Source organism: Stutzerimonas sp. C6.4V, from assembly GCF_058536345.1.
The window spans coordinates 1969231-2876340 of the sequence record NZ_JBZUBM010000001.1 but is presented as its reverse complement, the minus strand read 5'-3'; the positions used below and the strand labels follow the sequence as shown (position 1 = coordinate 2876340).

Genomic DNA, 907110 nt, shown 5'->3' with positions numbered 1-907110 from the left:
CGGAATGCTGCCTGTCTACATGGGGCGCAACGTGATCGGCTCGGCCATGTCGACAGACGAAGCAGCCGCAAAGGTATTTGCCAACGGTATGCAGGCGTCCGGGGTGCTGACCCATGAGGGCGGCGCGCTCAAACCAGACCAGCGCGAGCAGCTGCGCCAAAGCCTGAGCGCATTCGCTGGCTCAACCAACGCTGGCAAGCTGATGGTTCTGGAAGCGGGACTGAAATATCAAGGCATCACGCTAAACCCAGAAGCCGCGCAGATGCTCCAGACCCGCGCCTTCCAGGTTGAAGAAATCTGTCGCTGGTTCCGCATCCCGCCGCACATGGTCGGGCATATGGACAAGCAAAGCAGCTGGGCTAGCAGCGTGGAGGGTATGAACCTCCAGTTCCTGACCAACGTGCTGCGCCCCATCCTGAAGAACATTGAGGACGAGGTGGCGCGCTGCCTGATTGGCTTCCCTGAGTCGGATTCGATCTATGGGGAATTCTCGGTCGAGGGCATGCTCCGCGCGGATATCAACGCCCGCACTACCTTCTACTCCACCGCCCTACAAAACGGCTGGATGAACCGAGACGAGGTGCGCCGGCTGGAAAACATGCCGCCGATTCCGGGCGGCAACGTACATACAGTGCAGTCCAACCTCTTGCCGATTGAGCTGCTAGGCCAAAGTCAAGCCCCGCTGGAGAAGTAACCATGACGAAAAAGAGCCTTCCAGCAGCGCTGGCGGGGCGCCCCTGCGCGGGCGTTTCCTTCGACCTGCTGCCGCAAGCAATGGAGCGTTGGAATCCAAGCATCCAGGCGGCAGAGGACGAGAAGAACACCATCTCGATTCTTGACGCCATCGGCTCCGATCCCTGGACGGGCGAGGGCGTGACCGCCAAGCGCATCTCTGCTGCGCTGCGCTCAATCGGTGGGGCTGACGTGACGGTCAGTATCAACTCCCCTGGCGGCGACATGTTCGAGGGGCTGGCGATTTACAACATCCTGCGTGAGTACAAAGGCCGGGTGACCGTCAAGGTGCTGGGCCTGGCCGCGTCCGCCGCCTCTGTCATTGCGATGGCCGCCGATGAATTGCAGATCGCCCGCTCGGGCTTCCTGATGATCCACAACGCCTGGACTATCGCTGCTGGCAACCGCCACCAATTCCGCGAAGTTGCCGAAATGATGGAGCCGTTCGACGCCTCCATGGCTGACATTTACGCAGCCCGCACGGGCGCTGATATCGAGGCCATGCAACAGCTGATGGACGCCGAAACCTGGATTGGTGGAAGCGCAGCCGTTGAGCAGGGCTTTGCCGATTCGCTTCTCGACTCCGATTCAGTCAAGGAAGGCGCCCGAGCGCAGAGTGGCCTGATCGCTGCCCGCAAGCTCGACACCATCCTAGCCAAGCAGGGCATGCCGCGCAGTGAGCGCCGCGCCCTCATTCAAGAAATCAAGTCCGGTACGCCATGCGCTGCCGGGCCCGGTACGCACGACGCTGCCGAAACCCTGGCCGATCTGGCCGAACCCATCGCCGATCTAGAGCGCGCACTGGCGCGTTTCTCGGCAGCTGCTACCCGATAACGGAGATTTACCCATGTCCGAACAAGCCCAACTGCTCGCCAAAATGAGCGCAGAGCTGGAAAAAGCCTCCAGCGATTTCAGCACCAAGGCCGAAGCCGCCCTTGGTGAAGCCAAGCGCGCCGGCAGCCTGTCGGCTGAAACCAAGGCTGCCGTCGATGAAATGGCGCTGAAGTTCAACAGCCTGAGCGAGGCCGAAAAGCAACTGAAGGCGCAGCTCGGTGAGCTGGAGCAGGAATTTGCCCGCATCCCGACCCGGGCCGCCGCGAACAAGCGCACCAGTGTTGGCGCCGAAGTGGTCAAGAGCGAAGCCCTGGCCGAATTCGCCAAGAGCGTACAGGGCAACCGCCGCATCAGCGTTCCGGTGAATGCCGCACTGCTGAGCACAGACGTAGCCGATGGCGTCGTGGAGCCGCAGCGCCTGCCTGGCATCGACGTGATGCCCAAGCAGCGCCTGTTCCTGCGTGACCTGATCGCCTCGGGCCGCACTACTTCCCCGGCCATCTTCTGGGTTCAGCAGACCGGCTTCACCAACAACGCCGCAGCTGTCGGTGAAAACCCGGTCGGCGGCAAGCCGTATAGTGATATTGCGTTCAACACGAAGATCACGCCGGTTACCACCATCGCGCACATGTTCAAGGCGTCCAAGCAGATTCTGGACGACTTCGCGCAGCTGCAATCGACCGTGGACGCCGAAATGCGCTACGGCCTCAAGTACGTCGAAGAGCAGGAAATGCTGTTCGGTGACGGCACTGGCGTTCACCTGCACGGCATCGTGCCGCAGGCCACTGCGTTCTCCGCTGCGTTCGCACCGGAAGCCATGACCCAGATCGACGAGCTGCGCCTGGCCATGCTGCAAGCGCAACTGGCGCGCCTGCCGGCATCCGGTCACGTCCTGCACTTCAGCGATTGGGCGAAGATCGAGCTGACCAAGGACACCTTGGGCCGCTACATCATCGGCAACCCGCTGAGCGTTGCAGGCCCGACCCTCTGGGGTCTGCCGGTTGTCTCCACCGAGATCGCCGCCTTCCAGGGCAAGTTCCTGACCGGCGCATTCCAGACTGCCGCGCAAATCTTCGACCGCGAAGACGCCAACGTCGTGATCTCCACCGAGAACGCCGACGACTTCGAGAAGAACATGATCTCGATTCGTTGCGAAGAGCGCCTGGCGCTAGCCGTCAAGCGCCCAGAGGCGTTCATCTACGGCACCTTCGCCGTTCCGGCGCCGTAACGGCTGATAAGCCGGCCGCCTTCGGGCGGTCGGTTTGAGGGATAGCGATGCAACTAAAAGCACTCCGTCCGATCTTGCTCAATCACTCAGTTGTGACCGAGGGGCAGGCATTCGAGACGACAGATCATCATGCTCGCGAACTGATTGTTCGAGGGCTAGCGGTAGAGGTGCCACATGGCCGTTCTGACACTGGACGAGATCAAGAGCCACCTGCGCCTGGACGGAAACGCCGAGGACGCTCACCTGGCGCTGCTGAATGACGCGGCCCAGGACTACGCCAGCCAATACATGAACCGCGCCATTCCATGGCATGACGACGCGGGCGCAGAGGAGCCTGTTCCAGCCTCGGTGAAAGCCGCGATCCTGCTCACTATTGGCGACTTGTACGAGAACCGAGAGGGTTCCTTCGTCGGCGTGAGCCGGGTAGATAATCCGACCGTTCTGCGTCTGCTCAACCCGTACCGCGTAGGGCTAGGCGTATGAGAGCCGGCAAACTAAGGCACCGCTGCAGCCTGCAATCGGAGCAAAGCGTTCCAGACGGCATGGGCGGCCGCATCGACGGATGGGCCGAACTGCGCCCGGTCTGGTGCGAAATCACTACGCCAACGGGTCGCGTCTCGAACGTGGCGCAGCAGCTGACCGCTGTTGTGTCTGCGGAGATCCGCGTGCGTCCGTCTGCTGACTTCGTGGCGGGTCGCCGGCTGGTCAATGGCGCCATCACTTACCGGATAGAAGCGGTCCTGCCGAGCAACGAGCGCGACATTATGCAGCTGCTGTGTTCGAGCGTGGCGAATCCGTAGGAGCGGCGTAATATGCTCGTATCTGAAAGCGAGTGAGGTGATGACATGGCAGGCCAGGAAACAATGCTAGTCCGCCTCCAAGGAGGAAAGGTCGAGCGTCGGCCTGTAGCGATTAAAGAGCATGCAGACCTTATTGCAGGTGGCCAGATTCTTTGGAGCGAGGAGCCCGAGCTAAACGAGGGTGAGATGGTCGTTAGAACCCTTGCCGATCCTGTGCCGCTAATTGTGAAGGCATGGAAACCATAAACCCGCTTCGGCGGGTTTTTTAATGCCTGGAGAAACCATGGCCAGACGATCCTCGGTTCGCGGCGACTTCAAACTTCGCGGCCTGCTCCGGCGCATCGGTAACCAGATGGAGTCGGATCTGCGTCCCGCGATGCAGAAAGCGGCTGATCTGGTTCTGGAGACACAGCGGCAGCTCATCCCGAAAGATACCGGCGAGTCGGCGGCAGCACTTGAGGCGTTCGTCTCGAAAAGTGGCCTCGACGCGCAGATTGGTATCAGGGGGAAAAAGAAGTCCCGCCGGTTCTTTTTCCTGCGCTTCATCGAGTACGGCACCAAGGGCCGCGAAGGCAAGGCCGGCAAGAACCCGACGAACAAGTCGGACGGCTCCACTTTCTTCGGCTACGCGCCAGACATTCCCGCCCGACCGGCGCACCCGTTCATTCGGCCCAGCTACGACCTGAACAAAGACGAGATCCGCAAACTGTTGAGCGAGGCAATTGCTTCGACTCTGGACAAGGCGGCGAGGAGTGCAGATGGCTGACCCAGCAATACCGCTACAGGCCGCGCTATACGCCCGCCTAAGCGACGAACTCAGCGTGCCGGTATATGACGCCGTGCCGATGGGCACTGCGCCGCCGTACCTCACGATTGATTCCGAAATCGCAACCAGCACCAGCCCCATTGCGGGGCGCGACCGCGCAAGCCGCTTCCTGTATTTGACCGCATGGTCGAATTACGCCGGCCAGCGCGAAGTGAAGCAGATCATGAGCGAGGTGTATGCCGCGCTCAACCAGCGCCCGCTCGTTCTCGCTGATGGCCGCGCCTTCGGTATTCGCATCGAGCGCATGATCACCAATCGAGACGCTGACGGCGTGACCTACATGGGCGCCGTCACGCTGAAAGTTAACACCCAGCAGTAACCCAACCCCAAACCCTGCCGCACTGCGGCTACATCCAATGTCCTTTGGAGGACTACCCATGCCCGTAAATACCGCAGCCGGCGCAACGTTTGCCATCGGCACCAAGGTCGTCGCCACTGACGCCGCAAGCTATGCCCTCGACACCTACACCGCAGTAGGTGAAGTCGAGTCGATCGGCGAATTCGGCGACGAAGTTTCCGCTTCCACCTTTACCGCCCTGGCGAACCGGCGCGTCCGCAAGTTCAAGGGCACCTATGACGCTGGTGATCTCCAGCTGACCGTAGGCTTCGACTCTGGCGATGCCGGCCAGACCGCGCTCAACACCGCCCTGAAGGACGAAGGCTCGACCGACTACAACTTCAAAATCACCTTTGAAGACGGCGACGTTTTCTACTTCTCCGGCAAGGTCATGTCCCGCCGCATCTCCGCTGGCTCGGCTGACGAGATCGTCAAGGCCAACATCTCCATCGCCATCGGCACCGAAGTGCTGGAAATCGCGGCCCCGTAAGCCGATTAGCGCGGCTCAACCGGGCCGCGCATCCCCTGAATTCTGGAGTGACCCATGACAAGTAAGACCCTGTACGGCAAAACCACCGTGACCGTTGGCGAGTTCGAGTTCGAACTGGAGCCGACCCTGGCCGCAGTCCGCAAGATCGAGCAGCGCTTCGGCGGTCTGCGTCCCGCGTTGGACGGCCTCGGCTCGCTGAGCGTCGATGCAGTCAGCCATGTAATCGTGGCGGGCGCCAATCTCTCCCCGAAAGAGGCCAAAGAGGTCCCTGAAGCCGTGTTCGCCGCTGGCGTGGCCGACATTACCGCTCAGGTTGTCCCGTTCGTTGTGGCGCTTCTCAACCCCTCTGACGCCAAGCCAGAGGAAGAGTCGGGAAACGTAAAAAAGACTCGGGCAAGCAAAGCGCCGTAAAAGACGGCAGCTACGTCGACCATCTCTACGGGCTGGCTACCGGCTGGCTCGGATGGGCGCCCGCCGTGGCGTGGTCGACGCCTATACCCGAGATCCTGCTCGCGTATGAGTCGAAGATTCAGTTCCTGCAGGCCACCAACCCGTTCGGCGGCGGCAAGAAGGAAGACGACGGCAATGCGCGCAAACCGGAGCAGATGAAGGCGCTGCTGCGCGGTGCTGGGAAGTAGTGCTGGCCGTCTGCTACATTGGCCCTTTCTTATGGGGAGGGGCAGGGATGCTAGTAGTTGCACTCATCGTCTTAAGTGGTGTGCTGGTCAGCGTAGCGCTGCCCTATTGCAAGCAGCAGGCGAATGCTGCCGATGGCGAGCGGAAGATTGGCGCGGCCCTACTTGTCCTAATCTGCGCTTTGTCCGCCATCTGGGGCTGGTATTACTTCAACTATGGTAGCGCCGAGAAGTTACAAGAGCGGATGAATGCAAAAGCGGCAATGGTTGCTCAAGAAAAGACGGAGCGAGACCGAGCTGCGTGCGAGGTGTCTTTCAATACCTTCATTGTGACTCAGCGATTCGTTGAGGAAAAACTGAAATCGCCATCCACGGCAAAGTTCGGCGACCGACCTTTGCGGACAAGATATCTAGGTGACTGCACCCACGAAATATGGGGGTACGTCGATTCCCAAAATGCGCTTGGGGCAACAGTCCGTACCGAGTACTACGTGAAGGCAAGGAATGAAATCGGCACCGGTAAATGGCATTTGATTGATATAGCGATGTGAATATTTGACTTACAACAGACCCGCTTCGGCGGGTTTTTTATTGCCCAGAGGAAAGTAGACATGGCCGATCAAGACGTTGCTGGCTTGATGATCCGCTTGGAAGCGACTACCCAGCAGATGCGCCGTGAACTGGGCATTGCAGATAAGGCTGTGGCTGCTGCCAGCGGCAAGATCGACAAGCAGCTGTCCGAGGTGGACAAGGCTTTTGATCGGATGGGGATCAGCGCGGGGCGCAGCGGAGACGCAGTGAGTGCAAGCGTTGCCGGAATCACTGCGGCCGCAGGAGCGGCAGCAGCGGGCATCATCGCGCTCGCGTCGAGAACGGCCAGCTCCGCCCGCCAGATGGAGACGTTTGCCAAGCTGGCAAACGCCACCACGACTGAGTTCCAGCGCATGTCAGCGGGTTCGCGCACCGTTGGCATCGAACAAGATAAGCTCGCAGATATCCTGAAAGATGTGAACGACCGCGTGGGGGATTTCCTCACCACGGGCGGCGGGGAAATGGCGGACTTCTTCGAGAAGATCGCGCCGCGCGTCGGCGTGACTGCCGAGCAGTTCCGAAAGCTATCCGGCCCGCAATCGCTGCAGCTGTTTTACGACAGCTTGGAAAAAGCGAACCTGTCTCAGGCCGAAATGACTTTCTATATGGAGTCTATGGCGGATGAGGCCACGGCTTTAATTCCGCTACTGAAGAACGGCGGCGCGGCATTCCAGCAGATGGGGGGTCGTGCCGAGCGGATGGGCGCGGTACTGTCTCAGATTGATTTGGCGAGCCTTGCTGAATTTAGCCAGTTTGCTGATGACGCTAAGCTGTCGCTGGATGGCTTGGGGCAACAGCTTGCGGTCAGTCTTTTGCCGACCATTCGGGAGCTATCAAGCGCTCTCGAAGGCGAGGGAATGGTTGAGGCGGCGCGCGCAGTCGCTGACGGCATTAACCTTATCGTCACCAATCTTGACGTACTGGCGGCTACGGTCGGCGGCCTTGGTGCGGGCTTCCTTGCGCTTAAGTTCATAAATGGGGCCAATGCCGTTCGCGGCTACGTTACCGCTGTCACTGCGGCTACTGCTGCTGACTCAGCAAACGCCGCCGCTTCTTTAGCTGCAGCGCAGGCAGAGTCGCGTCGCGCTGCGGCTACGGTCCTGGCGGCACAGCAGCAGGTCGCAGCAACCAAGGGAACAGATGCGTATACGGCAGCACTGAGCCGGTTGCGCCTGGCAAAGCTAGGAGTGACGGAGGCAAGCGCCAGAGAGGCGGCCGCACAGAAAACGGTTAACGCGGTTGGCTCTGCCACAAGCAACGTTCTGCGCGGCACACTCTCTTTGCTTGGCGGGCCGGTTGGTATCGCTGCGCTTGTAGGCACTGCCGCCGCTGGCTGGCTGCTCTACTCCGACAATAGCGATGACGCCCGCAAAGCCACAGAAGGGCTTGCCCGCGATATGGGTGAGCTAAGGAAGGAGATCGAAGGGCTTACCCTTGCTCAGGCAAACAACCGCCTGCACGAGATGACCGAGGCGCAGCGGACGCTTCAGTCTGCACTGAACGAGACCACATCAGACCTTGGCGCTAACTTCGTCCAACTGGACAAGTGGGGCAACAAGTTCACCGTCGGCCAGAAAGAACGCACCGAGGCGTGGAACAATTTCCTCCGCGCAATCAAGAACGGAGCGGATATTGGGGAGGCTGCTAATCGCCTCGCTGATGTAACGGGCGCCTCTGAAGAGATGCGCGCTGAAATCGTTTCCGCCACCGCGCAGATGGAAACCCAGGCGGGGCAGGCCGGCAAGAATGCCCAGGTCGTCACGGTCCTGAAAAACACCATTGCCGCACTGACTGGCGAGACGCGCGCCAATACCGTCGCTACGCAAGAGAATAACAACGCCAACCTAGAAGGGCTGGCTGCGGGCGAGAAGTACCTGAAGCAGCTGGAAACCCAGCTGAACAGTATGAGGGACAAGACGGCTGTCCAGGCAGCCGAGCGGGTCCTAACCGACAATCAGATCGACCGCCAGAGCGAGCTAGGGCAAAAGATACTTGCCACCGCTGCGGCTCAAGACGCCCAGAGGGAGGCGGACGCAAAACTGACGGGCAGCATCAAGACCGGCAATAAGGCGCTTGATGAACGGATCAAGGCTATCGATGCGCTTCGCGACAAGTACAACCCAGCCGCTAAAGCTCAGGCTGACTATGACGCAGCGATCAAGCTAGCCGACGAATCGTTGAAGGACGGCACCTACACCACCGAGCAATACCAGAAGGTCGTTCAGGGCCTGTATACCGACCTGAACAAGCCGATCTGGGACAAGCAGAATGAAGCGTCGGACAAGGCCAAGGAAGCATTAAAAAAGCTCGACGATCAGTTGGAATCTGTGCGCGACCGGCTAGACCCGGTGCGCGCCGCAACCAAGCGCCTCACCGCAGAGAAAAAGCTGTTCAAGGATCAGCTGGACGCGGGCGCCATCTCGCTTGAGGAATACACCGAAGGCGTTGCGCTCCTTGAAAAAGAGTACGACGACAACACCCGCGCCACCTCCGAATGGGCCCAATGGACCGAATCCTCCCTGGAGCGCGTCGACAGTGCCTTTGCTGATGCCTGGCGCAACATCGGGGACGGGTTCTCATCGTTCCGCGACTCGCTGACCAATGCGTTCAAGCAGATGCTGGCGGAATTGGCTCACATGGCCATCACCCGGCCTATCGTGATGCAGATCGGCGCGGCGCTGGGGATTGGCGGGAGCGGCAACACTGGCAGCATCCTTTCCTCGCTTGGCGGCTCTGGCGGTAGCAGCGGCTTCAGCTTCGGCAACCTGCTCCAGTACGCGCAGACCGGCTACAGCGTCCTGACAGGCGTCGGCCCGGCTGCACTGGCGGGCTACCAGTCTGGCGGCATCATGGGCGGGCTTCAGGGGGCAGGCAGCTACTACGGCAACCTTGCGTCCTCTGCGTGGGGCACGGTCTCAGGTTGGTTTGGCGGCGGCGCAGCATCCAGCGCAGCAGCAGCTCAGGCAGCAGGCGCTGCGGCGGGCAACTCGCTCGGCGTCAATGCGGGCATCTATGCGTCGGGCGGAAGTGTCGCCACCAGCGCGAGCCTGTCTAGCCTGGCATCCAGCTTTGCACAGATCGCAGGCCCGATTGCCGGCCTGTACATGGCGATCAAGGGCTACGGCGCGATCTCAGACGGCTACGATTTCAAGCCCAAGGACTTCGACGACGAATTTGCCGGTGTCCGCCTCGGCGCGAAGGTGATCAACGCCTACGAGAACGGTATCACCAAGGTTTTTGGCGATAGCAGTTTCCTGTCCAAGGCCCTGCGCATCCCGGTTGCCACCATCGGCGGCCTGATGAGTTCGGTTTTCGGCGGCGGCTGGGAAACCAAGGACGGCGGCATTGCGCTCTCGGCTACAGACGGTGACCTCCTCGGCCAGTCCTTCGAGTATCAAAAGAAAAAGGGCGGCTGGTTCAGTTCGGACAAAAAGCGCACCCGCTATTCGGCGCTTGACGACGAAACCCTGGCCGCCTTGCAGCAGACCTACGACGCCACCGAGGCCGGCGTGGCGCAGCTGTTCGAGTCGCTGAGCCTGTCGGTAGAAGAGGGCGCCCTTGACGGCCTGCAAATCGCGCGCAAGCAGATCTCGACGAAGGGCAAAACCGAAGAGGAAATTCAAAAGGCGATCAGCGAGTGGTTCGGCGAAGCAGCCGAAGCCATGAATGCCGAGCTGAACAAGGTCTTCTCGACCGGCCTGGACTACGACCTGGCTGGCATGCAGGCGTTCGTCAACAACCTGTTGGGCGTCAACGAAGTATTGCGCTATCTCGACGTTGGCATGTACGACGCGAGCGTGGCAGGCGGCAAGCTGGCCGAGGCGCTGTCTGCAGCAGCGGGCGGCCTGGATGCCTTGACAGCCAACTCGCAGACCTACTACGGCGCGTTCTTCACCGAAGCCGAAAAGATCGAAGACACGATCGATTCGGTCAAGCGGGCCTTTGAGAGCGCCGACGTAGAGCTGGCCGGCTCCCGCGAAGCCTACCGGGCCATGGTCGAAGATATCGACCTGACCACACAGGCCGGGCAGGAGATGTTTGCCACGCTGATGGCTCTGAGCGGCCAGGCTGCGCAGTATTTCAGCATCGTTGAGCAGCAGGCGGCGCAAAAGGCAGCAGAGGCGACGGCGCTCCTCGTGGGCGCGGTCGACAAGTCATATGCAGCCCTTCAGCGGTCCATAGCGGCCCAGCAGCGCGAGCTTCAGGCGTCGGCCGGCAAGGCTGCTAACAACATCAATGCGCTGACAGGCATCGGCAATTCGCTCGATGCAGCGCTCAGGCGGTTGCGCGGCACCTCGGACGAGACGGTCAAGTCGCTTCGTGCTCAGGCAGTGATGACGCTCAACAGCGCGCTGGTTACGGCGAGGGCGGGGCAGTCACTTGCTGGCTTTGCGGGTCTTCAGGATGCGCTCAACGTCGCGTCTGAACTGGACACGGCTCTTTATGGCTCGCTTGAGCAATTCGAGCGGGAGCAGGGGCGCACGGCCAACCTGATAGCTGAGCTGGAGAAGGTCAACGGCAAGCAGCTGACAGCCGAGGAAAAGCTACTCAAGCAGTACGAGACGCAGCTTTCGAAGCTTGACCAGCAACTGGCATTCGCTCAGGCGCAGCTCGACGCACTCAACGGTGTTGACTCCTCGATCCTCAGCGTAGCCGAAGCCATCCAGGCGATGAACACGTCTGTCGTAGCCGCACTGGCTGCAATGGGCGGCGACACCGGCAAGAACGCAACGCCGCAGAACGTCGGGACGCTGGCTGATTCGGTTTATCGCTCCGTCCTAGGGCGCGAGGCTGATGCGGCCGGCTTGGCGTACTGGCAGGGCGAGGTAGCGAGCGGGGCGATCCGCCTGGATCAACTTGAACAGGCCATCAAGAACGCAGCCAAGGCCAATGGGGAAATCCCGGGCTTCGCTGCAGGCGGCTTCCACTCGGGCGGCTTGCGTTTGGTTGGCGAGAACGGTCCAGAACTCGAAGTCACCGGCCCGTCGCGCATCTACAACGCCTCGCAGACTGCGGCGATGCTGGGCGGGGGTGACTCCACTGCGGCAATAGCCAGCCTGCAACGCACCGTCGAAGGCCAAAGCGCGGCGCTCCGGTCAATCGCTAAACACACCATGCAAACAGCCAAGCGCGTTGAGTTCCTAGAGCGCTGGGACTTCGACGGCCTGCCTAAAGAGAGGGGCGCAGCATGAGGATAATCAAGCCGGTGGAGATAACGCCGGCCATCCTGACCAGTAGCAACGTGCCCGAAGACGACTACCCGCCATGGAGCGCGGCAACGGCCTACGCGGCTGGCGACAAGGCAATGTACAACCACCGGAACTACGAGTCGCTCGTCGCCCATACCGGGGCCAACCCGGAGACCGACACCGGCAACCCGCCGAAGTGGCTGGACCTCGGAGCAACCAACCGCTGGCGGATGTTCGATGACCGGGTGGGCTCACTCACCGAACAAGCGGGCAGCATCGCGGTAGAGCTGCAGCCGGGCGCGGTGATCAACTCGGTTGCGCTGTTCAATCTGCTAGGCCGGTCGGCAACGGTCACGCTCACCGACCCGGTGGACGGCATTGTCTATCAGCGCACCATTTCCTTGGTCGATGCCGGCGTTTCCGACTGGTACGAGTGGTTCTTCGCGCCAATCGGCAGACAGACAGACTTCGTGCTGCTGGATCTGCCGGCCTACGGCACCGCCACCTTATCCGTGACGATCGACAACGCCAGCGACACCGCTTCAGTCGGGCACCTCGTCATGGGGCGCCAGGCTGAGCTAGGCGTTGCCGTCTACGGATCTGGTGTGGGCATCACTGACTACAGCCGTAAGGAAACAGACGCCTTCGGTAATTCGGTTGTGGTTGAGCGCTCATTCAGCAAGCGGGCTGAGTTCGACGTTGTGGTGGAAACACCGCAGATCGGGCGGGTTCAACGCCTGCTCGCCAGCCTTCGCGCTCAGCCGGTCGTCTGGATCGGTGCTGAGGGCTACGAGAGCACATTCCTGTTCGGCTACTACCGCGACTTCCAGATATCCATTTCCGGACCTTCCGTCTCGGACGCCTCTATCACTGTTGAGGGCTTGACCTAATGGCAGCGCCAATCATTACACCCATCCCGACGCCGCCGATTCGTTCGGATGCGCCGGCAGACTTCGCGGTCAAGGCGGATAACTTCGCCGCAGCATTGCCGACTCTGGTTACCGAGACAAACACCTCGGTTGCGTTCGTGGATCAACGCGCCATCGACGCCGACGCGAGCGCCCAGGCTGCTGCCGCGAGCGAAGCTGCAGCAGAGGCCGACCGCGCAGAGGTTGCCGCCAATGCCGCGACCGTAACCAGCAACACGGCAACAGTGGTCGCCCGCGCTGATGAGGTGGCAGCGAACACGCTACAGGTAGCCAGCAACACCCAGCAGGTCGCAACCGACGCGCAGGCCGTGGCCGATGCGCTGGCCTCCGTTGCGGATGGGCCGGTGATCAGCGTTGCGGGACAGGCCGGCGTCGTTACTCTTGATCAGCTGCGCACTGCAGGGGTTGCCACGCAAGCTGGGGCCGAAACCCTTACAAACAAGACAGTGAGCGGCCCGCGCGCGAGTATGGCGCAGTACATCGACAAGACGGTCACCAACGCTACTGCAACCGGCACCGTCACGCTCGATCTGTCCGCGGCTGACGTGTTCGACCTGACGCTGGCTGGGAATACAACGCTGGCGCTCAGCAATGCGCCTACGCTATCCGGCGAGACGTTCACTGTCGTGGTGCGCGTGCGCCAAGGCGCGACTGCCTACTCACTGGCATGGTTTGCCGGCATCACATGGCTAGCGCCTACAACTCCAGCAACGCCAGCAGCAAACAAAATCGTGGAGTACATCCTTTCCACCTCGAACGCAACCGCGTGGCTCGGGCGTAAGGGGGCATCCAATTGAGCGCCGCAAAAAAAATGATGATGGCGGTTGATAGCTACTGGCAATCAATGGCCCCAGGGACGCCAATCGAGGGCGGGTTTTACGCAGGACTAATACGTCTCAGCGATGGCGACTATGCGATAATAGTCGCGCCTAAGAGCGGCGAGGCTTCGCTTGCGCAAAGCACAACAGGCGGCGCTGATAGCGGCACGCAGAGCTATCACGACGGCCTAGCCAACAGCAACGCTGTGTATCTCCCCACGCACCCAGCAGCGAAACACTGCCTAGATTACGCAGGCGGCGGATACATGGACTGGTATCTGCCGGCGCGGGACGAACTCGAACTGATGTATCGAAACTTAAAGCCGACTACGTCAGCCAACGTTGCGGGCTCGCGCCCTGGCGGCGGCTCTCATGGGCAAAATGAAAACAGCGTGCCTGTGGGCCCGGCGTACACAGCTGGCAGTCCCGCACAAACATCTGCCGCCGCATTCAAGGCGGGCGGAGCCGAGGCGTTTAACAGTTCCGGCGCCTACTACTGGACGTCGACAGAATCCGCTCTAAATTCCAGTAGTGCGCATGCCCAGCGCTTTACCGACGGGTATCAGAGTTACCTCCCAAAGGGAGGCGCGGGGCCTGTCCGTCCAGTCCGCAGAGTCAAAATCTAAGGAGTCACCATGTTCGTAGACAAAAAGACGTTGGCGGCCACAAACGGCTCAGCCATCCGGGCCGCACATCCTGAAATCAGCTTCCCTCCCGAAATCACCATCGATCACGTTGCCGAGCTGGGTTATGCGGAGCTGGAGTACGACGCGCAGCCAGCTCTAGCGGCCGGTGAGCAAGTGCAGCCCGGCGAGATCCGCGAGGATGGTGGGCGATATGTCCAGGGATGGGTTGTGGTTCCCGCTCCTGCGCCTGAGATCCCGCAGTCAGTCACCATGCGCCAATGCCGAATCGCGCTGCTCGATGCTGGCCTACTCGAAGCCGTCCAGTCGTCTATCGCAACAATGCCCGGCGTAGAAGGCGAGCGCGCCCGGATCGACTGGGAGTATGCGCAGGAGGTTCGCCGCGACTGGCCGCTGATCGCCTACATGGCCGGCGACCTCGGGCTGACCGATGAGCAGGTGGACGGCCTGTTCATGGCTGCATCGGCGATCTGACCCATCCGCGACACACAGACCCGCTTCGGCGGGTTTTTTATTGCCTGGAGTTTCCCATGCCGCAACTCAAAGCTGCCCAAGCTGGCGGCGAGAACGTGCTCGCCTTTCTGGACCTGATCGCATGGTCGGAAGGGACAGACAACGGACGCCAGCCAACCAAAGACCGAGGGTATGACGTAGTGGTGGGAGGCGCGCTGTTCAGCGGCTATGCCGATCACCCGCGCCGGCTCGTGCCGCTCCCAAAGCTCGGCATCAAGTCCACGGCAGCCGGCCGGTACCAGATCCTGTCGCGCTACTACGACCACTACAAGCGAACGCTGGGCCTGCCGGACTTCGGCCCGGAATCACAAGACCGGATCGCGCTGCAACTGATCCGCGAATGCCGGGCGCTGGACGACATCAAGGCCGGGCGCATTGCCGAGGCCATCAACAAATGCCGCAGCCGCTGGGCGTCTTTGCCCGGCGCCGGGTATGGCCAACACGAACACGCTATCGGGCCGCTGCTGGCTCATTACTTGAAAGCCGGGGGAGTCCTCGCATGACCCGCATTATTGTTGCCGCTTGCCTGCTGCTCACCCTGCCAGGCTGCGCCGCCTCGCTCGCCTCCTACTACTGCGGCAAGCCCGCCGTAGACCGTGCGTCCTATCGTGCCGTGATGGATACCCGGACGGCACCGCACAAGCTGAGGGTCGAATGCTATGAGTGAGCCATATTTCTCTGGCGCGCTGGATCTGCGGGCGTACAAGCCGGGCGAGTGGGTGCTACTGGAGCCGTTCCGGTATCGCGCCCGGGATGGCCGGGAGTTCACTGTGCCGCGCTGGTTTATCACCGATCTGGCGAGCATTCCTTGGCTGGTCGATCCACTGTTTGACGGGTTGGACCATCGGGCGGCGGGCGTGACCCACGACTGGCTTTATTGCTCTCAGCAGGTCAGCCGCGCCGAAGCCGACGAGCTGTTCCGCGAAATGCTCGAAGTGCTTGGCACCGGAGCCATCAAGCGCAACCTCATGTACTCCGGTCTGCGCGTCGGTGGCTGGTATCGGTACAGTCAGTGCAAGGGCGGGCCTAAGTCCGAGGACTTCGCCTGGGAGTTCATGTCCTCGGCAGAGCGTGAGGCGTATCGGATCAGGTTTATCGAGATGGGGGATTGGGTTGCCCGGACGGGCTGAGAGGGGAAACAAAAAAGGTTGCTGAAATGTTGCTGAAACGGCCGGTCATGGACGGTCATTTACAGCAACTTTCAACAACCTTTTCCGCTAGAGGCCCCGTGTTTCGGGGCTTGTATGGTGGAGCCGGGGGGATTTGAACCCCCGTCCGCCAGCTCTCCACTGTCGGTACTACATGCGTAGCCAGATCTATTGAGTTAACTCCGCGCCGCCCGATTGGCAGGGTGCTTGGAGCGAGCTGCATGAGTTTTAGCCGTTACGTCTGCAGCGAACTTGGCGGCGATCCTGTTCTATCTGACAGTCATTTCGGGTTTACAGGCATCCCCTAGTGACCGCTGGCGCCGAAGCGACCAGATGAAGGTTAGGCGGCTAGCGCGTACCCTTCGTAGTTGTCGTCGTTGGCAACTATAAGTTTGCAACAGTGGATTTACGAGTTCTGTTACCAACTCGGCATGCACCTAGAGTTTTGTTACCGGCGTCGAATCCTAATCGGCCCCATGAAGCGTGTCGCAGCCTCATGTGCTGCGCAGTGTACGCCACAACCTCTGGTCGCGTCGAACGCTTGTTTTCTAGTTTGGGTCAGTTCGTCGGTATTCAAGCGGGCTGGGAGAAAATTGGCAAGGCCAAGAACTATGGCCTTGCCTTCGGGCGTCTTAGTTGCCGGTGCCCGAGCCGGTGCCGCTGGTGCCGGTGGAGCCGGAGCTGCCGGGGCCTTCCAGCCTGCGCAGTGCCTGGGTGGTGTGAACGATGCAGTTTTCGACATCGCCAGCTTGCTGTGCTTGGCGCGCTTGCTTGATCAGGTCCTGGACCTCGCTGCGAGCGGGTTCGCCGAGCGTGGCCTTGTTGGTAGCCATGTTGTCTTCGATTTCCTGCATGTTCAGTTGGCAGAGGTTCTTGTCCGCTGCGAACACGGCGGGGCTGGCGATCAAAGCTACGGCGGCAACTAGGGCAAATTTGTTCATAAAGTCCTCCAGGGAGTTAACTTCCCGGCGGGCCTGCCTGTTTTGCAATTGCGTGGCGGCGCCGAGGCGGATGAGCCTCTTTTACAAACTGGGCTCCTAACTTCCGACTGCGGTTGCGCTGAAGCGTTTCATTGTGGTGAACCGCCGTTCACGTCGCCAATGATCCTGACGGTGCTGTGGCCGCTTTGGCTCGGCTGTTTCGGTTAACCAGATAGACAAGGCCGTGATAGTCGATTCCACCATGCTGGGACAGCCCGATTTCGCAGGTGCGGCTGGTGGAGACTCCTTCTGTGCAGAGCTGTACGGCGTCTTGCAGGCTGCGCAGGGAATGGGCATTGAGCTCTGGCGTGGTGAATCCCTTGTCGCCGGCGAAACCGCAGCAGTGGATGCCTTCGGGTACCACCACCTGCCTGGCGCAGCGGCGCGCGATGTCAATCAGTGCCTGTGCTTCGCCGAGGTGCTGAGTGCTGCAGGTCACGTGGATGGCGATCGGCTCTTCCTGCGGCGCGAAATCCAGCTTGTCGAGCAGGTGCGTGCGGATAAAGCGCACTGGGTCGAAGACCTGCAGGCGTGTATCGCCCAGTTCCTGAACCAGTCGCAGCGTGCACGGGCTGGTGTCGCAATAGATCGGGTCGAGACCGCCGCGGCTGGCCTTGAGCAGCGCATCCAGTGTCTCCTGGCGCTTGCGCTCTGCCTGTTCTGCGTAGCCTTTGGAGGCGAAGGGTTGGCCGCAGCAGAGGCTGTTCAGGTCTTCCGGAAAGATCACCTGATAGCCGGCCTTCTCCAGCAGCGTACGGGTGGCCTCGAGCAGCGGTTCCTGCTCCTGGTCACGAGCTGCCGGGCCCATGGCACGGGACACGCACGCGGCCAGGTAGACAACACGCGGCCGCTCATCCTGAGTTGATGGCTTGGGTAGGTGAAGACGCTGCAGGGGCTGCGGGGTCGCTGGGGTCCACTGGGGTACGCGGCCCTGGCTTGCTTTGCTTAGCGCTGCAGACGTTTTGCTCAACAGGCGAGTGCCCATCATCAGGTGCGCACCGTTGGCCACATGCAGCATGAAGCGTGTGCCTTGCACGGCAGTGCCAAAGTGGTCTGCGAGCCAGTTTGCCGCTCGAGTACTGCTGGCGTCTCGACTGCGGAGCTTGCGGATCAGATCGCCCGTATTGATGCCGACCGGGCAGCGCTGGGCACAGAGGCCGGTGGCGGCGCAGGTCTCGACGCCGTGGTAATAGTACAGGCGCTCGAACTCCATCGTATCGATCCCGGCACGCTTCTTTGCCTGGATGTCGCGCCAGATCACGATGCGCTGGCGCGGTGTCAGGGTCAGTCCGTTGGACGGGCATACCGGCTCGCAGAATCCGCATTCGATGCACTTGTCGACAATTTCGTCGGCTGCCGGCATCGGCTTGAGGTGCTTGAGGTGGATCTGTGGGTCTTCGCTGAGCACAACGTCGGGGTTAAGGATGCCCTGCGGATCAAGCAGACGTTTGATTTGCCACATCAGCTGGTAGGCTTCGTGGCCCCATTCCAGTTCGACGAAGGGCGCCATGTTGCGGCCAGTTCCGTGCTCGGCTTTCAATGCGCCGCCGAACTCCACCGCAACCAGTTGGGTGACTTCTCGCATGAAGGCTTCGTAGCGTGCGACTTGTTGCGGATCATCGAAGCCCTGCGTGAAGACGAAATGCAGGTTGCCTTCCAGGGCATGGCCGAACAGGATCGCCTCGCTGTAGGCATGCTTGTCGAACAGCTGAATGAGGCGATTGACGCCCTCTGCCAGCCGATCAATGGGAAAGGTTACGTCTTCGATGATGACCGTGGTGCCGGTCTGGCGCACGGCGCCGACGGCAGGGAAGGTGTCCTTGCGTATCTTCCACAGCTGGTTGTACACCACCGGGTCTTCGCTGAAGTCGACCTGCTTTTCGACCGGAAAGTGAGCAATCGACGTCATGATGTGGTTGATTTGCTCATGCAACAGCGATTGGCTGGCCGCCCGCGACTCAATCAGCAGGGCGCAGGCGTCGGTTGACAGCGACCTGACCCACTCCGGCATGCCGGCCTTGTTTTCCACCGAGCGTAGGCTACGGCGGTCGAGCAATTCCACTGCAGAAACCGGCTGCTGCTTGAGCACGGGCACGGCGAGGCAGCAGGTTTCCACATCGGGAAAGACGACGAGTGCGCTGGCCTTGTGCGGGTGGTCCGGCACGGTGTCGTAAGTCACCGCGCTGATGAAGCCCAGCGTGCCTTCGGAGCCGACCATCAGGTGACTGAGGATGTCGAGCGGCTCGTCGTAGTCGGTCAAGGCGTTAAGCGAGAAACCGGTGGTGTTCTTCAGGCGGTACTTGTGGCGGATCTTTGCCGCCAGTTCGCTATTGGCGCGCGTGCTGCGGCCGAGTTCGGCGAGCCCTTCGAGCAATGTGCCGTGGGTCTGCCGAAAGGCCTCGATGCTGGCTGGGTCTTCGCTGTCGACAACGGTGCCATCGGCCAGTACCAGGCGCAACCCGGCGAGGGTCTTGTAGCTGTTCTGCGCTGTTCCGCAGCACATGCCGCTTGAATTGTTGGCGACGATGCCGCCGATCTTGGCTGCGTTGATTGAGGCCGGGTCGGGGCCGATCTTGCGCTGAAATGGCGCCAGGACGGCGTTGGCATTGGCACCGATGACACCAGGCTGCAGGCGGATCTGCGCGCCACCGTTGCGTATCTCGCGCCCATTCCAGTTGTCGCCGAGCACGATCAGGACAGAGTCGGAGATTGCCTGGCCGGAAAGGCTGGTGCCGGCCGCGCGGAACGTCACCGGAACCCGAGCATCATGCGCCAGCCTCAGCAGGCTCACCACCTCGTCCTCGGACTCGACCCGTATGACCAGTTTGGGAACGAGGCGGTAGAAACTGGCATCGGTACCGAAGGCCAGTGTCGAGAGCGGATCATCGAAGCGCCGCTCCGCCGGAATCAGCCGTTGGACAGCAGCAAGAAAATCGGTCGGTAGGGTGGCAGGCGCGTTCATGCAGGCTCCGGTAGGAAAAAGCTGGCCGCGCCGAAGTGCCGCGCGGCCTCGGCAGGCTTAGCCGATGTGACGGCTGGTCTGGTAGTGATCCACCTCACGCACCAAGGAGTCGGTGGTGATCTCGCTGATGGATTTGGCGCCCGTCAGGACCATGGCCACGCGCATTTCCTTCTCGATCAGCTCGAGCAGGTTGGTGACGCCGGCTTCGCCATCTGCTGCCAGTGCGTAGGCAAAGGCACGGCCAAGCATGACGGTGTCCGCACCCAGGGCGATCATGCGAACCACGTCGAGGCCGCTGCGGATGCCGGAGTCGGCCAGGATCTTCAGGTCACCCTTGACCGCATCAGCGATGGCCGGCATGGCGCGGGCGCTGGAAAGCACGCCGTCGAGCTGACGACCGCCGTGGTTGGAGACGATGATGCCGTCGGCGCCGAAGGTCACGGCATCACGGGCATCCTCCGCATCGAGGATGCCCTTGATCACCATTGGGCCGTCCCAGAACTCGCGGATCCACTCCAAATCCTTCCACGAAATCGACGGGTCGAAGTTGGCTGCAAGCCAGCCGATGTAGTCTTCCAGTCCGGTGGGGTTGCCACGGTAGGTCGAGATGTTGCCCAGGTCGTGCGGCTTGCCATGCAGACCTACGTCCCAGGCCCAGAAGGGGTGGGTCATGGCTTGCAGGATGCGGCGCACGTTGGCGTTCGGGCCGCTCATGCCGGAATGCGCGTCGCGGTAGCGGGCGCCGGGGGTCGGCATGTCCACGGTGAAAACAAGCGTGGTGACACCCGCTGCCTTGGCTCGCTCGAGGGCGTTCCTCATGAAGCCGCGGTCCTTCAGGACGTACAGCTGGAACCACATTGGGCGCTTGATGGCCGGGGCGACTTCTTCGATCGGGCACACCGATACGGTAGACAGGGTGAACGGGATGCCTTTCTTGTCGGCGGCGCGCGCGGCCTGGACTTCTCCCCGGCGGGCGAGCATGCCAGTCAGACCGACTGGAGCCAGCGCAACCGGCATCGCCAGGGTTTCGCCGAACAGCTGGGTTTCCAGACTGAGTTCCGACATGTTGCGTAGCACTCGCTGACGCAGGGCGATGCTGGCCAGGTCATCCACGTTGCGGCGTAGCGTGTATTCGGCATAGGCGCCACCGTCCACATAGTGGAAAAGAAACGGTGGAAGTTTGCGTTTTGCGGCAGCGCGGTAGTCCGTAGAGGCAGAGATGATCATCGTATGGTCTCACCGATTTGAACGAGGTAGATCTCGTGATGCGCTCGTCTGCGACGAGGCGGTGTCCCGATCCGGGGTGTTTTGTTCGCATGTCTGTCGTCAGACAGAACTGCGAAACACCTTTGCCCCGATATTCCGGGGCAAAGGCTGTGCATCGCTTTCAGACGCCGACGAGAGGGTCCGTCACACCCATCATGTAGATTGCTATCAAGCCGATCACTCCGGTGAACAGCACGTAGTACAGGGTAGGCCATACGGTCTTCCGCAGGGTGACGCCCTCGCGGCCCAGCAACCCCACCGTAGCCGAGGCCGCAACCACGTTGTGGATCGCAACCATGTTGCCCGCTGCTGCGCCGACCGCCTGGATGGCGACGATCATCGCGCCGGAGATGCCCAGCGACTGTGCGACACCAAACTGGAACTGGCTGAACATCATGTTGCTGACTGTGTTCGACCCGGCAAGGAACGCGCCGAGCGCCCCAATCGAAGGTGCCAGCAGCGGATAGATGCCGCCTACGCTATCCGCCACATAGCGCGCCATGGCGATCGGCATGCTTGGCAGGTCGCCCGCGTTTACGCCGGAGTTGATCAGGATGCGCACCATAGGCACCGTGAACAGCAACACGAAGCCGGCGCTGAGCAGCACGCTGCTCGATTCCTTGACTGCGGCCTTGAGCTCCGCGGCGCGCATTCCATGCAGAAAGAAGGTGATCAGCACCACGGCTACAAGAATGCCGCCTGGCAGGTAGAGCGGTTCGATGCTGGCGCTGATGCCGGTCTCGCCCAGGATATTGGCGAAGGCGATGGAAACGGATTTCAGTGCGGCGGTCACGGGCGAGAAGACACGGCTGATGACCAGGATCGCACCGACCAGCACATAGGGCAGCCAGGCACGAAAGGCACTCATTGGGCGCGCAGCAAGGTCGTCAAGCTTCATCTCGATGGTCCCGACCCACTCGGCCGGCCAGTCCCTGGCGTCGGCAAAATCCCAACGGGTCTTAGGCACCAGAAAGTTGAAGCGAGCAGCTGTCGTCACAATCGCCAGGCCGACCAGGCCGCCCAGCAGAGACGGGAATTCAGGACCGAGAAATACGCCGGTCGCAACATAGGGCAGGGTGAACGCAAACCCGGCAAAAAGTGCGAATGGGAGAACCTCGAACCCGGCCTTCCAGCTCTTCTCCTTGCCGAAGAAGCGGGTCAGCATCAGCACCATGATCAACGGCATGACTGTACCGACGATGGCGTGGGTGATCGCGACGCTGCTGGTGATCTGCTGCAGGAAAATCGGCCAGCTGGAGCCTTGAGCGGTCAGCTGTGCGCCAAGCGTGGCGGTGTCCAGCCCGCTGTTCACACCCACGATAATGGGCGTGCCCACTGCACCGAACGAGACCGGGGTGCTCTGGACCAACATTCCCATCAGCACTGCCGCCATCGCCGGGAAGCCTACGGCGACCAGCAATGGCGCAGCGATCGCAGCGGGGGTGCCGAAGCCGGATGCGCCCTCGATAAAGCAGCCAAACAACCATGCGATGATGATCGCCTGTACGCGGCGGTCAGGGCTGATGGTGGTAAAGCCAGCCCGAATCGCAGTGATACCGCCGGAATGCTTCAAGGTGTTCAGCAGCAGGATCGCGCCAAAGATGATCCATAGCAGACCGAGGGTGATGACCAGGCCCTGCAGGGTCGAGGCGATGATTCGACTGAAGCTCATGTCCCAGATGAACAGGCCGATGGCGGCTGTGAACAGGAACACCACGGGCATGGCGCGGCTGGCTGGCCAGCGCAAGCCGATCAGCATCACGGCAGCGAGCAGGATCGGGGTGAAGGCAAACAGGGCAAGCAGTCCGTTTGACATGTCAGACTCCCGCGATCGTTTGTTGCGGATGGGGGCCCGAACGGACCGGGGTCAAGCAGATAACTGGAGACTGCATCTGGTAGTCCTCTTCTTGTTGGATGCTCCAGGTTGTAAAGTGGTATTACCAATTCACAGCGAGGTCCGGCCAGCGTAAGAGTTCTCTGCCTGATCCGTCAATTGCGCAGTCATAGACTTTGGTCGCAGCAAGCCTTGTTGCAGCGGCACAGACAGCTGGCTAGGCTGCACCCGTGTAGTGGTCAAACCAATTGAGAGGCGTCATGGAAGTTGGAATGGTGCGTCAGCGGAGACTGGCCGATAACATCGTCGAGCAACTTGAGGCCATGATCCTCGAGGGCACGCTCAAGGCTGGAGAGCGGTTGCCCGCCGAGCGTGTGCTGGCCGAACAGTTCGGCGTGTCCCGGCCGTCGTTGCGTGAGGCAATCCAGAAGCTGGCAGCCAAGGGCCTGATCGTGAGCCGTCATGGCGGTGGCAATTTTGTTGCCGAATCCCTCGGTGCGACGTTCAGTGATCCGTTGCTGCATCTGTTGGAAAACAATGCTGATGCGCAGCGCGATCTACTCGAGTTTCGTCACACTCTGGAGGGCAGCTGCGCCTACTATGCGGCGCTGCGTGCTACTGAAGTGGACCATCAACGTCTGAGGGAGGCTTTTGCTGCGCTGCAGGACTGTTACGCACGCGAAGGGACGGTCACCCGTGCCGAGGAAGGAGCGGCCGACGCGCGCTTTCATCTGGCCATCGCCGAGGCAAGCCATAACGCCGTGCTGCTGCATACGATTCGGGGTCTGTTCGATCTGCTCAAGCGCAACGTCGTCACCAACATCGGGGGGATGTACGAGCTGCGCAGCGAAACCCGCAACATGCTCATGAGACAGCATCAGGAATTGTACGACGCGATCATCGCTCGGCGGGCGAGCGAGGCGCGCGACGTCATCCATCGGCACATCAATTATGTGCAGGAAGTGTTGGCTGAAGGGCAGCAGGAGGCGCAGCGTCTGGCGCGAGCGCAGCGACGCCAGGGGCGTTCAGAGCCACGCCAGGAGAGGTAAAGCAGTTGTCATATCTGCGGCGAGGGGCCGTCCGAGCGGGCGGGATCCGCTCGATAACCGAAGAGGCTTAGTCTTCTTTGCCCTTGGACCGCATCGCGCGTTGGATCTCGCGATCGGAGTCCCGCTCTTTTTCGGTGTGTCGCTTGTCGAACTCCTTTTTGCCCTTGCCAAGGGCGATATCGCACTTGATCAGGTGTTTTTTCCAGTAGATCGACAGTGCGACGCAGGCGTAACCCTTCTGCTGCACGGCACCGAACAGCTTGCCCAGTTCGCGCTTGTTGAGCAGCAACTTGCGGGTGCGGGTGGGATCGGCAATGACGTGGGTACTGGCGGTGGTCAGCGGCGTGATGTGGCAACCCATCAACCAGGCTTCGCCATCCTTGAGCAGCACATAGCTGTCCACCAGCTGTGCCTTGCCGGCGCGCAAGCTTTTGACTTCCCAGCCGGCCAGAACGAGGCCCGCCTCGAATTTCTGTTCGATGAAATAGTCGTGTAGCGCTTTCTTATTAAGCGCAATCGTCCCGGGGGACTGTTTTTTCTGTTTGGCCATAGGCTGCGCATTATAGGGAGTCCTGCTGCGGCTGGCGATAACCAGCATGCTGTGGCGGCATGAAACTTGAGAGGGGCGCGCTTATCCCAGACAATAGGTCACCTCATGCATCGGGCCTCCTTTGGCTTGGTCTGCGTGTTGGCTCTTGCTCCGGTACTTTTTCTGCCGGTGGCGCTGGTGGCCTTGGTCGCCAATGACGAAGTAGAAGGTCTGCATGACGACGCATATTCAACGCTCGGCGTTGTTGCCTTACCCGGCACACGCATTGTTCGACATGGTTAACGATGTAGCCAGTTATCCACAATTCCTGCCCTGGTGTTCAGCCACCGAGGTGCTCTCCAGCAGTGAAACCCTGATGCAGGCGAGCATGACGGTGGCAAAAGCCGGGATCAGTCAGCGTTTTCTGACGCGTAACGAACTGCAAGCTGGCAAGCGCATCGAGATGAAGCTCGAGGAAGGTCCCTTCAGTCATCTACATGGCATCTGGGAGTTCAAGGCACTAGGTGAAAAGGCCTGCAAGATCAGCCTGGATCTGACTTTCGATTATGCGGGGCCGCTGGTGCGAGCCACCCTTGGCCCCCTGTTCAACCAGGCTGCGAATACGCTTGTCGACGCTTTCTGTGATCGTGCCAAGCAGCTGTATGGATAGTGTCGCCATAGCAGTCGAGGTGGTTTACGCCCTGGCTGACAAGCAGATGCTGCTGCGTCTGGCGGTGCCTCATGGTACGACGGTGCGTCAGGCTGCGTTGACATCGGGAATGGCTGAGTACTTTCCCGGCCTGGACTTGGCAACCTCTCCGCTTGGGGTATTCGGGAAAGCGGTAGCCAGGCCGGACGAGCGTATTTTGGAAGAGGGCGAGCGAGTAGAGATCTACCGGCCTTTGATCGCGGACCCAAAGGAAGTCCGCAAGCAGCGTGCGGCAAAGGCAGCGCAAAGCAGGGCTGCCGAGTCTCGTGATGCTCCCACGACGTAGCCTGTAAGCAAAAAGAAGCCCGGCTTGCCGGGCTTCTCCTGTTTGATGATGGATGCCTAGTCTGTTTCCAGGCGCCCCGGGGTGGGGACTGGCACCGGCTCGGCCGCGTCGACGTCGCGCTGGATCTGCTCGAGCAGCGATCCGGGCTGAGTGGCTTCTGGCTCGGTACGAACGGGGTCCGGTGTACCGGCAGGTAGATCGGTTCCCAGGATGGCTTCATCACGGCTCACGCCGGGTTTGAAGTCCCCGGCCAGGCCGGCGAGTTGATCGTTGGCATTGAATACCAGGCTCACCCGCTCCTGTCGGCGCTGGCTACCGCCTGGCTGGATGCTGTAGAGATAATCCCAGCGATTGGCGTGGAAGGTGTCGGTGATCATTGGGTTGCCCATGATAAACCGTACTTGCGACCGGGTCATTCCGGGGCGTAACTGGTCTATCATGTCCTGCGTCACGACATTGCCCTGTTGAATGTCGACCTTGTAAACCCCGGGGAATGAACAACCGGCGAGTGCGAACAGGCCCACAAGGGTGAGGCTGGACAGCATGAGCTTGGTGTTTTGCATCGGTAGGTGACTTCCACTATCTTGGCTGGGCAAAGCCCGGATCATACCCGTATTGAAGGAGGCTGCGAAACAGCAGCAGCGAGAAAGCCAACCATGGTTGAAAATAGCGAACTACGCAAAGCTGGCCTCAAAGTAACCCTGCCACGGGTCAAGATCCTGCAAATGCTGGATACCACTGATCGGCGCCATATGAGCGCTGAAGACGTCTACAAGGCGTTGATGGAAGCCGGCGAGGATGTCGGCCTGGCAACCGTTTACCGCGTGTTGACCCAGTTCGAGGCGGCTGGCCTCGTGGTTCGGCATAACTTCGATGGCGGTCATGCCGTCTTTGAGCTGGCCGATGGCGGGCACCATGACCATATGGTTTGCGTCGATAGCGGTGACGTCATCGAGTTCTTCGATCCTGAGATCGAAAAGCTGCAAAAGGAAATCGTCAAGCGCCACGGGTACGACCTGGTTGACCACAACCTGGTGCTGTACGTACGCAAGAAGGCTGACTGACTGGAAGCGCCTGCCTTACCCGCTGACGAAGGCAGCTTTGGCCGTGTATGACGTCACGATAAGCCCCGCACTTTGCGGGGTTTATTCGTTTCAGGAGGCTGGTTCTGGCAGATATCGTGTCGATGACAAAGACCTGGCAGTAAACGCTGATGGCTAGGTGTTCAGCGTCGCCGGAGCGTTGCCGCCACTCGGAGGCCGGCGAGGTATCTGATGCACAGCAGCCGCATCAAACGCTCGATGCCTGCGCAGAGCCAATCATCTGTCGGGCATGAGCCAGTGCCTGCTCGGTGAGATCGACCCCACCGAGCATGCGCGCTATCTCTGCGACTCGCTCGCCTTCATCCAGCGAGGCTACCGCCGTATGTGTCTCGTCCTTGCCACGTGCCTTATGGACAAACAGATGGTGGTGGCCCTGAGCCGCCACCTGTGGCAGGTGAGTTACCGTCAGTACTTGGCCGCGCTCACCAAGGCGTCGTAGAAGTTGCCCGACCACCTCGGCGGTCGGGCCGCCGATACCGACATCGACTTCGTCGAAGACAAGGGTAGGGACGCGTGAGGTCTGGGCGGTGATTACCTGTATCGCCAGGCTGATACGTGACAGCTCGCCGCCGGAAGCCACCTTCGCCAGGGGGCGCATGGGCTGACCTGGGTTGGCGCTTACAAGAAATTCAACTTGCTCCAGCCCGTGCGGCATGAGGTCATCCCCCTTGCTCGGTTTCAGCACAACGCTGAACTTGCCGCCTGGCATGCCCAGGCGCTGGATTTCCGCTTCCACCGCAACCGCCAGCGATTCTGCGGCCTGTTTGCGAGCCGCGCTGAGATCTTCGGCTTTTTCCCGATAGTGCCGCTCGTAGGCGGCCAGTTCTTCGCCCAGTTGCTCAAGTGCAGTGTCGTCGGCGTTCAGACCTTCCAGTTCTTCGAATAGTCGCTGTTGCAGTGCAGGCAGGTCCTGTGGCTGTACGCGATGCTTGCGTGCCAGGGTGTAAATACTGTCGAGGCGCTCTTCCAGCGCCTGCTGCCGTTGTGGGTCAGAATCGAAGTGGTCGAGAAAGCGATTGAGCTCTCCGACGGCTTCCTCTACCTGGATTTGCGCGCTCGCCAGCAGGTTCACGGCTTCGCCGAGTGCACCGGGTTGATTCTGGAAGCCGGTGAGTCGCTGCAGGCTCGAGGTCAGCGCCGAAAGCACGTTGCCGGCATCGCTCTCGCTACACTGGTCGATGACCTGGCGACAGGCGCCGAGGAGGTGCTCGGCATTGGCAAGATTCTTGTGCTCCTGCTCAAGCTGTTCCAGCTCGTCTTCGCCCAGCGCCAGGGTCTCGAGCTCTTCGAGCTGGTAGCTCAGCAATTGGTGGCGTGCGCGCTGTTCGTCGCTGCTGTTGCTCAATCGCTCCAGGCTTTGCTTGGTTTGTCGCCAGCGCTGGGCGGCCAGGTGGACTTGTCGTGAAAGATCCTGGCTGTCCCCGTATTCGTCGAGTAACCGCCGGTGTGTGTCCAGCTTGAGCAGCGACTGATGTTCGTGCTGGCTATGAATATCGATAAGCAGCTCGCCGAGCGCTTTCAGGTCACCCTGTGGACATGGCGTTCCGTTGATATAGCCGCGCGATCGCCCTTCGGCAGTAATCACGCGACGAAGGATGCAGGGGCCATCGTTGTCCAGATCCCGCTCGGCCAACCAGGCGCGGGCGTCTGGGATGTCGTCCAGATCGAAGCTTGCAAGTATGTCCGCCTTGTCGGCGCCGATTCTTACCACGCTGCTGTCTGCGCGGTCGCCAAGGGTCAGCCCTAAAGCGTCGAGCATGATCGACTTGCCGGCCCCTGTTTCTCCGCTTATCACGCTCATGCCGCGCTTCAGTTCGAGGTCGAGGTGCTCGACGATGGCGTAGTTGTGCACGGAAAGATGGACCAGCATGGCAGGGCTCCTGCGTAGGTGACTGTCTATTTATACAGTGCTTCTCGCGCGGGCTTCAAGCTGCTCGGCACCAATGGTGTGTAAAGAAAGCGAGCGTCTTGACGAGCTGCAGCGTCGGCACGTGGCTGAACACCGGATGCGGGTCGGCCCTTGAAGCAGAATTTGTTGCCCCCATATAGCGGCACAAGCGCGGGTCAATGCCCGCTGACGTATCGATGAGGAGGACCGCATGGCCGACGAGCAGAACCTGGACAACCAGACCCCAGAAGAGAACGAGACCGCGCAAGCCGAGGTGGCCGAGGATCTGGCTGCCCGCGTGCAGTCACTCGAAGAGCAGTTGGCGGCAGCGCAGGACCAGTCCCTGAGGGTTGCTGCCGAGCTGCAGAACATTCGCCGTCGCGCCGAGCAGGACGTCGAAAAGGCACACAAGTTTGCACTTGAGAAGTTTGCCGGTGATCTGCTGGCCGTCGCTGACAGCCTGGAGCGGGGGCTTGAGCTCTCCAATCCGGACGACGAGGCGGTCAAGCCGATGCGCGAAGGTGTCGAGCTCACCTTCAAGCTCTTGCTCGACACGCTGGCGCGCCATCAGCTAGTGCAGCTGAACCCTGAGGGGGAGCCGTTCAATCCTGAGCATCACCAGGCCATGGCTATGGAAGAAAGCACCCATGCCGAGCCTGGCAGCGTGCTCAAGGTCTTTCAGAAGGGTTATCTGCTCAACGGCCGCCTGTTGCGTCCGGCAATGGTCGTCGTCAGCAAGGCGCCGGCCGAGACACCGCCTTCGATTGATGAGAAGGCTTGAATTCCGGCTACTGAACCCCATCTCGTAGCCAAGCGTTTTTGTGTTACCCGCAGCCGGTAAAACAGGCGCGGATCAATCAAAGTTCGGAGAGAAGCACATGGGCAAGATTATCGGTATCGACCTGGGAACGACCAACTCCTGCGTCTCCATTCTGGAAAACGGCAAGGCCAAGGTGATCGAGAACGCCGAAGGCGGCCGTACCACCCCATCCATCATCGCCTACGCGAATGACGGCGAAATCCTGGTCGGCCAGTCGGCCAAGCGTCAGGCTGTGACCAATCCGCACAACACCCTGTATGCGGTGAAGCGACTGATCGGCCGTCGTTTCGACGAAGAGGTCGTGCAGAAAGACATCCAGATGGTCCCCTACAAGATCGTCAAGGCGGACAACAACGACGCCTGGGTAGAAGTCAGCGGCCAGAAAATGGCACCGCCGCAGATCTCTGCCGAGATCCTGAAAAAGATGAAGAAGACCGCCGAAGACTATCTCGGCGAGCCGGTTACCGAGGCGGTAATCACCGTTCCGGCCTACTTCAACGACAGCCAGCGTCAGGCCACCAAGGACGCCGGTCGTATCGCCGGTCTGGACGTCAAGCGCATCATCAACGAGCCGACTGCCGCTGCGCTGGCGTATGGCATGGACAAGGCCAAGGGCGACCATACCGTCATCGTTTATGACCTGGGTGGCGGTACCTTCGACGTATCGGTGATCGAGATCGCCGAGGTCGACGGTGAGCACCAGTTCGAAGTGCTGGCCACCAACGGCGATACCTTCCTCGGTGGTGAAGACTTCGATATCCGCCTGATCGATTATCTTGTCGACGAGTTCAAAAAAGAAACCGGCATGAACCTCAAGGGCGATCCGCTGGCCATGCAGCGCCTGAAGGAGGCCGCAGAGAAGGCCAAGATAGAGCTGTCTTCCAGCCAGCAGACCGACGTCAATCTGCCGTACATCACTGCAGATTCGACCGGTCCGAAGCACCTGAACGTGAAGATATCCCGCGCCAAGCTTGAAGCGCTGGTCGAGGATCTTGTACAGCGCACTATCGAGCCGTGCCGCATGGCCATGAAGGACGCCGGAATCGATGTCTCCAAGATCGACGACGTGATCCTGGTTGGTGGTCAGACCCGTATGCCGCTGGTGCAGCAGAAGGTCGCCGAGTTCTTCGGCAAGGAAGCGCGCAAGGACGTCAACCCGGACGAAGCCGTTGCCATGGGTGCCGCCATCCAAGGCGCCGTGCTGGCCGGTGACGTCAAGGACGTGCTGCTGCTCGACGTCAGCCCGCTGACCCTGGGTATTGAAACCATGGGTGGCGTGATGACTGCGCTGATCGAGAAGAACACCACCATCCCGACCAAGAAGTCGCAGGTATTCTCGACTGCTGATGACAACCAGAGCGCGGTGACCATCCACGTGTTGCAGGGTGAGCGCAAGCAGGCGGCGCAGAACAAGTCGCTGGGGCGTTTCGATCTGGCCGAGATCCCGCCAGCTCCTCGTGGCGTTCCGCAGATCGAGGTGACGTTCGATATCGACGCCAACGGCATCTTGCACGTCTCTGCAAAGGACAAGGCCACCGGCAAGCATCAGTCAATCGTGATCAAGGCCAACTCCGGTCTGTCCGAGGAAGAAATCGAGCAGATGGTGCGTGACGCTGAGGCGAACGCCGAAGAAGACCGCAAGTTCGAAGAGCTGGTTACTGCACGTAACCAGGGCGATCAGCTGGTCCATGCGACTCGCAAGATGCTCACCGAGGCGGGTGACAAGGCCACCGAGGAAGACAAGGCCAGTATCGAGAAGGCAATCGGCGAGCTGGAAGTGGCCATCAAGGGCGACGACAAGGCCGAGATCGAAGCCAAGATCGCTGCGGTGTCCCAGGCCTCCACGCCGCTGGCGCAAAAGATGTATGCCGAGCAGCCTCAGGGCGGCGAAGGCGAGCAGTCAGGCGAGCGTGCGCAATCCGGTGACGACGTGGTCGATGCCGAATTCGAAGAGGTCAAGGACAACAAGTAAGCCCAGGCTTATGTCCTCCATGTCTGGAGTGGAGGCGGTTGTTCCAAGGGACGCCGTCTTCCGCTCCAGCCCGATGCGGTAGTGCCGCGCCGGGCCTGATCGCCGCGCGGGGGCTTGCTCCCGCGTCGGCGTATCTGGAGGGTACGAATTTGAAGGTTCAGGAAATTTATGGCCAAACGTGACTATTACGAAGTGCTGGGTGTCGAGCGCGGCGCCAGTGAGGCGGAGCTGAAGAAGGCTTATCGCCGCCTCGCGATGAAGCACCATCCGGACCGTAATCCGGGAGACAAGGCTGCCGAAGACGCGTTCAAGGAAGCCAACGAGGCTTACGAAGTGCTGTCCGATGCTGGCAAGCGTCAGGCCTATGACCAGTACGGCCATGCCGGCGTCGATCCGCAGATGGGTGCTGGCGCGGGCGCCGCATACGGTAATGCCAACTTCTCCGATATCTTCGGCGATGTGTTCAGTGATTTCTTCGCTGGTGGACGCGGCGGCTCCCGGGGCGGGGCGCAGCGCGGTAGTGATCTGCGCTACACCCTGGAGCTGGATCTCGAGGAAGCTGTTCGGGGCACCACGGTCACCATTCGAGTACCGACGCTTGTCGAGTGCAAGACCTGCGACGGTTCCGGTGCCAAGAAAGGCACCAGCCCGGTGACCTGTACCACCTGTGGCGGCATCGGCCAGGTGCGCATGCAGCAGGGCTTCTTCTCGGTGCAGCAGACCTGTCCGCGCTGTCACGGCAGCGGCAAGATGATCTCTGACCCCTGCGGCAGTTGCCACGGGCAGGGTCGTGTCGAGGAGCAGAAGACGCTATCGGTCAAGGTGCCGCCAGGCGTGGATACGGGCGATCGCATTCGTTTGACTGGCGAAGGCGAGGCAGGAGCACAGGGCGGTCCGGCGGGCGATCTGTACGTCGTGGTGAACGTGCGAGAACACCCTATTTTCCAGCGCGACGGTAAGCACCTTTATTGTGAGGTGCCGATCAGTTTTGCTGATGCAGCGCTGGGTGGCGAGCTGGAGGTCCCGACCCTGGATGGCCGCGTCAAGCTCAAGATTCCTGAAGGGACCCAGACGGGCAAGCAGTTCCGTTTGCGTGGCAAGGGCGTCGCTCCGGTGCGTGGCGGTGCGGCCGGGGATCTGTTATGCCGGGTGGCGGTGGAAACGCCAGTCAACCTGGGCAAGCGCCAGCGCGAGTTACTCGACGAGTTCCGCAAAACATTGCAGAGCGACAGCTCTCATTCGCCAAAGGCCAGCGGTTGGTTTGAGGGTGTGAAACGTTTTTTTGGCGATCTTTAACCCAGCGGTGAGCTGCAGGCGGCAGCCTTCCTGAGGGCGCTCCTGCAGCTTGAGGCTTGCAGCTTGGAGCTGTTTTATGCGACGTATTGCAGTAATGGGTGCCGCGGGGCGCATTGGCAAGACGCTGGTCGAAGCTGTCCAGCAAACCGCCGGTGCGGCAGGCTTAACTGCCGCCATCGACCGGCCTGATAGCACCCTGGTGGGTGCCGATGCAGGCGAACTGGCTGGCATCGGCCGGCTGGGTGTGCCGCTGATTGGCGATATTGCCAAGGTTGTCGATGAGTTCGATGTGCTGATCGATTTCACCCACCCGTCAGTTACGTTGAAAAACCTTGAGGTTTGCCGGCGCGCGGGCAAGGCGATGGTTATCGGCACTACCGGTTTTTCGGTTGCAGAAAAGGAAAAACTGGCCGCCGCAGCGAGCGATATCCCCATCGTATTCGCCGCCAATTTCAGCGTCGGCGTCAATTTGTGCCTGAAACTGCTCGACACGGCTGCACGGGTCCTGGGTGACGAGGTGGACATCGAAATCATCGAAGCCCACCACCGGCACAAGGTCGATGCGCCATCAGGTACGGCATTGCGCATGGGCGAAGTCGTGGCGCAGGCACTGGGCCGTGATTTGCAGGAGGTGGCCGTGTACGGGCGTGAAGGGCAGACAGGAGCTCGCCAGCGCGACACGATTGGCTTCGCTACGGTCCGTGCTGGGGATGTGGTAGGCGACCATACGGTGCTCTTCGCGGCAGAGGGTGAGCGCGTCGAGATTACGCACAAGGCTTCCAGCCGGATGACGTTTGCCAAGGGCGCTGTGCGCGCCGCGATGTGGCTGGAGCAGCAACCGTCAGGTCTGTATGACATGCAGGATGTGCTGGGGCTGCGTTAAGGTTGGGTGCTGCGAGGCCCGCCTGGCTGATTCCGGCTGGACCTGAAAAGGGCTTTTCTGTAAGCTTCCCGTTTTAGTGTGTCCACTAAAAGTTGCGCAGAATGACTCAAACAAAAAGCGGGATGACCTTCACACGTCATCCCGCTTTTTTACAATCTGCGCCTGCTTCAGCCTTGATCTTTGGGAGGTCTCTTGACTAAGCCAGCCATACTCGCCCTTGCCGATGGCAGCATCTTTCGCGGCGAATCCATCGGCGCCGACGGCCAGACTATCGGTGAGGTGGTATTCAATACTGCCATGACCGGCTATCAGGAAATCCTTACCGACCCTTCCTATGCCAAGCAGATCGTTACCCTAACGTACCCGCACGTCGGAAATACCGGCACGACTCCGGAGGACGCCGAGTCCTGGAAGGTATGGGCCGCAGGACTGGTGATTCGCGATCTGCCGTTGACTTCTAGCAACTGGCGCAACAAGCAACCCCTTCCGGACTACCTGAAGGCCAACGGTACTGTTGCGATTGCCGGTATCGATACCCGCCGTCTGACCCGTATCCTTCGTGAAAAAGGGGCTCAGGATGGTTGCATCCTGGCCGGGGAAGGCGCCACCGAAGAGAAGGCTCTGGAGCTGGCACGCAGTTTCCCAGGCCTCAAGGGTATGGACCTGGCGAAGGAAGTCAGCGTAAAGGAACGCTATGAGTGGCGTTCGAGCGTCTGGTGTCTGAAGGATGACGGCCATGCCGAAGTGCCTGCCAGTGAATTGCCTTATCACGTGGTGGCCTTTGATTATGGTGTGAAGTACAACATCCTGCGCATGCTGGTTGCACGCGGTTGCCGCGTTACGGTGCTGCCGGCCCAGTCAAGCGCCAGCGATGCTCTGGCTCTAAACCCGGACGGCGTCTTCCTTGCCAATGGCCCGGGTGACCCTGAGCCTTGCGATTATGCAATCAAGGCAATCCAAGATGTGCTTGAGACCGATATCCCGGTGTTCGGGATCTGCCTTGGTCATCAGCTGCTGGCCCTGGCTTCCGGTGCCAAGACGGTGAAGATGCCCAACGGCCACCACGGCGCCAACCATCCGGTGCAGGACCTGGACACCGGTGTGGTGATGATCACCAGCCAGAACCACGGGTTCGCCGTGGATGAGGCCAGCCTGCCGAGCAATCTGCGCGCAACGCATAAGTCGTTGTTCGACGGCACCCTGCAAGGCATCGAGCGTACCGACAAGGTCGCCTTCAGCTTCCAGGGTCATCCCGAGGCCAGCCCGGGACCGCACGATGTGGCGCCATTGTTCGACCGCTTCATCGCTGCCATGGCCAAGCGCCGCTAAGCCCGCCGAGCATAGAATTCGAGAGAGACCATGCCAAAACGTACAGACATTAAAAGCATCCTGATCCTCGGCGCAGGCCCCATCGTTATCGGTCAGGCGTGCGAGTTCGACTATTCGGGCGCCCAGGCGTGCAAAGCACTGCGTGAAGAGGGCTTCCGCGTCATTTTGGTCAATTCCAACCCTGCGACCATCATGACCGATCCCTCTATGGCCGATGCGACCTATATCGAGCCGATCAAGTGGGCTACCGTCGCCAAGATCATCGAGAAAGAGCGGCCGGATGCGCTGCTGCCAACGATGGGCGGCCAGACAGCGCTGAATTGCGCGCTCGACCTGGAAAAGCACGGCGTTCTGGAAAAGTTCGGCGTCGAAATGATCGGTGCCAACGCCGACACAATCGACAAGGCCGAGGACCGCTCGCGCTTCGACAAGGCGATGAAGAATATCGGCCTGGCGTGCCCGGTTTCAGGCATCGCGCACAACATGGACGAAGCCTACGGCGTCCTTGAGAAAGTCGGCTTCCCCTGCATCATCCGTCCTTCGTTCACTATGGGCGGCACCGGCGGCGGCATCGCCTACAACCGTGAAGAGTTCGAGGAAATCTGCGCCCGCGGTCTCGACCTGTCGCCCACCAGCGAACTGCTGATCGACGAGTCGCTGATCGGTTGGAAGGAATACGAGATGGAAGTGGTCCGCGACAAGAAGGACAACTGCATCATCGTCTGCGCCATCGAGAACTTCGACCCGATGGGCGTGCACACCGGCGATTCCATCACTGTCGCTCCGGCGCAGACGCTCACTGACAAGGAATATCAGATCCTGCGTAACGCCTCGCTGGCGGTGCTCCGTGAGATCGGCGTGGAAACCGGCGGCTCCAACGTGCAGTTCGGCATCTGCCCGAACACCGGCCGGATGGTCGTGATCGAGATGAATCCGCGGGTGTCGCGTTCATCGGCGCTGGCCTCCAAGGCCACCGGATTTCCGATTGCCAAGATCGCGGCAAAACTGGCCGTCGGTTACACGCTCGATGAACTTCAGAACGACATTACCGGTGGTCGCACCCCTGCGTCCTTCGAGCCGGCGATTGATTATGTCGTTACCAAGATTCCGCGCTTCGCCTTTGAAAAATTCCCCAAGGCTGATGCACGCCTAACCACCCAGATGAAGTCCGTGGGTGAGGTCATGGCCATCGGTCGTACCTTCCAGGAGTCGGTGCAGAAGGCGCTGCGGGGTCTGGAAGTTGGCGTGTCCGGTTTCGATCCGAAGCTCGATCTGGCTGATCCGGAGAGCGAGAGCACCCTCAAGCGTGAGCTTACTGTCCCGGGTGCGGACCGTATCTGGTATCTGGCCGATGCATTCCGCGCCGGTAAGTCGGTCGCCGAAGTGTTCGACCTGACTCGCATCGATGAGTGGTTCCTTGTGCAGATCGAAGATCTGATCAAGGAAGAAGAGCAGATCAAGACCATCGGCCTGTCGAGCATCGATCGTGATGTGATGTACAAGCTCAAGCGTAAGGGATTCTCCGATGCCCGCCTGGCCAAGTTGCTTGGGGTGACAGAAAAGAACCTGCGCGCTCATCGCCACAAGCTGAAGGTGTTGCCTGTCTACAAGCGAGTCGACACCTGTGCGGCCGAGTTCGCCACCGACACCGCCTATATGTATTCGACCTATGAGGAGGAGTGCGAGGCGAATCCGTCCAGTCGCGACAAGATCATGATCCTCGGTGGCGGCCCCAACCGTATTGGTCAGGGCATCGAGTTCGACTACTGCTGCGTGCACGCGGCGTTGGCGATGCGCGACGATGGTTACGAGACCATCATGGTCAACTGCAACCCGGAAACCGTATCTACCGATTACGACACCTCGGATCGCCTGTATTTCGAACCGGTGACCCTGGAAGACGTGCTTGAGATTGTTCGTGTCGAGCAGCCCAAGGGTGTGATCGTGCAATACGGCGGGCAGACCCCGCTGAAACTGGCGCGCGCGCTGGAAGAGGCCGGTGTACCAATCATCGGGACCAGCCCGGACTCCATCGATCGTGCCGAGGATCGTGAACGATTCCAGCAGATGGTCGAACGGCTCAACCTCCGCCAGCCGCCAAACGCGACGGCGCGCAGCGAAGAGGAAGCCCTGGCCGCGTCCAAGGTCATCGGCTATCCGCTGGTGGTGCGTCCGTCCTATGTGCTGGGGGGGCGCGCGATGGAGATCGTCTACCAGGAAGAAGAGCTGCGTCGTTACATGCGCGAGGCGGTGAAGGTGTCCAATGACAGCCCGGTACTGCTCGACCACTTCCTCAACTGTGCCATCGAAGTCGATATCGATGCCGTGTGCGACGGTGAGCACGTTGTGATTGGCGCAATCATGCAGCACATCGAACAGGCGGGCGTGCACTCAGGTGACTCCGCCTGTTCCTTGCCTCCTTATTCTCTGCCTGCACATATCCAGGACGAGATTCGCGATCAGGTCAAGAAGATGGCGCTCGAACTGGGTGTGGTCGGCTTGATGAACGTTCAGATGGCGGTGCAGGGCGAAGACATATTTGTGATCGAAGTGAACCCGCGTGCTTCGCGTACTGTTCCCTTCGTCTCCAAATGCATCGGCGTCTCGCTGGCGATGATTGCCGCGCGAGTAATGGCAGGCAAAACCTTGGCGGAAGTTGGCCTCACGAAGGAGATCATTCCCAACTTCTATAGCGTCAAGGAGGCCGTGTTCCCATTCGCCAAATTTCCTGGTGTCGACCCGATACTCGGGCCAGAAATGAAATCGACTGGCGAGGTGATGGGGGTCGGTGACTGCTTCGCTGAGGCATTTGCCAAGGCGCAGCTGGGGGCCAGCGAAATACTGCCCAACAGCGGCTGTGCCTTCATTAGCGTCCGTGACGATGACAAGCCTCATGTGGCCCAGGTAGCTCGGGATCTTGTAGAACTCGGTTTCGATATAGTTGCCACGGCCGGTACCGCCAAGCTGATCGAGGCGGCAGGGTTGCCGGTGCGCCGCGTCAACAAGGTGACCGAAGGTCGTCCTCACGTTGTCGATATGATCAAGAATGACGAGGTCACTTTGATCATCAATACCACTGAGGGGCGTCAGTCGATTGCTGACTCCTACTCGATTCGTCGTAATGCCCTGCAGCACAAGATCTGCTGCACTACCACGCTGGCTGGTGGCCAGGCGATCTGTGAGGCGCTGAAATTCGGGCCTGAGAAGTCCGTGCGTCGTTTGCAGGATCTCCATGCAGGAATCAACGCATGACTAAATACCCAATGACTGTCCAGGGCGCTCGAGCCCTGGAAGAAGAACTCAAACACCTTAAAACCGAGCTGCGCCCGCAAATTACCCAAGCTATTGCCGAAGCGCGCGAGCTGGGTGATCTCAAGGAAAATGCGGAATACCATGCGGCACGGGAGCAACAAGGCATGGTCGAGGCACGTATTCGAGACATCGAAGGGCGTTTGCAGAACGCACAGGTCATCGACGTAGCCAATATTCCGCATACGGGTAAGGTGATCTTCGGAACGACGGTCGAGATTGCAAATATCGAAACCGATGAGACCGTGACCTATCAGGTCGTCGGCGATGACGAGGCCGACATCAAGCGTGGCAAGCTGTCGGTTAGCTCGCCCATCGCCCGGGCACTGGTAGGCAAGGAAGAGGGCGACGTAGTGGCGGTGAAAACTCCGAGTGGTCTGATCGAGTACGAGATCATTGAGGTCCGTCATTTCTCGTGATCAACCAATGCGCGCCGGTGTAATCAGTTGGCAGCTGGCTCAGACGTTCTGGGTCGGCGGCCTTTGGCTTCTGCAGTTCGTGATGCTGCCGGCGCTTGCGAAAATGGGTCTGGCACCGTTGCTGGTTGATGACATTGCCGCGACTCTGCGCCCTTTGCTGGTAGGCTTTGCGGCTTTCTGCGTGATGTTGCAAGCGACGGTGCTGGTACAGGTTGGCGGGCTTCGCAGCTTGTGGCTTGATCTTCGTGGTCAGCTGCTGGTGTCGGTATTGTTGCTGGCGGCCAGTTATTTCGCCGTGCAGGCTGGTCTTGCAGGTTCCGGCTACTGGCTCGTCTTCAGTTATCTGGCGATGGGACTTTGCGGCTTGATACTGGTGCTTCAGGTCGCTCCCAGTAGGGAGCGATAAGTACGGAGAAAGGGCGAGCGAGGATTCAGGCCTGAAAGCGATGCACGTTGGATAGTTGCTTGTTTACCTTCGGGTTCTTGCGGTACACCAGCGCCATCTTGCCGATAGACTGGACCAGCTCGCATCCACCAAGCTTGCACAATTCGTCCATGATGGCTTTGCGGTCATCGCGTTCGGTTATCCGCAGCTGTACCTTGATCAGTTCGTGATCGCTCAGGGCGCGTTCAAGCTCAGCCTGTACCCCTTCGGTCAGGCCGTTCTCGGACACGATCAGAACCGGCTTTAAATGATGGCCGATGGATTTGTACTGTTTCTTCTGCTCGTTGGTGAGCGGCATAATTCGACCCTTGCGTCAGAACCCTTGAAAACGGCGGCTAGTGTACCCGAGACACGATGGGCCGCACAGATGAGGTAGCAGCTTGGCACGCTCCAAGACCAGCCCGCGTTGGCTGAAAGAACACTTTGACGATCCCTTTGTGAAAATGGCTCAACGGGACGGGTATCGGTCCCGCGCCAGCTACAAGCTTCTGGAGATCCAGGAAAAGGATCGGATCATGCGACCCGGCATGACCGTGGTCGACTTGGGTGCTGCTCCCGGTGGATGGTCCCAGGTGACCAGTCGCGTGATTGGCGACCGTGGGAGGCTCATTGCTTCGGATATCCTGCCCATGGACAGCATCGCCGATGTGACTTTCGTGCTCGGTGACTTCACCGAAGACGAAGTATTTGCCGAGATACTCGAGGCCATTGGTAATACAGAGGTCGACCTTGTTATTTCCGATATGGCCCCCAACATGAGTGGTGTGAAGGTTGCGGACCAGGCGCGTGCTATGTTTCTTTGCGAGCTTGCGCTCGATCTGGCGATGCGTGTGCTGCGCCCCGGGGGTGATTTTCTGATCAAGATTTTTCAGGGTGACGGCTTCGATGCCTATCTGAAAGAGGTGCGGCAGAATTTCGACAAAGTGCAGATGCGCAAACCCCTTTCGTCCCGTGATCGCTCCCGCGAGCAGTACATGCTGGCGCGTGGTTTTCGAGGGCAGGGCAACGACCGGCAAGAGATGCGGTCCTAGTTCAGTCGATACGCGCTCCAGACCCAGGACAGATGGATCCTCGACTGGCATGTTCATATCGGGTTACAGACCAGGCTGCCCGTTCAGTGCGTTGTGTAGTAAGTTAAGCCGAGCGAACCATCGGCCGTCATGCGGGCTCCAGGCAACGGGCCTGCTCTAGAGGGTAGTGAATTGAACGACATGGCAAAAAACCTCATTCTGTGGCTGATCATCGCTGCTGTCCTTGTGACAGTGATGAACAATTTCTCCAGCCCGACCGAGCCTCAGACGCTCAATTACTCCGATTTTATCGAGCAGGTAAAAGAGGGGCGCGTCGAGCGCGTTACCGTCGATGGCTTCGTGATTACTGGCAAGCGTAGCGATGGTGAGAGCTTCAAGACGATTCGTCCTGCTATTCAGGACAACGGTTTGATAGGTGATCTCATCAACAACGATGTAGTCATCGAAGGCCGACAGCCAGAGCAGCAGAGCATCTGGACCCAGTTGCTGGTCGCCAGCTTCCCGATCCTAGTCATCATTGCGGTCTTCATGTTCTTCATGCGCCAGATGCAAGGTGGAGCCGGGGGTAAGGGCGGGCCGATGAGCTTTGGCAAGAGCAAGGCGCGGCTTCTGTCCGAGGATCAGGTCAAGACGACCTTCGCAGATGTTGCTGGCTGTGACGAGGCCAAGGAGGAGGTAACCGAGCTCGTAGAGTTTCTCCGAGATCCCGGCAAGTTTCAGCGTCTTGGTGGTCGCATTCCCCGCGGGGTTCTGATGGTTGGGTCGCCGGGTACCGGTAAGACTCTCCTGGCCAAGGCTGTCGCTGGAGAAGCGAAGGTCCCTTTCTTTACGATATCCGGTTCTGACTTTGTTGAAATGTTCGTCGGTGTAGGTGCGAGCCGCGTCCGTGACATGTTCGAGCAAGCCAAGAAGCACGCGCCCTGCATTATCTTTATCGACGAAATCGATGCGGTGGGTCGGCATCGCGGTGCCGGTCTCGGCGGCGGTCACGATGAGCGCGAGCAGACGTTGAACCAGTTGCTTGTCGAGATGGATGGCTTCGAGATGAACGATGGCATTATTGTCATCGCTGCTACCAACCGGCCGGACGTGCTCGACCCAGCACTGCTTCGCCCCGGTCGTTTCGATCGCCAGGTTGTAGTGGGTCTGCCGGACATTCGTGGTCGTGAGCAAATCCTTAAAGTGCACATGCGCAAGGTTCCGCTAGGCGATAGTGTCGAGCCCGCACTTATAGCCCGCGGCACGCCCGGTTTTTCAGGCGCGGACCTGGCCAACCTGGTTAATGAAGCTTCGTTGTTCGCAGCGAGGGCTGGAAAGCGCGTGGTAGAGATGAAGGAGTTCGAGTTGGCCAAGGACAAGATCATGATGGGCGCAGAGCGCAAGTCCATGGTCATGTCCGAAAAAGAGCGCCTGAATACGGCATACCATGAGGCGGGCCATGCCATTGTCGGTCGCGTCGTTCCGGAACATGATCCGGTGTACAAGGTGTCGATCATTCCTCGTGGCAGGGCGCTCGGTGTCACGATGTTCCTACCTGAGGAAGATCGCTACAGCCTCTCCAAGCGTGCCTTGATCAGCCAGATCTGTTCGCTGTTTGGTGGTCGTATCGCTGAGGAGATGACTCTCGGTTTCGAGGGGGTGACTACTGGAGCCTCAAACGACATCATGCGAGCCACGCAGCTGGCTCGGAACATGGTTACCAAGTGGGGACTTTCAGAGAAGCTTGGCCCCCTGATGTATGCGGAAGAAGAGGGAGAAGTTTTCCTTGGACGCAGTGCTGGCAGCCAGCATGCAAACGTCTCCGGAGATACCGCCAAGCTGATCGACCTTGAGGTGCGCAGCATCATTGATCAGTGCTACGGCACCGCGAAGCAGATCCTTGCCGACAATCGAGACAAGTTGGATCTCATGGCCGAAACGCTGATGAAGTACGAAACGATCGATTCCGATCAGATCGACGACATCATGGCTGGCCGTACACCGCGTGAACCTCGTGATTGGCAAGGTGGTTCCGGCCCTACGGGCACGCCAGTTCAGCCGGAAAGTGGGCGCCCCCAGGCACCGATCGGTGGCCCCGCAGGTGAGCACTGATCCAGGTCCATGTTTCGATGACTGACGCGCTGCGCCCGACCCGGCTGCCTTGTGGCAGCCGGGTCCTTGATCTGTCTCGTCCCCATGTGATGGGCATCCTCAATGTAACCCCTGATTCGTTTTCCGATGGCGGCCAACATGCGAGTCTTGACGCGGCGCTACGTCACGCCGAGGCGATGGTGGCTGCTGGGGCAACGCTTGTTGATGTTGGTGGTGAGTCCACGCGGCCAGGGGCTCGGCCGGTGTCCCAAGCTGAGGAGCTCGATCGCGTGGCGCCTGTGGTGGAGGCCATCGCCCGTGAGCTCGACGTGATCGTTTCCGTCGATACGTCTTCCCCTGATGTATTTCTCGAATGCGCACGCCTTGGGGCGGGTTTGATCAATGATGTGCGTGCCCTTTCTCGTGATGGCGCGCTGGCGGCTGCTGCCGCGACCGGGCTGCCTGTGTGTCTGATGCACATGCGGGGTGAGCCAGGTGATATGCAAGACAATCCGTGCTACCGGGATGTCACCGCTGAGGTTGCTGCTTTTCTCAGTGAGCGTATGGATGCCTGCGCGGGAGCGGGTATAGGAAGAGAGCGGATCATCCTTGATCCAGGTTTTGGGTTCGCCAAGAATCTTGCCCATAATCTCAGCCTGTTCAAGAACCTAGAGATACTGCAAGCGTTAGGCAGGCCTTTGCTAGTTGGCGTTTCGCGGAAAAGCATGATCGGGCAGGTGCTTGGGCGCGATGTATCGCATCGTTTGGCAGGTAGCCTGGGCCTTGCTGCTTTGGCCGTTACCAAAGGCGCTCATATTCTGCGTGTTCATGATGTGGTCGAGACAGTTGATGTGGTTCGAATGATCGCTGCAGTGCAGGCGGCAGAATAAGGAAATCACCATGAGCAGAAAGTATTTTGGAACCGACGGCATTCGCGGTCACGTAGGGCAATATCCAATCACCCCGGACTTTATGCTCCAGCTCGGTTGGGCAGCGGGCATGGCGTTTCGTAAACATGGGAAGTGCCGCATTTTGATCGGGAAGGACACCCGTATCTCGGGGTACATGTTCGAGTCCGCTCTCCAGGCCGGTTTGTCTGCCGCTGGGGCAGACGTATTGTTGTTGGGCCCGATGCCAACTCCTGCTGTTGCCTATCTGACGCGCACCTTTCACGCCGATGCGGGTATCGTCATCAGCGCCTCGCATAATCCACACCATGACAATGGCATCAAATTCTTCTCAGGTCGCGGCACCAAGCTGCCGGATGAGGTGGAGCTGATGATCGAGGAGCTGCTCGATACGCCCATGACGGTGGTCGACTCTGCTCACCTTGGCAAGGCTTCGCGCATCAATGACGCCGCGGGCCGCTATATCGAATTCTGCAAAAGCAGTGTTCCGACCAGTACCGATCTGTCTGGAATGAAACTGGTTCTCGATTGTGCTCATGGCGCAACCTACAAGGTAGCGCCCAGCGTGTTCCGGGAGTTGGGTGCGGAAGTCGTGGTGATTGCCGCGCAGCCGGATGGCTTGAATATCAACGCGGATGTGGGATCGACACACATTGGCCAACTGCAGCGGGCTGTAGTCGAACATGGCGCTGACCTGGGTATAGCCTTTGACGGTGACGGCGATCGCGTCATGATGGTGGACCACACCGGTGCGCAGGTGGATGGCGACGAGCTGTTATTCATTATCGCTGCTGACCTGCATGAGCAGGGTCGGCTGTCTGGCGGTGTAGTCGGCACGCTCATGAGCAACCTTGGGTTAGAGCTGGCGCTCAGGGAGCGAGAGATTCCTTTTGTTAGGGCGAAGGTTGGCGATCGGTACGTGATGGCGGAAATGCATGAACGGGGATGGATGCTTGGGGGCGAGAATTCAGGTCACATCGTCTGTGCCCAGCATGTGACCACGGGTGATGCAATCATAGCGGCGCTCCAGGTTGTGCTGGCGCTTCGACGGCGTGGACAGAGCCTGGCTCAGGAACGCCTTGCCCTGAGAAAGTGTCCCCAGGTGCTTATCAATGTTCGCTTTTCAGGCGATCACGATCCGATCTCGGCCCCGCAGGTGGTTGCGGCCTGTGACCGTGTGACCGAGCGAATGGCGGGTCGAGGGCGCGTCCTGTTGCGAAAGTCCGGTACCGAGCCGTTGGTGCGTGTGATGGTTGAAGGAGATGAAGAACAGCAGGTTCGGCGTTATGCCGAGGAGCTGGCGGATGTGGTTAGGGAAGTTTGTGCGTGATTCACTTGCCAGGGTGTTCTTCGTTGAGTAACATCTGCGCCCACTTTGACCGACGAGGTAAAGCATGCGTCGCCCCTTGGTAGCTGGTAACTGGAAAATGAACGGTACCCGCGCCAGCGTGGCAGAGCTGCTTGAGGCGCTTGGTCGGCAGGAATTACCTAAAGCAGTAGATGTGGTTGTTTTTCCGTCTGCTCCGCATTTAGTGCAGGCGGTCGATGCGCTTGACGGCAAGCTGATAGACGTAGGCGCTCAGGATTGTGCAGCCGAGGCAGGCTTCGGTGCGTTCACTGGCGAGACGTCAGTTGTTCAATTGGTTGATGCTGGCTGTGGTTGGGTTCTGGTAGGGCACTCGGAGCGCCGGCTTTTGATCGGTGAGAGCGACGATCTGGTATGTCGAAAGTTCGTTGCAGCTCTGGGTGCGGGGCTGACCCCTATTCTGTGTCTTGGTGAGACGCTTGAGCAGCGTCAGGCTGGCCAGACCCTGGAGGTGATAGCTCGTCAGCTCGGTGCTGTGCTTGACGTTGCGGGTGTGTCGGTCTTTGCGAGCGCGGTTGTGGCTTACGAGCCGGTTTGGGCGATAGGGACCGGCATGACTGCGACGCCAGAGCAAGCTCAGCAAGTTCACTCGGCCATCAGAGAACAGTTGGCGCAAAAGGATGGTGAGGTAGCTCTAAAGGCTCGCCTTTTGTATGGTGGTAGCGTTAAGGCTGACAATGCGTCCGATCTTTTCGCCATGCCTGATATCGATGGGGGGCTGATAGGTGGCGCCTCTTTGAACGCGAATGATTTCAGTGCGATTTGTCGTGCTGCAGGGAACTGAACAGATGTTGCAGACTGTAGTGATTGTGGTGCATCTGCTGGTTGCCATTGGTGTTGTTGTGCTGGTGTTGCTGCAGCAGGGTAAAGGTGCGGACGCGGGAGCGTCTTTTGGATCGGGTGCTTCTGCCACGGTATTTGGAAGCCAAGGTTCTACTACCTTTCTTAGTCGTTTTACTGCTATACTTGCTGGCGTTTTTTTCTTGACGAGTCTGGGGTTGGCGTTTTTCGCAAGTCAGCAGGCAGGTCAGTTGTCGCAGGCTGGCTTGCCAGATCCTGCGGCTTTGGAAGTGCCGGCCAATGAGCCTGCTGTTGAAGATGTTCCTGTGCTGGAGTCCGCTCCGTCTGCAGGTGGTGCGACTGATGTGCCTGAGGTGCAACAGGAGCAGTAAGGTTTTTGCCGAGGTGGTGGAATTGGTAGACACGCTACCTTGAGGTGGTAGTGGCCATAGGCTGTAGGGGTTCGAGTCCCCTCCTCGGTACCAAACAAGCAGGCCCGCAGATGCGGGCTTTCTTGTTTCAGTGTTTCGGTTGACGTTTATGTTTGGCGGTCATATAATTCGTGCCCAGTTTGTCGCGGGGTGGAGCAGTCTGGTAGCTCGTCGGGCTCATAACCCGAAGGTCGTTGGTTCAAATCCAGCCCCCGCAACCAGTTGATTGAAAGCCCCTGTCGAGGGGCTTTTTATTAGCTTCAAGCCAGGTCGCCGGCATCTACAGGCGATCATCAGGGATGGGCGTTTCGCCCATTTTTCATTTTTACGGCATGCACGAGGGACTTCGATGTCGAGCAAGCTAGAACAGTTGCAGGCCTTGTTGGCCCCTGTAGTCGAGGCGCTTGGCTACCAGTGTTGGGGTATCGAGTTCCTTTCGCAGGGTCGGCACTCCTTGTTGAGGGTCTATATCGACCACGTCGACGGGATCCTGATCGATGACTGCGAGAAGGTAAGTCGCCAGCTCAGTGGCGTACTTGACGTAGAGGATCCGATCAGCTCCGACTACACATTAGAAGTGTCGTCGCCAGGAATGGATCGGCCCTTGTTCACCGTCGAGCAATACGTTGCGCATGTAGGCGAACAGGTAAAGATAAAGCTGCGCTCCCCATTCGAGGGGCGGCGCAATTTCCAGGGTCTTCTCCGCGGGGTCGAGGAGCAGGATGTCGTGGTGCTGGCAGACGATCATGAATATCTGCTGCCGATCGACATGATCGATAAGGCCAACATAATTCCCCGTTTTGAGTAAAGCGCGGATTCCGCGGACCTCAATGGATTGCGAAAGGCGAGGCGTACGATGAGCAAAGAAGTACTGCTGGTTGTTGAGTCGGTGTCGAATGAGAAAGGCGTACCGGCTGGAGTTATCTTCGAGGCGCTGGAGCTGGCTCTGGCCACGGCTACAAAGAAGCGATTCGAAGACGAAGTGGACCTGCGGGTTGAGATCAATCGGCAAAACGGCAGTTATGAGACGTTCCGCCGTTGGACTGTAGTCGAAGAAGAAGACTTCGACGATCCGGCGCACCAGCTGACCATCGATATGCCTCAGGCTCGCGAAGCCAACGCGAAGGTGGGCGACGTTCTTGAAGAAAAAATCGAATCGATAGAGTTCGGGCGCATTGCTGCGCAGACAGCCAAGCAGGTCATCGTGCAGAAGGTTCGCGAGGCAGAGCGTGCCCAGGTTGTCGAGGCTTACCGTGACCGTCTGGGTGAGATCATCTCCGGTACGGTAAAGAAAGTTACCCGTGACAGCGTGATCGTCGATCTGGGAAACAATGCCGAGGCGTTGTTGGCTCGTGAAGACATCATCGCCCGGGAGACTTTCCGGGTAGGGGCCCGCATGCGTGCGCTGCTCAAGGAAATTCGCACCGAGAACCGCGGGCCGCAGCTGATTCTGTCTCGTACCGCCCCGCAGATGCTGATCGAATTGTTCCGTATCGAAGTACCGGAGATCGCTGAAGGGTTGATCGAAGTAATGGGCGCATCTCGCGATCCGGGTTCCCGGGCCAAGATTGCCGTTCGGTCAAAGGATAAGCGTATCGATCCGCAAGGTGCGTGCATCGGCATGCGCGGTTCGCGGGTCCAGGCAGTTTCCGGGGAGATCGGTGGCGAGCGTGTGGATATCGTGCTTTGGGACGAAAATCCGGCGCAGTTCGTTATCAATGCGATGGCACCCGCAGAGGTTGCCGCGATCATTGTCGATGAAGATGCCCATGCCATGGACATCGCGGTAGGCGAAGACAACCTGGCTCAAGCCATTGGTCGCGGCGGTCAGAATGTGCGCCTTGCCAGCCAGCTTACCGGCTGGACGCTCAATGTGATGACCGAGGCTGATATTCAGACCAAGCAGCAGGAAGAAACCGGCGACATCCTGCGCAGTTTCATCGAAGAGCTTGATGTCGATGAAGAGTTGGCACAAGTACTCGTCGAGGAAGGCTTTACTTCGCTCGAAGAGATCGCCTACGTCCCAATGGAGGAAATGCTCGGCATCGAAGGCTTCGACGAAGATATCGTCAATGAGCTGAGAACCCGCGCCAAGGATCGCTTGCTCACAAAAGCGATCGCAACCGAAGAGAAATTGGCAGACGCCCAGCCAGCCGAGGATCTGCTCGAGTTGGAAGGCATGAACAAGGAACTGGCGGTCGAGTTGGCAGTGCGGGGTGTGATTACCCGGGAAGACTTGGCTGAGCAGTCGATTGACGATCTGCTCGACATAGACGGCATAGACCAAGAGCGTGCCGGCAAGCTGATCATGGCCGCCCGAGCCCATTGGTTCGAGTAGTAAATAGCGGCCTGAGGAGAGAGATGCATGACGCAAGTCACGGTGAAAGAACTGGCCCAGGTGGTCGACACACCGGTCGAGCGCCTGCTGCAGCAGATGCGTGAGGCAGGACTGTCGCACACCAGCGCCGAGCAAGTAGTGACCGATAACGAGAAGCAGGCCCTGTTGGCGCACCTCAAAAGCAGCCACGGCGCCAAGGTGAACGAGCCCAGCAAGATAACCTTGCAGCGCAAGACCACCACCAAGCTGAAAGTGGGCGGTAGCAAGACCATCAGTGTTGAAGTGCGCAAGAAGAAGACCTTCGTCAAGCGCAGCCCTGATGAGATCGAAGCCGAGAAGCAGCGCGAGCTGGAAGAGCAGCGGGCAGCGGAAGAAGCAGCGCGTCAGAAGGAAGCCGAAGAGGCGCGTCTGCGTGCTGAAGAAGAGGCGCGCCGTCAAGCAGAGGCCGCAGCCAAGGCTGCTGTTGCTGCGCCGGTGGTTGAAGCGCCGGTGGCGACGGCAGCGCCTGAAATCGCTCCGGCGGCTCCTGCTGCTCCGGTTGAGGACCGCAAAAAAGATGAACCGCGCCGTCCGGATAAAGCGCGCAGCGATGATGACGAGCGTCGCGACCGCAAGCAGGCGCAGCACCGTCCTTCACTGAAGGCGAAAGCTCCGTTGTCACGAACAGTGCGTAGCGGTGAAGACGACGCCGACGGCTTCCGCCGTGGTGGTCGTGGCAAATCCAAACTGAAAAAGCGCAACGCGCATGGTTTCCAGAGCCCGACCGGTCCCATCGTTCGTGAAGTCGCCATCGGTGAAACCATCACTGTTGGTGACCTGGCGCAGCAGATGTCGGTCAAGGCAGCGGAAGTCATCAAGTTCATGTTCAAGATGGGCACCCCGGTGACCATCAACCAGGTCCTCGACCAGGAAACGGCTCAGTTGATTGCCGAAGAGCTCGGCCACAAGGTCAAGCTCGTCAGCGATAACGCGCTGGAAGAGCAACTGGCCGAACTGCTGAAGTTCGAGGGTGAGGCCATCACCCGCGCGCCGGTTGTGACTGTCATGGGACACGTCGACCATGGTAAGACCTCGCTGCTTGATTACATTCGTCGTGCCAAGGTAGCGGCCGGTGAGGCGGGTGGTATCACCCAGCACATCGGTGCCTACCACGTCGAAACCGATCGCGGCATGGTGACGTTCCTCGACACGCCTGGTCACGCTGCGTTTACCGCCATGCGTGCCCGGGGTGCCCAGGCGACCGACATCGTCATTCTGGTTGTTGCAGCAGACGATGGCGTGATGCCGCAGACCATCGAGGCCATTCAGCACGCCAAGGCTGCGGGTGTTCCGTTGGTAGTGGCTGTGAACAAGATCGACAAGCCAGGCGCGGACCTCGATCGCATCCGCAGCGAGCTCTCGGTACACGAGGTGACCTCGGAAGAGTGGGGTGGCGATACACCGTTCGTTCCGGTATCGGCGAAGATGGGTACAGGCGTTGACGAATTGCTCGAAGCGGTTCTGCTGCAGGCCGAGATTCTCGAGTTGACAGCTACTCCTTCGGCTCCGGGTCGAGGCGTCGTCGTCGAATCGCGTCTTGATAAAGGTCGCGGTCCGGTTGCCACCGTGCTGGTTCAGGACGGAACGTTGCGCCAGGGCGACATGGCGCTGGTCGGCTCCAACTATGGCCGTATACGCGCCATGCTCGACGAGAACGGCAAGCCTATCAAGGAAGCAGGTCCGTCGATCCCGGTCGAGATCCTCGGTCTCGACGGCACACCTGACGCAGGTGATGAGCTCAGCGTCCTGGCTGATGAGAAGAAAGCTCGAGAAGTGGCCTTGTTCCGTCAGGGCAAGTTCCGCGAAGTGAAACTGGCTCGCGCTCACGCCGGCAAGCTTGAAAACATCTTCGAGAACATGGGCCAGGAAGAGAAGAAGACGCTCAACATCGTTCTCAAGTCCGATGTTCGGGGCTCTCTCGAAGCGTTGCAGGGTTCGCTCAGCAGCCTGGGTAACGATGAGGTGCAGGTGCGTGTGATCGGCGGCGGTGTCGGTGGTATCACCGAGAGCGATGCCAACCTGGCGCTGGCATCCAACGCCGTGCTGTTCGGCTTCAACGTGCGTGCTGATGCTGGCGCACGGAAGATCGTCGAGCAGGAAGGTCTGGATCTGCGCTATTACAACGTGATCTACGACATCATCGAGGACGTCAAGAAGGCCCTGACTGGCATGCTTGGCAGCGATGTACGAGAGAACATCCTCGGCATCGCCGAAGTGCGCGACGTATTCCGCTCGCCCAAGTTCGGTGCCGTGGCAGGCTGTATGGTCATCGAAGGCATGGTCCATCGCAATCGTCCGATCCGCGTACTGCGTGACGATGTCGTTATTTTTGAAGGCGAGCTGGAGTCACTGCGTCGCTTCAAGGATGACGTTGCCGAAGTGCGTGCCGGCATGGAATGCGGTATCGCGGTCAAGAGTTACAACGATGTCAAAGCCGGCGACAAGATCGAAGTGTTCGAGAAGGTCCAGGTGGCGCGTTCGCTCTAACAGCAGCTGTTAGGCAAATCGACGGCAAGCTTTCAGGAGAGATCCGGGAAGCTTGCCGTTTGCCTTTGCAGCACGACGTTTTTCAAGTTAGCAGCTTGCTGCTCAAGGCAGATTTTATGGCCAAAGAATTCAGCCGTACCCAGCGTATCGGCGATCAGATGCAACGCGAACTGGCGCAGCTGATACAGCGTGAAGTAAAAGACCCGCGTCTGGGCTTGATTACCATCACTGCCGTCGACGTCAGTCGCGACCTGTCTCATGCCAAGGTGTTCATAACGGTCATGGGCAAGGATGACGATGAAGATGCCGTCAAAAGCAGCCTGCGCATCCTCAACGACGCCAGTGGCTTCCTGCGGATGCAGCTTGGAAAGGCGATGAAGCTGCGCACCGTGCCGCAGCTTCATTTCAACTATGACGCCAGTGTGCGTCGTGGGGTTGAGTTGACGTCGCTCATCGAGCGCGCGGTGGCTGAAGACCGCAAGCACAGCGACGAGCTTGGAGACTAAGGTTTGGCCCAGGTTAAACGCGTACGCCGCGCTGTCAGCGGCATCATTCTTCTCGATAAGCCCCGCGGGTTCACATCCAACGCTGCTTTGCAGAAGGTGCGTTGGCTGCTCAATGCGGAGAAGGCCGGCCATACCGGCAGTCTGGATCCACTGGCAACTGGCGTATTGCCGTTGTGCTTCGGTGAGGCCACCAAGTTTTCCCAGTATTTGCTCGAAGCCGACAAGGGCTACGAGACCGTTGCCCAGTTCGGCGTCACGACCACCACGGCGGATGCCGAGGGTGACGTGGTCGAGCGTAAGCCTGTCGATGTCAGTCTGCAGCAGATCGAGGCGTTGCTGCCGCAGTTTCGCGGTGACCTGCAGCAGGTTCCGCCAATGTATTCGGCCCTGAAGCGCGACGGGCAGCCGCTTTACAAGTTGGCACGCGCCGGAGAAGTAGTGGAGCGAGAGCCTCGTTCTGTTACCATTGCGCGCCTGGATTTGCTTAGCTTCGAAGCGGACAGGGCACGTCTGGCCGTATCCTGCAGCAAAGGCACCTATATCCGTACCTTGGTTGAAGATCTAGGTCAGGCGTTGGGTTGTGGGGCGCATGTTGCCGAGTTGCGGCGCACTCAGGCCGGCCCTTTCGATCTGACCCAGACGGTCAGCCTCGAGGAGTTGGAACGCGTTCATAGTGAAGGCGGAGCGGAGGCGGTCGATGCCTTCCTCAAACCGGTTGATAGCGGTCTCGACCACTGGCCGCTGCTTCAGCTGTCAGAGCACAGCGCTTTTTATTGGCTGCATGGCCAGCCGGTACGAGCCCCTGAAGCGCCAAAGTTCGGCATGCTGAGGGTTCAGGATCACAGGGGGCGCTTCATTGGTATCGGTGAAGTGAGCGAAGACGGGCGCATTGCGCCGCGTCGATTGATTCGGTCGGAATGACCGATTCGTGGTACACCCTGACGGTGTGCTGCGTACGAGGGTGGCTGTTGGCAGGCACGGTCACACCTCTTTTAAAACACGGGACATGTCCCGGCCTGTTCATAGAAGGAGCCCACCATGGCACTTAGCGTTGAAGAAAAAGCCCAGATCGTTGACGAGTACAAGCAAGCTGAAGGCGATACCGGTTCTCCGGAAGTGCAGGTTGCCCTGCTGACCGCCAACATCAACAAGCTGCAAGGTCACTTCAAGGCCAACGGTAAAGATCACCACTCGCGTCGTGGTCTGATCCGTATGGTTAACCAGCGTCGCAAGCTGCTGGATTACCTGAAGGGCAAGGACACCACTCGTTACAGCACCCTGATCGGTCGTCTGGGTCTGCGTCGCTAAGCGATGCTGGTGCGAAGCTGAATGCAAAGCTGGAAGTGGGGCTTGTCCCTGCTTCCAGCTTTTGCCTTTCAGAAACGCGCATTTTCGGACGGCGAAAGGGTTCGATACCCATCGTTGCCCAAGAATTTATTTTTGCAGTGACGCGCCTACGCGAGGCTTTGCCCGTAGCGTGTGAAAACGATTCCCCCAAGGCAACATAAAGAAGGAACCACCGTGAACCCGGTAATCAAGAAATTTCAATTCGGTCAATCGACCGTAACCCTCGAGACTGGCCGTATTGCCCGTCAGGCTAGCGGAGCGGTGCTGGTCACCGTAGACGACGATGTGACCGTCCTGGTCGCCGTCACCGGCGCCAAGACTGCTGACCCAAGCAAAGGTTTTTTCCCGCTTTCAGTTCATTATCAGGAAAAGACCTACGCGGCCGGCAAGATCCCAGGCGGCTTCTTCAAGCGTGAAGCGCGTCCTTCCGAAAAGGAAACCCTGACCTCGCGCCTGATCGACCGTCCGATCCGCCCGCTGTTTCCCGAAGGCTTCCAGAACGAAGTTCAGGTGATCTGTACTGTCGTTTCGACCAGCAAGAAAACCGATCCGGACATTGCTGCGATGATCGGGACGTCGGCTGCGCTGGCGATTTCCGGCATTCCGTTCAATGGCCCGATCGGTGCCGCGCGCGTCGCCTTCCACCCGGAAACCGGTTACCTGCTGAACCCGACCTACGAGCAGCTCAAGGCTTCGAGCCTGGACATGGTCGTGGCCGGTACCAAAGATGCCGTTCTGATGGTCGAATCCGAAGCCAAAGAGCTGACCGAAGACCAGATGCTGGGCGCGGTGCTGTTCGCTCATGATGAGTTCCAGGCCGTGGTTCAGGCCGTTACCGAACTGGCGGCCGAAGCCGGCAAGCCGACCTGGGACTGGCAGCCGAAGGCTGAAAATACCCAGCTGCTCAATGCCATTCGCAGCGAATTCGGCGAGGCGATCTCCCAGGCGTACACCATCACTATCAAGCAGGACCGCTACGCGCGCCTGGGCGAGCTGAAAGATCAGGTTGTTGCCAAGTTCTCCGGCGAAGAAGGCCAGCCGACAGCTGGCGAAGTAAAGGAAGCCTTCGGCGAAATCGAATACCGCACCGTTCGCGAGAACATCGTCAACGGCAAGCCGCGTATCGACGGTCGTGATACCCGCACTGTGCGCGGCCTGAACATCGAAGTTGGTGTACTGGACAAGACCCACGGTTCGGCGCTGTTCACCCGTGGTGAAACCCAGGCCCTGGTCGTTGCCACTCTCGGCACTGCCCGTGACGCTCAGCTGCTCGACACCCTGGAAGGTGAAAAGAAAGACCCCTTCATGCTGCACTACAACTTCCCGCCGTACTCGGTGGGCGAGTGTGGTCGCATGGGCGCCACTGGCCGCCGCGAGATTGGTCACGGCCGTCTGGCTCGTCGTTCGGTCGCGGCCATGCTGCCGAGCGCGGACGAGTTTCCGTACACCATTCGTGTGGTTTCTGAAATCACCGAGTCCAACGGTTCCAGCTCCATGGCCTCCGTATGCGGTGCCTCTCTGGCCCTGATGGATGCCGGTGTGCCGATGAAGGCGCCGGTTGCCGGTATCGCCATGGGTCTGGTGAAGGAAGGCGAAAAGTTCGCCGTTCTGACCGACATCCTCGGTGATGAAGATCACCTCGGGGACATGGACTTCAAGGTGGCCGGTACTGCCAAGGGCGTTACCGCGCTGCAGATGGATATCAAGATCCAGGGCATCACCGAAGAGATCATGGAAATCGCCCTGGGCCAGGCGCTGGAAGCGCGTCTGAATATCCTGGGTCAGATGAACCAGGTTATCGGTCAGTCGCGTACCGAACTGTCGGCCAACGCCCCAACCATGATTGCCATGAAGATCGACCAGGACAAGATCCGCGATGTAATCGGCAAGGGCGGCGCGACCATTCGCAGCATCTGCGAAGAAACCAAGGCCTCGATCGATATCGAAGATGATGGATCGATCAAGATCTTTGGCGAAACCAAGGACGCGGCCGAGGCTGCCAAGCAGCGCGTTCTCGGTATCACCGCCGAGGCCGAGATCGGCAAGATCTATGTTGGTAAGGTCGAGCGCATCGTCGATTTCGGTGCCTTCGTGAACATCCTGCCGGGCAAGGATGGTCTGGTGCACATCTCGATGCTGAGCGATCAGCGCGTCGAGAAGGTCACCGATGTCCTCAAGGAAGGCCAGGAAGTGAAGGTTCTGGTACTGGACGTCGACAACCGCGGACGTATCAAGCTGTCGATCAAGGATGTGGCTGCTGCCGAAGCATCTGGCGCGTAAGCATCTCGCTAAAAGAGGAGCCCTTCGGGGCTCTTTTTTTTGCGTTGACGAAATGCAGCCAGTCGTTGCGCCAGCCGAACCTTGCAGTCTGCACGCTTCGCTTGATGAAAACATGCAGAGTGCTAGTGGCATAGCGGTACTACCGAATGTTATCGCACTGATTTTAAAGGCTATTTTAGATCAGCCAGCTTGGCACGCCGCTTGCGATCTTTTAGGTGAACCTGCGGTAGGGTATGCCGCAGTCACTATGAGAAACAGGAGTGCGACTCATGAACAAGATCCAGACCTCTATTACTGCTGCCACCATTGCAACTGCCTTGAGCTTGCCGCTGGCCGGGGCTGCGTTCGCCGAAACCATGCCTGCTCTTGGCGAAGCCCAACCCATGATGTTGGCCGCCAGCGACACCATGGAGTCCGCTGAGCACACCGCAGACGAAGCGGGCGAAGCCATGTCCGATACCTGGATCACCACCAAGGTCAAATCTGCTCTGCTGGCGGGCGATTCGACTCCCGGCATGGAGATCGAAGTCGAAACCAACAATGGCGTTGTCTCCTTGTCCGGCACGGTTGCTACAGAAGCGCAGCGTGAGATGGCAGTTGAAAAGGCCAAGACCATCGAAGGCGTAAAAGACGTTTCCGCTGATGGCCTGAAAGCTCTCGACTAAAGCTTGGGAGCTATCCAGAACCCGCTGCTTGCAGCGGGTTTTTTAGTCTTCAGCCTCGCTCGCTGTCGATCCTGCTCAGACGATTCCCCTCGAAGCGAAGGTAGTGGTACATGCCGTTTGTAGGTCCGTAGGTCCACTCTTCAACCTGGACATCCTGACTGAAGCCATACTCGTCGACCACCTCCTTGTAGCCGGTGATCTGGCTGCTGGTCGGCTCGCCACACTTGGCCCTGACTTCAGCCGTCGAAGCTTTGAGGCTTACCAGATTGCTTGCGCAACGGTACGTCGAGGAGGCGTCAACATACAGCGTGCAAAACGCGAAGCTAAACGCGGCCAGAACAGCGGCTATATCTTTCATGATGACTTCTCAGTTAGCACGACTGGTTTCGATTCGGACCAGTCGGTTGCCTTCGAAGGTGAGAATGCTGAACACGCCATTGCTGGGACCATAGACCCACTCCTCACGTGTCATTTCGCGGCGCTGGTGAGGGCCCAATGTGTAGCCAACAAGATCACGTTCGACAGGTTGACCACATTTGCGCTCGACCTCGAACGCGCGGTCGCCGGTGCTGATCAGGTCGCTACCGCAACGGAGCGTGTCTGCGTGTGCGCTCGGACCCAGCAGGGTGAGCGCGAACAGGAAACCGATCTGCCGAAAGTATCCGCTAGGCTGTGTCATTCAGCCTCCAGGTGCAAAACGGTGGGTACTTCGCTGCCTTGAACGGACTCGGTGATACCCGTGTCCAGAAGATATACCCGGGCAGCGGCCAAGCCAGCCTGATCCACAAGATAATCCTTGATACTGGCCGCGCGCTCCCGGCTCAGACGACGCAGCAACGCGGTACTGCTCGATCTGCTTTCAAGGATAGCCTGGCGCAGTTGTTCAGTGCGGGTATCGTCATCAAGGCTTTGCCACTCGGCCGGCGGTTGCTGCTGTAGGCGACTGCGATAGATTCCCTCAAGCATGGCAGTCTTTTCTTCCTCACCAATCTCCAGGGCTGCCGGATCGGCAGGCACCGTGTCGCCACGCCGTTGCAGGACCTTGTACCAGGTTTGCTGAAATTCACGCTCCAGCCACTGCTCTGCCAGGAGCCTGCCATCCACAGCGGGAGCGCTCATGCCCTCTATCTCCAGGCGTAGCACCGGGCGTTCCCTGAGAGCGCTGGCAAGTGTATCGAGTTTGTTGCGAGCGGCGCTGTCCAGCTCGCTGCTGCCGGGCGAAAAAAGAACCTCGCTGAGATCAGCCTGTTCTCGACCAACAAGCCCGCCGAGAAACTTGAACGGAGATTTGGCGGCGCGTACCACCAGGTTGCGCAATGTCTGCCAGATCACCGGCATCACATCGAACTGCGGGTTCTGCAAATCGCCCTGGATCGGGATCTTGAGTTCGATAGTTCCGCTGCTGTCTTTCAACAGCGCCACCGCAAGGCGCACCGGCAAATCGACGGCCTGTTCGCTGTCGACCTTTTCGCCCAGTTGCAGCTGTTCGAGTACTACCTCATTCTCTGCGTTCAGCTGTCCCTGCTGGATGCGGTAATGCAGATCGAGATTGAGACGCCCCTTGCGGATGCGATAGCCGGCGAATTTGGCTGAGTAAGGGGAGAGGGTGGTCAACTCGATCTGTCGAAAACGGGTGGCGATGTCCAGGCTCTGGAGAGGATCGAAAGGCGTCAGGCTGCCCTGGATACTAACCGGCGCGTAGCGGTCCACCTTGCCCTGGATATCGATGCTTGCTGCGTTGTGCTGGCGGTTGTCCAGGGTGCCGATGCCTCCTTCGAGCTCCTGAACGGCCGTGATGAAGGGCGGGCGCAGACTCAGATCGGAAAAATTGGCGGAACCCTCCGATATCTGGATTCCGCCGATGCGAACGGCAAAGGGTACGTCTGGCTCATCCGGTGACAGAGGGGTTTTCATGGCTGGCGGTGGTTGATTGGACGGAGCCGACGTCTTGTCCACCAGGAGATCGTTGATGTTGGTCGTCAGGTCAGGGTTGATGATGAAGCGGGCGTAGGGCTGGTCTAGGTGGATTTTGCCGATCTCCAGGTCGTCCGGATAGCTGTAATCCAGGTCGCTCAGCTGCAGCGATTGCCACTTCACGAAGTCACGGTCCTGGATGGTATCCAGGGTATGCAGCTGGGTAATCTCCGCCGAACCGCCAATTCGAAAGGCCAGGGGATCACTACCCTTCAGCTCCACCGAGAGCTGGCTCGCCAACAGCCCGCTACGGAGCTCCAGGTGAACGAAGGGAGACAGATAAGCCTGAGCCAGGCGAAGGTCGATGCCTTGCAGGGTTAGGTCAAAGCGGCCCTGCATCGGAGTCAGCGCCAATTGGCCTTCGGCGAGCAGCGAGCCTTGTTTGCCGACATCGGTGGTCAGCTTGAGATCCATCGGAGTCTTACCGCGGCTGTCGAAGTTGCGCACGTCGAGATCGATCGGGCCCAGCTCCAGCTCCACATTCGGCTCAGGTTCCCTGTCGGCCAGGTGGAGCTGGTAGTTGCGCAGTTCGGCGTCATGCAGGAGGACCTGCCACGGCTGTCCGGCATCCTTGTTGCCTGACGGTGCATGGGGTGTGTTCGGCTCCGGGCTGATGGCGGTCCCGGTTGTGCCAGAATCTTCCGGCTGCACCTCGGCTCCTTTGTCGAGCAGGCGCTGCCAATTGAGCTGGCCGTCAGGCTCGCGGGTCAGCCAGCTCTCCAGGGCCTGGCTGCGCACTTGGCCGATGGTCACTTGCCGTTTCTGCAGGTCCAGTGAGCTTTGGCTAATCTCGGCCTGCTTCAGCCGCAGGAGCGGCTGCCCTTCCAGGCTATCGATGCTCAGCGATGCCAGGGTCGCGCTCGCGTCGCTCAGCTGTAGCGAGGTGCCCTCGCTGAGGTCGAGCTGGTACGCCGTTTTCAGGCTCAGATGCCCTTGGTTCAGGGCAAGCGGCGCCAGGTCGCGGACATAGGGCCAAAAGGTCTGCAGGGCCAGTCCGTCGACCTCAAGCTGGCCGGTGGAGGCAATGGGAGAGAGGTTAAGCTGACCTTTCCACTCGATGCGGGATCCGTCCGGACCCTTGGCAACCAGGACGGCATCGGCTGCTTCGTCCGAGCGGGTCGCAAAGTTAAGCAGCTCGAAGTCCAGCGAATCGAGCAGGAAGTCGATGGGCTCCCGGGTTCGTCGATCGGCAAAATGCACCCGTCCGCCGGCCAGTTGCAGGCGATCGATACGCAGGGCAAGGGGCGCTTTGTCCTCCTCGGGCGCGTCTTCTCTAGAAGGTAGCTCGAACAGCTCGGTCAGGTTCAGCTTGCCATCGACATCAAACAGGACTTCAGCATTCGGCCCGATGAGCTCGATATCCGAGAAGTGCAGGGAGCGACTCCACAGACTGTTCCATTCAAGGTCCAGATAGAGCCGTTCGAACGCCAGCTGCTCGGTATCCGGCTCACCCATGTGCAGGTTATGGAGCCTGAGCTCCAGCGTGAACGGGTTGAACTCGATCCGCTCAAGGCGAGCCGGTACCGTTGCATACTTCGCCAGTTGCTGATCGACCACTCGCATTGCCACTCCTGGCAGGATCAGAAAGCCGAGCAGGCAATAAACGACCAGGGCGGTCATCAGGCCGATGAGCGCGCGCTTCACTGCGTTGGGCATGCGGATCTACTTTCCAGGCGAAGAACTGCCTTGGAGTATGGCACGACACTCGGGTTCCTCTCGCAACCGGTGTGCGGCTTACCTCACAGCTGAAGCATCAGCACCTTGAGCGGCGGCTTGCCATCCACTGAAGGAAAGTCGGCTGCCGGTGGCAGTACCTGGCAATCCCGAACCGGCCGACCGGCCTTGGTTGCGCAGCGCAGGACCTGGTCTCGCCAGTCATCGAGCTCGACCTTTGCCAGGTTGTTGCAGCAGATCAGTACGCCGTTCTCGGCGGTAGCGAGCAAAGCAGGTTTGAGCAGGCTCTGATAGTCGCGCAGCAGGTCGACCGTTCCAAAAGCACTTTTCGACCAGGCGGGCGGGTCGAGCAATACCAGGTCGAACTGCTTCGGTGACAGGCGCGGGTAGTCTGGCAGCGGGCGGCCGCGTCGCTGTGGGATCGGCATGTCGGCGAGCTGACGGATCGCGGGAAAGTAATCCGACTGAATGAACTGCATCGGGGCCAGCTCCTGATTGAGCGCGCTGTTCTCGCGGCCAACCGCGAGATTGCTTTCGGCGAAATCCAGGTTGACTACCTCACGCGCGCCACCAGCAGCAGCGCAGAGACCAACGCCACATGTATAGGCAAAGAGATTGAGCACCGACTTGCCGGCACTGTTGGCCTTGATCCAGCCGCGCACATTACGCAGGTCCAGAAACAGCAGCGGGTCCTGGCCGCTGTGGCGTGCACGGATACGGTAATTCAGCCCCCACTCGCGGCCAATCAGGTCATCCAGAGCTGCCGTATCGGCGCTGTAGACAGGATCACTGCGGTCAATACGAGAGTTGCCCCGGGAGCGGTCGTTATAGGCCAGTGACAGCCGTGTGCCCAGGCTTGCGCAGGTCTGTTGGTGCAGCGCCAGAAGATCGTCGCGTTCCAGAGGCTGATGAAAGCTTTGCACCAGCAGCAGCGGGCCGTAACGGTCCACCGTGAGCCCCGGCGCGCCTTCCTGGCTGCCGTGGAACAACCGGTAGCAGTCGGTGGCCTGGTCGTGGAGTTCAGCGAGAAGAGTTTCGCGGCTGTTATAAGCGGCGCGCAGCGCCTGGTCGAGGGGGGACATGCGCGGCGACTCTGAAAAGATGGCCGCGCAGTCTAGCGGAAATCGCCGGCGCTTGGCCGGCTGGGTTGCCTGCTGGTCAGCGTTCGATTGCCAGCGCGACGCCCTGTCCGCCACCGATGCAGAGCGTTGCCAGACCTCTGTGAGCGTCGCGGCGGATCATCTCGTGCAGCAGGGTCACCAGGATGCGGCAGCCAGATGCGCCAATCGGGTGGCCAATCGCTATGGCGCCGCCATTGACGTTGACCTTCTGCGCATCCCAGCCCAGCTCCTGGCCGACGGACAGGGCTTGTGCCGCGAAGGCTTCGTTGGCTTCGATCAGGTCGAGCCCTTCGAGCGTCCAGCCGGCCTTTTCCAGGCAGCGGCGTGTAGCCGATACCGGGCCGATGCCCATGATCGCCGGGTCCACGCCAGCGTTGGCATAGCTGGCAATGCGAGCCATCACTGGCAGGCCCAGCGCCTCTGCCTTCTCGGCGCTCATCAGCAATACGGCGGCGGCACCGTCGTTGAGGCTGGACGCGTTACCGGCCGTTACGCTGCCGTCTTTCTTGAATGCCGGTTTGAGCTTGGCCAGGCTCTCTGCAGTGGTGCCTGCCCGAGGCTGTTCGTCGATATCGAACACCAGCGGCTCACCTTTGCGCTGCGGAATCTCGATGGGTGTGATCTCGTCGCGTAGACGTCCGGCTTCGATGGCTGCGATGGCTTTCTGCTGGGAGGACGCAGCGAACGCGTCCTGCGCTTCGCGTGTGATGCCGTATTTCTCAACCAGGTTTTCGGCTGTGATGCCCATGTGATAGTCGTTGAAAGCGTCCCACAAGCCGTCCTGAATCATGCTGTCGACCAGCTTGCCGTGGCCCATGCGCAAGCCCGTGCGCGCGGCGGGCATCACATAGGGCGCCAGGCTCATGTTTTCCATGCCGCCAGCAATCACGACCTCGGCGTCGCCGCAGCGGATTGCCTGTGCCGCCAGATGCAGCGCCTTCAGGCCGGAGCCGCAAACCTTGTTCAGGGTCATCGCCGGTACCGCATGGGGCAACCCTGCATTCATGGCGGCCTGTCTCGCCGGGTTCTGCCCTGCGCCTGCAGTCAGCACCTGGCCGAGAATGACTTCGTCGACCTCTGCGGCATCGATTCCGGTTTGCTGAATGAGTTGGCGAATCACCGCGGCACCCAGCTCGACGGCGGGGATGTTGGCCAATGCGCCCTGAAAGCTGCCGACAGCGGTGCGAGTGGCGGCGACGATGACGACGTCTTGCATGATCTGAACCTCGAGACGGTGCGGGCATCCGCGGGGCGCCCATGTTGTCACAGGCCTGCAGGCGCCTCCAGGCGTGGAACCTGCCGGTCACGCTAGCGTATGGGCAGGCCCATGCGGCGGCGTGCCCGGTGAACCGAGCCGCTGCGCACGGCCCAGCGCAGCACCGGTGCGGTGCGCCTGACGGATAGTCGAATCAGTTGCCGTTCGCGGGCGGACTGGCTGAGATCGAGCATATCGCTGGCCCAGTCTGGCAACAGGTCGACACCTGCGCGCATCATCAACGCACCGAACGGCTTGGCCAGACGACTCGGGGCAGGGGCGTCGAACAGGATGCGCACGATTTCTCGCGAGCGCTCGTCGCAGCATAGCTGTGGGCGAATGGCCTGCAGGTAGTTCTCCACCTGCTGCCGGGAGCGCGGCACATCGCGTGCCCCGAGTGCTTCGGCAATGCGCGCCACCTCGGCGTAGTAGCGATCCTGCTCATGACCTGGCAGCGCCGGGTTGAGGTAGCGCAGGTGCGCCTTGAGAAAGCTACTGACCTCGGCCACATGCACCCAGGTCAGGAGGTCCGGATCGTACGCGGCATAGGGGCGTCCGTCCGGTGCATGTCCAGTTACCTTGAGGTGAATGGCGCGGACCCGTTCAATCAGCCGCTGCGCATCGGCCCGGCTGCCAAAGGTTGTCGCCGAGATGAACTGGCCCGTGCGCCGCAGCCGGCCGAGCAGGTCGTCGCGAAAATTGGAGTGGTCCCAGACGCCGGCCAGGGCGAGCGGATGCAGGGCCTGGAGTAGCAGGGCAGAGATACCGCCTGTCAGCATCGAGGTGAAGTCGCCGTGCACGCGCCAGCAGACCGAATCCGGGCCGAAGAGCCCAGGGTCACCCGGCGGGTTTTCATAATCGACACCGCCTATTGCAAGGCCGGTAAGACTGAGGACCTGCGATTCGATATGACGACGGATCATTTCCACGGTGCGAGATCTGGCTTGACTGAAAGCCGATGTTACCGGAAGCGCGGCGTTAGCCAGGCCCCAGCCTGTCAGTTAGTACCGGAGGCGCTGGGTCATCAGAGAAACGAAAGAGAGCCGGACAGCGCCAATGCACTGTCCGGTTTGCGCATCGATCAACCGCGATGGCGACCGCGGAAGAAGTCGATCAGACCCTGGGTGGAGGCGTCTTCGGCTGGCTGCGCATCGAAGCTGGTCATCTGGCCGTAGACAGCTTTGCCCAGATCCTTGCCGAGCTCCACACCCCACTGGTCGAAGGAGTTGATCCCCCAGATCACGCCCTGGACAAACACCTTGTGCTCGTAAAGCGCGATCAGTGCACCGAGACGGCCGGGGCTGATGGTTTCCATCACCACAGTGTTGCTTGGCCTGTTACCGGGAATGACCTTGTGCGGGGCCAGGCGCTGCACTTCGGCCTCGTCCAGGCCCTTGGTGCGCAGTTCGGCCTCGGCTTCCTCGCGAGTCTTGCCGAGCATCAGCGCCTGGCTCTGGGATAGGCAGTTTGCGTACAGCCATTCATGGTGATCGGCGACCGGGTTGTGACTGACCACCGGCACGATGAAGTCGGCCGGAATCAGCGGCGTGCCCTGATGCAGAAGCTGGTGGTAGGCGTGCTGCCCGTTGGCGCCGACGCCACCCCAGATGACCGGGCCGGTGGTGCAGGAGACCGGAGTACCGTCCTGACGAACGCTCTTGCCGTTGGACTCCATGTCCATCTGCTGCAGGTGTTTTACGAAGTTGCGCAGGTAGTGGTCGTAGGGCAGGAAGGCATACGTCTGCGCGCCCCAGAAATTGTGGTACCAGATCCCCAGCATCGCCAGGAGGACCGGCATATTGCTTTCGAAGGGCTCGCTGAGGAAGTGCTGGTCCATGCTGTAGGCGCCGGACAGCAGGTCCTTGAAGTTGGACATGCCGATGGCCAGCGCGATGGGCAGGCCGATGGCCGACCACAGCGAGTAGCGGCCTCCGACCCAGTCCCACATGGGGAAGATATTTTTCTCGCGGATGCCGAACTCGACGGCCGCTTTCTTGTTACTGGTGACAGCGATGAAATGGCGGTAAAGCTTCTCTTCGGTGCCGCCCTTGCCCAGATACCAGTTGCGTGCGGCCTGGGCATTCTTCAGTGTTTCGAGGGTGCCGAAGGTCTTGCTAGAGATGATGAACAGGGTGGTCTCGACGTTCAGCTTGGCCGTCACTTCGCGGAATTCGCTGCCGTCGATGTTCGCCAGGTAATGCGTGCGCACGCCATGCTGTGTGAAGGGCAGCAGCGCTTCGGATACCAGCTGCGGGCCGAGGAACGAGCCACCAATGCCGATGTTCACCACGTCGGTGATAGTTTTGTCGCTGAAGCCGCGCCAGAGGTTGTTGTGGATGCGGGTAACGATATCCGTCATCTGAGCCAGGGCGGCATGCACGTCGCGGATGACGTTATGCCCGTCGACCATCACAGAATCGCCCATCGGGCGACGCAGGGCGGTGTGCAGCACGGGACGGTTTTCCGATGCGTTGATTCGTTCACCTTCAACCATGGCCCGAGCGGCCTGCTCGACACCTGCCTCGCGGGCCAGGTTCACCAGCAGGGTGCGGGTTTCCGGAGTGATCAAGTTCTTCGAATAATCGAGGAACAGGCCGCAGCAGGAAACCGACAGGTCATTGAAGCGTGTCGGATCGGCCTTGAATGCCTCGCGCATGCTGAAGTTCTGCATGGCCAGGCGGTGTTCTTCCAAGGCCTTCCAGGACGACAGGCCGGTGGCATCGAGAGGGTGCTGGTAATAGCTCATGGTTGTGCGGCTTCCTTTGCTTTGGCGGACTGTCTGCGGCGCTGCAATTCATTCGGACAGTCATCTGATCATGCTGGCACGCCGGCATTCGTCCTGAATGCAGCAGGCGCGTACCGCTACGGCTGGACCGCAACGGCGGCGGTACATCCTGCACCGCCGAGACCTGTCTGACTGGCAAAAACGCGCGGCGTTCCGAAGCGTCGCGCCCGCAGTCTGGATAACCGTCCGAACCAGTGGACGATTGCAGATTTGCCGCATCAGGGGAAACCCTTTGCACACAAAAAAGCCCGCAACACGGTTGGCGTTGCGGGCTCTCGAACGACAGTTTGGTCAGGCAACCTGAACCGGAATGGCGTTGCTGGTGTGACTGAGTTCGCCGTCCGCGCCCATGTACAGAACGTGCGGCTTGAAGCTCGCCAGTTCGGATTCGCTGTAGTGAGCGTAAGCACAGATGATCAGGCGATGACCAACCCCTGCCTTGTGAGCAGCGGCACCGTTGACGGAGATGATCCTCGAGCCTTCCTCGCCGCGGATGGCGTAAGTGGTAAAGCGTTCGCCGTTGTCGACGTTGTAGATCTGGATCTGTTCGTATTCACGGATTCCGGCCAGGTTCAGCCAGTCGCCGTCGATGGCACAGGAACCTTCGTAATCGAGCACCGAGTGGGTCACCTGGGCGCGGTGCAGTTTGGCCTTGAGCATGATGGCGTGCATGGCGGGGTCCTCCGGGTGCGCAAGCGGCGCAGAGTGTGCCCGAACCCTCAAGCCTGTTCAAGACCAAGGATCGGGCTGGGTTATTTCGAAGGCCGGGCGATCAGGACGCGGACGCAGTGGTATCGATCAGCAGGTTGTCCAGGAGTCGGGTCTTGCCGAGGTAGGCGGCCGCAAGGATTACCAGTTCTCGGCTCCCGGCTGTGACTGGGCGCAGATCCAGTGCATCGCGGATTTCCAGATAGTCGGGCCGCAGGCCTGCCGTCTGTAACGTCTCTTTGCCAGCGGCGAGCAAAGCCGGGTAGTCGCGCTCACCCTTGCGTATGGAACCGGCCAGTTGCTGCAGCGTACGGTGGAGCACTGGAGCGATGGCGCGTTCGCTGGTTGTCAGGTAACCATTGCGTGAGGACAACGCCAGGCCGTCTTCGGCGCGCACGATGGGCTCGCCAATGATCTGCACGGGCATGTTGAGGTCACGGACCATGGTGCGGATGACGGCCAGTTGCTGGAAGTCTTTCTGGCCGAAGACCGCGAGATCCGGCAACACCATGTTGAACAGCTTGCTCACCACCGTCGACACACCGTCGAAGTGGCCCGGGCGACTGCCGCCGCAAAGTCCTTCGGAAACGCCGGGTACGCGGACAATGGTCTGCATCGCCTGGCCGTGCGGATACATTTCCTCGACGCTGGGTGCAAACAGCAAGTGGCAGCCAGCTTCAAACAGCTTTTGCTGATCGGCCGCGAGGGTGCGTGGGTAGCTGTCCAGATCCTCATTGGGGCCGAACTGCAACGGATTGACAAAAATGCTGGAGACCACAAATTCCGCGCGCTGGCCCGCCTTTTTGATCAGGGCGATGTGACCGGCGTGCAGATTGCCCATGGTGGGCACGAAGCCGATGCGCTTGCCGTCCCCGCGCGCTCTGGTTACTGCGGCGCGCAGGTCAGCGATGGACTTGACCACGTTCATGCGGAAAACCCATGTTCGGCTGCGGGAAACTCGAGCGTCTTGACCGCCTTTACGTAGGCGGCAATGGCAGCAGGAATGTCGTTCTGGCCTTGCATGAAGTTCCTGACGAACTTTGGCGTCCGCCCGCTGAGCGACAGGCCGAGCATGTCGTGAATCACCAGTACCTGGCCATCGGTGGCGCTGCCGGCCCCAATGCCGATCACTGGTACCTTGACCGCCCCGGTGATCCGGGCGGCAAGCTCGCTGGGTACGCATTCGAGCAGTAGCATGGCCGCGCCGGCTGCTTCCAGAGCCCTTGCGTCTTCAATCATCTGTTGCGCCTGGGCTTCCTGGCGGCCCTGTACCTTGTAGCCGCCAAACAGATTGACCGCCTGGGGCGTCAGCCCCATATGGGCGCACACGGGGATGCCACGTTCGGCCAACAGGGAGATCGAATGGGAAAGCCACGCGGCGCCTTCGACCTTGATCATATGAGCGCCGGCCTTCATCAGGCTGGCTGAATTGTTCAGCGTCTGTTCAATCGTGGCATTGGCCATGAAGGGCAGGTCAGTGACGATCATTGCACCTCTGTTGCCGCGTTTGACGCATGCCGTGTGATAGGCCATCTCTTCGACGGAGACCGGCAAGGTGCTGTCATGGCCTTGCAGGACCATGCCCAGGGAGTCACCAACCAGTAGCATTTCGACCCCGGCTTCACAGGCGGTCTTGGCGAAAGTCGCGTCGTAGCAGGTGAGCATCACGCTCTTCTCGCCTTTCTGCTTGAGGCCTTGCAGGGTTGTCAGGGTTACGTCTGGCATGAATGCCGTCCTCCTAAAGCCTCTGAGGGATCACGTTTGCGTCGGGGCGTCAGCAAAGGGGCGGGGGTGCCCCAAATCGATGCGTGCCGGCAGAGGGCGCTTATAGTCCCGATGGTGGCAAGCTAAGTCAATCGTAGGTGTTACCTCATTTTTTGTGCTGTTACCAGGCGGTTACAGCGGCTCGACGAGGCGCTCGAGTCCCTGGTATGGACAGGCTGCGAGCAGGTCGGCTAGGGCGCGGCCATCGGCTAGTTGCAGGTCTGCGGGTGCTATCTCGGCGAGCGGGTAGAGTACGAAGGCCCTGGCCTGGAGGTGGTAGTGCGGCACCGTCAGGCGTGGTTCGCTGATAAGGTGATCGCCAAAAAGCAGCAGGTCGAGATCCAGCGTGCGGGGACCCCAGCGTTCAGCTTTGCGCTCGCGGCCATGAGCCATTTCGATTGCCTGCAGGGCGTCCAACAGGCTCAGCGGTGACAGCGAAGTGTCCAGCGCGGCGACGGCATTGACATAGCTCGGCTGGTCCGGTGGGCCTAGCGGCTCGCTGAGGTACAGTGAGGAAACGGCGACGAGATCCGAGCTGGGTATCAAGGCCAGGGCCTGGATCGCACCCTGCAGCTGACGCCGTGGTTCGGCCAGATTGCTGCCCAGACCAATGTAGGCGCGTTCCATATCAATCGTCAGCGGCCGGAGTGCTTTCGTTGGGGCCACGCTTGCGTTTGCTGCTACGCCGACGTTTGCGCGGGGCTCCGCTGCCTTCCTCTTTCTTGCTGCTGAGCCCGCGGATCATGTTGCGGCGCTCGCTGTCATTGGCTTCTTGGTAGTCGGTCCACCACGCGCCCAGCCCGTCGGTTTCCTCACCGGCGCTCTCGCGGAGTAGAAGGAAGTCATAGCCGGCACGGAAACGCGGATTTTCCAGCAGCTGATCAGCGCGACGTCCCTGGCGACGGGGAAGGCGTTCCTGCATGTCCCAGATCTCACGCATGGGCATGGTGAAACGTTTCGGGATAGCCGTGCGCTGGCACTGCTCCCAGATAATGTCGTGTGCGGCTTCCTGCATGGCGGGAATCGGCGGCAGGCCCCGTGCCTGAACCGCGGCTACGCGCGCCGGCAGGGCTGGCCAGAGCAGGGCGGCAAACAGAAACGCTGGAGTAACAGGCTTGCCCTGTGCAATGCGCTGGTCGGTGTTGGCCAGCGCGTTGCGGATCAGCGTGCCGGCGTAATCAGGGTTGTCTTCCAGCGCTTCGGCGCTGGCGGGGAACAACGGCGCGAACAGCTCGTATTCCAGCAATAGCTCGAAGGTACGTTCGGCCTTGCCGCTTAGGAACAGTTTGATGATTTCGTCGAACAGGCGCGCAGACGGCACGTCGTTCAGCAGATCTGCAAGGTCTGCAATGGGCTCTGCGCTGTGCTTCTCGATCTCGAAGTCCAGCTTTGCAGCGAAGCGGATCGCTCTGAGCATGCGCACCGGGTCTTCCTGGTAACGCTGCTCGGGATCGCCGATCAGGCGGATCAGCTTGTTGCGGATGTCGTGAACGCCATGGGTATGGTCGAGAATCCGTTCCGTCGAAGGGTCGTAGTACAGCGCATTGATGGTGAAGTCGCGGCGCTGCGCGTCGTCTTCCAGCGTGCCGTAGATGTTGTCGCGCAGGATGCGGCCACTTTCATTTCGCGACGCCAGGTGGCTGGCGTCGTCGTCATCCGCCTCCGGGTGATTGGCGCGGAAGGTCGCTACCTCGATGATTTCCCGCCCGAAATGCACATGCACCAGCTTGAAGCGTCGACCGATTACCCGGGCGTTACGAAATTCGGCACGAACCTGCTCAGGGGTCGCGCTGGTAGCGACGTCGTAATCCTTGGGAGCCAGCCTTAACAGAAGGTCCCGCACGCATCCGCCCACCACGAACGCCTCGTATCCGGCTTGCTGAAGCCGCTCGACGACGCTGACCGCATGCCGGCTGAGCTCATCGCGGTGTAGCGAGTGCTGCCGGCTGGTCAGTATTTCGGGCGTGCGACGAGGGTGCGAGAAGCGGCGCAGGGGGGAACGAAAAGACTGGAACAGCTTTTTCAGCATGAGAGGCACTGTGTGGCGAAATGACAAGGTGGCGCAGGCAACAGCCACGAAACGAGCGTGGATTCTAGCACCGGGAACCGGGATGGTGAACGAAGCGTGGGGAGGTGTCAAAAAAACGGCCAAGGCCGGAAAGCACTAGGGGGAGCCTAAGCTCCCCCTTTAAATGATGTCGCGTGCTTTTTTGTTATTAGTATTTCGGGTGTGTTGTTCTTGTTTGGTCACCCGTTCCCTTCAGCTATCGCATCCGGGAATCGCTCCTACGTTGGGAGCCAAGAGCAAACGGATTTCTTTGGTCGCTGACTTGCCATCGATCTTGATCCAACCAGTTCAGGCGCTGCTTGTGCAGTTTTTGTTGTTCTCGGTCTGGTCGTGGGGCAAAACCCCATCTGGCATTTCCTCTCCAAAAGAATCAGTTAGCTACGCCTCTGCCATCTTGTTTTTATTTTGCTAGAGCCGGTACGTCTTGTTCTTATTGTGGGTCTGCTTGTTATTGTTGTTGTGCCAGATATAAAGCATTCGCCGTGCCAGTTTTTGAAAGTCCTTTAAGATCAGTGACTTGTAGATTCTGCTGAAGCGTCACGCCTGAAATATTATGTGACTTCGTTACCGATGAACCCGGTTTTTGTTACGTCCAGGTAGTGGTGGTAACACGTCACTACCCAGTCGCGCTCGATTTGCGTCTCGGGATACCCAGGCGCTGCCGACGTTCCCACAGGCACTTGCGGCTTATGCCGAGCTTGCGGGCCAGCTCGGTCTCGGTCATGTGGTCCTGGTGCTCAAGTACGAAATGCTGGAAGTAGTCCTCCAGCGAGAGGTCTTCAGTTGGTTCATTGCTGTTCGAGGCGGCACCGCCAATTGAAGCGCAGGGTTCCTCGAAGTCATCCTCCAGACTGTCGATCTCAATGTCGATGCCCAGCAGCTCAGCGCTGATTTCGCTGCTTTCGCTGAGAATAGCGGCGCGCTCGATGGCGTTCTCAAGCTCCCGTACGTTGCCAGGCCAGGTGTAGAGACGTACCGCCTGCTCGGCTTCGCGAGAGAAATGCAGGTCATCGCTGCCCATGCGCTCACCTTGGCGCGCCAGAAACGCCCTGGCGATTTCAAGCACGTCGCTGCCGCGTTCACGTAGAGGTGGCAGTTTCAGGGCGATGACATGCAGGCGGTAGTAGAGGTCTTCCCGGAACTGACCGTTCTTGGCCAGCGTCTTCAAGTCACGGTGGGTCGCGGCGATCAGGCGTACATCGACTTTCTGCGATTGCGTCGAGCCGACTCGTCGGATCTCGCCTTCCTGAAGCACCCGCAAGAGCCTGGCCTGTGCTTCGAGCGGCAATTCACCGATCTCATCAAGAAACAGGGTGCCGCCATCGGCCGCTTCGACCAGGCCGGCGCGGCCGGCGCTGGCACCGGTGAACGCACCTTTTTCATGACCGAAGAGTTCCGACTCGATCAGCGTTTCAGGAATGGCAGCGCAGTTGACCGATATCATCGTCGCCTTGGCGCGGCGCGAAAGATTATGCAGCGCGCGTGCGACGAGTTCCTTGCCGGTACCCGACTCGCCTTGAATAAGCACGTTGGAGTCGGTCGGCGCGACCTTGCGAATCTTCGTGAACAGATCCTGCATCGGCCCGCAGCGTCCGATGATGCCGATCGCGCTGTTACCAGCGTCACCCGGCGTTACGGTGTTACCGCTCGGCGCTCTGTTACCTGGGCTTGCTGGTGCGCTTGCCGCTTGTTGGTGGTCGTTGAGAATGCGGGCAACCGTCTGCAGCATCTCGTCATGGTCGAAGGGTTTGGCGATGTAGTCGACCGCACCCATCTTCATCGAGTCCACGGCCGAGCGCAGGCTGGCATAGCTGGTCATGATCAGCACGGGGGTGCCTTCGGCGAGCCTTATCAGCTCGGTGCCAGGTGCCCCGGGAAGCCGCAGGTCACTGACGATGAGGTCGAAAGCCGGAATGCTGAAGCGTTCCTGTGCTTCCTGCACCGAGCCGGCTTCGCTGACTTCGTACTGGTTGCGTTCGAGCAGCCGGCGCAGCGCGGAGCGGATGATGGTTTCGTCTTCGACGATCAGAATATGGGGCATCTGTACTCTCTCGACGGTCTGAAAGCAGCCGCGGTCCGATGGAACGCCATGTGAGGAGTCGGTGTTCCAGCGGCTCGCGCTTGCTGTCGCGATGCGGGGCGAATTGCCTATGCGGGGCTGTGCTATTCAATCTGCTGCGCGCCGCAATGGCCCATTGCACGCTGTTATCTCCACGGCAAATACCAGGCGAGTGGCGGGACTCGCTTCGTCAATCCTTGGCATTTGTCGCCTCGACATACCGTGGCAGGGTGATGCGGAAACGGGTGCCGCGTTGGGTTTCCAGGTCTGCCGGGCTGTCGATATTGATCTGGCCATAATGCTCTTCCACGATCGAATAGACCAGCGCAAGGCCCAGGCCGGTGCCTTCGCCAGGGTCCTTGGTGGTAAAGAAGGGCTCGAACAGGCGATCCTGGATCGACTGGGGAATCCCGCTGCCCTCATCTTCGACGATGAGATAAACGGTCTGCTCGGCGACCTCGCTGCGCACCCGGATCGCACCGCCTGGGCTCGACGCATCGCGAGCGTTGGTGAGCAGGTTGATCAGGACCTGGGCCAGGCGCTGTGGGTCGCCTTCGGCCGTATGGCTCGGGTCGCAGAGGTTGAAAAAGCGCACCTCAGTGCCGCGACGGTTAAGCGAGAGCAAGGCGATTGCATCCTGGGTCACCTCGGCGAGGCTCACCGGGAACATATCCTGTTGACGTCCGCCTGCGTGGGCGAAACTCATGAGGGACTGGACGATGCGCGACACACGTTTGGTCTGCTCGACGATCTGGTTGCTGATCTCCGTGATCTCGGGGTCAGCCTCCCGCTCTTCGCGCAGGTTCTGCGCCAGACAGGCGATCCCCGTGATCGGGTTGCCGATCTCGTGAGCCACACCAGCGGCCAGGCGACCGATGCTGGCCAGGCGCTCGGAGTGAACCAGCCGGTCTTCCAGTTGCTGGGTCTCGGTGAGGTCTTCGACGAGCAGCACAAGGCCGCTGTTGCCAGGCGCCAGCGGCTCGGCGATGGCTGCCTTGTGCAGGTTCAGGCAGCGGCTGTGGCCGTCGAGTTGCAACCGCTGTTTATGCAGGTGTTCGTCGTTCTGCCTGATGAAACCACTGAGCAGGCTCTGCCAGGGCTCGGCAATGGTCGACAGGCGTGAGCCGACCACCTGCAAGGCCGGAATCTCGGTAAGTTCCTCCAGCGCTCGGTTCCACATCAGGATTTCCTGGTCCTTGGCCAGCGAGCAGACGCCCATGGGCAGTTCCTGCAGCGTCTGACGGTGGTAACGACGCAGGGCATCGAGTTCCGCGGCGAGGCCGGTCAGGCGGGAGTGATATTCCTCCAGCCGGCTCTCGATGAAGTGGATGTCCTCGGTGACGTAGCTGTCGGCGCCGTTCTTGTAGGAAAGGAAGTTTTCCACGATGTCCTGCGCGACGCTGGGGCCCATCAGGCCTGAAAGGTTCGCCTCGATGCGGTCGCGCAAGCGTCGCAGTGCATAGGGGCGGTGCTCATCGAACGGCAGCTGCAGGTCTTTCAGTGCCTGCTCGACCTCACGCTGGGCGGTCTTGGCGCCGAGCGGCTTGGCCAGCTGCGCGGCGAACTCCTGTGGCGAGCCTGCGGTGAGCTCCCGCCGTTGCGGGCGCCGGACATTTTCAACGGCACAGGCTTCGGCCGCGGCCTGCTCCTCGGCGCTGGTTTCGGTAAAGATCGAGAACAGCGAGAAAGCCAGCACGTTCACTGCCAGGGAGGCGATGGCCGCCAGGTGCCAGCTGGTATCGTCGAGCACATAGACGACGTTGAACAGCGGAATGTAGAAGCCGTCGAGATTGCCTACCAGCGGCAACAGCATCGTGACGACCCAGACAGCGATGCCCGCCAGCAGCCCGACGATATAGCCGCGACGATTGGCCGTCGGCCAGTAGAGCACCGAAAGTACACCGGGCAGAAATTGCAGGGTTGCAACAAAGGCAACGATGCCCAGGTTCGACAGGTCCTGTTCGGCGCCCAGCAACAGGTAGAAACCATACCCGGCCATCAGGATCGCCAGGATCAGGCTGCGCCGGGTCCACTTCAGCCAGCGGTAGATGTTGCCTTCAGTAGGCGGCTGATACAGCGGCAGCACCAGATGGTTGAGCGCCATGCCTGACAGCGCCAGCGTGCTGACGATGATCAGGCCGCTGGATGCCGACAGACCGCCGACGAAGGCCACTAGGGTAAGCGCCTCGCTCTGCGCGGTGATGCCCAGGCCCAGGGTGAAATATTCGGGGTTGGTACTGACGCCGAGCTTCAGGCCGGCCCAGAGAATCAGCGGCACGGCCAGGCTCATCAGCAGCAGATACAGCGGCAGACCCCAGCTGGCGCTGACCAGCGCTCGCGGGTTGAGGTTCTCGGTAAAGGTCATGTGATACATGTGTGGCATCACGATGGCCGAGGCGAAGAACACCAGCAGCAGCGTTCGCCATGGGCCTTCCTGCAGGGGCGTGTGCAGGGCCTGCAGCGCCGACTGGTTCTGCAACAGCCAGATCTCCAGCTGGTGCGGCCCGCCGAACACGGCATACAGCGCATAAAGACCTATGGCGCCAAAGGCCAGCAGTTTGACCACCGACTCGAAGGCAATCGCGAACACCAGGCCCTCGTGTTTCTCCCGGGTGGCGATATGCCGTGCACCGAACAGAATGGTGAACAGCATGATCATCACGCAGTAGCCCAGCGCTACCCGTTCCTGCAGCGGCTCCAGGGTCAGGATACCGATGGCATCGGCCACCGCCTGGATCTGCAGCGCCAGCAGCGGCAGCATGCCGATCAACATGACGATCGTGGTGAGTGCGCCGCTCCAGGTACTGCGGAAGCGAAACGCGAACAGATCAGCCAGCGACGCCAGCTGATAAGTGCGTGTGATGCGCAGGATTGGGTAGAGCAGCACGGGTGCGAGGAGAAAAGCGCCGCAGACCCCGAGATAGGTGGCAAGGAACCCGTAGCCATATTGATAGGCTAGGCCGACCGTGCCGTAGAACGCCCAGGCACTGGCGTAGACACCCAGCGACAGGGTGTAGGTCAGCGGATGACGGATGACCCAGCGAGGGATGAGGCCACGCTCACTGATCCAGGCAACGCCGAACAGGAGCAGCAAATAGACGACGCTGATCAGGATCAGGTGGCTGAGGCTAAAGCTCATCGGCATCGCGCTGACTCTGAAGGATAAAGGTCACCACGATGAGGATCAGCCACAGCAGGTAAGGCCGGTACCATGCACCATTTGGATCGATCCACCAATCCATGATTGCGGGGGAAAAAAGGTAGATCCCCACCACCAGGAGCAGCACCAGTCGGTAAATGTACATGCTCGGACTCGTGTCGGAAGTAGGGCGATGGTAACGGAAGCGGCTGGAAGCTAGAAGCCGAAAGCTTGAAGCCATAGAGCGGCAACCCTCCAATACTGGATTCGCTTCCAGCTTCCAGCTTCCAGCTTTTAGACCAATTGCGCCTCGGCCAGCGTCCGGCTGCGTGGGATGCGTGCTGCGTCCCAACGGGTGGTGGCCCAGGTCAGTATTTCTTCCGGTCGTGCATCGCCCAGCTCGCTTGCGGTGGGCTGGCCGAGGGCACGCAGCGCGCGAAGCAGCATCGGCGTGGCCTCGTCCGGTTGTAGGGGAGGCGAACGGTAGCTCTTGCCGAGCTTGTGCCCGTCCGGCTGGATGATCAGCGGGACATGCAGGTAGCGTGGCTGCGGCAGGCCCAGCAGCGTTTGCAGGTAGAGCTGGCGCGGCGTGGAGTCGAGCAGATCGGCACCGCGCACTATGTCCGTGACGCCCTGCCATGCATCGTCGAGCACCACGGCGAGCTGATAGGCGATCAGGCCGTCCCTGCGGCGTATGACGAAGTCGCCGACCTCGCGGCTCAGGTTCTGACGGAACTCACCCTGGACGCGGTCATTGAAAGCAATTTCCCTTTCAGGTACGCGCAGCCGGATGGCGGCGTCGTCGGTGGCACGTCCAGCCTCGCGGCAAAAACCCGGATACAGCCCGGCAAACGGCTGCAGTTGCTTGCGTGAACAGATGCAGGCATAGGCATGGCCATCCTGCCACAGGCGCGCGATCACTTCGTTGTAAACGTCCAGCCGCTCGCTTTGACGAACCATCTCCCCGTCCCACTCGAAGCCATAGGCTTCCAGCGCCTGCAGGATCGCCTTTTGTGCGCCAGGCATTTCCCGTGGAGGATCAAGGTCTTCCATGCGCAACAGCCAGCGGCCGCCGGCGGCACGGGCGTCGAGGTAGGAGGCGAGGGCGGCGACAAGCGAACCGAAGTGCAGGTAGCCACTGGGTGTCGGTGCGAAACGGCCTGTGTATGAGGGTCGGGACATGAGCCTGCTCGATCAGCGAGGCGGGATGCGGAAAGGACGCGGGACGGCCGAAATGAAGCGGGGCGCCGTAGCGCCCCGTTCGGGATCAGGAACCGATCTGCTTTTCCTTGATCTCCGCCAGCGTCTTGCAGTCGATGCAGAGCGTGGCGGTGGGGCGGGCTTCCAGGCGACGGATACCGATCTCGACGCCACAGGAATCGCACCAGCCGTATTCGTTGTCTTCGATCAGCTGCAGCGTCTCGTCGATCTTCTTGATCAGCTTGCGCTCGCGATCGCGCGCGCGCAGCTCCAGGCTGAACTCTTCTTCCTGGCTGGCGCGGTCAGCCGGATCCGGGAAGTTGGCCGCTTCGTCCTGCATGTGATGCACGGTGCGATCGACTTCTTCCATCAGCTCCAGCTTCCACTTATTGAGGATGCCGGTGAAATGAGCGCGCATGTTGTCGCTCATGTATTCCTCACCCTTGGACTCTTTATAGGGCACGAAGGCGCGAATCAGTTGGTTGCTGGGTGTCGTTTTGGTAATGGGCATGGATGAACGCCTCTCGCTATGTCCATTGCGCAGGATAGTGAATCCCTCTGCCGGCCCGTGCCGGCCCTGCGGCTGCAAGCGGGCGAACTTACCAGATCGTATCGGGGTGCGCTACTCCCGAATATCACGGTGGCTGCGGTGTCAGAGGGACCTTCGGTAGAATTCACGTTTTGTACTCATCAGGAAGGTCAGATGACCTCGTCATATAGCGCGCGTAGCCGTGCAATCGAACCCTTTCACGTCATGGCCTTGCTGGCCCGCGCCAACGAATTGCAGGCATCGGGACATGACGTTATCCACCTGGAAATCGGAGAGCCAGACTTCACTACCGCCGAGCCCATCGTCGCGGCCGGTCAGGCTGCCCTCGCTGCTGGTCATACCCGCTACACCGCCGCCCGTGGGCTGCCGCAGCTGCGCGAGGCGATTGCCGGTTTCTACAGGCAGCGCTATCAACTATCCATTGACCCCGAACGCGTGCTGATTACTCCCGGCGGATCTGGTGCGCTGCTGCTGGCCAGCAGCTTGCTGGTCGACCCCGGCAAGCATTGGCTGCTGGCGGACCCGGGTTATCCCTGCAACCGGCATTTCCTGCGCCTGATCGAAGGCGCCGCGCAGCTGGTGCCGGTGGGGCCTGATGTGCGTTATCAGCTCACGGCCGATCTGGTCGAGCGCCATTGGGACAAGGACAGTGTGGGCGCCCTGGTCGCCTCGCCGGCAAACCCCACCGGTACCTTGCTGACCCGACATGAACTGGCAGGCCTGTCCGCTGCGTTGAAAGGGCGCGGCGGACACCTGGTGGTGGATGAGATCTACCATGGCCTCACTTATGGCACCGATGCGGCCAGTGTGCTGGAAGTCGACGACTCGGCCTTCGTGCTCAATAGCTTCTCGAAGTATTTCGGCATGACCGGCTGGCGACTCGGCTGGCTGATCGCGCCGCCTCAGGCCATAAGCGAACTGGAGAAGCTTGCGCAGAACCTCTACATCAGCGCCCCGACCATGGCTCAGCACGCCGCGCTGGCCTGCTTCGAGCCGGCCACCCTGGAGATTCTCGAAGCCCGTCGCCGAGAGTTCGCCAAGCGCCGCGATTTTTTGCTACCGGCGTTGCGCGAGCTGGGCTTCGTCATCGCGGTGGAGCCGGAAGGGGCGTTTTATCTCTACGCCGATATCAGCGCCTTTGGCGGAGACGCCTACGCCTTTTGCCAGCACATGCTGGAGACCGAGTTCGTGGCCATCACGCCGGGACTTGATTTCGGGCGGCACCAGGCGGGGCATCACGTGCGTTTCGCCTATACCCAGGACCTGCCGCGGCTGGAGCAGGCCGTCGAACGCATTGCCCGTGGGCTTCAGAGCTGGAAAGGCTGATGCGCTTCGCAACGCCTCTGGAGCAGGGGCGCCTGGTCCGACGCTACAAGCGATTTCTCGCCGATATCGTGACTGACAGCGGCGAGGCGATGTGCATTCATTGCCCCAACACCGGCTCGATGCTCAATTGCATGGGCGAAGGCGCGCGCGTCTGGTTTCAGCGCAACAGCGACCCCAAACGCAAGCTGCCGGGCACCTGGGAGCTGGTGGAAACCCCGCAAGGCCGGCTGGCCTGTGTCAACACAGCGAGAGCCAACCGGCTGGTGGAAGAAGCCCTGCTGGCCGGTGTTATCGGGGAATTGAGTGGCTTTACCGCGATAAAGCGGGAGGTGGCCTATGGCGTCGAGAACAGTCGCGTCGATTTTCGCCTGGACTATCCCGCCGGGCCGGCCTTCCTCGAAGTGAAGAGTGTCACGCTGGGCTTTGGCGATACGGCGGTCGCCGCCTTTCCTGATGCCGTCACGACCCGTGGCGCTCGCCACTTGCGCGAGCTGGCGGCGTTGGCACGCCAGGGTGTGCGAGCGGTGCAGCTTTACTGCGTGAATCTCACCGGGATCGAGGCCGTGCGTCCAGCCAGCGAGATCGATCCGCTCTATGCTGCGGCGTTAGGCGATGCGGTAGAGGCGGGCGTCGAGGTGCTGGCCTATGGCGTCGAGCTTTCACCGATGGAAATACAGCTGGTGCGGCCCTTGCCGGTCATGCTTTGACCAGGCCTGGAGCGATCGGTTGGGTGCCGGTCGCTATCCGCATGGCCTAACGACCGTTGGGTGTTACCCGCCAGACCACGTTACCGACATCATCTGCCACCAGCAGGGCGCCCGTCTTGTCCACTGCAACGCCCACGGGACGCCCCATGGCCCGTTCATCCTCGTCAAGAAAGCCAGTCAGTACATCCTCAGCAGCGCCGTCCGGCTCGCCATCCTTGAAGGGAACGAACACCACCTTGTAGCCGCTGCGTGGCTTGCGGTTCCACGAACCGTGCTGGCCGATAAAAGCGCCATGCCTGTATCGCTCAGGCAGCAGCGAGCCCTCGTAGAACGCCAAGCCCAGGGAAGCTGTATGAGGGCCCAGTGCGTAGTCGGGCACTATGGCCTTTGCCACCAGATCCGGGCGCGGCGGCTCGACGCGCTCGTCGACGTTCTGCCCGAAATAGCTATAGGGCCAGCCGTAGAAACCACCGTCCTGTACTGACGTCATGTAGTCGGGCACCAGATCACTTCCGATCAGGTCGCGCTCGTTGACAGTGGTCCAGAGCTCACCGCTGTCTGGCTGCCAGGCCAGGCCATTGGGGTTGCGCAGCCCGGACGCGAACAGGCGCACCGTCTGTTTCTGCGGGTCGACTTCGAGGATAGCCGCGCGGTTCTCCTCTGCCTCCATGCCGTTTTCAGCCACGTTGCTGTTGGAGCCGCTGGTGACGTAGAGCCGTGATCCGTCCGGGCTGGCGATCAGGTTCTTGGTCCAGTGATGATTGATTGGCCCGGCCGGCAGATCGACCACCTTCTCGCCAGGTGCATCGATGCGGGTCTGGCCCTCCTGGTAGGCAAAGCGCATCAGGGCGTCGGTGTTGGCCACATACAGCTGGTTGCCGACCAGTGCCATGCCAAAGGGCGAAGTCAGGCCTTTGAGAAGTACCGTCCGGTTTTCCAGGGTGCCGTCGCCGTTGCTGTCGCGCAGCAGCGTGATGCGATTGGCGCTCTGGCCGCCGGATCCTGCACGCGCCATCACCTTTTTCATGATCCAGCCGCGTATGCCCGCGCCGTCGGGCTTTGGAGGCGCATCGCTTTCGGCGACCAGCACGTCTCCGTTGGGAAGCACATGGAGCCAGCGTGGATGGTCGAGGTCGTCTGCAAAAACCTGCACCTGCAACCCGTCTGCCGCCTGCGGTTTCCTCCCGTCGGGCCAACCGACTGCCTGCGCAATGTTTACGGTGGGAATCAGCGACGTGCTTGGTTCAGGCAGTATGGGGTCGGGACCATAGCCGGCTTCAGCCGGTAGCTTCGCCATGTCGCCACAACCAGCAAGGCTGAGCATGACACTGCAGGTGACCAGATAGACGCAACGGCTCGGCATAGTGTGCTTCCTTGGGGGGTGCTAGGGGCTGGTTTCAGGGGGTGTCGTCCTGATCACGCCCCCTCTTGTCTGTATTTGCCGATTTGTGTGCAGCGTGCTGCTCAAGCCTGGGCATGAGAAGGAAAATCACCAGTGCAAAGGCTGTGGTCATAACGGCGGTGGACTCGTGACCGAGCCCCGTGGCGACGCCAATGGCCGCGGTCAGCCAGATCCCTGCCGCCGTGGTGAGGCCCTTGACGTCCTGCACCGAGCTGCCCTTGAGGATAGTGCCTGCGCCGAGAAACCCAATACCTGTGATGATGCCTTGCATGACCCGAGAGAGGTCTTCGATCGGCATCCCCGCTTCCAGCGGCACCAGAACGAAGAGGGCGGCGCCTAGCGAAACCAGCATATGGGTGCGCAGGCCGGCGGCCTTGCCCTTGTATTCGCGCTCGTAGCCGAGTACCCCGCCCAGAAATGCAGCCAGGACCAGCCGTACGGAGACACGGATCGCATGCTCGAAGTCGGGGATGTCGGAAAACTCCGAGGCGACGGTGCGGCTCAGGATGTCCCACCATTCCATGCATGCCTCCCTTGGCTGTAACTGACGTGCCTTGCCGTTCGAGTACCGGCTGGCTTCAGCGGTTCACTCGACGACCTCGAAGCGCAGCATACCGATCATCTGTCCCGCTTCGGTCATCACCCGCACTCGCCATTTGCCTTCGGCCTGCTTTGGAAAGTTGCGCTTGTGGGTCCAGGCGCGATAGCCGGCATCCCGCCCACCGCTGATGTCCAGCGGAATGCGGTCGACGCGCTTACCGTTGTGCATCCATTCATGGTAGATGCGTTCTTTCAGGCCGCGCGGTGCGTTGATCGCGGTAAACGCATAGAGGCCATTGCCATGCAGCTGTCGGCTGGAAAGTTCGCGTAGACGATTGCCAGGCTTGCGTGAGGTGTCATCAAGGGTAGTGGTCACTGCCACATCGGTCAGCCAGAGCGTTGCCGGGGGCACCCAGGTGCGGCCCATCCAGCCGGCCAGGCCAACCACCGCTGCGAGCGCGAGCATGCCGAGCATGCTTTTCCAGTTCCAGGAGGCGAACAGTCCGCTCAGGCTCGGCAGCGCAAGCATCACGGCGATGCCCAAGGCCCAGAGGTAACTCTGCGGAGTGGACAGGTGAAAGATGATCGGCAGCGCAGTGAGCAGCACAGCAAACAGTGTCAGTGCGTGGAAGGCCAGGTAGATCCAGCGCCGCGGGGCCAGCCATTTGTAATAAAGGGGATCGACCAGCGAGATCAGCGCTGCGACGCCGAGCATCACCGTGAATACGGACTGGCCACTGTTCCAGGTGGTGGTGACAAAAAAGAACGGAATGATGAAGAACAGGCTTTCCTGATGCACCATCTGCGTGACATAGCGCAACAGGGGCGGCGGGACTTTCCAGCCGAACCGGCGCTCCAGACTGGCGCGCAGGCTGTTTTCCAGCATCAGCCACACCCAACTGACCAGCATCACTGCCGCAATGAATTTCGCCAGCCCGGCCTGGCGCTCGACCAGCACGAAACTGGCGAGACCCGAGCAGAAGCCGAACAGGGCGACGGTGCCTGGGTAGCGGCGGATCAAGCGCGAGGCGAGCTCGAAGAGGCCCGAGAAACGGGTTTTTAGCGACATGTCAGGCTCAGGGTGATGACTTTTCCGATTGGCTGGATCTGGATCGTGCTTGGCCGATCGGTTCATTAGGCCGGCCAGCAGACTCCAGAAAATCCGATATCCACTTGCAGCTAAAAGCGGGCGTTAGGTTGGCGGATCTGCGCTGACCGCCTGGTCGATGGCCGCACACAGGCGATCGTAGGCGCGGGCGGTTTCGGGTGCCAAGCGAACCAGGGGCAGGCCGATCGTCTGGCAGAGCTCCTCGACGAACGCATTGGCTTCGTTGGGGTGTTCCATCTCGATGGCGCATCGTGGCTCAAGGGTCGTGGGGTCACACAGCAGAAAGTCGAAACGCGCCGCAGAGATTCGGTTGACCGCCTGGTACCAGGGCCCGCGACGAGGCACCGCCGTTACCTCGACGACATCTGCCACGCGCACCTTGCAGAGTATCTGGAAGCGCTCTCCCATCGACTGCTTCAGCAGGGTCAGCAGCTCCCGCTCGCTGGGCTGGAAAAAGGGCCGCTTCAGCGCGTAGGGCATGCGCAGAGCCGGATGGTTGTACTGTCGTTGCTTGATGAAGAAGACCAGCGCAAAGCAGACAAAGGCCACGAGCACCAGCGCCAGGAAGCTCGTCACGGGCTGAGCTCCCAATTACCTGACTGCGTTGGATAGGGTGCAGCATTGTTGATAAACCGGGGCGGCATGGAGACCTACGATGCTGGCTGTGATTGATCCTGTTGGAGGCGTCGACCCGGACTAAGTTCGTCGCGAACCAGCCCAATGCGCCCGGTTCGGATATGTCCTGAAGTTATCCCATCGATCTGTTAGGCGTTCTGTGGATAACCTCTGGGTTAACGTCCGTAGTCCTTGTGGCCAGTGGCTTTGCGCACGCTGCTCATATATTGAACAGGCAGTTCTGTTGGGCGCTCAGGGCACATGATCCGGGCGAAAGCAAGATTTAGATGGCCCTTTTTCTGGCTTGTCCAAGCCCTCAGGCGCAGCGCTTCAGGTTTATCCCCGATTGCTGTGGAGAGCCTTGTGGATAACCATGGCTGAACTAGCGCCAACCCGCGCAGACCTTGGGCTGGACTGCCCTGCCTATATTTTGAGCAGGCTACGGTTATGACCGCGAACTCCAGCGCGTCTCGATATCCGGCTTCCACGCGTCCAGCAATTGCAACAGCGCTTGTGGCGAGTCGCTGCGCTGGAGCATGCCGCGATGCGGCGTCCGTACAAAACCTTCCTCTACGAGGTGGTCAAGAAAGTGGCTGAGCTTGCCATAGAAATCGTTCGTATCGAGCAATCCGAGCGGCTTGCGGTGGTAGCCCAGCTGGCCCCAGGTCCAGACTTCAAAAAGCTCTTCAAGGGTTCCAAGGCCGCCGGGAAGCGCGATGAACGCATCTGACAGCTCTGCCATGCGCGCCTTGCGGGCATGCATGCCATCCACCACTTCCAGGCGGGTCAGGCCCTGATGACCGACCTCGGCATCCTTCAGGCTCTGCGGGATTATGCCTATGACCTCACCACCTGCAGCCATGGCGGCATCCGCCACCACGCCCATCAGGCCCACGGCACCGCCGCCGTAAACCAGCCGGATATCATTGGCGGCCAAGGTCTGGCCCAGAGCTGTGGCTGATTCCCGATAGACCGGGTTATGACCGGTGCTGGCGCCACAGAACACGCATATCGAACGCAGGGGCATTTTCTACTCCGTCAGGTGAACGGCCGGCAGCGTAACGCCTGAGCCTGCGGCAACCAAGCGTCAGCGTTCGCTCAGGCAGGCGCCGCTGGTTCCGAGCGCGTAATTGGCAAACAGGGTCTGGATGGTTTGAAGGTTGAGCATGTTGTAACTCCCGTGAAGAGGCTTCCGAAGGTTAGGCGCTTCGCCATCGCTTGCCTTGTACGTTTTATCCATGGGCGCGATAGAGGGTCTAGATGGTTATCCCCGTTCGCTGTGCAAGCATCTGTGGATAAGCTCTTCATGACTTGTCCGGGACCACGTCCTCTCTGGCGTTGCGGCTGTTGTTCAAATAATGATCAATGCTCGGTTTGTTGACGGTAAACCGCTGATTACCTGGAGATTTCGAGGGTTCAGGAGCTGTTGGCAAGAGGTGCAAGCCGTCTTGAAAGTTATCCAGTCAGTCTGTGCGGCAAATTGTGGATAACCTGGTGAAACAGGGCCGCAGGCCTTTAGTCCTCTGATTTGTAGCGTTCTGCTCAGAAAATGAACAGCTGTGATCTCGCTCGGCGCGACGTCATCCCGCAGCCTTATGCCCGGCCATTCATTCGTGGCGGTTTGATTGTGGATGGGTTTGGCCTCGCCGACACTCGCCACAGTCTTTCGCACGGCAACCTTGAACGATCTTCCGGAGGAATAACATGACTGAAGCCATACGCTTCGAAGACAAGGTGGTAGTCATTACGGGCGCTGGAGGTGGTCTCGGTCGCGCGCATGCACTGTTGTTCGCCCGCCATGGGGCCAGGGTGGTGGTCAACGACCTGGGCGGTAGCGCACAGGGTGAGGGCGCCAGTGCCTCGGCTGCCGATCGCGTCGTGGAGGAGATCCGTCAAGCGGGCGGCACGGCAGTGGCCAACCATGACTCGGTGACCGATGGCGACAAGGTCGTTCAGCAGGCGCTGGACAGCTTTGGCCGCATCGATGTGGTGGTGAACAATGCCGGCATCCTGCGCGACAAGACCTTCCACAAGATGGAAGACGCTGACTGGGATCTGGTCTACCGGGTCCATGTCGAAGGCGCCTACAAGGTCACCCGTGCCGCCTGGCCGCACATGCGCGAGCAGGGCTATGGGCGGGTGATCTTCACCGCGTCGACCTCCGGCATCTACGGCAACTTCGGCCAGTCAAACTACGGCATGGCGAAGCTGGGCCTGTACGGGCTGACCCGTACCCTGGCGCTTGAAGGGCGCAAGGCCAACATTCTGGTCAACGCCATCGCGCCCACCGGCGGCACGCGCATGACCGAGGGGCTGATCCCGCCGCAGGTATTTGAACAGCTCAAGCCCGAACTGGTCAGCCCGTTGGTGGTGTACCTCGCCAGCGAGCAATGCCAGGAGACCTCCGGTCTGTTCGAGGTCGGTGGAGGCTGGATGGGCAAGGTTCGCTGGGAGCGCAGCCTGGGAGCCGGTTTCGATCCGCGGGCCGGTTTCGACGCCGAGGATGTGGCGGCCAACTGGCAGCAGATCTGCAACTTCGAGAACGCGGCGCACCCGGCCGACAACATGGAAGCGCTCAAGGAAATGATGGCCAACCTGCAGAAGCACGCCAGTAAGTAGGCAGCAGGTATCCCGCGGATCCCTGCATGCTTCCGCAGCATGTGGTTGAGCTCAGTGCGGCTCCGGTTCTGCCGGCCCGGCCAGGAGTCGCATCGCTTTGGCATGAGCCTGCGCCAGGTCCCGTACGTAATGGAGCCGGCCCTGTAGCCGATGGATGCCGGCGCGGCGCAGTTTGAGACGGACGCGTGCACTGGTGCCGGCGAGAATCAGGGCAATGCCCTGCTTGCGGTAGTCCAGCAGCAGGTTCTCCAGCGCAGCAAGGGCTGTCATGTCCAGCATGGACACAGCGCTGATATCGACGATGACGACCCTGACATCGGGATCGAAGCGTCGCAGCACAGCTAGCGCCTTTTCGGCGGCCCCAAAGAACAGCGGTCCGCGAATGGCGAATGCTGCGGCGTGATCGGGCAGGTCGCGCAACAGTCTGTTCTGGTCCTGGCGCAAACGGGTGGTGTCCGTCAGCTCGCTCATGCGCTTGACGAACAAACCCGCCGCCAGCAACAGGCCGACACCCACGGCCAGCACCATGTCGAACAGGACGGTCAGGACCAGGCAGGTCACCAACACCAATACATCGCCGCGAGGCGCGATTCGCAGCGTTCTGACCACATGCGGCGCCTCGCTCATGTTCCAGGCGACCATCAGCAGCAGGGCGGCGAGCGCCGCCATCGGCAGGTAGCTGAAAAGCGGTGCCAGCCACAGGATCGCTACCAGAACAACGCCAGCGTGAATGATGGCCGCCAGCGGCGAAAAGGCTCCGGCGCGAACATTGGCTGCGGTACGGGCGATGGCAGCGGTGGCCGTGATGCCTCCAAACAAGGGCGCGACCAGGTTGCCGAGGCCCTGGCCGAGCAGCTCGGCGTTGGGGTCATGGTTGCTGCCGGTCATGCCGTCGGCGACGACCGCGCAGAGCAGCGATTCGATGGCCCCCAGCATGGCGATGGCGAATGCCGGGGCGAGCAGTTGATGGAAGAGCTCGAAGCTCAGCACCAGAGGTTGCCCATTCGGGCCTGGCAGCAGCCAGGGCCAGACGAAGTCGGGCAGAAACGGAGGGATACCCGGATGCATCACGCCGTCGAGGCTGTAGCTGAAGCGCTCGCCCAGGGTGGCGACCGGTATGCCCGAGGCTTCCAGCGCCAGACCGGCCAGCGCGCCCACCGTCAGCGCAACAAGGTGGCCCGGCACCCTGGGCACCAGGCGCGGCCATACGATCAACACGCCAAGGCACAGCGCCGCTACGAGCGCGTCCCCAGGTTGAGCGCTTGGCAAGGCGCGCGCGAGAAGCATCAGCTGCTCGACATAATGCTGAGGCTGTCCGGATACGCTGAGGCCAAGCACATCCTTAAGCTGGAGCGTCGCGATGACGATGCCTATGCCGGCCGTGAAGCCCAGCGTGACCGGGTAGGGCACGAAGGCGATCAGCCGTCCGGCGCGCAACAGCCCCAGGCCGATCAGAATGAGACCGGCCAGCATCGTGCAGAGCAGCAGTCCGCCAACCCCGAACTGCTGGGTGATGGGCAGAAGAATGACGACGAACGCAGCCGTCGGGCCGGACACGTTGAAGCGCGAGCCGCCCGTAAGCGCAATCAACGGAGCCGCCAGCAGGACGGTGTACAAGCCATGCTGCGGCGCGACGCCGACTGCGATTGCCAGCGCCATGGCCAACGGGATGGCAATGATGCCGACCGTCAGTCCTGCGCTGATGTCACCTCGCAGAGCGTGAAGGCCATAGCCCGCACGGGAGGCCTCCCTCCAGGCCGCAAACAGGGGCAAACGGTTCATGCCGGCACTCCTTGTGCGCAAAACGCGAGTATAAGCACAGGTCCGCCGGCCCGTTTGCCTGCTGCCGCGTGCATTGCCGCATATCGGCCAATCTCATGTACGACCTTGGTCGCAAGGGGCTTTGGCGCGTTGAGTGCGCAGTTGCTGCGGAGTAAACTGCCGCCCCCGTAAGGCTCGTCAACTGGAGTAAACATGCGCAAAGACAAGAAGCAGGTGATCGGTGAAGAGATCTCCGACGAGTCGATCAGATTGTTTCTCGAGCCAGAGCCTGCCGACGATACGCCGGCGTCGCTGCACAAGCTGATCAAGGCCTACCGGGGCTTGCGTGTCGATGATTTCGAGCGTTTCCTCGGCTTCTTTGTCGAAGCTGGGTATGACCTGAATGCCAGGGACGCCAAAGGTCAGGATTTCGTTGCGCTGATCTCCGACCAGCGCCAGGCCGAGCCCTACATCGAGCTGATCCAGGCTGCCCGACGCTGACTGTTTATTGGTATCGGCTCTTCAATGGCCGGTGCCTGCGATACTGCTGGACCTGGCTGTGCAACTGGCGGCCTATCGATTTTCTCGCTGCGCGCGTCCCGTAGAGCCCTGGCTTGCTGCCCGCTCCGGGAAGCTTCGGGGCGAGAGGGAGGGAGGCCAAAAGCCGCTCTCCCGACAGCGGACAGGTGGGTTGCACCTGTCTCCGGGTACAAGCCCGGGCTGCGGTATGGAAACTCCTCCGTTTCCAACCGCCTGGCTGGTGGTTCGACATGATCGCGTACGGCGGTCATGACAGTTTAATGCTGTGATTCTGGAGAACGCGTTGATGACGCAACACGATAGCGAAGCCGTGGATATGGTGCTGGTGGGAGCCGGCATCATGAGTGCCACTCTGGCGGTCCTGCTCAAGGAGCTCGATCCCGACATCAGGCTGGAAATTGTCGAATTGCAGGAATCCGGAGCCGTCGAAAGCTCGAATCCCTGGAACAATGCCGGCACCGGCCACGCCGGGCTCTGTGAGCTGAACTACACGCCGGACAGCAAAGACGGCTCCATCGATATCAAGAAAGCCGTCACCATCAACACCCAGTTCGAAGTCTCCAAGCAGTTCTGGTCCTACCTGACCGGCCGTGAAGGCTTTGGCAGTCCTCGCGATTTCCTCAATGCGGTGCCTCACCTGAGTTTCGTTCGGGGCACCAAGAACATCGATTACCTCAAGCGTCGCTTCAATGCGCTGAAGACGCATCACGCCTTCGAGGACATGGTCTACAGCGAAGATCGCGCGACCATGGAAGAATGGATGCCGCTGATGATGCCGGGGCGTCCCGTGGACGAGCCGATCGCCGCGACCCGCGCGCTGAATGGCACTGACGTCAACTTCGGCGAGCTGACCCGGCAGATGCTGCAATACCTGGCAGCCAAGCCTGGCGTAAAGATGTCCTACTGCCAGAAGGTCACCGGCCTGGCCCGCGATGGCAAGGGCTGGCGCGTTGAGATCAAGAACACCCGCGATGGCAGTAACCGCGAGATCAAGGCCGGTTTCGTATTCCTGGGTGCCGGCGGCGCGGCCTTGCCACTGTTGCAGATGTCGGATATCGAGGAAGGCAAGGGATATGGCGGCTTCCCGGTCAGTGGCCAGTGGCTGCGTTGCGACAACCCGGAGATCGTCAAGCAGCATCAGGCCAAGGTTTACAGTCTCGCCGCGGTCGGTGCGCCGCCCATGTCGGTTCCGCATCTCGATACCCGCGTCGTCGATGGCAAGAAATCGCTGCTGTTCGGACCCTATGCGGGCTTCACCACCAAATTCCTGAAATACGGCTCGTCACTTGACCTGCCGATGTCGATTCGTCCGGGCAACCTCAAGCCCATGCTGGCCGTGGCGCGCGACAACATGGACCTGACGCGCTACCTGATCAAGGAAGTTCGCCAGTCCATGGACGACCGTCTTGAAACCCTGCGCGGCTTCTATCCTGAGGCAAAGGCCGAAGACTGGCGTCTGGAAGTGGCCGGCCAGCGTGTGCAGATCATCAAGAAGGACCCGAAGAAAGGCGGCATCCTGCAGTTTGGTACCGAGCTGGTGTCGGCCCGGGACGGCTCGATCGCTGCGCTGCTGGGGGCATCGCCTGGTGCGTCGGTCACCGTGTCGATCATGCTCGATCTCATCGAGCGTTGCTTTCCTGAGCAGGCCAAGAGTGAAGCCTGGAGCGGCAAGCTTGCAGAAATGTTCCCGGCGCGGGAAAAGGTGCTGGAAACCGATGCTGCGGCTTATCGTGAAGTGGTCGCAATGGTGGACAAGCGTCTGGGCCTGGCCAGCTAGCGCCGCCAATGCTCTGCCGAAGCCGCGCTGCTCCTCGGGAGGGCGCGGTTTTTTGTGGCTGCGGCTCGGAGCTGTCGGCCACCTGCGCGGCTGGTTATACTGCGCACCATTCATCCCTAACCTGGAGTAGACAGCATGCTGAAGCGCCTGTTGTTCAGCCTTGCCGCCGCGTCTGCACTGGCTCTCGCCGGTTGCGCCCATAGCCCCCAACAGCTCGACCCGAATCCCAAGCTTACCGAGACCATCAATCCGGTCGGCCAGGGACAGCCAGTTGCAGTGCGGGTGGTGGATGGCCGCCCATCGGCCACCCTCGGCACCCGTGGCGGTCTGTACCCGGAAACCAGCGCTGTGATCGTGCCGAAAGAGAAAGTCATACCCAAACTTCAAGCGCAGGCTGAAGCGGCAGTACGCCTGTTGGGCTTCACGCCGTCGCCAAACGCCTACAACGCACCGCAGCTGACCCTGACCCTGGCTGAACTGAAATACCAGTCGCCGAAGGAAGGTCTGTATGTTACCGAGGCCACCATTGGCGCCACCTTCCGGGTTGAGGTGCAGAATGGCGGGCGTCGTTATACCGGACGCTATGGTGCCTCACTGAACCAGCGTTTCGGCATGGCGCCAAACGAGCAGACCAACACCAAGCTGGTCACGGAAGTGCTGAGCGATGCCTTGACCCGCACTTTCCGCGACCAGAATATCGGCCAGGTGCTGTCTCAGTAGTCGCCTGCCAAACAGCAGATTGCACCACAGAAACCCCGCCGTCCCAGACCGATCCGTCGGGGTTTTCTGTTCTGGGCGCAGCGGCTGTCCCCAGTGCGCCGGCAAATCTCACCCCCGTCTACCGGACTCGCGCCCTGACGGATTGACTCAAGTGCCCGACGCTTTTCCAGCCTTGTAGTGTCCTGCCTGACAGCCTGTCGCGAAAGACAAGCGCCCCGGATGGACCGGGGCGCTGTTGGGGTCTCTCTGAGTCTATCGCACGCCCGAATTACGCAGGGCCGCCGGCGTGTACTGGTTGGAGTTGGCTTTGTAGTTATAGGTGTAGGGATTGTTTTCCTCGTTCTTCATGCCCATCACCAAATAGCGGCCGGAGATCAGGTCATACAGGGTTTCCATGGCATACAGCGGAACCTGGTCGTTATAGATGTACTCGGCATGGGCCTCGGCAACGCGCCACAGTGCGTTGCGGCCGTCATAGTGGTCGATGACCGCGGCCTGCCAGGTATCCTCGTCGATGAAGAAGTGTCGCTTGGCATAGATATGGCGCTCGCCGGTCTTGAGCGTCGCCTCGACTTCCCATACGCGGTGCAACTCGTAACGGGTCAGGTCCTGGTTGATATGACCGGCCCTGATGATGTCGTCGTACTTGAGCTGCGGTGAGTCCAGGCGGTAGGCGTTGTAGGGGATGTACATTTCCTTCTTGCCGACCAGCTTCCACTCGTAACGGTCCGGCGCGCCGTTGAACATGTCCAGGTTATCGGAGGTGCGTAGCCCATCGGATGCGGTGCCCGGGCCGTCATAGGCCACCTGCGGTGCACGGCGGACGCGGCGCTGGCCGGCGTTGTAGATCCAGGCCATGCGTGGTTCCTTGACCTGATCGAGCGTCTCGTGGACGAGCAGCACGTTGCCGGCCAGGCGCGACGGCTCGGTCACCTGTTGCTTGAAATAGAACAGCACGTTGCCGTGTTTTTCCGGGTTGTAGTCGCTCAGCGTGTCGGTGTAGACGACCTCGTCGACGAATTTCACCAGGCTGTAGCTGCCATTGACTTGTGGCGTCGCCTGCGCAACGGTGCGGCGGGCCGAGCCGCCACGGTAGCGGGTGATGTGGTTCCAGATGACTTCCAGGCCATCCCTGGGAATAGGGAAAGCGACGGAAGTGTCGAAATGTTCCAGGCCGTTGCCGCCCCGGACCAATTGGGTCTGCATGGCATTCTTGCGTGCTGCGTCGTAGATCCGCTGAGGCATCGCGGCGCTGCGGCGGGTTTCGAAGACCGGCAGGCGATAGGTGTCAGGGTAGCGTTTGAGCATGGCGATCTGGCCGGGGCTCAGGTTGTCCTTGTATTGCTCATAGTTCTGCGCGGTGATGGTGAACTTGGGCTTGTCGTCCGGGTAGGGGTCGCTGACGAAGCCATTGGAGGTGACCTGGGCTGCATCGGTTGCCAACCCGCCGGTCCAGGCCGGAATGGTGCCGGCCGCATTGCCTGCCATTTCCGCGCCCACCGGCGTCAGGCTATTGCCGAGCCTGGCGGCATCGGTCTCCGGAACGGCTGCCATGGCCGCAGAGGCCAGCAATGCGCCGGCCAGCAGGGAGAGTGAGAAAGCCCCCGTCTTCACGATCATCTTGTTCATTGTTCTGTCCTGTTAATACGGTGCCGCTCATGCGCGAATGCATGCCTGCGGTGTGCGGAACTGGGTGTCTCGACGGCACTGCGCCATCATCCTGCATGGCGAGGCCGGCACCCGGCCGGTGGCAGTCCCGCCTGGTCTTCGACCAGACGCACGCTCTATTTCGGTGTTCCCGGGTGGATCGAGGGTGGAGCCGAAGCCGAATATATGTCAATCGCGGGTAGGGCACCTATGCGCATAAACGGCGTAAATACCAGGCAAATTGCCATCTTGGCCTTGGCTCGCGTTTGGTCGGGAAAACGGCTGGCTTACGCCAGGTTTCGGTAGACTTGCGCGCCATTCCCGGAGTGCCGGGGCCTGGATATTAGTCACGTGCGGTGGAGGTTCGGTTGTCACTGCAAATCGATATGTCGGGGTTGGCGGATCTCGCCTGGCTGCTCAACTCGATGGCACTGCTCATTGCCCTGGCGGCGAGTTGGCTGCTCGTGGCTACTCGCTGGCGCCGCCAGTTCTTCGCGACACGGCTGCGCCTGGCGGCGAGCCACATGCAGGTGGCCAGCGAGGGTCGGGAGAAGGCGACTCGCCGCGTGAATCGCGCTTTCTATGCAATCGGCTTCTCCAGCCTCGGCCTGGCCTGGCTGCTTTCGATGCTGACCCGGCTGGCCTGAACAGGCTGCCGGGCGAGGGGCTCAAAGACTGAGCCCGGCCTTGATGCGATGCTGGTTGCGCACCGGCGTGGCGTATTGCTGGATCAGATAAGGCTGCTGAACGCTCGGGCAGGCCGCCAGCCGCTTGCCCCATTCGGCCTCGGCTCGTGCAATCTCGGCGGCACTGAACAGATCGGCCAGTTCCGGTAGCTGCAGTTGCGGGTCGCGACCTTCCCAGATCCGGTAGGCCAGGTAGTTCACCGGGAACAACCGGTAGTCACAAAGAATCTGTTGGTCGATCTCGGTGGCCAGTTGCTTGGCATCGTCCGGAACCTCTGTGATCGGCGTACCGAAACTGACGTGTACCCGGCCCTTGTAGCCGGTGATACCGAGCGCAATGCTGGTGTCGTCTTCACCCGGAACCTTGACGTAGGTTCCCGTGGTCGCGCGAATGTAGAGTTCCCGTGCCTTGGCCTGGTCGCACGGATCGTATTCGTAACTGATCGACACTGGCGTCGGGCGAAGCGCCGCCAAGGCTTCAGCAAAAGGCTCTTCCTTTCGGCTCATATGCAACATTTTCAAGATTGCAGAATCGGTGCGATCGTCGCCGTCCTTGGCGCGGCCTTCGGCCTGGGCGATCCAGATCGATTCGCCATCGTTGCGGATCGAATGATTGATATAGGCAGACAGCACCTGGTAAGCCGCCAGTTTTTCTCGCCGGCCGGTGATCGAACGGCGCACGATGAAGCTCTTGTTCAGGCGCATCAGGTCGCTGACAAAGGGACGCTGTAGCAGATTGTCGCCAATGGCGATGCGTGGCGTGCGCATCTTCGCCTGATAGAGCGCATAGTTGACGAAGGCCGGGTCCATGACGATGTCACGATGGTTGGCCAGAAAAAGATAGGCTTTGCCGGGCTGCAGCTTGTCCAGTCCCGAATAGGTAATGCCGTCGGTGGCGCGCTCGATGGTGCGGTCGAGGTACATTTCGATCCGGGCCTGCAGCGTGTCGACCGAATCGATGCGGGCAAACTCGCGGCGCAGCCGCTGCGCAATCAGCGGCTTGAGGGCCCAGCCCATTGGCCCGGCCAGCCGCGGAAAGCGAAAGTGGGCCAGAATGTCGAGGAACTCCCGGTCGGCGAACAGTCGCGCCATTACGGCTGGGACTTCGGCGTCGGCATAGGGTCGGATGGCTTCGAATTCGTCCATCATGCTCTCTGTAAGGGAAACAACTAGATAACCCAACTGTTTGGGGTCGAAACTGACAGCAGATTATAGCGACAAGTCACACGGGAGACGCTGATGCTGGAAACACAGGCGTACGAATGCCCCTATTGCGGCGAAGAGGTGGAGGCTGTGCTGGATCTCAGCGGAGGCGATCAGCGCTATATCGAGGATTGCTCCGTTTGTTGCCGTCCCATCGTCTTCGACCTGCGCACCGATGGAAGCGACTGGCAGCTCGATGTGCTGCGGGAGGACGAATGAATGCAGCGTGTCTATGAACCTCGGGACCTGCTCGAAGCCGAAATGCTCAGCGGTATGCTGGCCGGGGAGGGTGTCGAGGCATTTCTGACCGGGCGGCATCTGGTCGGTGCCGTGGGCGAACTTCCCGCCTGCGGCCTGCTGGGGCTTATGGTCGCGGATGAGGAGGCCGACCGCGCACGGCGGTTAATCGCTGCGTACAATGGCGCCGAGCCGCTATTTGGTGAAGAACCGGACAGTTATCCGGGTGAGCTGATTTGCTGACCGCCCCGGGTGCTGTGTGCGTTGCCTGGTCGGCTCCCTTGATTTCCCTTCTGACGAGTCCCTGTTCATGTGTGGCCGCTTCGCCCTGTTTCGCTGGAGCCCGGCCTTTGCCGCGCTGCCTGGTTTTCCCGCTGATCAACAACCGCACTGGAGCCTGGCGCCCGGGGCATCGGTACTGCTGCTGCGTCAGCAGGGCGACGGACTTCAGCTCAGCAGCGTGCGCTGGGGGCTGACTCCGCCGTGGCTGACCGACTTCACCCGAACCCCGGCGCAGGCGCGCGCGGAAACCCTGGCCGAGCAGCCGATGTTTCGCGAGGCCTTCCGCCTGCGTCGCGGTGTGTTTCCAGCCAACGGGTTCTATGAGTGGCGCGGTACGGCACGCAAGCGGCCGTACTGGATGACTGCCGAAGACTCGCTGATGTACCTGGCGGCGATCTGGGAAGCCTATCCGGTGCAAGGCCATACCTATCTAAGTGCTGCGGTAGTCACACTGCCAGCAGCCAATCAACGCCGGCCGCTGCTGCTGGGTCAGGCGGCAATGGCCGCCTGGCTCGATCCTGACACGCCGCTCGAAGCGCTTCAGGCACTAATGGCTGCGGCTCAACCACCCTTGCGAGAGCGGCCCTTGGCGACGTTCGTCAACGACCCGAAGCTGGATGCGCCCGAGTGCCTGACACCTGTCAACGGCTAAGGTGGCTGGATTGGCGGTACGCAATCCCAGTTGCGGCCATGCAGCAAGAGGCGCCGGTTGCCCGGTGGGCGAGCTCCCACTAGCATACGGCGCAGAATCCCAGGGAGACGCGACATGTTGAAGCCGCATCCGATTACACTCTTCTTCGCAGCCTCGATACTGGCTGGCTGCCAGGCGGTCAACACCACCAGCAGCGGTGCCGTTGGCGTGGACCGCAAACAGTACATGTTCAGCATGCTGTCGACCGAGCAGGTCAACCAGATGTATGCGCAGTCGTATCAACAGACCGTCTCAGAGGCGAAGAGCAAGGGTGTGCTGGAAAACAACTCGCCGGTGGCGCAGCGGGTCAATCGTATTGCCAGTCGCCTGATCGCCGAGGTCAAGGCCTTCAGGCCAGATGCGGCCCAGTGGGATTGGGACGTCAACGTGATCGACAGCCCGGAGCTCAATGCCAACGCCGGACCGGGCGGGAAGATCATTTTCTATACCGGCCTGATCGAGAAGCTCAACCTGACCGACGACGAGATTGCGGCAGTCATGGGGCATGAGATTGCCCATGCGCTGCGAGAGCATGGTCGCGAAGCCATGTCCAAGGCCTATGGCGTACAGATGGCGACGCAGCTCGGTTCGGCAGTGGGGATTGGCGACGGCAGCCTGCAGCTGGCCAACATGGGTGTGCAGTACCTGATGACCCTGCCCAACAGCCGCAGCAACGAAAACGAGGCTGACCTGATTGGTCTGGAGCTGGCTGCACGCGCTGGCTACAACCCGAATGCAGCTGTCAGCCTCTGGCAGAAGATGGCGGCGGCCGGAGGCTCCGCGCCGCCGGAGTTTCTCAGTACGCATCCGTCATCCAGCAGCCGTACGCAGGCGCTGCAGTCGACCATCCCCAAGGTGATGCCGCTGTACGAGCAGAACCAGAAACGCTGACGGCGTTGTGCTGCCACCGGCCTGGTCAGGTCGGTGGCAAAGTGATGGGAATCGGGCTTTCCATGCCCAACTGTTTGCGTGCGCCTTCAAGATCGAAGAGGGTGCTGATCTCCTCGATATCTCCGCCTGGGTTAAGTGTCCAGATCGACATGGCCGCAACGGTTAGGATCTTGTTGCTCGGCGGATAGCCGAACGCTGGCTTGATCAGGGTGCCGAACAGGGTGCTTGAAGTGACCACGCGGTTGCCTTCGCTGAGGCATTCATCCACTACCACTTCCAGGTCAGGCATCGCCTGGCGAATCTCCCGCACGATAAGGCTGAAGCCTGCGCTGTTTACCGGCTGTGCGATAAACGAGCTCCGATAGCTGAAATAACGGCTCTGCAACTGTTCGGCCAGCGCCAGTCGTCCCTTGCTCCAGCTCAGGTCGATGTGCTGCCGAACCCGTCGTTTTCGTTCTTCAGGTGACATCCAGCCTGCTCCCCCTCAAATGCCGCCAGAACGCGGTGAGCGGGCACTCTACCAGCACCCGGCAGACCGCGATTTGCGTTGCGTATCAGACTGGCAACATGCCGCTCAAGCGCAGCGCCTGGTAAGCCGCATAGACCGCCAGCGCAGCGAAACCAATGGCGGCAATACGACGGATCAGCGTGAGGGGCATGCGGTCGGCGGCGAAGTTGCCGGCCAGTACGACCGGCACATTGGCGATCAGCATGCCCAGGGTCGTGCCAATGATGACCAGGATGAAGTCGGGGTATTGCGCAGCGAGCATCACAGTAGCGACCTGCGTCTTGTCGCCCATCTCGGCGAGGAAAAAGGCGATCAGCGTCGCGACGAAGGGACCGAATCGCCGGCCGCGTGATGCTTCGTCCTCCTCCAGCTTGTCCGGCACGAGCGTCCAGAGGGCGACGGCGACAAACGAGGCTGCCAGCACCCAGCTGAGAGTCGCTGGGGAGACCAGTGAGGAAACCCAGCTGCCGATGGCACCGGCAGCAGCATGGTTGACCAGAGTCGCGACGACAATGCCCCAGATGATCGGCATGGGGCGGCGATAACGTGCCGCCAGGAGCAGTGCCAGCAGCTGCGTCTTGTCGCCGATCTCAGCCAGCGCAACGATCAGGGTGGGGATATAGAACGATTCCAAACAGACATCCTTGCAGGGGCGGGTCGACAGTTCACCATGACACGCACCCCCTGCCCGCCCCGGGTCAGGTGTACGTGTCATGGGTCTTGTCAGACCATGCGCGGCCGTCTCGTCGGGCCGCGCGGGTCGCATGCGCCATGGTCTGTGGACCAAGTATGTTGACGTATGCCAGGCGAGCAGAGCGCTCGCCGGAGACTACTCCCCCAGGACGGGCGCGAGTTTGCCCAAGCCCGGCCTGTAGCGCAAGCGCGGCGCGCACTCAGCGCCGACTGGCTCGATAGATCCGAAAGCCGTCTGCATGAATGAGCGTCTCGCAGCGACCCAGATGCGCTTCGATCAGAGGGGGATATTTGAGGAATGCATTGGCCACCAGGCGCAGTTCGCCGCCGGGTTGCAGATGCTCAGCTGCGCGTTGCAGCAAGGTCTCGCTGGCCTGGTAGTGAGTGTGCACACCCTGGTGGAAGGGCGGATTGCTGACGATCGCAGCGCAGTGCGCCGGTGCAGCGTCAATACCGTCACCGGCAATGACTTGCGCCTCCAGACCGTTCGCGGCGAGCGTCATGCGGCTGCTCTCGACTGCAAAGGCATCGACATCGAGCAGCACGATGTCGCTGTCCGGGTAACGTTTCTTCAATGTCGCGCCGATGATGCCGGCGCCACAGCCGAAGTCGAGCAGGCGGCCGCTGGGCAAGTTGTCCAGGTGATCCAGCAACAAGGCGGTGCCACGATCGAGGCGGCCATGGCTGAAGACGCCCGGCAGGCTCGTTACCTTCAGCGGGCCGTCAGCCAGGTCGAGAGTGAACTGCTGCGCGAGGGCGTGCAGTTCCGGAGCCTTCGGCGTGTTCTGCACTCGGACCTGCCAGAGCTGGCAATGCCGGGCACTGTCGAGTTTACGAGCTTCGCCGAACGCTGCGAGCTGTTTGGCGGCGCGCTCGACCCCTGCACGCTTTTCCCCAACCAGGTAAAGCAATCGCCCCTCAAGACTGGCGGCCAGGGTGCCGAGCAGGTAGTCGGTCAGTTCGCGAGATTTCGGCAGGAACAACACCGCGCTGTCGAAGGGTTGCGCGGGCGTCTCGATGCCGAATGCACAGCGCCCGGCGAAGCGGGCTTGCAGGCGCTGGTGATCCCCAGCGTGCCAGGTCCAGCAGCTGGCGCCAGGCAGGTAACCGGGCAGGTCGTCGGCAGGCAGCCCTGCCAGCATCACCTCACCGCCGAAGAGTTCGGCGTGGCGCAGCAGCACTTCGCTTCGCGGGTCCATCAGTGCCTCCGACAAAAGCGGGCGAGCTTAGCAGTCTTGCCCGCACGAGCAGAAGCCTGGCGTCAGTTGACCTGGCGCATTGGCGCGCCGGCCATGAACGCGGCGGCATTCTCGCTCAGCTGGCCCACGATGCGCTGACGGGCTTCACGGCTACCCCAGGCGCTGTGGGGCGTGACGATCAGGCGCGGAACATCGGCGGCCAGCAATGGGTTGTCGTTGCTTGGCGGTTCGCTGGTCAGCACATCGGTGGCAGCACCGCCCAGATGCCCGCTACGCAAGGTGTCCGCCAGGGCCTGTTCATCGATCAGGCCGCCACGGGCGGTGTTGAGGATGAAAGCCGTGGGCTTCATCAGCTGCAGTTCGCGCGCTCCGATCAGGTTGCGTGTCTGCTCGGTGAGCGGGCAATGCAGCGTGAGGGCATCGACCCGAGGCAACAGCTCGTCGAGTTCCAGGCGGTCCGGGCGAGGCGGGCGGCCCGGCAGGTTGCCGTTGAGTACGTGCATGCCCAGCGCTTCGGCCAGCCTGCCCACTGCGCTGCCCAGCTCGCCGTGGCCGAGTACACCGAGGGTCTTGCCAGCCAGTTCGACAATCGGGAAATCCAGCAGGCAGAACTGTCCGCTCTCTTGCCAGCGACCGCGGGCCACGGCGCCCTGATAATCGGGCAGCCGGGTGGCCAGCGCCAGCAACAGCGTCAAGGTATGCTGTGCAACCGTGGCTGTGCCGTAGGCCTGGCAGTTGCAGACGACAATGCCCCGTCGTTTGGCAGCGGCGAGATCGATGTTGTTCACGCCAGTGGCTGCGACCAGGATCAGCTCCAGGTCAGGGCAGGCGTCGAGTGTCGCTTCGTTCAGCGCGACCTTGTTGCTGATAGCGACCTGCGCGCCTTGCAGGCGCTCGATGATCTCGTCTTCACTGGTTTGGGCATGGCAGATCAGTTCATCGAACGCGGACTGTAGCGGGGTCAGATCCAGATCACCCTGGTCGAGCGGAGAGAGGTCGAGGAATACTGCGCGGCGATTGCTCATGGACTTTACTCGTATGAATCAGCGGGCGGAGTAACCGCCTCGGAATTGGTGGAGTTGACTGATGTACTGGATGGAATTTCTCACTGTGGCGCTGGTGCACCTGCTCGCCGTGGCCAGCCCCGGGCCGGATTTCGCGGTAGTGGTGCGTGAAAGTGTGGCCCGCGGGCAGCGAAGCGGCAGCTGGACTGCAGTCGGCGTCGGTGCCGGCATTCTGGTGCACGTCGGCTACTCGCTGCTGGGGATTGGCCTGATCGTCTCGCAGTCGATCATGCTGTTCAACCTCTTCAAATGGCTGGCCGCCGCTTACCTGTTTTATCTGGGATACCAGGCACTGCGTGCAAAGCCGATGTCGGCCGAGAGCCTATCCTGTGCAGAGGCGGCTGTTCCCCTCTCAAGCAGGCGTTCGTTCGTCATGGGGTTCGTTACCAACGGCCTCAACCCAAAGGCGACGCTGTTCTTTCTGTCCCTATTCACAGTCGTTATTGACCCCCATACCCCACTCGCCGTTCAGGCTGGCTATGGGTTATACCTGGCGTTCGCTACCGGCTTGTGGTTTTGCCTGGTGGCCTGGCTGTTCAGCCGCGAGCGAGTTCGCGCGGGCTTCGCACGTATGGGCCATTGGTTCGATCGCATGACCGGCGCGGTGCTGATAGGACTCGGCATACGTCTGGCGGCGAGCGAGGTGGCCTGACGCCTGAACGTGCGCCTGGAGTCTGAATGCCGTATCGGGCGCAGCGGTCAATGGCCGTTCGCCGCCAGACGGTGCCTTGGAGAGCCTCTCATAACATCAATAACAGGAAGCCCTATGCTACAGACCCGAGTGATCAAACCCGCCGAAAACGCCTACCAGTATCCTCTGCTGATCAAGCGCCTGCTGCTCTCCGGGCAGCGTTATGAACGTAGCCGCGAGATCGTCTACCGCGACCAGCTGCGCTTCGACTACCGGACGCTCAACCAGCGCATCGCCAGGCTCGCCAACGTTCTCACCGCAGCTGGTGTGAAGGCTGGCGACACGGTGGCGGTGATGGACTGGGACAGCCACCGTTATCTCGAATGCATGTTCGCCATTCCAATGATCGGCGCGGTGGTGCATACCATCAACGTGCGGCTCTCCCCCGAGCAGATTCTCTACACCATGAACCATGCTGAAGATCGCATGGTGTTGGTGAACAGCGAGTTTGCAGCGCTCTATCAGTCCATCGCGGGCCAGGTGACGACTGTCGAAAAGACACTGTTGATCACTGATGCCGAAGAAAAGGCTTGCGAACTGCCCAACTGTATCGGCGAGTATGAAAGCCTGCTGGCCGGCGCAGAGCCGCACTATGACTTCCCTGATTTCGACGAGGACTCTGTCGCTACCACTTTCTACACCACCGGTACCACTGGCGACCCCAAGGGCGTCTACTTCACTCATCGTCAGCTGGTCCTGCATACCCTGGCAGCGGCAGTTACCGTGGGATGTCGCGAAAATCCGACGTTGATGGGCGCCGATGATGTCTACATGCCGATCACGCCTATGTTTCACGTGCACGCCTGGGGCCTGCCTTACGTGGCGACAATGATGGGCCTCAAGCAGGTCTATCCCGGCCGCTATGACCCGGAGCTGCTGATCGAGCTGTGGCGGCGGGAGAAGGTAACCTTCTCCCATTGCGTTCCGACCATCGTGCAGATGTTGCTCAATGCCAAGGCCGCCAAAGGCACTGACTTCGACGGCTGGAAACTCACCATCGGTGGCAGCGCGCTGACGCGCGGCCTGTACGAATCGGCACGGGCCAGTGGCATGCAACTGGTGGCGGCGTACGGCATGTCCGAGACCTGTCCGCTGATTTCCGGCGCCCATATCAACGATGAACTGCTGCAGGCCAGCGAGGACGAGCGGGTCGCCTACCGGCTCAAGGCCGGGGTCCCGGTTGTGCTGGTCGACGCGGCGATCCAGGCGCCTGATGGCAGCTTTCTGCCTGCCGATGGGTCGTCCCAGGGGGAGCTGGTACTGCGCGCGCCATGGCTGACCCAGGGTTATGTCGGCAGTGCAGAGGAAAGTGAGGAGCTGTGGGCTGGAGGCTGGCTGCATACCGGTGATGTCGCCACCCTCGACGCGATGGGCAACATCGACATCCGCGACCGTATCAAGGATGTGATCAAGACCGGCGGTGAATGGATTTCCTCGCTGGCGCTGGAAGGTCTGATCAGTCGTCATGAGGCCGTGCGCGATGTTGCCGTGGTGGGTGTGCCGGATGAGCGCTGGGGCGAGCGACCGTTTGCCTTGCTGGTGCTGTGCGCAGGCAAGCAGTTGGCCGCTCGGGATTTGCAGGCCTTCCTGGAGCCGGCGGTGGAGCAGGGGCACATCAACCGATGGGCCATTCCGCAGCAGATCGCGGTGGTCGAAGACATTCCCAAGACCAGCGTCGGCAAGCTGGACAAGAAACGCATCCGCGTCGATATCGCGCGCTGGCTGGCCGAAGGCAGTAGTGCGATCTCATCGACCTAGCGCAGTGGTCCGGCTGGATGCCAGGGAAAATCGGTACGGGGATCAGTCCTGAGTTCGTCGGCGCGTTCCGGTTCTGACGCAGGCGGGGTGTTAACCTAGCGGCGCATTTCGACCCGTGCCGATTGTTGGTGTCGGGTTGACGTCCCGGAGATGAAGGAAGTAACCATGAAAAAGCTCAGTACCCTGACTGCATTCACCGCCACTATCGTTCTGTTGGCCGGCTGTACCAACAACCCTTACACCGGCGAACGCGAAGCCGGTAAGGCTGGCATCTACGGCGGCATTGGTGCGGTCAGCGGCGCGGTGATAGGCGCGGCCACCTCAAGCAAGAAGGACCGGGCCAAGGGTGCGCTGATCGGCGCTGCGGTGGGTGGTGCGGCCGGAGGCGGCTACGGCTATTACGTTGATACGCAGGAAGCCAAACTGCGCCAGACGTTGCAGGGCACCGGTGTTCAGGTGCAGCGCGACGGCAATAACCTGACCCTGATCATGCCGGGCAACATCACCTTTGCCAGCAATTCTGCAGACATTTCCAGCAGCTTCTACCCAACCCTCAATTCGCTGGTGCAGGTCTTCAAGGAGTTCAACAAGAACGGCATCGACATCGTTGGTCATACCGACAGCACCGGTTCCCAGCAGCTCAACCAGGATCTGTCCAATCGCCGCGCCCGCAGTGTCGCGGCCTACCTTGAAGGCAACGGCGTGACGCCTTCCCGCATATCCGCCTATGGGGCAGGCTCCAGCCAGCCAATTGCCAGCAACAGCACGGCTGCGGGAAAGGCCCAGAACCGTCGTGTGGAGATCAATCTGCGTCCCTTGCAGTAACCGTCAATGACGTATGGGCTGGCGATTTCGCTCTACGAACTCGCCGCGCCATATTGATGGCGCCAGTTTAATACCCTTTTTTCCTGCCGATTGAACCTCTTCGCGATCCGTGACTCTGAAGCTCGTGACAGCAAGCCATGTAGTGGCACTGAGGAGGTCGAATGGACGATCGTTCCGCTCTCCATTCCCGCAAGCCTTGGCTGCCATTGGTGGTGACCTTGGCCCTGATGGCCGGGCTCGGGGGATGGGTCGGCTGGCAATGGCATGTTCAGGAATTGCGGATTCGCGCAGAGCAGGCGCAGCGGTTCAATCTTGCCGTCAACGATATCGAGAACACGCTCCGTGAACGCATGCGCGCCTATGAAATGGTCATGCGTGGCCTGGCCGGGCTGTTTGTCGGCAGTGACACCGTCACCCTGGACGACTGGAACCGGGCGTCCGACCAGCTCCAGCTGCAGGATTTCTACCCAGGTATTCAGGCGCTTAGCCTGTCCCGCTATGCGCGTCAGGCTAACCTTCCCTCGGTCTTGAAGCGTATTAAGGAGGGTCGGCGCGATTTCCGCATGTACCCGCCCGGTACGCGTGATGAGTACCTGATTGTCGATTTTATCCATCCGCTGGACTGGCGTAATCGGCGCGTGCTGGGCTTCGACATGTTCAGCGAGGAAACCCGCCGGGAAGCCATTGTCGCAGCGCGCAACATAGGGACGCCAATGTTGACCGGGCCTTTGCGCCTAAAGCAGGAAACCGAGCGCAATGTACAGGTCGGCATCCTTCTGTATTTGCCGCTGTACCGCGTCGGCGCACCTATTACCACGCTCGAGGAGCGCCAGGCCGCGTTTGCAGGGACTCTGCATGGCGCGTTTCGTCTGACCGATCTCATGGATGGTGTGCTCGGTTCGCGCAGCAAACTTTTCCAGCTGCAGCTTTTCGATGCGGCCGCACCCGACGAACCCCTGTTGATGGGGCGCGCACCGGTAAGCAGCGATGCGGCTTTCCATCGTACCCGCAATCTCTACATGTACGGTCGCAGCTGGCAACTCGAAGTGGCCAGCACACCGGAATATGAAGCCATTCTGAGCAGCTCCGGCCGCGCTTTCAGCCTGGCGGCCGCATTGACCGCGGCGATGCTGTTCGCTTTGCTGATCGGCGGCTATCTGTATTTGCGCGAGCGAGCCCTGCGCAGCAGCCAGCTTCTCGGGGCTCAGCTGCAAGAGCGTGAGGCCCGTTTCCGTCAACTGGTGGAGCAGCTGCCGGTCGCAACTTTGCTGTGCAATGCGCAGGGTCGTATCGAGCTGGCGAATCAGAGCGCCGCGACCTTGCTCGGCAGCACCGCCGGGCTATTGGCCGGAGAGCGATTGAGCCGCTATGTACCGGGTGCGCTGGATGTCCGTGCCCAGGACCAGGCGCTTGACGACCATCAGCAGGAAAACCAGGCCTTGCGTGAAGACGGTACGGCTATTCCCGTTTCCCTGAGCCTGACCAGTTTCAAGCGTGACGATGGTCTTCATCACCTGATCAATCTGGTCGATCTGCAGCAGCGCAAACGTGACGAGGAACGTTTTCGCAACGTGGTGGAGGCTTCTCCCAATGCGTTTTTGCTGTTCGACCACGACGGCCGCATCGTCATGGTCAACCGGCAAACCGAGCTGCTGTTTGGTTACAGCCGGCAGGAGCTCGTGGGGCAGCCGGTCGAGTTGCTGATTCCCGAGTCGATGCGCAAGACCTACATGGAGGTTCGCCATCAGTTCATCCAGGCGCCTGAAGCCCGCCGTCTGGGTGATAACCGCGAGCTGTTCGGTCGTCATAGGGATGGTCGCCTGTTGCCTGTCGAGGTAGGGCTTTCGCCCTTGCGCAGCGGCGAAGAGCAACTGGTACAGGCCGTTGTGACTGACATCGGCCATCGCAAGGCTGCTGAACGCCGGCTGCGTGACCAGGCCAACGAGTTGGTGATAGCCAACCGGTACAAATCCGAATTCCTCGCCAATATGTCCCACGAGTTGCGCACGCCACTGAACAGCATCCTGATCCTTAGCGACCAGCTGAGGCAGAACGCAGGCAGCAACCTCAGCGAAAAGCAGGTTCGTCACGCCGATATCATCCACCGGGCGGGACACGATCTGTTGCAGCTGATCAACGATGTACTCGATCTGGCCAAGATCGAGGCAGGACACATGCAGATAAAGGCGGAGCCGGTCAACCTCGCCGAGCTGCTGGCGGAACTGACGGTGAGTTTGCAACCCATGGCCGAGGAGAAACGGCTGGTGTTGAGCAGCCGTATCGATCCGGATGTCCCTGTGGCAGTCATCAGTGACCGCGCCCGGATCCAGCAGATTCTTCGCAATCTCGTTACCAATGCCTTGAAGTTCACCGAGCGCGGTTCGGTCGATATCCATATCGTGCGTCAGGAGAGCGGTCAGCCTGACGAGAACAGGCTTCTGATCCAGGTCACCGACACGGGCATCGGCATTGCCGAAGACCAACATGAGCGCATCTTCCAGGCATTCCAGCAGATCGACGGCTCCATCAGCCGGCAATACGGCGGAACCGGCTTGGGTCTTGCCATAGCGAGGCAGCTGGCCGAGGTACTCGGTGGCGGCATTACGCTCCGGAGTACGCCGGGAGAGGGATCGTGCTTCACCATTGAGCTGCCTCTCAAGCCCGCAGCAACCACCGAGGTCAGAACGCTGCGGCCCGCCCAACAACGTGGTCAAGGCCGTAGCCTTCTGATTGTCGAAGACGACCCCGACTTTGCCTCGGTGGTTGCGGAGGTCGGCCAGTCACATGGGTTCAACAGCGTCATTTGCGGCACCGGCCAGGAGGGTATCGACGCGCTGGAGCAAGAGCGTTTCGCGGCGCTGATCCTCGATATCCTGCTGCCGGACATCAGCGGCTGGCAGGTCTATCGCATGCTGCGGGCTGATTCGCGTCACCAGAGCATGCCGGTATACATCATCTCCTGTGTTCCGCAGCCGCACGGTTGGTCGGACGATGGTGCCCGCTATCTGCTCAAGCCGGTGGCGCAGGGAGAGCTGGAGCGTCTGTTCCTGGAGCTGTCCGAGCCGCAGGTCAATCCGGTGCGTCTGCTACTGGTGGAAACGGATCCTGAACGGCGGTTGCAACTGCGCGAGCGATTCGAACGGCTCGGTTATCGGGTCAGCGCTTGTGCGCGTAGCGAAGAAGCGCGACTGGCCTATGCCGAGCATCCGTTCCGGGCGCTGGTTATCGATTTCGATCTGCCTGATGAAGACGGGCTGGATCTGCTGGATGCGCTGGATCGTCTGCGCCCGCTCAAGGATGTACGTGTTGTGCTGAACAGCCGGGAACCGCTCTCGGAGAAGAATGTGGAGCGGCTTCGGCGCTATTCGTCGGTTGTGTTGTCAAAAAAAGAAGGACTGGAGCATATGGAAGATGCATTGAAACCAGGGGCAGGCAAGCCTGCGGAACTGGACTCGAACGATTTGGGGCACCCATTGCTGGGGCGGCGAGTATTGCTGGCGGACCGTGATGTGCGGTCGATCTACGCCATCAGCGCCATGCTTGACGAGCAGGGGTTGCAGACGGTGCCCGCCACGAGCAGGGTCGAGGCGCTCGAGCGTTTCGACGAAGATGCCTTCGATCTGGCCCTGGTGGATCTGGCGCTGGTCGATAATGACGGCCCTGCACTGATCCGCCAGCTGAGAAACGACTATGGTTGTCAGGTACCTATCGTGGCCATGACGAAGGGTGCCGACCTGGCCTTGCGCGATGAGGGTATCGCCGCAGGCGCCGACGAGGTGCTCGTCAAGCCGATCGACATGGCCGCGCTGGTCGAGTTGTTGCGCCGCTGGTTGGGGGATGCACAAGGCCCTCACAACGGCTCATGAAGGAGAAACGCGTGACGCATCGTTCATACCGGGCTGACGTGGTCGGCACAACCGAAGTCAGAGTCAATAACTCACCGCGCCGGGGCACCTGGTGATGGGAAGGGTGCAAGCCAAGTCGCAGGCCCGTACCCGCAGGTTGCTGGTGGTGGATGATCGTGAAGCCAATCTGGTCGCGATGGAGGCACTGCTCGGCGATGGTGACTGGCAGGTTCACACGGTCAATTCCGGGGAGGCGGCGCTCCAGGCCTTGCTTGATCTGGATGTGGAACTGGTGCTGCTTGATGTGCAGATGCCGGGTATGGACGGCTTCGAGGTGGCGCGGCTGATGCGAGGCAACCCGCATACGCGCTACACCCCGATCATCTTTGTGTCCGCCATCGCCCATACCCGCGAGTCGGTGCTGCGCGGCTATGCGACCGGCGCGGTGGATTTCATCCTCAAGCCTTTCGATCCACAGGTGCTCCGACACAAGATCGAGACGTTGCTGAGCCACGAACATAATCGCCGAGACCTGCAGTTGTTGAGTCAGCAACTGGACAGCGCGAGGGCATTCAATGCCTCGGTTCTGAGCAATGCAGCCGAAGGCATCCTCGTGGTGGGAGAGGACGGGCTCATCAACTTTGCCAACCCGGCCATTGCCCAGATGCTGCACACCAGCGTGGATACATTGCAGGGCACCGCGCTGGTCGATCATCTGGCCTCGCCGCAAATGCCTGACGCCTGGCGCGACACCGACTTCTACAAGCATTGGCGTAGTGGCGAGACCTACCGCTTGCACGAGGCGCAGCTGCATACCGCTCGCGGCACCACCCTGCCGGTCGCCTTGTCGTCCTCTCCGTTACCCCGCCAACAGCGTTCGATGGTGGTGATCGCACTCGACATGTCGGTGGTACGCAACCTGCACGTTCAGCTGGAGACGCAGGCCGTCACCGACTCGCTGACCGGCCTGCTCAACCGCCGTGGTTTCCACCAGGCGCTGGACTCGGCCTTGGCGAGGGTGGACCGCAATGGCAAGCGCATGGCGATCCTTTACATCGATCTCGATGGTTTCAAGCGCATCAACGATTCGCTGGGGCATGACGCCGGCGACGAAATTCTCTGTCGTGTGGCGCGGGTGCTGGAAACCTGCATGCGGCCCTACGACATCATTGCGCGGATGGGCGGCGATGAGTTCACCGCTTTGCTGGATTCGCTCGATCATCCTGAAGACGCCGCGAAGGTGGCTGAAAAACTCATCGAGCTTATTTCCGTTCGGCATACGGTTGACGGCACCGAAGTCACCCTCGGCGCAAGCATTGGCATCGCACATTTCCCCGATTGCGGTCAAAGCGTCGAGGAGCTGCTGCGCTCGGCGGATATGGCCATGTACGAAGCCAAGCGTGAAGGCCGGCAGCAGTACCGTTTCTTTTCCAGCGAAATGAACGGTCGTGCCCATGCGCGGCTGATGATGGAAGAGAATCTGCGTAGCACCATCGAGCGCAATGGCTTTGCGCTGGCCTACCAGCCACAGGTGGTGCTGGAAACCGGCAAGCTGCGTGGTTTCGAGGCGCTGTTGCGCTGGGATTTCGCTGGGCGCGGGGCCGTGGAACCCAACGTGTTCATTCCTTTACTCGAGGAGACGCGTCTGATCGACCGCGTCGGTGAGTGGGCGCTGCGCGAGGGTCTGGCGCAGTGCCGCGACTGGCGCGAGCGCTTCGGTGACAAGCTGATCCTGAGTTTCAATGTCAGCCCGGTGCAGTTCGGGCGTGCCGGATTGCTCGAGGAGCTGCGCCGGTTGCTCGATGAATATCAGCTTGACCCCCGTCAGCTCGAACTCGAGGTGACCGAAGGCGCACTCATGCAGGACCTGGAGCAGAGCTGCGAGAAGCTTCGTCAATTGCGCGAACTTGGGGTGAAGGTGGCGGTGGATGACTTCGGTACGGGTTACTCGTCACTGGCCTATCTGCGTCATTTCGAACTCGACACGCTGAAAATCGATCGGTTGTTCATCTCGAACATGCTGGACTCGCCACGTGACGCTGCGGTGGTCAGTACGATTATCGATCTGGGGCGCAACCTTGGTCTGGAGGTAATTGCCGAAGGGGTGGAAACGCTTGCCCAGCGCGACTGGCTGATTGCCCACGATTGCCAGGTGATGCAGGGTTTCCTCGTGGCGCCAGGCCTTGCAGTCGAGGATGCCTTGGCGTTTCCTCGGGAGGTCGACTGGGTACAGCTGGCGCGGGATCACAAGGGGAAGTAGGCGTCGAGGCCTCGGCGCCGGCTTGCTCAACGTCCTGGAAACTCGCGGTGCAACGCTTCGAGCTGCAGGTCCTTGTCGGCCCATAGCTCGTTGACCCATTCCTGAAAGCTCAGCCGATAGCGTTCATCCTGGTCATAGCTGCGATTCAGGAATTCTGTTGGGATCGGCATCGACTCGATGCGCATCACGACCTGGCCGATGCGCCCGCAGAGCAGGTCCCAGAAGCTCGGATTGCCGCCCGGGTAGTGAATGGTGATGTTTATCAGCGCCGTCAGCTGTTCGCCCATGGCATCGATCACGAACGCAATGCCACCTGCCCTCGGCTTCAGCAGGTAGCGGTAGGGTGAAGCCTGCTCCGTATGTTTGTCTTCGGTGAAGCGCGTGCCTTCGAGAAAATTAAAAACCGAGACCGGGTTGGTCCGGTAACGCTCACAAGCCTTGCGGGTGGTTGCCAGGTCCTCGCCGCGCTTTTCCGGATAGCGGGTCAGGTATTCCTTGCTGAAGCGCTTCATGAACGGGAACTCCAGCGCCCACCAGCACAGGCCAATCACCGGCACCCAGATCAGCTCACGCTTGAGAAAGAATTTCAGAATCGGCATGCGGCGGTTCAGCTGGTACTGCAGCATCAGGATGTCGGCCCAGCTCTGGTGATTGCTGGTCACCAGGTAGGAGTGGTCCATATCGACCTTGTCCAGGCCCTGCACGTCCCATTCGGTGCGCCTGACCAGATCCATCCAGAAACTGTTGACGCCCATCCAGGACTCGGCGATCCAGTGCATGCCGAAGCGCAGTGCGCGCTGGATACGCGGGATGGGGAGCAGCAATTTAAGGAGCGATAGCGCGAACAGCGGCCAGCACCAGAACAGGGTATTGAGCGCCAGGAACAGGCCGGCAGGGACGCCGCGGAGCGGGGCGGGCAGGAAACTCAGCATTAGGGTCTCGTTCTTACTGCAAATCTCGCGCAAGAGTAACGATTGCGCGCCGAACTGCAAGCAAACGATGGCCTTCGTTTGGTAGCCCGTTCCGGCTCGAAGGCCGGAACGGGCAGGTGTTGCGATCAGGCCTTCTGGCTGTCGGCCTGCAGTGCGGTCAGGGCGATAGTGAAGACGATGTCGTCGACCAGGGCGCCACGGGACAGATCGTTGACCGGCTTGCGCAGGCCCTGAAGCATCGGCCCGACGCTGATGACATTGGCACTTCGTTGCACCGCCTTGTAGGTGGTATTGCCGGTGCTCAGGTCGGGGAAGATGAACACCGTCGCCTGGCCGGCGACCCGGCTGTTCGGCGCCTTCTGCTTGCCGACGCTGGCGACCGAGGCCGCGTCGTATTGCAGCGGCCCGTCGATAGGCAGGTTAGGCGCGCGCTCCTGGGCGATGCGCGTTGCTTCGGCCACTTTCTCGACCTCGGCGCCACTGCCGGAGGTGCCGGTCGAGTAGCTGATCATTGCCACGCGTGGCGTCACGCCAAGGGCAACGGCCGATTCGGCGCTCTGCAGGGCGATCTCAGCCAGCTCGGTCGCGCTCGGGTTCGGGTTGACCGCACAGTCGCCGTAAACCAGCACCTGGTCTGGCAGCAGCATGAAGAACACCGAGGACACCAGGCTATAGCCTGGGGCTGTCTTGATCAGCTGCAAGGCCGGGCGAATGGTGTTGGCGGTGGTGTGCACGGCACCGGACACCAGTCCGTCGACTTCATCGAGCGCCAGCATCATGGTGCCGAGCACCACGGTGTCTTTCAGTTGCTCGCGCGCATCGTCCGGGGTCAGGCCCTTGGCCTTGCGCATTTCGCACATGGGCTCGACGTAGTGGTTGATGATCGTTTCCGGATCGAGGATTTCCAGGCTGGCTGGCAGGACGATGCCCTGCTCGCGCGCGACGGCCTGCACTTCCTCCGGCTTGGCCAACAGCACGCAACGGGCGATCCCGCGTTCCTGGCAGATCGCGGCGGCGCGGATGGTGCGTGGCTCATTGCCTTCAGGCAGGACGATGCGCTTGTTGGCCTGTTGTGCACGCTTGACCAGCTGGTAGCGGAAGGCCGGGGGAGACAGGCGCAGCTCGCTGCGCGGCACGCTGAGGCGGGTGTGCAGCAGCTCGGGCTGCAGGTGCTTGGCGATGAAATCGGTCACCTGGGTAGCGCGCTCGATGTCGTCTGCCGGGGTTTCCTTGTTCAGCCCGAAAAGGTTTGTCGCCGTGTCGTAAGAGCCGGTTTGCACTGTCATGACCGGCAGACCGCCATCCAGCGCCGCCTTGCACAGGTCGAGAATCCGCGGGTCTGGCGCGAAATCGCTGCACAATAGCAAGCCGGCGAGCTTGACGCCGTTGAGTGAGGCCAGGCTGGCCGCAAGGATGATGTCATCCCGGTCGCCTGGTGTGACCACCAGCACGCCTGGCTGCAATAGCTGGACGGTGTTGGGGACCGCGCGTGCACAGAGGACGATCTTGCCGACGCGGCGCTGCTCGGCTTCGCCAGCGTGCAGTACCTTGGCCCCCAGCAAGTCAGCGATGTCGCGGGTGCGCAGGGCGTTCAGCTCTTCGGCGAAGGGGATCGCGCCAAGCAGCTGGAACTCCTGGGTGCCCAGCAGCGGCAGGTGTTCCTTGAGGCGTTCGGTGAAGGCAGGTACCCCATCTTCACTCTTGATCTTGTTCAGGATAACGCCGAGCACCTTCGGGTCCCTGGCGCCGCCGAACAGCTGCGCCTGGATTTCGATGCGCTCGGCCATGCGCTTGAGGGTATCGTTGCCCTGGGCCGAGATCAGGATGACTTCGGCATCCAGGCTTTTCGCCAGCTGGGTGTTGATTCGAGAGGTATGGTTGAACTCGCGGGTCGGGACCATGCCTTCGACGATGACCACGTCCTTTCCCGTAGCCACCTCCTGATATCGACTCACCACGTCTTCGAGCAGCAGATCGAGCTCGCCATCGGCCAGTTGACGCTCCACTTGTTCGAGCGTCAGCGGTTCGGGCGAAGCGATGTTCAGTGTGCTTTCGACCAACAGCCGAGAGCGCTCCTGCCCCTGGTCAAGTGGGAAGGGCTGGGCGATGGGCTTGAAGAATCCAACTCGGAGGCCGGCGCGTTCAAGGGCGCGGATGAGTCCGAGACTGATAGAGTTGAGGCCGCCACCAAAACCGCAGGGGGCGAGAAAGAGTGTGTGCATTGGGGATCTCCTGTCGAGCGGCATGGTGGGCATGGCTGTGCCAGCTAGGCGATACCCGACGGCGCTGAGCCGCCGGGTTGCGCTGCAGGCGCTGGCGCCTGCAGGGGCGGTCAGGCGTCCAGCAGCGCCAGTGTATCCAGTGCAATCTGGCGCTCTTCATTCGTCGGAACCACCAGGACGCGCGGGCTGCCGGCTGCCTGGATTTCGCCTCCGACGCCACGGATGCAGCGTTCGTTGGCCTGTTCGTCCAGCTTGAAGTTGAACAGCTTCAGATGCTCCAGCGTACGGCTGCGGACGGCGACGGAGTTTTCACCGATGCCGCCGGTGAAGATCAGTCCGTCGAGCCTGGGCAAGGCGCAGGCCATGCTCGCCAGGGACTTGGCCAGGCGGTAGCAGAATACCTCCAGGGCCAGCTGTGCGCCGGCGTGACCCGCAACGCGGGCTTCGTGCAGGGTGCGCAGGTCGTTGGACAGGCCGGACAGGCCCTTCAATCCGCTGTCGTGATTGAGCATGCGGTCTATCTGCTCGAGGCTCCAGCCCAGGGTGCGGTTCAGGTAGCTGTGCAGATTGGGGTCGACATCACCGCTGCGGGTGCCCATCACCAGGCCTTCAAGGGGGGTCAGACCCATGCTGGTGTCGCGGCTTTCGCCATTGACGATTGCGCAGGTGGAGCAGCCATTGCCGAGGTGAGCGGTCAGCCAGCAGCTGTCATCGACCGGTAGGCTGGTCATCTCCGCGGCACGCTTGCTGACGTAGTTGTGGCTGGTGCCATGGAAGCCGTAGCGGCGAACGCTGTGTTCCTTGTAGAGGAATTCCGGCACCGCGTAACGGAACGCATGTTCGGGCATGGTCTGGTGGAACGCGGTATCGAATACGCTGACCTGCGGCAGCCCTGGAAACAGGGCCATGGCCGCGTCGATGCCGACCAGGTTGGCCGGATTGTGCAGTGGCGCCAGTTGGGCGCTGTCACGAATGGCCTTGAGCACCTCTTCGTTGATCAGGCTGGAACCGGTGAAGTGTTCGCCACCATGGACCACACGGTGTCCGATACCATCCAATTTGCCGCCGGCCGTTTCCTGGGCTACCGGCAGCAGTTTCTCCAGCGCGGCACGGTGATCGGCACCTGGGATGTTCAGGCTCTGCTTGGTGTCCCCCAGCTGCCAGTGCAGCACGGCTTCCGGACTGCCGAGACGCTCGGCGAGGCCCTGCAGGGGAAAGGTTGCTTGGGCTTCGTTGACCAGCGCGAACTTGATCGACGAGCTGCCGCAGTTAATCACCAGGATGTTTCGAGCGGACATCGGTGCTCCTTGGATGCGAATAATTGTTGATATAGGTCGCCTACATTTACAGGCGTGGATTCTGGCATACCTGAGCCCCGGGCGATGCTCTCCAAAGGTTGTATTCGTTACCGCCCTCAGCAGGGATCGGCCGCTTCCGTCAGCTGCCGATGGTCTCCTAAACTGCGGGCCGGTTCGCATTCATCGCAACGCGCGGTTAAACTTTGGCATCACATTCCCCAGCAAAGGTTTTGACTCATGCAGATTGCCGCTAACAAGGCTGTGTCAATCGACTACACCCTCACCAACGACGCCGGTGAGGTGATCGACAGCTCGGCCGGCGGCGCGCCGCTGGTCTATTTGCACGGTTCCGGAAATATCATCTCCGGTCTGGAAAAGGCGCTCGAGGGAAAGCAGGGCGGTGACGAGGTGAAGGTATCGATCGAGCCGCAGGACGCCTACGGTGAATACAGCCCGGAACTTGTCGCCACGCTCAATCGCGCCATGTTCGAAGGCGTGGACGAGCTCGAAGTAGGCATGCAATTTCATGCGTCCGGTCCTGATGGTGGCATGCAGATCGTTACGATCCGTGATGTCGAGGGTGATGATGTGATCGTTGATGGCAATCATCCCCTCGCCGGCCAGCGCTTGAACTTCGAGGTGAAGATCGTTGATGTGCGTGAGGCCAGTGACGAAGAGATCGCGCATGGCCACGTGCACGGCGAAGGTGGTCATCACCACTGACAGGTGTGCCTGTCAAAGCCCGCTCGTTCGAACGGGACATGGAAGCGCTTCGGGTTGATGCCGAAGCGCTTTTTTACCCTCTGGAGAAATAGAGATGAGCGCGTTTCACGAGTTGGTCCTGCCCGGCCCGGAGGGACAGGAACTTCCCCTTGCGCCGTTGAAATCTCAGCTGACGCTGGTGGTGAATGTGGCCTCCGAGTGCGGCCTGACGCCTCAGTATGCCGGCCTGCAGGCTCTGCATGAGCGTTACAGGGACCGAGGCTTCGGCGTGCTGGGCATTCCCTGCAACCAGTTCGCTGCGCAGGAACCGGGCAGTGACGCCGACATCTTGCAGTTCTGCAATGAAAACTACGGCATCACCTTTCCAATCAGCAGCAAGCTGGAAGTCAACGGCCCGCAGCGTCACCCCTTGTACCGGCTGTTGGCGGGCGAGGGCGCCGATTTCCCCGGCGACATCAGCTGGAACTTCGAGAAGTTTCTGGTGGACAGGGATGGACGCGTGCTGGCGCGCTTTTCTCCGCGCACGGCACCGGATGATCCCCTGTTGATCCAGGCGATCGAAAGCGCGCTCGGCTGAGCGCGCCGCTCCCATGGCGTCTGCTGCCGCTACATTTCCCAGCACCATCGTGCCGGACGCGGCGCTGCAATAAACGACATGGATGATGGTGTTCGGTCTAGACGACCGGTCATATCCTCGGCGTCATGAACAACCAAGCCCGCAATGACAAGCGTGACCTGATCCTCGCCAAAGGGGCCCAGGTCATGACCCGTCGTGGTTACCACGGCACAGGAGTACTGGAAATTGTCCAGGCTGCCGGGATTCCCAAAGGCTCCTTCTACCATTACTTCGCCAGCAAGGAAGACTTTGCCTTGCAGGCGCTGGAGCATCTCTATCAGCCGCGGCTCGAGCGTTATCAGGCAGCGCTGTTCGAGTCTGCACTGAGCCCTCGTGCACGGGTCCTGAGCTACTACACCGAACTCGTCGCTCATTTCGCGCGGCAGGAGCGCCCCGAACACCATTGTTTTATCGGCAGTTTGAGCTTCGAGATGGCCGAGCTTTCGCGACCCATCGGTCAGCAGGTCGAGGCGATTCTGTTGCGTTCGGTCCAGCTGCTGGCTGACTGCCTTGAGCAAGCGCGAGCGGCCGGTGAGGTCGACGCAGGCACCGACTGCCTGGCGCTGGCTGAGTTCATCGGCAACGCCTGGGAAGGCGCCTTGTTGCGCATGAAGGTGGGCCGCAGCGTTGCGCCATTGAACATATTCCTGACCCAGCTTGAGCGTCTGCTGACGCATCGCTGAGCTTTTTTTCAGCGATCGCTAGACGACCGGTCGCTTTTTTTCATGTCCACAAGGAGACAGCAATGACAGAAGCGGCGAATGCCCTTTTCCAGCCTTTCCAGCTCGGCAGCTTGCAACTGCCGACCCGCATCGTGATGGCACCGATGACCCGTTCCTTCTCGCCGAACGGCGTACCCACTGCAGAGGTCGTCGAGTATTACCGCCGCCGCGCGGCTTCGGGTGTGGGCCTGATCATCACCGAAGGGACCACGGTCGGTCATCAGGCCTCCAATGGTTATCCTCAGGTGCCGCGTTTTTATGGCGAAGCGCCGCTGGCCGGATGGAAAGCGGTGGTCGAGGCTGTGCACCAGGCGGGTGGCAAGATCGTGCCGCAGCTATGGCACGTGGGGAATGTGCGTCGCAAGGGCACCGAGCCGGAGCCGGAGGTGCCGGGTTACGGTCCGATGGAGAAACTCAAGGATGGCCATGTCGTCGTGCATGGCATGACCAGACAGGATATTCAGGATGTGATCGCTGCGTTCGCCCAGGCCGCCAAAGATGCCCGGGCAATCGGCATGGATGGTGTCGAGATTCACGGGGCGCACGGTTACCTGATCGACCAGTTCTTCTGGGAAGGCAGCAACCAGCGTACTGACGAGTATGGCGGCAACCTGGCCAATCGCTCCCGCTTCGCCAACGAGTTGGTCCAGGCGGTGCGGGCGGCGGTAGGTCCGGATTTCCCGATCATTTTCCGCTTCTCCCAGTGGAAGCAGCAGGACTATACGGCGCGCCTGGTCACCACGCCGGAAGGGCTCGGCGAATTCCTCGAGCCGCTGTCGGCCGCGGGCGTGGATATCTTCCATTGTTCAACGCGGCGGTTCTGGGAGCCGGAATTCGAAGGCTCCGACCTGAACCTCGCCGGCTGGACCCGCAGGCTGACCGGCAAGCCGACCATCACAGTTGGCAGTGTGGGCCTCGATGGCGAATTCCTGCAGTTCATGGTCAAGACCGACAAGGTAGCGCAGCCGGCTAACATCCAAGGGCTGCTGGAGCGCTTGAACAAGCAGGAATTCGATCTGGTTGCGGTAGGGCGCGCATTGATCTGCGACCCGGACTGGGCGTTGAAGGTGAGGGACGGACGCATGCAGGAGATCCTGCCGTTCAGCCGTGAATCGCTGAAAACGCTGGCCTGAGATATCGGTTCGGTAGCGGTGAGGCCATCTACGATGGCTTCACCGCCCGTGGCCAGCGCTACTGCGACGCTCCCGGATAGCCGGACTGCTTGAGCAGCGTGGCCAAGTGCACAGCGTTGCGCGCCAGCATCGCATTGGTCTTGCTGATTTTCTCGCCAGGGTCGTCGACGTCCTTGTAGTCCGTCGAGCCCATGGCCGGGCCTACCCAATAGGTGCAGCCGTTGGCCGGGATGGTGAACCCCACATCGCTGAGGCCCTGATAGAGGTCCGCCACCACGTGATGCGCGCCGTCTTCATTTCCGACTACCGCGACGCAGGCCACCCGCCCGTATGAAACCATCCGTTGCTGATCGTCCACCTCACCGATGAAGGCATCGAGGCGCTCCAGCACTCGCTGGCAGACGCTCGCCGGGTGGCCCAGCCAGATGGGCGTGCCAAGCAGCAGGATGTCCGCGGCGAGGATTTTCGAGCGGATCATCGGCCAGTCATCGCCGTCGCCCTCATCCGACGTCACGCCCGGCTTGATGTTGTGATCCACCGCACGGATCTGTTCACAGGTTACACCGAGCTTCTCCAGTTCATGCTGAGCCTGGGTCAGCAGCAGGCTGCAGGACGATTCTGCAGGTGATGCCTTGAGGGTACAGTTGATTGCGAGTGCGGAAAGCGCCATCGGGTATCTCCTGATCGGAAGTGTTCAGATCTAGACACCGGCTTGTTGCGCAGTTCACGAATCGACCACTGCTGGCATCGTCGACTTGCCGCCCTCGCGCACCCAGAACAATGTCGCAGCTGCCACGGCTGCTGGCATGATCAGCAGGTTGAGGAAGGGAATCAGCAGGGCGGCGTAGGTTACCGCGCCGAGGCTCAGGCTTTTCCAGCGGCGCTGGCGCAGCCAGACCATCATCTCGCCCCAGCTCATCTTGTTGTTGTCCGCTGGATAATCGATGTACTGCACCGCCATCATCCAGACGCCGAACAGCAACCAAAGCGGTGCTGCGACCAGATTGACTACCGGGATGAACGACAGAATCAGCAGCGCCAGGGCACGGGGCGCGAAATAGGCCAGCTTGCGCGCTTCTCGGCCTATGGTGCGAGGAAGCATGGCCAACAGTTCGCCCCAGTCTGAATGGCGGAGCGCTATCAACTCCGCGAGCAACCGTTTCCACCTTTTCGGCCAGAAACCCGTTGAACGGAGCGGCAATGATGTTGGCGAGCATGGTGAAGGTGAAAAAAACCATCAAGACCACCAGTATCACGAACAATGGCCAGATCAGGTATTCGAGAAACATCAGCCATTCCGGGAGGCTTGGCATGAAGGCCTCGACCCAGCCTTCGAATTGGCGCACGGCCAGGTAGATGAGGCCGCAGAACAACAGCAAGTTCACGGACAGCGGCAGGATTACAAACAGTCGCAAGCCAGGGCTGAGGATCAGTTTCAGACCTTCGCGCAGATATTGCGGGCCGGACAGGGCGGCGAGGGGCATGGGGGATACTCCAGACAGGACGCTCCGGACCTTACCGGCTTTCCGGATCCTGGGAAAGCCGCCTTCAATCGGTAATAGGCAGCGGCTATGGCGGCGATCCACTTTGACCAATAGCCGGCGCTGCGTATGGCGCTTAGGCTAGCTCCGAACTCTCCTTTTGGTTTTCAGGGTCGTCCGCTTCAAGCCTTCCCCAAGTGCCTGGCCGGCCCTTTTTTATTCTTGCCTACCCGATGCTTCCTGCGCTTGTCTACCCTAAACCTTTCAGGGTAAAGGCGGATGGTGAGGTTCGGGGGTGTTTGTGTCTGCTTTGTCTTCAGCTTGCGTCAGCGCAATGAGTGTCCAGCCTGCTTCAGGTTTGAGTCGCGCGTCCGGGTGAAACACGTGCGTGTGGCGATGACCGTCGAGCGCGAAGAGCAGCATGATGCCTGATCCATGCTGAGCCTGATATTCGGGCCAGCCAAAGGTTTCGGTCAATGTGTTGCTCTTGAGCTGGTCACCCCTTGCCAGGCGTCCGGCCAGTTGCGAGTAAGTCAGCGTCGGAGCGCCCAGAGGGCGACCGCGGTGCTCATCGCTGGGCCGATGTTTGTCGCTGCGTTTGTTTTCCTGCGTGCTGGCCAGGTTGAACAGACGTTCCGCGCCGAACTCATGACGGAAACGCATGGCCGCCAGGGTATTCATCTCGCCCACCGGCGAAAGCGCCAACAGATGCCCCAGCCCGACCAGATCAAGGTGATGTTCCGCATGTTGCGAAGCCGGGTTCCCATAGTAGGTGGGCAGGTTCTCCATGCGCGCAGCCCGGATGTTGTCCCAGTTGGAGTCGGTGAGCATCACGCGCACGCCCTGTTCCTGTAGGGCGCGTCCGACCGCGCGTGCAACGGCATTGGCGCCAATGATCAGAAAGCCGCTCGGGGCCGGCTCCGCCACTTTGAGCAATCTCGCCAGCGGCCGCGCGGTTGCGCTCTGCAGGACGACTGTCCCGATGATTACCGCAAAGGTCATGGGGACCAGCAACAGGGCATTTTCGTGGCCCGCTTCATCCAGGCGAACCGCGAATATGGCCGATACTGCGGCTGCCACAATGCCTCTTGGGGCAATCCAGGCAAGCAACAGGCGCTCCCGCCAGTTCAATTGCGATCCCCAGGTGCTAAGCGCGATTGTGAGCGGCCGCGCGACGAATTGCACGATAAGCAGGATGACGAGTATGGACGGACCCAGTGCTGTGAGAGCGGTCAAATCTAGCCTTGCAGCCAGCAGGATGAACAGCCCGGAAATCAGGAGGATGCTCAGGTTTTCCTTGAAATGAAGAATGTCTCGCACGTCGACGTTCTTCATGTTGGCAAGCCACATGCCCATCAGCGTGACGGCCAGCAATCCGGACTCGTGTACCAGGGTATTAGCCACGACGAACACGCCCAACACGCAGGCAAGGGTGGCGAGATTCTGCAGGTATCCTGGTAGCCAGTGTCGCCTGACGGACTGGCCGAGCGTCCAGCCGCCAGCTATGCCGAGTACGGTTCCGCATAGCAGGACCGCACCAAAGGTCAGCAGGCTCTGGGTCCAGGCTGCCTCGGTACCGCGCGTAATGATGAAGCTGTAGACCACCACTGCCAGCAGCGCGCCGATGGGGTCGATGATGATGCCTTCCCAGCGCAGGATATTTGCTACCACCGCGTTCGGGCGCACCACACGCAGCATGGGTACGATCACGGTGGGGCCGGTCACGAGCGTCAAGCTGCCGAACAGCAGTGCCAGCTCCCAGTCAAAGTCCAGCAGCCACCGTGCCGCCAGGGTGATGATGGCCCAGGTCGTCAGGGCACCGATGCCGATCAACCGGCGCACCACCTTGCCAATGCCCGGCAGTTCCGATAGCCGCAAGGTCAGGCTGCCCTCGAACAATATCAGGGCAACTGCCAGTGAAACCAAAGGGAACAGCAATGTCCCGAACAGGCGAGTCGGGTCCAGCCAGCCCAGTACCGGCCCGGCCAGAATGCCGCTCAACAGCAGGAACAGGATTGCAGGCAGCCGCAGTCGCCATGCCAGCCACTGACTGGCGAGGGAGGCGAGGCCGAGCGCCCCAAGAGAAATCAGAATGTCTTGTTCGGTCATGGTTACCAGCAATAGAGGCGGCTAGGCGGGGGGATGTCAGGCTGGCCGGATCTCGTCAGAGGCTCGGCTAAGGGTTCGACAATGCGCGGTCGAATCAGGTCCGCTCGCGCGGCGGCAGCTGGCAGCCAGCAGCAGGCTATGAAAAGATTGCCGCCCTGCCTTTCGTGTCCCTCTCTAATCATGCCGCCCCTAGACGACCCTGTTATCGATCGCTTTCTCGACGCCCTCTGGCTCGAAAAGGGCTTGTCGGACAACACCCGCGAGGCCTATCGAAGCGATCTCGCATTGTTCAATGGCTGGCTCGACGAGCGTGGCGTTCAGCTGCAAAGCGCCGGTCGCGACGTGATCCTGGACTATCTTTCCTGGCGGCTGGCGAACGAGTACAAGGCGCGCTCCTCGGCCCGGCTGCTATCGGGGCTTCGTGGGTTTTACCGTTTCCTTCTGCGCGAAGGCTCGATCAGCACGGATCCGACACTGCGTATCGACATGCCGCGGCTCGGACGGCCGTTGCCCAAGTCATTGTCCGAAGCCGACGTGGAGGCGTTGCTTGCTGCCCCGGATCCTGGCGATCCGCTTGGGTTGCGTGACCGGGCGATGCTTGAGGTGCTCTATGCCTGCGGGCTACGTGTCACCGAGCTGGTAGGTCTCACCCTGGAGCAGATCAATCTGCGTCAGGGCGTATTGAGAACCCTTGGCAAGGGCAACAAGGAGCGGCTGGTGCCGCTGGGTGAGGAGGCCATGCACTGGCTCGCACGCTATCTGCGCGACGCCCGTCATGAATTGCTAAAAGGAAAGGCCAGCGATGTGGTGTTTCCCAGTCAGCGCGGCGACCAGATGACCCGCCAAACCTTCTGGCATCGAATCAAGCTGCACGCCAGGGTCGCCGGGATCGCATCCACGCTTTCACCGCACACGTTGCGTCATGCATTCGCTACCCATTTGCTCAACCACGGGGCGGACCTGCGCACCGTGCAGATGCTGCTGGGCCACAGCGATCTTTCCACAACCCAGATCTATACGCACATCGCCCGCGCGCGCTTGCAGGACATGCATGCACGGCATCACCCGCGCGGTTGAGCGCGTGATAGGGGCTGCCACCGCGTCTGGCTGCGTGGCGGCCCACAAAGTCGACGACTGATAACTGGCCAGGTGCGCTGTGATTGGGGGGCTGTGCTAATCTGCGACCTTCTCTTCGATCGAAGTCGCCAGGAGACCCCATGCGCGTGAATCGTATCCTCGCTGCCGTGACCCTCGGGCTCACCAGCTCTGTCGTCCTGGCCGCAGATGCCGAACAGGCGATTCGTCAATCGCTCAATGCTATTCAGCCGGGCATGCCCATTGAAGCAATCGCCGAAAGCCCCATGGATGGTGTCTATCAGGTGCAGCTCAAGGGCGGCCGTCAGTTGTATGCCAGCGCCGACGGTCAGTTCGTGATCCAGGGCTACATGTTCCAGTTCAAGGACGGCCAGGCGACCAACCTGACAGAGCAGGCACAGAGCCGGTCGGTGGCTGATGCGATCGACGCCGTGCCCACCAGCAAGATGGTGGTGTTCGCACCGGACAAGCCCAAGACCCACATCACCGTTTTCACCGATACGGACTGCGGCTATTGCCAAAAGCTGCACAGCGAAGTGCCGGAGCTCAACCGCCTGGGCGTTGAGGTCCGCTATATGGCCTTTCCCCGACAGGGCATGGGCAGCCATGGCGCCAATACCCTGGCAAGCGTCTGGTGTGCCAAGGATCGCCAGGCGGCGATGAACAAGGCCAAGGCGCGCGAAGACGTCCCGGCCGCCAGCTGTGACAACCCGGTCGCCGAACAGTACGAGCTCGGTCAGCTGATCGGCGTACAGGGTACGCCTGCCATCGTGCTTGCCAATGGTCAGGTCATTCCTGGCTATCAGCCCGCGCCCCAGCTGGCGGAACTGGCACTTTTCAAGGCCAACTAGAACGCTGCCCGGGCCTTGGCTGGCCTGGGCCCGGTGAACTGTTCGGCTCCCGGCACTCAAATCAGATAAGCATTTGAGGAGGTGGCGAACATGAAGCTTGAAGGTTCCTGTCATTGCAAGTCCGTGCAATTCTCGCTGGAATCTGCCGAACCCTACCCGTTCATGCGTTGTTATTGCTCCATCTGTCGCAAGACGGCGGGTGGGGGTGGGTATGCCATCAATCTCGGCGGTGACTACCGTACGCTGCAGATCGAAGGGCGCGAGCACCTGGGCGTATACAGGGCGCGGATGCCTGACGATGAAAATGGCAACAGCCAGGTTAGCGATGGGCAACGGCATTTTTGCAAGCACTGCGGAAGCGCCCTCTGGTTATGGGATCCGAACTGGCCGGATCTCGTTCATCCCCACGCATCTGCCATCGACACCGAGCTTCCCAGGCCTCCCGAGTCGACGCACTTGATGTTGGGGTCAAAGGCCTCCTGGGTTGAGCCTCAGATCGGCCCCGACGACCGCTGCTTCGCCGAGTACCCGGATGAGTCATTGGCGCAATGGCACGACCGGCTCGGTTTGCGTCGCAACTCAGACTGAAAGACTCGCTGATTGCCGGGCGGGCTGGGCCGGCCAGTGGATTTGACTAAATCCCGTGCGCTTCGTAATGTGCGACTCTTTTGTTCGGCCGCTTTGTCCGGTCGTTCGCAGGCAATGGGGAGTGCAGCTTGAAACCGGTGAAAGTTGGCATCTGTGGGCTTGGAACCGTCGGCGGCGGAACCTTTAACGTGCTCAAGCGCAACGCTGCTGAAATCGCCCGTCGCGCCGGGCGCGGCATCGAGGTTGCGCAGATTGCCGCTCGTCATGCGAACCCCAAGTGCGACACCGGCGACATCCCCATTACCGCCGACATCTTCGATGTCGCCAACAACCCCGACATCGACATTGTGGTCGAGCTGATCGGCGGGTATACCCTGGCCCGCGAGCTGGTGGTCAAGGCTATCGAAAACGGCAAGCACGTCGTGACGGCGAACAAGGCCCTGATCGCTGTGCATGGAAACGAAATCTTCGCCAAGGCGCGGGAGAAGGGCGTCATCGTTGCGTTCGAGGCGTCGGTTGCCGGTGGTGTTCCGGTCATCAAGGCCATTCGCGAAGGGCTTGCTGGCAATCAGATCAACTGGCTGGCCGGCATCATCAACGGCACGGGTAACTTCATCCTCACTGAGATGCGCGAAAAGGGCCGTACCTTCGAGGACGTGCTCAAGGAAGCGCAGGAACTAGGCTATGCCGAAGCTGATCCGACTTTCGATGTCGAGGGTATCGACGCGGCTCACAAGCTGACCATTCTTGCCTCCATCGCCTTCGGCGTGCCGTTGCAGTTCGACAAGGCCTACACCGAAGGCATCTCCCAGCTGACGACCGCTGACGTCAACTACGCCGAAGCCCTTGGCTATCGCATCAAACACCTGGGCGTCGCGCGCAGCACCGAGTCGGGTATCGAATTGCGGGTGCATCCCACGCTGATCCCGGCCGACCGTCTGATCGCCAACGTCAACGGCGTGATGAACGCAGTGATGGTCAATGGGGATGCCGTAGGTGCGACCCTCTACTACGGCGCCGGTGCAGGTATGGAGCCGACCGCTTCGGCGGTTGTCGCAGACCTGGTCGATGTCGCCAGGGCGCTGACCACTGATCCGAACAACCGTGTACCTCATCTGGCGTTCCAGCCCGACTCCTTGTCGGCCCATCCCATCCTGCCGATCAGCGCATGTGAGAGCGCTTATTATCTGCGCATCCAGGCCAAGGACCATCCGGGTGTGCTGGCGCAGGTGGCGACGATCCTCTCCGAGCGTGGCATCAACATCGAGTCGATCATGCAGAAGGAAGCTGAAGTCCAGGACGGGCTGGTGCCGGTCATCCTGGTCACGCACCGCGTGGTTGAGCAGCGAATCGACGATGCCATTGCCGCGCTGGAAGCGCTTGCCGACGTGGTTGGCAACGTCGTGCGGATCCGTGTCGAACAACTCGCTTGAGGCGCAGGGCTGAAGGCTGACGGATCACTCGTTCAGCCTCCACCCCCACGCCCTTATCGGCTTTTTGAGGCATTAATCATGCGTTACATCAGTACCCGGGGCCAGGCGCCCGCGTTGAACTTCGAAGACGTGCTGCTTGCCGGACTGGCAAGCGATGGCGGCCTCTATGTGCCGGAAAACCTGCCGCGCTTCACCGTCGAGGAGATTTCCTCCTGGGCCGGTCTGCCGTACCACGAGCTGGCATTCAGGGTGATGCGGCCCTTTGTTGCCGGCAGCATCCCGGACGCCGATTTCAAGCAGATTCTGGAAGACACCTATGGTGTTTTCGCCCATAGCGCAGTCGCCCCGCTGCGGCAGCTCGATGCGAACGAGTGGGTGCTGGAGCTGTTCCATGGGCCGACCCTGGCGTTCAAGGACTTCGCCCTGCAGCTGCTTGGCCGACTGCTTGACTATGTGCTGTCAAAGCGAGGGGAGCGGGTCGTCATCATCGGCGCGACCTCGGGTGATACCGGTTCGGCGGCCATCGAAGGCTGCCGGCGCTGCGACAATGTCGACATTTTCATCCTTCATCCGCACAACCGGGTTTCCGAAGTCCAGCGCCGCCAGATGACCACCATCTTCGGCGATAACATTCACAACATTGCCGTCGAAGGCAACTTCGACGACTGCCAGGAGATGGTCAAGGACAGCTTCGCTGACCAGGGCTTCCTCAAGGGAACTCGCCTGGTGGCGGTGAATTCGATCAACTGGGCTCGAATCATGGCCCAGATCGTTTACTACTTCCATGCCGCGCTCCAGCTCGGTGGCCCGGCGCGCTCCGTGGCCTTCTCGGTGCCGACCGGCAACTTCGGCGACATTTTCGCCGGTTACCTGGCGCGAAACATGGGGCTGCCGGTCAGCCAGCTGGTAGTCGCCACCAACCGCAACGACATCCTGCATCGTTTCATGAGTGGCAACCGCTACGACAAGGACACTCTGCATCCGTCACTGTCGCCGTCCATGGACATCATGGTCTCCTCGAACTTCGAGCGCCTGCTGTTCGACCTGCACGGGCGCAACGGTGCTGCGGTTGCCGAGCTGATGAGCGCGTTCAAGGCCAGTGGCACGCTATCGGTCGATGAAGAGCGCTGGACCGAAGCGCGGAGACTGTTCGACTCCCTGGCAGTTGACGACGAGCAGACCTGCAAGACCATCGCCGACGTGTTCGAGGCCACCGGCGAATTGCTGGATCCGCATACGGCCATCGGCGTTTATGCCGCCCGTGAGTGCCGCCGCAGCCTGGCGACACCCATGGTAACGCTGGGCACCGCTCACCCGGTGAAATTCCCCGAGGCAGTGGAAAAGGCGGGTGTTGGCAAGGCGTTGGAGCTTCCGGCTCACCTTGCCGACCTGTTCGAACGTCCTGAGCGTTGCACCGTGCTGCCAAACGACCTCAAGGCCATGCAGGCCTTCGTCAGCGAACACGGTAATCGCGGCAAGCCGTTGTAACGCCAGACATTGAACAAAAAAAGCCGGAGGGTCGGACGAGCGCCCGGCACCCGGCTTTTCTTGTTGCAGCATTCCCGCCGTGCTGACTAAGGCGTTCGCCTCCAGACTGCGTGTCTTTTAACTATTCGTCGAACTCTTCCCAGCCGCCCATCTCTCGCCAGCGGTTGACGATTCCGCAGAACAGCTCGGCTGTCTTCTCGGTGTCATAGCGGGCCGAATGTGCTTCGCGACCATCGAAGTCGATCCCCGCCGCCTGGCAGGCCTTGGCCAGAACGGTCTGGCCATAGGCGAGGCCGGCCAGGGTCGCCGTGTCAAAACTGGAAAAAGGGTGGAAGGGGTTGCGCTTGATATCGCAGCGCGCAATTGCGGCATTGAGAAAGCCGAGGTCGAAACTGCTGTTGTGGCCAACAAGGATGGCGCGCTTGCAGCCGGCCGATTTGACTGCCTTGCGCACGCTGCGGATGATCTCGTTCATCGCCTGGGATTCAGGAACAGCCATGCGTAGCGGGTGGTCGAGCTTGATGCCCGTGAATTCCAGCGCGGCGGCTTCGATATTGGCACCAGCGAAGGGTTCGACCCTAAAGAAAAGGGTGTCCTGGGGATAGAGCAGACCCTGTTCATCCATGCCGATGGTCACGGCGGCGATTTCCAGAAGGGCGTCGGTTGCACAGTTGAAGCCGCCGCACTCTACATCCACCACCACCGGCAGGAAGCCACGGAAGCGCCGTGCCATGGCCGACCGAGGCTTGCCTGGGACGTTTCCTTCGAGTTCGTCGTCGAACTGCTCGTCACTCATGCGCTTGTCTCCAGTCGCCATTGCAGGGTCTCGCCGGCCCGCAAGGGCACCAGCTTGTGTTCGCCAAACGGCAGGCTGCCCGGGACGCTCCACGACTCGCGCACCAGGGAGATCGTGTCGGTATTGCGCGGCAAGCCATAGAAGTCGGCGCCGAAATGGCTGGCAAAGGCTTCGAGGCGGTTCAGAGCGTTACGCTGTTCGAACGCTTCGGCATAGAGCTCTATGGCCGCGAACGCGGTATAGCAACCGGCACAACCGCATGCGTTTTCCTTGGCGTGCTGGGCGTGCGGTGCCGAGTCGGTGCCGAGAAAGAACTTTGGATTGCCGCTGGTGGCTGCATCGAGCAGCGCTTCCTGATGCACGTTGCGCTTGAGGATAGGCAGACAGAAAAAGTGCGGGCGGATGCCGCCTACCAGCATGTGGTTGCGGTTGTAGAGCAGGTGATGGGCAGTGATCGTAGCACCGACGTTGCCGCTCGCTGTTTCGACGAACTGCACCGCGTCACGCGTAGTGATGTGCTCGAACACCACTTTGAGCGTCGGGAATCGCTCGGTTATCTTGCTCAGCTGTTCGTCGATGAAGTACTTCTCACGATCGAATATATCGACTTCCGAACGCGTCACCTCACCATGGACCAGCAGCGGCAGGCCAACCTCTGCCATGGTTTCCAGTACCCCAAAGATGTTCTCGATGCGCGTGACGCCGGATGCCGAATTGGTGGTGGCGCCAGCCGGGTAGAGCTTGGCGGCAAACACATAGCCGCTGGCCTTGGCGGCGCGAATATCGTCGGGCTGCGTGCCATCGGTGAGGTAGAGCACCATCAGCGGCTCGAACGCATTGCCGTGCGGACGGGCGGCGAGGATGCGCTGGCGATAGCTGTCCGCCTCGGCGGCATTGCGTACTGGCGGCACCAGGTTCGGCATGATGATGGCGCGCGCGAACTGGCGTGCGGCGTCCGCCACGGTATGCGGCAACGCTGCGCCGTCGCGCAGGTGGATGTGCCAATCGTCGGGGCGCAGTAGTGTCAGTCGGTCGGACATGCAGATTTCCAGGCGGTAAAACGTGCGGGAATGCTACCGGAAACGCGCGAAAAAATCGCCGAAGGTGAGACAGGGGCGCTTGCCGGTATTGGCGGGGCTGACTGGACGGTGGTTCAAGTTTCTGCCGGACGCACCGATACCCCTTTGTACACACAGCCCGTGGAGCCTCCAGTGCGCCTGCGCCCCTTGATCATGGCTTGCCTTCTGGCCTCGCCGGCCAATGCCATCACTTTCCAGACACGCCTGGAGAACGTGCTGTGGCAGGTTGAGGGGGATCAGTTCGAGTGCCGTTTGAGCCAGCCGGTCGCCGGATTCGGCGCGGGAGAGTTTGTCCGGCGCGCTGGCGAGCAGGCGACCTTTCGGCTGCGCTCACCTGACCGCTGGTTGGGCAGCGGCTCGGCCACCCTGCTGGCGGCTGCCGCGCCCTGGCAGCCGCAACGCAGCGATATCAATCTAGGGGTGGTGTCGGTTGCCAGGGACGACATTGCGTTCAACAGTTCTGCACTGCAGGCCGGTCGTCTACTGGCGGGACTGCTGGAAGGTCGTAGCCCGCTGGTTCGCCATCGCACCTTGCACGGCGGCGAGGCGCTCGAAGTCCGGTTGCTCCCGGCACGTTTCGCCAAGGCCTATGAGGATTTCCGTGCCTGCAACGCAAAATTGCTGCCCGTCAACTTCGATCAGATCCGTCAGTCCCAGATCGGCTTTCCGGCGGGCGACATTGTTCTGGACCGGTCAGGGCAGGCCAGGCTCGATATCATCCTGCAATTTCTCAAGGCCGATCCGAGTGTCAACCGAATCCAGCTCGATGGCCACTCGGACAACAGCGGCAACCGCCTGACCAACCGCGACCTGTCCCGCCGTCGTGCGCTGGCGGTCGAGGCCTACCTGATCGCCAATGGCGTGCCCAAGGAGCAGATCACGCTGCGTTTCCATGGCGAGCGCTATCCGCTGGTCGCCAATAACAGCGAAGCCAATCGAGCCAGGAACCGGCGTGTCACTGTCCGTCTGGATCGGGCGCCGGCAGCCGTCACCGCTGCAGCGGAAGCAGCTGTTCCCTCGTCCTGAGCACCTTGAGTCTCGTTCCCCTGTAAAAGGGACTCCATGACCAGTAGAATCGCCGCTTTCCTTACAATCCCGGGAGTGGATGGCAATGGCCGACGTAAAGAAGGTGGTCCTGGCGTATTCCGGTGGCCTGGACACCTCGGTGATCCTCAAGTGGCTGCAAGATACCTACAACTGCGAAGTGGTGACCTTTACCGCTGACCTCGGTCAGGGTGAGGAAGTCGAGCCAGCCCGAGCCAAGGCCAAGGCCATGGGCGTCAAAGAGATCTATATCGACGACCTGCGCGAAGAGTTCGTTCGCGATTTCGTGTTCCCCATGTTCCGTGCCAACACCGTCTACGAAGGCGAGTACCTGCTGGGTACCTCCATTGCCCGTCCGCTGATCGCCAAGCGCCTGATCGAGATCGCCAACGAGACCGGCGCCGACGCCATCTCCCACGGTGCTACCGGCAAGGGCAACGATCAGGTCCGTTTCGAGCTGGGCGCCTACGCGCTCAAGCCCGGCGTCAAGGTAATCGCGCCCTGGCGCGAGTGGGATCTGCTCTCGCGTGAAAAGCTGATGGACTACGCCGCCAGCCACGAGATCCCGATCGAGCGCCACGGCAAGAAGAAGTCGCCGTATTCCATGGATGCCAACCTGCTGCATATCTCGTATGAAGGCGGCGTGTTGGAAGACACCTGGACCGAGCACGAAGAAGACATGTGGCGCTGGACCCGCTCGCCCGAGACCGCGCCGGACACTCCAACCTACATCGAGCTGACCTACCGCAAGGGCGACATCGTTGCCATCGACGGCAAGGACATGACGCCGGCCGAAGTCCTGACCTACCTGAACAAGGTCGGCGGCGAGAACGGCATCGGTCGACTGGACATCGTCGAGAACCGCTACGTAGGCATGAAGTCTCGCGGCTGCTACGAAACCCCCGGCGGCACCATCATGCTCAAGGGCCACCGCGCCATCGAATCCATCACCCTCGACCGGGAAGTCGCTCACCTGAAAGACGAGCTGATGCCCAAGTACGCCAGCCTGATCTACAACGGCTACTGGTGGAGCCCCGAGCGCAGCATGCTGCAGCAGATGATCGACGCGTCACAGGTCAATGTAAACGGTGTGGTCCGTCTGAAGCTCTACAAGGGCAATGTCATCGTTACTGGCCGCAAGTCCGATGACTCGCTGTTCGATGCCAACATCGCAACCTTCGAAGACGATGCGGGAGCCTACGATCAAGCCGACGCGGGTGGCTTCATCAAGCTCAACGCGCTGCGCATGCGCATTGCCGCGAACAAGGGCCGCACACAGTTCTGACCTGACTGTCCTGTCGCACCTGACTAACCCCGGCCACAAGCCGGGGTTATGCTTTCTGCACCGCAACACGCCTTGTCGAATGAGGAGAGAAAACCATGAGACTGCTGCATACCATGCTGCGAGTCGGCGATATGGACCGATCCATCGCCTTCTATACCGAAGTGCTGGGCATGACCCTGCTGCGAAGCAAGGATTATCCGGAAGGAAAATTCACGCTGGCCTTCGTCGGCTACGGTGACGAAGCGCATAACAGCGTGCTGGAGCTGACCCATAACTGGGGCGTCGAAACCTACGATCTTGGCGACGGTTACGGCCATATCGCATTGGAAGTCGAGGATGTCTACAAGGCCTGCGAGGACATTCGCAGCCGGGGCGGTAAGATCACCCGTGAGCCGGGCCCGATGAAACACGGCACCAGCATCCTGGCGTTCATCGAAGATCCAGATGGCTACAAGGTCGAGCTCCTGTCGCCTTCACGGCGCGACTAGGCTCTTAGCTGAACAAAAAGCCCCGTCAAGGGGCTTTTTGTTCACAGGTCAAAGTCGAACTCGTTCAGTTGTTTCTGCAGTCGACGTTCTTCGAGCAGGTTATCGATGATCCGGCGCTTGGTCAGGTTGGTCTTGGCTACCTCTACCGGCGCCTCAGTGGTATCGTCTTCATCATCGGCAACGAAATCGTCTTCTATCTGGATATCTTCTTTCTCGGACACTTGTTCTTACTCCACGGCAGAGGCGCGCTATTGGCGCACCTTATAGCGACAAAAATGACAGCCGTAAAAAAGATTTTTTCAATCAGGCGATAGGCTTTCTGTTTGGCGGCTCAATCGTCTGAGGTCTTGTGCTTGTATTCACAGAGATCCTCGATACGACAGCTTCCGCATTGCGGCCTGCGCGCCTTGCAGACGTAGCGCCCGTGCAGGATCAGCCAGTGATGGGCGTCCAGGAGATAATCCTTCGGCACGAATTTGACCAGTTTGCGCTCGACCTCGAGCACGTTCTTGCCGGGCGCAATTCTGGTGCGGTTGGCGACACGGAAGATGTGGGTGTCGACTGCCATGGTGAATTGGCGAAACGCCGTGTTCAGCACCACATTGGCCGTTTTGCGGCCAACGCCCGGTAGCGCCTCGAGGGCCTCACGGTTATCAGGCACCTGGCTGTCGTGTTGTTCGATCAGGATGCGGCAGGTCTCAAGAACGTTCTTGGCCTTGCTTGGATAAAGCCCGATGGTCTTGATGTAGCTGCAGAGGCCGTCATAGCCGAGCGCATAGATGGCCTCGGGGGTGTTGGCGACAGGGTAAAGTTTGGCCGTTGCCTTGTTGACGCCCACGTCGGTGGCCTGGGCCGAGAGGATCACGGCAATCAAGAGCTCGAACGGAGTGCTGTAGGCCAGTTCGGTTTTGGGCTCGGGGTTGTCTTCATGAAAGCGACGGAAGATCTCCAGTCGTTTTGCGGCGTTCACGGGTACACCCCCACCTTGGTCAGGTATCGGGAGGAGCACCCACGCAGGTTAGGTTTCGCTCCTGCTTGTTGATTGGAATCTGCAGTTTGCGACTTCATTCGATGACCCCGGTGACACGTACGCGCCGGCTCTGTGCCGGTTCGTCCGGCTGCGTCGCCTTGGCGCGCTCGGCAAGCTGTTGGTCGATACGGTTCTTTAGTGCGATCAGCAGGCCCAGCACGATAAAAGCGCCGGGCGGCAGGGTCGCCAATAGAAAACCCTTGTAATCGCTGACCAGGGTGAGCTGCCAATTGGCGGCAGCCTGGCCAAACAGCAGGTGCATGTTGGCAAACAACGCGCCGGTGCCCAGCAGTTCACGTACGCCGCCCAGGGCAAGCAACACCAGGGCGAAGCCGAGCCCCATCAGCAAGCCATCGAAGCCGGCAATCAGGGGGTTGTGCTTGGCCGCAAAGCCGTCGGCACGGCCGAGGATCACGCAGTTGGTGGTGATCAGCGGGATGAAGATGCCAAGTATCTGATACAGCTCATAGGTATAGGCCTGCATGAGCAGTTCGATGCAAGTGGTCAGCGCGGCGATGATCATGACGAAGGCCGGCAGGCGCACGGCAGTGTTGACCACCCCCCGCACCAGCGACACGGCGATGTTCGAGCAGATCAGCACCAGCGCTGTGGCCAGTCCGAGGCCCAAGGCATTTACTGCCGAGTTGCTCACGCCGAGCAACGGGCACAGCCCGAGCAGCTGGACCAAGGCGGGGTTGTTTTTCCACAGGCCATTGACGCTCAGCTCGCGGTAGCTTGGATTGGTCATGGTTTCTGGCCTTCTTGCCCCAGTGGATCGGAGGTTTGCAATGTGTCTCGGGTTGCAGCGGCACCGGCCCGTGAGTGGGTGGTCACCTCGTCGGGCTCTACCTTTTCTTCAAGCGCTTGTTCGGCTGTGATCGATGCGGTATCCGCTGTGAGCAGCTCCTGCTTGTGCGCCTCGAAATACTGCAGCGCACGATGGACCGCGCCGACCACGGCACGTGGCGTGATGGTGGCTCCGGCGAACTGGTCGAACGTTCCCCGGTCCTTTCTGACCGCCCAGCCGGATGGCTCCGGGTCATTCAGGGAGCGGTTTTCGAAGCTGCGTATCCATGGGCTCTTCGCCAGCTCGATCTTGTCGCCCAGACCGGGTGTTTCACGATGCGCGACCACTCGTACGCCGGCAATCTCGCCAGTTACCCCCACCCCGACCAGCAGATGGATGGCACCGCTGTAGCCATCCGGGGCAATGACCTGAAGTATCACCGCGTTTGGCTGGCCGTTTTTGCTCGCGATATAGGCCGGCATTGGCTGCCGCGTGCCGAGCAGCGGATCCTGCACCTCCACGCTGTTGTCGAGCAATTGATTGTCGTAGCTGTCCCTTGGCAAGATCTCGTTCAAGGCGCGCAGCTGCGCGGCACGCTCGGAAGCCTGGATGCGTTCAGCGGTGACCTGCTGCAGCAGCGTCACGGCACCAACGGTAACAATCGCAAACAGTCCCAGGACGAGGCTGTTCTTGAACATCGAGCGGCTGAGTTCGCGCAGGATCATGTCATTCGCCCAGTTTGAAGCCGCGCTCGGCCTTGCGGTGGCCGTAGGTGCGCGGTCGGGTGTAGTAATCGATGGTGGGGGCCGACAGGTTCATCAGGAGCACGGCGAAGGCAACGCCATCCGGGTAGCCACCCCAGGCACGGATCACATAGACAAGGATGCCGACCCCAATGCCGAAGATCAGCCGACCGCGATTGCTGGTGGCGCCACTGACCGGGTCGGTGACGATGAAGAACGCACCGAGCATGGTCGCGCCGCTGAGCAGGTGAAACAGTGGGGAGCCGTGGCTGTCGGAGCCTGAGCCGTTCCAGAACAGCAGGCTCATCAAGGCCAGCGCCGCGAGCATGCCGACCGGCGCATGCCAGCTGAACAGTCGCTTGTGTAGCAGGAACAAACCACCCGCCAGAAAGGCCAGGTTCACCACTTCCGATCCGATACCACCGAAATGTCCGAAGGCAGGATTGGCCCAGAGTTCGTCGACGGTCAGGCTCTTGTTGACCTTGAGCACGTCGAGTGCGGTGGCCTGCGTCCAGCCATCCGGGAGCGAGACGACACCCAGAATGTGTTGCAGCCCAGCGCCCAGGCCGACCGCGTGGGGCACTGGCCAGGTGGTCATTTCGACAGGAAACGAGACCAGTACCACCACATAGCCGATCATCGCCGGATTGAACGGGTTTTGGCCCAGGCCGCCGTAAAGTTGCTTGCCGAACACTATGGCGCTGGCGGTCGCAATCAGCGTCAGCCACCAGGGCGAATAGGGCGGAAGTGCCAGTGCCAGCAGGACGGCTGTTACCAGGGCGGTGCCATCCTTCAGGAAAAACTGTACAGGACGCTGGCGCAGCCGCAGAACAAGCGCCTCGCAACCCAATGCCACGGCGCTGGCCCAGATCAGGTTGATGAGGGTGCCGGCGCCGTATAGCCAGCTGAGCGCAAGCACGCCGGGCAGCGTGGCGCCCAGCACGAGCAGCATGACCCGCTGGGTGCGGTTGTTGCCTGTGGTGTGCGGTGAGGTGATGCGGGGCAGGGCCATTGGCTCTCCGGTTAGTGCTCGGCAGTGAAGGCGATACAAAACTGATGGTCGCGATCACTCAGAACAGCGCAGACGGCGCTGCTCGTTACGATTGGGTATGGTCCTGAAGTTTGCGTTCGGCTTCGCTCAACCGCGCTCGTGCGCTTTCGATGGCACTGGCCTGGCTGGTGTCATCTCGTTCCAGCTTGCGCAGGTCGGCACGGGCGAAGGCAACTTCAGTCTTGAGGGCGCGGGTCTCTTCGCTAATGGGGCGCTTATCGGTGCGCACCAGGTTCGGTGCCGGTTTGCCAGACTGTGCTTCGGCTTCATGAAGGGCTTGCTCGGCACTGGCGAGGCCATCGCGCAGCTTGCTCAACTGCGCCTCTTCAGTGCCGGCCTTCTCGGCTTTCTTTAACTCGGCGCGCTTCATCGCCAGCTCGATCTTGGCTTTCTTGAGCGCATCTTCTCCGGTTCCCTGGGTAATGGGCGGCTTGTCCGCAATAGCCTCGAGCGAGGTTTCAGCCTTGGCCAGCTGCGAGCGCAAGTGGCTCAATTCCGACTCCTGCTCGGCGTCTCTGTTTTGGAGCTTCTCAAGTTTGAGAACTTGGGCACGCAGCATTGCCGCTTCGATCTTCGCTTTCTTTGCCGCTTCATCGACGGCGGGCTTGGCCGACCTCGCAGGCGTGGCGTCCGGCGCTGGCGCCAATACTTTCTCCGCTTCGCAAAGCTGAACCTGCAGGCGGCTCAGCTCGGCGTCCTGGTCGGCATCGCGCGCTTCGAGCTTGTCCAGCTTGCGAATCTGCGCGCGCAGCATAGCGGCTTCGATCTTTGCTTTTTTTACAGACTCATCCCCCGCGGCGGGTGCGGCGATTGTCGCTGCGGCATTGGCCTGCTCCAGCGCCTTCTGTGCACTGGCAGCTGCGGTACGCAACTGGGCTACCTGGGCTTCCAGCTCCGGAGTCGCATGGGCCGCAAGTTGCTTTTCAGCTTTCTTCAGTGCGACCTGAGCCATGCTGGCTTCGATCTTGAGTTTCTTCTGCTCTTCGGAAAGACCCGCTTTCTGCGCCTGGACACGGGCAACCGGATCGTCCTGATTGGGGACGGAGCTCACCTCGGCCTGTGCCGCCTTGGCCCGCGCGGCACGCTCTGCCCGCGCGGCGCGTTCGGCTTCCTTCTGCTCCTCGGCGCGGCGCAGGCGATCCTGGCGCAACTCGAAGCGCTGCCTGGAGTGCTCGGCCTTTTGTTGCTTGTGCTCCAGCGTCCGAATCTCGCCCTTGGCGGCCCGGTAGTACTGCACCAGCGGAATGCTCGATGGGCAGACATAAGCGCAGGCACCGCATTCGATGCAGTCGAAAAGGTTGTAGGCCTTGAGCTGCTCATGCTCCTGCCCGAGCGCAAAAAAGTGCAGCTGTTGCGGCAGGAGGTTCGCAGGGCATGCTTCGGCGCACTCGCCACAGCGTATGCAAGGCAGGGCGGGCGGCGGCGGTGGGAGTTCGGCCAGCGTACTGGCGAGCAGGCAGTTGGTCGTCTTGACCAGCGGCACATCCATGGAAGGCAGAGTGAAGCCCATCATCGGCCCGCCCATGATCAGGCGGTTGAGCTTGCTGCTGTCGAGACCGGCAAAGGCGAGCAATTCGGCGACCGGCGTTCCGATCAGGGCCTCGATGTTCATGGGCGTCGCCAGCGCCTCTCCGGTCAAGGTGGTGATGCGTGAGATAAGTGGCTTGCCGAGCAATACAGCATCATGCACCGCCACGCAGGTGCCGACGTTCTGGCAAAGCATGCCGATGTCGGCCGGCAGCCCGCCGCTGGGCACCTCTTCCCCGGTCAGGATCTGGATCAGCTGCTTTTCGCCGCCCGACGGGTATTTGGTCGGGAATACCCGCACTTGAAACGGACGCTCGCCTATCGCTGCACCGATCGCCGCGACTGCTTCGGGCTTGTTGTCTTCGATGCCGATAAGCACCCGATCCGGCTGGATCAGGTGGGCAAGGATCTCGATGCCGGTCACCAGCTCGACGGCTTTTTCGCGCATCAGCAGGTCGTCGGCGGTGATGTAGGGCTCGCATTCGGTGCCGTTGATGATCAGCGTATGGATCTTCTGGCCGGGCGGCACGCCCAGCTTGACGGAAGTAGGGAAGCCGGCACCACCCAGGCCGCTGATGCCAGCCTGGCGGATGCGTTCGAGCAGTTCGGCTGCAGGCAGTTGGCGATAATCCTCCGCAGGCTGCAGCTCGATCCAGGCATCCTGTCCATCACTGTCAATGACGATCGCGGCGCCAGGCATGCCTGATACATGCGGATAGGGCTGTGGGCCGATGGCGCTGACGGTTCCGGATGTTGGCGCATGCACAGGCGCACTGACATAGCCGCTGGCATCGGCGATCTTCTGGCCCTTGAATACTTTTTCACCGACCGTGACACAGGGCTCGGCGGGCGCGCCGAGGTGCTGGGTGAGCGGTACGATCAACCGGGACGGTAGCGGCATGCGCTGGATCGGCATGCGGTTGGAGAGCTCCTTGCGCTCAGGCGGATGAATGCCACCGTGAATGTCCCATTTGGTCCTGGCGGTCATGCAGCCTGCTCCCGGTCACTCGCGATCAACTGCCCGGGCGATAGCGGTTGATCCCATTTCCAGCTCTGCAGATTGCTGCCCACCTCAATCATGTCGATGCAGTCCACTGGACAGGGCTCGACGCAGAGGTCACAGCCGGTGCACTCCGAGGCGATGACGGTGTGCATCTGCTTCGCCGCTCCAACGATGGCGTCGACCGGACACGCCTGGATGCACTTGGTGCAGCCGATGCACTCGGCCTCGCGGATATAGGCAACGCGCGGCGGTACTTCACCTTCGACGGCGTCGAGCGGTTCGGGCTCGACATCGAGCAGGTCGGCAAGCGCCTGGATTGTCGATTCGCCACCCGGGGGGCACTTGTTGATCTTGTCGCCGCTGGCGATTGCCTCAGCGTAGGGCTTGCAACCCGGATAGCCGCACTGGCCGCACTGGGTCTGTGGCAGGAGTGCGTTGATCTGCTCGGCAATCGGATCGCCTTCAACCCGAAAACGCACGGCGGCAAAGCCGAGTATGGCGCCGCACACCAGGCACAGCGCCAACAACGCGAGAACGGCGATCAGAACGGGGCTCATAGCTTGATCAAGCCGGAAAAGCCCATGAACGCCAGCGACATCAACCCGGCTGTGACCATGCCGATGGCGGCTCCCTGGAATGATCTCGGTACGTCGGCAATCGCGATGCGCTCACGCATGGCGGCGAACAGTACCAGTACCAACGAGAAGCCGAGTCCAGCGGCAAAGCCGTTCGCCGTGGCGGTGAGAAAAGTGAATTCGGTTTTGTTGGCGTTGAGCAGCGCGACGCCCAGCACGATGCAATTGGTGGTGATCAAGGGCAGGAAAATTCCCAGTACACGGTAGAGCAGCGGGCTGGTCTTGTTCACCACCATCTCCGTGAACTGCACGACCACCGCAATGACCAGGATGAAGCTGATGGTCCGGAGGAACTCCAGGTCGAGCGGTTTGAGCACGTACTGCTGAACCAGATAGCTGCACATGGCAGCCAGGGTCAGGACGAAAGTGGTCGCCAGCGAGAGACCGATAGCCGTCTCGATTTTCTTCGAGACACCCATGAACGGGCAGAGACCTAGAAACTGCACCAGCACGAAGTTATTGACCAGAATGGCGCTAACCATGATCAGGGCGAGTTCGGTCATTGTGAATTCCTGTGGGCGCTCTGCATGAGCCCTAGGCTAAAAGCCGGCTATTATCGGGAAGCCGCAGCGGCCATACAAGCTGCGGCTGCCTGACGCCGCCTCTCTCTGACATATATGGAAATGTTCCGATTGTCCGTCGGTGCGCCAGCAGCCAATGGCTGTGGTCTGATGGAGACCGGCCGCCGCGTATGACGAACCGGCCGATGGAGGTGCTTATGACGGTAAGGCTCTTAATACTCATGCTCGGCCTGGGCTTGGGCATCCAGGCGCACGCCGACTCCAGAGGTGGTGTGTACGTCTATCAGCCGAACGGCGGAAGTTACCGCATCGAGAGCCGACCGTCCTACCGGTACGACCCGCGCAGCCCCTATTCCAACCATCGCCAGTATCCGCAGAATCTACCGCCGCGCTATCAGGGGCAGCTACCTCCCCAGTACTACGACCGACACCGGGGTGTCGATCGGCACCGCTGGAATCAGGATCGGCGCAACGAAACTCATCGGCTACAGCGGCGAGATGACCGAGGGCGACCGGATCTTGACCGGCCGCAGCGTTGGCAGCCAGACGACCCGCGCCGGTTCAGCCGTCCGCCGCTGATTCGTGATCGTCATGATTACCGAGTGCAGCGGGACCGAAATTTCGGCAACCGTGGCTATTCGCGCTGACCCGCACGACCATCTTGCGGCCCAAGCGCGCACCTACCGGTTTCGCCAGTTCGGTTCGCGTTTTTCGAGAAATGCATTCACACCTTCAAGGGTGTCATCGGCTTCAAACAGGCTGACAAAGGCTTCCCTTTCATCAGCAGCGATCGTTGCGGGTCCACGATTGTGCATGGCGTCGATCAGCGGCTTGATGGTGCGCACCGCGACCGGGCTCTGGCGCGCCACCCGTGATGCCAATAGCAGGGCGTGGCCCCTCGATTCTCCAGGCTCCACTACCTGCTCGACCAGGCCGATACGCTGTGCGCTGTCGGCCGTAAGGCGTTCGCCACACAGGATCATGCGCTTGGCCCAGCCTTCGCCTACCAGCCATGCCAATGCCTGGGTACCGCCTGCGCAAGGAAGCAGGCCTACCGAGGCCTCGGGCAGCCCCAGCTGTGCATGCTGCTCGGCGATGCGAATGTCACAGGCGAGGGCGCATTCCAGACCGCCGCCCAGCGCGAAACCGTTGATGGCTGCGACTGAAACACCACGAAATGTTCGCAACGCCTCGAACGCTTCGCCAAAACGCCTTGCCATTTCCCGGGCACGGTTGCGGTCGCCATCGGCGAACAGCTTGAGGTCAGCGCCGGCACTGAAGAATTTCTCGCCCTGTCCGGTAATGACCAGGGCATACACGTCATCGTCTCTGTTCAGATGATCAATGACTTGCTTGAGACCAATCAGCGACTCGCGATCCCAGGTGTTTGCGGGCGGATGATTGATTGTGATCAGTGCGGTATGCCCGTGCTTTTCCACGGTCAGCTTGTGGGTCAGATCAAAAACCCCGGACTTGTAGGGTTCAACTGCTGTGGAGCTCATGTCGTTTCCTCGTCAGGATCGGATACACGCGGTCTGTCTGATCAGACGCTCGATTACCTGATGCGTTGCAGCGCTTCTGGTAATGCGCTTGCGCCAGATGGCGTCGGAACGTGTGAAGAAAATATACGAGGGCTTGGCTGGGCGTGTCAGCTGTGTAAATGACGCGGTAGACGAGGCGGCCAGGACGTCCAGGCCGCCGGCCTCTGATTATTGCAACGCCAGCGCCTGGCTGGCTGCCTTGCGTTCGGCCTGCCAGTCGGCCTGGGAGGGAGCGGCCTGGTCGCCGGTAAGACGGTGAACGATCTCGAAATAGTCCTGCTTGAAGCGGTCCCTGAGAACCTCCTCACGAGGTTTGACCCTGACGGCATATACGGTCTGCACGTTCTGATGATCGAAAGCCCGCCATTCCTGTGGCCCTTTAAGCAGGCTGTAGCGGTGGCCTTCCAGTGCGGAAATGATTTGCTCGCTGTTCAGGCTGCGGGCGCGGGTCGCAGCGTCTGCCCATTGGTAGACGATGCTGTAGGCCGATGCTGCGGAGCTGGACGGGTGGGTCTGGTAGCGTTCATCGTAGCGCTCGACGAACTTCTGGCCGGCGACCGAGCCTTCCAGCTCCGGCACCCGCCAAGTCCATGGCTCGGTGCCCAGTACCCCGCGCATGATGTCCGGGCCGGCGGTTTCGACCATGCTCTGGGTCAGGTTGGGCACGGCCACTTGCATCTTCTTGTTCAGCCCCAGCTCATCGGCAATGCGCATGGCGCGCACCAGGTCATCGCCGAAAAGCACCAGGACCAGAACTTCGGCATCGCTAGCCGCTGCTTTGTTCAAGGCTTCGCGATAGTCCGACAACTGTGCACCAGGAAATGCTGTCTTGAGCCCGGGGTGCCGGTTGATGTCCTCGGTCCCGGTTGCCTGGCGAAGCGAGCTCTCGCTGGTATGGCCCCAGGTGTAGTCGGATGTGATATAGAAATAGCGCTTGTTTGGCAGGTGCTCGTTTAGGTACTGACCCAGGACCCTGGCGCTCATCCAGGCGTTATTGCACTCTCGGAACATGTACCTATGGCCGTCCTTGCCTGTCGTGTCGTTTGAATAGGTGAGCGTGCCGAAATACAAGAGGCCGCGCTCCCTTGCGCGTTTGCCTGCGGCGATGGCGACGGCGCTCGACGCCCCGCCAAACAGCATCGCGACGCCTTCGTCAGCGAGTTTGTCAACGTTGGCGATGGCCTTTTCCGGGCGTGAGGCGGAGTTGCGGCTTGATAGTTGAAGAGGGCGGCCAAGCACACCGCCATTGGCATTGATCTCTTCGATGGCGAGCAGCGCGCCGCGCATCTGCGCGAGACCTTCTTCCTTATAGCTACCGGTGCGTGGATAGTTGAGGCCGAGGGTAATGGGGTCGGCAGCCTGGGCGGCAATACAGAAACCCAGCCCCATAGCCAAGAGGGTCGTCCGTTTCATCGCTAGATCCTTGTTGTATTTATTAGGTTGGCAACTCTTTTTACCGCGTCCTGCGACGCTTCGTCACGCGTCCATTGGCTGGAGAACGAGACCTGGATCACAGCTTGATAGTACCCACCTTCACAAGCGTAGAGGCGCAGGCCTGTTGCGCTGACGGCATCACGCCTTGGTTTCCGTCAGCGGGCAAATTGACTCGGTAAAGGTGATTCCTTAGGGTGCCGGCTCCGCCAAGCAGGAATCCACCAATGACACAGGACCATCGCGTCAAGCTCGAGGCGAGCTGGAAAGCAGCCCTGCAGGATGAGTTCGAAAAACCGTACATGAAGGACCTGGGCGCTTTTTTGCGAGCTGAGAAGGCGGCCGGCAAGATCATCTATCCACCGGGACCCCTTATCTTCAATGCGCTGGATTCGACACCGCTGCCGCAGGTGCGCGTGGTCATCCTGGGGCAGGATCCCTACCACGGCTTCGGACAGGCGCATGGGCTCTGCTTCTCAGTTCAGCCAGGAGTGGCCCCGCCGCCCTCGCTGCAAAATGTCTTCAAGGAGCTAAAGCGCGATTTGAATCTTGAGATTCCGCGACATGGTTACCTCCAACACTGGGCTGATCAGGGCGTATTGATGCTCAACACTTCGTTGACCGTGGAGCAGGGAATCGCAGGCTCGCATGCAAAGAAGGGCTGGCAGCAACTGACCGATAGGATCATCGAAGTGGTAAGCGAGCAGCGCCCGAATGTGGTGTTCATGCTCTGGGGGGCTCATGCACAAAGCAAGGCCAAGCTGATCGATCCGACCCGCCATCTGATGCTCAAGTCTGTGCATCCGTCGCCGCTGTCGGCACATCGGGGATTCATCGGCAATGGGCACTTCAGCCGCACCAATCAGTTCCTGGCCAAGCATGGTCTGGGGTCGATCGACTGGCAATTACCTGCGCAACCGTAAAAGAGAGACGCCGCGGCGCGGCGTCCTGAGGGGTGATTACTGCTTGCTGCCGTGCTTCGATGCAAGCTCCTGGGCGTGCTGGAGGTGTTGCTCGAGAGTCGGCAGGGTGGATTCGGCGAACTGCTTGAGTTCGGCGTTTTCGCCATTTTTCGCATACTCGCGGAAGAGCTCGATGGTTTGCTCGTGAGCCACTACCTGGTTGTTGGCATAGGCTTCGTCGAAGTTTTCCCCATCACGTAACTTGAGGATCATGGCCTTGGCCTTGTCCATCAGCGCCGCTTCGTCTGACATCTCCAGATCTTCATGTTGCCCTGCCAGTTCTGCCAGCTTCTGGTTTGCCTTGGTGTGATCATCGATCATTTTCTGGGCGAAGCTTTTGACGTCTTCAGCGGTGCCCTTATCGAGCGCCATCTTGGCGGTTTCGATTTCCGCCATACCCTTGGCTGATGCCTCGTCAACGAAGTTTTCACCGTCGGCCGCCAGGGCAAAATTTGCCGCGACGCTGAATAGCAGGGCTGTCGTGCCCGAGAAAAAGGCTTTGGTTGTAAAAGTCATCATTGTCTCCTCCGTCTACCTGGCAAGCTTTGTGTCGCCAGAGGCGTGGCCACTGGCTGCACTAGCGAGATGCGGCAAGAACGCCGTCTATGTTGTGACTGGAACGCGAAAAAACGGTTCCTGGCACACCGGCAAACGGTCGGGTCAACGGAGCGGGAGTGTCGGTAGAGGCGCCGCCGGGCGCCCGTGCCAACTTTACTGCAGCATGCTCATCGCGGCATCCATGGCTGCCGACAGGTCTTCGTCTTCCTGCTGCAGCGTGCTTGGGTCGATACCCAGCCTTGCGAAGGCCGGGATCTGGTTCCAGTCCAGTTGAGCGAAAGGGTGGGAGGTGCCGATGTAGCTTTGCAGGGTCGACACCTGGACAATATCGACGTAATCGACCTTCTCGGAGGCACGGGAGAAGTCCAGGTATTGGCCAGGTACCGACGCGATCGGCTCCGGGAATTCCCAGGCGCGGAGGATTTTTTCCCCGATTATCGGGTGGATCCGGTCGATGACGTGGTTGAGGCTGATCGAGTCGCCGAGCAACGCGCTGTGTTCCTCGGCGTACGTCAGGATTGGCAGAACGCCGATCTGATGGACGAGGCCGGCCAAAGTCGCCTGATCTGGAGGGAGGCGGGTAAAGTTACGGCATAGTACATAGCTAATCGCGGCAACTTCGGTGCTCTTGTTCCATACTTCACGCATCTTGCGATCGACCACATCGGTAGTCGCCTGGAACATCTGTTCCATGGCCAGGCCTGTCGCCAGGTTTGATGTGTAATTAATTCCCAGGCGGCTGATTGCCATCTGCAGGTCGTTGATTTCCCGATTCGAGCGCAGCAATGGGCTGTTGACCACCTTGATGATGCGCGCAGTGAGCGCGGTGTCGTTACCGATCACCTTTGCCAGCGTGGGAATGCTGACGTCTGGATCCTCGGCGGCTTCACGTACACGCAAAGCAACTTCCGGTAGCGTCGGCAGGACCAGCTGGTCATTCTCGATGGCCTGCAACAGGTCCCGTTGGACTTTATCGGCAAGGGTGGTCATGGCATTCCTTTTCTGTGATTCATGTGAACGTGGGGCCGGCGACTAACGCTGGATTTCCCTGTCCGGGTCCAGGTTGTATGGAAGATCAAGCAGCGTCAGTGGCAGTCCATCAGGCGAGCCGACGAAAATGCGACCATCCGCGGCGGCGTCTTCCTGCAATACCGCCAGAACCTCCAGCGCACCGTCAGCCTTGGCTGCAAGTACGACCTCGCCCACGCTGGAGCCATGTACGGGTGAAAACAGTTCCATTCCCGGGGCAGGGAGGTCGGTGTCGCTGTCGGTCGCGGCGAGGCGATGCAGTCGACGCTTGAGCTTGCCGAGGTATTGCATGCGGGCGACGATTTCCTGGCCTGTGTAGCAACCTTTCTTGAAGCTGACGCCACCTACGGCCTGCAGATTGATCGTCTGCGGGATGAACATCTCCCGGGTGGCGCCAACGACCTGACCGATTCCTGCACGAATCTGTGCCAGCAGCCAGGCATCAAGAGGAGCCTCGCGTAGCTGGGTCGCAAGCCTCGCATGGATGGTGTCAGCCACTGCTGTTCGCGCCCAGAGTTCGGCCCGCCCGTCCGAGAGGCGTACCGCTATCAATCCATGTGCCGACGTTACCATGTCAGGTGTCTGCGCAAGATCCAGACCGAGCGTGACCAGCACTCCATCACCGCCATTGAGGCCATAGCGCACCCACTCGGCGCTCTCGTCGGTGAGTTTGGATTTCGAGAAAACCGCGAACCTCGAGAGATCGGCCAGTTGCGTTGCAACCAGCTCCCGGTCCATCGCCAGCACGAAGCCATCGCCTTCCGGCAGGATGCGAAAGCTTGACTGCATGCGTCCCTTGGGCGTGCAGCGAGCACCGAGGCTGGAATGTTCGGAATCCAGGTAGTTGAGATTGCACGTCAGCTGTCCCTGCAGGAACTTGCTCGCATCCGGGCCGCGTACGGCCAGGACGCCTTCATGCGACAAAACGGAGAAAAAACCAGTGTCTGTCATGTCGGGTCGCCGTAAAGAATCCGGGCGCGCATCATAGCAGGACGTCGCCAAAACGCAGCGTGCTCCAGGTGTCACTGTCGAGACACGAACAGTCCCCGGGCTGGCGCAGCAGTCGTTATAATCCGGCGCTTCTAGTCGGGAGCATTTGCATGATCGAACAATCGGAACTTAATCGCCTGTTCTGGCAGAGCCGTCGCGGCATGCTCGAGCTCGATGTCTTGCTGGTGCCCTTCGTGCAGGAGGTCTATACGCATCTGAGCGACGAGGACCAGGCGCGCTATCGTAAATTGCTCAGTTGCGAGGATCAGGACATGTTTGGCTGGTTCATGGAGCGAGCCGAGCCGGACGATGAGGATTTGCGATACATCGTGCGTATGATTCTCGACCGTGTCCAACCCAAGTGATCAACGCTTCGAATGCAGGTGGCAGGGGTCGAATCCGCTGTTGGTCTGCTATGCATCTGTTTGGCTGACAGCGGTCATTTTCCTATTGGTGTTGCCGGTTCCGACCTGGCTCGCGTCTCTGGGCCTGTCGGTCTGCCTGCTTCACGCCGCCTGGGTGGTGCCGCTCCGGATTCTGCTCCGGCGCGATTCGTCCTGGGTTGGGCTGCGTCACGATGAGGCGGGCTGGGCCCTGCTCAGTCGGGGTGGTGATTGGCGGCCCATCCAGCTGCGTCCGGAAAGCCTGGCGCTGCCGCTGGCGGTCATACTGCGCTTCAACGTGCCCGGTTGTCGGTTTGCGCAAGGGATCTGCATCCCGCGCGGCTCGATGCCTCGAGAACTTCATCGTCAGCTGCGGGTCAGGTTGAAGTTCAGTCGTCGTAGGTGGGCGGCACCAGAATAGTGTCGACCGCCTCGGGCAGCAGCTCCGGATAATCCAGCGTGTAGTGCAGGCCCCGGCTTTCCTTTCGCTGCATGGCCGAACAGATCATCAAGTCGGCCACCAGCGCCAGGTTCCTCAGCTCAATCAGGTCTCGGCTGACCTTGTAGTTGCTGTAGAACTCGTCTATTTCGCGAAGTAGCAGGCGAATCCGGTGTTGCGCCCGCATTAGCCGCTTGTTGGTTCGCACCACGCCTACGTAGTCCCACATGAAGCGGCGAAGCTCATCCCAGTTGTGGGCAATGATCACGTCTTCGTCAGAATCAGTGACCTGGCTGGCATCCCAGGCTGGGAGGTCGGGCAGGGCTGCCGTCTCCGGTAGCTTGTCAACGATGTCCTGAGCTGCGGATTGAGCGTAGACAAAGCATTCCAGGAGGGAATTGCTGGCCATGCGGTTGGCACCGTGCAGACCGGTGAAGCTGGTTTCACCGATGGCATAAAGACCGGGGATGTCAGTCTGTCCCGCCTGGTCCACGACTACACCACCGCAGGTGTAGTGGGCGGCCGGTACTACCGGTATCGGTTCTCGTGTCATATCGATACCGAACTCCAGGCATCGCTGGTAGACCGTCGGGAAGTGACCTTTTATGAAGTCCGCAGGCTTGTGGCTGATGTCCAGATAGACGCAGTCGACCCCGAGCCGCTTCATTTCATGGTCGATCGCGCGCGCGACGATGTCGCGAGGTGCCAGCTCTGCGCGCTCGTCGAATCGAGGCATGAACCGTTCGCCGTTGGGAAGCCTCAGCAGAGCGCCTTCGCCACGCAGCGCCTCCGTGATCAGGAAGCTTTTGGCGTTGGGGTGATACAGGCAGGTCGGATGGAACTGGTTGAACTCCAGGTTGCCGACTCGACAGCCGGCCCGCCAGGCAATAGCGATGCCGTCACCGCAAGCCCCGTCCGGGTTGCTGGTGTAGAGGTAGACCTTAGCGGCGCCACCAGTCGCCAGAACGACGAATTTCGCCTGAAAAGTGTCCACTTCGCCAGTTGCCCGGTCCAGCACGTAGGCTCCGAGGCAGCGTTTGCCCGGCAGGCCCAGCTTGCGTTCGGTAATCAGATCGACGGCGACGCGCTGCTGCAGCAGGTCGATATTGCTTTTGTCTCGGGTGCGCGCCAGTAGGGTATTGAATATCGCGGCTCCGGTGGCGTCGGCCGCATGTATGATACGGCGGTGGCTGTGCCCGCCTTCACGTGTGAGATGGTATTCGAAGCTTCCGTGTTCTCGATCAGCTTCGTCACGTGTGAAGGGTACGCCCTGATCGATAAGCCATTGGATAGCATCGCGGCTTCGCTCGACTGTAAAGCGTACGGCCTCTTCCTTGCACAGCCCGCCTCCAGCAGCAAGCGTGTCGGCTACATGCGACTCTACGGTATCTGTAGTGTCCAGAACTGCTGCAACACCGCCTTGGGCCCAATACGTCGATCCGCTCGCCAGGTCACCTTTGCTCAGCACGGCGACGCGGAGCTCCGCCGGTAGGTTGAGCGCCAGCGTCAAGCCGGCGGCGCCGCTACCTATGACTAATACGTCGTATTGATGATGTTGGCTCATTTCGGATCTCGCGTTGGAGGCGGCGCTAGTATATCGGGGGCGCAGCCCGGCAAAATAGCGTCCTCTTTGTTATATGGCTGATGCCTTGGAACTTTTCTTGCAGGTCTCTCTCTATAGACAGTTGTGGATGCAGGCCGGCTGGCCATCAAGGCGTGGGCGGCCCGGATCTTCGGTGGTTGCCAGGAAAGCGCTGGCGGAAAAGATGGTTTTGCCGCGCTGCCTGCCAATACCAATCGGTGTGTTGCGGGAAAGCTTGCTAGGAGGGGGAGAACTTTTGTGTAAAGCCCGGGTCTATTCTGGCAGGTCAGCTCGTAGGCGAGAGCGACACGCCTTCCAGGTCATGGAGGAGTGTTTATGCTAACCCAGGAGCAGGACCAGCAACTGGTCGAACGAGTGCAGCGGGGGGATAAACGGGCTTTTGATCTACTTGTGTTGAAGTATCAGCACAAGATTCTTGGTTTGATCGTCCGCTTCGTACACGATTCGCACGAAGCGCAGGATGTGGCGCAAGAAGCCTTTATCAAAGCCTACCGAGCGCTGGCTAATTTTCGTGGAGACAGTGCGTTTTATACGTGGCTGTACCGCATCGCCATCAATACGGCGAAGAATCACCTGGTGGCCCGAGGGAGACGGCCTCCGGATAGCGATGTAAGTTCTGAAGATGCCGAATTCTATGAAGGCGATCATGCCCTCAAAGACATCGAATCGCCGGAGCGGTCGCTGCTCAGGGATGAAATTGAAGACACGGTCCATCGAACCATTCAGCAGCTTCCAGAAGATTTACGTACGGCTCTAACACTGCGTGAATTTGATGGTCTTAGTTATGAAGACATTGCGAACGTCATGCAGTGTCCTGTGGGTACGGTACGCTCTCGGATCTTCCGGGCGCGAGAAGCCATAGATAAAGCCTTGCAACCCTTGTTGCATGAATCCTGAGACAGCGGCGATAGCCAAGAGAGGAACCGCCATGAGTCGTGAAGCCCTGCATGAATCGCTGTCCGCGGTGATGGATAACGAAGCGGACGAGTTGGAATTACGTCGTGTGCTCGCCGCAGACGGCGAAACAGAAATGCGATCGACTTGGTCGCGTTACCAGATAGCTCGTGCTGCCATGCACAAGGAGTTGATCGAGCCTCGGCTGGATATCGCTTCGGCTGTATCTGCAGCCTTGGCTGACGAGCCTGCAATCACCGCAGCCAAGCCACAGCGTGCCGGTTGGCGCAATCTGGGCCGCCTGGCGGTTGCAGCATCGGTCACCGTGGCTGTATTGGCCGGTGTTCGCTTATACAATCAGACCGAAGTGGCTGGTCCACAGGTTGCGCAGCAGGCTGCACAACCGGCTATCGCTGTGCCTCAGGCCAACCAAGGGCCGGCGGTGTTGGCTGGTTACAGCGAAGGTGCTGGTACCCTGGAAGCTCAGCCTGCTGCGTCACAGGCCCCGGCTGAGGAGTGGCATGAACAGCGCCTTCCGGCGTATGTTCGTCAGCATGCTCAGCAGGCTGCGTTTGGCAGTGGATCTGAAAGCGCGCTGCCCTATGCTCGCGCAGCCAGCATGGAAGATCGTTAAGGAAAAACATGCGTGTAATACCGCTATGTGTGGTACTCGGAGGCTGGCTATCGATGCCGGCCTTTGCTGTTGATGCTCAAAGCTGGATGGAACGTCTTACCGAAGCCGAGAAGCAGCAGAGTTATGTAGGCAACTTTGTATATGAGCGTAATGGCAGTTTTTCCAGCCATGCGGTCTGGCAGCTCGTTCAGGACGGCAGGCTTCGTGAACGTCTGCTGCAGTTGGATGGTCCGGCAGCTGAGGTTGTCCTTGAAGAGGGGCGTGCGCTTTGTGCCAGTGATGAACTGGCGTCCCAGGTACGTGATGCTCAGCCTTGGGGTCATGAACCGCTGGATCCAGCATCGTTAGCGCAATGGTATGACTTCAAGGTCATTGGCGAATCGCGTGTCGCTGGCCGACCGACCATGGCGCTGTCCGTCCAGCCAAAGGATCAGCACCGTTATGGTTTCGAGTTGCATCTTGACCAGGAAACAGCTGTACCGCTTAAGTCTTTGATGCTCAGCGAAAACGGGCAATTGCTTGAGCGTTTTCAGTTCACCCATTACTCTCCCGAGTCGATACAGCCAGCCGATGTCGAGGGCAGCGAAAGCTGCGAGCCCGTTTCGGTAGCCGAAAAGCGTGACGCCCAGAATTCTGAATGGCGTTCGGATTGGCTTCCGGATGGTTTCCGCCTACTCGACTCTGACGTTCGGCCTAGCCCGGCTTCGGACGAATCGGTCGCTTGGCTTTCCTACGGGGACGGACTTGCGCGTTTCTCGGTATTTCTGGAGCCACTGCGAGGTGCCGTTGTCGAAGACGCCCGAAGCCAGATGGGGCCAACTGTGGCGGTGTCCAAGCGGATTACCACTACTGAGGGCGATGTCATGGTCACGGTAGTGGGTGAGATCCCTCTCGGAACCGCCGAGCGGATCGCCCTTTCCATGCGCTCTGGTAGCGGTCAGGCTTCGCAATGATCGAAGAACCAGGGCGTGTAGTCGCCTTGGAACCGGGGGCTGCTTGGGTTGAAACATACCGCAAGACCACCTGCTCCGGCTGTTCCGCCAGAAATGGTTGCGGGCAGGGCTTGATGGACAGGCTGGGCGTGCCACCAAGAGTAGGCGCAGTCCGCGTCATGTCGTCTGTGCAGCTGGCTGTAGGGGATTCTGTTGTCATCGGCATCCAGGAAGATGTATTGCTGCGCGGCGCTTTCCTTGTTTACCTTTTTCCCCTCGTTGCCTTGTTTATTTCGGCTTTGTTTGCCTCCGAGCTGTCGGCGGAAGAACCCTATGTGATTTTGGCCGGCCTCACAGGCTTTCTGAGCTCATGGGTCCTCGTGCGCCATCTCAGCCGGCAGAAAGCAAACGACATCGCATTGCAACCAGTCGTACTGCGGGTATTCCCGACCAATACTTCAGCTTCACTCGGCCTGTTGAAGGGAGAAGGATCTTGAGGGCAGGAATGAATCGCTGGCTGGCATTGGCCATGTCATTGCTCCTGCTTGGGCGGGTGGCAACAGTGCAGGCGCAGTTACCAGATTTCAGCCCTCTGGTAGAACGTGCTTCTTCTGCAGTCGTCAATATCAGCGTCAAGCAGAAGGTGACCGCGCACGGCGGTGCTTCAGGCATGCCAGATCTTCAAGAGTTGCCGCCAATACTCAGGGAATTCTTCGAGCATGGCATGCCGGACATGCCCGGCGCGCCCGGCCAGGGCCGGCAGAGGGAGGCACAGTCTCTGGGCTCGGGCTTCATCATCTCTGCAGATGGCTATGTATTGACCAATAATCATGTGGTTGCCGGGGCCGACGAGATCATGGTGCGGCTACCTGATCGCAGCGAGCTGGTGGCCCGTTTGGTCGGGGCGGACCCACGCACTGACGTGGCGCTGCTCAAAGTTGAAGCCGACGGGCTGCCTATCGTGAAGCTCGGCAAATCAAGTGAGCTCAAGGTGGGGGAGTGGGTGCTGGCAATCGGCTCACCATTCGGCTTCGATCATACCGTTACCGCCGGCATCGTCAGTGCGACAGGGCGCAGTCTCCCGGACGAGAGCTATGTGCCGTTCATACAGACGGACGTTGCGATAAACCCCGGTAACTCAGGTGGACCCTTGTTCAACCTCGATGGCGAGGTGATAGGCATCAATTCCCAGATATTCACTCGTTCGGGCGGATTCATGGGCTTGTCGTTTGCGATTCCCATCGATATGGCGATGGATGTATCGGATCAGCTGCGCCTCGATGGCAAGGTCAGCCGCGGTTGGCTGGGTGTGGTCATTCAGGAAGTCAGCCGTGACCTGGCCGAATCGTTCGGGCTCGAGCGGCCTGCAGGCGCCCTGGTTGCACAGATCATGGACGGCGGCCCGGCCGCTAAAGCCGGAGTGCGGGTAGGGGATGTCATCCTTAGTATCAACGGAGCGGAGGTAGACATGTCTGCCGACCTGCCACATCTCATCGGAGCGGCAAAGCCTGACAGCCAGGCGCGGCTGGGTATCGTGAGGGATGGCGAGCGTCAGGAACTGACGGTTACCCTCGGGACTATGCCCGAAGAGGGGGACGAGGTTACAACTCCCGTTGAAAAGCACAACAACCGTCTTGGCGTAAGAGTCACTGAATTGAGCCCAGAGCTGAAACGCGATCTCGACCTCACTGGCGGTGTAGTGATTACCGAGGTCTTGAGTGGGCCCGCGGCGATGATAGGTTTGCGCCCGGGCGATGTAATCACCCACCTGAACAATCAAGCCATTGATTCGCCTGCTGGCTTTGATCAGATTGCTGCGGAGCTACCAAAGAACCGCTCCGTCTCCATGCGTGTCTTGCGGCAGGGCAGGGCGAGCTTTATCACCTTCAAGCTCGCTGAATAGTCGGTAGTGCTGCCAATTACGCCAAGTCAGTCATTCGTGCGGACGGAACAGCCTCAACGCGAACATCGCGGCAGGCTCGGGCGGATGCGCTTGGCAACTTCGGTTGGCTTAACGCTTGGCCTGGGTCGTCTGATTGAAGCCGAACGCTACGGCATCGCCCTGAGCCGTTAGCTACCGCCAAACTGTTCGCCGGTTCATCTCTTCCAGCAAGAGCGAGCACAAGGTCGAGCCGTACATGGCATGACTCATTACGGGCAGGCCTGTGCTCGCCACGTATTGAAATTCGCTCGTCAGCGTTGTCGTCACGCGCTTGTCACCTGCTGACCGCATTGTGGTGCGCTGTCTCTCCCAGCGAAGAGCGTCGGTGGAAAGCGACCTTTGGTCGTCTGGCTGAGCGGCAGGCTGATTTGTCATCTATGGTGATTTTCTCAGCTACCTAATATCAAGGACTTGCGCAATGAAGCTTGAAGTTGCTCGAGGAATATTCTTAATCGGTGCACTTGGCATCGCTTCCTTATGCGCTGCTGCCTGGAGTGAGCCTGACGCCCAGCTCGTTGCGCGTAGCGACGTCAGCGACGTCAGTGATCATTGCCCCGTACCTCGAGTCGCGCGAGTCGCGACTTCAGATATGCGGCCTGACCATGACCTGCTGTTGTTGATGTACGGCCTGTCGCAAAGCCTGGTGGGGCGTAGCTGAAAGGTTGAGCTCCAGCCTGTCTTGTGGCCTCTCTACCCCTGGCATGCCGCCCCCGCGACCATCTGGCTTCCTCGAACTGGCTTGTATCGATCCATGGTCGTTACAAGCCAGACTGTCCGACCCTATATGAGTGACCCAAGCCCCGCCGTAATGGCCGAGTAAAGATCCAGTTAGAGCGGCCGGTCAACCCGCCAGACGGTGGGTGACCTCGCTGAGTTGGGCCGAGAGTTCATGCAGGTTACGACTGGCTTGCTCCGTGCGCTCAACGTTGTCCTGGTTGGTGGTGGCGATGGCTGTGATTTCGGTCAGATTGCGCGAGATGTCCTCCGCGACAGAAGTCTGCTCCTCGGCAGCCGTGGCGATTTGGCGGTTCATGTCCCGGATGGCTTCGACCTCCAGAGTGATCCGCTGCAGCATGCTGCCTGCCTCGGTGACCTGCTCGACACCCTGATCACTGCGGACCTGGCCATTTTCGATCGCACGTACCGCATCCACTGCGCCAGTCTGCACGGTATCGATGATCTGATGGATCTCGGCAGTAGAATCTGCGGTACGTCTGGCCAGGGTACGCACCTCGTCGGCAACTACCGCGAAGCCTCGGCCCGCATCGCCGGCGCGAGCGGCTTCGATGGCCGCGTTCAGGGCTAGCAGATTGGTCTGGTCGGCGATCCCGCGAATCACTTCGAGAACTTTGCCGATACGGCCGCTATCAGACTCCAGGCGACGGATAACGGTAGCGGTATTGCTGATTTCGCCGCGCATGTGGGTGATCGTCTCGATGGTCGAGCGCATCATGGTTTCGCCTTGCTGAGCTGACTGATCCGCTGTGTCGGCGGCGCGAGCGGCATCGGCGGCGTGCCGGGCTACCTCCTGGGCAGTGGCGGACATTTCGTGCATCGCGGTTGCCACCTGATCGGTGCGCGAAAATTGCTCCCGTGTACCTTGTCCCATCAGCGCAGCGATGGCGTTGAGTTCACCGCTGGCGCTGTCCAGATCCGATGTGCTGCGCTGTAGTCGGGTAAAGGTGTCGGCCAGGAAATCCCTCAGTATGTTCGCGGCAACCGCCAGGCGCCCCAGCTCGTCTGCGCGTGACGCATCGATGCGCTGGGCAAAATCGCCCTGGCTGAGCTTGGCGATATGGTCGATCAGGTGACGGATTGGAGTGATCAGGTTGCGGTTCACCAGCCAAAGGCTGAGCAGGGCGATAAGACCGCCGGCCGCAAGCATGATCAGGGAACCGGCAATCACCGCCCGGTCGGCGGCCAGACCGATGGTTTGCGAATCCTGCAGCGCAGAGCTGCGCAGCTGCTCCACCAGCTCGCTGAGCTGTTCGCTGGTGGCCCGGTCGATACCCTTTACGGCCGCATCGCCTGCGATGGGATCGCCTCCAGCTGCTAAGAAGGCATCTCGTCCGCTGCGGTAGGCGCTGCCCAACCTCTGGTGCTCATCCCGCAGGCTTTGGATCTTTTTCGCTAATTCAGGATCATGCCTGCTGGCTTGCACCAGGGTGCCCAGCAGCGCCTGGACCTTGCGCTCCTGGTCCTCGAAGCTCTGCCAGTATCTGGTCAGGTTTTCCTGAGACCTGCCGCGCAGCAGCACGTTTTTCCACTCCTGAACCTGCACCTTGAACTCCAGGTTGGCCTGGTCAATGAGGCGCGAGGCTTCGATGGGGCCCTTGAGCAGTTTCTGGTAGTCGGAAATGCCATCGGAGAGAAGGGAAAAACTGGCAAGAGCGATGACCAGCATCAATAGCAAGCTGCCGCCAATCAGTGCCAGCAGTTGTGCACGCAGGGATTTTTTCAGGGGCATCGGATCAATCTCGTATCGAAAAGGGTGCGCTTGCACCGCAGGCAAGGTGAACGAGCCTTCAGCTGATGAATGCTCGCACGACCCTGTTTCGGCCCGCTGTGTCGATACTTGAATGTCTTCAGACCAGCCGCAGGTGGTTGTCCCAGAGACCTGCGGGCAGTTGCAGCGGCGTGCTGACGACGCGCTTGCCCTGGCAGTCGACGAGGCGGCAGCGGCCTTGGCCGGAACTCACCACGAAGCCTTCCCTCACGGCCGCCACACCGGCGCAGTCGGGCAAGTGGATTTCCTCCACAAGCTCGGCTGTGTCGAGCTTCCAGATGAATAGCTTGTTGCCTCGTGGCGCGGTGACCGCCAACAGGCGAAGGGAATCATTGATGGCCAGGCTGGCTGTGTACTGGTTCATCGCCTGACGCGGCGCCTCGCCCAGCGGAAAGGCCTGGAAGGGCTGATCAGGGCGCTTGATTGCCAGCAGTGGCACATGATCCATCGGGTCGCCCTCGTACTGCTGCCCGGACACGACGGTGCCGTCGGTCGCGACGGCCAGATGGCGAACGCTGTTCATCTGCTCGGGCAATTGCTCCTTGCTGATCAGCGTACCGTCGCGATGCAGCAGCACCAGGCTGGGTTCCATGGCGTCGAGGTTCATCATCTCGCGGCTGTCGGCTTCGGTGCGGATGCCACCGTTGGCGATTACCAATGTCTCGCCATCAGGCATCCAGAGCAGCTGGTGCGGGCCGATGCCGTGGGTAGAAAGTTCACCGCTGCGCACCAGCCGGCGCTCTTCGACCCGGTAGATGCCAAGGACGCCGCGGCCGGCATCGCTGGTGTCGTTTTCAGTGGTGTAGAACAGGTCGCCGCTCGAATGGAAAACACCGTGTCCATAGAAATGGCGTTCCGGGGGCGACGTCAGTACCTGGAGCAAGGTACCGTCACGGCTGTCGATGAGGTAGCTTTCACGGCTTGGTCGACGGCCGACGAACACCGCCAAGGGCAGGTGAGGATGGGCATAGCAATCGTGGCAGCGCTCGGCGACCGGCGTGGCGAATACCTGACTGCCATCGAGCCGGTAGCCGACGACATAGTGGCGTCCATCAGCGTCGTCGCGCGCCGATAGCAGCAGCGGTTGGTCGGCCTGATGCGTCAGCGTCCAGCCGCCAACGGCAGAAGCGGCGATCAGCACACCGCCAAGACCCAGGAAAGCGCGGCGTTTCATGTCAGTCTCCATCATGGGCGTTGAAGCCGATCTGTACGCCAAGCGCGCGGGCCAGTTCGGCCTGGTGCAGGCGATGCAAGACATCGATGTCTTTGTACAGCGCATCCAGGCGCGCTCGACCGGCTTCGTCGGCCAGTAGCTCGCTGAATGGCAGCATGATGTCGACAAGGTGCTTGCGTGCCGTTTCATAGGCGACGTCGATGCGCTTGGTCAGGTCTGCCTGATCTGCAGGGACCAGCCTTTTCAGTCCATTGCCATCCGCGCCCAGCCATAGGCGTTGCGCGCCGGCGAGCGCGGCGTCGATGCTGGCGAGGGTCGCGTCGCTGCGCCAGGCTTCGGCCTGATACGGTTGCGGGAAGCCCTTGGTCTGGCGACCCAAAGGTGCGCCGAGCTTTTTCTTCAGGCCATCCAATGCAGTGACCTGAACCCGGAGCAAGTCTGCGATCGCTTCGGCCGAATCGGCGTAGCGCTCGTTGGGAAACTCGCTCAGTTGAGCTGCCATGCCCTCTGGCGCTTGCCACGCCTGAAGGATGTCTGCCGACAGCTTTTGTTGGTGTTCGCCGATCGCCTCAAGCAGCGGACAGTAGCGCGCTTTGGTCTGGCCGTCGCTCAGGTCGACGGCCTTGTCGTAGAGCACGTATTCATAGGCGGAAAGCCCCTGCAGCACCACACTGGCATTCTCCAGGTCGGCCTGGGTGAGGTGCGGCTTGCGCTTGAGCAGCGCCGTGACCTGGCGGCCGACAAGGTTTTTCTTGTCTGGCCAGAATTGAACCTGCCAGGCTCGATTGCCTTCTCCCATCGGGCCCACCAGCAGGGGCTGCAATCCGGCCCAGGCGAGCTGGGTCTGGAGGTAGGCCTCGCGGGCGTCGTCCAGCTGCTCGTTGTCAGCACAGAAGGCGATGCTGCTCGCAGCCATGCGACGGCTCGCCTCGGCCCAGTTGGTATAACCCGGCAGGAGCACCTCGTTGGTAAGCGCCGTGCTTGTTTCTGCGTACGGATCGGACGGCGCACAGGCCACAAGAATCAGACCCAGAGCTGTGGCGGTGGCGGTACGAAAAATCCGGATGGGGGACATGTTGCTCCTCAGGACGCGGCAAATTGAGTGTTAGCTCTGGCATTAGAGCGATTCGAGAAAGGCCAGCAAGGCGCTGCGTTCGTCCTGGTCGAAGCCAAGCACTACTTGTTTGGCTCGCTCTGCTTCACCGCCGTGCCAGAGTATGGCTTCGAGCAGGTTTCGCGCCCGCCCGTCATGCAGGAACTGAGTGTGACCACTGACGGCTTCGGTCATGCCGAGCCCCCAGAGAGGCGGTGTACGCCATTCGCTGCCGCTGGCTTCGAATTCTGGACGATTATCGGCAAGCCCTGCACCCATGTCGTGCAGCAGTAGGTCGGTGTATGGACGGATAACCTGATTGGCGAGCTCCGGCTCGGCAGCTTCGCCAGTGGTGAAGGTCGGTACGTGGCAGCTCTGACAGCCGGCCTGGTGAAACAGCGTCTTGCCGGCCAATACCTGAGGCGCCTCAACGTTTCGCCTGGCCGGAACTGCAAGGTTGCGTGTATAGAACAGCACAAGCGACAGGATGTGGTCGCTGACTTCCGGCTCGCCGCCGTGGGGCATCGCCAGGCAATCGGTCTGGGCCTGCGTACAGCTGCTGCCAGTCAGCAGGCTGGTGGTCAGGCCCATATCGTTGAAAAAAGCATCGGCGTTCTGCTGATTAAGACTCGGCTGGCCGGCTTTCCAGCCGAAACGGCCTAGCTTTGTATCACGGGAAACCTGATCAAACACTCGGTTCGGCCGCCCTGAAATACCGTTTGAGTTGAGGTCGTCCGGATCTGCATTGGCAAGTATCGCGGCTTCCGGTATCGCTTCCAGTAAACCGAGACCGATCATCGCAGGTGCGACACGAACCGAAAATTGCGTATCGGGATGCATCGGGCCGTAGCCCAGGTCGGTGATGGCCAGCTGCGGTTTACGAAGCTCGACTTCGAACCCGTCGGCGAATCGTTCGATGTGCGTGCTGTAATCAAGGCGAACCTTGCCTTCGGGGGGCACACCGGGGATCGACATGTCCTGCAGTTGGCCACCGTAGGTGGGCTCTGGTGCGATGCCTCGTTGTTTCACCACCTCGGCATGCTCCGCACCCGCCGGAACCGACAGACGCACCAGCATTGACACGGCGTTGCCTCGAGCGGCCTCGGCCGGGTGACCGCGACCGTCCTTGATATGGCAATTCTGGCAGGCATTGGTGTTGAAAAGCGGGCCGAGTCCGTCGCGCGCGGTAGTCGAAGAAGGTGCGATCACCCAAGGATTGCGGAAAAAACTGTTGCCAACGGCGAAATCCAGTCGCCTCACGGGAGACAGATTGGCAGAGGGCATCGAGAAGGCATTGTGGTCGGACTTGATAACCGTCGTGCTGCCACCGGACAGTGCCTCGCCTGGCTCGGCCTGTTCAAAGCGGGGCGATGGCTGATCGCACGCCGTCAGGCTCGATACCAGCAGCGCAAGAACAAGTGTGGAAAGCGGGCGCATCGGTAGTCCAGAGCCAGAAAAGCGGCGGTAATCTTAGCAGGCTGCGAGTGGTTGAATAAGAGGAATTTGCATTTGAGTGGCTCGGCCTGCTGGCGGGTGCAGTATGCAGCTCGCCAGCAGTGCTAATGCCCAAGTGGCAGCGTTGCACTGCCCCTCTGGACCGATCGAATCAGAACTCGTGATCGGCGGTGTCGGGGTTCAGGTCACTGATACCCAGCGCAGCCGCTGCTTTTTCGATCGAACCGGTTTGCTGGACCAGCGAGGCAATGGCGGCGCGGACTTTTTCCTGGCCTTCACTATTATCCGGACCTATCAGCTGATCGAACGCTTCGCCGTTCTCTGCACTATTCACCAGGACGCGCAGCTTGGCTTCGGTGGTTTCAAGATCGGTTTTCAGGGTGCTGTTGATCTCGGGTGCGGTGCCTTCGACCAGCGATGCCAGGCTTGGGCCGGTCAGCGTGGTGCCATCGATGCGCTCGTATTCGCCCAGATAGACGTTTCGGATGCCCTTGGCGTTGTAGTAGTGGGAATTGTGTGTGTTGTCACTGAAGCAATCGTGCTCGTCCTCGGGGGAGTTGGCTTCCAGCGCAACCTTCATGCGCTCTCCGGCCAGCTCGCCAAGCGACAGGCTGCCCATGCCGAAAAACATCTTGCGAAGACCGTTCTCGGCGGATTCCTGTTCCAGGCTGGCGCGGTAGTTGTCCGCTACGCCGTCCTTCCACTCGCCGACCATTTCTTCGAGATCGCTGACCAGCAGCCCCGTCGCTGCCTTCAGGTAGGCGCGGCGCCGATCGCAGTTGCCACCGGTGCAGCCCTCGCCTTCGATGAAGTCGCTCACCGGGCGGTTGCCTGCGCCGGCGTTGGTGCCGTTGAGATCCTGGCCCCAGAGCAGGAATTCGATCGCGTGGTAGCCGGTGGCGACGTTGGCTTCGGAGCCGGCCAGTTCGTTCAGGCTGGCAAGCTTCTCGCCGGTGATCTCGGTGACGTCGATCTTGTCTTCGCCGATCTGCAACTCTTTGTTGGCAATGATATTGGCGTTGGCGCCCGGGTTGCCCAGTGCGTGCTGGTAGTCACCTTCCACGTAGTCGATCATGCCTTCGTCCAGCGGCCAGGCATTGAGCTGACCCTCCCAGTCATCAACGACGGGATTGCCGAAGCGGAACACTTCACTCTGCATGTAAGGAACGCGGGCGGCGAGCCAGGCGTCCTTGGCAGCTTGCAGCGTTTCATCGGTCGGGTTGGCCAGCAATTGGTCGATTGCTTCCTGCAACTTCAGCGCGGCGCTGTGCGCATCGCTGAATACGGCATGCGCGAGATCCGCGTAGTGGTTCACCACTGCCTGCGCGGCTTCGCTGTTCACCGTTTCCGTGGCTGGCGCGCTTGCTGCCGGCTCGCTCTGGGTGGTGGTTGCTTGCGGAGCTGCGGCATTTTCGGCCGGCGCTTTGTCTTCGCCGCAACCAGCGAGTGATATGGCGACAGCTAGAAGGCTGGCGGTTGCCCAGACGGGAGTGCGTAGCATGGCGGGTTCCTTTGCTTGCAGGGTGGTATGAACGGGTCGGCAGCATGGCTGCGACAAATGGATGCAGAGCATAATGCGAAAGATTTGCATTTTGTGCAAAAAAATCGAATGAGCAGGGCACGCAGCGGTGCGCTGCGAAGCCGTTCCCATACCCACGGGCAGCTATTTTGGCGTGCCTGACCTAGCGAGCGGTTTTCTCGGCTATCCAGATCGTATGTCGCGTGCCGCGATTGCCGTGGGCGAATACCTCGACCTCTTCGGCGAGAAACCCTGCCTGGGCCAACTTCTGTGAGAAGGCCCTGTCAGCGCTGGCTGACCAGACGGCCAGCACACCCTTCGCGCGCAGGGCCTTAGCGCAGCTATCAAGGCCTGCCGGCGAGTAAAGCCAGCTATTGCGCTTCTGGGTCAGCCCCTCCGGTCCGTTGTCCACATCGAGCATGATGGCGTCGAAGCCCAGTGGCTCGCGTCGCAATACGTCGGCAACATCGTCATTGAGCAGGCAGGTTCTTGGATCATCGAGCGGCAATCCGGCCTTTTTGCCCAACGGCCCCCGGTTCCACTCGATCACCCCGGGGACCAACTCCGCGACCTGTACCTCGGCGTTCTTGCCCAGATGTCTTAGCGCAGATGCCAGGGTGAACCCCATGCCGAGCCCACCGATGAGGACCCGCGGTTGGGCACGGTGGGCGATGCGGCTGCAGGGTATCTGTGCGAGGGCGTCTTCGGAGCCGTGCATGCGGGTGTTCATCAGCTGGTTGCCATTGCCACCCTGAATCTTGATGACGAAGTCGTCACCGTAGCTAAACAGGCAAAGGGCACCACCACCGGGGATCTCTGCGGTGTCGATCAATACGAAGCGCTTCATGTATGGCTCGTCGGAAGGAGAGGAAAGCAGCGAACGGGCTGCGCAAGAACGGCGGGTTTACAAGGTTTTTGAACTGACCCTGTGTCCCAAATGGACGGATTTTCGCAGCAGGGCGGCCAATTCGGGCGCCGGGACGGGCTTGCTGTAATAGTAGCCCTGGCCTTCATGGCAGCCTTCTTCGATCAGGTAGCGCTCCTGTTCGGCCGTCTCCACCCCTTCGGCGATGACCAGCATGCCCAGGCTTTTGGCCAGCTGGATGATGGCGCGGACGATGGTCGCGTCACCCTCATCGGCTTCGATGTCTCGAACGAAGCTCTTGTCGATCTTGACCTTGTCCAGCGGCAGGCTTTTCAGATAGCTGAGCGAGGAATAACCGGTGCCGAAGTCATCGATGGCAATCAGCGCCCCTGAGCGACGAAGGCTGTGCAGGATTCGGGTCGCAGCCGCAATATCCTCCATCAATCCTGTTTCGGTTACCTCGAGTTCGAGCGTTTCCGCTGGCAGCCGATGGGCGCTGAGCAGGTTGCTGACCACCAGCGGCAGCTCGGCGTGATGCAACTGTACGGTCGATAGATTGACCGCCATGCGCAGGCCATCGAAGCCTTGCTGATGCCATTCGCTCAGCTGCCGGCAGGCCTGGTCCAGCACCCACTCACCGATGGCAATGATGCTGCCGTTCTGCTCGGCGAGCGGGATGAACACGTCAGGCGGGACCATCTTGCCGCTGGGGTGCGACCAACGCAGCAAGGCTTCGACGCCGGTGATGCGCTTGAGCCGGTAATCGATCTGGGGTTGATAGACCAGGCGGAACTCGCCGCGTTTGACCGCCCCGCCCAGATCCTTCTGCAGTTCCCGGCGCTCGCGCATCTCGTTGTCGATACTGGCCACGTAGAACTGATAACGGTTGCGGGCCCTGGTTTTCGCCAGGGTCATCGTCTGCTCGGCTTTTTGCAGCAGCTTCTCGGTGCTGTCACCGTCCTCGGGAAAGAGGGTGATGCCGATGGTGGCGCGCAGTCGGATGTCCTGCTGGTCGAGAACGATGGGCTGTTCCAGGTCATCCAGCACTTTCTGGGCCAGCTCGGCCGCTTCGTATGGCTGTTCGAAACCTGACAGCACCAGGACGAACTGGTCACCGCCCAGGCGCGCCAGGGCACCAAGCCGGCCGCTCTGGTTACGGAGCCGCTCCGCCAGCGCCATCAGCATGCGGTCGCCGTTCTGGTAGCTGAACTGTTCGTTGACGCCCTTGAAATCGTCCAACCCCAGGCAAAGCACCGCCACCCGCCGCTGCAGGCGGCCAGCGCTGCTAAGGATGTGATCCAGCTGCTGTTGCAGCTGGAGGCGGTTGGGCAGGCCGGTAAGAAAGTCGTACTGCGTCATGCGCTCCAGGTTGCTCTCGGCAGCATGGCGCAACTGCATGTTGCGCTCGATGGAGCAAAGCAGTCCGTTGGCGGTTTCGACCCAGAGTCCCAGCTCGTTCCGCTCGTGGCCCTTCAGCATCGGCAGCTTGTGCTCGCTGGGGCGGTCGGGGTTGATGCTGGAAAGGTGCTCGATGAGCTTAGTCAGCGGACGGGTCAGCAACCAGTGGTAGATCAGATAAAGCACCAGGCCCAGCGTCAAGGCGCGCAGCATGCCGACAACGAAGATGACGATCGAATTGCTAATGAGTTCCTCGCCGTAGGGGGAGGTGTCCAGGGTGATGCGCAGGTCGCCGTAGTGCTCGTTGTAAGGCGGACGACCAATCAGCGGAATGGAAAATGCCTGATCACGTCCCAGTATCGGATCGGTCAGCGAGCGCCAGGGGGACGCCATCAATGGGCGCGACTTGGCGGCGAGCGGTTCTTCGCCTGGGTGGCCGATCGAGGCCTGGTGAATGGACTCGTGCTGAAACAGACCTTCCATGACCTGCATGCCCAGTTCCCGGTCCAGGCTGTAGATGGCTTGAGTCGAAGGGTCCCGGGTCATGCGCAGTATTCGCTGCGCTTCTGCATTGATCAGCTGTCGGGTCTTGTAGGCATCGAAAACGATCTGCGCGCAGCTCAGCACCAGCCCAACAGCCAGCGCCGACAGTAGGACGATACGTAACAGTTGGCGCGACAGGCTGTTGCGCAATTCGGTCAAAAGAATTTCCTTTTTCCAGGCCGGTGCTCAGCACAGCGTTGTCAGTGAAACGCTACAGTCCGGAACCTTTGCGGGGCGAAACGTTATCAGATATGCCGGTTGCCTGCAGAGCCTCCGGTCGAGGCAGCCAATAAATGGATCAGCCCTGTGCAAGTGTTTCCCTGACCTCGCACCCCTTGATCACCATTCGGATGATGGTGTCCGCAGCGGCATCATAGTCGGCGTCGTCAAGGCAGGGCTTTCCCGTAACGGCCGCAATCTGCCAATCGAAGTCGGCATAGGTCTGGGTGGCTGCCCAGATGCTGAACAGCAGATGGTTTGGATCGACGCGGGCCATCAATCCTTCATCGATCCAGCGCTGAATGCAGGCCACATTATGGCTGGCTTGCGCATTGAGCTGCTCGGCGCGTTCGCTGGGGAGGTGAGGCGCGCCGTGCATGATTTCACTGGCGAATACTTTCGAAGCGCAGGCATGTTCGCGCGAGATGCGGATCTTGGTACGAATATATGCGCGCAGGACATCGGCAGGTTGGCCGGGTTGGTTAAAGGGAGCGGAAGCCTGCAGCAGCGGCTCGACAATGCTGTCGAGGACCTCCCGATACAGGTTTTCCTTGCTCTTGAAGTAGTAGTACACGTTGGGCTTGGGCAGCCCCGCGCGATCGGCGATGTCGCTGGTCTTGCTGGCAGCGAAGCCCTTCTCGGCAAACTCCTCGCTGGCTGCACGAAGGATCAGTTCTCTGTTGCGCTCGCGGATACTGGACATAAGGCCTGTTCAATTCACGGCCACCCAGCCTGGTGGCCCGCCGCGGAATCCTAGCACCGGCTTTCGGGCGGTCTCAAGGCAGTCATGGATTTGTCGAAGGTTCCTGAGCCTGCTATCGGTGTGAAGTAAAGATATGGCTGGTTATGCCGATAGGTAAAGAGTCAATTCCACCCTTTGTATCCAGAGTTGGTCAATTCCTGCATACATTAAAACTAGATCGAGTGAGAACATGCCTTTCATGCAACGTAGTATTCAGTGGCAGCTGATTGTCAGCATGGGGGCAGCTCTGCTCACCAGCACCCTGATCGTCATTGTTGTCTATTCATCAGCGGTCAATCGACTGGCTGAGCGTTACCTCGTAGGCCAGGCACTGCCAGCCAACATTGCGGCGATTCGGAACGACATCGAGCGTACGCTCGCTGCGCCCATCACTGCCACGGCCGGTATCGCCAACAATACGCTGGTTCAGGATTGGTTGCGTGAAGGTGAGAGTGCAGACCGAGCGGAGGCAATGGGTCGTTACCTGGACGGTGTAAAGGCTCAGCAAAACGCGCTCACGACTTCGATAGCAGTGCTCGATAGTGGCAACTACTACTCCGAGGCAGGACTCTCGCGGACACTTAACCGCAAAGCTGCCGGCGACGGTTGGTTTTACGGCCTGGTCGACAGCGGAATTAAACGGCGATTCGACATCGACAAAGCGTCCCGTCAGCCAACCCTGTTCATCAATCAGCGGATCGAGGCGGGTGGCAGGACCCTGGGCGTCGCCGGGCTTGGCTTCAGCCTGGAGAGCATGTCCGAGCTGATCAGCAATTTTCGCTTTGGTGAGCGGGGGGAGGTTTACCTGATCAGCGGTGACGGCCGTGTCAAGGTTCACCCCAAAACCGAGAATAACGACCAGGTCGAGCTTGGCACGCTGACAGGCAGCGATGCCGCGCAGAAGCTCCTCAATGGCGCATCCGACGCGGTGAGATTCGAGCGTGACGGCGAGGCGTTCCTGGCGATCGCTCAGCCGTTGGAAAGCCTGGGTTGGGTACTGGTCAGTGAAGTGCCGGAAGCGGAAATCTTTGCCGAGGCGCGCCGCACGTTGTGGACCATCAGTCTGATCGGCGCATGCATTGCCCTGTTCTTTCTTGGCCTCGTCGTGCTGCTGGCGCGCGGGCTGGTGAAACCGATCCGTCAGGTCACCCAGGCGCTCGTTGAAATTGGCGGAGGCGGTGGCGATCTGACTCGCCGCCTGGATGAAAGCCGCGCTGACGAATTGGGTGACCTGGCGCGCGGCTTCAACCGCTTCATTGGCAGTTTGCGCGGGTTGATCGGCGATGTGCTGAACACCAGTCAGCAACTGAGGACCGCTGTCGGGCAGGTGGCGCAGGTGGTCGACAACACTGCGACGCGCGCAGGCCGCCAGCATGAGATGACTGACATGGTCGCGACCGCCGTGCACGAAATGGGCCTCACCGTGCAGGAAATCGCACGCAATGCCAGCAATGCCGCACAGGCCTCGCAGGGTGCCCGCAGCGAGGCGATGGAAGCGCGCAAGGTGGTCAGTGATTCGATTGCGCACATCGAGAAAATGTCTGGCGAGATCGGTCACGCCGCCGAATCGGTCACCGATCTGGCACAGCAGGTCGCTTCCATCGACAAGGTGCTGGCAGTGATCCGCAGCATTTCCGAACAGACCAATCTGCTGGCGCTGAACGCGGCTATCGAGGCTGCACGCGCCGGAGAGATGGGTCGCGGCTTTGCAGTGGTCGCTGACGAGGTACGCACCCTGGCCAGCCGGACTCAGGCATCCACGGATGAAATTCAGAACATGATCCAGGGGCTCAAGAGCGGTGCTGAAAACGCGGTCAACTCCATGCACGCAGGGCAGGCTGCGACGGGCACTGGAGTAGAGGCCAGTCAGCGCACCGGCCAGTCGCTCGGCGCAATCACCGAGCAGGTCGAAGCCATCAGCGACATGAACACTCAGGTGGCCGCAGCGACTGAAGAGCAGAGCAGCGTGACCGAGGAGATCACCCGTAACGTGCAGGGCATCGCCGACCTGGCCCAGGCGACGGCGAGTGATGTGCAGGGCTGTCGGGAAGATTGTCATGAGCTGAGTCGCCTGGCCGATGATCTCAGCCGGCAGATGGGCAGCTTCAAGCTTTAACCTGAGCGGCGAGCGCGCCTGCCGTTTAGGGGCGCGCTGTGCTGCGGCATGGCGGTCGCGATTCGGTTATTCGACCGTCTTCCCTTGCCACCACGGGCTCCGATCTGAGCGTGATGGAAAGGTCCTTCGTCACGTCATGGCGACATGAAAAAACGTGACCAAAAAAGCAGCATTTCGGCTGCTTTTTTCTGTCCATGCCCTTGCGGCAGTCGGTTAGAAGTGCGCTTTGACAAGCAGGCTGGCGGTGTTCTGGTTGGTGCCGCCGACCAGATCGCTGACAAACCCACCGTCTTCTATGCCGTACTTGTCAGACCAGTAGTCGTATTCGATACCGACATAGAGCCTGCCTGACTCGCCGTCCAGTGCCTTGCCCAGGTCGTACTTGATCTGTGGGTTGATGTGCAGGTTCTTCGACATGAAGTCACCGCTGCGCTCCGAGCCGGCATCGTTGACCACCCAGTCGATGAAGCCGTCAAACAGAATGTCGGACTTGCCAACCGGGAAGGTCATAGCCCAGGTCGGCGTGACCTGCCACTGGCCGGAGGCACGACGTGTGGTGCCGTCGGGTTTGCGGTAGTAGAGGTTAATGGCCAGACGATCGAAACCGGGCACGTCGAGGTCAACGGCGGGGCCGAGCAGATAGGTCTGATTGGGTCGGCCGGCGCTGCTTTCGCCGCGCTCGTAGGTGGCTGCCAGCAGCACGTCCTTGATTGGGCCGAAGGCGAGGTCCTGGCCGCTCAGTTTGCCGAACGACAGGCGCGGGCTGAACTCACCGTAGTAGGTGTGACCTTCTTCGCCGGACAAGCCGTTGTACCACTTGCTGTCGACGAACAGGAACATGTCGCCCCAACTCCAGCCGCTGGCATGTTCGAAGGTCACGGTCTGCTGGATCTCGCCGGCGTCGACCTTGAAATCTTTGCCATAGAGGTAGCTGAGGCTGTTGTTCTGCCAGTGGAGCATGCCATCGGCAAAGGCGGGGGCGGACAGCAGGCAGCCGGCCAGCGCCAGCGACAGTGGAGCGCGCTTGAAGGTCATGTTGATACCCTTTGGTTTTGTTGTTGTGATGAATGCAGGTGTCGCGCCCGGCTCGTGCAGGCCGGGCGCGGTGCGATCAGCCTGTAGGCGTCAGCTGAGCGGAAGGATCGCGTGTGGTGGCTTTCGGATGGACCTTCGTGTAGTCGGGGATATTCACCGCCAGGGTGTTGGTGCCGACTGAGTCCTCGATCAGGTTGTCTGGATCGTAATCATCCATTTCTTCCGGCTCGCGGGGCAGGAAGAAGTTGAGCAGGATCGCGCTGAAGGCACCGATGGTGATGGGTGAACCGAAGATGTTCTTCAGCACCTCGGGCAGGTGGTTGAGCACATCCGGTACGGCTGCCACGCCCAGCCCCAGGCCCAGCGAGATGGCGACGATAAGCATGTTGCGGCGGTTGAGCCCGGCTTCGGCGAGTATCTTGATGCCGGCGATGGCAACCGTGCCGAACATGATCAAGGTCGCGCCGCCGAGCACCGGCTTGGGCATCAGTTGCAGCACGCCGCCAACGACCGGAAACAGCGCCAGCAGGATCAGAATGCCGGCGATATAGAGGCCGACGTGACGGCTAGCCACGCCGGTGAGCTGGATCACGCCGTTGTTCTGGCTGAAGGTAGTCATCGGCAGGCTGTTGAAGGTGGCGGCCAGCAGCGAGCTGCAGCCGTCGCCCAGGATGCCGCCCTTGATCCGCTTGAGGTACAGCGGGCCCTTGACCGGCTGACGCGAAATCATCGAGTTTGCGGTCAGGTCGCCCGCCGTTTCCAGCGGCGTGATCAGGAAGATCACCGCGATCGGGATGAATGCCATCCAGTCAAAGGCGAAGCCGAACTTGAATGGCTGCGGCACGCTCAGTGCCGGTAGCGTGGCGAGGCTGGAAAAATCCACCATGCCCATCATCCAGGCGGCGGCGTAGCCCACCACCAGCGCGACGATCACAGCGGACAGCCGCAGCAGCGGAATGCCGAAACGGTTGAGCACGATGATGGTGCCGAGCACCAGACCGGCCAGTGCGAGGTTGGGCAGGGCGCCGGGGTCTTCGGCGCCGTAACCGCCAGCGATGTCAGTCATCGAGACCTTGATCAGCGACAGGCCCATCAGGCTGATGATGGTACCGGTGACCACGGGTGTGATGATCCGGCGCAGCCGGTCGATGCAGCGGCTGACGACGATCTCGACGAATGCCGCGCAGAAGCTCACACCGAAGAGCGTCGCGAGGATGTCTTCCGGGGTGCCGCCGCGGTTCTTGACGATGAAGCCGGCCGCCAGCACCACGCTGAGAAAGCCGAAGCTGGTGCCCTGCAGGCAGAGCATGCCGGCGCCGATCGGGCCGACGCGCCTGGCCTGGATGAAGGTTCCGATGCCGGAGACGAACAGCGCCATGCTGACCAGATAGGGCACATGCTCGCCCAGGCCCAGCACGCTGCCGATGATCAGGGTCGGCGTGATCACGCCGACGAAACTGGCCAGCACATGCTGGATCGCGGCGAAGGTGGCGGGGAGCGGACCGGGGCGATCTTCCAGCTGGTAGATCAGGTCCTGATTGGGAGCGTCACCGCTCCTGGGTTCGGTTGCGGTCATGAGTCAAGCCTGCCATTCGTTATTGTTCGGTCATGGGCTTTCGAGGCTGCACGGACCTCTATCACTGGCCGAAAAAAGCTGTTCGCTCGGTCAGGATGCGCTCGACTATAGCAACCTGTGGACAGGAGATAAAACAGGAAATTAAAAAATTGTGCACAATTAAGATGGGCCAGCCTTGAGAGCCCGCCAGGCATGGCGCCCCAACGGTTACCGGTCAGCGGTTGGCTTGCAATTCGCGGGAAACGTTCTCGGCCAGGCCGGCGCCGGCTTCGCTCATGGTCAGGTAGGTGCGATCTGCGCCGGCCTCCTCAATCTGCTGGGCAATGTCTTCGTACATCGCGTGGGAGACGATCAGCCCTTCGAAACCTTTGCCGCGCAGCTTGCGCGTGGAAATGATCTTCGCTTCGGGATCATTCATCGCGAGGATCACTGCCTCGACCTTGTTCATTTCCAGGCTCTCCCAGAACATCTGATCCTCAGCGTCGGCGAACAGTACGTGGCGGCCTCTCTCGGAGCTCTTTTCTACCGTTACCGGGTCGGAGTCGAGACTGATCAAACGCCATCCCTGGGCCTGCAGGTGATCGTAGGCGGCGCGCCCAGTGCGGCCCATGCCCATGATCAGGATCTGTGCGTCGCCAAGAGACACCGGTTGTTCGTCTGGGTGGCGTGTGTTGCGCTCCAGCGGAATCAGGCGCCTGGCGAGGCGATCATAAAGCGGATGCGAGACGCGATTGAGCTGCGCGGAAATGACAAAGGACAAGGCCACTGTGATAGCCAAAGGCGTCAGCCATTGCGGTAACACCACGCTGGCGACGATGAGCCCGAATTCGCTGTGATTGGTCAGGCTCGAGGCGCTGAGAAAGGCACTACGCGCACGCAGGCGGAACAGCAGGAACAAGAAGAAGAACAGTGCCCCCTTGAGCGGTAGCAGCAAGGCCACGGCCCCCGCGAAGAGCATCGCATCCATGTCCGGCAGACCGCCGATGCCGATCTGCAGGAAGAAGCCGACCAGAAACACTTCCTTGATCGCCCACAGCGAGTTGGATAGCTCGGTCGCGCGCTTGTGCTTGGCCAGCATCGCGCCGAACGCCAGCGCGCCCAGTTCCGAGCTAAGGCCCACATATTCGAAGCCCAGGCCGCCCGCGACCAGCGCCAGCATCAGGCCGAGCAGCACCATGAGTTCCTCGTGACCGCTGTAGTCGAGCAGGCGGAACAGCAACGGGCGAAGCAGCGGCAAGCCGAACACCAGCAAGGCCCAGGCGGAGGGCACCTTGCCGCTGGCGATGCTCATCACCACCAGGGCAATCAGGTCCTGGATGATGAGCACGCCGATCGCGACGCGGCCATGGAAGGCGCGCAATTCGCGCTTGCCTTCGAGCACCTTGGCCGCCAGCACGGTGCTGGAAAATGACAGGGCGACCGCCAGCAGCAGGCTGTCGCGCCAACTGATATCGAGAAAGAAGAAGATCGCCGGCAGCACGATCAGGCTGGAAATACCGAAGTGCAGCAGGCTGCCGCCGATCACTTCGCGCCGCACCAGGTTGCTCAGCTTGAGCTTGAGCCCGACGGTGAAGAGCAACAGCAGCACGCCGAGATGGGCAAGGTGGGCGAGGATTTCGCTGTCCCGTGGGCCAACGCCAATGCGGTCGCCAAAGGCCGCCAGGGCGAAGCCGGCACCCAGATAGCCGATCAGCGGCGGCAGGCCGATCGCGCGCGAGGCGAGCCCGAGCGCGAAGGCGAAGGCGATCCAGGTGGCTTCGATCATGGGTCAGTCCTTCTCGGTTCGGCAGGCGGGCGCCGCATTTTAACGGGGGCGCGTGGCTTGTCGAGCATCGGAAAGAACGCCGGAGTGCAGGGAGCCCGCATGTGGCAGGCTCCGGTCGGGCGGGCGTCAGTGGTGCGCAGCACCCGTCAGTGCGTGGCGTTCCGGGCCACCCAGTACATTGAACAGCAGGTTGAGCGTCACCGCGCTGAGCGTCGCCACCGCGATGCCGCTATGGGTAATGGGCTCCATCCAGTGCGGCAGGTTGGCGAAAAACTCGGGCCGCACCACCGGCACCATGCCCAGGCCAATGCTCACCGCCACCAGCAGTTGGTTGCGACGGTCAGATGTCGGCTTCCTGCAAGATCTTTCAGTAAGGCGATTTCCTCACGCGACAGCCCGGCGGCCTGACCCACGATCAGCGGTACGACCACCGCGCCGCCGTACATCAGCAGCACGTGCTGAACGCTCACCAGCAGCATCTGCAGCAAGGGCAGTCGCTTCTCCGCTGGGGCGGTTTCCCCGCTCGGTCACATCGTTCATGCAAAACACCTCGGACGCTTTTGTTATTGGAGGGCGCGGTGACCCCGCTGAACGTGCGGGGCCGGGTATAGGGTGTTCGGGGTCCGGCTGTTGCCGTCCGCTGGGTTTTCTCGGGTTGAGCTGACGCCTCGCCTCGTGCTGCGAGACTTGAACGTCGAACAGGTGAAAAAAACCGCGCCCGGGAGCGCGGCTGGTGGGCGCGATCACTCGATCGGCGCGCCCTTGTCGATCCAGGCGCCGAGCAGGTCGCGCTCCTCCTGTGTCATGTTGGTCATGTTGCCCAGCGGCATGATGTGGCTTGCCACGGCTTGCGCATGAATCTTCGCGGCCTGCTGGCGGATCTGCTCGGGCGTGTCGAACATCACGCCCGCCGGCGCTGCGCTGAACAGCGGGCTGCTCGGCTGCGCGGCGTGGCAAACGGTGCAGCGTTCGTTGATGACCCGATGGACCTTGGCGAACTCGCTGTTGCCGGCTTGCTCGGCCGGCGCTGCTGCAGCGGCCTGTTGCGCCTCAATGCTCTGCTCGCGAGGGCTTGTCGGCACGGCGTTGGGAACACCACCCTGGCGGTTCGGCGCGGTGACGAAGGCCAGGCAGATCATCCCGACCGCCGCGGCCGGCAGCGCCCAGGCGAAGCGGTTGCTGTCATGCCGGGTGTTGAAGTAGTGGCGTACCAGCACGGCCAGCACCGATATGCCGGCCAGGATCGCCCAGTTGTACTGACTGCCATAGGTGCTCGGGAAGTGGTTGCTGATCATGATGAACAGCACCGGCAGGGTGAAATAGTTGTTGTGGCGCGAACGCAGCAGGCCCTTGGCGGGCAGCAACGGATCCGGTGTGCGGTTCTGCTCGATGGCGGCGACCAGCGCACGCTGTGCCGGCATGATGATGCGGAACACGTTGCCGACCATGATGGTGCCGATCAGCGCGCCGGTGTGGATATAAGCCGCGCGTCCGCTGAACACCTGTGAATAGGCCCAGGCGGCGAAAATCACCAGGACGAAGAGGATCAGGCCGAGCAGTGCGGGTTTCTTGCCTAGCGGGGAATCACAAAGCAGGTCATAGACGAACCAGCCCACGATCAGCGAGCCGAAACCGATGGCAATGGCCGTGGCCGGGGTCAGGTCGCTGCCGGGTGCGATCAGATAGAGGGTAGGGTTCAGGTAGTAGACCACCATCAGCAGGGCCACGCCCGACAGCCAGGTGGTATAGGCCTCCCACTTGAACCAGTGCAGGTTCTCCGGCATTCGGGGTGGGGCGAGCTTGTACTTCTCCAGGTGGTAGATGCCGCCGCCGTGAATCGCCCAGAGATCGCCCGAGAGACCATCACGTGGGTTGGCGCGGTTGAGGTTGTTTTCCAGCCAGACGAAATAGAACGAGGCACCGATCCAGGCGATGCCGACGATCATGTGAATCCAGCGAATAGTAAGGTTCAGCCATTCGGTTAGATGTGCTTCCACGATAGTTACCTCTTGCACGGCTGGCACGCCAACCGCTGTTTCTTCTTATTCGACTCGTCGCAAGTGTCCGGCTTGTCAGCAGCACGCATGGCGGTATCGGCTGAGCACGGCAGCCGCGTCGGCGATGGCCTCGTTGATCGGTCGGTCGCTTACTTGGAGTCCCGGTGGGGGTCGAGGAGAAGCAGCTCGTCCTCGGTGAAAAAATGCTCGTCGCAGTTGTTGCCAGAACCGCTGCGATCGACCACCAGGAATTCATCCCGCTTTTCGATCGTCAGCACCGGGTGGTGCCAGACGCCGCGGTGGTAATTGACGCCCTGCCTGCCGTTGCTGCGAAAGGCGCGGACATGACCCGGTACAGGTGCATCGCCAAGTGGCGCGACCACGACCAGAAAGGGGTTGCCGAGCAGCGGAATGAACGCCTGGCTGCCCTGCGGATGTCGTTCGAGCATGCGAATGACCAGCGGCATCTCCAGCGCGTCGGCGGCGAAGATGCTGATGATGGCCCTGTCGTCCGGTTGCGCGGTCTCTACCGTCGCCAGCTTGTGATAGCGGCGGGTGGAACCGTTGTTGATCATGAAATAGTCGCTGCCTTCGGTTTCGATGACATCACCGAAGGGGGCGAAGGCTTCCTTGGTCAACGGTTCGATCGTGAGTGTGCGCATAGGGACTGCTCTGTCTGGTGTTTGCGTAGGTGCGAGCACGCTCGCTCCTACAGGATTTCTTTTACTTCACTGCCTTGCCGAACAACCGCAGACGGCTAACGCCTCCGTCCGGGAAGATGTTCAGGCGCACGTGGGTGATCGGGCCAAGCTTGGCGATCTGCTCGCTAAACTCGTGTTCGGCGTGCATCTGCAGCTTCTGGCTCGGTAGCAGCTCGCGCCAGAACAGGCTCTGGGTTTCGATCTGGCTGTCGGTGCCGCCTTTAACGTAAGCCGCCTGGATCGAGCAGCTATCCGGGTAGTTGCCTTTGAAGTGCAGGGTGTCGACGACGATGCGCTCGATCTCTCCGGGAGTGCCCAGCGCGACGATGACCCAGTCGTTACCCGGCGTGCGGCGGCGGGCGGTTTCCCAGCCGTCGCCCATGTTTTCGCCGCGGTTCGGGTTGAGAATGTTGCTCATGCGACCGAAATGCTCGTCGGAACAGGCCAGCGCGCGGCCGCCATTCAGCGCCGCCGCCAGGTCGACCTGCTCGTTGTCGCCGACGCTGCTCCAGTCGCGGTACGGGATGCCGTGCACGCGCAGACGGGCAACACCACCATCCGGGTAGATATTGAAGCGCAGGTGGCTGACCGGCTTGTCGAACGCGATCTCGTGGTAGTGGTGGCTGTTGCCCTTGAGTTCGACGGCCGGCAGGATTTCGGTCCACTGGGTGCTGTCGTCCGGGTCGCCTTCGGCGAGGAAGCAGGCTTCCAGCGAGGCGGAGGGCGGGAAATTGCCGGTGAAGAAGCTGGTGTCGATGTCGACGCCCTTGATCGAGCCGGGCACGCCGAGGCGAATGACCGCGTGGTCGTAGCCTTCGAAGCGCTTGCGGCGCGATTCCCAGCCGTCCATCCACTTGCCGTTGTCATCGAACACGCCCTCCTTCCATACGGCCGGCGTCGGCTGGAACAGCCGGTTGACGTCGGCGAACCAGTCGTCGGTGACGGAGATGGCCTTGGTGCCCAGACGGGCGTCGGCCAGGTTGACGTATTTTTCGAAAGGTACGGCGTAGCTTTTCATACGTTGTTCTTCTCTTCGTGTCGTCTGATGGTGCTTGCTTACATCGCCTGCAGACGGAACAGGGCGATCTTGTTGATTTCAGCCAAGGCCCGAGCGAACTCCTGATCCTGCGAGTTGTGCATGCGCTCCTCGAACGCGGCGAGGATCTGGTGCCGGTTGCTGCCCTTGACCGCCATGATGAAGATGAAGCCGAACTTGGCCTTGTAGGCGTCGTTCAGTTCGGTAAAGCGTGTGAACTCTTCCGAGGTGCATTCATGGATGCCGGCGCCGGCCTGTTCGGCGGTGCTTGATGCGGTCAGTTCCCCGCGCACGGCAGCCTTGCCGGCGAGGTCCGGGTGAGCGTTGATCAGGGCCAACTGGGTGTCGGGATGGGCCGACAACATGGCCTGGGACATGCGCTCGTGCATCACCTCCACGTAATCCAGCGTCTCGTCTACGCCGGCCTGATAAACAGTGTCGGCTACCCACGGCGAATGCTCGTAGACATCAGCGAAAGTCGAGATAAAGGTGTCTCGGTCGAGTGTGGACGGTTTGATCGTCTTGAACGGGGTCATTGGCTGCGGTCCTGAATAAGCGGATGGGTCGAGTGCCAGTGGCGGGCAATGTCGACACGGCGGGCAAACCACACCTGCTCGTGACCCTTGGCGTACTCGATAAAGCGCTGCAGCGCGGCCAGGCGAGCGGGGCGACCCAGCAGACGACAGTGCATGCCAATGGACAGCATTTTCGGCGCGCCCTCACAGCCTTCGGCATATAACACGTCGAAGGCGTCCTTCAGGTATTCGAAGAAGTCGTCACCCTTGTTGAAGCCCTGCACCTGGGTGAAGCGCATGTCATTGGTGTCCAGCGTGTAGGGGATCACCAGATGCGGCTTGTCCGGCGTCGATTCCGGGTCCCAATAGGGGAGGTCGTCGTCATAGGTATCCGAGTCATAAAGGAAGCCGCCTTCCTCGCGCACCAGCCGGCGAGTGTTCGGCCCGGTGCGGCCGGTGTACCAACCCAGCGGACGCTCACCAGTGATGTCGGTGAGGATGCGGATGGCTTCGAGCATATGTTCGCGCTCTTGCGCCTCGTCCATGTACTGGTAGTCGATCCAGCGATAGCCATGGCTACAGATCTCGTGGCCGTCGGCGACCATCGCCTTGATGACCTCCGGATGGCGCTGCGCGGCCATCGCCACGGCGAAAATCGTCAGCGGTATATCGAATTTGCGGAACAGCTTGAGCAGCCGCCATACCCCGGCACGGCTGCCGTATTCGTAGAGCGACTCCATGCTCATGTTGCGCACGCCCTGCAGGGGCTGGGCTGACACCATCTCGGAGAGGAAGGCTTCGGATTCCTTGTCGCCATGCAGGACGCAACGCTCACCGCCTTCCTCGTAGTTGAGCACGAAGGACAGGGCGATACGGGCGTTGCCCGGCCATTGCGGATGGGGTGGATTTTCGGCGTAGCCGATAAGGTCGCGAGGGTAGTCTGCGCTCACTGTTGTTATTCCTTGTCTGATCCGCGGGTCGCCGCTATGAAGTGTTGGCGACTGTCATGGCGCAATTGTATACAAAAGGTTTTGCGGTTTGTAAATTAAAAAACCCGATAATCTATTGGTCATGATCCGGGTGCGGCGCCTCTTCCCTCATGGTTTGTCTCGCTGGCCTGCAAGTCAGGCACTTCTAGCTAACACCAGCCAGCAGGAAGCGGGCCAAAATGGTGATCTATAAACTGTGTACAATTTTGTCAAAAACTGTCTTTGTTTATTTTGTCGGGATGCTATGCTCGATCCATCTCCACCATCCATCACCAAGAGGAGGCGGGCATTGGCGATTGATCGCTGGTGCTGGAATCTATGGGACGTTTGACAACTCATGTACTGGATGCTGCCCACGGTTGCCCAGGCAGCGACATCCGCATCGAACTCTATCGTGTCGAAGGCGAACGCCTCGAGCTGGTTAAGACGAGTCGGACCAATAGCGATGGCCGTTGCGACTCGCCTCTGCTGGAAAGTGACGACTATCGTTCTGGCGTGTATCAATTGCAGTTCGCTGCCGGCGACTACTACCGCGGGCGCGGCATTGCGCTTCCCGAACCGGCCTTTCTGGATGTTGTGGTGCTGCGCTTCGGCATCAGTGCCGAGCAGGATCATTACCACGTGCCGTTGCTGATTTCGCCGTATAGCTACTCGACTTATAGAGGTAGCTGATTGCACCCCGCCGCAGTCTTAAGTGATGCGGCTGTACCGCTCCCATGCGTGAAACCTTGACTCCCCTGAGTCCCCCGGCCCGCCTACCTGGCGGGTTTTTTTTGGGGTTCGTTAGTGTAGGAGAAGGTTCGTGATACGGCCTAATGCCTCAGCCTTGCTGCCTTGCTGCCTGGCTTCAGAGCGCTACCGGCTCATCAACGAAACCGCTCCTGCGCCCCCGAACAGTGCCGCGCTCGTCCGGTTGAACCACACATGCCCCTTCCCGGTGCGCAGGTAACGCGCCGCGCCCTGCGCGCCCAGCCCATAGGCCAGCTTGCAACACAGGTCGAGCACCGCCCAGGTGGCGACCATGATCAGCAGCTGCGGCAGCAACGGCTGTTCCGCATTGAGAAACTGCGGCAGAAAGGCGGCGAAGAAGAGGATGTCCTTTGGATTGCTGCCGCCGAGCAGAAAGGCTTGCCCGAACAGGCGCCCGAACCGCGGCGCTGACGCTGGGCCATCGACCTCGCGCGCAACCGGTGCGCGACGTGCCTCTTGCCAGCTCTGCCAGGCGAGGTAGAACAGGTACAGCGCACCGACCAGCTTGAGCGCGCTGAAGAGCCGCTCCGAGGCCAGCAGGATGGCGCCAAGCCCCAGTGCCGAGGCGCTGAGCAGGAGTATGGAGGCCGTCACCCCGCCGAGAAACGCCGGCCACGAGCGGCGAACCCCATGGTTCAGGCTGTTGCTGATCATCAGCAGCGACAGCGGTCCGGGGATCAGGATCACCACCAGCGCCGCGCTCGCATACAACAACCAGGTTTCCAGACTCATCACACCCTCCCGAGAAACAGAAAAGCCCCGCCGCGGCGCGACGGGGCGGTGATGCGCGCCTCGCTCAGAGAAAGGCGAACTTGGCGACGAATATCACGCACAACACATACAGGCTGATCGAGACCTTGTCGCGTTGCCCGGTGAGCAGCTTCAGCGTCGCGTAGGTCAGGAAGCCCAGGGCGATGCCGTTGGCGATGGAGAACGTCAGCGGCATCATCACCACGGTCACGATCGCCGGGATGGTGTCGGTGTGGTCCTTCCAGTCGATATGCGCCATGCCGCTCATCATCAGCATCGCCACATAGATCAGCGCGCCTGCGGTGGCATAGGCGGGAATCATGCCAGCCAGCGGGGCGAAAAACATCGCGATCAGAAACAGCACGCCGACGGTCACCGCGGTCAGCCCGGTGCGGCCGCCCGCGGCGACGCCGGAGGCACTTTCCACGTAGCTGGTCACCGGCGGACAGCCGACGAACGCCCCCACTACGCTGGATGTGCTATCCGCTTTCAGCGCGCGGGACAGGTTCTGGATCTTGCCGTCCTCGTCTACCAGATGAGCCCGGTGCGCAACGCCCATCAGCGTGCCCGCCGTGTCGAACATGTTCACGAAGAGAAACGCGAGGATCACGCTGACCATCGCGACATTCAGTGCACCGGCGATGTCCATCGCCAACCAGGTTGGCGCCAGGCTCGGCGGCATCGACACCAGGCCGTTGTACTCGACCAGTCCCATCGCCCAGCCGATACCGGTGACCACCAGCATGCTCAGCAGGATCACGCCGAAGACGTTGCGGTGGCTGAGCACCGCGATCATCAGAAAGCACACCGCGGCGAGCAGGGCGGTGGGCTCGCCGAACGAACCCATGGTGAGCAGGGTGGCCGGGCTGTCGACCACGATGCCGGCGGTCTTCAGGCCGATCAGTCCGAGGAACAGGCCGACCCCGGCGCCCATGGCGAAGCGCAGGCTCATGGGGATGCTGTTGAGCAGCCATTCGCGGATGCGCGACAGGCTCATGATCATGAACAGCACGCCGGAGATGAACACCGCGCCCAGGGCGATCTGCCAGCTGTAGCCCATCTCGCCAACCACGGTGTAGGTGAAGAAGGCGTTCAGGCCCATGCCTGGGGCCAGGCCCACCGGCCAGTTCGCGTACAGGCCCATCAACAGACAGCCGAGCGCCGCACCGATGCAGGTCGCGACGAAGGCGGCGCCGTGGTCGATGCCGGCGTCGGCCATGATGTTCGGGTTGACGAAGATGATGTAGGCCATGGTGACGAAGGTCGTCAGGCCGGCGAGCAGTTCGGTCTTGACGCTGGTCCGGTGTGCGCTGAGTTTGAAGATTCGATCGAGCCAGCCGGGATTCTTCGGCTGCAGCCCGAGGGCCGCCTGTTCCTGCTTGGTGCTTTCCACAAGGTGTTCCTCATCGTTCTTGTTGTCTATCACCCAGAGCGGCGCTCTTGAGGGCAGGTGATGGTGAGGGCGCGTCCTGTTCGGTTTGTTGACCGAAAGGTCAGGAAGGCTTGTCGCGATTATGCGTTTGTATACAAAAAATGCAAATTGATTTGATGCCAGGTGGTTGCGGTTCGGGGCAGGGCCCATCTAAGGCATCATAAGGCCCGCGTTTGGCTGTGCGCCTAGCTGAGAATCGCAGCGTATTGATTGTGCACAATTATTTTCGTTTTATTTCGCTGTTTGCGCGCCGCCTACTGCCAGGCAGGGCCTGAAAGGCAGTAAAGTTCGGTCTGCCGACATTTCCGACGCGAGTCACCATGAACGAACAGTTGCAGCCTTTGAAGAAGCCGACGCGAAGCGGCAAGGTCCGCACCGGGACCCAGGACGACATCGTTTACGCCCATATCTTCGACGCCATTCTTGAACAACGGCTGGCCCCGGGTACCAAGCTCAGTGAGGAAGCCCTGGGCGAGATCTTCGGCGTCAGCCGCACCATCATCCGGCGCGCACTGTCGAGGCTGGCCCATGAGGGCGTGGTGCTGCTGCGACCCAATCGTGGGGCCGTTGTGGCCAGCCCGAGTGTCGAGGAAGCGCGCCAGATCTTCTTCGCCCGTCGCCTGGTGGAGAGGGCCATCACCGAGTTGGCGGTACAGCATGCCAGTGCTGAGCAACTCAGCGAGCTGCGGCAGATGGTCAAGGACGAGCAGGCCTGCTTTGCCCGCGGCGACCGCGGAGCCGGTATCCGCTTGTCCGGTGAGTTTCACCTCAAGCTGGCCGAGGCTGCGAAAAATGCACCGCTGGTGAGCTTCCAGCGCAGCCTGGTATCGCAGACCTCCCTGATCATCGCGCAGTACGAAAGCGGCAACCGTTCGCACTGTTCGTACGACGAGCACAACCAGCTCATCGACGCCATTGCTGCACGCGATGCCGACAAGGCAGTGAGCCTGATGATGCATCACATGGATCATATCGACAGCAAGCTCAACCTCGACGAAGACGGCGCTTCGGACGACCTGCATGCCGTGTTCTCGCACTTGACCTTGGCGAAGAAAAAGACCCGCGCGTAGCGTGGATGGCCGAAGCCATCCACGCGTTGCAGCAGTTGGCCAGACTTGGGGTTTGGTCAGTGCCCCGTGTGGAAGAGGGCATCTCGCTTCCCATCCCGCAGGGCCCCCGGCGCGTCTTAACCCTTGCGATGCACCGAGACGCCGGCGGCGAAGGTTTCCTTCACCGCGCGGTCGTCGCCGAGGATCATCAGGGCGAAGAGCTTTTCCTGCAGGGTCGTCGCCTGGCTCAGGCGATAGTCGATCAGCGGCGTCGCCTTGTAGTCGAGCACCACGAAGTCGGCCTCCTTGCCCGGCTGCAGGTTGCCGATCCGGTCGTCCAGATAGAGCGCCCGCGCGCCGCCGAGGGTGGCGAGATAGAGTGCCTTGAACGCGTCGAGCTTCTGACCCTGCAGCTGCAGCACCTTGTACGCCTCGTTGAGGCTGGCGAGCTGCGAGAAGCTGGTGCCGCCGCCGACGTCGGTGCCCAGGCCGACGCGCACACCGAAGCCTTCCACCTTGGCCAGGTCGAACAGGCCGCTGCCGAGGAACAGGTTGGAGGTCGGACAGAACGACACCGCCGAGCCGGTCTCACCGAGGCGTTTGCACTCGTCGTCGCACAGGTGGATGCCGTGGGCGAACACCGAGCGCGGGCCGATCAGGCCGTGGTGGTCATAGACGTCCAGATAGCCTTTGCGCTCGGGGAACAGCTCCTTGACCCACTCGACCTCCTGCTTGTTCTCGGAGATGTGGGTGTGCATGTACAGGTCGGGGAATTCGGCGAACAGCTTGCCGGCCAGGGTGAGCTGCTCCGGCGTGCTGGTCGGGGCGAAACGCGGGGTGACGGCGTAGTGCAGACGGCCCCTGCCGTGCCAGCGCTCGATCAGCTCGCGGCTGTCGGCGTAGCCGGACTCGGCGGTGTCGGTGAGGAACTCCGGGGCGTTGCGGTCCATCAGCACCTTGCCGGCGATCATCCGCAGATTGCGCTTCTCGCAGGCCTCGAAGAAGGCGTACACCGACTGCTTGTGCACCGTGCCGAACACCAGCGCGGTGGTGGTGCCGTTGCGCAGCAGCTCGCCCAGGAACAGCTCGGCCTGTTCGCGAGCGTGGGCCATGTCGCTGAAGCGGCCCTCGTTGGGGAAGGTGTAGGTTTCCAGCCAATCCAGCAGCTGCGCGCCGTAGGAGCCGATGACGCCGACCTGCGGGTAGTGGATATGGGTGTCGACGAAACCCGGAGTGATCAGCGCGTCCGGGTATTCGACAACCTCGGTGCCGGCCGCCAGGGTCGGCAGCAGTTCGGCGGCGTGGCCGATGCGCGCGACCTTGCCGTCCTCGACGACCAGCAGGCCGTCCTCGAAGTATTCATGGGATTGCTCGATGCCCACTTCGCGCGGGTCGGCGAGGCAGTGGAGCAGGGCGGCACGGTAGGCTTTGGTGCTTGGCATGGTGACTCTCGAAAATCGTTGTATGAGGGTGACGCGTTGACATGGGCAGGCCGCCGCCGAAGGGCGTGCCTGCAACAATGTCGGGTGGTCAGTTGGTCTGGGCGCGGCGCGAAGCGGGGACCAGCATCGGTACCGGCTTTTCACCGTCCTCGGCGTTCTCCCCACCCTTTTCACCGAAATGCGCGTTGTAGGTGGCAATCACCTCGCCGGCGATGGACACGGCGATCTCCACCGGCAGCTTGCCCTTCACCTCGGCGATGCCCATCGGGCAGCGCATGCGCTGCACGGTCTCCGGCTGGAAGCCGCGGTCCCGCAGACGGTGTTCGAACCTGGCGCGTTTGCTCTTGGAGCCGATCAGCCCGTAGTAGGTGAAATCGTTGCGCGAAAGGATCGCGGCGGTCAGTTCCAGGTCGAGCTGATGATTGTGGGTCATGACGATGAAGTAGCTGCCGGCGGGCATGTTATCCACTTCCTCGACCACATCGTCGTTGACCACCTTTTCCACGCCGCGCGGAATCTCGGCGGGAAATTCGTTTTCACGCGAATCGATCCAGCGCACCTTGCACGGCAGGCTGGCCAGCAACGGCACCAGCGCGCGCCCGACATGCCCGGCACCGAACACGGCGATATGCGCCTGTGGCTGGCCCATGGGCTCGAACAGCAGCACCGTGGCGCCACCGCAGCACTGGCCGAGGCTGGCGCCGAGGGAGAAGCGCTCGAGGCGGGTGTCACGGCTGCGCTTTTCCAGCATTTCACGGGCGATCTGCTGGGCCTTGTACTCCAGGTGGCCGCCGCCGATGGTGTCGTACAGGCGCTCACGGCTGACCACCATCTTCGAGCCGGCATTGCGCGGCGTCGAGCCGCGCTCCTCGATGATGGTCACCAGCACGCAGGGTTCGCCCTGTTGCTGCAGGTCGGCGAGTGCTTCGATCCAGGCCGTGTTGCTCATGGTTCTGTCCTTCGTATCGCCCGGTGGCGCGTGCAAAGCGTCGCCACCGGGACGTTCGTGTTGCGCCAAGGGTGGACAAGCAAAGCGTTGTCCACCCTACGTCAGGCCGGGGTGGTCTCCGTTGCCGCAGACTTGCTCGCCGCCTGCTTCAACTTGCGCATCTGTTCCACGCCCCAGAGCACGCGCTCGGGGGTCGCCGGAGCATCGATCTGCGGCTGCGCCCGGTAGTCGGCCAGGCTCGCCACCGCATCCTTGATCGCGCACCAGACCGAGATGCCGAGCATGAACGGCGGCTCGCCCACGGCCTTGGAGTGGAACACGGTGTCCTCGGGGTTCTTGCGGTTCTCCACCAGCTTGACCCGCAGATCCAGCGGCATGTCCGCCACCGCCGGGATCTTGTAGCTGGCCGGACCGCTGGTCATCAGCTTGCCCTTGTCGTTCCAGACCAGCTCTTCCATGGTCAGCCAGCCCAGGCCCTGGACGAAGCCGCCCTCGACTTGGCCGATGTCGATGGCCGGGTTCAGCGAGGCGCCGACGTCATGCAGGATGTCGCTGCGCAGCATCTTGTATTCGCCGGTCAGGGTATCGACGATCACTTCCGAGCAGGCCGCGCCATAGGCGAAGTAGTAGAACGGCCGCCCGCGGGCCTGACTGCGGTCGTAGTAGATCTTCGGCGTGCGGTAGAAGCCGGTGGACGACAGCGAGACCTGGCCGAAATAGGCCTGCTGGATCAGCTCGTCAAAGGAAACGTACTCGTCGCGAATGCGCACCTGGCCATTCCTGAACTCCACGTCTTCTTCGGTCACCTGGTAATGCCGGGCGGCGAATTCGATCAGGCGTTGCTTGATTGTCTGCGCCGCGTTCTGGGCCGCCTTACCGTTGAGGTCGGTACCGCTGGATGCCGCGGTCGGTGAGGTATTGGGAACCTTGTCGGTGTTCGTCGCGGTGATCTGAATGCGGTCCATGTCGACCTGAAACACCTCGGCCACCACCTGGGCGACCTTGGTGTTCAGGCCCTGGCCCATCTCGGTGCCACCGTGGTTCAGGTGGATGCTGCCGTCGGTGTAGACGTGCACCAGCGCGCCGGCCTGGTTGAGGAAGCTGGCGGTGAAGCTGATGCCGAACTTCACCGGCGTCAGCGCCAGGCCCTTCTTCAGGATCGGGCTTGCGGCATTGAACGCGCGGATATCTTCGCGTCGCTTTGCATAGTCGCTGCTGGCTTCCAGCTCGGCGGTCATCTCCTCGAGCATGTTGTGCTCGACGGTCTGGTAGTAGTGGGTGACGTTGCGCTCGGTCTTGCCGTAGTAGTTGCGCTTGCGCACCTCGAGCGGGTCCTTGCCCAGCTCGCGGGCCACCGCGTCCATGATCTCCTCGATGGCGACCATGCCCTGTGGGCCGCCGAAGCCGCGGTAGGCGGTGTTCGAGGCGAGGTTGGTCTTGCAGCGATGGCCATTGATGGTGGCGTCGCCCAGGTAGTAGGCGTTGTCGGAGTGGAACATGGCGCGGTCGACGATCGAGCCGGAAAGGTCCGGCGAGTACCCGCAGTTACCGGCGAGATCGATCTCGATGCCGTGCAGCAGACCGTCATCGTCGAAGCCGACGTCGTACTCGACGTAGAACGGGTGGCGTTTGCCGGTCATGGTCATGTCTTCCATGCGCGGCAGGCGCATCTTGGTCGGCCGACCGGTGAGGTGCGCGATCACCGCGCACAGGCACGCAGGTCCCGCGGCCTGGGTTTCCTTGCCGCCGAAGCCGCCGCCCATGCGGCGCATGTCGATGACGATCTTGTTCATCGGTACGCCGAGCACTTCGGCCACCAGCTTCTGCACCTCGGTGGGGTTCTGCGTCGAGGTATAGACGATCATGCCGCCGTCTTCGGTGGGCATGACCGAGGACACCTGTGTCTCCAGGTAGAAGTGCTCCTGCCCGCCGATGTGCAGCGAACCCTGCAGCCGACGCGGCGCGCTGGCCAGGGCGGTGGCCGAGTTGCCGCGCTTGTGGGTGTGGCTGTCGAGCACGAAGTGCTTCTTGTGCAGCGCCTCGACCACGTCGAGCACCGGCTCCAGATCCTCGTATTCGATGATCGCGGCCATGGCCGCCTTGCGTGCGGTTTCCAGGCTGTCGGCAGCCACGGCGATCACCGGCTGGCCGATGAACTCGACCTTGCCGTCGGCCAGCAGCGGGTCGCCGGGCATCACGGCACCGATGTCCAGCTGGCCCGGCACGTCCTTCGCCGTGATGGCGATGGCCACGCCTGGGATCTGGTAGCAGGGGCTGGTGTCGATGCTGACGATGCGGGCGTGGGCGCGCTCGCTCATGCGGGCATAGACGTGCAGCTGATTGGGAAACTCCAGCCGGTCGTCGACGTACACCGCCTCGCCCGAGACATGCTTGGGCGCGCTGTCGTGCTTGACGCTGCGACCGACGCCGGTGACCAGATCCGCGGTGAAAAGGGCGGCGATTTCGTCTTGAGTGCGTACAGGGCTGTGGTTAGACATAAGCGGTCACCCTCGTCTCGGTCTTTGGCGCGTGCTGTTCGAGGAAGCATTTGCGCAGCAGGTTCTGTGCGACCAGCAGCCGGTATTCGCGGCTGGCACGGAAATCGGTGAGCGGTGTGAAGTCCTTTTCGAGCGCCGTGCAGGCCCGCTCAAGCGTCTCGGTATCGAACGCGGCGCCGATCAGCGTGCGTTCGCAATTCATGGCGCGCTTCGGGATGGCGGCCATGCCGCCAAAGGCGACGCGCGCTTCGTCGATCACGCCGTCAAGGATTCTGAGTTCGAAGGCGGCGCAGACGGCGGAAATGTCGTCGTCCAGACGCTTGGAGACCTTGTAGGCGCGGAACAGGCGATCCGGCGTGGCGCGCGGCACCCGCACCTTCTCGATGAATTCCCCGGGCTGGCGCGCGGTGACCTTGTAGTCGATGAAGTAATCCTCGAGCGGCAGGGTGCGGCTGCTGGCGCCCTTGCGCAGGACAACGTCGGCGCCCAGGGCGATCAGCAGCGGCGGCGAGTCGCCGATGGGCGAGGCGTTGCCGATGTTGCCACCGAGCGTGCCCTGGTTGCGGATCTGCAGGGAGGCGAAGCGCTGCAGCAGCTCGCCGAAATCCGGGTACTCGGCGGCCAGCGCGGCGTAGCAGTCGGTCAGCGGTGCGGCCGCACCGATCTCGATATGGTGGCCGGTGATCTGGACCTGCTTCATCTCGGTGATTTGACCGACATGGATCATCACCGGCAGCTCGCGATGGAACTGGGTGACTTCCAGTGCCAGGTCGGTGCCACCGGCAAGCAGCCGTGCATCGGGATTGGCGGCGTAGACCTCGGCCAGTTCGGCGACGGTCAGCGGCGACAGGCAGCGCTTTTCGCCGTCGCTGAGCTCGGCCATTTCACGCGGGGCGATGGCTTTGAGCTGGGCGATGGTCTCGGCTTCGCGGGCATCGAACTGGTCCGGTTGGCGGTTGCCGCAGGCCTGCTCGGCGGCTTCGAGGATCGGCCGGTAGCCGGTGCAGCGGCAGAGGTTGCCGGCCAGGGCTTCGTGGGTCTGATGTGGATCGTAGGTCTGCACGCCGTCGCCGCGATTCTTCTGCAAGGCGAACAGGCTCATGACGAAGCCCGGCGTGCAGAAGCCGCATTGCGAGCCGTGGCAGTCGACCATCGCCTGCTGGACGCTGTGCAGACGGCCCTGGTCCTTGAGATCTTCGACGCTGATGAGCTGCTTGCCGTGCAACGCAGAGACGAAGGTCAGGCAGGAATTGAGTGTGCGATAGCGCAGACGATCGCCCACCAGCTCGCCGACCACCACGTTGCAGGCGCCACAGTCACCGGAGGCGCAGCCCTCCTTGGTCCCGGATTTGCCGCGGTGTTCGCGCAGGTACTGCAGCACGGTGGTATTCGGATCGAGCGTCTGCTCACGGCGCAGTTCTCGATTGAGAAGAAACTGGATCAAGGCGGGCCTCCGGGAAATTGTTGTTCTGGGCTCTGGCGGTGGAAATTAGCGTTATCTGACTTTTCGGTCAACAAATTCCTGACTCAAAAGTCAACGCGGCCGACAAGCGCAGTCCGGATGGCCCTACGAAGCGGCCATCCAGGTGGGTTGAACATGATGTCAGTCTGGCTCAGGCGGGCAGCGTTTGCTGCTCGCGGCGATAGGCGTAGGTCTCGGCGAAGCGCGAGAGCATGTACTGGCTGCAGGTCGTCGCCGGGTACTTCGGTGGGTTGCTGCTGCTATGGCAGCCGGGCAGGCAGGCGATCTCGGTGTCCGGGTGTGGCTCGGCGAAGAAGGGCATGGAGTAGCGATCCACGCCCAACGGGCTGACCACACGGTGCGGCGTCGACTTGTATCGGTCGTTGCTCCAGCGGGCCATCATGTCGCCGATGTTGACCACGTAGGTGCCCTCGATGGGCGGGGCGTCGATCCATTCGCCCTTGACGTTCTGCACCTGCAGGCCGCCGGCCTGGTCCTGATAGAGCAGGGTGACGCAGCCGTAATCGGTGTGCGCACCGGCGCCTTGCTGGTCGGCGCTGGTGGCGGTCTGCCGGGGCGGGTAGTGAATCATGCGGAACACGCTGATGGGCTCGACGAAGCGCTTGTCGAAAAAGTCCCGCTCGATGCCCAGGGCGAGTGCGATGGCACGCAACAGGGTGCAGGCGAGATCCTGCATGTCGCGGTAGTGCCCTTCCATCAGCTCGGTCCAGCCTTCGATCTGCAGCGGATGACGGTTGGGCCCGCGCAGCGGTTTGCCGGCCAGCACCTCGGGATGGTCGGCCGCCATGTGGAACCCCATGTCGAAGGTTTCCTTGAGGTCGCACGGCTGGTTCGGGTCCAGCTGCTCGGTGGCGACGGCACCGTAGCCGCGGTGGTGCTGGCTCTTGGTGATGTCGATCTCGAGCTTCTGCTCGGCCGGCAGCGCGAAGAAGCGGCGGGCATGCTCGCTCAGCGTGGCGATGCGCTCGGCGCTGATCGGATGACCCTCGATATAGAAGAAGCCCCACTCGCGGCAGGCGCGGTCGATGGCCTCGGCGACGGCCAGATGGCCGGCCTCGTCGGCGTTATAGAGCGGGGAAATATCGATGATGGGTAGTGAATTCATGGCTGACTCCGGGTACGGCGCCGCCGGTCTTCTCGTACCGGCGGCCTTCGAGGGCAATGCCCCCTGCGTGCGGTTCGCCCGGAGGCGGGACGGCACTGCAATTGCGCAACGCGCCGGCCATCGCCGGCGCGGTACGCTTACTTCGGCATATCGGCCTTGATGCCTTCGACGTAGTAGTTCATCGATGCCAGGTCGCCATTCGAGGCAGTCTGACCTTCGGCGATGCGCACGGTGCCGGCCTGGTCCTTGATCGGGCCGGTGAAGGGATGAAATTCACCGCTTCTGATGCTGGCGATGATGGTTTCGGCTTCGGTTTTCACCTCAGCCGGAACCAGATCGCTGATCGGCAGGCTGATGGTGTCTTCGGCCAGGCCACCCCAGAAGTCTTCGGATTTCCAGCTGCCGTCGATCACGGCTTGCGCCGACTTGGTGTAGTGCGGGCCCCAGTCGTTGACGATGGAGGTCAGCACCGCCTTCGGCCCGAAGTGCTGCATGTCCGAGGCGTAACCGACGGAGTAGACGCCACGACGCTCGGCGGCCTGAATCGGCGCCGGGCTGTCGGTGTGCTGGAAGATCACGTCGGCGCCCTGGTCGATCAGCGCGTTGGCCGCATCGGCTTCCTTGCCCGGATCGAACCAGGAGTTGACCCACACCACCTTGATTTCGGTGCCGGGGTTGTACTTGTCGAGGGCCAGCTGGATGGCGTTGATGTCGCGGATGACTTCCGGGATCGGGAAGGAGGCGACGTAGCCGACCTTCTTGGTCTTGGTCATCTTCGCCGCGAGGAAGCCGCCGACATAGCGGCCTTCATAGGAGCGCGACAGGTAGGTGCCGAGGTTCTTCGCCTGCTTGTAGCCGGTGGCGTGCTCGAAGGTCACCTTGGGGAATTGCTTGGCGACCTTCACGGTCGGGTTCATGTAGCCGAAGGAAGTGGTGAACACCAGGTCATAGCCGCTCTTGGCCATGTTGCGGATCACACGCTCGGCGTCGGCTCCTTCGGGGACGTTCTCGACGAAGTTGGCCTCGACCTTGTCGCCGAGCTTCTCGACCATGTACTTGCGGCCCTGCTCGTGCTGGTAGGTCCAGCCGTGGTCGCCGATGGGGCCGATGTAGACGAAGCCCACCTTAAGCGGGTCGGCCGCAGAGGCGGACAGGGCCGTGCTCAGGCCGATGGCTGCGGCAATACCGCGAAGCAGGGATTTCCTTGTGGTGTTCTGCATTGAGGTGTCGCTCCAATTGCGTGTCGTTATAGGTCCGCCGAACGGCTGCCAGAGGATTTGCAAAAAGCTGACCAACTGGACAGAACTCGGTGGCCGCCGGCTGGCGATGACGGGGCGCCTTGAAACCAGGCTCGCTTCGGTCCGGCGCGGTGCAGGCGCCGAACTATATGCCACAGTTTGGTGCGCTGCCCACGCTGATTTTTCGCGGCAATCGTGCCGGCGCGATGCCGCGGTATAGTGGCGGCTGCGCTCTGCCGGGTGATCCTGGCGCTGGAGTGCTCCAGGCATTCGGCCGAGCGGTGTGCAGCCTGATCGGCCAGGGGAATGAACAGAATGACGTTGACGATTTACCTCGCCGGTCCCGGCGTGTTTCGGCCTGACGCGCGTGAGCACGGCGAACGGCTCAAGGCCGTGTGTGCAGAGTTCGGCTTCGTCGGCCTCTACCCGCTGGACAAGCTGGTGCCTGACGATATCCAGGCGCCTCGCGAACAGGCGCAGTGGATCTATCGGGCCAATCTCGAGTTGCTCGACCAAGCCGATGCGGTGCTCGCCGATCTGAATTTCTTTCGTGGCGGTGAGCCCGACAGCGGCACCAGCTTCGAAGTGGGCTACGCCATTGCGCGGGGCAAGCCGGTTTTCGGTTACCTGGACGGCCAGGGCAGCTATGCCGAGCGGCTGCAGCGCGCGCATCCGCAGTTTTGCGGGCTGCCCGGCGTCGATTGCGACGGTTTGCATCTCGAAGCCTTCGATCTGCCGCTCAACCTGATGCTGGCCGTGCCCGCCACGCTGAGCGTAGGCGGGCCGCGCCAGGCATTGCGAAGGATGGCCGACGAGCTGGGCCGGCCTTAACCGGCGATCAGGTCGCGTGCCGCCTGACGGTGGTCGGCGATCAGGCCTGCCACGTCCAGCCCTTCGATCTGGCCATCGACCACCTGCCATCGACCGCCGACCATCACGCGATCGGCGCGATCCGCGCCGCACAGCAACAGCGCCGACACCGGGTCGTGGCTGCCGGAGAAACGCAATTCGTCGAGCTTGAACAGCGCCAGGTCGGCCTGTCTGCCCACCGCCAGCTCGCCCAGGTCGTCTCGGCCCAGCAGTCGCGCGGAGCCCCGTGTCGCCCAGCCGAGCATCTTTTCCGGCGTGATCTGCTCGGCGCCGTAGCGCAGGCGCTGGATGAACAGCGCCTGGCGTGCTTCGAGCATCATGTTGGAAGCATCGTTGGAGGCCGAGCCGTCGACCCCCAAACCAATGGGTGCTCCCGCCGCTTCCAGTGCGATGGTCGGGCAGATGCCCGAGGCCAGGCGCATGTTCGAGCTTGGACAGTGGCAGATGCCAGTGCCGGCGGCGCCCAGGCGGGCGATCTCGTCTTCATTGAAGTGAATGCCATGGGCCAGCCAGGTTCGACTGGACAGCCAGCCGACGCTGTCGAGGTAATCCACGGGACGCAAACCGAAGCGCTGCTTGCAGAACGCTTCTTCGTCCAGGGTCTCGGCCAGGTGGGTGTGCAGGCGAACGTCGTGGTCGTCGGCCATTGCCGCACTGGCGCGCATGATTTCCGTCGTAACCGAGAAGGGTGAGCAGGGCGCCAGCGCAATCTGGATCTGCGCCCCGGCGCCGCGCTGATGATAACGGCCGATCAGGCGTTCGCTGTCGGCGAGAATGGCCTCGGCGGTCTGCACGGTCTGCTGCGGCGGCAACCCACCATCGGCTTCGCCCAGGCTCATGGAGCCGCGGGTCAGCATGGCGCGCATGCCCAGTTCGCGGACGGCATCGATCTGCACGTCGATGGCGTTTTCCAGGCCGTCCGGAAAGAGGTAGTGATGGTCCGCTGCCGTCGTGCAACCGGACAGGAGCAGTTCGGCCAGCGCCACTTTGCTGGCGAGCATCAGGCGATCCGGGGTCAGCCGCGCCCACACCGGATAGAGCGTCTTGAGCCAGGGAAACAGCGGCTGGTTGACCACCGGCGCCCAGGCGCGGGTGAGGGTCTGGTAGAAGTGGTGGTGGGTATTGATCAAGCCCGGCAGCACGACGTGCTCACAGGCGTCGAAGGTGCTGTCGACCGGTGCCGAAGGTGTCTGCCCGGCATCGAGCAGTTCGGCGATCACGCCTCCTTCGATGACGAGCCCGCCTGGGGCCTTCTGATCGTTGGCGGTGTAGAGGGCGAGGGGATTCTTGATCCAGATGCGGCTGGCAGTCATGGCCGGCTTCTCCTGAGTTGAGTTCAGAATTGCCAGCTCAGTTATGCCCTGTCTGCTGATCCAGGGGCTTCACGGTAAGACGCGATACGCAGGCAGCACCTTAAAGGCTCACTGCGAACTTGTCATTCCTTCCGTGCGCGCATGAAAAAGCCGGGCAATTGCCCGGCTCCTTCGCTTGCCTCGATTCAGCCGCCCAGGTAGGCGTCGCGAACCTTGGGGTTGACCAGCAACTCTTCACCGCTTCCCTGCATGACGATGTGGCCGTTCTCCAGCACATAGGCGCGGTCGGCCAGCTTGAGCGCCTGGTTGGCGTTCTGCTCGACCAGAAAGATGGTCACGCCGTCCTCACGCAGCTGCTCGATGATGTCGAAGATCTGCTGAATGATGATCGGCGCCAGCCCCAGCGACGGTTCGTCGAGCAGCAGCAGCTTGGGCTTGCTCATCAATGCCCGGGCAATGGCGAGCATCTGCTGCTCACCGCCGGACATGGTGCCGCCGCGCTGATGGAAGCGCTCCTTCAGGCGCGGAAACAGGGACAAGGCCTTGTCCAGCTGCTCCTGGAAGTCCGCCTTGCTGGTGAAGAACCCGCCCATGGCCAGGTTTTCCTCGACCGTCAGCCGAGCGAAGATGCGCCGCCCTTCGGGCACCACGGCAATGTCCTTGCGCATGATGTCGAAGGTCTGCTTGCCGACCAGCTCCTCGCCTTCGAAGCGGATGCTGCCTTCGGAGGCCATGGGCGTACCGCAGAGCGTCATCAGCAGGGTGGACTTGCCGGCGCCGTTGGCACCGATCAGGGTCACGATCTCACCCTTGCGGACTTCGACGTTGACGTTATGCAGTGCCTGGATCTTGCCGTAAAAGGTCGAGACGTTTTCGAAATACAGCATGGTTACGCCTCCCCCAGATAGGCTTTGATCACGTCCGGATTGTCACGAATCTGCTCCGGCGTGCCGTCAGCCAGCGGACATCCCTGGTTGATCACCACGATATGGTCGGAAATGCTCATGACCAGCTTCATGTCGTGCTCGATCAACAGCACCGTGACGCCATGGGTATCGCGCAGCATGCCGATCAGTGCTTTCAGGTCTTCGGTTTCCTTCGGGTTCAGACCGGCGGCCGGCTCGTCGAGCATGAGGATGCGCGGGCGCGTCATCATGCAGCGGGCGATCTCCAGGCGGCGTTGCTGGCCGTAGGCGAGGGTGCCTGCAGGGCGGTTGGCGATATCGGTCAGGTTGACCTGCTCGAGCCAGTGCGCGGCGAAATCCATCGCTTCGTGCTCGCTCTTGCGAAACGCCTTGGTCTTCAGCAGGCCGGACAGGAAGTTGGTGTTCAGATGCCGGTGCTGAGCCACCAGCAGGTTCTCCACTGCGGTCATGTCCTTGAACAGGCGGACGTTCTGGAACGTCCGCACCACGCCCTTGCGGGCGATCTTGTGGCCGGGCAGGCCCTGGATCGCTTCGCCGTCGAGCAGGATCGTGCCGTCGGTGGGCTGGTAGAAGCCGGTCAGGCAGTTGAATACCGTGGTCTTGCCGGCACCGTTGGGGCCGATCATGGAGACTACTTGCTTGTCGTGTACGGTCAGGCCTACCCCGTTGACGGCCAAGAGGCCGCCGAAGCGCATGGTCAGGCCGCTTACTTCGAGAATCGGGCGGCTCATCGCTTCAGCTCCAGGTGGGGGCGTTGCATGGGCAGCAGGCCCTGCGGACGCCAGATCATCATCAGCACCATCAGGGCGCCGAACATCAGCATGCGGTACTCGCTGAACTCGCGCATCAGTTCAGGCAGCAGGATCATCACGATGGCGGCGAGAATCACCCCCAATTGCGAGCCCATGCCGCCCAGCACCACGATGGCGAGGATGATGGCCGATTCGATGAAGGTGAACGATTCCGGAGATACCAGTCCCTGGCGTGCGGCAAAAAAGCTACCGGCGAAACCGGCAAAGGTCGCGCCCAGGGTGAAGGCCGAAAGCTTGATCACGGTGGGGTTCATGCCCAGCGCACGGCAGGCGATCTCGTCTTCCCGCAAGGCCTCCCAGGCCCGGCCGATGGGCATGCGCAGCAGCCGGTTGATCACGAACAGGGTCAGCAGCACCAGCAGCACGGCGATCAGGTAGAGGAAGATCACCTTGTTGATGGATTGATAGTCCAACCCGAAGAATTCGTGGAAAGTCTGCATGCCTTCGGCGGCGCGGCGGTCGAACGAAAGCCCGAACAGCGTCGGTTTTTCGATGCCGCTGATGCCGTTGGGGCCGCCGGTAAGGTCGGTCATGTTACGCAGCAGCAAGCGGATGATCTCGCCGAAGCCCAGGGTCACGATGGCCAGGTAATCCCCGCGCAGGCGTAGCACCGGAAAGCCGAGCAGGAAGCCGAACAGCGCGGCCATGGCTCCGGCTATCGGCAGCGCAACCCAGAAGCCGATCCCGTAGTAATGCGAGAGCATGGCGTAGGTGTAGGCACCAACGGCGTAGAAGCCGACATAACCCAGGTCCAGCAGGCCAGCCAGGCCGACCACGATGTTCAGGCCCAGGCCGAGCATCACGTAGATCAGGATCAGCGTGGCGATGTCCACCGCGCCGCGCGAGCCAAAGAATGGCCACACCAGCGCCAGTAGGATCAGGCCGATGATGATGTAGCGCTGGGTCGACGGCAGGGTCAGAAAGTTGCCCGCTCCCGCCGGTATGCTCGGCAGGTTGGGACTTGCAGCCCAGCCGGCCGCCGCGTGGTGACGGAACAGCTGCCAGAAGAACATGGCAACCGCACAGGCCGCGATGATCCAGAAGGTCTGGGCGTCGCTGCCGTGTACTTCGAGTCGAATGCCGACGGTGGTGAGTTTCAGGCCGAACACCGGTACCGCCACGGCGAATACCAGCAACGCACTGAAAAAGGCGGTGCGCAGATTGCGAGTCATACCTTTTCAACCTCCGGACGGCCGAGGATGCCGGTCGGGCGGAACAGCAGCACCAGTACCAGCAGGCTGAACGCGACCACGTCCTTGTATTGATCACCAAAGATATCGGCACCAAAGGCTTCGGCAACGCCCAGTACCAGGCCACCGAGCATGGCGCCCGGGATGCTGCCAATACCACCAAGAACTGCGGCAGTGAACGCCTTGATGCCGGCCAGGAAGCCAATGTGCGGGTTGATCACGCCGTACTGCATGCTGATCAGCACGGCCGCCACGGCTGCCAGCGCAGCGCCGATGACGAAGGTCAGGGCGATGATGCTGTTGGTATTGATACCCAGCAGGTTGGCCATCTTCAGGTCTTCGGCGCATGCACGGCAGGCGCGGCCCAGGCGGGAGCGGGAGATGAACAGGGTCAGACCCATCATGGCGATGATGGTGACGACGAAGATCAGCACCTGCATGTAGGAGATCACCACGCCGTTCATGGCGCTTTCACCAAAGATGAAATTGCCTGGCATCAGGTTGGGGATTGCCTTGTCCTTGGAATCCTGGGACAGCAGGACGACGTTCTGCAGGAAGATCGACATACCGATCGCTGAGATCAACGGGATCAGTCGATTGCTGCCGCGCAGCGGCCGGTAGGCTACCCGCTCGATGCTGTAGCCGTAGGCGCTGGTAACGATCATGGCCGCCGCGAAGGCACCGATCATGAGGATGGGCAGCGAATCGAGCCCCATCATGGTCAGGCCGACGATGGCAATGAAGGTGACATACGACCCGATCATGTACACCTCGCCATGGGCGAAGTTGATCATGCCGATGATGCCGTAGACCATGGTGTAACCGATGGCTATCAAGGCATAGGTGCTGCCGACGGTCAGGCCGTTGATCAGCTGCTGGAAGTAGTGGTAAAGCTCAGGCATTACATTCTCCTGAACACCTGCAACCGGTGCTAGCACGCTGCGGAAAGACCTATCAGCTGCGCAGGCATTAATTCTCGAAAACAACCTTGTCTGGGTGTCTGGAACGTGCTCATGCCGAGCTCCAGTACTGCGCCTTCTGTGGTTGCTTTGTCGTTCTCTGCCTGCTTGCCAGGGTGTTTCTACGACCTGCTCGACCGGCAATGCGGACCTGCTTCGAACACGCGGCACGGAGAATGCAGCGCCAAGGGCCAGGTGCGGATCACGCACAGGCCAGATTCGAGGCGGGCCAGCTGTGCAGGCCACTCGCTTGGTTGAAGATGTTGCTGGGGCGTCCCATGCTTGTGGCCGGGTTGGCCCCGATCAGCTAAAACAAAGCCCACAGCGGATGCCGTGGGCTTCGGTTGGGTAGTTATAGGCTCACTTGGCTTCGGTCTTGGTGCCGTCCTGGTGCCATTCGTAAACCACGAAGTTGAAGTCTTTCAGGTCACCTTTCTCATCGAACGAGAGGTTGCCGGTCGGAGTGTCGAAGGTGTTGCTGCGCAGCGCTTCGGCCACCTTGGCGGTGTCGGTGCTGCCGGCCTTCTCGATGCCCTCGGCAATGACCTGAACGGCGGCATAGGCCGGGAACACGAACGGGCCGCTCGGGTCCTGGTTCTTGGCCTTGAACGCGTCGACCAGCTTCTGGTTGCGCGGATCCTGGTCGAAGGACTTCGGCAGGGTGACCAGCAGGCCTTCGGAAGCCGGGCCGGCGATCGCAGAGATTTCCTTGTTGCCGACGCCTTCCGGGCCCATGAAGCGGACGTTCAGGCCCTTTTCCTTGGCCTGACGCAGCAGCAGACCCAGTTCCGGGTGGTAGCCGCCGTAGTAGACGAAATCGACGTTTTCCTGCTTGAGCTTGGAAATCATCGAGGAGAAGTCCTTGTCGCCGGCGTTGATGCCTTCGAACAGGCCAACCTTGACGCCCTTTTTCTCCAGGGTTTCCTTGACGGCAGTGGCGATGCCTTCGCCGTACTGCTGCTTGTCGTGGATGACCGCGACGTTTTTCGGCTTGATGTTATCGGCAATGAAATTGCCGGCGGTCGGACCCTGCAGGCTGTCCAGGCCGATCGTGCGGAAGATCAGCTCATAGCCGCGAGACGTGATGTCCGGGCTGGTGGACGCCGCGGTGATCATCAGGATGCCTTCGTCTTCATAAATGTCGGACGCCGGCTGGGTGGAACTGGAGCACAGATGGCCAACCACGAAACTGACTTCATCGTTGACGATCTTGTTGGCAACCGCCACGGCCTGCTTTGGGTCGCAGGCGTCGTCATAGACGATACCTTCAAGCTGCTGACCGTTGACGCCCCCGTCTTTGTTGATCTGTTCGATGGCCATTTGGGCACCGATGAATTGCATGTCCCCGTACTGCGCGACAGCCCCCGTTACCGGGCCGGCCAAGCCGATCTTGATGTTGTCGGCGGCCAGCGTATAGCTCGCTGCACCCGTCAAAGCGATAGCCATGAATAGTTTGGAAAGACGCTGCTTGGTCTTCATATCTGCTCCACTTGCATCATTATTGTTTGGATCCTGCGGGCTGCAGTGTCGTTAAGGGCTAAACGTCCCCAAACGGTACGGCAACTGTACCGGCACAGTGTAGAAGCGTCAGCACCTGTTTGCACAGTCAGGAATTCCATCCGGTTGATGAGATTTACCCGGGCGCTATCATTGCGCCCTTTCCAGACCGGGTGAACCTCATGAGCGAAGATTCAAGCACTCTCTATGCCAAGCTGCTGGGCGAAACGGCTTCGATTACCTGGCAGGAGCTGCAACCGTTCTTCGCTCGTGGCGCCCTGTTGCGGGTGGCCGGAGATTTCGATCTGATCGAAGCGGCTCAAGCCGTCGCTCTGGATGACCGGGAAACAGTAGCTCGGTGGCTGGCAAAAGGCCATATCGGCAAGCTGGAAGCCGACGAAGCGCAGGACTGGCTCGAGCGTGACCCGTCACTTTGGGCTGTTGTCGTTGCGCCCTGGGTACTGGTGCAGGAAAGGGCAGACAAGCCCAGCCTGCACTGAATGAAGTCAGTCGCTAGCTGCGGACCCAGCGCTGGCGTGCCCAGCCGCTGAGCGCATCCACCACGAGCACCATCAGCAACATGGCAAGGATGACGGTTGAGGCCTGGGCTTCCTGGAACAGGCTGAGGCTCATGTAGAGCATCTGGCCCAGGCCGCCGGCCCCGACGAAGCCGAGCACGCTGGCCATGCGAATGTTGTTTTCCCAGCGATACAGCGTATAGGCCACCAATTGCGGCCAGAGCATTGGAAGGGTGCCGTAGCAGAACGCGCTGACCCGTCCGCAGCCGGCCAGTCGCAGCGCCTCGCTAGGAGCGTTCGGCGTGTTTTCCAAGGCCTCTGCGAACAGACGCCCAAGCACGCCCGCTGTGTGCAAAGCGAGGGCAAGGGTGCCTGCATTGGGTCCGAGACCGGCAGCCAGGACCATCAGCGCCGCCCAGACCAGTTCGGGGATTGCCCGCAAGGCATTGAGCATCAGCCGTGAGAGTGCCTTGCCTAAGGAGCCGAAGCGGCCGGCAGCCGGCAAGGCCAGCAACAGCCCGAGCAGCGCCGCCAGCAGGGTGCCGATGGCGGACATCGCCAATGTTTCCAGCGCGCCGAAGGCGATGGCGTTCAAATGTGGCGAGGAGAGATCGGGTTCGAGAAAGCCCAGGGCATAGCCGCCCATCTGCGCGATGCCCTCGGGGCTGAACAGGGCGCTGGCTTCGAGTTGCAAATAGGCGAACGAGCCGATGACGGCCATGACCAGCAGCAGAGGAAGCGCATAGCGCGAGATCGCCCTCACACGAACCTCCTGCGCAGCAACTGGCTGAGCAGGTCGGCCAGTAGCACCAGCAGCAGGAAGGTCAGCAGCATGCTTGCTACCTCGCCGCCGGCAAACATGCGGATCGACAGGTCCATCTGCTGTCCCAGGCCGCCCGCGCCGACAAAACCCATGACGACCGAGGCGCGGATGGCGCACTCCCAGCGATAGACGGTGTAGGACAGCATCTCGCCCGTGGCCTGCGGCAGCACGCCGTAGGCAAAGGCCTGCAGCCTCGACCCCCCCGCGCCGATCAGCGCGCGCGTCGGCAGCGGGTCGACCGACTCGAATATCTCCGCATAGACCTTGCCGAGCATGCCGGCGTAGGTAATGGCGATGGCCAGCACGCCGGCGGTGGGCCCGAGGCCGACAGCGCGCACGAACAGCAGCGCCCAGACGATCTCCGGCACGCTGCGCAACAGGATCAGCAGGCCCCTCACTGGCCAGCGAACGGCCTGTGACCACCAGTGTGGCCGACCGCCGCGGCTGAGTGCCGAAATTGACAGCGCGCGCGTCGCCAGCAGGGCGCAGGGAAGGGCGACTGCCAGTGCCAAGGCCATCCCCGCCGTGGCGATGGCAAGGGTCTCCAGCGTCGCGCGCCACAGCAGATGCAGGAAGTCCCCGTCATGCGCCGGTGGCCAGAACGCTCCGAGGAAGGTAGCCATGGTCTCGGCGTTGCTGCCGTCGAAGAACACGCCCAGATCCAGCTCGCTCACTGACAGCCCAGGCCAAAGCAGAGCCAGCGCTACCAGTGTCAGCAACAGGCGTGAGCGCGCAGCAGGGTCGCGCTGGGGGAGGGCGGGGTTCAGCATCGCGGGATATGCAGGCTCTGGCCCGACGATGGCTGGAAGGGGGCGACGCCTTGCAGCTGGTCGTTGGCGTAGAGCGCATCGAGTTCAGCCGATGTCACTGCTTCTGAGGCCTTATCGAACAGGATTCGCCCGTCGCGTACCGCGATCACCCGAGGGAAATGTTCCAGTGCCAGCTCGACCGCATGCAGGCTGGCTACAAGCGTGGCCTGGCCATCAGTCGCTTCGCGGTTCAGTACGTTCAGTGAGTAGGCCGCCAGCACCGGGTCCATGGCCGAGACGGGTTCATCCGCCAGCATAAGCGTCGGGTTCTGATACAGCGCGCGGGCAATACCGACGCGCTGCAACTGACCACCGGACAACTGATCGCAGCGCTCGAAGAGTTTGCCTGCCAGATCCAGCTTGCCCAGCACCTCGGCCGCGCCCTTCTTGTCCAGTGGGTAGATCAGGCTGAGCAGGCTGCGGCCCAGCGACCACTGTCCCAGACGCCCGGCCAGTACCGCGGTGATGACGCGTTGTCGAGGTGGCAGCGGCGGTGCCTGATGAATCAGGCCGATGCGACCACGCAGCTTCTGTCGGGCACTGACTGACAGCGTCCAGGGCTGGCAGCCGAGCAGTTCGAATGTACCTGTGCTCGGCTGCAAGTGCGTGGCGAGCAAGCGCAACAAGGTGGTTTTGCCCGCGCCGGACGGGCCGATGAGCGCAACCCGCTCGCCTTTCGCGATCTGCAGTTCAACATCGCGCAGCGCGACGTGACCATTGGCATGGCAGTAGCTCACGCCGAACAGGCTCAGGGCCGGTTCGGTCTGGTTTGTTAGCGAGATGCGCGGGCTTGAAGAGAGCATCGACACGCTCATTCAAGCGTGCTCGCCTGGCGTTGCCCGAGCGGTCCGCAGGGGTGCGGCGACCTGCCGGCCGGGCTCACTTCAACAGGCCAGCGGCGCGCGCGGCTTCCTCGATGCCTTCGTAATTTTCCGGACGTGTCTCGATGAAGCGCGTGGCCGCCTGGAGATCGAGGATCTTCTTGTGTTCCGGATTCTTCGGGTCAAGTTCAAGGAACGCCGTCTTGATCTTCTCGACCAGCGTCGGGTCCAGATCGCCGCGCACGGTCCAGTTGTAGTCGTAATAAGGTGGGGTTGTGGAAATCACCCGCACCTTGTCTGTGTCGACCTTGCCGGCGGCAACCAGCTTTTCCCAGACCGAAGCGTTGAGCACGCCGGCGTCGGCTTTCCCGGCCTCGACCCAGGCGGCCGTGGCGTCATGGGCGCCGGAGTAGGCGATGCGCTTGAAGAACTGCTCGGGGTCGATGCCATCACGCAGCATGAAATAGCGTGGCATCAGGCTGCCGGAAGTGGACGATACGGAGCCAAAGGCAAAGGTCTTGCCCTTGAGGTCCTGTAGCGTTTTCACCTCGGGGTCGGCGGTGATGAATTTGCTGGTGAACTTCTCGTCCTGCTCACGCTGCACCAGCGGAATCGCATCACCGGTCTTCAGGCGGGTCTGGACAAAGGTGAAGCCGCCCAGCCAGGCCAGGTCGAGGCGATCAGCGGCCAGTGATTCAACCACGGCGGCATAATCCGAGACCGGCGTGAATTTCACCGGCATGCCCAGTTCCTTTTCGAGGTATTTGCCCAGCGGTTCGAACTTGCGGATCAGTTCGGTCGGGGCTTCGTCAGGAATGGCCGAGACGCGAAGAGTATCGGCGGCATGGGTAGTAGCAATAGACAACGAAAGGGCAAGGCCGGTAAAGGCTGCCAGGGTGCGCTTCAACATTGTGGTTCTCCGGTTCAATAGCGGAAAAAGCGCGCGGATTATAGAGGCTTCGGGGTGCGCCTGGGCAAGTTGCTTTGCAGGGCGGAGCGCGGGCGCGCGGGCGCAGGTATCCACAGAGCTGGCACTACGCTTGGCCTGCGGCGATAAATCCTTTTGTGATCCGGGTCTCGGTTAACTAGAATCGCCGCCCTCACGGATGATGGCTTAATGCTATGGAATGGCGGCAAGAGAAACGCACCCTCCACGCGCTTCGCACACACATCGATAAACTGCTGGCCGCGGGTGCGCAGATCATATCTCGCGATCCGGTGACGATACTCTCGGCGGGTGAGACGCTGAGGGTCAGGCATGGGATGCTGATCGGATACTCCGGCTTTCTCGATATGGTGGAGCCGGTTACCGACCATGACTGGCCAGACGCCCTCCGGCAGATGGTCATCGACCTGTGTATCAAGCAGCTCGACCAGGCAATCGAAAGCCTCGAACGCGAATGCCGGCTCGCAGAGCAGCCCCCTGCCGCCAATGACGGCGTGGGCAGCGCGTAACCGGCATTCCAGCTGTTCGCGAAACAAATTCGTCTCCAGACGAGAACGCTCCCGCTGAGACCGACTCAGACGTGCATGGATGCCTGACAGGCATCCAGGTGACCGAGGGGGATTCATGTACGATCCATCCATGCGCCAGGGTTTCATACCGCCATACATTCTCAGCCGGATCATCGACCACGGCTCGCAAACGCAGCGTGAGCGGGCGCTGGGTACGCTGAGCCACGTCAGCAGCCTGTTGCCCAACCCGGGCCCTCCGAATCGCCAACCTGTCGTCGGCGTGATCCCGGAACGCGGTTTGCCGGGTGTACCGCGCCGCAGCATTCACGACGCGGGGCACCAGATGCTGCTGCCCGGTGCCCTGGCGCGCATCGAGGGGCAGCCGCCGGTAGCGGACGCTGCGGTTGACGAGGCCTACGACGCGCTGGGTATCACCCATGCGTTTTTCTGGGAGATATTCGGCCGAGACTCCATTGACCGTCACGGCTTCCCGTTGGTGGGCACGGTGCATTACGGCGTCGGCTACGAAAATGCCTTTTGGAACGGCGCCCAGATGGTCTTTGGCGATGGCGACGGGGACATTTTCAATCGCTTCACCCTGTCGCTGAACGTGGTGGCGCACGAGCTGGCCCATGGGGTGATCGAGAGCGAGGCAGGCCTGGTCTATCACAACCAGTCCGGCGCACTGAACGAGTCGATCTCCGATGTCTTTGGCGTACTGGTGCAGCAATACAGCCTCCGTCAGACAGCGGACCAGGCGGACTGGCTGATCGGTGCCGAGCTGTTGACCGACAGGGTACAGGGGCACGCGCTGCGCTCGATGGCCAACCCGGGCAGCGCCTATGACGATCCCCTGTTGGGTAAGGATCCCCAGCCCGGTCACATGCGGGACTTCATCGAAACCCGTGATGACAACGGTGGTGTGCACCTGAATTCCGGCATCCCCAACCGTGCGTTCTATCTCGCTGCGCTGGCCATGGGTGGTTATGCCTGGGAAAAGGCCGGGCGCATCTGGTACGACACGCTCTGTGATTGGCGACTGGCCAACGATGCGGACTTCGCGGGGTTCGCCCAGCTGACGATGGAAAATGCGGCGACGCGCTTTGGTCCGGGCAGCGAGGCGAGGGCGGTGCAGCAGGCGTGGGCCGACGTTGGTGTTTTGAGGCACTGAGGAGCTGTCATGGAAAAGCTACCGACACTGGGTGATGACGCGACCGTCCGCCTGTCCAGGCAGGGCGGGTTCGTTGCCATGCAGGCCTTGAGTCGACCTCGTGAGATCAGTTTTGCCAGCTGCGACGAGCAGCAACGCGGGCAGATCTGCTCTGTACTGGAAGGCTGCCTGCCACTGGCGCAATCGAAAGCCGTACAGGCCGACGAACGCTATTACCAGATCGAGCTGCGCTACCGGCAGAACGAAGGGACCGATGAAATGATCCTGCAGATTCCCGAGGCGCAGGCACCGGGAGAACTGGTGCGGCTCTGGGACAAGGGCGAGTTGCTCTGAGGGTGCCTTGCTCAGCCACGCCCTCGCAGGGCTAGAATCGTCACCCCGTGCTCTCAAGGAACCCGATCATGTCCGATTTGCCTTCAATCGCCTTCGCCGGCATCGGCCTGATGGGCCTGCGCATGTGTCATCGACTGCTTGCGGCAGGTTTCCCGTTGACTGTCTGGAATCGCTCGTCGGACAAGTGTGCGGCGCTGGTAGAGGCTGGCGCGCGTCAGGCTGGCAGCCCGGCCGAGCTGTGCGCCGGGGCCGATATTCTGTTGCTGTGCCTGGCCGATACCGCGGTGGTGCGAGAGGTGGTCTTCGGTTCGGGCGGCATTGTCGAGGGCGCAAGAGCCGGGCAGCTGCTGGTGGACCACTCCAGCCTCGAGCCCTCCGCTACAAGGGCGATGGCTGCCGAACTGGAGTCACGCTCAGGTATGCGCTGGGTCGATGCGCCGGTCTCGGGCGGCACCGCTGGTGCAGAGGCCGGGAGCCTGGCGATCATGGCCGGCGGGCGGGTCGAGGATGTCGAGCGGGTACGGCCGATCCTGATGCATCTTGGGCAGCGCCTGACGCACATGGGGGCAGTGGGAGCAGGCCAGGTGACCAAGGCCTGCAACCAGATGATCGTCGCCTGCAACGCGCTGGTCATCGCCGAAGTGGTGGCCCTGGCCGAGCGGTCCGGGGTCGATGCCAGCCTCATCGCGCCGGCACTGGCAGGTGGATTCGCCGATTCCAGACCGTTGCAGATTCTTGCCCCGCAGATGGCCAGCAGTGAGTTCGAACCGGTGAAATGGCACGTGCGGACGCTACTGAAGGATCTCGACACAGCGGTGCAGCTGTCCCGCGAAGAAGGCAGTGCAACGCCGATGACCGGCCTCGCCGCCCAACTGATGCGCCTGCATGGCAGCCAGGGGCATCTCGAACAGGACCCCGCCACGTTGGTGCAACTGCACCGGGAGCAAAAGCAATGAAGATCGCGGCCAATCTGTCCATGCTGTTCAGCGAACTGCCGTTGGCCGAGCGCATCATGGCGGCTCGGGTTGCCGGATTCGAGGGCGTCGAAATCCAGTTTCCCTACGAACTGCCGGCGATCCGCTTGAAGGAATTGCTCGAGCGGGCCGGCGTGCCGCTGGTGCTGATGAACCTGCCGGCGGGTGACTTCATGCACGGTGGGCCAGGGCTGGCCGCCGTGCCGGCCCGCCAGGAGGCGTTTGACGCTGCGTTACAGGAGGCGCTGTCCTACGCGGCAATGGTCCGGCCCCGGCATGTCAACGTGCTGCCGGGGCGACTGGCGGATGGCGTCGCGCGTGAGCAGGCGCTGGAAACCCTGGCGGGCAACCTGCGCACCAGCGCCGAGGCCTTTGGCCTGCTGGGGATACGCGTGGTGTGCGAAGCGATCAACCCGCTGGATATGCCGGGCTTTCTGATCAATACCCCGGAGCATCTGCAGGCCTTGCTGGAGCGGGTCGACCACCCCAACTGCCAGGCCCAGCTCGATCTGTATCACATGGCGCGCCAGGGGCTCGACGTGGCCGCTGGGATCCGCCTCCTGGGTTCGCGCGTCGGTCACGTGCAGTTCGCCGATTGTCCCGGGCGCGGTGCGCCAGGCAGCGGGAGTGTGTCATTCGACAGGCTGATCGACGCATTGCGGGTGACGGGCTATGACGGCTGGCTGTCCGCCGAGTATCGCCCTGGCGATACCGGCACCGAAGCGAGCCTCGGCTGGCTGGCCGAATGGAAACAGCGCTTGCGCCATTGCCCGGCATAAGCGGGGATGATGTTGACAGACAGACGCGTGAAGGGGCTCTAGAGTCAATCTTGAAAGCGCCGGCTTGGTCGGCCCATAACAATAATTCGAGAGCGACGTCATGCAGCCATCCACCCAAGCCGCGAACGCCTGGCGCGTCCTGTTTCTGCTGTTTCTGGCCAACCTGTTCAACTTCTTCGACCGCACCATCCCGGCGATCATCGCCGAGCCGATTCGCCTGGAGTGGGATCTGAACGACTTCCAGCTGGGGCTCATCGGCACTGCCTTCACCATTATTTATGCGATCGCCGGGGTGCCGCTGGGACGCATGGCCGACATCGGCTCGCGGCGCAAGATCATGGGCTGGGGACTGACCGTCTGGAGCGGCCTGACGGCAGTCAACGGCCTGGCCTGGAATTTCTGGACCTTTCTGCTGGTGCGCATGGGTATAGGCATTGGCGAGGCCAGCTATGCGCCGGCAGCGAACTCCCTCATCGGCGACCTGTTCCCGGCTCACAAGCGTGCCAGGGCGATGGGTATCTTCATGCTGGGTCTGCCGCTGGGTCTGCTGCTGGCCTTTTTCACCATCGGCTCGATGGTGCAGTATTTCGGTAGCTGGCGTGCGCCGTTCTTCATCGCTGCAGTGCCGGGGCTGATACTGGCGCTGTTCATATTCTTCATCCGCGAGCCCCAGCGTGGCGCGGCGGAAACCGTCAAGGTATCGCAGGCGCGTGTAGAACAACCCATTCGCAAGGTGTTCGCGATCCGCACCTTCTGGTGGCTGGTGCTCGCCGGGCTGGCTTTCAACTTTGCCACCTATGCCTGCAACGCCTTCATGGTGCCGCTGCTGATGCGCTATCACGCGGTGCCGCTGGTAGAGGCGTCGATCGCCACCGGGGTGATTGTCGGGCTCACCGGTCTGATCGGCCTGACCCTTGGCGGTTGGATCGCCGATCAGATCCATCAGCGCTTTGCCCGCGGCCGGCTGATCTTCGCTGCCGTGAGCATGGCCATCGCGACGCTAGCGACGGGTTATGCGCTGCTCGCCGGACGCATCGAGGTCGGGGTGTTCGTGGCGATCTTCAGTATCGGCTGGCTGTTTTCGTACAACTTCTACACATGCGTCTACACGGCAATTCAGGACGTGGTCGAGCCGCGCCTGCGCGCCACCGCCATGGCGCTGTTCTTCGCGGGTCTCTACCTGCTTGGCGGCGGCATGGGCACGGTGGTAGTGGGACTGCTGTCGGACCATTTCGCCGAGGCAGCGATGCTTGCAGCCGGGGCCAGCGAGATGAGCGAAGCGTTCCGCGCCGAAGGCTTGCACGGTGCGATGTACCTGATCCCCGCTTCCCTGCTGTTGACGATGGTCTTTCTGTTCCAGGCATCACGTACCTTCTGCCACGACTCCAAGCGCATGACCGATGGCATGACGGACTCCGCTGCGGCTGGCGAGCCGTCACTGGCCTGACCCGGCCGTTGTGACGCCCGCCGTCGTCCCGTCACTCGAACCCGACGGGGCGACGATTGGCCTGCAATTGCCGGCCGGCTCGCATAAACTGCGCGGCCGTTTTTCGTAGTCCGGATCGCTCATGCACACCTTGCCTCCCGCCCGCGCCTGCGGCGTCGATTTCGGTACCTCCAATTCCACGGTCGGCTGGTGGCGGCCTGATGCCGAACCGCTGCTGGAGCTCGAAGGCGACCAGCACACCTTGCCTTCTGTGGTGTTCTTCAACGCCGAAGAACGCCGCCCGGTGTACGGCCGCCTTGCCCTTGCCGAATACCTGGAAGGTTACGAAGGGCGGCTGATGCGCTCGCTGAAAAGCCTGCTGGGGTCCAAGCTGCTCAAGAGTGAGACGACCGTGCTCGGCGGCGCCATGCCGTTCAAGGAAATCCTCGCGCTGTTTCTCGGTACGCTGAAAAAGCGCGCCGAAGAGCAGGCCGGACGCTCGTTCGAGGAGGTGGTGCTGGGCCGCCCGGTGTTTTTCGTTGATGACGATCCGGACGCGGACAGGGAGGCAGCGAACACCCTCGCCGCAGCGGCCAACAGGATCGGCTTCAAGGACGTCTCTTTCCAGTACGAGCCCATTGCCGCGGCGTTCGATTACGAGTCGCGCATCGAGCGGGAAGAGCGCGTGCTGATCGTGGACATCGGCGGTGGTACCTCGGACTTCTCGCTGGTAAGGCTGTCGCCGGATCGCCGCGCCATCGATGACCGGCAGGAGGACATCCTCGCCACTTCGGGCGTGCATATCGGCGGTACTGATTTCGACAAGCAGCTCAGTCTTCAGGGCGTGATGCCGCTGTTCGGTTATGGCAGCCGAATGAAGAGCGATGCGCCGATGCCCACCAGCACACATCTCAACCTCGCCACCTGGCACACCATCAACGCGGTATACGCTCCGGCTTCGCTGCGTGCGCTGCAGAGCATGCGCTACGACATCCAGGACCCTACCGGCATCGACCGGTTGTTCAGCCTGATCGAGCAGCGCGCCGGGCACTGGCTGGCCATGCAGGTGGAGCAGGGCAAGATCGAACTGACCGAGCATGAGCGCTACCTGATCGACTTTGCACGAATCGAAACAGGCCTCGAAGCGACACTCACACGTCCGCTATTCGAAACGGCGATCGAACCGCTGCTCGAACGAATCCGCACCAATGTCAGTCAATTGCTAGCGGCTGCCGGGCTCAAGCATGACGACATCGACACGGTGTTCTTCACCGGTGGGTCCAGTGCGATACCGGCGTTGCGCCAGAGCGTCGCCGCCTTGCTGCCGCGGGCACGTCACGTCGAAGGCAGCCGTTTCGGCAGCATCGGCAGTGGCCTGGCCATCGAGGCGCGCAAGCGCTACGGTTGAATTGCCCGTAATGCCTGCTATGCGAGCGGGGCAGCGGGCCTGAACGGGAGCTGTCATGGGTTACCAGCTGCGTCCGCAAGACCCTGCCGCCGAGGTGCGAAAAGTCGCCCGGCAGGGCATCGACAAAGCCATCGAGGCACTGAGCGTTCCACCCCAGGAGCGTGCCGAAGGTGTGCATCAGGCGCGTAAACGTTTCAAGGAATTGCGTGCACTGCTGCGCCTGGTACGCAAGCCGCTGGGCGCCGAGTTCCAGCGGGAAAACCATCGGTTGCGTGACCTCGGCCGAACGCTGGCCGAGTCGCGTGACGCCACTGCCATGCTTGAAAGCTGGGATGCGCTGGCGAAGCGTTTCCCCGACCTGTTCGGCGAGGCGGATTTCAAGCAGACCCGACGCCGTCTGCAGACCCGTGCGAAGCAGGCCGAAAGCGGACCCACTGACCTCGATACGCATATTGGCAAGGTCATCGAGGAGCTGAAGGACGCCCGCAGCTCTGTCGACACCTGGCCTCTTCAGGCCAAGGGCTTCGAGTTGCTGGCCGGCGGAGTCAGACGCACCTACGCCGATGGCTGCGCCGAGCTGGCCAAGGTCAGGCATGACCTCAGCGACGAGCAGCTTCACCAGTGGCGCAAGCGGGTCAAGGATCACTGGTACCAGACGCGGCTACTTGCGCCGAGCTGGCCGAAGCTGATGCAGCTGCGCAGCGACTCGCTCAAGGAGCTGGCGGATCTGCTGGGCGATGATCATGACCTGGCGGTGATGACGGAGCTGATGCAGGCTCAGCCGGCGTTGTTCGGTAGCGATGCCCTGCGCCAGCGACTTGGCACGGCCATCGCAGAGCGACGCAGCGAGTTGCAGAGCGCCGCACTCAAGCTGGGCGAGGAAATCTACCAGGATGCGCCGAAGGAACTGGTGGCGCGCTGGCAGCGCTATTGGGACGGCGCTACAGACTGATCGGTTCCAGCGGCGCTGCACGAAGGCCAGGCGTCAGGCGGCCTGGCTGTTGATCTCATGAATCTTCAGCATTTTCTCCAGCTCAGTGCGAATGAATTCATCGTTGCAGCCGGGCAGATATTCGCGCAGCTTGCGGATGACCCATTGCTGGCCTCGATCGACGAACGCCAGGCGTTCATTCAGTGACTCGATGGCCATGGCCTTGCCATAGAAGGCGCCAACCTCGCGGTTGGGTTCCAGGCCCAGGTGATTCAAGCAGTTCAGGACCAGCCGGCAGCTGTCGACCTCGCCCTGGCGGACCTGCTCGAGCAGTTTCTGCTGCGCGGGGTCGGTGCATTGCTGCAGGCTTTCGCCAGCGACCTTGGCCCCGGCGCGCTCGGCACTCAGCAGGTCCTGAAGGAGTTTCGCTTCTCCTTCGGTGGTGTTCAGCAGGTTCTGCTCGGTCATATGGGGGTCTCCTGTTGCCCTGACAGCCTGAGCGACATCGGCCGCCACAGGCTGTGGACCGGTCTTTCGAAGCTAGAGTTTCTTCGCCGAGACGATCTTTACCGGCGTCAGCGGAACGTTCTGCATCATGCTGCGGTTGCCGGTCGGCACCTGGGCGATCTGATCGACCACGTCCATGCCACGCACCACTTTCGCGAAGACGGCGTAGCCGAAGTCACGGCTGCCATGGTCCAGGAAGTCGTTGTCACGGTGGTTGATGAAGAACTGACTGGTCGCTGAGTCGACGTTCTGCGTGCGGGCCATGGCCAGGGTTCCGCGTACGTTATGCAGGCCGTTGTCGGCTTCGTTCTTGATCGGGTCGCGAGTCTTCTTCTGGTTCAGCCCTTCATTGAAGCCGCCGCCCTGGATCATGAAACCGGGGATCACACGGTGGAATACGGTGCCGTCGTAAAACCCGCTTTCCACGTATTCGAGGAAGTTCTTCACGCTGACCGGGGCTTTCTCGGCCTCCAGTTCGATTTCGATTTCGCCCATGCTGGTATTGAGCAATACGTGTGGGTTCTCTGCAGCGAGCAGGTTGCCGGCCAGCAGCAGCGAACAGGCGGCGAGTAGGAGTCGTTTCATAATGTGTTCCTGGTTGGGTGAATCCTGGGTCAGCACCGTTCGTGCAGGCCGGATGCATGCATCAGCCTTCACGCGTTGCGTTGGACACTGCCTGAACGGGCGATTGTGCCTGCGCATCGTACGTCCTGATCAGGTCGATGAGAATCTGTGTAGCCGGGCCAAGGGGTTTGTCCGGGTGCGTGTAGAGGTAGAACAGTGGTCGGCGGATGCTGCCTTGAATCAGAGGCAGTGGTTTGAGGGCGCCTTCAGCCAGTTCGCGGCTGATCATGTGGCGCGGCAGCCAGGCAAAGCCCAGCCCGCTGCTGACAAAGCCGACCGAGGTGGCCAGGCTGCCCACCGTCCAGCGCTGCTCGGCGCCGAGCCAGCCGCTGTCACGCGGCTGACGCTGTCCGGAATCGCGCACGACTACCTGCATCTGGCTTTGCAGATCCTGCACGCTGAGCTTGCGCTGCAGCTGGTGCAGTGCGTGATCGGGATGGGCGACGGCGATAAACTCCACGGTCCCCAGCTCCTGGCCGAGGTAGCCGGTAATGTCGAGGCCGCTGATGGCCAGATCGGCGGTGCCGTCCTTGAGTACATCTTCAACCCCGGATAGCACTTCCTCGCGCAGACGCACCCGGCAGCCCCGGCTCAGCGGCATGAACGCGGTCAGCGCACGGATCAGTTTGGCATTGGGGTAGGCCGCGTCGACCACCAGGCGTACTTCGGCTTCCCAGCCCTGTTCCATGTGGTGTGCCAGCTCCTCGAGCTGTCCGGCCTGGTTGACCAGTTGTCGTGAGCGCCGCAGGAGCACTTCACCGGCATCGGTCAGTACCGCCTTGCGCCCATCGATGCGTAGCAGCGGCACGCCCAGCTGCTCCTGCATGCGCGCTACGGTATAGCTCACCGATGACTGCGAGCGATGCAGCATTTCCGCGGCCTGGGCGAAACCGCCGTGGTCGATCACCGCTTGCAGGGTTCGCCACTGATCGAGGGTCACGCGGGGCACTTTCATTCCATTGTTTTCCTGTTGCGTCGGTCTGGTAGGCTGGCGTTCGCCATCACGAGGAGCCGCATTGAAAATGAAAAGACACTGCTTCGCTGTGCTCGCTTCGCTTGTCATCTTCCCACTGACTGCCGTTGCCGTCAGCTACCCCGTGGATCTGGAGCAGGAGCTCAACGGCGCCGAAGTGCTGGCCAGCCCGGAAACCATCGACCGTGACATGGCCGGCCTCGTTCTGGACAACTTCGGAGAGCGCCCGGTCGAGTGTACCGCTGTGTTTCGCAACGGACCGGAAATGCCGCGCCCACGACATGTCACGCTGCAATCGGGTGAACGCAAGCCCGTCACCGTCAAGTTCAAGCGTGACGTTATCCGCTTGCGCATCCAGCTCACCTGCGACCCGCAATGAAGCGCGTCTGAACACCGCAGGTGTCCGGTCTGCAGCCAGGCCTTCCCGGTGCTCACAATGTAGCTGTTTTTTGCACGCTGCCTGTCCGTTGCGCTGCACAAAGGCTCATCGGGTTACGCTGGACGGGTTAATCTATGCGACGTTTTTTTTCACCTTGAGGTATCACCCTTGTTTGACCAATTCGCCCTCCATGAACGCCTGCTGAAGGCGGTCGCCGAACTCAAATTCGTCGAGCCGACTCCGGTGCAGGTGGCGGCCATTCCTCCGGCGCTGGAAGGGCGTGACCTGCGCGTGACGGCTCAGACCGGCAGCGGCAAGACCGCCGCTTTCGTACTGCCGATGCTCAACCGGCTGATCGGTGACGCGGTGGTACGTACCGACGTCCGTGCTCTGATCCTGCTGCCGACCCGCGAACTGGCTCAACAGACGCTCAAGGAGGTCGAGCGCTTCTCGCAGTTCACCTTCATAAAGTCGGCGATGATCACCGGCGGCGAGGATTTCAAGGTTCAGGCGGCGATTCTGCGCAAGGTGCCGGATATCCTCATCGGCACCCCGGGCCGCATGATCGAGCATCTGAACGCCGGCACCCTGGTCCTCAAGGATGTCGAATTGCTCATCCTCGACGAAGCCGACCGTATGCTCGACATGGGCTTTGCCGAAGACGTTCAGCGGCTGGTGGGTGAGTGCGGGAAACGTCAGCAGACCCTGCTGTTCTCGGCCACCAGCGGCGGCGCAGCGCTGCGCGAGATGACGGCTGCCGTACTGCGCAATCCCTTGCACCTGCAGCTCAACCGCGTCAGCGAACTGAACGAAGGCACTCGCCAGCAGATCATCACTGCGGAAGACACCGAGCATAAGGAAAAGCTGGTGCACTGGCTGCTGGCCAACGAGACCTACAAGAAGGCGGTGATCTTCACCAACACCCGCGTGCAGGCCGATCGTTTGTATGGCCGGTTGGTGGCCGAAGGTGTGAAGGCCTTCGTGCTGCACGGGGACAAGGACCAGAAAGACCGCAAGCTGGCCATCGACCGGGTCAAGGAAGGCGGGGTCAAGGTACTGGTGGCAACTGACGTAGCCGCGCGGGGGCTTGATATCGAGGGCCTGGATCTGGTCATCAACTTCGACATGCCGCGGTCCGGCGACGAATATGTGCATCGCATAGGCCGTACGGGCCGTGCAGGCGCCGAAGGGCTGGCTATCTCGCTGATCTGCCACAACGACTGGAATCTGATGTCCAGCATCGAGCGCTATCTCAAGCAGCGTTTCGAGCGCCGCGTGATCAAGGGCTTGAAAGGCAGCTATGGCGGGCCGAAGAACCTCAAGGCATCGGGCAAGGCTGCCGGTACCAAGAAGAAAAAGGACGACAAGAAAAAGGCGGTGGACAAGAAAGGCAAGCCCGCAGCGAAGCCGGTGGCCAAGCGACCCAGGAACGCTCCGGCTTCACAGATTGTCAGTCAGGACGGGCTTGCCCCGCTGCGGCGCAAGAAACCCGCCGCAGAATGACGAACTGAGCCGGGGCCAACGCTGCCCCGGCTCGTATCTGCCGTCAGCGTTTCTCTGCCGGTGCGATGTCGGCGTCCTTCTCCGCCTGCTCAACATGCTCGAGGCGCTTGTCATAGGCTTCGCATTCATTGCCCAGCTGCTCGGCAGTCTGCTTCACCTCCATATCTCTCAGCTCCTGGTTGATCTCCGCTGCTCGCTTGGGATCGCTTTCGGTCAGTTCGTTGACCCGATCGGCAAGCTGCTTGGCCTTGGCATTGATTACGTCAGTGGTGCACTCGTCTGCAAGTACGGGCTGGCTTGCCAGCAGGGCGAGAGTCAGGGGAATCATCAGCGATTTCATTGGTGCGCTCCTCGTTACGACCTGTTCGGTGGATCGTCAGTCGGGCGCTTTAGTTCAGCCTTTTGCGGCTGCGCTGGGATCGAACCATGGCGAGGCGATCGCGGTCCGAATAGCAACAGCCGCCTCCCTGGAGCGGCGCGACAGGAGAACGGACATGAGCTACGACTGGAACCTGATGCTACGCCTGCTGCGCGAAGCGCAGAAATCCGGCAATGAAACCTTCACGCCACGGCAATATGCCGACGAGCACGCCTTGGCTTTGGAAGAGGCCGGCCAGCCGATGCCCAACATGGATTCACTGAAGGCAGAGGCTCAGAACTATGAGAGCGCGCTGTTCGAAGGTGGCTTCATGGTGGCCCGCCCTGAAGAGCAGGGCGGCAACGGCGAGAACTTTGTTCTGACCGATCGAGGTGTGCGCCTCATGGAAATGCTCGAAGGCGGACCTGGCGGGACCGCGAATCGTCAACGCCTCGACGAGAAAGGCGAGGCGGCGCTGGTACCTGAGGTCTTTGACGGTCTGGCGGCTGGCTAGGATCAGATTGGAAACGCCCCGGATGCCCGGGGCGCTTCGCCGGTTACTTCAGCGGACCGATGTTCGCGCAAGATTTGTTGCTGGCGTGTTTCAGCAGAACGGGCAGCTGGGGCCGCGATTTGCCGCTCTGTACGTCCAGGGCGAGGGCATATTCACCCCACCAGGGTCCGCCGGCCCAATAGGTGCTGGGGATGCAGTTCTGGTTCAGGTACTTCAGCAGATTGTACGTAGCGACGATGGCGGAGGGTGAGAAGTCGGGAGCGCCGTGTTCGCCGATGAAGCCGCGCAGCCTGTTCTTGCTTAGCCACTCCACAAAGGGCTTGGCTCGCTTCACGCCTTCCATGGGGTCGTATATGGCCTTCGCATCCCGGTAGGTTCCGGAATAGTCCGCGTCCAGATACAGGTGTGCTTCATACACCAAGTTGTTCCTGGCGTCCCGCATCCAGGGATCGCTGATCAGCTGGATGTTGTGCGATGGCCAATGAAACGCACTGGACCAGCGGTCGCCGGCGATAAATATCCAACGCTTTGAGTCGACCGATCGGATCGCCTTGGCCGCTGCCAGCGCCGCAGCGGGCCACTTGCCGTTGGTGGCGTGGGGTTCGTTCATCAGCCCATAGCCATACACCGACGGATGGTTCAGGACCTTCTGTGCAATACGCTTCCAGCTATCGGCGAAGGCCGTGACCGGAACCTCCTTCGATGCGATCAGCTTGCCGTAGTAACGGTAGTAGTTATGCATGTCCAGGATGATCTGGATGTCGTGTTTCTTCGCGTGGTCAAGGGTCGCCAGCAGTCGGGTGAGCTCGGCGCCGCTGAGGTCCTGATTCAGTTTCGGCTGGATGCGCTCCCAGCGAAACGGCAGACGGACCAGCTTCAGGCCCATGTTGGCGTATCGCTTGAAGTCGGCTTCGCCCGGGTAGATGTAATGGATCTTGTAGCGCCCGGGTAAGTCTCCTGAGCTGAACTCGGCGCCGGCCAGGTTCACGCCAACGAGATTGATCGGGTTGGCCGGCGCCACGCCTGCCGAAGGTGCGGTGGCATTTCCGCCTGTGGCCGGTTGGCTGAAGCCGGTACTGCTGACCGAAATGGTTCGCGGATAACCCACCAGCCGGCCGTCGACCGGGTTGCCATCAAGCAGGACGGTCATGTTGCCCCCGTATCGATAGACGAGCTTGACCGTGCGAACCTGGCCATCGGCGAATCGAACCATTGCGCCTTTGTGAAAGGCAGCTCTGTTGGCATCGGTGTCCTTGACCGAAACCCCTGGCGAGCGCAGGTAGATTCCGCCAAAAAAATCGCCGCCGTTGAATGAATTGAGGGCGACAGTCAGCGCAGGCGTGACTGACGGCGAGCTGGGGGCTGGGGCAGTTGGGGCCGCGGGCTGGCTGACGGGGGCGGGCGTCGCCGGCGTGCTTGGTGCGGTTGTCGCAGTCGCCGTGTAGAGCCTGTTCGGGTAGCCGAGGCTGCCGCTGAGTGAAGAGCCAGAGAGCATCACGCTCATGTTCTTGCCTGAACTGTAGACGGCGGTGACCTTGCGGACCTGGCCGTCGGCAAGTTTGACCGAGGCGCCGGGTTTGAACGCTGTGGTGTTGGCGCTATTGGCCGGGATCGAGAAACCGGCTGACTTTCTCCAGACGCCGTTCTGCCAGTCACTGTTGGTGTAGTTGTTGATCGCACTGCTGTGGGTCGAGGCGCTGGCGGCAGGGGATGTGCTGGTGGCCGGTTTGGTAGCGGTTGTTTGTGCGGAGCCTGTAGTCAGGGCGGAGACCGAGTTTGGATAACCGTGGGTCGAGGCATTTAGGGTCGCGCCTGACAACATCGCGCTCATGTGACCCCCTGAGAAATATACCGCCTTGATGGTTCGTACCTGTCCATCCGCCAGCCTGACGGATGCGCCCTTCTTGAAAGCCGCCTTGTTCGTTGCAGTGGCAGGGATCGAAAAACCTGCGGATTTGCGCCAGGTACCCTTTAGCCATTCGCTGCTTGTGAAGTTATTGACGCGTGCAGTCGTGCTTGCCGAGGCTGTCGCCGGAAAGCTGGCAGTGGCTGCAATGGCCGTCTGGGAAACCAGGCCAAAAGCTACAGCGCCGAGCAGGGTTGCGCTTAACAAAAGCCTGGGGACGGCCGAGGCGGCATAGTTGGGAAACATATCGGACTCCGAAACTTAAACAACAAAAGGCTGCGGTAAGCCTTTCAAAAGTGCGGAAGCATCCATGGACAACGAGGCATTGACCGGCGACGCCACCAGGCAACGCAGATGCGGACCCAAATCCGCTTGCGCTGACAGATAGCCTTTATATAGGTCGATAGTTAATTTATGAAGTTATCTTGGCGCCAATAAATGCGACATGAGTACGGTTTTAATTATTCATGCTATTAGCCATTATCTAATGGCATATAAATATCAAAATGCCTTTAACCTAATAAGTTATTGATTTGAATAAGTTAAATTTGTTATTCATGCCGCTTGGCGGGCGAAATCTCATGCGGGTGCGTTCAGCGCATTGCGGCAAAATACAGTTAGTTAACTGTTTGGTTTTGTTACGACTTGTTTCGCAGACGGCCGAAAGGTCGCCCGCTGCCCGAGGCAGTGAAAAGCGGATACCGATGTGAGGGGAGGCGGGGAGTCAGGCGCGGCGCATTGTTTCGCTAACGGACCTGTTGCAGGCTTTCGGTCGTCAGCTCGAGCGCCTTGCGCATGTCCAGGCGGGCCGAGCGGCCAATGTCATGGTTGTCCAGCCTGTAGCCACGCTCGGAGGGCAGGATCGGCGCGGTGAGATCGTCGGCTTCGACAGCTTCGAAATCACTGTTGCGGCCAATGGTCAGCGCGCTGCGGCGCAGCAGTTCTCGAAGCTGCTCGGGAGTCAGCGACGGATTGATGGACAGCATCGCGCCAATCACGCCCGTCACCATGGGCGTGGCATAGGAGGTGCCGCAATGCACCTCGCCACGCTTGCCCGGCTCCAGCGTTGCCGCGCGGGTGCACGCCGAAGCCGTGATATCGACGCGCATGTCGATATTGGAAGACGGGCGCTTGGTTACGTATTCGGGATGTTCAACCGGCACCTCCTTGCTGAAGTCGCGCTGATGCGCCCCCACTACCAGAAGCTGATCGGTGATGAATGAAGAGGGCAGCCGATAGTCGTCCTGCCCGGAATACGCCGAACCATTACCCGCGGAGTTCACCACCACCACATCCGGATGTTCGCGCCGCAGCCAGAGAAAGAACTCTTCCAGCAATTCTTCATAGCCACTCATGGCGATACCCGACCGCACCAGCGAGTCGATTTCCTTTCCGTCCACGTCGAGCGTACCGACGCGATGGATGCCCCAGCTCCAGTTCAATACGCGCACGCCGTCTTCCACCATGTTGACCGAGGCTGCGATGTTGGCGGTGATGCCTGCATCCGAGTTGCGCTCGACGATCACCTCGAAGCCGGAGCTGGTGGGTTCCAGCGCGCTGAGGAAGCCATTGTCTGCGGGGTCAACGCTGCGTGCCGCCAGGATGCCGGTGACGCTGGTGCCGTGATCGTCTGGTGACTCGGCATCGCGTGCATAGACGCATGTGCGTGGCTCAGTCGGGTCACAGCCGCCCAGGTACGCCATGAATTCGGGTGAGTCGAAATCGACGTCGCGTTCGACGATGCCGATCCGAACCGGATGGGTCTTTATGGGGGGCTTCTGGCCGGGCAGCCGGTGCAGGTAGAAGTCAACTGCATCGAGAAAGCGGTTGGCCACCCATTCACTGTTGCGAGGCTTGGTTTGCTGGTCTTCTTCCACTGGTTCTTCGGCACCAGACTCTTCCACCACGACCGCATCCACGCTTGCTTCACTGCCCAGACGCAGCACAAGGGCGTCGCGCTCGGTGAGGTCGGTGACCGGCAGACGAAGCTGGTAGGTATTGAGTGGCGCGATTGCGCCGACGACTTCAGCGCCGTACTTCTCGGCCAGGCGCCGCGATTCTTCCAGCCCGTCGTGGTCTTCCTCGATGATCAGACTCACCAGATCCACATAGGTGGTGAGGTCGTCCATGTTTTTGGCGACCTCATCCGGCCCGGCGGCAATTACATGGCTGCCGTTGAGGGTGAGCCACACCGGATTGCTGTGGCGCTTGCCCTGTTCCAGCCAGAGCGGGCCGCTCTGATGGTCGGCCTTATTCAGGGTCAGGCGTAGTCGGCCGTTCCCGGTCTGGCGAGCATCGACGTCCTTGCCGCCGAGCTTTACCTTCAGGCCACCGCTGCCAAGCCCTTCGCTGCGCAGGCAGAAGGTCAGCTGTTCAGTGGCAAACAGGTCGCCGCAACGCTGCAGATCCTCCAGTCGTAACGCTCGTTCCTGGGCTGTAGCAGGCCCGATGGCACAGGCTAAGGCCAGAGCAATCAGCGGAGATGCAGCGGACCTCATGGGCGACGTTGCAGGTAGTGCACGCTGAACAGGTCCTGGGCGTCGGTCCATTGACCACTGCAATCGAAGCCGGCGCTATTGGCCAGATCGGCGAAGGATTGAAGGCTGTACTTGTAGGAGTTTTCGGTGTGCAGGCTTTCACCGGCATCGAAATGGAACCGTTGACCTTCGATGGTGACATCCTGAGCCTCGCGGCTGACCAGGTGCATTTCGATGCGTGAATCCTGCTCATTGAAGAAGGCGTGGTGAGCAAAGCGTGACGGGTCGATATCACTGTCCAGCTCCTGGCGGATGCGCTGCAGCACGTTGAGGTTGAAGGCAGCGGTCACATGCGCGCGGTCGTTGTAGGCAGCCTCGAGCACGCTCCGGTCCTTGACCAGGTCGACGCCGATCAGCAAGCCGCCGCCGGGCGGAAGAATCTCGTGCAGATGGCCGAGCAGCTTGCGTGCTTCCAGGGGAGTGAAGTTGCCAATGCTCGATCCTGGAAAAAACACCAGCGGATGGTGCAGGGTGAAGTCATCGGGCAGCTTCAGTTCGTCCGAGAAGTCTGCACAGGCTGCGTGCACCTCCAGCCAGGGATAATCCGCCGCCAGGCGCTGGGTACTGGTGAGCAGGAAGTCCTCGGAAATATCGATCCCCAGGTAACTGACCGGACGTAGCCCTTCGAGCAGCAAGCGCACCTTGCGGCTGGCGCCACTGCCCAGTTCGATCAGGTCGGTTTGTGGCCCGGCGATTTCGAGGATCTCGTTCGCCGCCTTCGCAAGGATCTTTTCTTCGGTGCGGGTTACGTAGTATTCGGGTTGCTGGCAGATCTGTTCGAAAAGTTCAGAGCCGCGACGGTCATAGAAGAACTTCGGCGAGATGTGCTTTGGTGAGGCGGCGAACCCTGCCAATGCCTCGTCACGCAAGGAGGTGTCGTGGGTCGGCTGCGTCTGGTCGTGGAAATGTACGGCTAGTGCCATGCTTCATAGCTCCCTGGCCAGGCGCAGCCCGGCGAATTGCCAGCGCATCGCCGGCTGAAAGAAGTTGCGGTAGGTCGCGCGTATATGGGATTCAGGCGTGGCGCAGCAACCACCGCGCAAGACCATCTGCCCTGACATGAACTTGCCGTTGTATTCGCCGAGGCTGCCTTCCAGTGGATGAAAGCCGGGGTAGGGCCGGTAGGCACTGGCAGTCCATTCCCAGACGTCGCCGAACAGCTGGGCAGGCCCGTCGGTGGGAACACTGGTGGCTACAGGTTGCAGATGGTCGCTTTCAAGAAAATTACCGCGGCGAGGCAGTTCGGCTGCCGCCACCTCCCACTCGGCCTCGGTGGGCAGTCGGGCACCAGCCCAACGGGCGTAGGCGTCCGCCTCGTAGAAACTGACGTGGCAGACCGGCGCTTCGAGATCCAGGGGCTGCAGACCGCCGAGGGTCATCTCACACCAGCCGCTATCCTCTCGAAGCCAATACAGCGGGGCGTTCCAGCCATGCTGGCGGATATGCGCCCAGCCATCGGAAAGCCACAGGTCGCTGCGTGCATAACCGCCATCAGCGATGAAGGACAGGTACTCGCGATTGCTCACCGGGCGGTCGGCCAGCTGGAAGTCCTCGACAAATTGCCGGTGCCGCGGCGTCTCGCAATCAAAGGCGAATCCACTGCCCGCGTGGCCGATATGGCGCACGCCCCCGGCATAGCTGTGCCAGTGGACGCGGTCGTTATGCAGCGCCGGCGCAGGCTTCAGATCGTCGCGGTAAACCGGGTGCAGCGGGTTTTGCGCCAGGATGTGCTTGATGTCCATCAGCAACAATTCCTGATGCTGCTGCTCGTGCTGCAGGCCCAGCTCGACCCTGTGCATGATCTCGGCCGCATGCCGTTGCGGCGGGTTGACCAACAGCTCGCTCATTGCCCGGTCGACATGCTGACGGAACCGGTAGACGTCCTCGACGCCTGGACGGGAGATCAGACCACGCTGAGTTCGGGGAAAGGGCGTGCTGTGGGTTTCGTAGTACGAATTGAACAGATGGTCATACGCGTCGTTGAGCGGTTTGTAGCCTGGCAGATAGGGCTTTAGCAGAAAGGCCTCGAAGAACCAGCTGATGTGGGCCAGGTGCCATTTCGGCGGGCTGACGTCAGGCATACTCTGGATGACGTAATCCTCCACCTGCAGCGTCGCGCAGATCGCTTCGCTGGTGGCGCGGACCTGTCGGAAGCGTTGCAGCAGGTAGTCCAGATCGGCCAGTGCCGGTTGCTGCACACGCTGTTCTGCCAGATTACCCATTGACGCTCCCCCTGCAGTTGTCCGAATGGCCTCTATAAGCGACCCGAAGCGGGACGTAAAAGTTTCTGGCAAAGCCCAGCGGCCTGATGCCGGCCCTGCTGTATTCCAGCGGTTGGTAGCGAGCCGCCGGTTAGCTACCGATCTCAGGCATCCGGGTGACTCAGCTGCCCTCGATGGGAGGCGTTGGGCGAATCAGTATTTCGTTGACGTCGACATGCGTCGGCTGGGACAGCGCATAGACCACGGCGCGGCCGATGTCTTCCGGCTGCATGGCATAGGCGGGAGGCTCGTCGAACAGGGGCGTGTCGACCATGCCAGGCTCGATAAGCGTTACGCGTACGCCGGTGCCGCGCAGTTCCTCGCGTACGCTCAGGCCCATGCCGGTCACCGCCCATTTGCTGGCGCTGTACATTGACCCGGGGATCACGAAACGTCCCGCTGCAGAGCCCGTCAGCAGCAGATGTCCGCGACTGGCCTTGAGTGCCTCGAGGCTGCAGCGCAAGGTCAGGCCGACGCCGTACACGTTGGTCAGCAGCATTTCGCGCCAGACCTCCGGGTCGGCGCCACTGAAGCCGCCTTCGCTGCCCGGCATGCCGGCATTGGCATAGACCGCATCGAGCTGGCCGAAGTGATCGAGCACCTGTCGCACCATGGCCTGCTGCTCTGCGTACTCCTTGACGTCACAGCGAATCGCCAGCGCGCGCTCGGCACCTCCGAGTTCGCTTACCAGCTCCGTCAGCCGGTGCTCGGAGCGCGCTGCCAGGGCGACCCGATAGCCCGCTTGGGAGGCGAGGCGGGCAGTGGCAGCGCCAATCCCGGAGGAGGCGCCGGTGATCAGTAGAACGGGATCGCTCATGGTCATCCTCGTCTGGTAGCCGCTATCAGTAATTGGGTGGAGTTTCCGGAATGCCGGTGCCGTCGGTAATCGAAGGCATGGTCCAGGGCTCGAGGCGCTGGTCCTTTTCCTCGACATCCAGCCGCGCCTGCTCGATGACAGTTCCCAGGTGCTGCGGATTGCTGTACTCATCGTGCGACACGCCGGGCACGCGCAGCAGCTCGGTGCCGCTAGCCGACATCACGGTAAAGCCGAAACTGTCGTCGTCCGGGTTGGCGCTGGTGACGCAACCGCAGGGCAGGAAGGCTTCGGAGACGAGCTGCATCGCTTCGTCCAGGTTCAGGGCTTGGTTGTTCATGGGGTTTCTCCTTCGACGGGCTGTCTGAAGTGGACCTCCAGGCGGCCGCGCCGTTTCCTGGAACACGACAGGCTGCGATGAGCCGGCCTTGTAGATGTGCCGCTGCGGCAGCATATTCAGGCGATGACAGACATTCCCCTACATGACGCGCTGGCCGCCTTTCATCCCGCGGTGGCCGGCTGGTTCGGTCGCAACTTTCCGGCACCGACGCCCGCTCAGGCCCGCGCCTGGCCATTGATTCGCGCCGGCAGGTCAACGCTCGTCGCAGCGCCTACCGGCTCGGGAAAGACGCTCACCGCCTTTCTCGCAGCCATTGACCAGCTGGTGCAGCACGGGCTGGCCGAAGGCGGCCTCGCCGACCGCACATCGGTGCTCTACGTCTCGCCGCTCAAGGCGTTGTCGAACGACATTCACGTCAATCTGGAGCAACCGCTGGCCGGTATCTCTGCTGAGCTGCAAGCGCGTGGTCTGCCTGCAGTGGAGATCCGCACTGCCGTGCGTACCGGCGATACGCCTCAGGCCGAACGCGCAGCGATGCGCAAGCGGGTGCCGCATATTCTGGTGACCACTCCGGAATCGCTTTATGTGCTGCTGGGCTCTGAGTCCGGACGGCAGATGCTCGCCGGTGTGCGCAGCGTGATCGTCGATGAAATCCACGCGATTGCCGGTAACAAGCGGGGTAGTCATCTGGCCTTGTCGCTCGAACGCCTGGAGGCCATAAGCGAGGGGCCGCTGGTGCGCGTCGGGCTCTCGGCTACACAAAAGCCCATCGAAGCGGTCGCCGATTTCCTGGTCGGCGCCGAACGGCGTTGCGACGTCGTCGACGTCGGCCATGGTCGTGCGCGCGACCTGGCATTGGAGGTGCCGCCCGTGCCGCTGGAGGCGGTGATGAGCAATGACGTATGGGAGCTGGTCTATGACCGGCTCGCCGCGCTGGCAGATGAGCACCGGACCACCCTGGTGTTTGTCAACACGCGGCGCATGGCCGAACGGGCCGCCCGGCACCTGAGCGAGCGCCTCGGCAATGCCGTGGTGGCCGCCCATCACGGCAGCCTGGCCCGTGAGCAGCGGCTGGATGCCGAGCAGCGTCTCAAACGCGGTGAGCTGAGGGTGCTGGTGGCCACCGCCTCGCTGGAACTCGGGATCGACATCGGCGACGTCGAGCTGGTCTGTCAGCTGGGTTCGCCGCGTTCGATTTCGGCGTTTCTGCAACGGGTCGGGCGTGCCGGGCACCAGGTCGGCGGTGTCTCCAAGGGGCGCCTGTTTCCGAGCTCACGCGACGACCTGATCGAATGCGCTGCGCTGCTCGACAGCGTGCGCCGCGGTGAGCTGGATACGCTGGTGATCCCCAAGGCCCCGCTGGATGTACTGGCGCAGCAGATCGTCGCCGAGGTGTCGTGTCGGGAGTGGCAGGAGGATGCGTTGTGGGCGTTGATCCGTCGGGCCATGCCTTACGCCGGTTTGAGCGAGGCAGATTATCAGGCGTTGCTGGGCATGCTCGCCGAGGGTTACACCACCCGCCACGGCGCACGCGGCGCCTACCTGCACCGTGATCTGGTCAGCCGCAGTCTGCGCGGACGACGGGGCGGCCGTCTGACTGCGCTGACGTCCGGCGGCACCATCGCTGACAACGCCGACTACTCGGTGCTGCTCGAACCACAGGGCTTCAATATCGGTACGGTCAACGAGGACTTTGCCGTCGAGAGCCTTGCCGGCGATGTCTTCCAGCTAGGCAATACGGCCTACCGCATCATCAAGATCGAGTCCGGTCGCGTGCGGGTCGAGGATGCGCAGGGCCAACCGCCGAATATCCCGTTCTGGATTGGCGAGGCGCCGGGGCGCAGCGACGAGTTATCCGCAGCGGTGGCGCGACTGCGAGGGGAGGTTGATGAGCGTCTGGCGGACGCCGAGTCTCGTAGGAGCCAGTGTGCTGGCGATGCCCTTACGCGGGCTGGGATCGCCAGCGAGCTGGCTCCTACAACGCCGGAAACTGCCGAGGCCACATCAAGGCTGCAGCTTGCCATTGACTGGCTCACCGACACCCTTGGCCTGCCAGACGCCGCGGCGCGCCAGATCGTCGAGTACCTGGCGCGCGCCCGTTCCGCGCTGGGCGCGTTGCCGACGCAGCAGCGGTTGATCATGGAGCGCTTCTTTGACGAGTCTGGCGGCACCCAGCTGGTCATCCATTCGCCGTTCGGCAGTCGGATAAACCGTGCCTGGGGCCTGGCGTTGCGCAAGCGCTTCTGCCGTACCTTCAACTTCGAGCTCCAGGCCGCGGCGACCGAGGATGCGATCATCTTTTCGCTGTCGACCAGCCACAGCTTCCCGCTCGATGAGGTCTGGCGTTACCTGCATCCCAACAGCGCCGAGGCGGTGCTGATCCAGGCGCTGCTCGATGCGCCGCTGTTCGGGGTGCGCTGGCGCTGGAACGCGACTACCGCTCTGGCGCTGCCGCGTATGGCCGGGGGCCGCAAAGTCGCGCCGCAGCTACAGCGAATGAAGAGTGAAGATCTGCTCGCGACGGTCTTTCCAGACCAGGTCGCCTGCCTGGAAAACATCGTCGGCGAGCGTGAGGTGCCGGATCATCCGCTGGTTGCACAGACGCTCAACGACTGCCTGCACGAGGCCATGGACAGCGATGGCTGGCTGGCGCTGCTACGGCGCATCGAAGCGGGCAATATCGAGTTGCTGGCCCGCGACCTGCCGGCACCGTCGCCGCTGGCCATGGAAGTGCTGGGCGCGCGGCCGTACGCCTTTCTCGACGATGCGCCACTGGAAGAGCGCCGAACCCAGGCCGTGCTCAATCGCCGCTGGACCGACCCTGAATCGTCTGATGACCTCGGCGCGCTGGATGCCGCTGCGATCCAGGCTGTGGGCGTGGAAGCCTGGCCCCAGGCACGCAATCCGGACGAGTTGCACGAAGCGCTGACGGGGCTCGGCTGCATCGCTGAAGCCGAAGCGCAGGCCGATCCCCAGTGGCTGGCCTGGCTGAGCGAACTGGCTCGTGGCGGGCGCGCGACGCGGATGCAGGTCGCGCAGGATCGCGCGCTCTGGTTGCCCGTCGAGCGGCTTGCACTGTTGCAGTCGATCTATCCCAGCAGTCGTTGCGAGCCGGTGCTCAAGTTACTACCTGGCTTCGATCAGCCGTCGAGCGAAGACGATGCGCTGGTCGAGCTGGTCCGCGCGCGCCTGACCGGCTTCGGCCCCTTACCGGTGCCGCTGATCGCCAGGCCGCTTGCCTTGCCGGCGTCTGCGATCGCGCTGGCGCTAACCCGCCTGGAGTCCGAAGGCTATGTGTTACGCGGCCGCTTCACGCCTGGCGCACATGAAGATGAGTGGTGCGAGCGGCACCTGCTGGCGCGTATCCACCGTTACACCGTCAAGCGCCTGCGCCGCGAAATCGAACCGGTGGAGCGCGCCGACTTCATGCGGTTTCTGTTCGACTGGCAGCACCTATCCGAGGCCACGCGAATGCAGGGCCGCGAGGCGCTCGGTACCGTGGTCGAGCAGCTGGAGGGTTTCCAAGCCGCTGCGGGCGCTTGGGAAAGCGACCTGCTGCCTGCGCGCTTGAAGAATTACGGCGGCACTTGGCTGGATGATCTCTGCCGCTCCGGCCGTATCGTCTGGACCCGTCTGGCCGGGCGAATCAAGGCCAGCAGCGGGCCGGTACGCGGCACGCCCATCGTGCTACTCCCGCGCCGGCACCTGACGGCCTGGTATGCGCTGGCCAGTGAAGCGCCGCCACCGGAGTTGTCATCCCGTGCGCAGCGGGTGTTCGAGACGTTGCAGGGGCAGGGCGCGTTGTTTTTCGACGAGCTGCAGCAGGATGCCCGCCTGTTACGCAGCGAGCTGGAAGATGCTTTAGGTGAGCTGGTCGCGGTCGGGCTGGTCAATGCCGACAGCTTCGCCGGTCTGCGGGCACTGCTGGCACCGGCAGCGAAGCGTTCACGCAGCACCCGACAGAGCCGAGGCGGCGCATTCATCGGTGGCATGGCCGATGCCGGTCGCTGGGCGCTGGTGCGTAAAGGCGCAGCGGCGGCGATCGAAGCGACGCCTGTGCGGCGGCCGCCGCTCGACCCGGAAGCCCTGGAACGCATTGCAATGACCTTGCTGCGTCGCTACGGCGTGGTGTTCTGGCGCCTGCTGGACCGAGAGGCGGATTGGTTGCCGCCCTGGCGTGAACTCCTGCGCGTCTACCATCGGCTTGAAGCACGGGGCGACATCCGTGGCGGGCGCTTCGTGGCGGGCGTGCCGGGCGAACAGTTCGCCTTGCCCGAAGCGGTTGGCCTGCTGCGTGAGGTGCGCAAGCGCCCGCTGGCCGGCGAGATGATCGCCGTCTCTGCGGTCGACCCGTTGAATCAGGTCGGCACGCTGTTACCTGGCGAGCGTGTACCCGCTATCGCGGGCAACCGCATCCTCTATCGTGACGGTGTACCCCTGGCGTTGCTGATCGCCGGAAAACCGGAGCTGCTGGCGGAGCTGGACGAAGACGACCAGCGAAAGGCCAGGCAACTGCTGGCGGTGGGGCGGAGGTAGTTTTTAAGGTTGAAGCTGGAAGTCGGAAGCCGGAAGCCGGAAGCTTGAAGAGCAGCTTTAAACTTTGCACCGCTGGGTGGCCTCCGGCTGGAGGCAGATGCGTGCTGTCATCCCCAGATGTGAGCCTTGCCTCAAGCCTCAAGCCTCAAGCAGCTGCTCGAGACTCTCGGCTTCCAGCTTCCAGCTTATCCCGCCACCAACACCCGAATCGCCTCCAAACGCAGTCCGGCTTTTTCCAGCATCGCCAGGCCTTCTTCGCGCTGCTTGCGCACGGCTTCGATCTCGCTGTCGCGCACGCTCGGGTTGACGGCTTGCAGCGCGGTCAAACGCGCAAGCTCTTCGTCGAGGCTCGCCTTCAGCTTGCGCTGCGCTTCGGCGACGCGCTCGGTGTGGCGAGGGGTGACCTTGGCTTCGGCGTCGGCGATCTGCTTGGCCAGCACATCGCGCTGGGCCTGGACGAACTTGTTCGCACTGGCGCGCGGGACGCTTTCCAGCTGATCGGTGAGCGTCTCGAACGCCACCTTGGGCGCTAGGTCGTTGCCGTTCGAATCCAGCAGGCAGCGCAACGCCAAGGGCGGCAGGAAGCGATTGAGCTGCAGGGCGCGCGGCGCCACCACTTCGCTGACATACAGCAGTTCCAGCAGGACCGTGCCGGGCTTGAGCGCCTTGTTCTTGATCAGCGCCACCGCCGTGTTGCCCATGGAACCGGACAGCACCAGATCCATGCCGCCCTGCACCATCGGGTGCTCCCAGGTCAGAAATTGCATGTCCTCGCGGGCCAATGCCTGTTCGCGATCATAGGTGATGGTCACGGCCTCGTCGTCACCAAGCGGGAAGCTGGCGTCCAGCATCTTCTCGCTGGGGCGCAGGATCAGCGCATTCTCGGAATGGTCTTCGCTGTCGATGCCAAAGGCGTCGAACAGTTCTTCCATGTAGATAGGCAGGGCGAACTGGTCGTCCTGCTCTTCGATGGCTTCGACCAGCGCCTTGCCCTGTTCGCCACCGCCGGAGTTGAGTTCCAGCAGACGGTCACGGCCGGCATGCAGGTCGGCTTCCAGGCGCTCGCGCTCAGAGCGGGCCTCTTCGATGAGCTTCTGGAACTGATCGTCGTCGCCTTCTTCGAGCTGGCTCAGCAGGCGCGGTCCGAACTGATGCTGCAGGGCGTTGCCGGTGGGGCAGGTGTTGAGGAAGGCATTCAGCGCCTCGTGGTACCACTTGAACAGACGTTCCTGCGGGCTGGTTTCCAGGTAAGGCACGTGCAGCTGGATGACATGCGCCTGGCCGATCCGGTCGAGGCGGCCGATGCGCTGCTCCAGCAGGTCGGGATGCGCCGGCAGATCGAACAGCACCAGGTGATGGGCGAACTGGAAGTTGCGGCCCTCGCTGCCGATCTCGGAACAGATCAGCACCTGCGCGCCAAACTCTTCGTCGGCGAAGTAGGCGGCGGCGCGGTCGCGTTCGAGGATGCTCATGCCTTCGTGGAACACGGTAGCCGGGATGCCGGAGCGCACGCGCAGCGCGTCTTCCAGGTCCAGGGCAGTCTCGGCGTGGGCACAGATCACCAGCACTTTGAATTTCTTCAGCATCTTCAGCGTGTCGATCAGCCACTCGACACGCGGATCGAAGTTCCACCAGCGATTCTGTGCATCCGGTTCTTCCTGCTGGCTCTGGAAGCTGACTTCCGGATACAACTCGGCATGCTCGCCCAGCGGCAGTTCCAGATACTCGGCGGGGCAGGGCAGCGGATACGGATGCAGCTGGCGCTCAGGGAAACCGCGCACGGCGGCGCGGGTGTTGCGGAAAAGGAGGCGGCCTGTGCCGTGACGGTCGAGCAATTCGCGAATCAGGCGGCTGCTGGCTTCGATATCGCCATCGGTGGCCGCAGCGAGCAGCGCTTCACCCTCGGCGCCAAGGAAGTCATGAATGGTCTGGTGCGCTTCCTGCGACAGGCGGCCTTCGTCCAGCAGTTCCTGCACCGCGCGGGCAACCGGCTGGTAGCTGGCGCTTTCCGCACGAAAGGCTTCGAGGTCATGGAAACGGTTCGGGTCAAGCAGACGCAGGCGCGCGAAGTGGCTCTCCTGACCGAGCTGCTCGGGGGTTGCGGTCAAGAGCAGAACACCGGGTGTGACTTCGGCCAGTTGCTCGACCAGCTTGTATTCGGCGCTGGCATTTTCCGGATGCCAGACAAGGTGGTGCGCTTCGTCCACCACCAGCAGATCCCAGCCGGCGGCAAAGGCAGCGTCCTGGGCACGCTCATCGTCTTTCAGCCATTCCAGCGAAACCAGCGCCAGCTGTGTGTCTTCGAAGGGGTTGCTGGCATCGCTTTCGATGAAGCGCTCGTCATCGAACAGGGCGACCTGCAGGTTGAAGCGGCGGCGCATCTCCACCAGCCACTGGTGCTGGAGGTTTTCCGGCACCAGGATCAGCACACGCTTGGCGCGTCCGGAAAGCAGCTGGCGATGAATCACCATGCCGGCTTCGATGGTCTTGCCGAGACCTACTTCGTCCGCGAGCAAAACGCGCGGGGCGATGCGGTCGGCCACTTCACGGGCGATATGCAGCTGGTGCGCGATGGGTTGCGCTCGCACGCCGCCCAGCCCCCACAGCGAAGAGGTCAGCTGTTTGCTCTGGTTTTCCAGGGTGTGATAGCGCAGCTTGAACCAGTTCAGCGGGTCGATCTGGCCGGCGAACAGGCGATCGCTGGCGAGGCGGAACTGGATGAAATTCGACAGCTGGGTTTCCGGCAGGGTGCGGGCTTCGCTCTGTGCGGTCAGGCCGTGATAGACCAGCAGGCCGTCGACATCGTCGACCTCGCGCACGGTCATCTTCCAGCCTTCGAAATGCGTGACTTCATCGCCCGGGACGAAGCGTACGCGGGTCAGCGGGGCGCTCCGGGCGGCGTACTGGCGGGTCTCGCCCGTCGCCGGGTAGAGCACGGTGAGCATCCGGCCATCTTGCATGAGGATGGTTCCCAGACCGAGTTCCGCTTCGCTGTCGCTGATCCAGCGTTGCCCCGGTAGATACTGCTGCGCCATGCCCTGCCTCCCGCTGTAAAAAAGCCCGCTATGTTAACGGATCACCGCCTGGAGAGCGACGATAGATGCCGACCGGATAGGCGTTGAAGTGTAGCGTTGCTGTTAAAGTTCACTGCAGTTCAGCCGATCAACCGGTGCAGGCCCACCTTACGGGCGCCAGTTTCCCGGTACTGTCCAGGGGAGATACAGATGCTGCCAGTCATTCCGCCAGGCACCGTTCAGGTCACCGCGCAGCAGGATGTGCTCAAGCCAAAGCCGGAAGTGGCGCCTGTAGCGCCGGTCCAGCCAAGTGCCAACGAAAGCTCGGTGGGGCTCGAACGTCGGCATCCGCAGGAGGCCGAACAGATGCTGCGCGACGAACAGCGCAGGCGGCAGCGCCGTCGAGGCTACAGCCCGGAAGAACTGGTCAAAGGTGTGATTGCCGAGGAGGATCAGGAGGCGGTGGACGCGCTACCACGCCAGGGGCTCTGGGTGGACGTCGAAGTCTGATGCCGAAAGACGGCAGTCCCACCCTGATCGAGTTGCCCCAGGCTGACCTTGCGTATTGGCCCAGCTGGGTCTGTTCCGGGTTGGCCAGCCGTTGGCTGCATGGCCTGTCGACCGATACGCCATGGACGCAACCACGGATCAAGCTGTACGGACGGCAGTTGGCCGTACCGAGGCTGGTCGCCTGGTATGGCGATGCCGGCGCACGCTATCGTTATTCCGGACTGGTCCACGAGCCTCTACCGTGGACGTCGCTGCTACGGGAAATCCGCGAGCGTGTAGAGACTCAGGTCCAACAGCCCTTCAACGGCGTATTGCTCAATCTATACCGCGACGGGCAGGACGCCATGGGGTGGCACAGCGACGACGAACCGGAGCTGGGGCCGGAGCCGCTGGTTGTCTCGCTCAACCTGGGCGCAACCCGGCGTTTCGATTTCCGCCGCAAGGGGACCGGTCGGATAGAGCACTCCCTCGAACTGGAGCACGGCTCATTGCTGGTCATGCGCGGCCCGACACAGCATCATTGGCAGCACCAGATCGCAAGAACACGCAAAGTGTCCGCGCCACGCCTGAACCTGACCTTCCGACAGATCAATAGCGAGCACGTCTTATGAGCAGCGATGAAAAGCTGATCGACTTCAGCGCCGAACGCGACAAGCGCATCCATGACATCAAGGAAAAGCGGCTGGCGGAGATGCGCCAGGCATTCGAGCAGGCGCTGCCGCTGGCCAAGCCGAAAAAGAAGCCCAAGAGCAAACCGAAAAAGCGCTGACGGGAGTCGCGCACCCGTATCAATCGCCTCGGTGGGCAAGCCGCCGGGGGCAATCGCCGATAGCTCTCTTTCCGCCGGCCATCCCGTTTTTTTGATCCAGATCAGCTTCCTCTGCGCCTTTTTTTAAAGGGCGCAGAGGCTATTGATGTCGGTCAATTTTCTTCTGGGCGAGAAGGGTGACTATGCAGCCATCAGACAGCGAAACAGCTTCGGAGGTAGGAAATCATGTTCGTCGATAATGTGGTGCTCGCAGGGGTGGTCACGGTCGGCCTGATGGTCGCCTTCCTCGGTGGCTTCGGATATTTCATCTGGCGGGATGCGCAAAAGAAGCGTTGATCCAGCTGGTGTACAGAGCACGCAAGGCATTTGGGCGACTTAGGTCGCCCTTTTTTTTGTCTCAGCTTTTGTATTGGCGCCGCGCCAACCAACAGCGCGGCAGGTCGGCCCTTCAGCCGAAGCTGATTGGTGGCAGATCCTTGAGTTGCACGGTTTCCTCACGACGCGGTGCCAGCACCTCGGCCTCCCCATCCACGACCTGTTCATCGTTCTGGTTGAAGACCCGTGTCGCTATGCGTACGCGGTTTTTCGGCAGTTTCTCGAGAATTTCCAGGCGCACGGTCAGGGTGTCGCCCAGCTTCACCGGGCGGGTGAACTTCATCGTCTGGCCAAGATAGATCGTGCCAGGGCCGGGGAGGGTGCAGGCGACCGCCGCGCTGATCAGGGCACCGCTGAACATGCCATGGGCGATGCGCTCCTTGAACGGGGTGCTGGCGGCATATTCGGCGTCCAGATGCACCGGGTTGCGGTCGCCGGACATGGCCGCGAACAGCTGGATATCCCGCTCCTCGACCCGTTTTTCGAAGCTTGCGGTCTGGCCGATTTCCAGGGCCGAGTAAGGAGTATTGCTGAGCGTGCTCATTCGTGAACCTCTGGTTGCTGGGGCGTTGCTGTACGCTGCGCTAGGCAGATCTGGACAGCAGCGGCGAGACACCGCTGCGTGGGCGTGCATTCTAGAGGGCTGCGCCGCGCTTGTCCTGCCGCCTGCGGTTCGCCCTAGTGGCCGGAGATTCACGTCACTGATTAGACCCCTCTCGCTATTGTTTGGCGCAGCGGAGCTGCTAAGTTCGCCAAAGCCCGCCGCATGTGGGCCAGACATTCTCAGGTAAAGAGGCCAATAACAATGCAACCTGACTTCTGGAATGACAAACGTCCCGCCGGTGTGCCCAACGACGTCGACATGGGTGGCTTTCGCTCGGTAGCGGAAGTGTTCGAACGCTCATGCAAATCCCACGCGAACCGTCCTGCGTTCAGCAACATGGGAGTGACGCTGACCTACGCAGATCTGGATCGTCACTCGGCGGCGTTCGCGGCCTGGCTTCAGAATCACACCGATCTGCAACCCGGCGATCGCATCGCCGTGCAGATGCCCAACCTCTTGCAATACCCCATCGCTGTCTTTGGCGCGCTGCGTGCCGGGCTGATTGTGGTCAATACCAACCCGCTCTACACCGCGCGGGAGATGCGCCATCAGTTCAAGGACTCTGGTGTCCGGGCACTGGTCTATCTCAATACTTTTGGCAAGCTGGTCCAGGAAGTGCTGCCAGACACGGATATCGAGGTGCTGATCGAGGCGCGTATCGGTGACATGCTGCCTTCGCTCAAGGGGTTACTGGTCAATGCCGCCGTCAAACATGTGAAGAAGATGGTGCCGGCTTACAACCTGCCCCAATCCGTGTCGTTCAGGCATGTCCTGCGCGACGGCGGCCGTCATAGCCTCAAGCCGGTTACGCTGAACCTCGACGATGTCGCCGTGCTGCAGTACACCGGCGGCACCACCGGCGTGGCCAAGGGCGCGATGCTGACCCATGGCAACCTGGTAGCCAACATGCAGCAAGTACGCGCCAACATGCAGCAGCTGGACGAACAAGGACATACGATCATCAAGGAAGGGCAGGAGATCATGATCGCGCCCTTGCCGCTGTACCACATCTACGCCTTCACGGTGAATTGCATGTGCATGATGGTGACCGGCAACCACAATGTGCTGATCACCAATCCGCGTGATATCGAAGGCTTCGTCAGGGAGCTGCAGAAATGGCAGTTCACCGGTTTCCTCGGGCTGAACACCCTGTTTGTTGCGCTGATGTCCCACCCGGACTTCAAGAAGATCGATTTCTCCAAGCTCAAGGGCACCAACTCCGGAGGCACGGCGCTGGTGTCCGCGGTTGCCGAGCGCTGGAAGAAGATCACCGGCGTCACGGTGACGGAGGGTTACGGGCTGACCGAGACGTCTCCTGTGGTCTGCGCCAACCCGCATGGAGAGCGGTCGCGTCTGGGCAGTGTTGGCCTGCCGGTGCCGGGCACCGGGCTTAAAATCATCGACGACGACGGCCAGGAGCTCCCGCTCGGCGAGCGCGGGGAACTCTGCGTCAAGGGTCCGCAAGTCATGAAGGGCTACTGGCAGCGTCCAGAAGCCACTGCCGAGGTGCTCGACGAGCAAGGCTGGCTGAAGACAGGCGATATTGCGGTGATCGACGAAGAGGGTTTCGTGCATATCGTCGACCGCAAGAAAGACCTGATCATCGTGTCGGGCTTCAATGTCTATCCCAACGAAATCGAAGACGTGGTGATGGCGCACCCGAAGGTAGCTGCCTGCGCCGCAGTCGGCGTACCCGATGAGCGATCCGGCGAAGCGGTGAAGCTGTTCGTGGTGCGCAGTGACGCCAACCTGTCAGTCGAGGATCTGCAGGCATACTGCCGGGAGAATTTCACCGGCTACAAGATTCCTCGACACATCGTGTTCCGGGATTCGCTGCCCATGACGCCGGTGGGCAAGATCCTGCGCCGGGAGCTGCGCGATCAGGCGTAACCAGACCTGCCAAAAGATGCCCTGCGTGTGACCGCTCGCCTGTTGTCGGTCACTTTATGTCTGAATAACGCTGTTTGGACCCTGTTCGGCCAGTTTCAAAACTGCTAACCTCGAATCCGCTTTTGGCCGGATATCCCGTACAAAAATTAACAAAACACAACAAAACAGCTGCCATATGCAGTAAAGCTGTCGCTTAGGAGTGGGGGTTACATGACCGATAACTTCTGGAAGGATAAATATCCTGTCGGGATCAAAAGCGAAATCAATCCCGATGAGTACCAGAATATTCAGGCTGTGCTCAGACAGTCGTGTGAGCAATACGCGGACAAGCCAGCCTTCAGCAATCTCGGCAAGACCCTGACCTACGCTGAGCTGTACAAACTGTCCGGGGAATTCGCAGCCTACCTCCAGCAAAGTACAGATCTGCAGCCGGGCGATCGGATCGCGGTACAGCTACCCAACCTCATCCAGTATCCCATCGTGGTGTTCGGCGCCATGCGGGCCGGTCTCATCGTGGTCAACACCAACCCGCTGTATACCGCGCGGGAGATGGAACACCAGTTCAATGACTCCGGTGCCAAGGCGCTGGTATGCCTGGCGAACATGGCTCATCTGGCCGAGGACGTGCTGCCGAAAACCGGCATCCGTCATGTCGTGATAACCGAAGTCGGCGACATGCTGCCTGCCATCAAGCGCCTGCTGGTCAACGCTGTCGTCAAGCATGTGAAAAAAATGGTCCCGGCGTATAACCTGCCGAGGGCGGTCAAGTTCAACGATGCCATGGCGCTCGGACGGGGCAAGGCGGCACGTGAGGCCAATCCGGCAAGTGACGAGGTTGCTGTGCTGCAATACACAGGCGGCACTACCGGCGTTGCGAAAGGTGCGATGCTGACCCATCGCAACATCGTCGCCAACATGTTGCAATGCCGCGCGCTGATGGGCTCGGAGCTAGGCGTGGGTTGCGAAACCATGGTCGCGCCCCTGCCGCTCTACCACATCTATGCGTTCACCTTTCATTGCATGACCATGATGCTGATCGGCGCCCACAACGTGCTGATCACAAACCCGCGCGACCTGCCGACCTTCGTCAAGGATCTGGGCAAGTACCGCTTCACCGGCTTCGTCGGGCTCAACACGCTATTCGTGGCACTGTGCAATAACGAAGAGTTTCGCAAGCTGGATTTCTCCTCGCTGAAAGCCACATTTTCCGGCGGCATGGCGCTGCAGCTGGCGGCAGCCGAGCGCTGGCAGCAGGTGACTGGATGCGAAATCTGCGAAGGTTTCGGTATGACGGAAACCAGCCCGGTGGTTTCCGTCAACCCGTTCGGCGCTATTCAGATCGGCACTATCGGGATCCCGATGCCTTCGACCCTGTGCAAGGTCATCGACGATGAGGGTAATGATCTGCCCATGGGCGCTATCGGCGAACTCTGCGTCAAGGGCCCGCAGGTGATGAAGGGCTACTGGCAGCGCCAGGACGCTACCGACGAAATCCTCGATGCGGACGGCTGGCTGAAGACCGGTGACATCGGTGTGATTCAGGATGATGGCTACATGCGCATCGTCGACCGCAAGAAGGACATGATTCTGGTGTCCGGCTTCAATGTGTATCCCAACGAACTGGAAGACGTGCTCGCGACGCTGCCTGGCGTGCTGCAATGTGCCGCCATCGGTGTGCCGGACGAGAAGTCGGGCGAGGCGATCAAACTGTTCGTGGTGGTCAAGCCGGGGGAAAGCCTGACCAAGGAGCAGGTCATGCAGCACATGCATGACAACGTCACAGGATACAAGCGACCCAAGACCGTCGAGTTCCGCGACAGCCTGCCAACGACCAACGTCGGCAAGATCCTGCGACGTGAATTGCGCGACGAGGAACTGCGAAAGCTCGGGAAGAAATAACGTTGCGTACTTAGCGAGCCGGCCTTGCGAGAGCTCTACGCACCAAGCGCTTGCCATCGAAGAAAACCGGTTCGGTTGCGAATCCTGCCCGAGGGCGCTGTTGCGTACGGCGCTTGTGCCTGTACTGCCTAGCTTCTGCTCGCTAGGTTTGCGTGGGCTGCGGGCAGCCCACCTCAGATACTGCCCGAGACTGATCGTTATGCCAGCGCTCCTGGCGCTCGCCTCTTCGTATTCTTGCCCTGAAGGCCAAAAATCCTGCACAGGTGCATGGCCCATGCACCGGCTGCCCGGCCGTTTTCAGAATCCGCCTGCAGATTGATCCAGGCCTGCGCTTGGCCGAGCGAAGTGGATAGTTGATCAAGGCTTAGCCGATCGACCTTTCTCGTCGACACCTTCACTAACACGCTTACATGCGGCGTTATGCAGCTGTCTGGCGCCCTTGCCAATGATCACAATGGCAGCATTAATCCATGGAAAGAGTGGGGGCTAGCAGATGATTTCGAATCTACGGATGAAGCTGAAATTGCTGCTGTTGGGGTTGGTGCCGACCCTGTTGCTCGCAGCGGTCATGAGCGGTGTTGCCGTGTACGAACTTCATGATCTGGCAAACCAGCAGGAGGCGCAGACTCGTGAAAGCCTGACGCGGGATCGGCGCGCCGAGCTTCGGCAATATGTCGAGATTGCCCGTAACGCGATCGGTGCACTCTATGACCGCTCCGAGGATGGCGACCTGGCGGCGCGGGCCGAGGCGGTGCGCGTGCTCGAACGCCTCTCATACGGTACCGAGGGTTATTTCTGGGGCTACGACGACCAGGCCATAAGGGTGCTGCAGGGCAACACCCGGGACAAGATCGGCCAGAGCTTCCATGACTACCAGGACCCCAACGGTGTCTACGCCATCCGGGATCTGATAAAGGCGGCCCAGAACGGTACGCACTACGTCGACTACAGCTTTGAAACGCCAGGCAGCAAGGTCATCGTCCCCAAGGTCGGCTATGCCGAATACCTGCCTAAATGGAAGCTGGTGTTTGGTACCTCACTGAATCTCGGTGGCGTCGAGCGCGATGTGCAGGCGGCACGTGCCGCGTTTCAGGAGCGTATCGATCGACTGACGACCATCATGCTCGGCTCAGCCGGGGCATTGCTGATACTGGTTGCTGGAGTCGCGCTGTTCCTGAACAATGCCATCCTGAGGCCGTTGTTATTGCTCAAGCATAATCTTGACGACATGGCTGCAGGCGACGGCGACCTGACCCACCGCCTGCCAGTCACCAGCCGCGATGAACTGGGCGAATTGGCGTCCTCTTTCAACCGTTTCGTCGAAAAGATCCACAGCCTTGTCTCGCAGGTAGCCAGCACTACCGCCCAGCTGGCCGGTCTGGTGACCTCGGTGGCAGAGCAGGCGAGTCGATCCGAAGTCGCAATGTCTCGCCAGCGCCACGAGACCGATCAGGTAGCCACTGCCATCAATGAGATGTCCGCCGCTGCAAACGAAGTCGCCATGAGCGCTCAACGTGCGGCCGAGGCGGCTCGGGAGACCGATCGGCAGGGTGGGTCCGCCAAGCGTGTTGTCGACAGCAGCATCCAGCAAATCCATGACCTGGTCGGTGAGTTGCGTGACAGTGGGCAGTCGTTGAACGGACTGCAGCACGACGTTCAAGGCATCGTCGGTGTGCTCGATGTGATTCGCGCCATCGCCGAGCAGACCAACCTGCTGGCGCTCAATGCCGCCATCGAAGCCGCCAGGGCTGGCGAGGCGGGCCGTGGCTTTGCTGTAGTCGCTGACGAGGTGCGTGCACTGGCAAGCCGCACCCAGCAAAGCACGGGCGAGATTCAGGGAATGATCGATCGGCTGCAGAACGCTACCAGCCATACCGTGACGACTATGCTGCGGGCCGGCGAGAAGGGTGAAGCCACGCGGGAGCAGGCCAACCAGGCCGGCGAATCACTGGATGCCATCTCGGCGCTGATCGGTACGATCAACTCCATGAATGCGCAGATCGCCAGCGCCGCCGAAGAGCAGACCGCTGTGGCGGAGGAAATCAACCGCAGCGTCCATCACATTGCCGACGCCGTGGATGGCGTGGCCAAGGACGCAGCGCAGGGCGCACAGACCTCACGCGAGCTCAACGCCCTGGCAGACAGCTTGCAGCGACTGGTTGGGCAGTTCCGCGTCTAGCGTTGCGGGTACATGAGCCTGGTTCGGCCGCTGCGGCACCGAACCGGGCAGGGAGGCATGGCGAGCCTGGCCAGGCGCCCGCCGCGGTGACTAGCTGAAGCGGTTGACCTCATGGTCCAGCGAGTCAGCCAGGCGCTTCAGCTGATGGGCGGTATTGGCCAGTTCGGCGCCGGCCTTGCGTCGGGACTGGTTGTCCTGCGCAACGGTATGAAGGTCCTGGCTGAGCACCGCGGCGGTGGCACTCTGCTCGCTGGTCGCGCGGGCGATATCGGCGAACTGATCGAGCGTCTGCGCGGTGTGCGTCTGGATGTCATCGAGGGTCGCGGCGACCTTGCCGTTGAGTGCCAGCCCTTGCTCCATCAAACGGTTGCCCTCATCGATGGAGGTCATCGCCCGGTTGGTTTCATCCTGGACCGACTGGATCACTTCGGTAATCTCCCGCGTGGCCTGACTGGTGCGAGCCGCCAGGCTGCGGACCTCATCGGCTACCACGGCGAAGCCACGACCCTGTTCTCCGGCGCGAGCCGCTTCAATGGCCGCGTTGAGGGCCAGGAGGTTGGTCTGCTCGGCGATGCCGCTGATCACGCCGACGATGCCGCCGATCTGCTGCGAGCGCTCACCAAGCCCGTTGATGACCTCGCCGGTGGACGACAGCGAACGGGCGATCTGCTCCAGCGCGCGCGCGGCCGCGCGCATCGACTCGGCGCCTTCGCGGGTGAGGCTGACGTTCTCGACGGTCAGCTGTTCGGTGCGGTGCATGCCGCTGGCGATTTCACTTGCCGTGGCGCTGAACTGCTGGACCGCGCTGACCATGGAATCGAGCTGGGTAGCCTGTTCGGCCGAGCGCTGCTCGGTGCCCGTGGCCAGCTTGTTGAGCTGATCGGCGCGCTGGGTAACGTCGGTGGACGAGGTGCGCACCTTGGCGACCGTACCGGACAACGATTCGGCCATCTGGTTGAAGGTTGCCGTGAGCGCGCCGATCTCGTCCTGGCGCACGACGGGGACACGCACCTTGAGGTTGCCCTCGCCGAAGGCACGGGCCTGTTCCACCAGGCGTCCGAGCGGACGCAGGCGATGACGCAGCAGGACGATGGTCGCAGCGACTGCCAGCAACAGCGCGAGCAGGCTACCCAGCGCCAGTTGAGTCCCGACGCGCCAGATCAAGGCGTCGATTTCGTCCTGCGGCAGGGTGGCCGCCACGTGCAGGGTTTCCTTCTCGACCGGTGCGGTAAGGCTGACGAACTGCTCGTTGCCGTCGCTCCAGGTCAGCGGCTGGTTTGGCTCGGCCTTGGCGATTCCGGCATCCAACTCATCCAGGGTGCTGGCACCGGCGGGCTTCACCAGCCAGCCGGTGGCGTCGTCACGCACAGCCAGCGAGCCGCCCTCGCCGATGCGGAACTGAGAGAGCGTCTGGAACTGATCCTGCTGCTCCTGGGTGTAGTCGAAGCCGACATAGAGCACCGCGATCACCTGACCGCTGCTGTCGCGGACCGGGGTGTACTGGTTCATGTACTGACGCCCGAATAGCGTCGCGCGGCCAACGTACGGCTGGGCGTTGAGAAGCGGGGCATAGCCGGGGTGCTTGCGGTCGAGCAGTGTGCCGATGGCCCGCGAGCCGTCTTCCTTTCTGACCGAGGTGGTGATGCGCAGGAAGTCGTCGCCGGTGCGCACGAAAACCGTCGCCGCGCCGCCGGTCAGCTTGGTGAATTCATCGACCAACGCGAAATCGTCGTTCAGGCGCTCGCCGTTCAGGTAGAGCGAGGCTGCCGTTCCGTCGACCGCCGGGCCCACCGTCAGGCCCGACTCGAAGCGGCGTTCGAACAGCGTGGCCATGCGTTGGGTGGTGGTACGCAGGGTTTGGTGGAAGCTGGCCAGCTGACCAGCGAGTAGCTGCGCCTCGCTGGCCAGATGCTGGCGGTGGGCGAGTTCGGTGGACTGGCCGAGCGATCGCAGGGCGAACAGGCTACTCCCGGCGATGACCACCGCCAGAACGCCGGAAAGCGCCAAGCCCAACTGGCCGGCGATACCGGAACGGGTTCCGAACATTGACTTACTCCTAGGCGGGACGGGGATCGCGCCGGTTTTTATGGTGAGGACGATTGCGGCAGGCAAAACAGCAAGGGGGTAGCGCAGGTATCGGCGTGACGGAAGCTGCCTTGAACGTAGCCGACGAGCGTCGCTGTAGGGTACCGGCGAGCCCGTATAGCCATGGTTGCCTGCAGTTGGCTGTCTTAGCTGTCGTTTCGCTGCAAAACCCGACCGGACCAATGGCAAGCACGACCATCGGCCAGGCGCGAACCGCCAAGCAGGCGGGCCGGTCTACCCGCTTATGGCCGCGTCCACTTGATGCCGTAGGGGGACGATGGCGCATGCCATTTTGCGGCCTGCCCATCAATCTCGTTGCAAGGATGAGTTACCCATGCACAAGAAAAAACAATGCACGTCGGGTAGTTGCTTCTTTCGCTTTACTGGCTTCCACCGCAGCCTTGGCTGCACCCACTGCGGAAATCCCCTCGTTCGATGATTACTGGAGTCCCGGCAAGCCCGACTCACGGGTCTGTCGAACTCCACTGCTGGTCGGCACGCCGCTCGGGCTGCCTCGCTGTATGCAGGCCAGCAACATCATGACGCACCTGCAGAACCTGCAGGACATCGCCTCCCTGAACAATGGCAATCGCGCGTCCGGTCAGCCTGGTTATCAGGCGTCGGTCGATTACGTGCGAACCACGCTTGAACGCGCCGGCTACCGGGTGAGGGTGCAAACCTTCCCCTTCCTCGCGTTCTACCCTGAGGGGCCTGGTTCACTCGCTGCGGTAGCGCCTCAGGCTACGCAGTACACCTGGGAAGAGGACTTCACCTACGCCGATCAGACCGATCCCGGGACCGTGACCGCTCCGGTCGTTCCGGTCGACCTTGCGCTCGGTCTGGGCAACACCTCCACCAGCGGGTGTGAGCCGGAAGATTTTGCCGGTTTTCCTGCCGGCGCCATTGCCCTGATGCAGCGCGGCGACTGCGCGTTCGGCCAGAAGGCGACCAACGCGGCCGCTGCCGGCGCTTCGGGCGTGATCATCTTCAACCAGGGCGATACCGAGGACCGCAAAGGCCTGCTGGTCGCCACCTTGGGCGAGGATTACGAGGGTGGCATCCCGGTGCTGTTCTCCACCTATGACAACGGCGTGACCTGGGCTGGGACCGAGGGTCTGCAGCTGAGCATGAACGTCGACGTGGTGCGCGAGCGGACTGAAACCTACAACGTACTGGCCGAAACCCGTCGCGGCGATCCTGGCAACGTGGTCATGGTCGGTGCGCATCTGGACTCGGTATTCGAAGGGCCCGGCATCAATGACAACGGTTCCGGCAGCGCCGCGTTGCTGGAGATGGCGACACTGATGAGCCGAGCTTACCCGCTGAACAAGGTGCGCTTCGCCTGGTGGGGGGCTGAGGAATCGGGGCTGGTCGGCTCGACCTACTACGTCAACCAACTGCCGGAGGAGGAAAAGCAGCAGATCAAGGCCTACCTGAACGTCGACATGATCGGCTCGCCGAATTACGCGAACTTCATCTATGACGGCGACGGCTCTGATTTCGGTCTGCAGGGCCCGCCCGGCTCCGGTGCCATCGAGCGCCTGTTCCGCTCCTACTTCCAGCTGCGCAACGCGCCGTCCGAAGGCACCGAGATCGACTTCCGCTCCGACTATGCCCAGTTCTTCGATGACGGCATTGCGTTCGGTGGGCTGTTCACCGGTGCTGAAGACATCAAGACCCAAGAGCAGGCCCAGCGCTATGGCGGTAGCGCCGGGCTGGCATACGATCCGTGCTACCACTCCGAATGCGACGACCTCAGCAACATCTCGACCGAAGCGTTGGAATTGCACGGCGATGCATTGGCCTTCGCCACCAGCTGGCTGTCCCTGTCGACCAAGATGATCGACGATGAGATAGCTGCGGCGGCCGAGCAGAGCATCGGTACCATGCGCATCCAGCAGGTGCAGGAGAAGTCGCGTTGGGGTCACTGGATCCGTTAACTACCTGAATCCGCGCCGGGCAGCCGGCGCGGTCTTTTCCATCAGTCCCTTTCCCTACGGCCAGCCGGCCAAATCTGCGACAATCGCGCCCCTCACGAAATCGCTTACGGCTGTCCATGACCGACGCAACGCCCGCTTCAGAACAACTGCTGAAAAACCTCGATCAGGCCATGTTCGCCGACCGCCATCGCTTGCGTCGTCAGCTGCACGACATGCGCAAAAAGGCCGGCGCCGCCCCAATTGATGAAGAACGCCTCGCCCAATGGCTTGAGCGCTTCCAGGCCTCGGTGGCGAAGGTCGAGGCGCGGCGCCAGAGTGTGCCGGCCCTGCGCTACGACGACAGCCTGCCGATTGCCGCCAAGCGCGACGAGATCAAGGCTGCGCTGGAAAAGCATCAGGTGCTGGTGATCGCAGGTGAAACCGGCTCGGGCAAGACCACCCAGTTGCCGAAGATCTGCCTGGAAATCGGCCGAGGCGTACACGGGCTGATCGGCCACACCCAGCCACGCCGGCTCGCTGCACGCAGCGTTGCCACGCGAGTGGCCGAAGAAATCGGCACGCCACTGGGTGAGCTGGTGGGTTATCAGGTCCGCTTCGAGGACCAGAGCAAGGACAGCTCGCTGATCAAGCTGATGACCGACGGCATCCTGCTGGCCGAAACCCAGCACGACCGCTTCCTTGAGCGCTACGACACCATCATTGTCGACGAGGCGCACGAACGCAGCCTCAACATCGATTTCCTGCTCGGCTACCTCAAGACCTTGCTGCCACGGCGGCCGGACCTGAAAGTCATCATCACCTCGGCGACTATCGATCTGGAGCGATTTTCCGAACATTTCAACGGCGCGCCGATCGTTGAAGTCTCGGGGCGCACCTTTCCAGTCGAAACCTGGTATCGCCCACTGGCGGCGGAAACCGACGAGGACGGCAACCGGGTCGAGGATGACCTCACTGTCGACCAGGGCATTCTGGCGTCGCTGGAGGAAATCGAGGCACATGAAAAGAGCGTCGGCAAGCGTCCGGGCGATGTGCTGGTGTTTCTGCCCGGTGAGCGGGAGATCCGTGACGCCGCCGAGGTGTTGCGCAAGGCCAACCTGAAATTCACCGAAGTGCTGCCGCTGTATGCACGACTGACACCCGCCGAGCAGCAGAAGATCTTCCAGCCACGACCGGGCCGCAAGATAGTGCTCGCTACCAACGTGGCCGAGACCTCGCTGACCGTTCCCGGCATCCGCTACGTGATCGATTCGGGCACCGCGCGCATCAGTCGCTACAGTTACCGCGCCAAGGTGCAACGGCTGCCGATCGAGGCGGTGTCCCAGGCCAGCGCCAATCAGCGCAAGGGCCGTTGCGGGCGGGTCGAGCCGGGCATCTGCATCCGGCTGTACAGCGAGGAGGATTTCCTCGGTCGGCCGGAATTCACCGATCCGGAGATCCTGCGCACCAATCTCGCCGCTGTCATTCTGCAGATGCTGCATCTGCGTCTTGGCCAGATCGAGGATTTCCCGTTCATCGAGCCGCCAGATGGCAAGGCCATCAGCGACGGCTTCAACCTGTTGCAGGAGCTTTCGGCGGTCAACCGCGAGAACCAGCTGACCCCCTTAGGCCGCCAGCTGGCGCGCTTGCCCATCGACCCGCGCCTCGGCCGCATGCTGCTTGAAGCAGCGCAGTTGGGCAGCTTGGCCGAGGTGCTGATCGTCGCCAGCGCGCTGTCGGTACAGGACGTGCGCGAGAGACCGACCGACCGCCAGCAGCAGGCCGACCAGGCCCATGCTCAGTGGAAGGATCCGGATTCGGACTTCGCCGCGCTGATCAATATCTGGCGCGGTTTCGAGGAACAGCGCCAGGCGCTCGGTTCCAACCCGCTGCGAACCTGGTGTCGGAAGAACTTCCTCAACTACCTGCGCCTTCGCGAGTGGCGGGATGCGCATCGCCAGCTGACCCTGATCGTGCGTGAGCTGAAGCTCAACGATAACGCGCGGAACCGTGGCGGCCAGCCTGCTGCCGAGCATGCGAATGCAACCCCACGCAGGGTGGCAGACGGCGAAGCCTCTTCCACCGAAAGGCCCGCTCTGACCAAGGATAAAAAGGTCAACGTCAAGCTGGCCCAGCAGGCCGAAGCCACCGAGGCGGCGCAGAAGGCCAAGAGTTATGCGGCCGTGCACAAGGCGATCCTCTCCGGTCTGCTCAGTCAGGTCGGGCACAAAACCGAAGAGGGCGATTTTCTCGGTGCGCGGCAGCGGCGTTTTTGGGTGCACCCATCCAGCGTCATCGGGCGCAAGAAGCCCAATTGGGTCATGGCGGCGGAGCTGGTCGAGACCACCAAGCTGTTCGCCCGCATGGTGGCGAAGATCGAGCCGGACTGGATCGAGCCGCTGGCCAGGCACCTGATCAAGACCAACCACTTCGAGCCGCACTGGGAGAAGAAGCGTGGGCAGGTGGTGGCGTTCGAGCAGGTCACGCTGTACGGCATGATCGTGGTGGCGCGGCGCCCGGTGCATTTCGGCCCCATCGACCCGCCTGCCGCGCGTGAACTGTTCATCCGTGAGGGATTGGTGCGTGGCGAGATGCACAGTCGCGCCAAGGCCCTCACCGCGAATCGCGAGTTGCTGGAGCTGTTCGACGAGCTGGAAGCCAAGGCCCGGCGACGCGACATCATTGCTGACGAGGACACGCTGTTCGCTTATTACGACGCACGTGTCCCCCAGGACATTTACCAGACCGCCAGCTTCGAGAACTGGTACAAGCGCGAAAGCCAGAAGAACCCGCAACTGCTGGTCATGCGTGACGAGGATGTCCTGGCGCGCGACGCCAGTGAAGTCACCGCAGCCCAGTACCCGGACCATCTGCGCATTGGCGAGTTGCAGCTGCCGCTGGAGTACCACTTCGAACCTAATCACCCGCGCGACGGCGTGACCCTGCGCGTCCCCGCGCCGCTACTTCCGCAACTGCGGGCCGAGCGGCTCGACTGGCTGGTGCCGGGGCTGATCGAGGCCAAGGCAGTGGCGCTGGTGCGCAACCTGCCAAAGGCGATCCGCAAGAACTTCGTCCCGGTTCCAGACTTCGTCAAGGCCGCGCTCTCGAAAATCACGTTCGCCGAGGGTGCGCTGCCGGATGCGCTGGGCCGCGAACTGCTGCGCATGACCGGTGCCCGCGTCTCGGATGAGGCCTGGGCGGAGGCGGCCGTGGGGCTGGAAAGCCACCTGAAGATGAACATCGAGGTGGTCGACGCCCGTGGGAAATTCCTCGGTGAGGGCCGTGATCTGGCCGAACTGACGGCGCGCTTCAATGAAGCCAGCCAGGCCGCGCTGGCGCCCCCACAACAAAAAGCCGAACAGAAACCGGTGGAGGCCAAGGGCTTCGCCCAGGTGGCGGAAAAGGCCCAGGCGAAGATGGCGGGCCTGTCCATGACCGTCTACCCGGCGTTGGTGGAGGAGGGCGGAGTGGTCAAGGAAGGCCGCTTCCCGACCCAGGCCGAAGCCGACTATCAGCACCGCCGTGCCCTGCAGCGATTGTTGCTGCAACAACTGGCCGAGCCAGCGAAGTACCTGCGCAACAAACTGCCAGGCCTCACCGAGCTGGCGCTGTTGTATCGCGACATGGGCAAGATCGATGCGCTGGTCGAAGACATCCTCCTGGCCAGCCTTGACAGCTGCATCCTGGCTGACGAAGCCCAGCTGCCACGCGATGGTGCTGCGCTTGCGTCGTTGGCGGAGCGCAAGCGTGGCGACTGGGCGTCCCATGCTGAGCGTCTGGCCCGCCTGGCGCTGGACATCCTCAAGCTCTGGCATGGCCTGCAGAAGCGCTTCAAGGGCAAGATCGACCTGGCCCAGGCAGTCGCCTTGAACGACATCAAGGCGCAGCTGGGCAATCTGGTCTATCCCGGCTTCGTTCGCGAAACGCCGGCCGAGTGGCTGAAGGAATATCCGCGCTATCTAAAGGCCGTCGAACAGCGCTTCGACAAGATCGGCGCCCAGCTGCAGCGCGACCGTGTCTGGTCCGGCGAGTTGGCCGGCTACTGGGAGCAGTACCAGGCACGGTTGAAAAAGCATCAGCAGGAGGGCAAACGCGACCCCGAGCTGACTCTGTACCGCTGGATGCTCGAGGAATATCGCGTATCGCTCTGGGCGCAACAGCTGGGGACAAGGATGGCGGTGTCCGACAAGCGACTGAACAAGCAGTGGAGTCAGGTGGAGGCCTGACTTCTCCTGCGCTTGGATGTGCCGTTTCGGCCTGCTGGCACGCAGTCACGCTTGTTCAGGTCGCGGCGACTGCGCAGAGGGGACCGGTGTCCGATCCGGTCGATCGCGCCGCCAACTGTAGTCAATCTTGCTGGCGCCCTGCCTTCGAGCCAGACGTCTTCGTTACGCGGGCGACGACGATGGGCCGCCAAGGCCGCCGTTCTGCTTGATCTCGAACGTTTTGCTAAGCGCCAGATGCATGAAATCTGCTGCCAGGAAGAGCCGTCCGTTATAGCAATCGGCAGCTTCGGCGCGGACCTCTTCTATAGAAGGTCCCCGTCCAGGCAGGTTCTGGTAACGCGCACTGAAGTGCGTCAGCACCAGGTTCGGAACGCCAGCTTCCCTGGCGAAGGTAGCGACCTGCCGTGCTGTGCTGTGGCCGAAGTCGGCTTTGCCTGTATCGGCGACTGGCTGGGTGTAGGTGGCTTCGTGGACCAGTACGTGGGCGCCCTGGCACGCATCGCGCAGCAGCTCGGGGCGGTCGTTGTCGCCTGCTACGACGATGCGGCGGGGCGGGCGGGTCGCCAGTAGATAGCGATCGCTGCGGAGCATGCGGCCATCCAGCTCAACGTCGTAGCCTCGCGCCAGTTGGCCCCAGAGCGGGCCGCGCGGGATGCCGTCCCGGTCCAGTTTGTCGATATCGAGGCGCGGATCCGGGCGCGCTTCGGTAAAGCGGTAGCCCCAGCATGGCACCCGGTGCGAAAGGGCGATTGCATCGATATGCAAATACGGGGTGCGCCAGCCATCCAGGGTTTCGCTGGGGTGAAAGCGCAGCTCGAATGGGAGTCTGCTCTGGCTCATGGCAAGGGTGGCGTGCACCCAGCCTTCGATGGCGGCGGGCGCGATGATATCCAGCGGCGCCTGACGACCAGCCATGCCGGCGCTGGCGAGCAGACCCGGCAGTCCGTAGCAGTGATCGCCATGTACATGGGTGATGAGGATCATCCGCAAGCCATGCAGGGTTAGCCGCGTACGCAACAGCTGATGCTGGGTCGCCTCGCCACAGTCGATCAGATACCAGCCCTTGCCACTGCTTTCAAGCAAGGCCAGAGCGCTGACATTGCGTGCTTTGGTCGGTGTGCCGGATGAAGTGCCGAGAAAGATCAGATCCATGTGCGGGCTCGCGCTGCGGGTTGAAGACAGTATGGCGGGTTGCAGCGTCGCAGATGGCCCCCTACATCGGCATCGAGGCGTGCCAATCGCTTGCTTATTCCATATGGATACTAAGAAAGCACAAACTTATATTAAGAATAGACAGCGCATCCCGTTATGCTGCCCGCCATTGACATCCCTCTAAGCCCCACCTTGAGATCGAATGATGGAGATTGGCGTTCTTGGCTTTGTAGTCGCCGGCCTGGTGGTCGGCTTTATCGTCGGCATGACGGGGGTGGGTGGCGGCTCGCTGATGACGCCGATCCTCTTGTGGTTCGGCGTCAGCCCGGCGGCGGCCGTCGGCACCGATCTGCTCTATGCAGCCATCACCAAGGCAGGTGGCGTCTGGGTTCATCAGAAAAACCGTAACATCGACTGGCGTATTACCGGCTGGCTGGCGTTGGGCAGTGTGCCGGCGGCCGCGCTGACGCTCTGGATACTCAAAGGGCTGCACAGCGACCAGGATGCGCTCAACGCCGTCATCAAGCAGTCCCTTGGGATCGTGCTGGTGCTCACTGCGCTGGCGGTGTTGTTCAAGAAGCAGCTGCTGGCTTTTGCTGCGCGTCTTTCCGGTCCGACGCCGCGGCTGTCGCCTGGTGGTCTGGATGCTCTGACGGTCATTGTGGGCGTGGTGCTGGGTGCGGTGGTCACGCTCACTTCGATTGGCGCGGGAGCGCTGGGTACGGTGGCGCTGTTTTTCCTCTATCCGCTGCTGGCGACACGTCGCCTGGTGGGGACGGAGATTGCCCATGCCGTGCCGTTGACCCTGGTGGCGGGTCTGGGCCACGCCAGCATGGGTAACATGGACTGGACCATCCTGACCTACCTGCTGATAGGCTCGTTGCCGGGCATCTATCTGGGTAGCAACCTGTCCGGTCGAGTGCCTGATGCGGTGCTAAGACCTTGCCTGGCAGTAATGCTGGCCACGATCGGTTATAAGCTGATCTGACCTACTGCCTCTTGGGAGTGCGACGCGACGCTGGTTCATCTGGACAGGTGTCGCCGTTGCCAGACATGCATGACAGACGCGACGTTTCGCTTCTACGCCAGGTTGAACGCCTTCCTCCCAGTCCACCGCCGCGGGCAGGCGTTTCGCTGTTCCTGCGCCGAGTCCGCCACTACCAAGCACATGATCGAAGCCCTTGGCGTACCGCATACCGAGGTGGCGCTGGTGGTGGTCAATACTCAGCCGGCTGGCCTTGACTGGCAGATCAGGGACGGTGATCGCATTGCCGTCTATCCCCGATTCGAACAGCTGGACATCAGTACGCTGACCGATGTCAGGCCGTTGCCTCCCGGCCGCCCGCGCTTCGTGGCCGACGCGCACCTCGGTGGTCTGGCGCGGTTACTGCGCATGGCCGGCTTCGACACGCTCTACGACAACGGTTACGAAGATGCGGCCATGGCCGAAATGGCCAACCGCGAGGGCAGGATATTACTGACGCGTGACCGGCCGCTGCTGATGCACAGGGTGGTGAGCCACGGCTGCTATGTGCATGCGATCAAGCCCCAGGATCAGTTGCGCGAGCTTTATCAGCGTCTCGATCTGGCGGCTCACGCCCGTCCCTTCAGTCTGTGTCTGAGCTGCAACGTGCCACTGCACCCGATGGATAAGGAGGCCATACTCGATCGCGTGCCGCCGCGGGTGCAGGCGCGCCATGAGCGGTTTCTCGGCTGCGATCACTGTGGCCGAATCTTCTGGGAGGGCACGCACTGGCAGGACATGCGTGCCTTGCTCGATTCCCTGACGCTTGCGGACTAGCCTCTCTGCCTTAACGAGCTTCAGCGCCCTGTCTGCTCGTTCAGTGCTGCACGGCTCTCTGGGCCCTCGGCCTCTCACCAAGGCAGTACCGACGCGCTTTTCGCGGCGACGGCTAGGTAAGGAATACGTTTCCAGCCGATCAATCCGCGATGAACAACAGCCCGCCTTCTGGCCGCATAGCAGTAGCGCCGGTCGCGCGCCTTCAGGCGTGCTCGCAGTTGACCATCCAGGACACCCCGAAACGATCCACGAGCATGCCGAAGCGCTCGGCCCAGAAGGTCTTTTCAAGCGGCATCACCACCTGTCCGCCTGCAGCCAAGCCTTCGAAAAGGCGCTCACTCTCGGCGACACTCGCCGGATGCAGCGAGATGGAGCAGCCCTTGATGCCCTCGTACGTTCCGCCACCACAGGCAGGGTCTCCCGGCATGGTGTCGGACGCCATCAGCCGGAACTCGCCCAGGTTCAGGCAGACATGCATGATTCGCTCAAGGTGTTCGGCCGGAAAATGCTCGGCTTCGGGTGCCTGGGCGAAGGTCATCATCTCGAGCTCGCCGCCGAGTATCTGCTGGTAGAAGGTGAAGGCATCGCGGGCCTGTCCATCGAAGGTCAGGTAAGGGGTAATTTTCATCTGCTGGGTTCCTGGCTGGATTACGTGGAGATCTATGCGTGAAAGCAGTGATTACTGCTGACGCAGATCGGGGTGGATTCTGCCCGAGGTATTAGGCCTCGAAGACCTGACGGATCATGATCTCGGGCTCGCCTAGTGCTGATGCGGGGCAGCGATGCATCCAGCTGACCGCTTCCTGCGTTGTGGCCTATGGCTGCTGGGCTTCCACTGGGCATATCACCTGCCTCGGTCTGGGCGGTTGACTGGGTCATCGCCTTGAATCGCATCGTTCCTGGCTCCCTTGGTGTGGATGACAGCCTAGTCCGGGTAGAACAGATTCGCTGGACGTACCCATGGTCGTTTCGGGAATGGAGAAATCGACAATAGCGCAGATTATTTTTCAGATTCGCTGCATCCAGTCGTCGTTCTGCTGGGTAGTACAGATAGCGGCATCGTTGCCGCCCATCCGATCACTAACCGGAGACACAAAAATGGACGCGAACAAGATCCTCTGCCTGACTGGTCTGGCCCTTGCCCTTGGCTCAACCAGCAGTTTCGCCCAGATGGACGTACCTGAAGCGGTGCGCGTACCGGATGGCCACAAGGTCGCCATGCAAACGGTCGGTGTCGGCCAGATCACCTATGAATGCCAAGCCAAGACCGACATGCCCGGCCAGATGGCCTGGGTGTTCATGGGCCCCAAAGCGGCGCTCAACGACCGCAGCGGCAAGCAGGTCGGCAAATACTACGGCCCACCGGCCACCTGGGAAGCGATGGATGGCTCCAAGGTGACCGGAACGCAAGTCGCGATTGCCCCGGCTGGTGAGGGCAACATTCCTCATCAGTTGGTCAAGGCCAATCCAGCTGAAGGCGAGGGAGCAATGACCGGTGTCGCTTACATCCAGCGCGTCGCGACCAAAGGCGGCGCAGCACCGGCCAAAACATGCGCAGCGGCCAACGAGGGCGAGCGCCAGATCATCGATTACCAGGCCGACTACCTGTTCTGGGCCAACGAGTGAGCAACGCGCAGCGGGTGAAATGCCGCTCGATATGAGCGCTGATCGCCCCTATGCTCTGACTCCCCGGCACGCATGCGTCGGGGGTGTCGATAACCAGCCAATGGCAGATCAAGTGTCGCAACCCCCCTTGTTCGATTACGAAGCGGCCCTGCGCGCCTGCGCGCGTGGCGATCGCTCAGCGTTGCAGCAACTTTACGAGCAGGAGAGTCCGCGCCTGCTCGGCGTGGTGCAGCGCATCGTGCGCGACCTGGCCCTGGCTGAAGACATCGTCCATGACGCCTTCATCCGCATCTGGAACAAGGCCGGGACCTACGACCAGACGCGTGGCTCGGCCCGCGGCTGGATTTTCAGCCTGACCCGACACCTTGCACTCAATGCCGTTCGTAACAATGCCCGCCACCTCCAGATCGAGCCGGACGAGGAGGGCGACATGGCGCACGCCGCCATCGACGGCTGGCAGGAGCAGGCCGACGCCTTTGATTGGCGGGTGAGCCCCGGCAGGATCGAAGCCTGCCTCGAACAACTTGAACCGGTGCGTCGCAATTGCGTGCTTCACGCCTACGTCGATGGCTATTCACACCAGGAAATCGCCCAGCGCCTGGGTGCGCCACTGGGCACGGTGAAAGCCTGGATCCGCCGCAGCCTGACCGCCCTTCGTGAGTGCATCGGATGAACAACGAACCCAAGGATCCGAACGAGGCCCTGCACGAACTCGCCGGCGAATACGTGCTTGGAACCCTTGCAGCCGAAGACAGGGAAGCGGTCGAAAAGCGCCTGGCCGTGGAGCCTGAGTTGCAAGCAGCAGTCGACTACTGGGAAGCGCGGCTGCTCTACCTGACCGATCTGGTCGAACCGCAAAGGCCCTCGCCGCGCTTGTGGAACCGCATCGAGCGCAGTCTGGACGAGACGGGTCGCCAGGCCGCTCCGGTTGTACCCGCCCGCCCGAACAGCTGGTGGGAGAGCCTGTCGCTGTGGCGTGGTTTTGCTGCAGCCGGCATGGCCGCCACGCTGTTGCTCGGCGCCTTGTTGCTGACGCGTCTTTCACCCGAACCTTCGCCAACTTGGCTCGTTGTGCTTGCCACCCCACAGGACCTTTCACCGGGTTGGGTCGTGCAGGCCAGCAATCGAACGCAGGAGATCGAGCTGATTCCGCTGGGCGTTAGCGAACTGCCACCGGACAAGGCCCTGCAGCTCTGGACCAAGGCCGAGGGCTGGCAGGCACCGGTGTCCCTCGGTCTGGTCAAGCCAGGCGAGCCGGTAAGGATTCGCCTCGACGATCTACCGCCGTTGCAGCCCAACCAATTGTTCGAATTGACGCTGGAACAGCCGACCGGCTCGCCGACCGGCCTGCCAACCGGTCCGATTCAGTTCATCGGGCGCGCGGCCAAGGTGATCTGAGGGTTTTCAGCCGCGCGGCGGGATATTCAGGCCCTTGGCCACAGCCGGTCGCGCGATGAAGGCATCCAGCACCCGCTGCACGTTGACGAAGCGTTCGAACTCCACCAGTTCGCGCGCTTCGTAGAACTCAACCAGGCCGCGGACCCACGGGAAGGTGGCGATATCGGCGATGCTATAGCGCCCACCCATGATCCACTCGCGGCCTTCAAGGCGCTTGTCCAGCACGCCCAGCAGGCGCTGGGCTTCGGCGACGTAACGATCGCGTGGACGCTTGTCCTCGTAGTCCTTGCCGGCGAACTTATGGAAGAAGCCCAGCTGGCCAAACATCGGCCCGACGCCACCCATCTGGAACATCAACCACTGGATCGTCTCGTAACGGGCGGCGGCATCTTCCGGCATGAGCTGGCCGGTCTTGTCCGCCAGGTACAACAGGATCGCACCGGACTCGAACAACGCCAGCGGCTCACCGTCCGGGCCGTTGGGATCGAGGATCGCCGGAATCTTGTTGTTCGGGTTCAGCGAAAGGAATTCTTCCGAGCGCTGGTCACCGCTCTCGAAGCTGACCAGATGCGCTTCATAGGGCAGGCCGGTCTCTTCGAGCATGATCGACACCTTCACCCCGTTGGGCGTGGGCAGCGAATACAGCTGCAGGCGATCAGGGTAGCTGGCAGGCCATTTCTGGGTGATGGTGAAGGTGGATAGGTCGTGCATCGGTTCCTCCTTGGTGACGTAGCAGATGAGGTAGGTCGCCGTAAGTAGCAGGCGTCTTGGCCGGTTCCCATTGGGACACTCGCAGTCTCTGCTCGTTGCTGCCTGGTTGTAACCGTCGGGTTGGACGGGCCTGCCCAGGGTTCCGGTTAGCGGGATGACAGACGCTCGTTGTCTGCGTCCGACGCTTTGCACGGGCATTGGTGCCGGCTATGGTTGGACATCCAATACCCCACGGAGCGCCGCACGTGTCCCTGACTACCCCCTACGACCCACAGAACATCTTCGCCCAGATCATTCGCGGCGATGCGCCGTGCTACAAGCTCTACGAGGATGATGACGTGCTCGCCTTTCTCGACCTCTTTCCGCAGTCCTATGGGCACGCGCTGGTGATTCCGAAGCGGTCCGCGGCGTGCAACATCCTTGATGTGGATACCGATGCGCTGTGCAAGGTGATGGCGGTGGCGCAGAAGCTCGCTCGGGTGATCGTCGACGAGCTGCAGCCTGACGGCGTGCAGGTCGCGCAGTTCAACGGGGCGCCGGCGGGGCAGACGGTGTTTCATATCCATGTGCATATCGTGCCGCGCTACTTGGGCGAGGGGCTCGGCATCCATGCTGCGGGCAAGGCCGATCCGGCAGAGCTGGAGAAGCTGCAGGCGCGGCTGGTAGCCAGGCTTGCCGAGAGCCGGGGCTGACCTACGCTTGAGCCAACACCGCTGCCGCAATGGTTACAGCCGCGACCATCGCAGCAGCGAAGAGGCACCAAAGTACTATTCGTGGTGAATCTGAGGCTTCGTACCCTGCGGGCATGAAGCCTGCTCCGCTGTTCCTCACCCTGTCTTTCGCTCGCGCATGCCTCGCTGCGCTTCGATGCGGGCGTGCAGTTCTGCTCGTGATGGCCCCGCTGTTTGTGCAGGCGCAGGGCGAGGCGCAACCGCTTCCGGTACTGACCCTCAGCGTATTGCAGTTCGGCACGCCGCACTGGGAGCTCGACCATCTCAAGCGTCACGGGCTGGACAAGGCCAACGGTTTCGAGCTTGAGGTGCGCTTGGTGGCTGATCTGCCCGCATCACGTCTGGCACTGAGCAGTGGCAGCGTGGATGGCGCGGTGAGCGATTTGCTCTGGGCACAGGCGCGCTATGAGGCCGGGACGGCTTATCACTACCTGCCGTTTTCTTCGCAGATCGGCGAAGTGCTGGTAAACGACGGCAGCCCTGTTCGTACCCTGGCCGACCTGCGCGGCAAGCGCATCGGTGTTGCCGGAGGGCCGGACGGGCTTGGCTGGCAACTGTTGCAGCAGGTGGCGGCGGGGCAGGGAATCGATCTGGCGCGTGAGGCGACGGTGCAGTACGCGGCGCCGCCCCTGCTCAGCCAGGCGCTGCGGCGCGGCCAGGTGGATGCGCTGCTGACCTTCTGGCATTTCTCGGCACGCCTGCGTGGTGAAGGAGGGGTGCACAGCGCGTTCGGTCTGGCCGAACTGGTCGGCGCGCTGGGGCTCGATCCCGATCTGCCCGTGCTTGGTTATCTGTTCCCGCAAGCCTGGGCCAGTGAGCACGACGATCTCTTGCAGCGCTTCTCCCGTGCGTTGCGCGAGAACAAGGAAGAACTGGCGAGCCAGCCCGATCACTGGCAGGAGATCCGGCCGCTGATGCGTGCCGAGAATGACTCTGTGTTCGCCGCGCTGCATGACAGCTTCGTCGAAGGCATTCCGCAACCGCTGGACGAGTCGCGTATCGCTGCGCTGCAACGGCTATTGGTGCTGACGGGTGCCGAGCCGGAAAAGCTGATGCCCGCGGCGCTGTTCAAGAGCGAACCATGACCGGCTCGCGCTATGCCTGCTGGGTTGCGCTGCCGCTGTTGATCGTGGTGTGGGCCGTCATTGCAATGACAGTGGAAACGCCGCTGCTGCCTTCACCGGCTGAGGTGGCTCGCACGTTCTGGCTCGCCGTACAGAGCGGTGACCTGCCGCACCATCTGTGGGTCACCTTGCGCCGCGTGCTGATCAGTTTTGCCCTGGCGATGCTACTGGGGGCGCTGCTGGGCGTATGGATGGGGCGCTCGCGGCTCGCCAACGCAGTGCTCGACCCGCTGCTGGTGCTTTTTCTCAACCTGCCGGCGCTGGTCATCATCATCCTGCTCTATGTCTGGTTCGGCCTCGTCGAAGCCGCCGCCGTGCTGGCCGTGGTGATCAACAAGGTACCGAACGTGGCGGTGACCATACGCGAAGGTGCGCGCAGCCTCGATCCAAAGCTGGAGCAGATGGCGCAGGTCTACGGCTTCAACCCTTGGCAGCGAATGGTGGACGTCTGGCTGCCGCAGCTGTTCCCCTATCTGATGGCGGCCACCCGCGGAGGCCTGGCGCTGATCTGGAAAATCGTCCTGGTGGTCGAATTGCTGGGCCGCTCCGATGGCGTCGGCTTCCAGCTGCACATGGCGTTTCAGGTCTTCGATGTGGCGAGCATCCTGGCCTACAGCCTGGCATTCATTGCCGTGGTGCAGGTGATCGAACTGGCGCTGCTGCAGCCGCTGGAACGACGCGCCTCAGGCTGGCGCGAGGCGGGCCTGCAGCATGCTTGAGTTACGGATCGACGGCGCGGCAGTGGGGCATGCGGTGCTGGGTGCCATTGATGTGCAGGTGCAGGCCGGGGACCGGATATGCCTGTTGGGCCCCTCCGGCATCGGCAAGACGACACTGCTCAATGCCATTGCCGGGCTCGATCCCCGCTTGCGCTCCGCGGTCCACTCGCGAGCGGGAGTGCGCGTTGGCTATCTGTTCCAGGAGCATCGCTTGCTGCCCTGGCGCACGGTACGGCAGAACCTGGCGTTGGTCGGTGCCTCTCCTGCAGACATTGATCGTCTGTTGAGCGAGGTGGGGCTGGACGGCGCCGGTGACCGTCTGCCAGACCAGCTCTCGCTGGGCATGGCGCGTCGAGCGGCGCTGGTCCGCAGCCTGGCTATCCGGCCGGATCTGCTGTTGCTAGACGAGCCCTTTGCCTCGCTGGACCCGGATCGTGCTGCCGAGCTGCGCGGACTCATCATCCGGTTGCTGGATGCCCAGCCCGGAATGGCGATGATCTGCGTGACCCATGACGCACGCGACGCCGATGAGTTGGCCAATCGTCTCTGGTACATGAGCGGCCGGCCCGCGACCTTGCGCTGGGATCGGCCACTGACCGTTGCCGCCAGCGCCAGCCAGGTCAGCGAGGCGTTGCGCTCGCTCAAGGCCTAGCCGACCGCCAGTTGAGTCAGGGCGTGCAACAGCAGCCCGACCAGCCCGCCTACCAGCGTGCCGTTGATACGGATGTACTGCAGGTCCTTGCCGACGCTCTGTTCCATCTGCTCCACCAGTTCGCGGCTTTCCCAGTTTTCCACACGCTGGGCAATGTACTTGCCTATCTGGCCGCGATAGCGATCGAGCATCCCCGGCGCGGCGGCCAGCAGTTGCTCATTGATCCAGGTGCGCATCTGTGTGTCGGCCGCCAGCGAATCGCCCAGGCCTCGGGTCAGGCCCACGATCCGTTTGCCGATGCGCGAATCCGGGCTCTCCAGATCCGCTTCCAGCCATTCGGTCAGCTCGCGCCAGAGCGTCCGCAGATAGTCGGTGGTTGCCGGATGTTCCAGCAGCTGAGCGACGATGCGCTCGACCTCCAGCCGGTAGGCCGGGTCATGCTTGAGACGGTCGATGTATTCGGCGACGTGCTCGTCGAAGCGCTCGCGCAGGGGATGTTCAGGGTCACCTGCGATCTCGGCAATGACGGCAGAAACGCCGTCTACGAACTTGTTCGCCGACCAGCCGCCGACCGCCTTGCCCAGGCCCAGATAGCGCAGGGTGCGCACCTCGGCGGTGATGGCATCGGCGACCAGTGCGCGGGTGTCGTCGTCCTGCAGCAGGGCGTCGATCTTGCTCAGCGCCTCGTCGAGCATCGCCTGGTGCTTGCCCTGGCGCGTAAGCATTTCGAGCACCTGGCCGCAGACCGGTGCGAGATCGACCTTGCGCGCACGCTTGACCAGCTTGGCCTGGACGAACCCCTGCACACGCTCGTCATGCAACGACTCCACGCCAAAGCGCGCCATGCCGGTGAGCTGCTTACCTACGGCTTCGGCATTTGCCGGATGACGCAGCCAACTGGCCAGGCGACCGCCGATATCCAGGGCTTCCAGCTTGGCCAGCACCAGCGGCGTGGACAGAAAATGGGTGGTGATGAATGTCGAGAGGTTCCGCCCGATGCGTGCCTTGCTGCGTGGAATGATCGCCGTATGCGGGATCGGCAGGCCCAGCGGGTGGCGGAACAGGGCGGTGACCGCGAACCAGTCGGCGATGGCGCCAACCATGGCGGCTTCGGCAAAGGAGGCAAGATAACCCCATGCCGCGTGGCGAGGCTCCATGGCGGTCGCGATGACGTAGAGCAGGGCGGCGAGCAACAGGAGAAGAGTGGCGACCAGCTTCATGCGCGAAACCGGGTTTTGCCAGAGGCGATGCAGAGGGCTCATGGGCTTCCTCTTTTGTATGCGGCGGTGGGTGGCGCTCAGATGTATCCGGGGATGAGCCAACGGGTCTGCCTATACAGGACAGACCCGATTGGGAGGGCGTGGGTTCGTATGACGCTGGCGTGCGGCTTATTCCTCGTCGTCTTCCTCGCGCAGCAGGACATAGCTGCCATCGTCCAGCTGTTCGCAGACGTAGAACATGCTGATCGAGCCGTCCAGTTCGGTGACGGCGGCATAATCGTCGGCTTCCACGGTAAAGAATCCCTTGGAGTCGGAACCGGGTTCGCTGGCGAATACGGCAGTGAAGAAGGCGTTTTCCGGCATCCCGTCGAAATAGTCGGCGCGCGCCTTGGCGTCCCACTCCTGCGGCGGCTCGAACTGACCGGTGATGATGACGCGGGCATCGCCCATGTCCCGCTCCTCGCCGTCCGGATCGGTTTCGTGAGCGCGGTAGATGGTGCAGCTCAGCGCATCCGGGTCGGCCAGGATACGGTCACGCGAAGGGTTCTGGGTTGCAGGCATGGCAGGCGGCTCCGGTCACAGGTGGGATTGCCGGCAGTGTGGTGGAGTCCAGGAGTTGCTGCAATCGCAACTTGAGCGGCGCAGCGGATTCTTTGCGTCGAGCCAGGCTGATCGGACCGCCGGCAATCGCACAGGCGAACGCCTTCGCGCCGCTGTGGCTCCAACGGATAGACCCTATCGCACCATTGCAACGAGGTAGCCATGAGCGAAGACAAGCAGACCCGGGATGAGCAGGACAAGCCAGCAGAAGATTCGCCCGATATCACCATGACCGATGCCGGCGAGAAGGAGCCGGGAGAAGACCCTGACTTCGACGATACCGAGATCGACAGCCGCGGCTAGATCAACCCTCGGGTGCAACGGATGTTGCGCCTGAAACTGGAGGCATCATGGACCAATACCACGTGAACCCAACCCCGATGGGCTGGGAGCTGACCGATCCGCAATCGAAGGAAACGCTGCTGCGTACCCTGACCAAGGACGAGATGTTTACCGAACTGGACAAGCTCATGGCCGGCAAGACCGCTTCGGTCGAGGTCTACCGGCGTGACGGCAGCCTTGAAGAAGAGCGGCCTTATCCGGGCAGCAGCCATCCGGTGTCGACCCGTTAGAATCGGATCAGCGCATCTTTTCCGTACGGCGAGCGAACAAAGCTGTCATACCATCACCGCTTCGCCTATCTGACCGGAGAGTCCCCATGCGCATGGTCTTTGTCCTCATCCCGTTACTGGCCCTGGCTGGCTGTTCGTCCTGGCAGGCTGATCCGGAGGACATCACGGCGGTTCCCGAGGAGCGCTTGCGCGGCTACCAGACCCCTGTTGCCAATGGTGGCGAGCTGGTTGTCACCCGTGACTTCGGCTTGCGCGGCGGCGGGTGCTATGTGGCTGTGATGGTTGACCGCAGGCTCGCCGCACGCATCCATGTCGGCGAGCAGGTGCGGTTGCAGGTCCCTGCTGGCATGCGCATCGTCAGTATCCAGTCAGATCCCGAGGACGACACACTCTGCGGCAAGGGCGGCCTGCTACGGGAAAAGGCCGCACGGGTCGAACCGGGCGAGACGTTGGAGTTCCGTATCAGCAGCGACAACCGTGTCGGCTTCGACATCAACCAGGTCGACACCAAGTAAGGCCGGTGCGGCGGTTCAGTCCCAGGCGTGAGGCGGTATCACCAAGAAACATTCCTGCACCAGCCCGGCCGAACCCTCGGTTCGGTTTGCCGCTCCCAGATAGGCCGATCGTTGTGCTTGACCCCTGCGGCCCCTGCCGCGGCCTGCACAACGACCATACGCCAACGCGGTCGAGCGGCCGTCTTTGCAAGGAGTCGATGAGTGAAAAGAGCGATGTCTTCCCTGTCCTTTGTTGCCGGGCTCGCCCTGATCCCGACAGTGCATGCCGACGAGCAAGCAGGCTACGGACCGCACCTCGAAGGGTTCAGCTACCCCCATCGGATCGAGCGCTTCGAGTTTTCCTCGCAGCGCCAGCCATTGACCATGGGCTACATGGACGTGGCCCCGGCGGGAAAGGCCAATGGGCGAACGGTCGTGCTGATGCATGGCAAGAATTTCTGCGCGGCGACCTGGGAGGAGAGCATCGCGGTGCTTTCGCAGAACGGCTATCGGGTGATTGCGCCTGATCAGATCGGCTTCTGCAGCTCCAGCAAACCCGAGGGATACCAGTTCAGCTTCGCGCAGCTGGCGCACAACACCCGGGCGCTGCTGCAGTCGCTGGACATCGAGCAAGCCACGGTGATCGGCCACTCCATGGGTGGCATGCTGGCCTCGCGGTTTGCGCTCAACTACCCGGAAATGGTCGAGCAGCTGGTGCTGGTCAACCCCATTGGTCTTGAAGACTGGCAAGCGAAAGGCGTCCCTTATGCGCCTATCGAAGCGCTCTACGAGAACGAACTGCAGACCGACTTCGAGAAGATCAAGGCCTATCAGCGGAAGTTCTACTACAACGGCAGCTGGGAGCCGCGTTATGACCGCTGGGTGGAGATGCTCGCCGGAATGTATGCCGGAGAGGGCAAGGAAATCGTCGCCTGGAACCAGGCGCAGACCTCCGACATGGTCTTCACCCAGCCGGTGATCCATGAGTTCGACCAGATGAGCGTGCCCACCCTCCTGCTCATAGGTGGCAAGGACCGCACCGCGCCGGGGGCGAACCGGGCGCCGGAAGAGGTCGCGCAGCGCCTGGGCAACTACCCCGAGCTGGGCCGGCATGCCGCATCGATGATCCCCGATGCGACGCTGGTGCCGTTCCCCGAGCTGGGGCATTCACCGCAGGTCGAGGCGCCAGAAGTCTTTCACAAGGCGTTGCTGCGCGGGCTCGACAAGGCGCGCTGAACGGGCCTGATAGCGGTAGTGCGCGTTCAGCCCTCGCGGATCAACTCCTGAATGCGCACGGCCAGCTCATCGAGTACGAAGGGTTTGGTCATCATGTGCATGTTCGCTTCAAGCTGCCCGTCACCGAGGATGCTGCTATCGGCATAGCCGGTGATAAACAGCACCTTGAGCTCCGGACGCGCGAGGCGCGCAGCATCGGCCATCTGCCTGCCATTCATGCCGCCAGGCAAGCCTACGTCGCTGACCAGCAGGTCGATGCGTGCATCGGACTGCAACACCTCCAGGCCCGAGGGCCCGTCCGCGGCTTCGAGGGCGTGATAGCCGAGATCGTGCAGTACCTCACTGACCAGCATGCGGATGGTCGGTTCGTCGTCCACTACCAGCACCGTCTCACCGGCCTTGGCACGGGGTGCTTCGCTCAGTTGAGGCTGGGGTGCCGGCTGCTCGGCGTCGCCCGGATGGCGCGGCAGGAACAGGCTGACCCGGGTACCTTCGCCTTCCCGGGACTCGATCTCCACCTGCCCCCCTGTCTGACGGGCAAATCCGTAGATCATCGACAGACCAAGCCCGGTGCCGGAGCCAATGGGTTTGGTGGTGAAGAAGGGGTCGAACGCCTTGGCAACCACGCCAGGTGCCATGCCGATCCCGTTATCCGAAACGCTCAGGCAAACGTAGGCGCCGGTCGGCACGTCAAGGGACCTGGCCTTGAGCTGATCCAGCTCCAGGTTGGCGGTTTCGACCGTCAGCCTGCCCCCGGCGGGCATCGCATCGCGGGCGTTGATGCACAGGTTGAGCAGGGCGTTCTCCAACTGATTCGGGTCGACCAGGGTTGGCCAGATATGGCCGATTGCCTGGATTCGCAGCTCGATCGCCGGCCCTACGGTGCGTCTAACCAGGTCTTCCATGCTCATCACCAGCTGGTTGATATCGGTTGGCCGCGGTGCCAGCGTCTGGCGACGCGAGAAGGCCAGCAACCGGTGGGTCAGCGCGGCCGCCCGCTTGGACGAGCTCTGTGCCGCGTCGATATAGCGGTCCAGCCCATCGAAACGGCCCTGACGCAGGCGCAGTTGCAGCAGCTCCAGGCTGCCGGTGATGCCCGAGAGCAGATTGTTGAAGTCGTGCGCCAGGCCGCCGGTGAGCTGGCCCACCGCTTCCATCTTCTGCGATTGGCGCAGGCGATGCTCGGACTCGGCGAGATCCGCGGTGCGTTCGGCAATCAGGCTTTCCAGCCTGGCGTTCAGTGAGCGCAAATCCTGCTCGGCCCGGCGCCGTTCGATGGCTCCTCGGGTGCGCTCGGCAACTTCACGGGCGAACGCCGCTTCTTCGGCGGTCCACTCGCGCGGCATTGAGGCGTTTACGAAGATCAGTGCAACGGTCCGGCCTTGTTCGATGATCGGCACGTTGATGAGCGCGCGCACGCCGAACTTGCCAAGCGTAGCGGCTGTGTCACGGGTGCGTGGGTCCGTTTGGGTATCGCTGATGCTGACCGTGTCGCCGCGCAGCAGCTCATCGAGGTAGCTGCCGTAACTGGGCAGGTGGTGGCGGCCGGCGACGCTGACGGTACCCGGTGTTGTCCAGTCGCCATTGACCATCAGGGTCTGGCTGTCCGCCTCGATCACGCCGTATCCGGCGCGACAGGCAAGCAGGGTCCTGCCGAGAATTTCCGCTGTGCTGGAGGCGATCTGATCGATGTCCTGCATGTCGCGCAGACGGTCGCTCAGTTCCAGCAGGCCGCTGCGCCGTGTTTCTGCAACGTGGCTGTCCGTCACCTCGCGGAACAGGGTGGCGAATCTGTCACGCTCGAACCGGTGGGTGCGGCCTTCATACCAGCGTCCGGCGGTGCCAATCTGACGGGTGAAGGATGCCGGAATGCCGCTATCGACCACCGCGGCCGTTTCGTCGATCCAGCAGTCGTTGTCGTTGAAGAGCTGCCGGTAGGTGCGTTGCCGTGCCAGGTCGGGGTTGAGCTCCACGGTCCGACCCCAGGCTGCATTCACGTCCAGATAGCGCAGGTCGACGACCTTGCCCTGTTCGTCACGGATCACTTCGCCAAGTACGAAGCCTTCGCTGAGGTTTTCGAACAGACCGCGCCAGTGAGCCTCGCTCCGGGCCAGCGCCAGCTCCGCCTGGCGCCGCTGGGAAATGTCGTTGAACAGGATAGCCACCAGGCGATCCCCGGGGTCGCCGATGCGCAGGGCCTGCACGTCGTACCAGCAACCCAGTGAAACCGCTGCATTCTCGAAGCGCTCGGCAGTGCCGGTAAGGGCCACGCGGCCATAGGTATCGAACCAGTGCCGCTCTAGCCCCGGCGCGATTTCACTGACCCATTTGCCCGCGGAGTTGTACAGCCCGGTCATCCGTTCGAATGCCGGATTGCCCTCGACGATGCGGTAGTCCACGGCCCGGCCGGCGTCATCGAAGCGCAACTGGACGACGCAGAAGCCCGTATCGATGGTGCCCAGCAGCGTGCGGTAGCAATGGTCGCTGGCTGACTGGCTGAGCCTGTTTGTATCCTGGCTAGGCAACGCTGCGCTGACAGCTGGCTGCTCGAGCCCTGTCGTGTCACCCCTGGCCTGGGCGAGCTCGGCGCGCAGCCGTTCGACTTCGTCCTGAAGGGACCGGGCATGGCATATGAGCTGTTCGGCTTCGACGTTGGTCACAGGTTCCTTGGCCTTGCGGGCGACTGGCTGCATTTTCTGATTCCGCACGACGCCAAGCCAGGGCCTTGGCCTAAGCCGGCGATGCGCGGGTGATGTTCTGCTCAAGATATGAGCGCTGCGCCCGGTCAACAGTTTCCCATGCAGCTGGAAACAGGGTGGCCAGACCCTGCTTCGCGAGTCGCTACGGCAGGTCGCCGCTCGGAGCCTGACCGGCGCGACGAGAAGGGTATGCCCGGGCATCGAGGTTTCTGTCGGCTGGCAACCGAAACGCAGCCAGCCTGCGCGGGCTGTTCAACAGGGAAAGCTGACGCAGACCACCGCACCGTCCCGGTTGCTCCGGCTGACAGTGGCGCTGCTGCTGCGCGCCAGGGCGTCGATCAGCTGCATGCCTTTTGCACCGCCGCGCGCTCGCTCACTGCTCAGCTCTTCCTCGCTGAACCCGCGGCCCGTGTCAGCGATCGAGAACTCGGCTGTGCCGGGGCCGGTTGGTCCTACCCTCAGCAGCACCCGGTCGGCGCCGCCGTGCTTGATGGCATTTATTACCAGTTCGTTGACGATCAAACCGAGGTTGGAGGCAACCCGGAAGGGCACCTTGACCGACTGGGATTCCGCTACCAGCGTCGCGCTTTCGCCACTCTCGATGCTCAGTACGTTGCGCGCCAGATTGGGCAGATATTCGGCCAGATCGACCGTGCCGCTGCTGTATCTGTGCAGCTCGTTCTGCACCACACCGACGCCGTGGACACGGCTGATGGCGCCCTGCAACAGGGTCTTGGCCTCATCGCCACTGGCGCGGGTTTTCGACAACTGCAGGAACGCGATGATCAGCTGCAGGTTGTTCTTCACGCGATGGTTGAGCTCTGCCAGCAGCACACGCTGGTGTTCTTCCAGGTCGCGCTGTTCGGTGATGTCGATGCAGCTGCCGAAATAGCCGGCGAACTCTCCGTTCCGGTAGAACGGCGCACCGTTGTCCAGAAACCAGCGGTAGGCGCCATCATGGCGACGTAAACGGTAGGGCATGGTGAAGGATTCGCGGGCGTCGAAGGCGTCGGTGTAGATGGCGACGCAACGATCGTAATCGTCGGGGTGGACATCCTCCGCCCAGCCGTAGCCGAACAGTTCGGCCTGTGTCCGACCGGAGAAATCCAGCCAGGGCTTGTTGAACCAGTCACACAGCTTGTCGGTACCTGAGCGCCAGATCATGACCGGCGCGTTGTCGGCCAGCTCACGAAACTCCTGCTCGCCCATGCCGTCCCCTCGCTCGGTCGCAAGGCTTTCCGTTGGGTTCATGGTCTACCCCTCAGCATTTCCCGGCAGCACCAGGCGAAAAGAGTTCAAGCGAGGCCGGCATTGGCATCGGCAGCTGTGCAGCACCGCCAAGCATGGCCTGGGCGATCGCCACGCAGCGCGCAAGGTCGCCGGGCTCATAAGGTTTGCGCAACAAGCCTAGCGCGGCATCGGCGTTGGTGCGCGCCGCTTCGAGTTGGCCGCTGACAAAAACCGATGCAATGCCAAGTCTGCCAAGCAGCTCACGGGCAAGCATTACGCCTTCGTCGTGCCCGGCAAGGTTGATGTCGACCAGCGCTACGTCCGCGTGCCCGTCTGCGGCAAGAGCCAGTGCCTGCTCGTGACTGTAGGCCGGGCCGATGATCTGGTGGCCCTCTTCCTCCAGTGTCGAGGCCGCAATGAGAGCGAGGATGGGATCGTCTTCTACTAGCAGGATACGCATGGCATTCAACTTGAGGGATGGCGGCGCCAGAAAGGCTGGCGCCAGGCGGCGCAGTGTAGCAGTTGGCTGCATCGCTTATGGCTCGAAGGACAGCGCGCCTGGACGGTTCCAGGCGTCATGCCCGGCACGAGCGATGCGTGCGAGGTGACTTGGATCGCTCCAGGGCGACGAGGCGCAGCCGCGCCGTGCGTTGCCCTTAGGCTGGCCAAACGGCGCGTCCGCAGGCAAGGTTGTCTGAATCCCCGACTCCCTGGGCGCCGCTTATGTCCGAGCATGTAATCCTGCCTTGTCAAGACGGCTACACCCTCGCGGGACACCTCTGGCTGCCGCCCGGCCAGGAGCTTGGCTCGGTGATCGTCAGCAGCGCCACGGGTGTGCAGGCTCGGTATTACGCGCGATATGCCAGCTTTCTGCGCGAGCAGGGCTATGCGGTGCTGACCTATGACTATCGCGGCATCGGCGGCTCGCGTCCGGCCAGCTTGCGCGGCGCAAAATTCAGCTGGAGGGACTGGGGCGATCTGGATTTCGATGCGGCGGTTCGCTGGATGCGTCAACGTGATCCGACCGGGCTGCTGGTTGCGGTCGGGCACAGCATCGGTGGCTTCCTTCCCGGATTCGCCGCGTCCGCGACCGAAATCGATCGTTTTCTCAGTGTCGGGGCTCAGTTCGCCTATTGGCGTGACTATGCCGCCGAACAGCGCTGGCGGATGTTCGTCAAATGGCATCTTTTCATGCCCGCCGTGACTGCCCTGTGCGGCTACTTTCCGGGCCGCCGGCTGGGGTGGCTGGAGGATCTGCCGGCTGGTGTGGCCTGGGAATGGGCGTTTCGTCGGGCGCGGCTGGAGCACAGCTATCCCAGGCACGAGCGCGACGAAGTGCTCCGTCGCTTCGCTGCCATTCAGGCACCGATCCTGGCCGTAAGCGTCACGGACGACGAATACGGCACCCCGGCAGCCATCGCCCGTGGGTTGTCCTACTACAGCAATGCCGCCATTCAGCAGGTTCGGCTCAGCCCTGCAACGCTGGGCATGGAGGAGGTCGGCCACTTCGACCTGTTCCGCGAACGCCACCGCGATGGCTTCTGGCAGGCGAGCCTGGCGTGGATCGAGAGGGGTCGCAATCCCTGGTCAACCGAGGCGCAGCCGGCCGAGTCTGAAATGGTGTGACCAGGTGATGCAAAAGCTGGAGCGTGCTGCCTAACTGCGACCGACACCTGTTTCGCGCAACGTTTCGTGACTGACCTCGTCCGGTGGATTCAACAGCTCGCGGATGGCTTCGGCATAGGCGCGGCGGCCGACGCGCATGGCGTTGTTGTGGTTGCCGCCTTCGATCAGCAGCAGCTGCTTGGGTTGCTGAGCGGCGGCAAAGAGTTCTTCGCTGAAGCGCGCGGGTACGTATTGATCAGCTGTGCCATGGACAAGCAGCAGCGGCATGCCGACCTGATCGATCTTGTCGATCGAATCGAACTTCTGCGACACCAGCCAGCGAACCGGCCATGAGGTATCGGCCACTTCGGTGGCAATGTCAGCGAGGCTGGTGAAGGTGGATTCGACGATCAGCGCACGCGCCTGCCGTGCCTCGCCCCGGCGCTCGGCTTCCCGGCCCAGTTCGGCAGCCAGGTCCACCGCCACGGCGCCGCCCAGCGAATGGCCGTAGATCAGCCGTTTCCGCACATCAGGCTGAAGGACCTTCAGCCGGTCCCAGGCGATTCGGGCATCTTCGTATACCGTGGCTTCGGACGGCAGTTCGCCGAGACTCTGGCCGAAGCCGCGATAATCGATCGCCAGCACCGAAAAACCCAGCGAACGTACCTGTTCCAGCCGGAACAGGTGGCCGGTCAGGTTCCAGCGCGAGCCGTGGAGGTAAAGGATGGCCGGTGCATTTGGCTCGTCAGCGGGCCACCACCAGGCGTGGATGTTCTGGCTGTCGCCGAACGCCGGCGTGCTCAGCTCCAGTTCTTCCACGCCATCTGGCAAGCCGCGATACCAGCTGGCGGTACCGGGCTCGATGCGAAAGACCAGTTCACGCTCCTTCTGCTCGAGCATCGAACAACCCACCGGCAGAACGGCAAGCAACGCGACGACAAGCAGCGAAGCAAAGGTACGGGCTTTGGTGCGGAAGAAAGGCAGTTTCGGCATGCGGCTCGGGCGTCTCCTCTGAAATCGACATTGAGCGATCAGCTGGCAATGCACGCAAGCAACTAGCGACGGCAAGTCATTACTACAGATTGCAGCGTTGCGTTGTGTCGGCATGTCGTCTCGATGAGCGGGCGTTCAGAATATATTGCAGGGAAACGGAAAGGCGCTGGTCGTCGCGCTGACACTCGACACTGAGAAAAGCGACGAAGTTTATCTCGATCACCCTTGACCCTCACGTTGCGTGAGGCTCGACCATCACTCTCGTAAGGACGGGGAGCGCTTTGCGATGCAGTTAAAAGTAGGTGAATTGGCTCGACGCTGTGGCTTGACCGTCAGGACATTGCATCACTACCACGACATCGGACTGTTGCGACCGTCCGCGCGCTCCGACGCTGGCTATCGGCTGTACAACCGCAACGATGTAGCGCGTTTGCAGCAGATCCAGGCACTGCGAAGCCTGGGCGTTTCGCTGGCGGAAGTCGGGGCGATTCTCGACCGGCAGGGTCGATCGGTTGCCACCGTGATCGAGCAGCAGTTGAGCTTGCTCGACCAGCAGATCGCACGGCAGGTCAGGCTGCGCGAGCGGCTGGCGCAGTTGCATCAGCAATGCGTTGCGGGACAGGAGCCGGCGCTTGCCGACTGGCTGGAAGCACTGGAGTTGATGAGCATGTATGAGAAGTATTTTTCCGAAGATGAATTGCGGCAGTTGCCGTTCTATAACCGCAACGCTGTCAGCGATGCCTGCTGGGCCGGGCTGGCAGAAGAGGCGGCACGGCTGATGCACGAAGATGTGAGCCCACTGGAACCGCAGGCGCGAGACCTGGCGCGGCGCTGGATGTTGCAGCTGGAACGTGACACTGCGGCCGACCCCGCGCTGTTGGCCAAGCTAGACGCCATGCATCTAAGCGAACCGGCCATGCAACAGCAAACCGGAATCAGCCGTGAGGTCAGCGATTACGTGCTGCAGGCATTTGCCGAGAGCAAACTGGCCATCTACCAACGATACCTGGATGCCGACGCATTCGCCTTTATGCGTAAGCATTACCTGACGAGCATGCGTGAGTGGCCCAGGTTGATCGCCCAGTTACGCTGGGCTCAACGGGAGGGCTTGGCACCTGATGACGACACGGTGCGGCAGCTGGCCCGACGTTGGTTGGCGCTGTTTCGCGCCTATGCCGGGGACGATCCGCAGACGCAGCAGCGCATTCGTCAGGCCAACCAGCAGGAGCCCGGCTTGATGGAGGGCACCTGGGTAGACGACAACCTGTTGCGCTATCTCGGCCGGGCTGTCGATGCGCTAACAGGATGACCATTCGTTTCGTGCCTTCCGCTCGGTAAGGCCTTCAACTCAATCGCAGGCGGCGGCAGCGCCTCTGGTGTCTTCGCTGCCACCGCTTGCGGTCCACGCCCACCAGAACACCAGTAGGCCAATGGCGCCGGTAGCGGCTCCGATGTAGCCGGTCGAGGTCCAGCCAAGACCTGCACTGATTGCCAATCCGCCAAGCCATGGACCCAGAGCGTTAGCGACGTTAAAGGCTGAATGGTTGGACGCGGCGCCAAGCGTCTGGGCCTCGCCGGCCACGTCCATCAGGTGGGTCTGCAGGGGCGGGCCGAGCGACACCATAGTGCCTACTGCAAAGGCAGCCGGAAGAATCGTCCACAGCGAGTGTGCTGCGAGCGGGAACATCAGCAGGACCAGGATGCTCCACAGCAACAGCCAGGCGACTGCCTTGAACCCCAGCTTGTCGAACAGCCAGCCGCCAAAGATGTTGCCGACGATGCCACCCAGGCCGAAGGCGGCCAGGCCCACCGGTATCCAGTTCTCACCCACGCCGGTGACCTCCAGCAGGGTCGGTGCCAGGTAGCTGAATACGCAGAACATGCCTGCGAAACCAATGGAGCTGATGGCCAGCGCCAGCCACACCGGCTTGCGGTTGAAGTCGCGCAGCTCGCGCATCGGGTCGTTGCGCGGCTCGCTGCGGTCCAGCGGCAGGAAAATCGCCACCAGCACCACCGTCAGCAGGGCAATCATTCCCACCAGACCGAACGCCCAGCGCCAGCTGAGCCATTGTCCAAGCCAGGTCGCCGTCGGGTTGCCGATCAGCATCGCGATGGTCAGGCCCGCCAATACGCGGCTGACTGCCTTGGCCCGTTGATCCGGGGCCACCATCGAGGCGGCCACCAGCATCGCCACGCCGAAATAGGCACCGTGGGGCAGGCCGGCGATGAAGCGGAACAGCATCAGCGTGTGATAGTCCGGTGCCACGGCGCTGGCGAAATTGCCCAGCGCAAAAAAGGTCATCAGCAGCAATAGCAGGTGCCGGCGGAACATCCGTGAACCAAGAATCGCCAGCAGTGGCGCGCCCACTACCACGCCAAGCGCATAGGTGCTGATCACATGGCCCACCTGCGGTTCGCTGATCCCCAGCCCCTGGGCCACGTTCGGCATCAGCCCCATGATGGCGAACTCGCCCGTACCAATGGCGAACCCGCCCATGGCCAGCGCCAGTTCGATCAGCAATATGGCGCGCGCCGAGAGCATCGGCTTGCCGGTAGCGTTGGTTGGAGTCATCGGTGCCTCAAGAGATGGTTCGAATGCGGACAGGACCACAGGCGTCACGTGCGCTGTGGCTAGCGAATCAGGAGATTGAATAGGCAGCAGCGGGATCTCGAAGTTCGTGCTGCACCGGCCGCGGATGCCGGCCGACAGGCTCAGGACCGAGGTCCGCGGTGAAAGAAGTGCGTTACCTGTAGTTGGCCAGGATGGCGTCGAACTCTCCGGCCTGTTGCATGCGTTGCATGACGTCGAGAATCTCGCGGGCAGGCACATCGGGTTCATCGCGGACCAGGCAGTGGATGGAGAACTCGGACAGCTGGCCGATAGCCTGCAGCTTGCGCTCGGCTGGCTGGTTCCGATTGAACCAGTCCAGCGCCACCTGTGTACTCAGGGCATAGCGATCGCGCCCGGCTGCGACCTTGGCCAGTACCTGGTTCTCGGTGCGGGCGTCATCACGGATCAAGGTGCCGTCTCGAAAGGATGCATCCACGTCGGGGTAGTTGAAGCCGAGCACCGTACCGATCCGCTCGCCCTTGAGACTCGTCAGGGCGGTCGGTGGCGTATCACGCCGAGCCACCAGAAGGCTGCTTTGGGTCATGAACGGAACGCTCCAGCGATAGCTTGCATGATCGACCGCCAGCCAGGCCGGATTCATGTAGCAGCTGACGTCGACGACGCCTTCGGCCAGAAGCGGTTGGATGCGCGTTCTCGACATCACCAGTTGGTCGGCTTCTCGGCCTAGCTTTTCGGCGATGCGCAGGTGTAGGTCGTAGAGAACCCCGCCAGTTGCGCGTCCGTCTTCCTGGCGGACCATGGGCATGGTCGAGCTGTCGCTTATCGAGAATCGCAGCGGGCGATCTGCCGCCGACACGACCGAGCCCAGAAACAGGAGGGATACGGCAAAGGACAATGCATGCACGGCTGGAGCGGATCCTTCGTCGGTGACCAACCCGGAGGGGGGTGATCCATGTTCACGAAGGGGCGGATTATTACGATAACGCTCCGCTTGTGTCCATTCATTGCATGAATAATGCGCGCCAGGTTGCGGCCAGTGCTGGCCTGCAGCGGACCTTCGCTCCAGGCCAGACCGCGCCGTCAGGCTTTGCGGGTGGGCGGCGCCATGAATTCCGGACCCACCGGATCGGTGATGTGCTCGGCGAGGAGTGCATCGATGTCCTTCAGGTCCTCTGGGCTCAGGGACCAGCCGAAGGCGTCCTCGATCCCGTCCAGCTGGTCGGGCCTGCGGGCGCCCCAGAGCGCGATGGTCGGCCCCTGGTCCAGTACCCAGCGGATCGCCAGCGCCAGCACGGATTTGCCATGGCGTTCCTGAGCCAGCGCTTTCAACGCCTCCACCGCAGAGAGGTACTGCTCGAAACGCGGCGCCTGGAACTTGGGGTCGGATTTGCGCAAATCGTCGCCATCGAACGTGGTGGAGCTGTTCATGCGACCGGAAAGGAGGCCCCGGCAGAGCGCACCATAACCTAGGACCACAAGGTCATTTTTGCGGGCATAGGGCAGCACGTCGGCTTCGATGGCCCGTTCGAACAGGTTGTAAGGCGGTTGCACGCTGGCCAGCGGTGCAGCCTTGCGAAACGCATCCATCTGCTCGGTTGAATAGTTGCTGACGCCGATAGCCAGGATCTTGCCCTCCTGGCGCAGTTTTTCCAGCTCGGCGGCGGTCTCTTCGATGGGCACCAGCGGGTCGGGCCAATGGACCTGATACAGGTCGATACGGTCGGTGCGCAGCCGACGCAGCGAGTCTTCGATTTCCTGACGGATACGAGCAGGCGTCGAATTGCGCCGCGGGCCGCCTTCGCTCCAGTCCAGGGCGACCTTGGTGGCGATCACGGCCTGGTCGCGCACGCCTTCAAGGGCCTTGCCGACGACCTCTTCGGAGTGACCGAAACCGTACACCGGCGCGGTGTCTATCAGGTTGATACCGCGCTCCAGGGCACTGCGAATGGTAGTGACGGAGCGGTCGTCATCCGCGCCGCCCCACATCCAGCCGCCGATCGCCCAGGTACCAAGGCCGATGCGCGAGACGGGCGTCGCGATGCCGTCGATCGATAACGTTTCGATGGTCATAGGTGCTCCTTATCTGTCATGTCCGCCAGCCGTCGAGTGGGCTGGGTAGTGATAACAGACCGCACCCGCCGGGAGGTGTGCGGCAACTATCCGCGCTGGAAGCAGTGAGTCGCATCACTAACGGGTTCAGTTACGTGCGGCCAGGGCCTCATCTATGAGCTTCGGTGTGTCTTGTGCGCCCATGGTTCGAGCGGCCGCCAGGGCGGTCACGCCATTGATGTCGGCGCGGCTGGGATCGGCTCCGCGTTCCAGCAGCAGCGCGACAATCTCGCTGCGGTTGAACATCGCGGCCATCATCAGGGCGGTCTTGCCGTCGGGCGAAGCGCTCTCGACGTCAGCACCGTGATCGAGCAGCAGTCGGACCATCTGCAGATTGCCCTTGAAGGCGGCGCCGGCCAGCGGGGTCTGGCCCTTGTCGTTGGGCAACCGTGGGTCGGCGCCGTTCTCTAGCAGCACCCTGGAGGCGTCCAGGTGGCCGTGGTAGCTGGCGAGCATCAGCAGACTGTCGCCATTGTGATTGCGAATGTTGGCCGGAAGACCGCGGCCGAGCAGGTCGGCCAGCCGGGCAGCATCGCCTTTGCGCGTGCTTTCGAACACCTGTTCGGCAAATGCCAATGCGGCGTCGTCCAGTTCGGGCTTGGAGTTAGGTTGATCCATCATCTCTCTGGTCCTCGGTGTCAGGATTGGCGCAGCGGCGCCAAGCGTCCTCATTCTGCCAAAGCGATGCCTTTGCTCCGGCAACTGCGTTTCTATCCGACCGATAGGCCTGACGAATGTGCGATGGCGCCGGTGGGATGGACTGCAACGTCAGGGTGGGCTATGGCAGTATTTGCTGCCCATCCAGCCCTGACGCAGCGCAATGAAACCTGAAGACCTCGAACGCCTGGTGACCCAGACGATGCCCTACGGCAAATACAAGGGCTGGCTGATCGCGGATCTTCCGGGCAACTACCTGAACTGGTTCGCCCGGGTCGGTTTTCCGCCCGGGGATCTCGGGCAGCTGCTGGCGCTCATGCAGGAGATCGACCACAACGGTCTGTCGTCGCTGCTCGAGCCATTGCGCCGCCGCTGATTCACGCCTGGCTTTGGGCCTGTAGCGCCGCTAGCGCGGGCGCGGCGTAGATACCCACTTCTACTGCCAGGGCCATGACCCGCTCGATGTCGCAGGTATAGACGAGTACGGCCTGCAACTCATCGTCCAGTGGCTCGCTGAAGTCCACCAGCACGTAACCGCCTTTTTCCGGGTAAAGGCTGCTGAGCTGGGTCTGGATGCGGTTGAGCGCCTTCAATGGCTCGGTCTTGGCCAATTGTTTGGGCTTGAGGATGAAATTCACGTCCGGGCCGAAGGAACCGACAATCTGCTCGAACAGCGCCTGGTAGTCATCGGCCTGGAACAGCACGGTATCCGGCAGGCTGCCAACGATCATCCATTCGCCCAGTGGGATGGGGAAGTCATCGTCGTAGATGATGTCCGGGTTTGCCTGCAGAAAGGCCTGGGGGGCGGCATAGGCTTGAGCCGCTTCGTCAGCCAGCCGGTTGATCTCGTCGTCGCTCATGCAGCCCGAACTGATCAGGCGGATCAGTTCGGCAAGTGGGTCTTTCATCGGGAAATATTCCTGCGGTGCGGGGAGTGCAAGGATAACCGAAAGCCTTTCCAGGGCCTGCCTGCTGGCTTTGGATGGTCAGCGATGTTCATCGTCGTGCCTCGATAACCTTTGGCTGCTTTTACGCGCTGAGCTGCAGATTCTGTTCAGTTTTCGTGCACAATAGCCGCCATATAAACAGACGCGGCATGAACGATCGCATCGGCGCTGGCCGGCTTCGCTCCTGTTCCGGCGCCCGACTATGATCAGCCAATATTCGAGAGGAACGACTGTGCATAACGTCGTCATCAGCGGTACCGGCCTTCACACCCCTGCCCAGAGCATTTCCAACGACGAGCTGGTTGAGTCTTTCAACACCTACTCGCGCCGTTTCAACGATGAGAACGCCGCGGCAATCGAAGCGGGTGAAGTTCAGCCGATGCCGGAATCCAGCTCCGCGTTCATCGAAAAAGCATCCGGCATCAAGAGCCGCTTCGTTACCGATAAAGCCGGCATCCTCGATCCGGATCGCATGGTCCCGCGCATTCCCGAACGCAGCAATGAGCAGTGGTCGATCCTCTGCGAAATGTCAGTCAAGGCCGCTCAGCAAGCGCTTGAACGCGCCGGCAAAACCGCAGCTGACATCGACGGTGTGATCGTCGCCTGCTCCAATCTGCAACGCGCCTACCCGGCAGTCGCCATCGAAGTGCAAGCGGCGCTGGGGATCAAGGGCTTTGGCTTCGACATGAACGTCGCCTGTTCCTCGGCGACCTTTGGTATCCAGAACGCCGCGAACTCGGTTCAGCTGGGGCAGGCGCGCGCGGTACTGATGGTCAACCCGGAGATCTGCACTGGGCATATGAACTTCCGTGACCGGGACAGCCATTTCATCTTCGGCGACGCCTGCACGGCCGTCATTGTCGAGCGCGCCGATCAGGCCACTTCGCAGTATCAGTGGGACGTGGTCAGCACCAAGCTGGCGACCGAATACTCCAACAACATCCGCAACAACTTCGGCTTCCTCAATCGCACTGCCGAGGAATACATGACCAACCCGGACAAGCTATTCGTTCAGGAAGGTCGCAAGGTATTCAAGGAAGTCTGCCCGATGGTGGCTGAGCTGGTCGGCGAGCACCTGAAGGAAAACGACATTGAGGTCGGCGAGGTCAAGCGCTTCTGGCTGCACCAGGCCAACCTCAACATGAACCACCTGATCGTGCGCAAGCTGCTCGGTCGCGATGCCAGCCCGGAAGAGGCGCCCGTCATTCTCGACACCTATGCCAACACCAGCTCTGCAGGCTCGGTGATTGCCTTCCACAAGCATCAGGATGATCTGCCAGCGGGCAGCCTCGGTGTGCTCAGCTCGTTTGGCGCAGGTTACTCGATTGGCAGCGTGATCCTGCGCAAGCGCTGATCGCAAAGCCAGCCAGCATTCCGGTAGCAGCTTCTTTCGCAACTGTCACCGCAGCGCATCCTCTCGCCGTCAGACGGCTGCTTCGCTAGCAAGCGGGTTCTTGCAAACGGATCGCACGGTTTGTAAGGAGCGAGCCGCTTGCAAACACGTTAAGCACGACTTCGCTTGAAGCCCTTGTCTCCTCCAATAAAAAGCCCCGGCATAGCCGGGGCGAAGGTGGAGCAGAGCGATTGAGGAGCTCGATCAGAAGCTGTAAACCATGCCCAGCGAGAACACGTTGATGTCATCACCAGCCGCAGCAACCTGGTAGACATCCGTGTCGTGGCCGCCCTTGATGCGATAGGCGGCGGTGTTGTCATCGTTCTTCAGCATGTTGTAAACGCCGTAAACAGTCAGTTGCTTGGACAGCTTGTGGTCCAGGCCGAGGCTCACCTGGCTGGCGCCGGTGTCGTCGGTGTCGCTCCAGTCATCAGTAGTCATGTACTGCAGCTTCAAGGTGTTGGCGCCGAACTTGTATGCAGTGTTCAGGCCCCAGGCGTCACGCTCGGCGTCGGCTTCTTCGTAGCGGTCGAACATCGCGCCCACGCTGACAGGTCCGAAGGCGTAGCTGGCAGCAAGGCGGAACGCATCGCTTTCGTACGCAACAACGTCAGCGTCAACAGTGTCTTCATCATCACCGTCGGCCTTCTCGTAACCGGCGCTAAAGGCGAGGTCGCCGATGCTGTAACCCAGCGCGACGCTGGCCAGCGAGTAATCGTTATCTTCGATATCGCCGTCTTCGGTCTCCCAGTCTTCGAAAGACGTGGCGTACATGGCGCTGGCAACCAGACCACCCATGCTCGGGCTGACATACTGGATGCTGTTCTTGGCGCGACGGTTGGCTTCGTCGGCAATGTTACGCGCATCGCCCACGGTGTCGCCGAACAGGTCAAAGGCGTTGCGGACGTTCTTCAGGGGGGTGTCCTGGTTGCCCACCAGCACCTGGCCGAAGTCGCCGGTGAGACCAACGTAAGTGTTGCGTCCAGCGAAGCTGTCTCCGCCTTCGTCAATGATGATCTTCGATTCGATCTGGTAAACAGCGTTCAGATCCGGGTTGATTTCGGTGACACCTTTGAAGCCCAGACGCGAGGAGTTGCTGGCGATGGCCAGTTCGCTGTCGGTATCGTTGTCCACGAAATCCGCCGACACGTGGGCTTTGCCGTAGATCTCCAGCTGCTTGCCGATGATTTCATAGGCGTTGGCGGTGGTCGGCAACGCAACTGCAGCGGCAATGGCGAGGGTCAGGGGGAGAAGCTTGCGTGGCATGATATTTCCTTTCTGTGCGTTCGCGGATTGGTAGCTACGCCGCCTCCGGGTCCTAACCCCCCAAGCGGCTGTCGGCAGAATGAGGGGGTGTGGTTACAGCTTTTTGCTAATTTGACGACGATTTGATGACGGTGAAGGGGTGAGATCTTCTTCTTGCTATAGCTTTGATTGCCGTAAAGAGCCCCGCGGTCGTACCTCGACCAACAACTGCTTCAGTTCCGGTTGCTTAGCCGCCAGACTAGGCATATGCCCATACAGACGCTTTCCCACCTCGCCGACTACGACTCCTCTCGCTGGGACGCGCTGCTCGGCGAACACCCGCAGCCCTTTCTCCGGCACGCCTTTCTGTCTTCGCTGGAAGACAGCGGCAGCGTCGATGCGCGCAGGGGCTGGCGTGCACAGCATCAAGTGCTGAGCGACGACCAGCGGGGAGCGATTGCGGCCTTGCCGCTGTACAGCAAGACCAACTCCAGCGGTGAGTATGTATTCGATTGGGCCTGGGCGGACGCCTGCCACCGTGCAGGTATCGAGTACTACCCCAAACTGCTCTGCGCGGTGCCGTTCTCGCCAGTGACCGGCGCGAGGCTGTTGGGTAACCGCGAGGCGGCGAGCCAATTGCTCGACCAGCTCACCGCCGGCTTGGCCGAGGAAGCCTATTCGAGCCTGCACGTGAACTTCACCGAGCCGGACGCCGATGCGGTTTTCCAGAACCGTGATGGCTGGCTTGAGCGCATCGGTTGCCAGTTTCACTGGCACAACCGCGGCTACCGCGACTTTCAGGATTTCCTGGACGGCCTCACTTCGCGCAAGCGCAAGCAGCTGCGCAAGGAGCGCGAGCAGGTGGCGGGGCAGGGGATCGAGTTCGAGTGGCGCGAAGGTCACCAGGTCAGCGAACAGGAGTGGGATTTCGTCTATGCCTGTTACGCCAATACCTATCATGTGCGCGGCCAGGCACCGTATCTGACGCGCAGCTTCTTCAGCCTGCTGGCAGAGCGGATGCCCGAGGCGATCCGGGTGGTGCTTGCCTGCCAGAGCGGCCGGCCGGTGGCCATGGCGTTTAGCCTGATCAGCGCTGGCGAGCTGTATGGTCGCTATTGGGGCAGCCTTGCGGACTTCGACCGCCTGCATTTCGAAACCTGTTTTTACCAGGGGATCGATCAGGCGATTGCCGCCGGTCTGTCACGCTTCGATGCCGGAGCACAGGGCGAGCACAAGCTGATACGCGGCTTCGAGCCGGTGATCACGCGTTCCTGGCACTACCTGGAGCATCCGGGGCTGCGTGCTGCGGTCAGCGAGTTCCTTCAGCAGGAGCGGCTGGGCGTGATGCGCTATGCCGAGACAGCGCGCGATGCGCTGCCGTATCGGCAGGAATAATCTATCTGGTCTTCGACGCGGCGCTGACCCCTTCCAGGGTCGAGAAGGATGTGTCCTTGGCGGTCAAAAGGAAATCGCGCATGAACGGCGAGTCCAGCATGTCTGCGCGGATGCCCGCATAAAGGGTGGCAAATAAGCCTTTTTCACCCAGGCGTTTGGCCGTGACATAGCCGCGCGCGGTGTATTCATGCAATGCCCAGTTCGGCACGCAGCATACGCCGCGACCGGAGGCCACCAGCTGCATCATCATGACCGTGAGTTCGGAGGTGCGGACCTGTGCCGGCTCGATGTCGGCGGGCTCGAGGAAGCGGGTAAAGATGTCCAGTCGATCGCGGTCAACCGGGTAGGTGATCAGGGTTTCGCTGGCCAGGTCTTCAGGGCGAACACTGGACCGCGTCGCCAACGGATGCTGGTTGGCGACTGCCAGAAGGGCTTCATAGGTGAACAGCGGGACATAGGTAATGCCTGGCAGGTCGATCGGGTCGGACGTCACCACCAGATCCAGATCGCCGCGCGCCAGCGCTGGCAGCGGAGCAAAGGAAAAACCCGAGGCCAGGTCCAGCTCGACTTCTGGCCAGGCGTCGCGAAACTGGTCAATGGTTGGCATCAGCCACTGGAAGCAACTGTGGCATTCGATCGCCATGTGCAGACGTCCGGCTGTGCCGCCGGCCAGGCGAGCAAGGTCTCGCTCGGCTCCGCGCAGCTGTGGCAGGAGACTGTCGGCCAGCTGCAGCAGACGCAGACCGGCGCTGGTGAAGCGCACTGGCCGTGTCTTGCGCACGAACAGCTGCAGGCCCAGACGTTCTTCCAATTCCTTGAATTGATGCGACAGCGCGGACTGGGTCAGATGGAGGCGTTCGGCGGCCACGACCAGGCTGTCGGTCTCCCGCAGTGCATGAAGAGTTTTCAGGTGACGAATTTCCAGCATGCCTAGTTCCTACGGTTCAAGCGTGATCGTGGCCGGGACGGCCTGTGGTAATCAGATAGGCGAATAGCGACCCAAGGTGAGCACGGCTCATCACCGCGGAGTTTGTCCTAGCGTGCAGGGACTGTCGAGCGAGCCGGGTGGGCGGCACAGATTTCTTTTCGAAGCGAGATGAAGCTAGCTGGCGGGTTGCGGAGGGTTTTCGATCCCCGTCGCGCGTGCGGCATTGTTTTGAAGACCAAAGCTACATGAGTAAATTTATCCTTCAAAAGAAATAAGATGAGTTTGTCTCATTCTATATCGACATTCACAATTCGCTCATCAAAGACGAACGAAATTGGAGATTGTCATGGCTGTCGCTCATTCCCTGGGCTTTCCACGTATCGGAGCTGATAGAGAGCTGAAGAAGGCTCTCGAGGCCTACTGGAGGGGCGATTTGAGCGAGACGGACCTGCGCCGGGTCGGTAGCGCGTTGCGAGCCGCCCATTGGCAACTACAGGCAGACGCCGGTATTGAGCTGCTGCCGGTAGGCGATTTCGCCTGGTACGACCAGGTGCTGACGCATTCATTGATGTTTGGCGTCGTGCCTGAACGCTTTCGTCGCGCCGGTGACCAGCCCACTCTCGACACCCTGTTTGCCATGGCTCGCGGCGTCACCCACACCTGCTGCGGCGGCGGGCAGGCGCTGGAGATGACGAAGTGGTTCGATACCAACTATCACTATCTGGCCCCCGAATTCAGCGTTGACCAGTCCTTTCAGCTGTGCTGGACGCAGCTGTTCGAGGAAGTGGAGGAGGCCAGATCCCTGGGACACGCAGTCAAGCCGGTGCTGATCGGGCCGCTGACCTATCTCTGGCTGGGCAAGACCAAGGGCGAGGATTTCGACAGGCTGGATCTGCTCGAGCGGCTGCTGCCCGTTTACGGCGAGGTGCTCGAGCGGCTTGCTGTCCAGGGCGTTGGATGGGTGCAGATCGATGAGCCGATACTGGTGATGGATCTGCCCCAGGAGTGGAAAAACGCCTTTGAACGAGCCTACAACCTGCTGCAGCGGGCACCCTTGAAGAAGCTGATCGCCACTTACTTTGGCGGACTGGAGGACAACCTCGGGTTGGCCGCCGGGTTGCCGGTCGATGGTCTGCATATCGATCTGGTACGCGCCCCGGACCAGTACCCTGTGATCCTCGACCGACTGCCGGCCTACAAGATCCTCTCGCTCGGCCTGGTCAATGGTCGCAACGTCTGGCGCTGCGATCTGGACAAGGCGCTGAATGTGTTGCGCCATGCGGCTGAGCGCCTTGGGGAGCGGCTCTGGGTTGCGCCGTCCTGTTCGCTTCTGCATGCACCGGTGGACCTGAGCCGTGAAGACCAGCTGGACGCTGAGCTGCGGGGCTGGCTGGCCTTCGCTGTACAGAAATGCGCCGAAGTGGCGATTCTGGCCCGCGCGATCGAACAGCCTGATGATGCCCGGGTGCAGGCTGCGCTGAAGCAGAGCCGTGACGTCCAGGCCAGCCGGGCGCGATCTCGGCGCATTCACAAGCCCGACGTTCGGGAGCGCGTCGCAGCGATCAAGCCAAGGCACAGCCAGCGGCAGTCCGGTTTCGATAGCCGCATCGAGAAGCAGCGGGCCCGGCTGGCTCTTCCGGCGTTCCCGACCACCACCATCGGTTCGTTTCCGCAGACGCCGGCGATCCGTCAGGCACGGCAGGCGTTCAGGCAGGGCAACCTCACATCGGTCGACTACACCAGGGCGATGCAAGCAGAGATACGCCACGCGATCGCCGTTCAGGAAAAGCTGGGCCTGGACGTGCTGGTGCACGGCGAAGCTGAACGCAATGACATGGTCGAATACTTCGCCGAACAGCTCGACGGGTACGCCTTCACCCGCTTTGGCTGGGTACAGAGCTACGGATCGCGTTGCGTGAAACCGGCGGTTATCTACGGCGATCTGAGCCGTCCCGCGCCGATGACAGTAGAGTGGATTCGCTACGCTCAGCAGCAGACCAGCAAGGTCGTGAAAGGCATGCTGACCGGCCCGGTGACCATGCTGCTGTGGTCGTTCACCCGGGACGATATCAGTCTTGAAGCGCAGGCCCGGCAGTTGGCATTGGCGATCCGCGACGAGGTCTGCGATCTGGAAGCGGCAGGTATCGGGATCGTCCAGATCGATGAGGCGGCATTTCGAGAAGGTCTACCGCTGCGCCGTGCTGAGTGGGATGGCTACCTGAAGTGGGCGGTTGATGCGTTCCGCCTGTGCGCCGGCGGTGTTGGCGATGAAACCCAGATCCACACCCACATGTGCTACAGCGAGTTCAACGAGGTAATCGAGGCGATCGCTGCCATGGATGCGGACGTCATCACCATCGAGACCTCACGTTCGCAAATGGAGCTATTGGATGCATTCCGCGCCTTCGATTATCCCAACGACATAGGCCCCGGCGTCTATGACATCCACTCCCCGCGAGTGCCGGACATGGCGCAGATGGTCGAGTTGCTGGTAAAGGCCAGCGAGCGCATCCCCGCCGAGCGACTCTGGGTCAATCCGGACTGTGGCCTGAAAACCCGGGGCTGGCCGGAAACCGAGGCGGCACTGGCAAACATGATCGCTGCGGCCAGGCAGTTGAGTGCGATGCATCGGGCGCAGGTGGCCTGATCGACTGGTCGCTTCTAGGTCCGCGCCGGTTTGACGGTGCGGGCTTGGCGCGTCATGCCCGGCCGGTACACTGTGCGGGCCGTTATGTTTTGGCTAATGTAGCGGCTTCGAAAAACAACGGCGCCTTGCCCATGACACCCGCTATCGATCTGTTGAAAAAAGCCAAGGCCGAGCATCACATCCACAGCTACGAGCACGACCCTGGCTCGGTTTCCTACGGACTCGAGGCTGCCGAAAAACTCGGTCTCGAGCCGGCACGGGTATTCAAGACCCTGCTTGCCTGCAGTGAAAAGAACGAGCTGCTGGTTGCAGTGGTGCCGGTTGCCGGTACGCTCGATCTGAAGGCGCTGGCCCAGGCAGCAAAGGTCAAGAAGGTCGAGATGGCCGACCCCATTGCGGCGCAGCGCGCTACCGGCTATCTGGTCGGTGGCATCAGCCCGCTGGGGCAGAAGAAGCGGCTGCGTACCTTTATAGACAGTTCCGCGCAGGCGCAGCCGAGCATCTTTGTCAGTGCCGGGCGGCGAGGGCTGGAAGTCGAGCTGACAGCCAAGGTGCTGGCCGAGCATACTGCGGGCAGTTTTGCGTCGATCGGGCGGTCCGGAAAGGAAGTCTGAGCAAGGGCGTATCAGAGCGGCGGCAGGATCTCACCCAAGTCGGTGGAGTTGATCCCCGGGATATGAACCTCGCTGCGAACCAGTTGCTGACCTTCCATCTGCGGCTGGGTCACCCAGGTCAGGATGTCGTAATAGCGCCGGATGTTGGCAACAAAATGTACCGGCTCGCCGCCCCGTGCGTAGCCGTAGCGTGTCTTGGTGTACCACTGTTTCTGCGCCAGTCTTGGCAGCATCTGCTTTACATCCAGCCACTTGTTGGGGTCCAGCCCTTCGCTTTCGGCCAGTTTGCGGGCGTCTTCCAGATGACCGCCTCCGACGTTGTAGGCCGCCAGGGCAAACCAGGTACGGTCGGGCTCCTGGATGCTGTCCGGCAGGTTGGCATGAACCTGAGCGATGTACTTGCCGCCACCCTGGATACTCTGGACCGGGTCGACCCGGTTGGTCACGCCCATGGCCTTGGCGGTATTGAGGGTCAGCATCATCAACCCGCGGACCCCGGTTTTGGAGGTGGCTTCAGGCTGCCATAGGGATTCCTGATAGCCGATTGCCGCCAGCAGACGCCAGTCCAGCCCATGTTCCTTGGCGGTCTCGCGAAAGATCTTTTCGTAGCGCGGCAGGCGCTGCTGCAGGTGCTTGGCGAAGGCATAGGCGCCAACATAGCCAAGCACATCGACATGCCCGTAGTAGCGCTCGCGCAAGCGTTGAAGGGTGCCGTTGGCCTGGGCCTCGTCGAGAAACCGGTTGGCGGCTTCGAGCATGCTGTCGTCTTCGCCTTTTCCGACAATCCACGCCAGGCTGTTCTGCTCGCCCAGGTCGAACGCAGCGCGCGCGTTGGTGAAATAGACCTGATTAAGTGCAAGCTCGTTGGATTCGACCAGGGTCAGGTCGACCTGGCCTTCGTCTACCATGCGCAGCAGGTCGACGACCTCCACGGCATCCGATTCCTCATATCTCAAGTCCGGCAGCTTTGCCTGTAACTCCTTGAGTTTTTCCGCCTGGCTACTGCCCTTGAGGACCAGGATGCGTTTGCCGACCAGGTCTTCGGGTTGGGTCGGTCGGCGCTGTCCCCGCCTGTAGACCACCTGCGTGGTCACATCCAGGTAGGGTTTGGTGAAGCGCACCAGGTCCTTGCGTCCTTCGCTCGCAACCAGGCCTGCCGCGGCCAGAGCGGGGCCGCCTGGGCGGTTCAGGCGGGTATATATCTCGTCGATGCTGTCGGCGGTTTCGATCTGCAGCTTGACGCCGAGGTGGCTGGCAAAACGCTTGACCAGCTCGTATTCGAAGCCGGCTTCCCCGTTGCGGTCTTGGAAATAGGTGGACGGGCTGTTGCGGGTGATCACGCGCAGTACGCCGTCCTCCTTTACACGCTCAAGTGCGCTGGGCGGTTCAGCGCAGCTACTGAGCATCAGGAGGAGTCCGGTCGCCAGCAACCAGGTGGTGCAGCGCTTGCGGAACGCGGTTTGGGCAAACATCGGCGCAGTATACGCAAAGGCGAACCGCCACCATATCTCGACAGGATCGACGGACTTTGCTAGGCGAAACAGCGCCGGAAGGCAGACCCGCTCTCGCTCGGCTTGAGCAGGCGCCGAGAGAGCTGTCTTGAGCACTGACGCAGAGCTGCACTTCATTGGTCTAGCCCCGACCGTTCCGTCCTAAGCCAGCGCCGCCTTGCTCTTGCTGGCCTGCATGAGGAGAATCTAGCGCCTCGCTGCCGGCTGTCCGGTTTCAGCGCCTTGCCCGAGACGCCCGCCCAATGACCGTCCCTGCTGATAAACCCTGGTTCGTCTATCTGGTACGGGCTGCCAACGGCTCGTTGTACTGCGGGATCAGCGATGACGCCGTGCGCCGTTTTGCCACGCACCAGAGTGGGCGAGGGGCTCGGTTTTTTCATTCGAGCCCGGCGGTGGCGCTGGTCTATGTCGAGGCCTGCCAGAGCAAGGGAGACGCGCTGCGCCGCGAGCGCGCAATCAAGCGGTTGAAGAAGCCCGCCAAGGAAGCGCTGGTGGAGGCGCAACACGGCTGCAGCGATTCGGTGAATGCCCGGGCAATCAGCTGAACGGGTAGGCTGCTCGCCCAGGCGCGAGTAAGCTGCCCGTCTACCCAAGACTGGCGGAGCCTGCAATGCACGAGATCATCCTGCACCACTATCCCACCTCGCCTTTTGCCGAAAAGGCGCGGTTGATGCTGGGTTTCAAGCAACTTTCCTGGCGTTCGGTACAGATACCACCGGTGATGCCCAAGCCGGATCTGACCGCGCTGACCGGCGGCTATCGGCGTACACCGGTACTGCAGATTGGCGCCGACGTCTACTGCGATACCGCGCTGATGGCGCGTCGCCTCGAGGCAGAGAAGACTACGCCCGCGCTGTTTCCGGAAGGGCAAGAGTTCGTTGCAGCGACCCTTGCGCAGTGGGCCGACTCGGTGCTTTTCCTGCACGCCGTAAGCCTGGTGTTCCAACCCGAATCCATGGCCATGCGTTTTGCCAAGGTGCCCAAGGAGTTCGTGCAGGCGTTCAGCAATGACCGCGCTGCATTGTTCAGCAGTGGCACCGTGTCGCGCATTCCCCTGGAGCAGGCCAAGAGCCACTGGCCGGTCCTAATGGCGCGTCTGCAACAGCAATTGATGCGAGGAGAGGGTGAGTTTCTGCTAGGAAGCGCGCCCTGCATTGCAGATTTTTCCGTCGCCCACTGCCTGTGGTTCCTCAAGGGCACCCCGGTTACGGCACCTCTGGTCGATGACTATCCGGACGTCGCCGCCTGGTTGGGCAAGGTTCTCGCGGTCGGGCACGGGTCCATGTCCGAGCTGGCTGCCGATGACGCCGTTTCGATTGCCAGGGAAGCCTCTCCGGCCGAGCTGCCGGACGAGCCGTTCTTCGAACCCAACGGGTTTGAAGCTGGCCAGTCGGTGACCATTGCCGCCGCGGATTACGGCACCGAGCCGGTCGCGGGCGAGCTCGTGTTTGCCGGTGTCGAGGAGCTGATCCTGCGCCGCGAGGATGATCGCGCTGGCGTGGTTCATGTGCATTTCCCACGCATCGGCTACCGCATCGACCCACGCTGATGCAGCACCCGCTGGCCCAACCGGGTCAGCGGGTCGACCGTTATAGAGCGATGAAAAGCAGGGTAACGCCGAGCAACAGGCGATAAACCACGAACGGCAACATGCCCAATGCATCGAGCGCCTTGAGGAACAGCTTGATGCAGAGAAAGGCGGCCACAAAGGACAGTGCCGTGCCGATGAAGATGTCATTCCACGGGGCGGCCTCGCCTGATCTCGCAAGTTCGACGGCTTTCAGCCCGCCCGCGGCAAGAATCAGCGGGATCGACAGCAGGAACGAAAAGCGAGCGGCCGCTTGCCGGGTGAAGCCGAGCAGCAGCGCGGCCGTCATGGTGATGCCCGAGCGGGAGGTACCAGGGATCAGCGCCAGTGCCTGGGCAAAGCCGATGATCAGCGCGCTTTTCCAGGTCAGTTGTTCCATGTCCGCCACTCGTCTGCCTTTGGCGTCGGCGTACCACAGCACCAGGCCGAAAATGATGGTGGTGGCGGCGATGACCAGCATGGAGCGGGTGTACTGCTCGATGTAGTCCTCCAGCAGCAGGCCAGCGATCGCCGCCGGCAAGGTGCCTATGATGATCGCCCAGCCCAGACGGCTTTCGGCGCTGGCCTGCTGGCGGAACACATGAGCCAGCCAGCCGCGGCTGGTGGCGATGACTTCGTGACGAAAGCAGATCAGCACGGCGAGCAGAGTGCCGACATGTACTGCAACGTCGAATGCCTGGCCTTGGTCCGGCCAGCCGAACACCTGGGAAGGGAGGATCAGGTGAGCGGAGGAAGATATCGGAAGAAATTCGGTGATTCCCTGCACCAGGGACAGAACAATCAGATGAAGCCAATCCATTGTGATTCCTTAACAGAACGGGTCGTGCGCGGTTGCAGCTCCAGACGAGCTGCCATGTGACTGACAAAGCGGCGTTTCATTCCCAACCAACGAGCCAAATGCGATCGGATGCCTGGCTTCGCCGGAGGACAGGCGGGCTCGGCACTGGCGCCGCCTGGCTTGCACCGGTCTGTGCGTCGGCCCGGCATGCCGGGCAAAGGAAAAAACCTTGATGAGGTTAGTCCCCGTGCCATGCGGACATCGAGACAGGTCAGCCTTTGCGGCGCTTGAGCTGGTCGGTCAATTGCGTCGGTAGCTGGCGAATGATCAGCATGTCTCGGGCTTCGTCATATTCCACCTTCGAGCCGAGCAGGTGAGACTCGAAGCTGATCGACAGGCCTTCTGCCCGCCCGGTGAATCGCTGGAATTGATTGAGGGTGCGCTTGTCTGCCGGTATTTCCGGCGAAAGGCCATAATCCTTGTTGCGAATGTGGTCGTAAAAAGCGCGCGGACGCTCTTCGTCGATCACTCCGGACAGCTCCTCCAGCGACATGGGCTCGCCAATCTTCGACTGGCTGCTGGCGTAACTCACCAATGCACTGGTTTTCTCGCGGGCCTTTTCATCCGGCAGGTCTTCGCTCTCGACAAAATCGCTGAAAGCCTTGAGCAGTGTTCGGGTCTCACCGGGCCCGTCGACCCCTTCCTGGCAGCCGATGAAGTCGCGGAAGTACTCGGAGACCTTCTTGCCGTTCTTGCCCTTGATAAAAGAGATGTACTGGCGCGATTGCCCGTTGTTTTTCCATTCCGAGAGGTTGATCCGGGTCGCGAGGTGGAGCTGTCCAAGGTCCAGGTGCCGGGCTTCGGCAACATCCAGCGAGTCGGTGACCGTCACGCCATTGCTGTGATGCAGCAGCGCAATGGCCAGGTAGTCGGTCATGCCTTGCTGATAGTGAGCGAACAGCACATGCCCCCCGGTGGAGAGGTTCGATTCCTCCATCAGCTTTTGCAGGTGCTCCACCGCCTGTCGACTGAAGGCGGTGAAGTCCTGGTTGCCATCCAGGTACTGCGTCAGCCAGCCGCTGAAGGGATAGGCACCGGATTCTTCATGAAAGAAGCCCCAGGCCTTGCCCTGCTTGGCGTTGTAGCTTTCATTGAGATCCGCGAGCAAGTTCTCGATGGCCTGGGAGTCGCCCAGCTCCGAATCGCGGGCGTGTAGCACGGCGGGTGTTCCGTCCGGCTTTTTCTCGATCAGGTGAACTATGCAATGGCGAATCGGCATCTGGTACTCGCGTCGGGTGAGGCAAAACAGTGCGCAGTTTAACCGAGCAGCCATAGCCGTCGCAGGCAAAAAGGTGATGCAGTTGGGCAGGGGGATGCGAGTAAGATGGCTTTCCCTCGTTTTGCTAAGTGTGTCTGCGATGAATGCGATATGGCGCAACAGTGCCTGGATTCTCCTTGGCGGCTCTCTGATCCTGGCGGTTTCCCTCGGCACCCGGCACGGGTTTGGTTTGTTCCTGCCACCGATGAGCGCAGAGTTCGGCTGGGGGCGCGAGGTTTTTGCCTTCGCCATTGCGCTGCAGAATCTCATCTGGGGGCTGGCACAGCCGGTCACCGGCGCACTGGCGGATCGCTTCGGGGTGGCTCGAGCGGTGTTGCTCGGCGGTGTGCTCTACGCGGTTGGATTGCTGTTGATGGCGGGCGCGGATTCCCCGCTCTCGCTGTCCCTGAGCGCTGGGCTGCTGATTGGCCTCGGGCTGTCGGGCACCTCATTCTCGGTGATTCTGGGAGCGGTCGGCCGGGCGGTTCCGGCGGAAAAACGCAGCATGGCCATGGGTATCGCCAGTGCGGCCGGCTCGTTCGGCCAGTTTGCCATGCTGCCGGGCACGCTCGGTCTGATCGGCTGGCTCGGGTGGTCCTCGGCGTTGCTGGCGCTGGGACTCTTGGTTGCGTTGATCATGCCGCTGGCGCTGATGTTGCGCAGCGGCCCGCCGGCACCTGTTACCGGGCCGCAGCAGACGCTGGTGGAGGCATTGCGCGAGGCCGTCAGCCATTCGGGATTTCGACTGCTGGCGCTGGGCTTCTTCGTTTGCGGTTTTCAGGTCGTGTTCATCGGCATTCACCTGCCAGCCTATCTGGTGGACAAGCAGCTGCCGGCGATGGCCGGCACAACGGTGCTGGCGCTGGTCGGCCTGTTCAATATTGTCGGCACCTATACGGCGGGCTGGCTCGGTGGCTGTTACTCCAAGCCCAAGCTGCTGACGGCGCTTTACCTGCTGCGTGCGGTGGTGATCAGTGCGTTCTTCTTCGCACCGCTGACGCTCTGGACGGCCTACGCCTTCGGCATCGCGATGGGGCTGCTGTGGCTTTCCACCGTGCCCTTGACCAACGGCACGGTCGCCACGCTGTTTGGCGTACGTAATCTGTCGATGCTGGGTGGCATCGTGTTTCTCTTCCATCAGATCGGCTCGTTCTTCGGCGGTTGGCTGGGCGGCTGGGTCTATGACACTACCGGCAGCTACGATCTGGTCTGGCAGATTTCCATCGCCCTGAGCCTGATGGCTGCGGCGCTCAACTGGCCGATCCGCGAACAGCCGGTCGAGCGTGTGCGTCTGGCAGCGGGTACGGCCTGATGGCTACGGTCTGGAAAGTAGGCGTGGTGTTGCTGCTTGCGCTGCTGGCAGCAGCCTGGTGGGGCTGGCAGCAGGGCGGCTTGGCCCTGATGCAGCTGGGCGTCGGGGTCTGCTGACCAGCTGTTCGGGTGGTTTTGTCGCACTCATGGAATCAATTGGTCACTGGCGGCTCCAACAGGCGAGACAGATGTCGCAGAACCGTCATCTAAGCCCTGTAAAAAGCTGCGGCATGCAGTTATCTGGAGTCAGCCAACATGTCCACCCTTACCGAACTCGCCCAACAGATCGCCCAGCTGTACCCCTTGCAGGACAAGCGCGTCGGCAAGCGCTACCGCGTCGTAGGCGAACTGGCCGGTATGACCGAACTGGAAGAAATCAATGGCGAACCGCGGTACATCCAGACGCTCGCGTTGAAAGACCGCCAGCGCTGGGATGTTGCAGTCTGACAGAGCCGGACTGGCCTGCCCTCGTCTCAGCGCAGGTTAGCCGGACGCTGCCAGCGTGCCGCTCGCCATTGCGCCCGCTGTTCGTCGTCCAAAAAGGTCCAGGCCACGAAGCGACTGCGCTTCTGCCCCTGCGACATATCCGATGTCAGCACCAGATGAGCGCCACGCTTTCGCAGCCGCGCCTGCAAAGGCTGAACGTTGCCGGCCTTGGAGACCAGCGTGGTGAACCAGCAGATCTGCTGCCGCACCTCATGGCTTTCGTCTGCGATCCGAGCAATGAATGCCGCTTCACCCCCTTCACACCAGAGTTCGGCTGCCTGCCCACCAAAGTTCAGCGCTGGTAGTTTGCGCTTCGGATCGAGCTTGCCGAGGTTGCGCCATTTGCGCTGGCTACCGCTGCTGGCTTCCGCCTGGGATGCATGAAAAGGCGGGTTGCACAGGGTGACGTCGAAGCGGTCGTCGGGCTGCACCAGGCCAAGGAAGACGTGCCCCGGATCGGTCTGCTGGCGCAGCGTCACGCTTTTCCCTAGTCCGTTGGCCGTAACGATGGTGCGTGCCGATGCCAAGGCGGTGGCGTCGATATCCGAGCCGGTAAACCGCCAGCCATACTCTCGCTGGCCTATCAGCGGGTAGATGCAGTTGGCCCCTGTGCCGATATCCAGCGCCTGGACGGATGTGCCGCGTGGAATTTCGCCATCGTTGTCCTTTGCCAGCAGATCGGCCAACCCGTGCAGGTAATCGGCTCGGCCCGGGATCGGCGGGCACAGGTAGCCTGGCGGGATATCCCAGTGAGCGATCCCGTAGTACTGCTTGAGCAGTGCACGGTTGAACACCCGTACGGCTTCAGGATTGGCGAAATCGATAGTCTGCTTGCCGTAGGGATTGAGGATGACGAACGCGGCCAAGGCCGGGCTGCCGGCAATCAGCGCGGGAAAATCGTAGCGTCCGGTGTGGCGGTTGCGCGGGTGCAGACTGGGCTTGTCAGCGCCCGGTTTGGCTGCGCGGGAGGACGGATTCATGGGTTTCGGAGCGGGCATGTCTGGCTGCTGGCATCAGTGAAGGTTGGCATTGTCCCACAGCTTTCAGCGACGGCGTGGAACCAGCATCGTCCATGCAAGGCCCCAGAGCAGCGCACCAGCACCCAGCCAGAAAGCGCTGTGCAAGGTGCCGCCCATGCTCAGCCAGACGCCCGTCAGCCATGGCCCTGCCAGTTGAGTCAGGCTGTAGAGCGCGATCAGGGCAGCCGACAGGCGCGGCCCCTGGTGCGGGTGCAGTGCCCGGGCGAGTCGCTGCGTCAGCAGGACGGTGCCAAGAAAGGTGCCACCGATCAACACCGCGCAGAGCAGAATGCCGGGCGCGCCCGGCAGCAACAACGCAGCCAGCACGCCTGCAAGTTGGGTGACATAGCTGAACCGCAGCGCGAGGGTGTCGCCGAGGAGGGCGCCCAGCCTGTTCCAGAACCAGGGAGAGGGCAGGGTGGCTATCGCTACCACCAGCCAGCTGCTCCCGATCAGCGTGCTGCCGGGCTCGACCTGCAGGCGAGCGACCATTGGCAGGAAGGTCATAGGCAGGATGTAGCCCATCCCGGCTCCGGCGTAGGAAAGAAAAAGCGGCGTACTGGCGCGGTCCAGCAGCCGTCCGCCGGCGACGAGCGCCTTGTCGGTTCCGGGCCCATCCTCGGGCATGTCAAGCCGAGCCAGTTGCCTCCATCCCCATAGGGCCAGCGGTACAGATAGCAGGGCCGCCGGCCACCAGCGTTGCGCTCCGTCCAGCAGGCCGTTGCTGAGGTTGACCAGCAGACTGGACAGGATCAGCCCAACGCCGACACCGAGATAGACGAGCCCACTGGACGACGCACGTTTATGCCGCGCCAGCCACTCGAGGACCAGAGAAGGCGCTTGCACGAACACCAGCCCGTTGCTGATGCCATTGAGCAGGCGCAAGGCAGAGAGTGCTTCCGAAGACTCCGCCTGGGTCTGGCCCAGGGTGCTCAGCACATGCAGTACCAAAGCCCAGGGCAGGCTGCGCCGGATTTGCGCGACCTGATGCCAGCGCAAGGCGAGCAGGGCTCCGATGAGATAACCCAGGTAGTTCCAGGTGGCCGTGCTCGCACCTTGCTGCACGGTGAGTACTCCGTCCTCCACCAGCCACGGCAGGAGCGGTGTATAGAAGAAGCGGCCAAGGCCGTGGACGACCAGCAGCAGCGTGGCGCCAGCCAGCAAGACCGGAAACAGGGCGGGGCGTTGGGGCATTGAGCAAAAACCATGAAGCGAAAAGACCGCCAGCTTAGCGTCAGGTGCGGCAAACAACCACGCTACTGATGGCTACGGATGCTCTCTTTTGCCGTTTGATACCCCCAGCGGGCAGCCGCTACTGATCGATGTCAATGGAAACCCGTCCCCGCTTGCCTAGACTTCGCGACTCACCACACCGCAGGGAGGCGACATGACATTTCTGGAATGGAGCGATGATCTCGATACCGGTATCGAGGTCATCGATGGGCAGCACCGCCGCATCGTTGACATGATCAACCAGTTGCACCTGGCCCAGCAGGGCAACCAGTCGCAAAACATCGGGCAGGTTATCGATGAACTGGTCGACTACACGACTTCCCACTTCGCCTTCGAGGAATCCATGCTCGAAGAGGCCGGCTATGTATTTACCAAAGCCCACAAGCGGGTCCATGAGGTATTCATCAAGCGCGTCGATGATTATCGGGCGCGTTACTCCCGGGGCGAGGATGTGACGGACGAACTCAAAGGGCTTCTTGGTCGCTGGCTGTTCGGTCACATCCGCAATGAAGATCGGAACTATGTGTCGGCTGTTGCCGAAAACCTGCGAAAGCTCTCGGCTGACCAGGCCGAAGGGGGTTGGCTGGCGCGGGCCAGGCGGCGCTTTTTCCGGACTGGTGGGGCCCGCTAGCGTTAGCGTTCGCCACGGTTTGGCTGAATCGGCTCCTGTCGATCGCTGGTTTCAGGCCTCGCCGCAATTCGCGGGCCTGCCAGTGACGATGCGCATTGCCCGTCGCTATCGGCGCACCGAAGTCATGGATAACCGAGCACCTGCTTGATCTGATTCAGGTTGCGCCCGATCCAATGTGAGTCAATCGCGCCCCAATCGTGAATACGGTAATGACCCGCGTTGTGCCGCTCACCGTCTTCCTGGCTGAAGCGGCAGTCGATATCCAGATCAGCCAATGCCGCCAGGGTGTCTTGCGCCGTCCGGCGCGGCATACCCGTGGCATCGACCAGTGCTGGCACGCTGGTGGCGGTGCCGCTGTGGATAAGCCAGGCGACATAGAGTCGCCGGTAGAAGCTGGTTTTGGTCTTGCTGACAATCATGGCGACTCCTTGCACAGCGTCGTGCGGACCGAGGCTGGATGGGTCAGCCTCGGCGACACCGGGGCAGGCTCAGCGTAGTGCGAGCATGCCGATATACGTGACGGCGCCTGCCGTGTAGCCGAGGAAGGCCAACAGGCTGACATGCTTGATGTACCAGGTGAAGCTGATCTTCTCCATGCCCATGGCAGCCACGCCCGCCGCGGAACCAATGATCAGCGTACTGCCGCCGGTTCCGGCGCAATAGGCAAGCATCTCCCAGAAATTCCCGTCGACCACGAATTGCGACAGCCAGGCTGCTTCGGCGGGCGTCGCTGCCTCCAGGGTAACGGGACTGACCAGCGGATACATCTTCATCGAGCCCGCCACCAGAGGCACGTTGTCCACGACTGCCGAAAGCAGGCCGATGGTGTAGTTGATCGGGTAGATGTGCCCCAGAGATTCACGCAAGGCTGTCGCAACCTGCGTCAGATGCCCGGCTGTAGCCAGTGCGGCGACGGCCAGCAGAATGCCGAGAAAGAACAGCACGCTCGGGGTGTCTACCTTGCGCAGCACGCCGACGACCGAGAGCGGGTGCTTGTGATCGTCTTCCTTCTCGCGGTGCAAGAACTCGGTGGTGACCCAGAGCACACCGAGTCCGAAGAGAATGCCCATGTAGGGCGGCAGGTGAGTGACGGTCTTGAAGATCGGCACGAATACCAGTGCACCGATACCGAGCGCCAGCACCAGGTTGCGCTCGAACGCCGTTGTAGTGGGCGGGTTGCTTTCGGCAAGGTGCGCACGGGCCCCTGGGCGAGGCACCTCGCCGCGCATGCGGAAGCTGAGGATCAGCAACGGGACCAGGAGACAGACCAGGCTGGGCAGGAACAGACCGACGATGACGCCCGAGGCGGTGATCTGGTTGCCGATCCAGAGCATGGTGGTGGTGACGTCGCCAATCGGGGACCAGGCGCCACCTGCGTTGGCGGCAATGACCACGACGCCGACAAACAACCAGCGCTCCGGTCGGCCGCGGATCAGTTTGCGCAACAGCGAGACCATCACGATGGTGGTGGTCAGGTTGTCCAGTGCAGCGGAGAGAAAAAAGGTCAGCAGTCCGATGATCCACAGCAGATGAACACGCTTGCGGGTCTGGATGCGGTCGGTGATGACCTTGAAGCCTTCATGGGAGTCGATCAGTTCGACGATGGTCATGGCGCCGAGCAGGAAGAACAGGATTTCCGAAATTTCGCCCAGGTGATGCCGCAGCGATTCGACGACTACCTCGGACGGGTTGCCGGCAGCGTGGCCGCCGCCCTGTAGCAGCGGGATGATCGAGTCGGCGCCCATCACGAGCAGCGTCCAACAGAGCACCGCGGTAAGGATCGCCAGCGCAGCTTTATCGATCTTCAGGGGGTGTTCGAAGGCTATGCATAGATAGCCAATGAAAAACACGACAGCCATGAGTATGTACATCGCAGGGGCTCCATAGTGAGAAACCAGACCAGGCTCGGCGGTGACGCCGGTAGCTCGGTGATGGCAGGCTCAAGATGGGCAACGGGCTATGCGAAGGGATGAAGCGAAAGGAACCGTAATACGGAAGGCTGCGTGCCAGCGTGTCAACGGTTGCACCGCAGGCGGCGCGTCTGATGACGAGACGGTGCGTGCTTACTTCATGTCGTAGAGCGCTCTGCGAAGTTCGGCCTGCCTAGATTAATTGTTTTATTCCGTGTGCGGCATAGTGTATCGGCCGGCTCGGTTTTTACTTGTTGTCGATCAAGTGCAAAAGCCTAAGCAAAAAGGCCAGCACCTAAGGTGCTGGCCTTTGCTCCGCTACAAGCTGGCGATGCGCTGGCGCTGCTCCAGCAGTCTGGCCCTGGCCTGCTCGGCCTCGGCCAGCTTGGCCCGCTCCTTTTCGATCACCTCGGCAGGGGCCTTGTCGACGAAGCCAGCATTGCCAAGCTTGCCGCCGACACGCTTGACTTCGCCATCCAGCCTGGCGATTTCCTTGTCGAGGCGAGCGAGCTCTGCGTCCTTGTCAATCAGGCCGGCCATCGGCACCAGTACCTGCATGTCGCCGACCAACGCGGTGGCAGACAGCGGGGCCTCTTCACTGGCTGCAAGAACACGAACGTTTTCCAGTTTCGCAAGCTTCTTGAGTAACGGCTCGTTCTCCAGCAGCCGACGCTGATCGGTGTTGCTGGCGTTGCTCAAGATCACGTCGATGCGCTTGGCCATGGAGATGTTCATCTCGCCGCGAATCTGGCGAATGCCGAGCATGAACGCCTTGACCCACTCGATATCCTGCTCGGCGGCCTCGTCAAGGCGCTCGGGGTTGAACTCCGGCCACGGCTGCAGCATCAGGGTCGGACCGGACTTGCCAGCGAGCGGCGCGACGCGCTGCCAGATCTCTTCGGTAATGAAGGGCATGAACGGATGCGCCAGGCGCAGCGCGGTTTCCAGCACCCGCACCAGGGTGCGACGGGTGCCGCGCTGGCGTTCGGCGCTGGCAGTCTCGTCCCAGAGCACCGGCTTGACCAGTTCGAGGTACCAGGCGCAGTACTCGTCCCAGATGAACTCATAAAGCGCCTGGGAGGCCAGGTCGAAGCGGAAGGCTTCGAGCTGGCGGCTGACTTCGCTTTCGGTGCGCTGCAGCGACGAGATGATCCAGCGGTCGACCGGAGAGAGCTCCACGGGCTCGCCATCGACACCCGTATCCTTGCCCTCGGTGTTCTCGAAAACGAAGTTCGCGGCATTCCAGATCTTGTTGCAGAAGTTGCGGTAGCCCTCGACGCGACCCATGTCGAACTTCACGTCGCGGCCGGTGGATGCCAACGAGCAGAAGGTGAAGCGCAGGGCGTCGGTGCCATAGCTGGCAATGCCCTCGGGAAACTCGGCACGGGTCTGCTTGGCGATCTTCTCGGCGAGCTTGGGCTGCATCATGCCGCTGGTGCGCTTTTCCAGCAGTTCGTCCAGGGTGATGCCGTCGACGATATCCAGCGGGTCCAGCACGTTGCCCTTGGACTTGGACATCTTCTGCCCCTGTCCATCGCGCACCAGGCCATGCACGTAGACGGTCTTGAACGGAATCTGTCCGGTCAGGTGGGTCGACAGCATGATCATCCGGGCAACCCAGAAGAAGATGATGTCGAAGCCGGTGACCAGCACGTCGGTTGGGTGGAAGGTCTTGAGGAACTCGGTCTGCTCGGGCCAGCCGAGGGTGGAAAAGGTCCACAGGCCGGAGCTGAACCAGGTGTCCAGAACGTCCTCGTCCTGACGCAGTTCGACGTTGTTGCACAGGTTGTGCTTGCTGCGAACCTCGGCCTCGTCACGGCCGACATAGACGTTACCGGCCTCGTCATACCAGGCCGGGATGCGGTGCCCCCACCACAGCTGCCGGCTGATGCACCAGTCCTGGATGTCACGCATCCAGCTGAAGTACATGTTTTCGTATTGCTTGGGCACGAACTCGATCTCGCCGCTTTCGACGGCGCGTATGGCCTTTTCCGCCAGCGGTTTGGTCGAGACATACCACTGATCGGTCAGCCAGGGCTCGATGATCGTCCCGGAACGATCGCCACGCGGCACTTTCAGCGCGTGATCGTCGATTTTCTCAAGCAGGCTCATGGCTTCGAATTCAGCGACGATGGCCTTGCGTGCATCGAAGCGGTCCATATGGGCATAGCCGTCAGGAAGGCTTCCATCTACCTTGTCGTTCGGCGTGCCATCGATATGGAACACCTGGGCGTGGGCGAGCACCGCCGCATTGCGATCGAAGATATTGATCAACGGCAGGTGGTGGCGCTTGCCCACCTCATAGTCGTTGAAATCGTGGGCCGGGGTGATCTTCACGCAACCGGTACCGAACTCGAGATCGACGTAATCGTCGGCGACGATCGGGATCAGGCGGTTCACCAGCGGCAGCATGATGTGGCGGCCGATCAGGTTCTTGTAACGCTCGTCATCGGGATGCACCGCGACGGCAGCATCACCGAGCACGGTCTCCGGGCGTGTCGTGGCGACGACCAGGTAATCCTTGCCATCTGCAGTCTTGCAGCCATCAGCCAGCGGGTAGCGCAGGTGCCAGAGATGACCCTTTTCGTCATGGTTCTCCACTTCGAGGTCGGAGATCGCGGTGTGCAGTTTGGTGTCCCAGTTGACCAGGCGCTTGCCACGATAGATCAGCCCGTCTTCGTGCAGCCGGACAAAGGCTTCTTTCACCGCATTGGACAGTCCTGCATCCATGGTGAATCGTTCGCGCGACCAGTCGACCGAAGAGCCCAGGCGACGAATCTGCCGGGTGATATTGCCACCGGACTGTTCTTTCCATTCCCAGACCTTTTCGAGAAATTTCTCGCGTCCAAGGTCGTGGCGGCTGACGCCCTGGGCTCCAAGCTGGCGCTCGACGACCATCTGCGTGGCAATACCTGCGTGGTCGGTGCCCGGTTGCCAGAGGGTGTTGCGCCCCTGCATCCGGCGCCAGCGGATCAGGGCATCCATGATGGCGTTGTTAAAACCATGCCCCATGTGCAGGCTGCCGGTAACGTTCGGCGGCGGGATCATGATGGTATAGGGCTCGCCTGAACCCTGGGGCGCGAAGTAGTTATTCGATTCCCAGGTCTGGTACCAGGAGGTTTCGATGGCGTGCGGCTGGTAGGTCTTGTCCATGCGGCGGGACCCTTAAAACGGCTAACGGAAAAGCGGGCAAGTATAAAGGCAAAGTAGCAGCAGGACGGAACCGCAATGGCCCTTTTATGCCCGGAACAGAACAGATGAAAGCGAACGGTGGCGATGCCTAACTGCGCCGTGTGTCGCCTGGCGCAGAAGTGGCGCCTTAAGGGCGGCGCGTCCTGATCAACTGCTCGGCGCGGCTTTCCAGGCGACGGCGCAACTCTGCCTCTATCTGTGGCACGAAATCGTCGATCACGTCTTGCAGCATCAGCTGCGCTGCCGTGCGCAGTTCATGATCAAGGTGTCGCTCGGCGAGCGTGCGGAACGCGGTGCGTACTGCAGGTTCACGGGGCTCGGGCGCTTGCTCTGGAAGGTCGACGGGGGTTAGCCCGGCTTCGACGACTTCTGAAAGCAAGGGGATGCTGGACGGGTCCAGGGATTCGGTGAGCTGGGAGGGCTCCTGATCGCCGAGCAGCGCGCGTATAGACTCCAGGTCGTCGAGCAGGTGGGTGGGCTTGTCAATTGGCGTGTGCGTCATAACGTGTTCCGGAATATTGAGCGTCCAGGCTGTTGTTGTCGCTCCTTGAAGGCGTGTACTGGTCCCATAAACCCTGGCACGCCGGCGCGCCAGGTGGCGATGCTAAAGTTCGACTCGCCTGGGATCATAGCCGCGCTGACGATACAGGCGGAAATTTCCCCGGCTGGCGTCCAGCAGTTCTGGCTGTTGGTTGACAATCTCTATCACGCGGCTGAACCGGTCGATATGCGGCGACAGGCTCGATGCGAGGTTTACCAACAATCCCTCGGTCGCCGCCGGAGTCTGTTCGGTGCCAACCACGACGGGCGCTTGCGGATCGTTTTCGTACAGCTCGTGCGGAATGAAGCGCTCGGCGCGAAATCCCCAGAGCAGCTCGTCCAGTTCGTTGCACTGCTGGCCGTCGTGGCAGCGGATGAACACCGACATGCCGTGCTGCCACCCCTTGCTCGCGAGCAGGCAGGCCGCGCGGAGGCGGCCGGTCGGTTCGCTGTCCGGCAATACGTAGAACTCGATGCGTGTCATGCCCGGGGCTCGCTCGCTGCGGTCATGCCTGTGCAGCTCGGTCCAGCAGGTACTGGGTCAGTAGCGGTACCGGTCGGCCGGTGGCGCCTTTTTCCTTGCCGCCACTGATCCAGGCGGTGCCTGCCACATCCAGATGTGCCCAGGGGTAAGCCTTGGTGAAGCGCGAAAGAAAACAGGCAGCGGTGATGGTGCCAGCCTTGGGACCGCCAATGTTGGCGATGTCTGCGAAGGGACTGTCCAGCTGCTCCTGGTATTCGTCGAAAAGCGGCAGTTGCCACGCGCGGTCATCCGCCTTCTGGCCCGCCCCGAGTACCTGCTGCAACAATTCATCATTGTTGCCCAGCAGGCCGGAGGTGTTGCTGCCGAGTGCGACAATGCAGGCGCCGGTCAGGGTGGCGATATCGATCACCGCGCGCGGCTTGAAACGTTCGGCGTAGGTCAGCGTGTCGCAGAGCACCAGGCGGCCTTCGGCATCCGTATTCAGGATCTCAACGGTCTGACCGCTCATGGTGGTGACGATGTCCCCTGGGCGAGTCGCGTTGCCGCTGGGCATGTTTTCAGCACACGCCAGCAGGCCCACCAGGTTGATGGGCAGCTGGAGTTCGAGCGCTGCACGGAAGGTGCCGAGCACGCTGGCAGCGCCACACATGTCGTACTTCATTTCGTCCATGCCCTGGCCGGGCTTGAGGCTGATACCGCCCGTGTCGAAGGTGATCCCCTTGCCGACCAGTGCGTAGGGCTGTTCGCCTTTCTTGCCGCCGTTGTATTGCATGACGACGATGCAACCTGGCTGATCGCTGCCCTGGGAGACTGCCAGGAACGAGCCGGCGCCGAGTTCGCGCAGCTTCTTTTCATCCAGGACTTCGACTTTCAGGCCCTTGAAACGCTTGGCCAGCTGCTTGGCCTGCTCAGCCACGTAGGTCGGGTGGCAGATATTCGGTGGCAGGTTACCGAGATCCCGCGCGAAGCTCATGCCCGCCGCGATCGCGGCGGCATGCCGGGTGGCCAGCTCAACCTCGGCCTGGACAGCCTTCTCGGTCAGGATGGTGATTTTTCCGAGGGCCGGCGCATCGCTCTTCTTGCTCTTGAACTGCTCGAAAACATACTCACCGTCGGCCAACACCTCGACAAGCATGCGGGTTCGCGCATAGGCGTCGCGTTCCTTGACCTGAACATCCTGCAGGGCGATTGTCGCCTCGCCTCCGCCAAGCCCTTTGAGAGCCCCAAAGGCGGCGCCGACAGCCTTGCGCCATTGGCGGCCGTCGAGCTCGCCTTCGGCTCCGGTGCCGACCAGCAGGATCCGGTCGGCCTTGAGGTTCGGCAGGGCATGCAAGAGCAGGGTCTGCCCCGGTTTGCCTTTCAGGTCGCCGCGCTTGAGTATCGCGCTGATAGCACCGCCGCTGGCCTGGTCGACGGTCTGGGCTGTTGCACCGAGCAGGCGGTCTTCGCTGACGGGCAGAACCAGGGTGGCAGTTTTGGCTGCAGCGGCTTTGGTGGTCTTTACAACAAATTCCATGGCGTCGAGTCCCCAAGACAAAGAGTCGGGTTTACAGGATAATGCCGGGCTTATTTTCCGGTGGTTCGTCCACCGGGGCGTTGGGACATGCTGCGTGAGTTCCCACGTCCTGTTGCGGGCGGACCGGCTACTGGCGGCTAGTTTGAGCGTAGCCGCCGGAGCCTGACAACCCTGGAGTGTCCGGTTTGATCGTCTTTCGTTACCTGTCCCGTGAGCTTCTGGTCACCATGAGCGCCGTCAGTGCCGTCCTGTTGGTGATCATCATGAGCGGCCGTTTCATCAAATACCTCGCGCAGGCTGCGCAGGGGCTGATCGATCCGGGTGTGCTGCTGATGATCATGGGGTATCGACTGCCCGGGTTCCTGCAGCTGATTCTGCCGCTTGGCCTGTTTCTGGGCATCCTCCTGGCCTACGGTCGGTTGTACCTCGATAGCGAGATGACTGTTCTTTCGGCCACAGGCATGAGTCAGCGCCGGCTGATGGTTTACAGTCTGGCGCCTGCCGCGCTGGTCGCTTTGCTGGTCGGCTGGTTGAGCATGGGGCTTGCCCCGCAGGGCGTGGCCCAGGTTGATCGCATTCTCAACGAGCAGGACTCGCTTACCGAATTCGATACGCTGGTGCCCGGACGCTTCCAGACGCTGCGTGACGGGACGCGTGTCACCTATACCCGTGAACTGACCGCAGACCGTACCCAGCTGGCCGGTGTGTTTATATCCGAAACCAACCTGTCGGGTGCCAGCGGAAAGCCGAGGGGGCTTTCCGTGCTGGTGGCAGAAAGCGGCCGTCAGGAAGTTCAGCCTGACGGCAGCCGTTACCTGATTCTGGAAAACGGATATCGGTACGATGGTAATCCCGGCCAGGCCGATTACCGTGCAATCCAGTACGACACCTATGGAGTGCTGTTGCCCAAGCCGGAAGTAAGCGTCGAAGTGAGTGAGCGTGAGGCGATGCCGACCCTCGAGCTGTTCGGTAGCGACAACGTCCGGCTGCAATCCGAGCTGCAGTGGCGTCTGTCTTTGCCTTTGTTGGTTTTCATCGTCACGCTGCTGGCCGTTCCGTTGGCAAAAGTTAACCCCCGCCAGGGGCGTTTCCTCAAGCTGCTGCCGGCGATCCTTCTGTACATGGCATACCTGGCATTGCTGATCGCTGCCCGGGGTGCGCTCGACAAGGGGCGAATCCCCATGGCGCTGGGGCTCTGGTGGGTACATGCGCTCTTTTTCTCGATCGGGATGCTGATGCTTTTCTGGGAGCCATTGACGCTCGCTGTGGCGAAGCGGCGCGCTGTCACCGGAGGTGCCCATGCGTAAACTCGACCGCTATATAGGCAGTCACGTACTGCTGGCGATCCTGGCTGTGCTTGGCATTATTGTGGGTCTGGCCTTGCTGTTCGCCTTCATCGACGAGCTCGGTGACGTCAAGGGTAGTTACGGCACCCTGGACGCTGCCATCTATGTGCTGTTGACGACGCCGTCACGTATCTACGAAATGCTGCCGATGGCGGCGTTGATCGGCTGCCTGATCGGGCTCGGGACGCTGGCCAGCAGCAGCGAACTGACCATCATGCGCGCCGCCGGAGTGTCGCTTGGGCGTATCGTGCTTGCCGTGATGAAGCCGATGCTGCTGCTTATGCTGATCGGCGTGGCGATTGGCGAGTATGTGGCGCCCTGGAGCGAGAATATCGCCCAGTCCAACCGTGCATCAGCTCAAGGGGCTGGCGAAGCGCAAAGCAGCAAGCGTGGCCTCTGGCATCGCCAGGGTGATGAATTCGTACATATCAACGCCGTGCAGCCGGGCGGCTTGCTGCTGGGTGTCACTCGATATCAGTTCGATGATCAGCGGCAGCTGCTGTCGGCCAGCTTTGCTCGCAGAGCCCTCTACCAGGACGGTCATTGGTTGCTCCGCGACATCTCGACGACCCGCTTCCAGGGGGACCATACGGAAGTAGTCGAGGTGCCCGAGGAGCGCTGGGACGTCCAGCTTACGCCGCAATTGCTGAGTACTGTTGTGATGGAGCCGGACGCTTTGTCGGTTACCGGGTTGTGGCGCTACATCCATTACCTGGGGGAGCAGGGTCTGAACAATGGCCGCTACTGGTTGGCGTTCTGGACCAAGGTGCTTCAACCGGCGGTGACTGTTGCACTGGTATTGCTGGCCATCTCGTTCATCTTTGGTCCGCTGCGGTCGGTAACCCTGGGGCAGCGGATATTTACTGGCGTCATCGTTGGCTTCGTCTTTCGCATCCTTCAGGATCTGTTGGGGCCTGCCAGCCAGGTGTTCGGGTTTTCGCCTCTGCTTGCAGTGGCCGTGCCGGCGGCTGTCTGCGCGCTGGCTGGTCTGTTTCTCTTGCGCAGGGCTGGCTGAGCCTGGTTTCCGGACAAGAGGGTTTTAAGCCCTCTTTCAGGCTCGCCATGGGCGCGGCTATTTCTTGTGAATATTTTTTGGCAGCTGAACGACCTGGCTCTCTGAGTAGATGTCGTGCCAGGTCCTGCGTTGCTTGTCCCAGAGCATCCACCAATAACCCATGCCCAGCGCGAGCCAGGACATGATCGCTATCAAAAAGCGGAGCAGGGCCTGCCAGAGGTCAATGGCGGTGCCGTCCGCATTCTGGATGCGCACACCCCACACCTGCATACCCAGTGTCTGTCCGTTGTGGGTCCAGAACTTGGCGAAGAAGGCAAATACCGTAAAGAAAAGTAGCGTCGATAGGATCGGGTCGATATCAAGCCCGCCGGATTGCGCAAGCGCCTTGAGCTCTTCGCTGCCATAAAAGGCTCGCAGGATCACCTGCTGATAGAGCAGCGTCACGACCATCATCAAGGCGATCGACAGGGAGCAGTCATAGAAGAGGGCGGCGAGTCGGCGTATCAGGCCTGCCGAAGGGAACTGGCCCTGCGGGCTGAGCGGATGGGGTTGCATGTTGAATCTCGCTGGGAAAGGCGGTCGCGCATTCTAGAATATCGCGCGCATAAAAAAGCCCCTGATGGCAGCATCAGGGGCTTTTTCGGAGCGGGGCTTATTCCTGGATTTGAACCTGGTCAGCCTGCATGCCCTTTTGACCTTGCACAGCGATGAAGCTGACCTTCTGGCCTTCTTTCAGGCTCTTGAAGCCGTTGCCTTCGATCGCGCGGAAGTGCACGAACAGATCCGGACCGCTTTCAGGAGTGATGAAACCAAAACCTTTCTCGTCGTTAAACCACTTGACGGTACCGTTCTGACGATTCGACATAGCTTTGTATCCTTGAAACTCAATAGTAGAAACGCACCTGCCAACGGCAGGAAGCGGTGACTGGTTGCAAGGAGTAAAGAGTCGAACGGGATGTAGCGGATCTAGAGATCTACTGCACCAGGTCACGATTCGGCGACCCATGCAAACACAGTGGACACACTCTACGATAACTCGCGGGCCGATGCCAAGCCCTCGGAGTCATAGAATGTGGCCACTGCGAGTAAGGCTATTGAGCGTCTTACGCTATCGCCGATGTTCGTTTTTTGCTGTTCGATCCAGGTCGTTCTAGCGCCTTGCCTCGAAGCGCTGCGCTGCACCTGCTTGATGCTTTGCCTGGGCTGGCTGAAGTCGAAGTTTCAGCATACCGCTGGGTGAAGCCGCTGTATCGATGCGGTCCCCTTTGCCAGAGGAGGGCAGTTGCCTCTGGCCACTGATTCATGGTGCCTCGAGAGAGACTCGAACTCTCACGTTGTTACCAACGGCGGATTTTGAATCCGCTGCGTCTACCGATTCCGCCATCGAGGCACAGTGGCGGCGAAGTATAGGGATGCAGCAGGGAGCGGTCAATCGTCTGGCGTGGTCAGATTGCAGTGTTTCCGCTAAGCTTTGCGCCCCTTGAGCCTGCCTGCCGATCCTTTATGCAAGTCTCTGATTTTTCTTTCGAGCTTCCCGATGCTCAAATCGCTCGGCATCCGCTGGCTGAGCGTCGTGCCAGCCGGCTACTGATGCTCGATGGCGAGACCGGACGGTTAGCCCATCACCGCTTTGCCGAGCTGCTCGACTACGTGCGTCCCGGTGACCTGATGGTGTTCAACAATACGCGAGTCATTCCAGCGCGCCTGTTCGGGCAGAAGGATACCGGCGGCAAGGTTGAAATACTGATTGAACGCGTTCTGGATGAACGTCGCGTATTGGCGCACATCCGTTCGAGCAAGTCACCCCGGCCTGGTGCCGTGATCCGCATCGATGGGGGCGGTGAAGCGTCGATGCTGGCCAGGCATGACGCATTGTTCGAACTTGAATTCAGCGAAACGGTACTGCCTCTACTTGATCGTGTCGGGCACATGCCGTTGCCTCCTTATATAGACCGGCCGGATGAATCCGCTGACCGTGAGCGCTATCAGACGGTGTATGCGCAAAGAGAGGGCGCTGTGGCAGCTCCGACCGCAGGCCTGCATTTCGATGCCGAGCTGCTCCAGGCGCTAGATGACAAAGGCGTACAGCGTGCCTTCGTGACCCTGCATGTCGGCGCCGGCACCTTCCAGCCGGTTAGGGTTGAGCGCATCGAAGAGCATCACATGCACCGCGAGTGGCTTGAGGTCAGTCAGGAAGTCGTCGATGCGGTAGCAGCCTGCCGGGCGAGCGGCGGCAGGGTGATTGCGGTTGGCACTACCAGTGTGCGTTCGCTGGAAAGCGCTGCGCGAGACGGCAGGCTCAAACCATACAGCGGCGATACAGACATCTTTCTCTATCCCGGCAAGCCCTTTCATGTCGTGGATGCGCTGGTAACCAACTTCCATTTGCCGGAGTCGACCCTGCTGATGCTGGTTTCGGCTTTTGCCGGTTATCCCGAGACAATGGCTGCCTACGCAGAGGCGATCGCCCAAGGGTATCGCTTCTTCAGTTATGGGGACGCCATGTTCATCACGCGCAATCCGGCCCCACTCGGCCCCGAGGACACCCAATGAGTCGTACCTGCCACATGTCTTTCGAACTGCTCGCGACCGAGGGGCGTGCTCGCCGCGGTCGCCTGACCTTTCCCAGGGGAACGGTGGAAACCCCAGCGTTCATGCCGGTGGGTACTTACGGTACCGTCAAGGGCATGTTGCCTGCCGATATCGAGGGGATTGGTGCCCAGATCATTCTTGGCAATACATTTCACCTGTGGCTGAGGCCAGGTACGGAAGTGATCAAGGCGCACGGTGATCTGCATGACTTCATGCAGTGGCAGGGCCCGATCCTGACTGATTCGGGTGGTTTCCAGGTGTTTAGTCTGGGGGCGATGCGCAAGATCAAGGAGGAGGGTGTCTATTTCTCTTCGCCGGTCGACGGCGCGAAAGTCTTCATGGGGCCGGAAGAATCGATGCAGGTGCAGCGTGATCTTGGATCGGACATCGTGATGATCTTTGATGAATGCACGCCCTATCCGGCCGACGAAGAGGTTGCGCGGCGCTCGATGGAGCTTTCGCTGCGCTGGGCAAGGCGCTCGAAAGACGCCCATGGCGAGAGCTCGGCCGCGCTGTTCGGCATTGTCCAGGGTGGCATGCATGAGTCGTTGCGTATGCGTTCGCTCGAGGGGCTGTGCGACATCGGTTTCGATGGGCTGGCGATCGGTGGATTGTCTGTTGGTGAGCCGAAAGAAGAGATGATTCGCGTGCTGGATTTCCTTCCGCCACAGATGCCGGCCGACAAGCCGCGTTATCTGATGGGCGTGGGTCGGCCGGAAGACCTTGTCGAAGGTGTTCGCCGGGGCGTGGACATGTTCGATTGCGTGATGCCGACCCGCAACGCACGCAATGGTCACTTGTTCGTTGATGGCGGAGTGGTCAAGATCCGCAACGCCATGCACCGCTTCGATACGTCATCGCTGGATGCCGGCTGCGATTGTTACACATGCAAACACTTCTCCAGGGCGTACCTGCATCATCTGGACAAGTGCGGAGAAATGCTGGGCAGCATGCTCAATACGATACATAACTTGCGCCATTATCAGCGGCTGATGGCTGGTTTACGCGATGCTATCCAACAGGGTACATTGGCGGCCTTTGTCGACGCCTTCTATGCCAAGCGCGGCCTGCCAACCCCGCCGCTTGCGTGACGAATTCATAACTAACTGATCTCTACAACAGGAGTGCTACATGAGCTTTCTGATTCCCGCCGCCCATGCCCAAGAGGCTGCTGCCGGTCCCGCTGGTAGCGGCTTCGAATGGCTGTTTCTGGTCGGCTTCCTGGTCATCTTCTATCTGATGATCTGGCGCCCCCAGGCCAAGCGCGCAAAAGAGCACAAGAATCTGATCGGCGGCCTGCAGAAGGGCGACGAAGTGGTCACCTCAGGTGGTATCGCCGGCAAGGTCACCAAGGTCTCCGATGACTTCGTCGTTATTGAGGTTTCCGATTCGGTGGAGCTGAAATTCCAGAAGGTGGCCATCGCTGCAACGCTGCCAAAAGGCACGCTCAAAGCCATCTGAGCTGATTTCTACTCAACACCAACGACGGGGCGCGCAAGGCGCCCCGCGTCATTAGACGGGCTGCGTCATGCTCAATAGATTCCCTATTTGGAAATACCTGCTGATCGTGGTGGTGCTTGGCATCGCCCTGGTCTACTCGGCGCCCAACCTGTACCCGGACGACCCCGCGGTGCAGATCACCGGCGCCAATACCTCGCTCAACGTCACCGAGGCAGACCTGGACAAGGCCCGCAAGGCTCTGGTCGAGGCAGGCATAGAGGTCAAGGCTGCCGGTCTGGACGAGCAGGGTCGCGGCGGCCTCCTGCGGTTGAACGATCAGGACGACCAGCTGCCGGCCAAGGATGTGGTTCGCCGGGCTCTTGGCGACGCTTACGTGGTGGCGCTGAACCTGGCGCCAACGACACCGGAGTGGCTGCGCAACCTGTCCGCCAGTCCGATGAAGCTGGGCCTCGACCTCTCCGGCGGCGTGCATTTCCTGCTCGAAGTCGACATGGAAAAGGCCATCGAAACGCGCCTGAATGTCTACGAGGGCGAGGTGAAGTCGCTTCTACGCAAGGAGCGGGTGCGCTATCGCAGCTTGCCCCAGACCGAGAATGCGGTGCAGCTCGGCTTTGCCGATGAGCAAGCTCTTGCTGCGGCTCAATCGCTGATCCGCAAGAATTTCACCGATTTCGAGCTGACGACTTCCGAGCGCAACGGTCAGCAGGTGTTGCGCCTGGCAATTACCGAAGCCAAGTTGGCTGAGATCCGTGAGTATTCGATCAAGCAAAACCTTACAACTGTGCGCAATCGGGTCAACGAGTTGGGTGTGTCCGAACCGCTGGTCCAGCGCCAGGGTGCCAACCGTATCGTCGTGGAGCTGCCAGGCGTGCAGGACACTGCCGAGGCCAAGCGTATCCTCGGCAAGACCGCCAACCTCGAGTTCCGTCTCGCTGCCGAGGCCGATGCGCCGCGAGCCACGACGGAAAGCTTCGAGTTTCGCCAGGAAGGTCGCCCGCCTGCACAGCTGGAACGCAGTCTGATCATCACCGGCGACCAGGTGACCGATGCGCAGGCCAGTTACGACGAGAATGGCCGTCCGCAGGTCAACATCCGTCTGGATGGCCATGGCGGCGATCTGATGAATCGTGCGACCCGCAATAACGTCGGTCGCAGCATGGCGGTGATCTTTATCGAGCAGCGTCCGACCACCCGCTACGTCAAGCAGATGGTTGATGGCGTCGAGCAGGAGGTGCGTGTCGAGACCTTCCAGGAAGAGAAAAAAATCATCAGCCTGGCCACCATCCAGTCCCCCCTGGGCAGCCAGTTCCGTATCACCGGGCTCGATGGTCAGGGCGAGTCGTCCGAGCTCGCTTTGCTGCTCCGTGCGGGAGGCCTTGCGGCGCCCATGTACTTTGCAGAAGAACGCACCATCGGTCCAAGCCTGGGGGCGGAGAACATACAGCTGGGTGTCGAGGCAGCGCTGTGGGGCTTTCTCTTCGTGTCCATATTCATGGTGCTGATCTACAAGTTCTTCGGTGTGCTGGCGACGGTTGCGCTGCTGTTCAACATGGTGGTGCTGACTGCGCTGATGTCCTTGCTCGGTGCGACGCTGACCTTGCCAGGGATCGCCGGTATCGTGCTGACCATGGGTATGGCGGTGGATGCCAACGTGCTGATCTTCTCGCGTATTCGCGAGGAGATTGCCAACGGTATGTCCATCCAGCGGGCCATTCACGAGGGGTTCGATCGGGCGTTCTCCGCAATCGTCGACGGCAACCTGACCACTTTGCTGGTAGGCGGGATCTTGTTCGCAATGGGAACCGGGCCGATCAAGGGCTTCGCTGTGACGCTCTCGCTGGGGATCCTGACGTCCATGTTCACCGCAATCGTCGTGACCCGCGCCATGGTCAACCTGATCTACGGCGGCCGCGATCTCAAGAAGTTGTGGATTTAAGGGGCTAGCACGATGAAACGCGTTATCAATTTCATGGGTGTGCGCTATATCGCCTTCGCCCTGACGGTACTGCTCACGCTTGTATCCCTCGGTAGCCTTGCCGTAAAGGGGCTTAATTTCGGGCTTGACTTTACTGGCGGGACCCTGATCGAGCTGTCCTACGAGCAGCCGGTCGCCCTGGATCAGGTGCGCTCACAACTGGTGGGTTCGGGCTTCAGCGATGCGGTGGTGCAGAGTTTCGGTGCGACCACGGATGTTCTGGTACGCATGCCTGGTGATGATCCGCTACTGGGCGAGCGCATTGCTGAGGTCTTGCGTGGCGGCGAGACAGGCAGCGCCGTGACGGTAAAGCGTGTCGAGTTCGTCGGGCCGGCCGTGGGCGAAGAGCTGCGTGACCAGGGTGGATTGGGCATGCTGCTTGCTTTGGGCGGCATTCTGGTCTACGTCGCTTTCCGCTTTCAATGGAAGTTCGGTCTGGGAGCGGTGTTGTCGCTCTTCCACGATGTAATTCTGGTGCTGGGCGTCTTTTCGCTGTTCCAGATCTCGTTCGACCTCACCGTGCTGGCTGCGGTACTCGCGGTGATCGGCTACTCGCTGAACGACACCATTGTCATCTTTGACCGGATCCGTGAAAACTTCCGCATGTTGCGCAAGGCCGAGTTGCTCGAGAACATCAACATCTCTACTACGCAAACACTGCTGCGGACGCTGGCCACCTCGGTATCGACGTTGCTTGCGGTGGGCGCATTGATGTTCTTTGGCGGTGAAAACCTCTGGGGCTTCTCACTTGCCTTGCTGATTGGTGTCGGCGCAGGCACCTATTCATCGGTCTATGTGGCCGGCATGTTACTGGTGTGGCTGAAACTCACCCGTGAAGATCTGATTCCTCCAGTTGTCGAAGAGGTCGATGATCTCCCCTGATCCTGATCACCAGGCGAAGCGGAAGGCCAGACGGGCAACTGCAGGTGCTTGCTTCGCCAGGCAGTCGGCCGTAGCTAGCTGATCGATATGTGGGGAATTGGAGGATTCCGAAGGCGGTGGCGCGTACCTAGGCGTTGGCTGTCCTAGTCCGGAGGGTAGCGATGCTTGTCAGCAGTGGCGGCGCAACCGTAAGCAAGCAAAAAAAAACGCCCAATCGGGCGTTTTTTTTCGTCTGGGCTTAGCGTTTCAGGCTGGGCGTCAGGTGAGGCTGAATGGCAGTAAGCACCGCCTTGAAGCACTTGGTGTTGCCGGCGACGATCTGGCCCTTTTCAAGGAATTCATGGCTGCCGCTGAAATCGCTGACAAGGCCGCCTGCTTCCTGGATCAACAGTGCGCCCGCCGCCATGTCCCACTCCGAAAGGCCGAACTCCCAGAATGCGTCATAGCGACCGGCGGCGACGTAAGCGAGGTCGAGGCTGGCAGCGCCGGCGCGACGCAGGCCGGCGGTTTGGCCAACCAGGCTGCGGAACATGTTCAGGTAGCTGTCGAGGTTGTCCATCTGTCCGTCGCGAAACGGGAAGCCGGTGCCCAACAGTGCACCTTCAAGGCTTTTACGTGCGCTGACGCGCAGGCGACGGCCGTTAAGCGCGGCGCCGCGGCCGCGGCTGGCAGTGAATTCTTCTTGGCGAACCGGATCCAGAACGACCGCGTGTTCAAGGCGGCCGCGGTATTTGCAAGCGATGCTGACGGCGTAGTGGGGTACGCCGCGCAGGAAGTTGGTGGTCCCGTCCAGTGGATCAATCACCCAAAGGTAATCCTTGCCATCTCCGCTGCCTTCCAGCAGTCCGCCTTCCTCCCCGAGAATGCCGTGAGTTGGAAAGGCCTTTCGCAGCGCCGCAATGATCAGTTGCTCAGCAGTGCGGTCGATCTCAGAGACGTAATCGCGCGCGTCTTTTTCGCTAACCGAGATCACGTCCAGGCGCTCGGTGGAACGCACAATCATTTCGCCAGCGCTACGGGCGGCGCGCAGCGCGATATTCAGCATGGGCTGCATCGATCAAATACCTGGTCGTTTAAAGAAAGCCGGCAATTCTAACAGAATCCGATGCGCTGTGTTGTTCGCCTACGGCCCGTTCCGACCGTTGATGGCGAACCCGCAGATGCTTGCTGTAAGCTTTCGGTCTGCCTTCGACCGAGATAAGACATTGTCGCTACACAACATTCGAGTAGTGCTGGTCAATACCAGCCATGCCGGAAACATCGGCGGTGCAGCCCGCGCAATGAAGAACATGGGTTTGTCCCGGCTGGTACTTGTCGATCCGCAAGATTTTCCAAGTCCAGATGCTATCGCTCGAGCCTCGGGTGCTACGGATATTCTCGACTCAGCCCGGGTGGTGGCTACCCTCGAGGAGGCCCTGGTCGGCTGCAGCGTAGCATTTGGTACCAGTGCGCGTGAACGTCGCATCCCGTGGCCTCTCCTTGATCCGCGCGAAACGGGCTCGGTTTGCCTGGAACAGGTAACCCAGGGGGGAGAGGTTGCGCTGGTGTTCGGTCGGGAGTACGCGGGGCTGACCAATGAGGAGCTCCAGCGATGCCAGTTCCATGTGCATATTCCATCCGATCCGGAGTTCAGTTCGCTCAACCTCGCTGCCGCCGTTCAGGTGCTCGCCTACGAAGTGCGTATGGCGTGGCTTGCTGCAAGCGGCCAGCCGACCAAGCTCGAAAAGCTGGAAACCACGTCAATGCTGAGTTCGCAGCTCGTTACCACGGATGAGCTTGAGCATTATTACGGTCACCTGGAGCAAACCCTGATCGACATCGGCTTTCTGGATCCGCAAAAGCCGAGACACCTCATGTCCCGGTTGCGCAGGCTCTACGGCCGAAGCAGTGTCAGCAAGCTTGAAATGAACATCCTGCGCGGCATCCTCACCGAAACGCAGAAGGCCGTCCGCGGCGAACCCCACAAGCGGAGATCAGATTGATGTTCGAGCGCATGCGAGAAGATATCCGAAGCGTCTTTCATCGCGACCCGGCTGCACGTAACGCGTTCGAGGTCGTAACCTGCTACCCAGGCTTGCACGCTGTCTGGTTTCACCGGGTTTCGCACTGGTTATGGGTCAACGATTGCAAATGGCTGGCTCGCATGAATTCGAACCTTGCGCGCTGGCTGACCGGCATCGAAATCCACCCGGGCGCCCAGATCGGACGTCGTTTCTTCATTGATCACGGCATGGGCATCGTGATTGGCGAAACTGCCCAGATCGGCAATGACGTGACGCTCTATCATGGCGTAACGCTTGGCGGGACCAGTTGGAACAAGGGCAAGCGTCATCCGACGCTGGAAGACGGTGTAATTGTCGGTGCGGGTGCCAAGATCCTTGGTCCGTTCACGGTGGGTGCCGGCGCCAAGGTCGGCTCCAATGCGGTGGTGACACGAGAGGTGCCTGCGGGCGCCACGGCGGTTGGTATCCCGGGGCGCATCATCGTCAGGTCGGACGATGCTCGTGAGGCCAAGCGCAAAGCGATCGCGGAAAAAATCGGCTTCGATGCCTATGGCGTCACGGAAGACATGCCCGATCCGGTTGCAAGAGCCATCGGGCAGTTGCTCGATCATGTTCAGGCGGTCGAGGAGCGCATGGATGGCATGTGCAAGGCTTTGACAGCGTTGGGGAGTGATTACTGTGTCAAGGAAATGCCCGAGCTTCGGGAGGAAGACTTCGCACAGGTCAAGGACAGCGGCGATCCGAGGCGCTCGGATGTGCGGTAGCGATTGAGGTGCTGTTATGATGGCGGCTGATATCGCAACGCTTCGAATCGAGGATCTGCCGATTCACGAAACGAGGCAAAGCCTGAGTGTTTCAATCGGTCTTATAGTTGATCTAATTACTCAGGTATTGCATACTCGCCTCAAATCTTGATGCTTGGTGCAAGCCGATGCGATTGACTACAAAAGGCCGTTACGCTGTCACTGCGATGCTCGATCTGGCGCTACATGCGCAGCACGGGCCGGTGTCTCTTGCGGATATTTCCGAGCGGCAGGGCATCTCGCTTTCCTATCTCGAACAGCTTTTTGCCAAGCTGCGCCGTGGCAGCCTGGTGACCAGCGTGCGCGGGCCGGGCGGGGGCTACCAGCTCTCGCGCGAAATGGCCGGTATTCAGGTCGCGCAAGTGATCGATGCGGTCAACGAATCGGTTGATGCAACGCGTTGCCAGGGGCTTGGTGATTGTCATTCTGGCGATACCTGCCTAACGCATCATTTGTGGTGCGACCTGAGCCAGCAGATCCACGAGTTCCTAAGCGGGATCAGCTTGGAGGACTTGGTGATGCGCCGCGAGGTTCAGGAGGTCGCATTGCGCCAGGATATGCGCCGCACCAATAGCCAGACTCCGCAACTGGATAAGATCGAAGCGTCCGCCGTCGAATGAGCAGGGCGACAGCCTTATAGGAGATACCTGATGAAATTGCCGATTTACCTGGATTACTCCGCTACTACCCCAGTCGATCCGCGTGTAGCCGAGAAAATGGTCGAGTGTCTGACCGCCGAAGGCAACTTTGGAAATCCGGCTTCCCGCTCCCATGCATTTGGCTGGAAAGCGGAAGAGGCGGTTGAGAATGCTCGCCGGCAGGTGGCCGAGCTGGTCAATGCCGATCCACGGGAAATTGTCTGGACCTCTGGTGCAACCGAGTCAGACAATCTGGCGATCAAAGGCGTAGCGCATTTCTATGCCTCCAAGGGCAAGCACATCATCACCAGCAAGATCGAGCACAAGGCCGTTCTGGATACGACTCGTCAGCTGGAACGTGAAGGCTTCGAAGTGACCTATATCGAGCCTGGTGAAGATGGCGTCATTACTCCTGCCATGGTCGAGGCTGCGCTGCGTGACGACACCATACTGGTGTCGATCATGCATGTGAACAACGAGATCGGAACGATTAATGAGATAGCCGCCATCGGTGACCTCACCCGCTCTCGCGGCGTGCTGTTTCACGTCGATGCTGCACAATCCACCGGCAAGGTGGACATCGATCTTGAAAACATGAAGGTCGATCTGATGTCTTTTTCCGCCCACAAGACCTACGGCCCGAAAGGTGTTGGCGCCCTGTATGTGCGTCGCAAGCCTCGTGTGCGCCTGGAAGCACAGATGCATGGTGGGGGCCATGAGCGCGGTATGCGTTCAGGCACGTTGGCGGCGCATCAGTCGGTTGGCATGGGTGAGGCCTTCCGCATTGCGAAGGAAGAAATGGCTGCTGAAAACGAGCGTATCACCAAGCTGCGTGACCGCTTCTTCAAACAGGTCGAACATCTTGAAGAGTTGTACGTCAACGGCAGTATGACTGCGCGTGTCCCGCACAATCTCAACCTCAGCTTCAACTATGTGGAGGGCGAGTCGCTGATCATGGCCTTGAAGGACCTGGCTGTGTCCTCGGGTTCGGCCTGCACGTCTGCATCGCTGGAGCCTTCCTACGTGTTGCGTGCCCTGGGTCGCAACGATGAGCTGGCCCACAGCTCCATTCGGTTTACCTTTGGTCGTTTCACGACCGAAGAAGAGGTCGATTATGCCGCGCAGAAGGTCAGCGAGGCTGTCACCAAGTTGCGTGAGCTGTCGCCCTTGTGGGACATGTTCAAGGATGGCATCGATATTTCGAAGGTCGAGTGGGCTGCCCACTGATCCATCGAATTCCGCATAGCTTGATTCAGAGAGGATTGCACCATGGCATACAGCGATAAGGTCATCGACCACTACGAAAACCCCCGCAACGTCGGCAAGTTTGATGCAGAGGACGCTTCCATCGGTACTGGCATGGTGGGCGCCCCGGCTTGCGGTGATGTGATGCGCTTGCAAATCAAGGTCAACGAGCAAGGGATCATCGAAGATGCCAAGTTCAAGACCTATGGTTGCGGTTCGGCCATCGCCTCCAGCTCCCTGGCAACCGAGTGGATGAAGGGCAAGACGCTCGAGGAGGCTGAAACGATCAAGAACACCCAGCTTGCCGAAGAGTTGGCGCTGCCTCCGGTGAAGATTCATTGCTCTGTTCTGGCCGAGGACGCCATCAAGGCAGCCGTTCGCGACTACCGGGAAAAGAAAGGCCTGCCACAGGCCTAAGGGAGGTATCGATGGCGATCAGCATGACCACGGCGGCGGCCAATCATGTTCGCCGCTCGCTTGAAGGGCGCGGCAAGGGGCTCGGGGTTCGGCTGGGTGTACGCACCACCGGTTGCTCCGGCCTGGCGTACGTGCTCGAGTTTGTTGATGAGGCGGCGGCAGAAGATTCGATTTTCGATAGCCACGGCGTCAAGGTCATCATCGATCCGAAAAGCCTGGTCTATCTCGATGGTACGGAGCTCGACTTTGTACGAGAGGGGTTGAACGAAGGTTTCAAGTTCAACAATCCAAACGTGCGTGGCGAATGCGGCTGCGGCGAAAGCTTCAATATCTGAGGACGCTGTGGGCATTCCCTGTCATTACGCGCTTTTCGACCTGCAGCCGGCTTTCGACGTTGATCCTGAGCTGCTCTCGACTCGTTACCGCGAACTTGCGCGCAGGGTTCACCCTGACCGGTTCGCTGACGCTGACGAGGCTGCGCAGCGCTCCGCGGTCGAACAGTCAGCCAATCTCAATGAGGCTTACCAGACGCTTAAAACGCCGTCGCGGCGAGCTCGTTATCTATTGACGCTCGAAGGGCGGGAAATGCCGCTTGAGGCGACTGTGCAGGATCCTGCGTTCCTCATGCAGCAGATGCAATGGCGCGAAGAGCTGGAAGAGCTGCAGGATGAGGCGGATCTTGCCGGCATTGCCGCATTCAAGTCTCGCCTGAAGCGTGCGCAGCAAGACCTCAACGAATCCTTCTCCCTTATCTGGCGCGACCCCGCGCAGCGTGCCGAGGCTGAGCGATTGGTGCGTCGCATGCAGTTTCTCGACAAGCTGACCCAGGAAGTGCGCCAGTTGGAAGAGCGCCTCGACGACTAACCCTGCGCAGCGCGATGCGTTGCGCCCGATATCAGACAGACATGGCCTTACTTCAGATAGCAGAGCCCGGACAAAGCCCGCAACCTCATCAGCGCCGCCTGGCAGTGGGGATCGATCTGGGGACTACCAATTCGCTGGTCGCAGCACTGCGCAGCGGCATAACGGAGCCCCTCGCCGACGCCAACGGTGAGGTGATCCTGCCTTCTGCCGTGCGCTACCATGCCGATCGGGTGGAAGTGGGCGCCTCCGCCAAAGAGGCTGGTGCCAGCGACCCGCTGAACACCATCGTGTCAGTGAAGCGCCTCATGGGCAGGGGTGTTGGCGACGTCAAGCAGCTGGGTGGGCAGCTTCCTTACCGGTTCAGTGAAGGGCAGTCACAGATGCCCTTCATCGAGACCGTTCAGGGTCCGAAAAGCCCTGTCGAAATATCCGCAGAGATTCTGAAGGCGTTACGCCAGCGCGCCGAGGAGAATCTTGGGGGCGAGTTGGTAGGCGCCGTAATAACCGTTCCTGCCTATTTCGACGACGCTCAGCGCCAGGCAACCAAGGATGCTGCCCGCTTGGCAAATCTAAACGTGCTGCGCTTGCTCAACGAGCCTACCGCTGCAGCTGTAGCCTATGGCCTGGATCGCCAGGCCGAAGGCGTAGTGGCGATTTACGATCTGGGTGGCGGGACGTTTGACATTTCGATCCTGCGATTGACCCAGGGAGTCTTCGAGGTTCTGGCCACGGGTGGAGACACGGCGCTCGGTGGCGACGACTTCGACCATGCAGTAGCAAACTGGATACTGACCCAGGCGGGAGCGTCGGTCGATTTGGGGCCGGGCGCTCAGCGCGAGGTGTTAGCGGTGGCGTGCGACGCCAAGGAGCAACTCAGCCAGGTCGAGTCGGTCGAGGTGCGATATGCAGGCTGGCAAGGAACCCTGACCCGTGCAGCCTTCAACGAGCTGATCGAGCCGTTGATCGCGCGGAGTCTCAAATCCTGCCGTCGTGCCCTGCGTGACTCGGCGGTAGAGCTGGAAGAGGTCAAGGCCGTAGTGATGGTGGGCGGCTCCACACGGGTTCCACGCGTTCGGGAACTGGTCGGAGAAATGTTTGGCCGGGAGCCGCTTACCGACATCGATCCTGATCAGGTAGTCGCGATCGGTGCTGCGATACAGGCAGAGACGCTGGCGGGGAACAACCGTGACGGAGAAGAGCTGCTGTTGCTTGACGTGATTCCGTTGTCGCTCGGTTTGGAAACCATGGGTGGGCTGATGGAAAAAATCATCCCGCGCAATACGACGATTCCGGTTGCCCGCGCCCAGGAATTCACCACTTACAAAGATGGCCAGTCAGCCATGATGATTCACGTGCTGCAGGGTGAGCGTGAATTGATCGCCGATTGCCGTTCATTGGCCCGCTTCGAGTTGCGGGGCATACCGCCGATGGTGGCAGGTGCAGCGAAGATCAGAGTGACGTTTCAGGTCGATGCCGACGGGCTGCTCAGCGTGTCCGCCCGCGAGCTGGCATCGGGTGTCGAGTCGAGCATCCAGGTCAAGCCGTCCTATGGCCTGACCGACGGGGAGATCACCCGCATGCTGGAGGATTCGTTCCGCAAGGCAGGTGACGACAAGGTGGCTCGTGCATTGCGTGAACAGCTGGTGGATGCGCAGCGGCTTCTCGAGGCGGTGCAAACTGCGCTGGATGCTGACGGCGAGCGCTTGCTCAGCGATGAGGAACGTATTGCGATAGAAGCGCAGATGCAGGGCCTCCGTGAGCTGCTTGACAGCCAGGACGGGGTAGCCATTGAGCGTCAGGTCAAGCGCCTAAGCCAGATTACCAATGCCTTTGCAGCGCGCCGGCTGGATTCCACCGTCAAGGCCGCGTTGGCCGGGCGGCGGCTTAACGATATTGAGGAATGAAGCAGATGCCGCAAATTGTTTTTCTGCCCCATGTCGAACATTGCCCTGACGGGGCGGTGGTCGAAGCGCAGGTCGGCGAAACCGTACTGGACGCTGCGTTGCGTAACGGGATCGATATCGAGCACGCCTGCGAGAAATCCTGCGCTTGTACGACCTGTCACGTGGTCGTCCGTGAAGGATTTGCCTCGCTCGAAGCGTCTGACGAGCTCGAAGATGACATGCTGGACAAGGCCTGGGGCCTGGAGCCGACCTCACGGTTGTCCTGTCAGGCGGTTGTTGCTGAATCGGATCTGGTGGTTGAGATACCGAAGTACACGATTAACCAGGTCTCAGAGGGCCATTGATGTCGAGGTGTTGAATGGCGCTTAAATGGGCTGATGTGCTTGATATCGCGATCGAACTGGCTGAAAGCAAGCCGGAGGTCGATCCTCGTTACATCAACTTCGTGCAGCTGCATCGTTGGGTTACCGAACTCCCTGGTTTCGCTGATGATCCGAAGCGTGGAGGCGAGAAAGTGCTGGAGGCCATCCAGGCGGCCTGGATAGAAGAGGCTGAATAGAGCGCGCCGGCCGCTTGTCCTTTCAGCCAAAGAGCAACGCTCGCTGTAGCGCCCTTATATTTTAAATTCGAACCCGCGTATAATTCGCGGGTTTACTTGTTTGCTTTAACCCAACCTATTTCTGGAGTTCTACATGGCCCTGCAACGCACTTTCTCCATCATCAAGCCTGACGCTGTCGCCAAGAATGTAATCGGCGAAATCACTTCCCGTTTCGAGAAGGCCGGTCTGCGCGTTGTCGCTTCGAAGATGGTCCAGTTGTCCGAGCGTGAAGCTGGAGGTTTCTATGCCGAGCACAGCGAGCGTGGTTTCTTCAAGGACCTGGTTGCTTTCATGGTCTCCGGTCCGGTCATCGTTCAGGTTCTCGAAGGTGAAGACGCCATCGCCAAGAACCGTGAGCTGATGGGGGCTACCAACCCGAAGGAAGCTGCGCCCGGCACCATTCGCGCCGACTTTGCTGTCTCCATCGATGAGAACGCAGTGCACGGTTCCGACTCCGAGGCCTCCGCAGCGCGTGAAATCGCTTATTTCTTCTCCGCCACCGAAGTGTGTGCCCGCATTCGCTAAACAAGCGAAGGTGAATCCTGATGACTGTCAAGACCGGTAAGGTAAATCTGCTCGGGCTGACTCAGCCGCAGCTTGAAAGCTTCTTCGATTCGATCGGGGAGAAGCGCTTTCGTGCCGGTCAGGTCATGAAATGGATCCACCACTTTGGCGTGGATGATTTCGATGCCATGAGCAACATTGGCAAGGCCCTGCGCGAGAAGCTGAAAGCGTCTGCAGAGATCCGGGGCCCAGAGATCGTCAGTGAAGACATCTCCACCGATGGCACACGCAAGTGGGTGGTGCGTGTGGCCTCGGGGAGCTGTGTGGAGACCGTATACATCCCTCAGGGAGGGCGCGGCACCTTGTGCGTGTCGTCGCAGGCTGGCTGCGCGCTGGATTGCAGTTTCTGCTCGACCGGCAAGCAAGGATTCAACAGCAATCTGACCGCCGCCGAGGTCATCGGCCAGGTCTGGATTGCAAACAAGTCGTTCGGCACCGTCCCGGCCAAGGTCGATCGTGCCATCACCAATGTCGTGATGATGGGCATGGGTGAGCCGCTTCTGAATTTCGACAATGTCGTCGCTGCCATGCAAATCATGATGGACGATCTTGGATACGGGATTTCCAAGCGTAAGGTCACGCTCTCGACTTCAGGCGTTGTGCCGATGATCGATGAGCTGTCCAAGGTAATAGATGTGTCCCTGGCGCTTTCGCTGCATGCGCCAAACGATGCACTGCGCGACCAGTTGGTGCCGATCAACAAAAAGTACCCCCTGGAAATGTTGCTTGCGGCGTGCCAGCGCTACATTTCCAATCTCGGTGAGAAGCGTGTTCTCACTATCGAATACACTCTTTTGCAAGGCGTGAATGACCAGCCCGAGCATGCACAGCAGATGATCGAATTGCTGGCCAGGATTCCTTGCAAGATCAATCTGATCCCCTTCAATCCCTTCCCGCACTCTGGTTATGAGCGGCCGAGCAACAATGCGATCCGCCGTTTTCAGGACATCCTGCATAAAGCTGGGCACAATGTAACCGTGCGTACCACCCGTGGTGAGGATATCGATGCAGCTTGCGGCCAGTTGGTTGGGCAAGTAATGGATCGCACTCGCCGCAGCGAGCGCTATATTGCCGTGCGTGAACTGCAATCCGAGCCAGGTTCTGCATCCATAGCTACAAACCGTTCCTGAGGGGGATTCTGTTGATGATCTTGCGCGTTGCGCTGCTGTTTCTGTTGGCTGGCCTCATGGCTGGTTGCATTTCTTCCGGGTCCGGGAACCCCATGCGTACCTCGGAAGGGCGGAACGAGGCGAGGGATGCCTATATTCAGCTGGGTATTGGCTACCTACAGCAAGGCGAGGCATCCAGGGCAAAAACACCTCTGCGTAAGGCTCTGGAACTGGACCCTGACAGCGCAGACGCGCATGCAGCGCTGGCTCTGGTGTTCCAGACGGAAATGGAAAACAAGCTCGCCGACGAGCATTACCGCAAGGCGCTGTCCAGCCGGAACGATGCCCGTATCCTGAACAATTACGGTAGCTTCCTTTTCGAGCAGAAACGCTACGAGGAAGCCATGGAGCGCTTCGCCAAGGCTGCGGAGGACAATCTCTATCCAGAACGCTCGCGGGTATTCCAGAACATGGGCATGACCGCGTTGCAGCTTGGACAGCGTGACCAGGCCGAGACTTATTTCACTCGCGCGCTTCGTCTCGATAGTCGTCAACCACGTGCCCTGCTGGAACTCGCATTGCTGGCCTATGAGGCCAAGGATTACGTGCCGGCCAAACGCTACTACACGAGTTTCAGCAGTCTCTCCGAACAGAATGCTCGCAGCCTTCTTCTGGGTATTCGACTGGCCAATATCCATCAGGATCGAGACCAGGCCGCCAGCCTCGGCCTGCAGCTCAAGCGCCTGTATCCAGGCTCGCCTGAATATCAACAGTTTCTATCGGAGCAACGATGATAGCGCCACATACTGAAGCCGCTGCCCCGACCCTTGCCAACCCGGGCGAAACCCTCCGTTCTGCGCGCGAAAGTAAAGGTTGGTCGCTCTCTTCCGTGGCCCAACAGCTCAATCTCTCGGAGCGCTCGTTGCAGCAGATCGAGGCGGGTGATTTCAGCCAGATGCCCGGGCACACCTTTGCCCGTGGCTATGTTCGCGCATACGCCAAGCTGCTCGGACTTGACCAGACGCGTCTGGTCCAGCAATTCGATCATCACACCGGCACCGATGCCACCGGGAGCAACGTCAACAGCCTTGGGCATATCGACCAGCCGGTGCGACTGTCGCGCACCATGGTGCGTTTCTTCACGTTTTTGCTGACGCTGGTAATCGCAGCGGTGGCATTTTTCTGGTGGCAGGATCAATCGACGCGAAACCAGTCGGGCCCATCGGTAACAGCGTTGGAACGGATCGAGGTTGAGGCCGCTGATGGCACCACCGAGATCCATCTGCTCGATAGAGCAGAAGAGCCGGCAGCCGAGCTCCCTCCCGTCGCGTCTGACTTGTCGACCCTGGCGGAGCCGGCGCCGGGAGCGGATTCTGCACTTGCTGGACCGGAAGACACGACAGCTATAGAAGAGTCAGCGGGCACGGATTCGTCCGAAGTGCCGGCAGGCTCCATCGAAGCCCCTACAGACGCCACTGAACCTGCCGAGGTTGTCGAAACACCGGTCCCAACGGCAGCTGCACAGTTAGAGACCGCCGGCGCACCGGCTGTCGCCGAAGATGAGGGTCGGCTGACGCTGCAATACACAGCCGACTGCTGGACCCGAGTGACGGACGCTACCGGCAAGGTGCTCTATAGCGGTCTGGCAAAGGCCGGCACCAGTCGCACCCTGGTCGGTAAGACACCATTGGACCTGCATCTGGGCTTCGCCTCCGGGGTGCAGGTCGACTTCAACGGCGAATCCGTCAGCCTATCTGGCAAAACGCGTGGCGAAACTGCACGCCTCAAGCTCGGACAGTAATCATGCACAGCGAGTCTCCCATCAAGCGTCGTCACACCCGCAAAATCTGGGTGGGCAACGTGCCGGTCGGCGGCGATGCGCCTATCGCCGTACAGAGCATGACCAATACCGAAACCTGCGACGTCGATGCGACAGTTGCGCAGATCCAGCGATTGCAAAATGCCGGGGCTGACATTGTTCGCGTCTCGGTGCCGTCTATGGAAGCTGCCGAGGCCTTTGGAAGGATCAAGCAGCGCGTCGGCCTGCCGTTGGTCGCCGACATTCATTTCGACTATCAGATTGCGCTACGAGTAGCAGAGCTTGGCGTCGATTGCTTGCGTATCAATCCAGGCAATATCGGCCGCGAGGATCGGGTGCGTGCTGTCGTTGAGGCTGCACGAGACAGGGGAATCCCGATCCGTATTGGCGTGAATGCCGGTTCGCTTGAAAAGGACCTGCAAAAGAAATATGGCGAGCCCACTCCCGAGGCGCTGGTGGAGTCGGCGCTGCGACATGTGGAGCATCTGGATCGGCTGAATTTCCCGGATTTCAAGGTCAGCGTGAAAGCGTCTGATGTGTTCATGGCCGTAGCTGCGTATCGCCTGTTGGCTGACAAGATCGAGCAACCGCTGCATCTGGGCATCACCGAGGCCGGTGGCCTGCGGTCCGGCACAGTCAAGTCGGCGGTAGGCCTTGGCATGTTACTGGCCGAGGGCATCGGCGACACCATTCGCATCTCGCTGGCAGCCGATCCGGTTGAAGAGATAAAGGTTGGTTTCGACATTCTGAAATCATTGCGTCTGCGCTCGCGAGGCATCAATTTCATCGCCTGCCCGAGTTGCTCGCGGCAGAACTTCGATGTAGTCAAGACCATGAACGAGCTTGAAGGCCGGCTCGATGATCTTCTGGTGCCGCTGGACGTTGCGGTGATCGGTTGCGTGGTCAACGGCCCTGGCGAAGCCAAGGAGGCACATATCGGGCTGACCGGCGGCTCGCCGAACAACCTCATCTACATCGATGGCAAGCCCGCGCAAAAACTCAGCAATGAAAATCTGGTGGACGAACTGGAACAATTGATTCGTCGCAAGGCCGCGGAAAAGGCTGAAACAGATGCCGCGCTGATCGTGCGTAGCTGATTTAAGGAACCGAATTGAGCAAGTCCCTGCAAGCCATCCGTGGCATGAACGATATCCTGCCGGCGCAGACACCGGTCTGGCGCTACCTTGAAACTACTTTCGCGCAGCTGCTGAACAGCTACGGTTACAGCGAAATCCGTTTGCCCATCCTCGAGTTCACTGATCTGTTCGCCCGCGGCATTGGGGAGGGAACAGATGTGGTCGACAAGGAGATGTACACCTTTCTCGACCGTAACGAGGAATCACTGACGTTGCGGCCCGAGGGCACAGCCGGTTGCGTCCGCGCCGTTCTCGAACACGGTATGACCGGCGGCGGCCAGGTGCAAAAACTCTGGTACAGCGGCCCGATGTTTCGCTATGAAAAACCACAGAAAGGCCGTTATCGCCAGTTTCACCAGATCGGTGTGGAAGTGTTCAATCAGCCCGGGCCTGATGTGGATGCTGAGTTAATCGTGCTGACGGCTCGGCTGTGGAAACAACTGGGCATGGCTGATGCGGTCACACTGCAGCTGAACAGCCTTGGCTCCAGCGAAGCGCGGGCGATCTATCGCGACGCGCTCGTGGAGTATCTCAAGCAGCATTTCGACCAGCTCGACGAGGACAGCCAGCGCCGTCTCACGAGCAACCCGCTGCGCATTCTGGACAGCAAGAATGCCCAGACCCAGGCGTTGCTGGCAGACGCGCCGACCTTGCAGAACTATCTGGACGATGAGTCCCGCGCTCATTTCGACGGCCTCAAGGCCAGGCTCGAAGCGGCGGGCATTGCCTACCAGATCAATCCCAAGCTGGTTCGCGGGCTCGATTACTACGGTCGCACGGTATTCGAGTGGGTGACCGACAAGCTGGGTTCGCAAGGTACAGTTTGCGCGGGTGGCCGCTACGACGGCCTGGTCAGTCAATTCGGTGGCAAGCCAACCCCGGGTGTGGGCTTCGCGATGGGCATCGAGCGGCTGGTATTGCTGTTGGAGACGCTTGAGGTGGTGCCGAAGGAGCTGACTCCTCCCGCTCATGCTTACATCTGCGCCTTTGGCGAAGAAGCCGAGCTGGCCGCGCTGGGATTGGCAGAAGGGCTACGCGACGCCTTGCCGGGCCTGCGCCTGTTGGTGAACGCCGGTGGGGGCAGCTTCAAGAGCCAGTTCAAGAAGGCCGACAAGAGCGGGGCGCGCTTCGCACTGATTCTAGGTGACGACGAGCTGGCAGGGCGCGTGGTAGGTTGCAAGCCGCTGCGTGACGACAGCGAACAACAAAGTATTGCCTGGGATGCTCTGCCCGAGCGTCTGGCTGCCTGTCTGGCTTGATCAGACCGGCCTGAATTCAGCGAAAGAAAGGAGTGACAGTGTGACCTCGGGTACCGATGAAGAACAACTGGCGCAGATCAAAGAGTGGTGGCAGCGTAACGGCAAGCCACTACTGCTCGGGGGTGCACTCGCTCTGGTCCTGGTATTTGGCTGGCAGTTCTGGCAGAAGCATCAGCTCAATCAGGCGCAGGGTGCGTCCGGGCTCTACCAGCAATTGCTCAATGCGTCCCTGGAGCAGGGCGAGGTGGATGCGGCCGAAGTGTCCCGCCTGGGGAATCTCCTGAAGAAAGACTTCTCCGGTTCCCATTACGCTCAGTACGGTAGCCTGTTCGTCGCTAAAGTGGCGGTGGAGTCCGGGCGTCTCGACGAAGCGGCAGCGGAGCTGCAGACTGTGCTGGACAAGCCTGCCGACAAGACCCTTGAAGAACTGGCGCGCCAGCGTATCGCCAGGGTGCTCGCTGCGCAGGACAAAGTGGACGCCGCTTTGGCGCTGCTCGATGAGGATGCGCCACAGGCATTTGCTTCCAGTCGTGAAGAGCTGCGTGGTGACCTGTTGGTCAAGCTGGGCCGTAACGATGAGGCCCATGCGGCTTATTCCAAGGCAAAAGAGGCGTTGTCGCAGGATGCTGCCATCGGCGGCTTGCAGCTGAAGCTGGACGATCTGGCTCGTGGAGAGGCATAAATTGATGCGTTGGAAGAATGCAGCGCTGCTGGCCTTGGCCGTCCTGGTTGTGGGGTGCAGCAGTAATGACAAGAAAGAACCCGAACCCGCCGAACTGGTCAAGTTCGATGCGGAAATCGAACTGAATAAGGAGTGGAGTCGCTCGATAGGTGAAGGCCAGGGCGAGACCTACAACCTGCTGACGCCGGTCGTCTATGGTAACGAGATATTTGCCGCAGACGTCGAAGGCCTTGTTGTCGCGATGGATCGTCTGACTGGCAAGGTCAACTGGAAAAAGGATCTGGATGTACCCATTTCCGGCGCGGTCGGTGCCGGATATGGTCTCGTGCTGGTAGGAACACTGCGCGGTGAAGTGCTGGCGCTGGATGTGTCCAACGGAGAGGAGCGGTGGCGCAGTCAGGTCAGCAGTGAGGTGCTTGCCGCACCCGCAGTCAATGGTGACGTCGTTGTCGTGCAAACCCAGGATGATCGCGTTGTCGCGCTGGAAATCGACACGGGCAAGCAACGCTGGAGCTACGAAAGCTCCCCGGCGGTGCTGACCTTGCGTGGAACCGGGGCGCCATTGTTGACCAATGAGCTGGCGGTCGCCGGGCTGTCCAGCGGCAAGGTGGTGGCGCTGGATACTCGCCGTGGCCTGCCTGTTTGGGAGCAGCGAGTAGCAGTCCCCCAGGGCCGGTCCGAACTGGAACGTGTGGTTGATATCGATGGCGGGCTTTTGTTGTCGGGCGGAACCTTATATGTCGCCACTTACCAGGGACGCGCGGCGGCGCTGGATCTGGAAACCGGCCGTATCCTCTGGCAGCGCGATGCCTCCACATCGTCCGGAGTGGCGATGGGGTATGGCAGTGTTTACGTCAGCCAGGCCGACGGCTCGGTGGTAGGCATTGATGAACGATCTACAACGGTACTCTGGAGCAATGACGCACTGGCTCGCCGACAGTTGTCCGCGCCTGCGGTGTTCTCCAGCTATGTGGTGGTGGGTGACAAGGAAGGCTATGCGCACCTGTTGAGCCAGGTCGACGGTCGATTCGTGGCACGTACCCGAGTTGACAGTGATGGCGTACGCGCGCGGCCTGTCGTTGAAGGTGACTGGCTGTATGTTTACGGTAACGGCGGCAAGCTGGTTGCCTTGACCATCAAGCAGCCGGACTGACGCCTCGTTCAGCGCACTCGTTCCGCATTGGCGGGACGCTATATCTGGCCGCTGCCTTGCAGCGGCCTTCGTGTTTTCTGAAATATCGCAGTGGAGAGCCGTATGGTTCCCGTAATTGCCCTCGTGGGCCGCCCGAACGTCGGTAAATCGACCCTGTTCAACCGTCTGACCAAGAGCCGTGACGCCATCGTGGCCGAATACGCCGGTCTGACCCGTGATCGTCAATATGGCGAAGCCAAATGGCAGGGACGGACCTATATCGTCATCGATACCGGCGGCCTGACGGGGGACGAGCAGGGCATCGACGCCAAGATGGCTGAGCAGTCGCTGCAGGCGATGCAGGAAGCCGATGCGGTGATGTTCATGGTGGATGCGCGCGCCGGCATGACGCCGGGTGATCAGATGATCGCCGAACATCTGCGCAAGATGAACAAGCGCCACTTCCTGGTGGCAAACAAGGTCGACAGTATCGACCCGGATATTGCCCGTGCCGAGTTCAGTCCGTTAGGGCTCGGCGATGCGTTGCCAATCGCCGCGGCCCATGGGCGCGGTATCAGCCACATGCTGGAGCAGGCGCTTGGCGCCTTTCCCAAGGACAATGCCGACGCGCCAGAGCAGGAAGGTGAGGCGCACGAGAGTGAAGTTGTTGCCGAGGGGCAGGAGTTCAAGCGCATTCCGGGCCCGAGCGAGAAGGATGGCATCAAGATTGCCGTCATTGGGCGCCCGAATGTCGGCAAGTCGACGCTGGTCAACCGCATGCTTGGTGAAGAGCGGGTCATTGTCTACGACCAGGCCGGTACCACGCGAGACAGCATCTACATCCCATTCGAACGCGATGACGAAAAGTACACGCTGATCGACACAGCGGGTGTGCGTCGCCGTGGCAAGATCTTCGAGGCCGTGGAGAAGTTTTCCGTGGTCAAGACGCTGCAGGCGATCCAGGATTCCAACGTCGTCATTTTCGTAATGGACGCCCGCGAGGGTGTGGTCGAGCACGACCTGAACCTGCTCGGCTTCGTTCTGGAAAGTGGCCGGGCGCTGGTCATCGCGCTGAACAAGTGGGATGGCATGGAGCCGAGCGAGCGCGATTATGTGAAAACCGAGCTGGAGCGCCGGTTATTTTTTGTCGAGTTTGCCGACATCCATTTCATCTCTGCCAAGCATGGCACCGGCGTCGGCAACCTGTACAAGTCAGTGCAGGCGTCATTCAAGTCGGCTGTCACCCGTTGGCCCACCAGCCGCCTGACGCAGATCCTCGAAGATGCGGTTCGCGAGCATGCGCCGCCCATGGTTGCCAGTCGCCGTATCAAGCTGCGCTATGCGCACCTGGGGGGAGCCAACCCACCGCTGATCGTCATCCACGGTAACCAGGTCGACTCGATACCCAAGTCCTATACTCGCTACCTGGAAAATACCTACCGGCGCGTCCTGAAGCTGGTCGGTACGCCCATCCGCATCGAGTACAAAGGCGGCGAAAACCCCTACGAGGGCAAGAAAAACACGCTCACCGACCGCCAGGTCAACAAGAAGCGCCGTCTCATGTCCCACCACAAGAAGGCCGAGAAAAAGCGCCGCGACAAGCGCTGACTTCTCAACTGTCCTCGTCGAATGACTGGTCCATATCAAGGGCCGGTCGTGCGTGTCGTGGCTTGCCGACCTGCCGAGCCGGGTTGCCAACCACGGTGGTATGCGGCGCAACCGGGTGCAGTACAACGCTGCCGGCGCCAACCTTGGCGCCCTCGCCGATCTCTATATTGCCGAGGATTTTTGCCCCCGCCCCGATCATCACGCCGCTGCGCACCTTGGGATGTCGGTCACCGCTTTCCTTCCCTGTGCCTCCCAAGGTCACGCCCTGGAGGATTGACACATCGTCGCCGACCACTGCAGTTTCGCCTATGACGATGCCTGTTCCGTGGTCGAGCATGACGCCGCTGCCTATCCGGCTGGCCGGGTTGATGTCGATCGCCAGACGTTCATTGCAGCGTGCCTGGATGAACATCGCCATCAACCGCTCCTGCTGTTGTAACAGTAGATGTCCGATACGGTAGGCCTGCAAGGCTGCAAAGCCCTTGGAAAACAGCAACACCTCCAGTTCGGTATCGAAGGCCGGGTCTCGATGGACGATCGCCTGCAAATCGCACCAGGCCGCTTCGGCGAGGAGCGGGTGCTGTCGATGAACACTGGCAACGCGATCGAAAAGCGCCTGCTGCTGTTCCGAAGTGGCAGCCAGGGCCTGGCTGATCCGGTAGGCCAGGGAGCAGCCGAAATCCGGATGGTCGAGAACGGCTTGCTGAATGACACCCGCCAGGCCCGGCTCGGCCTGCAACGCGCGTTCAGCCTGAGTGCGCACGTCGGCCCACCGGGCATCCGCAGATTCGATAGACATGGTGATCCTCTCTACTTGCATGAATTGAAGCACCAGACGGAGCTATGTCGAGCTCACTGTAGCAGTCGGACTCAGATGCCCAGGCCCTCGTATCGTGCCGTCTTGATCGGCTATGCTGTTTTTTCCTGTCGAAGCCCGTGCGACAGGCCTGTCGGAAGGCTTTCATGCTCATCAGTAAATTGCCCAATGTCGGTACCACCATCTTCACCACAATGTCGCAGCTGGCGGCTCAAACCGGCGCTCTGAACCTGTCCCAGGGCTTTCCGGATTTCGACGGCCCTGACGCGTTGCGCGAAGCGCTGGCGCGCCATGTGATGGCTGGCCACAACCAGTACGCACCGATGACCGGCCTGCCTGCGTTGCGCGAGCAGGTGGCGGTGAAAGTAGCGTCACTTTACGGCCGCAAGGTCAGCGCGGACACCGAGGTCACCATCACGCCCGGTGCGACCCAGGCCATCTTTTGTGCGATTCATGCGATCGTTCGACCCGGCGACGAAGTGATCGTCTTTGATCCCTGTTATGACAGCTACGAACCGGCCGTCGAACTCGCCGGTGGGGTCTGTATCCACCAGTCGCTCAGCCTGCCGGAGTTTTCCATCGACTGGCAGAAATTGGCCGATACGATCACGCCGCGCACGCGCATGATCGTGTTGAACACGCCGCACAACCCCAGCGGGGCGTTGATCGACATGGCCGATCTGGATCGGCTGGCGGCGCTGATCCGCGACCGGGATATCTACCTGCTCAGCGATGAGGTCTACGAGCATCTGGTCTTCGATGGGCGCGAGCATGCCAGCGTGCTGCGTCATGACGAGCTGTACCAGCGCGCCTTTGTCGTCAGTTCGTTCGGCAAGACCTATCACGTCACCGGATGGAAGACCGGCTATGTCGTGGCGCCGCCCATGCTCAGCAGCGAGTTGCGCAAGGTTCATCAGTACGTCAGCTTTACCGGCGTGACGCCGTTGCAGTGGGCACTGGCTGATTTCATGGCCGCGTATCCGGAGCATGTAAGTGGATTGCCGGCGTTCTACCAGGCGAAACGCGATCTGTTCTGCAATCTACTAGCCGGTTCGCGGTTCAGTTTTACCCGTGCGGCCGGCACTTATTTCCAGCTCGTCGACTATTCGGCGATTCGCCCGGACCTCGATGACGTCGCCATGTCCGAGTGGCTGACTCGCGAGCACGGTGTGGCGAGCATTCCGATCTCGGTTTTTTACCAGGCCCCTCCTGCCGAATCGCGGCTCGTCCGCTTCTGCTTCGCCAAACGAGAGGAGACGCTGCATCAGGCAGCGGAACAACTATGCGCGATCTGACTACCTTACCGAACCTCGAACTTGCCCTGATCCAGACGACACTCGTCTGGCAGGATGCTCAGGCCAACCGCGAGCGTCTGGCCGTGTTGCTGGATGAGGCCCGTGGCGTTGACCTGATTGTCCTGCCGGAAATGTTCACCACCGCCTTTTCGATGAATTCCTCCGAGCTTGCCGAGCCGGAGGAGGGCCCGACGTATGCCTGGTTGCGTGAGCAGGCGGCGCGGGTGGATGCCGTCATTACCGGGAGCGTTATCATCGAGGCGGCCGACGGCACGCATCGCAACCGTCTGCTCTGGGCGCGGCCGAACGGCAGGATTTCGCACTATGACAAGCGCCACCTGTTCCGCATGGCCGGCGAGCACAAGCACTACACGGCGGGCGATCAGCAGGTGGTGTTCGAACTGAACGGCTGGAACATCCGCCCGCTGATCTGCTACGACCTGCGCTTCCCCGTCTGGAGTCGCGACCCTCATAACACCGACCTGTTGCTCTATACAGCCAACTGGCCGGCGGCACGTCGCAATGCCTGGAATCGCTTGCTACCGGCGCGCGCCATCGAGAACCTTTGCTACGTCGCAGCGGTGAATCGGGTCGGTGAAGACGGCAAGGGGTACCCCTACAGTGGCGATACACAGGTGCTGGACTATCTCGGTGATCCCTTGCTGGAAGCCGGTGACGCCGAGGGCGTGTTTCGCACAACGCTACGGGCGGCTGACCTGGCTAAATTCCGCAGCAAGTTTCCCGCCTACCACGATGGGGATGCCTTCGAGCTGAAGCTGTAACGTCAGTGCCCGGCAGTGTCTCTGCGGCGTTGACGCCGCCACGCCAGGCCGCCATAGATGAGGACGTTACTCAGCACAACTACCGCAGCGAGCAGATACTGCACCGGCACGCTCAGCCAGGCGGGGTAGATCAGCGGCAGCAGGTAGTGCTCGATGAAGCCGGCCTCGTATCCTGCACTGCCTGCAAGTCGCCTGAGCAGGTTCTCCCAATGGGTCAATGGGCAGGGCCAGCCGCTCAGCTCAACGAAAACTCCCCAGGCTACCGCTGGCAAGTGCAGCACTACGAAGCCGCGTTTCCAGGCGACGAGCAACCCGCCCAGCAACACGAAGATGATGAAGCCCAGATGCAGGAGCAACATGGCATCAGCGCCGAGCCTATAGAGCATGTCGCTAGACCGCTGCCGGGATCGACCGGCCCAAGCCCGCCATCTGCCGATCCTGCGTTCTGGCCAGCAAGGTGACCGAGAGCAGCGCGCCGAGCATGGCCATGAACATATCGGATTGAGTGTCCCAGGGGTCGCCCTGAGTCCCGAGGAAATCCTCCGCACCCTGACCGGCCAGCAACGCTACCCACCATTCGATCAGTTCGTAGAAAGCACTGAAAGCCAGCGCGACACAGATCGACAAAAAGCCCAGCATTTTTCCGTAGGCAACGAAGCGACGACGCAGGAGAATTTCCCTGGCCAGCAGGGCAGGTGTCACGCCTTGTATGAAGTGACCCAATTTGTCGTAGGGGTTGCGGCTCAGATCAAACCATTCCTGAACCCAAAAGCCCGGGGGCACACGGGCGTATGTATAAGCGCCGCCGAGAATGAGCACCAGGGCATGGGCGGCAATGACCACATACAACAGACGCGTCAGTGGGAAGCGCTGATGGCTCCAGAGCAGCACTGGCGCGGCGATCAGCACTGGCGCGACTTCCAGAAGCCAGGTCGCACGATCATACGGGGCGATGCCAGAGCAGATCAGTGCCACCAACACCGACAATCCGAGCGTCGCGTAGAGCGTCTTGTCCCGCATAGAGGCCGCCATGGTTTGCTGGTCCAGGCGGCAGCATGCAGCGCAGTGAAGCTGATATGCAACCGGCGACCAGTGAGTGGCCTACCCGTCCGGGGCCTAGCCCTGTTGGCTAGGGAGCGATGCCGAGCGGGTGCAGTGAACCAGATTCACCGGACCGACAAAGCGATTGGCGTTGCCCTGAACACACGCGATGCTGCGGTTGCGCCACTGTTCCCACTCGTTGACCGGGTATTGGCGATTCCAGATGTCGTACAGGCGGCGATCCTGCTTCGACAGACGCAAGCCATAGCGCTCACTCATGTACAGATAGGTGCGTGCGATGGCGCCGCGGCTGTAGGCTGGCGGCATTGCGGTGCGTTGCTTGAAGTTCACCACAAAGGGGCAGGCGCCGTATTGGCTGGGCTTTTCGCTGAGCATGCCGAAGCCGAAGTTGCTGCGGTCGCCGTTCACTTCGCCAACAACGGGCACCAGGTTATGCAAATCGGCCTCCGCTTTGCTGAAGAGTGGATCGGTAGAAGTGCAGTGCTTGCGTCCGCCGTCTTGCCAGCATTGACGCTGATGTCCGATTACCCAGGCTGGCACGATGTGCTCCCATTCCACCCGCGCGGCGCGTTTGGGCTGCTTGCGCGGGATATAACCGCAGCTGCCCATGTTGATCCGCTTGCCCTGGTAGGCGCAGCGGCAATAAAAGTCAACGGGGCGTTCGGCGTAGATCTTCCATGCGACCTTTTTCGCTTCGCGGAAGGTGCGCGGAGCATCGGCGTGGATCTGAACGGTGAAAAAAAGCGCAAGCAGGAGCAGGCAATATTGGCGCATGGTGTTCTCGACGACTTTCTGAGAATCGCATCCATGCGGGGCGCGCTATGTTAGTTGCTAAGTAGAAAATCCTATATATAACAATAACTTACATAGTGTCATTAGGCCTGCTTGCGGCCCAGTCGGTTGATCTGCAGCGACGAGAGAATGATCAGCCCTCCGATTGTCAGCTGCACGAGATTCGTCTCCGTGCCCCAGAGCAGCAGATTGAGCAGGAGCCCAACCGGTACGGCCATATTATTCATAACTGCGAGCGTGCCGGCATCGACGAGCGTGGCTCCCTTGTTCCAGCAGAACTGCCCCAGCGCTGTTGCCAGCACGCCCATCCAGATCAGCACGCCCCATTGGAGAGAGGTCGTTGGCAGTTTTTCAGGATTGCCGAACAACAGCCAGGCCGGAAGAACGATCACCAGCGCGCCGAGGAAGAAGTAGCCGAAGCGCCGGTACAACGGGATATCCGATGGGTAACGTTGCGCCAGGTGCTTATAGCCAACCTGGCCGGCAGCAAAGGTGAAATTGGCCAATTGCATCAGCAGAAAACCACCCAGGAAGTCACTGGACACGCCGTCATAGCGGATCAGGCCGGCACCGAAGACTGCAACGGCAGCCGCCACCAGTGCCCATGGGTTGAAGCGGCGGTTCAGCGCATCGTCAATCAAAGTCACGTGCAACGGCGTCAGAACAGTGAACAGCAGCACTTAGGCTACCGTCAGCACGTTGAAGCTCAGGTACAGGCACAGATAGGTGACACCGAATTGCAGCGCGCCGACCAGAGTGACGCCGCCGATGAAACCCGGCGCGACCCCGCGCCAGCGGGTCAGTGGCAGAAATACCAGTGCGGCCAGTACGACGCGAGTCAGCACCGCGAAGTAGCTGTCCACCTGACCGGCCAGATAGACGCCGATCAGGTTGAATGAGAATGCCCACAGCAGTGTGACGAAGATCAGGTAGCGCATGCCGACTCCTCAGGAGGTCGGCGACCTTAGCGACTCTGTGCCAGTTGGGGAAGCCCCGGCACTATGGCTTGCAGCCCAGCGGTGCTTCGCGGGGCGCGAATGGCTGTCTGCTCAGTCAATCAGTAAGAAAGGGGATGCGTTCTGCATCCCCCTTGGTTCCGCCGCGTGTGTCAGGCCGCTTTGCTTTGTGCCTCGCGCAGGGCACGGTTCAGCGCGCTGAACAGCGCTCGGATGCTGGCCGTGGTGATGTTCTCGTCGATGCCGATGCCATGCAGTGGGCGCTCACCATCCAGGCGGACTTCGATGTAGGCGGCAGCTCGTGCGTTACTGCCGGCACCAATCGAGTGCTCGTGGTAGTCCATGATTTCGAGCTTGACCGGCAGTCCCGCCACCAGGGCTTCCAGCGGGCCTTTGCCGATGCCGCGCCAGTGCATGGTTTCGCCTTCACTGGCGACTTCAACGTCGAGGGCACTGGTGCCGTTTTCTTCCTGCAGGCGATGGCTCTTGAGCGTGTAGGGAGATGTCGCCTGCAGGTATTCACCTTCCAGCAAGGCGTATATCTGCTTGGCGCTCATTTCCAGACCGAGGCGGTCGGTTTCCTTCTGCACCACCTGGCTGAACTCGATCTGCATGCGGCGTGGCAGGCTGATGCCGTACTCCTGCTCCAGCAAATAGGTGATGCCGCCCTTGCCGGACTGGCTGTTGACGCGGATGACCGCCTCGTAGCTGCGGCCGAGGTCGGCCGGGTCGATAGGCAGGTAGGGCACCTCCCAGACGCCGTTCGGATCCTGCTGGCTGAAGCCCTTGCGGATAGCGTCCTGGTGCGAGCCGGAGAAGGCTGTGTGGACCAGGTCGCCGACGTACGGATGACGAGGATGGACCGGCAACTGGTTGCATTCCTCGACCACCTTGCGCACCGCATCGATGTCGGAAAAATCCAGCTGCGGATCGACGCCCTGGCTGTACATGTTCAAGGCCACAGTGACCAGGTCCACGTTGCCGGTACGCTCACCATTACCGAACAGGCAGCCCTCGACGCGGTCGGCGCCCGCCATCAGGCCAAGCTCGGTGGCGGCCACGCCGGTGCCACGGTCGTTGTGTGTATGCAGGCTGATCAGCACGCTGTCGCGTTTGTTGATGTGACGGCCGAAATACTCGATCTGGTCCGCGTAGATGTTTGGCGTAGCCGCCTCGACGGTCGCTGGCAGGTTGAGGATCAGTTTCTTGTCGGGTGTCGGCTGAAACACGTCGATTACCGCATTGCACACCTCGACGGCAAAATCGGTTTCGGTTGAGCTGAACACCTCTGGCGAGTACTCGAAGCGCCAATCGGTATCCGGCGCAGCTTCAGCCAGTCGCTTGATCACCTGGGCGGCAGCCGTCGCGATGTTCGTCACACCGGCCTTGTCCTGATTAAAGACGATGCGGCGGAAGCTCGGTGCGGTAGCGTTGTAGTAATGGACGATTGCCCGCTTGGCGCCCTTGAGGGATTCGAAAGTGCGGGTAATCAGGTCCTCACGCGCCTGGGTCAGAACCTGAATGGTGACGTCATCCGGAATGTGGCCGCCCTCGATCAGCTCGCGCACGAAGTCGAAATCGGTCTGCGAGGCTGATGGAAAGCCGACTTCGATTTCCTTCAATCCGACCTGCACCAGCGTCTTGAAGAAGCGCATCTTCTTGCCCGCATCCATCGGCTCGATCAGAGACTGGTTGCCGTCGCGCAAATCGGAGCTCAGCCAGATCGGGGCTTGAGTGATGGTCTTCGATGGCCAGGTACGGTCGGGGATGTCGAGGGTTGGAAAGGCGCGGTATTTGGTCGATGGGTTCTTGAGCATGGTCATGGCGATTCCCCGGCTGTGGCGTGGGTAGAGGCGACACCTCTCACCCAAAACATTCGTCAATGTTGAAAACTTATTGCTTTGCATGGATGGATTGCAAGACAAGTTTTCAAATTGGCAGAACTAACTAATTCTTGAAAATACGTGCAACAGAATCCTGCTTTTGCGAGGATGAGCGCCTACTCATTGCGGAGCGCTGAGTGGTTGTGAGCCTCATCTGACTATCCGATCGAAAACAGCACCACCGTGGCTCGTGGCGACGCGCTGGTTATCGAATCAGGCGTTGCTGGCGACCCGCAAATGCGCCAGGGAGCCAGTCGGCCCGGTGTGACCCTTATTTAGGACATGGCCCGCAACGCTTGCAATTCACGACCGCCAGCAACCCCGCGATTGCATGGGGCAGCTCCGATCTGCACCGCGATCAGCCCGGAGGGCTTTCCGATGGCGCCAGCGCCGGAGCTCCACGCCGCCCCAACGAGTCGCCCCAATCGCGCATGTCCGCCCCGCTCGGGTGTTGAAATACACGCAAGCCAAATTCGGGCAGGATCGCCAGCAGGTGGTCGAAGATATCCGACTGGATCGCCTCGTATTCCGTCCATGCCACGGTGTTGGTGAAGCAGTAGATCTCCAGCGGCAGGCCATCGGCTGTCGGGCTGAGCTGGCGCACCATCAGCGTCATGCCCTGATGTATGCCGCCATGGCTGCGCAGATAGCGCTCCACGTACGCGCGGAAACTACCGATATTGGTGATGCGCCGCGTGTTCACTGGCTCCTTGCCGCGCTCTTCGAGCTTGGCGTTCCAGGCGTCGATCTCACGGCGTTTTTCCGTGAGGTACTCATCGAGAAGGTTGAAACGATGCAGGCGCTCGCACTCGTCCGCGCCAAGGAAATGCACGCTCTGTTGGTCCAGGTAAAGGCTGCGCTTGATTCGCCGCCCGCCGCTTTCCTGCATGCCCCGCCAGTTCTTGAACGAGTCGCTGATAAAGCGCTTGGTCGGGATGTTGCTGATGGTCTTGTCCCAGTTCTGCACCTTTACCGTGTGCAGCGCGATATCAATTACATCGCCGTCGGCGTTGAGCTGCGGCATTTCCACCCAGTCGCCTACCCGAATGAGGTCGTTGGAGGTGATCTGGACGCTGGCCACCAGCGACAGGATGGTGTCCTGAAAGATCAACAGCAGTACCGCCGCCATGGCACCGAGGCCGGATAGCAGGATCAGCGGCGAGCGGTCGATCAGCGTGGCGATGATGAGGATGGTGGCGATCGCATAGATCGCGATCTTGACGACCTGCAGATAACCCTTGATGGGGTGAACATGCGCATCGGCCCGACGCTGATACACCATGTTGATGATGTCCAGCAGCGCTCCCAGCGCGAGGGCGATGGTCAGGACGATAAAGCCGCCGCAGACGTTGCGCACCACCGTGACAGCCGCTTCCGGCAAACCGGGGACGGCGTTCACGCCGACTGACAGCACCAGCGCCGGCACGATATTCGACAGCCGGCGGATGATGCCGAAGTCCTGCAGTTCCGTTTCGCGCGAGCTGCGTACGATCTGATAAACACCGCGAACGAGGATGCGTTTGACTATCCAGTTCGCGAGCCAGGCGGCAAATATCAGCGCTGCGCTGGCGACAAGTGTCTGCAGCTCGGGGTGAGCCCTGAGCCAGTCCATCCAGATGCCCAGTTCGTCCTGCATGAAGTGCTCCGTGAGATGCCTGTTGCTGCCTGACGCTTTCCTAGCGGATGAATTCGCGGCTGATCGAGCGGAAGAGCTCGGTCCCGGCCTGTTCCATCCATTCGAAGGCGACCATTTCCCGCGAAACGATGCTGGCGCCAGCCTGTTGCATGCGCGCCAGGCCGAGCGCCTTGTCGCTGGCGCGCCGCGAGCCTACGGCTTCTTCGACCACGAACACCTGATTGCCGCGAGCCAGCAGATCGATCACCGTCTGCAGCACGCAGATATGGGTTTCGATCCCGCTGATCACGAATTGCCTCCGCTCCCCGCCGGGTCGTTTGAACAGCTCGCCGTCACGCGCAGCGGAAAAGTGCAGCTTCTCGATGATTGCCTCTTCAGCCATTCCATCGCGCAGCGAGGTAACGGTAGGGCCAAGGCCCTTGCTGTACTGCTCGGTGAGCAGTACCGGAACGCCAATTCGTTTGGCGACCTGGATCAGCCAAGCACTGTGCTCGGCCAGTTCGGTGTGGCCCTCGATCGCAGGAAACAGGCGTTCCTGGATGTCGATGATGAGGAGGGTGGAGTCCTGGGCGTTGATAAGCATGCCGTTGTCCTTGGATTGATCAGGGCTTGAATGCACCGATGAAGATGGACGGATCGATGCGTGCGTCGTTAAGGCTTACATTCCAGTGTAGATGCGGGCCCGTGGCCCGGCCGGTGGAGCCGACCTTGCCAAGCACCGCGCCGCGTGACAATTCATCTCCGACCTTTACGTCTATCTGCGACAGATGGCAGAACATGCTGATCAGCCCTTGGCCGTGGTCGACGAACACCGTCTTGCCATTGAAGAAGTAGTCGCCGGTGAGAATCACCTTGCCGGCAGCGGGTGCCTTGATTGGCGTGCCTGCCTTCGCGGCGAAGTCCAACCCGGAGTGCGGGTTACGCTCTTCGCCGTTGAAGAAGCGGCGCAGCCCGAACGGCGAAGACAGCGGACCGTTGACGGGGCTGTCGAACAGCAGGTTGCTCGGCTGGCGCGGGCTGAACTGGCGGTAGGCGCGGGTCTGTTCGTCCAGTTCACGCTCGATGCGCTTGAGATCGTCAGGGTTCGGATTGACCTGCCGCTGATTCTTCAGCGTGATGTGCTGCTCGCGGTAGCTCCGGGGCTCGACACGGAAGCTATGGGCCTGGCCGTCGACATCCAGCGATTGCTCGCCCGCTTTGACCGTTAGTGGAATGCCGACAATGGCAATCCAGCGTTGATCATCCTCGCGCACCACCAGCACGGGCTTGCCGTCGTAACGCGCTTTCGGCGCGCTGGCATCATTGCCGAGGTCAACGACCGCCACGCCGCCTGGCACGGGTTTGTTCAACAGGCGGGTGAGAAAGCCTTCGGCGTGAGCGGGCAGAGTCAGGGCGAGCAGCAGGGCAAGGGCGAAACGCATGGCAGTCCTAGTGAAGGGTGAGTCAGTCCAGCAACGACAAGGTTACCGGCGTCTGGTGATTGTCTTCGACACGCACATCCAGCTCGCCGTTTCCTAGCCGGGCCTTCAGGCGTTGGCCGGGCTGGGTCTGGTCGGCTCGCCGAATGGCCAGACCGCGCTCATCGAGCAGGATGCTGTAGCCACGTGACAGCGTGGCGAGCGGGCTGACTATATTCAGTGTCTGCACGAGACCTTGCAGCTGCTGGCGTTGGCCTTTAAGGGTGTCCTGCATGGCGCGGGGCAGCCGGCTGGACAGATGTTCGAGGCGTTGGCGCAGCAGGTTCAGGTTCCGGCCCGGGTGTTGCCCGGCAAGGCGCGTTTCGAGGCGGGCGAGGCGCTCCTGACCAGCGCAGAGTCTACGGTCGATACCACGCAGCAGGCGCGCCTCCAGGTCGTCGATACGCTGGGCTTGCTGCTGCAGGCGCTCGCCGGGATGTCGCAGGCGCCGGGTCAGGGCTTCCAGGCGCGCCGCGTCGCGATGCATACGATCGCGCATGCGCAGCAAAAGCCGCTGACGCAGGCCTTCCAGGCGCTGACGTACATCGGCACTGCTGGGAGCCAGGAGTTCGGCGGCGGCGGATGGCGTCGGTGCACGGACGTCGGCGACGAAGTCGGCAATAGATACGTCGGTTTCGTGACCGACAGCGCAGACGATCGGCGTCTCGCAAGCGGCCACGGCCCGTGCGACCGCTTCCTCGTTGAAGCACCAGAGGTCTTCCAGCGAGCCGCCGCCGCGCGCCAGGATCAGCGCATCGTAGCCGCCGCGGTCGGCCAGCTGCAGCGCTCGGACGATCTGTGCCGTCGCCTCGCGACCCTGGACCGGGGTCGGGACCAGAGTCAGGGCGACATGCGGCGCGCGTCGACGGAACACCGAAATGATGTCGCGAATGACCGCGCCGGTTGGCGAGCTGACGATGCCGATACGCCGAGGATGAAGGGGCAGGGAGCGCTTGCCCGCCGCGTCGAACAGACCCTCGGCGCTGAGCTTTTCCTTCAGGGCCTCGAAGGCCAGACGCAGCGAACCGTCGCCGGCCGGCTCGACGTTATCGAGAATCAGCTGATAGTCGCCGCGGCCCTCGAACAACGACACCCGCCCACGCACCTTGACCGCCAGACCGTCGCGCAGGGACTGGCGCACCCGCAGGGCGTTCTGCCGGAACAGCGCGCAGCGGACCTGGGCGTTCTTGTCCTTTAGCGTGAAATAGATATGGCCGGACGCTGGCTTGGCCAGGTTGGAAATCTCGCCTTCGACCCACACCTGGGCGAACACGTCTTCGAGTAGCAGCCGCGCGCGACCGTTGAGCTGGCTGACAGTCAGCACTTCGCGGTCGAGATTCAGGCGTTGGAAAGGATCGTTGAGCATGCCGGGGATGATAAAGGGAAAAGCCTTCAAATGAGCGCTGAAGGCTGGAGGCTCAACGAAAAAACAGGCGGACGGGCACGATTGACCTTTGTGAGCCGCGCATTAAGCTGCGTGGCTCACTGTCTCTGTCCGAGCTAGCCATGAGCGATAGCCAAGCCATCATCGTGCCGCGCATTTCCACGTTCCCGGGTCATGAAGCCAAGGCGCGGATGATCCTGCGCTGGCTGTCCGAGCGCCGCATTGTAGAGGCGCTGCCAACTACCTGTGGGCGTGGGGCCGGCGGCATGGGCTATGCCATTGCGGCCGGGGCGCGCAGCGTTGTGCAGCACCCCGAGCGGCTGCCGTACGGCGAGGCGATCAACGGCATGGAGGTGATCACCAAGCGCTGCATCTATACGCCGACACGGGATTTCGCCGAGGAGGCGGGCTGCCCCGAGTGCCGCCGCGAAATCGGCGAAGCGCTGTTCGAAAGCCTGGATGAATGGATGCCCCGTCACACCGACAACTTCACATGTCCGCAATGCGGCTTCGAGGATGACATCAACGGCTTCCTCTTCATTCCAGCCTGTGGATTTTCCAATCTGGGGTTCATCTTCAACGGCTGGGGGGAGGCTGCCTTTCGTCAGTCGTTTCTTGAAGAGTTCGCAGCACGCCTGGGATTCGGCGTGGCGCTGGTGATCGATCGCCCGTGACCGATCGGTCATTTCGCCAGTGCAACGCTGCAGGCCGAGCGCGACGGACCGCAGAACTGCATTGAGCGCCGTGGTATGCGTGGGTATAATGCCGCGCTTCCTTTTTCCCGCCTGGGAGCCCCCGCCATGCTGCGTATCAGCCAAGAAGCCCTGACGTTCGATGATGTTCTCCTGATCCCGGGATATTCCGAGGTACTGCCGAAGGATGTCAGCCTCAAGACCCGCCTGACCCGCGAAATCGAGCTGAACATTCCCCTTGTTTCGGCGGCAATGGACACCGTCACCGAAGCCCGGCTGGCCATTGCCATGGCGCAGGAAGGCGGCATTGGCATCATTCACAAGAACATGAACGTCGAGCAGCAGGCTGCCGAAGTGCGCAAGGTCAAGCGTCACGAAACGGCGATCGTTCACGATCCGGTGACGGTCACGCCTGAGACGAAGATCAGCGAACTGTTGCGCAAGGCTCGTGAACTGGGTTTCTCCGGCTTCCCAGTTGTTTCCGGCAAGGAGCTGGTCGGCATCGTTACCGGCCGTGACCTGCGCTTCACGCCGAATGCTGGTGACTCCGTCGCGGCGATCATGACGCCAAAGGAAGAACTGGTAACCGTACAGGAAGGCACTGGCCTCGAAGAAATCAAAACCAAACTCTACGAGCACCGCATCGAGAAAATGCTGGTGGTCGACAGCAATTTCCATCTTCGCGGCCTGGTCACCTTCCGTGATATTGAGAAGGCCAAGACCTACCCGCTGGCTTCCAAGGATGACCAGGGCCGTCTGCGCGTCGGCGCCGCCGTGGGTACCGGCGCCGACACCGCCGAACGTGTAGAAGCCCTGGCAGCTGCCGGCGTCGATGTGATCGTCGTCGACACCGCACACGGCCATTCTCGCGGTGTGCTCGATCGCGTTCGTTGGGTAAAGGACAACTTCCCGCAGGTGCAGGTCATTGGCGGCAACATCGCCACTGCCGAAGCCGCGCTGGATCTGGTCAAGGCTGGCGCTGATGCAGTCAAGGTCGGCATCGGCCCGGGCTCGATCTGCACCACCCGCATCGTCGCCGGCGTCGGCGTCCCGCAGATCTCCGCCATCGCCAACGTTTCCGCCGCGCTGGAAGGAACCGGCGTGCCGATGATCGCCGACGGCGGCATCCGCTTCTCCGGTGATCTGTCCAAGGCCATCGTGGCCGGCGCCAACGCCGTGATGATGGGCTCGATGTTTGCCGGTACCGAAGAGGCGCCGGGCGAGATCGAGCTGTTCCAGGGCCGTTCCTACAAGGCCTACCGCGGCATGGGTTCACTGGGCGCCATGTCGCAGGCGCAGGGTTCATCGGATCGTTACTTTCAGGACTCCTCCGCTGGCGCCGAAAAGCTGGTGCCGGAAGGCATCGAAGGCCGCGTGCCGTACAAGGGCTCTCTGGCAGCGATCATCCACCAGTTGATGGGCGGCCTGCGCGCCTCCATGGGTTACACCGGCAGCGCCACCATCGATCACATGCGCACCCATCCGCAGTTCGTGCGCATCACCGGTGCCGGCATGGCGGAATCGCATGTGCATGATGTGCAAATCACAAAAGAAGCCCCGAATTATCGGGTTGGCTGACCAAGCTCTTTCGCCGAAGGCTATAGGCTGGAAGGCTGGACGATGACGCTTTTTCGTTCAGCCTCCAGCCTCCAGCCTCCAGCCTCCGGCCAATCTATTCAGGTAAAAGCAAATGGCCTCTCCCGACATTCACGCCCACCGCATCCTGATCCTGGATTTCGGCTCGCAGTACACCCAGCTGATCGCCCGTCGCGTTCGTGAAATTGGCGTCTATTGCGAGCTGCATCCGTTCGATATGAGCGATGAGGACATCCGTGCCTTTGCGCCACGCGGCATCATTCTCGCCGGCGGTCCGGAGTCGGTGCACGCTGAAGGCAGCCCGCGGGCGCCGCAAGCCGTGTTCGACCTGGGCGTACCGCTGTTCGGTATCTGCTACGGCATGCAGACGATGTCCGAGCAGCTCGGCGGCAAGGTACAGGGATCGGATGAGCGCGAGTTCGGCTATGCGCGCGTCGATCTGGTGGGCAAGTCGAAGCTGTTCGACGGGATCGAAGACCACATGGACGACGACGGCGTGTTCGGCCTCGACGTCTGGATGAGTCATGGCGACAAGGTGACGACCCTGCCGGAAGGGTTCCATATCCTCGCCAGCACCCCGAGCTGCCCGATCGCCGCCATGGGTGACGATGATCGCCGCTATTACGGCGTTCAGTTCCACCCCGAAGTGACCCACACCCGCCAGGGCGGGCGCATCCTGTCGCGTTTCCTACTGGAAATCTGCGGCTGCGAAGCACTGTGGACGCCGTCCAATATCGTCGAGGATCTGGTCGAGCAGGTCCGCGCACAGGTCGGTTCGGCCAATGTGCTGCTGGGCCTGTCCGGCGGTGTCGACTCCTCGGTGGTTGCGGCGTTGCTGCACAAGGCCATCGGCGATCAGCTGACTTGTGTCTTCGTCGACAACGGCCTGCTGCGTCTGCATGAAGGCGATCAGGTGATGGCCATGTTCGCCGAGAACATGGGCGTCAAGGTGATCCGCGCCGACGCCGAGGCGCAGTTCCTCGAGAATCTCGCCGGTGAAGCGGACCCGGAGAAGAAGCGCAAGATTATCGGCCGTACCTTCATCGATGTATTCGATGCACAGGCCAGCAAGCTCGATAACATCCAGTACCTGGCCCAGGGCACCATCTACCCGGACGTCATCGAGTCCGCCGGTGCCAAGAGCGGCAAGGCCCATGTGATCAAGTCGCACCACAACGTTGGCGGCCTGCCTGAGGAGATGAACCTCAAGTTGGTCGAGCCCCTGCGTGAGCTGTTCAAGGACGAGGTCCGCAAGATCGGCCTGGAACTGGGTCTGCCGTACGACATGGTCTACCGCCACCCCTTCCCGGGCCCTGGTCTGGGCGTGCGCATCCTTGGCGAAGTGAAAAAGGAATACGCCGACCTGCTGCGTCGTGCCGACCACATCTTCATCCAGGAGCTGCGCAACTTCGACTGGTACCACAAGACCAGCCAGGCCTTCGTGGTGTTCCAGCCGGTCAAATCCGTGGGTGTGGTTGGTGATGGTCGCCGCTACGCCTGGGTCGTCGCGCTGCGTGCGGTGGAAACCATCGACTTCATGACCGCCCGCTGGGCGCATCTGCCGTACGAGCTGCTGGAGAAAGTATCCAACCGCATCATCAACGAAATCGAAGGTATCTCACGCGTCACGTACGATGTGTCGAGCAAGCCGCCAGCGACCATTGAGTGGGAATGAAATCAGGTCCTTCGGGGACTATCGGTACCTATCGATAAAGTGCCGTAACGTGTTGATTTGATTCAAAATACGTCACGGTACCTATCAGTGGCTATCGCCGGTAAGCAGAATGCTTTGGCGGTAGCGGTGACGGTAGCAACCGAAGGCCGGATTCGGACCCTCCCGTTTACTATCGAGACCAAACCGGTCTTTGACGGTAAATCTCTCCACCGGAAAGCTGCTGTCACGCGGCTTTCCCGGCATCAGCAGGTCTCCTGACCCTGGACGGTAAAAGCCGCCCTGAACAGGAGGAAAAACCTCGATGCTGACCGACACCGCACTGCGGAAACTAAAGCCCAAAGCCAAGCCCTACAAGGCTTCCGACCGTGACGGCATGTACGTGACGGTATCCCCTGGCGGTACCGTCACCTTTCGCTACGACTACCGTCTCAATGGACGGCGGGAAACTCTGACCATCGGACGGTATGGGCCCGCGGGGATTTCGCTGGCGATGGCGCGTGAGAAGCTGCTCGATGCCAAGCGGCAGGTTGCCCAAGGTATCTCTCCATCTCTTGAGAAGCAGAGGGCCAAGCGGCGGCTGACAGCTGCCAAGACTTTTGGCGACATGCTGAAGCGTTGGCTAACCGATGCGCGTATGGCTGACAGTACGCGGGCAATGCGCAAGAGCATCATTGATCGCGACATCCTGCCGGTGTTCGAGAATCGACTGCTGACCGAAATCAGCCCTGACGATTTGCGAGCGCTTTGCAACAAGGTCAAGGCACGAGGGGCGCCGGCGACGGCGGTTCACATTCGTGACATCGTGAAACAGGTTTATGCATTCGCGATCCTGCATGGCGAGAAGGTCGAGAATCCAGCCGATGACGTGAAGGCGGCGTCGATCGCTACGTTTGTGCCGAAAGACCGGGCACTGACCCCGACCGAGATCCGCCTGGCCTTTCATCAGCTGGAGTCGATCGCGGCGTACCCCACCATTCGGTTGGCCTTGCGTCTGGTGCTGCTGACGTTGGTACGCAAGAGCGAGCTAATCCAGGCGACCTGGAATGAGGTGGACTTTGAGGGCGCCACCTGGACGATCCCTAAAGAGCGGATGAAGGGGCGCAACCCCCATGTGGTCTACCTGTCGCGCCAAGCCCTGGATATTTTCGTGGCACTGCACACCTGTGCCGCTGGTTCCAGATTCGTGCTGCCATCGCGCTATGAAATTCATCGCTGCATGTCGCACGCGACCCTGAACCGGATTACCCAACTCATTGCGTCGCGCGCGAAGGAAGCGGGGCTTCCGTTGCAGCCGTTCACTGTGCATGACCTGCGCAGGACAGGCTCCACGCTACTCAATGAAGTCGGTTTCAACGGCGACTGGATCGAGAAGTGTCTGGCCCACGAGGACGGACGCTCCTCGCGCTCGGTTTACAACAAGGCTGAGTATGCCGAGCAGCGGCGGCACATGCTTCAGGAGTGGGCAGACATGGTCGACGCATGGATTGATGGTCGGGCTCATGTGCCGAAACTGTTGCCGGACAACATGGCTGTGCCGGTGCTGAGTGCTACGGTTTAAAGGGATAGCGAGGTTGTCAGTTGACAACCTTGCTATCCACGCGAATACTGGAGATCAACTATGACCCGTGCCTCGCATCCGAAGAAAGAGGTCGAAGAAGCGATAAGACATGCCGAAGGGCAAGGTTGGCGCATAGAAGTAGGCGGCAGTCACGCCTGGGGGCGGATCTACTGCCCCTACAACGACGAGGAATGCCGCTGCGGCGAGTTCTGCATTACAAGCGTCTGGAGCACGCCGACGAACCCTACTAGCCACGCACGCGCCCTACGGCGCGTCGTGGATAATTGCACCACACACCGGAAGTTGCAGGAGGCCGCCGACGGTGCAGAGGAGTAGCACGATGGAATACACGTTCACGCTGAAATACCAGCTCGCCGAAGGCGACCGTAATCCGGATCTGTTGGTCGAGCGCCTTGGCGAAGCGGGTTGCGACGATGCTCTGGTGGGTATTGGCCAACCAGGGCGGCTGGCAATGGAGTTCTCCCGCGAGGCAGAGAGTGCCGATGCGGCTGTACGAAGTGCGCTGGCCGATGTGCGCCGTGCAGTGCCTTCGGCCAAGCTGATTGAAGTGGCCCCAGACCTGGTCGGCCTCACTGATGTGGCCGAAATGGTGGGGGTGTCGCGACAGAACATGCGCAAGCTGATGTTGGCCAATCCGGGAAGCTTTCCCGCACCGGTGCATGAGGGCAGTGCATCGATATGGCACCTGGCGGACGTGCTGGCCTGGCTGCAGGACAAGGGCAGCTATTCGCTGGCGAGGGATGTTCTGGATGTGGCGCGAGTGGCCTTGCGGGTCAATTTAGCCAAGGAAAGTCAGCGTCTACCCCGCTCGGCTTCTGAGGAGCTAAAGGCTCTCGTTGGCTGAGTTGTCCCCTGGCGCCAGCATCACGCCTCATCTTCGCCCACCCGAACAGGGCGAGTTTTTCGTAGGCGGACATCCGGGCCGCTGACATCTAGGCGAGGCGCTCGCTTGCGCTCCTCAATCCAGGCTTCCACCTCAGCCAAGTCCCAGACTACGCAACGCGGGGTCAGGTTAAAGCGCCGGGGAAAATCACCGCGTCGCTCCATCTCGTATATCGTCGTCTCGGACAGAGGAATGATCTGCCGCAGCTCATGTCGCCGAATAGTACGCCGGAAGGGTAGGGGGCTGCGCTTCGGGAACTGCGGCAGTGTCTCGTAGGCTTCCGTATCTGGTATGGGAAGAGACTGGCGGATTTTGGAGCTTGGTGCGCTGGATATGTGCGATTGGTACCCCATCTCGGACTCCTTGAGTCTGGCTGGATGGGGACATGGTGAGGTTCAGTTTCTATCGAGACAACCTGCTGCAGCGTAGTGGGGCGAAAAGATAGCTATACCTGTCAACTTCCTCGTGGGCGGGAGTGGTTCGGTCTCCGCCAGCCAATGCGATGGCCCGATCGCCGGGAGAGACTGGTGTCGGCCAAAAGCGGCCTGTCGCGAAGGGCAGGTTTCCGCCAAAAGTGGACAATGGCGCGTTAGCGAAGCTCGGCTTTTTGTCCTGACGAAGTGGTAGATGGGCGGGTCGGCGAGACCGAAACTCATATCGCAGGGTATGAGCGCCAAGCCCCGCCCATCAGATATCGCGGGTTTGGTGGTTTGGACGATCTATCTGGATCGCTCCGGCTTGGCGCCAGGTTTCTGCTCGTCGGCGTTTTGCGCGCTGGAAGACACCTCGATCGGCGATGGGTTTTCCTCATCCAGCTGGCAAATCGTGCAGTTCTGGCTATCTGGGCGGTTGGTTTCGACATAGCGAACGCGGCGGCTCCCCGCTTGTCGGTCTGCGCTCACGCGGAAACGAGGTCGATCAGGGCTCTTCATATTCACTCCCTCACATAGCGAGATGGGTGCTTGGTAACGTCGCCTGGAGGTTGCGAACGTTGACTCGTTTCACGGGATTCTCCGGGCCTCCCGGCGCTGATATTGGCTGACATGACGTGGCTCAACCCTGAGGACTGTGCTCAACCTGTTCGCAATAGCGACGGAAATTATCCGTCAGGTCGGGCGGGCATACGCCGCACTCGAGATTCCCCGGCACGGCGTGATCGATGAACTTGGGATAAGGCAAATTCAGTTCCGCCATGATTTCGCCGAAGCGCTCCAGCGTTATCGCTTCACCGAGACGGGGGTTGCGCTGCTTTTCCTGCGCGATGGTCGAGACGCGACGACCGCTGTAATCATGGCCGGGGTATACCAGAGTGTCGTCTGGCAGGGCGAAGAGCTTGTTTCTGACGCTGTGAAAGAGATCGTCGGCGCTGCCATTCTGAAAATCCGTCCTGCCGCAGCCGTCGATGAGCAAGGCATCACCGCTGAACAGGCGATCGCCGAGCAGATAGGCAAAGTGCCCGTCTGTGTGCCCGGGGGTATGCAAGGGTGTGAACTGCAGGCTGCCGACTATGAAAGGAACACCTTCCTCGATGCCCACATCCGTGCAGGGCAGCTTGTCGATGGCAGGCCCCGCCATACGGCAGCTGGTCTGCTTCTTCAGCTCTAGCGCGGCGGTGATGTGGTCGGCATGTATATGGGTGTCCAAGGTGAACGCCAACTGCAGGTCCAGCCTGGCCAGCTCAGCCAGGTCGCGGTCCGTTGCGGAAATGACCGGGTCGATGAGCACGGCCTGGCGGGTGTCCTCGCACCCGAGCACGTAGGTATAGGTGGACGACACAGGTTCGAACAGCTGGCGAAATATCATGATGATCTCGGCTAGTGATGAGTGTTCTGCGGTGACTGTTCCAGCGCACTGAGCAGTGCATACTTTTCCTGATCGATCTCGCCCCGCGTGCGGACACCCAGCCGGCGCAGGATCGCCAGCGGCGGGCACCAGCCCTGCAAACCGTGTTGCAGAAGAAACGGCAGCACGACACCAGGCAGCAGAAACCACTTTCTGTTCGCTGTCAGGCCAAGCAGCAGGCCAGACAGCGCCAGGGAGGAGGCATTGACCTCAAGCACGCGTTCCACGTCCCATTCACGGTCAAGGGCGTCAATGCGCTGAAGTATTGCGCTTCGCCCCATTCCGCTGAATCGACGAATGTTGTGGTCCGTCTGCCGGTCGATTTCCTGGTTCACAGGTTGGGACGTTGATCGGCGAACCCGGTCCGCCTGGTCATGATTCGTACTGTTTTGCTGTATCGATGACATGTTGATCTCCTGGTTCGCGCCGACGGGGTGGGCGCGGCGAGGTGAAAAGCCACAGCGATGCCGCATAATTTTAGGGCGCGTGCGGGACGTCGAGTTCCGACCGGGCGTCCGCTGTCGCGTCGATACGATCTATTGAAATATATATTGATAAATTGTATTGTCAAATCCATCTGACCCACCTGAACAAAATGGCCCACATGGCAGATCTCGATATCGAAACGCTTCGTCGCAGTGCCGCAGACGCCTGTGGCTTGCTGAAGGTGCTCGGCAACCCGGACCGCCTGTTGTTGCTGTGCCAGTTGACCCAGGGCGAGCACTGCGTGGGTGACCTCGCCCGTGCGACGGGTGTTGTGCAGCCGACCCTGTCTCAACAGCTCACGGTGCTGCGCCACAACGGCTTGGTCAGCACCCGACGCGAGGGCAAGCAAGTTCATTACAGCATCGCCAGCCATCAAGCGATGCAGGTCATGCAGGTGCTTTACCGGCTCTACTGCCAGCATCCCGACCGGGAGGAACCCTCGACATGACAATTGACTGGGCACATTTCACACCGTGGTCCTCACTCGCTGGGGGCGCGCTGATCGGTTTTGCTGCGACCTTGTTTATCCTGTTGAACGGGAGAATCGCGGGCATCAGCGGCGTGATCGGCGGGTTGCTGCGGCCAGCCAGAGGCGATGTGCTCTGGCGTGTTGCGTTCATCGCCGGCCTGGTTACCGCGCCGGTGCTGTTTCAGGCCGCGTTCGAGCAACCAAACATTGAAGTAGATGCGAGCGCCTTGACCCTGATTACAGCCGGCCTGTTGGTCGGGATCGGTACGCGGTATGGCTCCGGTTGCACGAGTGGGCATGGCGTCTGCGGGTTGTCGCGACGGTCGCCGCGCTCGCTAGCCGCGACGGCCGCGTTCATGGCCAGCGGCTTTCTTACGGTGTTCGTCATCCGCCACCTGCTGGGCTGAGGAGTTGCCATGAAATTACTGAGCGCCTTTGTAGCGGGGCTGGTTTTCGGCCTTGGCCTGATCCTGTCAGGGATGGCCGATCCGTCCAAGGTGATTGCCTTTCTCGATCTGGCCGGGGCGTGGGACCCCTCGCTCGCGTTCGTTATGGGCGGTGCGATTGCGGTCGGCAGTGTCGGGTTCTATTACGCCTCCAAACGGTCCCGGGCGGTGCTGGGAGATGTCATGCGAATGCCCACCGCCACCCGGATCGATCGCCCTCTTGTACTGGGCAGCCTGGCATTCGGAGCGGGTTGGGGGCTGGCCGGCTATTGTCCTGGACCGGCGGTCGCGACTCTTTTGAGTGGTCGGAGCGAACCGCTGATCTTTGTTCTCGCGATGCTGGCGGGCATGGGGCTGTACGAGCTGCACGCGCGCTTTTCGGGCAAGACGCAGTGATTGGCGCATTCGTATTCGGGAAACCAAGGTGTCCGAACGGGAAAGATGCGAATGATGATTGAGGTCGGACTCGGGTTGATCGTTGGCCTTGTCCTCGCGCTGACCGGTGCGGGCGGCGGCATCCTCACCGTGCCGTTGCTGATCTTCGTGGTCGGCCTTGAGTTGCATCAGGCCGCGCCAATCGGGTTGATGGCGGTCGGACTCGCGGCCTGGGTTGGGGCGTTGATTGGTCTGAGGGACGGCATTGTCCGTTACAAGGCAGCGGCCTTCATGGCCTGCTGTGGTGTGCTGCTCGCGCCCCTCGGCGTCTGGGTGGCCGCACGGGTAGCGCACGATGTGCTTGCCGTGGTGTTTGCGCTGGTGATGTTCTGGGTTGCCTTCAGGGCATTCAGGCGCTCTCCGAGCGATGACTCGGCCCCGAGAGCCGTGCCCTGTCAGCTGAATCCCGACACCGGCCGTTTCCACTGGACCTCCCGCTGTGCCGCGACCGTTGCCGCTTCGGGCACCCTGGCGGGTTTCCTCTCCGGTTTGCTGGGGGTCGGCGGCGGGTTCGTGCTGGTTCCGGCGCTCAGTCGCTTCAGTGATCTGCCGATGCGTTCGATTGCCGCCACGTCGTTGGCCGTCATCGGCCTGGTGTCCGTCAGCGGCGTATTGTCCGCCGCGGCCTCGGGTAGCGTTCAGTGGGCAGTGGCTCTCCCGTTCTCGGCTGGTGCCGTGCTCGGGATGTTCGCCGGCCGCACGGTTTCCTCTCGCCTGGATGGGCGCCTGCTGCAGAGAGGCTTCGGGCTGATCGCGGCTGTGGCCGCGTCGGCCTTGTTGATTCAAGTCGCCTTATGATCGCGCACCCGCAGGGGACTAGCCAGGCACCTGCGCCGCGCAAACACCGATAAGTCTCTTAGTCGTTTTGAACCGGCAGGTTCGCCGCCTTCCAGGCCATCCAGGAGCCGGGGACATTGGCCACCTCACGAAAGCCGGCTTTCTTGAGGATGCTGGCCGCGATGGAGGCCCGATAGCCGGACCCGCAGTAAGTGACGGTGGTCTTGTCCGGATCCAGCTCGTTCAGCCGGTCAGCGAGGTGGGTGACGAAGATGTGCCTGGCGCCCGGCACCCGACCCGCCGCGACCTCTTGCGGGCTGCGTACATCCAGCACCTGTACCTCGGGCGCTTCGCGACGTGCATTGAGTTCATGCACCGTCCATTCCTGAAGGCTGTTCAGCGGTAGCGCCGCGTTCTGCCAGTCCGTCATGCCGTTGCGCAGATAGCCGCGGATATCGTCCAGACCTATCCGATAGAGTTGGGTGACGGCCTGGTGGACGTCGTCGGCCGACTCGCCCACCAGCAGGATCGGGCGATCATCATCGAGCATCCGCCCAGCCCAATTGACGAATTCGTTACGCAACGCGATGTTGATCGCGCCGGGTACATGTCCGCCGCCAAACGCAAGGATCGAACGGACGTCCACGACCTGCATGTCGCGCGTCGCCAGTGTCTCGAAGTCGGATGGCGCGAGCGGCGGTGGCAGGGAAGGGCCTTCCATCTGTACGGCCGAATGCACGTTAAGTTGTTTCAGTCGCGCATAGTGACGGGGTGGCTCCGGCATGTCGGCCAGCAGCCAATCGATGAACGCGCCCTCGCTACGCTGTACGCACAACGCAGGGTTGAAGAGACGCTCGTTGCCGAGCGTGGAGTGGCGTCGGTCGCCGATGGATTTGCCGCAGGCCGAACCGGCGCCATGGCAGGGGTAGATTTCAATCCGGTCACCAAGCGGCAGGTAGTGATCGAAAAGCGTGTGGTACAGCGCGCCGGCGAGTTTTCGTTCACTGCCTTCGCCCAGCAAGTCGGGGCGCCCGACGTCCAGGTTGAACAGGGTGTCGCCGGTAAACAACGCGATCGGCTGGTCGCCCTGCTGGGCGTCGAATAGCTGCAGGGAAATGTGTTCGGGCGTATGCCCCGGCGTGTGCATGACCTGCAGCGTGGCTTGCCCGAGCTCAATCGTCTCGCCACCGCTGACCTGGCGAAGCTCGAATTCATAGGTGCCCGCGCGGCCGCCGATGATCTGTGCCCCGGTGCGCTTTGCCAGCGCCTGGGCGCCGGACACGAAATCGGCATGGATATGTGTCTCGATGGCATAGGCGATCCGCAGGCCTCGCGTCTTCGCCATTTGCAGGTAGATATCGATGTCGCGGCGGGGATCGATGACCGCGGCTACCGCGGCCTTGCTGTCGCCGATCAGATAGGAAATTTGCGCCAGGCCGTCTGTATAAACAGGTTCGAAAACAAGCATTGCCACCTCCGACGATGGTTAACGGATTGCTCTGTTAACTATTCGGACGGTGTGCGTGCCTGGACGTTCAGGTTATCGAGGCGTCACAAGGAGCAGCAGCCTGAAGGCCGACCACCAGCTCGACGACGAGACCGCCTTCATGCGGCACGAAACGCAGATCGCAGGCGCAGCGCTCGGCGATCGCCTTGACGATGGACAGGCCCAGCCCACTGCCTTCACCTACGCCGCTGCGCCAAAAGCGCTCGGTTAGGCGCTCAAGCATTTCCGGCGGGATGCCCGGGCCATGATCCTGCACGCTGAAGCGAACCCGGCTTTCATCCAGTTGGGAGAGCGTCAAGCGAATGGCCGTGCCGTCCTGCGTATGTCGGCGGGCATTGTCGAGCAGGTTGCGCAATGCCGCGACCGCCAGGGTCGGCGGCATCGCCAGTGGGCGAGGGGAGACATCTTGCGCCCCGCACAGCTCGATGTGCGGCCCGGGCTGCTGACTGGCGTCAGCGATCGCCAGCTGCGCGACGTCGCGGGCCGTGCAGCTGAGGCCGTCATCAAAGGAAACGCGACCTTCGACCCGCGCCAGCATGAGCAGCTGTTCGAGGATGCGGTGCAGACGATCCGTGCCGACTTCGGCCTGGGCCAGTGCCCGCTTCGCGGTGTCGCCCTCGGTCATGGCCGCTACCTGCAGGTGGGTCTTGATGGCGGTCAGCGGGCTGCGCAGTTCATGGGCGGCATCATCGGTCAGCCGACGTTCGCGTTCGAGCATGTGCGCGATCCGCGCGAACAGCTGGTTCTGGGTTTCGACCAGGGGCGTCAGCTCTCGCGGCAGCCGTTCGATGTGCAACGGCTCCACCGAGTCGGCACTGCGTTGCGCCAGGGCCGTGCGGATTCGTCTGAGCGGCGCAAGGCCGTTGCCGATGCCGATCCACAACACGATCAGGCTGCCCAGCAACGCGACGAAAACCGGCAGCGCCGCGGCCAATAGCACCGAACGCTGGAGTGCGCTGCGCTCGTCAAGGCGATCGGCCGTGGTGATGCGCATGCCATTCTGGATGAAGGTGAAACTACGCCAGGGGGTATCGCCGATCATTTGGTCGTGAAAGCCGGTGCGTTGGGCGTCGAGCGCACTGTCTGGCGCCGCATGGCTGCGTGCCAGGATTTCACCTCGCAAGGAGCTGATCTGGCAGGCCAGGCCGTTCTCGATACCCAGCTGTTCCGCACTTAGCCGGGTGATACCGCCTTCACCCAGTTGCGGCTGCGGCAATTGCACGAGCAGGCCCGCGACCATCCTGGCTGATGCGGCAAGGCGCTGATCGAGCGACTGCATTAATTGATTGCGAACATCGAAGAGCATCCAGGTCGCAGCCAATGCCCAGAGCAGCACGAAGGCCGAGCCGAGGGTGAGGGTCAGGCGCAGGCGCAAGCTCATGGGTCGGGCGTCTCGGTGGAAGCCGGTGCTTGGCCGGCAGGGCCCAGGCGATAACCGATCCCCCTGACGGTTTCGACGATGCCGTTGCCCAGCTTGCGCCTGAGGTGGTGGATATGGACATTCAGGGCGTTGCTTTCAACGTCATCGCCCAGTCCGTACACGGCGTCCTTGAGCTGCTCGGCTGATAGCACGCGGCCGGGGTTCTGCAGTAGCGCCTGGAGCAGCGCCTGTTCACGGCGCGACAGGTCCACGGGTTCGCCCGCCATGAACGCCGCACAGGCGGCAGGATCGTAGCTCAGCGTCCCGTGTTCGATCATATGCGTTGCCCGACCGGCAGCGCGGCGCAGCAGGGCGTGCAGGCGGGCGGCGAGTTCACGCAGGTCGAAGGGCTTGACGAGGTAGTCGTCAGCGCCGGCCTGAAGCCCGGAGACCCGCTCGGTCACCGCATCCCGGGCGGTCAGGATCAGCACAGGCAACTCAAGGCCGCGGCGGCGCAGACGCTGGAGAAAGCGCAGGCCGTCTTCGTCAGGCAGGCCCAGATCGAGAATCATCAGGTCGAAGCTGGCTGTGCGCAGCAGCGCGTCGGCCTGCCCGGCCGTAGCGGCATGGGCCACGCTGAAGCCTTGAGCTTCTAGCCCGGCGACGATGCCACTGGCGATCAGTGCGTTGTCTTCTGTCAGCAGTACGTGCATGTGGGAATCGCTTGATAAGCAGCAGTCAGTATCGTCCGCCTGGATTAACGGCGCGTTAGCAGATGGTACGCCGAGTTGCTCGTGCCTCAACGCCTCTCAGCCTTTCAGGTTGTGTCCGGGCAAGCCTCGTTAATCGGCTCTTAATCCCGAGTCGGCAAGCTCGCCGTCGAATCTGGTAATCGGGTGTTGTGCATGCGAGCGCTTTTTATCTTTATGGCCTGCTGCCTATGGACCGTGCAGCTGGCGAACGCTTCGCCGTTCACCTTCGGTCAGAAACAGCAGGACTTCCTGCCCGTGGACGAAGCGTTCACGCTGCACATCGAGCACCCTGACGCTGGCGGAGCCGTGCTGCGCTGGGACATTGCGCCCGGCTATTACCTCTACAAGGAACGCTTGCGATTCGCAGGGCTGCCGCCGGGGACCGAGCCCCAGTTGCCCCCAGGCGAGCCGTACCATGACGTGTATTTTGGTGATTCGCGAATCTACCGCGACAGCCTGGAAGTGCAGCTCCCCGATGCGGGTCTCGCGTCGCTCGAACTCGGTTGGCAAGGCTGCGCCGATGCCGGTCTGTGCTATCCGCCGCAAACCCGCACGGTAGCGCTGGGCGGCGGCAGCACCCCACCGTCCGCGCCTGGTCAGGCCGACGACCAGGCCCTGGCCAACGGGCTACAACAGCAGTCGCTTGGATGGAGTCTGCTGATCTTTTTCGGACTCGGCCTTCTGCTTGCCTTTGCTCCCTGCTCGCTGCCGATGCTGCCCATCCTGGCGGGCATTGTGGTGGGTAGCCAGGCCGGGCCTCGCCGCGGCATAGCATTGGCTGGGGCCTACGTATTCAGCATGGCGCTGGTCTACGCCGCCCTCGGAGTGGTGGCGGCGCTGTTGGGTGCGAATCTGCAGGGATGGCTGATGCAGCCGTGGCTGATCGCAAGCTTCGCAGGCCTGTTCGTGCTGCTGTCCTTGCCCATGTTCGGCTTCTTCGAACTGCAACTGCCGGCGGGCCTGCGTGATCGGCTGGAGCAGGCCGGACGCACGCGTCGGGGCGGCAGCCTCGCCGGTGCCAGCGCGTTGGGCGTGTTGTCCGGGCTGCTGGTGGGGCCCTGCATGACCGCACCGCTGGCCGCGGCGCTGCTGTACATCGCCCAAAGCGGCGACGCCCTGAACGGTGGGCTGGTGCTGTTCGCTCTGGGCCTGGGGATCGGTACGCCACTGGTCCTGCTGGTGACGGTGGGCAATCGCTTCCTGCCCAAGCCTGGGCCGTGGATGGATCGCGTCAAGGTTGCCTTCGGTTTCCTGTTTCTGGTCGCCGCCCTGTACGTTCTTCGCCCGCTTTTGTCCGACCCGCTCTGGGTGGGGCTGTGGGGCGCGTTGCTGGTTGTGGGCGCCAGCGGGCTGCTGCACCTGTCGCGGGAACTGGTGCGGCATCAGGCGCTCAGCCGCGCGGTGGCGGCGCTGGCTGGAGTCTGGGGCGTAGCGCTGCTGCTCGGAGCGGCTGGCGGCGCGCAAGATGTCATGCGGCCGCTCGGCGTGTTTACCGGCGGGGTAGTGTCCTCGCAGGGTGCTGAGTCTGCACACGGATTTATCGGCTTCAGCGAGCCGGCCGACCTTGATCGTGAGCTGGCTGCCGCCAAGGCCGCGGGCCAGTGGGTGCTGGTGGACTACTACGCGGACTGGTGCGTGTCCTGCAAAGTCATGGAAAAAGAGGTGTTTGGCGACGCTCAGGTGCAGGCCGCGCTCGCCGGCGTGCGGGTTCTGCGACCGGATGTGACGCAGACCGATCCCGCCAGTCGCGAGCTGCTGAACCGCTATCAGGTCATGGGGCCGCCGACGCTGCTCTTCATCGGCCCCGACGGGGAGGAGCGACGTACCCAGCGCATCACCGGCGAGGTGGATGCGAGCCAATTTCTGAACAGATGGAACCAAACAAGGGAGCGTGGCTGATGCTGACGATCAATCTGGGGCCTCTGGCGCTGGCGGTTCCGCATGTACTTCTGCTGGGGAGCCTGTTCCTGGCGATGCTCACCGGCTGGTGGATGGGGCGGCGCAGCGCTCGGAACCCGGAACAACAACTGTTCAGGCTGCTGCTGGTAGCGCTAGTGGTCGCTCGCGCGGCTTTCGTAGTGGCGTATGCCGAGCATTTCCAGAACGAGCCCTGGCGCGTGATTGATATACGCGACGGCGGCTTTATCGCCTGGCCCGGGCTACTGGTGGCTGTGCTGCTGGGGGGCTGGCTCGCCTGGCGCGATAACGAGCTACGCGCTCCGCTTGGTACGGCGGTGCTGGTGGGTGTGCTCAGCTGGGGGTTCGGGACTTTTGCGTTGCATGCGTTCGAGCAGGGCACGCGGCTGCCCGAGATGGGCCTGCGGGATAGCCAGGGTAAGCCCGTTGCCTTGCAGGATTATGTTGGCAAGCCGCTGGTGGTCAATCTGTGGGCCACCTGGTGCCCGCCCTGCCGGCGTGAAATGCCGGTCCTTGCGAAGGCGCAACAAGACAACGCCGAGGTGACCTTCCTATTCGTCAACCAGGGCGAGGGCGAGCGGTTGATCGCCGACTTCCTCGACGCCGAAGGGCTCGGCTTGGAAAACGTCCTGCTCGATACCGGCGGTCGCCTGGGCCAGCACGTAGGGTCTGCCTCGCTGCCCACCACGCTTTTCTACGACGCCGAGGGCCGCCAGGTTGGCAGCCACCTCGGCGAGCTGTCCCGTGCCAGCCTGGCGCGCGCCCTTGAGCAACTAGAGGTAAAAACCCAGCCATGAAACCTATACGTTCACTTTCGCTGTTGATCTCAACGCTCGCCTTGCTGCCGACGCCCTCGGCGCTGGCCGACGCGCTGCCTCCCGCGGTTCAGGCCATTGAGGCGCGCGGAGCCAAAGTGGTCGGCAGTTTCGACGCGCCGGGAGGATTGAAGGGCTACGCAGCGCGTTACAACGGCCAGGGCATTGCGCTGTATCTGACACCGGACGGCGATCATGTCGTGGTCGGCAGTTTGCTGGACGCCGCTGGCGAAGACCTGACCAAGGCACCACTTGAGAAGCTGGTGTATGAGCCGATGAGCAGCGAAATGTGGCAGCGGCTGGAAAGCAGCACCTGGATTGCTGACGGTGCGGCAGATGCATCACGGGTGGTCTACATGTTTTCCGACCCCAACTGCCCGTTCTGCAATATGTTCTGGAAACAGGCGCGGCCCTGGGTCGAAGCTGGCGACGTTCAGCTCCGTCACGTCATGGTTGGCATGCTGCGTCCGGACAGCGCGGGGAAATCCGCGGCGCTGCTGGCCGCCAAGGACCCTGAGGCAGCCCTCAATGAGCACGAAGCAGCGGGCAAGGCCAGCACGCTCAAACCTATCGAGCTGATTGCGCCCGAGGTGAACGAACAGCTTGAGGCGAACCTCACCTTGATGGGCGAGATGGGTGCCTCCGCTACGCCGGCTATCTATTACTTAGATGAGCAAGGGCGTCTGCAGCAACATCAGGGCGCCCCTCGTCCCGATGCGTTGAATAGCATCATGGGGCCGTTGTCAAAACGCTAGCAGCACGATACGTGTCAGTCAGCGCCGGCACCTAATAACAAGAATGATCTGGAGGCTACATGAACGTCCCCCTCTGGCCCTTGGCCGGGCTCTTCCTTGCGATTTCTGTGTCCGCGCACGCTGCGGATGCCGTTGCGGTGTACAGCAAAGGCGGGGCCAACCCCGCTGCGATGGCGTGCGCTACCTGCCACGGCGCCGAGGGCGAGGGCATGGCCGCTGCGGGATTCCCCCGCCTGGCCGGGCTGTCGGCGAATTACATGCGCAAGCAACTGGCTGATTTCGCATCCGGTGCGCGGGCGAATCCGATCATGCAGCCCATTGCCGCTGCCTTGAGCCGTGAGGAAGCCGAAGCCGTCTCCACGATGCTGGCTGACAAGCCACAACCACGGGTCGAGCGAGTCGACCGCACCGCGTTGGTCGACGGGCCTGGCGAAACCCTTGCGCTGCGTGGCGCCTGGGATCGCGATATACCCGAGTGTGTCGCCTGTCATGGCCCTAGCGGAACGGGTGTCGGCGACGCCTTTCCACCCCTGGCCGGGCAATCGGCACAGTACCTGTCGTCGCAGCTGACCGCCTGGCGACAGGGCACCCGCAAGAACGACCCCAACGACTTGATGGGCCACATCGCACGTAGCTTGACCGAGGACGAGGTAAAGGCTGTCTCGACGTACTTTGCAGGCCTGACCGAAAAAGGAGCAGCCAAATGAAGCCCCAGACAAGCGCACTGCTGTTGATGTCATTGGCCTTCCCGGTGCTCGCGGACGAAATCGCGATGGAAGATCAGTCACAGATCCTGACCGGGGCAGGTGATCCCGCCAGCAGCAAGTATTTCCAGCCGCCAAAGGAAAGCGAACTGCCTGATAACGCCTACGGGCAGTTGGTACAGAAAGGACGGGCCATTTTCGTCGACACCAAGAACCACGCGGCGGAATACGTTGGTAACGGCCTGGCCTGCGCGAACTGTCACCTTGAACAGGGCAGAAAGGCCAACTCTGCGCCGCTCTGGGCTGCGTATACGATGTACCCGGCGTACCGGAAAAAGAACGACAAGGTGAACAGCTATGCCGAGCGCGTGCAGGGCTGTTTCCAGTTCAGCATGAATGGCAAGGCACCCGAGGCCGATGGCCCGGTAATCGCTGCGCTTTCAGCCTATTCCTACTGGCTTGCAACCGGAGCGCCAACGGGGCAAGAGCTGCCGGGTCGGGCCTATCCGGAAGTGCCACAACCCGACGGCGGATACGACCTGGCGAAGGGTGAACAGATCTACAACGCACAGTGCGCCGTCTGTCATGGGCCAAACGGGGAAGGGCAGAAGTCAGGTGACGATTACGTCTTCCCGCCACTCTGGGGGGCGGATTCGTTCAACTGGGGTGCAGGCATGCATCGGATCAACACGGCCGCGGCGTTCATCAAGGAAAACATGCCACTGGGCAAAGGTCGCACCTTGTCGGCTGAAGACGCCTGGAACGTGGCGGCCTTCATGAACAGCCACGAGCGACCGCAAGACCCGCGCCTAATCGATGGCTCGGTCGAGAAAACCCGTGATAAATACCACGCCAATGACGGCGTGAACCTTTACGGGGAAATCGTAAACGGCAAGATGCTAGGGAAGGGAATCTGACAAGCAGTCGCTGCTGTCCTCACATGCTTTGGCGAACAGTCTGTCCGAACTGATGGGTTGAGGAGGCTCGCTCCTTACGTGACAGTCCGCTTGTGGCCCAGGCTGTGTAAAAACGCCTTGTCCGTTTTGAAGTGTGCGCTCCTACGTAAAATCTGACAGCGCTTGGCTATTCAGCAGACCTGAATCTTTCGTAGCGACGCGCTTTTGGAGACGGTTCGCTGGACGCGTCACATGCAAAAACGTTTTTACACAGCCTCGGCCGATTGCAGCCGATCACTCCCGGCAGGTCACCCCGTTTTTTAGCAGGCATCTGAAGCGACTTGTTTCGTAGTTCTATTTCGGGCATCTCGGCGTACCGCCGTCGGGCTCGCGGGCTGCGCCCCGCGCCTCGTGCCGAGTCGCGGCCATTCGGCTCTGGTCCCTGATGCCTCCGGCCTTACAGGCCTGCGCGCTCCGCTTGCCGATCCGTGCATGGGTGGAGTGGGGCGGTCTTGCTGTTCCCTTCACCGTATCACGGCGTTCTCGCCGTCAAGGGCTGCGCGTGCGTGCACGCTGGCGTCCTGGCGGCCGTCGTGGACCCCTGACAGCTGCGCTGCGCCGTGCTGGCGCCGGTTCCGGGCAATTCCGCCCGAGCAACCGGAGTACGACCATGTCGCAACTGTCCTTTTCCTCGTTCGATTCCATGCTGCTGGTGCGTGACGCGAAGGGGCGCTACCTGCCGGCTTCTGTGGATCAGATCCTGAGCGTGGCGCGCCAGGCGATTAATCAGAAGTACCAGCGCGGGGCGCTGTTTGACGCACCGGACGTGGTCAAAACTTACTTGACCACCAAGTTGGTCGGTTTCGAGCACGAGGTGTTCGCGGCCTTGTTCCTCGACAGTAAACATCGGCTGCTTGAGTACGTGGAGTTGTTCCGCGGCACGATCGACCAGGCTTCGGTGTACCCGCGCGAAGTGGTCAAGGAAGCATTGCGGGTCAACGCAGCAGCGGTGATCTTCTCGCACAATCATCCGAGCGGAAATCCGGAGCCAAGCCAGGCGGACAAGGTGCTGACTCAGCGTCTCAAGGAGGCCTTGGCGTTAGTGGAGGTGCGCACGCTGGACCACATCGTCGTAGGTGGCGAGGGACCCGTTTCGTTCGCTGAGCAGGGATTGCTGTAACCGCAGGGGGCTTCGGCCCCCTTTTTGCTGCGCCATCCAGTCCGGCCGGCAGGGCTTCACCTGCCGTCGTCGCGGAGGCGTGGATGACGTTCTCAACATCGCCGACAGCGCTGTCGAGCAGGGCACCGTGCCTCGCTGCGCTTGGTCCTCGCACCTTCCGTCGGTGTGCTCGGCTGACGCCTTCGGCCTCGCTGATGGGGGGCTGTGCGCTGCGCTTGCGTGCGGCGGTGTGCCATCAATCCACGCCGGACCCTGTTATCCGCTGCGCGTGCGAGCCGCACCTGAGCCGCGCGAGCCAAATCGACGTCTGAAGAGAGGCCCGAGCAGAGGCCTGTGAATTCATCCGGCAAAACTCGCGCGACGTCTCGCGCGGCCTCTTCAAGAAGCTTCTTCACACCGCTACCGTGGTCCGGCTGACTCAGCATCTTTTTTGGCGCAGTGTTTTTGCTGGACTGGCTTAGGGCGTGAAGAACCTCAGTGCTTAAAAGCTCCGCATCAAGGCTTTCCTGGCTGCGAGAGTTCTACGCTGCCTTGCCCAGCGATAGGCTTTGGTGCCCGGCGCCGTGGAATCACAACACCACGAAACGGTGACTACGCATCCTGACCTGGCATATCTGACAGCTAGCGCTCTGCTTTAAGACCCTTAGGCTTGTTGGCGAGGCATTCCGCCTCATACATCACAGCGGAGGGTATCGACATGCTCAAACTCCTACTGACCAAGTCGGCAAAGCGTCCCGTAACGGATCGTGCTGTCGTCATCGAAAATGCCAAGCGCAAGATCAATGGGGTGCCCGGCGGCGGGATTATTGAAGGCCGCTACGGTGTCTGGTCGCGTTGACGGCTTGTTGGGCGGCCGGGCGCCGCCCAACCCTTTGGAACGGCGAATGAGCAAGGTATTCCAGAAGAACTGGCGTGTCGGTGCGGGTCCTTCCGACACTCACATCCTGCCCGGGCTTCGGCTCCAGACGGAGGGCGACAGCGCGGTCCTGTACAACTCGACAGCCGAGCAGACTTTCTACATCCAGCTGGAACCTTCCGGGTTCAGCCTGTGGAGCTGCTTGAAGCAGCTGCTCGATGGCACGCATCCAAGACTCAATGTTGAAGCGATCCGACATCATCTGCGTTTCGGCGAGACGGTGAATCATCGCTTGGTGTGGGCAGGTGTTCACCTCCTGCTTCCCGGCTCAAGGCTTACGCTAGGACCCGCTGGCGTCACCGGTCGCTACGCGCCCTGGACCCGGGGCGGTGAAGCGTATGACGAGTCGGTCATCGGGAATCCAGCCACAATACTTAGGGCTGCTTTGCCTTCTGAAGACCATCAGGTCGTCCTTGAGTTTTCAGGCGGGACCGACTCGACCGCGATCGCTTACGCACTCGCTGGCCGCGACAAGGTTCAGGCCATCACGTGGGTCGATCCGAATACCTTGGGCGCAAGCGATATCCAACATGCCAAGCACATCGCGCGCAAGCTTGGGCTGCCTCACCGTCTTGCGTCGATGGCGCCGGAGCACCTCTTCCGGCTTCCTGCCGGCACCTACTGGCCGGACAGGCCAAGCCTCTCGCTCTTTTCCCAGGATATCAACGACCGTTTGATCCGTGAGGCGGCGGGAGAGGGCGCCCCTACCGTCGTGCTTAACGGGCACGGAGGCGATCATATCTTTCTGGACCCGCCGAGCCCTGCGCCGGTTGTGGATCTGTTGGCGCGCGGTCGTGTCGCGGAGGCACTGCGCTATTACCGCACGCTCGTCACCTTTCACGGTCAGGGATTCCTGACCCCGCTGCGGTATCGCAAGCTGGGGCAGGGCATAGGCAAACCGGACTTTACCCTAACCCCCGGCAAGCGTCTTCACCGGCGAATGATTCAGCAGGCGTGTTACGAGAACAGCATCTGGAACAACTGCGGGTTGCCCTACAAGCTCATCCATCCGTTTACCCACCCGGCGATGCTGCGCTATGCGCTGTCCCACCCACCTCACGCCTACGTCGGGGAGCGACAGTCGCGGCTTCCCTTTCGTCAGGCGATGAACACCCACCATGGCACCGACGACTTCAGCCGCGTCAGCAAGGGTCATCTGACCGGCGTGTTCCAGCGGGCGATCCGCTTGCAACATGACGCGCTTGCAGGGCTTCTTGAACAAGGGACGGGGCAGGCGCTGGCCCTGTTTGCCGCTGGCGAGATGCTGATGTTGTTGAAGCGTGCAGCCTCTGGCTCAGAAGAGGTGAGCCCGGTCCTTCTCAACGCACTCTCGCTCGAGCTGTTTCTCCAGCACTGGGCCCGCATTCTTGGAGTATCCACATGGCAGACCGCTACCTGACGTTCGCCCCTCCAATCCTGCACGTGGTAGCTCACAACGAGCTGGTGCTACTCGATACCCGATCGAATCGTTTCATTCTGTACGACGCGGCCGCAACGGGTGAGATCATGCGTGGCATCAATGGCAACGCAACCGGCCCGCTTGTCCAGGAGCTCACGGCCGAAGGGGTGCTGGTTACCTCTCGGATCAAGACGTCGGTCAATCGTAGCGGCGCACCTGGTCTGGACGACTTTACGTGGAGTGAGTCGGTTCGCTACAAGGCGAGCCAGCACCTCGGGGAGCCCTCGCTCAAGCAGGTGGGCGGCGCCGTTCTGACCTTGGCGAAGACCTGTCTGCTGCTCAAATACCTCGACCTGTCACGGTTGCTTGCCGCTGACCGCAACGCCAGCATTCCCATGCGAAGGGTCGATAGAGGGATCATCGATGCCGAGATCAGTGCTTTGCTCCGTGCCGCGCGGTACCTCCCTTGCAAGGTGGCCTGTCTTGAGTTCTCCCTTGCGTTAAGAGAACGCCTTGCGCGCCATGGCCTCTTCGGCCGTGTGGAGATTGGCGTGCAGACGTACAGCTTCATGGCCCACGCCTGGCTCGAACTCAACGGCCAGCCTGTAGGCGAACCTGATCATGTCTCCCGATCGCTTCACCGGCTCAGGGGCTCCGCATGAAGACGGAACTCTCGCAGTACCGCCGCGCGTTGGCCCTGACCCGTACGTACTATCCAAAGGCCATTTCGCTCTTCGCCATCGGCACGCTGATCCTGTTGGCACTGGCGCTTTTGAACGCAACGGTGCCGGTTTTGTTGCGCGATGCCACCAATCGGCTCTCCGCTGGCGAGGTCTCCGGCGTGGTGCTTGCGACCGCAGCGGTATATGCGCTGTGCTGGACCGGCGCGCAGGTGCTGGAGTGGACTAAGAACATCATCTCGGCAGCTGTGCTGGTGCGCTGCGATGCCGCCTTCTACCGGGCCTTCTTTGATCACCTGCTCAAGGTGCCGTATGCGGACTTTCGTGCGATTGATCAGGGCGTGCTGGTCGCCGACGCGCAACGCTCCAAGAGTGCCTTCAGCGCTCTGACGGGCACGCTGTTTTGGATCGTGCTGCCCACGGTCGTCGAGCTGCTGTTTGTTTTTGCCGTGCTGGCCAAGCTGATCAATCCTCTGTTCGCGGTCTCGTTCATCTCGGCAATCATCGTCCTGGTGGGGCTATCGGTCCTTCTGTCTCGCAAGGCTAAGGGCATTCATCAGCGGATTATCGAATCGAACAACGGGGTGATGTCCCACTTCGTCGAGCGCATGCGCCTGGTTGAGGAAATCAAGCTCAACAATGCTCAGCCTCAGGAGCAGCTGGGCTTCGGTCGCAAGGTCCGCACCTTTATCGACAGCGTCACGGTCGGCAACCTCAGAATCGGGCTGCTGATGCTGCTTCAGGTGGCCCTCGTCGGCGCGCTGCTGCTGGCGTCGACCCTCTACGTCGTGGGGGAAGTGATCTCTGGTTCCTATACCGTTGGCGACTTCGTCATGATCAACGGCTACGTCATTCAGCTGACCTTCCAGCTCGCGCTGCTGGCAAGCGTGCTGATCGAGGTGCGCAACCACTTCGTCCAGCTGGACCGAGGCTTCGGATACCTGGACATGGCTGCTGAACGTACCGGTGAACTGTTGCCCGACACAGACCAGGACATCCTGTTCGAACTCCGGGACCTGTCCTACCGGACCGAGGACCGGGTCGTTCTCAGGGATATTAATCTCACGATCAGGCAGGGCCACACCTATGTGGTCACCGGTCCGTCCGGCGCGGGTAAGACCACGCTGCTGCGCCTGATGTGCGGACTCATTCAACCGCAGCAAGGTATCGTCAGGGCCTTTGGCGTCGAGGTCAATGCGCTTGACAGCAGGGCGCTGCTCGATGCCGTGTCGGTGGTTACCCAGCACCCACTCCTGGTCTCCGGTAGCGTGGCCGCCAACATCCGCTACGGGGCAAAACAGGACCTCACCGAGCCTGAGCTGGATCAGATCCTCACCGACCTGGGCCTTGATGCCTACGCGACCGGCAAGAACATGGCCGGCAAGCACGTAGGTTTTGAAGCCACTGCCGTCTCGGGCGGCGAAAAACAACGCATCGCCATCGCCCGGGCGCTTGCCCGCGGCACGCCAACGATCCTGCTGGACGAACCTACCTCGGCCCTGGATGCGGCCAGCGAGGAACAGACCATCGAGATGCTCAAAAAACGGGCCCGAACCCTGATCCTGATCACCCATCGTCCCTCGGTTGTCGCCAAGGCGGACTATGTCATCCACCTGAACGGCGACGGTTCGGCCTGCATGACGCCGCACGCCTGAAGAGACCACGACTGCGGCTAGATCAGACCCAGTGCTACGGCGGCGGCAACAGCTGCGGCAATGTTCACCGCATCAAGCTTGCACATGGCGTTCTCCTGATGAAAGCGCACCGTACGAGCACTGATGCCCAGAATGATCGCCGTGTCCTCCTGGCTCTTACCATGCGAGGCCCAGAGCAGGCACTCACGTTCACGCCGAGTGAGAGGCTCACTAATACCTCCGCCATGAAGTTGACCCACCCGCAGGTGCAGGGTGGTCGCCACGCCCGACAACAGGTAGGCGTCTCGAGCGCAGATCTCTCGCGCTCTTCGATTGGTCATGCTCTGGCTGATGTGAAGGGAGGAGAGCTGTTCACCCCGCACATGCGCTGGAATGGTCGCGCCGCGTGCCGTGTCGATGCCATGACCGCGTGCACAGGCCAAGAACGCCAGATCGCTCTCACACCCAGGCAAACCTGAGCTCAGCTCGGACCAGAGAAAGGGAAGGGGACAGCGGTGCAGCCGCTGCAGGAATGGATCGCTGCACTGATAGCCGTGAGATCGATACAAGGCCTGCCAGCGGCAATCGTAATTTGATACCAGCATCGGCGACCCACCCCAACGCACCGAACTGCCGGTGTTGATAAAAGCGTACTGATCGATATCGAGCCGGGAAAACAGCTCATCCAGTACCTGACGCACATCATCCAGCGTGCCTGCGTCACACAGCTCGGACATGGCACGGCTGATCAGTTTGAGCTCCATCACGACCCTCCCAGCTGACGCAGAAAAACGGTCAGCCCATGTTCAGCGCAATGGGAGACGCGCCCAAGGCGCACAGGCATGTCTTGGCGTACCTGCCCAACGAACCGAACATCGGATTGGAAACGGGCCGTCCAGAACGGACGGCCCGCGATTGACTCAGCCAGTGGCCGGGCCGGTAAGTGCTCGCCGATACAGCACGACCATTTCGTCGAGCAGCGCCTCGGCAGCGTATACGGTCATCTTCAGGCGCAGGTCTTGGGGATAGAACCCATCAGGTCCCGTAATCTGTTGCAGCAGATCCTTGACCATATCAGCACGTAGTTCGGCCTCAGCCAATACGGGCGGTCGGGTAGACACCGCCGCAAGTACAGAACGAGATGCAGACGATCTAGGGCGATGAGGGAAGGGGAGAAGCCTGGATTCGCAATCAGTCATGGGCACACCTCCGAAAAGGCGACACGAAACAGAGCTGATGAATCTAGGTGGGGCGCGGGCGTAAAAAGGATGTATCGCATGTTGCTGGTGCTCCTTGGACAGTTAAGGAGCCGCCATCCAGCCTTCTCACGAGCAAGGGTGGCGGACCGTGCATAGGGTGAGAACCGGCGTCCAAGGGAACCGGCCAGGCCGAAACCTGCCTCACACGGCCCGCCATAGCGTCGCTACAGCTCAGTGCAAACACTGGCTGTGCGCTACGGCGCAACCGCGCCTTGGACAAACACGCCGGGTTCTCACGCCCGGTCGCGGGACTTACCGCGACCGAGCCAGTCTAGCTCGAGGGATTAGAGAGGGCAAACAGACTGGAGCGAAGTGCAGAGTAGGTATCGCAGGTAAATGGTGATGGGCGGCTTCCGGCCCAGAGTGTGTAAAAACACTTTCGCAGCTTGGGTGCCGTAGCCGTAGCCCAGCGCTGCTGGGTGAGGCGATTGCCTAAGCATTTGCCACGATCAGCACCGGTAACGTTCCAGAGCGTTTATGAAGCGCTTTAGCGCCTCCTGGAGCCGTGAAAGGCGGGGCTTTTTATGCCGCCATCGCCTTCAACAAGCCTTCGGTTCCGATGATTTTTCATAACCCGCTTCATATTGTAGGCGAGCACATTTAGGCTCATCTCCGCGCTGACTCCGACGAGCCTACGAGTCAAGAAATGCGTCGAACCCATCCATTGTTTGAGCGTCCCGAAGGGATGCTCAACAGTCCGTTTATGAACCCGCATCATCTCTGGCGCTTGGTTCAGGCGGCGCTGCATTTCCTCCAGCACAGCCTCGTGTTCCCAGCGCCTCACTCGACGATTTTTGCTCGGTGTGCACTGCGTTTTTAGTGCGCAGCTCTGGCAATTCGAAGTCCAGTAGCAGTGCATGTTTAGACCTTTCTCGACGCTGGAGAAACGCCAAATCAGTGCCTCTCCAGCCGGGCAAATGTACTCATTTTTAGCGGCGTTAAAAACGAAGGCATCCTTATTGAAACGCCCATCCGCTTTAGCTCCAGAGGTCATCGGCTTAGGTACATAGGCGGTAATTTTTGCCTCATGACAGGCCAGGATTTCTTCGCTTTTGAAATAGCCCCGATCAGCCACCACGGATAGCGTTTTTGTAGCCATGGCTTCCCGAGCTTGACTCGCCATCGAGCTGAGTTGGTCTCGGTCTGAACCGCTATTCGTGACCTCATGAGCAACGATCAAATGATGTTGGGTGTCGACCGCCGTTTGCACGTTGTAGCCGACGATACCGTTGCCGCGCGTCATCATCGAACGGGCATCTGGATCGGTCAGTGACACCTGTTTATCTGGCGATTCGTTGAGCTGAGACTCGATTATCTGAAGCTCTTTCATCTGCGCTTTGAGCTTGGTGATTTTCTCTTCCAGGCACGCAGTGTCTGGTTCAGAAGAGCTAGGAATTCGCCGATCAGCCGCATCTAGCGAGGCCAAATAACGGTTGATGCTCGACTCGATTTCTTCCATGCGCCGCTTCAGCTTTGCACTGGTGAAATTGCGGTCACGGTTGTTAACTGCCTTGAATTTGCTGCCGTCGATGGCGACCAGGCTTTCGCTAAACAACCCCAGCTGCTGGCAGAGCAAAACGAACTGACGGCAGACGCCGCGAATGGCTTTGCTGTTGCTTTTTCGGAAGTTGGCGATGGTCTTGAAGTCGGGCATCAGCCGCCCGGTTAGCCACATCAGCTCGACGTTGCGTTGGGCTTCTCGCTCAAGACGTCGGCTCGACTGGATGCGGTTCAGATAGCCGTAGATATAGATCTTCAGCAGGATCGCAGGGTGGTACGCAGGTCGGCCGGTTTCGGCTGGAATGACGCCTTCAAAACCTAACGCGGCAAGGTCGAGTTCATCGACGAAGACATCGACCACGCGCACAGGATTGGTATCGCTGACGTAGTCGTCGAGGCTCTCGGGAAGCAAGGTGCTTTGATCTCGGTGTTCACCCTCGATAAACCGTTTCATGGGCTTCCCTTACGATGAAATTCTCAGAAATCATAGCAAGGGTTTGTACGAGCGTTTTTACACACTCTGGGCCAGAAGCGGACATTAGCGAGCAACTGCGTCTGACCCGAAGCAGACATCGCTCTCTACCTTGAATGTGGCCGTCGCATTAGATTTCTGGAGAGTTATTGGTCGCCGCAACAGCGTCTTGTTTGCAAGGACGCGGAAACTGATGCTTATCCCTCAAATGAACAGCAGTTTCTTGGATGCTCGGATAGACAGTTGTTGCATTGATGTTGATTCGGTCGAGCTGCTCTAGAATATGTGGTTTGTTTTGTATCGTGACTCGTGCGATTTCAATCCCATCCTGACCGGCATCAGGAAGCGCAGCCTCATGCCCAAACAGCAGAAATGCGCCGGACTGCGACTTGATGCGCGTATTAGTTCGTTTTGCCTTTACGCAGATAATAGACCTTACGTCGTCTGGGACAATCCGCCCCTCGAAAAAGCCTTTCTCCGACTTGATGTGGTGGAGCAGTTTCCCTACGACTTCAGTTCCATTAAATGTGTCCTTATCGAGGCCGAGATCGATGTCATTCTTCTGTTCATACGTGAGGTTGGAGAGATTTGAAAGGCAACTAACGGTGTCCGAGTCAAAGTATTTTACCAATTGCGAGTCGACTTTGAAGACGATGACCTCACCGTCGAGTCCCGATTGGTCCCTCTTGCCAGAGCAGGCGAAGAAGAGCGCCACCAAGGGATTGCTAGAGATGTCAAGCAGTCTCGTAGGTAAACCGTAATGCTGCATGCGCACAAGGCGGTCAAAACAGTATTGATCGCCCTGGAATTCATCGTAATGCGCAATTAACAGCTCCTTGCAGAGTCGGTCCTCGCTCGGCATAAACATCCAGTCACCATTGTCCCATTTGCGCAGCACTGACGGCGTCAGTTCATAACTGGCGTTACTATGGCCTCGGAAGAAAATTTCGCTCGCGTCTTTTCCCGGCGAGGCGTAGAGCAGTTGAAGAAAAGACTCCACGCTATCGGCCACACCCAGAATCTTTTTATCGCGAGGCGGAGGCTGGACCGTCGCATCTTCGGCGCGAGGCGCCTCAGGCGTGTCGATGAGATGAGCAAGGGCGGGCTTAAGATTGGCCAATCGGCGCAACACCATCTGCGCGTCGCCTTCGCGGACAGCCCAGTGAGTGCGATGGAGCTGGTATGGATCCGCGCTGAACACCATCCGGGCTGTCTCGATGTCGTCGAACTCGACCTCACCAAAATCGATCACAGTCTCGAATAGAGTGGAGACTTCTTTTCGCCCAGGCGTAGTTTGCGAAATTCGACCGTATTTGATGAGCATCGAGGCACCGTCTCTAGCTCGCTTGATCTCGCTACACAAAAAGGTCGGTAACTTTTCGAGAAAGGCGATTGCTGTGGCATCGAGGATTTCAAGCCGCTTTTCAACGTCGGTTGGCGTGTATTCGAACATGCGCCCCCGCCCCATCGAGATTTCATTACCGTTCCCTTCGAGATAATCTCGATTTCCGAAGGAAATGTAGTTGAAGCTCTGCACTATGTGTCCTTGTCCCGTTCTCTCTTGCGTTGCTCAACGTCATAGCACAGTTTTGCCAGTATTCAAATTACCAACAGGCCCAGGATGGTGGCCGCCCCGAGAGAGGCTGTGTCGGCGCTATAGCTCCCAGATTTCTATGTCTGCTATTGGCCGGTTTCTGCCCGTCACGAATGGCTGAACCGGCCAGAAACGGACTGTCACGCAGGTGATCAAACTACAATATTAAGGCTCGCAGCTAGCCACGATCCAGGGGTAATTGACTGCGACGCTCCTTGTCATTCACCCAGTGGTAGCGGTTGGGATCTTCTGCCAGCAAGGAAATCCTCATGGTTCCGCGCCTGCCTTGTCCAAATGAAGGAAGATGCCCGGTCGGTGTCAACGATGCGTTTGTGGGCACCGCGCTCCTCAGCTTTGGCGCACCAATCGTGCCCCTTCCGAAAGTTGCCTAGCTGCATACATATAGCGCCTAGCAAAGTGCATGACGGAAGTTCTCCGGCTGTGGCTCATGCCCATGCTTGCCGAGCTGAAGAGCTTCATTCCGCGCTTATGCTCTATTTGGATCAGAGCGGAGTGGCAGGGAGGAAATGAGGACGTGAAAAAGCCCGGCTTCGGCCGGGCTATACATTAGTCGGCCTTTATCCGACGCGTCACGTAGTGACCACTGATCTCAAACTCAAACCTATCTTTTGGTTTTGTCTCGAAATCCTTGGTTCTAGGGGGGGACGAGAGTGACTCTCGGGTTTTATAGGCTTTCTTGTCATTGCGTATAACACGCATCAGAATTTCCTCAGAAACCTCTTGATCGCAGCGGCCGTTAAGCCACCACATGACTCCTTTATCCTAGACCATTTACCTGCATGGGTCTTCTTTTGGGCGACGGACGTGCCAGTGCTATCGACCTCCAGCAGGTACTCGTGGGTTGGCGTCACCTTATGCCAACGACGGACGCCATCAACGTTCTCATACACCCAGTCGAGCGTATTGTCATCTATCTGGGCCAATTCGTTCGCGACCTCCAGTGCAGACTGATACCTCTGGGTGCGGTCGACCTTCAGGCACGTCTCTACGATCTTTTTCAGGCGTGATGGTATGTGCTCAAGGGATAGTCGCCGGGGGAAAGCTTCGGTCAGGATCGCAGCTCTGAATTCATCAAAAGAGCTAAAGGCGGCTATCTGAGCATTGAAGTCAGGTTCACCAATAATCAACCTATAAATAGTAAGCCCCAGTTGATAAATATCATACTGGCTAGTGAATTCAGAGTCCGTGAAAAACTCAGGAGCCATATGTTTGGTATACATCTGAGCAGGAGTCGCCGTGTAGTCTAACCCCATCGCTTTGGCGAGTCCAAAATCTGAAACCAAAGCCTCCATGCGGTCTGAAAGCAGGATGTTATCCGGTTTTATATCGAAATGGATCAGACCTTTTGAATGGATATTGTGAAGTCCAGAGCAGATATGAATAGAAAATCTAACAATCTCTCTAACAGTAAGGGACTTACTTTTAGCAAAGTCCTTCAAAGAGCCGTTCTTATAATAAGGCAGAGCTAGGTAAATGTTTTTCTCACATGCGCACGCATACTGAATTTGAACTACGTGTGCATGGGCAGCCCTGTACAGCAATCTGGACTCTGCGAAGAATGCTTCGCTATCTTCGAATGCATCCCGGGCCATTTCCTTAATTACTAGCTCGGCATCTAAATATTTGTCATGTGCGAGGTAGGCTTTGGAGTTTTTGCCATCTTGGCCAATCTCCTTGTGATACTCGAACTCAACTTGCGCGCGACTATAAATTCCGTACATATTAAGCCCCCATAGCACAGAGTGTCGCTTCGCGTTCAGTTTTAGACAATTCCTCCCAATTTTCAAAGCCTTCAAGGCTTGTATCTCCGTCAACCAGAGGTTTGAACTGGCTTCGCTCGATTCCAACCCTGGATGCAATACTTGAGATTTGGCCTACGTAATATTTTTTCACATTACTGCTCGCAAACGCCTCTTGAATGACGCCTTCGATCTGGACACGCTCAATCGAGATGCTCTGCGCCGTGGGTTCGATAACGCGGATGCCCGCCTCGGAAATCTCGTATTCCCGAAGCACATCAAGCAAATTCAGCCTGATATGTTTGAGTTGCTCAGGAACCCCTAGTGATTTGGGTATACTTATTTTTCCCAAATTCACCACAACACTCTGATCGGAGTCGAATACACAATAAACCACTTCAGTAGGTGACGCCCGCACTCCAATTTTCACAATTTGATTTCCTTTCAAATTTGTTCAAAAGATAATTTGTTCCAGCGCAAGCCGGCGAAGCTGGGCTTGTTCTCACCAGTCGTAATAATGCACACCGTTTTCTATTCGCGGCTGCTTTATATACCCATCTCCTTCTACGGAGGTGTCGCCTTGACCGCTGTATGCGCCACCAAATGCGCCGCGGACAATCAACTTACCGTTGTTGTTCATTGAACCTTGCAGCTTGCCGGACGGCTGTATCAGGACTTCTGAGCCCGGGCCAATATTTGTGGAACCCTGGCACTTTCCCGACACCTCAACCCTGCTGTTACCGGAAACGTTAGTAGATCCTTGCTGGGTGCCCACAACTAGAACCTCACCGCCGCTTTCTACGGAGAGAGATCCCTGAAGCGTGCCATTAATCACGAGTGTGCAGCCTATTACGGTGATGCTCCCCTGATGTCTACCCGATAGAATCTGGTTTGTCGTTAGGATCGTCCTAGGCACCCGCATTCCATCAATTATGTCGTATCCGGCCATGCGGTTCGCTCCATAAGGACAAAGTGCCATCAGCATAACGAACCAGAACCTTTTGTTCACCTCCTCCTGGCAGTAATCGACTGCGGGCTGCCATGGGTCGATTTCAACCGTTCCAACAGACCGCTCCTGGCCGAAAACAGCCATCGACACCGCTCCTTGCGTTAGCAATGAGCGCGCCATGGGTCGAGAAGGCCCGGCCGGCTCGATGCACAGCACGCCAGCGCGACCCGGCCCAGCCGGGTGACGCCATACTCTTTTGCTCTTTTGCTCTTTTGCTCTTCTGCTCTTTTGCTCTTTTGCTCGGCCGTTGAGCAACCCCACACCCGTCGGAAACCCGCACCCACCGCGATCCCGCGCACCTACCTAGACCGGGCATTTGCAGCTACAGTGCCAATAGCACCGTAGTCTGTTGCAAGGATCGCCGTCCGGATGGCTTCACCGTCTCAACCCAAAAGCCTGATCCTCGACCTCGAAGTCGCGCCCGGCAAAGCCGATAAGCCCGACCGAATCTTCATGGTCGGTGCCCTGCGCCCCAACAGCGGCACCGAACTCGAGCGCAAGGTCGACAAGGACCTGCCTGAGATCCGACGCCCTGGACAGCCTGGGGCAGGATGCGAGCTTCGTCCTCGGCTCCGCTAGCGGTCGTACTTCGCGTTGCGCTTCCCTTCGGTCACTCCGGCCATTCTTGTCAGACATTTCAGCGTGTTCGTGGCTTATCGCTTTGGTAAGATTCAACGCGTTTTTGCGAGTCGAATATCGAGGGCGGGGCAATGAGATCAGTGGAACTATTCGCCGGCGCGGGTGGCCTGGCAATGGGATGCGAGATCGCGGGCTTCGAACACCTTGCCGTGGTGGAATGGGACAAGTGGGCCTGTGACACCGTGAGAGAGAACAAACGGCGTGGATATCCGCTGCTCGCGAGCTGGAATCTTCATGAGGGGGATGTGCGTGAGTTCGATTGGGATTCCATTCCTAAGGACATCGAGCTCCTCTCGGGTGGCCCGCCCTGTCAGCCGTTCTCAATTGGCGGAAAGCACAGCGCCCAAGCGGACAAGCGCGACATGTTTCCAGCCACCGTCGAGGTCATACGTCGCCTAAGGCCAAAGGCGTTCATCGTTGAGAACGTCAAGGGCCTGACCCGCGCGACATTCGCCAATTACTTCCACTACATCCAGCTTCAGCTCGAATTTCCGGAACTCCCACCCATTGGCGACGAAGATTGGAGTGTGCATCTCAAGCGCTTGCAGGAAGAGCGGACCTCGGGCAAAAGCAAGGGAGCTGGGCTAACTTATAATGTTGTGCCCACGCTGGTTAATGCAGCCAACTACGGCGTTCCACAAAAGCGCGAGCGGGTATTCCTAGTTGGGTTCAGAGATGACCTCGGAGTGGAGTGGTCATTCCCTGAACCAACTCACAGTTACGAGGCGTTGCTTCACGATCAATGGGTCACCGGCGCCTACTGGGCGCGCCATGGTTTGTCGGTGCCGGAAGTGCCGACCAAGCTTGTAGGGCGTGTCGAAAAGCTCCGGACAGCAAAGGCTCCGTTGACGACGCTGCCATGGCGCACCGTCAGGGACGCCATACATGACTTGCCGGACCCAGAGTCGTCGTTGGCCATGACCGTGCCAAATCACCTGTTTCAGTTCGGCGCGCGCGTATATCCAGGCCACACGGGGAGCCCACTGGACCTGCCCGCCAAGACACTCAAAGCCGGGGACCATGGCGTTCCTGGCGGCGAAAACATGCTGGTTAGGCGCGACGGCAGCGTCCGCTACTTCACGGTGCGGGAGAGCGCGCGCATTCAAACCTTCCCGGATGGCTACAGATTTCATGGCAGTTGGACTGAGACGATGCGCCAGCTAGGCAACGCGGTGCCGGTGCTACTGGCCCAGCGGGTGGCCTCGAGTGTGGCTGAAAAACTTGCCATGGCGGAATTGAGCAAACTGAAAAAACAGGACATCTGTAGAGGAAGGGAAATCGCGTGACTGGAAAGGTAATTCCGTTTAATCCGCTGGATAAAAAGAATCTGGGCGCGAGCGTCGCCGAGGCGTTGTTGACAAAAGAGGTCCATCCGCTGGGTGATCTGCCGGCGTTCGAGGGAGCGGGCATTTATGCCATCTACTATTCGGGCGACTTCCCGGCGTACGCCCAGGTTTCCCGGCTGAACCGTGAAGGTAGGTTCATGCTGCCCATTTACGTAGGCAAGGCTGTTCCGCCAGGCGCACGGATGGGGGCAAATCTTGAGGTGCCGGCTGGGAAGGTGTTGCAGAAACGTCTGAAGGAGCATGCCGACAGCATTCGCGCCGCTGAAAACCTACACATCGAGGATTTTCATTGCCGCTTTCTTGTGGTGGACGATATCTGGATTCCGCTTGGCGAGTCACTGATTATTGCCCGCTTCACCCCGGTGTGGAATTCGCTTATTGACGGCTTCGGCAACCACAACCCCGGCAAGGGGCGACACGCTGGCATGCGCCCCCGATGGGACGTCTTGCATCCTGGACGAGAGTGGGCCATGCGTCTCGTGGAGCGTCCAGAGTCGCAAGAGCAGATCGCCCAGGATGCCGAAACTTACCTCCGAGTGTTGCCGGCATGCCTTTCAGGTCAATTTATCGAGGCTGAAGGCGAGTAACTCTACTATCTAAAAAGTCAGCCCTGCTTCTGAACGGCAGCGTCTCTGGTTCGACGCTACTGCAGGCGTGCGGCTTGCGGCGTGTGATTTGACTAAGGAAGTCGAAGAGACATGGAGTATTTCAAGGATCTGGAGTTTGATCTGCCTTCCGCACTGTTGGCGGAATTAGTCGGCTTGTTCGAGCAAATGACGCCGGGTCCACTCAATGAGGAAGCGGTTCTGGAGGTGCCGGAGCAGCAGGGGGTCTACCAGCTGTTTTTTGATGGCGATCTGGTCTACGTGGGGAAAACCGACGCGGACGCCGGTTTGAGGCAACGACTGCTGCGCCACGCGAAGAAAATCCGCTCTCGCCGGAATCTGCGTCAGAGCCAGGTTGGATTCAAGGCTGTTCGGGTCTACGTGTTTACCGCGATGGATCTCGAGGATTTGCTCATCAAGCATTACCGCAGCGACGGAGTTTCTCTAGCCTGGAATCTCAGCGGTTTCGGCTCTAACGATCCTGGGCGTAATAGAGACAAGTCCGTGGTTAAGGAGAGCCATTTCGACAGTATCTATCCCATCGACCTAGGTTTGGAGGCGCGTGTCGTTCAGCCTGAAGGTGACCGTAGTGTGGCCGAGGTGCTGAGACAATTAAAAGATCAATTGGCCTACACGGTCAGGTATCAAAATGCCGGCGGTCGTTCCAGACGGCCGCATACTGACCTGGTTGAAACGCAGGTCAGCCTGCGTTCGGAGGAGAGCAGTGTTTTGAATGTTCTTCGACAGGTTAAAACCGTGTTGGGCGAAGAGTGGCAAATCACGGCGCTGCCTGGTTATGTGATTATCTACAAAGAAAATGAGCGCTATATTCATGGCGAGGTCATTCAGGCTGGATGGTAGGGGCTCCCGTGAGAGCTTGCGGCAGCCGCATTCGCACGTCAGCTCGTGCTCGGGCAGCGCATGGATAACCTCGACGCGCGGCAGATTTGCCGGCAGCGGCTTGCGCTTGCCACGGCGCTTGACCGGGGCGACGATTTCTTCGGTCTCAGCTTCGGCTTCGTCCGCCTCAGCGGCAGGCGCTTCGACCAGTTCCTCGGCCTCGTTGAACATGGCCAACTGCGGCGAGTCAGCGTCTTCCGGGCTGCGCTCAGACTTGGGCGAGAACAGTTTATGGCGCAGCAGGGCGACCTGTTCCTGTAATTGCAGAATCAGGGCCTTGAGCAAGACGGGATCGTCGGGAAGGGAGTCAGCGCCAAATTTCATGGCACCGGATTATACCGGCTCAGGCCACGTAACGCGGCGTCAGAACTTGATGAGGACGATTGCGGCATAGGTCGATGCCGTCGAGCAGCCAGTTCAATTCGTCGACCGTCAACTCGATCGCTTCGTCACCGGCTTCGGGCTTGGTCTATGGAGCGCTTACGACCCTAGGGGCGAGACGGCGCTGGCCGGCTCGATGCGCAGCACGCCAGCGCGACCCGGCCCAGCCGGGTGACGCCATACTCTTTTGCACTTTTGCACTTTTGCACTTTTGCACTTTTGCACTTTTGCTCTTGCCGTTGAGCTACCCCACACCCGTCGGAAACCTCCCCAAGCACGCCTCACCGCGACCCTGCGCACCTACCTAGACCGGGCATTTGCCGCTACAGTGCAGTTAGCCCCGTAGTCTGTTGCAAGGATCGCCGTCCGGATGGCTTCACCGTCTCAACCCAAAAGCCTGATCTTCGATCTCGAAGTTGCTCCCGGCACAGCTGATAAGCCCGATCGAATCTTCATGGTCGGCGCCCTGCGCCCCGACACGGGAGCCGAACTGGAGCGCAAGGTCGAAAGAGACCTGCCTGACGTTCTCAACGCCTTGGGCGGTCTGGCGCAGGGAGCAAGCTTCGTCCTCGGCCACAACGTCATCGACCATGACATTCCAATCCTAAAACAACAGGCTCCACATCTGGCCCTGCATGGGCTCCCCGTGATCGACACTCTGCGTCTGTCGCCGTTGGCGTTTCCGCAGAATCCGTATCACCGCCTGGTCAAGGACTACAAACTCATTCGTGACAGCCTCAACTCGCCGCTGTCTGACTGCCGCTCCACACTCACCTTGTTTCAGGACCAGCGTCAGGCTTTTGCGCAACTGAACGATACCAATCAGGCCGAGCTCCTGTGCTACCAGACGCTGCTAGCTCCCACGCTCAGGAGCGACCTCGGCTCGTTCTTCGCCTCCCTCAGTGGCATCAGCCCCAAGCCGGTCACGGAGCTGCGTGGCCTGATCCCTCAGCTGCTCGTTGAAACCGACCCAACCCTGACCCGCAGCATGAAGGTCTGCAGCACGCGCCTTGAGCAGCTGCTGGAAGTGGACCTGCTGGACCAGACCCTGCACCTACCACTGGCCTATGCTTTGGCCTGGCTGCGTGTCTCTGGCGGCAACTCGGTGCTCGCGCCCTGGGTCAGGTATCAGTTTCCAGAGGTAGGTAGGCTCATCACTGAGCTGCGTGATTTGCCGTGCGGAAAAAGCAGCTGCGAGTATTGCTCAACAACTCATGATCCCCGCCACGAGCTCAAACGCTACTTCGGCTTTGATGACTTTCGCTACGAGCGCCCAGGCCAAAGTCTGCAGCACGACGTGGTCCTGGCGGGTATGCGCGACAAGCACGTGTTGGCCATTCTCGCCACCGGGGGCGGCAAATCCCTGTGCTACCAGCTCCCGGCTCTTAATCGCTTCCATCGCAACGGCAGCCTCACGATCATCATCTCGCCGCTGCAGTCGTTGATGAAGGATCAGGTTGACGGCTTGCTTGAGCGCAACGTGCAATGCGCCGCCACCCTCAACGGTCTTTTGACCATGCCCGAGCGGGCCGAGGTGCTGGAAAAGGTACAGATGGGCGATGTGGGTATCTTGCTAGTCTCGCCTGAGCAGTTTCGCAACAAGGCCTTTCGCCGGGCGATCAAACAACGTCAGATCGGCGCCTGGATCTTTGACGAGGCGCATTGCCTGTCCAAGTGGGGCAACGACTTCCGACCCGACTACCAGTACGTGTCGCGCTTTATCAGCGAGCACACCGGTGACGGTCCGCTGGCACCGATTGGCTGCTTTACCGCCACGGCCAAACCCGATGTGCTCGAAGATATCCAGCAGCATTTCAGAGAGCAGCTCAAGATTGAGTTCGAGACCTTTCTCGGCACCCACGAGCGCACCAACCTGAGCTTTGAGGTGCTGCCGTGCACCCGCGCCGAGAAGTGGGCCCGCACTCACCAACTGCTCGAGGATCATATCGGTCGTCAGGACGGTGGCTCGGTGGTCTTCGTCTCCAGCCGCAAGGGCGCCGAGGAACTGTCTGACTTTCTGATCGGACAGGGCTGGCCCTGCAAGCACTTTCATGCAGGCCTCGAACCCCACGAGAAAACCGACATTCAGGATGCGTTCAAGGCAGGCCAACTGCGGGTGATTGTCGCCACCAATGCCTTTGGCATGGGCGTGGACAAGGCCGATATTCGCCTGGTGGTGCATGCCGACATACCGGGCTCGCTGGAAAACTACCTTCAGGAAGCCGGGCGAGCAGGGCGCGACCAGGGTGACGCCCGCTGCGTGCTGCTCTATGACCTGCAGGACATCGAAACCCAGTTCGGCATGTGCGAACGCTCAAAGCTCGGCCTGCGTGATATTCAGCAGATTCTGCGCAAGCTACGCCGGGAAAGCGAACGCCGCAAAGGCGGCAAGCTCGTCATCACAGCTGGCGAAGTCTTGCTCGATGAGGAGGTCGAAACCAGCTTCAACGCCGATGACCGCGACGCCGAAACCAAAGTGGTCACTGCGGTAGCCTGGCTTGAGCGCGGCCAGTACCTCAAGCGTGAAGAAAACCAGACCCAGATCTTTCCAGCGACCTTGCGTCTGCCTCAGGCTGAAGCCGAACTACGGCTTGATAACGCCGACCTGCCCGCGCGCCGCCTGGAAGAGTTTCGGGCGATCTTGCGCTTCCTGTATGACGCCGGCTCCGATGAGCGCATTAACACCGATGCGCTGATGGCGTTGACTAGCCTCACCTCCGAGGAGGTCACGGCGACCCTCAAGCAGATGGAGGACATGGGGCTGCTGGAGAATGACTCCAAGCTGACCCTTTACCTGCGTCATGGGGTGTCGGGCGCGGCCACCCAGCGCTTAAAACACACCCTCGAACTGGAGGCTGGGTGGTTTGACACGCTGCGTGAGCAGGCCCCGGATGCCGAGAGCGGAGCCTGGCAAGACCTGAACCTGCCGCCATTGACTGCCGCGCTCAAAGAAATGACCGGGCAGGGCGAATTGATTCCGCTGCACGTGCTGCGCCTGTTACGCAGCCTCGCCCAGGACCATGACAGCGACAGCCAACAGAAGGGCACGCTGGAGCTGCGCCAGGTCAGCCGGGATTATCTGAAACTGCGTATCAAGGGAGGCCACACTTGGGCGAAGCTCCATAAGTTTGGCGAGAAGCGTCGCGCGCTGGCCGGTGTGCTGCTCGAGTATTTGATCAGCAAAATACCGCCGGGGCTGCGCGGCAAAGATTTGCTGGTGGAAACCACCTTTGGTGAGCTCGGGCGCGCCCTCGAGGCGGACCTGCAGCTGCCGCACCTGATTCCTCCCGAACAACGTCGTCGGGCTATCGAGCACGTACTGCTGTACCTGCACAAACAGGAAATCCTGACCCTCAATCACGGCATGACGGTGATGCGCCGTGCCATGACCATTGAGGTCAACCCGGAAAAACGCAGTGGCTTCTTGAAGGATGACTACACCAAGCTCGACGAGCACTACCGGGAAAAGCGCATCCAGGTGCATGTGATGCGCGAATACGCCGAGGTCGCGCTGGGCGAGATGGCTGCCGCGCTGAGCTTGGTGATGCATTACTTCAGCGACTCAAAGCAGGACTTCATCAAGCGCTATTTCGACGGGCGTGAAGAAGTGTTGAAGCTCGCCACCAGCGAGGAGTCTTGGAACACCATCATCGAAACCCTGAGCGCGCCGCAGCGCCTTGTGGTGACCGACGATGACGACATGAACCGGCTGGTGCTTGCCGGACCCGGTTCGGGCAAGACGCGGGTGATCGTGCATCGGATTGCTTACCTGCTGCGCGTGCGCCGGGTGCCGGCCAGCTGCATTGTAGCCCTGACCTTTAATCGCCACGCCGCCAACGAAATCAAGCAACGCTTGTTGCGCCTGGTAGGCGCCGATGCCTTCGGGGTCAACGTGATGACCTATCACCGAATGGCGATGCGGCTGACCGGCACCCGCTTCGCCCGGGGCGAGACGGTCGAGGAGGGCACGCTCAAACAGGTTCTCTCCGATGCGGTTGAACTGCTCGAGGGCAAACGCCAGGTCGAAGGCGAGGATGATCTGCGTGAGCAGCTCCTGCGTGGCTACCGATACATATTGGTGGACGAGTACCAGGACATCGATGAGCTCCAGTACCGGATGGTCAGTGCGTTGGCCGGGCGCAAGGCCGAAGAGGACGGCCGGCTATGCATCCTTGCGGTCGGGGACGACGACCAGAACATCTACCAGTGGCGGGAAACCAATAACCGCTACATCCTGCAGTTTCGTGAAGACTACGAAGCCACCACCAGCTACCTCATCGATAACTACCGCTCGACTCGTCACATCATTGAGGCCGCCAACAGCCTTATCGAGCGCAACCCCGATCGCTTGAAACATCGTCATCCTATTCAGATCAACGCATTACGCCGTGATCATCCGCGCGGCGGCGACTGGGAGGAGATCGATGCCGAACGGCGAGGTCAGGTCATTCGCCTCTTGATAACGGGTGATGAGCAAACGAGACCGAACCTCCAGGCGCAGGCCGCGGTAGCCGAGCTTCAACGCTTGTTGGATCTGGAAAATGGCGACTGGCTGGGGTGCGCTATCCTGGCTCGCCGGCACGAGTGCCTGTACCCGGTTCAGGCCTGGTGCGAGCAGAACGGGGTGTCCTATTGCCTGGCTGCGGATAAGGATTCAGCGCTCCCGCTCACAGGTCAACGGGGCTTTGTACAGGCGATCGAGCAACTGCGCTCTCAGGACAGGTCCCTCGATGCCAAAGGCCATTGGCGCGATCTCGAAAGTGCGTCGCTTGATCCTGAATGGCACGAGTTCTTCGAAACGGCGTTCGGCCAACTTCTTGCTGAGTTGGGTGAGTGTCAGCTCAGCGCCCAGGCGGTTATCGACTGGCTCTACGACTACGCCCGCGAGCTGCGCCAGCAGCCCAAACAGGGTTTGTATGTGGGCACTGTGCATTCGGCGAAAGGGCTGGAGTTCCGTCACGTGGTGCTGCTCGACGGTGGCTGGCCCACCGGCGCAGAGGTACTCAATGACGAACGCCGCCTGTACTACGTGGGCATGACCCGGGCTGAGCAGACACTGACCCTGTGTGAATTCTCCGATGGCAATCCGTTCAGCTGTCATCTGCCCGCAAATGTCCAAAGGCGTGAATACGTGGGTCGGTACCTTCCGGAGCTTAAGAAGCGCTACCTTCAGCTTTCACTCAAGGATATTGATCTCGACTACGCAGGGCGCCAGCCCCAACACGCACCAATCCATGCGGCGCTTGCGCAGCTTCAGATGGGAGACCCGTTGACGCTGGTCCCGAGTGAAGACCGGTACCTCATCCAAAACAGCCAGGGCCAAACCCTTGGCCGTACCTCCAAAACCTTCAAGCTCCCGCTCGAGGTTGAGCGATGCGAGGCGGCGGGCATTCTGGTCAGGCAATCGGCGCATTGCGAGGAGCAATATCGAGCTTGGCATAAGTGCGAGCGTTGGGAGTTGGTGGTGCCTAGAATCGTGGCATGCGGGTAAGCTCGGACGGAACCTCCAGCGCGCTTAATCACGCGGCCAGCGCGGATGCGGAGTTTGAACAATTGTTCAGTACGCCCAATTTGAGACGCTGCATCGTTGCCGCCAGGTAATCCGCATCGTCAGAAAAGACCTATTGCACTCATTGTTTTGCATCAGGTAGGCGTTGTCGGTCAGGTAGATGTCATCATCAACCAGTTCCACGAGCCCCGGGCCAGAGGTGCGGCCGGAAGCTTTATGGGCCGGCTAAATAACAGCTTATCTGTTTGGGTCAGGTGGATCTTCACGGACTTAGCCGCTTCGAGCTCGTGCAGTTGATGGCTGGATAATGCGCGGCCGTTGCGACAGCTTATGTTGTGGCTGAGCAAGTTCGCCTGGTGACGAAAACAGGAATAAAGCAACCGTGCGGGTCAGCAGGAGAGTGGCTACGGTTTGGCTACGCCGCAACGCTCCTCGCCAAAGTAGCGCAATCAGGGAACCGACCAATGGTTTGTGACATACGTCGTGCTTTTTCGCTGATGGCGTTATGATGCTATCCGATCAATAAGGACTTGCATGGGCTGGTTCGCTACATGCTTCGGATGGACAGGGATGCCGAGCGGGAATCACCAAGAGCCATGCCCGGACGTCGCGTCAGGGCAGATGAAAGGCATTGAAGACTACGCCCGACAGCTGGCGAAGCTGATACTCATGTGCAGGCGGCCACGCCAGTTGCTGCATCGAGTAGGCGTAAGCTTCGTGCGACGCTGGCAGTTAATGCTCGGCTACTTCGCAAGCTTTCGGGATGAACGTTTAAAGACAGTGCCGGGCAATCTGGTCGCCTGGGCAACTGTCTCTCGCATGTTTGTGATTTTCGTTGCGCTCATCATTCCCGCATGGCTGCTGGAGGTTGTCGATCCTTTCGGTCTTTCGGGCGCGGTGGAAAGGCATTCCCAACAGATTGTGCAGAAGATCGCTGCGCCTTTTTACCCAACAACTGCACAATCGCGGATTGCAGTAGTGCTTATCGACGAAGGCGCCTTGGCCGTACGCGGTGAGAGCTGGCCGCCCCGCTATCTGTATTACGAGGAGGTGGTTCGACGGATCGCTAAACAACGCCCCTCTGCCATCTTTCTCGACGTTCTTGTCGAAGACCGCCGCTCTTATGATTCGTCCCTCCCGCTAGCACAAAAGGCACTAGAGGAGACCCTTAAAGAAACGGGGGTTCCGCTATACCTAGCGGTCCTAGACGGCGGTGAGCGCAACCTGTTTGCAAAAGTCCCTGGAACTCACTTGGCAATGGCCGGTTGGAGTGGACATGGCGCCGACTATCCACTTCTCGTGGACGGCCCCCATCGCTTTGGTGCGATGCCGTCGGTGAGCGACAACCGATGTGGCGCCGATAGCCTGCCGACTGCGGCCTTCGCTCTGTATCGCCAACTCTGCGAGCGCGGCGAGAACAAGAGCTGTGGTGAAGCTTTAGCACAAGGTGACACCGGTACTTTCTGTGCGCCGATGGTTGTTCAATGGGGATACAACGTTGCGCCGCAGGTCCGCGCTCGGGACCTGCTCGCGGCAAGTCAGTGTGCGCCGTCTGAGGTAAGTCCCGGAACCCGACTCTTCGACTCCGCACGGATCCTGTGGTCAAGCTTACTTGCCAGCTTCGATAAAGAGTCCGAAGCCCAAGGCCGTCAGACATGCCCCTATACATTGACGGTGCGCGAAGAGGACCTGAGTAGCGCTAGAGTTCGCGGACTATTGAAAGACCGGGTGGTCTTGGTCGGAACGAGCCTTGCCGGGATCCATGACCTCGTAGCAAGCCCCGTTCATGGACAGTTGCCAGGTGTTTATCTGCATGCCATGGCGCTGGATAACTTACTGACCTGGGACGATCACTATTTCGCCCGGGCCGAAGGTACCCCCACGCTTCTAGTCCTCGGGCTGCTCTTGGCCTGGGTGTCTGCCGCTCTCATTCGTGCCAATCCTGCACGCCTGGATTTCCTATTGCACGCCTTCGCAGCGGTGCTTGTACTCGGCGTTAGTGCTTTTTTCTACCTGGTTTTGCATCGCCCTCCGCTTGACTGGCTTGGGCTTCTGCTCATTTTCGAACTTGCCCGGAGGATATTGGAAGCCTCTGCCAATCGGCGACAGCCGTCCGTAAATTAAGGAAGAACGCCATGATCCGATCTGTCATTTGTCTCGCCTTCACTGCTGGCTTGCCGCTGAGCTGCCTTGCCGATTCGCAAGTTACCGAAGCAAACGTCGACCCCGTTAGTGTGTACGAACGTCAAGCAGACGGGCTGTACGTTCGAACCGGCAAGCGTTCGGTCCAAGAGTTATCGTTACCGTTAGTGCTGCTCGAGCAAAGCCCTAGGGGCTACTTGAAGGTTTCACTTAAGGGGCAGGAACTTTGGCTCGACAGCATGGATGTCGAAGTATTCCCGCCGCCGAGTATCGGGAAAAGTGGCTGTGTGCCGACGCTTCAGGACTCCGTAGCGGCCGTCTCGCGTGGAGCTGGGGAGGGGTGCCCATGAAGCGGCTTGTTTGTGCGGCGCTGTCTCTGGCTGTAATAGGTGGCTGCGCGCAGGTTAGCGTGCCGAAATTGCCTATAGCCATGGCAGCCGATGACCCAACCATCACGCTATTGGACTCGCGTTTCCCTGGTACGGCAGCTAACAAGGAACAGGTGGGTCTGCAAACCACTGATAGCTTTTTGCTGCAGCATCGTGCGTTAGGCACAGCCGACAATCCGCGTATCGACGAGTACACAAACTCAATCCTAAAAAAACTGCAGCGCACGTTACCGGGAACCCCTGCTGCGGGACGGGTATACATCACGCCGAATACCGAGTTCAGCGCAGCGAGCTATGAGGACGGCGGGATTTATATCCCATACAAAGTGCTAGGTGCGCTCGAGAGCGAAGATGAGTTAGCCGCGTTAATCGCACACGAGTACGCGCATGTTCTTTTGAACCATCACAAGACTAACTGGCTTGATACCGCCTCCGGTTTTCTCTACAGCGCCGGTAAGCTGTACATCGGCCGGCGACAGGCTGATGCGGTAGAGAGCGATCTGCTGCGTATGCTTGCCATCAACGAGGCTGGGCTTGGACTGTCTCAGATCGGGCTTATTCCTGGTTTGACACGTTCTCAGGAAGACGAGGCTGACCGATTGGGCGCCGACCTCGTAATCCGGGCAGGGTACTCTTATATCGGCGCGCATAAATTGTTGAGCCGTATCAGGACTTGGGACGATATGACCAAGGCTCAACGCGAGGCGCGTAAAAAAGACTATTTCCAGCTGTTTAAGCCTAGCGACAATAGCGCACTAGCTAAGGCTATCGACGGCCAGGTAGACAAACTCGAACATGAGGCTGAGAAGCTTATCGGGAAGTGGAGCCGGCACCATGATTCGGGAGCAACTCGAATGGATGGACTGCGCAGGTATATCAAGCAGCATTACGCTGAAGTGGAGCGGCCGTCCCTTCGTGTTGACGCTTATAAACGGGTGGTGGCCGCCTCTGAGGCTCGTCGTTTCTTCGAAGGGTTAGACAAAGCTCATGTTTCCTCGCTTGCCCTAATGAAGCAGGACCGTAAAGACGCTTTGTCGCGTGCGCGTCAGGCTGGGCAAAGCCCTGCATCCAGTGCAGCTTTTGCGCGTCACGTACTGATCAATGCGTTGAGTGTGAACGGCCTCGGGCGCGATGCGGTCGTTGAACTCGAAAGCGTCGTTTCTGATGAGCGGGCGCTCTACAGCGACAACTTGCTCCTGGTGGAGGTGTTACGGGAGCGTGAGCCCGAAAGGGCACTGACACTCGCGCAGCGCAGCTACGATCGCTACGGTGAGCCGGTTGAACTCCTGCCTGACCTAATCACGCTTAACAAGCAGTTGAATCGTAATTGGATCGTTATGAAACTGTACGGCGTCTGCGCCGCCAGGGCGATGGCGGCTACCGATAACGCTCTGTTAGACAGCTGTAATAAAGCCAAAGGGTGAGTGGCTGATAGGCCATTCAAGCGTATCAACGGCGGGGCCACTGGTTGCTTTCGGCAAGCAGTTCTCAAAACCAGGCCCGCTGAGCGCCGAAAATTGTTGCGTTGGCGAGGCAGTTCTCATTCCGGCTGACGAACCATGGGGGCACCACCATTCGTATTGGCGAGGACTGGAAGCCGGGGCCACGATGCGCCACACCTTCGAAATGCTGCATGCCGAGGCAGCTGGCCTACCCTACAATAAATTCGAGCACAACCAGGCCCTGCGGCGCCTACACCATGGCCATATATGTTCTCAGTCGAGTTCAAGCATCAGAACGTGAGCGCCGTACGGCACTTGGCATGCCAAGCCCCGGGGCAATTGCCAATTACTGCTGCGGAAATTCGTACAAGCGTATTTCCTGAATTGCCAGCAAGCGGTTAACGTCCTGGGAGAAGTGAAACCTACCTGGCGGTGCTTGTCTCGGTGCCTAAGCATGAAACACTCCGCAAGCTGGCCGAGCAGAAGCGCAATGGGCACTTAGTTCTAACAGCAGCGCTTGCCCGCTTCTGTTCAACCACAGCGGCGACCTGAGCCAGCACTTATACTTCCAGCCGACCGACTACCGAGCCAGTTTCCGGGGCATCGTGGGGTAGTGGCCTGCTGGCAGAGCCACAACCAAACAGAAGATCGCTTGTCAGTTTCCTTACCCCCATAAGAATGATGGTAAGGAACTGACATGAGAAAGAGCTCATTTTTGATCGCCGGGCTCTGCGCAGCCCTGCTTGGTAACGCCTACGCGCAGGAAAAGCCCACGGTTCAGTTGATTGCGACTGGCGGAACGATTGCCATGAAGATCGACCCGGTCAAAAAGGCGCCCGTGCCTGCCATTTCGGGTGATGACTTGCTCGCGACGGTGCCGGAGGTAGGGGAATACGCAAAGATTGAAGTCGACAACCTGTCGAATGTGCCTTCGGACTACATGGATCCGCCGCGCTGGATCGAACTCACCAAAGCGGTCAACGCTGCGCTGCAGCGCTCAGAGGTGTCTGGCGTAATCGTCTCGCACGGCACCGATACCCTCGAAGAAACCGCATTCTGGCTTGACCTGACCGTTGAATCCGACAAGCCGGTCGTTGTTATCGGAGCGCAGCGCAACGCATCGTCTTCTGACTTCGACGGCCCGCGCAACCTGCTCAATGCAGTGCGTATAGCTGTCGATGAGCAGGCGAAGGGCAAAGGGGTTCTGCTGGCCATGAACAACCAGATCAATGCGGCGCGCCATGTGACCAAGACCCACACAGCGAATGTAGAAACCTTTCAATCCGGTGACTACGGCTTTCTGGGAGAGGTCTATCCCGATCGTGTGATATTTGCGAGGGAGCCGCTGCGCCGACAGCACATCGAAATCCAGACCGATGAGATGCCAAAAGTAGAAATTGTTGCCATGTACGGCGGGGCCGATGGCAGCCTGCTGCGCAGCGCTGTCGACCAGGGCGCGAAAGGAATAGTAGTGCAAGCCCTGGGCATGGGAAACATGAATCAGCCGATGTTCGAGGCCGTTAAGTACGCCCTGGAAAAGCAGGTGCCCGTCGTGATCTCGACGCGTGTTTATAACGGTCGCGTCATGGCCAACTACGGTTTCGAAGGCGGTGGCAAAACGACTGCGGATGCGGGCGCTGTCATGGCCGGGAATCTCAGCCCACAAAAGGCGCGCATTCTTCTCATGCTGCTTTTGCAAAGCGGGACGTCGGGGCAAGAAGACCTGCAGGCAGCATTTGACGCCATGTGACACCAGGCACGGCGATAACCCAACGCCTCCCTCCGGGGGGAGGTGTTCCTCATGCTACGAATAGCAGGGCGATCTGGCTAGGTCGACATCGCCTCGATCAGCCCCGGTCCCTCGTTGCGGACATTGCCAACCGCACGGTCGACCGCGAACCACTCGAACGCTTCGACCGGTAGTGCGAGGTCTCGCACGATTGCCTCAGCGCGTGGCAGGGGCAAGTCCGGGTCGACCCATTCGCGAGCCAGGTCGGCCTCAAGTACGATCGGCCTGCGGTCATGGATATCGACCATGCCCTGGTCGCTGTCTGCCGTAAGGATCACAAACCCGTCACCCTCGCGCTCCGCCATCCCGTTCCGGTCCAACTGGGCCAGGGCTGCGAACCATAGCGGCTCGCCGTCCTTGCGCCGTATGTAGTAAGGCTGCTTTTTCTTCGGGTCGACCGGATCCTTGACCCATTCGTACCAGCCATCGGCGACCACGAGTGTGCGTCCCGTCGCCCAGATATCGCGAAAGAATCGGCTCGTCGCCGCTGTCTCGACGCGCGCGTTGATCGCCGGTTGCCGCTTGCCCTTGCACCAGAACGGCTGATAACCCCAGGGCAGGCGTGCCTGGCGCATGCCGGCGTCCGTCTCGAAAAACATCATCACCCGCGAGCGCGGTGCAACGTTGTAGCGGTTGATCGGCTCTGGGTCGATCCCGCCCTCGATGGGCTTGTCATACCTCAAGGCATCGAGATACTCGACTGCGGTTCGGTACTGGGTGAATCGTCCGCACATGAATCCCTCGGCTTGCTATCGGCTAAATGCCTCTACACATTGACCGCAATCGCGGCGAACTGTTAACTGTATGTACATACAGTTATTGCAGAGCAGTACGATGCGCGCCCTCATTCTTGGCCAGCTCGGCCCCTCCGGTAGTTTTTGCCAATACATCGACACACGCTTGCCGGCCGGTTTTCCCTCGCCGGCGGCCGATTATGAAGAGCTGACGCTCTCCATCGACGACCTGGTAGACCTACGCACGCCTCATGTCTACCTCGCTCGGGTGGATGGCCCCAGCATGACTGGCGCCGGCATCTATGATGGTGACGTGCTTGTGGTCAATCGGGCCCTTGAAGCGCGTTCGGGTGACGTCGTCGTCGCTTATGTGGATGGCGGAATGACGGTCAAGCGACTAGAGGTCACCCCAACTGGGGTCTGGCTGCAGCCAGAGCATCCCGATTATCGACCCATCGCGGTAACCGAGTCGCTGCACGTCTGGGGCGTGGCCACCCACAGCCTGCACCGCCTATGTTCGCGCTGATCGACTGCAACGCTTTCTACTGCAGCTGCGAGCGGGTGTACCGTCCGGAGCTCGAAGGTTTTCCGGTGGTGGTTTTGAGCAATAACGACGGCTGCGTGATCGCACGGACTCGGGAGGCCAAGCGCCTGGGCATTCCTATGGGCGCGCCGTATTTCCAGTGGCGCGATCGGCTGCAGGAGTGGGGTGTGGTCTGTTTTTCAAGCAACTACGAGCTTTACGGCCAAATGAGCGCCCGGGTCATGACCACCCTGGAAGGGCTGTATCCCCGGATCGAGGTTTACAGCATCGACGAAGCCTTCGCCGACCTGACGGGGCTTCCGGGTGACATGGTCGCGCTCGGTCACAAGGCGCGCGAACGTGTCCTGCGTTGGACGGGCATACCCGTCGGCGTGGGCATTGGGCCGACCAAGACCCTGGCCAAACTTGCCAACTGGGCGGCGAAAACCTGGGGTAAATCCGGCGGCGTCATCGACCTGCGCGACCCGGCACGACGGGACAAGCTGCTCAGGATCACCGAGGTCGGCGAGGTATGGGGCGTAGGCCGGCGGCTGACGGCCCGGCTAGAGCTCCTCGGTATCAGGACAGCCTGGGACCTTGCGCAGTATGACCCGGCGTCGCTGCGCAGACAGTTCTCGGTCGTGCTGGAGAAGACCGCACGCGAACTCGGGGGGGTTGCCTGCCTGGAGCTGGAGGAGGCGACCCCGCCTCGGCAGGTGATCTGCAGCAGCAAGATGTTTGGTTCGCGTCTGCGCGAGATCGCCCCGATTCGCGAAGCAGTGGTCGCCTACGTGACCAAGGCCGCTGAAAAGCTCAGGGCTCAGCAGAGCCTGGCCGGTGAGTTGCAGGTTGCCATTCGCACCGGCATGCACAACCCCGAGCAGCCGCGCTACGCCAATGCCATCGACTGCCCGCTGCCATACCCGACCGATGACACCCGCATACTGGCTGCTGCCGCAGTTCGCGGCCTGGAGGCGATCTTTCGTCCAGGCTATGCCTATAGCAAGGCGGAGGTTCTGCTCCAGGATTTGCGCCAGCGCGGTGAGCTCACGGCTGACCTGTTCGCTCAAGCACCTCGGCCAGGGGCCGATCGGCTGATGGACGTGGTCGATCGCATCAATGCGCGCGAGGGTAGGGGGGCTGTGCGGCTTGGGCGCATTCCTGCCTCGCCTGTATGGGCCATGAAGCGCGAGATGATGAGCAAGCGGTATACGTCTCGTTGGGATGAGCTGATGATCGTGCAGTAGACTCCCTGCAGCCGGCCCCTCTGATGGGCCAAGCAGTTGCGGGCCGAAGCGACACAGCGCTGCTACTTGGCCCGAACATACGCCAGCGGCCGCCAGAATCCGGTGCCCACCGTCCGGACGCCGAGCGTTCACTTATCGGCAATTTCCAGCCTTACGATAGCCCGCGGCGGCAGCTTCGGCTTCTGAACGGAACAGCACCTGGTTCTTTGGAGATACCCTGTCATAGCTGGGGCATCGCTCGGCGAGGTGATAGATCTTGCTGTTCCGATTGCCGATGATGGCGTCGTTGGTGGAAGACTGCGATGCCGGAGCTGCCGCAGCTCGAACAGGAATAGCGCTCACGATTCCTTCGCGGGAAGGTTTGTGGCCCAAGCTCCATGACCGGTCGCCGGTCACGAATGGGTTCTGGTGCCCCATCACCTTGGCGGTGCGTCTGTTCCACTCTTTCTCCCAGGCTGACACCGGGTATTGCCGATCCCAGCTCATAAGCAGCTGCTGTTGCTGCCTGGACATGGAGAGCCCGTACCGGTCGTACATGTAGAAGGTGGAACGCGCCACCAGCCCTTTGACGTCAGCTCGCGGCTCGGCTGTGCGCCCCTTGAAGTCCACGCGGGTCGTGCACGCGCCGTACTGGGCAGAAACGCCGGTCACCATGCCGTACTGGTAGTTGCTGCGGTCGCCATTCACCTCGCCAACTGACGGGTAAAGGTTGAAGAGGTCCGCTTCCATTACCCGGAATACCGGATCATCGGCGATGCAATTTTTCCGGCCGCCGTTCTGCCAGCACTGGCGCTGGTGGCCGAAGACCCAGGCCGGCACGATGTGCTCCCACTCAATGCGACCGGCCCGGTTTTGCTGCGCGCGAGTTTCGTAGCCGCAGGATGCTGCATCGATCCTGCCGCCCGACTTTCCGGTCCATTCCCATTTACATCCGCAATAGAGCTCGCCCTGATCGCCGTCCGCCTGGTCGAAGAAGACCTTCGTTTTGGCTATGACCTTGGCTGCGGTAAACGTGGCCGGAGCATCGGCGTAGGCGTGTGAGATAAGAAGGAGGGAGGCAAGCAGTGCGGAACAAAAGCGTTTCATGAGAGCTGGAGTGCTAGTCAAAATGGGCGCGCAGTTTACTGCCTGACGCGGCTTTGCCTATCGGCGCTATCGTTTGGAAGTGTTTTTGAGCTGTACCAAAATTTCCGCCTGAACCGCACTGAACGACCCGTCCTCTCGGGCCGGGTCTCGAGCTGAACAGAAGCGGCTCGTTGACCCTCATGCGAATGGACGCAGCCGCCGCTCCTGACCTGATTAAAGCGGCCAATCTGTTTGGCACACGGCCGCGATTCATCAGGAGCGATCTGACTGCCAAAGCAATTGGCGATGATGGAGCGCTGCATCCGGAGGAGTCTTCAGTATTACGACCCGGCTCGCTGCGGTAGGTTGTCATCGCGCGTACCGTACCCGAAGCTCGCGGAAGCGCGCTCCGAGCTCGAGTAGGGTCACTGATCTACCGCACCGCCTCGCTATTGTCTTTGCCTACCCGGCCTCACCGGCGCTGCCTCAGGTGCGCGGGGCGCGTTCTCGCTTTTCGCTGGCCTGCCGACCCTTGTCACCGTCAGGGCGCGAGCCGGTGAAGCGTCACGCTGGGAGACCGAGCCGGCCACGGCTCCTTTGGGAACGTTCGTCCCATTGCGTCCTTGGCACGTCGTGAATCCTGGCGGTGGCGCGGCTGCGCCTCGGGCGTCAGGGCAGCAACCGTTCGGTGCAAACAATTTCCCCTCCGCTACGCGGATTCCTCGCCCGCAAATTCCGTGCGCCTGCCGGTCCTTCACGCTGTTGCGGCCGCGTTGCGGTGCGCCCAGCCCGTCCTCCGCCTGCCGGATCACAACAAGGACGCGATGGGCGCGACCTTGGTTACCCCGAAAGGAGCAATCATCATGGCCAACATCGGCACCTTTACCGCTCAGAACGATGGCTTCACCGGCACTGTTCGCACCCTGACGCTGGACGTCAAGGCCAGGTTCATTCCCAACGACAGGGGCGGCGAGAACGAACCCGACTACCGCATCCAGGCGGCCAGCGGCTTCGACATCGGCGCAGCCTGGAAGAAAGTCAGCCAGGCAGAGCGGCCATACCTATCCGTGACCCTTGACGACCCTTCTTTTCCGGCGCCGATCTACGCCCGCCTGATCGAGGAGGAGGACGGTACGCACAACCTGATCTGGTCGCGCAGCAAGTCAGTGGCCTGACCAACTCAACTCAACTAGCCCCGCCCGTTGCGGCGGGGCACTTGTGTAGGCTTCACTTGGGCGTTGCACACGCGCTCGCCTTTGCTGGTCGTTTCTTTCCGCTTCGCTGCACGTTCCTATCAGCTTCGCTCGGCCGATCCCGTCGACCTGAATGGACAGAGGCGTTCGGCTATTCCTCAGTCGCCGCTATACGCAAACCGATTCGGTTATAACTCGCCTCTTTGATGCTTTTGCGCAAAGTATCCATGCCGGTTTTGATCAGAAGCTCGGAAGCGGTTCTGCGGTTTTACGGAAACACGCAAAGCCAGATTTACGCTTTGGCGCTATTACGGCTTCACCCGAATACGGATCCGTGCTTTCGCGGCAGGGCACACAATCGCAACTGCAGGTCGGCGGTTTTGTGCGGTTTCACATTTCAGCAACGGCGTACTCACGTGAAACCGTAAGCGTTCAGACCGGCGCGGTCTGAATCGCCATTTACGTCATCTCCGGACTGAAACCCGACCTATCGGGTCATCTTTCCACGCCTCAAAACTGCAGGATGGCTCAGCACTGCACGTCCTTGAAGCGAAATTACGAGCAGATGATCCGGCCGGCGCCCGGCGTCATCGGTCTTTGCATTGTGTGAAGACCCTCCGTTTGTGTTGCGAGTCGAGGGCGACCATCTCGAAGCACGGAGGTTGGCCGATGGCTCACCGCAACGCCGGGCAAGGGTCTCCCACTGCTGCCTACCTCTACGTGCTGCACCTCGATCAGCCTGCTCTGGCCTGGGAGTATCTGCGCAGAAACCCTGAGTACCGGCGCGACTGGCATGATCCGCAGCGCCGGCCGGTGGCTGCGCGGCGCTGGGAGCTGCGCATGCTGGAAGATCCTGGCCTGGACGCGCGCGACGCGGATCCGGTCTGGCTCGTCGACCATCCAGGGCTGGTTCAGCTCCATCCCGACCTTGATCCCATCCCTGATGCCGCAGCGTTTGATTTCTGGCGCATTCCAGGCCGCAAGGGCCTGATGCATGACGGTCGCTGTCTGCGCTTGACGGCCAGTACTCCAGGCTGCCGGGTCACGTTGGCGATGGCGCCTGGCCTGGATGACGGCGACGCGTTCGTCATAGCGATGCGCCCCGGGGCCCAACCGGGCTTTCGTTCGCGCGCCATCTCTGACGCGCTGAACAACCTGGCCGGTGCCTCTGAAGCCGCGCTACCCGGCCAGACCTTCGCTCGGCCGAGCGCCACCGCCTTGCTTGAACTGCATACGTTGCAGGCGCTTGACGCCAGTCTGGCGGGCGCCTCTTTGCGGGAGGTGGCCGCCGGGCTCTTCGGTGCAGCGGCGGTAACACACGGCTGGCACGCCGACGCGGGCCTGCGCTCGAAGGTGCGCCGCCTGGTCCGGCGGGGCCGGATGCTGATGCTCGTGGGCTACCGGCGTCTGGCACAGCTCGACGGGTGCGGGGAGGGCCGTTCCGACCACTCCCCAAGACGACCCTGAGCAGGGTGCCCAGCTTCTCTGAGACTGGCTCCATCCGGCTGTAGTGGTGTGGCCGGCTGTCCTGAACGATGGAGGCTTACCCTATGCGACCTGCTCCCGTACGGCCTGCTGTTGCCGTTGGCACATCGATGCAACCCGTTGCTGCTGTCCAGCAGCAGCGTTACCTCACCAATGACGAGGCGGCTTCCTACCTTCGTCTGTCACCGCGCACATTGGAGAAGCAGCGCGTAATCGGCGGTGGCCCGCGCTTTCGCAAATTTGGTCGCCGCGTCATGTATGCCATCGCCGACCTTGACGCCTGGGCCGACCTTCACAGTTTCGAGGCCACCTCCGACCCCGAGTATGCCGAGCAGCACTCGGCTGACAGCCGTGCGCGTTGATTGGCGGCCTGATGGCCAGCTCCGTGCCCGAGCGTGCCCAGCTCGACTTGTTTCGCGCCTTGCCGGGCGACATGGCGCCGCGCGACAGCCAGGACCTCATGGCGTATCCGTTTTTCTCGCTATCGAAGTCACGGCGCACAACACCGATAGACTTTCGCACCACTGGCGTAACGGTGCGCGTAGAGGGAACCCAGGAGCACGGCATCGCCACGATCTGGGATGCCGATATTCTGATCTGGGCCGCCAGTCAGATCGTTGCAGCGCGCGATGCCGGCATCGCTCCGTCACGCCTGATGCGAGCAACACCCTACGAGATCCTGCGCTTCATCGGCCGCGGTGTATCGCTACGCGACTACCAGCGCCTCAAAGCCGCCCTGGATCGCCTGCAGTCCACCACAGTCGCGACATCGATTCGCGAGACGACCGGGCGGCGTCTGCATCGCTTTTCCTGGATCAACGAGTGGAAAGAACTGGCCGACGCCCGCGGTACGCCACTGGGCATCGAGCTAATCCTGCCGGACTGGTTCTTCGCGGGCGTGCTGGACGCAGCGCTGGTCCTGACCATCGACCCGGCGTATTTCCGACTCACCGGAGGCATCGAACGCTGGCTATACCGCCTGGTTCGCAAACACGGCGGCAAGCAGGCCGAGGGCTGGCAGTTCGATTTTCGCCATCTACACCGCAAGTCGGGCAGCACTGCGAGGCCCTACGACTTCGCCTGCGATCTGCGCACTCTGGTGGCGCGGCAGTCGTTGCCGGGCTACGTACTGGGCATCGAGCGCATTCCGGAGAGCAGAACGGAACTGCTTACGTTCCGGCCCGTGTCGTCCACGGCACGGGGATAGTCGCGGTAAAAGCTGTGGATGGACTCGTGCTATCAGGCGTGTCGGGTATCGTGCTATCGGGCGTGTCCCTATCGTGCTATCAGGCGTGCCGAACCGGCTACAGACCAGAGCCCGCGCGGTACCGAGCGTCCTTTAACTTATCTAACTTAAAAGCTCTAACTTTTTGTAAGAGCGCCCCGTTCTCGTGGATAACCGAAAAACGGCACGCGCTGGCCCGCTCCAGGGAGAGGAGGGGCAGGTCATGATCATTGCGCTGCTCAATCAGAAAGGCGGCGTCGGCAAGACCACGCTTGCCACGCACATTGCCGGTGAACTAGCGCTACGCGGCCAGCATGTTGTCCTGCTGGACGCCGACCCGCAGGGTTCGGCGCTGGACTGGACGCAACGGCGCACGCAACAGGGCCTGCCCAGGCTGTTCAGCGCATTGGGCCTTGCTCGCGAAACGCTGCACCAGGAGGCGCCCGAACTGGCCCGCCGCGCAGATCACATCGTCATTGACGGTCCACCCCGCATCGCCGCGCTTGCACGCTCTGCGCTGTTGGCTGCCGACCAAGTCCTCATCCCGGTTCAACCCAGCCCGTACGACCTCTGGGCCAGCGATGAGATGGTTGCGCTGATTCTCGAAGCGCAGGTGTTTCGCCCCGAGCTTGCGGCAGCGTTTGTCATCAACCGTCGCATCAGCACCACCATCATCGGCCGCGAAGCGCGCCAGGCGCTGGCCGAGCAACCGCTACCGGCCCTGCGTGCTGAGGTTCGCCAGCGCATAGTCTTCGCTGACAGCGTGGCGTCCGGTCGGCTTGCTCGCGAGACAGCCCCCGATAGCGCTGCCGCGCGCGAGATCACCGCCCTGGTGGACGAGTTACTGGGGTGGACGGCATGACCCGTGTAGGCGACAAGCGCACGGCCTTCGGTGCGCGGCCTCCCGCGAACCCGCATGCCGAAGCCTGGGTTCGCCAGGGAGACGTCAGCGTCCTGCATAAACGCGATCTCTACAGCGCGCGCCTGACCCTCGACATCACCCCCGCCTTGCGCGCCCGGATCAAGGTGTCGGCGTTCACCCAGGGCATGACGGTGGCCGATTTGCTGCGCGGGCTGTTGGAGCGTGAGTTTCCGGAGAAGACATCATGATCACACCGACAGTCTCTGCCACACCGGCTCCGCCGCCATCAATCTCCGCATGTTGCGGCCAGGCGGACGCCACGCCGCTGACGCGCGTATCTCTGGTCCACGCACCGCAGCGCATCCAGGTCTACCTGCGTTTCGGTGATCCGGCGCGTATTACCCGCCTGGACCCCATGCGGCGCATTGCGGTATTCCTGCCGGGCGCGATCTTCTGCCGCGTTCGCTGGCAGGCCAACGACTACGGCACGGTTAGCTGGCAGCTGATGGTGATGCAGGCGTGCTCGCAACGTGACGCGGCGCAACGCATTGCCGGTGTGTTGCCTGGGGCGAGGTTGCTGTTGCACGCCACTGGCAAGCATGCCGTGCATGCCCTGCTACCGCTGATGGATGCCATTGAGGCGCAGGGTATCGATCCTGCAGCGGTATCACCTGCGTACTGGCGAATGCTGAACAACCGGCTCGCCGCACGGCTGGCGATGCCCGTCTACACCGCCGAGCGTCACACCGCCTGGCTGGCGAGGAGGGCACTGCTGTGATGAGCAATGCCATCGCGCATCAATGTTCACGAGGCCGCGCTCGCCTTGTAGTCGCAGCGCTATCCGCCTGTGGCCTTGCGGCACTGGCCTGGTCGGTCTTCATGCGGCCCGATGCCCGGTTCGTCTACAACGCTTCGGACAGCGTGCCGGTTGGCTGGTATCGGATCGATCCGGCAGGACGGAAGGCTGGCTCGTCGCCTGTTGGCAGCATCGTGCTCATCCACCTCCCGGATGCCAGCGCCTCGCTGGCAGCACAGCGCGGCTACCTGCCGATCGGCATTCCCTTGCTCAAACGCGTGGCCGCGGTGGCTGGGCAGCATGTGTGCATCGCTGACCGGATCGTGCGCATCGACGGCGTGACCGTGGCTGCAGCGCGTGTCGCAGACAGAGCGGGTCGGCCGTTGCGGGCCTGGTCGGGGTGCCGACGGCTCCGTCACGGTGAGCTGCTCCTGCTGAGCACGACCAACCCGGCGTCGTTCGATAGCCGATATTTCGGGCCGGTTGAGGCGTCCGCCGTGCTCGGTATCGGACATCCGCTCCTGCTGGAGATGGACAAATGAAGCGCGCCGGATCGCGCTACCAAGTGCATCCGGCGCAGCCGTCCTGCATGCAGCTGTCTTGCCTTGCGCGTGAACAGTTGGCGGCCGCCACCGTGTTCGCCGGTGGCCTGGCGGCGAGTGGCACAGCTGCGTCGAGCCGTGGACACCTTGAGCACGTGCGACTGGAAAATGCGGAAGGCAAGACAAAAGGGGGCGGCACCCGGTCGGTCGCAACGCCAGTCTGCACGTGGGGGAGGCGCGGCACGCGACTGCGTTCTTGCCGTGCCGTAGATAGCGTGCAACGCGCGCCAACGCTGGCATGTTGGCGTGCCTCGTGCGCCAGACTGCGCCCTGACTTGCCGAGGGCAAAGGCATGACCGACCGCCGCGACGACGACTTCCGCCTGCGACCGAGTGCGCCAAAGAGCCGCGACAAGGGCTTCGTTTCCAACGTGCTCAAACAGGTCGGCAAAGCGGGTGGGAAGTCGGCGGTACGTCGTCCGGCCTTGACCAGTGGCAAGGGCCTGTACACCGGTCAGCGGCCCGGCTCGCGGTTGGGGCGAGGCCACACGGCGGCGCGCTTTGCAGGCGCCTCGCTCACACCTTTCTCGCGCCGTGTGACCATCAAGACCCTGCTGGTCAACCAGCGCCAGGCCAGCCCGCGATCGCTGGCCAAGCATCTGCGTTATATCGAGCGCGACGGGGCGGGCCGCGACGGCGAAGCAGGCCGGGCCTACGGACCCGACAGGGACGAGGCGGATCTGGGCGGGTTCAGGGAGCGCTGTGCTGACGATCGCCACCATTTTCGCTTCATCGTCGCGCCGGAGGACGGGGCCGAACTGGCCGATTTGCGCACCTACACCCGGCAGCTCATGGGCCGTATGGAGGCTGACCTGGGGACGCGGCTGGAGTGGGTCGCGGTGGACCACTGGAACACCGATAACCCGCACACGCACCTTGTCCTGCGTGGGCGCGACGACACCGGCAAGGACCTTATCATCGCCAGCGATTACATCGCCCACGGCTTTCGCCATCGGGCCGCCGAACTGGCCAGCGAATGGCTAGGGCCGCGCACCGAGTTGGAGATACAGCAGACCTTGCAGCGCGAGGTGGACCAGGAGCGCTGGACGAGCCTGGATCGCACGTTGTCCCGCGAAGCGGGGCCCGAGCGGATGCTGCAAATCGAACGCTTCAACCAGCCGTCGCTGCAACGCCAGCGTCTGTTGCTGATCGGCCGTCTCCAGCAGCTACAGCAAATGGGACTGGCTGAAGAGATCCGGCCCGGCACATGGTCGATTGAGGCCGATGCGCAGACCACCTTGCGCACGCTGGGTGAACGAGGCGACATCATTCGCACCTTGCAGCGTGCCATGAGCGGGCGGGCGCGCCAGTTGGCCGTATTCGAGCCAGGGGAGGACGGGGTTGCAGTAACAGGCCGGGTGGTTGCCAAAGGCCTGTCCGATGAGCTGAGTGACCGGGGCTATCTCGTCGTCGATGGCCTGGATGGCAAGGCGCACTACGTCTCCCTCAGCGCTCGCGACGAGTTGGCCGGCTACCCCATTGGGTCGGTGGTGGATGTGCGTGGCTCGGCCGAGATCCGGGAGACGGATCGCACCATCGCCGGGCTGGCAGCGGATGGTCTGTACCGGTCAGACCATCACCTGGCGATCATCCGGGGCCAGGCGAAAGGCAACCGTGACCCGCAGGAACAGGTCGCGGCCCACGTGCGGCGCCTCGAGGCGCTGCGCCGAGCCGGCATCGTCGAGCGCGTGGCGGACGGACTGTGGAAGGTACCGGCCGATCTACCCGAGCGGGGCCGCCAATACGACGCGAAGCGCTTGGGCGAAGCAGCCGTCCAGCTGAAATCCCATCTACCGATCGAACGGCAGGCCCTGGTCATTGGTGCCACCTGGCTTGACCAGCAACTGATCGGCGGTGGGCGAGGGCTGGGTGACCTCGGATTCGCTGGCGAGGTGAAGCAGGCCCTGCGCCAACGCGCCGATTTTCTGGCGGAGCAGGGGCTGGCCGAGCGGCAGCAACAACGCGTGGTTCTGTCGCGCAATCTCCTGGCAACGCTACGGGGCCGGGAGCTGAGCCAGGTCGCTGAGCAGGTCGCTACCGAAACCGGTTTGGAGCACCGGCCTTTGGAGGAAGGGCAACGCGTGGCGGGCCTCTATCGCCGCAGCGTCATGCTCGCCAGCGGACGTTACGCCGTGTTGGAGGATAGCAAGGCGTTCAGCCTGGTGCCGTGGAAGCCTGTCATCGAGCAGCGGTTGGGTCAGCAGCTTGCCGCGACGGTACGGGGCAACGCGGTTTCCTGGGACGTTGGGAGGTCTCGTGGTGTTGGAATCTGACGGCCTCCACGCGCTGTTCTGTCTGTCAGCTGCTCCCGGTGCGCGACCATCGGACGTATGCCAAACGCCTTCGATTTGTAACTGCAACCCAGAGGAAACGAGCCATGAGAACCCTGACACCGATACTCTGTGCATTGGCACTGACGGCCTGCGGCGAGGCTGAAAAGCCACAGGCGCAGCTGCCGACGGTTGACGAGCTGGCGGCTGACCCCGCGCGGCTGAAGGAGCTGCGCCCGCAATGCAAGCTGGACCGCGCGAAGCTCGGTGATGCCCTGTGCAATCGTGTTGCCGAAGCCACGCGCAGGCGGTTCTTGGGGGACGGAAAAGTGCCGTACACACCGCCAGAAGAGCGGCCCAAGTTTTAAGCGTTACCCGCCCTCGGAAAACGCCTACGGTCCGACCAATACGCCGCAACGCGTTCACGCTTGCGGCGTTTTGTTGCCACTTTCCCACGCTTCCATTGATGCATTTTCGTCCAGTGTTGTCCCGATAACGGTCTTTGACCGGCACCGGAACGGCACCGAATCTCCCCCCAAGCAGCCCGGTGATGGGCTGCTTTATGCCAAGGGGGGACGCAGTGATGATTGGGACGAACGTACTGTTCGGACAGATCGCCGTTGTGTTCGGTGTCGTCATCACCGGCGTGTGGGGCGCGACGCAGTGGACCGCCGCAGCGCTGGGCTATCACCCGCGCCTGGGCTTGCCCTGGTTCGAACTCTTTGCGATGCCGATCTACCACCCCTGGCGCCTGTTTGGCTGGTGGTTTTTCTACGGCGCCTATGCGCCAGAGGTGTTTGACATCGGCGGTGCCATTGCCGGAGCAAGCGGCATGGTCGCTGTGGGTGTCGCCATCGCCATGTCGGTTTGGCGCGCACGTCAGTCGCGTCAGGTCACGACCTACGGCTCGGCGCGTTGGGCCGAGTCTGAAGACATCCGCAAGGCGGGGCTGGATCGTCCGGCCGGCGTGTTCCTGGGCCTGTATGGCGACCACTACCTGCGCCACGAGGGACCCGAGCATGTCCTGGCGTTTGCACCGACTCGCTCGGGAAAGGGGGTCGGCCTGGTGGTTCCTACCTTGCTGAGCTGGCCGGCATCGGCCGTCATCCATGACATCAAGGGCGAGAACTGGAACCTGACCGCCGGTTGGCGTTCCCGGTTTTCGCACTGCCTGCTGTTCAATCCCACCGATTCGCTTTCGGCTGCCTACAACCCGTTACTGGAGGTGCGTCGGGGTGCGCATGAGGTACGGGATGTGCAGAACATCGCCGACATTCTTGTGGACCCGGAAGGCGCGCTTGAGCGGCGCAACCACTGGGAAAAGACTTCGCATGCGTTGCTGGTCGGCGCCATCCTGCACGTGTTGTACGCGTCTGAGGACAAGACGTTACGCGGCGTCGCCAATTTTCTGAGCGACCCGCAATGCCCTTTCGAGGTGACGCTGCACCGGATGATGACGACGCGGCACCTGGGCGACGAGACCCACCCGGTGGTGGCGTCCGCCGCCCGCGAAGTGCTTAACAAAAGTGAGAACGAGCGCTCGGGTGTGTTGAGCACCGCCATGTCGTTCCTCGGGCTGTACCGCGATCCAACGGTGGCCCAAGTGACCTCACGCTGCGACTGGCGCATCGCCGACCTGATTGCTGCCGAGCACCCGGTGTCGCTGTACCTGGTAGTGCCGCCTTCGGACATCAGCCGCACCAAGCCGCTGATCCGCCTGATCCTCAACCAGATCGGGCGACGCCTCACCGAATCACTCGACGGCAGCGATGGCGTGCAGCGGCGTCACACGCTGCTGCTGATGCTCGATGAATTCCCCGCGCTGGGCCGGCTGGATTTCTTCGAGTCGGCACTGGCCTTCATGGCCGGCTACGGCTTGCGCGCATTCCTGATCTCGCAGTCACTCAATCAGATCGACAAGGCCTACGGGCAGAACCACTCCATCCTCGACAACTGCCATGTGCGCGTGACCTTCGCCACCAATGACGAGCGCACCGCCAAGCGCATTTCTGAAACGCTGGGTACCGCAACGGAGCTTCGTGCGCAGCGCAACTATGCGGGCCATCGACTGGCTCCGTGGCTGGGCCACCTCATGGTCTCGCGTCAGGAAACGGCGCGGCCGCTGCTGACGCCGGGCGAGGTGATGCAACTGCCGCCGGACGAGGCTGTGGTGATGGTCGCCAGCGTCGCACCGATCAAGGCCCGAAAGCTGCGTTACTACAGCGACGCCAACTTCAAGCGGCGCGTGCTGCCGCCACCGATCCTCGCGGCGGGGCGTTACGCCGATGCGCCGCCAGGGCGCGAAGACGACTGGACCGATCTGAGACTGCCGGTAGCTCCAGCGCCGTCGGAGTGCAGCGACTGCCTCGTGTCCGGCGTTGCCGACGAGGGCGGGCCGCGGCGGCAGCCCGAACTTTCCGAGACCGTCACCTACGACCCCGAGCAGGCGCCTTCCGGCAACGACTTGGCTCTGCTCGATGACGGCGACTTGCCGCCCGTTCTGCCTCGCCAGCTCGATCCTGGCATGCAGCGTGTTGCTCGGCAGGCCGCGCTCGATCCCGACGACGGAGTCCAGCTATGAGCCAGTACCGCCTCAACCTGTTCATTCAACCCGAGCATGCCCGCCGCCTGGACGAGCTGGCCGCCAAGAAGGGTGTTTCCAAGTCCTCCATCGTCGCCGCGGCGCTGGCGTCCTGGTTGTCGCCCGAAGCCGGCGACCAACGCGAAGCCGCCATTGCAAAGCGGCTGGATCGCCTGTCGCGGCAGTTCGAGCGCCTTGAGCGCGACCAGGCCATCGAGATCGAGACGCTGGCCTTGTTTATCCGCTACTTCCTGACCGTCAGCACACCAGTGCCCGAAGCCCATCAGGAGGCAGCCAAGGCTCAGGGCAAGGCGCGCTTCGAGCAGTTCGTCGAGCAGCTCGGTCGCCACCTCTTGCGGGGCCGCAGCCTCGTGCGTGACCTGGTAGAGGACCGCTCTTCGGTGAGTGAGCTCCTGGATGGGGCGGCGGACGGAACACGGGAGCAAGGCCAATGACTGCTGCGACCCAGGCCACCCAGGCAGTCTCGCTCGACCGGCGTATCGCCATGCTCCGCACTGCCATGGGGCCGTTGATCGCTGCTGCGCTCGAAGACCCCGACGTCGTCGAGGTCATGCTCAACCCTGACCGGACGCTGTGGGTGGATCGACTGTCGTCGGGGCGCGCGCCGCTCGGCGCTGAGCTATCCGAAGCGGATGGCGAGCGCATCATCCGCCTGGTGGCTGCGCATGTCGGCGTGGAGGTGCACCGCGGCAAGCCGCTGCTGAGTGCCGAGCTGCCGGAAACCGGCGAGCGCTTCGAGGGCATTCTGCCGCCCGCGGCGCCGGGTCCCGCCTTCGCCTTGCGCAAGCGGGCCGTGGGCGTCATTCCGCTGGAGCGCTACGTGACAGACGGAATGATGACCGACGCCCAAGCCTCCTTCCTACGCGAGATGGTCCGGGAGCGCAGGAACATCCTGATTGCAGGTGGCACCAGTACCGGTAAAACCACGCTGGCCAATGCGCTGCTCGCCGAGATTGCCACCACTGGTGATCGGGTCCTGGTGCTTGAGGACACCATTGAACTGCAATGCGCCGCCCGCGATCACGTACCGCTTCGCACTCGTGCGGGCGTGGTGTCCATGCGCGAGTTGGTGCGTACCACGATGCGGCTACGTCCCGACCGCGTGGTGGTGGGTGAGGTGCGCGGCGGGGAGGCGCTGGATCTCGTCAAGGTCTGGGGGACCGGCCATCCCGGTGGGATCGCCACCATCCATGCCAGCTCTGCTCTGGGCGCGCTGTTGCGGCTGGAGCAGTTGGTGCTGGAAGTCGCCGTGAATCCGCCTCGAGCGTTGATTGCCGAGGCGGTCAACGTGGTGATCGTCATCGCTGGCCGCGGCCGCCTTCGCCGAATCGAGAGTGTCGCCTGCGTCGTCGGTCACGACGCTACGGGCTACCGCCTAACGGATGCACAGGACGCATTGCCCGCCTTCTCAAACGCATCTTCTTCGTTGCCCTCAACCTCGCTTGGAGAACTGCCATGAAATCTGCACATGCCTCTGTTTCCCGCTTGTCCTCATGCTCCTTGTTGGGCCTGGGGCGCCTTCGCCGCTTGGCCGCGCCTGTCCAGAGCGGCCTGTTGCTGGCCGCCGTTATGCTGGCGACCGCCGGCACGGCGAGGGCGGCCGGCTCGTCAATGCCATGGGAAGGGCCGCTCGAATCCATCCTTGAATCGATCCAGGGACCGGTGGCGCGCATCGTGGCGGTGATCATCATCATCGCGACGGGCCTGGCGCTGGCGTTTGGTGATACCTCGGGCGGTTTCCGAAAACTGATTCAGATTGTCTTCGGCCTGAGCATTGCCTTTGCCGCGTCCTCATTCTTCCTGACGTTCTTCAGCTTCGCCGGCGGGGCAGTCGTATGAGCGCCGACGTCGACCTGCCGGGCTTCGAGGTTCCGCTGCACCGATCACTGACCGAGCCGATCCTGCTGGGCGGGGCGCCCCGCACCGTGGCCATTGTCAACGGCACGTTGGGGGCGGCCGTCGGACTGGGCCTGCAACTCTGGCTGCCCGGATTGGTGCTGTGGCTGATGGGCCACGCGTTGGCCGTCTGGGGCGCGCGCGTCGATCCGCAGTTCATGCAGGTGTTTGCCCGACACCTCAAACACAAGCCGCTGCTGGACGTGTGAGGGGGAGGCCGTCGCAATGCTGAATCTCACTGAATACCGCCAGCGCCCAGCGCTGCTCGCCGACTGGCTGCCCTGGGCCGGACTGGTCGCACCTGGCGTCGTACTGAACAAGGACGGTTCGTTTCAGCGCACGGCGCGCTTTCGCGGGCCCGACCTCGACAGCGCGACGCAGGGCGAGCTGGTCGCGACGACGGCGCGGCTGAACAATGCGTTGCGCCGGCTTGGCACTGGCTGGGCGCTCTTCGTGGAAGCCGACCGCTGGCCGGTGGCCGCGTATCCGAGGTCGAACTTCCCCGAGCCGCTGTCCTGGCTGGTTGATGAGGAGCGACGGGCGACCTTCGAGCAAACCGGCAACCACTTTGAGAGCCGCTACCACCTCACGTTGCAGTTCCTGCCACCAGAGGAGTCGCATGCCCGCGCTGCCAAGTTGATCTATGAAAACAGCTCGTCGGCCGGCGTGGACTGGCGCGAGCGCCTCACGGCGTTCATTGCCGAGACCGAGCGGATCCTCGACCTGCTGGCGGGCGTCATGCCGGAGATCGACTGGCTGGATGATGGCGACACGCTGAGCTACCTGCACGGGACCGTCTCGACCCGACGTCATCGCGTCGGCGTCCCGCAAGTCCCGTTTCACCTCGACGTGCTGTTGGCCGACGTGCCGCTGCACGGGGGACTGGCGCCCATGTTGGGCGGTGAGCATCTTCGGGTAGTTACGCTGCGCGGATTCCCGAACTCGACCTGGCCGGGAATTCTGGATGACCTCAACCGGCTGGGCTTTGCCTATCGTTGGAGCTCTCGTTTCCTCTGTCTTGACAAGGACGAAGCGGAGAGCGAGCTGGGTCGCGTGCGCCGCCAGTGGTTCGCCAAGCGCAAAAGCGTGCTGGCGCTGCTGCGCGAGACGTTATTCCAACAGGAAAGCCCGCTGGTTGACACCGACGCCGGCAATAAGGCGACCGACGCAGATGCCGCCCTTCAGGCGCTGGGCAGTGACCAGGTTGCCTTTGGCTACCTGACTGCGACCGTGACGGTGCTCGATGCGGACGCCGACCTGGCCGACGAGAAGCTTCGCAGCGTGGAGCGCGTCATCCAGGGCCGAGGCTTCGTTACCATTGCGGAAAGCCTCAACGCGGTCGAGGCGTGGCTGTCGTCCATCCCGGGCAACGCCTACGCCAACGTGCGCCAGCCCATCGTTTCGACGTTGAACCTGGCACACCTGATGCCTCTGTCCGCCGTCTGGGCCGGGCCGGAGCGCAACGCCCACCTCGACGGCCCGCCGTTGATCGTGACGCGCACCGAGGGGTCCACGCCGTTCAGGTTGGTGACCCATATCGGCGATGTGGGACACACGCTGGTGGTCGGTCCGACCGGCATGGGCAAATCGGTCCTGCTTGCGACGCTGGCGATGCAGTTTCGTCGTTACCCGGGATCGCGCATCTTCGCTTTCGACATGGGGCGCTCGATGCGAGCGACTGTGTTGGGGCTGGGCGGCGAATATTATGACCTGGGCGCCGATGGCGCGATTGCCTTCCAGCCGCTCGCGCGCATCGACGAGGAGTGCTGTCGCAGCTGGGCGGCCGAGTGGATCGAGGGGCGTCTGCTTCAGGAAGGTGTGGTTGCCGGTCCTGAGGAAAAGGCTGCGATCTGGTCGGCGCTCGGCAGCCTTGCGGGTGCGCCCGTTGAGCAGCGTACGCTTACCGGCCTGTCGGTGCTGCTGCAGTCGAACGCGCTGCGTCAGGCGTTGGCGCCCTACGTGCTCGGTGGTGCGCACGGCAAGCTGCTCGATGCCGATCTCGACTACCTGAGCATGGCCGATGTGCAGTGCTTCGAGATGGAAGATCTGATGCACAGCAAGGCGGCGGTGCTGGCTGTGCTGGGTTATCTGTTTGCGAGGCTGGAGGAGCGCTTCGATGGCGCGCCGACGCTGTTGATCCTCGACGAGTCCTGGCTGTTCCTCGACGACCCGTTGTTCGCAGCGCGCATTCGCCAGTGGCTCAAGACCCTTCGCAAGAAGAACGTCAGCGTGATTTTCGCCACGCAATCTCTGGCTGACATCAAGGATTCGACCATCGCCCCGGCGATCATCGAGAGCTGCGCGAGCCGTATCTTCCTACCCAACCCGCAGGCCGCCGAGCCGCAGATCCGCGCCATCTACGATAGCTTCGGCCTCAATGCGCGGCAGCTCGAGATCGTCGCCACTGCCCAGCCCAAACGCGACTACTACTACCAATCCCGCGCGGGCAATCGCCTGTTCGACCTCGATCTGGGGCCGGTCGCGCTTGCGTTCGCCGGCGCTTCGACCCCCCAGGACCAGCGCGCCATCGATAGCGCGCTCCACGAGGCCGGTGTGCCGGGCTTCGCCGCGGCCTGGCTGCGTCATCGTGGCCTCGACTGGGCGGCTGAGTTGCTGTCGTCCGCGCCACCCGCAGCGGTTGTCGATTCCGCTGGAGCACAGGAGAACGCCCCATGAGCAAAGGCGTTTGTTTCTCGTCCCTCGCTGCTGCGTGGTGGTTGCTGACCTTTCTGCCGGTATCGGCGATGACGGTAATTGACCCAACCAACCTCGTGCAGAACACACTGACAGCGGTTCGCACGCTGGAGCAGATCAATAACCAGGTCGAGCAGCTGCAGAACGAATCGCAGATGCTCGTTAATCAGGCGCGGAACCTCGCCAGCCTCGATTACGACGTCGTCAATCGGCTACGCGCCTCGCTGGTGAAAAGCGAGCAGCTGATCGCCGAGGCGCAGGGGCTGGCCTTCGACGTACAGAACCTCGATCGTGAGTTTGCGCGGCTGTATCCGGAAAAATACGCAGCCACCGTTAGCGGCGATCAGATGTACCGGGACGCTCAGGAACGTTGGGCCCACACGCTCGGTGGCCTGCATACGGCTATGCGTATACAGGCGCAGGTTTCCCGCAACCTCAACGACGATGAGGGTGCGCTAGCTGACCTGGTGGGGCAGAGCCAGTCGGCCACCGGCGCGCTGCAGGCCATGCAGGCCACCAACCAACTGCTGGCCCTGCAGGCCAAGCAGTCGATCCAGACTCAGCTACTTCAGCTCACTCAGGACCGTGCGGCCTCACTGGAACTAGCCCGCCAGGCGGCAGCAACCGAGCGTGCCCGCGAGGTTCGCCAACGCTTCCTGGGCAAGGGCACGCCGTACACGCCATACCCCGTTCGCTTTTACGGCAACTGACGGAGATCGCCATGCGATGTGTGTTGCTGTTGTGGGCTGGGTTTTTGGTTGGTTGTGATCAACCCCGCAGCGAACGTTTGCCGCAGGAGTCGCTTTGGCCCGAGGCGCAGCGCGCGCGGTGTGTCTCTAGCACCATGACGGCGTGCGCGCCTGCCGAGGCGTATCGGCACCGTTTCTTAGAAGGGAAGGGTGGCCCGGACGAGTTCGGGGCCCTGGAGCTGTTGCCGCCGATTCCGCCGACCTTCGATGCGCCCCTTGATGCCGACCCGGATCGGAGCCACGGGATGCTTTCGCGGCAGAGGGCTGCCCATGAATGACGTCACGGTCATCGACCGTTTCCTCGACACGTTTTCCCGCTACATCGACTCGGGCTTCGGACTGTTGCAAGGAGAAGTCGCCTACCTGACCGCCACGCTAGTGGCCATCGACATGACGATCGCTGGGTTGTACTGGGCGCTCGGTCATGCCACCGGCGGGGGCGAAGACGTTATGGCGAAGCTGATCCGCAAGGTGCTCTATGTCGGCGCCTTCGCCTACATCATTGGCAATTTCAACTGGCTGGCTGGCATCGTCTTCCGGTCCTTTGCCGGACTGGGCGTGACAGCAACCGGCTCGCTGAGCATGGAGAGCTTCCTCCAGCCAGGGCGCTTGGCTAAGGTGGGTATCGACGCCGGTGCGCCGATCCTCAAGCAGATTGGCGACCTGACCGGTTTCCCCGAGGTGTTCGTCAATCTTGAGCCCATCGTCATCCTGTTTCTGGCCTATCTGGTTGTCATCGTCTGCTTCTTCACCTTGGCCGTGCAGCTGTTCATCACATTGATCGAGTTCAAGCTGACCACGCTCGCCGGTTTCGTGCTGGTGCCGTTCGCACTATGGAACAAGACCGCCTTCCTCGCCGAAAAGGTACTCGGCAATGTTGTGTCCTCGGGCGTCAAGGTCCTGGTACTGGCGGTCATCGTCGGCATCGGTACAGGGCTCTTCGCCGAATTCCAGGTGCACCCTGATGAGCCTTCCATCGATCACGCGCTGGTCGTCGTGCTGGCGTCGCTGGCTTTGCTCGCGCTGGGCATTTTCGGGCCGGGCATTGCCACCGGGTTGATCTCCGGCGGCCCGCAGCTCGGGGCTGGGGCCATGGCTGGCGCTGCGCTCGGCACGGCCGGGTTGGCCGCAGGCGTTGGGGCTGCAGCGACCGGTGCTGGCGCTGCAGTTGCGGCCGGTGCGCGTATGGCGTCGAGCGCAAAACTCGCTGCGGGCGCGCGCTCGCTTGGGGGGCTGTTTGCAACAGCAGGCGGAGGTGCAGCTGCCGGCCGCGCGGCCCCGCTGAACAACGCAGCAAACGTCGCCACCGATGCGAAGGCGCAACCCGCATGGGCCAGGCGCCTGCAGCAGCGTCAGCAACTCAGCCATGCCGCTACCACCGTTGCGCACACGCTACGCGGTGGCGACAGCGGCAGTTCAGGCAGTGGGCCTAACCTGCGCGATTCGGATTGATAAGGAGGGAGTCATGCGCTTCAAACGACCACGCGTGCGCTACGCCGAGACGCCACAACCCGCGACCCCGTATCAGGCCGCTGGGCAGGCTTGGGATGAGCGCATTGGCTCGGCTCGTGTGCAGGCGAAGAACTGGCGGCTCATGGCCTTTGGTTGCCTGTTGCTTGCACTGCTGATGGCGTGCGGTTTGGTCTGGCGTTCGGCCCAATCGATCGTCACGCCCTATGTGGTGGAGGTAGACAGCAGTGGCCAGGTGCGGGCGGTCGGCGAGGCCGCCACACCCTACCGGCCAGCCGATGCACAGGTGGCCTATCACCTGGCGCGCTTCGTCACCCTGGTGCGCTCGCTGTCGATCGATCCGATTGTCGTTCGGCAGAACTGGCTCGACGCCTACAACTTCACCACTGACCGCGGTGCAGCCGTGCTCAACGATTACGCACGCACCAACGATCCGTTTGCCCGCGTCGGCAAGGAGTCGGTGACGGTTCAGGTGATCAGCGTGGTGCGCGCAAGCGACGCGTCCTTCAACGTGCGCTGGACGGAGCAGCGCTTCGTCAATGGCGCGCCCGCCGGCACCGAACGCTGGAATGCGGTGATTTCCACTGTCCAGCAAACACCGCGCACCGAACAGCGTCTGCGCAAGAATCCGTTGGGCATCTACGTCAACGGACTGTCTTGGAGTCGCGAACTGGATGCATCTGAAGGAGCCAAGCCATGAGCCTGTCCTGCCGCATAAGTGCCCTGTCCCTCGTCTTGTTTGCTATCGCCGGGTGTGCGACCCAAGACAAGCCGGCGCCGCGCATCTCGCTCGACGAGCCTGTGCAGGCACAACCGCTGCCTGAGCCACCGAAACCAGTAGAGGTAGTTGAAGTCCCGAAACTGCTGCCGCTGCCCGCGCAGATGAAACCTCTACCAGTTGCCGATGACTCCGAGGCCTCGCCGGAGCCGGTCGACGAAAAGGAACGCGTATCGCGCGCGAATCGCGAGGCACGAATGGCGCCTATCCGTGAGGGGTACATCAATGCCATCCAGGTCTGGCCCTACAGCGAAGGCGCGCTGTATCAGATATATGCCGCGCCGGGGCGGGTGACCGCCATTGGGCTGCAGGCTGGTGAGGAACTGGTGACGGTAGCCGCCGGCGACACGGTGCGCTGGATCGTCGGCGATACTTCCAGCGGTGCCGGCGACGCGTTGCGCGTCAGTGTGCTGGTCAAGCCGATACGCTCGGATCTGAAAACCAACCTGGTTATCACGACCAGCCGCCGGACCTACCTGATCGAACTGACCTCCACCGAGAAAGCCTGGATGGCGTCGGTCTCCTGGGATTACCCGAAAGGCCGGATGCTGGCCCTGCAGCGTCAGGCACGGGCCGCACAGGCGAGCGCGCCGGTCGATACCGGCCTTTCGTTGGAACGAATCCGCTTCCGCTATGCGATCAGCGGGAGCAATCCACCTTGGCAGCCGCTGCGTGCCTTTGATGACGGCGAAAAAGTGTACATCCAGTTTCCTGCCGGCATCGCTCAGGGTGAGCTACCGCCCATGTTCGTGATTGGCGCGCAGGGCGATGGGCAACTGGTCAACTACCGCTTCCGCTCGCCGTACTACATCGTCGACCGACTCTTTGGTGCGGCTGAGCTGCGCCTGGGTGCGGATAAGGGCGACGTAGTGCGTATCGAGCGTACAGACGGCCTGACGCGAGGGCACTGAGCATGAGCCAGGAAGATAGTCCCGATTCCTTGGCGCCACAGGTCAACAAGGTCCCGCCGGAAGCAGTGGCGTTGCGCGCTCGGCCACGTCCAGTTAAGCGATTGAGCCGACGAACCCTGGCAGCGCTTGCCGGTGGGCTCGCTGTCGCTGTGCTGGGCGCCACGATCTGGTCGCTGCAGCCACCGGGGCCACGTGGAGGGAACGGTTCGGCCGAGCTTTACAATGTCGACCGTGTTTCTCGCTCCGAGGGGCTCGAGCGGCTGCCAGCAGACTACTCCCAACTGCCGCCGACAACACTGCCGCAGCCTCCCGAGCTGGGACCTCCGCTTCCGGGCGATCTTGGCCCAGCCATCGTGAGGTCGCAGCGGCCGGCGGCATCCAACTACATGCCACCAGGACAGGATCCCGCCGAGGCCGAACGACTGGCGCTGCTGAAAGAGGCGGAGGAGGCGGCTGGCTCGTCGCTGTTTTTTCACACTGGTAGCCAGCGCCCTGCCGCAACTGCAACCGTCTCGGCTGAACGGACCGTGGATTCGTCAACGCTAGCGGACTTTGATCCACAGGTGCCCGCTTCTGACTCGGTAACGGCGCAACCGGCCGATCCGACCGCCGTGCAGAACCGGCAAGAGCAGAAAGAGCAGTTCCAGCAATCTGCCGCCGTGGCCACCCGCAAAACGGGACACCTGCAGCTAGCTGCGTCGCCATATCAGGTCATGGCTGGCACGGTGATCGCCGGCGCGCTGGTGACCGGAATCAAGTCCGACCTTCCGGGCGATGTTATCGGTACCGTGACAGAGCCGGTCTACGACACGGCAACCGGTAATCACCTGCTGATCCCCCAGGGTTCGCGCATCCTCGGTCGCTACAACAGCCAGGTCAGCTACGGGCAGAGCCGCGTGCAGGTGGTGTGGAATCGCATCATCCTGCCGGACATGAGTTCGCTGACGCTGGATAACCTGATCGGCAGTGACCCGGCCGGCTATGCCGGTCTGGAGGACGGGGTGGATTGGCACTGGCATCGCGTCTTCGCCGGCGCTGCGTTGACAACGCTGCTGGGTATTGGCGCCGAGCTGGCCGCACCCGAAAACCGCCAGGACGGCAATCGCGTCATCATTGCCGGTCGTGATGGCCTGCAGGACAGCGTGAATCAAGTTGGGCAGGAGATGACCCGGCGCAATATGAACATCCAACCGACATTGACCGAGCGGCCAGGCTTGCCGGTGCGCATCATCGTTAACCGGGATCTGGTACTGCGACCTTACCAACCCTTGTTCTTTAATAGCGGAGAATCACGATGAGTGCGACGCGCAAACTAAGGCTGGGCCCGCTGCCCAAAACTGAAAGCACCAAGCTGACCTTTCTCTGCCCAGCGGGCCTCAAGGCCGATCTTGATCGCTACGCCTCGATGCATGCGCAGACTTATGGCGAGACGGTAGATGCCGTAACGTTGATTCCGCACATGCTGGAAGTATTCATGGCGGGAGATCGCGCATTTAAAAAACGAGCAGAGAACCGCCCTGGTCGCCATGGCCTTTCCGGGGCTTAGATGGCGGGTTGTTTGCGCGGTGCTGCCGAGCAGATCGTTTTGTGGAATGGCGCGAAAGCGCCCAAGACGAATCGCTCGCAGTTCAGGCCGTCGACGTTCGACCAGTACCGCCCTAACGATGCTTAAACTCGGCAAGTGGCGTGTGTATGGTGCTGGCCAGACAGACATGCCGTAGCTACCGGAGGGAAGGACGGGCCTGAAGCTGGCTTGGAATTACCGGTGCGCCAGCTCATCGACCTTTGCGTGCAGGTGAAGCTAGACCGCGCTAACGGCGCTAACACTGGAGATGCGACCGTTCCAGATCATCTCGTAATGAGCAGTTTGGATAATCGAGACCACAGGTTTTGGGGTCATGAGCGCCCAACAATCGTCGCCCGACTTGCGGACGGAGCGATAACGCAAGCCTGGATTGCCGGCTTCTTTCACCATTCTGCCTAATCGATGGCCGTGCGCATAATCGTCCGGATCGTAGATTGGATCGCTCATTGGAACTGTGGTCGCATCCAATATCCCGACCTCGTCGAACAGGCACGACAGTCCGCGGAAGACGAATCGCTCGTAGCTCAGCCCATCCACGTTCGACCAGTACCGGTCCTGGTGATGCCGCACTTCGGCAAGCGCCGTGTCCATTGTGCCTGCCAAGTACAGCACCCCATAACGACCATCGCTGAAGCGCGACCCTGCTGGGTTCACGTGGGTAAACGGGGCTGTAGCGTAGGAGCAGCCTGGGATACCAAAGGGAATCTCAGCGCGTGGTATCAACTCCAGGCGTCCGGTCTCATTCTGCAGCCTCGGGTTCGTTAATGCCTGCAACTGGTATAGCGTTTCGAATTCGTTGGCGTCCGCCACATCATCGAAGAGGGCAATAGGCGGAAACTTCGAGTTTACTAGCCGGTAGGCTTGCAGCTGGATAGTTGACCGCTCCGGTAGCTGGCCCGGCACTACCACTGTGCGCCTCGTAGGCTATCGATACGCCGAAACGACTCGTACAACGAGATCATGTCTCCTTGCGACATGACCTCCAGCGGAGCACGTCCATTGAAGAATTCGTTGTGGTTGGCCATCGAGGGGAAGCCATACACGTTTTCCGGATTATCGAAAACCAGTCGCAGCGCAGCGTGCATGTTGAGAATGAAGCTGACACGTTGCATCTGGTCCGCATCCAGGCTCACCGACCACGTGTTGTCACGCAACTTGGCCCTGGCGTGCGTGCTGCGAGAGATCCGCAGGATGCGGCAGGCTTGATCGGTGGTCGCTTGCCATTTCTCGAGGACGTTGACCGCCGCCCGCAGTCCGGTCGCGCATTGGTCCTTTGTAAACGCCTGTGCTTGGAGAATCGCTGTCATGGCTGACATAACCTGATTTGTGTCTATGGATGCAAATCTAGCACGTTCTGTATCTGTAGACAAAAATAGGCTTGTTGCATACTGCCTTGCATCAAGGGCAACTGGTGGACGCGTTGTCTGCCTGTATCGCTCGTTCATCTTGCTTCCTTCCGATTCGATTCCATCCACGTCATGGTCGGTTCTCCCGGCTATGTATCAACGGCACCTCAAGCGGATCGTGGTTTTCGAGATTGTCAGGACGGGTGACGCGACTGATGAAGCGCGCGAGTTGCTCCGACGGCTCGACATCACGCCGCACTAGGAAGGTGGTTAGCAAGGTGGGGTTTCCGGCAAGCGGCCGGGTGACCACGTCGGGGTTACTGAGCTCGGTGATTCGCGCCAAGCTGGAAAAACCCAGGCCGTATCCGGCCGCCACCAGCGCCATCATCAGGTCAAGCGTTGGCACGCGCTCTGCGATGATCAGCCTCGTTTCGATAGGTTTGAGCACGGCTTGGAGCTGTTGCCAGAACCCTTCGCACACCCGTGGATCGCAGAGGACTAGCGGATGGCGTGTCACTTCTTCGAGCGGGATCTTGCGGTGTGCCAGGAGTTGATGGCGTGCAGGGAGCGTAACGACTAGTGAGTCGAACCACACCGGTACCGCTAATAGGCCTTCGGTCTGACTCATGGTTTGGGCAAAGCCGACGTCGAACAGGTCCTCCTGAAGGCCTTTCGCCTGCGCTGATGAGGACACCTCGGAAAGGCATATTTCCACATCCGGATCCTCCTCCCTGCACTGGGCGAGTAGGGCGGCCAGCCTCGACTGGGGCACGCCATCCGAGAGGGCGACGCGCAACCGTCCCCGATAGCCGGCCGCTGCCCCCTGAACGCTGGCCCTGGCCTGATCGACTACTGCGAAGATGCGCTGCGCCTCCTCCAGCAGAACCGTGCCTGCCCAGGTGAGGCGCGTGCGACGTGTCGTGCGCTCGAACAGCTGCACGCCCAGCCTGTATTCCAAGTCCTTGATGATTCTTGACAGGGGTGACTGCTCGATATGCAAGCGTGCTGCCGCCCGCGCGAAATGCAATTCTTCTGCAACCGCTACGAAACAGCGAAGATGGCGAAGCTCCAAGGCCGTGCTCCTTATCGCTCAATGGTTGGGTTCAGGTTGGGTGTTGTCGTGCCAGCTCGGTTGGCGCCGCAAATTGATGATCTGAAGCAGGGCACCGACCAACGCCACCGCACCGGCACTAGCGGCAAGGGTCCAAGTGGGCATCTGCAACAGCAGGACGAAACCTCCTGCCGCCGCACCGATGGCGCTGCCCAGATAAAGCGCTGATTCGTTTAGGGCGATCGCGAGATTACCATCGCCCTGCGAGTGTCTAGCCAGGATCAATTCGTTGTTCTGCGGAACCTGCAAGGCCCAGCCGACAGCTCCCCATAAGGCGATGGGCAGCACGACCAACCAAACATTGAGCGCGGCGGTAAAGGGCAGCAAGAACAGAGACGTCGCTAGGATCGTCATGATCGCAAAAACGAGAACCGGCCCCCTTACACGATCCACGACCGGGCCTATGAAAAAGCTACCTAGTACACCGCCGATGCCCCAGACCCAGAGATAGGGGGTCACCGAACGGACTGCGCCATAGGTCGGATCAGCGAGCAGAGGCGCGATAAAGGTGTACATCCCAAGGCTCGCAATTGCCGCCAGAAGAGAAACGAGCAGGATCGTCACGACATGTCCGTCGGTGAGAATTGCGAGCTTTTGGCGCAACGAACTCGCAGGGGCTGCCGGTAAGGCGGGTAGCATGAGCGATAGGCCTGCAAAGGCCAGCAGACCCAGCAGCGTGACCAACCAGAGTGCAGCCTGCCAACCCGTCTGGTCGGCGATCATCAGGCTGAGCGGGACGCCCAACACGACGCCGCTCGCCATGCCCCCCATGATGATCGCGATCGATTTACCGCGTCGCTCTACGGTCGAAAGCGCCGCAGACGCACCTATGCCCATGGCGAGATACACACCTGCACCGATTCCGGCTATGGCACGCCAGATCATCAATGCGTTGAACTCGGTTGCCATGGCGCTTGCCGCATTGGCGATCACGAACAGGCCCAGCGCAATCAAAAGCCCTGTGCGCTGCCGATCGGGTGGCGTCAGCGCCACGAAAATTGGCGATCCAAGACCGTAGGCTAGCGTAAAGGCTGTTACGAGCTGTGCGGCCACAGCTACCGAAACCGAGAACGACGCTTCGATCATGGGAATCAGGCCGGCGGTGACATAGGAGGCCATACCGAGCGCGAACGCGCCCAGGGCTATGAGATAGATGGGAAGTTGGTTCGGGGTGGTGGTGCTCATATCAGTGGCGCTCCACTAGATGTTAGATGCAACGCGGCCCCTGGGGAGCCGCGTCGGATGGGCTAGAGGTCGAGGTGGACGTCTTGCTCAACGAGCCAGGTATTGAGACCCACGGCCAGCTCCATGCCCATGCGGTCGTACATCGCCGATGTCTGGCCGATGGGTCTGTCGAGGGCGTGCTTCACGCGAGCGGTGTCGAGCAGTTGGCGGACCGGGGCGTCGGCGCTGGTCATGATTTCGGCCAGTGACGTGCGCAGTCCTTGCTCGTAAGCCGGATCCTGCGTGGACGGATAGGGGCTCTTGATGCGATCCGAGATCGACTCCGGCAGAAGATCGCGGGTCGCTGCCCGCAGCACGCTCTTCTCACGTCCGTCGAACGCCTTCATTGCCCAGGGGATATTGAAGGCGTACTCGACCAGGCGGTGATCACAGAACGGAACGCGGACCTCCAGGCCAACGGCCATGCTCATCCGGTCCTTGCGATCCAGCAGCGTCTGGACGAAGCGGGTGAGGTTCAGGTAGCTCATCTGGCGCATTCGCCGCTCCACCTGGTTTTCCGTGGAGAGGATGGGTGTCTCGGCGATCGCCTCGCTGTAGCTGTCGCGCAGAAAGCCAGGCATATCCAGTTGGCGAAGCAGGCCGGAGTCGAATAGTGTCTTGCCGTCGAAGTATTTGCCCGTAACCGATGTCAGCCATGGGAAGGTATCGGCGTTTATTGCTGCCGGGTCGTGGAACCAGCGGTAGCCGCCGAAAACCTCGTCGGCGCTTTCGCCAGACAGGGCGACCGTCGAGTGTTTGCGGACCTCCTGGAACAGTCGATAAAGCGAAGGCCACATGTCACCCCAATAGGCAGGCGGCAGATCAAGCGCGTGTATGACCTGGCTGCGCAGCGTTGGATCAACCAGTTCGCGGCTGTCGAGAACGATCTCGTTATGGCTGGAATGTATCCGTTCAACCAGGTTGCGAACGAAGGGGGCGTCGGGTGTGCCGCGCACGGCATCGCTGGTGAAGCCGCTCCCGTGATCGAGGAAGTCGACCGAGAAGGATCGAATGTTGTCCTTGCCGGAATCGAGCAGCTTCTTGGAGGCCAAGGCGGTAATGATCGACGAGTCGAGGCCACCCGACAGCAGGCTGCATAATGGAACGTCGGAGACAATTTGGCGCTCGACAATATCCTCCAGCAGATCGCGGGTATGGCTGACGGTCTGCTCCAGGGAGTGTGGATGCTCTCGTGCTTCGAGCTGCCAGTAACGTCGGCGGGTCAGACCCTGACGATCAATCCTTACCACTTCACCCGGCAGCACCTCGTTCATCCCGTCGAAGATGGCATGACCAGGCGTCTTCACCATCTCGAGAATTTCACGTAGCCCGTCCGCTCGTACCTTGCGGGGGACGAGTCGGTTAGCCAGCAGCGCCTTGGGCTCGGAGCCGAAGATCACACCGTCCGCCGTCCGGTAGTAATACAGTGGCTTGACGCCCATGCGGTCGCGCACGAGCAGCAGGCGCTGGCTGCGCATATCCCACACTGCGAATGCGAACATGCCGTTCAGGTGCTCGACGAAGCTTTCGCCCCACTCGAGATACGCGCGCAGGACGACTTCGGTATCGCTGCGACTTTCGAACCGATGCCCCCTTATCTTTAGCTCCGCTCGAAGCTCCCGAAAGTTGTACACCTCTCCACTATAGGTAATGGCAGCGGCCTCTCGGCCATCGTCCAGCCGGGCCAGCATCGGCTGCTTGCCTCCGTCGATATCGATGATCGACAGCCGCCTGTGTCCGAGGCCGACCGGTCCATCCACCCAGACACCAGCGGCATCCGGGCCCCGCAACCTCATGGTGTCCGTCATGCGCTGCAGCGTGTCTCGTTGCGTCTGCATGTTGAGGCTGTAGGACAGCCATCCTGCGATTCCACACATAATCTTTCTCCTGATGATTTCTGTCAGCCGAGGGCTTCCAGGTCGCTGTCCTCGGCCAGCAAGGCGCGGGTCTCGCCATGGTTGTAGTGAGCCGACGGCGGAGTGAGCGCTTGATGTTCGAGCTCGTTGAGCAACCCTTGGAGCGTGAAGGCCGTCTCGAGGCTGGCGAACGCTTGGCTGGGCGGTCGCTGGTGCATGGCCCACTGCAATACGTCGAGGCATAGTTGAGAAAGCTTGTGCAGCGTCTCCAGGCCGGGGCGGCTGGGCGAAATCGCCAATTCGTGCAGGATGAGCTCCGTCCCATCCGTGTCTCGCATCCAGATTCGCAGGTGATCGTGATCCCATTGCGGGGTGTCGAAGACCAGTCGAGCGTGTATCAACAGGTCGTCTCGATCGACGAAGGAAAAGTCCAGCGTGCGCTGCCGAACAATGTTGACGAAGCTGCTGTAGCCGCTGACAGGCGCATCACCTAGCGTTGCGGTCAGCTGTAGCGTGTCGAGTACGGCATTGCCCGAAATGGAGAAGTCGGACCGAATACCCAGCACGCCACCCAGGCACAACGGACCTGCCGCCGGGCAGATCCAGCTCAACAGATCCAATGCATGGATGGCCTCACTGGTCACACCGCAGGTGGGGCGATAGTCGTTGATGCGGTCTTTGCCCCAATGAAAGCTGGCCCGTACCAGTTGCCAATCATGTCGCGCGACCCACTCACGCAGCGCGCGGCTCGCGTCCGAGTACCGCTCGACCAAATTAAGGGCGAACCCGCTGACATTGGCGAGGGAGGCGTGCACATTCGCCAGATCATCAGTGGGCGTCGTCAGGGGTTTCTCACAAATGACAAAGCCTCGAAACCCAGCCAACTCTTCTAGAACGGCGGCGTGATTGATGTCGTTCACACTGACAATAACGATGTCAGGCATGAAGTCTTGTAGGGCGCCGTCGATACGGTCGAAATATCGCAACGTCGTCTGCTTTGGTCGACGACCGACGTAAGCGAGCGAAACCGGAATTGCGCAGGTAGTCCCAACGTGCTCGAAAGCACGCTGGAAGCGTCGGCCTGCATAGCCGAGCCCAATGATCAGGATCTTCATCACAGCACCTCCTGATGGATCAGCAGGCGTTCGGCGCTTGGCTGGAAGCCCAGAGATTCGTAGAGGCGGGTTGCGCTATCCGTGGTTTGCAGTGCCACTGTGGAAACTTCGCGATTGGCAAACCAACGCAACAGGCTCTGCATGAGTTGTCCGGCGACACCCATCGCTCGCCATTGAGGCGCGATGACGACCGACTGAACCCAGCCCGAACGGCCGTTCGGATTAGCAGCGGTGGGAGCCCTCAGATCGATGATGCCGGTCGCACAACCGATCACTTGCCCCGATTCGCGGTGCTCGGCGGCAAGTACCTTTAGATTGTCATTTGATTGAAGCGTGGTGGTTAGCCAACTACGGTAGGCGGCACGCCATCTTGCTGAGTCCTCCGGTGTCCGGCTCGAGTAGCTGGCAGAGGTGTGGTCGAGCAGATAGGCGCGCAATTCGGTCAAGACCGCTATGTCCGTGTCCGTGGCACTTCGAATGACAAATAACGGCTCGCTCATTACGCCACCTCCGTTGCAAACGCGCACGGGGCCAGCGGTATGGCGAAATGCTCGAAGGTCTCGCGCAGCGAGGCGACGAGGTGCTCGATCTGTTCATGGCTATGATTCGGCGTGGCGTTGACCCGGAAGCGCTCAGTGCCAATAGGAACCGATGGATAGTTGATCGGCTGCAGGTACACGCCATGGACGTGCAGCAGGCGCTGCGCAGCGGCCTTGCAGCGCTCGGCTTCGCCTACGAGAACGGGTAGCACATGGGTCTGCGAGCAGGACATGACAGGGATGTCATGCTGCTTCAGCCGACCGCGCAGCAAAGCCGTATTGCTTTGCAGTCGATCACGCTCGTCGTTGCTTGCTTTGAGGTGTTCGACGCTCGCCAAGCAGCCGGCCGTGATGGCAGGGGGCAGTGAAGTGGTGAAGATGAAACCGGTTGCGAAAGAACGAACTGCGTCGATGATGACTCGGGTCGATGCGATGTAGCCCCCGATAACGCCGATCGCCTTGGCCATCGTGCCCTGGATGATATCAATCTGCTGGGCAAGCCCCAGCTCGGCAGCGATGCCGGCGCCCCGTGGCCCATACATGCCAACGGCATGCACTTCATCGATATAGGTCAGGGCGTTGAACCGCTTGGCGACCTCGACGATTTCCGCGATGGGTGCGATATCGCCGTCCATTGAGTAAATGGACTCGAACACGACGAGCTTCGGTTGGCCGAGCGGGTAGCTCGACAGAATTTCCTCAAGGTGCCCGACGTCGTTATGGCGGAACACTTTGCGCTCGTTGGACGTTGCACGGATACCGTTGACGATCGAGGCGTGGTTCAGCGCGTCGCTGATGACGACGCAATCGGGGATCTGTCGCAACAGGCATTGAAGGGTTGCGTCGTTTGAGCCGAATCCGGTCGGAAACACCAGCGCGGCTTCCTTGCCATGCCAGTCAGCCAGGCTGGTCTCCAATTGCCCATACAGCTCGTGGGAGCCACCTATGTTGCGCGAGCCTCCCGACCCGGCACCGTACGTTTCCAAAGCCAGGTGCATCTGTTCGCGCACCGCCGGGTGCTGGGACATGCCGAGATAGTCATTGCTGCACCAGACGACGACAGGTCCCTGCTGTCGTCCATCGAGTTTCGCCAGCGGATACTGGCCACAGATCCGACTCACGGTGGTGAATGTGCGGTATTGGTTGGAGGACTTCAGCAACTCCAGCTGTTCGCTAAGTAATGATTGGTACATCCGTATAACTCCTGAACGATCGAGTCGCCTCGGTCCGAGCTAGGGCTCGGCGCGGACCTTTGGGACGAGGAGGAGGTATTCTTAGTACCGCTTCGATGGGGATACAATTTGACTGTTTATGCTATTACTGGAGGTAACCGGATGAGTGCACCTCGCAGCTTCGAGCGAAACCGAGCAGAGCTGGCCGATTTTCTGCGCAGTCGTCGCGAGCGGATCACCCCGCAGGAAGTCGGACTACCGGCGGGCGCGCGCCGACGCACTCCGGGCCTACGGCGAGAGGAAGTGGCGGCGCTGGCTGGAGTCGGTTTGTCTTGGTACACATGGTTGGAGCAGGGGCGGGAGATCGGTGTTTCGGCCTCATTCCTTGAAAAGCTGTCCAAAACGTTAAAGCTGGATGCGACCGAGCGGCGCTATCTGTTCCTTCTGGCTCACCAGCGACTCCCACCGGAGCCGGGCAAGACTTGGTGTGCCGTGCCGCCGCTAGTGCACCGCCTGATGGCGGACTTGCCGTTACGTCCGGCTTATGTCCTGAATCTGCGCTGGGACGTGTTGGCCTGGAACGCGGCGGCCGACAAGGTGTTCGGCTTCTCGAGCTTTCCGGTCGAGCGCCGCAACCTGCTCTGGCTGTTATTCACCGCACCGTCGATGCGCGCATTGCTCGACCCTTGGGAGGGCCAGGCGTTACAGATCCTGTCGAGCTTCCGACGGGATTTCGTCAGGGCGCCGCTGGATCCTGAGATCGGGGCGCTGGTCAAGGAGTTGGAAAAGGTGGATACCGACTTCAGAACATGGTGGCGGCAGCAGGACATCCATGGACCCTGCCAGGGCATACGGCACTTCAACGTGGCCGACGTCGGTCCCGTTGTGTTTGATCACACCTCGCTGACAATTGATGTCGATCGAGACCTGCGCCTGGTCTACTACGCCGCCAGGCAAGAGCAGGCGCAAAGCAGGCTTTTCGAACATTGGCTCAGTGCCGAGACCGAACAGGCCAACGTGGATGCTCAGTCTCTCAACTGATGGCGAGGCCTCGTTAGCGGCCAAGCTGCCAGAACACATGGCCGCTCTGGACCTCCGTCGTCACAGGTTGCACAAAAAGAATCATGTAACGACTTAGGGGCGGAGTATTATCCAGAGCTGGCACCCTGACATCAGAGGTGATCCCGGAGCATGCAAGGTGGGTCAACTGCACAATGACATGGTCAAGTGCATAGCGCTCTCGTAGTAAAGTCATCGCCCGGCCAGGTAGCTCTAGCGGATCTGCACCTGGCGAAGCGATGCGTTCCGTCCAGCTCGCCGCGCCTGTCTTCATGGCTCCGGCGCGTCAATCAGATAGCCCATTCCGCGAGCGGTCTGTATCAGCTTGGGCTCGAACTCGTCGTCAATTTTTGCCCTCAGCCGCCGGACGGCGACCTCAATCACATTGGTATCGCTGTCGAAATTCATGTCCCATACCTGGGATGCGATGAGTGATTTGGAGAGGACCTCCCCGCGGCGCCTCAACAATAGCTCAAGAAGGGCGAACTCTTTGGCGGTTAGGTCTATGCGTTTCCCTGAACGCACAACCCGACGCTTCAAAAGGTCCACCTCTAAGTCGAGGAGTTTGAGAACTGTTTGGTTGGGGGCATGGTTGCCACGACGAAGCAACGTGCGAATCCTGGCTAGCAATTCGGAGAACGCAAACGGCTTGATCAGATAATCATCGGCACCCAGCTCCAACCCCTTAACTCGATCCTGAACTCCGTCTCTGGCCGTCAGAAAGAGCACGGGGACGTCACTGCCAGCAGCGCGGACTTTCTGTAGAACCTGCCAGCCATCTAGTCCAGGCATCATTACATCCAGGATCAGCAAGTCGTAGGCTTCACTAAGCGCATGCTGAGCAGCATCCGTCCCGTTCATAACCCGGTCGACAGTAAAGCCCGCTTCGGTGAGTCCCTGTTGTAGGTAAATGCCAGTTTTTGGCTCGTCTTCGGCGACAAGAAGCTTCATCAATAATCCTCTGTCTGAAACAGGGAGCAGTTTGCCGGCTGCCAAAGGGGGCGGCTAGCACCTTACAAAAACGTAACGTTCGCGTCAGCGATCTGACAGCGAGCTACGTTAGCATCAAGAAAGTTATGAAGTTTCCGTTCAGGTTCATTACCTGGTATTTCTGGCTGACCATGCTCCTTTGGCCTATCGGCGCCTTCACGGCGCCATTTTTTTTGGCCGGAGGTTGGCAGAAGCAGTTCTGCTGCCTGACACGATAAACGTCTCACTTGGGTAAGTGCGCTTTTAAATCGTTACTACTTGGACTTCATCGCTGACAAAACTGTAATTTCGCCATCAGCAATCTGACAGGAACGTTCGGTTAGCTTAGACACAAGCCCAGCCGATGGCTCTGCTAATAAAGCTGCGTTGGGTATTCGATGTCTTTCTATGAGGTTGCAAGCAATGAAACTTTTAAGATCCCTATCTGTACTGCTCGTTATCGCAGCAAGCTCGTCCTATGCAATGGCAGAGGGTGGTGGCGACCGTACCTTTGCTCGCATGGAGCAGGCTCGCCAAGAGGCGCTCGCGAGTTATCAGGCTGACCAGAAGGGCAAGGCTCAAGCGGTTGCGTCCAAGGCTGTTTTACAAGAAAAGCACCATAAGTGCTGAAGAGGCAGCGCGTTGAATGGTGGCAATTCGAGGTTGTTGTAGCCGCCACGGTGCTGGTAATCGCAAGGTTATGTAAGAACGTACAGTACCGGTATTCAGTTACGTTAAAACTTGTCTTGTTCGCCTCGCTCATAGGAATGCATAGCAAACGACTCAGGTTAATCTGAAGTAGCCAGGCATTTCTGGCTACTTTCGCCCTCGCTGATTTTTAAGAAGCGGAATCGATCCAACAATGTGGGACTGGGTAGGAGCGAGTGGGAACAATCGGTTTCGTCGGGCGTATCCCTTTCAGTCATGAACAATTCCTTTGCGGCTTTGTTTGCGCTAGCCGGCCTATTTGGTGCCGACGAAGCCCGTCTGCTCTATCGAAAAACTAGGCGGGTGTAGTCGGGGTACTCACCAAATCAGAAACGCTTCTTCAGAGTCTATTTAATGAGCCAGCCGACTAGCGATAGTCTTTTTAACGCAGACTATGCCGGCTCGCTCAATTGAATTACGGCGCTAAGCAGTCAGGACATCCTGATCATCTTCTGGTGATCGGATTATATGGTTGGTAGTCACAAACGTTGAATCGCTCGCACAACTGCGCGCGCATATCATTGATTTGCCTCGTCTGAGTTTGAACGATGCCCTCGCAATAATGCTTGAGCTCTTCATGTTTCAGATCGAACTTGACCCGGCACTCCTGGCTCGGGCCTAGAGCCAAATAATGATGATTGCTGAAGTTTGCCAGAAAAGCCCTATCGAATTGCGCTCCGGGGCTTTCGTACGTAAGCGCTTGGATCGCCCGCTGCCCTGCAGGTGTTACTTGCGGTACATGAGCCACACCGTACCACTCGAGCAGGAATCGTTGAGCCTTCGCTATTTCCTCACGCTGCGAACGGTTTGCCATACGAGCCATTGATTTTATTTCTTCAGCGCTCGCTTTAGCCGGTGTAGCTGCGGTACTAGGGGTGGGGGCGGTTCCTTCCCTTGGATTATTGACCTGCGGATCCCGCTGTACATCTGTTCCGGCAGCTAGTTCGGTCATTCTCAGTGCAGAAAAATGATGGTCGATAATGAATTTCAAATAGGACTGTTCGAAAGGTGCCGTCCTTCCGTTTCCCGGTCCAGCCGCTTGTGTGGGAGCCGAGATAAGAGCACCGGTGAGCAATGCGGTAGCTCCTAAAAAGCCAACACGGCGCAATGAGTAACTAGCCATGGTATTAATTCCTGTAGGGATGTAACGCCGAAGTGATCCTCTGCTCATTTTTTCGCAAAACAGACGCAACGAGCATTGATGCAATCGATTGCTTTTCAGAAATTAAGTTCCTCTTTCGCAATGGGCATTGCTCAGCTCGGTTTCGAGGACCGGAATCCCCTTGTCACATAGGTAAACCAGGTGTCGCTAACAGCGTCTAAGCTTACAGAAATGTAATCGTCGCTTTGCCAGAGATATGCCATCTTTCTGTTTACTAGGTGGGTCGTTTTCTTCGACAGACCGTAAACGAGTAAGCCCAACAAACGCTGTCCACAATCGTTTGCACGATCGTTGTCAGTTTGGCTCCTTAGCTTGATTGGATGCACGCATGCAACATAAAACCTCAAGGCGAACCTTCGTTAAAGGCCTGACAGCCGCTGGCATCATTGGTGGTCTTGGCTTGTGGAGGGCTCCAGTTTGGGCAGTGAGCAGCCCCGGCCAGCCCAGCGTCTTAACCGGCACAGAGTTCGATCTGCTCATTGGCGAGACGCCGGTCAACATCACCGGGGCGGCCCGGACGGCGATGACCATCAACGGGACCATCCCAGGCCCGATTCTACGTTGGCGTGAAGGCGATACCGTCACGCTACGCGTGAGAAACAGGCTGAGCGAAGATACGTCGATTCACTGGCATGGCCTGATATTGCCAGCCAACATGGACGGCGTACCGGGGCTGAGCTTCCAGGGCATTGCGCCCGACGGCATGTACGAATACAAGTTCAAGGTTAAACAGAACGGTACTTATTGGTACCACAGTCATTCGGGACTGCAGGAGCAGGTTGGCGTCTACGGCCCATTGGTCATCGATGCCAAGGAGCCGGAGCCGTTTAGCTATGACCGCGACTATGTCGTGATGCTGACCGATTGGACCGACGAGGATCCCGGTCGTGTTCTATCCAAGCTCAAGAAACAGTCGGATTACTACAACTTCAACAAGCGCACAGTCGGCGACTTCATTAACGACGTAAGCGAGGACGGCTGGGCGGCCACCATCGCGAACCGGAAAATGTGGGCGCAGATGAAGATGAGTCCGACCGACCTCGCGGACGTCAGCGGCTATACGTACACCTACCTAATGAACGGTCAGGCGCCCAACGGGAACTGGACCGGCCTATTCAAGCCAGGCGAAAAGCTTCGACTGCGCTTCATCAACGGTTCGGCCATGAGTTATTTCGATGTCCGCATTCCGGGGCTGAAGATGACAGTGGTCGCAGCGGACGGGCAGTACGTTAAACCAGTCAGCGTCGATGAATTCCGCATTGCCGTCGCCGAAACCTACGATGTGATCGTCGAGCCTGCCACCGAGGAGGCGTACACGATCTTCGCTCAATCCATGGACCGCACTGGCTATGCCCGTGGCACGTTAGCCGTCGCCGCAGGGTTAAGCGCTCCTGTTCCAGAAACCGATCCCCGCCCGCTGATTAGCATGGCTGACATGGGGATGGATCACGGCAGCATGGGTGGCATGGGTGGCATGGACCACGGAGGCGGCACGCAGGGCAGTATGGTCGCGATGGACCATAGCGGTATGGCTGGTATGGATCACGGCGGCGGCACGCAGGGCGGTATGGCCGCGATGGACCATAGCAGCATGTCCGGCATGGACCACAGCAACATGTCCGGCATGGATAGCGGCATGCAGGGGATGGACCATGCCATGGGCAACTCGGGCGATATGGCTGGAATGGATCACTCAGGGATGTCCGGCATGAGCGGAGGCATGCAATCACACCCGGCGTCAGAGACAGATAACCCGCTGGTCGACATGCAGACCATGACTCCTGCACCCAAGCTGAACGATCCAGGTATTGGTTTGCGTGACAACGGTCGTCGCGTGTTGACCTATGCAGACCTCAAAAGCACATTCCCCGATCCGGATGGGCGAGAGCCCAGCCGAACAATCGAATTACATCTCACCGGACACATGGAGAAATTCTCCTGGTCATTCGACGGCATCGAATTCTCTGATGCTGAGCCGCTACGTCTCAAGTATGGCGAGCGGGTTCGCATCACGTTGGTCAACGACACCATGATGACCCATCCCATTCATCTCCACGGCATGTGGAGTGATCTAGAGGACGAAGATGGAAAGTTCATGGTCCGCAAACACACCATCGACATGCCACCAGGTACGAAGCGCAGCTATCGCGTAACCGCTGATGCGCTTGGCCGCTGGGCCTACCACTGCCACCTACTGCTGCACATGGAAATGGGTATGTTCCGCGAAGTTCGAGTGGATGAGTAAAAGGAAATATTATGAGTACATTTATGAAGCGCAAAACCCTTATCGGCGGTGCCTTGGTGCTTGGTCTGCTGGGCGCAATGCAAACGTCTGTTGCATTCGCAGCGGGCAGCCATGATGAGCACAAGCAACCTTCAACCTCGTCACAGGGCTTAGACAGCAAGTCGGCACCGAAACCACACAATTCTTCTCGCTCGCAAATGAACCACGGCGATATGGATCACGGCTCGATGGATCATGAATCCATGGACCATAGCGGGATGAACCACGACAAGATGAGTCCGGACCCAAAAGCAGCCGACGCTGAGGTGGATTCAAACCATGCGCACTAGACTTTCACGCTTTGCTCTGACGGCATTTGGGCTTTCGCTGAGCGCTATGGCTACGGGAGGCGTCAATGCAGCCGAGATGATGGATCACTCGATGCACCAGACGCCGTCTAATTCATCATCTCAGCCCCCTGCGTCCCAAGACACATCTTCATCTAGCGCTCGTGATGCCGGGGGGCAGATGGATCACTCGGCAATGGGTCATGGTGCGATGGACCACAGCAAAATGAACCATGGCCAAATGGACGCTACGGATCACGCTGCAAGGAAGCATGACGAAACCCTCGAAATGCCTGGCATGATGCACCCTTCGTTCATTCCGATATTGACCGATGCGGATCGGGAAGCCGCTTTTCAGCCTCTCCAGGGGCACACCGTCCATGACAAGTATCTCGCCTCGTTTTTCCTGCTTGATCAATTTGAATACCAGGACGCCGATGAAGGCAGCACGCTAAGTTGGGATGCGTCTGGCTGGATCGGTGGGGATATCGATCGTTTCTGGTTTCGCTCCGAGGGGGAGCGTACCAACGGCGTAACCGAGGATGCCGAGCTGCAGCTGTTATATGGGCATGCGATCGGCCCCTGGTGGGACGTGGTCGCAGGCGTCCGTCAGGATTTCAAGCCCGAGTCACCGCAAACCTGGGCAGCCTTGGGCGTACAAGGAATGGCGCTATATGCCTTCGAAGCTGAGGCTACCGCGTTTATTGGCGAAGGTGGGCAGACGGCAGCGCGCCTGGAGGGTGACTACGACATCCTTCTCACCAATCGGCTAATTCTCCAGCCGACCGCTGAGCTGAACTTCTACGGCAAGAACGATCCGCAGCGCGGCGTTGGCTCCGGCCTTGCTAATGCGGAGGTCGGCTTACGTCTGCGCTACGAAATCGTGCGTGAGTTTGCGCCATACATCGGCGTCACATGGAATCGCTCATTCGGTAACACAGCAGATATGGCTCGTGACGAAGGCGAAGATCGAGAAGAGGCGCGCCTTGTCGCCGGCATTCGGATGTGGTTCTAAAGGAATAAGATGAAAACAATCGTTGCCACCTTGGCTTTAGCGTGCGTTGTCGCTGTGTTTGGCGTAGCGGGAGTTGTCTATTTTGGCTTAATAAATGTCGGTGCAGATGACCCGCATACAGGTCCGGTACATGCGTTTTTAGATACTGCCCGAAATCGTTCAGTTGAAGTCCGTGCTAAAGATATTGAGGTGCCAGACCTCAATAACGAAGCTCAGATTCGAGCCGGGGCTGGTAACTACGACTCGATGTGCGTTGGATGCCATCTGTCGCCAGGATCAGCCCAAACCGAGCTGAGCGAGGGCCTCTATCCGGCACCGCCGAACCTGGCTAAAGCTGGAATTTACGATAACCCCGCTAAGACATTCTGGATCATTAAGCACGGAATCAAGGCGACGGGCATGCCTGCCTGGGGCAAAAGTATGGACGATCAGTACATCTGGGGAATGGTAGCTTTTCTTAAGCAGCTTCCAAACCTAAATGCCGGGCAGTACCGCGATATGGTTGCAGCCAGTGGTGGCCACCAGCATGGCGGTGGCGAGACCGATGTCGGAAACCATCATGGTGACAGCCAGGCAGAAGATGGCGGGGATCATCATGGTAGTTCTGGCGCCGACCACCACGGTTCTGCCAGCCCTATGGACCATACCGATAGTGGTACACATGCCGAAGGAAATTCAACGGAGCAAAGCGGAACCGATCACCACGCCTCCGGAAGTGAGAGTGACCATCACGCTCCGGCGGTTACGCCGACGAGCCACACTCACGCAGATGGCAAACAACATGTGCATGAGGATTGACTCCGTATTGACTGCGGCTGTCTTCAGCTTAATGCGGAGAGACGAGTTCTGAGATAACTGTTAAAGGTTGGAGCCAGGCAGCTGCGTTCTGTCGAGATGGCTTATGCCCTAGCAGGTGCCGTATCCGCATAACCGCTCTTCTTGCCCTGAGCAAACGGGGCGAGTCCACCGGCCGCTGCGTCGGATGTGTGTGCTCATTGGTCCGCGCCGGTGGGTAATCAGCGTAGCGGACGGACCTCAGGCCGTGCGCTTGAGGTAGTGCACGCTGAACAGCCGCTGCGGGTCAGTCCACTGCCGGACACTGTCGAAGCGCGCCGAGCGTGCCAGCGCGGCGAAGGATTCGAGGCTGTACTTGTAAGAATTCTCGGTGTGCAGGGTCTCGCCGGCCTTGAACTGGAAACGCCGGCCTTCGATGGTCACGGTCTGCGCCTCGCGGCTGACCAGGTGCATCTCGATGCGAGACTGCGCGGCGTTGAAGATCACCTTATGGGTGAAATGCGCCGGGTCGATGTCGCTGTCCAGCTCGTAGCGGATGCGTTCGAGCAGGTTTAGGTTGAACGCCGCGGTGACGCCAGCCGCATCGTTGTACGCCGCTTCCAACACCGCCTTGTCCTTGACCAGGTCGACGCCGACCAGCAGGCCGCCACCGACCGGCAGCAGGCTGTGCAGGCGGCGTAAAAACTGCTGCGCCTGGGCCGGGGTGAAGTTGCCGATGCTGGAGCCAGGGAAAAAGGCTAACGGACAGCGACTGTCGAGCCCCTTAGGCAGGTACAGTTGATCGCAGAAGTCAGCGCACAGCGCATGGACATCCAGCCAGGGATAGTCGGCCGCTAGGCGCTGGGTGCTGCTGCGCAGGAAGTCATCTGAAATGTCGATCCCTAGATAGCTCGTCGGACGCATGGCTTCGAGCAGCAAACGAACCTTACGGCTGGCGCCACTGCCGAACTCGATCAGGTCTGCGTCCGGTCCGGCAATCTCCGCGATCTCGGAGGCAGCCTGGGCCAGGATCGCTATTTCGGTCCGCGTGGGATAGTACTCGGGCTGCTCAGTGATCTGCTCAAACAGCTCCGAGCCGCGGCGATCATAGAAGAATTTCGGCGAGGCCCATTTCGGCGTGGCGGCGAAGCCTCTCAGCGTTTCATCACGAAGGGAAGTCGTGTTGGTTTGCGAAAGCTGGTCGTGGAAGCGAATAGCAAGGGCCATCGGGTACTCCTTGGCAAAGCACGGGCAGGCGCTGGTTGTTGGGTCTTCTGGTGACGTTACAACCGACTGCCCGGCCCGTGAAGAAGTTCGTGGCAGCGGGACGGACGACAGGTGAGCCGAACGCCTGCTGTCGAATGGGCTCGAAATGTGGTCTGCCGGCCCGGTTTGGCATTGAATCAAGCGAGAACGAGGACCCTATGATGACCCGCTCCGCGATACCGGAAGCAAATTCCATATATCCCGCCATCGGTTCGCTGGCGGCGCTGGGTGACGGCCACTCTCTTGCGCTAATTGGCCCTGACGGCGGGCTCGAATGGTTCTGCCCGTGCCGTTTCGATGCTTCGCCGCTGATCTGGCCGCTGCTCGACCGAGCCCGGGGCGGTCGACTGCGCCTCTCCGTCACCGACGGCGCCAAGCTCGAAATGCACTATCTAGACGGCACCGCCGTGCTCAACCAGCAGTGGACAACTTCCGCAGGGGAGGCACGCGTTACGTTGGGGATGGTCTGGCCGGCGGACAAGCAGCGGCAGACTCTGTTGTGGTGCGTCGAGGGTGTCTCTGGCGAGCTAATGTTTGAGCTGGAGGTCGAGCCGGCGCACGGCTTCGGCGAGGCCCCGGTAGCCTGGGCGTTGAACGAGGCCGGACAACTGCAAGCCGACGAGCCGGCGCTGCGATTGGATGCCGAGTGCCGCTTCGAACGCATCGGTGAAGGCTGGCGCGGGTGGCGCTCGGTCAAGGCCGGTGAACGCTTCACCGTGGCGTTGGAGGTTGGGCTGGATTCTTCGCGACCTGCGCCTCTGTCGCCAGCGCAGTCCTGGTCGCGCCTGGAAGACACGATTGACGCCTGGCGCGCCTGGAGCGGCAGGCTGCGCTGCACCGAGAAGTACCGCGACCTCATCGTACGCAGCGCCATTACTCTCAAACTACTCATTCATCAGCCGACCGGGGCGGTAGTCGCTGCAGGCACTACCTCGCTGCCCGAGGCACTTGGCGGCACTCGCAACTGGGACTATCGCTATACCTGGTTCCGCGATGCCGGGATGACGCTCGCCGCGCTGTTCAGCCTCGGCTGCCACGACGAAGCCCATCGCTGGGCGCAATGGATGCAGGACACCGTTGAGCAACAGGGAACGCCGCTGCAGATTCTCTATACGGTGGACGGTCTGCCTGCGCCGAGCGAGCGCGAGATTGAAAACGTTGACGGTTATTGCGGCTCGGCGCCGGTGCGGGTCGGTAATGCCGCCGATACGCAGCATCAACTCGATATCTACGGCGAGCTGCTTGAATGTGTTTACATCTGCGACAGCATGAAAGTGCCTGCAATGCGGGCACACTGGCCGCACATGCGCGCAGCGGCCGATTTCATCGCCTCGCACTGGCGCGAACCGGACCAGGGCATCTGGGAGGTGCGCAGCGAGCCACGCCAGTTTGTGCATTCGAAGGTCATGGCCTGGGCCGGGCTACAGCGCGCGCTGTGGCTGCAGGAGCGGCACGACCTAAAGGCAGAGGTGGCGACCTGGCGGCGCGAAGCCGAGGCAATTCGTGAGCAGGTGCTACGCGAAGGCCTCAGCGCGGACGGCCGGCACTTCGTTCGCGCTTACGGCGAAGAGGGGGTGGATGCGGCACTGCTGTTGCTGGCGCGCAGCGGCTTCATCGACGGCGGCGGCGACAAAGCGCTATTCCGTAGTACCGTCGATGCTGTGTGCGACGCCTTGAGGATCGAAGGCCAGCCGTGGCTGCTGCGTCGCTACCACCCGCACGACTCAGATGGGCTTAGCGGCCGCGAGGGAGCCTTTTTGATCTGTAGCTTCTGGCTGGTCGAGGCACTGGTGGCGGCAGGGGCGCCCGCCCAGGCCGAGGCCGTGTTCGAGCGACTGCGCGATTTGCAGGGCGAGTTCGGCCTGTTTGCCGAGGAAGTCGACCCGGCGAGCGGCGCCCAGCGCGGCAACCTACCTCAGGCGTTCTCGCATGTCGGGTTGGTTAATGCGGCGATCAGCCTTTGCAGATAGAAACTGAGACTCGCTGGCCCACATGGCTTCGTTGCAAACAAGATCGAGCATGCCAGCAAGAGATATAGCTCTTTGACTTCTCTGTGATTACGAGCTGATCTGAACTCGGTCGGGTGCGACCGGTCGGTTTTAGGTAGGCCGAACGCTCGTCGCCCGGCCCGTCATTCAAACCGGAGCCGATCGATGGAGCACCAGGGTGAGTATCTGCGTCAGGGCGCGATGAAGTCCGATCAAAGCATGGACGATCACATGCAGGCGATGGAGCATCGCCACCTCGCCACGCTGTGGTGTCATTTTCTCAACGCGTTGCTGGGCTTCTGGGTAATGAGCGCGCCCTTCGTCTTCGGCTACCTGAACATTGCCCCTGACGACCTCGACCTGGCGCGTCTGGCCGCGGAGCGCGAACTGCCCGACGTCGCTACCCGCGCCTGGCTGATGACCTGGAATGATGCTGTCAGCGGCGCACTGATCGTGCTTTTCGCAATACTCTCGCTCAAGCGTATTGGCTGGGCCAGTTGGGCCAATACGGTTATGGGGCTCTGGCTGATGAGTGCACCATTGCTGTTCTGGACACCATCGCCGGCCGGTTATGGCAATGCTTTGCTTGTAGGTGGGCTTGTCATTACTTTCTCGGTCCTTGTGCCGATGATGCCGGGCATGAGCATGAGCGGCATGATGCAAAAGGCCGCCGTGCCGCCAGGCTGGGATTACAACCCTTCGACTTGGTTGCAGCGCCTGCCAATCGCCGTACTAGCTTTGATCGGAGTACTTCTGGCGCGCTACCTGACCGCCTACCAGCTTGGTCATACTGCCAATGCCTGGGACCCATTCTTCTCGGCGCCCGGCACCGGCCCGGCGGAGAACGGCACCGAGACCATCATTACCTCTGACATGTCGCGCGCCTGGCCGGTCTCCGATGCTGGGGTCGGTGTGCTGGCCTACATGATCGAGCTGACCATGGCGGTAATGGGCGACGCGCGGCGTTGGCGCACGATGCCATGGATGGTCGCTGCTTTTGGCGTGGTGGTGGTGCCGCTAGGCGTGGTGAGCATCTTCTTCATCATCGCCCAGCCAATCGTCATCGGCACCTGGTGCACCCTGTGCCTGATCCAGGCGCTGGCGATGCTTGTGATGATGCCTTATGCGCTCGACGAGCTGGTCGCCATGGGTCAGTTCCTCAAGGATGCCAAGCGCCGTGGCAAACCGATGTGGCGCACCTTCTTCAAGGGCGACGCGATGGAGGGTTGCCGGCAGGACGACTCGCCTGAGTTTTCCGGCAGCCTTTCCGGTATGGCGCAGCAGGGACTGCGTGGGGTCAATTTGCCGTGGGGCCTGCTGCTGCTTTGTGTACTTGGCGTCTGGCTGATGTTTACCAGGCTGATATTCGGCACCGAAAGTGCCATGGCCAACAGCGATCACCTGATGGGCTCGCTGCTGCTCACCGTCACCGTGCTGGCGCTAGCAGAAGTAGCTCGCCCGCTGCGCTTTCTCAACCTGCCGATCGGTCTCTGGTTGCTCGCCGCCCCCTGGTTTCTCGACGGCGGCTCGACGGCCTCGACGGTCGGAAGCCTTATCGCAGGCGTGCTGGTGATCGGCCTCAGCCTGCCGCGCGGGTCGATCCGCCACCGCTATGGCGGCTGGAACCGGCTGATTCGCTGAACCCTTAGTCAGATTTATTGAGCAGGAGTGGATGCATGAGTGAGCCGACAGCGGTGATTACCGGCGGGACCGCCGGCGTCGGCCGCGCTACTGCCGTAGCGTTTGCCCGCGCCGGCTATCGGGTGGCAATACTAGCGCGCGGCGAACAGGGCCTGGCCGACACCCGCGACGAGCTGATGGGCCTGGGCGCTAAGGTGCTGGCGATCCAGTGCGACATGGCCGATGCCGCCGCCGTGGATCGCGCCGCCGAGCACATCGAGCGGGAACTCGGGCCGATCGAGGTATGGGTCAATTGCGCCATGGTCACGTTGTTCGGGCCAATATCAACACTTAAGGCTGCCGATATCGGTCAGGTCACCAACGTCACCTACATGGGCTTCGTCCACGGCACGCTCGCCGCACTGCGGCACATGCGAGAGCGCGACCGCGGCACCATTGTCCAGGTCGGCTCGGCGCTTTCCTATCGCTCGATTCCGTTACAGGCGGCCTATTGCGGTGCCAAGTTCGCCATCCGTGGGTTCACCGACTCGCTGCGCAGTGAGCTTATCCATGATAAGAGCCACATCCGAGTGACCATGGTGCAGTTGCCGGGCCACAACACGCCACAGTTCGACTGGGCCCGCAATACCTTTGGCAAGCGCCCACAGCCGGTGCCGCCTATCCACACGCCGGACGTAGCCGCGCGGGCCATCCTGCGCGCAGCTGTCGATAAGCCGCGCGAACTCTGGCTGGGCAAGGCAGCGTTCCAGGCAATTCTCGGCAACATGGTTTTGCCCGGCGTGCTCGACCGGATGATGGCCAAGCGCGCCTGGGAGGGGCAGCTTACAGACGAAGATGAGGAGCCCAATCGACCAGATAACCTCTACGGCCCGGTCGAGGGCTTGGCCCGCGCCTCCGGGCGCTTTTCCGAGCGCGCCGTCGACAAGGCAATGGCGCTCAGCGCCGAGACGGTGGGCAAGGTGTTAACTGTCACAGCAGTGATGACGGCTGCAGTTGTTGGGGTAGCCATCGCAATAATTGCAAGTTGAGGCATTAGCCGTAATCGACCCCTACGGGCGCTCCCAAATAATCTACGGCAATGTAACTTAACGTCAGGAGTCCTTACTTTCATTCGTAAGTTCAGCGTACTACTCGACGCCGCAGAAAATCGACCTTAAGGTGTAGAAGCTTAAGTATTGTTTGGTTGTGGACTGGTACCGCGGCGAAGCAACGTGCGGATCCTGGCTAGCGATTCGGAAAGCGCAAACGGTTTGACGAGATAACTGTCAGCGCCCCAGTTCCAATCCCCCAGACTAGCGAAGCCGGCCAAGCTGTCAGGCTGGTCGGCATTTTATTGCGCCACATAAATCTCTTCCCGCACGCATTCTCCAAGTGCTGTCGAATACCTTACAGAATTGTAATGAAATTCATCGAAACGGGTCCGGCAGGGTCGTGTCGTATTTCTGTGCCTGTTAAACGCTGATGAGGCTATTCAGCTAGCAGGCTACGATACCTACAACTATCGAACCCTGGAGAACGTAATGACCAATTCAATGTTCGCTTCCTGCATCCAAGCTTGTTCGAACTGTGCCCTGGTGTGCGAAATGTGCGCCTCTGCTTGCCTGCGTGAGGACGATGTGAAAATGATGGCTCGATGCATCGAGCTTGACCGCGACTGTGCTGATATTTGTACCCTGGCTGCCACCTTGATGAGCCGAGAAAGTGAGTTCGCTAAAGAGTTCTGCGCCCTTTGTGCCAAGGTCTGCCGGGCCTGCGGAGAGGAATGTGCCAAGCACCAAGCGGATCATTGCCAAGAATGCGCTAAAGCATGCATGAAGTGCGCTGAAGAATGTGAGCGTATGGCCGCCTAAACGCCGACCCGCTGCCCTGGTCAGAATAAAAAGCCCTCTGTCAGGGTAGCGCTTCTACTTTTGAAATCTCACTGTTTTCTCATCCATCGCCTCGTGCCCTACGTTCGGGATAGAAGCAATGCCCGCGCTCGTGGCTGGGCTCAACAAGGCGTCCAAGGGGCACGGCTAAAGCCGGTTAGCGCGTTACACGTGAGCTACATTTTTTCGTCGTCGGCTCTCTTGTCTGCTTGTGGCCCAGCGAGTACAGAAAGAACTTACGGAATCGTAAAGAGAGGGCCGGAAACTCTGAAAATGGTCGCATAGCACTTAAGTTGCGGACCGTTATTCGTTGTTTTGGCTTTGCCAGGAGAAAGCAATGAAGGTTTTGCAACTGTCCCCATCGCAGGGATTGGCTTTGCTGTTATTGCTGCTTGCCGTGTGGCAGCTCAGCGGTTGCGCCGTTTCCCCGCGCCTGAAGCCAAGCGACCAGCCAAGCGTGGCCGGCAAGACCTTTGTCATCACTGGCGCCTCCAGCGGTTTCGGTCGTGGCGTGGCGCTCAGACTTGCCGCTCTTCAAGGGAACGTGGTTCTTGCCGCCCGCCGAACAGAAGTGCTCGAAGAAGTCGCCACGCAAGCGCGCGCGGCAGGCGGATCGGCATTGGTGGTGACTACCGACGTGAGCAGCCCGGATGATATACAGGCCCTGGCACGAGCCGCCATCGAACGCTTCGGCAAAATTGACGTTTGGATTAACAATGCAGCGGTCGGGGCACTCGGGCGCTTCGAAGATGTTCCTGTCGAGGACCATGCGCGGGTGATAGACGTCAACCTCAAGGGCGTGATCTACGGCAGCCACGCCGCCATGCGCCAGTTCAGAACTCAGGGCTTCGGCACGCTGGTCAATGTCGGTTCAGTCGAGAGTGAAATACCGCTGGCCTATCACGCCTCCTACGCAGCGACGAAAGGCGGGGTCATGAACCTCGGCGCTGCAATCGCCGAGGAGATTCGCCTGAGCGGCAGCGAGACCATTAGCGTGGCCACCGTCATGCCTTGGGCTGCGGATACGCCGTTCTGGAAACATGCAGCCAACTACACCGGTGGCACCCCGCGCATGGCCACAATGGACGGCCCCGAGCAGGTCGTTGAGGCAACCGCCTGGGTCTCGGTTAACCCGCGTAAACGTCTGCCGGTAGGCTGGAAAGCCCGAGGCGCGGTGATTTCGCATTCACTTTTCCCGTCTCTAACCGAGCGAATCGCGGCCAACATTGCGCATCACTGGCAGATCGAAAAAGCACCGCCAGCGCCGCCAACGACGGGCTCGCTCTACGAGCCGATGCAATCCGGCACCACTGTTGAAGGTGACGTGCGGGAACGTATGGAGCGGGAAGAGGCAGCACGAAAGCAATCGAAATAACCCGGCGACGCAAGATCAACCGGGGCCGCGAGCTTGGTGGCGGAAGGTGCTTGAGACACAAGCACTTTAAAACAGCGGCGGAGCTGCTGAATCAACTGGCAGTTCCGAATGGGCAGTTATTGCCATCTGGACGCTTGAAACGCCGACCCGCTGCTCTGGTCAAGAGAGTTTCCATCTGCCAGAAGTTTGGAGCATTACACGTGACATACCTTTATTTCGTCGCCGGCTCTCTCATCTTCATGGTTACTGCCGCAGAGATCATCAAGACCGTCTTCTCAACGCAAGGGGGAGGCGCAATCACCACGAAGCTGACCAAGGCAATTTGGGCGTTGTTTTTCTTCGGCTCGCGGAAAAAGGGAGACGCAAGGCTTCTGGAATATGCGGGACCAAGCATCTTGATCGTTGTCCTCATATGCTGGATTGCAGGTCTCTGGCTAGGCCTGTTCCTAATGCTCATGGCCGATCAAAGCTCAATAGTTTCGAGTACCACGCAAATAGCGACTACACCACTAGAGAAGCTATATTACGCAGGCTTTACTCTTTCGACTTTAGGCGTGGGTGACTACAAGTCAACAAACGACTTTTGGCGGATCTTGACCTCTGTTGCTTCGTTCACGGGTCTTGTATTCATTACTTCAGCAATTACCTATTTTGTTCAGGTCTTGTCCGCAGTAAGCCTTCAAAGCAAGCTTGGACTCTATGTAAATGCGATGGGCAAGACACCACAGGAAATCATAGTTAACGGGCACAACGGACCTGACTTTGAACAGTTGGCGCCGCAATTTTTAACACTTAGCGAGATGCTCTTTGAGCATTCGATCAATCATCAATCGTTTCCAGTCATCCATTATTTTCATGCCAGCGACCCTGGACAGACTGTCATCCCGGCAGTAGTAAGAATAGATGAGGCCAGCGGGGTATTGGCTCACGGCTCCGTTAAGTCTAATAATTTACAACTGCCTCTGAAGATGTTGCGCGCTAGCCTCGACACATACGTCGGCATGGTGAAGGGGGGGTTGGAGGACAATCCAGCGAAAGCTGAAAAACCGCCAACGCCAAACCTGTCCATGCTGAGAGAACGTGGTATTGCTCTTGAAGTGAATCGCCCCGGGTTTTGTGGAGGCCTCAACTCTTGAGAAGATGAGGCCATGAGAAAGACTACGACCTACTCCCCTGAAGTCCGTGAACGTGCCGTGCGCATGGTTCTGGAGCACCTGAACGACTATCCGTCCGAGTGGGCGGCCATTGAGGCCATTGCCCCGAAGATTGGCTGTGCCGCGCAAACCCTGCATGGCTGGATCCGCCGCCAGCAGACCGATGCAGGCCAGCGCCCCGGGCCGACCACTGAAGAGCGTGAGCGCATCAAGGCTCTGGAGCGTGAGAACCGCGAATTGCGCAAAGCCAACGAGATTCTGCGCCTGGCCAGCGCGTATTTTGCCCAGGCGGAGCTCGACCGCCGCACCAAGTCCTGAGGGCATTTGTAGACCAGCATCGTAACCGTCTCGGGGTCGAGTCGATCTGCCGTGTCTTGCAGATCGCCCCGTCCGGTTACCGCAGGCACGCGGCGCAGCAGCGTAACCCAGACCTGCGCTGTTACCGTGCTCGACGCGATGAGGCGTTGATCTTGGAAGTCCAGCGCGTATGGGACGCCAACATGCAGTGCTATGGCGCGGTGAAGGTCTGGAAGCAGCTCCGGCGAGAAGGCATTGAGGCTGCCAGATGTACGGTGGAGCGGTTGATGCGTCGGGCGGGATTGCAAGGCATCAGGCGCGGCCAGGCCGTGCGAACAACGGTGGCCGGGGACAAGTCGCTCTGTCCGCTGGATCGTGTGCAGCGCCAGTTCCATGCCGCCCGCCCGAACCAATTGTGGGTGTCGGACTTCACGTACGTGTCGACCTGGCAAGGCTGGCTGTATGTGGCGTTTGTGATTGACGTGTTTGCGCGACGAATCGTCGGTTGGCGAGTCAGTACCTGCATGAAGACTGACTTCGTGCTGGATGCCCTGGAGCAAGCGCTGTATGCCCGACAGCCACATCGTGCCGGTGGACTGATTCATCACAGCGACCGTGGCAGCCAGTATGTCTCTATTCGCTATACCGAGCGGCTGTCAGAGGCAGGCATTGAGCCTTCGGTTGGCAGCAAGGGCGATAGCTACGACAACGCCTTGGCCGAAACCATTAACGGGCTGTACAAGGCCGAGCTGATTTACCGGCAATCGTGGAAGAGCCGCGAGGCTGTTGAGATGGCGACCTTGAAATGGGTGCACTGGTACAACCACCAGCGGCTGTTGAGCTCAATCGGGTATATCCCGCCTGCGGAGGCTGAGGCAAACTTCCACCAGCTACAAGCAGGTCAGGCCATGGCGGCCTGACTTAAACGAAGCGGCCTCCACAAAACCCAGGGCGATTCATGAACAGGATGGAACAACGTATTTCGAGCAGCCGCAGCTCGCACAGCGGCGCCGGTTATTTTCGACATTGCTGCGCAGGGAAGGTTGGTCATGGCGTCAGGTTTATGGTGAGGAAACGGACTTTACGTAGAGGCGGGTGCGCCTCCTTGCGCGGCCCTTCGATGTGCTTGATACCTATAGCTCTAGCTCCGAGTCGGTTGCTCGCAGGTGTACCAGCCGCGGTAACCAACTTTTAACCCCTGGGCCAGCTCAAAATGAAGATCGGCGATAGCTTTTTCGCCGTTAGGCTCGACATCACCGTCCTTGCCCAGCGCTACAACGACGTTGATGTTGTCGGCTGCAAGCGATGCCCCTGCCCCCAGTGCTGAGTAACCCGCCATGGGTTCACTCGACAGCTGTACTAACTTGCCGTGGATTTTCACAACGCCCCTAGCGAGCCCGCTTTCCCCGTCATGTTTGATAGCGACCACGGGTGGGCTTTCGGCTGTATAAGCAAAGTTACAGTAAGGCCCCGAGCCTAGCACCTTGTCTACTTCCGCTTGATCCAGTGTTTGCGGGTCGATAGACGGGATGTCCGGGCTGTCTATAGCTTCGCGACCGCTTACCACTTCTGGCAGCGGGGAGCGCATAAGCGGCTCTTTTAGACCTTCACCTGGGGCGGGGTCTCCGCACGCAGTAAGCAGCAAGGCTAAAGTCATGGCGCTCCCGGGCAAAACGGACCGGGGCGGAAATGCTCGATACGTTTGCATCAGTTAGCCCTCTCTAGATCATTGATCAGGAACTTCATCTCAGCGATTTCACGGCGCTGAGCCTCGATGATTTCATCTGCGAGTTTGCGAACGCGCGGGTCTGAAATCTGAGCGCGTTCACTTGTCATGATCGCGATAGAGTGGTGGGGGATCATAGCTTTCATGTAGCTTGTATCGCCTACCGTTGCCTGGCTGCGAACGAGCCAAAGCGCTACAGCAAAAGCTGCTGCGCCCCCAACGAATATCGCTATGTTCACAGACTTTTTCTTGTACATATTGAGCATGAAGGCCAGCATGACTACGGCCATGACGGCTCCCATTACTAATGCCATCCAAGCACGGGTCTCGCTCCATAAAACATGTTCAAACGCGTAAGTATTCAAATACATTACGCCGTACATGATAATCGTCGCCGTGGCTACCATTGCAGCGAAACGCCAATAAGACATTTGCATTGAAAGCTCCTCTTTAGTGATGGCCTGCAGCTGAATTACCTTGACCAAACTCTGCGTATCTTTGTGCGGTCATACCGGGCAGCTGCATTACGAATGCTGTTAAAGCCCAAATCTGCTCATCGTCATGAGTTGGACCGAACGCTGGCATGGCACTCATCCGAACGCCGTGTTTAATGAGCCAAAACACCTCTCTGGCCTGCCACTCGGTCACTACATCAGGCAGGTGCGGCGGCTGAGGCAGCATTCCCCGTGCCCACTCGCTTTTCTCAACGCCCGGGCCACCGTGACAGTGCTGGCACATGGCCTGATATTCGCGACCACCTGATGAGGTCATCTGAGCATTGAACTCAGGGGGTTCAATCGAAGATGCCCTGTCTGCAACCGATGTCTTCATCGTCGTTTCTAAAGCCCAACGAACCAATGGCTGGTGGTCTTCGGTTGCTGCAACGTTATAGGCGCCGGTGTAAACGATGGTAACCCCGACAACCGCACTCGCGATCAGGGTTCCGACTACGCCAATTGCTATACCGCTAGAGAGATGTTCTTTATTGGATTTCATGGGGACCTCGCCCGTTGGCTCGTTTGAGGGCTTTAACAACTTGGTTGTCACTCAAAAACGGACAAGATGAGGGGCGCTGAGGTTTCGACTCTTTAACAAGCTTACAGGATTGTAATATTTTGCTGGCCAGTTGACATCAAGTCGTGCCTGTTTTACTACGCGAACTAACCTGGCTGCCCGCCATCTAGAACCTACTGATAGTTTAAGTTTGTTGTAATAAGGCAGATCAAACATGGGCCTGGATTCGAGTCGAACGCAACGTGAAACAGCCAAGCCCAGTGAGGATGGCCACAGATCATTGAGACGTGACTTCCCGCTAGAGGAAGCTCAAAAGAATTATCACACCATCCTCGAGCAACAGACCGCACGGGCTGAAGAAGAGCTCAGGCGCCCAGCACTGGCGTTGTTCTTGTCGGGGCTGACCGCAGGGCTTGACGTAGGTTTTGGACCCTTTGCTATGGCGGTTAACACGACGTTATTCAAAGGAACCCTACCTGACCCTATCATCACGCTCCTCAACGCCAATCTATATTCGATAGGCTTCGTCTTCGTGGTGCTCGGCTATTCAGCGCTTTTCACGGAGCAAACGGCCTCGGCGGTTCAGCCAGTACTGTCCAGGCGCGCAAGCGTGGGTTCGCTGTTTCGTCTCTGGGCGATTGTGCTGACGGCCAACATCTTAGGAGCTGCTCTTTTCTCGTCTTTCGCAGCGGTATTGGGACCTGCACTCAACGTCGTCGAGCCACGAATTTTAGGAGAAATCGCCCACCGTATGGTCGCCAAGCCTTGGTGGGTCATGCTGCTCAGCGGTGTCACAGCCGGGTGGTTGATGGGGCTTTTGGCGTGGCTCATAACAGCGGCACGCGATACCACCAGCCAATTGATATGCGTGTGGCTCACAACGATGCTCATTGGCCTGAGTGGCATGCATCATTCGATCGCGGGGACGGTTGAGATCTTGATGGGCCTGTTCGCTGGAGCGGGCGGCACAGCCTCAGGTTATCTGACATTCCTTGTGTGGTCGGTCCTTGGCAACGCGCTGGGTGGTGTGTTTTTCGTTGCAGGACTGAAGTATTCGCACATCAGAAAAAGCGTGGAGGAATAAGAGGAACCACTCGGCGCTGGCTCAGCAAGCTCTGGCTGCTTGCTCAGCGGCTCAGGCGCCCCCGCGCGCGACTATGTGTGTCACTGGCTCTCGAACAGCAGCCCCCTAAGTCCATCATGTTCTTCGGGAGTAGGAAGGGCGGAGGCATCTATGTTTCCAGCACCGCCCGACTCGCCATTCGGCGAACCGACCTCTGGGTGAAAACTGCCTTGTGCATCGAACGCAACCCAGCCGTACCATTCCCGGACGACCTTGGTGGGTTTCCCATCGTCCATAGCGACATACCAGTCTGCCAACCTGTAACGCTTACCGGCGAGCTTTGCGATAGAGCTTTCAGCTCGAACCAATGCGAGGTACAGCGCGTGTGGTAGCTCCTCTAGGGCACCGGTTTCGTCGAGGAGAAATATATACGAGGCGTGTTGAGGTTGTTCTGTTGACACGGTTCGCTCCTCGTCCAGGCTTAAGGTGAACACGGGAGCAAAGCCACCCCCTTCCGTTCGAAAGTTGGTCGTCTGACCTTGGTAGACCCTGGCAGCATTCCACTGCACCTTTCCTGCATAGGCGTAGGCGCGTAGGTCAAACTTCATCGCGCGCACCTGATGGTCTGCAGCTATTCGGCGTTCGCCAGGCGCCACGAGGGTCTGAGCCACGTAGTTTCCGCTAAGAATTTCCTCCCACACCCGCTTGGTGAGTTTTTCTCCACGGTAAGCACCACGGCTACCAAAGCCACTGACCGGCTTGAAGAAGAGGCTTCGGCGGTTTTGCCAAAGCTGCTCTGCATTTCGATGCCCGACAAGGCTCGTAAGCGGGACGTACTCCGCCAATATGGCGCGGGTTTGCGGATCCACTCCCATTTCTTCAAGCAATCCTGCATTGGTCAGATCGACCAACCTGCGCTTGTCCGCATATAGGGCGTAGGCCTGAGGGTGTGGGGTTAGCGTCACGGCATTAGCTAAGAACGCAGTCCGCAGAGCGCTGCAATTTTCGCTTTCCAGGTAGAAATCGGTGAGACGGTTATAGACCAGATCGACTGGCTCGCCGCCAACCAGGAGCGAACCAGCAGCGAACGTCAGTTCGGTTGGGTCGGCAATGATGCAGTCGATTCCTGCCGATTCGAATAACCGTTGGAAGAGAAGAAACTCGGGATAGAGGTACTGGCTCTGTGGGCTTTCATCCAAGATAGCTACGCGCTTTAGCGGCCTTTGCACGCCACTCGCTGACCATTCCTGAGCGAACATATCCAGAATCGCATGCTCGAAGCCGCCAGCGACTTCATCGCCTGGCGACAGACCTACCACGCCGCTGCAGCAACTGCGCTGTGCACGGGCGAGCAGTACGTTAAGCATTGCTCCGCCAGCGTTCGTGTTTATTTCTATGAGACCCAGCGTTTCCTCGTCCAAGTGGAAATCGTAGCCAAGGAAGACGCCGCGAGCCCCTCGGGGATTGTGTTGCGCGATAGGCGGAGCGGAATCCAACGCATGTGCGCGCCAAGCCGGTAAGCTAACGGTCTGCTCAATGGCACGGACAACCTCTGCCACCTGCTGCAGTCGCTGTGATGATACGAAGACCGGCCGCGCTGCAAACACATGAGGGCAGCGTGACATCAGCAACTCCAACAGCTCGGGATTCCCAAGCTGGTCGGTCAATGCGTTTGCGAGCGCCGCTTGATCCAGGCTTATGCAAAAGCACGCTTCGTTAAGCGCTGTGGCTGTCGTACCGCATTTTTTTGATAAGGATGCTTGCACAGGAAACTCCGAACCAGTCATACGAGTTCGAAAGCCGTGACCCCTTTCGGTTCAGCCAAGCATTCATATGCGCAGGGCGGCGAATCGCCGGCTAGCCTCATCATCACGCACGGCTTTCGTCACGCACCGGGAGCGTTAACGTGAAGGTCGTAAACCCATCAGCTGACACGCAAGCGATGCGACCTTTGTGGGCTTCAACTATCGATCGGGTAATGGCCATGCCGAGGCCAGCATTCAAGGTAGTACCCTCACGTCTGGCAGTATCTACTCTGTAGAATCGATCGAATACTCGAGTCTGGAGCTCCTCTGGAATGGTTATTCCACAATTGGAGATTGCCGTAGAAATGGATGTGCCGCTTTTCCATATCTCAACGCTGATTGTGCTGCCTTCATCTGCATACCGCACTGCGTTTGAGACGATATTAGAGATGGCCCGCCTTAGCATTGATTTGTCGCCTTTCACCTGGCCATCGCCTGTTAGCTCGATCCTTACATTCCTGTCCTCGGCGGCGAGATCGTAGTATTCGACAACACTGGCAGTAATCTCAGCCATGCTGGCATCTTCGGTGCTAGGTATGATTTTTCCGTTATCTGCCTTGGCAAGGAACAGCATGTCATCGACCATCTTAGACATGCGCCTGAGCTCTTCGAGGGCTGAATATATGATGTCCTTATAGTCGGCGTTCTCGCGGTCGCGCAGGAGGGCGACTTCCATTTGCGTAAGCATGCTGTTCAGAGGAGTTCTTAGCTCATGAGCAATGTCGGCTGAAAATCCCGATAACCTGAGAAAGGAATCATCAAGACGTGAGAGCATCTCGTTGAAATTATCAACGAGTTCGTGGAGCTCGCCTGGCACCGATTCGGTCGGAATTCGAGTATCCAAGCAGTTAGCGGTAACCGTAGAAGAGGTCTTGGAGAGCTCGTCGATCGGTTTTAAGCCTTTTTTGATCAAAATAACACCTAAAGCGCCACTCAGAAGTGCACTGACCACCAGCGTATAAGCAAACCACTGCTGGATCATTTCAAAGAAATGGATCCGGTGTGTTACATCTAGGGCTAGATATACGACAGTGTCCTGTCCGCCGACCCACTGGTTTACTTTTCTGGTGATTCCGCTGTACTGATGGCCGCCATAGTCGACCGTCCAGCGTTCGTCTTGGATACCTTTGGCAAGAGGTAGCAAGCTCTCAGACAGGTTGTGATGGGAGTAGACGGTCCTCCCATCCACCACTACTGCTGTTGCGAAACCAAAGGAGTGCTCAATAACTGCATCGATTCTTGAAGCGGTTCTTTGCTCGAATGCAGGGCTACTTCGCAGTGTGCGCTCAACGGCTTCGGCCTTTTCATTCAGCACTTGTGCATCTTTGCGCTCGAAATGGAGCCGACAGAAATAATTAAAGCTGATTGCGGCGGCCGTTAGCACAACCGTAACCACGAGCATAAAAACAATTGCCATTCTGCTTGTCAGCGACACTTTGCCCATCTGTACGATCCTGGTTACATCATCAACACAAAAACAGGTAGGGCACCCGTGGAGGTGCCCTACCTGCTTCAATCGTTGCTATCTGCATTTAAGAATACTATGTCGCGTCTGGGCTTCCGCCATTTTGCTGGTGGCTGGCTTTCGCCGTCTCCATCATGTCTCGGCATTCTTTCATCATTTCACGCATGTCGCCCATCATTCCCATATGCATGCCGCCGTTCATCATGCTGGATTCGGACTGGCTTTGGCCTTCTTTATCAGCCGCTGCGAAGCTCAGCCCGCTCGCCAGGGTAATTGCAATTGCTGTTACGGTTATTGTCTTTCGCATGTTAATGCTCCTGATTTTCCGGGTTTATTCGCTTTTGCTTAGCACGGCCTTGTCTCCGGCCGCAGAGTCTTCGGTCTTGTCGCACTTTCCGCCGGACATATGCTTCATACATACGACCATCATCAGCAGGCATGGCAAGAGATAAAGCAGGCCTGGGAGCGCCGGCGCCAAGGCCGCACTACTTTGGTTCATGAGCAAGTAGCCAACTACAGCTACGGTTAGACCCGTCACGATCGGATTGCGCTGCGGTATGCTTTTCATCTTGGAAAATAGGCTGCTCATCTAAGTGCCCTCTAATATTTCGCTTGACGGGTTAACCGTTGTTTACGCCGACTGGCGCACCCAAATACTCTACCGTATGGATATTCCCGTCGGGGGTTTTAATCTTTATCGCGTAAGTCTGAACGTTTCCATTAGTTCTATAGGTTTGTATCATTCCGGTCGTGCCGGTTGAATCAGCTGGCCCCACACTTACCACTTCGCCTTCTTTGAGAAGTGCGTTTAGTGTAGGCTTCGCTCCCGACGTTTCATTCAAGCGCTTCAAAGTCCGATCGCTTCCGCCTTCTGCCATCGCCAGCGAAGAAGCTGCAGTCAAAACGACAGATACAATCAGCTTAGTTGCGATTTTCATGTTTAACACCTCTGGTTAGTTGATGCCTCTAGATTACAAGGCAGGTCCTTACCAGAAGCTGTTCCGAACGTTACAAAGATGTAATTGAATCTGCTGATAGTGGCGACCGCCGCAGTGCGGCGGTCGCTCTCTACGCTTACTGTTTTTCGATTCGGGTGATGGTTGAGTCCATGCCTTTCGAGGTGAACTCGAATTCGACTTTGTCACCTTCTTTCAAATCTTCCATCTGATCAGGCTGTGTCTTAAAGCCCATCGTCATAGACGGCCAGCCCAGCGATTCGACCGGGCCGTGGGCTATGGTGACGGTCCCTTTGTCTTTATCGACCTTCTTGACCGTACCGGTAGCTGTAGCGGTCTGCCCAGCTGCCTTTTGGTCCATCTGCATATCCATGCCTTTGTGATCCATCGGCATGCCTTCCATGGGCTTCTTGTCATCTGCAAACGCTGCAGGTACCAGGAGCAGTGAGGCGAAGGCGATGTTTGCGATTTTCATGGTTATTCTCCAGCGTGGTTGGTTGCTTGTGTTGGGGTGACGCGAGACTGCTTGCGACGCATCAGGAGATACGCTGCAGGCAAGACGAACAGGGAAAGCAAGGGCGCGGTTATCATTCCGCCGACCATAGGGGCCGCGATGCGGCTCATGATCTCGCTGCCGGTTCCACTGCCCCAGAGAATGGGTAGCAGGCCGGCGATGATGACCGCGACTGTCATTGCTTTTGGGCGAACGCGCTGAACGGCGCCTTCTCGGATCGCATCGAGCAGCGCATGCTCATCCTTCGATCCAGCATCCAGGCGCTCGGTCCATGCGTTCTTGAGGTAGAGCAGCATAATTACGCCGAACTCGGCCGAAACCCCGGCCAAGGCGATAAAGCCAACCCCGGTTGCCACTGAGAGGTCATAGTCCAGTAGGTAGATGAACCAAACACCTCCCGTCAGCGCGAAAGGAAGGGTGGCCATGATCAGCAGCGCCTCGCCGAACCGAGCGAAGATCAGATACAGCAGCACGAAGATGATCACCAAGGTAGCCGGTACTACGAGCTTCAGCTTAGCGTTGGCGCGCTCCATAAACTCGAACTGGCCGGAGTAGCTGATGCTCATGCCGGACTCGAGCTTCACCTCGTCGTCGACTTTAGCTCGGATCTCTTTCACCACCGTGGCCATGTCGCGGTCGCGCACATCGACATAGACCCAGCCGGTCAAACGCGCATTTTCGCTCTTCAGCATCGGCGGTCCTTCGGTGACCTTGACGGTTGCCACCGTCCCCAGCGTGATCTGGCTGCCCTGTGGGGTATAGATCGGGAGGTTGCGCAAGTCACTCAGCGAGTCCCGCCATTCGCGCGGATAGCGCAGACTGATCGGATAGCGTGCCAGGCCTTCGACCGTCTCGCCGATGGTCGCGCCGCCGATGGCCCCGGAGACGATGGCTTGCACGCCTGCGATGTTCAGGCCATAGCGCGCGGCGGCGGCTCGATCGATATCGACATCGATATAGCGCCCGCCTGTCATTCTTTCTGCCAGCGCTGAGCTGACCCCAGGCACGGTCTTGGCGATCCGTTCCACGGCCTGGGTGGTCTTGTCGATCTGAGCCAAATCGGTGCCGTACACCTTGACCCCGATAGGGCTCTTGATCCCCGTGGCGAGCATGTCGATGCGGTTGCGAATCGGAGGGATCCACAGATTGGCTAGGCCCGGTACCTGCACCGCCTGGTCCAACTCCTTCACCAGTTTTTCCGGTGTCATGCCGGTACGCCATTGGTCCCTTGGCTTGAACTGGATGGTGGTCTCGAACATGGTCAGCGGCGCTGGATCCGTCGCGGTATCGGCCCGACCGGCCTTGCCGAACACATGGGCGACTTCGGGCACGGTCTTGATCAGGCGGTCGGTTTGCTGCAGCAGCTCTGATGCCTTTTGTGCTGAGAGTCCCGGCAGGGCGGTAGGCATATAGAGCAGGTCGCCCTCGTCCAGCGGCGGCAGGAACTCTCCACCCAGGCGTGTAACGGGCCAGAGGCCGGTGAGAAATACCAGCACGGCCACCAGCAGGGTCGCCTTCGGCCAGCGCAGCACCGCATCCAGGGCCGGCTGGTAAACCCAGATCAGCCCCCGATTGATCGGGTTGCGGTGTTCATCAGGAATTTTTCCTCGAATCCAGTAGCCCATCAACACCGGTACCAAAGTGACGGACAGACCCGCAGCGGCAGCCATGGCATAGGTCTTGGTGAATGCCAGCGGGCCGAATAGTCGACCTTCCTGGGCTTCCAGCGTGAACACCGGGATGAACGACAGGGTGATGATGAGCAGGCTGAAGAACAGCGCTGGACCGACCTCTACCGCCGCATCGGTGATCACCCGCCAATGCGCTTCGCCTTTCAGTGCCTTGTCCGGATGCTTCTTGTGCCACGCCTCGATGTGCTTGTGAGCGTTCTCGATCATCACGATCGCGGCATCGACCATCGCGCCAATAGCGATGGCGATCCCACCCAGGGACATGATGTTGGCGTTGACCCCCTGCCGCTGCATGATGATGAAGGCGATCAAAATCCCCACCGGCAGCGAGACGATAGCCACCAGGGAAGAGCGCAGGTGCCAAAGGAACAGCGCGCAGACCAGGGCGACGACGATGAATTCCTCGATCAGCTTGTGGCTGAGGTTCTCCACCGCACTGTCGATCAGCTTGCTGCGGTCGTAGGTAGTGACGATCTCGACCCCTTCCGGCAGGCTTTTCTTTAGCTCCTCCAGTTTGGTTTGAACGGCAGAAATAGTTTCACGCGCGTTCTTGCCGCTACGCAGAATGACCACACCACCGACCACTTCACCTTCGCCATCGAGCTCGGCAATGCCGCGGCGCATCTCTGGACCGAGCTGGATATGGGCGACATCGCCGAGCGTCACCGGCACACCGCCTGCATCCAGGCGCAATGGAATGGCCCGGAAGTCCTTAAGCGTCTGTAGATAACCAGAGGCGCGAACCATAAATTCGGTCTCTGCGAGTTCCAGCACACTGCCGCCGGTTTCCTGGTTGGCCTCCTCGATTGCCTTGGTTATCTGCTGCTGGGTCACGCCCGCGCTGGCCATGCGGACGGGATCAAGCACCACCTGGTATTGCTTGACCATCCCGCCAATGGGCGCCACCTCTGCCACGTTAGGGAGTGTCTTCAGCTCGTAGCGTAGGAACCAGTCTTGTAACGAGCGCAGCTGGGACAGATCGTGCTTGCCCGTACGGTCGACCAAAGCATATTGGTAGATCCAGCCCACCCCCGTTGCATCCGGCCCCAGTGCAGGCTTGGCCGCTGCGGGCAGCCGGCTCTGGACCTGGCTCAAGTACTCCAGCACTCGTGAACGAGCCCAGTACAGATCCGTGCCGTCTTCGAAAAGCACGTACACATAGCTGTCGCCGAAGAACGAGTAGCCGCGAACCGTCTTCGCACCGGGCACCGAGAGCATGGTGGTGGTCAGCGGATAGGTGACCTGATTCTCGACGATTTGTGGCGCCTGCCCCGGATACGGCGTACGGATGATGACCTGCACATCGGAAAGATCAGGCAGGGCGTCGACAGCGGTGTTCTTTACCGACCAGACGCCCCAGGCGACTGCAAACACCGTCGCGAGCAGGATCAGGAACCGGTTGGCCACTGACCATCGGATCATGGCTGCGATCATTGCGAGCCTCCGATTTTCTCGATGCGCTCGATGACCAGTCCCTCGTCGCTTTCGCGCACGCCGACCCGGACCCGATCATCCGTATTCAGACCTACCATGAGCGACGGGTCAGCAATGGGGAAGGACATGGTCATTCCCGGCATGTTGAGGGTCTTGAAAGGCCCGTGTGACAGACCGACCATGCCGTCTTCCAGACTGACGATCGTGCCTTCCGCTTCATGTAGAGCGGGTCCCGCTGAGGATGCCGGCTGCTCTAAGGGCTGCGCGGTAAGCCCGCGAAGACTTGCCTCGGAATCGAGCAGGAACTGGCCGGACGCCACGACCTTCTGGCCGGCCTCCAACCCTTCGAGCACTTCGGTTTTATCGTCGAATTCACGGCCGGTGCGGATTGCCACCGGCTGATATCGGCCTTCTTCCTCAGCCAGCATGACCAACACGCGCTTACCCGTACGAATCACGGCTTCGGTCGGTATGACGAGGGCATTCTCTACGTCGCGGCTCAAGGTCACGTCGGCGGTCATGCCGGGACGAAGCCGCCCTTGAGGGTTAGGCAGCTCAACACGGACACGGACTGTGCGGCTGTCCAGATTGGCCTGCGGCAGCACCGCCTGGATCTTGCCTTCCAATGTTTCACCGGCAAAAGCGGGCAAGCGTGCTGTTACTGACTGGCCCTTGGCTAGATTGGACACCTGCGCCTCAGGTACCGCGACTTCGAGCCAGACATTGTCCAACCCGTTTATACGGGCAAGAGACGCGCCGGCCGATACAGTCATGCCTTCACGGACGTCGAGACTATTTAATACGCCGCCGATCGGGCTGGTTACGGTCCAGACCGGGCGCGCTTTACCGGTCCGTTCCAGGTGCGTGATGACCTCCGGCGGCATGCCAGCCAGACGTAGACGCTGCCGAGCAGCGGAAAGCAGCTGGGGTTGGCCGATGCCCTTCAGGGCCAAGTATTCCTCCTGTGCCGCTGCCCACTCAGGAACGAGTAGATCGGCTAGCGGCGCTCCTTTTTCAATGACGTCCTCCGGTGCTCGATCGTAAACGCGCTCGACGAAGCCACCTGCGCGCGCCTGCACGACTGCCACATCACGCTCGTTGAACATCAACGCGCCTGTTGCTTCGAGCGATTGGCTAATCGATTCACGCGTTGCGGTCGCCAGGCGCATGCCGAGGTTCTGCATCACGCTCGGGTCAATGCTCATCGATGCCCCGTTGCCACCCTCATCGGCGTAGCGTGGGACAAGGTCCATATCCATGAACGGTGATTTGCCCGGTTCATCGAACTTCTGCTGGGGATACATCGGGTCGTACCAATAGAGCACTTCCTTCCCTTCTTCTTCAGCTGTTTGTGCGAATGCTGCGGCAGGCAACATGGCTGCGGCGGTAGCGCCTATCATCAGAGGAAGGCTGAGTACGAGGGCCAGCCGCTGGAGTTGGAAAATCATGGTTGGGTATCTCCAAAAGCGAAATGCAGGCGGGCGTTAATCAGCGCTCGGTCACGGGCCGTGTCGATGCGGCGCAGGCGGGTCTCGACAAGCTGGCGACGCGCATCGATCACAGCGATCAACTCGCCTTTCCCCGAGCGGTAATCGGCCATGGCAAGCCGGACCTTTTCGTCCGCGAGCGGCAGTAGGGTTTGCTCGAGCCGAGTGAGTGCTCGGTCCAGACGCTGATATTCAGCCAGGTCGGCGCTCAGCTCCTGGTTATGCATGCGTAACGTTGCTTGGCGCTGAGCCTCGATCTGTGCAAGACGAGCACGCTCAGCTGCGATCTTTGGGTCCTGCCGCGAGCCGGTAAACAACGGCAGGTCGAAACTGACGCTGAGGTTGACCATGTCGCCGTACTCACGACCGCGGCGCAGATAATCGACGCCCCAACTCCAGTCCGGTGTTTTCTCAGCGACGGCCTGGCGAACCTTTGCTTCCGCTTCACGAGTCATCGGGTCGAAGGCGAGCAGAGCCGGGTGGCTGTTCAGGTTGTGCTGGTAATGGTTAACGTCGGCAAGCCACTGCGGCCAGTCGCCGGTAAGCGGTTGGTCTGCTGACTCGCCTATCCAGCGGCGTAGGTCGGCCCGCGCAACAAGCTGGTTGCGTAGCAGTTCATCCTCTTGTTCAGCAAGCAATGCAGCCTCTTGCTTCGGAAGTACGCTGTCTGCCGCTAGCCCACCGCCGCCGGCAATGCGCGCCTGAACTGCCCGGGAGAAGAGCTGGTTTTCACTGTACAGCTGTTTGAAAAGGCTTAGCTTCCGCTCAACCGCGAAACCAGCGATCCATGCTTCGGCGGTCTCCTGGCGCACGCTGAGACGTTCAATGGTTTGCTGGACGTCAGCGAGCGCAACACCTGCCTGTGCGGCCTCGACACGGGCGCGCCTTTTTGCTCGGTTTGGGACCTCTTGCATGACCCCAACCATTTGCATAGTCATGGCCTCTTGGCCCATTTGCCAGCGTGCGTCACCTTCAATGGGCACGTTTTGCAGCCCAAGCTTAAGTTTAGGGTCTGGAAGCTCGCCGGCAGGGATTGCAGCGCTGCGTGCGGCTTGAAGGTTGGCGGCCTGTGCATCCAGCGAAGGCGCTTCTTGCTCGGCCAAGCTCAGGGCTTGTTCCAAGGTCAAAGCCGACGCGATCCCTGGAAACGAGAGCGCGCCCATGATCAGGGCGGCCACGTAGGGTGGCGCCCAGTAGATTCGGGGTTTCATTTGAAAAGGATTCCTGATCTTCCATGCGAGCCAAAGGCGCGCGGTAGCCGGCCCGAATTCACATTCGGGCGGTTCCTAGAATTCGATAGGAATCAGACGCGGGGTGGATGCCAGACGGCGTCGAGAAGGCGGGATGGGACCTGGTCGTTATAGGGTGCAGTCACGGGCTTGGCTGTAGGGATCACCTGCGCCTTCGCAGCGACAATTTGGAGGAGGCTGGCGGTTTTGCATTCCTGCCCCGTTTTGCAGACGGTCGTCTTCCCTTGCTCATGCCCTTCACAGCATTCCGGCTCAGCGCCGTCTGTGCCAACCATCAGAGCGTGGCTGGTCGCCATGGCGTCCATACTTTCCATATCAGCCATCAGGTGATGCGCCGACGATCCTGCAGGCATGAGCAATTGCGCCATTCCGTTGATCGGAAGCGCAAGCACTAGCAGCAGAATGAGGAAGGATCGCAAGTAGGACTTCATATCTTAAGCTTAAAGGGCAATTCCTGAGTTATCAACGAGGCAATCAGTCGCTCTGACAGAAGCCTTAGCCGAAAGGTTGTCAAACAACACGCGCCTGACGGAGCCGGAGGGCGTTGAACACTACAGATGCTGAGCTAAGGCTCATGGCCAAGGCAGCGATCATCGGAGACAGCAATAGTCCGAAGAATGGATAGAGCAGGCCCGCTGCAATTGGAATACTTAGCCCGTTGTACATGAAGGCAAACAGTAGGTTCTGACGCATATTCCGAACTGTTGCCACCGAAAGCGTCCGCGCGCGCAGTATCCCCATCAGGTCACCTTTAACCAGCGTAACTTGGGCGCTGTTCATGGCGACGTCGGTACCCGTGCCCATTGCTATGCCCACATCAGCCCTGGCGAGTGCCGGCGCGTCATTGATTCCATCGCCTGCCATGGCGACTACCTTACCGAGAGCTTGGAGCTTAGCCACAAGCGCCTCCTTGTCCTGCGGCTTTACCTCACCATGCACTTCCTCGATTGAAAGCTCACGAGCCACCGCTCGGGCGGTCGTATGGCCGTCGCCGGTTGCCATGATGACTTGCACGCCCTCGGCCTGGAGGCGAGCTACAGCTTCTTTTGAGGTTGGTTTGATGGGGTCTGACACGGCCAGTAAGCCGGCAAGCGCTCCGTCAACAGCCAGGTAAATAATGCTGGTACCGCTCTCGCGCAGTTTTTCTGCCTGATCTTTCAAAGGTTCGACGCTCACACCCGCTTCTTCCATAAGCGCGGTGTTGCCAAGCTGCAGCTGCTTGCCTTCGACAAGGCCACGGACTCCAATCCCGGACCCAGACTCGAACGTCTCTGGCTTCACCAGCTGGATACCTTCGCTCCTCGCGTGGCTTACGATTGCGTCGGCCAGTGGATGCTCACTGCCCTGATCCAGGCTGGCAGACAAACGGATGACTTCTTGGGCATCAAACGGCGTAGCGCCTATAGCCCGATCAAAGACAGGTCGGCCCTCAGTCAACGTTCCTGTTTTATCGACGATCAGCGTGTCTACCTTACGTACGTTCTCGATGGCGCCTGCGTCTCTAAAAAGCACGCCACTTCCAGCCGCTTTACCCGTGGCGACCATGATCGACATAGGCGTTGCCAAGCCAAGCGCACAAGGACAAGCAATGATCAGAACCGCAACCGCGTTGATCAGACCAAATACCCAGCCCTGCTCGGGCCCGAAAAGGCCCCATGCAAAAAATGTTAGCAAGGCGATGCTGATTACCGTTAATACGAAAATAACCTGCAACCCTGTCCGCCATTCTTTGCATAGGTGCTTTGGACCGTTGTGCATTCGCGACCATCTGGACGATCTGTGAAAGCATCGTGCCGGAACCGACTTTCGTGGCTCGCATGACAAGCGAGCCGCTCGTATTCAGCGTCGCGCCGATGAGCGTGTCGCCTGCTCGTTTCGTCACCGGGACGGGCTCACCTGTAAGCATGGATTCGTCCACGGCGCTCTCGCCCTCTACTACCTCTCCATCTACTGGTACCTTTTCGCCAGGACGTACGCGCAGTTGGTCGCCCTCGTGAACATGCGTGAGTGGAATGTCCTCCTCGGTGCCATCTTGGGCGATACGGCGAGCTGTCTTGGGTGATAGACCAAGCAGGGACTTGATCGCGGAAGAGGTCTGCGAGCGGGCCTTCAGCTCGAGCAGCTGCCCTAAGAGCGTCAGAGAAATAATGACCGCGGCGGCTTCGTAGTAGACGCCTATTCGACCGCCCACCGAAAAGGACTCAGGAAATATGCTCGGTAAGGCAGTTGCTGCAACGCTGTAGATATACGCAGCCCCCGTGCCTAACCCGATCAACGTCCACATGTTAGGGCTGCGATGTTTAACTGAGGCGATACCGCGCGTAAAAAACGGCCAGCCTGCCCACAACACAACGGGTGTCGTAAGGGCCAGTTCAATCCAATTTTGGCTCTCCCCGTGGAACAACGGTATCGCATGTCCCGCCATGGCCAATAAGGTCACCGCGACGGTCAGTGGCAGTGACCACCAGAACCGCTTCGAGAAATCCTTCAGTTCTGGGTTCTCTTCCTCATCAAGCTCGGGGATCAACGGCTCCAACGACATTCCGCAAATTGGGCAATCACCTGGCCCCATTTGACGAATCTCTGGATGCATCGGACAGGTGTATTCGGTAGTCGCATCGCCAGCAGGGGCTTGCTGGCGAGAACCTGTATGCGTGTGCGTAGCATTAGGGCCATGCGGCGCTTCGAGATATTGCGCAGGATTAGCGTGAAACTTTTGAAGGCAGCCCTGACTACAGAATCGGAAGGTCTGTTCTTCATACTGGTCTTGGTGCTGGCTGTCCGCTTTGACTTGCATTCCGCAGACTGGGTCCCGGAGCAATTGTGGGTCGTGAGTGCTAGCAGGCTGGTGAGCATTATGTTCGGGGGACATCGGAAGCTCCTATTGCAGCTAGTGTCGTCTTGTGAGCGACCACACCTCTGGCAAGCATGGCTGCGAGACGCCTAAGGTCCGCCTCGCTTCCTCTGACCTCTTAATGTACGGATTGCCTCCTGACTTTAAGCTGAATCTAAAATTACTTTTTTGTAAGGATGGTCGATGGCGCGATTTCGCGTTCAAGGTCTTTATGGTCAGGCTAGGCCGGAGAGGGTAAAATGCGAGCCGATTGATAATGGTGTCGCTAGAGTCGACGCCCCACAAATCGCTCCATCTCCCTCGCCCGGCAAAGGCTCCGCTGGAAGACGGTAAAAGCGACGGTACGACCCATATCGATCACAGCTATAACCCTTCAACCACGCGGGTTCAGGCGACCCGTTGATGATGGAGTGGGAATGATTGGGTCGGAAGGATGCTGAAAAACAGAAGCCCCGGTTTGCCGGGGCTTCTGTTTGCGACGAGCCATTCAGTGCATGACGGCTGGCGTATCGATACGGCGCCAGATCGCCTCAGAAAAGCTGTAGATGGCGAAAGCCACCAATCCGAGGCCGACCACCGATAGCCAGAATGTTCCGAAAGGCAGGTTAAGCAAGGCATTCAGGGCGTCTTCCAGTCCTGGCGGATCGGTAGGCTCGTAGCGGGTGCCGCCCGTGAAAAGCATGCCGGCAACGACAAGAAAGGCGACTCCACGAGCAATCAGGCCCGCGCGTGAAACAGGACGAACCCATTTCATGACGTGTTCGGAGGCGTAGAAATACTTTTCGAACTTGGCTTTCCAGCCCTTGATGATATGGGCGATACCGACTCCGAGCGGCACCAGCGCGACCAGGTAAATCAGGTAGTTGGAGTATTTCCAGCCAAGCAGGCTCGACAGGAAGTCGCCACCACCTGAGCCGCCACCGCTACCCGTACTGCCGATGGAGCTGCCAAGCAATCCCAGGGTGAACAGGGCGAGCAGGGTATAGGTCACGGCGCTGCCTACGAGACCTGCGCGGATCAGTAACCCCTTGGCGTCGGTGCCGTGGCCTTCCGGGTCGGTGACTGCCTGGGTCAAACGCCATGCCACGTAGGCCACGAGGCCGACAACCATGATCCAGAGCAAGGTTTCTCCGAAGGGCTGGCCCAACAATTGTTGTATGGCGCCTTTGGTGCCGACAGTGTTTCCGCTGCCAATGCCGGCCATAAAAGCGAAGATGCCGACGATCAGGTAGACGACGCCTCGCGCAGCGTAGCCGCTACGCGCTAGCCAGGTGATGCCTCGACTGACTTCGCCCTTTGCTTGGGCTGCAGTGGGGTGCATGGCGCTTCCTCGATATAAATGAGTGTCGTCGCAGTAGACGCGCAATCAGACGCAAGGGTTCGGAAGCGATTGCCAAAGGGCGCCTCAGCATTTGCGTTCCTGGCTGCCAGATGGCGCGTGAAGCTGTAGCATGACGCAAATGCGAGCTATTCCAATCAGGCGGTTTGGCCATAAGCTTGTGCAGTTTTCGATGAGATAAAGATGACCTTTACCCGAAGAAAGATGTTGGCAGGGTTGGCTGGGCTCGCTGCGTTGGGTGTAGTGGGTGGTGGTGCGCGCTATTGGTTGGGTCGCCCTGCTGATCCGACCACGCATGACTACGAGTTGATTGCCGCCCCGGTGGATATCGAGTTGGTCGCAGGCACCAAAACCCCAGCCTGGTGCTACGGAGGCCAAGCACCTGGGGTCGAACTGCGGGCCCGGCAAGGGGATTGGCTGCGGGTACGCTTCATCAATCTCCTGCCTGAGCCCACCACGATTCACTGGCATGGCATCCGTCTGCCGTTGAGCATGGATGGGGTTCCCTACGTCTCGCAGCTGCCCGTGTTGCCGGGCGAGTCCTTCGATTACTTCTTCCAGGTGCCCGATGCCGGCAGCTTCTGGTACCACCCTCATACGACCAGTGCCAAGCAGCTGGGCCGCGGCTTGGTGGGCCCGTTGATCGTCGAGGAACGTGAGCCGAGCGGGTTTCGCCATGAGCGTACGCTGAGCCTGAAGAGCTGGCACGTCGACAAGCAGGGCGCTTTCACCGATTTCAGCGTTCCGCGGGAGGCTGCTAGAGGTGGCACGCCGGGCGTGCTGTCGACAGTGAACGGCGAGCACACCCCTACATTGGAATTGCCGGCAGGGCAGGTCGTACGTTTGCGCATCATCAACCTGACCAATACGCTGACATACCGGTTGAACCTGTCGGAGGGGGAGGCGCGGATCTATGCAATCGATGGCAACCCGGTCACGCCGCGCCCGCTTGGCAAGAGCTACTGGTTGGGGCCTGGCATGCGCCTCGATCTTGCTTTGAAGGTTCCGCCGGCGGGCAAGCAACTATCATTGCGCAACGGCCCGTTGCGGTTGGCAACGCTCGCGTCGATTGCAACGGCAGAAGTCGAGGGCAGCTGGCCGGCGCCTCTGCCAGCCAACCCGATCGCTGAACCGGATCTGCAGCGGGCCGAAACCTTGCGGTTCAACTTCGAGTGGGCCGGGACGCTATCCAGCGACGCCGGGCAAGGCAGTGCTTTCACCTTCTGGCAGATCAACGGCCAGGCCTGGGATATCAATGACAAGACCTGCGCGGAGCGACCGATTGCGACCTTGAAGAAGGGCGGTCATTACATTTTCGAACTGCGCAACCTGAGCCAGTACCAACATCCGATCCATTTGCACGGCATGACCTTCAAGGTCATCTCGTCCAACCGCAAACGCATCGACCCCTGGTTTACCGATACCTACCTGCTCGGCAAGAACGAGACGGCACGTATCGCCCTTGTGGCGGATAATCCCGGTGTGTGGATGTTCCACTGCCATGTCATCGACCACATGGAAACGGGCCTGATGGCAGCCATCGAGGTGGTCTGATCTGCGCTGCTCTGACTACGGAAACAATGCGTGAAAAAACCTCAGATCGTCGACCGCAGCCGTGATTTGCACTTCATGCAGATAGCATTGACACTGGCGGCAAAGGGTGCCGTGCTCGGTGAGGTGCCTGTGGGTGCGGTAGTGGTGCTTAACGGCGAAATTATCGGCCAGGGTTTCAATTGCCCGATTTCACGTCACGATCCGAGCGCCCATGCGGAAATGGTGGCGATCCGTGATGCGGCGATGAATATGCAGAACTACCGCCTGCCGGGGAGCACGCTCTACGTCACGTTGGAGCCCTGCAGCATGTGCGCCGGGTTGATCGTACATTCACGCATTCAGCGAGTGGTGTACGGCGCAACGGAGCCCAAGGCGGGCGTCGTGGCAAGCCGCGGGCAATTCTTTGCCCAGGATTTCCTCAATCATCGCGTGCTGATTGAAGGCGGAGTATTGAAGGATGAATGCAGCGAAGTGTTGAGCGAGTTCTTTCGCCTTCGACGCCTGCAAAGCCGCGAGCAGCGCGACGCCAGGCCAGATCTTGCAGAGCGTTGAATGAATACGGCTGCACGCCTGTTTCAGATGTTGGCGCTGTATCGGCGCACGCCGGTCTCTGGCAGCTTTTCGTGAGCCGCCACGCTGCCCTGGGCAGGGAAAACCACGAGATGGTCGGCTGCGATGGCTATACCGACCTGTTGTCCTGTCGGGTAGTCCGCGTGGCTTGGGAAAATGCCTTCGAGCTGGTTGCCTGTCGACAACTTCAATCGATAGAGCGTCGAGGCACCGAGGAAGGTTTTACCAACGATCAGGGCCTGCAGATCGCTTTGCGGTGCATAAACAATGTCGTCGGGGCGTAGCAAGACATCCACCGAGCTTCCCGCTGGCATGGTGTAGGCTCGGTTGCCTTGGATGACGCCTAGCTCCGTCTGGACCCGTTCAGGGTCGATCAGCTGGCCCCGGATGAAATACCCCTGGCCGATAAAGCTGGCCACGAAGGGCGTCAGCGGCTCGTGATACAGGTTGTAAGGCGTATCCCACTGCTCCAACCGTCCATCCTTGAACACGCCCACCTGATCGCTGACGGCGAAGGCTTCTTCCTGATCGTGTGTAACGAGGATTGCGCTGGTGCCTCGCGCCTTGAGTATGTCGCGCACTTCATGGCTCAGGCGCCGGCGTAGCTCGCCATCCAGGTTGGAAAAGGGCTCGTCGAGAAGCAGCAGTTCCGGCTGAGGGGCCAGCGCGCGGGCGAGGGCGACGCGCTGTTGCTGCCCGCCGCTCAGTTCATGGGGATAGCGCTTTCTGAGTGGTGACAGATGTACCAGGTCCAGCATCTCGCCGACGATACGTTGGCAGTCAGCCTGCTTGCGAATTCCAAAGGCAATGTTTTCAGCAACCGTCAAATGAGGAAACAGCGCATAGTCCTGAAAGACCATGCCTATCCGTCGTTTCTCGGGCGCGAGCGTAAAGCCGGCGCGAGACAGTACGGTATCGCCCAGTTGAATCTCGCCCTCGTTGACGTGCTCGAAACCGGCGATGGCACGTAGAGTGGTGGTCTTGCCGCAACCGGAAGGCCCCAGCAGGCAGCCTATGTCCCCCCGATTCAAGTGCAGGTTGAGGTTCTGCACAATGCTCTGGCCACCGTAGCCGCAATCCAGATTGCGTAGGTGCAGGAGGGCTTCGTGACTCATGCGTGGTGGTAGGCCGGCTCGACCAGAAACTCGAGAAGGGCTTTCTGCACATGCAGACGGTTCTCAGCCTGATCCCAGGCGACCGCTCGCGGATCGTCCAGCAGATCCTGGCTGATTTCCTCGCCGCGATGCGCGGGCAGGCAGTGCATGAACAGGACGTCCGGTGCCGCCACGTCGAGCAGGGAGCGGTCGACCTGATAAGGACGGAAGGTGGCGATTCGGGCGGCTACTTCATCTTCCTGGCCCATCGATGCCCAGACGTCAGTGCTGATCAGGTGGGCGCCGTCCGCCGCTTCGCGAGGGTCGCGGACTACCGTTACGCGTTCGCCCGCTTGCGCCAGCAGTTCGGCCTTCGGTTCGTAGCCCTCCGGGCAGGCAATGCGCAGCTGGAAATCGAACTGGACGGCAGCTTCCATATAGGAGTTGCACATGTTGTTGCCGTCGCCAATCCAGGCGACGGTCTTGCCGGCAATGCTGCCGCGGTGCTCATGGAAGGTCTGCATGTCCGCCATCAGCTGACACGGGTGAAGATCGTCGGACAGACCGTTGATTACCGGTACGCAAGAGTTAGCCGCGAACTCGGTCAGCGTGGCATGGGCAAAGGTTCGAATCATGATCGCATCGAGCATGCTCGACATGACGATCGCCGAATCGCTGATCGGTTCGCCGCGACCCAGTTGCGTGTCGCGGGGAGAGAGAAATATCGCCTGCCCGCCTAGTTGAATCATTCCGGCCTCGAATGACAGCCGCGTGCGTGTGGAGGCCTTCTCGAAAATCATCCCGAGTACACGGTTTTTCAGAGGCTCGAACAGAATGCCGCGCTCGCGCAGATCCTTCAGCTCGATGCCGCGACGGACCAGGCCAACGAGCTCCTGGGGCGTGCAATCCATCAGTGAGAGAAAATGCCTTGCGATCATATCAACTACCTTAATTGCCACAGTCTGGGCCGGGGGTGCAGTAAAAAGACGGGCCTACGACTGGAGGTCGCATGGGAAGCGACGAAACGGGAAAGGCGCGATCTTATCCAGAAAGCGTTCGCAGGCGCAAATCGGCCTCTGCAACCCCCAAATCGACGCAACATGATGTCGATTGCCGCCGAGCGGACAACAAAAGCCGAGCCCTTGACTCGGCTTTTAGGGCGCTGTTCCTGTACAATGCGCCGCAACCGAGACTAGCCGAGGTGCCCATGGATATCATCGAAACCATCAAAGAGCAGATCGAAAAGAACCCGGTGCTGCTTTATATGAAAGGCTCGCCCAACGCGCCGCAGTGTGGCTTCTCTGCCCGTGCGACCCAGGCCATCATGGGCTGTGGCGAGAAGTTCGCCTACGTCGACATTCTGCAGAACCCTGAAATTCGCGCCAACCTGCCGAAGTATGCCAACTGGCCGACCTTCCCCCAGCTGTGGGTCGACGGTGAGCTTGTCGGTGGTAGCGACATCATTCTGGAAATGTTCGAGAAAGGCGAACTGCAGCCGCTGATCAAGGATGCGGTGCAAAAAGCCGGCGCTTGAATGTGCATAGGTTATGAACCCGCTGAATGGCGGGTTTTTTTATGCAGCGCTCTCGATCCCTGCCACAGCGGTGGTGCTTATAGCTGACCCCGAATAAAAAAGGGAGCCGAGGCTCCCGTTTTGTTTGGTCGACCTGATCACTCGTCCATCTGGGACTGCAGATAGTTTTCCATGCCGACCTTGTCGATCAGGCTCAGCTGGGTTTCAAGCCAGTCGATGTGCTCTTCCTCGGATTCGAGAATGTCTTCGAGCATTTCGCGGGTGCCGTAATCGCCAATGCTTTCGCAATAGGCAATGGCAACCTTGAGGTCCTGCAGGCCGCTTTGCTCCAGCTTGAGGTCGCAATCAAGCATCTCGCGGGTATTCTCGCCGATCAGCAGTTTGCCGAGATCCTGGAGATTGGGTAGTCCTTCCAGAAACAGGATGCGCTTGATCAGCTTGTCGGCATGCTTCATCTCGTCAATGGATTCCTTGTACTCGTGCTTGCCGAGCTTGCCGAGGCCCCAATCCTCATACATGCGCGCATGCAAGAAATACTGGTTGATCGCGACCAGCTCGTTACCGAGGATCTTGTTGAGATGTTGAATGACTAACCTGTCGCCTTTCATGACTGTGCCCTGCTTTGAAAGCGTGTTCGTTTAATAGGCGCAGTCTGGGCAGGAATACGGATGCTGTCAAACCTAAGTCATTGAATGTAAAAGGGTAAACCGGAATAAGAATAAGTCTGTTCCGCGACTCGATAGCAAGGTGTTGATTTGCAGGCATAAAAAAACCGGGCAGGCGCCCGGCTTGGGAAATCTGGTTTTAGTCAGGCGGGTGCGAAACCTGCTGGGTAGGCCAGAGATGCGCTGGCGCCCTGAATGTCACTCAAGGTTTGGCGAACGACCTGCTTGGCCACGCACGCACATTTACCGCACTGGGTAGCCACGCCTGTAGCTTCACGCACTTCACGATAGCTGCAGCAGCCTTCGTAGATGGCTTCACGAATCTGGCCGTCGGTAACGCCCTGGCAAAGACACACGTACATATGAACTACCCGTTGGGTCTGTGATGGTTGTGATGCTAAATATAATGAGAATGATTGTCAAAGCTCGCTCGTCGGGAAATGCCTGTACCAGTCTCAGGTTGGGCGCACCCGACCCCATGATTGTTATCCCGGCCCTTCGGGGCTGAGAGCGAATAGATGGGCGCGTGATGCGGTAAACTGCCTGTCCTTACTTCGCCCGGAGCCATCATGGCCCTGCAAGCCACACCCTATAAGGTTGAAATCAACCTCACCGATCTTGACCGCAATGTTTATCAGGACCTGCGTTTTACCGTTGCCCGGCATCCCTCCGAGACCGAGGAGCGGTTGGTGGCGCGGCTCATTGCCTATGCTCTCTGGTACAGCGAGCAGCTGGCCTTTGGACGAGGGCTCTCGGATGTCGACGAACCGGCCCTGTGGGAGAAGAGCCTCGATGATCGCGTACTGCACTGGATCGAGGTAGGGCAGCCCGATGCTGAACGCATCACCTGGTGTTCGAGGCGTGCCGAACGCTTCAGCCTGGTTGCCTACGGCAACCTTCGGGTATGGCAGACCAAGGTGTTGGATGCCGTGCGCAGCCTGAAGAAGATCAACGTGGTGGCGGTCGGGCAGGAGGCGCTGGAAACCGTCGCCAAGGATCTGCCTCGGTCCGTCAGCTGGAGCGTGATGATCAGCGATGGCGCGCTCTTTATTACCGACGAGCGTGGACAGCATGAAGTGCCCTTGGAATGGCTGATCGGCGAGCGCGGCTAAGCGTCGCCGTCAGGTCCAGGCCGAGAGATGGCTGAGCTCCGCAGCCATCATGTCCATTGGTTGCGTAAAAGCCTCTGCTCGCGTTGTGCCGCTTCGAGGGCAACTGGCTTCAGCTCGACCTGCGTGCCCGGCATGCATTGCGCCAGCCGGGCGACGGCCAATGGCGTCAGTGCGCCCAGGCGCGGATAGCCGCCGATGGTCTGCCGGTCGTTGAGCAGAACGATGGGCTGGCCATCCGGCGGAACCTGGATGCCGCCCAGTGGTACGCCTTCGGAAATCATCGATTGTCGCGAGCTGCGCAACACGGGTCCGAGCAGGCGCATACCCATGCGGTCTGCGCGCTGATCAACCGTCCAGGCGCAATTGAAGGCATCGAACAGGCTCTGGCCGCTGAAATCACCGTTCTGCGCGCCAAGCACTACGTGCAGCTGGGCGGCGGCAAACAGAGGGGGCATTTGTTGAGCGGTCAGTTCGCGCGGCATGGTTGCTTGGCCTTGCCAGGTCAGCCGGTCGCCTTCGGCCAGCGGTTGGCCGTCACCATGCAGGCCTCCCAAGCTCTCCCGACGCACTGTGGCGCAGCTGCCCAGCAGTTGCGGAGCAGCAAATCCCCCGGGGGCTGCAAGGTACGCCCGCACGCCTTGCTGGGGTGCGCTGAAGCTCAGGCGCTGGCCCTTGCGTATGGCGAAACTGCGACCCGGCGCGATGGGCTGACCTTCGAGCGTCGCGCCGAGGTCGGCCCCGCACAGGCCGAGGCAGGTGTCCGCTTCGGCGAGCAGGCAAAAGTTGCCCAGGGTAATCTCGATCGTCGCGGCCGTCAGCGGATTGTCCAGCAACCAGTTGGCCCATCCCTGTGATAGCCAGTCGGCGGCGCCACCCTGGGTAACGCCGAGGTGTCGCACACCGAACCGGCCGCCATCCTGGAGGCTGGCCAGCGCGCCGCTGCGTTCGATGAGCAGGCTCATGGCGCCACCTCGAAGGGAGTGTCATCCCCGCCGAGGCGGACGAACTCGGCGCGATCGATGGGCTCGAAACGCACCCGGTCACCGGGTTGCCAGATGCTGTAGCCGTCCAGATTGCGGTCAAACAGGCGGGTCGGGCTGCGGCCGATGAGGTTCCAGCCGCCAGGAGATACGAGTGGGTAGATGGCGGTCTGGCGGTCGGCGATTCCCAGGCTGCCGGCCGGGACCTGTTTGCGCGGTGTCTGCAGGCGCGGGCTGGCGAGGCATTCGTCGACCAGCCCCATGAAAGCAAAACCTGGCGCGAAACCCAGCGCGAATACCTGGTAGGGACGCGCGCTGTGACGCTCGATTACCCCGGCAACCCCGAGGCCGCTGCGTTGGCCCAGAGCTTCGAGTTCCGGCCCGACGCTCTGGTCGTACCAGACCGGGATATCCAGCTCGCGTGCCTGGCCGCTTGCGTCCGGTTGCAGGTCATGCAGAGCGTCGCCGATACGCTGTCGCGCCTGATGATCATCCAGTTGCGCCAGATCGTAATGCACCAGCAGCGTCGTATAGGACGGCACCAGATCGATCAGCGCCGCGCCGAAGCTCTCGCGCAGCCGCTGCGAGGCCGCGAGCAACCAAGGCATGTGGGCCTCGTCGATTTCGTCGAACAGGCGCAGCATCAGGCAGTCAATGCCGACTACTTCGATTCGCGGGGTCATGCCTCGAGGTCCTTCAGGGCTTGCCGAATACGCTGGACCGCGGCGATGGAACCGGCGTTATCGCCGTGTACGCACAGGGTGTCGGCGCGCAGGACCAATTCGGAACCGTCGCTGGCCGTGAGCGACTCGCCTCGCGCCAGCTTCAAGGCCTGGGTCGCCACCGTTTTGGCATCATGATGAACGGCGCCCGGCAGGCCGCGGGAAACCAGCATGCCGGCAGCGTCATAGGCGCGGTCGGCGAACACCTCGAACCACAGCGTCAAGCCCAATTCATTAGCCATAGCCTGTACGGCACTGTTGTCCCGGGTGGACATCAACATCAAGGGGAGCGACGGGGAATAGAGCGTCGCCGCCTTCATCACCGCTCGCAGCAGCTCGGGCTTGCGCATCATGTCGTTGTACAACGCGCCATGCGGTTTGACGTAGCTCACCTGGGTGCCTTCGGCGCGGCAGATGCCATCCAGCGCACCGATCTGATAGAGCAGCATGTTCTCCACTTCGTCCGGGCTGCAGGCCATGGAGCGGCGCCCGAAGCCGACCAGGTCCGGGTAGGCCGGGTGCGCTCCGATCATCACATCGTGCTGGACTGCCAGCGCCACGGTGCGCCGCATGATCTGCGGGTCCGAAGCATGGAAGCCACAGGCCACATTGGCGCAATCGATGAAAGGCATGACTTCGGCGTCCAGGCCCATGGTCCAGGCGCCGAAGCTTTCGCCGATATCGCAATTGAGAAGTAGACCGTTCATACCAATCCTCTCTGGCGGCTGGCCCGATCCGGGGTGCTGGTGAGTGAGGGGAAAATACGATGATAAATTATCGATGATTTATCAATAAGTTTTTGGTGTTAACGCTTGGGCCGGTCGTTTCCGGTGCGTTGCTGTATGCTTGCTGACCCGATTCATCCGGGCGGCATTGTGCTTCGCCCCTCAGGTCATGGTCTGCAAGATGGTTGATGCCAAATCCCCCCGTCCGTTGCGATCGTCCATCGTCGCCTCGGCTCATCTCGCCGAGCAGTCGCAGGAACTATCAGAGCTGGAGTACGGCATCATCATTGCCAGTGCCGCGCTGATGCGCTGGATGGAGCGCTGCATGAAGGCCTCCGGTGCGGTGGAGATGAATGCGCTGGACGTTATGGTGCTGCACAACCTCACCAGCCGAGGCCGTGCCAAGCGACAGGCGGACATCTGCCTTCTGCTCAATATCGAGGACACTCACACCGTGACCTACGCCCTGAAAAAGCTTGGCAAACTCGGCCTGGTCGAGGGCGAAAAGCAGGGCAAGGAGATGTTCTACCGGACCACGGAAAAGGGCCGTGAGCTATGCCAGGAGTACGCCGACATTCGCAAGGAATGCCTGATCGCCTCCTTCGAAAACCTCAATATCGACCCCGACGAGATCCACCGTCTCGCCGGGATGCTGCGCGCCATGTCCGGCCTCTACGACCAGGCCGCGCGCGCCGCTACATCGCTTTGACTCACTTCACGCAGCACGCCGGATAACAGATAGATGCGCATCGAACCCCGACCACTCCCAGAACAGCTCCCCGACCTGGGCGATCTGCCGCCGCTGCTGACGCGTCTCTACGCAGCCCGTGGCGTGCAGTCGATCAGCGAGCTGGACAAGGGCCTGGCGCGGTTGATCCCCTATGGCCAGCTCAAGGGCATCGATGCCGCCGTGGTATTGCTGGTCGAGGCGCTGGAGAGTCGGAAACGCATTCTATTCGTGGGAGATTTCGATGCCGACGGCGCCACCGCCAGTACCGTGGGCGTGCTGGGGCTGCGGCAACTGGGCGCCGCGCATGTGGATTATCTGGTGCCCAATCGCTTCGAATATGGCTACGGGCTGACGCCGGAAATCGTTGCCGTGGCGCTCGAGCGCCAGCCTGACCTGCTGGTGACCGTGGATAACGGCATTTCCAGCGTGGACGGCGTAGCAGCGGCCAAGGCAGCGGGGCTCAAGGTGTTGGTCACCGACCATCATCTGCCTGGCACTGAGTTGCCTGCGGCCGATGCCATCGTCAATCCCAACCAGCCGGAATGCGCATTTCCGAGCAAGTGCATCGCCGGCGTCGGCGTCATCTTTTATGTGCTGCTGGCGTTGCGTGCCGCGTTGCGCGAGCGTGGATGGTTCAGCCGCAACGGCTGGTCGGAGCCGAACCTCGCCGAGTTGCTGGACCTGGTCGCTCTTGGCAGCGTCGCCGACGTGGTGCCGCTGGATGCCAACAACCGCATTCTCGTTCATCAGGGCCTGGCGCGGATCCGTGCAGGGCGCGCGCGTCCTGGATTGCGCGCAATTCTGGAAGTTGCCGGCCGGGACCACAGCCGTATCACCTCGACGGACCTTGGGTTCATCCTCGGTCCGCGACTGAATGCGGCGGGTCGTCTCGATGATATGGCGCTGGGCATCGAATGCCTGCTCTGTGAAGACGAGGCGCTGGCGCGGGACATGGCGGTGCAGCTGGATCAACTCAATCAAGACCGCAAGGGCATCGAACAGGGCATGCAGCGTGAGGCGCTGGCCCAGCTGAAGGACCTGCCGATCGAAGACATGCCGTTCGGCCTGTGCCTGTTCGAACCGGACTGGCACCAGGGAGTCATCGGCATTCTCGCTTCTCGGCTCAAGGAGCGTTATCACCGCCCGACCATCGCCTTTGCCGATGCAGGGGAGGGCGTGCTCAAGGGATCGGCGCGATCGGTGCCTGGCTTTCATATCCGCGATGCGCTCGATGCCGTCGCTGCGCGCCATCCGGGGTTGATCAGCAAGTTTGGCGGCCATGCCATGGCGGCGGGTCTATCGTTGCCGGAAGCGAACTTCGGCGCCTTCGCGGCGGCGTTCGACGCTGAGGTGCGGCGTCAGCTGTGCGAAGACGACCTGACCGGGCGCCTGTTGACCGATGGCCAATTGAGCATCGAAGAATTCCATCTCGAACTGGCCAAGGCGCTGCGCAATGCCGGGCCTTGGGGGCAGCATTTTCCCGAGCCGGTGTTTCACGGCGTGTTCCAGCTGGTGCAGCAGCGACTGGTCGGCGAGAAGCACCTGAAGATGGTGCTCAAGAGCGAATGTGGCTCGCTGACCCTCGATGGCATCGCCTTCAACATCGACCGTGAGCTCTGGCCCAATCCCACCGTGCGCTGGGCCGACCTGGCTTACAAGCTGGACGTAAATGAGTTCCGCGGTCGCGAAAGCGTGCAGCTTCTGGTGGCGCACATCGCAGCACGTTGAACCCTGCGCGGCTCCGGCAGAAGAGAATGATCTGCCTGCTGAATCGCTGGATATTTGCCGGGGTGTCCTTGATTGTTGCCCGCTCGACATCTGCCTAGAGTGATGGGATTACAAAAACAATCCTCCGGAGCCTGCGATGAGCGAAGCGACCCGGCACCACCGTGCCTGCCACCTGTGCGAGGCCATCTGTGGCCTGACCATCGAGACTCGTGACGAGCAGATACTGTCCATCAAGGGTGACCCGGAGGACAGTTTCAGCCGCGGCCACATCTGCCCCAAGGCCGTGGCGTTGCAGGACATCCAGAACGATCCGGACCGCCTGCGTCATCCGATGCGTCGTGTCGGCAGCGAGTGGCAGGCGATCGAGTGGGACGAGGCGTTTGCGCTGGTCGCCGAGCGCCTGGCCGATATTCGCGAGCGTCACGGTAACAATGCAGTGGCCGTCTATCAGGGCAACCCCAGCGTGCACAACTATGGGCTGATGACCCACAGCAACTACTTTCTCGGCCAGCTGAAAACGCGCAATCGGTTTTCAGCGACCTCGGTCGACCAGCTACCGCACCACCTGACCAGTCTGATGATGTATGGCCACGGCATGCTGATTCCGATTCCCGACATCGATCACACCGACTTCATGCTGATACTGGGCGGCAATCCGCTGGCCTCCAACGGCAGCATCATGACCGTTCCGGATGTGGAAAAGCGTCTCAAGGCCGTACAGGCACGAGGCGGCAAGCTGGTGGTGGTCGACCCGCGGCGCAGCGAAACCGCCGCCATCGCCGATCGGCATCTGTTCATCCGCCCGGGTGAAGATGCGGCGCTGCTTTTCGGCCTGCTCAACACGCTATTCGACGAAGGCCTGACCCGCGCCAGCCATCTTCCTGTGGATGGGCTGGACGTTCTTCGTGCGGCAGCGGCGCCGTTCACGGCCGAGGCGATGGGCCCGCGCTGCGGCGTACCGCCCGAACACATTCGCCAGCTGGCGCGAGATTTCGCCGCTGCGGACAAAGCGGTCTGCTACGGCCGCATGGGTGTCTCGACCCAGGCATTCGGCACGCTATGCCAGTGGCTGGTTCAGTCGATCAACCTGGTCACTGGAAATCTGGATCGTGTGGGCGGCGCGCTTTGCACGGAGCCGGCAGTGGACCTGGTCGCGAACACCTCGGGGGGACACTTCAACCGCTGGCAGAGCCGTGTGTCGGGATTGCCGGAATACGGCGGCGAACTACCGGTGTCGGCGCTGGCCGAGGAAATGCTGACCGAAGGGGAAGGACAGGTTCAGGCACTGGTGACGGTTGCCGGCAACCCGGTGCTTTCGACACCCAACGGCCGGCAGTTGGAGCAGGCGCTGGATGGGCTGGAGTTCATGCTCAGTATCGATTTCTACATCAACGAGACCACCCGTTACGCCGACCTGATCCTGCCACCCACCGCGCCCCTGGAGCACGATCACTACGACACCACGTTCAATGTCTTTGCGGTGCGCAACGTCACCCGCTTCAACGAAGCGGTGCTACCCAAGCCTGCAGGTGCGCTACACGACTGGGAAATCTTTGTCGGGTTGGCCAAGGCGTTCGCGGCGCGTATCGGAGGCGATCTGAAGCCCACCATGGCGCCAGAGCGGATGATCGACCGTGGCTTGCGTACCGGCCCGTATGGTGAGCAAAGCGAACTGAACCTCAGCCTCTCCAGGCTGCGTGATTATCCACACGGGCTCGATCTCGGTGCGCTGAAGCCGAATCTGGCCGGGCGGCTGAAGACCGAGGGTCAGCGCGTTCAGGCCGCGCCGTCGCTGTTTCTCTCGGATGTGCAGCGTTTTGCGACGGCGGCCAGTGTCTCCACCGATCAGTTGGTGCTGATCGGTCGCCGTCATGTGCGTAGCAACAACTCATGGATGCACAACTATCACCGACTGGTGAAGGGCAAGCCGCGCCACCAGCTGCTGATGAACCCAGCGGATCTGAATCGGCTTTCACTGCTTGACGGACAGCGTGTGCGGGTTCGCTCGCGGGTCGGCGTGATCGAAGTCGAAGTGGCCGCCAGCGACGAGATGATGCCCGGTGTGGTCAGCCTGCCCCATGGCTGGGGCCACGGCCGCGCCGGATCGCAGCTGGAGATTGCCAATCGCCAGCCAGGCGCCAGTGCCAACGACCTCACCGACGAGCGCCAGCTTGATGCCTTGTCGGGAAACGCCGCGCTCAATGGCGTACCGGTAGAGGTAGAGGCAGCGTAACCGGGAGGGCGTTGCGGCGAGAAGGACAGGCCTGTCCTTTTCTGTCGTTCCAACCGCACCAGAGCTAAGCCGGAGCGGCGATCTGTGACAGGCCCCGACCCGGCCGTCTGGAGTTCTCTCGTCGTTTATGCACGTGCGCCAAGGGAATGACCGGCCCGGCCCCGGTCCTTGGGCTGCAACACCCGGTCACCGATCGGACAGCAAACAGCACCGGGCTGAGCAAAGTCGCCGAAACAGTCTGTACTGAAGGATGTCCAAAGTCGCATCCATCGCAGTCGAGGTTTCCATGACACAGCTCTTCCAGCCGCTCACCCTGCGCCAGCTGACCCTGCCCAATCGCATTGCCGTATCGCCCATGTGCCAGTACTCGGCCAAGGCCGGGATGGCCAACGACTGGCATCTGGTGCACCTGGGCAGTCGGGCCGTCGGTGGGGCGGGACTGGTCATCATCGAAGCGACAGCGGTAACCGCCGACGGACGGATTTCACCCGAGGATCTGGGCATCTGGTCCGATGAGCATGTCGAGCCGCTGCGACGCATTACCCGCTTCATCGAGGCCCAGGGCTCGGTTACGGGTATTCAGCTGGCCCACGCCGGGCGCAAGGCAAGCACCTGGCAACCCTGGCTCGGGCGGCACGGCAGCGTGCCCATCGCAGCGGGTGGCTGGACGCCGGTGGGCCCGTCGAATATCGCCTTCGATCCCGAGCATGCAGTGCCTACTGCGCTCGATGAGACTGGGATCGCCGAAGTCATCCAGGCGTTTGTCCGTGCCGCCGAGCGTTCGCTGGCGGCGGGCTTCAAGATCGCGGAAGTCCACGCCGCGCACGGCTATCTGTTGCATCAATTCCTGTCGCCGCTATCCAACCGGCGGCAGGACGCCTATGGCGGATCGTTCGACAACCGTATCCGGCTGCTGCTGGAGGTGACCGAGGCAGTCAGGGGCGTATGGCCCGACGAGCTGCCGTTGTTTGTCCGCCTTTCGGCAACCGACTGGGTCCAGGACGGCTGGAACGCCGAAGAGACAGTGGAACTGGCGCGCCGGCTGAAGGTTCTCGGCGTGGACCTGATCGACGTCTCTTCCGGCGGTACCGCGGCCAACGCGGAAATTCCGGTGGGCCCCGGTTATCAGACCCAGTTCGCCGAGCAGGTGCGTCGCGAGGCAGGGATCGCCACCGGCACGGTCGGCATGATCACCGAGGCGGTCCAGGCCGAACACATTCTTCGCACCGGCCAGGCGGACCTGATCCTGCTGGCCCGCGAGCTGCTGCGCGATCCCTACTGGCCGTTGCATGCCGCCGAAGATCTGCGTGACAGCGCGGTGCCATGGCCCGCCCAGTATGTCCGGGCAGCCCATCGCAATACGCCGATCCGGCAGGTTCCCGGTTCACTCGAGTGACCCCTCTTCAACAGTCATATAGGTATTCCCATGAAAACCAGTGGTTTGCTCGATCAGCTGCTCAAGTCCGGACAGGACCTGTTGCAAAAGCAGCAAAGCTCGGTGACCCGTTCAACTCCGTCGAAAAGCAGTGGCTCGCTCGGTGACATGGTCTCTGGCGCGGGCGGGCCGCTCGGCAGCCTGCTCGGCGGGGCGGGCGGAACCGGAAAAGGTGCGCTCGCGACCGGTGCACTCAGCATGTTGATGGGAAGCCGCAGAGGACGCCGCATGGGTGGCAAGGCTGTCACCTATGGTGGCCTGGCCGCGCTGGGCATGCTCGCCTACAAAGCCTACGGCAACTGGCAGGCGCAACAGGCGCAGCGGGGTGGCGCCGGGGAAGCTCAGCCGAACACCGCCCAGACGGAGCCAAAGACGGTGGACCGTCTGCCACCCTATCAGGTGGAAGAGCACAGCCGCGCCATCCTCAAGGCGCTGGTCGCTGCGGCCAAGGCCGACGGCCACGTCGACGAGCAGGAGCGCAAGATGATCGAAGCCGAGCTGGCCCAGCTCACCGAGGATCCTGAATTGCAGCATTGGCTGGAGACGGAGCTGAACAAGCCGCTGGACCCGGTGGAAGTGGCTGCGGCCGCTGCCACGCCGGAAATGGCCTCGGAAATGTATCTGGCCAGTGTGTTGATGGTGGACGAAGAGCAGTTCATGGAGCGTGCTTATCTGGACGAACTGGCTCGCCAGTTGAAGCTCGAGGCGGGATTGAAAGCCGAACTGGAAAGCCAGGTGCGTGGCGTGTCTGCCTGATCGCGCTCGGGGCGGCCCTCGCGCCGCCTCCGTTCGCTCCGCTCCCGCTGCTTGACAATTGCCCACCCGGCCGTCCCGCGTGGGCTGTCAGCAGCGGTCTGCTGCGCTATAATCGCCGGCTTTTCGCACCGTCCGATTGAGAGCTGCCTACCTATGGAAATCAACCCGATCCTCAACAGCATCAAGGACCTGTCCGACCGCACCCTGTCAATTCGGGGGTATCTTTGACTACGATCAGAAGCACGATCGTCTTGTCGAAGTAAACCGCGAACTCGAAGACCCGAACGTCTGGAATAACCCCGAGTACGCCCAGAACCTCGGCCGCGAGCGCGCCACCCTGGCGCAGATCGTCGAGACCATCGATGACCTCGACGGCGGCCTGGCTGATTCACGCGACCTGCTCGACATGGCCGTCGAAGAAGACGACCAGAGCGCCGTGGACGACGTTGCCGCCGAGCTCGACCGCCTGCGTGGCATCCTCGAAGGGCTGGAATTCCGCCGTATGTTCAGCGGCGAGATGGACCCCAACAACGCCTACCTCGACATCCAGGCCGGTTCCGGCGGCACCGAAGCCCAGGACTGGGCGAACATGCTGCTGCGCATGTACCTGCGCTGGGCCGACAAGCACGGCTTCGACGCCACCATCATGGAGCTGTCCGAGGGCGAAGTTGCCGGCATCAAGGGTGCGACCCTGCATATCAAAGGCGAGTATGCCTTCGGCTGGTTGCGCACCGAGATCGGCGTGCATCGCCTGGTTCGCAAGAGTCCGTTCGACTCCGGCAATCGTCGCCACACCTCGTTCACCGCGGTGTTCGTTTCGCCGGAAATCGACGACAACATCGAGATCGAGATCAACCCGGCCGACCTGCGCATCGATACCTACCGCTCCTCCGGTGCCGGTGGTCAGCACGTAAACACCACCGACTCGGCTGTACGTATCACCCACGTACCGACCAACACCGTGGTCAGCTGCCAGAACGAACGTTCCCAGCACGCCAACAAGGACACCGCCATGAAAATGCTGCGGGCCAAGTTGTACGAGCAGGAAATGCAAAAGCGCAACGCGGCGTCCCAGGCGCTGGAAGATTCCAAGTCCGACATCGGCTGGGGTCACCAGATTCGCTCCTATGTGCTCGACCAGTCGCGCATCAAGGATTTGCGCACCGGCGTCGAGCGCAGCGACTGCGACAAGGTGCTGGACGGGGATATTGACGAGTACCTCGAAGCCAGCCTGAAACAAGGCCTGTAAGCTACTGCGCTTGTTCATTCTGGGTTGAAAAACGGCTCGGACGGTGGCTTGCCACCGAACGCCCGGAGGGTGGCCCGAAAGGGCGAAGGTAATGAGTACTGCTCATTTACAACACGTTAACTCCGCGACCTCGCCGTTTTTCGCCTTGCCTGACCTGCGCTCGCTACGCTTACAGACTGCACGGCCACTGACATTAGCTAGCCATTCACGGGTCAAACACGACCCGCGCGACCGGAATAAATTGACCATGAGCGAACAACCGCTGAACCAGCACGCCATCCAAGAGGAAGAAAACAGCCTGATCCTTCAGCGCAAGGAAAAGCTGGCCGCCGAGCGCGCCAAGGGCAACGTTTTCCCCAACGACTTCCGCCGCGACAGCTATTGCAATGATCTGCAACTGAAGTTCGCCGACAAGACTAAGGAAGAGCTGGCAGAAGCGGCGATCCCGGTGAAGGTAGCGGGGCGCATCATGCTCAACCGCGGCGCCTTCATGGTGCTGCAGGACATGACCGGGCGCATCCAGGTCTACGTCAACCGCAAGACGCTGCCGGCCGAGACGCTCGAAGCGATCAAACACTGGGACCTGGGCGATATCATCGCGGCCGAAGGCACCCTGGCGCGCTCCGGCAAGGGCGATCTGTACGTCGAGATGACCAGCGTACGCCTGCTGACCAAGTCGCTGCGTCCACTGCCGGACAAGCACCACGGCCTGACCGACACCGAGCAGCGCTACCGCCAGCGCTACGTCGACCTGATCGTCAACGAAGAGACGCGCCACACCTTTCGCGTGCGCTCGCAGGTGATCGGCCACATCCGCAAATTCCTCAACGAGCGCGACTTCCTCGAAGTCGAAACGCCGATGCTGCAGACCATTCCTGGTGGCGCGGCAGCCAAGCCGTTCGAAACTCATCACAACGCCCTGGACCTGCCGATGTTCCTGCGTATTGCGCCGGAGCTCTACCTCAAGCGGCTAGTGGTTGGTGGCTTCGAGCGCGTCTTCGAGATCAATCGCAACTTCCGTAACGAAGGCGTTTCGACCCGGCACAACCCCGAGTTCACCATGCTCGAGTTCTACCAGGCGTACGCCGATTACGAAGACAACATGGACCTCACCGAAGAGCTGTTCCGCGAGTTGGCGCAGCTGGTGCTTGGCAGCACCGACGTGCCCTACGGCGACAAGGTATTCCACTTCGGCGAGCCCTTCGCGCGGCTGTCGGTGTTCGATTCGATCCTCAAGTACAACCCGGAGATCAGCGCTGCCGACCTGCAGGACATCGACACTGCCCGCGCCATCGCCAAGAAGGCTGGCGCCAAGGTGCTCGGCTTCGAGGGGCTGGGCAAGCTGCAGGTGATGATTTTCGAGGAGCTGGTCGAGCACAAGCTGGAACAGCCAACCTTTATCACCCGTTACCCGTTCGAAGTTTCGCCGCTGGCACGTCGCAGCAATGACGACCCCAACGTTACTGACCGCTTCGAGCTGTTCATCGGCGGCCGTGAGATCGCCAACGCCTACTCCGAGTTGAACGATGCTGAAGACCAGGCCGAGCGCTTCCATGCGCAGGTCCGCGACAAGGATGCCGGCGATGATGAGGCGATGCACTTCGACGCCGATTTCGTCCGCGCCCTGGAATACGGCATGCCGCCGACCGCGGGCGAGGGTATCGGCATCGACCGCCTGGTGATGCTGTTGACCGACTCACCGTCGATCCGCGACGTGATCCTTTTCCCTCATATGCGCCCGGAAGCCTGACAGCAGCGGTCGCCGCCCGGTCTGATGGCCGGCTGGCCAGAGAAGCTTGGATCCGCCGCCGCCCGAAAAGCTGGCGGCGGCAGGATGGGTTCAGTTCCAGCGCTGGCGGTCGACACCCTGTCAGGCCGGAGCGGCTGATCGAGAACCGGGCACGGACCGCGAGGGTCCGCTGATGTATAAGCTCAAGGCTACGGTTCATCACTGACGAGGTTTGGATGAATACCCGTAACAACCTGGACGAATATCAGCTCACGGTGCGCGGCCTGTCCGACCGTATCGTCGAGGCGCAAACCCCGGTGCGGGTGCTCGATGCGGTGAAGTGGGACGACAACGTCCGCCAAGCTTTCTTCGCCAGCGGCGGACGAGAATTGCCGAAGGTCGATCGCGCCTATTACGAAGGCCGTCCGCTGGCCTTCGATTCCAGCGCGAAGAAGGAAGAATTCCAGAACATCGAGCGTGATATCACTCGCCAGTTGGGGCAGTTCAATCCGGTCGGGCAGATCATGCGGCGTATGTGCAAGGAATACCGCATGGTAATTCGCATGCTCGAGGCGCGCGGCACCGCCGACTTTGGGTTGATTTCCCAGGAGCTCTACGGCGCGGCGTCCGATGCCTTCCACGCGGGTGATCCGACGCTCGCCGATCTCGGGCTGATGCTCTCCGACTACCTGAACAACATTGCCGACCGCGGCGACCTGAAGGACGAAGCCAAAACGCTCACTGCACCGCAGGCGGTGGACATGCTGCAGCGCCGGCTGGATCTGGTGTTCGGTGAAGGTGAGGGTGTGATTCGTGTCTTCGAGTCCGACGGCATCCTCGCCGACGCCGCGGCCGGCGCCGACTACATCAAGATCCGCAGCGATGCGATGTTCAACGAGCGGGACGTGCGCGCGCTGGAAGTCCACGAGGGGCTGGTGCACGTCGGCACCACGCTCAACGGGCAAAACCAGCCGATCTGCACCTTTCTCGCCAAGGGGCCACCGTCCTCTACCGTGACCCAGGAGGGCCTGGCGATTCTGATGGAAGTCATCGCGTTCGCCTCCTACCCGACGCGTTTGCGGAAATTGACCAACCGTACCCGCGCGATTCACATGGCCGAAGAGGGTGCGGACTTCCTCGACGTGTTCGCGTTCTTTCGGGATGAGGGCTACGCCGATGATGAGTGCTACAGCAATGCCAGCCGGGTGTTTCGTGGCTCGTTGCCGGGCGGGTTGCCCTTCACCAAGGACCTGTCCTATCTGAAGGGTTTCATCATGGTCTACAACTACATCCAGCTGGCGGTGCGCAAAGGCAAGCTGGAACAGATTCCCCTGTTGTTCTGCGGCAAGACCACACTGGAAGACATGCGCACACTACGGCAACTGGTCGAGGAGGGGATGGTGGTGCCGCCGAAGTACCTGCCGCAGCAGTTCCAGGACCTGAATGCTCTGTCGGCCTGGATGTGCTTTTCCAACTTCCTCAATCATCTGAGCCTTGATCGCATCGAGGCTGACTACGCAAACATCATCTGAAGCGCCCGATGGCCCGAACTGCTCGGGCGCAGCTATCAGGTGAAATGGCGCAGCTGCTCCAGTCCGATGGCGCGCCGCAATCCGTGAGAATGAGGGAGCCCGCCGTGCCCAGTCACGAACTCGAATATGAAATCCTCGGGCAATCGGCCCAGAACGTCGAGATCCTGCTCGATCCCGGTGAAACGGTGATCGCCGAAGCGGGGGCGATGAATTACATGACCGAGGGCGTGCGCTTCGAGGCGCGAATGGGTGATGGGTCCAGCAGCGGGATGTTCGGCAAGCTGCTGGGAGTGGGCAAACGGATGATCACTGGCGAGTCGCTGTTCCTGACCCACTTCACCAATGAGGGCAAGGCCAAGGCACGGGTGGCCTTCGCTGCGCCCTATCCCGGCACGGTGGTCCCGGTGGATCTTGCCGCGCTTGGCGGCACGCTGATCTGTCAGAAGGACGCCTTTCTCTGCGCCGCCTTTGGCACGCGCATCGGCATCAGTTTCAGCAAGCGTATCGGCGCCGGATTCTTCGGTGGGGAAGGATTTGTCCTGCAACGCCTGGAGGGCGATGGCCTGGCATTCGTCCACGCCGGAGGCACGGTCATCCGCAAGGAACTGGTCAACGAAACCCTGCGGCTCGACACTGGGTGCCTCGTCGCCTTTACCAATGGCATCGACTACGACATTCAGCTTGCCGGTGGGCTGAAAAGCATGTTGTTCGGCGGCGAAGGCCTGCTGCTGACGACGCTCAAGGGCACCGGCAGCGTCTGGATCCAGAGCCTGCCGTTTTCTCGGCTTGCCGAGCGCGTATATGCGGCAACCTATCAGGCGCGAGGCGAAACCCGCGCGGGTGGCCGGTGAGATACGCCGTCCGCTGTGTAATTTGGCACAATCCTCTTTTTCGCTGAGATCATCATGTCCGAGCGCAACCCGATTCCCTACATCCTGACTGCCATCGGTACCGTCATAGGTACGGTCGCTGTGCTGAGCTATTACGGTTATGTACACATCGCCAAGCCGGAAGATGCCTTGCTTCTGGCCGACTACACGATGCTCAAGACCATTCCCGGCGAAGACTACCGGGTCTCGCTCAAGCCTGCGCCTCAGGTCGCAGAGTGTATCGACGGCGTGCTGGTGCTCTTCGATACCGAACAGAAAGGCCTGACGGGCGTGCTGGTCGACAATCGCAAGCGCGCGATTCGCTGCATGGGGCAACAGGTGCCGACCGAGAGGGGGCCCGCGGAGCCATAGCGTCGCTGGTCAAAGCCAGAACAGGAAGCCCGCCATAGGGCGGGCTTCGATATCACCGGTGCGATTTTGGGTCGCAGTTATTCCATCGAAGAGCGTGGCGCCACGCGCTTGTTGTCGTTGGAAATGGTGACTTCGACGCGACGGTTCATCGCCCGGCTGGCAGGCGAGTCGTTGCTGGCAACCGGATAGGCTTCACCGTAACCAACCGTCTGGATCCGATCCATCTCGACACCGGAGCGAACCAATGCACGACGTACAGATTCAGCTCGACGTTCGGAGAGCTGCTGGTTGTACGAGTCGGAGCCGGTGCTGTCGGTGTAGCCTTCGACCATGACCTTGCGCTCCTGATTTTCCTTCAGGAAATCGGCAAGTTTCTGCACATCGCGCATACCGGCGGGCTTGAGCTCGGCCTTGTTCAGGTCGAACAGGACATCACCGAAAGTCACCAGCGTCCCGCGTTCGGTCTGCTTGGCTTGCAGATCCTGCTGCAGCTGACGGATTTCATCTTGTTGACGCTTGAGCATCGCTTCTCGAGATTCCAGGCGGGCCTGGGCACGCTGGGTCGAAGCCTGCTCGATTTGTTGCTCGGCCTTGCGCAGGTCGATCGTCTGCTCGGCCAGGTCGATACGGCGATTGGCCAGATACGCAAGCTGGTTGACGCGCTCTTCATCAGCATCGCTGAGGTAGGCTTCGTTGGCCTTGTCGAGGAGCTTGGCAGCATCCTGGGTTTCAAGGGCAGCGTATTTCTGGGACAGCGGGTTGCTCTGCAGCGAAGCGAACTCGGTGCGGGCTGTTTCAAGATTCTGGTTGGGCTGCGACGAGCAGGCGGCCAGGCCAATGCTCATGGCTATCGCTGTGGGAATGGCTACTAACTTGTGCATGTCGATTCATCCTTTGCTGAAAGGGAGTGCGAGAGGGAAGGGCTGATTACTGCTGCAGGCCGCGCATGCTTTCTTCGCGCAGTTCCTGGATCCCTTTCTGAGCGTCCTCGACGGCCTTCTGAGCCTTGGCCGCCTGGGCCTTGCGCTCAGCGACCCGAGCATCCCACTCCGCCTGCTCGGCGAGCTTGCGGGCTTCGTCAAAGTTTTCCTTCTGCATGGCGAGCTCGGCCTGCTTCCACTTCTCCTGAGCAGCGCGCATGTCCACCGGTGCGTACTGGGTGGCCCCGGCGCTCATGGCACTGCGTACGGCCGATTCGGTAACGGCGAATTGCTCGTTGGGTGGATTGCCGGCACAACCCACCAGCAGCAGGCCTCCTAATGCAACGGCGGCCAGCTTGGGTAGCTGGAATCGCGATATGGGGCTCTTGATGGTGTTCATTTTCATGGCCAGTCTCCATTGGAATTGCCTGACGATTGGGAACAGTGCCCACAGGCGATATGTGCGGCCCGAATGGGGCTGCGCTCACAGCGGGCATGTTTTTGTGAGGCCAATGAACTGCAATCGTTCCAGTGGAGTTACAAACGGAGCGAGCGCGGGGCGCTGCATAGAGCGGTTTGGCTGTCAGACCGGACACTTTCCAGCGCCGGCCTGACAGCGCAACAGCATGCGCGCCATGCGCGTCGACGCACAGGTCAGGATTGTGACCCGCGTTCGGCCAGCAGTCGCTCCAGATGCTTGCGCGAAAGTGCCAAAAAGCGCGGTGTAGGGCCAACGTCCTCATAGATCGGGTCGCCCTGTTCGTCGGTGGAGATCACCTTGGTTCCCTTGACATAGGGCAGGCTGGTTTCGACGCCCTCCAGCGCGGCGCCGACCAGCTCGCCAAGCAGTTCCTCCGTGCTGCGCTTGGGATACATCTCCGCCAGTGCAGCGAGGCGGGCAGCACTCTCGACATCCAATTGAATGCTGTACTCATCGGCGCTCATGCGGCCGGTCGCGGTACTTTCCCATTCATTGACCAGTTCTGAGATTTTCATGGTGTTGTTCCTTAGCCCTCGCGGGCGGGCACTTGCTTGCGGTGGATGCAGATGTCATCGAAAGGCCACGCTCGCGCGCTATGCCTTGTCATCGACGAACACGCTGGGCACTCTGTTTGGAGGGTTCCAACAGCGTAGCCGTTCAGATTCAACTGCGTATCGGCTGCGCGCCTCTGCTGCGGCTTGGGAGAAAAGCATGGCTAAGATCGACACGCGACTGCGCGAGAACGTCCATCTGCTCGGCGAGCTGCTGGGCAACACCATCCGCGAACAGCATGGTGAGGCTTTCTTCGACAAGATCGAACGTATCCGCAAGGGTGCAAAGGGCGCGCGCCGCGGCTCGGCAGAGGGCGCCAGGCTGTTGCAGGAGACGCTTGACGGACTGGCCGATGATGAAATGCTCCCGATGACTCGGGCGTTCAATCAGTTCCTCAACCTGGCCAACATCGCCGAGCAGTACCACCGCGTGCGCCGTCGCCGTCCGGGCGAACACCCGCCGTTCGAGGCAGGTGTGCTGGCCGGCCTGCTCGAGCGCCTCAAGGCTGAGGGGTTCAGCCAGGACTTCATTGCCAGGCAGGTCGGCCGGCTGGACATCGAGCTCGTGCTCACGGCGCATCCCACCGAGGTCTCGCGGCGTACGCTGATCCAGAAATATGACGCCATCACTGCACAGCTGGCGGCCCGCGACCATACCGATCTCGGCGCTGCTGAACTGTCCCGGATCGAACTGCGACTGCAACGTCTGATTGCAGAAATATGGCATACCGAAGAGATCCGCCGTAGTCGACCGACGCCGGTAGAGGAGGCGAAGTGGGGCTTTGCCGTGATCGAGAATTCGCTCTGGCAGGCGCTGCCTGATGTGCTGCGCCATACCGATCAGGCCCTGCGCCGCAGCACGGGCCTGCACCTGCCGCTGGATGCATCGCCGATTCGCTTCGCCTCGTGGATGGGAGGGGACCGCGACGGCAACCCCAATGTGACGGCAGCGGTGACCCGGGAGGTCCTGCTGTTGGCGCGCTCGACCGCAGCCGACCTGTTTCTAAGGGATGTGGACGGCCTGATCACCACCCTGTCGATGCAGACCGCCAGCGACGAATTGCTGGAGCAGAGCGGCAAGACAGCCGAACCCTATCGAGCCTTGCTCAAGCAGCTTCGCGATCGCCTGCAGGCAACCCGAGACTGGGCCAGACGCGCCATTGAACACGACCAGCCAGCGCCGCCTGAGGTCCTGCAGGATAACCGCGAGCTGCGTGAGCCACTGGAGCTCTGCTACCGGTCGCTTCATGCCCGCGATATGGGCGTGATCGCCGATGGTGCCTTGCTGGACACCCTGCGCCGGGCCGCCGCATTCGGGCTGTTCCTGGTACGCCTGGATATCCGTCAGGACTCGGCTCGGCATGTCGCCGCCCTGGCAGAGATCACTGACTACCTGGGGCTCGGTCACTACGATAAATGGGACGAGGAGCAGCGTCTGGACTTCCTGCAGCGCGAGCTGGACAACCGCCGCCCATTGCTGCCGCCGCATTTCAAACCCTCTGCCGAGACCGCGGAGGTGTTGGCTACCTGCCGGGTGGCCGCCCTGGCGCCCGGTGCATCGTTGGGGTCCTACGTCATTTCCATGGCAAGGGGCGCTTCCGATGTGCTCGCTGTGCAATTGCTGCTTAAGGAAGCCGGCCTGTCTCGTCCGATGCGGGTGGTGCCGCTGTTCGAGACGCTCGCTGACTTGAACAACGCCGGCCCGACTATGGAGCGACTGCTGGGCTTGCCCGGCTACCGCCAGCGCCTGCACGGACCGCAGGAGGTGATGATCGGCTACTCGGACTCCGCCAAGGATGCAGGCACCACGGCGGCAGCCTGGGCCCAGTATCGTGCCCAGGAACGTCTGGTCGAGATCTGCGGCGCGCATGACGTCGAACTGCTGCTGTTCCATGGCCGCGGCGGCACCGTGGGTCGTGGCGGTGGTCCGGCGCATGCGGCGATTCTCTCGCAGCCGCCGGGGTCCGTGTCGGGGCGCTTCCGCACAACCGAGCAGGGCGAGATGATTCGGTTCAAGTTCGGCCTGCCGGACATTGCCGAACAGAACCTCAATCTGTATCTCGCGGCCGTGCTGGAGGCGACCCTGTTGCCGCCGCCGATGCCCGAGCCCGATTGGCGCGAAACCATGGATCGGCTGGCCGAAGACGGCGTCCAGGCCTACCGTGGCGTGGTAAGGGACCATCCACAGTTCGTCGAGTATTTCCGCCAGGCCACACCGGAGCAGGAACTCGGCCGCTTGCCGCTTGGCAGCCGTCCGGCCAAGCGGCGCGAAGGGGGCGTGGAAAGCCTGCGCGCGATCCCGTGGATCTTTGCCTGGACCCAGACCCGGCTGATGCTGCCCGCCTGGTTGGGCTGGGAGCATGCGCTGCAGGCAGCGCTGCAGCGCGGCGAGGCGGAGCGCCTTGCAGTCATGCGGCAACGCTGGCCGTTCTTTACCACCCGCATCGACATGCTCGAAATGGTCCTGGCCAAGGCAGATGCCGATATCGCCCGCCGCTATGATGAACGGCTGGTCGCGCCGGCCCTGCAGCCGCTGGGGTGCGATTTGCGTGACAGATTGTCGCAGGCGGTAAGTGCGGTGCTCGGGCTGACTGGCCAGTCGGAGCTGCTGGCTCATAGCCAGGACACCCTGGAAGCATTCAGTTTGCGCAATACCTACCTGGACCCGTTGCACCTCATGCAGACCGAGCTGCTGGCTCGCTCCCGACAACAGCAGAACCCGGCGGAAAGCCCACTGGAGCAAGCCCTGCTCGTCAGTGTGGCGGGGATTGCCGCGGGCTTGCGCAACACCGGTTAAGCCGCGACATCCGGGTCGCGGTGGGCAGATCTGGCTGTCATCGCGGCCCTGTACAGGGAAATTCGGGTTCGTCGAGCCCTGGGATCCGCTACGCCGGGTCCCCTGTGGGGCGCCGCTTGTCTGCATTCTGTGCGCTGTGTATCGTGTTCAACCTTTTGTCGCATGGCGGCAAACCAGAATTTTTGATTCGCCAGGGTGGGGTTGCAGTCAATCGGCCCTGGCGGCACCCAATTGCAAATCTGAGGACTCAACCATGCGCGTGATTCTGCTGGGAGCGCCCGGTGCCGGGAAAGGTACACAGGCACGCTTCATTACCGAGAAATTCGCCATTCCGCAAATTTCGACCGGTGACATGCTGCGTGCAGCGGTCAAGGCGGGAAGCCCCCTGGGCTTGCAGGTCAAGGACGTGATGGACAGCGGTGGTCTGGTGTCCGACGAGATCATCATCGCGTTGATCCGGGAGCGCCTGCAGCAGCCCGACTGTGCCAACGGCTTCCTGTTCGACGGCTTTCCACGGACCATTCCCCAAGCCGAAGCGCTGCGTGACGCAGGTGTGCATCTGGATCACGTATTGGAAATCGCAGTGGACGACGAGGAGATCGTGGGTCGCCTGTCTGGCCGTCGCGTGCATCCAGCATCCGGGCGTGTCTATCACACCGAATACAACCCGCCGAAGGTAGCCGGAATCGATGATGTAACCGGTGAAGAGCTGGTTCATCGCAAGGACGATCTGGAAGAAACCGTGCGCCATCGCCTGAGCGTCTACCATTCGCAGACCCAGCCGCTGGTAGCCTTCTACAAGGATCTGCAGGCTGCCGAAGGCACGCCCCTGTGCAGTCGCGTTGAAGGTGTCGGCTCGGTCGAAGAGATCACCGCGAAGGTTCTTGCCGTACTCGGCTGATGAGCCTGTGACCTGAACGGCCCGCTTGCGGGCCGTTTTCGTTTGTGATGAGGCAGGGTGTCATGCGATGCGCAGCTGCTACAATCGCCGCCCATTTTTTCAGCTGACCGGAACTGCCGATGACCACCTTGCTGGCCCTGGATACCGCCACCGAAGCCTGCTCCGTCGCGCTGCTGCATGACGGCGAGGTGCTTAGCCATTACGAGGTGATTCCGCGACTACATGCTCAGCGCCTGCTTCCCATGATCCGTACGTTGCTGGGGGAGGCAGGCGTTGCCCTGACGGCGGTCGATGCCCTGGCGTTCGGTCGCGGACCCGGCGCCTTCACTGGCGTGCGCATTGCTGTGGGTGTGGTACAGGGCCTGGCCTTTGCGCTGCAGCGGCCGGTGTTGCCCGTTTCGACGTTGGCCACCATAGCCCAGCGGGCGCACCGTGAGCAGGGCGCCGAGCAGGTTGCTGCGGCCATCGACGCACGGATGGATGAAGTTTACTGGGGCTGTTATCGCCTGCATGACGGCGAGATGCAGCCTGTGGGGATCGAGGCCGTGCTGCCTCCAGAGCAGGTGGGCCTTCCGCGAGGCGCCGAGGGCCAGTGGTTCGGTGCCGGGACAGGATGGGGTTACGCTTCGCGCCTGGCTGTCCAGCCGGCTGCGATCGACGCGAGCCTGCTGCCTCATGCCGAGGACTTGCTGAAACTGGCCAGTTTCGCCTGGCAGCGCGGAGAGGCGCTGGAGGCCGATCAGGCGCAGCCAATCTACCTGCGGGACAACGTGGCGACGCCGAAGGTGGTGCGGTGACGGACGGCATTGCCATTTGCCAGGCGGCTCGCTAGAGTCGGTTGCACTTCGAAAGGTGAATGATGCGCCTCAACGGTCTCGCCCCCTCCGCCTATCCCATCGAACGCGTACCCCAGCGGGATAACGCGCCGGTGCCCTATCGCGAAAGCGAAAGGGCTGCGGAACAGGCGCGCGAGTCGATCGTCACCCCGGCCAACCAGGCCGATGCCACCTACGAACACCTTTCCCGGAAGACCAAAAGCGAATCGACCGATTACGCCGCGGTGGTCTCGGGCGACTTCATGCCGGCCCGCTTCGAGGCGATGATGGAGCGGCCCTTGACCAGCCGTGCCGCGCAGGCGCTGCAAAGCTACGGCACTACAGCCGCCTTCATCCAAGACGTGGATGCCCACGAGGTGCTCGGACTGGACCTCTACGCCTGAGGCGTAGCCTGCTCCCGTGAGCCTTCCCTATTTTCTCGGCTGCCCATCGTGGAGTGACGCCGCCTGGCGTGGCTCCCTTTACCCGCCTGGTACAGCTGCGACCGATTTCCTGGCTCGCTATTGCTCGGTCTTCAACAGCGTTGAAGGCAATACCACGCTGTACGCCTGGCCATCGGAGGAGACCATCCAGCGTTGGGCGGCGCTGATGCCGGAGGGTTTTCGTTTCTGCGCCAAGCTTCCTCGTGAGATCAGTCAGGCTGCGGATCTGCGCGATACGGAGGATCTCGTGCGGTCGTTCCGCACCCTGTTGTCACCGCTGGGAGAACGGGTCACGCCGTACTGGTTGCAGCTGCCGGCGAGCTTTGGTCCAGCCCGGCTCGATGAACTGGCCCACCTGATCGAGACGCTCGGCCGCCCGCTTGCGGTGGAGGTTCGGCATCAGGCCTTCTTCACCCGGGACGACGAGGAGAGGACGCTCAATCGGCTGTTGCTCGAGCGGGGCGTGGAGCGGATCTGCATGGATACCCGCGCGCTGTTCAGCTGCCAGTCTCGCGACCCGGCTCTTTTGCACGCACAAGGCAAAAAGCCCCGGCTGCCGGTGCGTCCGGCCGCGTTCAGCGAATCCCCACAGGTGCGCTTCGTCGGGCATCCGCAGCTGCAAGCCAACGACCGCTTTCTGGCGCCCTGGCTGGACAAGGTTGCAGGCTGGATCGAAGCGGGCAAGCGCCCGCACGTCTACCTGCACACACCGGATAACCGGTTAGCGCCTGAGCTTGCCATGCGCTTTCACGGGCAGCTCATGCAGAGGCTGCCGGGCCTGCAGCCGTTGCCGTTTCCGGCAAGGCAGAGCGAAGCACAGCTGACGTTATTGGGCACCGAGCGCTAGGGCGGCTTCGTAGAGGTCCGCCTGCAACCTTGGTGATCAGCCGTTGCCAAAGTTGCATGACTGTTGGCCGTTTCCTGCTCCTGTTGATTGCCGTGTTCGCCGGGTTCGTCTACGCGGTGTGGCGCGGTCATGTCGATGTGCCAGACAAGTGGAACCCATGGGCGCCGCTGGATATTCGCGAGACACCGAATCTGCTCACCTCCTACAAGCTGGGACGTCTGCAGACGGACCGGAGTCTATGCGAGCAGGCGTTGACGAGTTCCGACCTTGACTACGTGGCCCTACCAGACAATACGCCCCAGCCTGGCTGTCCGATCGAGAACGCGGTCCGCATCCGTGGTTCGGCTGTGCGGTTCAATGCGCCTTTCATGGCGACCTGCCCACTGGCGGCGGCTTATGCGCTGTTCGAGCGACACGGTCTTCAGCCGGCTGCGCAGGCCGTGTTCGGCCAGCCAGTGGTACGCATCGACCATTTCGGCAGCTTTGCCTGCCGCAACATCGCGCGCAGTAACAGACGCAGCCAGCATGCCTCTGCCAATGCCCTGGATCTCGCCGGATTTCGCCTGCAGGACGGGACACGTATCACCGTTGCCCGCGACTGGACGGGTGACGACGACAAGGCCAGATTCCTCCGCCAGGTGAAGTCGGCCGCCTGCGATGCATTCAGGATCACCCTGAGCCCCGAGTACAACGCCGCCCATCACGATCATTTCCATGTCGACATGGGTGGATTCGGCCTGTGTCGCTGAGGCAGATGGCGAACCGCTCTGGCAGAATGCGCCGTTTCCCGTTGCCGAGCTCTGTATGACCGCTACAGCACCCCTGGTTCGCGTAGAAGCGCTTGCTCCTTCCTTTGCCGAACAGGCCGAGGCCTGGGCGACGCGGTTGGGCCTGCCCCTCTCAGGGGATGATGCGCAGTTTGCCTTGCAACTGGGTGAGACGGGCTTGCAGCTGCAGTTGCTTGGCCCGCAGGCGCCTGGTCCGGTTCGTGTCGACTTTCTCGAAGGCGGAGCGGCCCACCGTCGCCAGTTTGGTGGTGGCAGCGGGCAGATGATCGCCAAGGCCGTCGGTATCCAGCCGGGTATTCGACCCTTCGTGTTGGATGCCACGGCAGGGCTCGGGCGGGATGCCTTCGTGCTGGCGACCCTCGGTTGCGAGATGGTGCTCTGCGAGCGCCAGCCGATCATCGCAGCATTGCTCGAAGACGGCCTGGCCCGGGGAGAGACCGATCCAGAGGTGCGCCCGATCGTTCAGCGCATGCGCCTGCAGCAGGGCAACGCCATCGAGCTGATGAATCGATGGCAGGGCGAGCCACCCCAGGTGATCTATCTGGACCCGATGTTTCCACATCGCGAAAAGAGCGCCCTGGTAAAGAAGGAGATGCGGCTGTTCCGGCCCTTCGTGGGCGATGACCTGGATGCCGGCGCTCTGCTAGAACAGGCAATGGTGCTGGCCAGTCATCGGGTGGTGGTGAAGCGACCGCGCAAGGCGCCGTGCATAGAAGGCGCCAAGCCTGGTTACTGCCTGGAGGGTAAATCCAGCCGTTACGACGTCTATCCGAAGAAGAAGCTGCAGGCCACAGGTCAATAGCCGCGGGCGCGGTCTACCAGGTTGGCCAGCGGCCTGCCGTCGCGCAATGCCCTTAGGTTTTGTGCGACGACTCGTGCCGCGCTGCGCGTGTCTGTCAGCGCAGCAACATGAGGTAGCACGGTCACCTGCTGATGGGACCAGAAAGGATGCTCGGCAGGCAGCGGCTCCTCGCGGAATACATCCAGCACGGCATGACCAATCTGCCCGTCCGCCAGCGCTGCCAGCAGATCGGCTTCGACCAGGTGAGCGCCGCGCCCCAGATTCACCAGTCCTGCTCCGCGACGCATGGCGGCAAACAGCTTCGCATCGAGAATCCCGGTGGTTTCAGCTGTCAGGGGTAGCAGATTGATGACGAGGTCGCTTCCAGCCAGCAAGGTCGGCAGCGCGGCCGTGCCTCCAAGCACTTCGATACCGTCATCCATGGCAAGGTGTCTCGTGCTCCAACCGGTGACCTTGTAGCCCTGTGCAACGAGGGCCCGTGCACAGCAACGCCCCATCTGGCCCATGCCCAGCAGCGCGACGTTGTATTCGTCGGCGCGTCGCTGCGGCCACTGCTGCCACAGGCCGCTGCGCTGCTGTGCGGCATAGCGGAAAAAGCCCCGGTGCAGCGACAGTGTGGCCCATAGAGCCGTTTCGGCCATGGCCTGGTTCATCGCAGGGTCCACCATCCGTGCCACCGGAACATGGGTTGGCACGCTGTCATCTCCCATCAGCCGATCCACGCCCGCCCACAGCGACTGGATCAATCGCAGGTTCGGCAGTTGACGCAGCGTGCCGGGGAGAGGGTTGGCGACCACGGCGACCTCGATCTGATCCGCCGCGACGTCATCCACCGAAAGGTGCCAGCGACCCTCAGGAAAGGCCGTCCGCAGCGCCTCCAGCCATTGGTTGCGCTCCTGGTCATCGAAACTGCCGCAGACAACGATATCCATGCCCTGGTCTCCTTGAGTATGGGTCCAGCCTAACGGGCACTGCCTGGCCTGTCAGCAGGGCGCATGCAGTCTGAACCTTGACCTCGGGCAAGAGCCGATCATGTGCTGGTCGCCGGCCTTTCGTCGGCCTTGCTTAATCGGAGCGATGGTGGCATTTGTAGATCAACCGTTCGAGGCTGAACGGTGGTTACCCAGATCGCCTAGAAGGAATAAGCGTATGCAGATCCAAGTTCATAGCGATAACCACATCGAAGGCAGTGCCCGTCTGGTTGAGTGGGTCAGTGCCAGTGTTGCTGACAAGCTGGATCGGTTCGACGATGAAGTAACCCGCGTGGTGGTGCATCTGAGCGACGAGAATGGCGTCAAGGCCGGGGCGCAGGACAAGCGCTGCCAGATCGAGGCACGACCCAAGGGTCAGCAGCCCGTTTCCGTTACGCACAAGGCAGCCTCACTCGACCTGGCGGTCGATGGGGCCGTGGATAAGCTCAATAACGCCCTGCAACATCAATTCGGAAAACTGCGCAGCAAACGCGCGTCGGCCCCTGTACCGCTGGAAGGCGAGACCCTTGAAGTCGAAGGCCGTGACGCCTTGCTGGAAGAAGACTTCATCGCCGACGAACAACTGCGTATTTCATAGTCCGGTCAGCCCGGCCCGCATATCAGGCATCGCTCAGCCGATGCCTGTTTTCTCGCTTCGCCTTCTCCCCGTCCTGATCTCCATCGATGCGACGACCGGCCCTGCGGTCCGTTGTGCGTGTGCTATACCCATTTGAGGAACCGCATCACGCGCGCTCGTTCAAGGGCGGCAACGCATGCGGCAGCTGAACAGAGAAGAGGGGGATTATCAGGCGCAGGGTAAAGCTTAGGCCAAACCGCGCCATCAGCGAGCGAGGTGACACACGATGTCCATGATGCAATGTGAATACCGCGATCACGTCATTACCGCAGAGGTAATGGAACACCCCGGCACGCCGACCCCCTGGGCGGGTGGGTGCCGCATCAGCAATCCCCAGGGCCAGACCACCCGGCGCATGGCGCTTCCGGTTGGGCACGCCTTCATGGCAGAACTGGAACAGGCACAACGGGCATCCATCGCCCATGGCAAGTGGCTGGTCGACCAGTACCTTGACCAGAGACGGCAATTATTCGACCGCGCGGCGTAACCCTTTTCGGCCTGTCGCAGCCCCAGTGGCTGCGGCGGGTCTTTTCGCTCCGGCATCCGTCCGTGGTTCGCCGCTGTTCGTTCCGGTCTGCTGTTTGAACTGTGCAGCCCCCCACCGCGTCTATTCAACAAGACAAGTCGCCTCTGAGGCGGTTTCCTGACTTCTTGATAGCTGTGGAGCCCACTGATGGAATTGCCTAACAAAGACCTCGGTACCCTTTTCGAGCAGCTTGGCCTGCCTTCGGACCCGGCCAGCATCGATGCCTTCATCGCCAGCCACCGACCGATTCCCAATCACATGAAAGTCTCCGAGGCGCCATTCTGGAACGAAGCCCAGGGCTCCTTTCTGAAGGAGCAGCTGATGGATGACGCCGAGTGGGCGCCCGTCGTCGACGAGCTCAACGTGCGATTGCATGAGCAGGGTGAGGAGTTGTCCTGAGCCTGGACGGGGCGACCTGGCCAGCTGCGCCAGGTCGGCACGCGCATGTAGAAAGCGCCTCATGTATTCCCGCAGCTCGCTGTTGAATAGAATTGCGTTCCCGCGCGATCACCGCGCAGCCGCTACACAGGATGGTCATGACTTCCGAGCAAACCCTCGACCTCGACGCCCGCTATGCCTGCGCCAAAGCCCTTGCCCTCGAGGCGGCGCAGCTGGGCATGGATTTCTATCGCAAGCGCGAGGCTCTGACGATCGAGCACAAGGGTAACGACCTGCAGGACGTCGTCAGCATTGCCGACAAGCAGATCGAAGCCTTCATCCGCGAACGACTTGCCGAGCACTTCCCCGAAGATGGGTTTCTCGGCGAGGAGAGCGGTTCTGCCGATCTGGGATCGCGCTGTGTCTGGGTCATAGACCCCATCGACGGCACCGCCTGTTTCGTCAATGGGCTGCATAACTGGTGCGTGTCGATCGGCTTGATGATCGATGGTGAACCCTATCTGGGCGCCATTGCCGATCCCAATCACAACGAGCTGTTCCACGGTTGCCTCGGCCGGGGCGCGTTCGTCAACGACAGTCCCCTGAAGGTCAGTGCGGCGACCCATGTGGGGCAGGGGGTGACAGCTACCGGGACCTTCCACCCGCGCGGCAAGGAGCACTTCATGCCGTTCATGGAAAAGCTGCTGGGCGAAGGCGGGATGTTCTTTCGCAACGGCTCGGGCGCGCTGATGACCGCCTACGTGGCGGCGGGACGGCTGCTCGGTTACTACGAAACCGAGCTGAAAAGCTGGGACTGCATGGCGGGACTGGTGCTGGTGAAAGAGGCGGGCGGTCGGGTCAATGACTTCTTTCGTAACGACGGTTTGCTCAAGGGCAATCCCTACCTCGTAGCCTGTCCCGGTGTGTATCCGCAGTTGGCGGAGATGATCGGGCCGTCGCTCGACGGTTGAGGCTGTTCGCGAGCAGGCTCGCTCCTACGGGTGAGGCGGTCTTTGTAGGAGCCAGCTGCTGGCGACCAGTGCCGGCCGGGTGATCAGCATCCGGCGGCGCGGGCCTTTGTCAGGTACGTAGTTCAGGCGGAACGGTGCCGCCATGTTCGGCGAGCTTGTGCATGACGGTGCGGTGCAGCCAGGTGTTCATCTGGGCCGAGTCGGCCATCATCTCCTGAGGGCAGCCGAGTTCGGTGGCCAGCTCCTTGCGCGACTCCAGGCTGCTGTCCAGGCCCAGCAGCTTGAGCAGGTCGACGATGGAGGTGCGCCAGTTCAGCTGCTCCGGATGGTTGGCGGCCATGCCGTCGAGTTTCGCAGGTACGTCGACAGCACTGGTTGATTGGCCCGTCGAGTGAGCTACGCCTTCGGGGCTTGGCACCACGCCGGGCGGCGTCGTGGTGGCATTGTGAGCAGCGGTAGGGCGCTCCGAGTCCACCACGGTGTCCGGTGCGTGCTGGTTCGGAGTATGGCTTGGATCGACCGGCTTGTGCGCTTCGTTGCTCACATCTCCCATGCCGAGTTTGTCTTTGATCTTGTCGAACAGGCCCATTTCAATTCCTCTGGTGATTTGTGTGGTGATTCGTTTGACCGCCATGGGACCTTGAGGATTCGCCGCCGCAGGTCGGGAAGCGCGCCGTTACGCGCCTTAGCGACCAGAGGTCGCGGCCCGCTGTGTCGCGTCGGGTTGGGCTGTCGAAGACGGAGTCCTGGTGCCACCACCCAGCGCGATGTACAGGCTCACCAGATTCTGAATCTGAGCGCGCTTGACCTGGACAAGGGCCTGTTCGGCATCGAACAGGTTGCGCTCTGCATCGAGCACCTGAAGGTAGTTCACCACGCCTTCGGCGTAGCGTTCTCGGGCGAGGTCGGCGATACGTCTCAGCGTGGCGACGTTTTCCTCTTGCGCAGCGACCTGCTCTGCCAGCCAGCGACGGCCTGCCAGTGCATCGGCCACCTCGCGGAAGGCGGTTTCGATGGCGCTTTCGTACTGCGCAACAGCCGCGTTCTCCCGCGCCTCGGCGACGGTCAGGTTGCCGCGGTTGCGGCCGAAGTCGAACAGCGGGAGGTAGAGGCTCGGGCCAATGCTCCAGGTGCGATTGTCACGGCTTACCAGGTTGTCCAGCTCGCTGGAGATATAGCCGAAGCTGCCGGTCAGCGAGATCTGCGGGAAGAACGCCGCTCGCGCCACGCCGATGTTGGCGCGGGCTGCACGCAGGTCAAGCTCGGCGCCCAAAATATCCGGGCGTACCAGCAACAGCTCCGATGGCAGTCCCGCGTCCAGGCGCAGCGGTTCGATCTGTTCGCTCAGCGGCAGCGGCTCCGGCAGCGGCTGTTGCAGCGGTCCCCCTACCAGCTGGGTGAGGTAGTTGACCTGCTCGGCTCGGATCAGGTGGAGGTTGGCCAACTCGGTCGTGGCCTGGGTCAGCAGTGCCTGTGCCTGATTGAGGTCCAGTGCCGAGGTGATCCCCGCCTCGAAGCGCACACGGGCAATGCGCAAGCCATCGCGGCGGCTTTGCAAGGTTGCTTCGGCGAGATCAATGCGCGCCTCAGCGCCGCGCACGGCGAGATAGGTCGAGGCCACATCCGCTATCAATGACAACCTGAAGGCGCGCTGTGCCTCGACGGTCGACAGGTATTGCGCGCGGGCAGCCTCGGTGAGATTGCGCACCCGCCCCCAGAAGTCCAGTTCGAAAGCCGACAGGCCCAGCCCTACCGAGAACTGTTCGGTGATTTGTCCACCGGAACCACCGCTGAAGCCGGTTGTGCCGCCACCTACCGAACCGGCACCGGTCGCGCCAGCGCCGCCGGTTGGAAAGCGGCCCCGGCTGGCGTCCGCCGTTGCGGCCAGCGTCGGATAGCGATCGGCACCCTGTACGCCGAACTGGCCGCGGGCTTCTTCGATGCGCGCTGCGGCAATCTGCAGGTCTCGATTTCGCTGCAGCGCCGTCTCGATGTACAGCTCAAGGCGTGGATCCTGAAGAAACTCGCGCCAACCGATCTCGCTGGCCAACACCTCGCCGTCCATGGGCTGGTAGTCCGCCGGATACTGGGCAGCGGTAGGCGAGGGGGGTTGGTCATGGGACGGCGCGAGCTGACAGCCCGTCAGAGCGCTGATCAGCAGCAAGGGCGCAAACCTAGGCATTGTCTGGCGCCTCCTCTTCCTCGGCCGGGTGCGCCTTGTCTTCGGCGGTTGGCGGGCGACGCTTGGTCAGCCAGCGGCGGACGGAGAGATAGAACAGCGGGATGTAGAACAGGCCTAGCAGGGTGGCGACGACCATGCCGCCCATCACGCCGGTACCGACCGCAACGCGGCCAGCCGCGCCGGCGCCGGTGGACAATACCAGTGGCAGCATGCCGAGGATGAAGGTCAGGGAGGTCATCAGGATCGGCCGAAAGCGCAGCCGTACTGCGTTCATCACGGCATCGGTCAGGCTTTTGCCGTGGCCTTCCTCTTCGATGGCGAATTCGACGATGAGAATCGCGTTCTTGGCCGACAGGCCGATAATGGTCACCAGGCCCACATTGAAGTACACATCCGCTGGCAGGTCGCGAATCATCGCGAACAGCACGGCGCCGAGCGCACCGAAAGGCACCACCAGCAAGACCGCAATGGGCACCGTCCAGCTTTCATATAGCGCGGCCAATACCATCAGTACTACAAGCAGCGACAGCCCCAGCAGCAAACCGACCTGCCCGGACGCCTGCTGTTCCTCCAGCGAGGCGCCCGTCCATTCGTAGCTGAATCCGCCGGGCAGCTCACCTGCCAGCCTTTCCATTTCGGTCATGGCTTCACCGGTAGTCGAACCGGGCGCGGCGCTGCCGGACAGGGTCAGGGCCGGGTAGCCGTTGTAGCGCTGCAACTGGGTCGGCCCTTCGGTCCAGTCCACCGTGGTAAAGGCGCCGAACGGTACGCTTTCGCCCTGATCGTTGATCACCTTGAGGTCGAGCACGTCCTGGGGTGTCATGCGGTAGGGCGCATCGGCTTGCAACAGCACTTGCAGCACCCGTCCGTCCCGGTTGAAGTCGTTGGCGTAGGCACTGCCGAAGGCGATCGCCAGCGTTGCGTTGACTTCGTTGATCGAAAGCCCCAGCGCGCGCGCCTTGATACGGTCGATGTTGACCCGCAGGCGTGGCGCATCGTCGGCGCCTTCAGGCCGCACGTTTTGCAGGATGGGGCTTTCACTTGCTTTGCCCAACAACTGGTTACGCGCGTCGAGCAACGCCTGGTAACCCATGCCGCCACGGTCTTCGAGCTTGAAGGTAAAGCCACCGGCCACGCCCAGTCCCGGGATCGAGGGTGGATTCAAGGCGAACACTCGCGCTTCCTTGATCTGCGAGAAGCGGCCCATGGCCTCGCGCACCAATGCTTGGGCAGAACTGCCCTCTTCGGTGCGCTGGTCCCAGGGGATCAGCCGTACGAAGGACATGGCGTGTGCCTGGCCCTGGCCGAAAAAGCTGAAGCCGTAGACGGTGATGGCATCCTCCACCAAGGGGTGGTCGGAGTAGAACGCCTTGACCTGTTCGATGGCCTCTTCGGTGCGTTCGACGGTCGCGCCCGGCGGCGCCTGGATCACCGTCATCAGCGAGCCCTGGTCCTCGTCAGGCAGGAAGGCGCTGGGCATCCGCAGATAGAGAAATACCGTCAGTGCCAACAGCCCGACGAACGCCAGCAGGAACCAGACGGGGCGGGCGAGCATGCCGCCGACTGCACTGTGATAGCGGTCGGTGGTGCGCTCCATCCCGCGGTTGAACGGGCCGAAGATGCGCTGACCGAGACCGGGCTTCTCGTTGTCCGGCTTGCTTGGCTTCAACAACGCTGCGCAGAGTGCGGGCGTCAATACCAGCGCCAGCACCGTTGAGGTGGCGACGGCAATCGACAGCGTAATGGCGAACTGCCGATAGATGCCGCCCGTCGAGCCCGGGAAGAAGGCCAGCGGCACGAACACCGCGATCAGCGCCAGCGTCGTGCCGATGATCGGTGCGGTCACCTGATCCATCGCCTTGACGGTGGCCTGGTAGGGCGGCAGCTGTTCCTCGTCCATGATCCGTTTGACGTTCTCCACCACCACGATGGCATCGTCCACCAGGGTGCCGATCGCCAACACCATGCCGAACAGGCTCAGCAGGTTGATCGAGAAGCCGGCAATCCACAGCCCGAGGCAGGTGCCCGCCAGGGTGATGGGGATAACGATGGTGGGAATGACCGTGGTGCGCCAGTTCTGCAGGAACAGCAGCATCACCAGCACGACCAGCGCCATGGCCTGGAGCAGGGTGACCACGACCTGCTGGATGGATGACGAGATGAAAGGCGTCGAGTCGAATGGCACCGTCCAGGCGATGTCTTCGGGAAAGCCTTCGGCCAGCTCACGCATTCGTTGCTTGACTGCCGCCGCCGTATCCAGCGCATTGGCGCCGGGTGACAGCTGCACGGCGAGGCCCGCGGCCGGCTGGCCATTGAGTTCGCTGCGCGAGGTGTAGTTCTGCGCGCCGAGCTCGACCCGGGCGACGTCACGCAGCCGTATCACCGAACCATCCGGTGTGGCACGCAGGATGATCGAGGAGAACTCTTCCGGCGTACTGAAGCGCCCGCGGGTCTCCAGCGGTGCGTTGATCTCGATGCCTTCGGCCAGGGGCAGATCACCGAGGGCGCCACCGGCCGACTGGCTGTTCTGTTCCTGTACTGCGGCCAGGACATCGGCGGCAGACAGGCCGAAGCTGGCCAACCGGTCCGGATTGAGCCAGATGCGCATGGCATAGGCGGTGTAGAACTCGCGGATGTCGCCGACGCCTTGCACGCGGCGCAGCTCGTCCAGTACGCGGGTGGTGGCGAAATGGCCCAGCTCCAGTGTGCTCATGGTGCCGTTCTCGGAGAACAGCGAGATGATCAGCAGAAAGTCCCGCGACGCCTGGAACACCTGGATGCCCTGACGGCGAACTTCCTCCGGCAAGCGCTGCTCGACCCGGCTCAGACGGTTCTGCACTTCCATCTGGGCGATATCGATATCCGTCCCGGATTCGAACGTCAGCTCGATCGAGGCGCTGCCGTTGGAACGGCTCGAAGAGTCCATGTAGAGAAAACCTTCGACCCCGTTGAGCTCCTGCTCGATCACCTGGGTCACGTTGGTTTCCAGCACCGACGCATCGGCTCCGGGGTAGGTGACACTGATGCGCAGCGCCGGTGGTGCGATGCTGGGGTATTGCTCGATGGGCAGTGAACGCACCGCCAGCAGACCCCCCAGCAAAATTCCCAGCGCGATGACCCAGGCGAAGACCGGGCGACGGATGAAGAACGCCGGCGTCATCGTGCGGACTCGGAAGACGTTGGCGGCTCCGAGGGCTCCGGTGGTTCTTCGCGCTCGAAGGGTATGGTGCGCACGGGCGCACCGCTGCGGACACTGCCGCCACCCTCGACAATCACCACATCTCCAGCGTCCAGGCCAGTACGAATGATCCAATCACTGCCCTGCAGTTCGCCCAGTTCGACCTCGCGCGAGGCGACCTTGTCATCCTCGCCAACCAGCAGTACACGTGCGGCCTGGTCATTCACCATTACGGCGCGCTGTGGAATCAGCACGCCGTTCGGGCGGATGCCCGCATTGATGCGTGCCCGGACGAACTGCCCGGGCAGAAGGAGGCGGTCCGGGTTCGGAAATTCGGCACGCACGGCCACGGTGCCGGTGGTCTCGTCGATGCTCATGGCGTAGAAGTTGACGTAGCCGGTGTGCGGATACTCGGCACCGTTCTCAAGGATCAGCTTCACCTCGACTCGCCCGTCCTCCGGCAACTTAAGCTCGCCCGAGGCGATCCTGGCGCGAATCTCTAGCAGGTCGGAACTGGACTGGGAGAAGTTGACGTAGACAGGATCGAACTGTTCCACAGTGGTCAGTAAGGTGCCTTCGCTGGCGCTGACCAGCGCGCCCTCGGTGACCTGGGCACGCCCGGCACGGCCTTCGATAGGCGACTCGACAGTCGTGTATTCAAGGTCAAGCTCTGCCGACTGCACGTTGGCCTCGGCTTGCGATACATCTGCCCTGGCGGTGCGCAGGGTAGCCAGCGCAGTGTCGTATTCCTGCTGGCTGATAGCCTGCTTGGCCACCAGCCCCTTGTAGCGTTTGACGTCCTGCGCGGCATTCAACGCGGTGGCTTCGGCGCGTTCCAGGGCTGCCTTGGCAGCCTTGAGGTTGGCGCGCATCTCGCGCGGGTCGATCTGGAACAGTGGCGTGCCGACCTCGACGTCGGTGCCTTCTTCGTAGAGCCGTTTCTGGATGATGCCGTCGACTCGGGCGCGGATCTCCGCGATCCGCACGGCCTGGACCCGCCCAGGAAGCTCGATGATGTTGGGGACGGGCCGGGGGGCGACTGTCATGACCTCCACCTCGGGCGGTGGCGGCGCGGACTGTTCGGCTTGTTCCTCGTCGGAGCAGGCCGCCAGTAGTAATGCCATGGCGCCTGCCCACACCGCGTTTTGCAGTAGCTGCCTCATCTAGTTGACCTTCTTGGCTCGGGCACCGTCTTCGCCGCGGTATAGCGCGCTGACCTATACTCGACCGCGGGCGGCGGGGTACGGTTCCGGTTTATTGCCCGCTTCGATTGGCAGCCTTCGCGAAACCCGAGCATTGCAGCTTTCGGCCGAAACGAGTGGTGGGGAACAAGCATGCTTTGGCTGAGCGGCGCTGGCAGCGGCTTTGGAGTCCCCGAGACGCGCTGCTCAGGTTTTCGGTGTGTGTACCACGATATGCTGCTGCGCCTGGTCCGGCAGCGTAATCCCGGCCGAGCGCAGCGCGACGACCAGTCCCTTGCGCACCTCCGACGCGGTGGCGACGAAATCCGAGCGGCGCGAGTCGCACCAGAACAGGACGTCGAAGACCAGCTGGCTTTCGCCCAGGTCGATGAGCAGTACTTCGGCTTCGGGCGTGGCTAGCACACCGGCCGTCTGCTGAGTTGCTTCGCGCATCACGGCGCTGATGGCGTCGATATCGATGCCGTAGTACAGCTTGCACACCACCTTGCCGCGGCGTATCGGCGCCGCCGTGTTGTTGGTGACGCGGGAGGTGAATGTCTCGGCGTTGGGGACCAGCACGCGGCGCCCGTCATAGGTGCGGATCTGGGTGGCGCGCAGTTCGATGCGCTCCACGCTGCCTTCGGTTTCGCCAATGATGATCTGGTCGCCCAGCTGGAACGGCCGCAGCGTCAGGATCAGCAGGCCGCTGACGAAGTTGGAGAGGATGTCCTTGAGGGCAAAGCCCAGCGCCAGACTGGTCAATCCGAGCCCGGTGGCCAGGGTGCTGGGCTCCAGGCCGAAGGCACTCGCGGCGACGATGATGCCGAGCACCCATACCGCGTAATAACTCACCTGTCGGACCAGGTTCTCGACGGTCAGATCGTTCGCCAAACGGCGCACGATCTTCCTCATCAGCGCCCGTACAGCGGTGGCCAGCCCCCAGAACAACAGCAGGACCAACAGGGCCGCCAGCACCCGGGGAATGATGTTGATCGCGGATTCGAGCAGCCGTGCAAAGGCGGTTTCGACGCTCGACTGCACTGAAGTCAAAAAACGTCCACGGTCAGAATCGCGGCGTTTGGCAGCCGTCGCCAGGGCCCGGTCGATAGTTGCAGCCCAGTCACGGGCGAGTCGGTCGAGCGGCTGACCGTTGGCTTCGGCATCGGCCGGTGCGACCACCATCAGCGGGCGGCCGGCCACGCTGATCTGCAGACCTTCATCCTCTTCAGATTCGGTTGGCTCGATGCGCGCCCGGGTGATGCCCTTGGGCGTCTCTAGTACCGCTGCCAGCTGCCGTTCTATCTGCCGCGCCCGTGGCCGTGCTTCAAGCGCTTCGTTGGGGCCGATGCGAAACAAGGCGCGGCCGTCCAGGCGTACGGTCGCGACGCCTTCCTGAGCCCAGGCGTGGGTCGTCGGCAGCATGGCCGCGCAGAGCAGCCCCAGCAGGGCAAGCGTTCTTAACAGGACGGGAAGCGCAATAGCGAGGCGAGGAGACAGGATCATGGTTGATATGCCGTGGCCGGAAACAAACAGGCCGCCGGGTTGGCGGCGGCCTGTCGATGAAACGTGCAACGTGCGGCTGTGCGTACCGAGGGGCCGTGGTTGCAAAGCGGTCGTCTTCGTGGCGTTAGAAAACCAACGCAAACAAACCGATCACGACCAGCAGACCGATCAGAAAGATGATGCCTACCGTGCTGCCCAGAAACTTCAGCATGAGGATGACTCCTTTGCAGTGGGTTCACTGAGTCCGACTGGCCAAGCGTCCAAAACGTTCAGAAAACCGGGCGGCCGGTCATGTCCGCTGCAGGCTTCAGAGGCTTTTCCAGATCAGCTGCAAACCGGCCAGCAGCATGCCCAGACGAGCGATTCGGTAAAACACTTTGTGGTCGATGCGCTTGTGCAGCCACAGCCCGGCCCAGACGCCAAAGGGCACCACGGGCGCCAGGGACAGGCTGAGCAGCAGGTTTTCCCGGCTGAACTGACCGAGCGCGGCATAGGGAATGAGCTTGACGGCGTTGGTCATCAGGAAGAACAGATTGATGGTCGCCACATAGCGCAGCTTGTCCAGCTGCTGGGGGAGCAGGTGCATCATGATCGGCGGCCCACCGGCATGGGCGACGAAGCTGGTGAACCCAGCAACCGAAGAGAGCAGGGTGCCGCGCCCGCGCTGCAAGGGGCGTGGCTTGTCGTTGCGGGCGAGCAGTCCGAGCACCACGAAACCCACCGCTATGGCACCCATCATCAGGCCGACCATGCGCTCGTCGAGCATGCCAAAGGTGAGTGAGCCGAGAACGATGCCGATCAGCGCCCCCGGCAGCATGACCTTGAGGTTCGCCGTGTCCCAGTGTCCCCAATAGGCTCTGAGTCCGACGACATCAGCCAGGCAGAGGATCGGCAGCATCACGGCAGCGGCCTGTTTCGGGGAGAGGGCAAGCGCCAGCAGCGGCACGGCAATGCCGCCCAGCGCGCCGCCGAAGCCGCCTTTGGACAGGCCGGTCAGAAAGATGGCCGGCAGGGCAAACAGTAGAAAGTCAGGTAGGGTCATGGGCGTGCTGGCGAGACGGGTCTGAAATCTGGTGGAGCCGCATCATCGCATCTTTGCCGTCCGCGGTTGTGAGCGAGGGTTGCAGCTGACGGCGGCGGATCACTGGCGGCAGGTCGTGGTCAGCATGTATATCCCCAGGCTGACAGGTGGCTTATGACCTTCTCCATTGCAAACCGCGGCTTTCTTTCGACAAGGGCGACTCCGCCTTCGCGCTTGTTGGCTGGCGCCATGCTGATGGTGTCGGTGACATGGGTGTCTCAGATACAGGCACAGGAATCCCAGGCGCTGGTGAACCTGATCAACGAGTTTCGCGAAGCTGCCGAAGCGTGCGCAAACGGCGACGCAACGGTGGTCGGCCCGCTTGCGCCCAACGAAGCGCTCGCGCTGTCCCCGGCCACCAGCGGGGCGCAACTGCAGCAAGAGCTGCAGGCATCCGGCTACCGGCCGGCCAAGCTGCAGGCTATTTCCGTGTCGGGACCGGCCGATGCGCAGACTGCCATGCAGGCCCTCAAACAGCGCTATTGCGCACCGCTGCGCAGTCAGGACTTTGCCGAAATCGGGGTAGCGCGCAGCGGCAACACCTGGCAGGTGTTGCTGGCCAAGCCGCTTCTCGCACCCGATCTTGGTGATTGGCAACAGGTCGGCAAGGACATCCTGGAGCGAGTCAATGCCGCGCGGGCAGAGCCGCGCACCTGTGGAAGCCGATCATTTCAGGCGGCGCCCGCGCTCAGCTGGAACGCTAAGCTCGGCGATGCCGCACTGGCCCATAGCCGCGACATGGCCGAGCAGAACTATTTCAGCCACGGGGCGCCAGACGGCAGCCAGGTCAGTGACCGGGCCAGCCGTGCAGGGTACAGCTGGCAGCGGATCGGCGAGAATATCGCGGCCGGGCAGGGTTCGGCTGATCAGGTCATGGCCGGCTGGCTGGCCAGTCCCGGCCATTGCAGCAATATCATGAATCCGGACTTCAGCGAGATGGGGGCGGCCTACGCCATTGAAGAGAACAGCGCCGCCGTCAGCTACTGGACGCAGGTATTCGGCACGCCACGCTGAACCCGCCCGGGGTCACCCCTGAGCTTGCAGCCAGTCGTGCGCCTCGGTGCCCTGATCTTCCTCGAACGCTTTCACAACGAGCCCAGGAATAAGGGCGCCCTCGATTTCACTGGCCTTGCGTAGCCATTCCTTGCCAGAGACGACTGCACAGCAATCGAAGCGACGAATAAAGCGGAACAGTTGCGGTATGCGAGACAGCTCCACACCCATCGCGCCCAGGGTCGGAACGTCGAAATCACCGATACGACACAACATGTGACCGTGGCTGATGCCTTCGGACTTCCGTAGCAGTTCATCCAGCGCGAAGCGCATCTCGCTGGCGTCGAGTTTGCCGGAAAAGTCCACATCGATGCGTTTGTCGCCGATACGGGTGACGTGAAACATGACGAGTGTCCTTGTATGGAAACGGAGACGGGTTACTGCGCCCTGGATGACCATGGCGGCCTCGCGGCGTTCTGATCAAAGGGTGGTCGAGCTTCTGTTTCCAGGCAAGTCGGAGCCTTGGCGTGCTGCGCAGCAACCTTCTGCAGGGCAGTAACAGCCACAACGCGATGACCTGGCACCTCGTGTGGCGGGCTATACGGGGCGTACCTGAAACGGGGGGCGCTTGTAGCGGAAGGAGTCCCCGCGCGTGAGGCACGGGGACGGGGCGATCAGTCCTGGCGGCTGGTCACTTCCAGCAGGTGATAACCGAACTGGGTTTTCACCGGGCCCTGTACTTCATTGAGCGGGGCGCTGAAGACGACGGTGTCGAACTCCTTGACCATCTGACCGGGGCCGAACGAGCCCAGGTCGCCGCCCTGACGGCTGGACGGGCAGGTGGAATTGTCCTTGGCAACCTGAGCGAAATCGGCACCGCCTTCGATGGCAGCCTTCAGTTCGTTGCACTTTTCTTCGGTGGGAACCAGGATGTGGCGGGCAGTGGCTCGTGCCATAAGTGTCTACTCCAGTGGGAAAGGTGCGAGCCTACCGGATTTGCTCAGCGATTCAAGCATCGGGCTCAGTTCGACTCGGTCGAAGCGCGCTTCGGCGAGTTCTGCAGAGCGTCCAGGCTGCGTCTGTACTGCTCGGCACCTAGTGGCATGTAGCCGGTGAAGTGAATCCAGCTGGGCAACCCCTGCAGGTAGTGTTCGACGAATGCGCGGGTGATCGGCTTGCGCTGCAGGCTTTCTTCGTTCAGGTAGAGAAACAGCGGGCGCGTCAGTGGCTGATATTTTCCTTCGCTGACCGTGGCGAGCGTCGGATAGACCGGCCCCTTGCCGTTATCCACAGCGAGCAGCTTCAGTTCGTCCCAGTGCCGGTGGTACGCACCGATACCGAAAAAACCGAGGGCATCGGGTTCGGACGCAATACCAGCTGCCAGCTCCTCCTCGTTTTCGCTGGCGGTGTAGTCCTGGCGGCTGCGGTGCGTCGCGCCGACGATCTCGCGGGTGAAGACGTCATAGGTGCCCGAATCCTGTCCTCGCCCAAACAGCTTCACCGGGCGATCCGGCCATTCGGGCCGAATCTGGTTCCAGCGCATGACTTGGCCTTGCGCAGCTGGTGCCCATACGGTCTTGAGTTCATCTACCGTGATGTCTTTCGCCCAGTGGTTGCTGGGATGTGCCACTACCGCGATGGAGTCCATGGCCAGCGGGATCTTGCGGTAGCGGACGTCGTTCTGGGCGCACTCTGCCTGTTCTTCGGCGTTCATTTCGCGGGACGCATCGTTGATGTCCGTCTGGCCGGCGCAGAAGCGGCGGAAGCCCGCGGTGGTCCCGGAAAACTCAACGTCTATCGGATGACCGGGGCGGGCGCGCTGAAACCGCTTTATCGCTTCACGGGTCAGTGGGTAAACCGTGCTTGATCCATCGACAAGCAGCCCGTCGGAAGCCGGGGCCGACGCCAGCGCTGCGCCCTCGGCTGATGCGAACGAGGCGTGCAGGCCAAGCAGGAGGCTAATCAGCAGCAGCGGGCGGGATTTGGCGAGGTGCATGAAATGTCCCTTCTTGGCGCAGGCCTGGCTCAGGATTTAGCTTTCAGCCAGTCGGTCTTGAGCGTTGTCCAGAACAGCTGAAGGCTGTTGAAGCGCGTGTCCACCGCGTTGATGTAATCGTCCAGGTGGTCGATTTCCCGGTGTTGTGCCTGCTGCTCCTGGGCGTCGATGCGTTCAAGCTGGGCCTCGAGCTCATTCAGCGATTCGCGTAATTCACGGATGCGGTTCTCGGTCTGGATGCGGCGTTCACTTTGCATGGTTGGCTCCAGGCTGGGTCAGAGTTGGCTGCCGCCAATGAGCAGCAACGGAAGGCCAAAGAACACGCCCCCGATATAGGCCCCGACATACAGCTTGTTGCGCTGAGCCAGGTCCGCAAGGAAGTTGGCGATCGCCGGTGGCACACCCCGCAGGAAAGGCAGCACGTAGATGATGGTGATCCCCAGGAGGTTGAACATCAGGTGCACAAGGGCGATCTGCATCGCCAGTTCTGCCGTAGGGCCGGCAATGGCCGTGGCGGCCAGGAGCGCGGTGACGCAGGTGCCGATGTTGGTGCCGAGCGTGAAGGGATAGACCTGCTTGAGCGTGAACACGCCCGTGCCGGCCAGCGGTACGATTAGTGCCGTTGTGGTGGAGGACGACTGCACCAGGATCGTGATAAGTGTTCCCGAGGCAATGCCGGACACCGGCCCGCGTCCGACGCTTGCATGCATGATGTCTTTGGCGCGCCCCACCATCACCCGGCGCAGCACCTTGCCGATGGCCTGCACCACAAAGAGGATCAGCCCGACCCCGATGATGATCAGCCCAACTCCGGCCCACACCTTGCTCGGCAGCCAGGACACGCTGGCTTCGAGCAGCTCGCTGGCTGGGGTCAGTATGGTCTTCATGAAGTTCATGCTCTTCATATCGACGCCGGCACTGTCATGCACCAGCAGGCCTGCAAGCGTCTGTGAGACGCGCTCCAGCGGATGAAAGAGCAACTCCAGCGGCAGAAGGATGGTCACCGCCGTGATGTTGAAGGCGTCATGCACCGTGGCCGCCGCAAATGCCCGATGGAATTCCTCTCCACTGCGGATATGGCCAAGGCTGACGATGGTGCTGGTCAGCGACGTGCCGATATTCGCGCCCATGATCAACGGAATCGCGATGGGGATCGGCAGGCCACCGGCGACCATGCCCACGATGATCGAGGTCACCGTACTGGAACTCTGGATCAGCGCCGTCGCCGCCAGGCCGATCATCAGCCCGACAAAGGGGTTGGTGGCAAAAGCGAACAGTTCCTTCGCATTGTCGCCAACCGCAGCCTTGAAGCCGTCTCCAATGGCGCCTACTGCGGCCAGCAGGAGATAGATCAGGGTAATGACCAACAGCCATGACAGCCATTGGCGTGATCCGGAGGCCGAGGATTGTTCAGCCAGTGCACCGGCATTGGTCGCCATGAGCCACGTCCCCTTGAGAATGGTTGGTGGCTCGACGGTGGGCTGCAGGTGTGAAGGGTTCGTGACCGGAGCGGCGTTCAGGCGATGAACGGTGCTCTGGCCGATGGATAGGGCGTTGCCAGTGTGCGCCTGATTCCGCAGGCGCACTCAGGTCGCGCCTAGGCGGCGTCGCTGTCGCGAGGTACTCCAACGGTTGGTCGCGCCTGGAGATAACCTTGCAGCCGGGCCTTATCCGCTTCATCGAATGCCAGGCCGAGCTTGGTTCGGCGCCAGAGGATGTCATCCGGCTGTGTGGCCCATTCTTCACGGCAGAGATAGTCGACTTCCTGTGCGTACAGCTGCGGGCCTAGTTCTTCGCCCAGCGCATCGAGCGAGCGTGCATCACCGAGCATGCGCCAGACCCGATTGCCGTAGAGGCTCGCCCAGCGCTTGGCCAAGGGGCGATCGATGCCTCGCACCTGGGTGAGCAGCTCCTCGGTAAGCGCTTCGGCAGTGCTCATCCCTTCGCCGCCCGGTAGCGGCGTACTGGCTGTCCAGCTGTCGCCCATCCGCGGGAAGTAAGGCTTGAGCTGCGCCATGGCCGATTCGGCAAGCTTGCGGTAGGTGGTCAGCTTGCCGCCGAACACCGAGAGCAGCGGCGCCTGCTTTTCCTCGGCCGCCAGCGACAGGGTGTAGTCACGAGTGACCGCGGAGGGGTTGTCCGATTCGTCATCGCACAGAGGGCGCACGCCAGCGAAGGTATGGATGATGTCCTTTGGTTCGAGTTGCTTGCGGAAGTGGGTATTGGCGACACCCAGCACGTAGGCGATCTCCTGCTCGCTGATACTGACCGTGGCCGGGTCGCCGCGGTATTCGCGGTCGGTGGTGCCGATCATGGTGTAGCGGTCCAGGTAGGGGATGGCGAAGACGATGCGCCTGTCCTCGTTCTGCATGATGTACGCCTGCTCGCCTTCGTACAGTTTGGGCACTATGACGTGGCTGCCCTGAATCAGGCGAATGCCATAAGGCGAGCGCTGCTGCAGGTTATCGCCAATGAACTGGGCGACCCAGGGCCCGGCCGCGTTGACCAGTGCCTTGGCGCGCAGGGAAAAGCGCGTCCCGTCCTGACGCTGCAACTCGACGTGCCAGATACCGGCGGCACGCTTGGCGCTAAGGCATTGGGTTCGGGTGTGGATGTGCGCACCTTTCTCCCGCGCGGCCATGGCGTTGAGCACGACCAGCCGCGCGTCGTCGACCCAGCAGTCGGAGTATTCGAAACCGCGCGTGATCTCCGGCTTGAGTGGGCTCTCTTCACCGAAGCGCAAACCTCGCGACGCTGGCAGCTTTTCGCGTTTACCCAGGTTGTCGTAGAGAAACAGCCCGGCGCGGATCATCCAGGCCGGACGCAGATGCGGGCGATGGGGCAATACGAAGCGCATCGGCTTGACGATGTGCGGTGCCTTGGCCAGAAGCACTTCCCGCTCGGCCAGTGCCTCGCGCACGAGGCGAAACTCGTAGTGTTCCAGGTAGCGCAGGCCGCCATGGATCAGCTTGCTGCTGGCCGACGACGTGTGGCTGGCGAGGTCGTCACGCTCGCAGAGAAACACCGACAGGCCGCGCCCGGCTGCGTCAGCAGCGATACCTACACCATTGATGCCACCGCCAATGACGGCGAGGTCGTATAGCTCGGAGACGGGCTCAGTCACGGGATTCTCCTTAAGAACGAACATTGATTTTCGAATGTGAACATCCTAGCGCACATCTAAGCGCTTCTCTAGAGGGGATGTTCGGTTTTTATATCAAATGAAAATAATCGAACTTATACGAGCTGTTGTTTAGCGATGAGCAGCCTTTGGGCTTATCCAGGGGATGCGCTAGAGAGGCTAAGCGCGACGTGTGACATTACGGATGCTTACCGCTTGGCTTGATGAACCAAGCAAGGGGCAGGTGATGGGATCGGTCAGTGGCTCCACGCAGGGCGGAGGCGACCGGGTTCCTACCGGCGATCGCACCGCACCCTAAAGGGGGAACGTGAGCCAGCCCGTTCTCAAGTAACGCGGTCCGTGGAAAGCAGGGACAGGGACAGAGGCTGACGGACTCAGCCGGTGACTTCCAGCTTGACCTTGTGCCGGCTGAGCAGCTCGACAAAGGCCTCGGGTGGCTGGGCCTCGGTAAACAACATGTCGATCTGTTCAAGTGAGCCGAGGCGGGTCATGGCGTTGCGGCCGAACTTGCTGGAGTCGGCGGCGAGGAAAACCTGGCGGGCATTGTTGATGATGGCCTGGGAGACGCGTACTTCCTGGTAGTCGAAGTCCAGCAATGTGCCATCCTCGTCAATCCCGCTGATGCCGATCAGGGCGAAGTCCACCTTGAACTGACCGATGAAATCCGCCGTGGCCTGGCCGACCACGCCGCCGTCGCTGCGCACGTTGCCCCCGGCGATCAACACGTCGAAGTCTTCCTTGGGGCTGAGGATGCTCGCCACATGCAGGTTGTTGGTGATGACCTTGAGGTCGCGGTGGTTCAGCAGGGCGTGGGCGATGGCTTCGGTGGTGGTGCCGATGTTGATGAACAGCGACGCCTGATCGGGAATATGTGCCGCCATGGCGTCGGCGATGCGGCGTTTTTCGTCGCGCATCTGCCGGGCGCGCTGGGTGTAGGCGGTGTTCTGCACGCTGGAATCATGGGCGGCACCACCGTGGTAGCGGCGCAGCAGGCCGGCTTCTCCAAGCTGATTGATGTCCCGGCGGATGGTCTGTGGCGTTACCGAAAACTGCTGCGCCAGCTCTTCGATGCTGACGTAGCCGCGTTCGCGCACCAGTTCGAGAATGCTCTGCTGTCGTGGGGCCAGACTCATGGAGGCTTCCTTCTTATCGATATGCCGTGAAGGATGCCGCAGTCTGGGGTTTGATTAAAGAATTGTTCGTTTGCGTATAAGCGCGCCCGGCGCGGTCAAGATCCGGGCCGGGCGCGAGGTGTGGCGCGTTTGGACGTCTGGGCCTATTCCTCTTCCCAGTCGCGGGTGCGACCCACCGCTTTCTTCCAGCCTTGATAGAGCGCTTCGCGCTTCTCGTCGTCGCAAGCCGGTTCGAACACGCGCTCGATGGTGGCCTTGCTGCGCAGCTCGTCCAGGCTGCTCCAGAAGCCGGTCGCCAGGCCGGCCAGGTAGGCAGCACCGAGGGCGGTGGTTTCCTTCATTACCGGGCGTTCGACTTGGGTGCCGAGCAGGTCGGCCTGGAATTGCATGAGGAAGTTGTTCGCCACCGCACCGCCATCCACGCGCAGTGAGCGCAGGCGCTCGCCGGCGTCCTGCTGCATGGCGTCGAGCACGTCGCGGGTCTGGTAGGCGATGGATTCCAGCGCCGCGCGGATGATGTGGTCGACCTTCACGCCACGGGTCAAACCGAACAGGGCGCCACGGGCACGTGGATCCCAGTAGGGCGCGCCGAGGCCAGTAAAGGCGGGTACGAGGTAGACACCGTTGCTGTCCTGCACCTTGGTGGCGAAGTATTCCGAATCCAGCGAATCGTTGATCACCTTGAGCTCGTCGCGCAGCCACTGCACCGTCGAGCCGCCATTGAAGATGGCGCCTTCCAGCGCATAGTTGACTTCACCCTTGGGACCGCAGGCGATAGTGGTGAGCAGGCCGTGCTCGGACTGCACGGCCTTGGTCCCGGTGTTCATCAAGAGGAAGCAACCGGTGCCGTAGGTGTTCTTCGCCTGTCCGGGCTCCACACACATCTGGCCGAACAGCGCGGCCTGCTGGTCGCCGGCGATACCGGCGATGGGGATGCCAGTGCTCTGACCGGAGCCGATATAGGCGTGGCCGTAGACCTCGGAGGAGGAGCGTACCTCCGGCAACATCTCGCGCGGGATGTCCAGCGTCTCCAGCATCACCGGGTCCCAGTCCAGCTTGTGGATGTCGTAGAGCATGGTGCGCGAGGCGTTGGTGTAATCCGTCACATGGGCCTTGCCCTGGGTCATCTTCCAGATCAGCCAGCAATCGACGGTGCCGAACAGCAACTCGCCACGGCGCGCGCGATCGCGGCTGCCTTCGACGTGATCGAGGATCCACTTGATCTTGGTGCCGGAGAAGTAGGGGTCGATCACCAGGCCCGTGGTCTTGCGGATGTGATCTTCCATCCCGTCGCGCTTGAGCTGGTCGCAGATCGGCGTGCTCTGGCGGCTCTGCCAGACGATGGCATTGTAGATCGGCCGACCGGTGTGCTTGTCCCAGACGATGGCAGTCTCGCGCTGGTTGGTGATGCCGATCGCGGCCACCTGCTCGTTGGTGATCCCGGCCTGGGCCAGCGCCTCGACGAACACGCCGCTCTGGGTGGCCCAGATTTCCATCGGGTCATGCTCGACCCAGCTGGGCTGCGGGTAAATCTGCGCGAACTCGCGCTGGGCAATGCTGACGACGTTGGCGTTGCGGTCGAGCACGATGGCCCGCGAGCTGGTGGTGCCCTGGTCGAGGGCGACGATGAATTGCTTGTTGTTCTGATTGCTCATGGTGTCGATTCCTTAACGAGCTTCGTGGGCAGTGACATCGTGTTCGGTGAAGCGGTCGGCCTCGGGTTCCGGTCCGGGAACAGCACAAGCACCACCAATGCCCGGCAGATGCTTGCAGATCAGGGCCTTGTAACCGGCGGCCCCGAGGCAGGCGCCAATGACCGGTGCGATCAGCGGGACCAGGAAGTAGGGGATATCCCGGCCGCCGGTGAACGCGACTTCACCCCAGCCAGCAAAAAAGGTCATCAGCTTCGGTCCGAAGTCGCGTGCCGGGTTCATCGCGAACCCGGTCAGCGGTCCCATCGCACCACCAATCACGGCAATCAGCAGGCCGATCAGCAGGGGCGCCAGCGGGCCCCGGGGCAGGCCGTTACCGTCATCGGTCAGCGCCATGATCATCCCCAGCAGGATAGCGGTAATCACCACTTCCACCAGAAACGCCTGGCCGATCGAGAGTGACGGGTGCGGGTAAGTGGAGAACACCGATGCGAGCTCCAGGCTGGCAATGCTGCCGCGGGTCATCTGCTGGGCCTGTTCGAAATCGAAAAACAGGCTGCTATAGAGGCCATAAACCAATGCAGCGGCACAGAAGGCGCCAGCGGTTTGCGCAAGGATGTAGGCGGGGACCTTGTTGCGCTCGAAGGTGCCGAACAGCCAGAGCGCAATGGATACGGCGGGATTGAGGTGTGCACCGGAGACTCCGGCGGCGAGGTAGACGCCCATGCTGACGCCGATGCCCCAGATAACGCTTATTTCCCATAGTCCCAGGTCTGCGCCGCCGAGCTTGAGTGCTGCTACGCAGCCGGTTCCGAAAAAAATCAGCAGGGCGGTGCCAAGGAATTCGGCAATGCATTGCCCCCGAAGCGTCGGGGTGGACGGATTGCTCATGCGCAGAACCTCTCTAGAAGACTGTTGTTTTTATGATCCGATACTGCGAGTGTTCGGAAATGTTCGGAAGCGAAAACTTAAAGTCAAAAGCGAGGGCTGTCAAAGTAAAAAGATGAACATTCCGGCGGAAAACTGACAAAAGGGTGCTGGTCGCGCTATGCCTGGCAGTTGCTTGACGCAAATCAACACTGGAGAACGCGGCACCCACCGACGCGTCGGGGTGCCAATCCTTGTGATTGCACCCTGGTCACTGCGCCAGGCGCGACAACGTTGCCTGGTCGGGCTTGGCGGCGAAGAAGGCGTTCAGCACCGTCTGGAACACGCTGCGCTCGGGTGCGACGGCAGCGAACAGGGTCATGCTCGATTGCAGCTTCATGTCGTCCGGCGAGCCGAGCACCTCACGCGCCGAGCGGTCCGCATGTTTCAGCAGGGCTTGGGCGCATTCTTCCAGGCGAGGCCCGAGCAGCGAGTGCTCGACATAGGCCTTGGCCTCGTCTGGGCCTCCGATGGCATAGCGCCGAGCCATGTCGCTGCGGCCGAGACCGGCGATCTGCGGAAAGATGAACCACATCCAGTGGCTCTGCTTTTGCCCGGCCTTTAGCTCCGCCAGTGCGCGGTCATAGGTTGATTGCTGGGCTTCGATGAACCGCTGCAGGTCGTATGGGTCGCTCATGGTGTCTCCCGATTGCTCAGACTGTCCTGATCAGAGCCGGGAATGGCGAGGTTGATTCCCTGGGAGAAAAGAGGCGGCAACAGGCCGCTGGGGTGAAATACAACCCGTAGGGCCGGACTTGTTATCAGGTGACAAACAAGTGCCCGAAGGGTGCCGACCCCGCACGTTCGGCACACAGCCCGGCACAGCACAACCGGGTGACACCATCCTCAGTTCGCTTCGCCCAGGCCAGCGAGGCGTGTGTTGGCGATATAGAACAGTTCGCCGCCTCGTACCGGGGTGTCGTTGGCCGGGTTGATGGTCGGTTGGGTCTGGTCCTTGGCGCGATAGCCGATCAAGGTCGCGTTGTGCCGGTCTTTCAACTGCTTGTACAGCGTGCCGACCGTGCTTTCGTAGCTCTCGGGCAGTAGCAGGCGATATTGGGTCGCGCCCTGGCCCACGCTGAGCAGCTCATTGATGATCACCGAGGAGCCTGGGTCCTGGGAGGAGCGCACCAGCATTTCGATGGCCATGCTGGAGGTGCATTCCAGTTTCGGCGCGTAGCTGCGGGCCAGTCGCGCGGTCTCGCTGCTGCTGAAATGGGCAACCACATGGCCGACCGGATTGAGCTGGTTGATGGTCAGCACCACCGCCAGGGTCAGGTCGTCCGAGCCGGTGCGCACCAGTGTGCGTTCGGCTCCTCTCACCCCGGCGCGCTGTAAGAGCGCCAGCGACGACAGGCTTTCGCCATGGATGAACTCGGTCTTGCCCGGCATCGGGTTTTCTTCGAGCACCGTGTCGCAGATGACGATCAGGTGGTCGTTGGAGGTTTCGTCTTCATGCAGCAGCTCGACGACGCGCTCGCTGATTTCGCCTTCCCAACCGATCACAACGGTATGGCCCGTGCAGGTGGCGAACGTCCCTTTGCCTTTCATGCCTTTCCTCCAGACTGCGATGATGGAATTTGTGGTTTTACCGATGACGGCGGTCAGCAACCCGATGCCGCCGACCATCAGCCAGGTGGAAACAAAGATGCGACCGCCAGCGGTCTGCGGTGAGAAGTCACCGTAGCCGACGGTCAGGGCGGTGGTCAGATAGAAGTAGACGAAGGTCTTCAGCTCGGTGAGCGGCGCTTCGGCGAACAGGCGCAAACCGAGATAGGACACGCCGGCGTGCACCACGAGTGCAAGTAACAGTGCGGCCCAGCCGAATCGGCTGGTGGCCGCGGCCAGTTGCCTGCGCAACTGAAGGATGATCGACATCTGCCATGGTTCCTTGGCAAGCGGTGATTAGGGGCGTGACCTACGCTCCGAAAGGAGGCGGTCACCGGATAAACCTGCCGCATCCTAAGGGCCGCAGCCGCCCCTGGCCAGCCTCGATGCCCGCAATGGGCAACCATTGAGAGGTAATGAAGGCGCTGAGCCGCAGTGCCGCCGTGCTCTGCAAACCGTCTAGCGCTGCTCACGAAAACAGCTCTGGCACAGCCGAAACTTGCGTGCTGCCATCGGCATCGCCTTGCCGCAGCCCTTGCAATTACGCGTTTCGCCTGAGATCCGCCGGCGGTCCGAGCTGCGCGGCTTGCGCTGGCGTGACAGCTCGCGGGTGATGGCGCCATTGAGCAGACTGCGGTGCTCTTCGGCCTGCTCCAGCGCCGGGAAGTGTGCCGGCAGCGTGCGCGCCAGGTGCAGGTAGGTTTCGATGACGTGCAGCGAGCTTTCAAGAGTTGCCAGGTCGGCATCGATGATCAGCCGCGGCAATGGGATCTCCTTGTCCTGCGCGACCTTCTTCAGCCATTGCTGGGCGAAAACGGCGGCCGGGCTGTCGAGACCACCGCGAATCGGCGTGCAGGCAAAGATCCAGCGCAGCGGCAGTTCGATGGTCGGGTCGTCGATCAGCTTGATCCACTCGGCCAGCTCGTCGGGCAGGATCGAGATGAATTCGTCGCCGTAGTTGATGTTGCGGTTGAAGGTCAGCCAGGCCCGCAACAGGCTCGGCTCGTTCATCAGCTCGCTGATGGCCTGCAGGTGTTCGATGGATGGCCGCACCTGGAACTGCGACAGGTCCACCGGCAGATCGGCGCTGTGGAAGAGGCGCTTGATCGACTGCAGGGTCTGCCCGTCCAGCGCCGTGATGAGGCCGCTGTCGTGATGCCCGAAGCGCCCGGCGCGGCCGCCGATCTGCTTGACCTCCTGCACCTTCAGTTGGCGGTTCTGGATGCCGTCGTACTTCTCGTCGGTGTAGAAGCACAGGGTATGCGCTGGCAGGTTGAGCCCCATGCCCACGGCGTCGGTGGCGACCATCAGGTCAGCCTCACCCTCGCGGAAGCGGCGTGCCTGCTCACGGCGAACTTCCGGCGATAGTGCACCGTAGACCACCGAGACGCTTTTGCCGGTCATCTCCAGCATGGCCTTGAGGTCCAGCACCGTCTTGCGACTGAAGGCGACCAGCATCGAGCCGGCATCGAGCTGCTTCAGGTTGGTCGAGCGGCGCGCCACGTCCACGGGTGAAAGTCGTTTGGTGCGCTTGACCACCAGTTGGTCTTCGCAGAGGTCGCAGAGGGTTTTCAGCGACGGCTGGATCAGCTCCGGGCCTGTCATGATCAGGTCCTGGGTATAGGCACTGACCAGCGCATCGACCCAGGCCCAGCCGCGTTGCGAGTCGGCCATCATCTGCACTTCGTCGATCACCACCACGTCCCAGGATTCGTGGCGGAAACGGGCGAATTCCTCGACCGTACAGCAAAAGTGCGTGGCGCCCTCGCGGATGATTTCCTCCTCGCCGGTGACCAGCGAGCAGGGCACGCCCATGGATTCGATGCGTTCCTGGTTTTCCAGGGCCATCAGGCGCAGCGGCGACAGGTAGATGGCGTGGGTCACGCCGGTCATGGCCTGGATCGCCTGGTAAGTCTTGCCGCTGTTGGTCGGGCCGAGCAGGGCGGTCCAGGTGCGGGTGATGCGCCGTGCTGCGTAGAGCTTGTGGTAATGCACGAAGCGCGGGTTGTTCTCCAGCAGCACGGCGAAGGCCATCTTCTCGCGGTTGTCCTCGCGGGCGAAACGGATGGTGCGGCGCAGTTTTTTCGGCTCCATCATGAAGACTTCGGTCAGGCGCTTCTCGCCGAGCAGCTGCAGATCGAAGTCCTGCGCTTCCTCGATCATCATCTCGAACTTGGCATTCATGGCCTGACGGTCTTCGTCTTTGAGCTGCGCCACTTCTTGCTCGCTGAGCACATGACCCATCCCGCCCGGGATGCGCCTTTGCATGTCCAGGGCGACCTCGCCGTGGCGCAGCTCGACCACATAGCGCAGCTCATGCTTGACCTCGTTGACGATGTCGACGGCGCGCGCCGCAAAATCATCGAGGCGGGAAAGCCTGGCGGGCAGGCGCTCCAGGCACTGGGCTTTCTGTTCATCGCTCAGGCTCGTGAACGGCTTCTGCAGAACATGCAGGCGATCCCGGACCAGGGCCTCCACTGCGGCGCACACGTTGCGTTCGAATTCGTCTATCGATCCGCTGTCATCGATGCGCAGCGCGAACTCGGGTTCGAGCAGGTTCTGCACCGGGCCGCAATCCAGCGATTTTTCAATACCAAAGATATCGACGGTACAGCTGAAATCGTTCACATCCCGGTTCAGCAGTCGGCCGATCAGGCGGGTCGGTTTGGCGTCCTCAAGATTCGCCTCGACCGTTGGCAGGTCCAGCCCCAGCCAGAACAATCGCGCCGCGCGGCCGATTTCCGGTGGCTGGTGGCCCAGATAGGTGCTGAACCATTTCTCCTGGTGATTTTTCTTCGGCACGAAATCGGGATGGTGCTCGCTGGCCCAGTCCAAAAAACGCTGCAATCGTTCGAGTTTGTGGGTGTGGCGGTGTTTGGCTTCGGCCTTGCGCATGATCGACGCCTCTCTGATCAGGTGTGCTGCAAGTTTGGACAATCGGCCCGCGCAATACGAGCAGCACGGGAGGGGCCATGCGTCGGCTCGCAGAAGGGCGAACGTATGCAATGGCTGGGAGTCGCAAATCCTATACGACCCACAACCGACCCGCGGGAGATGACGGCCATGATGCTTCGCAAAGGTGAAAGCAACTATTCGCTAAAGGCTGTCTTGGCGGACGTGGGTCCGTCATGGCGCGTCAACGATCTGTTAGTCCGCGCCTTGATGCTCGGAATCCTGGTGCTGGCCGGTGCTGGTGTCGGGAACGCTCAGGCAGACGAACTAGAGCACCCCAGCGATCTCCTCCGGGTCACCAACTATCCAGGCGGCCTGGCGATAGCCGAGCTATCCCGCTGGCGTGAAGCAACGCCGGAAATAAAGGACATCAAGATTCCGTCCAGCGCCGATGACAGCGAGCAGGCGGCGCTGTTCTACGACTCGGGCTCAGACAAGCAGAAACCTCTGCTCATGGTGCTGCACAGCTGGAGCACCGATTACCTGCAGAACATCGACATTCCGCTGGGCCAGTTCGCCATTGCCAACGACTGGGTGTTCATTCACCCGAACTTCCGGGGCCAGAACGATGGTCGTCCTGAGTCGACCGCCTCCGATCTGGCGATTTCCGACATGCAGGACGCGCTCGAATATGCGCGCGAACATGCTGAAATCGACGAGTCGCGAATCTACCTGCTCGGCTATTCGGGCGGCGCGATGAATGCACTGCACCTGGCGAGTCGCAACCACGACGTCTTTGCTGGCGTTGCGGCCTGGGTGCCGGTTTATGACCTGGTGACCTGGCACCAGTGGAACAAGGCGCGCGGGGAAAAGTATGCCGGCGAAATCGAGCAGGCCTGCGGCGGCGAGCCGACTCAGGGCTCCAGCGCCTTCGATGAATGCCGCAAGCGCAGCCCGAGTAGCCACGTGCCAGAGGTGGCGGGCGATATTCGAGTACTCATCGCCCACGGCATCGATGACACCACCGTCCCGCCGGAACAGGCGCTGCATGCGTTCAATGATCTGGCCGATGCACAAGACCGCATACCTGAAGAGCAAATCAACCAGCTGATGGAAACCCGTCAGGTCCCGGATGCCCTGCGCCAGCGGTCGGCCAAGGGCAACGACGAGTTTCCGCAGTTCGCCGAGGCGGATGCCGAGGTGTTGCTGTACCTGAAATCTGGCCCTACCGAGCTGGTGCTGTTCGAGGGCGAGCACGACATGCTCTACCGGCCTGGGCTGGAGTGGCTTTCACGTCAGCAGCGGTGATCCAAGGTTCGCATCAATAGAAGGACTTCGAAGTCGTTATGAGCAGTCAACGAATCAGCATGTCGAGTCACCTTTGCAGGCGGGCACTGGGGGCCTGCGGTCTGGCCGGATGGCTGGTTTCAGCGGCCAGCGCGGCGGACCGGGACTGGTCCAGCGTGACCGAGCCGCTGCCCGGCGAGCCACGTGTGATCGGCAAGCATGGCGCAGCCTGTCTGATCGGCGCGGTACAGCTGCCGCCAGAGGGCGAGGGCTATCAGGCCGTGGACCTGCAGCGTAATCGCCATTACGGACACCCGGATCTGATCGACTACATCGAGCGGCTTGGCGTCCGGGTCGAGCGCGCGGGGATCGGCCCCATGCTGGTAGGCGACATGGCGCAGCCGCGTGGTGGGCCAATGTCCTATGGGCATGTCAGCCACCAGAGCGGGCTGGACGTCGACATCTGGTTCCGTCTAGACCTGCCACCGCTGCCCCGCAACGAGCGCGAGGGCATCGAGCAACCCATTCTGGTCGACGAAACAACCGGGGAGCTGGACACGACGCGGTGGACCGATGAGCAGGCCAAGCTGATTCGCCTTGCCGCGCAGGACCCGCGGGTCACACGGATCTTCGTCGATGGCGCGGTCAAGCGAGACCTCTGCCAGCGTGAGTGGGACGACCGTTCTTGGCTACAACGCATCCGGCCCTGGCCCTTCCATGATGAGCATCTGCACGTGCGCCTGCGTTGCCCGGAAGGCGCCAGCGACTGCGTCGACCAGCCACCGCCGCCAGCCGGCGAGGGCTGCAAGGCCATACTTCCAACGCCGCGCCCGGAAGCCATGGCCACCCCCAGCCGGCGCCTGCCTGCCGCATGCAATGCGGTGTTCAGCCATTAAGGGGGCGCTGATGCGAGTCGGTTGGTGAGCGGCGGCTTCTGCGTGCCCTCAGCGGGGGATGATCCGTACCCGTCCGGCCGTATTGTCACGCCGCACGACTTTCTCGTTTTCGGCACGACCGGGGATCGACCCGTCGTCGGCCCCACGATCCGGAGTGGCCATGCCGTTGAGCTTGCCCTCGTCCTCGCTGATGGAGGTGGCATCGGGATAGCCGGTGGTCAGGGTCTCGGTGCTGGCGGTCACTGGCGTGGCCTGATCGCTACCCCAGCTGGCGCTGCGTTCGTCGATGTCGATGGCGCCATTGCGCTCCATTAGTTGCTCGACTGCCTGCACCTGGCTGTCGTCTTCCAGCGTGACGGTGACGACGGTAGATCCGCGACGGGCCGCTTCGGGGTAGCGGCCCGCATGTTTGCTGGAGTCGTCACCAAATATCTTGCTGAAAAAGCTTCCGACCTTCTCAGCCACCGAAGCGTCATCGTCCGGCTCCTCCCCGATGACCTCGACGCGGCTGCTGTCCACGTTTTGCGGGTTGAACGAGGCGGAGATCTGTATGGCGTCGTTGGCCACGCCCTGGCTCAGGAGTTCGGTTTTGACTTGTTCGGCTTCGGTGTAGCGGTCGAAGGCGGCAATGAGAATCTGGGTCATGGTTCACCTGTGGGCTGTTCAGGCCTGGCTGCGGTAGGAGTGCGCGGCGAGCGTCTCGCGCGCGAAGGACGAATACGTGCCGTCCTGACTGTTTGGGCGGGAGCCGGCAGGATGGTTCCGCTCGCTCTCATTACGCCATGCTTCGGCGGTATCTGAGGTGGGCAAAAGCCGCACGTGTCACGCGCGGCTTGATGCGCAGGCAGGGTCAGCCGTTCACCACCTTGCCGCCGTTGATGTGAATGGTCTGGCCACTGACATAGGACGAGTCCTCGCACGCCAGGTACACATAGGCCGGGCCCAGTTCGGACGGCTGGCCGCAGCGGCCCATTGGCATCTGGCTGCCGAAGTCCTCGAGCAGTTGCGGGTCATGCTTGCCAAGGGACGGCGGCTGCAGGGGCGTCCAGACCGGGCCGGGAGCGATCTGGTTGACGCGGATGTCGCGCTCGATCAGCTGCTGCGACAGGGCACGGGTGAAGCCATCGATGGCGCCCTTGGTCGAGGTGTAGTCGACCAGCATCGGGTTGCCGATGAAGGAGTTGATCGATGTGGTGTTGATGATCGACGCACCTGCCTTGAGATGGGGCAGGGCGGCGCGGGTGAGGTAGAAGTAGCCATGGATGTTGGTGGCGAAGGTCTTCTCCCACTGCTCGTCGGTGATGTCCTCGAGACGCGTCTGGACTTCCTGACGCCCGGCGTTGTTGACCAGCACATCCAGCTGACCGAAGGTCTTCACGGTTTGTTCGACGGCATCGTTGCAGTGGCTGCTGTCGCGAATGTCGCCGGGCAACAGCAGGCAACGCTGGCCCTCGGCTTCGATCATCCGCTTGGCGTTTTCCGCATCCTCATGTTCTTCGAGGTACATGATGGCCACGTCGGCTCCTTCGCGAGCGAAGTGCACCGCAGCTGCACGACCGATGCCGCTGTCGCCACCGCTGACCAATGCCACCTTGCCGGCCAGCTTGCCGCTGCCTTTGTAGCTGTCACGGATGAACTCGGCCTGCGGGTGCATCTCGGTTTCTCGGCCGGGTAGACGGTCCTGTTGTTGTGCGGGGATCTTCGGGTAAGCCATACATGCTCCAGTGAGGTGGATGGTTCTGTAGTTACGGCTGGCGCCAGGTGGGAAAGTTTCGGCAGAACGCCGAACGGTGCAGCAGGCGGTGGCCGTGATCGGCCACTCGTCGCGACGCCCATGCCTGACCTGACACCGGCAATCCGCGCGCGTAGAATCCGCGCCGCGCCGACTGGCCAGTCGCCCCCGACGATCTTTTCGTCATCTCGCTCGTAATCGAAGGCTAGCGGGACGGGAGCCACGTGGCGGTCAGGCAAGGCCGTTTTCCTTCACACCCGACATTCGCCACGCTGCGGCGCGCCTTCCTGGCGTACCGGGGCTGCCGTTTGCTTTCCAGACATTCATCAACATGAACGAATCGCAGTGCTCCCGGCCCGGGAGCTGGCTCAGCGTCGTCGCGCTGGCCCTGGCCGCTTTCATCTTCAATACCACCGAGTTCGTCCCGGTCGCCTTGCTCAGCGACATCGGCCGTTCGTTCGGCATGCTGCCTGCCCAGGTCGGCCTGATGCTGACCATTTACGCCTGGGTGGTGGCCTTGATGTCGCTGCCGATAATGCTGCTGACGCGTAATTTCGAGCGCCGTACCCTGTTGATCTTCCTCTTCGTGGTGTTCATCGGCAGCCATCTGGTGTCGAGCGTGGCGTCGAGCTTCGGCATGCTGATGCTCAGCCGCATCGGTATCGCCCTGGCGCACGCGGTGTTCTGGTCGATCACCGCATCGCTGGCCGTGCGCGTCGCCCCGCAAGGCAAGCAGGCGCAGGCGCTGGGGCTGCTGGCCACCGGCAGTGCGCTGGCGATGGTGCTGGGCATCCCGCTGGGCCGGGTGGTTGGCGAGCTGCTGGGCTGGCGCACGACCTTCCTGTCGATTGCCGTGATCGCTGCACTGGTCGTGGTGGTGCTGGCGCGCACGCTTCCGTTGCTGCCGAGCCAGAACTCCGGCTCGTTGCGCAGTTTGCCGGTACTGTTCAAGCGCCCGGCGCTGGTGGCTGCCTATGTGCTGACCGCACTGGTTATCACCGCACAGTTCACCGCCTACACCTACATCGAGCCGTTCGCACAGACCATCGCGCGTCTGAGCGGTGACATGACCACGGTATTGCTGTTGCTGTTCGGCAGCGCCGGCATCCTCGGTTCGGTGCTGTTCAGCCGCTACAGCAATCGTTACCCGAAGGGCTTCCTAATCGCGGCAATTTCCATCATGGCGACCTGCCTGTTGCTGTTGTTGCCAGTTGCACGTGACAGCTCGCTGCTGGGCGCACTGGTGGTGGTATGGGGCATTGCCGGAATGTGCTTTGGCCTGGCATTGCAGGCTAAGGTGCTGAACCTTGCATCCGATGCCACCGATGTCGCCATGGCCATGTTCTCCGGTATCTACAACATCGGCATCGGCGGCGGCGCGCTGCTGGGAAGCCTGGTCACGCAACACCTGGGACTGAGCAATGTCGGCATCGTCGGCGGATTGCTGGCGCTGAGTGGCGTGGTGCTGTGCGCTTTTGCTACCTATCGTTTCGCCCGGCCGGTGAACAGCGCGGCACTCTGACGGTTGACGAGGCGGCGAGAGTTCGTCCGGCTGCCCCTCGTCGCGGAGCCGTCCGGGGTGGGGAACCCTGGGGAGGGAAGAGGTACCCATCCTTATATCCCTTCCAGGACGCGTTCATGAAACTCTCTGAAAAGCTCGACAAGAATCGCCTGTTACTCGGCGGCATCGCCGCTGCCTCTGCCCTGGCCTTGCCGCGCGGTCGTTTGCGCACCGCGGCCTATGCCGCCGCGGTGCTTGGCATCGGGTCTGCGTTGACCGGCAGGCAAGCCGAAGAATCGGCCAGCGACCTACCCGAGGCTCCGGAGCTGGTCAGGAGCGCGATGGTCAACGGTATCCTGATGCGCTGGGAAGAACAGGGTGCCACCGAGCCGGATGCCATTCCGGTGATCCTGCTGCACGGCATCCCGACGCACCCGCGCTTGTGGCGCTACGTCGTCCCCCAGCTGGTGCAGACCAACGTACGCTGCCTGGCCTGGGAGCTGGTGGGGTTCGGTTGGTCGATGGAGCAGGGGCTCGATCGAGACATCTCGGTCGCAAGCCAGGCGGACTATCTCTATGGCTGGTTGCAGCACTTGGGCATCCGTCAGGCAGTCTTCGTCGGGCATGATGTGGGCGGTGGTGTGATCCAGCAGCTGCTGGTCAAACACCCCGAGCTTTGCCGCGGGCTGGTGCTGGCGGACTGTGTGGCCTACGACAACTGGCCAGTGGCGGCGGTACGGGCGGCCAAGAAGCAGACCGGGGTAATCGGCAAATTGCCGTCAGCCCTGCTCAAGCCGATCTTCCTGGCCGGACTGGCCAACCTCGGTCATGACCAGGCCGGGCGCCGGGCCAGATCGGCGGAATTGCATTGGCAGCCATATTCCAGAGCGATCGGCCCGAAGGCCTTCGCTCACCAGCTCGATAGCATGAGTGCCCGCGATACCCAGGCATTGGCTGGAAAGCTGTCAGTGATCGGCGGGGTGAAGCGCGTCGTATGGAGCGACGCCGATCCGCTGGAATTTGCCACTGGCGAACGCCTGGCCGAGGAGCTAGGTGCACCGCTGATCCGTATCCCGAAGGGCCGGCATTTCAGCCCCGAAGACCATCCGGATGTGATTGCACGAGCCATCAACGAAGTGATCGCCGAGGTTCAGGGCAGCAGTGACGGCGAAGCCCTTTCAGGCGGCGGGCAACCATGAGCGCCGAACCCGGATGGGTCATTTGAGCTCGTTGGCAAAGCGCCCAACCGCACTGACGACTTGTTTCGCGCCGTCCTGAATCTCGACGATCACGGCGCCGGCCTGGTTCGCCAGCGCCAGGCCCTGGGAAGCCTGTTCGCGGCTGTTGGCCATTTCCCGAACGGCTTCGTCGACCAGCGACTGGTTTTTTTCCACCACGCTGACGATCTCTTCGGTGGCTGCGCTGGTGCGGCCTGCGAGCTGCCGAACTTCATCGGCCACGACCGCGAAGCCCCGACCCTGTTCCCCGGCACGCGCCGCTTCGATGGCTGCGTTGAGCGCCAGCAGATTGGTCTGTGCAGCGATGCCGCCGATGGTCTGCACGATGGAGCTGATGAGATGTGATTGCTGGCCCAGCGCCTCGATACCCTGGGTTGCCGACTCCACTTCTTCTGCGATGCGTTGCATGGTCGCGACCGTGTCTTTGACCACCACGGCGCCGCGCTCGGCACAGGTGTCGGTCTTGCGAGACACGTCATAGGCGATGCTGGCCGCTTCTCGGACTTCTTCTTCCCGAGCGACCTGCTCGGTCACGACACTGGCGAGCTTGACCACTTTGCAGAGCTTGCCTTCGGTATCGTAGACGGGGTTATAGGTCGCTTCGAGCCAGACGTCCCGGCCCATGCTGTCGATGCGCTTGAAGCGATCCGCGACGAACTCGCCGCGATTGAGCGTCTCCCAGAACGCCTGGTACTGCTGCGAAGAGGCTTCCTCGTGAGTACAGAACATGCGGTGGTGCTTGCCTACGATCTGTTTGAGCGAATAACCCATGCCCTTCAAGAACGGCTCGTTGGCGGTAACAACCGTGCCGTCCAGGTTGAACTCGATGACCGCGGAGGAGCGGAGCAGGGCATTGATAAACGCCTCGTTCTCCTTTGCCAGCTGCAGCTCCTTTGTCACTTCCCGTCCATAGCCGCTGATGTGCAGCAACGCGCCTGCTTTGTCCTGAACCGGGTACCAGTCGATGTGCAGCCAGGCGAGACTGCCATCGGCACGCAGAAAGCGGTAATCGTCGTTGACCGGCGCCAGCTGGGACACCGCCGTACGGAATTTCTGGAAGCACGGCAGGGCCTTCACGTAAGCCGGCACGATCTCCAGCATGGCGCGTCCCTGCAATTGCTCGACGCGGTAACCGAGCGTGCTGGCGAATGCCTGGTTGAGGCCCACCATCCGGAATTCTGGATCAAGGGTGACCGACAATTTCGTAGCGCTCATCTGATCGCGAAGTTGACGCAGCAGGGACAGCTCGGCAGCCTGCTCTTCGAGTTGTTTTTTGAGATGGCCGTTGAACATGGGGGCACCAGGAACTGAGTGGACGTGCCTGTCTATCGGCATGCTGCCGGAGTTCTTGATACACGTTCATCGCCTTGGCTCACGACCGCAACGGGAGAGGTTCTCCTTGTCTGACTGAAAAAGCGGGTTCGGCAAGGGTTGGCCGGGCGCGTGAAGGATGGGCAATTAGTCGGCCCGTTCAAGACGCACCCGGATGACCCCTGAGCGAGTGCTGGCGATGCTTTGAAAAGCGGCCTTTGACAAATCGATGACCCGCCCGCGCACGAACGGCCCGCGGTCATTGATGCGCACCACGACGCTTTTACCGTTGCGGGTATTGATGACCCGCACCCTGGTGCCGAAGGGCAGGGTGCGGTGGGCGGCTGTCAGCGAGTGCTGATCGAAGCGTTCTCCACTGGCGGTCAACTTGCCATGGTGCTGTTGGGCATAGAAGGAGGCCTTGCCCGAGCCTATGGCTTCGCCCTGCTCGGTGGATGGCTGGGTCTCGGTGCCGGATGATGGCTCCTTCGGCGGCGGTGTCGCGCAACCGGCCAGCGCGGCGGCGAGTAATGACATTGCGATCCAGCGAGTTGACCCTTTAAGCATGTTCGTTCCTTGTCTGCCTATGGGAGGCTGTGCCGACGGGTATCGAGCGATCGCCCAGGCTTCGTGCGATCGGTGTTTATGGGAATGGATCGCTATTGCGAGCTATTTGCGTTTGTGGGTGGTAGATTGCGATTACTTCTCATTCAGCTAGGGATTCGTTCGTGCACTTTCCGCTTTCGCGTCACACCGGCAGGGGCATTTCGCGTTGCCTGCTGCTGTCCTTTTCCCTCAGTCCCCTGGCGCTTGCGGTTGCTGAGGAAGAGCAGACAACGGTATTGCCTGAAGTTCAGATTGTCGATGCGCCAGTTGTGGCGGAGCAGGTTCTTAAGCAGGCGAGTGAAGTCAGCAGTGCTAGCAAGGGCTGGGTGCCGATCCGCGAAGAGGCGCGCTACGTGGGCGAGCTACAAGCCAATGTAATGCGCCAAGAATCGCAGGTACAAGCGTCAGTCACCTTCTGAGTACATGGCGCATTGCCGTGGCTGTTCAGAGCAGCCACGGACAACCAGCTTTTGTACTGCAGTGGTTAGTCAGGCGTGCGGCTTGTTGCGGATGGTCTTCATCAGGTCGGCCGGGGTGATATGGCCGACGACGCTGCTGGCGCTGCCGGGCTGCGGCAGGTTGAGGATGTTGCCCTTGATCTTGCCGATCACGTGCATCTCGCAGGGCTTGCAGTCGAACTTCAGGGTCAGTACCTCATCGCCATGCACCAGCTGCATTGGCGCGACCTTGGTGCGTACGCCCGTCACGCCCTTGGCCTGTTTCGGGCACAGGTTGAAGGAGAAGCGCAGGCAGTGCTTGGTGATCATCACCGGCACTTCGCCGGTTTCTTCGTGGGCCTCGTAGGCCGCATCGATCAGCTGCACGCCATAACGGTGATAGAAGGCCCGGGCCTTCTCGTTGTAGACGTTGTAGAGGAACGACAGGTGCGATTCAGGATAGACCGGCGGTGGCACGCTGACCGGCTTGCGCGCGCCGCGCGGGCGGATGGCTTCGCGTGCGTCAGTCAGCGCCTCGATGGCTGCGCGGCGCAGTGCCTTGAGCTGCGAGTTGGGGATGAAGAACGCCTGCGGCGCGTCCACATCCACTTCTTCGGCGTGGTAGATCGTGGTGCCCAGCTGGCTCAGCAGGTCGGCGATCTGGCCGGGGACTTGTTCCGGCTTCTTCGCTTCGCCGAACGGGCCGGCGAGCGATACGCTGGCGTAGGCGCCTTCTTCGCTGGTGACGTGCAACTCGAGATCGTCCGCTCTCAGGCGGGCCAGCCAGCGCACGCCGACGCGGCGCTCGGCGGACGTTTTCAGTAGGGCCTGTTGCCAGTTGTGGTCCAGGTTGCGGTTGAGCGGATGGTTGGATCGCAACTGGCGCAGCGCGGTCGGCATCTCGTTGGGCTCGACGCGGTACTGCCAGAGCGGCTGGCCGTCTTCCTCGAACTGCGCGAGCGGCTCGACCACGCTGGCGCGGAAGCCCACCACCTCGCGCTTGACCAGCACGTTCAGGCCGTCGCCGTTGGACAACTGCTCCCGGGTCTGCACGGTCAGGTCATGCTTGCCGACCTTGAGCACTTCGCCCACGGCCAGGCCGGTGAAGGTCGGCGAGTCGAAGGCGCCGATGTCGATCTTGCGGTCGGTGACGAAGTAGTCGGTGCTGCCGCGGTGGAAGGTCTTGTCCGGGTCCGGCACGAAGAAGTGGTCGGTGCGGCCGCTGGAGGCGCGTTGCAGATCGGGGCGGCCTTCGAGAATCTCGTCCAGGCGCTGACGGTAGTACGCGGTGATGTTCTTGACGTAACTCACGTCCTTGTAGCGCCCTTCGATCTTGAAGGAACGCACGCCTGCATCCACCAGCGCGCGCAGGTTGGCGCTCTGGTTGTTGTCCTTCATCGACAGCAGGTGCTTGTCGAAGGCCACCACGCGGCCCTGGTCGTCTTTCAGCGTGTAAGGCAGGCGGCAGGCCTGCGAGCAATCACCACGGTTGGCGCTGCGGCCGGTTTGCGCATGGCTGATGTTGCACTGACCGGAAAACGCCACGCACAGCGCGCCGTGGATGAAGAACTCGATGGCCGCGTCGGTCGCATCGCTGATTGCGCGGATTTCCTGCAGGTTCAGCTCGCGGGCCAGTACCAGCTGAGAGAAACCGGCCTGGTCCAGAAACTTGGCGCGCTCGAGGGTGCGGATGTCGGTCTGGGTGCTGGCATGGATCTCGATTGGTGGCAGGTCCATCTCCATCACGCCCATGTCCTGCACGATCAGCGCATCCACGCCGATTTCGTAGAGCTGCCAGATCAGTGCACGCGCGGCTTCCAGCTCATCGTCATGCAGGATGGTGTTGATAGTGACGAACACCCGGGCATGGAACAGGTGCGCGAATGTCACCAGCTCAGCGATATCCGCCACGCTGTTCTCGGCGTTGTGCCGCGCCCCGAAACTCGGCCCGCCGATGTACACCGCATCGGCGCCATGCAGGATGGCCTCGCGGGCGATGGTGGTGTCCCGAGCGGGGGAGAGCAGTTCGAGATGGTGCTTGGGCAAGGACATGGGCGCGGACCGGCTGTGAATCGAAAGTCGCGCATTGTAATGGCTTGGAGCCGGTTTGGGGTTGGCCGCCGGGCGAGTAGGGCGCGCTATCAATTTTAATGGCTTGGTCGTTCATTCGTTTCATCGAGGGGCTTTCGGCGGGTTGGGCACGAATATATAATGCGAAAGATTCTCATAATCGATCCCATTACATGGAAGCCAGAGATGTCGAACACCACGTTTGCCGAGTTCAACCCCGCTGCCGGTCGCTCAAAGCTCGCCCTGAAGCCGCTCACACTGGTAGTTCACCTACTCGCGGTTGGTGCGATCCTTCCCGCCATGCCTGTTTACGCCCAGTCCGCCGCTGCAACTGAGGCAGACGAGGCAACCACGCTCGAAGCGGTCACCATCACCGGTAAGGCGGTGCAAGACGTGACGGAAGGAACTGGCTCCTACACGACGGGCGCGGCACGCACATCCACCCCGCTCAGCATGTCCCTTCGCGAAACGCCGCAGTCGGTCAGCGTGATAACGCAGCAGCGCATTGAAGATCAGGACATGCAGACCATCCTTGATGTGGTGAATAACACCACCGGTGTTTCGGTCAACCGTTACGAAACGGATCGGGCGCAGTTCAACGCGCGTGGGTTCGCGATCAACTCCCTGATGATCGACGGTGTGCCGACTATATGGGAGCAACCATGGAGCTCGGGCGAGATGTTCAGCAGCCTGGCGATGTATGACCGTGTCGAGGTGGTGCGCGGAGCAAACGGTCTGATGGCGGGGGCCGGAGACCCGTCTGCTTCGCTCAATCTGGTCCGCAAACGTGCAAGCAGCCGCGAGCTGACGGGTTCGGTCGAGGTCAGCGCTGGAAGCTGGGATACCTATGGTACGGAGGGCGACCTGTCGTTCGCCGTCAACGAGGCCGGTACGATACGTGCCAGGTTGGTGGGTGAGTTCAACGAAGGAGACAGCTGGATTGACCTGAAATCCAAACAGCGCGAAACCTTCTACGGGACCATGGACATTGACCTCACTCCAGACACCACCCTTTGGTTCGGTCTGAGCCGGCAGACAAACGACTCCGACTCGCCGATGTGGGGCGGCCTGCCGATCTGGTATGCCGATGGCAGCCGTACGGACTGGAGCCGTTCCAAGACGACCTCTGCCAAGTGGAGTAAATGGGACAGCACGTACGACACCTACTTCATCAATCTCGATCACCGCTTCGCCAATGAATGGGAATTGAACCTGAGCTACAACCGCGGCGAACGCAGCTCCGATTCTTATCTGCTGTACCTGTCGGGTAACCCGGGCCGCGACGGCAGCGCACCGATGTCATCCTTTCCTGGCTCCTACAAGACTGAAACCGTGCAGGACGATTACAGCATCCGCTTCGGCGGGCCTGTGATGCTGTTGGGGCGAGAACACGAGGTCGCTTTCGGCTACATCTATAGTCAGCAGGACTTTGATGCCGACAGGCGTGTCGCGCAGAGCGGCTTCGGTGGCGTCGCCAATTTCGATGCCTATGACGGCGACTTTCCTGCGCCGGTCTGGGGAGGGCTGACCCCTTACAGCTACGGCGACCTGACCCAGAAAGGGCTGTACGCCGTGACTCGACTGAGCGTGACGGACGACCTGAAAGTGATCCTGGGCGCGCGTGACAACCGCTACGAGAAGACCAGTGACGACACCCCGTTCACGTCGCCCTCCCGTCTGGACGAGCATGAACTGACGCCCTACGCCGGCATCGTTTACGACCTGACAGAAAACCTGTCGGCCTATGCCAGCTACACCGATATCTTTCAGCCCCAGGCGCGGCGGGATATTAGCGGTCAGCAGTTGGAATCGGTCATCGGTGAAAGCTACGAGACAGGCCTGAAGGGCGAATTCTTCGAAGGCCGGCTAAACGCGTCCGCGGCCATCTTCAAGATCAAGCAGGATGGCCTGGGCGAGAGCACGGGTATTGCCGTTCCCGGCGGCATGGCGGGAGAGTTTGCGTACGAGCCTATCGACGTGACAAGCGAGGGCTTCGAACTGGAGATCTCCGGCGAGCTGGCTCCGGATTGGAATCTCATGGCGGGCTATACCCAATTTGAAGTCGAGGACCCGGACGGTAACGCCCGCAGCACGCGCTTCCCCACCAAGCTGGTGCGGACTTTCACGACCTACCGTCTACCGGGTGCACTCAATAAGGTGACCATCGGCGGCGGCGTAAACTGGCAGGACAGCATCTACACCTATGCCACCAACCCCGCCGGCAACCGGGAGAAGGTCGAGCAGGAAGCCTATGCGCTGGTCAACCTGATGGCGCGTTACGATGTGACCGAGAACCTCACCGCTCAATTGAATGTGGACAATCTGACCGACGAGGAATACTTCGACATGTTCGAGGCCTATGGCGCGCTGACATACGGTGCGCCCCGCAGCGTCACTGCATCCGCGAAGTATCGCTTCTAACGGATGCATTGGCAGAAGGGTTGCTTGTCAGGGTGATCCAGAAAGCCAATATCAAAAGCCCCGGCCGCAAGGCCGGGTTTTTTTTTAGTAATGCCTAGCTTCTATCTGGCAGAAGAGCCGCGACGCAGATGGGCGGAGTTTTAGGTCCGGGGCAATGGGCCCCCGATCGACATCTGTTCGCGCCGCTGATTTGTACCGTGAACGGCTATGAACAGGCTGTGCCGCACGGGTCTGGAGATAGTTCCGCGTGCGCTTAGGCGACCAGCCGCTCGATGTCCTATAGCGACGCCACTACCACCCAGATCGCCGCGCCTAGCACGGGCAACGACATCGCCACCCGCGGCGCATAGGGGACCAACATCAGCAACGCGAAGCCCGTCAGCGAGACCAGGCCGAACCAACCGACCACGGCCATGCCGCTGGGCCAGACCTGGCAAGCAGCGAAAGCGGCCAGCCCGAGCAGAACGCTACCGGCTGGTATGCATACGTGACGGAGGCCAATCGGTACGCGCGGATTGACCAGCTGCTTCCAGTGGCGCTCTTTGCCCAGGCAGAAACCCAGCATGCCGGCGTAGGCCAGCATAAGACTGGCGAACAGGGCTGGACCGTTCATGAGGATGCTCCGTGAGCTGCGCGGCTTGGGCGAGGCGAGTGGGCGTTTCGGGCGGCGATTACCGTCGGGATTTTCCGAAGGGTCCAGCCCAACAGCAGCCCCATCGAGACCACGCTCGCCAGTAGTGATAGCCGCATGCTGTCCAGGGTGCCCTGTGCATTCCAAAGGTCCAATAGCGGCAGGGTCACGGCCAGCAGTGCAGTGCATGAAAGCTGTTCGCGCCAGGCAGTCAGCGGCTTACGCAACCAGGCGTGTAGCCAACTCAGTGCCCAGATGCCGAAGAACACCCGCAGCTCCCAGTCCTGACGGTCAGCAAGCGCAGCCGGCTGCAGCCGATTACTCCATAGCAGTGCCGTACAGGCCAGCAGGAGCCCAGCGACGACCGCTATGTTGAGGCTCTCCACCACCCCCAAAAAGTGCGGGTTCGCCTTGGCCTGCTTGCGCTGTTTGACTGCGTAGAGCACAAGCCCCGTACCGATCATGGCGCAGCTGATCAAGCCGCAGACGAAATACAGCCAGCGCATGGGATAACCACCGAACTGAGCGAAATGCAGGCCCGCCATCACCCGCTGGGTCAGCAGGCTGGTGCGTGACGGTTCTGGCGCCTTGATCAGCTCGCCGGTGACACCGTTGAAGACCATGCCTTCGCCCTTGGTCAGCTCGATGCGGTTGCCCAGCACGGGGCGCGCCGTGACCTGGGCGTTGGTCTTGCCAGGGTTGCTGACGGCCAGACCGCCGATCATTCCGGGCCCGTAGTGCGCTTCGGCTTGGCTAACAATCTCGCCCAGTGGTAGCAGTGGTGCCGCTAGCTTCAAGGCGGGCTGACCGCCACGGCTTTCACCGCGTGCTGCCTGTCCGGTTGTTCGGCCTGCTTGTGCGTCGCGGAAATAGGCCTGGCGATCGCCTTCGTAAACGGCATCCACCGCCGCGGGCATGTAAAGCAAGAAGAAGATCGCCAAGCCGGTGTATGTGATCATCAAGTGAAACGGTAGTAGCAGGACGGCACTGGCATTGTGCGCGTCCAGCCAGGAGCGCTGTCCCTTGGCTGGGCGAAAGGTGAAGAACTCCTTGAAGATCTTCCTGTGGATGATGACCCCGCTGACCAGCGCCACCAGCATCGCCATGGCAGCGAATCCCACCACCCATACTCCGAGGGTGCGCGGCAGGTGCAGGGTGTAGTGGAAATGGAAGAAGAAGTTGCCGCCGATGGTTTCGCGCGGCTCGATGGTCGCCCCGGAAACCGGGTCCAGTTGAGTACTTACGGCGTCGCGGCGACGTTCGCCGACGGATACGCTGAGATCAGGCGAGCGCTCAGTCGGCAGGCTGATGTTCCAGTTCGATTGGTCCGCATGGTTGTCCGTCAGCCAGCGCTGCGCCACATTGGCTGCAGCGGCAGGTGTCTGCGCCCGATCGGTCAGCTCCGGTTGCATCCACCAGTTGATCTCCTTGTCGAACACTGCAAGGGTGCCGGTGAGAAAGATGGCGAACAGCATCCAGCCGAGCAACAGCCCACACCAGGTGTGCAGCCAGGACATCGATTGCGTCAGGCTGCCTTTCATCTCAACACCTCCAGCAACTGCGGCCAGAACCCGATGACCGCCAAGGGAAGGGTGAGTCCGGCACCGATCAGTACCCGTTGGAGCGAGACTGCCGCGAATGCCCAAAGCAAGAACGTCAGGTACACGACGAACGACAGCAACGACGCGGTGGTAATCGCGTCCACCGGATCCATCGGCAGCCACTGGGCGAGCGCTGCAGTGAAGGCATAGGTGAAGGTGTAACCGCCCAGAATAGCCAGCATGGTGCGGGCCACGACGGCAGGCCAGGCCCTTCTTGGTTGAGTGGCAGAACGGGTCACGACGCGCTTTCCAGTGAGGGGCTTACGAAAAATGCCCAACCGTCGTAAGCGCCGGCCGGGCATGTTGTGATGAACCGATGACGCTTTGCCGCCCGGTCCGAACCTGCGGTCGTTACGTGCGTCGTCTGAACGAGGAGAGCCACCTTGGAAAAGGTGTCTCCCTCTTGACCACTTAGAACGAAGCGCTCACCCCCAAGGTGTAGCGACGCCCGTCCAGCACGGTTTCGTAGCTGTCGTAGTCGATCTGCTCGTTGAAGATGTTGTACACACCGGCCAGCAGCTTGACGTTCCGGTTCAGCGCATAGGTGCCGCCCAGGTCGACCAGGGTGTACGCCGGGGTACTGTCCGCCATGCTGGTGCGCGACAGGTATTCCGAGGTTTCGCTGCGGTAGTTGAGCCGCGCCCAAGTGCCAAGGCGGTCGCTGGCCTGCCAATCGAGCATCGTGTTGAACATGTGCTTGGGCATCTGGTTCAGCGGCTCGCCGCGGAAGTCACCGCTACGCTGTTCCGATTCGGTGTAGGTGTAGTTGGCACCCAGGGAGAGCGTCTCGGTGATATCCCAGTCGAAGGTCGCCTCCACGCCGCGCATGCGCGCTTCGTCGACGTTCACGCGGTCGCTGATGAAACGGTACGCTTCGCCATTGACGACGCACTGACCCGAGGCATTGCCGGTGGTATCCGTGCAGCGGCGAAGCTCGGTGATCTTGTCCTCGAAGTCGGTGTTGAACAGGGTCACGCCCGCCGAGACACCGTTGAGGCTGTCCCATAACACGCCGATTTCCTTGCTCAGGCTTTTTTCAGGGTTGAGTGCCGAGTTGCCGACGATCACAGCGGGATCGCCCCGGCCTCCGCCGGTGATCTGGCCCCAGTTGTCCACAGCCGCACGGATATCCGGCGAGCGATAGCCACTGGAAACGCCACCTTTTAACGTCCACTGCTCCGCTGCTTGCCATACACCGTAGACGCGTGGAGACCAATGAGTACCGTAGTTTTCATCTCGGTCCATGCGCAGGCCGGTGGTCAGCGCGAAGCTGTCGGTCAGGCTCCACTCGTCCTCAGCGAACAGCGCCCAGGACCAGCGTGTCAGCTGGGTCAGGTCCTCTGCGCCGGCCAGTTGGTTGCCCTCGTCGGACAGGTCCTCGTATTTGTATTGGCCACCGAGTGTGGCGATGTGGTCACCCAGGAACAGCGAGCTTTGCGTATTGAACACGCTGTTTTCCAGCTCCATTTCGCGCCCTGGGTTTTCGATGCGCTCCTGCTGCAGATAAGTGTCGGACTGGCCCCAGTCCCAGCGGCCGGTGTGGCTGATGGCGTAATGAGTACGGTCGTAATCCGATAGCGAGTCGCTGTTGCCCGTGCCGGAGCGGCCTACGCTAGCGTTTCGCTCCTGCTCGGTCTTGCCTGCTTCCAGAACGATGTCATTGGACGCGTTCGGCGTGAACGCCAACTTGGCCGTTGCGCTGTCGGTCTTCTGCTCGTTGAAACCGCGAGGGATGTCGTCTTCGTCCCGGCGAGACGTCTGTCCGAAGACTTGCAGCCCCAGGAGGCCATCGACCAGAGGGCCTGACAAATGTCCGTTCAGAATGTGGTAGTCACCGGAATCGGAGCGGTCCTGGAAGGTCTTTTCGGTCCGCACGCCGCCGCGCCAGGTATCGGCCACCTTGCGCGTGATAATGTTGATTACGCCGCCCATGGCATCGGAGCCATAGAGGGAAGACATCGGCCCACGCACGACCTCAATGCGCTCGATAGCCTCCAGGGGAGGCGTCCAGCCTTGTTCGATGCCAGGCCCGTCGCTGTTGGGACGCGTCGCGCGCGATTCCATGCGTTTGCCGTCGATAAGGATCAGCGTGTACTTGGACGCCATGCCACGAATGCTGATATCGCTGGAGCTGGCTCCGCCGGTAATGACCACCCCTGGTATGTCACGTAGCGCATCGGTTACATCACGATAGGACTTGCTCTCGAGTTCCTCGCGGGTTACCACCGAAATCGACGCGGGAGCCTGCTTGATCTGCTGTTCGAAACCGGAAGCGGTAACCACGACGTTCCCCAGCTCGACGGCTTCCTGCGCCTGAGCCATACCACCCATAGATGCCACCGCAGCGATCGCACAAGTCAGTTTGTGCCGACAGTAGATAACCATTACAGCGTCCCCCTCAAAAGCATCCGTCCTGCTCGCCCTTTTTGGGCGCGCTTGCAACGGTGGTGATATTCAGCACCACCGCGTACGGATAGTATTCATTCGCATTTGAGAGTAAAGCGCGTTTACAAACTATACACTTCGCAGCCGGATGTTCATCTGCAGCCCAGCGGAGCCGTTTTCGGCCCATATCTCGCCGCCCTGCATCAGTACCATGCTTCTCGCGATGGCGAGACCCAGCCCGAAACCGTCGCCCCCTGGGCGGGCCGTGCTGAGTCGGGCGAACGGAAGGAAGATGGCGTGCAACTGTTGCGGGGGAACGCCCGGACCCTGATCTGCGATGCACAGACGCCATTGCTCGGCCTCACGATGGGCCGTGAGGCAAATGGCGGCGCCCGCAGGGGAGTGCCGGATGGCGTTTCGCAGAATGTTCTCCATGGCTTGTGCCAGCGCGTTGAGGTTGCCAAGCACGCGGCAAGCGTCGGGCACCTCGGCTTGAATCCGTTCGCGCGGCCAGCCGGATTCAAAGCAGGCGTTTTCACACAGCAGGTCCCAGAGTGCCGGCACATTCACCGGTTCGCACTCGAAGCGCGGCTGCTCGCTGTCCAGCCAGGCGAATTGCAGGGTGTTGTCCACCAGTTGCTGCATGCAGAGCACTTCACGGTCGGTGCGGTTGCGCATGTCTTCGGCGCCTAGTTCGCTTTCGCAGGCGACCCTCAGCCGGCTGAGCGGCGTGCGCAGCTCATGGGACAGGTCACGCAGCAGCTGCTGTTGTTGGCCGATGGTGTCGCGCAAGCGTTGGGTCAGGTAATCCAGTGATCGTCCCAGTTCGCCGAGTTCGTCACTGCGACGGGCGATCGAGGGGGGAAGCAGAGTCTCGAGATGGTTGTCACGCGCCGCATTGGCCTGCCGGCGCAGGGCATCGAGCGGCGAAACCAGCAAGCGATAGAGCAGCCAGCAGAACACCATGGACAGCAACACCAACGGCACATATACCGCGGCGGTCGTGAGCAGGGCATGGTGGCGCCAGGGACGAAAGCGTTCCGGCAGCCGCATGATGAGTTGCGCGTCGACCTCCGGCATGGGGATGGAGATCAGCGGCAGCCCCTTGTTACGGCGGCTCATCGGCCACTCGACGTTGCGCACGAAGGTCAGCTGCTGCCGCTCCTGGGCGCTCAACTGTTGCCCACCGAGCGGCTGGAGTGTCGAGTCGACGACAACCATCCAGCTCGGCTCACTCTCGGCAACTGCTGCCAGCCACTGCGATAACTGGTCAGGCCCCTGTAGCAGGGCGGCCTGGGCCTGGTCGCCATAGCGGCCGAGCACCTCGAGGGCCTCCCGCGAGAGATAGGAGGTATTGTGGTCGATCTGTCGGCTAACGTAACCGCTGGCCCAGATCATGGCCAGGCAGAACCCCGCGACCAGCACTACCAGACGCCAGAACAATGAATGTCGGTTGGGCATCAGCAGCTTGGCCGGTCCAGTACATAGCCCTTGCCCCATACCGACTCCAGGCTGAGTGCAACGTGCTGGCGGGCGAGCTTGCGACGAATGTTGCTGATGTGCATGTCGAGGCTGCGATCGTGTTGCGAATAGCCCCGGCGCAAGGCTTGCTGGTAGAGGAAAGGTTTGCTCAGTACCTCGCCTGCCGTCTCATGCAGCACCCTGAGCAGGCGGTACTCAGTGGCAGTCAGTCCGATCCAACGGCCGCTGTAACGCAGGTCGCTGCGCTGGTCATCAAAATGCAACAGATCATCGTTTGCCGCCGCCGCCGCACTGCGCTCGCTACGCTCGTAGGCCACGCGGCGGAGTATGGCGGCGATACGCACCTGCAATTCTTCAATGCTGAACGGCTTGGGCAGGTAGTCGTCGGCGCCACTGTCGAATCCCTGGATGCGATGCGCTTCATTACCCAGTGCGGACATCATCAACACGGGTGTGCGTCGACGGGTTCGCAGTTCGGTCAGCAACTCCATCCCGCCGAGACCCGGCAACATCACGTCCAGCAGGATGAGGTCGTAATCGGTGTCGTGGGCCAGGGTCAATCCGGCTACACCCTCGTCAGCGAGGGTAACGCTGAAGCCGTGGCTCTCCAGCGAAGTCTTTAGATGCGCGCCGAGAACCGGGTCGTCCTCGATCGCCAGGATCTGCCGGGCGGTGGAAGCTGGCATGGCGGGTATCCGTGCAAATAAGAACGATTATAGATTGCGAGGGTGTAGGGACGGCAAGCTCGACGTTCAGGCGTACATGCAGGTGTTCGCAGCTGGGCTTCGCACGACAGGCTTGCTTGTTTTGCAGGCCATGCCGGAGTAGGGGGGGCCTGCAATTATTCGGAAACATGAGGGGCGCCGGCTTACCGGCGAAGCTGCCCGAGACGCACAAACAACCGAGCCGGCATTGCCGGCTCGGTTGTTTAGCGAGAGGGGTGACTATGAGGTAGCCACCCTAACGGCTAGATTACTGTTGTGTAACAGTCGCGATATTTGAGTTGCCCAACTGGGTGACGTATGCGGCGTCGTTATACCCAGACTGGGTCAGCGTCGCCACGTTATGGTCGCCGTCTTGAAGGACATAGGCATCGTTAAAGCTACCGCTTTGCTTGGAGATCAGCTGGTTTTCGTCGCCGTACTGATCGGCAGTCAGATCGTTGTCCCAGCCGGACTGGGCGATGTCCGCTACGTTTTTGTCGCCGCTTTGATAGAGATCGACGTTGCCATAGTCACCTGTCTGCTTCACTTCAGCTTCGTTGCGGTTGCCTTTTTGCGCAATGGTTGAATCGTTCCATGCGCCGCTCTGCGCCACATCCGCTTCGTTGCGGTTGCCTTTTTGATAAATGTTCGAGTCGTTGTCACTGCCGCTTTGCTTGACTTCAAGGGAGTTGTACTCGCCACCGTATTGCTCGGAGTACGAAGAGTTGTTGTAGCCTGCTTGAGTCACTGTGGCGGTTTGGTGGTTGTCCCACTGCTTGACGTCGACTTCGCCGTTCAGGCCGGCTTGAGTAACAGTGGCATCGTTGTGGTTGCCCTGTTGGAAAACGTACGAATCATCAGACGTACCGCTTTGCTTCACCGTGGCATCGTTGTGGTTGCCGTTTTGAGAAATGGCCGAGTCGTTGTATGCGCCGCTCTGCTTGACGAGCAAAACGTTCTTCACGCCACCCCACTGCTCCGAAACTGAATCGTTATCGTAGCCTGTCTGCGTCACTGTGGCAGTTTGGTGGTCGTTCCACTGCTTGACGACAGCATTGTGCTCTCCGCCGTTTTGATCGACCGTCGCGTTGTTCTTGGTCCCGTCCTGGTAGACGTACGAGGTGTTTTCCGAACGATACCAGGGAGACTTCTGGGTGGTGGTGGCGACGTTCTGCGTTCCGAATTGAACCACTTCGGAGTTTTGCTTAGGACCTTCTTGCGTAACTGTGGCCGTTTGCTTATCGCCTGATTGGTAGACCTTGGCGTCGCTGTTGTCAGCAAATGCTTGTGCAGCGGAAACGGCGAGAATGGCGGCGAACAGGGTGTTTAGCTTGAACATTTTGGTATCTCTCCATGGATTGCGTGATCGGTCGCCTGGCGTACCGATTTGCCCACCTGCGCAGTCACCCTTTCCCAGAAAACGGTTCCAGCAATACGTGCCGTTTGCCCTGGCAGCTGGTGCTCGTTTCGCATCCGTGCCTCCTTGGGTTGGGGTGTTGCGCTTGGGTGTAGATAAGGTAGTCCCGCCTGAAAATTTCCCAATAGGTCGAACGGTTGAAATCGCCGCAATGATGGCAATTAACTCCATGTATCTGGAAATTCCGTGCAAGCACATGACAACCGCCCGCGTCCATGACATGTCTATCGCTGACCTTCAGAGGCTAGCGCTGGACAATCTCAGCCGGCGAGCTTACAAAGACGCGCATCCACATCGGATGGCGTCACGCCTCCGACCGAATTGCTGCAGGTAGTAGAGCTGTGAGAAAGAAAAAGCCCGTGGATCCCATCCGCCAGGCAGAGAAGAATCGTGCGCACCGAGTCGGCTGGGTCATAGCCCTGGCCGGTATCGCAGTGGGTTTCGCGATGGTGCTGGCGAAGCAGATGTGATCCGGGTGTGCCTGTAGAAGGCTGTCGCTATCTGCTCACGGCTATGCAGCGGTAGCGCCGCTGCCATTATCGAGGGTGGCGACGAACCGGCGTTTCGGTCATCAAGAGCAGCAGCGGTAGTGGCCTGGCCACTTCTGGCCGCTCAGGCGTCTGGTCAACGGTGTAGGCATTACCGGCAATGCCGATGACGATGACCAGCAAAAGCAGCGCCCACATCCGCAGCGGAACCCGCCGAGCGTATGCCCGCAGGATTTCCGTTCCGTTGATGACGTGCTTCGCCTGACCGATGCTTTCTGCGTACGTAGCATGGGGCTGCGGGGTAACGTTATCGTTCGGCACCTGTTCGATCCTTGAGTCATGGCGCTTCATGTAGAAAGCCCGCGATCAGCGAGGCCCAGGTGAGGGTTGAACCGTTACAACGGCAGGTTGCTGTTGAACGAAATGCTCCGAATTGCTGGCGCAGCTTGCCGTGCGGGCGGCTGGATTGGAAGCCCTTTGGCAGATCGCAGCTTGTCTCTCCGGATCGCTCGGTCGGGCGAGGCGGGGTGAGGTGCGGGATGGCTGGCCAAGAGAGGACGCGGGGCTTCCGTTGGGTGCCAGATGAATCATGAGTAGTTCGATGATGTGTCCCCACGTCACGCATGGGGACACCGGGCTGACAGCGCCTGTCAGGCGAACACGAAATACTTGCGGACTGTTTCGACCACTTCCCAGGTGCCGGTCATGCCTGGCTCCACCACGAAGATATCGCCGGCCTTGAGATGGATGGGCTCCATGCCGTCCGGAGTGATGATGCAGTAGCCTTCCTGGAAATGGCAGTACTCCCATTTGACGTATTCCACTCGCCACTTGCCAGGCGTGCAGATCCAGGTACCCATGATCTTGCTGCCGTCATCGGATGTGTAGGCGTTGAGGTTGACGGTATGCGGGTCGCCTTCTATGCGCTCCCATTTGCAGGCATCGACGACGGGCATGGGCTGTGTATCGCGCAGTACGGTGATCGGTTTGTTGGCCATGGGCGCTCCGGATCGGTGGGGTAGGCCGCCCACCATAGAGCGTCGCTGTGTTGGCCAGTTGTCTGGGGTCGACGCCTTGATATCCGTCTGCGCTTCCACGAGAGCTCTCACGCAGATATCCGCGGCAGGATGGGTGCTGTTTTTCGCGATTCTCATCCATACAGAGCATGCAGTTGCCGTCCGCACGAGCGACTGCGGCAGCAAGCTCCAGCCATTATGCTGGTGGCGATCGATTGGATCAGAGTGGGTGTCGCCGGCGGTGACATAGGTTGGTTGGTCCTTTTCGGTTGGCTGCCGGCTTTATGAGGGTGATACAGATTCGCATTTACGAACGGTTTAATCTGGTCCTATAATCCGCGACCTTACTTTGATGGGGCCTGTTCGTGGGCGTTCTTGAACTCCTCCGTTCCGTCACTTTCGTGCCGCTCATCGACCAGTTCACCAGCCTTTTCGACCTTAATGGCCGGCTGGGCGTGCTGTTTCTTTGCGTCTCCTATGCCGTGGCCTATGGCCTGTTCCGCTACCGGAAACAGCACGGGCTGACCGATGCGGGCTCGTTCTGGCAGTTCATCGGCGGCGGCGCGGTGCACTTGCACCCCTCGGCATTGCTGGATTATCGCTACTACCTGGTGCGCGGCATCCTCAAGGTGGCATTGGTGATCCCACTCGTTGGCCTGGTGGATCCACACATTCTGCGCGCGGGCGACTATATCGGCTTCTTTACCAATCTCTGGGGCGCCAGGCCGCAGCTCGGGCAAACGCTGTCTCTGTCGTTGCTATACGGCCTGGGTGTTTTCCTGATCAGTGATTTCACCCACTACTGGGTGCACCGCGCCTTTCATTGCCGCTGGCTGTGGGAGTTTCACAAGGTCCATCATTCCGCGCCTGTCATGGTGCCAGTGACCGCCAGCCGCGTGCATTTTCTGGAGAAGGTCGTTGGCAAGCTGGTCGATCTCACTTTTCTCGGGGCGTATGCCGGCGTGTTCTGGTACGCCTGTGGCGGGGAGATCAGCCGTTACACGCTGTTCGGCGTGACCTATCTGGTCTTCATTTTCAATGCGTTGGCCGCCAACCTGCGCCACAGCCATGTCTGGCTGTCGTTCGGGCCGCGAATAGAGCACCTGCTGAACAGTCCGGCGCAGCACCAGATCCACCACAGTGATGCGCCGAGACACTTTCACAAGAACTTCGGTACCAACCTGTCCATCTGGGACTGGATGTTCGGCACGCTCTATGTCACCACCACCAAGCCGGAAGACATCCGCTTCGGCACTGCCGAGCAGGATTCGCACCGCTACCTGACGGTCTACAGCCTGATCGTCACGCCGTTCGTGGATAGCGCACGCAAGCTGTTGCCGCTGAAGAGACCGCATCCGGGATCGGCAGGGGCGCCCGAGGCATGAAGGCAGCGGCTCAATAAGGTTTGCGCGCCGCTCCAAAGCCTGGGCCGGAGCGGGTGTTGTTGCCCTTGGCCAGCCTGTCATAGAGCACCACATTCACCGTGGCCGCGAGATTCATGCAACCGTCGGTGGGGATGTAGACCACGTCCTCGCACCAGTCCCGGATTTCCTTGCTCAGTGACCCATCCTCCGCACCGAAGATGTACAGCGCACGGTCGGGATGGGTGTATTCGGGCAGGGCGCGCGCGCCCTCGACCAGTTCCACAGCCACCGGCACGCAACCAAGCGGCAGGATCTTGCGCAGGTCATCGATATTGATCAGCGGAATGTCCTGATGAATCTTCTTGGTGTCGGTGACGAAATCCCTGGCACGGTCATAGCGGGTGCCGGTGTAGAACACCGAGGCGGCGCCGTAGCAGCCCGCCGCGCGCATGATTGCGCCGACGTTGGACGGTGACTTGGGGTTGCTCAGGCCGATGCAGGCGTATCGTTTGTTGCTCACAAGGAAGGACTCGGACGGAAAACGCGCGAGTATAGGGGCCGCGCTGCCGGTTCGCCCCGGACATTATTCTCAGCGCAATCGCTACGGTCGTGGCTTCGGTAGTCGGTAGGGGCGGTCTGCCGCGATTGGCCCATTGGTCCGCTGTGCGGAAACGGCAGCCCTGATCAGGCCGCCGTCACGGACAAGGCGCTCAGCCCTTGTTCGGCTTTGCCAGATTCCGCAGGACGTCCGCCAGCGTTCCCACATTGTCATGCACGACTACATGGAACCGGTTGGACTCAAGGTAGGCGCGCCAGTCGGCTTCGGACATGACCAGGGGCTGATCGATGTCTCGTGAGAGCTTCGCCAGGCGTTCCCGGGCCTGCTTGAGCTTGTCGGGGTCGGCGCTCCAACCATAGTTGTTGCCCGCCTGCTCCATGGAGTCGAGCAGGTTGCTGGTGCTCTGGCGCAGGTCGCGCAGTTGTTCCAGCACGTTGCTGCCGATCAGCACCTGGATGCCCTGGGTATGCCAGTTTTCGTTCAGGATGTCGGAGACCTGATCCAGATAACTGCCGAGGTTCTTGATTTGCTCGGTGACGGTTACGCTGTAATCCGGGCTGCCCATCCAGTCGAGCCATTCCTCATCGGTGACTTCAGCCTTTGCGTCCAGCACACCCTCCATTTGCCGCAGCTGCTCGTCGAGCTGGCGCAGTTTCTTCTCCTGCTGTTCCCAATTGCCCAGGCCCAGTCCTTCTTCAGCGCCAAGCAGCGCGCCAATGAATTCCGACGTGGACTCGCGGACATCATCGACTGCGTCCACCACGTTATGGCCGACCGAGATGGTCTGCATCCCGGTCGGCGATTGTCCTGCTTGATCCTGGCCGTTCTGCTGGGCTATGGCCGCTGCGGGCATTCCCATCGCGAGGGACGCGGCCAGTACGGTTGCCGATAGGGAAGCCGATTGTTTGAATTTCACTAGTAGTTCCTCCGTTCTGCGGTTGGCGGGGTACGAATTACGAGGTGCCTATCGGTTTGGGCGTGCCATCGGCGCCACAGTTCCTTCTTAAAAGCTCGCTGCCCGAGGGGGCTTGCCCGTTATTCAGGAATCGGCATCGGATGGTTTGGAAGCTCCCGGCAGAAGGGAGAGACGAGCGGTGCCAGGACCGAGTCTTCGATGGCAAACGGTGCGGCCGCCCTCGCTGCGCAGCCTCCGTCGGGAGACTCGCTCACTTTTCGCGACGTCGGTCGTTTCTGCAGATATGATGCGCGCCCCTCCAACGCTCCATAGCCAGCCCGTCAGGTCACCATGCCCGGTAACGCGCTCTATACCGACTTGTCGGCTTACTACGATCTCATGTGCGCCGATATCGACTACGGCGCACAAAGCCGCTGCATCCAACGGCTGCAGCAGTTGTTCGGTAACGCCGGGAACAGGCATCTGGATCTTGCCTGCGGGACCGGGCCGCACGTGCGGCACTTCATCGATGCCGGCTTCGAGAGCAGCGGACTCGACATCAACCAGCCCATGTTGGACAGAGCGGCCGTTCGCTGCCCGGAAGCGCACTTCTCCCGGCAGGACATGTGTGGTTTCAGGGTGAGCCAACCGGTCGACCTGATTACCTGTTTCCTGTACTCGATCCACTACAGCGCCAGCGTGGAGCGGTTGAAAAACTGCATTGCCAGTGTGCACGGTGCACTAGCGGTAGGCGGACTCTTCTGCTTCAACGCCGTCGACAAGCACTGCATCGACAACCGCTCCTTTGTCTCCCACTCCGCAAGCCACGCGGATGGGCTGTTCAGCTTCAGATCCGCTTGGTACTACGCGGGCGCTGGCGAGCGCCAGTCGCTGAGGTTGCGTATCGAGAGGACCGTCGACGGGCAAAGCCAGATCTGGCACGACGAGCACGCCATGGTGGCGGTGAGCTTTGCTGAGCTGACCGAGCTGCTGGCGCCACACTTCGACGTCCATGTGCTCGAGCATGATTACGAGCGGATCCTTCCACGCAACAGCGCATCCGGGAATGCGCTGTTGGCCTGCGTCAAACGCTGATGGTCCGGGGTCGACGCGGTCCTGCCGCCGGGAGCGGGGTGGCCATTCCGGGCGGACTGGCGCCCCGCTGAGGCATTCGACGCGCGTGACGTCTGAGCCTGTGATGCCGGGCGCCTCGCTCGACCATGGAGATAACGCCCTCGAGCGCTATTGCGTACGGAACCGCCCGACCAGCTGCCGGAGTGCGCTGCTGAGTTGACGCTGTTCCTGGGAGTAGCTTTCGACTTCCGCAGCCTGGGTGGACACCTGTGCAACCGCGTCGCTGATGGCGACCACGTTGCGGTTGATATCCTCGGTCACCAAGTGTTGTTCCTCGGTAGCGGCGGCGACTTGCGTTGTCATGTCGCGGATCGTCTGGACGGCGTTCTCGATCTCTTCGAACGCCCCCATGACGTCGCCGGCCAGCTCGATGGCCTTGCTCGATTCGGTCAGGCTGTGATCCATGCTCGCTGTCACCTCGCTGATGCGGCTGACCAGCAGATGGAGGATCTTGTTGATCTCACCGGTTGAATCCTGGGTGCGCCTGGCCAGATTGCGCACCTCGTCAGCCACTACGGCGAAGCCGCGTCCCTGCTCCCCGGCACGCGCCGCTTCGATGGCCGCGTTGAGGGCCAGCAGGTTGGTCTGTTCAGCGATCTGCTGGATGCTCGACAGGATGGTGTTGATGCTCACCGTTTCGCGTTCGAGCTCTCGGATTACATTGCTCGAGCCCTGAATGCTGGCGCCAAGGTCGTTCACCCCTGCGGTACTGCGGGCGATCACCTCCTTGCCATTGCGCGTCGCATCCAGGCCCTGCGCGGAGACTTCAGCGGTTCGAACGCAGTTGTGCGCCACCTCGTTGGCTGCCGAGGCCATCTCGGTCACTGCTGTGACGATCTGGTCTACCGCGCTGGTCTGGCGCTGCAAGCTGTCCGACATGGCGGTGGTGCGCTCGTTGGTCTGGCTGGAAACGCTGTCGATGCTGATGGCGTTTTCCTTGATGACGGTGATCATCGATTGCGTCGATTCAATGAACTGGTTGAACCACTTGGCCAGTTCGCCGGTTTCGTCGCGCGCCAGCACGGGCAGCCGATGAGTCAGGTCACCTTCGCCCTGGGCGATGGTGCGCAGACCGTCCTTGACCAGGTTGATCGGGGTGACGATGCGGTTGGCAAATATCGCCCCGGCGACACCGAACAGCACCACCAGTACGGCACAGGCGACCAGCGTCAACCACGCCAGCCTGTGGGCGCCGGCCAGGATTTCGTCGACCTGCATGAAGCCGATGAATTTCCAGCCCAGGGTCGGCGAGGTGAAGACGTTGGCCAGGTAGTCGACGCCATCGATATTCACCTCGATTACACCGTTCTCGGTTTGCTTGATCGTCGAGAAGTAGTCTCCCGACAGCTCGTCGAGCTTCTTGAAATTGTTCTTGGGCTGGTGGCCGTCGACCAGCAAGGTGCCGCTGCCTTCCACCAGCATGAAGAAGCCGGTCTCGCCAAAGCGGATTTTCTGCACCATGTCGGTCAGCGCCTTGAGCGACACGTCGGTCGCCACAACCCCGGCGAACTGGCCCGCCTTGTCCTTGAAGGCCTTGATCACCGATACGTAGACGGCGTCGTCCGGCTCCCAGTAATAGCCGTCCAGGCGCGTCAGCTGGAAGTTGGCGTCCTTGCCCAGGGTAAACCAGGGGCGCCCGCGCGGGTCCCAGTCACCGTAGTCGCCGGTGCCTGGCCATTCAACGTAGCCTCCTTTGGTATCGCCCATGTAGACGTAGCCAAAGTTCGGGTTGTTGTTACCGATACCGGAGAAGTAATCGAAGATGTCTTTTTCGCGGCCGCCATTGGCCGTGGCGACCGCGCCCGGTTTGCGGGGCGAGCCGGAATAGACGGTCAGCTCGCCGCTATCGGTGTTCCGGACGGCGGCGTAATCGGCCATCGCCGACACGGTGTGGTTGACCGACTCGAACAGGGTCACAAAGGTGTTGTTCACCAGTTTGACGTCCAGGCTGCTGTTCTCCTCGAACCGGACCTTGGCTTCCTCGGTCACGTTGCGGATGGTGAACAGCGCCACGACCAGCACCGGGACAAGGGTCGCGACCAGAAAGCTTGCCAGCAACTTGTGTTTTATCTTCATTGTTCAAAGGCCTCTGGCCAGTTCATCAAGACGTCCACGCCCACCTGCGTTTCGTTCTTCGGGGAACCCTCGCGCAATCCGATGCGCTTCGCGGCCACGTATGCCTGAAATCGAACACAGGCGAGTGGTGCCTAAAGGCTATCGGCGGACAATGAGCGTGGCTTGAGCCTCGGCACTTGCGATTTGTGTAGCCGGTGCGGTGCAAGGCGCAGGCGTCTTCGACGCCCGATGATCCGCTCGTCAGCGAACCGATCGGGCGCGCCGGCTGGCACAACAGGCAGCGCAATAAGCCGCTGAATGACGCGCCTGTGGCGGCGCTACCCGAGCGGCCTTTAGCGCTGCGCAGCGTCTGGCTTTTTCCTGCGAGATCGCGGTGGTTTCGGAGCGGGCAGGACCCTGGCGGTTTCGAGCACTAGGCGGCGCAGCGCGTCGGGGTCATCGAGCAGCTCGTCCGCCACGGGATAATCCTTCGCGCCTGGGTAGGGCGGGCGTTGGGGCAACTCTGGCGCACGTGATTTGCCGCCTGGGAAGGTTTGATGAAAAGGCTGTTGTCGCAGATGAGGGCTACCACCTTCGCATCCAGATAAACCGCGTACTCGCCGAACATCTTTCGGTACGTTAGTCGGCTTCCCAGGCCGATCTGCTCCGCCACGTAGTCCACGAACTCTTTGTCGCTGGCCATCGGTACCTTCCGCCGTCTGCTGGGGTGGGCTCGGATGACGCGCGCTTAGCGTGACGCTGAACGCAGCCCCTGAAAAAGGGGCTGCACGATTGTCGATGAGGTTCATCCGAGCCCGGTGAGGCCTAGCACCCATTTGCCAGGCACGAGGCGCCTGGATACGACCAGATTTGCGGCTCGGCTGCACTCCCCACAGCAGAATAGTAGCCGTTCGCACAGAGGATCAGTGTAGGCGGGTGGCCGAAGCGCGAGACTGGGCTGATGTCGCTTAGGTAGTCCTCCACCGTCTGCAAGACCTGGCTTTTCATCGATGCCGGTGGCGTGGTGTCCAGGGGGGTGAGGGTGAACATGGTCGGGCTCCGGGCGGTCTTCGAGGCGGCATTACTCCGGGCAAGCCTGGCGCGCGCGGCGGCAGACGTCGCGCGCGCGAGCGCCGCCAGCGTGCTGCCTATCAGCTTCATAGGCAAATTTGTTGATTGGCGATTCCTGGACCTTGATTGTTCGAGATGATTCATGATCGCGACGCATTCCATGGCTGTTGGATGTTTTTTGCGGCAAGAAATCGAAATACATCCTTCCTGGCTGTGGCATGCGGGGATGCTAGCTTTCATGCAACGGCGTCTGACCGCCGATGATAACCACTTACCTGAGGAGCAGAATATGAGCGCTGAATCTGGAGAAAAAACAGGCGGTGTGTGCCCATTCGGTCATGGTGCTGGCGCGCCTCGTAAACGTCCGGGTAACCGGGACTGGTGGCCCGAAGCCCTGAGCCTTACGTCACTCAACCAGCACTCGCCCCGCTCCAATCCATACGGCGGGGATTTCGACTACGGCGCCGAATTCAGTTCGCTCGACCTCGATGCGGTGATCGCCGATCTGCACGCCCTGATGACCGACTCGCAGGAGTGGTGGCCAGCAGACTTCGGCCACTACGGCGGGCTGTTCATTCGACTGGCCTGGCACAGCGCCGGCACCTACCGGATCACCGATGGCCGTGGCGGTGCCGGCGGCGGTCAGCAGCGCTTCGCCCCGCTCAACAGCTGGCCGGATAACGCAGCGCTCGACAAGGCCCGGCGGCTGCTGTGGCCGATCAAGCAGAAATATGGCCGCAAGCTGTCCTGGGCTGACCTGTACGTGCTTACCGGGAACGTCGCGCTCGAATCCATGGGCCTCAAGACCTTTGGCTTCGCGGGCGGTCGCGCCGATACCTGGGAGCCGGAAGAGTTGTACTGGGGCCCCGAAGGTACCTGGCTAGGCGACGAGCGCTACAGCGGCGAGCGGCAGCTGCATCCGGGCCTGGGCGCGGTGCAGATGGGCCTGATCTATGTGAACCCGGAAGGCCCGAACGGCAATCCGGACCCCAAGGCGTCGGCAATCGATATCCGCGAGACCTTCGGGCGCATGGCAATGAACGATTACGAAACCGTGGCGCTGATCGCTGGCGGTCACACCTTCGGCAAGACTCACGGCGCCGGCGATCCCTCGCTGATGGGGCCGGAGCCCGAAGGCGCTGTCATCGAAGATCAGGGACTGGGCTGGCGCAGCCGGTACAAGAGCGGCGTGGGCGCCGATGCCATCACCTCGGGCCTTGAAGTGATCTGGAGCCAGACCCCGACGAGGTGGTCGAACTACTTCTTCGAAAACCTCTTCAACTTCGAATGGGAGCTGACCAAGAGCCCTGCCGGCGCCCATCAGTGGCAAGCCAAGGATGTCGGGGAAATCATTCCCGACCCCTTCGACCCCAGCAAGAAGCGCAAGCCGACCATGCTCACCTCGGACCTGGCGCTGCGCTTCGATCCGGAGTACGAAAAGATCTCGCGGCACTTCCTGGAAAACCCGGACGAATTCGCCGATGCCTTCGCCCGCGCCTGGTACAAGTTGACCCACCGCGACATGGGCCCGATCGGCCGCTACCTCGGACCACTGGTGCCGAAGGAAACCCTGATCTGGCAGGACCCCATCCCCGAGTGCGACCACCCGCTGATCGACGACGCCGACATCGCCGCGCTCAAGCAAAAGCTGCTGGGCATGGGCTTTTCTGTCTCGGAGCTGGTCTCTGTGGCCTGGGCCTCGGCATCCACCTTCCGCGGCTCGGACAAGCGTGGCGGTGCCAACGGCGCGCGTATCCGCTTCGCCCCGCAAAAGGATTGGGAAGAAAACAACCCGGCCTTGCTGGCCCGCGTGCTGCAGAAGCTGACTGACGTCCAGAGCGAATTCAACGGCTCGGCAACCGGCGGCAAGAAGGTCTCCATGGCCGACCTCATCGTGCTGGCCGGCTGTGCCGCGGTCGAAAAAGCGGCCCAGGACGGCGGCGTCCCCATCAAGGTGCCCTTTACGCCGGGACGGATGGATGCACTGGAGGAGTGGACCGACACCGAGTCGTTCCAGGCGCTGCGCCCCGTGGCGGACGGCTTCCGTAACCATTACTACGAAGCCCACTTCATGGCGCCCGAGGAAGCGCTGGTCGACAAGGCGCACCTGCTGCGCCTCAGCGCGCCGGAAATGACAGCGCTGGTCGGCGGCATGCGGGTGCTGGGTACCAATGTCGATGGTGGGAAGGAGGGCGTATTCACCGATCGCGTGGGTACGCTGTCCAACGACTTCTTCGTCAACCTGCTGGACATGGGCAACGAGTGGGTCGCGACCGAGCACAAGAACCGCTTTCAGGGGCTCAATCGCAAGACCCGCCAGCCGACCTGGACTGCCACCCGCGTGGACCTGATCTTCGGTGCGCAATCGGAGCTGCGTGCCCAGGCGGAGGTCTACGGCATGGCCGACGGCAACGAGAAGTTCGTGCAGGACTTCGTAGCGGCCTGGGACAAGGTCATGAACGCGGACCGCATCGATATGGGTACGGCCGAAGATAAGTTCAGTCAGAAACTCTCCGCCTAGGCCTGGCGGCGGCGCTCCCGGGCGCCGCCGACGCCCCGCAAACCCCCTTTCGTGATCCTGCCGTTCAGGCGCTGCTCACTGATCGGCGGCCGCCATCTGATGTCGCTGACTCCAGGGTTCGTCTCGATCTGCTAATGCAAGCGCGTTGCTGACGACCGCTGAACCACCTCGTTTGCCTGTTGTGCCAGCTCATCAAGCAGGCAATCACGCAAATCCTCGGCGTGGCTCATGGCTTCTGCACCGTGCTGCTTGACCAGATAGGCATGGATCTGCCGGACCTCTTCCGACTGGAAGATTGGCTCCAGATCCTGCACCGCTAAGGTACCGTCTGACACCCGGCTGCGTGTGTTCATCACGACTTGCGGGCCGCGGGCCACCAGCGGCAAAAAGCCCAACAGCTCGAAGTACGACACCTTGCTGGCCACGCAAGCCACCTCGGCATGGGAATACCGCGCCATCATCCCCTCGACCATGGCCCGCCCAATGCCCTGCCGGCGATGGGATTCCTGCACGGCCAGATACAACAGGGAACAGGCTTCGGGGTCATCCACATACGGCAAATACAGCGCGAAGCCGAGCAGCTCGGCCGGGTCGTCTGCATCCAGCGCCATGATCAATTCAGGCTTGCCCGCCTGCGCTCCGTCCATGCTGTCCAGATAGCGATGCACCTCGAAACCCACCACGTACTGGTACAGCTGATACAGGGGATTGCTCGGCATGAGCGAGACCGGGCTGATATCGCCGAGATAATCCACCACCATCTGCAGCACCTGGCTTTTCATCGATTCCGGCGGTGGGGTGTTCAGATGGCTGAGGGTGAACATAAGGGGGAGGGGCTCCGGGGGCGTAGAGGAGCTGCATTGTAACGAGCAAGGGGCGACGATGGCGGCGGCGGATTGGGATAGCCACGAGTGGGCAGTGCATTACCTGATCAGTGGAGAAATGCATCAGTCCGTTTCTCACCGGCCAGAACCCTGGGGCGTAGGTGCAGGGACAGACCTGCGTGTATCACCAGCGTCGCGATCACCAGCGCTCCACCGTAAAGCGTCGCGCTGGCGGGCGTCTCCTGCAGGAAATACCAGGCCCACAGCGATCCCAGCACGCTTTCCAGCAGATAGAACAGCGCCACCTCGGCCGAGGGCAGGTAGCGGGTCGCGCTGTTGATCATCAGCGTCGCCAGCGGCATCTGGATCAAACCCATGACCGCCAGTGTCCAGTAGCTCGTGGCGCCCAGGCTGAACGGCTGGGCATTGGGCAACGCGATCAGCGCCGCCGCCAGCCCGCCAAGCGCGATCAGCGGCATCCGCTCGATGGCGGGGTGGCGGCGGAGCAGCGTGAGATTGGCGCCCACCGCCGCCGAGGAGAGCAGTGCATAGCCGTTACCGGCCAGATCCGTTGGGGTGAAGGTCCCGGCGAAGACAATCATGATCCCCAACGCCGTCACGCCGATCGCGAGCCAGGTGTGCAAGGCCACCTGCTCACGCAGGAAGAAACGCGTGAACAGGGCGGCGAACAGGGGTGCCGTACTGAGGACGACCACCACGTTGGCGACCGTCGTATGAATCACCGCCAGTACGAAGAAGATCGAAGTAAACGCCAGCAACAAGGCCGAGCCGGCACTGATCAGCGGCCGCTTCATGACGCTGGCCCGGCTTCTGGCGGACAGCGAAAACACACCCAGCGCCATGAACATCAACAGACCCCGCCAGAACACGATGTTCCAGCCATCCGCCTGAGCCAGCCGCACCAACAGGCCATCGAAGCTGAGTACGACGATGCCGCTGATCACCAGAAGCAGGCCGCGCGCTGAATCGTTCAATCGTGGGTCCTCCGGTTACCGCTGCCGACGCCTGTCGTTGCCCGGGCACGGCACACTCTAAGCCGCGTCCAGACCCTGCGGCCATGATGGCTGCTTTGTTTGCCAAGCACCTGCCCAGAAGCGCCCCGGCGCACTGCAGTTCGCGACTTCAGAGGGAGTGATGCGTAGCCAGCGGAGCAACGGCCGGTCCTTGGACGGTCAGCCTCTGTTGGACTTTGGGCACTGGCGAGGGGGCAAGCGCCGCCTGAAGCTCCGCGACCAACTGATCAACCTGATGCAGTGCCGCGGCCACCGAAGCCGCCAACACCTCGCCACCCGTTTCCTGCCCTTCGATCGCGACCTGATGGATGCGGGTGATCCCGATGAAGTTCAGCGCAGTAACCAGGTTCGGCTCCAGGTGGTTCATTTGCGCCATCTCGCCGCCGGGGCCAAAACCGATGCCGCCTCTCGCGCTGAGGATGACAGCATGCCGTGGTCGGTCTGCCAGCAAGGGTACGTACGGGTCGGGCAGCTTGCGTTCATCGACCTCAACCGTCCGGCCCGGGCGCACGATCTGGTCGATCCAGGCCTTGAGCGCGGCGGGCATACCGAAGTTGTAGAGCGGCGTCCCGATGATCAGCACATCTGCTGCAATTAACTCGTCTACCAACCGGTCGCTTTCGGCCAGCCTCTCCTTCATCCAGGGCTCGCGACGTTCTGGCGGCGTGAAGCTGGAAGCGATCCAGTCATGGCTGATGTAGGAGGGCGGGTTCTGGCCGATGTCCCGGTAGGTCACGCTGTCCAGCGCGCGGCGGGCCAGCCACTGGCTTACGAAACGGTGAGTGAGGTTGCGGCTGTGAGAGCCGTGTTCGTCCTTTCCGGCAAGGCCGGGGCGGGCGCTGGCGTCAAGGTGCAGAAGGTGCGTCATGGTGGGTCTCCTCTGTGACTGAATTCATCTGTCATTCGCGGTAGACCCAGACTAGGTTTAGGCTCTGTGGGCGACAAACGACGATTTCTTTCGAGTACGGATGAGGACAACTCAGCCATGGCGCACCGCCGGTTACCTTCGCTCTCCGCATTGCGTGCCTTCGAAGCTGCCGCCCGCCATGAGAGCGCCAAACAGGCCGCAGAGGAGTTGTACGTCACCGCCACGGCGATCAGCCACCAGATTCGGTCACTGGAGGAGTCCCTGGGCGTCTCGCTGTTTCTGCGAAAGCCACGAAAGTTGGAGCTGACCGCCGAGGGGCGGGCGCTGCAGCAAGTGCTGGAAACCGCGTTCGACACCATCAGCGCCACGGTCGAACGCCTAAGCGCGAATCCCTGCCGTCAGGCGATTACGCTCAGCACCACACCGGCTATAGCGGTGCGCAGGCTGGTGCCCTGGGTCTGCCTGCTGCGCGAATCCCAGCCCGATATCGACCTGCGCTTTCACACCTCGCATGAACCGGTCGCGTTGGATGGCGTCACGGCCGACGTCGCCATTCGCTACGGCGATGGTCGCTGGCCGGGGCTGGTGGCGGAAAAGCTGTTCGACAACACTTTCGCGCCGATCTGCAGCCCGCACCTGAACCTGCACGATATCGCCGACTTGCCCAACCACCCCCTGGTCCACTTCCGCGCCCAGGGCGCTTCGTCCGCCCCGATTTACTGGTCGTCATGGCAGAAGCTTGCCAACGTGCCGGGGCTGGACGTCAGTGCCGGGCTGGTCTTCTCAGACGAAACCCACGCCATCTCAGCCGCCATCGGCGCGCAGGGCGTGGCCTTGATGAGCCGTCAGCTGATCGAGGATGAATTGAGGGAAGGGCGGCTGGTGCAGCCCTTTGGGCCGGTAATGGAGGGGAAGCCGTTTCATCTCGTCTATCCGGAAAGCCGTCGGGATGATCCGACGGTTCTGGCAGTGAGGGATTGGGTGATGGCGGTGCCGGGTGGGTTGTCTGAGGTGGTGGGTTGAAACATTGTACATAGGGTGGAAAACGACAAAGCCTTTTCCAACGCGTCACCTTCCAGGCTGCTTCGCTACCGCACTGCTCTTTTAGCTAGCCTCACGATGCTATCCATCACCACGCCATATAGCATGTGAGCTGCAAGCCCCCTGGCATGGGCCTGCCATGGATACTGTTGAGGCTTACCTGACAGGCCAGTCACCGCGTTCAAACCTTCGTCCTGCATCAGGAAAAGCCCCAGTCCGAACAGGCTACCGCGGCCGACACTCAGCCCAGGCACCGTCTGGTGCAATGCTCCATAGAGCGCTCCAGGAGCTATACCAAGCGAGTAGTGAACAGCAATCCCAGCCGGATGCGGTTGGGTGATTTCTCCCACTGTCATCTTATCGGCCACCAGATGAGCCGGATCCATACCATTAGGACGGGCTGCAATCGTTCGCTGCCTGGCCTCTTCCGACTCGTGGTTATAGGCGAACCAGTCCATCCGATCCATGACCCAGACAGCTATCGCCCCTGCCGCAGCCCCAATGACAACGTCTGCCACAACGCTTGATATGCCAGTTTCGCCAGAGTGATCGTTAGACATGGACCAGCCTCCAAAAGGTGATGAGTTCTTTAGAGAGGAGTGGGGGAACGGCAGCAGAGTTCAGCTATTGCGCTTTGTGGCCGTAGCCCAGATTGAGTCTTGGTTTTCGCCGTTTTGCTTTAATCACACCCGGAAGCGCCGTACCAGGGTATTAAGCTGAACCGCCAGGGTCGAGAGTTCGCCACTGGCTACCGACGTCTGATTGGCTCCTGCCGCGCTCTGAATTGACAGATCTCGAATGCGGACCAGATTCTGGTCGACTTCACGCGCTACATGAGCCTGTTCTTCAGACGCCGCGGCGATCAGCTGATTGCGCTCGTCGATTACGCTTACCGACGAGGTGATGTCGTTCAGCGCCCCCCCGGCAGCCTCGGCTGCCTCGCGGGTAGCTATGGCTTTCTGTCGGCTGCGGTCCATGGAGGTCATGGCGCCATCGGTTCCCTTCTGGATAGCCGTGATCATCTGATCGATCTCCAGCGTCGAGCTTTGCGTGCGATGCGCCAGCGCCCGCACCTCGTCTGCGACCACCGCAAAGCCGCGACCTTGCTCACCCGCACGCGCTGCCTCAATGGCCGCATTGAGCGCAAGCAGATTAGTCTGTTCGGCAATGGAACTGATCACACCCAGGACCTTGCTGATATTTTGCGACTCGCTGGAAAGGCGTTCGATATCAGTGGAGGTCTGCTGCACCTGATCGGTCAGGTCACGGATCGCATATAGCGTCTCATCAACGCGTTGTTTCCCGCGCAACGCCGCATGCGTGGACTGGCGCGCGGCCTCGGACGCGCTCACGGCATTGCGGGCTACTTCGTCGACCGCTGCGCTCATTTCGGTCACTGCCGTGGCGGCCTGATCCACCTCGCTGTTCTGGTGTTGCAAGCCACGACTGGCTTCTTCGGTGACTGCGGTCATTTCTTCCGACGCCGCTGCCAGCTGTGTGGATGAGTCGGCAATTTGCTGGAGCGTCTGGCGCAAGTTTGCCTGCATAGTGCTCAATGCTGTCATCAGCTGCGACGCTTCGTCTTTGCCCTCTATCATCATCGGCTGTGTCAGGTCCCCTTCGGCAATGGCTTCGGCAGCATGCAAACCCTGGTTGATGGGCCGCACAATGCTACGAGTCAGCAACACCGCGAGGATGATCGTCAGGAACACCGCTGAGAGCACCACGATACCCACCAGCCACAGGCTCAAAGCGTAGGTTTCCTTAGCCTTTAGCCCGGAAGCCTTGGCACCTTCCCTGTTCATTTCGCGTACATCGTTCACCGCAGCTTCGAACGCACCTGCACGTTCGCGCAGTCCATTGTTCGCCCATTCCAACGCTTGGTCATTAAGGCCTTGTCCATCCAGATTCATAAGCAGGTCGAATCCTTCCAGGTAGCTTTGCATGTTGCTGTGCAGGATCTGGATGAGGCGCCGCCCCTCTTCGGAGCTGATAGTCGAGTTACGGTAGCGATCTACGGCTTGCACCATGGCATCGCGTTCTTCTTTGAGACGCTGGTTGATCTCATCCTGGTCTGGGCCGTTGGGCGTGGCCATCGACCTCAGCGCATCCAGGCGGATGCTGTACAGGAGAATACTGATGTCAGCGGCCGCCTCGATGCTTGGCAGCCAGACCGTCTCCACATCCTGTTCGGCCTGACGCATGTCCCGCACCTGCAGGACGGAAAACAGACCCAGCATGATCACTATCAGCGTGATCAGGGCGAAGCTGAGCGTCGCGCGGGTAGCTATGCGGATATTTCTAATATTCATGACGGCCCTTTTCTGTGGTGGCATATTGATAGCTCTTATAGGGCCGTGGCACGATCTTGAATAATAGAATTTCACTATTGATTTATATGAAAGTTCCCCTGCGCTAATTCCGGTTATTTTCGGGCTACGCCATTTCAACCGCCCACGCCGCCGACGCGTCGACATTGCCGGGACGTAGGGTGGAAAACGGCGAAGCCTTTTCCACCGTCACTTCCAGGCTGCTCGCTTCCCAGCTAGCCCGCCTCGCCGCCCCAGTCGGGGAGATAAAGGCCAGCGGTGACGGCTCGATGAAAGCTTGAGTAAGGCCAATCGGCGACGCGGGTAACCCACCCATGTTTCAGCGGATTGAGGTGAACATAGTCGATGTGATGACGGTAATCGCGTTCGTCACGAATCAGATGTTCCCAATACCGGCGTTGCCAGATCCCTCGCTCCCCCCGGGATAGTTGCGTTGCGGTCAGCACCTCCGTTTTCGGCAACCGCCTGGCAAACGCGAACTTGATGACCTTCCAGCGCAGCGCGAAATCAGCATCGCCGTCGGGTAACGTCCAGACGCAGTGCATGTGATCTGGCAGGACGACCCAGGCATCGATATGAAACGGGTGACGTGCCTTGGTGGCGCGAACCGTCTCGCGGAGAAGGTCAATGTGACGGACAAGAAGATCGCTTCGACGGTTACGTAGATTGACCGTGAAGAAATAGGTGGCACCCGGCGCCTGGGCGCGGCGGTATCGAGACATGGCGGCTCATCCTTGAGCGTTGTGTTGGCGGGAGGTCCGTATCGGTGGATAAGCAAAGCGTTATCCACCCTACGCCATCTCACCCGCCCGCACCGCCGACTCATTGACGTTGCCGGAGGTAGGGTGGAAAACGGCGAAGCCTTTTCCACGCGTTTCTTCCAGGCTACCTCGCTACGCCATCTCACCCGCCCGCACCGCCGACTCATTGACGTTGCCGGAGTTAGGGTGGAAAACGGCGAAGCCTTTTCCACGCGTTTCTTCCAGGCTACCTCGCTACGCCATCTCACACGCCCACACCGCCAACGCATCAACGTTGCCGGAGCGTAGGGTGGAAAACGGCGAAGCCTTTTCCACGCGTCTCTTCCAGGCTACCTCGCTGTCCCCTTTTCAACGCTACTCGCTGGCTTTATTCAATTTTCTAGGATCTATGAGTAATTCTGAATCGCCAGTTTTCAATTTGATGCTTGAGGCTGTGCCCATGAGTGCGGAGGCCAGTTGGTCAGCAGGGTGAATGGCTTTTTCAACTTTTTCATTAGGCGCGATGAACAAGTTGCGGCTGAGGCTCTCAAGCAGCTCGATAGGCATAGTAGAACCTTTTATGTCTTTCCATTCAAGGCCGGTTTCGACGATCCAACTAGCTCGCTCCATATCAAGTTCAAGTTGTTTTAAATGAAACTCCGCTTGGGAGTGCTGTTCGAACCATCGGTTCTGCCAGCGGATGTAGAATAACACCGTTCCGAAGGCCCCCGCAGAGTACAAAACTTGACGAATGCCAGCGGCAATTGCTTGATAGGCTGTGCCTGACGCTAGTGCTTCACTAAGATCTTGGAAAGATAAATAGGCGGCGATGCAAAGTAGAGTAATTGCTACAAAAACCATCGCGGAAATTGGGCGTCTGAGGTTGTTGGTGCTGTTTGTTAATGTAAAATCGGTTTGTCGTCTTTTTATTTCGTGAATAATATCTTTTCGGATTTGCCGCCTTGCGTGGGTATTGCTTTTGTCGTCAAGTTCCTTTTTCTTGCTTTCAAGATTGTCTTCTTTTTTCTTTATTTCAGATAGCAATGCAGCTTTTTCAGTCTCAAGTTTAGCTAGCTTGACTTTGTGCTCATCATTTAGAGCACTGGTCCTCTCTGTAAGTTCCTCGTCCAGCTTTGCCCGATATTTATGTGTGCTGGCGATAAGTTCTTCGTTGAGTGTTTCTAAGCGAGATAATGTGGCCTCATGTATAGATGCCAGCTCCGCCTGTTCCTTGCTGAATTTGTTTCCAATTGATCGTTCCGGATCGAAGGCTTTTAGGGTTTTTGTTAGGATGAATGCTACTTCTAGTTTTTCTTCTGCAGAGAGCGTGGCGCTGTTGTTATCTCCAATATATATTTCGTCCGTGAAAGGAGACTTAGGTTCGTTTCGGCCGCCTCTGTAGAATTGAAATGAATAACCTCCAGCGGAGAATCCTGCGGTATATATTAATGTCGAGTTTTTCTGAGCGATTGCCTGCAAGTCTTCACTGTCTTCGCAGTTTGCGGGATCAAAAGATATTGTGCTAGGGCCTAGGATTCCGATTGATGCTTTTGGAGCCTTTGAAGATAATCGATCACCCAAAATTTTGAGGCAATCTATCAGGTTTTTATCTTTTAATCTTGGGATGAAGAGACTCTGTGGCATCGTTCTTCCTTGCGATGGCTAGCAGTATGCCGGCAATTGGTGGTCGACGTTTCGCGGATGTAGAACATAGAGGAGTTAAATAAGCTGAGGGCGACTACCAAGACGCCCTCCTTATTAGTGTAACTTTTCGTCTTTCCTAGTGTGGCTAATACTTTGCTCTTGATTTAGGCAAGCCAGTCGCCCGATTAAGTGCCTTATAGGCGGTTCTCTTTACTAAACTATTATTGCAATCAATCCCAGCTCAACGCCCCACCAGTCTGATACTCAATAACCCGCGTCTCAAAGAAGTTCTTCTCCTTTTTAAGATCCATGATCTCGCTCATCCATGGGAACGGGTTGGTGGTGCCTGGGTACTCTTCCTTCAACCCAATCTGCGTCAGGCGGCGGTTGGCGATGAATTTGAGGTAGTCCTCCATCATCGAGGCGTTCATACCGAGGACGCCGCGGGGCATGGTGTCGCGGGCGTATTCGATTTCGAGCTGGGTGCCCTGGAGGATCATCTGGGTCGCTTCGTCCTTCATGGCGGCGTCCCACAGGTGTGGGTTTTCGATCTTGATCTGGTTGATCACGTCGATGCCGAAGTTCAGGTGCATGGATTCATCGCGCAGGATGTATTGGAACTGCTCGGCGGTGCCGGTCATCTTGTTGCGGCGGCCCATGGAGAGGATCTGGGTGAAGCCGCAGTAAAAGAAGATGCCTTCCAGTACGCAGTAGTAGGCGATGAGGTTGCGCAGGAACTCTTTGTCCGTCTCGACGGTGCCGGTCTGGAAGGTCGGGTCGGAGATGGAGCGGGTGTACTTGAGGCCCCAGGAGGCTTTTTTCGCGACGCTCGGGATCTCGTGGTACATGTTGAAGATCTCGCCTTCATCCATGCCCAGCGATTCGATGCAGTACTGGTAGGCGTGGGTGTGGATCGCCTCTTCGAAGGCCTGGCGCAAGATGTACTGGCGGCACTCGGGGTTGGTGATCAGGCGGTACACGGCCAGCACGAGGTTGTTGGCGACCAGGCTGTCGGCGGTGGAGAAGAAGCCGAGGTTGCGCTTGACGATGCGGCGCTCGTCCTCGGAAAGGCCGTCCGGGCTCTTCCACAGGGCGATGTCGGCGTTCATGTTTACTTCCTGGGGCATCCAGTGGTTGGCGCAACCATCCAGATACTTCTGCCAAGCCCAGTCGTACTTGAAGGGGACGAGCTGGTTGAGGTCGGCGCGGGCGTTGATCATCTGCTTGTCGCCGACGTGAACGCGGGCGGATTCGCCTTCCAGTTCGTCCAGACCTTCCTGAATGTCGAGGTCGTTCAGGGCCTTCTTGGCACGTGCGACCGCTGCGGAGTCGTCAGAGGCGACGGCACGGGCTTCTTCGACGGAGCCGGCAGCGTCCTGGTCGAGCTTGGCGGGAGATTCAGTCTTTGCGGCAGCGGCTTGCGGGGCGGCCTGCGCGGTGGCGGTGGTGGTTTCTTCTTCGTCGAATTCGTCCCAGCTCAGCATGGTGGTTTCTCCTGATTGGGGACCGGTCGTGGCCGGTCGAAAATGTCTGGTGGCTTTTGGTTTGCACGCAAAAGCGCGGAATGTGTTGTGACTGTGGGCAGCGGAGTGGTGCCCATCGGTGGATGCAAAAAGCGGCATCCACCCTACGAGCTACGTTGCCCCGGAGTACCGCTTATCAGCGCAGCTCTGTGTGAGCGCGAAGCTGAGCGAGGCAGCGCTAGGCGTCTGCCAAGTCGGAGCCCCTGAGCGTACAGCTGTACGTGATGGGGGCCGGCTTGGCGGACAACAACGCGCGGTCCGCTCAGATTCGTGCGTCAGCTAACCACCTACTTATTGGCAGGCTTCGCAATCCGGTTCATCAATGGCACAGGCTTTTGGGACCGGTGCCGGACCTGCCGACATTTCTGGCGCTGGTGCGGCTTTCGCCGGAGCAGCTCTGGCGCCGCTGTTGCCACCGCTGGACACGGCGTTGAGCTTGCCGGTGTTGACGGTGGACTTCTCGGTGCTGGTCGCGGCCAGGGCACGGAGGTAGTAGGTGGTTTTCAGGCCACGGTACCAGGCCATGCGGTAGGTCACGTCCAGCTTCTTGCCGCTGGCGCCGGCGATGTAGAGGTTCAGCGACTGGGCCTGGTCGATCCACTTCTGGCGGCGGCTGGCGGCGTCGACGATCCACTTGGTTTCCACTTCGAAGGCGGTCGCGTAGAGGTCTTTCAACTCCTGCGGAATGCGCTCGATCTGCTGCACCGAACCGTCGTAGTACTTGAGGTCGTTGATCATGACCGCGTCCCACAGGCCGCGGGCCTTGAGGTCGCGAACCAGGTAGGGGTTGATCACGGTGAATTCGCCCGAGAGGTTCGATTTCACGTACAGGTTCTGGTAGGTCGGCTCGATGGACTGCGACACGCCGGTGATGTTGGCGATGGTCGCGGTCGGGGCGATGGCCATGATGTTCGAGTTACGGATGCCGTTCTTGACGCGGGCGCGAACTGGAGCCCAGTCCAGGGACTCGGTCAGGTCGACGTCGATGTACTTCTGGCCGCGTGCTTCGATGAGGATCTGCTGCGAGTCCAGCGGCAGGATGCCCTGGCTCCACAACGAACCCTGGAAGCTTTCGTAGGCGCCACGCTCGTCGGCCAGGTCACAGGAAGCCTGGATGGCGTAGTAGCTGACCGCTTCCATGGACTTGTCGGCGAAGTCGATGGCGGCATCGGAACCGTACGGGATGTGCTGCAGGTACAGCGCGTCCTGGAAGCCCATGATGCCCAGACCCACAGGGCGGTGCTTGAAGTTGGAATTGCGCGCCTGCGGCACCGAGTAGTAGTTGATGTCGATAACGTTATCGAGCATCCGCACGGCGGTGCGCACGGTGCGCTCCAGCTTGGCGGTGTCCAGCTTGCCGTCGACGATGTGGCGCGGCAGGTTGATCGAGCCCAGGTTGCAGACGGCGATCTCGTCCTTGTTGGTGTTCAGCGTGATCTCGGTGCAGAGGTTGGAGCTGTGCACCACGCCGACGTGCTGCTGCGGGCTGCGCAGGTTGCACGGGTCCTTGAAGGTCAGCCATGGGTGGCCGGTCTCGAACAGCATGGAGAGCATCTTGCGCCACAGGTCTTTGGCCTGCAGGGTCTTGTAGTTCTTGATCTTGCCGTATTCGATCAGGGCTTCGTAGTACTCGTAGCGCTCCTCGAAGGCCTTGCCGGTGAGGTCGTGCAGGTCGGGTACTTCGCTTGGCGAGAACAGCGTCCACTTGCCGTCGTCGAAGACGCGCTTCATGAACAGGTCCGGAATCCAGTTGGCGGTGTTCATGTCGTGGGTACGGCGACGGTCGTCACCGGTGTTCTTGCGCAGTTCGAGGAATTCCTCGATGTCCAGGTGCCAGGTTTCCAGGTAGGCGCAGACCGCGCCCTTGCGCTTGCCGCCCTGGTTGACCGCAACAGCGGTGTCGTTGACCACTTTCAGGAAGGGCACGACGCCCTGGGATTTGCCGTTGGTGCCCTTGATGTAGGCGCCGAGTGCGCGAACCGGGGTCCAGTCGTTGCCCAGGCCGCCAGCGAATTTGGAGAGCAGGGCGTTATCGCGGATGGCGTCGTAGATGCCGCCCAAGTCGTCCGGCACGGTGGTCAGGTAGCACGACGACAGCTGCGGACGCAGGGTGCCGGCGTTGAACAGGGTCGGCGTGGAGGCCATGTAGTCGAAGGACGACAGCAGGTTGTAGAACTCGATGGCGCGGGCTTCGCGCTGTTCTTCCTCGATGGCCAGGCCCATGGCGACGCGCATGAAGAAGATCTGCGGCAGCTCGAAGCGCACGCCATCCTTGTGGATGAAGTAGCGGTCGTAGAGGGTCTGCAGGCCGAGGTAAGTGAACTGCTGGTCCTGCTCATGGTTGATCGCGGCGCCCAGCTTGGCCAGGTCGTACTCTTTCAGGCGCGGGTCGAGCAGCTCGAACTGCACGCCCTTTTCCACGTAGGCCGGCAGCGCCTTGGCGTAGAGGTCGGCCATCTCGTGATGGGTGGCCGATTCGGCGACTTCCAGAAAGCCCAGGGCTTCGGCGCGCAGGGTGTCCATCAACAGGCGAGCGGTGACGTAGGAGTAGTTCGGCTCACGCTCGACCAGGGTACGGGCGGTCATCACCAGCGCGGTGTTGACGTCCGATTGCTCAACGCCGTCGTACAGGTTCTTCAGGGTTTCCTTCTGGATCAGCGCGCCATCGACTTCTGCGAGGCCTTCGCAGGCTTCGGTGATGATGGTGTTCAGGCGGCCCAGGTCCAGCGGCGACAGGCTGCCGTCGGCGCGCTTGATGCGGATGCTCGGATGGGCGTCAACCGGTGCGTCGACCGCGCCACGCTTGCGCTCCTGGGTGCGGGACTCGCGGTAGATCACGTAGTCGCGCGCGACTTTTTGCTCACCGGAACGCATCAGGGCCAGTTCGACCTGATCCTGGATTTCTTCGATATGGATGGTGCCGCCGGAGGGCATGCGACGCTTGAAGGTGGCGGTGACCTGTTCGGTCAGACGCGCGACGGTGTCGTGAATCCGCGACGAGGCAGAAGCATTGTTGCCTTCCACTGCGAGAAACGCCTTGGTGATGGCGACGGTGATCTTGTCATCGGTGTAGGGGACGACTGTACCGTTGCGCTTGATCACGCGTAGCTGGCCCGGCGCAGTGGCGGCCAGGTCCAGCGTGCTGTTGTCGGCGTGCGGGTTCTCGCGAATGGACTCGTTCTGCATGGGGTCTCCGGATTCTCTCTGTCTCTAACGCGTTAGGTGTCAGGCCTGCTTTGTGGGCGGCCTTGATCGGTCTCGCATGTTTCTTTCGTGTTGCATGAACCATGCCCCGGCGAACCGGCTCATGGGTAACTCAAAACTGGAGGCGATTCGCTCCTGGGGCGGCGAATCGAATGTGCCGAAGCATAGTCAGGCGTTGTGAAGTTCACAACCGCTAAACACAACATGTAGTGTGACGCGCTTGGCGCATGCGCTACTGCTGGGCTTGAGCAAAATCAACGTTTCGGGCCGCAGAGCGGGGCTTGCAGCATCGATCCGTCGCGCTCGGCGCGTGCGCGAGCCGGTTAATTCTCGGAGCGAAATATTTGGCTTGCTTTTTTTGCTGTTTGTGTCTCTTGGCTCGATTAAACCCTACATATAGGGTTTTAGGCGCCTGGGACGACACGATAGTGGCGGTTGTGGCCCCATGCAAGACGGCTGGAATGAACAAGCTGTGGATAAGTTGTGGGTGAGCTGTGCGCGATCAGAGTGCAACCCGCGTCGTTCAAGGGCTGCATAGCCTTCGGATGAAATGCTGCGCTCCCGGCCGGTTTCAGACGCCTGGCCGGCGAATGCGTAAACACTATATGTGGTGTTTTGTCAAAGCTGGATTCAGGTACGTTTTTCGCAGAGAGACAGCCGGCTTGCGGTCTGTCACAACAATACTGGCGTTGTGACACATCAGCACGGCCCGGGACCTTTGTTGGCCTGCCAGTCAGCTGTTCGAAAAGGCTGAGTCAGCACCGATGCATGGCCAAGGGAAGATCTGCCTGTTCAAAGCCTGCAGCCTTGTTTGCGCACCTGAGCGTCATCCGAAGGCGGGCCGGCCCTGCCATCTGGTCACAGGCTGGCGCTACAATGCGGCCGTCGGTCTGAAGGGGGCGCATGGTGGATCAAGAGTCGTGGAACATCCTCATTGTCGAAGATGACCAGCGGTTGGCTGAACTGACGCGCGAGTATCTGGAGAGCAATGGCCTGCAGGTCTCCATCGAAGCGGACGGTGCCCAGGCTGCCGAACGCATCATCAGTGAACGCCCTGATCTGGTGGTGCTCGACCTGATGCTGCCGGGCGAGGATGGCCTGAGTATCTGCAGCAAGGTCCGCCACCGCTACGACGGTCCGATCCTGATGCTGACCGCCCGCGCCGATGATCTCGATCAGGTGCTTGGGCTGGAAACCGGCGCCGATGATTATGTCTGCAAGCCCGTTCGGCCTCGCCTGTTGCTGGCACGTATCCGCGCGTTGCTGCGTCGTCGCGAGGGCGTCAGCGAACCAGCCTCGAGCGCAGGCCTCAAGCGTCTGCAATATGGCCCGCTGGTGGTCGACAGCGCGCTGCGCGAAGCCTGGTTGCGCGGGGAAGGTATCGAACTGACCGGTGCGGAGTTCGACCTGCTTTGGCTGCTGACTTCCAACCCGGGACGAACCCTGTCCCGCGAGCAGATTTTCGCCGAGCTGCGTGGAATCGCCTACGACGGCCAGGACCGCTCCATCGATGTACGGATTTCGCGTATCCGTCCCAAGATCGGCGACGACCCCGACCACCCGAGACTGATCAAGACCGTCCGCGGCAAGGGCTACCTGTTCGTTTCCGAAGCGGCTGAAGCCTTGCAGTGAACTCCATCTTCCTGCGCATCTACGGCGGCATGGTCGCCGTGCTGGTGCTGGTGGCGCTGCTGGGCGTGGGCGGGCTGCAGCTGCTCAACGAAGCGCGTGCCGATCGCCACCGCGAGGCGCTGGCAGCCGGTACCTTCCGCCTGATGGCGCACAACATGCAAAGCATGACGCCCATCGAGCGGCGCCAGGCGGCCAACCTCTGGGGCCGGCTGCTGGGCATCCCGTTGCGCGTGCGCACGCTGGAAGACGTGAGGCTCGAAAGCAGCCTGGAAGCGCGCCTGCTGCGTGGACAGGTACTGGTCGAGCAGATGCGCCCCCATAGCGTCACCATCTTTTCCCTGGTCAGCGCCACGGCACGCCTGGTCCTGACCGGCGAGGTCGAGCAGATCAGCGAGCAACTGGCCCGCGCGACCATCTATCTGCTGATCGACGAACTGATCCGCTACCCCGAACAGGAGCAGCCCTGGCGTCTGGCCGAGCTGAAGCAGACGCATGGCTTCGGCTACGCACTGGAGCTGCTGACCCGTGACAGCGCCAGCCTCGATGACGACCAGCGACGCCGTCTCGATGAAGGCGACACGGTGATGGCGCTGGATCGAGACGGCGATGCGATCCGGGTGTTCGCGGCGATCTCCGGCACGCCATGGATCATGTCCCTGGGGCCGCTGTACCAGCTCAATCCCTATCCGCCACAACTGTTGGTGCTGATCGCCGCTCTCGGGTTGTCGCTGATCGGCTTGACCGTCTATCTGCTGGTGCGTCAGTTGGAGCGCCGTGTGCGAGAGGTGGAAAGCGCCGCCACGCGCATTGCCGGCGGCAACCTTGAAACGCGTGTGCCGGACGCGGGTACTGACTCGGTTGGGCGCCTGGCAAAGGCATTCAATGGCATGGCCAGCCACCTGCAGCGGCTGCTGGCCGTGCAGCGCGAGATGGTCAGCGCCGTGGCCCACGAACTGCGCACACCGGTGGCGCGCCTGCGTTTCGGTCTGGAAATGGCGGCGGATGCGCAGACCCCCGAGGCGCGAACCAAATACCTCCAAGGGATGGATGGCGATATCGACGACCTCGACCGGCTGGTGGACGAGATGCTGGTCTATACCCGTCTGGAGCGTGGGTCGCCGGAGCTGACCTTTCAAGCTGTCGATCTGCGCGCGCTGGTCGATCAGGTCATCGGTGAGCTGGCGCCGCTGCGGCCTGCTGTGCTGGTCGAGCGCGGACCTTGCGAGCCGGGCACCGACGGCAGCAGTGTGGTCGATGCCGAGCCGCATTACCTGCGTCGCGCCTTGAGCAACCTGGTCGCTAACGCCATGCGCCATGCCGAAACGCGGGTGCAGGTCAGCTACGGCATCGACGCCGAACGGGTGCAGCTGCATGTCGATGATGACGGGCCGGGCGTGCCGGAAGAGGCTTGGGAGAAGGTCTTCACGCCCTTCCTGCGGCTGGATGACAGCCGTACCCGGGCATCGGGTGGCCATGGTCTGGGGCTCTCCATCGTGCGCCGGATCACCTACTGGCATGGCGGACGCTCACAGATCGGGCACAGTGATCTGGGTGGGGCGCGCTTCAGCCTGGTCTGGCCGCGCAGGCATGTGAAATAGAACAGAGATCGGGCCGTGCCGGGCTCGCGAATATCCGCGCTGGGCGAACAGGTTTGGTCTTGAGAGGGTGATCACCCCGCCTTCCGCGACTGGTTCGGGTGCTTATAGGCCCGATGACGGAGCCGGAATACTGACCAGACTCAGCAAGTAATCATCGAACTGCACGAACTGGCCATCCAGCTCGGCGCCGGTCTTCCAGTGTTCCGAAAGATCATTGAGCAGGCGCAGGCGGGCGCTGCCCCTGGGATTGTGATCGATCAGTTCGGCTTCCTGGAAATAGAAGCGCTTGTTCACCAGCGGGTAGAGCGCCTTGAACAGGCTCTCCTTGATGGAAAAGGTCAGGGTCACCCGTAGTGCCCGCTGTGTTTCGTCCAGCGCTTCGTAGCCTGCACGCTCCCGCGGGGTGAGGATTTCAGCGACCAGCCGGTCAGCCCGCGCCACCGGAAGTCTTTTTTCCACATCCAGCCCGATGCCGAGCCACTGCTCGCGACGCGCCACGACAGCAGCGGCCCATCCCGCGCCGTGAGTGATGGAGCCGACCACGCCGGCTGGCCAGCAGGGCGAGCGGTCTTCATTCACGGTTGGGGTGCACGACGCGCCGGTTGCCCGCAGCAAGGCTTCGCGTGCGCAGAGCCTGCCTGCGAGAAATTCGCTCTGGCGCTTGCGCACCGCTGCCACGGCAGGCAAGCCACAGCGGCCGAAATCCTCTGGATCGAGCAAGGCGGGATCGAAGCGGGTGCTGATCAGCTGCACGCCTGGCAGGGCAAACGGCAACGGCCAGTGATCACTCAGTGGTGAGCAGCAGGCGGGGTGGTAGGAGAGCGGCTTCATGCGCGTCAGTGTGCCTCAATCCCCCTCTGGAGCGAATACGCTGATGTTTGCCCAGATAGGAGCTGCCCTGCGGTGCGCCCAGGCCAGGTCCATCTCTTCGCCTTTTGCCCGGACCACAGGATACCCGTCGTCAGGTCGCGCTAACGGGCAGATTCCCGGCCGTCGAGCCGCTACACTAGCCGCCACGCAACCAGGGGAATGGATCCGTGCTTAAAGACCTAGGAATAAAGAGTCGTGTGCTGGTGCTCATACTGCTGCCCAGCACTGTGCTGGCGGTCGCGCTCGGCGTCTATTTCACCTGGTTGCAGCTGTCGGAAATGCGCCATCAGCTCGACGAGCGCGGCCAGCTGATTGCCGAGCAATTGGCCCCGCTGGCCGCACCGGCCATGGCCCAGGGGTACGGCAAGCGTCTGCAGCGGATCCTCAACCAGGTCCTCGACCAGCCCGACGTACGCGCCGTTTCGATTCTCGATACCGAGCGCAACCTGCTGGCTCACGCAGGGCCGAACATGATCACTCCGTCACCGCCGGCCGACCCCGAGGCGCTGACCCAGGTCAGCAGCATCGACGCCACGCGCATCCTCCTGCCGGTGCTGGGCAAGCATCTGAACCTGGCTGAGGACAACCCTGACAACGATCTGCGCCAGATTGGCTGGCTGGAGCTGGAGCTGTCGCACCAGGGCACCCTGTTACGCGGCTATCGCAGCCTGTTCACCAGTCTGCTGCTGATCGGCGCCGGGCTGATCATCACCGCCTTGCTGGCGTTGCGCATGAGTGCGGCCATCAGCAAACCCCTGCACAAGGTCAAGGTGGCCGTGGCGCAGCTCAAGGACGGTCACCTCGAAACCCGTCTCCCGCCGCTTGGCAGTCACGAGATGGACGAGGTCGCCGCGGGGATCAACCGCATGGCCGAGGCGCTGCTCGGCGCGCGCGAGGAGCTGCAGCAGAGCATCGACCAGGCGACTGAGGACGTGCAGCAGAACCTGGAAACCATCGAGATCCAGAACATCGAGCTGGATCTGGCGCGCAAGGAGGCGCTGGAAGCCAGCCGCATCAAGTCCGAGTTCCTGGCCAACATGAGCCACGAGATTCGCACGCCCCTCAATGGCATCCTCGGCTTTACCCATCTGCTGCAGAAGAGCGACCTCACGCCGCGTCAGCAGGATTACCTGTCCACCATCGAAAAATCGGCCGACAGCCTGCTGGGCATCATCAACGAGATCCTCGATTTCTCGAAGATCGAGGCCGGCAAGCTGGTACTCGACAGCATTCCGTTCAACCTGCGCGACCTCATCGAAGATACCTTGACCATCCTCGGGCCTGCGGCGCACGGCAAGCATCTGGAGTTGGTCAGCCTGGTCTATCGCGACACACCGCTGTCGCTGGTCGGCGACCCATTGCGCCTCAAACAGGTGCTGACCAATCTGGTCAGTAACGCCATCAAGTTCACCAACGAGGGGACCATCGTTGTCCGCGCCATGGTCGAGGATGAGCGTGCCGACCGGGCCCAGCTGCGCATCAGCGTGCAGGACACCGGTATCGGCCTGACCGATCAGGACCTGCGCATGCTGTTCCAGGCCTTCAGTCAGGCGGATAACTCCCTGTCCCGCCAGCCCGGCGGAACCGGGCTTGGGCTGGTGATTTCCAAGCGTCTGATCGAACAGATGGGAGGCGAGATTGGCGTCGACAGCATTCCCGATGAGGGTTCCGAATTCTGGATCAGCCTGAGCCTGCCGAAAGCCCGCGATGACATCGAGGACCTGCCGCGTGCCGCGTTGCTGGGGCGTAGGGTCGGGTTGCTGGAGCAACACCCGCTGGCCCGCCAGGCCTTGCAGCATCAGCTGGAAAGCTGCGGGCTGGAGGTGTTGAGCTTCGACACGCTGGACCAGTTGCAGCAGGCCGTGGATGCCGGCCGAACAAGCGAGGCACCGATCGAGATCGCGGTGATCGGCGTGACCAGCCGCGAGATCGCACCGCAGCAGCTGTGCCAGCGTCTATGGGAGTTCGAGGGCTTGGGCTGCAAATGCATCGTGCTCTGCCCGACCACCGAACAGGCGCACTATCATGAGGCGCTGCCCGAATCCCATACCCACACGCAGCTGCAAGGCAAACCGGCCTGTACACGGAAGCTGCAGCGCGTTCTTCTCGACCTGCTGCGCCCGCCCCAGGCTTTGATCGAAGCCCTGACAGTGCCAGATAGCCGGCCACCGCGAGTGCTCTGCGTCGATGACAACCCGGCCAACCTGTTGCTGCTGGAGACCCTGCTGACCGACATGGGCGGTGAGGCCGAGGCGGTCAGCAGCGGCCAGGAAGCGCTGGAGGCGGTCAAGCGCAAGGCGTTCGATCTGGTCTTCATGGACGTGCAGATGCCCGGGATGGACGGGCGCCAGACCACCGAGGCGATCCGCCAATGGGAAGCCGACAGTGGGCAACCGCCGCTGCCGATCATTGCGCTCACGGCGCATGCGCTGTCCAACGAGAAGCGCTCGCTGCTGCAGAGCGGGCTGGATGACTACCTGACCAAGCCGATCAGCGAGCGGCAACTGGCCCAGGTGGTATTGAAATGGACCGGGCTGCCGCTTTCGCGCAGTTTTCTGGCCGCGCCACAGGAGATGCCAGCGGCGGAGAACAACCTCAAGGTGGTGGATGCCGAGGAAGGCTTGCGGTTGGCGGCCGGCAAGGCCGACCTCGCGGCAGACATGATGAGCATGCTGCTGGCCACGCTGGAGGACGACCGCCTGTCGATCAGGCAGGCGCGGCGCCTTGGTGACCAACAGGCGTTGATCGATCGCGTCCACCGCCTGCACGGTGCGACCCGTTACTGCGGCGTGCCGCAACTGCGCGCGGCCTGCGAACGCAGCGAAACCCTGCTCAAGCAGAATCACCCCAGCGCGGCCCAGGCACTGGATGAGCTCGACAACGCAATCGAACGCCTGGAATACGAGTCGCGAGTCGTCTGACGGGGCTCGCACTCTGCCCGGCCGACAGGAATGGCCGGGCAGTCCAGGCTAGCTCACTCGCCCATCACCACGCCTTCGCGCCGCGGGTCGGCGCCACCGAACCAGCCGTTCTCGGTACGCTGGATCGCCTGCAGACCGCTGGTCATCTCCGTCTCGTTGATCGCGTGGCCGCGGGCTTTCAGCGCCTGCACGGTGCTGGCCGGGAAGCGGCCGGCCTCCAGTACCGTCGGGCCATTGAAACTGCCGAAGTTGGGCAGGTCGATGGCTCGCTGCGCGTCGAGCCCCCAGTCATACATGCCGAGCAGTGTTTTCGCGGTGAAGTGGATGATCGCTGCGCCGCCAGGGGAACCGAGGCTCGCCAGAAACTGTTCGCCTGTGACGTCGAAAACCAGCGTGGGGCTCATGCTCGAGCGCGGGCGCTTGTCGGGTTCGACGCGATTGGCTACCGGTCGGCCCAGCGCGTCGTACGGCTCGAAAGCGAAGTCGGTGAGTTCGTTGTTCAGCAGGTAGCCTCCTGCCAGGCCGGTGCCGCCGTCATTGAGCAGGCGCGAACCGAAGGCCTGTTCGATGGTGGTCGTCATTGCCAGGGCGTTGCCTTCGGCATCGACGATGCTGATGTGGCTGGTGCCATATTCCGGCTGATCGGGCTGAGAGGCGAGGGCGATCGGCATGTCCCCCGGTTCTCCCGGCTCGGCGGTGCCCATGCTGCGCGGACCGATCAGGGCGGCGCGCTGCTTGAGATAGTCCGGCGCGAGCATGCTGTTCCAGGTGCGGCCCGGCACCGGCACGAAATCGGGGTCGGCCAGGTATTTGGCACGGTCGGCATAGGCCAGGCGCGAAGCCTCGGTGTAACGGTGCAGGAACTCGGCGGATGGCACGTTCTGATCGAGGGGCTGCAGCGGTGGCAGCTGCTCCAGCATCCCCAGGATCTGCATCTGGGTAATGTGGCCGGAGGAGGGTGGCGGGAAGCCGCAGACCTGATAGCGCTTCTGCCAGAGGGTGCAGATGGCGTCGCGCTGGCGTGGTTGGTAGCCCTCCAGATCATTCAGGCTGATGCGGCCCGGGTTGGTCGGGTGAGTGTTCACTTGCAGCACCAGCGACCGGGCGTTGGCGCCGGTATAGAACGCATCGCTGCCGCGTTCGGCGATGTCCTTGAGCAGCGCGGCGAGGGCCGGATTGCGCAGGCGATGGCCGACGGGCAAAGGCTCGCCATCGTTCTGGTAGTAGAACGCCGCGGCTCGCGGGTCTTTGCGCAGGGCCGGGTCGCTGGCGAGCAGACCATGCAGGCGCGGGCTGATCTCGAAACCTTCTTCAGCCAGTTCGATAGCCGGTTCGAACAAGGTGCTCCAGGGCAGCTTGCCGTACCTGTCGTGCGCGCGTTCGAGCATCCTGACCACCCCCGGCACGCCCACCGAGCGACCGCCCACGACCGCGTCGAGGAATGCCATCGGCTTGCCGTCTTCAGTCAGAAACAGTCGCTCGTCTACCGCTGCAGGTGCTGTCTCGCGCCCGTCCAGCGCTGCGATGTGTTCACCATCCCAATGCAGCAGGAAGGCACCGCCGCCAAGCCCGCTGGACTGCGGTTCGACCAGGCTCAACACCATCTGGACCGCCACGGCGGCATCCATTGCGCTGCCGCCAGCCTTGAGTATCCGGTAGCCGGCCTCGGTTGCCAGTGGGTTGGCTGCGGCAACGGCGAAGCGCTCCAGGGCCCAGCCGGGTTTGGCCGAGTAGCCGCTGGACGCTTCCGGCGCGGGTGGGATTTCGCTGGACGGAGCGTCCGGCTGAGTACAGGCGGTGAGGCTGAACACCAGAATCGAGGGAACCAGGGCGGCTCGTCCAACGTGCATGGGATGTTCCTTGTCTGAGGCGGTAGGAAATATGTAACTGTTTACAGGCCTAGACCACTGACCCCGGTATGCCAAGCCTGATCGCTGCGGACGGGAAATTCCTCGTATGCTCACCATGCTGTGCCGTTCGTCTGTCTGCTGCGCCAAAAGGGTACGGGGCGGGACGTAAAGCCTGTCGCTCCGGGGTACTGCGATGACGGACGCGAGGGTATCGCGGTCTGCCCGTGGCCGATGGTTGCCGGTATCATGTGCGCCTCTCCAAGGCTGTGCGGTCCCTCAAGCCATGACAATTCAGTACCCGACCATCGCCGATTGCGTCGGCAACACCCCTCTGGTTCGCCTGCAGCGCCTGCCCGGTGAAACCAGCAATACCCTCCTGGTAAAGCTCGAAGGCAACAATCCCGCTGGTTCGGTCAAGGACCGTCCCGCGCTGTCGATGATTGCCCGGGCCGAAGCTCGCGGTGATATCAAACCGGGCGATACGCTGATCGAAGCCACCTCCGGCAATACCGGCATTGCCCTAGCCATGGCTGCGGCGATCAAGGGCTACAAGTTCATCCTGATCATGCCCGATAACTCCAGCGCCGAGCGCAAGGCGGCGATGACGGCCTACGGCGCCGAGCTGATTCTGGTGAGCAAGGAAGAGGGCATGGAAGGCGCCCGCGACCTGGCGGTAAAAATGGCAGCCGACGGACACGGCAAGGTGCTCGATCAGTTCGCCAACGGCGACAACCCGGAAGCCCACTTCACCAGTACCGGGCCGGAACTGTGGCAGCAGACTCAGGGCAGCATCACCCATTTCGTCAGTTCCATGGGCACTACCGGCACCATCATGGGCGTGTCGCGCTACCTCAAGCAGCAAAACCCGCAGATTCAGATCATCGGCCTGCAGCCTATGGAGGGCGCCGCTATCCCGGGCATCCGTCGCTGGCCGCAGGAATACCTGCCGAAGATCTACCAGGCCGAGCGCGTCGACCGCATCGTCGACATGGCGCAGGACGAAGCCGAACAGGTCATGCGCCGGCTGGCCCGCGAAGAAGGCATCTTCTGTGGCGTGTCCTCCGGTGGCGCCGTGGCTGCCGCGCTGCGCCTGTCGCAGGAGGTCGAGAATGCGGTGATCGTAGCGATCATCTGCGACCGTGGAGATCGCTATCTGTCGACGGGCGTTTATGACCAGCCCTGATCGCGACCTGACGCTGCAAGGCGGTACCTGCTGATGGCCAAGCGCAGCGGCGGTTTGCGCTTCCAGCCCAGCGGTGGCGAGAAGAAGCCGCAGATTCCGGTCGGCAAGAAGCAGCGGCTGAGCATTCAGCGGCTCGCCAATGATGGGCGCGGCATCGCCTTTCTCGACAACCGCACCTGGTTTGTCGAAGGCGCCTTGCCAGAAGAAGACGTCGAGGCACGCGTACTGAACGCGCGCAGCCAGATCGTCGAAGCCCGCACCGAGCGCGTGCTAACGGCCAGCGCCCGGCGGCGCGCCGAGCCGTGCCCGCATGCGCGGGTCTGCGGCGGTTGCAATCTGCAGCACCTGAGCGCGGCCGATCAACTCGAAATGAAACAGCGCAGCCTCGCCGAGCAGCTGTCCCGGGTGGCGGCGATCGAGCCACAGCAATGGGCAGCACCGCTTAGTGGCCCGGAGTTCGGCTATCGCCGTCGCGCACGGTTGGCGGTGCGTTGGGATAACAAGGCGCGGCGGCTGGACGTGGGCTTTCGTGCCAGTGCCAGCCAGGACATCGTCGCGATCCGCGAATGTCCGGTGCTGGTACAGCCCTTGCAAACGCTGTTGCCCGCGCTGATAGCCGTGTTGCATGAACTGGGCAAGCCGCAGGTGATCGGTCACCTGGAGTTGTTCAGCGGGACTTGCGAAGCGGTGCTGGTGCGCCATACCGCTGCGCTGTTGCCAGACGATCTGCAGCGTCTGACCGCCTTTTCTCTGGAGCACGGCGTGCAGCTCTGGCTGCAGGGCGAGGGTGCGCCACAGCCGCTGGACTCCGCGTACCGGCTGGGCTACCGCTTGCCCGCGTGGGATCTGGAGCTGGCCTGGCGACCCGGCGACTTCGTCCAGGTCAACGCACCGGTAAACGAAGCGATGGTCGCGCAGGCACTGGACTGGCTGGCGCCAAAGGCAGGCGAGCGGGTGCTCGATCTGTTCTGCGGGCTGGGCAATTTCAGCCTGCCTCTGGCGCGTCTTGGTGCGCAGGTGGTCGCAGTGGAAGGCGTCGCGGAAATGGTCGAGCGCGCGCGCACCAATGCGGAGCACAACCGGCTGGAGGGTGCGCACTTTTATCAGGCGGACCTGTCGAAGCCGCTTGTTCAGGCGCAGTGGGCCGAAGGTGGCTTCGCAGCGGTACTGCTCGATCCGCCGCGCGATGGTGCGTTGGAAATTGTGCAGCAGATGGCGACTTTAGGTGCACGGCGCGTGGTCTATGTATCGTGCAATCCTGCAACGCTGGCGCGCGATGCAGCTGAGTTGGTTGGGCAGGGCTATCGATTGAAGCAGGCAGGCGTGCTGGACATGTTTCCGCAGACGGCGCACGTCGAGGCCATGGCACTCTTCGAGCGGCCCGCGTAGTTCAGTTTTTTTGACAGGCGATCGGCCTGTGGTTCAACCGACCGGCTCCAAGAAAGCCGGCGTATTCGACGCAGATGATGCGTAGAGGGAAGGTAATAGATGGTCCAGGTCAGAGCGCTTCAGCCGATCAATACCGACGGCAGCATCAACCTCGATGGCTGGCTCGATCATGTGCTGGGGATGGACCCGGCACTCGACCGCGACGCACTCAAGCAGGCCTGCGAGTTCGCCCGAACGGCGGAACAGCAGGCCAACGCGGCACAGAATCTCTGGAGCGAAGGCACCTCCAGCTACCAGATCGGGCTGGAGATCGCAGAAATTCTCGCCGACCTCAAGCTCGACCAGGACAGCCTGGTGGCCGCGGTGATCTACCGCGGCGTACGCGAAGGCAAGATCCAGCTGTCCGAGGTGCATCAGCGGTTCGGCTCGGTGGTGGCCAAGCTGATCGAGGGCGTGCTGCGCATGGCGGCCATCAGCGACAGCCTCAACCCGCGCGAATCGCTGGTGCTGGGCACCCAGACCCAGGTGGAAAATCTGCGCAAGATGCTGGTGGCCATGGTCGACGACGTGCGTGTCGCGCTGATCAAGCTGGCCGAGCGAACCTGTGCCATCCGTGCGGTCAAGAATGCCGATGACGACAAGCGTCATCGCGTCGCCCGCGAAGTGTTCGACATCTATGCCCCGCTGGCCCACCGCCTGGGCATCGGTCACATCAAGTGGGAGCTGGAGGACCTGTCCTTCCGCTACCTTGAACCCGAGCAGTACAAACAGATCGCCCAGCTGCTGCATGAACGCCGGCTGGATCGTGAGCAGTACATCCAGAGCGTTGTGCAGCAACTCAAGGACGAACTGACCGCCACCGGGATTCATCCCGAAATCGACGGGCGGGCCAAACACATCTATTCGATCTGGCGAAAGATGCAGAAGAAGGGCCTGCAGTTCAGTCAGATCTACGACGTTCGCGCCGTCCGTGTGCTGGTACCCGAAGTGCGCGATTGCTACACGGCGCTGGGTATCGTGCACACGCTGTGGCGGCACATTCCCAAGGAGTTCGACGACTACATCGCCAACCCCAAGGAAAACGGCTACCGCTCGCTGCACACCGCGGTGCTCGGGCCGGAAGGCAAGGTGCTGGAAGTGCAGATCCGCACCCAGGCCATGCACGAAGAGGCCGAACTTGGCGTTTGCGCGCACTGGCGCTACAAGGGCACCGACGTAAAAGCCACCTCCAACCATTACGAGGAAAAGATTTCCTGGCTGCGCCAGGTGCTCGAATGGCACGAGGAACTAGGCGACATCGGCGGCCTGGCGGACCAGCTGCGCGTCGATATAGAGCCGGATCGCGTCTATGTCTTCACCCCGGACGGCCATGCCATCGACCTGCCCAAGGGCGCCACACCGCTGGACTTCGCCTATCGCGTGCATACCGAGATCGGCCATAACTGCCGCGGCGCCAAGATCAATGGCCGCATCGTGCCGCTCAACTACAGCCTGCAGACCGGCGAGCAGGTCGAGATCATTACCAGCAAGCACGGCTCGCCGAGCCGCGACTGGCTGAACCCCAACCTGGGCTACATCACCACCTCGCGCTCGCGGGCGAAGATCGTCCACTGGTTCAAGCTCCAGGCGCGCGACCAGAACGTCGCGGCCGGCAAGGCGCTGCTGGAGCGCGAACTGGGCCGCCTCGATCTGCCGCCGGTGGACTTCGACAAACTGGCGGAAAAGGCGAACCTGAAGACCGCAGAAGACATGTTCGCCGCGCTCGGTGCAGGCGATCTGCGTCTGGCTCAGCTGGTCAACCATGCCCAGCAATTGGTTGAGCCGGATACCCATGATGATGACCAGCTCGAGCTGATCCCCAAGCGCTCCACCAGCACCAAGCCTGGCAAGCGCGGCGACGTGCAGATCCAGGGGGTCGGCAATCTGCTAACCCAGATGGCGGGCTGCTGCCAACCGCTGCCGGGCGACCCTATCGTCGGCTACATCACCCTCGGACGCGGCGTCAGCATTCACCGCCAGGACTGCGCCTCGGTGCTGCAACTGGCCGGACGTGAGCCGGAGCGGATCATCCAGGTCAGCTGGGGCCCGATCCCCGAGAAGACCTATCCGGCGGATATCAGCATTCGTGCCTATGACCGTTCCGGTCTGCTGCGGGACGTCTCGCAGATCCTGCTCAACGAGCGAATCAATGTTCTGGCCGTCAACACCCGCTCGAACAAGGAAGACAGCACAGCGCAGATGACACTGACCATCGAGATACCCGGGCTGGATGCGCTGGGGCGGCTGCTCAGCCGGATATCGCAGCTGCCCAACATTATCGAGGCCAAGCGCCAGAGAACGAGTTAGAGCAGCTTCCAACTGGACGCCTGAAGCTGGAAGTAAAAGCGGCGCGGTGTCAGGCTTCCAGCACCGTAGGGTGGGATGTCGTTTTTTACATCCACCATGACGACGCTGCGGTGGATGGGTGAAGCGTCATCCACCTACGTTGGCGCCAGCTTCGATTTCCAAGTGTCACCGAGGAATCCCATGTACCAACTCCCCGACCTGCTGCACCTGATGGCCCGGCTGCGTGATCCGCAGCATGGTTGCCCGTGGGATCTGCAGCAGGACTACGCCAGCATCGTGCCGCATACCCTGGAAGAAGCCTACGAGGTGGCGGATGCCATCGAGAGCGGTGACTTCGACCACCTGCCGGGTGAGCTGGGCGACTTGCTGTTCCAGGTCGTCTATTACAGCCAGCTGGCCAGGGAAGAGGGCCGCTTCGAGTTCGATACGGTGGTTGATGGCATCACCCGCAAGCTGCTGCGTCGGCACCCGCACGTGTTCCCCGACGGCGATCTCTACGGCTCGCCGGAGCTGCCCCGTCTCGATGAAGCGCAGATCAAGCAGCGCTGGGAAGCGATCAAAGCCGAGGAACGCGCGGAGAAGTCCGCTGCACCAGAACAGCTGTCGCTGCTCGACGATGTGCCCAGCGCACTGCCTGCCCTCAGCCGCGCGGCCAAGTTGCAGAAGCGCACCGCACAGGTCGGCTTCGACTGGCCGGACGCGTTGCCGGTACTGGACAAGGTGCGTGAGGAACTCGACGAAGTCCTCGAGGCCATGAGCGAGAACGACCCGGAGGCCATGGCAGAAGAGATCGGTGATCTGCTGTTCGTCACGGTCAATCTGGCGCGGCATCTGAAGGTCGATCCGGAAAATGCCTTGCGTGCGGCCAACCGAAAATTCGAGCGGCGCTTCCGCTTTATCGAACAAGCCTTGCGGGAAGCGGGGCGGCCTATCGAACAGTGCGATCTGGCAGCGCTGGATGCATTGTGGGATGAAGCCAAGAAGCAGCTCAAAGCTGGAAGCTAGAAGTCAAAAGCTGCTAGGTATAGCGGTATGCTGAGCCGCTTCAAGCTTAGCCTTAAGTCATATTGGATGAGTGGAACTATGAGTCTTTCCCTTCGCGATCAGTTGCTCAAAGCCGGGCTGGTCAACGAAAAGCAGGCCAAGCAGGCCGGTAAGCAACAGCAGAAACAGCAGCGCCTGGTAAAGAAAGGCCAGCTCGAAAAGGATGACTCCCAGCGTGAAGCGGCGCTCAAGGCTCAGGCCGAAAAGCAGGCCCGCGATCAGGAGCTGAACCGTCAGCAGCAGGAAAAAGCCGAACAGAAGGCTCGCACCGCGCAGATCAAGCAGCTGATCGAAGGCAGCCGCCTACCCAAGTTGACCACGGAGGACTACTACAACTTCGTCGACGACAAGAAGGTCAAGCGCCTGTCGGTGAACAAGCTGATGCGTGACAAGCTCTCCAGTGGCTCGCTGGCTATCGTCCGCCATGGCGGCGGTTACGAAGTGATCCCGCGTGAGGCTGCATTGAAGATCCAGGAGCGCGATCCGCGCCGCATCGTGCAGCTCAATGTCCAGACCCAAGCACCGGATGCCGACGACCCTTACGCCGCTTACCAGATCCCCGACGATCTGATGTGGTAATCGTGGAGCAGGCCTGCTGCCGGTAATTGCAGCGGGCCTCTGGCGAGTGCCTGGTCCGCGCTTGTCGCCTACCAAGGCAGGCTGTGGGGTAGCGGAGAGAGTACATCCAGCGAGCCCCTCCGACAAAAGGACGGACTTATGCCCGTCTTGCGGCCTCTACTGCTACAGCCCGACCGGGCTTTCGGTTACAGCAGGAGGACTCAAATGGAAACCACACGTTATTCGGACGAGATCGATACGCTCAGCTGGCATGCCCAGGGCGTGCCCGGTGACCCTGAAGAGCCTGGCGTGCCGGACCTGCCGAGCGAGCCCGGCGAGCCGACTATTCCGGATCAGCCACCGCCAGACCCGGTAGCCTGACAGCTGTATCATGCCTGACCAGCGGCCCGTGCGAGCAGGTCGACCACCTGCTCGTCGCTGGTCTGTTCGAAGTTGCCGTAGTGACAACCCACGCCAATGAACGGCTCGGGCATCTGCAGGCAGACCAGCTCATCCACTTCCGGCCGAAGCATCTCGATCACGTCACGCGGGCCAACCGGCACCGCCAGGACGATCCTGCCTGGTTTCGACTGCCGCAGTCCCTTGAGGGCCGCTCGCACCGTGGCTCCAGTAGCAATGCCGTCGTCGATCACGATGATGCAACGATCCGTAATGACGGGTGCCGGTCGTTCGCCGCAATAGCGCTGGCGTCGCCGTTCCAGCTCCGTCAGCTGACGGCTCATTTCCTCGCTGAACCAGTTGGGTGGCGGCGCGATCTGGTTCAGCAGTTCCTGGTTGATCACCCACTTCGGTTCGGCGCCGTCGATTACCGCGCCCAGTGCCAGCTCTTCATTCCCCGGCGCGCCGATCTTGCGTACCAGCACCAGATCAAGCGGCGCGGCCAGCTTACGCGCCACCTCGAAGGCGACGGGTACGCCGCCACGTGGCAGGGCGAGAACCAGTGGATTGCTGTCTGTTAGATGTTGCAGGGCGTCTGCCAGCTCCTGGCCAGCATGGCTGCGGTCGCGAAACAGTGGGGATTCGGGCATGAAGGCGCGCATGGCTCACTCTCCGAACGGGTAGGTATCCGGAACGCTCTCTTCGTCGATCTGCTGCGGGCCGATCGGTCTGACGGCTGTGGTCTGTTCGAGCCAGAGCAGGGCGTCGAACTGTTCGGAAAGTATGGCCTGAAAATAATGACTCTGACGTTCAGTAGCCGGACGGTAGATGACGCCGATGGCGCGCTCGAGGCGCGGTCTGGCCAGTGCTTCGCGAAGTGCTGGATTGTCCCGCCAAGCGGTCAGCGAAGCCGGCAGCCCGGCACGCAGGAACAGCTGCTCCCAGCTATCCGGGCGAGAGGGGCGGACCTGCTTGATCTGCATGGGCTCATCCCAGTTATCAGCGGCAGCTACCTCGCCGCGATCAGTGGCCATGCCCAGCAGTACCGCATCTCGACCGAACGCGGTGCGGCACAGCTCACCAATGTTGAATTCCCCGCCCCAGCCCATGGACGTCGAGGCGGCATTGCCGATATGGGAGTTATGTGCCCAGACCACTGCCTTGGCACCATTCCCGCGATGCTCCAGCAAGGCGCGCAGGGTATCGAACATATGCCGGTCGCGCAGATTCCACGACTCGGTCGAACCCTGGTACATGGCGCGGTAATACTGCTCCGCTGCGAGCACGACGCGTGCGTTCTGCTCGGCATTGAAAAAATTGCTGCCGTCTTTTTCGAGGTATTCCAGGCGCTGATCGAGCAAGGCGCGCAGCTGTTCGACCACCGCGTCTTCGCAGGACGGCTCGCCGCGCATCACGTTGTGGCCATAGACGGCCGGCTCATCGTGCCAGGGGCTCAGGCAGCCATAGCGCCGGCGAGCGGCACTGGCAGCCTGCGGGTCGACCTGGTCAAGGTAGCCGAGCACCTCCTGAATCGAGGAGCCGAGGCTGTAGACATCGAGCCCACGAAACTCGACACGCTGCTCGGCAGCAAGCGAGTCGTTATGGGTACGCAGCCAGGAGGCGAAGTCGGCTACTTCCTGGTTGCGCCACATCCAGGTCGGAAAGCGCTTGAAGCCTTCTTCCACCCAGGCAGGCGGCTCGTGCTGGCGCACGTAGCGGTCGATCCTGGCTGCATCCGGCCAGTCCGCTTCCGCCGCGACGATGGAGAAGCCGTGCCGTTCGATCAGCCGCTGCGTGACGGCGGCACGGGCACGGTAGAACTCGGATGTGCCATGGCTGGCTTCGCCTATGAGCACGACCCTTGCGTCTGCCAACGGCTCGAACGCATCTGCGAAATGTTCGTCGCCGATGGGCGGGAGAGCGGTGGCGTGGCGACGCAGCAGTTCGACCAGCTGCTCTTCAGTCAACGTGCCAGGTTGCGGGCGGGATGCGGACATGTCCTCGGCTCCTGTTCTGCTCCATAGGGATGACCGGCGCTGGACGGCCCTGTTCAGACCGTCCGGCGGGTCATCGGATCAAGCACAAGCGGCAGAACTAGATGCGAGGGACTAGTCTCTAACAGAAGCGACGCCAATATAGGCGAGCGGTTTCCGCTGAAAGCGCTAAGAAACGAGGGGGCACCCATGACGACCTGGATCATCGCTTACAGCAAAGACGGCAACACGGCCATCCTCCGGACCGAGTCCGATCGCCAGCCGGACATAGACGAGGCAGTCGAGCTGGTTACCCGCAAGGCCGAGCAGGACTATGCCGGCGAGGATGATGCCTATGAGCACGATCCCGACCTGGAAGAGACACCCGCCACGCGCCTGGCCGAACGCTTCGGTATTACCGTAACCGGCATTTCCCAGGCCTGATCAGGCCACCTGCCAGACACAATCGTCCCCGACCACGAACAGACGCCGGTCCCGATCGGCGTCGACCTCCATCATGCCGGTGAAACTGCCAAATGCCGGCAGCAAGCTGACCGCTGTGCCTATGCAGAAGCACGGCAGACGCAACGACTGGCGGCCGCGACCGCGCAGGCGGAACGCCGGATGCAGGTGGCCTGCGAGGACGTGATGGGTAGGGTGTGGGTCGGGTTCGTGTTGCAGTGCGAACGGGCCGAGCAGCAGCGGCTCGGGGACGACGTTCATCCCCAGGCTGGCTGGCGGATCACCGGCGCGACGATCGTGGTTGCCCCGGATCAGTGTGATCGCCAGCCCCAGGTGTCTGGCGCGCCACTCGTGCAATTGGCTGAGCGTGGCGGGCGTCTGCGATTCCGGCGCGTGGAGGAAATCGCCCAGGAAGATCAGCTGTTCGCAGCGATAGCGGTCAAGCAGGACGTCGAGGCGTTGCAGATTGGCCTGGGTCGTGCCGTGAGGCACCGGCTGGCCGAGACTACGATAGGCCGCAGCCTTGCCGAAGTGGATGTCAGCGATGAGTAGCGCTTGCAGTTCCGGCCAGTAGACGGCCTTGTCGGCGAGCAGCCAGAGCTCGGTCTGTTGGAGCTCGATGGATAGGTGTGGGGTCATGCGGCGGAGTTTATCGCGGGCGTTTAGCTGTTCACAGCGTCCGGCGTCAGGGTCGCCGGAACCAGGTCAACGCTCGGTTGACCGCCCCACGCCCTGCTTAACAGCTTGCGCGGCAGTGCTCGGCGATGCCGGGGCGAAACGCCCGCTATCGTTTCGCCTTTTTCGCTCTCGGCGTGCCGTCCTTGGTAACTCGCGGTTTGCGCCTGGGGCTGGTTTCGCGTTCTACAGCAATGCCCTCATCCGCTTGCGGCTGGTAGCCACCGGGCCCGGCGGCCTTGTCCAGTTCGGCGACCATCCGGCGGATGCGATCGGCCAGTTTTTCCGAGGTCATGCTCTCGCGAAAGCGCTCGACCATCAGCGGAAACGCCAGGGGAGTGGTGCGCTTGACCAGATGGATGTCCAGCTGACGCTGCTGCAGCCGGGTAAGCGTCTGTTCCAGTCGTTCGACCTCCAGCTCCTGGCGCAGCACTTCCTCCTCGGCCTGGGTCAGCAGCAGGTTGGCGGGGTCGTATTGACGAAACACGTCGAAGAACAAGCCGCTGGAGGCCTGCAGCTGACGGGCACTTTTCTGGGCGCCGGGGTAGCCGGAAAAGACCAGCCCCGCGATTCGCGCTATTTCCCGGAAACGCCGGCGTGCCAGCTCGCCCGCGTTGAGGCTGGCGAGCACGTCATGCAGCAGGTCGTGCTGGCTGAACAAGGCGGGCGTCAGCCAGTGCAGCCAGTCCACCTCGGTGGCCGACAGCAGCTCGAAGCCGTAGTCGTTGACGGCAATGGAAAAGGTCAGCGGTTGGCGCTGGCCCATGCGCCAGGCCAGCAGGCTGGCCAGCCCAAGATGCACATGGCGACCCGCGAAGGGGTAGAGGAACAGATGCCAGCCCTCGCGGGACTTCATGACCTCCGCCAGCAGCGTGGCTTCGGTCGGAAGGGCCGACCAGTCCATCTGCACACGCAGCAGGGGTTCGACCAGACGCATCTCGGGGCTGGCGAAGCTGCCGCGTGACGCATCGCCGAGCTGCTGGACCACCGCATCGGCCAATTCGCTGGACAGCGGCATGCGACCGCCATTCCAGCGTGGCACGGCAGCCTTCCTGCCTGTGGCGCGGCTGACGTAGGCGGTCATGTTCTCGACCCGTACCAGCTCCAGTAATCGTCCACCGAAGAGGAAGTTGTCGCCGGGCCGCAGACGGGCGATAAAGCCTTCCTCGATGGTGCCCAGCGAGCGGCCACTGCCCCCCTTGGCCCAGAATTTCACCGTCAGGCTGGCATCGCTGACGATGGTGCCGATGCTCATGCGATGGCGCAGCGCCACGCGGCGACTGGGTACTTTCCAGAGGCCGGTTTCGTCCGGCTCGACCCGCTGATAGTCGGGGTAGGCCGTCAGCGAATGCCCGCCATGGCGGACGAAGGCCAGCGCCCACTGCCAGTGGTCATCGGTCAGCTCCCGGTACGACCAGGCCTGGCGAACTTCGGCGAACAATTCATCAGGCCGAAAACCGCCGCCCAGGGCCATGCTCACCAGGTGCTGCACCAGCACGTCGAGCGGGCGGTGCGGTGCGCTACGGGCCTCGATCCGCCGCTCGGCTATGGCGACCTGCGCGGCGGCCGCTTCCACTACTTCCACGCTGTGGGTCGGCACCAGGGTGACCCGCGAGGTGCCCCCCGGTGCATGGCCGGAGCGCCCTGCGCGCTGCATCAGCCGGGCCACGCCCTTGGGCGAGCCGATCTGCAGGACGCGTTCGACCGGCAGGAAGTCGACCCCCAGGTCCAGGCTGGAAGTGCAGACCACGGCCTTGAGCGCACCCTGCTTGAGGCCCAGCTCGACCCAGTCGCGCACCTCGCGCGCCAGGGAGCCGTGGTGCAAGGCGATCAGTCCGGCCCAGTCGGGACGCGCTTCGAGGAGCGCCTGGTACCAGATCTCCGACTGCGAACGGGTATTGGTGAACACCAGGGTGGTCGCGGCGGAGTCGATCTCCTCGACTACCTGCGGCAGCATGCGCAGGCCGAGGTGGCCTGCCCAGGGGAAGCGCTCGATGCTCGGCGGCAGCAGCGTATCGACGCGCAGATCCTTGTCCACCTTGCCCTGCACCAGCTTGCCGCTACCCGGATGCAGCAGCACCTCGAGCGCATGGGGCTGGTTGCCCAGCGTCGCGGACAACCCCCAGACGATCAGCTCCGGCATCCACTGGCGCAGCCGCGCAAGCGCCAGCTGCAGTTGCGCGCCCCGCTTGTTGCCCAGCAGTTCGTGCCATTCATCCACCACCAGCATGCGCAGCCCGGCAAAGGCCTGGCGGGCGTCGGCGCGGGTCAGCAGCAGGGTCAGGCTTTCCGGTGTGGTCACCAGCGCGCTGGGCAATCGCCGCCCCTGGCGCGCTCGCTCGGCACCGCTGGTATCGCCGGTGCGCAGGCCGATGCTCCAGTTGATGCCGAGGTCGTCCAGCGGGGCCTGCAGAGCGCGGGCGGTGTCGGCGGCCAGCGCGCGCATCGGGGTGATCCAGAGCACCGTCAAAGGCGCCGGCTTGTCCCTCGTGGTGGAAGGCGGCGCCTTGGTCGAAAAGCGATTCAGCGCCCCGAGCCAGACGGCGTAGGTCTTGCCGGAGCCGGTGGTGGCGTGCAGCAGCCCGGATTCGCCATCCCTTATCGCTTGCCAGACCTCCTGCTGGAACGGGAAGGGCCGCCAGGCGCGACGGGTGAACCACTGCTCGCTCAACAGTTCGGTTGCATCATTCATGGGGCAGCCTGCTGAAGCCCGAGTGCGAGGCTTGCCCTGTGGGCGCGGCCTTGGCCGCGCAGATGGCGATTGTCGGAGTAGTGTGGCGGGCCTTGCAGATCATCCAAGCAGTTCCTTCAGCGTCTCCAGCGTATCAGCCTCATCCACCGGCTTGTCGAGACGCCAGCGCAACATGCGTGGGAAGCGCACGGCGATGCCGCTCTTGTGCCGGCTGCTGGCGGCGATGCCTTCGAAACCAAGCTCGAACACCAGGGTCGGCGTCACGCTGCGGACCGGACCGAACTTTTCCACGGTGGTCTTGCGCACGATGGCGTCGACCTTGCGCATTTCCTCGTCGGTCAGCCCCGAATAGGCCTTGGCGAAGGGCACCAGCTTGCGCTCCGGGTCGCCCGGCTCGCCATCCCAGACGGCAAAGGTGTAGTCGGTATATAGGCTGGCGCGGCGACCGTGGCCACGCTGGGCGTAGATCAGCACGGCGTCGACGGAGTAGGGGTCGATCTTCCATTTCCACCAGACGCCGACGTCCTTGGTCCGACCGACGCCGTACTGGGCGGCGCGTGCCTTGATCATCATGCCTTCCACGCCCAGCTGGCGGGAGGCTTCGCGCTGGCGGGCCAGGTCCTGCCAATCCGTTCCGCTCACCAATGGCGAAAGCATCAACCGAGGGTTGGGACACTGCAGGACCACGGTTTCCAGTTGTTGCCGGCGCTCGTGGTGGGCACGCTGCCGCCAGTCGTCGCCCTGCCATTCCAGGAGGTCATAGGCGAGCACCGCCACCGGCGCATCCTGCAGCACCTTGGCGGTCAGGTTCTTGCGGCCGATGCGCTGTTGCAGCAGGGCGAAGGGCTGCACGCCGAAGGCACCGGCGCTGGGCTCGCCGGTGCTGGCGGCGTCGAACAGCTCGCCGGCCGGGGTCTCCGGGGCATGCTTCCAGACCAGGATCTCGCCATCGATGACCGTGCCGTCCGGCAGGCAGCTGGCCAGTTCGCAGAGCTCCGGGAAACGTTCACTGACCAGTTCCTCGCCACGCGACCAGACCCAGATATGCCCATCGCGCTTGACCAGCTGGGCGCGGATGCCGTCCCACTTCCATTCGATGAACCAGTTTTCCGGGGCGCCGAGCAAGGTGTCGAAATTCTCGACCGGTGCCTGCAATGGGTGGGCAAGGAAGAAAGGGTAGGGCTGGCCGCCACGTTGTGCATGCTCGTGCTCGGATTCGTCGGCGATCAGTGCCAGATAGCCCTCGGCGCTGGGACGGTGGGACAGGTCGGTGTAGCCGACCAGCCGCTGCGCCACGCGCTTGGGGTCAAGATCGACCAGCGAGGCCAGCGCGCGGGTGACCAGCAGTTTCGAGACGCCGACACGAAAGGCCCCTGTGATCAGCTTGATGCAAACCATCAGGCTGAGCCGGTCCAGCTGCGCCCAGAGCATGGGTAGGCGCTCAGCCAGTTCTTCCGGCGGCAGGCCGCGCAGCGGCAGTAGCTTGTCCTGCAGCCAGACGGCCAGCCCTTCGTTTGAGCTGTGCTCGGCCTCTGGCATCAGCAGCGAGATGGTCTCGGCCATGTCGCCGACCGCCTGATAACTCTCCTCGAACAGCCACTCCGGCAAGCCCGAGGCCTGCATCGCGGTCTCGCGCAGCACGCGGGTCGGCACCAGTTGGCGGGGGCGTCCGCCGGAAAGGAAGTAGACCGCCCAGGCAGCGTCGGCCGGATCGGCTTCGCGGAAATAATCACGCATGGCGGCGAGCTTGGCATTGCTCGAGGTGGTTGCGTCGAGACGGCTGTAGAGGGTGGCGAAGGCTTTCATTCTGGCCAACTTCTCACGGCTGAGGCCTGTTCGCGAGCATGCTCAATCCTGCGGACCCCTAAGGCATGGCTGCAGGTCATTCGGCCTCCTGGGAGGTGGTGTCATCCTCTTCGCCGTATTCGGTCTCGAAGGCCTGGGCATCGAGGCCGCGCATCTCACGGAGGTAGCGCACCAGTACCGCAACCGAGCCGTGGGTTACCATGACCCGTTCCGCGCCGGTCTGCTCGATGGCCCACAGCAGGCCGGGCCAGTCGGCGTGGTCCGACAGGACGAATCCGCGATCGACGCCGCGGCGACGACGGGTACCGCGCAGCATCATCCAGCCACTGGCGAAGGCGTCGGCATAGTCGCCGAAGCGGCGCATCCAGGTACTGCCACCGGCTGAAGGCGGCGCGAGGATGATCGCGTGTTTCAAACGAGGGTCGCCCTTTTTCAGGTCGCCTGCATAGACGGTTGGCGGCAAGTAGATGCCGCCTTCGCGGTAGACCTTGTTCAGCGGCTCCACCGCACCGTGAACCACGATCGTTCCGATGCTTTCATCGAGCCCGTGCAGAATCCGCTGGGCCTTGCCGAAGGCGTAGCAGAACAGCACGCTGGCGCGCCCGGCTGCCGCGTTGGCGCGCCACCAGTCGTTGGTATCGCGGAACACCTCGGCCTGGGACGGCCACTTGTAGATGGGCAGCCCGAAGGTCGATTCGGTAATGAATGTGTGACAGCGCACCGGCTCGAAAGGCGCGCAGGTGCCGTCCGGCTCCACCTTGTAGTCGCCCGACGCCACCCAGACTTCACCCTTGTATTCCAATCGCACCTGCGCCGAGCCGAGCACGTGGCCGGCGGGGTGGAAACTGAGCCTTACCCCGTGGTGCTCAATGGACTCGCCGTAGGCCAGCGTCTGCAAGGGCATGTCGGCCGCTATCCGTGAACGGAGGATGCCTTCGCTGTCGCTTGAAGCCAGGTAGTGGCCCATGCCCCAGCGCGCATGGTCGCCGTGTGCATGGGTGATGACGGCCCGGTCCACCGGACGCCAGGGATCGATATAGAAATCACCGGGCGGGCAGTAGAGACCTTCGGGGCGGGAGACGACGAGATCCATGAAAAAAGGCACTTTGCGGACTTGCAGGATTGGAGCACGGCGCAGCGCTGCGAGTTCGGTTGTGGCGGGTCGGGGCGGCGGTCGGTCCGATCAGCCTCAAACGTCGGATTACGCCTCTGGCTAATCCAACCTACGTTGACTGGGCATTGCTTTTGGGTTCGTAGGATGGAATCGCCGGAGGCGCTTGCGTCGGTTACCTAGGCGTCTATATCAGTCCAGCAGTTTCAGGTGTGAGGTATCCGGCACGGGCGCATCGCTGGCGCGGCGGCGATCGCTCATGTCGCTGCCCACCGGTGCGAGGCTGAACTTGGACAGGTCGACAACGGGCGGCTGGGCTGCGGGCCTGGCGTCGTGCAGGTCGACGCCGACCGGCGCGATGCCGAAGTCGGGCGCCTCGACATCGGCAAAGGCGGCCATGTATTCGTCGCGCGGCGTGACGTGCAAAGGGCCTGGTGCAGTCCCGGGACTGGATCTGGTCGGCTGAGCGGCGGTCACTGAGGCTTCGGTTGGCGGTGGCGCCAGCTCGATCTCCTCGACTTCGACCGGCATGGGCCGAACCTCGGCTACCGCTCCGGCGCGAGCCATGGCCTGGCGATACTTCTCGACACTTGCATGGTCGAGGTCCTGCTTGATGACCACGCGACGCCCCGAAAAGAGCGCGGCGATACGCTGGGCATCAGCCTGGAACAGCCGGCTCAGGTTGGCTTCTACCTGCTCGAGCGTAGCGCCTGGGGCGAGTTCTCCGGAAAATGCAATCTCATAGCGACTCATGCTGGATATCCTTGAGGCTGGGCCCGAACCGATGATAGAGGCTCCGGCTGGGGCGTGAAAGCATCGTGGGGCAGCGCGGTACCGCTCAAGGCAGCGGCGCGAACAGCGCCTCGATATCAGCTGGGTCCAGCTGCCAGCCGGCCGGGTTGGCTGCATCCAGGACGCCGGCGGCCAGCTCCGCCTTGCGTCGCTGCAGTTGCTGAATCTTTTCTTCTACCGTGTCGCGGGCGATCAGCTTGTAAACGAACACGGGCTTGTCCTGGCCGATACGATGCGCGCGGTCGGTCGCCTGGTTTTCGGCGGCCGGGTTCCACCAGGGGTCGTAGTGGATCACGGTGTCAGCGGCGGTCAGGTTCAGGCCGGTGCCACCAGCCTTGAGGCTGATCAGAAACAGCGGGACTTCCCCGTTCTGGAAGCGCTTGACGGGTGTGCGCCGGTCCTTGGTCGCACCGGTTATCTGAACGTAGCCGATGGCTCGGCGGTCAAGTTCATCCTCGATGAGGGCAAGCATCGAGGTGAATTGCGAGAACAGCAGGATGCGGCGTCCCTCGGCCAGTAGTTCGGTGAGCATTTCCATGAGGCTGTCGAGTTTGCCCGAGGTACCGCCGCGTGCCGTTTTGGCTGCGTTGCCCTTGACCAGCCGCAGGTCGCAGCAGACCTGGCGCAACTTGAGCAGCGCGTCGAGAATGACGATCTGGCTGCGCGCCAACCCCTTGCGATCAATCTCTTCGCGAACCTTGCTGTCCATGGCCAGCCGCACGGTTTCGTACAGGTCTCGTTGGGCCGGACTCAGTTCCACCCAGTGCAGGATTTCATTCTTCGGGGGCAGTTCATGGGCCACCTGTTCCTTGCGCCGCCTGAGCAGGAAGGGCTTGATCCTGCTCGTGAGGTGCTGCAGACGATCGGCGTCCTCGCTCTTTTCGATAGGCTTGCGGTAGTCGCGATTGAAGCGCTTGGCATCGCCCAGCCAGCCAGGCAGGAGAAAGTGGAACAGGGACCACAGCTCGCCCAGGTGATTTTCCAGCGGAGTGCCGGTGAGACACAGGCGCTGATGAGCGTTCAGCCGGCCGGCAGCCTGGGCTGCCTTGCTGCTCGCATTCTTTATGTTCTGTGCTTCGTCGAGTACCAGTACATGCAGGGGCGTTTCGGCGAGCAGCTCGATGTCCCTGGGCAGCAAGGCGTAAGTGGTAAACAGCAGGTCGTATTCGCCGAGGTGCTCGTAAAGCTGCTGACGCGCCGTGCCGTGCAGTGTGGCCACCCGCAGGGTGGGTGCGAAGCGAGCCGTTTCGTCCTGCCAGTTGGGGATCAGGCTGGTCGGCATTACAACCAGACTGGGCCGGTCCATGCGCCCTGATTCCTTTTCCAGCAGCAGGTGGGCAAGCGTCTGCAGGGTCTTTCCCAGGCCCATGTCATCGCCGAGGACGCCGCCGGACTCGAGTGTTCGCAGCGTTTGCATCCAGCGCAAACCTTCAAGCTGATACGGCCGCAGTTGCGCATGCAAGCCGACCGGAGCGCTGACGGGCTGCTGGCGGTAGTCACGCAGCCGCTGAGCGAAGTCACGCAGGTGTTCGCCGCCGTGCCATTGCAGCGCAAGCGAATCGAGCCCGGCCAGGCGTGCCGCATCGGCGCGCCCGAGGCGCAGGTTTTCGCCTGCGGATTGGCCCTGATAAAGCTCCGCGAGGGTGGCCAGGATGGGCTTGAGGCGGCCAAAGGGCAACAGCACCTGCAGCGGCTGATCGTCATCGGCGCGGCGCTTGTCCAGCTGCACCCTCAGGGTTTCGTCGTCGGTGCGCTGAGCCAGGGCCTGGGCCGAGAGCAGGGCCGGGTTGCGGCGGATCAGGCCGAGCAGGACCGGCAGCAGACTGATCCGCTCACCCTCGACGATGATGCCCAGTTCCAGGTCGAACCAGCTGGGATCGGACGGTTCGTCTATCTGGACATACCAGGCATCGACCGGCGTCAGGTCATAGGCGAAGCCAGGCTGCATGATGATCTGCCAGCCTTGCTCGCGCAGCTGGGGTAACTGCAGCTGGGTGAAATGCAGCCAGGCCGCGTCATTGGCCAGTTCGAACATTTCCGCAGAGTCCTTCGGCAGCGCCTGGCTCTGGCGCAGAGAGGGGCGAAAACCCAGCTGCTTCAACTGCTGGCGCAGCGCCTGCTCCGCATCGGGCTGGCGCGCCATGCTGATGACCCGTGAGCCTTCAGTCTGGCGGATGCGGTCACCTGTCTTGGCCTTGCCATGCACGCTTGCCTGGCCATAGAGGAAACTCAACCCGGCCCTATGCTGGTGGTCACCCACCATGCGCCCGCTACCTGGCTGGTAGATGACCGAATGATGGCTGCCCAGGCTGAGACGTGGAACTGGCAACACGTCATCGACCCGATGCTCCTCGGGCCGCGCGGGCGCTGGCAGCTGCGGCGCTATCTCATTCAGCGTCAGGCTGAACAGGGCCGCCTTGGCGGCTGGAACCGAGGGTGCGTCGAGCAGGTGGCGTGCCAGCGGCATGGGCAAGCCATGGTCGATCAGGCCTACCTCGTTTTCCTGCTCGTCGAGGTAGTACAGCGGGTCCACGGCCGTGAGCAGCTTGGCGTTGTGTCCACCCAGGTCGAGGCTTGGCTGGTAGCTGCCGTCGGCGCGCTGAGTCCAGTTGAAGCGTGCCTGACGGGAGCGTCCAGGCTGCAGCGGAGGCTGATGCCAGTCCAGGAAAGCACGTCCACTTTCAAGCACCAGGCGCAGGGTTTCGCCGCCGTGTTTGCCGTCGAGCGTGAAGCCATTGCCCATTGACGTACGGGCGAGTGTCATCAGCGCGGCGATACGCAGATCCAGGGCCTGCATGAAGCCGGGTTGCCGATAGCTGGCCTCGCGCATGCCGAAATAAGGGCTTCTCTCGCCGAAGCTGCCATCCTCGCGCAGGCGAAGCTTGTAGACCTCGATGCAGGTGTCGGCAACAACTCGATAATGAAGGCACCACTGCTGGCCGGCTTGTAGAGGGTCGCCCATGGCCCCGGGAAGCCTGGATAACCATTGCTCGATAGTCCCGGGGAAGCGTTCATTGGCCTGGTCTCCGGAGTCAGCCGGCTCTCGCTCTGTCTGGCTTTCGAGCGTGAGAATCAGTGCGGCGCAATGCTTGCAATTCAGGCCGACCGGACAGCTGCACAGGCAGGTCAGCCGGTCGTCGCGCGACAGCTGGAGTGACTGCCGATAGACATTGCCGCCTGAGCCGCGGCAGGTCGCTTCCACGTAACGGGCATCTTGCCGCCCGACCTTGACCCTGTTCTCCGCGGCGTACTGCCGGCCTCTGGCCAGGGCGTTGTCGGAGAACGGCAGCTGCCAGCCATACGGCAGATGTGGCAGAAAACTACCGGACATCAACAAAGCGCCGCATGGTCGGCTCGAAAAAGCAGATGGCCGTCATCCCTATGACTTTTCAGCCGACAGGCGCTCGAGCAGCGCTTCGAGTGTATTGAAGCGCTCCTCCGGGCGCTCCATCGGCACCTGAAACTTGAACATCGTGGCGCCTTCGAACTTGTAACGGTTGGGCTGGCTCTGGATCAGCTTGATCAGCACCATCGGATCGACGCTGGTGTCCGCAGCGAACTCGATACGCCCACCCTGAGGCCCGGCGTCGATCTTGGTGATGCCGAGGCTGGCCGCGTGCAGCTTGAGCAGGGTCAGCCTGACCAAGTGCTTGGCAGGTTCAGGCAGCAGGCCGAATCGGTCGATCATCTCGACCTGCAGTTCACGCAGGCCGTTCTCGTCAGCAGCGTTGGCGATGCGCTTGTAGAGAATCAGTCGTGCATGGACATCCGGCAGATAGTCCTCGGGTATCAGCGCTGGAACGCGCAGATTGATCTCTGGCCCGCCACCGAGCGGTTGATCGAGGTTCGGCTGCTCGCCTTTCTGAATGGATTTGACCGCACGCTCGAGCATTTCCATATATAGCGTGAAACCGACCGCCTGGATCTGTCCGCTCTGGCCGTCGCCGAGCAACTCGCCCGCGCCACGGATTTCCAGGTCATGGGTAGCCAGGACGAATCCAGCACCGAGATCCTGCGAGTTGGCGATGGCTTCCAGGCGCTTTTCGGCGTCGGGCGTCATGGCCTTGCGCGGCGGCGTCAGCAGATAGGCGTAGGCCTGGTGGTGGCTACGGCCAACCCGGCCGCGCAGCTGGTGCAGCTGAGCGAGGCCGAACTTGTCGGCGCGCTCGATGATGATGGTGTTGGCGCTCGGTACGTCGATGCCGGTCTCGATGATGGTCGAGGCGATCAGCACGTTGAAGCGCTTGTGGTAGAAGTCGCCCATCACCTGTTCGAGTTCGCGCTCGCGCATTTGGCCGTGGCCCACGCCAATGCGGGCTTCGGGCACCAGTTCGGCAAGATCGGCGGCGCACTTCTCGATGGTCTTGACGTCGTTGTGCAGGTAATAGACCTGGCCGCCGCGCAGCAGCTCACGCAGCAACGCCTCCTTGATCACCGAGTTCTGCTGCTCCATGACGAAGGTGCGCACCGACAGCCGTCGCGCCGGAGGCGTGGCGATGATCGAAAGGTCGCGCATGCCCGCTACCGCCATGTTCAGGGTGCGCGGGATAGGCGTGGCGGTGAGGGTGAGGATATCGACCTCGCTGCGCAGCGCCTTGAGCTGCTCCTTCTGGCGCACTCCAAAACGGTGCTCCTCGTCGATGATCACCAGGCCCAGATTGGTGAACTTCACATCGTCCTGCAGCAACTTGTGTGTGCCGATGAGGATGTCCACCTTGCCTTCGGCCAGCTCCTGCACCGCGCCTTGAATCTCCTTGGCGGACTTGAAGCGGCTCATCACCTCGACGCGCACAGGCCAATCGGCGAAACGGTCGCGGAAGCTGTTGTAGTGCTGCTGAGCGAGCAGGGTGGTGGGCACCAGCACCGCCACCTGACGGCCACTGTGCACCGCAATGAACGCCGCACGCATGGCCACTTCGGTCTTGCCGAAGCCCACGTCGCCGCAGATCAGACGATCCATCGGCTTTGGCGCGAGCATGTCGTTGCGCACGGCTTCGATGGCCGCCTGCTGGTCAGGCGTTTCTTCGAAGGGGAAGCCGGCGCTGAAGGTTTCGTAGTCCAGCTGCGGATCTTCGAAGGCATAGCCTTCGCGCGCCGCACGGCGGGCGTAGATGTCGAGCAGTTCGGCCGCGACATCCCGGACCTGCTCGGCGGCCTTGCGCTTGGCCTTCTGCCAGGTCTCCGAACCCAACCGATGCAGCGGGGCGAGAGCGTCGTCGCTGCCGGTGTAGCGGGCGATCAGGTGCAGGCTGGACACCGGCACATAGAGCTTGGCGTCCTGGGCGTACTGCAGCATCAGGAATTCGGCAGCCTGACCTTCGATCTCCAAGGTGACCAGACCGTGATAACGGCCGACACCGTGGTCGATGTGCACCACCGGCGCGCCTTCGCGCAGTTCGGTGAGGTTCTTGATGACGTTCTCGCCGGCATCACGCCCCTTTTCCCGCCGCCGGCGCTGCATGATGCGCTGGCCGAACAGTGGGCTCTCGGCGATGAGCGCCAGGGCGGGGTCTTGCAGCAGTAATCCATCGTCCAGCGGGGCGATGGAGATGGCCAGGCGCTCATTGCTTTCGACGAACTGCGGCCAGCCTGAAACCTCCTGCGGACGCAGCTTCAGCCGGGCTAGCAGCTCGAGCAGAACCTCGCGTCGGCCAGCAGATTCGGCGGTAAACAATACGCGGCCGGGGAACTCGTCAAGGAAGCGGCGCAGTGCACCCAGCGGCTCGGGCGCCTTGGCGTCGATGGCCAGTTCCGGGAAGCGACTGGCCGGGAAACGCTCGCGGCCAATGCCCGTTTCGACGTCATCCTGGCTGGCCACGATGCGCGGCCAGGACTTCAGATGGGCGAAACAGTCCTCGACGGCCATGAACAGTTCGGCGGGAGGCAGCAAGGGACGCTCGGGGTCGACGCGGCGCTCTTCGTAGCGGGTGCGTACATCCTTCCAGAAGTGTTCCGCCGCCTGTTCGATGCCCGGTAAAGAGAACACCTGGGTGTCATCCGGCAGGTAGTCGAACAGCGTCGAGGTCTCGTCGAAGAACAGCGGCAGGTAGTACTCGATACCGGCTGGGGTAATGCCGGTGGAGAGGTCCTGGTAAACCGGGCAACGGCGGAAGTCCACGTCGAAGCGCTCGCGGAACCGCGCGCGGAAGCCTGTCACCGATTCCTTTTTCAACGGGAACTCACGAGCCGGCAGCAGGCGGATCGATTCGACCTTGTCGACCGACCGCTGATTCTCCGGGTCGAAGGTGCGCAGCGTTTCGATCTCATCATCGAACAGGTCGATGCGGTAGGGCAGGGGGCTGCCCATTGGAAACAGGTCGATCAGCGCGCCGCGCACGGCAAATTCGCCATGCTCATAGACGGTGTCGACGCAGCGGTATCCTGCGGCTTCAAGGCGTGCCCGCATCTGATCGACATCGAGCCTCTGGCCCACATCCAGTACCAGGCTGGAGCCGAGCAGAAAGCTTTTCGGGGCGAGCCTGTGTAGCGCCGTGGTAATGGGAACTACCAGCACGCCATGGGTAAGCTCCGGCAGCTGATAGAGGGCCGCGATACGCTGAGAAATGATGTCCTGATGGGGTGAGAAGACGTCATAGGGCAGCGTCTCCCAATCCGGAAAATGCAGGACCGGCAGGTCGGGAGCGAAGAAGGCGAGCTCTTCCTGCAGGCGTTCGGCGCTCTGGCTGTCCGACGTAATGAGGAGAGTGAATCGATTTGCGTTGCTGGCAGCTTCGGCAATGGCCAGGCTCAGCGCGGCTCCAGGAAGGTTGCCCCAGGTTTGCTTGCCGCTGGCGGCAGGCATGGGCGGAAGGCGCAATACGGACACGAGTGGGCGTGGCTCCGGTCGGTAAAAATGGACCGCCAGGATTGTAACTATCCGCGCGGGACGCTGTCAGTGTTTCGGCTGCACAGATTGCCGGCGCTAGGGTGCGCCGGCATAATGTAGCCCTTTTTCTCAGCCCCTACATGTTGGAAGGAACTGCCCGTGACTCAGAAGCCCGACCAGTGTCTTGGTGAATGGATTGATCGAGAAGCCCTCGCCGAAGCGATGATTCCGCTGATTGGTCAGCTGTATCGTAACAACAACGTGGTGACTTCCATCTACGGCCGTGGGTTGATCAACCGCTCGGTCATCGCACTGCTCAAGGCCCATCGTTTCGCGCGCCACCGCCAGGCTGACGAAGCCGAGCTGTGTGTCAACGAAACCCATCAGATCCTCACCACCATGAGCAGCATGGACCTGGGTGCCGCTTCGGTCGACCTGGGCAAGGTCGTGGGCAAGTTCAAGGCCGAGGGTAACGGTCGCAGCCTTGATCAGTTCGTGCGTGATGAGCTGGCAGAGGTAGCCGGCAAGCGCAACACCACTGGCGTGCACAAAGGCACCGACGTGGTTCTCTATGGTTTCGGCCGTATCGGCCGGCTGCTGGCCCGTATTCTTATCGAGAAGACTGGCGGCGGCGACGGGCTGCGTCTGCGTGCCATTGTCGTGCGCAAAGGCGCGGAGAACGACCTGGTCAAGCGTGCCAGTCTGCTGCGCCGTGATTCGGTGCATGGTCCCTTCGAAGGCACCATTCATATCGACGCCGAGAACGACACCATCACTGCCAACGGCAACCTGATTCAGGTCATCTATTCAAACGATCCTGCCTCGGTGGATTACACCCAGTACGGCATCGAAAACGCATTGCTGGTGGACAACACCGGCAAGTGGCGTGACGCCGAAGGCCTGAGCCAGCATCTGAAGTGCCCCGGTGTTGCCCGCGTCGTGCTGACCGCGCCTGGCAAGGGCGAGCTGAAGAACATCGTCCATGGCATCAACCACGGCGAGATCACGGCTGACGACAAGATCGTTTCCGCTGCATCTTGCACCACCAACGCCATCGTTCCGGTATTGAAGGCGGTCAACGACCAGTACGGCATCGTCAATGGTCACGTCGAAACCGTGCATTCGTATACCAACGACCAGAACCTGATCGACAACTTCCATAAAGGCAGCCGCCGGGGTCGTAGTGCCGCGCTGAACATGGTTATCACCGAGACTGGCGCTGCGACTGCCGCGGCCAAGGCGCTGCCGGTGCTCAAAGGCAAGTTGACCGGTAATGCCATTCGCGTTCCGACGCCGAACGTGTCGATGGCTATCCTCAACCTCAACCTGGAAAAGGCAACGACACGCGAGGAAATCAACGAGTACCTGCGCCAGATGGCCATGCACTCGGATCTGCAGAAGCAGATCGACTTCGTGAATTCCCAGGAAGTTGTATCCAGCGATTTCGTCGGCTCACGCCATGCAGGTGTCGTGGATGCCGAGGCGACGATCTGCAGCGACAACCGTGTCGTGCTCTACGTCTGGTATGACAACGAGTTCGGCTACAGCTGCCAGGTGGTACGGGTGATGGAAGATATGGCTGGAGTGAATCCGCCAGCCTTCCCTCGCTGACCCTTCGGCAGCCATGAAGAAACGGGAGCTTTGGCTCCCGTTTCTGTTTTATTCATCCTCAAAAGCAGAGCGGGCACTGCCGCTTGTGCGGGAGCGTCAATAGTCGGTTGCTGATGACCGCTTGTCTCTAGTCAAAAAATTGGAAGACCTTGGGTGGTCAGTCACGGGTCGCGGCCTCTATAATCGGGCGGATTTCTACCTGGGCCCGCGGCATAGCGTCGCGCTGATACCTTATCGGCGCGCGTCGTGCCATTCGACTTTCAGCTAAACCGCTGGGCTCGTAAAAAAAGCTTTTAAAATCAGTGGTTAGGCGAACCGATGATCAATATAAAACGTGGGCTCGATTTGCCCATTGCAGGTGCGCCGGCGCAGCGTATCGAGGCCGCAAGGCCCGTTCGAAGCGTCGCCGTAGTAGGGTTTGACTACCCGGGAATGAAGCCGACCATGGAGGTTCAGGTCGGGGACCGCGTTAAGCTGGGGCAAGTGCTGTTTTCCGACAAGAAGACACCGGGCGTCCTGTTCACTGCGCCGGGAGCGGGTGTGGTCAGCGCGGTTCATCGTGGCGAGAAGCGCGTCCTGCAATCGGTGGTGATCGATCTGGAGGGGGCCGAAGAGGTGTCGTTCAATCAGTACGGCGCTGCTGAGCTGCAAGGGTTGGGTGGCGAGAAGGTTCGCGAGAACCTGCAGCAGGCGGGCCTCTGGACAGCGTTTCGTACGCGCCCCTACAGCAAGGTGCCGGCCATCGACGCGGTGCCCAGCTCGATCTTCGTCACCGCTATCGACACCCACCCGCTGGCGGCCGATCCGGTGGTGGTCATCACCGAGCGCAGCGAAGATTTCGAAGCGGGCCTCAGGGTGCTCGGCAACCTGGGCAAGCTGTTCCTATGCAAGGCAGAAGGCGCCGCATTGCCAGGCGAGCAGCTTGCCAAGGTAAAGACCGAAAGCTTCGCCGGTCCGCATCCTGCGGGCCTGGCCGGGACGCACATTCATTTCCTCGATCCGGTCAGCGCCAGCAAAAGCGTCTGGAGCATCGGTTACCAGGACGTGATCGCCATCGGTGCTCTGTTCACCACGGGCAAGCTGTCTGTTGAGCGCGTGGTTTCGCTGGCCGGTCCGGTCGTGGAGAATCCCCGTCTGGTTCGCACGCGTCTGGGCGCCAACCTCGACGAGCTCACCGCTGGCGAGCTCCAGCCCGGCGCCAACCGGGTCGTCTCCGGGTCGGTTCTCGGCGGCCGCACGGCACACGGCGCGTTTGCCTTTCTTGGTCGCTATCACCAGCAGGTCTCTTGCCTTCGTGAAGGCAAAGAGCGCGAGATGCTGCATTACCTGCGTGCCGGTAGCGACAAGCATTCGATCCTCAATATCTACATCTCCAAGTTGATGGGCGGCAAGAAGTTCGCCTTTTCCACCTCCACCAATGGCAGCCCGCGCGCCATGGTGCCGGTTGGCAACTATGAGGAGGTCATGCCGCTGGACATTCTTCCTACTCAACTGCTGCGGTCTCTGATCGTCGGGGACACTGAGGTAGCGCAGAAGCTCGGCTGCCTTGAGCTGGACGAAGAGGACCTGGCGCTGTGCACCTACGTCTGCGCCGGGAAATACGAGTACGGCCCGATCCTGCGAGACAATCTGACCCGTATCGAGAAGGAGGGTTAAGGCATGGGCATTCGCGAATTTCTCGACAAGATCGAGCATAACTTCGAAAAAGGCGGCAAATACGAAAAGTGGTACGCGCTTTACGAGGCAGCGGACACCTTCCTCTATCGCCCCGGCAGCGTGACCAAGACCACCGCTCATGTGCGTGACGGCATCGACCTGAAGCGGATGATGATCACCGTCTGGCTCTGCACCTTTCCGGCCATGTTCTTCGGGATGTGGAACACCGGTTACCAGGCCAACCTGATCTATGCGCAGAGTCCTGACCTGCTTGCGGCACAGGAAGGTTGGCAGTTTGCATTGATCAGTGCATTGGCCGGGTTCGATCCGTCGAGCGCCTGGGATAACTTCATCCAGGGTGCGGCGTATTTCCTGCCCGTCTACGCGGTTACCTTTATCGTTGGCGGTTTCTGGGAAGTGCTCTTCGCTTCCATCCGCAAGCACGAGGTCAACGAAGGCTTCTTTGTCACCTCGGTTCTGTTTGCCCTGACATTGCCACCCAGCATCCCGCTGTGGCAGGTCGCGCTGGGTATCAGCTTCGGTATCGTGATCGGCAAGGAAATCTTCGGAGGCACCGGCAAGAACTTCCTCAACCCTGCATTGACCGGTCGAGCGTTCCTGTTCTTCGCCTATCCGGCACAGATGTCCGGTGATGCGGTATGGACCGCGGTCGACGGCTATGCCAGCGCCACCGCACTGAGCCTGGGTTTTGCCGGCGGCATGGAAAACATCATGGAGAGCGGCATTTCCTGGATGGACGCCTTTGTCGGCACCATTCACGGTTCGCTGGGTGAAACCAGTACCCTGGCCATCTTCATCGGTGGTGCGGTGCTGCTGATGACCAAGATTGCCTCGATGCGTATCGTTGCCGGCACCATGATCGGCATGATCGCGCTGAGCTCCCTGTTCAACCTGATCGGGTCGGACAGCAATGCGTTGTTCGCCATGCCGTGGTACTGGCACATGGTGGTGGGTGGTTTTGCCTTTGGTCTGATCTACATGACCACCGACCCTGTTTCGGCGGCGATGACCAATACCGGTAAATGGGTCTACGGCATCTTCATCGGTGTGATGGTGGTGCTGATCCGTGTAGTCAACCCGGCCTTCCCCGAGGGCATGATGCTGGCGATCCTGTTCGCCAACCTCTGTGCACCCTTGATTGACCACTTTGTCATTCAGGCCAATATCAAGCGGAGGCTGGCGCGTAATGTCTAGTCAAAAAGAATCCACTTTCCGCACGCTGATCGTTGCCCTGCTGGTCTGCCTGGTGTGCTCGGTGTTCGTCGCGGGTGCGGCGGTCGCATTGCGACCGACCCAGCTGGAAAACCGCCAGCTCGACAAGCAGCGCAGCATCCTGGCAATTGCTGGACTGGGTGAAGCCGGCATGTCAGGCGCGGAGGTCAAGGCGCTCTATAAAGAACGCATCGTTGCCAAGCTGGTCAATCTCGAAACTGGTGAGTTCAGTGACGAGTTTGATCCAAACACCTTCGATCCGTTGGTCGCTGCTAAGGACCCGCAGCTGTCTGACGCATTGCCGCCGGAGCAGGACATCGCTTCGATCAAGCGTCGCGAGCGTTACAGCGTCGTCTATATCGTCGAAACCGATGGAGAGCTCGACACACTGGTGCTGCCTGTGCGCGGTTATGGCTTGTGGTCGACGCTTTACGGTTTCCTGGCCCTTCAGGAAGACCTCAATACCGTAGCCGGCCTCGGCTTTTATCAGCACGGCGAAACGCCCGGGCTGGGTGGTGAGGTGGACAACCCCAAGTGGCGCAGCCTCTGGGAAGGGAAGGAGTTGTATAACGACGACGGAGAGCTGGCGATTCAGATCGTCAAGGGTGGTGTCGATCCGCAGAGCCCGAAAGCCGACCATCAGGTCGACGCACTTGCTGGCGCTACGCTGACCAGTAACGGGGTAAACAACCTATTGCACTTCTGGCTCGGCGAAAACGGCTTCGGTCCTTTTATCGCTAGCCTGCGCGCTGGGGAGGCTTGAGTATGTCGCAACCTACCATTAAGGAAGTCCTGTTCAATCCGGTCTTCAACAACAACCCAATCGGCCTGCAGATCCTCGGGATCTGCTCGGCGCTGGCGGTCACCTCCAACCTGAAGACGGCGCTGGTCATGTCCATCGCCCTGACGCTTGTGGTGGCCTTCTCTAACCTGTTCATCTCGATGATCCGCAGCCAGATCCCCGGCTCCATCCGCATGATCGTGCAGATGGTGATCATTGCGTCGCTGGTTATCCTGGTGGACCAGGTGCTCAAGGCTTACGCTTTCTCCTTGTCCAAGCAGCTGTCGGTATTCGTTGGTCTGATCATCACCAACTGTATCGTGATGGGCCGGGCCGAAGCGTTCGCCATGCAGAACCCGCCGATGCTTTCCTTCTTCGACGGGCTTGGCAACGGCCTCGGTTACAGCGCCATGCTGATCGCGCTCGGCATCATTCGTGAGCTGTTCGGTGCAGGCAAGCTGATGGGGTACACCATCCTGCCGGTAGTGAACGACGGTGGCTGGTATCTGCCGAACGGCCTGCTGCTGCTGCCGCCTTCCGCATTCTTCTTGATTGGCCTCTTCATCTGGGGCATCCGTAGCTGGAAGCGCGACCAGGTCGAGAAGCCGTCGTTCAAGATGGCGCCTCAAGTGTCGAACAAGGAGGCTTATTAATGGAGCATTACATCAGCCTGTTCGTCCGCGCCGTGTTCATCGAGAACATGGCCCTGGCGTTCTTCCTCGGCATGTGTACCTTCATCGCGATCTCTAAGAAGGTCGAGACAGCCATTGGTCTGGGTATCGCTGTCATCGTGGTCCAGGCCATTACCGTACCGGCCAACAACCTGATCTACACGTACCTGCTCAAGGCCGGCGCGCTGTCCTGGGCTGGCTTGCCTGAAGTCGACCTCAGCTTCCTTGGTCTGCTGAGCTACATCGGCGTGATCGCGGCGATCGTGCAGATCCTGGAGATGACCCTCGACAAGTACGTACCCAGCCTCTACAACGCGCTGGGCGTGTTCCTTCCGCTGATCACCGTTAACTGCGCCATCATGGGCGGCACGTTGTTCATGGTCGAACGCGACTACAACCTGGGCGAAAGCGTGGTCTACGGCATGGGTTCGGGTCTGTCCTGGGCGCTGGCGATCGCCTTGCTTGCCGGTATCCGCGAAAAGCTGAAGTACAGCGATGTGCCGGATGGCCTGCAGGGGCTCGGGATTACCTTCATCACCATCGGACTGATGTCGCTGGGCTTCATGTCTTTCTCTGGCGTACAGCTGTAAGGACGGGATGAACTGATGAGTTACGAAATTTTCCTCGCCATCGGCATGTTCACCGCTATCGTGCTCGCACTGGTGGTGATCATCCTTGCGGCGCGCGCCAAGCTGGTCTCCAGTGGCGACGTGAGCATCGAGATCAACGGCGAACGCACCATTACCGTTCCGGCTGGCGGCAAACTGCTGCAGACTTTGGCCGCTAATAACATCTTCCTCTCGTCCGCCTGTGGCGGCGGCGGTACATGCGCTCAGTGCAAGTGCATCGTCGAGAGCGGCGGCGGCGAGATGCTGCCCACCGAGGAATCGCACTTCACCCGTCGTGAGGCTGGCGAAGGGTGGCGCCTGTCCTGCCAGACTCCGGTCAAGGCGGACATGAAGATCGAGGTTCCGGAAGAGGTCTTTGGCGTAAAGAAGTGGGAGTGCACGGTTCTGTCCAATCCCAACGTCGCTACCTTCATCAAGGAGCTGACCTTGAAGCTGCCGGAGGGTGAGAATGTCGACTTCCGTGCTGGCGGATATGTGCAGCTGGAGTGCCCGCCTCACGAGGTCCGCTACAAGGATTTCGATATCCAGGAGGAATATCGCGGCGACTGGGACAAGTTCAACCAGTGGAAATACGTGTCGAAGGTCGACGAGACGGTGATCCGCGCCTACTCGATGGCGAACTACCCGGAAGAGGTCGGTCTGGTGAAGTTCAATATCCGCATTGCATCGCCTCCGCCGGGTAAGGACGATTTGCCACCAGGCAAGATGTCGTCATGGGTCTTCAGCCTGAAGCCCGGCGACAAGGTTACCGTTTACGGTCCATTTGGAGAGTTTTTCGCCAAGGATACCGATGCCGAGATGGTCTTTATTGGCGGCGGCGCGGGCATGGCTCCGATGCGTTCGCATATCTTCGACCAGCTCAAGCGGCTGAAGTCCAAGCGCAAGATGAGCTTCTGGTATGGCGCTCGCTCGATGCGTGAAGCGTTTTACGTTGAGGAATACGATCAGCTGCAGGCTGAGAACCAGAACTTTCAGTGGCATCTGGCCTTGTCCGATCCGCAACCCGAAGACAACTGGGAGGGCCCGACCGGTTTCATTCATAACGTGCTGTATGAGAACTACCTGAAGGACCATCCGGCCCCAGAGGACTGTGAGTTCTACATGTGCGGCCCGCCTATGATGAACGCGTCGGTGATCAAGATGCTCACCGATCTGGGCGTCGAACCGGAGAACATCCTGCTCGACGACTTTGGCGGCTAGCATGCTCTATGCGTTACTGCAGCCCGTCACCGTTGTCGCCCTGGCGGCAGCCCTGACGGGCTGCCTGTTTCAGGAGAAGGTCGAGAGCTACTCTGGCCCGACCATGGGCAGTACCTATTCGGTCAAATACGTAGCGGGGGACGCGCCTGTTTCCGTCAAGCAACTCAAGCGCCAGACGGAGTCCATCCTTGCCGAAGTCGACCAGCAAATGTCGACTTATCGTGCAGACTCGGATATCGAGACGTTCAATTCCCTTCCGGCTGGGGCCTGCATGACCGTGCCGGAGGGCATTCGCGATCTCGTCCGGGCAGGGCAGCAGCTTTCCGATGAAAGTGGCGGAGCCCTGGATCTGACTATCGAGCCGCTACTCGATCTTTGGGGCTTTGGTCCCCATGGTTCGGGCGAGCGGGTTCCCTCCGCTGAGGAAATTGCCACGGCGCGAAAAAGAGTCGGCCATCAGCACCTGACAATCAGGGGTGAGCAACTCTGCAAGGACGCCGATGTACAGGTCGATTTCAACAGTATCGCTGCAGGTTATGCAGTGGATCGGGTTACCGCAGATCTCGAGGCCTCCGGCATCACACGTTACCTGGTGGAGATCACCGGCGAGCTGAAGGCTCTAGGGCAAAAGCCCGACGGATCCCCATGGCGTATTGCCATCGAGGCCCCGCATGACAATGAGCGTGTGGCGCAGCGAGTCATTGAGCTGGATGGGTATGCCGTGTCGACATCCGGGGACTATCGCAACTATTTCGAGCGTGACGGCAAGCGCTACTCGCACACCCTTGATCCTCAAACCGGTGCGCCTATCGAGCACAACCTGGCGGCAGTGACCGTTGTCGACCCCTCGACATTGCGTGCGGACGGGTTGTCTACTGTGCTCATGGTAATGGGGCCCGAGCGGGGCTTGGCGTATGCGGCGCAAAAAAAGATCGCCGCGTTCTTCGTCGTCCGTAAAGGACATGAATTCGTTAGCAAAAGCACCGAAGCCTTTGATGAGTTGTTTGGTGCGGGAGCAGAGAGATGACTTGGCTGATCGTTTTCCTTGTAATGTTGCTGGTCGTGTTTGGCATGTCCATTGGAGTGATCATGGGGCGAAAGCCTATCGCCGGATCCTGTGGCGGTATCGCCAACCTTGGCATCGAGAAAGAGTGTTCGATCTGCGGCGGCAGCCGCGAGAAGTGTGAGGAAGTAAATGAGCAGGCGAGCCGGGGTGAGAAGACCGATCTCGCGTACGACGCAACCAGGCGCTAGCCGCCAGGGTTGATGGTAGGCGATGGTCGAAGTCATCTGCACCTCAGTTCAATAGCTGCGGTGCCAAATGCATGGAGGCTGGTCGACCAACGACCCGGGCCCAGGCGCGTCGGTCGAAACATCCGCACAGGGTCCAGCGAATTCGTTTAAAGCGGCAGGTCTGCCTGTCGCGTGTTCAGGGGTGTATATGGCTGTCTACAACTACGATGTGGTGATTCTGGGCTCGGGCCCCGCCGGCGAAGGTGCGGCGATGAATGCGGTCAAGGCAGGGCGCAAGGTCGCGGTGGTGGACAGCAGGCCACACGTCGGCGGCAATTCGACCCACCTGGGAACCATTCCTTCAAAAGCGCTGCGCCACTCGGTGCGGCAGATCATGCAATACAACACCAATCCACTGTTTCGTCAGATCGGCGAGCCGCGCTGGTTTTCCTTTCCTGACGTGCTGAAAAGTGCCGAGAGCGTCATCGCCAAGCAGGTCACCTCACGAACCGGCTATTACGCACGTAACCGCATCGACATTTTCTTCGGCACTGCAAGCTTTGCAGACGAGCAAACCGTGGAAGTGGTCAGCAGCAATGGCATGGTGGAAAAGCTGGTTGCAAGCCAGTTCATCATTGCCACCGGCTCGCGACCCTACCGGCCATCCGACGTCGACTTCACCCATCCGCGAATCTACGACAGCGACACCATCCTTACCCTGAGTCACACCCCGCGTCGCTTGATCATCTATGGCGCCGGCGTGATCGGTTCCGAGTATGCGTCAATCTTCAGTGGGCTCGGTGTGTTGGTTGACCTGATCGACAACCGCGATCAGTTGCTCAGTTTTCTCGATGACGAGATTTCTGATGCGCTCAGTTATCACCTGCGTAACAACAACGTGCTGATCCGCCACAAAGAGGAATATGAGCGTGTCGAGGGTGTTGATAACGGGGTCATCCTGCATCTGAAGTCAGGCAAGAAGATCAAGGCAGACGCTTTCCTCTGGTGTAATGGGCGTACCGGTAATACCGACAAGCTTGCACTGGAAAACATTGGCTTGAAAGTCAACAGCCGTGGCCAGATTCAGGTTGACGAGCATTACCGTACCGATGTTGGCAATATCTACGCGGCTGGCGACGTAATCGGTTGGCCATCGCTTGCAAGCGCCGCATACGACCAGGGCAGATCTGCCGCGGGCAGCATCGTCGACAACAACAGCTGGCGATTCGTTGACGACGTCCCGACCGGTATCTACACCATTCCGGAGATCAGTCTCGATCGGCAAGAACGAGCGTGAACTCACTGAGGCGAAGATTCCGTACGAGGTCGGCAAAGCGTTTTTCAAGGGCATGGCGCGAGCGCAAATTTCAGCCGAGCCGGTGGGAATGCTGAAAATTCTGTTCCACCGGGAAACGTTAGCAGTGCTGGGCGTTCATTGCTTCGGCTATCAGGCGTCGGAAATCGTCCATATCGGCCAGGCGATCATGAACCAGCCGGGCGAGGCGAATACCATCAAGTATTTCGTCAACACCACGTTCAACTATCCGACCATGGCGGAAGCCTACCGTGTCGCTGCGTTCGATGGGCTCAATCGGCTTTTTTAAGCGGCTCCGACCGGTGGCCTGAGCCGGTCGGAGAGGACACCCGGAACTGGCGCTGGCCAAACCGGGAGAGCTTATGAGGTCAGGTGGGGAGGCCGCTGTTCAGGCGGCCTCTTTGTTGGCTAGCTCCGGCGCAACGTGGAGACGGCAAGGCCAGGATAGTCGGTTATCAGGCTATCGACACCGAAATCGGCCAGGCGCCGCATCAGTGCCGGCTCGTTCACCGTCCAGACCGAGACATGCAGTCCCTGCTGTCGGGCTTTGGCGATACGCTCGGGGGTGCACAGGGTCCATTTGAGTGCTAGCAGTTCGCAGTCATATTGCTTGGCGACCTTCAACGGGTCCAGCCAGCCATACTCTGCAACGAGCCCGCACGAGAGTTCGGGAGTCAATCGTCTCAGCGCTCGCAACACCTCCCGTGAGCCTGAGGTTACGGTAATCCGGTCCAGCAGGCCGTGACGTTCGGCCAACGCCTTGATCGCCAGTACCGAGCGTGCCGCTCTGACCCTGGATGCGCTTTTTACTTCAAGCTGCCAGTGTTCGAAATCGCATTGCTCGAACACTTCGGACAGCCGGGGGATGGGGCATGGCTGTTTCCAGTCAGGCCCGACGTGGCGAGCGTCATAGCGGGTCAGCTCGTCGGCGTCATGTTCGACGACCTTTCCGCGACGCCCGGTGGTGCGTTTCAGCGTCGGGTCATGGATAACCATCAGCTCGCCGTCCTTCGAGAGGTGAAGGTCGAGTTCGCAGCGTCGCACGCCGCGATCAAGGCATTGCTTGAAGCCTGCCAATGTGTTTTCGGGCGCTTCGCCCTTGGCGCCGCGATGGCCGTAGATAAGGGTCACGGTTGACTCTCTGCTTGCTGATAGATGAAACGCTGGTGATGCACGACGCTATTGATGACCCTGTCGCCCTCGAAATACACGGAAAATTCCCGATAATCCCAGCGAGTGATTGGAGGCAATCCGACGGCAGGATGTTCCTGATCGGCAAGACCAAAACGCTCAAGCACATCGATTTTGGCATCACCGCGGTTGGGAAGGGCAAGGTCGACCGGACCTTGCTGGCCCACCGGGATTCTGATGTCTTCAGCCTTTGCTGCAGCACAGAGGCTGGTGATCAGCAGGATAAGCGTAACAAGGCGCATGGGTCAGATTCCGTTCTGTTTCTCGCGGGCCAGGCGACGTTCGGCTGCCTGCTTCTGCAGGATATGCCGAGCAAGCATCTGCCGTTGTGCATCAGTCAACGCTTCGAAACAGGTGCCGATTGCATAGGTGCCGTCTTCCTGGGCCTGGCAGCTGGATACTCGCGAAGTCAGCAGCATGCCGAGTCCCTGAGGCATGAGTATAAGCTTGAGTTTCCAGACGGAACCTTCCGCAAGTGGTCGATCATGGGTGAAGCTGATGCCGCCTTCGGAGAGGACTACTTCTCGCGCCGGGCCGATCTCGTCCAGCAGCTCACGCGCTATTAGCTGACCAAGCAGGTCGATGCGCTTGTTTTGTACCTTGAGGTAGTTCCCCAGGGTGCGGTTGCTCTCAGCAATCTGCCGCAGCAGTAGCTGCGCTTCAAGATCCAGCTGATGGAGCTCGCCGAGCAGGCCGAACAGCCTTGACGACGCCATGTCGGAGACTGTTTCAGCGTGTTCCATGGGCAGGATTTCCAGTGCGATCCTGTCCTCGATACGGTAGTATTCGCGGCGGTCGCCAGTGTCTTCAGTGTGCATGTCTATCCCTGGGCTGCAGTGATGGCTTGAGTGTATCAGGCCGCCTGGCAAGGTCATTCAGCTTGTTTTTCCCGCCAGCGAAAGCGAACTCATCGATTTATGTTCAGACCGCTGTCAGTGTATATCGGAGCGCGTTATACACGCGCCAGACGTCGCAGCCTCTTCGTCTCCTTCATCTCTTTTACCTCCATGATCGGGCTCGCACTCGGTGTTTTGGTGATGATTGTCGTGCTGTCGGTGATGAACGGGTTCGATCATGAAATGCGCACCCGTGTATTGGGTATGGTTCCCCACGCCACCATTGAAAGCCCGACGCCCATCGATGATTGGCGAGCCCTGGCGCAGCGCCTCGGGCAACACGAGCAGGTCGAGGCAATAGCACCTTTCATCCAGATGCAGGGGCTGCTGACCAACCGGGGGCAGGTCACCAAGATCCTTATCAACGCTGTAGATCCGGTGCTCGAAAATGATGTCTCGATCATCGGGCAGTTCTTTCAGGAAGGCTCGCTGGAGAGCCTTGCGCCAGGAGAGTTCGGCATTGTTATCGGTGACAACGCCGCACGAAAGCTCGGCGTTGGCCTTGGCGACAAGGTGACCTTCGTAGCCCCGGAGGTCACGGTTACTCCGGCGGGCGTGTTTCCCCGCATGAAACGTTTTACCGTTCGCGGCATCTTTCATGTCGGTGCCGGAGAGATCGACGGTTACGTGGCAATGGCCAATATCTCCGACCTGGCGCGGTTGCATCGCTGGAGGCCAGATCAGGTGCAGGGGCTGCGCCTGCGTTTCGCGGATCTGTTTCAAGCGCCGCGTCTTGCCTGGGACATGGCCGCTCAGATGGGCGATAACTTCTACTCCCGCGACTGGACGCGTACCCACGGCAACCTCTACCAGGCGATTCGCATGGAAAAGGCGATGATCGGTCTGTTGCTGTTGCTGATCGTTGCTGTGGCCGCCTTCAATATCATCTCGACTCTGGTCATGGTCGTGACCGACAAGCGCGGCGATATCGCCATTCTGAGAACGCTTGGCGCAACGCCGAAGCAGATAATGGGCATCTTCATGGTGCAAGGCACGGTAATCGGCGTGGTTGGAACCTTGGTCGGCGCCTTGTTCGGCATGTTTGCGGCTGTCAATGTCAGCAACTGGATCGCCTCACTGGAGCGGCTGATCGGGCATAAGTTTCTGAATGCCGATGTGTATTTCATTGACTATCTGCCGTCCCGGTTAATGACCCAGGATGTTGTTCAAGTCTGCGTTGCGGCGCTTGTCCTGAGTTTTCTCGCTACCCTATATCCGGCGTGGAAAGCGGCCCGAACCCAGCCTGCAGAGGCCTTACGTTATGAGTGAGCTGGTTATGAATGACAGGTCGTCGCAAGACGCCGCCGTATTGAGCTGCCGCAATCTGGGCAAGCGCTACGAGCAGGGTCCCGAATCGGTTGACGTGCTTTCCAATCTGCAACTGGAGCTGTACCCGGGGCAGCGGGTTGCGATCGTGGGCAGTTCCGGTTCCGGCAAGAGCACTCTGCTGAATCTGCTGGGTGGTCTCGACACGCCAAGCGAAGGTAGCGTGTGGCTTGCAGGCGAGGAGCTGTCTGCGCTCAGCGAGAAGGATCGAGGCTTGTTGCGCAATCGAGCGTTGGGATTCGTCTATCAGTTTCATCATCTGCTGGCGGAATTCACAGCGTTGGAGAACGTTTGCATGCCGCTGCTGATCGGCAGGACACCTATCCCCGAAGCCCGTGCACGGGCAACCGAATTGCTGAAGCGGGTAGGGCTCGGCCACCGGATCGCCCACAAGCCGGCAGAGCTGTCGGGGGGAGAGCGTCAGCGTGTCGCAATCGCTCGCGCGCTGGCCAATCGTCCAGCGCTGGTGTTGCTGGACGAGCCGACCGGAAACCTGGATCACCACACAGCACAGGGCATCCAGGACCTTATGCTCGAACTGAGCAATTCGTTGCGCACCGCTTTCCTGGTAGTCACCCATGACCCGCAGCTGGCCGCGCAAATGGACCATATCCTGCGTCTGGAAGACGGTCGGCTGGTGGCCGGTTGATGTTCAGGCCGCTAAGCATCTTTATCGGTAGCCGCTACACGCGAGCCAAGCGCCGTAACCATTTCATCTCGTTCATTTCGCTGACGTCGATGATCGGCCTGTCGCTGGGCGTGCTGGCGATGATCATGGTGCTGTCGGTCATGAACGGCTTTCAGCGAGAGATGAGCAATCGAATCCTGGGGATGGTTCCGCACGCCGTAGTCGCCGGTGATGGGGTGCCGCTGGACGATTGGGGACCTGTGGCCGAACAGCTGGGTGCAGATCCGGATGTGCTTGGCGCTGCGCCCATCACTCAACTTGAAGGGATGCTCTCCTACAAGGGGACCATGCAGCCTATCGAGATCAATGGAATCGACCCTGATGCGGAGGACCAGGTGTCTATCCTCGGTTCAAGGATGGTCGCCGGGAGCCTCGACGACTTGGAACCGGGGGAGTCCGGGGTCATCGTTGGCCTGATGACGGCGCGCCGCTTTGGCTTGAAACTCGGCGACAAGCTGACCCTGATCGTGCCGGAGCTCAGCGACGCGCCAGGCGGCATCACACCGCGCATGCAGCGCCTCAATGTGGTTGGCGTGTTCAAGGTCGGCGCTGAACTTGACGGCACTCTGGCGATGATCCATCGCTCCGATGCTGCACAGATTCTACGTTGGGAGCCTCAGCAGGTCGAAGGGGTGCGGCTGAAGCTGAAGGATCTCTATCGTGCCCCGGAGGTGACCGCTCAGCTGGTGGCGAAGTTGGGTCAAGGCTATCGGGGCGAGGACTGGTCCCTGACTCAGGGCAGCCTGTTCAGCGCGATGAAGATGGAAAAGACCATGATCGGTCTGTTACTGCTACTGATCGTGGCCGTTGCGGCTTTCAATATCATCGCGACCCTGATCATGGTCGTGGCCGATAAGCGAGCAGACATCGCCATCCTGCGAACCCTGGGCGCCACGCCTCGTCAGATCATGACCATCTTCATGGTGCAGGGCAGCATCATTGGAACGACCGGTACGCTGATCGGCACTGTGCTGGGTGTGTTGGGTGCGCTGAACGTCAGTACGCTGGTGGGGTGGCTGGAACGCATCTCTGGCCAACACATCTTCAGTTCCGATGTTTACTTCATCAGTACCTTGCCATCTGAGCTGCGGCTGCAGGACGTGTTGCTGGTAATAACGGCCGCTCTGACCCTGAGCTTTCTCGCAACACTCTATCCTGCCTGGCGAGCCGCACAAACCCAGCCCGCCGAGGCGCTCAGGTACGAATAACCTTCCTTTTAGCGACGCCGCAGCTGGCGCTTTTGCCAATTGCGGCCGACCCACCAGCGCCAATAGGCTTGGGTTGACACGTAACCCAGTACGCCGAGGACCAGACCGACCACGAGCGAGCCCAGGTACAGGGGCTCCCAATGGCTGCTCAGCATTTTCTGCACCCACGCAAGGCTGAGTTCCATCGGCATGGGAGAGACAGGCGTATCCATCAGCCAGGCCCCTACCTTGTAGTTGCAGTAAAAGACCGGCGGCATGGTCAACGGGTTGGTCAGCCAGACAAGACCTACCGCGATGGGCAAATTGGCTCGGGCCGGCACGGCACAGAGCGCAGCTGCGAGCATCTGCAGCGGCATGGGAATCATCGCCCAGAACAACCCGATGGCCATGGCTCGCGAAACTGAATGCCGGTTGAGGTGAAGCAGGTTTGGTTCGTGAATCAGCGCGCCGAGAAACCGCAGTGACTTGTTGGCCTTAATACGATCCGGGTGCGGCATGTAACGTTTGAAAAAACGACGCGGCATGAAGGTTCTCTGGCAGGCTGAAGCCTGCCAATTATGCCTGAAAGGCGACATGGCGCTGAGAGTAGTTTGTGACATTGCATCTACACTTGCGTCACGAGATGAATCGGTCGGCGTGCTGAACCGTCCCCCGCCGGGGTTGCACCGATGCTGTGGAAAGGAATCCAGGATATCCGATGCGTATTGCACTGCTCGCGCTGGCGGTAGGCCTTCTGCTGCTGCGCTTTTTGCCCGTACTGCCGCCTGTCTGGATGCTATGGGCTCTGCTTCTGGCGGGGCTCGCATTGTTACGAACGCGAGGCTGGCCCGTTGCGCTCTTCTGCCTTGGGCTCTTCTGGAGTTGCATGAGTGCGCACTGCGCTCTGGACGATCGTCTGCCCAAGGCGCTCGATGGCCGAACGTTCTGGCTGGAAGGCCGAGTGACTGGCCTCCCGGATGTGCGCAAGGGTGTGGTGCGGTTCGAACTTGACGATATCTCGTCACGCCATGCGGGCCTGCCATCACGCCTACGCCTCGCATGGTACGACGGACCCTCCATGCGAGCGGGTGAGAGATGGCACGTGGCGGCAAAACTGAAGCGACCACGGGGGCTGGTCAACCCAAGTGGATTCGATTACGAAGCCTGGTTGCTCTCTCAGCGGATCGGTGCCAGTGGCACGGTCAAGGCTGGTGAACGCCTGAGCGCAGCGGAAGGCGAGGGCGGTTGGCGGGACCGCTTACGACAGCGCCTCCTTGGTGTCGACGCCCAGGGTCGTGCCGGTGCAATTGCTGCCCTGGTCGTCGGCGATTCAAGTGGCTTATCGATCGCCGATTGGCAGATATTGCAGGACACCGGCACTGTGCACCTGATGGTGATATCCGGGCAGCATGTCGGGATGCTGGCGGGCTTGTTATACGCGCTGGTCATGCAGTTGGCGCGTTGGGGAATCTGGCCTGCACGGCTTGCCTGGCTGCCCTGGGCCTGTTGCCTTGCCTTTGCGGGAGCGATGGGATACGGCTGGCTGGCTGGGTTTGAGGTACCCGTACAGCGGGCATGCGTAATGGTGGGCTTGGTACTCCTGTGGCGACTGCGATTTCGCCACCTGGGTGTTTGGCTACCGCTGTTGCTGGCGCTGGATCTGCTGCTTCTGCTGGACCCTCTGGTCAGCCTTCAGTCGGGTTTCTGGTTGTCCTTTTTAGCTGTCGCCCTGCTTGCGTTGATATTCAGGAACCGTCTCGGCAATTGGCGGTGGTGGCAGGCCCTGGGTCGCGCCCAATGGAGCATGGCGCTCGGCCTGTTGCCAGCGATGGTTGCGCTCGGCCTGCCGGTCAGCCTTAGCGGGCCGGTCGCCAATCTCTTTGCTGTTCCGCTAGTGAGCATCCTGATCGTGCCGCTGTCCTTGCTGGGCACCGCGCTGCTTTGGCTTCCGGGGGTAGGTGAAGGATTGCTCTGGTTTGCAGGAGGGTTGCTGGCCATCCTTTTCGAGGCGCTGCAGTGGCTGGCCGGTTGGCAGCCTGCTTGGGTGGCGGTCCAATTGCCGCTATGGGCATGGTTGCTGGTTGCTGTTGGCGCCCTGCTGCTGCTGTTGCCCGCCGGGGTGCCGTTCCGCCTGCTCGGCCTGATGCTGCTGACGCCGCTGGTATATCCACCTGCAACCCAGCAGCCGGCTGGCGAGGCTGAGGCCTGGATATTCGATGTAGGGCAGGGCCTGTCGGTGCTGATCCGTACCCAAAACCATGCACTTCTCTACGACGCTGGCCCTCGCTATGGCGACCGTGATGCTGGAGAGCGTGTCGTATATCCCTCCTTGCGGGCGCTGGGTCTGGATGGTCTCGACTTGATGATCCTCAGTCACGCTGACAGTGATCATGCGGGAGGCGCTCCTGCGATCCAGCGTAGAATGTCAGTTTCGCAGGTGATAAGCGGGGAGCGCCTGCAATTGCCTGTTTCACTGGGTGCGCAAGCATGCCAGTCGGGCAGTGGCTGGATGTGGGATCAGGTTCGCTTCACGCTGTGGCAATGGAAGGAGGCGAAAAGCGGCAACCAGGCGTCCTGCGTGCTGCTTGTTGAAGCAGCCGGTGAGCGACTGCTGCTGACCGGGGATATCGACGAGCCAGCCGAGCAGGCCTTGGTGGATAGCGGCCTGGCGATCGATGCGCAGTGGCTGCTGGTGCCACATCATGGCAGCCGTAGCTCATCTTCAGCCGCTTTTCTCACGGCCGTAGGCGCGGCGGGCGCGCTGATATCGCGCGGCGAGCACAATGCGTTCGGTCATCCGCACCCGGACGTCGTGCAGCGATTGCAGCAGGCAGGCATGGCTCTCTACGACACGGCGGAGCGGGGCGCCTTGATGGTTCGCCTCGGCCGCTTCGGCCCTGTCGAAGGTCTTCGCGACGAACCGCGGTTCTGGCGGGAAAAATGAGAACCGGGGCCGTCGGCGGTCTGGTGACCCTATGCTAGAGTGGCGCCACTTTTTCGAGGGGGATTCATCTCGTGTGGGAGCTGGTCAAAGCGGGCGGCTGGATAATGCTGCCAATCATCCTGTGTTCCATCGCTGCTGCCGGTATCATTGCCGAGCGCCTCTGGACGCTGCGTCCTAGCCGTGTCACCCCTCCGCATCTGCTAGGGCAGGTCTGGAAGTGGATAAAGGACAAGAAGCTGAGCAACCAGAAGCTCAAGGAACTGCGCGGGGATTCCCCCCTGGGCGAGATCCTCGCGGCCGGCCTGGCCAATTCGAAGCATGGCCGTGAAATCATGAAGGAATGCATCGAAGAAGCGGCGGCCCGTGTCGTCCATGATCTCGAGCGCTATCTTAATGCGCTCGGCACGATCGCCGGAATCGCACCGCTGCTGGGCTTGCTCGGTACCGTACTTGGCATGATCGAGATATTTGGCGCCTTCATGGGTGCGGGTATGGCCAATGCACCCTTGCTTGCTTCCGGCATTTCCAAGGCGTTGATCACCACTGCCGCAGGCCTGATGGTTGGCATCCCGGCGCTTTTCTTCCATCGCTTTCTGCTGCGCCGCGTCGAGGAATTGGTCGTCGGGATGGAGCAGGAGGCGATCAAGCTAGTGGAGGTGGTACAAGGCGACCGTGATGTCGATCTGGGTGAGGGCAAGGCGTGAAGTTTCGGCGCAAGGCTAGGGAAAATGTCGACATCGGTCTGGCTCCGCTGATCGATGTGGTGTTCATTCTGCTGCTGTTCTTTGTAGTCACCACGACCTTTACTCGTGAAACACAGCTCAAGGTCGACCTCCCCGAGGCCGCCAGCGGCACACCACCGCAAGAAGCCGAGAAGAAACAGCTGGAAGTGGTTATCGACGTGGACGGAAATTTCAGCCTGAACGGCAAGCCGTTGATCAAACACGACCTCAATACACTGATGGCTGCGCTGACCAAGGAATCCGCCGGTGACACCAGCCTGCCGATGATAATCAGCGCCGACGGCAAAACGCCTCATCAGGCCGTGATTACCGCAATGGATGCTGCGGGCAAACTCGGATTTGCGCATTTGCGCATCACCACTGTAGAGGCCCAGCCGGAGCCCTGATGTCCTTTGCCGACCGCCTTCAGCGCGCCTGGTACCACGGGCATCCGGCGCTGGCGTTACTGACGCCGCTCGAGGCGCTTTACCGGTTCGTGGTCAGGGGCCGGCGTAACAAGTATTTGCAAGGAAAGCAGGATAGCCATCGTGCACCTGTGCCCGTTGTGGTGGTGGGCAACATTACGGTTGGTGGTACTGGCAAGACACCGATGATCCTCTGGCTCATCACACATTGCAGGCAGCGAGGCTTGAAAGTGGGTGTCGTAAGCCGCGGGTATGGGGCCATGCCGCCGGCGTATCCGTGGCTTGTGCAGCCTGACCAGTCCGCGGCCCAGGCCGGTGACGAACCCCTTTTGATTGCCAGACGGACGGGCGTGCCCGTAATGATCGACCCGGATCGATCTCGGGCCGTAGAGGCGCTGCTCAAGCGTGGACCGCTGGACCTTATCCTGTCAGACGACGGCCTGCAGCATTACCGACTCGCGCGTGATCTGGAGTTGGTGCTCATCGATGCAGTTCGTGGTTTGGGGAATGGCCGCTGCTTGCCGGCTGGCCCTCTACGAGAACCTGCCGAGCGGCTGCAAGCTGTCGATGCGGTGCTGTACAACGGCGCCACTGCCGACTGTGCCAAAGGCTTTGCTTTCAATCTGCGCCCGTCAGGCCTGGTTGAACTCATCAGCGAGGCCTCCTGGGCGCTTGATCATTTCCCTCATGGCCAGCAGATGCATGCCGTCGCCGGTATAGGCAATCCACAGCGTTTCTTCGCCACGCTCGAGGCGCTACACTGGCGACCGATTCCACATCCCTTTGCAGACCACGCCCGATACAGCCTGGAGCAGCTGACTTTCAGCCCTCCGCTACCGGTGGTGATGACTGAAAAGGATGCGGTCAAATGCCGGGCATTCGCGCTCCCTGGCTGGAGCTATCTGCAGGTGCAAGCCGAGCCTTCGGCGGCGTTCGTAACCTGGTTCGATGCACAGCTGGACCGATTGCTATCTGACCCCCGCTAAGCGGCACGATCTGCCATGCGCAGTCGGCTGCTACCAAGGACTGCGCATGGATACCAAACTGCTCGACATACTCGCCTGCCCCCTGTGCAAGGGGCCCCTGAAGCTCACCGACGACAAGTCCGAACTGATCTGCAAGGCAGACGGGATGGCGTTTCCGGTGCGTGACGGCATACCGGTGATGCTGGAAAGCGAGGCCCGCACGCTTGACGTGGATGAGCGGCTGGAAAAATGAGCGACGCCTTTACGGTTGTGATTCCGGCGCGTTACGCCTCCACGCGTCTTCCCGGCAAGCCGCTGCAGGATATCGCCGGAAAACCCATGGTCAGGCATGTCTGGGAGCAGGCCTGCAGAAGCGGCGCTCAGCGGGTGGTGATTGCTACTGATGATCACCGCATTCTTGAGGCGTGCACCGGGTTCGGTGCCGACGTCCTGCTCACGCGCACCGAGCACAACTCTGGCACAGACCGCCTCGCCGAGGTCGCTCAAAAGCTGGGCATGGCGGCTGACGAGATCGTCGTGAATGTTCAGGGCGATGAGCCTTTGATCCCACCATCAGTCATCAATCAGGTGGCCAGCAACCTTGCCCTACACCCAGAAGCAGCAATCGCAACCCTGGCGGAACCGCTAGAAGATGTCGAGTCGCTGTTCAACCCGAACGTCGTCAAGGTGCTGTCTGACATGCACGGTCTAGCCCTAACGTTCAGTCGCGCGCCGTTGCCGTGGGCACGAGACGAGTTCGCCCGCGACAAGGCCATATTGCCGTCTGCTGTGCCGTATCGAAGACACATCGGAATCTATGCTTATCGAGCGGGCTTTCTCGCCGATTTCGTCGCCTGGGGCCCGTGCTGGCTGGAAAGCACCGAATGTCTGGAGCAACTGCGCGCGCTCTGGCATGGCAAGCGTATCCATGTCGCCGATGCCATCGAAGCGCCACCGGCCGGTGTCGACACGCCGGAAGACCTGGATCGTGTTCGCTTGCTGTTAGAGACGCAAGCGTGAAGATCCTGTTCGTGTGCATGGGCAATATCTGCCGTTCCCCCACTGCCGAGGCAGTGTTTCGCAAGCATCTGGAGAATGCCGGGCTTGAAGGTCAGGTTTTCATCGATTCGGCGGGGACCGGGGACTGGCATGTCGGCAAGGCTCCTGATCAGCGTGCCTGCGCAGCTGCGACCAGGCGGGGCTATAACCTCCATGAGCTGAAGGCGCGACAGGTGACGCGCTCCGATCTGGAGCAGTTTGATCTGATCCTGGCAATGGATCACGACAACCTGGCATGGTTGCAGGCGTTAGCCAACGAGGATACCCGAGCGGAGCTGGACTTGCTGTTGCGTCGCTTCTATCTGGGTCGAGACGCCGTTCCCGACCCCTATTTCGGCGGCGCAGACGGCTTTGAAGAAGTGCTCGACCTTATCGAGCAGGCTTCGGTGCGGTTGCTTGATGAAATCAGGCAGCGCCTGTGACCCTGCTCATCGAACGCGGACACTCGCTCAAGCCTCACAATACCCTGGGTGTCGAGGCCCTTGCGACTCGGTATGTCGAGGCGCATGACCAAGACGAAGTAATGGAAGCGTTAGGCGAAGCAAAGCGTCTGGGTGTTCCGCTATGGATACTGGGCGGAGGAAGCAACCTGTTGCTGACACGGGACATTGACGCATTGGTTCTGCGCATGATGACTCGCGGCGTGCGCATTCTTTCCGACGACGGCGATAGGGTGGTTCTCGAAGCGGAGGCGGGGGAGCCTTGGCATCCGTTCGTGCTTCATAGCCTTGAGCTCGGCTTGTCCGGGCTGGAAAACCTGAGCCTGATCCCGGGTACGGTAGGTGCTGCGCCTATCCAGAACGTCGGTGCGTATGGTGTCGAAATCAAAGACATCTTCGCTGGCCTGACGGCACTGGATCGGGAAACGGGGCAGCTTCGGGATTTCAATCGCGAGGACTGCCAGTTTGGCTACAGAGATAGCCTGTTCAAGCAACAGGCCGGGCGCTATATCATTCTGCGGGTGCGTTTTGCATTGCAGAGAACCGCTGCGCTAACACTCGATTACGGTCCGTTGCGCGAGTGGTTGCGCAGGCATGACATATTGGTGCCTACCGCGAAAGATGTGAGTCGAGCCGTGTGTGCCATCCGCCGCGAGAAGCTGCCTGATCCCCTTGTGCTGGGAAATGCTGGCAGTTTTTTCAAGAATCCGCTGGTGCCTGCCTCGTTGGCGGACCAGCTGCGCCAGTGCTTTCCGGGTCTGGTCGCCTTCGCTCAGGATGACGGTCAGGTGAAGCTGGCAGCAGGTTGGCTGATCGAGCAGGCGGGTTGGAAAGGCTATCGTCAAGGCGATGCCGGGGTGCATGCCATGCAGGCCCTGGTCCTGGTTAATCATGGGCGGGCGACGGGCGAGGAGATCCTCCAGCTCGCTCACCAGATTCAGGCCGACATTGCCGAGCGGTTTTGCGTACACCTCGAAATCGAGCCGAACGTCATCTAACGCTCTACCGCCCCGTGGTTGCTTCCGGTTGCCTGGAGCGGCTTGCTAGGCTCCGACTTGGCGGTCAACGGGCACAAAAAAAGGGATGCCGAAGCATCCCTTTTCTATCTCTGCCGGTCAGCTCTGGCGCTTTTGTTCGTCGCTCTGCTCTATGGGCTCGTCACTCGCCTCTGGTTGAGCTTCAGGCACCGTTGCATCTAGCCGCTTGGCGGCGCCCTGTTCAGCCTCTGTTTCAGTCGGCTGCTGCTCGGCTTGGTCGCCTGGCTGCGCCTCGCCAGTGGCTTCGACCACTACAGGCTTTTCGGGCATAAGCTGATCAGCTTCGCTAACGACGATTTCTGGGCTGGCCAAAGGCTCTGGGTCAGTCATCGACACCTGCGCAGCGGGTTCCGCTTCGACCTGAGCGGCCTCCTTTGCCAGCCGCTCTTGCTCGAGGCGGCGGCGGCGAACTTCGCGAGGATCATTTGGCGCTCGGCCTGATGATGGAGCAGGGGATGCTGGCATCGGAGCGGCCACTGCCTCGGTGTTTTCGACAACAGGCGCTACCTCGGCTTCGACATCTCGGCTGACAGGCACAGGCTCCGGCTGGGGCACAGGCTGGTTGATGGCCTCGGTCTCAGCGATCACTGCCGGGGCATAGGCAGGAGTCTCTTCGGCCTGCGCCTCTGCGGCAGGCAGATCGGCCGGCTCTTCGGAGCTCGCAATCGGCAAGGTCTCGACCGGCGGCTGCTCCTGAGCGGTTGTGGTTTCGTCAGTGGCCGTCGTTGTTGCCTCTTCACTCTCTCCCGTATGGGCAGCAATTGCTGCTGCGGTTGCAGCAATGGCAACCTGCTCGGATTTTACCGGTGCATTGCTTTCGCTGACCTCAGGCGTTGTTGCCTCGGCATCGCTGTTTTCGATCTCGTTACCGTTGGCATCGCGCTGACGGTCACGGCGATTACTGCGGCGGCGCTGACCGCGGGAGCGGCGACGTGGGCGATCGTTACCTTCGGTAGTCTCCCCCTGTTCGTCCTGAATAACGTCAGTCGTCTCTTCGGTCTGCTGCGCCGTCTCGTCGCTCAGGTTCTGCTCAGCTCGAGGCTTGCGCTCTTCGCGCGGCGGGCGTGGTTTGCGCTCTGCGGGCTCTTCGTTGCTGGTTGGCTGAGGCTGTTCGTCGATCGGCGCGCGCAATTCGCGCTTGCGCTCTTCGCGGGGTTGGCGGTCTTCCCGAGGGGCGCGCTCACGGCGTGGCTGCGGCTGTTGAGCGCTGCTGTCGGTAGCTTCGGCCACCTCACGGTTTTCGCGTGGCTTGCGATCTTCGCGCGGTGGTCGAGGCTGACGTTCTTCGCGCGGTTGACGTTCTTCGCGGGGCGCTCGCTCCTCACGCGGAGCACGCTCTTCCCGTGGTGCTCGGTCTTCGCGCGGCTTGCGCTCCTCGTCGCGGTTATTCCTCGAGTCGCGGCGACGGTTCTGCTGGCGGCCGCTGCGGCGTTCATCATTGCGTTGTGGGCGATTGCTGGTAGCGGGCTTTTTCTCTACCTCTACGGATGGCGCCTCTGGCTTGCCGGCGAACAATCCGACGAGGGTTTTGACCAGGCCTTTGAACAGGCTTGGTTCCTGGGCAGCTGGCGCAGCGGCTGGGGCGGCCGGTGCGGGGGGCGTCGGCGCAGGTGCGGAACGCTGTGGAGCTGTCTTGACTGCAGCTTCCTGACGTACCAGCGTACGGGTCGAGCTGACAGGCTGCGCTTCCTCGACCTCGGTCGGGCTCATCTCGTAGCTGGCTTGGCCGGCGACGATGTCCGGGCTGTCGTCACGCAAGCGCTGCACTTCAAAATGCGGAGTCTCAAGATGATCGTCCGGCAGGATGAAGATGCGCGCGCGGGTGCGCAGTTCAATCTTGGTGATGGCATTGCGCTTTTCATTGAGCAGGAAAGCGGCTACCTGGAAAGGTACACGTGCACGCACCTCCGCGGTACGATCCTTCAGCGCTTCTTCTTCGATCAATCGAAGAATGGCGAGCGAGAGGGATTCGACGTCGCGGATGATGCCCTGCCCGTTGCAACGCGGACAGACGATGCCGCTGGTTTCGCCAAGCGAGGGGCGCAGACGCTGACGGGACATTTCCAGCAGGCCAAAACGTGAAATGCGGCCAACCTGGATGCGGGCCCGGTCGGCTTCAAGCGATTCACGGACCTTTTCCTCGACGGCGCGCTGGTTTTTAGCCGGTGTCATGTCAATGAAGTCGATGACAATCAGTCCGCCGATATCGCGCAGGCGCAATTGACGAGCGATTTCTTCAGCGGCTTCGAGGTTTGTCTGGAGGGCCGTCTCTTCGATATCACCGCCCTTGGTGGCGCGTGCCGAGTTGATGTCGATGGAAACCAATGCTTCGGTCGGGTCTATGACGATGGAGCCGCCGGATGGCAGCTTCACTTCACGCTGGAAGGCGGTTTCGATCTGGCTCTCGATCTGGAAACGGTTGAACAGCGGTACGCTGTCTTCGTACAGCTTGATCTTGCTGGCATATTGCGGCATCACCTGCTGGATGAAGCTCAGCGCCTCATTCTGGGCTTCGACGCTGTCGATCAGAACTTCACCGATGTCCTGGCGCAGATAGTCGCGGATGGCGCGAATGATGACGTTGGATTCCTGATAAATCAGGAAGGGTGCAGCGCGGTCCTGCGAAGCTTCCTTGACGGCGCTCCACAGCTGCAGCAGGTAATCCAGGTCCCACTGCATTTCTTCACTGGAGCGGCCCAGGCCTGCGGTGCGTACGATCAGCCCCATGTCTGCAGGAACATCAAGGCCATTCAGCGCTTCACGCAGCTCGTTGCGTTCCTCGCCCTCGATGCGGCGAGAGATGCCACCGGCGCGTGGGTTGTTGGGCATCAGGACGAGATAGCGACCGGCTAGGCTGATGAAGGTGGTCAGGGCAGCGCCCTTGTTGCCGCGCTCTTCTTTTTCGACCTGGACGATGACCTCCTGGCCTTCGCTCAGTACTTCCTTGATGTTGACCCGGCCTTCCGGCGCCTTCTTGAAATATTCACGGGAAATTTCCTTGAGAGGCAGGAAGCCGTGGCGGTCAGCGCCGAAGTCAACGAAGGCAGCTTCGAGGCTGGGCTCGACGCGGGTGATCTTGCCTTTGTAGATGTTGGCTTTCTTCTGTTCGCGGGCACCGGATTCGATGTCGAGATCGAACAGGCGCTGGCCATCGACCAGTGCGACCCGCAACTCTTCAGGCTGAGTTGCGTTAATTAGCATTCTTTTCATGTAGTACCGTCGGTTTCCATGGCAGCGGAAACGGCATTCGGCACACACGACTCTCGCGGTCGGTGTCAGGTGAGTCAGGAATGGTTGTAAGGCACTCCAGTGTCCAGCGACGTGAGGCCAGTTGTGCCTGCGTCGCGACGACATCTCCTGCATGCTGTCGGAACAGCAGCAATGGTTCGGGAGGAGGAATCAGCAATCGGTAGCGGACGGAATGAAGCGTCTGTGAAAGCCTTTGCTACGCAATCCGATGGCTGTGCATCTCCACCCAACACTCATACTTTGAAAATCGGGTGCCGCTCGCAGAATCCGGGAGCGGGTTATCGATTATCGCGATTCCCTAAAGGGGGCACGCATCATGTCTTCAAGGCTTGTTTCGGGACTTCACCGCTACTTGAGGGAAGCTCCGTCGGACGGCCTCACGTCCTAGAACATTGCTGGGTCAGAAATGGCGATATCGCTGGCATTTTCCGACCTGGCCACTTTTGATGGCGCTCGGGACTATAACAGCAATGTTTAAGTGCTTCAAATCCATGAAAATTGATATCATCCGCAGATGACCAATACCCCATCTCAGACCTCTGGCGTACAACTGCTTGAGGTCTCGCCGGAACTTGCCGGCCAGCGCATCGATAACTTCCTCCGAACTCAGCTAAAGGGCGTTCCTAAGACGCTGATCTACCGCATCCTGCGCAAGGGTGAGGTGCGGGTGAATAAAGGAAGAATCAAACCGGAATACAAGCTGCAGGCGGGCGATGTTGTTCGCGTGCCCCCGCTCAGGCTGGCTGAGCGCGACGAGCCGGCACCCCTGGCCCGGGGCCTGCTCGAACGACTGGAGGCGGCTATCGTCCATGAGGACAAGGCGCTCATCGTCCTGAACAAGCCCTCGGGTATCGCGGTACATGGCGGCAGCGGGCTCAGCTTTGGTGTCATCGAGGCGCTTCGTCAGCTTCGTCCGGATGCCAAGGAGTTGGAGCTTGTCCACCGCCTGGACAGGGATACCTCGGGTCTGCTGATGGTTGCGAAGAAGCGCAGCATGTTGCGCCACCTGCATCAGGAGTTGCGTGGAGATGGGGTCGACAAGCGATACATGGCGTTGGTGCGGGGGCGATGGGAGACCAGCAAGAAGCAGGTCAATGCGCCGCTTCTGAAAAACACCCTGCGTTCGGGTGAACGGATGGTCGAGGTGACGGATGATGGCAAGGAGGCGTTAACGCTGTTTCGAGTGCTGCGTCGATTTGGAGATTTCGCCACGCTGGTCGAGGCCAGGCCTGTCACTGGCCGCACACACCAGATACGGGTGCATGCTCGGCATGCAGGGCACGGGATCGCAGGCGACAGCAAATACGGCGACGAGGAGTTTTCCAGGGTAATCCGCGAGCTGGGCGGCAAGCGTCTCTTTCTCCATGCCTACGCGCTCAAGGTTCCCCTGCCCGACGGGGGTGAGCTTGCGCTGGAGGCGCCCGTGGATGACGTCTGGGCGCGCACGCTGGAGAAGCTGGGTGAATAAAAGCTACAAGGTGCTGATCTTCGACTGGGACGGCACCCTGGTGGACTCGATTGGCCGTATCGTTGAGTCAATCTCGGTCGCAGCAGTGAAATGCGACCTGCCGCCACTCGACGAAGTGACCATAAAAGGCATCATTGGTCTCGGCTTGCCCGAGGCGGTCTCAGCCCTGTATCCCCATGTCACGGATCTGCGGGAGGTCGATGCGTTTCGGCACGCTTACGCCGAGCATTACTTGCAGCTCGAGGCCGAGCCGTCGTCGCTGTATCCGGGCGTGGCGCATTGGCTCGATCTGTTTCGTGATCAGGGATATCTGTTGGCCGTTGCGACTGGCAAGGGGCGCCGTGGGTTGGACAGGGTGCTGCAAGGGCAGGGGTGGATGGACTTCTTCGATGTGACCCGTTGCGCTGATGAGACGGCAAGCAAACCTGATCCGCAGATGATCCACGAGATCCTGGCACATTGTGAGGTTCTGCCGGAGCAGGCGCTGATGATCGGCGATTCGGTATTCGATCTGGAAATGGCTAGCCGTGCTGGCGTCGATAGTGTCGCTGTGTCTTATGGTGCTCAAGCGGTGGATGTGCTTCGGTCCTATTCGCCATGTATGGTTATTGACCGTTTTTCGGAGCTTGGCGGCTGGCTGCGCTCCGGGGGTTCTGCTGAGGTAGTTGCAAATGTCGGATGAGTGGAAAGCACCGGAAAGCGATTCAAGGGAAGATCGCAATAGCTGGAAGTTGCTGGAGAAAACGCTTCTGGCTGGCGTCCAGGAGCAGCGGCGGTCTCGGCGCTGGGGCATCTTCTTCAAGCTGCTGACATTCCTCTACCTGTTCGGCGCTTTGCTGATGTTCTCGCCTGTCCTGAAATTGGCCGATGGCAAACACGCCGGCGAGCCTCATACGGCCGTGATCAATGTTCGCGGGATGATCGCGGATGAGGAGTCTGCAAGTGCCGACAACATCATCGGCGCGCTCCGTGCAGCTTTCGAGGATGCCAACACCCGGGGCGTCGTGTTGCGTATCAACAGTCCGGGCGGAAGCCCTGTCCAGTCGGGTTATATCTATGACGAGATTCGTCGTTTGCGCGGCGAGTATCCTGGCATCAAGGTGTACGCCGTGATTACCGATCTGGGTGCGTCCGGGGCCTACTACATCGCCAGCGCAGCGGATGAAATCTATGCAGATAAATCGAGCCTGGTTGGCTCGATCGGCGTGACGGCAGCGACCTTTGGTTTTGTTGAAACCATGGATAAGTTGGGCGTCGAGCGGCGCATATACACTTCCGGTGAACATAAGGCTTTTCTGGATCCGTTTCAGCCCGAGAAGCCGGAGGAGACCGAATTCTGGCGTGGCGTGCTGGCCACGACCCATCGGCAATTCATAGAAAGCGTGAAGCGTGGGCGGGGTGACCGATTGCAAACCGAGGGGCACCCTGAACTGTTTTCCGGCTTGATATGGTCTGGTGAGCAGGCGCTTGAGCTCGGGCTGGTCGATGGTCTCGGCAGTACCAGTTATGTCGCGCGGGAAGTCATCGGCCAGGATGAGCTGGTCGATTTCACGGTCAAGGACTCGCCATTGGATCGCTTCACGAAAAAGCTGGGTGCCAGCGTAGGTGCGCAGCTCGCCTTGTGGATGGGCTTTCAGGGGCCTCAGCTCAAGTAGCTTTGTAGGTTTCCGGGAGCTGGCCGCTCAGGGGATATCAAGGCCTGAATTGTTCAGCATCTCGACCAGCCTTATCAGGGGTAATCCGACCAGGCTGGTCACATCAGACCCTTCCGTTGCGCTGAAAAGGCTGACACCGAGTCCTTCTGCCTTGAAGCTCCCTGCGCAGTCGTAAGGCTGCTCTGCTAACAGATAGCGCTCTATCTGAGGCGCAGTCAGCTTGCGGAAATGAACCGTGTAGGGGATGCAATCGATCTGGATGACACCAGTTCTGCTGTCCAGCAAGGCCAGGCCGGTCAGGAACCGTACACTGTTTCCGCTGCAGGCTTGAAGCTGATGGACAGCGCGCTCGTGCGAGCGAGGTTTGCCGATAATCTGTCCGTCGAGCACGGCAACCTGATCCGAGCCGATAATAAGGTGGTCCTGATAGCTGCTTGCCAGGGCCTGGGCTTTTCCGGCAGCCAGGCGGCGTACAAGTTGTTCGGGTTGTTCGCCGAGGCAGGGGGTTTCATCGATATCCGGAGCCTTGGACTCGAAGCTCAGGCGTAACCGCGAAAGCAGATCTCGTCGGTAGGGTGAGCTTGAGGCGAGAAGCAGTCGGCGCATTTTCCTTCCTTTTATATAGGTGCCGGTTTGCTTGTCGGCAGAGGGAGATTATGGGGTTGAATTCCTTTGACAGTCGAGGGGCTCGTCCCTAGAATGCCGCGCTTATGTTGAAAGGACCAATACCTCCGCACGTTGATCCGCGCAAGCTCGCCGACCGAGCGGCTTCCCTACAGGGTGAGCTGCAGTTGTCTGAGCTGAAGCGACTCGTCGATCCTCTCGAGGACGACAAGGGTGCGGTGCGCGCCAGTTTTGAATTCGGGCGCGACGAGCAGCGCACTGTGGTTATCCGCAGCGAGCTGGATGTTGAGGTCACGATGATTTGCCAGCGTTGTCTGGAGCCGGTTGTTCTGCCTATTCACAGCGAGTGCGACTATGCCGTGGTGAATGAGGGCTCGAGCAGTCAGCACCTGCCCAAGGGCTATGACGTGCTGGAAGTGGGAGAGGATCCTCTGGATCTGCTGGCGCTGGTTGAAGAGGAGCTTTTGCTCGCTCTTCCGATTGTTCCACTCCATGACCCAGAAGTTTGCCAGCCGCCGGCTGGGCCTGATGAGCCCGAGCCGAATGAGGACGAGGTATCGCGGTCCAACCCGTTCAGCGTACTGGCTCAGTTAAAGCGTGACCCAAACGTTTAGGAGTTGATCCCAATGGCTGTTCAGCAGAACAAAAAATCCCGTTCCGCCCGTGATATGCGTCGTTCGCACGACGCGCTCGAGCCGAACGCCCTGTCCGTGGAAAAGAGCACTGGCGAAGTTCATCTGCGCCACCACGTTTCTCCGGAAGGTTTTTACCGTGGTCGCAAAGTGATCGACAAGGGCGCTGACGAGTAAATCTTGTCCGCTTCGATCATAGCGATCGATGCAATGGGTGGGGATTTCGGTCCCCACTGCGTTGTTCCTGCCTGCCTACAGTGCCTGGCTGATATCCCCTCGTTACACCTGACCCTTGTTGGTCAATCCTCTTGCATAGAAAATATCGTTTCCCGTCATCCTGATGTGGATCTGGCTCGCCTGCGCATTGTCGATGCCGATGAGGCTATCGGAATGGACGAACGCCCCACCCAGGCTTTACGCACCAAGCCGAGATCGTCCATGCGCGTTGCTTTGGAGCTGGTCAGGGACGGCCATGCCCAGGCCTGTGTTAGCGCTGGAAATACCGGTGCCTTGATGGCGCTTGCGCGGCATGTGTTGAAAACCCTGCCGGGAGTCGATCGTCCTGCGATGGCAACGGCGATCCCTACCCAGGATGGTGCCTGCCTGCTGCTTGATCTGGGTGCGAACGTAGACTGCACTGCCGAGCACCTCTATCAGTTCGCAGTGATGGGCTCGGTTGCTGCGCAAAGCCTTGGTATCGAGCAGCCGCGAGTCGCACTTCTGAATGTCGGCACCGAAGACATCAAGGGCAACCAGCAGGTAAAGGCAGCTTCGGTTTTGTTGCGGCAGGCGGCTGGGCTCAACTATCTGGGTTTTATCGAAGGCGACGGTCTTTTCCGCGGCGAGGCAGACGTAGCGGTATGCGATGGGTTTGTTGGAAATATCCTGCTCAAATCAAGCGAAGGACTGGCTCAAATGGTTGCGCTGCGTGTCGAGGCGCTGTTTCGACGATCGCTGATGTCGCGTCTGGTTGGGGCGCTGGCTCTGCCATTGTTGCGTCAGTTGAGGGCGGATCTTCGCCCTGCACAATACAACGGTGCCAGTTTTCTCGGGCTTCAGGGGATTGTGGTGAAAAGCCATGGCAGCGCAGGGATAGAAGGGTTCCGCTCCGCCATTTTGCGGGCCATGCAGGATGTCCAGCATAACCTCCCCGATCAGTTGCGTAGCCGTATCGGACAGTCATTGGTGACCAATCGGTCAGATGTGGCGGGTGATGATGTGACTGCTTCTGACGGCTCGTCATCCAACTGACAACTCGGTGCGCCCATGCGGCGTTTTTTGAGAACAACCACAAGAGAGTCGTTTCATGTCTGCATCACTTGCATTCGTCTTTCCGGGGCAAGGTTCCCAAGCGCTTGGCATGCTTGCCGAGCAAGGTGCCCAGGAATCGGTGGTCATCGATACTTTCTCGGAGGCCTCGTCAGCGCTGGGCTACGATCTCTGGTCGCTGTGTCAGCAGGGTCCAGAAGAACAGTTGAATCAAACTGACAAGACTCAGCCGGCCATCCTGGCCGCATCGATAGCGCTGTGGCGTCTGTGGTTGGCCGAAGGCGGTGTTAGGCCTGCGTTCGTTGCCGGCCACAGTCTGGGTGAGTACTCGGCGATGGTGGCTGCAGGCAGCCTGCCATTTGTTGACGCAGTGAAGCTGGTTGAGCTGCGTGGGCAGCTCATGCAGCAGGCCGTTCCGGCCGGTACTGGCGGGATGGCAGCCATCCTCGGATTGGAGGACGAGGACGTGCTGGCGGCCTGCGCTGAAGCGGCCCGGGGTGAAGTGGTCAGTGCGGTTAACTTCAATGCGCCAGGCCAGGTCGTCATCGCTGGCAGCGCGGCGGCTGTCGAGCGTGCCATCGACGCCTGCAAGGCGAGGGGTGCAAAGCGCGCCATGCCGCTGCCGGTCAGCGTACCGTCCCATTGCGAGCTGATGCGTCCCGCTGCTGAGCGTTTTGCCGAGGCTGTAACAGGCGCTGCCTGGCAGGCGCCTGAAATCCCGTTGGTCCAGAACGTCAGCGCGTCGATCGTGTCTGACCTCGATACGCTCAAGCAGGACTTGCTGGCCCAGCTGTATAGTCCGGTTCGCTGGGTTGAAACTATCATTACGTTGAGCGCCCGCGGCGTGACTGATCTGGTCGAATGTGGCCCTGGAAAGGTGCTTTCCGGTCTCAACAAGCGCTGCGTGAAAGGCATCAACACATACAATCTGGACACCCCCGACGCTTTTGCTGCCACTCGCGGCGCATTGGCTTGAGCAAAGGAGATAGTTATGAGTCTGCAAGGCAAGGTCGCCCTAGTCACTGGGGCTAGCCGTGGTATCGGTCAGGCGATTGCCCTGGAACTGGGTCGCCAGGGAGCCATCGTCATCGGTACCGCGACGTCTTCTTCGGGGGCCGAGCGCATCGCTGAGACGCTCAAGGAGAACGGTATCGAAGGTGCCGGACTGGTACTGGATGTTACGGATGACGAGTCTGTGGCGACCACGCTGGAGCATATCCAGCAGCACCTCGGACAACCGGCTGTACTTGTCAATAACGCAGGTATCACGCGTGACAACCTGATGCTGCGAATGAAGGATGACGAATGGCATGACGTGATCAACACCAACCTCAACAGCCTTTATCGGCTGACCAAGGGAGTGTTGCGCGGCATGACCAAGGCTCGTTGGGGGCGGATTATCAACATCGGCTCTGTGGTGGGTGCCATGGGTAACGCAGGGCAGGTAAACTACGCGGCAGCCAAGGCCGGACTCGAAGGGTTCAGTCGTGCGCTGGCGCGCGAAGTCGGTTCTCGAGGCATAACAGTCAATTCGGTGGCCCCGGGCTTTATCGATACCGATATGACTCGTGAATTGCCGGAAGCTCAGCGTGACGCGTTGTTGGGGCAGATCCCGCTGGGTCGCCTCGGTCAGGCCGAAGAGATTGCCAGGGTCGTTGCGTTCCTTGCTTCTGACGGTGCTGCTTATGTCACAGGAGCGACAGTTCCGGTGAACGGCGGTATGTACATGAGCTAATGTGACGCCTGGCGCACAATATTAGTCATAACGGCTAGCTGATCGGTTATAAAAATGCGGCTCGTTTATAGACAGAAGGTTGAAAGCGGGCTCATGCTTGCCCGCTTTCAGCTTGAAATGCGGAAAACGCTTTCTATACACTACCGCGCAGACCAGCTGCCTGGATTTTTCCATAGGAGTGAAAACAAGGTATGAGCACCATCGAAGAACGCGTCAAGAAAATCGTTGCCGAGCAACTTGGCGTCAAGGAAGAGGAAGTCACCAACAGCGCTTCCTTCGTCGAAGACTTGGGTGCCGACTCCCTTGACACCGTTGAGCTGGTGATGGCTCTGGAAGAGGAATTCGAGACCGAAATCCCTGACGAGCAAGCTGAAAAGATCACCACTGTTCAGGAAGCCATTGATTACATCAACGCGCACGCGCAGTAAGTTGTAATCCTGCTTCGAGCCAGTAAGCCGCACTGCCTTAATACAGGCAGTGCGGCTTTTGTTTGAAAGATCGAATTTCATTGGCTGCTGGATGGCAGTTGCAGTGATGATCGATTCTTGCCCGCAGCGACATGGGCAGATCGAATCGAACGAAAACGTATAGGAGAATTGCTGTGTCGCGTAGACGCGTCGTAATCACCGGGATGGGCATGCTGTCGCCGCTGGGGAACGATGTGCCAAGCAGCTGGCAAGGGATTCTCGCCGGCCACAGTGGCATCGGCCTGATCGAACATATGGATCTGTCCGCCTATTCCACGCGCTTTGGCGGATCGGTCAAGAATTTTGACGTTGAGCAGTATCTGCCAGCGAAAGAGGCACGCAAGCTCGACCTGTTTATTCAGTACGGTCTGGCGGCCAGTTTCCAGGCCGTACGCGATGCGGGCCTGGAGATCACCGATGCCAACCGTGAGCGCATCGGCGTTGCGATGGGGTCCGGCATTGGTGGCCTGACCAATATCGAAAACAGCTGCAAGGCACTGATCGAACAGGGGCCGCGGCGTTTGTCGCCGTTTTTCGTGCCAGGCTCGATCATCAACATGGTGTCGGGTTTCCTGTCGATTCATCTGGGCCTGCAGGGTCCGAACTACGCCATTGCAACTGCCTGTACGACCGGCACGCACTGCATCGGGATGGCCGCTCGCAACATCGCCTATGGCGAGGCAGACGTCATGATTGCGGGCGGCTCTGAAATGGCGGCCAGCGGGCTTGGGATAGGCGGCTTCGCTGCAGCCCGCGCATTGTCCACGCGTAACGATGATCCGGCTGCGGCCAGTCGTCCATGGGATAAAGGGCGCGATGGCTTCGTATTATCCGACGGGGCCGGCGCGCTGGTTCTCGAAGAGCTTGAGCACGCCAAGGCGCGTGGCGCACGTATCTACGCGGAATTGATTGGTTTCGGCATGAGCGCTGATGCGTTTCATATGACTTCTCCGCCTGAAGACGGTGCCGGTGCTGCGCGCTGCATTCACAACGCGATCGTTGATGCCCGAATCAGTCTTGACCAGGTCCATTACATCAACGCTCACGGTACGTCGACACCCGCAGGTGACAAGGCCGAGGCTGCTGCGATCAAGACCGTGTTCGGCAGCCATGCCTATGACCTTTCGGTCAGTTCCACCAAGTCGATGGTTGGGCACCTGCTCGGTGCTGCCGGTGCGGTCGAGGCCATCTTCAGCGTGCTTGCGATTCGCGATGAGGTGGCACCGCCAACGATCAACCTGGACGAGCCCGACGATGGCTGCGATCTTGATTTCGTTCCGCACGAGGCTAAACAGAGGCGGATCGACGTTGCCGTATCCAACTCCTTTGGTTTCGGTGGCACCAACGGATCGCTGGTCTTTCGCCGGTTTGCTGAGTGACAGCGAGCTGGGTGGACGGGCAGCCTGCAAACGAGCTGTCTGTTCATGATCGAGGGCTGGCATACGGCGATGGGTTGTTCGAAACGGTCAGGGTCATCGACGGCCAGCCCAGGCTGTTGAACAGACATCTGGATCGCTTGGTGCTTGGCTGCAAACGTCTATCCATTCCTCTGGACCTTGAGCTTGTGCGCAGCCAGATCACTGCGTTCAGCGCGGAGTTGGGCGCAGGAGTGGCCAAGTTGATCATCAGCCGCGGCGAGGGGAGACGAGGGTATGCTCCGCCTTATCGGTGTCAGCCAAGAGTCATTCTTCTGGGCTCGCCCGCTCCAGACTACCCAGAAGCGAACGCTGAACGGGGCGTGCAGCTGTTTCCCTGCACCACTCGTCTTGCCGAGCAGCCCGCACTCGCAGGGCTGAAGCATCTCAATCGGCTCGAGCAAGTGTTGGCCCGTGCCGAATGGCAGGACGCTGCATTCGCAGAAGGCTTGCTGCGTGATACTTCTGGGCGGGTCATCGAAGGCGTCTTCAGTAACATTTTCCTGGTGCAGTCTGGCGTTTTGCTTACGCCTTCACTGGCTCGCTGCGGCGTCGCCGGGGTAATGCGTGCCGAAATACTTGCTCGCGCTCAGCATGGCAACATTCTGACCAAGGTACTCGATGTCTCGGCCGAACAACTGGACCGTGCAGATGAAGTTTTTGTCTGCAACAGCCTGTATGGCATCTGGCCCGTTCGGCAGTTGGAGCAGCGCGTCTGGTCCCCAGGTCCGCTCACACGTAAACTGCAGCGCTCCATCACCGATCTGTTGAGTGCTTCGTGATTCGAAAACTGTCCTTCGCGCTGCTCGGCGTTGCATTGCTGGCTGCGCTGTTTCTTGGTCTGGCTGGCTGGAAATTGCATACGGCTCTGGAGCAGCCGTTGCGCGTCGACGAGATGCGCATGCTCGAAGTCATGGCCGGGGACACGCCGAGTGGATTGTTCCAGCGTCTGGAGCGGGAAGGCATTCTGGACGGTTCGCTCTGGCTGCGCCTGCATTGGCGCCTCAATCTATCCGGTCACACACTGCACAGCGGCGAGTATCGGCTCTCACCAGGGATGAAGGCTCGTGATTTGATTGGACTGTGGCAACGGGCGGAGGTGGTTCAGCACACGCTGACCATCGTCGAAGGCTGGAATTTCCGACAGGTACGAGCCGCGCTGGAAGCCTTGCCGACTATCCAGCAAACACTGCCGGGGCTTTCGGACGAGGAGGTCATGGCGCAACTCGGTCATGCCGGCTTGCATCCTGAAGGTCGTTTCTTTCCGGATACCTACAGCTTCCCTCGTGGTGTCACTGATATCGAATTGCTCCAGCGGGCATTCACTCGCCTCGAAACCGTATTGAGCGAGGAGTGGCAGCAGCGTAGCGAAGCCTTGCCCTATGAAAACCCGTACCAGGCCTTGATCATGGCCTCGATCATCGAAAAGGAAACAGGGGTGCCTGCGGAACGAGGCGAGATCGCCGGTGTTTTCGTGCGCCGACTCCAGCAGGGCATGCTGCTACAGACGGACCCTACGGTCATCTATGGTATGGGCGATGCGTATCGCGGGCGTATCACTCGCAACGATCTGCGCAAGCCGACTCCCTACAACACCTATACCAACTCAGGCTTGCCTCCCACGCCGATCGCCATGGTCGGGCGCGAGGCGATCCATGCCGCCCTGCATCCGGTCGAGGGTAAAACGCTCTATTTCGTTGCCAGGGGCGACGGCAGTCATGTCTTCAGCGTGACCCTGGCCGAGCATAACCGGGCGGTTCGCGAGTTTCAGCTGAAGCGTCGCGAGGATTACCGTTCCAGTCCTCCTCCGCGCCAGTCGTCGGCGCCAAGCGAGAGTATGCAGTGACAGGATTGTTCATTACCCTGGAAGGCCCTGAGGGTGCAGGCAAGAGTACCAACCGGGAATATCTGGCCGAACGCTTGCGAGCACAGGGTCTGGACGTTCTGATGACTCGCGAACCCGGCGGCACCCCGCTGGCCGAACGGATAAGGGAACTGCTGCTCTCACCCTCCGACGAGCCCATGCACAGCGATACAGAACTGTTGTTGGTATTTGCGGCGCGTGCGCAGCACCTCGCCCAGGTGATACGGCCTGCGCTGGAGCGTGGTGCCGTCGTGCTCTGTGATCGTTTCACCGACGCAACCTATGCGTACCAGGGTGGCGGGCGCGGCTTGTCCCTGACGCGTATCGAGCAGCTTGAAACCTTCGTGCAAGGAGCGTTGCGCCCGGACATGACGCTCATCTTCGACCTCCCTGTAGAAATAGGACTGAGCCGGGCGGCGGCCCGTGGTCGTCTGGACAGGTTCGAACAGGAAGGGCTGGCCTTCTTTGAAGCCGTGCGCAGCGCATACCTCGATCGTGCTCGCAAGGCGCCGGAGCGTTACCGGATTGTCAATGCAGCCCGCCCCTTGTCGGCGGTGCAACAGGACCTTCAACATATTCTTTCTGAAGTGGTGGAGCGTGCGCTTGGGTGAGGGTGTTCTCCCTTGGCAGACCGATCTGTGGCGGCTCTTGTCTGAGCGCCGAGAACACGCTCATGCCTATCTGCTGCATGGCCCTGCCGGGATTGGCAAGCGGGCCCTGGCCGAACAACTGATGGCTTTGTTGCTGTGTCACAGCCCTACGCGAGCAGGCGCGTGTGGCCACTGCAGGGGGTGTCAGCTCCTGGCTGCACACACCCATCCGGATCATTACATTCTCGAGCCGGAGGAGGCCGACAAGGCTATTCGTGTCGATCAGGTTCGCCAATTGGTTGGCTTCGTTGGCCAGACAGCCCAGATGGGCGGGCGTAAGGTGGTGCTGCTCGAGCCTGCCGAAGCGATGAATCTGAATGCTGCCAACGCCCTTCTCAAGAGCCTGGAGGAGCCTGCTGGCGATACCGTTCTCCTCCTGGTCAGCCATCAGCCCAGCCGATTGTTGCCGACCGTCAAAAGCCGTTGTGTTCAACAGGCGTGCCCTTTGCCGGGGCGGGCGCAAAGTCTCGACTGGCTAGGGGAAAAGCTGCCGGACGTGACTGCTGCACGTCGCGAAGAACTCCTCACACTTGCAGCGGGCTCACCACTTGCTGCCCTTAGCCTGCATGGCTTGGGTGTGCTGGAAATGCGCGAGCAGGTTGTCGAAGGGGTGAAAAAGCTGTTGAAGCAACAGTGTTCGCCTAGCCAGCTGGCCGAGAACTGGAATGGTCTGCCGCTGATACTGCTGTTCGACTGGTTTTGCGAATGGGCTCACCTGGTCATGCGTTTTCAGATGACCGGCGATGAAACGGGGCTGGGTGTGGCCGATATGCAGAAAGTGGTCCAGTACTTGGCGCAGAAAACATCGGCAGCCAAGCTTATGGCATTGCAGGACTGGTTATTGGCCCATAGACAGAAAGTGCTTGGCAAAGCCAACCTTAATCGTGTCTTGCTTCTCGAAGCGTTGCTGGTTCAATGGGCAAGCCTGCCTGGCCCAAGCTAGAATCCACCGGAACTGTTGTTAGGAATATCGCATGAGCCTGCCTGCAAACCTTGGTCCGCGTAACGGCATCCTGTCCTTGACCATCAAGGACAAGTCGGTTTTGTACGCAGCGTTCATGCCCTTCATCAAGCACGGTGGGCTGTTCATTCCTACGAACAAGAGCTACAAGCTTGGCGACGAAGTGTTTATGTTGCTGAGCCTGATGGACGAACCTGAAAAGATACCGGTGGCCGGGAAGGTGGTGTGGATCACGCCCAAAGGCGCCCAGGGGAACCGCGCGGCAGGCGTTGGGGTGCAATTCAATGAAGGCGATTCGACCGCCCGGAACAAGATCGAGACCTATCTGGCTGGTGCGATGAAATCGGATCGGCCGACCCACACGATGTAACGCTTCCTGAGCCGTTCGGTCGGGCTTTGCGCAGGCACCGGCTGCTGTTTGCCGGGATGGCCAACTGCGACCGACGCTGGTTTTTGCTCTACAATGCCCGGCTTTTCGTTTCGGGGAAACGCTGATGCTGGTCGACTCACACTGCCACCTCGATCGCCTTGATTTGGCTGCGCATGGAGGTTCCCTCGATGCCGCGCTGGAGGCGGCACGTCAGCGCGGCGTACGACATTTCCTTTGCATTGGAGTCAGCGCGCAAAACACTGCGGCAGTGAAGGCACTGACGCAACATTACGACGATGTGGACTGCTCGGTAGGGGTCCATCCACTTGATCTCGAGCCTGGAACCGAACCGGCACTGGACTGGCTGCTGCAAGAGCTCGAGGCGCCGGGCGTGGTGGCTATCGGCGAAACCGGCCTGGACTATCACTACGAGCCAGAGGCCGCCTTGCTGCAGCAGCGGTCCTTTGGTTTGCATCTGCAGGCCGCCAGCGCGACCGGCAAACCGGTGATCATACATACCCGTGCGGCCCGTTCTGACACCCTGGCGATGCTGCGGGAAGCTGCGTTGCCGCAAGCAGGTGTGCTGCATTGCTTCACCGAGGACTGGGACATGGCGAAGGCTGCCCTGGATCTTGGTTATTACATTTCCCTGTCCGGCATCGTGACGTTTCGCAATGCCGAGGCGCTTCGGGACGTCGCTCGGCGCGTGCCTGATCATCGCCTGCTGGTCGAAACCGATTCGCCTTACCTGGCACCGGTACCCCATCGAGGCAAGCCGAACCTGCCCGAGTACGTGCGCGATGTCGCCGAGTTTCTTGCCGAGCTGCGTGGCGTTTCTTTCGAAGTACTGGCCGAGCAGACCACAGATAATTTCAAACGGCTCTTTCCAGAGGCGCGCGTGCGCACCTGATGGTCAGCTAGCAGAGCGTAGGCGCAGCCGTGTGACGCAGGTGTACCACGGCGACTCAGGTGTACAATCGCGCCGCTTTCGAAGCCCTGATACCCAAATATTCAAAAGTGTTTATGTCAGATTCCGTTTCGCTCAACCGGGCGGAGCGGTCCACTCGTCACAGACTTACTAAAGGTGACGCCATGCCCAGCGACACGCTGCACAGAGGGTCGCTTCAACGCGGCCTGAAAAACCGGCACATTCAGCTCATTGCGCTGGGAGGGGCCATTGGAACCGGTTTGTTTCTTGGTTCTGCCGGAGTGCTTCGCAGCGCGGGGCCTTCGATGATTCTTGGCTATGCGATCGGTGGTCTGATTGCATTTCTGATCATGCGCCAACTTGGCGAAATGATTGTGGAGGAGCCTGTTGCCGGTTCATTCAGCCACTTTGCCCACCGGTATTGGACACCCTATGCAGGTTTCCTCTCGGGCTGGAACTACTGGGTCCTGTATGTATTGGTCGGCATGGCTGAGCTTACGGCTGTTGGCAAATATGTTCAGTTCTGGTGGCCGGACGTGCCGACCTGGGTCACCGCCGCAGTTTTCTTTGCCCTGATCAATCTGATCAATCTGGTGAACGTGAAGGCGTTCGGTGAAACCGAGTTCTGGTTCGCCATCATCAAGGTTGGCGCGATTGTCGGCATGATAGCGCTAGGTCTTTATTTGTTGCTGAGCGGAACGGGGGGCGAGCAAGCCAGTTTTTCCAATCTCTGGAGTCACGGTGGGTTCTTCCCAAATGGCATCAGCGGCATGGTCATGGCCTTGGCGATCATCATGTTCTCGTTTGGCGGCCTGGAATTGGTGGGCATCACCGCTGCCGAAGCGTCCGACCCCAAAACGGTAATCCCCAAGGCGATCAACCAGGTCGTCTATCGCATCCTGATCTTTTATATCGGTGCGCTGAGCGTTCTGTTGGCACTGTATCCTTGGGACAGCCTGCTAGAAACCTTGGGCGCGGCTGGGGATCCCTACAGTGGTAGCCCGTTCGTGCAGATCTTCTCGCTGATCGGAAGCGATACCGCCGCGCACATCCTCAACTTTGTGGTGCTGACCGCCGCGCTTTCCGTTTACAACAGTGGCGTCTATTGCAACAGCCGGATGCTTTACGGCCTGGCTGAGCAGGGCGACGCGCCCAGGTTTTTGATGGCGGTGAATCGTCGAGGTGTTCCGGTGCTGGCTATCGCCGTTTCGGCATTGGTCACCCTGCTCTGCGTGGTGGTGAACTACCTGCTACCACAGACCGCACTAGAGCTGTTGATGTCACTGGTTGTCGCCTCGCTCCTGATCAACTGGGCCATGATCAGTCTGGCCCACCTGAAGTTCCGCAAGGCTATGCTGGCACGAGGCATCGAGCCTTCGTTCAAAGCGTTCTGGTATCCCGTCAGCAACTACGTCTGCCTCGCTTTCGTTACGCTGATTGCGGGAATCATGTTGTCGATGGATGGGCTTCGAACGTCCATCTTTGCCATACCGGTCTGGGGCCTGTTTGTCTGGATCTGCTTTAGGATCCGATATGCCCGCCGGCCTATCCCTCAGAGCGGCAGCCGCAGCGAGGCCGGGTAGGCAAAAAAAACCCGGCGTCGCAAAGAGCCGGGCCAAGACCATTAGGAGTATGAGGTCACGTTCCTCGCTCCCTCAGCTGGCCGAGCAGTGGGGGGATTGCGCGGCCAGTGCTTGAAGTATTGGCCCGTATCGCGAGGTCTGCTGACCGATTCGCGCTGTTTTAAAACGGATTTGGAATAGTTGCGCCAGCGCTGATCGCTCAGTTGGCCAACCTGTCCCGAATTGCCGCCAGGGTCTGCTCGATCACTTCATCGGAGGTGTAAAAGTGCGGCGAGAGGCGAATTCCGCCCCCGCGAAGAGCACACAGGATCCGGTCAGATTTCATCTGTTCGAACAGCGCCTGGCTGTCCTGGCCGTTGACCTTGAACGTCAATATACCTGCGCGCCGGTTCGGCTCGCCTGGACTCAAGAGTTGAACCCCAGGCATCACCGATAGCTCGCGTTGGAGAAGATCGACGCGCCCGGCCAACCTCTTACCGACGCTTTCCATGCCTATTTCTTCGAGCAAGGACAGGCTCGCTTCCAGCGCCATGCAACCCAACATGTTGGGGCTTCCGCATTCGAAGCGGCGCGCGCTTTGGGCCGGTTGCCAATCATCCCTGTCGTAGTCACCGGCATGTTCGAGCATATGCCAGCCATACTCATGAAGCTTCAGGCGCTCCCGCAAGTCGCTTCGCACATAGAAGACACCAAGCCCCTCGGGGCCGAGCATCCACTTGTGTCCGTCGGCCATCGCAAAGGCGCAGCGGTATGCCTGGGCATCGAAGGGCAATGCCCCGAGCTGTTGAATTGCATCTATGCACAACAGAACGCCGCGCTGCTCGCAGCCTTCGCCGAGGCGCGGCAGATCGAGCCGCAGCCCACTGGCGTACTGCACCGCACTGATCGCCATCAGGCGCACCCTGGGACCGCAGGCGGCAAGCAGCGCGGCTTCCGGATCGGCCCCCTTGAGGCTGACCCGTATCACATCTACGCCAAGGGGTTGCAGCGCTTCCCATACGACTCGGTTGGATGGGAACTCCTCGTCGCTGATGACAACCTGGTCGCCTGAGCGCCAGTCCAGTCCGAACGCTACGAATGACAGCGCCTCGGAAGTGTTCTTCACCAAGGCGATATCGGCGGTAGACGGCGCATTGAGCAACCTTGCCAGGCGTTCTCGGAGGGCGGTTTCGACGCCAAGCCACTGGGGATAATCACGCGCGCCCTGCGTCATGTTCTGCTGAGCGAAAGCGGAGACAGCCAGGCTCGCCCGGCGGGGCCAGGGTGCGACCGCCGCGTGGTTCAGGTATCGAAGTCCTTCAATTTGAGGAAATTCGTCACTCGATGTACTCATTGGTAATGTTCCGTGCTTTTTCTGACCAGATAGGCATAATCAACCGCTTCGACCCCAAGCCGCAGCCTCTTATGCAAAATGAACCCCGCAAGGTCCGTGAATTTCGCCGTCGTGAGCAAGAGATTCTCGATACCGCGCTCCAGCTGTTCCTCGATCAGGGTGAAGACACCGTCACCGTCGAGATGATCGCTGACATGGTCGGTATCGGCAAAGGCACCATCTACAAGCACTTCAAGTCCAAGGCAGAGATATACCTGCGCCTGATGCTGGACTATGAGCGCGATCTGAACGAGCTGTTGCATTCGCCGAGCCTGGATCAGGACAAGGAGGCCTTGTCCCGGGCCTATTTCGAATTTCGGATGCGTGATCCTCAGCGTTACCGCCTGTTCGATCGTCTCGAGGAAAAGGTTGTCAAGGGGAACCAGGTGCCGGAGATGGTCGAGGAGCTTCATCGCATCCGAGCCTCGAACTTCGAACATTTGACCCAGTTGATCAAAGGGCGAATCTCCGAGGGCAAGCTTGAAGACGTTCCGCCATATTTTCACTACTGTGCAGCCTGGGCACTGGTGCACGGAGCGGTAGCGCTGTACCACTCCCCGTTCTGGAGCAACGTGCTGGAAGATCAGGAAGGCTTTTTTCAGTTCCTGATGGACATTGGTGTACGCATGGGCAACAAGCGCAAGCGCGACTGACCGGAAGCCTCTGACCCGTCTGCGTTTGCAAGCTGAGCGTTGCGCTATTCATCGAGTCGACCTGGCGTGTTTACTGCATTCACCTGCCATTCGCCGGTTTTCCGTCAGGCAGGAGCAAACCATGAAAGTGTTCACCCTTGTTGCGGTGCTACTCGTTTTGAGTGGCTGCATGAAGGTAAGCGACATGGCCGAAGGCACGCGCTATCAACTGCGCGACGTTGGGGTGCTCGACCACAGCGAGACGGTGAGATCCGCCTCGTGGCGTCTGCAGCCCGACTCGCTTATCTATATCGCCCAAGGGCATTTCGTGCCGCCTGGCAATGCCTACCCGCGTCCGAACGTGGTTGCTGAAGAGGCCTTCAAGGGGTTCGTGGAATATTTTCCACTGGTACGGCGAGCGCCGGAACCTGCCGGACTCGAAGAATCATTGAACCAGGCTGCTGCCGCAGGTGCCCATTATCTGCTTTACGCTCGTTTTGCGGCTGCTGATGACCGTATCAGCAGTTTCGACGAGTTCAATGAGCAGCGTGCCGTCGATCGGCTTGGGGTGGACACTAGCACCGTTCAGTTGATGCTGATCGAGACCGGCAATCGGTATTTCGTTGACGTTGCGCGTATCCGCAGCCGCGGCGGTTTGTTAAATATCTATGACACGACGCCTCAGGTCTTGTTGGGACCGCCTTTGCGAGACTACGCCCGACGACTGATAGGCCTCGGTCGTTAAGGAGCGCATATGACAGAGTCTGGTAAAGCTGGAAGTTTGCTGGAGCAGATCCCGAAATCGGACAAGAAGGGCCTGCCTCCGGTCCACCTGTGGAACCCTCCGTTTTGTGGCGATCTGGACATGCGGATCGCCCGCGATGGTAGCTGGTACTACCTTGGTACGCCAATTGGCCGGCCAGCCATGGTGCGACTCTTCTCTACGGTCATTCGCCGTGAGGGTGACGACTATTTTCTGGTCACTCCGGTGGAAAAGGTGGGTATCAAGGTTGAGGATGCGCCCTTCGTAGCGGTTCGTCTGGAGGTCGAGGGGCAGGGCGATTCACAAGTGCTGCGCTTCATCACGAACGTTGACGATGCAGTCGAGGCCAGCGCGGAAAACCCGATACGGGTAGAGACCGATCCCCAGAGCGGTGAGCCTGCCCCCTACGTTCTTGTGAGGGCCAATCTAGACGCGCTGATACATCGCAACGTGTTCTACCAGCTGGTCGAGCTTGCCGTACCCCGAGAGATCGACGGGGAGCAGTGGCTTGGTGTCTGGAGCAGGGAAGTGTTCTTTCCGATTGGGCGCGCCGAATGACAACACATCGCCATCCATGGCGAGGCAAGACAAGCCGAAAACTCCCACGGCCGCTTAAGCCTTGATGTCCCAATCGTGGAACGGGTGATTTCGGCCCCTGTCTTCATGGCTGGGATCGCGAAGACCAGCTGCTCCCGAAGCCTTGCCTGGCAATAGGCTTCGGGACGGGGCAGAGGTCAACCCCAATTGTGTCGAGACTCTATTTACATATTGGGGTAGTTGGGTCCACCTGTGCCCTCTGGCGCCACCCAAACAATGTTCTGGGATGGATCCTTGATATCGCAGGTCTTGCAGTGAACACAGTTCTGCGCATTGATCTGGAAGCGCTTGCTACCGTCATCGTTGTCAACCACTTCATAGACGCCGGCCGGGCAGTATCGCTGCGCAGGTTCGTCATACATGGGCAGGTTCTTCTGGATCGGAATGCTCGGATCGATCAGCTTGAGGTGAACGGGCTGTTCTTCTTCATGGTTGGTGTTGGATAGGAATACCGAGCTCAGCTTGTCGAAGCTGAGTTTGCCGTCAGGCTTGGGGTAGTCGATCTTTTTCGATTCTGCTGCAGTCTTCAGGCACGCATAGTCTGGCTTGGTGTCATGCAATGTGAACGGGATCTTGCCGCCAAAAATGTTCTGGTCGATGAAATTGAACGCTCCGCCCTTGACCGCTCCCCATTTGTGTATGGCTGCTCCGAAGTTGCGGCTTGCATACAGCTCTTTGTAAAGCCAGCTGGCTTTGAAGCCTTCCTCGTAGGCAGTGAGTTCATCGCCACCTTCGCGGCCTGCAAACAGCGCATCGGCGACCGCTTCGGCGGCCAGCATGCCGGACTTCATGGCCGTGTGGCTGCCTTTGATCTTGGCAAAGTTCAAGGTGCCGGCGTCACAGCCAATCAGCGCACCGCCGCTGAAAACCATCTTTGGCAGGCAGTTGATGCCTCCTTTGGCGATCGCGCGTGCGCCGTAGGAAACCCGCTTGCCGCCCTCGAGGTACTGTTTGACGACGGGGTGGTGCTTGTAGCGCTGGAACTCATCGAAGGGGGAGAGGAAGGGGTTGCTGTAGGACAGATCGATGATCAGTCCGACCACTACCTGATTGTTCTCGATGTGATAGAGGAACGAGCCGCCGGTATTCTCGTCATCCAGCGGCCAACCGGCGGTGTGCACCACCAGGCCTGCTTCGTGCTTTGCCGGGTCGATGTCCCACAGCTCCTTGATACCGATGCCGTAGTGCTGTGGATCGACGTTTGCGTTGAGCTGGAAGCGGTTGATCAGCTGCTTGCCGATGTGGCCACGGCACCCTTCGGCGAATAGCGTGTATTTGGCACGCAGCTCCATGCCGGGGGTATACATGCCCTCCTTCGGGTTGCCCTCGCGGTCCACGCCCAGATCGCCGGTAACGATGCCGCGAACGACGCCCTGCTCGTCGATCAGCGCCTCCTGAGCAGCGAAGCCCGGGTAGATTTCCACCCCAAGATTCTCGGCCTGCTGTGCCAGCCAGCGGCAGAAGTTACCCAGGGAGATGATGTAGTTGCCCTCGTTATGCATGGTTTTCGGAACCAGTGCATTAGGCAGCTTGCGTGCCGCTTCGGCATTCTTGAGTAGGTAGATATCGTCGCGCTTGACCGGTGTGTTGAGCGGCGCTCCGAGCTCTTTCCAGTTTGGAAACAATTCGTCCAGGGCGCGCGGCTCGAACACGGCTCCAGACAGGATGTGGGCGCCTACTTCGGAACCCTTCTCGACGACGCAGACGCTGAGCTCCTTGCCAGCGTCATTGGCTCTCTGCTTAAGCCGGCAGGCAGCTGACAGGCCCGCGGGGCCGGCGCCGACGATGACTACGTCGAATTCCATGTATTCGCGTTCCATTGGCTATCTCCTACTCAGGGCTTGATTATTTTATAGATAGTGGAGGGCTGGATCGTTTCCCTGACCAAGCCGAGCTGCCGCATTATATATAGACGCCAGGATGGGTCCAATACAAACGTTTGTTTGAATTTCCGGCGAGCCTGTTAGAATCGCGAAACTGCGGGCTTATGACGGGGTATATGCGTTGTTGACCCCAGCCGTTGCCAGCAGTCAAGATAAAGGCAGTTTTGCGCTCGCCGATTAGATCCTGGAACTAGATCGCTATCCGGATCTCGAGCATGTCTCGCATCGCCTCGGCGAAATTCTATTCACCGGAGAGTAACGAGGAATCCATGAAGATTCTTGTAGCTGTCAAACGAGTGGTCGATTACAACGTCAAGGTTCGCGTGAAGGCGGACAACTCCGGCGTCGACCTCGCCAACGTCAAGATGTCGATGAACCCCTTCTGCGAGATAGCCGTGGAAGAAGCCGTGCGGCTCAAAGAGAAGGGCGTTGCGAGCGAGATCGTTGTGGTCTCCATTGGCCCGACCGCAGCTCAGGAGCAGCTTCGCACCGCGCTTGCATTGGGTGCGGACCGCGCCGTACTGGTCGAGTCTGCCGACGAGCTGAACTCTCTGGCCGTTGCCAAGCTGCTCAAGGCAGTAGTGGACAAAGAGCAACCGCAGCTGGTGATCCTTGGCAAGCAGGCCATCGACAGCGACAACAACCAGACGGGCCAGATGCTGGGTGCGCTGACCGGTTATGCCCAGGGTACTTTCGCGTCGAAGGTTGAAGTGGAAGGCGACAAGGTCAAGGTCGAGCGCGAGATCGATGGTGGCTCGCAGACCGTTTCGCTGAGCCTGCCGGCGATAGTCACCACCGACCTGCGCCTGAACGAGCCGCGCTACGCGTCACTGCCGAACATCATGAAGGCCAAGAAAAAGCCACTCGAAGTGCTGACCCCGGACGCCCTAGGCGTGTCCACGACGTCCACCGTGACCACTCTCAAGGTCGAGGCACCTGCCGCACGCAGCGCAGGGATCAAGGTCAAGTCCGTTGCTGAACTGGTCGAGAAACTGAAGAACGAGGCGAAGGTAATCTAAATGACTATCCTGGTTATCGCTGAACACAACAACGTCGTTCTGGCTGCTGCTACCTTGAACACTGTGGCTGCGGCCCGGGCCATCGGTGGCGACATCCATGTACTGGTAGCGGGCGCCGGTTGCGCTGCGATCGGCGAAGCGGCTGCCAAAATCGAAGGCGTGTCCAAGGTGCTGATCGCCGATGACGCGGCCTATACGAACCAACTGCCGGAAAACGTCGCCCCGCTGATTGCAGGGCTGGCAAAGGAATACAGCCATGTGCTGGCCGCTGCCACGACCAACGGCAAGAATTTCATGCCCCGCGTTGCGGCTCAGCTCGATGTCGATCAGATTTCCGAAATCATCGCCGTCGAAAGCGCCGATACCTTCAAGCGGCCCATCTATGCCGGCAACGCCATCGCCACTGTGCAGTCCAGCGCACCGATCAAGGTCATTACCGTTCGTGCCACTGGCTTCGATCCGGTCAATGCTGAAGGCGGTTCTGCTGCGGTCGAGCAGGTCTCCGCTACTGGCGATGCGGGCATCTCTTCGTTTGTCGGAGAAGAACTGGCCAAGTCCGATCGTCCCGAACTGACAGCCGCAAAGATCGTCATCTCGGGCGGCCGTGGTATGCAGAACGGCGAGAACTTCAAGCACCTGTATTCGCTGGCCGACAAGCTCGGCGCGGCTGTCGGTGCCTCACGTGCAGCGGTCGACGCTGGCTTCGTTCCAAACGACATGCAGGTCGGCCAGACCGGCAAGATCGTTGCGCCGCAGCTTTATATTGCGGTCGGCATCTCCGGCGCCATTCAGCATCTGGCCGGGATGAAGGATTCCAAGGTGATCGTCGCGATCAACAAGGATGAGGAGGCGCCGATTTTTCAGGTAGCCGACTATGGTCTGGTGGGTGACCTGTTCCAGATCGTGCCGGAGCTCGAAGAGCTCGTTTGATCGGAACCGCGCTCCAGATAAACCCGCTCTTGTAGCGGGTTTTTCATGGGCGTTCGGTTGGGTGGCGAGTGTTAATATCGCTGCCTGGCCAGTTTGCTGGTGGCTATCCGATTCGAACAATGAGGTTTTTTCATGCGTCGTGGTGTTCCGCTGAAATACGCTTTGGCCGCATCGCTGCTGTTATTGCCCTTCGCTGCAAGCGCGGCGGTTGAGAAGTGTGACCGGCTGATAGCAACTGGCGCCGATGACAATCCGCCTTTTCTCTGGCGGGACCCGCAAAATCCGGAGCGATTGATCGGTGCCAACGCCGATCTGCTGAAACGGATTGCCGAATCGCTCGAACTCAAGCTCGAGTTGCTCCACACCGGGGATGCCAGCAAGGCGCTAGAAGAGGTCACGAGCGGGCGGGTAGATGTGCTGGCTGACGCGACCCTGAGTCCAAAGAAGCTGACCCAGCTGGATTTCATACATCCGTCTGTCACCGCGTTACAGACATATGCCTGGGTGCGTAACGACCCGGGATTTCTCTATTCCAGTCGGCAGGATCTGGTCGGTCAGGCTGGCCGCTATGTGGCTAAAACCTCCTTTGGCAAAGAATTCGACGCTTACCAAAAGAACCTAGATCTGAGTGCAGCGCAAAGCCTGTCTGACGCGATGCAGCGCTTGTTGGCCGGGCAGGCTGATTACGTGTTGCATGAACGCTACAGTGCGGTGGCTCAACTGGCGCGTCTGGACTTGCTTGACAAGGTGCAACGACTGGAACCGCCGGTGGTTAGCCAAGGCATGTATTTGGCCGTGTCGCATGACTCCGCCTGCAACGCGCCGTGGCTGCGTGGTCAGTTGGCCGTGAAGATGACGGAGCTACATGAGGCAGGGGTTCCCCAACAGCTGCTGACGGAGAATCTCGAGCGCTGGCAGCAACAGCAATCAGCTAGCGTCAGACAAACACAACGGTAGGATTTTTTGGACTTGAGTAAGCATTTCTCATCTCTTCTGGTGCTATTGGCACTGGCTGGCTGTGCGAGCGACCCGGCGCCAGATGTGCAGCTGAGGCTGACCGAACAGGCATTGGTTCAGGCTAGGGCGATTGGCGCTACGGAAGAATCGGCAGAACTGGTCCTGGCGGAGCAGAAGCTTGCTGTGGCCTCTGCAGCGATGAAGGACGGGCATTACCGCACGGCTCGTTTGCAGGCGGAGCAGGCGGAGCTGGATGCCCGTCTGGCCGAAGCCAAGGTATTGAACGACAAGAGCCGGCTGGAAATGGCTGAATTGACCCGGCGCATAGCGCGGCTCCGTGAACAGTTGGGAGATTGGCGGTGAAACCCATCACGACCAGGCCCGCATTGCTGCTCGCAACGCTGATGCTGCTACAGGGGTGCGCTGCGCCGGAAATCAGGCAAGAGTTGGCTGACGCCCAGGCTGCATTTGACTCAATCAGTACTGACCCGAACATTCTTCGCGATGCGCCGAAGGACGTTGCCAGGGCGGCAGAATCGCTGGAGCGGGCCAGCCGGTTCGCCGGCTATCTTGGCAGTGCCGAGGATGTCAGTCATTACTCATACCTGAGCCACCGCTACAGTGACATTGCCCGCCAGCACAGCGAGCATATGCAGAACCAGCAGCGGATAACGCAGTTGGCCATGGAACAGGAGCGGCTTCGCCAGACACTGCAGGATGCCAAGCTGCTCGACCTGCACCAGCAGGACCGATGGCTGGAAGAGCAGATGATCAGCCTGGCTGCCGCCGAGACTGATCGCGGACTGGTCATGACGCTCGGCGATGTCCTGTTCAAGGCCGCCAGCGCCGAGCTCGGCTCGTCCGCCAACCGTACGCTGCTGAAACTGGCGCATTTCCTTCAGCTCAATCCCGAGCGCATCGTCCGCATCGAGGGGTATACCGACAGCCGGGGTGACGCTGCGGAAAACCTCGCCTTGTCCCGCGCTCGGGCACAGGCGGTTGCCAGCTTTCTGGCGGATCTGGGCATAGCGGCAGCCCGTATGGAAGTGACTGGCTACGGCGAGCAGTATCCGCTCAGCGAAAATGCGTCGGCACGGGGGCGTGCTCAGAACCGGCGTGTCGAGATCCTTTTTTCGGATGAGCAAGGGCGACTTAGCGATCCGCGCTAGGCTTTCAGGCTCCGCTTTGCTGCGACGTAACAGACTGTGTCGGCGAGTTAATCAAAAACTGTATCGCTCCTGACCGGTGGCGCTGTACTACTGTTATGGTCCAGTTGGCGGAGACGGACCAAATGACCAATCTGTTGCTTTATCAACGCATCGCGCACCAGCTTGCCGAGGACATTCGGCGGGGTGTCTATCGGCCAGGCGAGCGGGTTCCTTCGGTGCGCAAGATGAGCATGCAGCTGAAGGTAAGCCATGCGACCGTCTTGCAGGCGTACGCCAATCTGGAAGACCAGGGGATGATTCGGGCACGTCCTCAATCCGGTTTCTATGTGCATCACACCCCGGCGTTGACCGCCCCTACGCCAGACATTGCCCAGGTTGAACGCCCCACGCTGGTGACCCGCAGCAGCATCATCAACCAGGTACTGAGCGAGTCACGACGTGAAGGCCTCGTGCCCTTGGGCGCAGCCGTGCCTCATGTCGATTACCTTCCCGTGCGTGCGCTGCATCAGCAACTGGCCAAGGTCACGCGGTTCCAGAGCCAACGGGCCTTCACCTACATGTTCAGTCCAGGTTATGAGCCTTTGAGGCGGCAGGTCGCGATCCGTATGCGTGATGCGGGTGTCGTTGTAGGTTCGGACGAGGTTGTGATCACCCATGGCTGTGTCGATGCGCTGCAGATGTCGCTGCGGGTCCTGACCAAGCCTGGAGACCTGATCGCGACAGAGTCGCCAAGCTATTACGGCTTGCTGCAGCTGGCAGATCTGTTGGGGCTGAAAGTCATCGAGATCCCCTGCGATCCGGATACCGGCTTGAGTCTCGAGGCGCTGCAGCTTGCGGCGACTCAGTGGCCGATCAAGGCGCTCGTGCTGACCGCACGCCTGAGCAATCCGCTGGGCGGCAGCATGCCCGAGCTACGCCAGAAACAGCTGCTCAAACTGGCTGCGAACTTCGATATTCAGATCGTGGAAGACGATATCTATGGCGAATTGATGTTCGATGCTGGATCCATCAAGGCGCTTAAATCGAACGATCAAGAAGGCAGGGTGATCTACTGTTCCAGCTTCTCCAAGACGATATCGCCCGGCGTGCGGATTGGCTGGATCGTTCCGGGGCGCTACCGGGAAGAAATCCAACGTCTGCAAACCTTCAGCACGCACTCGGCTTGCAGCGTCACCCAGATGGGGGTCGCCGCCTACCTGGAGAATGGCGGCTATGACCGGCACCTGCGCAATATTCGTCAGGAATATCGCAGGAATCTGAGTCTGTTTCAGTTGGCGGTTCAGCGGTATTTCCCGGAAGGTACCCAGATGACGCGCCCTACAGGCGGATTTATTCTCTGGATCAGCCTGCCGGCGCGTATCAATACTCAGGAGTTGCACCTACAGGCTCTGGAGCAGGGCATCAGTATCGCGCCGGGCCTGATCTTCAGTAATACCGAGCAGTTCAACCACTGTGTTCGGCTCAATTGCGGCCTGCCGTGGACACCCGAGGCGGAGCGGGCGTTGAAGACCCTGGGACGGCTCGCCGGAGAAATTTGCCGGCATTCGAACTGATCGAAAATACGAAAAGCGGGGGCGAGAGATGAAATGGCTGATATTGCTGGCGCTACCCCTCATGAGCGCCTGTGACGGTGACAAGACGCCAGACCAGCCGATGCCTCCGGTGCAGCCCAAGGTTGCCTCTCCGGCGTCTGATGTCGCCACACCGGTGCTGAACGAGCCCGAGCGACCGGTGGAAATGTCTGGCAGGGATGTTGAGGTCGATGTCGGGCCGGTAGCGGAAGGGGATTCCGAAAAATTGCCGTCGGAGAGGGTGGTGCCGCCGCCCGCAAGGCCTAAGACGGTTGCCACCTCCGCGCCACGGAAGAAGGTTGAGCAGGTGGCGCTGCCGGAGCCGGAACTGGACCTGAGCCTTCCGGAGGATTGGTCCGAAGCCCTGGAGCCTGACAAAGAGCCACCTTCGATGACCTTGTTGCCACCGCTCTTCGAGTCCAGCAGCGATTCCCGCTCGTTGCAAATGAGCGGTGAGCTGCTGCCTGGGGCTGCGCAAGACGAAACCATCATTGATGGAGCCCAGATCAACTTCGAGATAAAGCGCTGAGCCCCGAGCCTAGGGGTTAGTGTTTGGCCTGGCTTGCCTGGCTAAGCAGGGCGGTCAGTTCCCTGGCGGGCAATGGATGGCTCATATGAAAGCCCTGCAACTCGCTGCAGCCGTCGGCCAGCAGCAGATTCAACTGTTCTAGCGTCTCTACTCCCTCGGCGGTGACACGCATTTGCAATCCCCGCCCAAGGTCGATAAGCGCTTTGACGATCGAATGGCTTTCAACCGAGTGAGACATGCCGGCAACGAAACTGCCGTCGATCTTGATCATGTCGAACGGGTAGTTGCGCAGATTGCTCAGCGATGAATAACCCGTGCCGAAGTCGTCCATCGCCAACCGAAGGCCGAGGGATTTCAGGCGAGTGAGAACTTCCAGAGTGCTCTGGTTTTCCTGCAGCAGAGCAGTCTCGGTGATTTCCAGTTCCAGACGGCTGGCAGACAATCCGCTGTCTGCCAGTGCGGTGTGGATCATCTGGTACAGGTCGGCACAGCGCAGTTGCAGCGGTGACAGGTTTACCGAGACCACCAGGTCGTCGCTCCAGTTGGCCGCCTCGAAGCACGCTTCGCGCAAGATCCATTCGCCCAGCGGAACGATCAGGCCTGTTTCTTCGGCCAGCGGTATGAAGTGCTCCGGAAGCAGCACACCGCGGCTGGGATGGTGCCAGCGCAGCAAGGCTTCGGCGCCGCTGATGCGCATGCCTTCGCTCAGATAGCGCGGCTGGTAGTAAGCCTCGAACTGACCCTCGGCGAGCGCCTGCCGCAGCTCGTCCTCCTGGCGGCGGCGGTCATGAAGACGCTGGTCCATTTCCCTGCCGTAGAAACACCAGGTACTGCGCCCGTCAGCCTTGGCCTGGTAGAGGGCGATATCGGCACACCGCAACAGCTCGCTGGCCTGGGTGGCGTCCGTTGGGGCCAGGGCTATGCCGACGCTTGCACCGATCAGGATCTGCTTGTCCTCGTAGCTGAACGGCTCGCTGACGGTTTCGATCACCCGTTCGCAGAGCTTTTCTATGTCTTCGTTGTGCTGCAGACGGCTCATGACCATGACGAACTCGTCGCCACCCAGGCGTGCAACAAGATCATCACCACGAATACATTGCTTCAGACGGTTGGCGACGCCGACCAGGATTTCATCACCGGCGCCATGGCCAAGGGTGTCGTTCACTGGTTTGAACCGGTCCAGGTCGATGTAGAGCACGGTCAGCCGCGAGGCCGTGGTCAACGAATTGAGCTTGCCCTCTAGGTAGTCGCGCAACCGATTGCGATTCGGCAAGCCAGTCAACGCGTCGTGTTGGGAAAGGTATTGCACGCGGGCTTGTGCCTTGGTCTCTTCGGTTACATCGCTGGCCGTGCCGCGATACCCCAGCAGGCGGTCACCTTCACGGATAGCTCGAGCAGACAGTCGACAGTGGCGAACACAACCATCCGCCGCGTGATAACTGCAACGTAGCGGTATCCGGTGAGGGCCGGTCAGCCAGTCCTGCAACGCCGCATTGTCGCTGATGAGAAGGTCGATCAAAGGGCGGCCGATCCAGGCTGCCGCGGCATGTCCGGTTATTTCCTCGAAGCGGTTCGATAGATAGGTGAGCCGCGCGTGCTGGTCGGTTTCCCAGATCCAGTCGGAAGCGGCCTCCGCCACGTCGCGGAAGCGCTCCTCGCTGGCTGCCAAAGCCGAGCGGCTCGCTGCCAGGCGCCTGTAACTGGCGTCCATGATCCGCACGGTTTTCAACGCCTGGCACAACAACAGCCAGGCCAGCAGGCCAAGCCCGAGCGTGACCACGCCAAGCACCGGCAATGTCATCCAGAGCAGGTATCTGCCGGGCTGAGAAACAGACCAGGCAAGGCGGACGGTCGTACCGTCGAGCCTGTTCAGATCGAGCGTTGCGCCCTCGGTGACTTCGCTGTTGCGGGCCTCGCGCAGCCCGTCGACCGCATACGCCTGGCCCAGCTCGAGAAGCCAGTCGGGGTCCATGACGTCGACGAAGATCAATATCGAGGCGGGGCCTGGTGCTTCTTCAATGTCACTGCCCCCTGTAGTCATCACCGCTGCCGCTGCCATTGCCGGATACCCTTCGGCAGACAGCACACCAGCTGCAGTATCTTCATCCTCGACAGCGATGCGTGCCTCGGTCAGCAGTTCGGGTAGCCCGTTACCAAGCCACTGGTGTGCATCGGCATCTGCAAGCTTGCCGCGGATGACCGAATAGGTGGTCCTGCCGTCCGGGTCTACGACGAACACCGCGTCGTAACCGAAATCGTCGAACATGGACGGCCCCAGGTTTTCCTGCTCGTACGCCCAGTGCAGGTTTACCTGACTGCTGAGGTTGGCATAGGCATCGCCCCAGAAGGCGTTGTCGGCGATGTGACGGCTCATGCCGCGGCGATGTGCTTCGAAGGCTTTGCCCGCCAGAAAGCGCTCACGGACCAGCGCATCGGCGTCTATCGTCTTGGCGATATGGACAACCGCAGCGGCAGCGGCCAGCAGCGCGACCGCCAACAGGCAGGCGATGCCGGGCAGGATGCGGCGAGCGAAGGTGATCTGGGCTTTCGGTTCTTCTGGAGAGGAGGAAATTGCTGGCATTCTGTCGTCCTGTTGAGAAGACGGAATGATCGCCTGATTTCTGGCATGTGGCCATCATGACCTTATAGAACCAGCAACTTTCCAGACGCGTGGCACAGGGCTCCTGGCCGGTGGAGCCTTGAGGATATGGCCCATTCAGCGACTATCGGTTGCGAGCGTCTTCGGCATCTGCTTCGGCATTGCGCTGGGCAATGCGTTGCTTCTGCTCTTCGGTCAGCGGGATCTTGCGTGCGCCGGCGCGCAGCATCAATAGCCCGCCGATGATGGTGCCGATTACAAGGGCCAACAGCAGCCAGATATACCAGGGCACACCTCCATTCAGTCAGTTGGACAGGACATCACCTTACGCCGCGTGGCTGCGCGAAGCCATCCCGGTGCGGGATTGCCGAAGCATGGTTGCACGTCCCAGGCTCCGTTGAGGGGCGGTTTTCTGCGACAATGCGCGCCGAATTTTGCCGAGGACGCCCCCATGCCCTGCCAGACCCCCATCATCGTTGCGCTCGATTTTCCCTCCCGTGATGCTGCGCTGGCAGTGGCCGCGCAACTGGATCCGGCTCTGTGTCGGGTGAAGGTGGGCAAGGAACTGTTTACCCGTTGCGGTCCACAGGTAGTCGAAGCATTGCACGCCAAGGGCTTCGAAGTATTTCTAGACCTGAAATTTCACGACATCCCGAACACCACGGCCATGGCAGTCAAGGCTGCAGCTGAGCTGGGCGTCTGGATGGTCAATGTGCACTGCTCAGGTGGCCTGCGCATGATGACGGCATGCCGCGAGACCCTTGAACAGCTGAGCGGCGCAAAGCCGCTACTGATCGGCGTGACCGTGCTTACCAGCATGGAACAGCAGGATCTTGCCGATATCGGTCTTGATATTGCGCCTGAGCAACAGGTGCTGCGTCTGGCCGGTCTCGCGGCCAGAGCCGGTTTGGATGGGCTGGTCTGCTCGGCTCAGGAGGCCCCTCCGTTGAAGTCGCAGTTCGCCGGACTGCAGCTGGTCACCCCGGGCATTCGACCAGCTGGCAGCGCAACCGATGACCAGCGGCGCATCCTTACCCCGACCGAGGCGATGGCGGCAGGTTCCGATTATCTGGTGATTGGGCGGCCCATCGCCGGGGCAGATAATCCCGCGCAGGCCTTGGCTGCGGTGGTTGCGCAACTGGCTTGATCCAGGAACGGGTCGCCAGCCCGGCGACCCGCTTCTTGCGGATCAGCTGACTTTCAGCACCAGCTTGCCGAAGTTGCCGCCGGTGAACAGCTTCATCAAGGTGTCGGGGAAGGTTTCCAGGCCCTCGACCACATCTTCCTTGCTCTTGAGCTCGCCGCTCTGCATCCAGCCAGCCATGTCTTTCATGGCTTCCGGATAGCGCGAGACATAATCCATCACCACCATGCCCTGCATGCGGCCACGGTTGACCAGCAGCGACAGGTAGTTGGCAGGACCCTTGACCGCTTCCTTGTTGTTGTACTGGCTGATGGCGCCGCAGATGACGATACGGGCTCCGACCGCGATTCGCGTCAGCACCGCGTCGAGAATATCGCCGCCGACGTTATCGAAATAGACGTCGACTCCTTTCGGGCATTCTCGCTTGAGCGCGGCGTGCAGGTCTTCGTTCTTGTAATCGATGGCCGCGTCGAAGCCGAACTCCTCGACGAGAAAGCGACATTTGTCCGCGCCGCCGGCGATGCCCACCACGCGGCACCCCTTGATCCTGGCGATCTGTCCGGCCACGCTGCCCACCGCGCCGGCCGCTCCGGATATGACAACGGTTTCGCCGGCTTTCGGCTCACCGACAGCGAGCAGGCCGAAGTAGGCGGTCATGCCGGTCATACCCAGCGCAGACAGGTAGCGCGGCAAGGGCGCCTGGTTCGGGTCTACCTTGTAGAAACCTTTCGGCTCGCCGAGGAAATATTCCTGCACGCCTAACGCACCGTTGACGTAGTCACCTTCGGCAAACCCCGGGTGCTGGGAGGCGATGACCTTGCCAATCCCCAGGGCACGCATCACCTCGCCAATTCCGACCGGGGGAATGTAGGACTTTGCATCGTTCATCCAGCCGCGCATGGCGGGGTCCAGGGAAAGGTACTCCACCTTGACCAGTATCTGGCCAGGCCCAGGCTCACCTACTGGCGTCTCGACGTACTCGAAGGTGTCATGCGTCGGCGCGCCGACCGGGCGCTTGGCCAGAAGATATTGGTGGTTGATGCTGTTCATGGAAGCCTCTGGGTTGTGTGAAACCGTTGGTGTAGCCCTCCGGACCGAGCCCTGCAAGCAAGCCTGCGCGCTGGAATGCGCAGGCATCTGTGCGAGTGATATCGCCTTGTTGACGTTTAAACGCTGCACAGGATGGCGGTATAAGCATGACCGCTAGCTGGCCAGCGGTCATTATCGGACCGGGCGCCATCCTTAAATGAGCAGGGTATTGAGCATGAGTATGTCTTTTTCCGGTCAGGTTGCATTGGTCACCGGCGCAGCGGCAGGGATCGGTCGCGCCACCGCGCTTGCATTTGCCAGGCAGGGTCTCAAGGTCATGGTGGCCGATATCGACGAAACGGGCGGCAGGGCTTGCGCCGAGGCGATCCTTGAAGCGGGTGGCGATGCCGCCTTTGTTCGTTGCGATGTCACCTGTAACGAGCAGGTCAAGGCCATGAACGAACAGGTCGTCGCCACCTATGGACGTCTGGATTACGCCTTCAACAACGCCGGTATCGAGATTGAGAAGGGCCGCCTGGCTGAAGGAAGCGAAGCGGAGTTCGACGCCATCATGGGTGTCAACGTCAAGGGCGTCTGGTTATGCATGAAGCATCAGCTTCCGGTGATGCTGGCGCAGGGTGGCGGAGTCATCGTCAATACCGCGTCAGTTGCAGGTCTCGGCGCGGCGCCCAAGATGAGCATCTACGCAGCGTCGAAGCACGCCGTCATCGGCCTGACCAAATCGGCGGCGATCGAATACGCCAAGAAAAAGATCCGGGTCAATGCGGTATGCCCGGCCGTGATCGATACGGACATGTTTCGTCGTGCCTATGAGGCGGACCCGCGCAAGGCCGAGTTTGCAGCTGCCATGCACCCGGTCGGGCGGGTCGGTACGGTGGAGGAGGTCGCCGCTGCAGTGCTCTACCTATGCAGTGACGGCGCAGCCTTTACCACCGGCCACGCGCTGGCCGTGGACGGTGGTGCCACGGCGATCTGAGCGGCGTCGCAATCACGGCCCTTTAGGCGTGCTGACGATCAGCAGCGTCAGTACGCCCGCGACCAGACCCCATAGCGCTGAGCCGATGCCAAAAAGGGTCAGCCCCGACGCCGTCACCATGAAGGTGATCAGTGCTGCTTCGCGTTCCCTGGGGTTCTGCATGGCCTGAGTGAAGCCGCTACCGATCGAGCCCAGCAATGCCAGTGCTGCGATGGACAACACCAGGGCTGCCGGAAAGGAGGCGAACAGTGCCGCCAGGGTAGCCCCGAATATTCCGGCAATGCCGTAGAACACGCCGCACCACACGGCCGCGGTATAGCGCCGCGTCGGGTCCGGGTGTGCTTCCGGCCCGCTGCAGATGGCCATGGTGATCGCGGCCAGGTGAATGCCATGGGAGCCGAACGGGGCCAGCAATACCGAGGCGATGCCCGTCGTAGAAATCAGTGGCGAGGCGGGCACCTGATAGCCCTCGGCGCGGAGGACGGCCAGGCCCGGCATGTTCTGCGAGGCCATGGCGATGACAAACAGCGGAATGCCGATACTGAAGATGGCTGCAAGCGACAGGCTCGGTGTCGTCCAGACCGGTACCGCGACCTCCAGACTCAACTGTCGGAAATCGAGCAACCCCTGGCCGGCCGCCAGCAGGCATCCGAGGATCAAGGCCGAAAGCACGGCATAGCGTGGCATCAACCGCTTGGCGATGAGATAGCTGAAGAACATTCCCAGTACCAGCAACGGCTGAACTTCAACGGCGCGAAAGATTTCGCTGCCGATGTTGAACAGCACTCCGGCCAGCAGCGCAGCGGCCAGCGACGCGGGCACCTTGCGCATCAGCCGCTCGAAGCTGCTGGTGAGGCCGCGCAGAGCGATCAGGGCCGAGGCGAATATGAAAGCGCCGATCGCTTCACCATAGGGAACGCCAGGCAGGCTGCTGATCAGCAGCGCGGCACCCGGCGTCGACCAGGCGATGACCACGGGCGTGCGGTAGCGCAGTGATAGCCCGATGCTGCAAATCGCCATGCCGATCGAGAGCGACCAGATCCAGGAAGAGATCTGCCCGCTACTGAGGCCGGCCGCCTGCCCAGCCTGAAACATGAGTACCAGCGAACTGGTGTACCCGGTCAGCATGGCGATGAAGCCTGCCACGATGGTGGAGGCCGAGCTGTCAGCGAGTAGGCGATTGGGCGAGCGAATGGTATTCGGCATGGAGATTCCTTGTGATTCCGATGCCTAGCCTATGAGCCGCGGCGACGGACGTCACCGTACAGCGGGCGGCGTGATCGGCGTAACAGCTCTGGCGAAAACGAGGGGAGGCTGGCGGCTGGACGAAAAACCCCATCGCACTTGCCGTCAGTCTCCAGCCCTTTGTGGCATCGATGTTGCTATTACTCCTGCGCCTGCTGCGATGCGTCAATAAAACCGCAGCTGTTGGAGGAAAGATGAGTCAGGGTATCGAATTCAATCGCTTGATGCTGGAAATGCGGGCCATGCAGACCGATGCAATGGCGCGTTCCAAGCCCGTGGCGGCTACCCCGGAGGTAGGCGCTCCGAGCTTTTCCGACATGCTCGGCCAGGCCGTCAACAAGGTGAACGAAACCCAGCAAGCCTCCAGCCAGATGGCCACCGCTTTTGAAATGGGCCAGGGCGGCGTCGATCTGACCGAAGTGATGATCGCCTCGCAAAAGGCCAGTGTTTCCTTTCAAGCCATGACCCAGGTCCGAAACAAGTTGGTCCAGGCGTACCAAGACATCATGCAGATGCCGGTATAAGGCAGGGTTTGAACAATGGCTGAAGCGCTTAGCAAGGTCCCAGTGCCGGTTGATTCGGGTGTGCCGAAAAAGCCCCTGCTGGGTCTCTCGTTTCTGGAAAACCTGTCCGAAATGTCGATGTTGCGGCAGATCGGTCTCCTGGTCGGACTGGCTGCTAGTGTCGCCATCGGCTTTGCCGTGGTGCTCTGGTCTCAGCAACCGGACTACCGGCCATTGCTCGGCAGCCTCGCCGGAATGGATGCCAACCAGGTCATGGAAACCCTGGCGGCGGCCGATATTTCCTACACCGTCGAGCCGAACTCCGGTGCGCTGCTGGTCAAGGCTGACGACCTGGCCCGTGCGCGTCTGAAACTCGCCAGTGCCGGCATTGCGCCGACCGACAGCAATATCGGCTTCGAAATTCTCGACAAGGAGCAGGGGCTCGGCACCAGCCAGTTCATGGAGGCCACCCGTTATCGCCGCGGGCTCGAGGGTGAGCTGGGTCGCACCATTTCCAGCCTTAACAATGTGAAGGGCGCACGGGTTCATCTGGCCATTCCGAAAAGCTCGGTATTCGTGCGTGACGAACGCAAGCCGAGCGCCTCGGTACTGGTCGAGCTCTATCCGGGTCGCAGCCTCGAACCCAGCCAGGTGATGGCGATCATCAATCTTGTCGCTACCAGCGTGCCGGAGCTGACCAAGTCGCAGATCACCGTGGTCGACCAGAAGGGCAACCTGCTGTCCGACCAGCAGGAACTCACCGAACTGAGCATGGCCGGCAAGCAGTTCGACTACAGCCGTCGCATGGAAAGCCTCTACACCCAGCGGGTGCATAACATCCTCCAGCCGGTGCTGGGCAGCGGTCGTTACAAGGCTGAAGTATCGGCAGACGTAGACTTCAGTGCGGTCGAATCCACCTCCGAGACCTTCAACCCGGACCAGCCGGCCCTGCGCAGCGAGCAGAGCGTCAATGAACAACGCCAGAGCAGCCTCGGCCCGCAGGGCGTTCCGGGTGCCCTGAGCAATCAGCCACCAGGTCCTGCCGCAGCACCTGAAAATGCTGTAGCCGGCCAGGCGCCTGCGGGAGCCATCGCTCCCGGCCAGCCATTGCTCGATGCGAACGGGCAGCAGGTCATGGATCCAGCCACCGGCCAACCGATGCTGGCCCCGTTCCCGGCAGACAAACGCGAGCAGGCGACCCGCAACTATGAGCTGGACCGCTCCATCAGCTACACCAAGCAGCAACAGGGGCGCCTGCGCCGGCTATCGGTAGCCGTGGTGCTCGACGACCAGGTCACGATTTCGGAGGATGGCCAGGCTACCCGAGTTCCCCGTACCGCCGAAGAATTGGCGCGGTTCACGCGGCTGGTGCAGGACGCCGTTGGCTTCGACGCCAGCCGCGGCGACAGCGTCAGCGTGATCAATGCGCCATTTGCCAGCGACTCCATGGAGGATGTCTTTGTCGACAGCCCGTTCTACACGCAGCCCTGGTTCTGGGACGTGGTCAAGCAGGTGCTCGGCGTGCTCTTTATCCTGGTTCTGGTGTTCGGCGTGCTGCGGCCGGTGCTGAACAATCTGACCAATGCCGGCAAAGGCAAAGAGCTGCAAACGGCAGGTGGCGAGGCCGAGCTGGCCGATATGGACGGCGGCGTGGACGGTGCGTTGGCCAACGACCGGGTCAGCCTGAGCGGGCCGCAGAGCATCATGCTGCCGAGCCCGACCGAGGGATACGATGCGCAATTGAATGCCATCAAGAATCTGGTAGCAGAGGACCCGGGCCGGGTGGCTCAGGTCGTCAAAGAGTGGATCAACGCAGATGAGTGACGCCCGAGTTCCCACAAAACTGAACAAGGTCGACAAGGCCGCGATTCTCCTGCTCTCGCTGGGCGAGGCGGATGCGGCGCAGGTGCTGCGCCATCTGGGACCGAAGGAAGTCCAGAAAGTCGGCACGGCGATGGCGCAATTGCGCAACGTGCAGAAAAACCAGATCGAGCAGGTGATGGGTGAGTTCGTCGAGATTGTCGGGGACCAGACCAGCCTCGGCGTCGGCTCAGACGGCTACATCCGCAAGATGCTCACCCAGGCACTGGGCGAGGACAAGGCGGGTGGCCTGATCGACCGTATTCTCCTTGGCGGCAATACCAGCGGTCTGGACAGCCTGAAGTGGATGGAGCCGCGCGCCGTGGCTGATGTGATTCGCTATGAGCACCCGCAAATCCAGGCCATCGTGGTGGCCTATCTAGATCCGGATCAGGCCGGGGAAGTGCTTTCGCATTTCGACCACAAGGTACGTCTGGACATCGTGCTGCGCGTGTCATCCCTCAACACGGTGCAGCCCGCCGCGCTGAAGGAGCTGAACCTGATCCTGGAGAAGCAGTTTTCCGGCAACTCCAACACCACCCGAGCGAACCTGGGGGGCGTCAAGCGAGCGGCGGACATCATGAACTTCCTCGACAGCTCGGTCGAAGGCCAGCTGATGGATGCGATCCGCGAGGTCGACGAGGATCTGTCGTCGCAGATCGAAGACCTCATGTTCGTCTTCGACAATCTTGCCGATGTCGACGACCGGGGCATCCAGGTGCTGCTGCGCGAAGTATCCTCCGATGTGCTGGTCATGGCGCTCAAGGGTGCCGACGAGGCGATCAAGGAAAAGGTTTTCAAGAACATGTCCAAGCGCGCTGGCGAACTGCTGCGCGACGACCTGGAAGCCAAGGGGCCGGTGCGCATCAGCGAAGTGGAAGGCGCCCAGAAGGAAATACTCACCATTGCCCGCCGCATGGCCGAAGCCGGGGAAATCGTTCTCGGTGGCAAGGGCGGCGAAGAAATGATCTAAGCGAGCCACAGGCCCAATGTCCAAGGAAAACCCCAGCGACGTCATCCGTGCAAGAGATGTGAATGCCTTCGATCGCTGGGCCCTGCCGAGCTTCGATCCGGAGGACGATCAGGCAGAAGAGCCTGACGCGCAAGCCGATGACGATCAGGCCGAAGAGTTGGCGCACAGCGAAGACGTCCCGCTCGAGGAAGTCAAGCCGCTGACGCTCGAAGAGCTCGAAGCGATTCGTCAGGAAGCCTACAACGAGGGTTTCAGCACGGGTGAAAAAGATGGCTTTCATGCCGGTCAGCTCAAGGCCCGGCAAGACGCCGAAGCGGCTCTGACGCCAAAGCTGGGTAGCCTGGAGAAGCTGATGACTCAGCTGCTCGAGCCCATCGCTGATCAGGACCGCAATCTGGAGCACGCCATGGTCACCCTGGTCAGCCAGTTGGCGCGAGAGGTCATCCAGCGCGATCTGCAGATCGATTCAAGTCAGATCCGCCAGGTGCTTCGTGATGCCTTGAAGCTCTTGCCGATGGGGGCGAACAACGTGCGGATCTACATCAACCCGCAGGATTTCGATCTGGTCAAGGCCATGCGCGAGCGCCACGAAGAAACCTGGCGGATCATCGAAGACAGCGACCTGCTGCCCGGTGGCTGTCGCATCGAGACCGAACAGAGCCGCATAGACGCCAGCGTCGAGACACGGCTGGCCAAGGCGATAGGCCAGTTGTTCGACCAGCAGCGCGAAAACGCTACCAGTCCGCCAGAGCCGGACTTGCTTGTCGATCTCGACTCGCAAGCGGAGCAGCCCGATGCGCCTTGAACGCACCAGTTTCGCCAAACGCTTCGAAGCCTATGGCGAGGCCATCAAGCTACCCAGCCAACCGATACTCGAGGGCCGCCTGTTGCGCATGGTCGGCCTGACGCTCGAGGCCGAAGGGCTTCGTGCTGCGGTCGGCAGCCGCTGCCTGGTCATCAACGAAGACAGCTATCACCCCACCCAGGTGGAAGCGGAAGTCATGGGCTTTGCCAGCGGCAAGCTCTACCTGATGCCGGTCGGCAGCCTTGCCGGCATTGCCCCGGGCGCACGGGTCGTGCCCCTGCCGAACACCGGCCGCCTGCCCATGGGCACGTCCATGCTTGGCCGGGTACTCGATGGCGCCGGGCGTGCGCTCGATGGCAAGGGCGGGATGAAGGCCGAGGATTGGGTGCCGATGGATGGGCCGGTGATCAACCCGCTCAAGCGCCACCCGATCAGCGAGCCACTTGACGTAGGCATTCGCAGCATCAACGGCTTGTTGACGGTCGGCCGCGGCCAGCGTCTGGGTCTGTTCGCCGGCACCGGTGTGGGCAAGTCGGTGCTGCTCGGCATGATGACGCGCTTCACCGAGGCGGACATCATCGTGGTCGGCCTGATTGGCGAACGCGGCCGTGAGGTGAAAGAGTTCATCGAGAACATCCTTACCGAGGAAAGCATCAAGCGTTCGGTGGTAGTGGCCTCGCCTGCCGACGATGCGCCGCTGATGCGGCTGCGCGCCGCCATGTATTGCACGCGCATCGCTGAATACTTTCGCGACAAGGGCAGGAACGTGCTGCTGCTGATGGACTCGCTGACACGTTTCGCCCAGGCCCAGCGCGAAATCGCGCTGGCGATTGGCGAGCCGCCGGCGACCAAGGGTTATCCACCTTCGGTCTTCGCCAAGCTGCCGAGCCTGGTGGAGCGCGCCGGCAACGCCGAGGCGGGCGGTGGCTCGATCACCGCGTTCTATACGGTGCTGTCCGAAGGCGATGACCAGCAGGACCCGATCGCCGACGCCGCGCGGGGGGTGCTGGACGGCCATTTCGTGCTGTCTCGCCGCTTGGCCGAGGAAGGGCATTACCCGGCCATCGACATCGAAGCGTCCATCAGCCGGGTCATGCCGCAGGTGGTCAGCCCCGAGCACATGCGCAACGCGCAACGTTTCAAGCAGCTGTGGTCGCGCTATCAGCAGAGCCGGGACCTGATCAGTGTCGGCGCCTACGTGCCCGGAGGCGATCCCGAGACCGACCTGGCGATTGCGCGGCAGGCGGAGATGGTGCGCTTTCTCAGACAGGGGCTGAACGAGGCTGAAGACCTGGCCAGGAGCGAGGTCTCGTTGACCGGCGTGTTCAATCCGAAAGCGGCGGGCTAAGCCTTGTCGGCAAGCCGTGCGGTGCGTCTGGCACCTGTCATCGACATGGCCGAACGTGCCGAGCGCGACGCGGCGCGCCTGTTCGGCCAGGGTCAGGCGCAGATCGCCCAGGCCGAAGCCAAGCTCGACGAGCTGCGCCAGTATTTCGGCGACTACCAGCAGCAATGGATGAGCCAGGGCAGCCAGGGTGTGTCCGGACAGTGGCTGGTGAACTACCAACGTTTCCTGTCGCAACTCGAATCTGCCATTGCCCAGCAGCAGCGTAGCGTCGACTGGCATCGCAACAATCTCGACAAGCTGCGCGAGCAGTGGCAACAGCGACGCGCGAGGCTCGACGGGTTGCGCAAACTGGTCGACCGATATCTGCAGGAGGCCCGAACAGCCGCCGACAAGCGCGAGCAGAAATTGCTAGACGAATACGCACAACGGCTTGCCGGGCGGCCAAAACAGGATTGATGCTTGCTGCGCGTGGGTTTGGGTGCTAAATCTTGATCAGCTTCTTTGCGACAGCACAGCTGGACATCGAGGCCGCAGGCGCAGGCATAAGGCGCCAACCGGCGGAGCCAGCGCCAATCCAGCAATACACGACAGCCGCGGCAAAAGGCCACGACCTCGTCAGGATTAGGAGTGCTACATGACCATCAGTTCCCAGCTATCGGCAGATGGACAAGAGCTGACCATTACCATCCAGGGGCGTTTCGACTTTAACGCCCATCAGGCTTTCCGCGACGCCTACCAGCGCGTCGATTGCACTCCACAGCGCTACGTGGTCGACCTCAACGGCGCGACCTACCTCGACAGTTCGGCACTCGGCATGCTGCTCCTGCTGCGCGACCATGCTGGCAGCGACAAGGCCAACATCCGCCTGATCAATTGCAATCCGGACGTTCGCAAGGTGCTTTCGGTCTCGAATTTCGAACAGTTGTTCGTGATCGCCTGAATGCCTCGTCGGCTCTGCATACTCATCGCCGAGGATGGCGCGGCCGATCGCATGCTGCTGGCGACAATCGTCGGGCGCCAGGGGCATCGTGTCCTGACCGCAGCGAACGGCGCCGAGGCAGTGGAACTGTTCGAACGCGAACGCCCTCAGCTGGTCCTGATGGACGCGCTCATGCCGGTGATGGACGGTTTCGAAGCGGCGCAGCAGATCAAGCAGCTGGCGGGCAACGAGCTGGTGCCGATCATCTTTCTCACTTCGCTGACCGAAAACGAGGCGCTTGTCCGCTGCCTTGAAGCGGGGGGCGACGACTTCATCGCCAAGCCCTATAACCCCATCATTCTCGAAGCCAAGATACAGGCGATGCACCGCCTGCGCCGCCTGCAGGCCACGGTGTTGGAGCAGCGTGACCTGATCGCCCGGCGCAATCAGCAGTTGCTCGACGAACAGCGGGCGGCCAAGGCCATTTTCGACAAGGTTGCCCACGCCGGCTGCCTGAACGCACCAAACATTCGTTACCGCCAGTCGCCGCGGGCGCTGTTCAACGGTGACCTGCTGCTCGCCGCGCAGGCGCCAGCCGGGCGGATGTTCGTGCTTCTCGGGGACTTCACCGGCCACGGGCTGCCTGCCGCGATCGGTGCCATGCCGCTTGCCGAGACCTTCTACGGGATGACTGCCAAGGGCTATTCGAGCAGCGACATCCTTCGCGAAGTCAATGCCAAGCTGAAGCTGATCCTGCCGGTGGAGATGTTCTGCTGCGCTACCTTTCTGGACATCAATCTCAAGCAGGGCGTGCTACGTGTCTGGAATGGTGGGCTGCCGGACGGTTACCTGCTCAAGGGCGACGCTACGCGCGTCACACTTCCATCCAGGCACCTGCCGCTGGGTGTAGTCGACGCGAGTGCTTTCGACGATCGGTTCGACAACCTGCCGATTGCCGTTGGTGACCGGTTGCTGCTGTTGTCCGATGGAGTGCTGGAAAGCCGTAACGAGGAGGAGGTGTTGTTCGGTGAGCAACGGCTTCTGGCGGTGCTCGATGGCAATGCCCGATCCGAGGCACTGCTGGAAGAAATCCAGCTGGCCCTACAGGCCTTCCACGGTCAATTACTTGACGACCTGAGCCTGGTCGAGGTGAGCCTGACGGCCGACATGGCCGCATTGGATGAAAAGCCCTCTGGTGTTTTCCCCCTCGGTGCCCAGCCCACGCGGCCGATGAACTGGGCGGCAAGCTTCGAACTGCGTCCCGACAGCCTGCGCACCTCGAACCCCTTGCCACTGCTCATGCAGCTGATCTTGCAGATTCCACCGTTGCGCCACCGGGCCGGGACGGTCTATACGGTGCTGACCGAGCTATATACGAACGCACTGGAGCACGGTGTGCTGCTGCTCGACTCCTCGCTCAAATGCGATGCCGAAGGTTTCGCTCGTTACTACCAGGAGCGAATGCAACGGCTCGACGCGCTCAGCGAAGGATTCGTCGCGATTGATCTGGACACCAGGTCGGACGGCCTCACCGGCTACCTGCGTATCGACATGCGCGACAGCGGCCCCGGCTTCGACGTGCAGCGCACGCTGAACAAGCAGTATTGCGCCGAATGCCTCGGCGGCCGAGGGCTGCGCATGGTCCGGCAACTCAGTGAACGGTTCTACTGGTCGCCGGACGGGAAGGGCGTGAGCGTGGAGTTCCATTGGAGCGCTCATGCATAATCCGAACTTTTTGCCGGGAGCACACCATGGCCGAACATCTCGACAGTCGGGTTCTGGCAACCCTTCAGGAGGTGATGGAGGCCGAGTACCCAGTGCTTCTGGAAACCTTTCTGGTGGATTCCGAAGAGCGCGTGCGCCTGCTTCAGGCGGCCTGCCTGAGCGGCGAGGCCGAACAGCTTCGCCAGGCGGCACACAGCTTCAAGGGCAGCTGCAGCAACATGGGGGCCTTGATGCTGGCGGAACTTTGTCGCCAGGTTGAAGAGGCGGCGCGCCGTGGGCAGCTTGCCGATGCGCCGGAACTGATCGGATGCATCGAGCGGGAGTTCGCCATCGTTCGTATCCTGTATCGTGCCGAACGCCAGCGTTTCAGAGCTCCGCGCTGAAAATCGGTCAGCCGACCAAGCCCCTCTTCGTCCTGTTTGCAGTGGACAATATGGTCGTTCGGCGACGATGGCCCGCCATTTGCTTAAGGCAGTTTACGTCCCAATCCTCCTTGGAAAGACACATGGCCGTTTCCCCCGATCTATTGCTCAACATCAAGGCGCCCGCCACTGCTGCAAAGGCAGCCGGCCAGACATCCAAGCCGGCCGCGCAACCCAGTCGTGACGAGCCTTCCAGCTTTGCCAATGTCTACGCACGGGAACGTCAGGCGAAGCCCGCCGAGCGCTCCGAGCCCGCTGCCAGGCCGGTCCGCGACAAGCCGGTCAGCGAAAAACCAAGTCAGGAAACCGCCGAAGCGGATGGCAGCGACAAGCCTGCGGTTGCCGAAGCCGGCAAGGAATTGCCTGTCGACGGCGTCACGGCAGAGTCAGAGGATCTCGTCGAGGCCGAAGAAGCCGAGCTGGACCCTCTGCTGTTGCTGGGGCTAGGCGACAGCGCCCAACCCGCTCCCGATCCGCTGCCCCTGTCCTTGCCAACCGGTAGCGAGTTCCTGGCGGGCCTTCCGCAGGCACAGGCGGCAGTAGACGAAGCCGATGGCGAGTCTGAAAAGCCGCTGCTTGGTCAGCGTTCGGTAACAGGCACCCTGTCAGTGGCAGAGAAAGCCCTCGCGGCTCAGGCAGCCACGCCGGACAAGAACGTTGCAGACACCGAGCCGCTCGCGACGACGGCACTGCTGGGCGAAGAGTTCACTGGCGAGGAGGGCGCTGACTCCGGGAGCGAGGAAGACTTCGGCACGCTGCTCGAACAGCTCGATGTTCCCAAGGAGAGCCGCAGCGCCGCGTCGGACGCCGTGCTGAATCGCCTCAACCCGCTTACTCAGGCCATCGCCCAGCAGAACCTCCAGGCTCAACAGATTCAGCGACCTGCGCTGGTACCCGGTCAACCCGTGCAGATCCAGCAGTCCGGCTGGAGCGAGGCGGTAGTCGATCGGGTGATGTGGCTGTCCAGCCAGAACCTCAAGTCAGCCGAAATCCAGCTGGATCCGGCAGAGCTTGGGCGTATGGAGGTGCGCATCGATATGAACAAGGACCAGACCCAGGTCACCTTCCTCAGTCCCCATGCAGGGGTGCGTGACGCCATCGAAGGCCAGATGCACCGCTTGCGGGATATGTTCGCGCAGCAGGGCATGACCATGGACGTCAACGTGTCGGATCAGTCGCTTGCACGTGGCTGGCAAGGACAGGGTGGGGGCGAGTCCAGAGGCAACGGCGGCCGTGGCGGATCGGCTGGCGCCGAGGAGGAAGTGGTACGAGGCAGCGTAGAGATCAGCAGCAGCCGAGCCAGTGGTGATCGAGGGCTGGTGGATTACTACGCCTGAGGCCATCGTTCATAGTTCATGGATCATGCGGTACGCCGATGGCCCGTCAGTCATCCGGTCGGCGGTGAGAGTCGTTTACGGCTACCGGTCGCTGCCCGATACTTTGGCACAGCAGTTGCTCCCACCTCTGCGCGAACGCGTAAACACACGCAAGATGACGGAAATTTGGCATGGCTAAGAAACAGGGTCCACCGGACGTGGCGAGCCCCGGCGCGCCGGCGCCCGCCGGCAAGGGCAAGCTCAAACTGATCATCCTGATAGTGGTCGGTCTGCTGCTGGCTGTCGGCCTGTCAGTGGGCGGCACGTTCTACTTCATGAACAAGGCCGGATCGGACGATGATCATGGCGACGAGGCGGCGGCAGCGGAGTCGGCGGTGCCGCAGCGTCAGGCGGCGGTCTATGAGGTGCTGATGCCGGCCTTCGTGGTCAACTTCAGCAATGGAGGCGGGCGTCAGCGCTATATGCAGGTCAGCGTAGCGCTGATGTCGCGTGATCAGGCCGCACTCGACGGGCTGAAGGAACACATGCCGCTGTTGCGCAATCAACTGGTCATGCTGTTCTCCAGCCAGGATTTCGCCAGCCTGATAACACCGGTCGGCCAGGAAATGCTGCGGCAGAAGGCCACCGCCGCCGTACAGGAGCTGGCGCAGAAGGAAGTCGGCACACTCGCTATCGAGCAAGTGCTTTTCACCAATTTCGTATTGCAATAGGGAAGGTTCTAGATGGCTGTTCAAGACCTGCTCTCACAAGACGAGATCGACGCGCTCCTGCACGGAGTCGATGACGGTCTTGTCGACACCGAGAGCGATTCCGAACCGGGCAGCATCAAGAGCTATGACCTGACCAGCCAGGACCGTATCGTCCGTGGCCGTATGCCGACGCTGGAGATGGTCAACGAGCGTTTTGCTCGCTATACCCGTATCAGCATGTTCAACCTGCTGCGGCGCTCGGCCGATGTCTCGGTAGGTGGCGTTCAGGTGATGAAGTTCGGTGAATACGTACATTCGCTGTACGTGCCGACCAGCCTCAACCTGGTAAAGATCAAGCCATTGCGCGGTACCTCGCTGTTCATCCTCGATGCCAAGCTGGTGTTCAAGCTGGTGGACAACTTTTTCGGCGGTGATGGGCGTCATGCCAAGATCGAAGGGCGGGAATTCACGCCCACCGAACTGCGTGTGGTTCGGATGGTTCTGGACCAGGCCTTCATCGATCTTAAGGAGGCCTGGCACGCCGTGCTCGACGTCAATTTCGAGTTCGTCAATTCGGAGGTGAACCCGGCGCTGGCCAACATCGTCAGCCCCAGCGAGGTGGTGGTGGTTTCGACCTTCCACATCGAGCTGGAAAGTGGCGGCGGGGATTTCCACGTGACCATGCCGTACTCCATGATCGAGCCGATCCGGGAAATGCTCGACGCCGGATTCCAGTCGGATGTGAGCGACCAGGATGAGCGCTGGATCAATGCGCTGCGCGAGGACGTTCTCGATGTGAATGTTCCGCTCAGTGCCACGGTCGTGCGGCGTCAACTCAAGTTGCGCGACATTCTCAACATGCAGCCGGGTGATGTGATTCCGGTGGAAATGCCCGAAGACATGATCATGCGCGCCAACGGCATGCCGACCTTCAAGGTCAAGCTGGGCGCGCACAAGGGCAACCTGGCCCTGCAGGTGCTTGAATCCGTTATGCGACCACGTTGATTCAGCCCACATTCAATTACCAGCCGGTCGAGGATTAGCGATGGCAGACGAATTCGAAAACACTTCCGCTGAAGAGCAGGCCCTGGCCGATGAGTGGGCTTCGGCACTGGCCGAGGCGGGCGATGCCAACCAGGACGACATCGACGCGCTGCTCAATCAAGGCCCCGCGGTTGCACCAGCTCCTCCGCGGGCTCCGTTGGAGGAATTTGGCAGCAGCCCCAAGGGCTCGGCATCGCAGGCCGGTCTCGAGGGACCCAACCTGGACGTGATCCTGGACATCCCGGTATCCATCTCGATGGAGGTTGGCAGTACGGAAATCAGCATTCGCAACCTGTTGCAGCTCAACCAGGGCTCGGTGGTCGAACTCGACCGGTTGGCCGGGGAGCCGCTGGACGTGCTGGTCAATGGCACCTTGATCGCTCATGGCGAGGTGGTGGTGGTCAACGAGAAGTTCGGTATCCGTCTCACTGACGTGATCAGCCCGAGCGAACGCATCAAGAAGCTGCGCTGATGCGAGCCCTGCCGTTGGTTTCGCTGCTGCTGGCATTGCCGGCAATGGCCGCAGAGCCCGCTGCCAGCATGAGCAGCACTGGCATGGGCGCGCAGATGACCAAGCTGTTGCTCGGCCTGCTGCTGGTGATCGGCCTGATATTTCTGCTCGCCTGGTTGCTGCGCAGGATGCAGCAGCTCAATCCGCGTAGCAATCAGGCCATCAAGCTGATTTCGACCCAAGCGCTGGGGCCGCGTGAACGGCTGGTCCTGGTGCAGGTCGGCAGCGAACAGGTGCTGGTTGGCCTGAGCGCCGGTCGCATCACACCCTTGCACGTGCTCAAGGAACCGGTGCATCTACCGGATGCCGAGCCCGCCAACCCGGAGTTTGCCCAGCGGCTGATGGAGCTGCTCGGGCGGGACCAGAAGGACAAGCCCTGATGTTCCGATTGTTGTTGGCGGCCCTGCTGATCCTGGCCGCCCCGTTCGCCGTGGGCCAGGATGCTGGAGGGTTGATCACCCAGGGCGACAATCCTTTGTCGATACCGGCTATCACGCTCAGCACGGATGCCGAAGGTCAGCAGGAGTATTCGGTCAGCCTGCAGATCCTGCTGATCATGACGGCGCTGAGCTTCATTCCTGCCTTCGTCATGCTGATGACCAGCTTCACCCGCATCATCATCGTGTTCTCGATCCTGCGCCAGGCGCTGGGTTTGCAGCAGACACCGTCGAACCAGATCCTGGTCGGGCTGACGATCTTCCTGACGCTGTTCATCATGGCGCCAGTGTTCGAGCGGATTAACAACGAGGCAGTACAACCCTATCTGAACGAGCAGTTGTCGGCGCCGGATGCGATCGCTCGCGCCGAAATGCCATTGAAGAATTTCATGCTCGCGCAGACACGCGAGAGCGATCTGGAGCTTTTCGTACGGCTGTCACGGCGAACTGATATCCAGACTCCGGATGCCGCGCCGCTGACCATTCTCGTCCCGGCTTTCGTGACGTCAGAGTTGAAAACGGCGTTCCAGATCGGCTTCATGATCTTCATTCCGTTTCTGATCATCGACATGGTGGTTGCCAGCGTACTGATGGCGATGGGGATGATGATGTTGTCACCGCTGATCATTTCCCTGCCGTTCAAGATCATGCTGTTCGTACTGGTCGACGGCTGGGGGCTGATCATCGGGACGCTCGCCAGCAGTTTCGGCACGCTTTAGGGGGGCGCCATGACACCTGAAGTCGCGGTTGACCTGTTTCGTGAAGCGCTCTGGATGACAGCCATGATCGTCGCGGTGCTGGTTGTCCCGAGCTTGCTGGTCGGCCTGGTGGTGGCCATGTTCCAGGCTGCCACTCAGATCAACGAACAGACCCTGAGCTTCCTGCCGCGTCTGTTGATTATGCTGGTAACGCTGATCTGGGCCGGGCCCTGGCTGGTCCGGGAGCTGATGGAATATACCCAGGGCCTGATCCAGAACATTCCGCTGATCATCGGGTAACCGCCTTGCACTTTCCCGCCCATGCCGAGACCGGCAACTGTGCTTGAACTCAGCGATGCCCAGATCGGCGCCTGGGTGGCCCAGTTCCTGCTGCCCCTGTTTCGCATAGCAGCCATGCTGATGAGCATGCCGATCATTGGCACGCAGCTGGTGCCCATGAGGGTGCGCTTATACCTGGCGGTGGCCATTGCCGTCGTGCTGGTGCCGGGCCTGCCGGCGGTGCCGGTGGTCGAAGCGCTGAGCGGCCAGGCGCTGGTGCTGATCGCCGAACAGATACTCATCGGCGTCATGCTGGGCTTCGTGCTGCAGTTGTTCTTCCAGGTATTTATCGTCTCGGGCCAACTGCTGGCGATGCAGATGGGCCTGGGGTTCGCCTCCATGATGGACCCGGCCAACGGCGTGTCCGTGCCGGTGATCGGGCAGTTCTTCAACATGCTGGTGATCCTGCTGTTCTTCGCCATGAACGGCCATCTCGTGGTGCTGGAAATTCTCACCGAAAGCTTCGTCACCCTGCCGATCGGCGGCTGGCTAGTGGGCACCAATCATTTCTGGGAAATTGCCGGCAAGCTCGGCTGGGTGCTGGGCGCCGGCCTGCTGCTGGTGCTGCCGGCGATTACCGCGCTGCTGGTGGTGAACCTGGCGTTTGGTCTGATGACCCGCGCCGCGCCGCAGTTGAACATCTTCTCGATCGGCTTCCCGCTGACCCTGGTGCTTGGCCTGGTCATCGTGTGGATCGGCATGGCCGACATCCTTGCCCAATACCAGACATTCGTCAGCGAAGCGCTGGCGATGCTCCGCGAACTGATCGGCCTTCGCTGATGGGCGCGAACATCCTTTCACAGCTGCCGGAGGCCACGCATGGCTGAGAGCGAAAGCGGTGCCGACAAAAGCGAGGAACCCACGGAGAAACGCCTCCGTGAATCCCGCGAAAAAGGCCAGCTGGCCCGCTCCCGCGAGCTGAACACGGTGGCGGTGACCCTGGGTGGCATTGGCGGATTGCTGGCGTCCGGAGGCAGCCTGGCGGGCAGCCTCATGGCGATGATGCAGGGCAGTTTCGAACTCAGCCGTGAAATGCTGATGGACGAGGGTGCGATGGTCCGGTTGCTGATGAGCAGCGGCATGATTGCGCTCGAGGCCATCATGCCGCTGCTCATCGTGCTGATGATCGTCTCGATCATCGGACCGATTTCCCTGGGCGGCTGGCTGTTTTCAGGCAAGGCCATGGCGCCCAAGTTCAGCCGGATGAATCCCGGGCCCGGCCTGAAACGCATGTTCTCAACCAAGGCGCTTATCGAGCTGCTGAAGGCGCTGGGCAAGTTCCTAGTGGTGCTGCTCGTGGCGCTGGCGGTACTCGGCGCCTATCAGGACGACCTGTTGTCCATTGCCAAGCAGCCGTTGGACCTGGCCATCATGCACAGCGTGGAAGTGGTGGGCTGGTCGGCCCTGTGGATGGCCTGCGGGTTGATCCTGATTGCGGCGGTCGACGTACCTTTCCAGCTCTGGGACAACAAGCAGAAGCTGATGATGACCAAGCAGGAGGTACGCGACGAGTACAAGGACAGCGAGGGCAAGCCCGAGGTCAAATCGCGGATCCGCCAGCTGCAGCGCGATGCGGCCCAGCGCCGGATGATGCAGGCGGTACCGGACGCCGACGTGGTCATCACCAACCCGACCCACTTTGCCGTGGCGCTCAAGTACGACGGCAGCAAGGGCGGGGCGCCGATGCTGGTGGCCAAAGGCGGAGATTTCGTCGCGCTGAAGATTCGCGAGATCGCTCAGGAGCACAAGGTAACGGTGCTGGAATCGCCAGCGCTGGCACGCGCTGTCTACTATTCCACGGAACTGGACCAGGAGATTCCTGCCGGTCTTTACCTCGCCATCGCGCAGGTACTGGCGTATGTCTATCAACTACGCCAGTACCGCAGCGGCAAGGGCAAGCGGCCTGATCCACTGGGCAACCTGCCGATACCGCCCGATCTGCGAAGGGATGAATAAGGTGGGCTGGAAGCCTGAAGCCTGAAGCCATCCAGCCTCCAGCCGCTTGTTACTCGATCACTCCACACGCCACGCGAGCACCGCCGCCGCCCAGCGGCTGGGGGTTGTCGGAATAATTGTCGCCACCTTCATGGACCATCAGTGCGTGGCCCTTGAGATCACCCAGACTCTTCAGGCGCGGCGCCAGCACAGGCTGCTTGGCGTTGCCCTCGGCATCTACAATCAGGACGGGCAGGTCGCCCATATGGCCGTCGCCCCAGGGTTCGCCGTGCTTGCCTGTATTCTTCGGATCCCAGTGGCCACCAGCGGCAACGGCAGCCGCCTGCTTGCCATCTTTCTCCGCCGGCTGACAGCTGCCGTTGGCATGCACGTGGAAGCCATGCGCGCCAGCGTTCAACCCGGAGAGATCCGGGCGAAATACCAGGCCTTCATCGGTACTCTCGATCTTCACGGTGCCGACGGAGCTGGCGACGCCCTGGTCGTTGACCTTGTTCATGTCGACCGAAAGGGTTTCAGCCTGCACGCCGATCGCGGCGCAGCTAGCCATTGCGGCAATTAACCACTGTTTCATAACGCGCTCCTGTTTGATTGAACGAGGGCGGCGTCACACCACCCGTCGAAGTGTGACTGCCCCAGCCTAGGCAGGTTCGATCACTGCAGCCCTGGCGATGACCGTTTCGACTGCGGCAAAACTGGACCCCTTCTTGCTATAGCCCGGACAGGGCGCGTTTTGCGTCAATTCTTTGGTTCTGTCTGTCGGGGTCTACGTGGATCGCACGCAACTCATCAACTTTCGCAATGGCCTGACCGGGGCGGGTCGCGGGAACCTCGGCGTGCCGCTGCTGTTGCTCGTGATGATGGGCATGATGATGTTGTCGGTGCCGCCGTTCCTGCTGGATCTGCTGTTCACCTTCAACATCGCCTTGTCGATCGTCGTGCTGCTGGTCAGCGTCTATGCGTTGCGACCCCTGGATTTCGCCGTGTTTCCGACGATCCTGCTGGTCGCGACCCTGATGCGACTGGCCCTGAACGTGGCCTCGACGCGGGTGGTGCTGATCCATGGTCACGATGGGGGTTCCGCCGCCGGACATGTGATCGAGGCCTTCGGCAACGTCGTGATCGGCGGTAACTATGTCGTCGGTATCGTCGTTTTCGCGATCCTGATGATCATCAACTTCGTCGTGGTGACAAAGGGTGCCGGCCGCATTTCCGAGGTCAGCGCACGCTTCACCCTTGATGCGATGCCAGGTAAGCAGATGGCGATCGACGCCGACCTCAACGCCGGTCTGATCGATCAGGCAGAAGCCAAGCTGCGTCGCGTCGAGGTCGCCTCCGAAGCGGATTTCTACGGTTCGATGGACGGTGCGAGCAAGTTCGTGCGCGGTGATGCCATCGCCGGTCTGTTGATCCTGTTCATCAACCTTATCGGTGGCGTTGCCATCGGTATGGCGCAGCACGGCATGAGCTTCAGCGAGGCGGGGCAGGTGTACGCCCTGTTGACCATCGGTGACGGTCTGGTGGCACAGATCCCGTCGCTGCTGCTGTCGACCGCTGCAGCCATCATGGTGACTCGTGTAACCAGTTCCGAGGACATGGGGCAGCAAGTCAATCGTCAGATGTTCGCCTCGCCCAAGGCGCTGGCGGTATCTGCTGGCATCATGATCGCCATGGGCCTCGTACCGGGCATGCCACACATGTCCTTTCTCGGCCTCGGCGCGGTCGCTGCTGGCGGCGCCTACTGGATCTGGCGTCGACAAAACCAGGTCAAGCAGCAGGCCGAGCAGGAAGTTCAGAAGCAGCAGGAGACCCTTCCGGCACAACGTGCCGCAGAAACCAAGGAGCTGGGCTGGGATGACGTGACGCCCGTGGACATGGTCGGCCTGGAGGTCGGTTATCGGCTGATTCCTCTGGTCGACCGCAACCAGGGCGGGCAACTGCTGGCGCGGATCAAGGGTGTGCGCAAGAAGCTGTCCCAGGATCTGGGGTTCCTGATGCCATCGGTGCATATCCGCGACAACCTTGACCTGCTGCCCAACGCGTATCGTCTGACGCTCATGGGTGTGAGTCTGGCCGAGGCCGAGGTGTATCCGGATCGGGAACTGGCGATCAATCCCGGTCAGGTCTTCGGGCCGCTCAACGGCATTGCCGCCAAGGATCCGGCCTTTGGACTGGAAGCCGTGTGGATCGAGGCCAGCCAGCGAGACCAGGCGCAATCGCTCGGCTACACGGTGGTCGACGCGAGCACTGTGGTCGCCACCCATCTCAACCAGGTGTTGTACAAGCACGCCCATGAGCTACTGGGGCATGAAGAGGTTCAGCAATTGCTGCAGCTGCTTGCCAAGAGCTCGCCCAAGCTTGCCGAAGAGCTGGTGCCAGGCATGATTTCCCTGTCGACACTGCTCAAGGTGTTGCAAGCGCTGCTGCAGGAGCAGGTGCCGGTGCGGGACATCCGAACCATCGCCGAGGCCATCGCTAACGTCGCCGCAAAGAGTCAAGATCCCGCCGCGATGGTCGCTGCGGTTCGTGTGGCCTTGTCCCGTGCAATCGTGCAAAACGTTGTGGGGCTTGAGCCGCAGCTGCCTGTCATCACTCTTGAGCCTAGGTTGGAACAGATATTGCTCAACAGTCTTCAGAAGGCAGGACAGGGCTCGGAAGATGGCATTCTCCTCGAGCCGGGAATGGCCGAAAAGTTGCAACGTTCTCTGGTGGATGCGGCACAGCGTCAAGAAATGATGGGTAAGCCGGCGATTTTGCTGGTGGCAGGTCCGGTTCGCGCGATGCTGTCGCGCTTTGCCCGACTGGCCGTACCGAACATTCATGTCCTGGCCTATCAGGAAATACCGGATAACAAGCAGGTCACCATCGTTTCGACGGTGGGTCAGAATTAACCGAGGGTACAGGCCATGCAGGTCAAACGTTTCTTCGCAGCCGATATGCGGATCGCCATGAAAATGATCCGCGACGAACTGGGCGCCGATGCCGTGATCACGGGAAACCGCCGTGTCGCTGGCGGCGTCGAGTTGACTGCTGTGCTTGATTACCCGATGGAGACGGTGCCAAAGCAGCCGAATCCGGCCCTTGAGAGCGAATTGCGCAAGACTCAGGCGCGCATCGCCACAGCCCATGCCGAGCTCAGCGCACCGCGTCCACAGGCCGTTCAGGACCGTCAATTGCTTGATGAGAAACCTGCCGCCGCGGCTCGGCCAGCACCTGCTACTGCTACCGCGACGGATTCGCGGGCGATGGAGGCCATGCAGTCAGAACTGCAAGGGCTGCGTGAGTTGATCGAAATGCAGCTCGGCTCGATTGCCTGGGGACAGGAGCAGAGCCGCCGCCCTCAGCAGGCGGGTCTCTGGCGCCGCCTGCAGCGCATCGGGCTGCCTGCCGATCTGTCGCGTGCCCTGCTCGAAAAGGTAGCCGGTGTCGCCGAGCCGCGACAGGCGTGGCGGATGCTGCTGGCGCATCTGGCACATGCCATCAAGGTTACGGAGGCCGAGCCGCTGGAAGCGGGCGGCATCATTGCTCTGGTCGGTCCGGCGGGTGCCGGAAAAACCACCACCCTGTCCAAGCTGGCGGCACGCTATGTGCTCAAGCACGGGCCGCAAAGCATTGCCCTGGCAAGTATGGATAATTACCGCATCGGTGCGCAGGAGCAGCTCAAGACCCTCGGTCGTATCCTCAATGTGCCGGTCCTCCAGATCGATCCCGGCCAGCCGTTGAGCAAGACCCTCGAGTCGGTGGCCCGCAAACGCCTGATTCTCATCGACACGGCCGGTCTGCCGGCAGGCGACCCGATGATGCGCAAGCAACTCGAAGCACTGGCTGACCGGGGTATCAAATCGAAGAATTACCTGGTGCTGGCCGCGACCAGCCAGAGCCAGGTGCTCAAGGCTGCGTGGCACAACTACCGGCGTTGTGGGCTGGCTGGTTGTATTCTGACTAAACTGGATGAGGCCGGTAGCCTTGGAGATGTCCTTGGGCTCACGATCAGCCAGCATATGCCGATAGCCTACCTCGCTGATGGCCCGCGCATCCCTGATGACCTGCACCTTCCTCGCAGCCACCAGCTCGTGAGTCGGGCGGTGAGTCTGCAATCAGAGGAGGCGCCCAGCGAGGAGGCGATGGCTGACATGTTTTCCGAGCTCTACAACGGTTCACGGAAGGTCGGATGAACGCACCGGCCTTTCACACAGACAAAGATGACGCGTTCACGCTGAACGCATCGATGGCCTCCGGGCCCCAGCAAGATATAGGCGTGTAAACATGGGTATGCATCCCGTACAGGTGATTGCGGTGACCGGCGGCAAGGGTGGCGTCGGCAAGACCAACGTGTCGGTCAATCTGGCGCTGGCTTTGGCCGATCTCGGGCGGCGGGTGGTTCTGCTCGATGCTGACCTGGGGCTGGCCAATGTCGACGTACTCCTTGGTCTGACGACCAAGCGCACGCTGGCCGACGTCATTTCCGGCGAATGCGATCTTCGCGATGTGCTGATTCAGGGGCCGGGCGGCGTGCGCATCGTTCCGGCCGCTTCCGGTACGCAAAGCATGGTCCAGCTGTCGACCCTGCAGCACTCGGGGCTGATCCAGGCATTCAGCGACATTGGCAGCGATGTCGACGTCCTGATCATTGACACGGCGGCCGGTATCGGCGACGGCGTGGTGAGTTTCGTCCGCGCCGCGCAGGAAGTGCTGCTGGTGGTGACCGATGAGCCGACCTCGATCACCGATGCCTACGCGCTGATCAAGCTACTCAATCGAGACTATGGCATCAGCCGCTTCCGGGTTCTGGCCAACATGGCCCATGCGCCCCAGGAAGGCCGTAACCTGTTCGCCAAATTGACCAAGGTGACGGAGCGTTTCCTGGACGTGGCGCTGCAGTACGTCGGCGCGATCCCCTACGACGAGGCGGTTCGAAAGGCCGTGCAGAAGCAGCGCGCCGTGTACGAGGCCTATCCGCGAGCGAAGTCTTCACTGGCCTTCAAGGCAATTGCACAGAAGGTCGATACCTGGCCGCTACCGGCAACGCCGCGTGGTCATCTGGAATTTTTTGTGGAGCGCCTGGTCAGGCCCGCCTCAGAGCCTAACGAACAATAGCGGCTGGACTCGGTATGTATTACAGCAAAGCTCAGGCTAAAGACGCTCAATACCAGCTCATCGATCAGTACGCGCCGTTGGTCAAGCGCATCGCCTACCACCTCCTGGCGCGCTTGCCGGCGAGCGTGCAGGTCGATGACCTGATGCAGGCGGGCATGATCGGTCTGCTCGAGGCGTCCAAGAAGTACGATTCCGGCAAAGGCGCCAGTTTCGAGACCTACGCAGGCATCCGCATTCGAGGTGCGATGCTCGACGAAGTGCGCAAGGGTGACTGGGCGCCGCGCTCGGTTCACCGCAACTCGCGCATGGTCAGCGAGGCGATTCGCACAATTGAAGCCAAAACCGGTCGCGACGCTAAAGATCATGAAGTTGCGGCCGAACTTAAATTGAGTCTCGATGAGTACTACGGCATTCTGGGCGACACCCTGGGCAGCCGCCTGTTTAGCTTTGATGACCTGCTGACGGAGGGCGAGCACGGGGAGTTCGGCGAGGAAGCCGCCAGTGCACATCCGGAACCGTCTCGTGATCTCGAGGACGAGCGTTTTCAGCAAGCCCTGGCCGATGCGATATCGAACCTGCCGGAGCGTGAAAAACTGGTGCTTTCGCTGTACTACGACGAAGAGTTGAACTTGAAGGAGATCGGCCAGGTTCTGGGCGTCAGCGAATCGCGGGTGAGCCAGCTGCACAGCCAGTGCGCGGCGCGTCTGCGAGCTCGCCTCGGCGAGTGGCGTGCCCGCTAGCAGCCGGTTTGCATAACGCATTTCGAGGCCGCTTTTTACGAGCTTCATTCACGGAGCCCGCCATGAACCGTGAGCGGGCGCTGGGGATTTCGGGATTTACGGAGGTGTACTTGGACAAGAACATGAAGATTCTCATCGTCGACGACTTCTCGACAATGAGACGGATCATCAAGAATCTCTTGCGTGATCTGGGCTTTACCAACACGGCCGAGGCCGATGACGGTACTACCGCGCTGCCGATGCTCAAGAGTGGCAGTTTCGACTTTCTCGTCACCGACTGGAACATGCCCGGCATGAGTGGCATCGATCTGTTGCGCGCAGTGCGTGCCGATGATCGTCTGAAGCATCTGCCGGTATTGATGGTGACTGCCGAAGCCAAGCGCGACCAGATCATCGAGGCAGCACAGGCAGGCGTAAACGGCTATGTGGTCAAGCCATTCACGGCTCAAGTGCTCAAAGAGAAAATCGAAAAGATTTTCGAGCGCGTCAACGGCTGAAGTAACGCCGCGAGGGCACTATGACGCAAACAGACCAAAGCCTTGCAGAGTTCGAAGCGACTCTGAAGGCCCATGCACCCCAACTGATTGAAAGCCTGCAGCAAGGCCGCTTCGACGACGCTGCGCAGATGTTCAACGAGCTTAATCAGGCCCGCAATCTGGGTCTCTATCATGAAGTCGGAAAGCTCACCCGCGAACTGCACAACGCCATCGTCAAGCTGGAGATGGATACCTGTGCCGCTGGTGGAGACCCATCACCGATCACAGACGCCACCGACCGGCTGTCCTATGTGGTGGAAATGACCGAGAAAGCGGCAAACCGCACCATGGATCTGGTCGAGGAGTCAGCGCCGCTGGTCAACTACGTAAGCTACGAAGCGCAAAGCCTGACGGCCGACTGGCAGCGCTTCATGCGTCGTGACATGAACGCCGAACAGTTCCGCGACCTGGTCAAACGCATTGACCAATTCCTCCAGCGGACCATGAACGACGGCAGCCAGCTCTCGCAGAATCTCAGCGAAATCATGCTGGCCCAAGACTTCCAGGATCTCACCGGCCAGGTGATCAAGCGGGTGACCCGTCTGATAACCGAGCTTGAAAGCAACCTGCTGAATCTGGTGCTGATGGCCGGCCAAGTCGACCGTGTGGCCGGCATAAAGCACGATCATGCAGAGCTGCTCGCCGAGCAGGAAAAGAAAAAACAGGAAAAAGCGACTTCCAACGGTGAAGGTCCGCAGATGCATGCCGATATACGTGAGGATGTCGTATCCGGGCAGGACGATGTCGATGATCTGCTTTCAAGCCTGGGCTTTTAGGGGAAGGTGAATATGAGCTTCGACGCCGATGAAGAAATCCTCCAGGACTTCCTGGTTGAGGCCGGCGAGATTCTCGAACTATTGTCAGAGCAACTGGTGGAGCTGGAGAGCAGCCCCGACGACGCCGCGTTGCTCAATGCGATTTTTCGCGGTTTCCACACGGTAAAGGGCGGTGCCGGTTTCCTCCAGTTGCACGAGCTGGTCGAGTGCTGTCACATCGCTGAAAACGTCTTCGACATCCTGCGCAAGGGTGAACGACGCGTCGACTCGGAATTGATGGATGTCGTGCTGCAGGCGCTGGACGCCGTCAATGAAATGTTCAGCCAGGTGCGTGAGCGCACTGAGGTCACTCCGGCTTCGCCTGAACTGCTCGCAGCGCTGGCGCGTCTGGCTGAGCCGGCCGGTGCGGATGCGCCTGTTGCCGTGCCTGACGTTGCTGTTGTCATGCCCGAGCCCGAGTTGGCCACCGCCGACAATGAATTCGAACAGTTTCTCGGTGCGCTCGACAATGCCGCTGCGGTAAGCCCTGCTGTTGGCGACGGCGGCGACGAAATCACTGATGACGAGTTCGAATCGCTGCTGGACCAGTTGCACGGCAAGGGGCAGTTCGTTGCAACCCCGGTGACCGAGGCAGCGCCTGCAGCCGCTGCGCCTGCGCCCAGCGATGAAATTACCGACGAAGAATTCGAGGCATTGCTCGACCAGTTGCATGGCACTGGACAGTTTTCCGAGCCGGTTGCTGGCCCCGCTGCCGAGCCCGCCGTCGGAGCTGGCCCTGCGGCGGTCAGCGGTGATGAGATCACCGACGATGAATTCGAAGCGCTGCTGGACCAGCTTCACGGCAAGGGCAAGTTCGAGCCGGAGGCCGCGGCTGCAGTCGCTGTCACCGCCCCCGTCAACAAGCCGGCCGCTTCTCCGGCAGCCCAGAACATCGCTTCGGCAAAGCCAGCCGCGACACCGGCCAGCAAGCCGGCTGCAGCACCGGCGAGGTCAGAACCTCCCAAGCCCGCCGCTGCCCCGGAAAAACATGCAGCTGAAGCGGAAACCACCGTAAGGGTCGACACCGCACGGCTCGACGAAATCATGAACATGGTCGGTGAGCTGGTGCTGGTGCGTAACCGTCTGGTGCGCCTGGGCTCCAACAGTGGCGACGAGGCCATGGCCAAGGCGGTATCCAACCTCGACGTAGTGACGGCCGACTTGCAGAGCGCGGTGATGAAAACGCGCATGCAGCCTATCAAGAAGGTGTTTGGTCGCTTCCCCCGGCTGGTCCGGGATCTGGCGCGCAGCCTGAAGAAGGAGATCAACCTCGAGCTGGTGGGCGAAGAGACCGACCTCGACAAGAATCTTGTCGAAGCGCTGGCCGACCCGTTGGTGCACCTGGTGCGCAACTCGGTCGACCATGGCATCGAAACCCCCGAGGAGCGCGAGGCGGCAGGCAAGCCGCGCACTGGCCGCGTAGTCTTGTCAGCCGAGCAGGAAGGCGATCACATCCTGTTGCAGATCACCGACGATGGTAAGGGCATGGATGCCAATGTTCTGCGTGCCAAAGCCGTTGAGAAAGGGATGCTGGAAAGGGACGCGGCCGATCGCCTGAGCGATCTGGAATGCTACAACCTGATTTTTGCGCCGGGTTTCTCAACCAAATCCGAGATCTCCGATGTCTCTGGGCGCGGCGTCGGCATGGACGTGGTGAAGACCAAGATTTCCCAGCTGAATGGCACCGTCAACGTCTTCTCCAGCAAGGGGCAGGGGTCGCGGGTGGTCATCAAGGTCCCGCTGACGCTGGCTATCATGCCGACCCTGATGGTCATGCTGGGCAACCAGGCGTTTGCCTTCCCCTTGGTCAGCGTGAACGAAATCTTCCACCTCGACCTGTCGCGAACCAACGTGGTCGATGGGCAGGAAGTGGTGGTCGTGCGCGACAAGGTGCTCCCCCTGTTCTACCTCAAGCGCTGGCTGGTTCGGGGCGCCGCCCAAGAGGAACAGCGCGAGGGCCACGTCGTTATCCTCAGCGTCGGCAACCAGAGCATCGGCTTCGTCGTCGATCAGCTGGTCGGTCAGGAAGAGGTGGTGATCAAGCCGTTGGGCAAGATGCTTCAGGGCACCCCGGGTATGTCCGGTGCAACCATCACCGGTGACGGGCGCATCGCCCTGATCCTCGATGTTCCGAGCATGCTCAAGCGTTACGCGCGCCGGGTCTGATCAGCTGGGCAGCGGTCCTGTTTGGGATTGCTGCCGCTAGGAGTGTTTTATGGCAGTCAAGGTCCTGGTAGTGGATGATTCGGGCTTCTTTCGTCGCCGCGTTTCGGAAATTCTTTCGTCCGACCCGAATATCCAGGTGATCGGTACTGCTACCAATGGCCGTGAGGCGATCGACCAGGCAATGGCGCTCAAGCCCGACGTCATCACCATGGATTACGAAATGCCGATGATGGACGGTATCACCGCCGTCCGTCAGATCATGCAGCGTTGTCCGACCCCGGTCCTTATGTTCTCATCGCTCACCCACGAAGGCGCTCGTGTCACGCTGGATGCTCTTGACGCCGGCGCGGTGGATTTCCTGCCGAAGAATTTCGAAGATATTTCACGCAACCCGGACAAGGTCAAACAGTTGCTTTGCGAAAAGATCAACAGCATTTCGCGCAGCAACCGTCGTTACAGCAGTTATCCTTCCGCTGCGTCACATACTGGCGCTCCGGCCCCTCGCAGCGTCAGTCCGACAGCGGCTTCCCCGGCAACGTCGCGTAGTACGCAAACCCATGCGACGGCGCATGCGCCCGCACCCGCGTTGCCGGCACCGCGTCGCAAGTCGTATCGGCTGGTTGCCATCGGTACTTCGACTGGCGGGCCTGTGGCGCTCCAGCGCGTGCTGACTCAGCTGCCCGCCAGCTTTCCGGCGCCCATCGTGCTTGTCCAGCACATGCCTGCCGCCTTTACCAAGGCCTTCGCCGAACGGCTGGACAAGCTATGCAGCATCCGCGTCAAGGAAGCCGAAGACGGTGATCAGTTGCGACCGGGCCTTGCGCTGCTCGCCCCCGGAGGCAAGCAGATGATGGTCGATGGTCGCGGCACGGTGCGCATCCTGCCTGGTGATGAGCGCTTGAACTACCGGCCCTGCGTGGACGTGACCTTTGGCTCGGCGGCCAAGGCCTACCATGACAAGGTCCTGGCGGTAGTGCTCACGGGCATGGGAGCCGACGGCCGTGAAGGTGCGCGCATGCTCAAGCAATGCGGCAGTCAGGTGTGGGCGCAGGACGAGGCCAGCTGCGTCATCTACGGAATGCCGATGGCGGTTACAAAGGCGAATCTCAGCGACGCCGTGTACAGCCTGGATGACATCGGCCGGCACCTGAGCGAGGCGTGTATCTGATGGATGTGCTCAGCCTTATCGGGCTGGTCCTTGCATTCGTCGCCATTGTCGGGGGGAATTTTCTCGAAGGTGGTCACGTCTCGGCACTGCTCAACGGGCCTGCAGCCTTGATCGTGCTGGGCGGAACCCTGGGTGCCGTCCTGTTGCAGACGCCAATGGCTGTGTTCATGCGCGCCATGTCGATCATCAGCTGGATTTTTTTTCCGCCGCGCATCGACCTTGCACGCGGGATCAGCCTGGTCACCGGCTGGAGTGCCACGGCGCGCAAGGAGGGACTGCTGGGTCTGGAGCCGATCGCCGAAATCGAACCCGATCCCTATGCGCGCAAGGGACTGCAGCTGCTGGTCGATGGCGCTGAGCCCGAGGTGATCCGCAGCATTCTCGAGGTCGATCTGTATACCCAGGAAACCCGTGATCTTCGTGCGGCCAAGGTCTTCGAGAGTATGGGCGGTTACTCGCCGACGGTGGGCATCATCGGGGCAGTGATGGGGCTGATTCACGTTATGGGCAATCTCGCCGACCCCAGTCAGTTGGGTAACGGCATTGCAGTGGCGTTTGTTGCGACCATTTATGGGGTCGCCTTTGCCAACCTGCTTGCATTGCCCATTGGCAACAAGCTCAAGAGCGTCGTTCAGAAGCAGACCGCCTACCGCGAGATGCTGCTCGAAGGGGTGTTGTCGATCGCCGAAGGGGAAAACCCACGCTCGATCGAGATGAAACTCCAGGGCTTCATGGACTGAAAACAGCTGACTGCATCAGTCCGCTGCCGATAGAGAATCAAGCATGAAAGCCATCATGACCTGCATCGCCATCCTTCGGACAGGTGCCTTCGTGTATCGGGGCGTCGCTGCGGCCGGCTGCTGCAAACCGTCGTCCGGGAGCCTTTGAGCATGGCTCGCCGCAGGTCGCATGAGGAGCCGGAGAATCATGAGCGCTGGCTGGTCTCCTATGCCGATTTCATCACGCTGTTGTTTGCTTTTTTCGTGGTGATGTATTCGATCTCGTCGCTCAACGAAGGTAAATACAAGATTCTCTCCGACTCGCTGGTAGGTGTGTTCAACCAGCCGGACCGTGCGATCAAACCTATTCCAGTCGGGGAAGAGCGCCCCCGTGCTGGCCAGGCGGATCCCGATATCAGCGAGGGCGTGCAGTCGGGCCATGAAATGCCGGTCGATCCGCTGGACAGCATTGTGCGCAGCATGCGCGCAGCCTTTGCCGATCTCATCGGCACGAACCAACTCACGGTGCGCGGCAATGAGCTATGGGTGGAAATAGAACTGAGTTCCGGCTTGCTTTTCCCCAGTGGCGACGCGCTGCCCAATGACCAGGCCTTCGCCATTCTCGATAAGGTGGCTAGCATCCTGGCGCCCTTTGACAACCCTGTTCACGTGGAAGGCTTCACCGATAACCTGCCGATCAGCACCGACAAATTTCCGACTAATTGGGAGTTGTCTGCCGCACGTGCCGGCAGCGTGGTACGCATGCTGGCAGCGGGAGGCGTCGAGCCTTCGCGTCTGGCTGCGGTTGGCTACGGTGAGTTCCAGCCGATCGCCGATAACGCGACGGCAGAGGGGAGGGCGCGAAATCGTCGGGTCATCCTGGTTATTTCGCGCAACCTCGATGTGCGGCGCAGCGTCACCGGGATGGGAAGTGGCAATGCCAGGGCAGCAGCCCAGGCTGGCATGTAAAGTGCACCGCATCTGGCTCAGCAGATGCCGCGTGCGGCATCGTCAAATCCCCGTCGCCGGCTGAGCCGACGCGGCAGTTCCCGGTTTGGTTCGATCCGGATGGAAGACGAGTTATGAGAGTCTGGGCTGTAGCCAATCAGAAAGGGGGGGTGGGGAAAACCACAACCTCCGTTGCCCTTGCCGGTTTGCTGGCCGATTCCGGCAAGCGGGTCGTGGTGCTTGATCTCGATCCTCACGGATCGATGACCAGTTATTTCGGTCATGATCCCGATAACATCGACAGAAGTGTCTTCGATCTCTTCCAGCACCAGGGATCGGTGCCCGAAGGATTGCCCTGGCAGTTGCTGCAACCGACCAGCCATGAGCGCATATCGCTTCTGCCGTCCAGTACCGTGCTGGCAACACTGGAGCGGCAGTCTCCGGGGCAGAACGGCCTGGGCCTGGTGATTGCCAAGAGCCTGTCTCAGCTCTGGCAGGACTTCGACTACGCCGTCATCGACAGTCCGCCTTTGCTTGGTGTGCTGATGGTCAATGCATTGGCCGCCAGCCAGCAGCTGATCATTCCGGTACAGACCGAGTTTCTTGCCCTTAAGGGTCTGGAACGGATGGTGAGCACGCTGTCCATGATCAACCGCTCACGCAGACAGGCGCTGCCCTACATCATCGTCCCGACCATGTTCGACCGGCGCACCCAGGCGTCGATGAACACTCTCAAGGTGTTGCGCAACGGATACCAGGCCAACCTCTGGCAGGCCTTCATTCCCATCGATACGCGCCTGCGCGATGCAAGCCTCGCGGGGACAGTGCCGTCCCGTTACGATGCCAACAGCCGTGCTGTTCTCGCCTACCGCGCCTTGCTCAAGGCGGTACTGGCGTCCCAGGCATCGCCAGAGGTGGCCTGAATGTCGACGACGTACGGGCGTACTGACCATTCAAGTTCGTCGCTGTTGCGGCCGATAGCCTGTCCAGTGGGTTCGCACGAGTTGGGATCATGAGCCGTACCGTTCTAAAAGAAAGCCGATCGCAACAGACGCTGCAGTCGTATCTCGACGCGCTCTTGCAGGATGCCGTCATGGAGCTGACCGAATCGGTCAGCCTCGATGAATTCCAGGCCGCTGTGCTCGAAGAACAACTGCGCGACACCCAGCGCGTTGTTCCGCTGCGTCAGGCCGAGCCAGCGGCTGTCGTCGTTCCAGTTGCTACACAGCCGCAAGCGCTGCTCGAGCTGGAGCCGGAGAAGCCGCCCATGCCGGCGGTGCGCGTCGAACCTGTGGCGCACCTGGAAACTCCCAGTCAGTCGGCTGGTGGCCCACTGCGGCAAAAGGCTGATCAGCCGGCGTGGGGCGAGGAGCCCTTCGAGTGTCTGCTCTTCGACGTGGCCGGGCTCACGCTGGCGGTCCCCCTGGTTAGCCTCGGTTCCATTTATCCGCTTGACGGCCAGGAGCTGACTCCGCTGTTCGGTCAGCCCGACTGGTTCCTCGGTATCCTGCCGTGCCAGGCTGGCAATCTGAAGGTGCTGGATACGGCGCGGTGGGTCATGGCGGACCGTTACCGGGACGATTTTCGCGAAGGCCTGCAGTACGTGATCTCGGTGCAGGGGTATGAATGGGGTTTGGCGGTGCATCAGGTCAGCCGCTCGATTCGTCTGGATCCGCGAGAAGTGAAATGGCGCTCGCAACGCACCCAGCGGCCATGGCTGGCTGGGACAGTGATTGACCATATGTGCGCGCTGCTGGATGTCACGGCCTTGGCAGAGCTGATTGCAAGTGGCGCGACACGGCACCTCAAGGGCGTGCCGTCTTACTGAGTTAATAAAACCTCGGCCGTCTATGTGCGGCCGAGCAAACGATAGAATCGACCGTCATTGCGGTGTTTTGAGAGGTGGGGCTATGAAGATGACTTCCGCACAGGGTTCCGATGATCCGGTCCTGCAATGGGTGACCTTCCGTCTGGATAACGAGACCTATGGCATCAATGTCATGCAGGTACAGGAAGTGTTGCGCTATACCGAAATTGCGCCAGTGCCGGGTGCGCCGAGTTATGTGCTGGGTATCATCAACCTGCGCGGCAATGTCGTCACGGTGATCGATACGCGTCAGCGCTTCGGCCTCGAAACCGCGCCTGTCTCGGACAACACCCGTATCGTCATTATCGAGGCAGACCGCCAGGTGATCGGTATTCTGGTCGACAGCGTGGCCGAGGTCGTGTACCTGCGCCAGTCCGAGATCGAAACCGCGCCGAACGTGGGCAACGATGAATCTGCAAAATTCATCCAGGGCGTATGCAACAAGAACAACGAGCTGCTGATCCTGGTCGAACTCGACAAGATGATGAGCGAAGAAGAATGGGCGGAGCTTGAGAGCATCTGATACATGCTGATTGAGTCGCTGGTCGCATCGATCGTCCTGCTTGCCCTGTGCTGCTTCGCATTGCTGGGGTTCTGCATATGGCTGTACAAACGCCAGGCTGCCCAGGCGGAGCTGCAGGCGCGCAGCGATGCGATCCGTGACAAGCGAATCAAGGACCTGACCGGTCGCCTGGAAACCTTTCTCGAAGGCAATATGCGCATGGGGCAGGAGCTTCATGAGCTGTCCCGGACGGTCGCGCCATTGCCGGACAAGCTCACCCAGCTTGAGCAGCGCGACATCAACAACTTCTCGTTCACCCAGGCCGCAAAACTGGTTGGAATGGGCGCCAGTGTCGATGACCTGACTCAATCCTGCGGTTTGTCCCAGTCTGAAGCCGAGCTGATGAGCAAGCTGCATCAGGCCGGGCGCAAGCCGGGCTAGGTGTTTTTCGTCTCTCCCTGTAGCGGGCTCGTACCGACCTGCGGCACGGGTCGGCGGGGAACGATGTAACCGATGCTTCCTCCAAAGATGAACAACGCTGGGGCCCTCTTATGGTTGCTGGCTTGTTCTCAGGCCTTGCGCCGAGGAGGGTGTGATGCTGCGCATTCTGCTGTGCTGTCTGCTTTCGATCGGTCCGCTCATGGCCGCGGCTGAGGAGGCACCTGACGGGGTCGCCGGCGCGATGACCGTCAATGTGTTCCAGGCAAAACGGTTGCACGAGTTGGGCGCGGTGTTCGTCGATGTGCGCCCGGGGCGCGAATGGGCCTGGGGGCATGTTGCAGGCGCCGTGCATCTTGAGCTCGCGCGCGAGTTTCTGGGTTTGTCTCATCCCCAGTGGCCGCGGGCCGTGCCGCTTGTGGTCTATTGCGACAGCGATGTTTGCCCTGCCAGCGCCGAAGCTGTTCGGTTGGCGGTTGGGTGGGGGTATCAGCAGGTCTTCTATTTCCGTCAGGGGTATTTCGCCTGGCTGCTACAGGACTTTCCTCTCGAAAAAGGCAGCATTTCGAGAGTCTCTACGCTCAGTGCTCAGGTCCCTTGAGCAACGCTGTGTTCGGTGCTGACTGCTGCTTGTCTGCGCATGACGGGTGCTTGCCTTTCAGGTACCAGGCAAATGCGATGATTTCTGCAATCGTGCGATAGAGCGCTTCTGGGATGGCGTCGCCCAGTTCCAGGCGGGCCAGCAGCCTCACCAGTTCGGCATTTTCGTATATCGGTACCTCATGCTCCCGCGCAATGGCCAAGATGGTCTCTGCCAGTTCGTCGTCGCCCTTGGCGGACAGCGTGGGCGTGTTCACGCCGTCATAGGTGAGCGCAATGGCTTGGCGCGGGCCGCTGATGGTCATGCGGTTTCGTCCACGAAACGGTGGTCCACGGCGGTACGAGGTCCCTGGGGCGGGGTGCCTTGCCGGCACGCCAGGTCCGCCACGTTCAGTCCGGCTGAGGCCAGCCGGTTGCGAAGATAGTCCAGCTCCGCCGTGATCAGATTGGCCGTTTGACCTTGCTCGGCCCAGATCTGGCCTGACAGGCTGCCCCGCAACAGCTGGGCCTGCACCTGCAGCGCACCGAGTGGCGCGACGTCGAAGGCCAGTTCGACCTTCCAGAGCGTTTCCGGCTTTTCCTTGCGGTTGTGCTGGGGTTCGTCTTCGCGCTGCAGCTTGACCTGCAGCGGCACGATATCGCGATGGTCACGCATCGGCACTTCGATTTGCCAGGTGGTGACCTGTGTGCCATCCGGGTTGGTCTGTGTGTGTGCAAGGCTGGCCAGCTGGTGCGTCTGGAGCCGTGACACCGCGGCTGCCGCCAGCTTGAGAAGAGTCTCCAGATCCGCTTCTTCATCATTGTTTGGCGTTAACCGACTCGGCAATGGAAAGCTTTGCGCCATTTGCCGGGCGCTTGGCTGGCCGAGGGCGCCCAAGGCGTTGCGGGCGAAAGCAGGCAGGGCCTGGCCCAGCATGGCGCCGGCCTGCGCGGTGCCCAGGGGGTTTCCTCCGGGCAATCCCGGCAATTGCGCGACCAGGCGCAAAAGGGCGGCTTTCATGTCGGTCTGCAGATTATCGGTTTCGCCGCTAAGCAGGCTGCCTTCCAGAAATACGCCACTCCTGGCCAAGGCCTGGGCCAGCGTCTTGGCGTCGCCCAGCTGCTGCATCTCGGGCACCATGCCCAGCAGACGTTCTGCGGCCCCGCGGAGCTGCTCCGGCAGGGCATTGCTGGACCGGAGTGCGCCGAGCAAACCCTCTATCGAACCCTGGCGGCTGCCTTGTGCTGTCAGTTGCCGATCGAGTTCCAGCTGGTCCAGGCGCCCGCTCAACGGCAGGAACGCCAGCGACTGATCCCCCTGGACCCGGGCGGTTATCAGGCTGCCCGGCACCAGGGGTCGCGTGGACTCGATCATCAGCTTCTGTCCTGCCAGTGGCGGATTGAGCAGGCTGATCACCGCCTTGAACAGGGGTTGGCCGTCCTGTTCGACCGGCTGGCTGCTGGTCACTTTGCCCTGAATGACCGTGCCCAGAGGCAGCTGGCCGAGATCGATGCTGCTCATGGGTTGACGGTTGCCTGGCTGCAGCACAGCCATCAGCCGTGTGTCCGAGGCGGCCGTGACCACCATGACCGCGCCCGGTATTGCCGCTTTCGTGCTGCTGGTCTCGAGAGTAGCCTGGCGGCCATTGTTCAAGGTCAAGCGCAAGGTCATCTGGAAGTTCTGCAATGCTTCCTTGATAGCCATGACCTCGGCCTCGGCGCTTTCCCCGGCCAGCAGAAGCCCCTGCATGGGCTGCAGTAATTTCAAGGCCATCTCCGCGTTTGACACGACGGGGCGCGAAGCGGCTGAAGGCGGGATCACTCCGGTGCTCTTGATCTCGGTCATGGTTACTCAAATGCTCTTACAACCTTTCGCCTCTATGGCCTTTGGCACCTGGGCTCGCCATGTATAATTCCGGCCGCCCGGCGCGCCGTCCAGTTTAGCGGCTGCGCTCCTACCATCTTGAGGTGCGTCCCGCGTGTCCAGTCCCTTTCTAGAAGCTGTTGCGCTGTCCTGTGAACGGGATTGGCGCCTGTTGTTCGAGAGGTTAGACCTGCGAATCACAAAAGGGGAAATGTTGCAGATCGCCGGCCCCAATGGCAGCGGCAAAACCAGCCTGCTGCGGCTGCTTTCAGGCCTGATGCAGCCGACGGCAGGCACGGTTCTGCTCAACGGCGAGCCCCTGGATAGCCAGCGTGGCGAGCTGGCGCGAAACCTGTTGTGGATCGGCCATGCCGCGGGCATCAAGGGGTTGCTCAGTCCGGAGGAGAATCTCAGCTGGCTATGCGCGCTGCATCAGCCTGCGAGCCGTGGCGCTATCTGGCAAGCGCTCGAGGCCGTCGGTCTGCGCGGTTTTGAAGATGTTCCGTGCCATACGCTGTCTGCAGGCCAACAGCGGCGTGTCGGTTTGGCGCGTCTTTACCTGTCTGCGCCACCGCTGTGGATTCTTGATGAGCCGTTCACGGCACTCGACAAGCATGGCGTAGCGCAACTGGAGCGTCACCTGGCGCGCCACTGCGAGCAGGGTGGCATGGTCGTGCTGACCACTCATCATTCGCTTGCAGAAATGCCGGTGGGCTACCGCGAGATCGACCTTGGGCAGCAGGCAGCATGAGCAACGTCTTTTCCTTGTTGCTGGCTCGGGAAACCCGCTTGCTGTTCCGTCGGCCGGCCGAGCTGGCCAACCCGCTGGTGTTCTTTGCCATTGTCATTGCCCTGTTCCCCTTGGCGGTTGGTCCCGAATCGCAATTGCTACAAACGATTTCCCCTGGATTGATCTGGGTTGCAGCGCTGTTGGCCGTGCTGCTCTCGCTGGACGGGCTGTTCCGCAGCGATTTCGAGGATGGTTCACTCGAGCAGTGGGTCGTTTCGCCGCACCCCTTGCCGCTTCTGGTGCTCGCCAAAGTGCTGGCACACTGGGCCTTTTCCGGACTGGCGCTGGTCTTGCTGGCGCCGCTTCTGGGCCTGATGCTGGGCATGCCGATGCGGGCGTTGCCGGTGCTGCTGGCATCGCTGTTGCTCGGCACGCCGGTGCTCAGCTTGCTAGGGGCAGTGGGCGCGGCGTTGACAGTCGGGCTCAAGCGCGGTGGCCTGCTCTTGGCGCTGCTTATCCTGCCGCTCTACATTCCGGTTCTTATTCTTGGCAGCGGGGCGCTACAGGCAGCTTTGCAGGGCTTGCCTGCAGCCGGTCATCTGCTTTGGCTTTCCAGCCTGACTGCGCTAGCGGTTACCCTGACACCTTTTGCAATAGCGGCCGGCCTGAAAATCAGTGTCGGCGAATGATGGATTGCACGATGGCCTTACCAGACAGCATTACCCGTAGCGCCCACCCGAGACGGGCGGCGATGGCAATGACGGAATTAATGATTCCAGGCAAGTGGCTGCCGTCCGGTTTCGGCGCAGTATCGGCAGGCGTGACGCAACAGAGGCAGGGTCAATGAACTGGACATGGTTCCACAAGCTGGGTTCGCCCAAATGGTTCTACGAGATCAGCAACCGCTGGATGCCCTGGCTGGCGTGGGCAGCATTGCTGCTGATCGCCACGGGAACCGTCTGGGGGCTGGCCTTTGCTCCGCAGGACTACCAACAGGGCAACAGTTTCAGAATCATCTACATCCATGTCCCGGCAGCGTTCCTGGCGCAGTCCATCTACGTGATGCTGGCGGTGGCTGGCGTGGTCGGGCTGGTCTGGAAGATGAAGCTTGCCGATGTCGCACTTCAGCAGGCGGCCCCTATCGGTGCCTGGATGACCTTTGTTGCGCTGCTGACCGGCGCCGTGTGGGGTAAGCCAACCTGGGGCGCCTGGTGGGTATGGGATGCCCGGCTTACCTCAATGCTCATCCTGCTGTTCCTGTACTTCGGCATCATTGCGCTCGGGCAGGCGATCAGTAATCGTGACAGCTCGGCCAAGGCCTGCGCCGTGTTGGCGATCGTCGGGGTCGTCAACATCCCGATCATCAAGTATTCGGTGGAATGGTGGAACACGTTGCACCAGCCAGCGACCTTTACCGTGACGGAGAAACCGGCGATGCCGCCAGAGATGTGGCTGCCGCTGTTGGTCATGGTTCTAGGCTTCTATTGCTTCTTCACGCTTGTGCTGCTGATGCGCATGCGTCTGGAAGTGCTGCGTCGCGAGTCTCGCAGTAGCTGGGTCAAGGCTGAAATCAAGTCACTGGTGGGCAAAGCACCATGAACTTCTCATCTTTTTCCGATTTCATCGCCATGGGCAGTCATGGTTTGTACGTCTGGACATCCTATGGCATCAGCCTGGCGGTCCTGGTTCTCAATGTGGCGTTGCCTGTCCTGGCGCGCCGGCGATACCTGCAAGACGAGGCGCGTCGTCTGCGCCGGGAGGAAATGAAGTGAATCCTGTGCGCAAGAAGCGTCTTTATATAGTGCTGGCCATCCTTGCGGGCGTCGGTGTTGCGGTGACGCTGGCACTGTCTGCCCTTCAGGAGAACATCAATCTCTTTTACACGCCGACGCAGATAGCGGCTGGCGAAGCGCCGGAAGGCACTCGCATCCGCGCAGGCGGGCTGGTCGAGATGGGCTCGGTGCAACGCAGCAACGACTCGCTTGGGGTGTCCTTCCGTGTTACGGACAACAATGAGACGGTAACCATTCGTTATCAGGGGATTCTTCCCGACCTGTTTCGGGAAGGGCAGGGGATCGTTGCACTGGGGCGGGTCAATGGCGAGGGTGTGCTCGTTGCCGACGAAGTACTGGCCAAGCACGACGAGAACTACATGCCACCGGAAGTCAGCCAGGCCCTGGAAAAGAGTGGGATGATGAAGCACTACGAAGGCGGCAAGAGGAGTATGCGCAATGATCCCTGAACTCGGCCACCTGGCGATGATCCTGGCGTTGTGCCTGGCTGTTGTGCAAGGGACGCTGCCGCTGATTGGCGCCTGGCGTGGTGATCGCCAGTGGATGGGCATGGCGCAGCCGGCCGCATGGGGTCAGTTCTCCTTCCTGGCGTTTGCCTTCGCCTGCCTCACCTATGCCTTCATGGTCGATGACTTTTCAGTTGCCTATGTTGCGCAAAATTCCAACAGCGCCTTACCTTGGTATTACAAGTTCAGTGCGGTCTGGGGCGCACATGAGGGTTCGCTGCTGCTGTGGGCCTTTATCCTTTCGGGCTGGACCTTCGCTGTATCGATTTTCTCGAGGCAGCTGCCTGAGGACATGCTGGCGCGTGTGCTCGGCGTGATGGGACTGATCAGCATCGGCTTCCTGCTGTTCCTGATCGTGACGTCCAACCCTTTCGATCGATTGCTGCCGCAGTCACCTGCCGACGGGCGAGATCTCAATCCGTTGCTTCAGGACTTCGGTCTGGTCGTCCATCCGCCAATGTTGTACATGGGCTATGTCGGTTTCTCGGTAGCCTTTGCGTTTGCCATTGCCGCGCTGTTGGGAGGCCGCCTGGACGCGGCCTGGGCACGTTGGTCCAGGCCCTGGACACTGGTTGCCTGGGCCTTTCTCGGCACCGGGATTGCCTTGGGCTCCTGGTGGGCCTATTACGAGCTCGGCTGGGGCGGCTGGTGGTTCTGGGATCCAGTCGAAAACGCTTCCTTCATGCCCTGGCTGGTCGGTACAGCCCTGATTCATTCGCTGGCCGTGACCGAGAAGCGCGGCGTGTTCAAGAGCTGGACAGTGCTGCTTGCCATCGCCGCGTTCTCGCTCAGTCTGCTGGGCACCTTCCTGGTGCGCTCCGGCGTGCTGACCTCGGTTCACGCATTTGCGACCGATCCGGCACGAGGCGTATTCATTCTGGTCTTTTTGCTCGCCGTAGTAGGTGGCTCGCTGACGCTGTTTGCGTTACGTGCCCCGGTCGTTAAGAGCCAGATAGGTTTCGGTCTGTGGTCGCGTGAAACGCTGCTGCTGGTCAACAACCTGTTGTTGGTGGTGGCGACCGCAATGATTCTGCTGGGGACGCTCTATCCGCTTCTGCTGGATGCGCTGTCCGGCGCGAAGCTGTCGGTGGGCCCCCCCTATTTCAACGCCATGTTTCTTCCGCTGATGGGAGCCTTGATGCTGGCGCTCTCGGTTGGCGTATTGGTGCGCTGGAAGGATACGCCGCTCAAGTGGCTGGTGGGCATGCTGACCCCGGTGATTATCGCCAGTGCGGTGTTGGGTGGCCTGGGCTCGCTGTTGTTCGGCGACTTCCATTGGGCGGTGCTGGCGGTCTGCATGCTTGGTGCATGGGTCGTTGTTGCTGGAGTGCGTGATCTGCTCGACAAGACGCGCCACAAGGGCCTTATCAAGGGCATCCGAAGCCTGGCACCGAGTTACTGGGGGATGCAGTTGGGGCATTTTGGGTTGGTCATGTGCGCGCTAGGCGTAGTGCTGACCAGCCAGCAGAGTGATGAGCGCGACCTTAGGCTGGCGCCAGGAGAGTCGCTGGAGTTGGGTGGGTACAGCTTCGTCTTTGAAGGTGCCAAGCACTTCGATGGCCCTAACTTCACGTCCGACAAGGGCACCATCCGCGTATTTGATGGGAACGACGAAATCGCAGTCCTCCATCCCGAGAAACGCCTTTACACCGTACAACAGATGCCGATGACCGAGGCGGGTATCGACGCCGGCTTCACGCGTGACCTGTACGTGGCACTCGGCGAGCCGCTGGAAAATGGCGCCTGGGCGGTGCGTGTGCACATCAAGCCATTTGTACGCTGGATCTGGCTGGGCGCGCTGTTGACGAGTCTGGGCGGTGTGCTGTCGGCAACCGATCGCCGTTACCGAGTCAAGGTCAGGACCCGTGTCCGCGAGGCGCTTGGCATGGCCCAGCAAGGAGCCTGATATGAAAAGACTTTTGATGCTGCTGCCACTGGCGCTCTTCCTGGTGGTTGCTGTGTTCCTCTACCGAGGCCTGTTTCTCGATCCGTCAGAACTGCCGTCCGCCTTGATCGGCAAGCCGCTGCCATCCTTTTCGCTTCCGTCGGTAGAGGATCCGCAGCGGTTGATCGGTGCTGAAAACATCAAGGGAAAACCGGCTCTGGTAAACGTCTGGGCAACCTGGTGTGTGGCCTGCAAGGTGGAGCACCCGGTACTCAACAAGCTTGCCGCGCAGGGGGTGAACATTCATGGCGTCAACTACAAGGACGATAATGCCGCCGCGCAGAAATGGCTGCGTGAGTTCCACGACCCCTATCAGCTGAACATACGTGACGAGCAAGGCAGTCTCGGTCTGGATCTCGGTGTCTACGGTGCACCCGAGACCTTTCTTGTCGACAAGAACGGCATCATCCGCCACAAGTACGTCGGCGTCATCGATGAGCGCGTATGGCGCGAAGAGCTTGCCGCACGCTATCAGGAGTTGGTCGACGAATGAGACAGTTTATCCGGGGCGTTCTGATCATGCTGTGCCTGGTCAGCGGTGCCCAGGCAGCGATCGATGCATATGAGTTCAGAACCGAGGCCGAGCGTGAGCGCTATCGTACGCTGGTGGAGGACCTGCGGTGTCCGAAGTGCCAGAACCAGAATATTGCCGACTCCAATGCGCCTATTGCTATGGACCTGCGGCGCGAAATCTACCGCATGGTAGAGGAGGGGCAGAGCAACGAGCAGATCGTCGAGTTCCTCGTGGCGCGATATGGAGATTTTGTGCGCTACAAGCCGCCGGTCAATGCCAAGACGCTGGTGCTCTGGTACGGCCCGATAGCCTTGCTGGTCATTGGGTTCGGAGTACTGGCGCTTATCCTGTTTCGACGCCGTCGCAGAGCGAGCACGCGCTCATCGAACACACTTTCCGAGGCCGAGCGCCAGCGCCTTGCCACGTTGTTGGATAAAAAATAGCCATGATTGATTTCTGGATAGGCGCCGGCCTGCTGTTAATGTTCGCGCTGAGTTTTCTGCTGCTTCCGTTATTACGTGGGCGTCGCGTACAGGCTGAGGAAGACCGTACTGCATTGAATGTTGCGCTGTATCAGGAAAGGCTTGAAGAATTCGCGTCGCAGCACGCGGCAGGGGTCCTGACCGAAGAGCAGCTTGAAGCCGCTCGTGCGGACGCGGCCCGGGAGCTGCTTGATGATACCGAAGGCAGCGATGTTCGCCGCGCCAGCAAGCTGGGCAGGGCCGTGCCATTGCTGGCCGCCGTGCTGGTGCCGTTGATTGGCTATGGGCTCTATATGCACTGGGGGTCGAGCGATAAGCTTGAACTGGCGCGGGAGTTTGCCGAGCAACCAAAGAGCATGGCAGAGATGGTCACTCGTCTGGAGCGAGCCGTTCAGGCTCAGCCAGAGTCTGCTGAAGCCTGGTATTTCCTTGCCCGAACCTACATGAGCGAGGAGCGGCCAGCGGAGGCGGCTGAGGCTTACGCCCAGGTTGTCAAATTGACGGGGCGTCAGCCAGATCTACTGGGTCAGTGGGCCCAGGCGCTGTATTTTGCCGGCGACCGGCGGTGGACCGAGCAGCTTCAGCAGATAACCGACGAGGCGTTGCGCGGTGACCCGCATGAGGTCACCAGTCTCGGGCTGCTGGGGATCGCGGCATACGAAGAGCAACGCTTCGACGACGCAATCGGTTTCTGGGAACGTCTGGTCGCTACCTTGCCCGCCGAAGATCCTTCTCGCGAAGCGATCCAGGGCGGTATCGCCCGGGCCCGTGAACAGCTGGGTGAGACAGCAGACCCGGCGCCCAGCGCAGCTGATAAGGCCTCCATAGCGGCTGACTTGCCCGCCGCCGCTACAGGGCCAACCCTGGATGTGCATGTGGAGCTGGATGGCGCGCTGGCAGACCAGGTACAGCAGAGCGATGTGGTGTTTGTGTTTGCACGAGCCGTTTCAGGTCCGCCAATGCCCCTGGCGGTCAAGCGCCTGACGGTTGCGGACCTCCCAGCCACCATCAGCTTGAGTGATGCGGACGCAATGACTCCGCAACTTCGGTTGTCCAACTTCGATCAGGTCAGACTGGTTGCCCGCATCTCCCGGGACGGCGATGCAACACGCGGCCAATGGCAGGGCAGCAGCGGCCCAGTGAGCCCGGACGAAGGGAAACTGCTACAACTGAAGATCGACAAACCGGAACAACCCTGAGCCTCCTGCGAGGTTTGGCGCAAAGGACAAAAGATACAGCCATGGTCAACTACCATAGTCGGATCACGCGGCGCCTGGTCAGAGTTACAGGTGTTGCATCGCTGGCGCTCATGCTTGGCGCCTGCGCGGGTAACCCGTATCAGACATCAGAGCCCGCTTCACGGCCGGTACCACCTGCGCCACAGTCACGAGAGCCTGTGGCTAACCCGCCACCGGTTCGAACGCCGCCGGCCCCAAGACCGCCTGCGACTCAGAAAAGTCATCCACGCTACGCACCGCCTCCCCATGCGGCTGCCCACTGGGACAATCGCCTTGGCGTCTATGTGGTCGAAGGCCGCGAGTTGTTCTATCGGGAACGGCTGTACTACCGTTGGGACGGTGACTGGTATTGCGCCGGCCGGCCAGAGGGGCCGTGGGAGCCGGTTGCAGGGCCCAGCGTGCCGCCAGGCTTGCGCGGGTTGCATTAAGTCATCGCACACGCTTCATGGCCTGATCATTTCTCTGTGCGGAGGCTAAAGACGGCCAGTAGGATGCCGATACAGGTTTCAGGCATAGCGAAGCCGTGCAGCTGCAATGCATGGCTCGTTTGTGCATCCCGTTTATCCGGAGCCAACCATGAGTGCAGCAGTCAAACGTCTCGAGGAAACCCGCAACGCGTTGCATGACGCGATGGTGCAGCGAGACTGGGCTGCCATCAGTATTCTCGATCTTCAGTGCCGTCAGGTGGTGGAGGCGGTAATGAGCGAGGCGCGACAGGATGAGGCGGGGCTTCGCCATCGTTTGCAGGAACTGGTCAACCTGTATCGTGAATTGGTGACAAGTTGTCAGATAGAGCAGAAGCGCGTCGCTGATGAATTGATACAGCTCAATCAATCCCAACAAGGCGCTAAAGTTTACAAGTTGTTTGGCTAGTTTCAGTCCAGTTTCCCGCCCTTATTGCATGCTCACGCTTTGTTGCAGGCTAGGTCGCCTTTTGCTTGGCCTGCTTCCTTCTCTATCCCGCCCGCTCCTGAACCACCTCTCAACCCCCTATTGGGAAGTGTCTGACCTATGAACGTCTGGAACTCGAAGCATTGGCTTAAAACTGGCCAGTTGGTAGTAACTTCGTCCAAATCCTAGGGTTTCATGCAATTTTGCGCGGCCGGACACCTATCGAGTCCCTTATGGGCAATCTGTTGCTGCCTTCGTTTCGTCACTTTTCTATTTTTATTTACGTCATAAATTTGACTACGCTGTTTTTTTTTAATTAACTATCGAACATCTGCCGATGACGAAACGTTTCTTTGGATACGGAGCGTAGGCCTTTCTTTCAGCCTTTAGAGCCTATAAACAAGATGTGGCGTGAAACCAAGATTTTGTTGATAGACGATGACAGTGATCGCCGCCGCGATTTAGCGGTCATTCTCAGTTTTTTGAGTGAAGATCACCTGGCATGTTCGAGCAGTGATTGGCAGAGCAGCGTGGCTGCGCTCGAATCCAGTCGTAGCGTGCTTGGCGTCATGCTTGGCGACGTTACCGCCAAGGGCGGTGCCGTCGAGTTGCTCAAGCAGCTCGGAAAATGGGACGAGAACCTGCCGTTGTTATTGATTGGCGAGCCTGCACCCAGCGACTGGCCGGACGAGATACGCCGGCGTGTACTGACCAGCCTGGAAATGCCCCCAAGCTACAACAAGCTGCTCGATTCACTTCACCGCGCTCAGGTCTACCGTGAGATGTACGATCAGGCCAAGGCACGTGGCCGTCAGCGTGAGCCCAATCTGTTTCGTAGCCTGGTGGGAACAAGCCGTGCGGTTCAGCATGTCCGGCAGATGATGCAACAGGTGGCAGACACCGAGGCCAGCGTATTAATTCTCGGCGAGTCGGGTACCGGGAAGGAAGTGGTCGCCAGAAATCTCCATTACCATTCCAAGCGTCGTAGCGGGCCATTCGTGCCGGTCAACTGCGGTGCGATTCCCGCAGAGCTGCTGGAAAGCGAATTGTTCGGCCATGAGAAAGGCGCCTTCACCGGAGCGATTACGTCGCGTTCAGGTCGTTTCGAGTTGGCGGAAGGCGGTACGCTGTTTCTGGATGAAATCGGTGACATGCCGCTGCCGATGCAGGTAAAGCTGTTAAGGGTGCTTCAGGAGCGGACATTCGAGCGCGTTGGCAGCAACCGTACCCAGAACGCCGACGTGCGGATCATTGCAGCAACACATAAGGATCTCGAGAAAATGATCGTGGAGGGTACCTTCCGGGAAGACCTCTACTATCGCCTTAATGTCTTTCCCATTGAGATGGCGCCGTTGCGGGAGCGCATAGAGGATATTCCTCTGCTGATGAACGAGCTCATCTCTCGTATGGAGCATGAGAAGCGCGGTTCGATACGTTTCAACTCTGCCGCGATCATGTCTCTTTGTCGTCATGACTGGCCGGGTAACGTCCGGGAACTGGCCAACCTGGTTGAGCGCATGGCGATAATGCATCCCTACGGGGTCATTGGTGTCATGGAGTTGCCGAAGAAGTTTCGTCATGTTGATGACGATGACGAGCAGTACGCCACAGGCATCCATGACGAGATGGAAGAACGTGCAGCAATCAGTGCGCCGATGGTGGCGGGTGATGCGCGCGCCATGCTTCCGGCGGAGGGGTTGGATCTGAAGGACTATCTAGGCAACCTAGAGCAGGGCCTCATCCAGCAGGCGCTTGATGATGCCAACGGAGTCGTGGCCCGGGCTGCCGAGCGACTGAGGATCCGTCGCACGACGCTTGTGGAAAAAATGCGCAAGTACGGCATGAACAGACGAGACGACGACGTCGACGAGTAACCCTTCACCTTGATCATGCTGGCCGTCCGGGCAGCATGATCGCTACTCCTCCGCTTCCGCCAGGAATGCCGGGCATGATCCTTGCTCTTGTCACTCCACCGACCATCTTTTGACGGACACGAGTGCAAGCAGTGACTTCAGCCACGTCCCCCTCTTTACCGATACGACGAGTCGACGCGCAAGCCGCCGAGCTGGAGCAGTCATCGGAGCTGCTCGCGCAGATGTCGAGTCGGCTCGGCGCGTCTCATGGGCTTCTGCAAAGTCGAGTCGATCAGCTCCGTGGGCAGCTTGCCGATGCCAGGGCACAGCGCCTCCAGGAGCTGGATGAGAAGGAGCGGCTTGCGAGCCGTTTGCAAAGTTTGCTGGACCTACTTCCCGGTGGCGTCATCGTGATCGATGGCAAGGGTGTGATCCGTGAAGCCAATCCGGTGGCCCTCGACCTGCTTGGCGAGCCGCTGGTGGGATTGTTGTGGCGCCAGGTTATCAGCCGCAGCTTTGCGCCGCGAAAAGACGATGGCCACGAGATCTCCCTGAAGGACGGCCGACGCGTGTCGATTGCCACGCGTTCGCTCAACGGTGAGCCCGGGCAGCTCGTGCTACTGACCGACCTTACCGAGACCCGTCGTCTGCAGGAGCGGTTGGCGCGTCATGAGCGATTGTCTTCGCTCGGGCGGATGGTGGCATCGCTGGCCCATCAGATCCGCACGCCTCTTTCTACTGCGCTGCTCTATGCCAGCCATCTTGAGCACGGTGGGCTTTCCAGCGATCAGCAGCAGCGATTTGCAGGCCGCCTCAAGGATCGTCTGCACGAGATTGAGCATCAGGTTCGTGACATGCTGGTCTTTGCTCGCGGTGAATTGCCCCTTCGCGATCGCGTTTCGCCCGCCGAATTGCTCGCAGCGTTGCGAGCTGCTGGGGAGGCGCAGCTACAGCATGTTGCGGTTCGTTGGCAGTGTGATGTGTCCACGGGCATCCTGCTATGCAACCGCGACACCTTGGTCGGTGCGCTGTTGAACCTGCTGGAGAATGCGCTGCAGGCCGCTTGCGATCCAGTTCGATTGAAAGTCCATCTGTACGCACGCGGCCAGCAGCTTGTGCTCTCGATCAGCGATAACGGAGTCGGCATGGATCAGGCCATCCTGGCGCGCGTCGGTGAGCCTTTCTTCACTACCAAGACGACCGGGACCGGGTTAGGACTGGCCGTGGTGCAGTCCGTGGTCAGGGCCCACTCCGGGGTCTTGGCCCTGCGGTCCCGGCCGGGACGTGGTACCTGCGTGTCACTGCGTCTGCCGTTGCTGCCAATGGAAGCGACGGCACAGATGGAGCGCACCGGATGACAGGCGTTCTGCTGGTTGAGGATGATCCGGCCTTGCGCGAGGCCTTGGCCGATACGCTGGAGCTTGGTGGCTATCGCTATCGCTCGGTAGGCAGTGCCGAATCGGCATTGCTGGCGTTGGAGAGCGACAGCTTCGCGCTGATCATAAGCGACGTGAACATGCCGGGAATGGATGGGCATGCGCTGTTGAGCCTGGTTCGCCAGCGATACCCGCACATCCCGGTCCTGTTGATGACGGCCTATGCTGCGGTTGAGCGCGCAGTGGATGCGATGCGTCAGGGGGCGGTGGATTATCTGGTCAAACCCTTCGAACCTGGCGTTCTGCTCGAGCGGGTAGCGCGTCATGCCTGTGGCCAGATTAGCGAAACGGAGGGAAAGGGACCGGTCGCCGTCGAGCCTTCGAGCCAGCAGTTGCTTGCTCTGGCCGCACGTGTCGCTCGCAGCGACTCCACCGTACTGATTTCAGGTGAATCAGGGACCGGAAAGGAAGTGTTGGCCCGTTATATCCATCAGCATTCACCACGCGCCAACAAGCCTTTCATCGCCATCAATTGCGCTGCGATACCCGACAACATGCTCGAAGCCACGCTGTTCGGCCACGAGAAGGGAGCATTTACCGGAGCCATTGCAAGTCAACCCGGAAAGTTCGAGCTGGCTGAAGGCGGCACCTTGCTGCTTGATGAAATTTCAGAAATGCCGCTGGCACTCCAGGCCAAACTGCTGCGTGTCCTCCAGGAACGCGAGGTCGAGCGGGTCGGGGGCCGAAAGCCGGTAGCGCTCGATATTCGCGTTATCGCCACTACCAACCGAGACCTGGAAAGCGAGGTGCGCAGCGGGCGCTTTCGTGAAGATCTCTTCTATCGGCTTTCGGTGTTCCCGCTGGCCTGGGCCGCCTTGCGCGATCGGCCCCTGGATATCGTCCCGATGGCCGAGCGTCTGCTGGTCAGCCATGCGATCAAAATGCGTCAGGCTCCTGCTCGGCTTTCCAGAGAAGCACAGCAATGCCTGATGACTCATTTATGGCCCGGCAATGTGCGTGAGCTCGACAACGCCATCCAGCGCGCAATGATCCTTCAGCAGGGCGGCGTCATCCGGCCCGAGGATCTCTGCCTGACGACCGTGGCCGGTTCAAGCCTCTTGACCACTAGCGAAGCGCGGGAGGTGCTCGGCTCGACGCCTGAAACTCAGGAGGCAGCCGGGGCGCTTGGCGACGACTTGCGCCGTCGTGAATTCGAACTGATTTTGCAGACGTTGCATGCGGAGCGGGGGCGTCGCAAGGAGACGGCCGATCGTCTGGGCATCAGCGCGCGTACGCTACGTTACAAGCTCGCGCAGATGCGCGATGCAGGGATGAATCTGGACGGCGCACCTGGCTGAAAGCCGCAATAGGGTTCTCGACGTAGGGTCTGCTAGTCTCGTGCAATCAACGGAAAACGAGGGGATTGCCTGTGGACGAGGAGTTCTGGCATCGGCGCTGGGCACGCAACGAAATCGGCTTCCATCTCAGTGAGGTCAACCCGTATCTACGGCAATTCTGGTCCGAATTACCCGTGGCAGCTGGTGCCAGGGTACTGGTGCCGCTGTGCGGAAAAAGTCTGGATATGGTCTGGCTCGTAGAGCAGGGGTTTTCTGTGCTTGGAGTCGAGCTGAGCCAACGTGCCGTCGAGGACTTTTTTGCCGAGCAGGATCTGGTGGCAGACGTAAGTTCCGAGGGCGCATTCAGGGTGTATCGTGCCGGGGCGCTGGAGATTCGCTGCGGAGACTTCTTCTCGTTGAGCCGGGATGATGTTTCCGGTTGTCAGGCCTTGTATGACCGCGCTGCGCTGATCGCTCTACCTGCAGCGATGCGTGCGCGCTACGTTGATCATCTGGCGCGTATCGTTTCCTCGGGCTGCCATGGTCTTCTGGTAACGCTCGATTACGAGCAGGACCAGATGCCAGGTCCGCCATTTGCAGTCAGCGACCGCGAAGTGCAGGAGACCCTGGGCCCCGATTGGCGCGTCAAACTGCTGGTGGAGGAAGACGTGCTGGAGGGTAACTGGAAGTTTCTCCAGCGTGGCCTGACGCGCCTTGAGGAGCGCTGCTACCGGATCGAGCGGTTGGACGCCTAGCTCCAGGCGCCCGGCCTGATGATCACCCGAACCCGCCCTGGAGGGAGGGCGCTGGCAGCGCAGCTATAGGCGCTTTGGGGGTCAGTTGGACTTTTGCAGCTGCCGGATGAAGGTGTCGGCTTCGTCGATCGAGCGCTGCATGTCGGTCAGCAACTGATCGACATTGCCCTGCAGAGTCCGGTACTCGCCTTGCAGTGCGCCAATCGCGCGGGCATTGAGGTTGTGCTTGAGGAACAGCACCTGGTCACGCAGCACATCCAGCACAGGGTCGATGCGCTTCTCCGCTGCCTTCATGCGCTGCAATAACGCCTGGTAGTCTTTCCGGGTGCGTTCCAGGTTCCTTGCACTTGTGGCCTTGAGGCTGGCATCGCTGTAGTCGTCCAGCTCCCCCTTCCATTCCTTGAATAGCGCATCGGCAACATCTTCGACGGCCTTTATCCGGTTACGGACGTCGCGGGCGCTGGCCTCGCTGGCTTCGAATTCGCTGTTCAGTGCCTCATAGCGCTCTTCGAGTTCCCCTCCCTTCACCTCTACTACGCTGCGGTAGCGCTCCAGCGCATCCCGGAACTGTTCCTTTGCCGCTTGCTGGGAGTCGCGGGCGTCTTCTACCCGATTGACCAGAATGTCACGTTTGTGCAGGCCTACCTTTTCCAGAGCCGAGTAGTACGCACTCTGGCACCCAGCCAGGGTGAGCAGGGCGAGGCCGAGCAGGGCAATACGGCGCATGGTGATTCCTCGTTCGATGTATGCGAGTGCTTCGACAGGCCTTCAGCCACTATGTGCAGAATCGGACGAAAAAAAGGGCGGCCAAGGCCGCCCTATAGCTATTCCACGCTCTCAGCCCCGCTGACGCAGCGCTTCGATGCGGTCTTCCAGCGTTGGGTGAGTCATCAGCAGACCGGCCAGGCCATTGCGCAGGGCACCGTTGATGCTGAATGCCTTCAGGCTGTCCGGCATGTCGACCGGAACTCCCTGCTCGGCACGCAGCCGCTGCAGCGCACCGATCATCGCGGTCGTTCCAGCCAGCTGTGCACCCGCTTCGTCGGCGCGAAATTCGCGCTTGCGCGAAAACCACATGACGATGATGCTGGCGAGGATGCCCAGCACCAGCTCGGCGAAGATGGTAGCCACGAAGTAGCCGATACCGTGGCCGTCCTCGTTTTTCAGAATCGCACGATCAACGAAGCTGCCGAAGATGCGTGCGAAGAACATGACGAAGGTGTTGACCACGCCTTGAATGAGCGCGAGCGTCACCATGTCGCCGTTGGCGACATGGCCGATCTCATGGGCCAGCACAGCCTTGACTTCGTCCGGGGAAAAACGCTCCAGGAGCCCCTGGCTGACTGCGACCAAGGCGTCGTTCTTGTTCCAGCCGGTGGCGAAAGCGTTGGCTTCGTAAGCAGGGAAGATGCCGACCTCGGGCATCTTGATACCGGCGTCTCGGGCCAGATGCTCGACTGTCTGCAGCAGCCACTGTTCGTGACGGGTGCGCGGTTGCGTGATGACCTCGGTGCGCGTGCTCATCTTTGCCATCCATTTTGAGATGAACAGAGAGATCAAGGCACCCGCGAACCCAAAGACGGCGCAGAAAACCAGAAGGCTGCCGTAGTTCTGGCCGGTGTAGCGGTCCACCCCGAGCAGCTTGAGGGTGATGCTGGCCACGACCAGTACAGCCAGGTTTGTGGCCAGGAACAAGAAAATGCGCATCATGTTGCGGCAGACTCCAAGGGGAACAGTAAAGAACGATAGGCTATATAAGGGGCGGTTCGGCGTGATTCAACCGAGCGACTATTTCAAGCTATGTCGCCTGTACCGCAAAGCAGCTCGGCAGCAGCTTCAAGAGCCGCTGCCAAACAGCTGACGCGCCAGCTGCGCCAACTGTTCGCTGTCACCATCGCGCAGCGCCTCACGCAGCCTGTTGGCAAGGCTGGACTGCACACGTCGGACACTCGAGGGGAGCGATTGACGGGTGGCATCGTTGTCGCCAACGCAGCTCGTCAACCGCAGGAGCGCTTTTTCGGTGAGAACGGCCTGGTCCAATGCCTGGAACTGAATGGTAGTTTCGAAGCGCAGGTAGCCTTCCTCGGCAAGCCAGGTCAGGGCCCCAAGACAGCCCTGGTGTCGCTTGCTTGGCAGGCCGAATTCATCGGGCTCTTCGTGCCCGATGAGATCTTCAACATACAGCGCGATCTTCCGTGGGAAGGCTTGGTAGAGCAATACCAGGCCGCCAGCGGCGTCGCGGTAGAAGTCGTCGATCTGCAGGTCCACGGTAGCTGGCTACTGGCTATAGGTCTTTAGAAAGCTGCCGATGCGTCCGATGGCCTGCTCCAGGTCGTCGACGCGAGGCAGGGTGACGACACGGAAGTGATCCGGCCATGGCCAGTTGAAGGCGGTGCCCTGAACGATCAGCAGTTTTTCAGACAAGAGCAGATCGAGCACGAATTTCTCGTCGCTGTGGATGGGGCAGACTTTCGGGTCGATGCGTGGAAATGCATACAGCGCGCCCATCGGCTTGACACAGCTGACGCCCGGAATGTCGTTGAGCAACTCCCATGTCCGGTTGCGCTGCTCAAGCAGGCGTCCAGGCGGCAAGACTAGATCGTTGATGCTCTGATAGCCACCAAGGGCCGTCTGAATCGCATGCTGGGATGGCACGTTGGCACACAGGCGCATATTGGCCAGGATATCGATGCCTTCGATGTAGCTCTGTGCTTTGTGCTTGGGTCCGGAAATGGCAACCCAGCCGGAGCGAAACCCGGCAACCCGGTAGGATTTGGACAGCCCGTTGAATGTCAGGCACAGCACGTCCGGCGCTAGCGACGCGGTGCAGACGTGCACCGCATCGTCGTACAGAATCTTGTCGTAGATTTCGTCGGAGAAAAGTACCAGCTTGTGCTGGCGGGCCAGTTCGACCATGCCTTCCAGCACTTCGCGCGGGTACACCGCACCGGTGGGGTTGTTTGGGTTAATCAGCACCAGCGCTTTGGTGTTCGGGGTGATCTTGGCCTTGATATCCGCCAGATCGGGCCACCAATTTGCCTGTTCGTCGCAGAGGTAGTGCACCGGCTTACCGCCGGCCAGGCTTACAGCAGCCGTCCACAGCGGGTAATCGGGCGCCGGGATCAGCACCTCGTCGCCGTTGTTGAGCAGGGCCTGCATGGACATCACGATCAGCTCGGACACGCCGTTGCCAAGATAAATATCCTCGATGGTCACGCCTTCTACCTGCTTTTGCTGGTAGTACTGCATGATGGCCTTGCGGGCGCTGAACAGCCCCTTCGAGTCGCTGTAGCCCTGCGCGGTCGGCAGGTTGCGGATCACGTCCTGAAGTATCTCTTCAGGAGCTTCGAAACCGAACGGCGCCGGGTTGCCGATGTTGAGCTTGAGGATGCGATGGCCTTCCTCTTCCAGGCGTTTGGCGTGCTTGAGCACCGGCCCACGGATGTCGTAGCAGACATTGGCGAGCTTGTTCGATTTGCTGACCTGCATGATCCTGAGTGTCCCGAAGTGAGGGCGCGCCGGGCATTCGAGAGCCGGCGACCTTTGGCATGAGCCCAGGCGCCTTGGCAGGCTGAAACCCCGCTGCCAGACTAGGCGTCTAAGAGCACCGCATCATACGTGCGGCCTGACCACCGGAAAAGGTACAGATCCGCCTTTTTTAAGAACACGAGGTGTACCGATGGACAAGCTAGAAAAACCGCTCGAAGCCTGGCGTGAAGAGCTCTCCGACGAGCAGTTCCAGGTCTGTCGACTGGGTGCAACCGAGCGGCCATTCACTGGCAAGTACAACGACATGAAAACGCCCGGCATCTATCACTGCGCCTGTTGCGACGCCCCGCTGTTCGATTCCGACGCCAAGTTCGATTCGGGCTGCGGATGGCCCAGCTATTTTCAACCGGTCAGCGATACGGCAATTATCAGTCTCGATGATTTCAGCCACGGCATGCATCGGATCGAGGTCAAGTGTGCGCGCTGCGATGCCCATCTGGGTCATGTCTTTCCTGATGGACCTGCGCCGACGGGGCTGCGTTATTGCATCAACTCCGCTTCTCTCAACCACAAGCCAAACGACGCCTGAGGGCGCTTCGTGAAGCACCATCAGGACACCGCCATGCGTGATCCGCTGCTAGATATTCTCTGCGTGACCATCGATGGCCAGGCGAAAACGCTGGCTGAATATGGAGGCAAGGTCCTGCTGGTGGTCAACACGGCAAGCCAGTGCGGGTTCACGCCGCAGTACAAAGGATTGGAAGCGCTTTGGAAGCGTTATCGTGATGCGGGGCTAGTGGTGTGCGGCTTTCCCTGCGACCAATTTGGCCACCAGGAGCCCGGAGACGAGGCAGAGATCGCTGCCTTCTGCGAACGTCGTTTCGGTGTCAGCTTTCCGCTGTTCGCCAAGATTGAGGTCAACGGGAGCGACGCTCATCCGTTGTTCCAGGAACTGAAAAAACGGGCGCCAGGGGTGCTCGGCAGTAAATCCATCAAATGGAATTTCACGAAGTTTCTGATCGGCGATGAGGGGCGCACGGTTGAGCGATTCTCATCGCGTACAGCGCCAGACACTCTGGCTGCGCGGATAGATGCGCTTCTTTGATCCGTTGTGGCTACGGCCTGGCAGACAGCTTGATAAAAATCACTACTGGAATCATCGATGGATGCGGATTTAAAAGCTTTTCTGGCTCGAGCAGCCATGCTGATGGAGCGTCTCGAGCCACTTCTGCCAGCGCCCAGAGAGGCCATCGACTGGAGCGTCAGCCTTGCTGCGCGCTGGCATCGCGAAGGGCAGGGCGGCTATCTGCAGCCGCTGAGCGTATCTTTGGACCTGCGGCTGGCGGACCTGATCGGGGTCGACCGGCAACGTGATGTGCTTGCCAGCAACACCCGTCAATTCGTTGCGGGGTTGCCCGCGAACCATGTGCTGCTGTGGGGTTCGCGTGGAACGGGTAAGTCATCGCTTATCCGAGCGCTGCTAGCCGAGCACGCTTCGGCTGGTCTTCGGCTGATTGAAATCGAGCGAGACTATCTGGCTGATCTGCCGAAGGTCGTCGAGCTGTTGGCAGGACAACCTCAGAGTTTCGTGCTGTTCTGTGACGATCTCTCATTCGAGGCGGGCGAAGGGGACTACAGGATTTTGAAAAGCGTCTTGGACGGCTCGCTCGAGCGTGCTCCGGACAATGTTCTCCTCTACGCCACCTCGAACCGTCGCCACCTGGTGCCTGAGCGGGAGAGCGATAACCAGAACTGGCGGATGGTTGACGGTGAGCTTCATCCCAATGAAGCGGTCGAGGACAAGATCGCCCTTTCCGACCGCTTCGGGCTGTGGCTCTCGTTCTATCCCTTCAGCCAGGAGCAGTATCTCGATGTCGTTCGGCACTGGATTGGCACGCTGGCCGAGCAGGCTGATCTGGATTGGGTGTGGGACGAGGCGCTGGAAAAGGAAGCAATTCGCTGGGCAACGGCAAGAGGAAACCGCAACGGTCGCTGCGCCTACCAGTTTGCGCGTCAGTGGGTGGGCACGCGGTTGCTGTGAAGAACCCAGCAAGCGCCAGTCGAAACTGGCGCTTTTATCGTGCAGCCAATCACTCCGGCTTGCTGGCTTTCTTTCCCATTTCGATAAGTTTCGCCGTCATGCGCTGCTCCCCGGGCAGCACGGTCTCGACCGAGGCGCGGGCCTTGATTCGTTGGTAATGCGCAGCCAGGGCTGGCCAGCGAACCGCATCCACGACCTCGTTGCCATGCTCCATGTTGATCAGCTGGCACGTTACCGCAATGTCCGCCACGGACAGTTCTCCGCCGACGAAATAGTCATCCGTAGCCAGTTGCTGCTCAAGATAGTCGAAATGCGGCGGCAGCTTGTCGTTCAGTGCAGCCTGGACGGCTTCTTCGTTGCACGGTTGCCCTGAGCTCGGTTTCAGGATGCGGTTGCGAAACACGCCAAAGGTGGTCAGTGGCGCAAGCTCGTAATCGGCATACTTCTCGAACCAGCGAACGCGGGCTCGTTGCACAGCATCATTGCCATAGAGCCGCGTGGTTTGTGGATATGCTTCTTCGAGGTATTGGCAGATCACGCTGGAGTCCGCAAGGCAGAGGTCGCCATCCTTGAAGGCCGGAATGCGGCCAAGGGGGTTGAGCTGCAGGTACCAGTCTGGTGGAGTAAATGGCATCACGACCTCCAGCTGGTAATCCATGGACTTCTCTAGCAGGCAGAGTCGCGCCTTGCGGACGAAGGGGGACAGCGGGGCACCAAACAGGGTCAAGGGCATCTATGTTCTCCACGGCAGGCTGAAAGCGGCCGGACGCTGCATCATGCACAGCGAGTAGCAGACGATGTGGGCGCCTGTAGGCTCAGTTGGCGGCCATTGCGCGATCCGACGTTTTCATCAGTAGATATTGTTTTTTTTCCAGTCATCGTCACTTTCGAGACCCTTCAAACCTTCGGTCAGCTCGTTGGGTTCGTCAAGCTTGGGTTGATGCTGGGTCTGCTCCAGCTGATTGGCGTGTGTGTAGCTTGCTTCGAGCTGTTTCAGTTGTGCTTGGTAGTCATGCTGGTTGGCCTGCTTGCGCACATACTGGATGCCGCGCTCGAACGCTTGGCGTGCCTTGTGAGCGTGACCTTGCTGCAAGGCCTGCTGGCCGAGGTTGCTGAAGTATTCGATATGCAAGATCACCAGCATTTTCTGGATCTGCTGCGTCCAGCGTTTCGCGGAGCTGCCGTCGAGTTGTCCGTTTTTGGCGGCCCAGATCACTTGCGCATGCAGGTCCTCAAGCAGCAGCCTGACCTGTTTGGCCTGGGCTTCGGTGACTATTCTCACGGGGGGATTCGGGACGGGAATATCCTCGCCCTTGGCCACATCCGTTCGCAGGTTATCGATGCGTGCCGCAAGAGCCGCGTCGCTGCGTTCAAGAGGCACCAGCTTCTCGGCCAGGTGTAGTTGCAGGCGCGCAAGCAGGAGCTTTAGCGACGGACTCATCATTTGCCCGGGAAAACCGTCCGACAGGTTCGCGCAGCGGCGCAGACGGTCTGTCAGCTCGGCGCGCTGACGAGCCTTTTCCAGATTGTTCTTTTCAACGATCTGGTTGATAAAGCCAATCCCAATCAAGACGAACAGGCCAGCGATGACCAATCCTGCAATAAGACCTGGGGACACGTTGCACCTTCTCAGTCGGTCGGTTTCCTGGCGAGTGTAGAGGGTTGCATGGCAAGCTGATAGCGCGACAAAGCGAATGAAGTACCTGATTCAAAAAAGTTTTGTTTCGGTGCTTGACGACTCAGAAAGTCATCCATAGAATGCGCGCCACTTGCAGCGTGAAGCTCAACGCAAACGCGGCAAGCCGGAATGAAAGCTGTAGTTTCCGGGCTGCGTCCCCTTCGTCTAGTGGCCTAGGACACCGCCCTTTCACGGCGGTAACAGGGGTTCGAGTCCCCTAGGGGACGCCATTTTTGTTGTAGATAGCGCGGGAATAGCTCAGTTGGTAGAGCACGACCTTGCCAAGGTCGGGGTCGCGAGTTCGAGTCTCGTTTCCCGCTCCAAATTCGCTTCAGTCCCACTCGGCTGAAGTATGAAAAAAGCGACCTTAGGGTCGCTTTTTTCGTTTATAGCCAGAGGCCAACAGGGAGATGAGGTTAGCGCAGCCTCCTTCTGGGCGTCTCGGCGGATCGATGTAAAGCCGGCACTTACGGGGCTTGATCCATGCCAGTCTCGATGGCTGCAACCATGACGGCCAGGATAGTTTTACGAGGCAAGAACGATGGCAACCTCCGTCCATGTCTCAAGCACAGGAACGGGCACGCGACCGCCGGTCCGTTTTGGATCAGGTGTACTTGGTGAAAATCTTGCGAACGCGTTCCAGAGTCTCGTCCGTATCCTGAGCCTGATCATGAATGGCCTCTTCGATCAGGCAGGTCAGCATCAGCCGATAGGCCTTGTCCAACGCGCTTCTAGCAGCGGAAAACTGCTGGGCAATGGCTTCGCAATCTTCCCCCCGTCTGATCATGGCCTGGATGCCGCGCACCTGTCCTTCGACTCTCGCAAGCCGTTTCAGCATGGCCAATTGCTGGGCTGGCAGATTGGCGGATTCGGCTGGAGTAGTGAGTTCGGTCATGCGCCTGTACCTCGGCTTCAGGGAGTGGCTTTTGTTGGCGGGGCATCGCTTGGCTTCGCAAGCCTGCCGGCATGCTAGCGGCACGACAAAGCGGAGCCAACTGGCCCGGGCTCAGGCTGCCGATCAGACCATCGTTTGGGCGATGGTTGCAGTCTGCCACTTCGCTAGCAAAAACCGCAGACCTGTGCTCCCCAGCGCTATTCAAAGCTGGGCAAGCTTGGCTTCACCGCCGTCTTGCCGGCTCCAGTCCAGGCATCGAATCCGCCTGCGATTGATCTCACATGTAGATATCCCATGTCCTGTAGCGACGCGGCCGCCAGGGCTGCACGACCGCTGGTTTTACAGTAGAGCATTATGTTCAGGTCGCGCGCGCCGAGCTCGGGTGTTCCGCTGAACTTGAACTCCAGCAGGCCGCGCGGAATGTTCACGGCTCCGTTGATATGCCCTTCACGAAACTCGTCAGGCTCCCGTATATCGACCAGCACGTCCGCCTGCGGCATCTGGGCTTCTGCGTCGTCTACCGAAATTTCCTGGATGTGGGTTCTGGCTTGTTCGACCAGGTCATGTGCGCTCTTCATTTGTCACTCTCCACTTTTGCATGTCGGTTGCTACGCCGTGACTCAAAGCTTGCAGGGTGGTCTGCGGATCGAGCGTGAGCAATGCTTCGTACTGGCTGATGAATACCTGGCCGCCAAAAAGCTCAAGGAAATCGGTACGCCGCAGGCGATCCATGACCGGTCCTTTCACCTCGGATAGGTGCAGCTGGACGCCTCCTGCATGCAGGCGGGATGTTATGGCCTCCAGGCTCTCCAGGGCGCTGGCATCAATCAGGTTCACGCCGGAACACATCAGCACCAGATGTTTGGCCTGTGGATAGCGTCCAGTCAGCTCGGCGATGCGGTCCTCCAGAAAGCGAGCATTCGGGAAGTACAGGCTTTCGTCGACACGCACGGAAAGCACGCTGGGGCTCTGTATCACGTCAAAGCGTTCGACATTGCGAAAATGTTCATTACCTGGCAGCTGCCCGACCACGGCGACATGGGGATGACTGGTTCGCCAGAGAAATAGCAGTAGCGACAGGCAGACGCCCAAGATGATGCCTGTCTCCACGCCAATCAGCAGTACACCCAGTATCGTCACGGCCATTGCTGCGGCGTCCTGGCGAGAATAGCGCCAGGTGCGCAGGAGCGCATCGAGGTTGACCAGGCTGAGCACCGCAACGATTATCGTGGCGGCCAGAACGGCATGCGGCAGGTTATGAAAGAGCGGTGTAAAGAACAGAACGGTCAGGGACAGACCCGCTGCGGTCAGGCCGCCAGCCAGAGGTGTCTGGGCGCCTGCATCGAAGTTGACCACTGAGCGGGCGAACCCACCCGTCACTGGAAATCCGCCACTCATGGCTGCCGCGATATTGGCGCCACCCAGGGCGATCAGCTCCTGATTGGGCTCGATTCGCTCGCGGCGCCTGGCCGCCAAGGTCTGAGCCACGGATACCGACTCCACGAAGCCGACCAGACTGATGAGTACAGCCGCTGGCAGCAGCTGCAAGGCAAGTTGCGGATCAAGCTGGGGCACGCCTAGCGGCGGAAGCCCCCCGGGCACCTCGCCGACGACGCGAACCCCGGCTTCGACAAGCTGAAATGCACTGACCCCCACGATCGAGGCTAGCAGCGCCATGACGGGGCCGAGCCTGGCCAAGGTGCCGGACATGCCTACGCTCATGCCGAGGCGCTGCAGCGAGTTACCCAGCCGGGTACGCACCAGATATAAAAACAGCAAGCTGATGGCGCCGACGCCGAGCGTAGGCAGGTGCGTTTGCGGCAACCCGACGATCAGCTTCTTCACTAGCGTGAATGCGTTATCGCCACTGATCGAGAGACCAAGGATGTGCTTGAGCTGGCCAATGGCGATGAGAATGGCTGAGGCGCTGATGAAACCCGATATCACCGGGTGACTGAGAAAGTTCGCAAGAAACCCCAGCCTCAATATCGCCATGATCAGCAAGACCGCGCCGCAAAGCATGGCCAGAATCATCGCTGCGCTTGCGTATTCGGTGCTGCCAGGGACGAATAGAGGGCCCAGTGCTGCCGCCGTCATCAGCGACACCACGGCAACAGGGCCAACGGCCAGGGTGCGACTGGTGCCGAACAGGGTATAGGCGAGTAGCGGAAGAATACTGGCATAAAGCCCGGCAGCAGGTGGAAGACCGGCAAGCATGGCGTAGGCCAGGCTCTGTGGGATCAACATCAGGGTCACGATCAGCGCGGCCAGGCCATCCTTGGCCGCGGCTGCCCGATCATAGTGTTTCGCCCATTGCAGGCAGGGCAGATAACGGGCCAGTCGCTCATTCATTCTTTGTTCTTCCCAGGTGACATGGCGGGTTTTCAGGGGCCGTGGCCCGATGTGTTCTGATCGGCCCGTTTGTTTGCGCTGCAAGCCGCTCATGCTTTTCAAGGTCAATCATGACGTGGCGACCTGGCACGTATTGGTTATCGGGTGCGGATGGCGCTGCAGGCGTAGCGGCTGGCCGTTTGGCTTGTTTCTGTCCACGGGTCCACATTCGCAACAGGCCATGGCCAGACCTTTATCCGGTAGATACGTCATGAAGGGTGGTCGGCGCAGGCGTTACAGCACGTTAAGGGGAATCTTCAGGTAACGCGTGCCGTTGCTTTCGGGCTCGGGCAGCCGGCCGCCGCGCATGTTGACCTGTACAGCGGGCAAGATCAGCGTAGGCATTGCCAGGGTCGCGTCTCGCGCAATACGCATCGCGACGAATTGGTCTTCGCTGATGCCGCTGTGTATGTGCACATTGTGCTCACGTTCGGCTGCGATGGTTGTTTCGTAGCGGAACGCCTCGCGGCCCGGAGCTCCGTAATCGTGGCACATGAATACCCGCGTCTCGCCGGGCAACATGAATAGCTTCTGGATCGACCGATAGAGCGTACGAGCGTCCCCGCCTGGGAAATCACAGCGGGCGGTGCCGTAATCCGGCATGAACAGCGTATCGCCGACAAATGCTGCATCGCCGATCACGTAGGTCATGCAGGCAGGCGTGTGGCCGGGCGTGTGGATTGCCTGCGCCCGGATATTGCCAACCTCGAAGGTATCGCCATCCCCGAACAAACAGTCGAACTGACGGCCGTCTGTGGCGAACTCGCTGCCGGTATTGAACAGTTTGCCGAAGCTTTCCTGTACAGCTGTGATTCGATCGCCTATTGCCAGCCGGCCACCCAAGCGTTCTTTCAGGTATGGCGCGGCGCTGAGGTGATCGGCATGGACATGCGTTTCCAGAAGCCATTGCACTTCAAGCTCATGCTCGAGCACATGCCTGATCAGGGCGTCCGCTGCGGTAAACGTGCTGCGACCAGACGCTGGATCATAGTTCAGCACGGGATCGATCAACGCGCAGCGGTGGGTTTCAGGGTCACTAACGACGTAGCTATAGGTGAACGTGGCAGGGTCAAAGAAGGCTGTAACGTGGGCGCCCATGGTGTGCTCCTCTTCACCAGATATACAGGTGGGGGTATCTGAAGCGAGTTTAGACCGTATTTTTGTTATAGGCCTATAGCAATTGGTTATTACGACGGAACCGGTGATGCTGCGGGAAGCTATGCTGCTTCTACGTTGCGGGAAGCTGCGCTGGCGGTACTGCCGCAAGCGACGAGGCGCACGACGGATGCAGTAACACGCCGGACGGTCGCTTCACATCTGACCCGCACGAAACCAGACGAAAGCCCCGCGACACCGCACTTTGCACGGACATTCAGCCTGTGTTGAATCATCGGCGACCTGCTGGACTCGAATAGCGGTGAACAAGTTTTGGTGTTTGACCATGGCAGCCGTAATCTCGACCCGAGCGGGGCTGCGTACGATGGGTTCCGCTTTTTCAGGACTAGGTGATTATGGCGTCAACTGTTCAAAGTCCCGCTGCTACGTTACGTTCCGTCTGGCTTGCCCAGGCCCAGGCAAGTCCCTGGATTACGCTGAGTCTTGCTGCCACGGCGGTTGCGGTCCTGGCACTGCTGATCGCCGGTGGCATCAATGCATTCCAGATCAGCGAAGCCAGTCATGTTCGCTACGCCATGCTCGGCGGCAGCGCCGGTTTCGTCGCGACGGCAGCGGGGGCGTTACTGGCGATTGGCTTGCGGAATATCTCCACTCGGGCCCAGGACAGCATGCTTGGTTTCGCGGCCGGCATGATGCTGGCAGCCAGCGCGTTCTCCCTGATATTGCCGGGGCTGGCAGCCGGGCGCGAGCTGTTTGGCAATGGCGCTGCTGCCGCGCTGACGGTTGTGGCTGGCCTCGGTCTTGGCGTGCTGCTCATGCTTGGCCTGGATTACTTCACGCCGCACGAGCATGAAAGCACCGGTCCCCGTGGCCCGGAATTCGAGCGCCTTAATCGTGTCTGGCTGTTCGTGCTTGCCATCGCACTGCACAACATTCCGGAAGGTATGGCCATCGGCGTGAGTTTTGCCAAGGGAGACCTGAGCGTCGGATTGCCCCTGACCACCGCGATCTCCATTCAGGACATCCCAGAAGGACTGGCTGTTGCGCTGGCGCTGCGCACGACAGGCCTGTCTGCGCGCGCGTCGGTGCTGGTGGCGATAGCGTCCGGGCTGCTCGAGCCGGTCGGGGCTCTGGTAGGCATCGGCATGTCGAGCGGCTTCGCCATCGCTTATCCGGTCAGCCTTGGTTTGGCTGCGGGCGCGATGATCTTCGTGGTTTCCCACGAGGTGATTCCCGAGACGCACCGCAATGGTCACCAGACGCCTGCCACCCTAGGCCTGATGGTGGGGTTCGCCGTGATGATGTTCCTGGATACTGCGCTGGGTTGAGTCCGATCAAACCGGCGCAGCCTGCGCAAGGCAGCTAGGTATGTCCTGATGCACGCCGAACGCCGATCAGAGGTTCTCCAGCAGCCTGCGCGCGGCTTCCTGGCCGCTGAGCCAGGCACCTTCCACCCGTCCTGACAGGCACCAGTCGCCGCAGGCATACAGGCCGATATGCGCATCAGCCAGGGCGCCCCATTCGTGGGATTGGCCGGGTCGGGCATAGAGCCAGCGATGAGCAAGCGTGACTTCAGGGGCGGGAACGATGCAGTCGATCAGTTCGGCAAATGCGCCATGCAATTGTTCGATGATCGCCTCCCTCGGTTGATCCAGATGCTGCCGGCTCCAGGCGCTCGTTGCATGCAATACCCAGCTGTCGAGCGGGTCGTCGCGTCCGGGTTTGCTGCGATGGCGCGCTACCCAGTCAAGCGCGTCATCCTGAACGAAACAGGCCTCCAGTTGGGTTTCCAGGGGCTTGGCAAATGCCAGTGCCACCGACCAGGTAGGCTCCATGGCGACACTTGCGGCCACCGCAGCCAGTTTTGGCGCCGTGGCCAGGAGGGTGCTGGCCTGAGGCGCGGGGATCGCAACGATGACCTGGCTGAAAGGGCCATGATTGTTTCCGTCGGCATCAACCAGCGTCCAGAATTGCTCGCCGTGAAACACTTCAGTTATGCGGCAGCCGAGTCGGGTTGGCATCTCGCCGAGCATGCCCCGCGCTATATCGCCCATCCGAGGGGCGCCAACCCAGCGCAGCTGCTCGTCGGCTGAAGGAGAGAGTTGACCGCCGCGCGCCTGGTACAGATTCGGTGACCATTCGGCGGCCCAACCCTGTGCCTGCCACTGGAGAACCGCTTCGGTAAAACGGCGATCGCGAGCGGTGAAATATTGCGCACCAAGATCCAGAGTTCCAGCTTCGCTTCGCTTGGTTGCCATGCGCCCGCCAATGGTCCGACTCTTGTCGAACAGTTGAACGCCGAGTCCGGCGCTCTGTAATGCGTGGGCCGCCGACAGACCGGCCATGCCGGTACCGACGATTGCGATAGGAGCTCTGCTCATGCTTACCTCTTTGCTAGCGCCGTCAGTTCTCCGCTGCACGACCACTGCGCTGGTTTCGTTCGGTCATGATGCCGTCTGTTCGCGAACGGCATGTGCTGATGCGTTTCCTATCCTTAAACAGACTGGTGGTTTTGCCTAGGGGTTCGGGCTGGTCTGGCCACAATCAACAGGTTCTGCCTGGCTCAGCTGACGGACGGTGGCTAAGGGGGCCGGTGCTTTTCGCTACTTTCGCATGGCCGATCTGGCTCAGCGGCGAGGAGGGCCACGGCGCCTCGTCTTGGGGAGTTTCATTCAACGGTTGTATCTTCGAGGCAAGCCGGTACAATGGCGCCGCTCGCCGCCAGGCGGGTTTCGTTATGGTGGCCCTGCCGGTCCCCCCGCAACGATCAGCCGTGAACCCGGTCAGATCCGGAAGGAAGCAGCCGCAGCGGTGACATTGTGTGCCGGGGTGTGGCTGGTAGGGCTGCCTCCATAACGAAGCGTGACTCCTTCCAGTGTCCTGCCTTCATCCCTGACGTTTTCTGGTGTCGCCCATTTTTGCGACTGGTCGCCGCGTGCTGAAATGCAAATGGTGAGGCATACGCTCGTGCCTTGCCCAGGTTGCAGGGATCATCTGCCGTCTAGCCCGGCTTTTGCCAGGCCGGTCCGCTGCCGCTCAGGCATGACAGGACCGCCCACCCATCTACCCAGCTGTGAGGTGACACGCTTTGTCGATCAGGGCCCGTTGGGACATATTCTGCGTCGTCGTCGACAACTACGGTGACATTGGCGTGACCTGGCGTCTGGCGCGCCAGCTGGTGGCCGAACATGATCAACAGGTTCGTCTGTGGGTTGATGATCTGGATACCTTTGCCCAACTCTGTCCCGGCAGCAGCGCCACGGCCGGACGGCAGCTGCTTGACGGCGTCGAGGTATGCCATTGGTTACCCGAGTGGCCAGGGGCCGAACCAGCCGATGTGGTCATAGAGGCCTTTGCCTGCCAGCTGCCGTCCGACTATGTCGCTGCGATGGCTCGGAGCGGTCGGCGTATCCTCTGGCTCAATCTCGAGTACCTCAGCGCCGAGGACTGGGTTGTGGGTTGCCATGCATTGCCATCCATGCAGGCCGATGGATTGCAGAAATTCTTCTTTTTTCCCGGCTTCGAGAAGGGCACAGGCGGCTTGATTCGCGAAGGGGACCTGCTGGCGCGGCGCGAAGCCTTTCAGGGCGATCCGTTGCTGCAAGAGGCGTTCCTGCAGAGTTTCGATGTGACGGTGGAACCCGGTGCGCGGCTGGTGTCGCTGTTCGCTTACGAAAACAGCGCGGTGGCCGAGTGGCTCGATGAGTTGGCGGTCGATACGCATCCTACCCAGCTGCTGGTCCCCGAAGGCCGCGTGCTTGGTGATATCGCTCGCTGGCTGGGGCTCGAGGGGCTGCAGGCCGGCGAACGTCATGTTCGTGGTTCGCTCTGCATCGCGGTGTTGCCGTTCATGACCCAGAACCAGTACGACATGTTGCTCTGGTGCTGTGATTTCAATGCGGTACGCGGCGAAGAGTCCTTCATTCGTGCGCAGTGGGCGGGGCGGCCTCTGGTCTGGCACATCTACCCGCAAGAGGAGGATGCGCACTGGGACAAGCTGAACGCCTTTCTGGATTTGTACCTGCGTGACCTTCCACCGGCTCCGACGGCTGCGTTGCGACAATTCTGGCGTGCCTGGAACTGCGGTGTTGGCAGCGGTGCCGCTTGGCGTGCACTGCTAGAGCACGAGGCGGAGCTAATGGCCCATGCGGATCGCTGGACACACAAGCAGGTCGCCAACGGCGATCTGGCCGGAAAGCTGGTGTTTTTTTACACAGATTGGCTATGATACGCGGCCTGTTTTTTGTCTCTAATTCCATTCGGATGTTCGTATGAAAACCGCACAAGAGTTCCGTGCCGGCCAAGTGGCCGTTATCAACGGCGCGCCCTGGATTATCCAGAAAGCCGAGTTCAACAAGTCCGGTCGTAACAGTGCCGTGGTCAAGATGAAGCTGAAGAACCTGCTCAACGGTTCGGCGACTGAAACCGTATATAAAGCTGATGACAAGCTTGAGCCGGTAATTCTCGATCGCAAGGAAGTGACCTATTCCTACTTCGCTGACCCGCTGTACGTCTTCATGGACGAAGAGTTCAATCAGTACGAAATCGAGAAAGACGATCTCGAAGGCGTGATGACCTTCATCGAAGACGGCATGACCGATGTCTGCGAGGCCACGTTCTACAACGACAAGGTGATCTCCGTCGAGCTGCCGAACACCATCGTCCGCGAGATCGTGTACACCGAGCCGTCTGTCCGGGGCGATACGTCCGGCAAGGTCATGAAGACCGCGCGTCTGAAGAACGGCGCCGAGCTTCAGGTTTCTGCGTTCTGCGAGATCGGCGACTCGATCGAGATCGACACCCGCACCGGCGAATACAAGTCCCGCGTCAAGGGCTGATCAATTCGCTCGGCGGAAGGGAAGCCCGGCATGTCTGACATGCCGGGCTTTTTCATTTCGACGCCCGAAACTCAGCTGCCCCAGATCCACCCGACCAGCAAATAGCAAAGCAGCGAAACCAGTACCACGCCGAACAGGTTGAGGGCGAAGCCTGCCTTGATCATCTCCTGTATTGGCAGCTTACCGGTGCCGAATACGATGGCGTTGGGCGGCGTGGCTACAGGCATCATGAATGCGCAGCTCGCCGCCACCGCGGCGGGAATCGCCAGCATCTCGGGCGACAGGCCCTGCGCAACAGCCAGCGCGCCCAGCAGCGGAAGGAATGCTGCAGCTGTCGCGGTGTTGGATGTAATCTCGGTGAGAAAAATGATAACTGCCACGACCAGCGCGATCATCGCAAGCAGGGGCAGTGCATCGAAGACGCCGAGACGTCCGGCAATCCACTCGGCAAGCCCTGAGGCGCCGATCACTCCTGCAAGGGAAAGGCCGCCCCCGAACAGCAGCAGAACCCCCCAGGGCACCTTGTTGGCTTGGTCCCAGTCCATCAGGAAAACGCGGTCGCGCAGGTTAACCGGAATCAGGAAAAGCGCGATAGCGGCTGCCACAGCGATGCTGGTGTCGTTCACACCGTCCAGGATGTCGGCCAGAAGCGGCTGGAAGACCCAGGCCAGCGCAGCCAGGACGAATACCACGGCAACCATTTTCTCGGCTCGGGACATTGGCCCGAGTTCTGTCATTTCCTTTTTCAGCAGGCCCCTGCTGTCACCTCCGGCGAGCTTGAAGCCGCGGCGGGTGAGCGACCACCAGATAAAGATCAGCATGCCGGTGCTCAGCGGCAACCCCAGCAGCATCCATTGGCCGAAGCCGATCTGCACGTCGTAAGTCTCCCGCAGGAAGGCGGCCAGTAGGGCGTTAGGTGGTGTGCCGATGAGCGTGGCGATCCCGCCAACGCTGGCCGCATAGGCGATGCCGAGGAGCAGGGCGACGGCAAAGCGGCCGCCTTCCTTTTCGTCGCTGCCGGCCACCAGCAGGCCAATCACCGAGAGGCCGATGGGCAGCATCATGATGCTGGTCGCGGTGTTGCTTACCCACATGCTGATGAACGCGGTTGCGATCATGAAACCGGCAATCTGGCGACTGGGCTGGTTGCCCATTGCCAGCAGCGTCATCAGGGCGATGCGCCTGTGGAGGTTCCAGCGCTGCATGGCCAGTCCGAGCAAGAAGCCGCCAAGGAACAGGAAAATCGTCGGGTTCGCATAGGGAGCAGTGGCCTTGGCCAAGGTATCGATTCCCAGCACGGGGATCAGCAGGATCGGCAACAGCGAGGTTACGGGGATGGGAATGGCCTCGGTGGACCACCAGACAGCCATCAGCGCGGCGAGGCCTACGGTAAGCCAGGCTTTGTCGGATAAGCCAGCTGGTGGATCCGTCAGCAGGCATAGAAGCAGAAGCAGCGGCCCGACAATCAGACCGATCCATGCGGCGAGCACCGCACCTTTGGTTTGAGATGATTCCGTCATGGTTGTCCTCTGATTAGCGCAGCCCTCGACCCTGTTGGTAGTGGCCACTCTCATTAGGCGGACAGGAGCGGTGTGGGTTCGTTTCTTCCAGCGCCGTTGATGGCACCTGTGGCCGATAAGGGCAGGCCCGGTGCCAACGAAGGGCGGCTGTCAGTCAGGGCGTACCTGCTTCAGCGTCTCGGCAATAAGGAACGCGAGTTCAAGCGACTGGTCGGCGTTGAGACGTGGATCGCAATGGGTATGGTAGCGGTCGGAGAGGCCATCTTCGGTAATCGGCCGCGCGCCCCCAATGCATTCGGTAACGTTCTGGCCGGTCATTTCGATATGGATGCCGCCCGGATAGCTACCTTCGGCCCGGTGCACCTCGAAGAACTGCCGAACCTCGGCCAGCACTCGGGCGAAATCCCGCGTCTTGTAGCCGCTGGAGGCCTTCATGGTATTGCCGTGCATGGGATCGGAGCTCCACAGCACCTGACGACCCTCGGCCTGCACGGTCTGGATCAACCGGGGCAGCCCGGCCTCGACCTTGTCTGCGCCCATCCGCACGATGAGGTTCAGACGGCCCGGGTCATTGTCAGGGTTGAGTGTATCGATCAGGCGGATCAGCTCTTCGCTGTCCATGCTCGGCCCGACCTTGACACCGATGGGGTTGCCCACGCCGCGCAGAAATTCCACATGGGCGCCGTCCAGCTGACGCGTGCGGTCGCCGATCCAGAGCATGTGCGCCGAACAGTCGTACCAGCCGCCGCTGAGGCTGTCCTGACGGACGAACGCCTGTTCGTAGTTGAGCAACAGCGCCTCGTGGGCGGTGAAGAAACTGGTCTCGCGCAGCTGTGGGGCATTGTCCATGCCACAGGCGCGCATGAATCTCAGCGCCTGGTCGATACGTGCACCCAGCTGATGATACTTTTCTGCCATCTGCGAATTGGCGATGAAATCCAGGTTCCATTGGTGGACCTGATGCAGGTCGGCAAAGCCGCCCTGGGCGAAGGCGCGCAGCAGGTTCAGACTTGCAGTTGACTGGTGATAGGCCTGCAACAGCCGCTCCGGGTCCGGGACGCGGCTCTTCTCGTCGAAGCTAATGCCGTTGACGATATCGCCGCGGTAGGCGGGGAGGGTGACGCCATCAATGGTCTCGTCATCAGACGAGCGCGGCTTGGCGAACTGCCCGGCCATGCGACCGACCTTTATCACCGGGCACCCGGCGGCAAATGTCATCACCACGGCCATCTGCAGCAGCACCTTGAAGGTGTCACGGATCTTGGGTGCGGAAAATTCGGCGAAGCTTTCGGCGCAGTCCCCGCCCTGAAGCAGAAACGCACGGCCCTGGGTAACTTCAGCGAACTGCCGGCGCAACTCGCGGGCTTCGCCGGCAAATACCAAGGGAGGCAGGCTCGCCAGGTTTGCTTCGACGCGCTCCAGATGCTCGGCATCCGGATAGACCGGCTGTTGCTGGATGGGTTTGTTTCTCCAGCTCGTGGGGCTCCAGGCCTGGTTCATCCGTCTTTATCCCGTTGCTTGAAAGTGGCGCCGATTTTACCTGATGCGCCGGGGCGCCGCTGATAGTTCCAAGCGATCGGGCTGTTAACATGCGGCATGGTTTGAGGTGATTACCGATGGACAAGCAGGAAGTGTTGCTGGCTGAAGTGACCGACGCCTTCGGTCTGATACGTGTGCTGGAGGTCGGTGATTACCGCTTTCTCGAGTTTGGGGCGGCCGTCGAACAGAGCTGCGTCTTCACCCATGATCCAAGTTGGTTGGAGTACGACTACACCCGCGCCATGCTCATGGGTGGGCTCCTTCACCAGGCGCCGGAGACTGCGCTGTTCCTGGGGCTCGGGGCAGGCACGCTGACGCAGGCATGTCTCGAATTCCTGCCGGTCGAAGATGTCGAGGCTATCGAACTGCGCCCGGACGTGCCGGAGCTCGCCATGCGCTACCTTGGCCTGCAGGACGACCCGCGGTTGTTCATCCGCATTGGTGATGCGGTTGAGTTGCTGGATTCGGCCGAGACGGCCGACCTCGTGTTCGTCGACCTGTATACCGATATCGGGCCGGCCGCGGCACACCTGGCCTGGGGATTTTTGGAGAGATGCCAGCAGAAGCTCAATCCAGGCGGCTGGCTGATCATTAATCAGTGGGGTACCGACGAAGACAAGCCCCTGGGTGCCGCGTTGCTGCGCGGCCTGTTTCATCGTCACTATTGGGAATGTCCGGTGAAGGAGGGTAACGTGGTGCTGTTTGTCCCGGCCGATCTGGAACAGACACTTGATGAGAGCGGTCTGCGGGCCCGTGCCGCAAGGCTGGCGCCGCGTCTCGGTTACTCGCTCGATTCGCTTATCAGCGCGATACGGCCGGCGAGCTAAAGCCTGCCGGTGTACGACGAGCGGTCATGCACTGTGCGGGGCGGAAGCACGATGCCACGCGACCGATACTCGGTTCGATGTGTCCTCGAGGGATTGGTTTTGCACCTGGCCGGCGCTCGATCAAAACCCCGTAAATCCGGCCCATTACGGCAAAGCCAGCTGAGAGGCGTTGCAATCCAGTCAGCGTGCCCTTATCTACTCATCACCTTTCGCGTTGTGTGCACTTCTATATGACTACTGCTCTGTCTATTCGGCAGTTGACCAAAATTTACGGAAACGGCTTCCAGGCCCTCAAGGGCATCGACCTCGACGTGGCCGAAGGCGACTTCTTTGCGTTGCTCGGGCCCAACGGGGCCGGCAAGTCGACCACCATCGGCATTCTTTCGACACTGGTGAATAAGTCTGGCGGCACGGTCAAAGTGTTCGGCCATGACCTGGATCGCGACCCCAGCGGCCTCAAACGCTGCCTCGGCGTGGTGCCGCAGGAATTCAACTTCAACCAGTTCGAGAAGGCGTTCGACATCCTGGTCACCCAGGCCGGCTACTACGGCATCCCGGCGAAAGTCGCCAAGGAGCGCGCCGAGCAGTACCTCAACCAGCTGGGCCTCTGGGATAAGCGCGATGTCTCCTCGCGGATGCTGTCGGGTGGCATGAAGCGACGCCTGATGATTGCGCGTGCGCTGATCCACCGGCCGCGATTGCTGATCCTCGACGAACCTACCGCTGGGGTCGATATCGAACTGCGCCGCTCGATGTGGTCCTTCCTGACCGAGCTCAACCGGGAAGGCATCACCATCATCCTGACCACGCATTACCTGGAAGAGGCCGAACAGCTATGCCGCAATATCGGCATCATCGACCACGGCCAGATCGTCAAGAACACCAGCATGCGTGAGCTGCTCAAGCAATTGCACGTCGAGACCTTCCTGCTCGACCTCAAGGAGTCGCAGTTGGTACCCCCGGAGCTGGGGCCGTATCCGGCGCGCCTGGTCGATCACCATACGCTGGAGGTGCAGGTCGAGAAGAGCCAGGGCGTGACCGAGCTGTTCCGCATGCTCTCGGCGCAGGGCATCGAGGTGCTGAGCCTGCGCAACAAGACCAACCGGCTGGAGGAGCTGTTCGTGTCGATGGTGGAAAACAACCTGCCCAAGGTGGCCCAATGAACGCTGAACTCCGCCCGAACCTCGTGGCGTTGCAGACCATCGTGCATCGCGAAATCCGGCGTTATACGCGCATCTGGCCACAGACCCTGCTGCCCCCGGCAATCACGATGGTGTTGTACTTCGTGATCTTCGGCAATCTCATCGGTGAGCGCATCGGTGAGATGGACGGCTTTACCTACATGCAGTACATCGTGCCCGGGCTGATCATGATGTCGGTGATCACCAACTCCTACAGCAACGTCGTCTCGAGTTTTTTCAGCAGTAAATTTCAGCGTTCGATCGAAGAGCTGCTGGTTTCGCCGGTATCGCCCCACGTGATCCTCATCGGCTTCGCCCTGGGCGGTATCACTCGCGGATTGGCCGTGGCACTGATCGTGACACTGTTGTCGATGTTCTTTACCGATCTGCAGGTGCATCACCTTGGGGTAACGCTGCTGGTGATCACGCTGACGTCGACCATCTTCGCGCTGGGTGGCTTCATCAACGCCGTATTTGCGCGAAATTTCGATGACATCTCCATCATCCCGACGTTTGTCCTGACACCGCTGACCTACCTTGGTGGGGTGTTCTATTCGATTCATCTGCTCTCGCCGTTCTGGCAGACGCTGTCGTTGGCAAACCCTATCCTGCACATGGTCAATGCGTTCCGCTACGGCATCCTCGGGGTCTCGGATATCCGCATCGGGATAGCCATCACTTTCATGGCGGTCGCCGCGATCGTGATGTACCTCTGGTGTATACGGCTGTTGAATAGCGGCCGTGGCATGCGCCAGTGACGGCGAGGTCCAGTTTGGTTCCGCTGGGTTGAAGGTGAGCTGGCTGGCAGGACAGCCTGGGCCTGGCACGACTTTGCCGTGAAAAACTGGCTGCAAGTGGATACACTTGCGGTCGTTTTTCGTACAGGTCCCCGAGATGCAGCATCCTGCCGAACATTCTCCGCTGGGCAAGACCAGCGCTTACATTGCCACCTACAGTCCGGAGCAGCTGTTTCCCATCTCTCGCGAGCCTAAGTGGGCTGAGCTGGGACTGACTGCCGAAACGCTGCCTTACCGCGGCGTGGACATATGGAATTGCTATGAGCTGTCCTGGCTGCTGCCGTCCGGCAAGCCGGTGGTTGCCATCGGTGAGTTCAGCATTCCAGCTGATTCGCCGAATATCATCGAATCCAAGTCATTCAAGCTCTATCTAAACTCGCTCAATCAATCGGTATTTGCCAGTCGTGACGCCTTGGTCGAGGTCATGACCAAGGATCTGTCTGCCGCAGCTGGCAAGCCGGTTGGTGTCTGTTTGAAATCGCTGGACGAAGCGGCAGCCGAGGGTATCGCGCAGCTGTCAGGGCGCTGTATCGACGATCTGGATATCAGCATCGATAACTATGACTCGCCACGTGCGGAGCTGCTGCGCTGCGATGCTGGACGGATGGTTGAGGAGCGCCTCTACAGCCACCTGCTCAAATCCAATTGCCCAGTGACCGGCCAGCCGGATTGGGGAACCGTGGTAATCGATTATCAGGGCCCTGCGCTGGACCCCGGGAGTTTGTTGGCGTATCTGGTGAGCTTTCGTCAGCACGCGGATTTTCATGAACAATGCGTCGAGCGCATCTTTCTTGATCTGCAGCGTTTGATGGCGCCTGCGCGATTGAGCGTATATGCACGCTACGTTCGCAGGGGCGGGTTGGATATCAATCCTTACCGAAGCAGCGAGTCTCTGGTGCCGAGCAACGGTCGGCTGGTACGTCAGTAGCAGGCTGTTCGAGCGAGGACGGCGCCTCGCTCGAACGAGTTATCGCCTGTCTCAGATCCCCATGTTCGCCAACGTCTGCATGATGTTGCGCAGCGTCATCGCGGTGTTCGGGTGGCTAACCTCGAATCGCTCCACTGCGAGGTTGACGCCATCGACCAGTGAATCGTTCTGATCGACGACACCCTGGTTGGCCAGACGCAGTTCGATGTCCTGGGCGATCAGTTGCAGCTCAGCACGTTCTTCCTCGGTCAGTGGCGTGTCCTGAGCCAGCTGACTACGCAGCTCGGCAAGCTGCGACTGCAGATCATGTTCCGGCATGTTGCTTCCCTCTGATGGTTTTCTTGCGGCACTGGGGCCGATGCATGGAGGTTAAACCAGCAGCCCGCGATTGTCTGTCGTAAGACGGATGGGCCTGGGTGAAGTTCGCTGCGCTATACCGGCCGGCTTCTTTCGGCCGCGCGTCCACCCGCTGCCGGATTTTGCTGAAATGGCCTTATACTGCCGCGCTGGCTGGCAGATATCACCAATCGACATGAGGAAGGCAGCGATGCGAGTGTTCGGCAAGGACTGGATGGGCTTTTTAAGAGTCACGCTCGTAGCAGCGCTGGCCGCACTTGGGGCCTCCTCGCTACAGGCCGCCGAAGAAGATCCCTGGGAGAGCTTCAACCGGCTGGTGTTCAGATTCAACGATAAGGTGGACACCTATACCCTCAAGCCGCTGGCTCAAGGCTATCAAAAGGTTACGCCAAACTTTGTCGAAGATGGCATTGGCAATGTCTTCAGCAACCTGGGCGACGTAGTGGTGCTCACCAACGATCTGCTTCAGGGCAAGGTCCGCGACGCCGGCATCGACACCAGTCGCATCCTGTTCAACACCACCTTTGGGGTGCTCGGCTTCTTCGACGTAGCGACCCCGATGGGGTTGCAGAAGAATGATGAGGATTTCGGGCAGACCCTCGGCGCCTGGGGGTTGGGTAGCGGCCCCTATGTCGTGCTGCCTCTGCTTGGCCCCAGCACTGTCCGTGACGCGGCCGGCCGGGTGCCCGACGCGTACCTGCAACCTTATCCCTACATCGACCACATACCGACGCGTAACGTCACGCGCGCTATCGACGTCGTTGATCTGCGTGCCGAGTTGTTATCAGCAGAAAAGATGATTACCGGCGACAGGTATATCTTCGTGCGTAACGCCTATCTGCAGAATCGCGAGTTCCGTACCCAGGATGGGCAGGTGGAAGACGACTTCTAGTCGATTCCTTTCAGCGAGTTCCGCATATGAAAGACGGGAGCGCAGTGAACTGCGCTCCCGTCTTTTTCGTTTCAGTGTGGCCGATTCATTCAGCTCATGGAGAGAATGGCCAGTCCCAGGCTCTGACGCCCGTCCTCGCTCGTGCCGACGCGCACCACTTCAGTTTGGGCGTCGAGCCCTTTCAGTTCAGCGTGTTCTGAAGGAATCTGGACACGGATCCTGTCGCCCATGTTGAACTGAGTCGCTGCGAGCACTTGCATGCCCGTGCTGGAAAGGTCCTGGCAAACGCCCTGAATGACCTGCCCGCCCTGCGAAAGGGTTATGGGTGTATCGATCTGCATGCGAATGAAGTCGCGTTTCTCGCTGTAATCCCTGTCACGCTGGCTCATGCTTATAGTCCTTTGAGTCTTGGTTGCGTCGACTCTTATAACGCTCGCCCAACGAGGCTGTAAAGCGCTGGCGCCTCGACGGCGCCTGGCTTGAAACCCATGTCGTATGGGAGTACCGTCTGCGCCTTGAAAAGATCCCCTTTGCCCAGCGCTTGCGCGGGCCGATGCTTTCGCCAGGTTCCTGGCGAAACCGCCTGGTAGGAACATGCATAACCCAAGCGCGACGCTGTTGATCATTGATGACGACGATGTGGTCCGGGCCAGTCTGGCTGCCTATCTCGATGACAGCGGTTTCAAGGTCCTGCAAGCCGCCAACGGACCGCAAGGCATGGAGCTGTTCGATGCCGAACACCCTGAGTTGGTGATCTGCGACCTGCGCATGCCGCAGATGGATGGCCTGGAACTGATTCGCCTGATCAGTGAACGACAGGTCGATCTCCCGGTCATCGTGGTGTCTGGTGCCGGTGTCATGAGTGACGCAGTGGAAGCTCTGCGACTCGGCGCCGCCGACTACCTGATCAAGCCTCTCGAAGACCTGGCCATGTTGGAGCACTCGGTTCGCCGGGCATTGGATCGTTCACGCTTGCGCCTGGAAAACCGGCGGTACCGCGAACAACTGGAAACGGCCAATCGCGACCTGCAGGCCAGCCTGCATCTGCTGCAGGAAGACCAGGACGCCGGTCGCCAGGTGCAGATGAACATGCTGCCGGTAACACCCTGCAACATTGACGACTTTCAGTTCGCGCATCAGATCATTCCTTCGCTCTATCTGTCCGGTGACTTCGTCGATTACTTCAGAGTGGATGAGCATCGTATAGGTTTCTATCTGGCCGATGTCTCGGGCCATGGCGCGTCGTCAGCATTCGTCACCGTCCTGCTCAAGTTCATGACCACGCGGTTGCTTTATGAATCGCGGCGCGGCAGGGCGTTACGGGAGTTCAAGCCCTCAGAGGTGCTTGATCACATCAATCGTGGATTGATCAACTGCAAGCTGGGTAAGCACGTCACCATGCTTGGAGGGGTCATCGATCAGGAGCGCAACCTTCTGCATTACAGCATTGGTGGTCACCTGCCGATGCCTGTTTTGTACACCGGCGAGCATGCACGGTATCTGGATGGTAAAGGCTTGCCGGTTGGCCTGTTTGTCGAAGCGACCTACGATAACTATGAGATCGAATTGCCTGAGTCCTTCAGCCTGACCTTGCTTTCTGATGGCATTCTGGACCTTTTGCCCGGCGACACGCTCAAAGACAAGGAAGCCGGATTGCCTGGGTTGATTTCCAATGCCGGCGGTACGCTCGATGGGCTTCGGCAAGTCTTTGGCTTGGCCGATCTGGAGGATATGCCCGATGATATTGCGTTGCTGGTCTTGAGCAGGAACCTGGCATGAGCACGGGTAAGATCCAGTTCGCCGAGCAGGACGGCACGTTCGTTCTGAAATTCGTTGGCGAAATTCGTTTGACGCTGTGCTCGGCACTGGACGCGACCATCGAGAAGATCTTCTCGTCACTGAATTTCTCTTCGATCGTTATCGACCTCACCGAGAGCCGCAGTATCGACAGCACAACGCTGGGCCTGCTGGCGAAACTCTCAATCCTGTCCAGGCAGAAAGTTGGAATGTTGCCGACGTTGGTCACCACGCACGCCGACATCACCCGCTTGTTACAGTCGATGGGGTTCGATCAGGTGTTCAATATTGTCGACCAGCCGCTGCCATCGCCTGAGCAGCTGTCGGACCTGCCCAGTCAGGATCAGTCTGAAGAAGTAGTCAAAAATAAAGTGCTTGAGGCTCATCGCATCCTGATGAGCCTCAACGACTCCAATCGCGAGGCCTTTCGCGACCTCGTGACAGCGCTGGAGCGCTCCTGATCAGAGTTTGGTGGGCAGCAGCGCTTCCAGTTTTTCCTGATCCCGCGCGAATTGACGGATGCCTTCGGCCAGTTTCTCGGTCGCCATAGGATCTTCGTTCAAACCCCAACGGAAGCTGCGCTCGTCCATCGAGATGCGTGGTTCGGAAGGGCGACCAGGCTCCAGTTTTCGTTCCAGCGGTCCTTCTTCCTGGGCAAGCTGGCTTAGCAGTTCAGGGCTGATGGTCAGCCGATCACAGCCTGCCAGCGCTTCGATTTGACCTGCATTACGGAAACTCGCACCCATTACCACCGTGTTGTAGCCGTGCGTCTTGTAGTAGTCGTAAATGCGGCTCACCGACTGGACGCCGGGATCTTCGGCTCCGACGTAATCGCGACCTTCCTGCTTTTTATACCAATCATAAATGCGCCCTACGAACGGTGAGATCAGGAACACGCCCGCTTCGGCGCAGGCAACTGCCTGGCTGAAGCTGAACAGCAATGTCAGGTTGGTCTGTATGCCGGATTTCTCCAGCTGTTCGGCGGCCCGGATGCCTTCCCAGGTCGAGGCTAGCTTGATCAGAACACGATCCCTGGATACGCCGGCCTGTTCATAGAGGCCGACCAGCCGTTCGCCCCGCTGGACCATGGTCTGGGTATCGAACGACAGACGCGCATCGACCTCGGTAGAGACTCGGCCGGGAATCAGTTTCAGCACTTCCTGGCCGACAGCAACGGCGAACATGTCGCAACCCAGGCCAATGTCACCGCCGCAACCTGCCATGGCTGCCTGCAGATGCTCGGCGTAGCGGGGCAGGGATGCAGCTTTGAGCAGCAAGGAAGGATTGGTAGTGGCGTCCACCGGCTTCAGGCGGGCGATGGCATCGAGGTCCCCGGTGTCGGCGACGACGGTGGTGAACTGCTTGAGTTGTTCCAGCTTGGATGTCATGAGAGCGCTCTATCCTCTGAGTTGGCATGACGCGGCCCGAAGACTGCCGGACCGATTGATACATATGGAGCAGGCGAACAGCACTTGGATTGGAAAAGGTCTGCGGTGTTCCAGAGCCATTGCCAATCAACGGCCCTCAAGCAGGCTAGTCGCCTGGTCGAGAAGCGCCAGGGGCTGCTGTGTCTTGTGAATATCCACCGACAGAAGCTGACGAAAACGTCTCGCGCCGGGGAAGCCCTGGCCCAGCCCCAGCACATGACGGGTAATGTGATGCATAGCGCCGCCGGCATTGAGGTGGCCTTCGATGTAGGGTCGCATGCGTCTGAGCGCCTCGGCGCGGCTGATAACAGGCGTCTCGCTGCCAAACAGCCTGCGATCCACTTGCGCAAGCAGATAGGGGTTGTGGTATGCCTCGCGCCCAAGCATGACGCCGTCGAAATGCTGCAAATGCGTTTCGCATTCCTCGAGCGTCTTGATGCCACCGTTAAGGACGATTTCCAGATCCGGAAAATCCTTTTTCAGCTGAGCCGCCACGTCGTAGCGAAGCGGCGGTACCTCTCGGTTTTCTTTTGGAGAAAGGCCTTCGAGAATTGCGATCCGAGCATGCAATGTAAAGCTCCGGCACCCTGCATCCTTTACCTGGCCCACGAAATCGCAGAGCTGTGCATAGCTGTCGCGCCCGTTGATTCCGATTCGGTGCTTGACCGTAACCTCTATGCCAACAGCGTCCCGCATGGCTTTCACGCAGTCGGCAACCAGAGCCGGATGTGCCATCAGGCAGGCACCTATCATGTTGTTCTGTACCCGGTCGCTTGGGCAGCCAACGTTGAGGTTCACTTCGTCATAGCCCGCGGCCTGTGCCATCTTGGCGCACTCTGCCAATTCCCCGGGCACGCTACCGCCCAGCTGTAGGGCCAGCGGATGTTCCGTCTCGTCATGACGAAGAAAGCGCTCAGCATCCCCGTTTATCAATGCGCCTGTCGTCACCATTTCGGTGTAAAGCAATGCGTGCCGGGAGAACAGGCGCAGGAAGTACCTGCAGTGCCTATCTGTCCAATCCATCATCGGCGCAACGGAAAAGCGGCGAGATAGTTGAGCGGGGGTGGTTCCTGGCTTAGAGATTTCTAGCATGATGCTTCCAACGGCGTGTGTGCTGACGTACTTGTAAGGCCTGTCGGCTTTGCACGGTCGGATGAGGCAGGGCGACCAGCGACTCCCGACAGGCACAGCTCAGAGAAATGGGGGCAAGTCTACACCTTGCACCGAGCGGTCACGGGTATTCGATGGAGCCTCTTGCAGTGACAGGACGTCCAGCGCGGCGTGATGATTCGAAGCTGGGTCACGCGCTCCCGGTTCATCCAGCTGCCATGCAGTGGTTGAAACCAGGCGCAGCGTACGCGTGGCATCCAGCGGCCGGCACAACGATCAGGCAGAAGCCATAGCGTTGGCCCGCGCCTGGTGCAGTTTCTTGTAGCTTTCGATCAGACGAAGGTGCCTATCGAGCCCCTCCAGTTTGATGCTTGTAGGCGTGAGTCCATAGAAGCGTACGCTGCCGTCCAGGGACCCCAGCGCGGCGTCCATCCGCGGGTTGCCGAACAGCCGGCGGAAGTTGACCTCGTAGTCGGCCAGGTCCAACTCGTCGTCCAGTTGTACCTCCAGTACCGCATTCAGGGCCTGATAGAACAGACCTCGCTCGACTGTGTTGTCGTTGTACTGCAGGAATGTTTCCACGAGTTCTTTCGCCTCGTCGAACCGTTGCAAGGCCAGATGAACCAGCAGCTTCAGCTCCAGGATCGTGAGTTGACCCCAGGCCGTGTTGTCGTCGAACTCGATGCCGATCAGCGTGGTGATGTCGGTGTAGTCATCCAGCTCGCTGTCTTCCAGGCGCTCGACTAGTGCCTGCAGACTGGCATCGTCGAGGCGATGCAGGTTGAGGATGTCGGCGCGAAAATGCAATGCCTTGTTGGTGTTGTCCCAGATCAGATCCTCCACTGGGTACACTTCCGAATAGCCAGGGACCAGGATGCGGCACGCGGTTGCGCCTAGCTGGTCGTACGTGGCCATGTACACTTCCTTGCCCATGTTTTCGAGAATGCCGAACAGGGTCGCGGCTTCTTCGGCATTGGAATCTTCACCCTGAGCGGAGAAATCCCATTCGACAAAGTCGAAGTCCGCCTTGGCACTGAAGAAGCGCCACGACACCACACCGCTGGAATCGATGAAGTGCTCGACGAAGTTGTTCGGTTCGGTGAGCGCCTGGCTTTCGAAAGTCGGCTGGGGCAAGTCGTTCAAACCTTCAAAACTGCGGCCCTGCAGCAGTTCGGTAAGGCTGCGCTCCAGAGCCACTTCGAAGCTGGGGTGGGCGCCAAACGAGGCGAATACGCCGCCGGTTCTTGGGTTCATCAAGGTGACGCACATCACCGGAAACTCGCCACCCAGCGACGCATCTTTCACCAATACTGGAAAGCCCTGTTCTTCCAGCGCCTGAATACCGGCCAGGATGCTCGGATACCTGGCCAGCACTTGCTGGGGCACGTCTGGAAGGGCCATTTCGCCTTCAAGAATCTCCCGCTTGACCGCACGCTCGAAGATTTCCGAGAGACATTGCACCTGCGCTTCCGGCAACGTATTGCCGGCGCTCATGCCGTTGCTCAGGTAAAGGTTTTCGATCAGGTTGGACGGAAAGTACACGACTTCACCGTCAGACTGGCGCACGTAGGGCAGTGAACAGATGCCGCGCTCCACGTTGCCGGAATTGGTGTCGTACAGGTGCGAGCCACGCAACTCACCGTCGGGGTTATAAATGTCCAGGCAATACTCGTCGAGTATTCCAATCGGCAGTGCATCGTTGCGGCCGGGCTTGAACCAGCGTTCGTTCGGGTAGTGGACGAATGCCGCATTGGCGATGTCTTCGCCCCAGAATTGATCGTTGTAGAAGAAGTTGCAATTGAGTCGCTCGATGAACTCGCCCAAGGCCGACGCCAGCGCGCTTTCTTTGGTGGCGCCTTTGCCATTGGTAAAGCACATCGGCGACTGTGCATCGCGGATATGCAGGGACCAGACATTGGGAACGATGTTGCGCCATGAGGCGATTTCTATCTTCATGCCCAGGTTCGCCAGAATCTGCGACATGTTGGCGATGGTCTGCTCCAGCGGCAGGTCCTTGCCTGCAATATAGGTGCTCGCGTCCGAGCCGGTGCCGGGTAGCAGCAGTGCCTGGGCATCGGCATCGAGATCGTCCACTTGCTCGATCACAAACTCCGGTCCGGTCTGCACTACCTTCTTTACCGTACAACGGTCGATGGAACGCAGGATGCCTTGGCGATCCTTGTCGGAGATCTCCGCCGGCAGCTCGACCTGAATCTTGAAGATCTGGTTATAGCGGTTGTCGGGATCGACGATGTTGTTCTGCGATAGCCGGATGTTCTCGGTGGGAATGTCGCGCGTCTGGCAGTACAGCTTGACGAAGTAGGCGGCACACAACGCCGATGATGCCAGGAAGTAATCGAACGGGCCTGGTGCCGAACCGTCGCCCTTGTAGCGGATCGGCTGATCGGCTACCACCGTGAAATCATCAAACTTGGCTTCAAGCCTGAGGTTGTCGAGAAAGTTAACTTTGATTTCCATGCGGGGCACCAGAACAACAGGATTTGGCCGTCATTATCCGGCTTCTCAGCTAGAAGTCTTTCTTTTCGGCATTGTCAGCGCAGGCGCTTGCCGGTTCCGCCTGGGCGGCAACGCTAACGTAGATCCAGTGATGGCATCTTCAAAGTACCGCCCCGGGCCGCAGCAGGCGCGGGTTCATGAGGTGTTCACCCACCAGCAGAGCAGACCCGGAAGGACCAGCGGTAATCGTCCCGGCGTAGCCCTCGCGCAGCAGGAGGGTCTGGTTCAGTCGCAACGATCTGAGTGTTAGCAGCAAGCCAACTGCAGTCTCGAGCCAGTCGGCGGTGCGCAGCGAGCGTTTCGCTACGCAGGGTGTGGATGTCGTCGTTGCATTCGGGGGGCAGTACATGCGCGGCGGCTGTTTTCCTTCTGGGGGCATTGGCTCACGTGCGGGCTGCCATGATTCGCACCCACGTCGCTGGGGTAGGGCGCTCTGGGGGCAAATGATTCAACTCCGGTCCCGCTATCCAGCGTTGCGTAACGCTGCGGTTTCCCAGGGATTGTCCCAGGTTGCATACAGAGCGGTCTGCTCGACGTCTGCCCTCGGATGGTCAGCGATATATCGCTATATTGTCGCCACGGATTTTCATGCACAGCAGTCTTGCGAGGGCCAGATGCCAGCACCTATCGAAGTTACCGAAGCGTCCATTGCCGAATTGCGCGAGGCGCTCGAGTCCCGCCGGGTTACTGCGGTTGAGCTTGTTCAAGCCTATCTCGCACGGATCGAAGCTTATGACGGACCCGATACCCCCACCGCACTCAACGCCGTGGTGGTAAGAAATCCGGATGCACTGAAGGAAGCAAGGGCTTCCGATGACCGCCGTGCTCGGGGAGAAACCCTGGGGCCGCTCGATGGCATTCCCTATACCGCCAAGGACAGCTATCTGGTCAAGGGCCTCACCGCGGCGTCCGGCAGCCCTGCCTTCGCCAACCTGATGGCCTGCCGCGATGCCTTCACGATCGAGCGGCTTCGCGGTGCCGGAGCGATCTGTCTGGGCAAGACCAACATGCCGCCGATGGCCAACGGCGGCATGCAGCGCGGCGTGTACGGTCGCGCCGAAAGTCCTTACAACGGCGCCTATCTGCCAGCTCCCTTTGCCTCCGGCTCGTCCAATGGAGCGGGTACGGCAACCGCGGCCAGCTTTGCAGCGTTCGGCCTGGCCGAAGAAACCTGGTCGAGTGGGCGAGGGCCTGCATCGAACAGCGGCCTGTGTGCCTATACCCCTTCGCGAGGAGTGATCTCGGTTCGTGGAAACTGGCCGCTGACGCCGACCATGGATGTGGTCGTGCCCTTTGCCAGAACCATGACGGACCTGCTCGAGGTGCTGGATGTAATTGTCGCGGAGGATCCAGACACCCGCGGCGATCTGTGGCGCATGCAGCCTTGGGTGCCTCTGCCGAGTGTCGCCTCGGTTCGCCCGCCGTCTTACCTGGACCTGGCCGCAAAGGCCGACGCGCTCGCCGGTAGACGGTTCGGCGTGCCTCGGATGTACATCAACGCCGACCCCGCAGCAGGTACGAGTGCCGAGCCTGGCATCGGCGGGCCGACGGGCCAGCGCATCCATACACGGCCATCGGTCATCTCGCTTTGGAAACAGGCTCGCCAGACGCTGGAGGCCGCGGGGGCCGAGGTGGTCGAGGTCGATTTTCCGCTCGTTTCCAACTGCGAAGGCGATCGTCCCGGCGCGCCTACCGTGTTCAATCGCGGCCTTGTATCGAAGGAGTTTCTGCACCATGAGCTGTGGGATTTGACGGCCTGGGCATTCGACGATTTTCTTCAGGCCAATGGCGACCCCGCCCTGAATCGACTGGTCGACGTGGACGGCCCTCAGATCTTTCCTCATGACCCCGGGACCCTACCCAACAGGGAGGGCGATCTCGCTGCAGGGATGGATGAATATGTGCGCATGGCCGAGCGAGGGATCACGCCGTGGGACAGGATCGAAACACTACCGGACGGGCTGCGCGGCCTTGAGCAGACACGTCGAATCGATCTCGAGCAGTGGATGGATCGCCTGGGGCTCGACGCAGTGATCTTTCCGACGGTAGCCGATGTTGCGCCGGCAGATGCTGACGTCAATCCAGCCTCGGCGGATATCGCCTGGAGCAACGGCGTCTGGGTCGCCAACGGCAACCTAGCAATCCGGCATCTCGGCGTGCCGACGGTGACTGTCCCAATGGGCATCATGGCGGACATCGGCATGCCGGTAGGGCTGACATTCGCTGGACGAGCCTATGACGATTCATCGTTGCTGCGTTTGGCGGCGGCTTACGAGTCCACTGGCAGCAAGAGAAGCGTGCCTCCACGGACGCCTCCTTTGGGGCAGGTCTGAGAGCCTCACTCGGGCCCACCGAATGATAGGCATGGTTATGGCGCCAGGCCCGGGCTTGCGCTGCCAGCAGCAAGGCCGCTCCTGATTTAATCAGGGAACGCCCTAGGCGATTGGTCCGTAGGCGCATGTATATCGTTGAAAACGGGCAGTTGAGAAGCCGAGCCCTCTCGCGATCTTATAAGCAATCCGGCGGTCTCGATCTGCAGAAGCTCTGCATCGAGGCTGGTCTCCTCAGAAATGGCGAGCTGCGTACGGCTCCAGAGGCGAGCGTATGAAAATCAATGTCGCCCATTCATAGCCCAGAACAAATCGCCATGTCTCGTGCCGCTGGAGCGCTGGCTGCCGAGGTGCTGGCCATGATCGTTCCGCATGTCAAGGCAGGCGTTACTACGGATCATCTCGACAAGCTATGTCACGACTATATCGTCGATGTGTTGAAAGCCACTCCGGCCAACATCGGTTATCAGGGTTACCAGAAGACGCTGTGCACGTCGGTCAATCAAGTCGTCTGCCACGGCATCCCATCGTCTACGGTGCTGAAGGATGGCGATATCGTGAATATCGATGTGGCGGTGATCAAGGATGGTTGGTACGGCGACACCAGCCGGATGTACTTCGTTGGCGAGCTCAGCCCAAAGGCACGCCATCTGGTCGAAACTACCTATGAAGCCATGTGGGCCGGCATTCGGGCTGTGCGTCCTGGCGCTACGCTGGGTGACATCGGCCATGCGATCCAAACACTTGCCGAAGGTGCCGGACTAAGTGTGGTACGCGAATATTGCGGGCAGGTATCGGCAAGGTCTATCACGACCAGCCGAACATCCTTCACTTCGGCTCACCCGGCCAGGGCTTGAAATTGGAGACGGGTATGATCTTCACGATCGAACCGATGCTGAACGCGGGCAAGCGTGCCGTGAAAACGCTGTCTGACGGTTGGACAGTCGTCACCAAGGACCAGTCGATATCCGCGCAATGGGAGCACATGGTTGCAGTTACCGATGACGGATTCGAGGTGCTTACGGTCTGGCCTGAACACCGCGACGATTCACACGGAGCTCATTGTTCGCACACAGCTACCGCTTAGCCAGCAGTGTTGTCCAATCGAAACTGTCCGACGGTACAGGTTGCGAGCCATTCCAGCTTTCCTCGAATCGCATCGAAGCGGAGCATCGAGGGAAATTCCGAAGAACCAGAAACGACCTCAGAGGCGGGCTAAGCCGCCAGGAGCAGCTTGTCAGGGATTGCTTTGTTCATCGTCTCTACCTCGTTCTTTTTGTTCGATGCTGGTCAGTCCAAGCGCAAGGCGCTGGGAAATGGTTAAGCAGGTATCCGTTTTTCTTATACGGCCCCGATGCCAGACGGAATGGACCTGGACCAGGCCGCAAGCAGCCTGGTCCAGACGGGGGTCGTTCTGACGAGCGCCAAGGTGGCGAATAAGAAGCTAGGGCTGCCCGTTACCACCGGTTGCGCCGTAGACCTGGCCGGTCACGTAGCTGGAGGCCGTTGAAGCGAGCAGCACGTACACCGGTGCGAGCTCTACAGGCTGGCCAGGGCGACCGATCGGTGTGGTGCTACCAAAGCTTTTGAGGTTCTCCATGGTCTGCCCGCCGCTGACCTGCAGGGGTGTCCAGAACGGGCCCGGTGCGACGGCATTGACACGAATGCCCTTGTCGATCATCTGCTTGGCCAGGCCTTTGCTGAAATTGACGATGGCGGCTTTGGTCATCGAATAATCGAGCAGGTTGGCGGGTGGGTCATAGGTTGTGACTGACGAGGTATTGATGATCGAGGCCCCGGCAGGAAGATGCGGAATGGCCGCCTTGGTGATCCAGAACATTGCGTAGAGGTTGGTCTTGAGCGTCCAGTCGAACTCGTCGGTGGTGATGTCCAGGATCGATTGTTCACTGTTCTGCCGCGCAGCGTTATTTACCAGAATATCCAGCCCGCCGAGCTGCTCGACAGCCTGTTCTACCATCTTCTTGCAGAAGGCCTCGTCCCGGATATCGCCCGGTAACGCGACAGCCTTGCGCCCGGCTTCGCGGATCAATCGAACGACATCCTGGGCATCGGGCTCTTCGTCAGGAAGATAGCCAATGGCGACATCCGCTCCCTCTCGGGCAAAGGCGATCGCTGCCGCGCGACCGATGCCGGAGTCTCCTCCGGTGATCAGTGCCTTGCGACCAGCCAACTGGTTGCTGCCCTGGTAACTGGTCTCGCCGTGGTCGGGTTTGGGCTCCATCTTTCCGGCCAGCCCCGGCCATGGCTGTGACTGTTCCGGAAAAGGCGGTTGCGGATAGATTTTTTTGGGTGAACGCAGTGGGTCGGGTTGTGGCTGTTTCGAGGCGGAACCAGAATCGGCTGTCTGGCCAAGGGCCGACGCCGCCGCCCCGACGGCTACCGTGGCGGCAGCGCCCTGGATCAATCGACGGCGTGAGAGTGAATGGTCATCGGAGTGCATGGCTGTTCCTTCGAGCAGCGCTGCATCGAGCGTTCCTTTGCCGGATGGCGCAAGGGCAAGGCCCAGCCATGCCGTTGGCCAGGCTTAACGTGAGTACTCAGAGTAGATGTACGTCAACGGGGCCCGTTCCCTGTCGCAGATAATCGGTATCAGACCTGTGGTCGGAGCGTCGCGCCTGGCCGATCGAGTCCTGATCAAGGCCAGGTAATGACACTCACTGCACCCAAGAGGCTGAGCATGCCTCCCACTGGAAAAAGCGCTCGTTCGCGCCAGGAGAGCACGAGCCCTACGGCGATCCCGGCGAACATGAGCTGTGCGAGGCCCACAACCAAACCGATCGAAGTGCCCAGCGCAAAGATGTCCAGCGCGAGAGCCGCCATCAACAGACCCGTAGCGAGAAGGCGCAGCCCTCGTTGTCGTGAACGCTGTAGTTCTGATGAAAACAGCTGTCGATGATGGCGAGGCAACGCCAGGCAGAGAGCCAGCATGCCCAGGTAACTGAGCGCAAATGCCAGAACACTCATCGGGCGAGCTCCTGACGTTGTTTTACCGATCCTGCCGACCGCGCAGACACCCGTTTCTGCTGCGGGCTGCGCAGGCCGAGCCAGGCGCACATAACCCCTATTGCCAGTAAGGTGATATCCATAGCGGCAAGCACGCCATCGCCTTGAGCGAGGCTGGCCACCAGGTGCGCCTCTGTTGTGATCGCGTTCAGCAGAGGCAGGCCGAGCGCAAGCAAGGCCAACGAAACCAGCATCTGGCGCTTAAGCTGGACCGGATGATTTCGGCGTAGAACGGCGAAGCCGGTCACTGCCAACCAGCCCAGGGCAAAGCTCCATGCCTCTGCGGAAGCTCTTGCATCCATTGAGTCAGGCAGCAACCTGTTCGCCCATAGCAGCATGAGCGAGGCAATCGGCATCCCATAGAACACCGCACCGTTCAGGGCACGGACGATCTGCAGCCCCTTGGTCTGCCGAGCCTCCCGCTTACGCAGCCAGACGGATGTGCCCGCGACCAGCATGGCGCAACCGGCCAAGCCGAGAAGGGCATACAGCACCCTGACGACATGCCCGCCAAACTGCGCCATATGCAGCCCGACCAACCACATGTAGGCCCGGTAGCCGGTCGGGGCCACCTGTTGGTGGAGCATTTCGCCGGTCGTTGCATCGTAGTTCAAGGCATCCTGTGGCGATCCGATGCGTGAAGTATCCAGGCGACGAATGCTGACGACTGCCGAGGCATCCCCAGGATGCTCGACAATGATCCAGCCGGGGCTGGCACCGTCCCATCGCTGCCGCGCATCGGTAATGAGGCCGTCGAGTTTGATCAGCTCACCCGAGGGCTGGTTCATCTCGTTGCGGTGATAACCGCCCTGGACTTCTTCGAAGAATGCCAAGGGATCGCTGTCATAGGCGACCATCCCGCCGGCAGGCATGTAGGAGGCCACGAACACCGCAACGCCCGTATAAGCCATGATCAGATGAAAGGGCAGGCCGATCACGCCGAACAGGTTGTGGGCATCCAGCCAGGCACGCTGCCCGTTGGCTTTTGGTCTGAGGGTGAAGAAATCCTTGAATATCCGCCGATGCACGATGATGCCGGAAACCAGCGCGACCAGCATGAACATGCCCGCTAGCCCGACGATATACATTCCTATCGTTCCGGCGTGCAGATTGTAATGAAGCGTGAAGAAGAACTCCCCGCCTACCGTTTCCGGCATGACCTCGCCAGTCCCCGGATCAAAGGTCGCGCGACCGCGTTCGCCGGAGCCATCTTCCTCCCAGCCCAGCTTCCAGTAGGGCTCACGACTGGTAGGGCCGTGCAGCCAGTAGGCATGCAGTGGCGCCTCGACGTTGGTGTTCAGCCAGCTTCTGACATGATCGGCGGTGACCGTGTTCGTCGTCTGAGTGTGCAACGCTGGGCGCATCCAGCGCTCGATCTCTTTGTCGAAGCATGCCAGCGTGCCAGCGAAGAGGATTACGAAGAGCAACCAGCTGGGCAGCAGTCCCCCCCAGGTATGCAGGCCCGCCATGGATTGACGCAGGCTCATGGACGGCTCCTCCACTCGCCAGGCAGATAGGCCGCAACCCAGAAGAGCGCAGCCAGACCGCCAATAACTAACCAGGCGCGCCAGGCACCTCTGGCACCAAACGCATAGATCACAGCAGCGACCCAGACCGCGAAGCACAACAGACTGGCCGTAACAACGCGGTCGGCGCGGGCAAAGGGCAGGTAAGTGGTAAGAAACGCGGTGAATCCGAAAGCCAGGGCATAGCCACCCAGCATCGCAGCGCCTAACCGGCTGCCAATCGTGCAGCGCTTCTGAAAGGTCGGCATGTTCATCGGGTGTGCCTCGTCAGTGAATTCGTTGTCTGGTCTGGTAATGCTGGCTCAAGGCACTCGAGCAATGGTTTGTCAGGCATCCGTTGAAGCGGCGCATCTGCAAGCAGAGGCGCACCGTAAAGGTCTGGGCGCTGTGGACGGTAAGTGAGTCATGCCGTCGTTGGTCCTGACGTCCGCGTCGTGGAGTTCATGAGCTTGTTATTGTCGTGAAAACACATGCCATGGTGAGCGGGGCTTGTGGCAGCGCGTTGGTGCTCTGGTTGCCTGGCATGTTAATGCGAATTAGTTGGATTTGTAATCGCCGATCGGAAAAATTTCCACCAACCAGGCAAACGCTGGGTAGTCGGCTATCCCTGGCTGCTACCGTGTGCGCTTATTTCAAGGTGTCCCGACTGGCGGCTGCGCACTATCGCAAAAGCCGCTGCTCGAACATTTAGGTCGCTGGGGCCTGTCGCGATAACGAGGTGAATCATGCAATTTGATATGTCGGAAACGCACATCAACATTGGCCAGTTGCTGGCTGCCAATGATGCTGGAACAGACGAGCCATTACCGGGAGATCCGGACGGAGCCAGCATCAATGACGCGCCGATGTCCGATCCGGAAGGCACGGAGACAGAGGTCAGTGATGAAGACATCGATATGTTCGAGGACGACCCGACAATTCCAACTGAGTGATCGTCACTGGTATCGCTTGGCCTTGGTGATTTGACCGGTTTGATAGCCAAAAAAAACCGCAGTCGCCAAGGGCAGACTGCGGTTTCGATGAGGCTAAGTCAGCCTGAGGCTAGTGCACCCTTAACGGTTGAACGCAGCACCAGTGCCGATGACGCTAGCAGACGGCAGCAGTTGGCTGATGAAACGGTTCCAGCGAGTGATTCCGGCCGGTCCGACAAACACGACATCCTGCGGCTGCAACGGGAAATGCTGAGCCAGAGCAAAGGCTGCTGGAGATTCAGCGTTCAGTTGGAACACCGTGGCTTTTTCGGTCGCGATGTTCTCTGCGCCACGAATGACGTACACCGCTTCGCCGTCGGCAGTGTCCTGGCGAATCCCGCCCGCGGTGCCGATGGCATCCATCAGGTTGAGGCTGGTGGCCTTGAACGTCATGGCCTGCGGATTTACGACTTCACCCAACACATAGATTTTTTTCTGATCGTTATAGGGCAGATGGAGCTGATCGCCATCCTTCAGATAAACCTGATGCAGCCATGAGTCAGGGCGATTCAGGTCATCGAGGTTGAGCATGTATTCGCGACCGTCACGCTTGAGCATCAGGCCGGAAAGATCCGCTGTCTGGGTATCAACACCGGCCTGGCCGATGGCCTGAACGATGGTCATGGGGGCAGTCGTGACTTCTACCTCGCCTGCTGTATTGAACGCACCGGAAAGAATGATGCGCTGGCTACCGAAGCGCAGCAGGCTGACGTCAACCTGTGGGCTGTCGATGTAGTTGGCCAGTCGCCGTGAAATATCCGAACGCAGCTGTTCGATGGTCTTGCCCGCCGCCTCGATGTTGCCGATATACGGGTAGAACAGCGTGCCATCAGGACGAACCAGGCGGCCGTTTGCGTCCAGTTGCTGCTGCGGGCCCGAGGGTGCGGTCAGTTCAGGGTGATCCCAGACGGTGATATACAGCAGGTCGTTGGCGCCGATGCGATAAGCCTCGGGCTTGAAGTTCAAAAGCTCTTGCTTGCTGGAGGTACCCATGTCTGAGGAGAGGTCTCCCTTGAGCATCTCAGGCGTGATACGCATCAGCTGGACAGTGCCATCCTCTGTTTCAGCACCTTCCTTGAACTGGTCGGGATCCAGATGCTGACCAGGAGAAAAGACGCATCCCTGGAGCACCAGCACGGACGAAAAAGCGAGAGCAAACAATGGTTTCATGGGGCTTCATCCTTGACGGAATAGTTGTTTTTCACGAAGTGAAACGGCTGTATTCACCTGTAACGTGGGAATGGTCGCTCTCGAATCGCCTGCGGCATCGGATGCCTGCTAGCTACTTCGAAATGCCGCTCCCGGGTTGCTACTGCAATGCGAGGGGAATCCCCCCGGATCTGGTGTAGAGACCTGACCTTGCACTGCCACTGGTTCGGTTGTACCGAGGCTTGCACAGTGCCTTGGAATAAGGCGGAACGGGTGCCTATCACTCACAGTAGCCATAGACCGCTACGTTTCCACGGGGTTCACATCGACAACAGCAAATGACGCACCAGGGAATCTGAAAACTGGACTGCTACGGGTCAGCCGTCTGGAACAAGCCAAGGGAAAGGCTTCATGTCGATCAGGTCTGCCCGGGCCGTAGAAACTTCCAGCGCAAGCGAATGACAACACAGGCGCGAAGCGGCACCTGACGGTCTCGGCCCGCTGCCGTTGATTATTCGTTACTGAAAAGGCGCTTCGATCATCCAGCGCAGCGTGTCGGACAGCGTGATAGGTGGCAGCTCGCTGATCAACGACTCGAGCTTGGTCTTGCAACCAAATAGATTTTTCACATCGGCGCTGCGCACAAAGGCCGGATTGACCCGCACATCCAGATGATGCCCGGATATTGCGGCAGCTTGCTTGAGCACGTACTGCAGGGTATAGGCCGACCCGGAACAGATATTTACGGTTTCGCCAATTGCAGCCGGCGTTTCCAGCAGGCGTCGATACGCATAGGCGACCTGCCGTACATCGCAGAAATCTCGCGCGATATCCAGATTACCCAGCTCGATGATTTCTGCCCTGCGCCGGGTATGGGCGACGATTTTTGGGATGAGAAACTGCTCGGCCTGGCCAACTCCGGTGTAATTGAACGGCCGAGTGATAACGAGTGGAAGACGCCTGTTATAGAGTCTCGCCAGATATTCCATCGCAGCCTTGCTCACTGCGTAGTCGTTGGCAGGTGCAATCGGGGCGGATTCATCGAGTACGCCCTCGGTAGCATTCCCATAGACATTGGCGCTGCTGGCGAGAAGGACCGCCTCGAGGCCGGGCGCTACAGTGCACAACGCCTCGAGCAGATGCCGTGTGCCCAGCAGGTTGGCGTTGTAGATCGCGTCCGGGTCCGTGTGGGCGACAAAGGAGACGGCCGCAAGGTGCACTACGTAAACCGGACGGATCTCCATCAACAGATCTCGCAGCATTTCCGAGTCGTTGAGCGAGCAGCAATGGATGGCTGACACACCCGCAGGCAACTCGCCTTTGGGCTGGCGATAGCTGAGGCCGTGGACCTCATAGCCGTGCGCCGCAAGCTCTGCCGCCATATAGCGACCGGTAAATCCGGTTAGGCCTGTAATCAGCACTCTACGCATGATGTTCCCTTTCGATGGAGCTTGTACCTGCGGAGCTGCATCTGTCCTGTGCAACGGGGCGTCCGTCCGGTCAAGTTGCCTGACAGGCTTGCCCAGCGCTCCCGAGTCTATAGACCCATCTCCTGGCGACAGCTTATGCGATAGGGACAGCCATTCTGCTGCCCTTACCGTTGCGCTTGGTAGCTCGACTGGCCCGGATTGGCTGCGCGCCTGTTTTCCAGCTTCACAGCTGTCAGAACGAGAAGCCTTGTTTGTTGCGGCGCATATCCGCCTCAACCATCATCCGGCACAATTGCTCCAGCGTCGTCTTCGGCTCCCACCCCAGTACTTCCCTGGCTTTTTGAGGGTTGCCAATCAGAAGGTCAACCTCGGCAGGGCGGTAGTACTTCGGGTTTACCCGAACCACAACCTTGCCTGTCGACGCATCGATGGCCTGCTCCTGTTCACCCGACCCTGACCATTGCAGTTCGATGTCTACGGCCTTGAATGCCAGCGTCACGAAATCCCGCACGGTTTCCGTACGGTTTGTCGCAAGGACGAACACATCCGGCTCATCTGCTTGCAGCATGCGCCACATGCCTTCTACGTATTCCTTTGCGAACCCCCAGTCGCGCTTCGCGTCGATGTTGCCGAGCTCAAGAACATCCAGCAGGCCGAGTTTGATCTTCGCGACGGAGTCAGTGATCTTGCGGGTCACGAATTCACGGCCGCGCAGGGGAGATTCATGATTGAAGAGAATGCCACTGCAACCAAAGATGCCGTAGGACTCGCGGTAGTTGATGGTCATCCAGTGCGCATAAAGCTTGGCGACACCGTAGGGACTACGCGGATAAAACGGCGTGGTTTCCAGTTGTGGAATCGCCTGAACCTGACCAAACATCTCGGAAGTCGATGCTTGGTAGAAGCGAACTTTCGGATTCACGATACGAATCGCTTCCAGCAGATTGACCGCACCGGCACCGGTGATATCAAGGGTGGTCAGCGGCTGTTCGAATGAAACGCCAACGAAACTTTGCGCAGCCAGGTTGTATACCTCGGTTGCACCGGTACTTTGCAGCAAGCGGATACTTGAAGAGAGGTCGGTGAGGTCGTACTCAACCAGGTGCAGGTTGGGGTGCTTGTCGATACCTAGCTCTTCGATTCGCCAGAAGTTGACCGAACTGGTACGACGGAAGGTGCCATACACGGTATAGCCTTTTTCCAGCAGCAGTTCAGCCAGATAGGCGCCGTCTTGTCCTGTGATACCCGTGATGATCGCTTTCATTGTCTTCCCTGTTTAAGGTGGAGATTTAAGAGATGCTCTGCTCCGCCGCGAGGTGTGTGCGGCGGCGAGGCGGGTTGGGTTCTATGATGAAGAGCCTGTCCCGCCTGAAATTCACTTGAACAACTTGTAATGTCGTGATGCCTGGTCAGGACTCCTGTTTTGCCGGGCTGGCCTTGTCTCGGGTGCTCTTTTCACGCAGGAAGGCCGGGACGATATAGATCGCGTCGATAAGGTAGCGCTTGGCAAGGCGACGTGGTTCGAGACACATGCGATGAAGCCACTCGAGCTTTGATTCTCGCATCCAACGAGGTGCGCGTTTGATCGTGCCGGTCGCAAAGGAAATTGAAGCGCCAATGCAAAAGCCCATGCCAACTCGCTCGTGAGGCTGAGTCATCGACGCCAGTACCTCGCCGCGAGGGGTTCCAACCGCATACAGCACCAGGTCAGACGGGTTTTCTCGTACGAACCGCAGGCACCGCTGCACTTCTTCAGGCTTCTTGATAAATCCCATCGGAGGGTTGTAGTGATGCAGCGTGATGCCGGGGTAGAGGGCCCGCAATCGTTCGGCCTCGCTTGTCACCGAACCGATCAGAACCACCCGCAGGCGATCCCTGTCTGCCCACTTCAGTAAGTCGAGCGTCAGGTCACTACCCGGGATAGCCTCGTCCAAATGAACACCCAGGCGGTGCAACAAGGAAAGCAGAATACGGCTGTCACATAGCCTCCAGCGGGCATTTGCGTAGGCGTGGCGCAGCTGGCCATCGCTTTCCAACTGCACGAGGTGGTCGACATTGGGTGTCACCACATACGAATAGGGCTGCCTGATGCCCTCGCGAATGCAGGTCAATAATGCTTTCTTATTGCCAGAATAAAAGTCGATTCCGAACGCTGTAGTATCACTTGACACTCATTGCTACTCCCTTGAAGGCGCCCTTGATACCCGACCATACGAGGGTGGGGTTTCGATATTCCTTGATCGTGGTAACAGCTGATAAAAGGAACGCGGATGTGAGGGCGAACACCGGACCATAAAAACGCTTGTTGAAACGAGTCGCTGCCCGGTTTCGGTAGTAGTGGTAAAACGCCGATCGGTTACCAAGGCTTAATGAGCCATAGTGGAACAGACGGCTTTGCGGAATGACCTTGATCGAAACACCAAAGCGCCTGGCGCGATATTGCCAATCCACTTCTTCGAAATACATGAAATAGCTTTCATCCATCAGCCCGATCTCCTTGGTCAGGGCCGCTGAAAAAGCGAGGCTGCAGCCCATCAGGTAATCCGGGCTATGGGCAACGCTTTGTAGCTGCATGGCTTCGACGCTCTGGTCTTTACCGAGCAGGCGGGCCTTGCCGAGGATGGGGTAGAGCTTACCTCCTCCATAGCACTCCAGGCGCCCGGTATCGGCGCTCAGGACGACTGAGCCGACGAACTGACGATCATGCTGCTTCAGGGCTTCCAGCAAGGGAGAAAAGGCGTCGCTTTCGACGTAGGTATCGTTATTCAGGACCCAGAAATAGGTCGGCTCCAGGTTTTGCATTGCCCAGCGCATGCCATAGTTGTTTCCGCCTGCGTACCCGTTATTTTCGGGGTTACAGAGAAACGTCACCTTTGAGGTTGGCTTCGCTTCCAACCACTGCTGCAACGTCTGCGCGGAGCCGTCCTGCGAATCATTGTCGACAACAACTATGTGGTCGATGGTCAAGCAATGCGCGAGCAGGCTTTCGACGCAACTGATGGTCTCAGTAGCAGCTTTGTAGTTGAGAATAAGTGCGACGTTCATGAACTCGTTCCTTGCTGCGAAGATAGCGTGCTCTGAGAGCGTGAATGACGAAAAGCATGCAGATGACGGGCTGCGTATATTCGAAAAGACCATTCAGAGGCCAGATCACAAAGAACGCGAGCATGACGGAATAGGTGAAACTCATCTCAGGGTTGATGTTGCGGGCGATGTGTCTGTAAACGTAGAGGGTCAGCGGTACGAGGAGGAAGGTTAGAAAACCGAAGCGGAACAACGTTCCGATGATGCCGATATCGGAAAGAAAGAAATGTTCGCCAAAGTAGGGAATGAATCCGTCTTGCCACATCAGCGATAACGAGCCGCTAGGCAACCAGTTGACCTGGTTCAGATGGCTGAAAACGGACGCGATCGTATGGGGACGAACGCCATCTTCCACATCACCGTCGAGGCTGCTTTCGTAGAATTCAAGGTTCAGCCCCAGCACTTCCAGCAACTCCGGGTAGAAATAGAACGGTGAAAGCAGCACACACAGGGACGCGGCCCATACCACGGCCTTGGCGCGCAGGCAAAACAGCGTGAAAGCCAGGCACAGGGCGATGAGCTGGCGGGTCTGTGTGGCGAAGACAAGGGTCAACAGAAGTATCGCCGCCACGATCAGATAGAAATTACGGCTTCGGCTGTCACCATTGATAGGTGATGTGCCTTTCGACCAGACCTGAATGCAATAGAAGTAGGCAAAGCAGATCAGGAACGGGCCGATAGACGAGCGATCTGGGCGGTCCCAGGACGTCTGCTCTTGCCGCAAGTCCGGCACCAGGCCGAATTTGAACCCCCATGACAGCACCACCGCAATCAGTGCTGCATATAGCAGAGCGCGCTCGAACTGCAGGGTGCTGACATGCTTGGAAAGCAGCAGCAAGGGGACGAAACCAAAAGTAAACAGGATCCTACGTTCCTCGATCAGACCGTAAGTGATCGGCTGGCCGAAGGTATAGAACGAGAAGATGGCAGGAAGCACGGTGAACACCACCACACTGTATGCCGCGTAGTACATGAGAATACGAAATTCACGGGACGCATCCTCGGTGCTTGCCAGTACCAGAAGCGCGGCAGCACCAAGACAGACCGCCAGGTACAGCTCGTTGAGGAACTTGAAGCCGATGGGGTTGTGCGTGCTGTCTCCGAACACCGAGAAGTGCAGGATGATTGCCAGTACGGTCAATGGCAGAAAAAAGAATCTGGAGCTGATGCTTGTCATCACCTGAGTCCTTAGGTGCTTTACCTTTCCAATAACTACGTCGCAACAAACTCAAGCTTTTCTCTCGTGCCCTGTTGATGCCTATGACGCGTCGTGCCTACGGATTGCTGGCTTGGGTTATCAAACGCCAACAATGGCTTGGGTGAAGCGTTGCCGTATAGCGCAGGGGCGTTCGAGCTCCGCTCGTATTAACCCCGAAGTGATCGGTCATCGCGTTGGACAACCAGTCCGGCACCTGGGTTGCGTAAAATTTCGAGATTTTTCAATCATCGAGAAATCTACGGCGAGGTTCGCAGTGCTGGTGATACCCGGCGTAAGGCCGAAGCGGTTTAAGCATGGCCAACCAGTTGGGGCTAGCCATAACGTGACCGCATCAGCACATGCCGATCACTGAGCGCTCGTCGGACCGAACTCGGTGCAGTCGTTTGGGACATGCTTCTGCAGAACTCGCATTTGCGGACGGTCCTTGCCGTTGATTGGCTCGATAGCCATTACGTATTCGCCCCATCCCGGGCCGCCTGCCCAGTAGGCACTGGGTATGCAGTGCTCGTTGAGATAGCCGAGCAGGTTGTCCATGGCGGTGAGCATGGATTCGGATTGCGCGGGCACGCCGTATTCCCCAAGGAAGCCTTTTTGCCCATGTTCCTTGAGCCACTCGATGAAAGGCTTCACCCGTTCAACACCCAGCATCGGATCGACGGTTTCATCGCTCGCGTAACGGCCGGAGAAGTCCTTGTCGAAGTAGACGTGACCTTCGTAGATGATCTTGTCTGCCGGGTCGTTTATGAGAAAGTCCTCGTTCACCTTTCTCCAGTGAAAGGTGCTGGCCCACCGGTCACCTTCGACGAATATCAGGGTCTGGTCATCCACCTCCCGAATCGCGTCCACTGCCGCTTGGGCGGCGCCAGGCCAGAGACCCTTCGTCGAGTGTGGCTCGTTCATGATGTCGTAGCCGAAAAGTGCCGGATGACCCTTGAATGTCTCGGCAAGCTTGCGCCAGACATCCGCGTAGGCCTTGTAGGGTACTTCTGCTGAGCCGATCAGCTTGCCCTTGTAGCGACCATAGTTGTGCATATCCAGAATGATTTTTTGATCATGCTGTGCGGCATAGTCCAAAGTCCTTCGAAGTAGACGAATCTGGTCGAAGTTAACGCCTTTGTTCAGGTCGTGCTGAACGCGTTCCCAGATAAAGGGGAAGCGGATCAGGCGGATGTTCTTGTCGGCGTAGTATTTGAAATATTTCTTGTCAGGATAGAAGTAGTTCGTGCCCACCTTTCCAGGCGTGACATGGGGAGCAAAGTTCGCTCCGGACATGTTGATCCCTATCAGGTCGATACCCTTGGCGTCGTCGGTTGCCTGGGCATGGGCGAGTGAGACAGCGCTAGCCAGGGTAAAGCCGATGATCAGCCACAGTGCTCTGGTCATGTGGTGGCTCGATTTCATGTAGGTAACCTTCATCAATAGCGCAGCACGTGGGCACGCTCGGAACATGGTTCAACGAGCGAATCATCCAGGGTGCGATCGTTAGGCGGTTGTTGAGCGCTCGGGGCGAATCAACCGGCGAGAAAGCGGTGCCATCACCTCGGTACGTTGACACACCGAGGTGATGCAATCACTTGCTCTGATACTCGTACTGGTAGTAACCGTACTCGCTGTAGGTCGAGGCCTTGCGGACAACGGCGTTGAAGATCACGCCCTTGACCATCAGTCCGTTCTGTTCGAGGCGACGCTTGGCGAACTCGATTTCCTTGATACCGTTCAGGCCGTAGCGGGTCACCATCAAGGTGGTGCCGGCCTGACTGCCGACCAGCGCAGCATCCGTCACGGCCAGGATCGGTGGTGTATCGAAAATCACCAGGTCGTACATGCTGCTGATCTCCCTGACGAAGCGCGAGAAGTTCTCGTGCATCAGGAGTTCCGACGGGTTGGGTGGAAGCTGTCCGTGGGTGATCACGTGCAAGTTGTTCAGCTGGGTTTTCTGGATGGCGTCGAACAGGGTGATGCGTCCCGAAAGAATATCCGACAGACCCTTTTCTCCCTGGCAGCGCATGACCTTGTGCAGGTAGCCCTTGCGCATGTCGGCATCGATCAGCAGTACCTTTTTACCCGACTGAGCCACAACGGCCGCAAGGTTGCTGGTCACGAACGACTTACCCACCGCCGGGCTGGGGCCGGTGATCATGAGGATATTGTTTTTCGCTTCGATCATTGCGAAGTGCAGGCTGGTACGCAGGCTGCGCATGGCTTCTGTCGCAAGGTCGGCCGGGTCGTTGATCGTCAGCAGGTAGGAGGCACTGCTCTTGTCACGCTTGAAATTGGCCAGACGCTTTTCCAGCAGCCCCTGCTTCTCGCTGAACGGAATCGCTGCGTATACCGGGATGCCGACGCGCTCGATGTCTTCCGGGTTCTCCACGCCCCGCTTGAGTGCTTCGCGGACGTACACGAAGGCTACGGCGATGATCGCTCCGAGCAGGGTAGCGACAATGACGATCAACGGCTTGTTTGGCTTGATCGGTTCATCGATATCGGCTGCCGCATGGTCGACGATACGTACATTGCCGACGGTGCCTGCGCGGATGATGTCCAGTTCCTGCGTCTTGTTCAGCAGCATCGAATAGGTATCGGACGAGACATCGACGTCGCGGGTCAGTCGCAGCAGTTCCTGTTGAGTGGACGGCAGGGTGCCGATCTGCTTTTCCAGCTCCGCCTTCTGCATTTGCAGCTGATTGATCTGATTCATCAGCGCCTGGAAGTTCGGATGCTGGCGAGTGAACCGGCTTTCCATTTCGGTGCGCTTGAGGTTCTGTTCGGAAATCTGGCTCTCGAGATCAACGATGCGGTCGAGTACCGATTGGGTTTCAGCAGAAATGTCCACCGAGCGATTGCCGGTCTGGAATTCGTTCAAGGCCGTTTGCGCGGCGTCGAGTTTCTTGCGAACTTCCGGTACCTGTTCGCTCAGGAATTCCAGGCTCTGCGTCGCCTCGGCCGCATTGCGGGCGATGTTCTGGTCGACGTAGCGCTGTGCGACCGCCTCAAGCACCTCGACTGCCTTTTGCGGGTCGGTATCCTCCAGGGTGACGTTGAGGATGCCGGACTGCTTGCCGCGTTCGCCGGCATTCAGTCGAGCCTGATAGTCTTCGGTGGTGGCGTAGGTACGGTTTTTAATGACGGTGAAGGTGGTTCCGGGGCGCGCGTTCAGCTCCGCCACGGTGATGCCGTAGTCAGGCGTCTCGATGGGTTCGCCCACGATGCCTTGAACAACCACTTCGCCATCGGTGTCGCGCAGGATAAAGCCGTTGTTTTCAGCAGCTTCCAGCGTCAGTTCTTCACCATGCATCTTGTCCGGGACGATCAGCTGCGTGACACGCAGCGACTCGCCACCCCAAGCATAGGACTCGAACCCTTCCGGATACCAGCCCAGCTGATTCTCCTCGGTGGGCTCGAACTTGCGGTAGACGTAGCCGCCGATCACCGGGAAATGGTGGGGTTTGATGATGATGTCGAGATTCAGGTCTTCAACGGCACCGCCTACGACCGAGCGCGACTTGAGCAGGGCTATTTCAGTCTGTGCCGGCGAGACGGCTGGCGCCGTGCCAACCACGTCCGTCAGGCTCGGCAATCCGCCTTTCGCCTGGATCTGAATCATCGCGCTCGCCAGATAGACCGGTGTGGCCAGCAGCGCATAGGCGATACCGAGCGCGGCAAAGAATCCGGTTATAGTGAGGATGAGTCCCCGATTGTTCAGGAAGGTGTCAAAGAGGTGGGCCAGATCAATGTCTTTTTCCTCTTTAGTCTCGTATATGGGTCGTGGCATGGTGGTCATCGAAGGTCCTTCTTCTTATTTCAGGTAAGGAAGCCAGCTTTCAACGGACTGTGTCAGAAGGCTGTGAACGTGTTCGAAGGCAGGCTTGGATTGACGGAAAGGGTCAGGGATCTCCGTGTCGTCCAGCCATTTGCCGATCAGGAAGGTCTTGCCATGTACCTCCGGGGCTATCTGGCGGATGTGCTGGATATGGCTCTGCTCCATGGCAAGAATGAGATCCGCCTGATGCAGCATGGCGCTATCGACCTGTCTGGCGCGGTGGCTAAGGAGTTCCAGTCCGTGTTCTTTCAGCACTTCGTGTGCGTTCTTGTCCATTGGCTTGCCTACCAGGGCACCTATGCCGGCCGAGCTGATCGACAGGCCTTTTTCCTTGAGTTTGTGTTTGAGCAACGCTTCGGCTGCCGGGCTTCGGCACACGTTGCCGACGCAGACGATCAGTATGTTCTTGAACATGATTATTTAGCCTAGCAGCCCCGTATCAATGGGCTGGAGGAGGGCCTGCGTTTTACAGACCGCAAATCTGATGATGGGCTTTTTCATAAGTTCAGTCCTGCTGCGCTCGCGCATGAAAAATAGGCGTGTGCCAATGGATTCGCTATGCGGGTGGCAGTCAATACACATCCTTGTTGAACAGCAGGGCTGGCACGGTACGCGCCAGAATGTAGATGTCGAACCAGACGGACCAGCGCTCGATGTAATCCAGGTCGAATTCGACACGTTTCTCGATTTTTTCCAGGGTGTCCGTTTCGCCGCGGTAGCCGTTGATCTGCGCCCAACCGGTAATGCCTGGCTTGACCCGATGGCGCGCTGAGTACTCGGAGACCGCGTCTTCGAACAGCACGCCGGCCGCTTTGGTTGCTGTCGCGTGGGGGCGGGGGCCGACCATCGACATACTGCCAAGAAACACGTTCAGCAACTGTGGAAGCTCGTCGAGGCTGGTCTTGCGAATGAAGCGACCGACACGGGTAATACGATCATCACCACGGGTAGTCTGGCGCTCGGCATTGGCATCGGATTTGGCGTGGTACATGGAGCGAAACTTGAAGACTTCGATCAAGCGGTTGTTGTAGCCGTAGCGTTTCTGCTTGAAGAGGACCGGGCCCGGGGAATCCAGCTTGATGGCCAGGGCGAGCAGCAACATCACCGGCGCGGCCGCAAGCAGAGCCAGGCTGGACAGCACGATGTCCTCGATGCGCTTGAACATCGGCGACCAGCCGCGCAGAGGCAGATCCGAAGCGATGAGGGTTGGAAGACCGCCGACTTCGGTGATGCGTTTGTTTGCATGGCGAAAGGCAACCATGTCAGGTACCAGCAACACATTGACTGGCAGTTTGCGCAACTCATTGATGACCTGGCCGATGCGGCTGTCGGCGAACCAGGGCAGGGCAACCAGCACTTGCGTGACCTTTTCCTCGCGGATCATTTGTTCCAGGTCGCGGGTATTGCCCAGGAGCGGCAGGTCGGCAAGGGTTTTCGGCAGGCGCTCCAGGCGGTCGTCGATGAACCCGAGCACACCGGTACGAATATCGCGATGGTGGGCCAGATACTCCGCCACGCGGACACCGTTGTCCGTGCCGCCGAGGATGACTGCGTTCTGCAGATAGACGCCTTTTGACATCAGTCGGCGGAACAGTGCGAGCATCATCAGGCGCTCGGCACCAAACAGAACGGTACTGGTGGCAAACCAGAAGGTCAGGTGCTTGGCTTCGAGGTAGCTGAACATGCCCAGCCCCTGATGCATGAAGATGAGCAGGCTGAATGCTGCGGCCCACGCAACCAGCATCGTGCGAAAGCGCAGCAGCGTGCTGAAGACTTCTTCGCTGTATATGCCGACGGACTGGAAGATCACTACGCTGATTACAGCGAAGAACACCAGGAAGGTACTGAAGGTGCCGCCGCCTACCGGTAGCTCCAAAGGAAGGAAAAGCAACAGCAGTACGCCCGGCAATACAGCGGTCAGGCCATGTATCAGGCGGACACTGGCTAGAAAGTAATCGACAAAACTGGGGTGAGCATACTCAAGTGTTCCAACGGACTGTAAGCGCATACAAGGCTCCTTCCTTCAGCTATCGCTAGCTCAATACTCGATTTGATCGCCGCTATCCGCGGTTTTGATGGCAGGCCGCTACTGCAACCTTTATCTGGACAATGCTCCGACCGTCGGCCGCGAGATGAGTTCATCCGAATGCGCGAAAGTGACGAAAAACAGAAAGAATTAAATGACCTGGTTAACCTACTGATCTGTAAGGAATATTCCGTCGATTCCCAGCGGAAGGGGCAGCGCGGCGCGGCGCCTGGGCTGACCGATGGTCCTCGGGTCGAGGGGGCGGCTTAACCCTTTGGCTGAAGCTGCTTCACAACTTTCCGATGGCGTGACGGGTCCTATCTTTCGAAGTTACAGACTGGAAGCCTCAGGCATGAATCACCCGAATGCGCTGCTCGTTCTGCATGGAAAACAGGCGCTCAATGAAGAGGTTCGTTTCGCGGTCAAGGAATGGCGTGCGCTGGGGCGGGAGCTGGCAGTGCGTGTCACCTGGGAACCCGGAGACACCCGGCGCATTGTTCATGAAGCCGTGGCCGCGGGGTATCGCACGCTGGTGGCGGGAGGTGGAGATGGCACGCTGCGCGAGGTCGTCCAGGCCTTGCTGGAAACCGGCGTGGACGCGAGCCTGGCATTGCTGCCGCTTGGCACGGCGAACGATTTCGCCCACGCAGCGGATATCCCGCTGGAGCCCTTCGAGGCGCTGACGCTGCTCGATCGCGAGCCAGTCCTGGTCGATGTGGGCGAAATGAACGGTGAGCCATTCCTGAACATGGCAACTGGTGGCTTTGGTTCCAGGGTCACCGCAACCACCTCCGAAGATCTCAAGCGAGTCCTGGGTGGAGGCGCGTATCTCCTGACCGGCTTGTCACGATTCAGCGAGCTTCACGCCGCCTGGGGCCATTTCGTTGGGCCGGACTTTGCCTGGGAGGGTGAATTCCTTGCCCTGGGTATTGGCAATGGTCGCCAGGCCGGAGGAGGCCAACAGCTCTGCCCACAGGCATCCGTGAATGATGGCTTGCTGGATGTTTGCATCGTTCCGGCACCGCCCGATGCAGTAGGCACCTTGGGAACACTGCTGAGCGGTGGGCTGCGCGGGGTAGATGCCGTTTCGGTAAAAGCGCGGGTTCCCTGGCTCGAAGTGGACGGCCCTGTCGAGATCGATATCAACCTTGACGGTGAACCTTCTTCGGCGAAGCGGATGAGGTTCACCGTGCGGCCCGGATGTCTGAAGGTGCACCTGCCCGTCGATAGCCCCCTCTTGCTAAACGAGCCGCTTTCTGTCGAAAGCGAGGCGGCTTGCTGAATGGTCTAGTCGGCAAAGCGTAATGGCATTGCGCCTTGCTGGGTTCGGGTTGATGATGGGCCGGTAAATAGTTGCGTGGCCGGATAAAGCGCCGCGACTCTCTGCCGATAGCCCATTAGTCCCTGCAGTCAACAAGGAGCCCGCAATGGCCGGCATTCTAGATTCAGTCGATCAACGCACCCGGTTGGTGGGGCAGAATCGTCTGGAAATCCTCATGTTCAGGCTTTCGGGCCGACAGAAGTTTGCGATAAACGTGTTCAAGGTGCAGGAAGTGGTACAACTGCCAAAGATGACGCTGATGCCGCATCGGCACAATTCCGTATGCGGGGTTGTCAATCTGCGCGGGCAGACGTTGCCTGTCATCGATCTCTCGCGTGCCATCGGGCTGCGCCCGCTGGTCCCGGATGAGCGCAGCACCATTATCGTCACCGAATACAATCGGTCTATTCAGGCCTTTCTGGTTGGCGGCGTGGATCGCATCCTCAACCTCAACTGGGAAGAGGTTCTGCCGCCCCCGGCCACGGCAGGTCGCCAGCACTACCTGACCGCTATCACCAAGGTCGAAGACCAACTGGTAGAGGTCATCGATGTGGAGAAGGTCCTGGCTGAAATCGTCCCGTACGACACCAGCATTTCGCCGGACCGCCTCACAGACCCTGTGCTGGAACGCGCGCGGGGTCGCGAGGTGCTCTGTGTAGATGACTCAACCGTCGCCTTGTCGCAGTTGCGTGAAACCCTGAGTCAGCTCGGGGTTACCGTCCATACCGCCAGCGATGGCATGAAGGGATTGCGCAAGCTGCAGGCCTGGGCTGATGCTGGCGATGTGCTCACCGAACGACTGCTGATGGTGTTCACGGACGCAGAAATGCCGGAAATGGACGGCTATCGCCTGACCACAGAGATACGCAACGACCCACGTCTGCGCGATCTCCATGTCGTTCTGCATACTTCCTTATCGGGTAGCTTCAACCTGGCGATGGTGCAGAAAGTCGGTTGCGACAACTTCCTTTCCAAGTTTCAGCCGGAGAAATTGGTCGACGTGGTCCGGGAACGCCTGTTGCTGGATGAAAAGCGCTGATCGTCAATCACTCCGGGGGGGCTGTCGCATGCATCTGTCGTCACTTTACCGCTACCCCCTCAAGTCCGGCTCCGCTGAAATGCTGGAGGAGGGGAGCACCGATAAGCTCGGATTGATGGGTGATCGCCGCTGGATGGTTATCGACGCCGAGACGGGAAACTTCCTGACCCAGCGCGTGTTGCCGCAGATGGCATTGCTGCAGGCGCGATGGCGGGACGATAGCGTATTGCAGCTCGAGGCGCCCGGACTCGAACCCTTGCTGGTCGAGGTTCCCGATGCATCGCAGGCCGAGCGTGGCGCAGTCATCTGGCGTGAATCGATACAAGTACCAGATGCCGGAGACTGTGCAGGTTTCTGGCTGACTCGCTTGCTTGGACGCCCCTGTCGGCTTGTGTATCTGCCGGCTACTCGCGGTATCCAGGTCGACCGCGACTTCGCCCGTGCCGGTGAGCAGACATCCTTCAGTGACGGCTTTCCTTTCCTGTTGATTGGCCAGGCTTCGCTCGACGACCTGTCGGCCCGCGTTGGACGTCTCTTCGACATGAGCCGCTTCCGCCCGAATCTGGTGGTTGCGGGTGCAGATCCCTATGCCGAGGACAGCTGGCGGCGTATCCGCATCGGCACCATCGAGTTTCGCGTGGTCAAGCCCTGCTCGCGTTGCATCATCCCCACCATCGATCCGCGCACTGCCGAACGCAGCGCCGACCGCGAACCGCTGGCAACCCTGATGACGTACCGCAAGCGTGAGGGCGGCGTATTCTTTGGGCAGAACCTGATTGCCGAGAGTACCGGCCACCTGAGGCAGGGTATGTCGGTTGAAATCCTGGAGTAGCGAGGCCGCAAAGGGATCGTTGTCCAACTGCGCCCGGTTGAGCAGGGTTCAAACAGGTTCATTGCGAGCCCGGGCAAACTGCTTCGCTCATTCCGTCATAGGCTGGGATGTATCATGCCTGGCCGTCGCACGCAGCGTTTTAAATGGCTGTATTGCTCGCCTGTTCACCACTGCATAGTGAAGCTGGCCACAGGCAACGCTGGCTTTCATCCAGCCCGGTCGCCGGGCTGAACAAGTCCAGATATGAGCGAGCATCGTCTCCTACTGGCTTTCGAAATAGCGTTCATGCCACTCGACCAGCGGCTGAGGTGCATTGAGTTTCTGCCCGTAGATCACCGAATAGGTGAGCACATTCTGTACGTACTGGCGGGTTTCATCGAAAGGGATGTTTTCCACCCAGACATCAAAAGGCAGGTGCCGTGCATCCTTCAACCACTGGCGAACCCTACCCGGACCTGCGTTATACGCTGCGGAAGCAAGCACCCGGTTGCCCTTGAACTGCCCATAGATCTGGCTGAGATAGGCGGCACCCAACTGAATGTTTGTATCGGGATCCAGCACCTGTTGTGACGAGGCCAGTGGGATATTGAACCGCTTCGCGGTTTCCCTTGCCGTGGCCGGCATGAGCTGCATCAACCCGCTGGCGCCGACCCCCGATCGAGCATCGGTCATGAAGGCACTTTCCTGGCGAGTAATGGCAAATACCCAGCTTGGATGAATCTCCCGTGCCTTGGCGGCACTGACCAGGCTGCTGCGATAGGCCATGGGAAAACGGATGTCCAGATCGTCCCAGTACTGGGCCTGGCTGATCGTACGGATTGCCGGGAAATACCATTGTTGGTCGAAGGCCAGGCGTGCCTGGGCAACCAATTCGTCACGGCTGAATCGGCGGCTGGCGTGGTACCACTCGCGACGGCCGTCGACGATCTGGCCCCGTGCATGGAATTCCAAGGCGCGACGAATACCGGCAGTGTTACGCACTTTCTGGATAAGCTTTGGTTCGAGCGCCAATGGCTGATGATTAAGCCGATAGGGTGCCTGGATCCGGTCTGCCGAAAGGAAACCGTAGAAATCCCGTTCACTGGCGACAGGCTGGTACAGGCGAGCGGCCTCCTCGTCGTTGGGGTGGGCCAGTTCCATGCTGCGAGCTTTCCAGTAGCGCCACCGGTTGGTGTTGGCGAGCTCATCGGGGAAACGCTGCGTCAGTTCATGGGCTTCTTTCCACCGTCCCATGCGCAACAGCAGCCGCGCTCTCCATTCGCTGACAGTATTGTCACGCAGGTCGGGGTCGTATTCGGCCATCACCTTCAGCGCACGTGGGTCGAAGCGCTTGGCCAGGGTCAGCCCGATCTGACGTGCGATGGCGACCCGCTCATCCGAAGAGAACGACAGCCGACGGGCGTAACCATCAAGCAAATCCAAGGCCTTTTCCGGATCCTGACGCGCAAGCCGACGCAGACCGAGCGACACTACATCGGCCATGGCCTGGGTGGAGGGTGTGAAACGATCAGACTGGCTCAGCAGTTGCGGCTTCTTCGCGACTTCGATCAAGAGCTCGCCCTGGCGCTTGAGCGTCGGCAGATTTTTCACCAGGAAATTGGCCAGGCTGTAATTGCCTGTCTCTACGGCGAGCTTGGCGCGCTTCCAGCGCAACTCCTCGGTTAGTTGCCCGTCCTTCTCCCAGCGCTCGAACAGCGCATCGCAAGCGTTGTGCTGCGACTTGCCGACCAACCAGAGTTTCTCGGCCGTGGCGTAGCCCTGTTCGCTTTGTCCACTGAGCAGCTGATACTGGCCAAACAGGCAGTCCAGCTCGGTGAAATTCATGGCGGGATCGTAATGGGCCACGAAAGGTTGCCAATCGCCGCGTGCGGCGAGCAGCCGCAGCCAGCGCAGTTTCATCCAGCTCGCCTGGGGAAGATCGCCGTGGTCGGCAAGGAACTGCTCCACTTCATCGTTGCTGGCGGTCTTGAGCCGCGCCGTCAGGTCGTCATAGGCAAGATAAGGCTCAAGCGGATAGTCACGCAGCGCAGCGGCGTTGCGTCGGTATGGCCCGCTGTCACCCTTGGCCAGTGCCCGTTTGGCTTCGTCGTAAAGCTGACGTTGCTGTTCAAGATTTGCCGCTTGGGTAGTCTGGAAAGTGAGTAGGGCCAAAAGACAAATACAGATACTGGAGAGTCGACCGCGCATGAGACTTCCGAAGAGGGGTGCTGGGAATTTCAGCGGCTAGCTTAGCTTGGCCAGTCGGGCAGTTAAACGAGGATTAATCGCTGGGAACCATCAAAGCGAAACTTCCGACGAGCGTGATGCCGATGCTCGCCCGTGCCTGCCCCGGCTTGCCGACAAACAGTACCGAAGCCGGCGCAAGTCTCGTCTGAAGCGGATTGCAGGCTACCAGGCCAGTCCGGTTGAGCGGCGCCTTCTGCTAGAATGCGCGCCCTGTTTCGTGGAGGTAGTCATGACCCTGCTCAAGTTGACCGATGTGTCCCTCGCCTATGGCAACAATCCATTGCTCGATGGAGTGTCCTGGCAGATTGCGCGAGGTGAGCGGGTTTGCATCATCGGCCGTAACGGGACCGGCAAATCCAGCATGCTCAGTCTGGTCAAGGGTAGCCAGCTGCCCGATGAAGGCGAAGTCTGGCGGGCCCCTGGGCTGAAGATCGGCGAATTGCCACAGGAGTTGCCGGTTGCAGACAACCGCACGGTATTCGATGTGGTAGCCGAGGGGCTGGCCGGGGTGGGTCAGCTGCTCGCCGATTACCACCATCTGAGCCAGAACATCCAGAATGAGGCAGACCTCGACAAGCTCATGCACGTCCAACAGGAACTGGAAGCCAAGGATGGCTGGCGTTTGCAGCAGTTGGTCGACAGTACCTTGAGCCGCTTGCAGCTGCCTGCGGAGAAGACCTTGGCCGAAATGTCCGGCGGTTGGCGCCGGCGTGTGTTGCTGGCGCAGGCACTGGTTTCCGAGCCTGACCTGCTGTTGCTCGACGAGCCCACCAACCATCTGGACATCGGCGCGATTGCCTGGTTGGAAGAGGCACTGATGGGGTTCGGCGGTGCCGTGCTGTTCATCACCCACGACCGCGCGTTCCTGCAGAACCTGGCTACCCGCATTCTCGAGCTGGATCGTGGCCACATGATCGACTGGAACGGCGACTATGCCAGCTTTCTGGTGCATAAGGAGCAGCAGCTGGCGGCCGAAGAAACCGCCAATGCGCTATTCGACAAGAAACTGGCCCAGGAGGAAGTGTGGATCCGCCAGGGCATCAAGGCCCGTCGTACCCGTAACGAAGGACGCGTACGTGCCCTCAAGGCGCTTCGTGCCGAGCGCGGTGAGCGACGCGAGCATCAGGGCAAGGCCAACATCCAGATCGATGCCGCCGAGAAGTCCGGCAAGCAGGTCATTGTGGTCGAGCACGCGAGTTTCGGTCATCCAGGCGGCGAGCTGCTCATTCGTGATTTTTCGATGGTACTGCAGCGGGGCGATCGGATCGGCTTGCTAGGCGCCAATGGCACCGGCAAGACCACCCTGCTCAAGCTGCTGCTGGGTGATCTGCAGCCCACCAGCGGCACCGTCGAAGCGGGAACCAAGCTGGAAGTGGCATATTTCGACCAATTGCGTCACCAGCTGGAGCTGGAAAAGACGGTAGTCGATAACGTCGCCGAGGGACGCGACTTCATCACCATCGACGGTCAGAATCGTCACGTGCTCAGCTACCTTGGGGATTTCCTGTTCAGTCCCCAGCGCGCCCGTACACCGGTCAAGGCGCTCTCCGGGGGCGAGCGGGCACGGCTCTTGCTCGCCAAACTGTTCAGCAAGCCCGCCAACCTGCTCGTACTCGATGAACCGACCAACGATCTTGATGTGGAGACGCTCGAACTCCTCGAAGAGGTGCTGCTGAGTTTCCAGGGGACGGTACTGATGGTCAGCCATGACCGGGCATTCCTCGACAACGTGGTTACCAGCACCCTGGTCTTCGAGGGCAACGGGGTTGTACGCGAATACGTCGGCGGCTATCAGGATTGGCTACGCCAGGGTGGTTCGGTAAGGCTGCTGGGTGTCGGCGAGGGTAAGGAGGCAAAACCCGAAGCGACGCCATCCAAGCCGTCAGCCGCTCAGGCTCCAGCCGAGCCTGCGAAGAAGAGGCTGAGCTACAAGGTGCAGCGCGAACTGGAAGCCTTGCCTGGCAAGATTGATGCAGTCGAGAAGTCCATCGCCGCGCTGACAGAGGAAATGGCGCAGCCAGCCTTCTACCAGCAGACTGCCGAGCGGACCGGAGCAACCATAGCCAAACTCGAGGCGCAGCAGAAGGAGCTCGACGAATTGCTCGAGCGCTGGGCCGAGCTTGAAGGCTGAAGCGACCACGGACGGACCTGCACGCTGGATGGAAAGAGCGTGCGGAGCGCCACCTGCGGTGCGTGCCTGACTTTACTTGAAACCCTGCAGGGCTGTTGCACTGGACGGAGCATAGATGGCAATCGAATACCGCATCATCCTCGATGATGAGCACGAGTTCAGCTACAGGATCGAGCCGGACCGAGCCTTTGATCACGAGGCCGCACGGCAGGCGCCGAAATGGACGCGCCTGGACCATCAGAAGTGCAATAACTGTCCGTTGAGCCGCGACGAGTTCAGCCATTGTCCGGCCGCCGTTGACCTGCACCAGGTCATCGAAGATTTCCAGGGGTTGCCAGCCGTTCGCAAGGCGCAGGTGCGCGTGCGTACACCGGAGCGGGAATACAACAAGCTGGTGGGGTTGGAGGAGGGGCTGCGGGCACTTCTCGGCCTCATCATGGCCACCAGTGCCTGCCCTGTGCTTGGCCGGCTCAAGCCCATGGCCCACCAGCATTTGCCATTCGCCAGCAATCAGGAGTTCGTGCTACGCGCGGTGTCGCTCTACCTGGCGCGACAGTATTTCAACCTGCGCGAAGGACGACATGCCGATTGGGAGTTGCGAGGATTGGTAAGGTCGTTCCAGGAGTTGCAGCTGGTCAATCAGGCATTCTGGCAGCGCATTCACGACACCTGTCAGGGAGATTCCAATCTGAAGGCTTTTCTGACCTTCTTCTCCATGGCTTCCAGCCTGACCTATTCATTGGAAACCCAGCTGCAGAAGATCCGGCCCATGGTCATGAGTGCCGGTGAGGATGTCGAAACAGCCTGAGCCAGCAGGCCCAGGCCCGGTATCACTTATTCGGCTTTCTTCAGGCGTACCGCGAGCACATCACAGGGTGCGCCGTGCAGGATGTCGTTGGCAGTGGAACCCAATAGCAGCGCAAGGCCATGGCGGCCGTGGCTGCCGACAACCACCAGGTCGCAACCTTGCTCTTTGGCCAGCCGGTGTATTTCCTGGCGTGGTTGCCCATAGGCCAGGTGCCGTTGCTCGGCCGTCAGGCCTGGATAGCGATCAGCGAATACCGCCAGACGTTCGCGGGCCTGATCGAACTGCTGTTGCTGGAGCATCGATAGATCCATTGGCACATCTCCACCAAAGGCCATCGCCATGGGTTCGATGACATGGACAAGCGCCAGTTTTGCACCGTTGGCGGTTGCCAATGCCTGGGCGCGCGCTACGACCGGATGGCATTCTTCGTTCAGGTCGGTAGCGACCAGAATATGCTGGTAGGTCATGGTGAATCTCCTGATGTCGGTTGCAACAAGTATGGCTTCTCGGCACGCAATCTGGGTTGCGGGGCTTTTTTTCAGCGTTTATACGGCGTTGGCCGCACTAAGGCCAGCGCGTATTACGTCACCTGAATAGCCGTGCCGGTGTTCTCGGCTGTTATCATGCTCGGCGTCAAAGCCGGGTCATTCATCCGGCCCGTCTCGAGACTGCCATGTTCCTGTTTGCCAACGATTATCTGCTTGCCTGGTCGGCCTATGGTGTCGCCGCGCTGGGTTGTCTCCTGGTCTGGTTTCGCATGACCCGCTCGATGTGGCGGTGGTTGCGCGAGCCGTTGCGGTTGGTCATGGCCGTGCTGCTGCTGACCCCGACGATCGTCGATCCTGCGAAGGAGCTGTTTGCTCCAGCGATCGCCATTACGGCGCTCGATGTCCTGTTCAAGGTGGGCAGCAATGCCTGGCGCGCGGTGGCTGACCTGGCGCTCTATGGGCTGATCGCCTTCGCCTTGTATGGGTTATTCGTCGCTATACGCTGGCCGATCGAGCGTCGCTTGCAGCAGCGCCGCGTAGATTCGGCCAGCCATGACGACTCGCGTACTCTGCGTGAGCGGCTTGAAGACGACGGGAATCAAGGCTACCGCTCGGACAGTCGTTACCAGACCCGGACCGAGCCCAGACTCTGAATCGAATCTTCGCAGCCCAGATGCAGCGGGACCTAGCGGGAGAAGCGCATGTGTGAACTGCTCGGCATGAGTGCCAACGTACCCACCGATATCCACTTCAGCTTCACCGGGCTCATGCAGCGCGGCGGCCGGACGGGGCCGCACAAGGATGGTTGGGGCATCGCTTTCTACGAAGGCCGCGGTTTGCGTCTGTTCCAGGACCCTGTTGCGAGCTGTGAGTCTGAAGTGGCGAAGATGGTCCAGCACTATCTGATCAAGAGCCACGTAGTGATCGGTCATATTCGTCACGCCAATGTCGGCAAGGTAGCGTTGGTCAACACCCATCCTTTCGTTCGCGAACTGTGGGGCCAGCACTGGTGCTTTGCTCATAACGGGCAGCTGGCCGACTTCGCCCCCAGGCGAGGCTTCTATCGTGCGGTCGGGGATACGGATAGCGAAGCGGCGTTCTGCGATTTGCTCAGCCGCATACGCAGCCATTTTCCCGAGCGGGTAGACGGCGAAGATCTGTTGCCCCATCTGCTCGACGCCTGTGCTGGTTACCGTGCCCAGGGTGTGTTCAATTGCCTTCTTAGCAATGGTGAATGGTTGTTCAGCTTTTGCTCGACCAAGCTGGCGCAGATTACCCGCCGCGCACCTTTCGGTCCGGCTCAGTTGAAGGATGCCGAACTGACCGTCGACTTCAACGCCGAGACCACGCCGAACGACGTGGTAACCGTGCTGGCAACAGAGCCACTGACCGACAATGAGCAATGGGACATTCACCAGCCTGGCGAGTGGACGCTGTGGCGGCTGGGCGATTGCGTCGCGCGAGGGCAGGTGGCCTGATGCTGAGAAGTTATCTTCGCCTCACCTTGTTCGCCCTGGGATTGCTGGTCGGAGTCCAGGTGCCGGGTTTTATCCAGGCCTACGTGAACCACATCGAAGCGCGTCGCGCCGAAGCCCAGCAGGGGCTAACCGGGTTCCAGGACACTGCCGGGCGATTTTTCGAGGGCGATCTTAACGCTCTGGTTGAGCATTACCGCGCCAGTGAGGATCCGGTCATCCAGAGCGATGCGCGCAGTGTTTCCGCGCTGGTCGAACGTGCCAGGTTGCTGGACTGTGAGTGGCGAATCATGCAGGGCCCCTGGTATGCCCGGGCCTGGCATGTGGTGATCGGTGCGGATCGGGACCTGCGACGTCAGGTGTGGAGCAGCTACCGCTTCCAGGTCTTGCTGGCCCCCGAGGCGATAGCCTGGGGTATTTGCTGTGCGTTAATGCTGGCGTTTGTCATCGAGGGCATCTTCCTGGTGCTGAGTCGGGCACTGTTTCCTCAGCGGTACCGACGCCGGCGGCGCAGGTCTAGCCCGCTTCCACCGAAGCGGTAGTCTGGGCTGCCTGAATCCGCACTACTCGCGCACTCAGGCGGTATACCCACTCACCCAGACCTAGCTGAAGGGCAGGCAGACACAGCGTCAGAGGGATCATCCAGAGCAGATCGGTCCCTCTCACAATCAGCCTCACATTTCCCAGGGTCGCAGGCATGTCGGCAGCCTGCAGCAGCACGCCGATTACCCCGAGCCATATCAACGTGACTTGAGCGAGCTGCCAGCCGCCAAAAATCACATTGGCAATTCGTAGCCACGGGCGGTGCGCCGGCACCAGCAGTGCGCCTGACCACCACGCCAGCAATGTCATCGAGAACGTCATTTTCCACAGGGCAGGAAAAATTCCTCCATTGCCCAGTAAGAATGCATGCCACGGGGCTGCGGCCCAGCTATAGAGGCCAGACCGCAGCACCGCTAGAACCAAACGGAGATCGCTAACCGCGACGAGTGCCGTGAGTCCGGTTACTGCGGCAATCACCCAGCGCTGTCTCATTTATATGCATCCTTGCAGCGGTTAGCCGGAAACGGCCTATTTCGACAGGAACTTCATCCCTTCTTCCAGCCCGCTCAAAGTCAGCGGGTACATGTGGTCTTCAACGAGCTCCCGGACGATGCCGGTAGATGAGGTATAGCCCCAGGTATCCTTCGGGTAGGGGTTGATCCAAATGAGCTTCTTGTACTTTTCCATGAAGCGCTGCATCCAGACGTAGCCTGCTTCCTCGTTCCAGTGCTCGACGCTGCCGCCTGGCTGGGTGATCTCGTAGGGCGCCATGGCGGCGTCGCCAACGAACACCACCTTGTAGTCGGCGCCGTACTTGTGCAGCAGATCCAGCGTCGAGGTGCGCTCGGACGTGCGGCGGAAGTTGTTCTTCCACACTGACTCGTAGATGAAGTTGTGGAAGTAGAAGTACTCCAGATGCTTGAACTCGGTTTTACAGGCAGAGAACAGCTCTTCGCAGACTTTCACATGCGCGTCCATCGAGCCGCCGATGTCGAACAGGATGAGCAGTTTCACGGCGTTGCGACGCTCAGGTCGCATCTGGATATTCAGCAGGCCGCCGTCCTTGGCGGTATGGTCGATGGTGCCGTCCAGGTCCAGTTCGTCCTGCGCTCCCTGGCGAGCGAATTTGCGCAGGCGGCGCAGGGCGACCTTGATGTTGCGTGTGCCCAGTTCCACCTGATCGTCGAGGTTCTTGTACTCGCGCTGGTCCCAGACCTTGACAGCTTTGCCCTGACGTTTGCCGGCGTCACCGACACGGATGCCCTCGGGGTTGTAGCCACCGGAACCGAACGGGCTGGTGCCGCCTGTGCCGATCCACTTGTTACCACCGGCGTGTTTGCCTTTCTGTTCTTCCAGCCGCTTCTTGAATTCTTCGATCAGCTTGTCCAGGCCGCCCAGCGACTGGATCTTTGCGCGCTCCTCGTCGCTCAGCGAACGCTCGAACTCCTTGCGTAGCCACTCTTCCGGAATCAACGCCTCGATGTGCTGATCTAGATTTTCCAGGCCCTTGAAGTAGGCGCCGAAGGCGCGATCGAATTTGTCGAAGTGCCGCTCGTCCTTTACCAGAATCGCTCGCGACAGGTAGTAGAACTCATCCATGTCGGCGAACACGACGTTGTGTTTCAACGCGTTGATAAGGTCGAGCAGTTCGCGCACCGATACCGGAACCTTCGCGGCGCGCATCTCATTGAACAGGCCAAGCAGCATGGCAGAACCTCAAGCGTGCCTTCGTGGCGGCACCTTTGTAAGAGTGGTCAGCGGTCTTCGTCGTGCGTGGGCAGACCGTCGCGGATCTCGTACCAGTCCGCTTTGGAGTTCACGTAAATATGTTCCTGCGGTGGGGCGGGAAGGGGTGAATCGAGCGTACCGGCCGCAACACCCAGCTCGTGCTCGCGATTGTCGACGAATTGCAGATTGGAGCCGCAACGGATGCAGAACGTCCGGGTCACGTGTTCTGACGAGTGATAGACGCCCAACTGGTCCTTGCCAGAGAGAAAGTGAAACGCGTCCAGCGGAACGCCTGCATAAGTGGCAAAGGCCGCGCCGTGGGTCTTGCGACACATTTTGCAGTGGCAATGGGTCAGCTCGTTGATTGGCGCGTCAATGCGATAGCGAACGACGCCGCAGAGGCAACTACCGGTATGCGTTTGCATGGATCTTCCTCCAGTAAGTGAGGCGTCCGGTTCCCTTGAACCGACGCGGTCAACGGCTGGCGCGACGACTCATGAACGCCAGACGTTCAAGCAACTGCACGTCCTGCTCGTTTTTCACAAGCGCGCCAGCCAGCGGCGGGATTGCGCGGGTAGGGTCGCGCTCGCGCAGGACGGCTTCGCCAATGTTGTCGGCCATCAGCAGCTTCAGCCAGTCGACCAGTTCGCTGGTGGACGGTTTCTTCTTCAGCCCTGGCACCTTACGTACATCAAAGAACACATCGAGCGCTTCGGCCACCAGATCCTTCTTGATACTGGGGTAGTGCACGTCAACGATCCGCTGCAGCGTGTCACGATCGGGGAACGCGATGTAGTGGAAGAAGCAGCGACGCAGGAAGGCGTCAGGCAGTTCTTTTTCATTGTTCGAGGTGATGATGATGATCGGTCGCTGCTTGGCCTTGATGGTCTCGTCCGTTTCGTAAACGTAGAACTCCATCTTGTCGAGTTCTTGCAGCAGGTCGTTCGGGAACTCGATGTCGGCCTTGTCGATCTCGTCGATCAGCAGGATGACGCGCTCTTCGGATTCGAACGCCTCCCACAGCTTGCCCTTCTTGATGTAGTTGCGCACATCGTGGACACGGTCGGAATCCAACTGCGAGTCGCGCAGCCGACTCACCGCATCGTACTCATACAAACCCTGATGCGCCTTGGTGGTCGACTTGATGTGCCAGGTGATCAGCCGCGCGCCGAACGATTCGGCCAGCTGCTCGGCCAGCATGGTCTTTCCGGTACCGGGTTCGCCTTTCACGAGGAGCGGACGTTCCAGGGTGATGGCGGCATTCACGGCAAGCTTGAGATCATCAGTAGCGACGTAGGACTGGGTGCCTTCGAACTTCATCGGGGTTTCCTTGGGTCGGGCCTGGCACGCAGGCGCTTCATGTGGATTTGAGACCGCCGACTATAAGTGATGGGCGTTCCAGTGTGAACGTGAGCGGATCATTCAGTCACTGAATGGCCGCTGCTCGCGGCGACGTCCTCAGTCAGCATCATCGGCAAGGGACCGTTCGAAACGCGCGGAGAAGGCTTCGACGAAGGCGTTGCGCAGGATAGCGACAAACGCCTGAAACGGGCTGACATCAGCGTTCTTGGTGCTGCCGGACAGTTCGACCCGCGTGGCGAACTGGTCCTTGCTCTGGTTCTGCAGCACTTCCTCGCCGCCGCCAACAACCGCTTCCCAGATCCCGCGGAAGAAACCCTTGTCGTCGTTTTCGACGTCCTGTTCAAAGTTGAATACTTCAACGTTGCGCAACAGTGGCTTTATATAGCCGTCCAGTTGGCTGTTATTCGCCTCGGCTTCCACCACCAGGTCACCAGTCCCAGCTGCGAAGTCGAAATTTCCATATGCACTGGCAAAGTCGTTCAGCTTGGTCAGGTCCAGTCCGGTCAGGCGCAGGCTGAACTGGAAATCCTCCCAGTCGGTGTAGGGATCGAACCGGGCAGTGGCTTCGATTGGCGCCTGGTTGAACATTTTTGCCCTGCCATTGAACCGTGCCACGCGACCTTGCTCCTGATCCGCCGTGTTGGTCAGGTTGAAGAGGCTTGCATTGATCGCATTGGCATAGACATGCACCGGTGGATCAGCCTGAAAATTGCGAAAGGAAACCTGGCCGTCGACAATCCTGAGCTCATTAAGGGTGAAAGGCATCAGGTCGTTGACACGGTCCCGCCAGTCGACCCCATCCCCGGTCTGGGAATCGTTTTCCTCGTTGCCGTCTACAAAATTCAGGTGGGGCTGTTCCAGCACGATTTCACCGACCAGTGCCTGGTCCTTCCACAGCGCTCGCCAGCTCAGGCCGATGTCTATGGCGTTTGCGGTAAACAGCGGCGCCTGGACTCGCTCGTTCTTTTTTTCAATGATCAGATCGTCCGCTCGGTAGGCGCCACGCCACCAGGCTAGATCCACGTCTTCGATATGTCCGCGGTAGTCGCCCATGTCGGCAAGCTTGCCGTTCAGGTAGTTCAGTACTAGATACGGCAGCGCAAGATGGAGCACGAGCAGCAGCAAGGCGAGCGAGAGGAGGATGCCGAGCGGAAGTCGATAACGTGTTTTCATCTGGGCCTGACGGGTCGAGGGAGGTGGGCAGCTTGATTCTGGATGGACCTTGGCTGGCCGCCATGAGTTCGGCTGGACGAGGCACAAGACTGCGCTTAGGCTCATGGTCTGTTTTTTTCACGCAGGACATCGTCATGAGCCGCATCTTTGCTGACAACGCGCAGACCATCGGCAATACGCCGCTGGTCATGATCAATCGACTGGGGCCCAAGGGCGTCACCATCATGGCCAAGATCGAGGGGCGCAATCCGGCCTACTCGGTCAAATGCCGGATAGGCGCGGCAATGATCTGGGACGCTGAAGAGAGCGGTCGGCTCAAGCCGGGCATGACCCTGGTCGAGCCAACCTCCGGCAATACCGGTATTGGCCTCGCCTTCGTAGCGGCAGCCCGTGGTTACAAGCTGTTGCTGACCATGCCGGCCTCTATGAGCCTGGAGCGCCGAAAGGTGTTGAAGGCTCTGGGTGCAGAGCTGGTACTTACCGAGCCGGCCAAAGGGATGAAGGGCGCGATCGAGAAGGCGGCTGAAATTGCGGCATCGGATCCTGGCATTTACTTCATGCCACAGCAGTTCGAGAACCCGTCCAATCCCGCGATTCATGAGAAAACCACGGGTCCGGAAATCTGGAATGACACTGACGGGGGAATAGACGTACTGGTCGCTGGTGTCGGCACCGGCGGCACCATTACCGGCGTGTCGCGCTATATCAAGAACACCAAGGGCAAACAGATTCTGAGCGTCGCGGTGGAGCCGGTCAGCTCGCCTGTTATCAGCCAGACCCTGGCGGGTGAGGAGGTCAAACCCAGCCCGCACAAGATTCAGGGCATAGGAGCCGGCTTCGTTCCGAAGAATCTGGATCTGTCGATCGTCGACCGGGTCGAGCGTGTCGACGACGATGAGTCGAAAGCGATGGCGCTGCGCCTGATGCGCGAGGAAGGCATCCTCTGCGGTATTTCCTGCGGTGCGGCAATGGCCGCGGCTGTACGACTGGCTGAGAAACCGGAAATGCAGGGCAAGAACATCGTCGTGATCCTGCCCGATTCTGGCGAGCGCTATCTGTCGTCCATGCTGTTCTCCGATATGTTCGGTGAGCAGGAGTTGCAGCAGTAAGCCAAGCGCCGCGCTGGGCCGCGATGGCGGCTCTGGCGCAATGGCTATGCACGCAGCCAGGCCTGAGCGATCAAGGAACCTGGCCAGCTTTCATTGAGCCGTACCTCTGGATAGGCTCGGCGCTTTTCACGCAGCGAGAGCAACCACATGGCGCAGCATTCGCCAGATGTCGAGATTGCCAGACAGATCCTCCTGGGGTTCGACGATTATCGCGAGCAGTTCAGGCTGATAACCGAAGGCGCCAGGTCGCGTTTCGAAAAGGCGCAATGGCAGGAGGCACAGCGCGCATCGGCTGCAAGAATCAACCTGTACGAAGAAAAGGTGGGTGAGACCGCTGCGGTTTTGCGCGCAGCCTTCGAACCCAGCGTGCTGATCGATGTAGAGCGCTGGCCGCGGATCAAGGCCGAGTACATCGAGCTGATCAATCCGCGCTTCGACGATGAGCTGTCCGAAACCTGGTACAACTCGATCTTCTGTACGTTGTTCAGCCACGACTGTATCAATGACAGCACCATGTTCATCCACACCACGCGGCCATCGAATCGTGCCCAGCGGATGGCCCAGACACGGCGCTACCAGCCCGGCGGTGATTTGCGCGGTGTGCTTGAACAGGTTCTCACGGACTTTGCTCTCGATGTGCCTTACGCCGATAGGCCCGGCGATCTCGAGCGCCTGGAGGGGCAGCTTGAGGTGTCGCTGCCAGATTGGGTGTGCAGGGACCCGGAGCTGATCGTCGAGTTGTTTTCCTCGGTGCTCTATCGCAACAAGGGCGCCTATCTGGTCGGGCGCATCTTCACCCGGGATGAACAGTGGCCGCTGGTGATCCCTCTTTTACACCGCGAGGGTGTAGGGCTGGTTGCCGACGCTTTGATTACAGACGAGGCGGAAGTCTCCATCATCTTCTCGTTCACCCGCTCGTATTTCATGGTCGAGGTACCTATCCCGGCGGAGTTCATCGGCTTTCTCAAGCAGATCATGCCCGGTAAGCACGTTGCCGAGCTCTACACCTCGATCGGCTTCTACAAGCACGGAAAATCTGAGTTCTATCGCGCCCTGATCACTCACCTGGCCACCACTGACGACCGCTTCATCATGGCCCCGGGCGTGCGCGGCATGGTCATGAGCGTGTTCACGCTGCCTGGTTTCAATACGGTGTTCAAGATCATCAAGGATCGCTTTTCCCACACCAAAAACGTCAATCGCGCGACGGTGATCGAGAAGTACCGGCTGGTGAAGAGTGTCGACCGGGTAGGGCGCATGGCCGATACCCAGGAGTTCGCCGACTTCCGTTTTCCGTTGTCGAAGTTCGAGCCCGAATGTCTCGTGGAGCTGCTCGAAGTCGCGCCGTCCACGGTCGAGGTGCAGGGCGACACGGTATTGGTGCGCCATTGCTGGACCGAGCGGCGCATGACGCCATTGAATATCTATGTCGAAAATGCCAACGAACAGCAGGTCGAGGAAGCCTTGGAAGACTACGGGTTGGCGATCAAGCAGCTCGCTGCAGCCAACATCTTCCCTGGCGACATGTTGCTGAAGAACTTCGGGGTCACTCGTCACGGTCGGGTCGTGTTCTACGACTACGACGAGATCTGCTTCCTGACGGAGGTGAATTTCCGCTACATCCCCGAAGCTCGATACCCGGAAGATGAAATGGCCTCTGAGCCCTGGTATTCAGTCGGGCCGAACGATGTCTTTCCGGAAGAATTTCCACGTTTCCTGTTTGCCGATCCAAAGCAACGACGGCTGTTCGCCAAGCTCCACGGCGAGTTATACGACGCCAATTACTGGAAAGGTCTGCAGCAGGCAATCGGCGACGGCAAGGTGATTGACGTTTTTCCGTATCGTCGCAGGGTTGCGGCATCCCGATAGTCGCGTCAGGCGAACGCTGGCTGGTTGTCGGGGTCGCTATCCATAGAGCCGGATGAAAGGCACGACGCCTGAACAATCTGCAACACCTGTCATCGGTCATGTTGCGGTTGTTGGGTTATGCTGGTCTCGAAGTCCCATGGCTCCACCAAGACCCGTATCAAGTAGGAGGGGTTAGACCATGAAAGCATGGCTCGATAGTGTGTGCTGGAATCTGGCAGTGGCGCTTGGGTTTGTTGAACCGCCGAAGTTGCAGCCTATCCCGGTGCAAGCGCAACGAGACAGGTCGGCAGCCCAGCGTCGCTGACACGGCGAGCCGGGCGTTGACTCTCAACGCCCCGGCATCACCACACCACCTTTCTCAATCGCTCGCTGGTAGGCGGGCCTTTTGCGTATACGTTGCAAAAACTCGGTGAGATTGGGGCGGCTAGCGTCTAGGCCTGCCCTTGATTGGGCTGCTTCGATGGGAAAACTCATCTGAATGTCCGCGACGCTGAAATCGTCTCCAGCGAACCAGCATGATTTCCCGAGCTCGTTTTCCATATAGTCCAGATGGAGCTTCAGCTGCGGGCCGATGAATGCCTGGTTGGCGCCTTTGGCTATTGCCCGCGCCACGGGGCGGATGAAGAAAGGCATCGGCCCGTTTGCAACACGGTCGAATACCAGTCGGAGCAGCAGTGGTGGCATGGCTGAGCCTTCGGCATAGTGCATCCAGTAGCGAAAGCGAAGGTATTCAGCGGAGCTGGCCGCTGGTGTCAGTTGACCGTCACCATAGTTCCCGACCAGATATTCAAGAATCGCTGCCGACTCTGCCAAGGTGAGGCCGCCATCGGTAATGACAGGCGATTTCCCCAGCGGATGCACCTGCTTCAGCTCAGGCGGAGCCAGCATCGTTTTCGGGTCGCGGGCATAGCGCTTGATCTGGTAGGGCACGTCAAGCTCCTCCAACAGCCAGAGCACGCGGTGCGAGCGGGATTTCTCCAGATGGTGAACCGTTATCATGGGTACATGCCTCCCGGGCATCGATGGGTAGGCAAGCATAGCCTGCTGCCGCCTGCATGCTCTGTCAGATGTGAGAGGCCATAGGAGAAGTCATGCCCCGTCCGCGATGCCACCGCTGTCAGCGTCCGGTTAGTCACTGCCTGTGTGAGCTGATTCCCTCGCTTGTGAGCGTTACGCAAGTGCTGATCCTGCAGCACCCCAGCGAAACCGCTCATGCCCTCAACACCGCTCGGCTGGTATCCCTGGGCCTGAGCCAGGCGGAGTTGCTGGTTGGCGAGTCGTTCGATTCCTTGCCCGATGATGGCTGCGACAACTATCTGCTGTTTCCGGGGCAGGATGCCGTGCCGATCGAAAGACTGGCGGACCGCGACACACCGCTACGGCTGGTCGTCCCCGACGGAACCTGGCGAAAGGCACGCAAGCTGCTCCATATGAATCCTCGGCTGGCAACTTTGCCACGCGTATCGCTACCGGCGGGGCTCGTCTCTCGTTATCGCTTGCGTAAGGCCCCGGCCCCTGGTGCGCTGTCTACGCTTGAGGCAATCGTCACGGCGTTGAACATGCTTGAGGGCCCCGGGCGTTTCGATGCCTTGTTGCGTCCGTTCGAGGCACTGATCGAGGGCCAGATCGATGCCATGGGCGCCGACACTTATCAGCGCAACCACGTCTCCCAGCGCTACGTAGGTCTCAGCGAGGTGGAAGAGTCTTGAGCCGGAGGACATACAGGCTAACCAGTGTGGCACTGGTCAGCATTCCGATGCGGGCCCAGAACATCGGTACCAGCCAGCAAGACACGGCAATGCTCAACCACATGGTGGTAATGGCGTACACCTTGCCTTTGAGAGGAATGCCATTGCCCTCCAGGTAATCGCGAAACCAGGGGCCGAGCCGGGGGTGCATCACCAGCCAGTCGTAGAATCGCCTTGAGCTGCGGACGAAGCAGGCGGCGGCGAGCAGAAGAAATGGAGTGGTTGGCAGCACGGGTAGAAAGATGCCAATGACGCCAAGCGTTACGCTCAACCAGCCAAGCACCAGTAGCGCATAGCGCGCCACCGGGTTGCGATACGTCGGGATATCGCGGTGTGCCACGGTGGCTATCCGGGTGTCAGTGCCGGCGGGGCTTGAGCAGGGCCGGTTTTTCCTCGGGTGCGTGGCAGATCAGGTACAGCGCAGTAAGGATTTCAGGGATCTGTGAAACCATTTCATCCACAAGATCGGGATCGGAGGCGATGTCAATGAACTCTGGTTGCTCGTCGAACAAGCCCGAGCCGACCATGATCGGCAAGAGCAATTCGCTGACTTCTTCCTCAGCATCTTCGAACCAGACGGATTCACGCATGAAGACGCCTTCCATGAAACCGATGCACCAGCCACGTAGGTCCGACTCGTCCGGCTCATCACCCATGTCCAGCTCGCAGGGAAGCTCCATGTCTTCGTCGCTGGCCAGCTGGCGCGCAATGTGTGCCTTGAGTTGGACCAGCGTCGCCTCGATGGCGTCTCGCTCGGTGTCATCGGCATACTTGGGCGGCTCGGCGAACAGGGCGTCGATCCATTCACGTTCCGGGACCTGCTCCGAGCAGATGCACAGGGCTGTCAGGTAGCCGTGCGCGGCGATGTAATCCAGCGCCTCTTCATGCAGATCATCTGCATCCAGAAACACTTGCAGGCGGGCGAGTTGCTCGGCGAATGACATCGATGGCTACCTTGGATGGGAAACAGCAGTGATTCTAGACGAGCTGCGGGTTGCAGGCTACCGCGCGCGACATGCCGCCTGGCCCCAGCAACTTTTCCGGTTCTGGCTCATGGACAGAAAGGCAAAAGCCAGCAGAGTTCCTCGTGACCGGCTTCATCCGGTTATCGCGTCATGCTCGACTTCGGTCTGAACGAGGCGCCTGGCTCGCGTATACTCGCGCGTCTTGTTTCGGAGGCCGGCATGCTCGACCAGGCACAGCGCATTCTCAAAGATGTTTTCGGCTACGACGCTTTTCGTGGCAACCAGGGTGCGATCATCGAGCGCGTGGCCAGCGGCGGCGATGCCTTGGTACTGATGCCCACTGGCGGCGGCAAATCGCTCTGCTACCAGGTGCCGGGACTATTGCGTGACGGGCTTGCGGTGGTGGTGTCGCCGCTGATTGCTCTCATGGACGATCAGGTCGCTACGCTCGAGGAGCTCGGGATCGCCGCAGTCGCCCTGAATTCGACGCAGAGCCCTGAGCAGCAGCGCGACATTGCCGACCGCTTGCTGCGCAACGAAATCAAGATGCTCTATCTGGCGCCGGAGCGGTTGGTGCAGCCCCGGATGCTGGCCTTTCTTCAACGACTGCAGATCAGCCTGTTTGCCATCGATGAAGCCCATTGCGTCTCCCAGTGGGGCCATGACTTCCGTCCGGAGTATCTCCAGCTCGGCCAGTTGGCTGAGTACTTCTCGGATGTGCCGCGCCTCGCCCTCACGGCAACCGCAGACAAGCGGACGCGCGAGGAGATCGTCCAGCGCTTGCATCTGGAGCAGGCTCAGCGCTTCCTGTCCAGTTTCGATCGGCCGAATATCTACTACCGCATCGTCCCCAAGGAGCAGCCGCGCAAGCAACTGATGGCCTTCCTGGCCGAACGCCGTGGCGATGCGGGCATCATCTACTGCATGTCACGCAAGAAGGTTGATGACATCGCGGCCTTTCTGACCGAGCAGGGCTTTCCTGCACTGCCTTATCATGCCGGTCTGCCGAGTGACCTGCGTGCATTTCACCAGAAGCGGTTCCTTAATGAGGAAGGGCTGATCATGGTGGCGACGATCGCCTTCGGCATGGGCATCGACAAGCCCAATGTTCGCTTCGTCGCTCATCTGGACCTGCCTAAATCGCTTGAAGCCTACTATCAGGAAACCGGGCGTGCCGGCCGTGATGGCCTACCGGCCGATGCCTGGATGGCCTATGGGCTGCAGGACGTGATCTTCCTCAAGCAGATGCTCAACAACTCCGAAGGCGATGAGCGTCATAAGCGTGTCGAGCAGCACAAGCTCGACGCCATGCTCTCGCTGTGCGAGGAAACGCGCTGCCGTCGGCAGGTCTTGCTGGCCTACTTCGACGAGCAGATGCCAAAGCCTTGCGGTCATTGCGACAACTGCGTCGATGGTGTGCAGACCTGGGATGCCACCGAGCCGGCGCGTCAGGCATTGTCGGCGATCTACCGCAGCGGCCAGCGTTATGGCGTGGGCCATCTGGTGGATATCCTGCTGGGGCGTGACAACGAGAAAATCCGAAGCCTTGGCCACCAGCATCTGTCCGTGTTTGGTGTGGGCAAGGCGCTGACCGAAAGCGACTGGCGTTCGCTGTTTCGTCAGCTGGTGGCACGCGGTCTGGCTGATGTCGATCTGGAGGGCTTCGGAGGGCTGCGTCTCAGTGAAAGCTGCCGAGCGCTATTGCGAGGCGAGGTCAGGCTGGAGTTAAGGCGCGAGCTCGCAAGCAAGGCGCCGAAGCCGGCCGCCAGCGCGGCCAGCCAGCTTGTTCGCAGTGAGGAGCGCGAGACGTGGGAGGCATTACGCGCCTTGCGGCGCAAGCTGGCCGAAGAACACAGTGTGCCGCCCTATGTGATCTTCCCCGATGCGACATTGCTGGAAATGTTGCGCAGCAAGCCAGGTTCGCTCAGCGACATGGCGATGATCAGTGGCGTTGGCGCGCGCAAGCTCGAACGTTACGGCCAGGCGTTTCTGGGTGTACTGCAAGGATCGGCATCGGCGGCCAGGTCGCCTGCCGACATCCGTCACGAGCTGATCACGCTGGCGCGTGCCGGCATGACACCGGCGCAGATCTCGCGACAACTCGATTGCAGCGAAAAAAACGTCTACGCCATGCTGGCCGAAGCGATCGGTCAACAGCAGCTCAGCCTGGAGCAGGCCCTCGATCTGCCGGAAGACCTGCTTGCGGAAATCCAGGAAGCCTTCCTTGACGGAGAAGGGGAATTGCCCCCTGTTTCAGCTATCGCGCAGTCCTTTGCCGGGCGAGTGCCGGAAGCGGTGTTGTTCTGCGTCAGAGCGTCCCTGCAGGCCGAATTCGAGCTCTGACGTCATCGCCGAGGCTGCGGCGTATTGCCGCTGCGCTTGTTCGCCACGCCGTCTAGGGTGGTGTTCCGCAATACAGGGTTACGTACAGGGACGATGGTAGCCTTGCCACTATTCCGGAGCTGTGGTTAGCTCGCTAATTATTAGCATTTCCGGATAGACCGTTCCATGTACCCCGACCAACACCGCTTCGCCATGCAGTTGGCCCAACTTTCGCGTGGCTGGCGTGCCGAGCTGGATCGCCGCCTGGCAGACCTTGGCCTGTCCCAGGCGCGGTGGCTGGTTCTGCTTCATCTTGCCCGTTTCGATCATGACCCTACCCAGCGTGAGCTGGCGCAGAGTGTGGCGGTTGAGGGGCCTACTCTGGCGCGGCTGCTGGATAGCCTCGAGGCGCAAGGCCTCGTTCATCGCAAGGCAGCTCCGGAAGACCGGCGAGCCAAGCTGATTACACTCGGTGCCCCGGCGCGTCCATTGATTCAGAAGATCGAGGCCATCTCTACGCAGGTTAGGCAGGAACTGTTCGACGGTATCGACGATGAGGATCTGCGTATGTGCCAGCAAGTGCACGCTCGCATCCTCGCCAATCTGGTCAAGTTCAAGCGCTAACAGCGTTGCGTCCGATCAGGCCGCCGTCTCGCCAAACCAAGCCAGTTACCTGCGGCTATGCACAGGAACGGCATTGCCTGCACTGCTTTGGCTGGTTGTAGCTGTTGCTCGGGTGCCTGATCAGGCAACGCCAGGCTGCCGTCTGTCTTAACGCTAGGCCGTAGATCGCCCGTAGTGGCACAATGCCTTAATCGCGCCTGTCGACGAGTGAGTTCAACTTTCTGTTGTTTCAGTCGATAACCGCATCACAGTCCAGCAATCGTATAGGGGCGGGCCTACATGCGCCGAGCGCCACCAGTGGAGGTCCTATGGCACTAGGTCGTCGAGTCTTGTTAACGGTAGCCTCCGGCTCGCTGATCTATTCGGGCATGGTGTCGGCGTTGGGCATGGGCGAAATCTCGCTGCAATCGGCGTTGAATCAGCCTTTGCGCGCCGAGATCGACCTGCTCGACGTTGGCGATCTGTCTGCAGACGACATCCGCATCGTACTGGCCTCGAGCAGTGATTTCGCCAGGGTAGGCGTCGAGCGCCCGGCGTTTCTTCAAGACCTGCTCTTCACGCCTGTCATCGAAGGTAACCGCAGTCGGATTCGCGTCTCCTCCAGCCAGCCTGTCCGCGAGCCTTATCTGAACTTCCTGGTGGAGATCACCCGCGCGAACAGCCGCCTGCTGCGCGAATACACCGTTTTGCTTGATCCACTGCCTGGGACCCTTGAGGTTGCCAGCAACAGGCAGGCTGAAATCGAGCAAGCCTCGGCATTGCCAGTAGCTGCGCAGCCGGCGCGTTTTGCGCCGCAGGCTGCAACGCCGCAAGCCTCTCAAGGCCGGCGCCACCGAGTTGCCAGCGGTGAGAGCCTCTGGATTATTGCGGCAGCCTATACCGATGGCGGGCCTTCTCAATCGCAATTCATGCGCGACGTCCTGGCGTTGAACTCCGACGCCTTCGCAGGCGGGGACCCAGCACGTCTCAAGGCTGGAGTAAATCTTCTACTGCCGGATACGGCGGAAGGGGTTGCCGCTGTTGCAATCGAACCTGTGCAAGTGGATCCGGTGGCCGAGTCCACCGTCCAGGAGCGGCCGGCGCCTGATCCCGAACCTGCCGATCCAGCGCTTGTGGACGACCAGGTCGCACTTCTGCGGCGTCAGTTATTCGAAGAGCTGGCTGCCAGCCGCGAGGAGAACCGCCAACTCAAGCAAATGCTGATCGACATGCGCGTGCAGCTCGAATCCGTTACTGCGCAGCTGATCGAACAGAACCGTACGCAAGCGATAGCTCCGCCAGCTGACGCGCCAACGCAGCAGCAAACAGCCACAACAGGTAGCAGCATGACGCCGGCAGATCAGCCCGCAATCTTCTTGTCCGGCACCGAGACCAGCTCTTCATCCAGCTGGCGGGACTGGATGCTGCCGGGAGGCGGAGTGCTGGCATCGCTCATGCTCGGGGGGCTCTGGCTTGGCTGGCGCAAAAAGCTTCGCCCGACTCCGCCGGAGACGGTTTCCCTGGCCGAGGTAAGCCCTGGCGTAACGTCCGTGTCTTCGACACCGGCGATGGAGATGCCCCGCCAGCCTGCGCACGCTTCCGTCAGTGAAACCGATGTGCTTGAAGCGGCAGACATCTACCTCACCTATGGCCGCCGCGATGAGGCACTGGATGTGCTCCAGCGCGGTATAGAGCGGTCACCAGCACAACTCGATATCCGTTTGCGCCAGCTCGGTCTGATCGCCGAGTCGGGGGACGTGGGCCGCTATTGCGCCGCGGCTGAAGACTACCTCCAGGCGGGTGGTGATCAGGCCCAGCTGGGGCAGTTACTGGCCCTGCATCCGGCCCTGGCTGCCGCCGTTACGCCAGCAGATCGTGCGTCTGCATCCGCACTGGACGATCAAGACGTAACCTTCGTGCTGAGCGAGGATACGACCGCCGTCTCGCCTGGTTCGGCGCTCGCGGCAGCGGTGCAGCGCAGGACAGTGGAAGCCGAGCCGACCTGTTCTGTTGATTCGCAGCCCTGGCTGGATGGGTTCGACGATGAGACGTTGACGCTCGACGAACTTCCTTCGCTGCTCGATGATGCCGACAGCTTCGGGTCGATGCGCTCAGCTGACGAGCTGCGCAAGCTGGAGGCTAATCCGGAGCATCTGGTACGCCTGAACCAGGCGGTTGCCTATATCAAGCAGGGCGATATGGACAGTGCCTGCATCATCCTGGAAAGCCTCGCCACCGAAGGCGACGATCAGCAGCGGCAACAGGTCAACGAGCTGCTCGCGCAGATCGCCTGAAGGCACCGTAGCCGCGATCCTGAGGACGCGGCGGTCAGAAGCTGCGCCCGAGATTCATATACAGCGCACGCTCGGCTTCATCGTTCAGGCCGTAGCTGAAATTCAGCGGACCCAGCGGGGTCTCGTAGCCGATGAACACGCTGCCTGCATTGATGTATCCACTGTCGAACTCGTTATCCTTGTTCCAGGCGCGTCCTCGCTCCAGCGAAGCACCGATGTACAGCGGAAAGTCCAGCGGCAGGAAAGACCCAGGCGTCATCTGGCGAAGATAGATCATTCTTGCCAGGCTGATGTTCTGGCCTGACAGGGCGTCTTGCCGGAAACCCGAAAGCTGTCGCGCACCCCCCAGCTGAAAGCTGGAAGTTACCACTTCGGCTTCGTTCAAGGTGCGTCCGTAGCGACCGCCCACCACGAAGGTGTTCACGCCCTGACTGATAGCCTTGTCCAGGCTGATTTCCCACTGCCGGTAACGGTCGTCCGAACCCAGTGCCGGATCGTACTGGCGCAACCTCAAGGCGATATCCTCTCCTTCATGAGGAAAGTCCACGTTGTCGAGCGTGTCGAACGAATACTGAAGCTGGTAGTAACCTTCTTCGAAGCTGAAGTCAGGCAGTTGTCGGTCACCGACGCGAATGTTCGCTTCACCCCAGCTCTGGCCAATACCGAAGCGAATCTCGCCGTTATTGGCGATCTGCCGACCCAGATTGAGACCATAGCCGTAACGCTGCAGGCGGTATTCGGCGACCGGGTCATTGGCCAGCACCGCTTCGACGTTCTGCGCTTCGGCAATCAGGTTTGGCGCGACGAACCAGCGCGAGCCCGCATCCAGCGGCTGATAGAACTCGCTGAAAAACTCCTGTCGATCCCCCAGTTGCAGGCGGGTCAGCCATTCGGCGCCGAGTTCATTGATGCCGTTCTTGCGAAAACTTGCACCGATGTTGAAGGCGCTATCTCCCTGGAAATCATCAGAAAGATTGATGCCCAACCGCAAGTAGTCTGTCCCGGAGCGCTTTTCTCGTGTGGTTATAACCAGGGTGTTGCCAGCCTTGCCATGAATCACGCGATATTCGACCTGATCGAAGTAATCCAGGCCGTACAGCGTACCCATGTCCTTTTGCAGGTCCTGAAGGTCCAGCGGCTTGCCCGCCTGCTGGCGAATATGGCGGCGAATCACCGCATCACCCACTTTCGAATCGTTCTCGATGCGTACGGCTGTGATCAGTGGCGTGCGCGGTTCGCTCGCACGAGCGAGGCTCAGGGCCAGGTTGCCCCCGCTTTCGCTGCGCATGCCTGCCAGGCGGCCCTCCAGGGCAAGCGCGGCTCGGTAGCCTGCATCGATCAGCTGGTCGGCTCGATCAAAATCGGTGGAGCCGAAGGCGGCCAGCATCGGCTGAATCAGCAGATCTTCAGGACGCAGCGTGGCCAGCTGCACCTCTGAGTTGCGTCTGGTCATCATCGTGATCGACTGGTTGAGTACGTCAACCACCGTCAGGAGCTGTTCCCGGGGCTGCAGCGGCGTGCCGATGTCAACCACGATGAGCTGGTCCACGCCCATGTCGCGGGCGACGTCCATGGGAATGTTGTCCACCATGCCGCCATCAACCAGAAGCCGACCGTCGATCTCGACCGGTGCGAAAACTGCCGGAATGGACATGCTGGCGCGGATCGCCTGGGGCAGGTGACCACTGCGAAAGATCACTTTCTGGTCGTTGGCGATGTCCGTTGCGACTGCACGGAACGGAATGGGCAGGCGGTCGAAATCGCGCGTGTCGCTGGCATGAACCAATAGCCGTTCGAGCAGCAGCGCCAGGTTCTGGCCCTGAATCACGCCGAGGGGCAGGCCGAGGCTGCCGTCGTCGCGAAAGCTCAGTTTGCGTTTAACGAGAAAGTCTCGATCGTCCTGCTTGCGCCGGAAAGGAATGTCCTGACGGGGTGGGTCATCGGAAAGCACCTGCTGCCAGTCGAGATCGAGCGCCAGCTTTTCGAGTTCAGCAACGCTGTAACCGGCTGCATAAAGACCGCCGATAACCGCGCCCATGCTGGTGCCGGCAATGGCATCGATCTGCACACCCTGTTCTTCGAGTGCCTTCAGGACGCCGATGTGGGCGAGGCCTCGTGCGGCGCCACCAGACAGCACCAACCCAGTGCGTGGCTGGGTATCGGCGAAGCCTACCGTTGGCAGGAGCAGGATCAGCAAGAGAACGATACGGGACATGACTGCACCAGCGGAGATTGCGAATCGGCCGCTATTATAGGCGTCCCCCCCGCTACCCGAGCGCTTAGACATGGCCAATACCAAGCCTGAAGTCGTCATCACCTATTGCACCCAATGCCAATGGATGCTGCGTGCGGCCTGGCTGGCCCAGGAGCTGCTTTCGACCTTTTCGGATGACCTGGACAGGGTCTCGCTGGTGCCTGCCACGGGCGGGACTTTCCACATTACCTGCGACGGTGTGCAGATCTGGGAACGCAAGCTGGACGGTGGTTTTCCCGAGGCCAAGGCTTTGAAGCAGCGTGTGCGTGACCAGATCGATCCTCAAATGAATCTTGGGCACAACGACAAGCGTTAGAGTCGTGAGCGGATAGCACGACTTTCAGTCTGAGACCAGCTCGTTTCGCATCATTGCCTCGGCAAGATGTTGTTGCCGCCATGTACTGAATGGCCGGGCGGCGGACCGGTGTGTCAGCGCTGTCCTGGCGGCTGCGGTGCGTCTGCCATGGGACAGCCAGCGTTCTTCACAGCCGGCGTTTTCAGCCGGCTGGTGATGACCGAGGCAAGGATGATCAGGGCGCCGCCTAACAGCATCCGCAGCGTGGGTTGCTCATTGAACAGCCACCAGGCGATCGCGATGCCATACACCGGCTCGAGCGCGAAGATCACTGCGGTGGTACGTGCTTTCAGTACTTTCAGACTGGCAACGAACAGGCTGTGCGCGACGCCGGTACAGAACACCCCTAACAGCGCCAACCACAGCCAATCGGTTGCCGGGACGGCAGGCAGCGATGACCACGTGAACGGCAGGAGACACAGCAGGATGGTGCCGTTCTGCCAGAGCGCAGACTGCACCGGATCCACCCCGCGGGTGACTGCACGGTTAAGCAGCGAGAGCAGGGCGAACATGAGCCCCGACAGGATGCCGTAGAGCAAGCCCAGCGTGCTCTGACTGGCAAGATCGAACGCTGGCGTTACCAGCAGCAGGCCGGAACAGACCAGCGCTACCATGGCAAATTCCACCGGTCGGGTACGCTCGCGAAACAACAGCCCTTCCAGAAGCACGGTGAACGCGGGAAAACTGGCGAAGCCCAGCGTGGCGATGCCGACGCCTGCGATTTTCACGGAGAGAAAGAATGTCAGCCAATGACCACCGAGCAACAGGCCGCCAAGCAAAAGACCGGCACGCTGGCGCATGCTAGGTCTGGCGCCGCTGCTGCGCAGGACCTGCACAGCGAGCAGCAACGCCACGACGGCAAAGCCGGCGCGGCCCAGGGTAATGATGGCTGGAGTGCTCTCGGCGAGCTTCCCGAATACACCGGACAGGCCAAACATCAGCGCGCCGAAGTGGATCGCCAGCAAGGCGTTGCGATGGGTCATGGTCGGTAGTCTGATGCCGTAAGAAATGAATTGCCTTGCGGCCCGTGCTGCAGTTGTCGGAGTAGGTGACTCGGCATGGGCTGGATTGAATTCAGTGAGTAGAAGAGACGGGATGAGCAGCACAATGATCTCGGCTGCCTGGCGATGCCGCCTGCTTGAAGGGCTGAGCGATAGCGCAGGCGCCTTGGCCTGGCGCCTGTGCTACATGATGACCTTGTCGCGTAGCTTGTCCGCCGCCTGATTGAGTGCCTGGATGACGCGCTCCTTGTCGAAGTTCTGCACACCATTGGTGTCCAGGTACATCGAGAAGCCCGGCAGCTCGTGCTCTACGAAGCTGTTGGTGGCGCCGAGGTCGCGTCGGAAATCGACAACCTGGTAGATCTGCACTGGACGGGTGAATCCCTTTACGGTGATCTGACCCTTGTCCCGGCACATGATTACATCTTTCACCAACGAATAGGTTTCATGGGAGATAAGGATTTCGCCTGCCTCGGCAGAGCTTTCCAAACGGCTGGCCAGATTCACTTCGCGACCAATGATGGTGTAGTCCATACGGGTATCGGCACCGAAGTTGCCGACCGTACAGTACCCGGTGTTGATGCCCATGCGGATTTCCATCGGCTTGGTGATGCCTTGGGCGCGCCATTGCTGACGCAGGATCTTCATATGCTTGCGCATGGCGATGGCCATCGACACTGCTGCCACCGCGTCTTTTTTTGCCCCCTGGCTGGCCGGGTCCCCAAAGAACACCATCACACAGTCGCCCACGAACTTGTCGATGGTGCCGCCGTACTTGAGGGTGATCTTGGACATCTCGTTGAGGTAGTTGTTGAGCAGGTCGGTAAGGGCTTCGGCCTCCAGCTCTTCGGATAACTCCGTGAATCCCTTGATATCGGAGAAAAATACCGTGAGCTTCTTGCGCTGGGTTTCCAGCCTGACGCTGCGCTTGCCGGAAAAGATCGATTCCCATACCTGCGGGGACAGGTACTTGGCAAGGTTTCTTGCCAGGCGCGCAGCCTTGGCCTGTTCGGCCTCCACTTCGCTGCGCGCCTGCGCCAGGCGGATGCCCTGTTGATGGACGTAATAAGCAGTGATGCACACGTACAGCGTGGTGAAGAGAATGCTGACCAGAGAAACCAGTACCGGGGTCACGCCGGCGAAGTGCAGGGGCACCAGCAGGCTCGTCAGTCCCACACCGAGCACGACCATCAACACTGTGATCAGCAGGTGGCGCAAGCTACCGATGACCAGCGCGCTGAAACCGAGCGTGAGCAGAAACATCAGGCTGGGTACCAGGCTGAAACTGAGCAGGACGATACCGGCACCTGCATGTAGCCCGTCCAGGCTGAGCAGCATCTGCGAGGTTCGCTCCGGATGCTCGCGCTTGAATCGGTAGCTCAGGTGATAGGCGAAATGTGGATAGAGAAGCGAATAGGGCACCATCCACAGAAGACCGATAGCGAAATGCTGGGTATAGACACCGGCGGCCAGGGTCGCGGCGCAGGTCAGATAAGCAAGAACCCGGGCGTAATACTCACGAAGCGGACGAGTCGCAAGACCGTTACGCCGTTCACCGGTTACGGTTGACATGTTTGATTGCTATCCCTGAATGAGTCCGGCGGCTGACGAACGCTGCGCGAGAGGCAGCGCAGCGGCCGGCGCTGCCCGGGGCGATCATAACCAAATCGCCACTGTCGCGCCAAACCACCGGTCCAATCCGTGACCGCAGCGCCACTCCAGCTGAATCAGAGGCGAATCTTGCCCGTCAGCAGGTCCTTGAACATTACCCAGTCGCCAACAAAGCTGTAGAGCGGGTACTGGAAGGTAGCGGGTCGATTTTTCTCGAAGACGAAATGCCCTACCCAGGCAAATCCGTACCCGGCCAGCGGCATTGCCAGTAGCCAGAGCCATTGTTGGGAGCTCAGCGCATACAGGAGTATGGCCAGGACGACGAGGCTGCCAACGAAATGCAAACGACGGCAGGTCCGGTTGCTGTGCTCGGCGAGATAGAAAGGATAAAAGTCTGCAAAGCTTCTGAATCGTTCGGTGGTTTGCGTGTTCATGCCGCACCTTTTTTTCTTGTGGTTGTTGCAGTCTAGATCGTCTGCCGCGACGGGACACTGACCGCAGGTGCCAGTCTGGTGCCCTTGTATACCTGCAGCGTGCGGTTAAGACTGTGGGTGCGCCATGCACATCCTGATTTGAGCTCATACGATTGACGACAGAACGCACCACCTCTTCAAGCTGGGCCTCGGGTATCGTTCAGGCACTTGACCTGGAGGGTCTCGACTGCCGGAGCCTGTTCGCTGAACTGGGACTCGATTACGCCGCGCTGAGTGACCCTGACGCTCGTTTCGCCCAGGACGACATGACTCGGCTTTGGCAGCGTGCGGTGGTGATTACCGGAAACCCGGCGATTGGCTTGAACCTGGCGAAGGTGATGCGTCCTGGTGCAATGCACGTGGTTGGCTACGCACTGATGTCCAGCAGCACTCTCAAGGAAAGCTTCCAGCGATTGGTGCGTTATCAGCGCATCATTGCCGAGGGGGCGGATGTGCAGTTGATGCCGAGCGAAGATGGCTACCTGCTGACATTGGCGATTCATGGAGACCAGTTGCCGCCTGCACGGCAAAGCGCCGAAGGTTCGCTGGGCAGCATACTGGCTTTCGGTCGATGGTTGACCGGCAAGCCATTGGTGCCCGTAGAGGTTTATCTGCAGGGCGAGCCGCCTGTTGATGTCGAGCCCTATCAGTCACTTTTCCAAGCCCCCCTGCGTTTCAATGCCAGGTGTCACGGCCTGCTGATAAGCCATGTCGACATGGATATCCCGCTCCTCACCGCCAACGCCGAGCTCGCGCAGTTGCATGATCGGTTTGCCGGAGACTACCTGGCGCGCTTTTCAGGCAGCCGAGTAACGCATCAGGCGCGGCAGGTCATATGCCGTCTGCTGCCGCAGGGCGAGCCCCGACGCGAGACGGTTGCGCAGTTACTGCACCTGTCCGAACGAACGCTGCAACGTCGTCTCGACGAGGAAGGCACCAGCTTTCAGCAACTCCTCGACGACACGCGCCGGGTGCTTGCCGAGCAATACCTGGGGCGGGCGGATCTTGCCCTTCTCGAAATCGCCTATCTGCTGGGATTCGCCGACCCCAGCAATTTCTACCGTGCATTCAAACGCTGGTTCTCGATGACCCCGGGAGAGTACCGGGCCCAGCGCTGAGTCCGATGCTGGAACTTGTGCCGCACCACCAGAGCCTTAACTTCCACACATAACGGCGACCACGCAGACAGCACCGTCGATATTGCCCTACAACTGAGGATGACCTGCATTGGCCAGTAGCCTTCTTGCCCTGATCGACGATATCGCGTCGGTACTGGATGACGTTTCTCTGATGACGAAAGTCGCCGCCAAGAAAACCGCTGGCGTGCTGGGAGACGACCTCGCCCTGAATGCCCAGCAGGTCACCGGTGTTAACGCGGACCGCGAATTGCCAGTAGTCTGGGCGGTCGCCAGGGGGTCGTTGCGCAACAAGCTGATCCTCGTACCCGCTGCGCTGCTGATCAGCGCATTCATTCCCTGGGCCATCACCCCGTTGCTGATGCTCGGCGGTGCATTTCTCTGTTTCGAAGGTTTCGAGAAACTGGCCCACCGCTTTCTGCATCGCGATGATGATCATCATGCAAAGCAGGTCGCGGCACTGGCTGATGAAAACGTAGACATGGTGGCGTTCGAGAAGGACAAGATCAGCGGGGCGGTACGCACCGACTTCATTCTGTCGGCTGAGATCATCGCCATCACCCTTGGAACAGTCGCCGAGGCGACCTTTGTCGAGCAGGTAGTGGTACTCGCTGGCATCGCCATCATCATGACCATCGGTGTCTATGGCCTGGTAGCCGGAATCGTCAAACTGGACGATGCAGGCCTGGCCTTGAGCAAGCGAGCCAGTACCGCGGCCCAGACCGTTGGCCATGCGATCCTGAGGGTTGCGCCCTGGCTGATGAAATCCCTGTCGATCATCGGTACCGCTGCCATGTTCATGGTAGGTGGCGGCATTCTGACCCACGGTTTCAAGGCCGTTCACCACTTCATAGAGAACAGTGCTGAACATACCCTAGCCTTGCCTTACATCGGTTCGGTGTTGTCCGGGCTGATGCCGACCTTGATGGATGCGATCTTCGGAATTCTGGCCGGCGGTCTGGTATTTGCAGTGATCGAATTGGGCGGGCGCCTGTTCAAGCGTAAAAATTCCCACGCCGCCTGACCGCATTGGCTTTAACGACATCAGAGGAGCACCACGAATGAACGAGTTCATGCAGGCTGCCATCGACGAGGCGCAAAAGGGGCTTGCCCAGGGAGGCATTCCAATCGGATCGGTAATCGTCCATCAGGGGCAGATCATCGGTCGTGGTCACAACCGGCGTATTCAGCAGGGCAGTGCGGTGCTGCACGGGGAAATGGATGCTTTCGAAAATGCCGGGCGCCAGCCGGCCAAGGTATACGCAGAGTCTGTGCTGTACACCACCCTGTCGCCGTGTTCGATGTGTAGCGGCGCGATCCTGCTCTACGGCATCCCGAAAGTGGTTATTGGCGAGAACAAGACGTTCATGGGTGAAGAAGCTCTGCTCAAGAGTCGCGGCGTGGAGCTCCAGGTCCTGCAGGACCCTGGCTGTATAGAAATGATGCGGGCTTTCATCGAGGGCAGCCCCGACCTCTGGAACGAGGACATCGGCGAGCCGTAATGCCGTTCAGTGCCGCCAGAACGAGGGCGTCAACATCACTAGCACGGTGATGATTTCCAGTCGGCCAAGCAGCATGCCAAATGACAGCAGCCACTTGGCCGAGTCCGGCAGGGTCGAAAAGTTGCCTGCAGGGCCGATGATCGGACCGAGCCCCGGGCCCACGTTGCACACGGCAGTGGCCGCTGCGGTGAGTGCGGTCAGCATGTCCAGCCCCAGCAGCGCCAGCGCCAGCGCCAGCGCGCCGATGGTGATGGTAAAGAAGAACGAGAAGGTCAGGATCGAGCGAACAATCTCTTCGTCGAGGGTGTGCTTGTTGTAGCGCTGCTTGATAACGGCGCGTGGATGTACGAGTTGCGCCAGGTTGGCACGCAACAGCGAGTAGGCCACCTGGAACCGGAAGACCTTCAAACCACCCGAGGTCGAACCCGAGCAGCCGCCGATGAATGTCAGGTAGAAGAAAGCCAGCACGGCGAATTCGCCCCACTGGGTGTAATCGCCCAGTGCGAAACCGGTAGTCGTGACGACGGATACAACGTTCAGCGAAACGATGCGCAGCGCATCCAGAAAGAGGTAGTCGGAGTTGAATGTCAGCCAGATCGCAAACGCGAAACATATGATCAGCAACATGCCGATGAAGCCCTGCACCTGCTGGTCGTGAATCAGTGCGTAGCGGTTACCCCGGACCGTCGAAACCATCAGGATGAACGGCAGCCCTCCAAGGATCATGAACACCACTGCGACCCAGTGAGCGGCCGGGGTGAACTTGGCCATCGAGCTATCGGATGTCGAATAGCCGCCTGTGGCAATGGTTGTCATGGCGTGGTTGATCGCCTCGAACGGCGTCATCCCACTGAACCAGTAGGCCAGCCCGCAGAGCAGGGTGAGCGCGAGGTAGACAATCAGGATCGATTTTGCCATCACGTGCGAGCGGGGCATGGCTTTCTGTGACCAGTCCGACGACTCTGTCTGGAACAGGCGCATGCCACCGATGCGCAGCAAGGGCAGGATTGCCACCGCCATGCCGATGAAGCCGATGCCGCCCAGCCATTGCAGCATCGAGCGCCACATCAACAGACCGGGTGAAGCCGAATCCAGGCCGGACAGTACGGTCGACCCTGTGGTGGTGATGCCAGACATCGTCTCGAAGAAAGCGTTGGTATAGCTGATGTGATGGATCAGCATCATCGGCAAGGCTGCGAAGCAGCAGACGATCAGCCAGCTGACGGTGGTCAGGAAGTACATATCACGCGGGCGTAGCTGGGTCAGCTCGGGACGCCCCGGCGCGACCAGTGCAATGCCGCTGCTGAAAGTGATCAGGCTGGCCCAGAGAAAGGCCTGCAGGTCGTCAGTGCGATCAAACGCAAACAGCGTGATCATCGGAATGACCATGCTGACAGCAAGAGTGATCAGGAAGATGCCGAGAATGAAACCGATGATGCGCAGGGTCGGCAAAGCCATTTTTCGTTGATGCTCGGCTCGAAAATGAGGCGGCCATTCTACGCCTGTCGCGGCGACAGTAAACCGGCGATCGGTCTGCCAAAAAATCTTTTACAGCCGGCCCCGCAGGCCTCTTCCCAAGTCCGTGGCGATGAATAGAATAGCCGCCCGGTGCCGGCCCTTTGCCGGTTTCTGAGTGTTCACCTTCCATGTCCATCGACAACCCCTGCCTCTCGTGCGGCGCCTGCTGCGCATACTTTCGTGTGTCTTTCTTTTGGGGCGAGTGCGCCTCGTCGGGCGGTACGGTTCCGGACAGTGCGACCGTCCAGATCAGCCCATTTCACGTTGCGATGCAGGGCACCGAGGCCAAGCCCGCTCGCTGCGTTGGCTTGATGGGCGATGTCGGCTGCGGTGTGCGTTGCACGCTGTACGAACAGCGTTCCAGCACCTGTCGTGAGTTCGAGGCGTCCTGGGCTGATGGTCAGCACAATGCGCATTGCGACGCGGCTCGTGCAGCGCACGGCTTACCACCGCTGATGCCACCGCTGGAGCCGCAACTGTCTCCCGACCGGGTTGCCTGAACAGGTCGCATGAGCAACTGCCCGCAGAACGTGTCAGGCCTCTAGAATGTCTGATTCGTTTTGGAGGTTATTGATGGAAGCTCTCGACCTGTTGCTCAATCGCGTCTCTGTAACTCGACTCACCGATCCGGCACCGAGTGCGGCGCAGCTGGATTTACTGTTTCGTGCAGCGCTGCGCGCACCGGACCATGGCCAGTTGAGGCCCTGGCGATTTCTGACGATCCAGGGTGATGCCCGCGAGCGGTTGGGCAGGCTCATGGCAGAGTCGCTGCGTGTGCGCCAGCCAGACGCAGCTGACGAAGCGGTGCACAAAGCACGCAAGATGCCGCTGCGTGCACCGTTGGTGGTAGTTGTTGTCGCCAGCGTACTGCCGCACCCGAAGGTGCCCGATTCCGAGCAGGTGCTCGCAGTCGCCTGTGCTGCGCACGGACTGCTGCTGGCTGCCCATGCGCAAGGGCTTGGTGCGGTATGGCGGACGGGTGAGTTTTCCTATGATCCCTACCTCGCGAAGGCGCTCGGCCTGGGCGGCAACGAACAACTTCTCGGTTTTATCTACCTGGGCACGCCGGAGGGAAACCTGCGGACACCACCGGAGCTGGATCCTCAGAACTTCGTCAGTCAGTGGACCGGTGGCGTGCAGTAGCTCACTCAGGGCGCCGAGCGTGTTCGGCGCCCGAAGCCAACGGCAGCTTCAGCGTTGCGATGAAGCCACCGTCGGGGTGGTTGCCCAGCAGCAGCTCGCCACCATGTCGTTCGGCAGCGCGACGTGCAATCGCCAGACCCAGCCCGTGACCCGCCGTGGTCTGACCCGGTGCGCGAAAGAACGGTTCGCTTAACTGTGCAAGGTGGGCATCCTCCACGCCTGGGCCCTGGTCGCGAATGCTAAGCAGCAGGTCATCTCCACTTCTCGCTGCGCGCAATTCAATGGGTAGGCCCTCGGGATTGAAACGAAGGGCATTGCGTAGCAAGTTGTCGAGCGCGCGTTCGAGCATGTCCGGCCAGCCATGCAGCTGGACGTCGGTCTCTACTGTGCTGTCGATGCGCTGATTCGGCGAGACGATACGAGCGTTCTCCTCGAGCTGTTCGAATATGGAGCGAAGATCGACGGGGCTCGGCGTCCCCGGATCGGCATCCAGCCTGGCCAACTCCAGTATCTCGCTGATCAGCGCCTCCAGCCTGTCGCATTCTTTGGCCAGCCGTGGCCAGATTGCTTCACGTTCCGCAGGCGTCGCCCGTTCGGCAAGCGCAAGCGCGATACGAAGGCGCGCCAGGGGCGAACGCAATTCGTGTGAGACGTCACGTAGCAGTTGCCGCTGGCTGCCAATCAGGCTTTGCAGGCGGGCGCCCATTCGGTTGAAGTCGTTGGCAAGGACCCCCAGCTCGTCGCGGCGTTTGGCAAGCCGGGCCAGGGAGTTCTGCTGATAGGTGGTCTGGCCGAGGTCATGCACGGCACCCCGCAAGCGATCGAGCGGGCGCGTGATGGAAAGCGTGAGTAGCAGGCTGAACCCGGTCAGCACCACCAGTGCTATGGCAATTGCACTCAATGGCCAGAACAGGCTACCCCTGTGCCAGGCCTGCAATTCCTGATTCGGGATGCGATAGATGAACAGGTAGGTATTGCCGGTTTCCGGGCTGGTGTAGTCAGTGGTCAGTCGGCGCCATGGCAGGCGTCCGTCGCGGTGTTCCTGGCGCGCTTCGAATGCTGCGGCGCGGGCGGGAAAGGTACCGCGGATGATTGGCTGGCCGTTTTCGGCAAGCACCTGTACGTCCACGCCAAAGCGGCTGCGGTGCCGCTCGAGCAGAAACTGCGCGGTGATCGGCCCCTGGCGTTCATAGACCTTCGTCCAAACCTCGGCCAGCCCATTCACGCCGGGGTGGCGGTTTAGAATCCAGGCGTCCTGATTCAGGGCCTGCCCCAGAAGCATGGCCAGACCCGCGACCAGCGCAATGGCCAGCCAGAAGGTCGCAAGAATGCGCCAGAACAGTGATCGCACCGGTTGGCTACTCCACGGCAAAGCCCGGCGCACCTATCCATGCAAAGGGTGGTGAGCCGGGCGAGTTTGTTTGTAAGGTGCGATCAGTTCTTCTGATCTCGCTCAGCTTTCCACTGCTGGAACTCAGCACGTTCAGCGCGCTTGGCTTCCATTTTCTCGTGCAGTTCGTCGAACTTTTTCTGCTGTTCCGGTTTGAGCAGGTCGCGCATCTGCTGGTGGGTCTTATCCTGGCTGGCCTTCAGCTCGTCTTGCATCGCCTTGCGCTCGGCTTCGGGCAACTTGTCGAGGTAGCGCTGGGTGATGTCGCGATGAGCTTTCATCTGCTCGCCCATCAGGGAGCGCATTTCGCTACGCTGTTCCTTGGTCAGGTCGAGCTGCTCGAACGGTGTGTGCCTGCCGCCACCGTGATGACGCTGACCGCTGTCGGGCATGGCCATTGCGAGGGTGGGGAGGGTGGAAGCGAACAGTACGGCGATAAGAGTCTTGCGCATCATGAGTCTCTCCTTGTTTGGGAAACCAGTCACCCGGCTGAGCGCTACGCGCGAGTCGGAGCGTTGACCGGATGAGCTCAGTCTAGGGCGTGCAAGGTCAGTGGCGGTCAGCACTGGGTAAAGGCTGGGTAAAGCCTTTCAAGGTGCGTAAAGGTATCCGCGGCTGCGCAACGCGACGATGCGCTGGCGGCCGTCCGGATGTGGCCCGAGTTTGCGGCGCAGGTTGCTGACATGCATGTCCAGGCTGCGGTCGTAGAGGGTGAGCTTGCGCCCCAGGGCCAGTTGGGCCAGGGCCTGTTTCTCCAGTGGCTCGCCGGGTTGGCTGAGGAGCGCTTCGAGAATGCGCCCTTCGGACAGGGTAAGGGTGACTTCATGGTCGCCAACACTGGCTACGCCGCGTGCGGGGCTGTACCAGAGATCACCCAACTCCATCTGGCTCGGCGCGCTGGCCGGTTGGCTACGCCGCAAAACGGCTTTCAGGCGGGCTGTGAGTTCGCGCGGATCGCAGGGTTTGGCAAGGTAATCGTCTGCGCCGAGTTCAAGGCCGAGGATACGGTCAAGTGGCTCACCCCGTCCGGACAGCATCAATACTGGCAAGTCGGGATATTCGCTACGCAGTTGCTTGAGCAGTTCCAGCCCGCTGCCATCGGGCAACATGACGTCGAGCACGACCGCAGCGGGCTGATGTTCGGCAAGTGCGGCACGGGCGCTCTTACCGTCGTGGCAGGCGTGGGCGACAAACCCTTCCTGAGCCAGCCAGCTGACCAGCAGGTCGCAGAGTTCCTGGTCGTCGTCTATAAGCAGCAGTTCGCTCATTGTTCGCTCACGTCAGGTTCAGTTCAGCCATTGGCGGCGGCGACGGCCACGCGTCGTCAGGACACCCAGCAGGAAACCCAGGACGCCCACACCACCGCCGACCGCGAACCATTGCTGCTGGTCGCTGAGCAGCTGCGGCTGTGCTTGCTGCTTGAGTTGCTCCTGCTGAAGCTGCATGCGCAGGCGCTGATTCTCCTGGCGAAGCCCTGCCAGTTGCGCCTGCCCCGCCGGGCTGGCTGCAACGTCTGGAAGCTGCTTGAGCGTTTCCCGTTGCCGTTGGTTGTCGCTCAGGCGGCTCTCCAGTTCGGTCTGTCGCTCGGTTGGTGCGGTAATGGTTTCTTCAGCCTGTGCCAATGAGGTGGCAAGGCTCAGAATCAGCAGCAGGAACAGCGGACCTTGGCGCATCGGAACTCCTTTTTCCTCAACGGGCCGTGGCGATGCTACGACCTTACAGAAACCAGACGGCGTGGGCCGATCGACTCAGGGATACACCTGTTTGAAGGGTTTGACGACAACCTCGCCGTAAACCCCTGCAGCCTTGTACGGGTCCGCCTCGGCCCACTGCTGTGCAGCTTGCAGCGACTCGAACTCGGCGACGACCAGGCTACCGGTGAAGCCCGCACTACCAGGATCTTTGCTGTCGATGGCCGGATGCGGGCCAGCCAGTACCAGGCGGCCTTCACTCTTGAGCTGATCGAGACGTGCCAGATGGGCTGGGCGCGATGCCAGGCGATCTTGCAGCGAGTCGGGTACATCCGTGGCGATGATGGCGTAGAGCATGTGGTCTCCTAGGTCTTCTCAGGTTCGGGTTGCATGTGGCGAATCAGGTAGAAGCTTTGGCCGGCCATGAACAGCAACGTCAGACCAAGGCTGCCAAACACCTTGAAGTCTACCCAGATGGCGGGGTACACGAACGCCACGAAAAGATTGGCAGAGCCGCAGACAAGAAAGAACATGATCCAGGCAACATTCAAGCGTGACCAATGTGCTCTGGGCAGTTGCACGGCATGGCCCATCATGCGCTGCACCAACGGCTTGTCGCCAATGAAGTGGCTGGCAGCGAATGCCAGCGCAAACAGCCAGTTCAGCACCGGAGCCTTCCACTTGAGGATCGTTTCACTATGCAGTGCCAGGGTCAGGCCGCCAAACAGCACACAGGCACCCAGCGTGATCCACTGACTTTTTTCGAGGCGGCCCTGGCGGATGATTAGGGCGGAATAGACAAGGAGAGAGCTGCCGATCAGCATGGCGGTGGCACTGAATATGCCGCCTATGCTCAGGGCCATATCCGCGAATTCGACCGTCCTGGGCTCGATCTTGTAGACAACAAAGAACAGCAGCAAAGGAATGAAGTCGATGATTTGTTTCACGGAGCGAGCCAGAAGCGGTATGTGGCCGGCATAATAACAAACCGCGCTTTTAGCGGAACGATGTATGGCCGTCATTTCCAGGACCTTGCGTAAGCTTTGGCAATCCGGGTGACGGCACGAGCGCCGGCGATGGCGGTCACAGCTGTGAGCGTCAGAGCCACTGGAGAACATGTCCCGAATGATTGTCGATCTGCATTGCCATAGCACCGCCTCCGATGGCGTGCTGGCGCCTGCGGTGCTGGTTCAGCGAGCCCATGAACGCGGCGTCGAACTGCTTGCACTGACCGACCACGACACCCTTGAAGGGCTTGATGCGGCGCGAGCCATGGCCGATTCGCTGGGCGTGCGGCTCATCAATGGTATCGAGCTCTCTTGCGTATGGAATGGCGCCACCGTTCATGTACTCGGTTATGCCTTTCGCCGCGATGCCGAGGCGTTGCAGCGAGCCATTGCGCAACTGCATGAAGGGCGCTGGCGGCGCGCCGAGACGATAGCCCAGCGACTGGAAGCCAAGGGCATGCCGGGGACCCTCGAAGGTGCGCGGGATGTCCAGCAGGTACTGGGCGACAGCGGTAACGCGCCGGCCCGCCCGCACTTCGCTGAGTATCTGGTGCGTGCTGGGCATGTGCGCGACCGGGCCGAAGCATTTCGCAAGTGGCTTGGCTCGGGCAAGCTGGGGGATGTGAAGCAGCATTGGCCGACGCTGGAGCAGACAGTGGCCACGTTGCGAGAGGCGGGCGCCTGGATCAGCCTGGCGCATCCTTGGCAGTACGACTTCACCCGCAGCAAGCGGCGGCGGCTGGTTAGCGAGTTCGCCCAGGCGGGTGGTCATGCACTGGAAGTGGTCAACGGCATGCAGCCGCTGGAGCAGGTGGGCGGCTTGTCGATTCTGGCGCGTGAGTTTGGCTTGAGCGCGAGCGTCGGTAGCGACTTCCATGCCCCCGGCGACTGGTCCGAGCTCGGCCTTTATCGGAGCCTGCCGGACGATCTGCAGCCTCTCTGGAGCCATTTCGATGATGAGCCACGCGAGTCAGTGGTCTGCTGAGCGGGAGCCTTTATGAGTCAGTTTTTTCAGATACACCCGGACAATCCCCAGCCCAGGCTGATCAAGCAGGCGGTTGAAATCATTCGTAACGGCGGGATCGTCGTCTATCCGACCGATTCTTCATATGCCATTGGCTGCTCGATCGGCAACAAGGCCGGCATCGAACGCATTCGCCGTTTGCGTCAGCTGGACGACAAGCACAACTTCACCCTGGCCTGTCGGGACCTGTCGCAGCTCGGGCTGTTTGCCAAGGTCGACACTGCTGCCTTCCGTCTGCTCAAGACGCATCTGCCCGGCCCATACACCATCATTCTCAGCGCTACCCGTGAAGTGCCGCGCATGTTGCTGCATCCCAAGCGTCGCACCATTGGTCTTCGGGTCCCGGCGCAGCCCATCGCGCAGGCATTACTGGCCGAACTGGGTGAGCCGTTGATGAGCGTAAGCCTGATCTTGCCCGGCGAAAGCGAACCGATGAGCGACCCCTACGAGATGCGTGACGCACTCGAGCATCAGGTCGACCTGATCATCGATGGCGGTTACGGTGGCCTCGAAGCATCGACGGTGATCAGCCTTGTTGATGGTGATCCCGAAATCGTGCGGGTCGGTTGCGGAGATCCCGCTCCTTTCGCGTCCTGAGCTATTTATCACCAACCAAGGAAACCCTTTTGAGCGCTATGGATTCGCAGCGACGCGTGGTCTCCGGGATGCGGCCAAACGGCCGGCTTCACCTGGGGCACTTTCACGGTGTATTGAAGAACTGGGTCAGGCTGCAGCATGAGTACCAGTGCTTTTTTTCGATCGTCGACTGGCATGCACTGACCACCGATTACGCTGCCGGCGCGGAAATTTCGCGCAACGTGCAGGACATGGCAATCGACTGGCTTGCAGCGGGGGTCAGTCCGAGCTCAGCGACCTTGTTCGTCCAGTCCCAGGTGCCCGAGCACGCTGAATTGCATCTGCTGCTGTCGATGATCTGCCCGCTTTCCTGGCTCGAGCGCGTGCCTTCGTACAAGGAACTTCAGCTCGACTCCCAAAATAAGGACCTCGGTACCTACGGCTTCCTCGGATATCCATTGCTACAGGCGGCCGACATCCTGGCCTATCGCGCCGGAGTCGTCCCTGTCGGCGCCGACCAGTTACCTCATGTTGAGTTCGCGCGCGACGTGGCGCGGCGCTTCAATCACCTCTATGGCAGCGAAGAAGATTTCGAAGTCAAGGCAGAAGCGGCGATTCGTAAACTCGGCAAGAAGGGCTCGAAGTTGTACGCGAGCCTGCGCAAGAGCTATCAAGAACACGGCGATCTCGAGGCGCTGAACACTGCCCGAGCGCTGCTCAAGGACCAGCAGACCATCACTATCGGTGATCAGGAACGGCTGTTCGGCTATCTCGAAGGCGGCGGTAAATTACTGTTGCCCGAGCCGCAGGCGTTGCTTGGCGAGTCCCCCAGGCTATCGGGGCTGGACGGCCGCAAGATGTCGAAGTCCACCAGCAACTCGATTTATCTTCGGGACACGCCAGCCGACATTGAAGAAAAAATCAAGCGCATGCCCACCGACCCAGCGCGCGTGCACCGTACCGATCCGGGCGAGCCTACTCGCTGTCCGGTCTGGCAGATGCACCAGGCGCATTCAACCGAAGACGTTTGTCAGTGGGCCGAGCAGGGTTGCCGCAGCGCTGGAATTGGCTGTCTTGACTGCAAGGCACCGCTGATCGACGCCATCAAGATCGAGCTCGCGCCTTTGCAGGAACGCGCCCTGGATTACGAGCAGAATCCTGACCTGGTGCGCAGCATCCTGGCCGAAGGCGCCGAGCATGCGCGCGACGAGGCGCGTGAGACGTTGGTGGTTGTACGCCAGGCGATGGGACTGAATTACCGCTAGAGCCATCATCGCAACCGGCTTAAGCTGTCGGCGCGCTCAACTACCTCGGTGCCCCCGGAGAAAGCATGCAGGAATCCCCAGCCGAGGCGGTGTTCAATCCGCCTGGCGAGCAGCTGCGACTAGCCCTTGTATATGGCGAGGCCTTTAACAATCTGCCGCAGGATCTCTACATTCCGCCGGATGCGCTGGAAGTTTTCCTAGAGGCTTTCGAAGGTCCGCTGGATCTGCTGCTCTATCTGATTCGCAAGCAGAACATCGACATCCTCGATATTCCGGTGGCGGAAATCACCCGTCAGTACATGGGTTATGTCGAACTGATGAAGGCTGTGCGCCTTGAGTTGGCGGCCGAATACCTGGTCATGGCCGCCATGCTGGCTGAGATCAAGTCGCGCATGTTGCTGCCGCGCTCGGCTGAGGTAGAAGAGGACGAGCTCGATCCACGGGCCGAGCTGATCCGTCGTTTGCAGGAATACGAACGTTTCAAGGCAGCGTCCGAAGACCTGGATCAGCTGCCACGGGTAGGGCGTGACCTGCATGTGCCGAAGATCGATGCGCCTGATGCGCGGGCGCGCAAGCTGTTGCCTGAGGTCAGTCTCGAAGAGTTGCTGATCTCCATGGCCGAGGTTTTACGTCGTGCGGACATGTTCGAAAGTCATCAGGTGACGCGTGAAACCTTGTCCACGCGTGAGCGGATGAGTGAGGTGCTGGAACGACTCAAGGATGGCGCCTTTGTACCTTTCGTTGCGCTGTTTGCCGCAGAGGAAGGGCGCTTGGGCGTGGTGGTGACCTTTATGGCAGTGCTGGAGTTGATCAAGGAGTCGCTGGTCGAGCTGGTGCAGAACGAGCCCTTCGCACCGATTCACGTCAGGGTGCGTAGCGAGGAGGCCTCGCTGCTGGCACCGGAGCCAATGGAGCCATTGCTGTGAACCTGTCCGATCCCAAGGACCTTGCTTCGTTGCTCGAAGCCTTCCTGCTGGCTTCAGGCAAGCCGATGTCTGTCGAGCGCATGGCCGAGCTGTTCGACGAGGTCGAGCGCCCCGCGCCGGCGTTGCTGCGCAAGGCACTCGACGTGCTCGAAAAATCCTGCAAGGGCCGCGCATTCGAGTTGAAGGAGGTGGCCAGCGGCTACCGCTTGCAGGTGCGTGAGCGGTTCTCGCCCTGGGTTGGGCGCCTGTGGGAAGAGCGGCCGCAGCGCTACTCCAGGGCGCTATTGGAAACACTGGTGCTGATTGCTTATCGCCAGCCCATTACCCGTGGTGAGATCGAGGATATCCGCGGCGTCGCGGTCAACAGTCAGATCGTCAAAACCTTGCTGGAACGCGAGTGGGTGCGGGTAGTTGGCCATCGCGACGTGCCGGGACGGCCGGCCATGTTTGCTACCACCAAGGGGTTTCTGGACCACTTCAATCTCAAGAACCTGGACGAGCTGCCTCCGCTGGCCGTGCTGCGCGAGATCGAGCCTGAACCCTTGCCGGTCGATGTCGAGGAGGCGCCGGTGCCTGTCGCCTTGCAGGCGCGCGCCGATCAGGTGTTGGAAGTCGAACCCCCAGGCGAACAGACCAGCTTCCGCAGTTTGCTGGCAGAGCTCGACAGCATGGAAACCGGGCTCAAGACAGACTTCGATGACCTGATCGAGGCAGCCGGAGACGAAGACCAGGGCGCCTCGGTCAATGAGCGCCGCGATTAGAGATCCATTTCCTGGCGTCCGATAAGGTAGCTGTCGTAATCGGGGATGCTCAGCGTATGTGCCTGGTCCAGCATAGGACTGGAAAGCAGATAATCAGCGCTGCTTTCGTTGGCGGCCATTGGGATGTTCCATACGGCTGCGACCCGTAGCAGCGCCTTCACATCCGGATCATGTGGTTGCGGCTCGAAGGGATCCCAGAAGAACACCAGCATGTCGATACGGCGCTCGGCGATTCGCGCGCCGATCTGCTGATCCCCACCCAGGGGACCGCTGATCATGCACTCCACCGGCAGCTCGAGGCGGCGGCTCAACAGCAGTCCGGTAGTGCCGGTGGCGAGCAGTTCGTGATTCTTCAGGTGAGCTTTCTGTCGCTCAGCCCATTCCAGCAGCCGCTCCTTGCAGTGATCGTGCGCAACCAGGGTAATGCGCTTGCGCGCCGGCAGTGTTGCGGTAACGAAATCGATGCGCTTCATCTTCTTCCCTGTCTCGCTGAATGGGCTGGTGGCTTGTTACGACGCCTCGTGCAATGCCCGGCACGTATCGAGCATGCGGTTGGAAAAACCCCACTCGTTGTCATACCAAGCCATCACCTTAAGCAGGCGTCCGCTAACCTTGGTGTGGTTGGTGTCGAAAATAGACGACATCGGGTTGTGGTTGAAGTCGCAGGAAACCAGCGGCAGCGAATTGCACGCCAGGATGGGCGAGTGCTGACTGGCGTCGAGCATCAGCGCATTGACCTCTTCGGCAGTGGTCTCACGGCTCAGTTCGAGGGTCAGATCGACCAGCGAAACATTGATGACCGGTACGCGCACGGCCATGCCGGTCAGCTTGCCGGCCAGCTCCGGCAGCACCAGGCCGACGGCTTCGGCGGCACCGGTCTTGGTCGGGATCATCGACTGGGTAGCCGAGCGCGCCCTGAACGGGTCGCTGTGATAGACGTCGGACAGGTTCTGATCATTGGTGTAGGCGTGGATGGTGGTCATCAGGCCGTGTTCGATGCCGTACTCGCGCGATAATACCTGTGCAACCGGCGCCAGGCAGTTGGTCGTGCATGACGCGTTGGAAATGATCTGGTGCGATTGGCGCAAGGTGTCGTGATTGACGCCGTAGACAATGGTGGCGTCAGCGCCGGAGGCCGGGGCGGAAATAATGACTTTGCCGGCGCCGGCCTGCAGATGCGCGCTGGCCTTTTCGCGAGAGGTGAACAGCCCGGTACACTCGAAGACGACATCGACATTGTGCTGGCGCCACGGCAGTTCGGCCGGATTGCGGATCGCGGTCACCGCAATCCGGTCACCATTGACCTGCATTTCATCGTCGGTGACCTGGACATTTGCGTCGAAATGGCCATGGACGCTGTCGAACTGCAACAGGTGGGCGTTCATCGCCGGGCTGCCTAGGTCATTGATCGCCACGACCTGCAAATGCTCGCGATAGCTCTGGCTGTAGAGGGCACGAAGGACATTGCGTCCGATACGACCGAAGCCGTTGATGGCGATGCGAATAGTCATAAGAAGGTCCTGGGCGGAATTTGTTGTGGGAATCACAAGATTATTCCTGTCAAAATAGAAATCAAGCCCAGATACATGTTGTTTTGTTGATAAAACCAAAGATTCATGAGCAGGAGTGATGGCATGCACCCGCAGATTCAAGAAGTTACCGAGCGATTGATTGAACGCAGCCGGCCGACGCGCCAGCGCTATCTTGCGCAGATGGCTGGCGCGGCAAGCGACGGGCCTCAGCGCGGCAAGCTGCAATGCGCCAACTTTGCTCATGGCGTCGCCGGTTGCGGATCGCAAGATGACAAGCAACGGTTGCGGCTGATGAACGAAGCGAACGTGGCCATCGTTTCGGCCTATAACGACATGCTTTCGGCTCACCAGCCGTACCAATATTTTCCCGACGTGATCAAGGAGGCCCTGCGCGAGATGGGGTCGGTCGGCCAGTTTGCTGGTGGCGTACCGGCGATGTGCGATGGCGTGACCCAGGGCGAAGCGGGCATGGAACTCAGCCTTGCCAGTCGCGAAGTGATCGCCATGGCAACCGCCGTTGCGCTTTCACACAACATGTTCGATGGCGCGCTGTATCTCGGTATATGCGACAAGATCGTCCCTGGCCTGATGATTGGCGCGCTGCGCTTCGGGCACCTGCCGACCGTCTTCGTCCCGGGCGGGCCGATGACGTCGGGCATCCCAAACAAGCAGAAAGCGGAAGTGCGCCAGCGTTACGCAGAGGGCAAGGCCAGCCGGGAGGAGCTGCTGGAGTCGGAAATGCTTTCGTACCATAGCCCCGGCACGTGCACCTTCTACGGCACAGCGAACACCAACCAGGTGGTGATGGAGATCATGGGTCTGCACCTGCCTGGCTCTTCATTCGTCAATCCCTATACCCCGCTGCGTGACGAGCTCACCCGTGAGGCCGCGCGTCAGGTGACCCGCCTGACGCCGCAGTCGGGTAACTACGTGCCGCTGTGCAAGATCGTCGATGAAAAGTCGATCATCAATTCGGTCGTAGCCCTCAATGCTACTGGCGGCTCGACCAACCATACCCTGCACATTCCGGCGTTTGCCCAGGCCGCGGGCATACAGCTGACCTGGCAGGACATGGCGGATATCTCGGCCGTGACACCGACGCTGGCGAAGGTCTACCCGAACGGTCAGGCGGACGTTAACCATTTCCACGCCTGCGGTGGTGTTCCGTTCATGGTGCGTACGCTGCTTGAGGCGGGCCTGTTGCACGAAGACGTTTACACGGTTCTGGGCAAAGGCCTCAGCCAATACACCAAGGAACCCTTCCTCGAAGACGGAAAGCTCGTCTGGCGCGAGGGCTCTGAAAGCAGTCTGGACGAGGCGATTCTGCGCCCGGTCGAGCGAGCGTTCTCGCCCGAGGGCGGTTTGCGAGTGCTGGAAGGGAATCTTGGCCGCGGGGTCACCAAAATCTCCGCCGTAGCGCCTGAACATCGCATCGTGGAAGCACCAGCGCGTGTATTCAGCGACCAGACCGAATTGGCCCAGGCGTTCAAGAACGGCGAGCTGGAGAAGGACTTCGTTGCGGTTGTCAGGTTCCAGGGGCCAAAGGCCAACGGCATGCCCGAACTGCACAAGCTGACGCCATTCCTCGGCGTGCTGCAGGATCGCGGCTACAAGGTCGCATTGGTAACGGACGGGCGTATGTCCGGCGCTTCAGGAAAAGTCCCTGCCGCTATCCATGTCAGCCCGGAAGCGTTGGATGGCGGCCCGCTGTGCCGCGTGCGTGACGGTGACATCATTCGAGTCGATGGCGAAACAGGGGAGCTTCGAGTGCTGGTCGATCAAGCCGAATTCGACAGTCGCGAAGCAATATCAGCCCCGAGCGATCTGGGAATCGGCTGTGGGCGCGAGCTGTTTGGTTTCCTTCGGGCGGCCTTCAGCCCTGCGGAGAAAGGCGCAAGCGTATTCACCGAAGAATTGGAGTCGCTCAAGTGACGGCGCTGGTAGGTGATATCGGCGGCACCAATGCGCGCTTTGCGCTCTGGCGCGACGGGCAGATCGAGTCGGTGCGGGTGTTGCCGACGGTCGAATACCCACGTCCCGAAGACGCCATCCGTGCCTATCTCAAGGCGGTGGGGCAGGGCGTGGAGGCGCTTCAGGCGGTCTGCCTGGCCTGTGCCGGTCCGGTGTCCGGCGATGAATTTGCCTTCACCAACAATCATTGGCGCCTGAGCCGAACGGCTTTCTGCGAGGACCTGGGGCTGAGTGATCTGCTCCTGATCAATGATTTCACCGCCATGGCACTGGGCATGACCCGGCTGCGCGAGGGCGAGCTGGTGGAAGTGTGCCCGGGCCAATCGGCAGCGGGCCGAGCACGGCTGGTGATTGGGCCGGGTACTGGCCTGGGTGTCGCGACGTTGCTGCCGTTGTCCGATGGGGTCTGGCAGGCGCTGCCAGGTGAGGGCGGGCATGTCTGCCTTCCGATCGGTACGACCCGGGAGGCGGCGCTTTGGGCGCGCCTGCATGAAAAACTGGGCCACGTGAATGCCGAGTCCGTTCTCAGCGGTGGTGGCCTGCTGGAGCTCTACCGGACCAGCTGCGCGCTTGACGGCGAAGCTCCACGATTCACCACGCCCGCTGAAATCACTGCTGCGGCACTCTCGGGTGACGCCTACGCCGCAGCGGTACTGGAACAATTCTGCGTTTGGCTGGGTCGTATCGCCGGCGATAACGTACTCACCACTGGTGCGCAGGGTGGGGTCTACATCGCTGGCGGCATAGTGCCGCGCTTTGTCGAGTTCTTCGTGCGAAGCGGCTTCAGCAAAAGCCTGCGCGACAAAGGGCACATGAGCCGGTACTTTGATCAAATCCCCGTGTGGGTGGTGACAGCGGAGTACCCAGGGCTGGAAGGCGCAGGCGTTGCCTTGCAGCAGCGGCTGGAGGGATCGCACGACAGCCACTGACCGGACGGGGCGCATCTGCATAACAAGAGAAGGGAAGCCAGGTGACTCAGGCTGGAAGATCTGTTCTGCTGGTCGACGATGACCAGGAAATCCGCGACTTGCTGGACGCGTATCTCACTCGTTCCGGCTTTCATGTGCGTACCGTGGCTGACGGAGCGCAGTTCCGTCAGGCCATGGCAAGCGATCCGGCCGATCTGGTGATCCTGGATGTCATGCTGCCCGACGAGGACGGCTTCAGCCTGTGCCGTTGGGTACGTGGCCATCAACGTCTGGCGCAGATGCCGATCATCATGCTGACCGCCAGCTCCGATGAAGCAGATCGAGTGATAGGGCTGGAGCTGGGTGCTGATGATTATTTGGGCAAACCCTTCAGCCCACGCGAGCTGCTGGCCCGGATCAAGGCGCTGCTGCGCCGGGTTCATTTTGGGCAGGAGCGTGTCAGCGACGTCCTGGCGTTCGACGAATGGCGGCTGGATATGGTCAGCCATCGCCTCTTTCACCAGGACGGCGAGGAAGTGCTGCTGTCTGGCGCGGACTTTGCGCTGCTCAAGCTGTTCCTCGACCATCCCCAGCAGATTCTCGACCGCGACACCATTGCCAACGCCACTCGTGGTCGCGAGGTGATGCCGCTCGAGCGCATCGTTGACATGGCGGTCAGCCGGCTGCGCCAACGACTGCGTGACACCGGCAAGTGCCCGCGGTTGATTCGTACCGTGCGCGGGAGCGGCTACCTGCTGGCCACGCAAGTTGCCCCACACCATGACGCGCTCGGTTAATCGTCGGTGGTTGCCGGTCCCGCGCTCACTGCTTGGCCGGATGCTCCTGCTGACGCTTCTGGTCGTGCTGATGGCGCAAGCGCTGTCAAGCTTCATCTGGGTTTCGCAGCTTCGCGCGAGCCAGATGGAGGGGTTGCTGACCAGCGCCCGCAGCCTGGCGCATTCGATGTCCGCCAGCGTCAGCTACTTTCGCTCCCTGCCGTTAGGTTATCGACCGCTTGTGCTCGATCAGCTGCGCAGCATGGGTGGCACGCGTTTTTTCGTATCGTTGAACGACAAGCCGCTGGAAATGCAGATCCTGCCGCCGACCGAGCGCAAGCAGGCTGTGCTGGCAGAAGTGGACGAAGTACTGCGCGAGCGCCTCGGCAAGGATGTCGACATGTCCGTGAGCTTCGTCAGTCCTGATGACCTGCGCATCTTCAACGGCGGCCTGAAGCTCGATGAGTTGCCGCGGTCCTGGGCACATTACGCATTGAGCCTGGAACCGCTGAACCCGCCAGTGCTGGTCACGCAGATTCAGATCGCGCCGGATGAGTGGTTGTATCTTGCCTCGCTGATGCCCGCGCCCTACGTCAGTCTCGAGGACGAAGGGATCCCCATGCAGCAACTCTGGTTCATCTTTCTCACCAGCAGCTTTCTGCTGCTGTTTATCGGCATCCTGGTGCATTGGCAGAGCCGACCCCTTAAACGACTCGCACAGGCGGCGAGGGAAATGTCACTGGGCAGCGAGGTGGAGCTGCTTCCTGAGTCTGGAGGTAGTGAGGTGATCGAGGTCAGCCGCGCCTTCAACAGCATGCGCGAGCGGATCGGACGTTACCTGACCGAACGCAGCCAGCTGTTCAGTGCGATCTCGCATGATCTGCGCACCCCGATCACGCGGCTGCGGTTGCGGGTGGAGCTGCTGGAAGATGAAACGCTGCAACGTAAATTCAGCCGCGACCTGGACGAGCTGGAGCTATTGGTCAAAGGCGCGCTTCAATGTGTGAAGGACACCGATATCCACGAGAACATCGAGCCTCTGGACCTCAATCTGCTACTCGATTGCGTGACCGAGCCGTACCTGGCGCCGGCCGGCAACGGTCGCGTGACGGTCCAGGGCCGGGCGCGGGCGCCCTATGCCGGCAAGCCATTGGCACTCAAGCGTTGCATAGGCAATCTGCTGGACAACGCGTTGAAATATGGCGAGCGAGCACATCTGCTCATCGAAGACGATGCAGAGACCTTTGTCTTGCATGTCGATGACGAAGGTCCAGGCGTGCCAGAGGCATGGCTCAAGCAGGTCTTCGAGCCGAACTTTCGTTTGGCGGCCAAGCAGCCCGGTTACGGGTTGGGGCTAGGTATCGCGCGCAACATCGCGCATGCGCACGGTGGCGAAATCAGCTTGCGCAACCTGCCGGCAGGCGGGTTGCGGGTAACCCTGAGCCTGCCGCGCGACAATAGATGAAGTCCAGCCTGGCGATCTCCGCTTCGTTACCAACCCCTGGGTTTTGTAACGAAGCGGTGACCATTCGCTATCCCTTCGTTACCCGGCGCGGGTTCGGGCGCGCCTAGAATCGATGCAGCGCAGGCACAGACTTGCATCGATAAAAACAAGAAAGGAAGTCCCATGAACGCGATTCATCGTTTGGTTACTGCTGTTTCCCTTGCATCCATCGTTCCGTTCGCCCAAGCCGGCGAAGTCGAAGTGCTGCACTGGTGGACGTCGGGCGGCGAGAAACGCGCTGCCGACACCCTGCAGCGACTGGTCGAGGAAGAGGGCCACACCTGGAAGGATTTCGCCGTTGCAGGCGGTGGTGGTGAGGCGGCGATGACCGTGCTCAAGACCCGTGCCGTCTCCGGCAACGCACCCGCTGCAGCCCAGATCAAAGGCCCCGACATCCAGGAGTGGGGCGAGCTGGGCCTGCTCACCGATCTCAATGATGTGGCCGAGAAAGCCAACTGGGACAAGCTACTGCCCAAGCAGGTCTCGGCTGCGATGAAATATGACGGTGATTACGTAGCTGTGCCGGTCAACGTGCACCGCGTCAACTGGCTGTGGATCAACCCGGACGTGTTCGAGAAAGCCGGCGTTGAACCACCGAAGACACTCGATGAATTTTTCGCTGTTGCCGACAAGCTGAAAGCGGCGGGCTTCATGCCAATCGCTCATGGTGGCCAACCATGGCAGGACGGAACCGTCTTCGAAGATCTGGCGCTGGCCATCCTCGGCCCAGAGGATTTCCGCAAGGCGTTCGTTGAGCTCGACCGAGAGGTGCTGACGGGCGACAAGATGGTCAAGACGTTCGAAGCGCTGAAAAAGCTGCGCAGCTACGTCGACAACAACGCAGCGGGCCGCGACTGGAACAGCGCCACAGCCATGGTCATGAACGGCAAGGCCGGCATGCAGATCATGGGTGACTGGGCCAAGAGCGAGTGGACCGCGGCGAAGAAGATCGCCGGAGACGACTACACATGCGTGCCGTTCCCGGGAACCCAGGGCAGCTTCGCCTACAACATCGACTCGCTTGCAATGTTCAAGCTGAACAACGATGACAATCGGAAGGCTCAGCAGGATCTGGCTCGGATCGTCATGGAGCCGGAATTCCAACAATTCTTCAATCAGAACAAGGGCTCCATTCCAGTTCGGCTCGATCAGGACATGAGCGAGTTCGATGCCTGTGCGCAGCAGTCGATGAAGGATTTCAAGGAGGCGGCAGATGGCCCTGGGCTGGTGCCTAGCCTTGCTCACGGCATGGCCGCATCCAGCTATGTGCAGGGCGCTGTGTTCGACGTCGTAACAAACTTCTTCAACGACCCGTCGGCCGATCCGAAGAAAGCTGCCCAGCAATTGGCTGCTGCGATTCAGGCAGTCCAGTAGCGCTTATGGGGCGCGAACCCTCGTGCCCCGTCTACAGCAAACAACCGGATGCCTTCGGCATCAACACCCTGCGGTAGAGCCGGTCGGCTGGCCGCAACGGGACCGGCTTGCTCGATATCACTGGTGTCGGTCGACGTATTGATCGCCGATGTTGAAGCGCTATCAGTAGCGGGACTGTGATGGAACCTGAACTAAATCGGAGCCAACCATGAGCTCAACGGCTGTATTCACCAAGGCTTCGCCGCTGGATGCGCTGCAGAACTGGCTGCCCAAGCTGGTGCTGGCGCCGAGCATGCTGATCGTGCTGGTAGGCTTTTATGGCTATATCGCCTGGACCTTCCTGCTTTCGTTCACCAACTCAAGCTTCATGCCCAGCTACAAATGGGTCGGGCTGCTGCAGTACGAGCGGCTCTGGAACAATGATCGGTGGTGGGTCGCCAGCAAGAATCTGCTGGTCTTCGGCGGGCTGTTCATTGCAATCAGTCTCGCGATTGGTGTGTTGCTGGCAGTACTGCTGGACCAGCGCATTCGTCGCGAAGGCTTTATTCGTACCGTCTATCTGTACCCGATGGCGCTGTCGATGATCGTCACCGGCACCGCCTGGAAGTGGCTACTGAACCCTGGCTTGGGCATCGACAAGATGCTGCGCGACTGGGGTTGGGAAGGCTTTCGTTTCGACTGGCTGGTAGACCCGGACCGCGTGGTCTATTGCCTGGTGATCGCAGCCGTGTGGCAGGCCTCGGGTTTCGTCATGGCGCTATTTCTTGCCGGTTTGCGCGGCGTCGACCAATCCATCGTGCGAGCCGCGCAGATCGACGGCGCAAGCCTGCCGAGCATCTACTTGCGCATCATTCTTCCCAGCCTGCGTCCGGTGTTTTTCAGTGCGCTGATGATCCTCGCGCACATCGCGATCAAGGCGTTCGACCTTGTGGCGGCGATGACTGCAGGGGGGCCGGGTTACGCCTCCGATCTGCCGGCAATGTTCATGTACACGCACACCTTCACTCGCGGGCAGATGGGGCTCGGCGCAGCGAGCGCGATCCTCATGCTGGGCGCTGTGATGGCAATCGTCGTGCCTTATCTGTATTCGGAACTGAGGAACAAGCGCCATGACTAGCCATGTAGGGCAAAAGCGCCTGACGTTCAGTCGAGTGGCGATATACGCAACGCTGCTAGTAGCCGTCGCGATGTATCTCGTACCGCTGGTGGTCATGCTGCTGACCAGCTTGAAGACACCTGCCGACATCCGCACCGGTAACCTGCTGTCCTGGCCGGAGGTCACGACCGTTATCGGGTGGGTCAAGGCTTGGGATGCGGTTGGCGGTTACTTCTGGAACTCGGTCAAGATAACCGTTCCGGCAGTCATCATTTCGACGCTGCTCGGTGCGCTGAATGGCTACGTACTCGCCATGTGGCGCTTCCGTGGCTCGCAGCTGTTCTTCGGATTATTGCTGTTTGGCTGCTTCCTGCCGTTCCAAGTGATCTTGCTGCCCGCGTCCTTCACCCTTGGGCAGCTCGGGCTGGCCAACACCACGCCGGGCCTGGTGCTGGTGCATCTGGTTTATGGCCTTGCCTTCACCACGCTCTTCTTCCGCAACTTTTATGTGAGTGTGCCGGATGCGTTGATCCGCGCAGCGCGCTTGGACGGTGCTGGATTCTTCACCATATTCGCTCGAATCCTGCTGCCGATGTCGATCCCAACGATCATGGTTTGCCTGATCTGGCAGTTCACGCAGATCTGGAACGACTTCCTCTTCGGTGTGGTGTTCGCCAGCGGCGATACACAGCCGATCACCGTGGCGTTGAACAACTTGGTGAACACCAGCACGGGGGTCAAGGAATACAACGTCGATATGGCTGCGGCGATGATTGCCGGGCTGCCAACGCTGGTGGTGTACATCCTTGCCGGCAAGTATTTCCTGCGTGGGCTCACCGCCGGCGCGGTCAAGGGATAGGAGAACAACAATCATGGCTGCACTCGAACTTTGTAACGTCCGCAAGAGCTATCCCGGCAGCAACCACGACACGCTGAAAGACATCGACCTCAAGATCAATGACGGCGAGTTCTTGATCCTGGTCGGGCCTTCCGGCTGTGGCAAATCCACCTTGATGAACTGCATCGCGGGTCTGGAAGAGATTACCGGTGGGGAGATCCGCCTGGACGGAGCCGACATCAGTGGTGCCAGCCCCAAGGACCGCGACATCGCCATGGTATTTCAGTCCTACGCGCTGTACCCGACGATGACCGTGCAGGAAAACATCGCCTTCGGCTTGAAGATGCGCAAGGTGCCAGCGGCGAAGATCGAGGAAGAAGTCTCGCGCGTCGCCAAGTTGCTGCAGATCGAACATCTGTTGAGCCGTAAGCCATCCCAGTTGTCCGGCGGTCAGCAGCAGCGCGTCGCCATGGGAAGGGCGTTGGCACGGCGGCCGAAGATCTATCTGTTTGACGAGCCGCTTTCCAACCTCGACGCCAAGCTGCGGGTGGAAATGCGCACCGAAATCAAGCTGATGCATCAGCGTTTGAAGACCACGACGGTCTACGTCACCCATGACCAGATCGAAGCGATGACGCTGGGCGACAAGGTTGCGGTGATGAAGGACGGCATCGTTCAGCAATTCGGTACTCCCAAGGAGATCTACAACAACCCGGCCAACCTGTTCGTGGCAAGTTTCATTGGGTCACCCCCGATGAACTTCATTCCGCTGCGGTTGACCCGCCAGGCAGATGGCTGGCGCGCGCTGCTGGAGAGTGGTCAGGATCGTTGTGAATTGCCGTTGAGCCTGGCTGACGGGCAGGCGCTGGACGGCCGGGAGGTCATCCTCGGTATACGCCCCGAGCAGATCAGCGTCGGCACTGAAGCCGAGATGCCTTCGCTGCGTGCCGAAGTCCAGGTCATTGAGCCGACCGGGCCGGACACCATGATTTTTGTCAGCCTCAACCAGACCAAGGTCTGTTGCCGACTGGCTCCGGACGCCGCACCGAATCCCGGCGAGAGTCTGACGCTGCAGTTCGAGCCTGAGAAAGTGCTGCTGTTCGACGCGCAGACCGGTGAACGATTGGGAGTCGCGCCCGGAAACGGTTCGGCAGGACGCAATAGCACCGTCACCCGGCTGGTTGCACGCTGACTGATCTTTCTCGCGGAAGTAGGAAAAGGCCCGGTCACCGTATAACTGCGTACCGGCGCCGGCCGTAAGGGAATGCTATTGATATTCCTGATTTTTCATCGGTTGGCGGTCATATGCCGCGAGCTGTGAAATGCGATCCGCAGCAGCTACGGCGACTGCGGATCGAAGGAGAGCCAAAGCGGCTCAATCCAACGGCAGCAACAACAATAAGAGCTAATTGGAGCGGATATGAAGAAAACCACACGCCTGAGCCTCGCTGTTTCGCTGGGCAGTCTTGCCATGCCGTTTGCCGCGCACGCGCTGGACTTCAATGGCTACGTGCGCAGCGGTATCGGTGAATCGAGCGGCAGCGAATCGCAAGCCTGTTTTCAACTGCCGGGCGCAGCGTCCAAGTTCCGACTGGGTAACGAGTGCGAGCAGTACGCCGAATTGGGGCTGCGTCAGGACCTGTTCACCATGGACGACGGCTCGGTGTTGAGCGTCGAGGGCATGGCGGCGCTGTATAACGAGTACGACCACACCCCGAAATTCACTGACGACCATGGGTTCGCGCGGCTAGTTCAGGCCTATGCCGAGTGGAGCAACATCGCGGCGCTGAACAATGGGTCGCTGTGGGCCGGTCGACGGTTCTACAAGCGGAACGACATTCATATCTCTGACTTCTACTACTGGAACCAGAGCGCGACCGGTGCCGGTATCGAAAACGTCGAGATCGGAGGTCTGCAATACAGCTACGCCTTCTCGCGCAAGGACAGCGTCTTTCAGGAAAACTACACCAATCGTCACGATTTCAACGTCGGCGGCATCGACACCAATCCTGGCGGTGAGCTGCAGTTCGGCGTTAGCTACATTGCCGACCCGGATCGCGGCGACTCCAATAGCGGCTGGTCAGTGACGGCTCAGCATGAGCAGGTTGGGTTTCTCGGTGGTAGTAATACCTTCGCTGTCCAATATGGCGAAGGCCCCGGCACCGGGCTTGGCTACACGGGCGATGTGACATTGGATGAGAGTGCCAAAAGCTGGCGGGTCGTGGAGTTCTTCGACTGGCAGGTTACGCCGCGTTTTGGCGGTCAGTTCCAGGTCGTCTATCAGAAAGACAAGCGTCAGGATGGTGGAGATCAGGATTGGATCTCGGTCGGTGTGCGCCCGGTTTATGCGCTGACGGAAGAATTCAAGCTGGTGGCCGAGGTGGGCCACGACCAGATCGACGCTGAAGCCGGCACCCGCAAGCTCACCAAGTTCACTGTCGCCCCAACCTGGTCGCCGGCAGGTCCGGAGTTTTGGGCGCGTCCCGAATTTCGCCTCTATTACACCTACGCTCAGTGGAACGATGCTGCACAGGACGCCGCCAATCTGATGGCTGCCGGAAGTGCACTGTCTGAGACCGGCGCCTTCGGCAGCGCTCAACACGGTTCCAACTTTGGCGTTCAGGTCGAATACTGGTGGGATTGATTGTGTCGATAGGCTAATTCGCTTAGAACCTCCCGGCAGCCAGGGCCTCTACTAGCCGTAGGGGCCGTGGCTGAACTGGAGGTGGTTTTGGGCGACAAGGCGAAAAATCCATGCATTAGTATCTGCAAGCTCAAAGACGACATCTGCATCGGCTGCGGTCGCAGCCGGGACGAGATGAAAGCCTGGAAGGGCATGAAGAACAAGGAACGCAAAGCGGTCAATGAAGTGGCCGCCCAGCGGCTTAAGGAACTAGGCAAACCAAAAAAGAAAAAGAAGTGATCAGCTGTCTTCGGATGGATAGCGGGTCGCCATCAGGCTTTCCTTGATCTTGCGTAGATGCGGCTGGAAATCGACGCCGCGTCTCAGCGTTACGCCAGCAGCCAGTGCGTCCAGTACCGTCAGCTGGATGATTCTTGATGTCATGGGCATATAGATGTCTGTGTCCTCCGGCAGAGGAATATCGAGGCTCAGCGTGCACACCTTCGCCAGCGGCGAATCCGCAGCGGTCAGTCCCAGTACCGAAGCGCCGTTATCCCGCGCGATGGTTGCGGCTTCCACCAGCTCTCGGGTGCGGCCGGTATAGGAGATGATCACGAACAGATCGCCCGTGTGCGCGACCGATGCGAGCATCCGCTGCATCAGCACGTCGACGTGGGCTGTGACCGGCAAGTTGAAACGAAAGAACTTGTGTTGCGCGTCCAGCGCTACGGACGCCGATGCGCCCAATCCGAAGAAGTGAATCTGGCGTGCCTGGATCATCAGATCGACAGCATGGCTGATCACTTGCGGGTCGATGGCCCGGCAAGCGCTATCCAGCGACGCGATAGCGCTGCCGAAAATCTTTCTGGTATAGGCCTCCGGTCCGTCGTTCGCTTCTACAGCGCGGCTGACATAGGCGGCGCCGCTGGCCAGGCTCTGTGCCAGCTGGATTTTCAGCGCGGGGTAGCCAGCCGCGCCGAACGACCGGCAGAAGCGGTTGACGGTGGGCTCGCTGACCTTAGCGGCCTGAGCCAGCGCTGCGATGCTGAAACGCGTTGCCTCCTGCGGGTCACGAAGGATTACTTCGGCGACCTTTCGCTCTGCCTTGTTCAACTCATCGAGCCGATTTTTTATCTGTTCCAAGAGATTTTTCATGCGGTCCATGTCTCTTCCTTCAGGGACTCACGCCCGATGCTGCCGATAGTAGCGAATCCGATGTGGGAAAAATCGGCTTATGTTGTTTTAACAACAACATTTTGTGCTTAAACTGCGGACAGACTCCTGCCATGAAGCCTAATTTGGTTAATTAAAAAATCATGCCTGCCATTACTGTTGATGCGACTACGTTTGCCTTGTTCGGCGCGCTTGGAGATTTAGCGTTGCGCAAGCTGTTTCCCGCACTTTATCAACTCGATCGGGCGGGGTTGCTCCATGCCGATACGCGCATTCTGGCGCTTTCTCGCGACCAAGGGGAGCCGGCCACCCATCTCGAACGCATAGACCAGGCGCTTCGGCGTTACGTGCCCGCTGCTCAGGTGGACGATGCCGTATTGGACCGATTCAAGGCTCGTCTGGATTACCTGGCCATGGATTTCCGCAACGCGGAAGACTACGCAGCGCTGACCCGAATGGTCGCGCCCGGGATGCCGCTGATAGCCTATTTCGCCACGCCGGCTGCGGTCTATGGGGCGATCTGCGAACATCTGGCTGGCGTCGGATTGGCTGAGCGGACACGTGTAGTGCTGGAAAAGCCGATCGGGCATGACCTGGAGTCATCGCGATTGGTCAACGACGCGGTCGCTCAATATTTTCCCGAGACGCGGATCTACCGAATCGATCATTACCTTGGCAAGGAGACGGTGCAGAACCTGATTGCGCTGCGCTTTGCCAACAGCCTGTTCGAGACACAGTGGAATCAGCACCACATTTCTCACGTCGAGATCACCGTGGCGGAGACGGTCGGCATCGAAGGACGTTGGGGGTATTTCGATCAGGCCGGGCAGTTACGGGACATGATTCAGAATCACCTGTTGCAGCTGCTTTGCCTGATAGCGATGGATCCCCCGAGCGATCTGACCGCCGACAGCATTCGCGACGAAAAGGTGAAGGTGCTCAAGGCATTGGCGCCGATCACGCCTGACCGGCTAAGTCAGCAGGTTGTTCGCGGGCAGTATGTTGCCGGTTCGGTCGGTGGCAAGACGGTGCCTGGGTATCTGGAAGAGGAAAATTCCAACGCCGAGAGCAGTACCGAAACCTTTGTCGCGCTTCGGGCCGAGATCTGCAACTGGCGGTGGTCTGGGGTGCCGTTCTACCTGCGCACCGGCAAGCGTATGGGTGAAAAGGTCTCGCAGATCGTCATCCATTTCAAAGAGCCGCCGTTCTATATCTTTGCTCCTGAGCAGCGCTCGTTGATCAGCAATCGGTTGATCATCCGCCTGCAGCCGGATGAGGGTATCTCGCTGCAGGTCATGACAAAGGAGCAGGGGCTGGACAAGGGGATGCATCTGCGCAGCGGGCCACTGCAGCTGAATTTTTCGCAGACCTACAAGAGTTCGCGCATCCCCGATGCTTACGAGCGGCTGCTGCTGGAGGTGATGCAGGGCAACCAGAACCTGTTTGTCCGCAAGGATGAAATCGAGTATGCCTGGAGGTGGTGCGATCAGCTGATCGACGGCTGGTCGCGCATTGGTGATGCCCCCAAGGCTTATCCGGCTGGCTCCTGGGGGCCTGTTGCATCCATCGCACTGATCACGCGCGACGGGAGGTCCTGGTATGGCGATCTCTGAACTGGACCTGCCTTCGGGCGTGGTTGCGCACAGCTTGCCCGGGCCTGAACGGTTGGCTGAAGCGCTGGCCGATCGGGTTGCGGATGCGTTGAAGTACGCGGTCTCGAATCATGATCGGGCCAGTCTGGTGGTGTCTGGCGGACGCAGCCCGATAGCCTTTCTTGAAGCCCTATCAATGCGCGAACTGCCCTGGGAAAAGGTACAGGTGAGCCTGGCCGATGAGCGCTGGGTGGATCCTGGCCAGCCCGACAGCAACGAAGGCTTGCTGCGTCGACATCTCCTGAAGAACGCTGCCGGTGACGCACATCTCATCGGTCTGTATCAGGATGCCGAAACACTGGAGCAAGCCGCCGCGCGTGCGAGTGCGAAACTGGACGAGCTCGCCCAGCCAATCGATGTGCTGGTGCTCGGTATGGGTGACGACGGCCATACCGCCTCGCTGTTCCCGAACAGCCCGCTGCTGGCGAAAGGACTGGATGAGGATGGTGTCGACCGCTGCCTGCCGATGCTGGCGCCAGTCAGCCCCGAGCAGCGCATCACCATGACCTATCCGCTCCTGGCTTCCGCGCGTGTCCAGTGCCTGGCAATCCAGGGGCCAGGCAAGCTGGAAACCCTGCGCCAGGCCATGCTTGTTGAACCTTCGCAGATGCCTATTCGCGCATTTCTGCGATCCCCTTTAGAAATCTACTGGTGCCCGTGAGGCCCGAGGACCATCCCATGAACATGGACCAGAAAAACGAGCTGATCGAAAGCATCTGCACCCAGGCGCGCATTCTTCCGGTCATCACCATTGGCAGCGAGGATCAGATTCTGCCTTTGGCCGATGCGCTTGCGGCTGGCGGGTTGACCGCGCTGGAAATCACTCTGCGCTCGGCGCATGGTCTGACTGCCATCCGTCGCTTGCGTCAGGAGCGGCCGGAGCTTTGCGTCGGCGCCGGTACGGTATTGGACAAGCGCATGATGGACGAGGTGGAGGCTGCCGGGGCCCAGTTCATCGTGTCCCCGGGGTGCACCGATGAGCTGCTTCAAGCCGGTGTCAACTGCTCGGTGCCTTTGCTGGCCGGTATCAGCAACGCGTCCGATATCATGCGCGGCTACGCGTTGGGCTATCGTCGTTTCAAGCTGTTTCCGGCTGAAGTGTGTGGCGGCGTGGCGGCGATCAAGGCGCTCGGTGGACCCTTCGCGGACGTTCGCTTCTGCCCGACGGGGGGCGTCAATGCCGGCAATGCTGCCCAATACCTGGGGCTACCGAACGTCATGTGTGTCGGCGGTACCTGGATGATCGACGGTGCTGCATTGAAGAATGGAAACTGGGCGGCTATCCAGCAGGCTACAGCGGACGCGCTGGCCGCTTTGGACAAAGCCTGATTGCATACGAAGGCGCGCTGCAACGGCGCGCCACTAATAGGGCGACTAAGCTGCTAGTGCTACAAGTATCCGTTGCGCGTATAGTGCGCGGCCTTTCTATCGGAACTGCCACACCGGGAGGTGCCCAGATGACCGAACACGAAGATACATCCCCTCATGTTGCCCATGGCGAAAAACTGCAGAAGGTACTGGCGCGGCTAGGCCTTGCTTCGCGCCGTGATGTCGAAAGCTGGATCGCGGCTGGCCGAGTCAAGGTCAACGGCTCCATTGCGACACTTGGCCAACGAGTTGATCTGCACGATGCGATCGCAGTCGACGGTCGCCTGCTCAAGCGTGAAGAAGCGAGCGAGACGGTCCGCCGCGTACTCATCTACAACAAGCCTGATGGCGAGATCTGTACGCGAGACGATCCAGAAGGACGTCCGACCGTTTTCGATCGGCTGCCGCGTCCGAAGGAAGGGCGCTGGATCAACATCGGTCGGCTCGATATCAATACCACCGGTTTGTTGCTGTTCACTACCGATGGCGAACTGGCCAACCGTCTGATGCATCCTTCCTACGAAATGGACCGTGAATATGCGGTGCGCGTGCGTGGCGAAGTCGATGACGAGATGATCGAGCGCCTGAAGACAGGCGTCATGCTCGAAGACGGCCCGGCTCGCTTCACCGACATCCAGGAAGCGCCCGGTGGCGAAGGATTCAACCATTGGTACCACTGCGTCGTGATGGAAGGCCGTAACCGCGAGGTTCGCCGTCTGTGGGAATCTCAGGGCCTGGTAGTCAGTCGTTTGAAGCGCGTGCGTTTCGGGCCGGTGTTCATGACCTCCGACCTACCGATGGGGCGCTGGCGTGAGATGGCCCAGAGCGAAGTCGATATTCTCAGTGAAGAGGTTGGTCTCAAGCCGGTCGCGCTGCCGGGCATGAAAGCCAAGACCAAGGACAAGCTTGACCGCATGCAGCGCAAGGTGGCCAAGCCCATTGGGCGCGGAGAGCGGCGGCCTCGTGTCCTGCGGTCGGCACATGATGCCGATGTGCCTGCCGATGCTGGACGCGGTCGCGGTGCACGTGGTGATCAGCCTACACGCAAGCCGCGTGATGCGGATGAGAGGAGCAAGCCAAATCGTGGTACGCCCGTTGCCGAGCGGCCGAACGATGTCAATCGTAGTCGTGGTAAGCGCCACGATACGGGCGTCGGTGGCAAGCCGTCTGGTGGTGGCGGTGCAGGCAGGCCATCCCCGGCTAAGCGCAGCGGCCCCAAAGGTGGAGAGGGGCAGCGGCCAGGTTTTGGCCGCGGTGACCGCGCGAAGCGCCCTTGATGCTTTAGATCAGGCGATAGGCGAGGCCACTCAGGCCTCGCCCATGATGTGAATTGCTGTCGGCAAGTGAAATCATGGCCTATGCGACCCGTACGTTATTGCGCCCGCAACGTTTGGCCTCGTAGAGCGCCTGATCTGCACGGCGCAGCAGGTCATCCTGTGACTCGTTTGACTGGAACGTGGCGCAACCAAGGCTGGCAGACAAACTGACTTGTTTCTCCCCTACCAAGAACGACAGACGCTCGATTGCGGCTCTTATCCGTTCACCTACAACCGCCGCGGCTTCAGCCCCGGTGTTTGACAGGATCAGGAAAAACTCTTCGCCACCGAAGCGAAACACCATATCTACGTTGCGCAGCTGTTCCCTGAGCAGCAGGGCAGTAGCCCTGAGCGCAGCGTCGCCCGCCTGGTGCCCAAAGGTATCGTTGAGTTTCTTGAAATAGTCCATGTCCAGCATGATGACGGACAGTGTCTGGCCGTGCCGACGTGAAAGTTCTACCTCTCGGCTCAAGCTCTGTTCGAGTGCCAAACGGTTCCCGACGCCGGTCAAGGGATCTTTCAGCGAAGCCAGGACGGCCTGACGATAGAGCAGAGCGTTGCACAGCGGGAACAGCAAACAGCCGATAACGCTTTGCACTTGTTCGAGGACCGAATCGTCCAGGCGGTTATTGCTATACAGGTTTAGCTGCCCGAGGCTGGTTCCGTCTTGATAAAGGGCGTAGCAGAGCTCGAAGTCAGCAGGGCCACCAAGTGTGATTTGAAAGTCGGTCTCGGCGTGTTGATAGGAGAGCCCTTCGATGCCGATGAAAAAGCCTGTCTCCTCGAAAAAGAACCCCAGCAGCCGGTCCAGCTCCAAAGTAGTCTGCAGGCGAAGTGACAGATTGCGCTGTAAATCAGCGAAGTCGAGAGGGCGCGACGAGGACTGTCTGTGCGGCCCATGCTCCAGGCGCGCGACTCGCGCCATTCCTCCATCGGTGGTGATTTGCTTCTGGCACAGCATGGAAAGAACCCTCGGAACGCTGTCTGCGCTGATGAGGGTTCGTTTGCGAATTCAATGCCAAGTTAAAAAAGCCTTTCAGATTCAAAGGGATAATGGACATTCCGGAGTATGGGTAAGCAATATCGACAGCGAAACGGCGTTTTGATGCCATTTTGATATGCCTGCCGTTCAGGATGCGCCAGTTATCCGACACCTGAACGGCATGTGGCCGCTACTGGGCATCGAGCGATTTTCCATTGACGCCTGCGCTGTCTGGCCCCATCAGATAGAGGTACAGTGGCATGATCTTCTGTGGCGCCGGGTTTGCGTCAGGGTTTTCTCCCGGATAGGCCTTGGCGCGCATGTCGGTACGGGTAGCGCCAGGATTGATGCTGTTGCTGCGTACTGTACTGGTGCCATCTAGTTCGTCAGCCAGAACTTGCATCAATCCTTCCACTGCGAACTTAGATACCGCATAGCCGCCCCAGTAAGCGCGACCTTTACGACCAACACTGCTTGACGTGAATACCACGGAAGCATCCGGCGATAGCTTCAGCAGGGGCAGTAGCGTGCTGGTCAGCATGAACGCTGCATTGACGTTCACCTGCATAACCCGCATGAAGTTATCACCCGACAATTGTTCGATAGGTGTTCGCGGCCCGATGATGCCGGCGTTATGCAGCAAGCCATCCAGGCGACCAAACTCCTGCTCGACCGTTGCGGCCAGCTCGTCGTACTGGTGCGGTAGCGCTGTCTCGAGGTTGAACGGGATCACCACCGGTTGTGGGCCGCCCGCAGCCTCGATCTCGTCGTATACCCGGCTAAGGTTATCCTCGTTCTTTCCCAGCAGGAGGACGGTAGCGCCATGTGCCGCGTAGGCCTTGGCCGCGGCCTCTCCAATCCCGCGGCCTGCGCCTGTGACCATGATGATTCGACCCGTCAGCAGGTCGGGGCGCGCAGAGTACTCGAACATCTGAAGCCTCGTGTCAGTGCGCGGCCTCTGGGTCGCGCATCGGTAGATGATTAAGGGTGGATATCTGGCAGAAAGTCAGTGGCTGCTACGGCTTCTGTCCAGTACTGCTCGCAATTCGAGCGGATGATTGAAGACCATGTCAGCGCCCCATAGGTCTGGGTTGTCGTCAGGATGGATATATCCGTAACGTACCGCTGCGGTTTTTGTTCCAGCTGAACGCCCGGACTCGATATCGCGCAGGTCATCACCAACGAACAACACTGTCGAAGGATCAAGATTGAGCAGACTGCACGCCAGAAGCATCGGCTCCGGGTCGGGTTTGCTTTTACTAACGTGATCAGGGCATACCAGAACAGCGGAACGCCCAGCGAGACCGAGCCGCTCCATAATCGGCTTGGCGAAGCGCACCGGCTTGTTGGTAACGACGCCCCAGATCAGATCAGCTTGCTCTATCTCGAACAACAGTTGTTCCATGCCCTCATAGAGGTGACTTTCAATCGCGCAGTGGTCTTGATAACGGTCCAGGAACTCTAGGCGTAGCGTTTCGAATGCTTCGGATAGCGGATCGACATCGAATGCGCTGAGTACCATCGCACGGGCGCCACCGGAGACCACATCCCTGATCTGTTGATCTGGAACAGGGGCAAGCCCCCGGGCGGTGCGCATCGCGTTCGTTACTGCAATAAAATCAAGCGCTGTGTCGAGCAACGTACCGTCCATGTCGAATAAAACTGCATGCAGACGCATCAGGCCTCCCGCAGCGTCTGGATCATGTAGTTCACGTCGACATCCGCCGACAGCTTGTAGTGTTTGGTCAGCGGGTTGTAAGTCAGACCGATGATGTCCTGTACGGCAAGCCCTGCCTCGCGGCTCCAAGCGCCCAGCTCGGAGGGCCGGATGAACTTCCTGAAGTCATGTGTACCCCGTGGCAGCAACTGCAATAGATACTCGGCGCCAATGATGGCGAAAGCGTAGGCCTTTGGGTTGCGGTTGATTGTCGAGAAAAAGACCTGGCCGCCCGGTTTGACCATTTTGAAGCAGGCGCCGATCACCGAGGCTGGGTCGGGTACATGCTCAAGCATCTCCAGGCAAGTGACGACATCGAACTTCTCGGGACACTCCTCAGCCAGCGCTTCAGCCGTAATCTGCCGGTATTCGATATCCAGTTGGGACTCGAGCAGATGCAGCCGGGCCACGGATAATGGGGCTTCGCCCATGTCGATTCCAGTGACCGTCGCGCCGCGCTGGGCCATGGCTTCGCTGAGTATGCCCCCGCCGCAACCCACATCGAGCACTGACTTGCCTGCGAGCGAGACATGTTCATCTATCCAGTTCACCCGGAGAGGATTGATTTCGTGCAGCGGCTTGAACTCACTTTCTCGGTCCCACCAGCGGTGAGCAAGGGCTTCGAATTTGGCGATTTCGGCGTGATCAACATTGCTCATGTTTTTTGTCCGTCTGAAAATGCTGGAAGGAGGCTTGGCCGCAACGGTTAATGTTGCCAGCTGCAATCAGGCGAAGGAGGCTTCAGTCGAGCCCCTCCTATACGTTACTTTGTCACAGCCTGTGGCTGATTAGTGGCGATATCAATGTTTTCCTTGAATCTTCGCGCCCCATTCCTGTGCAGTTGCGATGATGCGGCTTTCGTCCATGCGGGTCAGGCACCGATCGTCCACAAGCTGTTTGCCGCCAACCCATACATGACGTACGCAGTCGCGACCACTGGCATAGATTAGCTGCGATGCGGGATCGTAAATCGGCTGCTGTGCAAGACGTGAAAAGTCGAATGCCACCATGTCGGCGGACTTGCCAACTTCTAATGATCCTATGTGGTCGTCCAAGCCCAGTGCCCGTGCTCCGTTCAGGGTTGCCATGCGGAGCGCTCTATGCGCATCCAGAGCGGTTGCGGACTCGGCCACCGCCTTAGCGAGCAAGGCTGCGGTACGGGTCTCGCCGAGCAGGTCGAGATCGTTGTTGCTGGCTGCGCCGTCTGTGCCGATGGCGACGTTTATGCCTGCTTCCCAAAGACGCTCTACCGGGCAAAAGCCAGTCGCCAGCTTGAGGTTCGATTCAGGGCAATGAATGACACTGCAGTTGTGCTCGACCAGCAATGCGATGTCGTCTTCGTTTACCTGGGTCATATGCACAGCCTGGAAGCGTGGTCCTAAAAGCTGGAGACGCGCCAGTCGCGCCATCGGTCGCTCGCCATGCTTGCTAAGGGCATCCTGCACTTCCTGCGCTGTTTCATGGACGTGCATGTGGATGCCTATATCCATTTCTGCAACGAGGGTCCGAATGCTCTCGAGTTTTTCATCAGCAATGGAGTAAGGGGCGTGAGGGCCAAATGCGATCGACAGCCGAGGATGGTGTTTAAGGTCATCGAACAGCGCGACGCCCTTGCGCAACGCCTCATCAGCATCGCGCGCGCCGGGGATAGGGAAGTCGAGCACCGGGATGGTTATCTGCGCCCGGATACCGGACTGATGAGCGAGCTGACTAACAACCTCCGGATAGAAATACATATCGGAGAAACAAGTGATACCACCTTGTAGCTGCTCGGCGATTGCTAGCTCGCTTCCTGCACGTACGAGCTCTTCGTCGACCCATCTACTTTCAGCCGGCCAGATGTTCTCACGTAGCCATGTCATTAAGGGAAGCTCGTCAGCCAGGCCGCGGAATAGTGTCATCGCCGCATGACCGTGAGCGTTTATTAATCCGGGTGCGAGCAGCATGTCTGGAAGTTCCCGAGTTTCCCTTGTTTTATAGCTGCTCGCCTCAGCGCGTGGAACAATCAGTGCGATACGGCCATCACGCACGCCTAGAGCATGATTCTTGAGTACCACCCGTGCGGGCTCTACAGGGACAAGCCAGGTAGGAAGGAGCAGCAAATCAAGCGGATCGCTGGGTGTTCCGGGCATGGACTCGGGCCCTAGTGGTGAATGGTGCAACAAGTGTAAAGCCTGCTGCGCTCATATTGAAGAAAGTGGAGCGGTCCGCGTTTGGGCGTGATAACGCTATTGCAGGGTGTAAGAGAGCAGTGGGACCAGACCCGTCAGAAAACCCGAAAAGAAAACCCGAAAAAGACGTTGACGGCTGAGTCTGAGCCCCTATAATGCGCACCTTCTCCGGCGCAGGCCTTTGGCGAAACCTCTTGTAAATTAAGAAGTTAGCGAAATGAAGGCTTGCACGGATGGCGAATTCGAGTAGAATGCGCCGGGCTGGCAGGGTAGTGGTTGAGTCCTGTTGGTGGCTCTGGTCAGGTTGATCGGAGGCGGTTGAAAGAGGTGGTTGACAGCGAGTTTAGACGCTGTATGATTCGCCTCCCGCTGACGAGAGACGCTAGGTTGATCGGAAGCGCAAGCGGTTGAGAAGAAAGAAAAACTTCTTCAAAAACAGCTTGACGAGACACAAGGCTGCTGTAGAATGCGCGGCCTCGGTTGAGACGAAAGACTTGATCGAAACGCTCTTTAACAACTGAATCAAGCAATTCGTGTGGGTGCTTGTGAGGTAAGACTGATAGTCAGCAAGATTATCAGCATCACAAATACTCAACGAGAAATCATTGAGTGCTCTTCTTTTAGGAGAAGAGATTTGCGATTGCTGAGCCAAGTTTAGGGTTTTCTCAAAACCCAAGCAGTATTGAACTGAAGAGTTTGATCATGGCTCAGATTGAACGCTGGCGGCAGGCCTAACACATGCAAGTCGAGCGGATGAAGAGAGCTTGCTCTCTGATTCAGCGGCGGACGGGTGAGTAATGCCTAGGAATCTGCCTGGTAGTGGGGGACAACGTTTCGAAAGGAACGCTAATACCGCATACGTCCTACGGGAGAAAGCAGGGGACCTTCGGGCCTTGCGCTATCAGATGAGCCTAGGTCGGATTAGCTAGTTGGTGAGGTAATGGCTCACCAAGGCGACGATCCGTAACTGGTCTGAGAGGATGATCAGTCACACTGGAACTGAGACACGGTCCAGACTCCTACGGGAGGCAGCAGTGGGGAATATTGGACAATGGGCGAAAGCCTGATCCAGCCATGCCGCGTGTGTGAAGAAGGTCTTCGGATTGTAAAGCACTTTAAGTTGGGAGGAAGGGCAGTAAGTTAATACCTTGCTGTTTTGACGTTACCGACAGAATAAGCACCGGCTAACTTCGTGCCAGCAGCCGCGGTAATACGAAGGGTGCAAGCGTTAATCGGAATTACTGGGCGTAAAGCGCGCGTAGGTGGTTTGTTAAGTTGGATGTGAAAGCCCCGGGCTCAACCTGGGAACTGCATCCAAAACTGGCAAGCTAGAGTATGGCAGAGGGTGGTGGAATTTCCTGTGTAGCGGTGAAATGCGTAGATATAGGAAGGAACACCAGTGGCGAAGGCGACCACCTGGGCTAATACTGACACTGAGGTGCGAAAGCGTGGGGAGCAAACAGGATTAGATACCCTGGTAGTCCACGCCGTAAACGATGTCGACTAGCCGTTGGGATCCTTGAGATCTTAGTGGCGCAGCTAACGCATTAAGTCGACCGCCTGGGGAGTACGGCCGCAAGGTTAAAACTCAAATGAATTGACGGGGGCCCGCACAAGCGGTGGAGCATGTGGTTTAATTCGAAGCAACGCGAAGAACCTTACCAGGCCTTGACATGCAGAGAACTTTCCAGAGATGGATTGGTGCCTTCGGGAACTCTGACACAGGTGCTGCATGGCTGTCGTCAGCTCGTGTCGTGAGATGTTGGGTTAAGTCCCGTAACGAGCGCAACCCTTGTCCTTAGTTACCAGCACGTTATGGTGGGCACTCTAAGGAGACTGCCGGTGACAAACCGGAGGAAGGTGGGGATGACGTCAAGTCATCATGGCCCTTACGGCCTGGGCTACACACGTGCTACAATGGTCGGTACAAAGGGTTGCCAAGCCGCGAGGTGGAGCTAATCCCATAAAACCGATCGTAGTCCGGATCGCAGTCTGCAACTCGACTGCGTGAAGTCGGAATCGCTAGTAATCGTGAATCAGAATGTCACGGTGAATACGTTCCCGGGCCTTGTACACACCGCCCGTCACACCATGGGAGTGGGTTGCTCCAGAAGTAGCTAGTCTAACCTTCGGGGGGACGGTTACCACGGAGTGATTCATGACTGGGGTGAAGTCGTAACAAGGTAGCCGTAGGGGAACCTGCGGCTGGATCACCTCCTTAATCGAAGACTTCAGCTTCTTCATAAGTTCCCACACGAATTGCTTGATTCACTAGCGAAAAGCGATTGGGTTTCGACCCGAGAGAGACGATTGGGTCTGTAGCTCAGTTGGTTAGAGCGCACCCCTGATAAGGGTGAGGTCGGCAGTTCGAATCTGCCCAGACCCACCAATTGTCATGGGATGTGGCCGATCTGTAGATGGGGCCATAGCTCAGCTGGGAGAGCGCCTGCTTTGCACGCAGGAGGTCAGCGGTTCGATCCCGCTTGGCTCCACCATTAACTCGATATCGCTGAAAGCACAGAAATGAATAGATTCCTCTGGAGTGTATTGATTTCTGGTCTTTGCGCCAGTAACTGTTCTTTAAAAATTTGGGTATGTGATAGAAGTAGATTTGGGTAATTGCTCTCACTGGTAATTATTCAAGTCAAGGTAAAATTTGCGAGATGCTCGAGAGAGCAAAATGCGGATTTTCGGCGAATGTCGTCTTCACGTTATTAGACAGTAACCAGATTGCTTGGGGTTATATGGTCAAGTGAAGAAGCGCATACGGTGGATGCCTTGGCAGTCAGAGGCGATGAAAGACGTGGTAGCCTGCGAAAAGCTTCGGGGAGTCGGCAAACAGACTGTGATCCGGAGATGTCTGAATGGGGGAACCCAGCCATCATAAGATGGTTATCACACACTGAATACATAGGTGTGTGAGGCGAACCAGGGGAACTGAAACATCTAAGTACCCTGAGGAAAAGAAATCAACCGAGATTCCCTTAGTAGTGGCGAGCGAACGGGGACTAGCCCTTAAGCTTCTTTGATTTTAGCGGAACGCTCTGGAAAGTGCGGCCATAGTGGGTGATAGCCCTGTACGCGAAAGGATCTTAGAAGTGAAATCGAGTAGGACGGAGCACGAGAAACTTTGTCTGAATATGGGGGGACCATCCTCCAAGGCTAAATACTACTGACTGACCGATAGTGAACCAGTACCGTGAGGGAAAGGCGAAAAGAACCCCGGAGAGGGGAGTGAAATAGATCCTGAAACCGTATGCGTACAAGCAGTGGGAGCCTACTTTGTTAGGTGACTGCGTACCTTTTGTATAATGGGTCAGCGACTTATTTTCAGTGGCGAGCTTAACCGAATAGGGGAGGCGTAGCGAAAGCGAGTCTTAATAGGGCGTCTAGTCGCTGGGAATAGACCCGAAACCGGGCGATCTATCCATGGGCAGGTTGAAGGTTGGGTAACACTAACTGGAGGACCGAACCGACTACCGTTGAAAAGTTAGCGGATGACCTGTGGATCGGAGTGAAAGGCTAATCAAGCTCGGAGATAGCTGGTTCTCCTCGAAAGCTATTTAGGTAGCGCCTCGTGTATCACTGCTGGGGGTAGAGCACTGTTTCGGCTAGGGGGTCATCCCGACTTACCAAACCGATGCAAACTCCGAATACCAGCAAGTGTCAGCACGGGAGACACACGGCGGGTGCTAACGTCCGTCGTGAAAAGGGAAACAACCCAGACCGTCAGCTAAGGTCCCAAAATCCTGGTTAAGTGGGAAACGATGTGGGAAGGCTTAGACAGCTAGGAGGTTGGCTTAGAAGCAGCCACCCTTTAAAGAAAGCGTAATAGCTCACTAGTCGAGTCGGCCTGCGCGGAAGATGTAACGGGGCTCAAACCAGGTACCGAAGCTACGGGTTCATCGCAAGATGAGCGGTAGAGGAGCGTTCTGTAAGCCTGTGAAGGTGAGTTGAGAAGCTTGCTGGAGGTATCAGAAGTGCGAATGCTGACATGAGTAACGACAATGCGAGTGAAAAACTCGCACGCCGAAAGACCAAGGGTTCCTGCGCAACGTTAATCGACGCAGGGTGAGTCGGTCCCTAAGGCGAGGCTGAAGAGCGTAGTCGATGGGAAACGGGTTAATATTCCCGTACTTCTAGTTACTGCGATGGGGGGACGGAGAAGGCTAGGCCAGCTTGGCGTTGGTTGTCCAAGTTTAAGGTGGTAGGCAGAGATCTTAGGTAAATCCGGGATCTTAATGCCGAGAACTGATGACGATCCTTCTTTTAGAAGGAGAAGTGGTTGATGCCATGCTTCCAGGAAAAGCCTCTAAGCTTCAGGTAACTAGGAACCGTACCCCAAACCGACACAGGTGGTTGGGTAGAGAATACCAAGGCGCTTGAGAGAACTCGGGTGAAGGAACTAGGCAAAATGGCACCGTAACTTCGGGAGAAGGTGCGCCGGTGAGGGTGAAGGGTTTACCCCGTAAGCTCATGCCGGTCGAAGATACCAGGCCGCTGCGACTGTTTATTAAAAACACAGCACTCTGCAAACACGAAAGTGGACGTATAGGGTGTGACGCCTGCCCGGTGCCGGAAGGTTAATTGATGGGGTTAGCGCAAGCGAAGCTCTTGATCGAAGCCCCGGTAAACGGCGGCCGTAACTATAACGGTCCTAAGGTAGCGAAATTCCTTGTCGGGTAAGTTCCGACCTGCACGAATGGCGTAACGATGGCGGCGCTGTCTCCACCCGAGACTCAGTGAAATTGAAATCGCTGTGAAGATGCAGTGTATCCGCGGCTAGACGGAAAGACCCCGTGAACCTTTACTATAGCTTTGCACTGGACTTTGAATTTGCTTGTGTAGGATAGGTGGGAGGCTTTGAAGCGTGGACGCCAGTTCGCGTGGAGCCATCCTTGAAATACCACCCTGGCAACTTTGAGGTTCTAACTCTGGTCCGTTATCCGGATCGAGGACAGTGTATGGTGGGTAGTTTGACTGGGGCGGTCTCCTCCTAAAGAGTAACGGAGGAGTACGAAGGTGCGCTCAGACCGGTCGGAAATCGGTCGTAGAGTATAAAGGCAAAAGCGCGCTTGACTGCGAGACAGACACGTCGAGCAGGTACGAAAGTAGGTCTTAGTGATCCGGTGGTTCTGTATGGAAGGGCCATCGCTCAACGGATAAAAGGTACTCCGGGGATAACAGGCTGATACCGCCCAAGAGTTCATATCGACGGCGGTGTTTGGCACCTCGATGTCGGCTCATCACATCCTGGGGCTGAAGCCGGTCCCAAGGGTATGGCTGTTCGCCATTTAAAGTGGTACGCGAGCTGGGTTTAGAACGTCGTGAGACAGTTCGGTCCCTATCTGCCGTGGACGTTTGAGATTTGAGAGGGGCTGCTCCTAGTACGAGAGGACCGGAGTGGACGAACCTCTGGTGTTCCGGTTGTCACGCCAGTGGCATTGCCGGGTAGCTATGTTCGGAAGAGATAACCGCTGAAAGCATCTAAGCGGGAAACTTGCCTCAAGATGAGATCTCACTGGAGCCTTGAGCTCCCTGAAGGGCCGTCGAAGACTACGACGTTGATAGGTTGGGTGTGTAAGCGCTGTGAGGCGTTGAGCTAACCAATACTAATTGCCCGTGAGGCTTGACCATATAACACCCAAACAATTTGATGTTTGCGTGTCAGACGGTTGAAGTCGACAAACAAACCGAAAAGACGCATCGCTCGCAAAGCGAAAGCAACACCGATACACCATCACATACCCAATTAGGGGAAGCGATTCAACACCGACTCCCCAACCGAATTGCTTGACGACCATAGAGCGTTGGAACCACCTGATCCCATCCCGAACTCAGAAGTGAAACGACGCATCGCCGATGGTAGTGTGGGGCTTCCCCATGTGAGAGTAGGTCATCGTCAAGCTTCTACACCAAACCCCCGATCGTCGTAAGACGGTCGGGGGTTTGTCTTTGGGCGGGAAATTACCATCGCCGACGTACACCTGTTGCTCTGAACACGACAATAGCGGCCTCGCGGCTTGTATTATTGTTTCATGAATCGCATATCGTCATCTGCAAGCGAAGTAGGAAACGGCGCGTGACACTGGCGAACTGGGACTGGCTGCTGCCAAGTGCTTACAGCAACCAAAACGAGGGGGAGCTGGGTGACGTATCGATAGATCGAGTAGCTGGAACCCAGGGCTATTCACCGGCTACCTGGGAGGCAGTTCCGTACTGACTTCGTGCTCGATGCGCTGGAGCAGGCGCTCTACGCCCGTCGGCCGTTCGACCAGGCTCATCCAACACAGTGACTGTGCAGTACGCTTCGATCCGCTATACCAAGCGTCTGGCCGAAGCTGGAGTCGAGCCTTCGGTGGGCAGCGTGGGCGACTCCCATGACAATGCTTTGGCCGAAACCATAAATGGCCTGTACAAGGCCGAGGTGGTCCACCGACGTTCCTGGCAGAATCGGAAGGCAGTGGAGCTGGCAACGCTGGAATGGGTGGACTGGTTCAACCGCCGGCGACTACTGGAACCCATCGGGAACATGCCACCGACAGAGGCCGAAGCGAATAACCATCAGCAACTGATCGAGTCTGTCCAAGCGGCATGACTCACACCAAAGAGCCTCCAGAATTCACGGGGCGGTTCAGTCAGTGACATGCCGTGCGCATGGTTCTGGAGCACCTGAACGATTAGCACTCCGAGTGGGCTGCCATTCAGGCCATTCCCCGAAGATTGGCTGTGCAGCGCAGACCCTGCATGCTTGGATTCGTCGCTACCAGACTGAAGCCGGCCAACGTCCTGGACCGACCACCAAAGAGCGCGAGCGCATCAAGGCCCTAATGAGAAAATTACGTTCCGTCATACTCGCAGCCGCTCGTGCAGGTTTCGTGTACACGAATACGGGAAAGTTCGGGCAATAAGGGCTTTAGTTCACTCCAGATCCATTTCGCCAGATTCTCGCTGGTAGGGTTGTACAGTCTTGGCAAATCGTTCAGGTAATTGTGATCAAGTTGCTCAAAGATGGGACTAAATATCTGTTTGATATCGCCAAAATCTCGGATCCAGCCAGTATGGGCATCTACCTCACCTTTTATATAGATGGCGACACGAAAGGAGTGGCCGTGCAGGCGCCCGCATTTATGGCCTGGTGCCACGTGCGGTAAGCGATGTGCAGACTCGAATGTAAACTCTTTGAATATTTCCATTAATAGTTCCCAAAAATAAGAGAATTAACACCTATATTACCGATTTTCCGCAAACTTCGCTTCCGCTAGCAGTCACCTAAAACCTATCGCTATTGGAATCTTTGACACTTCCTAGGGCTTGGGGCAAAGTAGCCCGTTTTTTCGGCATGGGCCGCTTCTGGGGAACTAAACAATGAATGCAGTGGTAGCGGCAGTCGGGATAATGCTTATTTTGAGCCTCTGCAGGATCCATGTCGTGGTGGCGCTGATTGCAGGAGCTATCGCCGGAGGTGTTCTGGGAGGGCTGGGGCTGGAGGGCAGCCTTGCTGCGTTCAACAAGGGGCTTGGCGGCGGCGCGACTGTTGCGTTGTCCTATGCGCTGCTTGGCGCGTTTGCCGTAGCCATAGGCAAAAGCGGTCTTGCGCATGCCCTCGCAGACCGAGCGCTGGCAATGGTAGATAAGCGGGACGCTGAAACAGGTGGCTCGGTCAAGTGGATCATGATAGGGCTGCTCCTTGTGGTAGCGATTTCATCGCAAAATATCCTGCCTATCCATCTTGCGTTCATCCCCCTGTTGGTTCCACCGCTGTTGTTCGTGCTAAGCAAGCTTCAGATAGACAGGCGCCTCATTGCATGTGTCCTGGCGTTTGGTTTGGTTACGCCGTACATGTTCTTACCAGTGGGCTTCGGTAGCATCTTCCTAAACGAGATTCTGCTAGCCAACGTTGAAAGAAGCGGTGCAGACATTTCCGGTATCAGCGTAAGCCATGCCATGCTTATTCCCGCTCTTGGAATGATGACTGGCTTGTTGGTGGCTATGTTTTCTTATCGAAAGCCGCGGAACTATGACCTCGCTAAGGTCGACCAGTCCAAGGTAACCGGTGCCGGTTACAGTCGGCTCACACTCGTCGTAGCTGCTTTGGCTGTTGCAGCAGCCTTTTTCGTGCAGCTGTGGCTGGACTCGATGATCATTGGTGCCCTCATCGGATTCGTCATGTTTTCTGCTTCCGGCGTCGTCCGCTGGAAGGAAGCAGATGATCTTTTCACCGAAGGCATGAAGATGATGGCCATGATTGGTTTCATCATGATAGCCGCAGCCGGGTTTGCGGAGGTTATGCGTGAGACGGGCGAGGTGAAGACTTTGGTTGATGCGTCTGCCGAATGGATCGGCAACAGCAAGGCAATCGGTGCGTTGATGATGTTACTGGTGGGCTTGTTGGTGACCATCGGCATCGGCTCATCATTTTCCACTGTACCGATAATCGCCGCAATTTTTGTCCCGCTGGGATTGCAGCTCGGCTTCAGCCCGTTGGCCATCGTCAGTTTGGTGGGGACAGCAGGCGCGCTGGGCGACGCTGGGTCGCCGGCGTCAGACTCGACCTTGGGTCCCACCGCTGGGTTGAACGCGGATGGGCAACATAACCATATCTGGGACACCGTAGTACCGACGTTTCTGCACTACAACCTGCCTCTTCTGGGGTTTGGTTGGATTGCTGCCATGACGTTGTGATAAGTGACCTTGCGTCGGCTGGTATCCGTAGCCATCAACGTTGATGCGTTACGGATGGGTCGCTGAACGCTTTGCACTCCTTAGAACAATCGCTGACTAAGCAATACAACCGCAGCGATAGGAAGCAATCCGTGAATTCGACTCTCGAGCAAAAAGTGTTTCTAGCTTTGTTGCTCACCGTAACCATCGCGTTCGGCTGGATCCTGTACCCCTTTTACGGGACCGTTTTTTGGGCGGTGATTCTCGCGATAATTTTCGCTCCGTTACAGCGGCGGCTGTACGCCCGCTTCAGCGAAAGACCGAATCTGGCTGCTCTGGTGACATTGTTGGTGTGCCTGGTCGTAGCCGTGCTGCCTGTCATTCTGATTACAGGCCTGCTGGTACAAGAAGGGACGTCGCTTTACAAGCAGATAGAAAGTGGAGAGCTGGACGTCGGTAGCATCGTGGAGAGCGCGAAGGACCTTTTGCCTGCATCGCTAGAGCAGCAGTTGCAGCGCTTTGGTTTTGGCGACATCGAGCAGGTGCGCGAGAGGCTTGCAAGCGGAGACTCTGGAAGGAAGCCAGTTTTTGGCCACGAAGGCGTTCAGTTTTGGGCAGGGAACATTTCAATTCCTCGTCAGTTTTTTTGTGATGATTTACCTGCTGTTCTTTCTCATTCGAGACGGGCGCGAGCTTGTAGCACGCATTCGGCGTGCACTTCCTCTGAGCGATAACCAAAAGCGCAGGCTATTCAGCAAATTCACACGCGTTGTTAGAGCTACGGTGAAAGGTAACATTGTGGTCGCAGCCACCCAGGGCTTCCTCGGCGGTGTGATTTTCGCGATTCTTGATATCCCCGGGTCATTGCTCTGGGGAGTGCTGATGGCGTTTTTATCGCTGCTTCCCGCGATTGGAGCGGGTTTGATTTGGACGCCCGTAGCGATCTACTTCCTGCTCAACGGAATGATTGTTCAGGGGGTTATCTTGACGCTTTACGGCGTTCTCGTGATCGGGCTGGTCGATAACCTGTTGCGGCCTATTCTTGTTGGCAAAGATACCAAGATGCCTGACTACGTTGTGTTGATCTCAACGTTAGGGGGTTTGGCACTGTTCGGCCTGAATGGCTTCGTCATCGGGCCCCTTATAGCGGCCTTGTTTATTTCCGCCTGGGGCTTGTTTATCAGGCCAGAGATTAACTAAAAGAGCGCGCGTCCGGCAGTGCCGGACGCTGCTGCAAGCATCAGAGAATGCGACCTCCGTCGTCACGGCTGATGATCACTGTTGCGGAGCGAGGGCGGCGGCCTGGGCCGTCAGGCCAGGTGCTTGTGTAGTCCGTGGAAGTCGAGCCTTCACCAGGATGCTGGATATTGACGAACAGCGTCCGGAAGTCCGGCGTAGCCGTAATACCCGTCACTTCAGCTCCTTTTGGGCCGACCAGGAATCGCTTGGTTTCGCCTGTTTGGGGATCCGAAACCACCATTTGGTTATTGCCAAACGGGCCGTCGCTAAGCTGGCCGCCACTCATGTCCGTTTGGATCCAAAGCCGTCCTTCGTCATCGAACCAAAGGCCATCCGGGCTGGCGATAATATTGTCATCATTCAGCGGTCGGCCTTTCGGGTCTCGGCTGTCCGTCTGGGGGCCTGCCAGTAGATACAGATCCCAGCTGAATTGGCTGCCAATATTGTTTCGACCTTGTTCGCGCCAGCGAATGATGTGGCCGTACGGATTTGGCGATCGCGGGTTGGCGGCATCTGCTTCCTTGCGAGAAGAATTATTTGTCAGTGTGAAATACACCTCGCCAGTATCAGGGTGGACAGCGCCCCATTCCGGTCGATCCATTTTCGTTGCGCCGACGATATCGGCCGCCAGACGTGTATTGATCAGCACTTCGCCCTGGTCTCGGAATTGGACGCCCGCCGTCAGGCATGCCTGTTGAAAGTCCGGGTCGTCAATGTCCAGTGCAAGCCAGTCACCGCTGCCGTCAGGGTTGAAGCGAGCGACGTACAGCGTGCCATCGTCTAGCAGGCGATTGTCGCTTCGAAGTGGGCGATACTTGTCACGGCTGATGTACTTATAGATGTATTCGTTCTGGGAATCGTCCCCAGAATAGCAAACCACAGGCCAGCCGGCTTTCACCGGAGCGAACACCAGACCTTCATGACCGAAACGCCCTAGCGAGGTGTGTTTGACAGGCGTCGAATCCGGGTCGAAGGGGTCGATCTCGACAATCCAGCCAAAGGTGTTGGGTTCGTTGCGGTAGTCGGAGCTGGCATCTGATCCGCTCGTAGTCGCGTCAAAACGCTGGAATTCATCGCCCTGGACTGTTTCCCAGCCGTAACGGCCGGTGGCTCGGATACCATAGCGATCAAGGTGGCGAGGCAGCTCAGTGTCACGGCTAGCGAAGTAGCCCGCCCAGTTTTCTTCGCACGTCAGATAGGTGCCCCATGGCGTGTAGCCATTCGAGCAGTTGTTCAGGGTGCCTCTGGTTGAGGTTCCGCTCGGACTGTAGCGAGTCTTCATCAGATCATGGCCGCGGGCCGGCCCTTCGATGCGCATGGGCGTCGCACCGGTGACGCGGCGATTACGAGCTGACGGCAGCATCGCCCATTCGCCGCGAGCATTGCGCTTGATTTCCACCACGGACACGCCGTGTGCGTTGATCTCCTTGCGCACCTCTTCTGCACTCACGCGCTTGCCGTCTACTACGGTCGGGCCATTTGGATGCAACACCGGGGCGTCAATGTATTCGTGGTTTAGAACCAAGAGGCCATGATCGCTCTTGCGTCCATTGAACTTAGCGTCCATTGGAAAAAAGTGCATGCCATCATGGTGCATCCCAGTTTGCTGAGCTTGGTCCTCTGCGCTGTTACTGGCATCTTCGAGAAACGCGGGATAACTGCCGCATATTGGCGTGCCCCATGGGATGAACGCTTTAGCGGTATAACCAGCCGGAACCGTGATGGTGTCGGCTCTGGTGACGCTAACGGCGCCAAACGGAAGGCGACTGCGACGCTGGAACGGAATCCCTTTTCCTTGAGGTTCGGCTGCGCTCGCAACCGCGGGAAGGCCGCCGAGGAAGGCCAGCGCACCTAGCGCAGCGCCTCCCGCCAGGACCTGACGGCGCCCCATGGCGATCACGTCCTGAATATGCGGATTGGCAGAGTGATTGCTCGGGCGCTCATCGCCATTGCCGAACATGATGTTTTGATTATCGTCAGTCACGACGCAGCTCCATTAGGGTAATCGACGGAGCTCTGACGCTAGGATCTTTTGGAGACAACTTAATGACAGTGCGTGTGTTGACGACGAGCGGCGTGTTCAATCGTGAAACAAAAAGCCCCGGTGAATACCGGGGCTAAGCAACACTTGCCAGGCCGAGCGCAACCCCGGCCTGCGAGCCAGTTTCTTAGTGGAACTGGTTCATGGTGTTGTCTTTACCACTTGCCTTGAGCGCCGCTTCGCCCGCGAAGTATTCCTTGTGGTTGTCACCGATGTCGGAGCCGGCCATGTTCTGGTGCTTAACGCAGGCGATACCCTGGCGCAGTTCTTCACGCTGGACGCCTTTGACGTAGGCCAGCATGCCCTGATCGGCGAAATACCCTTTGGCCAGGTTGTCGGTGGACAGCGCGGCGGTGTGGTAAGTCGGCAAGGTGATGAGGTGATGGAATATACCGGCATGAGCGGACCCGTCCTTCTGGAAGGTACGAATTTTCTCGTCGGCCACCTGAGCCAGCTCGGTTTCGTCGTATTCGACGCTCATCAGCTTGGCGCGATCGTAAGCCGAAACATCCTTGCCTTCTGCAACAAAGGCGTCGAACACCTGCTGGCGGAAATTCAAGGTCCAGTTGAAGGACGGGCTGTTGTTATAGACCAGCTTGGCATTCGGGATCGTCTTGCGAATCTCGTTAACCATGGCTGCGATCTGGCCAACGTGTGGCTTCTCGGTTTCGATCCACAGCAGGTCAGCACCGTTCTGCAGGGAGGTGATGCAGTCCAGGACGCAACGCGCTTCACCCGTTCCCTTGCGGAACTGAAACAGGTTGGATGGCAGGCGCTTGGGACGCAGCAGCTTGCCTTCGCGCTTGATGACGACGTCGCCGTTACCAAGTTCGGCTTCGGTGATCTCTTCGCAATCTAGGAACGAGTTGTACAGGTCTCCGAGGTCGCCCGGCTCTTTTGTCACCGCGATCTGCTTGGTCAGGCCCGCGCCCAGCGAGTCGGTACGTGCAACGATCACTCCGTTGTCGATGCCAAGCTCAAGGAAGGCGTAACGAACCGCAGCGATCTTGGCGAGGAAATCGGCGTGCGGAACGGTAACCTTGCCGTCCTGGTGGCCGCACTGCTTCTCGTCAGAAACCTGGTTTTCAATCTGGATGCAGCAGGCTCCGGCTTCGATCATGCGCTTGGCCAGCAGGTAGGTGGCTTCCGGATTACCGAAGCCCGCGTCGATGTCGGCGATGATCGGGACGATATGGGTTTCGTAATTGTCGATCTGGTTCTGGATTTCGTTTGCTTTGGCTGTATCGCCGGCTGCGCGAGCAGCATCGAGGGCTGTGAACAGCAGGTCCAGCTCGCGGCTGTCCGCCTGGCGCAGGAAGGTGTAAAGCTCTTCGATCAGGTCGGAAACAGCTGTCTTCTCGTGCATCGACTGGTCCGGCAGCGGACCGAACTCGGAGCGCAGAGCAGCGACCATCCAGCCAGACAGGTAGAGATAGCGCTTGTTGGTAGTCTTCAGGTGCTTCTTGATGGAGATCAGTTTCTGCTGGCCAATGAAGCCATGCCAGCAACCCAGCGACTGGGTGTAGACGGACGAATCGGCATCGTACTCGGCCATGTCCTTGCGCATGATGTCGGCGGTGTACTGCGCGATTTCCAGGCCCGTCTTGAAGCGGTTCTGAGCACGCATGCGAGCTACGGATTCGGGGTTGATAGCGCTCCAGCTGCTTCCAGCTGCTTCTTTCAGAGCGGCAACGGCCTTGATGTCGTTTTGATAAGCGGACATGGTCAATCCTTCAGAAAAAATTCGTGTTTGGTTGAGCACCGACTGTTCCCACTGAAACCTACGTGCTTACGCTGATCATGCGTGCAACACGCGGCAGAGCGTCGAAATGCCGACCGGATACGAGGATTGGGCCAAGGAGAGGAGGTGTGCAGTTTACGATCGCCAAGGTGCTCGTTCAGCTGCGGAATGATTCGTGGCATTCCGATACACGGCGGTGTGAAACCGGTGAATGATCAGCAGAACTGACGTCTCGAGCAGATGCGTTAATCGCTTCCCCGTCCCTCAGGACGACTCGTTCCAGTCGCAACCTCGTCAGTCCGCCTTGTGGGCAGTACAGTCACGGAGCGCCTCTGCTGGTTGGCGGAGCGCGATCCGGAGGCCCTTGCCAGGGCCCCTGGTTAGCGGGAGCGGAGCCATAATGCTCCGGCTAAAAAGGTTCGTCAAATGTTTTGTAGTGAACTTTAGTAGGCACTACATGTTTCTAGAGGTCTCGCAGGTTTCACACATTCCGCTCAGTTGAGCGTGTCCACCTTCAGTCGTATTGAAAGGTTCTGGCGGCCTTCTGTTGAGTATCGGCGCAGTAATCCTGTCTCGCTTGAATGAGCCGATTCATCGATTCCGCCGAGTGATATCCATTCACCGAGGCGCCCGCTGACTCGGGTATCGGTTTGCTGAATATCCACCCTGTCCGGTCGGGATGCGCTCATGCGGTCGTTATGACTGCTGATGGTTACCTGCACCCGGTCGCCTTGCACCGTAGCGGTGGCATAGAAGCCTCGGGTGATATCGCGGTATTGGGTCTGCTGATAAAGCTGACCGTAGCTGTCGGTCCCCGTGCTGGTAATCGGGACGCTTTGGCCAATCTGGATCAGGGCGGGATAGCCCTCGGTGGTCTGGATCTGTTGAGTGCCTCCGCCTTGGCTGTCTGTGCTTCGACGGATGATGCGGACCTGATCTCGGTTTCGTGTTTCGCCTTTCCCGCTCTGGACTTCAAGGTCACCGATGCGTGCGGAGCCATCGAGCCTATAACCGTTGTCATTGCTGGCGGCCGAACTCTGAGTATCCACGCTGATCAGCAACTTACGAGGCTCGGTATCCAACTCAGATAGCACAGCATGTAGCTCGGCAATCACGGCGGCAGGCGCGTTCACGATCAGCTGATTACCGTATGCGTCCACCTTGCCTTGATCGCCTACTACCGATTGCGCGATCGGCAGGACGTCCTGCGCCAAGCGGAAGTTCAGCGGAATGACTTCCGTTGCCGCCTGAAGAGAGAAGCTAACCAGGAGCACAGAAGCAGAGAGAAGTCGGCGAGTCATAACAGAAAGCTCCGCAGGTCGGGGTCGGACAGACTATGGTCCCAAGCGGTATCAAACAGGCGTTGTTGCTGGCGAGCGCGGCCGGGGCTCTGATAGAGCGCATGGCCAACCAACTGATCCGGCTCTGGGCGAATCACCACACCACATTCGTCAGCAACTAGGAAGGCGGCAACTCGTGCCGGATAGTCGGGATTGACTTTGCGGATGTGTAAGTTGCTGGTCAGTCGGCGCGCCAGATTAACCAGGCGATGGCCTTGCCTGATGGCACGGGAGGAATCCCCTACCAGAATGCGCAAGCGATTACGCGGGTGGTCAAGTAATAAGCGCAGGCAGGCTTGTTGAATACAGCTGTGGTTGTAGAGCCAAGGTTCCAGGTCTTGTGTATAGATGCTCAGGCTTCGCCGTGCCTGCTCGATCATGGCCAGCGTGTGTTGTCGCGCCTCACTCATGCCCGAGAATGCTTGAACGGTTGGGGCTCCGCCTTGAGTGAGTGGCGCAGTGTTCCATTGTTCAGGACTGGCAGGTAACGCGGATGGGTTCTCCAGTTTGAAACGACCCGGCGACTCGAATTCGATAGCCGACAACTCGACTGGGTTGAAGGCGTTATCGGCATCGTCGCGAGCCATAGGGGTCAGTGGCTCTTGCGAAGCATATCGACGTGAGGCAGGCCAGCTTCGAGAAACTCTTCGCTGATCACTTCGAAACCAAGGCGTTCATAAAACGACGTGGCATGGACCTGTGCGGTCAGGCGCTGTTCTCTGAGGCCACGACGTTCCGCCTCATCGATTACCGCTTTCATCAAAACGCCGCCTACATTCATGCCGCGCCAATCGCGGAGCACTGAAACCCGCCCAATGTGTCCATCGTTCAGCAGGCGCGCGGTACCGATAGGGTAGCCGCTCTCCAGAGCGAGGAAATGCACCGCCTCAGCGTCGTCTGCGTCCCATTCCAGCTCTGGCGGTACCGATTGTTCGGCGATGAATACGGCTTCGCGAATCCTGCGCAGGTCGGCGTTATCCTGTTGCCAGTCGGCGATGCGAACTTCTATCTCATTCATCTGCAAACTCCAAACTTCCCTGTTTGACCAACTGCCATATCAGATTACGCCCATCCTCATCATCCAGCCACGGCGCGAGGTTTGCGGTGTGCATCGCATCAGCCGAACAGACCAGCTTCAGGAGCTCTTTCAGGCGGGCGGGAAGCAGTCGGCTCTGGCCGCTGGCAAATAGCAACAGGCCAATATCCACTTCGCTCCAGGCCAGACGTGCGCTGAGGTTTCGTACCAGTATGGCGCCATCGTCCAGTGCGGCAAGCATGGCTTGCTCTTCGATCTCAGGACCCTGCACTCGCTCCGGATAGCGGGGTTCGGTCATGAACTGGCCAAACCAGGTCAGCAACAGGCGTTCGTCGCCCATATGTTCGGTCAGCATTGCGCGCAAGCGATCGAGCGCGTCGGTCTGGATCTGATAAGGGTCGTCTGCCGGGACAAGATCAGCGTCGCTGTAGCGTTCCTCGTCCGGCAGGAATTGCGCGAGAAAGTCAGTGAAATGGGTCAGCACTTCCGCTGCGCTTGGTGCCCGGAAGCCCAGCGAGTAGGTCATGCAAGCGTCTTCGGCAGTGCCGTAATGCGCTAGTCGAGGCGGAAGATAAAGCATGTCGCCCGGTTCCAGAACCCATTCGTCGGTGCCTTCGAACTGGTCAAGTATGCGCAGATCCGGGTGCGGCAGCATCGGGCTGTCGCTATTGCACATCTGGCCAATCCGCCAACGGCGCTGACCATGCGCCTGGAGGAGAAAAACGTCATAGTTGTCGAAATGTGGTCCGACGCCGCCGCCTGGTGCGGCAAAGCTGACCATCACGTCGTCGATACGCCAGTTTGGCAGAAAACGAAAGTGCTCGATGAGCTCGGCCACCTCAGGCACCAGTTGATCGACCGCCTGAACAAGCAGTGTCCAGTCCCGCTCCGGTAGGTTCTGGTAGGTTTCTTCGGTGAATGGCCCGCGACGAAGCTCCCAAGGGCTTTCGCCATGCTCGATAACCAGTCGGGATTCGACTTCCTCTTCCAGTGACAGGCCGGCCAGCTCGTCGGGCGATACCGGGCTTTCGAATGAGGGGACAGCTTGGCGGACAAGCAGTGGTTTCTTCTGCCAGTAGTCGCGCAGAAACTCTCGTGCGCTGATGCCACCGAGGACTTGCAAAGGAATATCGGAAGTCATGCCAGGTACCTTGCTCTTGGCGAGCTGCAAATAAAAACGCCCGGCACAGCCGGGCGTGCAAATAGAATGATTCGATCAGATCCGCTTGGCCTGGGCGGCTGCGTTGCCAACGTAGGCAGCCGGGGTCAGTTTACGCAGCGCCTCTTTCGCATCGGTTGGCATATCCAGGCTATCGATAAACGTCTGCAGGGCCTCGGGGCTGATGCCTTTGCCTCGAGTCAGCTCCTTGAGTTTCTCGTAGGGATTCTCAATGGCGTAGCGACGCATGACGGTCTGGATCGGCTCAGCCAGTACTTCCCAGCATGCGTCCAGGTCCTCGGCGATACGGGACTGGTTGAGCTCCAGCTTGCCGATTCCCTTCAGGCTCGCCTCATAGGCAATGATGCTGTGCGCAAAGCCGACACCCAGATTGCGCAACACGGTGGAGTCGGTCAGGTCGCGCTGCCAGCGGGAGATCGGCAGTTTGCTTGCCAGGTGCTGGAGCAGGGCATTTGCGATACCCAGGTTGCCCTCGGAGTTCTCGAAGTCGATGGGGTTGACCTTGTGCGGCATCGTCGACGAGCCGATTTCTCCGGCGACGGTACGCTGCTTGAAGTAGCCAAGCGAGATGTAGCCCCAGATGTCCCGATCGAAGTCGATCAGGATCGTATTGAAGCGCGCCACGGCATCGAACAGCTCGGCGATGTAATCATGCGGTTCGATCTGGGTGGTGTAGGGGTTCCACGCCAGGCCCAGGTCATTCTCGATGAACTCGCGCGCGTTGGCTTCCCAATCGACGTCCGGATAGGCGGACAGATGGGCGTTGTAGTTGCCCACGGCACCGTTGATCTTGCCGAGCAGCGGTACGGCCTCGACCTGAGCGATCTGGCGCTCTAGACGATAGACCACATTGGCCAGCTCCTTGCCGAGTGTTGTCGGCGAGGCGGGCTGACCATGCGTGCGGGACAGCATAGGTACGTCGGCGTGCTCGACCGCCAGCTGCCGAATCGCATTGGCCAGCTGGCGCATCAGCGGCAGCAACACCTCGTTGCGACCTTCGCGCAGCATCAGCGCGTGGGACAGGTTGTTGATGTCCTCGCTGGTGCACGCGAAGTGAATGAACTCATTGACCTTGGCCAGCTCTGGCAGCTGCTTGGCCTGTTCCTTGAGCAGATACTCGACCGCCTTCACATCGTGGTTGGTGGTGCGCTCGAATTCCTTGACGCGTTCGGCGTGCTCCAGCTGGAAGTTCTCTGCCAGTTGGTTGAGTAGCGCATTGGCTTCGGTCGAGAAGGGTGCGACTTCCGGAACACCGCTATGAGCGGCCAATCGCTGCAGCCAGCGCACTTCGACCTGGACGCGGCAGCGAATCAGGCCGAACTCACTGAAGATGGGGCGCAAAGCGCTGGTTTTGCCGGCGTAGCGGCCATCGACGGGGGAAACCGCGGTGAGCGAGGAAAGCTGCATAGGGGGCATCTCGGCAATCGAGCAACGAAAAGAGGGCGCAGATTATACATGAAAGCGGGGGAATGCCTGAGGCGAAGAACCCTTGGCTGCCGCCTATTCTGTGCGTAACAGTGGATAGAGCGCGTCGAGCATTTTTCGTCGGCTGAAAATCATCTGCCAACGGTGCCCGCCGAGCTGGCGCCATAGCCGGGCAGCGCGAATTCCCGCCAGCAGCAGCGCGCGAATCTTGGCCGCGTTGTCTGTTTGCTGAAGGTGACGCATGTCACCCTGCACCTGAATGCGCTGACGAAAGGTACTGAGCGTGTCCTGATACAGGCCGCCAAAGGATGCCACCACGTTCTCGTGAGTCGGCCCGAAGTGCTCGACCTGTTGCTGTATCTGACCCAGGCGGCTGCCGATGACCTGAAGCAGGTCGCTGCGCTTGTCCAGCTGCCTCTCCAGGCCGATCATCGCCAAGGCGTAGCGCAGCGGTTCACGTTGCAGGCTGCTGGTATCGCGCTCCAGTGCACCCACCAGGGCGCGATAACCATCTCGCAGGTTGATATCGTCGCCACCATAGATTTCCAAAGGTGGTTTCTCTTCCCTGACCAGCAGGCTGCCAAGCATACAGCCGAGGGCTGCATTGGAAATCTGGCCAGTGCGGGCTATACGGTCGACCAGCGTTGCCGCCTCGAATACCGCACCAAGGGCAACGAGCTGTTCCTGGAGTGGTGTCATGGCCGGCCTCCAGCAAACCAGGGTTCGGCAGTCTCGATAACCCCGCCCCCCAGGCATATCTCGCGATCGTAGAAAACTACCGACTGGCCAGGGGTAACCGCACGCTGAGGTTCATCGAACACGGCTCGGTATCCCGTTTCAGTCTGCTCCAGCGTGCAGGTCTGATCGGCCTGTCGATAACGGACCTTGGCGGTCAACCGACGGGGTGCTGACAGCGTCAGCGGGTTGACCCAGAAGATCTCGGAGGCGAGCAGGGAGCGGGAGAACAGCCAGGGGTGATCGTTGCCCTGGCCTACGACCAGCACGTTGCGCTCAAGGTCCTTGCTCAACACGTACCAGGGTTCGTCACTTGCGTCTTTCAGGCCGCCAATACCCAATCCCTGACGTTGGCCGATGGTGTGGTACATCAATCCATGATGGTGGCCGATGACATCGCCATCTACCGTTTCTATATTTCCCGGCTGGGCTGGCAGGTACTGCTTGAGGAAATCGCTGAAACGACGTTCCCCGATGAAACAGATACCGGTGGAATCCTTTTTCTTGGCTGTAGCCAGGCCATGCTTTTCGGCAATGTCCCGTACCGCCGGCTTTTCAAGTTCACCTACCGGGAACAAGGTCTTGGCAAGCTGCTCGCCTCCGACTGCATGGAGGAAATAGCTCTGATCCTTGTTCGGGTCCAGTCCCTTGAGCAGTTCGCTGCGCCCATCGACATCTCGGCGGCGAACATAATGCCCCGTGGCAATCAGGTCGGCGCCGAGCGTCAGCGCATAGTCCAGAAAGGCTTTGAATTTGATTTCGCGGTTGCACAGGATGTCCGGATTGGGCGTGCGGCCAGCCTTGTACTCCGCAAGGAAATGCTCGAATACGTTGTCCCAGTATTCGGCAGCGAAATTGGCGGTATGCAGCTTGATACCGATCCTGTCGCATACGGCCTGAGCGTCGGCAAGATCTTCACGCGCGGTGCAGTATTCGGTGCCGTCGTCTTCTTCCCAATTCTTCATGAACAGGCCTTCAACTTGATATCCCTGTTCAAGCAGGAGCAAAGCGGATACCGACGAGTCGACGCCACCGGACATTCCAACAATGACGCGGGTGTTTTCGGGGGCAGTTGAAGCTGAAACAGGCATAAGGACTCAGGGGGGGCTGCCAAAAAGGACGAAATTCTAACAGGCTGAGGCGTTCAGGTGCTAAAAGCCCCTCAGTCACGTATCACCTGGAGGTCGTAAAGAGGGCCTTTCAGGTAGTCGTCGATGCAGCGTGGAACCAGTTCGCTACGCCAGCGTTCGGGCACGGCGAATAGCTCGTCTCGGCTTAGCCAGGGCGCTGCGACAATACCACTGTCGAGCTTGAACTCTGGATGGTGCTGAACCGCTTGGGCGGCGAAACAGATGCGTTGGTAGGTAACGCCATTGCTAGGCGCGGTATAGAGGTAGACTCCGACGACGCCCGTCAGATCTACATCCCAACCGGTTTCCTCGAGGGTTTCCCTTACGGCGGCCTCTCGCAGGCTTTCGTTGGGTTCGAGATGCCCAGCCGGCTGGTTCAGAACCAGGCGGCCGCCTTTTGATTCTTCAACCATCAGGAACTTGCCGTCGGCTTCAACGATGGTGGCTACGGTGATATGAGGTTTCCAGTCCATCAGGCGACCTATATGGTTTGGTTCGGATGCATCAAGTGTGACAGACAAAAAAGAAACCCCGGCCAGTGGCCGGGGTTCAGTTCACGCTTTCATGCTCTGTAATCAGGCCAACGCGGCCAGTGCTGCGTTGAAGGTTGCGCTGGGGCGCATCACTTCAGCAGTCAGCTTTGGGTTGGAGCGATAGTAGCCGCCAATGTCCACTGGCTTGCCTTGGACCTCGGCCAGCTCTGCAACGATAGCGTCTTCCTTATCGGTCAGGGTCTTGGCCAGAGGAGCAAAGTATGCCTGCAGTTCAAGATCCTCGGTCTGAGCTGCCAACTCCTGGGCCCAGTAAAGTGCCAGGTAGAAATGGCTACCGCGGTTGTCCAGCTCACCAGTACGACGTGATGGTGACTTGTTGGTATCTAGCAGCTTGCCAGTTGCAGCGTCTAGCGCCTTGCCGAGCAATTTTGCCTTTGGGTTGCCTGTCTTGATGCCTGTTTCTTCCAACGAAACCGCCAGCGCAAGAAACTCGCCGAGCGAATCCCAGCGCAGGTGGTTCTCTTCGATCAGTTGCTGTACATGCTTGGGTGCCGAGCCGCCCGCGCCAGTTTCGTACATGCCGCCACCCGCCATCAGTGGAACGATGGAGAGCATCTTGGCCGAAGTGCCCAGCTCCATGATCGGGAACAGATCGGTCAGGTAGTCGCGCAGGACGTTCCCAGTCACCGAGATCGTATCCTGGCCGCGGACGAGGCGTTCCATGCTGACGCGGATGGCTTCGTTATAGCCCATCATGCGGATATCCAGACCAGTCAGGTCGTGATCCTGCAGGTAGCTCTCGACTTTTTTCTGCAGTTCACGGTCATGAGCGCGTTCTGGATCCAGCCAGAAAATGGCCGGGGTCGCCGACTGACGGGCGCGTGTCACTGCCAGCTTGACCCAGTCACGAATGGCGGCGTCTTTGGTCTGGCAGGCGCGCCAGATATCCCCGGCTTCCACTTCGTGCTGCATGACGACGGTGCCGTCAGAGAGTACGACGCGCATGATGCCGTCAGCGGTCATTTCGAACGTCTTGTCGTGCGACCCGTACTCTTCGGCTTTCTGGGCCATCAGGCCTACGTTCGGCACCGTGCCCATGGTTGTCGGGTCGAATGCACCGTTGGTTTTGCAGAAGTTGATCATCTCCTGATAGATGCGAGCATAGGTGCTCTCGGGCATCACGGCCTTGGTGTCCTTGAGGTTGCCATCTTTACCCCACATTTTGCCGGAGCTACGGATCATGGCAGGCATCGATGCGTCAACGATCACATCGCTAGGAATATGCAGGTTGGTGATGCCTTTGACGGAATCGACCATGGCCATTTCCGGACGGCGGCTATAGCAGGCATGAATGTCGTCCAGGATTTCTTCCTGCTGTGAGGCTGGCAGGCTCTTGATCTTGTCATGAACGCTGGAAAGCCCGTTGTTCGGATTGACGCCCAGCTCCTTGAACAGGTCGGCGTACTTCTCGAACACCTCCTTGTAGTAGACGCTGACAGCATGACCGAAAACGATCGGGTGAGAGACCTTCATCATTGTCGCCTTGACATGCAGAGACCACATCACACCGGTGTCTTTGCAATCCTGCAGGGTCTTCTCGAAGAACTCGCGGAGTTTATTGCAGCTCATGAACATGCTGTCGAAGACTTCGCCTTCCTCAAGCGTGAGCTGTTTTTTGACTTCGACCTTGCCATCCTTGCCAACGAACTCAATACGAACGTCACCAGCCTGGGCCATGGTGATCGATTGCTCGCTGGAGAAGAAATCGCCGCCGCGCATGTAGTCAGCGTGGGACTGTGAAGCCATGCTCCAGGCACCCATCGAATGCGGATGCTTGCGGGCGAACGCTTTTACCGCTGCCGGCGCCCGGCGATCGGAGTTGCCTTCGCGCAGGACAGGGTTTACAGCGCTGCCAAGCACCTTGCCGTAGCGGGCACGGATGTCTTTTTCCTCGTCGGTGCGAGGGTCTTCCGGGAAATTCGGTACATTGAAGCCCTGCGCCTGCAGTTCGGCGATCGCGTTGCGCAGTTGAGGTACTGAGGCGCTGATGTTCGGCAGCTTGATGATATTGGCCTCTGGCGTGGTAGCGAGAGCGGCCAGTTTTGCGAGATCGTCGTCAATCTGCTTGTCTGCATCCAGTCGGTCAGCAAAGCTTGCAAGTATGCGTCCTGCAAGAGAGATGTCTCTGGTTTCGACGTCAATGTCCGCAGCGGCGGCGAACGCTTCAACGATCGGCAGAAGCGAGTAGGTGGCCAGGGCAGGGGCTTCGTCGGTGAAGGTGTAGATAATCTTCGATCGGGTGGACATGTAGAGTTGTCTCTCTCTTGCTGAGCGTGCACTGAATCCCGAGGTGCGCAGGTAGGCGCTCTGGCTGCGTTTGTCGAGTCAGAATTCGAGGTTCGCCGCGATGATGTTTGGAATGCACCACTTAGTATTGCGCGTTCGAGCCGTCCGGCTGCGGTTGGCAGAAGGGCGGATTCAGGAGGGGCGATCTGATGGAAGGTCGGCTTGCTCCTCATGACTCGTTAGTCACCTAAGCAGTATATCACCGAGCACTGTTGTCAAAGAATGCCCAAGCCGTACGACGAATGCACATATGGTCTCGGCCGATTCAACTGGGGTACTCTCCGGAGATGACCACTGTTTAATGTTCAACCACCAAAACGGAGTCAAGCATGGGATACCAAAAGATCCAGGTGCCTGCCAGCGGTGACAAAATCACCGTCAATGCCGACAACACCCTGAACGTTCCCGATAACCCGATCATTCCCTACATTGAGGGTGACGGCATCGGAGTCGATATCAGTCCGGTGATGATCAAGGTTGTCGACGCGGCTGTGGAAAAAGCCTACGGCGGAAAGCGAAAGATTGCTTGGATGGAAATCTACGCTGGCGAGAAGGCGACGCAGGTTTACGATCAGGATACCTGGCTGCCCAAGGAAACGCTTGAGGTTGTGCGTGACTTCGTGGTCTCCATCAAGGGGCCGCTGACTACCCCGGTAGGTGGTGGTATCCGTTCACTGAACGTTGCCCTTCGTCAGGAGCTGGATCTTTATGTCTGCCAGCGTCCGGTTCGCTGGTTTACTGGTGTGCCTAGTCCCGTCAAGAAGCCGGCCGACGTCGACATGGTCATTTTCCGAGAAAACTCGGAGGACATCTATGCCGGTGTCGAGTGGAAGGCCGGTTCGCCTGAATGCGAAAAGGTGATCAAATTCCTCACCGAGGAAATGGGTGTCAAGAAAATCCGCTTCACTGAGAACTGCGGTATCGGTATCAAGCCGGTTTCGCAGGAGGGCACCAAGCGCCTGGTCCGCAAAGCGCTGCAGTATGCCGTCGACAACGACCGCAGCTCCGTTACCCTGGTTCACAAGGGCAACATCATGAAGTTCACCGAAGGTGCCTTCAAGGAGTGGGGTTACGAGGTTGCGCGAGACGAGTTTGGCGCCGAGCTGCTGGATGGTGGACCATGGATGCAGTTCAAGAACCCGAGCACCGGTAAGAATATCGTTGTCAAGGACGCGATCGCTGACGCGATGCTGCAGCAGATTCTGCTACGTCCGGCCGAGTACGACGTGATCGCAACGCTTAATCTGAACGGTGACTATCTGTCAGACGCCCTGGCGGCAGAAGTTGGCGGAATCGGTATCGCGCCGGGTGCCAACCTGTCGGATACGGTGGCCATGTTCGAGGCGACCCACGGCACCGCACCTAAGTATGCGGGGCAAGACAAGGTCAACCCGGGCTCGCTGATCCTTTCTGCGGAGATGATGCTTCGCCATATGGGCTGGATCGAAGCCGCCGATTTGATCATCAAGTCGACTGAAGGCGCGATCGAAGCCAAGACCGTGACCTATGACTTCGAACGGCTAATGGACGGCGCAACGTTGATGTCCTGCTCAGAGTTCGGCGATGCGATGATTTCGCACATGTAACCAGGCGAAACACAAAAAGGCCGATCAGCGATCGGCCTTTTTGCTGCCTGCAATCAGGCGTCTACGGTCGAACTCTGGGAAGCAGGGGCTACCGCTTCCGTAGAGGCCTGTAAAGACCGTATGTTGGTCGCGTGCAGGCCCTTGGGACCCTGCAGAATATCGAACATGACCGCCTGCCCAGCCTTGAGTGTCCTATACCCTTCCATCTGAATGGCCGAGTAGTGGGCGAACAGGTCCTCATCGCCGCCGTCTGCTACGATGAAGCCATAGCCTTTGGCGTTGTTGAACCACTTGACCTTACCGCTTAGCATGCTGTTATCCCTCTGCAAAGGAGTCCATCACTGGAGTAACATCCATTTTATTCCGCGCTGGCGCAGCATAAGGCCCCATGCGCGCAACCTGTTGCCGTTGTGGCAATTACTGTTTGTATCATCGTTTTGCCGATAGTCAAGGCGACTCGTCAGGTGGCTGTGAAGCCTTTCCACTTACCCGGCCTCGGCGCCCCGACCTAGAACCGTTATTCGCATGCGTGCATCTTTCGAGATTCGACTAATATCCAACCAGGATCGTCAGGAACCACTGGACGATGACTCCTCCGGCTTGGCGGTGGAAGAAGCCAAGCCACAGCTCAAGGCACCACCCATGTTTAAAGTTGTCATGTTTAATGATGACTACACGCCGATGGATTTCGTCGTGGAGGTGCTGGAGGGTATCTTCAACCATAATCGGGAGCTCGCCACCAAGATCATGCTGGCGGTTCATACCGAAGGGCGGGCCGTCTGTGGCGTCTACACACGGGACGTCGCTGAAACCAAAGCAATGCAGGTCAATCAATATGCAAGGGAATGCCAGCATCCGTTGCTTTGTGAGATCGAGAAGGACGGTTAAACCCCGACTGCTGGGTAAGAGGTGAAAGCTATGTTGAACCGTGAGCTCGAAGTCACTCTGAATCTGGCTTTCAAGGAGGCACGTACCAAGCGTCATGAGTTCATGACGGTTGAACACCTCCTGCTAGCCTTGCTGGACAACGAGGCAGCCGCAACGGTGTTGCGCGCCTGTGGAGCCAGCCTCGACAAACTGCGGCACGACCTACAGGAGTTTATCGACTCCACGACGCCACTCATTCCTCAACACGACGAAGAACGGGAAACCCAGCCGACCCTCGGTTTCCAGCGCGTTCTTCAGCGTGCTGTGTTTCATGTGCAAAGCTCCGGCAAGCGTGAGGTGACGGGCGCAAACGTTCTTGTTGCCATATTCAGCGAGCAGGAAAGTCAGGCTGTATTCCTGTTGAAGCAGCAAAACGTTGCCCGGATAGACGTAGTCAACTACATCGCCCATGGCATATCGAAAGTTCCGGGCAGTAGCGGCAATCCCGAGGGGGATGCCGAGATGCAGGACGAAGAGGGTGGCGACGCTTCAACCGCTGGAAATCCGCTGGATGCCTATGCTAGCAATCTCAATGATCTAGCCCGCCAGGGCCGCATCGATCCGCTGGTGGGTCGCGAGCACGAGGTGGAGCGTGTGGCGCAAATTCTGGCGCGTCGACGCAAGAACAATCCGTTGCTGGTCGGTGAGGCAGGCGTTGGCAAGACTGCTATCGCTGAAGGGCTGGCCAAACGTATCGTGGACAATCAGGTGCCCGAGCTTCTGGCGAACAGTGTCGTGTACTCGCTGGATCTGGGTGCGCTGCTGGCTGGCACCAAATATCGGGGCGATTTCGAGAAGCGCTTCAAAGCGCTGCTGAACGAACTTCGCAAGCGTCCGCAGGCGGTCCTGTTTATCGATGAAATCCACACGATCATTGGCGCGGGCGCTGCGTCCGGTGGCGTCATGGATGCGTCCAACCTGCTCAAGCCTTTGCTTTCGTCCGGGGAGATACGCTGCATCGGGTCAACGACCTTTCAGGAGTTTCGCGGAATTTTCGAGAAAGATCGGGCACTCGCCAGGCGCTTCCAGAAGGTCGACGTTTCCGAGCCTTCGGTCGAAGATACGATTGGCATCCTGCGGGGGCTGAAAGGTCGCTTCGAGCAGCATCACAATATCGAGTACAGCGATGAATCGCTGCGTGCTGCGGCTGAATTGGCATCGCGTTATATCAATGACCGGCATATGCCAGACAAGGCCATCGACGTCATAGACGAGGCTGGCGCCTTTCAGCGGTTGCAGCCTGAGGACAAGCGTGCGTTGCGTATCGATGTCGAGCAGGTAGAAGACATCGTTGCGAAAATCGCGCGAATTCCGCCAAAGCATGTCAGTACATCCGACAAGGAGTTGCTGCGTAATCTGGAGCGTGATCTCAAGCTGACTGTTTTTGGGCAGGACGATGCTATCGACTCGCTTGCAACAGCTATCAAGCTATCCCGTGCAGGCCTGAAAGCGCCTGACAAGCCGGTCGGGTCGTTCCTGTTTGCTGGCCCGACGGGCGTCGGCAAGACGGAAGCGGCTCGTCAGCTGGCGCGCGCGCTGGGGATCGAGCTGGTGCGGTTCGATATGTCCGAGTACATGGAGCGGCATACCGTTTCGCGTCTGATCGGTGCTCCCCCTGGGTACGTCGGTTTCGATCAGGGAGGCTTGCTGACCGAGGCGATAACCAAGCAGCCCCATTGCGTGCTCTTGCTTGATGAGATTGAGAAAGCGCACCCCGAGGTCTTCAATCTGCTCCTGCAGGTGATGGATCACGGCACCTTGACCGACAACAACGGGCGCAAGGCAGATTTCCGCAATGTGATCATCATCATGACAACCAACGCAGGCGCTGAGACCGCGGCCCGAGCGTCTATCGGTTTTACCCATCAGGACCATGCGTCGGATGCGATGGAGGTGATCAAGAAGAGCTTTACGCCAGAGTTCCGCAATCGCCTGGATACGATCATTCAGTTCGGTCGCCTCAGTCATGAAGTCATCAAGAGCATCGTCGACAAGTTCCTGATCGAGTTGCAAACGCAGCTCGAGGACAAGCACGTGACGCTCGAGGTGTCTGATGCGGCTCGCGGTTGGCTGGCCGAGCGCGGTTACGACGTGCAGATGGGTGCACGGCCAATGGCTCGTCTGATTCAGGACAAGATCAAGCGTCCTCTTGCTGAAGAGATCCTGTTTGGTGAGCTAGCTGAACACGGAGGGGTCGTTCACATCGATATTCGCGACGGTGAACCTTTCTTTGACTTTGAAACTTCGGCTGAGCTGGCCTGAGTCTGGAGTGGTGTACAGATGCCCGGCGATGCCGGGCATTTTTTTTTGGCTGGGTTAAGCGCATCACAGAGGTGCGTGATGCCTGCGCTGCAGGTTGCGCAAACAAAAAAGCCCGGACATACCGGGCATTCTTTCTCGCGTACCGTTACCGGGCGCGGTAGGTGATGCGACCTTTGCTCAAATCATAAGGCGTCAATTCGACGCGGACCTTGTCACCGGTAAGAATCCGGATGTAGTTCTTGCGCATCTTTCCGGAGATGTGCGCAGTAACGACGTGCCCATTTTCCAACTCCACGCGAAACATGGTGTTGGGCAGGGTGTCGACGACAGTACCTTCCATTTCGAAGCTGTCTTCTTTCGACATTCAGTAAAACCCTCGGTGTTCAGTGATTGCCCCGGCGCAAGAATGCGTGGGTAAAAGCGGCAAGTATTGTGCCTGAAAGGGCCCGGAGAGCCAAGGCCTTAGCTCAGTGTTATCCAGCGCTGATTGACCAGAAGTTCGATGGGCCGGTATTCAGTCTTGTAATTCATCTTGCGGCAGTTCTTGATCCAGTAACCAAGGTACACCGCATTCAGTCCGAGCCGTGCGGCCTCGCCGACCTGCCAGAGGATGGCAAAGCGACCCAGGCTTCGGCGCTCTTCAGCTGGATCATAGAAGGTATAGACCGCGGACAGTCCATTCGGGAGGGCGTCGGTCACAGCCAGCGCAAGCAGGCGCCCGTCCAGACGAAACTCATAGAATCGGGAAAAGGGCAGATCGCGAACTAGAAAGGTATGAAACTGGTCGCGGCTCGGTGGGTACATGTCACCGTCTGCATGCCGCTGTTCGATATAGGTTGCATACAGCGCGTAGTATTCCTCGGTAAACGAGGGGCGGACATCTTTGACGGTAAGGTCCGAGTTGCGCTTCAGTATTCGTTTTTGCTGGCGGTTGAGTTCGATACCAGCGGCAGGGATACGGGCAGGTATGCATGCCGTGCAGCGCTGGCAGTGGGGACGGTACAGGTGGTCACCGCTGCGACGAAATCCCATTTCGGAGAGTTCGGCATAAACCTGTACATCCATGGGTTGGCTAGGGTCGAGAAACAGCGTGGTGGCCTGTTCGTCCGGCAAATAACTGCACGCATGTGGCTGGGTGGCGTAGAACTTGAGACGAGCCAGTGAGGTCATGGTCAGCTCTCGAAAAACATGAGTCGTTATGGGTCAGCGTGGTGCCGTCGCCTCGGATTCCCATTGGGCTGAGCTGGGCTCGTCCAGATACAGGGCGAGCGCCTCGGCAAATGCCACGCGCGAAATGCCCCGTGCGCCGAAACGCTCCAGGTGCTGCGTTGGCATTTGGCAGTCAATCCATTTGAAGTCCCAGTCACGGAGACGTTCCACTAATGTCACAAATCCCACTTTGGAAGCATCGGTCGTACGGCTGAACATCGATTCGCCAAAGAATAGCTGACCCATGGCAAGGCCATAGAGGCCGCCGACCAAAAGCCCATCACTCCAGACCTCGACGGAATGGGCTATGCCCATTTTATGCAGCGTCATGTAGGCGTCCTGCATCGGCGTGGTAATCCAGGTGCCGTCGGCGTAGCTGCGCGGAGCGGCGCAGCCACGTATGACCTCGGCGAACGCCCGATCGAAACTGACCTCGAAAGTGCCCTGGCGTAAGGTTTTGCGCAGGCTGCGAGAAACATGCAGCTCTTCTGGGAAGAGTACGGTTCGAGGATCAGGCGACCACCACAATAAAGGCTGCCCATCCTGATACCAGGGGAAACAACCATGTCGATACGCTGCCTGAAGGCGCTCGGGGGTCAGGTCACCTCCAGCTGCCAGCAGACCATTGGGGTCGCGCATGGCCTTTTCCAAAGGAGGGAATGTCAAGTCGTCGCGCTGCAGCCAGGTCAGCATATCGTCAGGTCAGAAGAGGGCGGATCAGTGTCCGCCAAGTGAATCAGAGGTCCAGGTATTTTTCAGCATCGAGTGCTGCCATGCAGCCTGCCCCAGCCGAAGTGATGGCCTGGCGGTAGACATGGTCGGCCACATCTCCGGCCGCAAAGACACCAGGGACGCTGGTACAGGTCGCGTCGCCTTCACCGCCGCCCTTGATCTTCAGATAGCCGTCCTTCATCTCCAGATGTCCCTTGAAGAGGTCAGTGTTGGGCTTGTGACCTATGGCGATGAATACGCCTGCCAGGTCAAGTTGCCGCTCTTCGCCCGACATCGTGCTCTTCAGGCGCACGCCGGTAACGCCGGAGGCATCGCCGAGCACTTCTTCCAGGGTGTGGTTCCAGTGCAGTCGAATATTCCCGCTCGTCGCCTTTTCCATGATCTTGTCCTGGAGAATCTTCTCCGAACGCAACTTGTCACGGCGGTGGATCAGGTGCACCTCTTTGGCAATGTTGGACAGGTACAGCGCTTCCTCGACAGCGGTATTGCCGCCACCGATTACAGCTACGACCTGGTTTCGGTAAAAGAAACCGTCGCAAGTCGCGCATGCGGAAACACCCCGTCCCGCGAACGCTTCTTCGGAGGGCAGGCCCAGATACTGAGCTGAAGCACCGGTTGCGATGATCAGTGCGTCGCAGCTGTAAGTAGCACTGTCTCCCTTGAGGATGAACGGGCGTTGCTGCAGTTCGGCGGTATGGATATGGTCGAACACCACCTCGGTATCGAAGCGCTCTGCGTGTTTCTGCATCCGCTCCATGAGGGCCGGGCCTGTCAGGCCTTCGACATCGCCCGGCCAGTTATCCACTTCGGTGGTGGTGGTGAGCTGGCCGCCGGGCTGAATACCCGTAATCATCACCGGTTTCAGGTTGGCACGCGCCGCGTAGACGGCCGCGGTATAGCCGGCCGGGCCTGAGCCGAGGATGATCAGACGTGAATGCTTGACTTCATTCATAAAAAGCCCTCATAAGCCTTTGTTGCCAATGGAGAAGCGTGCTCCAGTCGAGTCACGCTTTAAAAACTGGCGTTTATGCTACACCGAAGCATCGAGAAAAGCCCAAGCCGGCACGGAACCGGCATGCCATCGAATCGACAAACCCGTACAATGCCGAGGTTCTGGCTGATTACGGTTCATAGAGCAGCGCCGTGGGCGCAGGAAATAAAGCGTTTTGAAGAATACGTCCTCTACCGCGCCGGCTTCCGTCTGGCGGCAACAACTGCAGTACCGTCTCAAAGAAGGTGCATTGATCGCGCTAGGCGCGCTATGCGCCTATTTGTGGATGGCGTTGCTCACGTACGATCCAGCTGATCCGGGCTGGACGCACACCAGCAACGTGGAGCAAGTGCAGAACGCTGCCGGCCGCGCCGGTGCCTGGTTCGCTGACGTCTTGTTCATGGCGCTCGGCTACTTTGCCTTTCTGTTTCCGTTACTGCTGGGTATCAAGACGTGGCAGGTTTTCCGCGCGCGACATCAGCCCTGGAGCTGGAATGGCTGGCTTTTTTCCTGGCGGCTGATAGGGCTGGTGTTTCTCATCTTGTCCGGTTCGGCGCTTGCTTATATTCACTTCCAGTTCGACCACAGCCTGCCTGCCTCTGCTGGCGGTGCGCTGGGAGAGAGCCTTGGCCAACTGGCTGAGGCAGCCCTCAATGTTCAGGGCAGTACCTTATTGCTATTGGCATTTTTCCTGTTTGGCCTGACGATCTTCACCGACCTGTCCTGGTTCAAGGTGATGGACCTGACCGGAAAGATCACGCTCGACCTGATCGAGTTGATCCAGAGTGCATTCGCCCGTTGGTGGTCAGCACGCAGTGAGCGCAAGCAGCTTGTCGCCCAGCTTCGCGAAGCGGATGACGTTGTCAACGACGTAGCGGGATCTCTGCCAGATAACAAGGAGCGCGCGAAGGTCAGGGAGCGCCTGCTCGAGCGAGAGGAGTCGCTGAGCAAACACATGACCGAACGTGACAAACGTCCGGCCCCTATGATTCCGCCACCAGCACCACCCAAACCGGTCGAGCAAAGCAAGCGGGTACTTAAGGAAAAGCAGGCGAACCTGTTCGTCGACCCGCTGATCGAAGGCAGTGTGCCGCCTCTTTCCCTGCTGGACCTCGCGGAAAAACAGCAGAAGCAGTATTCACCCGAGTCGCTGGAGGCGATGTCGCGGCTGCTGGAGATCAAGCTCAAGGAATTCGGCGTCGAGGTGATCGTCGAGTCGGTTCACCCGGGCCCGGTCATTACACGTTTCGAAATCCAGCCGGCTGCTGGCGTCAAGGTCAGTCGCATTTCAAACCTGGCCAAAGACCTGGCGCGTTCGCTGGCGGTCATCAGCGTTCGGGTGGTCGAGGTGATTCCGGGCAAGACCACCGTCGGTATCGAAATCCCGAACGAAGATCGCCAGATCGTGCGGTTCTCGGAGGTATTGTCATCGGCGCCCTATGACGATGCGAAATCCCCGGTCACCATTGCGCTGGGTCACGATATCGGTGGCAAACCGGTCATCGCCGACCTGGCGAAGATGCCCCACTTACTGGTTGCCGGTACCACCGGTTCGGGTAAGTCGGTCGGCGTGAATGCGATGATCTTGTCGATTCTGTTCAAGTCCACGCCGGAAGACGCGCGTTTGATCATGATCGATCCGAAGATGCTCGAACTGTCGATCTATGAAGGCATTCCGCACTTGTTATGTCCGGTTGTGACCGACATGAAGGAAGCAGCCAACGCGCTGCGCTGGAGCGTCGCCGAAATGGAGCGACGCTACAAGCTGATGGCGGCCATGGGCGTACGTAACCTGGCGGGCTTCAACCGCAAGGTGAAGGACGCAGAGGAGGCCGGCACCCCGCTGACCGACCCGCTTTATCGTCGCGAGAGCATGGACGATGAAGCGCCGCTGCTGAAGAAGCTGCCGACCATTGTGGTCGTGGTGGACGAATTTGCCGACATGATGATGATCGTCGGCAAGAAGGTCGAAGAGCTTATTGCGCGTATCGCCCAAAAAGCACGGGCGGCAGGCATCCACTTGATCCTGGCGACCCAGCGGCCTTCGGTGGACGTGATTACCGGGCTGATCAAGGCCAATATTCCGACCCGTATGGCATTTCAGGTCTCAAGCAAGATCGACTCGCGGACCATTCTCGATCAGGGCGGCGCCGAGCAGCTGCTAGGTCACGGCGACATGCTGTATCTGCCTCCAGGTACAGGCCTGCCGATTCGTGTTCATGGTGCATTCGTTTCCGATGAAGAGGTGCATCGTGTTGTCGAGGCCTGGAAGGCTCGCGGGGCGCCTGATTACATCGAAGAGATTCTGGTCGGTGTGGAAGAGTCTGGTGGTGGCTTCGATGGTGGCGCAGGCGAGGGCGGCAGTGGAGAGGACAGTGAGGACGATCCGCTTTACGATGAGGCGGTACGCTTCGTCACTGAAAGTCGCCGGGCTTCAATCTCTGCCGTTCAGCGCAAACTCAAGATCGGCTACAACCGCGCCGCTCGGATGATCGAATCCATGGAAATGGCGGGCGTCGTGACGTCAATGAACACCAACGGCTCGCGCGAAGTACTCGCGCCGCCACCTACCCGCGACTAGTTCGCCGAGGGCTTCATGCAATTGATTCGTGCGTTGTTTGCATCCGCTCTGCTGTTCTTGCTGGTCCCAGCCCAGGCTGACCAGGCCTCCTCCGTGCAGCGCCTTACCGGCCTGTTGCAGAAGGCTGAAACCTTGACTGGCCGCTTTTCCCAGCTGTCTCTGGATGGCACCGGAACCCAGCTGCAGGAAACCTCTGGCGAGATGGCGCTCAAACGCCCGGGCCAGTTTCGCTGGCATACCGATGAGCCCATGGAGCAGCTGCTGGTTTCCAATGGTAAGAAGGTCTGGTTATATGACCCGGATCTCGAGCAGGTCACCATCCAGACCCTGGATCAGCGTCTGACGCATACGCCCGCCTTGCTGCTTTCAGGCGACGTCTCTGCAATCAGCGAGAACTTCGAGGTCTCGCATCAGGAAGCCGGTGAAGTTGTAGATTTCACGCTCAGGCCGAAAGCCAAGGACACGCTGTTCGACAGCCTTCGCCTGTCCTTCCGTGGTGGTGTGATCAACGATATGCAGATGATCGATGGCGTAGGGCAGCGCACCAATATCCTGTTTCAAGGTGTCCAGTTGAACAAGCCGCTCAAGGCTGATCTGTTCACCTTTGAGATCCCCGAAGGCGCCGACGTCATTTCCGAATAACCAACCTTTGCTCTTCCGTTCACCGAAACGGCCTGCGTAACTGCAGGCCGTTTGCATCAGAGGCTTCCGTCGCCGATGGACCTGTTCAGCCGCGATCCAGTTGCTCAACCACTAGCCGCACGTTTACGCGCCGCCAGCCTTGACGAGTATGTCGGGCAAGAGCACCTGTTGGCGCGCGGCAAACCGTTGCGTGAGGCGCTAGAGCAGGGTGCGTTGCACTCGATGGTCTTCTGGGGGCCTCCGGGAGTCGGCAAGACCACCCTGGCGCGCCTGTTGGCCAAAGTATCTGATGCGCACTTCGAGACCGTCTCGGCGGTGCTGGCTGGCGTCAAGGAGATTCGCCAGGCCGTGGAGATTGCAAAGCAGCAAGCGGCCCAATACGGACGGCGTACTATCTTGTTCGTTGATGAGGTGCATCGCTTCAACAAGTCTCAGCAGGACGCTTTTTTACCCTATGTTGAAGATGGCACGCTGATTTTCATCGGTGCCACCACCGAAAACCCGTCGTTCGAGCTTAACAATGCGTTGTTGTCGCGTGCCCGGGTCTATGTGCTCAAGAGCCTCGACGAGGCTGCGCTACGCAGGCTGGTCACGCGCGCATTGACCGAGTCTAAGGGACTGGGCGACCTCCATCTGAGCCTGCCGGATGAGAGTTTTCAGATCCTCATGGCAGCTGCTGATGGTGATGGACGACGGCTATTGAACCTGCTGGAAAACGCCTCGGACCTGGCCGAAGAGGGCGGCGAGATCAGCGTCGAGCTGCTTCAGGATCTACTGGGCGACAGCCGGCGGCGCTTCGACAAGGGGGGGGAGGCCTTTTACGACCAGATATCGGCTTTGCATAAGTCGGTTCGCGGATCGAATCCGGATGCCTCGTTGTACTGGTTTGCCCGAATGATCGACGGTGGTTGCGATCCGCTGTATATCGCCAGGCGTGTGGTCCGCATGGCCAGTGAAGAAGTTGGCAATGCCGACCCTAGGGCGCTGAGCCTGTGTCTGTCGGCTTGGGATGTGCAGGAGCGGCTGGGAAGTCCGGAGGGCGAATTGGCCGTCGCCCAGGCGATCGTCTACCTTGCTTGCGCGCCGAAGAGCAACGCGGTCTACAGCGCCTTCAATGCAGCGATGCGGGACGTTCGGGAAAACGGCTCGGCGGAGGTTCCGTTGCACCTGCGTAATGCGCCGACCCGGCTGATGAAAGAGCTGGGTTACGGCAACGAATATCGCTACGCCCATGATGAGCCTGACGCCTACGCTGCGGGTGAGGACTATTTTCCAGAAGCAGTAGAGCCGCGCCACTATTACGACCCCGTACCGCGTGGTCTGGAGAGCAAAATCCGCGACAAACTTGAGCATCTGGCACGTCTCGATCAGCAAAGCCCGCGGCAGCGGAGAAAAACATGATTCGCATGGTTCTGGCCGTGGCCGCCGGCGGTGTTGTAGGTACGCTGATCAGATTCGGCGTCTCGACATGGGTCTCCACTCAGTGGCCTAGGCACTTTTTCTTCGCAACCCTCGCAGTGAATCTGCTTGGCTGTCTGCTTATTGGCTATCTGTACGCCTCTTTCCTGCACCGTCCCGAACTGTCCCCGGAGATGCGCAGCGGGTTGATCGTTGGCTTTCTCGGTGCGTTAACGACGTTTTCCAGCTTCTCGCTGGACGGTTTGCGACTGCTGGAAAGCGGCCAGCCCGCGACAGCCTTCGGTTACATAGGCGTGAGTGTGCTCGGTGGTCTGTTGGCCGCCTGGCTCGGACTTACGCTTGGCAGGTTATGAACCTGGCCTGGATCACAGTAAACTTCGCTTCTTCGCCTTTCCTCAAAGCTTCCATAGACGAGACCCACCATGCTTGATTCGAAACTGGTACGCACACAGCTGCAAGACGTGGCCGACCGCCTCGCGACCCGCGGCTACCAGCTGGATGTGGCGCGTATCGAGGCGCTTGAAGCCCAGCGCAAGACCGTGCAGACCCGTACCGAGCAACTTCAGGCCGAGCGCAACGCTCGCTCCAAATCCATCGGTCAGGCCAAACAGCGTGGTGAGGACATTGCGCCGTTGCTCGCCGATGTCGACCGTATGGGCTCAGAACTCGAAGCCGGAAAGGTCGAGCTGGAAGGCATCCAGAGCGAGCTGGATCAGTTGATGCTGAGCCTGCCGAACCTGCCGCACGAATCGGTTCCAGTGGGCAAAGATGAAGATGAGAACGTCGAAGTTCGTCGCTGGGGTGCGCCCAAGGCCTTCGACTTCGAAGTGAAAGACCACGTCGCATTGGGCGAGCAGCACGGCTGGCTCGACTTCGAGACCGCGGCCAAGCTATCCGGTGCGCGCTTTGCGCTGATGCGCGGGCCGATCGCCCGTCTGCATCGCGCCTTGGCGCAGTTCATGCTGGATCTGCACACCCGCGAGCACGGATACGAAGAGGCGTACACGCCGTATCTGGTCCAGGCCCCGGCGCTGCAAGGCACCGGCCAGCTTCCGAAGTTCGAAGAGGATCTGTTCAAGATCAGCCGTGAGAACGAAGCTGACCTTTATCTGATTCCCACCGCCGAGGTCTCTCTGACCAACATCGTTGCCGGCGAAATTCTGGATGCCAAGCAGCTGCCGTTGAAATTCGTCGCGCATACGCCGTGTTTCCGCAGCGAAGCGGGCGCTTCTGGCCGTGACACCCGCGGGATGATCCGTCAGCACCAGTTCGACAAGGTCGAGATGGTTCAGATCGTCGAGCCGAGTCAGTCGTTCGAAGCGCTGGAAGGCTTGACGGCGAACGCCGAGAAGGTACTGCAGACTGCTGGAACTGCCATATCGCGTTTTGGCGCTGTGCACGGGTGACATGGGCTTCGGTGCGACTAAGACCTACGATCTCGAAGTCTGGGTGCCGAGTCAGGACAAGTATCGTGAAATCTCCTCCTGCTCCAACTGCGGCGACTTTCAGGCGCGCCGTATGCAGGCACGCTACCGCAATCCGGAAACGGGCAAGCCCGAACTGGTCCATACGCTGAATGGCTCCGGGCTGGCCGTAGGGCGTACGCTGGTCGCAGTGCTGGAAAACTACCAGCAGGCCGATGGCAGCGTCCGCGTGCCGGCGGCACTCAAGCCCTACATGGGCGGTATCGAAGTGATCGGTTGACCCTGCGATAGCGTGCCGACGCAGGTGCAGAGAGCCGGGTGATGTGCTTCGCAGGGAAATGGCCGAACGACCATCCGGGCTCTCTTGATTCTCGACAAGGGCCATCACAGCCGTAAAGTTTGAGATGGCTATATCTCATATTGTCACCAGGACTGGTCCATGGATTTTTTGCCGCTTTTCCACAATCTGAAGGGCCGTCCGGTACTGGTCGTCGGCGGTGGGGAGATTGCGCTACGCAAGGCTCGCTTGTTGTCAGAAGCGGGCGCCGTGCTGCGCGTTGTCGCCCCGGAAGTAGAGGCGCAGTTGAGCGAACTAGTAGCGCAAGGCGGCGGACAGACAATCATTCGTGGTTATCTCGCTGGCGACTTGTCAGGCTGCGTGTTGGCGATCGCTGCGACCGATGACGAGCCGCTGAATGAGCAGGTATCCAAAGACGCTCAGGCGCTTGGCATGCCGGTTAATGTGGTGGATTCGCCGCAGCTGTGTACGGTGATTTTTCCGGCCATTGTTGACCGCTCGCCGCTGATGATCGCTGTTTCCAGCGGCGGTGATGCTCCCGTGCTGGCGCGCCTCATGCGCGCGCGCATCGAGACCTGGGTGCCAGCGGTCTATGGCGAACTGGCAGGCCTGGCGAAGAAATTCCGCAGCCAGGTCAAGGCCAAATTTGCAGACGTACAGCAGCGGCGTGTGTTCTGGGAAGAAGTCTTCCAGGGCAGCGTCGCCGAGCGTGCTCTGGCTGGCCAACAGGCAGAGGCCGAGCGGTTACTGGTGGAAAAACTGTCGGGTGCTCAGCCGAAGGCGCTGGGTGAGGTCTATCTGGTCGGCGCTGGGCCGGGTGATCCTGATCTGCTGACTTTCCGCGCGCTGCGTCTGATGCAGCAGGCCGATGTGGTCCTGTATGACCGCCTGGTAGCGCCGGCTATTCTTGATCTTTGCCGACGGGATGCCGATCGTATCTACGTTGGCAAGCAGCGCTCGGCCCATGCCGTGCCGCAGGATCAGATCAACCAGCTGTTGGTGACCCTGGCCAAGGAAGGCAAGCGCGTGTTGCGGCTCAAAGGCGGCGATCCGTTCATCTTCGGCCGAGGCGGGGAGGAAATTGAAGAACTGGCGGCGCACGACGTGCCATTTCAGGTGGTGCCTGGTATCACCGCGGCCAGCGGCTGTGCGGCCTATGCCGGAATTCCGTTGACGCACCGCGACCATGCCCAATCGGTACGTTTCGTTACCGGGCATCTGAAGGACGGCAGCTGTGATCTGCCCTGGTCAGAGCTGGTCGCGCCCAGCCAGACCCTGGTGTTCTACATGGGGCTGGTCGGCCTGCCCATCATCTGCCAACAGCTGATCGCACACGGACGCTCCGCCGATACGCCCGCCGCGCTGGTTCAGCAAGGCACGACGGTCAATCAACGGGTGTTCACCGGGACTCTTGCCAACCTGCCCGAGCGAGTAGCCAGCGAGCAGGTGCAGGCGCCCACGCTTGTCATCATTGGCGAGGTGGTGCAGTTGCGGGAGAAACTCGCCTGGTTCGAAGGCGCTCAGCACCGCGACAGATGACCTGTTGCGCCTGCGTCCCAGGCAGGCTTGCGGTCACCTGGACCAGATGCCTTTGCCCGGCAGTCGCCCGCGATCATGCTCGCGGGCAAGAGACAGCTGCGGCCCCTTGGGTACGATGCCGTTGGCATTTATATGGCGATGGCTGGCGTAGTAATGGTGCTTGATGTGGGTAAGGTCTACGGTCTCGGCAATCCCCGGCCATTGATAAAGCTCACGTAGCCAGTTCGATAGGTTGGGATAGTCCTCGATCCGCCGCAGGTTGCACTTGAAGTGACCGTGGTAGACGGCATCGAAGCGAACAATGGTAGTAAACAGGCGCCAGTCCGCCTCCGTCAGGTACTCACCGGCGAGATAGCGGCGCTCGCCGAGGCGTTGCTCGAGCCAGTCGAGCTCGGTAAACAACTGGTCGAATGCCGCCTCGTAGGCCTTCTGGGTCGACGCAAAGCCCGCACGATAGACGCCATTGTTGACGTTCGGATAGATGCGTTCGTTCAGCGAATCGATCTCGGCGCGGAGCGGCTCCGGGCAGAGATCCAGCCTCGATCCGGTCAGCTCGTCGAACGCAGTGTTGAAGATGCGGATGAGTTCTGCCGACTCGTTGTTGACGATGCGATGCTCCTGCTTGTCCCAAAGCACCGGAACCGTCACGCGGCCGGTGTACTGGGTATCGTCAGCGGTATAGCGCTGGTGCAGGTAGCTCAGGTCATCCAGCGCATCGCCTGTCGAGCCCGTGTCCTGGTCGAACGTCCAGCCGTGTTCTGCCATCAGCCAGCCGACCACCGATACGTCAATCAACGGCTCGAGCTGTTTCAGTTTGCGATAGATCAGCGCGCGATGGGCCCAGGGGCAGGCGAGTGACACATACAGATGGTAGCGGCCGGCTTGGGCCTGGACAGCTGGTCGCCCATCCGGGCCAGGCGAACCGTCCGGGGTAATCCAGCCACGCCGCTGCGCCTGTTCACGTTGGAATTCGCCGTCTTTGCTGTTCTCGTACCAGCGATCCTGCCACTGCCCATCGACCAATAGCCCCATGTCCACCTCCAATGTTCTCGAATGAAAATAGTGTAGGCGGCATGTTTTGATGAATCAGTCGTAATGGTCGGTCAATTCGATCGCCTAGTTCGATGGATTGCGCCCGGTCCAGAATCGTTGTGCCTGGTCGAAGGCGGTTTCACGCGAATGGCCCAGGCCTCTAAGCGCAAGCGCCATGGTCGCCACCACAGCCAGTTCGCCATACGCATCTTCTGCGCCGTGCCAGACGTTCAGCAGCTGCTGCGGATCCAACTGTGCCGGCTTGACGTGGCGCTGCGGCGAGAGCGCGGGCCAGTCCTCGTCCCAGGACTGGCCCGCCTGGGTACCGTAAAGGTGCGCAACGCCATCGGGGTTGACCTCGATTTCGCCACCTTCGCCCTTGATCACGATTGAGGTGTCGCCCAGGAGCCGGCTGGCTTCCCGGTGATTGGCCTGGTAGCCGGGATGGAAAATGCTTTGCAGGCCGCAGCGTGCCTGCAGTGGGTTAAGGATGCGTGCCAGCGAGTGGATTGGCGAGCGGAGACCCAGCACGTTACGTTGATCGATCATTCGCTGGAGCCCCGGCATCCAGGCGCCGAGGGGCATGAAGGCAAGATTGGCCTGATCCAGAGCGTAGCCTGTTTCAGCCCAGTCGCTGCAACGAGCGATACCCAGAAGCTCGAGCTGCTGTTCGGTATAGATGCGCCCTGCGGTGTGCGCACCACCGCCGTGCATGAGTATCCGTACGCCATTGTTTGCCAGGCATTTAGCGGCAAGCAGATACCAGGGCAGATGGCGTTTCTTGCCGGCATAGGTTGGCCAGTCAATATCCACCGCGATTGCTGGCGCTTGCAGGCGTTCACGCACGGCTTCGGTGAATCCTGCCAGCTCTTCGGCACTTTCCTCCTTGTGCCGTAGCAGCATGAGAAAGGCGCCGAGTTGGGTGTCTTCAGCTTTGCCGTCGAGCAGCATGCCCATGGCTTCGCGCGCTTCCTCTCGGGTCAGGTCGCGGGCGCCGCGCTTGCCTTTGCCGAGAATGCGGACGAAGACGGCGAAAGGATGTTCGGCGGGGGTGACCAGGCTCATATGCAATTGCTCGGTTTCGGCAGGCCTGCCAGCTTTGCAGCCAGCTTGGCAGGGGTGCCTTTGAATAGGCGGTTCAGATGCATGCTGTTGCCCTTTTCCGGGCCAAGTTTCAATGCGCTGTACTTGATCAGCGGACGCGTTGCGGGCGACAGCTGAAACTCCCGATAAAACTCTCGCAGCACCCGGAGAATTTCCCAGTGTTCGGCCTGCAGGGTGATCCCTTCAGCGTCTGCCAGTGCTTCTGCGACCGGCTCGCTCCAATCGTTGAGATCAACCAGGAAGCCTTCCTGATCCACAGCAACGCTTGTGCCATTGATGATCAGCCCGTTCATAGCCAGGAATTGGTCCGGTCATACAGACAGCAAAGTTTGACGAAGCCGTCGTAGTCGATCTGCTGCAGGCGCGACGGCAGGGAGCTGATGCCACGGGCGGCCAGGTCTTCATCCAGCGCAAACAATGCGATGCTCTCGGGCATCAGGTCCAATGCGTGTCGCTGGGCGGTGCCGCTCTGCAGCGCATATACCCCATCACCACAGAGCAGCAATGCATCGCCCGCACCGGCGAGATGCAGACAACTGGCCAGACGACCGTCTGAAAAAGGGGAGTGGGAAAGCAGGTGCAGAGTTGCCATCAGAGCGTGATCACATGGTCGTAGCGGTTGATAAGGGCGTGCAGGCCGGCATCGTCCAGCACTTCTACTGGCAGGGACAATGCGGCTTCCTCCAGCCCGCGCTCGCTGAGGCTGCGTTTGGCCGCGTACAGCGCGTCGATGCCAAACATGGGTAGCGCCTGCAGGTTGGCAGTCAGGTCCTTTTGCTGCAGCTGAGCGGCCTGCTGAGCGGGAGCCAGTTGAAACACTCCGTCATCAAGAAACAACAGTCCGAGCGGCAATTCGAACGCGCCGCCAGCCAGGACGATATCCAGGGCTTCGCGTGCGCTGGGGCCGGACCAGGGCGATTGCCGCGAGATTATGAGCATCGAGCGAGCCATCAGTTACCTCCAAAGCAGACCAGGCGGTCGGCCTGCTGGCTGGCTTCGTGCAACTGCCCCAGACCGGACAGTTCCCAACCCGTTGCAAGGTTCGCTGCAGGGCGCTGGTGGCGTTTGGCTTCCTGTTCATCCAGTACGCCACGGCGCAGACCCGCGGCGATGCAGACCACACCATCGAGCCCGTGGCGCCTGACGAGCTGACGCCATTGCTCTGCGATGTCCAGTTCGTCCTGCGCGGTCACGGTGTTTGCCGAGGCGCTATGCACACCGTCCTGATAGAGAAACAGCCGGACAACCTCGTGCCCGCCCGCCAGCACCGCTTCGGTGAAGCGCAAGGCGCGGCGTGAGGCGGGGGAGTGGGCGGGGGAAAACAGGGCAATTGCGAATTTCATGGGCCACCGTTGCATGACTGCCTGACATGATACGCCAGCTTTAGAAACGAAAAAGCCCGCCGAAGCGGGCTGATTCGATGGGGACTGATCAGTCGTCGCCACCCATGATACCCATCAGCTGCAGCAGGCTGATGAACAGGTTGTACAGCGAAACGTACAGGCCGATGGTGGCCATGATGTAGTTACGCTCACCGCCATGGATGATCGCACTGGTCTGATAGAGGATGCACACCGAAGAGAACAGCACGAAGCCCGCGCTGATCGCCAGCTGCAGACCACTGATCTCGAAGAAGAACCCAGCGACCATCGCGCCCAGCAGGACAAAGAAACCGGCGGTGATGAAACCGCTGAGGAAGCTCATGTCCTTACGGGTGATCAGCACGAACGCCGACAGGCCAAAGAAGACCAGAGCGGTCATCGACAGCGCCGAGGCAATCAGTTCACCACCGTTGGCAGTGCCCAGGTACATGTTGAGGATCGGCCCCAGCGTGTAACCCATGAAACCGGTCAAGGCGAAAGTCGAAAGCAGACCCCACGCGGAATTGCGCAGCTTGACGGTCAGGAAGAACAGGCCATAGAAGCCGATCAGCACCACGAAGATGTTCGGGTAGGCGGCGTTGGCCTGCATCGCCATGTAGGCGACCAGGGCGCTGAAGCCCAGGGTGATGGCCAGAAGGCCGTAGGTGTTGCGCAGAACGCGGCTGACTTCCTTCTGTTCAACCTGCGTATGCGTAGGTGCGTACTGTTGCTTGAGCATGGCGACACTCCTGTAGATGTATTCAGCCAGAGGTGAATTGCCCCGGATCATAGCAGAGCTTTTGTTTCGTCCTCACAACAGAGTTTGACAGTGTGTTTCGTTCGGGTACTATTGCGCCCGCTCTCTGCGGAGGAGTGGCAGAGCGGTTGAATGCAACGGTCTTGAAAACCGTCGAAGGGGAAACTCTTCCGTGAGTTCGAATCTCACCTCCTCCGCCATATCAAGAAAAAGGCCCCGGATCTCGGGGCCTTTTTCGTTTCTGGGGCAGGAAAATGCGAATTCGATCGTTCCTCGTTGGTTTCCAGCAGAGGGAGTACGGTACGACGAACCCCCAGTAAAGGCCGCGAGTCCGCCTGATGCCGACAAGCTGGCGATTGTGGCAGGGTTGGTTGGGTACGGAGCGGCAGGCCAATGAATGCGGAGCTTTCGGCTGCAGTACAACGAACTGCACCGGCAAATGAATAGCCAGCTGTGTGTGGTCTCTCCGGTGCCGGCTAACTAGGATGATCCATTCACTACCGTCTGGGCGCGTCTTATGCCTTTGCCTCGCTTCCCGCTGCTGCTCGTGGGTGCATTTCTAGCCTTGTACCTGATCTGGGGCTCGACCTATTTCGTGATCCGTATCGGCGTTCAGTCCTGGCCGCCGATGTTGCTGGCCGGGCTGCGTTTCGTCATTGCTGGCAGTTTGATGTTCGCCTGGTTGCGCTGGCGTGGTGCCCCGGTGCCCACCGCCCGGGAATGGCGATCCTGCGCGATTGTCGGTTTCCTTCTGCTCAGCTGCGGTAATGGCGGCGTAACCATTGCCGAACATCTTGGCGTGGCGTCTGCAGTTGCGGCATTGGCGATCGCGACGGTGCCCTTGTTCGCGCTGCTGTTCGGCTTGATCTGGGGACAGCGGACCACGGGACTGGAGTGGGGCGGGATCCTGCTGGGGCTGATCGGCATCGGCTTGCTCAACCTTGGCCACAACCTCCAGGCCAGCCCGCTAGGCGCGGTGATCGTGCTCCTCGCGGCGGCGAGTTGGGCGTTTGGTTCGATGTGGAGCCGTCACCTCAGCCTGCCCAGTGGTGCAATGGCGAGCGCCGCGCAGATGCTCGTCGGTGGGGCTGCGCTCTTGTCTGGCAGCCTGCTCGGTGGCGAACGTCTGCAGCAGATGCCGGACGTAGCCGGCTGGCTTGCGTTGCTCTACCTGATATTTCTCGGCTCCATCGTGGCGTTCAGCGCCTACCTTTACCTTCTCAAGCACGTGCGCCCAGCAGCGGCCACCAGCTATGCCTACGTCAATCCGGTGGTGGCGGTGCTGCTGGGCATCACCTTTGCTGGCGAGCATATCGGCGCGGAGGAATGGCTGGCGATGATGGTGATCCTCAGCGCCGTGGTATTGATCGGCCTGCCACAATGGCGCCGACCGAAAACCGTTGCCGCGGCGAAACCGGTTTAAACCGGAGGGCAAGGAGTGATTCGGGTTGTATGATGACTGCCCTCATGGATGATCAAACCGTTCGCCTCGAGGTCTGAGCTTCGAGCGCGTCGCGCAATGAACAAGGCGCATCCATCCATCGTTTCCCTCATTCACAGGCGACCCGATGCCCGCTACGAAAACACCGACCTCCAACGACACCTTTTTCATCCTGTCGCTGGTGGTATTCAACTTCATCTCGTTCATATCCATCGGCATCCCGCTGGCTTCGTTGCCAGGTTACATCCATGAAAACCTGGGATTCAGCACCACCATTGCGGGTGTGGTAATCGGTGCGCAATATCTCACCACCTTACTGTGTCGTCCCCTTGCCGGGCGGCTGGCAGACGAGCGGGGCGCCAAGAAGACTGTATTGATCGGCATGGCCTCAGGCCTGCTGAGCGGTTTATTGCTCCTTGCCTCTGCGTTGCTTGAGTCCTGGCCAATGGCAAGCATCAGCGTAATGCTCGGGAGTCGGTTGATCCTGGGCTTTGCCCAAAGTTTGATCGGCATCTCCGCGATCACCTGGGGTATCAGCCGCTTGGGCGCTGAAAGCACGGCGCGCATGATTTCCTGGAACGGTGTGGCGGCCTATGGCGGAGTCGGCATCGGTGCACCGCTAGGCGTTTTTCTGGCCCAATCGCTGGGGCTCTGGAGCCTGGGCGTGGTGACGATGCTGTTGGCCACAACGGGCCTGGCACTGGCTTGGCGACGCGGTGATGCGCCGCTGAACCCAGGTAAGCGTTTGCCGTTCGGCAAGGTGCTGTGGAAGGTCGCGCCGCCCGGCATCAGCCTGGCGCTGGCCACCATCGGCTACGGCACGCTTACGGCCTTCATCGCACTGTATTACAGCGCCCGAGGTTGGGATGGCGCAGCCTGGTGCCTGACCGCATTTGCGTTTGCCTTTATCGGGACGCGTTTGTTGTTCCCCAATCTGATCAACCGCGTCGGCGGCTATTCCGTGGCGATGGTGTGCCTGGCGGTGGAAATCCTGGGGCTGCTGATGCTCTGGCTGGCCGAGGCGCCAGGCATTGCCCTGGCAGGTTCGGCGTTGACTGGCTGCGGGCTGTCGTTGCTTTATCCAGCCTTGGGAGTTGGCGTGGTATCCCGTGTCGGTGTGGCCAATCGCAGTTCGGGCCTCAGCGTGTTCGCCATGTTTTTCGACCTGTCGCTGGGCCTGTCCGGGGCGATCATGGGAGCGCTGGCCACCTACATTGGCATGCAGAGCATCTTCCTTGGTGCGGCCTTCATGGCTCTGGCTGGCCTGTCGATCGTCTGGCTGCTGCTGCGACGCGAGCGCACGGCCGAAAGCTGAAGGGTGACCGTTGCAGGGCACCGCTGTGTTGACTCAGTGTGCGGTCCTGCACATGCCAAGATCCAGCGATGCGCGCTTGACGAGAGCCGCCGCGCTGGGGCGGTAGTCGCGCCTGCTGCGATTGAGCTGCTTCCAGAATTCCAGCGGCTGCTTGGCGCTGATGTCGGACTGCCTGACCAGGTTTTCGAGGGTTTTGCTGCTCATGCGGCCTCCAATGTCTCGGTCGAGTGGCTGTGAAAAGTCGCTTCCCTGCGCCAGCCGTCGCGGCTTTCCATGGCTAAGAGAATGCCGAGATGCAGTTACAGCTTGTTGACAGATGCGCCGGGTCTCCCAGAGGCGACGAACGGCCCACTCACTACGCCGAGCGATCCGAATAATTAATCTCAGCAGTAGGCGATACTGTGCTTGTTGCCCTACGCAGTCGCCGTTTCGTTGCCATCGAATTGCGATTATCGATATTTCACTTCGCGCCGGTAATAGCACTTTGTATCAGATCGTCAGGAAAAACCGTTCATCGACCCGAAATGAATTTAATAGAACTAATGAAGTGCAACTGGCCTCGGACATAGTGAGGCGGCTGCATGGCAGTCGCTACTTTTCCAAGTACCATCAAGTAAGTGGAGATATCTCATGTCGAATGATAAGAACGGTAATCCGGGTAACTTTGCAAACGACCGCGAGAAAGCCTCCGAGGCAGGACAAAAGGGCGGGCACAACAGCGGCGGCAATTTTGCCAATGATCCGCAGCGCGCCTCCGAAGCGGGCCACAAGGGTGGCCAGAACAGCGGCGGCAACTTCGCCAACGATCCAGAACGCGCTTCCGAAGCGGGCCAGAAAGGCGGTCAGAATAGCGGTGGCAACTTTGCCAATGACCGTGAAAAGGCTTCCGAGGCAGGCAAGAAAGGCGGCCAGAACAGCCACGGCGGTGGTCGTAACTCCTAAGGCGTAGTGTATTAACAAGCGCCAGCGGTTACAGGCGGGACCTACGAAAGTAGGTCCCGCTTTTTTATGTCTGAAAAGTTGCTTTGTCTGGCGAGTGAATAGTGCAATCCATAAGTTTCTGCCGGCCATCTGCTTGCGGTCGCTTGATTCCGTTCAGGGTTCATTACGCCTGTGCCGTTTCGCATATATATATGCGGTGCTCCCCCAATAACCATTCAAGGCTCGTTCTGCGATTAGCCCGGCTTGGCATGAGAGTTTCGAACCTTCGCTGAACTCATCGGACCGGGCGGGGCCGAAACAGACAGATACAAACGACCTTGGAAGGACATGGCCCAGATTTTTCCCCGTTCGGCTGACATGTGGCTGCGTCTGGCCTTGCTCATTCTGTTTGGTGGAGTGGTCTGGCTGTTCGTTGCGCTCGTGATTCTGGATCGTTCGGATTACAACACCGGAAAAGGATGGGTGGTCCGTCAGCCGGTTCCCTTCAGCCACGAGCACCATGCCGGAGCCCTGAAAATCGATTGCCGGTACTGCCATGACAGCGTTGAAGTCAGCGCAGTGGCAGGTCTGCCCCCCACAGACACATGCATGACCTGTCACTCGCAGTTGTGGACAGGCGCCGAGATGCTTGCCCCGGTCCGCCAGAGTCTGGTCGACGATAAGCCCCTGCGTTGGAATCGGGTAGCCGAGGTGCCCGACTACGTCTATTTCCAGCACAACGTCCACGTCAACGCGGGCGTGGGCTGCGAGACCTGTCATGGCCAGGTCGACACCATGCCACTGATGTATCGCGCGGAAACCTTCACCATGAGCTGGTGCCTGGACTGTCACCAGGACCCGGCACCACGCCTGCGACCGCGCGATGCGGTCACCGAAATGGGCTGGACTACCGAGCACGATCGCCGCTCCGTGGGAGAGCAATTGATCAGGGAGCATCACATCGAGACCGACAACCTGACCCACTGTTACATCTGCCACAGGTAGCCCATGGATCGCACGCCGCTCGACTACGCCGCTATCCGCCAACGCCTCGAAGGTCAGCACGGGCCGCACTACTGGCGCTGTCTCGAGCAGCTGGCCGACGAACCGGCATTTGCGGCCTTCGTCGATGCCGAGTTTCCCGGCATCGCACCGGAGATGGACCGGCGCCGATTCCTGCAGTTGATGGGCGCGTCTATGGCTCTGGCCGGGCTTGCAGGCTGTGGCCAGGAACCGGAGAAGGGCGTGCCTTACGTGGTTCAGCCGGAGAAGGAAATTCCCGGCGAGGCGCGCTGGTACGCCACTGCGGTTCCGTTTGCCGGTTACGCACAGCCGGTGCTGGGGCGGACCCACGTCGGCCGGCCGACCAAGCTGGAGGGCAATCCCGACCATCCTGCCAGCCAGGGCGCTGCGACAGCCTTTACCCAGGCAGCGATACTCCAGCTGTACGATCCGGATCGCTCGCAGGCACCGAAACATCAGGGACACAGCAGTACCTGGAATGCATTTCAGCGCATCGCGGTAGAGCAGGCGAGCCGTGCCGATGCAGAGCAGGGTCGCGGGCTGCACGTGCTGATGGGCGCCAATAGCTCACCTACCTTGCAGAGGCAGCTGGCGGCGATGATCGAGCGTTGGCCAGAGGCGAGGCTTTACCGCTTCGAACCCTGGGAAGGCCAGGTCTACGCCGCCAGCGAGAGAGCGCTGGGTCGACCGCTGGAAAGCCACTACCGCTTCGAGCGCGCCGACTGGGTGGTGAGTTTCGAGCATGACTGGCTGGGTCCCGGGCCGCGTGAACTGCCGCAGGCGATTGCCTGGGGCGAGCGCAAGCGGCGGGCAGCGCGCGGCGAGGGCGAGGCGCGGCTGATCGTGGTCGAGTCGCTGAGCACCGTGACCGGCGCGAAGGCGGCCAATCGGCGCCGGGTCGAGCCTTCTCAGCTCAGGGCCTATATGCAAGCGCTAGTGGCTGCGCTCGGGGGTGACGCGGCGCCTAAGCTTGCGCTCGACGCTCAGCGATGGGTGGATGAGCTCGCTAACGGCCTGCAGGCCCGGCGCGGGCGTTGCCTGGTCACAGCGGGTGAGTTCGCGCCGCTGGACGTCCAGGCCGCGGCGCACTGGATAAACCTGCAGCTCGGCAATGTCGGCCAGACCCTGGCCTACACCGAGCCGGTAACCTGGCTCGAGGCCGGGGGCCAGACTCTGTCCGGTCTCGCCGATCTGGTCATGGCGATGCAGGACGGCGAGGTGCAAACGCTGCTGATGCTCGACTGCAACCCGGCGCACACCGCGCCCGGCGACCTCGCATTTACCGATGCCCTGAGCCGGGTTCCCCTGCGCATTCATGCCGGCCTCTATTACGACGAAACGGCGGCGCACAGCCATTGGCACCTGCCGCTGACCCACGCGCTGGATGGCTGGTGCGACAGCCGGGCCGCCGATGGCAGTGTCTGCCTGACTCAGCCACTGGTCCGACCCTTCTATAGCAGCCGCACTGCATCCGAAGTGCTGGCGCTTCTGCAGGGAGATATCTCACCTCAAGCACCGGCGCTGGTGCGCGATACCTGGTCAGAGCTGGGCGATTCTGAGTGGCGGCAGGCGCTTGAACTCGGCTTCATCCCCGGCACTGCATTCAGACCGATCGATGCCGGCGCCATTGCGCCCCGTTGGGATGATCGCGAAGTCGGAGAGGTCGGGTTGGCGGCGCTGTTCAGGCCAGACCCCTGCGTCTGGGACGGGCGTTTCGCCAACCTGGGCTGGCTCCAGGAGTTGCCCAAGCCGATCAGCAAGCTCACCTGGGACAACGTCATCGGACTTTCGCCGGCCTTGGCCGAGCGCGAGGGCATCGCCAGCGGCGACCGGCTGCGCGTCACGCTCGGCCGCGCCGTGGTCGAGGGGCCGGCCTGGATCATGCCGGGGCAGGCCGATGAGACCCTGAGTCTGTTCGGTGGCTATGGTCGGGAGCGTGCCGGCCGCGTTGGCGACGAGCTAGGCTACGACGTTTCGCCGCTGCGCACGGTCCAGCAGCCATGGATGCGTCACGGCGCGGTGCTGACGCGGCTGGAACGTCACGTCAAGCTGGCTTCCACCCAACCTCATCATGTCCTGCATGGCAAGGACCTGATCCGCAGCCATCCACGTGACGAAGCCTTCCGTGAAGTTCCACCCAAGCCCGAGCAGATCACGCTGTATCCGGCGCCAGAGCAGGGTGACACCGCCTGGGGGATGGTCATCGACCTGGACCAGTGCATCGGCTGCAACGCCTGTGTAGTGGCTTGTCAGGCCGAAAACAACATACCCGTTGTGGGCAAGGAACAGGTCGAGATGGGGCGCAACATGCACTGGTTGCGAGTCGATCACTACTACGGCGGTGACCCGAAGGAGCCGACGTCCGCTTTCCAGCCAGTGCCCTGCATGCATTGCGATCAGGCGCCGTGCGAGGTTGGCTGCCCGGTCAATGCCACTGTTCACGGCCCGGACGGTTTGAACGAGCAGATCTACAACCGCTGCATCGGCACACGCACCTGCTCCTCCTACTGTCCGTACAAGGTACGTCGCTTCAACTGGTTCGATCTCACCCAGGACGATCCGCCCTCGATCCAGCATCAACGCAACCCCAACGTCACGGTGCGCTCGCGTGGTGTCATGGAAAAATGCACCTACTGCGTGCAGCGGATCAGCGAGGCGCGCATCACCGCTCGCATCGAGAACCGCGACATCGCCGACGGTGAGGTGAAAACCGCCTGCCAGCAGACCTGCCCAACCCAGGCGATCGTCTTTGGCAATCTTCAGGACCCGGATGCCAGGGTCAATCGCGAGCGGCACACCAAGCGCCACTATGCCTTGCTCGAAGAGCTCAATACCCGGCCGAAGACCACCTACCTGGGTCTGGTAGAGGAGCCAGCAGCACTGCCGGGCGACGCCGAGCCCCTCAATCTGCAGTCGGCCAAGGGGGAGCGCGATGTCTGACACGCCTCATTTCCTCCCGCGCGAGATGCCGCTTGGTGTGGTGTCGGAGCGGGTCCTGGACCTGCCCACCGATTTCAACCGCCATCGTCGGGCCTGGTGGATGTTGTTCATCGTCAGCTGCCTGCTGCTCGGCGTGTTCATGGCCTCGGCAGCCGTTGTCCTGTGGAAGGGCGTCGGCGTGTGGGGCAATAACATCCCGGTGAACTGGGGGTTCGCCATTCTCAACTACATGTGGTGGCTCGGGATCGGCCATGCCGGCACCTTCATCTCGGCCCTGTTGCTATTGCTCAACCGTCCCTGGCGTAACTCGCTGAACCGACTCGCCGAACTGATGACGCTGATGGCCGTGGTCTGCGCGGGCATCTATCCGGTCCTGCACCTCGGACGGCCCTGGCTGTTCTACTGGACGGCGCCTTACCCAAACACCATGGAGCTGTGGCCGCAGTTCAAGAGCCCCACCGCCTGGGATTTCTTCGCCGTGCTGGGCTACCTCGGCGTGTCGCTGCTGTTTCTCTACGTGGGTTCCATTCCCGATTTCGCCTCGGCGCGTGACCGCGCCGCCAAGCGCCATTACCAATTCTTCTACGGGCTGCTCGCCCTGGGCTGGCGGGGCGCCGCTTCGCACTGGAGCCACTGGCGGCGAGTCTCCCGTTTCATTGCGTTGCTGGCTGTGCCGCTGGTGTTCGCCGTGTCCAGCGGCTACTCGTTCCTGCTCGATCTGTCAGTCGAAACCGGCTGGCACTCCACGGTATTCCCGCCTTATTTCGTGGCCGGTGCGGTGTTTTCCGGGTTCGCCATGGTGATCGTCATTGCGCTCGGCTTGCGGCGATTCTTTGGCTGGCACGACCTGATCACCGATCGGCACCTGGACAAGCTCGGGTTGCTCTTGCTGGCAACCGCCTTGATGACCAGCTATGGCTATTTCGCCGAACCCTTCATTGCCTTCTACTCGGGCAAGGAGCACGAAATCCTGGTGACCATGAACCGCATTGCGGGGCCGACCGCCTGGAGCTTCTGGGCCGCAATTTTCTTCAACCTGCTGGTAACCCAGGCGCTCTGGTGGCCGGCAGTGCGGCGCAATGGCCGGGCCATGCTGTTCATCGCCCTGGGTGTGCTGGTGGGCATGTGGTGCGAGCGTTACATGCTGATCATCCAGCCGCCGACGCGGGACTTTCTGGTGTCCAGCTGGCAGCCCTATAGCCCGTCGTTCTGGGACTGGTCACTGTTCATCGGCACCTTCGGCCTGTTCATGGTGCCGTTTTCACTGTTCATGCGCTTCCTGCCGATGATCTCGACGTTCGAACTCAAGGAAGTGCTGCATCGCTACCGTGGAGGTTCCGATGAGTGAGCGCCATTACGGCCTGCTGGCCGATTTCGCTCATCCTGATGCGTTGCTCGACGCGGCGCGAGAGGCCCGGGCGGCGGGCTATCGGCGGCTTGAGGCCTACAGCCCGTTCCCGGTGGAGGGCATCGAGGACGTGCTGGAGCACACCAGCAATCGCGCCTACTGGATCGGCATCCTCGGTGCATTGGTAGGCATCGTTGCCGGTCTGGGCATGCAGATCTACGCCAACCTCAGCTATCCGCTGGAAATCGGCGGAAGGCCGCTGATCGCGTTGCAGAGCTTCAGCATCGTGACCTTTCTGCTAATGGTCAGCTTCGCGACGCTGTTCGCCGTTTTTGGCCTGCTCCTGCTGTGTCGCTTGCCCCTGCTGTGGCACCCCCTGCATGAAACGAGCGCGTTCGACCGCGCCACCGACGACCGTTTCCTGCTCTGCATTCGCGCCGATGACCCGCTGTTCGATCGCACCGGCACGGCGGTATGGCTGGCCGAGCGTGCGGTGTCGGTCAGCGAGGTACCGGCATGATGCGCTGGCTGCTGCCGATCGGCCTGTTGCTCGGCCTTGCCGGCTGTGACGACATGGCCCAGCAGCCGCGTGCCGATGCGCAGGAGGCGAGCAAGTTCTTCCCGGACGGGAAGGTCAACCAGAGACCGCCAGCGGGTACGGTGGCCCGCGGCGACCTCGCGTGGGAGGCGGTCCTGGCCGAGCGACCCGCGCTGACCACAAGCCTCATGCAGCGTGGCCGTGAGCGATTCGATATCTATTGCGTGCCATGCCACGGCGTGGCGGGCGACGGCAACGGGACGGTGGTCAATCGCGGCTTTCCGAAGCCTCCCGATCTCTCAATACCCCGGCTGGTTACCGCACCTGACCGGCACATCATGAACGTCATCGCCCATGGCTACGGCCAGATGTACAGCTATGCCGCACGCGTGCTACCGGCCGACCGCTGGGCCATCGTTGCCTATATCCGCGCCCTGCAGTTCAGCCGTCGTGCCGAGGTTGCCGATCTGCCAGAGATCGACCGCAACACGCTGGAGCGCCTGCCATGAAGATGCATAGAGCGGCACTGGCCAGCGCTGGCCTTGGCGCCCTCGGACTATTGGCGTGCCTGCTGTTTGCCAGCCGTGAGGCGGTCGCGGCGAGCCTGGCCAGCCTGCTGGGGCTGGCCGGGATTCCCCTCGGCGGCCTGTGCCTGGGTCTCGGCGTGGCGCTGGTCAGCGGCAACGCACGAGACCAGTTGTGGCCATGGGCAGTGTTCAGTGCACGCGCCTTGCCGATGCTGGCATTGATCGCGCTGCCGGTGCTCGCCGGAGCCGGTGTGCTGTATGAGTGGATCGGCCATGAAGAAGGCGGCTTTCGTGGCTTCTGGCTCGACTGGCCAAACTTTGCCATACGCGGCGTGCTGTACCTGACGATCTGGTGGGCCCTGGCCGTGTGGGTGTTGCCGGCCAGCATCCGGCGGCCCGCAGCGGCAGGCTTGGGCTTGATCGCCGTGGTACTGACGACCTCGCTGGCGGCGTTCGACTGGGCCATGTCGCTGGACCCGCACTTCAAGTCGAGCCTGTTCGGCATGGTCTGGTTTGGCCGGCTGATGCTCAGCGGTGTCGCCTTCTGCTGCCTGCTGGCAGCGGCGCGCAGGAGCGATCGGCCGGGCGTGCTGCGCGGCATGCTCGCGGCCGCCGTGCTGGCCTGGCTGTACCTTCACTCCATGCAGTACCTGGTGATCTGGTACGGCAACCTGCCCGAGGAGATTCGCTGGTACCAGCACCGCGCCGAGGGTGGCTGGCTGTGGCTGACCTGGGTGCTGGGCGCCGGTCAGTCGCTGGTCTTCCTGCTATTGCTCTGGCCGGCCAGCCAGCACCGTACTTCATTGATAGCGCTGGCGGCGTCGACGCTGGCGCTGGGCCTCGCCGAAGGCGTCTGGCTGAGCCTGCCGGGCTTGAGTGCAATACAGCCGATGCTGCTGGCGTTGGCGCTGATCAGTGCCTGGCTGGCCGGGATCGGCCTGTTAGCCCTAGCCTTGTTGTCGAGGAGAACGACATGAGTGTGCCGGTAGATCCGGTTTCCAAGGAAGACGGTTTCGAGCATCAGGACGCCAACGTCAAGGTGCTCTTGATAATCGGCTTCGGCATCTTCGCAACCTTGCTGGTGGCCGGTATCGGTGTGGCTGGCCTGCTGTGGTGGTATGACCTGAAGCCAGACAAGCCGGTTACCGCGCTGGAGAGAAGGGTGGAGAAGCCACCTCAACCGCGCCTGGAAAGCGACCCGCGGGCGGGGGGGAACGAGGTCCTGGCGGCAGGACGCGAACTGATCGAACACTACGGCTGGGTGGATCGCGATGCCGGACTGGCACGGATACCGGTCGATCGCGGCATCCTGTTGCTGGCCGAACGCGGCTGGCCGTCGCGCGCAGAACCCGAACCGGGCCAGACGACGCCACGCGAGCAGCAGGCCAGTGGGAGGACGCGTCCGTGAAGACTGCGGCCACGCTGAAGATGCGTTGGAAATGTGCCGGGCTCTGCCAATGGTCCGGCCATGTTCTGCGTCGGTTGATGCGTCTTGTTGGCGCGTCGCTACTGCCCAGGCTGGTCCTGCTTTCGGTAGTGGTTGCACCCGCGTGGGCCGATGCGCCCTTCGATCCCTTCGCCGCCGCCGGGATCGAACAGAAACCCGGCGCCCAGGTGCCGCTGGAGTTGCGCTTCGCCGAAGTGAACGGCAACCACATTACCCTCGGTGAGCTGTTTGGCCAGCGCCCGGTCATTCTCGCGCCGGTCTACTACCGCTGCCCGAACGTCTGCGGCGCCCAGCTGGCCAGCCTCTTCAACCTCCTCTCGGCGTTGTCCTTCGAACTCGGCAAGGACTACGAGGTGATCGCCTTCAGCATCGATCCGCGCGAGACGCCGCAAGATGCCGAGGCCGAACGCGCCAAGCTGCGCGAACGCTGGCCGCAGCTGGTGGATTCGCCCCACGTGCATTTTCTCAGCGAGGTAGCGCCGGCCACCCGACCGGAGCCGAACCCGGCGCACCCCGCCGCTGGAAACATGCTGGCCGAAGCGGTGGGGTTCCGATCCAGCTGGGACCCTGAGATCGGCGAGTTCGCCCATGCCTCTGCGATCGCCACGCTCAGCCCGGACGGCAAACTGGTGCGCTGGCTGTATGGCCTTGGTTATCAGCCCGATGACATGCGTCTGGCGCTGACCGATGCCGGCGAAGGTCGCGTCGGTTCGCTGGGCGATCAGCTCTTGTTGCTCTGTTACCACTACAACCCGCGCACGGGGGGCTATGACAACCTGGTGATTGGCGCCCTGCAGGTAGGAGGCATCGGCACTACCCTGGTATTGGGCGGCTTCATCGGCGTCACGCTCTGGCGTGAACGACGCAAGCGCGAGGGCACCCCATGAACGAGGAGTTCATCCGCTTCTGGCCACAGACCGCGTCGAGCTATGCCAGTAGCGTGGACTGGCTGGTCTTCTCCTTCACCGGGATGATGATGTTCTTCGTGGTGCCTGTGTTCGTGCTGCTGGTGCTGTTCTCGTTTCGCTATCGCAAGGGCACCAAGGTGCCACGCGATCACCGCCCACGGGGCAGCATGAAGGTCGAAATGACCTGGATCGCGCTGCCCTTCGTTGGCGCCATGGTCATCTACCTGATATCCGCCAGGCTCTACTACGAGGTGCGCACGCCACCGCCGGATGCCATGGAAATCCAGGTGGTCGGCAAGCAATGGATGTGGAAATTCCAGCATCCAGGCGGCCAACGGGAAATCAATACGCTGCATGTGCCGGTCGACCAGCCGATCAAGCTCAACATGATTTCCCAGGACGTCATACACAGCCTGTATTTCCCGGCGTTGCGGGTAAAGCAGGACCTGTTGCCCGGGCGTTACACCCAGCTGTGGTTCAAGGCCACCAAGACCGGGCGGTTCCAGGCCTATTGCGCCGAATACTGCGGCACCGACCATTCGCGCATGCTGGCGGACCTGGTGATTCTGCCTGCTCAGGAATACGCCGCCTGGCTGGAGCAGGCCGGCACATCCGAAAGCCTTGCCGACCAGGGCGGGGCCTTGTTCCGTCAGTTCGGTTGCAGCGGTTGTCATGGCCAAGCCAACGTCGCGCACGCTCCGAATCTCGCGGGGCTCTACGGTCGCCGCGTGGCGCTGCAGAACGGTGGCTCAGTGGTCGCCGACGACGGCTATATCCGCGACAGCATCCTGCTACCGAACAAGCATGTGGTGGCTGGCTTCGAACCCATCATGCCCAGTTTCGACAACGTGCTGGATGAGGAAGCGGTGCTGCGCCTGACCGCCTATATCAAGTCCCTCGGACATACCGGCGAAGGAGGGCAGGATGACCCCGACCAACCCTGAATCAGGCCTGCCAAGGCACAGGAGTGAGACCCGTTGAGCCAGAAGAACCCCGCCGCGAATCAGCGGCCCAGCTACCTTGCCGACGAGCATGGCCTGCGCACCTGGTTCATGACCACCGACCACAAGCGCATCGGCATCATGTACCTGATCGCCGTGACCGCCTTCTTTTTTCTCGGTGGGCTGGCGGCCAGTGCGATCCGCATCGAGCTGATCACCCCGGACGGCGATCTGCTGACCGCCGATGGCTACAACCGCGCCTTCACCCTGCACGGCGTCGTGATGGTCTGGTTCTTTCTGATCCCTTCGATTCCCGCGGTATTCGGCAACTTCCTCATTCCGATCATGATCGGTGCGAAGGACATGGCCTTTCCCAAGCTGAACCTGTTCAGCTGGTACCTGCTGGTCGGCGGCGGGGCGTTCACCATCTTCGCCTTGCTGGCTGGCGGCGTGGATACCGGTTGGACCTTCTACACGCCGCTTTCGACCATGTTCACCAACGGCCATGTGGTGGCGGTGATCCTAGGAGTGTTCATCACCGGTTTCTCGTCGATCCTCACGGGGCTGAACATCATCGTCACCATTCATACCCTGCGCGCACCGGGGATGACCTGGTTTCGCATGCCGCTGTTCTGCTGGTCGCTGTACGCCACCTCGGTGATTCTGGTGCTGGCAACACCGGTGCTGGCGATCACGCTGATCCTGGTGGCCGCCGAACACCTGTTCCACATCGGTGTGTTCGACCCGGCCCTGGGCGGCGACCCGCTGCTGTTCCAGCATCTGTTCTGGTTCTACAGCCATCCGGCGGTGTACATCATGATCCTGCCGGCCATGGGCGTGATGAGCGAGCTGGTGACGGCGGCGGCGCACAAGCGCATCTTCGGCTACAACTTCGTCGCCTATTCCAGCCTGGCGATCGCAGTGATCGGCTTCATGGTCTGGGGACATCACATGTTCGTTGCCGGCCAGTCCATGTACGCGAGCATGGTGTTTTCGCTGCTCAGCTTCCTGGTGGCCATCCCGTCGGCGATCAAGGTCTACAACTGGACCGCGACCCTCTACAAAAGCAACCTCACCATCAACGCTCCCTTTCTCTACGCGGTGACCTTCATCGGACTGTTCGTCGTGGGAGGCGTGACCGGCCTGTTCCTGGCGCTGCTGGCCGCAGACGTGCACGTTCATGACACCTACTTCGTGGTCGCGCACTTCCACTACATCATGGTCGGCGCGGCGGTGGCGGGCTTCTTCGGCGCCCTGCATTTCTGGTGGCCGAAGATGACCGGCCGGATGTATTCGCAGCTGTGGGGCAAGATCGCGGCGGTGATGATCTTCCTCGGCTTCAACCTGACCTTCTTCCCGCAATTTCTGCTGGGTTATCTCGGCATGCCGCGTCGGTATCACAGCTACGGCGAGGACTTCCAGTTTCTCCATGTGCTGTCCTCGGCTGGCGCGGCGATCTTGGCGGTGGCCTATATCCTGCCGTTCTTCTACCTGCTCTGGTCGCTGCGCTACGGGCCGATCGCCGACGACGATCCCTGGGACGCGGCCGGGCTGGAGTGGCGCACCTCGTCGCCGCCGCCCACGCACAACTTCACCGAAACCCCGATTGTCGATTTCGAAGCCTATGAATATCCGCCCGAGGCAACCCATGGGCGTTCGTAAGGACTACCTCGCCGAGCATTTCCAGACGGCGTCGCAGCAACGCGAGGCGACTTACCTGGGCATGTGGCTGTTCCTTGCCACGGAAATCATGATGTTCGGCGCCTTGTTTCTGGTGATCGGCTATTACCGCCTGCATTACCCGCAGCCTGTCGCCGAGGCGGTGCATCACCTGCATTTCGTGCTGGCTGGCTTCAACAGTGCGCTGCTGCTGACCGGCAGCCTGTGCATGAGCCTGGTGGTCAAGGCCTCGCGGCAGCACTACCACCGGCACGTGCAGCTGTGGCTGGTATTGGCGGCGCTGCTGGGGCTTGGCTTTCTCGGCCTCAAGGGCTTCGAGTATGCCTGGGAATACCGGGAAGGCTTGCTACCGGGCTCGCCCAACGAATCGCCGCTGACAAACCCCGGGTCGCGGCTGTACATGGTGATCTACCTGTTCTCCACCGCGCTTCACGCCCTGCATGTGTCGATCGCCGTGGTGCTGGCACTGGGCATGGCGGTGCGCATCCATCTGGGGCATATGAAACTGCCCGAGCGGGCCATTACGCTGGAAATGGTCGGCCTCTACTGGCATCTGGTGGACGTCATCTGGATCCTGCTTTACCCCGCTCTCTATCTGATCGGGAGGCCTGCATGAGCCTGCGAAACCTCTTGCTCACCTACCTGGGCCTGCTTGCCCTGTTGACTGCTAACGTCTCGCTGACTCTGTGGTTCCCGGTCTGGTCCGACTGGGCCTTGCTCGGTGCGGCGGGGCAGGCGGCCCTGGTGTTGTTCGGCTTTATGCAGTTGGGCCAGCACTCGGCGCTGGTGCGTTTCTTCGCGCTGGGTGCGGGGTTCTGGCTGCTGCTGCTGTTTACCTTGACACTCGTCGACCTGCTGACGCGTGAAGCGGGGTTCTGACCTGAATCGCAGCAAAACGGCAGGCGGCTCCCGCCTTTTTTTGAAGAATCATCCCGGCAGGCCACGGTCCCAATCATGAGCGTCATGGCGACCAGGTCCGGTCAGGCCGGAGCGCCGGCGCTCTCCCACCCGCAACGAGGAGGACGAAATGGCCGACCACAACGAGCATGAGCATGATTGTCTCGAGCAAGTGATAGATGGCGTGGTTGAGCTGGGCGACGACCAGTCAAAGGTGTCGGTCGGCGACATCCAGCGAAAGATCGGGCAGCGCAGCTTCGGTCCTTTTCTGTTCGTTCCGGCCATCATCGAGATCAGCCCGGTCGGCGGTATCCCCGGCGTGCCGACCATGCTGGCGCTGATCGTCGCGCTCTTTGCACTGCAGATGCTGTTTGGTCGCGATCACTTCTGGATACCGGGATTCCTTGCCCATCGTTCGGTCAGCGGCAAGAAGCTCGAGAAAGGCCTGAACAAGATACGGCCCGCTGTGCGCTGGTTGGACAAGATCAGCCGCAGTCGTCTGCCCTGGGCTACCAGCAGCAGCTTCCTGCGGGTCATAGCCGTGCTTTGCGTGGTGCTGGCGACGTCCGTGCCTCCGCTGGAACTCTTGCCCTTCGCCAGTACCGCGCCGTTCTCGGCCATCTGCCTGTTTGGTTTGGGCATTACCACGCGAGACGGGGCCGCTATCGTGCTGGGGCTGATTGTCGCCGTCGGCGCCTTCGTCCTGGCGGGGATGGGTCTGATCGGCTGAGTGGCTCCGTTGTGCCCTAGTCCGGTTGCTTATCGAGGTGAGCGCTGCACCGCGGTATGGAGCCGGGATGCCTGGCATACAGCCGAGAAAGCGGCGCCGCGGAAACGCCATGGATCATGATCGAGGCGAAGATCAGAGCGCTCGCCGCATGCCAGTAGAGCGGATCGTGCAGATGGCTATGAGCAAGCGCTGAATAGTAGATCGCGGCGATCCCCAGCGGGCCGAACCAGCCGAGGTAGAGCGAATCCCGGTGGTTGAGCCTGGGCCGCCATGCCTTGGACAGCAGCATCACCACCGGCGGCCGCCTCAGCAGCAGTATCAGGACTGCCAGCGCCACAAGGGGCCAACCCAGGCTCGCCCAATGGGCTAACGGCAGGGCAATGCCGAAGATGACGAACATCGGCAGGGTGAACAGCTTTGCCACTGCTTCCTGAATATTTTCTTCCTCATGTTCCTCGCGCTTGTCGCTGCACAGATTGAATGCCAGCCCGGCGGCGAACACAGCCAGCACTCCATCGGTGTGCAACAGTTTGGCGAGGCCGAGGGTGAGCAGCGAAAACGCCACGGTGTAGCCCAGCAAGGAGGTGCTGGCGACCAGCTTGTGGCGTTCGGAAAGGGCCAGCAGCTTCGCTGCTGCAAAACCTACCAGTGCACCCATGAGCGCCGCGCCGCCAATCCCGATAAGTACCGATTCGACCAGCCACCTTGACAGTGCTTCATCTGGCAAGTGGCTGAGCATCAGGATCGGCAACATGACGAAGGCATAGGCTAGTCCGTCATTTGCACCGGACTCCGCCGAGAGGGTATCGCGTAGCCGCAGGGGCAGGTGTCTCTTGGCGAAGTTGCCGGTAACGATAGAGCTGGCGACCACCGGGTCGGTTGGCGTGACCACGGCGCCCAACAGCAGCGCCGCCCACAGGGACAAGCCCAACAGCCAGCCGGCCAGCAGCGAAGACACCAGCCACATGCCTAGCATGGCCAGGGTCAACAATAGCGCTACGGGCTTGAGCATGGCTTTCAGCGCAGCGCGTTCCAGGCGCAGGGCAACGCCCATCAGCCCGATTGCCAGTGTCAGTCGAGCGGCCTGCTCCAGGATGACGTAGCTGTCACCCCATCGAGCTAGATCCAGCCAACCCAGGCCGTAGGGGCCGACCGCCAGGCCGATCAACACTGCGATCGCCGGTTCCGAGACCGGATTGCGCTTGATAAGGGCTGACAGCAGGGCGACACAGAGGGCAACGCCGCCCATGATGGCAAGTGCAATGTTGAGCTGGGTCATGAAGGCTCCGAAATTCGCCGTACCCCTACTGCGAGCGGTGGCATTCCTGAACGTTCCCCCTCATCTTGCCCTTGCTACTTCCCCGCGCGCTTCATGCAGGCCAGGTGACGATCATTGACTCGGTTGGCGAACCAGGCGGTGGTCAGGTTGCGGGTGATCTTCGGGCTTTCCAGACGGATTCCCGGCAGCACCGCACGTGGTAGCGGCTTGCCGGCTCGCTTTTCGGCCAACTCGAAGACGCGCTCGTACAGGCGTGTCTTCTCGAAACCATGGGTATCACCGCGTTCAAGCGCGTTGCGAATGGCGGTTTCGTCCAGGTCCAGCCTTGTCGCCAATGAGCGGACTGCGCGTTCGGTCTGGCCGGCCTTGCTGCTGCCATGAATGATCAGGTCGCCATCGAGGGCCAGCTTCGTGCCGCTGGCCCTGGCCACTGCGTTCTGAAACGCCGCGTTGCGGCTGGCGTACCAGCCGGCGTTGAAATCGGCAAAACGGTACAGCGGCTGGGTGTAGCTGGCCGGATAGTCGAGCAGGTGGGCAATGCCGAAATACATGCCGCCGCGCCGGGTAAACACCTCGTCGCGGATCGAGCCCTTGCGCTCGTACGGGTAGTCCCAGCGCCGATCCTCGGCAAAGGCGATGCTGACCTGCATCGGGCCGCCTGTCTTGACCGGGTTAAGCGTGCCGAACAGCTGTTTGCCGAGCGGCATGATGCCGAGAAAGTCGTCGAAGATCGCGCTCAGCTGTTCCTCGGTGCGGACTGCGGCGAGCCGTTGGCTATAGGTTTTGCCGTTGGGTGATTTGACGTCCAGCGCCGCATCCACCACGAAGCGCGGGACGTGCAGTCGCGATGCGCGGCGATAGATCTCTTCGCGGGCGATTTTCGCCAGGCCGGGCACCGGTGGTGTCGCTTGAAAAGTGGATTCCTGCACGGTCACGGCAAGAACTGAGCAGATGTTTTCGCTGTTCGGCGGGATATCCAGCGCATCGAAGGCCATATAGATGTCGCTGGCCCAACCCTGGCGATCCGGAATGTTGCCGGGTATCAGCCGGACGATCTTTGCTTTGACCTCGTCCGGCCGTGGTGCCGGTGTTTCCGGTTGCTGGGTGCCGCAGCCGGCCAGGCCCAGCAGCAGGGCCGCGGCGATGCCTCCAGCGAGTCGGCGAGCCCCGCCTTGCGCGGCAGCGGGGGTTTCGTCAGAGCGACGGCGTATCGGAGTGTAAAAAGTCATGCGGTCCCGAATGAGAAGAGCAATTAAGGTTCGGACAGTAAAACAGACAGAGCCGTTCTGCTGTGCTGGCCCGGACATGGCCCGACCGGTGAACTCCCGAGGCTGGCGCTGTCCGAATCCAGACGAGCCACCCCGTTGCGTCAGCGACGCAACCCCCTGAACGAGCAGCGAACTCATGAGCGAACCGCATTTCGACATCCGGCGTTTGGAACGTTACGACGGCAACACCGGCGAATACCTGCTGGCCATCATCACTGACGAGGATCATGCCTCGCAGGTCGAGCTGGAAGGTGGTCAGATCGGTTGGCAGTCGACCTTGCGTCACGATCGCCTGTATCGCGAGAAGGACCAGCAGACCGGCCGGCCACGTTACCGGTTCGAGGACATCCCCGAGCAGGACGGCGGCGAATTCCAGCTGGTCAGCCTTATCGCCGAAGGCGGGCGCGGCGCCGAGTTCTCGGAGCTGGTGATGTTCGGCAAGCGGCTGGTGACTTTCGATGACCGTACCGGGCTGGTGTGTGAAATCCGCGACCAGAACCAGCTGATCCCTCGCAACATCCTCATGACCGGCAGTGGCGACGAGGCCTTCAAAGGCTTCAAGAGCGAGTGGGCAACGCTCTACCATGATCACCTGGTGGTTGGCAGCCACGCCAAGAAACCCGCCGAGGAATGGGTGAAGCTGCTCAATCGCCATTACGGCGTACAAAGTCTCGACTGGGCCGACCGCTACCAGCGCATCCGCGATGCGCTGGGCGTAGGGCCGGATGGCTACGTGATTCATGAGGCGGTGGAGTGGCACCCGTATCGCCGTGAGTGGCTGTTTTTCCCCCGCAAGATCTCCAACGTGCCGTTCGACGAAGCGGTGGACGAGCGCGAGCGCGGCGGCAACAGGCTGGTCATCGCCAGCGAGGACTTCAGCCAGATCCGGACGCTGGAGGTCGGGGCGCGTATTCCGGAGCGTGGCGTTTCTTCGTTCAAGATCCTGCCGGGCCATCCGGATGAATGCGTTGGCCTGAAGAGTGTGGAAATCGGCGAACGAACGGAAAGCTACCTGTTTTGCTTCAACCTCGACGGTGAGGTGTTGCAGGACGATATCTTCATCGGCGACTACAAATGCGAGGGGTTGGAGATCCTCTGATCAGGCACCTGTAGGGCATCGCCAGATTCGGCTAACCTGTCCCGATCAAAAGCCGCCAAGGTCCAATCATGCGCCAGGCAGAACCCAGCAATCAGCGCCGCCAGGCCTGTTCCAGTTTCTGGCGCGACGCGGCGCTGCCGTTCATCGAATCGCGCACGGTCGCCGACGGGCGTCGCGTCTGCTATGCGCGTCACAGCCACGAGACGTTCTCCATCGGGCTGATCGACAGCGGTGCCAGCACCTACCACAACGGTGAACAGCGGTGCCGCATCGAGGCGGGCACGCTGGTGCTGATGAACCCCGGCGATGTGCATGCCTGCAATCCGATCCAGAACCAGCCCTGGGCGTATCGCATGTTGTACGTGGACGCCGCCTGGCTGAGCGCTCTGCAGGATGAGTTGGGCATCGACGGTAGCGGTTTGCGCCGCTTCGCTCCGATCCTGACGCGCGATCCCCGGCTGCAGGCCGGGTTCCGCCGGTTCCATGCCGTGCTGGTCGACCCCCACGTCGACCCGCTGACCAAGCAGGGCGCCGCCGTAGCTTTCTTCAGCGAGCTGCATGAGCGGCTGGTTCTGGACGCGACGGGTGCAGTCAGCGCCGCCAAGCTGCAGCGGGCGGCCGCATTCATTGCTGACAACTATCAGCGTTCGCTCAAGCTGGAAGAAATCAGCCGGATGGCGGGCCTATCGCCGTCAAGTCTCATCCGCGCCTTCAAGAAGCAGTTCGGGATGACGCCCCATGCTTACCTGACCAACCGCCGTGTACAGTTCGCCCGAACCGAGCTGCGTCGCGGGCGGCCTATTGCTGATGTCGCGCTGGATGCAGGTTTCGCCGACCAGGCGCACCTGCAGCGTTCATTCAAGCAGCTACTGGCGGCCACGCCGGGGCATTACCGTGACGCGAACACGGATGCGAGCCGCGACAGCAGGGTTCAGTTCAGCAGCAGGTAGAACGCGCAGGCGACCAGCAACCCCGCCATCAATCGGTTGAACAGCCGAACCCGCGCCGGTTCGTTCAGGTAATGCCGCAGAAAGGTGCCGGCATAGGCCCAGCAGGCCAGCGAGGCATAGCAGATCACGAAGTAGATCGCTGCGAAGCGCCACACTGACAGCGCGTCGCCCGCTGATGCGAACAGCCCCATGCCCGCAACGGAGGCCAGCCAGGCCTTGGGGTTCAGCCACTGCATGGCTGCGCCATAGAGCATCGTCGGTTGCATCGCAGGTTTATCGGTGTTGAGTCGGCCGTTATCGGCCGCCAGCCGAAACGCCATATAAAGAAGAAACGCCACGCCAGCCAGACGGATGAACTCGGTCAACCAGGGCCAGCGCTCCAGCAGCTTGCTCAGGCCCAGGCCGATCGTCACGAGCAACAGGGTAAAGCCGATGGTCGCGCCGCTGACATGGCGCAGGGCCGGTCCCAGACCGAACTGCGCCCCCGCGCTGAGCGCGACGATATTGACCGGGCCGGGCGAGATGGAAGAGGCCAGCGCAAAGGCGGCCATGGAAAGCAGCAGGCTCATGGAAACTCCTGAATTCATGCAGAGAAGGCTGCGTGAACATAGGAGCCGTCGTAGCGCCTGTATTGAACGAAATACGCGTTGCGTCGTGCACCGGCTGGAAAGCCTCCATCAGCATGGTGCCGGTTGTGGTTGCTCGACCTGCTGTTGGGGATTTGCTGACGGTGTGGCGCAGGGCCTTGGTTGATGCGGTAAAACTCGCCCGGTTTGTTGCAGTCCAAGGCCTGTCTCCGTTTCGGAGGCAGTGCGCGCCAGGCGTGCGTTTCACTTCAGGGAGACCCGATGACCACTATCGATCTGCTGATCAGCGACTGCGACGGCGTGATCGTCGACAGCGAAATCATCAGCCACCGCGTACTGTTCGAGGCGCTGAGCCTGCATGTTCCCGCCGAGCAACTGCATGCGGCGTTGGAAGGTACCTTCGGCCTGACCGTACCGAGCATCATCGATCTGATCGAAAAACGCTTCGACCTGACCATGCCGGAGACTTTCGATGCCGACTTGCGCCGGCAGAGCGAGAAAGTCGTGGCGGAAGAGGTGCAGGCGATCCCTGGCGTTCGAGAAGCCTTGATGGCGATCGATCTGCCCCTGGCGGTGGCATCCAACAGCCGGCTGCATAACGTCGAGTCGTCGCTGCAGCGTGCCGGGCTGACCGAGCGGGTTGCGGGCAACATCTTCTGTGCCGAGATGGTGCCATCCCCCAAACCCGCCCCGGATGTCTATCTGCTGGCAGCCGAGCGCATGGGCGTCGCGCCGGGGCACTGCCTGGTAATCGAGGACAGCCCGACCGGCGTGCTGGCGGCGCGCAGTGCGGGGATGCAGGTGATTGGCTTTACCGGTGCCAGTCATATCCCGGCCGGGCATGACCAGGCTTTGCGTGAAATGGGCGTGGCGGCGGTGATCAACGACATGCGCGAGCTGCCCGCAACGGTCGCGACGTTCCTGGCTCGCTAAAAGACGAGGGAAGAAACAACAAGGCTTGCGCAACGGTGCCGCAGCGCTCTTGTCTGTACTGAAACGAACGGATTGTGAGTAAGAGATGGTCGAGCGCTGGAAGTGGTTTCTCATCCGTATCAGCAAACGCCCCTGGTTCAGGGCCAGCCTGTATTCGGTCATGGGAGTGGCGACTGCATTGCTGGCGCTGGTAGTAGCACCTTACATCCCCGACGCTGTACCCACCAAGATAGGCTCCGACGCGGTGGACAACATCCTCGGGGTACTGGCCTCAAGCATGCTGGCGGTCACCACCTTTTCCCTGAGCATCATGGTGGCGGCCTACGGATCGGCGACAAACAATGTGACGCCACGCGCGATTTCACTGTTGGTCGAAGACCCAACCACGCAAAACACGCTGTCGACCTTTATCGGGTCGTTCATCTTCAGCCTGGTCGGCATCATTGCCCTGAGCACGGGCCTCTATGGGGATAACGGCCGGGTTGTCCTGTTCGCCGCTACCATCGTGGTGGTCGTCTTGGTGGTCTACGCCCTGTTGCGCTGGATCGATCAATTGTCCGGATTGGGCCGGGTCGCGGAAACCACGGCAAGGGTGGAAAAAGCGGCGACGCAGGCGTTATGTCAGCGCATGGAGTTCCCGTTTCTGGGTGGCCGTCCGCTCGAGGTCGACCCCAGGGCGCTGCCGGGTGCACGGCCGCTGTATGCAGGCAAGGTCGGTTTCGTGCAGCACATCGACATGCCGGCACTCGGTGAGCTGACCCGCTCAGAGAACAGTTCGGTCTATATCACCGTGTTGCCGGGTGTTTTCGTCGAGCCGACCCAGCCGATGGCCTGGTCCGTCGGTTTGAAGGCAGACTGCGATAAGGCCCTTCGCGATGCCTTTGTCATCGGTGCGCAACGTACCTTCGAGCGTGACCCGCGCTTCGGCATCACCGTCATGGCGGAGATCGCCTCCAGGGGCCTGTCGCCGGGTATCAATGATCAGGGCACTGCAATCGATGTGATTGGGCGCGGTGTTCGGGTGTTGTCGCATCTGTCCCGGCCGACGCCTGCCGAGGAACCGGAATTCGAGCGGGTATTCGCGCCGGGACTGAGCGTCGCAGACATGCTCGATGACTTCTTTACGCCCATTGCGCGAGACGGCGCTTCCATCGTTGAGGTGGGGGTGTGTTTGCAGCAGGCACTGGCGGTACTGGCCCGACTGGGCGACGCAGCGGTCACCTTGGCGGCGAACCGACACGCAGACATGGCACTCAAACGGGCTGAAGCAGCGTTGACATTGCCCGAAGACCTCCAGCGCGTGCGATCGGCGAAGGAGCAGGGCAGCGAGCCCGGGCCCGCTGGCTAGACAGCGTCATGGCTTGCAGGAAGAGGGTGATCAGGATCCGGCTGCGGTAAACCTTACTTTTCCTTTACGCCCGCTACACACGAAGCTGACCCTGTTCGGCGTAAAGTCTGGTCCAGGCTGATGGAATGGCCAGCTCCCTTGGGTGGGTTTGCCGCGAGCCGGCTGTCGGCTTAGAGTCAGCAGCTGTGCATGCGGCAACCCGCTGCTTTTTTTGGCCGGTCATGCTTGCCGAGACCGGTTGCCTTAACCTTTATTCGTTCATCGTGGAGAGACCCGTCACCATGATTCTTCGCAGAAACTTCCTGGCTGTTATGGCCGGCGTAGCGCTGTTCGGTCAGACGCTCGTTGCTCATGCCGACCTGCCGGATTTCACTCCTTTGGTCGAGGATGCATCGCCAGCGGTGGTCAACATCAGCACCAAGCAGAACCAACCGGTACGTGGCGCCCAGGCGCAGATGCCTGATCTCGAAGGCATACCGCCGATGTTCCGCGAGTTCTTCGAGCGCGGCATGCCTCAACAACCGGAACGTCGCCGTGAAGCCCAGTCGCTGGGGTCAGGCTTCATCATCTCCGAAGACGGCTATGTACTGACCAACAACCACGTCGTCGCCGACGCTGACGAAATCATGGTGCGCCTGCCTGATCGCAGCGAAATGCAGGCCAAGCTGGTCGGAGCCGACCCGCGCAGTGACGTGGCCCTGCTGAAGATCGAGGGTGACGGCCTGCCGACCGTCAAGATCGGCAGCTCCGAAGAGCTGAAAGCCGGCGAGTGGGTGGTGGCCATCGGCTCTCCGTTCGGCTTCGACCATACGGTGACGGCTGGCGTGGTCAGTGCTACCGGCCGCAGCCTGCCGAACGAGAGCTACGTGCCGTTCATCCAGACGGACGTGGCGATCAACCCGGGCAACTCCGGCGGCCCGCTGTTCAACCTGGAAGGCGAGGTGGTGGGTATCAACTCGCAGATATTCACCCGTTCCGGTGGGTTCATGGGCCTGTCGTTCGCCATCCCGATCGATGTCGCCATGGACGTGGCCAACCAGCTGCGTGAAGACGGCAAGGTCAGCCGCGGTTGGCTTGGTGTGGTCATCCAGGAAGTGAACAAGGACCTGGCCGAATCCTTCGGCCTCGATCGTCCCGCAGGTGCCCTGGTGGCGCAGGTGATGGATGGCGGCCCAGCAGCCAAGGGCGGCCTGAAGGTCGGGGACGTGATCCTCAGCGTCAACGGCAAATCCATCGACATGTCAGGCGATCTGCCGCACCTAGTCGGTGCGATGAAGCCGGGCGCCAAGGCCAAGCTCGAAGTAGTGCGTGATGGCCAGCGCAAGACATTGACCATCGAGATCGGTGCGCTGCCGGAAGATGGCGATGTGTTGGCCTCTGCCGGCGGCCCGGACGGCACGACTCTCAGCAACAATCGGCTGGGCGTTTCGGTAACCGAACTGACCGATGCTCAGCGTCAGGCGCTGGAAATCTCTGGCGGCGTCGTGATCCGGGAGGTCAGCCAGGGCCCTGCAGCAATGATCGGCCTGCGTCCGGGTGATGTAATCACTCACCTGAACAACGAAGCGATCGAGTCGGTAAAGGAATTCAGCCAGGTCGTGAAGGACCTGCCGAAGAACCGTTCCGTATCGATGCGTGTACTGCGTGAAGGTCGCGCCAGCTTCATTACCTTCAGGCTTCCGAAGTAAGGGGGCGAAACGCAACACCAGAAGGCCCGCCGCGTGCGGGCCTTCTTCTGTCTGGGTGGGCAGAAGCTGGGCGAACTCACCGTCCTCCGGCAGCTCCAAATAGCAACCGAACTTCTGGAGGGCTGTCGATGAACCTGTATCCGATGCTGGGATTGCTGATGCTGCCGACCTTCGCAGTCGCCGCTCCGCTGGAGCTGGAGCGTGAACTCAACGACCTGCAAATCGATGTTGAAGTGAACGAACTGGATACCAGCACCGGAGCCGGGATCGAGTCCGGGCGAGTGCAGCTGCTGCTGACCAATCATGAGCGATTCAAGGTCGCATGCCAGCTTCATCCAGGGGAGACCGAAGCTTCTCCTGGTCTTGATAGCACGCCCATCACCATCATCGCGCCGGAAGGGCGCCGCGCCCTGACGATGAGCGGTGAATATGGCGATTCTACGCTCAACGCGCTGCTAACCTGCATCCGGGACGAGTGACAGCGAATCGACGGAGTCGCTTGTCCCAGGGGGTGATGAACAGGGCTAGTGGCTACATCCCTGCGGCTTGAATACACGGTTAGTCGAGGGCGGGTTGCCGGCGAGCCTGGCGGCCGGGCGTCGCGGTCGGCGGATCAGTTCACCGCCACAGTTCGGGCAGATGAAGCCCAGTTTCGAGGAGGCGCAGGTCGAGCAGAACGTGCACTCGAAGGAGCAGATCAGCGCGTTCGGTGAGTCTGGCGGCAGGTCGGTGTCACAGCATTCGCAACCGGGTCTGAGCTCTAGCATGGGCTTGTCCACCATAGAAACGTTAACTGGGACTAATCTCGGAATAACTGGCTTAATGCGGGACTGAACCGCGCACGGCTGATGCTTTCCAACTGTTTGCGTGCGTCTGGTACAGGACGCATAAAGTAAGGCGTCCTGCTTGGTGCCGCACCTTTTTTTAAGTCCCCTGCCCGACAGGGCATCCGGTAGGAATGATTGATGCAGACGAGAGGGGCGAAGCCAGTCCGGTCAGTACCGTTGCGAAGTCGTCTACTGATGATTGCGCTGGCCGGCATCCTGCCGCTTGCCCTGGTTGCCGGGCTTGGCCTGCTCCTGATCGTCAATGAACAAAAGCAGCTGGCCGAGCAGCGCAGCCTCGAAGCCACCCGTCTTGCCGCGACGGCAATCGAAGTCGAGCTGAGCCGTTCATTGAACCTGTTGCAGGCGCTTTCGCAATCGCCCTTGCTCGACGTCGGTGAGATCGAAGCCTTTGCCGACCTGGTTCGTCGTGTACTGCCTTCCGTACCTAGTTGGTATGCCTTGCTGATCATCAGTCCCGATGGAGAGGTGCTCACCCGTGTCTCCCTGGATGACGTACCGGCCTCCAGCACCATCGCCGAGCCCGCCAGTTTTGCTGAGCTCAAACGCACAGGTAAACCGCAAGTCGGCAGCATGAGCCAGGGGCCCGGCGGGGTATGGGGCATCCCTTTGCGCGTGGTAGTGCCCGAGGACGGCGAGCCTCGCTACATCCTGACTGCAGTGCTCAGACCCCAGGCCATCGCTGATGTGATCGGCAACCGCAGGCTGCCGCCTGGCTGGGTCAACACCGTGCTGGATGCCGACGGCCTGCGTATCGCCCGTTCGCTGCGCCATCAGGAGACCATGGGACTGCCGGCTTCTCCTTCGCTGGCGCAGCTGCTGCAGGATGATCCGAGTGAGGAAGGCATCGGGCTCGCCAATACCATGGAAGGTGCGCAGGTCTACACCGCGTTTGTGCGTCTGCAGCCGTCCGACTGGGTAATTGCCACCGGCGTCCCCACTGAAGTGGTGGAAGCCGGCGCTGTCCGGGCGTTCACGCTCTATGGTGGCGGCCTATTGCTATCGCTTGCACTGGCTGTGTCGGCGGCACTGTTCGCGACGCGGCGGATCAATACGCCGATGCGGCATCTGCGCCGTGCCGCCCAGGCGTTGGGCCAGGGCCAATCGGTACAGGTCCCCGAGAGCGAGATCGAGGAAATCTGCGAGGTTGGCCGCGCGCTTGCCGGCGCAGCACAGGCTCGTCTGGCCAGCGAGGCCGAGCGCGACAGTATGTTGTCCCGGCTGGAGTTGGCGCAGCAGGATCTTACTCAGCAGGTAAGCGATCTGGAACGCCTTCAGGCACTGAGCAATCGGCTGTTGCAGATGCCTGCGCTGAATGACCAGCTGCAGGCGATCGTCGATACGCTCTGCACCCTTCATGGTGCTGCGCATGGCCTGTTGGCACTCAGCGACGGTTCTTCTCCTTTGCGTATACACGCCTCCAGAGGTTTTTCCGCCGACTCGCTGGCCCTTCTGGATAACATCCGTCCCGGCCTCGGGGCCTGCGGCGCCGCGGCCAAAAGCGGTGGGCGCGTGGTGGTGGTCGATACCGAGACCGACCCCTGCTTTGCTGACCTCGTGTCAATCTCGCGCACCGAAGGGTTCCGCTCGGTGCACAGCACGCCGATCCGGCACAGCGACAACGGAGTGCTGGGTACCTTGACGGTGCAGCTGGCTGAGGCACGGCCGCCGACCGAGCGGGAGATTCATCTCGCCGATCTCACTGCTGGCCTGGCTGCGGTATTCATCGACAGAGCCCGCGCACAGCGCAAGGCGGGGTTGTTCGAACAGCGTCTGCAGGTGGCGCTGGCCTCCTCAACCGTGCCGTTCGCGATTCTTTCGCCATGTCGAGTTGAGTCGGGCGACACCGGCGATTTCAGCTTTGATTTCATCAACCCAACGGGCGCATCAAGCCTGCGTGGCTCGGTTGCCGAAATCACCGGGCGGCGCTTGCGTGAGGTGCTGGGTCCGACTGCCAATCCGCAAGCGCTGGCGACTTTGCTGGATGTGTATCGCTTCCAGCAGCCTTGCGATCTGGAATTGCGCAGCACCGCGTTTGACAGCGAACGTTGGATCCGCCTGGTGGCTACGCCGTTCGATCAGAGCCTGGCCGTCTGGTTTGCCGACGTCACCCAGGCCAAGCAGCAGGAGCAGTCGATTCGCGAATCGGACCGGCGCAAGGATGAATTCCTCGCTACCCTGGCCCATGAGCTACGCAACCCGCTGGCACCGATCCGCCTGGCAGCCGGCCTCTTCGGTTCTCCCTCGGCATCCGATGCGCAGAAACAACGCAGCCAACAGATCATCGAGCGCCAGGTCCGGCATATGGCGCTGCTGCTGGATGACCTGTTCGACATTTCCCGCATTACCCTCGGCAAGCTGGCACTGCGCAAGGAGCGGCTGGACCTGCGCGCGATAGTCGAGGCTGCCATCGAGACCACGAGAGCGAAGATCGAGAGCAAGCAGCATGCACTGGACGTGGCGATGCCTACGGAGCCGGTGATGCTGGACGCTGACCCGCTTCGACTCGAGCAGATACTGACCAACCTGCTGAACAACGCGGCGAAGTTCACTCCCAACGGCGGGCGTATACAGGTTCTCGTCGAGCATGATGGCGAGAACGCAACGGTATCGGTGACTGACAATGGCCTGGGCATTGCCCGGGAGAACCAGAAGCTGATTTTCGAGCGTTTTGCCCAGGTGCCCAGTGCCAGCGCCCAGGTCAACTCAGGGCTCGGAATCGGGCTGGCGCTAGCCCGGGGGTTGGCGCGACTGCATGACGCTGATGTTCGCGTGAGCAGCGAGGGGTTGGGGCAGGGTGCGCAGTTCAGCCTGACGCTGCCGGCCCTGGCCGCGGTCCCGAGCGGGGCGCCGGGCGAAGCGTTGAAAAGCGCCACAGTGTCCAAGCGGCGCATTCTGGTTGCCGACGACAACCGTGACATTGCCGAAACCATGGGCGAAATCCTGCGGCTCGAGGGGCATGAGGTCCACCTGGCGTTCGATGGTATCGAGGCATACGAGCGCTATCAGCAGCTCGATCCAGAGCTCGTGCTGCTGGATATCGGCATGCCGGGGCTGCGGGGAGATGAAGTCGCACGGCTGATTCGTGCCCATCCCACCAATGCCGATGTTCGCCTGGTGGCCATTACCGGTTGGGGGCAGCCGAGCGACAAGCAGAATGCACTGGCAGCAGGGTTCGACATTCATATGACCAAGCCGGTGGATGTCGCTCGCCTTCTCGAGGTGGTTGGCGCCTGAGCATGGTCGAAAACGGACAGGTACGTTGTCTGCTGTGGATTCGGTTGCTCAGGCTCGAGGCGTTTCTGTCATACTCCGCGCCTAAGCTTCTGCCGAAGCCCATGCTTGCGGCAGTTGAGTGAAATCGGGAGAGACTGCAACGGCTTTTCCCTGTGCAGCGCCGAAGGAGCAACCGCCCCGGAAACTCTCAGGCAGAAGGACCGATTTCACTGTTGATCTCTGAAGAGCCGCCGGGCAGTCGTCGCCCGCCGCACCGAAGGAGCAAGCGAGCGTCGCTCGTGAAACTCTCAGGTCCAGAACAGAGGGGGCACCTGATCCGCATGTCGCGGCAGGCCCTGACCCCTGACGTATCTGGAGTAGCACCATGAAGAAGATCGCTGTCGTGGGTGGCGGTATCACCGGCATCACCACGGCCTATGCGCTGGCCAAGCGCGGCTTTTCCGTCACCCTTTTCGAAAAGCATCGCTATGCGGCAATGGAGACTTCCTTCGCCAACGGCGGCCAGCTGTCGGCCTCCAATGCCGAAGTCTGGAACCACTGGTCAACCATTCTCAAGGGCATCAAATGGATGCTCAAGAGTGATGCGCCCTTGCTGGTCAACCCCAAGCCCAGCTGGCACAAGCTGTCCTGGTTTGCCGAATTCATCGGTTCCATCCCGCACTACCAGCGGAACACCATCGAAACCGCACGACTGGCAATCGCAGCGCGCGAGCATCTGTTCGCCTGGTCAGAGGAGGAGGGGATTGACTTCGACCTGAAGAAGGTCGGCATCCTGCATATCTACCGCGACAAGGCGGGTTTCGACCATGCGGGCAAGGTCTCTGCCTTGCTGGCCCAGGGTGGGCTGCCACGACGCAGCGTGACGCCGGACGAGATGCGCTCCATCGAGCCGACCCTGGCCGGCCAGTATTACGGCGGCTACTACACCGAATGCGATTCCACCGGCGACATTCATAAGTTCACCAATGGCCTGGCCGCAGCCGCCATTCGGCTGGGTGTCGATTGCCGCTATGGTCAGGATGTCCGGCGTGTCTCGACCGATGGCAGAGCTGCCAGCGTGACCGTTGGAATGCGTGACGGCGAAGAATGCCTGCGGTTCGATGGCATCGTCGTCTGCGCCGGCACTGCCAGCCGGGCCCTGGCCTCGCAGCTGGGAGACCGGGTGAACATCTATCCGGTGAAAGGCTATTCCATCACCGTCAATCTCGACGACGAGGCGAGCCGCGCCGCTGCGCCCACCGTCAGCCTGCTGGATGACGAAACCAAGCTGGTGACCAGCCGCCTTGGCGATAGTCGCTTGCGGGTGGCGGGCACCGCCGAGTTCAACGGTTACAACCGCGATATTCGCGCTGACCGGATTCGGCCTCTGGTGGACTGGGTCGCCGAGTGCTTTCCTGGGGTCAACACCCGGAACGTGGTGCCCTGGGCGGGCTTGCGCCCGATGATGCCGAACATGATGCCCAAGGTCGGTCGCGGCAGCTCAGCCTGTGTGTTCTACAACACGGGACATGGGCATCTGGGCTGGACGCTCAGCGCCATCACAGCGGACATGGTGGCAGGTGTGGTGGCCGAGTCGATGGGCTCGACCGCCTCGTCGGCCTCGGTTGGACGGCCCGCTCACGCCTGAGGTATGGATCAGGAGTTCGGCTATCTCCAACCGATGGCCTGCGACAGATCTCCCAATAACGGCCTGCCGAGCAGCGGAAGCTGCTCGGCAGCCGTGTCCGGGCGGCGGAAGCAGGTCACGACGATGGTGATGACAACAGAACGGCCGCAGCCTGTATCTCTGGTGCCCTGCCTGGTGCGTCACAATCACTCGTCGCGGGTCAGCACTTCCAGCAGCTCGATTTCGAACAAAAGGTTCGAGTTCGGTTTGATGTGTTCGCCAATCTGGCGATCACCATAGGCAAGGTGCGCCGGGACGAAGAGCTTGCGCTTGCCGCCCACCTTCATGCCCATCAGGCCTAAGTCCCATCCCTTGATCACCCGGCCGGTGCCGATCACGCATTGAAAGGGCTTGCCACGATCGTATGAGGAGTCGAAGGTGGTGCCGTCTTCGAGCGTACCCCGGTACTGGGTCGTGATCAGGGCGCCCTTGACCACGGCTTTGCCGTCGCCGACCAGGATGTCTTCGCTCCGCAGTTCGTTGCTCAGCATTTATCTCGGATCCTCGTTGGGATGCTAGACCAGCACCTGCCGCGTGCTGGCGATCAGATTGTGTACCTGCTTTTCCACCTGTGCAGTCGTGGGTGCAGCCGGACCCCTGCCGCGGGGGCATGGCAGGCTTGCTGTCGTGCCAAACAGTCGGCAGATCAGGGGTCGCTCGCCGTAGGCCTCGCAACCGTTGGGACCGAGGTGCACACAGTTCCAGTGTGCCAGCGCAGCGTCGTGTTCGGCGGCGCTTTTATATGGCAAGCGGGCCATCTCTTCGGACGAGGCGGTGACCGGGCCACAGCAGTCGTGACAGCCAGGCTCACAGGCAAAACCTGGAATCTGGCGGCGAAGACTATCGATCTTTCGGTTGGTACGGGTCATGCGCTGCCTTCGACTCGGGGGCCGGCATGGTACCCGGCCTTGCGGTGTCTGCCTGCCCCGCCGAGATTTTATTCAGTCGCGATGATGTCGTCCCAGTCATGGTGCTTCTTCACATAGGCCGCAACGAATTCGCATACCGGCACGACGCGCTTGCCGCGCTGGCGGGCGTCGTCCAGTGCGTCGCGGACGAGCTTGCTTCCCATGCCCTGGCCCTCCAGGCTTGGATCGACTTCCGTATGGGTAAACACCTGGCGCTCGCCGTCGTCCTGATAGCTGGCGACGCCAAGCTCCTTGCCCTCGACTTCGAGGATATAACGCTGCTGTGACTCGTCGTGACGCACGGTTGCGTTGCTGTTGTTCATGAGGTGCCTCCGGTTCTTGTGCGGTGCGAGACCGCTGAAATGATTTTCTAGAGTGCGTCTACCAGCTGTTTGCCCAGCTCCGTACCGCGCTGGAGGGCGTCGTCATAGCTGTGGTAGTGCCGTGTCTCATCGACGGTTACCGGGACGACGATCTCGAGTTGCTTTACTACTTCGGCGCCGACGGCCCAGAGGGTTTCGCCAAAGGTCTCGTATTCATACCCGGTGAGATGGACGATCACATCGTGGTCCCGATAAACCAGTCGATGACTGTGCGGAATCTGGTGATCGCTACCGCTGGGTATGTGTGCCGGCGTGTCGAAGTAGGGTTTTTCGGCGTCCGGTTTGACTGCCTTGGTCATCGCTGGGCCTCCGCTGGGTTGTCTAGCTTGGGCCCGATACCAGCGTGCATCGTTCCGTCGTGAAGAGCGCTCGCGACGGGCGCATCACGGCGGACGACGATGGACGACCGCTAACGGTAGGCGAAGCCATTAGACCGAAGTACTGCCCTCCCGGCCCGCAAGTCGCATAGCGGTGCGATGAGCGATGGTTAGCATGCAGATATAACAACAACTCCAGAGGCAGTCATGGCACGCAGCGTCAGCCTCGTATCGCGCATGCTACTGCTGTTGTGCGCACTGGCCAGCCCGGCGCTTTTTGCCCAGGCGCTGGACGAGCAGATCCAGCAGTTGTTTCCCAAGGCAACGCGCATCGAGCCTAAGCAGGATAATCCGCCCGTATACAGCGTCTTCCAGCTCGACGAGCTGCTCGGCTACGCCTTCGAATCCGCTGACTATTCCAATCTGCAGGGTTTCTCCGGCAAGCCGATCCGGCTGTTGATTGGCATGGACACCGCGGGTGTGCTTGCTGGTGTAAGGGTGCTGGAGCATCACGAGCCTGTGTTCCTGCATGGCCTTGGCGAACAGTCACTGTTCGACTTCGTCGAGCAGTACCGGCAGCAATCGATAGGCAAACCGATCGTGGTTGGGAGCGGGCAGGGCGCCGCCAGTGAAGGTGATTCGGTGACCCGACTCGACGGAGTGAGCAAGGCGACCGTGTCGGTGGTGATCCTCAACGAAACCGTTCTGCTCTCGGCATTGGAAGTTGCGCGGAAGTTGCTCGAAGGGTTCGCCAGTGGTCCCTTGGCGACCGCCAGGCCCGATCTGTACGAGCCCCTCACCTGGGCGCAACTGCTCGAGCGAGACTATCTGCAGCATTGGACGGTCAGTCGCGAAGAGGTCGAGCAGGTGCTCGGGTCCCTCGAGGGATACCTCGAGATCGATCCGGAAGGCGACGCGCAGCCATTCAGCGAGCTCTATTTCGCCTATCTGAATGCGCCGAGCATTGGCCGCAACCTGCTCGGCGAGGCCGGTTTCGCCCGGCTCAACGAAGAGCTCAAGCCTGGCGAGCAGGCCTTGCTGGTGCTGTCTTCCGGCATGTACCGCCACGTACCGGACGACTTCGTTCCCGCCACTTCGCCGAGTCGCCTGGTGTTGATGCAGAACGAGCATGCCATCGAACTGCACGACATGAACTTCAACAACGGCGCGGTGATGGAGCTGCTCGATGCGCCGCTGGATGGATTCGAGGCCAATGTCTTTCGCATCAAGACGCATAACGCCTTCAACCCGGCTGAACCGGCCGGATTGCGTTTGAATGTGAGCCTGCGGCGCAACCATCTGGTGGAAAGCAGCACCCCTTTCACCCGGGATTTCCAGCTCGATGGCGAGCTGTTCGACATCGCCGAGGCAGAGGCAGTCGTGGAGCCGACGCCTATCTGGCTGCGCATGTGGCAGGAGCGCTGGTGGCAGATCGGCGTGCTCGGCGTGGCGCTCGTCCTGTTGACCGGGGTGTTCGTCTGGCAGCACCGCATCAGTCGGCATAGCCGGGGCTTTCATCTGTTTCGCGCCGGCTTTCTGATATTCACGCTGGTGTTCGTGGGCCTGTACGCCCAGGGCCAGCTATCGGTGGTCAACATCTTCACACTGCTCCTGGCGCTGTGGCAGGACTTCGATATCCGCGTATTCCTGATGGACCCGGTGATCTTCATCCTCTGGAGCTTCACCTTTGTCAGTCTATTCGTCTGGGGCCGCGGGGTATTCTGCGGCTGGCTGTGTCCGTTCGGCGCGCTGCAGGAGATGCTCGGCTGGCTTGCCAAGCGACTGCGCATCCGTCAGTGGAAAGTATCCGACCGCCTTCACTTGCGTCTGCAGTGGCTGAAGTACCTGATCTTGATCGGACTGGTGCCGGTGGCCTTTTATTCATTGACGCTGGCCGAACGGCTTGCAGAGGTGGAACCGTTCAAGACCAGCATTACCCTGTTCTTCATGCGTTCCTGGCCGTTCGTGCTCTACGCGGCAATCCTGCTAGGGCTCGGCCTGTTTGTGCACAAGTTCTACTGCCGATACGTTTGCCCGCTCGGGGCCGGGCTGGCGATCCTCGGCAGGTTTCGCCTGTTCGCATGGCTCAAGCGCATCGACGCCTGTGGGCAACCCTGCCAGCACTGCAAGAACAGCTGCGAAATCGGCGCGATCAGGCGCGACGGGCGCATCGACTATGACGAGTGCATCCAGTGCCTGGAGTGCATCGTCATTCTCAATAACGACGACCAGTGTGTCGCTACCATCAGTGCCCGGAAAAAGGCGGAGAAGGCGGCGCGGCATACAGGGGGCGAGCTGATCGCGACAGATGCCATGATGCCTCAGCCGGCGTCCGCGCCCTGACCGCCAACAGCCCTCTCGATCCGTAGGCGATGGCCTGCGGCTCATCAAGGATGGCGCCTGCGACCCGACTGCCCGGTTCTGCAAGGATGCAGAGCCGTTCTGCACCTGTGCGTATTGTTCATTTGCCTCACTCGGCTAGGATCGGGCGATTCTGTCGCCGGACCCATCGGCGTGTCTGGCTCTTTCCGAGATGAGGACTGCATGGCTGAACGTGAAATCATGATTGTTGGCGCAGTGCGAACCCCGATCGGTTCCTTTGGCGGTGCGCTGAAGAATGTGGACCTGATCTCCCTCGCCACGACCGTCTGCCGTGGCGTGCTGGAACGATCCAGTACGCCGCCGGACGCCGTCGGCCATGTGGTGATAGGCAATGTGATACCCACGGAACCACGGGACGGCTACCTGGCGCGCGTTGCCGCGGTGGATGCCGGCATTCCGTTGGAGACGCCTGCCTACAACGTCAATCGGCTCTGCGGCTCGGGGCTTCAGGCGGTCATTTCGGCGGCGCAGTCGATCCTGTTGGGTGATACCGACCTGGCCATTGGCGGCGGGGCGGAAAGCATGAGCCGTGGCCCTTTCATCCTGCCGAACCTGCGTTGGGGTGCGAGGCTGGGTGATAGCCAGGCGGTCGATTATATGAACACCCTGCTGCACGATCCCTGGGGCAAGTTTCATATGGGGGTGACGGCCGAAAACGTGGCCGAGCGCTATGGCATCAGCCGCGAGCAGCAGGATGCCCTGGCGCTGGAGAGCCAGAGGCGCGCGGCACGCGCCGTGGAAAATGGCTATTTTCGCGACCAGATCGTTCCGGTCCAGGTTGCGGCGCACAAGGGCCATACGCTATTCGAAACCGACGAGCATCTGCGTCCTGACCTGACCATCGAACGGCTTGCTGCGCTGAAGCCGGCCTTCCGCACGGACAACGGCACGGTGACAGCGGGCAATGCCTCGGGCCTCAATGACGGCGCTGCGGCGCTGGTCCTGGCTGAAGCCGGACGTGCGCGAGCGTTGGGCCTCACGCCCATGGCGCGACTTGTCAGTTACGCCCATGCCGGCGTGGATCCGGCATACATGGGTATTGGTCCGGTGCCGGCGGTGCGCAAGGTGCTGGAACGCGCCGGTCTCAGTCTTGACGATATGGACGTGATCGAGGCCAACGAAGCCTTCGCCGCCCAGGCGTGCGCGGTGATGCAGGAACTTGGCATGGACCCGGCGCGCGTCAACCCCAACGGATCGGGCATCGCCCTTGGGCATCCGGTCGGCGCAACCGGGGCGATCATTACCGTCAAGGCGGTGCATGAACTGCAAAGGACAGGTGGGCGTTACGCGCTGGTGACCATGTGCATCGGCGGAGGGCAAGGGATCGCAGCGATCTTTGAGCGCGTCTGACCGCGCCGCGCAGCCATCTCGTCGGAGGCAGACATAACCGATTGAAGAAACCGCCGGGCCTGCCGACAAGACAGGAGCGAGGTGATATCTCGGCACGAGACCGGCTTTCCCATCAGGACGAAACATGAACAACCTATCCGCCACCGATTCCTTATCGCTTCTGCTGTTCACGCTGCGCAGCGGCAAGCAGATGGCGATCAACCTGTTGAAAGTCAGCGAGATCATCCCGACCCCTTCGCTGACTCGTCTGCCCGAATCACACCCGCATGTAAGAGGTGTAGCCACGCTGCGCGGGCATCCGCTGTCGGTGATCGATCTCAGCATGGCCATCGGCATGGCGCCGTTGCAGGACCCCAAGGGCGGTTGCCTGATCGTCACCGAAATCAGCCGCTCGAAGCAGGGCCTGCATGTTCAGGCCGTGGTCAGGATCGTACACATCCAGTCCTCGAAAATCCTGCCGCCGCCCTATGGCGCACGGTCCAACTCCTTCATCACCGGAACTGCCGAAGTGGATGGCGAGCTGATCCAGATTCTCGACGTGGAAAAGGTCATTCACAACATTGCGCCGGCTCCGGTCGATGCGGACATTTCGGAGCTGGATGACCAGGACGCACAGCTACTCACCGAGACCCGGGCGCTGGTCCTCGATGACAGCCAGGTGGCGCTGCACATGTCCGTGTCGGCCCTGAGCAAAATGGGTGTCACCTGCCATGCAGTCCGCAGCGCCCGCGAAGCATTCGAGAAGCTGGACAGCCTCAAGGGGGGCTACAACGCCATCAACATGGTTGTCTCCGACATCGAGATGCCGGAAATGGATGGCTATTCATTTACCCAGTCCCTGCGCAAGCATCCCGATTACGCCTCCATCTATGTGCTGTTGCACACCTCGCTGGACAGCACCATCAGTACCGACAAAGCCAAGGCCGCCGGGGCCAATGACATCCTCACCAAGTTCTCGCCACCGGAGATGGCCAGGTGCATGCTGCGCGCTGCACGGGTGATTCACCTGGGCGAGGATGCATCGGTCGCCTGACGATCGGGGCGTTTGGTTCGTACGCCAACCTGTAGGAGCGAGGTCGGTGCGAAAGGCACAGCGCCTGCTTAGCTGCCGTACCTGCCGAAGCTCGCGTCGCGCGTGTTGACGTAGAGCGCATACAGCGAATGGCTGCTGGCCATGCACAGGCGGTCACCGCTTCCGCTTTGCTGTCCGAGTCTGGCAGAGCAATGACACGTAGAATGGTCCGCTCAGAGACAGACACCAGAGAGGCGGACGGTGGAACTAGAGCAGGGCTTCGTCCTGACCCGGCACTGGCGCGACACCGCGGCGGGTACCGAGGTGGAGTTCTGGCTGGCGACCGATTCCGGGCCGCGTCGGGTCCGTGTGCCGAACCAGCCGTCGGTGGCGTTCATCCCGGCAGAGCAGCAGCGCAAGGTCGAGCTGCTGCTAGAGGGCGAGCGCGACGTGGAGTTGCGACCGTTGAAGCTGACCGATTTCCGCCATCGCCCGGTACTCGGCCTCTACTGCAATCAGCATCGGCAGTTGATGAATCTGGAGAAGCGCCTGCGCGGTGCAGGACTGGATGTGTACGAGGGCGACATCCGCCCGCCGGAGCGCTACCTGATGGAGCGCTTTATCACCGCACCGGTGAGTTTTACCGGCCAGCCGAATGCGGGCGGCGTGCTGCTGGAGGCGCAGATCAAGCCTGCTCCGGACTACCGGCCGCAGCTCAGGCTGGTTTCGCTGGACATCGAAACGACCATGCGTGGCGAGCTGTATTCCATAGGCCTGGAAGGCTGTGGGCAGCGTCAGGTCTACATGCTCGGCCCGGCCAATGGCGACAGTGCTTCGGTGGATTTTCAGCTGGATTATTGCGACAGCCGCAAGCAGCTCATCGAGCGGCTCAACGACTGGATGGCGCTGCATGATCCCGACGCCATCATCGGTTGGAATCTCGTGCAGTTCGATCTGCGCGTCTTGCGTGATCAGGCCCAGCGCTATCAGGTGCCGCTGCGCCTGGGCCGGGGTGGGGAGGAGATGGCGTGGCGTGAGCATGGTGGTCGCGGCAATCACTTCTTCGCCGCCGCAGCGGGCCGCCTGATCATCGACGGCATCGAGGCGCTGCGTTCGGCGAGTTGGAGCTTCAACTCGTTCAGCCTGGAAAACGTCGCGCAGACACTGCTCGGTGAAGGCAAGGCCATCGACACGCCGTACCAGCGCATGGACGAAATCAACCGCATGTTCGCGGAGGACAAGCCGGCCCTGGCGCGCTACAACCTCAAGGATTGCGAGCTGGTCACGCGAATCTTCCACAGGACCGAGCTGCTGACCTTTCTGCTCGAACGCGCCACGGTCACCGGGCTTCCCGCTGACCGCATGGGCGGCTCGGTGGCGGCGTTCGAGCATCTATACATTCCCCTCATGCATCGACAGGGCTTCGTCGCGCCGAATCTTGGCGAGCGGCCGCCGGAGGCCAGCCCCGGCGGCTTCGTGATGAATTCGCAGCCGGGCCTGTACGAATCGGTGCTGGTGCTGGATTACAAGAGCCTCTACCCCTCGATCATCCGCACCTTTCTCATCGACCCGGTAGGGCTGGTCGAGGGCATGCGCCAACCGGAAGACAGCGACTCGGTGCCCGGCTTTCGGGGTGCACGCTTCTCGCGTACGCGGCATTGCCTGCCGGCTATCGTCGAGCGCGTCTGGGAAGGCCGCGAGTCGGCCAAGCGCGAGGGCAACAAACCGTTGTCCCAGGCGCTGAAGATCATCATGAATGCCTTCTACGGCGTGCTCGGTTCCAGCGGCTGTCGGTTCTTCGATCCGCGGCTGGCCTCGTCCATCACCCTGCGCGGCCACGAAATCATGCGCCGGACCCGGGCGCTGATCGAGGCCGAAGGCTATAGCGTGATCTATGGCGATACCGATTCCACCTTTGTCTGGCTCAAGCGCGCCCACAGCGATGAGGACGCGGCGCGTATCGGCAAGCAACTGGTGCAGCAGGTCAATGTGTGGTGGCGCGATCATCTGCAGCGTGACTACGGGCTGCAGAGCGCGCTGGAGCTGCAGTTCGAGAGCCACTTCAGGCGCTTCCTGATGCCGACCATTCGCGGCGCGGAGGAGGGCAGCAAGAAGCGCTATGCCGGGCTGGTCACCCGCCCGGATGGCAGCGATGGCCTGGTGTTCAAGGGGCTGGAAACGGTGCGCACCGACTGGTCGCCGCTGGCCCAGCAGTTCCAGCAGGAGCTGTACCGACGCATCTTCAACCGGCAACCCTATCAGGACTACGTGCGAGATTATGTCCAGCGCACCCTGGCGGGCGAGCTGGACGAGCTGTTGATCTTCCGCAAGCGGCTGCGGCGGCGCCTGGATGACTACGAACGCAACGTGCCACCCCACGTACGCGCCGCGCGGATCGCCGATGATTACAATCTGCAGCAGGGCCGGCAGCGGCAATACCAGAATGGCGGCTGGATCAGCTACCTGATCACGGTGGCCGGCCCGGAACCGCTCGAGGTGAGGCGCGCGCCGATCGACTACGACCACTATGTCAGCCGCCAGCTGCAACCCATCGCTGATGCCATCCTGCCGTTCGTGAATGACAGTTTCAGCGCGCTGATCGACGAGCAGCTTGGGCTGTTCTAGCCCAGTGTCAGCCAAGCTCGCTTCTGGTGAGCACCATCAGGACGCCTGCGAAGTAGAGCCCGATCATTGCCACGCTCTCGAAGCCGATCCGGCCCAGGCCATGTTTTTCACGCCGTAGCAGACCCATCAGCAGCACTCCTGTCATCAAAATCGACAAGGCCACCCACAGCAGCACGCTACTGGAGGTGTGGTGATAGATAGAGCCGTCCCGGTAGGCGATATCCGAAGCGGCGACGAACAGGGTATCGAACGCGTTGCCGCCAATGATGCCGCCAACCGCTAAGGTCAGCGCACCACGTTTGACCGCGGCGACCGAAGTCACCAGTTCAGGCAGGGAAGTGACCACGGCCGTCAGCAGCACGCCAACGGCCGCCTGGCTGAGCCAGGTACGGGCGGCGATTTCGCTGGCCGAGGCCTGAAGCACCCAGCCGCTAACGCCAAGAATGACCGCCATGATTACGAACTGCACCCAAAGCGATGTGAGCGAATGATCACCTGATTGGTCGTCAGGTGTGTCCTCGCGGGTTTCTTGTGTCAGTGTTGGCTGCCACATGGCTTCGTGTTGGCCCGTAGAAATCACCCGCAAGCCGTAGAAGTAGCCCAGCAGCAGCAGCGGAGTGACTGGATGGATGCTCCATACGGTGAAATCCGGGGAATAGCTGCCCACCATGATCAGTGAAAGCAGGCATAACACCAGCGCGCCCTGCATGAGATTGCCGATCGACGCCGCAGCGTGTTCGAGATTGACTCGGCGCAGGCAGAGGTCGGCGACCGTCAGAAACAGCGTTTGCACCGCAATGCCGCCTAGCGCATTGCTCATTGCCAACTCAGGCTGCCCTCGCCAAGCTGCAGTAACAGAGAGCACGATCCCGGACAACGACGTTGCCATGCCCAGTAAAACCGCACCGGCCATGGCCTCGCCCATACCGGTGCGATCGGCGAGTTCATCCACCACGCGCGTCAGGCGGGTTCCCACGACGCCGATGACCACGGCGCATACGATCAGCACGCCGACACTTACTGGCAAACCCATGGCTTGAAGATCTAACAATTGACTCTCCGGGGGGCTGTGCTGATGCAGGGAGTGATGGGTAGAGCGACAAGTGCGGCCATGGGTTCAGCTCGCATGAAGGTCACCGGCATTGGTTTTGTGGATCAGCCATGCATGCACGCCGCTCCGTCGAAATGAAACGCTTCCGAACATTATCGACGGTAGTCCATCAGCCTTTGCGCCTGTCGTATTGTTGCACCAGGCGTTCTGCTGGCACGCCACAGGCGAACTTGAGCGCAAGCAGGCGGTTACGCAGGGAGCGGCGCCACCAGCCGTCGCGTTGCCAGCGTCTGGGATCGACGCGCACGCCATCATCCAGGCGGATAAAGGGGCCACATCTGCGCAGGCGCTTCACCAGTTCGACTTCCTCGAACAGCGGCCAGGGGCTGTGTTGACCGCAACTCCGATAATGGCTGGCGTCCACGAACAGACCCTGATCGCCGTAGGGCACGCCGAAACGGCAGCGCCAGTTGATCAGGGTTTCCAGCAGTTGCCCTTGCCAGCCGACCTGGCCAGCGAAGCGAAAACGGAAATAGCCGCCCGCCGCGCCGCTGCACAACGCATCCAGCATCGCCTGTAGAGGCTCGCCAGGCAGGCTGGCGTCAGCATGAACAAACCACAGCAGCCGATACCTGGCCCGACTGGCACCGAGGCGCAATTGCTGGCCGCGGCAGGGATCGGCTGGCAGCCAGTGCGCGGCGAAGCGCTCGCAGAGGGCCTGGCATGTCTCGCTGCGGGCGCCGTCCACGACGATGATTTCGCCGGGTATCGCGGCCGTGATGAACAGTTGCACAAGCCTGTCCAGCAGCCGTGCCAGGGGCTGCTCGTCCCGCCAGCAGGGGATGATCACGCTGATGCCCTGGCGTTCAGGCATCGACCTGTATCTCCGGCCGGTTGAGTATCGCCAGCAGCTGATGGCGTGCCGGGCGTGGGTCGTCCTGAAGCGCCTGCTGGAGCAGCGGCAGGTCTGAGGCGTGATCGATATCGAATGACCTACCGGCGCTGGCGACCCGCTGGCCAGCCTGCCGACAACGCTGCGCCAGTGCTTCACCGAGGCGCTCTGTACTCCAGGGCAGGGCCATGAGGTTGGGCCAGGGCAGGTTCGAGGCCATCAGCACCACGCCGCCATCGCTCGCGTCGAGCAGCACGGTATCGTGCTCCTGCAGCAGCATGCGGACCTGTCTGTAGTCGTCTGGACGCAGCGCGGGGCAATCGCTGCCGATAAAGATCAGCTGGCGCAGACCCTGTTCCCGTAGACGACGATCCAGTGCGTTCAGACGTTGGCCCAGGTTGCCTTCGACCTGCGCCACACAGTGCGCTTCGGTGCCCAGCGATTCTGCCCACAGCAGATGTGCGGCTGCATCCGGCGCGATGAATCGCGGGCCAGGCCAGTCACGCAGATCTTCGAGGGCACAGTCGAGTAGCGCCTGCGCCAGGATCAGCCCGTGTTGCTGGCCCAGGCTCGCCGCCAGTCGCTGCTTGGCGTGGCCCAGCGAGGGACGCTTGCACAGCAGGACCAGCCCGGGCAGGGTGGCGGCTTGGGCTTGAGACGGCATCTGCGACACGGCTGCACTCCCTTACTGGCACGACCGCAGGATCGGTCGGCAGGGTCGACTATGCTTGAGCGGTGCCGATCTGGCGAGGGGAGCACCTGGCAGGGCTGGCCAGGACATCATCCAAAACGGGCCATCGAAGCGGGAGCCCAGCATGCGTGACACCTTACCTTTGCTCGATGCCTTGAGCTTTCCTGCGGTTCGTCGCGGCCGTCTCGAAGCATTGCAGATTAACCTGACCTACCGTTGCAACCAGCGTTGCCTGCACTGCCACGTGAATGCCGGGCCGACGCGCACCGAGGCGATGACTGACGAGAGTCTGGCCCTGCTGCATCAGGTGATCGACAGGCATCAGGTGCAAACCCTTGACCTGACCGGCGGGGCGCCGGAAATGCACCCGCGGTTCCGCGAGCTGGTGGTATATGCGCGTGGCGAAGGGCTACGTGTGATCGACCGCTGCAACCTGACCATCCTCGGTGAGCCTGGCTACGAGGGGCTTGCCGATTTCCTTGCCGGACAGGGGGTCGAAGTGACGGCTTCGCTGCCCTGCTATTCACGGGAGAACGTCGATCAGCAACGCGGAGATGGGGTGTTCGAGGCCAGCATCGCGGGGCTGCGGCAGCTCAACGAGCGCGGCTACGCGCAGGGGGGCAGCGGACTCATCCTCAACCTGGTCTACAACCCGCAGGGTGCCTCGCTGCCGCCACCACAGGCCGAGCTGGAGGCGGCATACAAGGCCCACCTGGCCGAGGACTTCGGCATCCGCTTCAATCATCTTCTGACGATCACCAACCAGCCCATCGCCCGGTTCGGCAGCACGCTGGTGTCCAAGGGACAGTTCAGCGACTACATGCAGCTGCTCCGTGACAGCTACCGGCCTGAAAATCTGAATGCGGTGATGTGCCGCTCGCTTGTGAGTGTCGACTGGCAAGGCTACCTGTATGACTGCGACTTCAATCAGATGCTCGGGCTGACCATGCCGCTGCCGGGGCTGCTGAAACGGGACCGTGCACACCTGCGCGATCTGCTGAGCGCAACCGGCTTCGAAGGCAATCCCATCGTGACGCGCGACCACTGCTATGCCTGCACGGCCGGCCAGGGATCGAGCTGCGGTGGCGCGCTGCTGGAGTAGGGCACATCGAGCCCGGCTGGCGGCCGCGTGATCACTTGGCAAACAGCTGGCTCATGTCCTTGAAGGCTTTGAATTCCAGTGCATTGCCGCAGGGATCGAAGAGAAACATGGTGGCTTGCTCGCCCACCTGGCCCTCGAAGCGTACATAGGGCTCGATCACGAATCTGGTGTTGCGCGCGCGCAGGCGCTCGGCCAGTGTCTCCCATTCGGGCCAGCTCAGCACGATGCCGAAATGCGGCACCGGTACGTCGTGCCCATCCACCGCATTGGTGTGGGCGGCTTCCTGGGACGCGGTTCGCGGGTGTTCGTGGATCACCAGCTGGTGGCCATAGAAATCAAAGTCCACCCAGTGGTCGGAGGAGCGGCCCTCGGCGAGACCAAAAACCTCGCCATAAAAGGCGCGTGCTGCAGGAAGGTCGTACACGGGGATCGCAAGGTGAAACGGTGAAAGGCTCATCAGGGCTTCCTTTTGGTTTGGGGCCGTCCGGCATTCTTGCCGATTTGTCGCGCCTACCAACAACGGATATCTTTCGTGTCGAGCCATCAAAATTTCGATCAGTGAAGGGCCCAATGATTCGCGAACTGAGGACGTTCCTGGCCATTGCCCGCTGCGGCAGCTTTGCCGCGGCGGGCAACGCTATCGGGCTGACCCAATCGGCGGTCAGTGCCCAGATCAGAAATCTGGAAGAAGCACTGGGCCTTCGTCTGTTCGATCGAACCGGGCGTTCGGCTCATCTGAACGCGGCAGGTCATCGAGCGCTGCCGCTGGCTGAACAGATCCTGGAAACATTTGCACTGATGGGCCAACCGGAGTCGCTGGACGATTACCGCGGAGAGCTGCGTATCGGCGCCATCGGCACGGTGCAAACCGGGCTGCTACCTGCGGTACTGGTTCGACTGCGCGAACAGGCGCCGGGTGTCACCCCCAAACTGGTGCCGGGGGTTTCGCTGAACCTGTTATCGCAGGTGGATGCTGGCGAGATCGACCTGGCTGTGGTGATCCGACCACCCTTTGCGTTGCCCAAGGAGCTGCATGCCGAGCTGATCCAGAGGGAGCCATTCGTGCTGATTGCGCCGCCTGGCGTGCCGGGCGATGACCCTCTGCAGTTGCTGCTGGAGCAGCCGTTGGTGCGCTACGACCGCAGCTCCTTCGGCGGTCGGCAGGTCAGCCGGTTTTTGCGCAGACATCGCCTCGATGTGCGGCCCGGACTTGAACTCGACGAACTCGATGCGATCGTGAAGATGGTGGAGAGCGGCCTGGGCGTTGCGCTTGTGCCCAGAGCAGGGCTTTGGCTCGAGCAGGCGCCCAGGGTTCGGATTCTGTCCCTGGGTGGCGCGACATTTCACCGCGAGCTGGTGCTTCTCAGCCGGCACAGCAACAGGCAGCTACCGATGCAGCAGTTGTTCAGACGCTGCCTGCAGCAGGCGCTCGGCCTGACAGCCGATTGAGGCTACCGCCGGGCGGCAAGAACGGTTTACCCGTGTCGGCGGTGCAGCCGCACATCCATCCTGCACTACCCTGTGGAGAGCAAGCAGACAGCGCCGCACCTACGCCAGGCATTGCCTAGAACGGCAAGCGGCTGAAGCAGTCCAACGCCTGAAGCCGCTATCGTTAAGTTGGAGAACTTGCATGGCACATCCGGATCTCCAATCCCGCCTTGCTTTTACATTGCAATCGGCTGGCTTGCTGGAGTGGTACGTCGAACTCGACGATTCACTGAATAACTCGCAGGCAGCCGTGGAAGCGGTCACCCACGCGCTTGACGCCTGTTCCCTGGGTAGCACCTCGCTCACTGAGTTCCTGGAGCATATCCATCCAGACGATCGCGATACGGTTGCCGAGCAGGTGGCAATTGCCTTGTCGACGGGCGACGAGGTCCGCTTCGAGTGCCGGATACTCATCGGCGAAACGGGTGTTCAGCGGATCAGCGTCAATGGCCGTTCGACCGCGCATCCCGAGCTGAGGGCGCTGCATTTTGTCAGCCAGGACGTGACCGACTGCCGCCGTGCCGAAGCGATTGCGGAAGGGCAGATGCGCGCCCTGGAGCTCGGTGTCGCCGGTGCGCCTCTACAGGAGGTGCTGCTCGAGCTGACCCGGTCTGCGCAGCGTCAGTCGTCGGGGCTCATCCGCGCCGCGATCATGCGCCTGGATGAAGACGGCAGGCTGCGTTTCGTCGAGTCTTCCAGTCTGCCGCAGGATTTCGTCGAGGCTCTGGACGGCATGGGTACCGATGCGAATGAAACGACATGCAGCGTATCGGTTCGCACTGGCGAGCCCAGCATCGCGGTCGATATCAGCAGCGACCCGAACTGGACCAAGCACCGCGCCAAGGCGCTGGAGCATGGCCTGCATGCGTGCTGGTCAACACCGATCCGTTCGACCGCTGGCGAGGTGATGGGGACCCTTGCCTGCTACAACACCGTGCGCGCTGCGCCTTCGGGCCAGGAGCAGGAGGGCATCACACTGCTCGCCAATACCGCGGCGTTGGTAGTCCAGCGCGAGCGCGCCAACCAGGCGCGCGCCAGGGCCGAGCAGAAAATCCTGGCCAATGAGCGCCGGTTCAAGGGGTTGGTCAAAGCCACCAACAGCCTGACCTGGTGTGCCGACCGCAATCTGAACCTGATAGAGCCACAGCCTGAGTGGATCGAATTCACCGGGCAGAGCTTCGAGCAGTCGCGCGGACGCGGATGGCTTGACGCGGTCCATCCCGAAGACCGACCCGAACTGGAAGCGGTGGTCGAAGACATGTGCCTGAACATTTCCAACAGGCGCGCCGAGTACCGGGTTCGTCGTGCCGACGGGCAGTATCGCTATATGGCAGGCCATGCCGTGCCGATCTTCGATGACCTGGGCATCATGCGAGAGTGGTCCGGCGGGCTGACGGACATCACCGACCGCAAGCAGGTCGAACATCGGCTCCATCACATGGCGACTCATGATGCGCTGACCGGATTGCCCAACCGAATCTACCTCAACGACCACCTCCGTGAGCTGGTCAACTTCATACCCGACGGCCAGCAGCTGATGATCATGCTGATCGACCTGGATCGCTTCAAGGAAGTGAACGATTCCCTGGGGCATGGCTACGGTGACGTGTTGTTGGTGCAGATTGCCCATCGGTTGCGCGAGGTGTTGCCCTCGGGCGACCTGGTGGCCCGGCTGGGGGGTGACGAGTTCGTCGTGGTGGCGCACCTGCCCGACGGGCTGAAAACTGCCGAACAGCTGGCCACTGACCTGTTGCGCGCGATCCAGCAGCCCTGTGACGTGCTTGGCACGCGCTACTATCCGTCTGCCTCGATGGGGATGTGTCTCTACCCGAACCCCGACACCAGTATCGACGAGCTGCTGCAGCACGCCGATATCGCCATGTATCGCGCCAAGGATGCCGGCGGTACCGGCATGCGGTTCTTTTCCGCGGAGATGAGCGTCGAGACCAAGAACCGCATGGCTCTGGAGCTCGACCTGCGCGAAGCCCTGGAACGGGACGAATTCGTGCTGCATTACCAGCCGCGCATTTGCCTGGATAACGACACGGCATGCGGTGTGGAAGCCTTGATTCGGTGGAACCACCCAAGCAAGGGGCTGATTCCGCCGAACGCCTTCATCCCCATCGCCGAAGCCACGGGGCTGATCTGCAAGATTGGCACCTGGGTCTTGCAGCAGGCGTGCCGGGATATTCAGGGTCTGGCCGAGCGCATCGGAACCGAGCTGATACTGTCGGTGAATGTGTCACCCGTGCAGCTCAAATCACCGACGTTGTGCCGCGACGTGAGGCAGGCACTGGAGGGGGCCGGCATGGATACACACCGGCTCGAGCTTGAGCTTACCGAGTCCGGACTGATCGAGGATACCGATAGCTCACACCAGCTGTTGCGAGATCTCGGTGATATCGGCGTCAGGCTCGCGATCGATGATTTCGGCACCGGTTACGCTGGCATTGCCTACCTGCGTCAATATCCGATCAACGTCGTGAAGCTGGACCGGACCTTTCTCTGCCCGACCGCCAGGGCCGATAGCTGCCTCGATTTCATCAAGGCGGTCACCGAGATGTGCCATTCGCTTGGCATGCGCGTCGTGGCCGAGGGAGTGGAGGATGCGGACATGCTGACACAGCTTGTCCGGTCGGCCTGCGACGAGGCGCAAGGCTATCTGTTTGCCAAACCGATGCCGTTGGCGAAACTGGCACACTACATTACCGAGCGTCGGGCGGGTTGATGGCCGGACCATCCCCTCGCAACCTTCTTCTGCCCGAGGGCGATCGTCTGTACCATCCGCCGCACTTGCTGTTGACGCTTCGATCCGGTTGGCTGCGGCTGCGTCGCCACCCCAGCGCATTCCTTTCCTGACCGCACCGATGGACCCCCATGGCCTTTCGCTTGGGGAATCGGCGAAAGAGTTGCTTTCCTTTGACCAACAGAACAGAGCACTGACGTGACAGCCCAGGTTTCATCCGAAGGAAAACGCCTGTTGATCGGGGCGGAACGCGACGGCGAGTGCGCCGCCATGATGCAGTTGCTCGAGCAGGAAGGCTATGTGCTCAGGCTTTGCACTGACGCGGCGGAGCTGGCAGATCAGCTGAGTCCCAGCGTGGGGGCAGTGATCGTCATGGACAGCCTCCTGCCTGCCATTGAAGATCTCCCGGCTGCGCTAGTCGAGCGGCATGGGTGGTCGAACATTCCGTTCATTCTGATCACCCGGCAGCAGAGCGAATCACGTGCGGACTTCCTGGCGCTCAAGGGGAGGCTGCCTGCGTCGCTGACCGATCTGGTCATTCTCGAACAGCCTCTTGGTTCGGCGTCGCTGCTCAGTACGGTGGCCACCGTCTGGCGTTCGCGCCAACGCCAGTTCGAGATACGCGACCGCCTCATCGAACTGGCCGAGCAACGTGCCACACTCGAAAGCCTGGTTGAGCACCTTCCGGTAGGTGTCTGCCTGATCGATATAAACGGCGCCACCGTGCTCAGCAACCCGATCTATGAACGCTACGTGCCGAATCGGCTGATTCCGTCGGCCGACAGCAGCCGTGCCGGCCAATGGGTCGCGTTCGATGATGACGGGCGGCCCCTGCCGCGTGAACAGTTTGCCGGTGCGCGTGCCCTGCGCGGCGAACAGGTTTCGGGGCTGGATTTCCGTTATTGCTCCGAAGAGGGCAGCGAGACCTGGACGCGCATCAGCGCAGTGCCTCTGTATGACAGTCGGCACCGTGTGAAGGGCGCGGCGCTGGCGGTCATCGATGTCGACGCAGAAAAGCAGAATGAAGAGATGTTGCGTCGCTTCAACGGCGATCTCGAGCTCCAGGTCAAGGCACGCACCCGCGCACTGGAAGAGGCGCTGGACAAACTGACGCTTGAAAGTCAGGAGCGTGCCCGAGCCGAGGAGCAGCTGCGTCAGTCGATGAAGATGGACGCGGTTGGCCAGCTTACCGGCGGTATCGCGCATGATTTCAACAACATGCTCACCGGTGTCATCGGCGCGCTGGATCTCATGCGCCTTCGCATCGACCGCCAGCAGTATGCTGATCTTGATCGCTACATGACCGCGGCGCATAGCTCCGCCAGCCGGGCAGCCGCCTTGACCCAGCGGTTGCTGGCATTCTCCCGACGCCAATCACTGGAAACCCGCTCGGTTGCGGTAAACACCCTGATCCTCTCGCTGGGTGACCTGCTCAAGCGCACCCTGACCGAGCGCATCAGGCTGGAAATCCTGCTGGATGACGAGGCAGGTTTTGCCCAGGTCGATCCCAACCAGCTCGAAAACGCGCTGCTGAACCTGAGTATCAACGCGCGTGGTGCGATGCCGGATGGCGGGGTCCTGACCATCACGACGCAGCGTACCGTGGTCGAAACTGCTGAGGCGGCTCGAGTTGGCGGCAGCGCGGGCCACTACCTGCGCATCGCCGTAGCGGATTCAGGCGTAGGGATAGCGGAGCCGTTGCTGCCGAAGATCTTCGAGCCGTTCTTTACCACCAAGCCGCTCGGGCAGGGCACGGGGCTTGGCCTGTCGATGGTCTACGGCTTTGCCCAGCAGAGTGGCGGCTTTGTAACCGTGACCAGTCGAGAGGGGGCCGGAACAACCTTCTTCCT

The 907110-nt window shown here is 60.6% G+C and carries 832 protein-coding genes, 8 tRNA genes, 3 rRNA genes, 2 other RNA genes, 15 pseudogenes, 2 riboswitches and 1 other annotated feature (2 of these 863 cut by a window edge); of the genes and pseudogenes, 484 read left to right on the top strand and 376 right to left on the bottom strand.

Annotated features, from left to right (window positions below):
• The 19 genes from AC4LFW_RS13455 to AC4LFW_RS13365 form a co-directional block, all read left to right on the top strand.
• Window positions 1–694, top strand: partial view of a phage portal protein gene (locus AC4LFW_RS13455; protein WP_491819609.1) — the 3' portion only. 545 nt of this gene lie to the left of the window's left edge; 694 of the gene's 1239 nt are visible here — the last part of the coding sequence; its start codon lies beyond the left edge, outside the window; it ends in the stop codon at window positions 692–694.
• 2 nt (window positions 695–696) lie between these two features.
• A complete protein-coding gene (locus tag AC4LFW_RS13450; protein ID WP_491819608.1) occupies window positions 697–1566 on the top strand; it encodes a head maturation protease, ClpP-related in 870 nt (289 codons plus the stop codon).
• A 13-nt stretch (window positions 1567–1579) separates the two neighbouring features.
• Window positions 1580–2794, top strand: coding sequence for a phage major capsid protein (locus AC4LFW_RS13445; RefSeq protein ID WP_491819607.1), 1215 nt, complete (start codon window positions 1580–1582; stop codon window positions 2792–2794).
• A gap of 174 nt (window positions 2795–2968) precedes the next feature.
• Entirely contained in the window at window positions 2969–3277 is a 309-nt protein-coding gene (locus AC4LFW_RS13440; protein ID WP_491819606.1) for a head-tail connector protein, read from the top strand.
• The gene (locus AC4LFW_RS13435; protein WP_491819605.1) at window positions 3274–3594 is read left to right on the top strand and encodes a head-tail adaptor protein; all 321 of its coding nucleotides are present in this window, start codon (window positions 3274–3276) and stop codon (window positions 3592–3594) included. Before AC4LFW_RS13440 ends, AC4LFW_RS13435 begins: the two co-directional genes overlap by 4 nt.
• Window positions 3595–3877: 283 nt before the next feature.
• Window positions 3878–4360 carry an HK97-gp10 family putative phage morphogenesis protein gene (locus AC4LFW_RS13430; RefSeq protein WP_491819604.1) on the top strand — a complete coding sequence of 161 codons (483 nt, stop codon included), beginning with the start codon at window positions 3878–3880 and terminating at the stop codon, window positions 4358–4360.
• Entirely contained in the window at window positions 4353–4739 is a 387-nt protein-coding gene (locus tag AC4LFW_RS13425; protein WP_491819603.1) for a DUF3168 domain-containing protein, read from the top strand. The genes AC4LFW_RS13430 and AC4LFW_RS13425 overlap by 8 nt, the downstream gene beginning before the upstream one ends.
• Before the next feature lie 58 nt (window positions 4740–4797).
• Window positions 4798–5247, top strand: a complete 450-nt coding sequence (locus tag AC4LFW_RS13420; RefSeq protein ID WP_491819602.1) for a phage tail tube protein — start codon at window positions 4798–4800, stop codon at window positions 5245–5247.
• 54 nt (window positions 5248–5301) lie between these two features.
• Window positions 5302–5658 (top strand): hypothetical protein, encoded by a 357-nt coding sequence (locus tag AC4LFW_RS13415; RefSeq protein WP_491819600.1) that lies wholly within the window; start codon window positions 5302–5304, stop codon window positions 5656–5658.
• A gap of 65 nt (window positions 5659–5723) precedes the next feature.
• Entirely contained in the window at window positions 5724–5885 is a 162-nt protein-coding gene (locus tag AC4LFW_RS13410; protein WP_491819599.1) for a hypothetical protein, read from the top strand.
• Window positions 5886–5932: 47 nt separating this feature from the next.
• The gene (locus AC4LFW_RS13405) at window positions 5933–6433 is read left to right on the top strand and encodes a hypothetical protein (RefSeq protein WP_491819598.1); all 501 of its coding nucleotides are present in this window, start codon (window positions 5933–5935) and stop codon (window positions 6431–6433) included.
• Window positions 6434–6493: 60 nt separating this feature from the next.
• Window positions 6494–11665 (top strand): DUF4214 domain-containing protein, encoded by a 5172-nt coding sequence (locus AC4LFW_RS13400; protein ID WP_491819597.1) that lies wholly within the window; start codon window positions 6494–6496, stop codon window positions 11663–11665.
• Window positions 11662–12552, top strand: coding sequence for a hypothetical protein (locus tag AC4LFW_RS13395; protein WP_491819596.1), 891 nt, complete (start codon window positions 11662–11664; stop codon window positions 12550–12552). Before AC4LFW_RS13400 ends, AC4LFW_RS13395 begins: the two co-directional genes overlap by 4 nt.
• Window positions 12552–13388, top strand: a complete 837-nt coding sequence (locus AC4LFW_RS13390; RefSeq protein ID WP_491819595.1) for a hypothetical protein — start codon at window positions 12552–12554, stop codon at window positions 13386–13388. The genes AC4LFW_RS13395 and AC4LFW_RS13390 overlap by 1 nt, the downstream gene beginning before the upstream one ends.
• A gap of 14 nt (window positions 13389–13402) precedes the next feature.
• Window positions 13403–14035: an Lcl domain-containing protein gene (locus AC4LFW_RS13385; protein ID WP_491820224.1), complete on the top strand. Its 633-nt coding sequence runs from the start codon at window positions 13403–13405 to the stop codon at window positions 14033–14035.
• A gap of 9 nt (window positions 14036–14044) precedes the next feature.
• Complete coding sequence (locus AC4LFW_RS13380) at window positions 14045–14527, top strand: hypothetical protein (protein ID WP_491819593.1); 483 nt, start codon at window positions 14045–14047, stop codon at window positions 14525–14527.
• A 56-nt stretch (window positions 14528–14583) separates the two neighbouring features.
• Window positions 14584–15069 carry a glycoside hydrolase family 24 protein gene (locus tag AC4LFW_RS13375; protein WP_491819592.1) on the top strand — a complete coding sequence of 162 codons (486 nt, stop codon included), beginning with the start codon at window positions 14584–14586 and terminating at the stop codon, window positions 15067–15069.
• Window positions 15066–15233, top strand: a complete 168-nt coding sequence (locus AC4LFW_RS13370) for a hypothetical protein (RefSeq protein WP_491819590.1) — start codon at window positions 15066–15068, stop codon at window positions 15231–15233. Before AC4LFW_RS13375 ends, AC4LFW_RS13370 begins: the two co-directional genes overlap by 4 nt.
• Window positions 15226–15696 carry a DUF1353 domain-containing protein gene (locus tag AC4LFW_RS13365; protein ID WP_491819589.1) on the top strand — a complete coding sequence of 157 codons (471 nt, stop codon included), beginning with the start codon at window positions 15226–15228 and terminating at the stop codon, window positions 15694–15696. Before AC4LFW_RS13370 ends, AC4LFW_RS13365 begins: the two co-directional genes overlap by 8 nt.
• A gap of 115 nt (window positions 15697–15811) precedes the next feature.
• Here AC4LFW_RS13365 and ssrA read toward each other — a convergent pair.
• The 5 genes from ssrA to AC4LFW_RS13340 all read right to left on the bottom strand — a co-directional run bounded on the left by ssrA (window position 15812) and on the right by AC4LFW_RS13340 (window position 22738).
• Window positions 15812–16190, bottom strand: a transfer-messenger RNA (tmRNA) gene (ssrA, locus tag AC4LFW_RS13360).
• Between the two features lie 156 nt (window positions 16191–16346).
• On the bottom strand, window positions 16347–16655 hold the full coding sequence (locus tag AC4LFW_RS13355; RefSeq protein ID WP_491819588.1) for a PA2433 domain-containing protein: 309 nt from the start codon (window positions 16653–16655) through the stop codon (window positions 16347–16349).
• A 148-nt stretch (window positions 16656–16803) separates the two neighbouring features.
• A complete protein-coding gene (locus AC4LFW_RS13350) occupies window positions 16804–19656 on the bottom strand; it encodes an FAD-binding and (Fe-S)-binding domain-containing protein (protein ID WP_491819587.1) in 2853 nt (950 codons plus the stop codon).
• Window positions 19657–19713: 57 nt separating this feature from the next.
• Window positions 19714–20883 (bottom strand): FMN-dependent L-lactate dehydrogenase LldD, encoded by a 1170-nt coding sequence (lldD, locus tag AC4LFW_RS13345; RefSeq protein WP_491819586.1) that lies wholly within the window; start codon window positions 20881–20883, stop codon window positions 19714–19716.
• A 160-nt stretch (window positions 20884–21043) separates the two neighbouring features.
• Window positions 21044–22738, bottom strand: a complete 1695-nt coding sequence (locus AC4LFW_RS13340) for an L-lactate permease (protein WP_491819585.1) — start codon at window positions 22736–22738, stop codon at window positions 21044–21046.
• Window positions 22739–23016: 278 nt separating this feature from the next.
• On the opposite strand from AC4LFW_RS13340, the gene AC4LFW_RS13335 reads away from it, so the two are divergent.
• A complete protein-coding gene (locus AC4LFW_RS13335; protein WP_491819584.1) occupies window positions 23017–23805 on the top strand; it encodes a GntR family transcriptional regulator in 789 nt (262 codons plus the stop codon).
• Window positions 23806–23872: 67 nt separating this feature from the next.
• Here the strand turns inward: AC4LFW_RS13335 and smpB are convergent, their stop codons facing one another.
• Window positions 23873–24355 carry an SsrA-binding protein SmpB gene (gene smpB, locus AC4LFW_RS13330; protein WP_491819582.1) on the bottom strand — a complete coding sequence of 161 codons (483 nt, stop codon included), beginning with the start codon at window positions 24353–24355 and terminating at the stop codon, window positions 23873–23875.
• Window positions 24356–24569: 214 nt separating this feature from the next.
• On the opposite strand from smpB, the gene AC4LFW_RS13325 reads away from it, so the two are divergent.
• Entirely contained in the window at window positions 24570–25004 is a 435-nt protein-coding gene (locus AC4LFW_RS13325; RefSeq protein ID WP_491819581.1) for a type II toxin-antitoxin system RatA family toxin, read from the top strand.
• Window positions 24997–25329 carry an RnfH family protein gene (locus AC4LFW_RS13320; RefSeq protein WP_491819580.1) on the top strand — a complete coding sequence of 111 codons (333 nt, stop codon included), beginning with the start codon at window positions 24997–24999 and terminating at the stop codon, window positions 25327–25329. Before AC4LFW_RS13325 ends, AC4LFW_RS13320 begins: the two co-directional genes overlap by 8 nt.
• 56 nt (window positions 25330–25385) lie before the next feature.
• Here the strand turns inward: AC4LFW_RS13320 and AC4LFW_RS13315 are convergent, their stop codons facing one another.
• A complete protein-coding gene (locus tag AC4LFW_RS13315) occupies window positions 25386–25892 on the bottom strand; it encodes an outer membrane protein assembly factor BamE (RefSeq protein WP_491819579.1) in 507 nt (168 codons plus the stop codon).
• A 93-nt stretch (window positions 25893–25985) separates the two neighbouring features.
• Here AC4LFW_RS13315 and fur point away from each other — a divergent pair, with 93 nt between their 5' ends.
• The gene (gene fur / locus AC4LFW_RS13310; RefSeq protein ID WP_073301283.1) at window positions 25986–26393 is read left to right on the top strand and encodes a ferric iron uptake transcriptional regulator; all 408 of its coding nucleotides are present in this window, start codon (window positions 25986–25988) and stop codon (window positions 26391–26393) included.
• Between the two features lie 226 nt (window positions 26394–26619).
• Here fur and recN read toward each other — a convergent pair whose 3' ends face one another.
• On the bottom strand, window positions 26620–28302 hold the full coding sequence (gene recN, locus AC4LFW_RS13305; RefSeq protein WP_491819577.1) for a DNA repair protein RecN: 1683 nt from the start codon (window positions 28300–28302) through the stop codon (window positions 26620–26622).
• Window positions 28303–28531: 229 nt separating this feature from the next.
• Here recN and grpE point away from each other — a divergent pair, with 229 nt between their 5' ends.
• From grpE to AC4LFW_RS13265, 8 genes are all read left to right on the top strand, one after another.
• Complete coding sequence (gene grpE / locus AC4LFW_RS13300) at window positions 28532–29101, top strand: nucleotide exchange factor GrpE (RefSeq protein WP_491819576.1); 570 nt, start codon at window positions 28532–28534, stop codon at window positions 29099–29101.
• Window positions 29102–29198: 97 nt separating this feature from the next.
• Entirely contained in the window at window positions 29199–31112 is a 1914-nt protein-coding gene (gene dnaK / locus AC4LFW_RS13295; protein WP_491819575.1) for a molecular chaperone DnaK, read from the top strand.
• Between the two features lie 168 nt (window positions 31113–31280).
• Window positions 31281–32408, top strand: coding sequence for a molecular chaperone DnaJ (dnaJ, locus tag AC4LFW_RS13290; RefSeq protein ID WP_491819574.1), 1128 nt, complete (start codon window positions 31281–31283; stop codon window positions 32406–32408).
• Between the two features lie 76 nt (window positions 32409–32484).
• The gene (dapB, locus tag AC4LFW_RS13285; protein ID WP_491819573.1) at window positions 32485–33291 is read left to right on the top strand and encodes a 4-hydroxy-tetrahydrodipicolinate reductase; all 807 of its coding nucleotides are present in this window, start codon (window positions 32485–32487) and stop codon (window positions 33289–33291) included.
• 192 nt (window positions 33292–33483) lie between these two features.
• Entirely contained in the window at window positions 33484–34620 is a 1137-nt protein-coding gene (carA, locus tag AC4LFW_RS13280) for a glutamine-hydrolyzing carbamoyl-phosphate synthase small subunit (protein ID WP_491819572.1), read from the top strand.
• 30 nt (window positions 34621–34650) lie between these two features.
• Window positions 34651–37872 (top strand): carbamoyl-phosphate synthase large subunit, encoded by a 3222-nt coding sequence (gene carB, locus AC4LFW_RS13275; protein WP_491819570.1) that lies wholly within the window; start codon window positions 34651–34653, stop codon window positions 37870–37872.
• The gene (gene greA, locus AC4LFW_RS13270) at window positions 37869–38348 is read left to right on the top strand and encodes a transcription elongation factor GreA (protein WP_491819569.1); all 480 of its coding nucleotides are present in this window, start codon (window positions 37869–37871) and stop codon (window positions 38346–38348) included. The genes carB and greA overlap by 4 nt, the downstream gene beginning before the upstream one ends.
• Before the next feature lie 7 nt (window positions 38349–38355).
• Entirely contained in the window at window positions 38356–38754 is a 399-nt protein-coding gene (locus tag AC4LFW_RS13265; RefSeq protein WP_491819567.1) for a DUF4149 domain-containing protein, read from the top strand.
• A 25-nt stretch (window positions 38755–38779) separates the two neighbouring features.
• On the opposite strand, the gene AC4LFW_RS13260 is transcribed toward AC4LFW_RS13265, so the two are convergent.
• Window positions 38780–39091, bottom strand: coding sequence for a YhbY family RNA-binding protein (locus tag AC4LFW_RS13260; protein WP_491819566.1), 312 nt, complete (start codon window positions 39089–39091; stop codon window positions 38780–38782).
• Window positions 39092–39173: 82 nt separating this feature from the next.
• Here AC4LFW_RS13260 and rlmE point away from each other — a divergent pair, with 82 nt between their 5' ends.
• From rlmE to AC4LFW_RS13180, 16 genes are all read left to right on the top strand, one after another.
• A complete protein-coding gene (gene rlmE / locus AC4LFW_RS13255) occupies window positions 39174–39824 on the top strand; it encodes a 23S rRNA (uridine(2552)-2'-O)-methyltransferase RlmE (protein WP_491819565.1) in 651 nt (216 codons plus the stop codon).
• A 180-nt stretch (window positions 39825–40004) separates the two neighbouring features.
• Window positions 40005–41915: an ATP-dependent zinc metalloprotease FtsH gene (gene ftsH, locus AC4LFW_RS13250; RefSeq protein WP_491819564.1), complete on the top strand. Its 1911-nt coding sequence runs from the start codon at window positions 40005–40007 to the stop codon at window positions 41913–41915.
• Window positions 41916–41932: 17 nt separating this feature from the next.
• Window positions 41933–42784, top strand: coding sequence for a dihydropteroate synthase (gene folP / locus AC4LFW_RS13245; protein ID WP_491819562.1), 852 nt, complete (start codon window positions 41933–41935; stop codon window positions 42782–42784).
• A 10-nt stretch (window positions 42785–42794) separates the two neighbouring features.
• Window positions 42795–44132, top strand: coding sequence for a phosphoglucosamine mutase (gene glmM, locus AC4LFW_RS13240; RefSeq protein WP_491819561.1), 1338 nt, complete (start codon window positions 42795–42797; stop codon window positions 44130–44132).
• Between the two features lie 64 nt (window positions 44133–44196).
• The gene (tpiA, locus tag AC4LFW_RS13235) at window positions 44197–44952 is read left to right on the top strand and encodes a triose-phosphate isomerase (protein ID WP_491819559.1); all 756 of its coding nucleotides are present in this window, start codon (window positions 44197–44199) and stop codon (window positions 44950–44952) included.
• Between the two features lie 4 nt (window positions 44953–44956).
• Window positions 44957–45340 (top strand): preprotein translocase subunit SecG, encoded by a 384-nt coding sequence (gene secG, locus AC4LFW_RS13230; protein ID WP_491819557.1) that lies wholly within the window; start codon window positions 44957–44959, stop codon window positions 45338–45340.
• Window positions 45341–45347: 7 nt separating this feature from the next.
• A tRNA-Leu gene (locus AC4LFW_RS13225) sits at window positions 45348–45433 on the top strand.
• A 90-nt stretch (window positions 45434–45523) separates the two neighbouring features.
• Window positions 45524–45600 (top strand) — tRNA-Met (locus AC4LFW_RS13220).
• A 128-nt stretch (window positions 45601–45728) separates the two neighbouring features.
• The gene (rimP, locus tag AC4LFW_RS13215; RefSeq protein WP_491819555.1) at window positions 45729–46187 is read left to right on the top strand and encodes a ribosome maturation factor RimP; all 459 of its coding nucleotides are present in this window, start codon (window positions 45729–45731) and stop codon (window positions 46185–46187) included.
• A 48-nt stretch (window positions 46188–46235) separates the two neighbouring features.
• Window positions 46236–47717, top strand: coding sequence for a transcription termination factor NusA (nusA, locus tag AC4LFW_RS13210; RefSeq protein WP_491819553.1), 1482 nt, complete (start codon window positions 46236–46238; stop codon window positions 47715–47717).
• Between the two features lie 27 nt (window positions 47718–47744).
• On the top strand, window positions 47745–50243 hold the full coding sequence (gene infB / locus AC4LFW_RS13205; protein WP_491819552.1) for a translation initiation factor IF-2: 2499 nt from the start codon (window positions 47745–47747) through the stop codon (window positions 50241–50243).
• A gap of 116 nt (window positions 50244–50359) precedes the next feature.
• Window positions 50360–50749 (top strand): 30S ribosome-binding factor RbfA, encoded by a 390-nt coding sequence (gene rbfA / locus AC4LFW_RS13200; protein WP_491819550.1) that lies wholly within the window; start codon window positions 50360–50362, stop codon window positions 50747–50749.
• A gap of 3 nt (window positions 50750–50752) precedes the next feature.
• Window positions 50753–51670 (top strand): tRNA pseudouridine(55) synthase TruB, encoded by a 918-nt coding sequence (truB, locus tag AC4LFW_RS13195; RefSeq protein WP_491819548.1) that lies wholly within the window; start codon window positions 50753–50755, stop codon window positions 51668–51670.
• Window positions 51671–51787: 117 nt separating this feature from the next.
• The gene (gene rpsO, locus AC4LFW_RS13190) at window positions 51788–52057 is read left to right on the top strand and encodes a 30S ribosomal protein S15 (RefSeq protein WP_168423475.1); all 270 of its coding nucleotides are present in this window, start codon (window positions 51788–51790) and stop codon (window positions 52055–52057) included.
• Between the two features lie 213 nt (window positions 52058–52270).
• On the top strand, window positions 52271–54376 hold the full coding sequence (gene pnp / locus AC4LFW_RS13185) for a polyribonucleotide nucleotidyltransferase (RefSeq protein WP_491819546.1): 2106 nt from the start codon (window positions 52271–52273) through the stop codon (window positions 54374–54376).
• A 269-nt stretch (window positions 54377–54645) separates the two neighbouring features.
• On the top strand, window positions 54646–55041 hold the full coding sequence (locus tag AC4LFW_RS13180) for a BON domain-containing protein (protein WP_491819545.1): 396 nt from the start codon (window positions 54646–54648) through the stop codon (window positions 55039–55041).
• A gap of 49 nt (window positions 55042–55090) precedes the next feature.
• Here the strand turns inward: AC4LFW_RS13180 and AC4LFW_RS13175 are convergent, their stop codons facing one another.
• The 17 genes from AC4LFW_RS13175 to dksA all read right to left on the bottom strand — a co-directional run bounded on the left by AC4LFW_RS13175 (window position 55091) and on the right by dksA (window position 75299).
• Window positions 55091–55399 (bottom strand): DUF2845 domain-containing protein, encoded by a 309-nt coding sequence (locus AC4LFW_RS13175; protein WP_491819543.1) that lies wholly within the window; start codon window positions 55397–55399, stop codon window positions 55091–55093.
• Between the two features lie 9 nt (window positions 55400–55408).
• On the bottom strand, window positions 55409–55720 hold the full coding sequence (locus AC4LFW_RS13170; protein WP_491819541.1) for a DUF2845 domain-containing protein: 312 nt from the start codon (window positions 55718–55720) through the stop codon (window positions 55409–55411).
• On the bottom strand, window positions 55717–58671 hold the full coding sequence (locus AC4LFW_RS13165) for a DUF748 domain-containing protein (protein ID WP_491819539.1): 2955 nt from the start codon (window positions 58669–58671) through the stop codon (window positions 55717–55719). Before AC4LFW_RS13165 ends, AC4LFW_RS13170 begins: the two co-directional genes overlap by 4 nt.
• Window positions 58672–58754: 83 nt before the next feature.
• Complete coding sequence (locus AC4LFW_RS13160) at window positions 58755–59771, bottom strand: class I SAM-dependent rRNA methyltransferase (protein WP_491819537.1); 1017 nt, start codon at window positions 59769–59771, stop codon at window positions 58755–58757.
• Between the two features lie 76 nt (window positions 59772–59847).
• Window positions 59848–61026 carry an acetyl-CoA C-acetyltransferase gene (locus AC4LFW_RS13155; protein WP_491819536.1) on the bottom strand — a complete coding sequence of 393 codons (1179 nt, stop codon included), beginning with the start codon at window positions 61024–61026 and terminating at the stop codon, window positions 59848–59850.
• 92 nt (window positions 61027–61118) lie between these two features.
• Entirely contained in the window at window positions 61119–61994 is an 876-nt protein-coding gene (locus AC4LFW_RS13150) for an oxygenase MpaB family protein (RefSeq protein ID WP_491819534.1), read from the bottom strand.
• Window positions 61995–62146: 152 nt separating this feature from the next.
• Entirely contained in the window at window positions 62147–63811 is a 1665-nt protein-coding gene (gene pgi, locus AC4LFW_RS13145; protein ID WP_491819532.1) for a glucose-6-phosphate isomerase, read from the bottom strand.
• A gap of 330 nt (window positions 63812–64141) precedes the next feature.
• Window positions 64142–64522 carry an aspartate 1-decarboxylase gene (gene panD, locus AC4LFW_RS13140; protein WP_491819530.1) on the bottom strand — a complete coding sequence of 127 codons (381 nt, stop codon included), beginning with the start codon at window positions 64520–64522 and terminating at the stop codon, window positions 64142–64144.
• Between the two features lie 100 nt (window positions 64523–64622).
• Entirely contained in the window at window positions 64623–65486 is an 864-nt protein-coding gene (gene panC / locus AC4LFW_RS13135; RefSeq protein ID WP_491819529.1) for a pantoate--beta-alanine ligase, read from the bottom strand.
• The gene (gene panB, locus AC4LFW_RS13130) at window positions 65483–66283 is read right to left on the bottom strand and encodes a 3-methyl-2-oxobutanoate hydroxymethyltransferase (protein WP_491819528.1); all 801 of its coding nucleotides are present in this window, start codon (window positions 66281–66283) and stop codon (window positions 65483–65485) included. The genes panC and panB overlap by 4 nt, the downstream gene beginning before the upstream one ends.
• Before the next feature lie 171 nt (window positions 66284–66454).
• Window positions 66455–66949: a 2-amino-4-hydroxy-6-hydroxymethyldihydropteridine diphosphokinase gene (folK, locus tag AC4LFW_RS13125; RefSeq protein WP_491819527.1), complete on the bottom strand. Its 495-nt coding sequence runs from the start codon at window positions 66947–66949 to the stop codon at window positions 66455–66457.
• Between the two features lies 1 nt (window position 66950).
• Window positions 66951–68351: a polynucleotide adenylyltransferase PcnB gene (locus AC4LFW_RS13120; protein WP_491819526.1), complete on the bottom strand. Its 1401-nt coding sequence runs from the start codon at window positions 68349–68351 to the stop codon at window positions 66951–66953.
• A 655-nt stretch (window positions 68352–69006) separates the two neighbouring features.
• A complete protein-coding gene (locus AC4LFW_RS13115; RefSeq protein WP_491819524.1) occupies window positions 69007–70431 on the bottom strand; it encodes a sigma-54-dependent transcriptional regulator in 1425 nt (474 codons plus the stop codon).
• A 208-nt stretch (window positions 70432–70639) separates the two neighbouring features.
• A complete protein-coding gene (locus AC4LFW_RS13110) occupies window positions 70640–73594 on the bottom strand; it encodes a sensor histidine kinase (RefSeq protein ID WP_491819523.1) in 2955 nt (984 codons plus the stop codon).
• Window positions 73578–73754: a hypothetical protein gene (locus AC4LFW_RS13105; protein ID WP_003095129.1), complete on the bottom strand. Its 177-nt coding sequence runs from the start codon at window positions 73752–73754 to the stop codon at window positions 73578–73580. The genes AC4LFW_RS13110 and AC4LFW_RS13105 overlap by 17 nt, the downstream gene beginning before the upstream one ends.
• Window positions 73755–73882: 128 nt before the next feature.
• The gene (gene gluQRS / locus AC4LFW_RS13100; RefSeq protein WP_491819522.1) at window positions 73883–74770 is read right to left on the bottom strand and encodes a tRNA glutamyl-Q(34) synthetase GluQRS; all 888 of its coding nucleotides are present in this window, start codon (window positions 74768–74770) and stop codon (window positions 73883–73885) included.
• Between the two features lie 85 nt (window positions 74771–74855).
• Entirely contained in the window at window positions 74856–75299 is a 444-nt protein-coding gene (dksA, locus tag AC4LFW_RS13095) for an RNA polymerase-binding protein DksA (protein ID WP_019342101.1), read from the bottom strand.
• 192 nt (window positions 75300–75491) lie between these two features.
• On the opposite strand from dksA, the gene AC4LFW_RS13090 reads away from it, so the two are divergent.
• Complete coding sequence (locus tag AC4LFW_RS13090) at window positions 75492–76664, top strand: pyridoxal phosphate-dependent aminotransferase (protein WP_491819521.1); 1173 nt, start codon at window positions 75492–75494, stop codon at window positions 76662–76664.
• The gene (gene sfsA, locus AC4LFW_RS13085; protein ID WP_491819520.1) at window positions 76664–77371 is read left to right on the top strand and encodes a DNA/RNA nuclease SfsA; all 708 of its coding nucleotides are present in this window, start codon (window positions 76664–76666) and stop codon (window positions 77369–77371) included. The genes AC4LFW_RS13090 and sfsA overlap by 1 nt, the downstream gene beginning before the upstream one ends.
• Window positions 77372–77417: 46 nt before the next feature.
• Here the strand turns inward: sfsA and AC4LFW_RS13080 are convergent, their stop codons facing one another.
• The 5 genes from AC4LFW_RS13080 to AC4LFW_RS13060 form a co-directional block, all read right to left on the bottom strand.
• Complete coding sequence (locus tag AC4LFW_RS13080) at window positions 77418–78695, bottom strand: PQQ-dependent sugar dehydrogenase (protein ID WP_491820223.1); 1278 nt, start codon at window positions 78693–78695, stop codon at window positions 77418–77420.
• Between the two features lie 73 nt (window positions 78696–78768).
• Window positions 78769–79296, bottom strand: coding sequence for an MgtC/SapB family protein (locus AC4LFW_RS13075; protein ID WP_491819518.1), 528 nt, complete (start codon window positions 79294–79296; stop codon window positions 78769–78771).
• 63 nt (window positions 79297–79359) lie between these two features.
• Complete coding sequence (locus AC4LFW_RS13070; protein ID WP_491819517.1) at window positions 79360–80382, bottom strand: DUF5924 family protein; 1023 nt, start codon at window positions 80380–80382, stop codon at window positions 79360–79362.
• 123 nt (window positions 80383–80505) lie between these two features.
• Entirely contained in the window at window positions 80506–80997 is a 492-nt protein-coding gene (locus AC4LFW_RS13065; RefSeq protein WP_491819516.1) for a DUF2726 domain-containing protein, read from the bottom strand.
• A 484-nt stretch (window positions 80998–81481) separates the two neighbouring features.
• Window positions 81482–82063: a cytokinin riboside 5'-monophosphate phosphoribohydrolase gene (locus AC4LFW_RS13060; RefSeq protein WP_491819514.1), complete on the bottom strand. Its 582-nt coding sequence runs from the start codon at window positions 82061–82063 to the stop codon at window positions 81482–81484.
• A 677-nt stretch (window positions 82064–82740) separates the two neighbouring features.
• On the opposite strand from AC4LFW_RS13060, the gene AC4LFW_RS13055 reads away from it, so the two are divergent.
• Window positions 82741–83655, top strand: coding sequence for an SDR family oxidoreductase (locus tag AC4LFW_RS13055; RefSeq protein ID WP_491819513.1), 915 nt, complete (start codon window positions 82741–82743; stop codon window positions 83653–83655).
• Window positions 83656–83706: 51 nt separating this feature from the next.
• On the opposite strand, the gene dauA is transcribed toward AC4LFW_RS13055, so the two are convergent.
• The gene (gene dauA, locus AC4LFW_RS13050) at window positions 83707–85437 is read right to left on the bottom strand and encodes a C4-dicarboxylic acid transporter DauA (RefSeq protein WP_491819512.1); all 1731 of its coding nucleotides are present in this window, start codon (window positions 85435–85437) and stop codon (window positions 83707–83709) included.
• Window positions 85438–85629: 192 nt separating this feature from the next.
• Here dauA and AC4LFW_RS13045 point away from each other — a divergent pair, with 192 nt between their 5' ends.
• The 3 genes from AC4LFW_RS13045 (at window position 85630) to AC4LFW_RS13035 (ending at window position 88453) form a co-directional block, all read left to right on the top strand.
• Entirely contained in the window at window positions 85630–85917 is a 288-nt protein-coding gene (locus tag AC4LFW_RS13045) for a PA4642 family protein (RefSeq protein ID WP_491819511.1), read from the top strand.
• A 304-nt stretch (window positions 85918–86221) separates the two neighbouring features.
• A complete protein-coding gene (gene mqo, locus AC4LFW_RS13040) occupies window positions 86222–87733 on the top strand; it encodes a malate dehydrogenase (quinone) (protein WP_491819510.1) in 1512 nt (503 codons plus the stop codon).
• A 135-nt stretch (window positions 87734–87868) separates the two neighbouring features.
• Window positions 87869–88453 (top strand): YajG family lipoprotein, encoded by a 585-nt coding sequence (locus AC4LFW_RS13035; protein WP_491819509.1) that lies wholly within the window; start codon window positions 87869–87871, stop codon window positions 88451–88453.
• A gap of 252 nt (window positions 88454–88705) precedes the next feature.
• On the opposite strand, the gene AC4LFW_RS13030 is transcribed toward AC4LFW_RS13035, so the two are convergent.
• The gene (locus AC4LFW_RS13030) at window positions 88706–90082 is read right to left on the bottom strand and encodes a DUF1329 domain-containing protein (RefSeq protein ID WP_491819507.1); all 1377 of its coding nucleotides are present in this window, start codon (window positions 90080–90082) and stop codon (window positions 88706–88708) included.
• A 386-nt stretch (window positions 90083–90468) separates the two neighbouring features.
• Between AC4LFW_RS13030 and AC4LFW_RS13025 the strand changes: the two genes are divergently transcribed.
• Window positions 90469–90747, top strand: coding sequence for a hypothetical protein (locus tag AC4LFW_RS13025; RefSeq protein ID WP_491819505.1), 279 nt, complete (start codon window positions 90469–90471; stop codon window positions 90745–90747).
• Window positions 90748–90768: 21 nt separating this feature from the next.
• On the opposite strand, the gene AC4LFW_RS13020 is transcribed toward AC4LFW_RS13025, so the two are convergent.
• Window positions 90769–91932, bottom strand: a complete 1164-nt coding sequence (locus tag AC4LFW_RS13020) for a 1-acyl-sn-glycerol-3-phosphate acyltransferase (protein ID WP_491819504.1) — start codon at window positions 91930–91932, stop codon at window positions 90769–90771.
• Window positions 91933–92025: 93 nt separating this feature from the next.
• On the opposite strand from AC4LFW_RS13020, the gene AC4LFW_RS13015 reads away from it, so the two are divergent.
• The 4 genes from AC4LFW_RS13015 (at window position 92026) to AC4LFW_RS13000 (ending at window position 94090) form a co-directional block, all read left to right on the top strand.
• Window positions 92026–92208, top strand: a complete 183-nt coding sequence (locus AC4LFW_RS13015) for a CPXCG motif-containing cysteine-rich protein (RefSeq protein WP_491819503.1) — start codon at window positions 92026–92028, stop codon at window positions 92206–92208.
• Complete coding sequence (locus tag AC4LFW_RS13010; RefSeq protein WP_491819501.1) at window positions 92209–92469, top strand: putative signal transducing protein; 261 nt, start codon at window positions 92209–92211, stop codon at window positions 92467–92469.
• Window positions 92470–92536: 67 nt separating this feature from the next.
• The gene (locus AC4LFW_RS13005; RefSeq protein ID WP_491819499.1) at window positions 92537–93160 is read left to right on the top strand and encodes an SOS response-associated peptidase; all 624 of its coding nucleotides are present in this window, start codon (window positions 92537–92539) and stop codon (window positions 93158–93160) included.
• Window positions 93161–93274: 114 nt separating this feature from the next.
• Window positions 93275–94090 carry a M48 family metallopeptidase gene (locus AC4LFW_RS13000; RefSeq protein WP_491819497.1) on the top strand — a complete coding sequence of 272 codons (816 nt, stop codon included), beginning with the start codon at window positions 93275–93277 and terminating at the stop codon, window positions 94088–94090.
• A 25-nt stretch (window positions 94091–94115) separates the two neighbouring features.
• Here the strand turns inward: AC4LFW_RS13000 and AC4LFW_RS12995 are convergent, their stop codons facing one another.
• From AC4LFW_RS12995 to AC4LFW_RS12980, 4 genes are all read right to left on the bottom strand, one after another.
• Entirely contained in the window at window positions 94116–94559 is a 444-nt protein-coding gene (locus tag AC4LFW_RS12995) for an ester cyclase (protein ID WP_491819496.1), read from the bottom strand.
• 85 nt (window positions 94560–94644) lie between these two features.
• A complete protein-coding gene (locus AC4LFW_RS12990) occupies window positions 94645–95232 on the bottom strand; it encodes a TMEM165/GDT1 family protein (RefSeq protein WP_491819495.1) in 588 nt (195 codons plus the stop codon).
• Window positions 95233–95250: 18 nt separating this feature from the next.
• Window positions 95251–95455: riboswitch (yybP-ykoY riboswitch) on the bottom strand.
• A gap of 36 nt (window positions 95456–95491) precedes the next feature.
• Complete coding sequence (locus tag AC4LFW_RS12985) at window positions 95492–96490, bottom strand: methyltransferase (protein ID WP_491819494.1); 999 nt, start codon at window positions 96488–96490, stop codon at window positions 95492–95494.
• 62 nt (window positions 96491–96552) lie between these two features.
• Window positions 96553–97515, bottom strand: coding sequence for a 2-hydroxyacid dehydrogenase (locus AC4LFW_RS12980; protein WP_491819493.1), 963 nt, complete (start codon window positions 97513–97515; stop codon window positions 96553–96555).
• 61 nt (window positions 97516–97576) lie between these two features.
• On the opposite strand from AC4LFW_RS12980, the gene AC4LFW_RS12975 reads away from it, so the two are divergent.
• The 5 genes from AC4LFW_RS12975 (at window position 97577) to AC4LFW_RS12955 (ending at window position 106933) form a co-directional block, all read left to right on the top strand.
• Entirely contained in the window at window positions 97577–98206 is a 630-nt protein-coding gene (locus AC4LFW_RS12975) for a LysE family transporter (protein WP_491819492.1), read from the top strand.
• Window positions 98207–98320: 114 nt separating this feature from the next.
• Window positions 98321–100003, top strand: coding sequence for a fatty acid--CoA ligase (locus tag AC4LFW_RS12970; protein WP_491819491.1), 1683 nt, complete (start codon window positions 98321–98323; stop codon window positions 100001–100003).
• Between the two features lie 165 nt (window positions 100004–100168).
• Window positions 100169–100828, top strand: a complete 660-nt coding sequence (locus AC4LFW_RS12965; protein WP_491819489.1) for a YiaD family glycine zipper/OmpA-like lipoprotein — start codon at window positions 100169–100171, stop codon at window positions 100826–100828.
• Window positions 100829–100989: 161 nt separating this feature from the next.
• On the top strand, window positions 100990–104694 hold the full coding sequence (locus tag AC4LFW_RS12960; RefSeq protein ID WP_491819488.1) for a CHASE domain-containing protein: 3705 nt from the start codon (window positions 100990–100992) through the stop codon (window positions 104692–104694).
• Window positions 104695–104788: 94 nt separating this feature from the next.
• The gene (locus tag AC4LFW_RS12955) at window positions 104789–106933 is read left to right on the top strand and encodes a putative bifunctional diguanylate cyclase/phosphodiesterase (protein WP_491819487.1); all 2145 of its coding nucleotides are present in this window, start codon (window positions 104789–104791) and stop codon (window positions 106931–106933) included.
• 26 nt (window positions 106934–106959) lie between these two features.
• On the opposite strand, the gene yihG is transcribed toward AC4LFW_RS12955, so the two are convergent.
• The 3 genes from yihG to AC4LFW_RS12940 all read right to left on the bottom strand — a co-directional run bounded on the left by yihG (window position 106960) and on the right by AC4LFW_RS12940 (window position 111385).
• The gene (gene yihG, locus AC4LFW_RS12950; RefSeq protein ID WP_491819486.1) at window positions 106960–107865 is read right to left on the bottom strand and encodes a 1-acylglycerol-3-phosphate O-acyltransferase, YihG family; all 906 of its coding nucleotides are present in this window, start codon (window positions 107863–107865) and stop codon (window positions 106960–106962) included.
• A gap of 125 nt (window positions 107866–107990) precedes the next feature.
• A complete protein-coding gene (gene pta / locus AC4LFW_RS12945) occupies window positions 107991–110087 on the bottom strand; it encodes a phosphate acetyltransferase (protein WP_491819485.1) in 2097 nt (698 codons plus the stop codon).
• A gap of 110 nt (window positions 110088–110197) precedes the next feature.
• The gene (locus AC4LFW_RS12940) at window positions 110198–111385 is read right to left on the bottom strand and encodes an acetate kinase (protein WP_491819484.1); all 1188 of its coding nucleotides are present in this window, start codon (window positions 111383–111385) and stop codon (window positions 110198–110200) included.
• Window positions 111386–111622: 237 nt separating this feature from the next.
• On the opposite strand from AC4LFW_RS12940, the gene AC4LFW_RS12935 reads away from it, so the two are divergent.
• The 4 genes from AC4LFW_RS12935 (at window position 111623) to AC4LFW_RS12920 (ending at window position 114579) form a co-directional block, all read left to right on the top strand.
• Window positions 111623–112108: an FKBP-type peptidyl-prolyl cis-trans isomerase gene (locus AC4LFW_RS12935; RefSeq protein ID WP_491819483.1), complete on the top strand. Its 486-nt coding sequence runs from the start codon at window positions 111623–111625 to the stop codon at window positions 112106–112108.
• A gap of 94 nt (window positions 112109–112202) precedes the next feature.
• Window positions 112203–112685, top strand: a complete 483-nt coding sequence (locus AC4LFW_RS12930; protein WP_491819481.1) for a glutathione peroxidase — start codon at window positions 112203–112205, stop codon at window positions 112683–112685.
• A 125-nt stretch (window positions 112686–112810) separates the two neighbouring features.
• Window positions 112811–113407 (top strand): TetR/AcrR family transcriptional regulator, encoded by a 597-nt coding sequence (locus AC4LFW_RS12925; RefSeq protein ID WP_491819480.1) that lies wholly within the window; start codon window positions 112811–112813, stop codon window positions 113405–113407.
• A gap of 62 nt (window positions 113408–113469) precedes the next feature.
• Window positions 113470–114579: an NADH:flavin oxidoreductase gene (locus AC4LFW_RS12920; protein WP_491819479.1), complete on the top strand. Its 1110-nt coding sequence runs from the start codon at window positions 113470–113472 to the stop codon at window positions 114577–114579.
• A gap of 58 nt (window positions 114580–114637) precedes the next feature.
• On the opposite strand, the gene AC4LFW_RS12915 is transcribed toward AC4LFW_RS12920, so the two are convergent.
• The 3 genes and pseudogenes from AC4LFW_RS12915 to AC4LFW_RS12905 form a co-directional block, all read right to left on the bottom strand.
• The gene (locus AC4LFW_RS12915; RefSeq protein WP_491819478.1) at window positions 114638–115249 is read right to left on the bottom strand and encodes a flavodoxin family protein; all 612 of its coding nucleotides are present in this window, start codon (window positions 115247–115249) and stop codon (window positions 114638–114640) included.
• 54 nt (window positions 115250–115303) lie between these two features.
• Window positions 115304–116063, bottom strand: a pseudogene (cysZ, locus tag AC4LFW_RS12910) (sulfate transporter CysZ).
• A 261-nt stretch (window positions 116064–116324) separates the two neighbouring features.
• Window positions 116325–118169, bottom strand: a complete 1845-nt coding sequence (locus AC4LFW_RS12905; protein ID WP_491819476.1) for a cation:proton antiporter — start codon at window positions 118167–118169, stop codon at window positions 116325–116327.
• A gap of 180 nt (window positions 118170–118349) precedes the next feature.
• Between AC4LFW_RS12905 and xerD the strand changes: the two genes are divergently transcribed.
• The 5 genes from xerD to thrC all read left to right on the top strand — a co-directional run bounded on the left by xerD (window position 118350) and on the right by thrC (window position 123624).
• The gene (gene xerD, locus AC4LFW_RS12900; protein ID WP_491820221.1) at window positions 118350–119246 is read left to right on the top strand and encodes a site-specific tyrosine recombinase XerD; all 897 of its coding nucleotides are present in this window, start codon (window positions 118350–118352) and stop codon (window positions 119244–119246) included.
• 140 nt (window positions 119247–119386) lie between these two features.
• Window positions 119387–120115 carry a thioredoxin fold domain-containing protein gene (locus AC4LFW_RS12895; protein WP_491819475.1) on the top strand — a complete coding sequence of 243 codons (729 nt, stop codon included), beginning with the start codon at window positions 119387–119389 and terminating at the stop codon, window positions 120113–120115.
• A gap of 90 nt (window positions 120116–120205) precedes the next feature.
• Window positions 120206–120703, top strand: coding sequence for a GFA family protein (locus tag AC4LFW_RS12890; protein ID WP_491819474.1), 498 nt, complete (start codon window positions 120206–120208; stop codon window positions 120701–120703).
• A 128-nt stretch (window positions 120704–120831) separates the two neighbouring features.
• Window positions 120832–122136: a homoserine dehydrogenase gene (locus AC4LFW_RS12885; RefSeq protein WP_491819472.1), complete on the top strand. Its 1305-nt coding sequence runs from the start codon at window positions 120832–120834 to the stop codon at window positions 122134–122136.
• A 78-nt stretch (window positions 122137–122214) separates the two neighbouring features.
• Complete coding sequence (gene thrC / locus AC4LFW_RS12880; RefSeq protein ID WP_491819470.1) at window positions 122215–123624, top strand: threonine synthase; 1410 nt, start codon at window positions 122215–122217, stop codon at window positions 123622–123624.
• A 121-nt stretch (window positions 123625–123745) separates the two neighbouring features.
• Here thrC and rnt read toward each other — a convergent pair whose 3' ends face one another.
• Together rnt and pyrC are read right to left on the bottom strand one after the other, a co-directional pair.
• The gene (rnt, locus tag AC4LFW_RS12875; protein WP_491819469.1) at window positions 123746–124420 is read right to left on the bottom strand and encodes a ribonuclease T; all 675 of its coding nucleotides are present in this window, start codon (window positions 124418–124420) and stop codon (window positions 123746–123748) included.
• Window positions 124417–125460, bottom strand: coding sequence for a dihydroorotase (gene pyrC, locus AC4LFW_RS12870; protein ID WP_491819468.1), 1044 nt, complete (start codon window positions 125458–125460; stop codon window positions 124417–124419). The genes rnt and pyrC overlap by 4 nt, the downstream gene beginning before the upstream one ends.
• Before the next feature lie 171 nt (window positions 125461–125631).
• Here pyrC and AC4LFW_RS12865 point away from each other — a divergent pair, with 171 nt between their 5' ends.
• From AC4LFW_RS12865 to gloA, 3 genes are all read left to right on the top strand, one after another.
• Window positions 125632–126525 carry a flagellar protein MotY gene (locus AC4LFW_RS12865; RefSeq protein WP_491819467.1) on the top strand — a complete coding sequence of 298 codons (894 nt, stop codon included), beginning with the start codon at window positions 125632–125634 and terminating at the stop codon, window positions 126523–126525.
• An 85-nt stretch (window positions 126526–126610) separates the two neighbouring features.
• Complete coding sequence (locus AC4LFW_RS12860) at window positions 126611–127828, top strand: argininosuccinate synthase (RefSeq protein ID WP_491819466.1); 1218 nt, start codon at window positions 126611–126613, stop codon at window positions 127826–127828.
• A gap of 95 nt (window positions 127829–127923) precedes the next feature.
• Window positions 127924–128316 carry a lactoylglutathione lyase gene (gene gloA / locus AC4LFW_RS12855; protein ID WP_491819465.1) on the top strand — a complete coding sequence of 131 codons (393 nt, stop codon included), beginning with the start codon at window positions 127924–127926 and terminating at the stop codon, window positions 128314–128316.
• Between the two features lie 41 nt (window positions 128317–128357).
• On the opposite strand, the gene AC4LFW_RS12850 is transcribed toward gloA, so the two are convergent.
• The 8 genes from AC4LFW_RS12850 to rsxA all read right to left on the bottom strand — a co-directional run bounded on the left by AC4LFW_RS12850 (window position 128358) and on the right by rsxA (window position 135595).
• Entirely contained in the window at window positions 128358–128537 is a 180-nt protein-coding gene (locus tag AC4LFW_RS12850) for a PA3496 family putative envelope integrity protein (RefSeq protein WP_491819464.1), read from the bottom strand.
• Window positions 128538–128647: 110 nt separating this feature from the next.
• A complete protein-coding gene (gene nth / locus AC4LFW_RS12845; protein ID WP_148926659.1) occupies window positions 128648–129286 on the bottom strand; it encodes an endonuclease III in 639 nt (212 codons plus the stop codon).
• A gap of 94 nt (window positions 129287–129380) precedes the next feature.
• Window positions 129381–130094 (bottom strand): electron transport complex subunit E, encoded by a 714-nt coding sequence (locus tag AC4LFW_RS12840; RefSeq protein WP_491819462.1) that lies wholly within the window; start codon window positions 130092–130094, stop codon window positions 129381–129383.
• Window positions 130091–130858: an electron transport complex subunit RsxG gene (gene rsxG, locus AC4LFW_RS12835; protein WP_491819461.1), complete on the bottom strand. Its 768-nt coding sequence runs from the start codon at window positions 130856–130858 to the stop codon at window positions 130091–130093. The genes AC4LFW_RS12840 and rsxG overlap by 4 nt, the downstream gene beginning before the upstream one ends.
• A 1-nt stretch (window position 130859) precedes the next feature.
• Window positions 130860–131888 carry an RnfABCDGE type electron transport complex subunit D gene (locus AC4LFW_RS12830; protein WP_491819459.1) on the bottom strand — a complete coding sequence of 343 codons (1029 nt, stop codon included), beginning with the start codon at window positions 131886–131888 and terminating at the stop codon, window positions 130860–130862.
• Between the two features lie 85 nt (window positions 131889–131973).
• The gene (rsxC, locus tag AC4LFW_RS12825; protein WP_491819457.1) at window positions 131974–134442 is read right to left on the bottom strand and encodes an electron transport complex subunit RsxC; all 2469 of its coding nucleotides are present in this window, start codon (window positions 134440–134442) and stop codon (window positions 131974–131976) included.
• Window positions 134439–135014 (bottom strand): electron transport complex subunit RsxB, encoded by a 576-nt coding sequence (gene rsxB, locus AC4LFW_RS12820; protein WP_491819456.1) that lies wholly within the window; start codon window positions 135012–135014, stop codon window positions 134439–134441. Before rsxB ends, rsxC begins: the two co-directional genes overlap by 4 nt.
• Complete coding sequence (gene rsxA, locus AC4LFW_RS12815; RefSeq protein ID WP_491819455.1) at window positions 135011–135595, bottom strand: electron transport complex subunit RsxA; 585 nt, start codon at window positions 135593–135595, stop codon at window positions 135011–135013. Before rsxA ends, rsxB begins: the two co-directional genes overlap by 4 nt.
• 215 nt (window positions 135596–135810) lie before the next feature.
• Here rsxA and AC4LFW_RS12810 point away from each other — a divergent pair, with 215 nt between their 5' ends.
• Window positions 135811–136260: a hypothetical protein gene (locus AC4LFW_RS12810; protein ID WP_491819453.1), complete on the top strand. Its 450-nt coding sequence runs from the start codon at window positions 135811–135813 to the stop codon at window positions 136258–136260.
• A 33-nt stretch (window positions 136261–136293) separates the two neighbouring features.
• Here the strand turns inward: AC4LFW_RS12810 and AC4LFW_RS12805 are convergent, their stop codons facing one another.
• Window positions 136294–137115: an enoyl-CoA hydratase gene (locus tag AC4LFW_RS12805; RefSeq protein WP_491819451.1), complete on the bottom strand. Its 822-nt coding sequence runs from the start codon at window positions 137113–137115 to the stop codon at window positions 136294–136296.
• Window positions 137116–137322: 207 nt separating this feature from the next.
• Window positions 137323–138567: a substrate-binding protein gene (locus AC4LFW_RS12800; protein WP_491819450.1), complete on the bottom strand. Its 1245-nt coding sequence runs from the start codon at window positions 138565–138567 to the stop codon at window positions 137323–137325.
• Window positions 138568–138812: 245 nt separating this feature from the next.
• Between AC4LFW_RS12800 and ung the strand changes: the two genes are divergently transcribed.
• The gene (gene ung, locus AC4LFW_RS12795; RefSeq protein WP_491819449.1) at window positions 138813–139508 is read left to right on the top strand and encodes a uracil-DNA glycosylase; all 696 of its coding nucleotides are present in this window, start codon (window positions 138813–138815) and stop codon (window positions 139506–139508) included.
• Window positions 139509–139544: 36 nt separating this feature from the next.
• Here the strand turns inward: ung and AC4LFW_RS12790 are convergent, their stop codons facing one another.
• From AC4LFW_RS12790 to ygfZ, 3 genes are all read right to left on the bottom strand, one after another.
• On the bottom strand, window positions 139545–140063 hold the full coding sequence (locus AC4LFW_RS12790) for a DUF4142 domain-containing protein (RefSeq protein ID WP_491819447.1): 519 nt from the start codon (window positions 140061–140063) through the stop codon (window positions 139545–139547).
• A 195-nt stretch (window positions 140064–140258) separates the two neighbouring features.
• Window positions 140259–141095 carry an HDOD domain-containing protein gene (locus AC4LFW_RS12785; RefSeq protein WP_491819446.1) on the bottom strand — a complete coding sequence of 279 codons (837 nt, stop codon included), beginning with the start codon at window positions 141093–141095 and terminating at the stop codon, window positions 140259–140261.
• A 42-nt stretch (window positions 141096–141137) separates the two neighbouring features.
• Window positions 141138–142085 (bottom strand): CAF17-like 4Fe-4S cluster assembly/insertion protein YgfZ, encoded by a 948-nt coding sequence (gene ygfZ / locus AC4LFW_RS12780; protein ID WP_491819445.1) that lies wholly within the window; start codon window positions 142083–142085, stop codon window positions 141138–141140.
• A gap of 149 nt (window positions 142086–142234) precedes the next feature.
• On the opposite strand from ygfZ, the gene AC4LFW_RS12775 reads away from it, so the two are divergent.
• Window positions 142235–142489, top strand: a complete 255-nt coding sequence (locus tag AC4LFW_RS12775; protein WP_491819444.1) for an FAD assembly factor SdhE — start codon at window positions 142235–142237, stop codon at window positions 142487–142489.
• Window positions 142473–142928 carry a protein YgfX gene (locus AC4LFW_RS12770; protein WP_491819443.1) on the top strand — a complete coding sequence of 152 codons (456 nt, stop codon included), beginning with the start codon at window positions 142473–142475 and terminating at the stop codon, window positions 142926–142928. The genes AC4LFW_RS12775 and AC4LFW_RS12770 overlap by 17 nt, the downstream gene beginning before the upstream one ends.
• Here the strand turns inward: AC4LFW_RS12770 and nadB are convergent.
• Window positions 142897–144510, bottom strand: coding sequence for an L-aspartate oxidase (nadB, locus tag AC4LFW_RS12765; protein WP_491819441.1), 1614 nt, complete (start codon window positions 144508–144510; stop codon window positions 142897–142899). The two genes, AC4LFW_RS12770 and nadB, sit on opposite strands and share 32 nt — an antisense overlap.
• 354 nt (window positions 144511–144864) lie before the next feature.
• On the opposite strand from nadB, the gene rpoE reads away from it, so the two are divergent.
• The 6 genes from rpoE (at window position 144865) to AC4LFW_RS12735 (ending at window position 149609) form a co-directional block, all read left to right on the top strand.
• The gene (gene rpoE / locus AC4LFW_RS12760) at window positions 144865–145446 is read left to right on the top strand and encodes an RNA polymerase sigma factor RpoE/AlgU (protein ID WP_222909169.1); all 582 of its coding nucleotides are present in this window, start codon (window positions 144865–144867) and stop codon (window positions 145444–145446) included.
• A gap of 31 nt (window positions 145447–145477) precedes the next feature.
• On the top strand, window positions 145478–146077 hold the full coding sequence (locus AC4LFW_RS12755; RefSeq protein WP_491819440.1) for a sigma-E factor negative regulatory protein: 600 nt from the start codon (window positions 145478–145480) through the stop codon (window positions 146075–146077).
• Between the two features lie 8 nt (window positions 146078–146085).
• Entirely contained in the window at window positions 146086–147030 is a 945-nt protein-coding gene (locus AC4LFW_RS12750; RefSeq protein ID WP_491819439.1) for a MucB/RseB C-terminal domain-containing protein, read from the top strand.
• Complete coding sequence (locus tag AC4LFW_RS12745; RefSeq protein WP_491819438.1) at window positions 147027–147506, top strand: SoxR reducing system RseC family protein; 480 nt, start codon at window positions 147027–147029, stop codon at window positions 147504–147506. Before AC4LFW_RS12750 ends, AC4LFW_RS12745 begins: the two co-directional genes overlap by 4 nt.
• An 8-nt stretch (window positions 147507–147514) precedes the next feature.
• A complete protein-coding gene (locus AC4LFW_RS12740; protein WP_491819437.1) occupies window positions 147515–148912 on the top strand; it encodes a DegQ family serine endoprotease in 1398 nt (465 codons plus the stop codon).
• A 457-nt stretch (window positions 148913–149369) separates the two neighbouring features.
• Window positions 149370–149609 (top strand): hypothetical protein, encoded by a 240-nt coding sequence (locus AC4LFW_RS12735; protein ID WP_491819436.1) that lies wholly within the window; start codon window positions 149370–149372, stop codon window positions 149607–149609.
• Between the two features lie 183 nt (window positions 149610–149792).
• On the opposite strand, the gene AC4LFW_RS12730 is transcribed toward AC4LFW_RS12735, so the two are convergent.
• From AC4LFW_RS12730 to AC4LFW_RS12695, 8 genes are all read right to left on the bottom strand, one after another.
• Entirely contained in the window at window positions 149793–151418 is a 1626-nt protein-coding gene (locus tag AC4LFW_RS12730; protein ID WP_491819435.1) for a methyl-accepting chemotaxis protein, read from the bottom strand.
• A 118-nt stretch (window positions 151419–151536) separates the two neighbouring features.
• Window positions 151537–152631, bottom strand: coding sequence for a DUF1513 domain-containing protein (locus tag AC4LFW_RS12725; protein ID WP_491819434.1), 1095 nt, complete (start codon window positions 152629–152631; stop codon window positions 151537–151539).
• 1 nt (window position 152632) lies between these two features.
• The gene (locus tag AC4LFW_RS12720) at window positions 152633–153706 is read right to left on the bottom strand and encodes an imelysin family protein (RefSeq protein ID WP_491819433.1); all 1074 of its coding nucleotides are present in this window, start codon (window positions 153704–153706) and stop codon (window positions 152633–152635) included.
• Window positions 153707–153748: 42 nt separating this feature from the next.
• The gene (locus AC4LFW_RS12715; protein ID WP_491819432.1) at window positions 153749–155161 is read right to left on the bottom strand and encodes a di-heme oxidoreductase family protein; all 1413 of its coding nucleotides are present in this window, start codon (window positions 155159–155161) and stop codon (window positions 153749–153751) included.
• A 169-nt stretch (window positions 155162–155330) separates the two neighbouring features.
• Complete coding sequence (locus AC4LFW_RS12710) at window positions 155331–156680, bottom strand: imelysin family protein (RefSeq protein ID WP_491819431.1); 1350 nt, start codon at window positions 156678–156680, stop codon at window positions 155331–155333.
• 181 nt (window positions 156681–156861) lie between these two features.
• Complete coding sequence (locus AC4LFW_RS12705; RefSeq protein ID WP_491819430.1) at window positions 156862–157545, bottom strand: spermidine synthase; 684 nt, start codon at window positions 157543–157545, stop codon at window positions 156862–156864.
• Between the two features lie 57 nt (window positions 157546–157602).
• The gene (locus tag AC4LFW_RS12700) at window positions 157603–159663 is read right to left on the bottom strand and encodes a putative bifunctional diguanylate cyclase/phosphodiesterase (RefSeq protein WP_491819429.1); all 2061 of its coding nucleotides are present in this window, start codon (window positions 159661–159663) and stop codon (window positions 157603–157605) included.
• Between the two features lie 139 nt (window positions 159664–159802).
• Window positions 159803–160426, bottom strand: a complete 624-nt coding sequence (locus AC4LFW_RS12695; protein ID WP_491819427.1) for a TetR/AcrR family transcriptional regulator — start codon at window positions 160424–160426, stop codon at window positions 159803–159805.
• 229 nt (window positions 160427–160655) lie between these two features.
• On the opposite strand from AC4LFW_RS12695, the gene AC4LFW_RS12690 reads away from it, so the two are divergent.
• The gene (locus AC4LFW_RS12690; RefSeq protein WP_491819426.1) at window positions 160656–162581 is read left to right on the top strand and encodes a methyl-accepting chemotaxis protein; all 1926 of its coding nucleotides are present in this window, start codon (window positions 160656–160658) and stop codon (window positions 162579–162581) included.
• A gap of 213 nt (window positions 162582–162794) precedes the next feature.
• Here the strand turns inward: AC4LFW_RS12690 and AC4LFW_RS12685 are convergent, their stop codons facing one another.
• The 10 genes and pseudogenes from AC4LFW_RS12685 to puuE all read right to left on the bottom strand — a co-directional run bounded on the left by AC4LFW_RS12685 (window position 162795) and on the right by puuE (window position 172156).
• Complete coding sequence (locus AC4LFW_RS12685) at window positions 162795–163616, bottom strand: outer membrane protein OmpK (protein ID WP_491819425.1); 822 nt, start codon at window positions 163614–163616, stop codon at window positions 162795–162797.
• A 76-nt stretch (window positions 163617–163692) separates the two neighbouring features.
• Window positions 163693–165192 carry a nucleobase:cation symporter-2 family protein gene (locus tag AC4LFW_RS12680; protein ID WP_491819424.1) on the bottom strand — a complete coding sequence of 500 codons (1500 nt, stop codon included), beginning with the start codon at window positions 165190–165192 and terminating at the stop codon, window positions 163693–163695.
• Window positions 165193–165406: 214 nt separating this feature from the next.
• Entirely contained in the window at window positions 165407–166957 is a 1551-nt protein-coding gene (locus tag AC4LFW_RS12675; protein WP_491819423.1) for a cation:proton antiporter domain-containing protein, read from the bottom strand.
• Between the two features lie 126 nt (window positions 166958–167083).
• Window positions 167084–167324 (bottom strand): annotated as a pseudogene (locus AC4LFW_RS12670) (purine permease); the annotation flags it as partial.
• Window positions 167325–167343: 19 nt separating this feature from the next.
• Window positions 167344–167436: pseudogene (locus AC4LFW_RS12665) on the bottom strand (hypothetical protein); the annotation flags it as partial.
• 264 nt (window positions 167437–167700) lie between these two features.
• On the bottom strand, window positions 167701–168954 hold the full coding sequence (locus tag AC4LFW_RS12660) for a urate hydroxylase PuuD (RefSeq protein WP_491819422.1): 1254 nt from the start codon (window positions 168952–168954) through the stop codon (window positions 167701–167703).
• Window positions 168955–169103: 149 nt separating this feature from the next.
• On the bottom strand, window positions 169104–169616 hold the full coding sequence (locus tag AC4LFW_RS12655) for an ureidoglycolate lyase (protein ID WP_491819421.1): 513 nt from the start codon (window positions 169614–169616) through the stop codon (window positions 169104–169106).
• 61 nt (window positions 169617–169677) lie between these two features.
• Window positions 169678–170673, bottom strand: a complete 996-nt coding sequence (gene alc / locus AC4LFW_RS12650; protein WP_491819419.1) for an allantoicase — start codon at window positions 170671–170673, stop codon at window positions 169678–169680.
• Window positions 170674–170711: 38 nt separating this feature from the next.
• Entirely contained in the window at window positions 170712–171227 is a 516-nt protein-coding gene (gene uraD / locus AC4LFW_RS12645; protein WP_491819417.1) for a 2-oxo-4-hydroxy-4-carboxy-5-ureidoimidazoline decarboxylase, read from the bottom strand.
• On the bottom strand, window positions 171224–172156 hold the full coding sequence (puuE, locus tag AC4LFW_RS12640; RefSeq protein ID WP_491819416.1) for an allantoinase PuuE: 933 nt from the start codon (window positions 172154–172156) through the stop codon (window positions 171224–171226). The genes uraD and puuE overlap by 4 nt, the downstream gene beginning before the upstream one ends.
• Before the next feature lie 357 nt (window positions 172157–172513).
• Between puuE and uraH the strand changes: the two genes are divergently transcribed.
• Window positions 172514–172867 carry a hydroxyisourate hydrolase gene (gene uraH, locus AC4LFW_RS12635; protein ID WP_491819415.1) on the top strand — a complete coding sequence of 118 codons (354 nt, stop codon included), beginning with the start codon at window positions 172514–172516 and terminating at the stop codon, window positions 172865–172867.
• Between the two features lie 183 nt (window positions 172868–173050).
• Here uraH and AC4LFW_RS12630 read toward each other — a convergent pair whose 3' ends face one another.
• Together AC4LFW_RS12630 and AC4LFW_RS12625 are read right to left on the bottom strand one after the other, a co-directional pair.
• The gene (locus AC4LFW_RS12630; protein WP_491819414.1) at window positions 173051–173677 is read right to left on the bottom strand and encodes a LysE family translocator; all 627 of its coding nucleotides are present in this window, start codon (window positions 173675–173677) and stop codon (window positions 173051–173053) included.
• A 64-nt stretch (window positions 173678–173741) separates the two neighbouring features.
• On the bottom strand, window positions 173742–175088 hold the full coding sequence (locus AC4LFW_RS12625; RefSeq protein WP_491819413.1) for an NCS2 family permease: 1347 nt from the start codon (window positions 175086–175088) through the stop codon (window positions 173742–173744).
• Window positions 175089–175447: 359 nt separating this feature from the next.
• Here AC4LFW_RS12625 and AC4LFW_RS12620 point away from each other — a divergent pair, with 359 nt between their 5' ends.
• Window positions 175448–176197, top strand: a complete 750-nt coding sequence (locus tag AC4LFW_RS12620; protein ID WP_491819412.1) for a GntR family transcriptional regulator — start codon at window positions 175448–175450, stop codon at window positions 176195–176197.
• Window positions 176198–176313: 116 nt separating this feature from the next.
• Here the strand turns inward: AC4LFW_RS12620 and guaD are convergent, their stop codons facing one another.
• The 6 genes from guaD to AC4LFW_RS12590 form a co-directional block, all read right to left on the bottom strand.
• A complete protein-coding gene (gene guaD, locus AC4LFW_RS12615) occupies window positions 176314–177618 on the bottom strand; it encodes a guanine deaminase (protein ID WP_491819411.1) in 1305 nt (434 codons plus the stop codon).
• Between the two features lie 88 nt (window positions 177619–177706).
• A complete protein-coding gene (gene xdhC, locus AC4LFW_RS12610) occupies window positions 177707–178567 on the bottom strand; it encodes a xanthine dehydrogenase accessory protein XdhC (RefSeq protein WP_019406759.1) in 861 nt (286 codons plus the stop codon).
• Between the two features lie 101 nt (window positions 178568–178668).
• Window positions 178669–181065: a xanthine dehydrogenase molybdopterin binding subunit gene (gene xdhB / locus AC4LFW_RS12605; RefSeq protein WP_491819410.1), complete on the bottom strand. Its 2397-nt coding sequence runs from the start codon at window positions 181063–181065 to the stop codon at window positions 178669–178671.
• Complete coding sequence (gene xdhA, locus AC4LFW_RS12600; protein WP_491819409.1) at window positions 181058–182509, bottom strand: xanthine dehydrogenase small subunit; 1452 nt, start codon at window positions 182507–182509, stop codon at window positions 181058–181060. The genes xdhB and xdhA overlap by 8 nt, the downstream gene beginning before the upstream one ends.
• 169 nt (window positions 182510–182678) lie before the next feature.
• The gene (locus AC4LFW_RS12595; RefSeq protein ID WP_491819408.1) at window positions 182679–183653 is read right to left on the bottom strand and encodes a 2-oxoglutarate and iron-dependent oxygenase domain-containing protein; all 975 of its coding nucleotides are present in this window, start codon (window positions 183651–183653) and stop codon (window positions 182679–182681) included.
• 137 nt (window positions 183654–183790) lie between these two features.
• Window positions 183791–184873, bottom strand: a complete 1083-nt coding sequence (locus AC4LFW_RS12590; RefSeq protein ID WP_423704436.1) for a BMP family ABC transporter substrate-binding protein — start codon at window positions 184871–184873, stop codon at window positions 183791–183793.
• Between the two features lie 333 nt (window positions 184874–185206).
• Between AC4LFW_RS12590 and AC4LFW_RS12585 the strand changes: the two genes are divergently transcribed.
• The gene (locus AC4LFW_RS12585) at window positions 185207–185722 is read left to right on the top strand and encodes a nucleoside 2-deoxyribosyltransferase (protein ID WP_491819407.1); all 516 of its coding nucleotides are present in this window, start codon (window positions 185207–185209) and stop codon (window positions 185720–185722) included.
• Here AC4LFW_RS12585 and AC4LFW_RS12580 read toward each other — a convergent pair.
• The 6 genes from AC4LFW_RS12580 to AC4LFW_RS12555 all read right to left on the bottom strand — a co-directional run bounded on the left by AC4LFW_RS12580 (window position 185719) and on the right by AC4LFW_RS12555 (window position 192440).
• Window positions 185719–187074: an 8-oxoguanine deaminase gene (locus tag AC4LFW_RS12580; protein WP_491819406.1), complete on the bottom strand. Its 1356-nt coding sequence runs from the start codon at window positions 187072–187074 to the stop codon at window positions 185719–185721. The two genes, AC4LFW_RS12585 and AC4LFW_RS12580, sit on opposite strands and share 4 nt — an antisense overlap.
• A gap of 185 nt (window positions 187075–187259) precedes the next feature.
• Window positions 187260–187961 (bottom strand): ABC transporter ATP-binding protein, encoded by a 702-nt coding sequence (locus AC4LFW_RS12575; RefSeq protein ID WP_491819405.1) that lies wholly within the window; start codon window positions 187959–187961, stop codon window positions 187260–187262.
• 2 nt (window positions 187962–187963) lie between these two features.
• The gene (gene livG / locus AC4LFW_RS12570; RefSeq protein WP_491819404.1) at window positions 187964–188731 is read right to left on the bottom strand and encodes a high-affinity branched-chain amino acid ABC transporter ATP-binding protein LivG; all 768 of its coding nucleotides are present in this window, start codon (window positions 188729–188731) and stop codon (window positions 187964–187966) included.
• A complete protein-coding gene (locus AC4LFW_RS12565) occupies window positions 188728–189984 on the bottom strand; it encodes a high-affinity branched-chain amino acid ABC transporter permease LivM (protein ID WP_491819403.1) in 1257 nt (418 codons plus the stop codon). Before AC4LFW_RS12565 ends, livG begins: the two co-directional genes overlap by 4 nt.
• Window positions 189981–190904 (bottom strand): high-affinity branched-chain amino acid ABC transporter permease LivH, encoded by a 924-nt coding sequence (gene livH / locus AC4LFW_RS12560; protein ID WP_045425061.1) that lies wholly within the window; start codon window positions 190902–190904, stop codon window positions 189981–189983. Before livH ends, AC4LFW_RS12565 begins: the two co-directional genes overlap by 4 nt.
• Before the next feature lie 417 nt (window positions 190905–191321).
• Complete coding sequence (locus tag AC4LFW_RS12555; RefSeq protein ID WP_491819401.1) at window positions 191322–192440, bottom strand: branched-chain amino acid ABC transporter substrate-binding protein; 1119 nt, start codon at window positions 192438–192440, stop codon at window positions 191322–191324.
• A 200-nt stretch (window positions 192441–192640) separates the two neighbouring features.
• On the opposite strand from AC4LFW_RS12555, the gene AC4LFW_RS12550 reads away from it, so the two are divergent.
• Complete coding sequence (locus AC4LFW_RS12550; RefSeq protein WP_491819400.1) at window positions 192641–192958, top strand: DUF2288 domain-containing protein; 318 nt, start codon at window positions 192641–192643, stop codon at window positions 192956–192958.
• A 13-nt stretch (window positions 192959–192971) separates the two neighbouring features.
• Here the strand turns inward: AC4LFW_RS12550 and phnE (AC4LFW_RS12545) are convergent, their stop codons facing one another.
• The 4 genes from phnE (AC4LFW_RS12545) to AC4LFW_RS12530 all read right to left on the bottom strand — a co-directional run bounded on the left by phnE (AC4LFW_RS12545) (window position 192972) and on the right by AC4LFW_RS12530 (window position 196339).
• On the bottom strand, window positions 192972–193739 hold the full coding sequence (gene phnE / locus AC4LFW_RS12545) for a phosphonate ABC transporter, permease protein PhnE (protein ID WP_491819399.1): 768 nt from the start codon (window positions 193737–193739) through the stop codon (window positions 192972–192974).
• Window positions 193736–194569, bottom strand: a complete 834-nt coding sequence (gene phnE / locus AC4LFW_RS12540) for a phosphonate ABC transporter, permease protein PhnE (RefSeq protein WP_491819397.1) — start codon at window positions 194567–194569, stop codon at window positions 193736–193738. The genes phnE (AC4LFW_RS12545) and phnE (AC4LFW_RS12540) overlap by 4 nt, the downstream gene beginning before the upstream one ends.
• Complete coding sequence (locus tag AC4LFW_RS12535) at window positions 194563–195411, bottom strand: phosphonate ABC transporter ATP-binding protein (protein WP_491819396.1); 849 nt, start codon at window positions 195409–195411, stop codon at window positions 194563–194565. Before AC4LFW_RS12535 ends, phnE (AC4LFW_RS12540) begins: the two co-directional genes overlap by 7 nt.
• A gap of 76 nt (window positions 195412–195487) precedes the next feature.
• Window positions 195488–196339 carry a putative selenate ABC transporter substrate-binding protein gene (locus tag AC4LFW_RS12530; RefSeq protein WP_491819395.1) on the bottom strand — a complete coding sequence of 284 codons (852 nt, stop codon included), beginning with the start codon at window positions 196337–196339 and terminating at the stop codon, window positions 195488–195490.
• 212 nt (window positions 196340–196551) lie between these two features.
• On the opposite strand from AC4LFW_RS12530, the gene AC4LFW_RS12525 reads away from it, so the two are divergent.
• From AC4LFW_RS12525 to AC4LFW_RS12490, 8 genes are all read left to right on the top strand, one after another.
• Window positions 196552–196884, top strand: coding sequence for a hypothetical protein (locus tag AC4LFW_RS12525; RefSeq protein ID WP_491819394.1), 333 nt, complete (start codon window positions 196552–196554; stop codon window positions 196882–196884).
• Window positions 196885–196999: 115 nt separating this feature from the next.
• Window positions 197000–198055, top strand: a complete 1056-nt coding sequence (locus AC4LFW_RS12520; protein WP_491819393.1) for a M4 family metallopeptidase — start codon at window positions 197000–197002, stop codon at window positions 198053–198055.
• 9 nt (window positions 198056–198064) lie between these two features.
• Window positions 198065–198388 carry a protealysin inhibitor emfourin gene (locus tag AC4LFW_RS12515; protein ID WP_491819391.1) on the top strand — a complete coding sequence of 108 codons (324 nt, stop codon included), beginning with the start codon at window positions 198065–198067 and terminating at the stop codon, window positions 198386–198388.
• A 68-nt stretch (window positions 198389–198456) separates the two neighbouring features.
• The gene (locus tag AC4LFW_RS12510; protein WP_491819390.1) at window positions 198457–199344 is read left to right on the top strand and encodes an NAD(P)-dependent oxidoreductase; all 888 of its coding nucleotides are present in this window, start codon (window positions 198457–198459) and stop codon (window positions 199342–199344) included.
• Complete coding sequence (locus tag AC4LFW_RS12505; protein ID WP_491819388.1) at window positions 199341–200141, top strand: hydroxypyruvate isomerase family protein; 801 nt, start codon at window positions 199341–199343, stop codon at window positions 200139–200141. Before AC4LFW_RS12510 ends, AC4LFW_RS12505 begins: the two co-directional genes overlap by 4 nt.
• Window positions 200142–200241: 100 nt before the next feature.
• Entirely contained in the window at window positions 200242–201588 is a 1347-nt protein-coding gene (locus AC4LFW_RS12500; RefSeq protein ID WP_491819387.1) for a spinster family MFS transporter, read from the top strand.
• 121 nt (window positions 201589–201709) lie between these two features.
• Window positions 201710–202975, top strand: a complete 1266-nt coding sequence (locus AC4LFW_RS12495) for an Hsp70 family protein (RefSeq protein WP_491819386.1) — start codon at window positions 201710–201712, stop codon at window positions 202973–202975.
• 55 nt (window positions 202976–203030) lie between these two features.
• Window positions 203031–203927, top strand: coding sequence for a CHAD domain-containing protein (locus tag AC4LFW_RS12490; protein WP_491819385.1), 897 nt, complete (start codon window positions 203031–203033; stop codon window positions 203925–203927).
• Window positions 203928–203960: 33 nt separating this feature from the next.
• Here the strand turns inward: AC4LFW_RS12490 and AC4LFW_RS12485 are convergent, their stop codons facing one another.
• The 3 genes from AC4LFW_RS12485 to AC4LFW_RS12475 all read right to left on the bottom strand — a co-directional run bounded on the left by AC4LFW_RS12485 (window position 203961) and on the right by AC4LFW_RS12475 (window position 205992).
• The gene (locus AC4LFW_RS12485) at window positions 203961–204374 is read right to left on the bottom strand and encodes a DUF6306 domain-containing protein (protein ID WP_491819384.1); all 414 of its coding nucleotides are present in this window, start codon (window positions 204372–204374) and stop codon (window positions 203961–203963) included.
• A gap of 72 nt (window positions 204375–204446) precedes the next feature.
• Window positions 204447–205001: a peptidylprolyl isomerase gene (locus AC4LFW_RS12480; RefSeq protein WP_491820220.1), complete on the bottom strand. Its 555-nt coding sequence runs from the start codon at window positions 204999–205001 to the stop codon at window positions 204447–204449.
• Window positions 205002–205059: 58 nt separating this feature from the next.
• Entirely contained in the window at window positions 205060–205992 is a 933-nt protein-coding gene (locus tag AC4LFW_RS12475) for a LysR family transcriptional regulator (protein WP_491819383.1), read from the bottom strand.
• 67 nt (window positions 205993–206059) lie between these two features.
• Here AC4LFW_RS12475 and AC4LFW_RS12470 point away from each other — a divergent pair, with 67 nt between their 5' ends.
• Both AC4LFW_RS12470 and AC4LFW_RS12465 read left to right on the top strand, forming a co-directional pair.
• Window positions 206060–206389: a 3-phosphoglycerate kinase gene (locus tag AC4LFW_RS12470; protein WP_491819382.1), complete on the top strand. Its 330-nt coding sequence runs from the start codon at window positions 206060–206062 to the stop codon at window positions 206387–206389.
• A gap of 168 nt (window positions 206390–206557) precedes the next feature.
• Entirely contained in the window at window positions 206558–207892 is a 1335-nt protein-coding gene (locus tag AC4LFW_RS12465; protein ID WP_491819381.1) for a DEAD/DEAH box helicase, read from the top strand.
• 43 nt (window positions 207893–207935) lie between these two features.
• Here AC4LFW_RS12465 and AC4LFW_RS12460 read toward each other — a convergent pair whose 3' ends face one another.
• Window positions 207936–208232, bottom strand: coding sequence for a hypothetical protein (locus AC4LFW_RS12460; protein ID WP_491819379.1), 297 nt, complete (start codon window positions 208230–208232; stop codon window positions 207936–207938).
• 154 nt (window positions 208233–208386) lie between these two features.
• Here AC4LFW_RS12460 and AC4LFW_RS12455 point away from each other — a divergent pair, with 154 nt between their 5' ends.
• On the top strand, window positions 208387–208764 hold the full coding sequence (locus tag AC4LFW_RS12455) for a transcriptional regulator (protein ID WP_491820218.1): 378 nt from the start codon (window positions 208387–208389) through the stop codon (window positions 208762–208764).
• 43 nt (window positions 208765–208807) lie between these two features.
• Here AC4LFW_RS12455 and AC4LFW_RS12450 read toward each other — a convergent pair whose 3' ends face one another.
• The 6 genes from AC4LFW_RS12450 to AC4LFW_RS12425 all read right to left on the bottom strand — a co-directional run bounded on the left by AC4LFW_RS12450 (window position 208808) and on the right by AC4LFW_RS12425 (window position 216622).
• Entirely contained in the window at window positions 208808–210916 is a 2109-nt protein-coding gene (locus AC4LFW_RS12450) for a glycoside hydrolase family 5 protein (RefSeq protein WP_491819377.1), read from the bottom strand.
• Window positions 210917–211416: 500 nt separating this feature from the next.
• Window positions 211417–213168, bottom strand: coding sequence for a S8/S53 family peptidase (locus AC4LFW_RS12445; RefSeq protein ID WP_491819375.1), 1752 nt, complete (start codon window positions 213166–213168; stop codon window positions 211417–211419).
• The gene (egtD, locus tag AC4LFW_RS12440) at window positions 213165–214130 is read right to left on the bottom strand and encodes an L-histidine N(alpha)-methyltransferase (protein WP_491819373.1); all 966 of its coding nucleotides are present in this window, start codon (window positions 214128–214130) and stop codon (window positions 213165–213167) included. The genes AC4LFW_RS12445 and egtD (AC4LFW_RS12440) overlap by 4 nt, the downstream gene beginning before the upstream one ends.
• 3 nt (window positions 214131–214133) lie before the next feature.
• A complete protein-coding gene (gene egtB / locus AC4LFW_RS12435) occupies window positions 214134–215429 on the bottom strand; it encodes an ergothioneine biosynthesis protein EgtB (protein WP_491819372.1) in 1296 nt (431 codons plus the stop codon).
• A gap of 160 nt (window positions 215430–215589) precedes the next feature.
• On the bottom strand, window positions 215590–216285 hold the full coding sequence (locus AC4LFW_RS12430) for an SDR family oxidoreductase (protein WP_491819370.1): 696 nt from the start codon (window positions 216283–216285) through the stop codon (window positions 215590–215592).
• 25 nt (window positions 216286–216310) lie between these two features.
• On the bottom strand, window positions 216311–216622 hold the full coding sequence (locus tag AC4LFW_RS12425; RefSeq protein ID WP_491819368.1) for a DUF1652 domain-containing protein: 312 nt from the start codon (window positions 216620–216622) through the stop codon (window positions 216311–216313).
• Window positions 216623–216745: 123 nt separating this feature from the next.
• Here AC4LFW_RS12425 and AC4LFW_RS12420 point away from each other — a divergent pair, with 123 nt between their 5' ends.
• A complete protein-coding gene (locus AC4LFW_RS12420) occupies window positions 216746–221158 on the top strand; it encodes a DEAD/DEAH box helicase (protein ID WP_491819366.1) in 4413 nt (1470 codons plus the stop codon).
• A 185-nt stretch (window positions 221159–221343) separates the two neighbouring features.
• Here AC4LFW_RS12420 and rapA read toward each other — a convergent pair whose 3' ends face one another.
• Complete coding sequence (gene rapA, locus AC4LFW_RS12415; RefSeq protein ID WP_491819364.1) at window positions 221344–224193, bottom strand: RNA polymerase-associated protein RapA; 2850 nt, start codon at window positions 224191–224193, stop codon at window positions 221344–221346.
• 189 nt (window positions 224194–224382) lie between these two features.
• Between rapA and AC4LFW_RS12410 the strand changes: the two genes are divergently transcribed.
• The 4 genes from AC4LFW_RS12410 (at window position 224383) to ccoM (ending at window position 225787) form a co-directional block, all read left to right on the top strand.
• The gene (locus AC4LFW_RS12410) at window positions 224383–224682 is read left to right on the top strand and encodes an aspartate-semialdehyde dehydrogenase (RefSeq protein WP_491819362.1); all 300 of its coding nucleotides are present in this window, start codon (window positions 224383–224385) and stop codon (window positions 224680–224682) included.
• Complete coding sequence (locus AC4LFW_RS12405; protein WP_491819360.1) at window positions 224682–225293, top strand: alpha-ketoglutarate-dependent dioxygenase AlkB family protein; 612 nt, start codon at window positions 224682–224684, stop codon at window positions 225291–225293. The genes AC4LFW_RS12410 and AC4LFW_RS12405 overlap by 1 nt, the downstream gene beginning before the upstream one ends.
• Window positions 225290–225451: a hypothetical protein gene (locus AC4LFW_RS12400; protein WP_491819358.1), complete on the top strand. Its 162-nt coding sequence runs from the start codon at window positions 225290–225292 to the stop codon at window positions 225449–225451. Before AC4LFW_RS12405 ends, AC4LFW_RS12400 begins: the two co-directional genes overlap by 4 nt.
• 225 nt (window positions 225452–225676) lie before the next feature.
• The gene (gene ccoM / locus AC4LFW_RS12395) at window positions 225677–225787 is read left to right on the top strand and encodes a cytochrome c oxidase subunit CcoM (RefSeq protein ID WP_014851898.1); all 111 of its coding nucleotides are present in this window, start codon (window positions 225677–225679) and stop codon (window positions 225785–225787) included.
• 112 nt (window positions 225788–225899) lie between these two features.
• On the opposite strand, the gene AC4LFW_RS12390 is transcribed toward ccoM, so the two are convergent.
• Entirely contained in the window at window positions 225900–226370 is a 471-nt protein-coding gene (locus tag AC4LFW_RS12390) for a MaoC family dehydratase (RefSeq protein WP_491819356.1), read from the bottom strand.
• A gap of 261 nt (window positions 226371–226631) precedes the next feature.
• On the opposite strand from AC4LFW_RS12390, the gene fadD2 reads away from it, so the two are divergent.
• From fadD2 to ctpM, 3 genes are all read left to right on the top strand, one after another.
• Window positions 226632–228320: a long-chain-fatty-acid--CoA ligase FadD2 gene (fadD2, locus tag AC4LFW_RS12385; protein WP_491819354.1), complete on the top strand. Its 1689-nt coding sequence runs from the start codon at window positions 226632–226634 to the stop codon at window positions 228318–228320.
• A 210-nt stretch (window positions 228321–228530) separates the two neighbouring features.
• Window positions 228531–230219, top strand: a complete 1689-nt coding sequence (fadD1, locus tag AC4LFW_RS12380) for a long-chain-fatty-acid--CoA ligase FadD1 (protein WP_491819352.1) — start codon at window positions 228531–228533, stop codon at window positions 230217–230219.
• Between the two features lie 493 nt (window positions 230220–230712).
• On the top strand, window positions 230713–232398 hold the full coding sequence (gene ctpM, locus AC4LFW_RS12375; RefSeq protein WP_491819351.1) for a methyl-accepting chemotaxis protein CtpM: 1686 nt from the start codon (window positions 230713–230715) through the stop codon (window positions 232396–232398).
• A gap of 90 nt (window positions 232399–232488) precedes the next feature.
• Here the strand turns inward: ctpM and AC4LFW_RS12370 are convergent, their stop codons facing one another.
• Window positions 232489–234444, bottom strand: coding sequence for a methyl-accepting chemotaxis protein (locus AC4LFW_RS12370; RefSeq protein ID WP_491819350.1), 1956 nt, complete (start codon window positions 234442–234444; stop codon window positions 232489–232491).
• A 362-nt stretch (window positions 234445–234806) separates the two neighbouring features.
• On the opposite strand from AC4LFW_RS12370, the gene AC4LFW_RS12365 reads away from it, so the two are divergent.
• A complete protein-coding gene (locus tag AC4LFW_RS12365) occupies window positions 234807–236423 on the top strand; it encodes a M28 family metallopeptidase (RefSeq protein WP_491819349.1) in 1617 nt (538 codons plus the stop codon).
• A 116-nt stretch (window positions 236424–236539) separates the two neighbouring features.
• Window positions 236540–240625: an ATP-dependent RNA helicase HrpA gene (gene hrpA, locus AC4LFW_RS12360; protein ID WP_491819348.1), complete on the top strand. Its 4086-nt coding sequence runs from the start codon at window positions 236540–236542 to the stop codon at window positions 240623–240625.
• 162 nt (window positions 240626–240787) lie between these two features.
• Here hrpA and AC4LFW_RS12355 read toward each other — a convergent pair whose 3' ends face one another.
• Window positions 240788–241777 carry a ribonuclease Z gene (locus AC4LFW_RS12355; protein WP_491819347.1) on the bottom strand — a complete coding sequence of 330 codons (990 nt, stop codon included), beginning with the start codon at window positions 241775–241777 and terminating at the stop codon, window positions 240788–240790.
• 205 nt (window positions 241778–241982) lie between these two features.
• Here AC4LFW_RS12355 and AC4LFW_RS12350 point away from each other — a divergent pair, with 205 nt between their 5' ends.
• Both AC4LFW_RS12350 and AC4LFW_RS12345 read left to right on the top strand, forming a co-directional pair.
• Window positions 241983–242765 (top strand): sulfite exporter TauE/SafE family protein, encoded by a 783-nt coding sequence (locus tag AC4LFW_RS12350; RefSeq protein ID WP_491820216.1) that lies wholly within the window; start codon window positions 241983–241985, stop codon window positions 242763–242765.
• A 69-nt stretch (window positions 242766–242834) separates the two neighbouring features.
• Window positions 242835–243578: a Mut7-C RNAse domain-containing protein gene (locus tag AC4LFW_RS12345; RefSeq protein WP_491819346.1), complete on the top strand. Its 744-nt coding sequence runs from the start codon at window positions 242835–242837 to the stop codon at window positions 243576–243578.
• A gap of 202 nt (window positions 243579–243780) precedes the next feature.
• Here AC4LFW_RS12345 and AC4LFW_RS12340 read toward each other — a convergent pair whose 3' ends face one another.
• The gene (locus AC4LFW_RS12340; RefSeq protein WP_491819345.1) at window positions 243781–244206 is read right to left on the bottom strand and encodes a VOC family protein; all 426 of its coding nucleotides are present in this window, start codon (window positions 244204–244206) and stop codon (window positions 243781–243783) included.
• Window positions 244207–244676: 470 nt separating this feature from the next.
• On the opposite strand from AC4LFW_RS12340, the gene AC4LFW_RS12335 reads away from it, so the two are divergent.
• From AC4LFW_RS12335 to AC4LFW_RS12325, 3 genes are all read left to right on the top strand, one after another.
• Complete coding sequence (locus AC4LFW_RS12335; RefSeq protein ID WP_491819344.1) at window positions 244677–245204, top strand: DUF3455 domain-containing protein; 528 nt, start codon at window positions 244677–244679, stop codon at window positions 245202–245204.
• Window positions 245205–245316: 112 nt separating this feature from the next.
• Window positions 245317–245877: a sigma-70 family RNA polymerase sigma factor gene (locus tag AC4LFW_RS12330; protein WP_491819342.1), complete on the top strand. Its 561-nt coding sequence runs from the start codon at window positions 245317–245319 to the stop codon at window positions 245875–245877.
• A complete protein-coding gene (locus AC4LFW_RS12325) occupies window positions 245874–246602 on the top strand; it encodes an anti-sigma factor (protein ID WP_491819341.1) in 729 nt (242 codons plus the stop codon). Before AC4LFW_RS12330 ends, AC4LFW_RS12325 begins: the two co-directional genes overlap by 4 nt.
• Window positions 246603–246608: 6 nt before the next feature.
• Here AC4LFW_RS12325 and AC4LFW_RS12320 read toward each other — a convergent pair whose 3' ends face one another.
• Entirely contained in the window at window positions 246609–247313 is a 705-nt protein-coding gene (locus AC4LFW_RS12320) for a glutathione S-transferase N-terminal domain-containing protein (protein WP_491819340.1), read from the bottom strand.
• Window positions 247314–247558: 245 nt separating this feature from the next.
• Here AC4LFW_RS12320 and AC4LFW_RS12315 point away from each other — a divergent pair, with 245 nt between their 5' ends.
• The 4 genes from AC4LFW_RS12315 (at window position 247559) to AC4LFW_RS12300 (ending at window position 250539) form a co-directional block, all read left to right on the top strand.
• On the top strand, window positions 247559–248005 hold the full coding sequence (locus tag AC4LFW_RS12315) for an HIT family protein (RefSeq protein WP_491819338.1): 447 nt from the start codon (window positions 247559–247561) through the stop codon (window positions 248003–248005).
• Window positions 248006–248205: 200 nt separating this feature from the next.
• Window positions 248206–249129 (top strand): ABC transporter substrate-binding protein, encoded by a 924-nt coding sequence (locus tag AC4LFW_RS12310; RefSeq protein ID WP_491819337.1) that lies wholly within the window; start codon window positions 248206–248208, stop codon window positions 249127–249129.
• Entirely contained in the window at window positions 249126–249887 is a 762-nt protein-coding gene (locus AC4LFW_RS12305) for an ABC transporter permease (protein WP_491819336.1), read from the top strand. Before AC4LFW_RS12310 ends, AC4LFW_RS12305 begins: the two co-directional genes overlap by 4 nt.
• Entirely contained in the window at window positions 249880–250539 is a 660-nt protein-coding gene (locus AC4LFW_RS12300; protein WP_491819334.1) for an ABC transporter ATP-binding protein, read from the top strand. The genes AC4LFW_RS12305 and AC4LFW_RS12300 overlap by 8 nt, the downstream gene beginning before the upstream one ends.
• On the opposite strand, the gene AC4LFW_RS12295 is transcribed toward AC4LFW_RS12300, so the two are convergent.
• Both AC4LFW_RS12295 and AC4LFW_RS12290 read right to left on the bottom strand, forming a co-directional pair.
• Entirely contained in the window at window positions 250536–251801 is a 1266-nt protein-coding gene (locus AC4LFW_RS12295; protein WP_491819332.1) for a DUF445 domain-containing protein, read from the bottom strand. The genes AC4LFW_RS12300 and AC4LFW_RS12295 overlap by 4 nt on opposite strands.
• Before the next feature lie 126 nt (window positions 251802–251927).
• Window positions 251928–252320: a hypothetical protein gene (locus AC4LFW_RS12290; RefSeq protein ID WP_491819330.1), complete on the bottom strand. Its 393-nt coding sequence runs from the start codon at window positions 252318–252320 to the stop codon at window positions 251928–251930.
• A gap of 201 nt (window positions 252321–252521) precedes the next feature.
• On the opposite strand from AC4LFW_RS12290, the gene AC4LFW_RS12285 reads away from it, so the two are divergent.
• The 4 genes from AC4LFW_RS12285 (at window position 252522) to AC4LFW_RS12270 (ending at window position 254661) form a co-directional block, all read left to right on the top strand.
• A complete protein-coding gene (locus AC4LFW_RS12285; protein ID WP_491819329.1) occupies window positions 252522–252662 on the top strand; it encodes a hypothetical protein in 141 nt (46 codons plus the stop codon).
• A 47-nt stretch (window positions 252663–252709) separates the two neighbouring features.
• Window positions 252710–252931 (top strand): hypothetical protein, encoded by a 222-nt coding sequence (locus AC4LFW_RS12280; RefSeq protein WP_491819327.1) that lies wholly within the window; start codon window positions 252710–252712, stop codon window positions 252929–252931.
• An 86-nt stretch (window positions 252932–253017) separates the two neighbouring features.
• Window positions 253018–253446 carry a 3-isopropylmalate dehydratase gene (locus tag AC4LFW_RS12275; RefSeq protein ID WP_491819325.1) on the top strand — a complete coding sequence of 143 codons (429 nt, stop codon included), beginning with the start codon at window positions 253018–253020 and terminating at the stop codon, window positions 253444–253446.
• Between the two features lie 201 nt (window positions 253447–253647).
• The gene (locus AC4LFW_RS12270) at window positions 253648–254661 is read left to right on the top strand and encodes an alpha/beta fold hydrolase (protein WP_491819323.1); all 1014 of its coding nucleotides are present in this window, start codon (window positions 253648–253650) and stop codon (window positions 254659–254661) included.
• Between the two features lie 26 nt (window positions 254662–254687).
• Here the strand turns inward: AC4LFW_RS12270 and AC4LFW_RS12265 are convergent, their stop codons facing one another.
• The 3 genes from AC4LFW_RS12265 to AC4LFW_RS12255 form a co-directional block, all read right to left on the bottom strand.
• Window positions 254688–257354 carry an ATP-binding protein gene (locus AC4LFW_RS12265; RefSeq protein WP_491819321.1) on the bottom strand — a complete coding sequence of 889 codons (2667 nt, stop codon included), beginning with the start codon at window positions 257352–257354 and terminating at the stop codon, window positions 254688–254690.
• Between the two features lie 258 nt (window positions 257355–257612).
• Complete coding sequence (locus AC4LFW_RS12260; protein ID WP_491819319.1) at window positions 257613–258611, bottom strand: sensor histidine kinase; 999 nt, start codon at window positions 258609–258611, stop codon at window positions 257613–257615.
• 10 nt (window positions 258612–258621) lie between these two features.
• Complete coding sequence (locus AC4LFW_RS12255) at window positions 258622–259050, bottom strand: response regulator (protein ID WP_491819317.1); 429 nt, start codon at window positions 259048–259050, stop codon at window positions 258622–258624.
• 263 nt (window positions 259051–259313) lie between these two features.
• On the opposite strand from AC4LFW_RS12255, the gene AC4LFW_RS12250 reads away from it, so the two are divergent.
• A complete protein-coding gene (locus AC4LFW_RS12250) occupies window positions 259314–260216 on the top strand; it encodes an alpha/beta hydrolase family protein (protein ID WP_491819315.1) in 903 nt (300 codons plus the stop codon).
• A 30-nt stretch (window positions 260217–260246) separates the two neighbouring features.
• On the opposite strand, the gene AC4LFW_RS12245 is transcribed toward AC4LFW_RS12250, so the two are convergent.
• Window positions 260247–261188 carry an alpha/beta hydrolase gene (locus AC4LFW_RS12245; protein ID WP_491819313.1) on the bottom strand — a complete coding sequence of 314 codons (942 nt, stop codon included), beginning with the start codon at window positions 261186–261188 and terminating at the stop codon, window positions 260247–260249.
• A 286-nt stretch (window positions 261189–261474) separates the two neighbouring features.
• On the opposite strand from AC4LFW_RS12245, the gene AC4LFW_RS12240 reads away from it, so the two are divergent.
• Window positions 261475–262497, top strand: a complete 1023-nt coding sequence (locus tag AC4LFW_RS12240; protein WP_491819312.1) for a MerR family transcriptional regulator — start codon at window positions 261475–261477, stop codon at window positions 262495–262497.
• A 39-nt stretch (window positions 262498–262536) separates the two neighbouring features.
• Here the strand turns inward: AC4LFW_RS12240 and AC4LFW_RS12235 are convergent, their stop codons facing one another.
• The 4 genes from AC4LFW_RS12235 to AC4LFW_RS12220 form a co-directional block, all read right to left on the bottom strand.
• Entirely contained in the window at window positions 262537–263760 is a 1224-nt protein-coding gene (locus AC4LFW_RS12235) for an MFS transporter (RefSeq protein ID WP_491819310.1), read from the bottom strand.
• A gap of 172 nt (window positions 263761–263932) precedes the next feature.
• The gene (locus AC4LFW_RS12230) at window positions 263933–264664 is read right to left on the bottom strand and encodes a substrate-binding periplasmic protein (protein ID WP_491819308.1); all 732 of its coding nucleotides are present in this window, start codon (window positions 264662–264664) and stop codon (window positions 263933–263935) included.
• Between the two features lie 176 nt (window positions 264665–264840).
• Window positions 264841–265830, bottom strand: coding sequence for an aldo/keto reductase (locus AC4LFW_RS12225; protein WP_491819306.1), 990 nt, complete (start codon window positions 265828–265830; stop codon window positions 264841–264843).
• A 126-nt stretch (window positions 265831–265956) separates the two neighbouring features.
• Entirely contained in the window at window positions 265957–266490 is a 534-nt protein-coding gene (locus tag AC4LFW_RS12220) for an ankyrin repeat domain-containing protein (protein ID WP_491819304.1), read from the bottom strand.
• 199 nt (window positions 266491–266689) lie between these two features.
• Between AC4LFW_RS12220 and AC4LFW_RS12215 the strand changes: the two genes are divergently transcribed.
• On the top strand, window positions 266690–266902 hold the full coding sequence (locus AC4LFW_RS12215) for a DUF3820 family protein (protein WP_491819302.1): 213 nt from the start codon (window positions 266690–266692) through the stop codon (window positions 266900–266902).
• A 1-nt stretch (window position 266903) separates the two neighbouring features.
• Here the strand turns inward: AC4LFW_RS12215 and AC4LFW_RS12210 are convergent, their stop codons facing one another.
• A complete protein-coding gene (locus AC4LFW_RS12210) occupies window positions 266904–267434 on the bottom strand; it encodes a hypothetical protein (RefSeq protein ID WP_491819300.1) in 531 nt (176 codons plus the stop codon).
• Window positions 267435–267705: 271 nt separating this feature from the next.
• On the opposite strand from AC4LFW_RS12210, the gene AC4LFW_RS12205 reads away from it, so the two are divergent.
• Complete coding sequence (locus AC4LFW_RS12205; RefSeq protein WP_491819299.1) at window positions 267706–268827, top strand: beta-ketoacyl-ACP synthase III; 1122 nt, start codon at window positions 267706–267708, stop codon at window positions 268825–268827.
• 243 nt (window positions 268828–269070) lie between these two features.
• On the opposite strand, the gene AC4LFW_RS12200 is transcribed toward AC4LFW_RS12205, so the two are convergent.
• Entirely contained in the window at window positions 269071–270132 is a 1062-nt protein-coding gene (locus tag AC4LFW_RS12200; protein ID WP_491819297.1) for a porin, read from the bottom strand.
• Window positions 270133–270378: 246 nt separating this feature from the next.
• On the opposite strand from AC4LFW_RS12200, the gene AC4LFW_RS12195 reads away from it, so the two are divergent.
• A complete protein-coding gene (locus AC4LFW_RS12195; RefSeq protein ID WP_491819295.1) occupies window positions 270379–271506 on the top strand; it encodes a GNAT family N-acetyltransferase in 1128 nt (375 codons plus the stop codon).
• 1 nt (window position 271507) lies between these two features.
• Here the strand turns inward: AC4LFW_RS12195 and metR are convergent, their stop codons facing one another.
• Window positions 271508–272434 carry a transcriptional regulator MetR gene (gene metR / locus AC4LFW_RS12190; RefSeq protein WP_491819293.1) on the bottom strand — a complete coding sequence of 309 codons (927 nt, stop codon included), beginning with the start codon at window positions 272432–272434 and terminating at the stop codon, window positions 271508–271510.
• Window positions 272435–272780: 346 nt separating this feature from the next.
• Here metR and metE point away from each other — a divergent pair, with 346 nt between their 5' ends.
• Complete coding sequence (gene metE, locus AC4LFW_RS12185) at window positions 272781–275081, top strand: 5-methyltetrahydropteroyltriglutamate--homocysteine S-methyltransferase (protein WP_491819292.1); 2301 nt, start codon at window positions 272781–272783, stop codon at window positions 275079–275081.
• Window positions 275082–275212: 131 nt separating this feature from the next.
• A complete protein-coding gene (gene ybaK, locus AC4LFW_RS12180; protein ID WP_491819291.1) occupies window positions 275213–275695 on the top strand; it encodes a Cys-tRNA(Pro) deacylase in 483 nt (160 codons plus the stop codon).
• Between the two features lie 11 nt (window positions 275696–275706).
• Here the strand turns inward: ybaK and mltF are convergent, their stop codons facing one another.
• The gene (gene mltF, locus AC4LFW_RS12175) at window positions 275707–277167 is read right to left on the bottom strand and encodes a membrane-bound lytic murein transglycosylase MltF (RefSeq protein WP_491819290.1); all 1461 of its coding nucleotides are present in this window, start codon (window positions 277165–277167) and stop codon (window positions 275707–275709) included.
• A gap of 281 nt (window positions 277168–277448) precedes the next feature.
• Here mltF and AC4LFW_RS12170 point away from each other — a divergent pair, with 281 nt between their 5' ends.
• Together AC4LFW_RS12170 and AC4LFW_RS12165 are read left to right on the top strand one after the other, a co-directional pair.
• Complete coding sequence (locus AC4LFW_RS12170; protein WP_491819289.1) at window positions 277449–277751, top strand: GIY-YIG nuclease family protein; 303 nt, start codon at window positions 277449–277451, stop codon at window positions 277749–277751.
• Between the two features lie 65 nt (window positions 277752–277816).
• A complete protein-coding gene (locus tag AC4LFW_RS12165) occupies window positions 277817–278755 on the top strand; it encodes a glutathione S-transferase family protein (protein ID WP_491819288.1) in 939 nt (312 codons plus the stop codon).
• Window positions 278756–278795: 40 nt separating this feature from the next.
• Here the strand turns inward: AC4LFW_RS12165 and AC4LFW_RS12160 are convergent, their stop codons facing one another.
• Window positions 278796–279593, bottom strand: coding sequence for an undecaprenyl-diphosphate phosphatase (locus AC4LFW_RS12160; RefSeq protein WP_491819287.1), 798 nt, complete (start codon window positions 279591–279593; stop codon window positions 278796–278798).
• Between the two features lie 250 nt (window positions 279594–279843).
• Window positions 279844–280851 (bottom strand): nucleoid-associated protein YejK, encoded by a 1008-nt coding sequence (gene yejK / locus AC4LFW_RS12155; protein WP_491819286.1) that lies wholly within the window; start codon window positions 280849–280851, stop codon window positions 279844–279846.
• A gap of 139 nt (window positions 280852–280990) precedes the next feature.
• Between yejK and AC4LFW_RS12150 the strand changes: the two genes are divergently transcribed.
• Window positions 280991–282202, top strand: coding sequence for an MFS transporter (locus AC4LFW_RS12150; RefSeq protein WP_491819285.1), 1212 nt, complete (start codon window positions 280991–280993; stop codon window positions 282200–282202).
• Window positions 282203–282456: 254 nt separating this feature from the next.
• Window positions 282457–282648: a hypothetical protein gene (locus AC4LFW_RS12145; protein WP_491819283.1), complete on the top strand. Its 192-nt coding sequence runs from the start codon at window positions 282457–282459 to the stop codon at window positions 282646–282648.
• 26 nt (window positions 282649–282674) lie between these two features.
• Here AC4LFW_RS12145 and rlmF read toward each other — a convergent pair whose 3' ends face one another.
• Together rlmF and AC4LFW_RS12135 are read right to left on the bottom strand one after the other, a co-directional pair.
• Window positions 282675–283685, bottom strand: a complete 1011-nt coding sequence (gene rlmF, locus AC4LFW_RS12140; protein ID WP_491819282.1) for a 23S rRNA (adenine(1618)-N(6))-methyltransferase RlmF — start codon at window positions 283683–283685, stop codon at window positions 282675–282677.
• Window positions 283686–283730: 45 nt separating this feature from the next.
• Window positions 283731–284900, bottom strand: a complete 1170-nt coding sequence (locus AC4LFW_RS12135; protein ID WP_491819281.1) for a YbfB/YjiJ family MFS transporter — start codon at window positions 284898–284900, stop codon at window positions 283731–283733.
• A gap of 193 nt (window positions 284901–285093) precedes the next feature.
• Here AC4LFW_RS12135 and AC4LFW_RS12130 point away from each other — a divergent pair, with 193 nt between their 5' ends.
• Window positions 285094–285570: a bacteriohemerythrin gene (locus AC4LFW_RS12130; RefSeq protein ID WP_491819280.1), complete on the top strand. Its 477-nt coding sequence runs from the start codon at window positions 285094–285096 to the stop codon at window positions 285568–285570.
• A gap of 122 nt (window positions 285571–285692) precedes the next feature.
• On the opposite strand, the gene AC4LFW_RS12125 is transcribed toward AC4LFW_RS12130, so the two are convergent.
• From AC4LFW_RS12125 to AC4LFW_RS12100, 6 genes are all read right to left on the bottom strand, one after another.
• Window positions 285693–285989, bottom strand: a complete 297-nt coding sequence (locus AC4LFW_RS12125) for a winged helix-turn-helix domain-containing protein (protein WP_491819279.1) — start codon at window positions 285987–285989, stop codon at window positions 285693–285695.
• A gap of 69 nt (window positions 285990–286058) precedes the next feature.
• Window positions 286059–287441 (bottom strand): sodium:proton antiporter NhaD, encoded by a 1383-nt coding sequence (gene nhaD, locus AC4LFW_RS12120; protein ID WP_491819277.1) that lies wholly within the window; start codon window positions 287439–287441, stop codon window positions 286059–286061.
• A 357-nt stretch (window positions 287442–287798) separates the two neighbouring features.
• Window positions 287799–290633 carry a valine--tRNA ligase gene (locus tag AC4LFW_RS12115; RefSeq protein WP_491819275.1) on the bottom strand — a complete coding sequence of 945 codons (2835 nt, stop codon included), beginning with the start codon at window positions 290631–290633 and terminating at the stop codon, window positions 287799–287801.
• Window positions 290634–290799: 166 nt separating this feature from the next.
• Window positions 290800–291174: a DNA polymerase III subunit chi gene (locus tag AC4LFW_RS12110; protein ID WP_491819274.1), complete on the bottom strand. Its 375-nt coding sequence runs from the start codon at window positions 291172–291174 to the stop codon at window positions 290800–290802.
• A 102-nt stretch (window positions 291175–291276) separates the two neighbouring features.
• Window positions 291277–291696, bottom strand: a complete 420-nt coding sequence (locus AC4LFW_RS12105) for a DNA polymerase III subunit chi (protein WP_491819273.1) — start codon at window positions 291694–291696, stop codon at window positions 291277–291279.
• A 22-nt stretch (window positions 291697–291718) separates the two neighbouring features.
• A complete protein-coding gene (locus tag AC4LFW_RS12100) occupies window positions 291719–293212 on the bottom strand; it encodes a leucyl aminopeptidase (protein ID WP_491819272.1) in 1494 nt (497 codons plus the stop codon).
• Between the two features lie 185 nt (window positions 293213–293397).
• Here AC4LFW_RS12100 and lptF (AC4LFW_RS12095) point away from each other — a divergent pair, with 185 nt between their 5' ends.
• Window positions 293398–294519, top strand: coding sequence for an LPS export ABC transporter permease LptF (gene lptF, locus AC4LFW_RS12095; protein WP_491819271.1), 1122 nt, complete (start codon window positions 293398–293400; stop codon window positions 294517–294519).
• Window positions 294512–295573 carry an LPS export ABC transporter permease LptG gene (gene lptG, locus AC4LFW_RS12090; RefSeq protein WP_491819270.1) on the top strand — a complete coding sequence of 354 codons (1062 nt, stop codon included), beginning with the start codon at window positions 294512–294514 and terminating at the stop codon, window positions 295571–295573. Before lptF (AC4LFW_RS12095) ends, lptG begins: the two co-directional genes overlap by 8 nt.
• 57 nt (window positions 295574–295630) lie before the next feature.
• Here lptG and AC4LFW_RS12085 read toward each other — a convergent pair whose 3' ends face one another.
• The 3 genes from AC4LFW_RS12085 to AC4LFW_RS12075 form a co-directional block, all read right to left on the bottom strand.
• Window positions 295631–296128, bottom strand: coding sequence for an RDD family protein (locus AC4LFW_RS12085; RefSeq protein ID WP_491819269.1), 498 nt, complete (start codon window positions 296126–296128; stop codon window positions 295631–295633).
• Between the two features lie 97 nt (window positions 296129–296225).
• Window positions 296226–296438, bottom strand: a complete 213-nt coding sequence (locus AC4LFW_RS12080) for a cold-shock protein (RefSeq protein WP_014853413.1) — start codon at window positions 296436–296438, stop codon at window positions 296226–296228.
• Between the two features lie 438 nt (window positions 296439–296876).
• Window positions 296877–296963 (bottom strand) — tRNA-Leu (locus AC4LFW_RS12075).
• Between the two features lie 113 nt (window positions 296964–297076).
• On the opposite strand from AC4LFW_RS12075, the gene queA reads away from it, so the two are divergent.
• The 5 genes from queA to secF all read left to right on the top strand — a co-directional run bounded on the left by queA (window position 297077) and on the right by secF (window position 302483).
• Window positions 297077–298126 (top strand): tRNA preQ1(34) S-adenosylmethionine ribosyltransferase-isomerase QueA, encoded by a 1050-nt coding sequence (gene queA, locus AC4LFW_RS12070; RefSeq protein ID WP_491819267.1) that lies wholly within the window; start codon window positions 297077–297079, stop codon window positions 298124–298126.
• A gap of 14 nt (window positions 298127–298140) precedes the next feature.
• Window positions 298141–299256 carry a tRNA guanosine(34) transglycosylase Tgt gene (gene tgt / locus AC4LFW_RS12065; protein WP_491820215.1) on the top strand — a complete coding sequence of 372 codons (1116 nt, stop codon included), beginning with the start codon at window positions 298141–298143 and terminating at the stop codon, window positions 299254–299256.
• Window positions 299257–299296: 40 nt separating this feature from the next.
• On the top strand, window positions 299297–299626 hold the full coding sequence (gene yajC / locus AC4LFW_RS12060) for a preprotein translocase subunit YajC (RefSeq protein ID WP_491819266.1): 330 nt from the start codon (window positions 299297–299299) through the stop codon (window positions 299624–299626).
• A 67-nt stretch (window positions 299627–299693) separates the two neighbouring features.
• The gene (gene secD, locus AC4LFW_RS12055; RefSeq protein ID WP_491819264.1) at window positions 299694–301562 is read left to right on the top strand and encodes a protein translocase subunit SecD; all 1869 of its coding nucleotides are present in this window, start codon (window positions 299694–299696) and stop codon (window positions 301560–301562) included.
• Between the two features lie 12 nt (window positions 301563–301574).
• A complete protein-coding gene (gene secF / locus AC4LFW_RS12050) occupies window positions 301575–302483 on the top strand; it encodes a protein translocase subunit SecF (protein ID WP_491819263.1) in 909 nt (302 codons plus the stop codon).
• 238 nt (window positions 302484–302721) lie between these two features.
• On the opposite strand, the gene suhB is transcribed toward secF, so the two are convergent.
• Entirely contained in the window at window positions 302722–303537 is an 816-nt protein-coding gene (gene suhB / locus AC4LFW_RS12045) for a type III secretion system regulator SuhB (RefSeq protein WP_491819262.1), read from the bottom strand.
• Between the two features lie 106 nt (window positions 303538–303643).
• Here suhB and trmJ point away from each other — a divergent pair, with 106 nt between their 5' ends.
• The 19 genes from trmJ (at window position 303644) to der (ending at window position 320265) form a co-directional block, all read left to right on the top strand.
• Window positions 303644–304465, top strand: coding sequence for a tRNA (cytosine(32)/uridine(32)-2'-O)-methyltransferase TrmJ (gene trmJ / locus AC4LFW_RS12040; RefSeq protein WP_491820214.1), 822 nt, complete (start codon window positions 303644–303646; stop codon window positions 304463–304465).
• A complete protein-coding gene (cysE, locus tag AC4LFW_RS12035; protein WP_491819261.1) occupies window positions 304465–305250 on the top strand; it encodes a serine O-acetyltransferase in 786 nt (261 codons plus the stop codon). The genes trmJ and cysE (AC4LFW_RS12035) overlap by 1 nt, the downstream gene beginning before the upstream one ends.
• A 167-nt stretch (window positions 305251–305417) precedes the next feature.
• On the top strand, window positions 305418–305909 hold the full coding sequence (gene iscR / locus AC4LFW_RS12030; RefSeq protein ID WP_491819260.1) for a Fe-S cluster assembly transcriptional regulator IscR: 492 nt from the start codon (window positions 305418–305420) through the stop codon (window positions 305907–305909).
• A gap of 30 nt (window positions 305910–305939) precedes the next feature.
• A complete protein-coding gene (locus AC4LFW_RS12025; protein WP_491819258.1) occupies window positions 305940–307154 on the top strand; it encodes an IscS subfamily cysteine desulfurase in 1215 nt (404 codons plus the stop codon).
• Window positions 307155–307196: 42 nt separating this feature from the next.
• Window positions 307197–307589, top strand: a complete 393-nt coding sequence (gene iscU, locus AC4LFW_RS12020; protein ID WP_491819256.1) for a Fe-S cluster assembly scaffold IscU — start codon at window positions 307197–307199, stop codon at window positions 307587–307589.
• An 11-nt stretch (window positions 307590–307600) separates the two neighbouring features.
• Window positions 307601–307924: an iron-sulfur cluster assembly protein IscA gene (gene iscA, locus AC4LFW_RS12015; RefSeq protein WP_217474889.1), complete on the top strand. Its 324-nt coding sequence runs from the start codon at window positions 307601–307603 to the stop codon at window positions 307922–307924.
• A 7-nt stretch (window positions 307925–307931) separates the two neighbouring features.
• Entirely contained in the window at window positions 307932–308453 is a 522-nt protein-coding gene (hscB, locus tag AC4LFW_RS12010) for a co-chaperone HscB (protein WP_491819255.1), read from the top strand.
• Window positions 308454–308494: 41 nt separating this feature from the next.
• The gene (hscA, locus tag AC4LFW_RS12005; RefSeq protein ID WP_491819253.1) at window positions 308495–310357 is read left to right on the top strand and encodes a Fe-S protein assembly chaperone HscA; all 1863 of its coding nucleotides are present in this window, start codon (window positions 308495–308497) and stop codon (window positions 310355–310357) included.
• 5 nt (window positions 310358–310362) lie between these two features.
• Window positions 310363–310701 carry an ISC system 2Fe-2S type ferredoxin gene (gene fdx / locus AC4LFW_RS12000; protein WP_491819252.1) on the top strand — a complete coding sequence of 113 codons (339 nt, stop codon included), beginning with the start codon at window positions 310363–310365 and terminating at the stop codon, window positions 310699–310701.
• Between the two features lie 14 nt (window positions 310702–310715).
• Window positions 310716–310916 carry a Fe-S cluster assembly protein IscX gene (gene iscX / locus AC4LFW_RS11995; protein ID WP_491819250.1) on the top strand — a complete coding sequence of 67 codons (201 nt, stop codon included), beginning with the start codon at window positions 310716–310718 and terminating at the stop codon, window positions 310914–310916.
• A gap of 133 nt (window positions 310917–311049) precedes the next feature.
• A complete protein-coding gene (gene ndk, locus AC4LFW_RS11990; protein ID WP_021209485.1) occupies window positions 311050–311481 on the top strand; it encodes a nucleoside-diphosphate kinase in 432 nt (143 codons plus the stop codon).
• Between the two features lie 20 nt (window positions 311482–311501).
• Window positions 311502–312650, top strand: a complete 1149-nt coding sequence (gene rlmN / locus AC4LFW_RS11985; RefSeq protein ID WP_491819249.1) for a dual-specificity RNA methyltransferase RlmN — start codon at window positions 311502–311504, stop codon at window positions 312648–312650.
• 14 nt (window positions 312651–312664) lie between these two features.
• Complete coding sequence (gene pilW, locus AC4LFW_RS11980; protein ID WP_491819247.1) at window positions 312665–313423, top strand: type IV pilus biogenesis/stability protein PilW; 759 nt, start codon at window positions 312665–312667, stop codon at window positions 313421–313423.
• Entirely contained in the window at window positions 313420–314430 is a 1011-nt protein-coding gene (locus AC4LFW_RS11975; RefSeq protein WP_491819245.1) for a RodZ domain-containing protein, read from the top strand. The genes pilW and AC4LFW_RS11975 overlap by 4 nt, the downstream gene beginning before the upstream one ends.
• Before the next feature lie 2 nt (window positions 314431–314432).
• Window positions 314433–315545 (top strand): flavodoxin-dependent (E)-4-hydroxy-3-methylbut-2-enyl-diphosphate synthase, encoded by a 1113-nt coding sequence (gene ispG / locus AC4LFW_RS11970; protein ID WP_491819244.1) that lies wholly within the window; start codon window positions 314433–314435, stop codon window positions 315543–315545.
• 14 nt (window positions 315546–315559) lie between these two features.
• The gene (hisS, locus tag AC4LFW_RS11965; RefSeq protein WP_491819242.1) at window positions 315560–316843 is read left to right on the top strand and encodes a histidine--tRNA ligase; all 1284 of its coding nucleotides are present in this window, start codon (window positions 315560–315562) and stop codon (window positions 316841–316843) included.
• Window positions 316844–316883: 40 nt separating this feature from the next.
• A complete protein-coding gene (locus AC4LFW_RS11960) occupies window positions 316884–317525 on the top strand; it encodes a YfgM family protein (protein ID WP_491819240.1) in 642 nt (213 codons plus the stop codon).
• Window positions 317526–317529: 4 nt separating this feature from the next.
• Window positions 317530–318678, top strand: coding sequence for an outer membrane protein assembly factor BamB (gene bamB / locus AC4LFW_RS11955; RefSeq protein ID WP_491819239.1), 1149 nt, complete (start codon window positions 317530–317532; stop codon window positions 318676–318678).
• 102 nt (window positions 318679–318780) lie between these two features.
• Window positions 318781–320265 carry a ribosome biogenesis GTPase Der gene (der, locus tag AC4LFW_RS11950; RefSeq protein ID WP_491819238.1) on the top strand — a complete coding sequence of 495 codons (1485 nt, stop codon included), beginning with the start codon at window positions 318781–318783 and terminating at the stop codon, window positions 320263–320265.
• A gap of 4 nt (window positions 320266–320269) precedes the next feature.
• Here the strand turns inward: der and cysE (AC4LFW_RS11945) are convergent, their stop codons facing one another.
• Window positions 320270–321064 carry a serine O-acetyltransferase gene (gene cysE, locus AC4LFW_RS11945; protein ID WP_491819236.1) on the bottom strand — a complete coding sequence of 265 codons (795 nt, stop codon included), beginning with the start codon at window positions 321062–321064 and terminating at the stop codon, window positions 320270–320272.
• A 164-nt stretch (window positions 321065–321228) separates the two neighbouring features.
• On the opposite strand from cysE (AC4LFW_RS11945), the gene AC4LFW_RS11940 reads away from it, so the two are divergent.
• Both AC4LFW_RS11940 and AC4LFW_RS11935 read left to right on the top strand, forming a co-directional pair.
• Window positions 321229–322377 carry a pyridoxal phosphate-dependent aminotransferase gene (locus tag AC4LFW_RS11940; RefSeq protein WP_491819234.1) on the top strand — a complete coding sequence of 383 codons (1149 nt, stop codon included), beginning with the start codon at window positions 321229–321231 and terminating at the stop codon, window positions 322375–322377.
• Window positions 322365–323159: an amidohydrolase gene (locus AC4LFW_RS11935; RefSeq protein WP_491819233.1), complete on the top strand. Its 795-nt coding sequence runs from the start codon at window positions 322365–322367 to the stop codon at window positions 323157–323159. Before AC4LFW_RS11940 ends, AC4LFW_RS11935 begins: the two co-directional genes overlap by 13 nt.
• A 2-nt stretch (window positions 323160–323161) precedes the next feature.
• Here the strand turns inward: AC4LFW_RS11935 and AC4LFW_RS11930 are convergent, their stop codons facing one another.
• The 9 genes and pseudogenes from AC4LFW_RS11930 to xseA all read right to left on the bottom strand — a co-directional run bounded on the left by AC4LFW_RS11930 (window position 323162) and on the right by xseA (window position 332311).
• Entirely contained in the window at window positions 323162–323545 is a 384-nt protein-coding gene (locus AC4LFW_RS11930; RefSeq protein WP_491819231.1) for a DUF2784 domain-containing protein, read from the bottom strand.
• 4 nt (window positions 323546–323549) lie between these two features.
• Window positions 323550–324179: a DUF2238 domain-containing protein gene (locus AC4LFW_RS11925; protein WP_491820212.1), complete on the bottom strand. Its 630-nt coding sequence runs from the start codon at window positions 324177–324179 to the stop codon at window positions 323550–323552.
• Between the two features lie 96 nt (window positions 324180–324275).
• Window positions 324276–324995 carry an endonuclease gene (locus AC4LFW_RS11920; RefSeq protein ID WP_491819230.1) on the bottom strand — a complete coding sequence of 240 codons (720 nt, stop codon included), beginning with the start codon at window positions 324993–324995 and terminating at the stop codon, window positions 324276–324278.
• A 101-nt stretch (window positions 324996–325096) separates the two neighbouring features.
• Window positions 325097–325951: pseudogene (locus AC4LFW_RS11915) on the bottom strand (carboxylate/amino acid/amine transporter).
• A 170-nt stretch (window positions 325952–326121) separates the two neighbouring features.
• Complete coding sequence (gene leuA, locus AC4LFW_RS11910; protein WP_491819229.1) at window positions 326122–327792, bottom strand: 2-isopropylmalate synthase; 1671 nt, start codon at window positions 327790–327792, stop codon at window positions 326122–326124.
• A 418-nt stretch (window positions 327793–328210) separates the two neighbouring features.
• Complete coding sequence (locus AC4LFW_RS11905; protein ID WP_491819228.1) at window positions 328211–329488, bottom strand: mechanosensitive ion channel family protein; 1278 nt, start codon at window positions 329486–329488, stop codon at window positions 328211–328213.
• Between the two features lie 40 nt (window positions 329489–329528).
• Window positions 329529–330071 carry a hydrolase gene (locus AC4LFW_RS11900; protein WP_491819227.1) on the bottom strand — a complete coding sequence of 181 codons (543 nt, stop codon included), beginning with the start codon at window positions 330069–330071 and terminating at the stop codon, window positions 329529–329531.
• 19 nt (window positions 330072–330090) lie between these two features.
• Window positions 330091–330909 (bottom strand): peptidoglycan DD-metalloendopeptidase family protein, encoded by an 819-nt coding sequence (locus AC4LFW_RS11895; protein ID WP_491819226.1) that lies wholly within the window; start codon window positions 330907–330909, stop codon window positions 330091–330093.
• Between the two features lie 22 nt (window positions 330910–330931).
• Window positions 330932–332311, bottom strand: a complete 1380-nt coding sequence (gene xseA, locus AC4LFW_RS11890; RefSeq protein WP_491819225.1) for an exodeoxyribonuclease VII large subunit — start codon at window positions 332309–332311, stop codon at window positions 330932–330934.
• A 140-nt stretch (window positions 332312–332451) separates the two neighbouring features.
• Here xseA and AC4LFW_RS11885 point away from each other — a divergent pair, with 140 nt between their 5' ends.
• From AC4LFW_RS11885 to AC4LFW_RS11860, 6 genes are all read left to right on the top strand, one after another.
• Window positions 332452–333003, top strand: coding sequence for a sugar ABC transporter ATPase (locus AC4LFW_RS11885; RefSeq protein WP_491819223.1), 552 nt, complete (start codon window positions 332452–332454; stop codon window positions 333001–333003).
• A 126-nt stretch (window positions 333004–333129) separates the two neighbouring features.
• Window positions 333130–334599: an IMP dehydrogenase gene (gene guaB / locus AC4LFW_RS11880; protein ID WP_491819222.1), complete on the top strand. Its 1470-nt coding sequence runs from the start codon at window positions 333130–333132 to the stop codon at window positions 334597–334599.
• Window positions 334600–334711: 112 nt separating this feature from the next.
• Window positions 334712–336292 (top strand): glutamine-hydrolyzing GMP synthase, encoded by a 1581-nt coding sequence (gene guaA / locus AC4LFW_RS11875; RefSeq protein WP_491819220.1) that lies wholly within the window; start codon window positions 334712–334714, stop codon window positions 336290–336292.
• Between the two features lie 301 nt (window positions 336293–336593).
• The gene (locus AC4LFW_RS11870) at window positions 336594–337850 is read left to right on the top strand and encodes a tyrosine-type recombinase/integrase (RefSeq protein WP_128118871.1); all 1257 of its coding nucleotides are present in this window, start codon (window positions 336594–336596) and stop codon (window positions 337848–337850) included.
• Window positions 337851–337910: 60 nt separating this feature from the next.
• Window positions 337911–338186: a hypothetical protein gene (locus tag AC4LFW_RS11865; protein ID WP_128118872.1), complete on the top strand. Its 276-nt coding sequence runs from the start codon at window positions 337911–337913 to the stop codon at window positions 338184–338186.
• A gap of 4 nt (window positions 338187–338190) precedes the next feature.
• Entirely contained in the window at window positions 338191–338715 is a 525-nt protein-coding gene (locus tag AC4LFW_RS11860) for a helix-turn-helix transcriptional regulator (protein WP_128118873.1), read from the top strand.
• A gap of 20 nt (window positions 338716–338735) precedes the next feature.
• Here the strand turns inward: AC4LFW_RS11860 and AC4LFW_RS11855 are convergent, their stop codons facing one another.
• From AC4LFW_RS11855 to AC4LFW_RS11845, 3 genes are all read right to left on the bottom strand, one after another.
• On the bottom strand, window positions 338736–339107 hold the full coding sequence (locus AC4LFW_RS11855; RefSeq protein WP_128118874.1) for a helix-turn-helix transcriptional regulator: 372 nt from the start codon (window positions 339105–339107) through the stop codon (window positions 338736–338738).
• A gap of 700 nt (window positions 339108–339807) precedes the next feature.
• Window positions 339808–340557 (bottom strand): MBL fold metallo-hydrolase, encoded by a 750-nt coding sequence (locus AC4LFW_RS11850; protein ID WP_128118876.1) that lies wholly within the window; start codon window positions 340555–340557, stop codon window positions 339808–339810.
• Window positions 340558–340568: 11 nt separating this feature from the next.
• Window positions 340569–340931 carry a hypothetical protein gene (locus AC4LFW_RS11845; protein WP_491819218.1) on the bottom strand — a complete coding sequence of 121 codons (363 nt, stop codon included), beginning with the start codon at window positions 340929–340931 and terminating at the stop codon, window positions 340569–340571.
• A gap of 260 nt (window positions 340932–341191) precedes the next feature.
• Between AC4LFW_RS11845 and AC4LFW_RS11840 the strand changes: the two genes are divergently transcribed.
• The 4 genes from AC4LFW_RS11840 to AC4LFW_RS11825 are packed head-to-tail and all read left to right on the top strand — an operon-like array spanning window position 341192 to window position 343230.
• Window positions 341192–341530 carry an ArsR/SmtB family transcription factor gene (locus AC4LFW_RS11840; RefSeq protein ID WP_128118878.1) on the top strand — a complete coding sequence of 113 codons (339 nt, stop codon included), beginning with the start codon at window positions 341192–341194 and terminating at the stop codon, window positions 341528–341530.
• Window positions 341527–341958 carry a YeeE/YedE family protein gene (locus AC4LFW_RS11835; protein WP_128118879.1) on the top strand — a complete coding sequence of 144 codons (432 nt, stop codon included), beginning with the start codon at window positions 341527–341529 and terminating at the stop codon, window positions 341956–341958. The genes AC4LFW_RS11840 and AC4LFW_RS11835 overlap by 4 nt, the downstream gene beginning before the upstream one ends.
• Window positions 341959–341967: 9 nt before the next feature.
• Window positions 341968–342393 (top strand): YeeE/YedE family protein, encoded by a 426-nt coding sequence (locus AC4LFW_RS11830; RefSeq protein WP_128118880.1) that lies wholly within the window; start codon window positions 341968–341970, stop codon window positions 342391–342393.
• Window positions 342394–342444: 51 nt separating this feature from the next.
• Window positions 342445–343230 (top strand): sulfite exporter TauE/SafE family protein, encoded by a 786-nt coding sequence (locus AC4LFW_RS11825; RefSeq protein ID WP_174824687.1) that lies wholly within the window; start codon window positions 342445–342447, stop codon window positions 343228–343230.
• Between the two features lie 58 nt (window positions 343231–343288).
• On the opposite strand, the gene AC4LFW_RS11820 is transcribed toward AC4LFW_RS11825, so the two are convergent.
• The 3 genes from AC4LFW_RS11820 to AC4LFW_RS11810 form a co-directional block, all read right to left on the bottom strand.
• Window positions 343289–344677 (bottom strand): MBL fold metallo-hydrolase, encoded by a 1389-nt coding sequence (locus tag AC4LFW_RS11820; RefSeq protein WP_128118881.1) that lies wholly within the window; start codon window positions 344675–344677, stop codon window positions 343289–343291.
• 67 nt (window positions 344678–344744) lie between these two features.
• On the bottom strand, window positions 344745–346097 hold the full coding sequence (locus AC4LFW_RS11815; RefSeq protein WP_128118882.1) for a sensor histidine kinase: 1353 nt from the start codon (window positions 346095–346097) through the stop codon (window positions 344745–344747).
• Window positions 346094–346789, bottom strand: a complete 696-nt coding sequence (locus AC4LFW_RS11810) for a response regulator (RefSeq protein ID WP_128118883.1) — start codon at window positions 346787–346789, stop codon at window positions 346094–346096. Before AC4LFW_RS11810 ends, AC4LFW_RS11815 begins: the two co-directional genes overlap by 4 nt.
• 192 nt (window positions 346790–346981) lie before the next feature.
• Here AC4LFW_RS11810 and dsbD point away from each other — a divergent pair, with 192 nt between their 5' ends.
• From dsbD to AC4LFW_RS11760, 10 genes are all read left to right on the top strand, one after another.
• Window positions 346982–348727 (top strand): protein-disulfide reductase DsbD, encoded by a 1746-nt coding sequence (dsbD, locus tag AC4LFW_RS11805; protein WP_174824686.1) that lies wholly within the window; start codon window positions 346982–346984, stop codon window positions 348725–348727.
• A complete protein-coding gene (locus AC4LFW_RS11800) occupies window positions 348727–349542 on the top strand; it encodes a TlpA family protein disulfide reductase (RefSeq protein WP_128118884.1) in 816 nt (271 codons plus the stop codon). The genes dsbD and AC4LFW_RS11800 overlap by 1 nt, the downstream gene beginning before the upstream one ends.
• Window positions 349539–350315, top strand: a complete 777-nt coding sequence (gene dsbG, locus AC4LFW_RS11795) for a thiol:disulfide interchange protein DsbG (RefSeq protein WP_128118885.1) — start codon at window positions 349539–349541, stop codon at window positions 350313–350315. The genes AC4LFW_RS11800 and dsbG overlap by 4 nt, the downstream gene beginning before the upstream one ends.
• A 59-nt stretch (window positions 350316–350374) precedes the next feature.
• Entirely contained in the window at window positions 350375–351022 is a 648-nt protein-coding gene (locus tag AC4LFW_RS11790; protein WP_168425193.1) for a c-type cytochrome, read from the top strand.
• On the top strand, window positions 351019–351936 hold the full coding sequence (locus AC4LFW_RS11785; RefSeq protein WP_128118887.1) for a c-type cytochrome: 918 nt from the start codon (window positions 351019–351021) through the stop codon (window positions 351934–351936). Before AC4LFW_RS11790 ends, AC4LFW_RS11785 begins: the two co-directional genes overlap by 4 nt.
• 649 nt (window positions 351937–352585) lie before the next feature.
• The gene (gene radC, locus AC4LFW_RS11780) at window positions 352586–353095 is read left to right on the top strand and encodes a RadC family protein (protein WP_128118888.1); all 510 of its coding nucleotides are present in this window, start codon (window positions 352586–352588) and stop codon (window positions 353093–353095) included.
• Between the two features lie 697 nt (window positions 353096–353792).
• The gene (locus AC4LFW_RS11775) at window positions 353793–353933 is read left to right on the top strand and encodes a hypothetical protein (RefSeq protein WP_168425192.1); all 141 of its coding nucleotides are present in this window, start codon (window positions 353793–353795) and stop codon (window positions 353931–353933) included.
• A 220-nt stretch (window positions 353934–354153) separates the two neighbouring features.
• Window positions 354154–355410: an asparagine synthase-related protein gene (locus AC4LFW_RS11770; RefSeq protein ID WP_491819216.1), complete on the top strand. Its 1257-nt coding sequence runs from the start codon at window positions 354154–354156 to the stop codon at window positions 355408–355410.
• Entirely contained in the window at window positions 355392–356072 is a 681-nt protein-coding gene (locus AC4LFW_RS11765; RefSeq protein ID WP_128118890.1) for a lasso peptide biosynthesis B2 protein, read from the top strand. Before AC4LFW_RS11770 ends, AC4LFW_RS11765 begins: the two co-directional genes overlap by 19 nt.
• Window positions 356069–357745 (top strand): ATP-binding cassette domain-containing protein, encoded by a 1677-nt coding sequence (locus AC4LFW_RS11760; protein WP_128118891.1) that lies wholly within the window; start codon window positions 356069–356071, stop codon window positions 357743–357745. The genes AC4LFW_RS11765 and AC4LFW_RS11760 overlap by 4 nt, the downstream gene beginning before the upstream one ends.
• Window positions 357746–357762: 17 nt before the next feature.
• Here the strand turns inward: AC4LFW_RS11760 and AC4LFW_RS11755 are convergent, their stop codons facing one another.
• From AC4LFW_RS11755 to AC4LFW_RS11725, 7 genes and pseudogenes are all read right to left on the bottom strand, one after another.
• Window positions 357763–358488 carry a LuxR family transcriptional regulator gene (locus AC4LFW_RS11755; RefSeq protein WP_128118892.1) on the bottom strand — a complete coding sequence of 242 codons (726 nt, stop codon included), beginning with the start codon at window positions 358486–358488 and terminating at the stop codon, window positions 357763–357765.
• Window positions 358489–358644: 156 nt separating this feature from the next.
• Entirely contained in the window at window positions 358645–358797 is a 153-nt protein-coding gene (locus AC4LFW_RS11750; protein WP_241508954.1) for a hypothetical protein, read from the bottom strand.
• A 708-nt stretch (window positions 358798–359505) separates the two neighbouring features.
• Window positions 359506–360937 (bottom strand): annotated as a pseudogene (locus AC4LFW_RS11745) (IS1182 family transposase).
• 148 nt (window positions 360938–361085) lie between these two features.
• On the bottom strand, window positions 361086–362492 hold the full coding sequence (locus AC4LFW_RS11740) for an FRG domain-containing protein (protein ID WP_128118895.1): 1407 nt from the start codon (window positions 362490–362492) through the stop codon (window positions 361086–361088).
• 776 nt (window positions 362493–363268) lie between these two features.
• On the bottom strand, window positions 363269–364291 hold the full coding sequence (locus tag AC4LFW_RS11735; protein ID WP_128118896.1) for a serine/threonine-protein kinase: 1023 nt from the start codon (window positions 364289–364291) through the stop codon (window positions 363269–363271).
• A gap of 1 nt (window position 364292) precedes the next feature.
• Window positions 364293–364739 (bottom strand): hypothetical protein, encoded by a 447-nt coding sequence (locus AC4LFW_RS11730; protein WP_206606856.1) that lies wholly within the window; start codon window positions 364737–364739, stop codon window positions 364293–364295.
• 72 nt (window positions 364740–364811) lie between these two features.
• Window positions 364812–365402, bottom strand: coding sequence for a hypothetical protein (locus AC4LFW_RS11725; RefSeq protein WP_128118897.1), 591 nt, complete (start codon window positions 365400–365402; stop codon window positions 364812–364814).
• A 285-nt stretch (window positions 365403–365687) separates the two neighbouring features.
• Here AC4LFW_RS11725 and AC4LFW_RS11720 point away from each other — a divergent pair, with 285 nt between their 5' ends.
• The 4 genes from AC4LFW_RS11720 (at window position 365688) to AC4LFW_RS11705 (ending at window position 368769) form a co-directional block, all read left to right on the top strand.
• Entirely contained in the window at window positions 365688–365897 is a 210-nt protein-coding gene (locus AC4LFW_RS11720) for a hypothetical protein (RefSeq protein ID WP_128118898.1), read from the top strand.
• A gap of 131 nt (window positions 365898–366028) precedes the next feature.
• On the top strand, window positions 366029–367243 hold the full coding sequence (locus tag AC4LFW_RS11715) for a DNA cytosine methyltransferase (protein ID WP_128118899.1): 1215 nt from the start codon (window positions 366029–366031) through the stop codon (window positions 367241–367243).
• Window positions 367240–367890 (top strand): Eco29kI family restriction endonuclease, encoded by a 651-nt coding sequence (locus AC4LFW_RS11710; protein WP_128118900.1) that lies wholly within the window; start codon window positions 367240–367242, stop codon window positions 367888–367890. Before AC4LFW_RS11715 ends, AC4LFW_RS11710 begins: the two co-directional genes overlap by 4 nt.
• Before the next feature lie 111 nt (window positions 367891–368001).
• On the top strand, window positions 368002–368769 hold the full coding sequence (locus AC4LFW_RS11705) for a GIY-YIG nuclease family protein (RefSeq protein ID WP_128118901.1): 768 nt from the start codon (window positions 368002–368004) through the stop codon (window positions 368767–368769).
• Between the two features lie 15 nt (window positions 368770–368784).
• On the opposite strand, the pseudogene AC4LFW_RS11700 reads toward AC4LFW_RS11705, so the two are convergent.
• Window positions 368785–369132, bottom strand: a pseudogene (locus AC4LFW_RS11700) (transposase domain-containing protein); the annotation flags it as partial.
• Window positions 369133–369559: 427 nt separating this feature from the next.
• Here AC4LFW_RS11700 and AC4LFW_RS11695 point away from each other — a divergent pair.
• The 4 genes from AC4LFW_RS11695 to AC4LFW_RS11680 all read left to right on the top strand — a co-directional run bounded on the left by AC4LFW_RS11695 (window position 369560) and on the right by AC4LFW_RS11680 (window position 380421).
• A complete protein-coding gene (locus AC4LFW_RS11695) occupies window positions 369560–374680 on the top strand; it encodes a RecQ family ATP-dependent DNA helicase (RefSeq protein WP_491819212.1) in 5121 nt (1706 codons plus the stop codon).
• A gap of 639 nt (window positions 374681–375319) precedes the next feature.
• Entirely contained in the window at window positions 375320–376822 is a 1503-nt protein-coding gene (locus AC4LFW_RS11690) for a CHASE2 domain-containing protein (RefSeq protein WP_168425190.1), read from the top strand.
• Between the two features lie 364 nt (window positions 376823–377186).
• Window positions 377187–378653 (top strand): M48 family metalloprotease, encoded by a 1467-nt coding sequence (locus tag AC4LFW_RS11685; protein WP_128118904.1) that lies wholly within the window; start codon window positions 377187–377189, stop codon window positions 378651–378653.
• A 715-nt stretch (window positions 378654–379368) separates the two neighbouring features.
• On the top strand, window positions 379369–380421 hold the full coding sequence (locus tag AC4LFW_RS11680; RefSeq protein ID WP_128118905.1) for an asparaginase: 1053 nt from the start codon (window positions 379369–379371) through the stop codon (window positions 380419–380421).
• A gap of 77 nt (window positions 380422–380498) precedes the next feature.
• Here AC4LFW_RS11680 and AC4LFW_RS11675 read toward each other — a convergent pair whose 3' ends face one another.
• Complete coding sequence (locus AC4LFW_RS11675; RefSeq protein WP_128118906.1) at window positions 380499–381194, bottom strand: SOS response-associated peptidase family protein; 696 nt, start codon at window positions 381192–381194, stop codon at window positions 380499–380501.
• A gap of 100 nt (window positions 381195–381294) precedes the next feature.
• On the opposite strand from AC4LFW_RS11675, the gene AC4LFW_RS11670 reads away from it, so the two are divergent.
• Together AC4LFW_RS11670 and AC4LFW_RS11665 are read left to right on the top strand one after the other, a co-directional pair.
• A complete protein-coding gene (locus tag AC4LFW_RS11670) occupies window positions 381295–381720 on the top strand; it encodes a LexA family protein (protein WP_128118907.1) in 426 nt (141 codons plus the stop codon).
• A complete protein-coding gene (locus AC4LFW_RS11665) occupies window positions 381708–382964 on the top strand; it encodes a Y-family DNA polymerase (protein WP_128118908.1) in 1257 nt (418 codons plus the stop codon). Before AC4LFW_RS11670 ends, AC4LFW_RS11665 begins: the two co-directional genes overlap by 13 nt.
• 132 nt (window positions 382965–383096) lie before the next feature.
• Here the strand turns inward: AC4LFW_RS11665 and AC4LFW_RS11660 are convergent, their stop codons facing one another.
• Entirely contained in the window at window positions 383097–384050 is a 954-nt protein-coding gene (locus tag AC4LFW_RS11660; protein WP_128118909.1) for an endonuclease, read from the bottom strand.
• Between the two features lie 842 nt (window positions 384051–384892).
• Between AC4LFW_RS11660 and AC4LFW_RS11655 the strand changes: the two genes are divergently transcribed.
• From AC4LFW_RS11655 to AC4LFW_RS11550, 22 genes are all read left to right on the top strand, one after another.
• The gene (locus AC4LFW_RS11655) at window positions 384893–385204 is read left to right on the top strand and encodes a DUF736 domain-containing protein (RefSeq protein WP_128118910.1); all 312 of its coding nucleotides are present in this window, start codon (window positions 384893–384895) and stop codon (window positions 385202–385204) included.
• A gap of 687 nt (window positions 385205–385891) precedes the next feature.
• Window positions 385892–386689, top strand: a complete 798-nt coding sequence (locus AC4LFW_RS11650; protein WP_128118911.1) for a DNA -binding domain-containing protein — start codon at window positions 385892–385894, stop codon at window positions 386687–386689.
• 83 nt (window positions 386690–386772) lie between these two features.
• Window positions 386773–387069, top strand: coding sequence for a helix-turn-helix transcriptional regulator (locus AC4LFW_RS11645; protein ID WP_128118912.1), 297 nt, complete (start codon window positions 386773–386775; stop codon window positions 387067–387069).
• Window positions 387070–387080: 11 nt separating this feature from the next.
• The gene (locus tag AC4LFW_RS11640) at window positions 387081–387914 is read left to right on the top strand and encodes a replication initiator protein A (RefSeq protein ID WP_128118913.1); all 834 of its coding nucleotides are present in this window, start codon (window positions 387081–387083) and stop codon (window positions 387912–387914) included.
• Window positions 387915–388155: 241 nt separating this feature from the next.
• Window positions 388156–388794 (top strand): ParA family partition ATPase, encoded by a 639-nt coding sequence (gene parA, locus AC4LFW_RS11635; protein WP_128118915.1) that lies wholly within the window; start codon window positions 388156–388158, stop codon window positions 388792–388794.
• Window positions 388791–389042 carry a chromosome partitioning protein ParB gene (locus AC4LFW_RS11630; protein ID WP_128118916.1) on the top strand — a complete coding sequence of 84 codons (252 nt, stop codon included), beginning with the start codon at window positions 388791–388793 and terminating at the stop codon, window positions 389040–389042. Before parA ends, AC4LFW_RS11630 begins: the two co-directional genes overlap by 4 nt.
• Window positions 389039–389572, top strand: coding sequence for a DUF2840 domain-containing protein (locus AC4LFW_RS11625; protein ID WP_128118917.1), 534 nt, complete (start codon window positions 389039–389041; stop codon window positions 389570–389572). The genes AC4LFW_RS11630 and AC4LFW_RS11625 overlap by 4 nt, the downstream gene beginning before the upstream one ends.
• Window positions 389572–390132 carry a S26 family signal peptidase gene (locus AC4LFW_RS11620; RefSeq protein WP_128118918.1) on the top strand — a complete coding sequence of 187 codons (561 nt, stop codon included), beginning with the start codon at window positions 389572–389574 and terminating at the stop codon, window positions 390130–390132. The genes AC4LFW_RS11625 and AC4LFW_RS11620 overlap by 1 nt, the downstream gene beginning before the upstream one ends.
• A gap of 352 nt (window positions 390133–390484) precedes the next feature.
• Window positions 390485–392464 carry a relaxase/mobilization nuclease and DUF3363 domain-containing protein gene (locus AC4LFW_RS11615; RefSeq protein ID WP_128118919.1) on the top strand — a complete coding sequence of 660 codons (1980 nt, stop codon included), beginning with the start codon at window positions 390485–390487 and terminating at the stop codon, window positions 392462–392464.
• A gap of 104 nt (window positions 392465–392568) precedes the next feature.
• Entirely contained in the window at window positions 392569–392829 is a 261-nt protein-coding gene (locus AC4LFW_RS11610; RefSeq protein WP_128118920.1) for an EexN family lipoprotein, read from the top strand.
• Between the two features lie 215 nt (window positions 392830–393044).
• Window positions 393045–395042, top strand: a complete 1998-nt coding sequence (locus AC4LFW_RS11605) for a conjugal transfer protein TraG (RefSeq protein WP_491820211.1) — start codon at window positions 393045–393047, stop codon at window positions 395040–395042.
• Window positions 395039–395497, top strand: a complete 459-nt coding sequence (locus tag AC4LFW_RS11600; RefSeq protein ID WP_241508957.1) for a CopG family transcriptional regulator — start codon at window positions 395039–395041, stop codon at window positions 395495–395497. The genes AC4LFW_RS11605 and AC4LFW_RS11600 overlap by 4 nt, the downstream gene beginning before the upstream one ends.
• Window positions 395494–396522 carry a P-type conjugative transfer ATPase TrbB gene (gene trbB, locus AC4LFW_RS11595; protein ID WP_128118921.1) on the top strand — a complete coding sequence of 343 codons (1029 nt, stop codon included), beginning with the start codon at window positions 395494–395496 and terminating at the stop codon, window positions 396520–396522. The genes AC4LFW_RS11600 and trbB overlap by 4 nt, the downstream gene beginning before the upstream one ends.
• On the top strand, window positions 396519–396902 hold the full coding sequence (locus AC4LFW_RS11590; RefSeq protein WP_491819208.1) for a TrbC/VirB2 family type IV secretion system protein: 384 nt from the start codon (window positions 396519–396521) through the stop codon (window positions 396900–396902). The genes trbB and AC4LFW_RS11590 overlap by 4 nt, the downstream gene beginning before the upstream one ends.
• Complete coding sequence (locus AC4LFW_RS11585; protein ID WP_128118922.1) at window positions 396899–397168, top strand: VirB3 family type IV secretion system protein; 270 nt, start codon at window positions 396899–396901, stop codon at window positions 397166–397168. The genes AC4LFW_RS11590 and AC4LFW_RS11585 overlap by 4 nt, the downstream gene beginning before the upstream one ends.
• Before the next feature lie 16 nt (window positions 397169–397184).
• Complete coding sequence (gene trbE, locus AC4LFW_RS11580) at window positions 397185–399635, top strand: conjugal transfer protein TrbE (protein WP_128118923.1); 2451 nt, start codon at window positions 397185–397187, stop codon at window positions 399633–399635.
• Window positions 399632–400363 (top strand): P-type conjugative transfer protein TrbJ, encoded by a 732-nt coding sequence (gene trbJ / locus AC4LFW_RS11575; protein ID WP_128118924.1) that lies wholly within the window; start codon window positions 399632–399634, stop codon window positions 400361–400363. Before trbE ends, trbJ begins: the two co-directional genes overlap by 4 nt.
• Before the next feature lie 309 nt (window positions 400364–400672).
• The gene (gene trbL / locus AC4LFW_RS11570) at window positions 400673–401854 is read left to right on the top strand and encodes a P-type conjugative transfer protein TrbL (protein WP_168425189.1); all 1182 of its coding nucleotides are present in this window, start codon (window positions 400673–400675) and stop codon (window positions 401852–401854) included.
• A gap of 13 nt (window positions 401855–401867) precedes the next feature.
• Window positions 401868–402572 (top strand): conjugal transfer protein TrbF, encoded by a 705-nt coding sequence (gene trbF / locus AC4LFW_RS11565; RefSeq protein ID WP_128118925.1) that lies wholly within the window; start codon window positions 401868–401870, stop codon window positions 402570–402572.
• Window positions 402569–403561, top strand: a complete 993-nt coding sequence (gene trbG / locus AC4LFW_RS11560) for a P-type conjugative transfer protein TrbG (protein ID WP_128118926.1) — start codon at window positions 402569–402571, stop codon at window positions 403559–403561. The genes trbF and trbG overlap by 4 nt, the downstream gene beginning before the upstream one ends.
• Window positions 403562–403563: 2 nt before the next feature.
• Complete coding sequence (locus AC4LFW_RS11555) at window positions 403564–404859, top strand: TraB/TrbI/VirB10 family type IV secretion system protein (RefSeq protein ID WP_128118927.1); 1296 nt, start codon at window positions 403564–403566, stop codon at window positions 404857–404859.
• Entirely contained in the window at window positions 404856–405107 is a 252-nt protein-coding gene (locus AC4LFW_RS11550; protein ID WP_128118928.1) for a DUF2274 domain-containing protein, read from the top strand. Before AC4LFW_RS11555 ends, AC4LFW_RS11550 begins: the two co-directional genes overlap by 4 nt.
• 255 nt (window positions 405108–405362) lie before the next feature.
• On the opposite strand, the gene AC4LFW_RS11545 is transcribed toward AC4LFW_RS11550, so the two are convergent.
• The 8 genes from AC4LFW_RS11545 to hemA all read right to left on the bottom strand — a co-directional run bounded on the left by AC4LFW_RS11545 (window position 405363) and on the right by hemA (window position 413530).
• Complete coding sequence (locus tag AC4LFW_RS11545; protein WP_128118929.1) at window positions 405363–406049, bottom strand: RES family NAD+ phosphorylase; 687 nt, start codon at window positions 406047–406049, stop codon at window positions 405363–405365.
• Window positions 406049–406453 (bottom strand): hypothetical protein, encoded by a 405-nt coding sequence (locus AC4LFW_RS11540; protein ID WP_128118930.1) that lies wholly within the window; start codon window positions 406451–406453, stop codon window positions 406049–406051. The genes AC4LFW_RS11545 and AC4LFW_RS11540 overlap by 1 nt, the downstream gene beginning before the upstream one ends.
• 169 nt (window positions 406454–406622) lie before the next feature.
• The gene (locus tag AC4LFW_RS11535) at window positions 406623–407564 is read right to left on the bottom strand and encodes a LysR family transcriptional regulator (RefSeq protein WP_168425188.1); all 942 of its coding nucleotides are present in this window, start codon (window positions 407562–407564) and stop codon (window positions 406623–406625) included.
• An 18-nt stretch (window positions 407565–407582) separates the two neighbouring features.
• Complete coding sequence (locus AC4LFW_RS11530) at window positions 407583–408788, bottom strand: MFS transporter (protein ID WP_128118931.1); 1206 nt, start codon at window positions 408786–408788, stop codon at window positions 407583–407585.
• A gap of 62 nt (window positions 408789–408850) precedes the next feature.
• Entirely contained in the window at window positions 408851–410704 is a 1854-nt protein-coding gene (gene asnB / locus AC4LFW_RS11525; RefSeq protein ID WP_128118932.1) for an asparagine synthase (glutamine-hydrolyzing), read from the bottom strand.
• Window positions 410705–410727: 23 nt separating this feature from the next.
• A complete protein-coding gene (locus AC4LFW_RS11520) occupies window positions 410728–411798 on the bottom strand; it encodes a Gfo/Idh/MocA family oxidoreductase (protein WP_128118933.1) in 1071 nt (356 codons plus the stop codon).
• Entirely contained in the window at window positions 411798–412298 is a 501-nt protein-coding gene (locus AC4LFW_RS11515; RefSeq protein WP_128118934.1) for a GNAT family N-acetyltransferase, read from the bottom strand. Before AC4LFW_RS11515 ends, AC4LFW_RS11520 begins: the two co-directional genes overlap by 1 nt.
• Window positions 412298–413530 carry a 5-aminolevulinate synthase gene (gene hemA, locus AC4LFW_RS11510; RefSeq protein WP_128118935.1) on the bottom strand — a complete coding sequence of 411 codons (1233 nt, stop codon included), beginning with the start codon at window positions 413528–413530 and terminating at the stop codon, window positions 412298–412300. Before hemA ends, AC4LFW_RS11515 begins: the two co-directional genes overlap by 1 nt.
• Window positions 413531–413671: 141 nt before the next feature.
• Here hemA and AC4LFW_RS11505 point away from each other — a divergent pair, with 141 nt between their 5' ends.
• Entirely contained in the window at window positions 413672–414550 is an 879-nt protein-coding gene (locus AC4LFW_RS11505; RefSeq protein WP_128118936.1) for a helix-turn-helix transcriptional regulator, read from the top strand.
• A gap of 288 nt (window positions 414551–414838) precedes the next feature.
• On the opposite strand, the gene AC4LFW_RS11500 is transcribed toward AC4LFW_RS11505, so the two are convergent.
• Complete coding sequence (locus AC4LFW_RS11500; RefSeq protein WP_128118937.1) at window positions 414839–415519, bottom strand: heavy metal response regulator transcription factor; 681 nt, start codon at window positions 415517–415519, stop codon at window positions 414839–414841.
• Between the two features lie 441 nt (window positions 415520–415960).
• On the opposite strand from AC4LFW_RS11500, the gene AC4LFW_RS11495 reads away from it, so the two are divergent.
• Window positions 415961–416167, top strand: coding sequence for a co-regulatory protein PtrA N-terminal domain-containing protein (locus AC4LFW_RS11495; protein ID WP_128118938.1), 207 nt, complete (start codon window positions 415961–415963; stop codon window positions 416165–416167).
• A gap of 523 nt (window positions 416168–416690) precedes the next feature.
• On the opposite strand, the gene AC4LFW_RS11490 is transcribed toward AC4LFW_RS11495, so the two are convergent.
• Window positions 416691–417368 carry a DUF305 domain-containing protein gene (locus AC4LFW_RS11490; protein WP_168425187.1) on the bottom strand — a complete coding sequence of 226 codons (678 nt, stop codon included), beginning with the start codon at window positions 417366–417368 and terminating at the stop codon, window positions 416691–416693.
• 367 nt (window positions 417369–417735) lie between these two features.
• Here AC4LFW_RS11490 and AC4LFW_RS11485 point away from each other — a divergent pair, with 367 nt between their 5' ends.
• The 4 genes from AC4LFW_RS11485 to AC4LFW_RS11470 are packed head-to-tail and all read left to right on the top strand — an operon-like array spanning window position 417736 to window position 421791.
• A complete protein-coding gene (locus tag AC4LFW_RS11485; protein ID WP_491819203.1) occupies window positions 417736–419652 on the top strand; it encodes a copper resistance system multicopper oxidase in 1917 nt (638 codons plus the stop codon).
• 11 nt (window positions 419653–419663) lie between these two features.
• Window positions 419664–419981 (top strand): hypothetical protein, encoded by a 318-nt coding sequence (locus tag AC4LFW_RS11480; protein ID WP_128118941.1) that lies wholly within the window; start codon window positions 419664–419666, stop codon window positions 419979–419981.
• Window positions 419971–420993, top strand: coding sequence for a copper resistance protein B (locus tag AC4LFW_RS11475; RefSeq protein WP_128118942.1), 1023 nt, complete (start codon window positions 419971–419973; stop codon window positions 420991–420993). The genes AC4LFW_RS11480 and AC4LFW_RS11475 overlap by 11 nt, the downstream gene beginning before the upstream one ends.
• Window positions 420994–421002: 9 nt before the next feature.
• A complete protein-coding gene (locus AC4LFW_RS11470; RefSeq protein WP_128118943.1) occupies window positions 421003–421791 on the top strand; it encodes a c-type cytochrome in 789 nt (262 codons plus the stop codon).
• Window positions 421792–422028: 237 nt separating this feature from the next.
• On the opposite strand, the gene egtD (AC4LFW_RS11465) is transcribed toward AC4LFW_RS11470, so the two are convergent.
• Window positions 422029–422994, bottom strand: coding sequence for an L-histidine N(alpha)-methyltransferase (gene egtD, locus AC4LFW_RS11465; RefSeq protein WP_128118944.1), 966 nt, complete (start codon window positions 422992–422994; stop codon window positions 422029–422031).
• A gap of 197 nt (window positions 422995–423191) precedes the next feature.
• Here egtD (AC4LFW_RS11465) and AC4LFW_RS11460 point away from each other — a divergent pair, with 197 nt between their 5' ends.
• From AC4LFW_RS11460 to AC4LFW_RS11450, 3 genes are all read left to right on the top strand, one after another.
• Window positions 423192–425003 (top strand): glycoside hydrolase family 15 protein, encoded by a 1812-nt coding sequence (locus tag AC4LFW_RS11460; protein ID WP_168425186.1) that lies wholly within the window; start codon window positions 423192–423194, stop codon window positions 425001–425003.
• 183 nt (window positions 425004–425186) lie between these two features.
• Entirely contained in the window at window positions 425187–426662 is a 1476-nt protein-coding gene (locus AC4LFW_RS11455; protein WP_241508959.1) for a vitamin K epoxide reductase family protein, read from the top strand.
• A 35-nt stretch (window positions 426663–426697) separates the two neighbouring features.
• Window positions 426698–427690: an SDR family oxidoreductase gene (locus AC4LFW_RS11450; RefSeq protein WP_128118946.1), complete on the top strand. Its 993-nt coding sequence runs from the start codon at window positions 426698–426700 to the stop codon at window positions 427688–427690.
• Between the two features lie 94 nt (window positions 427691–427784).
• Here AC4LFW_RS11450 and AC4LFW_RS11445 read toward each other — a convergent pair.
• Window positions 427785–427935: pseudogene (locus tag AC4LFW_RS11445) on the bottom strand (DNA-binding response regulator); the annotation flags it as partial.
• Between the two features lie 247 nt (window positions 427936–428182).
• On the opposite strand from AC4LFW_RS11445, the gene AC4LFW_RS11440 reads away from it, so the two are divergent.
• The 4 genes from AC4LFW_RS11440 (at window position 428183) to AC4LFW_RS11425 (ending at window position 432276) form a co-directional block, all read left to right on the top strand.
• Entirely contained in the window at window positions 428183–428512 is a 330-nt protein-coding gene (locus AC4LFW_RS11440) for a four-helix bundle copper-binding protein (RefSeq protein WP_128118947.1), read from the top strand.
• A gap of 475 nt (window positions 428513–428987) precedes the next feature.
• Window positions 428988–429905, top strand: a complete 918-nt coding sequence (locus AC4LFW_RS11435; protein WP_491819200.1) for an SDR family NAD(P)-dependent oxidoreductase — start codon at window positions 428988–428990, stop codon at window positions 429903–429905.
• Between the two features lie 50 nt (window positions 429906–429955).
• Complete coding sequence (locus AC4LFW_RS11430; protein WP_128118949.1) at window positions 429956–431041, top strand: potassium channel family protein; 1086 nt, start codon at window positions 429956–429958, stop codon at window positions 431039–431041.
• Window positions 431042–431053: 12 nt separating this feature from the next.
• Window positions 431054–432276, top strand: a protein-coding gene (locus tag AC4LFW_RS11425) for an IS3 family transposase (protein ID WP_168425185.1) whose coding sequence is annotated in 2 segments (ribosomal slippage) — window positions 431054–431339 and window positions 431339–432276 — 1224 coding nt in all. Because the reading frame shifts where the segments join, the coding sequence is not laid out codon by codon here.
• Window positions 431332–431448, top strand: a sequence feature (AL1L pseudoknot). Its footprint overlaps the gene before it by 117 nt.
• A 221-nt stretch (window positions 432277–432497) precedes the next feature.
• Here the strand turns inward: AC4LFW_RS11425 and AC4LFW_RS11420 are convergent.
• The 3 genes from AC4LFW_RS11420 to AC4LFW_RS11410 all read right to left on the bottom strand — a co-directional run bounded on the left by AC4LFW_RS11420 (window position 432498) and on the right by AC4LFW_RS11410 (window position 434078).
• The gene (locus AC4LFW_RS11420; RefSeq protein ID WP_128118950.1) at window positions 432498–432944 is read right to left on the bottom strand and encodes a DUF6692 family protein; all 447 of its coding nucleotides are present in this window, start codon (window positions 432942–432944) and stop codon (window positions 432498–432500) included.
• 119 nt (window positions 432945–433063) lie between these two features.
• Window positions 433064–433519: a DUF305 domain-containing protein gene (locus tag AC4LFW_RS11415; protein WP_128118951.1), complete on the bottom strand. Its 456-nt coding sequence runs from the start codon at window positions 433517–433519 to the stop codon at window positions 433064–433066.
• Window positions 433520–433532: 13 nt separating this feature from the next.
• On the bottom strand, window positions 433533–434078 hold the full coding sequence (locus tag AC4LFW_RS11410; RefSeq protein WP_128118952.1) for a c-type cytochrome: 546 nt from the start codon (window positions 434076–434078) through the stop codon (window positions 433533–433535).
• Between the two features lie 232 nt (window positions 434079–434310).
• Here AC4LFW_RS11410 and AC4LFW_RS11405 point away from each other — a divergent pair, with 232 nt between their 5' ends.
• On the top strand, window positions 434311–435180 hold the full coding sequence (locus AC4LFW_RS11405) for a formate/nitrite transporter family protein (protein WP_128118953.1): 870 nt from the start codon (window positions 434311–434313) through the stop codon (window positions 435178–435180).
• 80 nt (window positions 435181–435260) lie between these two features.
• Here AC4LFW_RS11405 and AC4LFW_RS11400 read toward each other — a convergent pair whose 3' ends face one another.
• The 12 genes and pseudogenes from AC4LFW_RS11400 to AC4LFW_RS11345 form a co-directional block, all read right to left on the bottom strand.
• Complete coding sequence (locus tag AC4LFW_RS11400) at window positions 435261–436925, bottom strand: hypothetical protein (protein WP_128118954.1); 1665 nt, start codon at window positions 436923–436925, stop codon at window positions 435261–435263.
• 103 nt (window positions 436926–437028) lie between these two features.
• Window positions 437029–438408, bottom strand: coding sequence for a heavy metal sensor histidine kinase (locus AC4LFW_RS11395; protein ID WP_491819196.1), 1380 nt, complete (start codon window positions 438406–438408; stop codon window positions 437029–437031).
• Window positions 438409–438505: 97 nt separating this feature from the next.
• The gene (locus AC4LFW_RS11390) at window positions 438506–438736 is read right to left on the bottom strand and encodes a hypothetical protein (protein WP_128118955.1); all 231 of its coding nucleotides are present in this window, start codon (window positions 438734–438736) and stop codon (window positions 438506–438508) included.
• A gap of 24 nt (window positions 438737–438760) precedes the next feature.
• Entirely contained in the window at window positions 438761–439018 is a 258-nt protein-coding gene (locus AC4LFW_RS11385) for a DUF2933 domain-containing protein (protein ID WP_128118956.1), read from the bottom strand.
• 31 nt (window positions 439019–439049) lie between these two features.
• Window positions 439050–439367, bottom strand: a complete 318-nt coding sequence (locus AC4LFW_RS11380) for a co-regulatory protein PtrA N-terminal domain-containing protein (RefSeq protein WP_128118957.1) — start codon at window positions 439365–439367, stop codon at window positions 439050–439052.
• Window positions 439368–439503: 136 nt separating this feature from the next.
• Window positions 439504–439860: a copper-binding protein gene (locus AC4LFW_RS11375; RefSeq protein WP_128118958.1), complete on the bottom strand. Its 357-nt coding sequence runs from the start codon at window positions 439858–439860 to the stop codon at window positions 439504–439506.
• Between the two features lie 2 nt (window positions 439861–439862).
• On the bottom strand, window positions 439863–443024 hold the full coding sequence (locus tag AC4LFW_RS11370; protein WP_128118959.1) for an efflux RND transporter permease subunit: 3162 nt from the start codon (window positions 443022–443024) through the stop codon (window positions 439863–439865).
• Complete coding sequence (locus AC4LFW_RS11365) at window positions 443021–444472, bottom strand: efflux RND transporter periplasmic adaptor subunit (RefSeq protein ID WP_168426200.1); 1452 nt, start codon at window positions 444470–444472, stop codon at window positions 443021–443023. The genes AC4LFW_RS11370 and AC4LFW_RS11365 overlap by 4 nt, the downstream gene beginning before the upstream one ends.
• A complete protein-coding gene (locus AC4LFW_RS11360) occupies window positions 444469–445722 on the bottom strand; it encodes a TolC family protein (RefSeq protein WP_128118960.1) in 1254 nt (417 codons plus the stop codon). The genes AC4LFW_RS11365 and AC4LFW_RS11360 overlap by 4 nt, the downstream gene beginning before the upstream one ends.
• A 92-nt stretch (window positions 445723–445814) precedes the next feature.
• On the bottom strand, window positions 445815–446192 hold the full coding sequence (locus AC4LFW_RS11355; protein ID WP_128118961.1) for a hypothetical protein: 378 nt from the start codon (window positions 446190–446192) through the stop codon (window positions 445815–445817).
• Between the two features lie 79 nt (window positions 446193–446271).
• A pseudogene (locus AC4LFW_RS11350) lies at window positions 446272–448558 on the bottom strand (heavy metal translocating P-type ATPase).
• A 544-nt stretch (window positions 448559–449102) separates the two neighbouring features.
• Window positions 449103–449936 carry a DUF1206 domain-containing protein gene (locus AC4LFW_RS11345; RefSeq protein ID WP_491819194.1) on the bottom strand — a complete coding sequence of 278 codons (834 nt, stop codon included), beginning with the start codon at window positions 449934–449936 and terminating at the stop codon, window positions 449103–449105.
• Between the two features lie 201 nt (window positions 449937–450137).
• Between AC4LFW_RS11345 and AC4LFW_RS11340 the strand changes: the two genes are divergently transcribed.
• Window positions 450138–451508: a multicopper oxidase family protein gene (locus AC4LFW_RS11340; protein WP_491819193.1), complete on the top strand. Its 1371-nt coding sequence runs from the start codon at window positions 450138–450140 to the stop codon at window positions 451506–451508.
• A gap of 30 nt (window positions 451509–451538) precedes the next feature.
• Window positions 451539–452060 (top strand): tRNA adenosine(34) deaminase TadA, encoded by a 522-nt coding sequence (gene tadA / locus AC4LFW_RS11335; protein WP_491819191.1) that lies wholly within the window; start codon window positions 451539–451541, stop codon window positions 452058–452060.
• 23 nt (window positions 452061–452083) lie between these two features.
• Here tadA and AC4LFW_RS11330 read toward each other — a convergent pair whose 3' ends face one another.
• From AC4LFW_RS11330 to argF, 3 genes and pseudogenes are all read right to left on the bottom strand, one after another.
• The gene (locus AC4LFW_RS11330; protein ID WP_491820210.1) at window positions 452084–452569 is read right to left on the bottom strand and encodes a TOBE domain-containing protein; all 486 of its coding nucleotides are present in this window, start codon (window positions 452567–452569) and stop codon (window positions 452084–452086) included.
• 93 nt (window positions 452570–452662) lie between these two features.
• Window positions 452663–453193, bottom strand: a pseudogene (locus tag AC4LFW_RS11325) (ABC transporter ATP-binding protein); the annotation flags it as partial.
• Entirely contained in the window at window positions 453190–454110 is a 921-nt protein-coding gene (gene argF / locus AC4LFW_RS11320) for an ornithine carbamoyltransferase (protein WP_491819190.1), read from the bottom strand. The pseudogene AC4LFW_RS11325 and the gene argF, both read right to left, overlap by 4 nt.
• Before the next feature lie 269 nt (window positions 454111–454379).
• Between argF and grxD the strand changes: the two genes are divergently transcribed.
• A complete protein-coding gene (gene grxD / locus AC4LFW_RS11315) occupies window positions 454380–454706 on the top strand; it encodes a Grx4 family monothiol glutaredoxin (protein ID WP_491819189.1) in 327 nt (108 codons plus the stop codon).
• Between the two features lie 137 nt (window positions 454707–454843).
• On the opposite strand, the gene bfr is transcribed toward grxD, so the two are convergent.
• The gene (gene bfr, locus AC4LFW_RS11310) at window positions 454844–455314 is read right to left on the bottom strand and encodes a bacterioferritin (RefSeq protein WP_491819188.1); all 471 of its coding nucleotides are present in this window, start codon (window positions 455312–455314) and stop codon (window positions 454844–454846) included.
• A 200-nt stretch (window positions 455315–455514) separates the two neighbouring features.
• A complete protein-coding gene (locus AC4LFW_RS11305; RefSeq protein ID WP_491819187.1) occupies window positions 455515–455733 on the bottom strand; it encodes a bacterioferritin-associated ferredoxin in 219 nt (72 codons plus the stop codon).
• A gap of 207 nt (window positions 455734–455940) precedes the next feature.
• On the opposite strand from AC4LFW_RS11305, the gene AC4LFW_RS11300 reads away from it, so the two are divergent.
• Window positions 455941–456483, top strand: coding sequence for a YaeQ family protein (locus AC4LFW_RS11300; RefSeq protein WP_491819186.1), 543 nt, complete (start codon window positions 455941–455943; stop codon window positions 456481–456483).
• Between the two features lie 47 nt (window positions 456484–456530).
• Here the strand turns inward: AC4LFW_RS11300 and AC4LFW_RS11295 are convergent, their stop codons facing one another.
• The 3 genes from AC4LFW_RS11295 to AC4LFW_RS11285 are packed head-to-tail and all read right to left on the bottom strand — an operon-like array spanning window position 456531 to window position 458892.
• Window positions 456531–457445, bottom strand: a complete 915-nt coding sequence (locus AC4LFW_RS11295) for a 5-oxoprolinase subunit C family protein (protein ID WP_491819185.1) — start codon at window positions 457443–457445, stop codon at window positions 456531–456533.
• A complete protein-coding gene (gene pxpB / locus AC4LFW_RS11290) occupies window positions 457442–458146 on the bottom strand; it encodes a 5-oxoprolinase subunit PxpB (RefSeq protein WP_491819183.1) in 705 nt (234 codons plus the stop codon). The genes AC4LFW_RS11295 and pxpB overlap by 4 nt, the downstream gene beginning before the upstream one ends.
• Window positions 458143–458892 carry a 5-oxoprolinase subunit PxpA gene (locus AC4LFW_RS11285; protein ID WP_491819181.1) on the bottom strand — a complete coding sequence of 250 codons (750 nt, stop codon included), beginning with the start codon at window positions 458890–458892 and terminating at the stop codon, window positions 458143–458145. The genes pxpB and AC4LFW_RS11285 overlap by 4 nt, the downstream gene beginning before the upstream one ends.
• Window positions 458893–459091: 199 nt before the next feature.
• Here AC4LFW_RS11285 and AC4LFW_RS11280 point away from each other — a divergent pair, with 199 nt between their 5' ends.
• The 10 genes from AC4LFW_RS11280 (at window position 459092) to AC4LFW_RS11235 (ending at window position 471543) form a co-directional block, all read left to right on the top strand.
• Window positions 459092–459619 (top strand): winged helix DNA-binding protein, encoded by a 528-nt coding sequence (locus AC4LFW_RS11280; RefSeq protein WP_491819179.1) that lies wholly within the window; start codon window positions 459092–459094, stop codon window positions 459617–459619.
• Window positions 459620–459652: 33 nt separating this feature from the next.
• Window positions 459653–461368: a single-stranded-DNA-specific exonuclease RecJ gene (recJ, locus tag AC4LFW_RS11275; protein ID WP_491819177.1), complete on the top strand. Its 1716-nt coding sequence runs from the start codon at window positions 459653–459655 to the stop codon at window positions 461366–461368.
• Window positions 461369–461504: 136 nt separating this feature from the next.
• Window positions 461505–463601 (top strand): molybdopterin-dependent oxidoreductase, encoded by a 2097-nt coding sequence (locus AC4LFW_RS11270; protein WP_491819176.1) that lies wholly within the window; start codon window positions 461505–461507, stop codon window positions 463599–463601.
• 286 nt (window positions 463602–463887) lie between these two features.
• On the top strand, window positions 463888–464997 hold the full coding sequence (locus AC4LFW_RS11265; RefSeq protein ID WP_491819175.1) for an NADH:flavin oxidoreductase/NADH oxidase: 1110 nt from the start codon (window positions 463888–463890) through the stop codon (window positions 464995–464997).
• A 30-nt stretch (window positions 464998–465027) separates the two neighbouring features.
• On the top strand, window positions 465028–465792 hold the full coding sequence (locus tag AC4LFW_RS11260) for a tellurite resistance TerB family protein (RefSeq protein WP_491819174.1): 765 nt from the start codon (window positions 465028–465030) through the stop codon (window positions 465790–465792).
• A 153-nt stretch (window positions 465793–465945) separates the two neighbouring features.
• Window positions 465946–467041 (top strand): peptide chain release factor 2 gene (prfB, locus tag AC4LFW_RS11255; RefSeq protein ID WP_491819173.1). Its coding sequence is split into 2 segments (ribosomal slippage): window positions 465946–466017 and window positions 466019–467041, totalling 1095 coding nucleotides; the frame shifts between segments, so codons are not numbered across the junction.
• 247 nt (window positions 467042–467288) lie between these two features.
• Complete coding sequence (gene lysS, locus AC4LFW_RS11250; RefSeq protein ID WP_491819172.1) at window positions 467289–468791, top strand: lysine--tRNA ligase; 1503 nt, start codon at window positions 467289–467291, stop codon at window positions 468789–468791.
• Between the two features lie 215 nt (window positions 468792–469006).
• Complete coding sequence (locus AC4LFW_RS11245; protein ID WP_491819170.1) at window positions 469007–470302, top strand: flavohemoglobin expression-modulating QEGLA motif protein; 1296 nt, start codon at window positions 469007–469009, stop codon at window positions 470300–470302.
• Window positions 470303–470406: 104 nt separating this feature from the next.
• Window positions 470407–471153: a TIGR00266 family protein gene (locus AC4LFW_RS11240; protein WP_491819169.1), complete on the top strand. Its 747-nt coding sequence runs from the start codon at window positions 470407–470409 to the stop codon at window positions 471151–471153.
• A 54-nt stretch (window positions 471154–471207) separates the two neighbouring features.
• A complete protein-coding gene (locus AC4LFW_RS11235; RefSeq protein WP_491819167.1) occupies window positions 471208–471543 on the top strand; it encodes a PA3694 family proteiin in 336 nt (111 codons plus the stop codon).
• Window positions 471544–471620: 77 nt separating this feature from the next.
• Here AC4LFW_RS11235 and lptF (AC4LFW_RS11230) read toward each other — a convergent pair whose 3' ends face one another.
• The 3 genes from lptF (AC4LFW_RS11230) to AC4LFW_RS11220 all read right to left on the bottom strand — a co-directional run bounded on the left by lptF (AC4LFW_RS11230) (window position 471621) and on the right by AC4LFW_RS11220 (window position 473459).
• Window positions 471621–472424, bottom strand: a complete 804-nt coding sequence (gene lptF / locus AC4LFW_RS11230) for a lipotoxin F family OmpA-related lipoprotein LptF (RefSeq protein WP_491819165.1) — start codon at window positions 472422–472424, stop codon at window positions 471621–471623.
• Window positions 472425–472470: 46 nt separating this feature from the next.
• On the bottom strand, window positions 472471–472869 hold the full coding sequence (locus tag AC4LFW_RS11225) for a DUF4398 domain-containing protein (protein ID WP_491819163.1): 399 nt from the start codon (window positions 472867–472869) through the stop codon (window positions 472471–472473).
• Between the two features lie 248 nt (window positions 472870–473117).
• Window positions 473118–473459, bottom strand: a complete 342-nt coding sequence (locus tag AC4LFW_RS11220) for a pilin assembly protein (protein ID WP_491819162.1) — start codon at window positions 473457–473459, stop codon at window positions 473118–473120.
• A gap of 196 nt (window positions 473460–473655) precedes the next feature.
• On the opposite strand from AC4LFW_RS11220, the gene ppc reads away from it, so the two are divergent.
• The 7 genes from ppc to AC4LFW_RS11185 all read left to right on the top strand — a co-directional run bounded on the left by ppc (window position 473656) and on the right by AC4LFW_RS11185 (window position 480888).
• A complete protein-coding gene (ppc, locus tag AC4LFW_RS11215; RefSeq protein ID WP_491819160.1) occupies window positions 473656–476292 on the top strand; it encodes a phosphoenolpyruvate carboxylase in 2637 nt (878 codons plus the stop codon).
• Window positions 476293–476545: 253 nt separating this feature from the next.
• The gene (gene adk / locus AC4LFW_RS11210) at window positions 476546–477193 is read left to right on the top strand and encodes an adenylate kinase (RefSeq protein ID WP_491819159.1); all 648 of its coding nucleotides are present in this window, start codon (window positions 476546–476548) and stop codon (window positions 477191–477193) included.
• A gap of 119 nt (window positions 477194–477312) precedes the next feature.
• A complete protein-coding gene (gene tsaB, locus AC4LFW_RS11205; RefSeq protein ID WP_491819158.1) occupies window positions 477313–477990 on the top strand; it encodes a tRNA (adenosine(37)-N6)-threonylcarbamoyltransferase complex dimerization subunit type 1 TsaB in 678 nt (225 codons plus the stop codon).
• Window positions 477991–478049: 59 nt separating this feature from the next.
• The gene (locus AC4LFW_RS11200) at window positions 478050–478412 is read left to right on the top strand and encodes a hypothetical protein (RefSeq protein WP_491819156.1); all 363 of its coding nucleotides are present in this window, start codon (window positions 478050–478052) and stop codon (window positions 478410–478412) included.
• 16 nt (window positions 478413–478428) lie between these two features.
• Complete coding sequence (locus AC4LFW_RS11195) at window positions 478429–479298, top strand: DUF72 domain-containing protein (protein ID WP_491819155.1); 870 nt, start codon at window positions 478429–478431, stop codon at window positions 479296–479298.
• A 56-nt stretch (window positions 479299–479354) separates the two neighbouring features.
• Window positions 479355–480047, top strand: a complete 693-nt coding sequence (locus AC4LFW_RS11190) for an extensin-like domain-containing protein (RefSeq protein WP_491819153.1) — start codon at window positions 479355–479357, stop codon at window positions 480045–480047.
• 55 nt (window positions 480048–480102) lie between these two features.
• Complete coding sequence (locus AC4LFW_RS11185; protein WP_491820209.1) at window positions 480103–480888, top strand: class I SAM-dependent methyltransferase; 786 nt, start codon at window positions 480103–480105, stop codon at window positions 480886–480888.
• On the opposite strand, the gene AC4LFW_RS11180 is transcribed toward AC4LFW_RS11185, so the two are convergent.
• A complete protein-coding gene (locus tag AC4LFW_RS11180) occupies window positions 480882–481820 on the bottom strand; it encodes a 2-hydroxyacid dehydrogenase (protein ID WP_491819152.1) in 939 nt (312 codons plus the stop codon). The genes AC4LFW_RS11185 and AC4LFW_RS11180 overlap by 7 nt on opposite strands.
• Before the next feature lie 217 nt (window positions 481821–482037).
• Between AC4LFW_RS11180 and AC4LFW_RS11175 the strand changes: the two genes are divergently transcribed.
• From AC4LFW_RS11175 to AC4LFW_RS11160, 4 genes are all read left to right on the top strand, one after another.
• Window positions 482038–482457, top strand: a complete 420-nt coding sequence (locus AC4LFW_RS11175) for an HPF/RaiA family ribosome-associated protein (RefSeq protein WP_491819151.1) — start codon at window positions 482038–482040, stop codon at window positions 482455–482457.
• A gap of 265 nt (window positions 482458–482722) precedes the next feature.
• Window positions 482723–482983: a hypothetical protein gene (locus tag AC4LFW_RS11170; protein ID WP_491819150.1), complete on the top strand. Its 261-nt coding sequence runs from the start codon at window positions 482723–482725 to the stop codon at window positions 482981–482983.
• Window positions 482984–483169: 186 nt separating this feature from the next.
• A complete protein-coding gene (locus AC4LFW_RS11165; RefSeq protein ID WP_491819149.1) occupies window positions 483170–483421 on the top strand; it encodes a DUF2789 domain-containing protein in 252 nt (83 codons plus the stop codon).
• 137 nt (window positions 483422–483558) lie between these two features.
• Window positions 483559–484371: an inositol monophosphatase family protein gene (locus AC4LFW_RS11160; RefSeq protein ID WP_491819148.1), complete on the top strand. Its 813-nt coding sequence runs from the start codon at window positions 483559–483561 to the stop codon at window positions 484369–484371.
• Window positions 484372–484480: 109 nt separating this feature from the next.
• Here AC4LFW_RS11160 and AC4LFW_RS11155 read toward each other — a convergent pair whose 3' ends face one another.
• The 7 genes from AC4LFW_RS11155 to AC4LFW_RS11125 all read right to left on the bottom strand — a co-directional run bounded on the left by AC4LFW_RS11155 (window position 484481) and on the right by AC4LFW_RS11125 (window position 493457).
• Complete coding sequence (locus AC4LFW_RS11155; protein ID WP_491819147.1) at window positions 484481–484960, bottom strand: DUF3597 domain-containing protein; 480 nt, start codon at window positions 484958–484960, stop codon at window positions 484481–484483.
• A gap of 96 nt (window positions 484961–485056) precedes the next feature.
• Window positions 485057–486553, bottom strand: coding sequence for an efflux transporter outer membrane subunit (locus AC4LFW_RS11150; protein WP_491819146.1), 1497 nt, complete (start codon window positions 486551–486553; stop codon window positions 485057–485059).
• Complete coding sequence (locus AC4LFW_RS11145) at window positions 486546–489713, bottom strand: multidrug efflux RND transporter permease subunit (protein ID WP_491819144.1); 3168 nt, start codon at window positions 489711–489713, stop codon at window positions 486546–486548. Before AC4LFW_RS11145 ends, AC4LFW_RS11150 begins: the two co-directional genes overlap by 8 nt.
• Window positions 489710–490894 carry an efflux RND transporter periplasmic adaptor subunit gene (locus AC4LFW_RS11140; RefSeq protein ID WP_491819143.1) on the bottom strand — a complete coding sequence of 395 codons (1185 nt, stop codon included), beginning with the start codon at window positions 490892–490894 and terminating at the stop codon, window positions 489710–489712. Before AC4LFW_RS11140 ends, AC4LFW_RS11145 begins: the two co-directional genes overlap by 4 nt.
• Before the next feature lie 225 nt (window positions 490895–491119).
• A complete protein-coding gene (locus tag AC4LFW_RS11135; protein ID WP_491819142.1) occupies window positions 491120–492415 on the bottom strand; it encodes a mechanosensitive ion channel family protein in 1296 nt (431 codons plus the stop codon).
• A gap of 124 nt (window positions 492416–492539) precedes the next feature.
• Window positions 492540–492626, bottom strand: a complete 87-nt coding sequence (locus AC4LFW_RS11130) for a small membrane protein YohP (RefSeq protein ID WP_491820207.1) — start codon at window positions 492624–492626, stop codon at window positions 492540–492542.
• A gap of 96 nt (window positions 492627–492722) precedes the next feature.
• Window positions 492723–493457: a sulfite exporter TauE/SafE family protein gene (locus AC4LFW_RS11125; protein WP_491819141.1), complete on the bottom strand. Its 735-nt coding sequence runs from the start codon at window positions 493455–493457 to the stop codon at window positions 492723–492725.
• 153 nt (window positions 493458–493610) lie between these two features.
• Here AC4LFW_RS11125 and AC4LFW_RS11120 point away from each other — a divergent pair, with 153 nt between their 5' ends.
• The gene (locus AC4LFW_RS11120) at window positions 493611–494510 is read left to right on the top strand and encodes a CAP domain-containing protein (protein WP_491819140.1); all 900 of its coding nucleotides are present in this window, start codon (window positions 493611–493613) and stop codon (window positions 494508–494510) included.
• A 12-nt stretch (window positions 494511–494522) separates the two neighbouring features.
• On the opposite strand, the gene AC4LFW_RS11115 is transcribed toward AC4LFW_RS11120, so the two are convergent.
• The 12 genes from AC4LFW_RS11115 to AC4LFW_RS11060 all read right to left on the bottom strand — a co-directional run bounded on the left by AC4LFW_RS11115 (window position 494523) and on the right by AC4LFW_RS11060 (window position 507842).
• On the bottom strand, window positions 494523–494894 hold the full coding sequence (locus tag AC4LFW_RS11115; protein WP_491819138.1) for a SpoIIAA family protein: 372 nt from the start codon (window positions 494892–494894) through the stop codon (window positions 494523–494525).
• Window positions 494895–495163: 269 nt separating this feature from the next.
• Complete coding sequence (locus tag AC4LFW_RS11110) at window positions 495164–495445, bottom strand: peptidylprolyl isomerase (RefSeq protein ID WP_003282311.1); 282 nt, start codon at window positions 495443–495445, stop codon at window positions 495164–495166.
• Window positions 495446–495510: 65 nt separating this feature from the next.
• Window positions 495511–496485, bottom strand: a complete 975-nt coding sequence (locus tag AC4LFW_RS11105) for a PstS family phosphate ABC transporter substrate-binding protein (RefSeq protein ID WP_491819136.1) — start codon at window positions 496483–496485, stop codon at window positions 495511–495513.
• A gap of 29 nt (window positions 496486–496514) precedes the next feature.
• The gene (locus AC4LFW_RS11100) at window positions 496515–496742 is read right to left on the bottom strand and encodes a hypothetical protein (RefSeq protein WP_491819134.1); all 228 of its coding nucleotides are present in this window, start codon (window positions 496740–496742) and stop codon (window positions 496515–496517) included.
• 18 nt (window positions 496743–496760) lie between these two features.
• Window positions 496761–497924, bottom strand: coding sequence for a Na/Pi symporter (locus tag AC4LFW_RS11095; protein WP_491820206.1), 1164 nt, complete (start codon window positions 497922–497924; stop codon window positions 496761–496763).
• Window positions 497925–498082: 158 nt separating this feature from the next.
• Window positions 498083–499633: a glycerol-3-phosphate dehydrogenase gene (gene glpD, locus AC4LFW_RS11090; RefSeq protein WP_491819133.1), complete on the bottom strand. Its 1551-nt coding sequence runs from the start codon at window positions 499631–499633 to the stop codon at window positions 498083–498085.
• A 368-nt stretch (window positions 499634–500001) separates the two neighbouring features.
• Window positions 500002–500760 (bottom strand): DeoR/GlpR family transcriptional regulator, encoded by a 759-nt coding sequence (locus AC4LFW_RS11085; protein ID WP_491819131.1) that lies wholly within the window; start codon window positions 500758–500760, stop codon window positions 500002–500004.
• Window positions 500761–500903: 143 nt separating this feature from the next.
• Window positions 500904–502415: a glycerol kinase GlpK gene (gene glpK, locus AC4LFW_RS11080; RefSeq protein WP_491819130.1), complete on the bottom strand. Its 1512-nt coding sequence runs from the start codon at window positions 502413–502415 to the stop codon at window positions 500904–500906.
• 12 nt (window positions 502416–502427) lie between these two features.
• Entirely contained in the window at window positions 502428–503303 is an 876-nt protein-coding gene (locus AC4LFW_RS11075; RefSeq protein WP_491819129.1) for an MIP/aquaporin family protein, read from the bottom strand.
• A gap of 247 nt (window positions 503304–503550) precedes the next feature.
• Window positions 503551–503976, bottom strand: coding sequence for a DUF1810 domain-containing protein (locus AC4LFW_RS11070; protein ID WP_491819128.1), 426 nt, complete (start codon window positions 503974–503976; stop codon window positions 503551–503553).
• Between the two features lie 209 nt (window positions 503977–504185).
• Window positions 504186–505217, bottom strand: coding sequence for an ion channel (locus tag AC4LFW_RS11065; RefSeq protein WP_491819127.1), 1032 nt, complete (start codon window positions 505215–505217; stop codon window positions 504186–504188).
• A 189-nt stretch (window positions 505218–505406) separates the two neighbouring features.
• Entirely contained in the window at window positions 505407–507842 is a 2436-nt protein-coding gene (locus AC4LFW_RS11060; RefSeq protein WP_491819125.1) for a helicase-related protein, read from the bottom strand.
• 168 nt (window positions 507843–508010) lie between these two features.
• Here AC4LFW_RS11060 and AC4LFW_RS11055 point away from each other — a divergent pair, with 168 nt between their 5' ends.
• Window positions 508011–509147 (top strand): alpha/beta hydrolase family protein, encoded by a 1137-nt coding sequence (locus tag AC4LFW_RS11055; RefSeq protein WP_491819123.1) that lies wholly within the window; start codon window positions 508011–508013, stop codon window positions 509145–509147.
• A 59-nt stretch (window positions 509148–509206) separates the two neighbouring features.
• On the top strand, window positions 509207–510022 hold the full coding sequence (gene mepA, locus AC4LFW_RS11050; RefSeq protein WP_491819122.1) for a penicillin-insensitive murein endopeptidase: 816 nt from the start codon (window positions 509207–509209) through the stop codon (window positions 510020–510022).
• Window positions 510023–510070: 48 nt separating this feature from the next.
• Here mepA and AC4LFW_RS11045 read toward each other — a convergent pair whose 3' ends face one another.
• Both AC4LFW_RS11045 and AC4LFW_RS11040 read right to left on the bottom strand, forming a co-directional pair.
• Complete coding sequence (locus AC4LFW_RS11045) at window positions 510071–510667, bottom strand: hypothetical protein (RefSeq protein ID WP_491819121.1); 597 nt, start codon at window positions 510665–510667, stop codon at window positions 510071–510073.
• Window positions 510668–510872: 205 nt separating this feature from the next.
• Window positions 510873–511736, bottom strand: coding sequence for an SDR family oxidoreductase (locus AC4LFW_RS11040; RefSeq protein WP_491819120.1), 864 nt, complete (start codon window positions 511734–511736; stop codon window positions 510873–510875).
• A 349-nt stretch (window positions 511737–512085) separates the two neighbouring features.
• Between AC4LFW_RS11040 and AC4LFW_RS11035 the strand changes: the two genes are divergently transcribed.
• Both AC4LFW_RS11035 and AC4LFW_RS11030 read left to right on the top strand, forming a co-directional pair.
• Window positions 512086–513276 carry a sugar transporter gene (locus AC4LFW_RS11035; protein WP_491819119.1) on the top strand — a complete coding sequence of 397 codons (1191 nt, stop codon included), beginning with the start codon at window positions 512086–512088 and terminating at the stop codon, window positions 513274–513276.
• Window positions 513277–513392: 116 nt separating this feature from the next.
• On the top strand, window positions 513393–514454 hold the full coding sequence (locus tag AC4LFW_RS11030; protein ID WP_491819118.1) for an alpha/beta fold hydrolase: 1062 nt from the start codon (window positions 513393–513395) through the stop codon (window positions 514452–514454).
• Between the two features lie 18 nt (window positions 514455–514472).
• Here AC4LFW_RS11030 and AC4LFW_RS11025 read toward each other — a convergent pair whose 3' ends face one another.
• Window positions 514473–515786 (bottom strand): methyl-accepting chemotaxis protein, encoded by a 1314-nt coding sequence (locus AC4LFW_RS11025; protein WP_491819116.1) that lies wholly within the window; start codon window positions 515784–515786, stop codon window positions 514473–514475.
• Between the two features lie 165 nt (window positions 515787–515951).
• Window positions 515952–516371 carry a septal ring lytic transglycosylase RlpA family protein gene (locus AC4LFW_RS11020; protein WP_491819115.1) on the bottom strand — a complete coding sequence of 140 codons (420 nt, stop codon included), beginning with the start codon at window positions 516369–516371 and terminating at the stop codon, window positions 515952–515954.
• Window positions 516372–516532: 161 nt separating this feature from the next.
• Here AC4LFW_RS11020 and AC4LFW_RS11015 point away from each other — a divergent pair, with 161 nt between their 5' ends.
• Complete coding sequence (locus tag AC4LFW_RS11015) at window positions 516533–516829, top strand: hypothetical protein (protein ID WP_491819113.1); 297 nt, start codon at window positions 516533–516535, stop codon at window positions 516827–516829.
• Between the two features lie 69 nt (window positions 516830–516898).
• On the opposite strand, the gene AC4LFW_RS11010 is transcribed toward AC4LFW_RS11015, so the two are convergent.
• Window positions 516899–518899, bottom strand: a complete 2001-nt coding sequence (locus AC4LFW_RS11010) for a peptidase U32 family protein (RefSeq protein WP_491819112.1) — start codon at window positions 518897–518899, stop codon at window positions 516899–516901.
• A 204-nt stretch (window positions 518900–519103) separates the two neighbouring features.
• Between AC4LFW_RS11010 and AC4LFW_RS11005 the strand changes: the two genes are divergently transcribed.
• On the top strand, window positions 519104–521338 hold the full coding sequence (locus AC4LFW_RS11005) for a TonB-dependent siderophore receptor (RefSeq protein WP_491819111.1): 2235 nt from the start codon (window positions 519104–519106) through the stop codon (window positions 521336–521338).
• Window positions 521339–521615: 277 nt separating this feature from the next.
• On the opposite strand, the gene AC4LFW_RS11000 is transcribed toward AC4LFW_RS11005, so the two are convergent.
• The 9 genes from AC4LFW_RS11000 to AC4LFW_RS10960 form a co-directional block, all read right to left on the bottom strand.
• On the bottom strand, window positions 521616–521951 hold the full coding sequence (locus AC4LFW_RS11000; protein WP_491819110.1) for a DUF3325 domain-containing protein: 336 nt from the start codon (window positions 521949–521951) through the stop codon (window positions 521616–521618).
• Complete coding sequence (locus tag AC4LFW_RS10995) at window positions 521948–523510, bottom strand: PepSY-associated TM helix domain-containing protein (RefSeq protein ID WP_491819109.1); 1563 nt, start codon at window positions 523508–523510, stop codon at window positions 521948–521950. Before AC4LFW_RS10995 ends, AC4LFW_RS11000 begins: the two co-directional genes overlap by 4 nt.
• The gene (locus tag AC4LFW_RS10990) at window positions 523507–523809 is read right to left on the bottom strand and encodes an iron transporter (RefSeq protein ID WP_491819108.1); all 303 of its coding nucleotides are present in this window, start codon (window positions 523807–523809) and stop codon (window positions 523507–523509) included. The genes AC4LFW_RS10995 and AC4LFW_RS10990 overlap by 4 nt, the downstream gene beginning before the upstream one ends.
• 172 nt (window positions 523810–523981) lie before the next feature.
• Entirely contained in the window at window positions 523982–525955 is a 1974-nt protein-coding gene (locus AC4LFW_RS10985; RefSeq protein WP_491819107.1) for a ligand-gated channel protein, read from the bottom strand.
• A 129-nt stretch (window positions 525956–526084) separates the two neighbouring features.
• A complete protein-coding gene (locus AC4LFW_RS10980) occupies window positions 526085–527455 on the bottom strand; it encodes a HAMP domain-containing sensor histidine kinase (RefSeq protein WP_491819106.1) in 1371 nt (456 codons plus the stop codon).
• Window positions 527416–528123, bottom strand: a complete 708-nt coding sequence (locus AC4LFW_RS10975; protein ID WP_491819104.1) for a response regulator transcription factor — start codon at window positions 528121–528123, stop codon at window positions 527416–527418. The genes AC4LFW_RS10980 and AC4LFW_RS10975 overlap by 40 nt, the downstream gene beginning before the upstream one ends.
• Window positions 528124–528409: 286 nt before the next feature.
• On the bottom strand, window positions 528410–529480 hold the full coding sequence (locus tag AC4LFW_RS10970) for a hypothetical protein (RefSeq protein WP_491819102.1): 1071 nt from the start codon (window positions 529478–529480) through the stop codon (window positions 528410–528412).
• A gap of 614 nt (window positions 529481–530094) precedes the next feature.
• On the bottom strand, window positions 530095–530367 hold the full coding sequence (locus AC4LFW_RS10965) for a hypothetical protein (RefSeq protein ID WP_491819101.1): 273 nt from the start codon (window positions 530365–530367) through the stop codon (window positions 530095–530097).
• Between the two features lie 329 nt (window positions 530368–530696).
• Window positions 530697–531044, bottom strand: a complete 348-nt coding sequence (locus tag AC4LFW_RS10960) for a cupin domain-containing protein (protein WP_491819099.1) — start codon at window positions 531042–531044, stop codon at window positions 530697–530699.
• A 383-nt stretch (window positions 531045–531427) separates the two neighbouring features.
• Between AC4LFW_RS10960 and AC4LFW_RS10955 the strand changes: the two genes are divergently transcribed.
• On the top strand, window positions 531428–532447 hold the full coding sequence (locus AC4LFW_RS10955; RefSeq protein WP_491819097.1) for a sterol desaturase family protein: 1020 nt from the start codon (window positions 531428–531430) through the stop codon (window positions 532445–532447).
• 10 nt (window positions 532448–532457) lie between these two features.
• Here AC4LFW_RS10955 and AC4LFW_RS10950 read toward each other — a convergent pair whose 3' ends face one another.
• Together AC4LFW_RS10950 and AC4LFW_RS10945 are read right to left on the bottom strand one after the other, a co-directional pair.
• The gene (locus AC4LFW_RS10950) at window positions 532458–532946 is read right to left on the bottom strand and encodes an RNA methyltransferase (RefSeq protein ID WP_491819095.1); all 489 of its coding nucleotides are present in this window, start codon (window positions 532944–532946) and stop codon (window positions 532458–532460) included.
• A 190-nt stretch (window positions 532947–533136) separates the two neighbouring features.
• Window positions 533137–533901: a hypothetical protein gene (locus AC4LFW_RS10945; protein ID WP_491819093.1), complete on the bottom strand. Its 765-nt coding sequence runs from the start codon at window positions 533899–533901 to the stop codon at window positions 533137–533139.
• A gap of 330 nt (window positions 533902–534231) precedes the next feature.
• Between AC4LFW_RS10945 and AC4LFW_RS10940 the strand changes: the two genes are divergently transcribed.
• The gene (locus AC4LFW_RS10940) at window positions 534232–534975 is read left to right on the top strand and encodes a class I SAM-dependent DNA methyltransferase (RefSeq protein ID WP_491819091.1); all 744 of its coding nucleotides are present in this window, start codon (window positions 534232–534234) and stop codon (window positions 534973–534975) included.
• Between the two features lie 147 nt (window positions 534976–535122).
• On the opposite strand, the gene AC4LFW_RS10935 is transcribed toward AC4LFW_RS10940, so the two are convergent.
• From AC4LFW_RS10935 to AC4LFW_RS10925, 3 genes are all read right to left on the bottom strand, one after another.
• The gene (locus tag AC4LFW_RS10935; RefSeq protein ID WP_491819090.1) at window positions 535123–537090 is read right to left on the bottom strand and encodes a methyl-accepting chemotaxis protein; all 1968 of its coding nucleotides are present in this window, start codon (window positions 537088–537090) and stop codon (window positions 535123–535125) included.
• Window positions 537091–537502: 412 nt separating this feature from the next.
• Window positions 537503–537772 (bottom strand): TfoX/Sxy family protein, encoded by a 270-nt coding sequence (locus tag AC4LFW_RS10930; protein WP_491819089.1) that lies wholly within the window; start codon window positions 537770–537772, stop codon window positions 537503–537505.
• Window positions 537773–537894: 122 nt separating this feature from the next.
• Entirely contained in the window at window positions 537895–538380 is a 486-nt protein-coding gene (locus tag AC4LFW_RS10925) for a hypothetical protein (protein ID WP_491819087.1), read from the bottom strand.
• Between the two features lie 49 nt (window positions 538381–538429).
• On the opposite strand from AC4LFW_RS10925, the gene katG reads away from it, so the two are divergent.
• Window positions 538430–540661 carry a catalase/peroxidase HPI gene (gene katG, locus AC4LFW_RS10920; protein ID WP_491819085.1) on the top strand — a complete coding sequence of 744 codons (2232 nt, stop codon included), beginning with the start codon at window positions 538430–538432 and terminating at the stop codon, window positions 540659–540661.
• Window positions 540662–540792: 131 nt separating this feature from the next.
• Here the strand turns inward: katG and AC4LFW_RS10915 are convergent, their stop codons facing one another.
• The 3 genes from AC4LFW_RS10915 to AC4LFW_RS10905 form a co-directional block, all read right to left on the bottom strand.
• Window positions 540793–541485: a GNAT family N-acetyltransferase gene (locus AC4LFW_RS10915; RefSeq protein ID WP_491819083.1), complete on the bottom strand. Its 693-nt coding sequence runs from the start codon at window positions 541483–541485 to the stop codon at window positions 540793–540795.
• Between the two features lie 107 nt (window positions 541486–541592).
• Window positions 541593–542480 carry a DMT family transporter gene (locus AC4LFW_RS10910; RefSeq protein ID WP_491819081.1) on the bottom strand — a complete coding sequence of 296 codons (888 nt, stop codon included), beginning with the start codon at window positions 542478–542480 and terminating at the stop codon, window positions 541593–541595.
• A 148-nt stretch (window positions 542481–542628) separates the two neighbouring features.
• Complete coding sequence (locus AC4LFW_RS10905; protein WP_491819079.1) at window positions 542629–543387, bottom strand: FMN-dependent NADH-azoreductase; 759 nt, start codon at window positions 543385–543387, stop codon at window positions 542629–542631.
• A gap of 117 nt (window positions 543388–543504) precedes the next feature.
• Here AC4LFW_RS10905 and AC4LFW_RS10900 point away from each other — a divergent pair, with 117 nt between their 5' ends.
• Window positions 543505–544410: a LysR substrate-binding domain-containing protein gene (locus AC4LFW_RS10900; protein WP_491819078.1), complete on the top strand. Its 906-nt coding sequence runs from the start codon at window positions 543505–543507 to the stop codon at window positions 544408–544410.
• 65 nt (window positions 544411–544475) lie between these two features.
• Here AC4LFW_RS10900 and AC4LFW_RS10895 read toward each other — a convergent pair whose 3' ends face one another.
• From AC4LFW_RS10895 to AC4LFW_RS10870, 6 genes are all read right to left on the bottom strand, one after another.
• Window positions 544476–544988: a hypothetical protein gene (locus AC4LFW_RS10895; protein ID WP_491819076.1), complete on the bottom strand. Its 513-nt coding sequence runs from the start codon at window positions 544986–544988 to the stop codon at window positions 544476–544478.
• 123 nt (window positions 544989–545111) lie between these two features.
• The gene (locus AC4LFW_RS10890; RefSeq protein WP_491819074.1) at window positions 545112–546740 is read right to left on the bottom strand and encodes a methyl-accepting chemotaxis protein; all 1629 of its coding nucleotides are present in this window, start codon (window positions 546738–546740) and stop codon (window positions 545112–545114) included.
• Between the two features lie 233 nt (window positions 546741–546973).
• Entirely contained in the window at window positions 546974–547480 is a 507-nt protein-coding gene (locus AC4LFW_RS10885; RefSeq protein ID WP_491819073.1) for an REP-associated tyrosine transposase, read from the bottom strand.
• A 393-nt stretch (window positions 547481–547873) separates the two neighbouring features.
• Window positions 547874–549142, bottom strand: coding sequence for a hypothetical protein (locus AC4LFW_RS10880; protein ID WP_491819071.1), 1269 nt, complete (start codon window positions 549140–549142; stop codon window positions 547874–547876).
• Window positions 549143–549372: 230 nt separating this feature from the next.
• On the bottom strand, window positions 549373–550626 hold the full coding sequence (locus tag AC4LFW_RS10875) for a ribonucleotide-diphosphate reductase subunit beta (RefSeq protein WP_491819070.1): 1254 nt from the start codon (window positions 550624–550626) through the stop codon (window positions 549373–549375).
• A 330-nt stretch (window positions 550627–550956) separates the two neighbouring features.
• The gene (locus AC4LFW_RS10870) at window positions 550957–553851 is read right to left on the bottom strand and encodes a ribonucleoside-diphosphate reductase subunit alpha (protein ID WP_491819069.1); all 2895 of its coding nucleotides are present in this window, start codon (window positions 553849–553851) and stop codon (window positions 550957–550959) included.
• Window positions 553852–554775: 924 nt separating this feature from the next.
• Here AC4LFW_RS10870 and AC4LFW_RS10865 point away from each other — a divergent pair.
• Together AC4LFW_RS10865 and AC4LFW_RS10860 are read left to right on the top strand one after the other, a co-directional pair.
• Entirely contained in the window at window positions 554776–555501 is a 726-nt protein-coding gene (locus tag AC4LFW_RS10865; protein WP_491820205.1) for a response regulator, read from the top strand.
• Window positions 555498–557099 (top strand): ATP-binding protein, encoded by a 1602-nt coding sequence (locus AC4LFW_RS10860; protein ID WP_491819068.1) that lies wholly within the window; start codon window positions 555498–555500, stop codon window positions 557097–557099. Before AC4LFW_RS10865 ends, AC4LFW_RS10860 begins: the two co-directional genes overlap by 4 nt.
• Before the next feature lie 102 nt (window positions 557100–557201).
• Here AC4LFW_RS10860 and AC4LFW_RS10855 read toward each other — a convergent pair whose 3' ends face one another.
• Window positions 557202–557930, bottom strand: coding sequence for a 4'-phosphopantetheinyl transferase family protein (locus AC4LFW_RS10855; RefSeq protein WP_491819066.1), 729 nt, complete (start codon window positions 557928–557930; stop codon window positions 557202–557204).
• Between the two features lie 206 nt (window positions 557931–558136).
• On the opposite strand from AC4LFW_RS10855, the gene AC4LFW_RS10850 reads away from it, so the two are divergent.
• The gene (locus AC4LFW_RS10850) at window positions 558137–560890 is read left to right on the top strand and encodes a response regulator (protein ID WP_491819065.1); all 2754 of its coding nucleotides are present in this window, start codon (window positions 558137–558139) and stop codon (window positions 560888–560890) included.
• Between the two features lie 53 nt (window positions 560891–560943).
• Here AC4LFW_RS10850 and AC4LFW_RS10845 read toward each other — a convergent pair whose 3' ends face one another.
• A complete protein-coding gene (locus AC4LFW_RS10845; RefSeq protein WP_491819063.1) occupies window positions 560944–562740 on the bottom strand; it encodes a gamma-glutamyltransferase family protein in 1797 nt (598 codons plus the stop codon).
• A 283-nt stretch (window positions 562741–563023) separates the two neighbouring features.
• On the opposite strand from AC4LFW_RS10845, the gene cysM reads away from it, so the two are divergent.
• The 6 genes from cysM to AC4LFW_RS10815 all read left to right on the top strand — a co-directional run bounded on the left by cysM (window position 563024) and on the right by AC4LFW_RS10815 (window position 569641).
• Window positions 563024–563923 (top strand): cysteine synthase CysM, encoded by a 900-nt coding sequence (gene cysM / locus AC4LFW_RS10840; RefSeq protein ID WP_491819062.1) that lies wholly within the window; start codon window positions 563024–563026, stop codon window positions 563921–563923.
• Window positions 563924–563956: 33 nt separating this feature from the next.
• The gene (rlmD, locus tag AC4LFW_RS10835) at window positions 563957–565312 is read left to right on the top strand and encodes a 23S rRNA (uracil(1939)-C(5))-methyltransferase RlmD (protein WP_491819060.1); all 1356 of its coding nucleotides are present in this window, start codon (window positions 563957–563959) and stop codon (window positions 565310–565312) included.
• Window positions 565313–565411: 99 nt separating this feature from the next.
• On the top strand, window positions 565412–567658 hold the full coding sequence (gene relA, locus AC4LFW_RS10830; RefSeq protein ID WP_491819059.1) for a GTP diphosphokinase: 2247 nt from the start codon (window positions 565412–565414) through the stop codon (window positions 567656–567658).
• 180 nt (window positions 567659–567838) lie between these two features.
• Window positions 567839–568663: a nucleoside triphosphate pyrophosphohydrolase gene (gene mazG / locus AC4LFW_RS10825; protein WP_491819058.1), complete on the top strand. Its 825-nt coding sequence runs from the start codon at window positions 567839–567841 to the stop codon at window positions 568661–568663.
• 78 nt (window positions 568664–568741) lie between these two features.
• A complete protein-coding gene (locus AC4LFW_RS10820) occupies window positions 568742–569281 on the top strand; it encodes a DUF2058 domain-containing protein (protein ID WP_491819057.1) in 540 nt (179 codons plus the stop codon).
• Between the two features lie 204 nt (window positions 569282–569485).
• Window positions 569486–569641 (top strand): hypothetical protein, encoded by a 156-nt coding sequence (locus AC4LFW_RS10815; protein WP_491819056.1) that lies wholly within the window; start codon window positions 569486–569488, stop codon window positions 569639–569641.
• Between the two features lie 8 nt (window positions 569642–569649).
• Here the strand turns inward: AC4LFW_RS10815 and AC4LFW_RS10810 are convergent, their stop codons facing one another.
• On the bottom strand, window positions 569650–570321 hold the full coding sequence (locus tag AC4LFW_RS10810) for a phosphoribosyltransferase (protein WP_491819055.1): 672 nt from the start codon (window positions 570319–570321) through the stop codon (window positions 569650–569652).
• 3 nt (window positions 570322–570324) lie between these two features.
• Window positions 570325–571656: an erythromycin esterase family protein gene (locus AC4LFW_RS10805; RefSeq protein ID WP_491819054.1), complete on the bottom strand. Its 1332-nt coding sequence runs from the start codon at window positions 571654–571656 to the stop codon at window positions 570325–570327.
• Between the two features lie 186 nt (window positions 571657–571842).
• On the opposite strand from AC4LFW_RS10805, the gene AC4LFW_RS10800 reads away from it, so the two are divergent.
• Entirely contained in the window at window positions 571843–572076 is a 234-nt protein-coding gene (locus AC4LFW_RS10800) for a hypothetical protein (protein WP_491819052.1), read from the top strand.
• On the opposite strand, the gene pdeM is transcribed toward AC4LFW_RS10800, so the two are convergent.
• The 7 genes from pdeM to mfd form a co-directional block, all read right to left on the bottom strand.
• The gene (pdeM, locus tag AC4LFW_RS10795; RefSeq protein ID WP_491819050.1) at window positions 572077–572733 is read right to left on the bottom strand and encodes a ligase-associated DNA damage response endonuclease PdeM; all 657 of its coding nucleotides are present in this window, start codon (window positions 572731–572733) and stop codon (window positions 572077–572079) included. It abuts the gene before it with no gap.
• A 145-nt stretch (window positions 572734–572878) separates the two neighbouring features.
• Complete coding sequence (locus tag AC4LFW_RS10790) at window positions 572879–575461, bottom strand: ligase-associated DNA damage response DEXH box helicase (protein ID WP_491819049.1); 2583 nt, start codon at window positions 575459–575461, stop codon at window positions 572879–572881.
• 99 nt (window positions 575462–575560) lie between these two features.
• Window positions 575561–577267: an ATP-dependent DNA ligase gene (locus AC4LFW_RS10785; RefSeq protein WP_491819048.1), complete on the bottom strand. Its 1707-nt coding sequence runs from the start codon at window positions 577265–577267 to the stop codon at window positions 575561–575563.
• A 76-nt stretch (window positions 577268–577343) separates the two neighbouring features.
• Entirely contained in the window at window positions 577344–578360 is a 1017-nt protein-coding gene (locus AC4LFW_RS10780) for a ligase-associated DNA damage response exonuclease (protein ID WP_491819046.1), read from the bottom strand.
• Between the two features lie 210 nt (window positions 578361–578570).
• The gene (locus AC4LFW_RS10775; protein ID WP_491819045.1) at window positions 578571–579131 is read right to left on the bottom strand and encodes a hypothetical protein; all 561 of its coding nucleotides are present in this window, start codon (window positions 579129–579131) and stop codon (window positions 578571–578573) included.
• An 85-nt stretch (window positions 579132–579216) separates the two neighbouring features.
• Entirely contained in the window at window positions 579217–582501 is a 3285-nt protein-coding gene (locus AC4LFW_RS10770) for a DEAD/DEAH box helicase (protein ID WP_491819044.1), read from the bottom strand.
• Window positions 582502–582549: 48 nt separating this feature from the next.
• Entirely contained in the window at window positions 582550–585996 is a 3447-nt protein-coding gene (gene mfd / locus AC4LFW_RS10765; protein WP_491819043.1) for a transcription-repair coupling factor, read from the bottom strand.
• A gap of 159 nt (window positions 585997–586155) precedes the next feature.
• On the opposite strand from mfd, the gene AC4LFW_RS10760 reads away from it, so the two are divergent.
• The 10 genes and pseudogenes from AC4LFW_RS10760 to sthA all read left to right on the top strand — a co-directional run bounded on the left by AC4LFW_RS10760 (window position 586156) and on the right by sthA (window position 596614).
• Window positions 586156–587607 carry a glyceraldehyde-3-phosphate dehydrogenase gene (locus tag AC4LFW_RS10760; protein ID WP_491819042.1) on the top strand — a complete coding sequence of 484 codons (1452 nt, stop codon included), beginning with the start codon at window positions 586156–586158 and terminating at the stop codon, window positions 587605–587607.
• A gap of 318 nt (window positions 587608–587925) precedes the next feature.
• Window positions 587926–589263 carry a Na(+)-translocating NADH-quinone reductase subunit A gene (locus AC4LFW_RS10755; RefSeq protein ID WP_491819040.1) on the top strand — a complete coding sequence of 446 codons (1338 nt, stop codon included), beginning with the start codon at window positions 587926–587928 and terminating at the stop codon, window positions 589261–589263.
• 3 nt (window positions 589264–589266) lie between these two features.
• On the top strand, window positions 589267–590478 hold the full coding sequence (locus AC4LFW_RS10750) for an NADH:ubiquinone reductase (Na(+)-transporting) subunit B (RefSeq protein WP_491819039.1): 1212 nt from the start codon (window positions 589267–589269) through the stop codon (window positions 590476–590478).
• On the top strand, window positions 590471–591259 hold the full coding sequence (locus AC4LFW_RS10745; RefSeq protein ID WP_491819038.1) for a Na(+)-translocating NADH-quinone reductase subunit C: 789 nt from the start codon (window positions 590471–590473) through the stop codon (window positions 591257–591259). Before AC4LFW_RS10750 ends, AC4LFW_RS10745 begins: the two co-directional genes overlap by 8 nt.
• A complete protein-coding gene (locus AC4LFW_RS10740; protein ID WP_491819037.1) occupies window positions 591256–591930 on the top strand; it encodes an NADH:ubiquinone reductase (Na(+)-transporting) subunit D in 675 nt (224 codons plus the stop codon). The genes AC4LFW_RS10745 and AC4LFW_RS10740 overlap by 4 nt, the downstream gene beginning before the upstream one ends.
• Window positions 591930–592538 carry an NADH:ubiquinone reductase (Na(+)-transporting) subunit E gene (gene nqrE, locus AC4LFW_RS10735; protein ID WP_014820916.1) on the top strand — a complete coding sequence of 203 codons (609 nt, stop codon included), beginning with the start codon at window positions 591930–591932 and terminating at the stop codon, window positions 592536–592538. The genes AC4LFW_RS10740 and nqrE overlap by 1 nt, the downstream gene beginning before the upstream one ends.
• 12 nt (window positions 592539–592550) lie before the next feature.
• Window positions 592551–593777, top strand: a complete 1227-nt coding sequence (nqrF, locus tag AC4LFW_RS10730; protein WP_491820204.1) for an NADH:ubiquinone reductase (Na(+)-transporting) subunit F — start codon at window positions 592551–592553, stop codon at window positions 593775–593777.
• 1 nt (window position 593778) lies between these two features.
• Window positions 593779–594804, top strand: coding sequence for an FAD:protein FMN transferase (locus AC4LFW_RS10725; RefSeq protein WP_491819035.1), 1026 nt, complete (start codon window positions 593779–593781; stop codon window positions 594802–594804).
• Window positions 594801–595031: a (Na+)-NQR maturation NqrM gene (nqrM, locus tag AC4LFW_RS10720; RefSeq protein WP_491819034.1), complete on the top strand. Its 231-nt coding sequence runs from the start codon at window positions 594801–594803 to the stop codon at window positions 595029–595031. The genes AC4LFW_RS10725 and nqrM overlap by 4 nt, the downstream gene beginning before the upstream one ends.
• Before the next feature lie 187 nt (window positions 595032–595218).
• Window positions 595219–596614: pseudogene (gene sthA, locus AC4LFW_RS10715) on the top strand (Si-specific NAD(P)(+) transhydrogenase).
• Window positions 596615–596733: 119 nt separating this feature from the next.
• Here sthA and AC4LFW_RS10710 read toward each other — a convergent pair.
• The 3 genes from AC4LFW_RS10710 to AC4LFW_RS10700 are packed head-to-tail and all read right to left on the bottom strand — an operon-like array spanning window position 596734 to window position 598334.
• Window positions 596734–597456 (bottom strand): glycerophosphodiester phosphodiesterase, encoded by a 723-nt coding sequence (locus tag AC4LFW_RS10710; protein WP_491819033.1) that lies wholly within the window; start codon window positions 597454–597456, stop codon window positions 596734–596736.
• On the bottom strand, window positions 597453–597758 hold the full coding sequence (locus AC4LFW_RS10705) for a phosphodiesterase (RefSeq protein ID WP_491819032.1): 306 nt from the start codon (window positions 597756–597758) through the stop codon (window positions 597453–597455). Before AC4LFW_RS10705 ends, AC4LFW_RS10710 begins: the two co-directional genes overlap by 4 nt.
• Before the next feature lie 3 nt (window positions 597759–597761).
• The gene (locus AC4LFW_RS10700; protein ID WP_491819030.1) at window positions 597762–598334 is read right to left on the bottom strand and encodes a PilZ domain-containing protein; all 573 of its coding nucleotides are present in this window, start codon (window positions 598332–598334) and stop codon (window positions 597762–597764) included.
• 99 nt (window positions 598335–598433) lie between these two features.
• Between AC4LFW_RS10700 and AC4LFW_RS10695 the strand changes: the two genes are divergently transcribed.
• The 3 genes from AC4LFW_RS10695 to AC4LFW_RS10685 are packed head-to-tail and all read left to right on the top strand — an operon-like array spanning window position 598434 to window position 601634.
• The gene (locus AC4LFW_RS10695; protein WP_491820203.1) at window positions 598434–599681 is read left to right on the top strand and encodes a lipoprotein-releasing ABC transporter permease subunit; all 1248 of its coding nucleotides are present in this window, start codon (window positions 598434–598436) and stop codon (window positions 599679–599681) included.
• 7 nt (window positions 599682–599688) lie between these two features.
• A complete protein-coding gene (gene lolD / locus AC4LFW_RS10690; protein WP_491820201.1) occupies window positions 599689–600387 on the top strand; it encodes a lipoprotein-releasing ABC transporter ATP-binding protein LolD in 699 nt (232 codons plus the stop codon).
• Window positions 600387–601634 carry a lipoprotein-releasing ABC transporter permease subunit gene (locus tag AC4LFW_RS10685; RefSeq protein WP_491819029.1) on the top strand — a complete coding sequence of 416 codons (1248 nt, stop codon included), beginning with the start codon at window positions 600387–600389 and terminating at the stop codon, window positions 601632–601634. The genes lolD and AC4LFW_RS10685 overlap by 1 nt, the downstream gene beginning before the upstream one ends.
• A gap of 8 nt (window positions 601635–601642) precedes the next feature.
• Here AC4LFW_RS10685 and AC4LFW_RS10680 read toward each other — a convergent pair whose 3' ends face one another.
• Window positions 601643–602158 carry a DUF2062 domain-containing protein gene (locus tag AC4LFW_RS10680; RefSeq protein ID WP_491819028.1) on the bottom strand — a complete coding sequence of 172 codons (516 nt, stop codon included), beginning with the start codon at window positions 602156–602158 and terminating at the stop codon, window positions 601643–601645.
• Window positions 602159–602331: 173 nt separating this feature from the next.
• Between AC4LFW_RS10680 and AC4LFW_RS10675 the strand changes: the two genes are divergently transcribed.
• The 8 genes from AC4LFW_RS10675 to murB all read left to right on the top strand — a co-directional run bounded on the left by AC4LFW_RS10675 (window position 602332) and on the right by murB (window position 609166).
• Window positions 602332–604557, top strand: coding sequence for a DNA internalization-related competence protein ComEC/Rec2 (locus tag AC4LFW_RS10675; RefSeq protein ID WP_491819026.1), 2226 nt, complete (start codon window positions 602332–602334; stop codon window positions 604555–604557).
• A gap of 71 nt (window positions 604558–604628) precedes the next feature.
• Window positions 604629–605261 carry a MotA/TolQ/ExbB proton channel family protein gene (locus AC4LFW_RS10670; protein WP_491819025.1) on the top strand — a complete coding sequence of 211 codons (633 nt, stop codon included), beginning with the start codon at window positions 604629–604631 and terminating at the stop codon, window positions 605259–605261.
• Window positions 605258–605686: an ExbD/TolR family protein gene (locus AC4LFW_RS10665; RefSeq protein WP_491819024.1), complete on the top strand. Its 429-nt coding sequence runs from the start codon at window positions 605258–605260 to the stop codon at window positions 605684–605686. The genes AC4LFW_RS10670 and AC4LFW_RS10665 overlap by 4 nt, the downstream gene beginning before the upstream one ends.
• On the top strand, window positions 605686–606690 hold the full coding sequence (gene lpxK, locus AC4LFW_RS10660) for a tetraacyldisaccharide 4'-kinase (RefSeq protein WP_491819022.1): 1005 nt from the start codon (window positions 605686–605688) through the stop codon (window positions 606688–606690). Before AC4LFW_RS10665 ends, lpxK begins: the two co-directional genes overlap by 1 nt.
• Window positions 606691–606736: 46 nt before the next feature.
• Window positions 606737–606922 (top strand): Trm112 family protein, encoded by a 186-nt coding sequence (locus tag AC4LFW_RS10655; RefSeq protein WP_491819021.1) that lies wholly within the window; start codon window positions 606737–606739, stop codon window positions 606920–606922.
• Complete coding sequence (gene kdsB / locus AC4LFW_RS10650) at window positions 606919–607689, top strand: 3-deoxy-manno-octulosonate cytidylyltransferase (protein WP_491819020.1); 771 nt, start codon at window positions 606919–606921, stop codon at window positions 607687–607689. Before AC4LFW_RS10655 ends, kdsB begins: the two co-directional genes overlap by 4 nt.
• Window positions 607686–608150 carry a low molecular weight protein-tyrosine-phosphatase gene (locus AC4LFW_RS10645; RefSeq protein WP_491819018.1) on the top strand — a complete coding sequence of 155 codons (465 nt, stop codon included), beginning with the start codon at window positions 607686–607688 and terminating at the stop codon, window positions 608148–608150. Before kdsB ends, AC4LFW_RS10645 begins: the two co-directional genes overlap by 4 nt.
• Complete coding sequence (gene murB / locus AC4LFW_RS10640) at window positions 608147–609166, top strand: UDP-N-acetylmuramate dehydrogenase (RefSeq protein ID WP_491819017.1); 1020 nt, start codon at window positions 608147–608149, stop codon at window positions 609164–609166. Before AC4LFW_RS10645 ends, murB begins: the two co-directional genes overlap by 4 nt.
• A 117-nt stretch (window positions 609167–609283) precedes the next feature.
• Here murB and rne read toward each other — a convergent pair whose 3' ends face one another.
• Window positions 609284–612415, bottom strand: a complete 3132-nt coding sequence (gene rne, locus AC4LFW_RS10635; protein WP_491819016.1) for a ribonuclease E — start codon at window positions 612413–612415, stop codon at window positions 609284–609286.
• 553 nt (window positions 612416–612968) lie between these two features.
• Between rne and rluC the strand changes: the two genes are divergently transcribed.
• From rluC to AC4LFW_RS10620, 3 genes are read left to right on the top strand one after another with little or no spacing between them, the layout of a single operon-like run.
• Complete coding sequence (gene rluC / locus AC4LFW_RS10630) at window positions 612969–613922, top strand: 23S rRNA pseudouridine(955/2504/2580) synthase RluC (protein ID WP_491819015.1); 954 nt, start codon at window positions 612969–612971, stop codon at window positions 613920–613922.
• The gene (locus AC4LFW_RS10625; RefSeq protein WP_491819014.1) at window positions 613915–614604 is read left to right on the top strand and encodes an HAD-IA family hydrolase; all 690 of its coding nucleotides are present in this window, start codon (window positions 613915–613917) and stop codon (window positions 614602–614604) included. Before rluC ends, AC4LFW_RS10625 begins: the two co-directional genes overlap by 8 nt.
• Window positions 614594–615577 (top strand): S49 family peptidase, encoded by a 984-nt coding sequence (locus tag AC4LFW_RS10620; RefSeq protein WP_491819012.1) that lies wholly within the window; start codon window positions 614594–614596, stop codon window positions 615575–615577. Before AC4LFW_RS10625 ends, AC4LFW_RS10620 begins: the two co-directional genes overlap by 11 nt.
• Before the next feature lie 27 nt (window positions 615578–615604).
• On the opposite strand, the gene AC4LFW_RS10615 is transcribed toward AC4LFW_RS10620, so the two are convergent.
• The gene (locus AC4LFW_RS10615; protein WP_491819011.1) at window positions 615605–616183 is read right to left on the bottom strand and encodes a Maf family protein; all 579 of its coding nucleotides are present in this window, start codon (window positions 616181–616183) and stop codon (window positions 615605–615607) included.
• A 104-nt stretch (window positions 616184–616287) separates the two neighbouring features.
• Between AC4LFW_RS10615 and AC4LFW_RS10610 the strand changes: the two genes are divergently transcribed.
• From AC4LFW_RS10610 to AC4LFW_RS10545, 14 genes are all read left to right on the top strand, one after another.
• A complete protein-coding gene (locus tag AC4LFW_RS10610) occupies window positions 616288–616815 on the top strand; it encodes a YceD family protein (protein WP_491819010.1) in 528 nt (175 codons plus the stop codon).
• Between the two features lie 12 nt (window positions 616816–616827).
• Window positions 616828–617010 carry a 50S ribosomal protein L32 gene (gene rpmF, locus AC4LFW_RS10605; RefSeq protein ID WP_019342480.1) on the top strand — a complete coding sequence of 61 codons (183 nt, stop codon included), beginning with the start codon at window positions 616828–616830 and terminating at the stop codon, window positions 617008–617010.
• 3 nt (window positions 617011–617013) lie between these two features.
• Window positions 617014–618084 (top strand): phosphate acyltransferase PlsX, encoded by a 1071-nt coding sequence (gene plsX / locus AC4LFW_RS10600; protein WP_491819009.1) that lies wholly within the window; start codon window positions 617014–617016, stop codon window positions 618082–618084.
• Between the two features lie 55 nt (window positions 618085–618139).
• Window positions 618140–619078, top strand: coding sequence for an ACP S-malonyltransferase (gene fabD, locus AC4LFW_RS10595; protein ID WP_491819008.1), 939 nt, complete (start codon window positions 618140–618142; stop codon window positions 619076–619078).
• A 15-nt stretch (window positions 619079–619093) separates the two neighbouring features.
• Window positions 619094–619837, top strand: a complete 744-nt coding sequence (fabG, locus tag AC4LFW_RS10590; RefSeq protein WP_491819007.1) for a 3-oxoacyl-ACP reductase FabG — start codon at window positions 619094–619096, stop codon at window positions 619835–619837.
• A 191-nt stretch (window positions 619838–620028) separates the two neighbouring features.
• Complete coding sequence (acpP, locus tag AC4LFW_RS10585; protein WP_003283670.1) at window positions 620029–620265, top strand: acyl carrier protein; 237 nt, start codon at window positions 620029–620031, stop codon at window positions 620263–620265.
• A gap of 173 nt (window positions 620266–620438) precedes the next feature.
• Window positions 620439–621683, top strand: coding sequence for a beta-ketoacyl-ACP synthase II (gene fabF / locus AC4LFW_RS10580; protein WP_491819006.1), 1245 nt, complete (start codon window positions 620439–620441; stop codon window positions 621681–621683).
• Complete coding sequence (gene pabC, locus AC4LFW_RS10575) at window positions 621680–622501, top strand: aminodeoxychorismate lyase (RefSeq protein WP_491819005.1); 822 nt, start codon at window positions 621680–621682, stop codon at window positions 622499–622501. The genes fabF and pabC overlap by 4 nt, the downstream gene beginning before the upstream one ends.
• Window positions 622498–623565: an endolytic transglycosylase MltG gene (gene mltG / locus AC4LFW_RS10570; protein ID WP_491819004.1), complete on the top strand. Its 1068-nt coding sequence runs from the start codon at window positions 622498–622500 to the stop codon at window positions 623563–623565. Before pabC ends, mltG begins: the two co-directional genes overlap by 4 nt.
• Window positions 623562–624194: a dTMP kinase gene (gene tmk, locus AC4LFW_RS10565; protein ID WP_491819003.1), complete on the top strand. Its 633-nt coding sequence runs from the start codon at window positions 623562–623564 to the stop codon at window positions 624192–624194. Before mltG ends, tmk begins: the two co-directional genes overlap by 4 nt.
• Window positions 624187–625176, top strand: a complete 990-nt coding sequence (locus tag AC4LFW_RS10560; protein ID WP_491819002.1) for a DNA polymerase III subunit delta' — start codon at window positions 624187–624189, stop codon at window positions 625174–625176. The genes tmk and AC4LFW_RS10560 overlap by 8 nt, the downstream gene beginning before the upstream one ends.
• A gap of 31 nt (window positions 625177–625207) precedes the next feature.
• Complete coding sequence (locus AC4LFW_RS10555) at window positions 625208–625564, top strand: PilZ domain-containing protein (protein ID WP_019342489.1); 357 nt, start codon at window positions 625208–625210, stop codon at window positions 625562–625564.
• 124 nt (window positions 625565–625688) lie between these two features.
• Entirely contained in the window at window positions 625689–626474 is a 786-nt protein-coding gene (locus AC4LFW_RS10550) for a TatD family hydrolase (RefSeq protein WP_491819001.1), read from the top strand.
• Window positions 626475–626656: 182 nt separating this feature from the next.
• Complete coding sequence (locus tag AC4LFW_RS10545) at window positions 626657–628075, top strand: amino acid permease (RefSeq protein ID WP_491819000.1); 1419 nt, start codon at window positions 626657–626659, stop codon at window positions 628073–628075.
• A gap of 199 nt (window positions 628076–628274) precedes the next feature.
• On the opposite strand, the gene AC4LFW_RS10540 is transcribed toward AC4LFW_RS10545, so the two are convergent.
• Window positions 628275–629408 (bottom strand): aminotransferase class V-fold PLP-dependent enzyme, encoded by a 1134-nt coding sequence (locus AC4LFW_RS10540; protein ID WP_491818999.1) that lies wholly within the window; start codon window positions 629406–629408, stop codon window positions 628275–628277.
• 71 nt (window positions 629409–629479) lie between these two features.
• On the opposite strand from AC4LFW_RS10540, the gene AC4LFW_RS10535 reads away from it, so the two are divergent.
• The 3 genes from AC4LFW_RS10535 to AC4LFW_RS10525 all read left to right on the top strand — a co-directional run bounded on the left by AC4LFW_RS10535 (window position 629480) and on the right by AC4LFW_RS10525 (window position 631400).
• Window positions 629480–630100: a TetR/AcrR family transcriptional regulator gene (locus AC4LFW_RS10535; RefSeq protein WP_491818998.1), complete on the top strand. Its 621-nt coding sequence runs from the start codon at window positions 629480–629482 to the stop codon at window positions 630098–630100.
• Window positions 630101–630221: 121 nt separating this feature from the next.
• The gene (locus AC4LFW_RS10530; protein WP_491818997.1) at window positions 630222–630824 is read left to right on the top strand and encodes a DUF4823 domain-containing protein; all 603 of its coding nucleotides are present in this window, start codon (window positions 630222–630224) and stop codon (window positions 630822–630824) included.
• Between the two features lie 9 nt (window positions 630825–630833).
• Window positions 630834–631400, top strand: a complete 567-nt coding sequence (locus AC4LFW_RS10525; RefSeq protein ID WP_491818996.1) for a DUF1285 domain-containing protein — start codon at window positions 630834–630836, stop codon at window positions 631398–631400.
• Between the two features lie 203 nt (window positions 631401–631603).
• Here AC4LFW_RS10525 and AC4LFW_RS10520 read toward each other — a convergent pair whose 3' ends face one another.
• Window positions 631604–633259, bottom strand: coding sequence for an electron transfer flavoprotein-ubiquinone oxidoreductase (locus AC4LFW_RS10520; protein WP_491818995.1), 1656 nt, complete (start codon window positions 633257–633259; stop codon window positions 631604–631606).
• A 332-nt stretch (window positions 633260–633591) separates the two neighbouring features.
• On the opposite strand from AC4LFW_RS10520, the gene AC4LFW_RS10515 reads away from it, so the two are divergent.
• From AC4LFW_RS10515 to AC4LFW_RS10485, 7 genes are all read left to right on the top strand, one after another.
• Window positions 633592–634341 carry an electron transfer flavoprotein subunit beta/FixA family protein gene (locus AC4LFW_RS10515; protein WP_491820200.1) on the top strand — a complete coding sequence of 250 codons (750 nt, stop codon included), beginning with the start codon at window positions 633592–633594 and terminating at the stop codon, window positions 634339–634341.
• Window positions 634342–635271 carry an electron transfer flavoprotein subunit alpha/FixB family protein gene (locus AC4LFW_RS10510; protein WP_491818994.1) on the top strand — a complete coding sequence of 310 codons (930 nt, stop codon included), beginning with the start codon at window positions 634342–634344 and terminating at the stop codon, window positions 635269–635271.
• A gap of 132 nt (window positions 635272–635403) precedes the next feature.
• A complete protein-coding gene (locus AC4LFW_RS10505; protein WP_491818993.1) occupies window positions 635404–636228 on the top strand; it encodes a substrate-binding periplasmic protein in 825 nt (274 codons plus the stop codon).
• 12 nt (window positions 636229–636240) lie between these two features.
• Entirely contained in the window at window positions 636241–636591 is a 351-nt protein-coding gene (locus AC4LFW_RS10500; RefSeq protein WP_491818992.1) for a DUF4398 domain-containing protein, read from the top strand.
• Between the two features lie 5 nt (window positions 636592–636596).
• Window positions 636597–637397: an OmpA family protein gene (locus AC4LFW_RS10495; RefSeq protein ID WP_491820199.1), complete on the top strand. Its 801-nt coding sequence runs from the start codon at window positions 636597–636599 to the stop codon at window positions 637395–637397.
• 122 nt (window positions 637398–637519) lie between these two features.
• Window positions 637520–638950, top strand: coding sequence for an aminotransferase-like domain-containing protein (locus AC4LFW_RS10490; RefSeq protein ID WP_491818991.1), 1431 nt, complete (start codon window positions 637520–637522; stop codon window positions 638948–638950).
• 28 nt (window positions 638951–638978) lie between these two features.
• Window positions 638979–639497 (top strand): hypothetical protein, encoded by a 519-nt coding sequence (locus AC4LFW_RS10485; protein WP_491818990.1) that lies wholly within the window; start codon window positions 638979–638981, stop codon window positions 639495–639497.
• 16 nt (window positions 639498–639513) lie between these two features.
• Here the strand turns inward: AC4LFW_RS10485 and AC4LFW_RS10480 are convergent, their stop codons facing one another.
• Window positions 639514–642078, bottom strand: coding sequence for a bifunctional diguanylate cyclase/phosphodiesterase (locus AC4LFW_RS10480; protein ID WP_491818989.1), 2565 nt, complete (start codon window positions 642076–642078; stop codon window positions 639514–639516).
• A gap of 142 nt (window positions 642079–642220) precedes the next feature.
• Window positions 642221–642388 carry a DUF2897 family protein gene (locus tag AC4LFW_RS10475; protein ID WP_491818988.1) on the bottom strand — a complete coding sequence of 56 codons (168 nt, stop codon included), beginning with the start codon at window positions 642386–642388 and terminating at the stop codon, window positions 642221–642223.
• Between the two features lie 159 nt (window positions 642389–642547).
• Between AC4LFW_RS10475 and pyrF the strand changes: the two genes are divergently transcribed.
• Complete coding sequence (gene pyrF / locus AC4LFW_RS10470) at window positions 642548–643243, top strand: orotidine-5'-phosphate decarboxylase (RefSeq protein ID WP_491818987.1); 696 nt, start codon at window positions 642548–642550, stop codon at window positions 643241–643243.
• 42 nt (window positions 643244–643285) lie between these two features.
• On the opposite strand, the gene AC4LFW_RS10465 is transcribed toward pyrF, so the two are convergent.
• Window positions 643286–644290, bottom strand: coding sequence for an NADP-dependent oxidoreductase (locus tag AC4LFW_RS10465; RefSeq protein ID WP_491818986.1), 1005 nt, complete (start codon window positions 644288–644290; stop codon window positions 643286–643288).
• A gap of 214 nt (window positions 644291–644504) precedes the next feature.
• On the opposite strand from AC4LFW_RS10465, the gene AC4LFW_RS10460 reads away from it, so the two are divergent.
• Complete coding sequence (locus AC4LFW_RS10460) at window positions 644505–645266, top strand: SDR family oxidoreductase (protein WP_491818985.1); 762 nt, start codon at window positions 644505–644507, stop codon at window positions 645264–645266.
• A 12-nt stretch (window positions 645267–645278) separates the two neighbouring features.
• Here the strand turns inward: AC4LFW_RS10460 and AC4LFW_RS10455 are convergent, their stop codons facing one another.
• Window positions 645279–646472, bottom strand: a complete 1194-nt coding sequence (locus AC4LFW_RS10455; protein WP_491818984.1) for a benzoate/H(+) symporter BenE family transporter — start codon at window positions 646470–646472, stop codon at window positions 645279–645281.
• Between the two features lie 233 nt (window positions 646473–646705).
• Here AC4LFW_RS10455 and fliE point away from each other — a divergent pair, with 233 nt between their 5' ends.
• From fliE to flhB, 18 genes are all read left to right on the top strand, one after another.
• Window positions 646706–647035, top strand: coding sequence for a flagellar hook-basal body complex protein FliE (fliE, locus tag AC4LFW_RS10450; protein ID WP_491818983.1), 330 nt, complete (start codon window positions 646706–646708; stop codon window positions 647033–647035).
• 15 nt (window positions 647036–647050) lie between these two features.
• A complete protein-coding gene (gene fliF, locus AC4LFW_RS10445; RefSeq protein ID WP_491818982.1) occupies window positions 647051–648838 on the top strand; it encodes a flagellar basal-body MS-ring/collar protein FliF in 1788 nt (595 codons plus the stop codon).
• Window positions 648831–649847: a flagellar motor switch protein FliG gene (gene fliG / locus AC4LFW_RS10440; protein WP_491818981.1), complete on the top strand. Its 1017-nt coding sequence runs from the start codon at window positions 648831–648833 to the stop codon at window positions 649845–649847. Before fliF ends, fliG begins: the two co-directional genes overlap by 8 nt.
• Window positions 649848–649863: 16 nt before the next feature.
• Window positions 649864–650652: a flagellar assembly protein FliH gene (gene fliH / locus AC4LFW_RS10435; RefSeq protein WP_491818980.1), complete on the top strand. Its 789-nt coding sequence runs from the start codon at window positions 649864–649866 to the stop codon at window positions 650650–650652.
• On the top strand, window positions 650642–652000 hold the full coding sequence (gene fliI, locus AC4LFW_RS10430) for a flagellar protein export ATPase FliI (protein ID WP_491818979.1): 1359 nt from the start codon (window positions 650642–650644) through the stop codon (window positions 651998–652000). The genes fliH and fliI overlap by 11 nt, the downstream gene beginning before the upstream one ends.
• A 3-nt stretch (window positions 652001–652003) precedes the next feature.
• Complete coding sequence (gene fliJ, locus AC4LFW_RS10425) at window positions 652004–652456, top strand: flagellar export protein FliJ (RefSeq protein WP_491818978.1); 453 nt, start codon at window positions 652004–652006, stop codon at window positions 652454–652456.
• Between the two features lie 178 nt (window positions 652457–652634).
• A complete protein-coding gene (locus tag AC4LFW_RS10420; protein ID WP_491818977.1) occupies window positions 652635–652940 on the top strand; it encodes an STAS domain-containing protein in 306 nt (101 codons plus the stop codon).
• Window positions 652941–654644, top strand: coding sequence for an ATP-binding SpoIIE family protein phosphatase (locus AC4LFW_RS10415; protein WP_491818976.1), 1704 nt, complete (start codon window positions 652941–652943; stop codon window positions 654642–654644).
• A 26-nt stretch (window positions 654645–654670) separates the two neighbouring features.
• Window positions 654671–655027 (top strand): Hpt domain-containing protein, encoded by a 357-nt coding sequence (locus AC4LFW_RS10410; protein WP_491818975.1) that lies wholly within the window; start codon window positions 654671–654673, stop codon window positions 655025–655027.
• 122 nt (window positions 655028–655149) lie between these two features.
• On the top strand, window positions 655150–656403 hold the full coding sequence (locus AC4LFW_RS10405) for a flagellar hook-length control protein FliK (protein WP_491818974.1): 1254 nt from the start codon (window positions 655150–655152) through the stop codon (window positions 656401–656403).
• 170 nt (window positions 656404–656573) lie between these two features.
• A complete protein-coding gene (gene fliL, locus AC4LFW_RS10400; protein WP_491818973.1) occupies window positions 656574–657113 on the top strand; it encodes a flagellar basal body-associated protein FliL in 540 nt (179 codons plus the stop codon).
• 12 nt (window positions 657114–657125) lie between these two features.
• Entirely contained in the window at window positions 657126–658097 is a 972-nt protein-coding gene (gene fliM, locus AC4LFW_RS10395; RefSeq protein WP_491818972.1) for a flagellar motor switch protein FliM, read from the top strand.
• Between the two features lie 40 nt (window positions 658098–658137).
• A complete protein-coding gene (gene fliN / locus AC4LFW_RS10390; RefSeq protein WP_491818971.1) occupies window positions 658138–658608 on the top strand; it encodes a flagellar motor switch protein FliN in 471 nt (156 codons plus the stop codon).
• Window positions 658608–659027 (top strand): flagellar biosynthetic protein FliO, encoded by a 420-nt coding sequence (fliO, locus tag AC4LFW_RS10385; RefSeq protein ID WP_491818970.1) that lies wholly within the window; start codon window positions 658608–658610, stop codon window positions 659025–659027. The genes fliN and fliO overlap by 1 nt, the downstream gene beginning before the upstream one ends.
• The gene (gene fliP / locus AC4LFW_RS10380) at window positions 659027–659803 is read left to right on the top strand and encodes a flagellar type III secretion system pore protein FliP (protein WP_491818969.1); all 777 of its coding nucleotides are present in this window, start codon (window positions 659027–659029) and stop codon (window positions 659801–659803) included. Before fliO ends, fliP begins: the two co-directional genes overlap by 1 nt.
• Window positions 659804–659812: 9 nt before the next feature.
• Entirely contained in the window at window positions 659813–660082 is a 270-nt protein-coding gene (fliQ, locus tag AC4LFW_RS10375; protein ID WP_491818968.1) for a flagellar biosynthesis protein FliQ, read from the top strand.
• 39 nt (window positions 660083–660121) lie between these two features.
• Window positions 660122–660901: a flagellar biosynthetic protein FliR gene (gene fliR, locus AC4LFW_RS10370; RefSeq protein ID WP_491818967.1), complete on the top strand. Its 780-nt coding sequence runs from the start codon at window positions 660122–660124 to the stop codon at window positions 660899–660901.
• A 39-nt stretch (window positions 660902–660940) separates the two neighbouring features.
• Window positions 660941–662077 (top strand): flagellar biosynthesis protein FlhB, encoded by a 1137-nt coding sequence (flhB, locus tag AC4LFW_RS10365; RefSeq protein WP_491818966.1) that lies wholly within the window; start codon window positions 660941–660943, stop codon window positions 662075–662077.
• A gap of 49 nt (window positions 662078–662126) precedes the next feature.
• Here the strand turns inward: flhB and sodC are convergent, their stop codons facing one another.
• Entirely contained in the window at window positions 662127–662648 is a 522-nt protein-coding gene (sodC, locus tag AC4LFW_RS10360; protein ID WP_491818965.1) for a superoxide dismutase [Cu-Zn] SodC, read from the bottom strand.
• Window positions 662649–662844: 196 nt separating this feature from the next.
• Here sodC and flhA point away from each other — a divergent pair, with 196 nt between their 5' ends.
• The 15 genes from flhA (at window position 662845) to AC4LFW_RS10285 (ending at window position 677671) form a co-directional block, all read left to right on the top strand.
• Window positions 662845–664965 carry a flagellar biosynthesis protein FlhA gene (flhA, locus tag AC4LFW_RS10355; protein ID WP_491818964.1) on the top strand — a complete coding sequence of 707 codons (2121 nt, stop codon included), beginning with the start codon at window positions 662845–662847 and terminating at the stop codon, window positions 664963–664965.
• A 15-nt stretch (window positions 664966–664980) separates the two neighbouring features.
• On the top strand, window positions 664981–666249 hold the full coding sequence (gene flhF / locus AC4LFW_RS10350; RefSeq protein ID WP_491818963.1) for a flagellar biosynthesis GTPase FlhF: 1269 nt from the start codon (window positions 664981–664983) through the stop codon (window positions 666247–666249).
• Between the two features lie 91 nt (window positions 666250–666340).
• Window positions 666341–667171 carry a flagellar synthesis regulator FleN gene (gene fleN / locus AC4LFW_RS10345; protein ID WP_491818962.1) on the top strand — a complete coding sequence of 277 codons (831 nt, stop codon included), beginning with the start codon at window positions 666341–666343 and terminating at the stop codon, window positions 667169–667171.
• A gap of 14 nt (window positions 667172–667185) precedes the next feature.
• Window positions 667186–667911: an RNA polymerase sigma factor FliA gene (gene fliA / locus AC4LFW_RS10340; protein WP_491818961.1), complete on the top strand. Its 726-nt coding sequence runs from the start codon at window positions 667186–667188 to the stop codon at window positions 667909–667911.
• Between the two features lie 122 nt (window positions 667912–668033).
• Window positions 668034–668408: a chemotaxis response regulator CheY gene (locus AC4LFW_RS10335; RefSeq protein ID WP_243604701.1), complete on the top strand. Its 375-nt coding sequence runs from the start codon at window positions 668034–668036 to the stop codon at window positions 668406–668408.
• 20 nt (window positions 668409–668428) lie between these two features.
• On the top strand, window positions 668429–669223 hold the full coding sequence (locus AC4LFW_RS10330) for a protein phosphatase CheZ (RefSeq protein ID WP_491818960.1): 795 nt from the start codon (window positions 668429–668431) through the stop codon (window positions 669221–669223).
• 12 nt (window positions 669224–669235) lie between these two features.
• Complete coding sequence (locus AC4LFW_RS10325) at window positions 669236–671428, top strand: chemotaxis protein CheA (RefSeq protein WP_491818959.1); 2193 nt, start codon at window positions 669236–669238, stop codon at window positions 671426–671428.
• 49 nt (window positions 671429–671477) lie between these two features.
• Window positions 671478–672596, top strand: a complete 1119-nt coding sequence (locus AC4LFW_RS10320) for a protein-glutamate methylesterase/protein-glutamine glutaminase (protein ID WP_491818958.1) — start codon at window positions 671478–671480, stop codon at window positions 672594–672596.
• The gene (locus tag AC4LFW_RS10315) at window positions 672596–673336 is read left to right on the top strand and encodes a flagellar motor protein (protein WP_491818957.1); all 741 of its coding nucleotides are present in this window, start codon (window positions 672596–672598) and stop codon (window positions 673334–673336) included. The genes AC4LFW_RS10320 and AC4LFW_RS10315 overlap by 1 nt, the downstream gene beginning before the upstream one ends.
• A gap of 150 nt (window positions 673337–673486) precedes the next feature.
• Window positions 673487–674284 (top strand): flagellar motor protein MotD, encoded by a 798-nt coding sequence (gene motD, locus AC4LFW_RS10310; protein ID WP_491818956.1) that lies wholly within the window; start codon window positions 673487–673489, stop codon window positions 674282–674284.
• Between the two features lie 113 nt (window positions 674285–674397).
• Complete coding sequence (locus AC4LFW_RS10305; protein ID WP_491818955.1) at window positions 674398–675186, top strand: ParA family protein; 789 nt, start codon at window positions 674398–674400, stop codon at window positions 675184–675186.
• Window positions 675187–675275: 89 nt separating this feature from the next.
• On the top strand, window positions 675276–676091 hold the full coding sequence (locus AC4LFW_RS10300; protein ID WP_491818954.1) for a CheW domain-containing protein: 816 nt from the start codon (window positions 675276–675278) through the stop codon (window positions 676089–676091).
• Window positions 676092–676173: 82 nt separating this feature from the next.
• The gene (locus tag AC4LFW_RS10295) at window positions 676174–676653 is read left to right on the top strand and encodes a chemotaxis protein CheW (protein WP_491818953.1); all 480 of its coding nucleotides are present in this window, start codon (window positions 676174–676176) and stop codon (window positions 676651–676653) included.
• 3 nt (window positions 676654–676656) lie between these two features.
• Window positions 676657–677073, top strand: coding sequence for a DUF2802 domain-containing protein (locus AC4LFW_RS10290; RefSeq protein ID WP_491818952.1), 417 nt, complete (start codon window positions 676657–676659; stop codon window positions 677071–677073).
• 157 nt (window positions 677074–677230) lie between these two features.
• A complete protein-coding gene (locus AC4LFW_RS10285) occupies window positions 677231–677671 on the top strand; it encodes a rhodanese-like domain-containing protein (RefSeq protein WP_491820198.1) in 441 nt (146 codons plus the stop codon).
• Here AC4LFW_RS10285 and AC4LFW_RS10280 read toward each other — a convergent pair.
• A complete protein-coding gene (locus AC4LFW_RS10280) occupies window positions 677652–677975 on the bottom strand; it encodes an EscU/YscU/HrcU family type III secretion system export apparatus switch protein (RefSeq protein WP_491818951.1) in 324 nt (107 codons plus the stop codon). The two genes, AC4LFW_RS10285 and AC4LFW_RS10280, sit on opposite strands and share 20 nt — an antisense overlap.
• Window positions 677972–679495 carry a flagellar hook-length control protein FliK gene (gene fliK / locus AC4LFW_RS10275; protein WP_491818950.1) on the bottom strand — a complete coding sequence of 508 codons (1524 nt, stop codon included), beginning with the start codon at window positions 679493–679495 and terminating at the stop codon, window positions 677972–677974. The genes AC4LFW_RS10280 and fliK overlap by 4 nt, the downstream gene beginning before the upstream one ends.
• 133 nt (window positions 679496–679628) lie before the next feature.
• On the opposite strand from fliK, the gene ccmA reads away from it, so the two are divergent.
• The 15 genes from ccmA to AC4LFW_RS10200 all read left to right on the top strand — a co-directional run bounded on the left by ccmA (window position 679629) and on the right by AC4LFW_RS10200 (window position 692933).
• Complete coding sequence (gene ccmA / locus AC4LFW_RS10270) at window positions 679629–680264, top strand: cytochrome c biogenesis heme-transporting ATPase CcmA (protein ID WP_491818949.1); 636 nt, start codon at window positions 679629–679631, stop codon at window positions 680262–680264.
• The gene (gene ccmB, locus AC4LFW_RS10265) at window positions 680261–680932 is read left to right on the top strand and encodes a heme exporter protein CcmB (protein WP_491818948.1); all 672 of its coding nucleotides are present in this window, start codon (window positions 680261–680263) and stop codon (window positions 680930–680932) included. Before ccmA ends, ccmB begins: the two co-directional genes overlap by 4 nt.
• 154 nt (window positions 680933–681086) lie before the next feature.
• On the top strand, window positions 681087–681842 hold the full coding sequence (locus tag AC4LFW_RS10260; protein ID WP_491818947.1) for a heme ABC transporter permease: 756 nt from the start codon (window positions 681087–681089) through the stop codon (window positions 681840–681842).
• Complete coding sequence (gene ccmD / locus AC4LFW_RS10255; RefSeq protein ID WP_491818946.1) at window positions 681839–682015, top strand: heme exporter protein CcmD; 177 nt, start codon at window positions 681839–681841, stop codon at window positions 682013–682015. The genes AC4LFW_RS10260 and ccmD overlap by 4 nt, the downstream gene beginning before the upstream one ends.
• Window positions 682012–682485 (top strand): cytochrome c maturation protein CcmE, encoded by a 474-nt coding sequence (gene ccmE / locus AC4LFW_RS10250; protein ID WP_491818945.1) that lies wholly within the window; start codon window positions 682012–682014, stop codon window positions 682483–682485. Before ccmD ends, ccmE begins: the two co-directional genes overlap by 4 nt.
• Complete coding sequence (locus AC4LFW_RS10245) at window positions 682475–684448, top strand: heme lyase CcmF/NrfE family subunit (protein ID WP_491818944.1); 1974 nt, start codon at window positions 682475–682477, stop codon at window positions 684446–684448. Before ccmE ends, AC4LFW_RS10245 begins: the two co-directional genes overlap by 11 nt.
• 1 nt (window position 684449) lies before the next feature.
• On the top strand, window positions 684450–684980 hold the full coding sequence (locus tag AC4LFW_RS10240) for a DsbE family thiol:disulfide interchange protein (protein WP_491818943.1): 531 nt from the start codon (window positions 684450–684452) through the stop codon (window positions 684978–684980).
• A complete protein-coding gene (locus AC4LFW_RS10235) occupies window positions 684977–685444 on the top strand; it encodes a cytochrome c-type biogenesis protein (protein WP_491818942.1) in 468 nt (155 codons plus the stop codon). The genes AC4LFW_RS10240 and AC4LFW_RS10235 overlap by 4 nt, the downstream gene beginning before the upstream one ends.
• A gap of 2 nt (window positions 685445–685446) precedes the next feature.
• Window positions 685447–686682, top strand: a complete 1236-nt coding sequence (gene ccmI, locus AC4LFW_RS10230) for a c-type cytochrome biogenesis protein CcmI (RefSeq protein WP_491818941.1) — start codon at window positions 685447–685449, stop codon at window positions 686680–686682.
• A 110-nt stretch (window positions 686683–686792) separates the two neighbouring features.
• Window positions 686793–687149, top strand: coding sequence for a hypothetical protein (locus AC4LFW_RS10225; protein WP_491820196.1), 357 nt, complete (start codon window positions 686793–686795; stop codon window positions 687147–687149).
• A gap of 148 nt (window positions 687150–687297) precedes the next feature.
• The gene (gene fliT, locus AC4LFW_RS10220; RefSeq protein WP_491818940.1) at window positions 687298–687594 is read left to right on the top strand and encodes a flagellar protein FliT; all 297 of its coding nucleotides are present in this window, start codon (window positions 687298–687300) and stop codon (window positions 687592–687594) included.
• A gap of 422 nt (window positions 687595–688016) precedes the next feature.
• Window positions 688017–689486, top strand: coding sequence for a sigma-54 dependent transcriptional regulator (locus tag AC4LFW_RS10215; protein ID WP_491818939.1), 1470 nt, complete (start codon window positions 688017–688019; stop codon window positions 689484–689486).
• A gap of 131 nt (window positions 689487–689617) precedes the next feature.
• Window positions 689618–690823 carry a sensor histidine kinase gene (locus AC4LFW_RS10210; protein WP_491818938.1) on the top strand — a complete coding sequence of 402 codons (1206 nt, stop codon included), beginning with the start codon at window positions 689618–689620 and terminating at the stop codon, window positions 690821–690823.
• The gene (locus tag AC4LFW_RS10205) at window positions 690820–692199 is read left to right on the top strand and encodes a sigma-54-dependent transcriptional regulator (protein ID WP_491818937.1); all 1380 of its coding nucleotides are present in this window, start codon (window positions 690820–690822) and stop codon (window positions 692197–692199) included. The genes AC4LFW_RS10210 and AC4LFW_RS10205 overlap by 4 nt, the downstream gene beginning before the upstream one ends.
• A 71-nt stretch (window positions 692200–692270) precedes the next feature.
• Complete coding sequence (locus AC4LFW_RS10200; RefSeq protein WP_491818936.1) at window positions 692271–692933, top strand: thiopurine S-methyltransferase; 663 nt, start codon at window positions 692271–692273, stop codon at window positions 692931–692933.
• An 81-nt stretch (window positions 692934–693014) separates the two neighbouring features.
• Here the strand turns inward: AC4LFW_RS10200 and AC4LFW_RS10195 are convergent, their stop codons facing one another.
• The 4 genes from AC4LFW_RS10195 to AC4LFW_RS10180 all read right to left on the bottom strand — a co-directional run bounded on the left by AC4LFW_RS10195 (window position 693015) and on the right by AC4LFW_RS10180 (window position 696422).
• Window positions 693015–693659, bottom strand: coding sequence for a DUF2959 domain-containing protein (locus AC4LFW_RS10195; protein WP_491818935.1), 645 nt, complete (start codon window positions 693657–693659; stop codon window positions 693015–693017).
• Between the two features lie 111 nt (window positions 693660–693770).
• Window positions 693771–694643, bottom strand: a complete 873-nt coding sequence (gene htpX / locus AC4LFW_RS10190; protein WP_491818934.1) for a protease HtpX — start codon at window positions 694641–694643, stop codon at window positions 693771–693773.
• 126 nt (window positions 694644–694769) lie between these two features.
• Complete coding sequence (locus AC4LFW_RS10185; protein WP_491818933.1) at window positions 694770–695201, bottom strand: hypothetical protein; 432 nt, start codon at window positions 695199–695201, stop codon at window positions 694770–694772.
• 9 nt (window positions 695202–695210) lie between these two features.
• On the bottom strand, window positions 695211–696422 hold the full coding sequence (locus AC4LFW_RS10180) for a pyridoxal phosphate-dependent aminotransferase (protein WP_491818932.1): 1212 nt from the start codon (window positions 696420–696422) through the stop codon (window positions 695211–695213).
• Window positions 696423–696612: 190 nt separating this feature from the next.
• On the opposite strand from AC4LFW_RS10180, the gene msrB reads away from it, so the two are divergent.
• The 3 genes from msrB to AC4LFW_RS10165 are packed head-to-tail and all read left to right on the top strand — an operon-like array spanning window position 696613 to window position 698463.
• Window positions 696613–697011, top strand: coding sequence for a peptide-methionine (R)-S-oxide reductase MsrB (gene msrB, locus AC4LFW_RS10175; protein ID WP_491818931.1), 399 nt, complete (start codon window positions 696613–696615; stop codon window positions 697009–697011).
• A 33-nt stretch (window positions 697012–697044) separates the two neighbouring features.
• The gene (locus AC4LFW_RS10170) at window positions 697045–697527 is read left to right on the top strand and encodes a glutathione peroxidase (RefSeq protein WP_491818930.1); all 483 of its coding nucleotides are present in this window, start codon (window positions 697045–697047) and stop codon (window positions 697525–697527) included.
• A gap of 57 nt (window positions 697528–697584) precedes the next feature.
• Window positions 697585–698463 carry an ATP-binding protein gene (locus AC4LFW_RS10165; protein WP_491818929.1) on the top strand — a complete coding sequence of 293 codons (879 nt, stop codon included), beginning with the start codon at window positions 697585–697587 and terminating at the stop codon, window positions 698461–698463.
• A gap of 49 nt (window positions 698464–698512) precedes the next feature.
• Here AC4LFW_RS10165 and AC4LFW_RS10160 read toward each other — a convergent pair whose 3' ends face one another.
• A complete protein-coding gene (locus AC4LFW_RS10160; RefSeq protein ID WP_491818928.1) occupies window positions 698513–699196 on the bottom strand; it encodes a glutathione S-transferase family protein in 684 nt (227 codons plus the stop codon).
• A 117-nt stretch (window positions 699197–699313) separates the two neighbouring features.
• Window positions 699314–700081: a hypothetical protein gene (locus AC4LFW_RS10155; RefSeq protein WP_491818927.1), complete on the bottom strand. Its 768-nt coding sequence runs from the start codon at window positions 700079–700081 to the stop codon at window positions 699314–699316.
• Window positions 700082–700295: 214 nt separating this feature from the next.
• On the opposite strand from AC4LFW_RS10155, the gene AC4LFW_RS10150 reads away from it, so the two are divergent.
• Both AC4LFW_RS10150 and AC4LFW_RS10145 read left to right on the top strand, forming a co-directional pair.
• Window positions 700296–700371 (top strand) — tRNA-Glu (locus AC4LFW_RS10150).
• Window positions 700372–700388: 17 nt separating this feature from the next.
• A tRNA-Gly gene (locus AC4LFW_RS10145) sits at window positions 700389–700464 on the top strand.
• 281 nt (window positions 700465–700745) lie between these two features.
• On the opposite strand, the gene AC4LFW_RS10140 is transcribed toward AC4LFW_RS10145, so the two are convergent.
• The 4 genes from AC4LFW_RS10140 to AC4LFW_RS10125 all read right to left on the bottom strand — a co-directional run bounded on the left by AC4LFW_RS10140 (window position 700746) and on the right by AC4LFW_RS10125 (window position 704525).
• Window positions 700746–701036, bottom strand: coding sequence for a metal-sensing transcriptional repressor (locus AC4LFW_RS10140; RefSeq protein ID WP_491818926.1), 291 nt, complete (start codon window positions 701034–701036; stop codon window positions 700746–700748).
• Between the two features lie 197 nt (window positions 701037–701233).
• Window positions 701234–701614: a rhodanese-like domain-containing protein gene (locus AC4LFW_RS10135; protein ID WP_491818925.1), complete on the bottom strand. Its 381-nt coding sequence runs from the start codon at window positions 701612–701614 to the stop codon at window positions 701234–701236.
• A complete protein-coding gene (locus tag AC4LFW_RS10130) occupies window positions 701598–703388 on the bottom strand; it encodes a SulP family inorganic anion transporter (RefSeq protein WP_491818924.1) in 1791 nt (596 codons plus the stop codon). The genes AC4LFW_RS10135 and AC4LFW_RS10130 overlap by 17 nt, the downstream gene beginning before the upstream one ends.
• 273 nt (window positions 703389–703661) lie before the next feature.
• Window positions 703662–704525, bottom strand: a complete 864-nt coding sequence (locus AC4LFW_RS10125) for an MBL fold metallo-hydrolase (RefSeq protein ID WP_491818923.1) — start codon at window positions 704523–704525, stop codon at window positions 703662–703664.
• A 413-nt stretch (window positions 704526–704938) separates the two neighbouring features.
• Here AC4LFW_RS10125 and AC4LFW_RS10120 point away from each other — a divergent pair, with 413 nt between their 5' ends.
• Window positions 704939–705871 carry a ZIP family metal transporter gene (locus AC4LFW_RS10120; protein WP_491818922.1) on the top strand — a complete coding sequence of 311 codons (933 nt, stop codon included), beginning with the start codon at window positions 704939–704941 and terminating at the stop codon, window positions 705869–705871.
• 66 nt (window positions 705872–705937) lie between these two features.
• On the opposite strand, the gene AC4LFW_RS10115 is transcribed toward AC4LFW_RS10120, so the two are convergent.
• Entirely contained in the window at window positions 705938–706924 is a 987-nt protein-coding gene (locus AC4LFW_RS10115) for an NAD(P)/FAD-dependent oxidoreductase (RefSeq protein WP_491818921.1), read from the bottom strand.
• 366 nt (window positions 706925–707290) lie between these two features.
• Between AC4LFW_RS10115 and ffs the strand changes: the two genes are divergently transcribed.
• The 3 genes from ffs to efp all read left to right on the top strand — a co-directional run bounded on the left by ffs (window position 707291) and on the right by efp (window position 709381).
• An RNA gene (ffs, locus tag AC4LFW_RS10110) (signal recognition particle sRNA small type) lies at window positions 707291–707387 on the top strand.
• A 244-nt stretch (window positions 707388–707631) separates the two neighbouring features.
• Window positions 707632–708771, top strand: a complete 1140-nt coding sequence (gene earP, locus AC4LFW_RS10105; RefSeq protein WP_491818920.1) for an elongation factor P maturation arginine rhamnosyltransferase EarP — start codon at window positions 707632–707634, stop codon at window positions 708769–708771.
• 43 nt (window positions 708772–708814) lie between these two features.
• Window positions 708815–709381, top strand: a complete 567-nt coding sequence (gene efp / locus AC4LFW_RS10100) for an elongation factor P (RefSeq protein ID WP_491818919.1) — start codon at window positions 708815–708817, stop codon at window positions 709379–709381.
• Between the two features lie 71 nt (window positions 709382–709452).
• Here the strand turns inward: efp and AC4LFW_RS10095 are convergent, their stop codons facing one another.
• Together AC4LFW_RS10095 and AC4LFW_RS10090 are read right to left on the bottom strand one after the other, a co-directional pair.
• Window positions 709453–710901 carry an SLC13 family permease gene (locus AC4LFW_RS10095; protein WP_491818918.1) on the bottom strand — a complete coding sequence of 483 codons (1449 nt, stop codon included), beginning with the start codon at window positions 710899–710901 and terminating at the stop codon, window positions 709453–709455.
• A gap of 150 nt (window positions 710902–711051) precedes the next feature.
• On the bottom strand, window positions 711052–712401 hold the full coding sequence (locus AC4LFW_RS10090) for a class II 3-deoxy-7-phosphoheptulonate synthase (RefSeq protein ID WP_491818917.1): 1350 nt from the start codon (window positions 712399–712401) through the stop codon (window positions 711052–711054).
• Window positions 712402–712517: 116 nt separating this feature from the next.
• Between AC4LFW_RS10090 and AC4LFW_RS10085 the strand changes: the two genes are divergently transcribed.
• The 4 genes from AC4LFW_RS10085 (at window position 712518) to queF (ending at window position 716173) form a co-directional block, all read left to right on the top strand.
• Window positions 712518–713267 carry a spermidine synthase gene (locus AC4LFW_RS10085; RefSeq protein ID WP_491818916.1) on the top strand — a complete coding sequence of 250 codons (750 nt, stop codon included), beginning with the start codon at window positions 712518–712520 and terminating at the stop codon, window positions 713265–713267.
• A 230-nt stretch (window positions 713268–713497) separates the two neighbouring features.
• Window positions 713498–714430, top strand: a complete 933-nt coding sequence (locus tag AC4LFW_RS10080) for an ABC transporter ATP-binding protein (protein ID WP_491818915.1) — start codon at window positions 713498–713500, stop codon at window positions 714428–714430.
• Window positions 714427–715206, top strand: a complete 780-nt coding sequence (locus tag AC4LFW_RS10075; RefSeq protein WP_491818914.1) for an ABC transporter permease — start codon at window positions 714427–714429, stop codon at window positions 715204–715206. The genes AC4LFW_RS10080 and AC4LFW_RS10075 overlap by 4 nt, the downstream gene beginning before the upstream one ends.
• 136 nt (window positions 715207–715342) lie before the next feature.
• Window positions 715343–716173, top strand: a complete 831-nt coding sequence (gene queF / locus AC4LFW_RS10070) for an NADPH-dependent 7-cyano-7-deazaguanine reductase QueF (protein WP_491818913.1) — start codon at window positions 715343–715345, stop codon at window positions 716171–716173.
• 51 nt (window positions 716174–716224) lie between these two features.
• Here the strand turns inward: queF and AC4LFW_RS10065 are convergent, their stop codons facing one another.
• Window positions 716225–716491, bottom strand: a complete 267-nt coding sequence (locus AC4LFW_RS10065) for a DUF4404 family protein (protein ID WP_491818912.1) — start codon at window positions 716489–716491, stop codon at window positions 716225–716227.
• Between the two features lie 229 nt (window positions 716492–716720).
• On the opposite strand from AC4LFW_RS10065, the gene AC4LFW_RS10060 reads away from it, so the two are divergent.
• Window positions 716721–717422 carry an MlaA family lipoprotein gene (locus AC4LFW_RS10060; protein WP_491818911.1) on the top strand — a complete coding sequence of 234 codons (702 nt, stop codon included), beginning with the start codon at window positions 716721–716723 and terminating at the stop codon, window positions 717420–717422.
• 89 nt (window positions 717423–717511) lie between these two features.
• On the opposite strand, the gene AC4LFW_RS10055 is transcribed toward AC4LFW_RS10060, so the two are convergent.
• The gene (locus AC4LFW_RS10055; protein ID WP_491818910.1) at window positions 717512–717811 is read right to left on the bottom strand and encodes a PilZ domain-containing protein; all 300 of its coding nucleotides are present in this window, start codon (window positions 717809–717811) and stop codon (window positions 717512–717514) included.
• Window positions 717812–718016: 205 nt separating this feature from the next.
• Here AC4LFW_RS10055 and rssB point away from each other — a divergent pair, with 205 nt between their 5' ends.
• Complete coding sequence (gene rssB, locus AC4LFW_RS10050; RefSeq protein WP_491818909.1) at window positions 718017–719201, top strand: two-component system response regulator RssB; 1185 nt, start codon at window positions 718017–718019, stop codon at window positions 719199–719201.
• Window positions 719198–719680, top strand: coding sequence for an anti-sigma factor antagonist RssC (gene rssC, locus AC4LFW_RS10045; protein WP_491818908.1), 483 nt, complete (start codon window positions 719198–719200; stop codon window positions 719678–719680). The genes rssB and rssC overlap by 4 nt, the downstream gene beginning before the upstream one ends.
• Here the strand turns inward: rssC and tal are convergent, their stop codons facing one another.
• The 3 genes from tal to AC4LFW_RS10030 all read right to left on the bottom strand — a co-directional run bounded on the left by tal (window position 719681) and on the right by AC4LFW_RS10030 (window position 724234).
• Window positions 719681–720607, bottom strand: coding sequence for a transaldolase (tal, locus tag AC4LFW_RS10040; RefSeq protein ID WP_491818907.1), 927 nt, complete (start codon window positions 720605–720607; stop codon window positions 719681–719683).
• A gap of 126 nt (window positions 720608–720733) precedes the next feature.
• Window positions 720734–721738, bottom strand: coding sequence for a tRNA dihydrouridine(20/20a) synthase DusA (gene dusA / locus AC4LFW_RS10035; protein WP_491818906.1), 1005 nt, complete (start codon window positions 721736–721738; stop codon window positions 720734–720736).
• Window positions 721739–722032: 294 nt separating this feature from the next.
• The gene (locus AC4LFW_RS10030) at window positions 722033–724234 is read right to left on the bottom strand and encodes an OsmC domain/YcaO domain-containing protein (RefSeq protein ID WP_491818905.1); all 2202 of its coding nucleotides are present in this window, start codon (window positions 724232–724234) and stop codon (window positions 722033–722035) included.
• Window positions 724235–724887: 653 nt separating this feature from the next.
• Between AC4LFW_RS10030 and AC4LFW_RS10025 the strand changes: the two genes are divergently transcribed.
• Both AC4LFW_RS10025 and map read left to right on the top strand, forming a co-directional pair.
• Window positions 724888–726606 (top strand): amidase, encoded by a 1719-nt coding sequence (locus tag AC4LFW_RS10025; protein ID WP_491818904.1) that lies wholly within the window; start codon window positions 724888–724890, stop codon window positions 726604–726606.
• Between the two features lie 281 nt (window positions 726607–726887).
• Window positions 726888–727690 (top strand): annotated as a pseudogene (map, locus tag AC4LFW_RS10020) (type I methionyl aminopeptidase).
• 357 nt (window positions 727691–728047) lie between these two features.
• Here map and AC4LFW_RS10015 read toward each other — a convergent pair.
• From AC4LFW_RS10015 to AC4LFW_RS10000, 4 genes are all read right to left on the bottom strand, one after another.
• Window positions 728048–729064, bottom strand: coding sequence for an SDR family oxidoreductase (locus AC4LFW_RS10015; RefSeq protein WP_491818903.1), 1017 nt, complete (start codon window positions 729062–729064; stop codon window positions 728048–728050).
• A 194-nt stretch (window positions 729065–729258) separates the two neighbouring features.
• Window positions 729259–729588: a DUF3325 domain-containing protein gene (locus tag AC4LFW_RS10010; RefSeq protein WP_491818902.1), complete on the bottom strand. Its 330-nt coding sequence runs from the start codon at window positions 729586–729588 to the stop codon at window positions 729259–729261.
• On the bottom strand, window positions 729585–731114 hold the full coding sequence (locus AC4LFW_RS10005; protein ID WP_491818901.1) for a PepSY-associated TM helix domain-containing protein: 1530 nt from the start codon (window positions 731112–731114) through the stop codon (window positions 729585–729587). Before AC4LFW_RS10005 ends, AC4LFW_RS10010 begins: the two co-directional genes overlap by 4 nt.
• Window positions 731111–731407, bottom strand: a complete 297-nt coding sequence (locus AC4LFW_RS10000; protein ID WP_491818900.1) for a DUF3649 domain-containing protein — start codon at window positions 731405–731407, stop codon at window positions 731111–731113. Before AC4LFW_RS10000 ends, AC4LFW_RS10005 begins: the two co-directional genes overlap by 4 nt.
• A gap of 471 nt (window positions 731408–731878) precedes the next feature.
• On the opposite strand from AC4LFW_RS10000, the gene AC4LFW_RS09995 reads away from it, so the two are divergent.
• Window positions 731879–732085, top strand: coding sequence for a hypothetical protein (locus tag AC4LFW_RS09995; RefSeq protein ID WP_491818899.1), 207 nt, complete (start codon window positions 731879–731881; stop codon window positions 732083–732085).
• 120 nt (window positions 732086–732205) lie between these two features.
• On the opposite strand, the gene AC4LFW_RS09990 is transcribed toward AC4LFW_RS09995, so the two are convergent.
• The 10 genes from AC4LFW_RS09990 to AC4LFW_RS09945 form a co-directional block, all read right to left on the bottom strand.
• Entirely contained in the window at window positions 732206–733294 is a 1089-nt protein-coding gene (locus AC4LFW_RS09990) for a polysaccharide biosynthesis/export family protein (RefSeq protein ID WP_491818898.1), read from the bottom strand.
• A 497-nt stretch (window positions 733295–733791) separates the two neighbouring features.
• Complete coding sequence (locus AC4LFW_RS09985) at window positions 733792–734703, bottom strand: GDP-mannose 4,6-dehydratase (RefSeq protein WP_491818897.1); 912 nt, start codon at window positions 734701–734703, stop codon at window positions 733792–733794.
• A 232-nt stretch (window positions 734704–734935) separates the two neighbouring features.
• Window positions 734936–735967, bottom strand: a complete 1032-nt coding sequence (gmd, locus tag AC4LFW_RS09980) for a GDP-mannose 4,6-dehydratase (protein WP_491818896.1) — start codon at window positions 735965–735967, stop codon at window positions 734936–734938.
• Between the two features lie 145 nt (window positions 735968–736112).
• Window positions 736113–736874: a WecB/TagA/CpsF family glycosyltransferase gene (locus AC4LFW_RS09975; RefSeq protein WP_491818895.1), complete on the bottom strand. Its 762-nt coding sequence runs from the start codon at window positions 736872–736874 to the stop codon at window positions 736113–736115.
• Complete coding sequence (locus tag AC4LFW_RS09970; RefSeq protein WP_491818894.1) at window positions 736864–737748, bottom strand: glycosyltransferase family 2 protein; 885 nt, start codon at window positions 737746–737748, stop codon at window positions 736864–736866. Before AC4LFW_RS09970 ends, AC4LFW_RS09975 begins: the two co-directional genes overlap by 11 nt.
• Window positions 737708–738964 (bottom strand): hypothetical protein, encoded by a 1257-nt coding sequence (locus tag AC4LFW_RS09965; RefSeq protein ID WP_491818893.1) that lies wholly within the window; start codon window positions 738962–738964, stop codon window positions 737708–737710. Before AC4LFW_RS09965 ends, AC4LFW_RS09970 begins: the two co-directional genes overlap by 41 nt.
• 387 nt (window positions 738965–739351) lie before the next feature.
• Complete coding sequence (locus AC4LFW_RS09960; RefSeq protein WP_491818892.1) at window positions 739352–740389, bottom strand: glycoside hydrolase family 5 protein; 1038 nt, start codon at window positions 740387–740389, stop codon at window positions 739352–739354.
• A gap of 187 nt (window positions 740390–740576) precedes the next feature.
• Window positions 740577–742787: a polysaccharide biosynthesis tyrosine autokinase gene (locus AC4LFW_RS09955; protein ID WP_491818891.1), complete on the bottom strand. Its 2211-nt coding sequence runs from the start codon at window positions 742785–742787 to the stop codon at window positions 740577–740579.
• A 15-nt stretch (window positions 742788–742802) separates the two neighbouring features.
• A complete protein-coding gene (locus tag AC4LFW_RS09950) occupies window positions 742803–743240 on the bottom strand; it encodes a low molecular weight protein-tyrosine-phosphatase (protein ID WP_491818890.1) in 438 nt (145 codons plus the stop codon).
• Between the two features lie 157 nt (window positions 743241–743397).
• Window positions 743398–744834, bottom strand: coding sequence for an undecaprenyl-phosphate glucose phosphotransferase (locus tag AC4LFW_RS09945; protein WP_491818889.1), 1437 nt, complete (start codon window positions 744832–744834; stop codon window positions 743398–743400).
• A gap of 370 nt (window positions 744835–745204) precedes the next feature.
• Between AC4LFW_RS09945 and yegS the strand changes: the two genes are divergently transcribed.
• The 3 genes from yegS to AC4LFW_RS09930 all read left to right on the top strand — a co-directional run bounded on the left by yegS (window position 745205) and on the right by AC4LFW_RS09930 (window position 748044).
• A complete protein-coding gene (yegS, locus tag AC4LFW_RS09940) occupies window positions 745205–746134 on the top strand; it encodes a lipid kinase YegS (RefSeq protein ID WP_491818888.1) in 930 nt (309 codons plus the stop codon).
• 145 nt (window positions 746135–746279) lie between these two features.
• Complete coding sequence (locus AC4LFW_RS09935; protein WP_491818887.1) at window positions 746280–747212, top strand: chemotaxis protein CheV; 933 nt, start codon at window positions 746280–746282, stop codon at window positions 747210–747212.
• A 28-nt stretch (window positions 747213–747240) separates the two neighbouring features.
• Entirely contained in the window at window positions 747241–748044 is an 804-nt protein-coding gene (locus tag AC4LFW_RS09930) for an MOSC domain-containing protein (protein WP_491818886.1), read from the top strand.
• A 261-nt stretch (window positions 748045–748305) separates the two neighbouring features.
• Here AC4LFW_RS09930 and AC4LFW_RS09925 read toward each other — a convergent pair whose 3' ends face one another.
• On the bottom strand, window positions 748306–750231 hold the full coding sequence (locus tag AC4LFW_RS09925; protein ID WP_491818885.1) for a transglycosylase SLT domain-containing protein: 1926 nt from the start codon (window positions 750229–750231) through the stop codon (window positions 748306–748308).
• Window positions 750232–750499: 268 nt separating this feature from the next.
• Between AC4LFW_RS09925 and AC4LFW_RS09920 the strand changes: the two genes are divergently transcribed.
• Both AC4LFW_RS09920 and AC4LFW_RS09915 read left to right on the top strand, forming a co-directional pair.
• Window positions 750500–752401 carry an ATP-binding cassette domain-containing protein gene (locus AC4LFW_RS09920; protein WP_491818884.1) on the top strand — a complete coding sequence of 634 codons (1902 nt, stop codon included), beginning with the start codon at window positions 750500–750502 and terminating at the stop codon, window positions 752399–752401.
• A 115-nt stretch (window positions 752402–752516) separates the two neighbouring features.
• Window positions 752517–753209, top strand: a complete 693-nt coding sequence (locus AC4LFW_RS09915) for a DUF6901 family protein (RefSeq protein WP_491818883.1) — start codon at window positions 752517–752519, stop codon at window positions 753207–753209.
• 26 nt (window positions 753210–753235) lie between these two features.
• Here the strand turns inward: AC4LFW_RS09915 and AC4LFW_RS09910 are convergent, their stop codons facing one another.
• Window positions 753236–753676, bottom strand: coding sequence for a universal stress protein (locus AC4LFW_RS09910; RefSeq protein ID WP_491818882.1), 441 nt, complete (start codon window positions 753674–753676; stop codon window positions 753236–753238).
• Between the two features lie 206 nt (window positions 753677–753882).
• Here AC4LFW_RS09910 and AC4LFW_RS09905 point away from each other — a divergent pair, with 206 nt between their 5' ends.
• Genes AC4LFW_RS09905 through AC4LFW_RS09895 form a run of 3 tightly spaced genes read left to right on the top strand, consistent with a single transcriptional unit; the run spans window position 753883 to window position 755714 of the window.
• Complete coding sequence (locus AC4LFW_RS09905; protein ID WP_491818881.1) at window positions 753883–754350, top strand: MFS transporter; 468 nt, start codon at window positions 753883–753885, stop codon at window positions 754348–754350.
• 48 nt (window positions 754351–754398) lie between these two features.
• On the top strand, window positions 754399–755175 hold the full coding sequence (locus AC4LFW_RS09900; protein WP_491818880.1) for a class II glutamine amidotransferase: 777 nt from the start codon (window positions 754399–754401) through the stop codon (window positions 755173–755175).
• The gene (locus AC4LFW_RS09895; protein ID WP_491818879.1) at window positions 755175–755714 is read left to right on the top strand and encodes a DUF2937 family protein; all 540 of its coding nucleotides are present in this window, start codon (window positions 755175–755177) and stop codon (window positions 755712–755714) included. Before AC4LFW_RS09900 ends, AC4LFW_RS09895 begins: the two co-directional genes overlap by 1 nt.
• On the opposite strand, the gene AC4LFW_RS09890 is transcribed toward AC4LFW_RS09895, so the two are convergent.
• The 5 genes from AC4LFW_RS09890 to AC4LFW_RS09870 all read right to left on the bottom strand — a co-directional run bounded on the left by AC4LFW_RS09890 (window position 755689) and on the right by AC4LFW_RS09870 (window position 759978).
• A complete protein-coding gene (locus AC4LFW_RS09890; protein ID WP_491818878.1) occupies window positions 755689–756207 on the bottom strand; it encodes a hypothetical protein in 519 nt (172 codons plus the stop codon). The two genes, AC4LFW_RS09895 and AC4LFW_RS09890, sit on opposite strands and share 26 nt — an antisense overlap.
• A gap of 36 nt (window positions 756208–756243) precedes the next feature.
• Window positions 756244–757422: a vWA domain-containing protein gene (locus tag AC4LFW_RS09885; RefSeq protein WP_491818877.1), complete on the bottom strand. Its 1179-nt coding sequence runs from the start codon at window positions 757420–757422 to the stop codon at window positions 756244–756246.
• Between the two features lie 47 nt (window positions 757423–757469).
• Window positions 757470–757868, bottom strand: a complete 399-nt coding sequence (locus tag AC4LFW_RS09880; RefSeq protein ID WP_491818876.1) for a GFA family protein — start codon at window positions 757866–757868, stop codon at window positions 757470–757472.
• 49 nt (window positions 757869–757917) lie between these two features.
• Entirely contained in the window at window positions 757918–758763 is an 846-nt protein-coding gene (locus AC4LFW_RS09875; protein WP_491818875.1) for an AAA family ATPase, read from the bottom strand.
• A 138-nt stretch (window positions 758764–758901) separates the two neighbouring features.
• The gene (locus tag AC4LFW_RS09870) at window positions 758902–759978 is read right to left on the bottom strand and encodes an AsmA family protein (protein WP_491818874.1); all 1077 of its coding nucleotides are present in this window, start codon (window positions 759976–759978) and stop codon (window positions 758902–758904) included.
• Window positions 759979–760112: 134 nt separating this feature from the next.
• Here AC4LFW_RS09870 and cysK point away from each other — a divergent pair, with 134 nt between their 5' ends.
• The 3 genes from cysK (at window position 760113) to AC4LFW_RS09855 (ending at window position 763260) form a co-directional block, all read left to right on the top strand.
• Window positions 760113–761087 carry a cysteine synthase A gene (gene cysK, locus AC4LFW_RS09865; RefSeq protein WP_491818873.1) on the top strand — a complete coding sequence of 325 codons (975 nt, stop codon included), beginning with the start codon at window positions 760113–760115 and terminating at the stop codon, window positions 761085–761087.
• Between the two features lie 147 nt (window positions 761088–761234).
• Window positions 761235–762956, top strand: a complete 1722-nt coding sequence (gene aceK, locus AC4LFW_RS09860; protein ID WP_491818872.1) for a bifunctional isocitrate dehydrogenase kinase/phosphatase — start codon at window positions 761235–761237, stop codon at window positions 762954–762956.
• A 178-nt stretch (window positions 762957–763134) separates the two neighbouring features.
• Window positions 763135–763260: a PA1414 family protein gene (locus AC4LFW_RS09855; protein WP_491818871.1), complete on the top strand. Its 126-nt coding sequence runs from the start codon at window positions 763135–763137 to the stop codon at window positions 763258–763260.
• Window positions 763261–763283: 23 nt separating this feature from the next.
• Here AC4LFW_RS09855 and AC4LFW_RS09850 read toward each other — a convergent pair whose 3' ends face one another.
• Complete coding sequence (locus AC4LFW_RS09850; RefSeq protein ID WP_491818870.1) at window positions 763284–763955, bottom strand: glutathione S-transferase; 672 nt, start codon at window positions 763953–763955, stop codon at window positions 763284–763286.
• Between the two features lie 92 nt (window positions 763956–764047).
• Between AC4LFW_RS09850 and AC4LFW_RS09845 the strand changes: the two genes are divergently transcribed.
• The gene (locus AC4LFW_RS09845) at window positions 764048–764665 is read left to right on the top strand and encodes a tRNA-uridine aminocarboxypropyltransferase (RefSeq protein ID WP_491818869.1); all 618 of its coding nucleotides are present in this window, start codon (window positions 764048–764050) and stop codon (window positions 764663–764665) included.
• Here the strand turns inward: AC4LFW_RS09845 and AC4LFW_RS09840 are convergent.
• Entirely contained in the window at window positions 764643–765044 is a 402-nt protein-coding gene (locus AC4LFW_RS09840; RefSeq protein WP_491818868.1) for a YbaN family protein, read from the bottom strand. The genes AC4LFW_RS09845 and AC4LFW_RS09840 overlap by 23 nt on opposite strands.
• Window positions 765045–765060: 16 nt before the next feature.
• Complete coding sequence (locus tag AC4LFW_RS09835) at window positions 765061–765648, bottom strand: UPF0149 family protein (RefSeq protein ID WP_491818867.1); 588 nt, start codon at window positions 765646–765648, stop codon at window positions 765061–765063.
• Between the two features lie 240 nt (window positions 765649–765888).
• Between AC4LFW_RS09835 and recQ the strand changes: the two genes are divergently transcribed.
• From recQ to AC4LFW_RS09820, 3 genes are all read left to right on the top strand, one after another.
• Window positions 765889–768012, top strand: coding sequence for a DNA helicase RecQ (gene recQ, locus AC4LFW_RS09830; RefSeq protein WP_491820195.1), 2124 nt, complete (start codon window positions 765889–765891; stop codon window positions 768010–768012).
• A gap of 165 nt (window positions 768013–768177) precedes the next feature.
• Entirely contained in the window at window positions 768178–768615 is a 438-nt protein-coding gene (locus tag AC4LFW_RS09825; protein ID WP_491818866.1) for a MarR family transcriptional regulator, read from the top strand.
• A 308-nt stretch (window positions 768616–768923) separates the two neighbouring features.
• A complete protein-coding gene (locus AC4LFW_RS09820) occupies window positions 768924–770888 on the top strand; it encodes a FimV/HubP family polar landmark protein (RefSeq protein WP_491818865.1) in 1965 nt (654 codons plus the stop codon).
• Between the two features lie 34 nt (window positions 770889–770922).
• On the opposite strand, the gene AC4LFW_RS09815 is transcribed toward AC4LFW_RS09820, so the two are convergent.
• Entirely contained in the window at window positions 770923–773103 is a 2181-nt protein-coding gene (locus AC4LFW_RS09815; RefSeq protein WP_491818864.1) for a patatin-like phospholipase family protein, read from the bottom strand.
• 70 nt (window positions 773104–773173) lie between these two features.
• On the opposite strand from AC4LFW_RS09815, the gene AC4LFW_RS09810 reads away from it, so the two are divergent.
• Window positions 773174–773458 carry an Rdx family protein gene (locus tag AC4LFW_RS09810; protein ID WP_491818863.1) on the top strand — a complete coding sequence of 95 codons (285 nt, stop codon included), beginning with the start codon at window positions 773174–773176 and terminating at the stop codon, window positions 773456–773458.
• Window positions 773459–773571: 113 nt separating this feature from the next.
• On the opposite strand, the gene AC4LFW_RS09805 is transcribed toward AC4LFW_RS09810, so the two are convergent.
• The 3 genes from AC4LFW_RS09805 to AC4LFW_RS09795 form a co-directional block, all read right to left on the bottom strand.
• Window positions 773572–774480: a DMT family transporter gene (locus AC4LFW_RS09805; RefSeq protein WP_491818862.1), complete on the bottom strand. Its 909-nt coding sequence runs from the start codon at window positions 774478–774480 to the stop codon at window positions 773572–773574.
• 201 nt (window positions 774481–774681) lie between these two features.
• Complete coding sequence (locus AC4LFW_RS09800; RefSeq protein WP_491818861.1) at window positions 774682–776070, bottom strand: adenylate/guanylate cyclase domain-containing protein; 1389 nt, start codon at window positions 776068–776070, stop codon at window positions 774682–774684.
• A gap of 155 nt (window positions 776071–776225) precedes the next feature.
• Entirely contained in the window at window positions 776226–776543 is a 318-nt protein-coding gene (locus AC4LFW_RS09795; protein ID WP_491818860.1) for an Mpo1-like protein, read from the bottom strand.
• Between the two features lie 152 nt (window positions 776544–776695).
• Here AC4LFW_RS09795 and AC4LFW_RS09790 point away from each other — a divergent pair, with 152 nt between their 5' ends.
• From AC4LFW_RS09790 to AC4LFW_RS09780, 3 genes are all read left to right on the top strand, one after another.
• Complete coding sequence (locus AC4LFW_RS09790) at window positions 776696–777700, top strand: AraC family transcriptional regulator (protein WP_491818859.1); 1005 nt, start codon at window positions 776696–776698, stop codon at window positions 777698–777700.
• Window positions 777701–777809: 109 nt separating this feature from the next.
• Window positions 777810–778742, top strand: a complete 933-nt coding sequence (locus tag AC4LFW_RS09785; RefSeq protein ID WP_491818858.1) for a DUF808 domain-containing protein — start codon at window positions 777810–777812, stop codon at window positions 778740–778742.
• A gap of 37 nt (window positions 778743–778779) precedes the next feature.
• Window positions 778780–779220 (top strand): nucleoside deaminase, encoded by a 441-nt coding sequence (locus AC4LFW_RS09780; protein ID WP_491818857.1) that lies wholly within the window; start codon window positions 778780–778782, stop codon window positions 779218–779220.
• Window positions 779221–779226: 6 nt separating this feature from the next.
• Here the strand turns inward: AC4LFW_RS09780 and AC4LFW_RS09775 are convergent, their stop codons facing one another.
• Window positions 779227–780678, bottom strand: a complete 1452-nt coding sequence (locus AC4LFW_RS09775) for a TrkH family potassium uptake protein (protein WP_491818856.1) — start codon at window positions 780676–780678, stop codon at window positions 779227–779229.
• 188 nt (window positions 780679–780866) lie between these two features.
• Here AC4LFW_RS09775 and AC4LFW_RS09770 point away from each other — a divergent pair, with 188 nt between their 5' ends.
• Window positions 780867–781238, top strand: coding sequence for a YkgJ family cysteine cluster protein (locus AC4LFW_RS09770; RefSeq protein WP_491818855.1), 372 nt, complete (start codon window positions 780867–780869; stop codon window positions 781236–781238).
• A gap of 73 nt (window positions 781239–781311) precedes the next feature.
• Complete coding sequence (locus AC4LFW_RS09765; protein WP_491818854.1) at window positions 781312–781881, top strand: nitroreductase family protein; 570 nt, start codon at window positions 781312–781314, stop codon at window positions 781879–781881.
• A gap of 1 nt (window position 781882) precedes the next feature.
• On the opposite strand, the gene AC4LFW_RS09760 is transcribed toward AC4LFW_RS09765, so the two are convergent.
• The 6 genes from AC4LFW_RS09760 to AC4LFW_RS09735 all read right to left on the bottom strand — a co-directional run bounded on the left by AC4LFW_RS09760 (window position 781883) and on the right by AC4LFW_RS09735 (window position 785909).
• Window positions 781883–783232 carry a sensor histidine kinase gene (locus AC4LFW_RS09760; protein ID WP_491818853.1) on the bottom strand — a complete coding sequence of 450 codons (1350 nt, stop codon included), beginning with the start codon at window positions 783230–783232 and terminating at the stop codon, window positions 781883–781885.
• Window positions 783233–783315: 83 nt separating this feature from the next.
• Window positions 783316–783723 carry a Spy/CpxP family protein refolding chaperone gene (locus AC4LFW_RS09755; RefSeq protein WP_491820194.1) on the bottom strand — a complete coding sequence of 136 codons (408 nt, stop codon included), beginning with the start codon at window positions 783721–783723 and terminating at the stop codon, window positions 783316–783318.
• Between the two features lie 138 nt (window positions 783724–783861).
• A complete protein-coding gene (locus tag AC4LFW_RS09750) occupies window positions 783862–784539 on the bottom strand; it encodes a response regulator transcription factor (protein WP_491818852.1) in 678 nt (225 codons plus the stop codon).
• A gap of 18 nt (window positions 784540–784557) precedes the next feature.
• A complete protein-coding gene (locus tag AC4LFW_RS09745; protein ID WP_491818851.1) occupies window positions 784558–784944 on the bottom strand; it encodes a hypothetical protein in 387 nt (128 codons plus the stop codon).
• Window positions 784945–785019: 75 nt separating this feature from the next.
• Complete coding sequence (locus tag AC4LFW_RS09740) at window positions 785020–785319, bottom strand: YciI family protein (protein WP_491818850.1); 300 nt, start codon at window positions 785317–785319, stop codon at window positions 785020–785022.
• An 8-nt stretch (window positions 785320–785327) separates the two neighbouring features.
• On the bottom strand, window positions 785328–785909 hold the full coding sequence (locus AC4LFW_RS09735; protein ID WP_491818849.1) for a septation protein A: 582 nt from the start codon (window positions 785907–785909) through the stop codon (window positions 785328–785330).
• Between the two features lie 178 nt (window positions 785910–786087).
• On the opposite strand from AC4LFW_RS09735, the gene AC4LFW_RS09730 reads away from it, so the two are divergent.
• From AC4LFW_RS09730 to scpB, 5 genes are all read left to right on the top strand, one after another.
• Window positions 786088–786954 carry a PHP domain-containing protein gene (locus AC4LFW_RS09730; RefSeq protein WP_491820192.1) on the top strand — a complete coding sequence of 289 codons (867 nt, stop codon included), beginning with the start codon at window positions 786088–786090 and terminating at the stop codon, window positions 786952–786954.
• Window positions 786955–786966: 12 nt separating this feature from the next.
• Window positions 786967–787590 (top strand): L-threonylcarbamoyladenylate synthase, encoded by a 624-nt coding sequence (locus tag AC4LFW_RS09725; protein WP_491818848.1) that lies wholly within the window; start codon window positions 786967–786969, stop codon window positions 787588–787590.
• Window positions 787591–787628: 38 nt separating this feature from the next.
• Window positions 787629–788834 carry a tryptophan--tRNA ligase gene (locus tag AC4LFW_RS09720; RefSeq protein WP_491820191.1) on the top strand — a complete coding sequence of 402 codons (1206 nt, stop codon included), beginning with the start codon at window positions 787629–787631 and terminating at the stop codon, window positions 788832–788834.
• A 65-nt stretch (window positions 788835–788899) separates the two neighbouring features.
• The gene (locus AC4LFW_RS09715) at window positions 788900–789760 is read left to right on the top strand and encodes a segregation and condensation protein A (RefSeq protein ID WP_491818847.1); all 861 of its coding nucleotides are present in this window, start codon (window positions 788900–788902) and stop codon (window positions 789758–789760) included.
• The gene (gene scpB, locus AC4LFW_RS09710; protein ID WP_491818846.1) at window positions 789757–790521 is read left to right on the top strand and encodes an SMC-Scp complex subunit ScpB; all 765 of its coding nucleotides are present in this window, start codon (window positions 789757–789759) and stop codon (window positions 790519–790521) included. Before AC4LFW_RS09715 ends, scpB begins: the two co-directional genes overlap by 4 nt.
• Here scpB and AC4LFW_RS09705 read toward each other — a convergent pair.
• Complete coding sequence (locus tag AC4LFW_RS09705; protein WP_491818845.1) at window positions 790518–790994, bottom strand: methylglyoxal synthase; 477 nt, start codon at window positions 790992–790994, stop codon at window positions 790518–790520. The genes scpB and AC4LFW_RS09705 overlap by 4 nt on opposite strands.
• Before the next feature lie 36 nt (window positions 790995–791030).
• Window positions 791031–792032, bottom strand: a complete 1002-nt coding sequence (gene gap, locus AC4LFW_RS09700; RefSeq protein WP_491820190.1) for a type I glyceraldehyde-3-phosphate dehydrogenase — start codon at window positions 792030–792032, stop codon at window positions 791031–791033.
• Window positions 792033–792155: 123 nt separating this feature from the next.
• On the opposite strand from gap, the gene edd reads away from it, so the two are divergent.
• From edd to AC4LFW_RS09650, 10 genes are all read left to right on the top strand, one after another.
• On the top strand, window positions 792156–793985 hold the full coding sequence (edd, locus tag AC4LFW_RS09695) for a phosphogluconate dehydratase (RefSeq protein ID WP_491818844.1): 1830 nt from the start codon (window positions 792156–792158) through the stop codon (window positions 793983–793985).
• Window positions 793982–794953 (top strand): glucokinase, encoded by a 972-nt coding sequence (locus AC4LFW_RS09690; RefSeq protein ID WP_491818843.1) that lies wholly within the window; start codon window positions 793982–793984, stop codon window positions 794951–794953. Before edd ends, AC4LFW_RS09690 begins: the two co-directional genes overlap by 4 nt.
• A gap of 41 nt (window positions 794954–794994) precedes the next feature.
• On the top strand, window positions 794995–795729 hold the full coding sequence (locus AC4LFW_RS09685) for a response regulator (protein ID WP_491818842.1): 735 nt from the start codon (window positions 794995–794997) through the stop codon (window positions 795727–795729).
• Window positions 795713–797173, top strand: coding sequence for an ATP-binding protein (locus tag AC4LFW_RS09680; RefSeq protein ID WP_491818841.1), 1461 nt, complete (start codon window positions 795713–795715; stop codon window positions 797171–797173). Before AC4LFW_RS09685 ends, AC4LFW_RS09680 begins: the two co-directional genes overlap by 17 nt.
• 162 nt (window positions 797174–797335) lie before the next feature.
• Complete coding sequence (locus tag AC4LFW_RS09675) at window positions 797336–798586, top strand: ABC transporter substrate-binding protein (RefSeq protein ID WP_491818840.1); 1251 nt, start codon at window positions 797336–797338, stop codon at window positions 798584–798586.
• Between the two features lie 208 nt (window positions 798587–798794).
• Window positions 798795–799703 (top strand): carbohydrate ABC transporter permease, encoded by a 909-nt coding sequence (locus AC4LFW_RS09670; RefSeq protein WP_491818839.1) that lies wholly within the window; start codon window positions 798795–798797, stop codon window positions 799701–799703.
• Window positions 799696–800541 carry a carbohydrate ABC transporter permease gene (locus AC4LFW_RS09665; RefSeq protein WP_491818838.1) on the top strand — a complete coding sequence of 282 codons (846 nt, stop codon included), beginning with the start codon at window positions 799696–799698 and terminating at the stop codon, window positions 800539–800541. The genes AC4LFW_RS09670 and AC4LFW_RS09665 overlap by 8 nt, the downstream gene beginning before the upstream one ends.
• 13 nt (window positions 800542–800554) lie before the next feature.
• Window positions 800555–801712, top strand: a complete 1158-nt coding sequence (locus tag AC4LFW_RS09660) for an ABC transporter ATP-binding protein (RefSeq protein ID WP_491818837.1) — start codon at window positions 800555–800557, stop codon at window positions 801710–801712.
• A 228-nt stretch (window positions 801713–801940) separates the two neighbouring features.
• The gene (locus AC4LFW_RS09655; RefSeq protein WP_491818836.1) at window positions 801941–803164 is read left to right on the top strand and encodes a maltoporin; all 1224 of its coding nucleotides are present in this window, start codon (window positions 801941–801943) and stop codon (window positions 803162–803164) included.
• A 66-nt stretch (window positions 803165–803230) separates the two neighbouring features.
• Entirely contained in the window at window positions 803231–803443 is a 213-nt protein-coding gene (locus tag AC4LFW_RS09650; RefSeq protein WP_491818835.1) for a DUF1289 domain-containing protein, read from the top strand.
• Here AC4LFW_RS09650 and AC4LFW_RS09645 read toward each other — a convergent pair whose 3' ends face one another.
• Complete coding sequence (locus AC4LFW_RS09645; protein ID WP_491818834.1) at window positions 803444–804307, bottom strand: MurR/RpiR family transcriptional regulator; 864 nt, start codon at window positions 804305–804307, stop codon at window positions 803444–803446. It abuts the gene before it with no gap.
• Window positions 804308–804459: 152 nt separating this feature from the next.
• Between AC4LFW_RS09645 and zwf the strand changes: the two genes are divergently transcribed.
• The 4 genes from zwf to rluB all read left to right on the top strand — a co-directional run bounded on the left by zwf (window position 804460) and on the right by rluB (window position 808613).
• On the top strand, window positions 804460–805929 hold the full coding sequence (zwf, locus tag AC4LFW_RS09640; RefSeq protein WP_491818833.1) for a glucose-6-phosphate dehydrogenase: 1470 nt from the start codon (window positions 804460–804462) through the stop codon (window positions 805927–805929).
• Window positions 805916–806629, top strand: coding sequence for a 6-phosphogluconolactonase (pgl, locus tag AC4LFW_RS09635; RefSeq protein WP_491818832.1), 714 nt, complete (start codon window positions 805916–805918; stop codon window positions 806627–806629). The genes zwf and pgl overlap by 14 nt, the downstream gene beginning before the upstream one ends.
• 17 nt (window positions 806630–806646) lie before the next feature.
• On the top strand, window positions 806647–807297 hold the full coding sequence (locus AC4LFW_RS09630) for a bifunctional 4-hydroxy-2-oxoglutarate aldolase/2-dehydro-3-deoxy-phosphogluconate aldolase (RefSeq protein WP_491818831.1): 651 nt from the start codon (window positions 806647–806649) through the stop codon (window positions 807295–807297).
• A gap of 128 nt (window positions 807298–807425) precedes the next feature.
• Window positions 807426–808613, top strand: a complete 1188-nt coding sequence (gene rluB / locus AC4LFW_RS09625; protein WP_491818830.1) for a 23S rRNA pseudouridine(2605) synthase RluB — start codon at window positions 807426–807428, stop codon at window positions 808611–808613.
• Window positions 808614–808692: 79 nt separating this feature from the next.
• On the opposite strand, the gene AC4LFW_RS09620 is transcribed toward rluB, so the two are convergent.
• The 5 genes from AC4LFW_RS09620 to AC4LFW_RS09600 all read right to left on the bottom strand — a co-directional run bounded on the left by AC4LFW_RS09620 (window position 808693) and on the right by AC4LFW_RS09600 (window position 813483).
• Complete coding sequence (locus AC4LFW_RS09620; protein WP_491818829.1) at window positions 808693–809613, bottom strand: GGDEF domain-containing protein; 921 nt, start codon at window positions 809611–809613, stop codon at window positions 808693–808695.
• A 211-nt stretch (window positions 809614–809824) separates the two neighbouring features.
• Window positions 809825–810565, bottom strand: a complete 741-nt coding sequence (locus AC4LFW_RS09615; RefSeq protein ID WP_491818828.1) for a YciK family oxidoreductase — start codon at window positions 810563–810565, stop codon at window positions 809825–809827.
• 75 nt (window positions 810566–810640) lie between these two features.
• Window positions 810641–811312, bottom strand: coding sequence for an N-acetylmuramic acid 6-phosphate phosphatase MupP (gene mupP / locus AC4LFW_RS09610; RefSeq protein ID WP_491818827.1), 672 nt, complete (start codon window positions 811310–811312; stop codon window positions 810641–810643).
• Window positions 811312–812010: a bifunctional 2-polyprenyl-6-hydroxyphenol methylase/3-demethylubiquinol 3-O-methyltransferase UbiG gene (gene ubiG, locus AC4LFW_RS09605; protein WP_491818826.1), complete on the bottom strand. Its 699-nt coding sequence runs from the start codon at window positions 812008–812010 to the stop codon at window positions 811312–811314. The genes mupP and ubiG overlap by 1 nt, the downstream gene beginning before the upstream one ends.
• 141 nt (window positions 812011–812151) lie before the next feature.
• On the bottom strand, window positions 812152–813483 hold the full coding sequence (locus tag AC4LFW_RS09600) for a TRZ/ATZ family hydrolase (RefSeq protein ID WP_491818825.1): 1332 nt from the start codon (window positions 813481–813483) through the stop codon (window positions 812152–812154).
• 723 nt (window positions 813484–814206) lie between these two features.
• Between AC4LFW_RS09600 and AC4LFW_RS09595 the strand changes: the two genes are divergently transcribed.
• The 7 genes and pseudogenes from AC4LFW_RS09595 to AC4LFW_RS09565 form a co-directional block, all read left to right on the top strand.
• Window positions 814207–815743, top strand: a 16S ribosomal RNA gene (locus tag AC4LFW_RS09595).
• 91 nt (window positions 815744–815834) lie between these two features.
• Window positions 815835–815911, top strand: a tRNA-Ile gene (locus AC4LFW_RS09590).
• Between the two features lie 30 nt (window positions 815912–815941).
• A tRNA-Ala gene (locus tag AC4LFW_RS09585) sits at window positions 815942–816017 on the top strand.
• A 251-nt stretch (window positions 816018–816268) separates the two neighbouring features.
• A 23S ribosomal RNA gene (locus AC4LFW_RS09580) occupies window positions 816269–819159 on the top strand.
• 155 nt (window positions 819160–819314) lie between these two features.
• A 5S ribosomal RNA gene (rrf, locus tag AC4LFW_RS09575) occupies window positions 819315–819430 on the top strand.
• Together the 16S, 23S and 5S rRNA genes with 2 tRNA genes alongside form the textbook arrangement of a ribosomal RNA operon.
• Before the next feature lie 307 nt (window positions 819431–819737).
• Window positions 819738–820120 (top strand): annotated as a pseudogene (locus AC4LFW_RS09570) (integrase core domain-containing protein); the annotation flags it as partial.
• A 59-nt stretch (window positions 820121–820179) separates the two neighbouring features.
• Window positions 820180–820373, top strand: a pseudogene (locus tag AC4LFW_RS09565) (IS3 family transposase); the annotation flags it as partial.
• Here the strand turns inward: AC4LFW_RS09565 and queD are convergent.
• Window positions 820362–820718 (bottom strand): 6-carboxytetrahydropterin synthase QueD, encoded by a 357-nt coding sequence (gene queD / locus AC4LFW_RS09560; RefSeq protein ID WP_312125662.1) that lies wholly within the window; start codon window positions 820716–820718, stop codon window positions 820362–820364. The pseudogene AC4LFW_RS09565 and the gene queD overlap by 12 nt on opposite strands.
• 172 nt (window positions 820719–820890) lie before the next feature.
• On the opposite strand from queD, the gene AC4LFW_RS09555 reads away from it, so the two are divergent.
• Together AC4LFW_RS09555 and AC4LFW_RS09550 are read left to right on the top strand one after the other, a co-directional pair.
• Entirely contained in the window at window positions 820891–822207 is a 1317-nt protein-coding gene (locus AC4LFW_RS09555) for a Na+/H+ antiporter family protein (protein WP_491818824.1), read from the top strand.
• A 131-nt stretch (window positions 822208–822338) separates the two neighbouring features.
• Window positions 822339–823386 (top strand): annotated as a pseudogene (locus tag AC4LFW_RS09550) (AI-2E family transporter).
• Window positions 823387–823426: 40 nt separating this feature from the next.
• Here the strand turns inward: AC4LFW_RS09550 and AC4LFW_RS09545 are convergent.
• From AC4LFW_RS09545 to AC4LFW_RS09495, 11 genes are all read right to left on the bottom strand, one after another.
• A complete protein-coding gene (locus AC4LFW_RS09545; RefSeq protein WP_491820189.1) occupies window positions 823427–825385 on the bottom strand; it encodes a PhoX family protein in 1959 nt (652 codons plus the stop codon).
• 208 nt (window positions 825386–825593) lie between these two features.
• Window positions 825594–827189: an isocitrate lyase gene (locus AC4LFW_RS09540; protein WP_312125671.1), complete on the bottom strand. Its 1596-nt coding sequence runs from the start codon at window positions 827187–827189 to the stop codon at window positions 825594–825596.
• Window positions 827190–827701: 512 nt separating this feature from the next.
• On the bottom strand, window positions 827702–828508 hold the full coding sequence (locus tag AC4LFW_RS09535; RefSeq protein ID WP_491818823.1) for a secretin N-terminal domain-containing protein: 807 nt from the start codon (window positions 828506–828508) through the stop codon (window positions 827702–827704).
• Window positions 828505–829134 carry a DUF7931 domain-containing protein gene (locus AC4LFW_RS09530; RefSeq protein WP_312125674.1) on the bottom strand — a complete coding sequence of 210 codons (630 nt, stop codon included), beginning with the start codon at window positions 829132–829134 and terminating at the stop codon, window positions 828505–828507. Before AC4LFW_RS09530 ends, AC4LFW_RS09535 begins: the two co-directional genes overlap by 4 nt.
• Window positions 829135–829139: 5 nt before the next feature.
• Window positions 829140–829565: a GNAT family N-acetyltransferase gene (locus AC4LFW_RS09525; protein WP_491818822.1), complete on the bottom strand. Its 426-nt coding sequence runs from the start codon at window positions 829563–829565 to the stop codon at window positions 829140–829142.
• On the bottom strand, window positions 829558–830724 hold the full coding sequence (locus tag AC4LFW_RS09520; protein ID WP_491818821.1) for a ribosomal protein uL16 3-hydroxylase: 1167 nt from the start codon (window positions 830722–830724) through the stop codon (window positions 829558–829560). Before AC4LFW_RS09520 ends, AC4LFW_RS09525 begins: the two co-directional genes overlap by 8 nt.
• A 75-nt stretch (window positions 830725–830799) precedes the next feature.
• Window positions 830800–832170: an adenylosuccinate lyase gene (purB, locus tag AC4LFW_RS09515; RefSeq protein WP_491820188.1), complete on the bottom strand. Its 1371-nt coding sequence runs from the start codon at window positions 832168–832170 to the stop codon at window positions 830800–830802.
• Between the two features lie 93 nt (window positions 832171–832263).
• Window positions 832264–832887: a high frequency lysogenization protein HflD gene (gene hflD / locus AC4LFW_RS09510; RefSeq protein ID WP_491818820.1), complete on the bottom strand. Its 624-nt coding sequence runs from the start codon at window positions 832885–832887 to the stop codon at window positions 832264–832266.
• Window positions 832884–834014 (bottom strand): tRNA 2-thiouridine(34) synthase MnmA, encoded by a 1131-nt coding sequence (gene mnmA, locus AC4LFW_RS09505; RefSeq protein WP_491818819.1) that lies wholly within the window; start codon window positions 834012–834014, stop codon window positions 832884–832886. Before mnmA ends, hflD begins: the two co-directional genes overlap by 4 nt.
• A gap of 71 nt (window positions 834015–834085) precedes the next feature.
• Window positions 834086–834526, bottom strand: coding sequence for an NUDIX hydrolase (locus AC4LFW_RS09500; protein WP_312125684.1), 441 nt, complete (start codon window positions 834524–834526; stop codon window positions 834086–834088).
• Between the two features lie 102 nt (window positions 834527–834628).
• On the bottom strand, window positions 834629–836854 hold the full coding sequence (locus AC4LFW_RS09495; protein ID WP_491818818.1) for an NADP-dependent isocitrate dehydrogenase: 2226 nt from the start codon (window positions 836852–836854) through the stop codon (window positions 834629–834631).
• Between the two features lie 368 nt (window positions 836855–837222).
• On the opposite strand from AC4LFW_RS09495, the gene icd reads away from it, so the two are divergent.
• Window positions 837223–838479 (top strand): NADP-dependent isocitrate dehydrogenase, encoded by a 1257-nt coding sequence (gene icd / locus AC4LFW_RS09490; RefSeq protein WP_491818817.1) that lies wholly within the window; start codon window positions 837223–837225, stop codon window positions 838477–838479.
• 53 nt (window positions 838480–838532) lie between these two features.
• On the opposite strand, the gene cspD is transcribed toward icd, so the two are convergent.
• A complete protein-coding gene (gene cspD / locus AC4LFW_RS09485) occupies window positions 838533–838790 on the bottom strand; it encodes a cold shock domain-containing protein CspD (RefSeq protein WP_312125693.1) in 258 nt (85 codons plus the stop codon).
• A gap of 214 nt (window positions 838791–839004) precedes the next feature.
• Between cspD and clpS the strand changes: the two genes are divergently transcribed.
• Both clpS and clpA read left to right on the top strand, forming a co-directional pair.
• Window positions 839005–839367 carry an ATP-dependent Clp protease adapter ClpS gene (gene clpS, locus AC4LFW_RS09480; protein WP_312125696.1) on the top strand — a complete coding sequence of 121 codons (363 nt, stop codon included), beginning with the start codon at window positions 839005–839007 and terminating at the stop codon, window positions 839365–839367.
• A 30-nt stretch (window positions 839368–839397) separates the two neighbouring features.
• On the top strand, window positions 839398–841668 hold the full coding sequence (gene clpA, locus AC4LFW_RS09475; protein WP_312125698.1) for an ATP-dependent Clp protease ATP-binding subunit ClpA: 2271 nt from the start codon (window positions 839398–839400) through the stop codon (window positions 841666–841668).
• Between the two features lie 145 nt (window positions 841669–841813).
• Here the strand turns inward: clpA and infA are convergent, their stop codons facing one another.
• The 4 genes from infA to trxB form a co-directional block, all read right to left on the bottom strand.
• Window positions 841814–842032 carry a translation initiation factor IF-1 gene (gene infA / locus AC4LFW_RS09470; protein WP_002553999.1) on the bottom strand — a complete coding sequence of 73 codons (219 nt, stop codon included), beginning with the start codon at window positions 842030–842032 and terminating at the stop codon, window positions 841814–841816.
• Window positions 842033–842130: 98 nt separating this feature from the next.
• The gene (locus AC4LFW_RS09465) at window positions 842131–842838 is read right to left on the bottom strand and encodes an arginyltransferase (protein WP_312125701.1); all 708 of its coding nucleotides are present in this window, start codon (window positions 842836–842838) and stop codon (window positions 842131–842133) included.
• Window positions 842839–842871: 33 nt separating this feature from the next.
• Window positions 842872–843570 carry a leucyl/phenylalanyl-tRNA--protein transferase gene (aat, locus tag AC4LFW_RS09460; RefSeq protein WP_491818816.1) on the bottom strand — a complete coding sequence of 233 codons (699 nt, stop codon included), beginning with the start codon at window positions 843568–843570 and terminating at the stop codon, window positions 842872–842874.
• 43 nt (window positions 843571–843613) lie between these two features.
• Window positions 843614–844561 carry a thioredoxin-disulfide reductase gene (trxB, locus tag AC4LFW_RS09455; protein ID WP_491818815.1) on the bottom strand — a complete coding sequence of 316 codons (948 nt, stop codon included), beginning with the start codon at window positions 844559–844561 and terminating at the stop codon, window positions 843614–843616.
• A 214-nt stretch (window positions 844562–844775) separates the two neighbouring features.
• On the opposite strand from trxB, the gene ftsK reads away from it, so the two are divergent.
• From ftsK to cysG, 6 genes and pseudogenes are all read left to right on the top strand, one after another.
• Window positions 844776–847181: a DNA translocase FtsK gene (gene ftsK, locus AC4LFW_RS09450; RefSeq protein ID WP_312125710.1), complete on the top strand. Its 2406-nt coding sequence runs from the start codon at window positions 844776–844778 to the stop codon at window positions 847179–847181.
• Between the two features lie 15 nt (window positions 847182–847196).
• Entirely contained in the window at window positions 847197–847823 is a 627-nt protein-coding gene (gene lolA / locus AC4LFW_RS09445; protein ID WP_312125712.1) for an outer membrane lipoprotein periplasmic chaperone LolA, read from the top strand.
• Between the two features lie 75 nt (window positions 847824–847898).
• The gene (locus AC4LFW_RS09440; protein ID WP_312125715.1) at window positions 847899–849224 is read left to right on the top strand and encodes a replication-associated recombination protein A; all 1326 of its coding nucleotides are present in this window, start codon (window positions 847899–847901) and stop codon (window positions 849222–849224) included.
• Window positions 849221–849595, top strand: a complete 375-nt coding sequence (gene crcB / locus AC4LFW_RS09435) for a fluoride efflux transporter CrcB (protein ID WP_046163628.1) — start codon at window positions 849221–849223, stop codon at window positions 849593–849595. Before AC4LFW_RS09440 ends, crcB begins: the two co-directional genes overlap by 4 nt.
• 69 nt (window positions 849596–849664) lie before the next feature.
• Window positions 849665–850946 (top strand): annotated as a pseudogene (gene serS / locus AC4LFW_RS09430) (serine--tRNA ligase).
• Window positions 850947–851105: 159 nt separating this feature from the next.
• Entirely contained in the window at window positions 851106–852503 is a 1398-nt protein-coding gene (cysG, locus tag AC4LFW_RS09425; RefSeq protein WP_312125723.1) for a siroheme synthase CysG, read from the top strand.
• 33 nt (window positions 852504–852536) lie between these two features.
• On the opposite strand, the gene AC4LFW_RS09420 is transcribed toward cysG, so the two are convergent.
• From AC4LFW_RS09420 to AC4LFW_RS09390, 7 genes are all read right to left on the bottom strand, one after another.
• Window positions 852537–853535, bottom strand: a complete 999-nt coding sequence (locus tag AC4LFW_RS09420; protein ID WP_312125725.1) for a glutathione S-transferase family protein — start codon at window positions 853533–853535, stop codon at window positions 852537–852539.
• An 84-nt stretch (window positions 853536–853619) separates the two neighbouring features.
• Window positions 853620–854600: a glycosyl transferase family protein gene (locus tag AC4LFW_RS09415; protein ID WP_312125726.1), complete on the bottom strand. Its 981-nt coding sequence runs from the start codon at window positions 854598–854600 to the stop codon at window positions 853620–853622.
• Window positions 854597–854932: a TusE/DsrC/DsvC family sulfur relay protein gene (locus tag AC4LFW_RS09410; RefSeq protein ID WP_312125729.1), complete on the bottom strand. Its 336-nt coding sequence runs from the start codon at window positions 854930–854932 to the stop codon at window positions 854597–854599. The genes AC4LFW_RS09415 and AC4LFW_RS09410 overlap by 4 nt, the downstream gene beginning before the upstream one ends.
• The gene (tusB, locus tag AC4LFW_RS09405) at window positions 854929–855231 is read right to left on the bottom strand and encodes a sulfurtransferase complex subunit TusB (RefSeq protein ID WP_312125732.1); all 303 of its coding nucleotides are present in this window, start codon (window positions 855229–855231) and stop codon (window positions 854929–854931) included. Before tusB ends, AC4LFW_RS09410 begins: the two co-directional genes overlap by 4 nt.
• Window positions 855231–855590: a sulfurtransferase complex subunit TusC gene (gene tusC / locus AC4LFW_RS09400; protein WP_491818814.1), complete on the bottom strand. Its 360-nt coding sequence runs from the start codon at window positions 855588–855590 to the stop codon at window positions 855231–855233. The genes tusB and tusC overlap by 1 nt, the downstream gene beginning before the upstream one ends.
• Entirely contained in the window at window positions 855590–855982 is a 393-nt protein-coding gene (tusD, locus tag AC4LFW_RS09395) for a sulfurtransferase complex subunit TusD (protein WP_491818813.1), read from the bottom strand. Before tusD ends, tusC begins: the two co-directional genes overlap by 1 nt.
• Before the next feature lie 88 nt (window positions 855983–856070).
• Window positions 856071–856739 carry a Bax inhibitor-1/YccA family protein gene (locus AC4LFW_RS09390; RefSeq protein ID WP_312125738.1) on the bottom strand — a complete coding sequence of 223 codons (669 nt, stop codon included), beginning with the start codon at window positions 856737–856739 and terminating at the stop codon, window positions 856071–856073.
• A 128-nt stretch (window positions 856740–856867) separates the two neighbouring features.
• Between AC4LFW_RS09390 and AC4LFW_RS09385 the strand changes: the two genes are divergently transcribed.
• From AC4LFW_RS09385 to AC4LFW_RS09375, 3 genes are all read left to right on the top strand, one after another.
• Window positions 856868–856957, top strand: a tRNA-Ser gene (locus AC4LFW_RS09385).
• Between the two features lie 317 nt (window positions 856958–857274).
• On the top strand, window positions 857275–858180 hold the full coding sequence (gene yedA, locus AC4LFW_RS09380; RefSeq protein WP_491818812.1) for a drug/metabolite exporter YedA: 906 nt from the start codon (window positions 857275–857277) through the stop codon (window positions 858178–858180).
• A 145-nt stretch (window positions 858181–858325) separates the two neighbouring features.
• A complete protein-coding gene (locus AC4LFW_RS09375) occupies window positions 858326–859513 on the top strand; it encodes an MFS transporter (RefSeq protein ID WP_491818811.1) in 1188 nt (395 codons plus the stop codon).
• A 33-nt stretch (window positions 859514–859546) separates the two neighbouring features.
• Here AC4LFW_RS09375 and AC4LFW_RS09370 read toward each other — a convergent pair whose 3' ends face one another.
• Window positions 859547–859717 carry a hypothetical protein gene (locus tag AC4LFW_RS09370; protein WP_491818810.1) on the bottom strand — a complete coding sequence of 57 codons (171 nt, stop codon included), beginning with the start codon at window positions 859715–859717 and terminating at the stop codon, window positions 859547–859549.
• A 426-nt stretch (window positions 859718–860143) separates the two neighbouring features.
• On the opposite strand from AC4LFW_RS09370, the gene AC4LFW_RS09365 reads away from it, so the two are divergent.
• From AC4LFW_RS09365 to AC4LFW_RS09300, 14 genes are all read left to right on the top strand, one after another.
• The gene (locus tag AC4LFW_RS09365; RefSeq protein WP_491818809.1) at window positions 860144–860455 is read left to right on the top strand and encodes a con-10 family general stress protein; all 312 of its coding nucleotides are present in this window, start codon (window positions 860144–860146) and stop codon (window positions 860453–860455) included.
• Between the two features lie 327 nt (window positions 860456–860782).
• The gene (locus AC4LFW_RS09360; RefSeq protein WP_491818808.1) at window positions 860783–861439 is read left to right on the top strand and encodes a cytochrome c3 family protein; all 657 of its coding nucleotides are present in this window, start codon (window positions 860783–860785) and stop codon (window positions 861437–861439) included.
• A gap of 3 nt (window positions 861440–861442) precedes the next feature.
• Complete coding sequence (locus AC4LFW_RS09355; protein ID WP_491818807.1) at window positions 861443–864397, top strand: TAT-variant-translocated molybdopterin oxidoreductase; 2955 nt, start codon at window positions 861443–861445, stop codon at window positions 864395–864397.
• Window positions 864390–865745 (top strand): NrfD/PsrC family molybdoenzyme membrane anchor subunit, encoded by a 1356-nt coding sequence (gene nrfD, locus AC4LFW_RS09350; RefSeq protein ID WP_491818806.1) that lies wholly within the window; start codon window positions 864390–864392, stop codon window positions 865743–865745. The genes AC4LFW_RS09355 and nrfD overlap by 8 nt, the downstream gene beginning before the upstream one ends.
• Window positions 865738–866265, top strand: coding sequence for a DUF3341 domain-containing protein (locus AC4LFW_RS09345; RefSeq protein WP_491818805.1), 528 nt, complete (start codon window positions 865738–865740; stop codon window positions 866263–866265). Before nrfD ends, AC4LFW_RS09345 begins: the two co-directional genes overlap by 8 nt.
• Complete coding sequence (locus AC4LFW_RS09340; RefSeq protein WP_491818804.1) at window positions 866262–866792, top strand: c-type cytochrome; 531 nt, start codon at window positions 866262–866264, stop codon at window positions 866790–866792. The genes AC4LFW_RS09345 and AC4LFW_RS09340 overlap by 4 nt, the downstream gene beginning before the upstream one ends.
• Entirely contained in the window at window positions 866789–867787 is a 999-nt protein-coding gene (locus AC4LFW_RS09335; protein ID WP_491818803.1) for a hypothetical protein, read from the top strand. Before AC4LFW_RS09340 ends, AC4LFW_RS09335 begins: the two co-directional genes overlap by 4 nt.
• A complete protein-coding gene (locus tag AC4LFW_RS09330; RefSeq protein WP_491818802.1) occupies window positions 867784–868218 on the top strand; it encodes a hypothetical protein in 435 nt (144 codons plus the stop codon). The genes AC4LFW_RS09335 and AC4LFW_RS09330 overlap by 4 nt, the downstream gene beginning before the upstream one ends.
• A complete protein-coding gene (locus AC4LFW_RS09325) occupies window positions 868215–869144 on the top strand; it encodes an SCO family protein (RefSeq protein ID WP_491818801.1) in 930 nt (309 codons plus the stop codon). The genes AC4LFW_RS09330 and AC4LFW_RS09325 overlap by 4 nt, the downstream gene beginning before the upstream one ends.
• The gene (gene coxB, locus AC4LFW_RS09320; RefSeq protein WP_491818800.1) at window positions 869141–870109 is read left to right on the top strand and encodes a cytochrome c oxidase subunit II; all 969 of its coding nucleotides are present in this window, start codon (window positions 869141–869143) and stop codon (window positions 870107–870109) included. Before AC4LFW_RS09325 ends, coxB begins: the two co-directional genes overlap by 4 nt.
• Window positions 870110–870142: 33 nt before the next feature.
• Window positions 870143–871768, top strand: coding sequence for a cytochrome c oxidase subunit I (locus AC4LFW_RS09315; RefSeq protein WP_491818799.1), 1626 nt, complete (start codon window positions 870143–870145; stop codon window positions 871766–871768).
• A complete protein-coding gene (locus tag AC4LFW_RS09310; RefSeq protein ID WP_491818798.1) occupies window positions 871755–872402 on the top strand; it encodes a cytochrome c oxidase subunit 3 in 648 nt (215 codons plus the stop codon). The genes AC4LFW_RS09315 and AC4LFW_RS09310 overlap by 14 nt, the downstream gene beginning before the upstream one ends.
• The gene (locus AC4LFW_RS09305; RefSeq protein ID WP_491818797.1) at window positions 872399–872665 is read left to right on the top strand and encodes a hypothetical protein; all 267 of its coding nucleotides are present in this window, start codon (window positions 872399–872401) and stop codon (window positions 872663–872665) included. The genes AC4LFW_RS09310 and AC4LFW_RS09305 overlap by 4 nt, the downstream gene beginning before the upstream one ends.
• A gap of 148 nt (window positions 872666–872813) precedes the next feature.
• Entirely contained in the window at window positions 872814–873413 is a 600-nt protein-coding gene (locus tag AC4LFW_RS09300; RefSeq protein ID WP_491818796.1) for an exopolysaccharide biosynthesis protein, read from the top strand.
• Window positions 873414–873429: 16 nt separating this feature from the next.
• On the opposite strand, the gene AC4LFW_RS09295 is transcribed toward AC4LFW_RS09300, so the two are convergent.
• On the bottom strand, window positions 873430–874692 hold the full coding sequence (locus AC4LFW_RS09295; protein ID WP_491818795.1) for a cation:proton antiporter domain-containing protein: 1263 nt from the start codon (window positions 874690–874692) through the stop codon (window positions 873430–873432).
• A 74-nt stretch (window positions 874693–874766) separates the two neighbouring features.
• On the bottom strand, window positions 874767–875921 hold the full coding sequence (locus AC4LFW_RS09290; RefSeq protein ID WP_491818794.1) for a DUF1615 domain-containing protein: 1155 nt from the start codon (window positions 875919–875921) through the stop codon (window positions 874767–874769).
• A 175-nt stretch (window positions 875922–876096) separates the two neighbouring features.
• On the opposite strand from AC4LFW_RS09290, the gene AC4LFW_RS09285 reads away from it, so the two are divergent.
• Both AC4LFW_RS09285 and AC4LFW_RS09280 read left to right on the top strand, forming a co-directional pair.
• On the top strand, window positions 876097–877059 hold the full coding sequence (locus AC4LFW_RS09285; protein ID WP_491818793.1) for a hypothetical protein: 963 nt from the start codon (window positions 876097–876099) through the stop codon (window positions 877057–877059).
• 68 nt (window positions 877060–877127) lie between these two features.
• Window positions 877128–878009: an AraC family ligand binding domain-containing protein gene (locus AC4LFW_RS09280; RefSeq protein WP_491818792.1), complete on the top strand. Its 882-nt coding sequence runs from the start codon at window positions 877128–877130 to the stop codon at window positions 878007–878009.
• Here AC4LFW_RS09280 and AC4LFW_RS09275 read toward each other — a convergent pair.
• A complete protein-coding gene (locus AC4LFW_RS09275; protein ID WP_491818791.1) occupies window positions 877991–878578 on the bottom strand; it encodes a LysE family translocator in 588 nt (195 codons plus the stop codon). The two genes, AC4LFW_RS09280 and AC4LFW_RS09275, sit on opposite strands and share 19 nt — an antisense overlap.
• A 279-nt stretch (window positions 878579–878857) precedes the next feature.
• Here AC4LFW_RS09275 and AC4LFW_RS09270 point away from each other — a divergent pair, with 279 nt between their 5' ends.
• From AC4LFW_RS09270 to AC4LFW_RS09255, 4 genes are all read left to right on the top strand, one after another.
• Complete coding sequence (locus tag AC4LFW_RS09270) at window positions 878858–879529, top strand: HAD family hydrolase (RefSeq protein WP_491818790.1); 672 nt, start codon at window positions 878858–878860, stop codon at window positions 879527–879529.
• Between the two features lie 85 nt (window positions 879530–879614).
• The gene (locus AC4LFW_RS09265) at window positions 879615–880877 is read left to right on the top strand and encodes a DUF2254 domain-containing protein (protein WP_491818789.1); all 1263 of its coding nucleotides are present in this window, start codon (window positions 879615–879617) and stop codon (window positions 880875–880877) included.
• Between the two features lie 281 nt (window positions 880878–881158).
• Window positions 881159–882565, top strand: a complete 1407-nt coding sequence (locus AC4LFW_RS09260; RefSeq protein ID WP_491818788.1) for a DegQ family serine endoprotease — start codon at window positions 881159–881161, stop codon at window positions 882563–882565.
• Between the two features lie 128 nt (window positions 882566–882693).
• Complete coding sequence (locus tag AC4LFW_RS09255; RefSeq protein ID WP_491818787.1) at window positions 882694–883044, top strand: hypothetical protein; 351 nt, start codon at window positions 882694–882696, stop codon at window positions 883042–883044.
• Between the two features lie 45 nt (window positions 883045–883089).
• Here the strand turns inward: AC4LFW_RS09255 and AC4LFW_RS09250 are convergent, their stop codons facing one another.
• The gene (locus AC4LFW_RS09250; protein WP_491818786.1) at window positions 883090–883332 is read right to left on the bottom strand and encodes a DUF1272 domain-containing protein; all 243 of its coding nucleotides are present in this window, start codon (window positions 883330–883332) and stop codon (window positions 883090–883092) included.
• Window positions 883333–883569: 237 nt separating this feature from the next.
• Between AC4LFW_RS09250 and AC4LFW_RS09245 the strand changes: the two genes are divergently transcribed.
• Window positions 883570–886647: a hybrid sensor histidine kinase/response regulator gene (locus AC4LFW_RS09245; protein WP_491818785.1), complete on the top strand. Its 3078-nt coding sequence runs from the start codon at window positions 883570–883572 to the stop codon at window positions 886645–886647.
• Window positions 886648–886762: 115 nt separating this feature from the next.
• Window positions 886763–886860, top strand: a riboswitch (glycine riboswitch).
• A gap of 151 nt (window positions 886861–887011) precedes the next feature.
• A complete protein-coding gene (locus AC4LFW_RS09240) occupies window positions 887012–888274 on the top strand; it encodes a D-amino acid dehydrogenase (RefSeq protein WP_491818784.1) in 1263 nt (420 codons plus the stop codon).
• A gap of 185 nt (window positions 888275–888459) precedes the next feature.
• On the opposite strand, the gene AC4LFW_RS09235 is transcribed toward AC4LFW_RS09240, so the two are convergent.
• The 4 genes from AC4LFW_RS09235 to AC4LFW_RS09220 all read right to left on the bottom strand — a co-directional run bounded on the left by AC4LFW_RS09235 (window position 888460) and on the right by AC4LFW_RS09220 (window position 889903).
• Complete coding sequence (locus AC4LFW_RS09235; protein WP_491818783.1) at window positions 888460–888804, bottom strand: FKBP-type peptidyl-prolyl cis-trans isomerase; 345 nt, start codon at window positions 888802–888804, stop codon at window positions 888460–888462.
• Window positions 888805–888828: 24 nt separating this feature from the next.
• Window positions 888829–889182: a YkgJ family cysteine cluster protein gene (locus AC4LFW_RS09230; RefSeq protein ID WP_491818782.1), complete on the bottom strand. Its 354-nt coding sequence runs from the start codon at window positions 889180–889182 to the stop codon at window positions 888829–888831.
• A gap of 68 nt (window positions 889183–889250) precedes the next feature.
• Window positions 889251–889544 (bottom strand): GNAT family N-acetyltransferase, encoded by a 294-nt coding sequence (locus AC4LFW_RS09225; RefSeq protein WP_491818781.1) that lies wholly within the window; start codon window positions 889542–889544, stop codon window positions 889251–889253.
• A 47-nt stretch (window positions 889545–889591) separates the two neighbouring features.
• Window positions 889592–889903 carry a hypothetical protein gene (locus tag AC4LFW_RS09220; protein WP_491818780.1) on the bottom strand — a complete coding sequence of 104 codons (312 nt, stop codon included), beginning with the start codon at window positions 889901–889903 and terminating at the stop codon, window positions 889592–889594.
• Window positions 889904–890128: 225 nt separating this feature from the next.
• Between AC4LFW_RS09220 and AC4LFW_RS09215 the strand changes: the two genes are divergently transcribed.
• From AC4LFW_RS09215 to AC4LFW_RS09200, 4 genes are all read left to right on the top strand, one after another.
• Window positions 890129–892264: a 4Fe-4S binding protein gene (locus AC4LFW_RS09215; RefSeq protein ID WP_491818779.1), complete on the top strand. Its 2136-nt coding sequence runs from the start codon at window positions 890129–890131 to the stop codon at window positions 892262–892264.
• A gap of 201 nt (window positions 892265–892465) precedes the next feature.
• Window positions 892466–893653, top strand: coding sequence for an acetyl-CoA C-acyltransferase family protein (locus AC4LFW_RS09210; protein ID WP_491818778.1), 1188 nt, complete (start codon window positions 892466–892468; stop codon window positions 893651–893653).
• 124 nt (window positions 893654–893777) lie between these two features.
• Window positions 893778–894686, top strand: coding sequence for a chemotaxis protein CheV (locus AC4LFW_RS09205; protein ID WP_491818777.1), 909 nt, complete (start codon window positions 893778–893780; stop codon window positions 894684–894686).
• Window positions 894687–894926: 240 nt separating this feature from the next.
• Complete coding sequence (locus AC4LFW_RS09200; RefSeq protein ID WP_491818776.1) at window positions 894927–897290, top strand: DNA polymerase II; 2364 nt, start codon at window positions 894927–894929, stop codon at window positions 897288–897290.
• A gap of 7 nt (window positions 897291–897297) precedes the next feature.
• Here the strand turns inward: AC4LFW_RS09200 and AC4LFW_RS09195 are convergent, their stop codons facing one another.
• From AC4LFW_RS09195 to AC4LFW_RS09185, 3 genes are all read right to left on the bottom strand, one after another.
• Window positions 897298–898341, bottom strand: a complete 1044-nt coding sequence (locus AC4LFW_RS09195) for a sodium:calcium antiporter (RefSeq protein WP_491818775.1) — start codon at window positions 898339–898341, stop codon at window positions 897298–897300.
• 169 nt (window positions 898342–898510) lie between these two features.
• Window positions 898511–899215, bottom strand: coding sequence for a glycosyltransferase (locus tag AC4LFW_RS09190; protein WP_491818774.1), 705 nt, complete (start codon window positions 899213–899215; stop codon window positions 898511–898513).
• Window positions 899208–899897 (bottom strand): DUF2064 domain-containing protein, encoded by a 690-nt coding sequence (locus AC4LFW_RS09185; RefSeq protein ID WP_491820187.1) that lies wholly within the window; start codon window positions 899895–899897, stop codon window positions 899208–899210. The genes AC4LFW_RS09190 and AC4LFW_RS09185 overlap by 8 nt, the downstream gene beginning before the upstream one ends.
• 151 nt (window positions 899898–900048) lie before the next feature.
• Here AC4LFW_RS09185 and arsS point away from each other — a divergent pair, with 151 nt between their 5' ends.
• Window positions 900049–901026, top strand: coding sequence for an arsenosugar biosynthesis radical SAM (seleno)protein ArsS (gene arsS / locus AC4LFW_RS09180; protein ID WP_491818773.1), 978 nt, complete (start codon window positions 900049–900051; stop codon window positions 901024–901026).
• 31 nt (window positions 901027–901057) lie between these two features.
• On the opposite strand, the gene AC4LFW_RS09175 is transcribed toward arsS, so the two are convergent.
• A complete protein-coding gene (locus AC4LFW_RS09175; RefSeq protein WP_491818772.1) occupies window positions 901058–901483 on the bottom strand; it encodes a VOC family protein in 426 nt (141 codons plus the stop codon).
• Window positions 901484–901596: 113 nt separating this feature from the next.
• Here AC4LFW_RS09175 and AC4LFW_RS09170 point away from each other — a divergent pair, with 113 nt between their 5' ends.
• The 3 genes from AC4LFW_RS09170 to AC4LFW_RS09160 all read left to right on the top strand — a co-directional run.
• Window positions 901597–902475, top strand: a complete 879-nt coding sequence (locus AC4LFW_RS09170) for a LysR family transcriptional regulator (RefSeq protein WP_491818771.1) — start codon at window positions 901597–901599, stop codon at window positions 902473–902475.
• Window positions 902476–902656: 181 nt separating this feature from the next.
• Entirely contained in the window at window positions 902657–905242 is a 2586-nt protein-coding gene (locus tag AC4LFW_RS09165; protein ID WP_491818770.1) for a sensor domain-containing phosphodiesterase, read from the top strand.
• 216 nt (window positions 905243–905458) lie between these two features.
• A protein-coding gene (locus AC4LFW_RS09160) for a response regulator (protein ID WP_491818769.1) crosses the window boundary here: on the top strand, window positions 905459–907110 show its 5' portion. The gene runs 451 nt beyond the window's last position; 1652 of the gene's 2103 nt are visible here — the first part of the coding sequence; the start codon lies at window positions 905459–905461; its stop codon lies off the right edge, out of view.

Bases quoted from the DNA above. Each gene is read 5' to 3' on its own strand.
- AC4LFW_RS13450 (WP_491819608.1), top strand. From the start codon at position 697: ATGACGAAAAAGAGCCTTCCAGCAGCGCTGGCGGGGCGCCCCTGCGCG.
- AC4LFW_RS13445 (WP_491819607.1), top strand. From the start codon at position 1,580: ATGTCCGAACAAGCCCAACTGCTCGCCAAAATGAGCGCAGAGCTGGAA.
- AC4LFW_RS13440 (WP_491819606.1), top strand. From the start codon at position 2,969: ATGGCCGTTCTGACACTGGACGAGATCAAGAGCCACCTGCGCCTGGAC.
- AC4LFW_RS13435 (WP_491819605.1), top strand. From the start codon at position 3,274: ATGAGAGCCGGCAAACTAAGGCACCGCTGCAGCCTGCAATCGGAGCAA.
- AC4LFW_RS13430 (WP_491819604.1), top strand. From the start codon at position 3,878: ATGGCCAGACGATCCTCGGTTCGCGGCGACTTCAAACTTCGCGGCCTG.
- AC4LFW_RS13425 (WP_491819603.1), top strand. From the start codon at position 4,353: ATGGCTGACCCAGCAATACCGCTACAGGCCGCGCTATACGCCCGCCTA.
- AC4LFW_RS13420 (WP_491819602.1), top strand. From the start codon at position 4,798: ATGCCCGTAAATACCGCAGCCGGCGCAACGTTTGCCATCGGCACCAAG.
- AC4LFW_RS13415 (WP_491819600.1), top strand. From the start codon at position 5,302: ATGACAAGTAAGACCCTGTACGGCAAAACCACCGTGACCGTTGGCGAG.
- AC4LFW_RS13405 (WP_491819598.1), top strand. From the start codon at position 5,933: ATGCTAGTAGTTGCACTCATCGTCTTAAGTGGTGTGCTGGTCAGCGTA.
- AC4LFW_RS13400 (WP_491819597.1), top strand. From the start codon at position 6,494: ATGGCCGATCAAGACGTTGCTGGCTTGATGATCCGCTTGGAAGCGACT.
- AC4LFW_RS13395 (WP_491819596.1), top strand. From the start codon at position 11,662: ATGAGGATAATCAAGCCGGTGGAGATAACGCCGGCCATCCTGACCAGT.
- AC4LFW_RS13390 (WP_491819595.1), top strand. From the start codon at position 12,552: ATGGCAGCGCCAATCATTACACCCATCCCGACGCCGCCGATTCGTTCG.
- AC4LFW_RS13385 (WP_491820224.1), top strand. From the start codon at position 13,403: ATGATGATGGCGGTTGATAGCTACTGGCAATCAATGGCCCCAGGGACG.
- AC4LFW_RS13380 (WP_491819593.1), top strand. From the start codon at position 14,045: ATGTTCGTAGACAAAAAGACGTTGGCGGCCACAAACGGCTCAGCCATC.
- AC4LFW_RS13375 (WP_491819592.1), top strand. From the start codon at position 14,584: ATGCCGCAACTCAAAGCTGCCCAAGCTGGCGGCGAGAACGTGCTCGCC.
- AC4LFW_RS13370 (WP_491819590.1), top strand. From the start codon at position 15,066: ATGACCCGCATTATTGTTGCCGCTTGCCTGCTGCTCACCCTGCCAGGC.
- AC4LFW_RS13365 (WP_491819589.1), top strand. From the start codon at position 15,226: ATGAGTGAGCCATATTTCTCTGGCGCGCTGGATCTGCGGGCGTACAAG.
- AC4LFW_RS13355 (WP_491819588.1), bottom strand. From the start codon at position 16,655: ATGAACAAATTTGCCCTAGTTGCCGCCGTAGCTTTGATCGCCAGCCCC.
- AC4LFW_RS13350 (WP_491819587.1), bottom strand. From the start codon at position 19,656: ATGAACGCGCCTGCCACCCTACCGACCGATTTTCTTGCTGCTGTCCAA.
- lldD (WP_491819586.1), bottom strand. From the start codon at position 20,883: ATGATCATCTCTGCCTCTACGGACTACCGCGCTGCCGCAAAACGCAAA.
- AC4LFW_RS13340 (WP_491819585.1), bottom strand. From the start codon at position 22,738: ATGTCAAACGGACTGCTTGCCCTGTTTGCCTTCACCCCGATCCTGCTC.
- AC4LFW_RS13335 (WP_491819584.1), top strand. From the start codon at position 23,017: ATGGAAGTTGGAATGGTGCGTCAGCGGAGACTGGCCGATAACATCGTC.
- smpB (WP_491819582.1), bottom strand. From the start codon at position 24,355: ATGGCCAAACAGAAAAAACAGTCCCCCGGGACGATTGCGCTTAATAAG.
- AC4LFW_RS13325 (WP_491819581.1), top strand. From the start codon at position 24,570: ATGACGACGCATATTCAACGCTCGGCGTTGTTGCCTTACCCGGCACAC.
- AC4LFW_RS13320 (WP_491819580.1), top strand. From the start codon at position 24,997: ATGGATAGTGTCGCCATAGCAGTCGAGGTGGTTTACGCCCTGGCTGAC.
- AC4LFW_RS13315 (WP_491819579.1), bottom strand. From the start codon at position 25,892: ATGCAAAACACCAAGCTCATGCTGTCCAGCCTCACCCTTGTGGGCCTG.
- fur (WP_073301283.1), top strand. From the start codon at position 25,986: ATGGTTGAAAATAGCGAACTACGCAAAGCTGGCCTCAAAGTAACCCTG.
- recN (WP_491819577.1), bottom strand. From the start codon at position 28,302: ATGCTGGTCCATCTTTCCGTGCACAACTACGCCATCGTCGAGCACCTC.
- grpE (WP_491819576.1), top strand. From the start codon at position 28,532: ATGGCCGACGAGCAGAACCTGGACAACCAGACCCCAGAAGAGAACGAG.
- dnaK (WP_491819575.1), top strand. From the start codon at position 29,199: ATGGGCAAGATTATCGGTATCGACCTGGGAACGACCAACTCCTGCGTC.
- dnaJ (WP_491819574.1), top strand. From the start codon at position 31,281: ATGGCCAAACGTGACTATTACGAAGTGCTGGGTGTCGAGCGCGGCGCC.
- dapB (WP_491819573.1), top strand. From the start codon at position 32,485: ATGCGACGTATTGCAGTAATGGGTGCCGCGGGGCGCATTGGCAAGACG.
- carB (WP_491819570.1), top strand. From the start codon at position 34,651: ATGCCAAAACGTACAGACATTAAAAGCATCCTGATCCTCGGCGCAGGC.
- greA (WP_491819569.1), top strand. From the start codon at position 37,869: ATGACTAAATACCCAATGACTGTCCAGGGCGCTCGAGCCCTGGAAGAA.
- AC4LFW_RS13265 (WP_491819567.1), top strand. From the start codon at position 38,356: ATGCGCGCCGGTGTAATCAGTTGGCAGCTGGCTCAGACGTTCTGGGTC.
- AC4LFW_RS13260 (WP_491819566.1), bottom strand. From the start codon at position 39,091: ATGCCGCTCACCAACGAGCAGAAGAAACAGTACAAATCCATCGGCCAT.
- ftsH (WP_491819564.1), top strand. From the start codon at position 40,005: ATGGCAAAAAACCTCATTCTGTGGCTGATCATCGCTGCTGTCCTTGTG.
- folP (WP_491819562.1), top strand. From the start codon at position 41,933: ATGACTGACGCGCTGCGCCCGACCCGGCTGCCTTGTGGCAGCCGGGTC.
- glmM (WP_491819561.1), top strand. From the start codon at position 42,795: ATGAGCAGAAAGTATTTTGGAACCGACGGCATTCGCGGTCACGTAGGG.
- tpiA (WP_491819559.1), top strand. From the start codon at position 44,197: ATGCGTCGCCCCTTGGTAGCTGGTAACTGGAAAATGAACGGTACCCGC.
- secG (WP_491819557.1), top strand. From the start codon at position 44,957: ATGTTGCAGACTGTAGTGATTGTGGTGCATCTGCTGGTTGCCATTGGT.
- rimP (WP_491819555.1), top strand. From the start codon at position 45,729: ATGTCGAGCAAGCTAGAACAGTTGCAGGCCTTGTTGGCCCCTGTAGTC.
- nusA (WP_491819553.1), top strand. From the start codon at position 46,236: ATGAGCAAAGAAGTACTGCTGGTTGTTGAGTCGGTGTCGAATGAGAAA.
- infB (WP_491819552.1), top strand. From the start codon at position 47,745: ATGACGCAAGTCACGGTGAAAGAACTGGCCCAGGTGGTCGACACACCG.
- rbfA (WP_491819550.1), top strand. From the start codon at position 50,360: ATGGCCAAAGAATTCAGCCGTACCCAGCGTATCGGCGATCAGATGCAA.
- rpsO (WP_168423475.1), top strand. From the start codon at position 51,788: ATGGCACTTAGCGTTGAAGAAAAAGCCCAGATCGTTGACGAGTACAAG.
- AC4LFW_RS13180 (WP_491819545.1), top strand. From the start codon at position 54,646: ATGAACAAGATCCAGACCTCTATTACTGCTGCCACCATTGCAACTGCC.
- AC4LFW_RS13175 (WP_491819543.1), bottom strand. From the start codon at position 55,399: ATGAAAGATATAGCCGCTGTTCTGGCCGCGTTTAGCTTCGCGTTTTGC.
- AC4LFW_RS13170 (WP_491819541.1), bottom strand. From the start codon at position 55,720: ATGACACAGCCTAGCGGATACTTTCGGCAGATCGGTTTCCTGTTCGCG.
- AC4LFW_RS13165 (WP_491819539.1), bottom strand. From the start codon at position 58,671: ATGCCCAACGCAGTGAAGCGCGCGCTCATCGGCCTGATGACCGCCCTG.
- AC4LFW_RS13160 (WP_491819537.1), bottom strand. From the start codon at position 59,771: ATGTCCCCCCTCGACCAGGCGCTGCGCGCCGCTTATAACAGCCGCGAA.
- AC4LFW_RS13155 (WP_491819536.1), bottom strand. From the start codon at position 61,026: ATGCAAGACGTCGTCATCGTCGCCGCCACTCGCACCGCTGTCGGCAGC.
- pgi (WP_491819532.1), bottom strand. From the start codon at position 63,811: ATGAGCTATTACCAGCACCCTCTCGATGCCACCGGCCTGTCGTCCTGG.
- panD (WP_491819530.1), bottom strand. From the start codon at position 64,522: ATGCACGCCATCATGCTCAAGGCCAAACTGCACCGCGCCCAGGTGACC.
- panC (WP_491819529.1), bottom strand. From the start codon at position 65,486: ATGAACGTGGTCAAGTCCATCGCTGACCTGCGCGCCGCAGTAACCAGA.
- panB (WP_491819528.1), bottom strand. From the start codon at position 66,283: ATGCCAGACGTAACCCTGACAACCCTGCAAGGCCTCAAGCAGAAAGGC.
- folK (WP_491819527.1), bottom strand. From the start codon at position 66,949: ATGGAACGCGCCTACATTGGTCTGGGCAGCAATCTGGCCGAACCACGG.
- AC4LFW_RS13120 (WP_491819526.1), bottom strand. From the start codon at position 68,351: ATGCTGAAAAAGCTGTTCCAGTCTTTTCGTTCCCCCCTGCGCCGCTTC.
- AC4LFW_RS13115 (WP_491819524.1), bottom strand. From the start codon at position 70,431: ATGCCCCATATTCTGATCGTCGAAGACGAAACCATCATCCGCTCCGCG.
- AC4LFW_RS13110 (WP_491819523.1), bottom strand. From the start codon at position 73,594: ATGCCGATGAGCTTTAGCCTCAGCCACCTGATCCTGATCAGCGTCGTC.
- AC4LFW_RS13105 (WP_003095129.1), bottom strand. From the start codon at position 73,754: ATGTACATTTACCGACTGGTGCTGCTCCTGGTGGTGGGGATCTACCTT.
- gluQRS (WP_491819522.1), bottom strand. From the start codon at position 74,770: ATGTCCCGACCCTCATACACAGGCCGTTTCGCACCGACACCCAGTGGC.
- dksA (WP_019342101.1), bottom strand. From the start codon at position 75,299: ATGCCCATTACCAAAACGACACCCAGCAACCAACTGATTCGCGCCTTC.
- AC4LFW_RS13090 (WP_491819521.1), top strand. From the start codon at position 75,492: ATGACCTCGTCATATAGCGCGCGTAGCCGTGCAATCGAACCCTTTCAC.
- sfsA (WP_491819520.1), top strand. From the start codon at position 76,664: ATGCGCTTCGCAACGCCTCTGGAGCAGGGGCGCCTGGTCCGACGCTAC.
- AC4LFW_RS13080 (WP_491820223.1), bottom strand. From the start codon at position 78,695: ATGCTCAGCCTTGCTGGTTGTGGCGACATGGCGAAGCTACCGGCTGAA.
- AC4LFW_RS13075 (WP_491819518.1), bottom strand. From the start codon at position 79,296: ATGGAATGGTGGGACATCCTGAGCCGCACCGTCGCCTCGGAGTTTTCC.
- AC4LFW_RS13070 (WP_491819517.1), bottom strand. From the start codon at position 80,382: ATGTCGCTAAAAACCCGTTTCTCGGGCCTCTTCGAGCTCGCCTCGCGC.
- AC4LFW_RS13060 (WP_491819514.1), bottom strand. From the start codon at position 82,063: ATGCCCCTGCGTTCGATATGCGTGTTCTGTGGCGCCAGCACCGGTCAT.
- AC4LFW_RS13055 (WP_491819513.1), top strand. From the start codon at position 82,741: ATGACTGAAGCCATACGCTTCGAAGACAAGGTGGTAGTCATTACGGGC.
- dauA (WP_491819512.1), bottom strand. From the start codon at position 85,437: ATGAACCGTTTGCCCCTGTTTGCGGCCTGGAGGGAGGCCTCCCGTGCG.
- AC4LFW_RS13045 (WP_491819511.1), top strand. From the start codon at position 85,630: ATGCGCAAAGACAAGAAGCAGGTGATCGGTGAAGAGATCTCCGACGAG.
- AC4LFW_RS13035 (WP_491819509.1), top strand. From the start codon at position 87,869: ATGCTGAAGCGCCTGTTGTTCAGCCTTGCCGCCGCGTCTGCACTGGCT.
- AC4LFW_RS13030 (WP_491819507.1), bottom strand. From the start codon at position 90,082: ATGAACAAGATGATCGTGAAGACGGGGGCTTTCTCACTCTCCCTGCTG.
- AC4LFW_RS13020 (WP_491819504.1), bottom strand. From the start codon at position 91,932: ATGGACGAATTCGAAGCCATCCGACCCTATGCCGACGCCGAAGTCCCA.
- AC4LFW_RS13015 (WP_491819503.1), top strand. From the start codon at position 92,026: ATGCTGGAAACACAGGCGTACGAATGCCCCTATTGCGGCGAAGAGGTG.
- AC4LFW_RS13010 (WP_491819501.1), top strand. From the start codon at position 92,209: ATGCAGCGTGTCTATGAACCTCGGGACCTGCTCGAAGCCGAAATGCTC.
- AC4LFW_RS13005 (WP_491819499.1), top strand. From the start codon at position 92,537: ATGTGTGGCCGCTTCGCCCTGTTTCGCTGGAGCCCGGCCTTTGCCGCG.
- AC4LFW_RS13000 (WP_491819497.1), top strand. From the start codon at position 93,275: ATGTTGAAGCCGCATCCGATTACACTCTTCTTCGCAGCCTCGATACTG.
- AC4LFW_RS12995 (WP_491819496.1), bottom strand. From the start codon at position 94,559: ATGTCACCTGAAGAACGAAAACGACGGGTTCGGCAGCACATCGACCTG.
- AC4LFW_RS12985 (WP_491819494.1), bottom strand. From the start codon at position 96,490: ATGGACCCGCGAAGCGAAGTGCTGCTGCGCCACGCCGAACTCTTCGGC.
- AC4LFW_RS12980 (WP_491819493.1), bottom strand. From the start codon at position 97,515: ATGAGCAATCGCCGCGCAGTATTCCTCGACCTCTCTCCGCTCGACCAG.
- AC4LFW_RS12975 (WP_491819492.1), top strand. From the start codon at position 97,577: ATGTACTGGATGGAATTTCTCACTGTGGCGCTGGTGCACCTGCTCGCC.
- AC4LFW_RS12970 (WP_491819491.1), top strand. From the start codon at position 98,321: ATGCTACAGACCCGAGTGATCAAACCCGCCGAAAACGCCTACCAGTAT.
- AC4LFW_RS12965 (WP_491819489.1), top strand. From the start codon at position 100,169: ATGAAAAAGCTCAGTACCCTGACTGCATTCACCGCCACTATCGTTCTG.
- AC4LFW_RS12960 (WP_491819488.1), top strand. From the start codon at position 100,990: ATGGACGATCGTTCCGCTCTCCATTCCCGCAAGCCTTGGCTGCCATTG.
- AC4LFW_RS12955 (WP_491819487.1), top strand. From the start codon at position 104,789: ATGGGAAGGGTGCAAGCCAAGTCGCAGGCCCGTACCCGCAGGTTGCTG.
- yihG (WP_491819486.1), bottom strand. From the start codon at position 107,865: ATGCTGAGTTTCCTGCCCGCCCCGCTCCGCGGCGTCCCTGCCGGCCTG.
- pta (WP_491819485.1), bottom strand. From the start codon at position 110,087: ATGCACACACTCTTTCTCGCCCCCTGCGGTTTTGGTGGCGGCCTCAAC.
- AC4LFW_RS12940 (WP_491819484.1), bottom strand. From the start codon at position 111,385: ATGTCCGCTCGAAACATCCTGGTGATTAACTGCGGCAGCTCGTCGATC.
- AC4LFW_RS12935 (WP_491819483.1), top strand. From the start codon at position 111,623: ATGCAGATTGCCGCTAACAAGGCTGTGTCAATCGACTACACCCTCACC.
- AC4LFW_RS12930 (WP_491819481.1), top strand. From the start codon at position 112,203: ATGAGCGCGTTTCACGAGTTGGTCCTGCCCGGCCCGGAGGGACAGGAA.
- AC4LFW_RS12925 (WP_491819480.1), top strand. From the start codon at position 112,811: ATGAACAACCAAGCCCGCAATGACAAGCGTGACCTGATCCTCGCCAAA.
- AC4LFW_RS12920 (WP_491819479.1), top strand. From the start codon at position 113,470: ATGACAGAAGCGGCGAATGCCCTTTTCCAGCCTTTCCAGCTCGGCAGC.
- AC4LFW_RS12915 (WP_491819478.1), bottom strand. From the start codon at position 115,249: ATGGCGCTTTCCGCACTCGCAATCAACTGTACCCTCAAGGCATCACCT.
- AC4LFW_RS12905 (WP_491819476.1), bottom strand. From the start codon at position 118,169: ATGACCGAACAAGACATTCTGATTTCTCTTGGGGCGCTCGGCCTCGCC.
- xerD (WP_491820221.1), top strand. From the start codon at position 118,350: ATGCCGCCCCTAGACGACCCTGTTATCGATCGCTTTCTCGACGCCCTC.
- AC4LFW_RS12895 (WP_491819475.1), top strand. From the start codon at position 119,387: ATGCGCGTGAATCGTATCCTCGCTGCCGTGACCCTCGGGCTCACCAGC.
- AC4LFW_RS12890 (WP_491819474.1), top strand. From the start codon at position 120,206: ATGAAGCTTGAAGGTTCCTGTCATTGCAAGTCCGTGCAATTCTCGCTG.
- thrC (WP_491819470.1), top strand. From the start codon at position 122,215: ATGCGTTACATCAGTACCCGGGGCCAGGCGCCCGCGTTGAACTTCGAA.
- rnt (WP_491819469.1), bottom strand. From the start codon at position 124,420: ATGAGTGACGAGCAGTTCGACGACGAACTCGAAGGAAACGTCCCAGGC.
- pyrC (WP_491819468.1), bottom strand. From the start codon at position 125,460: ATGTCCGACCGACTGACACTACTGCGCCCCGACGATTGGCACATCCAC.
- AC4LFW_RS12860 (WP_491819466.1), top strand. From the start codon at position 126,611: ATGGCCGACGTAAAGAAGGTGGTCCTGGCGTATTCCGGTGGCCTGGAC.
- gloA (WP_491819465.1), top strand. From the start codon at position 127,924: ATGAGACTGCTGCATACCATGCTGCGAGTCGGCGATATGGACCGATCC.
- AC4LFW_RS12840 (WP_491819462.1), bottom strand. From the start codon at position 130,094: ATGACCAATCCAAGCTACCGCGAGCTGAGCGTCAATGGCCTGTGGAAA.
- rsxG (WP_491819461.1), bottom strand. From the start codon at position 130,858: ATGATCCTGCGCGAACTCAGCCGCTCGATGTTCAAGAACAGCCTCGTC.
- AC4LFW_RS12830 (WP_491819459.1), bottom strand. From the start codon at position 131,888: ATGGCCCTGCCCCGCATCACCTCACCGCACACCACAGGCAACAACCGC.
- rsxC (WP_491819457.1), bottom strand. From the start codon at position 134,442: ATGACCGCCAGGACCAAATGGGACATTCACGGTGGCATTCATCCGCCT.
- rsxB (WP_491819456.1), bottom strand. From the start codon at position 135,014: ATGAGCCCCGTTCTGATCGCCGTTCTCGCGTTGTTGGCGCTGTGCCTG.
- rsxA (WP_491819455.1), bottom strand. From the start codon at position 135,595: ATGACCGAACTCGCCCTGATCATGGTTAGCGCCATTCTGGTCAATAAC.
- AC4LFW_RS12810 (WP_491819453.1), top strand. From the start codon at position 135,811: ATGACGGTAAGGCTCTTAATACTCATGCTCGGCCTGGGCTTGGGCATC.
- AC4LFW_RS12805 (WP_491819451.1), bottom strand. From the start codon at position 137,115: ATGAGCTCCACAGCAGTTGAACCCTACAAGTCCGGGGTTTTTGATCTG.
- AC4LFW_RS12800 (WP_491819450.1), bottom strand. From the start codon at position 138,567: ATGAAACGGACGACCCTCTTGGCTATGGGGCTGGGTTTCTGTATTGCC.
- ung (WP_491819449.1), top strand. From the start codon at position 138,813: ATGACACAGGACCATCGCGTCAAGCTCGAGGCGAGCTGGAAAGCAGCC.
- AC4LFW_RS12790 (WP_491819447.1), bottom strand. From the start codon at position 140,063: ATGACTTTTACAACCAAAGCCTTTTTCTCGGGCACGACAGCCCTGCTA.
- AC4LFW_RS12785 (WP_491819446.1), bottom strand. From the start codon at position 141,095: ATGACCACCCTTGCCGATAAAGTCCAACGGGACCTGTTGCAGGCCATC.
- ygfZ (WP_491819445.1), bottom strand. From the start codon at position 142,085: ATGACAGACACTGGTTTTTTCTCCGTTTTGTCGCATGAAGGCGTCCTG.
- AC4LFW_RS12775 (WP_491819444.1), top strand. From the start codon at position 142,235: ATGATCGAACAATCGGAACTTAATCGCCTGTTCTGGCAGAGCCGTCGC.
- nadB (WP_491819441.1), bottom strand. From the start codon at position 144,510: ATGAGCCAACATCATCAATACGACGTATTAGTCATAGGTAGCGGCGCC.
- rpoE (WP_222909169.1), top strand. From the start codon at position 144,865: ATGCTAACCCAGGAGCAGGACCAGCAACTGGTCGAACGAGTGCAGCGG.
- AC4LFW_RS12755 (WP_491819440.1), top strand. From the start codon at position 145,478: ATGAGTCGTGAAGCCCTGCATGAATCGCTGTCCGCGGTGATGGATAAC.
- AC4LFW_RS12750 (WP_491819439.1), top strand. From the start codon at position 146,086: ATGCGTGTAATACCGCTATGTGTGGTACTCGGAGGCTGGCTATCGATG.
- AC4LFW_RS12745 (WP_491819438.1), top strand. From the start codon at position 147,027: ATGATCGAAGAACCAGGGCGTGTAGTCGCCTTGGAACCGGGGGCTGCT.
- AC4LFW_RS12740 (WP_491819437.1), top strand. From the start codon at position 147,515: ATGAATCGCTGGCTGGCATTGGCCATGTCATTGCTCCTGCTTGGGCGG.
- AC4LFW_RS12735 (WP_491819436.1), top strand. From the start codon at position 149,370: ATGAAGCTTGAAGTTGCTCGAGGAATATTCTTAATCGGTGCACTTGGC.
- AC4LFW_RS12730 (WP_491819435.1), bottom strand. From the start codon at position 151,418: ATGCCCCTGAAAAAATCCCTGCGTGCACAACTGCTGGCACTGATTGGC.
- AC4LFW_RS12725 (WP_491819434.1), bottom strand. From the start codon at position 152,631: ATGAAACGCCGCGCTTTCCTGGGTCTTGGCGGTGTGCTGATCGCCGCT.
- AC4LFW_RS12720 (WP_491819433.1), bottom strand. From the start codon at position 153,706: ATGTCCCCCATCCGGATTTTTCGTACCGCCACCGCCACAGCTCTGGGT.
- AC4LFW_RS12715 (WP_491819432.1), bottom strand. From the start codon at position 155,161: ATGCGCCCGCTTTCCACACTTGTTCTTGCGCTGCTGGTATCGAGCCTG.
- AC4LFW_RS12710 (WP_491819431.1), bottom strand. From the start codon at position 156,680: ATGCTACGCACTCCCGTCTGGGCAACCGCCAGCCTTCTAGCTGTCGCC.
- AC4LFW_RS12705 (WP_491819430.1), bottom strand. From the start codon at position 157,545: ATGAAGCGCTTCGTATTGATCGACACCGCAGAGATCCCCGGTGGTGGT.
- AC4LFW_RS12695 (WP_491819427.1), bottom strand. From the start codon at position 160,426: ATGTCCAGTATCCGCGAGCGCAACAGAGAACTGATCCTTCGTGCAGCC.
- AC4LFW_RS12690 (WP_491819426.1), top strand. From the start codon at position 160,656: ATGCCTTTCATGCAACGTAGTATTCAGTGGCAGCTGATTGTCAGCATG.
- AC4LFW_RS12685 (WP_491819425.1), bottom strand. From the start codon at position 163,616: ATGACCTTCAAGCGCGCTCCACTGTCGCTGGCGCTGGCCGGCTGCCTG.
- AC4LFW_RS12680 (WP_491819424.1), bottom strand. From the start codon at position 165,192: ATGACCGCAACCGAACCCAGGAGCGGTGACGCTCCCAATCAGGACCTG.
- AC4LFW_RS12675 (WP_491819423.1), bottom strand. From the start codon at position 166,957: ATGATCGAAGCCACCTGGATCGCCTTCGCCTTCGCGCTCGGGCTCGCC.
- AC4LFW_RS12655 (WP_491819421.1), bottom strand. From the start codon at position 169,616: ATGCGCACACTCACGATCGAACCGTTGACCAAGGAAGCCTTCGCCCCC.
- alc (WP_491819419.1), bottom strand. From the start codon at position 170,673: ATGAAAAGCTACGCCGTACCTTTCGAAAAATACGTCAACCTGGCCGAC.
- uraD (WP_491819417.1), bottom strand. From the start codon at position 171,227: ATGACCCCGTTCAAGACGATCAAACCGTCCACACTCGACCGAGACACC.
- uraH (WP_491819415.1), top strand. From the start codon at position 172,514: ATGGGACGTTTGACAACTCATGTACTGGATGCTGCCCACGGTTGCCCA.
- AC4LFW_RS12630 (WP_491819414.1), bottom strand. From the start codon at position 173,677: ATGAGTCTGGAAACCTGGTTGTTGTATGCGAGCGCGGCGCTGGTGGTG.
- AC4LFW_RS12620 (WP_491819412.1), top strand. From the start codon at position 175,448: ATGAACGAACAGTTGCAGCCTTTGAAGAAGCCGACGCGAAGCGGCAAG.
- guaD (WP_491819411.1), bottom strand. From the start codon at position 177,618: ATGCCAAGCACCAAAGCCTACCGTGCCGCCCTGCTCCACTGCCTCGCC.
- xdhC (WP_019406759.1), bottom strand. From the start codon at position 178,567: ATGAGCAACACGGCCTGGATCGAAGCACTCGCCGACCTGCAGCAACAG.
- xdhB (WP_491819410.1), bottom strand. From the start codon at position 181,065: ATGTCTAACCACAGCCCTGTACGCACTCAAGACGAAATCGCCGCCCTT.
- AC4LFW_RS12595 (WP_491819408.1), bottom strand. From the start codon at position 183,653: ATGAATTCACTACCCATCATCGATATTTCCCCGCTCTATAACGCCGAC.
- AC4LFW_RS12590 (WP_423704436.1), bottom strand. From the start codon at position 184,873: ATGCAGAACACCACAAGGAAATCCCTGCTTCGCGGTATTGCCGCAGCC.
- AC4LFW_RS12585 (WP_491819407.1), top strand. From the start codon at position 185,207: ATGACGTTGACGATTTACCTCGCCGGTCCCGGCGTGTTTCGGCCTGAC.
- AC4LFW_RS12580 (WP_491819406.1), bottom strand. From the start codon at position 187,074: ATGACTGCCAGCCGCATCTGGATCAAGAATCCCCTCGCCCTCTACACC.
- AC4LFW_RS12575 (WP_491819405.1), bottom strand. From the start codon at position 187,961: ATGCTGTATTTCGAAAACGTCTCGACCTTTTACGGCAAGATCCAGGCA.
- livG (WP_491819404.1), bottom strand. From the start codon at position 188,731: ATGAGCCGCCCGATTCTCGAAGTAAGCGGCCTGACCATGCGCTTCGGC.
- AC4LFW_RS12565 (WP_491819403.1), bottom strand. From the start codon at position 189,984: ATGACTCGCAATCTGCGCACCGCCTTTTTCAGTGCGTTGCTGGTATTC.
- livH (WP_045425061.1), bottom strand. From the start codon at position 190,904: ATGCCTGAGCTTTACCACTACTTCCAGCAGCTGATCAACGGCCTGACC.
- AC4LFW_RS12555 (WP_491819401.1), bottom strand. From the start codon at position 192,440: ATGAAGACCAAGCAGCGTCTTTCCAAACTATTCATGGCTATCGCTTTG.
- AC4LFW_RS12550 (WP_491819400.1), top strand. From the start codon at position 192,641: ATGAGCGAAGATTCAAGCACTCTCTATGCCAAGCTGCTGGGCGAAACG.
- phnE (WP_491819397.1), bottom strand. From the start codon at position 194,569: ATGCTGAACCCCGCCCTCCCCCAGCGCGACCCTGCTGCGCGCTCACGC.
- AC4LFW_RS12535 (WP_491819396.1), bottom strand. From the start codon at position 195,411: ATGCTCTCTTCAAGCCCGCGCATCTCGCTAACAAACCAGACCGAACCG.
- AC4LFW_RS12530 (WP_491819395.1), bottom strand. From the start codon at position 196,339: ATGTTGAAGCGCACCCTGGCAGCCTTTACCGGCCTTGCCCTTTCGTTG.
- AC4LFW_RS12525 (WP_491819394.1), top strand. From the start codon at position 196,552: ATGGAATGGCGGCAAGAGAAACGCACCCTCCACGCGCTTCGCACACAC.
- AC4LFW_RS12520 (WP_491819393.1), top strand. From the start codon at position 197,000: ATGTACGATCCATCCATGCGCCAGGGTTTCATACCGCCATACATTCTC.
- AC4LFW_RS12515 (WP_491819391.1), top strand. From the start codon at position 198,065: ATGGAAAAGCTACCGACACTGGGTGATGACGCGACCGTCCGCCTGTCC.
- AC4LFW_RS12510 (WP_491819390.1), top strand. From the start codon at position 198,457: ATGTCCGATTTGCCTTCAATCGCCTTCGCCGGCATCGGCCTGATGGGC.
- AC4LFW_RS12505 (WP_491819388.1), top strand. From the start codon at position 199,341: ATGAAGATCGCGGCCAATCTGTCCATGCTGTTCAGCGAACTGCCGTTG.
- AC4LFW_RS12500 (WP_491819387.1), top strand. From the start codon at position 200,242: ATGCAGCCATCCACCCAAGCCGCGAACGCCTGGCGCGTCCTGTTTCTG.
- AC4LFW_RS12495 (WP_491819386.1), top strand. From the start codon at position 201,710: ATGCACACCTTGCCTCCCGCCCGCGCCTGCGGCGTCGATTTCGGTACC.
- AC4LFW_RS12490 (WP_491819385.1), top strand. From the start codon at position 203,031: ATGGGTTACCAGCTGCGTCCGCAAGACCCTGCCGCCGAGGTGCGAAAA.
- AC4LFW_RS12485 (WP_491819384.1), bottom strand. From the start codon at position 204,374: ATGACCGAGCAGAACCTGCTGAACACCACCGAAGGAGAAGCGAAACTC.
- AC4LFW_RS12475 (WP_491819383.1), bottom strand. From the start codon at position 205,992: ATGAAAGTGCCCCGCGTGACCCTCGATCAGTGGCGAACCCTGCAAGCG.
- AC4LFW_RS12470 (WP_491819382.1), top strand. From the start codon at position 206,060: ATGAAAAGACACTGCTTCGCTGTGCTCGCTTCGCTTGTCATCTTCCCA.
- AC4LFW_RS12460 (WP_491819379.1), bottom strand. From the start codon at position 208,232: ATGAAATCGCTGATGATTCCCCTGACTCTCGCCCTGCTGGCAAGCCAG.
- AC4LFW_RS12455 (WP_491820218.1), top strand. From the start codon at position 208,387: ATGAGCTACGACTGGAACCTGATGCTACGCCTGCTGCGCGAAGCGCAG.
- AC4LFW_RS12450 (WP_491819377.1), bottom strand. From the start codon at position 210,916: ATGTTTCCCAACTATGCCGCCTCGGCCGTCCCCAGGCTTTTGTTAAGC.
- AC4LFW_RS12445 (WP_491819375.1), bottom strand. From the start codon at position 213,168: ATGAGGTCCGCTGCATCTCCGCTGATTGCTCTGGCCTTAGCCTGTGCC.
- egtD (WP_491819373.1), bottom strand. From the start codon at position 214,130: ATGGCACTAGCCGTACATTTCCACGACCAGACGCAGCCGACCCACGAC.
- egtB (WP_491819372.1), bottom strand. From the start codon at position 215,429: ATGGGTAATCTGGCAGAACAGCGTGTGCAGCAACCGGCACTGGCCGAT.
- AC4LFW_RS12430 (WP_491819370.1), bottom strand. From the start codon at position 216,285: ATGAGCGATCCCGTTCTACTGATCACCGGCGCCTCCTCCGGGATTGGC.
- AC4LFW_RS12425 (WP_491819368.1), bottom strand. From the start codon at position 216,622: ATGAACAACCAAGCCCTGAACCTGGACGAAGCGATGCAGCTCGTCTCC.
- AC4LFW_RS12420 (WP_491819366.1), top strand. From the start codon at position 216,746: ATGACAGACATTCCCCTACATGACGCGCTGGCCGCCTTTCATCCCGCG.
- rapA (WP_491819364.1), bottom strand. From the start codon at position 224,193: ATGGCGCAGCAGTATCTACCGGGGCAACGCTGGATCAGCGACAGCGAA.
- AC4LFW_RS12410 (WP_491819362.1), top strand. From the start codon at position 224,383: ATGCTGCCAGTCATTCCGCCAGGCACCGTTCAGGTCACCGCGCAGCAG.
- AC4LFW_RS12405 (WP_491819360.1), top strand. From the start codon at position 224,682: ATGCCGAAAGACGGCAGTCCCACCCTGATCGAGTTGCCCCAGGCTGAC.
- AC4LFW_RS12400 (WP_491819358.1), top strand. From the start codon at position 225,290: ATGAGCAGCGATGAAAAGCTGATCGACTTCAGCGCCGAACGCGACAAG.
- ccoM (WP_014851898.1), top strand. From the start codon at position 225,677: ATGTTCGTCGATAATGTGGTGCTCGCAGGGGTGGTCACGGTCGGCCTG.
- AC4LFW_RS12390 (WP_491819356.1), bottom strand. From the start codon at position 226,370: ATGAGCACGCTCAGCAATACTCCTTACTCGGCCCTGGAAATCGGCCAG.
- fadD2 (WP_491819354.1), top strand. From the start codon at position 226,632: ATGCAACCTGACTTCTGGAATGACAAACGTCCCGCCGGTGTGCCCAAC.
- fadD1 (WP_491819352.1), top strand. From the start codon at position 228,531: ATGACCGATAACTTCTGGAAGGATAAATATCCTGTCGGGATCAAAAGC.
- ctpM (WP_491819351.1), top strand. From the start codon at position 230,713: ATGATTTCGAATCTACGGATGAAGCTGAAATTGCTGCTGTTGGGGTTG.
- AC4LFW_RS12370 (WP_491819350.1), bottom strand. From the start codon at position 234,444: ATGTTCGGAACCCGTTCCGGTATCGCCGGCCAGTTGGGCTTGGCGCTT.
- AC4LFW_RS12365 (WP_491819349.1), top strand. From the start codon at position 234,807: ATGAGTTACCCATGCACAAGAAAAAACAATGCACGTCGGGTAGTTGCT.
- hrpA (WP_491819348.1), top strand. From the start codon at position 236,540: ATGACCGACGCAACGCCCGCTTCAGAACAACTGCTGAAAAACCTCGAT.
- AC4LFW_RS12355 (WP_491819347.1), bottom strand. From the start codon at position 241,777: ATGGATCTGATCTTTCTCGGCACTTCATCCGGCACACCGACCAAAGCA.
- AC4LFW_RS12350 (WP_491820216.1), top strand. From the start codon at position 241,983: ATGGAGATTGGCGTTCTTGGCTTTGTAGTCGCCGGCCTGGTGGTCGGC.
- AC4LFW_RS12345 (WP_491819346.1), top strand. From the start codon at position 242,835: ATGACAGACGCGACGTTTCGCTTCTACGCCAGGTTGAACGCCTTCCTC.
- AC4LFW_RS12340 (WP_491819345.1), bottom strand. From the start codon at position 244,206: ATGAAAATTACCCCTTACCTGACCTTCGATGGACAGGCCCGCGATGCC.
- AC4LFW_RS12335 (WP_491819344.1), top strand. From the start codon at position 244,677: ATGGACGCGAACAAGATCCTCTGCCTGACTGGTCTGGCCCTTGCCCTT.
- AC4LFW_RS12325 (WP_491819341.1), top strand. From the start codon at position 245,874: ATGAACAACGAACCCAAGGATCCGAACGAGGCCCTGCACGAACTCGCC.
- AC4LFW_RS12320 (WP_491819340.1), bottom strand. From the start codon at position 247,313: ATGCACGACCTATCCACCTTCACCATCACCCAGAAATGGCCTGCCAGC.
- AC4LFW_RS12310 (WP_491819337.1), top strand. From the start codon at position 248,206: ATGGCCCCGCTGTTTGTGCAGGCGCAGGGCGAGGCGCAACCGCTTCCG.
- AC4LFW_RS12305 (WP_491819336.1), top strand. From the start codon at position 249,126: ATGACCGGCTCGCGCTATGCCTGCTGGGTTGCGCTGCCGCTGTTGATC.
- AC4LFW_RS12300 (WP_491819334.1), top strand. From the start codon at position 249,880: ATGCTTGAGTTACGGATCGACGGCGCGGCAGTGGGGCATGCGGTGCTG.
- AC4LFW_RS12295 (WP_491819332.1), bottom strand. From the start codon at position 251,801: ATGAGCCCTCTGCATCGCCTCTGGCAAAACCCGGTTTCGCGCATGAAG.
- AC4LFW_RS12290 (WP_491819330.1), bottom strand. From the start codon at position 252,320: ATGCCTGCAACCCAGAACCCTTCGCGTGACCGTATCCTGGCCGACCCG.
- AC4LFW_RS12285 (WP_491819329.1), top strand. From the start codon at position 252,522: ATGAGCGAAGACAAGCAGACCCGGGATGAGCAGGACAAGCCAGCAGAA.
- AC4LFW_RS12280 (WP_491819327.1), top strand. From the start codon at position 252,710: ATGGACCAATACCACGTGAACCCAACCCCGATGGGCTGGGAGCTGACC.
- AC4LFW_RS12275 (WP_491819325.1), top strand. From the start codon at position 253,018: ATGCGCATGGTCTTTGTCCTCATCCCGTTACTGGCCCTGGCTGGCTGT.
- AC4LFW_RS12265 (WP_491819321.1), bottom strand. From the start codon at position 257,354: ATGCAGCCAGTCGCCCGCAAGGCCAAGGAACCTGTGACCAACGTCGAA.
- AC4LFW_RS12260 (WP_491819319.1), bottom strand. From the start codon at position 258,611: ATGAACCCAACGGAAAGCCTTGCGACCGAGCGAGGGGACGGCATGGGC.
- AC4LFW_RS12255 (WP_491819317.1), bottom strand. From the start codon at position 259,050: ATGCGTATCCTGCTAGTAGAAGACGATCCCATCCTCGCTCTCATTGCG.
- AC4LFW_RS12250 (WP_491819315.1), top strand. From the start codon at position 259,314: ATGTCCGAGCATGTAATCCTGCCTTGTCAAGACGGCTACACCCTCGCG.
- AC4LFW_RS12245 (WP_491819313.1), bottom strand. From the start codon at position 261,188: ATGCCGAAACTGCCTTTCTTCCGCACCAAAGCCCGTACCTTTGCTTCG.
- AC4LFW_RS12240 (WP_491819312.1), top strand. From the start codon at position 261,475: ATGCAGTTAAAAGTAGGTGAATTGGCTCGACGCTGTGGCTTGACCGTC.
- AC4LFW_RS12235 (WP_491819310.1), bottom strand. From the start codon at position 263,760: ATGACTCCAACCAACGCTACCGGCAAGCCGATGCTCTCGGCGCGCGCC.
- AC4LFW_RS12225 (WP_491819306.1), bottom strand. From the start codon at position 265,830: ATGACCATCGAAACGTTATCGATCGACGGCATCGCGACGCCCGTCTCG.
- AC4LFW_RS12220 (WP_491819304.1), bottom strand. From the start codon at position 266,490: ATGATGGATCAACCTAACTCCAAGCCCGAACTGGACGACGCCGCATTG.
- AC4LFW_RS12215 (WP_491819302.1), top strand. From the start codon at position 266,690: ATGAAACCTGAAGACCTCGAACGCCTGGTGACCCAGACGATGCCCTAC.
- AC4LFW_RS12210 (WP_491819300.1), bottom strand. From the start codon at position 267,434: ATGAAAGACCCACTTGCCGAACTGATCCGCCTGATCAGTTCGGGCTGC.
- AC4LFW_RS12200 (WP_491819297.1), bottom strand. From the start codon at position 270,132: ATGCCACGCAAGCTTCTCCCCCTGACCCTCGCCATTGCCGCTGCAGTT.
- AC4LFW_RS12195 (WP_491819295.1), top strand. From the start codon at position 270,379: ATGCCCATACAGACGCTTTCCCACCTCGCCGACTACGACTCCTCTCGC.
- metR (WP_491819293.1), bottom strand. From the start codon at position 272,434: ATGCTGGAAATTCGTCACCTGAAAACTCTTCATGCACTGCGGGAGACC.
- metE (WP_491819292.1), top strand. From the start codon at position 272,781: ATGGCTGTCGCTCATTCCCTGGGCTTTCCACGTATCGGAGCTGATAGA.
- ybaK (WP_491819291.1), top strand. From the start codon at position 275,213: ATGACACCCGCTATCGATCTGTTGAAAAAAGCCAAGGCCGAGCATCAC.
- mltF (WP_491819290.1), bottom strand. From the start codon at position 277,167: ATGTTTGCCCAAACCGCGTTCCGCAAGCGCTGCACCACCTGGTTGCTG.
- AC4LFW_RS12170 (WP_491819289.1), top strand. From the start codon at position 277,449: ATGACCGTCCCTGCTGATAAACCCTGGTTCGTCTATCTGGTACGGGCT.
- AC4LFW_RS12165 (WP_491819288.1), top strand. From the start codon at position 277,817: ATGCACGAGATCATCCTGCACCACTATCCCACCTCGCCTTTTGCCGAA.
- AC4LFW_RS12160 (WP_491819287.1), bottom strand. From the start codon at position 279,593: ATGGATTGGCTTCATCTGATTGTTCTGTCCCTGGTGCAGGGAATCACC.
- yejK (WP_491819286.1), bottom strand. From the start codon at position 280,851: ATGCCGATTCGCCATTGCATAGTTCACCTGATCGAGAAAAAGCCGGAC.
- AC4LFW_RS12150 (WP_491819285.1), top strand. From the start codon at position 280,991: ATGAATGCGATATGGCGCAACAGTGCCTGGATTCTCCTTGGCGGCTCT.
- AC4LFW_RS12145 (WP_491819283.1), top strand. From the start codon at position 282,457: ATGTCCACCCTTACCGAACTCGCCCAACAGATCGCCCAGCTGTACCCC.
- rlmF (WP_491819282.1), bottom strand. From the start codon at position 283,685: ATGCCCGCTCCGAAACCCATGAATCCGTCCTCCCGCGCAGCCAAACCG.
- AC4LFW_RS12135 (WP_491819281.1), bottom strand. From the start codon at position 284,900: ATGCCCCAACGCCCCGCCCTGTTTCCGGTCTTGCTGGCTGGCGCCACG.
- AC4LFW_RS12130 (WP_491819280.1), top strand. From the start codon at position 285,094: ATGACATTTCTGGAATGGAGCGATGATCTCGATACCGGTATCGAGGTC.
- AC4LFW_RS12125 (WP_491819279.1), bottom strand. From the start codon at position 285,989: ATGATTGTCAGCAAGACCAAAACCAGCTTCTACCGGCGACTCTATGTC.
- nhaD (WP_491819277.1), bottom strand. From the start codon at position 287,441: ATGTACATACTCATGGCTGTCGTGTTTTTCATTGGCTATCTATGCATA.
- AC4LFW_RS12115 (WP_491819275.1), bottom strand. From the start codon at position 290,633: ATGGACAAGACCTACCAGCCGCACGCCATCGAAACCTCCTGGTACCAG.
- AC4LFW_RS12110 (WP_491819274.1), bottom strand. From the start codon at position 291,174: ATGACGCACACGCCAATTGACAAGCCCACCCACCTGCTCGACGACCTG.
- AC4LFW_RS12105 (WP_491819273.1), bottom strand. From the start codon at position 291,696: ATGACACGCATCGAGTTCTACGTATTGCCGGACAGCGAACCGACCGGC.
- AC4LFW_RS12100 (WP_491819272.1), bottom strand. From the start codon at position 293,212: ATGGAATTTGTTGTAAAGACCACCAAAGCCGCTGCAGCCAAAACTGCC.
- lptG (WP_491819270.1), top strand. From the start codon at position 294,512: ATGCGTAAACTCGACCGCTATATAGGCAGTCACGTACTGCTGGCGATC.
- AC4LFW_RS12085 (WP_491819269.1), bottom strand. From the start codon at position 296,128: ATGCAACCCCATCCGCTCAGCCCGCAGGGCCAGTTCCCTTCGGCAGGC.
- AC4LFW_RS12080 (WP_014853413.1), bottom strand. From the start codon at position 296,438: ATGTCGAATCGTCAGAACGGTACCGTCAAGTGGTTTAACGACGAGAAA.
- queA (WP_491819267.1), top strand. From the start codon at position 297,077: ATGCAAGTCTCTGATTTTTCTTTCGAGCTTCCCGATGCTCAAATCGCT.
- tgt (WP_491820215.1), top strand. From the start codon at position 298,141: ATGTCTTTCGAACTGCTCGCGACCGAGGGGCGTGCTCGCCGCGGTCGC.
- yajC (WP_491819266.1), top strand. From the start codon at position 299,297: ATGAGCTTTCTGATTCCCGCCGCCCATGCCCAAGAGGCTGCTGCCGGT.
- secD (WP_491819264.1), top strand. From the start codon at position 299,694: ATGCTCAATAGATTCCCTATTTGGAAATACCTGCTGATCGTGGTGGTG.
- secF (WP_491819263.1), top strand. From the start codon at position 301,575: ATGAAACGCGTTATCAATTTCATGGGTGTGCGCTATATCGCCTTCGCC.
- suhB (WP_491819262.1), bottom strand. From the start codon at position 303,537: ATGCAGCCCATGCTGAATATCGCGCTGCGCGCCGCCCGTAGCGCTGGC.
- trmJ (WP_491820214.1), top strand. From the start codon at position 303,644: ATGCTTGCTGTAAGCTTTCGGTCTGCCTTCGACCGAGATAAGACATTG.
- cysE (WP_491819261.1), top strand. From the start codon at position 304,465: ATGTTCGAGCGCATGCGAGAAGATATCCGAAGCGTCTTTCATCGCGAC.
- iscR (WP_491819260.1), top strand. From the start codon at position 305,418: ATGCGATTGACTACAAAAGGCCGTTACGCTGTCACTGCGATGCTCGAT.
- AC4LFW_RS12025 (WP_491819258.1), top strand. From the start codon at position 305,940: ATGAAATTGCCGATTTACCTGGATTACTCCGCTACTACCCCAGTCGAT.
- iscU (WP_491819256.1), top strand. From the start codon at position 307,197: ATGGCATACAGCGATAAGGTCATCGACCACTACGAAAACCCCCGCAAC.
- iscA (WP_217474889.1), top strand. From the start codon at position 307,601: ATGGCGATCAGCATGACCACGGCGGCGGCCAATCATGTTCGCCGCTCG.
- hscA (WP_491819253.1), top strand. From the start codon at position 308,495: ATGGCCTTACTTCAGATAGCAGAGCCCGGACAAAGCCCGCAACCTCAT.
- fdx (WP_491819252.1), top strand. From the start codon at position 310,363: ATGCCGCAAATTGTTTTTCTGCCCCATGTCGAACATTGCCCTGACGGG.
- iscX (WP_491819250.1), top strand. From the start codon at position 310,716: ATGGCGCTTAAATGGGCTGATGTGCTTGATATCGCGATCGAACTGGCT.
- ndk (WP_021209485.1), top strand. From the start codon at position 311,050: ATGGCCCTGCAACGCACTTTCTCCATCATCAAGCCTGACGCTGTCGCC.
- rlmN (WP_491819249.1), top strand. From the start codon at position 311,502: ATGACTGTCAAGACCGGTAAGGTAAATCTGCTCGGGCTGACTCAGCCG.
- pilW (WP_491819247.1), top strand. From the start codon at position 312,665: ATGATCTTGCGCGTTGCGCTGCTGTTTCTGTTGGCTGGCCTCATGGCT.
- AC4LFW_RS11975 (WP_491819245.1), top strand. From the start codon at position 313,420: ATGATAGCGCCACATACTGAAGCCGCTGCCCCGACCCTTGCCAACCCG.
- ispG (WP_491819244.1), top strand. From the start codon at position 314,433: ATGCACAGCGAGTCTCCCATCAAGCGTCGTCACACCCGCAAAATCTGG.
- bamB (WP_491819239.1), top strand. From the start codon at position 317,530: ATGCGTTGGAAGAATGCAGCGCTGCTGGCCTTGGCCGTCCTGGTTGTG.
- der (WP_491819238.1), top strand. From the start codon at position 318,781: ATGGTTCCCGTAATTGCCCTCGTGGGCCGCCCGAACGTCGGTAAATCG.
- cysE (WP_491819236.1), bottom strand. From the start codon at position 321,064: ATGTCTATCGAATCTGCGGATGCCCGGTGGGCCGACGTGCGCACTCAG.
- AC4LFW_RS11940 (WP_491819234.1), top strand. From the start codon at position 321,229: ATGCTCATCAGTAAATTGCCCAATGTCGGTACCACCATCTTCACCACA.
- AC4LFW_RS11935 (WP_491819233.1), top strand. From the start codon at position 322,365: ATGCGCGATCTGACTACCTTACCGAACCTCGAACTTGCCCTGATCCAG.
- AC4LFW_RS11930 (WP_491819231.1), bottom strand. From the start codon at position 323,545: ATGCTCTATAGGCTCGGCGCTGATGCCATGTTGCTCCTGCATCTGGGC.
- AC4LFW_RS11925 (WP_491820212.1), bottom strand. From the start codon at position 324,179: ATGCGGGACAAGACGCTCTACGCGACGCTCGGATTGTCGGTGTTGGTG.
- AC4LFW_RS11920 (WP_491819230.1), bottom strand. From the start codon at position 324,995: ATGCGCCAATATTGCCTGCTCCTGCTTGCGCTTTTTTTCACCGTTCAG.
- leuA (WP_491819229.1), bottom strand. From the start codon at position 327,792: ATGACCATGCTCAAGAACCCATCGACCAAATACCGCGCCTTTCCAACC.
- AC4LFW_RS11905 (WP_491819228.1), bottom strand. From the start codon at position 329,488: ATGCAGGACGAACTGGGCATCTGGATGGACTGGCTCAGGGCTCACCCC.
- AC4LFW_RS11900 (WP_491819227.1), bottom strand. From the start codon at position 330,071: ATGCTTATCAACGCCCAGGACTCCACCCTCCTCATCATCGACATCCAG.
- AC4LFW_RS11895 (WP_491819226.1), bottom strand. From the start codon at position 330,909: ATGCGTTTCGCCCTTGCCCTGCTGCTCGCCCTGACTCTGCCCGCTCAC.
- xseA (WP_491819225.1), bottom strand. From the start codon at position 332,311: ATGCTCAACGATCCTTTCCAACGCCTGAATCTCGACCGCGAAGTGCTG.
- AC4LFW_RS11885 (WP_491819223.1), top strand. From the start codon at position 332,452: ATGAGCGATAGCCAAGCCATCATCGTGCCGCGCATTTCCACGTTCCCG.
- guaB (WP_491819222.1), top strand. From the start codon at position 333,130: ATGCTGCGTATCAGCCAAGAAGCCCTGACGTTCGATGATGTTCTCCTG.
- guaA (WP_491819220.1), top strand. From the start codon at position 334,712: ATGGCCTCTCCCGACATTCACGCCCACCGCATCCTGATCCTGGATTTC.
- AC4LFW_RS11870 (WP_128118871.1), top strand. From the start codon at position 336,594: ATGCTGACCGACACCGCACTGCGGAAACTAAAGCCCAAAGCCAAGCCC.
- AC4LFW_RS11865 (WP_128118872.1), top strand. From the start codon at position 337,911: ATGACCCGTGCCTCGCATCCGAAGAAAGAGGTCGAAGAAGCGATAAGA.
- AC4LFW_RS11860 (WP_128118873.1), top strand. From the start codon at position 338,191: ATGGAATACACGTTCACGCTGAAATACCAGCTCGCCGAAGGCGACCGT.
- AC4LFW_RS11855 (WP_128118874.1), bottom strand. From the start codon at position 339,107: ATGGGGTACCAATCGCACATATCCAGCGCACCAAGCTCCAAAATCCGC.
- AC4LFW_RS11850 (WP_128118876.1), bottom strand. From the start codon at position 340,557: ATGATATTTCGCCAGCTGTTCGAACCTGTGTCGTCCACCTATACCTAC.
- AC4LFW_RS11840 (WP_128118878.1), top strand. From the start codon at position 341,192: ATGGCCCACATGGCAGATCTCGATATCGAAACGCTTCGTCGCAGTGCC.
- AC4LFW_RS11835 (WP_128118879.1), top strand. From the start codon at position 341,527: ATGACAATTGACTGGGCACATTTCACACCGTGGTCCTCACTCGCTGGG.
- AC4LFW_RS11830 (WP_128118880.1), top strand. From the start codon at position 341,968: ATGAAATTACTGAGCGCCTTTGTAGCGGGGCTGGTTTTCGGCCTTGGC.
- AC4LFW_RS11825 (WP_174824687.1), top strand. From the start codon at position 342,445: ATGATGATTGAGGTCGGACTCGGGTTGATCGTTGGCCTTGTCCTCGCG.
- AC4LFW_RS11820 (WP_128118881.1), bottom strand. From the start codon at position 344,677: ATGCTTGTTTTCGAACCTGTTTATACAGACGGCCTGGCGCAAATTTCC.
- AC4LFW_RS11815 (WP_128118882.1), bottom strand. From the start codon at position 346,097: ATGAGCTTGCGCCTGCGCCTGACCCTCACCCTCGGCTCGGCCTTCGTG.
- AC4LFW_RS11810 (WP_128118883.1), bottom strand. From the start codon at position 346,789: ATGCACGTACTGCTGACAGAAGACAACGCACTGATCGCCAGTGGCATC.
- dsbD (WP_174824686.1), top strand. From the start codon at position 346,982: ATGCGAGCGCTTTTTATCTTTATGGCCTGCTGCCTATGGACCGTGCAG.
- AC4LFW_RS11800 (WP_128118884.1), top strand. From the start codon at position 348,727: ATGCTGACGATCAATCTGGGGCCTCTGGCGCTGGCGGTTCCGCATGTA.
- dsbG (WP_128118885.1), top strand. From the start codon at position 349,539: ATGAAACCTATACGTTCACTTTCGCTGTTGATCTCAACGCTCGCCTTG.
- AC4LFW_RS11790 (WP_168425193.1), top strand. From the start codon at position 350,375: ATGAACGTCCCCCTCTGGCCCTTGGCCGGGCTCTTCCTTGCGATTTCT.
- AC4LFW_RS11785 (WP_128118887.1), top strand. From the start codon at position 351,019: ATGAAGCCCCAGACAAGCGCACTGCTGTTGATGTCATTGGCCTTCCCG.
- radC (WP_128118888.1), top strand. From the start codon at position 352,586: ATGTCGCAACTGTCCTTTTCCTCGTTCGATTCCATGCTGCTGGTGCGT.
- AC4LFW_RS11775 (WP_168425192.1), top strand. From the start codon at position 353,793: ATGCTCAAACTCCTACTGACCAAGTCGGCAAAGCGTCCCGTAACGGAT.
- AC4LFW_RS11765 (WP_128118890.1), top strand. From the start codon at position 355,392: ATGGCAGACCGCTACCTGACGTTCGCCCCTCCAATCCTGCACGTGGTA.
- AC4LFW_RS11760 (WP_128118891.1), top strand. From the start codon at position 356,069: ATGAAGACGGAACTCTCGCAGTACCGCCGCGCGTTGGCCCTGACCCGT.
- AC4LFW_RS11755 (WP_128118892.1), bottom strand. From the start codon at position 358,488: ATGGAGCTCAAACTGATCAGCCGTGCCATGTCCGAGCTGTGTGACGCA.
- AC4LFW_RS11750 (WP_241508954.1), bottom strand. From the start codon at position 358,797: ATGGTCAAGGATCTGCTGCAACAGATTACGGGACCTGATGGGTTCTAT.
- AC4LFW_RS11735 (WP_128118896.1), bottom strand. From the start codon at position 364,291: ATGTACGGAATTTATAGTCGCGCGCAAGTTGAGTTCGAGTATCACAAG.
- AC4LFW_RS11725 (WP_128118897.1), bottom strand. From the start codon at position 365,402: ATGGCTGTTTTCGGCCAGGAGCGGTCTGTTGGAACGGTTGAAATCGAC.
- AC4LFW_RS11720 (WP_128118898.1), top strand. From the start codon at position 365,688: ATGGCTTCACCGTCTCAACCCAAAAGCCTGATCCTCGACCTCGAAGTC.
- AC4LFW_RS11715 (WP_128118899.1), top strand. From the start codon at position 366,029: ATGAGATCAGTGGAACTATTCGCCGGCGCGGGTGGCCTGGCAATGGGA.
- AC4LFW_RS11705 (WP_128118901.1), top strand. From the start codon at position 368,002: ATGGAGTATTTCAAGGATCTGGAGTTTGATCTGCCTTCCGCACTGTTG.
- AC4LFW_RS11695 (WP_491819212.1), top strand. From the start codon at position 369,560: ATGGCTTCACCGTCTCAACCCAAAAGCCTGATCTTCGATCTCGAAGTT.
- AC4LFW_RS11690 (WP_168425190.1), top strand. From the start codon at position 375,320: ATGAAAGGCATTGAAGACTACGCCCGACAGCTGGCGAAGCTGATACTC.
- AC4LFW_RS11685 (WP_128118904.1), top strand. From the start codon at position 377,187: ATGAAGCGGCTTGTTTGTGCGGCGCTGTCTCTGGCTGTAATAGGTGGC.
- AC4LFW_RS11680 (WP_128118905.1), top strand. From the start codon at position 379,369: ATGAGAAAGAGCTCATTTTTGATCGCCGGGCTCTGCGCAGCCCTGCTT.
- AC4LFW_RS11675 (WP_128118906.1), bottom strand. From the start codon at position 381,194: ATGTGCGGACGATTCACCCAGTACCGAACCGCAGTCGAGTATCTCGAT.
- AC4LFW_RS11670 (WP_128118907.1), top strand. From the start codon at position 381,295: ATGCGCGCCCTCATTCTTGGCCAGCTCGGCCCCTCCGGTAGTTTTTGC.
- AC4LFW_RS11665 (WP_128118908.1), top strand. From the start codon at position 381,708: ATGTTCGCGCTGATCGACTGCAACGCTTTCTACTGCAGCTGCGAGCGG.
- AC4LFW_RS11660 (WP_128118909.1), bottom strand. From the start codon at position 384,050: ATGAAACGCTTTTGTTCCGCACTGCTTGCCTCCCTCCTTCTTATCTCA.
- AC4LFW_RS11655 (WP_128118910.1), top strand. From the start codon at position 384,893: ATGGCCAACATCGGCACCTTTACCGCTCAGAACGATGGCTTCACCGGC.
- AC4LFW_RS11650 (WP_128118911.1), top strand. From the start codon at position 385,892: ATGGCTCACCGCAACGCCGGGCAAGGGTCTCCCACTGCTGCCTACCTC.
- AC4LFW_RS11645 (WP_128118912.1), top strand. From the start codon at position 386,773: ATGCGACCTGCTCCCGTACGGCCTGCTGTTGCCGTTGGCACATCGATG.
- AC4LFW_RS11640 (WP_128118913.1), top strand. From the start codon at position 387,081: ATGGCCAGCTCCGTGCCCGAGCGTGCCCAGCTCGACTTGTTTCGCGCC.
- parA (WP_128118915.1), top strand. From the start codon at position 388,156: ATGATCATTGCGCTGCTCAATCAGAAAGGCGGCGTCGGCAAGACCACG.
- AC4LFW_RS11630 (WP_128118916.1), top strand. From the start codon at position 388,791: ATGACCCGTGTAGGCGACAAGCGCACGGCCTTCGGTGCGCGGCCTCCC.
- AC4LFW_RS11625 (WP_128118917.1), top strand. From the start codon at position 389,039: ATGATCACACCGACAGTCTCTGCCACACCGGCTCCGCCGCCATCAATC.
- AC4LFW_RS11620 (WP_128118918.1), top strand. From the start codon at position 389,572: ATGAGCAATGCCATCGCGCATCAATGTTCACGAGGCCGCGCTCGCCTT.
- AC4LFW_RS11615 (WP_128118919.1), top strand. From the start codon at position 390,485: ATGACCGACCGCCGCGACGACGACTTCCGCCTGCGACCGAGTGCGCCA.
- AC4LFW_RS11610 (WP_128118920.1), top strand. From the start codon at position 392,569: ATGAGAACCCTGACACCGATACTCTGTGCATTGGCACTGACGGCCTGC.
- AC4LFW_RS11605 (WP_491820211.1), top strand. From the start codon at position 393,045: ATGATTGGGACGAACGTACTGTTCGGACAGATCGCCGTTGTGTTCGGT.
- AC4LFW_RS11600 (WP_241508957.1), top strand. From the start codon at position 395,039: ATGAGCCAGTACCGCCTCAACCTGTTCATTCAACCCGAGCATGCCCGC.
- trbB (WP_128118921.1), top strand. From the start codon at position 395,494: ATGACTGCTGCGACCCAGGCCACCCAGGCAGTCTCGCTCGACCGGCGT.
- AC4LFW_RS11590 (WP_491819208.1), top strand. From the start codon at position 396,519: ATGAAATCTGCACATGCCTCTGTTTCCCGCTTGTCCTCATGCTCCTTG.
- AC4LFW_RS11585 (WP_128118922.1), top strand. From the start codon at position 396,899: ATGAGCGCCGACGTCGACCTGCCGGGCTTCGAGGTTCCGCTGCACCGA.
- trbE (WP_128118923.1), top strand. From the start codon at position 397,185: ATGCTGAATCTCACTGAATACCGCCAGCGCCCAGCGCTGCTCGCCGAC.
- trbJ (WP_128118924.1), top strand. From the start codon at position 399,632: ATGAGCAAAGGCGTTTGTTTCTCGTCCCTCGCTGCTGCGTGGTGGTTG.
- trbL (WP_168425189.1), top strand. From the start codon at position 400,673: ATGAATGACGTCACGGTCATCGACCGTTTCCTCGACACGTTTTCCCGC.
- trbF (WP_128118925.1), top strand. From the start codon at position 401,868: ATGCGCTTCAAACGACCACGCGTGCGCTACGCCGAGACGCCACAACCC.
- trbG (WP_128118926.1), top strand. From the start codon at position 402,569: ATGAGCCTGTCCTGCCGCATAAGTGCCCTGTCCCTCGTCTTGTTTGCT.
- AC4LFW_RS11555 (WP_128118927.1), top strand. From the start codon at position 403,564: ATGAGCCAGGAAGATAGTCCCGATTCCTTGGCGCCACAGGTCAACAAG.
- AC4LFW_RS11550 (WP_128118928.1), top strand. From the start codon at position 404,856: ATGAGTGCGACGCGCAAACTAAGGCTGGGCCCGCTGCCCAAAACTGAA.
- AC4LFW_RS11540 (WP_128118930.1), bottom strand. From the start codon at position 406,453: ATGACAGCGATTCTCCAAGCACAGGCGTTTACAAAGGACCAATGCGCG.
- AC4LFW_RS11530 (WP_128118931.1), bottom strand. From the start codon at position 408,788: ATGAGCACCACCACCCCGAACCAACTTCCCATCTATCTCATAGCCCTG.
- asnB (WP_128118932.1), bottom strand. From the start codon at position 410,704: ATGTGTGGAATCGCAGGATGGCTGTCCTACAGCCTCAACATGCAGACG.
- AC4LFW_RS11520 (WP_128118933.1), bottom strand. From the start codon at position 411,798: ATGAAGATCCTGATCATTGGGCTCGGCTATGCAGGCCGACGCTTCCAG.
- AC4LFW_RS11515 (WP_128118934.1), bottom strand. From the start codon at position 412,298: ATGAGCGAGCCGTTATTTGTCATTCGAAGTGCCACGGACACGGACATA.
- hemA (WP_128118935.1), bottom strand. From the start codon at position 413,530: ATGTACCAATCATTACTTAGCGAACAGCTGGAGTTGCTGAAGTCCTCC.
- AC4LFW_RS11505 (WP_128118936.1), top strand. From the start codon at position 413,672: ATGAGTGCACCTCGCAGCTTCGAGCGAAACCGAGCAGAGCTGGCCGAT.
- AC4LFW_RS11500 (WP_128118937.1), bottom strand. From the start codon at position 415,519: ATGAAGCTTCTTGTCGCCGAAGACGAGCCAAAAACTGGCATTTACCTA.
- AC4LFW_RS11495 (WP_128118938.1), top strand. From the start codon at position 415,961: ATGAAACTTTTAAGATCCCTATCTGTACTGCTCGTTATCGCAGCAAGC.
- AC4LFW_RS11490 (WP_168425187.1), bottom strand. From the start codon at position 417,368: ATGGCTAGTTACTCATTGCGCCGTGTTGGCTTTTTAGGAGCTACCGCA.
- AC4LFW_RS11485 (WP_491819203.1), top strand. From the start codon at position 417,736: ATGCAACATAAAACCTCAAGGCGAACCTTCGTTAAAGGCCTGACAGCC.
- AC4LFW_RS11480 (WP_128118941.1), top strand. From the start codon at position 419,664: ATGAGTACATTTATGAAGCGCAAAACCCTTATCGGCGGTGCCTTGGTG.
- AC4LFW_RS11475 (WP_128118942.1), top strand. From the start codon at position 419,971: ATGCGCACTAGACTTTCACGCTTTGCTCTGACGGCATTTGGGCTTTCG.
- AC4LFW_RS11470 (WP_128118943.1), top strand. From the start codon at position 421,003: ATGAAAACAATCGTTGCCACCTTGGCTTTAGCGTGCGTTGTCGCTGTG.
- egtD (WP_128118944.1), bottom strand. From the start codon at position 422,994: ATGGCCCTTGCTATTCGCTTCCACGACCAGCTTTCGCAAACCAACACG.
- AC4LFW_RS11460 (WP_168425186.1), top strand. From the start codon at position 423,192: ATGATGACCCGCTCCGCGATACCGGAAGCAAATTCCATATATCCCGCC.
- AC4LFW_RS11455 (WP_241508959.1), top strand. From the start codon at position 425,187: ATGGAGCACCAGGGTGAGTATCTGCGTCAGGGCGCGATGAAGTCCGAT.
- AC4LFW_RS11450 (WP_128118946.1), top strand. From the start codon at position 426,698: ATGAGTGAGCCGACAGCGGTGATTACCGGCGGGACCGCCGGCGTCGGC.
- AC4LFW_RS11440 (WP_128118947.1), top strand. From the start codon at position 428,183: ATGACCAATTCAATGTTCGCTTCCTGCATCCAAGCTTGTTCGAACTGT.
- AC4LFW_RS11420 (WP_128118950.1), bottom strand. From the start codon at position 432,944: ATGCGCTCCCCGCTGCCAGAAGTGGTAAGCGGTCGCGAAGCTATAGAC.
- AC4LFW_RS11415 (WP_128118951.1), bottom strand. From the start codon at position 433,519: ATGCAAATGTCTTATTGGCGTTTCGCTGCAATGGTAGCCACGGCGACG.
- AC4LFW_RS11410 (WP_128118952.1), bottom strand. From the start codon at position 434,078: ATGAAATCCAATAAAGAACATCTCTCTAGCGGTATAGCAATTGGCGTA.
- AC4LFW_RS11405 (WP_128118953.1), top strand. From the start codon at position 434,311: ATGGGCCTGGATTCGAGTCGAACGCAACGTGAAACAGCCAAGCCCAGT.
- AC4LFW_RS11395 (WP_491819196.1), bottom strand. From the start codon at position 438,408: ATGGGCAAAGTGTCGCTGACAAGCAGAATGGCAATTGTTTTTATGCTC.
- AC4LFW_RS11390 (WP_128118955.1), bottom strand. From the start codon at position 438,736: ATGCGAAAGACAATAACCGTAACAGCAATTGCAATTACCCTGGCGAGC.
- AC4LFW_RS11385 (WP_128118956.1), bottom strand. From the start codon at position 439,018: ATGAGCAGCCTATTTTCCAAGATGAAAAGCATACCGCAGCGCAATCCG.
- AC4LFW_RS11380 (WP_128118957.1), bottom strand. From the start codon at position 439,367: ATGAAAATCGCAACTAAGCTGATTGTATCTGTCGTTTTGACTGCAGCT.
- AC4LFW_RS11375 (WP_128118958.1), bottom strand. From the start codon at position 439,860: ATGAAAATCGCAAACATCGCCTTCGCCTCACTGCTCCTGGTACCTGCA.
- AC4LFW_RS11370 (WP_128118959.1), bottom strand. From the start codon at position 443,024: ATGATCGCAGCCATGATCCGATGGTCAGTGGCCAACCGGTTCCTGATC.
- AC4LFW_RS11365 (WP_168426200.1), bottom strand. From the start codon at position 444,472: ATGATTTTCCAACTCCAGCGGCTGGCCCTCGTACTCAGCCTTCCTCTG.
- AC4LFW_RS11360 (WP_128118960.1), bottom strand. From the start codon at position 445,722: ATGAAACCCCGAATCTACTGGGCGCCACCCTACGTGGCCGCCCTGATC.
- AC4LFW_RS11355 (WP_128118961.1), bottom strand. From the start codon at position 446,192: ATGAAGTCCTACTTGCGATCCTTCCTCATTCTGCTGCTAGTGCTTGCG.
- AC4LFW_RS11345 (WP_491819194.1), bottom strand. From the start codon at position 449,936: ATGCACCCCACTGCAGCCCAAGCAAAGGGCGAAGTCAGTCGAGGCATC.
- AC4LFW_RS11340 (WP_491819193.1), top strand. From the start codon at position 450,138: ATGACCTTTACCCGAAGAAAGATGTTGGCAGGGTTGGCTGGGCTCGCT.
- argF (WP_491819190.1), bottom strand. From the start codon at position 454,110: ATGATCGCAAGGCATTTTCTCTCACTGATGGATTGCACGCCCCAGGAG.
- grxD (WP_491819189.1), top strand. From the start codon at position 454,380: ATGGATATCATCGAAACCATCAAAGAGCAGATCGAAAAGAACCCGGTG.
- bfr (WP_491819188.1), bottom strand. From the start codon at position 455,314: ATGAAAGGCGACAGGTTAGTCATTCAACATCTCAACAAGATCCTCGGT.
- AC4LFW_RS11305 (WP_491819187.1), bottom strand. From the start codon at position 455,733: ATGTACGTGTGTCTTTGCCAGGGCGTTACCGACGGCCAGATTCGTGAA.
- AC4LFW_RS11300 (WP_491819186.1), top strand. From the start codon at position 455,941: ATGGCCCTGCAAGCCACACCCTATAAGGTTGAAATCAACCTCACCGAT.
- AC4LFW_RS11295 (WP_491819185.1), bottom strand. From the start codon at position 457,445: ATGAGCCTGCTCATCGAACGCAGCGGCGCGCTGGCCAGCCTCCAGGAT.
- pxpB (WP_491819183.1), bottom strand. From the start codon at position 458,146: ATGACCCCGCGAATCGAAGTAGTCGGCATTGACTGCCTGATGCTGCGC.
- AC4LFW_RS11285 (WP_491819181.1), bottom strand. From the start codon at position 458,892: ATGAACGGTCTACTTCTCAATTGCGATATCGGCGAAAGCTTCGGCGCC.
- AC4LFW_RS11280 (WP_491819179.1), top strand. From the start codon at position 459,092: ATGGTTGATGCCAAATCCCCCCGTCCGTTGCGATCGTCCATCGTCGCC.
- recJ (WP_491819177.1), top strand. From the start codon at position 459,653: ATGCGCATCGAACCCCGACCACTCCCAGAACAGCTCCCCGACCTGGGC.
- AC4LFW_RS11270 (WP_491819176.1), top strand. From the start codon at position 461,505: ATGAGCGAAGCGACCCGGCACCACCGTGCCTGCCACCTGTGCGAGGCC.
- AC4LFW_RS11265 (WP_491819175.1), top strand. From the start codon at position 463,888: ATGACACAGCTCTTCCAGCCGCTCACCCTGCGCCAGCTGACCCTGCCC.
- AC4LFW_RS11260 (WP_491819174.1), top strand. From the start codon at position 465,028: ATGAAAACCAGTGGTTTGCTCGATCAGCTGCTCAAGTCCGGACAGGAC.
- lysS (WP_491819172.1), top strand. From the start codon at position 467,289: ATGAGCGAACAACCGCTGAACCAGCACGCCATCCAAGAGGAAGAAAAC.
- AC4LFW_RS11245 (WP_491819170.1), top strand. From the start codon at position 469,007: ATGAATACCCGTAACAACCTGGACGAATATCAGCTCACGGTGCGCGGC.
- AC4LFW_RS11235 (WP_491819167.1), top strand. From the start codon at position 471,208: ATGTCCGAGCGCAACCCGATTCCCTACATCCTGACTGCCATCGGTACC.
- lptF (WP_491819165.1), bottom strand. From the start codon at position 472,424: ATGCACAAGTTAGTAGCCATTCCCACAGCGATAGCCATGAGCATTGGC.
- AC4LFW_RS11225 (WP_491819163.1), bottom strand. From the start codon at position 472,869: ATGAAAATGAACACCATCAAGAGCCCCATATCGCGATTCCAGCTACCC.
- AC4LFW_RS11220 (WP_491819162.1), bottom strand. From the start codon at position 473,459: ATGAAAATCTCAGAACTGGTCAATGAATGGGAAAGTACCGCGACCGGC.
- ppc (WP_491819160.1), top strand. From the start codon at position 473,656: ATGGCTAAGATCGACACGCGACTGCGCGAGAACGTCCATCTGCTCGGC.
- adk (WP_491819159.1), top strand. From the start codon at position 476,546: ATGCGCGTGATTCTGCTGGGAGCGCCCGGTGCCGGGAAAGGTACACAG.
- tsaB (WP_491819158.1), top strand. From the start codon at position 477,313: ATGACCACCTTGCTGGCCCTGGATACCGCCACCGAAGCCTGCTCCGTC.
- AC4LFW_RS11200 (WP_491819156.1), top strand. From the start codon at position 478,050: ATGATGCGCCTCAACGGTCTCGCCCCCTCCGCCTATCCCATCGAACGC.
- AC4LFW_RS11190 (WP_491819153.1), top strand. From the start codon at position 479,355: ATGACTGTTGGCCGTTTCCTGCTCCTGTTGATTGCCGTGTTCGCCGGG.
- AC4LFW_RS11185 (WP_491820209.1), top strand. From the start codon at position 480,103: ATGACCGCTACAGCACCCCTGGTTCGCGTAGAAGCGCTTGCTCCTTCC.
- AC4LFW_RS11180 (WP_491819152.1), bottom strand. From the start codon at position 481,820: ATGGATATCGTTGTCTGCGGCAGTTTCGATGACCAGGAGCGCAACCAA.
- AC4LFW_RS11175 (WP_491819151.1), top strand. From the start codon at position 482,038: ATGCAGATCCAAGTTCATAGCGATAACCACATCGAAGGCAGTGCCCGT.
- AC4LFW_RS11170 (WP_491819150.1), top strand. From the start codon at position 482,723: ATGTCCATGATGCAATGTGAATACCGCGATCACGTCATTACCGCAGAG.
- AC4LFW_RS11165 (WP_491819149.1), top strand. From the start codon at position 483,170: ATGGAATTGCCTAACAAAGACCTCGGTACCCTTTTCGAGCAGCTTGGC.
- AC4LFW_RS11160 (WP_491819148.1), top strand. From the start codon at position 483,559: ATGACTTCCGAGCAAACCCTCGACCTCGACGCCCGCTATGCCTGCGCC.
- AC4LFW_RS11155 (WP_491819147.1), bottom strand. From the start codon at position 484,960: ATGGGCCTGTTCGACAAGATCAAAGACAAACTCGGCATGGGAGATGTG.
- AC4LFW_RS11150 (WP_491819146.1), bottom strand. From the start codon at position 486,553: ATGCCTAGGTTTGCGCCCTTGCTGCTGATCAGCGCTCTGACGGGCTGT.
- AC4LFW_RS11145 (WP_491819144.1), bottom strand. From the start codon at position 489,713: ATGACGCCGGCGTTCTTCATCCGTCGCCCGGTCTTCGCCTGGGTCATC.
- AC4LFW_RS11140 (WP_491819143.1), bottom strand. From the start codon at position 490,894: ATGAGGCAGCTACTGCAAAACGCGGTGTGGGCAGGCGCCATGGCATTA.
- AC4LFW_RS11135 (WP_491819142.1), bottom strand. From the start codon at position 492,415: ATGATCCTGTCTCCTCGCCTCGCTATTGCGCTTCCCGTCCTGTTAAGA.
- AC4LFW_RS11130 (WP_491820207.1), bottom strand. From the start codon at position 492,626: ATGCTGAAGTTTCTGGGCAGCACGGTAGGCATCATCTTTCTGATCGGT.
- AC4LFW_RS11125 (WP_491819141.1), bottom strand. From the start codon at position 493,457: ATGACCCTACCTGACTTTCTACTGTTTGCCCTGCCGGCCATCTTTCTG.
- AC4LFW_RS11120 (WP_491819140.1), top strand. From the start codon at position 493,611: ATGACCTTCTCCATTGCAAACCGCGGCTTTCTTTCGACAAGGGCGACT.
- AC4LFW_RS11115 (WP_491819138.1), bottom strand. From the start codon at position 494,894: ATGTTTCACGTCACCCGTATCGGCGACAAACGCATCGATGTGGACTTT.
- AC4LFW_RS11110 (WP_003282311.1), bottom strand. From the start codon at position 495,445: ATGGCACGAGCCACTGCCCGCCACATCCTGGTTCCCACCGAAGAAAAG.
- AC4LFW_RS11105 (WP_491819136.1), bottom strand. From the start codon at position 496,485: ATGCACCTCGCCAAATCCCGCCCGCTGCTGCTGATTAGCCTCCTGCTT.
- AC4LFW_RS11100 (WP_491819134.1), bottom strand. From the start codon at position 496,742: ATGCAAAGTGAACGCCGCATCCAGACCGAGAACCGCATCCGTGAATTA.
- AC4LFW_RS11095 (WP_491820206.1), bottom strand. From the start codon at position 497,924: ATGGCGACCAATGCCGGTGCACTGGCTGAACAATCCTCGGCCTCCGGA.
- glpD (WP_491819133.1), bottom strand. From the start codon at position 499,633: ATGTTCGTTCTTAAGGAGAATCCCGTGACTGAGCCCGTCTCCGAGCTA.
- AC4LFW_RS11085 (WP_491819131.1), bottom strand. From the start codon at position 500,760: ATGAGTCTGGCCCCACGACAGCAGAGCATTCTCGAACTGGTGCGCGAA.
- glpK (WP_491819130.1), bottom strand. From the start codon at position 502,415: ATGAGCAATCAGAACAACAAGCAATTCATCGTCGCCCTCGACCAGGGC.
- AC4LFW_RS11075 (WP_491819129.1), bottom strand. From the start codon at position 503,303: ATGAGCAATCCGTCCACCCCGACGCTTCGGGGGCAATGCATTGCCGAA.
- AC4LFW_RS11070 (WP_491819128.1), bottom strand. From the start codon at position 503,976: ATGAGCGACCCATACGACCTGCAGCGGTTCATCGAAGCCCAGCAATCA.
- AC4LFW_RS11065 (WP_491819127.1), bottom strand. From the start codon at position 505,217: ATGTCGATCATCCTTCAGTTGCGCAGGCAACTGGCCGCGGCCACCAGC.
- AC4LFW_RS11060 (WP_491819125.1), bottom strand. From the start codon at position 507,842: ATGCGCAAGGCCGAAGCCAAACACCGCCACACCCACAAACTCGAACGA.
- AC4LFW_RS11055 (WP_491819123.1), top strand. From the start codon at position 508,011: ATGATGCTTCGCAAAGGTGAAAGCAACTATTCGCTAAAGGCTGTCTTG.
- mepA (WP_491819122.1), top strand. From the start codon at position 509,207: ATGTCGAGTCACCTTTGCAGGCGGGCACTGGGGGCCTGCGGTCTGGCC.
- AC4LFW_RS11045 (WP_491819121.1), bottom strand. From the start codon at position 510,667: ATGACCCAGATTCTCATTGCCGCCTTCGACCGCTACACCGAAGCCGAA.
- AC4LFW_RS11040 (WP_491819120.1), bottom strand. From the start codon at position 511,736: ATGGCTTACCCGAAGATCCCCGCACAACAACAGGACCGTCTACCCGGC.
- AC4LFW_RS11035 (WP_491819119.1), top strand. From the start codon at position 512,086: ATGAACGAATCGCAGTGCTCCCGGCCCGGGAGCTGGCTCAGCGTCGTC.
- AC4LFW_RS11030 (WP_491819118.1), top strand. From the start codon at position 513,393: ATGAAACTCTCTGAAAAGCTCGACAAGAATCGCCTGTTACTCGGCGGC.
- AC4LFW_RS11025 (WP_491819116.1), bottom strand. From the start codon at position 515,786: ATGTTCAACGGCCATCTCAAAAAACAACTCGAAGAGCAGGCTGCCGAG.
- AC4LFW_RS11020 (WP_491819115.1), bottom strand. From the start codon at position 516,371: ATGCTTAAAGGGTCAACTCGCTGGATCGCAATGTCATTACTCGCCGCC.
- AC4LFW_RS11010 (WP_491819112.1), bottom strand. From the start codon at position 518,899: ATGTCCTTGCCCAAGCACCATCTCGAACTGCTCTCCCCCGCTCGGGAC.
- AC4LFW_RS11005 (WP_491819111.1), top strand. From the start codon at position 519,104: ATGTCGAACACCACGTTTGCCGAGTTCAACCCCGCTGCCGGTCGCTCA.
- AC4LFW_RS11000 (WP_491819110.1), bottom strand. From the start codon at position 521,951: ATGAACGGTCCAGCCCTGTTCGCCAGTCTTATGCTGGCCTACGCCGGC.
- AC4LFW_RS10995 (WP_491819109.1), bottom strand. From the start codon at position 523,510: ATGAAAGGCAGCCTGACGCAATCGATGTCCTGGCTGCACACCTGGTGT.
- AC4LFW_RS10985 (WP_491819107.1), bottom strand. From the start codon at position 525,955: ATGGTTATCTACTGTCGGCACAAACTGACTTGTGCGATCGCTGCGGTG.
- AC4LFW_RS10980 (WP_491819106.1), bottom strand. From the start codon at position 527,455: ATGGGGCAAGGGCTATGTACTGGACCGGCCAAGCTGCTGATGCCCAAC.
- AC4LFW_RS10975 (WP_491819104.1), bottom strand. From the start codon at position 528,123: ATGCCAGCTTCCACCGCCCGGCAGATCCTGGCGATCGAGGACGACCCG.
- AC4LFW_RS10970 (WP_491819102.1), bottom strand. From the start codon at position 529,480: ATGTTCAAGCTAAACACCCTGTTCGCCGCCATTCTCGCCGTTTCCGCT.
- AC4LFW_RS10960 (WP_491819099.1), bottom strand. From the start codon at position 531,044: ATGGCCAACAAACCGATCACCGTACTGCGCGATACACAGCCCATGCCC.
- AC4LFW_RS10940 (WP_491819091.1), top strand. From the start codon at position 534,232: ATGCCCGGTAACGCGCTCTATACCGACTTGTCGGCTTACTACGATCTC.
- AC4LFW_RS10935 (WP_491819090.1), bottom strand. From the start codon at position 537,090: ATGAAGATAAAACACAAGTTGCTGGCAAGCTTTCTGGTCGCGACCCTT.
- AC4LFW_RS10930 (WP_491819089.1), bottom strand. From the start codon at position 537,772: ATGGCCAGCGACAAAGAGTTCGTGGACTACGTGGCGGAGCAGATCGGC.
- AC4LFW_RS10925 (WP_491819087.1), bottom strand. From the start codon at position 538,380: ATGAAAGCTAGCATCCCCGCATGCCACAGCCAGGAAGGATGTATTTCG.
- katG (WP_491819085.1), top strand. From the start codon at position 538,430: ATGAGCGCTGAATCTGGAGAAAAAACAGGCGGTGTGTGCCCATTCGGT.
- AC4LFW_RS10915 (WP_491819083.1), bottom strand. From the start codon at position 541,485: ATGTTCACCCTCAGCCATCTGAACACCCCACCGCCGGAATCGATGAAA.
- AC4LFW_RS10905 (WP_491819079.1), bottom strand. From the start codon at position 543,387: ATGACGCACCTTCTGCACCTTGACGCCAGCGCCCGCCCCGGCCTTGCC.
- AC4LFW_RS10900 (WP_491819078.1), top strand. From the start codon at position 543,505: ATGGCGCACCGCCGGTTACCTTCGCTCTCCGCATTGCGTGCCTTCGAA.
- AC4LFW_RS10895 (WP_491819076.1), bottom strand. From the start codon at position 544,988: ATGTCTAACGATCACTCTGGCGAAACTGGCATATCAAGCGTTGTGGCA.
- AC4LFW_RS10890 (WP_491819074.1), bottom strand. From the start codon at position 546,740: ATGAATATTAGAAATATCCGCATAGCTACCCGCGCGACGCTCAGCTTC.
- AC4LFW_RS10885 (WP_491819073.1), bottom strand. From the start codon at position 547,480: ATGTCTCGATACCGCCGCGCCCAGGCGCCGGGTGCCACCTATTTCTTC.
- AC4LFW_RS10880 (WP_491819071.1), bottom strand. From the start codon at position 549,142: ATGCCACAGAGTCTCTTCATCCCAAGATTAAAAGATAAAAACCTGATA.
- AC4LFW_RS10875 (WP_491819070.1), bottom strand. From the start codon at position 550,626: ATGCTGAGCTGGGACGAATTCGACGAAGAAGAAACCACCACCGCCACC.
- AC4LFW_RS10870 (WP_491819069.1), bottom strand. From the start codon at position 553,851: ATGCAGAACGAGTCCATTCGCGAGAACCCGCACGCCGACAACAGCACG.
- AC4LFW_RS10855 (WP_491819066.1), bottom strand. From the start codon at position 557,930: ATGAAGCCGCTCTCCTACCACCCCGCCTGCTGCTCACCACTGAGTGAT.
- AC4LFW_RS10845 (WP_491819063.1), bottom strand. From the start codon at position 562,740: ATGCACGTTGGACGAGCCGCCCTGGTTCCCTCGATTCTGGTGTTCAGC.
- cysM (WP_491819062.1), top strand. From the start codon at position 563,024: ATGACAATTCAGTACCCGACCATCGCCGATTGCGTCGGCAACACCCCT.
- rlmD (WP_491819060.1), top strand. From the start codon at position 563,957: ATGGCCAAGCGCAGCGGCGGTTTGCGCTTCCAGCCCAGCGGTGGCGAG.
- relA (WP_491819059.1), top strand. From the start codon at position 565,412: ATGGTCCAGGTCAGAGCGCTTCAGCCGATCAATACCGACGGCAGCATC.
- mazG (WP_491819058.1), top strand. From the start codon at position 567,839: ATGTACCAACTCCCCGACCTGCTGCACCTGATGGCCCGGCTGCGTGAT.
- AC4LFW_RS10820 (WP_491819057.1), top strand. From the start codon at position 568,742: ATGAGTCTTTCCCTTCGCGATCAGTTGCTCAAAGCCGGGCTGGTCAAC.
- AC4LFW_RS10815 (WP_491819056.1), top strand. From the start codon at position 569,486: ATGGAAACCACACGTTATTCGGACGAGATCGATACGCTCAGCTGGCAT.
- AC4LFW_RS10810 (WP_491819055.1), bottom strand. From the start codon at position 570,321: ATGCGCGCCTTCATGCCCGAATCCCCACTGTTTCGCGACCGCAGCCAT.
- AC4LFW_RS10805 (WP_491819054.1), bottom strand. From the start codon at position 571,656: ATGTCCGCATCCCGCCCGCAACCTGGCACGTTGACTGAAGAGCAGCTG.
- AC4LFW_RS10800 (WP_491819052.1), top strand. From the start codon at position 571,843: ATGACGACCTGGATCATCGCTTACAGCAAAGACGGCAACACGGCCATC.
- pdeM (WP_491819050.1), bottom strand. From the start codon at position 572,733: ATGACCCCACACCTATCCATCGAGCTCCAACAGACCGAGCTCTGGCTG.
- AC4LFW_RS10790 (WP_491819049.1), bottom strand. From the start codon at position 575,461: ATGAATGATGCAACCGAACTGTTGAGCGAGCAGTGGTTCACCCGTCGC.
- AC4LFW_RS10785 (WP_491819048.1), bottom strand. From the start codon at position 577,267: ATGAAAGCCTTCGCCACCCTCTACAGCCGTCTCGACGCAACCACCTCG.
- AC4LFW_RS10780 (WP_491819046.1), bottom strand. From the start codon at position 578,360: ATGGATCTCGTCGTCTCCCGCCCCGAAGGTCTCTACTGCCCGCCCGGT.
- AC4LFW_RS10775 (WP_491819045.1), bottom strand. From the start codon at position 579,131: ATGAGTCGCTATGAGATTGCATTTTCCGGAGAACTCGCCCCAGGCGCT.
- AC4LFW_RS10770 (WP_491819044.1), bottom strand. From the start codon at position 582,501: ATGTCCGGTAGTTTTCTGCCACATCTGCCGTATGGCTGGCAGCTGCCG.
- AC4LFW_RS10755 (WP_491819040.1), top strand. From the start codon at position 587,926: ATGATCAATATAAAACGTGGGCTCGATTTGCCCATTGCAGGTGCGCCG.
- AC4LFW_RS10750 (WP_491819039.1), top strand. From the start codon at position 589,267: ATGGGCATTCGCGAATTTCTCGACAAGATCGAGCATAACTTCGAAAAA.
- AC4LFW_RS10745 (WP_491819038.1), top strand. From the start codon at position 590,471: ATGTCTAGTCAAAAAGAATCCACTTTCCGCACGCTGATCGTTGCCCTG.
- nqrE (WP_014820916.1), top strand. From the start codon at position 591,930: ATGGAGCATTACATCAGCCTGTTCGTCCGCGCCGTGTTCATCGAGAAC.
- AC4LFW_RS10725 (WP_491819035.1), top strand. From the start codon at position 593,779: ATGCTCTATGCGTTACTGCAGCCCGTCACCGTTGTCGCCCTGGCGGCA.
- nqrM (WP_491819034.1), top strand. From the start codon at position 594,801: ATGACTTGGCTGATCGTTTTCCTTGTAATGTTGCTGGTCGTGTTTGGC.
- AC4LFW_RS10705 (WP_491819032.1), bottom strand. From the start codon at position 597,758: ATGCGCCTTGTTACGCTTATCCTGCTGATCACCAGCCTCTGTGCTGCA.
- AC4LFW_RS10700 (WP_491819030.1), bottom strand. From the start codon at position 598,334: ATGCACACTGAAGACACTGGCGACCGCCGCGAATACTACCGTATCGAG.
- AC4LFW_RS10695 (WP_491820203.1), top strand. From the start codon at position 598,434: ATGTTCAGACCGCTGTCAGTGTATATCGGAGCGCGTTATACACGCGCC.
- lolD (WP_491820201.1), top strand. From the start codon at position 599,689: ATGAATGACAGGTCGTCGCAAGACGCCGCCGTATTGAGCTGCCGCAAT.
- AC4LFW_RS10685 (WP_491819029.1), top strand. From the start codon at position 600,387: ATGTTCAGGCCGCTAAGCATCTTTATCGGTAGCCGCTACACGCGAGCC.
- AC4LFW_RS10680 (WP_491819028.1), bottom strand. From the start codon at position 602,158: ATGCCGCGTCGTTTTTTCAAACGTTACATGCCGCACCCGGATCGTATT.
- AC4LFW_RS10675 (WP_491819026.1), top strand. From the start codon at position 602,332: ATGCGTATTGCACTGCTCGCGCTGGCGGTAGGCCTTCTGCTGCTGCGC.
- lpxK (WP_491819022.1), top strand. From the start codon at position 605,686: ATGTCCTTTGCCGACCGCCTTCAGCGCGCCTGGTACCACGGGCATCCG.
- AC4LFW_RS10655 (WP_491819021.1), top strand. From the start codon at position 606,737: ATGGATACCAAACTGCTCGACATACTCGCCTGCCCCCTGTGCAAGGGG.
- kdsB (WP_491819020.1), top strand. From the start codon at position 606,919: ATGAGCGACGCCTTTACGGTTGTGATTCCGGCGCGTTACGCCTCCACG.
- rne (WP_491819016.1), bottom strand. From the start codon at position 612,415: ATGAAAAGAATGCTAATTAACGCAACTCAGCCTGAAGAGTTGCGGGTC.
- rluC (WP_491819015.1), top strand. From the start codon at position 612,969: ATGACCAATACCCCATCTCAGACCTCTGGCGTACAACTGCTTGAGGTC.
- AC4LFW_RS10620 (WP_491819012.1), top strand. From the start codon at position 614,594: ATGTCGGATGAGTGGAAAGCACCGGAAAGCGATTCAAGGGAAGATCGC.
- AC4LFW_RS10615 (WP_491819011.1), bottom strand. From the start codon at position 616,183: ATGCGCCGACTGCTTCTCGCCTCAAGCTCACCCTACCGACGAGATCTG.
- AC4LFW_RS10610 (WP_491819010.1), top strand. From the start codon at position 616,288: ATGTTGAAAGGACCAATACCTCCGCACGTTGATCCGCGCAAGCTCGCC.
- rpmF (WP_019342480.1), top strand. From the start codon at position 616,828: ATGGCTGTTCAGCAGAACAAAAAATCCCGTTCCGCCCGTGATATGCGT.
- fabD (WP_491819008.1), top strand. From the start codon at position 618,140: ATGTCTGCATCACTTGCATTCGTCTTTCCGGGGCAAGGTTCCCAAGCG.
- fabG (WP_491819007.1), top strand. From the start codon at position 619,094: ATGAGTCTGCAAGGCAAGGTCGCCCTAGTCACTGGGGCTAGCCGTGGT.
- acpP (WP_003283670.1), top strand. From the start codon at position 620,029: ATGAGCACCATCGAAGAACGCGTCAAGAAAATCGTTGCCGAGCAACTT.
- AC4LFW_RS10555 (WP_019342489.1), top strand. From the start codon at position 625,208: ATGAGCCTGCCTGCAAACCTTGGTCCGCGTAACGGCATCCTGTCCTTG.
- AC4LFW_RS10550 (WP_491819001.1), top strand. From the start codon at position 625,689: ATGCTGGTCGACTCACACTGCCACCTCGATCGCCTTGATTTGGCTGCG.
- AC4LFW_RS10545 (WP_491819000.1), top strand. From the start codon at position 626,657: ATGCCCAGCGACACGCTGCACAGAGGGTCGCTTCAACGCGGCCTGAAA.
- AC4LFW_RS10540 (WP_491818999.1), bottom strand. From the start codon at position 629,408: ATGAGTACATCGAGTGACGAATTTCCTCAAATTGAAGGACTTCGATAC.
- AC4LFW_RS10535 (WP_491818998.1), top strand. From the start codon at position 629,480: ATGCAAAATGAACCCCGCAAGGTCCGTGAATTTCGCCGTCGTGAGCAA.
- AC4LFW_RS10530 (WP_491818997.1), top strand. From the start codon at position 630,222: ATGAAAGTGTTCACCCTTGTTGCGGTGCTACTCGTTTTGAGTGGCTGC.
- AC4LFW_RS10525 (WP_491818996.1), top strand. From the start codon at position 630,834: ATGACAGAGTCTGGTAAAGCTGGAAGTTTGCTGGAGCAGATCCCGAAA.
- AC4LFW_RS10520 (WP_491818995.1), bottom strand. From the start codon at position 633,259: ATGGAACGCGAATACATGGAATTCGACGTAGTCATCGTCGGCGCCGGC.
- AC4LFW_RS10515 (WP_491820200.1), top strand. From the start codon at position 633,592: ATGAAGATTCTTGTAGCTGTCAAACGAGTGGTCGATTACAACGTCAAG.
- AC4LFW_RS10510 (WP_491818994.1), top strand. From the start codon at position 634,342: ATGACTATCCTGGTTATCGCTGAACACAACAACGTCGTTCTGGCTGCT.
- AC4LFW_RS10505 (WP_491818993.1), top strand. From the start codon at position 635,404: ATGCGTCGTGGTGTTCCGCTGAAATACGCTTTGGCCGCATCGCTGCTG.
- AC4LFW_RS10490 (WP_491818991.1), top strand. From the start codon at position 637,520: ATGACCAATCTGTTGCTTTATCAACGCATCGCGCACCAGCTTGCCGAG.
- AC4LFW_RS10485 (WP_491818990.1), top strand. From the start codon at position 638,979: ATGAAATGGCTGATATTGCTGGCGCTACCCCTCATGAGCGCCTGTGAC.
- AC4LFW_RS10480 (WP_491818989.1), bottom strand. From the start codon at position 642,078: ATGCCAGCAATTTCCTCCTCTCCAGAAGAACCGAAAGCCCAGATCACC.
- pyrF (WP_491818987.1), top strand. From the start codon at position 642,548: ATGCCCTGCCAGACCCCCATCATCGTTGCGCTCGATTTTCCCTCCCGT.
- AC4LFW_RS10465 (WP_491818986.1), bottom strand. From the start codon at position 644,290: ATGAACAGCATCAACCACCAATATCTTCTGGCCAAGCGCCCGGTCGGC.
- AC4LFW_RS10460 (WP_491818985.1), top strand. From the start codon at position 644,505: ATGAGTATGTCTTTTTCCGGTCAGGTTGCATTGGTCACCGGCGCAGCG.
- AC4LFW_RS10455 (WP_491818984.1), bottom strand. From the start codon at position 646,472: ATGCCGAATACCATTCGCTCGCCCAATCGCCTACTCGCTGACAGCTCG.
- fliE (WP_491818983.1), top strand. From the start codon at position 646,706: ATGAGTCAGGGTATCGAATTCAATCGCTTGATGCTGGAAATGCGGGCC.
- fliF (WP_491818982.1), top strand. From the start codon at position 647,051: ATGGCTGAAGCGCTTAGCAAGGTCCCAGTGCCGGTTGATTCGGGTGTG.
- fliG (WP_491818981.1), top strand. From the start codon at position 648,831: ATGAGTGACGCCCGAGTTCCCACAAAACTGAACAAGGTCGACAAGGCC.
- fliH (WP_491818980.1), top strand. From the start codon at position 649,864: ATGTCCAAGGAAAACCCCAGCGACGTCATCCGTGCAAGAGATGTGAAT.
- fliI (WP_491818979.1), top strand. From the start codon at position 650,642: ATGCGCCTTGAACGCACCAGTTTCGCCAAACGCTTCGAAGCCTATGGC.
- AC4LFW_RS10420 (WP_491818977.1), top strand. From the start codon at position 652,635: ATGACCATCAGTTCCCAGCTATCGGCAGATGGACAAGAGCTGACCATT.
- AC4LFW_RS10415 (WP_491818976.1), top strand. From the start codon at position 652,941: ATGCCTCGTCGGCTCTGCATACTCATCGCCGAGGATGGCGCGGCCGAT.
- AC4LFW_RS10410 (WP_491818975.1), top strand. From the start codon at position 654,671: ATGGCCGAACATCTCGACAGTCGGGTTCTGGCAACCCTTCAGGAGGTG.
- AC4LFW_RS10405 (WP_491818974.1), top strand. From the start codon at position 655,150: ATGGCCGTTTCCCCCGATCTATTGCTCAACATCAAGGCGCCCGCCACT.
- fliL (WP_491818973.1), top strand. From the start codon at position 656,574: ATGGCTAAGAAACAGGGTCCACCGGACGTGGCGAGCCCCGGCGCGCCG.
- fliM (WP_491818972.1), top strand. From the start codon at position 657,126: ATGGCTGTTCAAGACCTGCTCTCACAAGACGAGATCGACGCGCTCCTG.
- fliN (WP_491818971.1), top strand. From the start codon at position 658,138: ATGGCAGACGAATTCGAAAACACTTCCGCTGAAGAGCAGGCCCTGGCC.
- fliO (WP_491818970.1), top strand. From the start codon at position 658,608: ATGCGAGCCCTGCCGTTGGTTTCGCTGCTGCTGGCATTGCCGGCAATG.
- fliP (WP_491818969.1), top strand. From the start codon at position 659,027: ATGTTCCGATTGTTGTTGGCGGCCCTGCTGATCCTGGCCGCCCCGTTC.
- fliQ (WP_491818968.1), top strand. From the start codon at position 659,813: ATGACACCTGAAGTCGCGGTTGACCTGTTTCGTGAAGCGCTCTGGATG.
- flhB (WP_491818966.1), top strand. From the start codon at position 660,941: ATGGCTGAGAGCGAAAGCGGTGCCGACAAAAGCGAGGAACCCACGGAG.
- sodC (WP_491818965.1), bottom strand. From the start codon at position 662,648: ATGAAACAGTGGTTAATTGCCGCAATGGCTAGCTGCGCCGCGATCGGC.
- flhF (WP_491818963.1), top strand. From the start codon at position 664,981: ATGCAGGTCAAACGTTTCTTCGCAGCCGATATGCGGATCGCCATGAAA.
- fleN (WP_491818962.1), top strand. From the start codon at position 666,341: ATGGGTATGCATCCCGTACAGGTGATTGCGGTGACCGGCGGCAAGGGT.
- fliA (WP_491818961.1), top strand. From the start codon at position 667,186: ATGTATTACAGCAAAGCTCAGGCTAAAGACGCTCAATACCAGCTCATC.
- AC4LFW_RS10335 (WP_243604701.1), top strand. From the start codon at position 668,034: ATGAAGATTCTCATCGTCGACGACTTCTCGACAATGAGACGGATCATC.
- AC4LFW_RS10330 (WP_491818960.1), top strand. From the start codon at position 668,429: ATGACGCAAACAGACCAAAGCCTTGCAGAGTTCGAAGCGACTCTGAAG.
- AC4LFW_RS10325 (WP_491818959.1), top strand. From the start codon at position 669,236: ATGAGCTTCGACGCCGATGAAGAAATCCTCCAGGACTTCCTGGTTGAG.
- AC4LFW_RS10320 (WP_491818958.1), top strand. From the start codon at position 671,478: ATGGCAGTCAAGGTCCTGGTAGTGGATGATTCGGGCTTCTTTCGTCGC.
- AC4LFW_RS10315 (WP_491818957.1), top strand. From the start codon at position 672,596: ATGGATGTGCTCAGCCTTATCGGGCTGGTCCTTGCATTCGTCGCCATT.
- motD (WP_491818956.1), top strand. From the start codon at position 673,487: ATGGCTCGCCGCAGGTCGCATGAGGAGCCGGAGAATCATGAGCGCTGG.
- AC4LFW_RS10305 (WP_491818955.1), top strand. From the start codon at position 674,398: ATGAGAGTCTGGGCTGTAGCCAATCAGAAAGGGGGGGTGGGGAAAACC.
- AC4LFW_RS10300 (WP_491818954.1), top strand. From the start codon at position 675,276: ATGAGCCGTACCGTTCTAAAAGAAAGCCGATCGCAACAGACGCTGCAG.
- AC4LFW_RS10295 (WP_491818953.1), top strand. From the start codon at position 676,174: ATGAAGATGACTTCCGCACAGGGTTCCGATGATCCGGTCCTGCAATGG.
- AC4LFW_RS10290 (WP_491818952.1), top strand. From the start codon at position 676,657: ATGCTGATTGAGTCGCTGGTCGCATCGATCGTCCTGCTTGCCCTGTGC.
- AC4LFW_RS10280 (WP_491818951.1), bottom strand. From the start codon at position 677,975: ATGACCATCAGCGGCCCGCGCCAAGCCATTGCGCTCACCTATGACGGC.
- fliK (WP_491818950.1), bottom strand. From the start codon at position 679,495: ATGACCGAGATCAAGAGCACCGGAGTGATCCCGCCTTCAGCCGCTTCG.
- ccmB (WP_491818948.1), top strand. From the start codon at position 680,261: ATGAGCAACGTCTTTTCCTTGTTGCTGGCTCGGGAAACCCGCTTGCTG.
- AC4LFW_RS10260 (WP_491818947.1), top strand. From the start codon at position 681,087: ATGAACTGGACATGGTTCCACAAGCTGGGTTCGCCCAAATGGTTCTAC.
- ccmD (WP_491818946.1), top strand. From the start codon at position 681,839: ATGAACTTCTCATCTTTTTCCGATTTCATCGCCATGGGCAGTCATGGT.
- AC4LFW_RS10245 (WP_491818944.1), top strand. From the start codon at position 682,475: ATGATCCCTGAACTCGGCCACCTGGCGATGATCCTGGCGTTGTGCCTG.
- AC4LFW_RS10240 (WP_491818943.1), top strand. From the start codon at position 684,450: ATGAAAAGACTTTTGATGCTGCTGCCACTGGCGCTCTTCCTGGTGGTT.
- AC4LFW_RS10235 (WP_491818942.1), top strand. From the start codon at position 684,977: ATGAGACAGTTTATCCGGGGCGTTCTGATCATGCTGTGCCTGGTCAGC.
- ccmI (WP_491818941.1), top strand. From the start codon at position 685,447: ATGATTGATTTCTGGATAGGCGCCGGCCTGCTGTTAATGTTCGCGCTG.
- AC4LFW_RS10225 (WP_491820196.1), top strand. From the start codon at position 686,793: ATGCTTGGCGCCTGCGCGGGTAACCCGTATCAGACATCAGAGCCCGCT.
- fliT (WP_491818940.1), top strand. From the start codon at position 687,298: ATGAGTGCAGCAGTCAAACGTCTCGAGGAAACCCGCAACGCGTTGCAT.
- AC4LFW_RS10215 (WP_491818939.1), top strand. From the start codon at position 688,017: ATGTGGCGTGAAACCAAGATTTTGTTGATAGACGATGACAGTGATCGC.
- AC4LFW_RS10205 (WP_491818937.1), top strand. From the start codon at position 690,820: ATGACAGGCGTTCTGCTGGTTGAGGATGATCCGGCCTTGCGCGAGGCC.
- AC4LFW_RS10195 (WP_491818935.1), bottom strand. From the start codon at position 693,659: ATGCGCCGTATTGCCCTGCTCGGCCTCGCCCTGCTCACCCTGGCTGGG.
- htpX (WP_491818934.1), bottom strand. From the start codon at position 694,643: ATGATGCGCATTTTCTTGTTCCTGGCCACAAACCTGGCTGTACTGGTC.
- AC4LFW_RS10180 (WP_491818932.1), bottom strand. From the start codon at position 696,422: ATGCAGGTCAGCAAATCGAACAAGCTCGCCAATGTCTGCTACGACATC.
- msrB (WP_491818931.1), top strand. From the start codon at position 696,613: ATGGACAAGCTAGAAAAACCGCTCGAAGCCTGGCGTGAAGAGCTCTCC.
- AC4LFW_RS10170 (WP_491818930.1), top strand. From the start codon at position 697,045: ATGCGTGATCCGCTGCTAGATATTCTCTGCGTGACCATCGATGGCCAG.
- AC4LFW_RS10165 (WP_491818929.1), top strand. From the start codon at position 697,585: ATGGATGCGGATTTAAAAGCTTTTCTGGCTCGAGCAGCCATGCTGATG.
- AC4LFW_RS10160 (WP_491818928.1), bottom strand. From the start codon at position 699,196: ATGCCCTTGACCCTGTTTGGTGCCCCGCTGTCCCCCTTCGTCCGCAAG.
- AC4LFW_RS10140 (WP_491818926.1), bottom strand. From the start codon at position 701,036: ATGACCGAACTCACTACTCCAGCCGAATCCGCCAATCTGCCAGCCCAG.
- AC4LFW_RS10135 (WP_491818925.1), bottom strand. From the start codon at position 701,614: ATGAAGAGCGCACATGACCTGGTCGAACAAGCCAGAACCCACATCCAG.
- AC4LFW_RS10130 (WP_491818924.1), bottom strand. From the start codon at position 703,388: ATGAATGAGCGACTGGCCCGTTATCTGCCCTGCCTGCAATGGGCGAAA.
- AC4LFW_RS10125 (WP_491818923.1), bottom strand. From the start codon at position 704,525: ATGGGCGCCCACGTTACAGCCTTCTTTGACCCTGCCACGTTCACCTAT.
- AC4LFW_RS10120 (WP_491818922.1), top strand. From the start codon at position 704,939: ATGGCGTCAACTGTTCAAAGTCCCGCTGCTACGTTACGTTCCGTCTGG.
- AC4LFW_RS10115 (WP_491818921.1), bottom strand. From the start codon at position 706,924: ATGAGCAGAGCTCCTATCGCAATCGTCGGTACCGGCATGGCCGGTCTG.
- efp (WP_491818919.1), top strand. From the start codon at position 708,815: ATGAAAACCGCACAAGAGTTCCGTGCCGGCCAAGTGGCCGTTATCAAC.
- AC4LFW_RS10095 (WP_491818918.1), bottom strand. From the start codon at position 710,901: ATGACGGAATCATCTCAAACCAAAGGTGCGGTGCTCGCCGCATGGATC.
- AC4LFW_RS10090 (WP_491818917.1), bottom strand. From the start codon at position 712,401: ATGAACCAGGCCTGGAGCCCCACGAGCTGGAGAAACAAACCCATCCAG.
- AC4LFW_RS10085 (WP_491818916.1), top strand. From the start codon at position 712,518: ATGGACAAGCAGGAAGTGTTGCTGGCTGAAGTGACCGACGCCTTCGGT.
- AC4LFW_RS10080 (WP_491818915.1), top strand. From the start codon at position 713,498: ATGACTACTGCTCTGTCTATTCGGCAGTTGACCAAAATTTACGGAAAC.
- AC4LFW_RS10075 (WP_491818914.1), top strand. From the start codon at position 714,427: ATGAACGCTGAACTCCGCCCGAACCTCGTGGCGTTGCAGACCATCGTG.
- queF (WP_491818913.1), top strand. From the start codon at position 715,343: ATGCAGCATCCTGCCGAACATTCTCCGCTGGGCAAGACCAGCGCTTAC.
- AC4LFW_RS10065 (WP_491818912.1), bottom strand. From the start codon at position 716,491: ATGCCGGAACATGATCTGCAGTCGCAGCTTGCCGAGCTGCGTAGTCAG.
- AC4LFW_RS10060 (WP_491818911.1), top strand. From the start codon at position 716,721: ATGCGAGTGTTCGGCAAGGACTGGATGGGCTTTTTAAGAGTCACGCTC.
- AC4LFW_RS10055 (WP_491818910.1), bottom strand. From the start codon at position 717,811: ATGAGCCAGCGTGACAGGGATTACAGCGAGAAACGCGACTTCATTCGC.
- rssB (WP_491818909.1), top strand. From the start codon at position 718,017: ATGCATAACCCAAGCGCGACGCTGTTGATCATTGATGACGACGATGTG.
- rssC (WP_491818908.1), top strand. From the start codon at position 719,198: ATGAGCACGGGTAAGATCCAGTTCGCCGAGCAGGACGGCACGTTCGTT.
- tal (WP_491818907.1), bottom strand. From the start codon at position 720,607: ATGACATCCAAGCTGGAACAACTCAAGCAGTTCACCACCGTCGTCGCC.
- dusA (WP_491818906.1), bottom strand. From the start codon at position 721,738: ATGCTAGAAATCTCTAAGCCAGGAACCACCCCCGCTCAACTATCTCGC.
- AC4LFW_RS10030 (WP_491818905.1), bottom strand. From the start codon at position 724,234: ATGGAAATCAAAGTTAACTTTCTCGACAACCTCAGGCTTGAAGCCAAG.
- AC4LFW_RS10025 (WP_491818904.1), top strand. From the start codon at position 724,888: ATGCCAGCACCTATCGAAGTTACCGAAGCGTCCATTGCCGAATTGCGC.
- AC4LFW_RS10015 (WP_491818903.1), bottom strand. From the start codon at position 729,064: ATGCACTCCGATGACCATTCACTCTCACGCCGTCGATTGATCCAGGGC.
- AC4LFW_RS10010 (WP_491818902.1), bottom strand. From the start codon at position 729,588: ATGAGTGTTCTGGCATTTGCGCTCAGTTACCTGGGCATGCTGGCTCTC.
- AC4LFW_RS10005 (WP_491818901.1), bottom strand. From the start codon at position 731,114: ATGAGCCTGCGTCAATCCATGGCGGGCCTGCATACCTGGGGGGGACTG.
- AC4LFW_RS10000 (WP_491818900.1), bottom strand. From the start codon at position 731,407: ATGAACATGCCGACCTTTCAGAAGCGCTGCACGATTGGCAGCCGGTTA.
- AC4LFW_RS09995 (WP_491818899.1), top strand. From the start codon at position 731,879: ATGCAATTTGATATGTCGGAAACGCACATCAACATTGGCCAGTTGCTG.
- AC4LFW_RS09990 (WP_491818898.1), bottom strand. From the start codon at position 733,294: ATGAAACCATTGTTTGCTCTCGCTTTTTCGTCCGTGCTGGTGCTCCAG.
- AC4LFW_RS09985 (WP_491818897.1), bottom strand. From the start codon at position 734,703: ATGCGTAGAGTGCTGATTACAGGCCTAACCGGATTTACCGGTCGCTAT.
- gmd (WP_491818896.1), bottom strand. From the start codon at position 735,967: ATGAAAGCGATCATCACGGGTATCACAGGACAAGACGGCGCCTATCTG.
- AC4LFW_RS09970 (WP_491818894.1), bottom strand. From the start codon at position 737,748: ATGAACGTCGCACTTATTCTCAACTACAAAGCTGCTACTGAGACCATC.
- AC4LFW_RS09965 (WP_491818893.1), bottom strand. From the start codon at position 738,964: ATGACAAGCATCAGCTCCAGATTCTTTTTTCTGCCATTGACCGTACTG.
- AC4LFW_RS09960 (WP_491818892.1), bottom strand. From the start codon at position 740,389: ATGACCAGAGCACTGTGGCTGATCATCGGCTTTACCCTGGCTAGCGCT.
- AC4LFW_RS09955 (WP_491818891.1), bottom strand. From the start codon at position 742,787: ATGACCACCATGCCACGACCCATATACGAGACTAAAGAGGAAAAAGAC.
- AC4LFW_RS09950 (WP_491818890.1), bottom strand. From the start codon at position 743,240: ATGTTCAAGAACATACTGATCGTCTGCGTCGGCAACGTGTGCCGAAGC.
- AC4LFW_RS09945 (WP_491818889.1), bottom strand. From the start codon at position 744,834: ATGCGCTTACAGTCCGTTGGAACACTTGAGTATGCTCACCCCAGTTTT.
- yegS (WP_491818888.1), top strand. From the start codon at position 745,205: ATGAATCACCCGAATGCGCTGCTCGTTCTGCATGGAAAACAGGCGCTC.
- AC4LFW_RS09935 (WP_491818887.1), top strand. From the start codon at position 746,280: ATGGCCGGCATTCTAGATTCAGTCGATCAACGCACCCGGTTGGTGGGG.
- AC4LFW_RS09930 (WP_491818886.1), top strand. From the start codon at position 747,241: ATGCATCTGTCGTCACTTTACCGCTACCCCCTCAAGTCCGGCTCCGCT.
- AC4LFW_RS09925 (WP_491818885.1), bottom strand. From the start codon at position 750,231: ATGCGCGGTCGACTCTCCAGTATCTGTATTTGTCTTTTGGCCCTACTC.
- AC4LFW_RS09920 (WP_491818884.1), top strand. From the start codon at position 750,500: ATGACCCTGCTCAAGTTGACCGATGTGTCCCTCGCCTATGGCAACAAT.
- AC4LFW_RS09915 (WP_491818883.1), top strand. From the start codon at position 752,517: ATGGCAATCGAATACCGCATCATCCTCGATGATGAGCACGAGTTCAGC.
- AC4LFW_RS09910 (WP_491818882.1), bottom strand. From the start codon at position 753,676: ATGACCTACCAGCATATTCTGGTCGCTACCGACCTGAACGAAGAATGC.
- AC4LFW_RS09905 (WP_491818881.1), top strand. From the start codon at position 753,883: ATGTTCCTGTTTGCCAACGATTATCTGCTTGCCTGGTCGGCCTATGGT.
- AC4LFW_RS09900 (WP_491818880.1), top strand. From the start codon at position 754,399: ATGTGTGAACTGCTCGGCATGAGTGCCAACGTACCCACCGATATCCAC.
- AC4LFW_RS09895 (WP_491818879.1), top strand. From the start codon at position 755,175: ATGCTGAGAAGTTATCTTCGCCTCACCTTGTTCGCCCTGGGATTGCTG.
- AC4LFW_RS09890 (WP_491818878.1), bottom strand. From the start codon at position 756,207: ATGAGACAGCGCTGGGTGATTGCCGCAGTAACCGGACTCACGGCACTC.
- AC4LFW_RS09885 (WP_491818877.1), bottom strand. From the start codon at position 757,422: ATGCTGCTTGGCCTGTTCAATGAGATGCGCGCCGCGAAGGTTCCGGTA.
- AC4LFW_RS09880 (WP_491818876.1), bottom strand. From the start codon at position 757,868: ATGCAAACGCATACCGGTAGTTGCCTCTGCGGCGTCGTTCGCTATCGC.
- AC4LFW_RS09875 (WP_491818875.1), bottom strand. From the start codon at position 758,763: ATGAAGTTCGAAGGCACCCAGTCCTACGTCGCTACTGATGATCTCAAG.
- AC4LFW_RS09870 (WP_491818874.1), bottom strand. From the start codon at position 759,978: ATGAAAACACGTTATCGACTTCCGCTCGGCATCCTCCTCTCGCTCGCC.
- cysK (WP_491818873.1), top strand. From the start codon at position 760,113: ATGAGCCGCATCTTTGCTGACAACGCGCAGACCATCGGCAATACGCCG.
- aceK (WP_491818872.1), top strand. From the start codon at position 761,235: ATGGCGCAGCATTCGCCAGATGTCGAGATTGCCAGACAGATCCTCCTG.
- AC4LFW_RS09855 (WP_491818871.1), top strand. From the start codon at position 763,135: ATGAAAGCATGGCTCGATAGTGTGTGCTGGAATCTGGCAGTGGCGCTT.
- AC4LFW_RS09850 (WP_491818870.1), bottom strand. From the start codon at position 763,955: ATGATAACGGTTCACCATCTGGAGAAATCCCGCTCGCACCGCGTGCTC.
- AC4LFW_RS09845 (WP_491818869.1), top strand. From the start codon at position 764,048: ATGCCCCGTCCGCGATGCCACCGCTGTCAGCGTCCGGTTAGTCACTGC.
- AC4LFW_RS09835 (WP_491818867.1), bottom strand. From the start codon at position 765,648: ATGTCATTCGCCGAGCAACTCGCCCGCCTGCAAGTGTTTCTGGATGCA.
- recQ (WP_491820195.1), top strand. From the start codon at position 765,889: ATGCTCGACCAGGCACAGCGCATTCTCAAAGATGTTTTCGGCTACGAC.
- AC4LFW_RS09825 (WP_491818866.1), top strand. From the start codon at position 768,178: ATGTACCCCGACCAACACCGCTTCGCCATGCAGTTGGCCCAACTTTCG.
- AC4LFW_RS09820 (WP_491818865.1), top strand. From the start codon at position 768,924: ATGGCACTAGGTCGTCGAGTCTTGTTAACGGTAGCCTCCGGCTCGCTG.
- AC4LFW_RS09815 (WP_491818864.1), bottom strand. From the start codon at position 773,103: ATGTCCCGTATCGTTCTCTTGCTGATCCTGCTCCTGCCAACGGTAGGC.
- AC4LFW_RS09810 (WP_491818863.1), top strand. From the start codon at position 773,174: ATGGCCAATACCAAGCCTGAAGTCGTCATCACCTATTGCACCCAATGC.
- AC4LFW_RS09805 (WP_491818862.1), bottom strand. From the start codon at position 774,480: ATGACCCATCGCAACGCCTTGCTGGCGATCCACTTCGGCGCGCTGATG.
- AC4LFW_RS09800 (WP_491818861.1), bottom strand. From the start codon at position 776,070: ATGTCAACCGTAACCGGTGAACGGCGTAACGGTCTTGCGACTCGTCCG.
- AC4LFW_RS09795 (WP_491818860.1), bottom strand. From the start codon at position 776,543: ATGAACACGCAAACCACCGAACGATTCAGAAGCTTTGCAGACTTTTAT.
- AC4LFW_RS09780 (WP_491818857.1), top strand. From the start codon at position 778,780: ATGAACGAGTTCATGCAGGCTGCCATCGACGAGGCGCAAAAGGGGCTT.
- AC4LFW_RS09775 (WP_491818856.1), bottom strand. From the start codon at position 780,678: ATGGCTTTGCCGACCCTGCGCATCATCGGTTTCATTCTCGGCATCTTC.
- AC4LFW_RS09770 (WP_491818855.1), top strand. From the start codon at position 780,867: ATGTCCATCGACAACCCCTGCCTCTCGTGCGGCGCCTGCTGCGCATAC.
- AC4LFW_RS09765 (WP_491818854.1), top strand. From the start codon at position 781,312: ATGGAAGCTCTCGACCTGTTGCTCAATCGCGTCTCTGTAACTCGACTC.
- AC4LFW_RS09755 (WP_491820194.1), bottom strand. From the start codon at position 783,723: ATGCGCAAGACTCTTATCGCCGTACTGTTCGCTTCCACCCTCCCCACC.
- AC4LFW_RS09750 (WP_491818852.1), bottom strand. From the start codon at position 784,539: ATGAGCGAACTGCTGCTTATAGACGACGACCAGGAACTCTGCGACCTG.
- AC4LFW_RS09745 (WP_491818851.1), bottom strand. From the start codon at position 784,944: ATGCGCCAAGGTCCGCTGTTCCTGCTGCTGATTCTGAGCCTTGCCACC.
- AC4LFW_RS09740 (WP_491818850.1), bottom strand. From the start codon at position 785,319: ATGCTCTACGCCATCATCGCCACGGATGTACCCGACTCGCTGCAAGAT.
- AC4LFW_RS09730 (WP_491820192.1), top strand. From the start codon at position 786,088: ATGATTGTCGATCTGCATTGCCATAGCACCGCCTCCGATGGCGTGCTG.
- AC4LFW_RS09725 (WP_491818848.1), top strand. From the start codon at position 786,967: ATGAGTCAGTTTTTTCAGATACACCCGGACAATCCCCAGCCCAGGCTG.
- AC4LFW_RS09720 (WP_491820191.1), top strand. From the start codon at position 787,629: ATGGATTCGCAGCGACGCGTGGTCTCCGGGATGCGGCCAAACGGCCGG.
- AC4LFW_RS09715 (WP_491818847.1), top strand. From the start codon at position 788,900: ATGCAGGAATCCCCAGCCGAGGCGGTGTTCAATCCGCCTGGCGAGCAG.
- AC4LFW_RS09705 (WP_491818845.1), bottom strand. From the start codon at position 790,994: ATGAAGCGCATCGATTTCGTTACCGCAACACTGCCGGCGCGCAAGCGC.
- gap (WP_491820190.1), bottom strand. From the start codon at position 792,032: ATGACTATTCGCATCGCCATCAACGGCTTCGGTCGTATCGGACGCAAT.
- edd (WP_491818844.1), top strand. From the start codon at position 792,156: ATGCACCCGCAGATTCAAGAAGTTACCGAGCGATTGATTGAACGCAGC.
- AC4LFW_RS09680 (WP_491818841.1), top strand. From the start codon at position 795,713: ATGACGCGCTCGGTTAATCGTCGGTGGTTGCCGGTCCCGCGCTCACTG.
- AC4LFW_RS09675 (WP_491818840.1), top strand. From the start codon at position 797,336: ATGAACGCGATTCATCGTTTGGTTACTGCTGTTTCCCTTGCATCCATC.
- AC4LFW_RS09670 (WP_491818839.1), top strand. From the start codon at position 798,795: ATGAGCTCAACGGCTGTATTCACCAAGGCTTCGCCGCTGGATGCGCTG.
- AC4LFW_RS09665 (WP_491818838.1), top strand. From the start codon at position 799,696: ATGACTAGCCATGTAGGGCAAAAGCGCCTGACGTTCAGTCGAGTGGCG.
- AC4LFW_RS09660 (WP_491818837.1), top strand. From the start codon at position 800,555: ATGGCTGCACTCGAACTTTGTAACGTCCGCAAGAGCTATCCCGGCAGC.
- AC4LFW_RS09655 (WP_491818836.1), top strand. From the start codon at position 801,941: ATGAAGAAAACCACACGCCTGAGCCTCGCTGTTTCGCTGGGCAGTCTT.
- AC4LFW_RS09645 (WP_491818834.1), bottom strand. From the start codon at position 804,307: ATGGACCGCATGAAAAATCTCTTGGAACAGATAAAAAATCGGCTCGAT.
- zwf (WP_491818833.1), top strand. From the start codon at position 804,460: ATGCCTGCCATTACTGTTGATGCGACTACGTTTGCCTTGTTCGGCGCG.
- pgl (WP_491818832.1), top strand. From the start codon at position 805,916: ATGGCGATCTCTGAACTGGACCTGCCTTCGGGCGTGGTTGCGCACAGC.
- AC4LFW_RS09630 (WP_491818831.1), top strand. From the start codon at position 806,647: ATGAACATGGACCAGAAAAACGAGCTGATCGAAAGCATCTGCACCCAG.
- rluB (WP_491818830.1), top strand. From the start codon at position 807,426: ATGACCGAACACGAAGATACATCCCCTCATGTTGCCCATGGCGAAAAA.
- AC4LFW_RS09620 (WP_491818829.1), bottom strand. From the start codon at position 809,613: ATGCTGTGCCAGAAGCAAATCACCACCGATGGAGGAATGGCGCGAGTC.
- AC4LFW_RS09615 (WP_491818828.1), bottom strand. From the start codon at position 810,565: ATGTTCGAGTACTCTGCGCGCCCCGACCTGCTGACGGGTCGAATCATC.
- mupP (WP_491818827.1), bottom strand. From the start codon at position 811,312: ATGCGTCTGCATGCAGTTTTATTCGACATGGACGGTACGTTGCTCGAC.
- ubiG (WP_491818826.1), bottom strand. From the start codon at position 812,010: ATGAGCAATGTTGATCACGCCGAAATCGCCAAATTCGAAGCCCTTGCT.
- AC4LFW_RS09600 (WP_491818825.1), bottom strand. From the start codon at position 813,483: ATGCCCGGAACACCCAGCGATCCGCTTGATTTGCTGCTCCTTCCTACC.
- queD (WP_312125662.1), bottom strand. From the start codon at position 820,718: ATGGAAATATTCAAAGAGTTTACATTCGAGTCTGCACATCGCTTACCG.
- AC4LFW_RS09555 (WP_491818824.1), top strand. From the start codon at position 820,891: ATGAATGCAGTGGTAGCGGCAGTCGGGATAATGCTTATTTTGAGCCTC.
- AC4LFW_RS09545 (WP_491820189.1), bottom strand. From the start codon at position 825,385: ATGTTCGGCAATGGCGATGAGCGCCCGAGCAATCACTCTGCCAATCCG.
- AC4LFW_RS09540 (WP_312125671.1), bottom strand. From the start codon at position 827,189: ATGTCCGCTTATCAAAACGACATCAAGGCCGTTGCCGCTCTGAAAGAA.
- AC4LFW_RS09535 (WP_491818823.1), bottom strand. From the start codon at position 828,508: ATGACTCGCCGACTTCTCTCTGCTTCTGTGCTCCTGGTTAGCTTCTCT.
- AC4LFW_RS09530 (WP_312125674.1), bottom strand. From the start codon at position 829,134: ATGGCTCGCGACGATGCCGATAACGCCTTCAACCCAGTCGAGTTGTCG.
- AC4LFW_RS09525 (WP_491818822.1), bottom strand. From the start codon at position 829,565: ATGAATGAGATAGAAGTTCGCATCGCCGACTGGCAACAGGATAACGCC.
- AC4LFW_RS09520 (WP_491818821.1), bottom strand. From the start codon at position 830,724: ATGACTTCCGATATTCCTTTGCAAGTCCTCGGTGGCATCAGCGCACGA.
- purB (WP_491820188.1), bottom strand. From the start codon at position 832,170: ATGCAGCTTTCCTCGCTCACCGCGGTTTCCCCCGTCGATGGCCGCTAC.
- hflD (WP_491818820.1), bottom strand. From the start codon at position 832,887: ATGACACCACTCCAGGAACAGCTCGTTGCCCTTGGTGCGGTATTCGAG.
- mnmA (WP_491818819.1), bottom strand. From the start codon at position 834,014: ATGCCTGTTTCAGCTTCAACTGCCCCCGAAAACACCCGCGTCATTGTT.
- AC4LFW_RS09500 (WP_312125684.1), bottom strand. From the start codon at position 834,526: ATGGACTGGAAACCTCATATCACCGTAGCCACCATCGTTGAAGCCGAC.
- AC4LFW_RS09495 (WP_491818818.1), bottom strand. From the start codon at position 836,854: ATGTCCACCCGATCGAAGATTATCTACACCTTCACCGACGAAGCCCCT.
- icd (WP_491818817.1), top strand. From the start codon at position 837,223: ATGGGATACCAAAAGATCCAGGTGCCTGCCAGCGGTGACAAAATCACC.
- cspD (WP_312125693.1), bottom strand. From the start codon at position 838,790: ATGCTAAGCGGTAAGGTCAAGTGGTTCAACAACGCCAAAGGCTATGGC.
- clpS (WP_312125696.1), top strand. From the start codon at position 839,005: ATGCGTGCATCTTTCGAGATTCGACTAATATCCAACCAGGATCGTCAG.
- clpA (WP_312125698.1), top strand. From the start codon at position 839,398: ATGTTGAACCGTGAGCTCGAAGTCACTCTGAATCTGGCTTTCAAGGAG.
- infA (WP_002553999.1), bottom strand. From the start codon at position 842,032: ATGTCGAAAGAAGACAGCTTCGAAATGGAAGGTACTGTCGTCGACACC.
- AC4LFW_RS09465 (WP_312125701.1), bottom strand. From the start codon at position 842,838: ATGACCTCACTGGCTCGTCTCAAGTTCTACGCCACCCAGCCACATGCG.
- aat (WP_491818816.1), bottom strand. From the start codon at position 843,570: ATGCTGACCTGGCTGCAGCGCGACGACTTGACATTCCCTCCTTTGGAA.
- trxB (WP_491818815.1), bottom strand. From the start codon at position 844,561: ATGAATGAAGTCAAGCATTCACGTCTGATCATCCTCGGCTCAGGCCCG.
- lolA (WP_312125712.1), top strand. From the start codon at position 847,197: ATGCAATTGATTCGTGCGTTGTTTGCATCCGCTCTGCTGTTCTTGCTG.
- AC4LFW_RS09440 (WP_312125715.1), top strand. From the start codon at position 847,899: ATGGACCTGTTCAGCCGCGATCCAGTTGCTCAACCACTAGCCGCACGT.
- crcB (WP_046163628.1), top strand. From the start codon at position 849,221: ATGATTCGCATGGTTCTGGCCGTGGCCGCCGGCGGTGTTGTAGGTACG.
- cysG (WP_312125723.1), top strand. From the start codon at position 851,106: ATGGATTTTTTGCCGCTTTTCCACAATCTGAAGGGCCGTCCGGTACTG.
- AC4LFW_RS09420 (WP_312125725.1), bottom strand. From the start codon at position 853,535: ATGGGGCTATTGGTCGATGGGCAGTGGCAGGATCGCTGGTACGAGAAC.
- AC4LFW_RS09415 (WP_312125726.1), bottom strand. From the start codon at position 854,600: ATGAGCCTGGTCACCCCCGCCGAACATCCTTTCGCCGTCTTCGTCCGC.
- AC4LFW_RS09410 (WP_312125729.1), bottom strand. From the start codon at position 854,932: ATGAACGGGCTGATCATCAATGGCACAAGCGTTGCTGTGGATCAGGAA.
- tusB (WP_312125732.1), bottom strand. From the start codon at position 855,231: ATGGCAACTCTGCACCTGCTTTCCCACTCCCCTTTTTCAGACGGTCGT.
- tusC (WP_491818814.1), bottom strand. From the start codon at position 855,590: ATGGCTCGCTCGATGCTCATAATCTCGCGGCAATCGCCCTGGTCCGGC.
- tusD (WP_491818813.1), bottom strand. From the start codon at position 855,982: ATGAAATTCGCAATTGCCCTGTTTTCCCCCGCCCACTCCCCCGCCTCA.
- AC4LFW_RS09390 (WP_312125738.1), bottom strand. From the start codon at position 856,739: ATGCTCAAGCAACAGTACGCACCTACGCATACGCAGGTTGAACAGAAG.
- yedA (WP_491818812.1), top strand. From the start codon at position 857,275: ATGCCTTTGCCTCGCTTCCCGCTGCTGCTCGTGGGTGCATTTCTAGCC.
- AC4LFW_RS09375 (WP_491818811.1), top strand. From the start codon at position 858,326: ATGCCCGCTACGAAAACACCGACCTCCAACGACACCTTTTTCATCCTG.
- AC4LFW_RS09370 (WP_491818810.1), bottom strand. From the start codon at position 859,717: ATGAGCAGCAAAACCCTCGAAAACCTGGTCAGGCAGTCCGACATCAGC.
- AC4LFW_RS09365 (WP_491818809.1), top strand. From the start codon at position 860,144: ATGTCGAATGATAAGAACGGTAATCCGGGTAACTTTGCAAACGACCGC.
- AC4LFW_RS09360 (WP_491818808.1), top strand. From the start codon at position 860,783: ATGGCCCAGATTTTTCCCCGTTCGGCTGACATGTGGCTGCGTCTGGCC.
- AC4LFW_RS09355 (WP_491818807.1), top strand. From the start codon at position 861,443: ATGGATCGCACGCCGCTCGACTACGCCGCTATCCGCCAACGCCTCGAA.
- nrfD (WP_491818806.1), top strand. From the start codon at position 864,390: ATGTCTGACACGCCTCATTTCCTCCCGCGCGAGATGCCGCTTGGTGTG.
- AC4LFW_RS09345 (WP_491818805.1), top strand. From the start codon at position 865,738: ATGAGTGAGCGCCATTACGGCCTGCTGGCCGATTTCGCTCATCCTGAT.
- AC4LFW_RS09340 (WP_491818804.1), top strand. From the start codon at position 866,262: ATGATGCGCTGGCTGCTGCCGATCGGCCTGTTGCTCGGCCTTGCCGGC.
- AC4LFW_RS09335 (WP_491818803.1), top strand. From the start codon at position 866,789: ATGAAGATGCATAGAGCGGCACTGGCCAGCGCTGGCCTTGGCGCCCTC.
- AC4LFW_RS09330 (WP_491818802.1), top strand. From the start codon at position 867,784: ATGAGTGTGCCGGTAGATCCGGTTTCCAAGGAAGACGGTTTCGAGCAT.
- coxB (WP_491818800.1), top strand. From the start codon at position 869,141: ATGAACGAGGAGTTCATCCGCTTCTGGCCACAGACCGCGTCGAGCTAT.
- AC4LFW_RS09310 (WP_491818798.1), top strand. From the start codon at position 871,755: ATGGGCGTTCGTAAGGACTACCTCGCCGAGCATTTCCAGACGGCGTCG.
- AC4LFW_RS09305 (WP_491818797.1), top strand. From the start codon at position 872,399: ATGAGCCTGCGAAACCTCTTGCTCACCTACCTGGGCCTGCTTGCCCTG.
- AC4LFW_RS09300 (WP_491818796.1), top strand. From the start codon at position 872,814: ATGGCCGACCACAACGAGCATGAGCATGATTGTCTCGAGCAAGTGATA.
- AC4LFW_RS09295 (WP_491818795.1), bottom strand. From the start codon at position 874,692: ATGACCCAGCTCAACATTGCACTTGCCATCATGGGCGGCGTTGCCCTC.
- AC4LFW_RS09290 (WP_491818794.1), bottom strand. From the start codon at position 875,921: ATGACTTTTTACACTCCGATACGCCGTCGCTCTGACGAAACCCCCGCT.
- AC4LFW_RS09285 (WP_491818793.1), top strand. From the start codon at position 876,097: ATGAGCGAACCGCATTTCGACATCCGGCGTTTGGAACGTTACGACGGC.
- AC4LFW_RS09280 (WP_491818792.1), top strand. From the start codon at position 877,128: ATGCGCCAGGCAGAACCCAGCAATCAGCGCCGCCAGGCCTGTTCCAGT.
- AC4LFW_RS09275 (WP_491818791.1), bottom strand. From the start codon at position 878,578: ATGAGCCTGCTGCTTTCCATGGCCGCCTTTGCGCTGGCCTCTTCCATC.
- AC4LFW_RS09270 (WP_491818790.1), top strand. From the start codon at position 878,858: ATGACCACTATCGATCTGCTGATCAGCGACTGCGACGGCGTGATCGTC.
- AC4LFW_RS09265 (WP_491818789.1), top strand. From the start codon at position 879,615: ATGGTCGAGCGCTGGAAGTGGTTTCTCATCCGTATCAGCAAACGCCCC.
- AC4LFW_RS09260 (WP_491818788.1), top strand. From the start codon at position 881,159: ATGATTCTTCGCAGAAACTTCCTGGCTGTTATGGCCGGCGTAGCGCTG.
- AC4LFW_RS09255 (WP_491818787.1), top strand. From the start codon at position 882,694: ATGAACCTGTATCCGATGCTGGGATTGCTGATGCTGCCGACCTTCGCA.
- AC4LFW_RS09250 (WP_491818786.1), bottom strand. From the start codon at position 883,332: ATGCTAGAGCTCAGACCCGGTTGCGAATGCTGTGACACCGACCTGCCG.
- AC4LFW_RS09240 (WP_491818784.1), top strand. From the start codon at position 887,012: ATGAAGAAGATCGCTGTCGTGGGTGGCGGTATCACCGGCATCACCACG.
- AC4LFW_RS09235 (WP_491818783.1), bottom strand. From the start codon at position 888,804: ATGCTGAGCAACGAACTGCGGAGCGAAGACATCCTGGTCGGCGACGGC.
- AC4LFW_RS09230 (WP_491818782.1), bottom strand. From the start codon at position 889,182: ATGACCCGTACCAACCGAAAGATCGATAGTCTTCGCCGCCAGATTCCA.
- AC4LFW_RS09225 (WP_491818781.1), bottom strand. From the start codon at position 889,544: ATGAACAACAGCAACGCAACCGTGCGTCACGACGAGTCACAGCAGCGT.
- AC4LFW_RS09220 (WP_491818780.1), bottom strand. From the start codon at position 889,903: ATGACCAAGGCAGTCAAACCGGACGCCGAAAAACCCTACTTCGACACG.
- AC4LFW_RS09215 (WP_491818779.1), top strand. From the start codon at position 890,129: ATGGCACGCAGCGTCAGCCTCGTATCGCGCATGCTACTGCTGTTGTGC.
- AC4LFW_RS09210 (WP_491818778.1), top strand. From the start codon at position 892,466: ATGGCTGAACGTGAAATCATGATTGTTGGCGCAGTGCGAACCCCGATC.
- AC4LFW_RS09205 (WP_491818777.1), top strand. From the start codon at position 893,778: ATGAACAACCTATCCGCCACCGATTCCTTATCGCTTCTGCTGTTCACG.
- AC4LFW_RS09190 (WP_491818774.1), bottom strand. From the start codon at position 899,215: ATGCCTGAACGCCAGGGCATCAGCGTGATCATCCCCTGCTGGCGGGAC.
- AC4LFW_RS09185 (WP_491820187.1), bottom strand. From the start codon at position 899,897: ATGCCGTCTCAAGCCCAAGCCGCCACCCTGCCCGGGCTGGTCCTGCTG.
- arsS (WP_491818773.1), top strand. From the start codon at position 900,049: ATGCGTGACACCTTACCTTTGCTCGATGCCTTGAGCTTTCCTGCGGTT.
- AC4LFW_RS09175 (WP_491818772.1), bottom strand. From the start codon at position 901,483: ATGAGCCTTTCACCGTTTCACCTTGCGATCCCCGTGTACGACCTTCCT.
- AC4LFW_RS09170 (WP_491818771.1), top strand. From the start codon at position 901,597: ATGATTCGCGAACTGAGGACGTTCCTGGCCATTGCCCGCTGCGGCAGC.
- AC4LFW_RS09165 (WP_491818770.1), top strand. From the start codon at position 902,657: ATGGCACATCCGGATCTCCAATCCCGCCTTGCTTTTACATTGCAATCG.